This window comes from Comamonas testosteroni TK102 (assembly GCF_000739375.1).
Classification (GTDB): Bacteria; Pseudomonadota; Gammaproteobacteria; order Burkholderiales; family Burkholderiaceae_C; genus Comamonas; species Comamonas brasiliensis.
On record NZ_CP006704.1, the window covers coordinates 1,594,717 to 2,508,863 of the forward strand.

General features: G+C 61.2%; 816 protein-coding genes, 24 tRNA genes, 2 other RNA genes, 25 pseudogenes, 1 riboswitch and 1 other annotated feature (2 of these 869 only partly in view). Of the genes and pseudogenes, 516 read left to right on the forward strand and 351 right to left on the reverse strand.

Going from position 1 to position 914,147, the window contains the following annotated elements; translation table 11 throughout:
- The 10 genes from O987_RS07235 to O987_RS07280 form a co-directional block, all read left to right on the forward strand.
- On the forward strand, positions 1–100 hold the end of the coding sequence (locus O987_RS07235) for an acyl-CoA dehydrogenase family protein (protein ID WP_051962134.1). 1,079 nt of this gene lie to the left of the window's left edge; 100 of the gene's 1,179 nt are visible here — the last part of the coding sequence; its start codon lies beyond the left edge, outside the window; the stop codon is at positions 98–100.
- 224 nt (positions 101–324) lie between these two features.
- Entirely contained in the window at positions 325–1,110 is a 786-nt protein-coding gene (locus O987_RS07240) for an SDR family oxidoreductase (RefSeq protein ID WP_043371312.1), read from the forward strand.
- A 2-nt stretch (positions 1,111–1,112) separates the two neighbouring features.
- Positions 1,113–1,598, forward strand: a complete 486-nt coding sequence (locus O987_RS07245; protein WP_043371313.1) for a MaoC family dehydratase — start codon at positions 1,113–1,115, stop codon at positions 1,596–1,598.
- Positions 1,599–1,734: 136 nt separating this feature from the next.
- Complete coding sequence (locus O987_RS07250) at positions 1,735–2,937, forward strand: acetyl-CoA C-acyltransferase (protein ID WP_043371314.1); 1,203 nt, start codon at positions 1,735–1,737, stop codon at positions 2,935–2,937.
- Positions 2,938–2,973: 36 nt separating this feature from the next.
- Positions 2,974–4,221 carry a LuxR C-terminal-related transcriptional regulator gene (locus O987_RS07255; protein WP_003057417.1) on the forward strand — a complete coding sequence of 416 codons (1,248 nt, stop codon included), beginning with the start codon at positions 2,974–2,976 and terminating at the stop codon, positions 4,219–4,221.
- Between the two features lie 188 nt (positions 4,222–4,409).
- On the forward strand, positions 4,410–5,315 hold the full coding sequence (locus tag O987_RS07260) for a LysR substrate-binding domain-containing protein (protein ID WP_003057416.1): 906 nt from the start codon (positions 4,410–4,412) through the stop codon (positions 5,313–5,315).
- A 79-nt stretch (positions 5,316–5,394) separates the two neighbouring features.
- Positions 5,395–7,374, forward strand: a complete 1,980-nt coding sequence (locus O987_RS07265) for an aconitase family protein (RefSeq protein ID WP_043371315.1) — start codon at positions 5,395–5,397, stop codon at positions 7,372–7,374.
- A gap of 33 nt (positions 7,375–7,407) precedes the next feature.
- Positions 7,408–8,385 (forward strand): Bug family tripartite tricarboxylate transporter substrate binding protein, encoded by a 978-nt coding sequence (locus O987_RS07270; protein WP_043371316.1) that lies wholly within the window; start codon positions 7,408–7,410, stop codon positions 8,383–8,385.
- 6 nt (positions 8,386–8,391) lie between these two features.
- The gene (gene rraA / locus O987_RS07275) at positions 8,392–8,862 is read left to right on the forward strand and encodes a ribonuclease E activity regulator RraA (RefSeq protein ID WP_043371317.1); all 471 of its coding nucleotides are present in this window, start codon (positions 8,392–8,394) and stop codon (positions 8,860–8,862) included.
- 285 nt (positions 8,863–9,147) lie between these two features.
- The gene (locus O987_RS07280) at positions 9,148–9,558 is read left to right on the forward strand and encodes a VOC family protein (protein WP_003057412.1); all 411 of its coding nucleotides are present in this window, start codon (positions 9,148–9,150) and stop codon (positions 9,556–9,558) included.
- A 470-nt stretch (positions 9,559–10,028) separates the two neighbouring features.
- Here the strand turns inward: O987_RS07280 and O987_RS07285 are convergent, their stop codons facing one another.
- A complete protein-coding gene (locus O987_RS07285; RefSeq protein ID WP_043371318.1) occupies positions 10,029–10,505 on the reverse strand; it encodes a hypothetical protein in 477 nt (158 codons plus the stop codon).
- 698 nt (positions 10,506–11,203) lie between these two features.
- Here O987_RS07285 and O987_RS07295 point away from each other — a divergent pair.
- Positions 11,204–12,070, forward strand: coding sequence for a hypothetical protein (locus O987_RS07295; protein ID WP_043371320.1), 867 nt, complete (start codon positions 11,204–11,206; stop codon positions 12,068–12,070).
- A 32-nt stretch (positions 12,071–12,102) separates the two neighbouring features.
- On the opposite strand, the gene O987_RS29820 is transcribed toward O987_RS07295, so the two are convergent.
- Entirely contained in the window at positions 12,103–12,309 is a 207-nt protein-coding gene (locus O987_RS29820) for an integrase core domain-containing protein (protein WP_080731461.1), read from the reverse strand.
- Between the two features lie 196 nt (positions 12,310–12,505).
- Positions 12,506–13,390, reverse strand: a complete 885-nt coding sequence (locus O987_RS07300; RefSeq protein ID WP_003057410.1) for a LysR family transcriptional regulator — start codon at positions 13,388–13,390, stop codon at positions 12,506–12,508.
- Positions 13,391–13,512: 122 nt separating this feature from the next.
- Here O987_RS07300 and O987_RS07305 point away from each other — a divergent pair, with 122 nt between their 5' ends.
- Positions 13,513–14,496, forward strand: coding sequence for a Bug family tripartite tricarboxylate transporter substrate binding protein (locus O987_RS07305; RefSeq protein ID WP_235214287.1), 984 nt, complete (start codon positions 13,513–13,515; stop codon positions 14,494–14,496).
- Between the two features lie 35 nt (positions 14,497–14,531).
- A complete protein-coding gene (locus tag O987_RS07310) occupies positions 14,532–16,154 on the forward strand; it encodes a gamma-glutamyltransferase family protein (RefSeq protein ID WP_043371323.1) in 1,623 nt (540 codons plus the stop codon).
- 263 nt (positions 16,155–16,417) lie between these two features.
- Here the strand turns inward: O987_RS07310 and O987_RS28650 are convergent.
- Positions 16,418–16,650: pseudogene (locus tag O987_RS28650) on the reverse strand (IS5/IS1182 family transposase); the annotation flags it as partial.
- Positions 16,651–16,857: 207 nt separating this feature from the next.
- Positions 16,858–18,120: an MFS transporter gene (locus O987_RS07315; protein WP_043376193.1), complete on the reverse strand. Its 1,263-nt coding sequence runs from the start codon at positions 18,118–18,120 to the stop codon at positions 16,858–16,860.
- A 90-nt stretch (positions 18,121–18,210) separates the two neighbouring features.
- Here O987_RS07315 and O987_RS07320 point away from each other — a divergent pair, with 90 nt between their 5' ends.
- From O987_RS07320 to O987_RS07335, 4 genes are all read left to right on the forward strand, one after another.
- On the forward strand, positions 18,211–19,212 hold the full coding sequence (locus O987_RS07320; protein ID WP_034399746.1) for a LysR substrate-binding domain-containing protein: 1,002 nt from the start codon (positions 18,211–18,213) through the stop codon (positions 19,210–19,212).
- A gap of 167 nt (positions 19,213–19,379) precedes the next feature.
- Positions 19,380–19,820, forward strand: coding sequence for a hypothetical protein (locus O987_RS07325; RefSeq protein WP_003057399.1), 441 nt, complete (start codon positions 19,380–19,382; stop codon positions 19,818–19,820).
- A 277-nt stretch (positions 19,821–20,097) separates the two neighbouring features.
- Complete coding sequence (locus O987_RS07330) at positions 20,098–20,679, forward strand: HD domain-containing protein (protein WP_043376195.1); 582 nt, start codon at positions 20,098–20,100, stop codon at positions 20,677–20,679.
- 584 nt (positions 20,680–21,263) lie between these two features.
- Entirely contained in the window at positions 21,264–22,715 is a 1,452-nt protein-coding gene (locus O987_RS07335) for a sensor domain-containing diguanylate cyclase (RefSeq protein ID WP_144244986.1), read from the forward strand.
- Between the two features lie 219 nt (positions 22,716–22,934).
- Here O987_RS07335 and O987_RS07340 read toward each other — a convergent pair whose 3' ends face one another.
- Positions 22,935–24,068: a CaiB/BaiF CoA transferase family protein gene (locus tag O987_RS07340; protein WP_043371325.1), complete on the reverse strand. Its 1,134-nt coding sequence runs from the start codon at positions 24,066–24,068 to the stop codon at positions 22,935–22,937.
- 184 nt (positions 24,069–24,252) lie between these two features.
- Between O987_RS07340 and O987_RS07345 the strand changes: the two genes are divergently transcribed.
- The 7 genes and pseudogenes from O987_RS07345 (at position 24,253) to O987_RS07375 (ending at position 36,226) form a co-directional block, all read left to right on the forward strand.
- The gene (locus O987_RS07345; RefSeq protein WP_003057392.1) at positions 24,253–24,996 is read left to right on the forward strand and encodes an SDR family NAD(P)-dependent oxidoreductase; all 744 of its coding nucleotides are present in this window, start codon (positions 24,253–24,255) and stop codon (positions 24,994–24,996) included.
- A 289-nt stretch (positions 24,997–25,285) separates the two neighbouring features.
- A pseudogene (locus O987_RS07350) lies at positions 25,286–26,492 on the forward strand (acetyl-CoA C-acetyltransferase).
- Between the two features lie 17 nt (positions 26,493–26,509).
- On the forward strand, positions 26,510–28,669 hold the full coding sequence (locus tag O987_RS07355; RefSeq protein WP_043371326.1) for a 3-hydroxyacyl-CoA dehydrogenase NAD-binding domain-containing protein: 2,160 nt from the start codon (positions 26,510–26,512) through the stop codon (positions 28,667–28,669).
- An 86-nt stretch (positions 28,670–28,755) separates the two neighbouring features.
- Positions 28,756–30,474, forward strand: a complete 1,719-nt coding sequence (locus tag O987_RS07360) for a GMC family oxidoreductase (protein ID WP_043371327.1) — start codon at positions 28,756–28,758, stop codon at positions 30,472–30,474.
- Between the two features lie 28 nt (positions 30,475–30,502).
- Positions 30,503–32,932 (forward strand): acyl-CoA dehydrogenase, encoded by a 2,430-nt coding sequence (locus O987_RS27545; RefSeq protein WP_051962135.1) that lies wholly within the window; start codon positions 30,503–30,505, stop codon positions 32,930–32,932.
- A gap of 110 nt (positions 32,933–33,042) precedes the next feature.
- Entirely contained in the window at positions 33,043–34,401 is a 1,359-nt protein-coding gene (locus O987_RS07370; protein ID WP_043371328.1) for a spinster family MFS transporter, read from the forward strand.
- Between the two features lie 217 nt (positions 34,402–34,618).
- Positions 34,619–36,226 carry an AMP-binding protein gene (locus O987_RS07375; protein ID WP_235214289.1) on the forward strand — a complete coding sequence of 536 codons (1,608 nt, stop codon included), beginning with the start codon at positions 34,619–34,621 and terminating at the stop codon, positions 36,224–36,226.
- Between the two features lie 96 nt (positions 36,227–36,322).
- On the opposite strand, the gene O987_RS07380 is transcribed toward O987_RS07375, so the two are convergent.
- From O987_RS07380 to O987_RS07390, 3 genes are all read right to left on the reverse strand, one after another.
- The gene (locus tag O987_RS07380) at positions 36,323–36,718 is read right to left on the reverse strand and encodes a hypothetical protein (protein ID WP_235214291.1); all 396 of its coding nucleotides are present in this window, start codon (positions 36,716–36,718) and stop codon (positions 36,323–36,325) included.
- 209 nt (positions 36,719–36,927) lie between these two features.
- Positions 36,928–38,283: a spinster family MFS transporter gene (locus O987_RS07385; protein WP_051962136.1), complete on the reverse strand. Its 1,356-nt coding sequence runs from the start codon at positions 38,281–38,283 to the stop codon at positions 36,928–36,930.
- Between the two features lie 80 nt (positions 38,284–38,363).
- Positions 38,364–40,079: an N-acyl-D-amino-acid deacylase family protein gene (locus O987_RS07390; protein ID WP_043371334.1), complete on the reverse strand. Its 1,716-nt coding sequence runs from the start codon at positions 40,077–40,079 to the stop codon at positions 38,364–38,366.
- Between the two features lie 285 nt (positions 40,080–40,364).
- On the opposite strand from O987_RS07390, the gene O987_RS07395 reads away from it, so the two are divergent.
- Complete coding sequence (locus O987_RS07395) at positions 40,365–41,660, forward strand: MFS transporter (protein ID WP_050785786.1); 1,296 nt, start codon at positions 40,365–40,367, stop codon at positions 41,658–41,660.
- On the forward strand, positions 41,657–42,382 hold the full coding sequence (locus O987_RS07400; RefSeq protein ID WP_043371336.1) for an EthD domain-containing protein: 726 nt from the start codon (positions 41,657–41,659) through the stop codon (positions 42,380–42,382). The genes O987_RS07395 and O987_RS07400 overlap by 4 nt, the downstream gene beginning before the upstream one ends.
- A gap of 174 nt (positions 42,383–42,556) precedes the next feature.
- Here the strand turns inward: O987_RS07400 and O987_RS07405 are convergent, their stop codons facing one another.
- The 3 genes from O987_RS07405 to O987_RS07415 form a co-directional block, all read right to left on the reverse strand.
- Positions 42,557–43,666: a Rieske 2Fe-2S domain-containing protein gene (locus O987_RS07405; protein ID WP_043371338.1), complete on the reverse strand. Its 1,110-nt coding sequence runs from the start codon at positions 43,664–43,666 to the stop codon at positions 42,557–42,559.
- A gap of 147 nt (positions 43,667–43,813) precedes the next feature.
- The gene (locus tag O987_RS07410; RefSeq protein WP_043371342.1) at positions 43,814–44,659 is read right to left on the reverse strand and encodes an SDR family NAD(P)-dependent oxidoreductase; all 846 of its coding nucleotides are present in this window, start codon (positions 44,657–44,659) and stop codon (positions 43,814–43,816) included.
- A 27-nt stretch (positions 44,660–44,686) separates the two neighbouring features.
- The gene (locus O987_RS07415; protein WP_235214293.1) at positions 44,687–46,021 is read right to left on the reverse strand and encodes a spinster family MFS transporter; all 1,335 of its coding nucleotides are present in this window, start codon (positions 46,019–46,021) and stop codon (positions 44,687–44,689) included.
- 125 nt (positions 46,022–46,146) lie between these two features.
- Between O987_RS07415 and O987_RS07420 the strand changes: the two genes are divergently transcribed.
- Together O987_RS07420 and O987_RS07425 are read left to right on the forward strand one after the other, a co-directional pair.
- Complete coding sequence (locus O987_RS07420) at positions 46,147–47,571, forward strand: coniferyl aldehyde dehydrogenase (protein WP_003057370.1); 1,425 nt, start codon at positions 46,147–46,149, stop codon at positions 47,569–47,571.
- Positions 47,572–47,856: 285 nt separating this feature from the next.
- Positions 47,857–48,627, forward strand: a complete 771-nt coding sequence (locus O987_RS07425; protein WP_043371350.1) for an SDR family NAD(P)-dependent oxidoreductase — start codon at positions 47,857–47,859, stop codon at positions 48,625–48,627.
- A gap of 273 nt (positions 48,628–48,900) precedes the next feature.
- Here O987_RS07425 and O987_RS07430 read toward each other — a convergent pair whose 3' ends face one another.
- Positions 48,901–49,836 carry a LysR family transcriptional regulator gene (locus O987_RS07430; RefSeq protein WP_043371352.1) on the reverse strand — a complete coding sequence of 312 codons (936 nt, stop codon included), beginning with the start codon at positions 49,834–49,836 and terminating at the stop codon, positions 48,901–48,903.
- A gap of 80 nt (positions 49,837–49,916) precedes the next feature.
- Between O987_RS07430 and O987_RS07435 the strand changes: the two genes are divergently transcribed.
- Genes O987_RS07435 through O987_RS07450 form a run of 4 tightly spaced genes read left to right on the forward strand, consistent with a single transcriptional unit; the run spans position 49,917 to position 52,193 of the window.
- Positions 49,917–50,555 (forward strand): DsbA family protein, encoded by a 639-nt coding sequence (locus tag O987_RS07435; RefSeq protein ID WP_043371354.1) that lies wholly within the window; start codon positions 49,917–49,919, stop codon positions 50,553–50,555.
- A 48-nt stretch (positions 50,556–50,603) separates the two neighbouring features.
- The gene (locus O987_RS07440) at positions 50,604–51,503 is read left to right on the forward strand and encodes an MBL fold metallo-hydrolase (RefSeq protein WP_043371357.1); all 900 of its coding nucleotides are present in this window, start codon (positions 50,604–50,606) and stop codon (positions 51,501–51,503) included.
- Between the two features lie 17 nt (positions 51,504–51,520).
- Positions 51,521–51,913, forward strand: a complete 393-nt coding sequence (locus tag O987_RS07445; RefSeq protein ID WP_043376201.1) for a nuclear transport factor 2 family protein — start codon at positions 51,521–51,523, stop codon at positions 51,911–51,913.
- A gap of 19 nt (positions 51,914–51,932) precedes the next feature.
- Positions 51,933–52,193, forward strand: coding sequence for a hypothetical protein (locus O987_RS07450; RefSeq protein WP_003057363.1), 261 nt, complete (start codon positions 51,933–51,935; stop codon positions 52,191–52,193).
- A 131-nt stretch (positions 52,194–52,324) separates the two neighbouring features.
- Here O987_RS07450 and O987_RS07455 read toward each other — a convergent pair whose 3' ends face one another.
- The 4 genes from O987_RS07455 to O987_RS07470 all read right to left on the reverse strand — a co-directional run bounded on the left by O987_RS07455 (position 52,325) and on the right by O987_RS07470 (position 57,694).
- Entirely contained in the window at positions 52,325–52,816 is a 492-nt protein-coding gene (locus O987_RS07455) for a hypothetical protein (RefSeq protein ID WP_003057362.1), read from the reverse strand.
- A 110-nt stretch (positions 52,817–52,926) separates the two neighbouring features.
- Complete coding sequence (locus tag O987_RS07460) at positions 52,927–53,310, reverse strand: cytochrome c (protein WP_043371359.1); 384 nt, start codon at positions 53,308–53,310, stop codon at positions 52,927–52,929.
- Between the two features lie 226 nt (positions 53,311–53,536).
- A complete protein-coding gene (locus O987_RS07465; protein WP_043371361.1) occupies positions 53,537–55,663 on the reverse strand; it encodes an NAD(P)/FAD-dependent oxidoreductase in 2,127 nt (708 codons plus the stop codon).
- Between the two features lie 15 nt (positions 55,664–55,678).
- Positions 55,679–57,694: an NADPH-dependent 2,4-dienoyl-CoA reductase gene (locus tag O987_RS07470; RefSeq protein ID WP_043371362.1), complete on the reverse strand. Its 2,016-nt coding sequence runs from the start codon at positions 57,692–57,694 to the stop codon at positions 55,679–55,681.
- 154 nt (positions 57,695–57,848) lie between these two features.
- Here O987_RS07470 and O987_RS07475 point away from each other — a divergent pair, with 154 nt between their 5' ends.
- Both O987_RS07475 and O987_RS07480 read left to right on the forward strand, forming a co-directional pair.
- On the forward strand, positions 57,849–58,622 hold the full coding sequence (locus O987_RS07475) for a 3-alpha-hydroxysteroid 3-dehydrogenase (RefSeq protein WP_043371364.1): 774 nt from the start codon (positions 57,849–57,851) through the stop codon (positions 58,620–58,622).
- A 109-nt stretch (positions 58,623–58,731) separates the two neighbouring features.
- Positions 58,732–59,109, forward strand: a complete 378-nt coding sequence (locus tag O987_RS07480) for a steroid Delta-isomerase (RefSeq protein ID WP_043371367.1) — start codon at positions 58,732–58,734, stop codon at positions 59,107–59,109.
- Between the two features lie 221 nt (positions 59,110–59,330).
- Here the strand turns inward: O987_RS07480 and O987_RS07485 are convergent, their stop codons facing one another.
- Together O987_RS07485 and O987_RS07490 are read right to left on the reverse strand one after the other, a co-directional pair.
- The gene (locus O987_RS07485; protein WP_043371370.1) at positions 59,331–59,771 is read right to left on the reverse strand and encodes an acetyltransferase; all 441 of its coding nucleotides are present in this window, start codon (positions 59,769–59,771) and stop codon (positions 59,331–59,333) included.
- Between the two features lie 43 nt (positions 59,772–59,814).
- A complete protein-coding gene (locus O987_RS07490) occupies positions 59,815–60,735 on the reverse strand; it encodes a LysR family transcriptional regulator (RefSeq protein WP_043371372.1) in 921 nt (306 codons plus the stop codon).
- A 109-nt stretch (positions 60,736–60,844) separates the two neighbouring features.
- On the opposite strand from O987_RS07490, the gene O987_RS07495 reads away from it, so the two are divergent.
- Positions 60,845–61,612 (forward strand): SDR family NAD(P)-dependent oxidoreductase, encoded by a 768-nt coding sequence (locus O987_RS07495; RefSeq protein ID WP_043371375.1) that lies wholly within the window; start codon positions 60,845–60,847, stop codon positions 61,610–61,612.
- Between the two features lie 127 nt (positions 61,613–61,739).
- Positions 61,740–62,141, forward strand: a complete 402-nt coding sequence (locus O987_RS07500; protein WP_043371377.1) for a GFA family protein — start codon at positions 61,740–61,742, stop codon at positions 62,139–62,141.
- Between the two features lie 45 nt (positions 62,142–62,186).
- Here the strand turns inward: O987_RS07500 and O987_RS07505 are convergent, their stop codons facing one another.
- Positions 62,187–62,999 (reverse strand): enoyl-CoA hydratase, encoded by an 813-nt coding sequence (locus O987_RS07505; RefSeq protein ID WP_043371379.1) that lies wholly within the window; start codon positions 62,997–62,999, stop codon positions 62,187–62,189.
- Between the two features lie 108 nt (positions 63,000–63,107).
- Between O987_RS07505 and O987_RS07510 the strand changes: the two genes are divergently transcribed.
- The 15 genes and pseudogenes from O987_RS07510 (at position 63,108) to O987_RS07575 (ending at position 80,214) form a co-directional block, all read left to right on the forward strand.
- The gene (locus O987_RS07510; protein WP_003057341.1) at positions 63,108–63,899 is read left to right on the forward strand and encodes an SDR family oxidoreductase; all 792 of its coding nucleotides are present in this window, start codon (positions 63,108–63,110) and stop codon (positions 63,897–63,899) included.
- Between the two features lie 18 nt (positions 63,900–63,917).
- Positions 63,918–64,862 (forward strand): Zn-ribbon domain-containing OB-fold protein, encoded by a 945-nt coding sequence (locus O987_RS07515; protein ID WP_043371381.1) that lies wholly within the window; start codon positions 63,918–63,920, stop codon positions 64,860–64,862.
- Between the two features lie 57 nt (positions 64,863–64,919).
- A pseudogene (locus O987_RS29375) lies at positions 64,920–65,021 on the forward strand (hypothetical protein); the annotation flags it as partial.
- A gap of 58 nt (positions 65,022–65,079) precedes the next feature.
- Positions 65,080–65,982: an acyl-CoA dehydrogenase family protein gene (locus tag O987_RS07520; RefSeq protein ID WP_235214295.1), complete on the forward strand. Its 903-nt coding sequence runs from the start codon at positions 65,080–65,082 to the stop codon at positions 65,980–65,982.
- Between the two features lie 12 nt (positions 65,983–65,994).
- On the forward strand, positions 65,995–66,411 hold the full coding sequence (locus tag O987_RS07525; RefSeq protein WP_003057334.1) for a MaoC family dehydratase: 417 nt from the start codon (positions 65,995–65,997) through the stop codon (positions 66,409–66,411).
- 32 nt (positions 66,412–66,443) lie between these two features.
- Entirely contained in the window at positions 66,444–67,616 is a 1,173-nt protein-coding gene (locus tag O987_RS07530; RefSeq protein WP_043005774.1) for a lipid-transfer protein, read from the forward strand.
- A 16-nt stretch (positions 67,617–67,632) separates the two neighbouring features.
- Positions 67,633–68,814, forward strand: a complete 1,182-nt coding sequence (locus tag O987_RS07535; RefSeq protein WP_043371388.1) for an acyl-CoA dehydrogenase family protein — start codon at positions 67,633–67,635, stop codon at positions 68,812–68,814.
- A gap of 30 nt (positions 68,815–68,844) precedes the next feature.
- Complete coding sequence (locus O987_RS07540) at positions 68,845–70,656, forward strand: long-chain-acyl-CoA synthetase (protein WP_043371391.1); 1,812 nt, start codon at positions 68,845–68,847, stop codon at positions 70,654–70,656.
- A complete protein-coding gene (locus tag O987_RS07545) occupies positions 70,649–71,731 on the forward strand; it encodes an MBL fold metallo-hydrolase (protein ID WP_003057325.1) in 1,083 nt (360 codons plus the stop codon). Before O987_RS07540 ends, O987_RS07545 begins: the two co-directional genes overlap by 8 nt.
- Positions 71,728–72,924 (forward strand): acyl-CoA dehydrogenase family protein, encoded by a 1,197-nt coding sequence (locus O987_RS07550; RefSeq protein WP_043371393.1) that lies wholly within the window; start codon positions 71,728–71,730, stop codon positions 72,922–72,924. The genes O987_RS07545 and O987_RS07550 overlap by 4 nt, the downstream gene beginning before the upstream one ends.
- A gap of 71 nt (positions 72,925–72,995) precedes the next feature.
- On the forward strand, positions 72,996–74,123 hold the full coding sequence (locus O987_RS07555; protein ID WP_003057321.1) for an acyl-CoA dehydrogenase family protein: 1,128 nt from the start codon (positions 72,996–72,998) through the stop codon (positions 74,121–74,123).
- 1 nt (position 74,124) lies between these two features.
- Complete coding sequence (locus tag O987_RS07560; protein ID WP_043371397.1) at positions 74,125–75,831, forward strand: class I adenylate-forming enzyme family protein; 1,707 nt, start codon at positions 74,125–74,127, stop codon at positions 75,829–75,831.
- Positions 75,832–76,112: 281 nt separating this feature from the next.
- Complete coding sequence (locus O987_RS07565; protein ID WP_003057317.1) at positions 76,113–77,492, forward strand: DUF1329 domain-containing protein; 1,380 nt, start codon at positions 76,113–76,115, stop codon at positions 77,490–77,492.
- 35 nt (positions 77,493–77,527) lie between these two features.
- Entirely contained in the window at positions 77,528–79,039 is a 1,512-nt protein-coding gene (locus O987_RS07570) for a DUF1302 domain-containing protein (protein WP_232536095.1), read from the forward strand.
- A 71-nt stretch (positions 79,040–79,110) separates the two neighbouring features.
- Positions 79,111–80,214 carry a dienelactone hydrolase family protein gene (locus O987_RS07575; RefSeq protein WP_003057315.1) on the forward strand — a complete coding sequence of 368 codons (1,104 nt, stop codon included), beginning with the start codon at positions 79,111–79,113 and terminating at the stop codon, positions 80,212–80,214.
- Between the two features lie 164 nt (positions 80,215–80,378).
- Here the strand turns inward: O987_RS07575 and O987_RS07580 are convergent, their stop codons facing one another.
- The 3 genes from O987_RS07580 to O987_RS07590 are packed head-to-tail and all read right to left on the reverse strand — an operon-like array spanning position 80,379 to position 84,324.
- On the reverse strand, positions 80,379–80,837 hold the full coding sequence (locus tag O987_RS07580) for a nuclear transport factor 2 family protein (protein WP_043371399.1): 459 nt from the start codon (positions 80,835–80,837) through the stop codon (positions 80,379–80,381).
- Positions 80,837–83,320, reverse strand: a complete 2,484-nt coding sequence (locus tag O987_RS07585) for an efflux RND transporter permease subunit (protein WP_043371402.1) — start codon at positions 83,318–83,320, stop codon at positions 80,837–80,839. The genes O987_RS07580 and O987_RS07585 overlap by 1 nt, the downstream gene beginning before the upstream one ends.
- Positions 83,317–84,324 carry a WD40/YVTN/BNR-like repeat-containing protein gene (locus tag O987_RS07590; protein ID WP_043371404.1) on the reverse strand — a complete coding sequence of 336 codons (1,008 nt, stop codon included), beginning with the start codon at positions 84,322–84,324 and terminating at the stop codon, positions 83,317–83,319. Before O987_RS07590 ends, O987_RS07585 begins: the two co-directional genes overlap by 4 nt.
- A 210-nt stretch (positions 84,325–84,534) precedes the next feature.
- Between O987_RS07590 and O987_RS07595 the strand changes: the two genes are divergently transcribed.
- The 4 genes and pseudogenes from O987_RS07595 to O987_RS27785 all read left to right on the forward strand — a co-directional run.
- A complete protein-coding gene (locus tag O987_RS07595; protein WP_043371407.1) occupies positions 84,535–85,749 on the forward strand; it encodes a thiolase family protein in 1,215 nt (404 codons plus the stop codon).
- Positions 85,750–85,753: 4 nt separating this feature from the next.
- Entirely contained in the window at positions 85,754–86,692 is a 939-nt protein-coding gene (locus tag O987_RS07600; RefSeq protein ID WP_043371410.1) for an OB-fold domain-containing protein, read from the forward strand.
- A gap of 352 nt (positions 86,693–87,044) precedes the next feature.
- Positions 87,045–87,248 (forward strand): hypothetical protein, encoded by a 204-nt coding sequence (locus O987_RS07605; protein WP_043376203.1) that lies wholly within the window; start codon positions 87,045–87,047, stop codon positions 87,246–87,248.
- Positions 87,249–87,336: 88 nt separating this feature from the next.
- Positions 87,337–88,143: pseudogene (locus O987_RS27785) on the forward strand (TonB-dependent receptor domain-containing protein); the annotation flags it as partial.
- Positions 88,144–88,370: 227 nt separating this feature from the next.
- Here the strand turns inward: O987_RS27785 and tesG are convergent.
- The 5 genes from tesG to O987_RS07630 all read right to left on the reverse strand — a co-directional run bounded on the left by tesG (position 88,371) and on the right by O987_RS07630 (position 93,075).
- The gene (gene tesG / locus O987_RS07610; protein ID WP_043371413.1) at positions 88,371–89,423 is read right to left on the reverse strand and encodes a 4-hydroxy-2-oxovalerate aldolase TesG; all 1,053 of its coding nucleotides are present in this window, start codon (positions 89,421–89,423) and stop codon (positions 88,371–88,373) included.
- Between the two features lie 14 nt (positions 89,424–89,437).
- Complete coding sequence (gene tesF, locus O987_RS07615) at positions 89,438–90,361, reverse strand: acetaldehyde dehydrogenase TesF (RefSeq protein ID WP_043371416.1); 924 nt, start codon at positions 90,359–90,361, stop codon at positions 89,438–89,440.
- A 6-nt stretch (positions 90,362–90,367) separates the two neighbouring features.
- The gene (locus tag O987_RS07620) at positions 90,368–91,174 is read right to left on the reverse strand and encodes a fumarylacetoacetate hydrolase family protein (protein WP_003057294.1); all 807 of its coding nucleotides are present in this window, start codon (positions 91,172–91,174) and stop codon (positions 90,368–90,370) included.
- A 4-nt stretch (positions 91,175–91,178) separates the two neighbouring features.
- Positions 91,179–92,018 carry an alpha/beta fold hydrolase gene (locus O987_RS07625; RefSeq protein WP_003057291.1) on the reverse strand — a complete coding sequence of 280 codons (840 nt, stop codon included), beginning with the start codon at positions 92,016–92,018 and terminating at the stop codon, positions 91,179–91,181.
- A 79-nt stretch (positions 92,019–92,097) separates the two neighbouring features.
- On the reverse strand, positions 92,098–93,075 hold the full coding sequence (locus O987_RS07630; protein WP_043376205.1) for a flavin reductase: 978 nt from the start codon (positions 93,073–93,075) through the stop codon (positions 92,098–92,100).
- Positions 93,076–93,362: 287 nt separating this feature from the next.
- Here O987_RS07630 and O987_RS07635 point away from each other — a divergent pair, with 287 nt between their 5' ends.
- The 6 genes from O987_RS07635 to O987_RS07660 all read left to right on the forward strand — a co-directional run bounded on the left by O987_RS07635 (position 93,363) and on the right by O987_RS07660 (position 101,089).
- On the forward strand, positions 93,363–94,550 hold the full coding sequence (locus O987_RS07635; protein WP_019043221.1) for an acyl-CoA dehydrogenase family protein: 1,188 nt from the start codon (positions 93,363–93,365) through the stop codon (positions 94,548–94,550).
- A 104-nt stretch (positions 94,551–94,654) separates the two neighbouring features.
- Positions 94,655–96,385, forward strand: coding sequence for an FAD-dependent oxidoreductase (locus O987_RS07640; RefSeq protein WP_043371420.1), 1,731 nt, complete (start codon positions 94,655–94,657; stop codon positions 96,383–96,385).
- A 15-nt stretch (positions 96,386–96,400) separates the two neighbouring features.
- Positions 96,401–98,137, forward strand: coding sequence for an FAD-binding protein (locus O987_RS07645; protein WP_043371422.1), 1,737 nt, complete (start codon positions 96,401–96,403; stop codon positions 98,135–98,137).
- Between the two features lie 83 nt (positions 98,138–98,220).
- Complete coding sequence (locus tag O987_RS07650) at positions 98,221–99,288, forward strand: ferredoxin--NADP reductase (RefSeq protein ID WP_080731464.1); 1,068 nt, start codon at positions 98,221–98,223, stop codon at positions 99,286–99,288.
- A gap of 3 nt (positions 99,289–99,291) precedes the next feature.
- Positions 99,292–100,914 (forward strand): FadD3 family acyl-CoA ligase, encoded by a 1,623-nt coding sequence (locus tag O987_RS07655; protein ID WP_043371424.1) that lies wholly within the window; start codon positions 99,292–99,294, stop codon positions 100,912–100,914.
- A gap of 99 nt (positions 100,915–101,013) precedes the next feature.
- A tRNA-Gly gene (locus O987_RS07660) sits at positions 101,014–101,089 on the forward strand.
- Between the two features lie 356 nt (positions 101,090–101,445).
- Here the strand turns inward: O987_RS07660 and O987_RS27790 are convergent.
- Both O987_RS27790 and O987_RS27795 read right to left on the reverse strand, forming a co-directional pair.
- Positions 101,446–102,012 (reverse strand): annotated as a pseudogene (locus tag O987_RS27790) (IS5 family transposase); the annotation flags it as partial.
- Between the two features lie 30 nt (positions 102,013–102,042).
- Entirely contained in the window at positions 102,043–102,321 is a 279-nt protein-coding gene (locus O987_RS27795; RefSeq protein WP_235214297.1) for a helix-turn-helix domain-containing protein, read from the reverse strand.
- Between the two features lie 76 nt (positions 102,322–102,397).
- Between O987_RS27795 and O987_RS07665 the strand changes: the two genes are divergently transcribed.
- The 4 genes from O987_RS07665 to O987_RS27800 all read left to right on the forward strand — a co-directional run bounded on the left by O987_RS07665 (position 102,398) and on the right by O987_RS27800 (position 104,498).
- On the forward strand, positions 102,398–102,820 hold the full coding sequence (locus tag O987_RS07665; RefSeq protein WP_043371427.1) for a hypothetical protein: 423 nt from the start codon (positions 102,398–102,400) through the stop codon (positions 102,818–102,820).
- 73 nt (positions 102,821–102,893) lie between these two features.
- Positions 102,894–103,229, forward strand: coding sequence for a hypothetical protein (locus tag O987_RS28655; protein WP_144244902.1), 336 nt, complete (start codon positions 102,894–102,896; stop codon positions 103,227–103,229).
- Positions 103,230–103,362: 133 nt separating this feature from the next.
- Positions 103,363–103,806: an HAD domain-containing protein gene (locus O987_RS28660; protein ID WP_144244903.1), complete on the forward strand. Its 444-nt coding sequence runs from the start codon at positions 103,363–103,365 to the stop codon at positions 103,804–103,806.
- 158 nt (positions 103,807–103,964) lie between these two features.
- The gene (locus O987_RS27800; RefSeq protein ID WP_235214298.1) at positions 103,965–104,498 is read left to right on the forward strand and encodes an HAD domain-containing protein; all 534 of its coding nucleotides are present in this window, start codon (positions 103,965–103,967) and stop codon (positions 104,496–104,498) included.
- A gap of 427 nt (positions 104,499–104,925) precedes the next feature.
- Here the strand turns inward: O987_RS27800 and O987_RS07670 are convergent, their stop codons facing one another.
- Both O987_RS07670 and O987_RS07675 read right to left on the reverse strand, forming a co-directional pair.
- Positions 104,926–105,726 carry an anti-sigma factor gene (locus O987_RS07670; protein ID WP_043371429.1) on the reverse strand — a complete coding sequence of 267 codons (801 nt, stop codon included), beginning with the start codon at positions 105,724–105,726 and terminating at the stop codon, positions 104,926–104,928.
- 18 nt (positions 105,727–105,744) lie between these two features.
- The gene (locus O987_RS07675) at positions 105,745–106,320 is read right to left on the reverse strand and encodes an RNA polymerase sigma factor (RefSeq protein WP_043371430.1); all 576 of its coding nucleotides are present in this window, start codon (positions 106,318–106,320) and stop codon (positions 105,745–105,747) included.
- 237 nt (positions 106,321–106,557) lie between these two features.
- On the opposite strand from O987_RS07675, the gene O987_RS07680 reads away from it, so the two are divergent.
- Entirely contained in the window at positions 106,558–107,151 is a 594-nt protein-coding gene (locus O987_RS07680; protein ID WP_043371432.1) for a ferritin-like domain-containing protein, read from the forward strand.
- A gap of 71 nt (positions 107,152–107,222) precedes the next feature.
- Positions 107,223–107,774: a DUF3455 domain-containing protein gene (locus O987_RS07685; RefSeq protein ID WP_043376208.1), complete on the forward strand. Its 552-nt coding sequence runs from the start codon at positions 107,223–107,225 to the stop codon at positions 107,772–107,774.
- 316 nt (positions 107,775–108,090) lie between these two features.
- Here O987_RS07685 and O987_RS07690 read toward each other — a convergent pair whose 3' ends face one another.
- A complete protein-coding gene (locus O987_RS07690; RefSeq protein WP_043371433.1) occupies positions 108,091–108,354 on the reverse strand; it encodes a hypothetical protein in 264 nt (87 codons plus the stop codon).
- A 613-nt stretch (positions 108,355–108,967) separates the two neighbouring features.
- On the opposite strand from O987_RS07690, the gene O987_RS07695 reads away from it, so the two are divergent.
- The 8 genes from O987_RS07695 (at position 108,968) to O987_RS27810 (ending at position 116,615) form a co-directional block, all read left to right on the forward strand.
- A complete protein-coding gene (locus O987_RS07695; RefSeq protein ID WP_043376210.1) occupies positions 108,968–109,423 on the forward strand; it encodes a lipocalin family protein in 456 nt (151 codons plus the stop codon).
- Between the two features lie 73 nt (positions 109,424–109,496).
- Positions 109,497–110,561, forward strand: a complete 1,065-nt coding sequence (locus O987_RS07700) for an NAD(P)/FAD-dependent oxidoreductase (protein WP_043371436.1) — start codon at positions 109,497–109,499, stop codon at positions 110,559–110,561.
- Between the two features lie 18 nt (positions 110,562–110,579).
- A complete protein-coding gene (locus tag O987_RS27805; RefSeq protein ID WP_080731466.1) occupies positions 110,580–110,741 on the forward strand; it encodes a DUF2256 domain-containing protein in 162 nt (53 codons plus the stop codon).
- Positions 110,738–112,033, forward strand: coding sequence for a DASH family cryptochrome (locus O987_RS07705; protein WP_043371438.1), 1,296 nt, complete (start codon positions 110,738–110,740; stop codon positions 112,031–112,033). The genes O987_RS27805 and O987_RS07705 overlap by 4 nt, the downstream gene beginning before the upstream one ends.
- Positions 112,030–113,589, forward strand: a complete 1,560-nt coding sequence (locus O987_RS07710) for a cryptochrome/photolyase family protein (protein ID WP_043371441.1) — start codon at positions 112,030–112,032, stop codon at positions 113,587–113,589. Before O987_RS07705 ends, O987_RS07710 begins: the two co-directional genes overlap by 4 nt.
- 23 nt (positions 113,590–113,612) lie before the next feature.
- Positions 113,613–114,311 carry an SDR family NAD(P)-dependent oxidoreductase gene (locus O987_RS07715; protein ID WP_043371444.1) on the forward strand — a complete coding sequence of 233 codons (699 nt, stop codon included), beginning with the start codon at positions 113,613–113,615 and terminating at the stop codon, positions 114,309–114,311.
- 33 nt (positions 114,312–114,344) lie between these two features.
- The gene (locus tag O987_RS07720) at positions 114,345–115,247 is read left to right on the forward strand and encodes a TIGR01777 family oxidoreductase (RefSeq protein ID WP_043371447.1); all 903 of its coding nucleotides are present in this window, start codon (positions 114,345–114,347) and stop codon (positions 115,245–115,247) included.
- Positions 115,248–115,823: 576 nt separating this feature from the next.
- Positions 115,824–116,615: a MipA/OmpV family protein gene (locus O987_RS27810; protein ID WP_080731467.1), complete on the forward strand. Its 792-nt coding sequence runs from the start codon at positions 115,824–115,826 to the stop codon at positions 116,613–116,615.
- A 62-nt stretch (positions 116,616–116,677) separates the two neighbouring features.
- Here O987_RS27810 and O987_RS07725 read toward each other — a convergent pair whose 3' ends face one another.
- Together O987_RS07725 and O987_RS27550 are read right to left on the reverse strand one after the other, a co-directional pair.
- Complete coding sequence (locus tag O987_RS07725) at positions 116,678–117,940, reverse strand: type II toxin-antitoxin system HipA family toxin (protein ID WP_043371449.1); 1,263 nt, start codon at positions 117,938–117,940, stop codon at positions 116,678–116,680.
- Positions 117,937–118,266: a helix-turn-helix domain-containing protein gene (locus tag O987_RS27550; protein WP_144244904.1), complete on the reverse strand. Its 330-nt coding sequence runs from the start codon at positions 118,264–118,266 to the stop codon at positions 117,937–117,939. The genes O987_RS07725 and O987_RS27550 overlap by 4 nt, the downstream gene beginning before the upstream one ends.
- Positions 118,267–118,647: 381 nt before the next feature.
- Between O987_RS27550 and O987_RS07735 the strand changes: the two genes are divergently transcribed.
- Entirely contained in the window at positions 118,648–119,118 is a 471-nt protein-coding gene (locus O987_RS07735; RefSeq protein ID WP_043371451.1) for a hypothetical protein, read from the forward strand.
- A 305-nt stretch (positions 119,119–119,423) separates the two neighbouring features.
- On the opposite strand, the gene O987_RS27555 is transcribed toward O987_RS07735, so the two are convergent.
- The 8 genes from O987_RS27555 to O987_RS07775 are packed head-to-tail and all read right to left on the reverse strand — an operon-like array spanning position 119,424 to position 125,156.
- A complete protein-coding gene (locus O987_RS27555) occupies positions 119,424–119,741 on the reverse strand; it encodes an NIPSNAP family protein (RefSeq protein WP_158407668.1) in 318 nt (105 codons plus the stop codon).
- Entirely contained in the window at positions 119,738–120,547 is an 810-nt protein-coding gene (locus tag O987_RS07745) for an alpha/beta fold hydrolase (RefSeq protein ID WP_043371453.1), read from the reverse strand. Before O987_RS07745 ends, O987_RS27555 begins: the two co-directional genes overlap by 4 nt.
- The gene (locus O987_RS27560) at positions 120,548–121,300 is read right to left on the reverse strand and encodes a ferredoxin--NADP reductase (RefSeq protein ID WP_051962139.1); all 753 of its coding nucleotides are present in this window, start codon (positions 121,298–121,300) and stop codon (positions 120,548–120,550) included. It lies immediately after the preceding gene.
- Complete coding sequence (locus tag O987_RS07755; protein ID WP_051962140.1) at positions 121,297–123,012, reverse strand: thiamine pyrophosphate-binding protein; 1,716 nt, start codon at positions 123,010–123,012, stop codon at positions 121,297–121,299. The genes O987_RS27560 and O987_RS07755 overlap by 4 nt, the downstream gene beginning before the upstream one ends.
- Positions 123,009–124,211, reverse strand: a complete 1,203-nt coding sequence (locus O987_RS07760) for an alpha-hydroxy acid oxidase (RefSeq protein ID WP_235214300.1) — start codon at positions 124,209–124,211, stop codon at positions 123,009–123,011. Before O987_RS07760 ends, O987_RS07755 begins: the two co-directional genes overlap by 4 nt.
- 15 nt (positions 124,212–124,226) lie before the next feature.
- Entirely contained in the window at positions 124,227–124,505 is a 279-nt protein-coding gene (locus tag O987_RS07765) for a 2Fe-2S iron-sulfur cluster-binding protein (RefSeq protein ID WP_043371457.1), read from the reverse strand.
- Positions 124,502–124,828 (reverse strand): hypothetical protein, encoded by a 327-nt coding sequence (locus O987_RS07770; RefSeq protein ID WP_043371460.1) that lies wholly within the window; start codon positions 124,826–124,828, stop codon positions 124,502–124,504. Before O987_RS07770 ends, O987_RS07765 begins: the two co-directional genes overlap by 4 nt.
- A gap of 22 nt (positions 124,829–124,850) precedes the next feature.
- Positions 124,851–125,156 carry a 2Fe-2S iron-sulfur cluster-binding protein gene (locus O987_RS07775; RefSeq protein ID WP_043371463.1) on the reverse strand — a complete coding sequence of 102 codons (306 nt, stop codon included), beginning with the start codon at positions 125,154–125,156 and terminating at the stop codon, positions 124,851–124,853.
- A 244-nt stretch (positions 125,157–125,400) separates the two neighbouring features.
- On the opposite strand from O987_RS07775, the gene O987_RS07780 reads away from it, so the two are divergent.
- The 6 genes from O987_RS07780 (at position 125,401) to O987_RS07805 (ending at position 132,069) form a co-directional block, all read left to right on the forward strand.
- Positions 125,401–126,117: a TenA family transcriptional regulator gene (locus O987_RS07780; protein WP_043371465.1), complete on the forward strand. Its 717-nt coding sequence runs from the start codon at positions 125,401–125,403 to the stop codon at positions 126,115–126,117.
- A gap of 126 nt (positions 126,118–126,243) precedes the next feature.
- Positions 126,244–127,416, forward strand: coding sequence for a mandelate racemase/muconate lactonizing enzyme family protein (locus O987_RS07785; protein ID WP_051962142.1), 1,173 nt, complete (start codon positions 126,244–126,246; stop codon positions 127,414–127,416).
- 30 nt (positions 127,417–127,446) lie between these two features.
- The gene (locus O987_RS07790; RefSeq protein ID WP_043371468.1) at positions 127,447–128,433 is read left to right on the forward strand and encodes a tripartite tricarboxylate transporter substrate binding protein; all 987 of its coding nucleotides are present in this window, start codon (positions 127,447–127,449) and stop codon (positions 128,431–128,433) included.
- Between the two features lie 23 nt (positions 128,434–128,456).
- Positions 128,457–129,911: an aldehyde dehydrogenase family protein gene (locus tag O987_RS07795; protein WP_043376224.1), complete on the forward strand. Its 1,455-nt coding sequence runs from the start codon at positions 128,457–128,459 to the stop codon at positions 129,909–129,911.
- A 66-nt stretch (positions 129,912–129,977) separates the two neighbouring features.
- On the forward strand, positions 129,978–130,967 hold the full coding sequence (locus tag O987_RS07800) for a Bug family tripartite tricarboxylate transporter substrate binding protein (protein WP_043371470.1): 990 nt from the start codon (positions 129,978–129,980) through the stop codon (positions 130,965–130,967).
- Between the two features lie 193 nt (positions 130,968–131,160).
- Positions 131,161–132,069 carry a LysR family transcriptional regulator gene (locus tag O987_RS07805; protein WP_043376226.1) on the forward strand — a complete coding sequence of 303 codons (909 nt, stop codon included), beginning with the start codon at positions 131,161–131,163 and terminating at the stop codon, positions 132,067–132,069.
- A gap of 241 nt (positions 132,070–132,310) precedes the next feature.
- On the opposite strand, the gene O987_RS27815 is transcribed toward O987_RS07805, so the two are convergent.
- The 4 genes and pseudogenes from O987_RS27815 to O987_RS29825 all read right to left on the reverse strand — a co-directional run bounded on the left by O987_RS27815 (position 132,311) and on the right by O987_RS29825 (position 134,643).
- Positions 132,311–132,610, reverse strand: coding sequence for an H-NS histone family protein (locus tag O987_RS27815; RefSeq protein ID WP_080731469.1), 300 nt, complete (start codon positions 132,608–132,610; stop codon positions 132,311–132,313).
- 330 nt (positions 132,611–132,940) lie between these two features.
- Positions 132,941–133,512: pseudogene (locus tag O987_RS29380) on the reverse strand (DDE-type integrase/transposase/recombinase); the annotation flags it as partial.
- Between the two features lie 61 nt (positions 133,513–133,573).
- Positions 133,574–134,261, reverse strand: a pseudogene (locus tag O987_RS07810) (helix-turn-helix domain-containing protein).
- A 97-nt stretch (positions 134,262–134,358) separates the two neighbouring features.
- Complete coding sequence (locus tag O987_RS29825) at positions 134,359–134,643, reverse strand: IS3 family transposase (protein ID WP_080731471.1); 285 nt, start codon at positions 134,641–134,643, stop codon at positions 134,359–134,361.
- A 15-nt stretch (positions 134,644–134,658) separates the two neighbouring features.
- Positions 134,659–134,774 (reverse strand) — a sequence feature (AL1L pseudoknot).
- 561 nt (positions 134,775–135,335) lie between these two features.
- Between O987_RS29825 and O987_RS27830 the strand changes: the two genes are divergently transcribed.
- From O987_RS27830 to O987_RS27850, 20 genes are all read left to right on the forward strand, one after another.
- Positions 135,336–136,144 (forward strand): IS5 family transposase gene (locus O987_RS27830; RefSeq protein WP_144244987.1). Its coding sequence is split into 2 segments (ribosomal slippage): positions 135,336–135,666 and positions 135,666–136,144, totalling 810 coding nucleotides; the frame shifts between segments, so codons are not numbered across the junction.
- Positions 136,145–136,230: 86 nt separating this feature from the next.
- Positions 136,231–137,256, forward strand: coding sequence for an IS110 family transposase (locus tag O987_RS07820; protein ID WP_043371474.1), 1,026 nt, complete (start codon positions 136,231–136,233; stop codon positions 137,254–137,256).
- A 1,314-nt stretch (positions 137,257–138,570) separates the two neighbouring features.
- A complete protein-coding gene (locus tag O987_RS27835) occupies positions 138,571–139,593 on the forward strand; it encodes a helix-turn-helix domain-containing protein (RefSeq protein WP_080731472.1) in 1,023 nt (340 codons plus the stop codon).
- A 70-nt stretch (positions 139,594–139,663) separates the two neighbouring features.
- Positions 139,664–140,182, forward strand: coding sequence for a transcription termination/antitermination protein NusG (gene nusG / locus O987_RS27840; RefSeq protein ID WP_080731473.1), 519 nt, complete (start codon positions 139,664–139,666; stop codon positions 140,180–140,182).
- Positions 140,183–140,442: 260 nt separating this feature from the next.
- Positions 140,443–141,672 (forward strand): polysaccharide biosynthesis/export family protein, encoded by a 1,230-nt coding sequence (locus O987_RS27845; RefSeq protein ID WP_080731474.1) that lies wholly within the window; start codon positions 140,443–140,445, stop codon positions 141,670–141,672.
- 11 nt (positions 141,673–141,683) lie between these two features.
- Positions 141,684–142,118 carry a low molecular weight protein-tyrosine-phosphatase gene (locus O987_RS07825; protein ID WP_043376228.1) on the forward strand — a complete coding sequence of 145 codons (435 nt, stop codon included), beginning with the start codon at positions 141,684–141,686 and terminating at the stop codon, positions 142,116–142,118.
- Positions 142,119–142,174: 56 nt separating this feature from the next.
- Positions 142,175–144,418: a polysaccharide biosynthesis tyrosine autokinase gene (locus O987_RS07830; protein WP_043371476.1), complete on the forward strand. Its 2,244-nt coding sequence runs from the start codon at positions 142,175–142,177 to the stop codon at positions 144,416–144,418.
- A 64-nt stretch (positions 144,419–144,482) separates the two neighbouring features.
- Complete coding sequence (locus tag O987_RS07835) at positions 144,483–145,778, forward strand: nucleotide sugar dehydrogenase (RefSeq protein WP_034359171.1); 1,296 nt, start codon at positions 144,483–144,485, stop codon at positions 145,776–145,778.
- A gap of 19 nt (positions 145,779–145,797) precedes the next feature.
- Entirely contained in the window at positions 145,798–146,745 is a 948-nt protein-coding gene (locus tag O987_RS07840; RefSeq protein WP_043371480.1) for a Gfo/Idh/MocA family protein, read from the forward strand.
- A 14-nt stretch (positions 146,746–146,759) separates the two neighbouring features.
- A complete protein-coding gene (locus O987_RS07845; RefSeq protein ID WP_034359166.1) occupies positions 146,760–147,350 on the forward strand; it encodes an acyltransferase in 591 nt (196 codons plus the stop codon).
- Positions 147,347–148,444: a DegT/DnrJ/EryC1/StrS family aminotransferase gene (locus tag O987_RS07850; protein ID WP_043371483.1), complete on the forward strand. Its 1,098-nt coding sequence runs from the start codon at positions 147,347–147,349 to the stop codon at positions 148,442–148,444. The genes O987_RS07845 and O987_RS07850 overlap by 4 nt, the downstream gene beginning before the upstream one ends.
- Before the next feature lie 7 nt (positions 148,445–148,451).
- Positions 148,452–149,861 (forward strand): oligosaccharide flippase family protein, encoded by a 1,410-nt coding sequence (locus O987_RS07855; protein ID WP_043371486.1) that lies wholly within the window; start codon positions 148,452–148,454, stop codon positions 149,859–149,861.
- Complete coding sequence (locus O987_RS07860) at positions 149,858–151,033, forward strand: O-antigen ligase family protein (RefSeq protein WP_043371488.1); 1,176 nt, start codon at positions 149,858–149,860, stop codon at positions 151,031–151,033. The genes O987_RS07855 and O987_RS07860 overlap by 4 nt, the downstream gene beginning before the upstream one ends.
- A 52-nt stretch (positions 151,034–151,085) precedes the next feature.
- The gene (locus O987_RS07865) at positions 151,086–152,021 is read left to right on the forward strand and encodes a hypothetical protein (RefSeq protein ID WP_043371490.1); all 936 of its coding nucleotides are present in this window, start codon (positions 151,086–151,088) and stop codon (positions 152,019–152,021) included.
- A gap of 255 nt (positions 152,022–152,276) precedes the next feature.
- Entirely contained in the window at positions 152,277–153,521 is a 1,245-nt protein-coding gene (locus tag O987_RS07870; protein WP_043371494.1) for a glycosyltransferase family 4 protein, read from the forward strand.
- Positions 153,518–154,108 (forward strand): sugar transferase, encoded by a 591-nt coding sequence (locus O987_RS07875; RefSeq protein WP_043371497.1) that lies wholly within the window; start codon positions 153,518–153,520, stop codon positions 154,106–154,108. The genes O987_RS07870 and O987_RS07875 overlap by 4 nt, the downstream gene beginning before the upstream one ends.
- 106 nt (positions 154,109–154,214) lie before the next feature.
- Complete coding sequence (locus O987_RS07880; RefSeq protein WP_043371500.1) at positions 154,215–154,877, forward strand: acetyltransferase; 663 nt, start codon at positions 154,215–154,217, stop codon at positions 154,875–154,877.
- Between the two features lie 45 nt (positions 154,878–154,922).
- On the forward strand, positions 154,923–156,125 hold the full coding sequence (locus tag O987_RS07885) for a DegT/DnrJ/EryC1/StrS family aminotransferase (protein ID WP_043371502.1): 1,203 nt from the start codon (positions 154,923–154,925) through the stop codon (positions 156,123–156,125).
- A 299-nt stretch (positions 156,126–156,424) separates the two neighbouring features.
- On the forward strand, positions 156,425–158,437 hold the full coding sequence (locus O987_RS07890) for a polysaccharide biosynthesis protein (RefSeq protein ID WP_051962144.1): 2,013 nt from the start codon (positions 156,425–156,427) through the stop codon (positions 158,435–158,437).
- Positions 158,438–158,582: 145 nt separating this feature from the next.
- A complete protein-coding gene (locus tag O987_RS27850) occupies positions 158,583–159,404 on the forward strand; it encodes an EAL domain-containing protein (protein ID WP_080731476.1) in 822 nt (273 codons plus the stop codon).
- Positions 159,405–159,522: 118 nt separating this feature from the next.
- Here O987_RS27850 and O987_RS07895 read toward each other — a convergent pair.
- Positions 159,523–160,121, reverse strand: a pseudogene (locus tag O987_RS07895) (transposase).
- Between the two features lie 243 nt (positions 160,122–160,364).
- On the opposite strand from O987_RS07895, the gene O987_RS28665 reads away from it, so the two are divergent.
- From O987_RS28665 to O987_RS27855, 3 genes and pseudogenes are all read left to right on the forward strand, one after another.
- Positions 160,365–160,679, forward strand: a complete 315-nt coding sequence (locus tag O987_RS28665) for a hypothetical protein (RefSeq protein WP_144244905.1) — start codon at positions 160,365–160,367, stop codon at positions 160,677–160,679.
- 365 nt (positions 160,680–161,044) lie between these two features.
- Positions 161,045–161,958: pseudogene (locus O987_RS07900) on the forward strand (IS5 family transposase); the annotation flags it as partial.
- Between the two features lie 344 nt (positions 161,959–162,302).
- A complete protein-coding gene (locus tag O987_RS27855; protein WP_080731478.1) occupies positions 162,303–162,602 on the forward strand; it encodes an H-NS histone family protein in 300 nt (99 codons plus the stop codon).
- 228 nt (positions 162,603–162,830) lie between these two features.
- On the opposite strand, the pseudogene O987_RS07905 reads toward O987_RS27855, so the two are convergent.
- Positions 162,831–164,366 (reverse strand): annotated as a pseudogene (locus O987_RS07905) (IS3 family transposase).
- 26 nt (positions 164,367–164,392) lie between these two features.
- Here O987_RS07905 and O987_RS29830 point away from each other — a divergent pair.
- Positions 164,393–164,644, forward strand: coding sequence for a DUF2262 domain-containing protein (locus tag O987_RS29830; RefSeq protein WP_367114386.1), 252 nt, complete (start codon positions 164,393–164,395; stop codon positions 164,642–164,644).
- A 448-nt stretch (positions 164,645–165,092) separates the two neighbouring features.
- On the opposite strand, the gene O987_RS07910 is transcribed toward O987_RS29830, so the two are convergent.
- The 10 genes from O987_RS07910 to O987_RS07950 all read right to left on the reverse strand — a co-directional run bounded on the left by O987_RS07910 (position 165,093) and on the right by O987_RS07950 (position 181,385).
- On the reverse strand, positions 165,093–166,823 hold the full coding sequence (locus tag O987_RS07910; RefSeq protein ID WP_043371504.1) for a UvrD-helicase domain-containing protein: 1,731 nt from the start codon (positions 166,821–166,823) through the stop codon (positions 165,093–165,095).
- Positions 166,820–168,658 carry an ATP-dependent nuclease gene (locus O987_RS07915; protein WP_043371506.1) on the reverse strand — a complete coding sequence of 613 codons (1,839 nt, stop codon included), beginning with the start codon at positions 168,656–168,658 and terminating at the stop codon, positions 166,820–166,822. Before O987_RS07915 ends, O987_RS07910 begins: the two co-directional genes overlap by 4 nt.
- Before the next feature lie 318 nt (positions 168,659–168,976).
- The gene (locus tag O987_RS07920) at positions 168,977–169,345 is read right to left on the reverse strand and encodes a hypothetical protein (RefSeq protein ID WP_043371508.1); all 369 of its coding nucleotides are present in this window, start codon (positions 169,343–169,345) and stop codon (positions 168,977–168,979) included.
- Entirely contained in the window at positions 169,345–170,841 is a 1,497-nt protein-coding gene (locus O987_RS07925; RefSeq protein ID WP_144244906.1) for a hypothetical protein, read from the reverse strand. The genes O987_RS07920 and O987_RS07925 overlap by 1 nt, the downstream gene beginning before the upstream one ends.
- 469 nt (positions 170,842–171,310) lie before the next feature.
- Entirely contained in the window at positions 171,311–172,582 is a 1,272-nt protein-coding gene (locus O987_RS27565; protein WP_144244907.1) for a hypothetical protein, read from the reverse strand.
- Positions 172,583–173,099: 517 nt separating this feature from the next.
- A complete protein-coding gene (locus tag O987_RS07935; RefSeq protein WP_043371513.1) occupies positions 173,100–174,551 on the reverse strand; it encodes a site-specific integrase in 1,452 nt (483 codons plus the stop codon).
- A 1,292-nt stretch (positions 174,552–175,843) separates the two neighbouring features.
- On the reverse strand, positions 175,844–176,056 hold the full coding sequence (locus O987_RS28670) for a hypothetical protein (RefSeq protein WP_144244908.1): 213 nt from the start codon (positions 176,054–176,056) through the stop codon (positions 175,844–175,846).
- Positions 176,057–176,072: 16 nt separating this feature from the next.
- The gene (locus O987_RS07940; protein ID WP_043371516.1) at positions 176,073–177,020 is read right to left on the reverse strand and encodes an IS481 family transposase; all 948 of its coding nucleotides are present in this window, start codon (positions 177,018–177,020) and stop codon (positions 176,073–176,075) included.
- A 154-nt stretch (positions 177,021–177,174) separates the two neighbouring features.
- The gene (locus O987_RS07945; RefSeq protein ID WP_043088344.1) at positions 177,175–179,052 is read right to left on the reverse strand and encodes a UvrD-helicase domain-containing protein; all 1,878 of its coding nucleotides are present in this window, start codon (positions 179,050–179,052) and stop codon (positions 177,175–177,177) included.
- The gene (locus tag O987_RS07950) at positions 179,049–181,385 is read right to left on the reverse strand and encodes an ATP-dependent nuclease (RefSeq protein WP_033835895.1); all 2,337 of its coding nucleotides are present in this window, start codon (positions 181,383–181,385) and stop codon (positions 179,049–179,051) included. Before O987_RS07950 ends, O987_RS07945 begins: the two co-directional genes overlap by 4 nt.
- Positions 181,386–181,659: 274 nt before the next feature.
- On the opposite strand from O987_RS07950, the gene O987_RS07955 reads away from it, so the two are divergent.
- Entirely contained in the window at positions 181,660–182,361 is a 702-nt protein-coding gene (locus O987_RS07955) for an HNH endonuclease (protein ID WP_223822192.1), read from the forward strand.
- A gap of 8 nt (positions 182,362–182,369) precedes the next feature.
- Here O987_RS07955 and O987_RS07960 read toward each other — a convergent pair whose 3' ends face one another.
- The 27 genes from O987_RS07960 to todJ all read right to left on the reverse strand — a co-directional run bounded on the left by O987_RS07960 (position 182,370) and on the right by todJ (position 206,776).
- Entirely contained in the window at positions 182,370–182,588 is a 219-nt protein-coding gene (locus O987_RS07960; RefSeq protein ID WP_013721742.1) for a DUF2274 domain-containing protein, read from the reverse strand.
- Complete coding sequence (locus tag O987_RS07965) at positions 182,585–183,871, reverse strand: TrbI/VirB10 family protein (RefSeq protein WP_013721743.1); 1,287 nt, start codon at positions 183,869–183,871, stop codon at positions 182,585–182,587. Before O987_RS07965 ends, O987_RS07960 begins: the two co-directional genes overlap by 4 nt.
- A 2-nt stretch (positions 183,872–183,873) precedes the next feature.
- Positions 183,874–184,857 (reverse strand): P-type conjugative transfer protein TrbG, encoded by a 984-nt coding sequence (gene trbG / locus O987_RS07970; protein ID WP_043371521.1) that lies wholly within the window; start codon positions 184,855–184,857, stop codon positions 183,874–183,876.
- Positions 184,854–185,558, reverse strand: a complete 705-nt coding sequence (trbF, locus tag O987_RS07975; protein ID WP_024537618.1) for a conjugal transfer protein TrbF — start codon at positions 185,556–185,558, stop codon at positions 184,854–184,856. The genes trbG (O987_RS07970) and trbF (O987_RS07975) overlap by 4 nt, the downstream gene beginning before the upstream one ends.
- An 18-nt stretch (positions 185,559–185,576) precedes the next feature.
- Positions 185,577–186,941, reverse strand: coding sequence for a P-type conjugative transfer protein TrbL (gene trbL, locus O987_RS07980; protein WP_024537619.1), 1,365 nt, complete (start codon positions 186,939–186,941; stop codon positions 185,577–185,579).
- On the reverse strand, positions 186,938–187,261 hold the full coding sequence (locus O987_RS07985; protein ID WP_009523295.1) for an EexN family lipoprotein: 324 nt from the start codon (positions 187,259–187,261) through the stop codon (positions 186,938–186,940). The genes trbL (O987_RS07980) and O987_RS07985 overlap by 4 nt, the downstream gene beginning before the upstream one ends.
- 11 nt (positions 187,262–187,272) lie before the next feature.
- The gene (trbJ, locus tag O987_RS07990; protein ID WP_009523294.1) at positions 187,273–187,998 is read right to left on the reverse strand and encodes a P-type conjugative transfer protein TrbJ; all 726 of its coding nucleotides are present in this window, start codon (positions 187,996–187,998) and stop codon (positions 187,273–187,275) included.
- Entirely contained in the window at positions 187,995–190,448 is a 2,454-nt protein-coding gene (gene trbE / locus O987_RS07995) for a conjugal transfer protein TrbE (RefSeq protein ID WP_043371525.1), read from the reverse strand. The genes trbJ (O987_RS07990) and trbE (O987_RS07995) overlap by 4 nt, the downstream gene beginning before the upstream one ends.
- A gap of 14 nt (positions 190,449–190,462) precedes the next feature.
- Entirely contained in the window at positions 190,463–190,735 is a 273-nt protein-coding gene (locus O987_RS08000; protein WP_043371527.1) for a VirB3 family type IV secretion system protein, read from the reverse strand.
- Positions 190,732–191,109: a TrbC/VirB2 family protein gene (locus O987_RS08005; protein WP_043371530.1), complete on the reverse strand. Its 378-nt coding sequence runs from the start codon at positions 191,107–191,109 to the stop codon at positions 190,732–190,734. The genes O987_RS08000 and O987_RS08005 overlap by 4 nt, the downstream gene beginning before the upstream one ends.
- Positions 191,106–192,140 (reverse strand): P-type conjugative transfer ATPase TrbB, encoded by a 1,035-nt coding sequence (gene trbB, locus O987_RS08010; protein ID WP_043371532.1) that lies wholly within the window; start codon positions 192,138–192,140, stop codon positions 191,106–191,108. Before trbB (O987_RS08010) ends, O987_RS08005 begins: the two co-directional genes overlap by 4 nt.
- The gene (locus O987_RS08015; RefSeq protein ID WP_043371535.1) at positions 192,137–192,601 is read right to left on the reverse strand and encodes a CopG family transcriptional regulator; all 465 of its coding nucleotides are present in this window, start codon (positions 192,599–192,601) and stop codon (positions 192,137–192,139) included. The genes trbB (O987_RS08010) and O987_RS08015 overlap by 4 nt, the downstream gene beginning before the upstream one ends.
- Positions 192,598–194,601: a conjugal transfer protein TraG gene (locus tag O987_RS08020; RefSeq protein WP_043371537.1), complete on the reverse strand. Its 2,004-nt coding sequence runs from the start codon at positions 194,599–194,601 to the stop codon at positions 192,598–192,600. Before O987_RS08020 ends, O987_RS08015 begins: the two co-directional genes overlap by 4 nt.
- Positions 194,602–194,837: 236 nt before the next feature.
- On the reverse strand, positions 194,838–195,107 hold the full coding sequence (locus O987_RS29385) for an entry exclusion lipoprotein TrbK (RefSeq protein WP_080731479.1): 270 nt from the start codon (positions 195,105–195,107) through the stop codon (positions 194,838–194,840).
- Positions 195,070–196,059 (reverse strand): LysR family transcriptional regulator, encoded by a 990-nt coding sequence (locus O987_RS08025; protein WP_051962148.1) that lies wholly within the window; start codon positions 196,057–196,059, stop codon positions 195,070–195,072. The genes O987_RS29385 and O987_RS08025 overlap by 38 nt, the downstream gene beginning before the upstream one ends.
- A 258-nt stretch (positions 196,060–196,317) precedes the next feature.
- On the reverse strand, positions 196,318–197,547 hold the full coding sequence (locus tag O987_RS08030; protein ID WP_043371540.1) for an NAD(P)/FAD-dependent oxidoreductase: 1,230 nt from the start codon (positions 197,545–197,547) through the stop codon (positions 196,318–196,320).
- Positions 197,548–197,708: 161 nt separating this feature from the next.
- Positions 197,709–198,365 carry an OmpW/AlkL family protein gene (locus tag O987_RS27865; protein WP_235214301.1) on the reverse strand — a complete coding sequence of 219 codons (657 nt, stop codon included), beginning with the start codon at positions 198,363–198,365 and terminating at the stop codon, positions 197,709–197,711.
- Positions 198,366–198,489: 124 nt separating this feature from the next.
- Complete coding sequence (gene bphD, locus O987_RS08040) at positions 198,490–199,350, reverse strand: 2-hydroxy-6-oxo-6-phenylhexa-2,4-dienoate hydrolase (protein WP_043371562.1); 861 nt, start codon at positions 199,348–199,350, stop codon at positions 198,490–198,492.
- Between the two features lie 36 nt (positions 199,351–199,386).
- Positions 199,387–200,268: a biphenyl-2,3-diol 1,2-dioxygenase gene (bphC, locus tag O987_RS08045; protein ID WP_043371567.1), complete on the reverse strand. Its 882-nt coding sequence runs from the start codon at positions 200,266–200,268 to the stop codon at positions 199,387–199,389.
- A gap of 13 nt (positions 200,269–200,281) precedes the next feature.
- The gene (bphB, locus tag O987_RS08050) at positions 200,282–201,112 is read right to left on the reverse strand and encodes a cis-2,3-dihydrobiphenyl-2,3-diol dehydrogenase (RefSeq protein ID WP_043371569.1); all 831 of its coding nucleotides are present in this window, start codon (positions 201,110–201,112) and stop codon (positions 200,282–200,284) included.
- Between the two features lie 18 nt (positions 201,113–201,130).
- The gene (locus O987_RS08055) at positions 201,131–201,463 is read right to left on the reverse strand and encodes a non-heme iron oxygenase ferredoxin subunit (protein WP_419177853.1); all 333 of its coding nucleotides are present in this window, start codon (positions 201,461–201,463) and stop codon (positions 201,131–201,133) included.
- 14 nt (positions 201,464–201,477) lie between these two features.
- Positions 201,478–202,059, reverse strand: a complete 582-nt coding sequence (locus O987_RS08060) for an aromatic-ring-hydroxylating dioxygenase subunit beta (protein ID WP_144244909.1) — start codon at positions 202,057–202,059, stop codon at positions 201,478–201,480.
- A 31-nt stretch (positions 202,060–202,090) separates the two neighbouring features.
- A complete protein-coding gene (locus O987_RS08065) occupies positions 202,091–203,467 on the reverse strand; it encodes an SRPBCC family protein (RefSeq protein WP_043371571.1) in 1,377 nt (458 codons plus the stop codon).
- A gap of 62 nt (positions 203,468–203,529) precedes the next feature.
- Positions 203,530–203,940 carry a BphX family protein gene (locus O987_RS08070; protein ID WP_043371573.1) on the reverse strand — a complete coding sequence of 137 codons (411 nt, stop codon included), beginning with the start codon at positions 203,938–203,940 and terminating at the stop codon, positions 203,530–203,532.
- Between the two features lie 18 nt (positions 203,941–203,958).
- The gene (gene dmpG / locus O987_RS08075) at positions 203,959–205,014 is read right to left on the reverse strand and encodes a 4-hydroxy-2-oxovalerate aldolase (RefSeq protein WP_043371577.1); all 1,056 of its coding nucleotides are present in this window, start codon (positions 205,012–205,014) and stop codon (positions 203,959–203,961) included.
- 11 nt (positions 205,015–205,025) lie between these two features.
- Entirely contained in the window at positions 205,026–205,967 is a 942-nt protein-coding gene (locus tag O987_RS08080) for an acetaldehyde dehydrogenase (acetylating) (protein ID WP_043371580.1), read from the reverse strand.
- Between the two features lie 2 nt (positions 205,968–205,969).
- Entirely contained in the window at positions 205,970–206,776 is an 807-nt protein-coding gene (gene todJ, locus O987_RS08085; RefSeq protein ID WP_046196316.1) for a toluene degradation hydratase TodJ, read from the reverse strand.
- A 493-nt stretch (positions 206,777–207,269) separates the two neighbouring features.
- Here todJ and O987_RS08090 point away from each other — a divergent pair, with 493 nt between their 5' ends.
- Positions 207,270–208,034: an FCD domain-containing protein gene (locus O987_RS08090; RefSeq protein ID WP_051962150.1), complete on the forward strand. Its 765-nt coding sequence runs from the start codon at positions 207,270–207,272 to the stop codon at positions 208,032–208,034.
- 57 nt (positions 208,035–208,091) lie between these two features.
- Here O987_RS08090 and O987_RS08095 read toward each other — a convergent pair whose 3' ends face one another.
- The 10 genes from O987_RS08095 to O987_RS08140 all read right to left on the reverse strand — a co-directional run bounded on the left by O987_RS08095 (position 208,092) and on the right by O987_RS08140 (position 216,635).
- A complete protein-coding gene (locus O987_RS08095; protein WP_080731480.1) occupies positions 208,092–209,126 on the reverse strand; it encodes an IS630 family transposase in 1,035 nt (344 codons plus the stop codon).
- 78 nt (positions 209,127–209,204) lie between these two features.
- Positions 209,205–211,199, reverse strand: a complete 1,995-nt coding sequence (locus O987_RS08100) for a relaxase/mobilization nuclease and DUF3363 domain-containing protein (RefSeq protein WP_043371589.1) — start codon at positions 211,197–211,199, stop codon at positions 209,205–209,207.
- 436 nt (positions 211,200–211,635) lie between these two features.
- Positions 211,636–212,241 (reverse strand): S26 family signal peptidase, encoded by a 606-nt coding sequence (locus O987_RS08105; RefSeq protein ID WP_043371591.1) that lies wholly within the window; start codon positions 212,239–212,241, stop codon positions 211,636–211,638.
- A complete protein-coding gene (locus O987_RS08110; RefSeq protein WP_043371593.1) occupies positions 212,238–212,783 on the reverse strand; it encodes a DUF2840 domain-containing protein in 546 nt (181 codons plus the stop codon). The genes O987_RS08105 and O987_RS08110 overlap by 4 nt, the downstream gene beginning before the upstream one ends.
- Positions 212,780–213,064, reverse strand: a complete 285-nt coding sequence (locus tag O987_RS08115) for a hypothetical protein (protein WP_043376243.1) — start codon at positions 213,062–213,064, stop codon at positions 212,780–212,782. The genes O987_RS08110 and O987_RS08115 overlap by 4 nt, the downstream gene beginning before the upstream one ends.
- Positions 213,061–213,699, reverse strand: a complete 639-nt coding sequence (gene parA, locus O987_RS08120; protein ID WP_043371595.1) for a ParA family partition ATPase — start codon at positions 213,697–213,699, stop codon at positions 213,061–213,063. The genes O987_RS08115 and parA (O987_RS08120) overlap by 4 nt, the downstream gene beginning before the upstream one ends.
- Positions 213,700–213,952: 253 nt before the next feature.
- Positions 213,953–214,810 carry a replication initiator protein A gene (locus O987_RS08125; protein WP_043371598.1) on the reverse strand — a complete coding sequence of 286 codons (858 nt, stop codon included), beginning with the start codon at positions 214,808–214,810 and terminating at the stop codon, positions 213,953–213,955.
- 26 nt (positions 214,811–214,836) lie between these two features.
- Positions 214,837–215,118 carry a helix-turn-helix transcriptional regulator gene (locus tag O987_RS08130; RefSeq protein ID WP_043376244.1) on the reverse strand — a complete coding sequence of 94 codons (282 nt, stop codon included), beginning with the start codon at positions 215,116–215,118 and terminating at the stop codon, positions 214,837–214,839.
- An 83-nt stretch (positions 215,119–215,201) separates the two neighbouring features.
- The gene (locus O987_RS08135) at positions 215,202–215,975 is read right to left on the reverse strand and encodes a DUF2285 domain-containing protein (protein ID WP_043371600.1); all 774 of its coding nucleotides are present in this window, start codon (positions 215,973–215,975) and stop codon (positions 215,202–215,204) included.
- 309 nt (positions 215,976–216,284) lie between these two features.
- Positions 216,285–216,635: a DUF2958 domain-containing protein gene (locus tag O987_RS08140; RefSeq protein WP_015014849.1), complete on the reverse strand. Its 351-nt coding sequence runs from the start codon at positions 216,633–216,635 to the stop codon at positions 216,285–216,287.
- 240 nt (positions 216,636–216,875) lie between these two features.
- On the opposite strand from O987_RS08140, the gene O987_RS08145 reads away from it, so the two are divergent.
- Complete coding sequence (locus O987_RS08145) at positions 216,876–217,181, forward strand: helix-turn-helix domain-containing protein (protein WP_013721774.1); 306 nt, start codon at positions 216,876–216,878, stop codon at positions 217,179–217,181.
- A gap of 63 nt (positions 217,182–217,244) precedes the next feature.
- On the opposite strand, the gene O987_RS08150 is transcribed toward O987_RS08145, so the two are convergent.
- Positions 217,245–217,559 carry a DUF736 domain-containing protein gene (locus tag O987_RS08150; RefSeq protein ID WP_015014848.1) on the reverse strand — a complete coding sequence of 105 codons (315 nt, stop codon included), beginning with the start codon at positions 217,557–217,559 and terminating at the stop codon, positions 217,245–217,247.
- A gap of 785 nt (positions 217,560–218,344) precedes the next feature.
- On the opposite strand from O987_RS08150, the gene O987_RS08155 reads away from it, so the two are divergent.
- From O987_RS08155 to O987_RS08190, 8 genes are all read left to right on the forward strand, one after another.
- Positions 218,345–218,674 carry an ArsR/SmtB family transcription factor gene (locus O987_RS08155; RefSeq protein WP_003116799.1) on the forward strand — a complete coding sequence of 110 codons (330 nt, stop codon included), beginning with the start codon at positions 218,345–218,347 and terminating at the stop codon, positions 218,672–218,674.
- 13 nt (positions 218,675–218,687) lie between these two features.
- Positions 218,688–219,158 (forward strand): ArsI/CadI family heavy metal resistance metalloenzyme, encoded by a 471-nt coding sequence (locus tag O987_RS08160; protein WP_043371604.1) that lies wholly within the window; start codon positions 218,688–218,690, stop codon positions 219,156–219,158.
- Positions 219,159–219,170: 12 nt separating this feature from the next.
- On the forward strand, positions 219,171–219,668 hold the full coding sequence (locus O987_RS08165) for an arsenate reductase ArsC (RefSeq protein ID WP_013721777.1): 498 nt from the start codon (positions 219,171–219,173) through the stop codon (positions 219,666–219,668).
- Positions 219,669–219,678: 10 nt separating this feature from the next.
- The gene (arsB, locus tag O987_RS08170; RefSeq protein ID WP_013721778.1) at positions 219,679–220,764 is read left to right on the forward strand and encodes an ACR3 family arsenite efflux transporter; all 1,086 of its coding nucleotides are present in this window, start codon (positions 219,679–219,681) and stop codon (positions 220,762–220,764) included.
- A gap of 17 nt (positions 220,765–220,781) precedes the next feature.
- Entirely contained in the window at positions 220,782–221,204 is a 423-nt protein-coding gene (gene arsC / locus O987_RS08175) for an arsenate reductase (glutaredoxin) (protein WP_013721779.1), read from the forward strand.
- Between the two features lie 98 nt (positions 221,205–221,302).
- The gene (locus tag O987_RS08180; RefSeq protein ID WP_003107234.1) at positions 221,303–221,605 is read left to right on the forward strand and encodes a PadR family transcriptional regulator; all 303 of its coding nucleotides are present in this window, start codon (positions 221,303–221,305) and stop codon (positions 221,603–221,605) included.
- Complete coding sequence (gene chrA / locus O987_RS08185; protein WP_043371607.1) at positions 221,602–222,831, forward strand: chromate efflux transporter; 1,230 nt, start codon at positions 221,602–221,604, stop codon at positions 222,829–222,831. The genes O987_RS08180 and chrA (O987_RS08185) overlap by 4 nt, the downstream gene beginning before the upstream one ends.
- A gap of 5 nt (positions 222,832–222,836) precedes the next feature.
- Positions 222,837–223,367, forward strand: coding sequence for a GNAT family N-acetyltransferase (locus tag O987_RS08190; protein WP_003107230.1), 531 nt, complete (start codon positions 222,837–222,839; stop codon positions 223,365–223,367).
- A gap of 207 nt (positions 223,368–223,574) precedes the next feature.
- Here O987_RS08190 and O987_RS08195 read toward each other — a convergent pair whose 3' ends face one another.
- Together O987_RS08195 and O987_RS08200 are read right to left on the reverse strand one after the other, a co-directional pair.
- A complete protein-coding gene (locus O987_RS08195; protein ID WP_043371610.1) occupies positions 223,575–225,635 on the reverse strand; it encodes a ParB/RepB/Spo0J family partition protein in 2,061 nt (686 codons plus the stop codon).
- 78 nt (positions 225,636–225,713) lie between these two features.
- Positions 225,714–226,538, reverse strand: a complete 825-nt coding sequence (locus O987_RS08200; protein WP_015014844.1) for a DUF932 domain-containing protein — start codon at positions 226,536–226,538, stop codon at positions 225,714–225,716.
- Positions 226,539–227,065: 527 nt separating this feature from the next.
- On the opposite strand from O987_RS08200, the gene O987_RS08205 reads away from it, so the two are divergent.
- Positions 227,066–227,734, forward strand: coding sequence for a DUF6988 family protein (locus O987_RS08205; protein ID WP_013721782.1), 669 nt, complete (start codon positions 227,066–227,068; stop codon positions 227,732–227,734).
- A gap of 30 nt (positions 227,735–227,764) precedes the next feature.
- Here O987_RS08205 and O987_RS08210 read toward each other — a convergent pair whose 3' ends face one another.
- Both O987_RS08210 and radC read right to left on the reverse strand, forming a co-directional pair.
- Positions 227,765–228,115 (reverse strand): DUF2958 domain-containing protein, encoded by a 351-nt coding sequence (locus tag O987_RS08210; protein ID WP_013721783.1) that lies wholly within the window; start codon positions 228,113–228,115, stop codon positions 227,765–227,767.
- Between the two features lie 281 nt (positions 228,116–228,396).
- On the reverse strand, positions 228,397–228,903 hold the full coding sequence (gene radC, locus O987_RS08215) for a RadC family protein (RefSeq protein WP_013721784.1): 507 nt from the start codon (positions 228,901–228,903) through the stop codon (positions 228,397–228,399).
- A gap of 412 nt (positions 228,904–229,315) precedes the next feature.
- On the opposite strand from radC, the gene O987_RS08220 reads away from it, so the two are divergent.
- From O987_RS08220 to O987_RS08230, 3 genes are read left to right on the forward strand one after another with little or no spacing between them, the layout of a single operon-like run.
- Positions 229,316–230,458 carry a toll/interleukin-1 receptor domain-containing protein gene (locus O987_RS08220; protein WP_013721785.1) on the forward strand — a complete coding sequence of 381 codons (1,143 nt, stop codon included), beginning with the start codon at positions 229,316–229,318 and terminating at the stop codon, positions 230,456–230,458.
- 3 nt (positions 230,459–230,461) lie between these two features.
- Entirely contained in the window at positions 230,462–231,049 is a 588-nt protein-coding gene (locus O987_RS08225; protein ID WP_043371612.1) for a hypothetical protein, read from the forward strand.
- A gap of 41 nt (positions 231,050–231,090) precedes the next feature.
- Positions 231,091–231,576: a TIR domain-containing protein gene (locus O987_RS08230; RefSeq protein WP_011805825.1), complete on the forward strand. Its 486-nt coding sequence runs from the start codon at positions 231,091–231,093 to the stop codon at positions 231,574–231,576.
- Between the two features lie 16 nt (positions 231,577–231,592).
- Here O987_RS08230 and O987_RS08235 read toward each other — a convergent pair whose 3' ends face one another.
- From O987_RS08235 to O987_RS08265, 7 genes are all read right to left on the reverse strand, one after another.
- The gene (locus O987_RS08235) at positions 231,593–232,255 is read right to left on the reverse strand and encodes a uracil-DNA glycosylase (protein ID WP_011805824.1); all 663 of its coding nucleotides are present in this window, start codon (positions 232,253–232,255) and stop codon (positions 231,593–231,595) included.
- Complete coding sequence (locus O987_RS08240) at positions 232,252–233,388, reverse strand: nucleoside triphosphate pyrophosphohydrolase family protein (protein ID WP_043371617.1); 1,137 nt, start codon at positions 233,386–233,388, stop codon at positions 232,252–232,254. Before O987_RS08240 ends, O987_RS08235 begins: the two co-directional genes overlap by 4 nt.
- Before the next feature lie 3 nt (positions 233,389–233,391).
- Positions 233,392–234,018, reverse strand: coding sequence for a hypothetical protein (locus O987_RS08245; RefSeq protein WP_011805822.1), 627 nt, complete (start codon positions 234,016–234,018; stop codon positions 233,392–233,394).
- On the reverse strand, positions 234,018–234,485 hold the full coding sequence (locus tag O987_RS08250; RefSeq protein WP_013721787.1) for a TIR domain-containing protein: 468 nt from the start codon (positions 234,483–234,485) through the stop codon (positions 234,018–234,020). The genes O987_RS08245 and O987_RS08250 overlap by 1 nt, the downstream gene beginning before the upstream one ends.
- Positions 234,486–234,573: 88 nt before the next feature.
- Positions 234,574–234,876: a helix-turn-helix domain-containing protein gene (locus O987_RS08255; protein ID WP_011805820.1), complete on the reverse strand. Its 303-nt coding sequence runs from the start codon at positions 234,874–234,876 to the stop codon at positions 234,574–234,576.
- The gene (locus O987_RS08260; RefSeq protein ID WP_011805819.1) at positions 234,860–235,243 is read right to left on the reverse strand and encodes a type II toxin-antitoxin system RelE/ParE family toxin; all 384 of its coding nucleotides are present in this window, start codon (positions 235,241–235,243) and stop codon (positions 234,860–234,862) included. Before O987_RS08260 ends, O987_RS08255 begins: the two co-directional genes overlap by 17 nt.
- A 139-nt stretch (positions 235,244–235,382) precedes the next feature.
- Positions 235,383–236,585 (reverse strand): tyrosine-type recombinase/integrase, encoded by a 1,203-nt coding sequence (locus O987_RS08265; protein WP_043371622.1) that lies wholly within the window; start codon positions 236,583–236,585, stop codon positions 235,383–235,385.
- A 164-nt stretch (positions 236,586–236,749) separates the two neighbouring features.
- On the opposite strand from O987_RS08265, the gene O987_RS29005 reads away from it, so the two are divergent.
- The 3 genes from O987_RS29005 to O987_RS08275 all read left to right on the forward strand — a co-directional run bounded on the left by O987_RS29005 (position 236,750) and on the right by O987_RS08275 (position 238,358).
- Positions 236,750–236,818 (forward strand) — tRNA-Ser (locus tag O987_RS29005).
- A gap of 225 nt (positions 236,819–237,043) precedes the next feature.
- The gene (locus O987_RS08270; RefSeq protein ID WP_003057277.1) at positions 237,044–237,673 is read left to right on the forward strand and encodes a DUF6806 family protein; all 630 of its coding nucleotides are present in this window, start codon (positions 237,044–237,046) and stop codon (positions 237,671–237,673) included.
- Between the two features lie 73 nt (positions 237,674–237,746).
- Complete coding sequence (locus tag O987_RS08275) at positions 237,747–238,358, forward strand: M48 family metallopeptidase (protein WP_043376246.1); 612 nt, start codon at positions 237,747–237,749, stop codon at positions 238,356–238,358.
- A gap of 9 nt (positions 238,359–238,367) precedes the next feature.
- Here the strand turns inward: O987_RS08275 and murI are convergent, their stop codons facing one another.
- The 4 genes from murI to O987_RS08295 form a co-directional block, all read right to left on the reverse strand.
- Positions 238,368–239,264 carry a glutamate racemase gene (gene murI / locus O987_RS08280; protein WP_003057273.1) on the reverse strand — a complete coding sequence of 299 codons (897 nt, stop codon included), beginning with the start codon at positions 239,262–239,264 and terminating at the stop codon, positions 238,368–238,370.
- 87 nt (positions 239,265–239,351) lie between these two features.
- Entirely contained in the window at positions 239,352–239,840 is a 489-nt protein-coding gene (locus O987_RS08285) for a hypothetical protein (protein WP_235214302.1), read from the reverse strand.
- A gap of 132 nt (positions 239,841–239,972) precedes the next feature.
- Entirely contained in the window at positions 239,973–240,563 is a 591-nt protein-coding gene (locus O987_RS08290; protein ID WP_043371628.1) for a hypothetical protein, read from the reverse strand.
- Complete coding sequence (locus tag O987_RS08295; protein WP_043371630.1) at positions 240,560–241,051, reverse strand: GNAT family N-acetyltransferase; 492 nt, start codon at positions 241,049–241,051, stop codon at positions 240,560–240,562. Before O987_RS08295 ends, O987_RS08290 begins: the two co-directional genes overlap by 4 nt.
- A 226-nt stretch (positions 241,052–241,277) precedes the next feature.
- Here O987_RS08295 and O987_RS08300 point away from each other — a divergent pair, with 226 nt between their 5' ends.
- The 8 genes from O987_RS08300 (at position 241,278) to O987_RS08335 (ending at position 249,171) form a co-directional block, all read left to right on the forward strand.
- Positions 241,278–244,253 (forward strand): monovalent cation/H+ antiporter subunit A, encoded by a 2,976-nt coding sequence (locus O987_RS08300; protein ID WP_029158568.1) that lies wholly within the window; start codon positions 241,278–241,280, stop codon positions 244,251–244,253.
- Entirely contained in the window at positions 244,253–244,618 is a 366-nt protein-coding gene (locus tag O987_RS08305; protein WP_003057261.1) for a Na+/H+ antiporter subunit C, read from the forward strand. The genes O987_RS08300 and O987_RS08305 overlap by 1 nt, the downstream gene beginning before the upstream one ends.
- Positions 244,615–246,447: a monovalent cation/H+ antiporter subunit D gene (locus O987_RS08310; protein ID WP_043371633.1), complete on the forward strand. Its 1,833-nt coding sequence runs from the start codon at positions 244,615–244,617 to the stop codon at positions 246,445–246,447. The genes O987_RS08305 and O987_RS08310 overlap by 4 nt, the downstream gene beginning before the upstream one ends.
- Positions 246,444–246,944 (forward strand): Na+/H+ antiporter subunit E, encoded by a 501-nt coding sequence (locus O987_RS08315; protein WP_003057257.1) that lies wholly within the window; start codon positions 246,444–246,446, stop codon positions 246,942–246,944. The genes O987_RS08310 and O987_RS08315 overlap by 4 nt, the downstream gene beginning before the upstream one ends.
- The gene (locus O987_RS08320) at positions 246,941–247,219 is read left to right on the forward strand and encodes a K+/H+ antiporter subunit F (RefSeq protein ID WP_003057255.1); all 279 of its coding nucleotides are present in this window, start codon (positions 246,941–246,943) and stop codon (positions 247,217–247,219) included. The genes O987_RS08315 and O987_RS08320 overlap by 4 nt, the downstream gene beginning before the upstream one ends.
- Positions 247,216–247,644 (forward strand): monovalent cation/H(+) antiporter subunit G, encoded by a 429-nt coding sequence (mnhG, locus tag O987_RS08325; protein WP_003057254.1) that lies wholly within the window; start codon positions 247,216–247,218, stop codon positions 247,642–247,644. Before O987_RS08320 ends, mnhG begins: the two co-directional genes overlap by 4 nt.
- Before the next feature lie 53 nt (positions 247,645–247,697).
- The gene (gene crcB / locus O987_RS08330) at positions 247,698–248,075 is read left to right on the forward strand and encodes a fluoride efflux transporter CrcB (RefSeq protein WP_043376247.1); all 378 of its coding nucleotides are present in this window, start codon (positions 247,698–247,700) and stop codon (positions 248,073–248,075) included.
- Between the two features lie 217 nt (positions 248,076–248,292).
- Positions 248,293–249,171 carry a TIGR00730 family Rossman fold protein gene (locus O987_RS08335; protein WP_003057252.1) on the forward strand — a complete coding sequence of 293 codons (879 nt, stop codon included), beginning with the start codon at positions 248,293–248,295 and terminating at the stop codon, positions 249,169–249,171.
- A gap of 115 nt (positions 249,172–249,286) precedes the next feature.
- On the opposite strand, the gene O987_RS08340 is transcribed toward O987_RS08335, so the two are convergent.
- From O987_RS08340 to O987_RS08370, 7 genes are all read right to left on the reverse strand, one after another.
- Complete coding sequence (locus tag O987_RS08340) at positions 249,287–249,808, reverse strand: DUF2199 domain-containing protein (protein ID WP_043371635.1); 522 nt, start codon at positions 249,806–249,808, stop codon at positions 249,287–249,289.
- Positions 249,809–249,819: 11 nt separating this feature from the next.
- Positions 249,820–250,452 (reverse strand): DUF938 domain-containing protein, encoded by a 633-nt coding sequence (locus O987_RS08345; RefSeq protein WP_043371638.1) that lies wholly within the window; start codon positions 250,450–250,452, stop codon positions 249,820–249,822.
- 79 nt (positions 250,453–250,531) lie between these two features.
- Positions 250,532–251,116 carry a hypothetical protein gene (locus tag O987_RS08350; protein WP_043371640.1) on the reverse strand — a complete coding sequence of 195 codons (585 nt, stop codon included), beginning with the start codon at positions 251,114–251,116 and terminating at the stop codon, positions 250,532–250,534.
- Positions 251,117–251,321: 205 nt separating this feature from the next.
- Positions 251,322–252,041, reverse strand: a complete 720-nt coding sequence (locus O987_RS08355) for a hypothetical protein (protein WP_003057248.1) — start codon at positions 252,039–252,041, stop codon at positions 251,322–251,324.
- Between the two features lie 190 nt (positions 252,042–252,231).
- Positions 252,232–252,732 carry a GNAT family N-acetyltransferase gene (locus tag O987_RS08360; RefSeq protein ID WP_043371643.1) on the reverse strand — a complete coding sequence of 167 codons (501 nt, stop codon included), beginning with the start codon at positions 252,730–252,732 and terminating at the stop codon, positions 252,232–252,234.
- 161 nt (positions 252,733–252,893) lie between these two features.
- The gene (locus tag O987_RS08365; protein WP_003057246.1) at positions 252,894–254,447 is read right to left on the reverse strand and encodes a fumarate hydratase; all 1,554 of its coding nucleotides are present in this window, start codon (positions 254,445–254,447) and stop codon (positions 252,894–252,896) included.
- 135 nt (positions 254,448–254,582) lie between these two features.
- Positions 254,583–256,769: a putative bifunctional diguanylate cyclase/phosphodiesterase gene (locus O987_RS08370; RefSeq protein ID WP_003057244.1), complete on the reverse strand. Its 2,187-nt coding sequence runs from the start codon at positions 256,767–256,769 to the stop codon at positions 254,583–254,585.
- Positions 256,770–257,011: 242 nt separating this feature from the next.
- On the opposite strand from O987_RS08370, the gene fumC reads away from it, so the two are divergent.
- Positions 257,012–258,403, forward strand: coding sequence for a class II fumarate hydratase (gene fumC, locus O987_RS08380; RefSeq protein WP_043371648.1), 1,392 nt, complete (start codon positions 257,012–257,014; stop codon positions 258,401–258,403).
- Positions 258,404–258,528: 125 nt separating this feature from the next.
- Here fumC and O987_RS08385 read toward each other — a convergent pair whose 3' ends face one another.
- The 3 genes from O987_RS08385 to O987_RS08400 form a co-directional block, all read right to left on the reverse strand.
- Complete coding sequence (locus O987_RS08385; protein WP_043371650.1) at positions 258,529–259,725, reverse strand: multidrug effflux MFS transporter; 1,197 nt, start codon at positions 259,723–259,725, stop codon at positions 258,529–258,531.
- A 52-nt stretch (positions 259,726–259,777) separates the two neighbouring features.
- Complete coding sequence (locus O987_RS08390) at positions 259,778–260,260, reverse strand: MarR family winged helix-turn-helix transcriptional regulator (protein WP_019043976.1); 483 nt, start codon at positions 260,258–260,260, stop codon at positions 259,778–259,780.
- Positions 260,261–261,068: 808 nt separating this feature from the next.
- Positions 261,069–261,755 (reverse strand): DUF3334 family protein, encoded by a 687-nt coding sequence (locus O987_RS08400; RefSeq protein WP_003057233.1) that lies wholly within the window; start codon positions 261,753–261,755, stop codon positions 261,069–261,071.
- A gap of 124 nt (positions 261,756–261,879) precedes the next feature.
- On the opposite strand from O987_RS08400, the gene O987_RS08405 reads away from it, so the two are divergent.
- A complete protein-coding gene (locus tag O987_RS08405; RefSeq protein ID WP_043371656.1) occupies positions 261,880–262,392 on the forward strand; it encodes a hypothetical protein in 513 nt (170 codons plus the stop codon).
- Between the two features lie 76 nt (positions 262,393–262,468).
- Here O987_RS08405 and proX (O987_RS08410) read toward each other — a convergent pair whose 3' ends face one another.
- The 6 genes from proX (O987_RS08410) to O987_RS08435 all read right to left on the reverse strand — a co-directional run bounded on the left by proX (O987_RS08410) (position 262,469) and on the right by O987_RS08435 (position 269,855).
- Positions 262,469–263,515, reverse strand: a complete 1,047-nt coding sequence (gene proX, locus O987_RS08410; RefSeq protein ID WP_003057227.1) for a glycine betaine/L-proline ABC transporter substrate-binding protein ProX — start codon at positions 263,513–263,515, stop codon at positions 262,469–262,471.
- A gap of 107 nt (positions 263,516–263,622) precedes the next feature.
- A complete protein-coding gene (gene proX, locus O987_RS08415) occupies positions 263,623–264,693 on the reverse strand; it encodes a glycine betaine/L-proline ABC transporter substrate-binding protein ProX (RefSeq protein WP_043371657.1) in 1,071 nt (356 codons plus the stop codon).
- A 173-nt stretch (positions 264,694–264,866) separates the two neighbouring features.
- Complete coding sequence (gene proX / locus O987_RS08420) at positions 264,867–265,922, reverse strand: glycine betaine/L-proline ABC transporter substrate-binding protein ProX (protein WP_043371659.1); 1,056 nt, start codon at positions 265,920–265,922, stop codon at positions 264,867–264,869.
- Positions 265,923–265,942: 20 nt separating this feature from the next.
- Positions 265,943–267,187: a glycine betaine/L-proline ABC transporter permease ProW gene (gene proW / locus O987_RS08425; protein ID WP_043371663.1), complete on the reverse strand. Its 1,245-nt coding sequence runs from the start codon at positions 267,185–267,187 to the stop codon at positions 265,943–265,945.
- A gap of 18 nt (positions 267,188–267,205) precedes the next feature.
- Positions 267,206–268,498 (reverse strand): glycine betaine/L-proline ABC transporter ATP-binding protein ProV, encoded by a 1,293-nt coding sequence (proV, locus tag O987_RS08430; protein ID WP_003057214.1) that lies wholly within the window; start codon positions 268,496–268,498, stop codon positions 267,206–267,208.
- 718 nt (positions 268,499–269,216) lie between these two features.
- Complete coding sequence (locus O987_RS08435; RefSeq protein ID WP_003057212.1) at positions 269,217–269,855, reverse strand: YqhA family protein; 639 nt, start codon at positions 269,853–269,855, stop codon at positions 269,217–269,219.
- 359 nt (positions 269,856–270,214) lie between these two features.
- Between O987_RS08435 and acs the strand changes: the two genes are divergently transcribed.
- Both acs and O987_RS08445 read left to right on the forward strand, forming a co-directional pair.
- A complete protein-coding gene (gene acs / locus O987_RS08440; RefSeq protein WP_003057210.1) occupies positions 270,215–272,209 on the forward strand; it encodes an acetate--CoA ligase in 1,995 nt (664 codons plus the stop codon).
- Positions 272,210–272,350: 141 nt separating this feature from the next.
- Positions 272,351–272,806 (forward strand): hypothetical protein, encoded by a 456-nt coding sequence (locus O987_RS08445; RefSeq protein ID WP_003057208.1) that lies wholly within the window; start codon positions 272,351–272,353, stop codon positions 272,804–272,806.
- 108 nt (positions 272,807–272,914) lie between these two features.
- Here O987_RS08445 and argG read toward each other — a convergent pair whose 3' ends face one another.
- The 4 genes from argG to O987_RS08465 all read right to left on the reverse strand — a co-directional run bounded on the left by argG (position 272,915) and on the right by O987_RS08465 (position 276,068).
- Positions 272,915–274,252: an argininosuccinate synthase gene (argG, locus tag O987_RS08450; RefSeq protein ID WP_003057205.1), complete on the reverse strand. Its 1,338-nt coding sequence runs from the start codon at positions 274,250–274,252 to the stop codon at positions 272,915–272,917.
- A 106-nt stretch (positions 274,253–274,358) separates the two neighbouring features.
- On the reverse strand, positions 274,359–274,676 hold the full coding sequence (locus O987_RS08455) for a pyrimidine/purine nucleoside phosphorylase (RefSeq protein WP_003057202.1): 318 nt from the start codon (positions 274,674–274,676) through the stop codon (positions 274,359–274,361).
- Between the two features lie 148 nt (positions 274,677–274,824).
- Positions 274,825–275,580, reverse strand: a complete 756-nt coding sequence (locus O987_RS08460) for a glycine zipper 2TM domain-containing protein (protein WP_003057198.1) — start codon at positions 275,578–275,580, stop codon at positions 274,825–274,827.
- 125 nt (positions 275,581–275,705) lie between these two features.
- The gene (locus O987_RS08465) at positions 275,706–276,068 is read right to left on the reverse strand and encodes an ArsC family reductase (protein WP_003057195.1); all 363 of its coding nucleotides are present in this window, start codon (positions 276,066–276,068) and stop codon (positions 275,706–275,708) included.
- 100 nt (positions 276,069–276,168) lie between these two features.
- Between O987_RS08465 and folC the strand changes: the two genes are divergently transcribed.
- The 23 genes from folC to O987_RS08575 all read left to right on the forward strand — a co-directional run bounded on the left by folC (position 276,169) and on the right by O987_RS08575 (position 292,277).
- Positions 276,169–277,494: a bifunctional tetrahydrofolate synthase/dihydrofolate synthase gene (gene folC / locus O987_RS08470; protein ID WP_003057193.1), complete on the forward strand. Its 1,326-nt coding sequence runs from the start codon at positions 276,169–276,171 to the stop codon at positions 277,492–277,494.
- Between the two features lie 58 nt (positions 277,495–277,552).
- On the forward strand, positions 277,553–278,503 hold the full coding sequence (locus O987_RS08475; protein WP_043371666.1) for an SPOR domain-containing protein: 951 nt from the start codon (positions 277,553–277,555) through the stop codon (positions 278,501–278,503).
- Positions 278,504–278,531: 28 nt separating this feature from the next.
- Positions 278,532–279,029 (forward strand): CvpA family protein, encoded by a 498-nt coding sequence (locus tag O987_RS08480; RefSeq protein ID WP_003057187.1) that lies wholly within the window; start codon positions 278,532–278,534, stop codon positions 279,027–279,029.
- Between the two features lie 105 nt (positions 279,030–279,134).
- Positions 279,135–279,281, forward strand: a complete 147-nt coding sequence (locus O987_RS29140; protein ID WP_003057184.1) for a hypothetical protein — start codon at positions 279,135–279,137, stop codon at positions 279,279–279,281.
- The gene (purF, locus tag O987_RS08485; RefSeq protein WP_003057182.1) at positions 279,226–280,734 is read left to right on the forward strand and encodes an amidophosphoribosyltransferase; all 1,509 of its coding nucleotides are present in this window, start codon (positions 279,226–279,228) and stop codon (positions 280,732–280,734) included. The genes O987_RS29140 and purF overlap by 56 nt, the downstream gene beginning before the upstream one ends.
- Before the next feature lie 298 nt (positions 280,735–281,032).
- A complete protein-coding gene (locus O987_RS08490) occupies positions 281,033–282,244 on the forward strand; it encodes an O-succinylhomoserine sulfhydrylase (RefSeq protein ID WP_029158613.1) in 1,212 nt (403 codons plus the stop codon).
- A gap of 150 nt (positions 282,245–282,394) precedes the next feature.
- Positions 282,395–283,801: a glutamate--tRNA ligase gene (gene gltX / locus O987_RS08495; RefSeq protein ID WP_043371670.1), complete on the forward strand. Its 1,407-nt coding sequence runs from the start codon at positions 282,395–282,397 to the stop codon at positions 283,799–283,801.
- Positions 283,802–283,868: 67 nt separating this feature from the next.
- Positions 283,869–283,944: transfer RNA gene (locus O987_RS08500), tRNA-Ala, on the forward strand.
- A gap of 46 nt (positions 283,945–283,990) precedes the next feature.
- Positions 283,991–284,066: transfer RNA gene (locus O987_RS08505), tRNA-Glu, on the forward strand.
- A 48-nt stretch (positions 284,067–284,114) separates the two neighbouring features.
- A tRNA-Asp gene (locus O987_RS08510) sits at positions 284,115–284,191 on the forward strand.
- Positions 284,192–284,277: 86 nt separating this feature from the next.
- A tRNA-Glu gene (locus O987_RS08515) sits at positions 284,278–284,353 on the forward strand.
- A gap of 48 nt (positions 284,354–284,401) precedes the next feature.
- Positions 284,402–284,478, forward strand: a tRNA-Asp gene (locus tag O987_RS08520).
- Positions 284,479–284,486: 8 nt separating this feature from the next.
- Positions 284,487–284,562, forward strand: a tRNA-Ala gene (locus O987_RS08525).
- Between the two features lie 46 nt (positions 284,563–284,608).
- Positions 284,609–284,684 (forward strand) — tRNA-Glu (locus O987_RS08530).
- Between the two features lie 48 nt (positions 284,685–284,732).
- Positions 284,733–284,809 (forward strand) — tRNA-Asp (locus tag O987_RS08535).
- A gap of 277 nt (positions 284,810–285,086) precedes the next feature.
- On the forward strand, positions 285,087–285,485 hold the full coding sequence (locus O987_RS08540; RefSeq protein ID WP_003057176.1) for a hypothetical protein: 399 nt from the start codon (positions 285,087–285,089) through the stop codon (positions 285,483–285,485).
- A gap of 330 nt (positions 285,486–285,815) precedes the next feature.
- Complete coding sequence (locus O987_RS08545) at positions 285,816–287,102, forward strand: TolC family protein (protein ID WP_043376249.1); 1,287 nt, start codon at positions 285,816–285,818, stop codon at positions 287,100–287,102.
- A gap of 46 nt (positions 287,103–287,148) precedes the next feature.
- Positions 287,149–288,357: an efflux RND transporter periplasmic adaptor subunit gene (locus O987_RS08550; protein ID WP_003057172.1), complete on the forward strand. Its 1,209-nt coding sequence runs from the start codon at positions 287,149–287,151 to the stop codon at positions 288,355–288,357.
- Positions 288,358–288,361: 4 nt separating this feature from the next.
- On the forward strand, positions 288,362–291,451 hold the full coding sequence (locus O987_RS08555) for an efflux RND transporter permease subunit (RefSeq protein WP_003057170.1): 3,090 nt from the start codon (positions 288,362–288,364) through the stop codon (positions 291,449–291,451).
- 20 nt (positions 291,452–291,471) lie between these two features.
- Complete coding sequence (locus O987_RS08560; protein WP_003057166.1) at positions 291,472–291,807, forward strand: P-II family nitrogen regulator; 336 nt, start codon at positions 291,472–291,474, stop codon at positions 291,805–291,807.
- A 147-nt stretch (positions 291,808–291,954) separates the two neighbouring features.
- Positions 291,955–292,030: transfer RNA gene (locus tag O987_RS08565), tRNA-Ala, on the forward strand.
- Positions 292,031–292,076: 46 nt separating this feature from the next.
- A tRNA-Glu gene (locus O987_RS08570) sits at positions 292,077–292,152 on the forward strand.
- Positions 292,153–292,200: 48 nt separating this feature from the next.
- A tRNA-Asp gene (locus O987_RS08575) sits at positions 292,201–292,277 on the forward strand.
- Positions 292,278–292,369: 92 nt separating this feature from the next.
- On the opposite strand, the gene O987_RS08580 is transcribed toward O987_RS08575, so the two are convergent.
- The 3 genes from O987_RS08580 to O987_RS08590 form a co-directional block, all read right to left on the reverse strand.
- On the reverse strand, positions 292,370–293,128 hold the full coding sequence (locus O987_RS08580; RefSeq protein WP_003057163.1) for a 3-hydroxyacyl-CoA dehydrogenase: 759 nt from the start codon (positions 293,126–293,128) through the stop codon (positions 292,370–292,372).
- 272 nt (positions 293,129–293,400) lie between these two features.
- Positions 293,401–293,949 (reverse strand): phasin family protein, encoded by a 549-nt coding sequence (locus O987_RS08585; RefSeq protein ID WP_003057161.1) that lies wholly within the window; start codon positions 293,947–293,949, stop codon positions 293,401–293,403.
- Between the two features lie 70 nt (positions 293,950–294,019).
- Positions 294,020–294,304 carry a hypothetical protein gene (locus O987_RS08590; protein WP_232536098.1) on the reverse strand — a complete coding sequence of 95 codons (285 nt, stop codon included), beginning with the start codon at positions 294,302–294,304 and terminating at the stop codon, positions 294,020–294,022.
- On the opposite strand from O987_RS08590, the gene O987_RS08595 reads away from it, so the two are divergent.
- The 7 genes and pseudogenes from O987_RS08595 (at position 294,303) to O987_RS08625 (ending at position 302,415) form a co-directional block, all read left to right on the forward strand.
- Positions 294,303–294,782 (forward strand): acyl-CoA thioesterase, encoded by a 480-nt coding sequence (locus O987_RS08595; protein ID WP_043371672.1) that lies wholly within the window; start codon positions 294,303–294,305, stop codon positions 294,780–294,782. The genes O987_RS08590 and O987_RS08595 overlap by 2 nt on opposite strands.
- A gap of 230 nt (positions 294,783–295,012) precedes the next feature.
- Positions 295,013–296,248: a nicotinate phosphoribosyltransferase gene (gene pncB / locus O987_RS08600; protein ID WP_003057154.1), complete on the forward strand. Its 1,236-nt coding sequence runs from the start codon at positions 295,013–295,015 to the stop codon at positions 296,246–296,248.
- Positions 296,249–296,329: 81 nt separating this feature from the next.
- A pseudogene (locus tag O987_RS08605) lies at positions 296,330–297,749 on the forward strand (sodium:proton antiporter).
- A 62-nt stretch (positions 297,750–297,811) separates the two neighbouring features.
- Positions 297,812–298,789, forward strand: a complete 978-nt coding sequence (locus O987_RS08610) for a 2-hydroxyacid dehydrogenase (protein ID WP_043371675.1) — start codon at positions 297,812–297,814, stop codon at positions 298,787–298,789.
- Positions 298,790–298,928: 139 nt separating this feature from the next.
- Entirely contained in the window at positions 298,929–299,336 is a 408-nt protein-coding gene (locus O987_RS08615) for a tautomerase family protein (RefSeq protein ID WP_003057151.1), read from the forward strand.
- 278 nt (positions 299,337–299,614) lie between these two features.
- On the forward strand, positions 299,615–301,225 hold the full coding sequence (gene rmuC, locus O987_RS08620; RefSeq protein ID WP_003057150.1) for a DNA recombination protein RmuC: 1,611 nt from the start codon (positions 299,615–299,617) through the stop codon (positions 301,223–301,225).
- A complete protein-coding gene (locus O987_RS08625; protein ID WP_003057149.1) occupies positions 301,222–302,415 on the forward strand; it encodes an MFS transporter in 1,194 nt (397 codons plus the stop codon). The genes rmuC and O987_RS08625 overlap by 4 nt, the downstream gene beginning before the upstream one ends.
- Before the next feature lie 62 nt (positions 302,416–302,477).
- Here O987_RS08625 and lapB read toward each other — a convergent pair whose 3' ends face one another.
- The 9 genes from lapB to gyrA form a co-directional block, all read right to left on the reverse strand.
- Complete coding sequence (gene lapB / locus O987_RS08630) at positions 302,478–303,635, reverse strand: lipopolysaccharide assembly protein LapB (protein WP_043371677.1); 1,158 nt, start codon at positions 303,633–303,635, stop codon at positions 302,478–302,480.
- Complete coding sequence (locus O987_RS08635; protein WP_003057146.1) at positions 303,625–303,960, reverse strand: LapA family protein; 336 nt, start codon at positions 303,958–303,960, stop codon at positions 303,625–303,627. Before O987_RS08635 ends, lapB begins: the two co-directional genes overlap by 11 nt.
- Before the next feature lie 111 nt (positions 303,961–304,071).
- Entirely contained in the window at positions 304,072–304,395 is a 324-nt protein-coding gene (locus tag O987_RS08640; protein WP_043371680.1) for an integration host factor subunit beta, read from the reverse strand.
- A 109-nt stretch (positions 304,396–304,504) separates the two neighbouring features.
- Complete coding sequence (rpsA, locus tag O987_RS08645) at positions 304,505–306,187, reverse strand: 30S ribosomal protein S1 (RefSeq protein WP_003057144.1); 1,683 nt, start codon at positions 306,185–306,187, stop codon at positions 304,505–304,507.
- A gap of 198 nt (positions 306,188–306,385) precedes the next feature.
- Positions 306,386–308,458 carry a bifunctional 3-phosphoshikimate 1-carboxyvinyltransferase/cytidylate kinase gene (locus O987_RS08650; protein WP_043371682.1) on the reverse strand — a complete coding sequence of 691 codons (2,073 nt, stop codon included), beginning with the start codon at positions 308,456–308,458 and terminating at the stop codon, positions 306,386–306,388.
- A 106-nt stretch (positions 308,459–308,564) separates the two neighbouring features.
- Positions 308,565–309,461, reverse strand: coding sequence for a prephenate dehydrogenase (locus O987_RS08655; protein ID WP_003057142.1), 897 nt, complete (start codon positions 309,459–309,461; stop codon positions 308,565–308,567).
- Complete coding sequence (gene pheA / locus O987_RS08660; protein WP_003057141.1) at positions 309,461–310,561, reverse strand: prephenate dehydratase; 1,101 nt, start codon at positions 310,559–310,561, stop codon at positions 309,461–309,463. Before pheA ends, O987_RS08655 begins: the two co-directional genes overlap by 1 nt.
- Positions 310,562–310,683: 122 nt before the next feature.
- Positions 310,684–311,793, reverse strand: a complete 1,110-nt coding sequence (gene serC / locus O987_RS08665; RefSeq protein WP_019043391.1) for a 3-phosphoserine/phosphohydroxythreonine transaminase — start codon at positions 311,791–311,793, stop codon at positions 310,684–310,686.
- Positions 311,794–311,921: 128 nt separating this feature from the next.
- Entirely contained in the window at positions 311,922–314,618 is a 2,697-nt protein-coding gene (gene gyrA, locus O987_RS08670) for a DNA gyrase subunit A (protein ID WP_043371685.1), read from the reverse strand.
- Between the two features lie 229 nt (positions 314,619–314,847).
- On the opposite strand from gyrA, the gene ompA reads away from it, so the two are divergent.
- The 6 genes from ompA to O987_RS08695 all read left to right on the forward strand — a co-directional run bounded on the left by ompA (position 314,848) and on the right by O987_RS08695 (position 319,839).
- Entirely contained in the window at positions 314,848–315,495 is a 648-nt protein-coding gene (ompA, locus tag O987_RS08675) for an outer membrane protein OmpA (protein ID WP_003057138.1), read from the forward strand.
- An 84-nt stretch (positions 315,496–315,579) separates the two neighbouring features.
- Entirely contained in the window at positions 315,580–316,293 is a 714-nt protein-coding gene (gene ubiG, locus O987_RS08680) for a bifunctional 2-polyprenyl-6-hydroxyphenol methylase/3-demethylubiquinol 3-O-methyltransferase UbiG (RefSeq protein ID WP_003057136.1), read from the forward strand.
- 5 nt (positions 316,294–316,298) lie between these two features.
- On the forward strand, positions 316,299–316,958 hold the full coding sequence (locus O987_RS08685; RefSeq protein ID WP_043371688.1) for an HAD-IA family hydrolase: 660 nt from the start codon (positions 316,299–316,301) through the stop codon (positions 316,956–316,958).
- A gap of 19 nt (positions 316,959–316,977) precedes the next feature.
- Positions 316,978–317,355: a transfer-messenger RNA gene (gene ssrA / locus O987_RS27885) on the forward strand.
- A gap of 216 nt (positions 317,356–317,571) precedes the next feature.
- Positions 317,572–318,822, forward strand: a complete 1,251-nt coding sequence (locus tag O987_RS08690; RefSeq protein ID WP_043371690.1) for a tyrosine-type recombinase/integrase — start codon at positions 317,572–317,574, stop codon at positions 318,820–318,822.
- Between the two features lie 471 nt (positions 318,823–319,293).
- Positions 319,294–319,839, forward strand: a complete 546-nt coding sequence (locus O987_RS08695) for a hypothetical protein (RefSeq protein ID WP_043371693.1) — start codon at positions 319,294–319,296, stop codon at positions 319,837–319,839.
- A gap of 519 nt (positions 319,840–320,358) precedes the next feature.
- On the opposite strand, the gene O987_RS08700 is transcribed toward O987_RS08695, so the two are convergent.
- From O987_RS08700 to O987_RS27890, 3 genes are all read right to left on the reverse strand, one after another.
- Entirely contained in the window at positions 320,359–321,153 is a 795-nt protein-coding gene (locus tag O987_RS08700) for a hypothetical protein (RefSeq protein ID WP_043371695.1), read from the reverse strand.
- 43 nt (positions 321,154–321,196) lie between these two features.
- Positions 321,197–321,466, reverse strand: a complete 270-nt coding sequence (locus O987_RS08705; RefSeq protein ID WP_043371698.1) for a hypothetical protein — start codon at positions 321,464–321,466, stop codon at positions 321,197–321,199.
- Positions 321,467–321,726: 260 nt separating this feature from the next.
- The gene (locus tag O987_RS27890; protein ID WP_080731484.1) at positions 321,727–321,987 is read right to left on the reverse strand and encodes a hypothetical protein; all 261 of its coding nucleotides are present in this window, start codon (positions 321,985–321,987) and stop codon (positions 321,727–321,729) included.
- A gap of 660 nt (positions 321,988–322,647) precedes the next feature.
- On the opposite strand from O987_RS27890, the gene O987_RS08710 reads away from it, so the two are divergent.
- A complete protein-coding gene (locus O987_RS08710; RefSeq protein ID WP_043376251.1) occupies positions 322,648–323,124 on the forward strand; it encodes a hypothetical protein in 477 nt (158 codons plus the stop codon).
- Between the two features lie 823 nt (positions 323,125–323,947).
- Positions 323,948–326,287: a patatin-like phospholipase family protein gene (locus tag O987_RS08720; protein ID WP_043371703.1), complete on the forward strand. Its 2,340-nt coding sequence runs from the start codon at positions 323,948–323,950 to the stop codon at positions 326,285–326,287.
- A gap of 472 nt (positions 326,288–326,759) precedes the next feature.
- On the opposite strand, the gene O987_RS08725 is transcribed toward O987_RS08720, so the two are convergent.
- From O987_RS08725 to O987_RS08755, 7 genes are all read right to left on the reverse strand, one after another.
- Complete coding sequence (locus O987_RS08725; protein WP_235214304.1) at positions 326,760–327,530, reverse strand: oxidoreductase; 771 nt, start codon at positions 327,528–327,530, stop codon at positions 326,760–326,762.
- A 218-nt stretch (positions 327,531–327,748) separates the two neighbouring features.
- Positions 327,749–329,059 carry a hypothetical protein gene (locus O987_RS08730; RefSeq protein WP_051962151.1) on the reverse strand — a complete coding sequence of 437 codons (1,311 nt, stop codon included), beginning with the start codon at positions 329,057–329,059 and terminating at the stop codon, positions 327,749–327,751.
- 175 nt (positions 329,060–329,234) lie between these two features.
- Positions 329,235–329,588 carry a helix-turn-helix domain-containing protein gene (locus O987_RS08735; RefSeq protein WP_080731485.1) on the reverse strand — a complete coding sequence of 118 codons (354 nt, stop codon included), beginning with the start codon at positions 329,586–329,588 and terminating at the stop codon, positions 329,235–329,237.
- A gap of 72 nt (positions 329,589–329,660) precedes the next feature.
- Positions 329,661–330,830 (reverse strand): phage capsid protein, encoded by a 1,170-nt coding sequence (locus O987_RS29390; protein WP_235214306.1) that lies wholly within the window; start codon positions 330,828–330,830, stop codon positions 329,661–329,663.
- A gap of 91 nt (positions 330,831–330,921) precedes the next feature.
- On the reverse strand, positions 330,922–331,980 hold the full coding sequence (locus O987_RS08745) for a YqaJ viral recombinase family protein (protein WP_043371705.1): 1,059 nt from the start codon (positions 331,978–331,980) through the stop codon (positions 330,922–330,924).
- A gap of 137 nt (positions 331,981–332,117) precedes the next feature.
- Positions 332,118–333,110: a DUF932 domain-containing protein gene (locus O987_RS08750; RefSeq protein WP_043371708.1), complete on the reverse strand. Its 993-nt coding sequence runs from the start codon at positions 333,108–333,110 to the stop codon at positions 332,118–332,120.
- A gap of 84 nt (positions 333,111–333,194) precedes the next feature.
- Entirely contained in the window at positions 333,195–333,566 is a 372-nt protein-coding gene (locus O987_RS08755; protein ID WP_043371710.1) for a membrane protein, read from the reverse strand.
- A 512-nt stretch (positions 333,567–334,078) separates the two neighbouring features.
- Here O987_RS08755 and O987_RS27570 point away from each other — a divergent pair.
- From O987_RS27570 to O987_RS08770, 3 genes are all read left to right on the forward strand, one after another.
- Positions 334,079–334,471, forward strand: a complete 393-nt coding sequence (locus O987_RS27570) for a helix-turn-helix transcriptional regulator (protein WP_051962152.1) — start codon at positions 334,079–334,081, stop codon at positions 334,469–334,471.
- A 173-nt stretch (positions 334,472–334,644) separates the two neighbouring features.
- Positions 334,645–335,862, forward strand: coding sequence for a YagK/YfjJ domain-containing protein (locus tag O987_RS08765; protein ID WP_080731486.1), 1,218 nt, complete (start codon positions 334,645–334,647; stop codon positions 335,860–335,862).
- On the forward strand, positions 335,859–337,223 hold the full coding sequence (locus O987_RS08770) for a DUF3987 domain-containing protein (RefSeq protein ID WP_051962154.1): 1,365 nt from the start codon (positions 335,859–335,861) through the stop codon (positions 337,221–337,223). The genes O987_RS08765 and O987_RS08770 overlap by 4 nt, the downstream gene beginning before the upstream one ends.
- Before the next feature lie 32 nt (positions 337,224–337,255).
- Here O987_RS08770 and O987_RS08775 read toward each other — a convergent pair whose 3' ends face one another.
- Both O987_RS08775 and O987_RS08780 read right to left on the reverse strand, forming a co-directional pair.
- Positions 337,256–338,122 (reverse strand): hypothetical protein, encoded by an 867-nt coding sequence (locus O987_RS08775; RefSeq protein ID WP_144244911.1) that lies wholly within the window; start codon positions 338,120–338,122, stop codon positions 337,256–337,258.
- Between the two features lie 249 nt (positions 338,123–338,371).
- Positions 338,372–339,250, reverse strand: a complete 879-nt coding sequence (locus O987_RS08780; protein WP_043371715.1) for a hypothetical protein — start codon at positions 339,248–339,250, stop codon at positions 338,372–338,374.
- A gap of 623 nt (positions 339,251–339,873) precedes the next feature.
- On the opposite strand from O987_RS08780, the gene O987_RS08785 reads away from it, so the two are divergent.
- Positions 339,874–340,788: a 3'-5' exonuclease gene (locus tag O987_RS08785; protein WP_043371718.1), complete on the forward strand. Its 915-nt coding sequence runs from the start codon at positions 339,874–339,876 to the stop codon at positions 340,786–340,788.
- Between the two features lie 152 nt (positions 340,789–340,940).
- On the opposite strand, the gene O987_RS08790 is transcribed toward O987_RS08785, so the two are convergent.
- From O987_RS08790 to O987_RS29400, 12 genes are all read right to left on the reverse strand, one after another.
- Positions 340,941–341,762: a DUF7281 domain-containing protein gene (locus O987_RS08790; RefSeq protein ID WP_043371724.1), complete on the reverse strand. Its 822-nt coding sequence runs from the start codon at positions 341,760–341,762 to the stop codon at positions 340,941–340,943.
- Positions 341,759–342,997, reverse strand: a complete 1,239-nt coding sequence (locus O987_RS08795; protein WP_043371726.1) for a hypothetical protein — start codon at positions 342,995–342,997, stop codon at positions 341,759–341,761. Before O987_RS08795 ends, O987_RS08790 begins: the two co-directional genes overlap by 4 nt.
- 2 nt (positions 342,998–342,999) lie before the next feature.
- Positions 343,000–343,632 carry a hypothetical protein gene (locus O987_RS08800; RefSeq protein WP_043371729.1) on the reverse strand — a complete coding sequence of 211 codons (633 nt, stop codon included), beginning with the start codon at positions 343,630–343,632 and terminating at the stop codon, positions 343,000–343,002.
- Positions 343,629–347,276, reverse strand: a complete 3,648-nt coding sequence (locus O987_RS08805; protein ID WP_043371731.1) for an ATP-binding protein — start codon at positions 347,274–347,276, stop codon at positions 343,629–343,631. The genes O987_RS08800 and O987_RS08805 overlap by 4 nt, the downstream gene beginning before the upstream one ends.
- Before the next feature lie 487 nt (positions 347,277–347,763).
- Positions 347,764–348,234 carry a DUF6527 family protein gene (locus O987_RS27895; protein WP_235214384.1) on the reverse strand — a complete coding sequence of 157 codons (471 nt, stop codon included), beginning with the start codon at positions 348,232–348,234 and terminating at the stop codon, positions 347,764–347,766.
- Positions 348,234–349,415: a ThiF family adenylyltransferase gene (locus tag O987_RS08810; RefSeq protein WP_043371733.1), complete on the reverse strand. Its 1,182-nt coding sequence runs from the start codon at positions 349,413–349,415 to the stop codon at positions 348,234–348,236. The genes O987_RS27895 and O987_RS08810 overlap by 1 nt, the downstream gene beginning before the upstream one ends.
- Positions 349,390–350,139: a multiubiquitin domain-containing protein gene (locus O987_RS08815; RefSeq protein WP_043371734.1), complete on the reverse strand. Its 750-nt coding sequence runs from the start codon at positions 350,137–350,139 to the stop codon at positions 349,390–349,392. The genes O987_RS08810 and O987_RS08815 overlap by 26 nt, the downstream gene beginning before the upstream one ends.
- A gap of 84 nt (positions 350,140–350,223) precedes the next feature.
- Entirely contained in the window at positions 350,224–353,610 is a 3,387-nt protein-coding gene (locus O987_RS08820; protein ID WP_043371736.1) for a UvrD-helicase domain-containing protein, read from the reverse strand.
- 2 nt (positions 353,611–353,612) lie between these two features.
- The gene (locus tag O987_RS08825) at positions 353,613–354,179 is read right to left on the reverse strand and encodes a hypothetical protein (RefSeq protein WP_043371739.1); all 567 of its coding nucleotides are present in this window, start codon (positions 354,177–354,179) and stop codon (positions 353,613–353,615) included.
- Entirely contained in the window at positions 354,179–354,955 is a 777-nt protein-coding gene (locus tag O987_RS08830; protein ID WP_043371742.1) for an RNA polymerase sigma factor, read from the reverse strand. The genes O987_RS08825 and O987_RS08830 overlap by 1 nt, the downstream gene beginning before the upstream one ends.
- Positions 354,956–355,532: 577 nt before the next feature.
- Positions 355,533–356,105 carry a site-specific integrase gene (locus O987_RS29395; protein ID WP_235214307.1) on the reverse strand — a complete coding sequence of 191 codons (573 nt, stop codon included), beginning with the start codon at positions 356,103–356,105 and terminating at the stop codon, positions 355,533–355,535.
- Between the two features lie 24 nt (positions 356,106–356,129).
- Positions 356,130–356,438, reverse strand: coding sequence for a hypothetical protein (locus O987_RS29400; RefSeq protein ID WP_235214309.1), 309 nt, complete (start codon positions 356,436–356,438; stop codon positions 356,130–356,132).
- 714 nt (positions 356,439–357,152) lie between these two features.
- On the opposite strand from O987_RS29400, the gene O987_RS08840 reads away from it, so the two are divergent.
- Both O987_RS08840 and O987_RS08845 read left to right on the forward strand, forming a co-directional pair.
- A complete protein-coding gene (locus O987_RS08840; RefSeq protein WP_235214385.1) occupies positions 357,153–357,386 on the forward strand; it encodes a DUF1488 family protein in 234 nt (77 codons plus the stop codon).
- 411 nt (positions 357,387–357,797) lie between these two features.
- Positions 357,798–359,165 carry an EAL domain-containing protein gene (locus O987_RS08845; RefSeq protein ID WP_043371745.1) on the forward strand — a complete coding sequence of 456 codons (1,368 nt, stop codon included), beginning with the start codon at positions 357,798–357,800 and terminating at the stop codon, positions 359,163–359,165.
- On the opposite strand, the pseudogene O987_RS08850 reads toward O987_RS08845, so the two are convergent.
- Positions 359,099–359,965 (reverse strand): annotated as a pseudogene (locus tag O987_RS08850) (recombination-associated protein RdgC). The gene O987_RS08845 and the pseudogene O987_RS08850 overlap by 67 nt on opposite strands.
- A 781-nt stretch (positions 359,966–360,746) precedes the next feature.
- On the opposite strand from O987_RS08850, the gene O987_RS08860 reads away from it, so the two are divergent.
- The 3 genes from O987_RS08860 (at position 360,747) to O987_RS08870 (ending at position 362,148) form a co-directional block, all read left to right on the forward strand.
- Positions 360,747–361,178: a hypothetical protein gene (locus O987_RS08860; protein WP_235214311.1), complete on the forward strand. Its 432-nt coding sequence runs from the start codon at positions 360,747–360,749 to the stop codon at positions 361,176–361,178.
- 191 nt (positions 361,179–361,369) lie between these two features.
- The gene (locus O987_RS08865) at positions 361,370–361,822 is read left to right on the forward strand and encodes a hypothetical protein (protein WP_043371748.1); all 453 of its coding nucleotides are present in this window, start codon (positions 361,370–361,372) and stop codon (positions 361,820–361,822) included.
- Between the two features lie 110 nt (positions 361,823–361,932).
- Entirely contained in the window at positions 361,933–362,148 is a 216-nt protein-coding gene (locus O987_RS08870; RefSeq protein ID WP_019043953.1) for a hypothetical protein, read from the forward strand.
- Positions 362,149–362,514: 366 nt separating this feature from the next.
- Here the strand turns inward: O987_RS08870 and O987_RS29200 are convergent, their stop codons facing one another.
- Positions 362,515–362,676, reverse strand: a complete 162-nt coding sequence (locus tag O987_RS29200) for a hypothetical protein (RefSeq protein WP_200879595.1) — start codon at positions 362,674–362,676, stop codon at positions 362,515–362,517.
- 149 nt (positions 362,677–362,825) lie between these two features.
- Here O987_RS29200 and O987_RS08875 point away from each other — a divergent pair, with 149 nt between their 5' ends.
- The 4 genes from O987_RS08875 to O987_RS08885 all read left to right on the forward strand — a co-directional run bounded on the left by O987_RS08875 (position 362,826) and on the right by O987_RS08885 (position 364,744).
- Complete coding sequence (locus O987_RS08875; protein ID WP_003057119.1) at positions 362,826–363,053, forward strand: hypothetical protein; 228 nt, start codon at positions 362,826–362,828, stop codon at positions 363,051–363,053.
- A 107-nt stretch (positions 363,054–363,160) separates the two neighbouring features.
- Positions 363,161–363,439, forward strand: coding sequence for a hypothetical protein (locus tag O987_RS28705; protein ID WP_144244914.1), 279 nt, complete (start codon positions 363,161–363,163; stop codon positions 363,437–363,439).
- A 529-nt stretch (positions 363,440–363,968) separates the two neighbouring features.
- On the forward strand, positions 363,969–364,214 hold the full coding sequence (locus O987_RS08880) for a hypothetical protein (RefSeq protein WP_043371751.1): 246 nt from the start codon (positions 363,969–363,971) through the stop codon (positions 364,212–364,214).
- A 173-nt stretch (positions 364,215–364,387) separates the two neighbouring features.
- Positions 364,388–364,744: a GNAT family N-acetyltransferase gene (locus tag O987_RS08885; protein WP_235214312.1), complete on the forward strand. Its 357-nt coding sequence runs from the start codon at positions 364,388–364,390 to the stop codon at positions 364,742–364,744.
- 101 nt (positions 364,745–364,845) lie between these two features.
- On the opposite strand, the gene O987_RS08890 is transcribed toward O987_RS08885, so the two are convergent.
- Positions 364,846–365,163 (reverse strand): winged helix-turn-helix transcriptional regulator, encoded by a 318-nt coding sequence (locus tag O987_RS08890; protein WP_043371755.1) that lies wholly within the window; start codon positions 365,161–365,163, stop codon positions 364,846–364,848.
- Positions 365,164–365,289: 126 nt separating this feature from the next.
- Between O987_RS08890 and O987_RS27905 the strand changes: the two are divergent.
- Positions 365,290–365,920 (forward strand): annotated as a pseudogene (locus O987_RS27905) (glutathione S-transferase N-terminal domain-containing protein).
- 99 nt (positions 365,921–366,019) lie between these two features.
- Here O987_RS27905 and O987_RS08900 read toward each other — a convergent pair.
- Together O987_RS08900 and O987_RS08905 are read right to left on the reverse strand one after the other, a co-directional pair.
- Positions 366,020–366,385, reverse strand: a complete 366-nt coding sequence (locus O987_RS08900) for a hypothetical protein (RefSeq protein WP_144244915.1) — start codon at positions 366,383–366,385, stop codon at positions 366,020–366,022.
- A gap of 220 nt (positions 366,386–366,605) precedes the next feature.
- Positions 366,606–367,001: a Rap1a/Tai family immunity protein gene (locus O987_RS08905; RefSeq protein ID WP_051962289.1), complete on the reverse strand. Its 396-nt coding sequence runs from the start codon at positions 366,999–367,001 to the stop codon at positions 366,606–366,608.
- A 127-nt stretch (positions 367,002–367,128) separates the two neighbouring features.
- Here O987_RS08905 and O987_RS08910 point away from each other — a divergent pair, with 127 nt between their 5' ends.
- A complete protein-coding gene (locus tag O987_RS08910; protein WP_003057110.1) occupies positions 367,129–367,458 on the forward strand; it encodes a hypothetical protein in 330 nt (109 codons plus the stop codon).
- A gap of 78 nt (positions 367,459–367,536) precedes the next feature.
- Here the strand turns inward: O987_RS08910 and O987_RS08915 are convergent, their stop codons facing one another.
- On the reverse strand, positions 367,537–367,791 hold the full coding sequence (locus tag O987_RS08915) for a hypothetical protein (RefSeq protein ID WP_043371760.1): 255 nt from the start codon (positions 367,789–367,791) through the stop codon (positions 367,537–367,539).
- A gap of 139 nt (positions 367,792–367,930) precedes the next feature.
- On the opposite strand from O987_RS08915, the gene O987_RS08920 reads away from it, so the two are divergent.
- From O987_RS08920 to arsH, 4 genes are read left to right on the forward strand one after another with little or no spacing between them, the layout of a single operon-like run.
- Positions 367,931–368,254, forward strand: a complete 324-nt coding sequence (locus O987_RS08920; protein ID WP_043371762.1) for an ArsR/SmtB family transcription factor — start codon at positions 367,931–367,933, stop codon at positions 368,252–368,254.
- A gap of 25 nt (positions 368,255–368,279) precedes the next feature.
- A complete protein-coding gene (locus O987_RS08925) occupies positions 368,280–369,569 on the forward strand; it encodes an arsenic transporter (protein WP_043371764.1) in 1,290 nt (429 codons plus the stop codon).
- Between the two features lie 25 nt (positions 369,570–369,594).
- Positions 369,595–370,026: an arsenate reductase (glutaredoxin) gene (arsC, locus tag O987_RS08930; RefSeq protein WP_043371767.1), complete on the forward strand. Its 432-nt coding sequence runs from the start codon at positions 369,595–369,597 to the stop codon at positions 370,024–370,026.
- Positions 370,013–370,729 carry an arsenical resistance protein ArsH gene (gene arsH, locus O987_RS08935; protein WP_003057103.1) on the forward strand — a complete coding sequence of 239 codons (717 nt, stop codon included), beginning with the start codon at positions 370,013–370,015 and terminating at the stop codon, positions 370,727–370,729. Before arsC (O987_RS08930) ends, arsH begins: the two co-directional genes overlap by 14 nt.
- Positions 370,730–370,788: 59 nt before the next feature.
- On the opposite strand, the gene O987_RS08940 is transcribed toward arsH, so the two are convergent.
- Positions 370,789–370,865 (reverse strand) — tRNA-Pro (locus O987_RS08940).
- Between the two features lie 271 nt (positions 370,866–371,136).
- Here O987_RS08940 and O987_RS08945 point away from each other — a divergent pair.
- A tRNA-Arg gene (locus tag O987_RS08945) sits at positions 371,137–371,213 on the forward strand.
- Between the two features lie 108 nt (positions 371,214–371,321).
- Here O987_RS08945 and O987_RS08950 read toward each other — a convergent pair.
- Both O987_RS08950 and O987_RS08955 read right to left on the reverse strand, forming a co-directional pair.
- Positions 371,322–373,058: a M14 family zinc carboxypeptidase gene (locus O987_RS08950; RefSeq protein ID WP_043371769.1), complete on the reverse strand. Its 1,737-nt coding sequence runs from the start codon at positions 373,056–373,058 to the stop codon at positions 371,322–371,324.
- A gap of 213 nt (positions 373,059–373,271) precedes the next feature.
- Positions 373,272–375,092: a DEAD/DEAH box helicase gene (locus O987_RS08955; protein WP_043371772.1), complete on the reverse strand. Its 1,821-nt coding sequence runs from the start codon at positions 375,090–375,092 to the stop codon at positions 373,272–373,274.
- Between the two features lie 263 nt (positions 375,093–375,355).
- On the opposite strand from O987_RS08955, the gene ettA reads away from it, so the two are divergent.
- Positions 375,356–377,017, forward strand: coding sequence for an energy-dependent translational throttle protein EttA (gene ettA, locus O987_RS08960; protein ID WP_019043963.1), 1,662 nt, complete (start codon positions 375,356–375,358; stop codon positions 377,015–377,017).
- A gap of 48 nt (positions 377,018–377,065) precedes the next feature.
- Positions 377,066–379,353: pseudogene (locus O987_RS08965) on the forward strand (DUF1631 family protein).
- On the opposite strand, the gene O987_RS08970 reads toward O987_RS08965, so the two are convergent.
- The gene (locus O987_RS08970) at positions 379,350–380,387 is read right to left on the reverse strand and encodes a P1 family peptidase (RefSeq protein WP_003057097.1); all 1,038 of its coding nucleotides are present in this window, start codon (positions 380,385–380,387) and stop codon (positions 379,350–379,352) included. The pseudogene O987_RS08965 and the gene O987_RS08970 sit on opposite strands and share 4 nt — an antisense overlap.
- Before the next feature lie 173 nt (positions 380,388–380,560).
- On the opposite strand from O987_RS08970, the gene O987_RS08975 reads away from it, so the two are divergent.
- Both O987_RS08975 and O987_RS08980 read left to right on the forward strand, forming a co-directional pair.
- Positions 380,561–381,397, forward strand: coding sequence for a MetQ/NlpA family ABC transporter substrate-binding protein (locus tag O987_RS08975; protein ID WP_003057095.1), 837 nt, complete (start codon positions 380,561–380,563; stop codon positions 381,395–381,397).
- A 205-nt stretch (positions 381,398–381,602) separates the two neighbouring features.
- Positions 381,603–382,445, forward strand: a complete 843-nt coding sequence (locus O987_RS08980; RefSeq protein WP_003057093.1) for a MetQ/NlpA family ABC transporter substrate-binding protein — start codon at positions 381,603–381,605, stop codon at positions 382,443–382,445.
- A 3-nt stretch (positions 382,446–382,448) separates the two neighbouring features.
- On the opposite strand, the gene O987_RS08985 is transcribed toward O987_RS08980, so the two are convergent.
- The gene (locus O987_RS08985) at positions 382,449–383,651 is read right to left on the reverse strand and encodes a leucine-rich repeat-containing protein kinase family protein (RefSeq protein WP_043371774.1); all 1,203 of its coding nucleotides are present in this window, start codon (positions 383,649–383,651) and stop codon (positions 382,449–382,451) included.
- Between the two features lie 56 nt (positions 383,652–383,707).
- Here O987_RS08985 and O987_RS08990 point away from each other — a divergent pair, with 56 nt between their 5' ends.
- Complete coding sequence (locus O987_RS08990) at positions 383,708–384,685, forward strand: SMI1/KNR4 family protein (protein WP_043371778.1); 978 nt, start codon at positions 383,708–383,710, stop codon at positions 384,683–384,685.
- A gap of 1 nt (position 384,686) precedes the next feature.
- Positions 384,687–385,196 (forward strand): ankyrin repeat domain-containing protein, encoded by a 510-nt coding sequence (locus O987_RS08995; protein WP_003057090.1) that lies wholly within the window; start codon positions 384,687–384,689, stop codon positions 385,194–385,196.
- 57 nt (positions 385,197–385,253) lie between these two features.
- Here O987_RS08995 and O987_RS09000 read toward each other — a convergent pair whose 3' ends face one another.
- From O987_RS09000 to O987_RS09035, 8 genes are all read right to left on the reverse strand, one after another.
- Positions 385,254–385,622 (reverse strand): copper-binding protein, encoded by a 369-nt coding sequence (locus O987_RS09000; protein ID WP_003057089.1) that lies wholly within the window; start codon positions 385,620–385,622, stop codon positions 385,254–385,256.
- 24 nt (positions 385,623–385,646) lie between these two features.
- Positions 385,647–386,135, reverse strand: coding sequence for a DUF411 domain-containing protein (locus O987_RS09005; protein ID WP_003057088.1), 489 nt, complete (start codon positions 386,133–386,135; stop codon positions 385,647–385,649).
- A gap of 19 nt (positions 386,136–386,154) precedes the next feature.
- Positions 386,155–386,637 carry a cupredoxin domain-containing protein gene (locus O987_RS09010; RefSeq protein WP_003057087.1) on the reverse strand — a complete coding sequence of 161 codons (483 nt, stop codon included), beginning with the start codon at positions 386,635–386,637 and terminating at the stop codon, positions 386,155–386,157.
- Between the two features lie 15 nt (positions 386,638–386,652).
- Positions 386,653–388,059, reverse strand: coding sequence for a multicopper oxidase family protein (locus O987_RS09015; protein WP_043371781.1), 1,407 nt, complete (start codon positions 388,057–388,059; stop codon positions 386,653–386,655).
- Between the two features lies 1 nt (position 388,060).
- A complete protein-coding gene (locus tag O987_RS09020; protein ID WP_043371783.1) occupies positions 388,061–389,506 on the reverse strand; it encodes a TolC family protein in 1,446 nt (481 codons plus the stop codon).
- A complete protein-coding gene (locus O987_RS09025) occupies positions 389,503–389,862 on the reverse strand; it encodes a hypothetical protein (protein WP_043371785.1) in 360 nt (119 codons plus the stop codon). The genes O987_RS09020 and O987_RS09025 overlap by 4 nt, the downstream gene beginning before the upstream one ends.
- Positions 389,863–389,977: 115 nt before the next feature.
- Entirely contained in the window at positions 389,978–390,439 is a 462-nt protein-coding gene (locus O987_RS09030; RefSeq protein WP_043371787.1) for a hypothetical protein, read from the reverse strand.
- 104 nt (positions 390,440–390,543) lie between these two features.
- A complete protein-coding gene (locus O987_RS09035) occupies positions 390,544–392,667 on the reverse strand; it encodes a heavy metal translocating P-type ATPase (RefSeq protein ID WP_043371790.1) in 2,124 nt (707 codons plus the stop codon).
- A gap of 39 nt (positions 392,668–392,706) precedes the next feature.
- On the opposite strand from O987_RS09035, the gene O987_RS09040 reads away from it, so the two are divergent.
- Genes O987_RS09040 through O987_RS09055 form a run of 4 tightly spaced genes read left to right on the forward strand, consistent with a single transcriptional unit; the run spans position 392,707 to position 395,745 of the window.
- Entirely contained in the window at positions 392,707–393,180 is a 474-nt protein-coding gene (locus O987_RS09040) for a Cd(II)/Pb(II)-responsive transcriptional regulator (protein WP_003057078.1), read from the forward strand.
- Positions 393,181–393,237: 57 nt separating this feature from the next.
- Positions 393,238–394,041: an MlaE family ABC transporter permease gene (locus tag O987_RS09045; protein ID WP_003057076.1), complete on the forward strand. Its 804-nt coding sequence runs from the start codon at positions 393,238–393,240 to the stop codon at positions 394,039–394,041.
- 13 nt (positions 394,042–394,054) lie between these two features.
- Entirely contained in the window at positions 394,055–395,044 is a 990-nt protein-coding gene (locus O987_RS09050; protein ID WP_003057075.1) for an MlaD family protein, read from the forward strand.
- Positions 395,041–395,745, forward strand: a complete 705-nt coding sequence (locus O987_RS09055) for a hypothetical protein (protein WP_043371791.1) — start codon at positions 395,041–395,043, stop codon at positions 395,743–395,745. The genes O987_RS09050 and O987_RS09055 overlap by 4 nt, the downstream gene beginning before the upstream one ends.
- 94 nt (positions 395,746–395,839) lie before the next feature.
- Here O987_RS09055 and O987_RS09060 read toward each other — a convergent pair whose 3' ends face one another.
- Positions 395,840–396,877, reverse strand: a complete 1,038-nt coding sequence (locus O987_RS09060; RefSeq protein WP_003057071.1) for a porin — start codon at positions 396,875–396,877, stop codon at positions 395,840–395,842.
- Between the two features lie 556 nt (positions 396,878–397,433).
- Here O987_RS09060 and O987_RS09065 point away from each other — a divergent pair.
- Positions 397,434–397,510, forward strand: a tRNA-Pro gene (locus tag O987_RS09065).
- A gap of 185 nt (positions 397,511–397,695) precedes the next feature.
- Positions 397,696–397,772: transfer RNA gene (locus O987_RS09070), tRNA-Pro, on the forward strand.
- A gap of 102 nt (positions 397,773–397,874) precedes the next feature.
- Here the strand turns inward: O987_RS09070 and O987_RS09075 are convergent.
- Complete coding sequence (locus O987_RS09075; protein WP_043371794.1) at positions 397,875–398,315, reverse strand: YbaN family protein; 441 nt, start codon at positions 398,313–398,315, stop codon at positions 397,875–397,877.
- Between the two features lie 217 nt (positions 398,316–398,532).
- Between O987_RS09075 and O987_RS09080 the strand changes: the two genes are divergently transcribed.
- Entirely contained in the window at positions 398,533–399,636 is a 1,104-nt protein-coding gene (locus tag O987_RS09080; RefSeq protein ID WP_003057068.1) for an enoyl-CoA hydratase/isomerase family protein, read from the forward strand.
- Between the two features lie 111 nt (positions 399,637–399,747).
- Here the strand turns inward: O987_RS09080 and O987_RS09085 are convergent, their stop codons facing one another.
- The gene (locus tag O987_RS09085) at positions 399,748–400,866 is read right to left on the reverse strand and encodes a DUF72 domain-containing protein (RefSeq protein WP_043371797.1); all 1,119 of its coding nucleotides are present in this window, start codon (positions 400,864–400,866) and stop codon (positions 399,748–399,750) included.
- Between the two features lie 177 nt (positions 400,867–401,043).
- Between O987_RS09085 and O987_RS09090 the strand changes: the two genes are divergently transcribed.
- Positions 401,044–403,425: a Tex family protein gene (locus tag O987_RS09090; protein WP_003057064.1), complete on the forward strand. Its 2,382-nt coding sequence runs from the start codon at positions 401,044–401,046 to the stop codon at positions 403,423–403,425.
- 142 nt (positions 403,426–403,567) lie between these two features.
- On the opposite strand, the gene O987_RS29405 is transcribed toward O987_RS09090, so the two are convergent.
- Complete coding sequence (locus tag O987_RS29405) at positions 403,568–403,780, reverse strand: hypothetical protein (protein ID WP_235214314.1); 213 nt, start codon at positions 403,778–403,780, stop codon at positions 403,568–403,570.
- Between O987_RS29405 and O987_RS09095 the strand changes: the two genes are divergently transcribed.
- From O987_RS09095 to O987_RS09120, 6 genes are all read left to right on the forward strand, one after another.
- Complete coding sequence (locus O987_RS09095; RefSeq protein ID WP_235214321.1) at positions 403,769–404,734, forward strand: alpha/beta hydrolase family protein; 966 nt, start codon at positions 403,769–403,771, stop codon at positions 404,732–404,734. The two genes, O987_RS29405 and O987_RS09095, sit on opposite strands and share 12 nt — an antisense overlap.
- Positions 404,735–404,800: 66 nt before the next feature.
- A complete protein-coding gene (locus O987_RS09100) occupies positions 404,801–405,640 on the forward strand; it encodes an HDOD domain-containing protein (protein ID WP_003057060.1) in 840 nt (279 codons plus the stop codon).
- Positions 405,641–405,850: 210 nt separating this feature from the next.
- On the forward strand, positions 405,851–406,612 hold the full coding sequence (locus O987_RS09105; protein WP_043371799.1) for a response regulator: 762 nt from the start codon (positions 405,851–405,853) through the stop codon (positions 406,610–406,612).
- Positions 406,613–406,642: 30 nt separating this feature from the next.
- The gene (locus O987_RS09110; RefSeq protein ID WP_043371800.1) at positions 406,643–407,485 is read left to right on the forward strand and encodes a sensor histidine kinase; all 843 of its coding nucleotides are present in this window, start codon (positions 406,643–406,645) and stop codon (positions 407,483–407,485) included.
- A gap of 133 nt (positions 407,486–407,618) precedes the next feature.
- Positions 407,619–408,638: a patatin-like phospholipase family protein gene (locus O987_RS09115; RefSeq protein ID WP_080553942.1), complete on the forward strand. Its 1,020-nt coding sequence runs from the start codon at positions 407,619–407,621 to the stop codon at positions 408,636–408,638.
- 298 nt (positions 408,639–408,936) lie between these two features.
- Positions 408,937–411,363, forward strand: coding sequence for an AI-2E family transporter (locus tag O987_RS09120; RefSeq protein WP_043371803.1), 2,427 nt, complete (start codon positions 408,937–408,939; stop codon positions 411,361–411,363).
- 17 nt (positions 411,364–411,380) lie between these two features.
- Here O987_RS09120 and O987_RS09125 read toward each other — a convergent pair whose 3' ends face one another.
- The 8 genes from O987_RS09125 to O987_RS09155 all read right to left on the reverse strand — a co-directional run bounded on the left by O987_RS09125 (position 411,381) and on the right by O987_RS09155 (position 419,377).
- Positions 411,381–412,517: an iron-containing alcohol dehydrogenase gene (locus tag O987_RS09125; RefSeq protein WP_003057050.1), complete on the reverse strand. Its 1,137-nt coding sequence runs from the start codon at positions 412,515–412,517 to the stop codon at positions 411,381–411,383.
- Between the two features lie 577 nt (positions 412,518–413,094).
- Positions 413,095–414,000 (reverse strand): TIGR01777 family oxidoreductase, encoded by a 906-nt coding sequence (locus O987_RS09130; protein ID WP_043371804.1) that lies wholly within the window; start codon positions 413,998–414,000, stop codon positions 413,095–413,097.
- Positions 414,001–414,033: 33 nt separating this feature from the next.
- Positions 414,034–414,732, reverse strand: a complete 699-nt coding sequence (locus tag O987_RS09135) for an SDR family NAD(P)-dependent oxidoreductase (protein WP_043371807.1) — start codon at positions 414,730–414,732, stop codon at positions 414,034–414,036.
- A 23-nt stretch (positions 414,733–414,755) separates the two neighbouring features.
- Complete coding sequence (locus tag O987_RS09140) at positions 414,756–416,315, reverse strand: cryptochrome/photolyase family protein (protein WP_043371810.1); 1,560 nt, start codon at positions 416,313–416,315, stop codon at positions 414,756–414,758.
- A complete protein-coding gene (locus O987_RS09145) occupies positions 416,312–417,607 on the reverse strand; it encodes a DASH family cryptochrome (RefSeq protein ID WP_043371812.1) in 1,296 nt (431 codons plus the stop codon). Before O987_RS09145 ends, O987_RS09140 begins: the two co-directional genes overlap by 4 nt.
- Positions 417,604–417,765: a DUF2256 domain-containing protein gene (locus O987_RS27910; RefSeq protein WP_080731466.1), complete on the reverse strand. Its 162-nt coding sequence runs from the start codon at positions 417,763–417,765 to the stop codon at positions 417,604–417,606. Before O987_RS27910 ends, O987_RS09145 begins: the two co-directional genes overlap by 4 nt.
- A gap of 18 nt (positions 417,766–417,783) precedes the next feature.
- Positions 417,784–418,848 (reverse strand): NAD(P)/FAD-dependent oxidoreductase, encoded by a 1,065-nt coding sequence (locus O987_RS09150; protein ID WP_043371815.1) that lies wholly within the window; start codon positions 418,846–418,848, stop codon positions 417,784–417,786.
- Between the two features lie 73 nt (positions 418,849–418,921).
- Complete coding sequence (locus O987_RS09155) at positions 418,922–419,377, reverse strand: lipocalin family protein (protein ID WP_043376271.1); 456 nt, start codon at positions 419,375–419,377, stop codon at positions 418,922–418,924.
- A gap of 916 nt (positions 419,378–420,293) precedes the next feature.
- Here O987_RS09155 and O987_RS27915 point away from each other — a divergent pair.
- Positions 420,294–421,058 (forward strand): annotated as a pseudogene (locus O987_RS27915) (IS3 family transposase); the annotation flags it as partial.
- A 37-nt stretch (positions 421,059–421,095) separates the two neighbouring features.
- On the opposite strand, the gene O987_RS09170 reads toward O987_RS27915, so the two are convergent.
- Positions 421,096–421,665 carry a TetR/AcrR family transcriptional regulator gene (locus tag O987_RS09170; protein ID WP_043376273.1) on the reverse strand — a complete coding sequence of 190 codons (570 nt, stop codon included), beginning with the start codon at positions 421,663–421,665 and terminating at the stop codon, positions 421,096–421,098.
- 85 nt (positions 421,666–421,750) lie between these two features.
- Between O987_RS09170 and O987_RS09175 the strand changes: the two genes are divergently transcribed.
- The gene (locus tag O987_RS09175) at positions 421,751–422,218 is read left to right on the forward strand and encodes a DUF1348 family protein (RefSeq protein WP_043371820.1); all 468 of its coding nucleotides are present in this window, start codon (positions 421,751–421,753) and stop codon (positions 422,216–422,218) included.
- Positions 422,219–422,556: 338 nt separating this feature from the next.
- Here O987_RS09175 and O987_RS09180 read toward each other — a convergent pair whose 3' ends face one another.
- The 3 genes from O987_RS09180 to O987_RS09190 form a co-directional block, all read right to left on the reverse strand.
- A complete protein-coding gene (locus O987_RS09180; RefSeq protein WP_043371823.1) occupies positions 422,557–422,964 on the reverse strand; it encodes a nuclear transport factor 2 family protein in 408 nt (135 codons plus the stop codon).
- 53 nt (positions 422,965–423,017) lie between these two features.
- On the reverse strand, positions 423,018–424,454 hold the full coding sequence (locus O987_RS09185; RefSeq protein ID WP_043371825.1) for an aldehyde dehydrogenase family protein: 1,437 nt from the start codon (positions 424,452–424,454) through the stop codon (positions 423,018–423,020).
- 489 nt (positions 424,455–424,943) lie between these two features.
- Complete coding sequence (locus O987_RS09190; protein ID WP_085960117.1) at positions 424,944–425,528, reverse strand: NADPH-dependent FMN reductase; 585 nt, start codon at positions 425,526–425,528, stop codon at positions 424,944–424,946.
- 34 nt (positions 425,529–425,562) lie between these two features.
- Here O987_RS09190 and O987_RS09195 point away from each other — a divergent pair, with 34 nt between their 5' ends.
- From O987_RS09195 to O987_RS09220, 6 genes are all read left to right on the forward strand, one after another.
- Positions 425,563–426,279 (forward strand): GntR family transcriptional regulator, encoded by a 717-nt coding sequence (locus O987_RS09195; protein WP_019043115.1) that lies wholly within the window; start codon positions 425,563–425,565, stop codon positions 426,277–426,279.
- Between the two features lie 372 nt (positions 426,280–426,651).
- The gene (locus O987_RS09200; RefSeq protein WP_003057014.1) at positions 426,652–427,512 is read left to right on the forward strand and encodes a fumarylacetoacetate hydrolase family protein; all 861 of its coding nucleotides are present in this window, start codon (positions 426,652–426,654) and stop codon (positions 427,510–427,512) included.
- Between the two features lie 63 nt (positions 427,513–427,575).
- Positions 427,576–428,559 (forward strand): Bug family tripartite tricarboxylate transporter substrate binding protein, encoded by a 984-nt coding sequence (locus O987_RS09205; protein ID WP_080731489.1) that lies wholly within the window; start codon positions 427,576–427,578, stop codon positions 428,557–428,559.
- 23 nt (positions 428,560–428,582) lie between these two features.
- Positions 428,583–429,161, forward strand: a complete 579-nt coding sequence (locus tag O987_RS09210) for an amino acid synthesis family protein (protein ID WP_043371829.1) — start codon at positions 428,583–428,585, stop codon at positions 429,159–429,161.
- Positions 429,162–429,163: 2 nt separating this feature from the next.
- Positions 429,164–430,174: a zinc-dependent alcohol dehydrogenase family protein gene (locus O987_RS09215; RefSeq protein ID WP_200879596.1), complete on the forward strand. Its 1,011-nt coding sequence runs from the start codon at positions 429,164–429,166 to the stop codon at positions 430,172–430,174.
- A gap of 19 nt (positions 430,175–430,193) precedes the next feature.
- Positions 430,194–430,748 (forward strand): VOC family protein, encoded by a 555-nt coding sequence (locus O987_RS09220; RefSeq protein ID WP_003057006.1) that lies wholly within the window; start codon positions 430,194–430,196, stop codon positions 430,746–430,748.
- A 204-nt stretch (positions 430,749–430,952) separates the two neighbouring features.
- Here O987_RS09220 and O987_RS09225 read toward each other — a convergent pair whose 3' ends face one another.
- The 3 genes from O987_RS09225 to O987_RS09235 are packed head-to-tail and all read right to left on the reverse strand — an operon-like array spanning position 430,953 to position 433,329.
- The gene (locus O987_RS09225; RefSeq protein ID WP_043371831.1) at positions 430,953–431,930 is read right to left on the reverse strand and encodes a zinc-binding dehydrogenase; all 978 of its coding nucleotides are present in this window, start codon (positions 431,928–431,930) and stop codon (positions 430,953–430,955) included.
- 3 nt (positions 431,931–431,933) lie between these two features.
- Positions 431,934–432,623 carry a type 1 glutamine amidotransferase domain-containing protein gene (locus O987_RS09230; protein ID WP_003057002.1) on the reverse strand — a complete coding sequence of 230 codons (690 nt, stop codon included), beginning with the start codon at positions 432,621–432,623 and terminating at the stop codon, positions 431,934–431,936.
- A gap of 49 nt (positions 432,624–432,672) precedes the next feature.
- The gene (locus tag O987_RS09235) at positions 432,673–433,329 is read right to left on the reverse strand and encodes a TetR/AcrR family transcriptional regulator (RefSeq protein ID WP_235214327.1); all 657 of its coding nucleotides are present in this window, start codon (positions 433,327–433,329) and stop codon (positions 432,673–432,675) included.
- A 321-nt stretch (positions 433,330–433,650) separates the two neighbouring features.
- On the opposite strand from O987_RS09235, the gene O987_RS09240 reads away from it, so the two are divergent.
- From O987_RS09240 to O987_RS09260, 5 genes and pseudogenes are all read left to right on the forward strand, one after another.
- Positions 433,651–434,565 carry a helix-turn-helix domain-containing protein gene (locus O987_RS09240; RefSeq protein ID WP_003056997.1) on the forward strand — a complete coding sequence of 305 codons (915 nt, stop codon included), beginning with the start codon at positions 433,651–433,653 and terminating at the stop codon, positions 434,563–434,565.
- A gap of 168 nt (positions 434,566–434,733) precedes the next feature.
- Entirely contained in the window at positions 434,734–435,726 is a 993-nt protein-coding gene (locus tag O987_RS09245; protein WP_003056994.1) for a Bug family tripartite tricarboxylate transporter substrate binding protein, read from the forward strand.
- A 2-nt stretch (positions 435,727–435,728) separates the two neighbouring features.
- Positions 435,729–436,505: an SDR family NAD(P)-dependent oxidoreductase gene (locus tag O987_RS09250; RefSeq protein ID WP_003056991.1), complete on the forward strand. Its 777-nt coding sequence runs from the start codon at positions 435,729–435,731 to the stop codon at positions 436,503–436,505.
- A gap of 19 nt (positions 436,506–436,524) precedes the next feature.
- A pseudogene (locus O987_RS09255) lies at positions 436,525–437,512 on the forward strand (fumarylacetoacetate hydrolase family protein).
- Positions 437,509–438,456: an NAD-dependent epimerase/dehydratase family protein gene (locus O987_RS09260; RefSeq protein ID WP_043371835.1), complete on the forward strand. Its 948-nt coding sequence runs from the start codon at positions 437,509–437,511 to the stop codon at positions 438,454–438,456. Before O987_RS09255 ends, O987_RS09260 begins: the two are co-directional and overlap by 4 nt.
- A 247-nt stretch (positions 438,457–438,703) precedes the next feature.
- Here O987_RS09260 and O987_RS09265 read toward each other — a convergent pair whose 3' ends face one another.
- From O987_RS09265 to O987_RS09280, 4 genes are read right to left on the reverse strand one after another with little or no spacing between them, the layout of a single operon-like run.
- Positions 438,704–439,279, reverse strand: coding sequence for a cupin domain-containing protein (locus tag O987_RS09265; protein WP_043371836.1), 576 nt, complete (start codon positions 439,277–439,279; stop codon positions 438,704–438,706).
- Positions 439,276–440,088, reverse strand: a complete 813-nt coding sequence (locus tag O987_RS09270) for a cyclase family protein (RefSeq protein WP_003056979.1) — start codon at positions 440,086–440,088, stop codon at positions 439,276–439,278. The genes O987_RS09265 and O987_RS09270 overlap by 4 nt, the downstream gene beginning before the upstream one ends.
- 10 nt (positions 440,089–440,098) lie before the next feature.
- Entirely contained in the window at positions 440,099–441,112 is a 1,014-nt protein-coding gene (locus tag O987_RS09275; protein ID WP_043371839.1) for a Bug family tripartite tricarboxylate transporter substrate binding protein, read from the reverse strand.
- Positions 441,113–441,142: 30 nt separating this feature from the next.
- Positions 441,143–442,327 carry a porin gene (locus O987_RS09280; protein ID WP_043371842.1) on the reverse strand — a complete coding sequence of 395 codons (1,185 nt, stop codon included), beginning with the start codon at positions 442,325–442,327 and terminating at the stop codon, positions 441,143–441,145.
- Between O987_RS09280 and O987_RS09285 the strand changes: the two genes are divergently transcribed.
- On the forward strand, positions 442,326–443,429 hold the full coding sequence (locus O987_RS09285) for a LysR family transcriptional regulator (RefSeq protein WP_235214328.1): 1,104 nt from the start codon (positions 442,326–442,328) through the stop codon (positions 443,427–443,429). The genes O987_RS09280 and O987_RS09285 overlap by 2 nt on opposite strands.
- A gap of 26 nt (positions 443,430–443,455) precedes the next feature.
- Positions 443,456–443,816 (forward strand): annotated as a pseudogene (locus O987_RS09290) (TetR/AcrR family transcriptional regulator); the annotation flags it as partial.
- 10 nt (positions 443,817–443,826) lie between these two features.
- On the opposite strand, the gene O987_RS09295 reads toward O987_RS09290, so the two are convergent.
- Both O987_RS09295 and O987_RS09300 read right to left on the reverse strand, forming a co-directional pair.
- Entirely contained in the window at positions 443,827–445,011 is a 1,185-nt protein-coding gene (locus O987_RS09295; protein ID WP_043371846.1) for a multidrug effflux MFS transporter, read from the reverse strand.
- Positions 444,995–445,456: a MarR family winged helix-turn-helix transcriptional regulator gene (locus O987_RS09300; RefSeq protein ID WP_003056969.1), complete on the reverse strand. Its 462-nt coding sequence runs from the start codon at positions 445,454–445,456 to the stop codon at positions 444,995–444,997. The genes O987_RS09295 and O987_RS09300 overlap by 17 nt, the downstream gene beginning before the upstream one ends.
- Positions 445,457–445,516: 60 nt before the next feature.
- Between O987_RS09300 and O987_RS09305 the strand changes: the two genes are divergently transcribed.
- Positions 445,517–446,062, forward strand: a complete 546-nt coding sequence (locus O987_RS09305; protein WP_003056965.1) for a PaaI family thioesterase — start codon at positions 445,517–445,519, stop codon at positions 446,060–446,062.
- 544 nt (positions 446,063–446,606) lie between these two features.
- Positions 446,607–447,424: pseudogene (locus O987_RS27920) on the forward strand (IS5 family transposase).
- A 41-nt stretch (positions 447,425–447,465) separates the two neighbouring features.
- On the opposite strand, the gene O987_RS09320 reads toward O987_RS27920, so the two are convergent.
- Together O987_RS09320 and O987_RS09325 are read right to left on the reverse strand one after the other, a co-directional pair.
- Positions 447,466–449,727, reverse strand: coding sequence for a sensor histidine kinase (locus O987_RS09320; RefSeq protein WP_235214330.1), 2,262 nt, complete (start codon positions 449,725–449,727; stop codon positions 447,466–447,468).
- Positions 449,728–449,765: 38 nt separating this feature from the next.
- A complete protein-coding gene (locus tag O987_RS09325) occupies positions 449,766–450,596 on the reverse strand; it encodes a DNA-binding response regulator (RefSeq protein WP_003056954.1) in 831 nt (276 codons plus the stop codon).
- A 362-nt stretch (positions 450,597–450,958) separates the two neighbouring features.
- Between O987_RS09325 and O987_RS09330 the strand changes: the two genes are divergently transcribed.
- From O987_RS09330 to bamE, 5 genes are all read left to right on the forward strand, one after another.
- Positions 450,959–454,762, forward strand: coding sequence for an Ig-like domain-containing protein (locus tag O987_RS09330; protein ID WP_043371849.1), 3,804 nt, complete (start codon positions 450,959–450,961; stop codon positions 454,760–454,762).
- A 210-nt stretch (positions 454,763–454,972) separates the two neighbouring features.
- Positions 454,973–456,328 carry a TolC family outer membrane protein gene (locus tag O987_RS09335; RefSeq protein WP_235214331.1) on the forward strand — a complete coding sequence of 452 codons (1,356 nt, stop codon included), beginning with the start codon at positions 454,973–454,975 and terminating at the stop codon, positions 456,326–456,328.
- Between the two features lie 71 nt (positions 456,329–456,399).
- Positions 456,400–458,595 (forward strand): type I secretion system permease/ATPase, encoded by a 2,196-nt coding sequence (locus O987_RS09340; protein ID WP_235214333.1) that lies wholly within the window; start codon positions 456,400–456,402, stop codon positions 458,593–458,595.
- Positions 458,592–459,869 carry an HlyD family efflux transporter periplasmic adaptor subunit gene (locus O987_RS09345; protein WP_144244916.1) on the forward strand — a complete coding sequence of 426 codons (1,278 nt, stop codon included), beginning with the start codon at positions 458,592–458,594 and terminating at the stop codon, positions 459,867–459,869. The genes O987_RS09340 and O987_RS09345 overlap by 4 nt, the downstream gene beginning before the upstream one ends.
- A gap of 42 nt (positions 459,870–459,911) precedes the next feature.
- On the forward strand, positions 459,912–460,349 hold the full coding sequence (gene bamE / locus O987_RS09350) for an outer membrane protein assembly factor BamE domain-containing protein (RefSeq protein WP_043376289.1): 438 nt from the start codon (positions 459,912–459,914) through the stop codon (positions 460,347–460,349).
- 321 nt (positions 460,350–460,670) lie between these two features.
- On the opposite strand, the gene O987_RS09355 is transcribed toward bamE, so the two are convergent.
- Positions 460,671–461,609, reverse strand: coding sequence for a LysR family transcriptional regulator (locus O987_RS09355; protein WP_043371853.1), 939 nt, complete (start codon positions 461,607–461,609; stop codon positions 460,671–460,673).
- Between the two features lie 150 nt (positions 461,610–461,759).
- On the opposite strand from O987_RS09355, the gene O987_RS09360 reads away from it, so the two are divergent.
- Both O987_RS09360 and O987_RS09365 read left to right on the forward strand, forming a co-directional pair.
- On the forward strand, positions 461,760–462,224 hold the full coding sequence (locus O987_RS09360; protein ID WP_043371855.1) for a (2Fe-2S)-binding protein: 465 nt from the start codon (positions 461,760–461,762) through the stop codon (positions 462,222–462,224).
- 19 nt (positions 462,225–462,243) lie between these two features.
- Positions 462,244–464,505 carry a xanthine dehydrogenase family protein molybdopterin-binding subunit gene (locus tag O987_RS09365; protein ID WP_043371857.1) on the forward strand — a complete coding sequence of 754 codons (2,262 nt, stop codon included), beginning with the start codon at positions 462,244–462,246 and terminating at the stop codon, positions 464,503–464,505.
- Between the two features lie 23 nt (positions 464,506–464,528).
- Here O987_RS09365 and O987_RS09370 read toward each other — a convergent pair whose 3' ends face one another.
- Together O987_RS09370 and O987_RS09375 are read right to left on the reverse strand one after the other, a co-directional pair.
- Positions 464,529–466,907, reverse strand: a complete 2,379-nt coding sequence (locus O987_RS09370; RefSeq protein ID WP_043371859.1) for a DNA polymerase II — start codon at positions 466,905–466,907, stop codon at positions 464,529–464,531.
- 286 nt (positions 466,908–467,193) lie between these two features.
- On the reverse strand, positions 467,194–468,486 hold the full coding sequence (locus tag O987_RS09375; protein ID WP_043371862.1) for a Zn-dependent hydrolase: 1,293 nt from the start codon (positions 468,484–468,486) through the stop codon (positions 467,194–467,196).
- A 42-nt stretch (positions 468,487–468,528) separates the two neighbouring features.
- Between O987_RS09375 and O987_RS09380 the strand changes: the two genes are divergently transcribed.
- Positions 468,529–469,476 carry a LysR family transcriptional regulator gene (locus tag O987_RS09380; RefSeq protein ID WP_080731491.1) on the forward strand — a complete coding sequence of 316 codons (948 nt, stop codon included), beginning with the start codon at positions 468,529–468,531 and terminating at the stop codon, positions 469,474–469,476.
- Positions 469,477–469,601: 125 nt separating this feature from the next.
- On the opposite strand, the gene O987_RS09385 is transcribed toward O987_RS09380, so the two are convergent.
- A complete protein-coding gene (locus O987_RS09385) occupies positions 469,602–470,462 on the reverse strand; it encodes a LysR substrate-binding domain-containing protein (RefSeq protein WP_003056922.1) in 861 nt (286 codons plus the stop codon).
- 95 nt (positions 470,463–470,557) lie between these two features.
- On the opposite strand from O987_RS09385, the pseudogene O987_RS09390 reads away from it, so the two are divergent.
- The 9 genes and pseudogenes from O987_RS09390 (at position 470,558) to O987_RS09430 (ending at position 494,275) form a co-directional block, all read left to right on the forward strand.
- Positions 470,558–471,148, forward strand: a pseudogene (locus O987_RS09390) (hypothetical protein).
- Between the two features lie 100 nt (positions 471,149–471,248).
- Positions 471,249–472,838, forward strand: coding sequence for a rhodanese-like domain-containing protein (locus tag O987_RS09395; RefSeq protein WP_043371867.1), 1,590 nt, complete (start codon positions 471,249–471,251; stop codon positions 472,836–472,838).
- Between the two features lie 47 nt (positions 472,839–472,885).
- Positions 472,886–473,872: a tripartite tricarboxylate transporter substrate binding protein gene (locus O987_RS09400; RefSeq protein WP_043371869.1), complete on the forward strand. Its 987-nt coding sequence runs from the start codon at positions 472,886–472,888 to the stop codon at positions 473,870–473,872.
- Positions 473,873–473,893: 21 nt separating this feature from the next.
- Positions 473,894–475,126: a cystathionine beta-lyase gene (gene metC / locus O987_RS09405; protein WP_043371870.1), complete on the forward strand. Its 1,233-nt coding sequence runs from the start codon at positions 473,894–473,896 to the stop codon at positions 475,124–475,126.
- Between the two features lie 468 nt (positions 475,127–475,594).
- Positions 475,595–477,136, forward strand: coding sequence for a TolC family protein (locus O987_RS09410; protein WP_003056910.1), 1,542 nt, complete (start codon positions 475,595–475,597; stop codon positions 477,134–477,136).
- A gap of 17 nt (positions 477,137–477,153) precedes the next feature.
- A complete protein-coding gene (locus tag O987_RS09415) occupies positions 477,154–477,936 on the forward strand; it encodes an efflux RND transporter periplasmic adaptor subunit (RefSeq protein WP_043371872.1) in 783 nt (260 codons plus the stop codon).
- 208 nt (positions 477,937–478,144) lie between these two features.
- Entirely contained in the window at positions 478,145–490,756 is a 12,612-nt protein-coding gene (locus O987_RS09420) for an Ig-like domain-containing protein (protein WP_051962156.1), read from the forward strand.
- A gap of 36 nt (positions 490,757–490,792) precedes the next feature.
- The gene (locus O987_RS09425) at positions 490,793–492,157 is read left to right on the forward strand and encodes an efflux RND transporter periplasmic adaptor subunit (RefSeq protein WP_043371875.1); all 1,365 of its coding nucleotides are present in this window, start codon (positions 490,793–490,795) and stop codon (positions 492,155–492,157) included.
- 6 nt (positions 492,158–492,163) lie between these two features.
- On the forward strand, positions 492,164–494,275 hold the full coding sequence (locus tag O987_RS09430; RefSeq protein ID WP_200879597.1) for a site-2 protease family protein: 2,112 nt from the start codon (positions 492,164–492,166) through the stop codon (positions 494,273–494,275).
- 403 nt (positions 494,276–494,678) lie between these two features.
- On the opposite strand, the gene O987_RS09435 is transcribed toward O987_RS09430, so the two are convergent.
- Complete coding sequence (locus O987_RS09435; RefSeq protein ID WP_003056899.1) at positions 494,679–495,230, reverse strand: ferritin-like domain-containing protein; 552 nt, start codon at positions 495,228–495,230, stop codon at positions 494,679–494,681.
- Positions 495,231–495,661: 431 nt separating this feature from the next.
- Between O987_RS09435 and O987_RS09440 the strand changes: the two genes are divergently transcribed.
- Positions 495,662–496,228: a hypothetical protein gene (locus O987_RS09440; RefSeq protein WP_043371879.1), complete on the forward strand. Its 567-nt coding sequence runs from the start codon at positions 495,662–495,664 to the stop codon at positions 496,226–496,228.
- A 424-nt stretch (positions 496,229–496,652) separates the two neighbouring features.
- On the forward strand, positions 496,653–497,036 hold the full coding sequence (locus O987_RS29205) for a hypothetical protein (RefSeq protein WP_172671722.1): 384 nt from the start codon (positions 496,653–496,655) through the stop codon (positions 497,034–497,036).
- A 263-nt stretch (positions 497,037–497,299) separates the two neighbouring features.
- Here the strand turns inward: O987_RS29205 and O987_RS09450 are convergent, their stop codons facing one another.
- On the reverse strand, positions 497,300–497,449 hold the full coding sequence (locus tag O987_RS09450) for a hypothetical protein (RefSeq protein WP_003056894.1): 150 nt from the start codon (positions 497,447–497,449) through the stop codon (positions 497,300–497,302).
- Between the two features lie 198 nt (positions 497,450–497,647).
- Here O987_RS09450 and O987_RS29040 point away from each other — a divergent pair, with 198 nt between their 5' ends.
- On the forward strand, positions 497,648–497,809 hold the full coding sequence (locus tag O987_RS29040; RefSeq protein WP_003056892.1) for a hypothetical protein: 162 nt from the start codon (positions 497,648–497,650) through the stop codon (positions 497,807–497,809).
- Positions 497,810–498,378: 569 nt separating this feature from the next.
- Here O987_RS29040 and O987_RS09465 read toward each other — a convergent pair.
- Both O987_RS09465 and O987_RS09470 read right to left on the reverse strand, forming a co-directional pair.
- A complete protein-coding gene (locus tag O987_RS09465) occupies positions 498,379–499,248 on the reverse strand; it encodes an alpha/beta fold hydrolase (RefSeq protein WP_291607968.1) in 870 nt (289 codons plus the stop codon).
- A 13-nt stretch (positions 499,249–499,261) separates the two neighbouring features.
- Positions 499,262–499,513, reverse strand: coding sequence for a hypothetical protein (locus O987_RS09470; RefSeq protein WP_043371885.1), 252 nt, complete (start codon positions 499,511–499,513; stop codon positions 499,262–499,264).
- Between the two features lie 353 nt (positions 499,514–499,866).
- On the opposite strand from O987_RS09470, the gene O987_RS09475 reads away from it, so the two are divergent.
- The 3 genes from O987_RS09475 (at position 499,867) to O987_RS28715 (ending at position 500,980) form a co-directional block, all read left to right on the forward strand.
- The gene (locus O987_RS09475) at positions 499,867–500,163 is read left to right on the forward strand and encodes a DUF883 family protein (protein WP_029158817.1); all 297 of its coding nucleotides are present in this window, start codon (positions 499,867–499,869) and stop codon (positions 500,161–500,163) included.
- Positions 500,164–500,224: 61 nt separating this feature from the next.
- On the forward strand, positions 500,225–500,572 hold the full coding sequence (locus O987_RS09480; protein WP_003056880.1) for a PRC-barrel domain-containing protein: 348 nt from the start codon (positions 500,225–500,227) through the stop codon (positions 500,570–500,572).
- Between the two features lie 84 nt (positions 500,573–500,656).
- Positions 500,657–500,980 (forward strand): hypothetical protein, encoded by a 324-nt coding sequence (locus O987_RS28715; protein WP_003056878.1) that lies wholly within the window; start codon positions 500,657–500,659, stop codon positions 500,978–500,980.
- Positions 500,981–501,164: 184 nt separating this feature from the next.
- Here the strand turns inward: O987_RS28715 and O987_RS09485 are convergent, their stop codons facing one another.
- From O987_RS09485 to O987_RS09505, 5 genes are all read right to left on the reverse strand, one after another.
- On the reverse strand, positions 501,165–503,351 hold the full coding sequence (locus O987_RS09485) for a TonB-dependent siderophore receptor (RefSeq protein WP_043371888.1): 2,187 nt from the start codon (positions 503,349–503,351) through the stop codon (positions 501,165–501,167).
- A gap of 78 nt (positions 503,352–503,429) precedes the next feature.
- A complete protein-coding gene (locus tag O987_RS09490) occupies positions 503,430–504,146 on the reverse strand; it encodes a TonB-dependent receptor (protein ID WP_043371890.1) in 717 nt (238 codons plus the stop codon).
- A 168-nt stretch (positions 504,147–504,314) separates the two neighbouring features.
- Positions 504,315–504,674, reverse strand: coding sequence for a DUF3325 domain-containing protein (locus O987_RS09495; RefSeq protein WP_003056872.1), 360 nt, complete (start codon positions 504,672–504,674; stop codon positions 504,315–504,317).
- A 3-nt stretch (positions 504,675–504,677) separates the two neighbouring features.
- Positions 504,678–506,360, reverse strand: coding sequence for a PepSY-associated TM helix domain-containing protein (locus O987_RS09500; RefSeq protein ID WP_043371892.1), 1,683 nt, complete (start codon positions 506,358–506,360; stop codon positions 504,678–504,680).
- The gene (locus O987_RS09505; protein ID WP_003056870.1) at positions 506,357–506,665 is read right to left on the reverse strand and encodes a DUF3649 domain-containing protein; all 309 of its coding nucleotides are present in this window, start codon (positions 506,663–506,665) and stop codon (positions 506,357–506,359) included. Before O987_RS09505 ends, O987_RS09500 begins: the two co-directional genes overlap by 4 nt.
- 464 nt (positions 506,666–507,129) lie before the next feature.
- On the opposite strand from O987_RS09505, the gene O987_RS09510 reads away from it, so the two are divergent.
- The 11 genes from O987_RS09510 (at position 507,130) to O987_RS09560 (ending at position 520,188) form a co-directional block, all read left to right on the forward strand.
- Complete coding sequence (locus O987_RS09510; protein WP_029158818.1) at positions 507,130–507,648, forward strand: sigma-70 family RNA polymerase sigma factor; 519 nt, start codon at positions 507,130–507,132, stop codon at positions 507,646–507,648.
- On the forward strand, positions 507,645–508,625 hold the full coding sequence (locus O987_RS09515; protein WP_043371894.1) for a FecR domain-containing protein: 981 nt from the start codon (positions 507,645–507,647) through the stop codon (positions 508,623–508,625). The genes O987_RS09510 and O987_RS09515 overlap by 4 nt, the downstream gene beginning before the upstream one ends.
- 148 nt (positions 508,626–508,773) lie before the next feature.
- Positions 508,774–511,380: a TonB-dependent receptor gene (locus O987_RS09520; protein WP_043376296.1), complete on the forward strand. Its 2,607-nt coding sequence runs from the start codon at positions 508,774–508,776 to the stop codon at positions 511,378–511,380.
- A gap of 66 nt (positions 511,381–511,446) precedes the next feature.
- Complete coding sequence (locus tag O987_RS09525; RefSeq protein WP_043371897.1) at positions 511,447–513,564, forward strand: choice-of-anchor tandem repeat GloVer-containing protein; 2,118 nt, start codon at positions 511,447–511,449, stop codon at positions 513,562–513,564.
- A 46-nt stretch (positions 513,565–513,610) separates the two neighbouring features.
- Positions 513,611–515,512 carry a choice-of-anchor tandem repeat GloVer-containing protein gene (locus tag O987_RS09530; RefSeq protein ID WP_043371899.1) on the forward strand — a complete coding sequence of 634 codons (1,902 nt, stop codon included), beginning with the start codon at positions 513,611–513,613 and terminating at the stop codon, positions 515,510–515,512.
- 79 nt (positions 515,513–515,591) lie between these two features.
- Positions 515,592–516,206: a biliverdin-producing heme oxygenase gene (locus O987_RS09535; RefSeq protein WP_019044241.1), complete on the forward strand. Its 615-nt coding sequence runs from the start codon at positions 515,592–515,594 to the stop codon at positions 516,204–516,206.
- A 90-nt stretch (positions 516,207–516,296) separates the two neighbouring features.
- Positions 516,297–517,088: a type II secretion system protein N gene (gene gspN, locus O987_RS09540; RefSeq protein ID WP_043371901.1), complete on the forward strand. Its 792-nt coding sequence runs from the start codon at positions 516,297–516,299 to the stop codon at positions 517,086–517,088.
- A 93-nt stretch (positions 517,089–517,181) separates the two neighbouring features.
- Entirely contained in the window at positions 517,182–517,526 is a 345-nt protein-coding gene (locus tag O987_RS09545) for a YbaN family protein (protein ID WP_043371903.1), read from the forward strand.
- Positions 517,527–517,576: 50 nt separating this feature from the next.
- Positions 517,577–518,113: a rhombosortase gene (gene rrtA, locus O987_RS09550; protein ID WP_043376298.1), complete on the forward strand. Its 537-nt coding sequence runs from the start codon at positions 517,577–517,579 to the stop codon at positions 518,111–518,113.
- Positions 518,114–518,333: 220 nt separating this feature from the next.
- Positions 518,334–519,314, forward strand: a complete 981-nt coding sequence (locus O987_RS09555) for an alpha/beta hydrolase (protein WP_043376299.1) — start codon at positions 518,334–518,336, stop codon at positions 519,312–519,314.
- Positions 519,315–519,330: 16 nt separating this feature from the next.
- Complete coding sequence (locus O987_RS09560) at positions 519,331–520,188, forward strand: GNAT family N-acetyltransferase (RefSeq protein ID WP_003056855.1); 858 nt, start codon at positions 519,331–519,333, stop codon at positions 520,186–520,188.
- Between the two features lie 280 nt (positions 520,189–520,468).
- Here O987_RS09560 and O987_RS09565 read toward each other — a convergent pair whose 3' ends face one another.
- The 4 genes from O987_RS09565 to O987_RS09580 all read right to left on the reverse strand — a co-directional run bounded on the left by O987_RS09565 (position 520,469) and on the right by O987_RS09580 (position 524,177).
- On the reverse strand, positions 520,469–520,963 hold the full coding sequence (locus tag O987_RS09565) for a GlcG/HbpS family heme-binding protein (RefSeq protein WP_043371906.1): 495 nt from the start codon (positions 520,961–520,963) through the stop codon (positions 520,469–520,471).
- A gap of 119 nt (positions 520,964–521,082) precedes the next feature.
- A complete protein-coding gene (locus O987_RS09570) occupies positions 521,083–521,664 on the reverse strand; it encodes a response regulator transcription factor (protein WP_003056852.1) in 582 nt (193 codons plus the stop codon).
- Complete coding sequence (locus O987_RS09575) at positions 521,661–523,154, reverse strand: sensor histidine kinase (protein ID WP_043371908.1); 1,494 nt, start codon at positions 523,152–523,154, stop codon at positions 521,661–521,663. Before O987_RS09575 ends, O987_RS09570 begins: the two co-directional genes overlap by 4 nt.
- A gap of 66 nt (positions 523,155–523,220) precedes the next feature.
- Positions 523,221–524,177: a YgfZ/GcvT domain-containing protein gene (locus O987_RS09580; protein ID WP_003056848.1), complete on the reverse strand. Its 957-nt coding sequence runs from the start codon at positions 524,175–524,177 to the stop codon at positions 523,221–523,223.
- A 44-nt stretch (positions 524,178–524,221) separates the two neighbouring features.
- Here O987_RS09580 and mltG point away from each other — a divergent pair, with 44 nt between their 5' ends.
- The 6 genes from mltG (at position 524,222) to O987_RS09610 (ending at position 529,130) form a co-directional block, all read left to right on the forward strand.
- Positions 524,222–525,214: an endolytic transglycosylase MltG gene (gene mltG, locus O987_RS09585; RefSeq protein ID WP_043007538.1), complete on the forward strand. Its 993-nt coding sequence runs from the start codon at positions 524,222–524,224 to the stop codon at positions 525,212–525,214.
- An 89-nt stretch (positions 525,215–525,303) separates the two neighbouring features.
- Positions 525,304–525,993 (forward strand): dTMP kinase, encoded by a 690-nt coding sequence (gene tmk, locus O987_RS09590; protein WP_043371912.1) that lies wholly within the window; start codon positions 525,304–525,306, stop codon positions 525,991–525,993.
- On the forward strand, positions 525,990–527,015 hold the full coding sequence (locus tag O987_RS09595; protein WP_003056841.1) for a DNA polymerase III subunit delta': 1,026 nt from the start codon (positions 525,990–525,992) through the stop codon (positions 527,013–527,015). The genes tmk and O987_RS09595 overlap by 4 nt, the downstream gene beginning before the upstream one ends.
- Before the next feature lie 89 nt (positions 527,016–527,104).
- Positions 527,105–527,461 carry a PilZ domain-containing protein gene (locus O987_RS09600; RefSeq protein WP_003056839.1) on the forward strand — a complete coding sequence of 119 codons (357 nt, stop codon included), beginning with the start codon at positions 527,105–527,107 and terminating at the stop codon, positions 527,459–527,461.
- Between the two features lie 113 nt (positions 527,462–527,574).
- Entirely contained in the window at positions 527,575–528,405 is an 831-nt protein-coding gene (locus tag O987_RS09605) for a TatD family hydrolase (protein ID WP_043371914.1), read from the forward strand.
- A complete protein-coding gene (locus tag O987_RS09610; RefSeq protein ID WP_003056835.1) occupies positions 528,402–529,130 on the forward strand; it encodes an ankyrin repeat domain-containing protein in 729 nt (242 codons plus the stop codon). Before O987_RS09605 ends, O987_RS09610 begins: the two co-directional genes overlap by 4 nt.
- Positions 529,131–529,241: 111 nt before the next feature.
- Here O987_RS09610 and msbA read toward each other — a convergent pair whose 3' ends face one another.
- Complete coding sequence (gene msbA / locus O987_RS09615) at positions 529,242–531,098, reverse strand: lipid A export permease/ATP-binding protein MsbA (protein ID WP_043371916.1); 1,857 nt, start codon at positions 531,096–531,098, stop codon at positions 529,242–529,244.
- Positions 531,099–531,398: 300 nt separating this feature from the next.
- Here msbA and tolB point away from each other — a divergent pair, with 300 nt between their 5' ends.
- The 5 genes from tolB (at position 531,399) to O987_RS09640 (ending at position 535,081) form a co-directional block, all read left to right on the forward strand.
- Complete coding sequence (gene tolB, locus O987_RS09620) at positions 531,399–532,718, forward strand: Tol-Pal system beta propeller repeat protein TolB (protein ID WP_043371918.1); 1,320 nt, start codon at positions 531,399–531,401, stop codon at positions 532,716–532,718.
- A gap of 67 nt (positions 532,719–532,785) precedes the next feature.
- Positions 532,786–533,313, forward strand: a complete 528-nt coding sequence (gene pal, locus O987_RS09625; RefSeq protein WP_003061517.1) for a peptidoglycan-associated lipoprotein Pal — start codon at positions 532,786–532,788, stop codon at positions 533,311–533,313.
- Entirely contained in the window at positions 533,313–534,074 is a 762-nt protein-coding gene (gene ybgF, locus O987_RS09630) for a tol-pal system protein YbgF (protein ID WP_003056826.1), read from the forward strand. The genes pal and ybgF overlap by 1 nt, the downstream gene beginning before the upstream one ends.
- Complete coding sequence (locus O987_RS09635) at positions 534,074–534,898, forward strand: tRNA threonylcarbamoyladenosine dehydratase (RefSeq protein WP_043371921.1); 825 nt, start codon at positions 534,074–534,076, stop codon at positions 534,896–534,898. Before ybgF ends, O987_RS09635 begins: the two co-directional genes overlap by 1 nt.
- A gap of 107 nt (positions 534,899–535,005) precedes the next feature.
- A tRNA-Lys gene (locus O987_RS09640) sits at positions 535,006–535,081 on the forward strand.
- A 390-nt stretch (positions 535,082–535,471) separates the two neighbouring features.
- Here O987_RS09640 and O987_RS09645 read toward each other — a convergent pair.
- Positions 535,472–535,657 carry a hypothetical protein gene (locus O987_RS09645; protein WP_003056699.1) on the reverse strand — a complete coding sequence of 62 codons (186 nt, stop codon included), beginning with the start codon at positions 535,655–535,657 and terminating at the stop codon, positions 535,472–535,474.
- A gap of 452 nt (positions 535,658–536,109) precedes the next feature.
- Between O987_RS09645 and O987_RS09650 the strand changes: the two genes are divergently transcribed.
- The 4 genes from O987_RS09650 to rimO all read left to right on the forward strand — a co-directional run bounded on the left by O987_RS09650 (position 536,110) and on the right by rimO (position 541,412).
- Positions 536,110–536,544, forward strand: a complete 435-nt coding sequence (locus tag O987_RS09650; protein ID WP_235214335.1) for a lipocalin family protein — start codon at positions 536,110–536,112, stop codon at positions 536,542–536,544.
- Between the two features lie 743 nt (positions 536,545–537,287).
- The gene (locus O987_RS09655) at positions 537,288–538,523 is read left to right on the forward strand and encodes an EAL domain-containing protein (RefSeq protein WP_019044247.1); all 1,236 of its coding nucleotides are present in this window, start codon (positions 537,288–537,290) and stop codon (positions 538,521–538,523) included.
- A 684-nt stretch (positions 538,524–539,207) separates the two neighbouring features.
- Positions 539,208–539,540, forward strand: a complete 333-nt coding sequence (locus O987_RS09660; protein WP_019044248.1) for a hypothetical protein — start codon at positions 539,208–539,210, stop codon at positions 539,538–539,540.
- A 465-nt stretch (positions 539,541–540,005) separates the two neighbouring features.
- Positions 540,006–541,412: a 30S ribosomal protein S12 methylthiotransferase RimO gene (gene rimO, locus O987_RS09665; protein ID WP_043371925.1), complete on the forward strand. Its 1,407-nt coding sequence runs from the start codon at positions 540,006–540,008 to the stop codon at positions 541,410–541,412.
- 299 nt (positions 541,413–541,711) lie between these two features.
- Here the strand turns inward: rimO and ffs are convergent.
- Positions 541,712–541,807, reverse strand: an RNA gene (ffs, locus tag O987_RS27930) — signal recognition particle sRNA small type.
- Between the two features lie 103 nt (positions 541,808–541,910).
- On the opposite strand from ffs, the gene dnaX reads away from it, so the two are divergent.
- The 3 genes from dnaX to recR all read left to right on the forward strand — a co-directional run bounded on the left by dnaX (position 541,911) and on the right by recR (position 545,196).
- Positions 541,911–544,082 (forward strand): DNA polymerase III subunit gamma/tau, encoded by a 2,172-nt coding sequence (gene dnaX, locus O987_RS09670; protein ID WP_043371928.1) that lies wholly within the window; start codon positions 541,911–541,913, stop codon positions 544,080–544,082.
- A gap of 27 nt (positions 544,083–544,109) precedes the next feature.
- The gene (locus O987_RS09675; RefSeq protein WP_003056681.1) at positions 544,110–544,442 is read left to right on the forward strand and encodes a YbaB/EbfC family nucleoid-associated protein; all 333 of its coding nucleotides are present in this window, start codon (positions 544,110–544,112) and stop codon (positions 544,440–544,442) included.
- A gap of 163 nt (positions 544,443–544,605) precedes the next feature.
- A complete protein-coding gene (recR, locus tag O987_RS09680) occupies positions 544,606–545,196 on the forward strand; it encodes a recombination mediator RecR (protein WP_003056679.1) in 591 nt (196 codons plus the stop codon).
- A 131-nt stretch (positions 545,197–545,327) separates the two neighbouring features.
- On the opposite strand, the gene O987_RS09685 is transcribed toward recR, so the two are convergent.
- A complete protein-coding gene (locus tag O987_RS09685) occupies positions 545,328–546,851 on the reverse strand; it encodes a transglycosylase SLT domain-containing protein (protein WP_043371931.1) in 1,524 nt (507 codons plus the stop codon).
- Positions 546,851–547,624, reverse strand: a complete 774-nt coding sequence (gene gloB / locus O987_RS09690) for a hydroxyacylglutathione hydrolase (protein ID WP_043371933.1) — start codon at positions 547,622–547,624, stop codon at positions 546,851–546,853. The genes O987_RS09685 and gloB overlap by 1 nt, the downstream gene beginning before the upstream one ends.
- A 19-nt stretch (positions 547,625–547,643) precedes the next feature.
- Between gloB and O987_RS09695 the strand changes: the two genes are divergently transcribed.
- The gene (locus tag O987_RS09695; protein ID WP_043371935.1) at positions 547,644–548,477 is read left to right on the forward strand and encodes a class I SAM-dependent methyltransferase; all 834 of its coding nucleotides are present in this window, start codon (positions 547,644–547,646) and stop codon (positions 548,475–548,477) included.
- A complete protein-coding gene (gene rnhA / locus O987_RS09700; protein WP_003056672.1) occupies positions 548,474–548,923 on the forward strand; it encodes a ribonuclease HI in 450 nt (149 codons plus the stop codon). The genes O987_RS09695 and rnhA overlap by 4 nt, the downstream gene beginning before the upstream one ends.
- Positions 548,924–548,941: 18 nt before the next feature.
- Here rnhA and O987_RS09705 read toward each other — a convergent pair whose 3' ends face one another.
- From O987_RS09705 to O987_RS09730, 6 genes are all read right to left on the reverse strand, one after another.
- A complete protein-coding gene (locus O987_RS09705; RefSeq protein ID WP_043371937.1) occupies positions 548,942–549,268 on the reverse strand; it encodes a thioredoxin family protein in 327 nt (108 codons plus the stop codon).
- 53 nt (positions 549,269–549,321) lie between these two features.
- Positions 549,322–550,695, reverse strand: coding sequence for a gephyrin-like molybdotransferase Glp (glp, locus tag O987_RS09710; RefSeq protein ID WP_043371938.1), 1,374 nt, complete (start codon positions 550,693–550,695; stop codon positions 549,322–549,324).
- Between the two features lie 87 nt (positions 550,696–550,782).
- Positions 550,783–551,448 (reverse strand): molybdenum cofactor guanylyltransferase MobA, encoded by a 666-nt coding sequence (gene mobA, locus O987_RS09715; RefSeq protein WP_043371940.1) that lies wholly within the window; start codon positions 551,446–551,448, stop codon positions 550,783–550,785.
- The gene (moaA, locus tag O987_RS09720; protein WP_003056668.1) at positions 551,441–552,583 is read right to left on the reverse strand and encodes a GTP 3',8-cyclase MoaA; all 1,143 of its coding nucleotides are present in this window, start codon (positions 552,581–552,583) and stop codon (positions 551,441–551,443) included. Before moaA ends, mobA begins: the two co-directional genes overlap by 8 nt.
- Before the next feature lie 97 nt (positions 552,584–552,680).
- Positions 552,681–553,265 (reverse strand): DUF2889 domain-containing protein, encoded by a 585-nt coding sequence (locus tag O987_RS09725; RefSeq protein WP_043376301.1) that lies wholly within the window; start codon positions 553,263–553,265, stop codon positions 552,681–552,683.
- A gap of 173 nt (positions 553,266–553,438) precedes the next feature.
- Positions 553,439–554,251, reverse strand: coding sequence for a Crp/Fnr family transcriptional regulator (locus O987_RS09730; protein WP_003056666.1), 813 nt, complete (start codon positions 554,249–554,251; stop codon positions 553,439–553,441).
- Positions 554,252–554,312: 61 nt separating this feature from the next.
- Between O987_RS09730 and O987_RS09735 the strand changes: the two genes are divergently transcribed.
- From O987_RS09735 to O987_RS29755, 4 genes and pseudogenes are all read left to right on the forward strand, one after another.
- Positions 554,313–554,837 (forward strand): DUF962 domain-containing protein, encoded by a 525-nt coding sequence (locus O987_RS09735; RefSeq protein ID WP_043371942.1) that lies wholly within the window; start codon positions 554,313–554,315, stop codon positions 554,835–554,837.
- Between the two features lie 223 nt (positions 554,838–555,060).
- Positions 555,061–555,588 carry an inorganic diphosphatase gene (ppa, locus tag O987_RS09740; protein ID WP_003056663.1) on the forward strand — a complete coding sequence of 176 codons (528 nt, stop codon included), beginning with the start codon at positions 555,061–555,063 and terminating at the stop codon, positions 555,586–555,588.
- A gap of 138 nt (positions 555,589–555,726) precedes the next feature.
- Entirely contained in the window at positions 555,727–557,481 is a 1,755-nt protein-coding gene (locus tag O987_RS09745; protein WP_003056660.1) for a methyl-accepting chemotaxis protein, read from the forward strand.
- Between the two features lie 431 nt (positions 557,482–557,912).
- Positions 557,913–559,682, forward strand: a pseudogene (locus O987_RS29755) (methyl-accepting chemotaxis protein).
- A 59-nt stretch (positions 559,683–559,741) separates the two neighbouring features.
- On the opposite strand, the gene O987_RS09755 reads toward O987_RS29755, so the two are convergent.
- A complete protein-coding gene (locus O987_RS09755; protein ID WP_043371944.1) occupies positions 559,742–561,103 on the reverse strand; it encodes a GNAT family N-acetyltransferase in 1,362 nt (453 codons plus the stop codon).
- Between O987_RS09755 and O987_RS09760 the strand changes: the two genes are divergently transcribed.
- The 15 genes from O987_RS09760 to O987_RS09830 all read left to right on the forward strand — a co-directional run bounded on the left by O987_RS09760 (position 561,102) and on the right by O987_RS09830 (position 575,694).
- Entirely contained in the window at positions 561,102–562,748 is a 1,647-nt protein-coding gene (locus tag O987_RS09760) for an NAD+ synthase (RefSeq protein ID WP_043371946.1), read from the forward strand. The two genes, O987_RS09755 and O987_RS09760, sit on opposite strands and share 2 nt — an antisense overlap.
- Before the next feature lie 51 nt (positions 562,749–562,799).
- Positions 562,800–563,138, forward strand: a complete 339-nt coding sequence (locus O987_RS09765) for a P-II family nitrogen regulator (protein ID WP_003056652.1) — start codon at positions 562,800–562,802, stop codon at positions 563,136–563,138.
- A gap of 243 nt (positions 563,139–563,381) precedes the next feature.
- On the forward strand, positions 563,382–564,596 hold the full coding sequence (locus O987_RS09770; RefSeq protein WP_043371948.1) for a tyrosine-type recombinase/integrase: 1,215 nt from the start codon (positions 563,382–563,384) through the stop codon (positions 564,594–564,596).
- Positions 564,597–564,671: 75 nt separating this feature from the next.
- Positions 564,672–565,034: a type II toxin-antitoxin system RelE/ParE family toxin gene (locus O987_RS09775; RefSeq protein WP_043371950.1), complete on the forward strand. Its 363-nt coding sequence runs from the start codon at positions 564,672–564,674 to the stop codon at positions 565,032–565,034.
- Complete coding sequence (locus O987_RS09780) at positions 565,034–565,354, forward strand: helix-turn-helix domain-containing protein (protein WP_043371951.1); 321 nt, start codon at positions 565,034–565,036, stop codon at positions 565,352–565,354. Before O987_RS09775 ends, O987_RS09780 begins: the two co-directional genes overlap by 1 nt.
- A 115-nt stretch (positions 565,355–565,469) precedes the next feature.
- On the forward strand, positions 565,470–565,757 hold the full coding sequence (locus tag O987_RS29420) for a hypothetical protein (protein ID WP_310936192.1): 288 nt from the start codon (positions 565,470–565,472) through the stop codon (positions 565,755–565,757).
- A gap of 296 nt (positions 565,758–566,053) precedes the next feature.
- Entirely contained in the window at positions 566,054–566,326 is a 273-nt protein-coding gene (locus tag O987_RS09790; protein ID WP_043371954.1) for a metal/formaldehyde-sensitive transcriptional repressor, read from the forward strand.
- Between the two features lie 37 nt (positions 566,327–566,363).
- A complete protein-coding gene (dmeF, locus tag O987_RS09795; protein ID WP_043371956.1) occupies positions 566,364–567,344 on the forward strand; it encodes a CDF family Co(II)/Ni(II) efflux transporter DmeF in 981 nt (326 codons plus the stop codon).
- A 94-nt stretch (positions 567,345–567,438) separates the two neighbouring features.
- Complete coding sequence (locus O987_RS09800; protein WP_144244917.1) at positions 567,439–567,750, forward strand: hypothetical protein; 312 nt, start codon at positions 567,439–567,441, stop codon at positions 567,748–567,750.
- Positions 567,751–567,900: 150 nt separating this feature from the next.
- The gene (locus O987_RS09805; RefSeq protein WP_043371958.1) at positions 567,901–569,172 is read left to right on the forward strand and encodes a TolC family protein; all 1,272 of its coding nucleotides are present in this window, start codon (positions 567,901–567,903) and stop codon (positions 569,170–569,172) included.
- Positions 569,169–569,825, forward strand: a complete 657-nt coding sequence (locus O987_RS09810; protein ID WP_051962159.1) for a hypothetical protein — start codon at positions 569,169–569,171, stop codon at positions 569,823–569,825. Before O987_RS09805 ends, O987_RS09810 begins: the two co-directional genes overlap by 4 nt.
- The gene (locus tag O987_RS09815) at positions 569,822–570,958 is read left to right on the forward strand and encodes an efflux RND transporter periplasmic adaptor subunit (RefSeq protein WP_043371960.1); all 1,137 of its coding nucleotides are present in this window, start codon (positions 569,822–569,824) and stop codon (positions 570,956–570,958) included. Before O987_RS09810 ends, O987_RS09815 begins: the two co-directional genes overlap by 4 nt.
- Before the next feature lie 10 nt (positions 570,959–570,968).
- Positions 570,969–574,121 carry an efflux RND transporter permease subunit gene (locus O987_RS09820; RefSeq protein ID WP_043371962.1) on the forward strand — a complete coding sequence of 1,051 codons (3,153 nt, stop codon included), beginning with the start codon at positions 570,969–570,971 and terminating at the stop codon, positions 574,119–574,121.
- A gap of 96 nt (positions 574,122–574,217) precedes the next feature.
- Positions 574,218–574,613: a hypothetical protein gene (locus tag O987_RS09825; RefSeq protein WP_179954928.1), complete on the forward strand. Its 396-nt coding sequence runs from the start codon at positions 574,218–574,220 to the stop codon at positions 574,611–574,613.
- 40 nt (positions 574,614–574,653) lie between these two features.
- Positions 574,654–575,694 carry a DMT family transporter gene (locus O987_RS09830; protein WP_183027933.1) on the forward strand — a complete coding sequence of 347 codons (1,041 nt, stop codon included), beginning with the start codon at positions 574,654–574,656 and terminating at the stop codon, positions 575,692–575,694.
- Between the two features lie 93 nt (positions 575,695–575,787).
- Here the strand turns inward: O987_RS09830 and chrA (O987_RS09835) are convergent, their stop codons facing one another.
- Positions 575,788–577,158, reverse strand: coding sequence for a chromate efflux transporter (gene chrA / locus O987_RS09835; protein WP_043371967.1), 1,371 nt, complete (start codon positions 577,156–577,158; stop codon positions 575,788–575,790).
- Positions 577,155–578,090: a chromate resistance protein ChrB domain-containing protein gene (locus O987_RS09840; RefSeq protein ID WP_043371969.1), complete on the reverse strand. Its 936-nt coding sequence runs from the start codon at positions 578,088–578,090 to the stop codon at positions 577,155–577,157. The genes chrA (O987_RS09835) and O987_RS09840 overlap by 4 nt, the downstream gene beginning before the upstream one ends.
- Before the next feature lie 408 nt (positions 578,091–578,498).
- Here O987_RS09840 and O987_RS09845 point away from each other — a divergent pair, with 408 nt between their 5' ends.
- The 4 genes and pseudogenes from O987_RS09845 (at position 578,499) to O987_RS09865 (ending at position 582,890) form a co-directional block, all read left to right on the forward strand.
- Positions 578,499–578,891: a hypothetical protein gene (locus O987_RS09845; RefSeq protein WP_043371971.1), complete on the forward strand. Its 393-nt coding sequence runs from the start codon at positions 578,499–578,501 to the stop codon at positions 578,889–578,891.
- A 776-nt stretch (positions 578,892–579,667) separates the two neighbouring features.
- Positions 579,668–580,492, forward strand: coding sequence for a DUF932 domain-containing protein (locus O987_RS09855; RefSeq protein ID WP_043371975.1), 825 nt, complete (start codon positions 579,668–579,670; stop codon positions 580,490–580,492).
- A 65-nt stretch (positions 580,493–580,557) separates the two neighbouring features.
- Positions 580,558–582,620 (forward strand): annotated as a pseudogene (locus O987_RS09860) (ParB N-terminal domain-containing protein).
- 90 nt (positions 582,621–582,710) lie between these two features.
- Positions 582,711–582,890 (forward strand): hypothetical protein, encoded by a 180-nt coding sequence (locus tag O987_RS09865; protein ID WP_043371977.1) that lies wholly within the window; start codon positions 582,711–582,713, stop codon positions 582,888–582,890.
- Between the two features lie 125 nt (positions 582,891–583,015).
- Here O987_RS09865 and O987_RS09870 read toward each other — a convergent pair whose 3' ends face one another.
- The gene (locus O987_RS09870; RefSeq protein WP_043376309.1) at positions 583,016–583,450 is read right to left on the reverse strand and encodes a hypothetical protein; all 435 of its coding nucleotides are present in this window, start codon (positions 583,448–583,450) and stop codon (positions 583,016–583,018) included.
- Positions 583,451–584,287: 837 nt separating this feature from the next.
- On the opposite strand from O987_RS09870, the gene O987_RS09875 reads away from it, so the two are divergent.
- Positions 584,288–584,602: a DUF736 domain-containing protein gene (locus tag O987_RS09875; RefSeq protein ID WP_043371979.1), complete on the forward strand. Its 315-nt coding sequence runs from the start codon at positions 584,288–584,290 to the stop codon at positions 584,600–584,602.
- Between the two features lie 364 nt (positions 584,603–584,966).
- Here O987_RS09875 and O987_RS09880 read toward each other — a convergent pair whose 3' ends face one another.
- On the reverse strand, positions 584,967–585,257 hold the full coding sequence (locus O987_RS09880; protein ID WP_043376311.1) for a helix-turn-helix domain-containing protein: 291 nt from the start codon (positions 585,255–585,257) through the stop codon (positions 584,967–584,969).
- A gap of 263 nt (positions 585,258–585,520) precedes the next feature.
- On the opposite strand from O987_RS09880, the gene O987_RS09885 reads away from it, so the two are divergent.
- The 4 genes from O987_RS09885 (at position 585,521) to O987_RS09900 (ending at position 588,214) form a co-directional block, all read left to right on the forward strand.
- Positions 585,521–585,871: a DUF2958 domain-containing protein gene (locus tag O987_RS09885; protein WP_043371981.1), complete on the forward strand. Its 351-nt coding sequence runs from the start codon at positions 585,521–585,523 to the stop codon at positions 585,869–585,871.
- 341 nt (positions 585,872–586,212) lie between these two features.
- Positions 586,213–586,989: a DUF2285 domain-containing protein gene (locus O987_RS09890; protein ID WP_043371984.1), complete on the forward strand. Its 777-nt coding sequence runs from the start codon at positions 586,213–586,215 to the stop codon at positions 586,987–586,989.
- Between the two features lie 83 nt (positions 586,990–587,072).
- Positions 587,073–587,354, forward strand: a complete 282-nt coding sequence (locus O987_RS09895) for a helix-turn-helix transcriptional regulator (RefSeq protein WP_043376313.1) — start codon at positions 587,073–587,075, stop codon at positions 587,352–587,354.
- A gap of 26 nt (positions 587,355–587,380) precedes the next feature.
- Positions 587,381–588,214 (forward strand): replication initiator protein A, encoded by an 834-nt coding sequence (locus O987_RS09900; protein WP_043376315.1) that lies wholly within the window; start codon positions 587,381–587,383, stop codon positions 588,212–588,214.
- Positions 588,215–588,376: 162 nt separating this feature from the next.
- Here the strand turns inward: O987_RS09900 and O987_RS29650 are convergent, their stop codons facing one another.
- Positions 588,377–588,505: a hypothetical protein gene (locus O987_RS29650; RefSeq protein ID WP_255446750.1), complete on the reverse strand. Its 129-nt coding sequence runs from the start codon at positions 588,503–588,505 to the stop codon at positions 588,377–588,379.
- Between O987_RS29650 and parA (O987_RS09905) the strand changes: the two genes are divergently transcribed.
- From parA (O987_RS09905) to O987_RS09940, 8 genes are all read left to right on the forward strand, one after another.
- On the forward strand, positions 588,504–589,142 hold the full coding sequence (gene parA / locus O987_RS09905) for a ParA family partition ATPase (RefSeq protein WP_043376318.1): 639 nt from the start codon (positions 588,504–588,506) through the stop codon (positions 589,140–589,142). The genes O987_RS29650 and parA (O987_RS09905) overlap by 2 nt on opposite strands.
- Positions 589,139–589,423, forward strand: coding sequence for a hypothetical protein (locus O987_RS09910; protein ID WP_043376321.1), 285 nt, complete (start codon positions 589,139–589,141; stop codon positions 589,421–589,423). The genes parA (O987_RS09905) and O987_RS09910 overlap by 4 nt, the downstream gene beginning before the upstream one ends.
- Complete coding sequence (locus tag O987_RS09915; RefSeq protein WP_043371986.1) at positions 589,420–589,953, forward strand: DUF2840 domain-containing protein; 534 nt, start codon at positions 589,420–589,422, stop codon at positions 589,951–589,953. The genes O987_RS09910 and O987_RS09915 overlap by 4 nt, the downstream gene beginning before the upstream one ends.
- Positions 589,950–590,549, forward strand: a complete 600-nt coding sequence (locus tag O987_RS09920) for a S26 family signal peptidase (protein ID WP_043371988.1) — start codon at positions 589,950–589,952, stop codon at positions 590,547–590,549. Before O987_RS09915 ends, O987_RS09920 begins: the two co-directional genes overlap by 4 nt.
- A gap of 448 nt (positions 590,550–590,997) precedes the next feature.
- The gene (locus O987_RS09925) at positions 590,998–592,974 is read left to right on the forward strand and encodes a relaxase/mobilization nuclease domain-containing protein (RefSeq protein WP_043371990.1); all 1,977 of its coding nucleotides are present in this window, start codon (positions 590,998–591,000) and stop codon (positions 592,972–592,974) included.
- 215 nt (positions 592,975–593,189) lie between these two features.
- Complete coding sequence (locus O987_RS09930; RefSeq protein WP_003056168.1) at positions 593,190–594,533, forward strand: ferric reductase-like transmembrane domain-containing protein; 1,344 nt, start codon at positions 593,190–593,192, stop codon at positions 594,531–594,533.
- Between the two features lie 14 nt (positions 594,534–594,547).
- Positions 594,548–595,213 carry a response regulator transcription factor gene (locus O987_RS09935; RefSeq protein WP_003056167.1) on the forward strand — a complete coding sequence of 222 codons (666 nt, stop codon included), beginning with the start codon at positions 594,548–594,550 and terminating at the stop codon, positions 595,211–595,213.
- Between the two features lie 87 nt (positions 595,214–595,300).
- Complete coding sequence (locus O987_RS09940) at positions 595,301–596,629, forward strand: sensor histidine kinase (RefSeq protein ID WP_235214388.1); 1,329 nt, start codon at positions 595,301–595,303, stop codon at positions 596,627–596,629.
- 13 nt (positions 596,630–596,642) lie between these two features.
- On the opposite strand, the gene O987_RS09945 is transcribed toward O987_RS09940, so the two are convergent.
- Both O987_RS09945 and O987_RS09950 read right to left on the reverse strand, forming a co-directional pair.
- Positions 596,643–597,350 (reverse strand): VIT1/CCC1 transporter family protein, encoded by a 708-nt coding sequence (locus O987_RS09945; RefSeq protein ID WP_021028154.1) that lies wholly within the window; start codon positions 597,348–597,350, stop codon positions 596,643–596,645.
- A gap of 41 nt (positions 597,351–597,391) precedes the next feature.
- Positions 597,392–597,943 carry a cytochrome b gene (locus O987_RS09950; RefSeq protein WP_033460303.1) on the reverse strand — a complete coding sequence of 184 codons (552 nt, stop codon included), beginning with the start codon at positions 597,941–597,943 and terminating at the stop codon, positions 597,392–597,394.
- A 321-nt stretch (positions 597,944–598,264) separates the two neighbouring features.
- Between O987_RS09950 and O987_RS09955 the strand changes: the two genes are divergently transcribed.
- From O987_RS09955 to O987_RS10060, 22 genes are all read left to right on the forward strand, one after another.
- Positions 598,265–599,488 (forward strand): efflux RND transporter periplasmic adaptor subunit, encoded by a 1,224-nt coding sequence (locus tag O987_RS09955; RefSeq protein ID WP_043376323.1) that lies wholly within the window; start codon positions 598,265–598,267, stop codon positions 599,486–599,488.
- 13 nt (positions 599,489–599,501) lie between these two features.
- On the forward strand, positions 599,502–602,597 hold the full coding sequence (locus O987_RS09960; protein WP_043371994.1) for an efflux RND transporter permease subunit: 3,096 nt from the start codon (positions 599,502–599,504) through the stop codon (positions 602,595–602,597).
- Entirely contained in the window at positions 602,594–602,914 is a 321-nt protein-coding gene (locus O987_RS09965) for a DUF3240 family protein (protein WP_003056157.1), read from the forward strand. The genes O987_RS09960 and O987_RS09965 overlap by 4 nt, the downstream gene beginning before the upstream one ends.
- Positions 602,911–604,209: a TolC family protein gene (locus O987_RS09970; protein WP_230391045.1), complete on the forward strand. Its 1,299-nt coding sequence runs from the start codon at positions 602,911–602,913 to the stop codon at positions 604,207–604,209. The genes O987_RS09965 and O987_RS09970 overlap by 4 nt, the downstream gene beginning before the upstream one ends.
- Positions 604,190–604,978, forward strand: coding sequence for a phosphatase PAP2 family protein (locus O987_RS09975; protein WP_227472611.1), 789 nt, complete (start codon positions 604,190–604,192; stop codon positions 604,976–604,978). Before O987_RS09970 ends, O987_RS09975 begins: the two co-directional genes overlap by 20 nt.
- A gap of 26 nt (positions 604,979–605,004) precedes the next feature.
- Positions 605,005–606,648: a phosphoethanolamine transferase gene (locus O987_RS09980; RefSeq protein WP_046984619.1), complete on the forward strand. Its 1,644-nt coding sequence runs from the start codon at positions 605,005–605,007 to the stop codon at positions 606,646–606,648.
- Positions 606,649–606,659: 11 nt separating this feature from the next.
- Complete coding sequence (locus O987_RS09985; RefSeq protein ID WP_012204569.1) at positions 606,660–607,082, forward strand: diacylglycerol kinase; 423 nt, start codon at positions 606,660–606,662, stop codon at positions 607,080–607,082.
- A gap of 42 nt (positions 607,083–607,124) precedes the next feature.
- A complete protein-coding gene (locus tag O987_RS09990) occupies positions 607,125–608,039 on the forward strand; it encodes a LysR family transcriptional regulator (protein WP_012204568.1) in 915 nt (304 codons plus the stop codon).
- Between the two features lie 25 nt (positions 608,040–608,064).
- Positions 608,065–608,292 carry an EexN family lipoprotein gene (locus O987_RS09995; protein WP_003056142.1) on the forward strand — a complete coding sequence of 76 codons (228 nt, stop codon included), beginning with the start codon at positions 608,065–608,067 and terminating at the stop codon, positions 608,290–608,292.
- Between the two features lie 216 nt (positions 608,293–608,508).
- A complete protein-coding gene (locus O987_RS10000; protein WP_043371996.1) occupies positions 608,509–610,518 on the forward strand; it encodes a conjugal transfer protein TraG in 2,010 nt (669 codons plus the stop codon).
- Positions 610,515–610,979, forward strand: coding sequence for a ribbon-helix-helix protein, CopG family (locus tag O987_RS10005; protein WP_003056139.1), 465 nt, complete (start codon positions 610,515–610,517; stop codon positions 610,977–610,979). The genes O987_RS10000 and O987_RS10005 overlap by 4 nt, the downstream gene beginning before the upstream one ends.
- Positions 610,976–612,025: a P-type conjugative transfer ATPase TrbB gene (gene trbB / locus O987_RS10010; RefSeq protein WP_043371999.1), complete on the forward strand. Its 1,050-nt coding sequence runs from the start codon at positions 610,976–610,978 to the stop codon at positions 612,023–612,025. Before O987_RS10005 ends, trbB (O987_RS10010) begins: the two co-directional genes overlap by 4 nt.
- Positions 612,022–612,408 (forward strand): TrbC/VirB2 family protein, encoded by a 387-nt coding sequence (locus O987_RS10015; protein WP_003056137.1) that lies wholly within the window; start codon positions 612,022–612,024, stop codon positions 612,406–612,408. The genes trbB (O987_RS10010) and O987_RS10015 overlap by 4 nt, the downstream gene beginning before the upstream one ends.
- Positions 612,405–612,677: a VirB3 family type IV secretion system protein gene (locus O987_RS10020; protein WP_003056130.1), complete on the forward strand. Its 273-nt coding sequence runs from the start codon at positions 612,405–612,407 to the stop codon at positions 612,675–612,677. Before O987_RS10015 ends, O987_RS10020 begins: the two co-directional genes overlap by 4 nt.
- A gap of 14 nt (positions 612,678–612,691) precedes the next feature.
- Positions 612,692–615,163, forward strand: coding sequence for a conjugal transfer protein TrbE (gene trbE / locus O987_RS10025; RefSeq protein ID WP_043372001.1), 2,472 nt, complete (start codon positions 612,692–612,694; stop codon positions 615,161–615,163).
- Positions 615,160–615,915 carry a P-type conjugative transfer protein TrbJ gene (gene trbJ / locus O987_RS10030; protein WP_003056124.1) on the forward strand — a complete coding sequence of 252 codons (756 nt, stop codon included), beginning with the start codon at positions 615,160–615,162 and terminating at the stop codon, positions 615,913–615,915. Before trbE (O987_RS10025) ends, trbJ (O987_RS10030) begins: the two co-directional genes overlap by 4 nt.
- An 11-nt stretch (positions 615,916–615,926) precedes the next feature.
- Positions 615,927–616,253, forward strand: a complete 327-nt coding sequence (locus O987_RS10035; RefSeq protein WP_003056123.1) for a hypothetical protein — start codon at positions 615,927–615,929, stop codon at positions 616,251–616,253.
- Positions 616,250–617,602: a P-type conjugative transfer protein TrbL gene (gene trbL / locus O987_RS10040; protein ID WP_043372004.1), complete on the forward strand. Its 1,353-nt coding sequence runs from the start codon at positions 616,250–616,252 to the stop codon at positions 617,600–617,602. Before O987_RS10035 ends, trbL (O987_RS10040) begins: the two co-directional genes overlap by 4 nt.
- A gap of 18 nt (positions 617,603–617,620) precedes the next feature.
- Complete coding sequence (trbF, locus tag O987_RS10045; protein WP_043372006.1) at positions 617,621–618,325, forward strand: conjugal transfer protein TrbF; 705 nt, start codon at positions 617,621–617,623, stop codon at positions 618,323–618,325.
- Positions 618,322–619,323: a P-type conjugative transfer protein TrbG gene (trbG, locus tag O987_RS10050; protein ID WP_003056120.1), complete on the forward strand. Its 1,002-nt coding sequence runs from the start codon at positions 618,322–618,324 to the stop codon at positions 619,321–619,323. Before trbF (O987_RS10045) ends, trbG (O987_RS10050) begins: the two co-directional genes overlap by 4 nt.
- Positions 619,324–619,325: 2 nt before the next feature.
- Positions 619,326–620,594, forward strand: a complete 1,269-nt coding sequence (locus O987_RS10055; protein ID WP_003056119.1) for a TrbI/VirB10 family protein — start codon at positions 619,326–619,328, stop codon at positions 620,592–620,594.
- Positions 620,591–620,866 (forward strand): DUF2274 domain-containing protein, encoded by a 276-nt coding sequence (locus O987_RS10060; RefSeq protein ID WP_003056116.1) that lies wholly within the window; start codon positions 620,591–620,593, stop codon positions 620,864–620,866. Before O987_RS10055 ends, O987_RS10060 begins: the two co-directional genes overlap by 4 nt.
- A 116-nt stretch (positions 620,867–620,982) precedes the next feature.
- On the opposite strand, the gene O987_RS10065 is transcribed toward O987_RS10060, so the two are convergent.
- The 3 genes from O987_RS10065 to O987_RS10075 form a co-directional block, all read right to left on the reverse strand.
- On the reverse strand, positions 620,983–621,462 hold the full coding sequence (locus O987_RS10065) for a copper chaperone PCu(A)C (RefSeq protein WP_003056114.1): 480 nt from the start codon (positions 621,460–621,462) through the stop codon (positions 620,983–620,985).
- Positions 621,463–621,488: 26 nt separating this feature from the next.
- Positions 621,489–621,980 carry an SCO family protein gene (locus O987_RS27950; protein WP_076841736.1) on the reverse strand — a complete coding sequence of 164 codons (492 nt, stop codon included), beginning with the start codon at positions 621,978–621,980 and terminating at the stop codon, positions 621,489–621,491.
- A 115-nt stretch (positions 621,981–622,095) separates the two neighbouring features.
- Positions 622,096–622,983, reverse strand: coding sequence for a LysR substrate-binding domain-containing protein (locus O987_RS10075; RefSeq protein ID WP_027011074.1), 888 nt, complete (start codon positions 622,981–622,983; stop codon positions 622,096–622,098).
- Between the two features lie 171 nt (positions 622,984–623,154).
- On the opposite strand from O987_RS10075, the gene phnC reads away from it, so the two are divergent.
- From phnC to O987_RS10115, 8 genes and pseudogenes are all read left to right on the forward strand, one after another.
- On the forward strand, positions 623,155–623,994 hold the full coding sequence (gene phnC / locus O987_RS10080) for a phosphonate ABC transporter ATP-binding protein (protein ID WP_003056095.1): 840 nt from the start codon (positions 623,155–623,157) through the stop codon (positions 623,992–623,994).
- Entirely contained in the window at positions 623,988–624,866 is an 879-nt protein-coding gene (gene phnD, locus O987_RS10085; RefSeq protein WP_003056094.1) for a phosphate/phosphite/phosphonate ABC transporter substrate-binding protein, read from the forward strand. The genes phnC and phnD overlap by 7 nt, the downstream gene beginning before the upstream one ends.
- Positions 624,863–625,663 (forward strand): phosphonate ABC transporter, permease protein PhnE, encoded by an 801-nt coding sequence (phnE, locus tag O987_RS10090; protein ID WP_003056093.1) that lies wholly within the window; start codon positions 624,863–624,865, stop codon positions 625,661–625,663. The genes phnD and phnE overlap by 4 nt, the downstream gene beginning before the upstream one ends.
- Before the next feature lie 8 nt (positions 625,664–625,671).
- A complete protein-coding gene (locus tag O987_RS10095) occupies positions 625,672–626,655 on the forward strand; it encodes an NAD(P)-dependent oxidoreductase (RefSeq protein WP_011517523.1) in 984 nt (327 codons plus the stop codon).
- Positions 626,656–627,232: 577 nt separating this feature from the next.
- A complete protein-coding gene (locus tag O987_RS10100; protein WP_003056089.1) occupies positions 627,233–628,771 on the forward strand; it encodes an IS3 family transposase in 1,539 nt (512 codons plus the stop codon).
- A 70-nt stretch (positions 628,772–628,841) separates the two neighbouring features.
- A pseudogene (locus O987_RS10105) lies at positions 628,842–629,312 on the forward strand (LysR substrate-binding domain-containing protein); the annotation flags it as partial.
- Positions 629,309–629,977, forward strand: coding sequence for an epoxyqueuosine reductase QueH (locus tag O987_RS10110; RefSeq protein ID WP_003056085.1), 669 nt, complete (start codon positions 629,309–629,311; stop codon positions 629,975–629,977). The pseudogene O987_RS10105 and the gene O987_RS10110, both read left to right, overlap by 4 nt.
- 91 nt (positions 629,978–630,068) lie before the next feature.
- Positions 630,069–630,971, forward strand: coding sequence for a methylenetetrahydrofolate reductase (locus O987_RS10115; RefSeq protein WP_003056080.1), 903 nt, complete (start codon positions 630,069–630,071; stop codon positions 630,969–630,971).
- Positions 630,972–631,531: 560 nt separating this feature from the next.
- Here O987_RS10115 and O987_RS10120 read toward each other — a convergent pair.
- From O987_RS10120 to O987_RS10145, 6 genes are read right to left on the reverse strand one after another with little or no spacing between them, the layout of a single operon-like run.
- Complete coding sequence (locus tag O987_RS10120; protein WP_003056650.1) at positions 631,532–632,125, reverse strand: TIGR00730 family Rossman fold protein; 594 nt, start codon at positions 632,123–632,125, stop codon at positions 631,532–631,534.
- Positions 632,122–632,520 (reverse strand): diacylglycerol kinase, encoded by a 399-nt coding sequence (locus O987_RS10125; RefSeq protein WP_003056648.1) that lies wholly within the window; start codon positions 632,518–632,520, stop codon positions 632,122–632,124. Before O987_RS10125 ends, O987_RS10120 begins: the two co-directional genes overlap by 4 nt.
- A gap of 12 nt (positions 632,521–632,532) precedes the next feature.
- A complete protein-coding gene (locus tag O987_RS10130) occupies positions 632,533–633,081 on the reverse strand; it encodes an RDD family protein (RefSeq protein ID WP_080731494.1) in 549 nt (182 codons plus the stop codon).
- A gap of 58 nt (positions 633,082–633,139) precedes the next feature.
- The gene (locus tag O987_RS10135; RefSeq protein WP_043372010.1) at positions 633,140–633,955 is read right to left on the reverse strand and encodes a DUF3106 domain-containing protein; all 816 of its coding nucleotides are present in this window, start codon (positions 633,953–633,955) and stop codon (positions 633,140–633,142) included.
- Between the two features lie 21 nt (positions 633,956–633,976).
- The gene (locus tag O987_RS10140; protein WP_003056643.1) at positions 633,977–634,432 is read right to left on the reverse strand and encodes a DUF3619 family protein; all 456 of its coding nucleotides are present in this window, start codon (positions 634,430–634,432) and stop codon (positions 633,977–633,979) included.
- On the reverse strand, positions 634,429–634,998 hold the full coding sequence (locus O987_RS10145) for an RNA polymerase sigma factor (RefSeq protein WP_043007477.1): 570 nt from the start codon (positions 634,996–634,998) through the stop codon (positions 634,429–634,431). The genes O987_RS10140 and O987_RS10145 overlap by 4 nt, the downstream gene beginning before the upstream one ends.
- Before the next feature lie 265 nt (positions 634,999–635,263).
- On the opposite strand from O987_RS10145, the gene O987_RS10150 reads away from it, so the two are divergent.
- The 7 genes from O987_RS10150 (at position 635,264) to pbpG (ending at position 644,727) form a co-directional block, all read left to right on the forward strand.
- On the forward strand, positions 635,264–637,051 hold the full coding sequence (locus O987_RS10150) for an acetolactate synthase 3 catalytic subunit (RefSeq protein WP_003056640.1): 1,788 nt from the start codon (positions 635,264–635,266) through the stop codon (positions 637,049–637,051).
- Between the two features lie 158 nt (positions 637,052–637,209).
- Positions 637,210–637,701 carry an acetolactate synthase small subunit gene (gene ilvN, locus O987_RS10155; protein ID WP_003056638.1) on the forward strand — a complete coding sequence of 164 codons (492 nt, stop codon included), beginning with the start codon at positions 637,210–637,212 and terminating at the stop codon, positions 637,699–637,701.
- A 72-nt stretch (positions 637,702–637,773) separates the two neighbouring features.
- Positions 637,774–638,790 carry a ketol-acid reductoisomerase gene (ilvC, locus tag O987_RS10160; RefSeq protein ID WP_003056637.1) on the forward strand — a complete coding sequence of 339 codons (1,017 nt, stop codon included), beginning with the start codon at positions 637,774–637,776 and terminating at the stop codon, positions 638,788–638,790.
- A 199-nt stretch (positions 638,791–638,989) separates the two neighbouring features.
- A complete protein-coding gene (gene pssA, locus O987_RS10165) occupies positions 638,990–639,859 on the forward strand; it encodes a CDP-diacylglycerol--serine O-phosphatidyltransferase (protein ID WP_003056635.1) in 870 nt (289 codons plus the stop codon).
- 231 nt (positions 639,860–640,090) lie between these two features.
- A complete protein-coding gene (gene leuA / locus O987_RS10170) occupies positions 640,091–641,764 on the forward strand; it encodes a 2-isopropylmalate synthase (protein ID WP_043372013.1) in 1,674 nt (557 codons plus the stop codon).
- A 103-nt stretch (positions 641,765–641,867) separates the two neighbouring features.
- Entirely contained in the window at positions 641,868–643,406 is a 1,539-nt protein-coding gene (locus O987_RS10175) for a 2-isopropylmalate synthase (protein WP_043372015.1), read from the forward strand.
- A 112-nt stretch (positions 643,407–643,518) separates the two neighbouring features.
- Positions 643,519–644,727, forward strand: coding sequence for a D-alanyl-D-alanine endopeptidase (gene pbpG / locus O987_RS10180; RefSeq protein WP_003056632.1), 1,209 nt, complete (start codon positions 643,519–643,521; stop codon positions 644,725–644,727).
- Positions 644,728–644,861: 134 nt separating this feature from the next.
- Here the strand turns inward: pbpG and O987_RS10185 are convergent, their stop codons facing one another.
- The 6 genes from O987_RS10185 to O987_RS10210 all read right to left on the reverse strand — a co-directional run bounded on the left by O987_RS10185 (position 644,862) and on the right by O987_RS10210 (position 650,303).
- Positions 644,862–645,695, reverse strand: coding sequence for an IclR family transcriptional regulator (locus O987_RS10185; RefSeq protein WP_003056631.1), 834 nt, complete (start codon positions 645,693–645,695; stop codon positions 644,862–644,864).
- A 98-nt stretch (positions 645,696–645,793) separates the two neighbouring features.
- Positions 645,794–646,564 carry an arginyltransferase gene (locus tag O987_RS10190; protein ID WP_003056630.1) on the reverse strand — a complete coding sequence of 257 codons (771 nt, stop codon included), beginning with the start codon at positions 646,562–646,564 and terminating at the stop codon, positions 645,794–645,796.
- Positions 646,565–646,592: 28 nt separating this feature from the next.
- Positions 646,593–647,342 (reverse strand): leucyl/phenylalanyl-tRNA--protein transferase, encoded by a 750-nt coding sequence (gene aat, locus O987_RS10195; RefSeq protein WP_003056629.1) that lies wholly within the window; start codon positions 647,340–647,342, stop codon positions 646,593–646,595.
- A 171-nt stretch (positions 647,343–647,513) separates the two neighbouring features.
- Positions 647,514–648,068, reverse strand: a complete 555-nt coding sequence (gene efp, locus O987_RS10200; RefSeq protein WP_003056627.1) for an elongation factor P — start codon at positions 648,066–648,068, stop codon at positions 647,514–647,516.
- Positions 648,069–648,262: 194 nt separating this feature from the next.
- Positions 648,263–649,384 (reverse strand): elongation factor P maturation arginine rhamnosyltransferase EarP, encoded by a 1,122-nt coding sequence (gene earP, locus O987_RS10205; RefSeq protein WP_043372018.1) that lies wholly within the window; start codon positions 649,382–649,384, stop codon positions 648,263–648,265.
- Between the two features lie 4 nt (positions 649,385–649,388).
- Entirely contained in the window at positions 649,389–650,303 is a 915-nt protein-coding gene (locus tag O987_RS10210; protein ID WP_003056625.1) for a LysR family transcriptional regulator, read from the reverse strand.
- A gap of 164 nt (positions 650,304–650,467) precedes the next feature.
- Between O987_RS10210 and O987_RS10215 the strand changes: the two genes are divergently transcribed.
- The 5 genes from O987_RS10215 to pgsA all read left to right on the forward strand — a co-directional run bounded on the left by O987_RS10215 (position 650,468) and on the right by pgsA (position 656,525).
- Complete coding sequence (locus O987_RS10215) at positions 650,468–651,700, forward strand: CaiB/BaiF CoA transferase family protein (protein WP_051962160.1); 1,233 nt, start codon at positions 650,468–650,470, stop codon at positions 651,698–651,700.
- Complete coding sequence (locus O987_RS10220) at positions 651,697–652,677, forward strand: hydroxymethylglutaryl-CoA lyase (RefSeq protein WP_043372022.1); 981 nt, start codon at positions 651,697–651,699, stop codon at positions 652,675–652,677. Before O987_RS10215 ends, O987_RS10220 begins: the two co-directional genes overlap by 4 nt.
- A 79-nt stretch (positions 652,678–652,756) precedes the next feature.
- Positions 652,757–653,743 carry a Bug family tripartite tricarboxylate transporter substrate binding protein gene (locus O987_RS10225; protein ID WP_003056622.1) on the forward strand — a complete coding sequence of 329 codons (987 nt, stop codon included), beginning with the start codon at positions 652,757–652,759 and terminating at the stop codon, positions 653,741–653,743.
- Positions 653,744–653,948: 205 nt separating this feature from the next.
- A complete protein-coding gene (uvrC, locus tag O987_RS10230; RefSeq protein ID WP_043372023.1) occupies positions 653,949–655,901 on the forward strand; it encodes an excinuclease ABC subunit UvrC in 1,953 nt (650 codons plus the stop codon).
- Between the two features lie 60 nt (positions 655,902–655,961).
- A complete protein-coding gene (pgsA, locus tag O987_RS10235; protein WP_019043474.1) occupies positions 655,962–656,525 on the forward strand; it encodes a CDP-diacylglycerol--glycerol-3-phosphate 3-phosphatidyltransferase in 564 nt (187 codons plus the stop codon).
- A 35-nt stretch (positions 656,526–656,560) separates the two neighbouring features.
- On the opposite strand, the gene O987_RS28735 is transcribed toward pgsA, so the two are convergent.
- A complete protein-coding gene (locus tag O987_RS28735; protein WP_141567867.1) occupies positions 656,561–656,902 on the reverse strand; it encodes a hypothetical protein in 342 nt (113 codons plus the stop codon).
- Positions 656,903–656,932: 30 nt separating this feature from the next.
- Between O987_RS28735 and O987_RS10240 the strand changes: the two genes are divergently transcribed.
- The 3 genes from O987_RS10240 (at position 656,933) to O987_RS10250 (ending at position 658,342) form a co-directional block, all read left to right on the forward strand.
- A complete protein-coding gene (locus O987_RS10240; protein ID WP_003056615.1) occupies positions 656,933–657,205 on the forward strand; it encodes an HU family DNA-binding protein in 273 nt (90 codons plus the stop codon).
- A 14-nt stretch (positions 657,206–657,219) separates the two neighbouring features.
- Positions 657,220–657,295, forward strand: a tRNA-Val gene (locus tag O987_RS10245).
- Between the two features lie 387 nt (positions 657,296–657,682).
- Positions 657,683–658,342 (forward strand): IS3 family transposase, encoded by a 660-nt coding sequence (locus O987_RS10250; protein ID WP_043372025.1) that lies wholly within the window; start codon positions 657,683–657,685, stop codon positions 658,340–658,342.
- Between the two features lie 1,330 nt (positions 658,343–659,672).
- Here the strand turns inward: O987_RS10250 and O987_RS10260 are convergent.
- Positions 659,673–659,852: a hypothetical protein gene (locus tag O987_RS10260; protein ID WP_003056594.1), complete on the reverse strand. Its 180-nt coding sequence runs from the start codon at positions 659,850–659,852 to the stop codon at positions 659,673–659,675.
- A gap of 267 nt (positions 659,853–660,119) precedes the next feature.
- Between O987_RS10260 and O987_RS10265 the strand changes: the two genes are divergently transcribed.
- Together O987_RS10265 and O987_RS29045 are read left to right on the forward strand one after the other, a co-directional pair.
- Positions 660,120–660,500 carry a hypothetical protein gene (locus O987_RS10265; RefSeq protein WP_043372027.1) on the forward strand — a complete coding sequence of 127 codons (381 nt, stop codon included), beginning with the start codon at positions 660,120–660,122 and terminating at the stop codon, positions 660,498–660,500.
- A gap of 450 nt (positions 660,501–660,950) precedes the next feature.
- On the forward strand, positions 660,951–661,190 hold the full coding sequence (locus O987_RS29045) for a hypothetical protein (protein ID WP_158407669.1): 240 nt from the start codon (positions 660,951–660,953) through the stop codon (positions 661,188–661,190).
- Between the two features lie 60 nt (positions 661,191–661,250).
- Here the strand turns inward: O987_RS29045 and O987_RS27960 are convergent, their stop codons facing one another.
- Genes O987_RS27960 through O987_RS10275 form a run of 3 tightly spaced genes read right to left on the reverse strand, consistent with a single transcriptional unit; the run spans position 661,251 to position 663,286 of the window.
- Entirely contained in the window at positions 661,251–661,766 is a 516-nt protein-coding gene (locus O987_RS27960) for a universal stress protein (protein ID WP_080731495.1), read from the reverse strand.
- Entirely contained in the window at positions 661,763–662,737 is a 975-nt protein-coding gene (locus tag O987_RS10270) for a TerC family protein (RefSeq protein ID WP_003056584.1), read from the reverse strand. The genes O987_RS27960 and O987_RS10270 overlap by 4 nt, the downstream gene beginning before the upstream one ends.
- Before the next feature lie 36 nt (positions 662,738–662,773).
- Positions 662,774–663,286 (reverse strand): universal stress protein, encoded by a 513-nt coding sequence (locus O987_RS10275; RefSeq protein WP_003056582.1) that lies wholly within the window; start codon positions 663,284–663,286, stop codon positions 662,774–662,776.
- A gap of 198 nt (positions 663,287–663,484) precedes the next feature.
- Between O987_RS10275 and O987_RS10280 the strand changes: the two genes are divergently transcribed.
- The 3 genes from O987_RS10280 (at position 663,485) to O987_RS10290 (ending at position 666,508) form a co-directional block, all read left to right on the forward strand.
- Positions 663,485–664,369 carry a LysR family transcriptional regulator gene (locus O987_RS10280; protein ID WP_019043489.1) on the forward strand — a complete coding sequence of 295 codons (885 nt, stop codon included), beginning with the start codon at positions 663,485–663,487 and terminating at the stop codon, positions 664,367–664,369.
- 109 nt (positions 664,370–664,478) lie between these two features.
- A complete protein-coding gene (locus O987_RS10285; protein WP_043372029.1) occupies positions 664,479–665,207 on the forward strand; it encodes a hypothetical protein in 729 nt (242 codons plus the stop codon).
- On the forward strand, positions 665,204–666,508 hold the full coding sequence (locus O987_RS10290; RefSeq protein ID WP_051962161.1) for a PBSX family phage terminase large subunit: 1,305 nt from the start codon (positions 665,204–665,206) through the stop codon (positions 666,506–666,508). Before O987_RS10285 ends, O987_RS10290 begins: the two co-directional genes overlap by 4 nt.
- A 521-nt stretch (positions 666,509–667,029) precedes the next feature.
- Here O987_RS10290 and O987_RS10295 read toward each other — a convergent pair.
- Positions 667,030–667,416 (reverse strand): MerR family transcriptional regulator, encoded by a 387-nt coding sequence (locus O987_RS10295; RefSeq protein ID WP_003056570.1) that lies wholly within the window; start codon positions 667,414–667,416, stop codon positions 667,030–667,032.
- A gap of 69 nt (positions 667,417–667,485) precedes the next feature.
- On the opposite strand from O987_RS10295, the gene O987_RS10300 reads away from it, so the two are divergent.
- The 3 genes from O987_RS10300 to O987_RS10310 all read left to right on the forward strand — a co-directional run bounded on the left by O987_RS10300 (position 667,486) and on the right by O987_RS10310 (position 670,258).
- The gene (locus O987_RS10300; protein ID WP_043372032.1) at positions 667,486–668,469 is read left to right on the forward strand and encodes an aldo/keto reductase; all 984 of its coding nucleotides are present in this window, start codon (positions 667,486–667,488) and stop codon (positions 668,467–668,469) included.
- An 88-nt stretch (positions 668,470–668,557) separates the two neighbouring features.
- Positions 668,558–669,145 carry a TetR/AcrR family transcriptional regulator gene (locus O987_RS10305; RefSeq protein WP_003056562.1) on the forward strand — a complete coding sequence of 196 codons (588 nt, stop codon included), beginning with the start codon at positions 668,558–668,560 and terminating at the stop codon, positions 669,143–669,145.
- A gap of 87 nt (positions 669,146–669,232) precedes the next feature.
- A complete protein-coding gene (locus tag O987_RS10310; protein ID WP_051962162.1) occupies positions 669,233–670,258 on the forward strand; it encodes an NAD-dependent epimerase/dehydratase family protein in 1,026 nt (341 codons plus the stop codon).
- An 850-nt stretch (positions 670,259–671,108) separates the two neighbouring features.
- Here O987_RS10310 and O987_RS10325 read toward each other — a convergent pair.
- The 4 genes from O987_RS10325 to O987_RS10340 all read right to left on the reverse strand — a co-directional run bounded on the left by O987_RS10325 (position 671,109) and on the right by O987_RS10340 (position 675,185).
- Positions 671,109–672,110: an NADP-dependent oxidoreductase gene (locus tag O987_RS10325; RefSeq protein WP_043372039.1), complete on the reverse strand. Its 1,002-nt coding sequence runs from the start codon at positions 672,108–672,110 to the stop codon at positions 671,109–671,111.
- Between the two features lie 106 nt (positions 672,111–672,216).
- On the reverse strand, positions 672,217–673,179 hold the full coding sequence (locus O987_RS10330; protein ID WP_043372041.1) for an alpha/beta fold hydrolase: 963 nt from the start codon (positions 673,177–673,179) through the stop codon (positions 672,217–672,219).
- Between the two features lie 27 nt (positions 673,180–673,206).
- Entirely contained in the window at positions 673,207–673,995 is a 789-nt protein-coding gene (locus O987_RS10335) for an SDR family NAD(P)-dependent oxidoreductase (protein WP_003056551.1), read from the reverse strand.
- Between the two features lie 107 nt (positions 673,996–674,102).
- Positions 674,103–675,185, reverse strand: a complete 1,083-nt coding sequence (locus O987_RS10340; RefSeq protein ID WP_003056548.1) for an alkene reductase — start codon at positions 675,183–675,185, stop codon at positions 674,103–674,105.
- Positions 675,186–675,317: 132 nt separating this feature from the next.
- Between O987_RS10340 and O987_RS10345 the strand changes: the two genes are divergently transcribed.
- Positions 675,318–675,941 (forward strand): TetR/AcrR family transcriptional regulator, encoded by a 624-nt coding sequence (locus O987_RS10345; RefSeq protein ID WP_051962163.1) that lies wholly within the window; start codon positions 675,318–675,320, stop codon positions 675,939–675,941.
- Between the two features lie 10 nt (positions 675,942–675,951).
- Here O987_RS10345 and O987_RS29425 read toward each other — a convergent pair whose 3' ends face one another.
- Both O987_RS29425 and O987_RS10355 read right to left on the reverse strand, forming a co-directional pair.
- The gene (locus O987_RS29425; protein ID WP_043372043.1) at positions 675,952–676,176 is read right to left on the reverse strand and encodes a hypothetical protein; all 225 of its coding nucleotides are present in this window, start codon (positions 676,174–676,176) and stop codon (positions 675,952–675,954) included.
- A 146-nt stretch (positions 676,177–676,322) separates the two neighbouring features.
- Positions 676,323–677,129, reverse strand: coding sequence for an IS5 family transposase (locus tag O987_RS10355; RefSeq protein WP_043372045.1), 807 nt, complete (start codon positions 677,127–677,129; stop codon positions 676,323–676,325).
- Between the two features lie 339 nt (positions 677,130–677,468).
- Here O987_RS10355 and O987_RS10360 point away from each other — a divergent pair, with 339 nt between their 5' ends.
- From O987_RS10360 to O987_RS10375, 4 genes and pseudogenes are all read left to right on the forward strand, one after another.
- Positions 677,469–679,367, forward strand: coding sequence for a SurA N-terminal domain-containing protein (locus O987_RS10360; RefSeq protein WP_043372047.1), 1,899 nt, complete (start codon positions 677,469–677,471; stop codon positions 679,365–679,367).
- A 65-nt stretch (positions 679,368–679,432) separates the two neighbouring features.
- Positions 679,433–679,508 (forward strand) — tRNA-His (locus tag O987_RS10365).
- A 139-nt stretch (positions 679,509–679,647) separates the two neighbouring features.
- A tRNA-His gene (locus tag O987_RS10370) sits at positions 679,648–679,723 on the forward strand.
- 310 nt (positions 679,724–680,033) lie between these two features.
- Positions 680,034–680,884: pseudogene (locus tag O987_RS10375) on the forward strand (methyl-accepting chemotaxis protein); the annotation flags it as partial.
- Between the two features lie 21 nt (positions 680,885–680,905).
- Here O987_RS10375 and O987_RS28750 read toward each other — a convergent pair.
- The 3 genes from O987_RS28750 to infA all read right to left on the reverse strand — a co-directional run bounded on the left by O987_RS28750 (position 680,906) and on the right by infA (position 681,762).
- Complete coding sequence (locus O987_RS28750) at positions 680,906–681,244, reverse strand: hypothetical protein (RefSeq protein WP_144244920.1); 339 nt, start codon at positions 681,242–681,244, stop codon at positions 680,906–680,908.
- A 112-nt stretch (positions 681,245–681,356) separates the two neighbouring features.
- Positions 681,357–681,433, reverse strand: a tRNA-Pro gene (locus O987_RS10380).
- Positions 681,434–681,504: 71 nt separating this feature from the next.
- Entirely contained in the window at positions 681,505–681,762 is a 258-nt protein-coding gene (infA, locus tag O987_RS10385) for a translation initiation factor IF-1 (RefSeq protein ID WP_003056533.1), read from the reverse strand.
- A 411-nt stretch (positions 681,763–682,173) separates the two neighbouring features.
- On the opposite strand from infA, the gene asd reads away from it, so the two are divergent.
- Complete coding sequence (asd, locus tag O987_RS10390) at positions 682,174–683,037, forward strand: archaetidylserine decarboxylase (RefSeq protein ID WP_043372050.1); 864 nt, start codon at positions 682,174–682,176, stop codon at positions 683,035–683,037.
- A 64-nt stretch (positions 683,038–683,101) separates the two neighbouring features.
- Here the strand turns inward: asd and O987_RS10395 are convergent, their stop codons facing one another.
- From O987_RS10395 to map, 3 genes are all read right to left on the reverse strand, one after another.
- Positions 683,102–683,362, reverse strand: a complete 261-nt coding sequence (locus O987_RS10395; protein ID WP_003056528.1) for a hypothetical protein — start codon at positions 683,360–683,362, stop codon at positions 683,102–683,104.
- A gap of 74 nt (positions 683,363–683,436) precedes the next feature.
- Positions 683,437–686,079, reverse strand: a complete 2,643-nt coding sequence (locus tag O987_RS10400) for a [protein-PII] uridylyltransferase (RefSeq protein WP_051962164.1) — start codon at positions 686,077–686,079, stop codon at positions 683,437–683,439.
- A gap of 190 nt (positions 686,080–686,269) precedes the next feature.
- On the reverse strand, positions 686,270–687,082 hold the full coding sequence (gene map / locus O987_RS10405) for a type I methionyl aminopeptidase (protein WP_003056520.1): 813 nt from the start codon (positions 687,080–687,082) through the stop codon (positions 686,270–686,272).
- Positions 687,083–687,261: 179 nt separating this feature from the next.
- On the opposite strand from map, the gene purL reads away from it, so the two are divergent.
- From purL to O987_RS10440, 6 genes are all read left to right on the forward strand, one after another.
- A complete protein-coding gene (gene purL / locus O987_RS10410) occupies positions 687,262–691,272 on the forward strand; it encodes a phosphoribosylformylglycinamidine synthase (protein WP_043372054.1) in 4,011 nt (1,336 codons plus the stop codon).
- 933 nt (positions 691,273–692,205) lie between these two features.
- Positions 692,206–693,585, forward strand: coding sequence for an SWIM zinc finger family protein (locus O987_RS10420; RefSeq protein ID WP_080731635.1), 1,380 nt, complete (start codon positions 692,206–692,208; stop codon positions 693,583–693,585).
- Complete coding sequence (locus tag O987_RS10425) at positions 693,582–695,333, forward strand: DUF5691 domain-containing protein (RefSeq protein WP_043372056.1); 1,752 nt, start codon at positions 693,582–693,584, stop codon at positions 695,331–695,333. Before O987_RS10420 ends, O987_RS10425 begins: the two co-directional genes overlap by 4 nt.
- A gap of 37 nt (positions 695,334–695,370) precedes the next feature.
- Complete coding sequence (locus O987_RS10430) at positions 695,371–696,453, forward strand: ATP-binding protein (RefSeq protein WP_043372058.1); 1,083 nt, start codon at positions 695,371–695,373, stop codon at positions 696,451–696,453.
- 169 nt (positions 696,454–696,622) lie between these two features.
- On the forward strand, positions 696,623–699,214 hold the full coding sequence (locus tag O987_RS10435; RefSeq protein WP_043372060.1) for a DUF5682 family protein: 2,592 nt from the start codon (positions 696,623–696,625) through the stop codon (positions 699,212–699,214).
- 2 nt (positions 699,215–699,216) lie between these two features.
- Positions 699,217–700,422, forward strand: coding sequence for a VWA domain-containing protein (locus tag O987_RS10440; RefSeq protein WP_003056497.1), 1,206 nt, complete (start codon positions 699,217–699,219; stop codon positions 700,420–700,422).
- Positions 700,423–700,455: 33 nt separating this feature from the next.
- Here O987_RS10440 and O987_RS10445 read toward each other — a convergent pair whose 3' ends face one another.
- Positions 700,456–700,665: a hypothetical protein gene (locus tag O987_RS10445; RefSeq protein ID WP_043372062.1), complete on the reverse strand. Its 210-nt coding sequence runs from the start codon at positions 700,663–700,665 to the stop codon at positions 700,456–700,458.
- 141 nt (positions 700,666–700,806) lie between these two features.
- Here O987_RS10445 and O987_RS10450 point away from each other — a divergent pair.
- From O987_RS10450 to egtB, 4 genes and pseudogenes are all read left to right on the forward strand, one after another.
- Positions 700,807–701,819 (forward strand): annotated as a pseudogene (locus tag O987_RS10450) (DUF808 domain-containing protein).
- Positions 701,820–702,032: 213 nt separating this feature from the next.
- Positions 702,033–702,647, forward strand: coding sequence for an OmpW/AlkL family protein (locus O987_RS10455; protein ID WP_019043508.1), 615 nt, complete (start codon positions 702,033–702,035; stop codon positions 702,645–702,647).
- A 475-nt stretch (positions 702,648–703,122) separates the two neighbouring features.
- Positions 703,123–704,034 (forward strand): L-histidine N(alpha)-methyltransferase, encoded by a 912-nt coding sequence (egtD, locus tag O987_RS10460; RefSeq protein ID WP_144244990.1) that lies wholly within the window; start codon positions 703,123–703,125, stop codon positions 704,032–704,034.
- Complete coding sequence (gene egtB / locus O987_RS10465; protein ID WP_080731497.1) at positions 704,021–705,337, forward strand: ergothioneine biosynthesis protein EgtB; 1,317 nt, start codon at positions 704,021–704,023, stop codon at positions 705,335–705,337. The genes egtD and egtB overlap by 14 nt, the downstream gene beginning before the upstream one ends.
- A gap of 27 nt (positions 705,338–705,364) precedes the next feature.
- On the opposite strand, the gene O987_RS10470 is transcribed toward egtB, so the two are convergent.
- Entirely contained in the window at positions 705,365–706,642 is a 1,278-nt protein-coding gene (locus O987_RS10470) for an O-acetylhomoserine aminocarboxypropyltransferase/cysteine synthase family protein (protein ID WP_019043512.1), read from the reverse strand.
- 189 nt (positions 706,643–706,831) lie between these two features.
- Here O987_RS10470 and O987_RS10475 point away from each other — a divergent pair, with 189 nt between their 5' ends.
- Positions 706,832–708,028, forward strand: a complete 1,197-nt coding sequence (locus O987_RS10475; RefSeq protein WP_019043513.1) for a sensor domain-containing diguanylate cyclase — start codon at positions 706,832–706,834, stop codon at positions 708,026–708,028.
- 72 nt (positions 708,029–708,100) lie between these two features.
- Here the strand turns inward: O987_RS10475 and O987_RS10480 are convergent, their stop codons facing one another.
- From O987_RS10480 to O987_RS10515, 8 genes are all read right to left on the reverse strand, one after another.
- Positions 708,101–708,745 (reverse strand): 3'-5' exonuclease, encoded by a 645-nt coding sequence (locus O987_RS10480; RefSeq protein ID WP_003056479.1) that lies wholly within the window; start codon positions 708,743–708,745, stop codon positions 708,101–708,103.
- Positions 708,746–708,874: 129 nt separating this feature from the next.
- Positions 708,875–709,657 carry an enoyl-CoA hydratase/isomerase family protein gene (locus tag O987_RS10485; protein WP_043372065.1) on the reverse strand — a complete coding sequence of 261 codons (783 nt, stop codon included), beginning with the start codon at positions 709,655–709,657 and terminating at the stop codon, positions 708,875–708,877.
- The gene (locus tag O987_RS10490) at positions 709,657–711,213 is read right to left on the reverse strand and encodes an acyl-CoA synthetase (protein WP_043372067.1); all 1,557 of its coding nucleotides are present in this window, start codon (positions 711,211–711,213) and stop codon (positions 709,657–709,659) included. Before O987_RS10490 ends, O987_RS10485 begins: the two co-directional genes overlap by 1 nt.
- Before the next feature lie 53 nt (positions 711,214–711,266).
- Positions 711,267–712,421, reverse strand: coding sequence for an acyl-CoA dehydrogenase family protein (locus tag O987_RS10495; protein ID WP_019043516.1), 1,155 nt, complete (start codon positions 712,419–712,421; stop codon positions 711,267–711,269).
- Between the two features lie 2 nt (positions 712,422–712,423).
- Positions 712,424–713,254: an SDR family NAD(P)-dependent oxidoreductase gene (locus O987_RS10500; RefSeq protein WP_043372069.1), complete on the reverse strand. Its 831-nt coding sequence runs from the start codon at positions 713,252–713,254 to the stop codon at positions 712,424–712,426.
- A gap of 19 nt (positions 713,255–713,273) precedes the next feature.
- The gene (locus O987_RS10505; RefSeq protein ID WP_043372071.1) at positions 713,274–713,687 is read right to left on the reverse strand and encodes a MaoC family dehydratase; all 414 of its coding nucleotides are present in this window, start codon (positions 713,685–713,687) and stop codon (positions 713,274–713,276) included.
- Positions 713,688–713,700: 13 nt separating this feature from the next.
- Positions 713,701–714,141: a MaoC family dehydratase N-terminal domain-containing protein gene (locus O987_RS10510; protein WP_043372073.1), complete on the reverse strand. Its 441-nt coding sequence runs from the start codon at positions 714,139–714,141 to the stop codon at positions 713,701–713,703.
- 10 nt (positions 714,142–714,151) lie between these two features.
- Complete coding sequence (locus O987_RS10515) at positions 714,152–715,336, reverse strand: lipid-transfer protein (RefSeq protein WP_043372075.1); 1,185 nt, start codon at positions 715,334–715,336, stop codon at positions 714,152–714,154.
- Positions 715,337–715,475: 139 nt separating this feature from the next.
- On the opposite strand from O987_RS10515, the gene O987_RS10520 reads away from it, so the two are divergent.
- From O987_RS10520 to O987_RS10575, 12 genes are all read left to right on the forward strand, one after another.
- On the forward strand, positions 715,476–716,489 hold the full coding sequence (locus O987_RS10520) for an AraC family transcriptional regulator (RefSeq protein ID WP_003056469.1): 1,014 nt from the start codon (positions 715,476–715,478) through the stop codon (positions 716,487–716,489).
- Positions 716,490–716,615: 126 nt separating this feature from the next.
- A complete protein-coding gene (locus O987_RS10525) occupies positions 716,616–717,263 on the forward strand; it encodes a TetR/AcrR family transcriptional regulator (RefSeq protein WP_232536133.1) in 648 nt (215 codons plus the stop codon).
- The gene (locus O987_RS10530; RefSeq protein ID WP_003056464.1) at positions 717,263–718,144 is read left to right on the forward strand and encodes an SDR family oxidoreductase; all 882 of its coding nucleotides are present in this window, start codon (positions 717,263–717,265) and stop codon (positions 718,142–718,144) included. Before O987_RS10525 ends, O987_RS10530 begins: the two co-directional genes overlap by 1 nt.
- Positions 718,141–719,784, forward strand: coding sequence for an acyl-CoA carboxylase subunit beta (locus tag O987_RS10535; protein ID WP_043372077.1), 1,644 nt, complete (start codon positions 718,141–718,143; stop codon positions 719,782–719,784). The genes O987_RS10530 and O987_RS10535 overlap by 4 nt, the downstream gene beginning before the upstream one ends.
- Before the next feature lie 48 nt (positions 719,785–719,832).
- On the forward strand, positions 719,833–721,011 hold the full coding sequence (locus O987_RS10540; RefSeq protein WP_003056462.1) for an acyl-CoA dehydrogenase family protein: 1,179 nt from the start codon (positions 719,833–719,835) through the stop codon (positions 721,009–721,011).
- Positions 721,012–721,021: 10 nt separating this feature from the next.
- Entirely contained in the window at positions 721,022–721,855 is an 834-nt protein-coding gene (locus O987_RS10545; protein ID WP_043372079.1) for an enoyl-CoA hydratase/isomerase family protein, read from the forward strand.
- Positions 721,852–723,825 (forward strand): acetyl/propionyl/methylcrotonyl-CoA carboxylase subunit alpha, encoded by a 1,974-nt coding sequence (locus tag O987_RS10550; RefSeq protein WP_003056460.1) that lies wholly within the window; start codon positions 721,852–721,854, stop codon positions 723,823–723,825. Before O987_RS10545 ends, O987_RS10550 begins: the two co-directional genes overlap by 4 nt.
- Positions 723,822–724,964 (forward strand): acyl-CoA dehydrogenase family protein, encoded by a 1,143-nt coding sequence (locus O987_RS10555; RefSeq protein WP_003056459.1) that lies wholly within the window; start codon positions 723,822–723,824, stop codon positions 724,962–724,964. The genes O987_RS10550 and O987_RS10555 overlap by 4 nt, the downstream gene beginning before the upstream one ends.
- A 102-nt stretch (positions 724,965–725,066) precedes the next feature.
- On the forward strand, positions 725,067–725,933 hold the full coding sequence (locus O987_RS10560) for a 3-keto-5-aminohexanoate cleavage protein (protein WP_043372081.1): 867 nt from the start codon (positions 725,067–725,069) through the stop codon (positions 725,931–725,933).
- A gap of 18 nt (positions 725,934–725,951) precedes the next feature.
- Complete coding sequence (locus O987_RS10565; protein ID WP_043372083.1) at positions 725,952–727,493, forward strand: class I adenylate-forming enzyme family protein; 1,542 nt, start codon at positions 725,952–725,954, stop codon at positions 727,491–727,493.
- Positions 727,490–728,293, forward strand: coding sequence for an SDR family oxidoreductase (locus O987_RS10570; protein ID WP_043372085.1), 804 nt, complete (start codon positions 727,490–727,492; stop codon positions 728,291–728,293). The genes O987_RS10565 and O987_RS10570 overlap by 4 nt, the downstream gene beginning before the upstream one ends.
- A 63-nt stretch (positions 728,294–728,356) precedes the next feature.
- On the forward strand, positions 728,357–729,946 hold the full coding sequence (locus O987_RS10575; protein WP_043372087.1) for a class I adenylate-forming enzyme family protein: 1,590 nt from the start codon (positions 728,357–728,359) through the stop codon (positions 729,944–729,946).
- A gap of 54 nt (positions 729,947–730,000) precedes the next feature.
- On the opposite strand, the gene O987_RS10580 is transcribed toward O987_RS10575, so the two are convergent.
- Positions 730,001–730,798: an SDR family oxidoreductase gene (locus O987_RS10580; RefSeq protein WP_043372089.1), complete on the reverse strand. Its 798-nt coding sequence runs from the start codon at positions 730,796–730,798 to the stop codon at positions 730,001–730,003.
- Between the two features lie 309 nt (positions 730,799–731,107).
- On the opposite strand from O987_RS10580, the gene O987_RS10585 reads away from it, so the two are divergent.
- The 3 genes from O987_RS10585 (at position 731,108) to O987_RS10595 (ending at position 734,333) form a co-directional block, all read left to right on the forward strand.
- Positions 731,108–731,857 carry an SDR family NAD(P)-dependent oxidoreductase gene (locus O987_RS10585; protein ID WP_043372091.1) on the forward strand — a complete coding sequence of 250 codons (750 nt, stop codon included), beginning with the start codon at positions 731,108–731,110 and terminating at the stop codon, positions 731,855–731,857.
- Between the two features lie 9 nt (positions 731,858–731,866).
- Positions 731,867–733,330, forward strand: coding sequence for a flavin-containing monooxygenase (locus tag O987_RS10590; RefSeq protein WP_043372093.1), 1,464 nt, complete (start codon positions 731,867–731,869; stop codon positions 733,328–733,330).
- Between the two features lie 61 nt (positions 733,331–733,391).
- Positions 733,392–734,333: an alpha/beta hydrolase gene (locus tag O987_RS10595; protein ID WP_003056447.1), complete on the forward strand. Its 942-nt coding sequence runs from the start codon at positions 733,392–733,394 to the stop codon at positions 734,331–734,333.
- Between the two features lie 259 nt (positions 734,334–734,592).
- On the opposite strand, the gene O987_RS10600 is transcribed toward O987_RS10595, so the two are convergent.
- Positions 734,593–736,599: a peptidase U32 family protein gene (locus tag O987_RS10600; RefSeq protein ID WP_043372095.1), complete on the reverse strand. Its 2,007-nt coding sequence runs from the start codon at positions 736,597–736,599 to the stop codon at positions 734,593–734,595.
- 59 nt (positions 736,600–736,658) lie between these two features.
- On the reverse strand, positions 736,659–737,393 hold the full coding sequence (locus O987_RS10605; protein ID WP_043372097.1) for an NUDIX hydrolase: 735 nt from the start codon (positions 737,391–737,393) through the stop codon (positions 736,659–736,661).
- A 170-nt stretch (positions 737,394–737,563) separates the two neighbouring features.
- Here O987_RS10605 and O987_RS10610 point away from each other — a divergent pair, with 170 nt between their 5' ends.
- From O987_RS10610 to O987_RS10655, 10 genes are all read left to right on the forward strand, one after another.
- A complete protein-coding gene (locus O987_RS10610; RefSeq protein WP_043372100.1) occupies positions 737,564–738,115 on the forward strand; it encodes an RNA 2'-phosphotransferase in 552 nt (183 codons plus the stop codon).
- Positions 738,112–738,735, forward strand: coding sequence for an HAD family hydrolase (locus O987_RS10615; RefSeq protein WP_043372102.1), 624 nt, complete (start codon positions 738,112–738,114; stop codon positions 738,733–738,735). Before O987_RS10610 ends, O987_RS10615 begins: the two co-directional genes overlap by 4 nt.
- Positions 738,732–739,301 (forward strand): NADAR family protein, encoded by a 570-nt coding sequence (locus O987_RS10620; protein WP_003056442.1) that lies wholly within the window; start codon positions 738,732–738,734, stop codon positions 739,299–739,301. The genes O987_RS10615 and O987_RS10620 overlap by 4 nt, the downstream gene beginning before the upstream one ends.
- On the forward strand, positions 739,298–740,209 hold the full coding sequence (locus O987_RS10625; protein ID WP_043372104.1) for an ADP-ribosylglycohydrolase family protein: 912 nt from the start codon (positions 739,298–739,300) through the stop codon (positions 740,207–740,209). The genes O987_RS10620 and O987_RS10625 overlap by 4 nt, the downstream gene beginning before the upstream one ends.
- A 465-nt stretch (positions 740,210–740,674) precedes the next feature.
- On the forward strand, positions 740,675–741,862 hold the full coding sequence (locus O987_RS10630; protein WP_043372106.1) for a branched-chain amino acid ABC transporter substrate-binding protein: 1,188 nt from the start codon (positions 740,675–740,677) through the stop codon (positions 741,860–741,862).
- Positions 741,863–741,922: 60 nt separating this feature from the next.
- Entirely contained in the window at positions 741,923–743,311 is a 1,389-nt protein-coding gene (gene tadA, locus O987_RS10635) for a tRNA adenosine(34) deaminase TadA (RefSeq protein ID WP_043372108.1), read from the forward strand.
- A gap of 293 nt (positions 743,312–743,604) precedes the next feature.
- Positions 743,605–744,654 (forward strand): LD-carboxypeptidase, encoded by a 1,050-nt coding sequence (locus O987_RS10640; RefSeq protein WP_200879617.1) that lies wholly within the window; start codon positions 743,605–743,607, stop codon positions 744,652–744,654.
- A gap of 155 nt (positions 744,655–744,809) precedes the next feature.
- Positions 744,810–745,265 carry a hypothetical protein gene (locus O987_RS10645; protein ID WP_043372110.1) on the forward strand — a complete coding sequence of 152 codons (456 nt, stop codon included), beginning with the start codon at positions 744,810–744,812 and terminating at the stop codon, positions 745,263–745,265.
- Positions 745,262–747,049: a hypothetical protein gene (locus tag O987_RS10650; protein ID WP_043372112.1), complete on the forward strand. Its 1,788-nt coding sequence runs from the start codon at positions 745,262–745,264 to the stop codon at positions 747,047–747,049. Before O987_RS10645 ends, O987_RS10650 begins: the two co-directional genes overlap by 4 nt.
- A gap of 122 nt (positions 747,050–747,171) precedes the next feature.
- The gene (locus O987_RS10655) at positions 747,172–747,537 is read left to right on the forward strand and encodes an STAS/SEC14 domain-containing protein (RefSeq protein ID WP_043372113.1); all 366 of its coding nucleotides are present in this window, start codon (positions 747,172–747,174) and stop codon (positions 747,535–747,537) included.
- A gap of 64 nt (positions 747,538–747,601) precedes the next feature.
- Here O987_RS10655 and fusA read toward each other — a convergent pair whose 3' ends face one another.
- On the reverse strand, positions 747,602–749,725 hold the full coding sequence (gene fusA, locus O987_RS10660) for an elongation factor G (RefSeq protein ID WP_043372115.1): 2,124 nt from the start codon (positions 749,723–749,725) through the stop codon (positions 747,602–747,604).
- Between the two features lie 276 nt (positions 749,726–750,001).
- On the opposite strand from fusA, the gene O987_RS10665 reads away from it, so the two are divergent.
- Positions 750,002–750,250: a hypothetical protein gene (locus O987_RS10665; RefSeq protein ID WP_043372117.1), complete on the forward strand. Its 249-nt coding sequence runs from the start codon at positions 750,002–750,004 to the stop codon at positions 750,248–750,250.
- Between the two features lie 33 nt (positions 750,251–750,283).
- On the opposite strand, the gene O987_RS10670 is transcribed toward O987_RS10665, so the two are convergent.
- Positions 750,284–750,676, reverse strand: a complete 393-nt coding sequence (locus tag O987_RS10670) for a hypothetical protein (RefSeq protein WP_043372119.1) — start codon at positions 750,674–750,676, stop codon at positions 750,284–750,286.
- 194 nt (positions 750,677–750,870) lie between these two features.
- On the opposite strand from O987_RS10670, the gene O987_RS10675 reads away from it, so the two are divergent.
- Positions 750,871–753,429 carry a penicillin acylase family protein gene (locus tag O987_RS10675; RefSeq protein ID WP_051962165.1) on the forward strand — a complete coding sequence of 853 codons (2,559 nt, stop codon included), beginning with the start codon at positions 750,871–750,873 and terminating at the stop codon, positions 753,427–753,429.
- A gap of 127 nt (positions 753,430–753,556) precedes the next feature.
- Here O987_RS10675 and O987_RS10680 read toward each other — a convergent pair whose 3' ends face one another.
- Positions 753,557–754,537 carry an alpha/beta fold hydrolase gene (locus O987_RS10680; protein WP_043372124.1) on the reverse strand — a complete coding sequence of 327 codons (981 nt, stop codon included), beginning with the start codon at positions 754,535–754,537 and terminating at the stop codon, positions 753,557–753,559.
- Between the two features lie 157 nt (positions 754,538–754,694).
- Between O987_RS10680 and O987_RS10685 the strand changes: the two genes are divergently transcribed.
- The 7 genes from O987_RS10685 to O987_RS10715 all read left to right on the forward strand — a co-directional run bounded on the left by O987_RS10685 (position 754,695) and on the right by O987_RS10715 (position 762,500).
- Positions 754,695–755,756, forward strand: a complete 1,062-nt coding sequence (locus tag O987_RS10685; protein WP_043372126.1) for an aldo/keto reductase — start codon at positions 754,695–754,697, stop codon at positions 755,754–755,756.
- Positions 755,757–755,824: 68 nt separating this feature from the next.
- Positions 755,825–756,325, forward strand: coding sequence for a Cys-tRNA(Pro) deacylase (gene ybaK, locus O987_RS10690; protein WP_043372128.1), 501 nt, complete (start codon positions 755,825–755,827; stop codon positions 756,323–756,325).
- Between the two features lie 195 nt (positions 756,326–756,520).
- Positions 756,521–757,207: a glycerol-3-phosphate 1-O-acyltransferase PlsY gene (gene plsY, locus O987_RS10695; RefSeq protein WP_043372130.1), complete on the forward strand. Its 687-nt coding sequence runs from the start codon at positions 756,521–756,523 to the stop codon at positions 757,205–757,207.
- A gap of 85 nt (positions 757,208–757,292) precedes the next feature.
- Positions 757,293–758,819: a DUF4178 domain-containing protein gene (locus O987_RS10700; RefSeq protein ID WP_043372132.1), complete on the forward strand. Its 1,527-nt coding sequence runs from the start codon at positions 757,293–757,295 to the stop codon at positions 758,817–758,819.
- A 28-nt stretch (positions 758,820–758,847) separates the two neighbouring features.
- On the forward strand, positions 758,848–759,063 hold the full coding sequence (locus tag O987_RS10705) for a DUF350 domain-containing protein (protein WP_003056416.1): 216 nt from the start codon (positions 758,848–758,850) through the stop codon (positions 759,061–759,063).
- A 150-nt stretch (positions 759,064–759,213) separates the two neighbouring features.
- Positions 759,214–760,764 carry a polyamine aminopropyltransferase gene (locus O987_RS10710; protein ID WP_043372134.1) on the forward strand — a complete coding sequence of 517 codons (1,551 nt, stop codon included), beginning with the start codon at positions 759,214–759,216 and terminating at the stop codon, positions 760,762–760,764.
- Positions 760,764–762,500: an NAD(P)-binding protein gene (locus O987_RS10715; protein WP_043372136.1), complete on the forward strand. Its 1,737-nt coding sequence runs from the start codon at positions 760,764–760,766 to the stop codon at positions 762,498–762,500. The genes O987_RS10710 and O987_RS10715 overlap by 1 nt, the downstream gene beginning before the upstream one ends.
- 11 nt (positions 762,501–762,511) lie before the next feature.
- Here the strand turns inward: O987_RS10715 and O987_RS10720 are convergent, their stop codons facing one another.
- The 3 genes from O987_RS10720 to O987_RS10730 form a co-directional block, all read right to left on the reverse strand.
- Positions 762,512–763,504, reverse strand: coding sequence for an HD-GYP domain-containing protein (locus O987_RS10720; protein ID WP_003056413.1), 993 nt, complete (start codon positions 763,502–763,504; stop codon positions 762,512–762,514).
- Between the two features lie 15 nt (positions 763,505–763,519).
- Positions 763,520–764,158, reverse strand: a complete 639-nt coding sequence (locus O987_RS10725; protein ID WP_353240928.1) for a retropepsin-like aspartic protease family protein — start codon at positions 764,156–764,158, stop codon at positions 763,520–763,522.
- Between the two features lie 96 nt (positions 764,159–764,254).
- Positions 764,255–764,740: a YajQ family cyclic di-GMP-binding protein gene (locus tag O987_RS10730; RefSeq protein WP_003056407.1), complete on the reverse strand. Its 486-nt coding sequence runs from the start codon at positions 764,738–764,740 to the stop codon at positions 764,255–764,257.
- 103 nt (positions 764,741–764,843) lie between these two features.
- On the opposite strand from O987_RS10730, the gene murB reads away from it, so the two are divergent.
- Positions 764,844–765,941, forward strand: a complete 1,098-nt coding sequence (gene murB, locus O987_RS10735) for a UDP-N-acetylmuramate dehydrogenase (protein WP_003056403.1) — start codon at positions 764,844–764,846, stop codon at positions 765,939–765,941.
- Positions 765,942–766,001: 60 nt separating this feature from the next.
- Here murB and O987_RS10740 read toward each other — a convergent pair whose 3' ends face one another.
- On the reverse strand, positions 766,002–766,493 hold the full coding sequence (locus O987_RS10740; RefSeq protein WP_019043344.1) for a hypothetical protein: 492 nt from the start codon (positions 766,491–766,493) through the stop codon (positions 766,002–766,004).
- 262 nt (positions 766,494–766,755) lie between these two features.
- Here O987_RS10740 and phaR point away from each other — a divergent pair, with 262 nt between their 5' ends.
- The 5 genes from phaR to O987_RS10765 all read left to right on the forward strand — a co-directional run bounded on the left by phaR (position 766,756) and on the right by O987_RS10765 (position 771,947).
- Positions 766,756–767,301 (forward strand): polyhydroxyalkanoate synthesis repressor PhaR, encoded by a 546-nt coding sequence (phaR, locus tag O987_RS10745; RefSeq protein WP_003056399.1) that lies wholly within the window; start codon positions 766,756–766,758, stop codon positions 767,299–767,301.
- A gap of 216 nt (positions 767,302–767,517) precedes the next feature.
- Positions 767,518–768,900: a DUF1329 domain-containing protein gene (locus O987_RS10750; RefSeq protein WP_043372138.1), complete on the forward strand. Its 1,383-nt coding sequence runs from the start codon at positions 767,518–767,520 to the stop codon at positions 768,898–768,900.
- Positions 768,901–769,051: 151 nt separating this feature from the next.
- Positions 769,052–769,816 (forward strand): SDR family oxidoreductase, encoded by a 765-nt coding sequence (locus O987_RS10755; protein WP_003056395.1) that lies wholly within the window; start codon positions 769,052–769,054, stop codon positions 769,814–769,816.
- 146 nt (positions 769,817–769,962) lie between these two features.
- Positions 769,963–770,355, forward strand: a complete 393-nt coding sequence (locus O987_RS10760) for a VOC family protein (protein WP_003056394.1) — start codon at positions 769,963–769,965, stop codon at positions 770,353–770,355.
- Between the two features lie 254 nt (positions 770,356–770,609).
- Positions 770,610–771,947, forward strand: coding sequence for a tetratricopeptide repeat protein (locus O987_RS10765; RefSeq protein WP_080731498.1), 1,338 nt, complete (start codon positions 770,610–770,612; stop codon positions 771,945–771,947).
- Between the two features lie 51 nt (positions 771,948–771,998).
- On the opposite strand, the gene O987_RS10770 is transcribed toward O987_RS10765, so the two are convergent.
- A complete protein-coding gene (locus O987_RS10770) occupies positions 771,999–772,391 on the reverse strand; it encodes a VOC family protein (protein ID WP_043372142.1) in 393 nt (130 codons plus the stop codon).
- A gap of 129 nt (positions 772,392–772,520) precedes the next feature.
- The gene (locus O987_RS10775) at positions 772,521–773,084 is read right to left on the reverse strand and encodes a TetR/AcrR family transcriptional regulator (protein ID WP_003056390.1); all 564 of its coding nucleotides are present in this window, start codon (positions 773,082–773,084) and stop codon (positions 772,521–772,523) included.
- A gap of 193 nt (positions 773,085–773,277) precedes the next feature.
- Here O987_RS10775 and O987_RS10780 point away from each other — a divergent pair, with 193 nt between their 5' ends.
- From O987_RS10780 to O987_RS10790, 3 genes are all read left to right on the forward strand, one after another.
- Positions 773,278–774,456: an efflux RND transporter periplasmic adaptor subunit gene (locus tag O987_RS10780; RefSeq protein WP_019043350.1), complete on the forward strand. Its 1,179-nt coding sequence runs from the start codon at positions 773,278–773,280 to the stop codon at positions 774,454–774,456.
- A gap of 65 nt (positions 774,457–774,521) precedes the next feature.
- Positions 774,522–777,668 carry an efflux RND transporter permease subunit gene (locus O987_RS10785; RefSeq protein WP_043376342.1) on the forward strand — a complete coding sequence of 1,049 codons (3,147 nt, stop codon included), beginning with the start codon at positions 774,522–774,524 and terminating at the stop codon, positions 777,666–777,668.
- Positions 777,665–779,071, forward strand: coding sequence for an efflux transporter outer membrane subunit (locus tag O987_RS10790; RefSeq protein ID WP_043372144.1), 1,407 nt, complete (start codon positions 777,665–777,667; stop codon positions 779,069–779,071). Before O987_RS10785 ends, O987_RS10790 begins: the two co-directional genes overlap by 4 nt.
- Before the next feature lie 289 nt (positions 779,072–779,360).
- Here O987_RS10790 and O987_RS10800 read toward each other — a convergent pair.
- The 4 genes from O987_RS10800 to O987_RS10815 all read right to left on the reverse strand — a co-directional run bounded on the left by O987_RS10800 (position 779,361) and on the right by O987_RS10815 (position 781,154).
- Positions 779,361–779,451 (reverse strand) — tRNA-Ser (locus O987_RS10800).
- Between the two features lie 84 nt (positions 779,452–779,535).
- Positions 779,536–779,626, reverse strand: a tRNA-Ser gene (locus O987_RS10805).
- A 91-nt stretch (positions 779,627–779,717) separates the two neighbouring features.
- Complete coding sequence (locus O987_RS10810; RefSeq protein ID WP_003056384.1) at positions 779,718–780,638, reverse strand: SPFH domain-containing protein; 921 nt, start codon at positions 780,636–780,638, stop codon at positions 779,718–779,720.
- 90 nt (positions 780,639–780,728) lie between these two features.
- Positions 780,729–781,154, reverse strand: a complete 426-nt coding sequence (locus tag O987_RS10815; protein ID WP_003056382.1) for an NfeD family protein — start codon at positions 781,152–781,154, stop codon at positions 780,729–780,731.
- Positions 781,155–781,293: 139 nt separating this feature from the next.
- On the opposite strand from O987_RS10815, the gene O987_RS10820 reads away from it, so the two are divergent.
- A complete protein-coding gene (locus O987_RS10820; protein ID WP_043372148.1) occupies positions 781,294–783,879 on the forward strand; it encodes an arginine/lysine/ornithine decarboxylase in 2,586 nt (861 codons plus the stop codon).
- Between the two features lie 95 nt (positions 783,880–783,974).
- Positions 783,975–784,433, forward strand: coding sequence for a VanZ family protein (locus O987_RS10825; RefSeq protein WP_235214341.1), 459 nt, complete (start codon positions 783,975–783,977; stop codon positions 784,431–784,433).
- A gap of 89 nt (positions 784,434–784,522) precedes the next feature.
- On the opposite strand, the gene O987_RS10830 is transcribed toward O987_RS10825, so the two are convergent.
- From O987_RS10830 to O987_RS10840, 3 genes and pseudogenes are all read right to left on the reverse strand, one after another.
- On the reverse strand, positions 784,523–785,542 hold the full coding sequence (locus tag O987_RS10830) for a Bug family tripartite tricarboxylate transporter substrate binding protein (RefSeq protein ID WP_043372150.1): 1,020 nt from the start codon (positions 785,540–785,542) through the stop codon (positions 784,523–784,525).
- Between the two features lie 114 nt (positions 785,543–785,656).
- The gene (locus O987_RS10835) at positions 785,657–786,874 is read right to left on the reverse strand and encodes a CaiB/BaiF CoA transferase family protein (protein ID WP_419177854.1); all 1,218 of its coding nucleotides are present in this window, start codon (positions 786,872–786,874) and stop codon (positions 785,657–785,659) included.
- Positions 786,875–786,919: 45 nt separating this feature from the next.
- Positions 786,920–787,856: pseudogene (locus tag O987_RS10840) on the reverse strand (hydroxymethylglutaryl-CoA lyase).
- Positions 787,857–787,997: 141 nt separating this feature from the next.
- Between O987_RS10840 and O987_RS10845 the strand changes: the two are divergent.
- Positions 787,998–788,726, forward strand: a complete 729-nt coding sequence (locus O987_RS10845; protein ID WP_043372154.1) for an IclR family transcriptional regulator — start codon at positions 787,998–788,000, stop codon at positions 788,724–788,726.
- Positions 788,727–788,788: 62 nt separating this feature from the next.
- On the opposite strand, the gene O987_RS10850 is transcribed toward O987_RS10845, so the two are convergent.
- From O987_RS10850 to fabI, 3 genes are all read right to left on the reverse strand, one after another.
- A complete protein-coding gene (locus tag O987_RS10850) occupies positions 788,789–789,691 on the reverse strand; it encodes a DNA ligase (protein ID WP_268746955.1) in 903 nt (300 codons plus the stop codon).
- A gap of 175 nt (positions 789,692–789,866) precedes the next feature.
- On the reverse strand, positions 789,867–790,388 hold the full coding sequence (locus O987_RS10855; RefSeq protein WP_003056373.1) for a superoxide dismutase family protein: 522 nt from the start codon (positions 790,386–790,388) through the stop codon (positions 789,867–789,869).
- A 173-nt stretch (positions 790,389–790,561) separates the two neighbouring features.
- Positions 790,562–791,362: an enoyl-ACP reductase FabI gene (gene fabI / locus O987_RS10860; RefSeq protein WP_043372156.1), complete on the reverse strand. Its 801-nt coding sequence runs from the start codon at positions 791,360–791,362 to the stop codon at positions 790,562–790,564.
- Between the two features lie 120 nt (positions 791,363–791,482).
- Here fabI and O987_RS10865 point away from each other — a divergent pair, with 120 nt between their 5' ends.
- The 5 genes from O987_RS10865 (at position 791,483) to O987_RS29210 (ending at position 797,781) form a co-directional block, all read left to right on the forward strand.
- The gene (locus tag O987_RS10865; protein WP_080731499.1) at positions 791,483–793,294 is read left to right on the forward strand and encodes an extracellular solute-binding protein; all 1,812 of its coding nucleotides are present in this window, start codon (positions 791,483–791,485) and stop codon (positions 793,292–793,294) included.
- 301 nt (positions 793,295–793,595) lie between these two features.
- On the forward strand, positions 793,596–794,624 hold the full coding sequence (locus tag O987_RS10870; RefSeq protein WP_043372159.1) for a microcin C ABC transporter permease YejB: 1,029 nt from the start codon (positions 793,596–793,598) through the stop codon (positions 794,622–794,624).
- 48 nt (positions 794,625–794,672) lie between these two features.
- On the forward strand, positions 794,673–795,773 hold the full coding sequence (locus O987_RS10875) for an ABC transporter permease (protein ID WP_043372161.1): 1,101 nt from the start codon (positions 794,673–794,675) through the stop codon (positions 795,771–795,773).
- Entirely contained in the window at positions 795,770–797,422 is a 1,653-nt protein-coding gene (locus O987_RS10880; RefSeq protein ID WP_043372163.1) for an ABC transporter ATP-binding protein, read from the forward strand. The genes O987_RS10875 and O987_RS10880 overlap by 4 nt, the downstream gene beginning before the upstream one ends.
- A gap of 197 nt (positions 797,423–797,619) precedes the next feature.
- On the forward strand, positions 797,620–797,781 hold the full coding sequence (locus O987_RS29210) for a hypothetical protein (protein WP_003056362.1): 162 nt from the start codon (positions 797,620–797,622) through the stop codon (positions 797,779–797,781).
- A 112-nt stretch (positions 797,782–797,893) separates the two neighbouring features.
- On the opposite strand, the gene O987_RS10885 is transcribed toward O987_RS29210, so the two are convergent.
- Both O987_RS10885 and O987_RS10890 read right to left on the reverse strand, forming a co-directional pair.
- Complete coding sequence (locus tag O987_RS10885) at positions 797,894–798,226, reverse strand: chaperone modulator CbpM (protein ID WP_043372165.1); 333 nt, start codon at positions 798,224–798,226, stop codon at positions 797,894–797,896.
- A gap of 11 nt (positions 798,227–798,237) precedes the next feature.
- Positions 798,238–799,218 carry a DnaJ C-terminal domain-containing protein gene (locus O987_RS10890; RefSeq protein ID WP_043372166.1) on the reverse strand — a complete coding sequence of 327 codons (981 nt, stop codon included), beginning with the start codon at positions 799,216–799,218 and terminating at the stop codon, positions 798,238–798,240.
- A gap of 229 nt (positions 799,219–799,447) precedes the next feature.
- Here O987_RS10890 and O987_RS10895 point away from each other — a divergent pair, with 229 nt between their 5' ends.
- The 7 genes from O987_RS10895 to typA all read left to right on the forward strand — a co-directional run bounded on the left by O987_RS10895 (position 799,448) and on the right by typA (position 808,309).
- The gene (locus O987_RS10895; protein ID WP_043372168.1) at positions 799,448–799,828 is read left to right on the forward strand and encodes a thioredoxin family protein; all 381 of its coding nucleotides are present in this window, start codon (positions 799,448–799,450) and stop codon (positions 799,826–799,828) included.
- Between the two features lie 180 nt (positions 799,829–800,008).
- Positions 800,009–800,587, forward strand: coding sequence for a ribosome maturation factor RimP (gene rimP, locus O987_RS10900; RefSeq protein ID WP_003080490.1), 579 nt, complete (start codon positions 800,009–800,011; stop codon positions 800,585–800,587).
- An 83-nt stretch (positions 800,588–800,670) separates the two neighbouring features.
- Positions 800,671–802,158, forward strand: coding sequence for a transcription termination factor NusA (nusA, locus tag O987_RS10905; protein ID WP_003056354.1), 1,488 nt, complete (start codon positions 800,671–800,673; stop codon positions 802,156–802,158).
- A gap of 23 nt (positions 802,159–802,181) precedes the next feature.
- Positions 802,182–805,016 carry a translation initiation factor IF-2 gene (gene infB / locus O987_RS10910; protein WP_003056353.1) on the forward strand — a complete coding sequence of 945 codons (2,835 nt, stop codon included), beginning with the start codon at positions 802,182–802,184 and terminating at the stop codon, positions 805,014–805,016.
- A 95-nt stretch (positions 805,017–805,111) separates the two neighbouring features.
- A complete protein-coding gene (gene rbfA / locus O987_RS10915; protein ID WP_003056352.1) occupies positions 805,112–805,489 on the forward strand; it encodes a 30S ribosome-binding factor RbfA in 378 nt (125 codons plus the stop codon).
- Between the two features lie 4 nt (positions 805,490–805,493).
- Complete coding sequence (gene truB / locus O987_RS10920; RefSeq protein ID WP_003056351.1) at positions 805,494–806,486, forward strand: tRNA pseudouridine(55) synthase TruB; 993 nt, start codon at positions 805,494–805,496, stop codon at positions 806,484–806,486.
- Positions 806,483–808,309, forward strand: coding sequence for a translational GTPase TypA (gene typA, locus O987_RS10925; protein WP_003056350.1), 1,827 nt, complete (start codon positions 806,483–806,485; stop codon positions 808,307–808,309). Before truB ends, typA begins: the two co-directional genes overlap by 4 nt.
- Before the next feature lie 118 nt (positions 808,310–808,427).
- Here the strand turns inward: typA and O987_RS10930 are convergent, their stop codons facing one another.
- Complete coding sequence (locus O987_RS10930) at positions 808,428–809,333, reverse strand: LysR family transcriptional regulator (RefSeq protein WP_003056349.1); 906 nt, start codon at positions 809,331–809,333, stop codon at positions 808,428–808,430.
- A gap of 158 nt (positions 809,334–809,491) precedes the next feature.
- Between O987_RS10930 and O987_RS10935 the strand changes: the two genes are divergently transcribed.
- Positions 809,492–811,477 (forward strand): alkyl/aryl-sulfatase, encoded by a 1,986-nt coding sequence (locus O987_RS10935; protein ID WP_043372173.1) that lies wholly within the window; start codon positions 809,492–809,494, stop codon positions 811,475–811,477.
- An 81-nt stretch (positions 811,478–811,558) separates the two neighbouring features.
- Here O987_RS10935 and O987_RS10940 read toward each other — a convergent pair whose 3' ends face one another.
- Positions 811,559–811,867 (reverse strand): c-type cytochrome, encoded by a 309-nt coding sequence (locus tag O987_RS10940; protein ID WP_419177855.1) that lies wholly within the window; start codon positions 811,865–811,867, stop codon positions 811,559–811,561.
- Positions 811,868–811,976: 109 nt separating this feature from the next.
- Here O987_RS10940 and O987_RS10945 point away from each other — a divergent pair, with 109 nt between their 5' ends.
- The 7 genes from O987_RS10945 to O987_RS10975 all read left to right on the forward strand — a co-directional run bounded on the left by O987_RS10945 (position 811,977) and on the right by O987_RS10975 (position 820,715).
- On the forward strand, positions 811,977–812,216 hold the full coding sequence (locus O987_RS10945) for a TIGR04438 family Trp-rich protein (RefSeq protein WP_003056345.1): 240 nt from the start codon (positions 811,977–811,979) through the stop codon (positions 812,214–812,216).
- Between the two features lie 140 nt (positions 812,217–812,356).
- Positions 812,357–814,216, forward strand: coding sequence for a dihydroxy-acid dehydratase (ilvD, locus tag O987_RS10950; RefSeq protein ID WP_043372176.1), 1,860 nt, complete (start codon positions 812,357–812,359; stop codon positions 814,214–814,216).
- 116 nt (positions 814,217–814,332) lie between these two features.
- On the forward strand, positions 814,333–815,328 hold the full coding sequence (locus O987_RS10955; protein WP_043372178.1) for a Bug family tripartite tricarboxylate transporter substrate binding protein: 996 nt from the start codon (positions 814,333–814,335) through the stop codon (positions 815,326–815,328).
- Between the two features lie 144 nt (positions 815,329–815,472).
- The gene (gene lgt / locus O987_RS10960) at positions 815,473–816,315 is read left to right on the forward strand and encodes a prolipoprotein diacylglyceryl transferase (protein WP_003056339.1); all 843 of its coding nucleotides are present in this window, start codon (positions 815,473–815,475) and stop codon (positions 816,313–816,315) included.
- Positions 816,316–816,470: 155 nt separating this feature from the next.
- Positions 816,471–817,886 (forward strand): malonyl-CoA decarboxylase, encoded by a 1,416-nt coding sequence (locus O987_RS10965; protein WP_043372180.1) that lies wholly within the window; start codon positions 816,471–816,473, stop codon positions 817,884–817,886.
- 112 nt (positions 817,887–817,998) lie between these two features.
- The gene (locus O987_RS10970; RefSeq protein ID WP_003056335.1) at positions 817,999–819,015 is read left to right on the forward strand and encodes a Bug family tripartite tricarboxylate transporter substrate binding protein; all 1,017 of its coding nucleotides are present in this window, start codon (positions 817,999–818,001) and stop codon (positions 819,013–819,015) included.
- Positions 819,016–819,161: 146 nt separating this feature from the next.
- On the forward strand, positions 819,162–820,715 hold the full coding sequence (locus O987_RS10975; protein ID WP_003056333.1) for a malonate--CoA ligase: 1,554 nt from the start codon (positions 819,162–819,164) through the stop codon (positions 820,713–820,715).
- A gap of 303 nt (positions 820,716–821,018) precedes the next feature.
- Here the strand turns inward: O987_RS10975 and O987_RS10980 are convergent, their stop codons facing one another.
- Entirely contained in the window at positions 821,019–821,462 is a 444-nt protein-coding gene (locus O987_RS10980; protein WP_003056331.1) for a universal stress protein, read from the reverse strand.
- A 189-nt stretch (positions 821,463–821,651) separates the two neighbouring features.
- Between O987_RS10980 and O987_RS10985 the strand changes: the two genes are divergently transcribed.
- The 9 genes from O987_RS10985 to O987_RS11025 all read left to right on the forward strand — a co-directional run bounded on the left by O987_RS10985 (position 821,652) and on the right by O987_RS11025 (position 829,967).
- Positions 821,652–824,033 (forward strand): heavy metal translocating P-type ATPase, encoded by a 2,382-nt coding sequence (locus tag O987_RS10985; RefSeq protein WP_043372183.1) that lies wholly within the window; start codon positions 821,652–821,654, stop codon positions 824,031–824,033.
- Entirely contained in the window at positions 824,033–824,170 is a 138-nt protein-coding gene (ccoS, locus tag O987_RS10990) for a cbb3-type cytochrome oxidase assembly protein CcoS (RefSeq protein WP_003056328.1), read from the forward strand. Before O987_RS10985 ends, ccoS begins: the two co-directional genes overlap by 1 nt.
- Before the next feature lie 63 nt (positions 824,171–824,233).
- Positions 824,234–825,670 (forward strand): cytochrome-c oxidase, cbb3-type subunit I, encoded by a 1,437-nt coding sequence (ccoN, locus tag O987_RS10995; RefSeq protein WP_003056324.1) that lies wholly within the window; start codon positions 824,234–824,236, stop codon positions 825,668–825,670.
- 19 nt (positions 825,671–825,689) lie between these two features.
- Positions 825,690–826,322 (forward strand): cytochrome-c oxidase, cbb3-type subunit II, encoded by a 633-nt coding sequence (gene ccoO, locus O987_RS11000; protein WP_003056322.1) that lies wholly within the window; start codon positions 825,690–825,692, stop codon positions 826,320–826,322.
- Between the two features lie 18 nt (positions 826,323–826,340).
- Positions 826,341–826,478 (forward strand): CcoQ/FixQ family Cbb3-type cytochrome c oxidase assembly chaperone, encoded by a 138-nt coding sequence (locus tag O987_RS11005; protein WP_003056321.1) that lies wholly within the window; start codon positions 826,341–826,343, stop codon positions 826,476–826,478.
- A 27-nt stretch (positions 826,479–826,505) separates the two neighbouring features.
- The gene (gene ccoP, locus O987_RS11010) at positions 826,506–827,417 is read left to right on the forward strand and encodes a cytochrome-c oxidase, cbb3-type subunit III (protein WP_003056318.1); all 912 of its coding nucleotides are present in this window, start codon (positions 826,506–826,508) and stop codon (positions 827,415–827,417) included.
- 82 nt (positions 827,418–827,499) lie between these two features.
- Complete coding sequence (gene ccoG / locus O987_RS11015; protein WP_043372186.1) at positions 827,500–828,942, forward strand: cytochrome c oxidase accessory protein CcoG; 1,443 nt, start codon at positions 827,500–827,502, stop codon at positions 828,940–828,942.
- Positions 828,943–829,025: 83 nt separating this feature from the next.
- Positions 829,026–829,331, forward strand: a complete 306-nt coding sequence (locus O987_RS11020; protein WP_003056312.1) for a FixH family protein — start codon at positions 829,026–829,028, stop codon at positions 829,329–829,331.
- A 372-nt stretch (positions 829,332–829,703) separates the two neighbouring features.
- On the forward strand, positions 829,704–829,967 hold the full coding sequence (locus tag O987_RS11025; protein ID WP_003056309.1) for a hypothetical protein: 264 nt from the start codon (positions 829,704–829,706) through the stop codon (positions 829,965–829,967).
- A 166-nt stretch (positions 829,968–830,133) separates the two neighbouring features.
- Here O987_RS11025 and fnr read toward each other — a convergent pair whose 3' ends face one another.
- Positions 830,134–830,856, reverse strand: a complete 723-nt coding sequence (gene fnr / locus O987_RS11030) for a fumarate/nitrate reduction transcriptional regulator Fnr (protein ID WP_029158640.1) — start codon at positions 830,854–830,856, stop codon at positions 830,134–830,136.
- Between the two features lie 315 nt (positions 830,857–831,171).
- On the opposite strand from fnr, the gene hemN reads away from it, so the two are divergent.
- From hemN to O987_RS11055, 5 genes are all read left to right on the forward strand, one after another.
- Positions 831,172–832,554: an oxygen-independent coproporphyrinogen III oxidase gene (gene hemN / locus O987_RS11035; RefSeq protein ID WP_003056305.1), complete on the forward strand. Its 1,383-nt coding sequence runs from the start codon at positions 831,172–831,174 to the stop codon at positions 832,552–832,554.
- A 3-nt stretch (positions 832,555–832,557) separates the two neighbouring features.
- Positions 832,558–833,271: a sulfite exporter TauE/SafE family protein gene (locus tag O987_RS11040; RefSeq protein WP_003056303.1), complete on the forward strand. Its 714-nt coding sequence runs from the start codon at positions 832,558–832,560 to the stop codon at positions 833,269–833,271.
- 110 nt (positions 833,272–833,381) lie between these two features.
- On the forward strand, positions 833,382–834,626 hold the full coding sequence (locus O987_RS11045) for an HD-GYP domain-containing protein (RefSeq protein ID WP_255439143.1): 1,245 nt from the start codon (positions 833,382–833,384) through the stop codon (positions 834,624–834,626).
- Positions 834,627–834,628: 2 nt separating this feature from the next.
- Positions 834,629–837,112 carry an EAL and GGDEF domain-containing protein gene (locus tag O987_RS11050; protein ID WP_003056298.1) on the forward strand — a complete coding sequence of 828 codons (2,484 nt, stop codon included), beginning with the start codon at positions 834,629–834,631 and terminating at the stop codon, positions 837,110–837,112.
- Positions 837,113–837,293: 181 nt separating this feature from the next.
- Positions 837,294–838,556, forward strand: coding sequence for a helix-turn-helix transcriptional regulator (locus O987_RS11055; RefSeq protein WP_043372190.1), 1,263 nt, complete (start codon positions 837,294–837,296; stop codon positions 838,554–838,556).
- A gap of 222 nt (positions 838,557–838,778) precedes the next feature.
- On the opposite strand, the gene O987_RS11060 is transcribed toward O987_RS11055, so the two are convergent.
- Positions 838,779–839,981: a GGDEF domain-containing protein gene (locus O987_RS11060; RefSeq protein ID WP_043372193.1), complete on the reverse strand. Its 1,203-nt coding sequence runs from the start codon at positions 839,979–839,981 to the stop codon at positions 838,779–838,781.
- A gap of 292 nt (positions 839,982–840,273) precedes the next feature.
- Between O987_RS11060 and O987_RS11065 the strand changes: the two genes are divergently transcribed.
- The gene (locus tag O987_RS11065; RefSeq protein ID WP_051962295.1) at positions 840,274–841,137 is read left to right on the forward strand and encodes a DMT family transporter; all 864 of its coding nucleotides are present in this window, start codon (positions 840,274–840,276) and stop codon (positions 841,135–841,137) included.
- A gap of 133 nt (positions 841,138–841,270) precedes the next feature.
- Here the strand turns inward: O987_RS11065 and O987_RS29215 are convergent, their stop codons facing one another.
- Entirely contained in the window at positions 841,271–841,420 is a 150-nt protein-coding gene (locus O987_RS29215) for a hypothetical protein (protein ID WP_003056286.1), read from the reverse strand.
- Between the two features lie 404 nt (positions 841,421–841,824).
- On the opposite strand from O987_RS29215, the gene O987_RS11070 reads away from it, so the two are divergent.
- The gene (locus tag O987_RS11070; RefSeq protein ID WP_003056284.1) at positions 841,825–842,040 is read left to right on the forward strand and encodes a hypothetical protein; all 216 of its coding nucleotides are present in this window, start codon (positions 841,825–841,827) and stop codon (positions 842,038–842,040) included.
- Positions 842,041–842,156: 116 nt separating this feature from the next.
- Here O987_RS11070 and O987_RS11075 read toward each other — a convergent pair whose 3' ends face one another.
- Positions 842,157–843,047 carry a LysR family transcriptional regulator gene (locus O987_RS11075; protein ID WP_003056280.1) on the reverse strand — a complete coding sequence of 297 codons (891 nt, stop codon included), beginning with the start codon at positions 843,045–843,047 and terminating at the stop codon, positions 842,157–842,159.
- Between the two features lie 122 nt (positions 843,048–843,169).
- Here O987_RS11075 and O987_RS11080 point away from each other — a divergent pair, with 122 nt between their 5' ends.
- The 3 genes from O987_RS11080 (at position 843,170) to O987_RS11090 (ending at position 845,827) form a co-directional block, all read left to right on the forward strand.
- Complete coding sequence (locus tag O987_RS11080) at positions 843,170–844,138, forward strand: Bug family tripartite tricarboxylate transporter substrate binding protein (RefSeq protein ID WP_003056277.1); 969 nt, start codon at positions 843,170–843,172, stop codon at positions 844,136–844,138.
- A 73-nt stretch (positions 844,139–844,211) separates the two neighbouring features.
- Positions 844,212–844,910, forward strand: a complete 699-nt coding sequence (locus tag O987_RS11085) for an RraA family protein (RefSeq protein ID WP_003056273.1) — start codon at positions 844,212–844,214, stop codon at positions 844,908–844,910.
- Complete coding sequence (locus tag O987_RS11090) at positions 844,907–845,827, forward strand: NAD(P)-dependent oxidoreductase (RefSeq protein WP_043372196.1); 921 nt, start codon at positions 844,907–844,909, stop codon at positions 845,825–845,827. Before O987_RS11085 ends, O987_RS11090 begins: the two co-directional genes overlap by 4 nt.
- 235 nt (positions 845,828–846,062) lie before the next feature.
- On the opposite strand, the gene O987_RS11095 is transcribed toward O987_RS11090, so the two are convergent.
- The 3 genes from O987_RS11095 to O987_RS11105 are packed head-to-tail and all read right to left on the reverse strand — an operon-like array spanning position 846,063 to position 848,481.
- The gene (locus tag O987_RS11095; protein ID WP_043372199.1) at positions 846,063–846,479 is read right to left on the reverse strand and encodes a PaaI family thioesterase; all 417 of its coding nucleotides are present in this window, start codon (positions 846,477–846,479) and stop codon (positions 846,063–846,065) included.
- Positions 846,480–846,525: 46 nt separating this feature from the next.
- Positions 846,526–847,659, reverse strand: a complete 1,134-nt coding sequence (locus tag O987_RS11100) for a thiolase family protein (protein WP_003056263.1) — start codon at positions 847,657–847,659, stop codon at positions 846,526–846,528.
- 21 nt (positions 847,660–847,680) lie between these two features.
- Positions 847,681–848,481, reverse strand: coding sequence for an SDR family NAD(P)-dependent oxidoreductase (locus O987_RS11105; RefSeq protein WP_043372201.1), 801 nt, complete (start codon positions 848,479–848,481; stop codon positions 847,681–847,683).
- 113 nt (positions 848,482–848,594) lie between these two features.
- On the opposite strand from O987_RS11105, the gene O987_RS11110 reads away from it, so the two are divergent.
- A complete protein-coding gene (locus O987_RS11110; protein ID WP_043372203.1) occupies positions 848,595–849,539 on the forward strand; it encodes a GlxA family transcriptional regulator in 945 nt (314 codons plus the stop codon).
- A gap of 376 nt (positions 849,540–849,915) precedes the next feature.
- On the opposite strand, the gene O987_RS11115 is transcribed toward O987_RS11110, so the two are convergent.
- Positions 849,916–850,605: an alpha/beta fold hydrolase gene (locus tag O987_RS11115; protein ID WP_326998633.1), complete on the reverse strand. Its 690-nt coding sequence runs from the start codon at positions 850,603–850,605 to the stop codon at positions 849,916–849,918.
- A gap of 89 nt (positions 850,606–850,694) precedes the next feature.
- Positions 850,695–851,651: an AEC family transporter gene (locus tag O987_RS11120; RefSeq protein WP_043372206.1), complete on the reverse strand. Its 957-nt coding sequence runs from the start codon at positions 851,649–851,651 to the stop codon at positions 850,695–850,697.
- Positions 851,652–851,794: 143 nt separating this feature from the next.
- Here O987_RS11120 and O987_RS28755 point away from each other — a divergent pair, with 143 nt between their 5' ends.
- Positions 851,795–852,277, forward strand: a complete 483-nt coding sequence (locus O987_RS28755) for a hypothetical protein (RefSeq protein WP_144244921.1) — start codon at positions 851,795–851,797, stop codon at positions 852,275–852,277.
- 98 nt (positions 852,278–852,375) lie between these two features.
- The gene (locus O987_RS29220; RefSeq protein WP_200879598.1) at positions 852,376–852,522 is read left to right on the forward strand and encodes a hypothetical protein; all 147 of its coding nucleotides are present in this window, start codon (positions 852,376–852,378) and stop codon (positions 852,520–852,522) included.
- Between the two features lie 149 nt (positions 852,523–852,671).
- Here the strand turns inward: O987_RS29220 and O987_RS11125 are convergent, their stop codons facing one another.
- From O987_RS11125 to O987_RS11140, 4 genes are all read right to left on the reverse strand, one after another.
- Positions 852,672–853,256, reverse strand: coding sequence for an NAD(P)H-dependent oxidoreductase (locus tag O987_RS11125; protein WP_051962166.1), 585 nt, complete (start codon positions 853,254–853,256; stop codon positions 852,672–852,674).
- 60 nt (positions 853,257–853,316) lie between these two features.
- A complete protein-coding gene (locus O987_RS11130) occupies positions 853,317–853,709 on the reverse strand; it encodes a MerR family transcriptional regulator (protein WP_043372211.1) in 393 nt (130 codons plus the stop codon).
- A gap of 585 nt (positions 853,710–854,294) precedes the next feature.
- Positions 854,295–854,675 carry a cell division protein ZapA gene (locus tag O987_RS11135; RefSeq protein WP_043372213.1) on the reverse strand — a complete coding sequence of 127 codons (381 nt, stop codon included), beginning with the start codon at positions 854,673–854,675 and terminating at the stop codon, positions 854,295–854,297.
- A gap of 40 nt (positions 854,676–854,715) precedes the next feature.
- On the reverse strand, positions 854,716–854,925 hold the full coding sequence (locus tag O987_RS11140) for a hypothetical protein (protein ID WP_043372215.1): 210 nt from the start codon (positions 854,923–854,925) through the stop codon (positions 854,716–854,718).
- 240 nt (positions 854,926–855,165) lie between these two features.
- A riboswitch (cobalamin riboswitch) is annotated at positions 855,166–855,407 on the forward strand.
- Positions 855,408–855,474: 67 nt separating this feature from the next.
- Between O987_RS11140 and O987_RS11145 the strand changes: the two genes are divergently transcribed.
- From O987_RS11145 to cobT, 15 genes are all read left to right on the forward strand, one after another.
- Positions 855,475–857,388 (forward strand): TonB-dependent receptor domain-containing protein, encoded by a 1,914-nt coding sequence (locus O987_RS11145; RefSeq protein ID WP_043372217.1) that lies wholly within the window; start codon positions 855,475–855,477, stop codon positions 857,386–857,388.
- Positions 857,389–857,394: 6 nt separating this feature from the next.
- Positions 857,395–858,813 carry a cobyrinate a,c-diamide synthase gene (locus O987_RS11150; RefSeq protein ID WP_235214342.1) on the forward strand — a complete coding sequence of 473 codons (1,419 nt, stop codon included), beginning with the start codon at positions 857,395–857,397 and terminating at the stop codon, positions 858,811–858,813.
- A 47-nt stretch (positions 858,814–858,860) separates the two neighbouring features.
- The gene (locus O987_RS11155) at positions 858,861–859,442 is read left to right on the forward strand and encodes a bifunctional adenosylcobinamide kinase/adenosylcobinamide-phosphate guanylyltransferase (RefSeq protein WP_043372220.1); all 582 of its coding nucleotides are present in this window, start codon (positions 858,861–858,863) and stop codon (positions 859,440–859,442) included.
- A complete protein-coding gene (locus tag O987_RS11160) occupies positions 859,439–860,350 on the forward strand; it encodes an ABC transporter substrate-binding protein (protein WP_003056237.1) in 912 nt (303 codons plus the stop codon). The genes O987_RS11155 and O987_RS11160 overlap by 4 nt, the downstream gene beginning before the upstream one ends.
- Positions 860,347–861,390 (forward strand): FecCD family ABC transporter permease, encoded by a 1,044-nt coding sequence (locus O987_RS11165; RefSeq protein ID WP_051962167.1) that lies wholly within the window; start codon positions 860,347–860,349, stop codon positions 861,388–861,390. Before O987_RS11160 ends, O987_RS11165 begins: the two co-directional genes overlap by 4 nt.
- A complete protein-coding gene (locus tag O987_RS11170; RefSeq protein ID WP_043372222.1) occupies positions 861,387–862,184 on the forward strand; it encodes an ABC transporter ATP-binding protein in 798 nt (265 codons plus the stop codon). Before O987_RS11165 ends, O987_RS11170 begins: the two co-directional genes overlap by 4 nt.
- 61 nt (positions 862,185–862,245) lie before the next feature.
- Positions 862,246–862,815 carry a cob(I)yrinic acid a,c-diamide adenosyltransferase gene (gene cobO, locus O987_RS11175; RefSeq protein WP_043372224.1) on the forward strand — a complete coding sequence of 190 codons (570 nt, stop codon included), beginning with the start codon at positions 862,246–862,248 and terminating at the stop codon, positions 862,813–862,815.
- Between the two features lie 36 nt (positions 862,816–862,851).
- Positions 862,852–863,604, forward strand: coding sequence for a 5,6-dimethylbenzimidazole synthase (gene bluB / locus O987_RS11180; protein WP_003056233.1), 753 nt, complete (start codon positions 862,852–862,854; stop codon positions 863,602–863,604).
- Entirely contained in the window at positions 863,601–864,683 is a 1,083-nt protein-coding gene (gene cbiB / locus O987_RS11185) for an adenosylcobinamide-phosphate synthase CbiB (RefSeq protein ID WP_003056232.1), read from the forward strand. The genes bluB and cbiB overlap by 4 nt, the downstream gene beginning before the upstream one ends.
- The gene (locus O987_RS11190) at positions 864,676–865,683 is read left to right on the forward strand and encodes an aminotransferase class I/II-fold pyridoxal phosphate-dependent enzyme (RefSeq protein ID WP_003056230.1); all 1,008 of its coding nucleotides are present in this window, start codon (positions 864,676–864,678) and stop codon (positions 865,681–865,683) included. The genes cbiB and O987_RS11190 overlap by 8 nt, the downstream gene beginning before the upstream one ends.
- A gap of 65 nt (positions 865,684–865,748) precedes the next feature.
- Positions 865,749–866,534 carry a HipA family kinase gene (locus tag O987_RS11195; protein ID WP_043376358.1) on the forward strand — a complete coding sequence of 262 codons (786 nt, stop codon included), beginning with the start codon at positions 865,749–865,751 and terminating at the stop codon, positions 866,532–866,534.
- A complete protein-coding gene (locus O987_RS11200; protein WP_003056228.1) occupies positions 866,521–866,922 on the forward strand; it encodes a DUF3037 domain-containing protein in 402 nt (133 codons plus the stop codon). The genes O987_RS11195 and O987_RS11200 overlap by 14 nt, the downstream gene beginning before the upstream one ends.
- Positions 866,923–866,925: 3 nt before the next feature.
- The gene (locus tag O987_RS11205; RefSeq protein WP_043372225.1) at positions 866,926–868,380 is read left to right on the forward strand and encodes a cobyric acid synthase; all 1,455 of its coding nucleotides are present in this window, start codon (positions 866,926–866,928) and stop codon (positions 868,378–868,380) included.
- A 117-nt stretch (positions 868,381–868,497) separates the two neighbouring features.
- Positions 868,498–868,926, forward strand: coding sequence for a hypothetical protein (locus O987_RS11210; RefSeq protein ID WP_003056226.1), 429 nt, complete (start codon positions 868,498–868,500; stop codon positions 868,924–868,926).
- Between the two features lie 184 nt (positions 868,927–869,110).
- Positions 869,111–870,223, forward strand: a complete 1,113-nt coding sequence (cobT, locus tag O987_RS11215; RefSeq protein WP_003056063.1) for a nicotinate-nucleotide--dimethylbenzimidazole phosphoribosyltransferase — start codon at positions 869,111–869,113, stop codon at positions 870,221–870,223.
- A gap of 55 nt (positions 870,224–870,278) precedes the next feature.
- On the opposite strand, the gene nth is transcribed toward cobT, so the two are convergent.
- The 3 genes from nth to O987_RS11230 all read right to left on the reverse strand — a co-directional run bounded on the left by nth (position 870,279) and on the right by O987_RS11230 (position 874,366).
- The gene (gene nth, locus O987_RS11220; protein WP_003056062.1) at positions 870,279–870,935 is read right to left on the reverse strand and encodes an endonuclease III; all 657 of its coding nucleotides are present in this window, start codon (positions 870,933–870,935) and stop codon (positions 870,279–870,281) included.
- An 89-nt stretch (positions 870,936–871,024) separates the two neighbouring features.
- The gene (locus tag O987_RS11225; protein WP_187427890.1) at positions 871,025–872,734 is read right to left on the reverse strand and encodes a ShlB/FhaC/HecB family hemolysin secretion/activation protein; all 1,710 of its coding nucleotides are present in this window, start codon (positions 872,732–872,734) and stop codon (positions 871,025–871,027) included.
- A 132-nt stretch (positions 872,735–872,866) separates the two neighbouring features.
- On the reverse strand, positions 872,867–874,366 hold the full coding sequence (locus tag O987_RS11230) for a collagen-like triple helix repeat-containing protein (protein ID WP_043372228.1): 1,500 nt from the start codon (positions 874,364–874,366) through the stop codon (positions 872,867–872,869).
- 298 nt (positions 874,367–874,664) lie between these two features.
- Between O987_RS11230 and O987_RS11235 the strand changes: the two genes are divergently transcribed.
- Together O987_RS11235 and O987_RS11240 are read left to right on the forward strand one after the other, a co-directional pair.
- The gene (locus O987_RS11235) at positions 874,665–875,861 is read left to right on the forward strand and encodes a PLP-dependent aminotransferase family protein (protein ID WP_043372231.1); all 1,197 of its coding nucleotides are present in this window, start codon (positions 874,665–874,667) and stop codon (positions 875,859–875,861) included.
- Positions 875,858–876,079: a SlyX family protein gene (locus O987_RS11240; RefSeq protein ID WP_003056058.1), complete on the forward strand. Its 222-nt coding sequence runs from the start codon at positions 875,858–875,860 to the stop codon at positions 876,077–876,079. Before O987_RS11235 ends, O987_RS11240 begins: the two co-directional genes overlap by 4 nt.
- An 85-nt stretch (positions 876,080–876,164) precedes the next feature.
- Here O987_RS11240 and O987_RS11245 read toward each other — a convergent pair whose 3' ends face one another.
- Positions 876,165–877,136 carry an AraC family transcriptional regulator gene (locus tag O987_RS11245; protein ID WP_043372234.1) on the reverse strand — a complete coding sequence of 324 codons (972 nt, stop codon included), beginning with the start codon at positions 877,134–877,136 and terminating at the stop codon, positions 876,165–876,167.
- A gap of 143 nt (positions 877,137–877,279) precedes the next feature.
- Here O987_RS11245 and O987_RS11250 point away from each other — a divergent pair, with 143 nt between their 5' ends.
- Positions 877,280–878,452, forward strand: coding sequence for an FAD-dependent monooxygenase (locus O987_RS11250; RefSeq protein ID WP_043372236.1), 1,173 nt, complete (start codon positions 877,280–877,282; stop codon positions 878,450–878,452).
- A gap of 553 nt (positions 878,453–879,005) precedes the next feature.
- Here the strand turns inward: O987_RS11250 and O987_RS11260 are convergent.
- Positions 879,006–879,530 carry a MarR family winged helix-turn-helix transcriptional regulator gene (locus O987_RS11260; RefSeq protein ID WP_003056055.1) on the reverse strand — a complete coding sequence of 175 codons (525 nt, stop codon included), beginning with the start codon at positions 879,528–879,530 and terminating at the stop codon, positions 879,006–879,008.
- Positions 879,531–879,708: 178 nt separating this feature from the next.
- Between O987_RS11260 and O987_RS11265 the strand changes: the two genes are divergently transcribed.
- The 11 genes from O987_RS11265 (at position 879,709) to O987_RS11315 (ending at position 892,423) form a co-directional block, all read left to right on the forward strand.
- Positions 879,709–880,692: a Bug family tripartite tricarboxylate transporter substrate binding protein gene (locus O987_RS11265; protein WP_043372241.1), complete on the forward strand. Its 984-nt coding sequence runs from the start codon at positions 879,709–879,711 to the stop codon at positions 880,690–880,692.
- A 115-nt stretch (positions 880,693–880,807) separates the two neighbouring features.
- Positions 880,808–883,114, forward strand: a complete 2,307-nt coding sequence (locus tag O987_RS11270; protein ID WP_043372243.1) for a xanthine dehydrogenase family protein molybdopterin-binding subunit — start codon at positions 880,808–880,810, stop codon at positions 883,112–883,114.
- The gene (locus tag O987_RS11275) at positions 883,107–883,988 is read left to right on the forward strand and encodes an FAD binding domain-containing protein (RefSeq protein WP_043372244.1); all 882 of its coding nucleotides are present in this window, start codon (positions 883,107–883,109) and stop codon (positions 883,986–883,988) included. Before O987_RS11270 ends, O987_RS11275 begins: the two co-directional genes overlap by 8 nt.
- Positions 883,985–884,464 (forward strand): (2Fe-2S)-binding protein, encoded by a 480-nt coding sequence (locus O987_RS11280; protein WP_003056048.1) that lies wholly within the window; start codon positions 883,985–883,987, stop codon positions 884,462–884,464. The genes O987_RS11275 and O987_RS11280 overlap by 4 nt, the downstream gene beginning before the upstream one ends.
- The gene (locus O987_RS11285) at positions 884,454–885,251 is read left to right on the forward strand and encodes a CoxG family protein (protein WP_043372247.1); all 798 of its coding nucleotides are present in this window, start codon (positions 884,454–884,456) and stop codon (positions 885,249–885,251) included. The genes O987_RS11280 and O987_RS11285 overlap by 11 nt, the downstream gene beginning before the upstream one ends.
- Positions 885,252–885,355: 104 nt before the next feature.
- Positions 885,356–886,450, forward strand: a complete 1,095-nt coding sequence (locus tag O987_RS11290; protein ID WP_043372249.1) for a porin — start codon at positions 885,356–885,358, stop codon at positions 886,448–886,450.
- Positions 886,451–887,036: 586 nt separating this feature from the next.
- Positions 887,037–888,269, forward strand: coding sequence for a SpoIIE family protein phosphatase (locus tag O987_RS11295; protein ID WP_043372250.1), 1,233 nt, complete (start codon positions 887,037–887,039; stop codon positions 888,267–888,269).
- A 15-nt stretch (positions 888,270–888,284) separates the two neighbouring features.
- Positions 888,285–888,851, forward strand: coding sequence for a SiaB family protein kinase (locus tag O987_RS11300; RefSeq protein WP_003056041.1), 567 nt, complete (start codon positions 888,285–888,287; stop codon positions 888,849–888,851).
- A gap of 34 nt (positions 888,852–888,885) precedes the next feature.
- Entirely contained in the window at positions 888,886–889,275 is a 390-nt protein-coding gene (locus O987_RS11305; protein WP_003056039.1) for a DUF1987 domain-containing protein, read from the forward strand.
- Entirely contained in the window at positions 889,276–890,037 is a 762-nt protein-coding gene (locus O987_RS11310; RefSeq protein ID WP_043372253.1) for a GGDEF domain-containing protein, read from the forward strand. It begins immediately after the preceding gene.
- Positions 890,038–890,185: 148 nt separating this feature from the next.
- Positions 890,186–892,423 (forward strand): putative bifunctional diguanylate cyclase/phosphodiesterase, encoded by a 2,238-nt coding sequence (locus O987_RS11315; RefSeq protein WP_043376363.1) that lies wholly within the window; start codon positions 890,186–890,188, stop codon positions 892,421–892,423.
- Between the two features lie 140 nt (positions 892,424–892,563).
- On the opposite strand, the gene O987_RS29655 is transcribed toward O987_RS11315, so the two are convergent.
- From O987_RS29655 to O987_RS11330, 5 genes are all read right to left on the reverse strand, one after another.
- Complete coding sequence (locus tag O987_RS29655; protein WP_268746957.1) at positions 892,564–892,686, reverse strand: hypothetical protein; 123 nt, start codon at positions 892,684–892,686, stop codon at positions 892,564–892,566.
- 184 nt (positions 892,687–892,870) lie between these two features.
- Positions 892,871–893,014: a DUF3149 domain-containing protein gene (locus O987_RS27965; protein ID WP_003056033.1), complete on the reverse strand. Its 144-nt coding sequence runs from the start codon at positions 893,012–893,014 to the stop codon at positions 892,871–892,873.
- Positions 893,015–893,233: 219 nt separating this feature from the next.
- Entirely contained in the window at positions 893,234–894,661 is a 1,428-nt protein-coding gene (locus O987_RS11320) for a M20 family metallopeptidase (protein ID WP_043372255.1), read from the reverse strand.
- A gap of 88 nt (positions 894,662–894,749) precedes the next feature.
- Complete coding sequence (locus O987_RS11325; protein WP_003056031.1) at positions 894,750–895,775, reverse strand: tripartite tricarboxylate transporter substrate-binding protein; 1,026 nt, start codon at positions 895,773–895,775, stop codon at positions 894,750–894,752.
- 411 nt (positions 895,776–896,186) lie between these two features.
- Complete coding sequence (locus O987_RS11330; RefSeq protein WP_043372258.1) at positions 896,187–896,573, reverse strand: MerR family transcriptional regulator; 387 nt, start codon at positions 896,571–896,573, stop codon at positions 896,187–896,189.
- A gap of 73 nt (positions 896,574–896,646) precedes the next feature.
- Here O987_RS11330 and O987_RS11335 point away from each other — a divergent pair, with 73 nt between their 5' ends.
- The 7 genes from O987_RS11335 (at position 896,647) to O987_RS11365 (ending at position 907,083) form a co-directional block, all read left to right on the forward strand.
- Entirely contained in the window at positions 896,647–897,726 is a 1,080-nt protein-coding gene (locus tag O987_RS11335; protein ID WP_043372259.1) for an SDR family oxidoreductase, read from the forward strand.
- Between the two features lie 360 nt (positions 897,727–898,086).
- A complete protein-coding gene (locus O987_RS11340; protein WP_051962296.1) occupies positions 898,087–900,219 on the forward strand; it encodes a TonB-dependent siderophore receptor in 2,133 nt (710 codons plus the stop codon).
- Positions 900,220–900,331: 112 nt separating this feature from the next.
- On the forward strand, positions 900,332–902,902 hold the full coding sequence (locus O987_RS11345) for a PepSY domain-containing protein (RefSeq protein WP_043372263.1): 2,571 nt from the start codon (positions 900,332–900,334) through the stop codon (positions 902,900–902,902).
- A 370-nt stretch (positions 902,903–903,272) separates the two neighbouring features.
- Positions 903,273–904,175: a glutamate ABC transporter substrate-binding protein gene (locus O987_RS11350; protein ID WP_003055916.1), complete on the forward strand. Its 903-nt coding sequence runs from the start codon at positions 903,273–903,275 to the stop codon at positions 904,173–904,175.
- Between the two features lie 3 nt (positions 904,176–904,178).
- Entirely contained in the window at positions 904,179–904,841 is a 663-nt protein-coding gene (locus O987_RS11355) for an amino acid ABC transporter permease (RefSeq protein ID WP_043372265.1), read from the forward strand.
- On the forward strand, positions 904,838–905,638 hold the full coding sequence (locus O987_RS11360) for an amino acid ABC transporter permease (protein ID WP_043372267.1): 801 nt from the start codon (positions 904,838–904,840) through the stop codon (positions 905,636–905,638). The genes O987_RS11355 and O987_RS11360 overlap by 4 nt, the downstream gene beginning before the upstream one ends.
- 437 nt (positions 905,639–906,075) lie before the next feature.
- Positions 906,076–907,083 (forward strand): LysR family transcriptional regulator, encoded by a 1,008-nt coding sequence (locus O987_RS11365; protein ID WP_019044229.1) that lies wholly within the window; start codon positions 906,076–906,078, stop codon positions 907,081–907,083.
- Positions 907,084–907,200: 117 nt separating this feature from the next.
- Here the strand turns inward: O987_RS11365 and cobF are convergent, their stop codons facing one another.
- From cobF to O987_RS11385, 4 genes are read right to left on the reverse strand one after another with little or no spacing between them, the layout of a single operon-like run.
- Positions 907,201–907,959 carry a precorrin-6A synthase (deacetylating) gene (gene cobF, locus O987_RS11370; protein WP_003055909.1) on the reverse strand — a complete coding sequence of 253 codons (759 nt, stop codon included), beginning with the start codon at positions 907,957–907,959 and terminating at the stop codon, positions 907,201–907,203.
- Positions 907,959–908,753, reverse strand: a complete 795-nt coding sequence (gene cobM / locus O987_RS11375; RefSeq protein ID WP_003055907.1) for a precorrin-4 C(11)-methyltransferase — start codon at positions 908,751–908,753, stop codon at positions 907,959–907,961. The genes cobF and cobM overlap by 1 nt, the downstream gene beginning before the upstream one ends.
- Positions 908,750–909,193: a cobalamin biosynthesis protein gene (locus O987_RS11380; RefSeq protein ID WP_043372269.1), complete on the reverse strand. Its 444-nt coding sequence runs from the start codon at positions 909,191–909,193 to the stop codon at positions 908,750–908,752. The genes cobM and O987_RS11380 overlap by 4 nt, the downstream gene beginning before the upstream one ends.
- A complete protein-coding gene (locus O987_RS11385) occupies positions 909,190–910,386 on the reverse strand; it encodes a bifunctional cobalt-precorrin-7 (C(5))-methyltransferase/cobalt-precorrin-6B (C(15))-methyltransferase (RefSeq protein ID WP_043372271.1) in 1,197 nt (398 codons plus the stop codon). Before O987_RS11385 ends, O987_RS11380 begins: the two co-directional genes overlap by 4 nt.
- Between O987_RS11385 and O987_RS11390 the strand changes: the two genes are divergently transcribed.
- The gene (locus O987_RS11390) at positions 910,379–911,134 is read left to right on the forward strand and encodes a cobalt-precorrin-6A reductase (protein WP_080731502.1); all 756 of its coding nucleotides are present in this window, start codon (positions 910,379–910,381) and stop codon (positions 911,132–911,134) included. The genes O987_RS11385 and O987_RS11390 overlap by 8 nt on opposite strands.
- A gap of 31 nt (positions 911,135–911,165) precedes the next feature.
- Here the strand turns inward: O987_RS11390 and cobJ are convergent, their stop codons facing one another.
- The 4 genes in view from cobJ to O987_RS11410 are tightly spaced (at most 25 nt apart) and all read right to left on the reverse strand, a layout consistent with a single transcriptional unit that may run on beyond the window.
- Positions 911,166–911,954, reverse strand: coding sequence for a precorrin-3B C(17)-methyltransferase (cobJ, locus tag O987_RS11395; protein WP_043372273.1), 789 nt, complete (start codon positions 911,952–911,954; stop codon positions 911,166–911,168).
- A gap of 25 nt (positions 911,955–911,979) precedes the next feature.
- Positions 911,980–912,720: a precorrin-2 C(20)-methyltransferase gene (gene cobI, locus O987_RS11400; RefSeq protein ID WP_003055899.1), complete on the reverse strand. Its 741-nt coding sequence runs from the start codon at positions 912,718–912,720 to the stop codon at positions 911,980–911,982.
- Between the two features lie 11 nt (positions 912,721–912,731).
- Positions 912,732–913,361 carry a precorrin-8X methylmutase gene (locus tag O987_RS11405; protein ID WP_003055897.1) on the reverse strand — a complete coding sequence of 210 codons (630 nt, stop codon included), beginning with the start codon at positions 913,359–913,361 and terminating at the stop codon, positions 912,732–912,734.
- Positions 913,345–914,147, reverse strand: the 3' portion of a protein-coding gene (locus tag O987_RS11410) for a nitrite reductase (RefSeq protein WP_235214346.1). 469 nt of this gene lie beyond the right edge of the window; only the last 803 of its 1,272 coding nucleotides appear in the window; its start codon lies beyond the right edge, outside the window — the gene reads right to left on this strand; its stop codon occupies positions 913,345–913,347. The genes O987_RS11405 and O987_RS11410 overlap by 17 nt, the downstream gene beginning before the upstream one ends.

Here is a 914,147-nt window from a genome sequence, read left to right on the forward strand (position 1 = left end):
GCAACTGTGGCTGGTCAGCCGTGCAGACACCATCTATGCCGGCACCAACGAGATTCAGATGAACCTCATGGCCGAGCGCGCACTGGGCATGCCGCGCTGATCGGGCGCATCGGGCGCGTCCGCCCTTGCGCCAGAGGAGCTGGCAGATGCTCTGCCCGGCCCGGACAGAGATGCTGCGAACCCCGGGTTTGCCCGGTGGTTGGCCGCATCTTCTGCTTTGAAATGTCCATGCGGCGACATTAGGGAATGACCTATCGTCCAAAGTGACGATGCTGCAGCGCAGCGGCGACCGGAAGATCTAGGCAACAACCTTCTGAATGCAAAATGATTAGCGCTCCCTCCTACGTTGCTGCCCACGGTCTGCTTAAAGACAAAACTGTGCTCGTTACCGCTGCTGCTGGCGCCGGTATTGGCTTTTCCGCTGCAAAACGTGCAGCCGAAGAGGGCTGCAAGGCCTTGTTCATCTCCGATGTGCATGAGCGCCGGCTGGCCGAAGCCGTGGAGCAGATCAAAAAGGATACGGGTTTGACCCAGGTCTTCGCCAAGCTCTGCGACGTGAGCCGGGAAGATCAGGTTCAGGCACTGATTGCCGAAGCCGACAGCGCCATGGGCGGCATCGATGTGCTGATCAATAACGCGGGTCTGGGCACCAGCTGCAAGGTCGTCGACATGAGCGACGACGAGTGGAGCAAGGTCATCGACATCACCCTGACCGGCGCCTTCCGCATGACGCGCGCAGCGCTCAAGCTCATGCAGCCGCGCGGCAAGGGCGTGATCGTCAACAATGCCTCGGTGCTGGGCTGGCGAGCCCAGACCGAGCAGGCGCATTACGCGGCCGCCAAGGCCGGCGTGATGGCGTTCACGCGCTGCTCGGCGCTGGAAGCGGCTGAATTCGGCATCCGCATCAACGCCGTGGCGCCATCCATCGCCATTCACGCCTTCCTCAAGAAGTCCGCCTCCGAGGAATTGCTGGCCAAGCTCTCCGAGAAGGAAGCCTTCGGCCGTGGTGCCGAGCCCTGGGAAGTGGCCAATGTGATGATCTTCCTGGCCAGCGACTACTCCTCGTACATGACGGGCGAGGTCGTGTCCGTGAGCTCGCAGAGGGCCTGAGCATGAACGCAGTCGCAGACAAGATGCTGTTTGACTCGGCGGCCTCGGTGCTGGCCTCGGTGGGCCGTCAGCTGGGCGATACCGAGTGGATGCAGATCAGCCAGCAGCGCATCAACCAGTTTGCCGATGCCACGGGCGATCACCAGTGGATTCATGTGGACCCCGAGCGGGCCGGCAGCGGCCCGTTCGGCGCCTGCGTGGCCCATGGCTATCTGACGCTGTCGCTGGCCAATCTGTTTCTCCCCCAGCTGGTCAGCTATCAGGGGCTGAAGATGGGCGTCAACTATGGCTGCGAGAAGGTGCGCTTTCCGGCACCGGTGCTGGTCGACAGCTGGGTGCGTGGCAGCGGCGAGGTGGTGGCGGCGACGCCGATCGGGGAAGACGGCGTACAGGTCACCATCCGCATCAGCGTACAGGTCAGGAATCAGGACAAACCCGGCTGCGTGGTCGAAACCATCAGCAGGCTGTTCTTTATCCAGGAAAATTGAGTGTGTGCAAGCGCCTGCTCCCGCAGACGGTTGCATTTTTTGTGAAGAGGCACGAGCCGCCGACAGAGTGGCCGGCCTCGATAGGGCAGCAAGCACTGCCCAGGGCGCGACGACAAGAAAGTTAGGAGACAAAGACATGAAAGACGCAGTCATCGTTTCGACGGCACGTACCCCCATTGGCAAGGCTTATCGTGGAGCCTTCAACGACACCGAGGCTCCGGTGCTGGGCGGACACGTGATTCGTGCAGCGCTCAACAAGGCGAACGTGGCCGGTGCCGATGTGGATGATGTCATTTTGGGCATTGCCGCGCAGCAGGGCACGCAGGGCTACAACCTCGGGCGCCTGTGCGGCTATACGGCCGGCCTGCCGGAATCCGTGGGCGGCATGGTGATCGATCGCATGTGCGCATCGGGCCTGATGAGCATTGCCACGGCAGCCAAGGGCATCATGACCGGCGAGATGAATATCGCCGTGGCCGGTGGCCTGGAGTCCATCTCCCTGGTGCAGAACAAGTACAAGAACGCCTACCGTGCCCAGTCCAAGGCAGTGCTGGCCGCAGAGCCCACGGCTTACATCCAGATGATTGAGACGGCCGAGCTGGTCAGCCAGCGCTACGGCATCAGCCGCGAAGCCCAGGACGAGTACTCGCTGCGCAGCCAGCAGCGCGTGGCTGCGGCGCAGGACAAGGGCGTGTTCGACGACGAAATCGTGCCGCTGACCACCGTCAAGCAGTTGTTCGACAAGGAAGGCAATGTCACCGGCAGCGAGGAAGTGACGCTGACCCGCGACGAGGGCAACCGTGCCGACACCACGCTGGAGAGTCTGGCCAAGCTCAAGCCTGTCTGGAAGAACGGCCAGTGGGTGCCAGAAGGCCGGTTCATCACGGCCGGCAATGCCTCCCAGCTGTCCGACGGTGCCAGTGCCTGCGTGCTCATGAGCGCCGACGAGGCCCGCAACCGCGGTCTCGCGCCTCTTGGCACCTACCGCGGCGTTGCCGTGGCGGGCTGCCGCGCCGATGAAATGGGCATCGGCCCTGTTTATGCCATCCCCAAGCTGCTCAAGCAGCATGGCCTGACCATGGGCGATATCGGTCTGTGGGAAATCAACGAAGCGTTCGCCTGCCAGGTGATCTACAGCCGCGACCAGCTGGGCATTCCCGATGAGCGCCTGAACGTCAATGGCGGCGCGATCTCCATCGGCCACCCCTTCGGCATGTCGGGCGCCCGTCTGGTCGGTCATGCCCTGCTCGAAGGCCGCCGCCGTGGCGTGCGGTTTGTGGTGGTGAGCATGTGTATTGGCGGCGGCATGGGCGCTGCCGGCCTGTTTGAGCTGAACTGACCTGTCTGCAAGCAATCTTCAACCCAGGAGTTGAACATGATGGACAGCGCCTTCGCCAAGATGGGTTTCTCCACCTACACGCCAAGCTCCATTGCCTGCGTGATCAAGGATGTGCCCGTATTCGACACCCCGGCTCCGGTGCGCGCACCGGCCGATACGCCATTCGTGAGCGCCGAGCAGTTCAGTGCGCTGATCAGCCAGCTCTATGAAGCGGCCATGGACCCGGAAGGCTGGAAGCCTTTTCTGGAGACCCTGCGTCTGCAGCTGGGCGGCAATTACGCCTCGCTGATCGTGCGTCCCGGATCGGCTGACGATGTGGGCCTGATCGTCTCGGCCGCGGGCGATCGCCGCGATCTGATGCCGAACTGCCCCAAGATCAGCATGAGTCCGTTTCGCAGCATGCCTACCGACCGTATCGTGACGGTGGGTGACGTGATGCCCGAGTCCGAGTGGCGCGCCTCGAGCTACTACAACGACTGGTGCAAGCAGCTGCAGGTCTTTCATGTGATGGCTGCCGACATCGTCACCAAGGACAGCTGCGTCTACGGACTGCGCGTCACGCGGCCCGAAGGGGCCCCGGCTTTCAACAAGCAGGAGCGTGCCTTCGGCTCCATGATGCTGCCGCATATCAAGCGCGCGTTGAATCTGCATCTCTCGGTGAACCAGGATCGCCAGGTCATCTCGCTCTACAGCAAGGCCACGGCCCAGCTGATGGTGGGCGTGGTCATCCTCGACCAGAACGGCAATGTGCTGGAGTGCAATCCTGCCGCTGCCAGCATCCTGGACATGCAGGACGGCCTGAAGATCTCCGGCGGCATGCTGGAGGCCAACTACGCCAACGACAACCGCAAGCTGCAGCGCCTGATCAAGGACGCGCTGATGCACACCCAGGTCTCGCGTCTGTCGATGACCGAAGGCATGTCGGTCAGCCGCCAGTCGGGCCAGCTCAACTGGGGCGTGGTGGTGCAGAGCATCTCGCCCGACGAGTGGACCGAAGGCAAGCAGCGCCCCAGCGTCGCCGTCTTTGTACGCGACACAGGCGGCAAGGCCGACCCACCCGTGAAGCTGGCCCAGCAGCTGTTCCAGCTGACGCCGGCAGAGACCTCGCTGGCCATCCAGCTGGCCAACGGCCTGTCGCTGGAAGAGGCCGCTGAAGCGCTCAATATCCGCCGCAACACGGCGCGAGCCCATCTGCGCTCCATCTTCTCCAAGACGGGCGTGCGCCGCCAGACCGAGCTGGTGCGAATCTTCCTCAACAGCGTGGCCTGGCTGGGCAACAAGTAGGAACGGTCGACATCAACAGAAAGCGGGCTCAGGCCCGTTTTCTGTTGTTGCAGCAGTTGCCGCATGGCCTGCGGATGCAAATCGATCGCGGTGGATTGAAAGGACTGCCAGCAAGCGGCGCGCAGGCTTGGGTGACGGCCTTTCTTGTCTTGTCTGTTATCGTCCGGCAAGCAACTATCAGCCGCGCGATGAAGTCAACCCCACCCCCTGCAAGACGCCTGGATGCCTATAGCCTGAGACTGTTTTCAGCAGTCGCAAGAACAGGCTCCATTGCGAGGGCGGCGGAACAGGAACACATCGCCTCATCGGCCCTGAGCCGCCGGATTGCCGATCTTGAACATTCTTTCGGAACCGCCCTGCTGGTCCGCTCCCCTCGGGGCGTGACATTGACCGATGCGGGCCGCATCGTTTTCGAGCGCGGCCTGCAGATCGACGATGAGCTGCAGGGCCTGATCCGGGAGGTACAGGAGCATGGCGAAGAGGTGAGGGGAACGGTTCGCCTCTACGCCAATATGTCGGCAGTCATCGGTTTTCTGCCGGAGAAACTGTCCACGTTCAGGGCTCGCTTTGCGCATGTGCGGATATCGCTGCATGAGGCGGACACCCGCGAGGTCATCAGAGCCTGTCTCGATGATCGCGCCGATGTGGGCTTGGGTGTGGCCGTCAATGTTCCGACCGGGGTCGACTCCTGGTATTTCGCCTCGGATCCCCTGCATGTCGTCCTTCCAAGAGGGCATTGTCTGGAAGATTCCGAGGCCATCGATTTCTCGAAGGTGCTGGAGTTTCCTCTCATCGGGGTGCACCAGGGGGGCGCGTTGGACAGGCTGCTCCACGAGCGCGCGCAAGCCTTGCAGATGCGGTTCACGCCCGAGGTGTCCCTGAGCAGCTTCGATGCCGTGTGCCGGATGGTGGAGGCAGGCCTGGGCATTGCCGTGATTCCCCAAAGTGCCACGTCGGCCTATGCGGGGACGGCCGGTTTCATACGACGACCCTTGTCAGAACCCTGGGCCATGCGCGAACTGCGCCTGTATGCCTTGCGGCGTCAGCCACAGCTTCGGTCGACCCAGGCTTTGATGGACGTGCTTTCGGGGTAATTCCGGTCGCCGAATTTTGCGCGACCCCCCGTGCTGTCTTGGCGCTACCCGCTGATCTGCCATCGTTCGATGATGGCGCATGCAAACCCAACTCCATCCAGCAGCCCGCTTTTCGCCACGCATCCTCTACCTCAGCCAATGCCCGGCAACGGTGAAAAAAGCACTTGGCGGTCAGCCGGTTCGGCTGGCCGATGCGCTGCCTCTGCGCGACGATGTGTCCACGGACGAGATCACACCGATCGCGATTCTCACGCACTTCGACGACGAACTGGGGCGCTATCCCTATACGGGGTTCAAGACCCAGGGTGAGCAGCCCGTGGCAGTCGATGCCATGCGGGACAGCCGGATACAGGTCGTCGTGGCGGGACGGCGCTATGGCAAGGGCTCTTCCCGCGAGCATAGCCCGGCCGCCGAAAAGCTCGCGGGGGTACGCCTGGTGATCGCCGAGAGCTTTGAGCGCATCTACAGGCAGAACGCCGACAACATCGGACTCATCACTTCCACGGATTTCAGCCTGATTGCCAGGATCGAAGCCGGCGAAGATATCTGCTGGCAAGAGCTGGTCGAGGGGCGGGATGTGCTTGCCGCCGCGATTCTCCGGGAGGGCGGTCTGCTGCCGTTCGGCCGCTCGCATCTGGGACAGATCTCCGCAGCGCCTGAGATCGCCGGCAGGCCGCGCACCCTGTTCGAGAAGATCGTGGCCAGGCACGCCCTGACCACAGGCGTGACGGTGGCCGATCCTGCGCCCGGCGATGGCGCCTTTGTGCGGGCCGACTGGCGTTTCATTCACGAGTACTACACCGGCATGGCGGCGCACATGCTTCACGCCGCGTTCGACCGGCCGCTTCATCTGAGTGACCCTGGCTCCATCCTCGTCTTCGAGGATCACACTTCCTGCGTGGAGGAAAGCCCGACGCATGTCAGGGAGGGTCTGATTCCCAAAGTCCATCGCATGGTGCGGGCGCAGCGCGACTTTGCCGGCGAGTACGGCCTGCTCACCCACCGGACGCTGACCGAGCTGGAGGCCAGGAGCGACGACGGGCGCAACGTCGCCGGTATTTCACACGCCATGATGGCCGAGTGCTATGCCCTGCCCGGGCAACTGGTCGTGGGCACGGACTCCCACACTCCCCATAGCGGTGCTCTGGGCTGTGTCGCGTTCGGGATAGGCACCACCGATATGGCGAATGCCTTCGTCACGGGGGCCGTGCGCCTGACGGTCCCTGAGAGCCTGCGCATCGTCCTTGATGGCGAACTCTCGGCGAATGTGACGGCCAAGGACGTGGTGCTGCATCTGCTGGCGCAGCCCTACATCCGCGCGGGTGGCGGCGTCGGAAAAGTCTTTGAATTCACGGGGGCTGCCATCGCGCGGATGAGCACCGACGAGCGTGCCACCCTCACCAATATGAGCGCCGAGCTGGGCGGTTTCACGGGGATTGTGGCGCCGGACGCAGAGACCGTGCGATTCCTGCTCGAGCGGCGCGCAATACGCTTCGTGATCGAGGACTGGATGCACAGCGATCCCGATGCGAGCTATGCACGGACCATCCGGATCGACTGTTCCGAAGTGCCGGTCATGGTTGCCTCGCCGGGGGACCCCGGCAATGGCCGACCTCTGGCTGCGATCGGGCGGAAAGTGCGAATCGACATTGCTTACGGAGGCTCCTGCACGGCCGGAAAGCGCGAGGACTTCGAGCGCTACCACGAGGTGCTGCAATGGGCTGCCGACCGAGGCCTGCGCGTGGCTGCCGGTGTCGATCTATTCCTGCAGTTCGGCACGACAGCGGTCCGGGATCATTGCCTGGCGGCCGGCTATCTCGAGGCATTCGAGCGGGTGGGAGCGCGGATTCTTCAGCCTTCCTGCGGGGCATGCGGCAACTGCGGTCCCGGAGGCTCCATCCGGCCTGATCAGGTCACGGTCAGCGCCATCAATCGCAACTTTCCGGGCCGGGGAGGCCCGGGCAGCGTCTGGCTTGCAAGCCCCTCAACCGTCGCAGCCAGTGCAATCGCCGGAGAGCTGCTTTCTTTTGAAGAGCTCAGGCAACGCCACTCGACCTGAGCCCAATCGACAGCCATAAAAAAGGAGACAACGATGACAACCATTCCAGGCAAGCGCGGGCTCGCTTTGCTGCTCATCATGGCCTGCGCCTCTTTCGGCGCAAGCGCACAGCTGGCCGCGCCGGAAAAGCCCATCCGCATGGTGGTGCCGCTGACGGCTGGCTCCACGGTGGATGCCGTGGCACGCGCGCTGGGCCCCGGTCTGGGACGGACAAGCGGCCATCCCGTCGTCGTCGAGAATGTGGCGGGAGCGGGGGGCATTCCGGGTACGGCACAGGTCGTCAAGGCTGCCAAGGACGGCCTGACCCTGGGCATGATCTCTTCCAACCACGTCATCAACCCCGGGATCTACAAGACCATCCCCTATGACAGTATCAGGGACATCACGCCGATTGCCGTGCTTGCCACCGTGCCGCTGGTGCTGGTCGTCAACCCCAAGCTGCCGGTCAGGAGCCTGCAGGCGTTGCGAGAGTACGCCAAGGCCCATCCAGGAGCCCTGAACTATGGATCGGCGGGCAATGGCAGCACGCTGCACCTGGCCAGCGAGCTGCTGATCTCCGAAACCGGCATCAGCATGAAGCATGTGCCTTACCGTGGCACCGCCCCTCTGATCACGGATCTGATCGGCGGTCAGGTGCAGCTTGCCTTCGTCTCCGTCTCCCTGGTCGTGCCGCAGGTGAAGGCCGGGACGCTACGCGCACTCGCCGTCTCCACGACGGTCCGCTCGTCCGCTCTTGCCGAGGTTCCTACGATGGTGGAAGCCGGTGTTCCTGAATACAGCTTCGATGCCTGGATCGCCTTGATCGGGCCCGCAGGACTTGGCAAGCCACTGGTCAACCAGTATGCGGCCGCCGTGAAAACGGCAATGGGATCTGCGCAAGCGCAGGCCGCCATCGCCGGACAGGGGCTTCTGATGCTCGACAAGGGACCGGATGAAGCGCCTGCATTTTTCCAGTCTGAATTGATCAAGCACCAGAAGCTGGTAAAGCAATCCGGCGCCACCTTGGACTGAGGCAGCATGCGAATCAACACGGCGGACCTGTGCGACAGCCTGGGAGACGCAGCCCAGGTTTGCACAAGCAACTGGCGCTCGTATGGCGGCAGCCCCACGGTTTCTGGCCGCATTCAAACGCTGCGAGCCCATGAGGATGCGGCCCTGATCCGGCAGACCCTGGCAACGCCAGGCCTTGGACGGGTACTGGTGGTGGACGCGGGCGCATCGCTTCGCGTCGCCGTGCTGGGCGACAACATGGCGCGCACCGGGCTGGCGAACGGCTGGGCCGGAGTGATCATCGAGGGAGCGGTGCGCGATGTCCAGATCCTTCGCAGTTTGGACATGGGCATATTTGCCCTTGGTCAGATCCCGCTGCGCGCCGGTCGCACCGGATGGGGCGAGCTTGGTGTGATCCTGAACATCGCCGGCATACGCATTCGTCCGGGAGCCACCATCACCGTGGACATGGATGGTGCCGTCGTTACCGAGGGCTGAGCAAGGGCATGGTCGGCGCATGCCGATCTTCCATGACACTGCTGCGCGAGGCCAGCCAGCGATTTGAGCGGCAGCAAACGCAGTTGGCTGACACGGGTGCAACTGGATATGATGTCCCGGCAGCCTGTTCGTCCGCTCCGAAACTGGCAAGCTGTGCCTGCCATGCCATCGCTATTGTGGGCAGGAGTACGGCCACACATCCAGCTTGCAGCGCCTGGACGAACTGTTGACGTCGCTCGCCAATGCCTGAAGATTCTTTCTCAACGCAGATCTTGAAAGTCTCACATGCCCAAGCAAATCTTCGTCAACCTGCCCGTCGCCGACCTGCCAAAGGCCAAGTCCTTCTATGAAGCAATCGGCGCTGTCAACAACCCGCAGTTCAGCGACGACACCGCCGCCTGCATGGTCGTCTCGGACAGCATCTATGTAATGCTGCTCACCCATCCAAAGTGGGCCACGTTCACCCGAAAGCCAATGGTGGATGCTCACGCTGCCAGCGAAGTCATGTTGTGCCTGAGCGCTGACGACCGCGCGGCTGTTGACGACATGGTTGCCGCCGCCTCCGCTCATGGCGGAAAGGCGGATGTGAACCCCCTGCAAGACCACGGCTTCATGTATGGGCGCAGCTTCGAGGACGTGGACGGCCACATCTGGGAAATCATGTTCATGGACATGAGCCAGATGCCTCAGGGCTAATGCAAGCTCGACCATAGGCAACGCCTGCCTATGGACGTCTTGGGGAGTTCCTGCGAGGCAATGAGATAGCTGTTGCTCAGGCCGTTAGCACGAGCTTGTGGAACTCGCATGGGATCGCATGGCGGGGCGTCCGCGTCCCGGCCTATTCGTGGACTCACGCTATCTGCCAGAAGCAGTCCTTGGAGGTACTCTCCCAGGGGACTGCTTCAGGCTGTGAGCTGTCTGTCGCCGAACGGCAGACTCAATGGAACAGCGTGACAAACCTAAGACCCCCATCAGCGGTCGTTCGTGTTGGCCAGCAATCGACCCGAAGCGGTCTCTCCTGGACATGGAGAAAACCTTCGACTTGGTAGTTGTTGATGGCTGACTCCAGACACTCTTGCCCTTTGCCCTATCAGACGCCAGATTCATCTAAAGGTGGTCTGGTCATGAGCTGAAGTCAGTGTCTACAGCTGGCCGAGGGTAGTTAGTCAGAAGTCACCAAGCTTCAATGCTCGGTCGAATGAAATTCTGTCCCGCGTTGCTAAAAACATGGTCGGAGTTCCGGCACCAAAGACATGCAGCGGCAATGCGGTCTCAACTTGAGCCCAAAAATCGGTAGCTTTATCCGGCGGCAGCGGCGCGAAGCCGAAACGGTTGACCGATGAGCGATAGAACCTTGGCATCGGACGCTCTTCATACACGTACCACTCATCAAAACCTGGCATAGGCAGGTTGGATACGGCGGTGATTTTGGGACTCACAGCAAATCCATCCGCGACCTCCCAACCGGCCTCCAGCTCAGCCTCGGACGGCTTGTACTTGCCGCTGTCACATGACGCAATGACCACATGTCGCCCGATCACTAATTCCGGCATACGTTCGAGCAAGTCAAAAAGCGATGGATCCCAGTCGTAGGACCACTGTACGACTGAATACTTCAATTTATGTCCGACAAGATGAACCATAAGGAGGCTTCTTGGGGTTGGTCATTACGTGCACCAGCACGTACTGTTGAACATCTGCGCTTCTGGGGCAGTCTCGATCCTAGTCGCAGACCTAAGAAAGGTCCGGTATTGGCCGAAGCCGGGCCTAGCTACTGGTGAGTACAGCACCGCAAAGCTGACCTTCGGGGCTGCGTCTTGAGCCTCCGATTTCAACAGGTGCAGGCCGTCGCCAGTCGGCCAGAAGCGGACTGCGAAGTGAAGGACAAGCGGCCACATAAAGCACCTTTCATCTCATTCGACTGGCAACCGCACGATGACACTTGCCTCGATGCGCTCATTTTGAAAATGACTCATACCCTAGGCAACACACGTATCAATTTATGTTTAGGGCTCACCCACGCTGCCCAAACATCAAGTCAACTCCAGCGATCAACTCATTGACTGGTAGCCGCCGCAAAGCATTGAGCGCGTCAACAAGGGCCGAGTAGCCATGAGCTCGATCTGTGGGCTGGCTCATGGAGCGCGTTCGTTTCCTTTGGCTACTTTTAGCCCAACTTCATGGACTAAAGTCAATCCTTTAACTGATTATCGAGAGTCAACTGAGGGTCGGCCCGAGCCGGTGCTGCCAGCTAGAAGCAGTCACCCCCGACCATTGCCATGCCTCGATTCATATTGATCCAAGTGAAAAAATCATTGAACCATTCATCGAGGGATACCGCATGAAAGCGTTTATCCCATTCTGCATTGCCTCGCTTTGCTCCGTCGTATCGGCTCAGACCAGCGTGCCCTCTGGTCGCATAGTCCCGACTCCCATCTACGGTGTCACCGTGGACGATGTGAGCAGGCTTAGCGACATCACGCGCAGCCTGTCGTCGCTGGCCTACCGGCCTACCACGCGCATCGTCTTCGATGAGTTCGTGAACCCGGACTATTACCGCAAGCCAGCAGTGGAAATCTCCAAGGTTTCCTACGTGATGGGTGAGATATTGGACTCGTACTACGTCAAGCAGTACAGCGTGGATGGATACATACAACGGACTAATCAATATCTCAATGCGTTGTCGGATGTAGTGGATATTTGGGAAGTAGCCAACGAGGTCAACGGCGAGTGGCTGGGGGCCAATGCCGATGTGGTGGCGAAGATGACCAATGCCTACAACATCGTGAAGGCACAGAACAAGACGGCCGCGGTCACGCTCTACTACAACCAGGGCTGCTGGTCTCAATCCTCCAATGAAATGTTCAAGTGGGCCGAGGCCAATGTCCCAGCCTACATGAAGCAGGGTCTGGATTACGTCTGGATTTCCTACTATGAGGATGACTGCAATGGGCTCAAGCCCAACTGGCAGCAGGTGTTCGACAAGCTGCACGTGATGTTCCCCAATTCCAAGATCGGGTTCGGGGAAGTGGGTACCTCACGCAAAACCAAGAAGGCCGAGTACCTGACCCGCTATTACACGATGAAGATCACTACCCCGAATTATGTGGGCGGTCACTTCTGGTGGTACTTCAGGCAGGACATGGTGCCCGTCACCAAGGAGCTGTGGACTACCCTGAATGCGGCGATCAAGGCGGCGCCCCGGTAGGTCGGTGAAGCCTCCTCGTTTTCCTGTGCCACCTAAAAGCAGAGGTTGGGGCAACGTTTGACATGACACGCGACAGGAGGAGTGCGGCCTGCCGATTCATGCGGGCGATGGTGGCTGTAGCGATGCAGCCAGCCCTCGGTCATCGAGCGCACTTCCTGCAACGATTCCAAGACATGGCAGTCGATCACCTCCGTTTTGGGAGGTGTGGTTGAAATGGGGGTACCGGCAACATTGATCATCTGTACCCAATGCTCACTATCAGTGCGTCTACAGCTTCGATCAAGGATTGACTGAGAAGATGATCATCCCTGGCTAACGAGGTCGCCCCCTGGCAGGCTCCTTTCGCGGCCGCTTTGCACCTCCAGACGACAGCGATAGAGCGAGCGCAACCAGCATGCCGCCAACGAGAAGTGCAAGAGGGTCAGGCTGGTGCCCTCAAACTGCCATACCTCGCGCCGCCATGAACTGCTGCCCTACAGCCGTGACCACCTCGGCGCGGGCCGCCGTGCGCAGCTGCACCAGGGCGATCTGGCGGCTTTCAGCTGCCTGGGGGATGGGCACTACCCGCAGCTGCGGGTTCCTGTCCCAGGCATGTCTGGCCAGAAGAGGCAGCATGGCTACGCCCATGCCGTCGCTCACGAGTTCCACGATAGTCTCGATCGAATTCAGCTCCATGAACTCCTGGGGCTTGGCGCGCAGCCGGCGCAGCGTGCGCTCGACCAGTTCGCCCGTGTGTTCGGTACGGTCAAACCGGATGAATGGATAGCGCTCCACCATGGTTGCAGGATCGGCCAACCGGGAGGAACGCGAGGTCAGCAGCACCATGGGCTCGGCGTACAGCGGTGTCCAGACCAGGGAAGGGCGCTTGAGGGCCGGGTCATGGACCACTACGGCAGCATCGAGTTCATGGTTTTCCACCTGGGCAATCAGCCGGTTGGACTTTCCCGATACCACATGCAGGTCCACCGCGGGGTGGTGGCGCTTGAGCTCCAGCGTGGCACGCACCAGCTCGCTCAGTGCCGAGACGATGGAGCCGAACTGCACGGTGCCAGCCAGCGGCGCGTCTGCCTGGGTGCCGTGCTTGGCCTGTTCGTACAGCGCTACCAGCTGCGTGGCTATGGGCACCAGCGCCCGGCCCTGCTCGTTGAGCGCCACCTGCTTGCCTGCGCGGGTGAAGAGCTTGCGCTTGAGGTCGGCTTCCAAGGTGCGCATCTGCAGACCCACGGCGACCTGGGTCAGGCCCACGCGATGTCCAGCCGCCGTGAACGAACCTTCGGTGCAGACGGCCAGAAAAGTGCGAAGAATCCGCAGGCTTGACATAAATGGTTTTCTTTCAAGAGACGGAAGAAAGTCCAGCTTTCACAAAGTTCTTTCTATCATCAAAATTCTTCTATTCAACCCTTCAAGCTGCATTAAATCTGGAGTTTCCTATGCGTGCACACATGTCCCGCCGGCTTTTCACCTGCTGCGCCACTTTGCTGACCTGCGGCGCCATGGGCCTGGCAACGCCGGCCCTGGCCGCCGACGTCTGGCCTTCGCAGCCGATCAAGATTCTGGTGGGCTTTGCCGCAGGCGGTGGCAACGACATCGTTGCGCGCATTCTGGCCAAGGAGCTGCAGCAGAGCTTGGGCCAGGCCGTGGTGGTCGAAAACAAGGGCGGCGCGGGCGGCCTGCTGGCCAACGAAATCGTGGCCAAGTCGCCCAAGAATGGCTACACCCTGCTGCTGGGTTCCATCGGCAGCAACACCATCGCCCCGGTACTGGCCAAAAAGCTTTCCTACGACCCGCGCAAGGACCTGGAGCCGATCAGCCTGGTGGCCGAGTCGGGCAACGCGCTGCTGGTGAACGCCAAGCTGCCCTACACATCGGTCAAGGAGATGATCGGCATGGCGCGCAAGGAACCTGGAACCATCAACTACGCCTCTTCCGGCAGCGGCTCGACCCTGCACCTGGCCGGCGCACTGTTCGCCCAGCAGGCGGGCGTGAACCTGGTGCATGTGCCTTACCGCGGCAATGGCCCTGCGATTGCCGATGTCGCCGCAGGCCAGGTCCATGTCATTTTCTCGGGCATTCCACCGGCCATTACCTCCGCCAAGACCGGCAAGACCCGCATTCTGGCAGTGACCACCAAGGAGCGTGTGAAAAGCCTGCCCAACGTGCCCACCGTCGCCGAAGCCGGGCTGCCGGGCTATGCCTTCACTTCCTGGTACGGTCTGTTTACCACCGGCGGCACGGATTCGGCGATCGTTGAGAAGCTCGCCAAGGAAGTGCGCAACATCATCGCCCGCCCCGATGTGCGCGCGCAGCTCGAGGCCCAGGGGCTGACCCCCGAAACCAGCGACCCCAAGGCGTTCAAGGAACAAATCGACCGCGAGCTTACACGCTGGACCCGCGACGTCAAGGTTCTGGGCATCACCATCGACTGAATCCCGAAGGGTCAGCGCCCGTGTCAGGAACTTCCATGAATCTCCCTTTTTCTCCCGGCAACCCTTACCGCTCGGTGCGAGTTCCCGTTTTCGCACGCAACGGCGTGTCAACCTCCCACCCCTTGGGCGCGCAAGCCGGCTTGCGCATGCTGTGGGCCGGCGGCAATGCCGTTGACGCAGCCATCGCGGCAGCGGCCGTGATGGCCATCGTCGAACCTGTCAGCAACGGACTGGGCTCGGACGCGTTCTGCATTCTGTGGGACGGCGCGCAACTGCACGGCCTCAATGCCTCGGGCCGCGCCCCCCAGGGCTGGACGCCCGAATATTTCGAAAAGAGCTACGGCAGGCAGGCCAAGCCCCCGCGCCGCGGCGTGGACTCGATCACCGTGCCCGGCGCCGTCAGCGCCTGGGTCGCCTTGCACGAGCGTTTTGGCAAGCTGCCGTTCGCCAGCCTGATGGAGCCCGCGGCTGAAATCGCCGAACGCGGCTACCTGGTGCCGCCCGTGGTGCAACAGAAGTGGGCCGCAGGTGCTCCCGAGCTGCAGGCTCAGCCGGGTTTCTCCCAGAGCTTTCTGCCCTCCGGCCGGCCACCTGCCGTGGGCGAGCTGTTTCGCTTCCCCGCGGCCGCACGCGCGCTGCGCGCCATCGGCGCTAGCCAGGGCAAGGCGTTCTATGAAGGCGAGATCGCTTCGGCGGTCACTTCCTTTGTCCAGCAGCACGGCGGCTGCCTGAGCATGGCGGACATGGCCCAGCACCAGGCCGAATGGGTCGCACCGGTGGCCAAGGACTACCGTGGCTACACCCTGCACGAGATTCCGCCTGGCGGCCAGGGCATTGCGGCGCAGATCGCACTGGGTATCCTGTCGCATTTCGATCTGGCCAGCCTGCCCCTTGATGGCGTGGCTTCGCAGCATCTGCAGATCGAGGCCATGAAGCTGGCCTTCGCCGATGTCGACCGCTATGTAGCCGATGCCGGTATGGAAGTGACTACCGCGCAAATGCTCGATGACGCTTACCTTGCGTCGCGCGCCAAGCTCATAGATCCCCTGCGCGCACAAGATTTCAAGGCCGGTAATCCGGTGCAGGGCGGCACGATCTACCTGACCGCGGTCGATGAGAGCGGCATGATGGTCAGCTTCATCCAGAGCAACTTCGCGGGCTTTGGCTCGGGAGTGGTCGAGCCCAGCTTCGGCATCAGCCTGCAAAACCGTGGCTACGGGTTCAGCGCCGACCCGGACGGCCCCAACCGCGCGAACCTGGTGGGCCCGGGCAAGCGACCGTTTCACACCATCATTCCCGCCTTCCTGACCAAGGATGGCCAGCCGGTGATGAGCTTTGGTGTCATGGGCGGCAACATGCAGCCCCAGGGCCATATGCAGACGCTGGTACGCATGATCGACTACCGCCAGTCGCCCCAGGCTGCCTGCGACGCACCACGCTGGCGCTACAACGCGGGCCTGGCGCTCAATGTCGAAGCCGGCATGGATCCTTCCACTGTGGCTGGTCTGCAGGCCCTGGGGCACCAGCTGGAGGTCATTGATGATCCCTACCAGGACTTTGGCGCTGGCCAGTTCATCTGGCGCATGGGCGACCCCGCTGTCGAGGGCTACCAATTCGCCAGCGATCCACGCCGCGACGGGCTGGCTGCAGGCTTCTAGCAGCAGGTTTCCCGCTCCAGGCATGCCAGCCCTGAGTTTTCAGCCTTGATCGCAACGACCTGCGCCAGGGTGGAGCGAAGCATAACCAGGCCCGCAAGCGCAAAAATTGGCTTCTGGAGGAGTACAGGCAGGGGAGGGCAGAGGGGGCTGTCTGCAGAAGGTGTACTGCTGGTGCGGCTGCGCAGCCGCAGTTCTTTCTCCACAGCGGAGGTGCTGGTGCATAAACCAGTTCTGGGTCAAGCAACCCATGACCCCAGACGTGGCTATGCCGCAGGCACCGTTTGCGGATGGCCCAGTTCAGTGAGCCGATTCAGAATGGCGGCCCGGATATGCAGCTCATTGACCCGTCGCTCGAATGTGCGTGACATTACCCGCTCATCCAGTCGCTTGCCGCAATGCATCTTGGTCTCCACCAGGCTGCGTTGGTGATAGCTCCTCCAGCTTTTCCATAACTTGCGTCCAAAGCGCGACTGCATGCGGCGGTTGCCGCATCGCGACTGCAATCAGCCTGCAGCAGTCCGCTACACAAGGATGGTGACCGACGCCTCATGGCCGGTAGTGTGAGTGCGCGGATACGCGCCGAACATCTCTTCGCATCCGCCGAGCGGTCCATCCAGTTCCGAAGGATCGCTGCGGGTTGATTTCCACGCAGACCGACCTGTGGGGCGGTCTGGCGTGGAGACCACTGTTGAAAAGGCCTTCGTTACCCACGGACACGCGCCGCAGACTGCTGCGGCGCAGCCAGCAAGGGGCGAGCGCAGACCGCGCACAGGGCGCAGGCCGACCAGACCAATACCCAGCCCTGCAGCGACAGCAGATGCGGAATCGTCATCGGTACGGCAAAACACACAATGAACACGCTGGTGTTGGCCATGCCCAAGGCCGTGCCGGCGCGACCGGCTCCGGCCAGGGTCGCCAGCTCGGCATAGGCCACACCATGCCAGGCAGAAACACAGATACCGGCACCGGCTGTCAAGACCAGCAGCAAGAGCGGGCCCGGCGCAATCCAGCACGCTGTCGCAAGCGCCGCAAAAAGCAGCATGCTCAGCCAGCTGCAGGCGCTCAAATAGCTTTGGCGGTTTCGATGGCGGTCCGTCCAGCGACCACTCCATATGCGCATCGCCATGGCTGCACACTGGACGACGGCCATGACTGCGGAGACCCGTTCAAGCTCGGCCTGGGCGAAGTCGTGCAGGAAGACCGTGCCGAAAGACAGCACTGCGAATTGTGGCGCGCACAGCATGCCGATGCCGGCCACGGAGCGCCAGGCGCGAGCATCGCGCAATGGGCTGGGGCTGGGGCCGGTGGCGAGCTGGCGCTGTGCATGCAGCGCAGCATGCGGCGGCTCGTGCACCCATGCGGCGGCGAGCAGTGCGGAGAGCAGGCAGATGCTCGCCAGCACGGCGAACACGGCAACAAAGCCGCCATGCAAGGCCAGCGCAGGCAGCAGCAGCGCACCGATGGCGCCGCCGAGCGGCACTGCAGTCTGGCGTATGCTCATCGCCAGGCCTCGCTCGCCATCCGCAAACCAGGTCATCACGGCCCGCCCACTCGCGCCGTTGAGGCTGCCTCCCAGCAGGCCGACCAGCACCAGACCGCCCGCCAGCCATTGCAGACCGGGCACCTGCCCAGCCTCAGGCGTTGCCCAGACGGCCATCGCAGCCAGTGCGAGTGCCGTGCCGATCAGACCGGTGAGCAGCACGGGGCGATCCCCCCAGCGATCGGTAAGCAAACCCCAGGGCAGCTCGCTCAATGCGATGCCCAGGCCCATGAGGCCCAGCATCAGGCCGAGTGTGCTGGTATCGAGCTGGTATGAGGAGCGCATCATCACCGCCGTCATCGGAATTCCGCTGAAGGCGGTCGAAAAAGCGGCATTGGCGAGAACGCCTGCGGCCAATACCTTCCAGCGATGGCTTGGAGGGGTGACGGGCAGCTCAGGCAGCGAGAGGCAGTCGGAAGAGTTCATGCCGCGCAGTGTGCTGGCGCCCAATCATTTTGAAAATCAAATAATATTTAACCAACCATCCTGATTTTTGGGATGATTGAAAGGACTTGTGTGTCTCGTGTGCTCTACGACCTGGATGTGCTGCGCAGTTTTTCGACAGGGGTCGCGCTTGGCAGCTTCGCGCGTGCCGCGGACAAGCTGGGGCGCTCGACTTCGGCGATCAGTGCCCAGTTGAAGAAGCTGGAGGCCCAATGCGGCACGCCGCTGCTGCGCAAGGCCGGGCGTGGTCTCGAGCTCACAGAAGCCGGTGAGACCCTGCTGGCCTATGCGCACCGCCTGCTGGACCTCAATGACGAGGCCGTGGCGGCGGTCAGCGGCAGCCAGCTGCGAGGACTGGTCCGACTCGGACTTCAGGAGGACCTCGGCGAAGCACTGTTGCCGGCCGTACTGGGCCGCTTTGCCAGGGCGCATCCCCAGGTGCGCATCGAGGCCTGCGTGGCGCGCAGCGACGAGTTGCGTGCACGCTTTGCTCAGGGACAGCTGGACCTGGCAATGCTCTGGAATGTCGGCGCGGATCTGTCTGGCATCCATGCCGAAACCGTGATGCGTCTGCCCCTGCATTGGATAGGGCCTTCCGCGCCCGAGGTGCTGGACAGCCTTGGCTGCTTGCAGCCGGATCAAGAGGGCAAGCTGAAAACACTGGCTCTGGTGATGCTGGAAGAGCCTTGCCCGCTGCGCGAGCTGGTCACAGCCGTGCTGGAGCGAGCCGGGATTGCCTGGCGGCACGTCTTCAGCAGTGCCAGTCTCGGACCGATCTGGGCTGCGACCTCAGCGGGCCTGGGGCTGTCGGTGCGCACTCCCTTCGGCCTGCCGCCGCATGTGCGCAGCTACGCGCCAGAGGAAATCGGCCTGCCGCATCTGCCCACCATGGACCTGGTGCTTGGGCGTTCCCACTCTCTTTTGGAGCCAGCCGCAGAGCGCTTGGCTGCTTTGCTGGTCGAGGCCGTACGTGCGCACACAATCTTTCCGGCCACTGAGGCTGTGCCATCGCCCTTCAACGAGCTGAGACCCAAACCTAGCCTCCCTGATCCAGCGGCGGTCCAACCCGGTTGACAATGAGTTCGCAGTATCCGGTGCGTCGTGCTCGATCCTCTGGGAGACCACCCCGACCCGGCCCCTTGACGACGATTCATCGTGCCTTCAGGCAAAATCCAGATGATCGGGGCAAGCCCGGCGTCAGGTCTGCCGGGAAGCCCATCTTGAAGAAGGGAACAGCATCAATGGCACTGACGAAGAAGGGCGAGTTCTGGTACGGGACGACATCCGGCGACACCCAAGCCGAGCTGCGCAGCTACAGCGTTGCAAATCGCCATGAGGCCGTCCGGTTTGCCTCGTCCAAATGCAATTGCGGGTGCCGGACCTTTGCGCTGCAGACCGATGAAGAAGCCGGCGTGGCAATCCGCACCTGCACCGACTGCGGGCAGAAACACCTGATGGGCGACAGCGCGGACTACGTTGAAGAGGCCACCCCCGAGGCTCACGAGTGCGTGTGCGAGAACGAGGTGTTCGAACTGATGTCCGGCGTCTCCGTGTACGAGGGCACACATGACGTGCGCTGGTACTACATCGCTTGCCACTGCGTGGAGTGCAATCTGGTTGGGGTCTTCGCAGACTGGAAGTGTGAAGCGGGTGATGCGGCGGCCTTCCTCGCCAAGGTATGAGTACGCGTCCCCCGCAGAAGATCCTGCTCGCAGGCTCGAGCGGCCGAGGAGTGTCATGAGGTGGTTGGTGGACTTGGCTGTATCAATGACGACAATCGCCAGAAGCCGGCCATCAGCATCTGCCGCTTGAAACCAGATTCAGTTGCGTTTGGCTTTAGCTCTTTGCAAGTTAAATGCCAGGTAGCACGCCCACAGCCTTGCTTGAACGTCTCTGGCGGTTCAGCCGAGCTTTCGGTATGCAACGACCTGGGTGATGAGACGCTTTATAGAATCGGGCATGAATATCGACGACATCAAGGGCCGTCTAGCCTTTCTCCAGGAGGCTGAAAAGCTCAAGAGCGTGCTCCGAAGCTCTCACACCTCGACGGGCAGGGCGGAAAGCACCGCCGAACATACATGGAGCCTGTGCCTGATGGCTATGACCTTCGCGGACGAGCTTGCCGGCATGGACATGCTTAAGATCCTCAAAATGTGCATCGTTCATGATTTGGGAGAGGCCATTCACGGGGACATTCCAGCCATCGAGAAAAACCAGCATCCTGACAAGAGCGCGCAGGAAAAGACCGACCTTCTGCATCTGACCCGCTCTCTCGACGAGGCCCAGCGGGCCGACATCCTAGCACTGTGGCAGGAGTATGAGGACGCAGCCTCACCCGAAGCAAAAGCTGTCAAAGCACTGGACAAGCTTGAAACAATCCTTCAGCACAACCAGGGGATCAATCCGCCTGATTTCGACTACGAGTTCAATCTGAGCTACGGTCAGAAACACACAAGCGCCGATCCTCTGTTCGCATTGATGCGCAGCATCATTGATGACGCCACACGCCAGAGATTGGCCGAAAAAGCCAGTTCGCAGTGACTGCAATGGGTCGTTTTTCCCCTTTCCAGTCGCTGTAAGCGTTCAGCCGCTACAACGATGGCGCTAGCCATCGTCGCGGTGGTGCGAGTTAACGGCAGCCTCGACGCCGGGTCGCACCAACGTTGGCAGCTTACGATCCAAGAGCTTGCGATAAAGCCTCAGCGAGGGGTGCCGTTGCTCTGCCTATGACGGCAGCCATCCGGTTTGCGCAGCCGGTTGGTATCGGCGTCCCGGCGCTGACGTCGTTGTGCTGGCCTGCCCGCAGGCCTGTCTTTGTTGCGGGTTATCCCATCTCTCTTGAGCCGTTCTGGCAGTCCGCTTGCTTGCGGCATCGGCCGCAGGCAGACCGGCGGTCGCATGCAGGCGTGCCGCCGGCCGGTGCTGCCAGGGCCTGGCTCTGTTGCGGAAAACACAGGCAGAATGGGGAGCGCGCAGGCCAGTGCACGGTGTTGTCTCGCAAGAGCGCACCCGCTTGCCTGCATCGAAGAAATGTGACCGTCTCGCTCAAATACAGCAACGACATGAAACTATTTCGCAAGCCTGCTTTTGATCACAGCAACGTCGTTTCCCGTGCTCCCTTTGCAATGCTGCTGGTAGGGGGGATCATTGCGCTTTCGATGACGGCCATCTGCACCTTTGTTCTCTACCAGAGTCGGCTGGATGCCATGGCGCATGCGATAGAGACATCGCGCAATGTGGCGCTTCTTGCCGAAAACGACGTGGTGCGGAACTTCGAACTCTATGCGCTGTCGCTGCAGGCCGTGGTCGATGGGCTGAACGACTCCGAAGTCATGGGCGCCTCCCCGCATGTGCGCAACGCAGCCTTGTTCGACAAGGCCGCGACGGCCTCCTATCTGGGCTCCATCCTGGTGCTCGATGTGCAGGGGCGAGTGGTCCTGAATGCGGGCTCGGAAAATCCGCTGAGCGGGCATTACCTGGAGCATGATTTCTTCAAGGTGCATCAGGAAAGCCCCAACGTCGGTCTCTATGTGGGAGACCCTTATTCATCGACGCTGCATGGCGGCTCGCTGAGCATTCCGCTGAGCCGCCGTGTCTCCCATGCGGACGGCTCGTTCGCGGGCATTGTGCTGATCGATGTCCAGCTCGAGTATTTTCAGAAGCTGTTCTCCGCGCTTTCGCTGGGCAAGCATGGATCGCTGGCCCTGATCAGAAAGGATGGCGCCATGATGATGCGCCAGCCTTTCGATGCCAAGGTCATCGGGCGCAATATCCGCAATGCCAGCACCTTCAAGCAGTTCATGCAGGCGCCCGAAGGCAGCTTCTCGGACACCTCCTACCTGGATGGCGCGCAGCGCGCGTACTACTTCAAGAATCTTCCGAGCTTGCCATTCATCATCATGGTGGCGAAAGCGCATTCCGATATCTACGCAGTCTGGCGCCAGCGCGCCTTGCTGATTGCCTCCGTCATGGGAACGCTCACCATGGCTTTCATCGGTCTGTCCTTTGCGTTCGGAGTGCAGCTCAAGCGCCGCATGCGCGCAGAGTCCGAACTGGCGCTGCTGGCGCGTACCGATGGACTGACCGGCCTGAACAATCGCCGCAAGCTCGACGAGATCATCGAGCACGAGTGGCACAGGGCCAAAAGAAGTCACAGCGCCTTCTCGCTACTGTTCGTGGATATCGACTGGTTCAAGGCCTACAACGACACCTACGGACATCAGGCCGGGGATATGGTTCTGGCGACCGTGGCCAGATGCATTGCCAACAATATCCGGCGCCCCGAGGACAGTGCGGCTCGCTATGGGGGTGAGGAATTCATCGTGGTGCTGCCGGACACGACCCTGGATGGAGGCGCGCTGATTGCCGAGAACATCCGGGAGGCAGTCTCCGAGCTTGCGATTGCGCACACCGGAAGCGAATTCGGCTGCATCACGGTCAGCATCGGTTGCGCGGCCTGGGTGCCGGGCAAGGATCTGGACGTGCAGGAGGTCCTGCGTTCGGCCGACAAGGCGCTGTACGGCGCCAAGATGACCGGGCGCAACAAGGTCGTTCTATCCAGCTCGTCTGCGGCATAGCGCCACAGCCGCTCTGGTGACTTGGGGCTTGGCCTGCATGGCAGCGTCTACCCCGGCAAAGCAGGTTGCCTTAATAGTGATAGCTGCTATCGCTTGATATACATTGATTTCAATACGAAAAATACCTGAAATCTATTCATATAAAGCGATGGTAGCTATATTTTAAGTAGCTTTCATCCAGCGCACCGCTGGTCGCCTCGCCGATTGCCCGATGGTTGCTCAGGCACAGGCCTTGCTCTCGCGCAGCGCCGCTATATCGCTCTGGGTATAGCCCAGGGCGGCGAGCACGGCATCGGTGTCCTGGCCGATCCTGCTGCCCGGCGTGGGCCGACGCGCCGGGGTGCGCGAAAAGCGTGGCGCGGGTGCCGGCTGGCGCTGGCTGCTGCCTTCCACTTCCAGATCGACAAACAGCTGGCGCTGGGTGTTGTGCGGATGAGAAGGGGCTTCGGCCAGGCTTAGCACCGGGGCAAAGCAGATATCGCTGCCTTCGAGTTCCGCGCACCACTGTGCCTGGGTCTTGCCGCGTACCATCCCGGCCACGCGGGCCTTGAGTTCGGGCCAGTCCGCGCTCTGATACTGGCGCCTGGGGTCCACATCGGGCAGCCCCAGCTTCTGCAACTGCAAGGCATAGAACTGCGGCTCGATGGCGCCGAGGGTGATGTATCTGCCATCGGCGCACTCGAAGGCCTCGTAGAAGGGTGAGGTGTTGAGAAAGTGGTTCTGCGCGGGGTCGTCCTTCCAGTAGCCCATGGCGCCGCGCATCTGGTGCATCAGGCCGCTCATGGCCGCCACGCCGTCGATCATGGCGGCGTCCACCACCTGACCCCTGCCGGATTGGCGTGCCTCATGCATGGCGCACATGAGGCCGAACAGCAGAAACATGGCGCCACCCGCCATATCGCCCACGATGGTCGGCGGCAGCACGGGCGCCTGGCCGGGGCGCATGGAGGTGGACATCACGCCCGTCAGCGCCACATAGTTGATGTCATGGCCTGCGGCCTGGGACAGGGGGCCGGTCTGGCCCCAGCCGGTGACGCGGCCAAAGACCAGGCGGGGGGCGCGGCGTGCGACCTCCTCGGGGCTGAAGCCCAGACGCTCCATCACGCCGGGCCTGAAGCCTTCGATGAGCGCGTCGGCAGACTCGATCAGCTTCCAGGCGGCAGCGCGTCCGGCCTCGGACTTGAGGTCCAGCGCGATGGACTTCTTGCCCCGGTTCTGCGCCATGCGCGGGTAGCGGGATGCCGCCGCATGGTCGGCGCTGCGCTCGATGAGAATGAGCTCGGCCCCCATGTCGGCCAGCATCATGCCGGCAAAAGGGGCCGGGCCTATGCCTGCAAATTCGAGGACGCGCATTCCGGACAAGGGGCCAGCGTTCTGGCCCTGGGACGGTTTTTCTGTGCTCAAGTCGGTCTCCTGTGGTGTCTCTGACTTTTCTATCTTGTGGATCCCGCCGGTTTTGACCCCGTCCATTTGGAGTATGTCCGGGGCGCAGGCCGGGCCAACACTGGGCATTCCATATAAAAAAGGAGTGCAAGACATGTTCAGGCTGGATGGCAAAGTGGCGCTGGTCAGTGGTGCCGGGCGCGGCATGGGGTTCGGCATCGCGCAGGCGCTGGCCGTGCAGGGCGCGCATGTGGTTGTGAACGACTTTCATCAGGAGCGCGCCCAGAATGCGGCAAGTCAGCTGCGTGAAGCGGGATGGAAGGCCTCGGCCCAGGCGGCGGACCTGACGGACCGCGCCGCCATCTTTTCCATGGTCGAGCGCATCCAGGCCGAGGTGGGCGCGGTCGATATCTTTGTGCACAACGCCGGCATTCCGGCCCAGGGCTGGGGCTACACGCCGTTTCTGCAGTCGCCCGAGTCCGAATGGAATGCCTGGCTGCAGCTCAATCTGCACGGACTGATGCATGCCTGTCAGGCACTGCTGCCCGCCATGCAGCAAAAGGGCTGGGGCCGCATCGTGGCCATCAACTCCGACGCGGCGCGCACGGCCACGGGCATGGGGCTGTGCGCCTACGGGGCTGCCAAGGCGGCGGCTATCGGCTTCATCCGCAATCTCTCGGGCGAGGTAGGCCCGCATGGCGTGACGGCCAACGCCTTGTCGCTGGGCACCATGAACAACTGGGAAGGCTCGGAGAAGATCGCCAGAAAAGGCACTTCCGTGGGCCGGGCCGGCTCGCCCCAGGATGTGGGTGCGGCCGTGAGCTATCTGGCATCGACCGAAGCGGAATGGGTCAACGGCCAGGTGCTGCCGGTCAACGGCGGTGGTCTGGTGGCCTGAGCCCGACAGCCTTGCCCGCAGCCTTCCGGTGCTACAAGCTGGAAGGCCTTTTTTGTCACTCATGAGACCGCGGGCTGTGGCAGCGAAGGCGGCAAGGCCTCCGGTGCGGGCGTCCTTGCGGTGCAAGCCGGCTTTCGCGCCCGGAGAGGCAAGCCATGTGCCACCAGGGGCGGTTGCGACCGGTTTTTCTCATAGTCTGCCCCTAGTCCGAATCAGGTAGGTTGGGGAAAAAGCCGTATGGCAATCTGAAAAAGAACTCGATAACAACCTGGTGATGTGAGGAAAGCAGATGGAGGCATTGATCTTCGACCATGTCCGGACCCCCCCGAGGCAAGGGCAAGCCGGATGGAGCACTGCATGAGGTGACGCCGGTCTGGCTGGCGGCCCAGCCGCTGCAGGCTTTGCGTGAGCGCAACCAGCTCGATACCTCGGCGGTGGACGATGTGGTCATGGGCTGTGTGGTGCCCGTGGGCGAGCAGGGCGGCAATGTGGGCCGCATGGCGGTGCTGCAGGCCGACTATGCGCAGAGCGTGGCCGGCGTGCAGCTCAACCGCTACTGCGGCTCGGGCCTGGAGGCCGTGAGCTTTGCGGCGGCCAAGGTCATGGCCGGTCAGGCCGATATGACCATCGGTGCCGGCGTGGAGATGATGTCCCGCGTGCCCATGGGCTCGGACGGTGGTGCCTGGGCGCAGGACCCACAGCTGGCCAGCAAGACCTATTTCGTGATGCAGGGCATCTCGGCCGATCTGCTGGCATCGCTGCGCGGCCACAGCCGCCAGGATCTGGATGCGTACTCGGCCGAAAGCCATCGCCGCGCCGCCAAGGCCTGGGCCGAAGGGCGCTTTGACAGGTCGGTCGTGCCCGTCAAGGATTTTCTGGGCATGACGCTGCTGGAAAAAGACGAGACCATTCGTCCCGAAACCACGGTCGAATCTCTGGCCGCGCTCAAGCCCGCATTCACCGAAATGGGCCAGAAATACGGCTACGACAGCGTGGCGCTGCAGCGCTATCCGCAGGTCGAGCAGATTCAGCACCATCACCACGCGGGCAATAGCTCAGGCATTGTCGATGGGGCAGCGGCAGTGCTGATTGGCACGGCAGAAGCGGGAGCCAGGCAAGGCCTCAAGCCCCGTGCGCGAATCCGCGCCTTTGCCAGCATAGGCTCCGAGCCGACCCTGATGCTGGACGGCCCGGCCCATGCCGCACGCAAGGCCTTGAACAGGGCGCGCATGCAGGCTTCGGACATCGATCTGTGGGAGCTCAACGAGGCCTTCGCCACGGTGGTGCTGACCATGATGGAGGAGCTGGACATTCCCCATGAGCGCATGAACGTCAACGGCGGAGCGATTGCCATGGGCCACCCGCTGGGGGCGACGGGCGCCATGATTCTGGGCACGGTGCTGGACGAGCTGGAGCGAACCGGCAAGCGCACGGCACTGATCAGCCTGTGCGTGGCGGCGGGCATGGGCTCGGCCATGATCATCGAACGCGTGTGAGTGAGGAAGCAGACATCATGACAACGGAAATCATTCGCTACGCCGTAGACGGGGACGGCATTGCCACGCTGACGCTGGATTACCCCGGCAAGACCATGAATGTGATCGACCAGGCCTTCATGGACAGCCTGGAGGCCTGTATCGCACGCATGCAAGGCGACGACGGGGTGCGCGGCGGCATCATTACCTCGGGCAAGGACAGCTTTGTCGCCGGTGCCGACCTGATGGGCATGGAGGCCAATATCGACGCCATGGCGGACATGCCCATCGAGGAGCTTTTCGCCTCCTGCGCATCGCTGTCCAGGCTGCTGCGCAAACTGGAGACCCTGGGCAAGCCGCTGGTAGCGGCCATCAACGGCATGGCACTGGGCGGCGGCTATGAAATCTGCCTGGCCTGCCACCACCGCATTGCAGCCGATGCCCCCACGGTCATGGTCGGCCTGCCCGAGGCGCAAGTGGGCTTGCTGCCTGGTGCCGGCGGCACCCAGCGCCTGCCGCGCATGATCGGCATTCTGGCTGCCATGCCTTTTCTGATGGAGGGCAAGCAGCTGCAGGCCGTGAAGGCCAGGGAGGCAGGACTGGTGGATGAGGTGGTGGCTCCCGAGCAGTTGCTCGGCGCTGCCAAGGCCTGGCTGCTGGCCAGTCCCACGGCGGTGCAGCCCTGGGATGTGAAAGGCTTTCGCATTCCCGGTGGCGGCCCGCTGGATGCGCGCGTGGCCCCGGCTTTTGTGGTGGGCAACACCCTGCTGCAGGCCAAGACCTTTCACAATATGCCGGCGCCGCTGTGCATTCAGAGCTGCATCTACGAAGGCTGCCAGCTGCCCATGGACAAGGGCCTGCGCATCGAGAGCAAGTACATGGCAACGCTGTCGCGCAGCCCCGTGGCGCGCGGGATGATTCGCACGCTCTTCGTCAACAGGAGCAAGGCCGAGAAAGGCATGCACCGCCCTGCAGGCTTGGAGCCCTTCAAATGCCGCAAGCTGGGCCTGATAGGCGCAGGCATGATGGGCGCGGGCATTGCGCTGGTGGCCGCCCAGCGCGGCATTCAGGTGGTACTGATAGACCGGGATCAGGCGGCAGCAGACAAAGGAAAGCAGTACGCCGAGAAGGCGCTGGCCAGGCTGGTGGACAAGGGCCGCCAGAGCCGCGAGAAGGCCGACGCCATCCTCGCGCGCATCATGCCCGGCACCGATTACGAGCTGCTGCGCGATGCCGATATGGTGGTCGAAGCCGTGTTCGAAGACCGCGCCATCAAGGCCGAAGTCACGAAGAAGCTGGACGCTGTGCTGCCGCCAACCTGTGTGCTGGCCAGCAATACCTCGGCCCTGCCCATCAGCCTGCTGGCGCAGGCAAGCGAGCGGCCCGATCGCTTTATCGGCCTGCATTTCTTCTCGCCGGCCGACAAGATGCCGTTGGTGGAGGTGATTCGCGGCCGTCAGACCTCGGATGCCACGCTGGCGCAGGCACTGGACTTTGTGGCCCAGCTCAAGAAGACCCCGATTGTCGTCAATGACAAGCGCGGCTTTTTCACCAGCCGCTTCATCGGAGCGTTTGTGGATGACGCCATCGGCATGGTGGCCGAAGGCATTGCCCCGGCATTGATAGAGAACTGTGCCAAGCATGCGGGCATGCCCGTGGGGCCGCTGGCGATTACCGACGAGCTGTCGATCGATCTGTCCAAGCATGCGGGCGAAGCCCAGGCCAAGGAGTTCCCTGGGGAATACAAGCCAGGCCGTTCCGTGCCCGTGATCGGCAAGCTGTTCGAGCTGGGCCGTCTGGGCCGCAAGGTGGGCAAGGGCTTCTATGACTACGATGAAAGCGGCAAGCGCATCTGGCCAGGCCTGGCCGAGCATTACCCGCTGAAAGCCCTGCAGCCCAGCGCCCATGATCTCAAGCAGCGCATTCTCTATGTGCAAGCCGTCGAAGGAGCGCATGCCATGGAGGAGGGCGTGCTGCTGGCGCCGGCCGATGGCGACATCGGCTCGATTCTCGGCGTGGGATTTCCGGCCTACACGGGCGGCCCCTTCTGCTTTATCGACGGCATAGGTCTGCCGCAGTTCGTGGCCGAGGCCGACCGTCTGGCCGATCTGTTTGGCGAGCAACTGCGCCCGCCGCAGCTGCTGCGCGATATGGCGGCCAGGGGGCAGACCTTCTACGGCAAAACCGCCAGGGCCTGACCAGAGCCCAAAGGGTGGGCGGGCGCGCCCACCCGGTACCGGCTCGGCACAGTCACTCATCCAATAACAATCAATGGAGACAGGCCATGGAGGAAATCTTTGATTACATCGTCATCGGCGCAGGCTCGGCCGGTGGCACGCTGGCGGCAAGACTGAGCGAGAGTCGCGAGCACAAGGTGCTGCTGCTGGAAGGCGGCGCCAGCCACAAGGATCTGCTGGTGTCCATGCCCTCGGGCTGGGGCCAGATGATCAACAGCCCCCAGTATTCCTGGGGTCATGAGACAGAGCCCGAGCAGTACGCGGCCCATCGCCGCATCAGCCTGCCGCGCGGCAAGCGCCTGGGCGGGTCTTCGTCCATCAACGGCATGATCTATGTGCGCGGCGACCGGGCGGATTTCGACAGCTGGGCTGCCCAGGGGGCGGCGGGCTGGGGCTATGAGCAGCTGCTGCCCTACTTTGTGCGCACCGAGGACCAGCAGCGCAGCGAGGCAGAGTTCATCCAGCCCTGGCATGGGCGGGGCGGGCCGCTGACCGCCAACAATCTGCACCATCCGCACCCGGTATCGCTGGCCATGGTGCGGGCTGCGATTCAGGCGGGCCTGCCCGCCTGCCGGGATTTCAACAACGGCCATCCGCAGGGCGCGGGGCTATTTCAGGTCAATCTCAAGAATGGCCGGCGCTCGTCGGTGGCCAGCAATGCCATCGAGCCCGCCATGCAGCGGCGCAATCTGGATGTACGCATGCAGCTGCTGGTCACCGGCATCGGTCTGGACGGGCTGCGCGCCAGCACGGTGCACTGGAAGGACAGGGCGGGCGCAAGCCACGCTGCCCGTGCCGGCAAGGAAGTGCTGCTGTGCGCCGGTGCCCTGCAGTCGCCCCAGCTGCTGATGCTCTCGGGCATCGGCCCGGCCGCGCATCTGCAGGAGATGGGGATCGAGGTCAAAGTGGATCTGCCCGGAGTGGGGGCCAATCTGCAGGACCATGCGATTGTCCCCATGTCCTGGCGCATGAAGGCCGGCACGCCCAGCCTCAACCGCTCGCTGCGAGGCCTGGGTATTGGCGCTTCGCTGCTCCGGTACCTGCTGACCAGGCAGGGCGCCATGGCGATGCCGGCTTCGGAGTTTGCCGCCTGGTTCAGCAGCGATGCGAGCCTGCCCTACAACGACATCCAGATTCACGGCCTGCCCGTGACCGGCGATATCGAAGGCTATATGCAAAGCGGCAAGAACTACCGCACAGAGGCCTTCCCCGGCATGACGATGGCGCCCTACCAGGTGCGACCTTACTCGCGCGGCCAGCTCCAGCTCAAGAGCCGCCATCCCGAGGAGCTGGCCAGCATCCGCATGAACTTTCTGCACGACGAGCGTGACCGCAAAGCGCTGCTCCACGGTGTACGCATGGCGAGCACGATTGCCCGTCAGCCTGCACTGGCCGGAATGATCGAAACGCAGACCCGTCCGACGCCTGATCTGCAAAGCGATGACGAGCTGCTGGACTGGATCTCCATGTACCTGGGCTCGGGCCATCACGCCAGTGGCAGCTGCCGCATGGGCGATGCGGCCGACCCGCTGAGCGTGGTCACGTCCGACCTCAGGGTCAAGGGCGTGCAGGGTCTGCGCGTGATCGATGCCTCGGTCATGCCGCATCTGGTGTCGGGCAACACGAATGCGGCCTCGGTGGTGATCGGCGACAAGGGTGCCGACCTGGTGCTGGGCCTGACGCCGCCTGCCAACAGGATGTCGGATATGTCCGGCGCAGCGGCCGCTGCGCTGTCTGATGGCGCAAGAGCCGCCGCCGTGGCCTGAATATTGGAAGATTGGGTGGAGACAGAAGATGAACTTCGATTTCAGTGACGACCAGAATGCCTTGCGCAATGAGATTCGCAAATTCCTGACCAGGGAGTCGCCGCTGACGCAGGCGCGTGCCTTGCTTGAGGGCGAGGGCGAGCATGCCCAGAGCGTTTGGAGCGGCATGGCCCAGCTGGGGGTGACCAGCCTGATGCTGCCCGAGGACTGCGGCGGCATAGGCCTTGGTGCCATGGAGATGTGCGTGGTGGCCGAAGAAGTGGGCCGCCAGCTCAGCCCCGTGCCCCTGGCTTCGACCATGTATCTGGCGGTGCAGGCCGTATTGCTATCTACACAGGAGCATTCTGCGCAGCGCCCGCGATGGCTGCTGCCGGTTTCTGGCGGAAGCATTGGCTGTCTGGCAGCGCCTGCCGACGGGCAGGTCCCTCCATCCGGTCTGCCCCTGTTTGACGGCAAGACCTTGAAGGGCGACTGCCCGCTGGTGGCCGACGGCATGGCCGCGCAGTGGGGCGTGGCGCTGGCGCGCAGCGCGACGGGGGTGCAGGTGCTGGTGGCCTTCAGGTTTGACGGCTCGGTGCGGCGCGAAAAGCTCAGGACGCTGGACCCTTCCAAGCCCTATGCCCGCCTGAGTTTTGACCATACGGAGGCAGAGCAGCTGGACGGCAGCCGCAGCGCTGCCGAGGTCATGCGGCGAGTGCGCAATCGCGCGGCCGTGATGCTGGCCTTTGAGCAGCTGGGTGCGGCCGATGCCGCGCTGGAGATGGCCAGCAGCTATGCCAGGGAGCGCAAGGCCTTTGGCCGGCCCATTGGCTCCTATCAGGGCATCAAGCACAAGCTGGCCCATCTCTACACCAGCAACCAGCTGGCCCGTGCGCATTGCTACTACGGCGCCTGGGCGCTGACTTCGGACATGGCTGCGGCCGATGGCGCGCCCGAGCTGGCGGGCGCAGCCGCAGCAGCACGCGTGAGCAGCACCCAGGCGCTGTCGGACGCTGCACAGGAAAACCTGCACACCCACGGCGGCATGGGCTATACGTGGGAGCTGGACTGCCACCTGTTCTATCGCCGCGCGCGTCAGCAGGCCGTGGAGCTGGGCAGTATCCATGCCTGGCGCGAGCAGGTCGCGGCCGAGTTGCAGCAGCGGCTTCTCGCAGCTGAGCCTGAGGCGCCTGCAAAGAGCGCGAAGCAGGCCGACAGCCAGTCCATGGATTTCGAGGACACGCCCGAAGAGGCAGCATTCCGCGCCGAATGCCGCGCCTGGCTGCAGGCCAATGCCGAGCCCAAGGCCAGCGCCGACGACTATTTCGGCCGCGACATGACGGCCGCGCAGCGCCTGGAGGCGGCCCGGGTCTGGCAAGGCCGGAAGGCGGCAGCAGGCTTTGGCGCCATCACCTGGCCCAAGGTGCTCGGCGGCCGTGGCGGCACGCCCATGCAGGAGCTGATCTGGCGCCAGGAGGAGGGCAAGGTCAAAGTGCCAACGGGCATGTTCAATGTGAGCCTGGGCATGGTGCTGCCATCGGTGATGGCACATGCCAGTCCCGAAGTGCTGGGCCAGCATGTGGCCCCGGCGCTGAGCGGCAAGAACCTCTGGTGCCAGCTGCTGAGCGAGCCAGGCGCGGGCTCCGACCTGGGTATGGTGCGCACACGTGCCGAGCGCGCGACCGATGGCCGCGAGGGCTGGATCATCAACGGCCAGAAGGTCTGGACTTCGCTCGCGCAGTTTGCCCAGTGGGGCCTGGTGCTGACCCGTTCCGATTCGCAGGCCAGCAAGTTCGAAGGGCTGAGCACCTTCTTTCTGGACATGCATTCGCCCGGCATTACCGTGCGCCCGATTCGTCAGGCCGGCGGCGAGTCCGAGTTCAACGAGGTCTTCTTCGAGGATGTGTTCGTGCCCGACCATCAACTGGTGGGGAAGCTGGGCGGTGGCTGGAAGGTCACGCTGACGGGCTTGATGGCCGAGCGCCTGGCCATTGGCGGCGTGATGCCCGCCGAGCTGTGGCGCACCACGGCAGGCTTGCTGGCCGATCTTCGCTTCGAAGGCCGGCCCGCACTGGAGGACGGCCGCCTGCGCGAGCGCTGGGCCGATCTCTATCTGAAAGAGCAGGCGCTATGGCTGCTGCAATGCCGCGCACTGACGGCGCTGAGCAAGGGGCGCCAGCCCGGCCCGGAAATGAGCGGCGCCAAGAACGTGGCCGCTGCCGCGCTGCAGTCCTTCAGCTACTTCGCTATCGACTTGCTGGGCCAGCGCGGCGTGCTGACGGCCAGCGAACTGGCGGCCAGCGGATTGGGTGAGCGCTTTGCAATGGTGGAGCGTCTGTGGTTTGGCTCTGCCGGCATGCGCATTGCGGGCGGTACCGACGAGGTGGTGCTCAACAGCATTGGCGAGCGCGTGCTGGGGCTGGCCGCCGAGCCGCGCAGCGACAGGGATGTTCCCTTCTGCGAACTGCTGGCCCGGTGATCCGGTGCGGCGCAGCAGCATGTGCTGTGCCCTTGTGCCCGGCTCTTGTGCCGGGGGCAAGCCTTCATTGATTCAACGTGGCGCAGATCACGTTCTTGAGGAGACAGGAAATGAGTGCATCTGCTGCGACCCGCGTGTCGCAAGCTGCTTCGGCCCATCGGCAGCCGCTTGGCAACGTGACGGGCTGGCGACGTCACTATCTGCTGCTGGTACTGCTGCTCGTCTATGGCGTGAGCATGATCGACCGCCAGATCATGGGGGTGCTGATTCAGCCCATCAAGCAGGAGATGGGGGTTTCGGACAGCGCCATGGGTTTGCTCACGGGTCTGGCCTTTGCGCTGTTCTACAGCATTCTGGCCGTGCCTTTTGGCCGCCTTGCCGACCGTTGCAACCGGCGCAACCTGATTGCCTGGTGCTGCGCCGGATGGAGCATGGCCACGGGGCTGTGCGGCATGGCGATGGGCTTCTGGAGCCTGACGGCCGCGCGTGTGGGCGTGGCGGTGGGAGAGGCGGGCAGCACGGCGGCATCGACCACCATGATCGCCGATGTCTATCCGCCCGAGCAGCGCAGCCGCGCCATGAGCGTGTTCAGCCTGGGCCCGCACCTGGGCTCACTGGTGGGGCTCGGCGTGGGCGCCTGGATCGCCCAGCACTACGGCTGGCGCTCGGCTTTCCTGTGGCTGGCCTTGCCTGGCGTGCTGGTGGCCCTGCTGCTGCGCCTGACCTGCCGTGAGCCCGAGCGGGGGGCTCAGGACGGGCGCCCGGCGGCACAGGCAGCCGTCGAAAAATTTGGCGATGTCATGGCCGCGCTGGCACGCAACAAGGCGTTTGTGGGCCTGGGTCTGGCCAGCATGCTGATGGCGTTCTCGGGCTATGCGATCGGCATGTGGAACACGGCGTTTCTGGTCCGATCGCATGGTCTGCAGCTCAAGGATGCGGGCGCCATCATGGGCTTCATCGGCGGGCCTGCAGCCATCGCTGGTGCTTTGCTCAGCGGCTGGCTGACGGATCTCATGGCCAGGCGCGACAAGCGCTGGCAGGTGGGCATGCCGATTCTGGGTACGCTGATCTCGGTGCCGCTGGGGCTGGCCTTCTATCTCAACACCTCGCCCCAGAGCTGGCAGCTTGCGGGGCTGCAGATTCCCCATGCCGTGGCCTTCTATGGCCTGTTTGCCATCTTCTCCAGCTTCTGGGCGGCGCCAGTGTTTGCGGCACTGACCAATGTGATCGCAGCGCATCGCCTGGCGACCTCGCTGTCCATCTACAACCTGCTGCTGACGGCTGTCGGCGGCGGCCTGGGGCCGTTGGCGGTGGGACTGCTCAGCGATGCCTTCACTGCTGGTTACGGGCAGGAGTCAATGCGCTGGGCGCTGGTCTGCATGCTGGCGTTCTATCTGCTGGCGGTGGGAATCTATGTCTGGGTCATCAGGCACTACGCGGCGCAGCTTGCAGCAGGAAAGACGGCTTGAGCGGCATTGCAGCAAAGCTGCCCCAGGGTTGGCGCTCTTGGCAGCACAGGCCGTTGGGTCCGAGCATTGGCGCGCCAGTGACCAAGGGTCTGTCCCCAGTTCAAGCGGACGATGGATGCCGCAGGCCAGCCGCCGAGCATGAGAGCGATTGCAGACACAGTGAATTCAGAACAACTCAAGGACAGACGGAGACAGGAAGATGAAGCGGACCTTCAATTTGGCAGATATTTTTGAGCTGGTGGTACAGGCCGTACCTGATCGCACGGCCTTCGGTTGCGGCGACCAGAAGCTCAGCTTCAAGCAGCTCGACGAGCGAGCCAATCAGCTGGGCAATGCGCTGCGCGCGCGCGGCATCGGGCGGGGCGACAACGTCGGCATCCAGCTCTACAACTGCGCCGAGTATCTGGAGGCCTTTTTTGCCTGCAGCAAGATCGGCGCCGTGCCGGTGAACGTCAACTACCGCTATGTGGCCGATGAGCTGCAGGGACTGTTCAACAGCCTGGATCTGCGAGCCCTGGTCTATGGCGCGGACTTCGATGCATCGGTGCTGGAAGTCATGCCCCGGGTGCCCACGCTGCGCCTTGCGCTGCGGGTTGGCACTGTGCGCGATGGCCTGCCCAGAAGCGTTCAGCCCTACGAGTCGGTGCTGGCCGAAGGCGCCCGGGAACTCACGGACGCCGAGCGCAGCGACGACGATATCTTCATGCTCTGCACCGGCGGCACCACGGGCTTGCCCAAGGGCGTGATGTGGCCTCACAAATCGCTGTTCATGGGGGCCCTGGGCGGTGGCGGCTATTACTTCCGCCGTCCCCCCATCGAGACACCCGAGGAGCTGCTGCAACTGGTGCCCAACGGCCCGGCGCTGGCCTATCTGGCGGCGGCTCCGCTCATGCATGGCGCGGCCATGTGGGCGACCCTGATCAGCCTGTTTTCCGGGCACCCTGTCTATGTGAACGAGCGCAAGAACTTCGATCCCGTGCATATGCTGGATCTGATCGAGCATCACCAGATCAATGTGATGGCAGTGGTGGGCGATGCCATGGCCCTGCCCATCATCCAGGCGCTCGAGAACAACCCTGGGCGATGGCCGCTCAAGTCGCTGATGATTTTCGGCAACGGCGGTGCTGTGTTCTCGCGTCATCTGCAGGAGCGGCTGCTGCTGCAGGTGCCGCATCTGGTGCTCAACAACGGTATGGCCAGCTCCGAATCCGGCGTTCTGGGCGGGGGGGAGAAGACGCCCGAGGGCGAAGGTTTCATGCGCATCGCGCCGCGTCCCGACCTGAGTGTGATCTCAGAGGACCTGCGCATTCTGAGCCAGCCCGGAGAGGAAGGCATTCTTTCGCGCCGTGGCCACATGCCCCTGGGCTATTACGGCGATCCCAAGAAAACGGCCGAGACCTTCGTCATGGTTGATGGCAGCCGCTGGGTGTTGACGGGGGACAGGGCTCGCATCGACACCACGGGTGAATATGTGGTGCTGGGCCGCGGCTCGCAATGCATCAACACCGGGGGGGAGAAGGTCTACCCCGAGGAGGTGGAGGAAACCGCGCGCCGCTACCCGCCGGTTCAGGATGTGGTGGTCGTGGGCGTTCCGGACGAGCGCTGGGGCAGCAAGGTGGTGGCCGTGGTGCAGGTGCAGCCGGGCCACGAATTCGATCTGCAGGAGTTCGAGAAAGTCTGCCGCAGCAATCTGTCGGGCTACAAGCTGCCGCGCGCCGTGTATCTGGCCACTGAAGTCAGGCGCAGCCCGGCAGGCAAGGCTGATTACCGCTGGGCCAAGGCCTATGTGGCCGGGCATGAGCCGCTGACTGCCGCGACAGCCTGAGCGAGAAGAAGGAGCATTTGCAGACGGTGAAGGAATACCCTGTTCGTCGCGCCTGACGACGGGATTCAAAGGAGGCCCCGGCCTCCTTCTTTTTTTTCAGCGTGCCGCAGCGCAGATCCGGCGCGCCGTCTTCTCGGACTTCAGTGCCACAAATGCCTTTGCCTGCGCGTCATAGCGGTGTGCAATCACATACCGGCTGCAGCGATCCGAATAGCGTGCGCAGGTCTGCATGGCCACGCACAGATGGGGCCCGCTCCCCCAGACCTTGGCGGGCGGCCTGTCGTAAATGCCTTCATACAGCGTCTGCTCCTGCGCTCCCCCGTCATTCCATCTGGCCACGATTTCAGAAGAGAAATGGTCAAAGCCGACGCTGCTGTAGCCCACCTCGTAGTCAATCGTGCCCAGTCTGGTGATGGAAGTGCGGCCCGTGGCCTGCTGGTCCCAGGCGGCAGTCTCCTGCGCGCTGCAGGATATGGCGAAACAGCTCAGCATGAGCGATGCTTGAAGCGGGATAGAGAGCTTGCGCAGGTACATGGCGTGTAGGCCCGGAAATTGACGCAGCCACTATATCGCCGGTCTCGGCCAGGCACCGCCCGGCGCAGCCAGCGACGGCTTTGCGATCCGGAATGCGAGATCGCCCGGGCCGGCCATGGCCTGGCAGATGGCCGGGGCGCTGGCGGCTGCTCAGTTGCTCGGGTGCCTCAGGTATCTGGATGGCCTTGGACCCTGCGCACATAGTCACGCAGCGAGAGCAGGTAGCAGAGCACGGCCAGCAGACAGCATCCGACCATGGCCACCAGGCCATAGCGCAGGGCTTCCTTGCCGTAGCTGGCCGTCAGGCCGTCGCTGATCAGGCCCACGACCAAGGGCCCCAGTCCTCCGCCCACGGCAGAGGCGCAGAGTCCGAAGATCGCCATCGCCGTGGCCATGCGTGTGGAGGCCACCACATTGGTCAGTGCCGCATAGGTGGGCGGAACCCAGAAGCTCATCAGCACGCCGAACACCAGATAGGCGGGCATGGCCTGCGGCACTTTCAGGCCCCAAAGCGGCCAGATGCCTTCGGCAGGCGCCAGGTAGAAGTAGATGCCGAACGGGATGGAAAGCAGCACCCCCATGGCAGGCAGCCATAGCTGCCAGCGCGCATCGTGCCGGATCAGACGGTCGGTCAGCCATGCGCTGAACAGGGCCCCGGTGACGGCGGCGCTGGCACCCAGAACGCCAAAAATGGCACCTGCTTCCTTGAGGCTCAGGCCATAGGAGCGCACGAGAAAAGAGGTGTTCCAGATGCCTATGGCCTGACCGGCGAAGGTCAGTATCACGCCGGCTGTGGCAATGCCGACAAAGGCATGGTTGCGACGCAGCGACTGCAGGACCTGCAGAAATCCTTCCTGGGCCCGGGATATGTTGCCATCCGCATGCGGCAAGGGCTTGCGCAGCGGCTCCATGCAGGTAAGACGCAGCAGCATGGCCACCACCATGCCGGGAATGGCCATCCAGATGAAGACATGGCGCCAGCCGTATTCCTGCGCAATCCAGGCGCCTGCGCCCAGGCCGAACAGCACGCCAAAATGCGCGCCCAGCATATAGATGCCCATGGCGCGGCTGCGTTGCTCTGGAGGGTAGGCATCGGCGATCATCGACACCGACGGCGCGCTGCCGCCTGCCTCGCCGATCGCCACCGCCACGCGGGCAGCGGCCAGCGTCCAGAAACCCACTGCCAGCCCGCACAGGGCCGTGGCAATGCTCCAGGCCAGGCAGCACCAGGCAACCAGATTGCGCCGGTTGGAGCGGTCTGCATAGCGCCCGAACGGTATCGCCAGCACGCTGTAGAACAGCGCGAACGCGAGGCCGGTGAGCAGGCCCATGGCGCCGTCGGAGATATGGAACTCGGCCTGCACGGGCTGGATGAGAACGCCCATGATGTTGCGGTCGGCCATGGCCATGGTGTAGACGAAGAACAACACCAACAGCATGTAATTGCGCTGCCTGTGGCTCAGGGAAGACGGCTGCTCGTGAGCCGGGGGCGCGGTTCCGGAGGCGGATACGGGGATATGCACGGAGGTCTCCTGTCGAATGAAAAGCGGGTGCCGGTCTCAGGCGCCGTATTGGCCTCGAAGCCGTGGATGCCCTGGCGCGCTCAGCCGGGCGTCAGCTCGCTGCGCTTGAGCAGGCGGCCCGGCAATGCCTCGGTGGCACTGCCGTCGCGGTAGGTGATCTGGCCGGACTTGATGGTGTAGCGATAGCCCTGCGCGCCTTGTAGAAAGCGCTTGCCGCCGGCGGGCAGGTCTCTGGCGATATGCGGCGGCTCAATCCTGAGCGCCTGCAGATCGATGAGGTTGAGGTCCGCCAGCTTGCCCGGCTGCAGCACTCCCCGGTCGGCAAAGCCGTAGAGCGAGGCCGGCCGCTGCGTGAGCAGATGGATGGCCTGCTCGATGCTGAACAGGCCGCGCTCGCGCACCCATTCGGTAAGCAGGAACGTCGTGGCGCTGCCGTCGCAGATGGTGCCCACATGGGCGCCACCGTCGCCCAAGGCGGGTACGGTATGGGGATGGCCGAGCAGCTCGTGCACAGCGCTGCAGTCATGGTCCAGATAGTTGGCCATGGGCAGATAGACCAGGGCCTGGCCTTCACGCCCCAGCATGAAGTCGTACATCCACTCCAGCGGCGGCAAGCCGGCGGCATCGGCCAGCGCCTGAACCGAATCGCCTGCCTGCGGCAGATAGTTGGGCTCTTCGCCGCGCCAGGGATACATGCCCGCGAAGTTCTGGCCGAAATACTCCATGAACAGATGGGGGTTGCGGTCCTTCTCGCCGAGGATGGCGCTGCGCGTGGCGGGCAGTGCCAGCGCCCTGAGGCGTTCTGCCGGCTCGAGCGGCGCCAGCGCCGCATAGCTGGGGCGGCAGGAGAAGGGGTTCAGGCTGCACTCGAACCCCATGAGCACGCCCACCGGGCGGTTCAGCACCTGGCCCATGATGCGCAGCCCGTCGGCGTTGGCTTTCTCGATCTGCTGCAGCAGTTCGCGGTGCAGCTGCGGGCGGTGCGGATACTGAAGCACGGTGAGGGTGGCGGCACGGCCCGTGCGCTGAGCGACGCGTGTGAGTATGCTGAATTCATCGCCGACGTGTTCGAAGTCCGAGATCATCTGGAACACGCTGTTCGGGTAGTCCTTGAGCGCGAGTCCCAGCGCCAGCAACTCCTCGCTCGCGGCCTGGTACATGGGGGTGAAGTCCCCCGACTTGGAGCGGTGGGCCATGGTGCGCGAGGTGGAAAGGCCCACGGCGCCGGCGGCCAGGCCTTGCCGGACCAGTTGCTGCATGGCTTTGATGTCTTCGGCGCTGGCTGGCTCGCGCCGTATGGCGCGTTCGCCCATGGCGTGGACGCGCAGCGGCGCGTGAGGCAGCAGGGCGGCAATATCGATGTCGTAGCACCGCGCTGCCAAGGCTTGCAGATATTCGGGAAAGCTCTCCCAGCTCCATCGCAGACCTTCATGCAGCGCGGTGTCGGGGATGTCCTCCACCCCCACCATGAGCGCAATCAGCTGGTCCCTGTCTTCGGGCCGGCAGGGAGCAAAGCCCACGCCGCAGTTGCCCATCACCGCCGTGGTCACGCCCTGCTGCGAGCTGGGCCAAAGCCTCTCATCCCAGGTCGCCTGACCGTCGAAATGCGTGTGCACGTCCACAAAGCCCGGCGTCACCAGCAATCCGTCGGCATCGATCTGCTGCACGGCGTCGCCCAGTTGCTGGCCGATGGCGGCGATGTGCCCGTTGCGCACTCCGAGGTCCGCGCGGTAAATCGGGGCCCCGGTGCCGTCCACGATGCGGCCGTTGCGGATCAGCAAGTCGAACTGCTGCATAGGTCGGTCTCCTTGAGGTTCTGGTGCGCGGCCGTGCCCGCAGCAGCTTCCATTAAGAGGCAATCCGCACGCAACGCCTATCAGGGTTAGGGAATCGTCCGTTGGGACGATGTGGGTGCGGCAGCTCATGCATCACGATGCTCAGGGCGGTGCTGCAGCCGGCGGCATATCGCAGCACCGCGAGGTGCGAGACGGGTCGAAAGACTGCCGCCGTGCCGGACGTGCAGCGCACAGGGCGCGAGCAGCTGCCAGAGCTTCTGCGTGATGCCAAAAACCAAGAAAACAATGACCCAACCAAATCATCAGAACCCATCGAGAGGGTATGTGCTGGCGCTGCTGACGGCCTTGTCAGCGCTGACCTTCATGGACCGGCAGATCCTGGCCGTGCTGCTGCAGCCCATCAAGCAGGAGTTCGGCTTCTCGGACCTGCAGATCGGCCTGATTACCGGACTCGGCTTTGCGCTGACCTTTGCTGCGCTGGGCATACCTCTGGGGCGGCTGGCGGACCGCCATGAACGGCGCAGCCTGATTGCCTGGTGCCGGGGCGCCGGCGGCGCGGTGGCAGCACTGGGCGCGCTGGCCGCCGGCTCTGGCGGACTGACGGCATCGCGCGCCGGCGCTGCCCTGGGAGATGCCGGTGGCGGCGCGGCCTCCATGTCCATCCTGGCCGATCTCTACAAGCCCCATGAGCGCTCGCGTGCCATGAGTGTCTTCGGCGTCGGCAATGCGATGGGCGCCCTGCTGGCCTTGCTGCTGGGGCCGCTGTTTGCCGAGCTGTGGGGCTGGCGCGTGACCATGGTCGTCATCGGCGTGGCCATCATGCTCCTGTCCCTGGTGCTGCGCCTGAGTGTGCGCGAACCCGTTCGCACGGTCGGACAGGTGGGCGCGGCACCACAGGAAGGCCGGCAGCAGTCCCGCTCTGCAGTCGCCCTGATCTGGCAGGAGCCCGTGACCCGCTATCTGATTCTGGGTGCAGCCTGCGTGCTGATCGCGGGAATCTCGATCGGCGCCTGGAATGTGGCCTTGCTGGCGCGTCGCTTCGATCTCAGCCTCAAGCAGGCGGGCTCGATTTCCGCAGGGGCTGCTGTGCTCTCGGTCTCTGGCAGTCTGTTCTCGGGCTGGTTGACGGACCGGCTGGCGCGCAGCGACGTGCGCTGGCAGATCCGTATTCCCGTGATCGGCACCGCTGTGGCCATGGTGCTGGGTTTCGGCTATCTGCTGGTGGGTTCGGATCAATTCATGTTGTCCATGGCCTGCATGCTGGTCTATTCCTTCTTCACGGCCTGGTGGGCACCGGCCACCTATGCGGCCCTGAGCCTGGTCGTTGCCGCCGAGCGGCGCGCCACGGCCAGCGCCATGGTGCTGATGGCCGGGGCCTTGCTGGGCAACGGCGTGGGACCCATCGTGGCCGGCTGGCTCAGCGATGTGCTCAACAGCGTCGCACCCGGCGAAGGCCTGCGCTATGCCATGGCAATCATGATGTGCACGCTGGTGCCGGCGGTGTGGGCGTTCTACCGGGCCCTCCAGCATTACCCGGGGGCTTACCGCAGGGCCCACGCACCCGTGGCCGTTGCCGCATGAAGAGGCAGGCGGCCAGCGAGCAGGGCGGCGGCGCCGTCTGGAAGATGATCTATCTGGCGCGGCGCAATCCGGCGCTGCGCCCAGAGGAGTTTGCGCAGGCCTGGCGCGAGCATTCCGCGCTGGGCCGCCTGTGCCGCAACGTGGGCCAGCGTGTCAAGGCCGTGGCCCAGTGCTCACGACATCTACAGGCACATGCCGCAGCCCTGAGCAAGGACCATGACGGCGTCAATCTCATGGTGCTGGCCGAGCGCGAAGCCGGCTCTGCGATCTGGAGCGACCCGGAAACTCTGGCCATCATGCGTCCCGACGAGCCGCGCGTGTTTGCCGACTATGTGCGCAATTTCTCGCTGCTGTGCCGTCAGCAGGTGTTGCGCGGCAGCCTGTGCGTAGATGTCTTGCCGCAGCACAAACAAGTCATGCTGATCGGCTTTTTGCAGCGCAGCGACGTCTGGCGCGGCGCTGCGGCCTTGCCTGAGATTTGTCCACTGCAGTGGCAAAGCGTTGCTCTGGGGCTGGCCAGCCGCATTGTCTGCAACACCATCGATGAGCAACCACCTTCCGGCTACGGCTACCGCCATGTGGTTGAGTGGTGGTTTGACTCGGTGGAGCAGGCGCAGGCGGCAGCGGTGTCACTCGATGTATCGGCCCGTGCGCAGGACGGCGAGTTTGGCTGGGGCGAACATGTCTTCATGCTGACAGAGGTGACGCACGCCAGATCTTGAGGACTTGAAAAATAGTAGCTTCTTACGCTTTATGAATAAGGAATTCAATATGTTTTGTATTGAATTTCCATGAAGATAAAGCGCTGGCAGCTATGGTTTTCAGGGAGAGGTCTTCAACCCTGCAAAAAAGGCCCATGCAAGCGCATGGGCCTTTGGCCTTGGAGTCAATGGATATCAGGCTGTCACTTCCTCGGCTTCCTGGGTATAGGCCACCATGCCGCGCGGAATGTATCTGCCTTCGCACTGGTCAAGATATTCGGCAGTCTTGGTGCGCGGGTTGTAGAACTGCTTGTACCAGATGCGGGCCTTGAGGAAGGCGCCGTTGCTGGGGATGAACAGCGGGTTCAGGCAGGGCGCCTTCTGCGACCAGACTTCGAAGTCCTGGGCAAAGGCCAGGCGGCTGGCCTCCTGGTACTGTTTGGCGGCAATTTCGTCCGCCTTGGTGGGCAGGCCGCCATGCGCGGTCTTCACCAGCAGGTTGTGCCAGACCTTGATCCTGCCGTCCTCGATGGGGGTATGCATGATCATCATGAAGGAGTTGAACATGCCGCTGACCTTGGAGACCAGGATGGCGGGGCCGTGGTACCAGGTGTCGGTGTGCAGATCGGCGCTGGCACCGCCTTCGCCCACCAGGGTGCGGTGACCGCCGCACTGGCGCTGGATGGCATTGTGGCCCTTGAACTCGTTCTCGAAGCGCGCCACGGTGGAGCCGTGGATGGGGCTCAGATGACCATAGTCGGCAATGTTGTCCACGACCTCCATGGGATGCTGGTTCAACTCGCCCAGGTAGTCCCATTGACCGTTGACATAGGTCTCGTCATGCCAGTCGCCAAAAGTGGGCAGATCGTAGTCGGGCTCGCCGCCTTCGGGATCGAACCAGACCCAGATGGCGCCGTACTGCTCGACCACCTTCCAGCTCTTGACCGCGGCCGCAGCCGGAATGGCGCCGTCGTGGTAGGGGATGTGGTTGCACTTGCCGTCCGCGCCGAAGCGCCAGCCGTGGTAGGGGCAGCGGATGCCGTCGCCTTCCACATTGCTGCCGCCGCCGTCGATGACCACATAGCTGGTGGCGTTGGGCGCCGCCAGATGGGTCTTCATATGGGGACAGTAAGCGTCCAGCAGCACGACCTTGCCGCTTTCGCGGCCGCGGTACAGCGCGAAATCCTGGCCGAAGAAGCGCACGGCCACGGGCTTGTGGGTGTCGAGCGCACTGGCCTCGGAAATCATGAACCAGCCACGCGGGTAGGTAAATTCACCGAGGCGGTAGTCCTTCGTGGTTGCCATTGCAGAGGTCTCCGTATTTAGTTTTGGACGGATGCATCTTCTGGCAGGCGGCGCCGCCGCGCATACTCTGTTTGGACGAGTGCCGGAGCGCTTTTGAGCTGGCGCAAACTGCCCAGGGTTTGCACCAGTCCGAGTGTGAGTGCGTGCTCAGGAGGTGGTCGCGGCCGCTGCCACACGCTCCTGGTACAGAGGCTGCAGGTCCAGCATGGTGTGGGACTTGGCCAGCGACAGGGCCTCGGGCTCGGAGCCCAGCCAGAACAGGGCGGCTGCGATCTGTTCGGGCGTGGCCGCGCCATAGCGCTGGGCCAGCACGCCGTCGTCGCCCAGCGTGGCCTTGACGGCCTCCGTCGTCACCACACCGGGGTTGACGCTGAAGGCGCGTACATTCTGCTGCCTGTACTCGGTGTTGATGCAGCCGGCCAGGCGCGCAACAGCGGCCTTGGAAGCCCCGTAGGCAAATCCCCAGCCGCCCTGGTCGGCCGGCACGGGCGGGTTGTATTGACCTGCGGCCGAGCACACATTGATGATGCGGCCGCCGCCTTGTGCCGCCATGGAGGGAAGCAGGCGCTGGGCCAGATGGAACGGGGCGATGACATTGCCCAGCAGGCAGCGCTGCAGCGACCCGGCCGTGATCTCGGGGATCAGGTGGTTGATCTCGCGGTTCTGGTAGACGGCGTTGTTGATCAGCAGATCGACACGGCCAAAGCGCTGCAGCACGGCATCGGCCGCCTTGTCCAGGCTGGTCAGCTCCATCAGGTCCATGACATGGGCAAATACCTCGCCGCCTGCGGCCTCGATGGCTCGGGCGGTGGACTCCAGACTGCCGGACAGCAACTGGCCGTTGGGCAGACGCAGCTGGTTGTCCAGCTGCGCGCCTTCGGTCAGCGTGCGCGCGGTGATGGCCACGCGCCAGCCCCGCAGGGCAAAGAAGATGGCGGTTGCCGCGCCGATGCCACGGCTGGCACCGGTGATGAGAACGACGGGCTGGCTCATGAGAGTCTCCGGTTTTTTTGGGGGGGGTCAGGCGGCAGCCGTCTGCAGCTGCTGCAGGCGCTGACGGTAGGGGCGAATGGCCAGTGCGAAGAAGATCGAGGTGATGAGCAGCAGCGAGGTCACGCCCATCAGCGCCCAGCGCAGGCCTTCGGAGCCATGGGTTTGGGCAAAGTAGTCCGACAGGATGCCGGTGACCAGCGGGCCCAGGCCCACACCCAGCAAGGTCATGAACAGGTTGAGCAGGGCCGAGGCCACGCTGCGCTCGGCGGCCGTCACCATCTGGCTCACGGCGCTGTATGAGAGCGTGGCGAACCAGCTCGCGAAGAAACCGAACAACAGCGCAAAGGCCATGGCGTAGGGGACCTTGATGCCGGCAACCGTCCAGAAGTCGGAAACGGGCCAGAAGAAGACGGCCACGCCGGCCGGCACGGCGCAGAGCGTGCCCATGGCGGCCAGACGCAGCTGCCAGCGCGCGTCGCGCTGGGTCAGCCTGTCGCTGAGCCAGCCACAGAACATGGCGCCGAACACTGCCCCCAGGCCGCTGGCCAGGCCGAACACCAGGCCGGCGTGAGAGATGCTCATGCCGTGAATGCGCATGAAAAAGCTCGGTGCCCAGACGCCGTAGCCATAGCCCGCAATACCGGCCACGCCGCAGGCGATGCAGATATTGCGCAGCGGCGCCATGCCCAGCAGACGCCTGAGCTGGCGGAACATGGATTCACGCGGGGCGCTGCCTTGCGCGGCGACTCGGGCGGTTTCATAGGCGCCGCGTGCGGGTTCCCTGACAAAGAAATACACCAGCAGGGCCAGAATCACGCCCGGAATGCCGAAGGCCAGAAACACGGAGCGCCAGCCGTAGTGCTGGGCCACCATGCCGCCGATGACCAGGCCCAGCAGCGTGCCCAGGTTGGGGCCCATCATGAACAGGCTGATGGCAAACGAGCGCATCTTGGGTGGGTAGAGATCGGAGACTATGGACACCGACGGCGCCATGCCGCCTGCCTCGCCCACGGCCACGCTCATGCGCGCCAGCAACATCTGCCAGTACTGGGTGGCGACGCCGCAGGCTGCGGTGGCCAGGCTCCAGATGCCGCAGCACAGGGCCACGATGTTGCGGCGGTTGCGGGTGTCGGCCAGACGCCCCACGGGCACACCCAGCATCGCATAGATCAGACCGAAGGCCAGCCCCGTGAGCAGACCCATCTCGGTGTCGGAGGCACCGAATTCCTGCTTGACGGGTTCCAGCAAAATAGACAGAACCTGCCGGTCAATGAAGGAGAAAATATAGACCAGCGCCAGCAAGGCGAGGCTGAGATGAGTGCGCCAGCTGACGGCGGGAGGCGGGTTTTGAGGGGTGTGCATGCGCAGCATCGTGCGAGGGGCTCAGGGTTATGCCATCGTCTTTTTGGACGACGACCGGGAAATCTTCAGGTCCGAGCATGTGCCTTCCCGTTCATGGCTTTCAAGAGAAATATTCAGGAGACAAAATGACCCAGACGAATTCGTCCATCGGCATCCGCCAGCTGCTGGACATGCAAAAGCAGGCTTTCATCGAAGAAGGTGCAGTCAGCGCCGAAGTGCGCATGCAGCGCCTGCAGCAGCTCATCGACATGCTGGTGGAGCACAGGAATGCCCTGTGCCAGGCCATGGGTGAAGACTTCGGCGGCCGCCCTGCCGTATTTTCGCTGGCCAACGACATCCTGGGCTCGCTGGCCTCGCTCAAGCATGCGCGCGACCATCTCAAGGACTGGCTGGGCGACTCGGTGCGTCCCAGCGTCAAACCCTTCGACATGTTTGGTGCCACGGCCTGGGTCAAGTACCAGCCCAAGGGCGTGATCGGCATCATCGGCACCTGGAATGCGCCGCTGTTCACCTTGCTGTCGCCGCTGGCCTGCGCATTCGCGGCGGGCAACCGGGCCGTGCTCAAACCTTCCGAAATCGCACCGCGCACGGCCCAGGTGCTGGCCGAGGCCGTGGCCAAACGCTTTGATCCCCAGGTACTGGCCGTGGTGCAGGGCGGCCCCGAGGTGGCGGCAGCATTTGCCGAGCAGCCCTGGAACCACCTGGTCTTCACGGGCTCCACCAGCGTGGGCAAGCTCATCATGGCTGCCGCCGCGAGGAATCTGGTGCCCGTGACGCTGGAGCTGGGCGGCAAGTCTCCGGTGCTGGTCGGCGACACGGCCGATATCGCCCATGCGGCCGAACGCATTGCCGTGGGCAAGTCGCTGAACTCCGGCCAGCTGTGCGTGTCACCCGACGAGGTCTGGGTCCATGAGTCGCGGCTGCAGGCGCTGGCCGAAGGGATTGCGGCGCAATACCAGTCGCTGTATCCCTCGGTGAGCGGCAATGCGGATATGACGCCTGTGATCAACGAGCGACACCATGCCCGTGTGAAAGCCTATGTGGACGATGCCAAGGCGCGTGGCCTGAGCGTGCTGGAAGTCGGTGCCGCGCAAGCCGGATCGGACCGTCGCCTGCCGCTGGCGCTGGTCATCAACCCGCCTGCCGACGCCGAGATCTCCCTGCATGAAATCTTCGGCCCGGCCCTGGTACTGCGCAGTTTCCACAATATCCGCGATGCGGTGGCGGCGATCAATGCCGGCGAGCGCCCGCTGGCGCTGTACTACTTCGGCAACGACGAGACGGAGCAGGGCTGGGTGCTGGACAACACGCTGTCCGGCGGTGTCTCCATCAACGATGTGGTCATGCATCCGGCGCTGGAAGACGCCCCGTTCGGCGGCGTGGGGGCTTCGGGCATGGGTCACTACCATGGCCGGGAGGGCTTTCTCGAGTTCAGTCATGCGCGCTCCGTCTACAAGGCTGGCAGCCACGACCCGCGTCGAGAGTGGGGCATGCTGCCGCCATATAACGAGCAGTTCGCACAGATGCTGCAGGCCGCTGTCACCCCCTGAGCCGAAGCGCGGCTTGCCCCTCTGTGCTTCGCGGAGGGGAACGACAGCTTCGCTGAGGGACAGCGGAGCATCCTGGGTCCTTGCTCGCTGTCTCTGATTCTGAATCTGCCTGATTCGCGGCTCTTCCCCGGTGCAGCGCTATCCATTTCAGGGGCTCATTTCTTGCGTGTTGACACAAGCTGCACGGGCCGACCATGGGAGTTGTCTCATGGTCCGTTTGGCTGATGTTTCAAAAGCGTTTCATGCAGAGCATGGCTGGCTTGGAACGCAATCAGAGGAAGAGACATGAACGAGATTTTTCGCCAGTTTTCGCTGGAGGGTCAGGTTGCTGTAGTGACCGGTGCGGGCAAGGGAATTGGCCGTGCTTGTGCGATCACGCTGGCCAGGGCGGGCGCCGATGTGGCGCTGTTTGCGCGAACCGAGGCGGATCTGCAGGCCGTCAAGGCCGAGATCGAAGTGTTGGGGCGCCGCGCCATCATCGTGCCTGGCGATGTGAACCGGGACGAGGACCTGCAGGCCCTGATCGATCGCACCGTGGCCGAGCTGGGCAAGATCAATGTGCTCATCAACAATGTGGGCGGCGGCGGCCCCAACGACCCACGCAAGGTCACGGGCAAGGCCGTGGGCGACATGCTGGCCTTCAATGTGGTGCCTGCCTATACGCTGATCCAGAAGGTGGCCGCCGCCATGGACGCCGCAGGCGGCGGCGCGGTGGTCAATATCTCGTCCACGGCGGCGCGCTACTCGCAAAAGTACTTCAGCGCTTATGCGGCTTCCAAGGCCGCGCTCAACCAGCTCACGCGCTGCCTGGCGCAGGACTTTGGCCCGAGGGTGCGTATCAACGCCATCGAGCCCGGCACCATCATGACCGATGCGCTGGCACCGTTTCTCACGCCCGAGCGCAAGGAGCGCATGGAAAAGACCACGCCCATGGCACGCATGGGCCAGCCCGAAGACATTGCCAACGCCGCGCTGTTTCTGGCCAGTCCCGCATCCAACTGGGTGACCGGCAAGGTGCTGGGAGTGGACGGAGGCGTGGAAGCGCCCAACTTCTGAGTCTGAAGGCATCGCGCAGGCGGGACCGACCGCTGCGTGCAGAAAAAGGGAGCCTGGGCTCCCTTTTTTCATGCACATCTCGACAAAGTCTCTTGAGCCGAGCCGCGGCATGAATCGAGCCTTTGCGTTCCCGTTCAAGCGCAATTCCAAGGTCTGCAAGGTCTGCAAGCTGCAGCCCCCCGGATGACGCAGCGGTTGTGCGATGGCGGTCTGGTATGGCTTCAGCATGTCGTCGTCAGAGCCCCTTGTTTGGCGCCTGATGGCCGGCCTCGGTCATGTCTTGGGCCGGATGAGCTCCTGCATCAGGTCCACAAAGGCTTTCACCTTTGCAGGCCGAAAGCGTGCCGTCGGGAATACGGCATGAATGCCTCCGGAGGGCAGCGACCATCTGGGCAGCACCTGCATCAGCGTACCGCTCTTCAAATCATCGGCCACTGCGAAGTCGGGAAGTACCGACAGGCCCGCGCCCTGGCGCACGGCCTCGCGCACGCCCAGCGTTGCATCCAGCGAGATCACCGGATGCACGGTCACGCTCTGCTGCTCCAGCTCGCCGCGCGAGAAGCGCCAGCTGCAGGGCTCGCGCAAGGCAGTGTTCGCCACGAAAGGCAGCTCGCCGATATGCTGCGGCTGCTTGAGCTGCCCCACTTGCCGGCGCATTGAGGGCGCGGCAACCAGCAGTTGCCGGAAGCTCCCGATCTGACGGGCCTGCACGTTGAGGTCGGAAAGCCAGCCCACTCGGATTGCCAGCTCCACTTGCCCCGACATCAGGTCGAGCGACTGGTCGCTGAACACAGCATCCACCTTGCATTGGGGGTAGCGCCGGGTGAACTCGGTGATGGCAGGCACCACCGCCGTGATGCCATAGTCCAGCGGAGCAGTCAGGCGCAGGATGCCCGAAGGCTCGGCCGCCACTTCCCCGAGTTCGTCGAAGGCATCGCCTGCCTCCTTGAGGATGGATGCGCAGCGCTGATAAAAGAGCCGGCCTGCGTCGGTGGGAACGACCTTGCGGGTGGTGCGGGTCAGCAGCGTGGTGCGGAACTCATGCTCGAGTCTGGCGACCTGCTGGCTGACCACGGCCTTGGTGATGCCCAGCCGGTCTGCGGCGGCCGTGAAGCTGCCGGTCTCCACCACGGCCGCGAAGTAGGCTAGGCGCTTGAGATTGGCAAGCCTGCCGGCTATGGATTCTTCTGGATTGTTTGCCATTGACATACGGTTTATCTATTCGATCGGGATTTTTCTGTCAATGCTTTGTTTCTACGATCACGGTATTCAAGCCATGGAGCCCTGTTTTGACCAAGACCCTGCATTACGTATTCGATCCTCTGTGCGGCTGGTGCTACGGTGCCGCCGCAGCAGTGGCGGCTCTGGGCGAGGCCCCCGAGGTCGAACTGCGCCTGCTGCCCAGCGGTCTCTTCTCCGGCGCGGGTGCACGCCCCATGGACGATGACTTTGCGGCCTATGCCTGGAGCAACGACCAGCGCATTGAGCGCCTGACGGGCCAGCGCTTTAGCGAGCGCTACCGCAGCCAGGTGCTGTCGGACCGCAAGCAGCGGTTCGACAGCGGCCCGGCCACCCTGGCGCTGAGCGCCGTCAGCCTGACCGCCCCCGAGCGCGAGCTTGAGGCTCTTGAAGCCATCCAGCACGCGCGATATGTCAACGGCGAGGACATCACCCGGCCGGAGCCGCTGACGGCCGTGCTGCAGGCCCGGGGACTTGAGCAGGCGGCTGCATGCCTGCTGCGGTCTGATGGCGAACTGCTGGCTGTCAATCGAGCCCGCATCGAAGGCGCAAAGGCACTGCAGAGCCAGCTTGGCGCGCGTGGCGTTCCAAGCTTCATCCTGGAAACCCATGGCCAGCGCCAACTGCTGAACTCCAGTGCCGCTTACGCCAATCCGCAGGCCTTTGCCGAGCAAATTGCCAAGGCCTGAGGCTTCACCTTTCAACCCTGCCATTTCGAACTTCACCGGAGAACCATCATGATGAATCGCCGAGACTTTGTCCAAACCGCCGCCGCTGCCAGCATCGCCACAGGCCTGGCGGGTTGCGCCGCTGCCGTGACCGGCCACTCCAGGCTGCAATGGCAGCACTTCCCAGCAGACGACAAAGGATTTTTCCGCGCGCCCGTGCTGCTTTCGGGCGACCAGGAAGCCGTCCTCATCGACGGCGGCTTTTCCCTGCCCGATGGCCGCGCCGTGGCCGAAGCCATCAAGGCCTCGGGCAAGCAGCTGACCACCATCTACGTCAGCCAGAGCGACCCAGACTATTACTTCAGCCTGGGACCGATCAAGGCCGCCTTTCCCGCTGCCAGGGTGATCGCAGCCTCCGACACCATTGCCGCCATCCGCGCCAACGTGCAAAAGAAGATTGATACCTGGGCGCCCCAGCTCAAGGAGAACGGTCCGCAGAAGCTCGCCGACATCGTCTTTCCCGAAGCCTATGACGGTCCCGCGCTGATGCTGGAAGGCCACCGCATCGAAATCGTCAAGGCGCAGGGACTGGAGAACCGCCGCTACCTGTGGGTTCCCTCGCTGAATGCGGTCTTCGGCGGTGTGCTGGTGTTCTCGGGCCTGCATGTGTGGACGGCCGATACCCCGACGCCAGCCTCTCGCGCCGCCTGGGTCAGGAATCTGGAGGCCATCGCCGCACGCAAGCCGGCCGTGGTCGTGCCGGGCCACCTGGGCGCCCCTGGCGCGCTGGACGTTTCGGCCGTGAACTACACCCGCGAATACCTGCTGGCCTTCGAGCAGGAACTGGCCAAGGCCGCCAATGGCGATGCCTTGATCGCCGCCATGAACAAGCGCTATCCTGACGCCGGCCTGGCCGCTGCGCTGCAGATCGGCGCCAAGGTGGCCAAGGCCGAGATGAAATGGGGCTGAAGCCCGGGAAGCACACCATGACCACCAATCTGGACATCATCCGCTCGACCTACGAAGGTCTGCCCGAGGAGAACGGCAGGAATCTGCTGGCCGCACTGGCGCCCGACGCGCGGTGGACAGAGGCCGCCGGCTTTCCCTATGCCGGAACCTACGTCGGCCCGCAGCAAATCGTCGCGGGCGTGTTCCAGCGGCTGGCGACGGAGTGGGACGGCTACAGCGCCAAGGTCCACACCTACCTGGCCGATGGCGACCGCGTGGCCGCCTTCGGCGTCTACTCGGGCACCTATCGCAAGACGGGCAAGGCAATGACGGCTAGCTTCGCCCATCTGTACCGGCTCAACGAGGGCAGGATCACGAGCATGGAACAGTATGTGGACAGCCACCTGGTGCAGCAGGCGCTGCTGGCCTGAGCACAAGCGCAGTCCTGTCATGAGCGATGTCAACGCACAGTTGGAAGCCATCGTGCTGCAGATGCGGGCCGGGCAATGGAATGCCGCGCACGATGCCGTGCAGCAGCATGAAGGCCTGCTTGCAGCCTGGTTGCATGGGCTGCTGCATCTGCAGGAGGGCGATCTCGAGGACGCAGAGAACTGGTACGAGCGTGCCGGCCAGCGTTTCAGGCATCGCGGCACGCTGCAGCAGGAACTGGACCGGTTCGAGGCCGCACTGCGCTCTCGGCCCGGTGCGTGAGCTTCAGGCCGGCTCGCTGTCCGGTATTCGGCCTCTGGCCGTCACGGGTGCTGGCTGGTGTTGACGGCCCTCTCGGTGAACAGGCTCCTCAGTTCTGCGGAGAGCGGCGCCGGGCCATTGCCCGTCCTGGCTCAGTCCTCGCTGTAACGCGGGTAGCCTGCGTCTGCCCAGCGCTGCGCGGAGGCACGGTTGAGGCCATGGTCGGGCCGGACTCTTACCTTGGCCAGCTCGCTGCCGTCGGCCGCGGTGGCCGTGAGAGTCGCCGTGGGGTTGTCCTCATCGGGCTCGATATCGAGCGCCACGGTCACGCGCGATCCGCGAACATCGATCTGAATGGCTTTGTGCAACAGCGCCGCCTGGTGCTGCTCATGCCGGCGTATGACTTCGCTGGCGGTCTTCACCAGGGTGTTGAAGGCCGATACATCAAGAGGCTTGGGGTTCTTCTTGTCGCGCCCCATGGTCCATGGGCCGACCAGAGCGGGCTCCGCCTGGCCGTCCTGAGTCATGGACACGGCCCAGCCATCGTCGTCTTCATTCTTGATGACGCGGGCTTCCCAGCCCTTGTGATGCCAAAGGCGGTCTTCGAAGATGGAGAGGTCTTCTTGTTCGAGTTCTGCTGACATGTCTGGACCTTGGTCGGGGAGGTATCAAGTCCAGAGTCTACTGTTTCTTTATACAGTTTGCGGGGCTGGGTCTATACAGGCCAGGGCGTCCCGGGCAGGGGCGGGCGCAGTCATCGGCTTTTTGAAATCACGTCGCTCATGTATTTGTTCAGGTCGCGAAAATCCTGCACCGTCCAGGGATGCGGGGCGAGCTTGACCCCGTTCTCCCGCAGGGTTCTGGGAATCAGGTCCCCGTTCGGTCGGAGTATGACCGAGGAAACAATGACGCCCGGATATTCCTGGAGCCGCTTCCTGAAAGCTGCGCTGGTCAGATCCGGCGTGGGAGGATTGCTTTTCCTGGCCAAGGGGCCGGTGCCCTTGATATCTGCACCGTGGCAGACGGCACATCTCTGGGTGAAGAGATTTTTTCCATTGTTGTTCTGTGCAGAAGCCGGTGCTGCCTGGGTGAGCACCAGAATTCCCAGCAAAGCGATGAAGCATTCCCTTGCGTGCATTGGGTCTTGTCGTCGGTCGTGAGGTTGGAGGGGCCCGAAAAGTATAGGGCTGCTGGCCTGAAGCGGTGGCTTGCGGCTGGACGCAGTCCGGTGACTGTTTCCTGTTGCTCCGGGCAGACCAACTGGCGCCCAGCGGCAAAAGGCCGACACTGCCTGCCGTAGTTTTTGCGAAGAACCGCCTGCGGGCCCAGGCCTGCAGGCGGTCTCGGCTCTCCGGTCAGTGGCTTCAGACTTCGCGCCCGGCCTGATGGCCGGAATGCATGGCCCCCTCGATATAGCCCAGGTCCCGGCAGTCCCCGATGCGGCGCACGGGAATCCGGGTAAGGGCTTGCAGCTGCTCGGCGACGCTGGAATCGGCCTCGGCGCCTATGGCCAGCACCACGGAGTCGGCGGGCGTACGGTATTCCTCGCCTTTCTTGTCCGTCCAGACGACTTCCTTGCGCTCGATGCGCGTGACGCTGGACTGCATCAGCAGCTTGCCGTGGTTCTTCACGGTGTCGTACACGCGCCAGCGGCGCACGATGGCCAGTTCGGTGCCGGGGTGGGTACCGGGGTCCAGCACGGTGACTTCGCGGCCGCGATCGAGCAGGAATTCGGCCAGCTCCAGACCGACCAGACCTGCGCCGATGATGACCACGCGCTTGCCCAGGGGCATCCATAGCTTGGACAGATTCTGGATCGCTGCCGTGCTGTCCGTCACCTTGAGCATGCCGCCGGCCTTGAATAGTGCGCGCTCGGCCAGATTCAGCTTGGCCTTGGCAATTTCGTCGGCCCGGTCGCCCGTCATCAGGCGGCGCAGCTCGTCGCCGCTCCAGACATGGCTTTGCTGGGCGCCCTCGATGGCGGGGGCGGCACGCCTGGCGCCGGTGCCCACCAGAATCTCGTCGGGCTGCAACTCGGCCAGCAGTCCGTCATCGACCGTGGTGTTCAGGCGCAGCTGGATGTTCGGGTGGTCCATCTGCCGCACCAGATAGTCGAGCAGGCGGCCGTTCTCGGGATAGGCCAGGGCGGCAAAGAACAGCGTGCCGCCGAGGCGGTCGCTGCGCTCGACCAGCGTCACGCGGTGGCCGCGCAGGGCGGCAACGCGCGCCGCTTCCATGCCCGAGGGGCCGCCGCCGACGATCAGCACATGCCTGGGTTTGGCCGCAAAGGCAATGGTCTTGACGGCTTCATGACCGGTCAACGCATTGACGGCGCACTTGATGCCGCGGTTGACGAAGATTTCGCTCACGCAGGCATAGCAGTAGATGCAGGGGCGCACGTCGCCGGCCGCATTGGCCTGCAGCTTGTTGACCATGTCGGGCTCGGCCAGCAGCTTGCGGCCCATGGCCACGAAGTCGATCTCCCCCCTGGTCACGGCATCGGCGGCATCGTCAAGCTCCCAGCGTCCAGCCGAGATGATGGGAAGGCTCACGGACTGCTTGAACTGCCGCGCAAATTCGCGGTAGGCGTTCTGCTTCTGCGGAATCGGGGCGTCGGTGAACGCCGAGCCGGTGGGCATGCGGGCATAGGCCGAGACGCTGATGGCGTCCATGCCCAGTTCCTCGCAGAGCCTGGCGGTCTTGAGTGCCTCGTCCATGGTGATGCCGCCGGGCGTGTGCATCTCTTGCGCGTCCAGACGTACCCAGACCGGATAGTCGGGGCCCACGCGCCTGCGCACCTCGGTCAGCACCTCGCGCAGCAGGCGGCTGCGGTTCTCGTAGCTACCGCCGTACTCGTCGGTGCGGCTGTTGAAGAAGGGCGAGAGAAAATTGGCGATCATGTAGTTGTGCGCGCAATGCACTTCCACCGCGTCGAAGTTGGCCTGCTTGGCGCGCAGGGCCGCGGCGGCAAACCACTCCACCATCTGCGCGATATCGGCCTTGTCCATGATGCGGTAGCGCTCCGGGTAGGGGCCGACGCCGACAAAGGTCGAGAACTCCTTGGGCGTGATGGTGCGCATGCCGTCGTGAACCGGGCCGTCGGGCGGCATGGAGGACACCCACATTTCGCGGCCGCAGGCGCGGTCGTGGGCGGCGACCTTGCCGCTGTGATTGATCTGCACCGCGATCTTGCCGCCATGGGCATGGACGCGGCGCGTGACTTCAGCCAGGCCGGGGATGAAGCTGTCGTTGGAGATGCCCAGCTGGTGCGGCTCGCTGGTGCCCGAAGGCCAGGAAATGGCCGTCGTTCCCATGATGATGAGACCGGTTCCGCCCTGAGCCCTGGCTTCGTAATAGGCCTGGGTGCGTTCGCCGCAGCAGCCGTCGTCGCCGCCGAAGTTCTCTCCCATGGGGGCCATGGCGACGCGGTTCTTCAGCTCCATGGAGCCGATACGTCCTGTCTGCAGCAGGGATGCGTGGGGATTGTTCATTTTTCTCGCTGTCTCCTATAGTTTGCGGCCGAGTTCGGCGCCTTCCTCGATGGCTCTCGCAGCATCAATCTTGTGCGCATTGCGTGCACCGCCAATCACGGTATGCGCAATACCGCAGGCCTGAAGCCTGGGCGACCAGGGGTCGTGCGACTCCTGTCCGGCGCAGACCACGATGTGGTCCACGCTCAGGCAGCGCTGCTCGCCGCGTATGCGCAGGTGCAGGCCGTTGTCGTCGATATGGATGTATTCCACGTCGTTGAACATGCGTGCGCTCTTGTTCTTGATCCGGGCGCGGCGGATCCAGCCCGTGGTGGTGGGCAGGCTGGCGCCCATGGCCGCCTTGCTGCGCTGAAGCAGCCAGATCTGACGCGGCGAATCGGCTTTCTCGCTGGCCTTGATGCCGCCGCGCAGCTCGCGCTCGGGATCGATGCCCCATTCGCGGTCGAAGGCGGCCACGCTGCCGTCGTCGGCCTTGTGATGGGATAGCAGCTCGGCCATGTCAAAGCCCAGCGGCCCCGCGCCCACGATGGCCACGCGTTCGCCGACAAAGCGGGGGCTGCGCAATGCCTCGATATAGTCCACCACCTTGGAGCTGTTCTCGCCCTCGATGCCGCTGCGCCGCGGTGTCACTCCCGTGGCCACGACCACATGATCAAAGCCGCTCAAGGTGTCGATGTCCGGTGTGGTGTTGAGCCGCAGCTCTATGCCCAGGCGCTGGATCTCATGCTCGAAATAGCGCAGCGTCTCGCCCAGCTCCTGCTTGCCGGGCACTTTCTGCGCCAGAAAGAACTGGCCGCCGATGCGGATGCCGGGCTCGAACAGCGTCACCTTGTGGCCCCGGTCGGCCGCCTCGCGCGCGCAGGCCAGTCCCGAGGGGCCCGCGCCGAGCACGGCGATCTTGCGCGGTGCTGCGGCTTTTTCCTGGGGCCATTCCCATTCCCGGCAGGCTCTGGGGTTGACCAGACAGCTGACCTGCTGGCGCGTGAAGATGCGATCCAGACAGGACTGGTTGCAGGCAATGCAGGTGTTGATGGCGCTGTTCTGGCCTGCCTGCGCCTTGCGCACAAAGGCCGGGTCGGCCAGAAAGGGGCGGGCCATGGCCACCATGTCGGCATGGCCCTGGGCAATCAGGTCATCGGCCACTTCGGGAGTGTTGATGCGGTTGCTGGCCGCCACGGGAACGCTGACCGCACGCTTGAGCTGCTCGGCTGCCCAGCTGAAGGCCGCGCGCGGCACCATCATGGCGATGGTGGGAATGCGCGCTTCATGCCAGCCCACGCTGGTGTTGAACAGGTCCACGCCAGCGGCTTGCAGCTGGCGGGCCAGGTCCAGCACTTCCTTCCAGTGGCTGCCATGCTCGACCAGATCCATCAGGGACAGGCGAAAGCTGATGACGAAGTTCTCGGGCACGGCCGCGCGTATGCCTTGCACGATGCGCAGCGCAAAGCGGCTGCGGCCGGTGGCATCGCCACCCCATTCGTCGGTGCGGAAGTTGGTCAGCGGCGCCAGGAACTGGTTGATCAGATAGCCCTCGCCGCCCATGACTTCCACGCCGTCATAGCCGGCTTCACGGGCCAGGCAGGCACAGCGTACATAGTCGGCAATGATCTGCTCGATCTGGGCCGCGCTGAGTTCGCGCGAGCTGCGGCTGCTGAGCTTGGAGAGCACACTGCTGGGCGAGACGCCGCCGCTGCCGTGGTCGTAGCGGCCCACATGCAGCACCTGCATGAGGATGTGGCAGCCCTCGGCATGCACGGCATCCGTGATGAGGCGATGCCGGGCCGCCTGCTCGGGCGTGCACAGCGTCGAGAACTCGGCATGCTCGGGCATGCCCAGTGCATATTCGTTGACGCCGAAGCCGCCGGTGACGATGAGCTGCAGCCCCTCCCGGGCACGCTCGGTGTAGAAGAGGGCCAGCTTCTCGAAACCCTGAGCCTGATCCTCCAGTCCGGTATGCATGGAGCCCATCAGAATCCGGTTTTTGAGGGTGATATGGCCGATGGTGATGGGTTGGAAGAGATGGGGGTACATGGCTGGTTTCCTCACACGCAAACGTTGCGCCAGTGTAGGAATGGCCACGGTAAATTCTCCCTAGGGGAATCACATCGTCCGTTTGCATGTAGTCTGACTTTTCGTGATGGGCTTTGATGTGCGCCATCACAACCCAGATCCAAGGAAACAAGACATGTCCATCATCGTGATGAGCGGCTGCGCCACCGGCATCGGCGCCGCCACGCGCAAGGCCCTGGAGGCGGCCGGCCACCAGATCGTCGGAATCGATGTCCGCGATGCAGAAGTGATCGCCGACCTCTCGACGGCCCAAGGCCGCAGCCAGGCGGTCGCCGATGTGCAGGCCAGGTGCGGCAAGAGCATGGACGGCCTGGTGCTGTGTGCCGGCCTGGGGCCGCAGACCAAGGTGGTCGGCAATGTGGTTTCGGTCAATTACTTTGGTGCGACCGAGCTGCTGGACGCTTTTCTGCCGCTGCTGAAACAGGGCCGGCAGCCCGCAGCCGTCGTCATCTCGTCCGTGGCTTCCGCGCATCTGGCGCACGACAGGAACCCGCTGGCACCGGCGCTGGAGGCCGGCGAGGAAGCCAAGGCCCGCGCCATTGTCGAACAGGCGGGGGAGCAGGGCGGCAACCTGGCCTATGCAGGCAGCAAGAACGCTCTCACGGTGGCCGTGCGCAAGCGCGCCACGGCATGGGGCCAGGCCGGCGTGCGCCTGAACACCATCGCCCCCGGCGCGACCGAGACGCCTTTGCTGCAGGCGGGCCTGCAGGACCCGCGCTATGGCGAATCCATTGCCAAGTTCGTGCCTCCGCTGGGCCGTCGCGCCGAGCCTGCCGAAATGGCATCCGTCATCGCCTTTCTCATGAGTGAGGCCGCCAGCTATGTGCATGGCGCGCAGATCGTGATCGACGGCGGTATCGATGCGGTGATGCGCCCGACGGGATTCTGATTCCCCCTGAGCCGCCTTGTGGCTTGCTCCCGGGAGACAGGAGCCTGGCTGCCTTAGACCTGGGGCCGTCTTGCTCGGGAGCGCCTTATTCTGGAATTCTGGAGCTGAGATGAACTCTGTTGAACATATGACCGCGGTTGTGCAGCGCTATGTGGCTGCGCTCAACGCCGGCGATCTGGACGGCCTCGTCGCGCTGTTTGCCGATGACGCCACGGTGGAAGACCCCGTGGGCTCCGAGCCCCGGCGCGGCAGGGAGGCGATTCGCGCGTTCTATGCCAACTCGCTTAAGCTGCCCTTGGCGGTGGAGCTGACGCAGGAGGTGCGCGCGGTTGCCGACGAAGCGGCCTTCGCCTTCATCGTCAGTTTCGAGTATCAGGGCCGCAAGACCGTGATTGCGCCCATCGATCACTTTCGCTTCAACGAGGCAGGCAAGGTGGTGAGCATGCGCGCCTTGTTCGGCGAGAAGAATATTCACGCCGGCGTCTGAGCAAGCTCTTCATGGCGCCGGCGCTGCCGAGCCGCAGCGTTCCACGCCTGCCATGCTCTCTATTCAGAAGCTGCTTGCGCTTGACTACATTCAAGTTTCAGATGTTTTATGGCTGAAACCAATAAAAGACATACGCTAGGTGCTCTTGCTTGAATAGCTGTTGAGGTACTGAATGCAGTGAATCGGGCTGGATCGGCTCTTGGTCCAGCCAGGCCGGCTCTTCAGGGATTGGCGTATTTCAGATGGATGATTGGGTAGGCGCGGCCTTGCCCATCGAGCGCAGAGCGGCCCGTGCGCTTGAAGCCCAGGCGTTCGTAAAAGCCGACTGCCTGCGCATTCTGCTCATTCACGTCGGTGCTCATCTCGGGGTGTAGGGTCAGGCCGTGGCGCACCAGCGCTGCACCGAGGCCCCGGTGCCGGAAGGCTGGGTCCACAAACAGCGCTTCCATATGGCCCTGGTCCATGAGCATGAAGGCCAGGGGATGATCCTGCTCGTCGACAGCGAACCACAGCGGGGCGTGTGGCAGAAAGCCGCACACCATCTCATCAATCTCGGCGCGATCCTGCGGACTCAGAAAGTCATGCGTGGCATCAACGGCATGGCGCCAGATCTCTATCGCTCGTGCCCCTTCGTCGGGGCGGGAAGCTCGAATGGAAGTCATCGCCGGATTATGTACACCAAGCATGCTGGCCAGGAGTCAGGCATCAAGAGCGGTCCGTGCCTGTCAGACCTGCCAGATGGGGCTCCAGCACCTCGGTGATCCAGTTCAGGAAAGCGGTGACCCGCGGCGCAATATGTCTGCGATGCGGGTAGAGCAGGGACACCGGCATGGGCGCCGCCTTGAAGTCGGGCATGACCTCGACCAGAAGGCCCTGATCCAGCAGATGGCGCGCACCCCGGACAGGCGCCTGAATCAGGCCCAGACCGGCAAGACAGGCGGCCTGATAGGCATCCGTGCCGTTGACCACCAGTGCGCAGCGCATGGGCTGCAGGGCGGTCTCCTTGCCACGTTGATACTCCCAGCCCGCGCCATGCCGTCCGAGCTGGTTTGCATAGTGAATGATCCGGTGGCGTGACAGGTCGGCCAGTGTTGCGGGTGTGCCGTGGCGCTCCAGATAGGCGGGGCTGGCCAGATTGCACATCTCCAGCGTGCCGAGCGTGCGGGCGATCAAGTCGGTATCTGCCAGCGGGCCGATGCGCACCACGCAGTCAAAGCCCTCCTGCACCACATCCACGCGGCGGTCGCTGGTGCTGATGCCTACTTCCAGCAAAGGGTGGGCCGAGAGGAATTCGGGCAGTTTCGGAAGGACGACGTCCCGGGCCAGGGTGTTGGGCATATCGATGCGAAGACTGCCCCGCAGTCCGCTGGTGGCGGGCAGGAACATGGCTTGCAGCTGTTCCAGGTCGGCCATCAATTCCTTGCTGCGTTCGAGGAACTGCTCGCCATCGGCGGTCAGCCGCACATGTCTGGTGGTGCGTTGCAGCAGACGGGTTCCGAGCTGCCTTTCCAGCTGCTGGACCACGGTCGACACACGGCTTTTGGTCAGCCCGAGCTGGTCAGCGGCCAGGGTGAAGCTGGATAGCTCGGCAACGCGGGTGAACACATGAAGCGCATTGAAGTCCATGCTCTTGATTGTATTTTCAAAGTGAACAGTGAGATCTTTATCAAGGTGTTTATTCATGGATTGAGAACACCTAAAGTTCTGACTTGTTGACATCCTCCATGAGACCGACATGCAAGCATCTGCACCCCGTATCGCATTGATCACCGGCGCAAGCCGTGGCCTGGGCCGTAGCGAAGCCCTCAAACTGGCCGAACTCGGCGTTCATCTGATCGTCACTTACAAGGACAGCGAAAGCGATGCGCAGGAGCTGGTCTCCCGCATCGAGGCACTGGGCAGCCGCGCCGTGGCGCTGCGCCTGGACGTGGGCGACAGCAAGAGCTTTGCCGCGTTTGCCGACCGTGTCGGGGGCGTGCTGGCCGACACCTGGCAGCGCGAGCAGTTCGACTATCTGGTGAACAATGCCGGCATCGGCCTGGTGGCGCCGTTTGCCGAGACCACAGAAGAGCAGTTCGATCTGCTCGTCGATATTCACCTCAAGGGCACGTTCTTTCTGACGCAGAAACTGCTGCCCCTGATCAGGGACGGCGGACGCATCGTCAATACCTCGTCCGGGCTGGCACGCTTCAGCTTCCCCGGCTATGCCGCCTATGCGGTGATGAAGGGCGGCATCGAGGTGATGACGCGCTATCTGGCCAAGGAGTTGGGGGCACGCGGCATCGCCGTGAACACCATTGCTCCCGGCGCCATAGAGACCGATTTCGGTGGCGGCGTGGTGCGCGACAATGAACAGGTCAATGCCCATATCAGCGGCCTGACTGCCATGGGCCGGGTGGGCCGCCCCGACGATGTGGGCGCCGCAGTTGCCGCCTTGCTTTCCGAGGGCAACAACTGGGTCACGGGCCAGCGCATTGAAGTCTCTGGCGGCATGATGCTCTGAGCAGGCTTCGATCCAGAGGAATCCATCCGGATTTCTCGGGGTGAGCGTTATCGGGCATGCAGGTGCGCGGCGGCAGAGGTGATGCCTGCGGCCCCGTTTTTTGGATAGAGGATTTGGAGACCGAGTCGTGCCCGAGAACTACCTGGGAAGCTGTTTATGTGCAAGAGTCGGCTATCGGCTGCAGTCGCCGCCCAGGGCCGTGACTCACTGCCATTGCGGGCAGTGCCGCAAAAGCCATGGCTCCGCGTTCGCAAGCTATGGCGCCGTGCCGCGCAAGGACATGTGGATAGTCTCCGGGCAGAGCGATATCAAGTCCTATGCCTCTTCGGCGTCCGTGCACAGGCAGTTCTGCCAGCACTGCGGCTCGTCGCTGTTCTGGTCCAGGCAGGCCGGTGACTGGGCCGACTGGATATGCATAGCGCTGGGCACACTGGACTCGCCTTTCACGGCATCACAGCAAAAGCATGTGCACCTGGACTCCCGGCCCTTGTGGTCGGATTTTGTCGATGGCTGCATGTCGCATGACTGAGAGATAGTCCTCTGCCAGTGCTCCCGGATCCGGGGCGGAAAGCACTCATTCCCCCTTGAATTGCGGCTGGCGTTTCTCGATGAAGGCATGCATGCCTTCCTTCTGGTCCCGGGTTGCAAACAGAATCTGGTTGGCCTTGCGCTCCAGCATCAGGGCGGCATCCAGCGAGGCATCCATGCCGGCAATCACCACTTCCTTGATCTGCTCCACGGCCAGCGGCGGCATGGCGGCGATGAGTTTTGCCATTTTCAGAGCCTCAGGGATTACCTGATCGTCTGCACAGACTAGGCTGACCAGACCCATGGCGCAGGCCTCGTCGGCGCTGACGGGTTTGCCGGTCAACAGGATGCGCATGGCCTGGAACTTGCCCACGGCACGCACCAGACGCTGGGTGCCGCCGATGCCGGGCATGATGCCGATGCGAATTTCGGGCTGGGCAAAGCTGGCACCGCGGCCGGCAATGATGATGTCGCAATGCATGGCCAGCTCGGCCCCGCCTCCAAAGGCATAGCCGCAGACCGCCGCGATGATGGGCTTGGGGCATTTCTCGATCGGCGCCCAGACCCGCTCCGTGTGGCGCTTCATGATCTCTATGGGGCCGCAGGAGTCCATGCTCCGGATGTCGCCGCCCGCTGCGAACACCGTGTCGCCGCCGGTCAGAACAATGCAGCGCACGCTGGCGTCTGCGCTCAGCGCGGTGAAGGTTGTGGACAGCGCGGCCTGCAGGGACAGGCTCAGTGCATTCGTGGCCTGAGGGCGGTTGAGCTGCACCACCGCCACGCCATTGTCCTGCTGCCGAACCAGCAGTTCCTCCTGCGCGGAATTCGTGTTTTCAATAGCAGTAGGCGTTGCTGACATTAGGTTTCCCAAGGAGTTGAACAGGGTCGATGGTCGTTTTCAGGCAAGAGACCAACATCGTCCTTTTGGATGTATCTGCTGCCGGTGCCGAAATCTAAATTGGCAGTCATGGATACGAACAACGACTTTCAAAACAAGGTGGTGCTGGTCACCGGCGGCACCAAGGGCATAGGCAAGGCCATTGCGCAGGGATTTCTCGCCGCAGGCGCCACGGTGGTGGTCTGCGGGCGCCAGCAACCCGAAGCGCTGCCCGGTGCTGGCGGTCGCCGCGCGGACTTCATGGCCTGCGATGTGCGCGAGGCCCAGGCCGTCAAGGACATGGTCGATGAGGTGCAGCGCCGCCATGGTCGCCTGGACGTTCTGGTCAACAACGCGGGCGGCGCTCCCCATGTGGATGCGGCCACGGTATCGCCGCGCTTTCATGAAAGCGTGCTGCGCCTGAATCTCTTTTCGACCCTGCACGCCTCTCAGGCCGCGAATGCCGTGATGCAGCAGCAGGACGGTGGCGGCGTGATTGTCTGCATCGGCAGCATCAGCGCGCTGCGCCCTTCGCCCGGTACGGCGGCCTACGGCGCAGCCAAGGCTGCGGTGCTGAGCCTGGTCAGCTCTCTGGCGGTGGAGTGGGCACCCAAGGTGCGGGTGGTGGCCGTCAGCCCCGGGCTGGTGCGTACCGAGCAGTCGCATCTGCACTTCGGGGACGAGGCCGGTATCGCCTCGGTCGCGCAGACCATTCCTGCGGGCCGCCTGGCCGAACCCGAGGACATTGCCAACGCCTGCCTGTATGTGGCCTCGCAGAGCGCTTCCTACATGAGCGGCACCAATCTGCTGCTGCACGGCGGCGGCGAGCGCCCCGCATTCCTGAGTGCCTCGAACTCGGAATCCGTACCGCAGAAACACTGAATTTCAAAGGAGACAATCTTGACCGATCAAGACTGGATGGCAGAAGTCCGCAGCTATGTGGGCAAGCAATACGGGCGTGTCTATGCCTGGGACAAGGTCAACAGCCCCATGATTCGTCAGTGGTGCGAGCTGATGGGCGTGGCCGTCAAGACCGACAGGGAGGGCAAGACCGTTGCGCCTCCTGCCATGCTGCAGGTCTGGTGCATGGAAGGGCCGGTGCAGAACAACTACCCGCCCGGCTCCACGACCGAGAATCCCTATGAAGTTCTGAAGCTGATCGAGGCACAGGGCTTCCCTTCCACCGTGGCGGTGAACTCGGAGCTGAGCTTCGAGCGCGATGTGCTCGAGGGCGAGGATCTGTACTACACGACACGCCTGGAAGCCATCAGCGAAGAGAAGACCACGGCCCTGGGAACAGGCTACTTCGTGACGCAGATCATGGAGTATTTCTCGATCAAGGCCCTGGGCGGCGAAGACGAGAAGGTCGGCCAGCTGATGTTCCGCGTCTTCAAGTTCCGACCCGCCAATGTGCAAAAGGCCGAACCTGCGCCGACGGCGGCCGCGAAGATCAAGCGACCCGCTCCCGGTGTCAGCGATGACAACCGCTTTTTCTGGGAAGGACTCAAGGAAGGAAAGCTCCTGATTCAGCGCTGCAAAAGCTGCGGCGATCTGCACCACCCACCAGGTCCCGTCTGCCCCCAATGCCATTCCTTCGACTGGGACACGGTCGAGGCCAGTGGCCAGGGCACGGTGTACTCCTTCGTGGTCATGCACTACCCCGAAGTTCCGCCTTTCGACCACCCCAACCCCATCGGCCTGGTGGAGCTGCAGGAGGGCGTGCGCGTGATCGCCCAACTGGTCGGCGTCAAGCCCGGCGAGGTGCAGATCGGCCAGAAGGTGCAGGTGGAGTTCAACACCTTTGATGGTGATCTGACTCTGGCCCAGTTCCGCCCCGTGGCCTGATGCGAGGAGGCCGTCATGGATTTTCAACTCAGTGAAGACCAGCGTGCGTTTGCCGACATGGCGCAAAGCCTGTTCGCCGACTATTGCACGGACGACAAGCTGCGTGAGCACGATGCCTCGGGTCAGCCCTTTATGCAGGAGCTGTGGCAGCAGTGCGTGGCTGCAGGCCTGCACAGCATTCTGGTGCCGGAAGCCGCAGGGGGGGCTGGGTCTGGGCATGAGCGAGATGCTGGCCGTGCTGGAGCAGCAGGGCCGTGCGCTGGCGCAGGTGCCGCTGTGGCAGCAGCAGGTCGCCGCCGCCGCAGTTGTCAGGTTTGCCGAAGGGCAGGACGCAGTCGTTCAGTCAGCCATGCAGGGCGAGCTGCTGGCTTTGTCGCTGCAGGCTGCCGTGGCCACACGCGGGCCGGCGCTTCAGTTGCAGGGTGACCGACTCAAAGGCCAGCTGCAAGCCGTGCCGTTGGGCGAGCAGGCCCAGATGGCTCTGGTGGCGGCGGCGGCGGGCGACGAGATCAGGCTGGTGCTGGTGAGCTTGCAGGCCGATGGCGTCAGTCGCGTGGCTGGCATGCGCGAGGACTATTGCGCGGTGGCAGACATCAGCTTCCGCAACACACCGGTGCTGGCCGTGCTGGGCGGTCGCGCGCTGGACTGGGTTCATGAGGCGGCCATCGCCTGCCTGGCCAGTCTGCAGCAGGGCGTGACGCAGGAGCAGCTGCGTCGCACGGTCGAGTATGTGAGCGAGCGCAAGCAGTTCGACCGACCCATAGGCAGCTTCCAGCTGGTCCAGGGTCAGATGGCCGACGGCTACATCCTCATGCAGGCCCAGCGCAGCGCGCTGAGCCAGCTGGTCTGGCGTCTGGATGCCGGCCTGCCCTGCGTGCCTCAGGCCCATGCGGTGCGTGCCCAGTCCAACGAGCTGGGCCTGAAGGTGGGCCGCGTTGCACAGCATGTGCATGGTGGCATGGGTGTGGACGTGACCTATCACATCCACCGATTCATGTTCTGGTGCCGTGCGCTGGCTGCCGAGCTCGGCAGTGCCGAACAGCACCTGGAAGCGCTGGGCCAGTGGCTCGCAGACAACGACACGCTCGGCTGGAAGTACGACCTGCCCGAAGACCGCTAAGGAGACAACAACATGGCCAATCAATCTATTCGCTTCGAGTCGGTGAACGTGGGCGACGAGCTGCAATCCGTGAGCGTGCCCATCACCGTGCCGCTGATTGCCGGTGGTGCCATCGCCACGCGCGACTATTTCCCCGGTCACCACGACCGCGATGCTGCGCGCGAGCTGGGTTCGCCCCATATCTTCATGAACATCCTGACCACCAACGGTCTGGTGCAGAGCTTTGTCGAGAGCTGGGCTGGCGACGAGGCGCGCCTCATGGATCTCAAGATTCGGCTGGGTGCGCCCAACTATCCCGGCGACACCATGAAGTTCACGGGCTCCGTGACCGAGAAGAACGAGGCCACGCGCAGCGTTCAGATCACGCTCAAGGGCAGCAATTCCATGGGCTCTCATGTCAGCGGCACCGTGCAAGTGGCCCTGGCCTAAGAACAACAAGCGGAGACATTCCTGTGAACGATATGAATATTTCCGGTCGCGCCGCCATTGTGGGTCTGGGTGCAACAGAATTTTCCAAGAACTCGGGCCGTACCGAGCTGCGTCTGGCCATGGAGGCGACGCTGGCTGCGCTCAGCGATGCCGGCATCGACCCCAAGGAGGTGGACGGCTTTTCTTCGTACTCCGTGGACAAGGTTCCCGAGTATGAAATCGCCCGCCTGCTCGGGGCTCGCAATGTGAGCTTTTTCTCCCAGGTACCGCATGGTGGTGGTGCGGCCTGCGGCCCCGTGCTGCATGCGGCCATGGCCGTGGCCACGGGCATTGCCAAGACGGTCGTGGTCTACCGCGCCATGAATGAGCGCAGTTGGTACCGCTTCGGCACCGGCAGCTATGGCTTTGGCAGCACGCCATTCTTTGACAATGTGAACTATGGCTGGTACATGCCCCACGGCTTTCACACACCGGCATCCTGGGTGGGCATGTTTGCGCGCCGCTATATGCACAGCTTCGGTGCCACCAGCGAGGACTTCGGCCGTGTGGCCGTGGCCGTGCGCGACTTTGCCGCCACCAATCCCAACGCATTCTTCTACGGCAAGCCCATCACACTGGAGGAGCACCAGGCCAGCCGCTGGATCTGCGAGCCGCTGCACCTGCTGGACTGCTGTCAGGAGTCCGACGGTGCCGTGGCCATGGTCATCACATCGAGCGACCGTGCCCGCGAGATGAAGGCCAAGCCGGTCTACATCAAGGCCGCAGCCCAGGGCATCTCCGACGGTCAGCAGTCCATGACTTCCTTCTACCGCGAGGACATCACCGGCCTGCCCGAGATGGGGCATGTGGCCAGCCAGCTGTGGCAGCAAAGCCGCCTGACGCCCAAGGATGTGCAAAGCGCGGTGCTATACGACCATTTCTCGCCCTTTGTGCTGCCTCAGCTCGAGGAGTTCGGTTTCGTCAAGCGCGGCGAGGCCAAGGATTTCATCCGCGGCGGCGAGCATGCGCGCGGCGGCTCCCTGCCCGTCAACACCCATGGCGGTCAGCTGGGCGAGGCCTATATCCACGGCATGAACGGCATTGCCGAAGCGGTGCGTCAGATTCGTGGCACTTCGGTCAACCAGGTCAAGGACGTGCACAACATGGTGGTGACCGCCGGTACCGGCGTGCCCACCAGCGGCCTGATTCTGGGCGACGAGGCCTGATGGCAAGGAGACATTCATGTTCATTGACCTGACTCCCGAGCAGCATGCGCTGCGCCTGAAGTGCCGCGACTACTTTCAGGCGCTGATGACGCCCGAGCTCAAGGCCCGCATGCGCGGTGCCGAGGGCGGCGACGAATACCGCGAGCTGATCCGCAAGATGGGGCGCGATGGCTGGCTGGCGATTGGCTGGCCCAAGGAGTTCGGCGGCCAGGGCCTGTCGGCCACCGAGCAGCTGATCTTCTTTGAGGAAGCGAATATCGCCGGGGCTCCACTGCCTTTCGTCACCATCAGCACTGTCGGTCCCGCGCTGATGGAGTATGGCACCGAGGCGCAGAAGCAGGAGTTTCTGCCGGGCATGGCCAGCGGCGACATCATCTTCGCCATTGGTTATTCCGAGCCCGGTGCCGGCTCCGACCTCGCCATGCTCAAGACGCAGGCCCAGCTGCAGGGCGATCTGCAGACCGGGCACTTTGTGGTCAACGGCCAGAAGCTGTGGACTTCAGGCATCGAGTCGGCCGACTACGTATGGCTGGCTGCCCGCACCGACCCGGAGCTGGCCCGCCACAAAGGTATTTCCATCATGGTGGTCGATGCCCGGGACAAGGGCTTTTCGCACACGCTGATTCAGACTGTGGGCAATTACACGGCAGCCACGTATTTCGACAATGTTGAAGTGCCCGCAGCACGTCTGATCGGCCAGCTCAATGGCGGCTGGAAGCTGATCACCGCCCAGCTCAACCACGAGCGCCTGGGTCTGGGGGCCTGGTCGGACAAAGTGTTCGACCCCTTCGCCAAGGTGCTGCAGTGGGCCAAGGCCAGGGACGAGCAGGGCCGGCGCGCTGTCGATCAGGCATGGGTCAGGCGCAGCCTGGCCGAGTGCTATGCCCGCCTTGAAGCCATGCGGCTGACCAACTTCCGCATCGCGGCCAGTCTGGAAGCCGGTGCCATGGATGTGAGCCTGGCTTCTGCCACCAAGGTCTATGGCTCGGAAGGCGTGGTCGAGGTGCTGCATCGATTGATGGACATCGTGGGCAGCAGCGCTTTGGTGCGTGGCGGCTCGGCGGCGTCCTATCTGATGGGCGAGCTGGAGTATGAGCTGCGCGCCTCCACCATCAACACCTTCGGTGGCGGCACGAACGAGATCCAGCGCGAGCTGATTGCCCAGTTCGGCCTCGGCATGCCACGTCCTCAGCGCTGATCTAAGACAAAAAAACCAAGGAGACATGTGATGAGCGACACGACTGTGGTGTCGCGCGAGCAGACCCAGCTCAAGCTGGATCGTCGCGCGCCCATTGCGGCCAAGTACATGGCCGATACGCCCTACACCATGGCCGATCGCCTGGAGGACTGTGCGCGAGATTTCGGCGAGCGCATCTTTCTGACCGAAGGCGATGTGCGCTACACCTACGCGCAGTTCAATCAGCGCGCCGATCAGGTGGCTCGTGCGCTGCACGGGCAGGGAGTGAGAAAAGGCGATGTGGTGGCCATGGCCATCGAGAATCGTCCCGCCTTTTTCTTTGCCTGGTTCGGCGTGGCCAAGCTGGGGGCCGTGGTGGCCTTCATCAACACCCATGTGACGGGCAAGCCGCTGACGCACGCGCTGGAGGTGACCAGGGCCGGCCATGTGATCGTGGGCGAGGAATGTGTGCAGCGCTTTGCGCAGGCCGAAGGTCTGAACACCGCACTGAACTACTGGCACTGGCCGGATGAGGACAGGCCCGCGGAAGCGGAAGTTCTGTCGCAGTTCGGTCCGGATCTGCAGGCGTTGGCCGCGAGCCAGGACGACTCACCCGTACCGCTTGCATGGCGCGAGGGCGTGCTGGCCGGCGATACGGCACAGTACATCTTCACCTCCGGCACCACGGGCCTGCCCAAGGCTGCGGTCATCAGCCATGCCCGCTGGCTGATGGCGGGAGACTCCATGCAGCTGCTCTGGGAAATCACCCGGGACGACTGCTTTTACTGCTTTCTGCCGCTCTACCATGGTGCGGCTTCCATGTCGCTGACCGCAACCGCCATGGCTGCAGGCGCGCGCATCGTGGTGCGCCGCAAGTTCAGCCGCAGCGAGTTCTGGCGCGATATCCGCACGCATGGCATCAGCTTTTGCCAGTATGTGGGGGAGATCTGCCGCTTTCTGCTCAGCGCGCCTGCGACCGACCAGGACCGGGAGCACAGCTTGCGCAAGATGGCTGGAACCGGGCTCACGCCGGAGATCTGGCAGCAATGGACCTCGCGCTTCGGCGCCGTGTTCCAGATTTACGAGGGCTGGGGCGGGACGGAGTCCAACACCAACACCATCAATCTTGACAATCGGATCGGCTCCTGCGGTCGTGTGCCCTTCTGGGAGAAAACCAATCTGCGCCTGGTCCGCTACGACCAGGAAAAAGGCGATTACATCCGCGACGAGAACGGATTTCTGCAGCTGGCCGGCGTGAACGAGCCCGGCGAAGCCATAGGCATGGTCATTCAGTATCCGGGCGTGGTCGCCGGGCGCTTCGAAGGCTATACCAGCGAGGAAGCTTCCGAGAAGAAGCTGCTGCGCAATGTCTTCCAGCCGGGCGATGTCTGGTGGACCTCGGGCGATCTGCTGCGTTGCGACGAAGACGGCTATTGCTGGTTTGTGGACCGCATCGGCGATACCTTCCGCTGGAAGAGCGAGAACGTATCGACCATGGAGGTCGGCGATGCGCTGGGGGACTTCAAGGGCCTGGATGCAATTACCGTCTATGGCGTGCAGGTTCCCGGCCATGGCGGTCGTGCAGGCATGGCCGCCCTGGTGATGCATGAGGGTGCCGGGTTCGACCCCGGAGCCTTCTGGGAGCTGGCCATCTCCCGCCTGCCACGCTATGCAGCACCGCTGTTCGTGCGCCTGATGGATACGCCGGACATGACCGGCAATTACAAGCTGCGCAAGGTGGATCTGCAGAAGCAGGGCTATGACGGCGTTCCCGGCGCCGATCCGCTGTTTGTGCGCAATGACAGGCTGCAGACCTATGTGCCGCTGACTGCCGCCGCACTTGAAGAGGCTCTGCGTGGCTAGCGCCGTCGCGCAGGAGCGCGTACGGGCCAAGCCCGCAGAGGTGCTGCGCTACCCCTTCGAGCCGCCGCCAGCCGATGGCAGCCATGTGGAGATCGTGCCCGGCCTGCTGTGGCTGCGCATGCCCATGCCCATGGCCCTGGATCACATCAATGTCTATCTGCTCAGGGACGGCGACGGCTGGGCGCTGGTGGACACGGGGCTGGGAATCCCTGCCACCTTCGAGCTGTGGGAGAAGATCTTTGCGCAGAAGCTGGCCGGACAGCCGCTGACCCGCGTGATCTGCACCCACTGCCACTATGACCATGCGGGGGCGGCATGGTGGTTGCAGCAGCGCTTTGGCGTGCCGCTGCTCATGACCTATGGCGAGTTCATGATGCTGCGCTCGCTGATGGGGCCGCCGCCCGATCCGCTGCCCGAGGCGCATCGCGAGTTCTATGTGCGTGCAGGGGTGAGCAGCGAGGAGCTGGACAGCATGCTGACTGCCATGCGCAAGGACCCGTTCATGCCCAGGCAGCCCAGCCATTACCAGCGCATTCATCCGGGCGAGCTGCTGCAGATCGGGGAGCGCCAGTGGCGCATTGTGCTGGGCGAGGGGCATTCGCCCGAGCATGCCTGTCTGTATTGCGAGGACGAGGGCATTTTGCTGGCCGGTGATCAGGTGCTGCCGCGCATCACCTCGAACGTGATGGTCAGCCCCATCGAGCCGGAGGGCAATCCGCTCAAGCTCTGGATCGATTCGCTGCATCGACTGGGCGAGCTGCCGGCCGACACCCTGGTGCTGCCATCGCATCAGGGCGTGTTCTACGGCCTGCACGAGCGTCTGGTCCAGGTGCACGAGCACCATGCCGAGCAGTTTGCGCTGCTGACCGGGCATCTGGGCCAGGTGGGGTGCGCAACGGCGGCCGAACTGGTGCCGGTGCTCTTTCCCCGGCTGCGCAGTCCTGTGGATCGCCTGATGGCCCTAGGGGAAACGATAGCCCATTTGAACCTGCTTCACCAGGATGGAGTGCTGTTGCGCACCGCGGGTGAAGGCAAGATTGCATATTTCTCGTTGGCCGAGGTGAGGAAGCCATGACGGAACTGGAAACATTCAAACAAGACGTGGCGCAGTGGCTGGAGGAGAACTGTCCTGCGAGCATGCGCCGCCCCATTGTCTCCGAGGAGATGGTCTGGGGCAGCTCCCGGCTGCAGTTCACGAGCGAGGATCAGAAACTGTGGTTCGAGCGCATGCGCGACCGCGGCTGGTTCGCGCCGTCCTGGCCGCGTGAATACGGCGGTGGAGGCCTCTCTCCCAAGCAAGCCCGCATCCTGGACGCGGAGATGGCCCGTCTCGGTTGCCGCCAGCCCCAGTACAACCTGGGCGTGTGGATGCTGGGGCCGGTCCTGGTGGAGGTGGGGACGCACGAGCAAAAGCTCGAGCATCTGCTGCCCATGATGCGCGGCGAGCAGCGCTGGTGCCAGGGCTTTTCGGAGCCCAATGCCGGCTCGGATCTGGCCAGCCTCAAGACCTCGGCCAGGCGCGTGACGGACGAGCAGGGCGAGGCCTATATCGTCAACGGGGGAAAGATCTGGACTTCGGACGGAGACAAGGGTGACTGGATGTACGCGCTGGTCCGCACCAGCAGCGAAGGCAAGAAGCAGGACGGCATCAGCTTCCTGCTGATCGACATGAAGAGCCCGGGCGTCACGGTCAAGCCCATAGAGCTGATCAGTGGCAAGTCCAGCTTCTGCCAGGTCTTCTTTGACGACGTGCGGGTGCCTGTGCGCCAGCTGGTGGGCAGGGAAGGCGAAGGCTGGTCGCTGGCCAAGAAGCTGCTGCAGCACGAGCGTGCGGCCATGTCCAAGTTCACGGAAGGCGGCGCGCCCTCGCACGATGCTCTCAGGACCGCACTGCCCTATATGGTGGATGACCAGGGGCAGGTCCGCGATGGCGCACTGCGCGACAAGCTGGCTGGACTGCTGATGGATGCGCAGTCTTTCGCCCTGACCCATCGCCGGGTGACCGAAAAGGCGCTGGCGCGCCAGGATGTTTCCGGCCCCTCCAGCATCATGAAGCTGGTGCAGACCGAGCAGGAGGTTGCCAAGTACGAGCTGCTGCAGCAGGCGCTGGGCCTGCGTGGCCTGGGCTGGGACGCCGGCGATGACTTCACGGCCGACGAGATCGAGGTAGGCCGTGCCTGGCTGCGCTCCAAGAGCTACACGATTGCCGGCGGCAGCTCGGAGGTGCAGCTCAACATCATTGCCAAGCGGGTGCTGGAACTGCCTTGACCGTGGGCTGCAATGCGGCTTGGCGCCACGCTGCGGGGCGGCGGATAACGAATTGAAATGGAGACAAGAATATGACCATGCTTTTGTCGCAAGAGCAGGAACTGCTCAAGGACAGTGCTGCAGCCTTTCTCGCGCAGGAAGCGCCTGTGGCCCAGCAGCGTCGCCTGCGCGATGCAAAGGTGGAACAGGGCTTTGATACGTCGCTGTGGCAGCAGATGGTGGAGATGGGATGGCCCGTGGCGGTACTGCCCGAATCGCATGAGGGGCTGGCTGCAGGCTATCTGGGCATGGGTGCCGTGTTTGAGGCGATTGGCCGCAACCTGTCGGCCCAGCCGTTGCTGAGCCAGGCCGTGCTGGCACCGGAGCTGCTGATTCGCGCGGGCTCTGCGGCCCAGCAGGCGCAGTGGCTGCCCCTGCTCGCCAGTGGTCAGGCCAGGCTGGCGCTGGCCCTAGAGGGAAAAGCCGGCCAGCATCAGGCCGATGCATCGGGTGCGGTGGCCGAGCAGTCCGGCACAGGCTGGAGCCTGAGCGGCGAAAAGGCCTTTGTGCTGGATGGCGTGGGCGCCAATGGCTTTGTGGTGCAGGCTGTCTCGGGCGAAGGTGCTCCCGGCCTGTGGCTGGTGCCTGCCGATGCCCAAGGTGTCAGCGTCAGCCCCATGAGCGTGATAGACAGCCGCAACATGGCGCGCGTGCGGTTTGACCAGGTGGCTCTGAGTGCCGAGATGGCACTGGTGGCCAGGCCGGCGGCTCGGGCGCTGGAGGAAGTGCTGGACCGGGCCAGAGCCTGTCTTGCCGCAGAGTCGCTGGGCCTGCTGCGTGAGGTGTTCGAGCGCACGACAAGCTATCTGAAGGAGCGCGTTCAGTTCGATGTGCAGATCGGCTCATTCCAGGCATTGCAGCACCGTGCGGCACGCCTGTATGTGGAGCTTGAGCTGCTGGAGAGCTGCGTGCTGGCGGCCCTCGAAGCCATTGACTCGGGCCGCGAAGACAAGGTGCCCGAGCTGGTCAGCATGGCCAAGGCCAGGGCATCCGACCTCTGCGAGAAGCTCTGCAACGAGGCCATACAGCTGCATGGCGGCATCGGGGTGACGGACGAACTGGACATCGGTCTGTTCTTCAAGCGGGCACGCGTCTTGCAACGCCTGCTGGGCGACGGCAGCTATCACCGCAACCGCTTTGCACAACTGAAAGGTTTCTGAGATGAGCGATGCCTTGGTTTCCATAGGTGAAAAGATCCGCAGCGTTCGCGCTCAGCTGACGGCGGCGGGCGCACCTTTTGAAGTGCAGCAGATCACGCTGCCCGATGGGCGCAGCGTGGCCGCCTATCGCAATGCGTTTCAGAATCTGGCCCAGCTGATCGATGCGGGCCGGGTCCACGGTGCGGCCGAGTTCATGGTCTATGGCGATGATCGCTGGACCTTCGACCGCTTCTTTGCCGCAGCCGACGCACTGGCCAGCCGCTTGCAGAAGCAGCAAGGCCTCAAGGCCGGCGACCGGGTGGCCATCGCCATGCGCAACCGCCCCGAGTGGGCGGTGGCCTTTGCTGCCACGGCCTTGCTTGGCGCCGTGCCGGTGCCTCTGAACAGCTTTGGTCTGAGCAGCGAACTGATGGCCAATCTGGAGGACACGAGTCCGGTGATGCTGATCTGCGATGCCGACCGCCACGCTCGCATCAGCCAGGCCATTGCGCAGACTGCCATCAAGACGGTGGTGGTGGATGGTGAGGCTGGCGACATCAGCTGGCTGGCGCTGACCGCAGGCGGTCATGATGGCTTTGTGTCGCCGCAGCTGAGTGCCGATGAAGCTGCGCTGATCCTGTTCACATCGGGTGCCACCAGCCGTGCCAAGGGCGTGGAGTCCACGCACCGTGCCGTGTGCCAGGGCATCTTCAATATCGACTTCATCGGCGCAGTGGCGGCCATGACCTCGCCGGACGCGATTGCCGCCATCATGGCGCGGCAGCTGCAGCCGACCACCTTGTCGGCCGTGCCGCTGTTCCACGTCAGCGGCCTGCATGCCCAGCTGCTGGTCAGCCTGCGCCATGGCCGCCGCCTGATCTTTGTGCACCGCTGGGAGCCCGAGAAGGCTGCCGAGCTGATCCGCAACGAGAAAGTCACCCAGTTCAATGGTGCGCCCAGCATGGTGCAGCAGCTGATCGGCCTGCCCGGCTTCGAGCAGCCGCAAAGCTCGGGCAATCTCTCCGGCGTGGGCTTTGGCGGGGCGGGACTGCACCCGCGCCTGATCGATGAGGTGCTGACCAAGTTCAAGGGGCGCATGTCCGGCATAGGATTTGGACTGACCGAATCCAACGGCGTCTGCGCAGGCAGCTCGGGTCGCATGTTCGAGGAGCATCCGCGTAGCTCGGGGGTGCTGTCGCCCATCATCGAGGTGCGTATTGCCGACCTGGATGGCGCCGCCCTGCCCGTGGGGCAGAGCGGCGAGATCTGGCTGCGGGGCGTGACCCTGATGGAGCGCTATTGCGGCGACGAGGAGGCTACCGCCAAGGCCATGCAGGGGGGCTGGTTCCACACCGGAGACATAGGCTTTCTGAACGATGAGGGCTTCCTGACCATCGTCGACCGCATCAAGGACGTGATCAACCGCAGCGGTGAAAAGATTGCCGCGGCCGAGGTCGAGGCCTGCCTGCTGCAGCATGAGTCGCTGGAGGAGGCCGCCGTGTTCTCCATGCCGCACGAGGTCACGGGCGAGCAGGTCGTAGCCGTGGTGGTCGGGAAATCGTGGAGTCAGGTCACTCCCGAGCTGCTTCGCGAGTTCGTGGCTCAGCGGCTGGCCAGCTACAAGGTGCCCAGCCGTATCGTCGTGCGTGCCGAGCCTTTGCCGCGCAATCCCGCCGGCAAGATGCTCAAGGCATCGATTCGCAAGGAATGTGCCCATCTGCTGAGTTGATGCCCGGATCGGGGTGGTTCTAGGACTTTCCCGATCTGCTTTCCAAAGCCTGCTGCTGCCTCGCGCACCAGCAGGCTTTTTCATTGGGAAAAACTCTTTGAGTTACCCATGTGGACTAGGTCTCTAGGGTCTGTCAGTAGTCAACTCAGACGATGGTTGAACAGACCTGCTGACGCAGTATGCAACTGCCTGCAAACGGCAAAACCACTGGGACTGCGCGAGGCGATGTACTTCGTTTGTAGCACCCACCAAAAATAAGTTCTAGAACCTAGGAGACAGAGATGAAGTTTGTGACAGACAGGACTCCGCTCGCAGTGGCAGTTGGCCTGATGGTTGCATCGTCGGCATGGGCGAAGGTGCCGGCGAGCGAAGCAGAGCAGCTGGGCAAGGAATTGACCTGCGTGGGAGCCATCAAGGCCGGCAACAAGGAAGGCACGATTCCCGAGTTCACTGGCAAATGGGCTGGTGCGCCCACCGGCGTGGCCCATGTGCAATCCAGCGGCAAGCATCCCGTGGATATCTATGCCGATGAAAAGCCTCTGTTCGTGATCACGGCGGAGAACATGGACAAGTATGGCGACAAGCTCAGCGCCGGCCAGAAAGCCATGTTCCAGAAGTACCCCAAGACCATGCAGATTCCGGTCTACAAGGGGCATCGTGACTTCCGCTATACGGATGAAGTCTGCGCCGTGCTGAAGAAGAATGCACTGGAGTCCGAGGTCGTCGACAACGGCATGGGCATCAAGGGCAGCTTCGGAGCGATCAACTTCCCGATTCCCAAGACCGGACAGGAAGTGATCTGGAACAACCTGCTGCCCACGCGTGCCTACACCGAGTCCATCACGCGTGACATGGCAAACGTGCTGTCGGACGGCAGCATGAGCTTCGGCCGCATGCAGAACCTGAATCTGGACATGGTCAACAAGCCGGAGATGCTGGGCAAGCCGGTCGAAGGCGTGATGGCCTATACGCGCACCAGAACGCTGGCTCCCGAGCGCGAGAAGGGCGGCGTGACCCACTCCGTGGAGCCCGTCAACTTCGCCAAGGACAAGCGCCTGGCCTGGAGCTACGACCCCGGTACACGCCGTGTGCGCCAGGTGCCCGAGTATGGCTTCGACCAGCCCATGGCCGGAACCGGCGGCAAGATGACCATCGACTCGGACCGTCTCTTCAACGGCTCTCCCGAGCGCTACAGCTGGAAGTTGCTGGGCAAGAAGGAAATGTACATCCCCGCCAACAACTACAAGATCCACCAGCCCACGGTGAAGTACGCCGACCTGCTCAAGCCCGGTCATGCCAACCCCGATTTCATGCGCTATGAGCTGCGTCGCGTCTGGGCCGTGGAAGGCACCCTGAAGGACGGCTTCCGGCATGTCTATGGCAAGCGTGTGCTGTTCGTCGACGAGGACACCGGCCAGGCCGTGGCCGCGGACATGTATGACGCGCGCGGCCAGCTGTGGCAGCACGCCTTCATCAACTACTACTACTCCTTCGACATCAAGGCCTGGCATGCAGGCACGTCCTTCTATCACGACCTGAACTCTGGCGGGTACATGGGCTACAACCTTTTTCAGGAACGAGCCCAGGGTCCCGTCCTGAACAAGGGTGATCTCGTGCCCGCCATGTTCACGCCAGAAGCCGCGCGCAACGCGGGCAACTAAGTTTTATCAACGAGCGACTCACTATGAAAAACAATATGAAGAAACTCACTCCCATCGCAGTGGCGGCGCTGCTGTCCCTGGGCATGGGAGCGGTTCAAGCGGGGGAGACTGTCGAGCTGGGCGATGGTATGAAGTTCGACTGGCGTCTCAACGTGAGCTATGGCCTGGGTGTTCGTCTGGACAACCCGTCGCCGGTGCTGAACACGGACGGCAACAACAACTTCAAGAAGGGCGCGCTGACGGCCAACCGCCTGGGCGCTGTCTGGGAGAGCAAGCTGTCAAAGGGCGACAGCGGCTTTGTGCTGAACGCCAGCACCTTCTATGACGACGTCTACCACCAGCGCAACGACAACAAGGGCCCGATCAGCACGGCCGGTCCCGTGGACGAGTTCAACTCTGCTGCCAAGCGCTATGGCGGCGGATATTCGCGTCTTCTCGATACCTATGCATACACCAGCTTCAACATGGGCGAGACCCGTGCCACGGTGCGTCTGGGCAAGCAAGTGGTGAACTGGGGCGAGTCCATGTATTTTGCCAATATCGCTGCGGCCCAGGGCCCCAGCGATGCGGCAAAGGCCGCCTCGCCCGGAGCCGAAGTCAAGGAAATCCTGCTGCCTGAAGACCAGATCTCGGCCTCGCTGGAAGTCAGTCCCAAGCTCTCGCTGCTGGGTCACTACCAGTTCGGCTTCCACGAGACGCTGCTGCCTGCTCCCGGCATGTACACCAGCACCAGCAATGCCCTGGGTCCCGGCGCCTCCTGCCTGGGTGTCTACAACGGCGCGACCTGCCGAGGCCTGCGACGCGGCAATGACATCCGCCCCAGCAGCTCGGGTCAATGGGGTATCGGCGGTCGCTATCGCGTGACCGACGAGACGGAAGTCGGCCTCTACTACCTGAACTACAACGACCGCACTCCCTCGCTGGTCGTGAACATGAACGGCGCGATACCGACGGGCTACCAGGTTCGCTATTTCGACGATATCAAGATGCTGGGAACCACGGTCAGCACGACCTTCGGCAAGTTCTCGGCCTTTGGCGAAGCCAGCTACCGCAAGGGCACGCCCGTGCTCAACGGCAACGGTGTGGCGGTGCGTGGGGATGTGGTGCAGGGCAACGTCGGCGGTATCTTCAATATCGGCCGCACCGGTATCGCGGACGACATGTCCCTGGCCGCCGAAATCTCCGGCTCTCGCGTGATCAGCGTGGCCGATGGCAGCTCCACCGACAACCTGAGCTTCAAGACCCGCAACTCACTGGTGGCAGGCGCGACCCTGACGCTGGGCTACCCCGGCATCTTCGAGGGCTGGGATCTGAGCATCCCCATCAGCTATCAGTCGCAACTGCGCGGTCGTTCACTGGTCGGCACCTTCGGCGGCGGCCAGAGCGACAGCCGGTTGAGCATTGGCGCGACGTTTGTGCGCAAGAGCAATTTCTCGATCAACGTGGCCTATATCAACTACCTGGGCAATCCTTCCGCCGACTCCCTGCGCGCACGCCCTCTGGCCGACCGCGACCAGCTGTCGGTTACCGCCAAGTACTCGTTCTGAAGCACAGCAACGAGCCAGCACCACAAAAGCCCGGCTCTCCGGGCTTTTGTGTTTGAAAGAGGTCTGAGTACATGCCAATAACGACCGGAAAATGGATCGCCCCCTTGAGGGCCATGGCGCTGGGATTGATGAGCAGTGCCGCATCGGGGCAGTATCTGCTGGACGCCTTGCCTCCTTTGCCCAAGGTAGCTCCCTTGATGGCACCCACCGAGCTGCACGGTGATACACAGGGCGACATCCGTTTCAGGTCCAGCAGCCCATATGACCTCGATGTGCTGCTGGGCCAGCCGGCCAGGGCAGAGGCAACCATGGGCATGGGCAAGCTGTTCCTGCCCAAGGGGGCCAGCGAGAAGAAGCAGGTGCCGGCCATGGTGGTCCTGCCGGGCGGCGCCGGTGCCATTCCCGGGCGCGAGAGCGAAATGGCACAGATGCTGGCCGACAACGGCATTGCTGCGCTGCTGGTCGATAACTTCAAGCCGCGCGGCATCAGCGAAGACATGCCTTACGCGCTCAAGATCATGGGTACCTCCGAGTTCGATGCCGTGGCCGATGCCTATGCCGCACTCAAGGCCTTGAACAAACACCCCGCCATCGATGGCTGGCGTATCGGGGTGATGGGCTTTTCCAAGGGCGGAATCGCGGCGCGCATGAGTCTGGATGCCCGTATTCGAGACAAGCTGGCACCTTTCATCCAGCCCTTTGCCTTGCATGTGGACTTCTACGGGCCTTGCTACGCGCTGCTGCAGTCACGCAAGACCACAGGCTCGCCCTTGCTCAGCTTCAGAGCGGGGGAGGATGCATCGAATGATCTGGTTGCCTGCGCGCAGCAGGAAAAGATCCTGCGTGAGGCCGGCTCCGAAGTCAGCACCGTGGTCTATGCCAGGGCCGGCCATGACTGGGAAAGCGACAAGCCGCGCGAGATGACGAATCGTCCCTACCTGGCTGGCTGCACCATCGAGTTCAACGACAAGGACTTTCCCGTCTTCAATGGCCAGCCTCTGATTCCCGCCGGGGCTCAGACTGATCGCCAGACACGCTACAGAATCCGGGTGCAAAGCGGTAAAGCGCTGGGAGACTGCGTCAAGGTGGGCTATATCGCCGGGCGCGATGAAACCGCACGCAGCCTGGCCGGCAAGCAGTTGCTGCAGTTTCTCAAGGTAAAGTTCGAGCAGTAGCCAAGGTTCTGCAGAAAGCACGGAGGCCAGCGATCGCTGGCCTTTTTCATGTCTTGAGTCTGCCTCAAGTAGCTGTCCATGAAGGGGGTGAAACTATCAGGAGAGCAGCATTTCAATGAAAGGGCCGCGCAGCCATGCTGCGCGGCCTGGTGAAGTGCAGCGGCTCAGGCGGCGGCTTGCAGCACGCTGCGATCGCCGATCTCCAGCAGCATCGTCATGCTGCGCTTCTGGATGCGCCAGCCCGCCGGCAGCTGCATCCATTCGTCTTCATAGAAACCGATGGCGTCGTAGCGCAGATGACTGCGCGGGCCCAGTCCCTGATGCACGGCGCGTACCTGGATCCTGCTGCGTGGACGAGCCGGGTCGTCGGCATCGACCTCCAGATTGCCCAGCAGATGCTGGGTGGGGCCGCAGCCGTCGAGGTGTGTGCTGATCATGCGGCGGACCCTGGCGACCCCTTCGCAGAGGTAGCTGCCACCGTAGACCGTGGTGCAGTCGGGCGCGAACACCTGCTGCAGCAGGTCCCAGTTGCGCGTGTCGCAGGCCGTTGCATAGCGGATCAGGGTCTGGGCCAGAGCATGCTCGAGAAGAAGCTGCTCCAGCGTGCTTGCTGCAGTCTGCATCACAGTTTTCCGTTCACGGAGGACTGGGGTTCGGGTTTGAGCATGCCGCCTGCGTGGCTGATGCCCCCTGCGCTGCCTGCCGCATGGGCATGTCTGGGCTGCTGGTGCAGGCGCCTGACACGTGCCTTGGCTTCGGCCGCACCCACATTCAGCCAGTAGGCCATGGCGGGCAGCAGGAAGATGGCGCCAAGCATGTTTACGAGGAACATGAAGGCCAGCAGGATGCCCATGTCTGCCTGGAACTTCAGCGCCGAGAAAGCCCAGGTGCCCACGCCTATGGACATGGTCAGTGCCGTGAAGATGGCGGCATTGCCGCGCTGGCGCATGGCTTCATAGAAGGCCTCGCGCAGCGTGATGTCGCGCTCGCGCAGCTCGTGTTGCATGCTCTCGAACAGGTAGATGCCATAGTCCACGCCCACGCCCACGCCCAGGGCCACCACGGGGAGCGTGGGGACCTTCAGACCAATGCCCAGTATGGCCATCAAGGCATTGCAGAGTATGGAGACGATGGCCAGGGGCACGACAATGCACAGCACGGCGCGCCAGCTGCGGAAGGTCAGCCAGCACAGCAGTGTGATGGCGCCGAAGATGGAGCCCAGCATCTGCACTTCGGCATGTTCCACGGCTTCGTTGGTGGCGACCGCGACACCGGCATTGCCGCCGGCCAGCAGGAACTTGACGTTGGGCGTCTTGTCCGCAGCGATGAAGTGGCGCACCTCGTCCACCACATGGGTCAGCGTGGCGCCTTCGTGGTCCTTGAGGAAGACCTGCAGATTGATGACCTTGCAGCCTTCGGTGTTCAGGCCCAGATCGGGAGACAGTGCCTTGGCGCCCGAGCGCAACGCGGCTTCGGTGCGCTGCAGCGCAGCCCAGCGAGGGTTGCCCTCGTTGTTGCTGGACGCCGCAATCTTGGCCAGACCCGAGACGCTGGAGACAGATTGCACGCCGTCGACCCGGCGCATGCGCGATTCGAAGCGCTCCACGGCGTTCATCACCTGCCAGTTCAGGCAGCTTTCGTCGAGGTTGGAGGTTTCGACGAAGACGGACAGCACATCCATGCCGATCGAGTAGCTGCCGATGATGTTGTCGTTGTCGCGGTTGTAGCGCGATTCGGCGCGCAGCTCCGGAGCGCCCGTGCCCACATCGCCGGTCAGCAGCTTGCGCGACTCGTAGGTACCGACGGCCAGCAGCAGCAGCGACACCACCAGCGTCAGCATGGCGGGACGGGATTCGGCCAGTGCCGACAGCTTCCACCAGAGGGGGTTGCGGCCGTTGGCGGTGGAGGAGGGGGCCTGCAAGGCCTTTTTCTCCAGGCGCAGATTGGCCAGCACTGCGGGCAGGAAGACCTTGTTGGTGATGATCATCAGCAGCACGCCCATGCAGGCGGTCACGCCCAGCTCGTGCACGATGGGAATGTCGATCAACATGATGACCATGAAGCCCAGGGCATTGGTCAGCAGTGCCAGAGCGCCGGGAATGGCCAGCTTGCGAATCGCGTTCTCAGCAGCCAGCCTGGAGCTGAGGCCGGCGCGCACATCATGCTTCCAGGCGCCCGTCATCTGCACGGCGTGGGAGACGCCGATGGAAAAGATCAGAAAGGGCACCAGGATGGACATGGGATCGATGCCGTAGCCGATCAGCGGCAGGATGCCCAACAGCCAGATCACAGGCAGCAATGCCACGGCGAGGCCCACCACCGTGATGTTGGTGGACCGGGTATAGAGGCGCAGCATGATGGCCGTGATGACAAAGGCGATGGCGAAAAAGGTCATGACCGTGGTCAGTCCGTCCATCACATCGCCCAGCACCTTGGAGAAGCCGATGATGTGTATCGAGATGTCCTTGTTCTCGAACTTGCTGCGGATCTCTTCCAGGCGCTGCGCAACCTGGTGATAGTCGAGCTTTTCGCCGCTCTTGGGGTCGACCTCAAGGAGGTCGGCGCGCACCATGGCGGACTTCAGATCGTTGCTGACCAGCGAGCCGATCTGGCCGGACTTGGCCACGTTGGAGCGCACCTGGGCCAGGCCTTGCTCGTTGGCCTCGAAGCGGGACGGAATAAGTACCTCGCCCACGTAGCCGTCTTCGGTGATCTCGATGTACTTCACGTTCGGTGTGAACAGCGAATACACCTGGCCGCGATTGACGCCGGGGGTGAAGAAAACTTCGTCCGTCACGCCGCGCAGCGTATCGAGGAATTCCTTGTTGTAGATGTCGCCTTGCTGCCCCTTCCACTCCACGCTCACCAGAATGCGGTTGGCGCCCGAGAAGGTGGCTGCATGCTTGAGAAACGCCGTCATGTAATCATGGCGCATGGGGATCAGCTTGTTGAAGCCGGGGTCCAGATGCGTGCGCATGGCCGAGGCAGCCAGCAGTGCCGTGGCAATCAGCGTCAGCACGACGATGGACTTGCTCCACGAGATCAGCCAGCGTGCCGTGGATGCAATGAACCGGTCCAGCCGGCTGGTGGGTTCGCTCAGAGTCATGGGGTCGCTCCTGGGTCAGCCTGAGTGGCTGCCTTGGCTTGTTGTGAAGGAGGGAAGGGCTGGAGACCCGCATCGCTGGATATCCAGCCGCTGTCAGGGCCGGTCAGAACGATGTCGGTCAGGGTGGCGCGGCCCTTGGCACGTTGCAGGCTGAAGCTCTTGCCGCCGTCCTTGCTCAGGCCCAGCATGCTGCCCTGTCCCACCAGGATGAGGGTTCCGTCCTTTTCCTGGGCATGGCCGAAAAAGGAAACCGGAGCCGGTATCGCCGACTTGAGCCATGGCGTGCCGGGCGCTGCCTGCACGAAGGCGTTGCCGCGCATGCCATAGATCAGCCAGCCGCCATCGCGCGTGGCCATGGCGTTGTAGAAAGAGCCCTTGTAGAACTCGGGCTCGATCTGCCAGCTGGCGCCGGAGTCCTCGGATCTGATGACCAGACCGCGCTCGCCAACGATCAGCCAGTGCTTGCCGTCCTCGGTACTGGCAATGCGGTTCATGTGCTTGTCCTCAACCTCTGCGGGCAGGGCAAGCGGCTCCCAGGTCTGGCCGTTATCCCTGGAGGTGATGGCACGGCCGAAGGCGCCGACGCTGATCCAGTCGCCCGAGGGAAGGCGTGCGATCGACATCAGAGGCTCACCGTTTTCCTTGGAGAAGGCGACCTCCTCCCAGGTGCTGCCGCCGTCCTTGCTGCGCAGGATCCAGTCCTCATGACCCACGGCAAAGCCGGTCTTTCTGTCGGGCGCAAAAGCCATGCTGATGAGGAGTGCCTGGCGCTGCTCCTTGATCCGTGCCTGCAGCCAGTGTGCGCCCTTGTCGTCCGAGTACAGGATCTCGCCCAGTGCGCCAGCGGCCAGCAGACGTTCACCCACCTGTGTGACGGTGTTGAAATGGCTGCGCTCGACGCCAATGGTGGTGGGCGCCAGCGGGGGCGGTGTGCGGGGCGCAAAGGCGAGCGCTGAGGCAAAGGCCACCAATGCTGCTGCGCCTATACCGACGGCTGTTTTCACGTTGTCTCCTTGTTGATTCGTACACGCTGTGCATGTATTGCAAACACGGGTGCAGGTTCTTGATTTGGAGCTTCAGCAACATCGTCCGAATGGACGTTTGCCCGGAGAATTAGGGGTATGTACGGGGCCGGCTTTTTAGTCTCTACAGACGATGGATTCGGTCTGCTTCATTTACACAATGAATGCACACTTTCTTGGTAAGGGAGACATATGGGTTTGCAAGGAAAAGCGGCGCTGGTTGGCGTCGCGCAGTACAAGCCGCAGAAGTACGCAACGGCGCCGCGCATGTTCCATCTGGAGCAGGTGGCCGACCTGACGCTGCAGGCTCTGGAGGACGCCGGCATGGAGCTGTCCGAGGTGGACGGCCTGATCACCAGCGCTCCGCACTTTCATGAGGCCAGCTGCTTTGTGCCGGCCATGGCCGGCGAGTACCTGGGCGTGCGCCTGAACTTTGCCGAAGTGGTCGACCTGGGAGGGGCCAGCTCCGTAGCCATGGTCTGGCGCGCGGCGGCCGCGATAGAGCTGGGGCTGTGCAACACCGTGGTCTGCGTGCTGCCGGCGCGCATGGCACCGATCTCCGAACATGACGACCACATCAAGGAAGTCATGAGGGCCAGCCGCTTCGGCGGCCACAGCACCCGCTTTGGCGCACCCGAGGCCGAGATGGACCTGCCCTATGGTCATATGGCGCAGAACACCGGTTACGCCATGATTGCCCAGCGCTATGGCGCGGTTCATGGCTACGACGCGGCCGCTCTGGCGCGCATCAGCGTGGACCAGCGCTTCAATGCCTGCCACAACCCCGATGCCATGTTCTACGGTCAGCCCATCACCGTCGATGACGTGCTGAACTCGCGCATGGTGGCCGACCCACTGCATGTGCTCGAAATCGTGCTGCCGGCTGCGGGCGGCGGGGCCATGATCGTCACCCGTGCAGACCGTGCCAAAACCACCCGGCACCGCCCTGTCAGCATCGTCGGCTGCGGCGAGCATGTGAGCAGCAAGTCGCCCACCTATATGGCCGACATGCTGCAGACCCCCATCGGTCCGGCCTCTGCCAAGGCTTTCGAGATGGCGGGCATGCGCCCTTGCGACATGCATATGGCGCAGATCTATGACTGCTACACGATTACCGTGATGCTGACGCTGGAAGACGCGGGCTTTTGCGAGAAGGGCAAGGGCATGGACTTTCTGCGCAACAACGATTTCACCTTCAAGGGCAACTTCCCCATGAACACCCATGGCGGCCAGTTGAGCTTCGGCCAGTCCGGCACGGCGGGCGGCATGTCCCAGGTGATCGAGGCGGTACACCAGATTCAGGGACGTGCCGGCGACAGGCAGCTGGGTCGCAACGATCTGGCCTATGTGTCCGGTACCGGTGGCGTGATGAGCGAGCAGGGCGCCTTGATCCTGCGGGGAGCATAAGAACATGGCTTGGAACAAACCTCTGCCCCATCCCACGGAAATTTCTGCGCCGTACTGGGAAGGTCTCAAGGCCCACGAAGTGCGCATTCAGCAATGCGATCGTGGACATTCGCTGTTTTTCCCGCGCACCCATTGCCCCACTTGCGGATCGCGCTCACTGAAGTGGAGCAAGGTGTCGGGCGAGGGCACGCTCTACAGCTTCACCGTGGCGCGCATCCCCACCATGCCCGAGTTCACCGACGAGATGCCCCAGGCTCTGGCCGTGGTCGAACTGCGTGAAGGCGTGCGCATCAACACCACCATGGTTGGCGTGGCTCCCGAGGCGCTCAAGGTGGGCATGGAGGTACGCCCCGTGTTTGACGAGCGCCCCGGCGAGGTCACGCTGCTGCGCTTTACCGCCCATGCGGGCAGTCATCCGAGCGTCATCAAGGCCGATGCAGAGGCCGAGGTTGCCGTGGTGGAGCACTCTGCCGCTGCCAAGCGCAAGATTTCCGTCAAGGACATCGAGGCCATGAAGTCGCTGGTGTCCGAGGAGTACAGCCCCTGGTCCAACGAGTTCACCGTGAGCCAGGAAGTCATCAACGAATTTGCCAGGCTCTCGGGCGATGACTACTGGATTCACACAGACCCCGTGCAGGCGCGTGAGAAAAGCCCGTTCGGTACCACCATCGCCCATGGCGCACTGGTGCAGGTGCTGGCCAGTCAGCTCAGGATTCCGCTGGACTACGAGGTGGTGGACTTCAACAACATGGTCAACTACGGTTCGGATCGTCTGCGCTTCCCGACCCCGGTGCCCTCTGGCTGCAAGATCCGTGCGCGGGCTCGCATCAAGGCGGTGGAGCAGGTCAAGAGCGGCGTCCAGGCCACGATGGAACTCAACATCCATGTGGTCGGCCAGGACCGTCCTGCAGTCATCAACGACCTGGTGATTCTCTACATGTGATCGTCGCTGCCCGCCCTGTGAAGGCGGGTGTTTCAGTTTCTTCAAGGGTTGGGGCTTTGCGCAGGCAAAGCCCCTTTTTTGTGGCCACACACAGATGGGCTGCGTTCTCTGCTGTCGTGCAGAAAATATCAGACAAATTGGCTTTATAGCTATGCCTGTAAATCGATGACAGCTATCAAATTATGAGATTTGTGCTTGCCAGTAGCCCAAGCTGTGCGATGGCACCAGCGGGGTATCGGTCTGGGGTTGCCACCTAAGTAAATACCTGCTCATCAAAACGGACGATGTTGCGTTTTCCGTGCTGGCCATACTGCAAACCAGAAAGGCCATAGAGCCTGCACAGGAGACAAGCATGAAAACCTCTTTTCGCTGGATGAATGCACTTCGCGCAGTGTGGCTGGCCGCTGCGGCACTGGCGCTATACCTCCCCGCCATGAATCTGCCACAGAGTGCCGCGGTGGCGGCGCAGGCGGACTCTGCGCTCAAGCTGCCCGCCGGCATCGTGCTGGCCAGTGCCCAGACTTCCTGGAGCGCGGTTTTTGCATCGGGCTATTGAGTCCGGCAGACCTCGATGGGGCGCTGGAACCAGCGCCGTGGTGAGTTCGACCTGGCGCGCGCGCCACAGGACAGTGCAGTCCGGCGCCATGAAGCGCGCCGACAGCTACCGCGACCGGCAGTTTCCCGATCGCAAGGCGCCAGCGGCATCGGTGCTGATCAAGCCCAGCTCGGATACCAGCGTGCTGTTGCAGGCCGACTATCTGAAGGACAGCCGCCTGACGGACTTCGGTATCCCCGCGTACCAGGGCCGAGCTGTCAATGTGTCGCCTGGCACCTGCTACGGCGCGGCCAATGCCAGGGATGTGGATGTCAGCCGTGCCGAAGTGGCATCGCTGGGTGCGACGCTGAATCACCGTATCAGCGACAGCCAGTCCTTGCGCAATGCCTTGCGCTTCTGCGATGACCCGCTGGATAGAAACAACACGCTCGTGGGCTCGGTCAATGAAAAGGCCCCGAGCGCATCGCTGACCCGGAGCAATGGCCAGCGTGACGGGAGCGGCTTGTTCAACCAGACCGAACCGACCCAGAAGCTTGAGCTGGCGGGGAGGAAGCATCAGCTGCTGTATGGCTTCGAATTTGGTCGCCAGAGCAAGGACCTGCTGTCATACAGCCAGGTCAATGTGGCGACGGTCTCGCGGTTCAATCCGGTGCTGCCGACTTTGCCGCTGCGCATCAACGGCAAGCCTTCGGCGGACAACCACAGCGTCTTCAAGGTGGCCAGCCTGTATCTGCAGGATCTGGTCAGCATCAACTCTCAGTGGAAGGCTCTGGCCGGCGTGCGCTATGACCGTTTCCAGCAGGAAACGCATGAGCGCCAGCCGGGCAGGCCGGATCTGGGCCGCACGGACACCGCCTGGAGCCCGCGCGTCGGGCTGGTCTATCCGCCATCGTCGGCATGGTCTTGCCATGCATCGTGGGGCAATTCCTTCCAGCCCTCGGGCGAAACTTTTGCGCTGGCGGCAAACAATGTGGCCAGGGTCAGAGTCGCTGCCAGGGCCGACGGGCTGGATGGATGGAGGCCCGATGCTCAGGACGATGCCGCAAAAAAAGGGTTCAACGGCTGCCCCAAGCAGCCGCTGAACCCGATACAAAGCGGCAAAGAGAATGTGAAGTCAGGCGATCAGGGAGCCACGGCCACCTTCGGTGCCAGCTTCTGGCGCTCGCGCACCATGGTCAGTGCGGTGTCCTCGATCATGTCTTCCTGGCCGCCAACCATGCCGCGGCGGCCCAGCTCCAGCAGCAGCTCGCGCGCGGGGATGCCGTACTTGGCTTCGGCACGCTTGGCAAACAGCAGGAAGCTGCCGTAGACGCCGGCATAGCCCAGAGTCAGCGCATCGCGGTCGATGCGGATGGGAAAGTCCATCAGCGGCACGACCAGGTCTTCGGCAACGTCCTGAATCTTGAACACATCCACGCCGGTTTCAATGCCCATGCGCGCGCATACGGCGACCAGCACTTCCATTGGCGTGTTGCCTGCGCCTGCGCCCAGGCCGGCCGCTGCCGCATCGATGCGGTTGGCGCCGACTTCAATCGCGGCCAGCGAGTTGGCGATGCCCATGGCCAGGTTATGGTGGCCATGGAAGCCCAGCTCGGTCTCGGGCTTGAGGGCCTGACGAACGGCGGACAGGCGCTCTTTCACATCCTGCGGCAGCATATAGCCGGCCGAGTCCGTGATGTAGATGCAGTTGGCGCCGTAGCTTTCCATCAGCTTGGCTTGCTTGACCAGGCCTTCGGCGCTGTTCATATGGGCCATCATCAAAAAGCCCACGGTGTCCATGCCCATCTTGCGGGCCATGGAGATGTGCTGCTCGGAGACATCGGCTTCGGTGCAATGCGTGGCCACGCGGATGGTGGAGACGCCCAGCTCGTGGGCCATCTTCAGGTGATCGACGGTGCCTATGCCTGGCAGCAGCAGGGCCGAGACCTTGGCCTGCTTCATCAGCGGAATGACGGTGGACAGGTATTCCTCGTCCGTGTGTGCAGGAAAGCCGTAGTTGACCGAGCTGCCGCCCAGGCCGTCGCCGTGGGTCACTTCAATCAGGGGCACGCCGGCGGCGTCCAGGCCCGTGGCCACGGACTTCATCTGCGCAAGCGTCATCTGGTGGCGCTTGGGGTGCATGCCGTCACGCAGCGTCATGTCGTGAACGGTGATCTTCTTACCTTTGAGGGACATGTTCTTCTCCAGTATCAGGTGGCAACAGCGGCTTCAGCCAGCTCGAAGCGGCCGGCAAGGATTTCTCCGGCAAACATCTCGGCCGTGCGTGCGGCGGCGGCGGTCATGATGTCCAGATTGCCGGCGTACTTGGGCAGGTAGTCGCCCAGGCCTTCGACCTCCATGTAGATGGAGACGCGGTTGCCGTCGATGACGGGGCCGTTGACCAGCTTGTAGCCGGGCACGTATTTCTGCACTTCCTTGATCATGTCCTGCACCGAGGCTTCGATCTCTTCCTTTTTCGGCGCATCCACGGTCAGGCAGTGGATGGTGTCGCGCATGATGAGAGGCGGCTCGGCGGGGTTGATGACGATGATGGCCTTGCCTTTTTGTGCGCCGCCGATCTTTTCGACCGCGCCGGATGTGGTGCGGGTGAACTCGTCGATGTTCTTGCGGGTGCCGGGGCCGACGGAGCGGCTGGACACCGTGGCCACGATTTCGCCGTAGCTCACGGCCTGCACGCGCGACACGGCTGCCACCATGGGGATGGTGGCCTGGCCGCCGCAGGTGACCATGTTCACGTTCATGGCCTTTTCGGCCACCTTCTCGGACAGGTTCACGCTGGGCACGCAGTAGGGGCCGATGGCCGCAGGCGTCAGGTCGATCATCAGCACGCCCAGCTCGTTGAGCTTGCGGCTGTTTTCGGCGTGGACATAGGCGCTGGTGGCGTCGAAGGCGATCTGGATGCCGTCTTCCTTGACGAAAGGCAGCAGGCCGTCCACCCCCTCGGCTGTGGTCTTGATACCCATTTCGCGGGCGCGCTTGAGACCGTCGGATTCGGGGTCGATACCGACCATCCACACAGGCTCCAGCAGGGGGGAGCGCTGCAGTTTCATGAGCAGGTCGGTACCGATGTTGCCGGGGCCGATCAGTGCGCACTTGATTTTCTTTTGCGTCATGGTGTCTTACTCCGTGAATTGAATGGAACAGCTGCCCATGCCGGCGATGACCATCTCGAAGCGGTCGCCGGCAGCGGCAGGAACCAGCGGGGCGAGGGAGCCCGAGAGAATGACCTCGCCTGCCTTGAAGGGGATGCCGAAAGCGCCCAGGGTGTTGGCCAGCCAGGCCACGGCTTCGGCAGGGTGGCCCTGCACGGCGCTGCCCAGGCCCGATCCGGCGGGTTGGCCGTTCTTGCTCATCTGCATGGAAGCAGCGGCCAGGTTCAGAGTGGCCGGATCGGTGTGCTGCTTGCCAATGACAAAGACGCCACAGGATGCGTTGTCGGCCACGGTGTCCTGGATCTTGATCTTCCAGTCGTTGATGCGTGAATCAACGATCTCGAAGCAGGGCGCCACCCATTCGGTGGCGGCCAGCACGTCTTCCTTGGTCACGCCCGGGCCCTGCAGGTCCTTCTTGAGCATGAAGGCGATCTCGCCTTCGGCGCGGGGCTGGATCAGGCCTGCAGACTTGAGCGAGACGGCGGCGCCGTCCTCGTATTCCATGGAGTCGGTCAGAAATCCGAAGTCGGGCTGGAACACACCCAGCATGTCCTGCACGGGCTTGGAGGTCACGCCGATCTTCTTGCCGATCACATGTTCGCCCGATGCTTCGCGCAGGCGCAGCATGTGCAGGGAGATGTGATAGGCGTCTTCCACCGTCATGTCGGGGTGGCTGTCCGTCAGCGGTGCCAGCGTCCTGGCGGTGCGCAGCGCGTCATACAGGCGCCGGCCCTGAGTTTCGATGAATGGCAGATCAAGTTCGGTGGTACTCATGGATTCAACCGTTTTTCATGAAGTCGATGCAGGTGCGGTTGAACATCTCGCGATGCTCGACCTGCACCCAGTGGCCGCACTGGTTGACCAGCACCACGCGGCAGTTCTTGATGCCCTTGGCCAGCTTGTCGGCACCGCCCACGGGGTTGAAGGCGTCCTGCATGCCCCAGAAGCCCAGCACATTGCACTTCAGTTCGGGCAGTTGCTCTGTCATATTGGGGATATACAGGCGCTGGCGCGAGGCTTCGGTCTGGGTCAGAGCAATGGGCGCACGCTCATTGATGATCTCGTCGGTCAGCAGCGCCTGGTCCACCACCTGCATGCTCATGACGGCGCGCATGGCTTCTGGGCCCGTCTTGCCCGACTTGTAGACATTGAACATGTTGGCAATGCCGGGCATGGCCATATAGGCTTCGAACTCTTCCACGCCACCGGGTGCCATGAGGATCAGGCTCTTGACGTCTTCGGGGTGCTTGAGCGCATAGCCCAGAGCCACGGCGCCGCCCAGCGAGTTGCCCAGAATGGTGATGTTCTTCAGGCCCAGCTGGTCCACCAGCCCCTTGACGCCGGCGATGAAGAAATCCATGTCGTACTGCCTGGGCTCTTCGGTCTTGGACGACAGGCCGTATCCGAGCAGATCGGGAACGATGGAGCGAAAGCCGGCTGCCGCAAATTCAGGGTAGTTGCCCTTGAAGTTGCTGTAGCCGCTGGCGCCGGTGCCGGCGCCGTGCAGGAAGATGACGGGATCACCCGAACCCTGCTCGTGGTAGTGCACGCGCTGGGGATGGCCGGCCACATTGCCGATGTCTACATATTTGCCTTCGGGAATGGAAAAAGTGCTCATCTCTGTTCTTTATGGTTGGAGTGGGTAGGCGAAGGCTGTCTCCTGCCTTCGGGTGAGGAGTCGTTGCTGGGGCCTGCTCTCAGGCCCTGGCCTGCCAGAGCTTGGGCAGGCCGGGGTCCGTGGCGGCAATGGCTTTCTTGAGCAGATTGCGCAAGGTGGCGGCTTCCATCTCGCCCAGGCTGGCGATCAGATCGGTTTCCACGGCCTTGGCGGCGGCCAGCACATGGAGGATGGACTCGTTGCCTTGGGCGGTCAGTTGCAGGGACTCGGTGCGGTCACGGCTTTCCTCCACCCAGCCTTTGCTGATCAGCGACTGCAGGGCCACGGCACCGATATCGGTGCCGGTATAGGCCATGTGAGAGGCAATCTCGGCAGGCGACTGGGGCTGCTGGATGCTCAGCAGCGAGAGCACGTAGAAATCGGCGTCGGTCATGCCGTATGCCGCCATGGGCCTGCGCAGGCCGCTCAGAAACTGGAAGTGCGCTCGGCCCATCAGATAGCCGATCAGGTTTTCGGAATAGGCAGTGTTGGTGTCGGCCTCAGGTTCGCTGGCCACGGGGCCTGCCTTGCGCGAAGCCATGGCGTAGCCACCCGTCACATAGAGCAGCGGTGGGTGAGGGGTGGCGTCGTAGCCTGTGACCTCGCCCACGAAGATGATGTGGTCGCCGCCGTCGTACTGGAAGGCTGTCTTGCACCGGAAGCGTGCGCTGCAGTCCTGCAGCAGCGGGGCATGGGCTTCCTCGGAGTCCAGCGGCAGGCCCGAGAACTTGTCCTCGCCGACGCGCGCAAAGCGGTTGGAAAGTGCTTCTTGCTCGTTGGAGAGGATATGCACATTCCAGGTGCTGGCGCTCTGGAACACCGGCAGGCTGCGCGCGTTCTTGGCCAGGCTCCACAGCACCATGGGGGGCTCCAGCGAAACCGAATTGAAGCTGTTGGCGGTGATTCCCACAGGCTCGCCATTCTCGGCACGGGTGGTGACGATGGTGACCCCGGTGCCGAACATGCCCAGGGCGCGGCGAAAGTCTTTGGGGTCGAAGGTTGCTGCAGTACTTTGCATGAGGTGAATGTCTCCTTGCTGCAAGAGTGCTGCGAACGGGGTTTTGATGAATCCTTCACTTGGACTAGCAGGGAAAAACCGGGACTGGTATTTGTCCTAGGCCCTGTGTTTTTGCTGCATCCGATCCAGTTCCTGAAAGCTCCGCAAACGCCTGCGTCATCGTTAGTCTGATCGGACGATGAACGGAAAATTGCATGGTGCGAGCATTTCTGTCATAGGCGAGAAGCCTTGCCCACCACACCACAAGCCGTCCGGTGGAGCGGCAACCGGAGACCTGAATGAACACAATGACAGACAACTACCTCACCCCCGATGCGCTGGCCGTGATCGAGCGTGCCAAGGCTCTGGCGCCCAAGCTGGCGGCCCGCGCCCAGCAGGCGGATCGCGAAGGAAAGATCAGCGACGAAACCGTTCAGGAGATGGCCGAGGCAGGTCTGTTCCGTGTGTTGCAGCCCAAACGCTGGGGCGGCTATGAAATGGATCCCCGTGTGTTCTACAGCGTGCAGATGGAACTGGCCAAGGGCTGCATGTCCACGGCCTGGATCTATGGCGTGGTCGGTGTTCACCCCTGGCAGCTGGCGCTGTTTCCCGCGCAGGCGCAGGAAGATGTCTGGGGCAAGGACACGGGCGTGCGCATTGCCTCGACCTATATGCCCACCGGCAAGGCCGAGCCCGTGGAAGGCGGCTTCCGGTTCAACGGTCGCTGGAGCTTTTCCACCGGCTCCAAGCATTGCGACTGGCTGTTTCTCGGCGGCCTGCTGCCCAACCGTGATGGCACGCCCGGCATGGAGCATGTGACCTTTCTGCTGCCCAGGTCGGACTACCGCATCGAGGACAACTGGGATGTGCTGGGGCTGCGCGGCACGGGCAGCCATGACATCGTGGTGGAAAACGCCTTTGTGCCCGCTCACCGCATCCAGTACACCAATGACCACAGCGATGTGGGCTGCCCCGGCCGCAAGGAAAACTCGGGCTGGCTGTTCCGTATCCCGTTCACCCATGTGTTCCAGCGTGCCGTGTCCACGGCATGCCTGGGCGCACTGGAAGGCACGATTGCCGCCTTCACCGAGCGCGCTACTGCCCATGTCGGCAAGCATGGAAACAAGATGGCTGAGGACGTGAACGCCCAGACGGCAGTGACCGAGGCCACGATTGCACTGGACCAGCTCAAGCTGGTTCTGTTCCGCAACTACGCCCGCATCGTCGATGCTGCCAAGACCGGCATTCAGCTGTCGCTGCAAGAGCGCCTGCTGCAGCGTGCGCAAGCTGCCCATGTGCCCAAGCTCACGGGCTTTCATGTCAACGAGATGATGCGCGCCTGCGCTGCCAGCGGCACCTTCAAGAGCAACCCCATCGAGCGTGTGTTCCGCGACATCCATCAGGGCCGTACCCATATCGCGAACAATACCGACGCCTATGTGCGTGCCTATGGCTCGCATGTACTGGGTATTCCTAACCAAGAAGCGTATGTGTAAGTCGCTCTGATTGCGAGTGCGGTGGTGGTCTTTGCAGGGGCTGCCGCCGCATGCAGGTATTTGCAGAAGCCCATCCAGTAAAACAAATATTTCGGAGACAAGGTATGGCAGAACAGGAATATGACCTGATCGTCGTGGGCTCGGGGGCCGGCGCTTTGCTGGGCGCGATTCGTGCGCAGGAGCAGGGTCTCAGGACTCTGGTGGTGGAGAAGACCGAACTGTTTGGTGGTACCTCGGCCCTGTCCGGTGGCGGCATCTGGATTCCGGTCAATTACGATCAGAAAAATGCCGGCATCCAGGATGATCTGGAAACTGCGTTCGGCTATTTGAAGCGCTGCGTGCGCGGCATGGCCACCGACGACCGCGTACTGGCCTATGTGGAAACCGCCAGCAAGATGGCCGAGTACTTGCGCCAGATCGGCATTCCCTACCGTGCCATGGCCAAGTATGCGGATTACTACCCCCATATCGAAGGCTCCAGGCCTGGTGGCCGCACCATGGATCCGGTGGATTTCAATGCAGCCAAGCTGGGCGTGGCTGCGCTGGAGACCATGCGCCCCGGCCCTCCGGGCAATCAGCTGTTCGGCCGCATGAGCATCAACGCCTTCGAGGCGCATTCCATGCTGTCGCGCGAGCTGAAGTCGCGCTTCACCATCCTCGGCATCATGCTCAGGTATTTCCTGGACTACCCCTGGCGCCGCAAGACCAAGCGTGATCGCCGCATGACCGGCGGCCAGGCGCTGATTGCCGGTCTGCTGACCGCGGCCAACAAGGCGGGTGTCGAGCTGCGGAGCAATAGCCCGCTCAAGGAGCTGGTGCAGGACGCATCGGGGCGTGTCACCGGAGTTGTCCTTGAAAAGAATGGTCAGCGCACACAAGTCAAGGCCAGGCGTGGCGTGCTGCTGGGCGCCGGTGGCTTTGAGCGCAACCAGGAAATGCGCGACCAGTATCTGAACAAGCCCTCCAGGGCCGAATGGACGGCCACCCCTGTGGGCGGCAATACCGGCGATGCCCATCGCGCAGGCCAGGCTGTGGGTGCGCAGCTGGCGCTGATGGACTGGTCCTGGGGCGTACCCACCATGGACGTTCCCAAGGAACCCGCTTTCCGCGGCATTTTCGTGGAGCGCTCGCTGCCGGGTTGCATGGTGGTCAACGCGAAAGGGCAGCGCTTTTTGAATGAATCCGGCCCTTATCCCGAGTTCCAGCAGGCCATGCTGGCCGAGCATGCCAAGGGCAATGGCGGCGTGCCTGCATGGATTGTGTTCGATGCCAGCTTCCGCGCGCAAAACCCCATGGGTCCTCTGATGCCCGGCTCCGCCGTGCCGGATAGCAAGCTGCGCAAGAGCTGGCTGAACAATGTCTACTGGAAGGGCGAGACGCTGGAGGATCTGGCGCGCCAGATCGGCGTGGATGCAGCCGGGCTGAAGGACAGTGCTCGGCGCATGAGTGAATATGCCAGGACCGGCAAGGATCTGGACTTCGACCGCGGCGGCAATGTGTTCGACCGCTACTACGGCGATCCGCGACTTGGCAATCCCAACCTCGGCCCCATCGAGAAAGGCCCGTTCTACGCCATGCGCCTGTGGCCCGGCGAGATCGGCACCAAGGGCGGGCTGCTGACCGACAGGGAAGGCCGTGTGATCGACACCCAGGGCCGGATCATCGAAGGCCTGTACTGCGTGGGCAACAACTCCGCCTCCGTCATGGGGCCGGCCTACGCCGGTGCTGGTTCCACCCTGGGGCCAGCCATGACTTTCGCCTTCCGCGCCGTGGCCGACATGGTAGGCAAGCCTTTGCCACTCGAGAACCCGCATCTGCTGGGCAAGGCCATTTAGGAAGGAGGCGTGGAGATGTCCAATTCCAAGAAACTCGTCAGCACCGTCAATCCCGTGAGGGCTGCGCTGGATGTGCGCTCGGCCGATGAGATCCAGTGGTCCGATGCCAGTGATGTGGTGGTTGTCGGTTGGGGGGGCGCAGGCGCCAGCGCAGCCATCGAGGCACGCGAGCAAGGTGCCGAGGTGCTGGTCATCGACCGTTTCGGCGGCGGTGGTGCCAGTGTGCTTTCCGGCGGCGTGGTCTATGCCGGCGGCGGCACCAGATACCAGAAGGAGGCCGGCTTCGAGGATTCGCCCGAAGCCATGGCGGCTTACCTCAAGCATGAGGTCAATGGCGTGGTCAGCGACGAAACACTGGCCCGCTTCAGCCGCGACAGCGTGGACAACCTCGACTGGCTCGAGAAGCAGGGCGCCACATTTGCATCCGCCATGCCGTCGTACAAGACATCCTATCCGGCCGACGGCATGTATCTCTACTACTCGGGCAACGAGGTCGTGCCGGCCTACGGCAACCCCCAGCTGAGCAGCAAGCCCGCGCCGCGCGGTCATCGCGTGGTGGCCAAGGGGCAGTCGGGAGCGACGTTCTTCGCCGCGCTGCAGAAGTCCACCTTGGCACACGGAGCCCGTACCTTGACGCAGGCTCGCGTCCAGCGCCTGGTGCGCGAGAAGGACAGCGGCCGCGTGTTGGGCGTGGAGGTGATGGTCTTGCCCGAAGGCGATCCACGTACCGAGCGCCATAAGAAGCTGGACGAACTGGTGGCCAAGTGGCGTCTGTATCAGGCGCCACGAGCCCAGGCGGGGCGCCGCGAAGCGGCACAGATCGAAAGCGAGATCGGCGAGAAGCGCTATATCCGCGCCCGCAAGGCGGTGGTGCTGTCCACCGGTGGCTATATCTTCAATTCGGAGCTGCTGGATCGGCATGCGCCGGCCTACAAGCCTGGCTGGCTGACCGGTGCGGCGGGCTGTGATGGCTCCGGTCTGCGGCTCGGGCTGTCCGTGGGAGGGGTGGCCCAGGACCTGAACAATATCTCGGCCTGGCGCTTCATCACGCCGCCCTCGGTCTGGCCCAAAGGTCTGGTGGTCAACACCCGCGGCGAGCGCTTTTGCAACGAACAGGTCTACGGTGCCAAGCTCGGCTACGAACTGATGGAAAAGCAGGGCGGCAAGGCCTGGCTCATCATTGACGGCAAGCTGCGCAGGCAGGCCGCCTGGCAGTGCCTGTTTGGAGGCCTGTGGGCTTTCCAGTCCATGCCCGCATTGGCGCTGATGTACAAGGTCGCGATCAAGGGCCGATCGGTCGCCGATCTGGCCCGCAAGCTCGATATGGATGCGGCGGTGCTGCAGCGCCAGTTTGACGGTGCCAATGCCGCTGCTCGCGGCGAGATCGAAGACCCTCAGGGCAAGTCCAGGGATATGCGCCATGAGTTCAAGGGTGGTTCGCTGTTTGCCATCGATATCTCCATCAGCCAGAAGATGTTCCCGCTGGCCGTGCTGAGTCTGGGAGGTCTCAGGGTCAACGAGGACAACGGTGCGGTGATTGATGGTGCAGGCCGGGACATTCCTGGGCTGTATGCCGCAGGGCGTACCGCCATCGGCGTGGCTTCCTCGCGCTATGTGAGTGGCCTGTCTCTGGCCGACTGTGTGTTCTCGGGCCGCCGTGCCGGCAAGGCTGCGGCGCTTGAGGATGACAAGTCCCTGGCCGGCCAGACCGCGCGACAGCAGGCACCCGCTGTGGAAAGCATCAGTTCCTGACCCCTTGAATCGGGGGGGGGCGATCCTGCGCCGGGGCGCCGCTGCAAGACGGCACAGAAAGAGTGAGTAAGGGGTAAGAAGAAATGAGCAGTGAAGCCATGACAACCGCATCGCGCTACCACCCGCTGCGTGTGCGTGCAGTGATTGACGAGACGCACGATACCAAGTCCATCGTCTTCGAAGTGCCGGGGGAGCTGGCGGAGCAGTTCAGCTATCGGCCTGGCCAGTTTCTGACATTGCGTCTGCCCATCGAAGGACGTTATGTGCCTCGCTGCTATTCCATGTCCAGCGCTCCGACGCTCGACGATGCCTTGCGCGTGACCGTCAAGCGCGTGGACAAGGGGCGAGGCTCCAACTGGGTGTGCGACCGGATCCGGGTCGGTGATTCCATCGAGCTGATGCCGCCCTCGGGCTTGTTCTCGCCGCGCAATCTGTCGCAGAACTTCTTGCTGCTGGCAGGTGGTAGCGGCATCACGCCGGTGTTCTCCATCCTGCGCACCGTGCTCAAGCAGCATCAGGGCAATGTAGTGCTGTTCTATGCCAACCGCGACGAGCGCTCGGTCATCTTCAAGAAGGACCTTCAGTTGCTGGCGGCCGAGTATCCGGATCGCCTGCAGGTCATTCACTGGCTGGACTCGGTGCAGGGTGCGCCGTCGCAAAAGCAGCTCGCTGCCTGGGCCACGCCGTGGGTGGCCGATGCGGGCCAGGCCTTTATCTGCGGGCCGGGCCCCTTCATGGATGCCGCACAGGCCGCGATGATAGAAGCCGGCATGCCAGCCGATCAGGTGCATGTGGAGCGCTTTGTCTCCCTGCCTGACGAAGAGACCCTGCAGCAGCTGCAGGAGGCTGCAACTCCCGTGGCGGCCGCTGTCGAGCAGGCCGTGGTGCAGCTGCGCCTGGACGGCGAGGAATACGAATTCAGCTGCAGCGGCACGGAGACCATCCTGGAGGCCGGACTGCGCGCCGGCATCAACGTGCCGTACTCCTGCCAGGCCGGCATGTGCGCCTCCTGCATGTGCCAGGTACAGGACGGCAGCGTACACCTTCGTCACAACGAAGTGCTGGATGCCAAGGATCTGTCCAGGAACTGGACGCTGGCCTGTCAGTCCGTGCCCACCAGTGAAAAGCTGCGCGTCAAATTTCCGGAGTAATTTATGTCGAAACCCAACCAGAATGCGATGCCCGAGTCCTCGCTGACCTTGCCGGGCATGCTGGCCGATGTGGTCAGCCGCTTTTCCACCCGCGCGGCGATTGTCGAAAGCGGCAAGTCCATCAGCTATGCCGAGCTGCAGCAACTGAGCCGCCAGGCCGCACGAGCCTTGATGAGCCTGGGCGTGCAGGCCGGTGACCGGGTGGCGCTGTGGGCGCCGAATCTCAGCGAGTGGATCGTGGCCGCCTGCGGCGTGCATGCCGCAGGCGGCGTGCTGGTGCCCTTGAACACCCGGATGAAGGGCGCCGAAGCTGCCGACATTCTGGAGCGCAGCCGCGCCAGGGTGCTGGTATGCGTGGGGGACTTTCTGAATAACTACTACCCCGATCTGCTGCAAGGTCTGCGCCCTGCCACGCTGGAGCAGGTGGTGGTGCTCGGTGACAAGGTGCTGCCCAGCGCAGACCTGAGCTGGGCGCAGTTCATGGCCAGGGCCGAGAGCACGACTGCCCAGGCCCAGCAGCAGCGCGAAGCCGGGATCAAGCCAGACGACACGGCCGACCTGATGTTCACCTCCGGCACCACAGGCCGCCCCAAGGGCGTGATGTGCGCTCACCGACCGACGATTCTGGCTTTCAAGGCCTGGTCGGAGGTGGTGGGTTTGACCGAGGGCAGCCGCTACCTGATCGTCAACCCCTTCTTCCACACCTTTGGCTACAAGGCAGGCTGGGTGGCGGCCTTGCTTCAGGGCTCCACCGTCTATCCCGAGCAGGTGTTCGATGCACAGGCCATCTTGCAGCGCATCGAGAGCGACCGCATCAGCTTCCTGCCCGGGCCGCCCACCCTGTTCCTGTCCATGCTGGCGCATCCGGGGCTCAAGGATTTCGATCTGAGTTCGCTGCAGTCCTCCGTGACTGGCGCCTCCACCGTTCCTCCCATTCTCATCAAGCGCATGCGCGAGGAGCTGGGCATCCAGAATGTCACCACGGCCTACGGCCTGACGGAATGCGGTGGTTGCGCCACGCTCTGCGAGCCGGCCGACAATGTGGAAACCGTGGCCAATACCTGCGGCAAGGCCCTGCCCGGGACCGAGGTGCGCTGCGTCAACGAGCAGGGGCAGCCCGTGGCCCCCGGCGAGGCGGGCGAGGTGCTGCTGCGTGGCTATCACATCATGCAGGGCTACTTCGAGGACGAAAAAGCCACGGCCGAGACCATCGATGCCGATGGCTGGCTGCATACCGGCGATGTGGGCGTGCTTGACGAGCGCGGCTATCTGCGCATCACCGACCGCCTCAAGGACATGTTCATCGTGGGAGGCTTCAATTGCTACCCCGCAGAGATCGAGCGCATGCTCTCCAATCATCCCGAGGTGGCACAGGTCGCCGTGGTCGGAGTGGCCGACGAGCGCATGGGTGAGGTGGGCTGTGCCTGCGTGGTGGCACGCAACGGCATCACGCTGGACAAGGAAGCCTTCACCGCCTGGTGCCGCGCGAATATGGCCAACTACAAGGTGCCGCGCTTCGTGCTGCAGCTGGACGGCCTGCCCGTCAACGCCTCCAACAAGGTGCAAAAGCGCGATCTGCTGCAGATCGTCAAGAGCCGGCTCGCGCCTGCTTCACAGCCGGCCTGAACAGGACTGTCTGAAAAAGCCAGGCGGTTTTCGGAAAGCGGCCGAAAATCATGGCTATAATTCAGGTCTGCTCTGTAAGGCGCGCAGCTTTTCAGAAATGCGGGAATAGCTCAGTTGGTAGAGCGATACCTTGCCAAGGTATAGGTCGACGGTTCGAACCCGTTTTCCCGCTCCAGGTTTTGAAAAGGGAAGCAAAAGCTTCCCTTTTTTATTGCTTTGGTCGCCTGGCTGATGCAATACTTCCCCCTGGCGCCCGGCGCTGGTGGTGAAGTGGGCCTCGATGGTGAAATTGGTAGACACTTGGGACGATTCGGTACTTGTGAGAATGTGGACACATGTGCTACGAGGGAAACTTTAGCCCTTGAGCAATTTATGTGTCCATTTTTTTTGCAAGAGATATGGACACATTTCAAGGAGCCTTGCTTGAATTTGTCCATATCGCTCGGAGGCAAAGCACTTATCAAGTCTGGCCAGAGCATCCCTACGCGGTTTCCTAGACTCCAATCTGGAGCCTTTGTCGGCTTAGAGCGGCTAACACCACCTATCCACGAAGCGTGCACAGATGATCCAGCGGCCAGTTTCAGCAACGCGTCGTGGATATCCAGCCGCCTTTCAAAGCGGATGCGCAGCTTGCCAAAGCCTGCAAACCAGCCATGTGTGCGTTCTACAACGCAGCGATGCTTGCCTAGCTTTTCGCTGCTCTCGACACCTCGCCTGGCAATCCAGCTGGCAATGCCTCGTCGCCTGAGATAGGCGCGGCAGCGCTTGTAATCGTAGCCTTTGTCCGCATGCAGCTTCGCCGGCCGCTTGCGTGCCAGCCCCGGCAAGCCGGCAATGGCTGGAATCGCATCCATACACTTCTCGAACATCATGGAGTCATGCCTGTTGGCTCCACTGATGAGGATCACCAGTGGGATGCCTCTGGCATCTACGACGATATGCCGTTTGGAGCCGAGCTTGCCTCTGTCGGTGGGGTTGGGCCCGTTTCCTAGTCCACCTGAGGCTTGGCACCGAGGAGCTATCTATGCTGGCTCTGCTCCAATTAATCTGGTCATGCTCGCGCAGACGTACCAGCATGGCTTGGTGCAAACGCTGCCAACGCCATTGTCCGTACAGCCGCTTGGCGGCCTACTGGTTCACTCGGCAGCGATATCTTTTCTCTATAGCTATCACTAGCTCAGAAAAATCAGTCTCTAGAGCTTCTGCCATTCTAAAAAGCACAACAAGTGATGGCTGTGTCTGGGCGGTTTCAATTTTTGCCACGAATGTCCGGTGAACTTGCGCCCTATGCGCAAGTTCTTCCTGACTGATCTTGCACTTGGCGCGCCGATGCTTAATTTCGATAGCAATAGCGCCTTGTATTTCTATGTCATTTGGACTTTTCATGGCGTGAAATGTCCAATGCATGAATCACTTATGCACCACCATTTATGGTGCAAAATAGCATCTTGCTAGCAAATTTAAGTTCCTTGGAAAGGCAAAGATGTCCACCTCCGCAGAAATTTCGGTCGGGCTTACGTACGCTGATGTTCAGCAAAAAATGCGTGCCAAGGATTGGTTAGAGCACCCACTTGCAGACTTCTCGACTGAGGAGCTTGAGAGGTTAGTTCCCTGTATCCAGAAATTAGACAACTTCAGTTCCGATGCATTGCTGGGTGGTAGGTTAGGTCCTTTTTCCCTCGCTCCCGTGGCCCTTGTCTTTCACATATTTCGAAGACACCCTGCGTTGGCCAGTGCTCGGACAACTTCGCCAGAAATGCTTCCTGAGCGGCACATCGACAAGGGCCTGAAACTGTTCCTTTCATACGTCGAGCAAGAGATTTCCTCTCGACGCCAACGCGTTGACAGTGGCACGGCCTTTGAAACTCTCATCGATGGATTCGAAAAGATCCTGTCATCAGAGTAGTTTCGCCACAGTTTTGGTTCGTCCACGATACCGCCTCAACCGATTCCTCTCGTAGTCACAAAGGATCCTTGTGATGAAAGTAGCACCCATAGATTTCCCCAGGCAGCCATGCTTCAGCGCACTCTCCGGCACTCAACCGAAATTGAGCGTTGTAGAAATAGACGGTCGCTACTACTTAGATCAGCCAAGCGAGGATGAAATCTATCAACGCTATGAGATGTGTGCTGATCTGGTTGAACAGCTTGTTGCGTACTGCAACAGGACAAAGCAGCCTAGCCACACGTGGGAGGCACTACTAAACGCAGTAGCACTTTCATTGACGCAAAAGTCTTGGGGTCTCACCCCGGAAGAAAATGCGTGGATCATGACCAAGCTGCGAAGTAACTTTCCTACCTCACCCAACGAGTAAAGCAACACCTGGTGGTCAGTTCACTAAAGTGGGCAACGTCAAACTCAGACTCACTCAAGGATAAGTAGCGCGCGCTGATACCTCTAAGTACCCAAGCACTATGCTTAAGCCTCATCAATCAAGAGCACTGTTCTTGGACTTCGATGGAGTACTTCATCCGCCGGAAGCCATTGCAGGAGCTAGGCCTCCTCTCACCGCGAATCAGATCAGAAAGAGCTTTCCAGACACGTTTCAACATCTGCCAACCTTGCATGACCTTTTGCACAAGCATGATGACGTGGCCGTTGTCGTCTCTAGCTCTTGGCGCTTGTTCCTTTCGGATGCAAATCTGGTCGATTTGTTGACGCCAATTTCAACGTGGTTTGCAGGTTCCTTAAGCAGATATAAGGGGAAGGATGAGGCTATACGTGATTGGCTGACGCATCATCAAGTCAATGATTTCGCTGTGCTGGATGATGTTGCCCAATTTTTCTCAGAAGGCTCAAAGTCGCTGATCCTGTGTGACCCTAGGAGAGGCCTTTCTGACCCCTTAGTTCAAGGCAGAGTAAGGAAATGGCTCCAATTGGCTAGCCACTGAAAGAATTGCGTACTCAGTTGATGCCTCCAAGTGGTGGGGTTTCATTGCCAGAAGGTCTAAGTGACCAGAGCTCTGTAGCTCAGTTGGTGAGCTGGAAGTATTGAGAGCCTTAATGTCGCCTGCTGCAAAAAACTGCATTTTTCCGAAGAAGATCGGCCATGACGAACATGGACATCAATAGGTCAGAGTCGTCTGGTTGCGGACCGGTTCTGTACCTCGATTTCGACGGCGTTTTACATCACCATAATGTGCTTTGGTCAGCATCAAAAGGGCCCTACCTAGACGCATCTTCCAGAGACAGGTTATTCGAACATGCTCCTTTGCTAGTCAAGCTCTTGGAGCCTCATTCCGCAGTCCGCATCGTTCTGTCTACTTCCTGGGTCATGAAGTACGGTTGTCATGGTGCCGCACGCCGTCTGCCTCTTGAGTTGCGCACCAGGGTCGTCGGGGCAACCTTTCACAGCCAGATGAATCGGACCGAATTCGAATCAGCTTACCGAGGTATGCAGGTCTGGGCAGATGTGTTTCGTCGCCGTCCATCCGATTGGCTTGCTATTGACGATGACTATCTGCAGTGGCCCGCTTGGTGTCGTGACAAGCTTGTCAGATCACATCCTGAAAAAGGTCTGGCGGATCCGGCAGTTGTAGAGCAGGTTCGACTTGGTCTGCAGCGGATCACCCACGGCCAATGACGCTGTAACCTCAAGCCCCCTTCAAGGCTCACGAGGTGCACTCGAAGCAGTCACTCAGGTGCGGCATAACCTGTTCATGAGCCGCTTTAAACGGGCTCCACTAACCTTCGTGTTGCAACTGACAGCGACACGCTAAACCTGTCAGTTGTCAGCCCCTGCATTGGTGCTTGAAGGACCGCTATGCAATGATTTTCCGTGTTCGTAGCTGTATTGCGACCTACCGGTCATCGCTCCATAACAGCCATCCAAGCATCAATGCTGTCGATAGCTCAATGCCGGGTTTCATGTTAGTAGCCAACAGCCGCCGTCAGTGCGCCCGAGGGGTGTTGAAACTCCATTTTGTGGCTTTCGAATAGGCGTGGCCGACCTGGGGTAGCCATTGAGATTCAACAGCTTCGAGCTGCCTTCGTGTTTGCAGAGGCCTGAGTCAAATATCCCTGCGAATGAGCGCACCCTTGAATAGCACCGGGCCAGTCGGCCCTGTTGAACTGGGTACGCCGCCTTTCGGCTCCAGACTAATGGCCAGGGCTGGTATTGCTTTCACATCAGTCTCTTGTGCTGGGAGCTGGTCGAGTTTTCCATCACCCATGACCCCCAAGGAACGTGGCGCACCTTGCTGAGGCAAGGCCCACAATTGCAGAGACTTGTTGTCAGCCTCCTTGAAGCCGCTCACGCGCTGCAATACCAGTTGCTGGTGCCGGGGATCGAAGGTCACCAGCATGGACGCATCGGCCTTGCCATCGGCGAGCACCGCCACATATTGAATTTGGGGGGCCGCCTGCAATTCAGCCTGCGCCATCTGGAGTTGAGTCTGTAACGCAGACAGTTTCTGCTGCGAGTCATCCCTGAGTCCTTGATGCGACCAAAGCCCCACCGAGATAGCCGCCACCGTGGCTAAACCGCCTGCCATTGCCAGTCCACGCCACCATGCGAGTGTCGGCCATGCCGACTTCGATGCAGTTTCACGCTGCCTAGCCAACTTGGCTTTGGCAGTTTCGGCCTGCAGTAGGTTGGCAATGCGTGTCCAGACCACTGCATCGGGCTGCACCGGAGTCTGGACTTCGGAGAGGGCCGACCAGCGGCCTTGCCACAGCAAGGCTGCCGCACGCACCTGAGGATACTCGCGTGCCAGTTGCTCAAAGCGACGGCGTGCCCCTCCGTGCAAAGTTCCCAGTGAATAGGAGGCAGCCAGGCGGTCAAGTAATTCAGGGTTTTGGGTCAGATTCATGATGTTGACTCCTGGCGCTCAAACATGGCGTGCCATGCATTTGCGCAGTTGCTCTAGGCTGCGGCGCATCCATGTCTTGACCGTGCCCAGCGGCAGCTTCAGGCTGCTGGCCAGTTCGCTATGACTTAAATCATTCAGATAGGCCAGGCTCACCACCTGGCGCTGTGGCTGCTCCAGCTTTTCTAGACACTGATGCAAGACCACGGCTTGTTCACTGGCCTCCACCAATTGCATTGGTCCTTGCGCGTCCTTGTCCTGGGGCAACTCCTCAAAGTCCTCAATCGGTAAATTGAGATGCAGGCGCTCGGCTCTGCGCCGGCGCAAAAAGTCCAGGGCCCGGCTGCGCACCAGCATGCCCATCCAGGCCAGGGGCGGGCTGAGTGAGTCCCGGTAGGCCCCCGCACTGCGCCAGATTCCCAGAAAGCTCTCTTGCAGCACATCCTCGGCCCACTCCTTGTTTCCGAGTATGCGCAAAGCTAGGCCATACAGCCGCGAGGCGGTCTGGTCGTACAGCAGCTTGAGAGCAACCTCGTCCCGGGTTGCTACGCGGTCGATCAAGTCCATCAGTTGGTTGTCCGGTGTTTGGGCGCTCATGCAGCCATTTTGATCAGTAAGACCAGCTTCATGCTCTGCTGTTGGATAACTGCCAAGGCATGTTGCAGTTCCTGGTAATCACCTATACGCAGCAACCCAGCCACTGGATTTGGACAACGCGCGAAATGGCTGAAAAAATTTTTCAAAAACTTGAATCCACCGCTCAAAAGGCTGCGTATTCCAAGCGTCGGACATCAAAACCGATAGACACATCCCCACAGTCAACCAGGAGTCATCATGAGCATCCATCTGTTTGAAGGCCATTCCTCGCCCATGGCCTCGCGTCGCGGATTTCTTGGCGCCACCGGCACTTTGTCAGCCGTGGCGGTCGCCATGCTGGCAGGCAACGAGGCCCTGGCCCAAGGCATGGGCAATGATCCAGCCAAGGATGTATCCATCCTCAATGTGGCCCTGGGACTGGAGCATGAGGCCATCAACGCCTACCAATTGGGTGCCGGCAGCGGGCTGCTGCAAAAGCCCGTTCTGGATGTGGCCGTGTTGTTCCAGAGCCACCACAAGGCCCACCGTGACGCGTTGATTGCCACCATCCAGAAGATGGGCGGAAAGCCGGTGGACGAGGCCTCGATGCAGGCCTATGCCGAGTCTCTCAAGGCCGCAACCCTCAAGAGTCAGGCCGACGTGCTCAATCTGGCCGCAAGACTGGAGCTTGGCGCGACCAATGCCTACCTGGGCGTCATTCCAGCTTTCGAAAACCGTGACCTGGCCAAGGTCGCAGGACGCCTGGCCGCCGATGAAACCATGCACTACACGGCCCTTATCTCGGCTCTCGGCCGCCCCTTGCCAGGCAATGCCTTGTCATTTGGCGGCTGACCTGGCGAAGCCCCGAGTACCGGACAGTCTCGCCCGGTGCATTTTTCATCTTGTTTGAGGGAATATTCATGATGCATCGACACACGCTTTCGCTGACCGCTCTGTCCCTATTCGCACTTGGCCTGAGCGCATGCTCATCCATGGGCTCTCACTCCATGTATTCACAAGCCGAACTTCCGGCTACCGTGCAAGTCCCCGCAGGACACAAAGTGGCCATGGAGACCGTGGGTGTTGGCCAGATCACGTATGAGTGTCGGGCCAAGAAGGACATGGCAGCCGATCACGAATGGGTGTTTGTAGGCCCTGACGCAAAGCTGCAAACGCGAAGCGGCACGGTCATCGGCAAATACTGGGGGCCGCCAGCGACTTGGGAGAACAACGACGGCTCCAAGGTCACTGCGACGCAGCTTGCCGTGGCTCCTGCCGGAGCGGGCAATATCCCGCTGCAACTGGTCAAGGCCAATCCTGCCACCGGCATGGGAGCCATGCAGGGGGTGACCTATATCCAGCGTGTGGCAACCAAGGGGGGCGTCGCGCCGAGCATGGCCTGCGGAGCTGCGAATCTGGGCAGCAAGCAGATCGTGCAATATCAGGCTGACTATATTTTTTGGAAAGCGGTCTGACAGAGAGTCCAGTGGCGCACCTTCCCAGTCAGAGGCCGGGACGTTGCGCCTTTTTTGTAATGACCGGGGATGTTGCGTATATCAGCTCCGGGCCAGATTTCGCTAACACCAAACAGGACCTACCCACAGCCAGTGTCGGAGGTCAGCGCCGTTCAGTGAGCCGGCGGCTCGAATGTGAGGTTCATTGACCGCTAGAACGTGCATGACATCAACTATTCACCTAGCCACGTGATGCAGTTCACCCTGGTATCTACCAAGCTGCCCCGGTCGTAACCAAGCCTGCTACCGAGCCTCCTGCATGAGGGATAGCAGCTTTTCAGTGCAAAAACACATCTTTGCGCATCCTGACATTCTTTTTCTGGCGAATGATGGGCGTGACATTACGCTGCATGACCGTCGCATGCACGGGCTGCATGTCATCAGCTCTGACCCCTAACACTTTCAGCAGTGGCTCATTGGCAGGAGATTGCTCTAAAAAATATAGCAACACTGCGACTTCAATGTCTTTTTTTGCAATAACGCACATAGCGAGCACCTGCAGATCTAGTACATCAATGCCCCAATAGTGCACGTCTGGCATCTTTAGTTTATAGTTTGAACTGATGAGTTCATTGTTTGATCTGATTAGTTTGAAAAATGATGATGCAAAGCAAAAAGAACGTTCATGTTCAGTTGAGCTTTAGTGACGCGGTGTACTTCCTGTACAGGAGCGCATAGATACGGAAATAGACCGAACGGGGAATGCAAATCAATTGCTTACTAGGAGTGCCTAAGAGCAGTACGCAGTCTGCGAGTTCGAGCAGCACCTTGTCTCCAAGATGGCAGCGCGCCGCGGCAGCGATTTTTCCGGTGTCTTCTCGCGTCTCACCTGCAGTCTGTGATTCAAGTATTGCGGGAGCTACGGTTGAACCGGCATGTTGCACTGCGCTTGAAGAACAAGACTACTGACGGTTTGGCTAATTTTTTGGCTCGCTCAACAGAGTAATTTTGGAATTCGGTCTGAACCCGAACATGCGCAACAGGTTGGCTCAGGCGGAGGAATCGCGCAGATCGTTGCCTCTGTATTGCGCATTAACCAAAGGAACTTTATGCATATCTCTAGAAGCTCTTTCATACGCGCGACAGCGCTTGCGACGGTCCTTGTGGGTGCCAACGTTGTTCTATCGGGTTGTGCTGTTGACATACCTACTGGGGTGAAGCCGGTTACCGGTTTTGATGCCAAGCGCTACATGGGGACTTGGTACGAGTTGGCACGGATCGATCACAGCTTCGAAAAAGACTTGACCCAGGTCTCAGCTAGCTACAGCCTCAACGATGACGGAAGCGTTGCGGTGCTGAACCGAGGATTCGACTCAGTCAAGCAGAAATGGCGCGAAGCCGAGGGCAAGGCTCGATTCCTTGGGTCGCCAGATGTTGGGGCTCTGAAGGTGTCTTTCTTCGGCCCTTTCTATGGCGGCTACAACGTGGTGAGCCTTGATGAGGACTATCAAACTTCTTTGGTGATTGGCAGCAGCATGGATTACTTCTGGCTTTTGTCACGCAATAAGACCATTCCCGAGCAACAGTTCAATCTGTTGCTACAGAAGGCCAAAACCCTGGGCATAGACCTGAGCCGTGTCACGAAAGTCCCTCAATCGAACCAGCCTTGACTTCAGAAAAGTCATATTCCCGCGACTTTGCGTCCACGCGGATGCATCTAGTACTTACAGACTTTGAATTCCCATGAGCACCCCCAACCCTGCAGAGAGCAGCAGCAACAAAGCCATTGCAATCATTGGTGCAGGCATGTCCGGGCTGGCTTGCGCTCAGGCCTTAGTAGAAGCGGGCCACTGCGTCCATGTGTTCGACAAAAGTCGGGGTCCCTCCGGTCGAATGAGTACGCGCCGTAGCAGCAATGGAGACATTGATTGGCAGTGTGACCACGGTGCCCAGTATTTCACGGCACATCATGCAGAGTTTAGAAAACAGGTCTCCGATTGGCAGCAGGCAGGCGCTGCGCAGGTTTGGCAGGGCCGTATCGGCAGACACGATGGTCATGACTTCGCCCCGCAAGACAGCTTTTTGGAGCGCTTTGTCGGCATCCCACGCATGACCTCTCCGGCTGCACATATGGTGCGCGACATGCATGCCATATCGCAATCTGTGCGTTTTCAGTGGCAAGCCACCGTCGAACCTTTGCAACCGCGTTCGGCGTTTGGCTGGATTCTGCAAAGCCAGGAGCATGGCACCGAGCCACATCGCTACGAAGCGGTTGTGCTTGCCGTTCCAGCACCGCAGGCCGCGCCGCTGCTGGCAGGTGTTGCTCCTGATGCCACTGCCCTTGCAAGCAATGCCAGGATGCTGCCCTGCTGGGCACTCATGGTGCGCTGCCATCAACCGTTGTCACTGCCAGTAGACGGCTGCTTTGTCGAGCACAGTCCATTGCGTTGGATCGCACGCGACAGCAGCAAACCTGGCCGAGGCGGCACCGAAACCTGGCTGCTGCATGCCGCACACAGTTGGAGCGAGGCACATTTGGAAGACGATGCCGCAACTGTTACGGTCGCACTGCTGCATGCATTCGCGCAACTGGGAGGCCCCGATCCCGCCAATGTTCAGGCTACCGCTCATCGTTGGCGCTATGCCGACACCGCTAACCCATTGAATGCTGGCGCATGGTGGGACGCTGCAGCAGGTTTGGGAATGTGCGGAGACTGGATGCACAGCGGTAGCGTGGAAGGTGCCTGGCTGAGCGGACGGAGCCTGGCCCGGCATGTCCACACGGCGCTGCACGCGCACGCGGGCTGAGACCGAAGGAGGCATGCCGTGCACCGCAAACCGCATCTGCCTGAAAAGTCATGCCTTTGCTGCGGGCGCCCATTTGCCTGGCGCAAAAAGTGGGCTCAGGTGTGGGACGAGGTCAAATACTGCTCCGAACGCTGCCGACGGCAGCGCAAGCAGTCACCTCCACCCGGGGAACAGACATGAGCACAGTGCTGCTCTGGTTGCGCAACGACCTGCGCCTGCACGACCAACCCGTGCTTCACGCCGCGTGCAGGATGGGGGCGCAGTACATATTGCCGGTGCTGTGCCTGCCGGACATTCAAGCCAGAACCCATTGGGGCTTTGCCCGCATCGGCCAGCACCGTCGCACCTGGCTAGTCAAGACGATACAGAACCTGGCCGAAAATTTTCATGAACTGCGCTCTCAGCTATTGATTTTGAATGCGCCAGCCGCCACGGCCCTGCCTGCGCTGGCACAGGCCATAGGTGCCTGCACCATTGTCTGTGAAGACATCGCAGCGCCCGAGGAGCAAACCGAGGTCGACGCTCTGCGAGCTGCAGGCCTGCAGGTGCACACCGTGTGGCACAGCAGCCTGCTGCACCCGGACCAATTGCCATGGCCGGTGCGAAAGTTGCCTGCTGTGTTCACCCCGTTTCGTCAGGCAGTTGAGCACGTCAAGCTACAACCTTACCCGCCTCTGCCAGTGCCGGAGGCTCTGCCCAGAGTTCCGCCGAATATACCCAGCAAGTACCTTCAAGAGCAGGCACTTGCTCTGGATGCATTGACCGATGCCTCTAATTCGCTTGATGCCCGAAGCGCCATCGCCTTCCTGCAAGGCGGCGAGTCTGCGGCCCTTGCACACCTGCGGCAGTATCTCGCACGCGGTCTTCCCCACAGCTACAAGCGCACGCGTAACGGTCTGGTGGGATTGGACTACTCAAGCAAATGGTCGCTCTGGCTAGCTACAGGCGCGTTGTCGCCACGGCAAGCCTACGCTGAACTTCGACAATTTGAGGCTACGCGAGGCGCGACCGAAAGCAGCCACTGGCTCTGGTTCGAGCTGCTATGGCGGGACTATTTTCGTTTTCTGCATATGCAGCATGGTCGCGCGCTCTACCGTGCACGGGGTCTGGGTCAGGAGCTTGCCACGCCACATGATGATCAGAACTTTGCAGCCTGGTGCTCAGGGCAAACCGGCCAGACGCTAGTGGATGCAGCCATGCGCGAGTTGGTTGCCACGGGCTACCTCAGCAACCGTTTGCGCCAAGTGGCGGCCAGCTATCTGATCCATGACCTGGGCTGTGACTGGCGCGCCGGCGCTGCCTGGTTTGAGTCACAGTTGCTGGACTACGACGTCTATAGCAACCAGGGCAACTGGCTTTACATTGCCGGTCGGGGTACAGATCCGCAAGGAGGGCGTCGCTTTGATCCTGTCAAACAAGCCGCCACCTACGACGCTGATGGAGCCTACCAGCGTCTCTGGGGTAAAGCATGAGCGATAGTAAGCCCGCCATCCACAGCGCACATACCCTGCGTCTGGTACTGGGTGATCAGCTCAATCCGGAACACAGTTGGTTTCGGCAGGTGGATCTGCAGGTGGTGTATGTGCTGATGGAGGTGCGGCAGGAAACCGACTACGTGCTGCACCATGCACAGAAAATTCTGGCCATTTTTGCTGCCATGCGCGACTTTGCGCGCCAACTGCGTGCCGACGGCCACCGGGTTCGTTATGTGTCGATCGACGATGCCAGTAACCGCCATTCCATACCCGGCAACCTGGCAGCGCTTGCTGTGCACTACGGCGCCCACACGGTGCAATGGCAGCAGCCCGACGAGTGGCGGCTGGACGCCCAACTGCAGGCCTGGGCTAGCAGCCAGCAGTTGACCTGCAAAGCAGTAGACAGCGAACACTTCCTGACGGCACGCGATGACCTGGCTACCCAGATGCGTGGGCGCCGCCAATGGTTGATGGAGCATTTCTACCGCACCATGCGCCGCCGTTACCGACTGCTGCTGGATGAACATGAACAGCCCGTTGGCGGACAGTGGAACTTTGACCGCGACAACCGCAAACCCTGGCCAGGAACCCCTGCCGAGCCTGAGGACTGGCGTCCCCTCCACGACCACAGCACGCTCTGGGAAATCGTGCAGCGCAGCAATGTTCAAAGCTTCGGTGACGCGCAGGCGGACGCACTGCGTTGGCCATTGAACCGGCAAGAGGCAATGCGCTGTGTAGAGGCATTTGTCACCCATGCACTGCCGCACTTTGGTGACTATGAAGACGCAATGTCAAGCCAAGCGCCGCGCTTATTCCACTCTTTGCTTTCGTTCGCGTTGAACGTGAAGATGCTGCACCCTCTGGAGGTGCTGCAGTGTGCCGAAGCCGCTTGGCGCTCAGGCCACGCGCCGCTAGCTGCTGTGGAAGGCTTTGTGCGTCAGCTCCTCGGCTGGCGTGAGTACATCCGCGGCATCTATTGGGCACATATGCCAGGCTACGAAAGTCGCAATGCGCTGGACCACCACTTGTCGCTTCCGCGCTGGTTCTGGACTGGGGACACCCATATGCGCTGTTTGCAGCAGTCCATCAAGCAGTCGCTACAAACCGCACATGCCCACCATATCCAGCGGCTGATGGTGATCGGCAACTTTGCCTTGCTGGCGGGGCTGGATCCGGTGGAGCTGCACCGCTGGTACCTGGGCATCTACATTGACGCTTTTGAATGGGTAGAGCTGCCCAACACACTGGGTATGAGCCAGCGCGCCGATGGCGGCCTGATTGCCACCAAACCCTATGTCAGCAGCGGGGCCTATCTGCAGCGCATGGGCGACTATTGCCAGGGTTGCGCGTACACCCCAAAGCAGAAAACCGGCCCGAGTGCCTGCCCTTTCAACGCTCTTTACTGGGACTTTTTTGCGCGTCACGTCGATGTTCTTGGCAGCAACCACCGGTTGGCACTGGTGTACCGACAGTGGCAGAAATTCCCGCCTGGGCAGCAATCAGCATTGCGCACGCATGCTCAGCAACTGCGTGACCAGCTCGACCACCTGTAGCAACGACATCATTGAGGCCTACCATGCAATCACTGCCCACTGGTTACCGTGCTCTGATTCTTGGGGCCTCCGGCGCTATAGGCTCAGCCATGGCCGCGCAGCTGGAGGCAGATCCACGCTGTGCCGCGGTCGCCGCTCTGAGCCGAAGCAGCAGTCCCGCCGTCGACTTCCGAGCCCTTGACTCCATCGCAGTTGCCGCCGACTCGCTGCGTCAGCAAGGTTCCTGGCACCTGGTTGTGATTGCCACGGGAATGCTCAGCGGCCCAACCGGCGCTCCCGAAAAGCGACTGACTGACCTGAACGCAGCACACATGGCAGCCAGTTTTACCATCAACACCATCGGCCCGGCCTTGGCCTTGGCACACTTCTCACAGTTGCTTCCAAAGAACGAGCCCGGCGTGCTTGCGGTTCTGTCGGCCAAGGTTGGCAGTATCGGCGACAACCGTCTGGGTGGCTGGTATAGCTACCGAGCCTCGAAGGCAGCACTGAACATGCTGCTCAAGACGGCTTCTATTGAAATGGCTCGCACCCATCCAAAAGCGGTCCTGGCAGCCCTGCATCCCGGCACAGTTGACTCTGCTTTGTCGGCTCCGTTTCGCGGTGCTCAGATAGGCCGCCGTCCCACCGACGCTGCGCGCGATTTGTTGGCGGTATTAGACGGCCTGCAGCCGCAGGACAGCGGCGGCTTCTGGGCATACGATGGAAAACGCCTGCCCTGGTGAGTGTTTTGGTCATTTCCTAAAAAGGAGAACCCCATGCGCATCCTGTTAACCGGAGGCACCGGACTCATCGGACAGGCCCTCTGTCGGCTCTGGCGGCGCCAAGGTCATGACCTTTGGGTGTGGAGCCGAACTCCTCAGCAGGTGGAGAAATTGTGCCTGGGCTCCAAGGGTATAGCGCATCTTGATTCACTCGATCGTAGTGCTCCATTTGATGCTGTCGTCAACTTAGCAGGAGCACCCATCGCAACTCACCGATGGTCTGCAGAGCGCTGCGAGCTTTTGCGGAACAGCCGAATTGACCTGACACGAACCTTGGTGGACTGGATGGGAAAGCAAGTTCCGATACCGCCAGTGCTGATCTCGGGGTCTGCTGTCGGCTGGTACGGAGACGGCGAGGAACAGTGGTTATCAGAGGACAGTTCTCCGGGCAACATCGATTTCGGAAGCCGTCTATGCGTAGCCTGGGAGCAGGAGGCTATACGCGCGCGCCAGCTTGGTGTGCGGGTTGTAGTACTACGCACTGCCCCCGTGTTAACGCCAGCTGGTGGAATGCTGGCACGGCTGCTGCCAACATTCCAACGAGGGCTTGGAGGCAGACTAGGCAGCGGGAAACAGTGGATGCCATGGATACATATCGAGGACCAAGTCGCTCTCATCGACTACCTTTTGAATAATGAGAGCTGCAGCGGGCCGTACAACGCCTGTGCACCTGGGGTCGTTCGCAATGTTGACTTCACGCAGATCCTCGCTCGGGAGTTAGGCAAACCAGCCATATTTCACATTCCGGCCTGGGCGTTGCGACTGGCACTGGGGGAAATGTCCGTTCTGTTGCTAGGAGGTCAGCGCTTGGTTCCGCAACGCGCACAGGAAGCCGGGTTTTCTTGGCGGTACCCTGAGCTTTCTGGCGCCCTGAAGCAGCTTCTTCGCGAGCGCTGAGCTGGCTGCCCCCTGATTGCTCATCAGTCGGGATGAGCTACCCCATACAGCGGAGCGCTGAGCCTTGAGAGGCTGAGGTGTCCTCATCAGAGCCAAATCATGGGCTCACCGTTGGCGTAGTCCGTGCCAGCCATCTCAATACACATCCTGAGAACACGTTACGCCACCGTAGCCTGGATAGGTCCAACAAAACGGCTCTCTCGGTACCAAAGTAAAGCTTGTCAGAGCTCAAAGAGGGATTGGTGCGGCCAGGAAGGTAAACGGAGGCAACTTTTGCAGCGAGGAAGCATTTCAAGAACGCGCAAAGCCATCAAGTGCAGCAATAGCCGAAGGCCTCAGAGGTTATTCAATCACTTGGAAAAACAACAAGATATGATTACAAATACTAATCAGTCATAATTTGAACTGATCAGTCTTATTAATTTGTAAGAATGCTCAGGAACTGGGTCTAGGCCTGGTTCGACTGCCAGTTGCAGTAGTCCGGAGCTTGTCGGATTTCCCCTAATCGGTGCTAACGCGAACGCGTGAGGTCCTTAACACGTGCAAGATCGACCCCCAACAAAAAGGGTATTGACCATGAACCCCCTCGCATCAGCAGTCACGATGACAGCACTAGTGGCAGCCAGTGCAACAGTGCATGCCCAGTCGGATTTCTACCGTCGGACCATGCCACCCAATGCCTCAGAAGGTGGTGTCGCCGGCCTAGCAGTAATTGCAGGCCATAGATACCAGGGATCCGACGAATCCAGAATCCGCGTCCTGCCAAGCATTGAGTACCAGTGGAGTAATGGCTTTTTTGCCGGAGTCATGAGTGGCGTTGGCTACAACGCTTCACGAAGTTCTGAGATGTCTTACGGAGCGCGGATTACAGCGGACTTCGGACGCAAAGAGCGGCGCAGTGCAGCACTGCGGGGACTGGGCGACATTGATCCTCGGCCAGAAATTGGTGCATTCTTCAACGCCAATCTCACAAGCAACTTGACGCTCAATTCCGCAGTGCGCTTTGGCAGTGGAAACAACCGAAATGGTCTGCTCCTGGACCTGGGCGCCGGCTGGAACACTCGCATCAGTCCATCCCTACAGTTCTCAGCCACGGTCGCCACAACATGGAGCAACAATCGTTATGCCCAAGACTACTTCGGTATCACTAAAGAGCAGGCAATAAATAGCGGTTATGCAGAGTTTGCTCCAGGATCCGGACTACGAGATGTACGGCTTGGCACCTCCGTCATTTATCGCATGAATCCCAAGTGGAGCTTGGTCGGCTCACTGGTGTATTCGGAGTTGATTGGCGACGCTCGCAACAGCCCCATCGTGCGTCAAAAGGGAAGCCTGTCCTCAGTAATTGCCTTGGGCTACAACTTCTAGCTAGGTAATGATTCAAGCCGAAATCCGTCTTTATGGATTGCCTGCTTTCTATTGTGTGGATTTCATCGTCCTCGATGTCTGTGAGCTGCTACGGTTAATTTTGACAGGCGATTGTGTCGTGGGGGAAGCTCGAATAGTGGTGGCTGTAATGGCTTCTGGCCAACGGACTCTGCCAGGCTGTCCCATTGCTCTCTGATCAGCGCGTAGGTTGCATCAAGGTAGTCGTTTGCATAGGCGTAGTCGACATCCAACTCCTTTGCACAAAGCAGCAGAACGTCTGCAGTAGCACGAGCCTCACCCGAGCGAAGCAGCCCAGTGGACAGTGCTTTAACTGGGTGGACTGCGCCACCAGTGGGCGTGTAAGGCGCAATGTCATAGGCAGGGGACAGCTCCCAGCTTTTTGGACCAAGCAGGAAGCCATGGTTACGTGCGTGATCGTCACCGTTGCCGATCAGCACGTTGAATGCAATGCGGCGCCACAACTCATCTTTGAAATCTGGCACTAGCCACCTACTCGCGTACTGGACGATCATGGGATAAGTACGAGTCCCTGCCATGGCTTTATCCGTGCCCATTACGGTTGCAGCCGAGGCAAAGTGGGTTCGCAGGACAGTCCCGTCGTCGCCAACGTGCCGGTCAAAGCGTTTGACTAGCACAGTGCCTCGCGTGCCCTTGTGCACATAGTCCACTTCTGCCGTATTGATGCCGCTGAGTGCTGCCAGCCGCATGGCCAAGAATTCACGCAAGGGGGAGGTCGTGTCGTCTTTGCTACCCGCGAACTTTGATATCCATTGCTGCCCCTTATAGAGCACGGTAATTTTTGGTCGCTCGCCACCTAAGCCCGTGCTGACTATGCTTTCTAGCGAGGTCTCTGCTTGGCCGGTGTGCCCCCCAGGCGCAAGCATCCTCATGGCCTCGAACAGGTCTTCTGCTGCGGGAGGAACGAACAGTGCTTTTTGAGCGATATCGTCACAAACAGCCAGGGCACCTACGGTGTCTCCCGGGGCAAACTCCAATGCTTCGAGGTTCGTAATACTGCTGCGAGCGTGTTTCCTGGTCAGGATGTGAAGCCCAAATCCTTCGGGCTTCACATCCTTGAACACGTCATACAGACCCTCATTGCGTGTGGCCTGTAGCGGCCTGCGCTTCAAAAATTTGAGCTGTCCTTGGTCCAAGGGAAGCATATCGGCGCGAGCGAGGTAACTCTCGTCATAGACAAAGGCGCCTACTGGCTTGGTCCCCTCGGCCAAAGTGAACGTTCCTGCGTGTACCGGCTCGGATTGACCGGGTAGCCAGATCCACACTGGCTTCGTCATTTCGCTCATCGCTTTGATCTTTTGCGCACGGTTTTTGGCAGGGTGGCTTCCACTAGGGAGAACTCAGTTTCGTTGATGCCGACCATCCCCATTTGCTTGGTGAAGTCATCAATCAGCTCCAGTGCCCAAAGCGCCTTGAGGTAGAAGCCGAATTGGACACCAGGATGCCCGGCTTCCATCTTCACGACCGTGTTCAACGACATCTGAGTGGCGTCAGCAAGGTGTTGCTGTGTCATTTCCCGGATGCGACGGGCCATTCGTATCTTTTTGCCCATGAGCAGCGCGGCGTCTTCTGCCTCTATGGGGAGCATCGCAGTGTCGGAAGATTTTTTCATAGGCTATGTGGTTAAAATTTTCCTTTAAAGAGTATTTATGCGAAGTAAATCATATTTAAAGAGAAATATCTATCCGAGAGCAAGCGGCGAAGGAGTTGTCGAGTGTTGAGCTACAGGTGACTTGCTGCAAGACCTCTTGTCTGGTGCGACTCCAGGACGAAGATGCTCTTGGGCATCGGGCTGAGAGGTCGGGCCGTGGTGTTGCAAATGCCCAAATCGGCTGGGCATCCATGAGTATTCAGCTCTCAATATGATCTCACCCAGGGCCTTCCAAAGGCGGCAGGATCTAGGGATCCGCAAGGGCTAACGTCGAAGCAGGAAGTGTCTTTGACGATAGGAGCTGAAGGAATGCCCATGATGCAAGCTACAAGGAGATGAAAAGTGGGTCAATCCTTAAGGGAGGTCATAGATCTTCTCTACAAACCACCACCAGGCGTTCGTCAGGCAATAGCTGTTTCGAGAAGGGTGGCAGAACAACTTCCGCCGCTCAGCACTGTGGCGATGATTTCGATCACTGCTCCTGAGCGAGCTCCTGCAGAGGTACATGGATTTAGCCAGCTGTTGCGGCTGAGCTTTGCCGACGTCGATTTTTTAAACACGGAGATTTCTGCGCGAGCGAAGGCAAAAATCAAGGACGGTTTTACGCCCCTGCAGGCGGAGGAAATTCATGCGTTTGTGAGGGCTCTAGCGCCGGAAATCAGGAGCGTGGTCGTGCATTGTGAAGGCGGCTATTCGCGATCATGTGGCGTTGTCTTAGCTCTGCACAATATCTATGGCTTTGCTGTGAACGCGAGCAGTCTCGATCAAGCCAATCGGTCTGTTGTAACTACCATGGAGGTGAGTAAGCGTTGATTGACGCTGCGGCTACATGAAGTTGAGAGCATGATTCCATTTCAAGCAGACCTGCCCCCGGCTTACGCTGCGAGGTCTCAAGATGAAGATGGGCTTACCACTCCATTCGCAAACTAAGAACGGCCCGTTTCTGGACCGGTCTCTCGTACTCCGGATTGCTGGTTGAGTCGACAATCCGGGGCTTTGGATTTATGGAACATGGACCACAGAAGCTACCGTCTGAACGCTACCTTATGGTGTCGAGGTCCAATGTTCTAGAGGTTTTGTCTGGGAGATGCATCTGGCAGATCACATCACCAGAATGCTCAGGTGTTCTGTGTAAGCAGCCAGTCGATACGCTCAGAAGTTTGCTCGGCCAGCAGTGGTCCGTTGGTTTCGGATTCGGATTTGGCTTTCTGCCATTCAGGATCATTGCCAAATGCGAGCCAACTGGCAGTGCGCTCATCTTCATCACGAAATGCCAGCACGTAGCTCAAGGTGCTTGCCTTATCGTGAAATTGAACCACGACCAGTACTTGCATTCCCAGTCGCTTGAAGATGGGTAAAGTGACCTTCATGAAACGCTCACGCAGAGCATCAGATTTGCCTGGGTGAGAAATGTATTTTTTTAGTTCGTAAATCACGATACGCGCTCCAAGTGTCGTAGCAAAGCGTCATTGAAGGCTTCGGGCTGATCTACGTTTGGTAGGTGACCAGCGTTGGCGATCTGCACAAGTTCTGCCCCCTTAATATGCCGAGCGATTTCGGCCATTGCGGCAGGTAGCACGCCGTCGTTCGCGCCCACGATCAACGTGGTAGGCAGTGCGATTTTGTGTATGCGATCCAAGTAGTCGAGGCTTTGGATTGCGCGCGCACAGGCGACGAAGCCAGTCACCGTAGTGGCAGATGTCATCTTCAACAGATGCCCCTCCAGATCGGGGTTCGCATCCAGGAATGCACGGCCAAACCAGCGGTCGATTGTGGGCTGGGCCAATGGTGAGCAGCTGTTCGCTGTTTCGGCGATAGAAATACGCTCGTCCCAGGGAGCGGCGACTTCTGGCGGTGCATCGGCGCGTGCAGCGCACAGACAAATGCTCTGCAAGCGATCAGCATGCGACAGCGCCAGTCCGAATCCGCTCATACCGCCCAGCGACAAGCCCACATAATGCGCCTTTGAAATATCCAGTGCGTTGAGCACTGCGATGGTGTCGCTCACCAGCGTCGCCATGGTCGCGTGCGTCGATCCTGTTCTCGAGCCACCATGGCCCCGCGTGTCGATACGCACTACGCGCCAGCCGCGACCGGCCAGAAGATCGGCCTGTGTCTGCCACATCGCACTACTGGCAAGGATAGAGTGCGTGAAGCACACTACGGGGGCTTTCACGTCGCCATGCAGATGGACCTGCAGGGTAGCGTCCGGAAGTTCGATTGTTTTGGTGTTTTCGGTCATTCAATACCCCGCGAAGAATTCAATAGTCACTTGCTCAGGCGGTACGCCGCAGGTGTCCAGGCAGTCTTGCAAAGCCGCTACCATTGCAGTTGGGCCGACGATGAAGTAGCGGCTACCCATCCAGTCTTGAACCTCATCCTGGATCAGCTGAGCGTCAATAAAGCCGCTTCTCGCCACTGGGTTAGCGACTGTTTCTTCAGAAATTACGTGAACGACACGCAGTGACGGCACGCTGGAAACCAGGGCATTAAGCTCATCACGCCACGCCGCAAGCTCTAGGCTGCGGTTGCCGTAAAGCAACGTCACAGCCGGAACTGCTTGGCCGTTTGCAACACGCTGCTGGAGGTCGCGCAACATGCTGTAGAAGGGCGTAATTCCAATGCCGCCGGCAACCATAACCACAGGCTGCAACTCTCCTTCAGGCAACACGAAGTCACCCATAGCTGGGCTCAGCCCCAAGGAAAGGCCTTCTGCACCGATCGGTGCAGCAGCCAAATGCTTTTTAAAGGCGCTGTCGCGCATGCGCACGGCTACTGTGAGATTCTGATCATGCGGAGCACTGGCGATGGAAAGCATGCGCTCGCCATCGTCGCTTCCGTCTGAGGGAGCTTCAAAGTCGAGCAGTTGTATGCTCACAAACTGTCCCGCCTCAAAAGCGAAGTTCTCGGGCCGCTCTATCTCAAAAGCGACAGTGTCTTGTGCGATGGTAGTGCGCGAGAGTAGGCGCACGGCATATTGGTCGATGTCTGTCATGACAGCTCCTGAACGTGGGGTTGAGTTGATGGGGTGCTGCCAGGTGTCTGAGCACGCAAAGAAGTCACCGTTGCACGCGGGGACAGTGCTTCTGGACTCACGCGTAGCTCGATAAGCGCAGGACGACCGGCGCTGAGGGCACGCTCCCAGGCGGCGGGAAACTCCTCAGTGCGATGAACCACCTCGCCGTGTGCTCCGTACACCTCGGCCAGGGCTGCAAAATCTGGGTTGATTAGCGTTGTGCCGACAACACGGCCGGGATGATGGCGCTCCTGGTGCATGCGGATGCTGCCGTACATGCCGTTGTTGACCACCACCACGACCACGTTGGCGCCGTACTGCATGGCTGTGGCCAGTTCTTGTCCCGTCATTAGGAAGCAGCCGTCGCCAGCGAAACTCACCACAGTACGCTCGGGATACGCAAGCTTGCAAGCGATGGCGGCCGGTAGGCCGTAACCCATGGTCCCGCTGCAAGGAGCTAGCTGAGTGCGCAGACCTCGGTACTGATAAAAGCGCTGCACCCATAAGGTGTAGTTGCCTGCGCCGTTGCTAATCACGCTGTCGGCAGGCAATGTTTCGCGTAGATGGCACATCACCTGACCCAGATCCACGAGGCCAGGCATTGGTGGAGGCACAAGATTGCTTGTGTAGTCTGCATGTGCAGCTTTCGTCCAAGCTAGCCAAGGCTTCGTGCCAGGTGCTGCTAGCGCGGCAGCTGCTGTCGCGAAGCCTCCCATGCTGCATGTGAAGGCGAGATCGCTGTGATAAACCTTGCCTATCTCTTGGGGATCGGGATGTACTTGCACAAAGCGTTGACGCGGGCGCGGAACGTCCAACAGTGTGTACCCTTGCGTGGTGGTCTCGCCCAAGCGTGCACCAACGGCAAGTACCAAGTCCGCATCGCGGATGCGTTGCGCCAGGTTTGGATCCATGCCAAGGCCAGCCTCACCCACGTACAAAGGATGATGGTTGTCGATTAGGTCTTGGCGGCGGAAAGCGCAAGCCACGGGAAGTTGAAAATTTTCGGCGAACTGCTGGATGTCCGCGCAAGCCTCAGTAGTCCAGCCTCCGCCGCCGAGCAGCAGCAACGGCTTGCGCGCTTCACTCAGCAATTCGCCAAGCGCGGTCATGTCGCTTGCGTCGGGACAAGCCCTTGCACGGCGATACGGCGGGCAATCGGAAACCACAGCAGCTTCTTCCAGCATGTCTTCGGGAAGTGCCAAAACGACTGGGCCAGGGCGTCCCGAGGTGGCTACGTGAAAGGCTCGGTTGATGTACTCGGGAATGCGACTCACATCGTCAATCTGGTCGACCCACTTTGCGATTCCGCCAAACATCTGTCGGAAGTCGATTTCCTGCCAAGCCTCGCGGCCTCGCGTGTCCCGCGCCACCTGCCCAATGAACAGGATCATTGGCGTGGCGTCTTGGCTGGCCGTATGAACACCGATGCTGGCGTTAGTGGCACCGGGACCTCGCGTCGCGAAGCAGATTCCAGGTTCGCCAGTGACTTTGCCGTGCGCTTCGGCCATGAAGGCCGCGCCTCCCTCCTGCCGGCATACCACCAACTGGATATGTTCACGAAGGTCATGAAAGGCGTCGAGTGCGGCGAGAAAGCTCTCACCAGGCACGCAAAAAACACGCTGCACACCTTGTTGATGTAAGGCGTCTACGAGAATGCGACCGCCCGTGCGTGCTGCGGTATGGGAGTTCATGGCAGTTCCTTCAATGGGATGTTGTCAGCCGCGAGAACTTCGCCTGCACGGCACAGAAAATCAGTTGAAAGCTGCGCGATATCTGCGCAACCCAGAAGCGCGAGGTCGACATCGATCTCGCGCTTAAAAAGTGCCAAAGCTTGTGCAGCACCTGCTTGACCAGCAGCAGCCAACCCATACATGGCCGGACGGCCTACGAGGGTGGCATGCGCTCCAAGGGCAAGCGCCTTGAGGACATCTGTACCGCGGCGAATGCCACTGTCAAGGATGAGGGGGAGCCCTGGGGCTGCCAGTGCCATAGCTGGCAGGGCATCGAGGGACGTGACGGTGCCATCAAGTTGGCGTCCGCCGTGGTTGGACACCACTACTCCATCAATGCCTATGCTCTGGGCCATTACTGCATCGCTTGCTCGGAGCAATCCTTTGACCAGTAGGGCGCCATTCCAGCGCTCACGGATCCAACGGATTTCCTCCCAGGTCATGGCAGCGCGGCCAGCACGATGATCACCCGGTGTAGCTCTGATGATGGGACCACCACGAGTTGCCGTGAAGTTTTCAAAGTGTGGAACGCCTTGCGCCAGTAGCGTGCGCACGAAGTTTCCGAGTAACCAGCGTGGACGTAGAAGCCCGCCCATGATCAGCGTGGGATTGGGCCTCAGTGGGATGCTGAAGCCATTACGAATTTCGTTCTCACGCATGGATGCGATTTGCACATCAACGGTCACAACCAGCACGCCGATACCCGCTGCAGCAACTCGCTCCAGAAGTGGTCCGATGACTGCCGTATCAGCTGGCAGGTAGGCCTGATACCAGGTATCGGGATTGACCTGAGCCACACGCTCCAGCGGGGTCGTGGAAGCTGCACTGAGCACATAGGGCTGACCAGCCTCATGGGCTGCACGCGCTAACGCCACGTCACCGTCGAAATGGCACAACGTGGCTACGCCCATAGGCGCGATGCCCACCGGCGCGGAATACGTTTTACCGAACAGCTCTACTTTCTGCGATCGCTTCGCCACGTTAACCAGCGGGCGTGGCACAAATCGCCAGGCATCAAAGGCCGCACGATTGGCTCGCAGCGTTAGCAAATCCTCGCTACCTCCACTTACATAGCCAAAGATGCTGGCTGGCAGCCGTTTACGTGCAGCAGTTTCGAGATCCCGGATGGATAGGGCGTTGTTCATTGAATGGGTGGTCATTTGCTTGATCAGTCGCTACCACGAGACACTGACGTCTCCATTGACGAACGTCTGGCAGGCCATTCGGTAGCCTTGGTCTATTTGCTCATCACTCAGGTGTTTACGTTCTTTAGGCTTGACAGCGTCGACGTGCTCCTGACCTTGTTCGATACGACATTTGCACGTTCCGCATAGGCCTCCGCCGCACTTGAACGGAATGCCTCCTTGCCCGCGCAGTGATATGCGAAGCAAGTTGCTGTTCTCGGGGCCTTGAAGCACCTTGTTGTCATTGGTAATGAAGGTGACGCTGATCATGATGTGGCCTTTGCACTTGCATCCACGCGGCACAGTTGCGCATCGATGTGCCCGAAACTTATGAGTTGCTGGAGTTCGTCTCGCGCAGCTTGCACACTCGTGAAGCACGGTAGAAATTTCGATGGCACTAAGTTGCGCACAAAGGGAGGGGTTTCCTCTATCAGTGTTACGCGGACTGGGTGCAACAGTTCTGCGATCACGAAGCGCGCACGGCGCTTGCCGTAGAAAAGGTAGTCGTAGCTTTCGACTGGGATGAGGCCTTCGCATAGCTCTGTGCGAAATTGGCCATCCTTGTCGGTGAGGATGACATATTGGTGTTGCATGGTTGTCGTTTCCGAGGCTTGCTCAAGACGCAGTCGCGTCGTCCTGGCTGATCTCGATGTCGTGGTTGATCCATAGCTGGCAAGCCAGCCGATAGCCTTGTTCCAACCGCTCTCCAAGCTGCTTCTTCTCTTTCCAATTGGGCTCAGCAAGATGCTCGGCGCCCTGATGCACTTTGCAGGTACATGTGGCGCACTTCCCCATCCCGCAGCTATAGCGAAGGTGAGGAAACGGAAATTGCTTGATGCCCGCTCGTACCACCAGATTGGTGTTTGGTCGAACCTCGCCTTCGTGGCGCAGGCCGTCCTTGAGGATGACGACTTTGGGCATTGGGTTGTCTCGCTTGATGTGTTGCTGTTCTCATTGCACCGCTAACGGCACGACTGAGTGCAAATGTCCAAGCGCGCCGCTTCGACGTCAAACCACATCAAGCATGTCAATGTAACCTATCAATAATCATGATTGATCTTGCGGTTATCCATCAACGAAAAATACGATTTGTCATCTACCAACCGGGCCACCGGATAACACGGCGCAACTGCCTGATCGATCCAGCCCACATTAGGAGCCCCTGATGACAGCTTTGATGAACAAAGAAGATTTCCGCAACGAACTCGAATCTCGAGTGCGCGGCAGGAGCGCGAATAAGTCGCCCTTCAGCGTGGCCTGGGCCGAAGGCCGCCTTACACGCGAACAGCTGGCGCGCTGGGCCGAGAATCACTATCACTACGTCGGCCCCTTCGCTGATTACCTGGGCTTCATTTATTCGCGTACGCCCGCTAGCCTCATGGAGGTGAAAGATTTCATGCTGGCCAACATGTACGAAGAAGAAATCGGCGGCGATCGTCATACAGATTTGCTGATCCGATTCGCTGAAGCGTGCGGTTCTTCTCGCGAACGAGTGACCAACCCAGACAACATGCTGCCGTCAACTCGCGGTCTGCAAAGCTGGTGCTACTCCATGTCCATGCGCGAACACCCGGTTGTAGCCGTGGCGGGCATCGTAGTTGGGCTGGAGTCGCAGGTGCCCTCGATCTATCGCAAGCAGGCTCCCACTCTGCGTGATGTCTACGGTTTCACTGATGAAGAAGTGGAGTTCTTTGACCTGCACATCGTTTCCGACGAGATTCACGGCGAGCGTGGCTACCAGATCGTGCTGGAGCATGCCGATACGGTTGAGCTGCAGCAGAAGTGCCTGAAAGCCTGTGAAGTGGGTGCTCAGATGCGCCTGCTCTACACCGCCGAGCTGTACCGTGAATATGTGCAGGCGACTGAGACTGTCGCAGCCTAACCCTGGGGCGTGATCTGAGGCGGCGTAGACATGCCGCCATCAGAGCAACGGTGAGTGTAAAGCGTCGCTGAAGCAAAGGTCGCTTCAGTAGACGCAGCTACTTTCAACAAAAATGAGATTCCCCTCATGAACACATCTCGGACAGCTGAGCAGCTGCAGTTCGCCATTTCCGACGTCCAGGCATGGGCCACCTCCTTTCCTGTCCCTGAAGGCTCAAGCGTGCGTCTGGCTGTAGGTCGTGCTCTTAAGCGAGATGCCGTGGTGGTCAAGGTCACCACCGCCTGCGGTTTGGTCGGTTGGGGTGAATCCCATCACGGCAGAGCGCATAGCAGCATCGCACATCTCATCAACCACGCTTTGCGCCCTTTGGTAATGGGCCGTGATGCAACCGACGTACAGGGCGCTTGGCAGCGAATCTACCAAGCCCAACTCGCCGCGATGGGAACAGGAACAGCATGCGTGCTGGCCATGAGCGGAATCGACATGGCTCTATGGGATATCCGTGCCAAGGCCGTGGGGTGGCCTCTGTACCGTTTGCTTGGTGGCGCACGAAAAGCCTTGCCCGCCTATGCGGGCGGAGTGGCTCTTGGCTGGCAAGCACCTGCAGCACTTGCAGAGGAAGCGCTATCCCATGTGGAGGCAGGATACCGCGCTGTGAAACTGAGGCTAGGTGACACGGTACAGAATGACATTGCCCGTGCCGAGGCCGTACGCCAGGCGCTCGGCGACGACATCGTGATTCTGGCTGATGTCAACACCGCGTACAACATGGACGATGCTCGGAGTGCAATTCCAGCGTTGGATGCACTGAGGATTGGCTGGCTCGAGGAGCCTTTCACCCCGCATGACACACGCAGCTACCGCCAGGCCAGAGCACTCGGTCATATTCCTTTCGCAGCAGGAGAGAACCATTACACGCGCTTCGAGTTCGCACGCCTTATCGACGAAGGGGTGGTGAGCATCCTACAGCCGGACATTTCCAAGACAGGCGGTATCACGGAAACGCTACGCATCGCAGCGATGGCGTCAGCGCACAAGATTGCTGTGCATCCTCACAGCTCTATGACGGGCATCAATATGGCAGCCACCTTGCATGTGCTAGCAGCTATCGATGGCAACGGCTACTTCGAGGCTGATGTCTCCCGTGGCAACTTGTTTCGCGACGGACTTGTGTCAACACCCTTTACGGTCAACGCGCAAGGCTGTGTCCAGCCTAGCGAAGCGCCTGGTATCGGCGTTGAGGTTGATGAGGACTTTCTACGCGGGCATCCAGCGATTGAAGGGCCGGCTTACGCCTGAGCCCAAACCAATAAAAAATCGGAGACAAAAATGCACCCCGCGATCAACCGCCGACGGGCACTGGCTGTCCTCGGCAGCACCATTGCTTGCCAAGCCGCACCATCTGCTGCATTGGCTCAGGCCTTCCCCTCTAAACCGGTTCGGATCATCGTCCCATATCCAACGGGTGGCTTCAATGACACCCTGGCTCGTTTGGCCGCAGCCAAGCTGACCCTGCAGTGGAAACAGCCAGTAATTGTGGACAACCGTCCAGGCGCGGGAACGACAATTGGCACCCAAGCTGCCGCCAATGCCGCGCCTGACGGTCACACGCTGTTGGTCGTGCAGTTTCCATTCGCCGCCAATCCGTGGCTATACAAGAAGCTTCCGTATGACACCCAAAAGGCTTTCGCCCCAGTCATCCTAGCAGGCCGCTCTCCCATGCTACTGCTCAGCCATGCAGGTAGCTCACTAAGAACGCTACAGGACGTAGTAAACGCCGCCAAAGCCAAGCCCGGTCAGCTGAACTACGGCACGTCCGGTCCTGGCTCGTCAAATCACTTGGCAATGGCCCTGTTCGAACGGCGCTCCGGTACGCACATGAACCAAGTTCCCTATAAGGGAAGCACGCCATTGCTGACAGACCTAGCAGGCGGACAGGTCGAGCTGGCGGTGGACCTCTTGCCACATGCCTTGCCCTTCATTCAGTCAGGCAAGGTTCGACCTCTGGCAATAGCGACGTCACAGCGCTCCCCCTTGATGCCAGAACTTCCCACAGCTGCTGAACTAGGGGTGGCCGGTTACGAAGCTGCTGGGTGGCATGGCTTTGTGGTGCCGCAGGGAACTCCTACGTCAGTGGTGACGAAGATCAACCGAGACCTCAACGCGATGCTTATTCAAGACGATGTTCGCAAGATCTTCGCACAGCAAGGCGTTGTTCCCGATGGCGGCACTCCCGAGCAATTCAGTACCTTCATCGACAGCCAGCTGGCGCTTTGGAAGAAGGTGGTGGAAGACGCACGGATTACAGCTGAATGAGCCGCTCTGCTAAGGAAAACCCCATGACACAGTTACAAGCCCTCAACCTCATCGCTGGCGAATGGTGCCCGGCTCAGTCGAACGACTGGGCTCCCAGCTTTGACCCCTCTAATGGCCAAGTGCTTGGCCGATTGGCAGCTTCCGCGAGAGCTGACGGCGTTGCGGCTATCGCTGCCGCACGTGCAGCCTTCGAGCGCAATCAGTGGTCGCAAAGCCCTCGGGTTCGTCAGATGGTTATGTTGCGTTGGGCGGATCGTATGGAGGAACGCTCTGAGGCTTTAGCTCGTCTGCTAACGCAAGAAAATGGCAAAGTGCTCGCGCAGTCCCGCGGAGAAATCGCGGGAGCCATTTCAGAGATCCGTTATTACGCAGGCCTCACTCGCTACATGCCCGGCCATGTGTTTGAGGTGGAGCCCGGTACCTTCTCCACTCTGCTCAAGGAGCCAGCTGGCGTGGTTGGCATCATCGTTCCGTGGAATGCACCTGCTGTACTCTTGATCCGTTCACTCACGCCGGCACTCGCGGCCGGCTGTACCACTGTTATCAAGCCGGCGGCGCAAACGGCCCTCATCACGGCCGCTCTTATCGAGACTCTGCACAATTGCGAAGGTCTTCCGCCTGGTGTGGTGAACTTAGTCAACGAGACTGGCCATGAGGTGGCTGCACTGCTGGCGGAATCGTCCGATGTAGATGTGATCAGCTTCACGGGTTCTAACAATACTGGTCAGCGGATCATGGCAGCCGCTGCACCTACGATGAAAAAGCTCTCGCTTGAATTGGGTGGCAAGTCAGCCTGTCTCGTTTTCGAGGATGCGGACGTGGATAGCGTCGCACCAGCCATTGCAGCAGCGGCCACCATCATCACCGGGCAACAATGCACAGCAGCGCGACGCGTTCTGGTGCATGGCAGTCGCTATGAAGCGATGAAAAAGGCATTGGCATCGGCGCTGTCCGGCTTGAATGTGGGCCCTGGCCTTAGTGTTGGCGCACAAATCGGTCCCATGATTGATACAGACGCGGCCATCTCTGTTGGTGCTCGCATCGCCCAGGCCATGGACGCTGCTGATGAAGTTGTTCTGCGCGGAACACGTGGCGACGGTCCGTTGGGAAATGGTGCCTTCCTCACGCCCACACTGATTGCTCATCGCGACACACAAGCCTTCTTCATTCAAGAAGAAATCTTCGGTCCCCTATTGGTGTTGGAGCGTTTCGAGGATGAATCCGAAGCAGTCAAGCGCGCCAACCACACCGAATTCGGATTATCTGCCAGCGTTTGGACACGCGATGGCGCTCGCAGCATGCGGGTGGCCCGGGCGCTACGAAACGGTACCGTTTGGATCAACGATCACAACAAGCTCTTTGCCGAAGCCGAAACCGGTGGCTATCGCCGTAGCGGATTGGGTCGTCTACACGGCTACGACGCACTAATCGATTTCCAAGAGATTAAACACATCTACCAACACGCTGGCACGGTTTAACACCCAGCGAGTTACGAGTAGGAATAGGCCTAAGAGCCTCAAATAATTATTCCCAAGGAGACAACGATGACTACTTTTCGACGCGCACTGGTCACTTGCTTGACTGTTGCCCCCCTGATCGCCGCGATACCCCAATCTGCCAGGGCCGATGCGGCTGCCGGCTACCCCAGTAAGCCAGTGCGCATAGTCGTACCGTACACTGCGGGCGGTTTTAACGACACCCTTGCACGGGTGGTCGGCCGTAAGCTACAAGATGCTTGGGGACAGCCATTCGTCGTCGATAACCGGCCCGGTGGAGGCACCGTGATCGGAACCGAGAGTGGACTGAAGGCGGCACCCGATGGATACACACTGACGATTGCCAGTTTCCCGACGGTTGTGAACCAGTATCTCTACAAAAAGTTGCCGTACGACACGAACAAGGACATCGCTCCCATCATCGTCGCCGGCGCTACACCCAATCTATTGGTCGTACGTGCGGACTCTCCTTTCAAGAGCATGAAGGATCTGATCACGGCCGCCAAAAAGGAACCAGGCCGCTTCAACTATGCATCGGCTGGCAACGGCACTTCCCTGCATCTGGCCATGGAATACTTCAAAAGTGTCGTTGGTATCAATTTAACCAACATACCTTACAAGGGCAGTGCACCGATGATCACAGACTTGCTGGGAGGCCAGGTGGATGTGATGTTCGATAACTTTCCAAATGCGCAACCCCACGTCAAGGCAGGGAAGATGCGTGCGTTGGCCATCACCTCTGCTACTCGCTCACCCGCATTTCCAGATGTGCCTACTGTCGCGGAGCAAGGCTACTCTGGCTTTGAGGTTTCGCCTTGGTATGGCTTTATTGCGCCAGCCGCCACTCCACGGCCTATTCTTGAGAAGCTCAACGCCGAGATCAACAAGATTCTTGCCATGCCCGACGTCAAGGCGGTGTTTGATGCCCAAGGTGTGACCGTCATTGGTGGATCACTGCGCGACTTTGAGAGTCATTTCCGGGCGCAGAGTTCGAAGTGGGCGCCTGTGATCCGAACCGCCAATATCTCTCTGGATTGATTGGTAGTACACGGGGTCATTGCTCCATCCGCTAAAGGCCGTATTACGACGGACTCTGGATGAGAGCAATGACCTCGATGCAAACCAACGAAATGGCCTCGCTTCTATTGCGCACCTCATTTGGAAGGGCTCGGCTTTTAAAATATTGATGGAGACGCTTTTCAGCGTGTCAGTTAATCAAAGGCTAGGTAACGTGGACTTTCGGCAAATCCAGTACTTCCTCACGCTAGTAGAGGACGGTTCCATGACTCAAGCTGCCAAGCGCCTAAACGTTGTGCAGCCAACCTTAAGCATGCAGCTTGCCAAGCTTGAGGAGGAACTAGGCCAGCACCTGTTTGAGCGGCGTCGCCAAGGCTTGGTCCCGACTACGGCAGGGCGATTGATGTACCGGCTGTTCACCCCGATCCTGCGCGATATCGAAGCTGCACGAGCGCAATTAGTGCAGCGAAGCGACGCTGTCACAGGTCATGTGTCCCTGGGACTGCTGTCCTCGCTTGCCGAAAGCGTATTACCGGAGGCGTTGTCGCGCTTTAACACCGCCTATCCACATGTCGAGGTAACCATCTCAGTGGGCTACAGCACTCAGCTTATAGATTGGGTGAGCAATGGCCAGGTCGATGCGGCCATCATCAACCAGCCACGGGGCAAGCTTTCTCTAGCAACTGAACCCCTGGCCGAAGAAGATATGTTGCTCGTTGCGAGCAAAACAGTAGGTCCGAGTCTTCCTCAGAGCATCCGATTCGCGCGTTTGCCTGAACTGGGATTTGACTTGGTGTTGCCGACTCGCCGACATGGCCTGCGCGGTGTGTTGGACACGGCAGCCTTACAGGAGGACGTCGTGCTCGCGCCGAAATTCGAGGTCGACGTGCTTGGTGCCATTGTTCGGCTCGTGGAGAACTCCAACTTCGTCACGATTTTGCCCCGTGTCGTCGTGCAAAGTAATGTGAACGAGGGCACTCTGCGTGTATGCCCAATCCTATCGCCTCGGATTGTTCGCCAAGTGATCCGGGTAAGTCATCCGCAGCGGCCATTGAGCGCAGCTGCTCACGCACTAGTGGACTTGGTAGCTGACGAAGTACGGCGTGTGCTTCGGATAGAGTGAATTGTCCGCCTTTAAACCAGAGTCGCTGCGGTGCTTACGGAGGCTCAACATTTTTTTTGGTCCCTATCGATGACGACATTGTGGTGCTCTACAACCGGTCACACCGCCCTGTCATCTGGATGGCGTCAGCCCCGAGACATTTGACTAGCCCGAGTTTTTGGCTGGAAATTTATCTGAAGGAGCAGGAGACGTCCAAATGAAAAGTGGCCTCGAAGGCCACTTTTTTGCTGTCGCGAAGTCATCAGATTTCAAACAGCGATCGATCCTTGTCCTTGATCCATGTTGGAGGCTTACCTCGGCCAGTCCACGTTTGGCCTGTGCTGGGGTCACGATACTTCGGCGCAACCGAAGATCCAGCGTTTGTGCGCTTTTGCTTTCCTGAAGAAAAGATGTCGTTTTCGGTAAGCCCAAAGGCCTCAATGAGCTTTCGGATTTCCTGCACTGCACCAGCTACTTCTGCTTTTCTAGCAGCAGCAATCTGTTGCTCAAGGGCTGCACGTTGTGCCAGTAATTGTTGATACGAGCTGTTGGAGTTCGTCATGTTGCTTTCGACACTTGTCATTGATGGTGATACGCAGGTGCATGATTCTGAGGCAGATGCGGCATCTTTTGAACCTTCGATTACCCGAAATAGCTATTACTTACTAGTCACGGACGATGGTCTCAAACTTCCAGGCAGGGTGGAAGCGGTCCCGTTATATAGGTTCAACCTTTGTCGTGCCGGAAAACCAAGGTAGCAGTTGCCGCTGACAATGTAAAGCCAATCTGTAGCTTCTACAGCCAAAATTAGAAGCAGGCACAGCTAGAAATCACTGACGGAACAGAAGCATCGACATTGATTTCGACTGAATCACACCGAGTTTGGCGGAGGCTAGTTGGTTGAAGTGCAGGCGTCAGCCCGCACAGGTTTGGCAAATTGCCGCGAGTAGCTCACCTCGGCTTCTACTGGCGGTGTATGCCCTATGGGCTCCAGTAGGCGCTGGAGGTTAAACCAATGGACCCATTGCAAGGTCGCTAGCTCCAGGGATTCCCTTGTTCTCCAAGGCCCCGCTTGTGGATGAGCTCCGTTTTGTACAGGCCATTGATGGTCTCCGCCACGGCGTTATCCTAGGAATCCCCAGCACTCCCAACTGAGGGCATCGGACCTGTCTCGGCCAAACGTTCGGTATAGCGCTCGGATACGTATTGGCTGTCTCTGTCGGAGCGGTGTACCAAACCCGCCTCCAAGCTTGGCTGCCTTGCGTACAGGGCTTGGTCTGGCGCATACACCACAAATTCGGTGCAAATGTGGCTGCTGACTGGCCAGCCCACAATGCGGCAGGCATAGACATCAATCACAAACGTCACAAACTTCTGCCCTTGCCATGTCGATAAATAGGTGAAGTTAGCGACCTAAAGCTGGCCTGGGCGCTGTGCTGTGTACTGTCGATTGACGAGGTCTAATGTGTAGAAGTTCCGATCTGATCTGACAGTTGCTCCCGTTTCGGGCGGTACGGCTGTCAGATTAATTCAGCGCTTTTACCTTCTCGTCCCAAACCTCCTTTGCATCCATCAGCGTTTGCAGCGGCGTCCGGCCACAGCACATCTTGCCTTGATGTGTTCGCTGCCCGTTGTAGTAATTGATCCAGTCGTCCAGATCCGTTTGCAGCTCGTCAATTGATCGGTAGATCTTGCGCCTGAACGCCACCTGGTAGAACTCCTGCAGGATGGTCTTGTGGAATCGCTCGCAGATGCCATTGGTCTGCGGGTGACGCACCTTCGTCTTGGTGTGTTCAATGTCATTGACGGCTAGGTACAGCTGGTAGTCGTGCGTTTAGGCCTTACCGCAATACTCCGTGCCCCTGTCGGTCAAGATTCGCAACAGCCCCATGCCTTGCTCGGCCAGGAACGGCAGCATCCGGTCATTGAGCAGATCAGCACCCGTGATCGGTGTCTTGGTGGTGTACAGCTTGGCCGCAGGCGAGGACAACCGCTTCAATGGCTTCATCAACCCGGTTCTTGGGATTGGGCTTTCGCCGAGAGGTCTGGATCAGGGCTTCAACGCCACCTTCTTCGTGGGCATGCTGATAGCGATAAAAGGTGTCACGGGACACGCCCATGACTTTGCATGCCTTGGAGATGTTGCCCAGCTCACTGGCCAGATTGAGTAGGCCGACCTTGTGCCGAATAATGGTTTGGTTGAAACTGTTCATGAGGTTTCTCCGTTGGGCGCTCGCGCGCCCGGATTGATAAAGATTCGTACCCTTATCAAAACGGAAACCTCACCTATTGGCAAGGCCCACTGTCAGATCAAGTCTGAACTTCTACATCTAATGTGTATGGTCTTGCAGCATCTGGGGGTGTCGTAGGCACTTTCTTGCGACGTCTTGCACCTTCAAGTCCCAGCTTGTGCATCAGGCGTTGCACCGTGCAGCGGGCAATCGGCAAACCCTCTCGGTGCATTTGCTTCCAAACTTTGACTGCCCCGTGAACCTGCCAGTTGGCTTGCCACACACGTTGAATATGGCCGCAACGTTCTGCGTCTGATTGGCTCCGGCTGAAGCGCAGCCACGGGCAGTTTCTTTGCTGAACCATGCTTCTATAGCCTGAAGAGGCAATTTGCAGCAGCTTGCAAATTGCCTCGGTCCCATAGACATTGCAGTACTTGTCTACGACGTCAATCAGCTCTTTATTCTTCGAGCTAGCTCCGCCTGCGCAGAAAAGCGTTCGCAGGCTTCAGGATGTCGTTGGCCCTGCCCAATTCTTTGTTTTCCCGCTCAAGCGGTTTGAGTCGTTCACGCTCATCCGTGGTGAGTCCTGGTCACAGGCCCATGTCGACTTCATTGCGTTGAATCCACCCGTGCAGGGTGCTGACAGAACAACCAATTTTAGGCGCCATCGATTCACACGCACCCCACAGCGATGCGTAAGCCAATGATCTGTTCTTCTGTAAATCTCTTTTTCACGTCCAATCTCCTGTCTTCGGGATTGGACTTTAGAGCCAGACGCTACTCAAATCCGGTATGGGGACGTCGGGATCGGTGGATAAGCCAACCCACAACTAAAAGACGCTATCGCAATACCAACTGGAAGCAGTACTGCTTCTCCGTTCCCTGACGATTTGGTTGGATCAGAAGGTGTCTTGGTTAGGCCCGTCGACAAGCCACTGGACTTTTGTCCATTCAGCACTCGAGCTACCTGGCCTTGTTTGGCCGGAACCAGACTTAAGAGCCGCTAACACCACTTCCCTTTGAGACCGGCACGAAGCATTTATGCTTCGTGCCCTCATGGCAAGACAACCCGTTAGCAAAGAGCTGTGGCGACAACTGCAGCCCCTGATTCCGTCCTTCACTCCTTCCGCCAAAGGTGGTGCACGCAAGCTCGGCGTGAGCAATGAAGCAGCACTCAATGGCATCTTGTTTGTGCTGCATACCGGCATCCCATGGGAAGACCTTCCACAGTCCCTGGGATACGGCAGTGGCATGACCTGCTGGCGGCGACTACGCGACTGGAGCGCCAGCGGCGTCTGGCAGAAGCTGCACCAAGCCATGTTGGTGCGCCTGCGTGAACATGACCAGATCGATTGGAGCCGGGCCAGCATTGATGGCTCCTCGGTACCAAGCCCCCGGGGGGCCAGGAAACGGGCCCCAACCCCACGGATCGAGGCAAACGCGGCACCAAGCGACACATCGTTGTAGACGCCAGAGGCATCCCGCTGGTGATCTTGGTCAGCGGCGCAAACAGACATGACTCGATGATGTTCGAGAAGTGCATCGACGCAATTCCTGCGATTGCAGGCTTGCCAGGACGAGCCCGCAAGCGACCAGCGAAGCTACATGCCGACAAAGGTTATGACTACCGGCGTTGCCGCGCCTATCTCAGGGGCCGGGGCATTGCTAGCCGAATTGCGAGACGAGGAATTGAGAGCAGCGAGAAACTGGGCAGGCATCGTTGGGTCGTTGAGAGGACACACGGATGGTTTGCGGGCTTTGGCAAGCTGCGAATCCGTTTTGAAAAGCGCTTGGACATCCACGAAGCGTTGCTGAAATTGGCTGCTGCAATCATCTGCGCTCGCTTTGTGGATCGGTGGTGTTAGATGGTATGGAAGCCTCCCTCCCGAGAGGCTTGTGCTCTGCACCAATCAGGGCCAAGGTGTGAAGTCTTACTGCACAGGAGACTGTCATGGACCATACCGTTATTGCGGTTGACACTGCCAAGAAGGTGTTCCAGTTGCACTGGGTGGAGCACGATACGGGCAGCATAGAACGGCTGCAACTCAAGCGGGCGCGCTTGCTTGAATGGTTTGCCATCCGTGAGCCATCGCTCGTGGTGATGGAGGCTTGCGGCGGCGCGCATGAGTGGGCTCGCGCTTTGACGAAGTTGGGGCACGAAGTGCGCCTGATCTCTCCGCGCAAAGTCCGGCCGTTCGTTCAGCGCAACAAGACAGATGCCGCGGATGCACAGGCGATCTGGACAGCGTGCCAGCAGCCGGGCATGCGCTTTGTGCCCGTGAAGACCCAAGCGCAGCAGGTAGTGTTGTCGTTGCATCGGATCCGGGCGCAGCTCATGAAGAGCCGCATCATGCAGACCAATGAACTGCGAGGCATTCTCTATGAGTTCGGCCTTGTGCTGCCCGAAGGGCATCGCGCACTGCTCCAAGCAATACCAGACGCGCTTGCTGATGCAGCCCAACGCCTGCCAGCGATGTTGATGGAGAGTCTGAACGAGCAAGTGCGCCGCATTGCCCAACTGAGCCAGGATATCAATCAGATCGAACACAGGCTTGCCCAGCAACTGCGTGAGTCCCCGCACTGCCAGAGCGTTGCTCAGATACCCGGCATTGGCTTGCTCACGGCGACCGCAGTTGTTGCCAGCATGGGCAATGCCCAGGCGTTCAAAGACGCGAGAGAGTTCTCAGCGTGGGTCGGATTGGTGCCACGCCAAAGCGGCACAGGTGGTCGAGCGCGGCAAATGGGCATCAGCAAACGTGGGGACGCATATCTGCGAACGCTGTTGATGCACCCGGCGAGATCTGTTGTGCTTAAAAGCCACGAGGCGTCCGCATGGCCGTGGCTGCAAACGTTGCTCAAACGCAGGCCCTACAACGTAGTTGTTGCGGCAGTTGCCAACAAGCTGGCCAGGACCATCTGGGCCGTGCTTGCCAAAGGGCAAGCGTGGAGTGCGCAAGCTTGGCAGGGCGCGCACTGAAGAGCACGAAGAATTGATTGCGAATCTGACGTTTTGAAGGAGAGCAAGCGACCCGAAATGTGTGATGGACCAGACAGGTCGGACCGAGATGAGGACACTCCGATAACAGCCAAGAGCGCTCAGCTCGAGTGTTAGATGGGAGCCTCATCAGCGAATGCCATCAGTGCCAGCAGGTGTACCAGCCTGCGCAATAGGCCGGATATAAGACTGCAGCCCTGCCTCCTGATTCTTCATGCACAAGGGTTACTTGTAATCCGGGAGGCTTCCATATAAGCAGCTCTTAGTGGCGAAAACTGCACATCGGAATTTATGCACAGAAGCTGTAAATATGGGCGATTAGCGTGAGCTTCAATGAAGTACGTGATGCGGCTCTTATAGCCGATCTACTCAAATAATTCCCCGAAACCAAGCTGTGCATATTTCACTGGTGATCGTGCATATTACGCACGGCACGTTTATGAAGCGTTTATCAAAAGTAGTGCTGTCTCTATTATCTCTTACAAAGAAATGCCGGAAAACGCAAAGGACACTCCCTTTTTTACCGAGAAGTGGCTGTTGATTTGGAAGAAGAATAGAAGGATATGGAAAGTTTAGGGTCACTACTACCGACAAAGCTCTGTGGACGAAAAAACTAACTGCATAAGATTAATGGGCGAGCTGGTCATGTTCAGAAATTTTGGGCGCTATTTAATGAGCTCCACATTTCTGTAGAAATGAACAATAGGTTCACTGAACGTGGTTACCCACCGACCCTCGCGGTGGCATAGCTTCGTCTGGAGGTTGTGGTTAGCTCGACCTAAAACAGGTTGACGCAATCGTGTCGGATTAGGGTAGAGCGTTCTCGTAGAAGTCAAGTATTAGCATTTTGAAAGTAATGTTAATCTATCTTGATCTGATATCAGATGATATCAAGTGATACATTCATATTAATTGAGTTACTTTGGAAGATGAGTGTGTCGATTGAAAATAATTTTTAGTTTGTCCATTAATAAATCAATAAGGTAATGATATTGATTTAATTGAAATATGGTCAGAGTCTAATTGCTTTTTATTAAAGGTAATTAAAATTCACGATCAGAGTATAAATATTTTATCTCAAAGATTTCGGCAGTATAAATTCAATCGGATATTGGATATTTTTAAATTCCAGAGTGGCGCGAACTGGTAGTAATGTTGGCGTAATGTGGCAAGAATATGCGGTTCTATTATGTTTTAATTTGTATTAATTCGTAACGACGGGAAAATTAATTCCTGGCGAAAAAGTGAATAATTATACATAAACTAATTTAAGAAAATTTGCGCTGGATTTTCTCCATGCAGCGAGATATGTTAAAAATACCTTTGGTGCGTGGGAAATTTCTTTTCCCTTTTATTGAAGCGACTTGTTTTTCGAATAGAGAAATTGAATCTCTGCTGATGAAAAATAAGTTGCCTATTTACTTGTATGGAAAACAAGATTGCTATGTTCCTTTGAGGAATGCAGTTCAGTTTTCTGATGCGGCTAGGCGAATGCGCGGATCTTATGATGTTGGTTACTTGCTTTCTAAAAAAATCAACTTCGAATATTTATCCGATAAATCTCAATCGATCATAAATGGATCTCCGGATCTTTATTCGGCTTTGCAAAATTTTAGTGCGAGAGCGCAAATAGAAAATACTGATTTATTAGTAAAAATAGAGTTTCATGGATCTTCTTTAAGAGTCTGTGGATCGTTTAAAAATACATCTGCGTTGCAAAATATTGAAAACTTTCAATGGATAAATAATTTAATTTTAATTGAGATAGTCCGACAGTTTGCTGGTAATGATTGGATGCCTGAATGCATGGCATTTAATGCATATTACATGCCATCTGATGATGTACGCGCAATTTGGAGTAGGTGTAAATTTACGTCTGCACACCGAGAAGCTTGGATCGAGATTCCAATATGCTATTTAAGCATGCCGCCAATTAATAAAAAAATATTCGGCAAAGAAAATAAAATAGATGTTCTTAACTATTCTAATTCATTAATTGATGCGCTTAGACTAATGTTGCCTTCTTATCTGGATGGAAAAGTTCCGACTGTTTTTGATATAGCAGAAATGGCTAATGCTAGTACAAGAAGTTTGCAGCGCGCCTTAGCAGATTCAGGTTTAAGCTATCGTGGAATACTAAATGAAATAAAATTCAATAAGGCTATGCATCTTTTGACTGATTCAGATACAAAGATTGTTGATGTTGCACTATCTTTGGGTTATTCGGATGCGGCCCATTTTACACGCGCATTTCAAAAAATAGCAGGTGTTCCGCCGTTGAGGTTCCGAGTTTTTAGCAAAGAAATGATGCTTAGATAAGATTAACCTATTGATAGTATTTGCGTTACTGAGAAATTACAAAATTTATGATTCATCTGCAGGATAGCTTATGAGTGAGATACTTGAAAATTCTCATTTTTGGTTTGCTGTATATACACGCCCGAAGCTTGAAGCCGTTGCAGTTGAGAACCTTATTGCGCAGGGGTTTGATGCCTATCTTCCACTCTACAAACAGTTCAAAAAAAATGGCGAAAATTTCAAAGTTATTTTTGAGCCTATGTTTCCAAGATATGTGTTCTTTCGACCAGTAAATTCTGCTCAGTCTATATTGCCGGTTAGCTCCACACGTGGTGTATCACACGTGATTCGCTTTGGATCTCAGATTGCTAAGATAGCTCCGGAAGTTCTTAACGCAATCAGACATATAGAAATAGAGCGCACTGCATTAGATGAAGATGAGCTTATTAAATTACGTCCGGGTGATCGTGTTCGAATTAATGAAAAAGCATTAAAAGGTATCGAAGGCGTAGTTAATAAGGTTTCTAGTCGTCGCGTATCGGTATTGCTTCAAATATTAGGCCGTCCTTTGCTTGTTAACATAGAGCCACATAGACTGGAGTCAGCATAAGATTGTCAGTAAATATCTTGTTGACTTGTTGACTTGTTGACTTGTTGACTTGTTGACTTGTTTTGTTAGTGCGATAGGATGTTGGTTTTGCTTATATGTTTCCGCCTCTCTAGGCGAAAACATTGCGGTAGCCTGCGTGCTTATTTTCTTTTAATTTCAAAATTTATTAACAATTGAGTGCTGATCTAAAGAAAATTATTCTTGAATAATTTTCCGCCTAAATTCTGGTCATGTGCAATTTTTAGAAAAAATGGATTTCAATGCATCAAAAAATTGAATATAAATGCTTGAAAAATTTTAAGTACTGCTTGTTTGCAGTACAAGTTTTATTAGTATCTAGTCTTGCCGGTTGCGCATTGGCACCTGGACAATTTATGCAACAAGGCTTTGCCAATGATTTAATTAAACCTCTGCAAAATTATGGAGCATCGTCAATTGATGAAAATAAAGAGCAGAAATTTAATAGTTCTAAGGAAGTAACAGATCAAGTAAAAATTTCTACGAATCAACTTATAAATATTACCTCGGATCTGATACGGGTGCAGAATAGGAATAAATCCTACGAGCTCAGTTCAGAAGTGCGCGCATTATTTGGAACACCAAGACCTTATCAAATCGGCCCAGGTGATATCCTTAATATTGTTGTCTGGGATCATCCCGAGCTTGCTCTGATTCCTGCTGCATCTTCGCTTACGAGTGATGTTTCCAGCGTATCGCCGGTGGGTAACGGATATAACGTCAGTTCTGCCGGCTACATCCAGTTTCCCTATGTCGGCGGTGTAAATCTCGAAGGTCTTACCGAGTTTGAGGCACGGGATGTACTTACGCAGAAACTATCCAAATATGTAAAGAAGCCCCGCATTACTTTGCGTATACAGTCTTATCGCAGTGGTCGCGTCTATATCGATGGTGAGGTTCGCGCTCCAGGGTTGCAAGCTATCAACGACATTCCAATGACCCTACCTGAAGCGATTAATCGTGCCGGGGGGTTCACTGTCCTTGCCGACCGTGCGAGCGTGATGATATCTCGGGATGGAAAAACTACTGCGATCGATATGCAACGATTGCTGGAGTTGGGTATTAATCCATCGCTGATTCTTCTGAGTAAGGGAGACTTAGTCCGCGTGCTAAGTAAAGAGGAATCCAAGGTCTATATTCTTGGCGAGGTGACGCGCCCAATGGCACAGCCTCTGCGTAATGGAAAACTCAGTTTAAATGAGGCTCTTGGAGAAGCAGGCGGAATTAGCACCATCACTGGCGATCCAAAACAGGTCTATGTAGTGCGACCGTTGCCCGACGGAAATTCTGAGATATTTCACCTAGATGCAAGTTCTCCAATGGCCTATGCCTTATCCGAAGGCTTTGCACTTAAGTCGCGTGATGTGGTGTACGTCGATCCTGCACCTGTTGTGCGATGGAACCGTGTCATCAGCCAGATCTTGCCTAGTGCTTTAGCTATCAACAATGCATCCGCTGCGGCGACCCGTTGAGCAACGACAAGATGCAAAACATACTGGTTCTTTGTATAGGCAATATTTGCCGCAGTCCTCTGGCTGAAGCGTTGTTGCGACGTCAGCTTCCTAGTAAGACTATTTGGTCGGCCGGTATGAAAGCGTTGGTCGGTAACCCTGCCGATCCGGAGTCCGTAGCTGTAGCTGTGCAGCATGGCTTGGATTTATCTGCTCATCGAGCCCAGCAACTTACCGCCTGGATGTGCCAGCGGGCAGAACTAATCCTACTAATGGAACAGAGTCAAAAATTTGACTTGGAGCAGCAATATCCCTGGACCAGAGGCAAGGTTTTCAGACTGGGGGGCTGGAGCGATTTCGACATTGTCGATCCGTACCTACAGTCGCGCGAGGCCTTCAATGTCGCTTATGCCTGCATCTCACGCGGGGTTACCGATTGGGTGCCCCGCATCAAGCAACTTGGCTAGTGCGTTATCGGTGAACTGAGCATCAATCAACGCTAGATGCAGAAGCAATTGAAAGCATGAATCTTCCTCCTTACAAAAACGTCACACAACTTGATCAATCTTCGGGATCTCCTGTGTACGACGACGAAATCCATTTAATTGATTTGCTCGATGTAGTTTTTGACAGCCGTTGGCTTATCGCGGGCATAACAGCGCTAGCACTTTGCATCGGGTTCGCTTATACATTATTAAGCCCCCCGGTCTACCAGACTGATATCTTGATCCAAGTTGAAGACACGAAGGTCATAGGGGCGAATGGCTTGCTGAATGACGTTAGCAGCATGTTCGATATTAAATCTCCAGCAGTTGCTGAGATCGAGATTTTGCGTTCACGCATGGTGATTGGTGAGGCGATAGCCAATTTGCACCTCGATCTGGAGGTCACTCCCAAGTACATACCGCTTGTTGGTCGCTGGCTGGCACGACGTGCGACCGGGCTGTCTGAACCTGGATTTCTGGGTATGGATGGCTATGTCCGAGGTACAGAAGCGCTTCAGGTGGCCAACTTCACTGTTCCCAAGAGTCTAGAAGGCAAGGTACATACGGTTGTACTCACAGAAAAGGGTTACCAGTTGGTCTCGCCAGACGGCGAGCTTTTGGGCCAAGGAACTATCGGTAAGTCTATGCACATCCAGTATCCAGAAGGCGAGGGCAGCCTGCTGGTGGTCGGTGCTAATGGAAAAGCCGGTGCTGCCTTTTATGTCACTCGCTATTCAAAGGCAGATGTCATCGGACAGTTCCAGGACAAGATCAGTATTGGTGAGAAGGGCAAACAGTCAGGCATGATCCGCAGCACCCTTGAGGGTAGCGATCCTCTGCTGATCTCCCAGACGCTCAACGAGATTGGCAGGCTCTACGTTAGTCAAAACACCCAGCGAAAGGCTGCAGAAGCAGCAAAATCGCTAGCCTTCCTTGAGACTCAGCTACCCCAACTTCGCAAGGAGCTCGAGGAGTCCGAGCGGAAGTTCAATCAGTATCGCAGTAAGAACAATGTCTTCGACCTTGAGGGCGAGGCAAAGGTAATGCTTGATCATGGGGCGAAACTGCATATAAGCCTCGTGGAGCTACAGCAAAAGCGCAAGGAAATTGAGGCTCGCTTCACCAGTGCCCACCCTAGCTTGCAGATCATTGACAACCAGATAAACAGCGTCAATACCGAGCTTGACAAGTTAAATAGCCGCGCTCGAACTTTCCCTTCCGTGGAGCAAGATCTGCTGCGCTTAACACGCGATGTAAAGGTTAACAACGAACTCTATATTTCGCTGCTCAACAGCGTTCAACAGTTGCGCTTGGTCAAAGAGGGCAGAGTCGGTAATGTCCGGCTAGTGGATGAAGCTATCGTGCCTGAGTTGCCGGTCAAGCCTCGTAGTGCACTGATCGTGGTGCTAAGCACTGTTTTAGGCTTGATAGTTGGACTGGGTCTGTCATTTGCTCGCAACAACCTTCGCGTTGGCCTCAAGGATCCGTCGGAAATCGAGCAGCACAGCAGCCTTCGCGTGCTCGCAACCATACCGCATTCCGAGGTTCAAGCTGAGCATGCCAAAGCTATCGCTGGCAAACTGCCTGGCAATCACGTGTTAGCTATTCAAGCGCCTGACGATCCAGTGGTCGAGAGCATGCGTAGCCTGCGAACCGCGCTGCAGTTCGTCATGCTTGATATGCCTAGCAGCTTGGTGCTTTTTACAGGCCCTACGCAGGGCGTCGGTAAATCATTTACCAGCGTCAACTTTGCCACGATAGTTGCTGCGGCCAGCAAACGCGTGTTGCTTATCGACGCTGATCTGCGCAAAGGACATCTGAACAGCTATTTCGGACAGGGGCGTACAGGAGGACTGAGCGAAGTGGTTAGCGGCAGCATGGCATTTGGTGATGCAGTGCGTCGTGAGGTTGTGCCAAATGTTGACTTCTTATCCACAGGCATTTTGCCGCCAAATCCCGCGGAATTACTTACAAATTCGGCCACCCAGGCATTACTGAAGCAAGTTGCCACTCAGTACGACTTTGTAGTTTTAGATGCGCCTCCTGTACTGGCTGCGTCTGATGCCGCCATCTTAGCGCCTCTGGTGGGCGCGGTATTCATGCTTGTGCGGGCCGAGGTGACTAGCCTTGGCGAGCTGCAGGAGGCCTCTAAGCGGTTGGCTCAGGCCGGAGCTGAAGTGCGCGGCGTCGTTTTCAACGATCTTCACATGGCGACGCGGCGTTACAGCTACGGCCTGGGCTACAGGCATGGCAAATACCGCTATGTCAACTACGAATACTGATTTCTTCCACCGGCTTTCGTCCGCTATTGAAGTGTGTCAATGCCAGAAACCTCGTTGCAGCAAAATGAATCTATCACAAGCAAATATAGCCGTCATTGGGCTAGGTTACGTCGGATTGCCATTGGCTGTCGAATTTGGAAAGCACCGTAACGTGCTTGGATTCGACATTAATGCAGAGCGTATTGCCGAATTGAAAGCAGGACACGATAGCACATTGGAAGTGGCATCGTCAGACCTTACAGCGGCTAACCGTTTGAGCTTTAGTAACACGTCCTCAGATTTGGCTTCCTGTCAAGTTTTTATTGTCACCGTACCCACTCCGGTTGACAACGTTAATCGACCAGACCTTACGCCGTTAGTCAAGGCTAGTGAGACTGTTGGCAAAGCCATGCCTTCTGGGGCTGTCGTCATTTTCGAGTCCACGGTTTATCCCGGAGCTACTGAGGAAGTTTGTGTACCAGTACTCGAGAAATTTAGCGGAAAAAAATTTAATGTCGATTTCTTCTGCGGTTATAGCCCTGAACGTATCAACCCTGGTGACAAGGTGAACACGCTGAAAAAGATTAAGAAGATCACAAGTGGATCCACTCACCAGGTAGCACGTGAAGTTGATGCTCTCTATGGCTCCATTATTTCCGCTGGAACATACCAAGCTAGCAGTATCAAGGTAGCGGAAGCCGCCAAAGTCATCGAGAACACTCAGCGTGACTTGAATATTGCCCTTGTTAATGAACTCTCCGTCATATTCGATCGCATCGGTATAGACACCCTAGATGTTCTCGAGGCAGCCGGTAGCAAGTGGAATTTTCTTCCCTTCCGTCCTGGGCTCGTCGGAGGCCACTGCATTGGCGTTGATCCGTACTATCTTACCCACAAAGCTGAGGAAGTGGGCTACCACCCACAAGTCATTCTTGCTGGTCGTCGCATCAACGACAACATGGCCCGCTATGTGGCGCGCAACACCATCCGACACATGCTGCTCAATGGTATGGATGTTTCTCAATGCCGCATTGGCGTACTAGGTGTCACCTTCAAGGAAAACTGTCCTGATATCCGCAACAGCAAGATCGTAGACATGGTCAATGAGTTCAGAGCATGGGGGGCTAGTGTGGCGATAGCCGACCCCTGGGCCGATGCTGAGGAAGTTGCACGCGAATATGGTCTGGAGTTAGAGGCGGTTGATCCCGATCATGCTGTGGATTCTCTAGTGGTCGCTGTGGGTCATAACGAATACCGGCAGATGCCCTTGGCAACTTTGCGTGCGTTCTGTCGCGGAAGCAAACCAGTGCTTGTGGATGTAAAGAGTCTGTTTAGTAGGAAAGAGGCTGCAGAAGTTGGCTTTACCGTTTTCCGACTTTGATGAATTTGATAAATAAGATATGAAAAACTTTGCCTTGATTGGTGCCGCAGGCTATATAGCACCGCGTCACATGCGTGCCATCAAAGACAGTGGCAACCGCCTGGCGGTTGCCTACGACATCAACGATTCTGTCGGCATCATCGACAGCATCTCTCCGCATAGCGAATTCTTCACGGAATTCGAGCGCTTCTACGAGCGTGCCAAGCAGTTGCAGCGGAGCCCGGCGTCGGCGCTCAACTACGTCAGCATCTGCAGCCCGAACCACCTGCACCATGCGCACATCGCCGCTGGTCTGCGGCTAGGTGCGGACGTGATCTGCGAAAAGCCTCTGGTGCCAACGCCCGAGCTACTGGACGAGCTAGCACGCGTAGAGCAGGAGACTGGGCGCCGTGTCTTCAATATTCTGCAATTGCGTCACCATGACGCGATCCTCAAGCTTCGCGAGAAGGTGGCTCTGGCGCCTTCAGACACCAAGTTCAATGTCGAACTGACTTACATCACCTCTCGTGGCCGATGGTACGACGAAAGCTGGAAGGGCGACCCGCGCAAATCCTTTGGCGTGGCGACGAATATTGGAGTGCACTTCTTTGACATGCTGCACTTTGTGTTTGGCCGTTTGCAGCGTAACGTTATGCACTACAGCGCCGAGAACAAGGCTGCTGGCTATCTCGAGTACGAACGCGCCCGTGTGCGCTGGTTCCTCTCGATCGACGCAAACGATTTGCCGGAAGCGGTCAAAGGCAGGAAGCCGACTTTTCGCAGCATCGACATTAGCGGCGAGCAACTGGAGTTCTCCGAAGGGTTCACTGAGCTGCATACCACCAGCTACCAGGAGATCCTGGCCGGCAGGGGGTATGGAATCGAAGACGCTCGACACTGCATCGAGACGGTGGACACGATCCGCAGCGCACGCCCGGTGAAGGGCGACCACGGCGAAGTGCACCCCAGTGTGCACCGATTGGTTTGAAAGGCGGTAGCAACATGAGCATGAATGTCCACCCCAGTGCGATCGTTGATGAAGGCGCGCAAATCGGCAACGGTACACGCATCTGGCACTGGGTGCATGTTAGCGCCGGCGCACGCATCGGCGATCGCTGCTCGCTGGGTCAGAACGTCTACGTCGGGAATGACGTGGTGATCGGAGACAACGTAAAGATCCAAAACAACGTGAGCGTATATGACGCGGTGACTCTGCAGGACGATGTGTTTTGCGGCCCTAGCATGGTGTTCACCAACGTCTACAACCCGCGCTCGGCTGTTTCGCGCAGAGACGAATATCGTCGCACGCTGGTGAAGCAGGGTGCCACGCTCGGCGCCAACTGCACCATTGTCTGTGGTACCACTGTGGGTGTACATGCGTTTGTCGGTGCAGGAGCGGTGATCAACAAGGACGTGCCTGCTTATGCGCTCATGGTCGGTGTGCCCGCGCGGCAGATCGGCTGGATGAGCGAGTTCGGGGAGACGCTCGACCTGCCGCTGGAAGGCCAAGCGGAAGCCATCTGTTCGCACACGGGGGATCGCTATGTGCTCGACGGTAATGCCGTGACCAAGTTGAAAGCCAATACGCCATGATCGAATTCATCGACCTCAAGACCCAGCAAGCCCGTCTCAAAAATCAGATCGACTCTGCCATCGCACGGGTTCTGTCTCATGGCCAATATATCCTGGGCCCTGAGGTTGCGGAGCTCGAGGAAAAGCTTGCGGCCTATACTGGCGCTAAGCATTGCATTACCGTGGCCAATGGCACAGACGCTCTGCAAATCGCCCAGATGGCGCTTGGGGTCGGCCTAGGCGATGAGGTCATCACCCCTGGCTTCACCTATATTGCCACGGCCGAAACGGCCGCATTGCTGGGGGCGAAACCGGTGTACGTTGATGTCGATCCGCGTACCTGCAACTTGGATCCTGCGCTGCTGGAAGCCGCCATAACAGCGCGCACCAAAGCGATCATCCCGGTCAGCCTGTATGGCCAGTGCGCAGATTTCGACGCCATCAACGACATTGCCGCTCGATACGGGATTCATGTGATCGAAGATGCTGCGCAAAGCTTCGGCGCCAGCTACAGGGGACGAAAAAGCTGCAACCTCACCACTATTGCATGCGCCAGCTTCTTTCCCAGCAAACCCCTTGGCTGCTACGGAGATGGCGGTGCGATTTTCACCAGCGACGACGAGCTGGCAAAAATAATTCGCCAGATTGCACGCCATGGGCAGGACCAGCGGTACCACCATCTCCGCGTAGGCGTCAACAGCCGACTGGACACCATTCAGGCAGCGATATTGCTGCAGAAGCTCGCTGTACTGGACGAAGAGATAGGAATGCGGCAGCAAGTCGCAAAATCCTATACCAATTTTCTGGAAGATGCCGCGATTACGCTTCCTCATGTGGAGGACGGCAACATAAGCGCCTACGCCCAATATACCCTTCAATTGGAAGGCCGGGAGGCGATACAGAAAATATTGGCCGAGCGGGGTATTCCTACGGCCGTGCATTACCCGCTTCCGCTCAATAAACAGCCCGCTGTACAGCGAGATCAGGCGAAACTGCCGATAGGTGACCTATTGGCTGGTCGAGTCATGAGTTTGCCGATGGGGCCTTACCTAAAGCTGGACGAGCAGTTGCAGATCTGCAAGGCCTTGCGTAGCGCACTCGACGTAAAAGTTTGATTGCTCCATGTTGAAGCGCGTTCTGAAATCTGGCACCTTGCTGGTGTCCGGGACTGCCGGCGGACAGTTAATCGTGGTTATTTTTTCGCCAGTTTTAACACGCCTCTATGTCCCCGATGAATTTGGTGTATTTGGTGCTTATGCAGCTGTGCTGTACATGCTGCTATCTTGTGTTTCGCTACGCTATGAAGTGGCCATCCCTCTGGCAGAGACTGATGAAGATGCAGATTATCTGGCGGCGCTGGCATTGTCCCTTACGGCAATATTTTCCTTATTGCTCTTTCCGGTGCTGTGGTGCGTGGGATTTTTCTATTCTCCTAAATATTTCTGGATATTCCAGTATTTCTTGCCTCTCGGTGCTGCTGCAGCCGGGGTATACAACGTATTCATGTATATGCGCTTGCGCAGCGGAGACCAGAAGGCCATTGCCAAGACACGTGTGACTCAATTAATGGTGGGTACTGTTATCCAGATTGGCTGTGGATTTTTGCGAATAGGTGTTGCCGGACTGGTTGTGGGGCAGATCATCGGCTTGTCATTTGGTCTCAGCAGATTGACAGGGTTTTCATTCGAAAAGTACCTGAAATTGATCTCTCGCAGAGATAAATTGATGGAGCAAGCGAGGCAGAGAAGCGGGTTTGCATACTACGATGCCCCCGCGGCACTTATGGCCATGGCCAACAATCATATGGCGATACTGCTGACTGCAGTCTTTTTCTCTCCGGCTTTTGCCGGAGGGTATGCGCTAGCCCAGCGTGTCATTATTACGCCCTTGGGTATTGTTTCGAGTGCAATATCTTCATCGCTTATTTCAGTTGGGAGGGATTTGAAGAAATCAGATCGTGATGATTTTTTTGAAAAGCAGGAGTATCTTTTGCTACTGATCACTCCCGTGGCTGTCGTTTGCGCCATTCTGTCGATGCACTTTGTTGGGATGATTTTCGGAAGCAAGTGGGAGGTCTCGGGGGCGATTGCGGCATGGATTGTCCTTTTTGTCGGGCAGAAATTCGTCTATGACGCAAGCTTCTCCATGTACGCGATTCAGGGACGGATGCAAGAAGGACTTTTTTCCCAATTGATTGTTTTTATCGTGCGTTTTGCTGCGCTGATTATTTCTGCGAAATTTATTTCGCCTGTTGCCAGTATCGGGGTGTTTTCCCTAGTGAGCAGTTTGGTGTATCTGACTTTATCGCGTCGCATGCTGGGTTCAAGTGAAAATACATCGTATTGTTCATTCATATTGTCGGCTGCTGATGTGGTTTTTCCCTACATAGTGGTTGGAGTATTTTTGATGCAGGATACGGTTACATGGGGGCCGCCTACTGCCTTACTGCTGTATTTCGGATGGTGCTTCTCCAGAATAGGGTATTCTTTTTTTATGAGTACGAAAAAGCGTCGCAAGGAGGCGCAGGTATGAGGCAATCTGAAAAGAAGGGTGGTTTTTTTTTCGCCTATATTCTGGCAGGCGCCATTTATTTGCTTTTTGTTTCTGGCGGAGTTTTTCCCTATGTTCAGGGCGATCTTGTGAAAAGCCTTGTAAAAGGGCTAGCGCTTGCTGTGGTAGTTTTTCATTTTCTGATCGCTAGATTGCGTCATGCAGATCTTGATCCTTTAAGTAAATTTTTTTTCTTTGGGTTGACTATAGGGGTATGGGGGATGATCCGAACTGAGAATTTCGGATTTGCCCTTGAAAAAATAGATGGTGCGGTAGTGTGTTCGATATTTATGGCTGTGCTTTTGCATCATGGCTATCGCAGGTATGGAGAGCTTGATTTCCAGTCCAGACTGCTGACTGTTTCGTTTTTTATTTTGATTTTTACTCTGATATATAAAACAATATTCGGATTTTTTGATCGTGAGGTCAGGTTTTTCCTGAATGGCCCGATTGTCTATGGCTGGATCATGGGATTCTGTTCGCTTCTTTCGTTCCACGTCTGGAATGAAAGAAGGCGACTGGTGTATTTGGCTGCATTTGCCATTTTCTTTATGGCACTGGTCTGGACAGAGTCCAAGGGGGCTATTTTGGCTTTTTTGATCGGATTGGCAATTTATTGTGTACTTAGATTCCACAGAAAATATAAGCTTCTGATTGCCCTAGTCATTGGAGGCATTGTTTTTTATTTCACATTGGCGGATCAACTGGTGGAGCTTTTGGAGGACTCAAGATTGAGCGCAATACTGCGGATCGTGGGTGGAGAACTGAATCAGTCTGATGAAGGCTCGGTGGGGTCACGAGTAGTGCTTATTGATAAAGCCATGCAGGATTTTAGTAGCCATATATTCATGGGGATTGGCTTGGCAAATTATTCGTTTAATGAATTTGTTTATCCGCATAACCAGCATCTGGAAATTTTTGCAGAGATGGGGGTTGTTGTCGGCTTTATTCATGTAATTTTTGTTTTGCTGTCTTTCTGGCGGGCAAATATTCTGAACAAGGCATTGATCGTCTTCTTTGGCGTGGCGGCGAGTTTCAGTGGAGATGTTTCCTATTTGAGATTTCTCTATGCCTTTTGTCTTGTCGGATTCATGCCAAGTATGGGTGCTCAGATTAAAGAGAGGCTTGTGCTGAGCGAGCGCACGATTGGTTAACCTCTGGAAAACATATCTTAGAAGGGTGGTTGCTTTGAATGCGGGTAATTCTGTGAAAATCGCAAAGCTTATCAAACAGCATTTACTTTTTTGTCTGTTGGTGCTGGCGAGTTATTTTTTGAGTCATGAGGTTCACTCTGCTGAAAAACAGGTGAGGATCATGAGTTGGGGGCGGGATTCGTCGGAAAAATCGGAAATTGGTGTGAATGAGATCCGGATGGGATGTGCCAGCGGGCCGGAATCATGTGCAAAAAGTATTGATGCTCGGAATCTTTCCGGGGTAGATGAGGTTGCTCTCTCCTTGGGCTATCAGAAAGAAGATAATTTCCTGGAAAAAGATCTGCCGGGCTACTTGAAACTAGTGGCCGACCATCCCAAGGTCAAGGAAATCGGTATGGATGATTTCGCCAGCTTTATGGGGAGGCTGTGGAGTGGTACTGCGGCACAGAAAATGCTGGACTTTATCCAAGCCATGAAGAAATCTTCCGCCATCAGGTTCAGGGTTACCGTCTACGATGATGAATTGGCGAAGATTTCAATGAACGAAAAATTATTTCCGCTGCAACTGAGAAAAAAAGTCGATAGCGTGGCATTTTATCTTCGGTACAGGGATAATGTTAATCAGTACGATTATCTTCTGAGACAGGTGACGAGCCTTTTTCCCAATGCGAAGATCTATGGCGGTGTCTATCACTATGATCGCATTGACTATATTTTCTGCGATGAAAATAAAAGGGAACGTTGTACCAAGGAGCAGGAAATGGAATTGTTCTCCTTGACTCTGAAGAAGCAACTGCAGCTGGTTGGTGATAAAAGATTGGCAGGCCTTGAGTTTTATCCAGGCTTCATTGGCGAGGAATCTACTTGGGGTGCGTGGAAAAAGAACGCCATATGCCGCCAGAATCGCATTGAGGACTGTGTAAAAAATTCTCAGTTGATGGGGGCGATCTTGCGGGATGAGGTTCTCCGTTTTTCCGCCCAGAGATAATTAATTTCCCCAGGAGCACATCTTCAGTCTTGGCTCTTTTCATGCTCCGGCATGCTGAATCTCTGGCCGGCGGAAGCTCGTAATTAGCATTATTTCCTTCGGGGCCCCACGGCCGAAAAGGTCTTCTGCCCAGGCAGCCTGCGCCATGCATGGAGGTAGGCGGGTTTGCGGCAGATGTACTCCCATCCATCAGGCGGAATCACGCAGGGCCGGCAGACCTGGCTTTGACCTGCGGCCGGCAAACAGTTTGGATATATGAAACAAGTCTGGATACTCAACCACTACGCTCAGGAGCCGGGCGGTGCCGGTGGCACGCGGCATTTCCACCTAGCAGAGCATCTGCTGGCCCATGGCTGGCATACCACGATCATTGCTGCGAGCGTGGACCATGCGACTGGCCGCCAGCGGCTGGGGTCGCACGAGGCCCAGCGCCACGAGACGATCCGGGGCGTGCCCTTCCTCTGGGTAAAGACGCCCGCCTACGCCGGCAACGGTGGCAGCCGCGTACGCAACATGCTCGCCTATACTTGGGGGACGCTGCGTCGGCGCAGCCTAGCGGTGTTGCCGCGGCCCGATGTGGTGATCGGCTCTAGCGTGCACCCGTTTGCTGCGGTGGCCGGCGCGCTTCTTGCCAGGCGGTACCGTGTGCCCTTCATCTTCGAGGTGCGCGACCTGTGGCCGCAGACGCTGGTGGATATGGGACGCCTGCGCGATGGGGCCGTCCTCACCCGCGTGCTGCGCGGGCTGGAGCTGTGGCTTTATCGGCGCGCAGCGCGCACCGTGGCGGTTTTGCCGTTGGCCTGGCAGTACATCGTGCCGCTGGGCATCGCCAGGGAGCGTGTTGTCTGGATTCCCAACGGGGTCGACCTCTCGTTGTTCCCGCCTGCGACACCGCCCGGGGAGCCCGAGGATGCAATCTTCACGCTGATGTATTTCGGCGCGCATGGCCAGGCTAATGGGCTGAAGACGCTGCTACAGGCGATGGCCCTGCTGCGCCTGTCGCCGCAGGGCGCGCGTATCCGGCTGCGCATGATCGGCGACGGCCCCCAGAAGCCGGAGCTAATGGCCCAGGCGGCCGAGGACGGGCTGGACAACGTCAGCTTCGAGCCCCAGGTTGCCAAGCGTCAAATCCCGTATCTGGCAGCGCAGGCGGACATCTTCGTGATCACGGTGCTCGACCTGCCGGGGCTTTACCGCTTCGGCATCAGCATGAACAAGCTGTTCGACTATCTCGCCGCAGGGCGGCCCATCGTCATGGCCTCGGGTGCTGCGAACAACCCCGTTGCCGAAGCTCGGGCCGGTCTGACGGTCCCTCCGGGAGATCCCCAGGCCCTGGCGGAAGCCATCCTGCAGATGGCTGCAACGCCCCTGGCCGAGCGCCAGCGCATGGGTGCCGCAGGGCGCCAGTATGTGGAGCAGCACCATGGCTTCGGACAGTTGGCGGGGCGGTTGGCCGAGGTGCTGGACACGGTCCGCTCTGAGCCGGGAGGACGGTCGTGAAACGTTGCTTCGATTTCATCGTTGCCTTGTGCGGACTCGTGCTGCTGTCGCTGCCGTTGCTGTTGCTGGTGATTTTGGTGCGCCGCAAGCTGGGCAGTCCGGTGTTCTTTTGCCAGACACGGCCGGGCAGGGATGGCCGGCCCTTTCGGATGCTGAAGTTCCGCACCATGACGGACGCCCGTTGCACCGACGGACAGTTGTTGCCGGATGCTGAGCGCCTTACGTCGTTCGGCCGCTTCCTGCGGGCCAGCAGCCTAGATGAGCTCCCCGAGTTGTGGAATGTGCTCAAAGGCGACATGAGCCTGGTTGGCCCGCGCCCCCTGCTGATGGAGTATTTGCCGCTCTATACGCCTGAGCAAGCGCGTCGCCATGAGGTGCGTCCCGGCATCACCGGCTGGGCGCAGGTCAATGGGCGCAACGCGCTCAGCTGGGAAGCGAAGTTCCAGCTGGATGTTTGGTACGTGGACCACCGCACACTGTGGCTGGATATCCGCATTCTGTGGCTGACGGTGAAGAAAGTGCTAGTGCGCGAGGGTATCAGCGCGACGGGCGAGGCGACCATGCCGCGCTATACCGGTGAAAAATGATAGCGGTTTGCGCCTGTTCACCGAGGATTTCATTGTCAAAGCCATTCATAGCCATGACGCAGATAGCGCTGGTAGCTATCAAAAATTAAGCTTTCAGGAGATCTCAATGCCACCACATGACCTGTATGGCGTCTATGGCGCCAGCGGCTGCGGCCGCGGCGTGATGCCGCTGGCACGACAGCAACTTGCGCAGGCGGGCGTGCCCGTCGAGCGTCTGGTCTTCATCGATGATGCGCCGCCTGCGGAGCGGATCAACGGCCACCGGCTGCTGAGCTATGCCCAGTTTCTGGCCGAGCCTGCCGCGGAGCGCCATGCGGTGCTGGCCGTCGCCAATGGAGCGGTGCGCGAGCGCCTGGCGCTTCGCTGTGAGCAGGACGGCGTGCTCACTTGGAGCGTGGCCGCCGCCAATGTGGTGCGGATGGATGAGGTGCAGCTGGGTGAGGGCGCGGTGCTCTGCCCCTTCGCCACGCTGACTAGCAATATCCGCATAGGCCGGCACTTCCACGCCAACCTCTACAGCTATGTGGAGCACGACTGCATCGTGGGTGACTTCGTTACCTTCGCGCCGGGCGTGCACTGCAACGGCAACGTAGTGGTAGAGGACCACGCCTACATCGGCGCCGGCGCCATCCTCAAGCAGGGTCGGCCGGACGAGCCGCTGGTGATAGGCCGCGGCGCGGTCGTGGGCATGGGCGCGGTGGTCACCAAGAGCGTGGCGCCCGGCACAACTGTGGTCGGCAATCCCGCGCGGCCGCTGCAAAAGGCCTGATGGGTCTTCTCCTTTGGTTCATCCCCGTTTTCAAGTGTTCATACCATGCTCAATACCCCGTTTTCCCCCTGGCCCAGCTTTACTCCAGAGGAGTCCGAAGCCGTGTGCCGCGTCCTGCAATCGAATCAGGTGAACTACTGGACCGGCATCGAGTGCCGCGAGTTCGAGAAGGAGTTCGCCGCTTGGGTAGGCGTTCCGCATGCAGTAGCGTTGGCCAACGGTACGCTAGCGCTGGACATTGCGCTCAAGGCCTTAGGCATAGGCAGTGGTGATGAGGTGATCGTAACGCCGCGTACCTTTATTGCCAGCGTCTCTTGTGTAGTTAATGCAGGAGCTACACCGGTGTTCGCGGATGTGGACCCCGATAGCGGTAATGTGTCCGCTGCCACCATTGCCAGAGTTCTCAGTCCCCGCACGAGAGCCGTTATCTGTGTGCACCTGGCAGGCTGGCCTTGCGATATGGATCCGATCATGGAGCTTGCAACAGCCAATGGCTTCTATGTGATTGAGGACTGCGCGCAAGCGCACGGTGCAAGATATAAAGGCCGATCAGTAGGTGCCATCGGACATATTGGAGCCTGGTCTTTCTGCCAAGACAAGATCATGAGTACAGGTGGCGAGGGTGGGATGGTTACAACCAACGACGTGGCCTTGGCGCGCGCGATGTGGGAGTACAAAGACCATGGTAAAAGCTACGAGGCAGTATTCGAACGCCAGCATCCGCCAGGATTTCGATGGCTACATGAGAGTTTTGGGACCAATTGGCGAATGCTGGAAATGCAAGCCGCCATAGGTCGTATCCAGCTCCGGCGCATGACGGAATGGACTTTGCAGCGAATGGCCAATGCATATCACTTTTTTTCCGTCTGTAGACGGCATTCAGCGGTGCGCGTGCCGGATTTCTCTGTCATGCCGGTTGGTAGCTTGCATGCATATTACAAGCTTTACCTATATGTCAAACCCAATAATTTAGCGCCGGGCTGGAACCGCAACAGAATCATTGAGACTTTGGTGGGAGAAGGCGTGCCTTGCTACCAAGGCAGCTGCTCCGAGGTTTACTTGGAGAAAGCCTTCGACGGTACTGGCTGGCGTCCACCGAGCCGTCTGCCAGTTGCTCAAGAACTTGGAGAGACAAGTTTAATGTTGCTGGTGCATCCAACACTGACGTCCGAAGAAGTACATAAGACTGGCCTTGCGCTCGATAAGGTGCTGGCGAGTGCGTCTTTATCAATGAAAAATTGTGAATAATTAGCGAGAGATGGTTTGTATTGCTTAGTAAGCAATACCGCTTATTTACGCTTCGCTGCTGTCATTTGACCTGCTCCGGTTAATCGGCCTAGCAATCCGACCTCATAGCGCTGCAGGCTGGCAAAAAAATAACATTAGTAGTATCCGATTTCGGAATCGGTATTAATGGTCAATTGAGCACCAGGCATATCTGCGCCTCGCATCTGACGAAAGACGTTGGTTGTGTATTTCAGTCCAATTATCGTGATGCCTATAGCAGAATTTGCTCGCGGCTGCTTTAGTGACAATCGAGAGAAAATATGTGGAATAAAAAATCACTAGTTGAACTACTGGTGCACATGCCGCGCTCAACAAAGCGTCTCATTGCGCTGGCTGTCGATACCTTAATCTGTATCTCTACTGTTTGGTTGGCGCTCTGTTTGCGATTGGAGGATTGGGTTTTCCTACAGCCGCAGCACATTAGTGCTGCTCTGCTCGCAGTCACTTTGTTTATTCCCATATTTTACTGGTTTGGGCTGTATGCTAGTGTCTCTCGATACGCAGGATGGCAAGACATGCTTGCTTTATTACGTGCGTTCGCGCTATATGCGATTACCTATTGTTTTATATTTACTGTAATTGGGGTTGATGGACTACCAAGAGCCATAGGCATCCAGCAACCGTTGCTCATGCTGTTCGGCATTGGCGCAAGCCGTGTTATGGCGCGTTTTTTGCTAAGCAATATTACCCACACGAGAATTAATCAGTATAAGGTGCCTGGAGTACTTATATTTGGCGCCGGCTCAGCCGGAAGGCGACTTGCGTCAGCGCTTCAAAATTCTCCGGAAAATCGCCTGATAGGTTTTATTGACGACGATCCAACCCTGCAAGGCCGCCATTTAAACATGGTGCCTGTCTATGCGCCGTCCGACTTGATGAATTTAGTTAAGATTTCTAATGTTAAGGAAATTCTATTAGCTATTCCTTCTCTAGGTCGAAAGCGTCGGCTAGAGATTTTGAATTTTCTTCGCTCCTTCCCATTACATGTTCGCACATTGCCGAGCCTTTCAGATCTTGCGAATGGAAAAGTGACCTTAAATGATCTGCATGAAATTGATTTCGAAGACCTTCTTGGCCGAGATGCCGTAGAGCCCGATTTTTCTCTAATGCAACGACATGTTCGAGGTAAGGTTGTTATGGTTACTGGTGCAGGCGGTTCGATCGGCAAGGAACTGTGCCGGCAGATCGTACAGTGCGAACCAAAACTTCTTTTGCTGGTGGAGATTAGCGAGTATTCCCTATATCAGGTACAGGAGGATCTGCAGGCACTATTAAACGAGCGGAGACAAGATCGTGGACCCCTCGCTGTGGAGTTGGTGCCATTGCTGGCATCAGTTACCAATGAAAGCAGGATAAACGAAATCGTCTCCACTTGGTGTCCGCAAACTGTCTATCACGCGGCCGCATATAAGCATGTTCCGCTGGTGGAACACAACATGCTGGAGGGGGTGCGTAATAACGTTTGGGGCACATGGATCTGTGCTCGTGTTGCTGCAGCCAAAGGCGTCAAAAACTTCGTGCTCATCAGTACAGATAAGGCTGTGAGGCCCACAAACGTGATGGGCGCTAGCAAACGATTAGCGGAAATGGTGCTGCAGGCAATGGCGCATCACTCAGGCATTTCGACTTGCTTCACGATGGTTCGGTTTGGCAATGTACTTGGCTCTTCCGGCTCAGTGGTTCCACTTTTCAGAAAGCAGATCGCTAACCAAGGTCCCATAACACTTACTCACGCCAGCATCACTAGGTATTTCATGACTATTCCAGAAGCCTCGCAACTTGTCATGCAGGCTGGCGCTATGGCTAGTGGCGGAGAGGTATTTGTGCTCGACATGGGAGAGCCGGTGCGGATTTATGACTTGGCTTGCCGCTTGGTTGAGCTTTCGGGGCTACGAGTGCGTGACAGCAAAAATCCTCATGGAGATATAGAGATAAATATCACTGGACTACGCCCTGGTGAGAAGCTTTATGAGGAGTTACTGATTGGTGATGGTGCACAGCCGACAAGTCATTCAAGAATTTTGAAGGCGCACGAATCTTTTTTGGACTGGAATCAGCTTGAGCCTAAGCTCAATATGTTGGAGTCATACATATCCGCATCAGATATGGAGGCGGTAAGAAAATTACTCATGAATGTAGTTTCTGGGTACAAACCAGTCAATGAAGTGGTTGATTTAGTTTACCAGCAATGCGAACGTGAACGAGGTATTAGAGAGCTGGTAAGACAAAAGGAGCCTTATGCACTGTTTGTTTCAAATGTTTCTGAGGAGTAATGAACCCAAAAATATCAAAAAATAATAAATCAACAGCAAGGTAAATTCTGAACATTTGATGTTATAGAGATTTTATGCCGTAAATTTCACTATTGTTACTGGTTCACCTTAGAAATTAATATTTAATTTGATTGTGGTAATCGCCATGCATAAAATTGAAGCGATCAATAATATACATTCCTATGAGTCAAATGAAATTAAAGCCCTATCCGAGAAATTAATTGAGGATTTGAAAAATGGTTGTTTGGCTTTGGCATTTCAGCGAGTAGTTGCTTTTGACAGAATTAATATTATCTCATGTCTTTATTATGAGGTTCTTCTTCGGCGTTCTGTAGATTTTGAGGTTAATTATCTGTCCTGCGGTGAAGGCATAAAAGCACTGGAGCTGATGAATAAAGTTGAGCAACTAGACTTTAGCGTGATATGGACAACTATTCATACCTTGAAGTTAAACACTCTTCAAAAAATAGGCTGTAATATTTCAGCCCTAACTTTTAAAAAAAGTAGCAACTGGAATTTTATTATTTTCTTTTTGGAAAAGAACAAGAGCATATCCGAAAGATTATTTATTGAGATAACGGAAACAAGTGAGTTTTCAGATAAAAATGAATCTTTAATTTTAATAAAGAGATTAAAAAATACTGGGGTGAAAATAGTGATTGATGATTATGGAAAATATAATAGTAATACTGAATTGATTGAACTAATAAACCCCGACGTTGTTAAAATAGATAGATCTCTGTTGGCTAAATCTCGTGATTCAATTTTTCTTCTTAAGAAAGTTATTGAATCATGTCATAGGGTAACTGACTGCGTTATAGTCGAAGGTGTCGAAAGTGAACTTGATTTAAAAATTGCTCATAATGCTGGTGCTCAAGGAGTGCAAGGTTTTTATATCCATCGACCAACTTTGAGAACTGAATGGATTAGCAAAAGTATAGTAAAAGTTACGAATATATTCGTGTAGACGAAGCTCTTATCAATTATTTTGAAGATTGCGTCTTAATATCATAATTAATGATATTGTAGTTTGGCGCTGTTGCATAAAACCTGTTTGAAACGAGCTACCCAACACCCTAGCGTGGCTATTGCACGGCTGCCGTTTGAGGACGCCCCAGTTCAGTGAAGCGATTCAATATGGTTGCTCGGATATGCAGCTCATTCACTTGGCGTTCAAAGGTTCGGGACATCACACGCTCGCCCAGGCGCTTGATGCAATTCATCTTGGTTTCCACCGAGCTTCGCCGGTGATAGCCACTCCAGCGCTTCCAGATGCTTAGCCCCAACCGCTTGCATGCGGCAATCGCTGCATTGCGATGTTCAGAGACGCTACTTTTGCGGATGCGTGCATTCTTTCGAGGTGGAATGACTGGAGTCGCTCCGCACCTCGTCACTGCTTCATGGACTGGCTGTGTCTCGTAAGCTCCATCGTCTGTCAGGCTGTCAAGCACTTCATCTTTCGGTAACTGCCGCATGGTCAGGCCAAACATATTCTTGAGCGGCAAGTAAAACTGGATGGCAGCATCCGAGAATTTCGGGCTACGCCCACGTTTGCCGCTGGCCGCGGCAAACCATTGCATGCACTTGTCGAACCAGATGGTCAACGAGCCTCGTGACTTCAAAGCTGCGTTGTAGCTGAGCCAGTTGGTGGTGTGCGGTAGCGGGGCTTACTGGGCTGGCTCATGACTTGAGCCTAGCGTTTACGACTCGCCGATTTCTGCAACAACGCCAGATCAATTTGCTTCTGTTATCAAGAATATTTTTTAAAAGATAGCTTCTATAGAATTATTGATAATATAAATTCTCTATTTGCTGCATAAATTCTCCAGGATGGCAGCTTTCATTTTGCATTTTTTAATGATTTGGCTTGGTTTTTGTGTATCTATTGTATTATATTCGGCTAGTCTAAACTTGGAGAGAAAGATAGATGGCAGATCAAAACAAGATAGATTGTGAGATAAATTTTAGAGGACCAGGTCTTCGCATTGTTATAGTTGGTAGAGGTGAAACTCGCGGTAGAAGGCCTCATCTTCTTCGTTTGCGCGAGAGCGTCTATCAAGAGTTGAAGCAGTACGCTGATGGTCAGACTTATCTATTGGTTGAGTTAGCCTTACGCAAGATGATTGATGAGCTAAAGCGAAGGCCTATATCTGAAGTCGAAATAATCCAAGCACATGATTTTGATGCTACGCCTGAAGACATTCGGTTGCTTGCATTAAATAAAGGATCTGCTGATAATTAGCTAATTAAAGAATTTTTAAATTATTTTATTTCTCCAATATTTATTATTGGAGATTTATTTTAATTTAAATGCAAAATATATTAAAATTCTGTAAACTATTAGTATATGTTATATTTAATTGTAAAATTATTATATTTTATGGTGCAATAAATATATATTAAAATTCTAACGTTTGTGTTTAATATAAATATTCTTTTAAATGCTAATTTAATCTAAAATATTTATAATTGATTTTATAGGATTAGAGTATTTATTTTTAATAAAATAGAAATTAAATATTTCATTTTAAATAATCATTAAAAATTTTTACGGTGTGAATGATGTTGTTGCATAAATCGCTATGCCGCAGGCCGTAGGCTTGCGTCATGAGCCAGTTCAGCAAACCTCGCTACTGCACCACCAACTGGCCCAGCTACAACGCAGCCTTGAAGTCACGAGGCTCGTTGACCATCTGGCTCGACAAGCGCATGCAATGGTTTGCCGCGGCCAGCGGCAAACGCGGGCGAAGCCCGAAGTTCTCGGATGCAGCCATTAAGTTTTGCCTGACCATGAAGAATCTGTTCGGCTTGGCACTGCGCCAAGCCATGGGCATGGTGGAGTCCCTTTTGCATTTGTCAGGGCTGCATTGGCCCACGCCGGAATTCAGCACAGTTTGCCGCCGCCAGCGTAGCTTGCAGGTCCAAGTTCCATATCACTGCAACCAAGCAGGGCTGCATTTGCTCGTGGACTCGACGGGTATCAAGTTCTTGGGTGAAGGCGAGTGGAAATGCAAAAAAGCACGACGCTGAAGGCCGTCGTCAATGGCGCAAGCTGCACATCTGCATTGATGCGCAGACATTGCAAATACGGGCAATTTGCGTAACGAGCAATGAAGTAAGTGATGTTGTTGTCGTCGCGGAGCTACTGGAGCAAGTCCCTCTCAACGAAGCCGTGCTCAGTTTGACCGGTGATGTGGCCTATGACACACAGCCCGTGTATGAGGCGGTGATGCAGCGGGGCGCAGTCCCCATCACTCCTCCGAGAAAGAACGCCCGGATACGCAAAGGCGATGCCTTCGGGTATCGCAATGCGGCGCTCGCCGCATGCAGACGTTTGGGCGAAGGATATGGGAAGTGTGGAGTGGCTATCACCGGCGAAGCCTGTTGGAGAGCAAGATGAACTGCATCAAACGTCTGGGCGAGAGGGTCATATCCAGAACCTTTGAGCGCCAGGTCAATGAGTTGCATATCCGTGCTGCCATCTCAATCAATTCACAGAGCTGGGCCGCACTCAGACAGTCCACAGAGCTGGGCCGCACTCAGACAGTCGCCGTTGCATAGCTGCGTGTGGGTCAGGGGCAACTCAGCTTCAATCAGATTTATTCAACAGCGCCCTTGGTTAATACACATTTAATATCAAATAATTAATGCTTATATGATAAAAAAATCTGACTCAATAACAGTATCTTCTTTGATTCGAAAAATAATATTTATTTGGTATTCAGATCAACAGATTTGTATTAATAAATCTCTAAATACAATTGGTCACATTTTATGTGGTCCTCAGTCGTCGACATAGTTAACATATCTATTTTATGAGTGAATTATATTATTAAAACCTAATAATTTAGATGGTATCATATTTATGAATAATCCGACATACAAAGAGTTGTTAGTACAACGCGAGGCGCTTGAAAAGCATATTGAATCTGTCCGCAAAGCAGAAATCGCAGATGCTCTTCATAAAATTAAGAGCTTAATTGATGCGCTTAATTTGACGAGACAAGACATTCTTCCCCTTATAAGGAAAAAGCGTGAAATACGCGTTTCATACCCTAAATATAGGAATCCATTGACGGGTCAAACGTGGAATGGTCGAGGAAAGCCCCCAAACTGGATTAGGGATTCTGAACGTTCCAAATTTGAGATATTATCGTCCAAATAATAATCTGATGTTGTGCAGTTAGATAAAAATTTGCAGGCTAAATTATACCTAACCATAGTCTAAGCAATAAATATCTTTAAAATAGATTGATCTAATTTGCTACGGCACTGCTGTATAAATCAGCCTTAGGCTAGCCTTGACTACCCATAGGCAGGTAGATATACCCGGTCTGTTAATTTCCACGCAAAACTGACCCGCCGGAGGTGCGGATAAAAACTTGGACTGGTTTTATGCGGCTAGGCCAAGTTTTTTCCGGTATTCCACAGGACTTAAACGTCCCAGAGATACCTTGATACGTTTTTCGTTGTACCAACGAATGTAAGTATCGACAGCTTCAATGAACTGCTCAATCGTTGTTTATTGCCAGTTGTTGGGATAGAACAGCTCCATCTTTAGCCTTCCAAAGAAGCCTTCGCACGCAGCGTTGTCTGGTGAGCACCCTTTGCGAGACATCGAGCGAACCAACTTTGCATCATGGACCCTCGAGAGCCAGCCAGGCCATCGGTAGTGAGCTCCACGATCAGAATGAATCACAGGGCGGCTCTCGCTGCCTTGAACAGCATCAATGGCTGTATCCAGCATTCTGTTGACGAGATTTGCGTTGGGATGAGTCCCAATCTACCAGCTCACCACCAGCCCGTCAAAGCAATCAATGACTGGCGACAGGTAAACCTTGCCAGCAGGAATCTGGAATTCAGTAATGTCGGTGAGCTACTTCTCATTGGACGCAGCAGCATGGAAGTCTTGATTGATAAGGTTTTGCGGGGCTGCACCTATCTCTCCAAGGTATGAGTTATATCTGCGGCGTTAGGGCTTGGCCACGATCAACCCTTCCTGCTTCATCAACCGACGAACCACCTTCTCTGAGATGCCCTTGCACTCCTTGAGCAGGGATGCCTGCACCCTGCGATATCCATAGCAGCGGTAGTTGTTGTCGAAGATCTCTGTGATGCTTCGGCGTACATCCAAGTATTTGTCAGCCAGCTTCAGCCGGGCACGATGGTAAAAATACGAGCTTCTAGCAAGGCCAACAAGAGAAAGCAGTTCTGGCAATTCATACTGCCCGTGCAACGCGTTAACCAGCACAGCCTTATCTTTGTTTGCCAGCGTTTGCAGATCAATGTCAGCCCCATTTTTTAAGATTTCATGGGCCTGCTTGAGAAGCTCACGTTCTATCTTCAGCCGTCGAACATCCTGGCGCAATGATTCAACTTGGCGCCTGAGCGCTGCTTCATCCAACACTGGCGATCGCTTTGGGCTGTGTTTCATCGAGGCAGGGGCACAAGGGCCAAGCAACTGATTTTTCCAGTTGTACAAGGTCCCCCTACACACCCCTAACTTGTCCGCAATCTCCTGTGCAGTTGATTGACGGGTACACAGTTGTACCACGCCCTCACACATCAAAGCATCAGGCTTTGTAGCCGGCCAAGACCTGCCTACTATCTTGCTGGTCTCGGGGCAGTCTTGCCGAACCCACGCAGTCAACGTTCCTCGACCTGGATAACCCAAAGCCCTCATCGTTGCAGCAATACAGCGATCATGGGCGAGGTAATGAGCAATAGCCACCTGCCTTTGTTGCAGCGAATATTTTGGTGCTCTTGGAGCTTGGTTTGCTGGCAAATCCTGATGCTTCAGGTAGTGCTGATACTAGCCTTTCAATGCGTTCTTGGTTGGGTACCCCAACTGGCGAATCGTGGCTCTGACACGCAAGCCAAGCTTGATGTAAAGCTCAACTGCACGAATCCTGTCTGCGTATGAGTACATGAACTACCTCCTGGTAGTCCAAGTTTTTGTCCGCATCCCCACCGGGGGCTAGTGGGTCACTTCTGGGTGGAAATCAACACACGGAGCGGTTTGAGAACCCGCTGCTATCGAAAGAAGGTTTCATCGCTTCGCTCACACTGTCAGCGGTCGAGGTCGCTGGCAGCACACTTATCACCTTGTGGTTTGAATGCGGTGAGATGTTCTGGGGACATAGTTTCAGCGTTACCTCGTTCGATGGAGTCAGGTTCAACGATGTTCGAGTCGAACTGCAAGGGTGACGAAGACAGCAGCACACGGTAGCCGCATGGATGTATGGGAGGGCGATAGCTTCGAACTAGCTAAAGCACGAATTGCAGCAGCGCAAGCTTCTGTGCCCCACTGAGAGAGGCCAAGACCAATGGCCGCTTTTGGAGCTATGCGTACAGCCGCTATGGGTCGACGGCACCTATTCGCGAGCCGATAAAGCGGACTTCCAGCACCTCGAAGGCAGCCTGTTAGCAAGGGGCTGCTTCTCACCTGAAAACAGTCATTGGAGAAGCGACTGTCTTGGCGCCCTGAATGACTGCTACGAAGCGGTGACCGGTAGTTCGACCAGCGGTCATGAGCAGCAGCAACCGCTGCACAGCAGACATCTGAAGCCGCAGTATGGATGGCAGCAATGGGTCGATCTGCGACTGGCCTAACGGCTAGACAAAATCGGCAGTCCGCGGACACCACCCGCCACCTTTAGTCAACCTCCTGAAACCCCTTCGCCTCAAACAAGGGCCGCAGATCGTTCAGCGCGTTGCTCGGTACCGCTACCCATAGGAGGTCTCTGGCACGAGTGGATGCGACGTATCCAATGCGACCGACTTCCGTGCCTACGCCAGCAAGTAGTTCCTGGGCGTGGTCCTTGAGAGTCATGTAGAGGACAGCGTCTAGGCTTTCTCCTTTGGCCTGGTGCACAGTGTCAATGCGTAGTGGCGCCGCCTTTTCATCGGCTAAATCCTTGGTGCCCAACAGAGCAGCGTTTGGCAGGCCGGTCTTTTTCAACTTGAGGCCGATGTTGGCGGCGGGCGTCAACCCAAACTCGGTCTGAAGCTTGTTGAGCAATATCCTGACGTTGGCCACGAGCTGGGAGTGCCATTGTGTGTCTGCGGTCAGAAAGGCAGATGGCAACCCCGCTTTTGCATCGCGCGTGAAGATCCAGATCTCGCGCCGCAACGCGCGCGCTCTAGGGAACTGGGCTGGTGAGGCGCCCGCCTGAGTAATGCAGCTAACAAGGCCATGTGGCGGCTTATCCAGCAGTGCAGCGACCCCAATCGCCACACGCTGGAAGGCATTTTGGAAATCATTTTTCTGATCACGTAGTACGGCGGCAGTCGCAAAAACCTTCACCGACCCTTGACCAGCAGGGGCAGCATCACCGCGGATTGCTTCGGTCAAACCGCGACCGCGGCAGAGTACGGCTGATCGCTTTAAATCGGCCCCCGCAACCGCTAGCGCACCCTGGAAAGCAGTGATCAACTTGACGTGCTGGTCACGCTTATACCCAGTGAAGTAGGCGCCGTGCGGTGTAGCAGGTGCACCTCGCTCAGCTACATCATCGCGCCCACACAACCCATTGGCGAGGCTGACAATCCGAGGCACCGATCGAAAATTGCGTTTCAAGGAATACTGCAGTACGCCCGGGCGTTCGTGGTATTCACTCAGAAATTTTCCGTCTGCACCTGCAAAATCGTAGATACCTTGATTAGGGTCGCCGATGAGAGTCACGCACGCACCTGCGTCGATCAGTAACAGTAGGATCGCTTGGTGCACCGAACCGATGTCCTGAGCCTCATCAATCAAAATGTGTGGGTAGCGGCGAACCACTACCTTCAGAAGCTCCGGGCGCTCCTTCAATGCTCGGTACACCCAATAGCGCCCGAGATCGTGGGTGTATGCACCAGTCTTGCCAAGGCGGCCGATGAGATCGCGGGCTGCAGCGTTGGCCACCAACTCAAGCTCATCATTGCGTCTGTAATAGAAGCACTCCTGGCCTTTGACGAATGCGACGTGCAACTCCGTGATGCGCATCGGAAACGACGGTGTCTTGAATGTAAAGCCGCTAAGGAACGTCTCGCTGCCGGTCACGAGATAGGCGGCCTGAGATGCCCCCATTGTGCGATGTCCGTGAGGGCGGAGAATGTTGCTGGTAATGAATCCGTCCAGCGTGTCGATCTCAACCCGGTCACGGCCAACGCCAGTCGGGAGGTCGCGAGCTAGCACATCGTAGGCCTTACGGAATGTGTCAACGGCCACGTTGGAGAACGAAAGCAGCGCGACGCGCCCGCGCGTGTTTCCAAGGTTCCGGCGCATCTGGACGAGGCGCTGCACTGCCGTCTTGGTTTTTCCGCTACCTGCGCATGCAATCACGCACAGAGGCTCCATAGGGGCATCGACGACTGCCTGCTGCTCTGGTGTCAGCGCGCTCATGGCTTGCCAGCTGCTTGGCAGGCATGCTTGATTGCATCCTGGATGTAGGTCGGCACGGTGAAGGGCAACTTTGGGTCTGCAATAACCTGTGCCAGCGCTTGAGCGAAGCTGCCCTTTTGCACGTTGTTTTTTGGTCGTTCGAACATGCCGCAAAACAATGTCTTAGCCTTGGCCGCGTCGTCCGCCGCCGCGTTGACGGCTGCGGTTAAGGTGGCCGCAATCTTTGGATGCATCTCCTTCAGCGCTGCCAGCATCGGCTCTCTGTTGGCAGACTCGAGGGCCAAGTCATATTCAAAGGTCTTGAGACCGTGGAACACTTTCACATATGAATCCTCACAGGCTTTCATCTTGGCTGTGTTGGCAGATACGGTGATCACTTCGCCTGCTGCCGGGTAAACGGGCTCGGGATCCTCGTCCTCATCCTCTGGCGGACTTCCGGCGTCGACAGCGGACGCATCCATCGGTGCTGCAACAGCTTCCGGACCGGCAGCATCTTCCGACTTCTTCGCCGGCTTTGGTTCAACGGGATCGGCATCTGTCAAGATAGCAACTGGAATCTTCAATGCCTTGTCACCAAACAGCGGAAGGAACGAATCGAAGTTCAACCCTTCTACGCTGATCAAGCTCACGCCATGCTGGCGCAGATCGCATCCGATACGTTTGGCCAGCGCGTCGACCATCATCAGCTCGGCTGCACCTTCGACAAAGATGACTCGACGCGCAAAAAACAACTCGGCGCGTGTGACGTCCAGATAACGTTCAAGCTTCTCGCGTTTGCCCTTCTTGAACTCGACGTCGCGGGGGAAGAAAGTTACGACGGACCTGCCCGTGTCAACCAAGCACACCAGACTGTTCAGGTCGGCAATGCTGGCGAAGTTCGGTGAATGGCTCGTCACGAATAGCTGGACAGGCTTTTCGCCTTCGACGGCCTTGATGGATTCGAGGTGTTGCAGTAGCACCGCCTGCAACTGCGGGTGCAGATGAGCCTCCGGCTCCTCAACAATCAGCCCGCGATAGCACGAGTCAGGATTCTTCGTAAGCTCGCTCAGCACCACTGCCATAAAGATCAGGTTGTTGAAGCCCAGGCCGTTTTGCTCAATCTCGAAGGCATCAACAAGCAAGGACAGCCTGGACTTCAGACTTTTGAAGTCGCTCGCGCTCAGACCTACATCTAGCAACTGCATCAACTGTGGCCCCAGCATCGATTGGTAGCGGGTGTTGATCGCCTCGTACGTGCTCACGATAGGCAAATGTTTCTTGAGCTCGCTGTCCAGTTCCTGAAGCGCCTTGTTGATGCCCTCGATGCCGGCCTCGGTCGCAAGAAGCTGCAGCAGCCTCGCCAACTGGCTGGACCGTCCCGGTTTCAACCCTTGTGACGCATCGCGAAGTGGGGGCGGGTATACGCCGCGCAAGTTCTCCATCATGTCTGCCGTGAGACTGACGTCTTCGTGCTCGCCGCACCAGCGCTTCGCTCGGAGCCTACCGGCTTTGTCCGGCTCGGAATAGCGAATAGTAATGTGCGCTTCCAGCTTGCCCTTGTTGTCGGGCACCAGGGCCGCGAGGAAGTCTGCCTCGTCGTCAAGATCCAAACCGCTGAAGACGTACTCAAAGACGATGTCGCCAGCGGGTACTCCGCCAGGCGGTCGGTGAATATCTTCCTCACTGACGCGGGGATATGGCTCGTCGTGGCCTGCCAATAGAGCCCTCAGCGCGTCCACGACCGCCGTCTTGCCGACGTTGTTCCCTCCAACTAGGACGTTCAGCCCAGGTTGGAATATAAGCTCCGCATGAGCGAGCTTGCGGAAGTTCTTGACGACCAGTTTGGCCAGGTGCATTTTCTGTCCCCCTTGGCTAACCAGTTTATCTTCTTATATGGAGCACTGCTGGTGGCTATTTCAGGCGAGTGCTCCATTTTTTGCTGTCGCCAATGCCCGCGCCTAAAGGCCCATGAATGCAGTGTGGTCCATGCCCCGAGCTATTTTCTTAGCTATGCCAACAGCAACCGCTGCTCATAAATCGTGACATGACAAGTGGCACTGATCAGTAAGAAGCACGACCCAACAATGAAATAACCATAATAAGGCTACAAAGCTATCTTGTCATCAAGTAACCGTGTTCTAATCTAAGAGGCGAATGGAATGACTGGCACGATATCAAGAGGTCTTAATCGGAACAACGAACAACTTACCTTGCTTGAGTTGAAGGTTTTCCTCCCTAAGCTTAAAAACCTCATCGAGTAAACATATCTCACGTTCTAGAGAGTTGTCCAATAGGATCCTCAGTGATTTCAATTGATCCTGCAAATGCTTAATTGGGTCGAGTGGTAACTTTTCCTGCTTCTGTTCTTGGGCGGCTTGTTCAATCGCTGAGATAAGGTCTGCATGGCCAAGCCTAGACTTCTTGATGCTACCTCTACCTGAGCCTGCTTCTAAGGCTACAGTATCGTTGTTTATCGGTGTACCTCGAGCCCTGAGTCGATCTAAGGCTTCGAAGTACTTACGCACTTGACTATTCGCCGCCATCACTCTACTCCTTTTGTAAGACGTTCTCGTGCGGTCAGCAAAATTTCTAAATGACGAGCTTCAAGCCGATGCTCAACACTGCCATGCTCATTTCGCTCTAAGGATGCTACAGCACTTTCTTGGAATTGGATGATGTGGTCTAGTCGCTTGCTTGAGACTACCTGATTTATGCAATTTTTCTCCAGGCACTGATACGGAATTGGTTCCATTGGTTCGATCTTGCAAGGCTCTGTTGATACACATCCGCCCAGAGGAGTTTCACGGTAAGCGATTTTGTTTTCTTGGAACAGGCGAAAGGTATCTTCCTGACTGCGTGACTCGATCACATTGGCCATATGCTGAGAACCCCTGCCGAGCAGATTGTCGTCATTGAATAGCACAGAGAGCGCGTAGGCATAGTAGCTACTCTCGGATTTGGCAGCGTTCCACTCATGAGAGAAATGATTTTTGTCAAATACGAGATTCACGGCCCTGGAAAATCCATCTGAATAATAAAGCGCCATTTCCTCGGTTATATGCTTCAACTGCGCCTTAAGCGCTGGCAGACTGACCATTCCCGAACGGTGTGCATACACCGCGAGGCTTCGCCGTAGTTGGTGGAACGTTAATGGCCAGCGCAAATCGACTTCAATGTCATCACGTTCCCATGAATTTTCCATTTCTAAGCTGTCCAGTTCATCAATATCAGATTGAGTAATAATAGGGCAAATAATTTCTCTGAGGCTGTTGCGATGATTTGTGACGCTCTTACTTTCTCTGCACATATAAGGGTTTTCGGTTGACGGGAATAATAATGCCTGCTGGCCTACCTCTGGTGGAATTTTGTGTTCCTGAAGTATTTTTCTCGCAATCCGCTGCGCCAGCTTTACTGCACGCGCACCTTGATGGCTCGTTATCCAAGATGCAGATTGCTTCACCCCTTCGTTGAATTTATGGGTATATCCTTGTAGCTCATAGTGTACGGAGCCATATTGTTGAAATTCGGCCAAAACTTTATCAAGAGGTAGTATGGATGCCTCTCCAATACGCATGCCGCTGAATGCGATCACAATCGTCATTAACGTAACCTGATGTAGCCCAATGCGCGTGGTAATGAACTGTTGGATTGGTACTTCACCCATTGGGTCGTATCCCAAAAAATTTAGTTGATTAATAATGGAAGACAGTTCGTTTCTTTTATGAGCTTTGGGCTGCTGTGCTGATGATGTCTCGGAAATACTTCGAGAGGCCTGTTTGCATTTGGTGTAGGCATTCAAAAGCAGTTCAAGCTCCCCCTCTATAATTTCCATTCGATTAATAAGGCAAGCTAGTATCTCGCAATACACACGAGAGGGAATAAGCGGGGTTTGCCTGTATTGGGGGCGAGTCTTTGACTCTTTACTTAACACTCTCCTAAGAGTCTGAAGTTGAATTTTTTTTATAATTCCGAGATTTTCTTGCTGACGCCACAGTGTGTTAATTAGCGATGTGGTTGAGTAAAGGTAGGTCTGATTCATACCCTTTAACTCTTGAGTCATCCATTCGGGATGTGTCAGAATAGTGAAAAGATCTACTCCATAATTCTCGGCCTTGCGAGACCATGCTCGAAGCGCGAGGTTCGCAAACCGCAGCGTTCTGGGAGCCCGGATATCTCCTGCGTCCATGTGTAGCCACATTAGGGCTTTATGCTGTTCGTAAATGAGTGTACTTAGGGGCGAAAGTGCCGGGGCATCGGATAAGGGGAAATGCAGCGTAAACGCAGATGTGCCGTCGGTACTCATACTTCTTAAATCCCAGGAGCGATCACCATAGCGAGAGACTACTTCCTTGGCTGCGTTGTAAGCCACAGGGGTGTCAATGGGGAAGTAGGGGCGGTTTGGGGTTGTAGTTGATTCTGCAGAGCTTAGGTTATCTGTATGTGCCGAGTTAATGGGTGATATGCGTTTCATGGGCAACCTTCAGTCTGTGGGTATTAGGCGTTTCAATCTAGGCAGCTGGGAGCATGCTTAGCAGATATAACTGCTGAATCTTGCGAGACCAGTAATCGGTCAGTTGACCGTTTTCCTCGACGTCTACGCGCACGGTTTCGTGCATTGAAGGGTTACGGCGCTTAAGTTCTCCGAGCAGGGCATCAATGCGGTCACAAATCGCTGTATAGACCCTATACGCTTGCAATGAATCACTGTTTAAGGGGACGATTTTCTGAAGCACCCAGCGGCACGACATCAGCTTGCGGAGGTCTAACTCGTCGGCATGTATCCGGTAGTTGTCGCAGAAGAAACATCCTTCGACCTTGTTGCAGTTGGGCTCCAGAATAGCCGACGCCTTGACTGATGAGGGTTTGCCATGCTCCGCGCAACTCCCAACGGGAATAACTTGTAAAGAAACCCCTTTAATAGCCCTTTGATTCGGCTTCAGGACGGTCTCTTGCAGTGATTCGAGAAATGAGCTTAGTTCACGTCGATGTATATCATCGCTTGCTTTGCTGTAGGCTTTCACCGCGGTCTTGACACTGTGGCCCATTAGTTTGGCTGCTACCGGCAAAGGAGCTCGTCTGACCAAATCCTGCTGCTTGAATACTCGCAGTTCCTGGAAAGTCACATCTCCTAGGTTGACGCCAATTGCTTTGACTCTTTTTCTAAGCGTCTGTAAAAAATCCCTGCGAAGTGGACTAATGCTTGTGGGCTCATGGTAGGCTTTCGGGTAAGAGCAGCGAATAAACATTGGCGCAATGTCGCTGCCTAGCGCGTCAACCAGTGATTGACGAATGTGCAGGTAGGTCGCTAGCCGTGTCATTGTTGTTGCTGATAGGTGCACCTCGATCAGCTTGTTGCCAGCACGAAACTTCACCGCTTTTTGAGTCAGGGAGATTCGATCTGGTTGAGCTAATTGCTCATCTAGATCGTCGGGTTCCTCGAATTGTTGCAACACAGCTAAGTTCGCTCCCGAATCCGCAAATACAAGGCCTGCAAAGGCCACGCAAGCTAGTTCCATGAGCCGAAGCGGTGAATAGGTGGGCCGCAACGCTATAACCTTGGAGTCATCCGTGGCTGATATTCTCAGTTGTCGCCCGAATACTGGTACTCCGGGTGTGTATTTTTCGCGTAAGGTGAGTGTCGCGGCAGAGTCGAAGATGGCTTGTAGGGTAGATGCGAATGTGTGAACCTTCTGGCTACTGGGCGCTTTGGTGCCTACCCCTAAACGACTCGAGAGCGGCTCTATTTCATCTTTGTAGACACGATCATGTATCTCTGACATGCATGCTATTGCGTCTTGGTCTAAGCCGGATGCTCTCGAAGGTGAAATTTCATGGTTTTGCAGCCGGCTGCGTAAATATGTGTGATATCCCTTCAGCGCTTGTAATGCAACGTCGGGGTCACTCAGTAGGGTTTCAAATCGACCAGCATTATTTGGTGTGTCTGCCCAATTGAGCAGACAGCCAAAGTTCCGGAGTTGCCTTTCTGATGTTCGTGGTCTGGAATTCTTGAATCGGTTCCAATTAGAAAGCCGATCTAAGGCGATGGGTAGGTATTCGACTCGAGCGAGAGATAGCGAAGATGGGTCGAAGGAGGAACGATGCGACGAGACAATATTGCGTTTGAGGTAGCACCATAAATTTGAATAAACCAGTGAGCCATCGCCACAACTTAGTGCGACTTTCATGGGTGAATAGGTTTCATATGGCGTATCAAACGGAAAGCTGAGGACAGGCAGAGTGTCGAGATACGTTCTTGTGCAGTTTTGCCAATCTGAGGCGGGTAGAGCCGCAGACATTTTATTTTTCCGTATTTATGAGTTTGGATAAATATTCGCTCCAGCCTATTTTTGCCTGCTCCAGTTGCTTCTGCTGTTCACGATATTTCAAATATTTTTCTGTTGTTAAAGTGCTCCGGTGCCACATGAGTTTGCTCAATTGGCTTAGTATCCAATCGTATCGACTGTCTATTCCATTATTCCCGGCCTGTTGCATTTGATAGTCAACCCAGTTCATCCCGAACGTGGCTCGTAAGTCATGAAAACGATAAGTGAAACCTGGAATAGATTCTTGTATTAGAGGAGTAACTGCGACTTGGATGAACTTTCTCAAAGGCCTCCCGCTGAGTGCCGAGCGGCGCAGCGGTGTACTTGAATCGCGTATCGCGTTTAAGTCCTCCCTGGACTCATAGTAAGGCTGCCCATGTTGAGTCAAGAATAAATAGTTCATTGGATCCTCTCCCTGCTGAGTTTTCGCTCGCCTGCGCCTTGCTCGTTCTGAAACGGCATATGCATGCAGTTGCTCGTAGAGCTCACGGGGCATCGAAAGGTAGACCTTTCCAATATCTCCTTTGGTGTTAATTCGAGTGCCCGGGCCACAAAGAATCTTGTGCGGCCACTGCCGCACTTGGTCTGTCGGACGCAGCACCTCTCCTAAGCGCAGTGTGAGTACTGTCATTTCTCGTGCACCTGTGAGCAAAGCTATGTAGTGCATCAATGAGTACTCTGTATTACCTAATTTCTTTAAAGCGTTTACCAATTCCTTCTGCTCATTTACTGTCAACGGACGCAATTTCGCTCCATCGTTAATGGTCCCGCTTGATGCGTCTTCGTACGTTTTAGACTTTATAGAAATGTCGGTAGTTCTGACATTGGTGACCTGTCTACGTCCTATAGAGTCGTTGTAAGCAATGCTAATTTTTTTCTCAATCCATGTTGGATTTGCAGGGGAAAAGCGCATGTGCTTATTTCTGTCTAGAAAGTTGTAGAAACCGATAACCGTAGACATGCGCCGCGCAGCCGTTGACCTCTTTAGGCTACCTTTAGTGACCTGACCTTGAAGATGTGTGTGATATAGGTAAGTAGGTCGAAGATATTTGATGACTTCAGAAAAATCATCCCATTCGATCTTAAAGTCATCGAGGAAGTTTTTATATGCGGCTAGATCCTGGGCGATCGGCCTCAAAGAGCTGATCGTGTGAGGATTGGCTTGCGCTCTCTCAAGCAACCACATGCAAGCGGGTTGCCATGGAGCACCTTCCCGATCGAGGATGAGTGGAAATAAACGGAACTCGCTCCAGCGCTGAGCCTTGGCGTTAGCGCTGATTGGCTTTCGCCAATACTTGATGTTTTGGTCGCCATGGAGGTAGTCCACCGGCAAGGTCCCCATGTCGGGCGTTCTCTGCACTGTAGTCAGTCGAAATAAAGGAAGTGTGTGAACAACGCTTAGCTTTTCAGGTTCGACATCGTGCACCGCGAGTCTCCTTGATCGAGTTGGTAGCGTGATGGGGACAGTTCCGAAGTGAAGTCAATCGTAGGTTCTATCTGGTACTTTTTGCAAAAATTCCTGCAGTTAGTACTCCCAATGTAAAGTAGCCGACGCGTGAGGGTGGATCACCTTTTGAGATGGTTGTCTGGTAAGGAACGGATGCAAAAAGGAGTGACGACCTTTTTTTGCTGGGTTAGTGAGGGCATAATGCGTCCTTCGCGGCGGTTTCTGGCAGCGACAGCTTGGCTTAAAAGCTCGGCCTAGGATCTAGAAGCCGAATCGATACCTCTGTTTTTCAGAGCAGCGAGCATTCCGCCCGAGTGGTGAAATCGGTAGACACAAGGGACTTGAAAATTTGAGCCTTCGAGGGGAAACCTTCGAAGTGACGCCCGTCAAATTCGGCGAACGCCCTGGCTGCTTTTGTAGCCGAGCCAACGCCGAGCCAAGCCCAGGCGAAAGTTTGGGAAGGTGTAGAGAGCAGACGGCGGGCACCTAAAGCCGAAAGGCTATGGTGAAGGCGTGCTCCAGACCACGAACACCCTGCAGTTAGCAGAGTGGCGGCAAAAGTCGAAGTGGTAAGAAAATCCCTCGCCGAAAGGTGTGCCGGTTCGATTCCGGCCTCGGGCACCAGCCAAAGCCACCCTTGGTGATGCAGGGGTGGCTTTCATTTTTTGCGTTTTGATTGCGCAATCCGACTAGCGCTAAACAACCCTCGCTTAGTTTTTTGCTGTTGTGCTAAGCACCCGGTGGACTCATTGGGAACCAAGGAACAAGCGCTCAAGCAAGTGATTGAGGTGGCATCTCGGTGGCTGGACTTCCCTGCACGCATAGATGTCTACGGCGAATACGGGTGTCGCAGTAGTAGTCGAGTCCATTACGCAAAAAAGTACCGAATGTAGTAAAATTCAAGAAAAGTACCGAATAGCAGACTTAAAATCTGTTTTGTCAAGTCCTTTCTGCTTTCGCCACCAAGCCGGAAGGTCAATAGTGGCAAGGACTTGGGAGCATCCAAGGCGTAGCTTCGCGGCTCGGCTTGATGGTCAGGAGCCAACTAGGAGCCAGCAGGGAGAGGTGTAGGCTCCAGTGCATCATGTAATGCCCGAGTGGTGAAATCGGTAGACACAAGGGACTTGAACAATTTGAGCCCTCCGGGGGAAACCCCAGAGGTGAAGCCCGTCAAAGTCGGCGAACGCCCTGGATGCCCCGGCATCCGAGCCAACGCCGAGCCAAGCCCAGGCCCAATGCCTGGGAAGGTGTAGAGAGCAGACGGCGGGCACCTACGGCTGCAAGGCTATGGTGAAGGCGTGCTCCAGACCACGAACAGCGCACGCGCTGGCGGCGAAAGCCGAAGTGGTAAGAAAATCCCTCGCCGAAAGGCGTGCCGGTTCGATTCCGGCCTCGGGCACCAATTCAGGGGCCGCTTCTGTTGGCGCAGAAGCGGCCTTTTCATAGGGGGCAATGACACGGCTCATCCAAGCGCGTTCAGTCAAGGTTAACTCCGCTGCGCTAGATGTAGTTTCTCAACACGTTGTTCCCCTCGAAGCCAAGGCGAGTGATAGGAGGACGATGTGAAGTTGCCGAGTGTGGCCGATGGAAGTTGTAGTGGTACATCCACGGCTGCAGTTCCCGCGCTCGATGTTCCGAGGACGGGTAGACGAAGGCATAGGCCCACTCGCGCAGCAAGGTCTGGATGAAGCGTTCGGCTTTGCCATTGGTCCTTGGCGTGTAGGGGCGCGTGCGGATGTGCTTGATGCCCAGGCGACGCAGCAATTTGGTGAAGCGGCGTGACTTGTAGGCCGAGCCGTTGCCGGTCATCACTCGCTCAACGTTCACGCCCAGGCTCTTGTAGTAGCGCAGTGCGGCCAGCAGGAAGGCGCAGGCGCACTTGGCCGTCTCGTCGGCGAGCATCTGGCTGAAGCCCACGCGCGAATGATCGTCGATAGCCACATGCAGCGCTTGCCAGCCGGCACGCGGGGTGTTCTGTGTGCGATCGCCCGTGACACGGTGGCCAGGCTTGTCGAAGCGCCCAAGCTTCTTGGTGTCCAGGTGCAGCAATTCGCCCGCGCTTTGGCGTTCGTAACGGCGCACGGGCACCGTGTCTTGCAACGCGGGCAAGCGCGCCACCGCAGCGGCCTTGCAAGCACGTGCCACGACGCTTATGGACAGGCCCACCCGCTCGGCAATGCACGCGTAGGTCAGGCGCTGATTGCGGCGCAGCGCCACCGCCCGCTCGAGCTTGAGGGCATCGCTGCGTCGCGGACTGCGCTCGGGTCGGGAACTGCGATCAAGCAGGCCGGGCGCGCCCTGGCTGGCCCAGCGACGCTGCCACTTGCGTGCGGTGTGTGCGCTCAAGCCTGCGGCTGCAGCCGCAGGCTTGAGCCCGATGCGATCGATCTCGCGCACCAGATGCTCTCGACCTCTGGGCGTCATTGAGGCATTCTTGTGGATGTTCACACGGGGAGTCCTGAAGAAAGTTGGCCGGCTTGAGAACCTCCATCTTCCTTCACCTCGGGTGAACAACCTCTTGGGAAACTACAGCTAGATCGCGACAAGCCCAGGAGCAAGGTCCAGCGGCCTTCACCGATTGACTGCCCGATGTGTTGAAACCTCAGCCCAGATGCTCCGCACCTCGGATTACGGCCTCGGGGAATAGATTCTGCGCCACGATCGCGGTGCGAGCCGCTGCGACATCGGGCACAAAGGCCACGACTGCCAAGTCCTTCGTTGCACGCGAGCAGCACACATAGAAGAGGCGGCGGGTTCGATCGAGTACGGACTCTTCACCTGCCGCCAGGTTGGCTTCGTCCTTGTCCGAGAGGGGGACGTACCCGAGATACTTCCCGTAAGAATACTGCCGGAAGCCCGCTTCCTCATCGTCGATGACGACCAATACGCGCTCAAATTGGGCACCCTTCACCCCATGATGCGTCGCGAACGGTGACTCCTCTGTAAAGTAGCGCCGGTAGGCCCAGAGTTCGTCGACACCGCATGCCAGATAGGCTTGAACGTTCTCGAAGCCGCTGCTGCCGTCATCCACAGGCTCTGCAACCAGATGCATGGCGAAGCGATCATCGAGGCGCAGCAACTCGTTATCTCGCACATGCGTCAAGACGTCCCGGATAGTCGCCTGCGATCCTGCTGCCAACAGACCGACAAGCCCGTCGAGCGCTTGCTGTAGCGCTGTAAGAACGGGGGCCGTCGCTTGCCCTCGAAGCCGCGCTGGTTCAAGCCTCGGGCATTCGCTGCGCAAGGTCGATATCACTGTGAACCGATCACCCGCTTGCGCCGCGACAACGAGCGGAAGTATGTGCTGGACAAGTGGACGGAGCGGCCAGGCTGTGCCATCGCTCAGCCCTTCACTCAGACTCATGGGGGCTCGGTCATTGAGCGCAGCATACAGATTAGGGAACCCGAGCCGGTTGGCCGCCATGCGGTGCACCAGTACAAGCAGGCGGACATCGCCTTCCCGCACGTCGCTTAGCCACAGACCGTCGCCGGTTTCGGCGGCCAGCCACTGCCTAATGGCCGCGAGGCGCGCACTCCGCTCCGCGTCCGCCGGCAGGATGAACAGATTGGAGGTACCGGCAACCGGCTGCTCGATGCCATCAACGGTTATCGTCCGACCACGCACCTGCTCAAGACCGTCGCCAGGGGCGCGGATTGCATTGATGACCCCGAGCACCGATGTCGGGCACCGGAAGTTCTCGGGCTTTGTGATCTCCGCCCAGCCGTCGTTCAGCGGGACAGTGCCTGCTCCGCTCATATAGATCTTCTGCATCGGGTCTCCGAAGAACCCGACACACAGGCCAGGATGTTCGCCCGCAATGTGCCGTAACGCCTCGACGACCTCCGGATTGGTGTCTTGGCTCTCATCGACGAAGATGTAGGGAAAGCGCTTAGCGACGAGTTGTCTCAGCAGCGGATGCGCTGCGACGCAGGCTGGGGTGAGCTTGAGGATATCGTCATGGCCAAGGATGCCTTCAGCGTAGCTGCTGCCGGTGCCGTAGACGAACTTCTCTACTTCACTGATCGCAGCCAGATCGGCTTCGAGATCTGCGATCTCCTGTTCGAGGCGGGCCTTCGTTTTCGCCTGAGTCCGAGGCTTGTCGTAGTGTGCGCGTCGCTCCGCGATCTTCTCGTCGATGCGGATGGCTACCCAAGCCGCGATATCCGAATGGAACGGCCGGATGACTGACCACAGGAAACTGTGGATGGTCGAGATGTGGAATAGCGGCGAGGCCCCGACATCGGCCGAAATCTCACCGACGGCGACTTCGGTATATGTGATGCAGGCGATTTGTTGCCCGGCGCGGCGCAGGGCAGGACCGCGGGTCTCGGCTAGGTGCGCCATAGCCTTGATCAGCGAGGTCGTTTTCCCCGACCCCGCACCGGCGACCATGACAAACGAGCGTGGCGGCATCCGATCGAGACACGCTCGAACATCTAGATCGGCTTGTGTGTCAGGACTGCCGATCCGGCTTGTCATGCCGCTACCTCGTCGCCGGCGGCGACTGGTGCCCCCTGGGGCGCGTCCTCATGCGGCTGGCCCTCATGCGGCTGGTCCTCGTCCGGTTCCGGCGGCGCAATCTCGGTCTCAAGCCAGCTCAGGCCCTCGGCGATATAGGTTGGGACAGACCAACTGCTCGGATCTTCGGCTAACAAGGCGAGCGCGAAGTCGGTCTTGCTGAAGCTCTTAGCCTGCACGCGCTTGTGGATGCGTTCCGCAAGCGTGGTCAGGTTCTTCTCGTCGGCCTTGGCGATGCGGAGCTGAAGCGGCTTACGGTTCTTGTCCTGACACCATTCAAGATTTTCGAGTGCGAATGCTTCCTCCAGCGTGCGCCCGGCTAGCGCCAGGGTTTCTCCGCCCCAAGTGACATCGGTCCGGCACTGATAGGCAACGCGTACCAAAGCGTCATTGTCGTCCGTCCTCGCCTGGATCTTCTGCTCAGCCGTCGCCTCCCACAGGGCGGCGACCGTGTCGCATTTCGGTAGCCATTGGAGCAAAGTCTGATTGGACGTCGCCGCGCCCGGATGACCGGCTATGCACGCCTTCCCGGGCTTCTCCGCAGCCACAGGCAAATCGTCCTCGTCATCGTCAATGTCCTCAGCGTCAGCGCCGGCAGCCTGCGCGTTCTCGGCGGCTGGTTCCGCGGCTTCCGGTTGACCAGCGGGTGCCGCACCCTCGCCATCCTGCCCCAGTGGACCGAACACGCTGTCGAGATCGGTGATGATGAGCGTTGTCAGTCCGAGAAACTCGATCAGCGTTTTGAATCGGTAGCCGAACGCTCCGCCGATCTCTAGGACGGTGAGATAGGTCGATTGCAGCCGCGGCGCGGCATTGGCGATCATCTGCGGCAATAGCAGCCGTTCGACATTGCCTTCGACCAGCACGGCGCCATCGGCGAAGAACAGATCGCAGTGCGCGAGTTTCAAATAGCGCTCGAGGAAGCTTCGGATGTCCGGATCGGTGCTGTCGTAGAAAACCGAGAGGTTGAGCACATCGGAGGTCGACACATTCTGTGCACGGCTTCGACGAAAATAGCGGATCGGCCGGAAGCCTCGTTCGTAAAGGATATGAGTCGAATGGGTCGTGACGACGACCTGGCTCGTATAGTGCGTGCGGTCCTCGCCCTTGAGCGCTAGGATGTCCATCACCTTGCGTATGAAGGCCTGTTGAAGCTGGGCATGGAGGTGCGCTTCGGGCTCCTCGATGAAGATCAGGTGGACCGGCGGACGGTTTTCCTCGATCGCCAGCCATTGAGCGTGGAGGTCGAGCAGCTCAACGACCATGAAGATGAGGTTTTTGAAGCCAAGACCGTTATACCGATCGGGCAAGGTAGGCGGGTCGGGCTTCCCGTCATCGGCTCCCAACGCATAGTGAACGATCGCGCCATCTCGACCGCTCATGATCTGGGCAGGGTCGAGGGCCGAGCGGATCATCATGCGCGGGTTTGAGAGGCCCGGATAGCCGAGCTTCGACAAGCTCTTGAGCGTCGGTTCGAACACTCGTTCGAGATGCTCATTAAGCGAGACTTCGGATGCTGCGAGGGCGCGCAACGCTTCGATATCTTCGCCTTTCTGTTCGAGGTTGCGCCCGTAGAAGCGACTGAGTACACGGGAGAGATCCTCGGCGCGAGAGCCACCTGGGCCGTCCGAGAGATGGCGCTGTGCGTTCAAGAAGTCAATGTGGAGAAGGCCGTTCAAGATCTCACGGCCGCTCCGGTCGCGTCCGGTGAGAGTGGCTGGGTCATAGCCAGCCTCTGCGACCATCTTCGCATCGAACCGCGCGGGATCGAGTACGAAATAGCGCAGCTCATATTCGTCATGTAGCCTGTCGCGAAGGAACTCCCGCAGGTTACGTGGCGAGGGATCGAAGGCGGGTGCTCCGTCTTCACCCTTAGCGACCGCATCGAGCACGCGCTGGCGCACTTCGACATAGCGTGCATGCGTCGCCGCAGGATTGGTGGGCGCGTAGGCAACACGCATCCCCACCAGCTTGCCTTCCCAAGCAAGGCTGGGAAGAAGATCGATGACGCGGTGAACATCGTCCGGACCGATTTCGAACCAAACGTCGATTTCCATCGTGGGAAGGCTCGCCTCGCCATCGCCCTCACCAAACGCAACGATGTCGGCCCAAAGTTCGGCACTAAAGTCGTGAATGTTGAAGCGGCCACTGCCAGTGAATAACTGGAGTGCGTGCCCGACTGATGTCTTGCCGCTGTTGTTGGCACCGACAAAAATAGAGATGTCGGAAGCAAGATCAATTACAACGTTTCGCAGCCGCCTGAAATTCCGGACGGCCAACTTCTTCAAATGCATCCTAACCTCCCCCGGTTATCGGATCATCTGGCTGGTCAAAAGGCCAGCATTTTTATGCAGATTACTATAACTATAGCGTTTCCCTTAGGGCGACGAACTTGGCGGCCACTGGTTGCTGCCGATCCACAAGGACACTTTCGACTGGTGCTGCATCGGTGGAACGGCCTATCGAACGCGTCGCGGCGTTAGCCGCCCCGATTCGTAAGCTCCGCGATCCCCTTGCCCTTTGGAGGAGGAGATGCATTTCACTGCAATGAGTAGAAACTTGGAGCGCATGCGTGCCGCTCTTACCGAATGGATGATTAAAGAGGAAATCCTGGGGGATGCGTTCTTCGTCGATATCGAGGCTTGGAGAGCTCGAAACGAGCCCTATGGGAACGACTCGCTCTTAGTCTTGGTGTTCGACAGCAGCACGCTTCATACCATGTTGAACTACGGTGGCGACACGATGGAGTTCGACGATCTGGTTGAGTCGTTCGGATTCTGGTACGAGCTTGGTCACTCTTGGAACATGGGCTTCTACCCTATTGAGGGGTATGACTACTCACGGCTTTCAGGCACCTATGCATCCAAGCTGCAAGATGAAAGGTGGCGTAAGAAGGCAGCAACCGTGAAGAAGCGGGCAGGACATCAATGTCAGGACTGCGGAGCCACGAAGCCTTTGGATGCCCACCATTGCTACTACGCAAATATGCGAGAAGGCTTCGAGCCGTGGGAATACCCACTCAGTGCCCTGCGTGCTTTGTGTCGTGAGTGTCACATCCGGCGCGAGAGATCAGAGATCCGGCTACGTGCGTTTGCTGCGTCCCTGACGAGCGAAGAACTTGACGCGCTGCGCCCCGCCATCAGTCACGCCATCTATTGGCACCAAACCGCAGCGGTGTTCTCGTCCCTTTCCGCCCTGGGGCCAGAAGAACGACACCTACAGGCAGCGCTGGAGATTCTCAGAAACGGCCGAAACGATCCCGACCGCTGAAGGGGCGTCTACCTTGCGTGGCGTCTAAATCCCCGGTCCCCCGCCATGAACGCCTCCAGCATATGCGGGATCAGCGTCATGGCGTCGACCGTCTCGCCATACGTCTGTGCGTGCAGCGCGGCGTAACGATCGAGGTCTGCCTTGAGGCTGCCCGAGCAAACAAAGGTCAGCTTGACGCTCTCGGTCTTGGGCAGCGGCCCGAGTCGCAGCTTGCGGGTCGTGCTCATCTCGAACTCCCCCGGTTGAAGAACAGCGGCTGATAGGGGCGGAGAACCAGGTCGCGGTTGACGATGATCCGCACCGGCAAACCCGGCCGTTCGGTCAGCGTCGGCTGGATGTTGAGGTTGCGCCGGGTCATTTCCTGTCCGACCTGGTTCACGCTGTCCTGCAAGCTGTCGCGTCCGGCGATGATGACGCGGTCGCCGTTCTGGCGGTTCCCCGGCGAGGCCAACTCGGCACCGACGCCCAGCAGCGTCGTCAGGGCGGCGCCGGCGAAGATGCGATCCCAATGCCAATCGACACCATCCTCCAGGCCGGCATAGCCGGCCGGGTCGGTGCCGGCCAGGTTGTCCAGCGTCAACGAGGACGTGTCCGGCAGAATGATCCGGTTCCACACCACCTGCACCCGGCTCTGGCCGTAGCTGACCTGGCTGTTGTAGCGCCCGAGGATGCGCGCCCCCTGTGGAATCAGCAGATGCCGGCCCGTAGCCGTGTCGTAGACAGGCTCCGTCACCGTAGCGATCACGTCGCCCGGCAAGTCCGACTTGATGCCCGTCACCAGCGCGCCCGCGATCACGGTTCCGGCCATCACCTGATACGGAGACGCCGGCAGCGCCAGGTTGCCGGAGTTGCGGGTTTCCGTAGAACCGGCTTTCAGGAACGCTTCTTTCTGGTCTTGCCGGTTCTGCACGGTCGTCGGGTCGGCGGGCTGGGCCGCCGTCGAGGCAGGCCCGGCAGCGAGAGGAGCGAAGGCCGCGAGTGTGTTTGCAACACCAGGCGCACCCGGCGCAGCTTGCGCGACCGTGGTGGCGGCCTGGCCCTGGGCGCCCGAGCGGAAGAACACCGACGAGGCCGCCGCCGCGTCCGCCTCCTTGCGCAAGGCATCTTCGGGATCATGGCCTGGCGGCGAATAGCCCGGCGTCACCGGCTGCTGCGAAGCGACGATGGCCGGGCCAAGGTCGCCGGGCAACGGCGGCCCCAGCTCGGGCACATCGGGCGGCAAGGCTGGTGGCAGCTTCGAGTAATCCGTCGGCAGCGCATCCAGTCCTTCGGACTTCGAGACGCGATCGACGTTGTAAAGCTCGGTTTGCTCGCCCGTACCGCGCCGCTGCGGTTGCAGCGACCAGATCGTGGCCCCAAGCACGGCGACCGACAGGCCGCCGACGAGGATGGCCAGCGTGCGCCGGTTCAGGCGCGTGACCGGGCGCGGCTGGGCGCGCAGCGCCACCGCCTCGGGCGCGACCTTGCCCGCCTGCGGCGTGGCGAGGTCGGGGGTGTTGTCCTGGCTCATGGTCAGTTCCTCCGTGCCACGCCATCCGTGCGCTCGATCCGCACCACGTCGCCCTTGTCACCGCCCAGGCGCAGTTCGGCCGCGCCGAACAGCCGATCCACGATGTAGTACGGCGAGCGGAAGCGGTAGTTCACCAGTTGCCCGTCGCCCTGCGCGCCGATGACAAACAGCGGCGGCAGCTCGCCTTGCGCGATGCCCGCCGGAAACTGGATATAGACCTTTTCGCCGTCATCGAACGCACGCAGCGGCTTCCAGGGCGGATTGCTGCCGCTGATCGCGTAGCGGAAGCGCAGGTTCTCCAGCGCCAGCCCGGTATCGACAGGCGCGGCGGCATTGGCCGCCTGCGCCTGACGCTGTAGCGCCAGCATCCGGTCGCGCGGATACTCCCAGGACACGGACGCCATCCACGTCTTCTCCGTCGAAGCCAGCTCCAGCAGGTACGTCCTGCGGCTGGTGGTAATGACGAGATTGGTCTTGAGGCCCGAGCGGATCGGCTTGACCAGCACGTTCACGCGCAGGTCGGCACCGCTACCGCTGGACGTGTCGCCCACGATCCAGCGCACGGTATCGCCGGCGGCCACCGTCACCAGTTCCTCGCCCGGCTGGAGCGAAACCACGGTCACACGGCCGACGGCCGCATAGACCTGATACAGCGCGCCATCGGTGAAGGGCCAGACCTGGATCGCGTTGACGTAGCCCTCGCGCGTGGGCGCAATGCGCGCCTCGGCGTTGGCGCGGGACACACGCACGGTTTCATCGGCGGGTTCCGGCGTGGGCTTGGCATCCGGCACAGGTTTCATCTGCGCCGGCATCGGCAGCACCTGCGGCACGGCCACCACTTCCACAGGCGCAGGCGGCTCCGGCAGCGGCTGCGCCTGCGCCGGCTCATCGAGCGAAATGGACGGCGGCGGCTTGCCCTGCGTGGCGCAGCCCGCGAGGGCAAGCAACATGATCGGCAAGGCGGATTTACGGAAAAGATCATTCATGGCTTTGCTCCTTCGTTTCCTTCCAGTTCGCGGCTCCACGACAGCCCGTTGACGTAGATACCCAGAGGGTTCTTGCGCACGCGCTGCTCGGTGCGCGGCGTCTGCTGCACGATGGAAACCACGGCGTTCCAGCGTTCGGTGCGATCCAGCGCGCCATTGACAAAGCGCGTCTCCGTCCAGCGCACGTTGAAAGACGTGTCGCTGGCGCGGGTCACGCTGGTGATCTGCACCGTCACCGACTCCTTGCCGATGCGCGCGAACGGATCGTTCACGCGGGCGTACTCGTTGAGCACCACGGCGCCCTTGTCAGTGGTGTAGTCGTAGGCATCCAGCCAGTTCTGCCGCACCACGATGGGGTCGATGGACAGCGAGCGCACCAGGCCGATGAAGCGGCCCAGGTGATAGGCCACCTGGGCATCGCTGGGCCGATACGGCGTAGCGGCTTCACCGACCGCGCGCACCTGGCCCGCGTTGTCCACCTCGATAACGTAGGGCGTGACGATGGACTGCGCCGAGCGCCAGACCAGCCCGCCCGCCATCAGCACGGCCAACGTGAGGCAGCCAAAGGCCATGAAGCGCCAGTTCTTGGCCTGCACGCGGGCCGAGCCGATACGGTCGTCCCAGACCTGCGCGGCGGATTGGTAGGGGGTGGCAGGCTGCGGCGTATCGGCGTAGCGCACCTGCGGTCTTTTGAATCGCATGAGGGTTCTCCTTGAAGATCAGGAATCGGAATCACGCAGGCTTGGCCCCTGGCTGGAGCTGCCGCCGTCGCCGCCGCGCAGCGTGTGGGCGGCGGTCGTGGCGGCATGGGTGAGCTGCTGCCTGCGGTGCAGGCGCTTGGCCCAAGCGGGTTGTGCGGTGGATGGGGCTGTGACGGGAGATTCGCTCGCAGCCCGTGCGGCACTGTCCCCCGACGCCGATCCGGCGTCATCAGGCCGGAAGGCGGCGGCGACGCGCTCCTTCATCGAGCGTGCGCCTTGGGCCACCTTCTGCCCGGCTGCCTGCGCGCCAGTCTTGGCGACATTGCCCACACCGGCGGCGGCGCCCTGGAGGCCGCCACCGGCCGAAGCGGAGCCCGCCTGATAGGCCGACTTGGCGCTGCTGGCGGTCGATGCCATCGAACGGGCGCCACTGACCCCTGCTTTGGCGGCTGCGGGCGCCATACGCGCTCCGGCCGCCACGGCGCCGCCGACACCCGTAGCAGCAGCGCCGACCGCAACGGCGGTTCCGGCTGCGCCGATGGCAGCACCGGCCATCGCGCCCGCGCCAAGCTGCGGGCCGCCGGACACCAGCCCGGTCGCAATGCCCGGCCCGAAGATGCCCAGGGCCAGCATGGACAGCGAGACCAGCATGATGACCAGCGCCCGGTCGATCGAAGGCTCCGAACCTGCCGGGATGTTGAACTCGGAGAACAGCCCCGAGCCGATACCGACGATGACGGCCAGTACCAGCACCTTGATGCCCGACGACACCACGTTGCCCAAGACCTTCTCGGCCAGGAATGCCGTCTTGTTCCAGAGGGCGAACGGCACCAGCACGAAGCCCGCCAGCGTGGTCAGCTTGAACTCGATCAGCGTCACGAAAAGCTGCACCGCCAGCACGAAGAAGCTGACGATGACCACCATCCATGCGAAGAACAGCACGACGATGGGCATGATGTGAATGAACACCTCGGGGAAGCCCGCCATCTCCTTGATCTGCTCAAGAATGGGCGCCCCGGCGTCGATGCCCACTTTGGCGAGCCGTCCCGGCTGCAAGAAGTTACCCATGCTCAGGGTCGAGCCGCTGGCCGTCAGGCCCAGCCCGGCGAACGAGCGGAACACGATGCTCGCCAAGGTGTTGAAGTTGCCGATGATGTAGGCGAAGGCACCGACGTACAGCACCTTGCGGATCAGCTTGGCGATCACGTCCTCGCCCTGGCCGCTGGCATGGCTCATGGCCCAGAACAGCCCGGCGAGCGTCATGTCGATGACGATCAGCGTGGCTGTGAGGAACGCCACCTCCCCGTGCAGCAGGCCGAAGCCCGAGTCGATGTAGCGCGAGAACACATCGAGGAAGCGATCAATGATCGAAATGTCATTCATGGCGAGTCCTCCTGCCCCGGCAAGGCCGCTGCCACCGCCTCGCCGTCTTCGGTGGGTTCATCGAAGCTGGCCGGAATCGGCGGCAATTCGGCCAGCGTCCGGTACTCATCAGGCCCGGCCTTGCCGGAGAAAAAGCGGCGCAGGTCGGCCTTGACCACCTGCGCGCATAACGCGCCGTCGAGCTGACCCGCGCGGCATTGCTCCTTGAGCAAGCGCAGCCGCGCCGGATGGGCCGAGAGTGCATCGACCGAAGGCACCTCCTGCTGGCCGCAACCGGCCAGCAAGAGCACGAGACCGCAGAAAGCAGGCGCGCGGGTCATGGCAACACCTGTCACCGGCCGTAGAAATCGACGGTCTGCGGCGTGTACGGCGTACCTTCACCCAGGAAACGCCGGTTCACCTCGCGGCCTCGCTCCACGGCGGCAGCCTGCCGCGCCAACTCCAGCGACGCGGCGCGATCCTGGGTGATGCTCAGGCGTTGCGTTTGGATGGACTGCTTGGCCTGCAAAGCCAGAAGCTGATTGGTGGCTTGCATGGCCTGCAAGGCGCCCACGGCCGATTGGCTCTTGCCCACGAGGTCGGCCAGCACGCCTTCGTCGTCGCTCAGGTTCTGCGACGCCTGGGCCTGCATCTGCATGGTGGTCTGCAAGCCGTTGAGCGTGTTCTTCCAGCGCTCCTGCGCGTCGCGGTACATCTGGTTGCCGCTGACGGTGGCGGCATATTGCTCGGGATACAGGCGCTGGAACTCCCGATCCAGATTCGTCACGTCGTAGGCCAGTCCTCTGGCCTGGGCGATCAGCCGCTGTGTGGTCGCCAGATTGGCGCGCAACTGGCCGACCACGCTGGACGGCAGGCTGGCGAGGTTGCGCGCCTGGTTCATCAGCATCTGCGCTTCGTTCTGGAGCTGCTGGATCTGGTTGTTGATCTGCTCCAGCGTGCGGATCGCGGTCAGCGTGTTCTGCACGAGGTTCGTGGGGTCGATCACGACCCATTGCGCATGGGCGGTGGCGGTGCAAAGCATGGCCGCGATGGCGGCGGCGATGAGACGTTTCTTCATGGCTGGTTCTCCAGGGGTTGGTCAGCGAGGGAACCCGGCGCGAGGCCGGGGAACGAGGGCAGCAGGTCGGCCGCCCAATCGAGGCCGCGATGGCGCAGCCAGGCGCCCGCGAAGCCGGGCACGCCGGCGTCGGCCAGCACCGCGTCCATGTCGCGCTGGTCTTGCGGCGTGGACGCGCCCGCGAAGGCCAGCGCCGCCGGCCCCAGGTCGAGGTCGAACAGGCGATTGCCGAGGCGCGATTGGTAGTAGTAGTCGCGCTTGGGCTGCGCGGTGGCGACGATCTCGATCTGCCGCCTGTTGAGGCCGAAGCCCTCGTAGATCGTGCGAATCTGCGGCTCGGTGGCCTGCGGGTTCGGCAGGAAGATGCGACTCGCGCAGCTCTCGATGATCGCGGGCGCGATGCTCGAATCCTTGATGTCGGCAAGGCTCTGCGTGGCGAAGATGACGCTGACGTTCTTTTTCCTGAGCGTCTTGAGCCACTGGCGGATACGCGCGGCAAACACCGGGTCATCGAGGAACAGCCACGCTTCATCGAGGATCAGCAGCGTGGGCGCCCCGTCGAAGCGTTCATCGAAGCGCGCAAAGAGGTAATGCAGCACCGCCATGACGGCGGCCTTGCTGTGCATCAGCTCCTCCATCTCGAAGCACTGCACGTCGGCCATGCCGAGCCGGTCATGGTCGGCGTCCAGCAGCTTGCCGTGGGCGCCACCCAGCACATAGGGCGAAAGCGCCTGCCGCAGCGTGTTCGATTGCAGCAGCACGGAAAGTCCCGTCATCGTGCGCTGCTCCACCGGCGCACCGGCGAGACTTCCCAGCGCCGACCAGATAGCCGCCTTCTCGTCGGGGCCGACTGCCACGCCTTCGTGCAGCAAGCGGCCTTCGATCCATTCGGCGGCCCAGGTGCGGTAGCCCTCACTGTCGATGCGCGCGAGCGGCTGGAAGGCGATTTCGCCATCCGTGCCCAGGTCGTAGTGCTCGCCGCCCAGGCCGAGGATGGCGGCCCGCATGGAACGGCCCATGTCGAAGGCGAAGATGCGCGAGCCGCGATAGCGGCGGAACTGCATCGCCAGCGTGGCGAGCAAGACCGACTTGCCCATGCCGGTCGGGCCTGCGACCAGCGTGTGGCCCACGTCGCCGATGTGCGTCACCAGCCGGAACGGCGTAGCGCCATCGGTACGTGTCACGATCAACGGTGGGCCGTCCAAATGATCGTTGCGCTCCTGGCCGGCCCATACCGCCGACACCGGCATCATGTGCGCCAGATTCAGCGTCGAGACGATGGGCTGGCGCACGTTGGCGTAAGCATTGCCGGGGAGCGAGGACAGCCACGCATCCACGGCGTTGAGCGTTTCGGGGATGGTGACGAAGCCCCGACCCTGTATGACGCGCTCCACCATGCGCAGCTTCTCGTCGGCCACGGCGGCGTCCGCGTCCATGACGGTGACGGTCGCCGTCAGGTAGCCGAAGGCGACTTGATCGCTGCCCAGCTCCTGCAAGGCAGCATCGGCGTCGGCGGCCTTGTTGTTGGCGTCGGTATCGACCAGCGGGCTTTCCTGCTGGAAGATCGTTTCGCGTAGCAGCGCGATGACGTTCTTGCGCTTGGCGAACCACTGGCGGCGCAGGCGGGCGAGTTCTCTTTCCGCCTCGGCTTTGTCGAGGCAGAGAAAGCGCGTGCTCCAGCGATACGCAAAGCCCAGGCGGTTGAGGTCGTCCAGAATCCCCGGCCAGGTCGAGGTCGGGAAGCCCCGCACCGACACTACGCGCAGGTGCTGGTCGCCCAGCATCGGCGCCAAGCCGCCGACCAGCGCGGAGTCGGTCAGCAGTGCGTCGATGTGGAACGGAACTTCGGGAACGCCGACGCGGTAGCGTCGCGTCGAGACGGTCGCGTGCAGGTAGGTCAGCATCTGGCTGTCATCGAGCCACGCGATCTCCGGCATCACGCCATCGAGCAGGTCGAAGATGCGATCCGTTTCAGCGACGAATGCGTGCAGCCGTTCGCGCCAATCCACGCCTTCGGTCGGCCGGTTTTCGTACAGCAGGCCCGCGGCGCGGGCACGGGATTCCTCGGACGGCAGGTAGGCCAGCGTCAGGTGATAGCCGCTCTCGAAGTGGTTGCCCGAATCCTCGAAAGCGGCGCGGCGTTCTTCATCGACCAGCCACGACAGCGGCTCGGGAAACTCCGAGTGCGGGTAGTCGGCGGCTGGCCGGCGCTCGGCTTCGATGAACAGCGCCCAGCCCGAACCCAAGCGGCGCAGCGCGTTGTTCAAACGCGCCGATGTGGCGATCAGCTCGCCTTGCGTCGCGCTGTCGAGGTCGGGGCCACGAAAGCGCGCCGTGCGCTGGAAACTGCCGTCCTTGTTCAAGACGACGCCCTGCGCCACCAGCCCGGCCCAGGGCAGCCAGTCGGCGAGCAAGGCCGGGCGCTGGCGGTATTCGGCGAGGTTCAGCATCGCGGCGTCCTCCCCTACACGTCCAGCAACGGGCGGTGCTTGATGTGCCGCGCGAACACGGCCATGAACTGCGGATCGACGCGCGCGCCCCACATCGCCAGCGAATGGCCGACGATCCAGAGCACGACACCGGGAATCCACAGTTGCATGCCCAGCCCGACGGCGGCGGCTAACGTGCCATTGGCGATCGCCACGGTGCGCGGTGCGCCGCCCAGCAAGATCGGCTCGGTGAGCGAGCGATGCAGCGGCACCTCGAACCCGGCCGCGAAGGTGTCCGGGCTGCTCATACGACGGCCCCGCCCGAGAAGCTGAAGAACGACAGGAAGAAGCTCGAAGCCGCGAACGCGATGGACAGGCCAAACACGATCTGGATCAGCTTGCGAAAGCCGCCCGACGTGTCACCGAACGCGAGCGCGAGGCCCGTGGCGATGATGATGATGACCGCGACGATGCGCGCCACCGGCCCTTGGATGGATTCGAGGATGGATTGCAGCGGCCCTTCCCAGGGCATCGAGGAGCCGGCGGCCTGCGCGGTGCCTGCAAGCAGCAGCATGAAGGCAGCGAGCATCAAGCCTTGCATGGCCGGGCGAGCCAGTCCATCCAGCCGTGCGGGCCGAGGAAGCGGATTTACGGAAATACGGAAAGCATCAACGTGCGTCATGGCAGTTCTCCAGAGTGGTCAGGGGACAAGGAAGAAAGGTCGGACTGCGGCAGCAGCTCGGGAAACGGCGCGTCCATCGCATCCGCCAGTCGGTAGCCCGCACCGTCGAAGCCGACGACGCGGGCGATGCTCTCGATGCGGCGCTTGCGTCCGCGCCCGGCGATGTGGATCACCACATTGACCGCTTCCGCGATCAGCGCACGGGGCGGGTTCACCGCCACTTCGAGAATCAGTTGCTCCAGACGCAGCAGCGCGCCCAACGTGGAGCCGGCATGGATCGTGGCGATGCCGCCAGGGTGGCCAGTGCCCCACACCTTGATGAGATCCAGCGCCTCGGCGCCGCGTACCTCGCCGACGACGACGCGATCCGGCCGCAGGCGCATAGACGAACGCACCAGTTCCTGCATCGACACCACGCCCGCGCGGGTGCGCAGCGGAACATGGTCACGCGCCGCGCATTGCAGCTCCACCGTGTCTTCGAGCACCAGCACGCGGTCGCCGGTGGCGGCAATCTCGGCCAGTAACGCATTGGCGAGCGTGGTCTTGCCGCTGCTGGTGGCCCCGGCGATCAAGACGTTCTGCCGCTCGCGCACGGCGCGCACCAGAAAGCCCGCCTGCGCGCTGGTCATCATCCCGTCGATGACGTACCGCTCCAACGGAATCACACCGATGGCGCGCTTGCGCAGCGCGAAGGCCGGGCCCGGCGCAGCCGGGGGCAAGATGCCCTCAAAGCGTTCACCCGTTTCGGGCAACTCGGCGGACAGCAGCGGCTGGCCGCGATGGACTTCTGCGCCGACATGAGCCGCGACCAGGCGGATGATTCGCTCGCCGTCCGCCTCGGGCAGTTCCACGCCCATCGGCGCGCGTCCACTGGAAAGCCGATCCACCCAAAGGGTGCGATCAGGATTCAGCATCACCTCCACCACGTCCGGGTCTTCGAGCGCTGCGGCGATCAGCGGCCCCATCGCCGTGCGCAGCATCTGGATGCGGCGGTCGAGCGACGTGGCGAATGACGAGGGAGTGGCGCTCATGAGGCACGCTCCTGCGCTTTGGCAACTGCCGCCGCGTCATCCATCCGCATCGGGTCGGGGTGTAGTTCCTCCACCACGTCGCGCACCAAGCTGCGCCCGCGCAACAGGTGACGGCCCAACTGCTCCACGAACTGCTCGAACCGCGCCTTGCCCTGGGCGCGCGCCGCGTCTTGGTGCGCCTCGGGAACCGGCATGCTGACCGTGAGGAAGTAGCGGATAAACAGCGCAAGCGTCTCGATCTGGATGTTTTGGTCGCGTTCCATTCGTTCGGCCTGGCGTGACAACCGATCAAGGCGCTTGGCAATTGCTGCCTCGCGCTGGTCGGCGGCATCGGGCGACAGCCACGATGCGAGCGCTGCTGCGACGATGGATGACTTGGACACGCCTTTCTTGGCGGCCAGTTCATCGAGCCGCTGGGCGTGCTCGGGCTGGATAAAGAGGTTCAGGCGGTAGTGGCTCATATCTCGATTCCGTCGCTAGGGTCGAGGGAAGCCAGCCGGGCCGTGCGTTGCATGGCCGGATCAAGCTGGCGAGGAAGGGGAAGCGGCAGGTCGTCGTCGTCATCGAGCAGGCCCAGGTCGGCAGCGGGCGCGGCCAGCTCGGGGTCGTAGGCGACGGCTTCGGAAAGTTCGGGCTGGCGGCGCGGGCCGCCGTCGTCGGCCGAAGCACCGAAGCCTTCGGCTGCATCGGCCGCAGGCGCGGCGGGCACGGCAGGAATCGCCAGGCCGCTCCAGTCGTCGGAACGCAGCGGCGGTACATCGGCATAGCCGGTATCCGCCAGGACGGGGGGCGGCAGTACACGCCGCTTGAAATTGGTGTCCGCGTAGTAGCGCAGCTTCTTGGCCTTGACCGGCGCGACGCTGGACACCATCACCACTGCCTCGTCGGGCGGAAGCTGCATGACTTCGCCCGGCGTGAGCAGCGGGCGCGCGGTTTCCTGCCGAGACACCATCAGGTGCCCCAGCCACGGTGCGAGCCGGTGGCCCGCGTAGTTGCGCTGCGCGCGCAGCTCGGTCGCGGTGCCCAGCGTCTCGGAAATGCGCTTGGCCGTGCGCTCGTCGTTCGTGGCGAACGTCACGCGCACATGGCAGTTGTCGAGGATCGAATGGTTCTGGCCGTAGGCTTTGTCGATCTGGTTGAGCGACTGCGCGATGAGGAAGCTGCGGATGCCGTAGCCCGCCATGAAGGCCAGCGCCGTCTCGAAGAAGTCGAGCCGGCCCAGGGCCGGGAACTCGTCGAGCATCAGCAGCAGCTTGTGGCGGCGTTCGATGCCATCGCTTCCATCCAGCGATTCGGTGAGCCGCCGTCCGATCTGGTTCAGGATCAGGCGGATGAGCGGTTTGGTGCGCGAAATGTCCGAAGGCGGCACCACCAGGTACAGCGATACGGGGTGCTCGGCGGAAATGAGGTCTGCTATGCGCCAGTCGCAGCGCGAGGTGACTTCGGCCACCGTGGGATCGCGGTACAGGCCGAGGAACGACATGGCGGTGCTCAACACGCCGGAACGCTCGTTGTCCGACTTGTTGAGCACTTCGCGCGCCGCGGATGCCACCACCGGATGCGGGCCATCGCCCAGGTGGGGCGTGGTCATCATCCGGTGCAGGGTCAGCTCGAACGGGCAGGCAGGGTCGGAGAGGAAGTTGGCGACGCCGCGCAGCGTCTTGTCCTCGCCCGCATAGAGCACATGCAGGATGGCGCCGACCAGCAGCGCGTGCGAAGTCTTCTCCCAGTGGTTGCGTCGCTCCAGCGCGCCTTCGGGATCGACCAGGATGTCCGCGATGTTCTGTACGTCGCGCACTTCATGCGCTCCGCGCCGCACCTCCAGCAGCGGGTTGTAGGCCGCCGACTTCGCATCCGTCGGGTTGAACAGCAGGCAATGCGAGAAGCGCGAGCGCCAGCCTGCGGTGATTTGCCAGTTCTCGCCCTTGATGTCATGGATGACCGCTGACGCAGGCCATGAAAGAAGCGTCGGTACTACGAGGCCAACGCCCTTGCCCGAGCGCGTGGGCGCGAAGGTCAAAACGTGTTCCGGGCCTTCGTGGCGCAGGTACTGGCGGTCGTGCTGGCCGAGGAACACGCCGGCCGGCTGCGTGAGGCCCGCTTTGCGAATGTCCTCCGCGTTGGCCCAGCGTGCCGAGCCGTAGGTGGTGACGAGGCGTGATTGGTGCGAACGCCAGATCGACATGCCGATGGCGACCAGCACGGCGACAAGGCCGCTGCCGCCAGCAATCGCACCGCCGATGTCGAAAACACGGGGCGCGTAGGCGTCAAAGAAGAACCACCACTCGAACAACCGCCACGGGTGGTAGACCGGCGTACCCAGGAAATCAAACCAGGGCGAGCCAAGGCGTACTTGATAACAAAGGGCCGCTGCCGTCCATTGTGTGGCTGCCCACACGCCGGCGATCACGATGCCGAATACGACGGCGATCTGACCGAACAACACGTTCGTCCCTCGCATGACCTAGCCTCCGATTTCTCCTGCGCTCATTCCTCATGGAAAAAGCGGCACAAGGACGTGCCGCAGGCATCAGGATCGGCGCTGCGTCAGTGCCGGTCAAAGACCGTTTAGGGCTTAAAGGTCGAGCAAAAAGAATGAATGAGCGCGGTGGCGAGACAAAGAAGAACGCCGCAAGCGCGGGTGCGTTGCGGCGTGTTGGGCAGAGGAATTAAAGCGGTGAGGCGATTCGCAAATAATCAGAGGTTGGGTGACTCTTTCGGTATGGTGTATTGCGTTTGTACATCGCCATAGAACCGCTTGCGTGTGGCTTCGGCGGCCCGGTTGCATAACACCTCACCCAGCTTGGAGCGTTCAGTCTTGCATTGATGTCGCAGCTTATTGAGTCGTTCCGGGTTGGCTGCCAGCTCTACCACCATCGGAATTTTTGCCTCCGGGTCAGCGACTTTTTTCTGAGCTGCCTCAGATTGGTCACATGCGGTCAATGCGGCCACCAGCACGGGCAGGATGAGTTTTCATGGCATCAGTTCCTCCGGGGGGGCCTGGGTTGTGGCCCCGCATGGGCCTGGGTGAATCGGGCGATTCAATGGCCTGAACACGTTCAATAAAGCGCATCATCACATCAGATAGATCGCCCCCAAGGTGCAGCAGGTAGGTCGTCAGCGGCGGTACACGTGATGCCAGCGGCCGGGACACAACGCCGGCTTCGTTGCTGGCTGCAATGTGTGCTGCACCAGTGAGTCCGAGCGCGAAACCCGCCGACACCAGCGCCATCATCAGGTCACAGGACGCAACCCGCTCCGCGACCAACGGCTCCACGTCGGAACGACGCAACACTCGCTCGACATGCCTGGCATGACCTTCGCAAACTTGCGGATCGCACAAGACCAGCGGGTAGCGCAGTAGCTCGTCCAGAGGAATGCGCTTGTGAGCCAGCAGCGGATGCCGTGCTGGAACCGCAACCATGAGCGCATCGCTCCAGGCGGGTATGGTGACGATGCCATCACCTACGTCTTCGAACTGCGCAAATCCCACGTCGTACAGATCGTCATGCAAACCTTTAATCTGCTGCGACAGCGGCACCTCGAAGAAGCGGATCTGGACCTCGGGTTCTTCCTGTCGGCAGAGGGCTAGTAAAGCGGGAAGGCGCGACGGCGTAATGCCGTCGGATAAAGCCACGCGCAGTTGACCATGAAATCCATTGGCCGCAGCGTTCACGCTCTCACGCGCTTGTTCTAGGGCCGCAAAAACTCGGCGCACGTGCTCCAAAAACAGCTTGCCTGCACGGGTCAGTTGTGTGCTACGCGTGGTACGCGCAAATAGCACCACGCCCAGTTCTTCTTCAAGCTCTTTGATGGCTCGCGACAACGGCGACTGCTCCATATGAAGCCGCTCGGCCGCGCGTGCAAAATGAAGTTCTTCAGCAACAGCCAAAAAGTATCGCAGGTGTCGCAGTTCCATGCATAAAGCTCCCATTTGGAGGGTACAAGGAATGCGGCAGCAGAGGTACGCCACCTGTTCATGCACCCTGTCACGAACTCTTATCGGAGCACTGCCACCAGCCACTCCGTCCGTCCTCCATCTGGCCCCAGCTTTCGATTTCTTCTGCTTTGCACTCAAATTGCCAACGATCGAAGCGCGCATGGACACACGAGATTGCGACTGCGGGGCATGTGCACTCTTGATACGCCGAGCTATGAGCACGTCATACGCAGGCATTCACGTGCCGACGGCGGCAGCGAGCTTGCGCAAATCGGTGGCCGGGTCGGCGAGCGCGGCGCGGTCGGGCTGCGCGCCGGCCGCAAGCAGCCGGCGCAACGGCGCGAAGTCGCGCGCGTTGTTCACGCAGGTGGCGCCCACGATGCGGCCCTTTTGCAGCTCGATCAGCGTGAACTTGGGCGATTCAGTGGAAAGCTCGCCGCGCACGATTTCCTCGCCGCCGCTTGCGAGCCCCGCCACCTGGATGCGCAGCGCGCCCTGGTCGGACCAGTACCACGGCAACTCCGCATACGCGGGCGCGGCCGGATCGGCCAGGTGGCGCGCCACCGCGATGGCCTGGTTTTGCGCGTTCGACCAGGTTTCGATGCGCTCGAAGCGCCCGCTCAAAGGGTTGCGCTGGCGCGTCACGTCGCCTATGGCATAGACATCGGGGCAGGTGGTGCGCCCATAGGCATCGACGAAGATGCCGTCGTCACAGGCCAGCCCGGCCGCGCGCGCGAGCGCATCGTTGGTCACCACGCCTATGCCCACGACCACCATGTCGGCTGCGATGCGCGTGCCGTCGTCGAGCAGCACGGCGCCCTCGGCAAAGCCCGTGACGCTGCGGCCGAAGCGCAAGTCCACCCCCTGCGCTGCGTGGTAGCGCGCCACGAAGTCCGAGAGCGTGGGGGAGGCAGCGCGGCCCATGAGGCGCGGCTGGGTTTCGACCAGAGTCACGTTGACACCCGCTGCGCGCGCCGTGGCCGCAAGTTCGAGCCCGATCACGCCGCCGCCCACGATCAAAAGCCGCGCCTGCGGGCGCAAACCGGCCTGGATGCGCCGCGCGTCTTCGAGTGTGCGCAGCGTGTGCACGGGCATGGGCGCGCTCTGCAAGGCCGGCAGCGTGCGCGGGGTTGCGCCCGTGGCGAGCACCAGCGTGCCGTAGGGCAGCGTGCGCCCGTCCGACAGCGTCACCGTGTGTGCCTGCGGGTCGAACGACTGCGCCGCCACGCCCAACAGCCATTCGACCTCGGGCGCGCGCATGCAGTCGAGGCGGATTTTCTCGGCGTCGCCATGGCCCATGAAGTCTTTGGACAAGGGCGGACGATCGTAGGGCGGCTCGGCCTCGTCGCCGACCACGGTGAGCGGCCCCTGGTAGCCGGCCTGGCGCAGTTCACTAGCAAAAGAGACGGCGGCCAAACCGGCACCGAGGACGACGACAGGGGCTTTCATTGCTTCTTGGGGCATCATGCAGTGGCTCGACTAATCAAAGGAAAAAGGGGCGGCCCAATTCAGCAGCAAATTGCCCGGCCGCATCACTTTGCATGCGTGTCACTGTACGCCGAACGATTACCGTACATTATCGAGCCGCTTGCATTGCAGTTCAGCAAAAATCGCTGTCCGGGCCAGAATCAGAATTGCTTGCGCACAGCCAGGAAGCTCACCAGCGGGTCCAGACGCACATTGGCCGTGACCGGTACGCCGCCCATGGTGCCACTGGCCGTGGTCTTGAGGTAGACCTTCTGCAGCGTGAAGGAGAGGCTGTAGCCGTCAGCCAAAGGCCAGTCGGCACCGACGATGAAGGCGCCGCCAAAGTTGTTGTCCACCTTGAGGTTTTGCAGTGCGCCCTCGCTGGTGCTGAATACCTTGAGGTAGCTTATACCGCCGCCGAAGAATGGGCGGATAGGGCCCCACATGCCCGGCGAGTAGCTGAGTGTCAGAATTGCCGGCCCACCTTTTACGCCACCGAGACGCCCCAAAGTCCCGAGGTTGCCAGTGCCGGACAGGTCTGTCTTGACGGGCGTGCCGATGTCCAGCCTGGCCGTCCAGTTGGGGTTAAGGGAATAAGCGATTTCCAGGCCTAGTACGGTGTCGTCGCTGGCGTTTACGCCAGCCCCCGGGACGGGCCCGCCGGCATACAGGTCGGCCTTGGTGTTGAAGTTAAAGTTCACAGCGCCCAGCGCCAGTGACCAGGGCGAAGTTGGTGCGCTCGGTGCTGTTTGTGCGTGGGCGTTGCTGACCACTGCGGCGCAGACCAACGGAAGCAGGGTGCGGAAAAAGCGTTTCACGGGTTGTCTCCTTATGTTCTGTTAAATGGACTATCTAACTTTTCTAGAGCAAAGCAGCGGCCCATTTCCCTTGCGGGAAAGCGGCCAACAGATTTGCTCCGTGCGGAAAAAAGGAAATGGGGGCTCAGCCGTTGGCTAGGAAGTCCAGCGTCAGCCGATTGAAGGCGTCCGCATGCTCCCATTGCGCCCAGTGACCACAGCGCGGGAAGACGTGCAACTGCGCATCCGGCATGTTCGCGACCAGCTTGAGGCCGTGGTCCAGCGGCACGAAGCGGTCGTCACGCCCCCAGGTGACGAGCGTCTTGGCCTTAATCTCGCCCATGCGCGGCGACACGTCCCAGGACGAAAGTGGCAACTTTTGCGAGCTCAAGAGGAAGTTCTTCAGGTGCTCGGGGTTGCGCTGGATGTTGGCCCAGCGTCCTTGCACCAGTTCGTCGGTGATCAGGCTCTGGTCGAACAGGAAGACGTTGAGCATCTGCTTGAGCGTGTCGAGCGAAGGCTCGGCGTAGAGCTTAAACAGCAGCTTGATTCCTTCCATGGGCATCGCAGTGAACAGGCTGTTGCCCAATCCGCCCGGCCCCATGAGGATGAGCTTGCCGGTGCGCTCCGGGTATTCAAGAGCAAAGTTCAGCGCGCCTGCGCCACCCATGGAATTTCCCACGAGGTGCGCTTTTTCGATGCCCAGTACATCCATCATCCCTTTGACCGAGCGCGCGTTGACTAAGCCGCGCTGCTCGTCCATCACGACGGTGTCGGACTTGTTGAAGCCCGGCGCGTCCTGAAGGATCACGCGGTAACCGGCCTTGACGAAGGGGCCGATGTTGCGGTAGTAGTTGCTCCACCCCCCCGCTCCCGGTCCGCCTCCGTGCAGCATGATTACCGCTTCGCCCTCGCCTGCATCGTTGAGGTGAATGCGGAAGTTGGAGAGGCCTTTTTCGTTGATGGTGACGAATTTGCTCGTCGTGCTTTCGTTGAGTTCTGACATGGGAATTTCCTGAAAAAACTAGATGAATGACGCGGCTCAGCGCTGGCCGCGTACCGACTTGTGACCCCACATGGCGGTGCGGTTGTGGCGCACCACCGTCCAGGAGGAATCCACCGTGCGCGGTCCCCAGCCGAACTCGACTTCGATCATGGGCGACGGCGTGTCGGCATAGAAGGAGATCGTATGGTCGTTGGTGTGACGCCCGAGCAGGGAAGTGATGCGCCCGGCCGCGTCCAGCCGATCGAAGGCATAGCCCACGTCATCGATGGTGTTGGCTTGCAGCATGAAATGGTGGATGCGCTTGGGGATTGGGAAGGCAGCCAGGGCGATCGTGTGGTGGCGCCCATTGCAGTGCAGGAAGTGCGCGGGCACGCTCATTTCCGGCCCCATCTGGATGTCGATGATGTCGGACAGCACAAAGCCCAGCACTTCGGTGTAGAACTCCATCGCCTTGGCGGTGTCGGGGACGCAGCGCACGAAATGCCCGATGCCCTGGTCGCCCGTGACGAAGCCCGACACGGGAGCGCTGGGCAGGAAGGGCTGGTCGAAGGTTTCTGCCGGGCCGTAGTAAATCTCAAGCGACAGACCGTACGGGTCTTGCAGGCACAACAGGCCCATGACTTTGCGATGCTGCATGAGCGCTTCGTCACCGCGGGTGAAGGCCACCCCTGCCTGGCGCAGCTTGTCGGCCATGCGCTCGAGCGCGGCGGCGCCATCCACTTCCAAGCCTGCGTAGGCCAGGTCGTCGAGTTCGCCCGGCTGCACGGCGATGCGCCAAGCACGCTGATCGGCCCGGTACAGCGAAGCGTCGCCAGCCGAACCCGAAGCCATCAAACCCACGCTCTTGGTCAGAAATTGGTCCCAGGCGGGTACATCCTGGACGGCGAAGCCGAGGTAGCCCAAACGTTCGATGCTCATGTCTTCTCCTTGGTTATGAAAGCTGCAGTTTCTGCGGCAGGTCTTTGCCGCCAGCAGCATCGAAAAAGCCGCGCACGCCCATGCCACCGTCATGGTTCAGCAGAGCGCCCGTGGTGGGGAAGGTGTCGCCGCGCGTGGCAAAGAACACATAGGCCCCGGTGTATTCCGCGGCCACGGGCATGCGGCCCACCGGCAGCACCGAGGCCAGCATGTCGCCCAGCGGCACGCTGGAGATGGCCTGGTTGGCCATGCCCAGCGAGGCCGGGCCACGCAGGTCGGTGCTCATGCCGCCGGGCGCCACACCGTTGACGCGCACGTGCGGGGCCAGTTCGAAAGCGAGTTCGCGCACCATGCCCACGACGGCATGTTTGGTGGCGGTGTAGAGCGGGCCGCCGCCATTGGGGTAGAAGCCGGCGTTCGAGATCGTGAAGACCACGCTGCCGCGGCTTTGCACCAGCGCGGGCAGGCAGGCCTTGACGGCCAGCAGATAGCCTTTGACGTTGATGTGGAACACCTCGTCGAAGGCGGCATCGATCTTGTCGTCGGGGATGTCGACCAGTGGCATCGAATAGTCCCAGATGCCCGCGTTGGGGATCAGGCAGTCGATCTTGCCGAAGGCAGCAACGCATTCGCGCGCGGCCTTCTGGTGGTCGGCCAGCACGCGCACATCGCCTTCGATGCCAAGCACCTTGGCGCCGTGCGCGGCCTTCAACTCCTGGAGCCTGGCGGCCGACTTGTCGAGCACGGCCACGCGCGCGCCTTCGGCGACGAAGCGGTCCACGATGGCGCGGCCCAGGCCCGAGCCGCCGCCGGTGACCAGGGCTACTTCATTGGTGAGTTGCATGTTGTTCTCGCTTTTGGTTCAGGTATGCAGCGCGGCTGCGGAAAAATTGACCAGCACGTCCTGCCCTTCTATGCGGATCGGATAGACCTTCAAAGGCTCGCAGGGCGGGGGCGATTTGACCTTGCCTGTACGCACACAAAACTTTCCCATGTGCAGGGAGCACTCCACGACATCGCCGTCGAGGTAACCACCTTCGGCCAGCGACCACTCTCCGTGGGTGCACTGATCCTGCGTGGCAAAAAACTCACCCTCGACATTGAAAATCGCCACCTTTTGCGCGTCATGACTGACTTGCAAGGCTTCTCCGGGCGGAACATCGTCCACGCTGCAGGCTTTGGTAAACGCCATCATGCTGGTTCCTCCGCTCAGAAAAACACGCTGAGGTTGTTCGCCAGAATCGTGCTCTGGTCGATCAGGATGGTGCGGCGCGCAATCTTGAAGCCCAGGCCGTTGTTGGCGCGGCGCAGCACGTCGCGGCGTTCGCCCGCAAAAATGTCCATTTGCCGCTCATTGCGGTTGCGGTAGAGCAAAAAGGCGGAGGCCACTTCGAGCGTGCCGGGCGTGTCGGTTTCGCGCACGATCACGTTCGAGACGATATGCCGGGTACGCGACAGCGGCTCTTCGGCCCAGTTCAGGTCGGAGGTGCGCTGGCGAATGCGACCGCGCATCATGTCGTAGTCTTCGTCGAAGTGTGCATGTGAGCCGGCAGGAACGTATTCCTTGTGGCTGTCGCGCTTATGAAGCGTGGTGCGGATGGGCATCCAGTAGTGAATGTCCTGTTCGAGCAACTCGAACCAGGCTGCGAAGTTGTGGTGGTCCAGCAACTGGGCTTCGCGGTAATAAAACTGTTCAACCTCATGTTGCAGTTGTGGACTTACGGGCTGGGCGGACCACGCAAATTCCTTGATCAGTTCGGCCGTACTCTGGGCCATGGCGACAGCTGTCATGTGGTATCTCCTTGAAGGATTTTTCGTGGACTCAGGGCTTGAGCGTGTCCCAGCTTGGCTCGGACATCATGCGCGCCCAGTGGTGGTACATGCCTCGAGCTGCTTCTTCGGCGTAGACGTAAGCTGTCTTGCCTGGGAAATCCGGGTTGCTCTTGTTGGGCACGTTGATGCCCATATGCGCACAAAGGGGAGCGCTCTTGGCCTTGTGGCCACGGAGCCCACGCTGGATTTCGACCCAGTTCTCACCATCGTCCTGCTCAAAGGTACCGCCAGCACTGAAAGTGCGGATGTTCTGGCGGCGAAACTCTTCCTTGATGTCCTCGGGCGCGTCTGCATCGACGACCACGAAGGCCCACACTTCCACTTCATTGGGGCCACGCGGGTGCCACGTGCGGATGGTGTTGATGCCTGGCAGGAATGAACAGGTCGGGAACACTGTCATGTGCTGGCCGAACATGGTTTGCGTCGGCATCTGGTTCAGGCGCTTGGCGGCTTTTTCTGCAGCCGGACCTTCGGTCCAAAATTGGGTGATCTTGGGGCCCATGACGGCCATCAGAATGTCGGGATCGTTGATGTACCAGCCGGTGCCATGCCCACCCCAAGCCGCGCGGAATTGCGCCCCGTTCTTCGGCATTTGAACATCCGTCAATTCCATATTGGGCGGCAGGCTGGCCAAGACTCCCGACACGTGCGACATCGTGCCGGCGTGGTACATGTCGCTGCAGAATTGCTCGGCGGCAAACTTCCAGTTGCAGGGGATGACCCACTTTTGCATGCCGCCGACGACGGTGGTGCCGGCTTCGGTGCGGTCGAGCATCACGTCCATGTAGGGCATGGCGTCGCTCAGGTAGGTCTTGAGGTCAGGGGCCTCGGCGTCCCAGTTCGCGAAGATCAGGCCCTTGTAGGTTTCCACGCGCGCTTGCAGCGGGCCCCAGTCGGCTTTGTCGAAGCCGCAGTCGCCTTCTTTTTGATCGCAGAAAGCCTCTTTTTCGTAGGGCACGTTGACCAGGTTGCCGGCGATGTCATACGCCCAGCCGTGGTAGGTGCAGGTGAAGGCCTTGGCATTGCCCGCGTCGGAGCGGCAAATGCGCATGCCACGGTGGCGGCACTGGTTCAGGAAGACTTTGATGCTTCCGTCCTTTTGCCGCACCATGATCACAGGGTCTTCGCCCATGTAGGTGGTCAGGTAGTCCCCGGTCTTGGGGATGTGGGCTTCATGCCCGAGCAGCAGCCAAGAGCGCGCAAAGACGCGCTCGAGCTCAATCTCGTAGAGATCCTGGTCTGCGTAGATGCGCGGGTCGAGCAAGCCCTTGTCTTGATCGACCAGTGCGCGGATGGCTTCGTCCGTCCAGCGACGCTTGAACGTCAGCGGCACGGCTTGCACTTCGCGTTCCGAATGTATTCCCATGATGTATGTCTCCTACAGTATCCAATCTGCCCACATTAAAAAGGTCCGGTATGCGCGTGCCATCACCGGGCCGCCTTCAACACTGCACGTTTGGCGCACAGGGCCCAAATGATCCACGCGGGATGGATCACCAGAGTCGTCAACCCGAATGCCGTCGCCAGGTGGCTCCAGGTGATGCTGTAAAAATCCCACAAGCCATCGACCACCTCGGTGGCGATGACGATGTCGAACACGGCCAGGTAGCGCTGCGGGTCGCGCGCCCCCCACAAGGCCACGATGCCGATCGCGCCGAGCTGCAGGCCCACGACGGCCCAGGCGTCACTGAGCAGCCGAAAGGCGGGTGTGGCTGCGTCAGGAACGAAGCCGGGGTACATCTGGCTGAACAGCGAGGCCGAGGCAAACGGCAGCGTGCCCAGCAGGTTCGCCAGGTAAAAAAGACCCAGCACCCACAGAAAAATGCGTCCTTGTTTCACGCGTGCTCCTTGAGGATGTCATCCCGCTTCGCTGGAAACCGGCTGGGCGTGGATGCGCTCATGCTCTTTGGCCTTGAGCAAATCGAGCGCCACGTCCACGATCATGTCTTCCTGGCCGCCCACCATGCGGCGCTTGCCCAGCTCGACCAGAATGTCCACGGCCTTGAGGCCGTACTTCTTGGCGGCCACTTCGCTGTGGCGCAGGAAGCTGCTGTACACGCCGGCGTAGCCCAGCGCCAGGGTTTCGCGGTCCACGCGCACGGGACGGTCTTGCAGGGGGCGCACGATGTCGTCGGCAGCGTCCATCAGCTTGTACAGGTCGGTGCCGTGGTTCCAGCCCATGCGGTCGGCGGCGGCAATGAACACTTCCAGCGGCGCATTGCCAGCGCCCGCGCCCATGCCGGCCAGGCTGGCGTCCACGCGGTCGCAGCCTTCTTCCACGGCCACGATGCTGTTGGCCACGCCCAGGCTCAAGTTGTGGTGGGCGTGCATGCCGGTCTGGGTTTCGGGCTTGAGCGTGTCCTTGAAGGCGCGGAAGCGGTCGCGCACATCGTTCATGCTGAGTGCACCTCCCGAGTCCACCACATAGCACACGGTGGCGCCGTAGCTTTCCATGAGCTTGGCTTGTTCGGCCAGGCCCTTGGGGGTTTGCATGTGGCTCATCATCAAGAAGCCCACGGCTTCCATGCCCAGGTGGCGGGCGTATTCGATGTGCTGGCGGCTGATGTCGGCCTCGGTGCAATGCGTGGCCACGCGCACGATGCGCGCGCCGGCGTCGTAGGCGGCTTTCAGGTCGTGCACGGTGCCGATGCCGGGCAGCAGCAGCGTGGCGATCTTGGCGTGCTTGACGACGCTGGCCACGGCCTCAATCCACTCGATGTCGGTGTGCGCGCCAAAGCCGTAGTTAAAGCTGCCGCCTTGCAGGCCGTCGCCGTGGGCGACTTCAATGGAATCGACTTTGGCATCGTCCAGCGCCTTGGCGATTTGCTTGGCTTGTTCAACGCTGTACTGGTGGCGGATGGCGTGGCTGCCGTCGCGCAGGGTCACGTCGGAGATGTAGATTTTTTTGTCCATGGTGCTTCTCCTTAGGCAGCCAGCATGCGGGTGGCCATGTGCTCTGCGGTGCGCAGGCCGGCGCTGGTCATGATGTCCAGGTTGCCGGCGTAGGCGGGCAGGTAGTGGGCTGCGCCTTCGACTTCCAGGAAGATGGAAGTCTTGAGGCCGCTCATGCGCGGGCCCACGCCGGGGATGTTGATGGGGTGGCTGGCTTCGATGCGATCGAACTGCACCTTTTGCTTGAGGCGGTAGCCGGGCACGTAGGCCTGCACGTCGGCGGCCATGCGCTCGACCGATTCGGCAATGGCGTCTTCCGAAGCGAAGTCGCTCAGGGTGTACACCGTGTCGCGCATGATGAGCGGGGGCTCGGCGGGGTTGAGCACGATGATGGCTTTGCCTTTGGCGGCGCCGCCCACCACTTCAATGGCTTTGGAGGTGGTTTCGGTGAACTCGTCAATGTTGGCGCGGGTGCCGGGGCCGGCGCTTTTGCTGGAGATGGAGGCGACGATTTCGCCGTAATGCACCTTGGCAACGCGCGACACCGCAGCCACCATGGGGATGGTGGCCTGGCCGCCGCAGGTGACCATGTTCACGTTGAGCGCATCGAGGTGGTCTTCGCCGTTCACCACAGGGATGCAGTAGGGGCCGATGGCAGCGGGCGTGAGGTCAATCATGCGGATGCCGGGCTTGAGCGTGCGCAGGAAGGCATCGTTCTTGACGTGGGCGCCGGCGCTGGTGGCGTCGAACACGAAGTCGATGTCTTTGAACACATCCAGGCGCGTGAGGCCTTCCACGCCCTCGTGCGTGGTGGCCACACCCATACGGGCGGCGCGGGCCAGGCCATCAGACGCTGGGTCGATGCCGACCATGGCGCCCATTTCGATGTTCTGGCCGTGGCGCAGGATCTTGATCATCAAGTCGGTGCCGATGTTGCCGCTGCCGATGATGGCGGCCTTGAGTTTGCGGGCCATGGTCATTCCTTCGCGAAGACAGCGGTTACCGAACCCAGTCCGGCGATGCGCACATCGAAGACGTCGCCTCCCGCCACGGGCACCATCGGCCCCAGCGCACCGGAAAGCACGGTGTCACCAGCACGCAGAGGACGACCGGCCCGAGCCATGACCTTGGCCAGCCAGAGCATCGCGTTGAGCGGCGAACCTAGGCAGGCCGAACCCACGCCGGAAGACACCGGCACGCCTTGCCGCTCCATCACCATGCCTGCCTGACGCGCATCGAAATCGCACAGCCGCTTTGGCGTGGAACCCAGTACGTACAGGCCCGACGAGGCGTTATCGGCAATGGTGTCGGTGATGCGGATGTCCCAGCTGGCTATCCGCGAACCCACGATCTCGATCGCCGGAACCGCGAACTCGACGGTGCGAAAGAGATCTGCCACCGTCAGTTGATCGCCTTCAAGGTCACGGCCGAATACAAAGGCGATCTCGGCCTCGACCTTGGGCTGAAGCACGTCCTTGAGGGAGATCTCCTCACCCTCGGTGCGTGCCATGTCGGCGAACAGCATGCCGTAGTCCGGTTGTCCAACCCCGAGCTGCTTCTGGACGGCTAAGGAGGTCAGTCCGATCTTGCGCCCCAACAGGCGTCGCCCCGCTGCCAGCGCCCGTTGGGTATTGATCTCCTGCACCGCGTAGGCCGCCTCGAGATCCTTCTCTCCGATCAGGTTGCGTACTGGCGCCACGGCCACCCCGGTCCGGGCGGCCTCGTACAAAAGGTCGGCGGCTTCACTTGCTGCGCTGGTCGACACCGGATCTAGTTTTCTCATTCGACATTTCTCCTGGGTTCATGTTTTCTGCGATTTCCGTGTGTGCTGCTCCGTCGCAGATCACTGTCATGTGGTTGCATGAATGAGCACCTAAGGTGCAAAATTGCCCCGCGCAAAAACATCTTTGTTTTCATAAAAAATCGTCTATTAGAAAAAAAACGACATTTTTCTAAGGCTAATTTTAGAAACGTGCCGCACTTTCAAGTATTAGTGTTTTCCCGCGCTACAGCCTTTCACTCCGCGCCGCGCACTGATCGGGACCAGACGCTGAGCCTGCGTTGGCCCTGCAGTAGGGGCTGCAGCACTTCACGCCGCCTTTGCGTCTAAGGCGGCGCAATGTGCCCGTTGTCGTGGTGGTCGATCATCTCGGACTGGCCTATGGTGGGTGCACGTGGAGCGGGCCTGCGGTCTGCGGCGTCACGCAGACCGGGCTTGCCGCGTCAGTCCTTGATCGCACAATGGCGGCAACAACCAAACAAGGAAACCGAAGACAATGACACAGCAAGATCAAGCATTTCTGACGCGATTGGTTGCGTCAGCAAGGTTGGCCGAAGGGCCACTGGCAGAACCCGATGTCGGGCCGAAAGAGAAGAAGGCCGCAACTGCCATCGAGTCCACCTACGCAACGCTCCGTGACTGCATCTTGAGGGGAAGCCACCCCCAAGGCTCAAGGCTCCACCTCGAAACACTCAAGTCATCACTGGGTGTCAGCGGCAGCACTCTGCGGGAAGCATTGACGCGCCTGGTTGGAGACCGTCTGGTCGTCGCCGAAGGGCAGAAAGGGTTCAAGGTGGCCCCGATGTCGCTTTGCGATCTCGATGATCTGACGAGCGCGCGCATCACCTTGGAAACCACCGCCATCGTCGAGAGCATCAACCTCGGTGGGGGCGACTGGGAAGACCAACTCGTCATCAGCTTCCGTCGACTGGCGAGAGCGCAGGAGCGAGTTGAAGCCAATCCTGCAGAGGCCTTCGATGCATGGGAAGCGAGGAATCAGGAATTCCACAACGCACTCATGGCCGCCTCTCCGTCCAAATGGCTCGCGAACTTCAGAGAAATCCTGTTTCACAACTCCGAGCGCTACCGCAGGTTGTCCGGCACGCAAGGCCCAATTTCCGTTGAGGTGCACGAGGAGCACAAGACAATCTTCGAGGCGGCGATAGCCCGCGATGCAAATCAGGCGGTTTCGGTCCTTTCGCAGCACATTCGGCGCTCCGCCAATGTGATTCGAGCCAATGGGTTGCTGAGAGAGGCCTGACCTCGACCCGTTTCCCCAAGGACTGGAACCTATTGATCCGGCATCAATGAAGTTGAATCAAGCGGCATAGCGAACCGGCTCATGCTGGAAGTACTTGCGGATCCTCTCGGGCTGACGCTGCACACTGCGTAGATGGCGTGCAGTCGCCTTGACCAACTGCAGCTTGGTGCGTGCAGGTGCCAGTTTCGTGACCGCCTGCTTGATGTCAGCGTTGGCCATTTCATCGGGGTTCAGTTCCGGGCTATAGCTTGGCAAATAGAACACCTCAATCGCATCGACATGCTCGGCCAGCCAGGCCTTCACAGGCTTGGCGTGGTGCACCCGCAGGTTGTCCAGGATCAGAAACACCTTCTTGGTGGCGCCCTTGATCAGCCTGCGCAGGAAGTCGATCAGGATCTTGGTGTTGATCGCGCCTTCAAAGATGCGCCAGCGCATCTGGCTCTTGTTGGTGACGGTGGAGATCACCGACAGGCCGTGGCGCTTGTTGTTGACCCGGATCACCGGCGTCTGGCCCTTGGGGGCAAAGCCGCGACCGCGTACATCGTCACTGCGCAAGCCGCTTTCGTCTCCCCAATGGATCTCGGCCCCCTCGGCCTTGGCCCGTGCCGCAATGATGGGGTAATCCTCTTCGTGCCACTTCTTGACTGCAGCGGGCGATTGTTCGTAGGCCTTCTTCATGGGCTTTTGCGGGGTGAAGCCCCAGCGGGCCAGATACTTTCCCATGGTGCGCACTTGCAGCTTGACGCCAAAGTGCTGCTCGATCAACTGCGCCACAGCCTGCCGTGTCCACAGTGCATAAGGCATCTTGAGCTGATCGGGCGTCTTGTCCATGATCAACTTCTGAACCCGTGCCTCTTGCTCGGCGCTGAGCAGCCGCTTGTCGCCCAATTGGCGTCCGCCCGGGGCATCTTGCAGCGCATCCGCACCGTGCTGTTCATGGCGCTTGCAAATGTTGAATACACCGGTCTTGCTCAACCCTGTCAGCTGAGCGATCTCCTCAAGCGTATGGCCCGCTTTGCGTAGTCGGATGACCTGTACACGACGCTCGTGGCGCGCTGGTCTTGGCAAACTTCTCATGTCTGTTGCGTTCATCACTGAACTGATGATGACAGACTCTAAAAGTTCAAATTAATTAAGGCCGGATCAATAATGGGCTTCGACTTCACCGCCTCAACTGATTGCTGGTCCGCGTGTACGCCCAATCTCCCAAGACACCCCGCCACCGTGCACAGTGGCCGCGAGTTGCTGCCCCAGCCACTGTTCGATGACGGGTTTCCAAGGAACGAGCGTGAAACCTAAGCCGTCGTCCAGCATGGCGAAGCGCCCGCTGGTGAGCATGATGGAGCGCCGATAGATGCCGATCACACGCTGCCCGTTAGCCACCGGGTGATGTTCCAGGCCAGTGTCAGCTGCAATGTCCATCGCGGCTTGGGTCAGTTCCCGGTTGCGCAGCGTACCCAGCAGATTGCGCGCAAGGATCACGCGCTGCCCGTGTCGCTCGGCCAGCCCCTGTTCGGCCAGGAAGTCGGCGCGCTGCTGCATCGCCTGCTTGGCCTCTGCGCCAAAGCCCAGGTTGCCTAGGCTTGAGCCGCCACCGATCAACTGCTGGTCGAGCCAGGTGGCACCGATCACGCGGGCCTGCCGCTCGATGGGCAGGTGCGATTTCAGCTCCACGGCCACGCCGCCCAGGCGCTGCGCGTCGTAGCGCCGGCCCTGCTCGGGCAGATCGCCCGGCACCTTCCATAGTCCTTCGGCCACTCGCTCCACGATGCCCGCCCGGCGCAGGGCTTCCAGGCGGCGGACGTGGGCCGCCACGACCTCCCGCGGGTCGCCGCTCGGTACGGCCTGGCCCTGCGCCACGGCCAAATGATGATCGGTGCGGTACAGGCCATCGCTCGCCAGCGCGGCGATGTTCCTGTCGGCCGCGCGCACGTCGGCCGATCCCTTCACCTCTACCACGGCCCCGGTCGGATAGTTCGCCAGCTCGTCGCGGGCGTTGAGCGCGACGTAGTGCGCCTTGCCGTCCACGCCGTCGATGACCAGAAAGCCCCGGTCGCGCAACTCGTCGGCCAGCCCCTTCGCGGCCACGCGCCCGAGGATGGTTCGGCCATCGTCTCCCGGCTCGAACACCGCCAGCTCGCGCGGCTCGCCGCGCATGGCCCGCTGCATGGTGCGGATGATGTCGCCGCGCTCGCCCAGGGCGCGCAGGGTCTTTTCCGCATCGGCATGGACAGCCCAGGTGCCCGGCTGCGTCTCGTCGGCCAGGCCCAGGCGCTGCAAGCGTTGAAGGCGGCCGATCAGCAACAGGCGCTGGCGCCGCAAGCGGGGTTCGTTGAGCCGTTCGACATGCACCAGGCCATCGCCGCCGGCCTCGCCCATTTCACGTTTGAGGGTGCGATCCAGGCTCGTCCACCGCTCTTGTTCCACCTCGCGTCCCAAGGTCTGCTGAATCTCCAGCTCGGTGCGCGGCCCCAACCATTCGGTCGCCAGCTCGGCGGCCCGGTGGCGGAAGCCATCAGCGATGTAGTCGCCCGCGATGATGAGGTCTTTGCCGGTGTCGTCGCGCCCGCGCACGACGATGTGCGTGTGCGGGTTGTCGGTGTTCCAGTGGTTGACCGCCACCCAATCAAGGCCGGTGCCCAGGTCGGCCTCCATGCGGCCCATGAGGTGCCGCGTGTAGGTGCGCAGCTCTTCCAGCTCTGCGCCGTCCTCGGGCGAGAGGATGAAGCGGAAATGGTGCCGGTCGTCGGCGCAGCGTTCCTTGAAGGTGTCGAGGTCGGCGGCGTCGGTCTGCGGCCCGTAGGCTTGGCCCGGCTCGCCGTCACGGCCTACGCCGTCGCGCTCGATGTAGCGCAGGTGCTTGGCGAGCGATTGCGGGCTGGCCCGTTGGTGATTGACCAGCAAGGTCTTGATGGTCACGCGCCGCGACATGGGCGTCAGCTTTGCCCCGGCGAAGCGCGCCGCCGTGTGGCCGCGCCCGAGGCGCGAGCCGGGCCGCTGGCCGGTGCCGCGCGCCGATGCCGGACGGCGCACCGTGGACTTGCCGCTGCTGGCCTTGCCCGCCTGCTTGAGCACCTTGGAAACGAAGCTCTGCCCCTGGCCCTTGCCCCGGTTCTTCGGGGCGCTGGGGCGCACGCGGAAATCGTCGTCGCGGCGGTCGCTCATGGCTGCGCTCCCTGCAAGCTCTGGCGTGTCCTGTCGTGCGAAGCACGCGGACATGCTCGTATCGGCGCGGGCCTCGCCCCATACGCGGCACGGCGGCGAAGCCGCTGCGTGCCGCGCCACCCCCACGTGCAGACTGGCTTTCGACGCGGCCCGGTGCTGCGTCCTTTTGTCTTGCCTTCCGCCTTTGCCCCTCGCTGGCGCTCCGGGCAGCGGCGGCCCGGCGGCGCTGCTGCGCGAGCAGCCAGCGCGCCGGCGAACGCAGCGACGGCCATAGGCCGGGCGCGTTCGAGGCAAGACGCCTGCACGTTGGATGGCTGCGCCGAAGGCAGCGCGAAGTGCGGCGCGGATGCGCTCGCACTGCACGCGCGACGACACGCGGAACGCCACCGGATCGACACGCCTGATAGCACGATGATGCGCAGCGAATCGGCGGCGATCATGGGTGCTTCTCCAGCCAGACCGGGTGCGCGACGCCGATCACGGCGGACGCCCGCACCGGCCCGAAGTACCGGCCATCGAACGATGCCGCGTTGGTCACGCTCAACAGGAACAGCTCGCCCGGTTCGAGGCGGCGGCACTGCTGCCAAGATGGCAGCGGCCGGCCCCAGCGGTCGGCGCGCAGCACGGCGGCCGAAGGCACGCCGTCGATGCGGACGATGCCGCCAGCGATGCACACCTCCTGCGGCGCGACGGCCCCCACGCGCTTGAGCAGCGGCACGTCTGCCGGCAGGTAGCCGCGTCGCGCGGCCAGCGCGGCGGCATCTGGCGGCAGCGAGGCCAGGACGATGCTGCCCACGGACAACGGGAGTGGCGGCGAGCCGGGCCGATGGCGCAGCGGATCGACGCGATACCAGCCCACGGGAACACTGTCGGACGGGTTGTAGATCAGGCGCGGGAATGGATGCACGAAGGACGCCCAGGCCAGCGCAGCGAGGCCGCAGGCGGCGAGGCCCGCGAGTACGATGCGAGCGCGCAAGCGCGAGCGCGAGCGAGTGTGCGAGCGAGGACGCGGCGCAGGGCCGCCGGTGGAAACGGCGGTCATGGCAGCGCCCTTTCGGTCAGCCAGGCGGCGTGCCGCTCGGCGGTGTATTCGGGCAGCGGCAGGCGCGCGGCGAGCCGGTTGGCGAGCGTGCGCCAGTACGCGGGCGAGGCATCGGCCGGTGCGATGCCGCGCGCCTCGATGGCGTCGATGCGTTCCAGCACGGCGCGCACTTGCCCGTCGCCCTCGGCGTGCAGCAGCAGGCACGCGCCCGGCTGCACGCCTGGGATGCGCTGCGCCGCGTCCAGCGAGGTGCAGGCTTGCATCACCATGAGCTGCCAGCGGATCGTGCCGTAGTCGTTGGCCTGCCAGCGGATGCGGCACAAGACCGCGTTCGGCAGGAACACGGCGCAGCGCCGCCAGCGGTCGAGCTGGTGCGTGCGCGCGGGTTCGCCGAAGCGCAGGTAGAGCTTGAAACGGGCCTCGATGTAGGCCAGCGCCACGCGCGTCAGCGGCGCGCTGGCGGGCTGGCCGGAAGGCGCGACAGGTGCAGCCGTGGCCGCGACAGCGGCAGGCGCGGCGGCTGGTGCAGTGGATGCGGTCAAGGTGTGTTCTCCCTGCGTTGTTCGGGAAACTCCCGCTCCAGCAGGCCGCGCAGCAGGTCGGCCACGGTCACGCCTTGCGTGAAGGCCGATACCTTGATGCGCGAGCGCATGGCGGGCGTGATGTCGAGGGTGAGGCGGGCCGTGTAGAGGTCGCCTTTCTGGAGGTCGTCGGCGCTGCCCTGGCGAATCCACGCCTCGGCGTGAGGATTCGCGGGCGGGCGCGCGCCGATGCCGACGCGCTTGCCTGCGCGTTTGCTGCTGGACGTGTTGCCGTTGCTCATGCCGGCCACCGCAGAAGTTCGTCCACCAGGGCGGTGATTTCGCGCGCGGCAGCGCTGTCTGGTGCCGTCTCGCGTGCAAGCCGGCCAGCGGCCACGCTGTCGGCGAACACGATGCGCTGATGCACTTCCGCGCGCAGCGCAGGAAGCGGCTGGTCGGCGAGCGCCTGGCGCGCTTCGCGCCCGATCACCGTGGTGCTGACGCGCCGATTGATGACGAAGGCCGCGCGCAGCGCAGGCCGAAAGACTTGTGCCTCACGGATCAGCGCCACCATCTCGGCGCTGGCCCACAAGTCGTAGGGGCTGGGCTGCACCGGGATCAGCACGCGCTCGGCCGCCAGCAGCGCGGAGCGCGCCAAGGCGGCGATACGCGGCGGGCCGTCGATGACGATGTGATCTGCCCGCCTGGCAAGCTCTGGCGCTTCCTGGTGCAGCGTTTCGCGGGCAAGGCCCACGGCGCTGAACAGCCGTGGCAAGCCTTGCTGGCTGCGTCGTTGCGTCCAGTCCAGCGATGAACCCTGCGGGTCGGCGTCCAGCAGCACGACGTGCTGACCGCGCATCGCCAGCTCGCCGGCGATGTGGGTGGCGAGCGTGGTCTTGCCCACGCCGCCTTTCTGGTTGAGCAGCGCGACGATCATGGCCTGGCCCTCCGTGTTGGAAAGCCCGGCTGTTGCCGCTGCGCTGGTGGCTGCACGGCGGTTGTCCACCGTGGCGCGGCGCTTCTACTAACCGTTAGAGAATTTAAGTTAGGGAAGTTAAGGGAGGCCGAAACCCGCGCCGCTATTGGGTTTGCGGGCGATCCGTACTCCTGATAGCACGATAGTCGTACTCCCGATAGCACGATACCCTGTACTCCTGATAGCACGAGCCCATTCACCGCTTTTCCCGCAGTTATCCCCGTGCCGTGAACGGCACGGGCCGGAAGGTCAGCAGCTCGACCCCATCGCCCGGCATCCGCTCGATGCCCAGGACGTAGCCGGGCAGCGACTGCCGCGCAACCAATGCGCGCAGGTCGTAGGCGAAGTCCGAAAAGCGCGTGGTGCTGCCAGATTTCCGATACAGGTGCCGGAAATCGAACTGCCAGCCGTGTTGCTGCCGCCCGCCGTGCTTGCGCACCAGCCGGTACAGCCACCGCTCGATGCCGCCCGTGAGCCGGAAATACGCCGGGTCGATGGTCAGCACCAGGGCGGCATCCATCACGCCCGCATAGAACCAGTCCGGCAAGATCAGCTCCAACCCCAAGGGCGTGCCCTTGGCATCGGCCAGCTCCTTCCATTCGTTGATCCACGAAAACCGATGCAGGCGCCTTCCCGTGGTTTCGCGGATGGACGTGGCCACCGTGGTCGATTGCAGGCGATCCAGGGCCGCTTTGAGGCGCTGGTAGTCGCGTAGCGACGTACCGCGCCCGATGAACCGCAGGATCTCGTAGGGCGTGGCCTGCATCAGCCGCGACGGCCGCAGGCCCGCGTCGCGGGCTTCCACAATCTGCGAGGCCGCCCAGATCAGAATGTCGGCATCCCAAATCGTGGCGATGCCATGCTCGGCCGTGCCCTCCACGCGGATCGTGACGTTGCCGCTGTGAAAGTCGATCGGCGCGATGCGCCGCGACTTCGCCAGCGAGAAGAACGGAAAGGCCATCAAGTCCTGGCTGTCGCGCGGCGCCATGTCGCCCGGCAAAGCGCGGAACAGGTCGAGCTGTTCGCGTTCTTGCGAAGGCCGCTGCCGGGACGGCAGCGAGGAACTGGACATGGCGATGGCCTGGCGCGTGCCAGCGATCAGCGCGCACGGCTGTCCGCCGAGTGCTGTTCGGCGTACTCAGGATCGGAAGTCGTCTCGAAGCTGCGGTCGGCGGCCCAGGCGTCGAGGTCGGCGACGGCGTACATGACGCGCCGGCCGAACTTGCGAAAGCGCGGGCCACCGCCGATCACGCGCTGCTTCTCCAGCGTGCGCGGCGACAGCCGCAGGTAGTCGGCGGCTTCGTCGTTGGTGAGATAGCGCTGCGGCTGCGCGGCAGCGGGAACAGGAGCGGCGGCAGGCCGCAAGGGAGCGGGACGCATGGTGAACACCTCCATAGCTTTCAAAGCTCCGGCCGCACAGCGCAACCGGATGGAGGCAGTCTCAGAAAACGAAGCTCCGCTGCTCAGGGACGTTTTGCATCCCCATCAAAACGTCCCTTCTCAAGCGGCGGCAGTTGTGCTAGGCGGCGATAGCCGCCGCGCATCAACGCATCGCCGCGCCGCACGAGGCGGCGCACGCGGGCGCGCAAGTCGCCGTCGGCGTGCCAATCGGCCGCCACGGCGTCGGCACCGAACAGTCCTTCAGCGACATCGCGCAAGGACGCGCCCGCCAGGGTCGCGTCGAGCGCCTGCAGGGTGTTCAGTTCGAGCATTGCAGCGTGAGTCGGCCTGGGCCTGGTGTCGGCGAAGCTGTCGCCGGAATCGTGGTCGCGCGCAGGCGTGGCAGCGCCGCCGCGGTGGGCATAGGCGACGGCCATGCCGTCTTCCAGTCCAGGCGCGAGCGCGAAGCGCAGGCAATGGCCGGGGCTGCGTGCGGTGAGCGCCAGCCCCTTGCCATCGTGGAGCAGTTGCTTATGGCCGGGGATACGCCAGAACGCGAAGGATTCGGCATCCACGGGCGGATCGGCATCGGGGTAGAGTTGCACCACGGCAGCGTGGCCGGGCTGCCAGGCCGGATGCGCGTCGCGCGCATCCAGGGCCGGGTCTTCCAGCAGGCGCAGGCTCCAGCGATGCGCCGCGTCCTGTGCTGCCTGTGACCGGCGACGATGGCGCAGCCAATCGAGCCGGTAGTCGGGGTGCCTGCGCAGGTACTCCCAGGCGAGCGCAAGGCTGTCCAGATGCAGCACGTACAGATACGCGGCAGTCGGATACCAAGACTCGGCGGCGCGATCGGCCATGACGCAACCTCCTGGGAACAGGAATCGCCGCCACGGCCGGGCTACGCGCTACATCGCCATCGTCAGAACGTCATGGGTAAAAATTGTGGCTCGGGTTGTCAAGACCAATTGGCTCCGATGCGTTGCGGTTTCCGTCTCAATGTGGCAGTGGCAGCGCCCCGACCGTGGGACGCCGTACAGGCCAGCCTGCCGCAGCCCAGGCCGGACATCATGACTGTTTCGATCAGATTTGCCGGGGTATGCCGCAAGAGTGCCGATTAAGACCTATCCGGCATGACACCAGACTGAGAAAGCCACAGTAGGCCGTACTCAGTCCGGGATGGCCCCGTCGCGCTCGGCCAGCCGGGTGTATTCCGACAGCGTGCGCGTGGGGCGGAAATAGAGGTCGCGCATCACGGGCTGCTGATGCGGCCCGACGATGCCAGCCAGCTCGGACAGCTTGACGGTTCCTTGCGCCGGCATTCCGATTCCCAGGTCGATGAGGCCCCAGGCGGTGTCGCCATCGGCGGGATCGAGCGCAGCCAGCAGCCAGGTCACATGCGCGTCCGGCGTGAACAGCCGCACCACGGGCACCGGGTCGATGGCCCGGCCAGCGGCGCGGGCCTCGCCGTTGGCGAGCAGTTGCGCGCGCTCCGGGACGGTGGCGAGTGGCTGGGGCATGGTCGGCAATCCCACAAATCCAATGATGCACGGATGCGGTTTCACGCCCAAGCGCAGAACCGCCAAACCGGATTTACGCCTTCGTGCGCAAGCGCGGATGCGCTTGCGTGGCTTTGCTGGAACCCGCCGATGCGGATTTCCGTAAAGGCACAAAAACGTAGAACACCAAATGAACACTATAGATTGTAGCTCTATAGGACGCAATGGGCTGTCATCTTGGTTTTTCGAGGGAAACCATAGGTGGCGGCTGGGAACTCATTGGCGAAGGCGTTGAAGACAGTTAGAAAGGCCCGTGGCTTGAGCCAGGAAGCCTTCTCTGACGTGTCCAGCCGTACCTATATGAGTACCCTCGAACGCGACCTGAAAAGCCCGACCTTGAACAAGCTGGCCGAGCTGTGCGAGGTGATGGAGATCCATCCGCTCACACTGCTGACGCTGGCCTATGCGGGCAATAGCCCGCACAAGGCCGACGAACTGCTGGCGCAGGTGCGCCAGGAGCTGGAGGCGGTGTTGAAGGAACGCGACGCGGCGAAGCCGCGCGCGTGACGTTGTGATGTGCTGCGACCAGCAGCACAGCGCCCCGCCGCGATGGGCGGGGCGCTGCGGCGGTCACGCCGCCTGGGGCTTGCTGCGCGACCAGATCAGGTCGTGCGTGCCGTCCTCGCCTTCGATCAGGCGGGCATAGACCGGAGCCGGGAACGAAGGATCGTCGAGGGTCACGGACAGGTAATCGCGCCCGGCCTCGCTTGTCTTCTTCCACGCCGCGCCGATGTCGTGGCCGGCGGCCTGGAGGCGGAAGTCGGGGGCGTTCTCGCTGCTGCCCTTGTCGTTGGGAACCAGCTTGGCCTTGACGTTGAGTGTCAGGGTGCGAAGCGTGCCGGTGAAGCCGTCTTTGTCTGCGGTGAAGGTGCCGATGTTGGCCATGATGTTTTCTCCTTTCGGTTGAACAAGGTTCGCGCCCATCGCGTCCTTGTTGTGATCCGGCCGGCAGGGGACGGGCTGGCCGCACCGCTTGCGGTCGAAACGCAGTGGAGAGCCGGGAGGCGAAAAGAATTTGCTGCGCGAGGAAGCCGTGCAGCGGCGGGGAAATTGTTTTCGCCGGACGGTTGCAGCCATGAAGCCCGAGGCGCAGCCGCGCCACCGCCAGGATTCACAACGAGACAAGGACGCCTTGGGTCGAACCGCTCCGAAAGGAGATAGGGCCTGCTCGGCATCCCCGCTCGAAGGCTTCTCCGGCTCGCCCGCTGACGCGGGCGAGGTCAACCCCGCAACGACAGGCGAGAACGCCTCCACCACACCTTGCGGCGCCGGTCTTGAGGCGTGGCGTGGAAGCTCCATAGCGATGCCGGGCGGGTTGTCCGTGAACCGTCCTTCGTGACGTGATGGGCAGGAACCGCCAGCGTTGAGGACGGCACGCACCTGCACAACCTGCCGCAGCAAGCGCCAGCGTGTTCGCCAGCGCCCCGTTCATCGCGGCGGGGCGCTGGACGGGCCGATCCGGCGCAGCCGGTTCGGCCACATCGAGGGGCGCCAAGCTGCGCGCGGCGGGGATAGCCCGCAGGGCTTTCCCCTGGAGGCAAGCGAAGCGCGCAGCGCCGCAGGCGCGAAGGCGTGAGCAACTGTCTTGAAAGTCAAGCCTCGCAAGCGCGCAGGCTCCATTCAATTGAAGCGTTTTGCCAATGATTCAATAAATGTTGTATTATCGAATCATGAACGAGACCCAAGCCATTTCCGCCCTCGGCGCCCTGGCCCATACCCAGCGGCTGCGCGTGTTCCGCGCCCTGGTGGTCGCCGGCCCCGAAGGGCTGACACCCAGCGTCCTCGCCGACCAGCTCGACGTGGCCCGCAACTCCCTGTCCTTCCACCTGAAAGAACTGGCCCATGCCGGCCTGGTCACCATCGAGCAGCAGGGCCGCAACCTGATCTACCGCGCCGACTTCACCCAGATGAATGGGCTGCTCGGCTATCTGACCGAGCACTGCTGCCAGGGCGGCGCGTGCGAGGTCACCGAATCCTCCTCTGCCTGTACTTCCTGCTGAAAGGATCACCCCCATGAAGCGCTTTCACGTCCACCTGCACGTCGATGACCTGAACCGCAGCATCGGCTTCTATTCCCAACTGTTCGCCGCGCAGCCCGCGCGCGTCGAAGGCGACTACGCCAAATGGATGCTCGAAGACCCGCCGGTCAACTTCGCCATCTCCACACGTGGCAACAAGCCGGGCATCGACCACCTGGGTATCCAGACCGACGATGCCGAGGAATTGGCGGTGCTGAAGGCCCGCGCCGAGGCGGCCGACATGACGCTGCTGGACGTGGGCACCACGACCTGCTGCTACGCGCGCAGCGAGAAGCACTGGATCACCGATCCGCAGGGCGTGGCCTGGGAGCACTTCCACACGCTGGGCAACATTCCGGTCTTTAACGAAGCGGCGCCTGCAGCGACTTCCGCCGCAGCGTGCTGTACCCCGGTGCGCGGCAAGCCGGTGGGCGTTGCGGTGAAGCCGGCTTCCTCCTGCTGCTGATGTGAGATACCCATGACCACCGACAAGACCTACAACGCCCTGTTCATCTGCACGGGTAACTCGGCCCGCTCCATCCTGGCCGAAGGCATCCTCAATGAATTGGGCCAGGGGCGCTTTCGCGCCTACTCGGCGGGCAGCCACCCCAAGGGCGAAGTCCACCCACTGGCGCTCGCCACGCTGGAGCGGCTGCACATGCCGACCGCCGGCTACCGCAGCAAGAACTGGGACGAGTTCGCGGCGCCCGGTGCGCCGGAGCTGGATTTCATCTTCACGGTCTGCGACAACGCCGCCGGCGAGGTCTGCCCCGTGTGGCCGGGACGCCCGATGTCGGCGCATTGGGGTGTGCCTGATCCCGCAGCCGTCGAGGGCACCGACGAACAGAAGCGCAAGGCATTCACGGATGCGGCGCTGACCTTGCGCCGGCGCATCGAGCTATTCCTGTCGCTGCCGATGCAACGCCTGGATGCCATGTCGCTGCAGCACGAGCTGCGCAGCATCGGCACGAAGTGAGGTCTGCGCGATGAGTGTTGGAACCCAAACGGCCAGCCGCGTGCCGGCCGCCCCCACCATGAGCGTCTTCGAGCGCTACCTGAGCGTGTGGGTACTGCTGTGCATCGTCGCCGGTATCGCGCTCGGCCAGTTCGCGCCCAGCGTGTTCCATGCCATCGGCCGCATGGAGATCGCGCAGGTCAACCTGCCGGTGGGCCTGCTGATCTGGGTGATGATCATTCCCATGCTGCTCAAGGTGGACTTCGGCGCTCTCGGCCAAGTCAAGCAGCATTGGCGCGGCATCGGCGTGACGCTGTTCGTCAACTGGGCCGTCAAACCCTTCTCGATGGCGCTACTCGCCTGGATCTTCATCCGCCAGGTCTTCGCGCAGTGGCTGCCCTCCGACCAGCTCGACAGCTATGTCGCGGGCCTGATCCTGCTGGCCGCCGCACCCTGCACGGCAATGGTGTTCGTCTGGAGCCGGCTGACCGGGGGCGATCCTGTGTTCACGCTGTCGCAGGTGGCGCTGAACGACACCATCATGGTCTTCGCCTTCGCCCCAATCGTGGGCCTGCTACTGGGCTTATCGTCCATTACGGTGCCGTGGGACACCTTACTGGTATCGGTCGGTCTGTACATCGTGATTCCGGTCATCCTGGCCCAGCTCTGGCGCCGCGCGTTGCTGAGCAAGGGCCAAGCCGCCTTCGACCGGGCGCTGGAGCGCATCGGCCCTCTGTCGATCGCGGCGCTGCTGCTCACGCTGGTGCTGCTGTTCGCCTTCCAGGGCGAGGCCATCATCCGCCAGCCGCTGGTGATCGCCATGTTGGCGGTGCCGATCCTGATCCAGGTGTTCTTCAACTCCGGGTTGGCCTACTGGCTCAACCGTCGGCTGGGCGAGCAGCACAACATTGCCTGTCCCTCGGCGCTGATTGGTGCCTCCAACTTCTTCGAGCTGGCCGTGGCCGCCGCCATCAGCCTGTTCGGCTTCCAGTCCGGCGCGGCGTTGGCCACCGTGGTCGGCGTGCTGATCGAGGTACCCGTGATGCTGCTGGTCGTGCGCGTGGTCAACCGCTCGCGCGGCTGGTACGAATGCGGCCCGAACTCCGCCACCCGATAACCAACCAGGTCACTCCCATGAGCACCGTCACGATCTACCACAATCCCGACTGCGGCACCTCGCGCAACGTGCTGGCCCTGATCCGCAACAGCGGCGAGGAGCCCACGGTCATCGAGTACCTGAAGACCCCGCCCGATCGGGCGACGCTGATGGTGCTGATCGCCGCAATGGGCGTATCGGCGCGCGCCGTGCTGCGCGAGAAAGGCACGCCCTATGCCGAACTGGGCCTGGGCGACCCGCAGTGGGGCGATGACCGGTTGATCGACTTCATGCTCCAGCATCCCATCCTCATCAACCGGCCCATTGTGGTCACGCCGCTGGGCACGCGCCTGTGCCGGCCTTCGGAGGCCGTGCTGGACATCCTGCCGCAGCCGCAGCGCGGCGCGTTCCGCAAGGAAGACGGCGAAGCCGTGGTGGATGCGGAGGGTCGCAGGGTCTGAGACCTCCCGCACAAGCGGCAGGCAATCTGAAGTGAGGCTGGTATTATCGAATTTCGTTATCGATATTCGATATGAAAGAGAAACCTACTCCACGTGCCATGGAGCACCACGACCTGCTGTCGGGGCTGATCCGCCTGCATGTGCTGCACCACGCAGCCGAGCAGGAGATCTACGGGCAATGGATGATCGACGAGCTGGCCCACCACGGCTACCGCCTCTCCCCCGGAACGCTGTACCCGATGCTGCACAAGATGGAGCGCGACGGCTACCTCGTCTCCCGCCAGGAGCGTGAAGGGCGCACCGTGCGCAAGCTCTACACGATCACGCCCAAGGGCAAGGAAGGCTTGGCGCTGGCCAAGGACCGCATCCGGGAGTTCACCGGGGAGGCGATGCACAAATGACAGATTCCACCAACACCTTGCAGCATGAGGCCGCTGCCGCGCGCGGCTCACCCGTCGAAGTCTTCGGCGCCTTCCTCAAGCTGGGGCTGACCTCCTTCGGCGGGCCGATCGCGCATCTGGGCTATTTCCGCTCGGAGTTCGTCGAGCGTCGCCGCTGGCTGGATGACCGCAGCTACTCCGATCTGGTCGCCCTGTGCCAGTTCCTGCCGGGGCCGGCCAGCAGCCAGGTCGGTATGGCGCTGGGGTTGGGCCGCGCGGGCTGGCTGGGGCTGCTGGCGGCCTGGGCCGGATTCACCTTGCCATCGGCGATTGCGCTGATCCTGTTCGCCTTTGGCATCGCCGAGTACCAGGGGCTGGCCCAGTCCGGCTGGGTGCACGGGCTCAAGGTCGTCGCCGTGGCCATCGTGGCGCAAGCGGTCTGGGGGATGGTCAAGTCGTTGTGCCCGGACCGGCCGCGCGCCGCGCTGGCCATTCTGGCGGCGCTGCTGACCATGGTCCTGCCCTCGGCCGCGGGACAGCTTGCCGCCATCGCGGTGGCAGGGCTGCTGGGCTGGTGGACATTGAAGATCGCGCAACCCGGCGGCGGCCACGCCCACAGCTACCCCGTCTCGCGCAAGCTGGGCATCGTGGCGCTGCTGCTGTTTGCCGCACCGCTCGTCGGGCTGCCCCTGTGGGCGGCAGCCACGGACTCGTCCACGATAGCCCTGCTGGAAGGGGTGTACCGCTCCGGTGCACTGGTCTTCGGCGGTGGACACGTTGTGCTGCCGCTGCTGCAGGCCTCGGTGGTGCCCAGCGGCGTCGTGAGCAATGCCGACTTCCTGGCCGGCTACGGTGCGGCGCAGGCCGTGCCGGGGCCGCTGTTCACTTTCTCGGCCTACCTCGGCGCGGTCGCCCACGGACCGCTGCATGGCTGGATCGGCGGGCTGGCACTCCTGGGCACGATCTTCCTCCCCGCTTTTTTCATGCTGGTCGGTGCACTGCCGTTCTGGGAAGGGCTGCGCCACCGCGCGGGCATCCAGACGGCCATGGCCGGCATCAACGCCGGCGTGGTCGGTATTCTGGTGTCCGCCCTCTATGACCCGGTATGGACGAGTGCCATCCACAGCAAGGCGGATTTTGGGCTGGCGCTGCTCTCGTTCGGACTGCTGACGGTGGGGCGCGTGCCGCCGGCGCTCGTGGTGCTGTTAGCCGGGCTGGTGGGCTGGGTCATGGCGATGGGCGTCTGAATCTCATGTGGCACACCCTGACCATCCAGCTCCGACACGAAACCGCCGACGACATTGCCGCCATCGAAGCGGTCACGACCGCCGCCTTCGCTGATGCACCACACACCAGCCACACCGAGCAATTCATCGTGCGCGCCTTGCGTGCCGCCAACGAACTGACGCTTTCCATCGTGGCCGAAGAACATGGGCGCGTCGTCGGTCACGTCGCGCTGTCGCCAGTAACGATCACCCATGAGCACAGGCGAAAGACCGAGGGCTGGTATGGGTTGGGGCCGATCTCCGTCCTGCCGCCAAGGCAGGGGCGAGGCATCGGTTCGCGCCTGATGGAACAGGCGCTGTCTGAACTGCGGGCTATGCAGGCCGCAGGCTGCGTGCTGCTGGGAGATCCAACGTACTACACGCGCTTTGGCTTCCAGGCCCATGCGGGCTTGCAACTGCCGGGCGTGCCGCCCGGCTATTTCATGGCGCTGGCCCTGCATGGGACAGTGCCGGAAGGCATCGCGCACTACAGCGATGCCTTCAACGCCGCCGCCTGAGCCAGCGCGAAGGCGGCGGCGTTTTAATTCGGCTATTGGCCTTGAACACCGGGCGCGGCCACTGTCGCACCCGGATTTCGCGTCCACCGCGCCCAGGGCGGAACGGCCTGGGCGCGGTGCTGATCGCGGTTATTCCTTCGTCTCGATGCGCCACCACACAAAGCGAAGCGCCCCGGTCGAGGCCGGGGCGCTCGCCTTCGGCGCGGGTCAAGCGGCCAGCGCCTCGGCGGGTTCATCCGCCATTGCTTCGGCATCCTCCGGGGCGTCCTGCTCCGGGCCGGCCTCCTGCGCGGTGTCCTGCGGGCCTTCGGCCTTGAAGATGGCAGGCATCCAGCCCGTGCCATCGGCCAGCCGCTCGGCCTCGCTGGCAATGTCGGCCTTCTTGAGTTTCGCCAGCCGGGTGACGGATTCCGGTGCAAACGCGCCCACGGCATCCAGAATCACGGCCTTGGAAACGTGCTTGAAGTAGCCTTCTGCGGTCGGCTTCCACCATGCGGCCATGTCGAGGCCCACGGCCTGCGCCAGTTCCGCGCCGGGCTGGTACGTCGTGGCGCGAGGCGTCACCACGTCCACCGTAGAGGCCACGCATACGGCCAGCAGCCGCACCAGTTCGTCTTGCGACTTCGCCAGCAGCACGGCGAACAGTTCGGCGCTGTCCTCCGGCAAGGCTTCACCGGCCACCTGTTGCAGTTCGCGCAGCGCCACGGCGGCGGGCGATTCCGGCCAGTCCGGGGCCATGCCTTCCAGCCGGTCTTGCGCCGTGAGGCGCACGCCGAGCGGCAGGCCATCGCCATAGGCGTCGGGATGCAAGACGGTCTGCACCATGCCATGCACCAGCGCGGCCAGCGCGACGTGCGGATGCCGGGCGACTTCGATTTGCAGCGCCGCCGTGCGGTGGGCGCTCAACCGCTGCGCCAGCCGGTCGGACAGGCTCGCGGCTTTGGGCGCGTCGTCGGCGTCCTCGTGCTCGTCGTTGGCGGCTTCGCCTTCGGCACTGCCGAAACCGCGCCGCAGCTTTTCAAGCGTGCGCAGCGCCTTCGCCTCGGCTTCGCGCAGCAGGCCGCGATGAATGACGGCCTCGCCGCTGCGGTCGATGGTGACGATGGCACCGGCCACCTCGCGCACTTCGGGGGCATAGCCTTGTAAGGCGTCCTCCGCGTCTTGCAGTTCCCCGACCACCTGATCGCGCCGCTGTTCCAGTTTCTCGGCCTTGGCCTCGTCCTCGCTGCTTTCAACTTGGCAGGCTTCTTCCAGTTCGGCTTCGATCTTTTCGAGGCGGGTTTCCAGCGAGGCGATGCGGCGAGCCTCGCGGCTGGTCGGCTCGCGGCGGTGGCGCGGGGCGTTCTGGAACGCCTGCCGTTCCTCGTAGGCCAGATGCGGCACGGCCTCCACCCATGCCCATCCCTCGGCGCGCACGTCCTCGGCCAGCATTGCCAGCTTGTCGCGCACCAGCGTTTCCAGCACTGCGGTATCGGTGAGGTAGGTTCCGGCATCGCCTTCTGCGAACAGGTCGCGGCGGATGCCGCCGCCTGCCTGCCGGTAGGCGTCCAGCCCGACGAAGCGCACCAGCGCGTGCGCGGCGTCGATTTCGCGCTCGGTCAGGCGCTCGCGCAGCTTGGACGGGCTGCGCTGCCATTCCGGCGCACCATAGAACGCGGCTTCCTGCGCGGTGTGGTCGTCGGTGATGGTCAAGGCCATCAACTGTTCCAGCGTCGCGGCTCCGGCGCGGTAATCGGCCAGCAGGCGCGGCGAGACGTTCGCCAGCTTCAAGCGGCGCTGCACCACCAGCGGGGACACGCCGAAGTCTGCGGCAATGTCCTCCACCGAGCGGCCTTCCTTGACCAGCGCGGCGAAGGCCGCGAACTGGTCGGCGGGGTGCATGTTCTCGCGCTGCACGTTCTCCGCGAGGCTGACGGTGCGGGCGGACGCATCGGCCACCAGCAGGCACGGCACTTCGTAGTCGGCGGGGATGCGCTTCTTCTTCGCCAGCAGCTTCAAGGCGGTCAGGCGACGGTCGCCTGCGACGACTTCGTATTGCTCGCCATCGGCGGCGAGGATGACGATCAGGTTTTGCAGCAGGCCGATGCGGGCAATGCTCGCGGCCAGTTCGGGGATGGATTGGCGCGGGGTCGTGCGGACGTTGCGCTTGGAGCGGCGCGGCAACAACTGCGAGAGGGGGACCAAGATCAGGTTCTTGGTCGGGTCGGCCACTTCCAGCGGTGCGGCGGCTTCGATGGCGACGGCTTCGGTTTTGAGTACGGCGTTCATGGTGATAACTCCTTGCGGTTGGGGTGCAGCAGCGAGAGAAGCGGCAAGGGCTGCTGCCTGCCCCTGCCGCGTGGGGATTCAGGCTTTCAACTGGCGCAGGCCATCGGCCAGCAGCCACAGGGCGCGGTTCAGGCGCACGCTTTGGTCGATGCCCTGCACGGGCCGGGTGGTCTGGCGGCGGCCATTCGCGGCGCGGGCGGACAGGCCGCCTTTGGTCAAGTTCTCCTGCGTGCGGTTGAACACGCTCCACAGGTCGCGGCGGTCGTCGTCATGGCGGCGCGGCCTCAGGATTTGCGATTCCGTGATGGGCGCGGGCTTGTCCTCGTCGTACTTCAACGCCAGCGCAGCGCGGGCGAACACTTCCGATTCCCCGGCGTCCAGCGTGATCGCGCGCATGGCATCGCGCGATTCCTGCGCCCGGTCGAAGCCGTGCAGGACTTCGTAAGCGCCTTCGATCACCTGCGCCGCCACGTCGCCCTTGTGCGGTACGCGCACGTCGGCCACGGTGTCACCGCAGACAAGGCCATTGCTGCAAACAAAGCGGAACATCCCGGCCAGCATCTGATAGCTGCTGGTGCCGTCATGGGAGTTCAGCAGGATGATTTCGTTGGCCTCGCGGCCGTTGATCTGGCTGGCGTGGCGCAGCCGGATCATGTGCTTGGTGTAGTCACGGCGGTCGTCATGGCGCACGCGGGTTTGCGTCACCATGAAAGGCTCGAAGCCTTCCCCGCGCAGTTCTTGCAGCACGGTGGCGGTGGGGATGTAGCTGTACCGCTCGGAGCGGCTTTCGTGCGGGGCTTCCGCGTAGATGGACGGGGCCACGGCCCGGATTTGGTCATCGGACAAGGGACGTTCCGAACGCAGCACCGGGGAACGGGAAGCGAAGCGGGATGCGAGTTGCATGGCATTTCTCCTGACAAAGAAAAAAGGGTTTGCTGTTCACCGCATACCGGATTCCTAGATTCGGAAGCCCAGCCTTTCGGCTGTTCGGTGCGGTCGGCACGAGGAACCCGGTTGGCCCTGTTGCCACCGTCTTTCCTGAGTTCATCGCCCGCGACGGTCAGGAGCGCGCGGACGGGGGCCGTCAAGGAGGCAAGCGCAGGGTGGGTGCGGCCCGCAGGCGCAGCCGAGGACACGGCCCTGCGCGCCTTGACGGCACACGGCCGCGGGCTACAGTCGCGGTGAAGGTGATGAAGTCAGGGGAGACGGCTGGACATGGCCACGGCCCCTCAATACGCCGACCGCACGGCAAGCGAAGCGCGCAGGCCCGGATCTAGGAATCCGGGCCGGAGGCGTCAGCCGAGCGGAGCGAGGGAACGATGGAAGCCCGAAGGGGGCGAGACTCGCGTAGCGAGGCTCGATGCGCAGCACGACAGCGCGACCGGCCATGTTTCTTGGCCGGGGACGCACGACTGTCCTACGATCCCTCTATGGAGGAAACCATCATCAACAACGACGATCGTTTGGAGCACATGCTCCACCGCTCCAATGCCTTGCACGAACGTCTGGATGAACTACTGGGCGACGCCGATTTCGATGGATCGCCCCGTGGCGAGTCAGCTCTTGGCATGTGCCTGGTCGCTATGGAGCATGCAACAGCGATGCGAGCATTGATGGCGCTGCGACTACCCTCGTCCGCCGTCGGCCTCATGCGCCTGCAGTTCGAGGCCCTGACGCGGGCAATGTGGCTGCTCTACGCAGCCAGCGACGCAGCGATCGACAAGCTGCTGGCGCCACTGACGCTGCAGAGCGAACAGGCGGCCAAGAACTTGCCTGGCGCCAGCGAAATGATTGAGCAGATCGGCAAGCGAGTCGGACAAGGCGCGCCGGCGGCTGCGCACCAAATGCTTTCGCATTTCAAGGATGTGACCTGGCACGGCATGAACTCGTTCGTGCATGGCGGCATTCATCCACTGCGGCGCAGTGCCGACGGCTTCCCGGTCGATCTTGCGCTACAGGTACTGCGCAGCTCGAACGGTCTGACGACCATGACCGGCATGACGATGGCAGTCCTCACCGGCGACGAGGCCGTGGCCAAGCCCGTGAGTAAGATCCAGCCGGCATTCGCCGACTGCCTGCCGGATCTCCTGAAACCTTGAACGAGGCATCTTGCGACGCCCCGCGCGAAATCATTCGATGATCCGCCCGGCCAGCCGCGCATCGCGCGCATAGGCACTCAGGCGCTTCTCGGCACGGAAGTGCAGATCGCGTTCGACCGGCAACCCGAGCCGCCCGCGCACGGCCGCCAGCTCCTGCAGGCTGACCCAGCCGATTTCCGGCATCCCCAGGCCCAAATCGCACAGCCCAAAGGCGTGGTCGTGGTCATCGGGATCAATCTCGGTCAGCAGCCAGGTCGCGCCGGCGTCCGGCGTGAACAGCTTGACCACGGGGGCCGGATCGAAGTCCGGGTTCTCCAAGGATTCGCGGCCGTTGGCCAGCAACACGATGCGCTGCTCGTCGGTGATGAGTGCGTTGTTCATGGTGAACTCCTGAAAGGAAGCCGGGCGGAATTGCCCGACCCTTCCGGGGCACGGCGCAGCGCAAGCAGTCAGGGGTCAACGACGGCCGCCAGGACGCAAGCGCCATCGGCGCGCAGCCCTTGACGGCGAGAACGCCGTGGCACGATGAAGGGAACAGCAAGACCGCCTCCCTCGCACCTCCACGCACCCGGGTTTTCGGCAAGTGCGCAGCACGCGCAGGCCCGCGAGGGCCGGAGTTGCGCCGCCGGGCGCAGCAAAAAGGGGGCCGAAGCCCCCAATGGTCAAAGCAGGCCGCGTTCGGCGAATGACGTGGTGCGAGTCCCCGCAACGATGACGTGATCCAGCGTGCGAATGTCCACCAGCGCCAGCGCCTGCCGAAGCTGCGAGGTCATCGCCTTGTCGGCCGCGCTCGGCTCGGAGTTTCCGCTCGGATGGTTGTGCGAAACGATGACCGCCGCCGCATTGAGCCGCAGCGCCTGCTTCACCACCTCGCGCGGATGCACCTCGGCGGCGTCGATCGTGCCGCGGAACATCTCCACGTAGTCGATCAGCCGATGGCGCGTGTCGAGGAACAACACCGCGAAGACTTCGTGCTCGAAGCCGGCCAGCTTGGCGCGCAGGTAGTCCTTCACCGCCTCCGGCGAAGTGAACGCCTCGCCGCGCTGCATCTTCTGTTCGATGACCTGGCGCGCGGCTTCCAGAATCTGGTCGGCGTCCGCCAGCCGATAGCGCCCACGGCCATCGCGCACCATCAGCGGGGTGTCGAGAGTGAGGGTCAGTTGCGACATGATCGTGCTCCGGTTGCTCGGGCGGAATTGCCCGGAACCGGTGCCAGCACGGCGCAGCGCAAGCAGTCAGGGGTCGCAGACGGCCGCCAGGACGCAAGCGCGCATGGCGCGCGCCGCCCTTGACGGCGAGAACGCCGTGGTACGGTGAAGGGAAACAGCAAGACCGCCCCATGCCATACACGAACCCTGGCAAGCGGAGCGCGCAGGCCCAGCAGGGCCGGAGGCGTCAGCCGAGCGTCGCGAGGGAACGATGGAAGCCCGCAGGGGCGAGACTCGCGCAGCGGGGCTTGATGCGTAGCACGACAGCGCGGCCCGACCGGGGACGCCCGAAATCGGCTATCTTTGAAGGAGATTCCCGCATTGGGTTTCGTAAGGTCAGATAGGCGAGAACACTGAAATCACAAGGAAGAGCATGGCCGCCCTCTATCAACTTGCAGTGCTTGGTTCGCCAACCGACGCCCAGATTTCTGAGCTTGAAGAAATCGTCGGAACTGCCGTAGGCATGTTCAACTTGCGACTAGGACATGAAGTTGGATGGGAGGTGCGCCCGGAAGCGTTTAACCCCGACCAACAGCGCTCATCCGCTGCAGTATTTTTCGGGGGCGACAATCCACCTCTCGCCAACGTGGCGAAGTTGCTGGAGCGAGGCATCCCGCTACTGCCGATAGCATCCGACGTCAATCGAGTTAACGCAGAGATTCCTGAATTACTGCGACCTCTCAACTGCTTAGCCTATGCCGCCAACGGGTCACAGCGTGTCGCGACCGCTTTACTTGAGTGTGCGGGGTTGCTACCTCGCCAGCGTCGAGTGTTCGTAAGTTACCGCCGGGGCGAAGCCCGTGAGGCAGCCTTGCAGCTCTTTGACGCCTTATCTGCTCGGCTATTCGATGTGTTTCTCGATACGCATGGGATTCCACCTGCGGAAGATTTTCAGACGATGCTATGGCATCGCCTTTGCGATTCCGACGTTCTTGTGATGCTTGACACGCCAGGCTACTTTGAAAGCCGCTGGACAAGCGCAGAGTTCGGACGCGCTCTGGCGAAAGGCATCAGCGTCTTACGGGTTGGCTGGCCAGACTGCACGCCATCTGCGCGAACAGCCACCGCCAGTCGCGCAGAATTGTTGCCCGACGAAGTGGATGCGGCCACAGGACGCCTCGCGGACAGCGCTGTGGAGCGAATCTGTCTACAGCTCGAAGAAGTTCGCAGCCAAAGCCATGCGGTCCGTTCCGTCAATCTAGTGAGCAATTTGCGCAACGCTATTCAAACGATTGGCGGTCAACTTGTCGGCGTTGGACCGAACAAGGCGGTCTATATCCGACTGCCGGATGGCCGGAATGTCGTCGTCTACCCAACAGTTGGTGTCCCCACGTCGACCACGTTGCATGACGCATCCACCAATTCGCCAGATCAATCGGTTGCCGTCGTTTACGATCATGTTGGCTTGCATCCCCGGTGGCTGGGGCATTTGGACTGGCTGGGCCAGCATATCCACTCTGCGCGGTGGGTCAAAGCCAGCGAGGCTGGATGGCAATTTGCGGACTGGGAGGCCTGAATCGTGAGCGCAATCTTCCTTTCAGCCAGTATCCCACTTGTCGGCCGCGGCTCGTATCACGAGACCGCCAATCCATTCCTCATCCAATGCGCTGTGAGGGAACTGGTCATGGCCGTCATTCGTCAGCACAAGATCGTGTGGGGAGGCCATCCCGCTATCACGCCTATGATCTGGAGCATTTGTGAGGATTTGGGTGTCGATTATTCTGGGGCCGTGGTTCTGTATCAGAGCACGTTCTTCAAGGATCGTTACCCGGAAGAAAACGACCGTTTTCACAATGTAGTATTCACCAATGCAGTTGCCGGTGACAGAGAGGCGAGCCTGCTGCTAATGCGGGAAGAAATGCTGTCGCGCGATGATCTCGTTGCCGCTGTTTTCATCGGCGGCATGGAAGGAGTGGAAGCCGAGCATGAACTCTTCAGGAAATTCCACCCCGCCGCCAAAGTTCTGCCCGTACCGTCGCCAGGCGGGGCGGCCTTGAACTTGGCCAAAGATCAAGGTTATTTCGCCGATGCGGATCTTGGTGATGTGGACTTCGCGCAACTCTTTCACACGCACCTCGCATTGAACATTCAAGGTGCAGCGAGTTGAGTCTCCTCTGCAGATTTACATGATCCAACAAAGGACTCGCCATGCCACGGAAAATCTTCTATAGCTTCCACTATCAACGCGACAGTTGGCGCGCCTCCAAGATACGGAATATTGGTGTTGTTGAGGGCAACCAACCAGCAAGCGATAACAAATGGGAAGAAGTGAAGCGAGGCGGCGAGGCCGCAATCAAGCGCTGGATCGACGATCAGCTGCAAGGACGGACATGCACAATTGTTCTGGTCGGAGCCGAAACGGCGAATCGCCCCTGGATTCGATATGAGATTGAGCAGTCATGGAATAGTGGCAAGGGACTCTTGGGGATACGAGTCCATAAGCTGCTGGACCACAACCAGCAACCATCAGTTGCCGGGGCCAATCCATTTGACTCATTTACCTTGAACGACGGTAGAAAGCTATCCACCGTCGTCCGCATGTACGATCCACCAGGGGCCACGAGCAGTGCGGCCTATAACCACATCAGTGACAACCTGTCGGGCTGGATTGAAGCGGCGATCGCTGCGCGCTAAGAAGCCAAGCCTCTCGTCAAAACAACGACCCAGTGCTCATGGGGCGCCCATAGAGCTCCGAGATTTGCCTCTGGAACTGGGTCTGTCCTCCATAGCTAGGATGCCTCACGCAAATCACGGGTACGGAATCCGTGATGCGATGGGCCGCAGCGGCGGCATCGTTGCCGATGGCGACGATGCGAGAGGGACGTAGCAAGACAATGAGCTGTTGGAGCAGTTCTTCGCCGGCTCGCCTCTCACGCGCGTTGTGCTGCCGGTTGGTGAACGGATCTCCTGATTCGTGCGGATGCAGAGGGAAAACGTTCCAGAGGAAGATGCGGGCATCAATATGTTCCAGCATGCCCCATATGACCGCGGCGGTTCGTTCGGCCACAGCACTGCCTATCGTCGGCCGTTCGGCGACCTGGTCGAGATTCCAACGCCTAGCGTGCTGGCTTATGTGAAGGTCGTCGGTCAGGGCTAACCCAGTGCGGCGTCCTCCGCGATATCCGAGGTCTCGTCCAATCCATATCGCGTCTACGGGTTCCTCGGTTGCACGACGCAACATGGCGGACAGTGCAGCAGCACGGCGACGTGGTGCATCGCGTCGATCATGAACTTCACAACGATCCGAATACGGATTGAAGCAGTCTTCGAACTGCAGAGAAGCAACTGCATCAACGAACGGGTGGATCTTCATTTTTCAGACTCAAGTGGCATGTATTTGATGGTGCGTTGTTCTCGGTTTCCAATGATCCAGCCGCCTTGATTTTCCTTGAGCTGGCGAAAGACAGCATAGCCATCCAGGATTGCCTTTTCCCAGAGCTTTAGCGGACATTTCTCCACTTCGTAACCACTCACGAACTCACCAATGGTCTTGAGAACCCCAAGTGAGACCTTTTCCTGATTCTCGAAGAAATTCAGCTCCTTGGCTCTGGAGAAAATCCACGCTGAAAGCCCTTCTTCCACGACGATGGCCCGACCACTGTCCTGCTCTTCATCGTATTTCGGATTGCTCTTTCGCTTGTGCTTGATCAATGACCGCATCACAGGTGACCAGTGCAGGATTGCTGCATAAGAAAAGTGGAAGACATCATGGAACCGGTAGCCATCGCGATCGGCAATGTTGTCCGTCAGAGGGTCTCCAATGAATACGCCCTTCCATTGGAGGTAACTCTTGCCACTGCCTCGCTGATTGACCCGGATTTTGAAATCCCTGGGTAGCTGTTCCTCAATTCCAAACTCACTGTCGAAATCAAGGCCAGCCAGGTCTTCTGCCTGCGGCTCCAAGAACGCGCCGCGAGCTTTCCGGAGATTTCCGCGAGCCACCTCAGAGAACGCAAGTTCGGCCGCATGAATTGCATCCAGGTAAGCCCGTGCGAAAGCAATCAAGTCTGCGCGTGCAGGCGTACTTCCAAGTAGCGCTGCCGCTGACTGCCCCAAACGCACCAAGGTGGCATCCAACGAAGCAGTCGCGGCGACAGGCACAGCGATATAGGCTAACGCACCTTCGGTGATGTCACTTGCAGCGCCCACATTCTTGAAGTTTCCGTGGTTCGCAGCTTCCGAGAATATCTCTTCGAGAGGAATCTGCAGGCGCCTGCAGATTGCAGCCAAATACCAGAGGGTGTCGCCAAACTCCTCTTCTGCCGCCTTCTTGAAACCCGGGTAAGCCGTTCTCTCTCGAACACTTTTCTTGGCCGTAGCCATTATGCCGCCGACTTCTCCGTATAGACCTTGGAGGACAGGATTGAAGTCATTCGGGTTGAGTACGTCTGTGGCTGCAATTTCCGCAGCGTAATCCGAGAGCAAGAGGGAGCCTTCCTTTTTCATCGGTCACCTGCGAAGAGTCAGCCATTCGAATGGAGCGCCCTGATAACCGCTCACGTCAAAGCTGCGAATCCATTTCTCAAGGTTCGCAATCAGTTGCGCATCGTCAAAGGTGGTTAGACCTATTCCCGTTTTGCATAAGGGCCGATCTTGCTGGTCTTTCAGTTCCTCGGGAAATTCCGGACCCTCGCCCCCGAAGTACACAAAATCATTACTGATCAGGACCCTGTTGACGCCCGTATCACGGGCAACATGGTCCGGGTTGAGCGTGCCATTGGGGCGGGAATGAAATGAGTCTCGCTGCTGCCAAGCGGCTCCAGGCGCGGCCCTGAAGTAGATGTTGTCCCCGCAACTTTGCTTCCGACTCCCATTGCGGTACGGCATCTTGTATTCAAACCGTGGATCTGCGCCATATTCGTCGAATGTCATCGCCTCGGTAACGCGCATCGCGTACACGAGACGCCCGCCACGTCGGACAGTTCTATCATTGCTGCCACTGCCGACCACCCAATCACCGATGTCAGCGGATCGGCGGATATTGGGTTTGCAGGTCGCAAGCGTGCAGTAGCCATAGAAAGGGTTGGGCGCGAAACCACTGTCGTATCGCACCACATAGGAGTGAATGCGAGCCATCAGCAGGGATGCCGCTTGAGTGGAACCGGGTCGCAGGCACCACCGTCTGGCTTTTCCCACGAGTCCTTCCCGTTGATCGCGTCAATGATCGCATCGCCGTTCCACCCAACCAAGGCGTCGGCATATTCTTTCAGGGCCTCTGGAAGGTCGCATTCCTTCTCGCCATGCTCCCAAACACCGACAATGCGCTTGCCCTGTTTGGCCGCATATTCGATTTCCCAGTTCACCCAATCGCTATTCTTGGTCTGGGGCGAAACGTAGCAAATGAACACTCCAGCCCAGTTGATGGCAGGGGCAAGGATCTGCGTCTTTATGTAGTGCTCATCGGTGGCATTGTTGAACTTCCCTGTATGGATGGAGGAATCCCTGACCTCGATCCCTTTTGGAGCTAACAGATCCTTCAGCTTCTGGAGTCCGTGATCGTCCTTATGGACATGGCTGATGAACACGTTCCTTTTCTCTGCCACCTGTCACCTCCATTGTTCTTACATGGTTTGAAGATCGTAACTGTGTTTTCGGCCGCTGTGGCAGGAAATGCTGACCCGTTTGCCTTGATCAAATAATTGCCTGCAAACCCTTGTCGGCGATGACGTTGAGCAGCTTGAGGGCCGGCCCGGTGGGATGGGTTTCGCCTTGCTCCCACTTTCGCACGGTCGACGCGGTGGTGTGCAGGTGAAGTGCGAACACCGGCTGGCTGAACTTCAACCGTTCGCGCAGGTGTTTGATGTCGGCAGCACTGAACTCCCGCACCGGCGGCGGGCAGATCGCGTCGAACTCGCGCATCGTCACCTTGCCGATCGCTCCCGCTTCGTGGAGCGCAGCCAGGTCGCCACGCAGGGATTCAATGATCTTGCTCACAATGCACCTCCAATAACACGCCCGAGTGCAACGCCTTCGACAAAGCCTCGGCGGACAGTTCCAGGAACACCTTGCCGGCGAATTGCAGCGCCTTCTTCTCGTCCTGCGTGATATTCGCCTTGTCGCTCTTGGGGAACCCATGCAGGAATACGTAGCGGCTGCCGATCCGGGCCGACAGCAGCGTGCGGTAGCCGCCGCTCTTGCCGCCGCCGGATCGGGCAACCCGCTTCTTGTAGAGGAAGCCGCCCAAGTCCGCGTCAATCAGACCGCTTTCCATCTCTTGAACCGCCTTGCACAAGGCAGCATCAGGCAGCTTTTCGCCCGCCTGCCACCGTGCAAAGTCCTTCCGCTTGAGGACGTGGGTCATCTTGACCTCCAAACTATACCCGTAACGGGCATACTTTTCCAGTCCCCAGTGCGATGCACGGGCGGGGAGGGCTGCCGAACCGATTGGCGTAACGGCGACACGGCAATCAGGGCCGACATGCCGAGGCACTGGTCACCGATCATGCGGTCACCTCTTTGGGTTCTTGCCGCGTGCCGACGACCGACTTGCGCCGGCTGGCTACCAACTCGGCTGCCTTACGCACCGGGTCGTCCTCGGTGTGGACGTAGCGCATGAACATCGCCACGGTCTTGTGCGCGGTTAGCGCCATGCCGACCTTGACGGGGATGCCGGAATTGGCAATGTCGGTCGCTGAGCGGTGGCGTATGCCGTGGGTGCCAACCTTCGGCACGCCGGCGCGATCAAGGATTCGGCGCCACGCCTGATAGTAGGAATGGGGGCCGAGCGGCTTGTCATGGTCGAGGATGGCCGGGCATACGTAGGGCGAATTGCCGTAGCGAGGTGCATTCGTCAGCAACCGGCGGGCTTCCTCGCTCAACGGCTTGGACATATCGCCCGTCTTGCTGTCCGGCCAGACAACCCGGCCATTGGGCAAGTCGAGCCAATCCCACTGCAACAGCAGGATCTCCGACATGCGGGCCGCGAACTCGAATTGCAGCCGGACGGCCAGCAGATAGATGGGATGTTCCAGGCCCTCGGCCTCGGCTTTGTCCAAGTAGGCGAACAAGCTGACCATCTGCTCGTCGGTGATAAGGCGGGTCGAGCCTTTCTCCGAGTACTTGGGTACGTGACAGCAAGGATTGGAGCCATCGGGCCGGTAGCCCCACAGTTCGGCCAGGTTGAACATCTTGCGGACGAGCGACAGTACGCGGTTGGCCTGCGTGGGGGACCTCTCCATGCGCTTCATCAGCGCGGTGATGTCGTGGCGCGTGACCTCGTGAACCTTCTTGCTGCCGAAGGCTGGGATGACGAAGTTGTCGATCTGGTACTGGTAGCTGGCCTGGGTGCTGGGCTTGTTGTGCGGCTTGGAGTGGTCATCCATGAACCGGCCGCACAGTTCCTTGACCGTCGGCGCCTTGCGGGCTTCGGCCTTGTCGAGTCCGGGATCGCCCCCGCGCCGGACTTCGGCCAGCCAGTCTTGGGCCAGCGACCGGGCCTGTTCGACCGTCAGCTCGCCGAACTGGCCGAGTGCCGGCTTGCGCCGCACGCCGGAGTTCGTGCGGTACTGAACCATGAAGACCTTGCGGCCCGTTGGTGTTATCTTGCACAAGAAGCCCGGAACGAGCGTATCCCGGAGTTCCACATCGCAGGTTTGCGCCTGCGCCGTGTCAACGACGGACTTGGTGAGTTTGATCTTCGCCATGAGGTGCTCCTGAAAGGCCCCGATTCCAGGGGCCGGCTAGGAGCCAGGCGGAGGGGAACCGGGGCGGTTTGCATCGCGCACCGGGATATGATCGAAGGCACTGGCCTCGGGGAAAACCTGCTACAGCAAGCCTCATCCAAGTCCATCGTTAGCCCGGTGCGGATGCCATGCTCTGGCTTAAAATCTGCCGCTTTTAACGAAGCGTGCCGGTTCGATTCCGGCTCGAGGCACCAGAATTGAAAAGCCTGCTATACATTTTGTAGCGGGCTTTTTTTATTTATGGCTTGATGGCCGCTGCCGCCCGCAGTCTTGCCGAAGGTGGGAAAATCAAGGGCTGTGATGCCGTAGGGCAGTGCGATGTCGGGCTTTGTCAAGGCGCTTGGAAAAGCTCCGGCTTCGATGCAATATGGCTTGCAGTTCTGTCATGCTGACGGGGTCTGCACTCCTAGAGAGAAAAGATGTCTAGTTACAACGCTGCTTTTGAAATTCATGTCCACGGCCAGGTTCTGCTCCGTGCTGACGTTACGTATGAGCAGCTGCAAGATGCATTGCGTCCCTTGTGGGCCTATGCCGGCGCGCGCTCATTGACGGATGGCGAGGGAAGTCTTTACGAAGAAGAGCCCGGCATCCAGTTCGAGGCCAAGGAGCATCTGTTGCAGATGTGCTGGACCGTGCGCGGCGATGATGACTTCCGTCAGGCTCTGGACGATATGTGCATGGGCCTGAACGAGCTGGCCGAGCAGGGCTCGCCGATCGAAGTGACCTTCTACGACACCGAGTTCGACGAGGAAGAGGCTCCTGCCGAGGCCCAGAGCCGCGATGACTTCCTGATGCTGTTTGTGGGCCCCAATCCTGCCGCCATCATGCAGGTGCAGCGCGATCTGCTGGTGCAGGACGTCATCAACATGATGGAGCGCCACTTCGACGGCGCCGAACTCGGCGGCGTGGTGCAGGAAATCGACAAGCTGTTCTCGCAGCGTTTCGAAGCCCTGGTCAGCTCGCTGGAGCTGGGTAAGCCGCCGCGTGGCGGATCGGGCGGCTCGGCCTCCGGTCATGGCGGCAATCGCCGCCCGCGCCATCTGCATTGATTCTTCGCTCATTCGCCGTCAAAGCCCTCTGTGCTGCAGTCCCGAGACTGTGACAGGGGGTTTGTTTTTTGCCATGAAGCCCATTTCCACCCCCAAATATTCGGGAGCCGTCACGCAGCAGCTACGCAAGGACAGGGCTGCGCGCGCCAGCATGGGCGAAGCAGGGGCGCCGCTGGCGCTGGCATTGCCCTATCTTTCGGGTTATGCGCCATCGCTGCAGAACCAGGTGCGCGATTGGCTGCTGGCAGGCAAGGCCGGTGACTGGCTGCTGCGCAAATATCCGCAGGCCCACGCGGTACGCACTGACAGGGCGCTTTATGACTATGTCGATGCGCTCAAGACCCGGTATCTGCGCAATGCCGGTCAGCTGCACAAGGTCGCTTACGACAGCAGGATCCATGTGGTGCGCAATGCCCTGGGTCTGCATACGCGGCGTGCGATTGCGCATGGCGGCAGGCTCAATGCGCGGCACGAGATTCAGGTGGCGGCCATGTTCAAGCAGGCACCCGATGCCTTTTTGCGCATGATCTGCGTGCATGAGCTGGCCCATATCCGCATCATGGATCACGACAAGGCTTTTTATCAGTTATGCATGCATATGGAGCCTGACTACCACCAGTTGGAGTTCGATGTGCGCTTTTACCTCAGCTATCTGGATCAGGATGGCCCGCCACTCTGGGTCTGATGGCGCAGCTCAGGCGGGTGTGGCCACGGCGCTTGGCGAGCACACGCTGACAGCCTGGCTGCAAGCGGCAGGCAGATCCAGCCAGCGCTGGGCCGCGGCTTGCATGGCCGTCAGGCGGCCGGTTGTCATGAGCCGGATCTGCTCGGCCTGGGCCAGCTGCCGCGATCCATCGGTCTCGGGCCCGAGCAGATGGCGCTGCTCCAGCATGCGCCGGGTCTGGCGCGCGACAGGGGCGCCTGTGTCCAGAAACTGGATATCCGGCCCCAGCAGCGCGCGCAAATCGTCCTTGACGAAGACATAGTGGGTGCAGCCCAGCACCAGCGTATCCATCTGCCCGGTCTTATGGCCGAAACTGCCTAGAGCGCTCGTGTATTTCGTGCAAAGCGCTCTGATCTCGGTGGCGCTTGCATCCTCGGGCAATGCCTGCTCGGTGCTTTGCTCGATGGCTCTGGCCAGGCCATCGCAGGCCTGCAGATGAAACTCGGCGCGCTGACCATGCTCGGCCACCAGGCGTGCTACGCGCTGGCTGGAGACAGTGCCCCGGGTGGCCATCACTCCCACATGATGGGTCTGGCTCGAAAAAGAGGCCGGCTTGATAGCGGGTTCCACGCCGATGACGGGCAATTGCGGCATGCGTTCGCGCATCAGCTCCACGGCCGCAGCCGTCGCGGTATTGCAGGCAATCACCAGAATCTTGATGTCGTGCTGCTGCAGCAGATACTGCGCAATGGCCAGGCTGCGCTCCTGCACAAATGCATCGCCCCGTGCGTCGCCATAGGGGGCATTGCCGCTGTCGGCCAGATAGACGAACTGCTCGTGCGGCAGCTCATGGCGCAGTGCCTGCAGCACGCTGAGGCCACCCACACCGCTATCAAAAATGCCGATGGGGGAGTGAGGAGTGGGCATGGTGCAAAAAGATGAGTGCAGGCAATGATGCGGCCGCCAGTATGCGCCGCTTTGCGCCCGGGTGGCGCGTTCAGGGGTATGGATGCGTCACGCGTCCTGGCTGCTGTGGTCTGCGGGCAGGCCGCAGACCGGGCAGAAATTATTGCCATGAGCGACTTCATGCCCGGCCGGGCAGTGGCGGGGCGCCAGGAGGGAGGGCAGGTTCCAGCTCGAGAAGAAGATGCAGAACGCCATGCCGTAGAAGATCATCCAGTGGCCCGAAAACACGCGCAGGCCTGTCATGCCGACCGCAATGCTGAGAAAGAAGTTGACAAAAGCGTAGATGAAGATCGCGTAGGCGCTGTTGCGCATCCAGGCGGGGCAGCCGGCGAGCACCTTCTTCCAGGAAAACTGCAGACGATTGCCGTTGTTGATGCGCTGGGCGATCAGCGCCGCAGGAACCCAGACCGCAAAAATTCCCATGCTCATCACGCTGGTGAACATTCTCAATGTGTCTTTAGCTAAATGAACGTCAAGTGCGTCTATCTGTCCAGCAAGTGCTGCCAAGTGCGTGATTGCGCTGAGTACAAAGCCCATGCCGGAAATCAGCAGCAGTGGCGGTAGAAGAATGGGCATGGCGGTGATGAAAGATAAAAAAGGAAGCTGCTAGCGCTTGTTTGACGGGGGATTTAGGCATAAGTAATGTAATTTTTCAAGCTGAAGCTACGATCAATGCTCATCTTTTTGTTGAGGATGGGACAGGCGAATGCTGTCCACCAGCTTGCCGAAGTAGCTTTGGCGCATGGACAGCAGGGCTGGCAACGGGCCTGAGGGCAGGCGTTCGTAGCTTTTTTCATCGATGCAGAACTCGAAGAAGAGATAGTCCACTTCAGCCAGCTTGAGCTGATGGCGGCAGGCATGGCGACCCGAACCCCGCTTTTTCTCGGCAACGGTCTGCAGGCTGGCATCGCTTCCCAGCGCTGCCGTATAGGCCATGGGCAGGGTGGCTGCCAGATCGAACCAGAGCACAAAAACCATGAAGGCGCTGCAGAGCACACCCATTAGCCAGCGCTTGACAGGACCGTAGCTGGGCCAGGGGCCTGCCGGCTGCCACAGTCCCAGTCTGTGCAGCCGCCGCAGCCAGATGCCCGCTGCCGCAGTCAGCGCCAGCGAAAGATACAGCGCGAGCAATTGCCAGCGGGCCTCGGGTATGAAGCTGCGCCAGACAATGGGGGCGAGGGCGCCCAGCATCACCGCCATGAAAACCGCAATCAGCCATTTCTGCGGGGTGGAGGTTTCAGGTTTCCAGAGCCAGTTCATGCAGCAGGGCCCGCAGTCCGGGGCCGGAGCGCTTTTCGCATGCGCGTGTTGCTCAGGGCAATGCCTCTCACGACGGGCATTTGCCGGCACTGCTGCTCAAAGCCGAAATGGGCGAAGAAGCCCTGGGCGTTGAGACTGACATCGGCGCTCAGCTCCTGCAGACCGTTTTGCCGCGCGGCATGCTCGATATGCGCGAGCAGGAGTCGGCCCACGCCCTGGCCGGCATGTTGCGGGGCCACAAAAAAGTGATCGATATAGCCGTTGGCTTGCAGATCTGCATAAGCCACGGGTCGATCATTGGCGCAGACGGCGACAAAAGGGCTCAGTGCCTGGATGCGCCGGCTCCACTCCGCCCGGTCGGGCTGTGGCGGCGCCCAGGCATCGAGCTGCTCGGGGCTGTAGTGATTCGCGGCCAGTTGATGCACCGCGTCGTGGAACACCTGCCACAGCGCGATTTCATCTCCGGGGCGATAGCTGCGTATATGCATGGGTTGGCAGATGGATTGAGTTTGGCAAAAATGCTTTTCAGCAGCAGAGGCATGACATCGGTTCCGCGCGCATGGGTAGATCGGATGCACTTCTTTATCTGCACGCAACCCGCTGTTTTGATGGATTTTCTGTCATCAATTAAAGCTGAACAGTGGTCTAAAGTCTGTGAAATGCTCAGGTTTTTATAGCGGAAAAAATAACGTCAACCTCTAGAATGATCCGCCCATGCCCTTGATCTACCTTATCCTCCTACCTTTCGCAGGCAGCCTTCTGGCTGCCTTATTGCCTGCAAATGCGCGCAATACGGAATCCACACTTGCAGGTGTCATCGCGCTGATATGCGCGATTCAGGTAGGGATGCTGTTCCCGGAAATGGCCGATGGAGCGGTGCTCAGGCAGGAGGTGTCCTGGCTGCCCGCGCTGGGCCTGAATCTGGTGATTCGCATGGACGGGTTTGCCTGGTTGTTCTCCATGCTGGTCTTCGGCATCGGTGCACTGGTGGTGCTTTATGCGCGCTACTACATGTCGCCCGCTGATCCGGTTCCGCGCTTTTTCTCGTTTTTTCTGGCTTTCATGGGGGCCATGGCGGGGGTGGTGCTCTCGGGAAACATCATTCAGCTGGTGTTTTTCTGGGAGCTGACCAGTCTTTTCTCCTTCCTGCTGATCGGCTACTGGTATCACCGCAAGGATGCGCGCCGGGGCGCGCGCATGGCATTGACGGTCACGGGCACGGGCGGGCTGGCCATGCTAGTGGGCATGCTGGTGCTGGGTCATATCGTGGGCAGCTATGACCTCGACAATGTGCTGGCTGCAGGCCAGCAGATTCGCGACAGCCACCTCTATCTGCTGGCATTGGTGCTGATCTTGCTTGGCGCACTCACCAAAAGTGCTCAATTTCCGTTCCAGTTCTGGCTGCCCAATGCCATGGCGGCACCTACGCCCGTGTCGGCCTATCTGCACTCGGCCACCATGGTCAAGGCTGGCGTGTTTCTGCTGGCGCGGCTGTGGCCGGTGCTTGCGGACACCGATGCCTGGTTCTGGCTGGTCGGTGGAGCCGGTGCCTTGACGCTGCTGATTGGCGGCTATTGCGCGATGTTCCAGCACGATCTCAAGGGTTTGCTGGCTTATTCAACGATCTCGCACCTGGGGCTGATCACCCTGCTGCTGGGCCTGAACAGCAAGCTGGCTGCCGTGGCCGCAGTTTTTCACATCATGAATCATGCGACCTTCAAGGCGTCGCTGTTCATGGCGGCGGGCATTGTGGACCATGAAAGCGGCACGCGTGACATCCGGCGGCTGTCGGGTTTGCGCTTCATGATGCCGATCACGGCCACGCTGGCCTGTGTGGCCAGTGCCGCCATGGCCGGCGTGCCGCTGCTCAACGGATTCATCTCCAAGGAAATGTTCTTTGCCGAGACCGTCTATCTGGATGCAGCTCCCTGGGTCAAGACCGTGCTGCCCGTGTTGGCGACGGTGGCCGGCATGTTCAGCGTGGCCTATTCGCTGCGCTTCACGTTCGATGTCTTCTTTGGTCCCCAGGCCGACGATTTGCCGCACGAGCCCCACGAGCCGCCGCACTGGATGCGTGTGCCCGTGGAGCTCCTGGTGCTGGCCTGCCTGATCGTGGGCATTTTCCCGGCCTGGGCGGTGGGCGGCTTTCTCGCGGTGGCCGCAACGCCTGTCGTGGGCGGAGACTTGCCGGAGTACAGCCTGGCCATCTGGCATGGCTGGAATATGCCGCTCATCATGAGCCTGGTGGCACTGGCCGGCGGTATCGTGCTCTACACCATGCTGCGCTGGCAGCGCACGGTCGGGCACTTCGACACCACGCCCGTGCTGGGCCGTGTCAGCGGTCGCAGGATCTTCGAGAATCTGCTGGCCCGCATCACCTGGCTGGGCCGGGCGGGGCGCCGCAATCTGTCCACGCGCCGCCTGCAGTGGCAGATGCTGTGGCTGGTCTGCGTCGCCCTGGTCGCAGCGGCCCTGCCGCTATGGCTATGGGGCATGAAACTGGGTGACCGTGGCACTTTGCCGGTGTCTTCGGCCTTTGTGCTGCTCTGGGCCATTGGCTGTCTGTGCGCGCTGGGAACGGCCTGGAAAGCCAAGTACCACCGGATGACCGCGCTGATCATGCTGGGCGGCACGGGGTTGTGCACGGTGCTGACCTTCCTCTGGTTCTCTGCGCCCGATCTGGCGCTGACCCAGCTGGTGGTGGAAGTTGCCACCACGGTGCTGATCCTGCTGGGGCTGCGCTGGCTGCCCAAGCGGGACAAGAACATGCGTACCGCCGACAACGCCGATGCGCGGGCCAAGGCACGCCGCCTGCGCGATCTGGTGCTGTCGCTGATTGCCGGTGGCGGCATGGCCTGGCTGGCCTTTGCCATGATGAGCCGGCCCTTCTACGAAAGCACCTCCACCTTCTTCCTCGAAAACGCGCTGGGCGGCGGCGGCGGCACCAATGTGGTCAATGTGACGCTGGTGGACTTCCGTGGCTTCGACACCTTCGGCGAGATCGTGGTGCTGGGCATCGTGGCCGTCGTCATCTATGCGCTGCTGCGCCGCTTCCGTCCGGCGCGCGAGGCCATGGACATTCCGGAGCAGCAGCGCTATGTGCCCGGCGATTTGCAGACCGATTTGCTCAATCCGCGCAATGCCAGCGATACGGCGGTGGGCTACCTCATGGTGCCCGCCGTGCTGGTGCGGCTGCTGCTGCCGTTTGCGACGCTGGTGGCTGCCTATATCTTCGTGCGCGGCCACAACCAGCCGGGTGGCGGTTTCGTGGCCGGGCTGGTGTTCTCGGTCGCCTTGCTGATGCAGTACATCATCTCGGGCACGCATTGGGTGGAGGCGCATCTGCCGCTTTATCCGCGCCGCTGGATTGCCGCGGGCCTGCTGTTTGCGCTGGGCACGGGTCTGGGCTCCGTGGCCGTGGGCTACCCCTTCCTGACCAGCCACAGCTTTGACTTTTCGCTGCCCTTGGTGGGACATGTGCATTTCGCCAGCGCCACCTTCTTCGATATCGGCGTGTTTGCGCTGGTGGTGGGCTCCACCATGCTGATCCTGACGGCGATTGCCCACCAATCGGTACGCGGACACCGCTTCCATGCGCGCTTGCTGGAAGAGCAGGAACAAGAGGCCAAGAAGGCCGAGGCCGAGGTGCAGGCGGCCACGGCCGCGGCGTTGGCAAGGGGAGGTATGTAATGGAAATCGTTCTGGCCATTGCCATCGGTGTGCTCACCGGCTCGGGCGTCTGGCTGCTGCTGCGTCCGCGCAGCTACCAGGTCATCATGGGGCTGGCGCTGCTGTCGTATGCCGTCAACCTGTTCATCTTCTCGATGGGGCGCCAAGGCCTCTCGATCAACAAGGTGCCGGTGCTGCAAAACGGTGTGCCCACCGATTTGTCGCACTATGCCGACCCCATGCCGCAGGCGCTGGTGCTGACCGCCATCGTCATCGGCTTTGCCATGACGGCGCTGTTCCTGGTCGTGCTGCTGGCGTCGCGAGGCGCTTCCGGCAATGACCATGTGGATGGCGCGCACTCGCGGACCGAACAGGAAATGCTATGAGCGAGTGGATTGAGCGTCTGATGCCGCACCTGATGCTGGCCCCCATCATGCTGCCCATGCTGACGGCAGCGCTGATGCTGTTCTTGCGCGAGGAGCGCCAGCGCCTGAAGCTGGGCATGAACATCCTCTCCACCACGATCAGCCTGGTGATCGTGGTCATGCTGCTGAGCTGGACCAATCAGGCGGGTTCGGCCGTCACCATGTCGGTCTACATGCCGGGCAACTGGCCTGCGCCCTTCGGCATCGCGCTGGCGCTGGACCGGCTCACGGCCCTGATGCTGCTGGTCACCTATGTGGTGGCACTGGCCGCGCTGGTGTTCTCTGCGGCGCGCTGGCACAAGGCCGGGGTGCACTTTCACCCCCTGTTCCAGCTGCAGCTGATGGGGCTCAGCGGCGCCTTCATCACGGCGGACCTGTTCAATCTGTTTGTGTTCTTCGAGATCATGCTCGCAGCCTCTTACGGTCTGCTGCTGCATGGCTCCGGCAGCACGCGCATCCAGGCTGGTCTTCACTATATCGCCATCAATCTGGCAGCGTCTTCGCTGTTCCTGATCGGCGTGTCCATGCTCTATGGCATTACCGGTACGCTCAATATGGCCGATCTGGCCCGGGCCATTCCGCTGGTGCAGGATGCCGACCGCGGCCTGCTGCATGCGGCGGCAGGCGTGCTGGGCACGGCCTTTCTGATCAAGGCGGCGCTGTGGCCGCTGAACTTCTGGCTGGTGCCCGGCTACAGCGCGGCGACTGCACCCGTGGGAGCCCTGTTTGCGCTCATGACTAAGGTGGGGGTCTATGTCATCTTGCGCCTGTGGACCTTGCTGTTCAGTTCGGAAGCCGGGGCATCGGCCCTGTTTGGCAGCACCTGGCTGATCGTGGGCGGCATGCTGACCATGGCTTTTGGCGCCATCGGCATGCTGGGCTCGCAGCGGCTGACCCATCTGGCGGGCTTTGCGGCGATTCTTTCGTCCGGCACCTTGCTGGCAGCGACGGGCTTCGGGCAGAACCTGCTGACGGCCGGACTGCTGTATTACCTGCCGGGCTCCACGCTGGCCGTGGCCTCCCTGTTCCTGATCGCCGATGTCGTGGATCGCTGGCGCGTGGATGACGATGCGGGCGAGCCCTACGAGGATGATGAGGCACCGTTCCTCAATGCCGAGCTGCTGCCGACCGAGGGCTTCAACCTCGACGATGAGGAAGAGCTCATGATCGGCCGGGCCTTCCCGGCGGCGGCAGCTTTTCTGGGTCTGAGCTTCATGGCCTGTACCTTGCTGATCTCGGGCTTGCCGCCGCTCTCTGGCTTTCTCGGCAAGTTCGCCATGCTGACCAGCCTGCTCAATCCGCTGGGCATGGGCACCTCCAGTGGCGTGAAGGCCGGCCCGCTTGGCTGGAGCATGGTGGCGCTGCTCATCATCACCGGTCTGATGGCGCTGATTGCGCTCACGCGCGCCGGCATCCGGCATTTCTGGGCCAACCCGGAGCAGAGCGCTCCCTCGCTCAAGGTGGTCGAAGGCCTGCCCATCGCTGCGCTGCTGCTGTGCTGCATGGTGCTGACGGTCAAGGCCGATGACGTGATGCGCTACACCCAGCGGGCGGCCAATGCACTGCATTCGCCCGATGTCTATGTGCGCACCGTCATGGGCCTGGCTCCCGTGCCAGGGCCCAAGCAGAAGAAGGCTCAGGAAGCCGCAGGCCCCGAGGCGGCAGCGCGTGCGGCCGCGCTGGAGATGCAGGCCGAGCTCCTGCCTGGTATCGGCGATGAACGGGAAGCCGGGCAGAACGCCGTGACCCAGACCACGGCTTCGGTTCAGAAGGAGGAGAGCCGCCCATGAGGAACGTCATGAAATCCATCTTCCCGGCACCGCTGCTGTCGATCGCGCTGCTGGTGCTGTGGCTGCTGCTCAACCGCTCGGTCAGTGCCGGCCAGATCCTGCTGGGCCTGATCCTGGGCCTGCTGATTCCCGTGCTGCTGCGCGGCCTGCGCCCCTTGCCGGTGCGGGTCAGCCATCCGCTGAGCATTCTCAAGCTGGCCTTTCGGGTGGTCTGCGACACCTCGATCTCCAACTTCAACGTGGTGCGCTTTCTGTTGTTGCCGCGCATGCGCAAGCACCCGGCGGCCTTTGTCCCGATTCCGCTGGACCTGCGCGACCCCAACGGGCTGGCGGTGCTGGCCATGATCGTCTGTCTGACGCCGGGTACGTCCTGGGCCGAGATTTCGCGTGACCGCTCCATGCTGCTGCTGCATGCGCTGGAAGTGGAGGATGCCAAGAAGCTGGCCGACTTTGTGAAGTCCCGCTACGAAAGCCTGCTGATGGAGATTTTTGAATGAACCCCTGGTTTTATTGGGTGCTGATGGCATCTCTGGTCATGCTGCTGGCGGCCATGGGCTGCTCGGTGCTGCGCCTTCTCAAGGGACCGCATGCGCAGGACCGTGTGCTGGCGCTGGACTGCATGTATCTCAACGGCATGCTGGCCATGCTGGTCATGGGGATTCTCTATGACAGCACCAACTACTTCGAGGCGGCCTTGCTGGTGGCCTTGTTCGGCTGCGTGGGCTCCACGGCCATGGCCAAGTTCCTGCTGCGCGGCGAGGTGATCGAATGAGTACCGAGGTCATTGGCGTGGATCTGCCGCTGTGGGCCCAGATCCTGGTGGCCGCCCTGGTGTTCGGCGGCTCCTTGATTGCGCTCATGGGCTCCGTTGGGTTGCTGCGGCTCAAGAGCTATTTCGAGCGCGTGCATGCGCCTTCCATCATCGCCACCATGGGCTGCTGGCTCATCATGCATGCCACCTGGATCTATTTCTCCGTCAGCGGCCAGGGCTTTGTCATGCACTCGGTGCTGATTGCCATCTTCATTGCCGTGACCGTGCCCATCACCACCATCTTCCTCATGCGCGCGGCGCTGTTCCGCTCGCGCCGTGCAGGGGAGAGCGTGCCGCCCACGCTCAGCAATCTGGTGCGCAACGAACCCCTGGACGAGGAAGTGGCCGTCGAGGCCGATGAGAAGCCTGTGGCGAATAAGGCCTGAAATCCTGTCGTTCAAACATTTCAGGGCCGCCGTCTTGCGCTAGATTGGCAGCCATGCTCAATATTTTCGCCATCTGCATCGGTGCCTGTCTTGGCGCCCTGTCGCGCTGGGGGCTGGGACTGTGGCTGAGCGCAGGCGCCAGTCTGCCCTGGGGCACCCTGGCAGCCAATCTGATCGGCGGCTATCTGATCGGTGTTTTCATCGCGCTGTTTCAGGCCATGCCCCAGCTGGATCCGGCCTGGAAGTTGGCCATCATCACCGGCTTCCTCGGCGCCCTGACCACGTTTTCCAGCTATTCGGCCGAGGTCATCGGCCTGCTGCAGCAGCAACGTCTGGCTGCCGCTCTGGGCTGGGCCAGCGTGCACCTGGTCGGCTCACTGTTCATGACCTACATGGGCATGATCAGCTGGAGCATCTGGTTCAGCCGTTAAGCTGGCAGACCATTTGCCACTATTGAGGCAAACTGCTTCAGCGTTTAGAGGCGAAATACTCTCCTGGGCTATAGCTTTGTGAGCGTATAGTGCAAGCATCATCTGCACTACAGGTGCATTTGAGCTTGAAGTACTTGACGGATGGGCGGTCAGCGCTACGAAATCTTTAGGGATGGCTGTAGCCCGTGCCACTCAGCATTCTAAGAACCGAGGGTCCATGCAAATCTCATCTCCCCTGTCCGATACCGATCTGGCCAATGCCTGGGCCGAGCTGCACAACCAGGCCCATAACGGCAAAGAGCTGGAACCTCAATCCAACCGCCTTGCATTCGCCGATCCGGAGTTCATGTTCCGCCGTGAAACGCGTGGCATCCGCATGCAGCTGGAAATGCTCAAGCCCGATCTGACCCAGATCGAGCGCGGCATCGAGCACACGGTGGTGGTCTACGGCAGCGCGCGCTTTGTCGATATGGATCAGGCGCGCGAGCAGCTTGCGCAAGCCAAGGCCAGCGGCGATGCCCAGCGCATGGCGCTGGCCGAGCGCGGCATGCGCAACGCCGAGCGTTATGAGGCGGCACGCGCCTTTGCACGCATCGTGGCGACCGAAGGCATGAAGCAGGCGCCCAGCGAGCGCTTCTACATCTGCACCGGTGGCGGCCCCGGCATCATGGAGGCCGCCAACCGCGGTGCCCATGATGCAGGTGCGCCCAATGTGGGGCTGAACATCTATCTGCCTCACGAGCAGCATGGCAACCCCTACATCACGCCGGGGCTGAGCTTCAAGTTCCACTACTTTGCGCTGCGCAAAATGCATTTCATGATGCGGGCCAAGGCGCTGGTGGCCTTCCCTGGCGGCTTCGGCACCATGGACGAGCTGTTTGAAGTGCTGACGCTGGTGCAGACCCACAAGAGCAAGCCCGTGCCCGTGATCCTGTTCGGCACGGAGTTCTGGAAGCGGGTGCTGAACTTCGACGTGCTGGTGGAGGAGGGCACCATTTCCGCCAAGGACCTGAACCTGTTCCGCTACACCGATGATCCGGCCGAGGCCTGGTCCTTCATCCAGCAGTTCTATCAGACCGGCTGGAACAACGGATAAGCGTTCACACCACTGCCCCCGAGCCGCGAGAAGGTTTTCCTCTGGCGGTTTTTTTATTGCGCATCAACGCATGGACGATAGCTTCTGCGGAGTCAGCGCTCGGGCCTGCTTCGGCCTATATGCCATGCAGCGATTGCTCGGCCAGTTGCTGGGCGCGCGCGATCGAAATGCCTTCGTGCTGGTCGATGACCAGCGCATCGATCTCGTTGTCGCCGCGGTGCAGCACCACGCGCGGGCGTGTGCCGTCGGCCTGGATATGCACATCGGCCGGGCGTGACTTCTGCGTGGGGTAGACGGCAATCAGATTGGACAGCCAGCCAAAGAAAATCGGGTCTTCGGGCGGTTTGTCGAAGGAGTCCAGATAGCGGTGAAAGCTGGCTTCGCTGGCCGACACCCAGATGCCCCAGAGAAAGGGCTCGTCCAGGCCATGGATCGGCACTTCCAGAATGGCGCGCACATAGTATTGCGTGCCTTCGGGATGGCTGATCACGCAGAGCTCGTCGCTCAGCTCGGCCCATGCCTCGCGTTCTTGCTCGCTCAGGCGTCGGTAGGGTGCAGGGGCATCGAAAGCAAAGCTCGGCGATCCTTCGTGAATCTCATCGCATTTGCTGCATTGGTAGGCAAAGATGGCGGCCATGGGGTGAGCTTTCAACGTTTGTGAAATACCAGCGTGCGGTTATTGGCCGGCATGGCCTGGTCGAGCTGCAGCTCCATGCCGTGTTCTGCGGCCAGCGTCACGATGGCTTCAAAATCGCGCAGGCCGCTGCGCGCATCGCGCTGGCGCAGCCAGGCGTCGAAGGCGCGGTTGCTGTCGCTGGTGAAGTGGCCGCCATAGTTGAACGGGCCATAGACGGCAAACACGCCGCCCACGGGAAGATGTGACCCCACCAGCTCGAACATGCGCTGCACCAGCGGCCAGGCCACGATATGACAGGTATTGCTGGTGAAGACGGCATCGAAGCCGGATGAATCCGCAGTTGCCGGCCAGGCATCGGTCGCCAGGTCGAACTCCAGCGGCGCACGCAGATTGGGAGCGCCTTGGGCGGCGTGCCAGGCCCGGATGCCTGCATGACTGTCGGCCAGGTCACTGGTCTGCCAGAGCAGCTGCGGCAGGCGCGGTGCGAAGTACACGCTATGCTGGCCTGTGCCGGAGCCTATCTCCAGCACATGCCGGCAGTGCTGGAGGGCGGATTGCAGCACCTCGAAGATTGCGGCCTGATTGTTTTCGCAGGCCTGGGAAAAAGGCAGCTGCGGTGCTGTCGATGAAGAGTTGGAGGTCATAGGGGACTCGGCGGGCAGACACAGTAAATGGTGCTGGCATCTTCGCCCGAAATGCCAAGTCCGCGCAGTGCGACGGCCTTCAGGGCTTGAAGCGCAGCCTGATCTCGGGCCGAACGTTCAAGCTGCCGATTTTCCAGCTGTACGAGCCAAGGCCCAGCGTGGGTGTGGAGCTGGCGTTTTGCGAGAGTACCTCGGCATTGCCGGGCAGGCTGACTTTCAGGTTGCCATTCATGGTGATGCCCAGTTGCGCAAAGTCTCTCTTTTCCTTGTCCTTGAGTGGCTTGGCGGCAATCGTCATCACGCCGTTCCTGTCGGTCTGCACGGTGAACAAGTCCAGCAATCGCAGGCCTTCGCCGGGCTTGCGCTGGCCGGCAATCTCCAGTGCATAGCGGGCATTGCCGTTGTAGACGGCTTTCCTGACCTCGGGTTCGCGGCTCAGTTGCTGTGCTTGCTCTGCCAGCTCGCGGTGGTCTTTCTCGCTCAGCACGCCCTGTTTTCTGAGCTTCATCACGGCCAGGGCATTCACCACCGTACCGTCAAAGCGGTAGCTGTAGCTGCCGTCTGGCTGTACGTCCACAGCGGCGGAGAATCGCTCGGGCACCAGGCAGGCGCTCAGCAAGGCGGTGAGGACGGCGGCCGTCGACAGCGCCAAAAGCTTGTGCATGAGGACTCCTTTCGAGCGGCATCGCAGCATCCCGGAATGCAGATGCCTGAGTCATCGTAGAACAAACAGGGATCATGCCAATAGGGGCAGCCATCAAGGCGGTAGGAGCCCTGTCGCAAGACTATTCAAAAAGAGTAGCTGCAATCGTTTACTGTATAAGGGATTCAAGCCATTTTTTTCAATTGGCTTGACCGAGGGCAGGCTCTTACTTGGATTTGGATTCGGCTTTGAGCTGGCTGATGGCTTCCTGAAAGCCCTGCAGATACTTGGAGCGCGTCTGCTCGGCCAGGGCAGGCCACTGCGCGGCTGGCAGGCTCAGCGATTCCAGCGTCAGCCTGGCGGCCAGTTGCGGGTCCCGCGAGGCCTGTACCGCCTGCATGCCGTGCAGATTGATCCAGTGCGGATCGTAGGCGTGGGGCGTGCGGCGATCCCAGTCCACGACTTTGGCAATCAACTCCTGAGCCTTGTCCAGATCCTGAAACAGATAGCGGTTGATGGGGGCTCCATAGCTCTGGTTCATCACATCGACTGCTTGCCTGGCGGTGACGTCTGCACAGCGATTGGCATCGAAGCGGGCACGCAGCTGGCCGGCGTAGTACCAGAAGGCTGCCTCGTCGCGCTGGCCTGCCTTGAACAGCGCCTGCGACAGGACGTAGAAGACCGGAGGCTGAAAGCGCTCGGGTGCGGCGCGTACGCGCTCCAGCACGGCTTGTTGCTGCTGAGGCGTACCCTGGGACAGCAGGCGAAGCGCTTCCTGCCCCAGTCTGGTGTCGATCTGCGCATACACCCCCTGGGGGGACAGTACCTGAGTCGAAGGGGAGGGCTGCGGCTTGGGCGCAGCCGATGGCTGCTGAGTCTGCGCGGAAGCAAAGCCCGAGAGCGCCACCAGCGCACCGGTCACCATCTTTGCTGCGACATGGCTCATGCTGAACTCCTTGTGCTTGCGTTGCAAATCATTCCGGACGGTGTCAGACAAATACCCACTCTGTCGCCTATCTTAAATAGCAAGCGTGTTATCGGTGTCTCGTATTTACCAAGAAGTGTTTATTTCACGGAAAACCAGGCACGGCCTATCTCCCAGGGGCCAGCATGCAGCGCTGGCTGAAACAGGCGTATCAGTCCCTGGCATTGAAGGCGCTGTGATAACTCACTTCACCTTGCGGCAGCGGACCTGCGAAAGACAGGGCCTGAAAATACTCGGCAGGCACTCCGGGCAGCACCAGGCCCGGCACCGCCCGAAAGCCGAAACGCCGGTAGTAGCCCGGGTCACCGAGCAGCACGCATCCCTGCGCGGACTGCGCCTGCAGAGCGCTGATGGCAGTCCGCATCAAGGCGCTGCCTATGCCCTGTTGCTGCTTTTCAGGGAGTACGGAGATCGGGCCCAGGCCAAACCAGTGCTGGCTGCCATCGCTGATGGTGACGGGAGAGACGGCGACATGCCCGACGACCAGTCCGTCGATCTCCGCGACCAGAGACAAGGCAAGAGCCCCGGCCTCACGCAGCGCACGCACGATGAACTGCTCGGTGTGCTCGGAATGCGGTGCGTGCCTGAAGGCGAGGATCGTCACCTGCTCTACGGCCTCGGCATCGGCGGGGAGTTCTGCCCGGATATGCATGGCTTGGTATGGGTTCACGAAAAATCTGGCTCGACTATGCCGCAAATGGGAAAAGAACCGAAGAAATGGCCCATGGCCCTGTTGCGGTCGATGTCCGCGCGGTTGGGCATGAAAAAACCGCCCGAAGGCGGTTCCTTGTTCAGGCAGGCTGCAACAGCGAATCAGGCGCCCGCAACGGCAATGCCCTTGAAATCGCCGGTTGCAATCTTTTCCTTCCAGATGGCAGGGCCGGTGATGTGGGCGCTGGTGCCGCCGGCATCCACGGCCACGGTCACAGGCATGTCGACCACATCGAATTCATAGATGGCTTCCATGCCCAGGTCTTCAAAGCCCACCACCTTGGCCTGCTTGATGGCCTTGGAAACCAGGTAGGCGGCGCCGCCCACGGCCATCAGGTAAGCGCTCTTGTGCTTCTTGATGGCTTCGATGGCGACGGGGCCGCGCTCGGACTTGCCGATCATCGAGATCAGGCCGGTCTGCGACAGCATCATGTCGGTGAACTTGTCCATGCGGGTGGCCGTGGTGGGACCTGCAGGGCCAACCACTTCGTCGCGCACGGGGTCCACGGGGCCGACGTAGTAGATCACTCGGTTGGTGAAGTCCACGGGCAGCTTTTCGCCCTTGGCCAGCATGTCCTGGATGCGCTTGTGGGCCGCATCACGGCCGGTCAACATCTTGCCGTTGAGCAGCAGGGTGTCGCCGGGCTTCCAGCTGGCCACTTCTGCGGGGGTCAGCGTGTTCAGGTCGACCTTCTTGGACTTGTTGTAGTCGGGGTGCCAGTCGATCTTGGGCCAGGTGTCCAGCGAAGGGGCATCCAGGTATACGGGGCCGGAGCCGTCCATCACAAAATGGGCGTGGCGGGTGGCGGCGCAGTTGGGGATCATGGCCACGGGCTTGGAGGCCGCGTGCGTGGGGTACATATTGATCTTGACGTCCAGCACCGTGGTGAGGCCGCCCAGGCCTTGGGCGCCAATGCCCAGGGCGTTGATCTTCTCGAACAGCTCCAGACGCAGCTTTTCCACGTCGTCGAGCTCTGCACCGCTGGCAGCTTTCTGCTGCAGCTCGTACATGTTCAGGTCTTCCATCAGGCTTTCCTTGGCCAGCAGCACAGCCTTCTCGGCCGTGCCGCCGATGCCGATGCCCAGCATGCCGGGAGGGCACCAGCCGGCGCCCATGGTGGGGACGGTCTTCAGAACCCAGTCCACCAGGTCATCGCTGGGGTTCATCATGATCATCTTGGACTTGTTCTCGGAGCCGCCGCCCTTGGCAGCCACGGTCACGTCCACCTTGTCGCCGGGCACGATCTGCACATTGATCACGGCGGGAGTGTTGTCCTTGGTGTTCTTGCGCTTGAAGTGCGGGTCGGCCACGACCGAGGCACGCAGCGTGTTGTCAGGGTGGTTGTAGCCGCGGCGCACGCCTTCGTTGATGGCGTCTTCCAGGCCCATGGTGAAGCCTTCCCACTTGACGTCCATGCCCACTTTCAGGAACACGTTGACGATGCCGGTGTCCTGACAGATGGGGCGCTGGCCGGTGGCAGCCATCTTGGAGTTGGTCAGGATCTGAGCCATCGCATCCTTGGCCGCAGGGCTTTGCTCGCGCTCATAGGCACGGGCCAGATGCTGGATGAAATCCGGCGTGTGGTAGTAACTGATGTACTGCAGGGCACCTGCGATCGAATCGATCAGGTCCTGCTGGCGGATGGAGGTCGTCATCGTGAAGCTTCTCGGGGGTTGCAATCTGTACGCGTGGGGCGCGCACGGTAAACCCATCGATTATCGGCCCAGACGACAAATCTTGCAGCCATAACCCACCAGTCTTATATATGACTTGCGGGCGTTTTGCGGAGCTCAGCCGGTCAGCGATCCGAGGATGGACGCCGAGAAGTCGGCCTGGCCTGCGCGCTGATCGCCTCTTGCCCAGGCCAGCAGGCTGTCCGCCGGCATGGGACGCGCATAGAAGTAGCCCTGCAGCTCATCGCATTGCATGTCGATCAGAATGTCCCGTTGCCCTGCGGTCTCCACACCTTCGGCCACCACGCGCAGGCCCAGGGCATGGGCCAGGCGCACGACGGCATGGACCACCGCGCGGGCATCTTCCTCGGTTTCCAGGTCGCGGATGAAGCTGCGGTCGATCTTCAGCTGCTGGGCAGGCAGCTGACGCAGATAGTTGAGGCTGGAGTAGCCGGTGCCGAAGTCGTCGATCGAGAGAAAGATGCCGATATCGCGCAACTCCTCGATTGCACGCTGTGTGGCCTGGGTGTCCTCCATGGCCACGGACTCGGTGATCTCGCACAGCAGCTGGCTGGCCTGCACATCGTGGCGCAGCAGCGTCTGGGTGATGCGATCTGCCAGGCCGCTTTCGCGCAGCTGGTGCACGGAAAGATTGATCGCCACCCGCATCTGCAGTCCCATGTTGCGCCACAGGGCGAGCTGGCGGCAGGCTTCTTCAATGACCCAGTTGCCCAGGCTGTTGATGATGCCGAAGCGCTCGGCCAGGGGGATGAAGATGTCCGGGGCGATCATGCCGCGTTCGGGGTGCGCCCAGCGCAGCAGCGCCTCGACCCCGATGATGTTGCCGCGCTCGCCGTCGATCTTGGGCTGGTAATGCAGCTCCATCTGGCCGCGCTGGATGGCGTTGCGCAGGTCGTTTTGCAGCTCCAGCTGCTCTGAGGCGTCGCTGCCCATATGCGGCTCGAACACGGCAAAGCCGTTGCCGCCATTGCGTTTGGCGGCGTACATGGCCGCATCGGCGTTGGCGATCAGGTGATCGCGGTCGCCATGGTCGGGAAAGGCCACGATGCCGATGGAGCAGGTGATCTGCAGCTCCTTGTTGCCAAGCTGGAAGGGCTGGCTCAGGGCCTTGAGAATGCGGTTGGCCACCGCCATGCAGGCGGCCACATCCTGGGTGTCTTCCAGCAGCACCAGGAATTCATCCCCGCCGACCCGGGCCACGGTATCGCTGCTGCGAGCTTCCGCCATCAGCCGCTCGGCCGCGCTGACGAGGATCTGGTCGCCCGCGGCATGGCCGAAGGAGTCGTTGATGGGCTTGAAGCCGTCCAGATCCACGAACAGAATGCCCAGCCTCTCCTTGGTGCGAGAGCGGTTGGCGCGCTCCAGGCGCAGCAGGGCGTGGATGAGACGATCCTCGAACAGCAGCCGGTTGGGCAGGTTGGTCAGCGGATCGGCAAAGGCGCGCTGGCGCAGCTCGGTATTGGCCAGCTGCAGCTTGGCATTGGTTTCCTGCAGTGACTGGTTGAGCTTGAAGGCCGTGCTCTGCAGGCGCGCATCGAGCAGGGTGCTGAACAGCGCTGCGATCAGCAGCATCACCGTGGTGATGATGATGATGGTGGTGAGCTCGGGGCCGCTCAGCGCCTCCGCACTCAGGCAGACCGAGCCGCTGGCAAAGCTGGCGGCCGACATGCCGGTGTAGTGCATGCCGCAGATGGCAAAGCCCATGACCAGTGCCGCCAAAGACTGGAACAGCCACATTCGCTTGCCGGAGAGCGAGAACAGTGCGCGAAACAGATTCAGCGCCGTGGCCGAGGCCATTACCGCGATCAGAGCGGAGGCCGCCACCAGAGACCAGTCCCAGGCAATCGGGATGGACATCTCGATGGCCAGCATGCCCAGGTAGTGCATGGCGCAGATGCCGCCGCCCATGAGCAGCGAGGCCGCGAGAAAATGGGGCCAGCGGTATTCGGCCCTGGTCGCCACGCCGAAGGCCAATGCGGAGGCCGCGACCGCCGCAACCCAGGAGGCCAGCGTCAGGGCACCGCTGTAGCCGAGCGTGATGGGCAGCTCGAAGGCCTGCATGCCGATGAAGTGCATGGCCCAGACCCCCGTGCCCATGACCATGGCGCCGATGGCCCACCAGATGCGTCCTATCCTGCCCGAGGCCATGCGCATGCGACGGGCCAGGCCCAGCGTCACAAAGGAGGCAGACACCGCGATGACGATGGAGACACACACCATCATCGCGCTGTAGCTTGATGTCATGAAGGTGTTGGCGACAGGGGCGGAGAGATCAGTGAACATTGATGTGGCGGTCCAGCAAGGCCGGTCGGATTCTTTGTCCGATATTGATTTAATGTAACTATGTATTTCTGGCCTTGCCGGCGCAGGGGTGTTGCCTCGATTGTGCTTGCCGCCCCTCGGGCTGAGCTAGCATGGACCGGTTGTGGAAGTCGCCCGCCTGGCGGTGGGTCGACTTCCGTTTCCGGCCAACGGCAGCCAAATTTTCAGCCAGCTGCGCCGAGTTGTATGCAAGGAGCGATTCCATGACAGTCACCCGCCAGGAAAAAGACACTTTTGGCCTGATCGATGTACCCGCCGACAAACTCTGGGGTGCTCAGACGCAGCGCTCGCTGCAGAATTTTGACATCAGCGGCGAGCAGCAACCGCGTGAAATCATTGCTGCGCTGGCGCAGGTCAAGAAAGCCTCTGCCAGCGTCAACCAGGCGCTGGGTCTGCTGGACGAGAAAAAGTCCAGGGCCATCAATGCGGCCGCCGACGAGGTGCTCGCGGGCAGGCATCCCGACGAGTTCCCTCTGGTGGTCTGGCAGACCGGTTCCGGCACCCAGACCAATATGAACGTCAACGAAGTACTGGCCAACCGGGCCAGCGAGCTGATGGGCGGCGAACGTGGTGAAGCCCGTCTGGTGCACCCGAACGACGATGTGAACAAGAGCCAGTCCAGCAACGATGTCTATCCCACGGCCATGCATGTGGCGGCGGTGACGGCCATCGAGCACAAGCTGCTGCCCGCCATCGCCAAGCTGCGTGTCACGCTGCTAGCCAAGAGCGAAGCCTTTGCCGACATCGTCAAGATCGGCCGCACGCACTTGCAGGATGCCACGCCGCTGACGCTGGGCCAGGAAATATCCGGCTGGGTGGCCCAGCTGGCCCATGGCGAAGCCCATGTGCGTGCCGCGCTGCCGCATCTGCATGAGCTGGCCCTGGGGGGGACGGCTGTGGGCACGGGGCTGAACGCTCCCAAGGGCTATGCCGAGGGCGTGGCGGCCGAGCTGGCCAGACTCACGGGCTCTGCCTTCGTTACCTCGCCCAACAAGTTCGAGTCCCTCGCGAGCTGCGACGGTCTGGTCTATGCACATGGTGCTCTCAAGACGCTGGCCGCCAGCCTGATGAAAATCGCCAACGATGTGCGCTGGCTGGCATCCGGGCCGCGCAGCGGCCTGGGCGAGATTTCGATTCCCGAGAACGAGCCGGGTTCGTCCATCATGCCGGGCAAGGTCAACCCCACGCAGTCCGAAGCCGTGACCATGCTGTGTGCCCAGGTGTTCGGTAACGATGTGGCCATCAATTTCGGCGGAGCCTCGGGCAATTTCGAACTCAATGTGTTCCGCCCCATGGTGGCGCACAACTTCCTGCAAAGCGTGCGCCTGCTGGCCGACGGCATGGTCAGCTTCAACGATCACTGCGCCGTGGGCATAGAGCCCAATCGCGCGCGCATCGAGGAGCTGGTGGGCCGTTCGCTGATGCTGGTGACAGCGCTCAACACGCATATCGGCTACGACAAGGCGGCCTATATTGCCAAGAAGGCGCACAAGGAAGGCAGCAGCCTGCGTGAGGCGGCCATTGCCAGCGGCCATGTGACGGCCGAGCAGTTTGACCAGTGGGTCGTGCCCGAGCAGATGGTCGGAAATCTGTAATCCGCTTCAGTCTTGAAAAGAGCCCGCAATGCGGGCTCTTTTTCTGTGTGCACCGGGCTTGCCGCCCAGGCGGGAGCATCGATGGACAGGCTGCACGGCCTTGGCCGGGGAGCCAGCGGCTGGGCTCAATGTGCAGCGGCCCGATTCAGGCGCAGCGCATACCTGAAGCCCAACTGCCCCACAGCGCAGGCAATCAGCAGCACGGCAAAGGCCGATAGCGCAGGGCTGCTGCCCAGGCTGGCTCCCAGCGTGCACAGACCGCCCACGGCCATCTGGGAAAAGCCGTAGACCCCGGCGGCCGAGCCTGTCAGATCGCTATGCACGCCCAGAGCCTTGGTCAGCGCAGCGGGGCTGGTCAGGCCCGAGCCCAAGGTGAACAGCAGCATCAGGCCAACGACCACAGGCACGTTGATCTGCTGCAGCAGGGTCAGGGCTACCAGCGCTGCGGCGCAGCCCAGGCTCAGCAAATTGCCGCCCAGTATCAGCCGCTCCAGCGGCCAGCGCCGGATGAGCTGGCGCGCCAGGGCATTGCCCGCAGCCATGCCGGCCATCAACACCCCCAGGTAGATGCCGAGTTGGGCCTTGCTGGTGTGTAGCTGTTCGATGAAGATGAAAGGCGCTGCCGCAATAAAGGCATACATGGATGTGGTGGCGCTGCCCCCGCCTATGGCAAAGCCCAGGAACTGGGGCGAGCCCAGCAAGGTGCGATAGTCATTGCGCACGGTGCGCCAGTTCAGCTGGCCGCTGGGGCGACCGGTTTCGGGCAGCAGGCGCCAGACCCCGAGGGTCGTCAGCGCCCCCATCAGCGCCAGCACCGCAAAAATCACGCGCCAGCCGAAGAGGGCGTCCAGCCCCGAACCTATGGAAGGGGCGATGCCCGGGCCGATCATCATCATGAGATTGAGCAGGGCCAGGCTGCCTACGGCGGTCTCGGGTGTTGCGGTGTCGCGCGCAATGGCGCGGCCCAGTGCCAGGCCGGCACAGCCGCCCAGTGCCTGCATCAGGCGTGCGCCGATCAGCATATTCGCGCTGGGCGCCAGAAAGGCTGCAAGACTGGCGACGGTGTAAAGACACAGGCCGATCAGCAGCATGGGGCGGCGGCCCAGAGCATCGGACAGGGGGCCGTAGATCAGCTGGCCCAGCGCCAGCCCGAGGATGTAGACCGTGATGGTCTGTTGCATCTGCGCGCTGCTGGCGCCAAAGTGGCGCGCAGCATCAGGCAGAGCCGGGATGAACATATGCATGGCCATGGTGCCGGCAATGGTGACCATGGCCAGCAGCCAGAGCGGCGCTTTGCGTGAGGAGGAGGCAGGACTTTGCATACAGTTGAGATCAGGAGCTGACGGGGAGAGGACGGTGGCGTGCGGCGCGCCTTCAGCTGCCCGGTCGCGAAGCCGCGTCGGCGCTCATCTCCAGGGCCGCCATCTTCTCCAGCATGATTTCCAGTGCATCCAGGGTGGCATCCAGCAGATCGGGGGCCAGCTCCTGCATGACTTCGCTGCGGACATCCGCCACGATGGTCTTCACGGTCTCGACCTGTGCCAGGCCGGCGGCCGTGAGCTGTATGCGCTTGACGCGCCGGTCGGCATCGTCGAGGCGCTCCACCCAGCCCTGGGCCTCCAGACCGTCGATCAGGCGCACGACAGAAGAGCTGTCCAGCGCCAGCGCCTGGGCCAGGTCCTTTTGTCGCATGGCTCCCGCGCTGTGCTCCAGATGGACCAGAGGCAGCCACAGCGCCTGGGTCAGGCCCAGCGGAGCCAGGACCTTGTCCAGCGTGCGGCGCCATTGCTTGTTGACCTGTGCCATGACGAAGATGAGCTGACGCTGGCGGCTGGACAGGGAGGCGGTGCTGGACATTGCGGATGTATTCAAATAGTTGGTATTCAAATTATTGTGCAAACAGTATTTATACTGTGAACAGGGTCTTGTTACTTCACACTGCCGCCTGTGGTCGGCGAAGAGGCGTACTTGCCTGTTGTGCAGGGCATTGCCCTATAGGTTGCAGCCCGGCCTGGGAGGGGGGCAGGGTCCGGCAGGCGCCTAAAGCCGGCGGCGGAGACTGCGCAGGCCCGCCGCTTCGGCCCGGTCTTGCAGGCATTCGATCGCGGCAAGTGGTGCTGGTGTGCCTAGCGGCCCCGGTCGTGCCGGCTTTTGAGAGTGCAGCCAAGGCCGGCGAGGGCTGATCTAGCCAGACTGTGGTCAGGCGGCGACGGCCTGCGCGTTGGCCGATGCGGGGCGGCTGCAGGCTTGCAGCAAGCAGATGGTAAGCCTAGGGGTACGGCCCGACTCCGGGGCCCGAGCGGGCGGCGGCCGCGGCGGTTTCCATCTGTTCGAGGCGCTGCTGCATGCTTTCATGCGTGCTGCCGCTGCGTGAAGGCCGCGCTAACATATGGCGCCCTTCTTCGCCGGGGGGAGCGGAATCGAGCTTGAGCTTGAGCTCCTGGCCGGAGTGCATGCTCTGGCCATGCAGGATGGCTTCATTGCCTTTGCAGGGCTAGCCTGTGCCGTCGGCATCGACGCAGCGGGCTTTTTGAGCGAGCGTTGCCTGCGCAGTCAGCACCAGACTGCAGAACATGAATGGCAGGGGACCAGAGTGCGCATGGTGTTTTTTCTGGTGGAGGCAGCATGCAGGGGTCATGGCGCCTCGCGGGTCTACCAGGCTGTCTCAGAGTCCCAGGGACTTGAGCAGATCGTCGGTGTCGCTGGAGGCTGCAGCAGCCGGCGCCTGAACCGATTGGGCTTCACGGGCCTGAGCCATGACCAGATCGGGGTCCGGCTTCTCCTGGGCTTCGAAGTCCTTGATCTTGATGAACTCCATGTGATCCACCGCCATCTCCAGATAGAAGATGTTGTTGTTGCCCGTGTAGAAGGTCACGCGGCGGGCTTCGGGGGCATCGAGGTTGGCATCTACGCTCAGATTGACCTGCTTGTTCAGGCGGATCATCTTGGGCTGGCTTTGCGCGATATGGGTTTGCAGCTCGCGCTGCACCTTGCTGGTGAAGTCGCCCACGACCTGGTTCATCAGCTCGCCCATGACGTTGCTCACGTCATCCGAGGTATAGGAATTGGCCAGATCACTCTCGGCCATGCCCATGGACAGCAGATAGCTGCGGTAGAGCTCCATGGCCGCATCGGCCGAGAAATTGATGATGATGAGCGCCGAAAAGCCGCCATCGATCAGCACAAAGCAGCCGATGTCGGGTTTGAGGCTGGTCTTGGTGATGCGTTGCACCATGCCCGAATACTGGATCGGGCACTGGGTGGCCACCTGCAGCACGCGTGAGACGGAGTTGCACAGGGCAATCAGCACATCTTCGGTGCCGTGGACGATGGGGGCGTTGGGTTGGCTCATGGCTGCATTGGTTCAAGGGATGGCTGATTATGTATGCAACACTTTGTTGCATCGAGATATCTGCAGCAATTGCAGGCTGCTGCTGTCTGTTAACGTGCCTGCTTTTGCAAAATCAGAGGTATTCATGCAGAGCAAGCTGTGGCGCCTGGCGGCCAGTGTCATTGTGGTGACGGGTTTGACCGCCTGTTCGAGCTTGTCCGGCATGACGGACAAGGTCTCCCAGACCTGGGACAAGACCTGGACCGGTCTGACAGGCAAGAAGCAGGCCCAGACCCAGGCAGTGGTCAAGCAGGCCGGACCGGTATCCGAGGGCCTCAAGCCCAGCCAGGAAAGTGGGCGCTGGCTGGGACTGTACAGCCTGGATGGTGAGACGGCGCGCTTTCAGGAGTGCGAAACCGGCCAGGTCATCAGCATCCTGCCCGAGGGCGACAGCGTGCTGCTGGAGCAGGCCTATCTGAACACGCGCAGCAGCGCCACCATCGCCATGCTGGCCGAGGTGCAGGGCCAGGTGGTGGAGCGAGCCGTGGCCGATCCGGTGCTGGCCCGGCAGGGGCGCAAGATGCTGGCGCTGCGGGTGGAGCGCTTTGTCGCCCTTTCCAGCCAGGCGGCCTGCCGCAATGCCAAGGCCAACTGGTAGGCAGGGGCGCGCTGTTCAAAGCACTTTTGATAGCTTCCAGCGCTTTCCCTTCAAGCGCTGGAGCTGTTCTTGATACTTATTTGGCAGCGGCGCGCGCCTGCTCCAGCCAACCGTCAAAAGTCTGCTGATGGGCCTTGATCCAACCATCCACATGGCGGCCGACATCGGCCTCGCTGCTCTCGCCCTGGCGCATGCGCATGTTCTGGGCGTTGATGTCCTCGATAGGCAGCTGCATCACTGCAAACAGCTTGGCTGCCGCCGGATTTTTCTCGGCCCATGCCTTGTTGGCCAGGATGTATTGCTGATTGAGCTTGAAGCCGTAGTTCTTGCCATTGGGTAGCTGGGTCTGGTCTTCACCCTGGGCACCAGGGACATTGGGTACCTCCAGCCAGCTTACCTCCTTGCCAGGGCGCAGCACGGTGTTCACCCAGAACGGGGTCCAGACGTAATACAGAATGGGCTTGCCGTTTTTGTAGCGGGTGATGGTGTCTGCAATCAAGGCCTGGTAGTTGCCTTGCCTGTGGGTGATGCTGGACTCCAGATCCAGTCCCTTGAGATGTTTGTTGATGGCCAGCTCGCAGCCCCAGCCCGGGTTGCAGCCCGTCAGATCGGCCTTGCCGTCGCCATCTGTGTCGAACAGCGCTGCCAGCTTCGGGTCCTTGAGTTGCGTGATGCTGGTGATGTGGTACTTCTCGGCCGTGGCCTTGTCGATCAGATAGCCTTGCACCGCATTGCGCGAATAGGTGCCGGCGCGATAGAAGGCCTTGTCTGCGCCATTGCTTTCATAGAAGGCACGGTGCAACGGCATCCAGTGAGTGGCGGTAAAGGTGGCGTCGCCCTGTGCCACAGCCACATGCTGGGTGCCGTTTTCCAGACTCTTGACGGGCTGTACCCGGTAGCCCAGCTTCTGCAAAGCGCGCGAAACCAGCAGGGTCTGGAACATTTCCTCATCCACCGTGCCCTTGAGCGGCTGCACCGAGACGCCTTTGCCGGGCAGGTCGCCAGCGTTCGTCTGCGCTTGTGCGGCAGCGGCGCCAAAGCTCAGCAAGGCGATGGCAGCCAGACAGCGGTATTGGTACTGCAGGTTTGGAAAAGGCGAATGTGCGGGCTTGTTGCTGTGCATGAATACTCCTTGGATGCTGGGTGCCTACCCCGAAATCGGCATGAAAAAAGCGAGAGGGTTGATGAAGGAAACGGCGCCCGGATCAAGTCCGGTGCGCCGTTGGCGAATCAGGATTTCAGGGCTGCGGCCTTGGCCTGGGCAATCCAGGTGTCAAAAGTCTTCTGGTGGGCCTTGATCCACGCATCCACATGGCGCTGGATATCGGTGGGCTTGCTTTCCCCATCGCGCAGCAGCTGGTTCTGGCGGCTGATATCGTTGATGGGAATCTGCATGATCTCGAACAGCTTGCCGGCGGCCGGGTTCTGTTCGACCCAGAGCTTGTTGGCCACGATGTACTCGTTGTTGAGCGGAAAGCCGTAGTTGCGGCCATTGGGCAGCTTGGTGTCGGTGCCGGCCTGCACACCGGGCATGGAAGAGCGCGACACCTGCAGCCACACCACTTCCTGGCCCGGGCGCAGCACATTGCTGAGCCAGTAGGGCGTCCATGCGTAGTACAGCACGGGCTTGCCGGCCTTGAAGCGCGCCAGCGTGTCGGCAATCAGGGCCGGATAGTTTCCCTGGGTGTAGCTGACGGTGTTTTCAAGACCGAAGGCCTTGATCTGATGGGCCACCACGGCCTCGCCGCCCCAGCCGGCGTTGGGACCGATCAGATTGGCCTTGCCGTCGCCGTCGATATCGAACAGGGCCGCCAGTCCGGGATCTTTGAGCTGGTCGAGATGGGTGATTTGGTGTTTGTCAGCCGTCTTCTTGTCGATCATGTAGCCCTGCGCGGCACCGGCTGCATACACGCCCTTGCGCGAGAGCTTGGCGTCGCCCCCTGCCTGCTGGTAGAACTCGGCATGGTGCGGGTTCCAGTGGTTGGCCATGAAGCTGGCGTCGCCATTGGCCACTGCCACATGGATCAACGGGTAGTCCAGCTCTTCCCAGGGCTTGACGGTGTAGCCCAGCTGCTGCAGCGCCTTCATCACCAGCAGCGTCTGGAAGTTCTCCTCAGCCAGAGCGCTCTTGACGGGCAGCACCGTGATGCCTTGGCCAGGAAGCGCATTGCCAGGCGCATTCTGGCCGGTCGCCCAGCTAGATGACTGACCCAGACCCAGCGCTGCAGCGCCGGCAGTACCCAGCAGCAGCTGGCGCCTGGTGTGTTGGATTGGGGTCGGGGTCTGCACAGACTTGCTCATCGTTCTTGTCTCTCCTTGGTATGGGGGGGGGCTTGCGGCCCGATTGAAAATGGCACCCCACGCTCCCTACTGCGTGTGGTTCGCTGCCCCTATAGCAGGGGCGTTTTTATCTTGGGGCGGCCCGATAAAAAACGGCGGCCGCGCAAGCGGTCGCCGTGATTCGGGGATTGTGATCAGGACTTCTTGGCAGCGGCCAGTGCCTGGCTGATCCAGCCGTCGAAAGTCTTTTGATGGGCCTTGATCCAGCCGTCGGTGTGACGCTCGATGTCGGAGGCCTTGTTCTGGCCCTGGCTCATCATGTAGTTCTGGGCGTTGATGTCGCCCACGGGCAGCTTGATGATTTCAAACAGCTTGGCGGCGGCCGGGTTCTGTTCGGCCCAGGCCTTGTTGGCCACGATTTGCTGGTTGTTGGCAATAAAGCCGTAGTTCTTGCCGTTGGCCAGCTTGGTGTCGGTGCCGGACTGCTCGCCGGGCAGCGCGGAGAACGGCACCTCCAGCCACACCACGTCCTTGCCGGGCTTGAGCACATTGCTCACCCAGTAGGGCGTCCAGGTGTAGTAGAGGATGGGCTTGCCGGCCTTGTAGCGTGTGATGGTGTCGGCCATCAGCGCCGAATAGGTGCCCTGCTTGTGAGTGACCGTGTCGCGTAGCTTGTAGGCGCCGAGCTGGTGCTCGATCATGGCCTCGCAGCCCCAACCGGGCGTGCAACCTGTCAGGTCGGCCTTGCCGTCACCGTCGGTGTCGAACAGCTTGGCAATTTCGGGGTCCTTGAGCTGGTCCAGATTCGTGATCTGGTGCGCATCGGCCGTCTTCTTGTCGATCAGATAGCCCTGAGCGGCATTGGCCGAGAACACACCCTTGCGGTAGAGCTTGGCGTCGCCGCCTGCATTCTTGTAGTAGTCGGCGTGCAGCGGGTTCCAGTGATTGGCCATGAAGGTGGCGTCGCCGTTGGCCAGTGCAATATGGGCCGTGGGGTATTCCACTTCCTTCATCGGCTGGACCTCGTAGCCCAGCTTTTCCAGGGCCTTCATGACGAGCTGGGTCTGGAAGGTTTCTTCTGCAATCGAGCTCTTGAGCGGCTGGACCTTGATGCCCTTGCCTGGAAGCTCGTCGGCAGCGAAGGCGCCGGTGCTGACCATGGACAAGGCCATGGAGGCTGCGGCTGTGCTGGCAAGCAGCCAGTGACCCAGGCCGTTGCGGATGCTGGCAGTGTTGTTGGCTGTATTCATGTGTTCTCCTTGTTCTTGATTCAGATCGTCGCGGGCTTGGCGGTCTCGCTGCCTGGCTTGGGGGCCGGTGCAGAGCGCTTGTTGTCGAGCAGGCGCATGACCAGACCGGCTGGGCCCGTGGCCCACCAGCGGGCACTGCCGCGCTTGGGCTCGCCCATGGCCTGCGTGATGCGGTCCAGCACGATGGCCAGCAGCACGATGCCCAGGCCGCCGACGGTGGCCAGACCCATGTCCAGACGGCCGATACCGCGCAGCACCATCTGGCCCAGACCTCCCACGGCGATCATGGAAGCGATCACCACCATGGACAGGGACAGCATCAGCGCCTGGTTGATACCGGCCATGATGGAGGGCATGGCCAGCGGCAGCTGCACCTTCCACAGCAGCTGGGCGGGCGATGCACCGTAGGCGCGGCTGGCCTCGATCAGGTCAGGGCGTACCTGGCGAATGCCCAGATTGGTCAGGCGGATCAGCGGCGGCAGCGCAAACACGATGGTCACGATCACGCCGGGCACGTTGCCGATACCGAACAGCATCACCACCGGCACCAGATAGACGAAGGCCGGTGTGGTCTGCATGGCGTCCAGGAAGGGGCGTGTCCAGCGCTGGGCGAGGTCGCTGCTGGCCAGCAGGATGCCCACGGGCAGGCCGATGGCAATGCAGAAGAACAGCGAGGTCAGCACCAGTGCCAGGGTGACCATGGCTTCGGACCAGATGCCCAGCAGGGCCACACACAGCAGGGCCACGGCCGAGCCTATGGCCAGCTTGCGACCCGCAAACTGCCAGGCCAGCAGGGCAATCAGCAGCACCAGCGCGGGCATGGGAATGGTCTGCAACACATCGGTCACGCCGTTGAGCGTGGCGTCGATAGGCGTGCGAACGGCCTGGAAGAAGGGGCGGAAATGGTCGACGACCCAGGTAAGACCGTTGTTGATCGAGTCCTGCACGGGCAGGCCCTCGGTGGTGATCTGGTGCCAGAGCTGGCCGATGCCGCCGTCATGTTCGGGCACATCGGTGGGCGAGGGGGCGCTGAGCCAGTCGGTACTGCTGACCTGGCTGGCGGCATCGCCGCCGCTCCAGGCATCGCTGCCCGAGCCTGTATTCGCATCGGCATAGGAGGCGGCCCAGGGGTCGGCATCTGCGGCCGAGGCCGTGGCATCGGCGCTGGTGGGCTCGCTGGCGGGTGCAGAGGCTGCTGCCCACGGGTCTTCAAAGGCCGCGTTGTTGGTTTCTGTGTTGGGGGTATTCAGTGCGTTGTCGTTCAAATCGGCTCCCTCCTTTTATTACGCTGCGTGTCGGGCAGCTTGTGTGTTGGACGTGGGCTGGAAGTGCTGGTCCAGCTTGATGGGTGGAATTTCCTTCTGGGGCGGCGGAACCGGCGGGGTAGCCCTATCCAGGAACTTGAGCATGGTGGTGCGGCTGATCACGCCCAGGTACTTGCCGTCTTCGTCGACCACGGGCAGCGGATAGGCCGGAGCGGCCACGGCGCCGAACAGCTCGGCCACCGGGGTGTTGCTGGCGATAGGCTGCACGTCGGGGATGAAGGCGTGCTTGAGCCCCAGCAAGCCGTCGTGGCCGTGCAGCGCATCGCGCAGCGATTGCGACGAGACCATGCCCAGAAAGCGCTTGCGGGCATTGAGCACATAGGCGTAGTCGCGGTCGGAGTCTTCCAGCAGGCGCAGCGCGGCGCGGCAGCCACGGTCGCTGTGCTCGGAGATCACGGTCAGCGCCTGACGGGCGATGTCGGAGGCCTTGAATACGGCTGCCGCATCCACGCCCTGGATGAAGGTGCGCACATAGTCATTGGCCGGGTTGCGCAGAATCTCGTCGGGCGTGCCGACCTGCTGCACCATGCCGTCCTTCATGATGGCGATGCGGTCGCCAATGCGCATGGCTTCGTCCAGATCGTGGGAGATGAAGACGATGGTGCGGCGCTTGATTTCCTGCAGACGCAACAGTTCGGACTGCATTTCGGTGCGGATGATGGGATCCAGCGCCGAGAAGGCCTCGTCCATCAGCAGGATGGAGGGGTCGGAGGCCAGCGCACGGGCCAGACCCACGCGCTGCTGCATGCCGCCGGAGAGCTCGTCAGGGTAGCTGGCGCCCCAGGCGTCCAGCCCCACCTGCTCCAGGGCATCCTGCGCCTGCTGCTGGCGTGTGGCGCGGTCCACGCCGGCCAGCTCCAGGCCAAAGGCCGTGTTGTCCAGCACCGTGAGGTGGGGCATGAGCGCAAAGGACTGGAACACCATGGAGATGTCCTTGCGGCGCAGTGCGCGCAGTTCCTTGTCGTTGAGCGCATTGATGTCCTGGCCGTCGACCAGGATACGGCCGCTGGTGGGCTCGATCAGGCGGTTGAGCATGCGCACCAGGGTGGACTTGCCCGAGCCCGAAAGGCCCATGACCACGAAGATTTCACCGGCTTCGATGGTGAAGTCGGCGTCGAACACGCCGATGGATTGCCCGGTCTGGGCAAGGATCTCCTGCTTGCTCAGGCCCTGTTTCACCAGGCTGAGAGCGGTTTTCGGGTCGTTGCCGAAGACCTTGAAGACATGATCGATAGCGATTTGCTTGGCCACTGTGGCGTTCTCCTTTTTGATGGGATGGAACACAGTCCAGCGCCCACGACCGGTAATGCCGGTGGGCGCTGGCGCACAAGCCAAAATAAAAGCCCTGATGCCGCAGCGCAGCCCGGTCTGGTGGACAGGACTGCGCAATGCAGATGGCGCAGCGATGGCGCCGAGTTTTCAGCCCGGATGGCACAGCCAGGTGTGCGCAAGAGCTGGCAAATTGGAAGAAGCAGCTGGCTGGCAGAGCTGGTACCGACTGGCACGCATCTGCACGGCTTCTTGTCAGGCCAACCCCGGCACATCGGCCGGGGAGAGCCCCCTACATCAGGGCCGTGTTTCGGCCCGGTTGACGGGGCTGCGCCAAAGAGCGGCAAGCGCTCTTGAATTGACACAACGATCCGCCGGGAAGTGAGTCAACCGCATCTCAACAATGCGTTGACGACCTGCACGGCAGGTTGTAAATGACTTTTTAATATATCGAATTGAGTTTTATGCGTCAAATACAGCTGTAAGCTTTGCCCTCAGCATCCGCCGGAAATGGCGCCGCTGAAACATTCGCATACGTAAAAATAGCTGGCGCAAGTCATTGATAGATAAGGACTTGCGCTGGATTGATGGATTATTTTTGACGGTTGTCAGCTTTGGGCGAGCTTTGCGCTCGCTGAAGACATGAAAAAAGCCCCTTCATGGACAACCATGCGGGGCTTTTTTGGGGAGCAGTGCGGCTTCAGTGGTGAGCGCTTTGGGTGAGCTTGTCCGTCAGCGCAATGGCCAGGGCGCTGAGCAGGAAGACCACGTGGATGATGGTCTGCCACATCAGCACCTGGACTTCATAGCTGCCGGCATTGATGAAGCTCTTGAGCAGGTGGATGGAGCTGATGCCGATGATGGACAGCGCCAGTTTGACCTTGAGCACCGAGGCATTCACATGGCTCAGCCACTCGGGCTGGTCGGGATGGGACTCCAGGCCCATGCGGCTGACAAAGGTTTCGTAGCCGCCCACGATGACCATGATCAGCAGGTTGGAGATCATGACCACATCGATCAGGGCCAGTACCACCAGCATGATGATGGTTTCGTTCAGATGGGTGATCTGGACATCGCTTTTGTAGCCGATATTGGTGATCAGGGCATGCAGGGCTTCCTGGTTGCCGAAGACCGCCTCCACCAGATGCCAGAGTTCCACCAGAAAGTGCCAGACATAGACACCCTGCGCGGCAATCAGGCCCAGGTACAGCGGCAGCTGCAGCCAGCGGCTGGCAAAGATCAGCGAGGGCAGGGGACGCAATACGCCGGAAGGCTGGTAGCCGCCAGGCGGCGTGTGGTGGGTGGAGTTGCCTGCTTCGTCGGAAGGGATGCGGCTCATGATGTGTATGCGGGGCTGGCTGTATGCGATGGGTGGGCAACGGGATGCCGCCACCTTGTAAGACTGGTTTTGCTGGGGCCGCGTCCCGGACTGCCTGCGCTTTCGAGAGCTGGCCGCAACATGGGCCCCGGCCTCTGCAGCAGCAGGTGCGCGATTTTAAGGGTTTGTTCCGGGGTGTTTTGAGAAAAGTGCAAGCAAATCAACACCAAGCAGTTGCTTTCTGCTGCAAAAATGGGAGCGAATGACGGGCTTGACGGCGCGCAGAAGCCGCTTCTCAATTTCAGTCAGTGGGGTGTAAGACCGAGCCTTGACAGTACACCCACAATTATTTCATTGCTTATGCATCAGGAGACAAAACGATGAGCGCTGCGACATCAACCATCGAATCCGTGCTGGTGGAAAACCGTGTGTTCCCGCCCCCTGCGGATTTCGCCGCCAAGGCCCGCATCTCGGGCATGGCGCAGTACCAAGCCTTGTGCGACGAAGCCGAACGCGACTATGAAGGCTATTGGGCGCGGCTGGCCCGCGAGAACGTGCAGTGGACCAAGCCCTTCACCCAGGTGCTGGACCAGAGCAACCCGCCGTTCTACAAATGGTTTGCCGACGGCGAGCTCAACGCCAGCGCCAACTGTCTGGACAAGCACATGGGCACGCCCGTGGAAAACAAGACGGCCATCATCTTTGAAGCCGACGGCGGCGAAGTCACCAAGGTCACTTACAAAGAGTTGCTCGCCCGCGTGAGCCAGTTCGCCAATGCGCTCAAGGCACGCGGCGTGCAAAAGGGCGATCGTGTGCTGATCTACATGCCCATGACCATCGAGGGCGTGGTGGCCATGCAGGCCTGCGCACGTATCGGCGCCACGCATTCCGTGGTGTTCGGCGGTTTCTCGGCCAAGGCTGTGCAGGAGCGCATTGTGGACGTGGGTGCCAGTCTGGTCGTCACTTCCAACTACCAGATGCGTGGCGGCAAGGAGCTGCCGCTCAAGGCCATCGTCGACGACGCGCTTGCGCTGGGCGGCTGCGAAGCCGTCAAGAGCGTGCTGGTCTATGAGCGCACGGCCAGCGTCTGCAATATGGTCGCGGGCCGCGACATCAGCTTCACCGAGGCATTGGCCGGCCAGTCCACCGAGTGCGAGGCTGTGCCCGTCAATGCCGAGCATCCGCTCTTCATCCTCTACACCAGCGGCTCCACCGGCAAGCCCAAGGGCGTGCAGCATGCCACCGGCGGCTATGTGCTGTGGGCCAAGCAGACTTTCGAGTGGACCTTTGATGTCAGGGACAGCGATGTCTTCTGGTGCACGGCCGACATCGGCTGGATCACCGGCCACAGCTATGTGGCCTATGGCCCGCTGGCGGCCGGTGCCACGCAGATCGTGTTCGAAGGCGTGCCGACCTTCCCCAATGCGGGCCGCTTCTGGCAGATGATCGAGCGTCACCAGTGCAGCATCTTCTACACGGCCCCCACGGCCATCCGCTCGCTGATCAAGGCGGCTGACTCCGACCCCAGCGTCCACCCGAAGAACTGGAATCTGTCCAGCCTGCGTCTGCTGGGCTCGGTGGGCGAGCCCATCAACCCCGAAGCGTGGATGTGGTATCACAAGCATGTGGGCGGCGAGCGCTGCCCCATCGTGGACACCTTCTGGCAGACCGAGAACGGCGGCCACATGATCACGCCGCTGCCCGGTGCTACGCCTCTGGTGCCCGGCTCCTGCACCTTGCCTCTGCCCGGCATCACGGCGGCCATCGTCGATGAGGCAGGCAACGAGATCCCCAACGGAGCAGGCGGCATCCTGGTGGTGAAAAAGCCCTGGCCCTCGATGATTCGTACTATCTGGGGCGACCCCGAGCGCTTCAAGAAGAGCTACTTCCCCGACGAGCTCAAGGGCTACTACCTGGCTGGCGACGGCGCCGTGCGCAGCGAAGACCGTGGCTACTTCCGCATCACGGGCCGTATCGACGATGTGCTCAATGTCTCGGGGCACCGCATGGGCACCATGGAAATCGAGTCGGCCCTGGTGGCCAAGACCGATCTGGTGGCCGAGGCCGCGGTGGTCGGCCGTCCCGACGACCTGACCGGGGAAGCCATCTGCGCCTTTGTGGTGCTCAAGCGCGGCAAGCCCACGGGCGAAGAGGCCAGGCAGATCGCGACCGAGCTGCGCAACTGGGTGGCCAAGGAGATCGGCCCGATTGCCAAGCCCAAGGACATCCGCTTCGGCGACAACCTGCCCAAGACCCGCAGCGGCAAGATCATGCGCCGCCTGCTGCGCTCGCTGGCCAAGGGCGAGGCGATTACCCAGGACACCAGCACCTTGGAGAATCCGGCAATCCTCGAGCAATTGTCGGAGACCAATTGAGCCGGAGAATGCGGCTGATCTGAACGCATCATGACGACAGGGCCGCTGGCAACAGCGGCTTTGTCATTTCTGGCGCTTGCTGACGCAAGCCGATGCGATCTTGGGTTACAACAAGGCATCTCGGAGTACAAGGAGAAGAGCATGAACTTTCGCACCATCTGCATTGCCATCATCGTGGCCCTGATTGCCGTGTTGGCCGCTTTCAACTGGACGGCGCTGTCCACGCCTGCAACGGTTTCGCTCGGTCTGACCGAAATCCAGGCACCGCTGGGCGTGCTCATGCTGGCGCTGACGATTTTGCTGAGCGTGTTCTTCATCGCCTATGTGCTTTGGATGCAGGGCTCGGTGCTGCTGGAGGCGCGCCGCCACGCCAAGGAGATGCAGGCCCAGCGCGATCTGGCCGACAAGGCCGAGGCTTCGCGTTTCACCGAGCTGCGCAGCGTGCTCGAAGCCTTGCATGCCAGGGACAAGGAAGAGGTGATGGCCCGGCTCGACGTGCTGGAGGCGCATCTGGTGCAGCGCGCCCAGGAGTCGGACAACAGCACGGCAGCCTATGTGGGGCAGCTGGAGCAGCAGGTGCACCAGATCAATCGCTGACAATGCAGTATTGATAGCTGCAATCGCTTTATCTGCAAGCGATTGAGGCGTATTCGGCATGAAAAAAGCCGCTGCAGTGCAGCGGCTTTTTCGTGGACGCGGGTCGAATTACTTCTTGTCGTTACCCAGCTGTGGCAGAGCGTTGGCGCTGCTCACGCTCAGCAGGCCGGCTTGCGAGTAGATGGCCAGCTTGGCGCGGGTGTCGATCAGGTCCAGGTTGCGCATGGTCAGCTGGCCGATGCGGTCGATGGGGCTGAAAGGCGCATCTTCGACCTTTTCCATGGACAGACGCTCGGGAGCGTAAGTCAGGTTGGGCGATTCGGTGTTCAGAATGGAGTAGTCGTTGCCGCGGCGCAGTTCCAGCGTCACGGTGCCGGTCACGGCGCGGGCCACCCAGCGCTGCGAGGATTCGCGCAGCATGATGGCCTGGGGGTCGAACCAGCGGCCCTGGTACAGCAGACGGCCCAGGCGCAGGCCGTTGATGCGGTACTGCTCGATGGTGTCTTCGTTGTGGATGCCCGTCACCAGGCGCTCATAGGCAATGTGCAGCAGGGCCATGCCGGGGGCTTCGTAGATGCCGCGGCTCTTGGCTTCGATGATGCGGTTTTCGATCTGATCGCTCATGCCCAGGCCGTGGCGGCCGCCGATGCGGTTCAGCTCCAGGAACACTTCCACGGCATCGGTGTATTCCTTGCCGTTGATGGCCACGGGGCGGCCTTCTTCGAAGGTGATCGAGACTTCTTCTGCCTTGACTTCGACTTCGGGCTTCCAGAAAGCCACGCCCATGATGGGGTTCACGATGCGGATGCCGGAGTTCAGGAACTCCAGATCCTTGGCTTCGTGGGTGGCGCCCAGCATATTGGAATCGGTGGAATAGGCCTTCTCGGCCGACATCTTGTAGCCGAAACCTTCCTTGGTCATGAAGGCCGACATTTCGGCACGGCCGCCCAGCTCGTCGATGAAGTTGCTGTCCAGCCAGGGCTTGTAGATCTTCAGCGCGGGGTTGGTGAGCAGGCCGTAGCGGTAGAAGCGCTCGATGTCGTTGCCCTTGAAGGTAGAACCGTCACCCCAGATGTTGACGTCGTCTTCCTTCATGGCGGCCACCAGCATGGTGCCGGTCACGGCACGGCCCAGGGGCGTGGTGTTGAAGTAGGTGATGCCGCCGGTGGAAATGTGGAAGGCGCCGGACTGGATGGCGGCAATGCCTTCGTTGGCCAACTGGGGGCGGCAGTCGATCAGACGGGCCTTTTCTGCGCCATATTCCATCGCCTTGCGGGGAATTTCGTCGTAATCGGCTTCGTCGGGCTGGCCCAGGTTGGCCGTGTAGGCGTAGGGCAGGGCACCCTTGTTCTTCATCCAGCGCAGGGCGGCAGAGGTGTCCAGGCCGCCGGAGAAGGCGATGCCGACCTTCTGGCCGACGGGAACATGTTGCAGAATGGTTTCCATGAGATTTCTCTTCAAAGTGATAGCTGCAAGCGCTTGATGGGTAAGCGATTGGGGCTGAAAAGGCTTGAAATTCTCGGGTCTGGCCCAAAGCCGGGCCAGGCGCGGATCAGGCGTAGTGGCAGATGTAGTGGTAAGCCTCGGTCACGCGGATGTCGAACTTGGAGTTCGCGGGAATCTGGAAGCTCTCGCCGGCCGAGGACTTCTTCCACTCGTCGCTGCCGTCGAGCTTGTATTCGCAGGAGCCGCCCACGCATTCCATGATTTCTGCAGCTGCGGTGCCAAAGGTCAGCGTTGCAGGCAGCACCACGCCCACCGACTTCTTGGTGCCGTCGGCCAGCGTGAAGCTGTGGCTGACGCACTTGCCGTCAAAGTAAACATTGGCCTTGGTGGTGAGGCTGACGCCTGCGATGGTTTCGGTGGTCATGGAAGAAGTACGCTGTGCGTGGTCGAAGATCAAAAGCATTGATTTTAGGCCACGGGATTTGCACCTGCGCGAATGCCCGGCAAAGGCAGGAAAAACAAGAGCCCCGTGAAGGGGCTCCTGGGCGGCCTGCAGGCCGGATCGACTCGGGTCAGCGGCGCCAGCCGTGGCCGCCATGACCACCGTGCCAGCCCGGACGGTAGCCGGGTCGGTAGTAGTGGCCGGGGCGGGTGGCGTAGTAGGCACCCGCACCAATGGCTGCGCCGATCAGCAGAGGTGCCACATAGTCAGAGGCCGAATAGGTCGAGCCTACCGAGTAGGTGGGCGCCACGGGCTGAGGGGCGTAGTAGCCGCTGTCGTAATTCTGCGGGTAGCTGGTGCTGTAGGCGCCCTGGGGAGGCGTCTGGGTGCTGTAGTAGCCGTCGTTGCTGTAGACCGGGTCGTTGGCCACGGGCTGCACATTCAGCGCAATCCATTGGCCGGGAGGGTTGGCGGTCTGCGTGGTGTAGCTGCGACCGTTGTACTCATAGGTCACGTTGTAGCCCACGGTGCGGTTCTGGTAGAAGGTCTGCGTGCTGCACTGGCGCATGTTCTGGTACTGCACCGGGCCGGAGGCTTCGGCCTGGTTGCCCAGCATGGCGCCGCCGACGACACCAGCAGCCGTGGCCGCTGCACGGCCGCCACCACCGCCGATGGCATTGCCTATCAGGCCGCCGGCAATGGCTCCGACCACGGCACCTGCACCGGTGGGGCGAGGAGCGACCGCCACCGGCTGGTCGCTGCAGACTTGCTGCGGCACGGCGACCTGCTGGGTGATGGGGGTCGAGGACAGCACGCGGCCACGTTCCTGGGCATAGGCCCCGGTGGCGGCCACGGCGGTCAAGGTCAAAACTGCCAGAGTTTTCATCAACATCTCTCCTGTCTCTGAAGCTTTAACGCATCAGATCACCAAAAAGTTTAGGGGATCTGCGTAAATTCAAGCTCTCGGCCCCGTAAAACTAGGTAAAGCAATGTGTGAATGTGAGCGGTTGCTCAGGCGCTTCGCTTCGTATTCCAGTCATCGGCCTTGAAGCCGACGGTGATTGTCCCATCGGCCCACTCCACCACGGGGCGCTTGATGGTGCTGGCGTTTTCCTGCATCACGGCGGCGGCACTGGTCGCGTCCACGGCACTGTTCCTGGTCGTGTCATCGAGCTTGCGCCAGGTCGTGCCCTGGCGGTTGAGCAGCTTTTCCCAGCCCACGGCCTGCATCCACTGGGGCAGGCGCTCGGCGGGAACGCCTTGCTTCTTGAAGTCGTGGAACTGGTAAGTAATACCTTGCTCACTGAGCCAGCTGCGTGCTTTCTTGACGGTGTCGCAGTTGGGGATGCCGTAGACGGTGGTGATCTTGCTCATGGTGTTCGGTATCGGTGAAACGGTTGGAGTCAGATGTAACGCATTTGCCAAGTGCCGGCAGCCATAGGGCCTCTGACAGTGGGTGACAATAGCGCCCAGTATGCACACCATATTTCCCACCTTGGATGCCTGGCTGGCTTATTGCGAGCGCCTGCATCCCCAGAACATCGCCCTGGGTCTGGATCGCGTGCGTGAAGTCGCACAGCGCATGGGCCTGCAATTCGACTGCCCCGTCATCACGGTGGCCGGCACCAATGGCAAGGGCTCGACCTGCGCCATGCTGGAAGCCGTGGCACTGCAGTCCGGCTATCGCCCCGGTGTCTATACCTCGCCGCATCTGGTTCACTTTGAAGAGCGCTGCCGTGTGGGCGGCGAGATCGTCAAGACCGAGGAACTGATCCCGCATTTTGAAGCAGTGGAGCAGGCCAGGGTCAAGGATGGCAAAGAGGTTGCACTCACCTACTTCGAGTTCACCACGCTGGCAATATTGCGCCTGATGAGTCTGTCCAGGCTGGATGTGGCGATTCTGGAAGTTGGCCTGGGAGGCAGGCTCGATGCCACCAACATCATCGATGCCGACTGCGCCATCATCACCAGCATCGATCTCGATCACATGGAACTGCTGGGCCCGGACCGCGAAAGCATAGGCCGCGAAAAAGCCGGCATCATGCGCGCCGGTCGTCCCGTCATCGTCAGCGACCCGGTGCCGCCGCAAAGCGTGATCGATCACGCGGCCGAAATCGGTGCCGACCTCTGGCGCTTCGGCAAGGACTTCAACTACGATGGCGACAAGCAGCAATGGGGCTGGGCCGGCCGTGGCCGCCGCTATGCGGGACTGGCCTATCCGGCGCTGCGCGGCGCCAATCAGCTGATGAATGCATCCGGCGTGCTGGCAGCCTATGAAGCCATTCGCGGCAAGCTGCCGGTGACGGCGCAGGCCGTGCGCACGGGCTTGTCCATGGTGGAGCTGCCCGGCCGCTTCCAGATCGTTCCCGGCCAGCCTACGCTGGTGCTGGATGTGGCGCACAACCCGCACTCGGTGGCGGCGCTCACGGCGAATCTCGATGCCATGGGCTACTTCCCGACCACACATGCCGTATTCGGCGCCATGGCCGACAAGGACTGGGAGCCCATGCTCACCAAGGTGGGGCCGCTGGTCGATCGCTGGTACTTTACCGACCTGCCCACGCCGCGTGCGGACTCCGCGGAAAACCTCAAGGCCAAGCTGCAGCAGTTGCAGGCCCAGGGCGTGATCCGCAAAGATGTGAGCATGCAGACCTTTGCCAATCCCCAGCAGGCCCTGGATGCAGCAGTGGCGGCCTCGGAGGCGGCTGATAGAATCGTGGTCTTTGGATCGTTCTTTACCGTGGGCGGAGTGTTGCAAAACGGCACGCCTCGTCTGAACGCCAAACACCTGACTCACTGAGTCAGCGGCCTGCCGCTCCGGCTCTTGCCGGGTGGCAGGCCTCAACAAGTCCTCACTCATGGCATTTTTCAATTTCCGTTGGCCTGGCAAAAAAGACGAAGCCGAGTCCGTGGCCGGAGCCAAGCGCCCCAGTCGCCTGGCCCAGGGCGAAAGCGTGGAAGCCATGCGGCGCCGCGCACGCCATCGCCTCATCGGGGCGGCCGTGCTGGTGCTGATCGGTGTGGTGGGCTTCCCGCTGTTGTTCGATACGCAGCCACGTCCCATCCCGGTCAATATCCCGATTGAAATTCCCGATCAGGCCAATTCGGCCCCCGAGGTCGTGCCTGGCACCCAGGTGGCGAGCCAGACGGCCTCACCGTCAGGGCGTGTTGCTGCCAATGCTTCCCTGGATGACGGCGAAGAAGTGCTTGCGCCCTCGGCCAAGCCTGCCACCCCTGCGGCTGCCGCCATTGCGCCGGCTGCTCCTGTGGTGGGGGCTGCTGTGACAGCGGCAGCCGTTGGCACTGCCGCTGTGGTGGCATCTCAGGTCAGGCCCGAGCCCAAACCAGAAGTCAAACCTCAGCCCAAGCCCGAGGTAAAGCCTGAGCGCAAGCCGGAGCCCAAGCCCGAAAAGCCCAAGGCCGAGGTCAAGCCAGAGGTCAAACCCGAGATCAAGAAGCCGGAAGCCAAACCCGAGCCCAAGCACAAGCCTGAAGCACCCAAGGTGGACGAGGCCGCCCGTGCCCGTGCACTGCTGGAGGGGCGCAGTACCTCGGAAGCTGCTGCGGCCAAGGAGGCTGCAGCGACCAACGAGCGCTTTATCGTTCAGATCGGCGCCTTCGCTGAAGTCGGCAAGGCCAACGAAATCAAGGGCAAGCTGGGGGCCGGAGCCTTTACCCAGACCGTGGATACCAAGGACGGCAAGCGCACACGAGTTCGCATGGGGCCTTTCAAGAGCCGCGAGGAAGCCGAGAAGGCTGCGGCCAGGGCCAAGTCCCTGGGCTTGCCCGCATCGGTGTTCAAGGCTTGAGCCCGGTTCTTCGGCAACGGTTTGATTGATGAGCACGCTGGACTGGATGTTTGTGGCCGTTGTGCTGGCCTCCTTGTTGCTAGGAGCCTGGCGCGGTCTGGTCTACGAAGTCCTGTCTCTGCTGGGCTGGGTGGTGGGCTTTGTGGTCGCACGCAGTTGGGCGCAAGAGGTGGCGGTATGGCTGCCGCTGGACGGCTGGGACATGCAGCTGCGCTATGCGGCAGGCTTTGTGCTGCTGCTGGTGGGATCCATGTTCGCCTGGGGAGTGATCTCCTGGCTGTCCAAGCAGTTGATTGAAGCCGTGGGGCTGAGGCCTGTGGATCGCACCCTGGGCGCATTGTTCGGCGTCCTGCGCGGGGGGCTGCTGCTGCTGGTGCTGGCACTGGTGATCCAGTACACGCCGCTGCACAAGGCCTTGTGGTGGCAGGACTCGGCTCTGGCGCCCTGGCTGAGCGAGGTGCTGGGCTGGGCGTTGCCGGCACTGCCGCAGGAGTGGGGGCAGTATCTGCCTAAGGCTTCCTCTTGAAGCGAAGTTTTTTGCCGCAATTTACCTCAGGGTGGAAAGTGGCTAAGGCGCTTGCTGTAAAACGCAGTGGGTGCCGACGAGAGTTTGGTGTTGGCGTGATCCGCCATGCCGGATATCAAAGCGCAGGCTAGCCAATGGGTGGCGAAGCAGGCGAGTGTGGCGAAGGGCGACTTTCGCGAACAGATGGAACGCAACTATGTGTGGAATCGTTGGTGTGGTGAGCACCACACCCGTGAATCAGCTGATTTATGACGCTTTGCTGCTGCTGCAGCACCGTGGGCAGGATGCAGCCGGCATCGTGACCCAGCAGGAACGCAAGTTCTTCATGCACAAGGCCAAGGGCATGGTGAAGGATGTGTTCCGCACCCGCAATATGCGGGCTCTGCCCGGTGATGTGGGTCTGGGTCAGGTGCGTTATCCCACGGCAGGCAATGCCTCCAGCGAGGAAGAGGCTCAGCCCTTCTACGTGAATGCGCCCTTCGGTATCGTCATGGTGCACAACGGCAATCTCACCAATGCCAAGCAGCTGCGCCGCGAACTGGCGGATACCGATCACCGCCACACCAATACCGAAAGCGACTCCGAAGTCCTGCTCAACGTGCTGGCACACGAGATCGGGCGCGCCTCCAGCGGCGCGCCGCTGCAGAGCGAGGAAATCTTCAAGGCCGTGCGTGCGGTGCACAAGCGCATCAAGGGCTCCTACGCCGTGATCGCGCTGATCGCCGGTTACGGCCTGCTGGCCTTCCGCGATCCCTTCGGCATTCGTCCGCTGTGCATGGGGCGCGGCAATGATGGCACCATCATGCTGGCCAGCGAGTCCGTGGCACTGGAAGGTACAACCCATCAGTTCGAGCGCGACATCGCTCCCGGCGAAGCGATCTTTGTGCACAACGACGGCCGTATCGAAAGCCAGCAATGCGCTGAAAAGACCCAGCTCAATCCCTGCGTGTTCGAGTATGTGTATCTGGCACGTCCCGACTCCACCATGGACGGCATCTCGGTCTATCAGGCCCGCCTGAACATGGGTGAGACGCTGGCCAAGCGCGTGATCTCCATGGTGCCTCCCAATGAAATCGATGCGGTGATTCCCATCCCCGAATCGAGCCGCCCCAGCGCCATGCAACTGGCCCAGCTGCTGGGCAAGCCCTATCGCGAAGGGTTTGTGAAGAACCGCTATGTGGGTCGCACCTTCATCATGCCCGGCCAGGGCGCACGCAAGAAGTCGGTGCGCCAGAAGCTCAACGCCATCAGCAGCGAGTTCAAGGGCCGCAATGTGCTGCTGGTCGATGACTCCATCGTGCGCGGCACCACCTCCAAGGAAATCGTGCAGATGGCGCGCGATGCAGGTGCCAACAAGGTGTATCTGGCCTCGGCTGCGCCTCCTGTGCGTCACCCCAACGTGTATGGCATCGACATGCCCACGCGCTCCGAGCTGGTGGCTCACGGCCGTACGGTCGAGGAAATTCGCCAGGTCATCGGCTGCGATGCCCTGATCTATCAGGACGTGGAAGCGATGAAGCAGGCCGTGGGCAAGATCAATGCCCAGGTGAGCGGTTTCGAGGCATCGTGTTTCGACGGCATCTACATCACCGGCGATATCTCCGATGAGGAGGTGACGGCGCTCAACGAGGGCCGCAACCGCGGCAGCGAAGAGGAGAGCGAAGACACTTCGCGCCTTTCCCTGCCCAATGCTCAGGAAAGCTGAGCGTTAAAGCGCAGCGAATGACCGAGTCGGAAAGGGTTGCTTAGGCAACCCTTTTCATTCGGGAGGACAATGGCAGAGCCGCGCGGTCAGTGTGCTCTTTAATAGTGAGCTCACGACGTATGTCCATAAAGCGTTTGAGTCTGATTTGACTCGGATTTTTTGGAATGTGAGCAAGGCATATTCAAAGACCGGCACGGCGAGTGCCGCCGGTCAAGCTGGTAGAGCAGCATGCGTGCGGGCCTGATTGGCGGTCTGCAGCGGACTCATGACCGGTACCAACCATCTGGATTTGACGATTGTGACCAACAAGACATTACCCGAAGGTTTGCATCCTGAAACTCTGGCCGTGCGCGAAGCGGTCGAGCGCAGCCAGTGGGGCGAACATTGCGAAGCCCTGTACATGACCAGCAGCTTTGTGCAGCCCGATGCGGCGACCGCAGCGCGCCGCTTTGCCAATGAAGAGCCGGGCTTCACCTATAGCCGCACCGGCAACCCCACGGTCACCAGCTTTGAGAAGCGTCTGGCGGCCATGGAGGGTACGGAATGTGCGGTCGCGACTTCCACCGGTATGTCGGCCATCTTGCTGGTGGCGCTGACGGCGCTCAAGACAGGCGATCACGTGATCTGCTCGCAGTCCATGTTTGGCTCCACCATCAAGCTGCTGGGAACCGAGATGGCACGCTTCGGCGTGGAAACCACGTTTGTCTCGCAGACCGATATCGAAGCCTGGAAGGCGGCCATCAAGCCCAATACGCGCATGCTGTTTGCCGAGACGCCCACCAACCCGTTGACCGATCTCTGCGACATCGCTGCGCTGGCCGAGCTGGCACACGCCAACAACGCGCTGCTGGCCGTGGACAACAGCTTCGCCACTCCCGTGCTGCAGCAGCCCGTGAAGTTCGGCGCCGACCTCGTCGTGCATTCGGGCACCAAGTTCCTCGACGGCCAGGGCCGTGTCATGGCTGGTGCAGTTTGCGGCACCATTGCGCTGGTGGACAAGGTCATGGGCACTTTCTTGCGCAGCGGTGGTCTGAACATCGCTCCCTACAACGCCTGGACGGTGATGAAGGGCCTGGAAACCCTGGCTTTGCGTGTCAAGGCGCAAAGCGCTGCGGCGCTGGAGTTTGCCGCTTGGCTGGAAGCCCATCCCAAGGTGGCGCATGTCTACTACCCGGGCCTCAAGAGCCATCCTCAGCACGAGCTGGCCATGCGCCAGCAAAACGGCATGGGCGGTGCCGTGCTGGCGTTCGACGTGGTGGGCGAGGGTGCCGAGCAACTGCGTGCCAATGCCTTCCATGTGGTGGACAGCACGCGTCTGTGCTCGATTACGGCCAACCTCGGTGATGTGAAGACCACCATCACCCATCCCGCCAGCACCTCGCATGGTCGTCTGACCGAGGACCAGCGTCAGGCTGCCGGCGTGGGTCAGGGTCTGATTCGTATTTCCGTGGGCCTTGAGCATCTGGAAGACCTCAAGGTCGACCTGGCTCGTGGACTGGATACGCTGTGAAACACCCCCTGAGTCGCTTCGCGCCTTGTCCCTCAAGGGGGGCGATGCCTGCGCTGCGAGGCGGCTCTTGCTCGGCATCTCCGACCGAGGCTGCGCGCGCATCAAGCGCCACAGCCTTGGCGCAGGGAATGCCGTACAAGGATTTCTGATATGACAAACAAAATTCGCACCCGCTTTGCCCCTTCGCCCACGGGCTTCATCCATCTGGGCAATATTCGTTCCGCTCTCTATCCCTGGGCTTTTGCGCGCGCCAATGGCGGCGACTTCGTGCTGCGCATCGAAGACACCGATCTGGAACGTTCCACCCAGGCTTCCGTGGACGTGATCCTGGAAGGCATGGAATGGCTGCAACTGGACCACGACGAAGGTCCGTTCTATCAGATGCAGCGCATGGACCGCTACAAGCAAGTGCTGGCCACGCTGCAGGAAAAGGGCTATGTCTACCCCTGCTATATGAGCATGCAGGAGTTGGACGCACTGCGTGAAAAGCAGATGGCCGCCAAGGAAAAGCCCCGCTATGACGGTACCTGGCGCCCCGAGGAGGGCAAGGTCCTGCCCGCGATTCCCGAAGGCGTGAAGCCCGTGCTGCGCTTCAAGACTCCGCAGGCCGGCGTGGTGGGCTGGGACGACAAGTGCAAGGGCCGTATCGAGTTTCAGAACTCCGAGCTGGACGATCTGGTGATTGCCCGTCCCGACGGCACGCCCACGTACAACTTCTGCGTCTGCGTGGACGACATGGACATGAACATCACCCATGTCATCCGTGGCGACGACCATGTGAACAACACGCCGCGCCAGATCCACATCTTTGAGGCGCTGGGCGCCACCGTGCCGACCTTTGCCCATCTGCCTACCGTGCTCAATGAGCAAGGCGAGAAGATGAGCAAGCGCAACGGCGCCAAGGCCGTGACCCAGTACCGCGATGAGGGCTATCTGCCCGATGCCATGGTCAACTATCTGGCGCGTCTGGGCTGGAGCCACGGTGACGACGAAATCTTCAGCCGTGCCCAGTTCCTGGAGTGGTTCAACCTGGACCACCTGGGCCGCAGCGCCGGTCAGTTTGACGAAGCCAAGCTGCGCTGGGTCAATGCCCAGCATCTGAAGGCCATGGACGACGCCGAGCTGGCCAAACTGGTCAAGCCCTTTGTCGTCAAGGCGGGTGTGGCCGAGAGCCTGATCGATGCCGATGACCGTCTGGTGCGCATTGCTGCCTTGTTCAAGGATCGTTGCGAGACCCTGGTGGATCTGGCCAACTGGGCCAAGGTCTTCTATGTGGACAGCGTGGAGCGCAATGCGGAAGACTACGCCAAGCATGTCACCGAGGCGGCCAACCCCGTGCTGGATGCATTTGCGGCCGTGGTGGAAAACGTGGAATGGACCAAGGAAGCCATTGCGGCAGCGATCAAGGAGTTGCTCAAGGCGCAGGGTGTGAAGATGCCTGTGCTGGCCATGCCCGTACGTGTTCTGACCGTGGGCACAGCCCATACGCCCTCGGTCGATGCAGTGCTGGAATTGCTTGGACGTGAAAAAGTTATCGCGCGTTTGAAAAATCGCTAAAAACCTGTCTATAATTCGAGTCTCTGCAAAACGCGACTGATTAAAAGGTTGTCTTGCAGAGAGTTTTGGGGGTATAGCTCAGCTGGGAGAGCGCTTGCATGGCATGCAAGAGGTCATCGGTTCGATCCCGTTTACCTCCACCAAAATTTAATGACGGCGAGTCGCAAGACTCGAATCGTTCTAGGAATTGACCCTATCGTCTAGAGGCCTAGGACATCACCCTTTCACGGTGAGTACCGGGGTTCGAATCCCCGTAGGGTCGCCAAGTTTGAAGCGCTTGCAGCTACATGATATGTAGCAAAGCTTCCTGCCAGGAGTGGTAGTTCAGTTGGTTAGAATACCGGCCTGTCACGCCGGGGGTCGCGGGTTCGAGTCCCGTCCACTCCGCCAGTTTGGCTAGTCGCTTGATTCAAAAAGCGCCTTTATTTTTAGAAGGCGCTTTTTTAATCGGTGCGAAAGCAAAGATTCTAGGTTATGACCCTATCGTCTAGAGGCCTAGGACATCACCCTTTCACGGTGAGTACCGGGGTTCGAATCCCCGTAGGGTCGCCAAGTTTGAAGCGCTTGCAGCTATATAATATGTAGCAAAGCTTCCTGCCAGGAGTGGTAGTTCAGTTGGTTAGAATACCGGCCTGTCACGCCGGGGGTCGCGGGTTCGAGTCCCGTCCACTCCGCCACAGTTTTTGGGGGTATAGCTCAGCTGGGAGAGCGCTTGCATGGCATGCAAGAGGTCATCGGTTCGATCCCGTTTACCTCCACCAAAATTTAATGACGGCGAGTCGCAAGACTCGAATCGTTCTAGGAATTGACCCTATCGTCTAGAGGCCTAGGACATCACCCTTTCACGGTGAGTACCGGGGTTCGAATCCCCGTAGGGTCGCCAAGTTTGAAGCGCTTGCAGCTACATGATATGTAGCAAAGCTTCCTGCCAGGAGTGGTAGTTCAGTTGGTTAGAATACCGGCCTGTCACGCCGGGGGTCGCGGGTTCGAGTCCCGTCCACTCCGCCAGATTCAAAAAGCCGCAATCAAGCAATTGATTGCGGCTTTTTTCTTGCCGGTCATGCTCTTGCAAACCTGATTTGCTCCTGAGTTTCTAGCAAGATACCCTTGCCATGCAAGTGCTATGGCGATACGCTATCGTTCACCCTTACAGATGTTGACAAAAGTTTTTCATGTGGGAACTTTTGTTGCCGATCAGTACACCATCTTGTCACCATCGGGTCTGTTTCCCGGTGACTGTCCCTTCCCTTCATCGTTGTTCGTTTAACCACCGCTTTTCCTATCCATGCGCCCGGCGTCTTCCTTTCTGCTGTCGCTGCTGATGTTTGCCTCCATCATCGGAGTGCAGCTCATCGCCATGTGGCCCGCGGGTTCGCAAGATGTGGTGGCCATGGCTTATGTGCTCGACGCAGAGCCGCATGAGTACGGTGTCGATGTGCTGCAGGAGTTCGAGGACGATGTGGAAGACGATACGGTGGAGTTCTCTATTCACCGTCCACATCGCACTGCCGAGCTCAATCCTGCGCAGGACGATCGCAATGAACTGTTTGGCCCTCCCGAAGCGGTAGCTGTGGGTGTGGCCGATGTCCGGGTGCCTCCTCAGGAGCATGTGGTGCACCCTACCTACCCCTGGCCGGAAAGCATGCTGCGTCCGCCCAATATGAGCCTGCCGCTGGCAGGCTAGCTCCAGCGCACCTGACGACATCCACGTCGCTTTGCTTGCGCCGGGCTTGACTTTCCCGATACCTGCTGTCCCTTGTTTCAGAGCCTGCTGGCCTGGAATGTGCTTGTCTGCAGAACATGGCTCTGAGACAGGTCTGGGGCGGCTTCACCTGCTCAGGTGTAACTGATCCTGCATTGCATGCGGCGGCTGCCGCATGTGCATGACGGGGTTTCGACCCTTTCCTCACTTTATCTGCCCTCAAGAAGGCAGCTGTGTTCTATGTTCAATAGATCGAGAGTGCCGGCTTCTTTCCCGGCCAAGGCCAGCAAGAATTCTTCTGGCCCTGCACCGTTGCGCAGCCTCAAGCGCTCGGCCGTTTTCGGCATATGTCTCGCTGCAGCTCTGGCTGCGCATGCTCAGAATGCCAGCAGTGCACCACAAACCAGCGGCACGATTTCCGATCAGGTGCAGCCCAAGCTGACCCTGACGCAACTGGTGCAGACCGTGCTGGACAACAACCCTGAACTGCGCTCCGTTCAGCAGTCGAGCGTCACCGCTCAGGCGGCTGTGGTCAGCGCCGGTGCTCTGCCCAATCCCAAGCTGGAGTGGAGTCGCGGCGACAACAAGGCGCGCCTGGCATCGGCCACGCCTGGCAATGTGCAGACCATGGCGATTTCGGTTCCCATCGAAATGCCTTCGGTGCGCGCTGCGCGCATAGAAGCCGCTGAAGCCGGGCAGCGGGCATCGGTGCACCAGATTGCCGCATCGCGCAATGCCCTGATTGCCCAGGTCAAGCTCAAGGCCTATGAGGTGGTGCTGCGGCAGGCGCAGGCACAGGCTGCCTATGACGCCGTCAAGCTGCTGGAGCAGGCCCATGAGCGGGTACGCGTGCGTGTTTCCAGTGGCGAGGCAGCGCGCTACGAAATCATCAAGGCCGATGCCGAGCTGATCAACGCGCGCCAGCAGGAGCAATCTGCCCGCCTGCTGGCCGAGCAATCCCAGCTCACGCTCAATCGCCTGGCCGCAGGCCAGTTGCCCAGCCGCTTTGACCTGGCCCTGTCTTTGCAGGACCCGGTGGCCCAGGCTCAGTTGAAGAACATCAACTGGCAGTCCCATCCGGAACTGCTGCAGCTGCAGTCCGAGGTGGACAAGGCCGAAGCGCAGAAGAGCGGTGCCAAGGCCAGCCGCTGGCCGGGTCTCGAGCTGCGTTACGCACAGACGCGCGAGCCCGATATTCGCAACAACACCGTCGGCGTGAGCATGCAGATTCCTCTGTTCGACCAGCGTCGCGGCCCGATTGAGGAAGCCGCTTCGGAAGCCGAACGTGCGCGGCTGCGCATGGAAGGCCGCAGGGCCGAGCTGGAGCAGCAGATGCTGCAGGCCTGGAAGGTCATGGAGATGGCGCAGGTGCGCATCAAGGCCTTGAGCGAAGGGGCGGTGCGCGAGGCTGAATCGGCCCTGCGTGTGGCCGAAGCCGCTTACCGCTATGGCGAGCGAGGCATTCTCGATGTGCTCGATGCCCAGCGCGTGCTGCGCACGGTGCGTGCCGATCTGCTGGAAGCCCGTTATCAGCTGCAATCGGCCCGGATCGAGCTGGACTTCCTGGCCGGTCGCTATGCCGAGCCTTCCTCGCTTTGAGCTTTCAAAGTCAAGACCACGTTTTCGCATTTTTTGAATTCGCTTTATGTCTTCTCATCATCATTCCAGGACTGCGCGTCCTGCCTCTCTGGTTCTGGCACTGGCGCTGGCCGGGCTGACAACATTGACCCTGACCGGCTGCGGCAAGGACGAGCAGGCGACTGCTGCGGTTGCTGCTGCAGATACCAAGGCTGAGCTGGACCCCATGGAGGTGGTTGTCTCGGCCGAAATGGCGACCAACTTCAAGACCGCAGCGGTAGCGCAGGCCGAGGTCGCATCGGTGCAGGAAATTGCCGGTCGCATCGAAGCCAACGAGCGCAGGGTCACCCGTATCGGTGCGGCCGTGACAGGCCGTGTGACCGAGGTGCTGGCCGAAACCGGCGATCGCGTCAAAACAGGCCAGACCCTGGCGCGCGTCGCCAGCCCCGAGCTGACCACGGCTCAGCTGGCCTATATGCGTGCCAGCGCCACAGCGACTCTGGCCGAGCGCTCCGTAGAGCGGGCGCGTCAGCTGATTGCTGCAGACGTGATTGGCTCTGCAGAACTGCTGCGCCGCGAATCCGAAGTGCAGATTGCCCGCGCAGAGCTGCGGGCGGCAGGCGATCAGCTCAAGCTGATGGGCTTGTCCGCCGATGCGCTGAGCAGTTTGCGCGCCAAGGGGAATGTGGCACCGAATGCCGCCATCACGGCTTCTGCCGCCGGTATCGTGATCGAGCGCCAGGTCAGCCAGGGTCAGGTGGCACAGCCTGGAGATCCTCTGTTCACCGTGGCGGATCTATCCAACGTCTGGGTGGTCGGCGCCTTGCCCGAGCAGATTGCACGCAGCGTGCAGACTGGTCAGAACGTGCAGGTCGATGTGCCGGCGCTGGGGCTGACCGTCGAGGAGACGCCCATCTCCGGCAAGATCATCTACGTGGGTGACACCGTGTCGCCCGAAACCCGCACCGTGACCATCCGTACTCAGGTGGACAACAAGGATCTGGCGCTCAAGCCCCAGATGCTGGCCACCATGAAGATTCAGGGGGCCATGGAGAAGACTCTGGCGATCCCAGCACTGGCAGTGGTCCGCGAGAACGACAGGGACCATGTCTACGTCAAGAAGGCCGAAAACCACTACCGCCTGACTCCGGTGGAGCTGGGTGCGACGAGCGCTGGTCTGCGGCCTGTGATCAAGGGGCTGGGTGAAGGCACGCAGATCGTGGTCGAAGGTGCATTCCACCTGAACAACGAGCGCAAGCGCGCAGAACTGGAGTAAGCCCATGATTGCCTCCATGATTCGTGCCGCGCTATCGCAGCGGCTGGTGGTGGTCGTGCTGGCGCTGGTGATGTGTGGATTCGGCCTGCGTGCTGCCATGAATCTGTCGGTGGATGCCTTCCCCGATGTGACCAATGTGCAGGTTCAGGTGGCCACCGAAGCTCCCGGCCGCTCGCCCGAGGAAATCGAGCGTTTTGTGACCGTGCCTCTGGAAATTGCCATGACGGGCTTGCCCGGCCTGGCCGAGATGCGCTCGCTCAACAAGAGTGGCCTGTCCATCATCACGCTGGTGTTCACCGAAGCGACCGATGTGTACTTTGCCCGCCAGCTGGTGACAGAGCGCCTGATCGAAGTCACGCCGCGCATGCCTGAAGGCATCGTGCCGGTGCTGGGGCCGGTATCCACGGGCCTGGGCGAGGTCTACCAGTACACGCTTGATCATCCCGATGATGGCGAGCGCGAGCTGACCCAGGCGGAGCTGACGGAGCGCCGCACCATCCAGGACTGGGTGGCGCGGCCCTTGCTGCGCTCCATTCCCGGTGTGGCTGAAATCAACTCCCAGGGCGGCTATGTCAAGCAGTACCAGGTGCTGGTCGATCCTGCTCGTCTGCGTCATTACAACCTGAGCGTGCGCCAGGTGGTGCAGGCCGTGGCGGACAACAATGCCAATGCCAGCGGCGGCATTCTGCCCCAGGTGACCGAGCAGTATCTGATCCGCGGCGTGGGCATGATCCGCTCCCTGGATGACATCGGCAACATCGTGCTCAAGGAGCAGGGTGGCGTGCCGGTCTATGTGCGCGATGTGGCCAAGGTGCAGATCGATGCCGAGGTCCGCCAGGGCGCCATCATCAAGGGCGGCTATACCGAAAGCGTCTCCGGCATCGTGCTGATGATGCGCGGAGGCAATGCCAAGGAGGTAGTGACCCGCGTGAAGGAGCGCGTGGCGGAGATCAACTCCAAGGGTATGCTGCCTGGCGGTCTGCAGATCGTTCCCTACTACGACCGTACCGATCTGGTCGATTCCGCCCTCTGGACCGTGGGCAAGGTGCTGATCGAAGGCATCTTCCTGGTGGTGGTGGTGCTGTTCATTTTCCTCGGCGATGTGCGCTCCAGCCTGATCGTGGTCGCGACGCTGGTCATCACGCCGCTGACGACCTTCATACTGATGAACAGATACGGCATTTCTGCCAACCTGATGTCCTTGGGAGGGCTGGCCATTGCCATCGGCCTGATGGTGGATGCCACCGTGGTGGTGGTGGAAAACGTGTTCCACAAACTGGGGCAGGCTGGCGATTCGCGTGGCGAACGCATTCGCACCGTGCTGTCTGCCACCGTGGAAGTGGCCACGCCCACCATCTTCGGCATTGCCATCATCATTCTGGTGTTCCTGCCGCTGATGACGCTGCAAGGCATTGAAGGCAAGATGTTCGGTCCGCTGGCGCTGACCATCGCCATGGCTCTGGCCATCTCGCTGGCGGTTTCGCTGTTCCTGTCTCCTGTGCTGTGCTCCTACTTCCTCAAGGGCGGCGCAGACCACGACACCAAGCTGATCGCCTTCCTCAAGCGCCACTATCTGCGTCTGCTCGACGGCGCGACTGCGCGCAATCGCCTGACTCTGGCTGTGGCCGTGGCTCTGCTGATCGGCTCGCTGGGACTGTTCCCGTTCCTGGGCAAGTCCTTTATGCCGACCATGAAGGAAGGGGCGCTGACGCCGCAGATCAACCGCGTGCCCAGCATTTCCCTGGATGAATCCATCCGCATGGAAATGGCTGCCATGAAGGAAGTGGCGCAGGTGCCAGGCGTGAAGTCCGTGGTGTCCAAGCTCGGTCGGGGCGAATCGCCTGCCGATCCTGCAGGCCCCAACGAGTCCGACCCCATCGTGCTGCTGGACCCCGAGTCCGAGCGCAGCCAGGACGAGATCGACGAAGACATCCGTCAGCGTCTGTCCAAGATTCCCGGGGTGCAGATTGTGCTGTCACAGCCCATCTCCGAGCGTGTGGACGAAATGGTGACGGGCGTGCGCTCGCAACTGGCCGTCAAGGTGTTTGGTGATGAGCTGGAAGACCTCAAGGAAGTCTCCGAGCAGGTGGCGCGTATTCTGAAGAGCGTCTCCGGCAGCACCGACATCCGTGTCGAGCGACTCTCGGGACAGCAAGCCCTGACGGTGGACATCGATCGCAAGGCGATCGCCCGCCACGGTCTGAACGTGGCCGATGTTCAAAGCCTGCTGGAGTCCGCCATCGGCGGCAAGGATGTCACGACCTTGTATGAGGGCGAGCGTCGCTACTCGGTGGTGGTGCGCTTCCCCGAGTCCTATCGCGGCTCGTCCGAGGCCATCGGAGCAACGTTGCTGACCACGGCTACCGGCGCGCAAGTGCCGCTGAGCAGTCTGGCCAGGATCGAACTGGTGGATGGACCGGCACAGATCAGCCGCGAAGGCGGCAAGCGTCGTGTGGTGGTGGGGGCCAATGTGGAGGGGCGCGACCTGGCGGGCTTTGTGGCCGAGGTCGAGCAGCGCCTGGCCAAGGAGGTCAAGCTGCCCGATGGCTATTACTTCAAGTTCGGCGGTCAGTTCGAGAACATGGAGCGCGCCATGGGAACGCTGCAGGTGATCGTTCCGCTGACCATCGTCGCCATCTTCTTCCTGCTGTTCCTGCTGTTCAACTCCATCAAGCTGGCAAGCCTGATCATTCTGGTTCTGCCCTTCGCTTCGATTGGCGGGCTGATCGGTCTGTTCGTCACGGGGGAGTATGTCAGCGTGCCGGCTTCCGTAGGCTTTATTGCCCTGTGGGGTATCGCCGTGCTCAATGGTGTGGTGCTGGTCTCCAGCATTCGCCATCTGCGACAGGAGGGAATGGAAGTGGCCGAGGCCGTGCGTGAAGGCTGTACCCAGCGTTTCCGTCCGGTGATGATGACTGCCACCGTGGCCTTGCTGGGTCTGGTGCCGTTCCTGTTCGCAACCGGTCCGGGCTCCGAGGTTCAGCGTCCGCTGGCCATTGTGGTGATCGGTGGTCTGATCACATCGACCCTGCTGACCCTGGTGGTGCTGCCCACGCTGTACCGCTGGTTTGACGAGAAGCCGACCGAGGCTTGATTTGAGAAAGGAGTGATCCGATGACGATGAAAGAAATCCGCGCCATCGTGCGTCCCAGCCGGTTGGAGCGCCTGCGTACCGAGTTGCGTGCGATTCCGAACTTTCCCGGCGTGACAATCTTCAAGGCCGAAGGTTTTACGGCCCCTGCTGCCGTGGACAAGCGCACGGTCAAGGATGAGCTGACCGATTTTTCGGACAAGCTCATGGTTTGCGTGATCGTGGAGGAGTCCATGGTGGCGGTGATTCGCGAAGCCATCGTCGCTGCCTGCCGCACCGGCCAGATTGGCGATGGTCTGGTCTGGACGGTGGATATCGGCGAAATGCATCGCATCCGCGATGGTGGTGCAGTGAGCTGATAGTGCCCGTTGGCTGACAAGAAGGGATGCGCTGTGCATCCCTTTTTTCATGCTTTCGACAAATTGTTGGTGGTTTGGAAAAAGCAGCGAAAACCCTGTGCTACAATTTTTGCATTGCAGCAGAGAAACACTGTTTCATTGCTTCAAGGGGGTATAGCTCAGCTGGGAGAGCGCTTGCATGGCATGCAAGAGGTCATCGGTTCGATCCCGTTTACCTCCACCAAAATTTAATGACGGCGAGTCGCAAGACTCGAATCGTTCTAGGAATTGACCCTATCGTCTAGAGGCCTAGGACATCACCCTTTCACGGTGAGTACCGGGGTTCGAATCCCCGTAGGGTCGCCAAGTTTGAAGCGCTTGCAGCTACATGATATGTAGCAAAGCTTCCTGCCAGGAGTGGTAGTTCAGTTGGTTAGAATACCGGCCTGTCACGCCGGGGGTCGCGGGTTCGAGTCCCGTCCACTCCGCCAGATTCAAAAAGCCGCAATCAAGCAATTGATTGCGGCTTTTTCTTTGTCCGGAACTCAAAGAAAAGGCCTTGGGACAAGGCCTTTGACCTTCATTACTTGGGGGCCATGCGAATGGCGCCATCCAGGCGGATGACTTCTCCGTTGAGCATGTCGTTCTCCAGAATCTGCTTGACCAGCTTGGCGTAATCCTCTGGCTTGCCCAGACGGCTCGGGAAGGGCACGCTGGCGGCCAGCGCATCCTGCACTTCCTGGGGCATGGTGAACAGCATGGGAGTGCCGAAGATGCCGGGAGCAATCGTCATATTGCGGATGCCACTGCGTGCCAGGTCGCGGGCAATGGGCAAGGTCATGCCGACCACGCCGCCCTTGGAAGCCGAGTAGGCAGCCTGTCCGATCTGGCCGTCATAGGCCGCAACGCTGGCGGTGGAGATCAGAACGCCGCGTTCGCCTGTAGGCTCTGGCTCATTCTTGCTCATGGCATCGGCCGCCAGTCGAATCATGTTGAAGGTGCCGACCAGGTTGACCATGATGGTCTTGGTATAGACGGCCAGGCTGTGCGGGCCACTCTTGCCTACGGTTTTTTCGGCCGGTGCAATGCCGGCGCAGTTGATCAGGCCGGCCAGCTTGCCCAGGCTGGTGGCTTTGGCGACCACGGCCTGACCGTCGGCCTCATTGCTGACATCGCAGCGCAGATAGACGCCGCCGATCTCGCTGGCCACGGCCTCGCCGCGCTCTGCATTCATGTCGGCAATCACGACCTTGCCGCCATTGGCGGCGAGCATGCGCGCTGTGCCTTCACCCAGGCCCGAAGCGCCACCGGTCACGATGAATACGCGATCCTGAATCTGCATGAACTGTCTCCTTGTTTGATGTCCATTGACGTTGACGTAAACGTCAATTATGCACAGGGCGGAAGAGCTGGCGACCTGAGGAAAGCGCGCATAAAAAAAAGCCCAATCACGGGGATTGGGCTTTGAAGGGATCCATGAAACGGGGGTTTCAGGAGGATCCAAGGAGACAACTTGCGCAAGGTCGGCATTCACATCAACGCATGCCGACCTGACATGCTGGTGATTATAGGGTAAACCCTAGGTCTTTGCCAAGCATGCCAATAACCATGTGCTTAACGCTTGGCAGTGGTAGTGGCCTTGACAGCTTCGGTTGCTGTCTTGGTAGCCGCGTTGAAATTGGCTTCGGCCATGTCGGAGGCTTGCTTGACCGCTTTTTGCACGGATTCGAAAGCGTTGTTGGCGGCAGAGACGGCGCTCTTGACCATGGCCACAGCGGACTCGGAGCCGGCAGGCGCATTCTTCGTGGAATTGTCCAGCAGGGAGTTGAAGCTCTTGCGGGCTTCGGTGGATTGCACTTCCAGAGCCTTGTTGAATTCGCCGGCAGTGTTGCTGGCAATGTCATACAGATGGCGGCTGTAGGAAGCAGTCTTTTCGGCCAAAGGCTGGAACAGGCCGGCTTGCAGAGTCAGCAGTTCCTGGGCGTCCTTGACGCTTAGCACGGCTTGGGTGTGCTGGGCAGCTTCGGTCAAGGCGGCACGCGAAGCGGTGACGTTCAGTTCCACCAGCTTTTCCACGCCTTCGAAAGCTTTGCTGGTCAGGCCGAACAGCGTCTCGAAGTGGGCTTTTTGTGCGCTCAGGATTTGGTCAGGGGTCAGGCTCATAGCAATTCTCCAAAATTACGGATCAAACAAAGGGATCGGACCGGAGGAAACTTCTGCTCTGACATGGCCGCTAGCTCTGAGCCAGTTCTATGTTGCAGTGCAGCATGAGTGCATTGTGAAAGAGAATTTGCAGCAATGCAAGCTTTAATTTGTTGCGTTGCAGCAAAAAGATTGATGACTCTTTGTTTTCGATAAGTATTTGATTTTTAAAAACTTTGTTATGTCTGATAACTGACAAAAAAAATCCATAGCTGTGTTTTTTGATGCGCTGCGTCATGTGTTGGCGAGCAGTGACTTCCAGGCCCTGTCGCGGTGGTGCTGGCGGCGCCTGGGCTCCTCTGCACAATGGCTGCATGACTGCATCCTCCGACCATGGCAAACCCTTGCGCGCCCAGCCACAGGCGCGTGACTCCTATCCTGTGTTTCGCGACATCAGCACGCGCTGGTCGGATAACGATGTCTACGGTCATGTGAACAACGTCATCTACTACAGCTGGTTCGATACTGCGGTCAACGCCTATCTGATAGAGCAGGGCGCGCTGGATATCCATGAAGGCCAGACGATCGGCCTGGTCATAGAGACGCAGTGCAATTACTTTGCCTCGCTGGCTTTTCCGCAGCGGGTACAGGCAGGCATTCGCGTGGCCCATCTGGGCAGCTCCAGCGTGCGCTACGAGGTGGGGCTGTTTGCTGAGGGCGAGAGCCAGTCGGCTGCTGCCGGGCATTTTGTACATGTCTATGTCGACAGACAGTCGCGTCGGCCCGTGGCCTTGCCCCAGGCCTTGCGTGCGGCCCTGCAGCCGCTGCTGCCTGCAGAGCCGGTTGGCGAATAGTAAAAAAGATAGCTTCTTGCGTATGCCTGTCAAGCGTTCAAGGGCGATTTGAATCGGGTATCCGGCGGCGCTTGCAAAGCCGGCATCGGCACGAAGCACTTAGGGGCAGCGACCACGGTACAGGGTGTGGAATCGCCTACACTCGTCAGTCTATGTTGAGGCTGGCTTAGCCTGTGTTTTGAGCCAGCCTTGTTCCATGACTGAACGGACCGCCAGGCCCACCGTCGTCCATGATCATCACCAGTCTGCTAGACACCGACCTGTACAAATTCACGATGATGCAGGTGGTGCTGCATCAGTTTCCGGGCGCGCAGGTGGAGTACCGCTTCAAATGCCGCAACCCTGGCGTGCAGCTGGCTCCGTACGTCAATGAAATTCGCGAAGAGATCCGTTCTCTGTGCAAGCTGCGCTTTCAGGATGCCGAGCTGGCCTATCTGAGTTCGCTGCGTTTCATCAAGAGCGATTTTGTCGATTTCCTGAGCCTGTTCCAGCTCAACGACAAATACATCACGGTCACGCCCCTGGCCAGCGGCGAGATCGACATCACCATCCAGGGCCCTTGGCTGCACACCATCCTCTTCGAGATCCCGGTGCTGGCCATCGTCAACGAGGTGTATTTCCGCAATACCCAGCCCGTGCCCAACTTCCTGGAAGGGCGCAAGCGTCTGGACGAGAAGATCGAGCTGCTGCAGGCGCCTGGCCTGGAGTCGCTCAAGATTGCCGATTACGGCACTCGCAGGCGCTTTTCCAGGGCCTGGCATGAAGAGGTTCTGCGGGTGCTTTGCGCCAGGCTGGGTCATTCGGGGACGGCGCGGGTCAACGGCCAGCGCAAGGGGCAACTGGCGGGCACCAGCAATGTGCTGTATGCGATGAAGCTGGGCCTGATCCCGCTGGGGACCTTGGCCCACGAATATCTGCAGGCCTGCCAGTCGCTGGGCCCACGCCTGCGCGACAGTCAGATCTTCGGCTTCGAGTCCTGGGCGCGCGAGTACCGGGGCGATCTGGGCATTGCGCTGTCCGACGTCTATGGCATGTCGGCCTTTCTGCGTGATTTCGATCTGTACTTCTGCAAGCTGTTTGACGGCGCGCGCCATGACAGCGGCGACCCGTTTGACTGGGGTGAACGCCTGATCGCGCATTACAAGGCCAACAAGATCGATCCGCTGAGCAAGGTGCTGATCTTCAGCGACGGACTGACGATCCCCAAAACTATCGGGCTGTTCGAGCGCTTCAACGGTCGCTGCCAGTTGGCGTTCGGCATCGGCACCAATCTGACCAACGATCTGGGAAATCCTCCCGAGCATATGCCCTTGCAGATCGTGATCAAGATGACACGCTGCAACGGGCAGCCGGTAGCCAAGCTCTCGGACACGCCGGGCAAGAGCATGTGTGACGATGAAAAATATCTGGCCTATCTGCGTCAGGTGTTCAGCATTGCGCCGCCGGAGCCGGTCGCGCCGGCTTAAAAATCAGGAATCAGAGGCGGCAGCCGCGCCGGCTGCAGGGCCAGAATCAGGGAGGATGGGCGTTTGATCAGCAAATCTTGGATGAAGGCCGCAGCTGCCGCGTTTCTGACGCTGGCGGTGGGCGCTGCGCGAGCCGCAGAGATCAATGGCGCGGCCATGTCCGTCGCCTGGGGCATACCGTTTGTGGGCATGTTGCTGTCGATTGCGCTGATGCCGCTGCTGCTGCCGCAATTCTGGCATCACCATTTCGGCAAGGTCACCGCCGGCTGGGCGCTGGCCTTCCTGTTGCCTTTTGCGCTGGTCTACGGCTTGGGCGCGGCGGGCATGAATCTGGTGCATGCCCTGCTGGCCGAGTATCTGCCGTTCGTGATCCTGCTGACCGCCTTGTACACGGTGGCTGGCGGCATCTATGTGCGAGGCAATCTGCGCGGCTCGCCGGGACTGAATACCGCCATTCTGGCCATTGGAGCACTACTGGCCAGCTTCATGGGCACGACAGGAGCTTCCATGCTGCTGATCCGCCCCTTGCTGCGCGCCAACGACAACCGCCGTCATCAGGCCCATGTGGTGGTGTTCTTCATCTTTATCGTCTCCAATGCCGGGGGGGGCTCTGACGCCGCTCGGAGATCCGCCGCTGTTCCTGGGATTTCTGAAGGGGGTGGACTTCTTCTGGACGGTGAGCCACATCTGGGGCCCGATGTTGTTCCTCACGCTGGCGCTGCTCGCCGTCTTCTATGTGCTGGATCACAGGCTGATGGGGCATAAGGGCGAGACCGATCTGCCCGATCCCACGCCCAGCATGGACGCGACCGGCGCTCGCAGCCGCCTGGGCTTTGAAGGCCGCGTGAACTTTGTGCTGCTGATAGTGGTGGTAGCTCTGGTGCTGGTCAGCGGCATCTGGCGCACTCCTGCTGGCTTCGAGATTGCCGGCACCCATGTCGGTCTGCCTGGTCTTGTGCGCGATCTGGGCCTGCTGGCCGTGGCGCTGCTGTCGCTCAAGCTCACGCCAGCCCGCGTGCACCGGGCCAACGAGTTCGGCTGGGGGCCCATGCAGGAAGTGGCCAAGCTGTTCGCAGGTATCTTCCTGACCATCATTCCCGTCATTGCCATGCTCAAGGCGGGTGCCGAGGGGCCGTTCGGTGCCGTGGTACGAGCCGTGACCAATGCCGATGGCACGCCCAACCCAGCCATGTATTTCTGGGCCACGGGCCTGCTGTCTTCCTTCCTCGACAATGCTCCGACCTATCTGGTGTTCTTCAATACCGCCGGAGGCGACCCCGCGCACCTCATGACCGAGATGGCGCTGACGCTGACCGCCATCTCTGCCGGTGCCGTGTTCATGGGCGCCAATACCTATATCGGCAATGCGCCCAATCTCATGGTCAAGGCGATTGCTGAAGATCGCGGCGTGAAGATGCCGGGCTTTTTCGGCTACATGCTCTGGTCGGTCTGCGTGCTGGTGCCGCTGCTGGTGCTGATCACCTGGATCTGGTTTCTATAGGCCGTGAAAGCGCGGCCTGGCAGTAGTGCTGCCATCACCCATCACTTGAAGAGGAAACAACGATGAGCAACAAGCCTCGCATTCTGATCGCCCGTGCCATTTCACCCGAGGTGGTGCAGCGGCTGCAGCAGCACTTTGAAGTGCAGTCCAATCAGGACGATGTGGTCTGGTCTCCAGCTGAGCTAGCACAGCAGTTGCAGGGCAAGGATGGCGTGCTGACCACGGGCTCGCAGCGCATCGATGCCGAGTTGCTGGCCGCCTGTCCGCAGCTCAAGATCGTGGCCAATATGGCGGTGGGCTACAACAATTTCGACGTGCCCGCGATGACGGCCGCAGGCGTGCAGGGCACGAATGCCCCCGATGTGCTGACCGAGACCACGGCCGATTTCGGCTTTGCCTTGCTGATGGCCACGGCGCGCCGCATTACCGAGAGCGAGCACTATCTGCGTGCCGGGCTCTGGAAGGATTGGCATTACGACCTGTTTGCCGGCGCCGAGGTGCATGGCAGCACGCTGGGCATTCTGGGCATGGGCCGCATCGGTCAGGCAATTGCGCGTCGTGCGGCCTACGGCTTCGGCATGGAGGTGATCTATCACAATCGCTCGCGTCTGGATGCTGGACTGGAAGCCGAGTGCAAGGCCAGCTATGTCGGCAAGCAGGAGTTGCTCGAACGTGCGGATCACCTGATGCTGGTGCTGCCGTTCACCCCCGAGAACCGCCACACCATAGGTGCGGCAGAAATGGCCCTGATGAAGCCCACGGCCACGCTGATCAATATTGCACGTGGCGGCATCGTGGATGATGCGGCCCTGGCCCAGGCGCTGAAAGACGGGCGCATTGCCGCAGCGGGGCTGGATGTGTTCGAAGGCGAGCCGGCCGTGCATCCCGAGCTGCTGACGGTGCCGAATGTGGTGCTGACACCCCATATCGCCAGCGCGACCAAGGGCACGCGTACGGCCATGGCCGCTCTGGCAGCGGACAATCTGATCTCCTTTCTGGCCGGCAAGGGGCCGTTGACACCCGTCAATCAGCTTGGCTGATGCGTCTCCATTAGGTCGGCTCTCGTCACATCAGTTTGAGGGCGGATGCGTGATCTGAGCGCTTTTTCGGCTTTGATAATTTCTGCCCGCATGGCGTGTGAACGCGCAGCGGGCTTTTCTTATTTCAAGCGAGACAGCAATGCCTTTTATCCGCACCAGCGTCCACAAGGACACCACGCCCGCCCAGCGCCAGGCCATCGTCAACGGGATTCATCAGGCCCTGATCGACGGCATCGGCATGCCTGCCGATGAGTTGTTCAACATGGTTGACGACTATGACGAGCAGAAGTTCTTTTTCAGCCGCACCTTCAACGGCTACCAGCGCTCGGATCGTGTGGTGGTGGTGGAGATCACCATGCGTCGTGGCCGCAGCGATGCCATGAAGCGTTCCCTCTACGCCCATATCGCAGCCAATCTGGAAAAAGATGCGGGTGTGGCCCCCAGCGACGTGTTCATCTTCACGCACGAAAACGACTATTCCGACTGGTCGGTGGGCGGTGGCAAGTTCGCCATGGCCATTGCCCAGCAGGTCGGCCCCGACGCCTGATTCTTGCGTCAACCGGTTGCAGCCTCGCTGTCGCCAAGGCTGCAACCGGGAGCAGCACTTTTGTCAGCATTGGATTTTTCGTGGCTCTGAGGGCTGATAATTTGCCTGCGCGCTAGTGCTTGCAAACTTCAGTCTGCAATGCCTGTTGCGAATTTTCAATGCAAAACAGCCCGTAGCGCTTTGCTCGAGAGCGCTTCCAGCTATGAAAACAAGAGTGTGAAAGGCGTGGCAAGACAGTGACTACGTGGTGGCTTGGGTTGGCGGCGGTGGCCGCATTGATGGTGGCCCTGCTCCTGGTGCTGCTGTGGTGGCTGCAGGGGCTGCGCCGTCAGACGCAGCTGGCTCTTGGTCCTGATGCGATGAGGCTGCAAGCCCAGCTGCTGCAGGGATTGCAGGCGCTGGATGTCAGGCTGCAGCAGCTGGAGCGCAGCAGCCAGAGCACCCAGATGACGGTGGCCAAGAGTGAGGGTGCCCTGGACCGTGTCACCCAGCATGTGCAGACCCAGCTGGCCCAGACCCAGCAGGATGCGCTGGCCGCGCGGCGCGAGCAGGCGGTGGCGCTGGCTTCCTTTCGTGAAGAGGTGGCTCAGCTTGCGCTGCGGCTGACGGGCGACAGCCAGCAAGCTCGCGCGGCACTGGCCCAAAGCAGTGCAGAGCAGGCCGTCCATGTCCAGCAGCGCTTCGAGGCACTGGCCGAGACCACACGTGGCACGCTGGACTCGCTCAAGGGTGATATCCAGCACCAGCTCACGCATATGAGTACCAATATGGGGGCTGCGCTCAAGGATCAGCTGGGCAGCAATGGCGAGCAGCTGCGCCATCAGTTTGCCGTGTTGCAGGACGCGGTGAGCCAGCAGCTGGCTGCGCTGACGCAGGGCCAGCAGACCACGGCCGAGCAGCTGCGTGCGACGCTCAACGAGCGCCTGGCCACGATTCAGAGCGACAACGCCCTCAAGCTCGACGAGATGCGCCGCACCGTCGATGAAAAACTGCATGCCACGCTGGAGCAGCGTCTTGGCGAATCCTTCAAGCTGGTCAGCGACCGGCTGGAGCAGGTGCACAAGGGGCTGGGCGAGATGCAGACCCTGGCGGGCAGCGTAGGCGATCTGAAGCGCGTGATGACCAATGTGAAGTCGCGTGGCACCTGGGGCGAGCTGCAGCTGGGCAGCATCATCGACAATGTGCTCACGCCAGAGCAGTACGCCAGAAACGTCAAGACCGTGCCTGACAGCGATGAACTGGTCGAGTTCGCCATCCGGCTGCCGGGGCGCAACGACGATCAACCCGTATGGCTGCCCATTGATGCCAAATATCCGGTCGAGCATTACCAGCGCCTGCAGGATGCCCAGGACAGCGCGGATCGCGTGGGCATTGTCGCGGCAGGCAATGCCTTCGAGACATCGATTCGCGGCGAAGCCAGAAAGATTGCGAGCAAGTATGTCGCGCCGCCGCACACCACGGACTTCGCCGTCATGTATCTGCCCAGCGAGGGCCTGTTTGCCGAGGTACTGCGGCGTCCGGGGTTGGTCGAGGCGCTGCAGAACGAGCATCGCATCGTGATTACCGGTCCCGCGAATCTGGCCGCCATGCTCAGCAGCCTGCAGATGGGCTTCAAGACGCTGGCGATCGAGAAGCGCTCGTCCGAAGTCTGGGGTGTGCTCGGTCAGGTCAAGACCGAGTTCGGCAAGTTCGGCGAGGTGGTCGAGGCCACGCGCAAGTCCATCGATGCCGCTGCGCGCAAGTTCGATCAGGTGGGTGTGCGCACGCGCGCCATTCAGCGCCACTTGCGCAATGTGCAGGAGCTGCCGAATGAAGCCGGGCAGGAGCAGCCCCTGTTTCCGGCCACATCGCCTGGAGGCGATCAGAGCGCCAGCGAGGACGAAGAATGAATGCAGCCCTGCTGCGCCTGATCCTTGCGCAAGTCTGTATCCACGGCACCATGACCGGAATGCGCATGGCCACGCCGCTTTTGGCGCTCAAGGAGGGCTATAGCGCAGCCGCGGTCGGCATGCTGCTGGCGCTGTTTGCACTGACCCAGGTGTTTCTGTCGCTGCCCGCCGGGCGCTACGCAGACCGTCACGGGCTCAAGCGCCCGCTCATTATCAGTGTGGTGGCCGCCTGTTCCGGAGCGGGAGTGGCCGTGCTGTTCCCGATCTATCCGGTGCTGTGTCTGAGCGCTTTGCTGACGGGCGGCGCAGCCGGCATGGCGCTCATCGCCCTGCAGCGCCATGTGGGGCGCATGGCACACAACAAGGACGAGCTGCGCAAGGTCTTCAGCTGGCTGGCGATTGGCCCAGCCATTTCCAACTTTCTGGGACCGTTTGCGGCCGGGCTGCTGATCGACTATGCAGGCGCAGAAGCGGCCAGCACCACGGGCTTCAGGGCCGCCTTCCTGCTGCTGACCCTGATGCCTCTGGCGGCCTGGTTCTGGGCGAGAACGGTGCAGGAGCTGCCGGCGCTGCAGGCCGAGAGCGCGAACCAGAAGGCAACGGCCTGGGATCTGGTGCAGAACCGGGGCTTCAGGCGCTTGTTGCTGCTGAACTGGGCGCTTTCCTCTTGCTGGGATGTGCATACCTTTGTCGTGCCCATTCTGGGTCATGAACGCGGACTGCCTGCCTCGGTGATCGGCAGCATCCTGGGGGCTTTTGCGATTGCAGCGGCCGTGATCCGCCTGTTGATGCCCATCATCACGCGCCATATGGCCGAATCGCAAGTGGTGCTGGGCGCCATGGTTGCCGCCTGCGCCCTGTTCATCGCCTACCCCTTCATGCCCGGCGCCTGGAGCATGGGCGCCTGTTCGGTCTTGCTGGGCGTGGTGCTGGGATCGGTGCAGCCCATGGTGATGAGCATGATTCATCAGATCACGCCACCCGAGCGTCATGGTGAGGCGCTGGGATTGCGCATGATGGCCATCAACGGCTCCAGCGTGCTGATGCCGGTGCTGTTCGGCTCGCTCGGCACGGTGGTCGGTGTCTCGGCCCTGTTCTGGGCGGTGGGGGCGCTGGTCGGCGTGTCCTCGCGCCTGCCCTGGCTGATCGGCAAGCAGGATATGCCGGCCGATGAGTGGGGCGGCCATTAACCGGGTCGGTCACGTGCATTAAAAAAGAGCGCCCAGGGCGCTCTTTTTTCTTCGGGAAGTGCTTACAGCTCTTCGACCCTGCGTGCCGGGTAGCTATCCCAGCTCTGGCAGCCGGGGCAATGCCAGAAATGGGTGCGGGCTTCAAAGCCACAGGCCGCACAGCGGTAGCGGGTCAGGGGTTTGGTGGCATGGTTCAGTGCCTTTTGCACGGTGGCATGGTACTGCTCTTCGGTCAGGGTCTCGCCTTCCAGCCATTGAGCGGCCGCTACCAGGGACGACTCATGCTCCAGATGCTGCACCAGGCGCTGGCGGCCGGGGGCTTCTGCATCTCCGCTTTTCTGATCGACTGCGACCAGTGCCTGCAGCAGGTCCAGCGAGGGTGCCTGCGCATAGTGCTTGAGCAGCAGATCGCGAGCCTCGGCGAGCGCGCCCGTTGCTTCGGCCACTTCCACCAGCAGGCTGGCGGCCAGGGGCAGGGCTGCGGGGCTGTTCTGCGCCAGCGCCTGAAGGCTGGACAAAGCCTGCTCGGACCGGCCCTGGCGATGCTGGAGCTGGGCCAGCTCCAGTCGGGGGCGCGGAGCTTGCGGCGCAGTCTCCAGGGCCTGCTGCAGCTGCGCAAAAGCCTTGTCGAGCTGGCCATGGGCCACCTGGGATTGCGCATCTTCACAAAGATAGTGGGCCAGGCGGGTGCTGAAGTCTCCCTGGCCTGCGGCCTGCATCTTGCGCACGATGGCCGCTGCCTGGGCCCAGTCGCGCGAGCGCTCGTAAATGGCCAGCAGTGCCAGGCGTGCCTCGCCTTCGTACTGCGTGCCTTCCAGGCGGTTCAGAGCCTCCTCGGCGCGGTCCAGCAGGCCGGCCTTGAGAAGGTCCTGTGCCAGTGCATGCTGGGCACGGTCCCGGTCGGGGCGGGTGAGGTCGGCGCGGCTGAGCAGATGCTCGTGGACGCGCACCGCACGGTTGTATTCGCCGCGGCGGCGGAACAGATTGCCCAGTGCAAAGTGCAGTTCGGTGGTGTCGGGGTCGTTCTGTACGGCCTCGATAAAGGCATCGATGGCCTTGTCCTGCTGCTCGTTGAGCAGAAAATTCAGGCCTTTGAAGTATGCCTTGGGAGCCTGGCGGTTGTCGGCACGCACCTGGCGCAAATCCCAGCGGGATGCCAGCCAGCCCAGCACAAAGGCCGCAGGCAGGCCCAGCAAAATCCAAGTCAGATTAAATTCCATGCACGTCGCCCGGCGCAATGATCGAAGAAGAGTTCTGTTCCTTCACCGCAGGTGCTGCACTGGTGGCGTTGGCTGCGGTGTTCGGTGCCTGTTGAGTGGCCTGTGCTTCGCGCGCTGCGCTGCGATGCTTGAGCCAGCGCGGCACCATGCCCAGCACCCCGACAAAAAGGCCCAGCGCAAAAGCCGCCAGCACCACCAGCACCAGAGGTGCCGTCCAGGCCGTGCCAAAGAAGAAATGCACGGTGGCGTCTTGCTGGTTGTTGAGCGCGAATGCGAACAGAGTGAAAAAAATGGCTGCCTTGAGCAGCCACAGCAGGTATTTCATGCTTCCCTTTATGCGCCTTGTGTGACGGGAAGATTTTAGGCCAGCCTATGTGCGGGCTGGCAAACAGACTGAAGGGTCAGCCTCGGGCTGCACTGGCAGTGCCTGCGGAAATCAGGCGATCTTGGGCTGCTGTGCCGCAGAGGAGTCGTCGGCCTTGAGATTGTCCACGGCTTCGCGCAGCGCCTTGCCGGGCTTGAAATGAGGAACGCGCTTGGAAGGAACCTGAACGGACTCGCCCGAGCGGGGGTTGCGGCCTATGCGGGGCTGGCGGTGATTGATGGCAAAGCTGCCAAAGCCGCGAATTTCAATACGGTGACCGCGCACCAGGGCATCGCTGACGGCATCCAGAATGGTTTTGACGGCCTGCTCGGCATCACGTTGGTTGAGTTGGCCAAATTGGGCGGCAAGTTCTTCGACGAGATCGGATCGGGTCATCGGGTGACGGAGGCTCTAGGTTGAAAACAACAACGGGCGCACAGGGCGCCCGTTGTCTTTGACGCTTGGCGGTCAGTCAGGCGAGCTGGCTGACCGGCTGATGCAAGATTTACTTGTCAGCGTCCAGCTTGGCGCGCAGCAGAGCGCCCAGGCTGGTGGTACCAGCGTTTTCCTTGGAGGACTGAGCCGACAGGGAAGCCATGGCGACTTGCTGTTCAGCGTGATCCTTTTGCTTGATGGACAGCTGGATGTTGCGGCTCTTGCGATCCACGTTCACCACCACGGCAGTCACTTCGTCGCCTTCCTTCAGGACGGAACGAGCATCTTCCACGCGGTCTTGCGAGATTTCGGAAGCGCGCAGGTAGCCGATGATGTCTTCGCCCAGGTCGATTTCAGCGCCCTTGGCGTCCACAGTCTTGACCTTGCCGGTCACAACTTGGCCCTTGTCGTTCACGGTCACGAAGGTCGTGAAGGGATCGCTGTCCAGCTGCTTGATGCCCAGGGAGATGCGCTCGCGCTCAACGTCCACGGCCAGCACGATGGCTTCGACTTCTTGACCCTTCTTGTAGTTACGAACAGCGGCTTCGCCGGCTTCGTTCCACGACAGGTCAGACAGGTGCACCAGGCCGTCGATACCGGCAGCCAGACCCACGAACACGCCGAAGTCGGTGATGGACTTGATGGGGCCCTTCACGCGGTCGCCGCGCTTGGTGTTCTGGGCGAATTCTTGCCAGGGGTTAGCCTTGCACTGCTTCATGCCCAGGGAGATGCGACGCTTGTCTTCGTCGATTTCCAGAACCATGACTTCCACTTCGTCGCCCAGGGACACGAGCTTGGTGGGAGCAATGTTCTTGTTGGTCCAGTCCATTTCGGAAACGTGCACCAGGCCTTCGATGCCGGGTTCCAGTTCCACGAATGCGCCGTAGTCAGCAATGTTGGTGACCTTGCCGAACAGACGGGTAGCGGAGGGGTAGCGGCGAGCCACGCCCATCCAGGGATCGTCGCCCATTTGCTTCAGACCCAGGGACACGCGGTTCTTTTCGGTGTCGAACTTCAGGATCTTGGCAGTGATTTCCTGACCAGCAGTCACCACTTCGGAGGGGTGACGCACACGGCGCCATGCCATGTCGGTGATGTGCAGCAGGCCGTCGATACCGCCCAGGTCCACGAACGCACCGTATTCGGTGATGTTCTTGACCACGCCCTGAACGATAGCGCCTTCCTTCAGGGTTTCCATCAGCTTGGCGCGCTCTTCGCCCATGGAAGCTTCCACCACAGCGCGGCGCGACAGCACCACGTTGTTGCGCTTGCGATCCAGCTTGATGACCTTGAATTCCAGGGTCTTGTTTTCGTAGGGAGTCAGGTCCTTGATCGGACGTGTGTCGATCAGCGAACCGGGCAGGAAAGCGCGGATGCCGTTGACCAGAACGGTCAGGCCGCCCTTGACCTTGCCGGAAGTGGTGCCGGTCACGAATTCGCCGGATTCCAGAGCCTTTTCCAGCGACAGCCAGGAAGCCAGACGCTTGGCGGTGTCACGGGACAGGATGGTGTCGCCGTAGCCGTTTTCGATGGAGCCGATGGCCACGGACACGAAGTCACCCACTTGGACTTCGACTTCGCCCTGGTCGTTCTTGAACTCGTCGAGGGGCACGTAGGCTTCCGACTTCAGGCCGGCGTTCACCACCACGAAGTTGTGCTCAACGCGCACGACTTCAGCGGTGATAACTTCGCCAGGACGCATTTCGGTGCGTGTCAACGACTCTTCAAAAAGGGCGGCAAAAGATTCAGACATGTAGTTCCTTGCCCGCAACCAGGTTTCCGCCGGCACCATTGCCAAGCGTTTTTAAGACTGATTGCGGAGGTTGTGGGTTTTTGGGCCCACGGGGTTAAAGGTTAACAACCTTGCTGCCGGTTCGCGGTCTGCGAAAGCCTGGCATCAAGGGCCAACAAGCCAGATGCGGGGCTGCCTCGAAAACTTCAAGCCGAAGTCTCAAGAGCGGCCAAACGGCTGGCGTTCCTGCCACCACGACAGCACCTGGGCAACCACTTCTTCAATGGTCATTTCGGAGCTGTCGAGCTGCAAAGAATCCTCGGCGGGCTTGAGCGGAGCGGTGGCGCGATTCATGTCGCGCGCGTCTCTTGCCTCAAGGTCTGCCAAAAGGGTGGACATATTAGCTGAAATTCCTTTGGAAATCAACTGTTTATATCGGCGCTCCGCGCGGCACTGGGCAGATGCCGACAAATAGACCTTGAGCGGGGCGTGGGGGAAGATGACCGTACCCATGTCGCGGCCGTCGGCCACCAGTCCCGGCAGAGCCTGGAAGGACAGCTGCAGATCCACCAGCGCGGTGCGCACGGCGGGCAGGGCCGAGACGCGCGAGGCGTTCATGCCGGCTTCTTCGCTGCGAATGGCCAGGCTGATGTCCTCGTCGCCGAGCCATACACGCTGCTGCGCATCGAAGCGCACGGGCATGTCCAGCGCCATTTCGGCAATGGTTTCCTCGTTCGATTCGTCAAGCGTCATGCCGGCACGCGATGCGGCCAGGCCGGTGATGCGATACAGCGCGCCGGAGTCCAGCAGCTGGTAGCCCAGGGCCCTGGCGACTTCTGCGGCAATCGTGCCCTTGCCGGAGGCCGTGGGCCCGTCGATGCAGATCACGGGAACATGCTCGCGCTCAGCTTCGCTGACGGAGAACAGTGCCTCGAAATAGTCGGGAAAGGTCTTGGCCACGCATTTGGGGTCTTCGATGCGCACGGGCAGCTTGGCCGGGTTGAAGGCCGCCAGAGAGAAGCACATGGCGACGCGGTGGTCGTCATAGGTGTGGATGCTGGCTGCTTTCCAGGCGGCCTTGCCGGCCGGGGGAGTGATGCGGATGTAGTCCGCACCTTCTTCTACCGAGGCGCCGAGCTTGCGCAGCTCGATCGCCATGGCGGCAATGCGGTCGGTTTCCTTGACGCGCCAGCTGGCGATGTTGCGCAGCGTGGTCACGCCGTCGGCATACAGCGCCATGGTGCCCAGCGTCATGGCCGCGTCGGGAATATGGTTGCAATCGAGGTCGATGGCTTTCAGAGGCCAGCTGCCACGGCTGACCTGCAGCCAGTTGGGGCCGCTTTCGGTCCGGGCGCCCATGGCCTGGGCGGCCTCGATGAAGCGGATATCGCCCTGGATTGAGTCCTGGCCTACACCCAGAATGCGGATGCTCTTGGGTTGCGGCGCGTTGTCGGCATCGGCGTCATCGGTGGTGCCGGTGGCAATCGCGCCCAGCGCGATGAAGTAGCTGGCCGACGAGGCGTCGGCCTCCACATGGATGGCGCCGGGCGACTGGTAGTGGCTGCCAGCGGGGATCACGAAGCGCTGCCAGCGGTCGTTCTTCACGGCAATGCCGAAGCGCGCCAGCAGCTCCAGCGTGATGTGGATATAGGGCCTGGAGATCAGCTCGCCCACCACCTCGATGGAGATGTCGCGCTGTGCCCCGGGGACATTGGCCAGCAGGGGCAGGGCCATCAGCAGCGAGGTCAGGAACTGGCTGGAGACATCGCCGCGCACCTTGATGGAGTCGGTGCCCAGCTGGCTGAAGTCGGGCTGGCCGATCTTCAGGGGCGGAAAGCCTTCGTCCTTCAGATAGTCGATCTTGCAGCCCAGCTGGCGCAGCGCGTCGACCAGGTCGCCGATCGGGCGTTCGTACATCCGCGGCACGCCGGTCATCTCGAAGTCGCCTCCCAGCACCGACAGCGCCGCAGTCAGCGGGCGCATGGCCGTACCGGCATTGCCCAGGAATAGCGTGGCCGCAGTGCCGGCCGGCAGCTGACCGCCGATGCCTGTGACCTCAATGGCCCGGCCGGGGGTGACGACGTCCGGGCTGATGCTGCAGCCCAGTTGCTTGAGTCCGGCCAGCATGACGCGGGTGTCATCCGAATCCAGCAGGTCGTGAATGGTGGTGGTGCCCTGGCTCAGCGCGGCCAGCAGCAGCACGCGATTGGAGATGCTCTTGGAGCCGGGCAGGCTGACGGTGCCATTGGCGGAGTCCAGTGCGGGCAGATCCAGAAATTCGGTGGTGAACATAAAACTCTCGTAACCCCTGCGCAGCCTGGCTGCTTCGACACCGGGCTGCGCGGCGGGCGTTTCCCGGTGTCTGTGGCGGTTGGGTGAATAGATCGACGCCGCTAGTTTAAGAGCCTCGCTTGCCGCCCATGGTCCATTCGGCGCGCGCGGCGCTGGCCAGGGTCAGGCGATCCTGCAGGCCCTGGCCGTCGTTGGCCTGCATCAGCCCTTCGAGCTGCTCCAGCGCCTGGCGGAACTGGCGCGACTGGGTCAGCACCTGATCGCGGTTGGCCAGCAGCACATCGCGCCAGAGCTTGGGGTCGCCTGCACCGATGCGCGTGAAATCGCGAAAGCCGGGCCCGGCCAGCGCCAGCATATCGTCGGCACCGGGTTGGTTCAGTACGCTTTGCATCATGGCAAATGCCAGCAGATGGGGCAGGTGGCTGACGGTGGCGAGTGCGCTGTCATGGGCCTCGGGCGACATGGCTGTGACCTTGCATCCGAGGGCCTGCCACAGCGCCTGGGCCTTGGCCAGATGCGCAGTCAGCGTGCGCTCCGTCGGGGTCAGCACGACCTGGGCGCCTTGGTAGAGCTTGACATCGGCGTGTTCCACGCCGGCCACTTCCTTGCCGGTGATGGGGTGGGCGGGCACAAAGCTGCCGATCTGGTCGCGCAGCGCCGAACGTGCGGCCTGCACCACATCGACCTTGGTGGATCCTACGTCCATGATCATCATCTGGGGTGTGACCAGATGCTTGATGGACTTGAGTGTGGCCTCGGTGGCCGCCACGGGCACGGCCAGCAGCACCAGATCGGCGCCGGCAGCCGCCAGCAGGGCGGAAGGTGCCTCCACGTCGATCACGCCCATCTGGCGGGCGCGTTCGGTGGTCGAGGGCGATTTGCTGTAGCCCACCACGCGCCTGACCAGGCCGGCCTTCTTGAGTGCCAGAGCGAAGGAGCCGCCCATCAATCCGCAGCCGATCAAGCCGAGCTGCTCGAACGGCTGCAATTCCTGAGCTGCCATCACTTGCTCACCGGGTAGGTGCCCAGTACCTTGTAGAACGCGCACAGGCCCTGCAGCTCCTGCAGGGCGGCGGCCACATTGGCCTGGGCCGGGTGGCCTTCGATGTCGATGTAGAAGTAATACTCCCATTGGCCGGTGCGGGCCGGACGCGACTCGAAGCGCGTCATCGAGACGCCATGCCTCTTCAGCGGCACCAGCAGGTCATGCACGGCGCCGGCGGTGTTGGGCACCGAGACCACCAGGCTGGTGCAGTCGCTGCCGCTGGGCGCGGCCGTGGCCAGGGTGTGCGGCAGGCAGATGACGGCGAAACGCGTGCGGTTGTAGGCATCGTCCTGGATCGCGTGGCTGACGATGTGCAGGCCGAACTGCTGGGCGGCACGTTCGCCGGCAATGCCGGCCCAGTTGGGGTGCAGGGCCGCCAGGCGCGCGCCTTCGGCATTGCTCTCCACTGGGCGACGTTCGGCATGGGGCAGATGCTTGGACAGCCAGCCCTGGCACTGGGCCAGAGCCTGGGGGTGGGCGGCTACGACTTCGATGCCGTCCAGCGTATTGCTGGTGCGCATCAGGTTGTGGCGGATCAGCATGCTGACCTCGCCCACCACATGGCAGGGCGTGTGCAGGAACATGTCCAGCGAGCGCGTGACCACGCCCTCGTTGGAGTTCTCCACGCCCACCACGCCGTACTGGGCGCTGCCGGCGGCCGTGGCATGAAAGACTTCCTCGAAGCTGTTGCAGTACATCAGGTCGGCCGCGCCGCCGAAGTACTGGATCGCCGCTTCCTCGCAGAAGGTGCCGGCAGGGCCGAGCACGGCCACGCGCTGGGGGGATTCCAGCGCCAGGCAGGCCGACATGATCTCGCGCCAGATGGCGGCCACATGCGCGCCCTTGAGCGGGCCGGGGTTGTTGGACTTGATCTTCTCGATCACCTGGGCCACGCGGTCCGGGCGGAAGAAGGCCGAGCCTTCCTTCTTCTTGAGCTCGCCCACCTGCTCGGCCACATGGGCGCGCTGGTTGACCAGCTCCAGCAACTGGCGGTCCAGGGAGTCGATCTGGTTGCGCAGCGACAACAGCTCGGGGCTGGCTTGGGGTTCTTGGCTCATGAATCTCTCAAATTTCGTAGCTGCTGACGCAAGTTGCACAAGGATTTCAGGCCAAAACCTTGTTGAAGTGCTTGCAGATAAAGCGCCGGCAGCTCATCTTTTTACAAGGCTAAAGGCGGGGCTCAGGCCTGACGTTGCTCGAAGTCCCGCATGTAGTCGACCAGCGCCTGCACGCCTTCGATGGGCATGGCGTTGTAGATGCTGGCGCGCATGCCGCCCACGGACTTGTGGCCCTTGAGCTGCAGCAGGCCGGCTTGCTTGGCGCCGGCCAGGAAGGCGTCGTTGCGCGACTCATCATGAAGGAAGAACGGAATGTTCATGCGCGAGCGGCAGTTCGCGGCCACCTTGTTCACATAGAACGAGGACTGGTCCACATAGTCATAGAACAGCTTGGCCTTGGCGATGTTGCGCGCTTCCATGGCTGCCACGCCGCTGAGGCTGCCTTCCGTCTGGCGCTTGAGCCACTGGAAGGTCAGGCCGGCCATGTAGATGCCCCAGGTGGGAGGCGTGTTGTACATGCTGCCGTTGTCGGCCACGGTTTTGTAATCAAACGCCGAGGGGCAGACGGGCAGGGCATGGCCGAGCAGGTCTTCGCGCACGATGACGATGGTCAGGCCTGCGGGGCCGATGTTCTTCTGCGCGCCGCCAAAGGCCAGGCCCACGCGGCTCCAGTCGATGGAGCGCGAGGCCACATGCGAGGAGAAGTCGATGACCAGGGGCGCATCCGAGCCCAGGGCCTGGAGGTCGGGCAGCTCGTGGAACTCCACGCCGTGAATGGTCTCGTTGCTGCAGATGTGCACGTAGCTGGCGCCGCGGCTCAGATTCCAGCTGCTGGCGGCGGGAATCGTGGTGTAGTTGCTGTCCTTGGCGGTGGCGGCCACATTGGCATCGCTGGCGTACTTGGCGGCTTCCTTGGCCGACTTCTGACTCCAGCTGCCGGTCACCACAAAGTCCACCACGCCGGCGCGCGACAGATTCATGGGCACGATGGCGTTTTCGGCAATGCCGCCGCCTTGCATGAACAGGATCTTGAAGTGGGCGGGCACGGCCAGCAGCTCGCGCAGATCGGCTTCGGCGGCTTCGTAGATGCTGATGAATTCCTTGCCGCGGTGGCTCATTTCCATCACCCCCATGCCGGAGCCGTGCCAGTCCAGCATTTCGGCGGCTGCGGTTTGCAGCACTTCTTCAGGGATGGCGGCGGGGCCTGCGGAGAAGTTAAAAGGGCGGTTCATCAGATTTACGCTCAAAACATGTGAAAGCGCTTGTCTAGCTTGCGCTTTCAGCTATCAAAACATTGGGCCACGGGCATGGATCATGCCCGTGGCGTCCTGTCCGTATCGGGGCCGCCGGGGCTGGCCGATCAGGATGCGTCGCCGGACTCGGCTGGGCCTTCGGCAGCGGCGCTGCCGGAGTCTTCGGCTTCGCCGTCCTCGCCGGCACCGTCGTTCGCATCATTTTCGACGATGCGCTGCAGGCCGATGAGCTTGGCGCCGGCGTCCAGATTGATCAGCGTCACGCCCTGCGTGGCACGGCCCAGCTCGCGGATTTCCGCCACCCGGGTACGCACCAGCACGCCGGTGTCGGTGATCAGCATGATCTCGTCCTCGGGCGCCACCAGGGTGGCGGCCACCACCTTGCCGTTGCGCTCGGACTGCTGGATTGCAATCATGCCCTTGGTGCCGCGGCCGTGGCGCGTATATTCGCTGATGGCCGTGCGCTTGCCGTAGCCGTTTTCGGTGGCGGTCAGCACGCTTTGCGAGCCCGCCACCACATTGCCCGTGCCGTCGTCGGCCTCGGCGACCAGCATGGCGATCACGTTCTGATGCTCCTCGATGTTCATGCCGCGCACGCCGCGCGCATTGCGGCCCATGGGGCGCACATCGTTCTCGTCAAAGCGCACTGCCTTGCCGCCGTCGCTGAACAGCATCACATCATGCTTGCCGTCGGTCAGCGCGGCGCCGATCAGGTAGTCGCCTTCGTCCAGGCCCACTGCAATGATGCCGGCCTTGCGCGGGTTGCTGAACTCGGTCAGCGCCGTCTTCTTGACGGTGCCCATGCTGGTGGCCATGAAGACGTAGTGATCTTCGGGGAAGCTGCGGTTTTCGCCGGTCAGCGGCAGCACCACGTTGATCTTCTCGCCGTCCTGCAGCGGGAACATGTTGACGATGGGGCGACCACGCGAGCCGCGCGAGCCCGAGGGCACTTCCCAGACCTTGAGCCAGTACATGCGGCCACGGTTGGAGAAGCACAGCAGATAGTCGTGCGTGTTGGCGATGAAGAGCTGGTCGATCCAGTCGTCTTCCTTGGTGGCCGTGGCCTGCTTGCCGCGGCCGCCGCGCTTTTGCGAGCGGTACTCGGACAGGGGCTGGCTCTTGATGTAGCCGGTGTGCGAGAGCGTCACCACCATGTCGGTGGGCGTGATCAGATCTTCGGTGGACAGGTCTTGCGCGCTGTACTCGACGGTGGAACGACGCTCGCCCTTCTTGGACTGACCGAACTCGGCCTTCACGGCGTTGAGTTCTTCGCCAATGATGATGGAGACGCGCTCGGGCTTGGCCAGGATGTCCAGCAGGTCTTCGATGACCGACATGATGTCCTTGTACTCGGCCACGATCTTGTCTTGCTCCAGGCCGGTCAGGCGCTGCAGACGCATCTGCAGAATTTCCTGGGCCTGGGTTTCGGACAGGCGGTACAGGCCGTTGCCCTGCATGCCGAATTCGACTTCCAGGCCTTCGGGGCGGTAGTCGTCGGCATTGACCACACCGCCGTCGGTGCGCGTGCGGGTGAGCATCTCGCGCACCAGCTTGCTGTCCCAGGATTTTTCCATCAGCGCCGCCTTGGCCACGGGAGGTGTGGGAGCGTTGCGGATGATGGCGATGAAGTCGTCGATATTGGCCAGCGCGACGGCGAGACCTTCCAGTACATGGCCGCGGTCGCGCGCCTTGCGCAGCTCAAACACGGTGCGGCGGGTCACCACTTCGCGGCGGTGCTCCAGGAAGACCTGGATCAGATCCTTCAGATTGCAGAGCTTGGGCTGGCCGTTGACCAGCGCCACCATGTTCATGCCGAAGGTGTCTTGCAGCTGGGTCAGCTTGTAGAGGTTGTTGAGGACCACCTCGGGCACTTCGCCGCGCTTCAATTCGATCACCAGGCGCATGCCGGACTTGTCCGACTCGTCCTGGATATGGCTGATGCCCTCGATCTTCTTTTCGTGCACCAGCTCGGCCATGCGCTCCTGCAGCGTCTTCTTGTTGACCTGGTAGGGCAGCTCGTCAACGATGATGGACTGGCGCTGGCCCTTGTCGATATCCTCGAAGTGGCACTTGGCACGCATCACTACGCGCCCGCGCCCCGTGCGATAGCCTTCCTTGACGCCGTTGATGCCGTAGATGATGCCGGCCGTGGGGAAGTCCGGCGCGGGAATGATCTCCATCAGCTCGTCAATCGAGGCATCGGGGTTCTGCAGCAAATGCAGGCAGCCGTCCACCACCTCGTTGAGGTTGTGCGGCGGAATGTTCGTGGCCATGCCCACGGCAATGCCCGAGGAGCCGTTGACCAGCAGGTTGGGCAGGCGGCTGGGCAGCACGAGTGGCTCGCTCTCGGAGCCGTCGTAGTTGGGGCCGAAGTCCACGGTCTCCTTGTCGATGTCGCCCAGCATTTCATGAGCGATCTTGGACAGGCGGATTTCGGTGTAACGCATGGCGGCGGCACTATCGCCGTCCACCGAGCCGAAGTTGCCCTGACCATCGACCAGCATGTGGCGCAGCGAGAAGTCCTGCGCCATGCGCACGATGGTGTCATAGACCGCGCTGTCGCCGTGAGGGTGGTACTTACCGATCACGTCACCGACGATACGCGCCGACTTCTTGTAGGGGCGGTTCCAGTCGTTATTGAGTTCGTGCATGGCGTACAGAACGCGGCGATGCACGGGCTTGAGGCCGTCACGCGCATCAGGAAGCGCCCGGCCCACGATCACGCTCATGGCGTAATCGAGATAACTGCGACGCATCTCCTCTTCAAGGCTGATGGGCAGAGTTTCTTTAGCAAACTGGGTCATGTCTAGTGATACTTTGACGGCTGGAAAATAGCCATTTTAGGTCGAATGGCGTGTGGCAGCAGAGCAACATAACTGAGGAATTACATAGCTGTCCTACTTGTTGGTGCCTAGTTGACAACACTCTTGCATGTTACGTATGGCACAATCATTTCAACGTTTTTGGTGATGGTCACTGATGACGTCCACAGATTCGCAGCCCTGCTGCGGCTTTTTCCCCAAGAGGAGAACCATGAAGAAACTGAACAAAGTGGCGATGTTGTTTGCCTCTGCTGCCCTCGTGACAGCCGCTGGCGCACAAGTGAAGGCTGCTGACGGTGGCAAGACTATCGACAACTGGCAAAACGGCACCAGCGAACTGGTGTGGAAGAACGGCACGAACGAATTGTGCTGGCGCGATGCCAACTGGACTCCTGCTACTGCCGCTGTTGATTGCGACGGTGCTCTGAAGGCCCAGGTCACTGCAGCTCCTGCTCCCGCCGTTGTGCCTCCCGCTCCTGTGGCTCCCCAGCCTGCAGTGGCATCCAAGGTTACCTACTCTGCTGACGCTTTCTTCGACTTCGACAAGTCTGTGCTGAAGCCCGCAGGCAAGGCCAAGCTGGATGACCTGACCGGCAAGATCAAGGACATCAACCTGGAAGTCATCATCGCCGTGGGTCACACCGACTCCATCGGTTCCGATGCTTACAACCAGAAGCTGTCGGTGCGTCGCGCTGAAGCTGTGAAGGCTTACCTGGTGTCCAAGGGCATCGAAAAGAGCCGCGTGTACACCGAAGGCAAGGGCAAGAAGCAACCCGTGGCAAGCAACGCCACTGCTGCTGGTCGCGCTCAAAACCGTCGCGTGGAAATCGAAGTTGTGGGCACCAAGGCTGCTCAGTAATCTTTCGATTGCTACACAAAAAAGCCCCGGCAACGGGGCTTTTTTTATGCCCGATCCATCGTGGTAATCGCGGACAATGGCGGCATGAGCAACACTATCAATGCCGACCCGGCAGAACTGGAAAAATTCTCCAGCCTGGCCCATCGCTGGTGGGATCCCGAGAGTGAATTCAAGCCACTGCATCAGATCAACCCCCTGAGACTGGATTGGATCAACGCCCAGGCGCCCCTGGCGAACCAGCGTGTGCTGGATGTGGGTTGCGGCGGCGGCATTCTGGCAGACTCCATGGCGCGCAAAGGAGCCAAGGTGGTGGGTATCGACCTGGCAACCAAGGCTTTGCGCGTGGCGCAGTTGCATGCTCTGGAAACGGGCACGCCCAATATTCAGTACCATGAGGTCAGCGTCGAGCAGCTGGCGCAGGAGCAGCCGGCCAGCTTTGATGTGGTGACCTGCATGGAAATGCTGGAGCATGTGCCCGATCCCGCATCCATCGTGCGGGCCTGTGCTCAGTTGGTCAAACCTGGTGGCTGGGTGTTCTTTTCCACCATCAACCGCAATGCCAAGGCATTTGCGCTGGCGATCGTGGCTGCCGAATACATGCTCAAGATGATCCCCAAGGGCACGCATGAATACGGCAAGCTGCTGCGCCCCAGCGAGCTGGCTCGCTTTGCGCGCGAAGCAGGCCTGGATGCCCAGGGCACCAAGGGCATGGAGCACAACCCGATCTCGGGGCGCTACTGGCTGAGCAATGACACCTCGGTCAATTACATGCTGGCAACACGCCGCCCTCAGGAGTGACAGTCATGTGGAGACATGTGAGAGCCGTTCTTTTTGATCTGGATGGCACCTTGATCGACAGCGCTCCCGATCTGGGGGCGGCAGCGGACAAGATGCGTGTGGATCGCGGCATGCCTTCGCTGCCGCTCAATGCCTACCGCCATATGGCCGGAGCCGGGGCACGCGGAATGCTGGGCATTGCGTTCGGCATGACGCCGGAGTCTGCAGGTTTTGCGGAAATGCGTGAGGAGTTCTTTCGCAATTACGAGCAATGCATGACCGAGCGCACCTATGCTTTTGAGGGTGTGCCGGAGCTGATCCAGGCCTTGGAGGCTGGCTCGTTGCTGTGGGGGGTGGTGACCAACAAGTCCATGCGCTTCACCGAGCCGCTGACGCGTCAGATGCCCTTGTTTGCTCAGGCTGCGGCCGTGGTGAGCGGGGACACAACGCCGCATTCCAAGCCTCACCCCGAGCCTCTGTTTGAAGCCGCGCGACGCATGCAGATCGCTCCCGAGCATTGCATCTATGTCGGCGATGATGAGCGCGATATTCAGGCGGGTGCCGCTGCGGGTATGAAAACCGTAGCAGCACGCTATGGTTACCTTGGAACGACAGCAGATACGGCTCATTGGGGTGCCGATGCGCATATCAATTCACCCCTTGAGCTGTTGAACTTGCTGGGATGAGGCTAGAATAGGCAACTAAGGGGCTGTCCTGGTTTCGACGTGGGTTCGGGACCGGTGCGGTGCATGTCGAGCTTGAGTGATGCTCGTAAATCTCCATTCAAAAAACTAACTGCAAACGACGAACGTTTCGCACTCGCCGCTTAATCCGGTGAGCCTTGCAACAGCACGCTAGTGGGCTGGGCAAGGGGGGTAGCAATACCTCCCGGCTGCAAGGGAATTTACATTAGCTGGCTGGATACCGGGCTTCTTGGTATTTGGCGAGATTTAAGGAAGCTGGCTACCCAGACAGCGTGTGCCTGCGGGGTTTGGGTGGCGAGATTCAAAACAGAGCACTAAACATGTAGATCTGTCCGGCGAAGGCTTACGGACGCGGGTTCAATTCCCGCCAGCTCCACCATCCACCCATCCAAAGGGGTTCAATGAAGTTCATTGAACCCCTTTTTATTTTTAAAAATCAATCACTTAGATCCGATTGTGTCCAAGGTGATTTCACTGCTGCCAATGCCTGCAGGGGGAACAGGCGGGGGAATAAATACAAGAAATGCTAAATTTGCCCCCATCGTTCCCCCTTTCTCCTCTGGAGAAGGCCTTTTTTGAGAGGATTTGTTCCCCCATGTTGACTGATGCGCAGTGCCGAAATGCAACCTGTTCCCCTGGGGCCAAGCGAGAGCGCTTCGCCGATTCCAGCGGCCTGTATCTTGAGGTGAGTCCTGCTGGCTCGCGCCGCTGGTTCTGGAAATATCGAAAAAACGGCAAAGAAGGGCGCTTGGCACTTGGCAGCTATCCGAAGGTCAGTCTGACGGCTGCTCGGAAAGCCCGGGATGTGGCACGGATCCAGAAGTCAGAAGGTGTTGATCCTGCCAAGGCGCGCCAAGCCGCAAAATTGGTCAATGCTCATGAGTTGGGAGATACTTTCAAGGCCGTGGCGCTTGAATGGTACGGTAAGCAGGTGCCTCGTTGGAGCTCAGGCCATGCTGAGCGGATGCTGCGTCAACTAGAGCGTGATTTGTTCCCCTGGATCGGTGACCGGGAAATGGTGCAAATTCAGCCAATGGAGCTACTCGCAGTGCTCCAAAAAGTGGAGCAGCGTGGGGCAATGGAGACCGCAGATCGTGCTCTCATGCTGGCGCGCCAGATTTGGCGTTACTGGCTTCTGACGGCCAGCAATACACAGCGCGACATCACGGAGGGCTTGAAGGCGCGATTGACTCCATACCGAGGCAAGCACTTCCCCGCCATTGTGGAGCCCGAGCGTTTTGGAGAGCTTCTGAGGGCCATGCACGCATACAAAGGCGGTCCTTTTGTGCGTACTGCATTATTGCTTTCCCCGTTGCTTTACCAGCGTCCTGGCAACCTTCGGACAATGGAGTGGGTTGAGTTGGATCTGGATGCTGCACTGTGGACTATCCCTAGCGCCAAGATGAAGCGCACGGTTCAGGAAAAGGAAAACGGTGAGCCACACGTTGTGCCGCTGCCCAAGCAAGCGGTGACGATGCTTCGCGAACTGCTGCCGCTCAGTGGTCGCGGGCAATATGTCTTCCCTAGCCAACGAGACCACGACCGCCCGATGTCGGATAACTCGGTGCGCACAGCTTTATATAGCCTAGGGTTTGGGGAAGAACAAAGCTGTCATGGCTTTCGGGCCAGCGCCAGAACCATGTTGGTTGACCAACTGGACCTTGATCCACTGGCGATTGAGGCCAACTTGGCACATGCCGTGAAGGATGCCAATGGTCGTAGCTACAACCGGACGAAGTACTTGACCAAGCGCTTCGAGCAGGTGCAGCAATGGGCTGATTACTTGGATCGTTTACGCGAAGGTATTAACGTGATCAAGATTTCGCTAGAAAACAAAGCCAAATGACACACAGCCCAGCGCAATAGTGCTGGGCTGTGTGTCTTGCTTGTCCAAGATTTATGTATTCTGCTCGAATGTGGAGTAGATAGCCCACAAGATCGAAAGCGCGTTACAGCGCGCCACAGTGGGCCCCTCACGGTCATTGTTTCAGTATGCAAAGACTCCTATGCAGCGATTGCCGCTGCTCGTAGCCGCAGCGCTTCCTAACGGTCACTGTCCCATACCGGCCATCCGAGCATCGACGCGGGCGACAACCCAGTGACGGGTTTAGGGTGTGCAGCGGACAACGATCATCAGGTGCAGGCGGATCGGTCGCAGGATGTCCGCTGTCACGTCGACGTCGTGCGAACAGGAGCTTGCGACCCGAGGCCGACAGTTGCATGACTGCTCCAAAGCAGTCGGTGGCGCACGCTGCCGTGATAGATTGCGGCTAGGGGCTGCATTAAAGTGGGTGCCTCATCACTAGGCCGCTTTTACATGGACCTGATTGCCCTCATTCTTTCATTAGTTAGCCTCGTGGGCCTTGTTGTCGCTGGTTCAATACTGCGTGGATATTTGCCTTCCTACATCGCGGAGAAAGGCAAGAATGCTGCCTCCAAGGAGGATTTGGCTCAACTCACTGACATAGTCGAAAAAGCCAAATCATTCCATGCTGCTGAACTCGAACGCGTCAAAGCTGAGCTTTTCTCCGAAGGCCAAGTCACCGAGAGGCGTCGGCGCGTTTACGAGGAAATGTGCTCCGCACTCAGGGTATTCATTGCAGGGCACGGTTGTACGACAGAAGTAAAAGAGCGTTTCCACGCTGCATACGCTGCAGCATGGTTATGGGCCTCCGACGATGTACTCAGCGCGCTCAACCACTTTGTCAAACTACAGGTCCAACTTGGAGCAAGTCAAGGCTCTGTCGAGGAAATTGAGCAGAAGAACGCATACACCGCCGTCATTCTTGCAATGCGTCAAGACGCTGGATTTTCTGGCACGGGTATCAAGGCAAGTGACTATCAGTTTGTGCGGTTTGACTAAACGGATTCCACAACTATTCAATCAACGGCGCGTCTCTCATATTTAGCGTTAAGTGACAGCTTCTTTGTGTTGTCGACGACCGCTCCTGGCCGTCAGTGACCGGCAGGACGCGACCCGTTGCAGTCGTTCATGATTTGTCAGCAGATGTCTGCTGTGCAGAGATTGCCGTTGCTCGTAATCGCACGCTTCCTAACGATCGCCGTCCCATATCGGCCGTTCGAGCAGCGACGCGAGGGACAGTCCAACGACGGGCTTCAGGTGTGCAGCGGACAATGACCATCAAGAGCAGGCAGATAGGTCGCTGGATGTCTGCTGTCACGACGAGCGAACAGGGGCTTGCGACCCTGAGCAGTCAGCTGAAATCCCACACTCACAGGCGAAGCTCACCAAGCGCCTCAAATCTCAGTGCAGCAGCGCTTGAGAAAATAAATAGCTCTGGGCTGTTAATAGGCTAACGTTTGATATGAGCAGCGTCTTCAAACGGGAGGCTACTTTTAACACGTCCGCTCGATGGAAGGGTTAGGCACTAAGCAGCGGTGATTCGCTTACGCCGTGCACGATATATCTCTTGATTTTTCCTGTCGGAGCGACTACGGCATTGGCACTCAGATGGAGAAGCCCTGGTCTGCCCAAATTATTCTCGTGAAGAGACCAAGTTATTAGAGAGCGGGTTCTTTCCGAGCTTTCAAGGCTAATACTGAATGAAACAGTTCGTCTCTCAATAAGATCGAAGAACTTTCCCCAGCCAGTGAGTGAGTTGTACTTCGTCACGTTGCCGGAAATCTCGTGCGGAGCTGGAACCGTGCTTGGTTGAAGATATTGAAGCGATTCTGCATCGAACACGGCCAACTCTTCCCCTCGAGGGCGAGCTACGGTTAGTACTATCTTTCTGTCTTGGCGGATTGGTCGGTGGATCTCTTCAAGCGGCGACTCCAGTGCAACCGGAAGTTCGCCAATAGTAGGTTCTATGCGCTTTTCGAGTGCCTTTGAATATTCGTCCGAATGGTTGAACTTTCCAACTGCTTCAGTAAATCCGTACTTGATGAAGTCGTAGAAGACGCCACTAGTGAGAGCGCCGGCTGTCCAGATCACCGCCTCGTAGACAAAGCTGCCCCGCTTTGGCGTCTCAATGTATATCTTCGCCCCGGTTGCAGCTTCGGCCCGTGTTCTAACCTCTCCATTTAAGTATGCATGAGTGATCACTGAGGTCGCGCGCGCAATTCCTCGCAACGCTACAGCAGCATCGTAGATTTCAAGCCTACCCGAATTAGCCGCCCCATGTTCGTAATGAAATTTGAGTTTTAGTTCTGACATGAAATAAGGAAATACCGTTATTAATTTGATATGAGGCTGAGGCCTAGAGATTTTCCTTCAGCCAAGTAGAGCATTCTGTATTGAAGCCCATCCACGCCCCTTCACCAGTGAGCTTTACTACCAACAACTCATCATTACTGTCGATATAAGGTTTGAGGGCATCACGAATAACAGTTGATGGGCCGTCATGCTTGATGATCCACGTCGAATCTAAGCAATGCCACCATAAGCCAAGACCTTTTATCGCATCGATTAGCGCAGCATAGTCTTGCCCAGTTTTGTTGAGGTCGTACCCGATCAAGTAAGAAGCCATGATTTTTCCCTATATTGTCTAATCTGATATGTACAGAAGATCGATAATTGAGTGACGGCCACTGGCCGGTAGCGTGAGTGCACGGATGATCCAGGAAGCGGACACTTCGAAACGCGAGCCCCGTCGATGAAGGCAGCTTTCAGTGAGGTACACGAGCTAGTGCAACTGGGCCAAAAACGGCCTGTACTACTGATAGAAAGCGGCCATTGGGAATTCAATCAAGCCTCCTATTACCGATTGAGGCTTGACTGAAAGTGAAGTTAATCGAACAAGCTTTTCACAAAAGACACAGCGCCAGCCGCTACAGCTAGCGGAATAACAACTGGGGCTGCAGCCGCTGCGACAGCCGTAAGACCAACGGCACTTGCCCCAACAGTCAGCGAGCCTGCTGCAACAGCACCAAGACCCGCGCCGAGAGTGGTTGAAGCAACAGTTCGCCCGACGCTGACTTCGTCTCCCGCAATTTTTTTTCCCAACTCGTCTCCAGCTATGCCAAGACCAACAGCTTGAGGAATTGTCATTTCCTTTTCCTTAATGGTTAAGTTCAGAGGTCGCTCGGCATAACACGTTTATTGGTTATGCCTAGCAGCAAAACTAACAAGAAATTTAGCCTGAAATCATCTGACTTTTCTCAGAGAGTTTTGTCTGTGTCCAATCATCTCCCAAAATGCATTTTGTTACAAGTCGTGTATTGCTCGAGATGAATGCAAGGGACTGCTTTAGGCACTTTTTTTGCAGTTCAGCTATGGGTAGGCTGCACCCGTTCGCGCTGAAGAAAGCTGCAGCTCAGGGTGTCTGGCGCACTGCGATCCAGCTAGTTTCCGGTTTGAGTCGCATAGTGGATGCCAGGCCGGATAGCAGGTCAACGTCTAGTATCGGCAGCATCAGTCACAGGCTTGCCAAATCAGCGGCGGCAGCCAGCTTGAGGCAGTCGGCCAAGCAGCCTTCGCGAAGGGCTACTCCTGGCCGGTAGCACTAGTTCGTGTACCTCGCTGAGAGCTGCCTTCTTCAGTGGGGCTCGCGTTTCGAGGTATCCGCTTCCTGGCTCATCCGTGCACTCACGCTACCGGCCAATACCGGACCTTTCTTAGGTCTGCGACTAGGATCGAGACTGCCTCAGAAGTGCAGATGTTCAACAGTACGTGCTGGTATACGTAATGACCAACCCAAGGAGCCTCCTTATGGTTCATCTTGTCGGACATAAATTGAAGTACTCGGTCGTACAGTGGTCCTACGACTGGGATCCATCGCTTTTTGACTTGCTCGAACGTATGCCGGAGTTAGTGATCGGGCGACATGTGGTCATTGCGTCATGTGACAGCGGCAAGTACAAGCCGTCCGAGGCTGAGCTGGAGGCCGGTTGGGAGGTCGCGGATGGATTTGCTGTGAGTCCCAAAATCACCGCCGTATCCGAACTGCCTATGCCAGGTTTTGATGAGTGGTACGTGTATGAAGAGCGTCCGATGCCAAGGTTCTATCGCTCATCGGTTAACCGTTTCGGCTTCGCGCCGCTGCCGCCGGATAAAGCTACTGATTTTTGGGCTCAAGTTGAGACCGCATTGCCGCTGCATGTCTTGGGTGCCGGTACTCCGACCATGTTTGTCGCAACGCGGGACAGAATTTCATTCGACCGAGCATTGAAGCTTGGTGACTTCTGACTAACCACCCTCGGCCAGCTGTAGACACTGACTTCAGCTCATGACCGGACCACCTTTAGATGAATCTGGCGTCTGATAGGGCAAAGGGCAAGTGTGTCTGGAGTCAGCCATCAACAACTACCAAGTCGAAGGTTTTCTCCATGTCCAGGAGAGACCGCGTAGGGTCGACACGAGCCTGTCGGGGGCACGGAGAAACGGCCCTTCGAGCCAGTACGCGGCAAACCGCACAATCGAGCGGCCGGTCCTGAGGGTGAAGCGGCCGTTCAAGACAGGCCGTGTTCAACGGCTGGTGTTGGCCTTTGCTGCCGCTCAGGTGTTGGGCCATGAATGACTCAGACCAGCCTGAAGCAGTCCAAGGTGGTGACGCTGGCTCATGGCCAGTAGCTTGGTTCACGGATGCGCTACGCGTGATCTCTAGCGCTTCCACCGGCTGGTCGGCCGCATGGACGCCGTCGGCTTTGCGGTTATGGCATAGCTTGCTCTACCAGGCGTAGGCCTGGGGTGCTTCGCCACCTGGACCAGGGGCAGTCCAGACTACGTCATCCAAACGATGCGGTATTCAGGCCAGTGAGGCTTAGTGATGATTCCATCCGCGAGAACAGTCGAGACTCCCGAAGTATGTTCTGGGACTTCTTATCTCAGCCACTCGGGCGCAGCACCGCTGAGCAACGTTAGAGTGCAGTTCCTGTACACGTATACGCATGGGAAGGCCTGACGCCTACCCTTTTTAGATCAGCCGAGTTCCCGTGGATTTTGGGAGAAGCCATGCACAGACAATGTTGCCCCAATAGAGACCAAAGGAGCGTCAATAGCTGACGCAGTTATGCAAAAGTATTCTGACAACAGGAATCGGCCCTTATACGACTTGGTTTTCGTTGCCCTGTCGCTGTCTCGACTCCCAATGCTTGCATTGATTATCGAGTTCTGCGTGCTGATGTTGGTCCCGCAGGCCCAGGAGATTCTGTTCGGACTCGAGTCCCCGATATTGGAGCTTGGCGTCAACGCCTCAGCTCGAAAGGGAGGGGACTGGATGAGTTTTGTGCTGTTCGTTATCGCAACGATCCTCCTGGCCCTGTCAGTTTGGTATTGCTCTAGGCTACTCTCCTCCGTGCATCAGTTGAGGGTAATGCCGCGCGACGTTGTAGAAGAACACGCGCTGCCAGACTCGATGGTATGCGCGATCACCTGGGTGCCACGCTGCCTAGGCACACTCTCCATTGGCCTCGCGGTCGGGAGCTTGCTGATGGCCGGCGTCACACAAAATTCGAACGCTCGATCGCCAATGGCACTCTGCCTTTTGATGCCGCTTGCTTTGGCCGTCTACGCGCAAGTCCTGTTGGATCGCTATGCGCGTCCCAGACTCGCTGCCATTGTGACGGCCGCATTCGTCGTAAATTCAACAATCCTGATGCTCATATACCCGGTGTCTGACACGGTGCAGGCCTGGGTCCTCTTTTATTGCCTTCCGGTTTGCGGGGTCATGGGCTGGACTTGGTACCGTAAGCAGTGGAATTTAGCATCGTCGATTGGCGCATTTGGCACGCTGATTGCCAACGTACTCGCCCTTTTGGTTGCCGCCGGTATTCCTATCACTGCATTCCTGCCGTTCGCAATCCTCTGCGTCACTGCATTGCTCCCAGCCCTGTTCCACATGTTTGTTGTGAGAAGGAGGACCTTACTGGCTTGGCTCCACCAGCGAGGGCCTGCCTGGGTTAAGCCCGCTCATCCCTTGGGGGCAGCCCGTTCGCGCACGCTAAGTGAGGTACGGACAGTGTTGTTCATTGGGGTCATGATTTCCGTTGCCATGTTGCTGCTGCTCCGAGATGAGCGCCCTTGGCTTCGTTCTTCCGCAACAGTGGTGTTGTTATTCCTGAGCAGCATGAATTTCGCGTTGACCACGGTGGCCCTGGTGTACAGGAGACTGTTGCCCTGGCGGCCGGGACTAGTCTGGGCACCAGCGTTGTTGTTTGTGGCTGTTTTAGCGAATAACCGCGAATCCATTGGCGAAGAAGAGTTTCACGCCACCTCAGGCGCCGTTCTCCCCTCGTCCCGGAGCCGGCCCTCCGAGCAGATCGAACCGGCTCGCCGAGTTGTCGTTAACGCCCATGGAGGAGGCCTGCGGGCTGCCTATTTCACGGCGCAAGTGCTCGCAAGGCTGGATGACTTCTCATGCGGTCGTTTTGGGGAGCGTCTCACTACGACCAGTGGTGTATCCGGTGGTTCTTTGGGCTTAGCTACCTATCTACTGGCACGGCAGCATTTCGTAACCCACGGCGATGCATTGGGAAATACTGGCTGGACAAGATGTAGCGACGAACAGCCGCCAGACTTCCCGCTGAGTAGACTAGTTGACAGCCTTCTCATCAACGACCATTTGTCAGGAGTCGTTAGCACGATGCTGACCTCTGATCTATTTCCAGGCGACGCCCGCCGTGGACAATCGCTGTTGAACAGCTGGCAGCGCCCGTACTTGGAAAAGCTTCAGAGTGGCGTATCTCTGGCTATGCCGCTTTCCGCAGTCACAGCTGGGCGCCCTCGCATCGACTCCTATTTCAACGCCACCGACGCCCGCACTGGCGAAGGAGTCGCCTTGTCTAACCGCTATGCAGAGACTTCGCTCCTGCCGATAGGCCTAGCCGTACTTCACAGCGCGAGATTCCCAGTGGTGTCGCCGGCCGGCCGCTGGCAGCCCGATGGCGGTCGCGAGCGATTGCTTGTGGACGGTGGCTATTCCGACAATTCTGGCGCTGCACAGTTGAGCCGCGCTGTTTCGAGAGAATCCTTTGGTATCTGGCTGAACATCGATGGCAATCCAACGGAAGGTGAATGTGCTTCGGCAACAGCCCGCCCTGACCATTGGATGAACTGGACTGGAGCAGACGCGCTACTTGCTTCTAGACGACAACGCAGTGCTGAGGCGGAGAGGCAAATGCAGGCCAGAGTCGATGAGGTCGGCGCTAAGCACCGACGTATCACCTTGAGCATGCCTCAAGCCTATGCCTCGATGAAGACCGTAGAAGATCGGTGCCAAGCCGCTCGCCACCATCGGACCGCTCCATTGGGGTGGTACATGTCCAGCGTCACGGCATGGGATATGCGATTCGCCGCTCTGGCCGCCGCAGCCAGTACCTGCAAGGAGTTCTCTGACCTCTGCAGGCGATAGAAGGGGATCGAGTGTTATATATTCAAGTGCCTGCGGCAGCGGGCGGGCTTGAGCCACCTAAGTGCAGAGCGGTCTTCTTCGACTGACTCACTGTGTGAGCCATACAGGGGAGAATAGGAATTTTTGTAAGCGGCTGGCGAACCCATCTTGAATGAGGTCGCGAGGCTGAGCAAGATCGTGTGCACGCAACATTGGCGTGCACACGATGCTCAAAGACCCTCAGACACCGCGCTATGCGCAGCGGCGTACGCACCGCACCTATACCGGTGACAGCAGTCATTGGGATAGGAAGATGCGAGCGGCAACTGCCAGCCTGGAGCGGTCAATAGAGAAAAGTGCTGACTTCGTGCCGGCTGGCTGCAGCGTCAACATCGACGCCGGCACAAAGCAATCAAGTCGTTCTCAGGGCAAAAAACAAAGCCCTGTGACATGCAGCCCAGCGCACCAGGCGCTGGGCTGCATTTGTCGTAAATCATCCTTCGCTCAGTGCTCGCCAACCGTTCTCGGTCTTGCGCATGGTGATCTTGCCCTTCATCTGAAGCTGCTGATCTTGCAGCCAGTACAGGACGTCTTGTGCCTTGGCGGCTTCGTTGCGGATCTGAAGCAGCGCAGGATATAAGAGCTTGGTGGAGCCTCCACTCGGGCATCCCGCAACGTACATGGACCAGACGCTTTCCGTCACCTTGTTGTAGATGGTGTTCTTGGGCTGGTCGCGCTCTTGCTTTTGCCGGGCTTCCATCTCCATCGCATCGAGCGCCTGCATCTTCTGGTGCAGGCTGTCCGGCAACGGATGCTCGTTTTCCCACTGGACCAGCGCTTTCCGATAAGCGTTCTCTTCCAGGAAGCCCATTCCCGGCGGATTGTTGAAGTGGAAGTCTTCGCGACGGGGTGCGCTGCTGTTGTGTTCCTTGCGTAACGCCAGAATCTCATCCTTGAGCGTTGCAATTTGCTGTTGATCGGCCTTTCCGGCATCCTCCCAGGCTTTCATGCGGTCACGCTCCTCCTGGTAGGTCTGGCGCATGCGCTTCAAGGTATCGGGGTCCTTGAGCTCGATGTCGTACGTGAACTCGACACGGTAGTGGCCATCTTCTTCATAGCCGTTGGTCTTCTTGACATGCGTCACCTTGACGTTGTCGCAAGAGGCGAACTGGGGCTCCAGGAATTTTTCGAGATCGCTGTCACTGGGGGCAGAGCTGCAGCCAGCCAGGGCCAGAACGGTGCAAAGAAGGAGTTGCTTTTTCATTGAGAGAGGTCTCCGGTCAATGTGAAGTGGGGCAGGGCCAGGCATGGCAGTACCAAGCCCGCTGGGCTCTGTGAGCTGTGAGCCAGGATGGCTGGGCTTCTGGGCCAAAGGCTGCGCCCATGGGATTCGGATTTACAAAGCAAGAAGCGATGCGCTCCAATGGACCGCATCGCTTTATGAAGCCGCTGGGCGGCAGAGACAGGTTGATCGGGCAACGCTTACTGGGAAATGCCCATGGTCACGTAGTTGGCCTTGCCATCGATGGCCGGCGTGGTCAGGCCCTTCTGGGTCGAGACACCGACATAGGCATAGGTCGTCTTGCCGTCCAAGGTGATCTTGTAGACCTTGGCATGCGTGATGGAGTTTTCTGCAAGGTCCTCCATACCCTCGCCGGACAAGGCCTTGGAGAAGCCGAAGTTGGGGGCGTCGGGAACGCCACCGTTTTCGGTGAACACCACGGAGTCATCGGCCCGGAATTCCAGCGTGCCGGTGGGGCTGCAGTCCTCGTACTCGTTGAACACCTTGCCGTGTAGCTCGGTGGTATCGGTGACAGGAGTCCAGTCCTCCGAGAGATAGGCGTACTGGCCGTGCTGATTGGAGCCAAAGGAGCCAGCGCCTTGCGTGCAGTACTGTGCGATGCGATTGCCCAGCAGGCTGGTCACCGCCACAAAGGGCAGACCCACCTGGTTCACATTGCCGTCTGTGCCCAAGGACGCCTTCGATGTCAGCAGACCACGGTGGGGATCGGGTATCGACAGAACAAAATCGCCGGCCTTGGTCTTCGCGGCACCTGCACGGAACAGGGTCATGTTGGGCGTCGTGAAAGCCGTACCGGCAAAGGCTGCCTGGGTCAGAGTCTCGCCTGCCGCCACGCTGCCAGCCGCTTCCGACTGCGTCAGACCAGCAGAAATCAGGGCCGCGCCATAGCTCTCCAGCAAATCATCACCCGCATCGCCCTTTTGCGCCTGGAACTGGCTGGTCAGCGGATCGAAGCCAGCCGGCAACGACGGCTTGCCCGGCAGGCTGGACAGAGCCGCCTTGAGCTTGTCCTGGGCCGTTGCCAAGGCGCCGGCATGGATCGCACCGCTCAAGCTCCCATTGGTGGCCGAGTCGAACCAGGCATCGGGCTTTTGGCCGCTCACGATGCCAACCATCAAATCGGTCAACGGCGTGATATTGGCCAGACCCGATGCAGCCACCATGGAATGCAAAGGCGTAGTCAGGGCTTGACCATTGGCCTGGCCGCCGGAGACGCGGATCACGCAAGGAAAGTCGCTGCCCTTGAGCGAGGCCGACCAGGAGCCATCCGTGCCGGTGGTGGCAGAGGCAGAAGCACCAGAGGCGCACTTCAGCGTCACGGCACCGCCCGCAATGGGCGAGCCCACAGCCGCCACGCCGTTGGCCGAGGCCGAGTTGGAGGCTGGTGGCGCTTCACTGCTGCCGCCACCGCCGCCGCAGGCGGTCAGCACCGCAGCTGTGACAACGCTCAGAGCCAGCTGGGTCATACCTTGGTTCGAAATCTTCTTCATGGTTTCCCTCTTCTTTATGGATGTGTCTTGAATGTGAAAGCCCGCTGGAGGCGGGCCATGGGGGCGGAGTAAGGACGGATAGACGGGTGGGGTGGATCTCCATTCAAAAACGGCGTGGCATTGGTCCTTGCAGCCCGCGACCTGCTTGAGGCGGAGGGCTGCAACGGGTGCAGATTCATGAAGACTGCTTACCCTGTGTGCGAAGGGCGCGGGCTCTGGGGGCAAAGGCACGCAACTGAATCACATGGCCCTGCTGGGCTAGGTTCGCGAAATCCTCATCCAGGGCCGCAAAGAACTCCGACGGCTTCAGATGCAGGGCGCAGATGATGCGTTCCATGTTGGCCAGGGTGATGTTTCTCTCACCACGCTCCACGCCGCCTAGGTAGCTGCGGTCCAGGCCGCAGTACTGCGCAAAAGTCTCCTGCGAGAACCCTTGCTCTCTGCGCAAATGCCGAACGACCTTCCCGAAGGCCACCAGCACGGGGAGTCTTTGCGGCTCGGGGCCCGGCTGGGATGCTTTTTTGTCCATAGTTGCTATGGTTACAAGAGCGCACAAACTTGGCTACAGACCATGCGCCCACGGTTTTCACGTCCACGGCCTTTACGCATACGGCCTATGCGTACCATTGGCACCCTGGCGATGCATTCCTTGGGGCTTGGTCTGCGAGCTAGTGAATGGTGCAGGAGGGGACGTCCGGCGCAGGGTCTCCGCATCCGCTACCGGTTCTGCAACGCCTTCAGGCAAGGGGCTCTCTGGATAGAACTCCTCCACGATGTCCGCAACTTCTTCGGGCGAGTCCTCAAAGCTGCCGTTCGCATAGCCCAGCCTTGCTGCTTCGTCCAAGGCCTGCTGATCAAACCCCGCAGCCTGGCGTTGTGCCGATACCTCCTTGGCCTGCACAATGGCCTCGTTCAGCGTCAATCCACTGCGCACCACCAGATCCGCGTAGTAGATCGCCGAGCGATGCGACTGCGTCGTGGACTTGCCCCGCAGCTTGAGCTCCAGTGGCATGCCGGCCAGATGCCCACTCGACACCGCAGCGAAATACTGCAGCCGGGCGGTCAGGGTGCGGATGCTGTTGAAGCCCGTGGTGCGGAACACAAAGCTGCCCAGCTCGTCGCTGTCGCCAATCACTAGGTTCAACCGTCCATAGGGCTTGCAGCCGTCCTGGCCGAAGGCGCAGGCATCGGGTCCAGGGCAGGGCATGGCAGCCAGTCCCTGGCTGGTCACCCGCTTGCAGCTCTCGCCATCGCCCACGCACACAGGCCTGGCCGTGCTGCGGTCGAACAGGGTGTAGTGGGCACGCAGATTCAGATCGGGATCATTGAACAGCACCCGCACGGGGATGCTGCGCAGCTTGCGCCGGGCGGGAGTGGTTGCCGTGGCATTGCTCGTAGTCGCTGCAGGCTGAGCCTGGGAATCGGGTGCCTGCTGAGCATCTGCGACTACGCCCATCTTTTCCTTGAGCGAACGCTTGCCGGAGCGTTGCGAAGGCTGAGCAGAAGCGGGCTGCAGGCCACTGTCACCTTCTTCACTACCCTCAGACAAGGAAGGCTTCGAGCCTTCCTTTATGCCGCTGGATGGTTGGTTGGCAGTCTGGCGCAGTGTCTCATCGAGCGGATGCAGGATCCATTGCCCGCGGGCCTGCACCTGGGTGGTGATGGTGAATTCGTCATCCTTCTCGGGCAGGCGCTTGCCATTGCGCTCCACCACCTTGCCGATGGCAATGCGGCCGATCACCGGGGGCGTGATCATCAAACCTTTGATCATGAGAGGCTCCAATAAAAGAGCCCTCCAGGGCAAGGCCAAGGAGGGCAGGGGAAGGGAGGGGAAACCGGGTTGAACTTCGTCCCAAGCGGTTTCACTGCTCGGGCTCGTAAACGCAAAACCGCCGTGACCCGGCCCGTGGACTCAGATAGCGCTGGGCCAGCGTGGGATGCTCTTGCACGAACTGGCTGCTGTTGAAGGCCTGGCCACCCTTGCTGCGCTTCCAGGTGACGGCGCCGCCGCAGGCGAACAAGGCCTTGCTGGCCTCGCCCATGTGCATCTGAATGCACTGGCGCAAACGGGCTTCCCGTTTCTGCGCAGAGTCCAGATCGCTGCGGGCCTGCAGCAGCTCTTCGAAGGTGATGTTGAGCTCCTGGTCCTCGCTCAAATCCACCTGGTCCCCGGTGTCGCTGGGATACAGGCAGCGCAAGGCCTGCTCGGCGCTGTCCGAACCGTCGCCGGCCGGTGCGATACCGCTTTGGACCAGATCCCAGAACGCCTTCTCCAGGACAATCAGTCGTGCAATCAGCGCTTCGTCCCGCTCAATGCGAAAGATGCGCAATTCCTGACCGCCCACCAGCACCACCACATCGGCCGCACGCTGGCCTGTCACGGCCAACTGGTGCATGACCTGGAGCTGCACATACTCGGGCACGCCATCGCGCCACAGGCGGGCGCCATGGATGCCGGCGGTCTTGCATTCGAGCAACTGCACATCGGGGGCGTCGATCACCTCCCGATCCACATTGGCCAGCATCCAAGGGTGTTCGGGATGCTGCAGCACCGCATTCACGCGCCGGACCTTGTTGCCCGTGCGCTTGGTGTAATGGGCTGCCACGATGGGCTCCAGCAAGGTCCCCCAGAACATGGGGCTGGTGTCGTCCGTGGGATCAACAGCCGGCAAGAGATCGCCCTTGCCGGTCTTTTGCATCCACAGCTCCAGCTGGGACTGGTAGGGATTGAGGCCGATGGCCGCTGCCGCATCCGAGCTGCCGATGCCGGTACGGCGCACTTCCAGCCAGTCCTCGCGCTCCAGATCCTTGGTGGACACCAGGCGCAGGGCGGCTCCCTTGCGGGGAGTGCGGGATGGGGCAGAGGTAGAGCGAGCTGCAGGCGCAGCAGGCCCCGAAGGGCTCACCAGGTGCAAAGACATACAAACTCCTTGGCCCGCAAAAATGCGGGCATAAAAAAACCGCTTCAATGAGCGGTCTGTGGTGGAGGAAAGAAGAGAAGGGAACCGTCCAAGGACGAACAAGAAAGCCAGCGATCAAGCACGATCAGGCCACTGGATCAGGCCACCAGTTGCAGCGCATGGTCCAGGGCTCGCTGCTTGATCACCGCCCCCTGGCCGAACCAGGCACTATCCAGGCGGTTGTCCTGGCTGCGGGCCTGTTTCTCGTGGTCCACGAACTCAGTGACGGCGCACAGCAGGCCCCAGGCCGTATCCTTAGCCGCCTGCATCTCGGCGCCCCGGCCGTGGCCCTCGTAGAGCATCTGCACCTTCTTGAGGGCCCGTTCATTGGTCAGGCCCACCGTGGGATCGGAATGCTGGTCCGTGTTGCAGATCACCTTGAGGAAATAGTTCATCGCCTCATGGGTCTTGATCTTGCGCTCGGCCAGGGTCTTCATGCGGTACATGAAGCTGTCCCACTGGCCCACGGCCACGCCCAGCTGGCGCTTGACCGCCTGGGCATCGAAAGCCGTGCTGTGCGGCACCTTGACCGCTCCCACGCCATCGCGCAGCGCAATGGTCAGCGTGTTGTTGCACACCACCCGCACCGTCGTCGGCATCGCCACCGTGGCGAGAGTCCCATCGCAGGAGGTGGCCAGCAGCAAATAGCCGTTGACCACATCCTTGCCCTTGAGGGCTGCCGACTTGCCGGTGCGGGCCAGGGCCCAGAACTTGCGCCCGGCCTTGAGCACGCCGGCGGTCTCCAGTTCGTAGCCGGCCACCTCGGTCAGATCCCGGTAGAACTCCAGCACCTCGCGGGGTTGCACTACCTGGTAGCGGCTGCCGACCACAGATAGAGGTACTTGCGTATCGCTGCGGTACAGCACCTTCTGCTCGGGAAACTCCTTGGGTTCGGCATACAGGTCCGACAGCCCGGAAGAACCCGGCGCACCATTGGACGCCAGATATCGCACCGGCGTTTCCTGGATACGCCAATCCATGCCAGCGGCCTGGGCCCAGACATCGATGCCTTGCTTGGCGGGCAGGGCGTGGCCCAGTTCATGCCAGGGGGTCTGGCCGGTATAGGCCATGGTTTCTATGAGATGTGCCACGAGAAAACTCCTTCAGTAAGAGAAGCGAAAACCAAAAGGGGAGATGAGAGGGAAAGGGAAAATGGACTGAGCCGGGCGAATCGCTCAATCGGAATCGGCATGGCCGGAGGTCGATTCCTGACGGGCAAATACATGCCTGCATTCCAAGCACTTGAAGTTGTCCAGCATTCGGGCATCAATCGTTTTGCCCACCGACGTGCCGACCTCGCAGCCAATGGCCGTGCCAGCCAGGCCACCCAAGACAGCGCCCGCAATGCCACCGATGGTCGAACCCGCGGGGCCGGTCATCAGGCCCGAGGCAATGCCAATCTGCGCACCGCGCAGGGCGCCGACAAAGCCGCCTGTGGCACCAGCGGCGCAGCCGATGGCGCCTGCGGTCTTGCGTGCCCAGTTGCGGGAGATGACCCGTGGGCTATGGCACAGGGGGCACGTGGGAGGGGGAGAGGAAAAAGGCATCGAAGCTCCTTGGAAGAAAGACAAGAAGCCAGGTGCTGGAGCGTGCCCTGCAAGGCAGGCGCATTACCCCGACCTGGACGGCAGACCGGTGTCTGCTCAGGTCGGTGATATGTGGTTGAAAAAAAGTGGATTTGAATCGAGCGGCGCTGCCCGGTTTGTTGCTTTCCTGCAAAAAGACGCTACCGACACCTCAGTGCGGACACCTCATGCTCCTCTAGTGCCGGGCCATGGATCCACGCATTCGCATGATCGAGCGTGCGAAAAGCATTCGCCTCGCATGGTGCTGCGGGATATGGCTTTCTCTCTGGCATGGAACTAAATGTTCGGTTTTTCGCACGTTCGCATGAATTTCTGCATTGGCCTTTTGCGGGGGAAATTCAGTGGTCGAAGGTGGTTATCTGAAACCTATCTTCTAGTCAAGGTAGCTGCTTGATGTCGTTCTCGCTGCGGTGAGCAGCTGTGTGGCTGGAAAAGAGCGTCTTCGGTCCAATGAACTCGTTTTCAACACAGGCATGAAAGCCGCCATGTATCAGCCCTTTGTCACCCCTGATCGCTCCATCGAGAGCGATGTTCGTGAGTCGAAGAATGTGAAGTCCACCAAGGTTCCGGTGGACGCTGAGATCAAACAAGTGTTGTCTAGGCCGGTGCAGGAGGAGGGCTGCCAGCCCAAGATTGCGCTGGAAACTGCTCCTTGCGATCCCAAGTGCGTGATCCGCTTGAAAGAGTTGCTGCACATATTGAAAGTGTCTCGCTCCACGGTGTACCTGCGCATCAACCCGCGGTCCAAGTACTACGACCCGATGTTCCCCAAGTCCGTACCCCTTGGCATGAAGGCTCGGGGCTGGATCCTGGAAGACGTCCATGCCTATATCGAGCATCTGCGTCACCTGCAGGTCACCGCTTGATTCAGGGGTACTAAATATCTAGATATCTAGAAAATAAAAATACCTGTCTGAAACTGGAGGTATATCGATAAATATCCTGAAGATCTCAGCTGATTATTCGGTTGAGATCTTTTGATTTATTTCGGTTTTAAATAACTGAATATATAAGTAAATAACTATCTAGGAGAATAGGAATGAAGAAGCTGATACATCCAGCTTCTTCTCTTGATGTGAGTACATCAACAGAAGATGATGAAGCTCCTGTGTATATGCGTGGTGCTGACGGTGTGGTTTTGAATTCCATGATTCAAAATGTTGTGGAATGGACTCTGAGAACACCGCATGTTTATCCTTTCAATCTGGAAATTCACAAGCAAAAATATAAGTATGAAATAGTCGTCTATCAGAAGTCTATTTTTGAGCTGATCTATGAAGTCAGCTTTCTTGTTGGAAGAAATATCGACATCTCTTCAGAATGCTTTGTAGAGATCAATCCCGCTGCGTTGGTAGTGCTCGAAGGAACGAAGGAGTGGCTGACAGCCAAGCATAAAAAAGTGAATGAGTGGGTGATGCATCTGATTTTCGAGATGAGCTACAACGAGTTTCGCATACAGTCGGATGACGTTCAACTTGAGATTAAGAAGGCAGTCAACGACCTGTCATTGTTTTTGCACAAGAATTTGATGCAGGCTGGAGGGAACGATCTACTTCACAGTTTCAAACGCAACTCAATGGAGTGCTATAAGCAGTTAATGCTGGTGGGTGAGCAGTCATGGACGCAACATGACTCGATACTCCTGATCCGTTTGGATTGGGGAGAGCCTTACAGGGTTCCGGATATGCGTGCAAAGTTTGCATCTCAGCAAGACTATGAAGCGCGCTTTAAACAGGTCAGCGCGATCCGCGACAAAATGCTCAAGATCCTTCGCAAAATGTTCAAGGATGATCTTGTTTTCTTTGCCTGGAAGATTGAGTGTGCTCCCATCAAGGGATTACACATTCACTGGTTGATTGGTCTCAACGGAGCAAAGCATCGGGACCGCATCAACGTCCCGCGCATGATCGCGGAGAAGTGGGATGAGAAGCTCGGGGCCGATGGTGCGTACACTCGCAACCCGAGCATTCGCCAAAAGCACGAAGAAGCTACCCTGCGCGTGATCAACTACAGCGATCCGCTGCTGTGGCGGATCATGGGTGGCTATGTCGACTACCTGACCAAGGTGGATTATCTGACCCGCTTCAGGGCTCCGGGCAAGATGCGCAGCTTTGGCTGCACCAAACTCAAGGAGATCACTGCGTCCAAAAAGGGACCCAAGCGCAGTAAGAAGATGCCCAAGCTGGATATGTTGGCTGTGCGTCGTCCGTTGAAGGAGCTCAGCGACGAAATGGGTTGGAAGGAGTACAAGGCATGAACTGGATACCTTCTCTTTATCCCATCCAATGCCTGCATGAGCTGGGTTGCGATTTTGCAAGTTGCGTGGCTGGCCTGGGGGAGCAGACGAAAGATGCGCTGATTGGCCCTGTCGTCCTCTCTGCAATGTCGGCGGCGGTGCATGGCGTACTCGACATCTACACGCCGACCCACCGGGTGATGCCCACCAGCCTCTATGTGTCCGTGATCGCTGGCTCTGGTCTTGGCAAGTCGGCCAGCGTCAACTGCGCATACCAGGGCTTTCGTGACTTTGAGGCGGGCTGCGAAGGGCGCGTGGTAGGTAGGGATGGTTTTGATCCGAGTCAGGGCCATCCTTATCGTTTGGACGATGCTTCCGAAAGTGGAGTGATTGCGCTGTTTGGCAGTGGTGCCAAGGCGGTGGCTATGGTCTTGGATGAAGGAGGGATGCTGGCCAAGCATCTGAGCATCCCAGGCTCGTGCAAACGCTATGACGGCGATGACCTGCGCTTTCAGCGCAAGCACGAGATGACCCTGATGCGTGACACTCGTACGACCTTTTGCATGACAGTTCAGGATGCGGTATTCGATGCGCTGCTCAAAGGCAAGCAGGGCGAACTGATGGTGCATTCCGGGCTGATACCTCGCATGCTGCTGTCGTATGCCACAGATTCCGTCCAGCACATCAGCTTTCAGGCCCCGCAGAATCCCAACCTCCATCGTTTCCATGATCGTGTCCGGGAACTGGTGAATGACTACCGTACGATCCTGCAGACTTCGGGGCAGAGGGCGCAGATCAGCCTGTCCCCTGAGGCCGAGCAGCTTTGGCACGAAGCAGATAAGTACTGGAAGGCATTACCTGGCTCCAATGATGCTTGGGTGGATATGGAACCCTTCGTGCACCGCGCTGGCGAGCATGCCATGCGCATCGCTGCTGTTTTGCAGTGGTTCACGGATCCAGGGCCTGTCATCGAGCTGCCCTACATGCAGTCTGCGCTGACCTTGATGGAATGGCACCTTGAGCAGGCATTGATGGGGTTTGGTACGCCTTCCGAGGAGGCTCAGAGAATCAGCCTGGGTGATGAGTTGTACGCTTATATGCTGCGGAAATGGAAGCAGTGCAGGCAGGGCACTTTTTCGCGCGTTCAATTGCAGCGCAGTGGGCCAGAACAGTCGCGCAAGCTCCCTTACCTGGATTGGGCCATTGATCAGCTATTGCTTGAGGACAAGGTCGTTGACCACCCTCCTGGGTCGCGCAAGCAGTTGATCCTCAACATGACGCCTGGCTTCGTCGCGCAAGCGATACCCGTACAGCCAGTGCCTGGCCGAAAACTGACTGATTTCCTGAAAGGTCCGAAGTTCGGGCGGCCCTTTGGCCACTGATGCCTGCTCCGGCCTCCTGCACGCTCACTGCGTCAGGAGGCTTTTTTTCTTGGAGGCACCAACTTCTCCCATCTGTCTTTGAAGATGGGATCGTGTCTGCGCCATGCGCCAAATTTGCGCACCAGACCTCCTGACGTTAGGCTTGAACCATAGGTGATGAGCCGGTGCGACTGGGGATGTCTTTCCTTTCCAATTACGTCGCGTTGGAAGGTATGCAGAATCTGTTGAAGCTCATCGCCAAATTGATCAAAGAGGGCGTCACCTGTTGAGAAGGTCTCACCCGCCTTGGATTGCAAAAAATCAGAAATTCGAGACTTCAGGATGTCTTCGCCAATGGCTCTAGCCTTGCCGCCCTTGGCTGCTCTGTCCAGCCGAACGGCGGACTCTTCAGGTACGCCTGCCGGGATCTCCAGCCTCCGATAAAGGCGGTAGCAATGCAGCTGCAGCGCAAAGAAGTGGGGGACCACGTGGTTCAGAAAAGCTTCAGAGCGCAGGTTGGCAGAGGCCAGCAGGGCTGCGAGGAATGCAGCGTCATCGAGGTTGGACGGCAACGCAGGCTGCTGGGCCTTAAGCCGGATCAGTTGATCTTGGCTGTGAATTTGAGCGATCTCGCGTAGCAGTTCGGTATAGGCCTGGGTCAGCGAACTTTCCGGTTGGACAGCTTTGCTGGACAGCATCCGCGCTTTGTCGGGCAGGGATGAAGTTTCAGGCACGGGGCCTCCCCAGAGCACATTGACACGCTTGCTGTGCTCGGTTTCTGCCCGGGTAACCAGGTTAGCGGCCAGCATCCAGATGGCCTTGAGTTTCCCAAGAAGTGAGCCAGGGCTGGTGTACATGGCTGAAGCGACAAGGTTCGCCATTGGATCTAACGAATTGTCGCTTTGTTCGTCAACTGGCATGACAGTCAGGGGCGGTGCTGCAGAGTCTTGGATTCTGCCTTGAACCTGCCTCAGCATCTGGGTTTCAACTGGCCCCGAGTTAAGTCTCAACAGTAGGGTTGTGCGTCTGAAAAGGCAGGGTAACTGGAAGTTTTGAGAGGCTGATATGCAGCGGTTGAAGACCTTGAACCGATGCTATCCACAGGGCACTATGGGGCTAGAAGCAGACATACAAGGGCTTCAGGTGTCTAGGAATCCGGGGTAATTCACTTACGGCACCAGCATCGTCTCCCTGAAGGTCTTGGCTTTGGCGTCGATGGTCGCAAGCCAGCCATGCGCGTGTGGCAATCTGAGTTCTGGAACCTGAACTGCGATGGTGACCTCGAAATACGGCTTGCTGAACAGCCGGACGCCTGTAACGAGATGGTCGCCGGCCGCCATGCAACTTATGAGATGCTGGTCGTTTGGCCCTCCCTCCGAGAACATGGATCGCCCCGCCGGTTGCAGGCCCGCAGCTTCAAGCGCAGCGGCGGTGGGCTCAGCGTCTATCCAACTGCGGTACCGCGCGCCGGCCTCCGTCGAGATGAACTCGTCGCCAACTGCCCACACGGTGGCCAAGTAGGCGATTTTGGTCAAGCCTTGCAGTGCCTCGCTGAGGTTGTGTTCAAACCGACCCCGCACGACAGGGTTGACGGTTTGCCTTTCCTCTAAGATGCCGAGGTCTCGGCCTTTGCTTCGTAGGTCTTTGCGGACTCGTGCGATTTCCTTATCTACCGCTGGGCCGAATCCCCTAATCGCCATCACGCCCTCAACTGCGTCCACCTCCACTGGTTGGTGGAAGCGAAAGTCCACAGCAGTATGGGTGCCAGTTAACTGAACGGCCGCACCGTCGGCTTCAAGGTTGCCTCGCATGCTCCACGTAGCGGGGCCTGACCTTGTCATGACGCCCGCTTCAGCTGCTGCCTGGCCCATCAATGTCGAATTGATGAGACGCGAATCAACGGTCTTGCCGTATTGGGAGTTTCGCGCCACATCTGCCACGAGTGCAAAGCCGTTGGGACCGCCCAGTGCGTCTGGAATGATGTGCTCACGCGAGGCGTCCACCTCCTGGATCGGCAAGCAGGTGTAGGGGCAAGTCTCGTTGTTCATGACTACTGCGGAAAGGAGTCGTGAGTCTGTTGGTGATGTCGGTAGGCCAGCGAACGACGAACACGATTACGTCGTAACCTGCGCGCGGCCCAGACAAGCTGGTCTCCAGTCCCCGCGTATTGCAGTTCCAATGGGCGCTATTCTGCCACTGGCAAGTTTGAACAATGAGGATGGGCGCATCAGCGCATCCAATGCTCGCGCCCCCTGCGAGGTGCTTGAGGCCCTGACTGCAAGCTGAGCTATTCACGCCGGGCTTTGGGCATACCGGCGTAGTACAAGCCTACAGACTGTAAATGACAGCGGTAAGGAAAAACACGGGCTCGGGCGTGCACTGCTTTGCGACTCTGGCCGCAATGCGTTGCGAAGCAGTCCCATCACTAGGACAGACCGAAGGACCGCAACCAGCCTGAAGCTGAATTTACTATGAGTCTCATCCTTTACGGCATGATCTTGAAATCATGCTCTCGCATACATTGCGGCCACTGAGGGTGCCCTGTTGGGAAGGGGCCGGCGATCGCGGAGTGCCATTTCATTAGTGAGGTTCCGCACAAGCTCGCCATCCTTTCCGCTTGCTCCGCATGCCCACACGCTGCCATGGCCGAGAATGGCAGCTCAAATCTGTCATGCGTTCGCTTGGCTTTCTCTTTCCCACTTTCGTGCTATCCAATCAACGCCAAGGATTCATCCTGACCCGCAACTGGCGAGACACATCGGCAGGGACTGAGGTCGAGTACTGGCTGGCGACGGATACCGGCCCCCTGAAGGTGCTCCTGACCGCCCAGACGTCGGTGGCTTTTGCCGAGGCCCGGCACAAGGATACGGTGCAAGCGCAGCTTGGGGTCATGCCCGATGTGGAGTTGCGTGCACTGGAGCTGAAGAGCCTGCAGCAGGAGCCCGTTCTAGGGGTCTATGCCAAGAATTTTCGCCAGTTGGGGCGGCTTGCACGCACTCTCCAGCCACTGGGCGTATCCCTTCTCGAGGCCGACATTCGTCCACACGAGCGCTACCTGATGGAGCGCTTCATCACTGCAGGCGTCAGGCTGCAGGGCGGTCGGATCGAGAATGCCGCGCTGGTTGACTGCAAGCTCGTTCCCGAACCCCATTACAGGCCCGTGCTGAAAGTCGTGTCGCTGGACATCGAGACCAGCCAGCACCAAGACCTGTATTCGATTGCACTGGACGGTATGGCCGAGCGCGTGGTGTTCATGCTCGGAGAACCGCCTTCCGAGTCGGTGCCGGAGGCGGGTTTTGCACTGATCTATTGCGCCAGCCGCCAGGAGATGATCAACCGGCTCAACGCGTGGTTTGCACGCAATGACCCGGACGTCATCATTGGCTGGAATGTCATTCAGTTCGACCTGCGCGTGCTGCAAAAAACAGCGGACGACTGTGCCACCCCTTTGCTCCTGGGGCGGGAGCGCAAGCCCATCGCATGGCGCACCCACCCCGGCAAGCAAGGCTACTTGTGCTCGGCTATCCGCCGGGCCCGCCATGAAACCGGTACGTGCGTGAGTTGGCTATTGGGCAATGGGCCTTGATTCCTTGGTTTGCTAAGGAAGCCAAGCTGCCCTACAGCACCAACAATGCAAGGCCAGCGACAAAGACTCTTGGAAGCGTGGCCAGCGCTGCATCATTCCTGCTGAATGCCAGGAGTGTTTTTAAATTCAGAATGCAAGGTATTCGATAGCGGTCAAGGGGCGTCGATCATCCATTCTTGAGGGAGGCCTTTCTCCAGCCGGGACAATAGGCGCCAAGCGGCCGATATTTCCGCATTGTTGGATCTCTCAATGGTGCTTCTCCATTGGTTGATTTGATCGGCAAAGAGATCTGATCGCTTCGCTCTCTTGGTTGTTGCGTCCAACCAGCCTGAGGCTGGAAGGAGAATTCGATCCAGTCGGGGCAGGCTGCAAGCGCGGCCAAGTCCATTGGGATCGAAGTCGAAAAAGGCCCATACCGGCTCGGCCCTCGCACGTATGACGGCATCCACGCGATCAGCCTTAAAGAGGTTGTCGCCAAGAAGGATGGCCACCACATTGAGGCCTTGGTAATCGAGCCACCGGTACTTCTCCAGAGTCCTGAATGTCTCGACGTTCTCAACGAGTAGAAGCCGGTCGGCGGTGACGGCGGTGGCTTGGGCAACAGTCAGGACAGAGTAGATGCCCTGCTCCGGGCGAGGTAGTGGGTGACCGCCAAGCAAACAAGCTCCAGACGCGACCTTGATGGCCACAGAGTCGTCATGCGGCGCCTTCGTCCCAGTCTTCTCGCTTGGCAGGCCGATCGCGTCTGAGCGGCTGGATCCAGCCGGCAGAGGCGTCAGCGGAAGACCGTTGGCAATCAGGAGCGAGATTGCCTCTTGGTGGCTTTTCTCGGTATAGACGAATCCCCGGCCTTTGCGGGAGCCGATGCCACAGTGAACAAGAAAGAACTCGGCAACCGCGCTATGGCCACGCTCAGCTGGTTTTTCAATGGCCAGGCGTTGCAGGAAGGCGATCTGCGTGCTGCTGAGGATCATTTCAGGCTGACGCGCACGTCACTGAAAAGGTCGTTGTGCACGCCGCGGACGCGCTCTATAAGGCTGAATTCGACCTTGAAGCCAAGAACACCCAGTTGCCTGGAGGCGTAGAGGAGCCACTCCTCTTCCGATACTTCACCCAAGTCGTCCTCATGCTCCGTGTACCACCCGGCCAGCGAGAGCGCGCCGGCAGAAGTGGTCGTCAGGACTGTGGCAGCCCGCTCGATGGACAGGTCAACCGGGTCGTGTTCTTCCTCGATCTCTTCCTGCTTGGTGTAGAGAACCTCTTGAACTGGCGCGACCTCCTCGACCTCATTCTTTTGGACCGGGGGTGGCGGCATGGCCGCTACGGCATTGGTCATGCACTCAAAGACAACCGGATCAGTGTCAGAGGCATCCAGGTTCCACTTGACCTTCAGCGACTCCGGCGTGAGCAGCAGAGCCATGGCTCGCTCGTCCAGCTCGATGTCTTGGAATCCGTCGGAGGTCTTGTTTTGAGCAAGCCAGAGCGCCACGCGGCCAAGATTCTTGATCTTGGTCTCCATCTTCAGGGCCTTGCCCAGCTGTTTGCTGATAGACGCCTGGCAATCGTTCAGGCGGCTTCTCCAACTCAGCATCCGATTCATCAGCCTGACGTTGATCAGAGAGCGAACGTGGTGGAAGCCAACGGCCATGGCGCCCTCGGAGATCTCCTTGATCAGCTCGTCGAGTTGATTGAGTTCTGCCCGGCACACGTTGATTTCCCTGTCGTAGAACTGATTCTGGCGAGACTTGATCCTTCGCGATTCCACGTTTCCATAGTCTGTGGAGAGTTGAGAGTTGAGAACATTCAGATTTCTGTCCATGACGTACACGACTTCCGAAATCGTGTCGTCCAGCGCCCACTGCATACGCTCGGCCTTCGCGACCTCGCCGTCGGCCTTGAGGTCGTACATCTCCCGCCACTCCTGACGGGCTTGGCGGATATTGCCGCTCAGGCGCGTGAAAGCCTGAAAGGCGTTGTAGCTCTGAAGGTGATCGGAGATAAAGTCTCTGAGTCGCGGGTTCAGGCGGTATTCGCCCTCCTCGTAGGGCGTGAGGGCCTTGATTGCGGCCAGGGCGTCAATCGCCTTATTCCTTGGCCTGTCACCGGGGATGACAGAACCATCCAGACCTTCTGCAACGAGGAGCCCATGCGTGGCAAGCGTCGCAAGGATCTGCTCAACCTGCCCGCGTCGATCTGCTGGTGTGCGCATGGTTAGCCTAGCGAGTCAATCATGTCGGGCTCCTGACCGCTTGGCGAATCGGGATCCTCAGGACGCAGCGTATTCTCCTCAATGAATCCGAGAATGGAGTGCAAGTGATCGATCTTGCCGGTCACTTGATAAACCTCGCTTTGCTGGTTGGAGATGATCAGAAGCCCCTCGCCGCGCAAGTGCTCTAGCATCTTCTTCAGGAACTCACGATTGGTGTGCTTTTGAGATACCCCACTGATGACGCCATGCAGTCGCCGCAACTCCAGCTGAAGCGTAGACGTTTCGTTCACTGCCTGCTCCAGCTCGGCAAGCTGGACGTAGTCCCCTGGGCTGGCTGTGAAGCCCTCCTTGGCCTGGAGAATCATGAGGAGCATCTTGATTGCTGGCTCGTACACGTCACGGAATCGTGTGAGCATCTCGCGCACTTTCTGGTTTTCCGAGATACCCAACTGAGACGGGGCCATGAAGAATGCGCCGTCGTCGCCAATGCGGGCCAGCCGCCTGTCGATCTCTCCCAGCCATTCGTTGATGGACTGTCTCAGTGGCTCGCTCTGAAGCTGGTCATATTCAACTGCATATGCGATGGGGCAGATGTATTCGCCGCTCAAAAGCAATGTACGGATGCGGGAACTCATTTGTCACCCCCTTTGTAGCGTGAGATGCTGCCTCGTTCGCCGAAGCGATAACAGCGCGCAAAGTGTCGGAACTCGGCAATCGTGAGTGCAGGAGATGCAGTCACAACGTCGATGTGGTTGTCGCGAAGCATCTGCATGAGGCTATGGAAGTTGCCAGGGTCAAACTTTCCGATTTCATCGGTCACCCACGGGATATAGATCTGCCCGTCCCCGCGAATCATGTTCGCCATTCCAGATAGCAGGGTGATGAAGATGATAGCGGTCAGGCCGTTGGAAGAGATTTTTGCCAGTTCGGACTCTCGCTTGAAGTGTTTAACCTCACCGTTGATCTCAACACTGCCGCGAATGGTGATCTGTTTGGCGTAGTCAACCTCGAGTGTTCCTTCGGTCGAAAGAAGGCTCATGAAGTCCCGAAGCGCGTCCACGGTGTTCTTGTTTGGCAGATCGCGAGATCCCCATGTGGCGGATTCCTGCATCTGGACCTTGGAGACCCCCTCGATGCTGTCGAGCTTCTTGATGAAGTCGAGGCTATCGAAGTCCGCGGCAAAGTGAATTTGCAAATCTTTGACGCGCTTGAATGCGCTCACCTTTTTCAGACCCTCGCTCAGCTTCTTGTCAAACGAAGCCACCTCTGATTTGAAGAGCGAGATGTCCTTTTGGTACTGCATGATCCCGCCAAGAATGGTATGGGTCTCGGACTGGACGGCAGCAATGGTGTCTCTGAGTGACCGAGAATAGGCTTGGCAGAGATCAAGGGCTCGCTTGACGATGGATGAGTCGCCAGATTCATCCATTTCGTGCTGAATCTGCTGCTGGATGGAGTTGGTTCTTCCAGTCAAGGCCTCGCGAATATTTCTGGTCATCTTGGAGATCTGGCCCTCCAGGGAATCGACGGTCTCCATCAGTGCGACGATCTTGGCCTTCAGGTCGCCTGGCGTCGTCTCAGAATCTATGAGAGATGATCCAGTGGCGTGGTACAGCGAAAGGCGATCATCAAGGCCGCGGAGCGTCACGGCATCTTGTCCAAGGCGCTCGATCTCTGCGTTCAGGTACGCCGTGCTGTTCTCGTACGCTGCGTGCGTGCGCCCCATTTCTTGCCTGTGGTCATCCAGCTCTTTTTGCTTGCCCGTGTGCGTTTCGGCGGCATTTTGGGCGGCACGGCTCAGACGGTCCAGGCCAACTGGCCCAACCCGCTCTTTCCATGCGTTCCAGCGATCAACCGTTGACTGTTTATCTTCGTAGGCGCGGATCTTTCCCTCTAGTTTCGTCTTCGTCTCCCCAAGGCCGGAAACCAGCTCGGCATCGATGCCCTCATTTTTTAAATGCTTCATCCGTTGGTCGTTGATCGTATTGATGGCGATCTGTAGGACGCTCTCTCTTTCAGCAATTCGAGCCGAAACAAGCTTTTCAGCGGCTTCGCGGCGGGTTGTGCAAGCGAGCAATTGGCTGTCGAAGCCTGCCTCAATCGCTTTTCTGGCAATGCCGGCGTTGCGCTTGGACGTGCTCTTTTCTGAACTGGCGTCCTTGAAAGCTTTCTCAGCGATTTCAAGCTGCGCTGCGTTCTTAGCCTTTTGATCTGCCACCTCTTTTTCGAGACGCCCGTTTGCGAGTTCAACCGCTTCGACAAGCTGATGGCCAGTTGTTTTGTTGACGTTGACCTTCGATTCGATCAGGCTTTTATCTGAATTGGCGCGCTCAAGTGCGGAGCTTGCATTTTTCAGTTTTTCGCGAGCCTCTTGAACCTTCGTGTTGGCAGTCTTGACTTCGTCGTTGCACCGACGGACGGCCGCACGCAGGGCCTCATCATCCGTCCAGATAGGCGAGTCAATGTTGTCCGTAACAAGGCTCCACCCGTACACCTCTTGGCCAACGCCGACACGCATTGGAGAGAGGTCATTTCGATGCAGAAGCGCTGGATCAATTACGCGCGCAAGATCTGACTTCCATTCTTGGTCGCCATCAGCTCGCAGGGCTGCGAGCAAGGATCCGTCGTCTGGAGCCAGATTCTTTTGGGCGTCATGCAGAGATTGAATCGCAGATTCGCTTGCTGCAACTGCCGAGCGAACTGCGGCATCGGCCTTGTTGAATTCAACCAATGCGTCGTTTGCGAGCGCCGTTGCAAGGGTTAGATCCTGTTGATCTTTGAGTTCTTTCTGGCGATGTTCGCTGAGCGTGTCGTTGGCCTGCTTGAGTGCGGCCTTCGCCTTATCGCTGGGTTGGGTGCCCTGGGTAAGTAGCTTGGCCGTGGTGAAGGCGTCACGCGCCGAGCCTTCGGCCTCCTCTAGTTGCAATTCAATGGCAGACGCGCTTTCGTCGTGATCATCCAGTGCTTTCTTCTTGTCGCCCTGGATGGCCGTGGTCTCACTGTTGAAGGTTGCCAGAATCTGCGGAAACGACCCGTTGAGGGTGACTATTTCTGTTTGGCAATCGGTTCTGGCCTGGCCGATCTGCGCATCATATTGGGCATCAATGCCCGTCAACTCTCCACTTGCAGTCTCTATGCGGCTTTTGAGTGTGGCCAGCTCGGAGCGCAAGCTGGGCAGGCTGTCGACATTCTCAATCACCGTTTCAATTGGGAGATTGATGAACGATTTGTGCGCCTCATTCTCGGTCTCGAAGAGTGCTTCCGCCGCTCGGCGATCGTTGAGTGCCGTGTTTGCGGCCGACTCCTTCTCGCCTAGCGTCTTGTTTTCTCCGGCGACAGCGTTGTCACGTGCTGTCTTCAGTGCGCCCAGCTCGGTATTGGCCTTCTTGGTGCGTTTCTCGTTTTCTGCAGTGAGGTGCTGAACGTCAGCACGGTAAGAGCGCAATTGAGTTTCGTGCTGCCCGTAGGTGTTGGCCTGAACACGAAGCTTTTCGACCTCGCTATCTTGCTTGATGGCGTTCTTGCAGGCGTCCACGTTCTCAAGCCACAAGGAGATCTGCTTCTTACCCTGCGGCAGCTTGCGAACCTGCCCTTCTGCTTTCCGGCCGATGGACTCCTCAACGATGGAAAGGGCCACGTTGATGAAGTCGCGGAAGTCGATCCTCTCCTTGACCATCGCCGCGACCAGGCGATCCATGTGCTGGAGGCGCTTTTTCCCGTAAGAGTACTCCGTAATCATTGCCCGGAGTGCTACTCCCCGCTTGGTATTGGTAGGGGCGCCAAGAATGACCGAGCAGTATTCCGATGTGGACAGGATGCGCTCCGGCGATACGCCGTGCTTGCGCGCCTGCTCCATGAATCCAGCGTCATCCACGAAGACGCGCTTTCCATCCGAAGTCTCGCTAAGGAAGAGCTCTTCCCGGAATGGGCCCTTGAAGAAGCGATAGTCAGCGGCATCGCCGTTGGGATCGCGCCGGATCGCGACGCATCGCGTGCTGTCCTCGCCTTCGCCGCGTTGGTACTCGAAGACGATAGCGCTCTGGGGTGTCGGAAGGACAAACTGGAGCTGCGGCAGGTTGCCGCTGCCTGCTTCAACAATCTGGCTGGGCCTGCTGCCAAGGAACAGGGCGAAGATCTGCTGGGTAGTGGTCTTGCCAACGGAGTTCTCGCCGGTGACGGCCGCCCCGCCCTGGGGGTTTAGTTCATTGATCGCTCCAGACGGAATCTTGCCGCTGGTGCGCGTGTTGATCAGTAGGACTCTATTGAGACGAGATGGCACGAAGTTGCTTTCGACTGGTTAATTCTTTGACTACGCTACTTTCTTCATTTGACGTATTTCATTCGTTTGAATTCGTTTCCCTCCCTAGTCATCGCTTCAATACAAAGGATTCAATTCATTCGCCGTCGCCGTTTTCTCGCCAGCCGACAGTAACCCGTTCTCACAACGAGTAGGCACCATTGGGCCACCCTGGGTAGATTCGCTGTGAAGCCGCCGGTCTAGCTACGGCAGAAAGAGGCTTGGAACCGTCGTTCATCTGTTGCAGGATCTGGAGCACCGATGGCCCAGAAATTTGGGCCGTTCAGCAGTCGTTCGCGGCAGCCCCAAATCGCCCCATTGCTGTCACTCGAACTTTGACTAAAGATAACCGGTGTGCAGCGGTTGCGGCCAGTCATGCTTCCAAGTCGATGTTCCGGTTTTGCCAGGAGGCAGTCACTGACCGCAGGGTGTTCCAGCGATGTTGCGAGCGTTGAGCAATGGATTGGAGTCAATGGCCAAGCCAATTCTTTAACCGAGACCACAAACTTTGGGAGCGCGACCCCCTTTCTTGATAGGCTACTTCGGGTTCAGATGCGAGTATGGTCGGCTGTTGAACCGTCGAGCGCATTTCGCCGCTGCCACCGTAATGCGCGGCTTTGGCTTTCTTGTCTCGGCGGCGCTCCGCTTCAACTTGCGCGTTAGACCAGGGGCCAGCCTCCAGCACGCGTCCCTGCCGGATCACATAATGCGACCGGCACTTCTGGTTCCAGTTGCCCACAGAAGGGTGAAGCGAGACGGATTCGCCGTTGAAGGTCATATGCCAGTCGGTTGGAGTGAACGGTGTCACCACGCGCTCACCACAACCACAGCAGCATGAGTGCACCGCTGTTGCGTACTCCATCGAGATGTACAGCACTCCAGGCTCCAGTTCGCGTGGCACGTTCCGGACGAACCGGTGCTCCAGGGTGTGGTGCCGCATCACGATTGGTCTCCGTTCAGCAACATGCCGCCGTCCGTGGTGTAAGTGCAGTGGTGCTCCTGCTCCAGGTCCCGGTAGAAGCCGCGCAGCTTCTTCCACTTCACCACTGCCAAGCACGCGTTCAGAGCATTCAGGTCGGCCACCTGGATGTTGGACGCGTACAGGTCCTGGTCACCGCCTCCAGCGAAGGAGACGCGGCCCTGGTGAACGTGTTCGCGTTTCTCAGGCGTGCTGGTGGTGACGCGCAGGATGCCTCCAAGGCTGCCGTTCGTGAGTTCCAGGCCCATGCCGACGTCTATGAAGGGAACACCTAGCGCCTCGAGCTTGGTCACGACGGCGTGCTTCTCCTCGCCGGCGTCCATGCTGAGGAACGCGAAGGTGATGCCGTCCAGCAGGCCGAGCGTCTCTGCCTTCATTTTCACCGGGTGCGCCTCGATGAAGCGGTGCATGCGTCCATAGATGCCCTTCAGGTAATGCACCTTCATCGGGGCATCCCGCAGGTCCTCAAGGGTCGGCGCACTAGGTGCGCGGAAGGCGTTGTGCGACAGGAAGACGTCGGGGTCGAACAGGCGAATCTGCTTCACGGGCGTTTTCGCCACAAAGTCGAGGATGTAGCCGCCCGTACCGCCAAGACCGATGATGGCCACGACCTCCTTCTCAAGCTTAGCGGCCAGCGCGCCAATCCCGACGCGGCTAGAGGCCGTGTCGAGGTAGTTGAAGGCGCTGGCCTCATCTTCCTCGTCGCTACCGCGAAACACGCGCGGGCTAAGGCCCGACTTCAGCACCGCAGCTGGTCCGGACACGATGGTTGCGTAAGTCGACATCTTGGCGTAGTAGTCCGGGTAGCCCTGATCGCTTGGCTTGCTGGAGAACGTGAACCGAGCTTTGAGCCCGTGGCCGAGGTCAGTGTTCGGCTCGGCATGCGAGATGCCCTGCAGAGGCACCCCGTCGGCATTGCATGGGAAGTCTCCATCCCAGTTCATGACGTGCGTTTCGGGCTTGCGGGTGCGGTCGCCGGCCAGGTCAAGAGCCGACGACAGCGTGCCGAAGCGCACCTGGCGCTGCGCGTCGACATAGGGCACCTCCAGCATCACCAGGAGGCTCCCCTGGATGCGCATGAAGTAACCCTCCGAACGAAGGCGGGCCAGGTCGGGATTAAGACTGAACAGTGCGCGTGACATTGAAGATGGTTCCTTTCTTCTTGACTTCGACGGAGCCGCCCTCGCCGAGCTCGCCAGCGTGGGGGAGCGAGGCCGCATTGCGGTAGGTCATCGAGAACTTCACGTTGGTCTCGCCGGCTGCGTTCGGGTAGTACAGCTTGACCACCTGCTCGAAGGTGACGTGCTTGTCCGGCACAGTCTTCTCTTCAGAGTTGACCAAGATGACGTAGCCCGTATCCGGCTTGGGCGCGGTGATGAAACGCTCGATACCAGGCGCGTCGAAGTTGATGCGCTCGTCCGGGTCGATCAGGAGGTCTTCACCGCCGCGAACCTCCAGGAACACGGCCTCATCCGGCGACGTGTCGGCGAGGTCGTACAGGACGCTGCCCAGCATGTCGGTGCGGCCCCAGGCAAGCTGGCGGTCGTTCAGCGAGAACTTGAAGTCGCGGTCGGACTTGAACGCGATGAAGCGTTCAGCGCCCTTGCCGCGCAGGTCGAAGGTCTCGTCGAGGCGGACGTCCTCGAAGTCACCGGTATCCAGGTAAGCGAACAGGATGTAGTCAGCGCGGTGGTCCAGGCCCGCGCTGGACAAGATTTGCCGGCCGGTGGGTACCGGGTCCGGCACGTCGATGTGGCGGAAGGTCAGGCCTTCCAAGCCAAAGCGGATACGGTAGGCGGTAGCCTCCCGCAGAGGACGGTCCTCACGGATCGCATCGCCAACGTCGTCAAAATCAGGATGTTTCATAGGGTCCTTATGGTTGCTGTAGCGAGGTTTTTCCCGCCTACAACCCTCCAATCGGACCCACCGGACGTCGCCGGTAAACTTTCTTCAGAAGTTTTTTGAGAGCGTGCCTGGCGGTACCGCACCGCATACGAAGAAGGCCGGGCAGTTGGGGCAGATTGCGTCCGATGCCTCAGTCTTGAACTGGCCAGCCCGGATGCCACGGAAGATGTCACCCAGCTTGTCCTGGCGGTTGCTCAGCTCCTTGGGGGAGAGGGTCAACGGCTTGGATTCAGCGTCTGCCAAGTAGACGAGCTCAATGCTGGCGTCGGGGAATGCGGCCCTGGCGGCCAGCACGAAGGCTGCGGCCCCAACGTCCTTGCCGTCACCGCTGGACGCGTGGCCTGTCTTCACCCGACGCAAGGTCCTGATGCCGTTTCGCACCAGGACTTCGTCTGGGGTGACCTCTACCTCGTGGTCGCCGAACGAGACACGAAGCGCGGTCGGTGCTTCCACAACCGCTCCCGCTCTGGATTCCAGGAAGTATCGGAGCATCGTCGTCGCCATCGCCCGGTAGTCCTCGACGTAGCCGTGCTCATGCAGACCGTGAGTGACAAATGCTTTCGAGAGCAGCTCATCGAGCTTTCCTGTCGGTGCGCCCCCTTGCGCCACGACAGTGCGGTAGACCTCGCGGATCGCCTCGTGCATCTGCATGAACGAGCTCGTCCGGCGGCGACCGCCCACATGCAGCAGGTGTGTGTACAGAAACCGTCTGGCGCAAGACTCGTAGAGCCCGACTGCATCGGAACTGAAGCGCGGTGTACCGGAGAAGACGACAGGAATCATCGCCTCATCGGGAGCAGGAGGCATGACGGTGGTCGGCGTCACCGGGCGCGAATTGACGGGCCCAATCCGCTCAAGGAACGGCGATAGCGCTCTGGCCCGTCCCGACGCCGTTGCGGTGGCCCCGTAGAACGCCAGGCGATTCCTTGCACGGGACATGGCGACGAAGAACAGACACTCCTGCTCTTCGTGATGGGCTGCCCGTGCAACCTCCTCGGCACTTCCTTGTCCGCCCGCGACCAGGCCAGCTGGTGGAGGGCATTTCGACGTCCGAAGCGACCCCGGGATCGAGTCCTTGTTGACGCCGGCAATGTGGACTGCGGGGAACTCAAGCCCCTTCGAGCCGTGGATCGTCATCAGGCGGACCGCGTCGATACCCTGGGCTGCCGCTGGCAGTTGCCTCAGGTCCCTATCGTCTCTGAGGCGCAGCAGCCTTCGCACACGGTCGGACAACCGCTGGATCGGGAGTCCCTGGGCATTCGGTTGCACCCGAACGAAGTTCATGAACTGCCAGATCGCGATGCCTTGGGCTTGCTCTGGTACGCTGCTCGAGGCAGCAATGCGTGCTGCCTGCCTGGTTCGATCCAACAGAAGGGTCGCCAGCACGATCCAAGGCTGCGACGTTGCGTCGAAGCCGGCAAGGGCCGCATGGAGGGCTGATAGCGCCTCTTGCCCCGATGGCGTTACCTCGGTTGGGGCACCAAGCCGCCATGCGCCTGGCTCCGCGTTGGTTCCCCGGAGATGCTCAAAGACGCGGACTGCGTCTTCCAGGCCCATCGTGAACTCCGGCCAGCAAGCGGTCCGGATCAGCCCCATCGCGCGCCGGTCGACAAGGAGCGTCAGCATGGCGACGAGGTCCTTCACTTCCGGCCGCTCAAAAAGGCTACCCAAGAAAAGCACCGGAATGCCTGCGCGCTCGAGTTCCCGTCCGACATCAGACAGTCGGTCGTTCCCGCGGCACAGGACGGCCTGGTCGCGGTACCGGTATCCCTCTTCGCGGAGTTCTTCAATGCCATCAGCGATAGCCGCTGTCAGCAAGGGTGTGCTGCCCACCGTGATGACCTCGGGTAGCTTGCCACCAGGGCCTCGATCCGCTTCGAGCGCCTGCTCGCCATCGGCTGCAGACATACCCGCCGCAAACGTCGAAAAGGCATGGACGACTTCCGAGGTGGAGCGGTAGTTGACCTCCAGGCTGTCGCGTACCGCGCCAGGGAAATCCTCACGTCCGAAGCGGGACATGTTGAACGATGAGGCACCGCGGAACCGGTAGATGGATTGCTTGGCGTCTCCCACCACCCATAGGTTGACGCCCGTTGGCTTCAGCGCCGCCAGGAGCCGCACGCTGCTGCGGTTCACGTCCTGGTACTCGTCGACCAGGATGTGGTCATAGTCGCTTTGAAGCTGAGCTCGAACTGCGGCATCGCTTTCTAGCAGCAGCACCGGCCGCATGACCAAGTCACCGAAATCCACGCACTGGGAGGCTGCCTTCAGTTCCTCGTAGCGCGCATAGACCTTGGCGACCTCTGCTGCCTTCTCGGCGGCTTCCTCCGCGCCCGGGTCGGTCGCCGCCGCACGCATAGCTGTGGCCAGCACCTGATAGCCAGCGGCATCAACAACTTCATCCTTTGCGCGTGACACCGCGGTCAAGATGTCAGCCGCCGTCTGCGATGGATCGTAGAGGTTGCGGTAATGGGTCAGGCCGAGTCGCGGGAACTCATTCTCAAGAAGCTCAACAGCCTCGGTTCGATCCATCAGGCGGGGATCGGCCGGCAGGCTGCACCGGTCGCTGAATCGCCGCAGGATGTCCAGGCCGAAGCTATGGAAGGTTCCGATGCAGAGTGCCGCAGCATCCTTCGGACGCTTCAAGGCGATCCGCTCGGTCATTTCTCCTGCAGCCTTGTTCGAGAAGGTCAGGAGAAGGATGCGCCGTGGGTCAACACCTTCGTCCAGCAAGCTTTCGACACGTGCAACGAGCGTGCGGGTTTTCCCAGTTCCCGGCCCGGCCTGAAGCAGGAATGCAGCGCCACGATGCCGAGCCGCGTCACGCTGCTTTTCGTTGAGGGGAATTTCAACGGGGTCGGCTTCAGCGACGACCGGAATGGCGGGCAGGAGCAGCGCATCGAGCATCTGCTGAGCGACGACTTCGAAGGGAGCTCCTAGACGTCCTGCAATGTCAGAACAGGTTTGGCCCTGAACAAGATGCAAGTCAACAATGCTAGACCTCGGTAGCAGAAGCTCCCTAGCGAAAAGGTCCATTTGAACTTCTCGACGCTGTCGGCGGCTGTAGTCGACGACCCGATCCATTCCGACAGGAGCTGCTTCCGAGGTGCGGGCTGGATCAATGTGCGCAGATGGCTCTGGAGCGTCTTCACCATCACCCAGTTCGGCGTGCCCGAGCTCATGCGCAACCAAGAATGCTTGGTCGAAGGGTGATCCTTCGTTCTCATGGAGAATGAGGGGAAGGTCCGGATCAAAGGAGGCTCGGCCACCATCGAGCATCGCGGCGCCGGGAGCGCAGGTCTCAACGGTGATCCCGAGGTCGTTAGCGATGCCAACAGCGAAGTCGTACGGGGACCAGGGGTTGCGCCCGCGCTGGACGGCCTCATCGTGCAGTCGCCGAGCATGCTGCCGTGCAAGCTCTATCGGGTCCATGACTACTCTCCGTCGAGGAGGTTCGAAATGCTCTGTTCGTCGACGCCAGCGTCTTGCAAAACTCTCTCGAACGGCACTTTCTCAGGGGCTATTGGCTTGACGGCTGACTTCCTTGCACGAGCCAGGGGAGCCTCAGGAGGAAGAGCGAGGTACGAGAGCAGTGTCTCGTTTGATGTCTGCAGCGCTTCAGCCATTTTCGTCAGAACGCGCCGGGGCAAGGTTGCGACCTCTATCCGACGCTCTCGGAAGGCAAGGCCGACCTGCATAGGTAAGGACAGCACTTTGATTGCATCGGCAAACGCCTTTGCTGGGGCAGCTTGCAGAGACTGAAGCGTTGCCGTGTTCTCCCGAAGACGCACCATGCCTGCCGCGACGAGGTCGAATTCGGCAGCACTAGGCGGAACATCGTCGTCAAACTCGCGAGTCAGCTCCGCGGAGAGGTCTATTAGGGCCGAGGAATGCTCTGGGTACTGGGCGAGATATCGCTGCAGCACACCGTGTTCTTGCTCAAAGTCCATGGCGAACGCTCTCAGGACATCGTCTGCGGTGATTTGTGGCTGCTTAGCCATTACTTCTTCCCCTTGCGCTCAAGGCGCAGCTTCAAAGACGCAAAGGCCTTGTCGCGATGCGTGCGGACGGTCTTCTCCGATTTCCATAGGACTTTGCTGATGGACTCGACCGAGGGGTCGTTGGACTCTATGGGAATGCCTTGGCGCCACATCACGACGATCCTCCTTTGGAACTCCGGTAGGCTGTCAATCGCATCATCAAGGAGGAGCCGGTAATCTTTTTTGTCGAGTTCTTCGGCGTCGAACGGGTTGTAGTCTCCGACGGCGGATTCGACCTGGGCGGAGATCTCTCCATCCTCGGTCTCAATTTCAGTAGTCCGGTTCTCCTGCTTCCAGTGGCGGTCGTTCGCGTCCTGACGATCCGCTGCGACCGCGCTGTTAAAGTTGACCTCGTAATAGTCGAGGCGGTCGTCGTAGTGGTTTCGGTCGCTGAGTAGCAGGTCAACGAAGTGGTCGCGGACGGCCTCGCGGATGTTCATCCTAGTCATCGAGACCGTTTTGCCGTCGGCGTTGGTGACTGAGGGAACTCGGCGGGCCACACGGAGTAGAAGCCTCTCGGTCAATTTCTCGCGGTGAGCGCCGGAGGCAGCGTTGCGCACAAAGTACAGCAAGGCTTCGGGGGAAACGTATCCGGGGTCGCCGACTTGCCATAGGTCAGCACGGCGCTCCAGTTCTGCGGCGCTGATTCCTGCGAGGGCTTGAATCTCGATCTCGACCTTTTCTCGCCTGATGTAAGGGGTGCCATCGAGCTTACGCTTACGAAGAGGACGTGCCACGACTACTCCTCAGCTTGGTATATGAAGGGTCCATGTTTGGACGACTACGCCAAACTGTAACAGCATAATTAAAATGTACTTCGCGCTACGCGACACACCAATGCGATCAGCCGCAATGAAGCGGCTCGGACGTCGCTGTTTGGCGAGCCGCAGACTTGTGACCATCCACTCGATCGACGATCGAATAGCAGCTTTCGACTAATTCTCAGGCATTCGTGCCAATACCCTAACCGTCAGCAACCAGCCTAAAACCGTCACCTATAGGGGTACCATGTTGGGTGAAAGCTGTGTTGCTACGGCTGTCCAAAGATTCAATGGGGAAGGGAATTTGAATCATGTCTTCCAAAGCCGTTCAACCTTAAATATTGGCTTTCGGGGGAACAGTGTGGGGAACGTAAGCGCCTAAATTTCTTTTGAAATCGTTATTTCATAACGGTTCTAGATGAAGATTCAATAGACGCCAGCCACCACCGCCCTACACCAAGTAAATGCAAGGTGTAGGGCGGTTTTCTTTTGTCTGGATGGTGCAGGATGGTGCGCAAGAATGCACGTGAAATGCACGCGGAATGCACCGATCTCAGTTGACAGCGCGCAGGGCCGGTTTCGGCTTCTGGTAGTCCTCCCGGATGAACTTGCCGTATGTCCGGAACACCATCTCCACATCCTCGTGCCCCAACTGGCTGGCCACGTACCAGGGATTGGCGCCGGCCGTCAGTAGGGCCGAGGCATAGGTGTGGCGGATTTGGTACGGGTTGCGGTACTCCACTTCGGCGCGCTTGCAGACCGGCTGCCAGAGTGTCTTGCGGATCTGGGCATCGGTGCTCCAAGGTTCGCTCGTGCGTGGATTGAGCCAGATGCGTTCGCCCTTGAGCTCGGAAATGGGGCGCTGGGCTCGCAGCACAGCGAGTGCCTCGGCAGACAGTTCCACATCACGAATGCCGGCAGCTGTCTTGGGTCCCTTGATCACGTCTGCGACCTGATTGAGCTCTATCCGGGCAACGGCTCGATCCCAATCGATGTGGTTCCACTGCAGCGCCTGCAGCTCGCCTGGGCGCAGGCGTGTCTCAAACCAGAACTGGAACATGGGCCGTTCGTCGGGGCGGCAGGCCTTGAGGATGGCCTCGCGCTCCGCTGCAGTGAATGGCGTCACCACATAGTCGCTGACCTTGGCCGTTTACCTGATTAGTTTAGACAAAGCGATGCGCTCGAAAGGACTGAAGGCGATCAGCTCATCATTCAGAGCATCCTCAAATAGGCTGCGCAGTGGGATAAGCATGTTCCGTATGGCCTTGCTGGCGCAGTCCATTTCCGAAACCCAGTCACGGCAGACTGGGTAGCACCTCACCCACCTGCACCCATGCCAGCGGCGCATGCGCTCTTCAGTGATGGCTTTGGCGTAGCCGTTGTAGGTGGAAGGGGGCATTTGCCAGTTCTTCACCTGGCGGACATAGGTGTCCAGTTGCTTTTGCAGCAACGTTTCCATGAGCGGGTTGCTTTTGGAAGAAGCTACAGCCTTGGGACTGTCTGGCAAGTAGTCCACATAGGAATAGGTACCGTCGGCAATATTGCACCTGATTCATCGCGCAAGGATGCTGCTCCTGTTGATTCGGCAAGGGGGCTGCAGTTCGCGACATTCCTGACCCTCGGTGAAGGCAATCTGGAGCCGGGCACCGGAGACCATGGGCAGATCTTTACGCCGGGCGGTGTTGTTTGGGCAGGTGGTCTTTTATCCATTGATAGGCGGCCTTGATGTTGACGTAAAGGCGGTGGTGAACGACGGTGACTTGGGCACCCGCGCGCCAGGTGCCGGACTTTTTTGCGTTGTTTGACCGTCTTTATCGTGACCTCCGTGAGTTCCTCGTACTTGGAGGCCAGAACCCACTCGGGGGGCGTTGACGGGCACATCATTGGCAGTGGGTGCAGCAGCTTGCGTATCTGAAGGCTTCATGAATCAAGGGCTCAATTTCAGGTTGGGACGAGGTGTTCGGCGGCTTGAAAACGCATGTGTGGATGGAGTGGGCTGGTGCTTAATGTCGGCATTGCCTTTCAGTGCAATGCGCGGTGACGACGCGTTGAGGGTGCGTCGTTGGCTCCAGAATGCAAAAATTCCCGCATAGTGGCTGCCTATGGGTAAACTTCTGCTGATGAATTCAGTGAGGCATGTATGGATCAAATGGATGCCGGTGCAACATACGCAATGAGCCCGCGTAGAGTTGTGTTTGAGTACCAGGCCAACAATGAGGCTCGATCAGCGGCTATCAGTGGTGACGCGCTTGAGCGTTTGACAGGGGCCAAGGACCTGGCCGGAGCGCAGCAGAGCTTGGAGGCTTACAGAGCTCACTGGCAAGAAATCCATGGGCTGGCCGCGACAAAGCACGATCAGGGTCAGGAGCCTGTCGTCATTCGCGTGGGCGATATTCCCGCCTCATAGAGCTGCGAGGGGGGCAGAGGGCGGCTTTGCGTGGTCATGCAGCAGTCAGGCGACGATCTATGTGATTTCTTGAAGCTGAACCTCCAGCGTAAGACTCATTGATACCTCCAAAGAAAAAGCCCACTCAATGGCGGGCATAAAGGGTTAGGGGCTTGGGTGAATGACACCCATCTAGGGCTATTGCGGCTGGCACTCAGGTCGTGAGAAGCCGTTCATTTGCTTGTAGGTCATGGGGCTTCTATCTGCGCGCGGCCTATATGTCATTGATATGAAATCGATGGACTCACTATCAATTGAAAAATATGCATAGTGAAAAAATAATACATTGAAACAAATTGTAATATATGATTAAGAGAGCTCGGCTGTAGGTTGGCAACATCTACTTGGTTTAAAAGTATGGAGTAATTTAAATTGGTAGATGCGGAAAATAAAGAGCAGGCTCACTATAGAGAAGTGGAGTGGCTGGGGAAAAAGTTTCCGAAGAGCGATCGGGCCATAAAAATCAGACTGCTTTTGCAGTTGAATACTCTGGTATGTACCTCGCTCGGCATTTTCTGGACTATATGCTATTCGTTTTTCTCAAGAATCGATCTGGCTTTAATTTTTGTAGCTTTGTTTTTTGTGGGTGTCTGTTCTTATTTTTCTGCCAAGAAATTCAGCTACCAATATCTTGCCGGTATAGCGCATGCACTGCTGTTTATCGTGATCGCCATCTCTTTGATTGACAGTCCTATCGAAGATGTGCCGCGCTCTGCGCATGTGTACTTTTTGCCGCTGGCAATTGGGGTGGTGTTTGTCTTTAATCAGAAAGACAGATATATGGGGATCATCTTCCCAAGATTGTGCTTGATTCTTTTTGCAATCTTCGGCGTCGGACTAATGGATATGGATGTATCCAGTATTTCTCCACCTGAAAATATCCGATGGATAGGCTGCATCAGCAATTATCTTTTTTCCACGCTGGTTCTGGCCTGCATACTGAAAATCTATATTTCCAATTTGAATGCAAAGGTCGACTTGGCATTTAATCTGGCCCAGGCTGTTTCAAAGAACGAAATAGTGGTGCACTATCAGATTCAAGTTGATAAGGATGGAAATCCGTTGGGTGCGGAGGCTCTTGTCAGATGGATGCACCGAGAGCGTGGTCTTTTATCTCCGGACAAATTTATTCCACTGGCGGAAGAGAGTTTTGTGATCAGAGATATTGGGCTGGAAGTTCTGCGTCAGTCCTGTCATCTGCTGAGAGAGTGGTCTGAAGATCCCTTGCTGCAGAATAAGTACATTGCGGTCAATGTGAGTCCGGTGCAGCTCATCGATGATGATTTTGTGTCTGATGTCATCAAGGTTGTACAGGCGGCGGGAGTCGATCCTGGTTTGATAGAACTTGAACTGACAGAGTCGGCTTTGAGCATGGATGCTGAAAAAGCAAGTTTGAAAATTCAGCAATTAAGAGACTTTGGTATCCGATGGGCTCTCGATGATTTCGGCTCGGGCTTCTCATCGCTCGCCATACTGAAGTCTTTGCCGGTCCAGAAAATCAAGATCGACAGGCAGTTCATCAAGGATGCCAAGTCAAGCGAGTCCTCGAAGAACCTGCTGAAAAAGATCCTGGAGATTTCCGAGCTGATGGGGATGGAGGCTATCGTGGAAGGCGTTGAAGATCATAGCCAGCACACCATGCTCGTTGATCTGGGATATTCGCAATTTCAGGGCTATCTCTTCGGACGCCCCAATCCGGCTTCAGACTTGACCGATTCCATCAGGTCGCGCAGAGGCTGATCGAGTGGAGCGAGCTTCTCCCCCAGTGCATCTATCATGTCGGGAATCAGGCTTGAAAGCTCGCCCGTGGCAATGCTCACATCGGTGTCGAAGCCGCCGTCGTCCTGGCTGCAGCCATCCATCGCTGCATCCCGCAGCGCGATGTTCTTAATCTGGAAGCTTCGGCAAGCACGAAGCTCACCCGGTGCTCCCAGGTCATGGCCAGTCTGGTGGGGAGCTTGCCGTGCTCGATGTGTTGGCGGACTTCGTCAATATCCAGGGGGTGGCGGGCGTAGCGCACGACAGCCTTGGATTCATCGCAGGCTTTCAGCTCTGTCTCGCGGTCGGCGGTGAAGCCCGCGGGCGGCTCCCAGGCGAGCAGCCAATGCACCATGGCGGCCTGTGGGCTGGTCTGTGTATCCGCACGCCACCGCAAAGCGGGGAGGCCTTCAACCAGCAGCGTGACGATCTCATCGGCGCGGCTTTGGACACTTGTGCCGAGGACCAGGGTACGGGTCTGCAGGTCGATGCATACCCGCATGCCGCCTTGTTTTGTAGAGACCGTGAGCAGCAGATCCCTCTTTCTTGCCGGGCTTGCGGCCCTCGGATTTCTCAATGTGCTCAGCCTTCTCGTTGAGCTTGCGATTAAGCACGCTTGCGGGCAGCACCTTGACCTCTGTCATGAAGCGCATCATCCGCTGCCCGGCCACGGATTCGACCAGCGGGCCGTGCTTCTCACCGCGTGGCGGCACCCAGCCGGCGGAGTGCTCTTGTGTGACGCCACATTCGGCAAGGATTGCCTTCTGCAGGGCATCCTCCAGCCTCTGGAGGTCGCTTTGTCAGCGATCGGAAATGCGGTAAATGCTCATGTTTTTAAACATAGCTGCTCCTGAATGAATGAGTCCGCCGTTGGCGGTGTTCTTTGAGTTGACGATCTCCTACAGAGGAACATCGCCTTACAGAGGTGTTTCCCGGTAGGACTAGGCTGTTGTCAGAAACACTTGTAGAAAGAGCTGCCATGAGAGAGCTATTTGCACTGGTTGCGGCCGCCTTGATGCTGGCTGGATGCGCGATTCAGGCGCCTGCGAACGGGCAGGGTGCGATGCCGGGCTCCAACCAGATGGAGAGGAATGCAGATCGGGATCTTCGAAACAACGAGATCCCGCAGCCAGGTCGCTCGAGCGACTTTGACAATGATTGGGGCCGAGAGAAGGCACCAGATCGCGGCAATGAGGGCCATGAAAATCAAGGCAGTTTGTGGCCATGGCCAGGTTCGGGACTGAGCGGCGGAGCTACCTACCCGGGCGGACATAGTTGGGGCTATTAGGGTGAAGGCATGGGTGTATCTTCAGGTGCAGTGGTCTTGTTGTGCAGCCCCTGACATGCTGGCGGGCATCCTCGCGCGGCTGCAGATCGCCTTGCCAAGTATTGAGAATGTGCGTAATCGATTAAGCGTCTTGAGCGCGGTGGCTAATACATGCTGATGTGGCTATGGTTTTCCATTAAAAATTGAAATAATTCGACCGCCTGGGCTCAAGAGAATGACTTGGGTGCTATCAAAATGAGATAGATAAATTGCGTTTTCAATAATCGAAGCAGGCCATGAAATTTAGAGCTATTGCAGTTGTTGTAGCGGCAATTTGCGCTACTTCATTTGCTTTGGAGTGCTTTGGGCAGAACTCAAATGTTGTCGCCAGTGAAGTCAACAAAGCTGCTTCAGAATCTTTGAAGACTTATCGAAGTCATGGCATGGCCGGGCTGAAGGGGGCTGTATCGGACTGCTGGCAACAGCCGCGTGATTACTGCCTTTATCTGGATGTTGCTTCGCAGCGGATTGCTGCCAATGCGAACCGCAGCGGCACGGCTGTTGACAAGTATTTCTACACGTCGACCTCCCTGGAGCGGGCCCATGCCTGGCTCTCGTTAAGCGCTCGAAGCCCCAAAGCCAATGTCCAATATCTGCAGGCGGTAGAACAAGTCATGGACAGCGTCTTGCACACCCAGCAAGAAAAAATGGCTTACAGAGCTCGGTAGTTTCTGGTCGGTGCCTAGTTCAGGCTCTGCAAGGCCTTTTTCCCAGCCCTCAGCAGGACTGCCCTGAACATTGAGAATCCCAAAAAAGAATCGGCTGATTGTGCATTCGGTGGATTTCTTGCTGCACTGCAATAATTCAACACGCCAGCAGTCCCAAAATTGACCACAGATAGCAACTTGAGTGATTGGAGATGCTGTTTGTGTGTCATGTCATGAAAGCAAAAGCCATTGCGTGCTTGCTGGCATCCATCTGCTTGGCCCTCCTTTCTGGCGGAGTGGCGGCAAAGGAAGCCAACTCCATAGCCAGCGATGTGAAGAAGGCTGTTTCTGATTCGCTGCAGGTCTACAAGCAGGGCGGCGTATCAGGTTTGACCAGCGCGGTGTCCGATTGCTGGAGAGCACCACGTGACTTCTGCCTCTACCTGGACTTTGCTTCGCATCGTATTGCGGTGGGCGCGACGTATACAGGCACTGCACTGGGCGAGTACTTCTACGCTGCATCCGTGTCGCAGCGAGGACGCACCTGGCTCGCGTCCAACGGCCGCGGACAACTGGCGAATGACCAGTATTTGTATGCGGTGGATCAGGTGATGAACCGTACCCTGATCGCGCATCGGGACAGGATGTTCAAAGGCAGCCCCTGAGCGGCTCAGGCATACGAACTGGGTAGGCAAACCGGCGGTTCAACAAGAACTTACAAGCAGGGGGCGCAACAGGAATAGCCTGAGAGACTTCACTTTCTCAAGGGGTTGTCATGAAAGCGCTACTTCTGATTGCGGCTGTTGCCAGCATGCTGGCGGGATGTTCGATGATGCCGGGGCGTGATTCGGGCTCGATGCCAGCTCAGGGCGCCAGCCAGCCCATGGGCTCCATGAGCATGGGGGCCGACAGTGATCGCTGGATGTACGGCCGCAATATGCAGCCATGGACTGGCGGGGACGGCCCGTTCTTCGTGCGCAGCAATATGTAGTGGGAGCGCAGGCAGCACCGCGGGCATATCGGCTTTTCTTTCGGGCACTGCACGGTCTTGTCGTCCAGCCACTGGGCATGCATGCCCGGGCACACGAACTAGTCGCGCAGTGCCTTGGCCGGGTAGGGGGGCATCGGCCCGGGCGCAAGGGCTGGCCAGTCAGGCCAGCGCCATGCAGATGGCGATGAGGAGAATCAGGCCTTCAAGAACAGTTGTCGTGAGTGATTCCGTAGTGCTGCGCGAGCAGCGATCAACATTGCGGCGGTTGCGCCTACATCGGCCTTGCGTCGGGCCTGAGTGTCATCACCACGGTCGCAACGATCAGGCAGAAAAAACCAACCAGGGTCAGCAGCCATTGCAGGGAGATCAGTAGCTTTGTTCCAAGGCCGGTGCGAGCAGGAGCAGGGCAGCCAGGAGCAGCGCTAGAGCCGGGGTATGGATGCGCGGCCATTTTACAAGCCTTCCTTTTTTGGGCAGGCGTTGCGCGAGCTCGTCATCAATAGGGTGGTGCTCGTTACGGGTGGGCATGAGATCTCCTGTAGGCAAAAAAGCCCGCGAGCGAATGCTGCGGGCAGGCATCAGGAATCGTTACTGATGGCGAGTAAGGGGAATATTTGTTTACAGGCCGGTCTGACTATGAGTCCTAGACTGGTGGCAACAACCAATAAGGAGTTGCCATGAAGAAACTGTCTGCTCTGGCTGCTGTGGTGGCCGTTGCTGCATCACTGGGTGGTTGTATCGTTGCTCCGCACGATGGGTACTACGGTCACGGCCACGGAGGCCGCTACGACAGCGATCGTGGGGGACGCTATGAGTATGAGCAGGGCCGCTGGGATAACGACCGGGACCAGCGACCCAATCGCCCGGACAGACGCCCGGATGACCGCTGGCGCTCGCAGTACTGACCCCGAGGTCTGTGCTGCTGCATAAAAAGCCCCGCCTGGCGGTGTGAACTCACGGTGAAGTCACAGCTAAAGCCCTGCAGGGGAGGGCACATGGAGATTGCGGCAGCTTGAAGACTCACATTTCAAAATATCCAGACGCCAATAAGCCGTCCGAAGATGGCTGGAACCCAAGAGACTTCATCGCTCTGATTCAGGGCGGCTCATTGGCCGTCCTGGCTGAATCAGGCGTCCCTGATGTCGCTCAGGGCCTGGTGCCGACTGCTCTGTGGGCGCTGCTGCTCTTGGCTTCCCGGAATGTCTCACCGCCGTATGGGCCTAGCGGATGGAATTCGCGTGGTCTTTCGATGTTCCTGTTGCCGATTCCATCCGGGGCAGAGGAATACTGACTTGAGCGAACGTCGATCTCTTGTATCCCGCTACCGTCTGTGACGCCTTCTGCTTGCCCTACCGTGCCGATGCATGAGCCGGGGGACCCATTGCAGCGGTTTTGCCATAGTGGATGAAGTATAGAAATGCTGACCTTGTGCTGTGAATAAACACTAGCCAAAAAGCCTTTTTACTATCCTATTCACGTGTGGAGAGCTGCAAAAGCCCGTATTGGCTGAGCTGTTCGCGCTTGAACCACGGGCGAGGAGGGCGCACCATTGGGGCATCACGCACTTCAAGGAGAGCGGCGATGTCTACCCTCATGATGCAAATGGTTGGCCTTTGGATCCTGGCCGTGCTGGTGGCCTGGGTGATCAATGAAATCCGAGACGACTGGTGGGCGTAAAAAAAGCCCGCTGGAGCGGGGGGCTGAAGCTTGCAGATAGTTATGGCTGACCAGAGCAGTTGCAGCGTAACGCCATATAGGCAGCGGCTCATCGCGTTTGGCCATGGGATAAGCTCGGCTACCCTGAAGCCAGACCGAGAGACATGGGACTAGAGTACAAAATCAAATTTTCTGTGCCGGGCAGTTACGACCCCGCTGCCTTGCTACAAAAGCTGCCAAATGCAGTAAATAGAGAGTTGATGTGCGATGCGGATGGCTACGTTGTAGAGCCGGACGGGTTTTATTTCATTGATCACTTGGTGGATCGCACCATAGCGGCCGTGGCGCTGCAAAGCTTGCTTGATGAGGCACTGCGATTCACGGATTCGATTGAACTGACTCAGCTGTAGTCCATGTGTCGCTTTATGCTGCGCAGATGCGGTTGCTCATTGCATGATCACAGGCTTGGGCCACCTAGAATTTGGCGATGAAAAGCAAGGCTCCTACTCCTCAAATTCGACCTGCGTCTGTCTCCGATATGGATGCCATGTTCAGAGTCAGAGCCGCTGTCGGGGAGGACACCATGACCGCAGAGGAACTGTCTGCCATCGGTGTCACGCCAGACTCCATTTCGCAGGCGGTTCTCGGTGCTCCTTGCTCTTGGGTTGCCGCTGTCAATGATGAGGTCGTCGGGTTCGCCATGGTGGACCTGGACAGCGCATGTCTGTTTGCGCTATTTGTACTGCCCGAGCATGAAGGATGCGGAATCGGAACAGCTCTCACCCATGCCTGTGAGCAAGCCTTATTTCAGCAACATGCATCAGCCTGGCTTGAGATCGCCAAAGAAAGCCGAGCTGCGCGTCCCTATCGTTACCTCGGATGGGGCGATGAAGTCGATATTGGGAGCGGCGATATACGGCTGAAAAAGCAGCGCGCATAACTGCTTGGGGTTCTGCGCAGGGGGCAGCTTGTGGCCAGAGCGGCCGCAGAGCTTGAGACTTCAGACTCAAGAGGGCCTCATCTTTGGCCTGCCGGGAAGTGCTAGCTTTTTTGTTTCAGCCACATCCCAAACTCTTTCATTACGTTGACTACGGGTTTCAAGCGCTTGCCATCGAGCGTCAACTCGTAATCGACCCGGACGGGAGCACTGGGCCACACCGTTCTTTTGACTAGGCCTGACTTTTCGAGAGCACGCAGGTCCAAGGTCAGTGAGCGCTGCGAAATTCCTGTTATGTCTCGGCGCAACTCGTTGAGTCTCTTAGGTCCATCTACAAGATAGGAGACTATTAATAAGCGCCATCGACCTCCCAGCAACCGCATGGCCTCTTCGACTGAGCAGCCACTGACATTGACCTTCATGGCACATCTCTCCAAACGGTGGTCTAGGTATATTTTTTTAACCTATCTGCAGATTTTTTGCCGGTCGATGAAAACTAGCCTTCAGCGCTGTATGTCACAGCGCATGTCATAGATCGGAATACTGCGATGAAGCTGTACTACATCCCCGCGGCCTGCTCGCTAGCCCCTCATATCGTCCTGCACGAATTGGAGCTGGACTTCACACCCGTCAAGGTGGACTACCAAAACGCATGTGACCGAGGATGGGCGAAACTTCCTGCACCTCAACCCCTTTGGCTATGCACCACTTCTGGAGCTGAACGACGGCAGATTGCTGCGTGAAGGCCCGGCAATACTGCAGTACCTTGCGGACCTCAGCCCTGACTTGCAGCTGGCTCCGGCACATGGCTCCATAGAGCGCTACCTGCTCCAAGAATGGCTCAATTTTTTAACTTCTGAAATCCACAAGGGATTCATACCACTGCTCTATCCGGTACAAGCCGGAAGGTATGGCACACAATCAGCAACGCCCAAGCTGGAAAAACGCTACGAGAGGATCAATGCACAACTTGCGGTAAGGAGATTTCTAACGGGCGAATACTCCGTTGCTGATTGATACCTGTATGCCTTAACCCAATGGGGACAGGCCGAGTGGCTTTTTCCCACATACAAGGCCAATATTCACTTCGATGGTCTCGAAAATCTGAGGAGCTGGTATTTGCGTATGCGTGAGAGGCCCGCGGTGAGAAAGGCGCTGAGCGCAGAAGGGCTGCAATAGCTTTCGCAATGTGCACGGCAGCGAAGGTTATGTGCTGCAGCAGGCATGTTGGAGGCCGCCGCGCTGATGGCGCAATGCGGGTCCAGTTTGATGCGTGCTTCAGCCCCGAGCTCGAAGTTGCTGCTGACGCATTTTCAGGGAGTGCTGGCTTTCTGAGTCGACCCGGGCCCACATATGAAGGAACGCGTCCAGCGCGGGCTTCGACAATTCCTTGTCTTCAATATAGGCAAGTTCGCGTTGCCGGTATAGCTCCAGAACAGCGCGCAGCGTTTTGGGATCGGGGTGTGTGCTGATGAGGGCCCCCATGACTGCAAGGAACGCGGCCTGCATGCCCAGCGTGAATTCGCGCAGTTGTTCTAGCTTCTGGATTTGGTGTGGCATGGCAGCCTTGTTTGGTGATGGTGTGTGGGAGTAACCATCGTAGTCCGGGGCAGGACGGTTATCTTTGCCTGATCCTGTCAGCATGTCAGACGCTGCTTTGCGCTTGACTTCAGTCGCTGGAGGCCGCGGCGGGGCCGCTATCGCCCCCTCAGGGCCATCGGAATGTGGTGGGCAGATGCGCGGAAGGGGCTCTTGACGACTGTACGGGGCAGTTACTCACAACCAGCGGTTTGATTGCGCGCCCAGCTGGAACTACAAAGGCCACGCCAGCTGTGGCAATCTGACAAGCTCTCATCTCTCTTATTCATCCCGAGTGAAGGAATGTCGCAGAGCAGTTGCAATCTACTTTGGCTTGCAGGGGGAAGACATCTTGCAATGCTGATGCGACCAGTCGGTTGGCATTCAAGTGCCTGAGCTGGGGCCGGGCGTGGAGCATCATAGGCATGATGTCCAAGATCTGGTCGCGTGTGATGCCATCTGGTATGCAGATGATTTTGGATGACACCAGTGTTTCGGTAACTCCTAAAACATACCCGCGAGCGATGTTGGTCTGTTGGCCGTCCGACGTGATACCCGCTTGAGAGCTTTTTGCTTCAGAAAGCCATTGGTACAGCTCATTTCCTGTGATCTGCTGCGCATGCAGATGTGGTCCGCAGAACAAGGCGACCAACAAAGCGGCTGTTCCCTGAAAAGCTCTCATCTGTCCCAATCCTCCTCTGCGAAGGAATGTATCAGAGCGACTCTGAAGCACATCCCCTCCGGCGAGGGGTAGTCGTACGCGATGAAGTCAGTACGATGCTCGCTCACACTTGAGGAGATGAATGCTCATGAAAGCAGCACTGATGATCTTGGCAGCATCGATGTCGGCAGGCATGGCTTTTTCTGCACATGCCGATGATGCAAAAGCGGCGATAGCTTCAGGCACCATCAATATGGCTGCGAGCATGAATGAGCTCGCTCTGGCTTGTGGACACATGAGCGCCCAGGATGTGGAGGCTGGCCGCATCAAGCAACGTGACGCGGCGATCAAGGACCTCGGCGTGACTTCCGCCAGCTACGACAAGATGTATGTTGGCTACGCATCCGACTTCAAGAAGAAGTGGGGCACCTTGACTGCGGCAAAACAGAAAAGCACTTGTGATCAGATGAAGCGCTAGCCGCGCACTGACAGCCCGCAAAAAGGCCCGCCTTGGCGGGCTTTTGGCATGTTCTCATGCAGAGGTGCGGCGCCCCCCTCAATAGCCTTCGACCAAGGGCATTTCCGTTCCATCGACCGCAATCATCACGCCCGTGGTGCTGGCGTCGATCTCGATCGGAACGCCCCATAACTCGTTGGGCTTGCCGAAGGAGTTGACGATGTTGAACTGCCGCAGCTCTTCCGGTGGCATTTTGATGAGCTTGGGGTAGGCGTTGTTGTGGGCCTTCCAGTGCCTCAGGAAGGACTGGCAAACGCGCTTGTGGACGGTGTGGATCGGTGATTCATCGGTCATGGCGCGATTGTCTCAGACCATAGTTGGATGCGGCTACAAGCTGCCAGTTGGTGTGCGTTCGTAAATAGGTCCTTCCATCGCCCTTCTGCAACGCAGATACTTTGCGTCAATAATTCAACAATAGTTGTATTATCTACTTATGCAAGAAGCCCAAGTGATCCGTTCCCTCTCCGCGCTGGCCCATGAAGCACGTTTGCGCGTTTTTCGTGCGTTGGTGGTTGCCGGGCCTGAAGGGCTGACTCCCAGCGCATTGGCGCAGCAACTGGGTATCGCTCCCAATGCACTGTCATTTCACCTTAAGGAGCTGTTCCATGCCGAGCTCGTGAGTCAGGAGAGGCAGGGGCGCAATGTGCTCTATCGCGCTGCGTTCCCCGTCATGAATGGCCTGCTGGGCTATCTCACCGAGAACTGCTGCCAGGGCGCTGCCTGCACCCCAGACGCTGCGGCTTTATGCCTGCGCTGAAGTAGTTGTTGCGAGGAGCAGTTCAATGTTGACGGCCATTCTGATTTTCATCTTCACCTTGACGCTGGTCATCTGGCAGCCACGCGGCCTTGGCATTGGCTGGAGCGCCTCGATGGGAGCCGGTATCGCGCTGCTGCTGGGGGTTGTGCATCTTTCTGATATTCCGGTGGTCTGGAATATCGTCTGGAATGCCACGGCGACCTTTGTCGCCGTCATCATCATCAGCCTTTTGCTGGATGAGGCCGGATTCTTTGAATGGGCCGCGCTGCACTTTGCCCGCTGGGGTGGGGGGAGCGGAGTCAAGCTGTTTGCTTTCATCGTGCTGCTGGGTGCCGCCGTTTCGGCCCTGTTTGCCAATGACGGAGCCGCCCTGATTCTCACGCCCATCGTGATGGCCATGCTGCTGGCGCTGGGCTTTTCTGCGGCAGCAACGCTGGCGTTTGTCATGGCCGCCGGATTTATTGCCGACACGGCCAGCCTGCCGCTGATCGTCTCCAATCTGGTGAATATCGTCTCCGCCGACTTTTTCAAGATTGGCTTCAACGACTACGCATCGGTGATGGTGCCGGTCAACATCGTCTCGGTCCTGGCCAGCCTCGGGGTGCTGCTGCTGTTTTTCCGACGCGATATTCCTGCCTTCTACGACATGGCCCAGCTCAAGCAGCCATCGGCTGCGATCAAGGATCTGGCCACCTTCCAGGCTGGTTGGGCCGTGCTGGTCTTGCTTCTGGTCGGCTTCTTCGCTCTGGAGCCTCTGGGCGTTCCCGTCAGTGCCGTGGCCGCCGTGGGGGCTGCGATCTTGCTGGCGGTGGCTGCGCGCGGCCATGCCATCAGCACCAGGAAGGTGCTTCATGGCGCTCCATGGCAGATCGTGGTGTTCTCGCTGGGTATGTATCTGGTGGTCTACGGGCTGCGCAACGCGGGCCTTACGGATGTCATCGCCGTGTTGCTGAATCAGTTTGCAGCCGGTGGTGTATGGACCGCATCACTGGGCACAGGCGTGCTGTCTGCGGTGCTGTCTTCCATCATGAACAACATGCCCACAGTCTTGATCGGAGCCTTGTCCATCGATGCCTCCGTGGCCAGCGGGGCGGTCAAGGAGGCCATGGTGTACGCCAATGTGATTGGCTGCGATCTGGGGCCCAAAATCACGCCGATTGGCAGCCTGGCCACGCTCCTTTGGCTGCATGTGCTCGCCAAGAAGGGCACAACGATTGGCTGGGGCTACTACCTCAAAGTCGGTGCGGTGCTGACCATGCCCGTGCTGCTCATCACACTTGCAGCGCTGGCCCTGCGGCTCAGCGTGGCGTCATGAACCTTTGCAACGGAAATAGTGCGCTATGAGTGACATCACGATTTATCACAACCCTGCTTGCGGCACCTCTCGCAATGTACTTGCCCTGATCCGCAACAGCGGGGAGGAGCCCAAGGTCATTGAGTACCTCAAGACGCCTCCTGATTGCGCCACCCTGGTGGGCCTGATCCAAGCCATGGGCATGCCTGTGCGCGATGTGTTGCGCCAAAAAGGTACGCCTTATGACGAACTGGGCCTTGGCGATCCTCAATGGACCGACGAGCAACTGGTGGACTTCATGCTGCAGCATCCCGTCCTGATCAATCGGCCGATAGTGGTCACCCCTCTGGGAACCCGCTTGTGCCGTCCCTCGGAGGCCGTACTGGACATCCTGCCGCAGCCTCAACAGGCCGCATTTTCCAAAGAAGACGGGGAAGCCGTCATTGACTCGAAAGGAAATCGAATTGGCAAGCTCTGATCTACCGAATCTGGACGAACAAGTATTTGAAAAGCCCAGCCTGGAAGGCTTGCTGCCCGCACAACGTGCTGCGCATGCGCCGCGCATTCTGCTGCTGTATGGCTCGGTTCGCGACCGCTCCTATAGCCGACTGCTGACCGAAGAGGCCGCGCGCCTGCTGCGCAAGATGGGTGCCGAGACCAGGATCTTCGATCCGCGTGGCCTGCCGCAACCCGACGGAGCCCCTGACGATCACCCAAAGGTCAAGGAACTGCGTGAGCTGGCTGTGTGGGCCGAGGGTATGGTCTGGACGTCTCCTGAGCGTCATGGTGCGATGAGCAGCATCCTCAAAGCGCAGATAGACTGGATCCCTTTGTCCGCTGGTGCTGTGCGACCGACGCAAGGCAAGACGTTGGCGGTGATGCAAGTCTCGGGTGGCTCGCAGTCCTTCAATGCGGTCAACCAGATGCGGGTACTGGGCCGGTGGATGCGCATGATCACCATCCCCAATCAGTCCTCCGTTGCCAAGGCATTCGCCGAGTTCGATGAGGCCGGCCGGATGAAGCCTTCTTCATACTACGAGCGAGTGGTGGATGTGATGGAAGAGCTGGTCAAGTTCACGCTGCTGACGCGAGACTGTTCGGACTACCTGGTGGATCGATATAGCGAGCGCCGTGAAAGTGCTGAAGAGCTGTCCAAACGGGTCAACCAGCGAAGCATTTGAGCGATACCGGCGTATAGACAAAAGGCCTTGGGTTTTGCAACCCAAGGCCTTGTATCGTTTGGTCGGAGCGGCGGGATTCGAACTCGCGACCCTCTGCTCCCAAAGCAGATGCGCTACCAAGCTGCGCTACGCTCCGAAGGGTGTTAATATAGCGCTAAATCGGGCTCGAAAATTTGAAATTCCTGTTTCAGTTTGACGCAAAGAGATATTTCGATGATGCCTTGCATTGCATCAGGTACTCGTTTGTTGCGCTGACGTCGTGTCGCATGGTGTCCGTTGCAACTGCAGAAATCGCATCAATTTTGCACCGATGCCTTGCAAGCCGCTTAGAATAAGAGGCTAACGCGGGTTCAATTCCCGACAGCCATTTTTCAACAACCCAGCTTTGCTGGGTTGTTTCAGTCAAACTGCCCGTAGCTCAGTTGGATAGAGCAACAGCCTTCTAAGCTGTGGGTCACAGGTTCGATCCCTGTCGGGCAGGCCACATGAACCAAAAAATCCATTCATGCAATTGCATGAATGGATTTTTTGGTTCTGTATCAGCGGTTTGCCGCAGAGTGTTTTGACAGCTCTGCGATCCTGGCTTACGTTTTTATTCCATTTCTTCTTCAAAAACGACCGACGGTGCAGCGACGACACGTGCAATGTCTGTGGGTGCCGTAATCAGGCTTTTGCTTACATAGCTGAAGGGTGTGTCGGGCTCCAGGGCTGCAGTCGCCAAATGGGCTTTTGCCTGGTTGAGGGTGATGTAGTAGCTGCCCATGGGTGCTTCAATGGCGCCGCGCGTCAGCACGGGGGTGTTGCTGCCGGAGCGGGAAGGAGTGTAGTTTTCTGCAAGCATCTGGCCAGATTCCGCAATCTGCATGACTTGCACTCCCTGCAGGCGCAAACGGTCGACGGCTCTCGCGGAGTCAGCGGACAGCCAGTAGCCGCATGGGCGGTGACGGCTTTGCTCGGGCTTGATGCTCAGCGACGAGTTCCAGTCGACACGAGCCTCGATTTCCTGACCGGAGTCGGCCTGCAGCATGTGGATGGTGCGCTGCTCGGGGGTCTGCCTGGCCTGGATAGTCAGAGTGCTGCGGCAAGCGAGAGCGGAAATGTCGCGGGAGACGAAGGACTCGACCTGCTTCAGATTTTTCGATTTCTCTGCCGTTGCACGCAAGGCAGCCGTTGCTGCAGTGACCAGACTGTGCACACGACGCTGAATATGCAGGCGGTCCAGATCGGAGCCGCGGCTGGCGATGAGCAGGGCAACAGAGTTTTTCAGGCTACTGGTGTTGGCGAGGGTGTCCGCAGTCAAGTCGGCCATGGACAGCGACTTGTCCTCAGGCTGAGCGCTGGGCTGAAAAAACCATTCATTGCTGAGCTCTGCCTGCTTGAGTGCGTTGCGTACAGGCAGGCTGAACCACTCTCGTGCAGCCTTGTTGACGAACTCGTGTGCATTGGCCGTGGCCGCGGGTTGCAGCAGCACATCGTAGCGCTGCACAGCCTGAAACTTCTGCAGCAGCACGCCTGCCGCAGCGAATTCACGCAAGTCAATCACAGCAGCCGGGCGGTAGTTGCGGGTCAGGCGAGCGAGGGCCTGTGCCTCCGGAGTGCTGAGCAGCAGATGATCGTGAACAAGGTCTGTGCCGTCTGCCGTAACGTGGCTGGCCGAGCCCGCCGCATCAGGGTTGGCCCGGGGCAAGATGATGATGTTGATCTGTTGCAGCAATGGCGCCAGCAGGCCGCCCTGGCCCAATTCGCGTGCGACGACCAGCAAGGCTTCTGTGCTGGCGGGTTCGTCGCCACGTTGGCCGCCGACCAGCAGAACCGTGGGTTTGTCGTTGCTGTTGATGGCTGTTGCCTGCGTGCTTTGGCCCCGTGTGGCAATAAGGGCTTGAATCGGTAGCCCTCGTTGAGAGGTGCCGATGGTGACAGTGGACAGCTGGGACCCGTTGCTGGCTTTGCTGCTCACAGATTGCAGCCATGCAGAAATTTCTGTCTGTGTGCTGAACTGCTGTCGTCCGTTGCCCAGACCCGGTGTGTCGTAGAGCGTGGTGGGGTCGGGGAAGCGAGACTCGATGGCAGGGTTATAGGGCAGTGATGTCAGCTGTGGTGAAGGGGGAACCGGCTGGCTGACCGTTGAGGGAGGAGTGGGTGAAGTGGCCGCTGGGGCGTTCGCAGTCGGTGCCGGGCCTGACATGCCAGTCCAGGGCTGCAACTGCACATTGGCACAGGCCGTCAACAGCACTGCCGAGCCCACTATCGTCAGCTTGAGCATGCTTTGAGTCCAGACGGACTGCGTGCGCTTGGCATGAGAGAAAACAGGCTTGGTGAGAAATGTCATAAGTTCAACGCAGATAAAAAGAACATGCCAAGAGCGAAAGCTCAAGCTTCGCACATCTGGAGCCCATATTAGGTCGGCTGGCTTGCGATCGGCTGTCAGCGGGCAGCGATGCTGCAGCTGGAAAAAACAGAAGGGCTGCAATATTGGAGATTGCAGCCCTTCGGGACGGTGGGCTGAAGGCGATTTCACGCCTTCAACCAAGGAGGCCGTGGATTAACGGCTGTAACCGCCGCCAAAGCCTCCACGGTTGCCACCGCGATTGCCTCCACCGAAGCCACCGCGACCGCCGCCAAAGCCGCCACGGCGACCACGGTCAGCCATGCTGTCCACGCTGGTGCGCATGGGGTCGGGCTGGCCACCGGCATTGCTGCCGCGCGCGCCGTTGTGGCGGGCATGGCCTTGCTGCGTGCCCAGGTGCGCATCGGCGCGGGGGGGCTGGTCGTCGTAGCGGTTGCCGCGTTCGCGATCACCGAGCTGGCGGGCGCCGCCGCGCTTGGGAGCGCGCTGCTGATCGTTGTTGCCCTGGGGGCGTGGAGCACGGTCGCTCGGGCCGAAGGAATTGCTGCGCTCTGTGCCGCGATCGGAGTTGCGTTCGCCGCGTTCGGCAGCTTGCTGGCCCTGGCCGCGCTGGTTGTTGACGCGGTTGTTGCTGCGGGGCTTGTGCTGGCGTGCGGGGTGTTGCGGTGCTTCACCTTCTGCTTCGCCTTGCTGGGCATCTCCAGCAGCAGGGCGACGGCCACCGCGGCCGCCGGTGGGCGCCTTGTTGGAGCGGATGCGCTCCATCATTTCCTGGCGGGCCGCCTTGGCCGCTGCCTGCATCACATCGCGGCTGGGAGGCTTGCCTGCGCCACCCCACAGAGTCTGGCGGCCCATGGCGATGGGTTCGGCGATTTCACCTTCTTCAGGGCCAAAGCCTTCGATGGGCTGCACCGGAATCTCCTGCTTGGTAAAGCGCTCGATATCCATCATGAAGCCTTCTTCGTCCATGCAGACCAGGCTGACTGCATTGCCTTCGCGGCCTGCGCGGCCGATACGGTGCACATAGTCTTCCGAGATATTGGGGATCTCGTAGTTGACCACGTTAGGCAGTTCGTCGATGTCGATGCCGCGGGCTGCAATATCTGTCGCCACAAGCGCTCGCAGCTCACCCGTCTTGAAGCCTTCCAAGGCCTGGGTGCGGGCACTCTGGCTCTTGTTGCCGTGCAAGGCCATGGCGGAAACGCCATTCTTGGTCAGGTACTCGGCCACATTGTTGGCGCCAAACTTGGTGCGGGTGAAGACCAGCACCTGGCTCCAGTTGTTTTCCTGAATGATGTGCAGCAGTACCTGCTTTTTCTTGCCGCGGCCCACGGGGTGGATCACCTGCTTGATGCGCTGCACGGTGGTGTTGCGCGGAGTGACCTGGATGGACTGGGGGTTGCGCAGCAGTCCGTTGGCCAGCTCACGGATCTCATCGCTGAAGGTGGCCGAGAACAGCAGGCTTTGCTTGTCCTTGGGCACCAGCGCCAAGACCTTCTTGACGTCATGGATGAAGCCCATGTCTAGCATGCGGTCGGCTTCGTCCAGGATCAGCATTTCGACCGTGGACAGGTCCATAAAGCCCTGTCCGGCCAGGTCCAGCAGACGGCCGGGCGTGGCGACCAGAACGTCCACGCCTTTTTCAATGCGGGCGATCTGCGGCTTCATGCCCACGCCGCCGAAAATCACGGTCGAGGTGATGTCCAGATACTTGGCATAGCCGCGCAGGTTTTCTTCCACCTGGGCCGCTAGTTCGCGAGTAGGGGTCAGCACCAGAGTGCGAATGCCCTTGCCGCCAAACTTGTTCTTGGGCGCAGTGCCGCTTGCCAGGCGCTGCAGCATGGGCAGCGTGAAGGCGGCTGTCTTGCCGGTTCCAGTCTGGGCGCCGGCCAGCAGATCGTGCCCGGCGAGAACCAGAGGGATGGCTTGTGCCTGAATGGGGGTCGGGTTTTCATAACCCTGTTCTTGCACGGCCTTCAGAATAGCTGGGGCCAGATTCAGTTCTTCAAATGTCATTGTGATCAATTGCGCCAATCCTGGGCGCGGGGTATCAGCCTGTCATGGCACCCGTGGGGTGCCTGGCCAGTTGTAGGCAGATAAGTTTGCGTGTTGGGAGCTTGGAAACGCTTCCTTTGTCCCCAGCTGAAGTGCTGCTGCAGCAGGCAACTGGACGCCTGTTGCGAGGGGTATTGTCGCATGCACCGATAATCATGGTTTGATTGCCGTGTAAAGCGGCACACTTTTTTGCATAAATCCAAGTAACTCAAAGCATTTCGGACATGGCTCAATACGTTTTTTCGATGAACCACCTGACCAAGACTGTGCCGCCCAAGCGCCAGATCTTGAAGGATATTTCACTGAGTTTCTTTCCAGGCGCGAAGATCGGCGTGCTGGGCCTGAACGGCTCTGGCAAGTCGTCGCTGCTGAAGATCATGGCTGGCGTGGACAAGGAATTCGAAGGCGAAGCCATCCCCATGGCCGGTCTGTCCATCGGTTATCTGCCCCAGGAGCCCCAGCTCAACCCCGAGCACACCGTGCGCCAGGCCGTGGAAGAAGCCATGGCGGCGGTGAACAACGCCAAGGCCCGTCTGGAAGAGGTGTACGCCGCTTACGCCGAAGAAGACGCTGACTTTGATGCGCTGGCTGCCGAGCAGGGCGAGTTGGAAGCCATCATTGCTGCCGCTGGCACCGACTCCGAGCACCAGCTGGAAATTGCTGCCGACGCGCTGCGTCTGCCCGCCTGGGATGCCATCGTGGGCCAGCTCTCCGGTGGTGAAAAGCGCCGAGTGGCACTGTGCAAGCTGCTGCTGTCCAAGCCAGACATGCTGCTGCTGGACGAGCCGACCAACCACTTGGACGCCGAATCCGTGGACTGGCTGGAGCAGTTTCTGCATCGCTTCTCCGGCACCGTGGTGGCCATTACCCACGACCGCTACTTCCTTGATAACGCCGCCGAGTGGATTCTGGAACTGGACCGTGGACACGGCATTCCCTACAAGGGCAACTACTCCGACTGGCTGATCCAGAAGGGCAACCGCCTGGAAGCCGAGCAAAAGGGCGAAGAAGCACGTGCCAAGGCCCTGAAGAAGGAACTGGAATGGGTACGCCAGAACGCCAAGGGGCGTCAGGCCAAGTCCAAGGCCCGTATTGCGCGCTTCGAAGAGCTGAGCGATTACGAATACCAGCAGCGCAACGAAACACAGGAAATTTTCATTCCTGTGGCCGAGCGTCTGGGCTCCAAGGTCATCGAGTTCACCAATGTCTCCAAGTCCTTTGGTGACCGCATGCTGATCGACAACCTGTCGATGAATGTTCCGGCAGGTGCTATCGTCGGCATCATCGGCCCCAACGGCGCGGGTAAATCGACGCTGTTCAAGCTGATCGCGGGCAAGGAGCAGCCCGATTCCGGCACGGTGGACATCGGCCAGACTGTGAAGATGGCCTTTGTGGATCAGCATCGCGACGAACTGTCCAACGAAAAGACCGTCTGGGAAGATATCTCCGGCGGTCTTGACATGATCAATGTCGGCAAGTTCACCATGGCTTCCCGTGCTTACGCCGGGCGCTTCAATTTCAACGGCCAGGATCAGCAGAAAAAGGTCGGCAACCTCTCCGGTGGTGAGCGCGGCCGTCTGCATCTGGCCAAGACCTTGATTCAGGGCGGCAACGTGCTGCTGCTGGACGAGCCCTCCAATGACCTGGACGTGGAAACTCTGCGTGCGCTGGAAGATGCGCTGCTGGAATATGCCGGTACCGTGATGGTCATCTCCCACGACCGTTGGTTCTTGGACCGTATTGCCACGCATATCCTGGCCGCTGAAGGCGACTCGCAATGGGTTTTCTTTGATGGTAACTATCAGGAATATGAGGCTGATAAGAAGAAGCGACTGGGCGAAGAAGGCGCTGCACCCAAGCGTGTTCGTTACAAGGCGTTGAAGTAAGCGACAAAATGATTCCAGCCTCGGCTGGAACGGGTATTCTTAGGGGCTATGAGCCTCGCACATGCATCCGTTTCCGTGCTGCGCACCTGCCTTGTCCAGGCAGTGCGTGGCGCTGATGCATTTGCGCTGCGATTGTTGCAGCGCACCGAATATGCGTTGGAGCAATCGCTTTCAACCGGTTTCCACCCTGCAAGGCGCGATGTGCTCGGCGCGGCGCTGCACAACCTGCAGCAGCACCGGGCTTCGGTGATCAGCAGCTTTCCGCAGAATTTGCTGGAGGCGCTGGTGCTGTCAGCGCGCCAACCTTTTTCCTTTTCTGCGCAGACGCTCGATACCGTCAACGGCAGGCTTTTGCCATTGGCGGCCATGGCTGAGTCAGCTAATCGTCAGCTTAAGGCCGAGCACAAGCTGGTGCAGATGGTCGAGCCACAGGTCGAACTGGCGCTGGCAGATCTGGACGCGTTGATGAGCGGCGCTCAGGGGCTTGAGTCTGCACGGCCCGAGTGCAATCCGCTGCGACTGCAGAACTATGTACGCGCTTTGAGCCAGTCGCTGACGGCCGTGCAACCTGCCACCGAAGTGGCCGATTGCTGGCATGAATTCATGTCGCAGCAACTGGGCTCCATTCTGGCTTCCGAATACTCCCGCACCGCCAATTTGCTGCGCCAGCATGGAGTGCAGCCTGCCCGATACGGTGCGGATCGCGACACCCGGTCCCAGTGCCTGCTGACCCTGCGCTTGCTGCAGGAGCTGGCTTCGGATCTACGCTGGATTGACGACTCGCGCTGCACCGTGCCGCAGTCGTTGACGGATTCCATGCTGGCGAGCTGGTCCGAGACCGAGCCCGCTGTCATGGCCCCCATGCATGACCTGGGCCTGGAGCCAGGCTGGACTTCGTACTCGGCCAATGCCTTGCAGACATCTCAGCAGCCTTGGGTACCCAGTGTGCTGGGGGGGGGCTGCGCCCAGCGCAGCCCAGTCAGGCGCCCAGTGCCCTGATTCAGATGCGTACGCTGCATCGCATGATGAGCCATATGACCAGTGACGGTCGCCTGCTGCCGCCCGTGCAGCGGATCTTGCTGCAGCTCGAACCCGTGCTGAGTCAATTGGTGTCTCAGGACGCAGCGTTCTTTGAAGATCGCTTGCATCCGGCACGGCAGCTGCTGGATGAGCTGACGGCTCGCAGCCTCTGGTTTGCCAGCGAATCTGCTTTGGGGTTTGCTCATTTCATCGCCGTGGCCGAGGTTGCGGCGAACCAGCTGGCCGGTGCAGGGGCCGCAAGTGCCCACATGTTTGCCCAGGTGCTGCAATTTGTGCGCGAGCAGTGGCCGCCGGAAGGTCGCATGAGCCACATTGCGGCATTGGGCCAGCAGGCCGAAGCCGAGCAGTCCACGCGGCCAGGGCTGATGAGCTCGGCGCTGGGGCTGTTGGACGGCCAGATCGTGGGCTCCATTGAACGGATCAAGCCCGATGCCCTGCAACTGGCGCAGATGATTCGCAGCCTGCCCAGTGCGAAGGGCGTGCCCGAAGATATTCTGGACTTTGTGACCGGCCCTTGGGCCGGCGTGATTGCCCAGGCGCAGCAGCGGGCCGAGCCAGGGCAGGAGCGTGACCCGGGCGGCTATCTGGCACTGGTGCCCAGCTTGTTGTGGAGCGTGTCTCCACAGGCAGCCCAGGATATGACGCGGCTGGTGGAGCTTGCGCCCAAGCTGCAGCGACGTCTGGCGCGGGGCTTGCGCAGCGTGGGCCGCACCGATGTCGAAATTGCTGCGCTGGCTGCGCGTTTGGGCAGTCTGCAGCAGCGGGCGCTGGATATGGCCGAGGCCGCGAATCGGATCGGCTCGAACGACCTTGTCAGGGCGGGCGTGCCGGGTGAATCGCCGAGCGTGCTGGCGGGTCAGCAAGGAGCCGCGGAAACCGTGCGCGCAAGGCTGGATATCACCTTGCCGGTACTGACAGACAGAGTCGAAGATATGCCTGCGGTGACGGTGGTGGCGCAAGAAACGCAAACCCGGGCGGCATACGATTCTTCCAGACCTGTCTTCAAGACAACGCCGCAGAAGACGGTCGGTGCCGCCGTGGCATCCAGCCCGATGCCCGCGCAAGCCGTCATGGGCCAGGGCAGACCTGAGGAGGCTGTCGAATGGCCTTTAGGCACTTGGGTGGAACTGTGCAACGAGCGTCAGCAACTACGAACCAAGTTGACCTGGGTCAGTCCGCAGCAAAGCCTGTTTTTGTTTACGGCCGAGGACGGAAGCACCCAGTCCATGACGCGGCGCATGCGCGACAAGCTGCTGATCCAGGGGCAGTTGCGGCGACTTGAGGCGATTGCCTAGCTTCCTGCACGTAGATCCTGATGGCTAGGCTGCGTTGCCTGGCCCTCGATCCGCACCGATTGGGCGAGCAAGACTGCGCGCGCGGTGGCTACGGCTACGGCTTCGGCGGCCAATGTGCTCAGCGTCATCATTCCCAACGACTTGCCACTGCGCGCCGTACCCAGGGCGAACAGGCTGTCGCCATCGCTCATGGTGTGCACGGGGTTGATGGCACGTGCCAGGCCATCATGGGCTACCACGGCCAGGCGGTGGGCCTGAGCCTTGCTGATGATGGCGTCGGTCGCCACGACGCCAATCGTGGTGTTGCTGCCGGCCAGAACCGGCCTGGGCTCCTCGCCTGCCAGCAAGGCATCGCGGGTGCCACGCAATTGCAGGCCGTCTGCTGTGCGTGCCCCGGCCAGCAACTCGCCGCTAAAGGGGTTGAGCACATCGCCCAAGGCATTGCAGGCAATGATGGCTCCCACGGTGACTCCATCGACGGTAAAGCTGGCCGTGCCCAGGCCGCCCTTCATGGCGCGCTCATGCCCGAAGACCTTGCCCACCACGGCGCCCGCGCCAGCGCCCACGCTGCCTTCGGCGGGGCGCCCGGTGCCGGAGTCCGGCCCCGCATTCCGGCAGGCGGCATAGCCGGCCGCAGCATCGGGGCGTATGCGCATATCGCCCATCATCACGTCAAACAGCACGGCCGCCGGCACCAGCGGAATCCGGCCCACACCGATATTCAGGCCGGCGCCTTGCTCTTCCAGCCAGCGCACGGCCCCTGTGGCCGCGTCCAGCCCCCAGGCGCTGCCGCCGGCCAGCATGATGCCGTGGACCTCCTGCACCAGATTGCTGGGGTGCAGCAAATCGGTCTCGCGCGTGCCAGGGGCGGCGCCGCGCACATCCACACCGCCCACGGCACCTTGAGGACAGAGCACGACCGTGCAGCCCGTGGGGCGGCGCGGGTCGCTGAAATGGCCGATGGAGATGCCTTGCACGCGAGCGATATGGCCGTCATGCGCGAGCAGATCCTCGATGGTTGAAAAAGCACTCATGCCGCTACTCCTTGAACTCTTTATATGCTTTTATGGATAAACAGATGGGGTTTTATTCTTTAGGGTTTGCCCGTGTAAGCTTCATACTTACTACATTGTTGCAGTCCGGTAAACAAATGAGAACCCAAATGAGAACCGTGCTGCCCACGCGCATCCAATTCAAGGAGTGATCCATGCCCGCCCATTTTTCCTTTGCCGCCAGCCGCCGTGCCGTTCTGGCCACTGCCGCAGTCGCATTGCTGGCGACCGCCGGTGTGCCCGCTTTGGCCCAGGACCCGGCCAAGAAGAATCTGCTGATTGGCGCCACCGCCGGCTCCAATTACGACCTGCTGCAAAAAGGCATAGTGCCCCAGCTGCAGAAAAAGGGCTACCAGATCAAGCTGATCGAGTTCAACGACTATGTGCAGCCCAATCTGGCGCTGTCCGACGGATCGCTGGATGCCAACTTCTTCCAGCACCGCGCCTATTTCGACCAGTTCACCTCCGACCGCAAGCTGGCGCTGAGCGCGATTGCGCAAGGCCCGGTGGCGCCCATGGGTGTCTACAGCAAGAAGCACAAGTCTCTGGCCGATATCAAGAGCGGCGCCAAGGTGGCACTGCCCAATGATCCCAGCAACCTAGCGCGTGCATTGCTGGTGCTGCAGCAGGCCGGCCTCGTCAAGGTCAAGGAAGGGGTGAACCCGGCCCGTATCTCCGAGCTGGATCTGGCCGCCAATCCCCACAAGCTCAAGTTTGTGGCGCTGGAGGCAGCCCAGTTGCCCCGCGTGCTCGAAGACGCTGACTATGTGGTGGTCAACGGCAACTTTGCCGTTTCCTCGGGTCTGAAGTTGAGCGAAGCCGTGGTGCTGGAAAAGACTCCCGATCTGTACCTGAACGTGGTGGCCGTGAAGACCGGCAACGAAAACAGCCAGTGGGCCAAGGATCTGGCCGCCGCCTACCGCTCGCCTGAGTTCAAGGCCGTGGTGGACAGCCAGTTTCCCGGCTACTCCAAGCCTGCCTTCCTGAAGTGATCGGGCTGGGCTGAAGACGCCAAGGGCCGCAATGCGGCCCTTTTTTCATGCCTGTGGATTTGCTGGTTTTAGATGAAAAGCAAATAAGAGCATAGGTTTTTATTAGTTGGAATTTGTCTCCGCGGTCTGGATACTGCAAAGGCCTCTGCATGCTGCAGAGCCAAACCTTTCGCATCAAAACTCAGTACATCAACGAGGAGCAAGCATGACCCACCTTTTTTCCGTGGCACGGCGCCGCCGCAGTCTTCTGGCCACCACTCTGCTGGCAGGCGCTGCACTGGTCATGGGCGTCTTGCCGGCGGCGGCCCAGGACGCGGGCAAAAAGCAATTGGTCATTGGCGGCACGGCAGGCTCCAACATTGATCAGCTGCAATACGGCATCGTCCCCATCCTGCAGAAAAAGGGCTACAAGGTGCGTCTGGTGGAGTTCAACGACTATGTGCAGCCCAATCTGGCCCTGGCCGATGGCTCGCTCGATGCCAACTTCTTCCAGCATGAGGTCTATTTCAACCAGTTCAAGGGCGACCGCAAGCTCGATCTGACGGCCCTGGTCCAGGGGCCGATTGCTCCCATGGGCGTCTACAGCAAGCAGCGCAAGAGCCTGGCTGAGCTGAAGGAGGGAGATCGCATCGCCCTGCCCAATGACGCCAGCAATCTGGCACGGGGCATTCTGCTGCTGCAGCAGGCCGGACTGGTCAAGCTCAAGGAGGGCGTGAACCCGCTGCGCGTGTCCGAGCTGGATCTGGCCTCCAATCCCAAGAAGATCAAGCTCGTACCCCTGGATGCGGCTCATCTGCCGCGTGCGCTCGATGATGCGCAGTACGCCATCATCAACGGCAACTTTGCGATTTCCTCGGGCCTGAAACTGTCGGATTCGGTGCTGCTGGAAAAAACGCCCGAGCATTATCTGAACATCGTGGCTGTCAAGACCAAGGACAAGGATGCCCAATGGGCCAAGGATCTGGCTGCAGCCTACAAGTCCGCCGAGTTCAAGGGCGTGGTGGACAGCAAGTTTGCGGGTTATGCCAAGCCCGCATTTTTGCAATAAGCCTCAGCCGACAAGGGCCTGAACCTCGTTTTCCAGGTGGCGCAGCGCACGCAGCTCGATCTGCTGCAGCTGCGCTTGCTGCGTTTCGGGCAGGCCTTGCAAAAGCGCGGCGGCGCCAAAGTCGCTCAGCACGGCCTGCCCGGTCTGCAGATTGCACAGGATATTGTGGGCGTATAGATCTCCATGCAGCAGACCACGGCCGTGAAGATGGGTGATGGCGGAGCGTATGCCTTGCAGCAGATGCTGGGCCTGGTCGGCTTGCAGGCGAAGTTCGGGGTCATAGACATCACGTGTGCAACTGTCGAAGCTTGGCGGCCAGGCTAGCGGCTGGATGGCTGAATCCAGCAGGGGCAGGGCCGTGGCCATTTGCCCCTCAGGAGCGCCCAGAACCTGCGCCAGTGGCGTCAGCAGATGAGGATGCTGTCCTGCCGCAATGCCTGCTGCCAGTTCGGATTGCGGCGTACCGTCGCTGGTCTGGGCGGTCTTGAAAACCTTGAGTGCCAGCTCCTGTCCGTTGAGGCTGGCGCGGTAGATATGGCCGCTGGCGCCTTCGCCCAGCTTGACAGCGATCTGCAAATTTTGATAAGAAATGGGCTCAATCCCATGCCCTGAAAGCGTATCCAGCTCCTGTTTTTGAGTCATTGGGTTACCTGCCAGCGCCAGCCACGCCAGGCGAGGCAGCCGGAAGATGACTTCAGGAGCATCTTCGAAACGGTTGCTTGCAATGCGTAGCAACTCCAGCGCCTGGCAATGTTGCAGGCTCTGGGGCAACTGCCTCAGCTGGTTGCACGACAGCATGAGCTTTTGCAGGCGCGTGCATTGGCCCATGGATTCGGGCAACTGGTGCACGTGGTTGTCCGTGAGAATCAGCCAGCGCAGGCGCGCCGGCAGGCTGTCCTCGGGCACATGCATGATGCGGCACGCCTTGAAGCCCACCATCTCGAGCTGCGGCATATGACCCAGCACGCGGGGCAGTTCGCTGAATGGATTGTTCGAGGCAAACAGAATGCGCAGCCGCGCAAAACGCGTCAGATCATCGGGTAGGGTGCTGAGCTGGTTGCCCGAAAGATCGAGGACCTCCAGCGTCTCGGTCAGCTGATACAGCGCGGCGGGGAACTCGGTCAGCCCATCGCTGAGCCTGATATGGTGTGCACGGGCCAGTGAACCATTGGCCAGCCCGGAGTGAAACTGTTCTAGCGTCAACATAGGACACGCAGTCTAAGTCCCGCGCACGAAATGCACAGAAAACACGAAATGCCTGCATGAAAATCTTCAAAGACCTGCCTGCGCTGGTGCAGGCATTACCCGAACTCGCGCCGAGCGACTGGGTGGATCTGCCTACCGATGCCGCTGCCCAGCTTGATGCGCCAAATCAGTCACCGGCAGCAGATCTGCTGAAACAGCCTGCCGTGCGCTTTGTGGTGCGTGATGCGAATGAGGTGCCGCGCATGGGCCATAAGCCCTGGATGCCGGTGGCGGTACTCGCCCAGATGCACTGGCCTTCCTCTGCGGACGCGGTGGCATGGTCCTGTTTTCTGCAGGCCGAGTTCGGGCGCAGCCAGCGCTTTGTAGAAAGCCATGATGTGTGGGTTCAGGCCGATGTGCCCAAGCCGTATTGGCTGACGATCAATGCCACGGCAGAGCAGCGACTGGCGTACTGGTACCAAGGCCTGCAGGCTCATGCCTGGATGGATGAAGAGCCTGCCCAAGCCAAGCCCTTCAGCCTGGCCGAGCTGCGCCTGTGCGAATGGCGCCTGGGTTGCAATCTGTCCCAGTCCTTGCGTGACTATCTTTTGCAGCTCGGTGTTCTGGACTGGGCCGAGCGCTTGTTGAGTCCGCGCTTTGATCTCATGGCGCCGGATGCAGACATGGACGCCATCGGTCCGGTGCAAGTCGTGTTTCCGGGCATCGCCGATATTGTGGAGATGAGTGCGCCGCAACAGGCGCAGGCCTTGAAGGCGAAGTTGAGTGAGCTGGTGGTGTTCGGGGACTACCTGGGCAATGGCAACCTCTGGTGCTTTGACCGCCGCGATGGCTCGGTCTGGTATCTGGACCATGACTGCAGCCCCTTGCTGACCCGTATGTTCGACGATGCGGGCGACTATCTGGACGCGCTGGCCTTGATGTCGCTATGCCGCAATCACGCCGTGGCCCAGGGGCGGGGTGATGGCGATGAACAGGCCGAGGTGTTGCTGGGCGAGCGCTTTGGGCAGGCACTGGTCCGAAAGTGGATGTACTGAGATGAGCATGAAACTGCTCAAGGCCGCTGAACAAGGCGATATCGCTGCGCTGGAACTGCGCCTGAAGGACGGTGACGATATCGCCTATGTGCAAAAGAGCACCGGCCTCAATGCGCTGATCACGGCTCTCAATTGCGGCAACGATGCTGCCGCGCGATGGCTGGTGGAGCAAGGCAGCCCGCTGGATCAGGTGAGCCTGACAACGGGCATGAGTGCCACCGCCTGGGCGGCCTTCAACGGGCGCACAGAGATGCTGCAGGTGCTGCGCCAAGCGGGGGCCGACCTGGACAAGACCGGGGATGACAAAGGTCGCACGCCGTATCTTTTGGCCGTGGACCATGGCGCGTGGGCGGCTGTGCGCTGGTTCTGGTCGGCCGGCGTCGATCTCCAGCGAAGAGATACCCATGGTTGCAATGCCCATGATCTGCTGGTGCACGGCGGTCGTGATGTGCCTGGGGATGTACTGGAGCGCGTGGCAGGCCATGCGGCAGTGCTGTCCACGGGGTTGTGACGGGATGACGATGTCATGGTTGCGTGGCATCGTCATCGTCTCAGCCGCGAGACCGCATCAGGACGCTGGCTCGATGCGGGTGATGATCAGCGAGCCATCCTTGTCCTCGGCATGGAACAGTACCTTGTCACCGGCCTTGAAAGAGGCCGACTGTGCGGAGCCTGACAGCGCAAACACCATGGTCATGGGAGGCATGTCCAGGTTCTTGATTGCTTCATGGCGGATCGTCAGCTTGCCTGTGCGGGCATCCACACGGGTGATTTCTCCGGCGGTCAGCACATCGGGCCGGCCAGCCGATGTGGCTGCCGAAGCATCGGCCATCGTCCCATGGCCTGCGTGCGCCGAGTGATCCTGTGCGAAAGCGGGGGCTGCCAGTGCAATGCCGAGGCTCAGCGCTGCCAAAATGGTGTGAAAGAAGTTTTTCATCATGTTCTCCTGAATTGAGAGGGGTCAGCCGCGATAGCTGGTGAAGACGGAGGTGCTGACATCGCTGTTCATGAGGCTCTTGGTGACCAGCAGCACGTCATAGGGGTCTTTACGGCCACCGTATTCGGGGCCGTCCATGCCGGGGCTGCCAATGGGCATACCCGGTACGGCGATGCCCAGCGCCTTGGGTTTTTGCTTCAGCAGCTTGAGCACATCGGCGGCTGGCACATGGCCTTCGACCAGATAGCCGCCCACCAGGGCGGTATGGCAGGAACCCAGGCGGCCAGGCAGGCCCAGTTTGGCGCGTACGGCGCTGTTGCCCACGTCGTGCACCTTGACGGCAAAGCCAGCCTGCTCCATCAAGGCAATCCAGTCCTTGCAGCAGCCACAGTTCGGGTCTTTCCAGACCTCCATGGCAATCCTGGCGGGAGCAGCCGCCATTGCTGGCAGCGCAGCCATGCCGGCAGCGGCGGCCAGCAGATGCAGGGAGTGGCGGCGGTTGGTGCTTGTCATCGGGAATTCCTTTCTTGCGTTATTCGGTGACGGTGATGCGCCCCGTCATGCCAGCCTGGTAGTGGCCGGCGATCAGGCACGCGAAGTCGAAATCGCCTGCGCGGTTGAAGCTCCACACCATGTCTTCGGTCTGGCCTGCGGCGACATGGGCCATATAGGGTTCGGCATGCTCCATGCCGGGGTACTTGAGCATCATCCGCGCGTGCTCATCAAGCGATGCCCGGGTGCCCAGCACCATCTCGTGCATGAGATGGCCTTTGTTGACCACGCGCAGGCGCAGGGTCTCGCCCTTTTTCACGCTGAAATGACTGGGGCTGAAGCGCATGTCATCCGTCATCTGGATGGTGATGGTGCGCCGGACCTCCCTGGCCTCGGCGGCAATGCCCCAGGGCTTTTGTTCCTTGATCACGGGACCGCTGGCATGGGCATTGTTTCCATGCGCAAAACTTGCACTGACGCTTGCTGCCAAAGCACAGGCAGCTATGAAATGAATAGTCTTCATGGGAGTCTCCTGGCATCAGTGCTGGGGGTGAGCGCCTGTGGCGGGGCCGGTCTCGGGTTTGCGTACGGTGGCGGCACCGGGAGCGGTGCCGGGTGTGCTCTGGCGGGGAGCCTTGGCATCGAAAGGTGCGCCCTGCCATTCATAGGCCCGGGTTCCTTTGGGCTGCTGGTACCAGCCGGGGTCCTTGTAGTCGTTGGCACCCAGGTTTTTGCGTACCTTGAAGCTGGTGAACATGCCTCCCATCTCGATAGGACCGTAGGGGCCCTGGCCCGTCATCATGGGGAAGGTGTTATCGGGCAGAGGCATTTCCATGGTGCCCATATCGCCCATGCCGCGCTCGCCCATCAGCATGTAGTCGGGCACGATCTTCTGGATCTTGCCCACCAGGCCGCGGTGGTCCACGCCGATCATGGTGGGTACGTCGTGACCCATGGCGCCCATGGTGTGGTGGCTCTTGTGGCAGTGGAAAGCCCAGTCGCCGGGTTCGTCGGCAATGAATTCCACCTGGCGCATCTGGCCCACGGCCACATCAGTGGTCACTTCGGGCCAGCGGGCGGACTTTGGCACGGGGCCGCCGTCGGTGCCCGTGACCTCGAACTCATGGCCGTGGATATGGATGGGGTGGTTGGTCATGGTCAGATTGCCCACGCGGATGCGCACCTTGTCGCCCTGACGAGCCACCAGCGGGCTGATGGCGGGGAAGGCGCGGCTGTTGAAGGTCCAGATATTGAAGTCCGTCATCTCGTTGATGCGCGGCGTCATGGTGCCGGGCTCGACCGCATAGGCGCTGAGCAGGAAGGCATAGTCGCGCTGCACCTTGTCGATCAGCGGGTGGGCTGTCTTGGGGTGGGTGATCCACAAGCCCATCATGCCCATGGCCATCTGCACCATCTCGTCCGAATGCGGGTGGTACATGAAGGTGCCGGGGCGGCGCGCCTCGAACTCATAGACGAAGGTCTTGCCCGGCGGGATGTGGGGCTGGTTCAGACCGCCCACACCGTCCATGCCATTGGGCAGACGCTGGCCATGCCAGTGGATGGTGGTGCTCTCGGGCAGGCGGTTGGTGACGAAGATGCGCACCTTGTCGCCTTCCACCACTTCGATCGTGGGGCCCGGCGACTGGCCGTTGTAGCCCCACATATTGACGAAAAATCCGGGCGCCACCTCGCGCACCACGGGCTCGGCCACGAGGTGGAACTCCTTGACGCCCGTATTCATGCGCCAGGGCGTGGTCCAGCCGTTGAGCGTGACCACCGGTTGGTAGGGGCGACCGTTGGGCGGCGTCAAAGGCGCAGCCGTGTCGGCGCTGCCTTGCATGACGGGCTCGGGCAGGGCCGCCATGGCAACCCGGCTGACGGCCATTGAGGTGGTGGCAGCAGCCACTGCAGTGGCCGCGCCAGTGAAAAAGGATCGGCGTTGCATATCAGTGACCTGCTTCGGCTTGTGCAGCGGGCGCTGCGGTGGTGTTGACGGTGGGGGAGGTTCCTGGCGATGTGCCGGTCAGGGCCAGGCGCAGATCGGTCTCGGCCAGCCAGAAGTCGCGCTGTGCCTCGGTGGCGGTCACCACCGCTTGCGTGGTGCTGCGGGCCTGGGCCAGCAGCTGCCACACACTCATGAACATGCCGTTGTAGCGGTAGACGGTTTCTTCCTGCATCAGCTTGGCCAAGGGCAGAACCTCGGCCTGCTGCTGCTGGGCCAGGTCGTAAGCCGTGCGGTAGGCCAGCCAGTTGCTGCGGGCTTCGCTGCGTGCACGTATGGCGTTGTCGCGCAGCAGCGCTGCGCTGCGCAGCACCTGGTTGCGCGCCATGCCGCGCGCGGCAAAACCCCAGTCAAACAGCGGCAGCGGTACGTCGAACTCCCAGCCCTGGGTCTTGTCGCTGTGGCCCCCTGTTTCCCCGTTCACGCGTTCGGTGGTCGTGTTGTTGCTGTAGCTGGCGCCGATATCGCCAAAGATGGTGCCCACCGTGGCCCAGCCCTGGCGGCCGGCGGTTACATCCAGGTCGCGGCGCAGCGCGCCCAGATCCAGCCGCTGGCGCAGCGCCGTGGCCTCTGCGTCATCGCCGCCACGCAATTCGGCTATTTTCGGCAGGGCGGGCAGCTGGGCGGGCAGCTTGTAGGCCAGTTGCTGCCCCCACAGGCCCATGCGGCGGGCCAGTTGCTCGCGTTCCAGCTGGGCGTTCAGACGCGCGCGTGCCAGCTGGGCCGAGGCCTGCTGCTGCTGGGCCAGCTCTCTGGCCTGGTCCATCTTGCTGAAGTTGCCGACCTGGGCCATGCGGCGTGCCAGCTCGCCGCCCAGGGCTGCGGCCTCATGCATGCGCTCGTTGGCGGCCAGAGCCTGCTCGGCGGCCACGGCGCGCAGCCACGCGCGACGTGTGTCGGAGGCCAGCAGCAGCACCTGCTGGGCGGCCGTCAGCGTGGCCTGCTCCATCTGCCAGCCCTGCCAGCGGCTGCGCCAGGGCAGGGTGATGAGCTGCACCAGGCCAAAGCTGAGCTGGCGCTCGATCTCGCGCTCGTGGCCGTTGCGAAAGCGGCCGAAGGTAAAGCTGGGGTTGGGCAGGGTCAGGACCTGCACACGCTGCGCGTCGGCAATGCCGAGCTGCGCCAGTTGGGCCTGCAGACCGGGGTTGTTGAGCAGGGCGATGCGCACGGCGGTGTCGGCATCGACAGGGGTTTTGAGCCAGTCGGCAATCTGGGTCTGCGCATCCTGCAGGGCCTGGGCGTCCGGCGACGGCAGCTGTGCGCCAGCAGGCAGCCTGCCTTCGGTATGTCTGGCCACGTCGCCGCGAAGTCCGTCGGGCGAGATGCTGGCGCAGCCGGCCAGCACCAGTGCAGCGAGCAATGGCGCGGCTTTGAATGCAAGGCGCTTCATGGCTGGCCTCCGTGATGGTGCTGATGTGCGGATGTAGCGCTGTCCGGGGCTGGGCCGGAGGCATTGTCCTGGGATTTTTCCCACCTGAGCACATCGCCATGGCCGCGCGGGAACTCGCTTACCGCGGCATTGGCGGCCTTCCAGTCACCAGGCTGGGCGACGATGGCCGCGCTGGCGGCAAGCCGCTGGTGCTGCAGCGCCAGCGTGGGCGCTGCTGGGTTGAAAACGCTGTGACTGCTGGCCGGGGACTGGGCGACCGGGAGAGTCGGCGCAGACGGCTGGGCCAGGACTGGCGGGCTGACGCCGGCCATCAGCAAAGCCATGGCTGTCAAAGAAAGAGGATGCGCTTGGCGCATAGAGGATTCCTGTCGTCTAAAACCGGGAGAAGGTCCGCAGTTATGAGCGTTTGACGGCTCGAAACTAGACAGCTAGCACGGTGGCTGCCATCAAAATGCGGACGCACCTAGGGCGTCAGAGCGCAGAAATCGGTGGTTTGACGAGGTCGGCAGGCACTGCGCTGGCAAAGCGCGCTGCACCATGGGTCGGCTGGGCGGCCAGCGGGATGCTGGAGTGAAGCGTCAGCAACTCGGGGTTGGCCAGCGTCGAGTGGCAGATGCCGCAGGCCGTGCAATGGCCTTCATGCTGGTGGCAGTCGCTGTCGGCGGCCTTGGCGCTGCAGCTGACGGCCCCTGCAGGGCCTGCCTTGTGGGACGCGGCCATGTGGTGATGCGGCTGTACGTCGGCCGCGAGGCTTGCATGCGCATGGTGCACAGCGGCTGCCATGGCGGCCACTTCGTCCAGGCTTTGCGTCTGAACAAGCGCATGTCCCATGTGATGGGACTGGTCGGTGCTCTGCTCCATGGCCATGGCATCGCCTGCCAGGCCGCGCAGGGCCAGCAGCAAAACCAGGAACAAGGAGAAAAAGCGACGCATGGGCTGAATGATAGCGAAGGGCGGGGTTTAGTTCCCCGCCCGGTGCAGTAAATCGTAAATTAGATAGCTGCTTGCGCTTGCCCATCAAGGGCTAAGATCGAATTTCATTCATTTTCAGGCTTGTTACCCCAATGGCGCAGGCGCAGGCCGTTGGCGACCACCAACAGGCTCACGCCCATATCGGCCAGCACGGCCAGCCACATGCTGGCATTGCCGCTGACGGCCAGAACGAAGAAGGCCAGCTTGATGCCCAGGGCCAGGCTGATGTTCTGCCAGAGCACGCTGTGCGCGCGCTGCGAGAGATCGACCACCTCGGGAATGCGGCGCAGGTCGTCGTTCATGAGCACCACATCGGCGGTCTCCATGGCCATGTCGGTGGCGTGCATACCGCCCATGGCAAAGCCTATGTCGGCCTGGGCCAGCGCCGGCGCGTCGTTGATGCCGTCGCCTGTCATGGCCGTGGGGCCGATGTCGCGCTGCAACTCGCTCAGGGTCTTGAGCTTGTCCTCGGGCAACATATTGCCGCGTGCATCGCTGATGCCTGCTTCCGCAGCCACCGTGCGCACGGTGGCGCTGTTGTCGCCGCTGAGCACAATGGGCTTGACGCCTAGCTCCTGCAACCGGGCCACGGCCGCCTTGGCCTGGGGACGCAGCGGGTCGGCCACGGCAAACAGCGCCTGCACACCCTGCTCATTGGCCAGCAGGGTGACGGTGCGGCCCTGTTGCTCCTGCAGCATCAGCGCAGCCTGGAGTTCGGCACTGTCCCAGCCTTGCTCGCCTACCCAGCGCAGATTGGCCAGCGTCCAGCGTTCACCGCCGATCTGTGCCTGCACGCCGCGGCCGGGCAGGGCTTGCAATTGCTGTGCTTCGGCAAAGCCCTTGCCGACCTGGGCTTCCAGCCCCTGAGTAATCGCGCGCGATACCGGGTGGTCGGAGCGCGATGCCAGCGCGTAGGCGCGGGCGGCGGCGTCATCGCTGCTTGCCGCCCCCCAGTTCTGCCAGTCCACCAGCTTGGGCGAGCCTGTAGTCAGCGTGCCGGTCTTGTCGAGTGCAATCGCCTTGAGCTGACGGGCCGACTCCAGTGCGCTGCCACCCTTGATGAGAATGCCGCGCTTGGCGGCTGCCGTGAGCGCGCTGACCACGGTGACGGGGGTGGACAGCACCAGGGCGCAGGGGCAGGCGATGACCAGCAGGGCCAGGGCCTGGTAAGCGGCCTGATGCCAGCTCCAGTCCAGCAGCCAGGGCGCGAGCAGGCCCAGGGCAATCGCCAGCACCAGCACGATGGGGGTGTAGATCTCGGCAAAGCGGTCGACAAAGCGCTGGGTGGGAGCCTTGGAGGACTGCGCCTGCTCCACGGCATGGACGATGCGCGCAATCAGGCTGTCGCTGGCCGGGGCAGTCACGCGCAGCTGCAGCTCGCCATCCTGATTGATGGAGCCCGCATAGAGCTGGTCGCCCGGGCTTTTGTGCGCGAGCGCGCTTTCCCCCGTGATGGGGGCCTGGTTGACCGAGCTTTCCCCTTCGGTGACCAGACCGTCCAGCGGCACGCGAGCGCCGGGCGTCACGCGCAGCACGGCGCCCAGGGGCACTTCGCTGGCGGCCATGCGCACAGTGCTGCCGTCGGGCTGCAGCACATCGGCGGTCTCGGGCGCAAGTTGCAGCAGATTGCGGATGGCCAGGCGGGCCTTGTCCATGGCCTGGTCTTCGATGCGCTCGGCCGCTGCATAGAGCGCCATGACCATGGCGGCTTCTGGCCACTGGCCGATGATGAAGGCGCCCGTGACGGCCACGGCCATCAGGGCATGAATGCCGAGCTTGAAGCGCAGCAAATCCTTGAGGCCAGCCTTGTAGACGCCCAGGCCCGACAACGCTATGCCCAGCACGGCCAGCGCCATGCCCAGGTATTGAAGCGTGGAGTTGGCGCCGTCGCCGCCAAACCAGTGGCAGGCCTCGGCCGCCAGAGCTGCAGCCAGAGCGGCATAGATGCGCGGCCAGCCGGGCAGCACGCCATGGTCGTGACCATCACTCTCATCGTGTGCCTGGCTCTTGGCCGGCTCGCTGATGGAAAACGGGGCGCAGCAGCCCGTGCCGCAGGTCGATGCGGCGGTGGCGGCGACGGGTTTGGACGTGGCGGGCGCATGGGCATGCTCATGCTCATGATCGTGGTCATGGGAGTGACCGCTCGGGCCGCCGCCATGGGCGTGGGTGGACAGGCTTTCTTGCTTCATGGCAGTATTGAAAACAATAAAGTCACTTCAAGGTCAAGCATGTCCCTCAATTCGCACGATATTCCGCGCTGGCGTATAGGCGAGGCGGCCAGGCGTTCCGGCATCGCCGCGGCCAATATCCGCTATTACGAGAAGGAGCAACTGCTCTCGCCCGGCGTGCGCGAGGACAACCAGTACCGGCTCTACACCGATGGCGATGTGCACCGCCTGCGCTTTATCCGCCTGTGCCGGGCCATGGATATGTCGCTCGACGAGGTGCGCACCCTGCTGGCGCTCGATGGTGCGCGCAAGGCCGATTGCGTGGCGGCCAACAAGACCCTGGATTCCCATCTGGGCCATGTGCGCGAGCGGCTGGCCGAACTGCAGGCCCTGGAGCACGAGTTGATGCAGCTGCGCAGCCAGTGCGACGGCTCGGACAGCTTCTGCCACATCATCGAGGCCCTGCATGCCCAGGCCGACGAGCCGCTGCCCCAGGGCCTGCAGGGCAGTGCTGCGGCAAAGCGCCATGTCTGACAGAGTGAAACTGTGGCTGCTGCGCCCCTACCCTGAAGTGGACGCTATCATTCCTGCATGAGCTGGAGTGAAACCACCATCAAGCTGCCGGGGCGGATCTGGGCTGCGCTGGGAGCGCAGGCCCTGGCATGGTGGCGCAGTATTTATCTCACCGCCATGCTGCTGGTGCTGATCAGCTCGCCGTCCAGCTATCAGAAGCACGGGCGGGCCATGCTGGCCCAGCAGATGTATGCGCAGACCGCTCCCATACTCACGGGCTTTACCGCGCTGGCAGCCCTGCTGTGTGCGGTGATTGCGCGCATCGTCATCGTCACCGCGCAGAGCTATGGCCTGTCGCGCTACGCGATGGATCTGGTGGTGCGGGTGATGGTGATCGAGCTGATACCGCTGACGGCCGCGCTGTTCGTGGCCATGCGGTGCACCATTCCGGCCGGCGTGCAGGTGGTGCAGATGCGTACCCAGGGCCAGCTTGCGAAGTGGAAGACGCAGGGCATTGACCCTGTCCGAGCGGCGCTGGTGCCGCGTGCGGCTGCGGGAGTGTTTGCGGCCGTCACGCTTGCCGCGCTCAGTTGCATCGTGGCCTTGGTCACCGTGTATCTGAGCGTCTATGGCTTCAGCCTGGCCGGCTTTGCGGCCTACACGCGCATCTTCGGCCAGATCTTCACGCCGTCGCTGACGCTGGTGTTTGTGCTCAAGACCTGGTTTTTCAGCCTCACGGTGGCCGTCATGCCGCTGGCGTCCGCCATGTACACGCCGGTTGCGCGGCACCGGCAGGGCGGGGCGGAGCTGGGCGGTTTTGCACGCATGTTTGCCGTGTTGCTCCTGATCGAGGTGATCTCGCTCATGGGCAACTATTACTGAAAAGGATGGAGCCATGAGCGAAACGCGTATGGCCGAGGAGCAACTGATCGACGAGGAGTTGCTCAGCCTCAAACCCGTCGCGCATCTGCGCGCCAAGGCTGCAGCGCTGCTGGCGCTGACCCTGATCTTGATTCTGAGTGCTGCCGCCTATCTGCTCTATGCGCGCGGGGTGTTCGAGCCCACGCAGCGTCTGGTGCTGACGGCCGACGACTCCGAAGGCGTGGTCGTGGGCATGGACATGACCTTCTCGGGCTTTCCCATAGGCCGTGTGCACAAGATAGAGCTGGCCAAGGACGGCTCGGTCCGCATTCTGGTCGATGTGACCGAGAAGGACGCCCACTGGCTGCGCCAGTCCAGCGTCTTCACACTGGTCAAGGGCCTGGTGGGTGGCACCACCATCAAGGCCTATACCGGCATGCTGGACGATGCCCCGCTGCCGCCGGATTCCGTGCGGCCCGTGCTCAGCGGCGATGCCACGGCCGAGCTGCCGCAGATCATCAATTCCGCCAAGGAGGTGCTGGCCAATGTGGCGGCGCTGACCGCCACGGATTCGGCCCTGGGCGGATCGCTGGCCGAAGTGCGCAAGCTGGCCGAGCGCATGCAGGGGCAAGGCGGCGTTCTGGGGGCGGTGCTGGGCAGCGACGAGGAAGCGAAGAAGGTCGGCCAGATGCTCGAGCGCGCCAACTCCCTGCTTGGACGCATGGACCGCATGGTGGCGCGTGCCGACAGCCAGGTCTTTGATGCGAATGGCGTCATGCCCCAGGTCAAGGCCACCATGGAGCAGCTCAACGGCTTGCTGGCCGATACGCGTAAAAGCATGGCCAAGGTCGATGCCGTGCTGGCCGATATGCAGGTGGTGGGCAGCAACGCGCGCGAGGCCTCGACCGATCTGGGGGCGCTGCGCGCGGAAGTCGAAAGCAATCTGCTGAGGCTGGAGTCCGTGCTCAACGATCTGCAGCGCAAATGGCCGTTTTCCCACAAGCCGGAGTTGAAGCTGCCATGACGCAAAAAATCAAAAAAAACCAGACTCCAGGCCAATGGGGTAGAGCGCTGGCTGCTATATCCGTCATGGCGCTTTCGGCCTGTGGCAACCAAATCCCGGCACCCGATTGGGCCTTGAGTGCCGAAGCTGCGGCGCAAAAAGCCAGCCAAGCCTATTTGCAGGGGCAGCAGCGCGTGGAGGCACTGCAATGGCAGAAGGCGCGCGATGCCGTGGCCAGCACCGGCCAACCCGCACTGGCCGCCAAGCTGGAGCTGATGCGCTGCGCAGCGCAGGTGGCCAGCCTGGACTGGAACAGCTGCCCGGCCTATGAGGCGCTGGCGCAGGATGCGGGCAAGCCAGAACAAGCCTATGCCCGCTATCTGCAGGCGAGTCCGCAAGCCGGTGATATCGAGCTTTTGCCCGAGGCGCAGCGCGGCGTGGCGCGGCAGCTGCTCGGCGGCGGCGCAGCTGGCACTGCCCTGGCAGAGATCAAGGATCCACTATCGAGACTGGTGGCTGCAGGCGCGCTGCTGCGTGGCGGCGCGGCGGACCCGGCCCTACTGCAGCAAGGCGTCGATACTGCTTCGGCGCAAGGCTGGCGCAGGCCTTTGATGGCCTGGCTGCTGCTGCAGCTCAAGGCAGCGCAGCAGGGCGGCGATGCGGAGCAACAGGCGCAGTTGCAGCGTCGGCTGAAGCTGTTGGAGACATCCGCGCCCAAGTGAACAGGCTGCCTGTCATCGGCTTGGAAAGGAAAAAGCGAGGCACAGGCCTCGCTTTTTGTGGATGGCGAGCCAGAGGCCCGCTCAAATCCGGTGCTTAGAAGCGGTGACGGATACCGGCGATCAGGCTGGTGCCGGTCTTGGGGTTGGCATCGGTCACGCGGTCGTACATCAGAGCGGTGTAGACATCGGTGCGCTTGGACAGGAAGTGGTCGTAGCCCAGGGTCGCTGTGGTGCGGGTGGCGTCGGTGGCCGCTTCGTACTTGGTGCGGGCCACGGCGGCCTTGACGGTGCCGGGGGTGCCGGAGACCGGAATATCCAGACCCAGCGAGTAGGTCTTGCTCTTGCTATCCAGATCCTTGACCTTGGCCTGGCCATAGGTGGCGTAGAGCTTCACGACGTTGAAGTTGTAGCTGCCGCCGACCATCCAGTCGCTCTTGGTAGGCATGACTGTGCCGCTGCCGGGGTTGGTGATCTGGTCACGCTCGTAGAAGGCCGTCAGGCTCAGAGGACCGTTGAAGTACAGGGCGTTCACGCCGACGTTCTTCTTGCTCTTGTTGCCAGGAGTCGTTTGTTCGCCGAACTGGTAGTAGACATTGGCAGTCAGACCACCGAAGCTAGGTGTCGTGTAGACCAGCATATTGCTCCAGCCGGTGTCGGCGGGCGTTGTCAGGCGGTTGCCGCCCCAGGCTGCGGTGGGCGTGTTCGCGTGCAGCACCAGAGGCGAGATGGTGAACGAATCGCCGAAGGGGTTGGTCAGAATGGTGGGCAGGAAGTTGGGCGCCTTGTCGCGGCCCAGGCCGATGCGGCCGAAATTGCCGTTCAGGCCGATGTTGGCATCGCGCGAGAAGAAGGTGTCGCCGGGGAAGCGGCCTGTTTCACCCGTGTCCATGCGCATGAAGGCGGTGATGTTGAAATCGACCTTGAGGCCGCCGCCCAGATCTTCCGTGCCCTTCAGGCCCCACCAGGAAGTGGTCATGCCGCCGGAGCCGACAACGCCCTTGCGGTCCTGGCCAGCCATCTTGACGGAGCCGGCATACATATCGGCCAGACCGGTCAGTTGCACATTGCTCTGGGCATAAGCGGCGCCGGAGCAGGCCAGGGCAGCAGCCATGGCGATAAAAGCGGTCTTCATGAGTGTCCTCTCGAGTTAGATATTGGATTTACGTTTTGAAATATAGCGGGGGTTTGTATACAGCTTGCTCTGCAGTTCCGCGGAAGCCGATGAAATCATCTTTTCAGCGATATGACAGTGGTTTTTTTACCTCAAGGACCCAGGGAAACCACTTGTGTGCACCGTCTTGGTGCTATCGATATTGCTGTGCAGAGCGCCCAGCCCAAGCCTGTTGCGCGAGAGTGAGTGCTGATGGTTTGTGGCATCGGGAATAACAGTCATTCCTGAAAGACCGGGTTCGGCCGCATCCTGCACGCTTGCCCTGCCAGAGCCAGAATCAGGGTTGACCCCAGGAGTCATCAGCGCCCGGCTATCCTGAAGCCTGCGCGACCTGCCTGCTCCTGAGCTGGCGGGCTTGCACCGCGATGCGAGGCAGGCGCTGCCGTATGCCTGTGCGACCTAGGCTGCGATGGCATACGGCCCGCTGTCTGAGGCACTAATTTGAACCTTTTTTGAAAAAAGTGCGCGTTTTCCCAGGGGAGGCGGTTTTTACTCCCTATAATTCGCTCCATCGACACGGAATGTAGCGCAGCCTGGTAGCGCACTTGCATGGGGTGCAAGGGGTCGCGAGTTCGAATCCCGCCATTCCGACCAATTTGAAAAGGCCTGTGATGTAAATCACAGGCCTTTTTCAATATCTGTCCGGCTTGAAGGCGCGCACATCATGCTATTAAAGCTGCAGCGTCATGAGTCCGCCATGGTTGATAACCGGATCAGTTGCTTGAGTTGCAGTGTTCGCAAGAACGGGTCAAAAATCGGTTACAATAGCATCATCGACACGGAATGTAGCGCAGCCTGGTAGCGCACTTGCATGGGGTGCAAGGGGTCGCGAGTTCGAATCCCGCCATTCCGACCAAATTGAAAAGGCCTGTGATGTAAATCACGGGCCTTTTTCTATTTCAGCTCTCCTGTTCGAGGAAAGCATCGAGCATGCGCATGTATTGCGACTTTGGGGGCCTCATCCTTCAATCTGCGGCTCGGGCCTGAGCCAGAGCCAGAGCAGCACGCAGGCCATGATGCTCAGCGTCATGGCTGTGAGCCATGGCTTGTACGAGAAATACAGAATCAGCAGGCTGCTGGCGCCCATGCTGAGGGTTGCCGTCCATTTGGCGCGGCGGCTGACCTTGCCGCCGGTGTCCCAGTTGTGCAGCAGCGGGCCGAAAGCACGGTGTGCATAGAGCCAACGGTGCAATCTGGGTGAGCTGCGCACTGCCGCCCAGGCGGCCATCAGTATGAACACTGTGGTGGGCATGCCGGGGACCACGGCGCCTATCAGCCCCAAAATCACGCAAACCAGCGCAAACGCAATTAGCAGATAGCGCAATGGCGCGGAAAGCAGCTTGGGCTCCAGGTGCGGTTCTTCGCGAGGGGGTTCGGGCGGTGGTGGCAGATCGTTCATGAGACAGAAGGTGGGCTGCAGAAGCTGGTGAGGCTGCAGCCGGGCACGGTTCCCATATTAGTCAGCATTGCAGCCCGTTCGGGCTTTGTGGCTGCAGAGGCTGGCGGTATTTGTCACGTCCTTGTCCCGGCTTGCGCGGAGTGCAACCGCATAATCGCTGCGCATGGCCTGGCGACCGACTGGCGACCAGCATGGAATTGATTCAAGGAGCAAGACAATGAGACCCACCCCGAGCGCCGATATGCCCGATGTGATTGCCGAAGTCCGTGGCAAGCTGGGCATGATTACGCTCAACCGTCCCAAGGCGCTCAACGCGCTGTCCCTGGGCATGGTGCGTGATCTGCTGGGCACTTTGCTGGCCTGGCAAAAAGACGACTCGATTTTGGGCGTGGCCATTCGTGGCAGCAACAAGGAAGGGGTGTTCGGGGCGTTTTGCGCCGGTGGCGACATCCGCTTTCTGCATGCAGCGGGCAGCAGCGGCAATCCTCAGCTCGAAGATTTCTTCACGGAGGAATATGCGCTCAACCATCTGATTCACAGCTTCGGCAAGCCCTATATCGCTTTCATGGACGGCATCGTCATGGGCGGAGGCATGGGCATCAGCCAGGGCGGCTCGCTGCGCATCGTGACCGAGCGCACCAAGATGGCCATGCCCGAGACGGCCATTGGCCTCTTCCCCGATGTGGGGGGCGGCTATTTTCTCTCGCGCTGCCCTGGTGCCGTAGGCGAATGGCTGGCCTTGACCGGCGACACCATCGGCGCGGGCGATGCCCTGGCTTTTGGTCTGGCCGATGGCTGCATTCCCGCCGAACAGCAGGCAGATCTGTGGGAGACCCTGGCGACCACGGATTTCGCCAATTTGGAGGCGCTCAATGCCGTGGTTCGCTCCCGTTTTGTGAGCGCCGATCCCAAGACAGCCGAGCATCGTGAGGAAATAGATGCCTGTTTTTCTCAGCCCACGGTAGCCGCTGTGGTGCAAGCCTTGCAGGCCGGCAGCGACTGGGCCCAGGCCGAAGCCGCCACGTTGCGCAAGCGCTCGCCGCTGATGCTGCATGTGGTGCTGGAGCAAATCCGCCGTGCGCGCCAGATGACGCTGGCCGAAGATCTGCGCATGGAGCGCGATATGGTGCGCCACTGCTTTTATCTGCGCCCTGGTCGGAGCGAAACCGTAGAGGGCATCCGCGCATTGGCGGTGGACAAGGACCACAGCCCGCGCTGGAATCCTGCCAGCATCGAAGAGGTGAGCGATGCCGAGTGGCAGGCGTTCTTTGACAGCCCCTGGCCTGCACATTCGCACCCGCTGGCTGCGCTGCAAGGCTGATCCTGCTCTCAATCAAAACAAAGCCAGACGGGTTCGATGCTGTCGGGCTTTGTTTTTTAATAGCTATCAGCGCTTTACTGGTAAGCGTTTGATGGCATTTTTAGTATCAGTTCAGGATGGCGGGCGCGGATGCTTGTCAGGGCCAGGGTCTGCAAGACTCGCAAGCGCCTGGGCCAGCAGTGCTATCGAGCGGGGGGCACATCCCTCGGCATCGTTGCTGATGGTCACGAAAGCGGGTTGACCGGCACCGGTGATGCCGGCAATCGTGCGGGCCAGCCGCTCCCTGGTATGCAGGTCTTCGCTGAGGATCTCGTTGAACGGCTGGTGCTTCTTCTGGGCATCGGCATAGCCATAGGCGCCAAAGAGGCGATTCAGATTCCAGCGGCACACCAGCGGCCCGGGCCACAAGGCACGCAACGTGGGCAGCTGCTCTTCGATGGGAGGCATCTTGCCGTGCAGCCCCAGGCAGTAGGTCGCGCCATGGAGCTTGAGTGTCTGGGGCAGTGCCGAGGTCAGCAGTTCAGGGTCTCTGACCTCGACGGCAACGACGACATGCGGGTGTGCTTTCAGCGCCTGTTTCACGGCGGCCAGCAGAAGGCCCAGCTTGTCCATCAACAGACCGGGGCGGCTGAGCAGACTCCAGGGCAGGGGGCTGAGCTGAAAGACCAGCACGCCCAGTTTGCTGCCCAGCCCTTCGAGAGTGGGCTCCACAAAATGCTCTATGGCCAGGTGAGGGTCCAGAAACGCGGGGTTGGCTTCGCGTGGCTTGCCTTGCTCGCTGCGTACCTGGGCATCGGTAATGCCGGCCGGGCATTTGACGACAAAGCGAAAGTCGGCATCGACCTGAGCGGCAAAAGCGGCATATTGGCTGGCCGTCAGCGGCCTCCAGAAGGTGCGGTCGACGCAGACGGTGCGCAGCAACGGGTGCTGGTGATACGCTGTGAGGCCTTTTTTGGCCAGCACGCTGCTGTCATAGGCTCCGTCCCAGACCAAGCCGTCCCAGCCCGGATAGGACCAGGTCGAGACGCCCATGCGCAGCAGGGGGGGCAGTTGTGCGGCCAGCTCCTGGTACTGCGCGGCTGCCGGGGCCAGGGCAATCGCGCCGCGTCTGGGTTTGCGTTCACCTGGGCCATCGGCCTGCGGCGCCTTTTCAGACAGTGCTTTGCCGGTGCCGTCTCTGGGGGGAGGCTGCTCATCGGCAAAAAAATCGTCCTGGAAGGTATCGGTCATGTCGCAATAATTTTAATGAAATTGGCCTTCCACGCTTTCTCATCAATGGAAAGCAGCTATGGAAAGCATAGTTTTAAGGTTTGCTTGCACTTCTGCCGGATATCAAGCGCAGTCTGGCGGCATGCCTATGGCAAACTCATTGGCTTCCTGTGTTGAACGCCGTGGGGCGAATATCGAATGCAAAAAATCATTGGTCAGATTGCTCAAGAACTGAATGTCAAGCCGCAGCAGGTGAGCGCGGCAGTGGAGTTGCTCGATGGTGGCGCCACGGTTCCGTTTGTGGCCCGCTACCGCAAGGAAGCCACGGGCGGTTTGGACGATACGCAGCTGCGCACGCTGGACGAGCGCCTGACCTATCTGCGCGAGCTGGACGACCGCCGCGAGACGGTGCTCAAGGCCATTGACGAGCAGGGCAAGCTGACCGATGCGCTGCGCCTGGCGATTGCCAGTGCACCGACCAAGCAGGAACTGGAGGACATTTATCTGCCCTTCAAGCAAAAGCGCCGCACCAAGGGTCAGATTGCCAAGGAATTCGGCATCGAGCCGCTGGCCGACAAGCTGTTTGCCGACCCCACGCTGGACCCGCACAAGGAAGCCGAGGCTTTCTGCAAGCCCGCGACGACGCTGGACGACGGCAAGCCCGGTCCCGACTTCAGCACCACCTTTGCCGTGCTGGACGGCGTACGCGACATCCTGTCCGAGCGCTGGGCCGAGGACCCGGCGCTGGTACAGAAGCTGCGCGAATGGTTGTGGGATGAAGGCCTGCTCAAGTCCAAGAAGGTCGAGAGCAAGAACGAAAACGACCCCGAGGTTGCCAAGTTTCGTGACTACTTCGAATACGATGAGCCCATTGGCCGCGTGCCCTCGCACCGTGCCCTGGCGGTGTTCCGCGGTCGTGCACTGGAGGTTCTCGAAGCCAAGCTGGTGCAACCGGTCGAGCCTGAACCGGGCCAACCCAGCCTCGCCGAGGGCAAGATCGCGCTGCACCTGGGCTGGAGCCATGCCAAGCGCGCCGCTGACGATCTGATTCGCAAATGCGTTGCCTGGACATGGCGCGTGAAGCTGAGCCTGTCCACCGAGCGCGACCTGTTCAGCCGCCTGCGCGAAGACGCCGAGAAGGTGGCTATCAAGGTGTTTGGCGACAATCTGCGTGACCTGCTGCTGGCGGCACCCGCCGGCCAGCGTGCCGTGATCGGCCTGGACCCCGGCATTCGTACCGGCGTCAAGGTGGCCGTGGTGGACAGCACCGGCAAGCTGGTGGATACGACCACCATCTACCCGCATGAGCCGCGCCGCGACTGGGATGGCTCGCTGGCCGTGCTCGCCCGTCTGGTGGAAAAGCACGATATCAATCTGATTGCCATCGGCAATGGCACAGCCAGCCGCGAAACCGACAAGCTGGCGGCAGACCTGATCAAGATCGCATCCAGGGCCGACAAGAAGATCGAGAAGGTAGTGGTGAGCGAGGCCGGTGCCTCGGTCTATTCGGCCAGCGAGTTTGCGGCGCAGGAAATGCCCGATATCGACGTGAGCTTGCGTGGTGCGGCATCGATTGCCCGTCGCCTGCAGGATCCGCTGGCCGAGCTGGTCAAGATCGACCCCAAGAGCATTGGCGTGGGCCAGTACCAGCACGACGTGAACCAGAGCGAGCTGGCCCGCCAGCTGGATGCCGTGGTCGAGGATTGCGTGAACTCCGTGGGTGTGGACCTGAACACCGCGTCTGCCCCGCTGCTAACGCGCGTTTCCGGCCTGTCGGGCTCGGTCGCCAAGTCGGTGGTGCGCTGGCGTGATGCCAATGGTTCGTTCAAGAACCGCAAGCAACTGATGGAAGTAGCCGGTCTGGGAGCCAAGACTTTCGAGCAGGCCGCAGGCTTTCTGCGCATTCGCGGTGGCGACAATCCGTTGGATGTCACTGGCGTTCACCCCGAAACCTATCCGGTGGTCGAACAGATCATCCTGGCCACGGGTAAGCCTGTGGATCAGATCATGGGTCGTGGCGAAGTGCTCAAGTCCCTGAAGCCGGAGCAGTTTGCCAACGACAACTTCGGTGCTGTGACCATCAAGGATATTCTCGGCGAATTGGAGAAGCCCGGCCGTGATCCGCGTCCTGACTTTGTGGTCGCCCGCTTCAATGATGGCGTGGAAGACATCAAGGACCTGAAGGAGGGCATGACGCTGGAGGGCACGGTCAGCAACGTGGCCCAGTTTGGCGCATTCGTGGATCTTGGCGTGCATCAGGACGGACTGGTGCACGTGAGCCAGATGAGCCACAAGTTCATCGAGGATGCGCGCGAAGTGGTCAAGACCGGGCAGATCGTCAAGGTCAAGGTGCTGGAAGTCGATGTGGACCGCAAGCGCATCAGCCTGACCATGAAGCTCGATGCGGCTCCCGCACGTCGCGACGGCCCGCGCGACAACCGCTTTGAAGGTGCAGGCCGCGGCAACAGCTATGGCGGCGGCAGCCGCGGTGGCTATGCGCAACCCCAGCGTGGTAGCCAGCCCACACAGCAAAATGCAATGGCATCAGCTTTTGCGAAGTTGCAGGGACTGAAGAAATAATCTCCCACCAGGCCGCCATCGAATCCAGATTACAGGCGGCCTTTTTGGTGGGAGCAGAACAATGCGCAAAGCGAGGGGGCGGGTGATATTGCCGGCCATAGGCGTGGCGTTGCTGGTGGTCTTTATCGGCGCCAAGATGACATCACGCGGCTGGATATCGCTGGACAGGGTCAAGCAGAAGGCCCAGGCCCAGGTGCCGGCGCCCGTGGTTTGGCCGCCGGCCCTGGCGCCAGAGGGCGATGGCTTGTGCCACACCGTCAAGCTCAATCTTGCACAGGTCGACAAGGCCCAGGAAGAGGGCATCGACATAGATCAGCAGCGGCGCTGCATCACGCGCGCTGCGATGGCCGAGCATGAGATGGCCAAAGTGCGTCACGCTGCCGCTGGCAAGCAGCACGAGAGCCAGCGCGGGGAGCAGGCGCGGATCGAGCAGGTCGTTGAGCAACAGATCGCATCGGGTGAAATCACTCTGCAGAATCTGATGCAGGCGCGCGCCGGCAAGGCAACCCGGATCGCGACTGCCCTGTTGCCGGCAGCGCATATGCCCGTCAGGTCTATGCCCGAGCCGCCGTCGCGGTTGTTTGTTCCCATGAGCTATCAGAGCGGCGACCTGAAGCTCAAGGCCTTTGTCACGCCGGATCCCGGTGATGGCAGGAAGCAGCCTTTGATGGTCTGGTTGACGGGGGGGGATACCAATAGCCTGGACGATTTCTGGAGTGAAGGCCCTGCTACCAATGATCAAAGTGCCAGCGCGTTTCGCAAGGCCGGCATGGCGATGCTGTTTCCCACGCTGCGCGGCGGCAATGACAATCCTGGCCAGCGTGAGTATTTCTGGGGAGAAGTGCAGGATGTGGCCGCAGCCATCCTGCAGGCCGCGCAACTGCCTTATGTCGATCCGGCCCGCATCTATCTGGGCGGGCACAGCACCGGTGCCACGCTGGCGCTGCTGACGGCAACGGCAGGTTTGCCGGTGCAGGGGGTGTTCGCTTTTGGTCCGGTGGACGAGGTCAGTGGCTATGGCTGGCCTGTGAAATGGGATCTGATCTCGCCGGATGAAAGGCGCTTGCGCTCCCCCATGCACTGGCTGCATGCCATCAAGAGCCCGACATGGATTATTGAGGGCAGCAAAAGCCCAGGCAATATCAATAGCCTCGACAATATGTGTGCGGCACGAAAGTCGAATAAGCTGCATTGCGTCTCGGTTCAGGGGGCTGATCACTTTTCCGTGTTACAACCTTTGACTCGCAAACTTGCTGGTCAGTTGGTCATGGGCCTGCCCGTGCAGCTGAAAAGAGATGAACAGCTCTGATATTCCCATGAGCCTTCTTTTGTTCACTTCGGGGGGGCGACAACCCGGTCGTCGCTTTTGATCCAGATGAGTCGCGTCAAACCCTTGAGCCTGTCAACTCTGCTGGAGCAGCATGTATTGCTGCCCAGCCAGCCGCGCGCGGTTGCGCTGCTGTCGAGTGAGCTGCGCAAGCCGGAGCCCGGCATGCGCAGTCTGGTGCAATTGTTTTCCACCGATCCGGTCCTGACGGCACGCCTGCTGGCTGCGGCCAACGGGCCGGCGCACCTGCTGGGCCAGCGTGTGCACAGCATTCCCGAAGCGCTGGTGCTTCTGGCGCCGGCTCAGTTGCGGCAGATGGTGCAGAAGGCGACCCCTGTCAGCGCGTCTCATGTCTCGGCGGGCTGGAGTCTGGCTGGCTTCTGGCGCTATAGCCTGGACACGGCACGCATGGCACGCGCGCTTGCCATGTCGGTTCAGGCCAATGCCTCGCAGGCCTACGCATTGGGGCTGTTGCATGGTTTGGGGGAGTTGCTGCTGCAGGCCGCTGATCCAGATACATTCCTCAGGCTTTCCGAGCTCCTGGAGCCCATGCATCCCAGGCGTGCGCAGGTGGAAATGCAGCTGATGGGCTATTGCTCGGGCCAGATCACGGCCCATCTGGCGCGGCAGTGGAATTGTCCGGACCTCATCAGCGACGCGTTCCAGTTCATGCATGCGCCTATGGAGCAGCCTGTTTTCGAGCCTTTGACGGGAGTGTTGCATCTGGCCATCTGGAGGGCATCGACCCGCGCGCTCAACTGGGGCGAGCGCCAGCTGGCAGTGACATTTCCTGCAGAAACCGGACTGGCTCTGGGCATGGACATCGATATGGTGCTGCGTCAGGCATCCATAGACTGGCATGCAGGCTCACTGGATGTTCAGTTTTAGGCCCCAATGCCGCCTGCGACGAGGTTGTTGACGTGTTCAGGGCAGATCTCGTCAGAAATCCGTGGTTATCCAAATTGCTGTTTTTCTTACGCTGAGTTGCAGTTTTAATTGCTAAAAACTATCTAATGATGAATTGGGGAGTTTTTCTCTATGCGGTGTCTTGGGCACCCTCTGGAGCTCTCTGCAAGCAACTCTGGTCAGGAGCGCAAAATGGACCCGAACAGTGCAAACAACCCCGGCGAAGCCTTGATGCTCCGACCCATGGCCGTGGAACTGGGCAGCCCTTCCATGTGGCCTGATCACATGGTGGGACAGCCCGACAACCCGGTCAGGGTGCTGCTGGTAGACGACGATGCTCACTTGCGCATGGTGATCGCGCAGGAAATCATGAACGACCGTCGCACCATGGTGGTGGCTCAGGCGGACAACATCAAGGATGCAAGAAAAGCCATTCGTCAGCATGAATTTGACGTGATGCTGCTGGATCTGAAGCTGGGGGCAGATAATGGTCTCGAGTTGATCGAAGTGATGAAAAGCCACCGTCCGCAGGCCGAAGTCATCGTGGTTTCGGTGGTGGAAACTGAGGAGCAGGTGCTGCACGCTTTCGAACTGGGGGCCACCGGTTATCTGGTCAAGAACTCCTGGTTTGGCAATTACCCCCAGGCAGTGCTGCAGGTCGTCAACGGCGGAGCCTCCATCACCCCCAGTCTGGCCAGGCGTCTGCTGCAGCGGTGCGACAAGCGACCGGCTTCCGGAGCCGTTCCGGGCTCCGACATGTCCGACAGGCTGTCCAGCCGTGAATGCGAGGTTTTGCGCATGGTTGCCAGTGGCAATACCAGCGCAGAGATCGGAGCCAGCCTGGAGATCAGCACCATGACGGTCAACACCCATATCAAGAATATCTACCGCAAGCTCCAGGTGCGCAGCCGAGCACAGGCCGTGCGCTTTGCCTATCTGCGCGGCTGGTTCTAGGCCGCGGCGCTGTCTGCAAACGCGTTCGCCATGTTCTACGCCTGGCATTTGCTTCTGTGGAGTGTGCAGCTGCTGCTGTGGCTGCCCTGGCTTTTGCCGGTGGGTGCGGCGTTTCATTCCGGTCCTTGGTGGACCGCTGTGCTGGGCATGGGGATCAGTATGGCGGTTGTCGTCTGGTTGCTGCCCCAGGCCTATCGCAGCGCGCTGTGGCGCAGACGTAAAAGTGTGCGTCCGTCGCAAGAGGTGCAGCGGGAGCGCAGACGCATAGCGCAAGCCTTGCATGATGATGTCGGCAGCCAGTTGGTGCAGCTGATAAGCCTGACCGAGCGCAGCATGGATCCGGCGATTCGCAGTGCCGCAGAACAATGCTTGCTCGATCTGCGGCTGATTGTTGATTCCATGGATAGCCGCAATGAGCCTTTGGGCCTCCTGCTGGCGCGCTTCAGGCACAGGCTTCAGCCCGTGCTGGACCATCGGGGCATGAATCTGCACTGGGATGTCTGGGTCCCGGAGGTCTACGGCGGCACCGCCAGTCTGCCGTGCGGTGTCATGGCCGAGGAGATCATGGCCGTGGTGAAGGAGGCGGTCAGCAATGTGCTGCAACACACGGATGCGCGTGAACTCTGGGTCACGCTGGCCGCCGTTGAGCAGTGGGAAAAGTCTCCTGATGCCCCGGCGGCCTATGTGCATGCCAGATTGAGCATTGAGGATGCAGGCCCCAGCAGGCCGGCCGATGGCAGGCAAAGCCCGGACACCGCTGCTGTCACCGGCATGGGATTGAGCAATATGCGTCGCAGAGCACTCGCCATGGGGGCAAAGCTGAGCATCTCGGCCCGGCCGGGTGGCGGTACCTCGGTCACGCTCAACTGGTGAAGTCGCGGACCCGATGGCGAGCTATGGGGCTTGCAAGCACAATGTCCGCATGAGGTCATCCACAAGAGCATTGCGAATCTATGCCGGCATCAAGGCGCGGCTGTCCATGGCGCAGCGGGGCTTGCAGCCGGATATGGTCAGAGTCATACCTGCGGCGGCAGGTGGCCCGAAGGGGCTGATTCTCGGACCTCTGGATCGTTTCGTCTTTGGACAATGGTTGCAGGCCAGCGCGCAGCCGGTGGATCTGGTCGGAGCTTCCATCGGTGCCTGGCGCATGGCAACGGCCTGCCTGGATGCGCCGGTGGCGGCTTTCGAACGGCTGGAGCGCGACTATATTGCCCAGCGCTTTGATCCTCCCGAAGGCCACAAGCGCACGCCTTCTTCACTGGTCAGCGAGCGGTTTGCGCAGTCGCTGCAGGATTTTTATGGCGGGCGTGTGAGCGAGGTTCTGGCGAATCCGCGCTACCGGCTGCATGTGATTGCCGCCCGCGGCCGCGGCCTGCTGTCACGCGCATCACCCTGGCGGACTCCTTTGGGCTATGCGGCCGCGTTTGCCAGCAATGCGTTGCACCGGCCTGCCTTGGGCTGCCTGCTGGAGCGTGTGGTCTTTTCCACGTCTGCTAGCGATGTCCTGCATGCTCTTCCCTTCGGTGTTGCGGACATCCGTTCTGCACAGACACAGCTGACGCAGAGCAATTTCATGCAGGCCTTGCGCGCAAGCTGCTCCATCCCTTTTGTGCTGGATGCCGTGCAGGATATTGCAGAGGCTCCCAAGGGTGCATATTGGGATGGGGGCATTACCGACTATCACATGCATCTGGATTACCTGGCCTCTCGCAGCGGCGATGGGGTGGTGCTTTATCCTCATTTCCAGAAGACGGTGATTCCCGGCTGGCTGGACAAGGGACTGAAATGGCGTCATGGCCCCAGCTCCTACCTGGACTCGATGGTGGTACTGGCACCCGACCCCGCATGGGTGGCCAGCCTGCCCAATGGCAAGTTGCCGGACCGGCATGACTTTCTGAGTTACGGCACCGACCATGATGCGCGTGCCAGGGCCTGGAGCGCGGCGACGTCGGCCAGTCAGCAGCTGGCCGATGAGTTTGCCGAGTGGCTGCATGCAGCCGACCCGAGTCGGGTCGAGGCGCTGTAGCTTTCTTGCAAATTGAGACAAAGCCTGACAGCAGAAGGAGGCAGAGCCAGCTGCAATTCCAGATGAGCACACTTTGACTCCGAAAATCACAGACCGTAGTCCACCAACGATGTCCATGTCCGAGAACCGAAACGAGAAGTCTCCGTCCGAAGAGTCGTCTCCCTCCCCCGAGGTCAACTTTGGTGCGGTTGCGCCCACCAAGCCCTATGCGGGGGCGCCGGTCGAAGTCGAGACCCTCTCGCGAGAGGCGGGTTCGGCTGCAGAGGGCAGGCAGCCTGCGCCCGGTTTGCGGGAGGGTATGGACAGACGTGCCAGGGCCAACATGGCTCCGGGGCTGGTGCATCTGGCCGAAATGCTGCCGGCCCTGCGCTTGCTCATCGGATTGATGATTGCTTCCATCGTGATCCTTGCTCTGTACTTCGGACGGGACCTGTTGATTCCTCTGGCCCTGGCAATGCTGTTCGGCTTTCTGCTCGACCCTGCTGTCAGCAGGCTCAAGCGCTGGGGGTTGCCGCGAATGGCTTCGGCCATCGTGGTAGTGGCTTTTGCCCTGGCTGCTCTCGGGGGGCTGGGCATGTATCTGGGAAGTCAGGTGCAGCAACTCAGCGCCGACTTGCCGACCTATCAATCGACAATCCGCGACAAATTGCGCAGCCTGCGCAAGAGCGCCAACATGCCCAGCGCCTGGGATGGCGTTTTCAAGACCTACAACACGGTCGAGAAGGAGATCGCCAGCGTGGATAGCGCCAGGGCGCGGGTGCAGAAGGTGGAAGTGCAGACCCCCGATTCCAAGCCCACCACGCGGATGCTGCAATGGCTGGGACGTATTGCCGAGCCGGTGACGACTGCCGGTATCGTGCTGCTGTTTGTCATATTGATCTTGCTGGATAGAGACGATCTGCGCGATCGTTTGCTGCGCTTGGTGGGGGGCAACCTCAATCTGGCGACCGATGCGCTGGATGAGGCCTCGCAGCGCATCGGTAAATATCTGCGCATGCAGTTCATCGTCAATGTCAGCTATGGCGTGCCACTCGCCATGGGCTTGTTGCTCATTGGCGTGCCAGGGGCGATTCTCTGGGGGGTACTGGGCGCCATCATGCGATTTGTGCCCTATGTGGGCCCGATGATGTCTGCGGTGTTTCCGCTGGCGCTGGCCTTTGCGGTCGATCCCGGCTGGAATATGTTCTTGCTGACTCTGGGACTGATTCTGCTGCTGGAGTTGATCAGCAACAATGTGATCGAGCCGTGGCTGTATGGCTCCAGTACCGGCCTGTCGACCTTGTCCATCATTGTGGCAGCGACCTTCTGGACGGCGCTCTGGGGGCCGATCGGCCTGATTCTCTCCACACCTTTGACAGTGTGCCTGCTGGTGCTGGGGCGCTACATTCCCTCGCTCAAATTCATGGAGGTATTGCTGGGCAGCGAGCCTGTTCTCGGGCCGCAGCAACGGCTGTACCAGCGTCTGCTGGCTGATGACGCTGATGATGCCATCAGCATGGCCGTGCAGTCGGTGGAGGAGCGCCTGCCCTCGAAACCCGGCCAGGATGACAGAGCCAGTGCCGTCAGGGGGTTCTATGATGAGGTTGCCATTCCTGCTTTGCGTATTGCAACCCAGCAACATCTGGAGTCGGCGACGGCCGAGCATCGCTTGCGGCTGTCCAATGGCATGGCAGCCCTGCTTGAGGAACTTCAGGATCAATATGCATTCAGAAGCCGTGGCGAGCATGCCCGGGCTGCTTCCGGTGAAGATGATCAGCGTCGATGCCTGCGTATCCATTGCGCGGGTGTGCGTTGGGAGGTGGATGCCCTGGGCGCAGCCATGGTGGCCCATGCAGAGAGCTTGCATGGTCATGAGGTCAGCTGCTCCGAATGGGCACTTGCCCCGGACTCCAAGTCCTTGCAGTTCGACGTCAATGGCTTGTTGGCGGATCGCGAGTGGGCTCGGGCCGTGAAGCAATCGGATCTATTGGTACTGTCGATTTTCAATCACCAGCCACAAAGCATGGCGAGACGCATTGTGCGGCGCATTCGTCGCCACTGGCCCGGTGCGCGAGTGGTGCTTTGCCTGTGGAATGCGCCAGCCGTGGCGGCTGATCCCGACTTTGCCCGGCAGACAGGAGCGCAGGCCTGTGTGACCAGTCTTCGTGAGTTGCACCTATGGGTGGAGGCCATGCAGGTTGGTGATCCCGGAGAGAGTGTGATTGCAGCTCCGATTCCCGATGACGATGAGCAGCGCGTCAGAATGCTGCATGAAAGCGGAGTGCTGGCACCGGCATTGACCGCGCTATATCGCGACACGGCCAAGAAAGCCGTCAACGCTTTCAACACCAAATGGGCTCAAGTTTCCTGGGTGGATGCTGAGCGTGTCTTTGCACCGGGCAGTCTGCTGCCGCTGTCGGCGCAAGAGGTCCCTCAGCACGGCTTTCCTCGTGATAGCTCGGTGTGCTCGTATGTCGTGTATGAAGAAGAGGCCATTGTGGTCGGAGACTTGGCACGAGACCCCCGATTTGCCAACGACTCGATGGTGCACAGTCTCAAGCTGCGCTTTTACGCGGGCGTGCCATTGACGGACAAAAGAGGCAATGTGCTGGGCTGTCTGTCCATCCTGGATGACGAGCCACGCAATCTGTCCGACGATGAGCTGGAGGTGCTCGGCGGCATGGCGCGGCAACTGATGGATGATGTGCGTGAAGCGCTCAGGCAAGGTCCTGTTGTTGACGCCTGAGCCGGTTGCGCCATCTGTCAGAGTGAGGTTCCGAGCATCTGCTCATAGTCCTGCGCTGAGGCCAGTCGCGGATTGGTGGCATGGCAGTGGTCCTTGAGCGCACCGTTGATGATGGCATCAAACTGGGTGCGTTCCACCCCCATGGCGGCCAGACCCGATGGCAGACCGAGACGGGCATTCATGTCGCGAACAGCTTCAGGGATATCGCTTCCGCTGCTGAGACCCATGGCATGGGCCATGCGATTGAGGCGGTCCTCGCGCTGCACGCTTTCGGCTTCGGCATTGAAGCGTACGACAGCGGGCAGAAACATGGCGTTGAGCGTGCCGTGGTGCAGGCGTGGGTTGATGCCACCCAGGCTGTGGCTCAGGCTGTGCACGCAGCCAAGGCCCTTCTGAAAAGCCATGGCCCCCTGCATGCTTGCACTCATCAGTTGGCGGCGCGCCTCAGCGTCGTTTCCATTGCGAGTGGCCCGCTCGATATGGGTCCATCCCCGGGCCAGCCCGTCGAGGCCGATGCCGTCGGCCGGTGGGTTGAATGTCGACGCCATAAAGGCTTCCATACAGTGCGCTATGGCATCCATGCCGGTCGCAGCCGTCAGCATGGGGGGCAGACCAAAGGTCAGTTCGGGGTCGCAGATGGCAGCCTTGGGTACCAGGTGCCAACTGTGAAAGCCCAGTTTGCGATGGTCGTTGACAATGATGATGGCTCCGCGCGCCACTTCGCTGCCGGTACCGCTGGTGGTGGGCACGGCAATCAGCGGTGCAACGCGTTCGGTGATACGAGGAGAGCCGCCTTCAATGGTCGCGTAGTGTGAGAGCGGCCCTTCATGCGTGGCCGCAATCGCCACGCCTTTGGCGCAATCAATGGCGCTGCCGCCGCCCACGGCGATCAGACCATCGCAGCTCTGGGCTTTGTAGATCTCAGCCGCCGCGCACACTGCTGCCTCGGTGGGGTTGGAGGGAGTCTGGTCAAACACGGCATAGGGCAGGTCGCCTAACGCATCTAAGGATTTTTGCAGAACCCCTGCTGCCTTGACACCGGGGTCGGTCACGATCAGCGGCTTGCTGATACCCACACGTTCACATTCCTGGCGCAGCAGGCGCACGGCGCCAAAGTCAAACTGGATCTGGGTTACGAAATTGATAAAGGCCATGGTTCGCTTGCTTGATCGAAAGGATTTCCTGCAATCTAAAAGCGAGATGCTGCAGCGCAAAGACAGCAAACCCTAGGTGACGGTGAAAAGTCGTCTCCCACGGGACAGGATTATTATTTTTGGGTAAATAAAGTCGCAAACTCGAAAATGAAGTCGTAAGCAGGGACCCCGCATTCATGCCGGTTTGCTGGGGATGCTGGCGCAGAACTAAAGTCGTAGATTCGTTTCTGACGAGCCTTCTTCGTATACGGAGAATCCGTGGACTGGAGATTTCCCCGGGTCAATGGCGTGCCGTGGTCCCGTGGTCGCAGGACGCGTACTGAGATGGCTGAAGCCGAGTTTGCCAACGGTGAGCACCACGATGCCGTGACCGCTTCAGTCCGTCCCCATGCTTCACCAGCCAGCAGCAAGGGTGATGTCTAATTTGCGGCATGTGTCACCGAAATTGGCGCTGACCGAGAGCCAAGACTTGTATGCCACGACGACACCTAGATTTATCCAGGCCCAGCTCTCTGCTATGTGGGATGGCCCACCCTTGAGGGGTGAGGATGTGATGAGACATCAGAGAGCCGCCAATTCAAGCCACTCGAAGCAGGTGCCTTAACGCTCCGGGCAGTTCAGGATATCGCCAAGAAAATCCAGCATCCTGCGCGCGCTGCGGAACCAGGCGTTGACCTCCCAGCAACAGAACGGACATTTCCCCCAGTGCGAGTCGCAACGCCCATGCCGGTAGGTGCAACAGGGCCGGTTTGCCTAACTCCCTAGCAAGGATCTGCGTGAAGTCAATATTGCGCACCACCCCAGGTGCACAGGCGTTGTAAGGCCCGCTGCAGCTCTCGTCCTTCAGAAGGTAGTCGATGAGAGCGACTTGGTCATCGATGTGTATCCATGGCATCCACTGCTGGCCGCTGCCCAGCCTGCAACCAAGCCCTCGTTTGAATGACGGCAGCAGCCGCGCCAGCATTCCCCCGGCAGCCGTCAAGACGGGGGCTGTGCGCAGCAATACAACGCGAACTCCCAATTGCTGGCGCGCGCGTGCGGCCTCCTGCTCCCAGGCCACGCATAGGCGGCTTCCGAAATCGATGTTGCCCGGGGAACTGTCTTCTGATAGCCACTGTTCTTCGCCGTCACCGTACCAGCCGACAGCAGAGCCGGAGATCAACACTTGCGGTATCGAAACTTGCCTGCCCATCCAATCCACCAAGGTTCGCGTCAGGTCAATTCGGCTGTTCCACAAAAGCTCGCAGCGCTCTGCAGACCAACGGTGAGTTGCAATGGGCGCTCCTGCTAAGTTGACGACAGCATCGAATGGAGCACTACCATCGAGTGAATCAAGATGCGCTATACCCTTGGAGCCCTGGCACAATTTCTCCACCTGCTGAGGAGTTCGGCTCCACACCCAGAGGTCATGACCTTGGCTCCGCCAGAGTCGACAGAGAGCCTGTCCAATGAGTCCGGTGCCGCCGGTCAACAGGATGCGCATGGGGTTCTCCTTTTTGGGAAATGACCAAAACACTCACCAGGGCAGGCGTTGTCCATCGTATGCCCAGAAGCCGCCGCTGTCCTGCGGCTGCAGGCCGTCTAATACCGTCAACAAATCCCGCGCAGCATCGGTGGGACGGCGACCTATCTGAGCACCGCGAAACGGAGCCGACAAAGCCGAGTCAACTGTGCCGGGATGCAAGGCTGCCAGGACCGCTTTTGGATGGGTGCGAGCCATTTCAATAGAAGCCGTCTTGAGCAGCATGTTCAGTGCTGCCTTCGAGGCTCGGTAGCTATACCAGCCACCCAGACGGTTGTCGCCGATACTGCCAACCTTGGCCGACAGAACCGCAAGCACGCCGGGCTCGTTCTTTGGAAGCAACTGTGAGAAGTGTGCCAAGGCCAAGGCCGGGCCGATGGTGTTGATGGTAAAACTGGCTGCCATGTGTGCTGCGTTCAGGTCAGTCAGTCGCTTTTCGGGAGCGCCGGTTGGGCCGCTGAGCATTCCCGTGGCAATCACAACCAGGTGCCAGGAACCTTGCTGACGCAGCGAGTCGGCGGCAACTGCGATGGAGTCAAGGGCTCGGAAGTCGACGGCGGGACTGCTGCTTCGGCTCAGAGCGGCGACCGCGGCACAGCGTGGATCTGCCTCCAGCTGCGCGGCCATGGCTGAGCCTATAGCGCCGGAGGCCCCAAGAATCAGAGCACGGTAACCAGTGGGCAGTGATTGCATGGTAGGCCTCAATGATGTCGTTGCTACAGGTGGTCGAGCTGGTCACGCAGTTGCTGAGCATGCGTGCGCAATGCTGATTGCTGCCCAGGCGGGAATTTCTGCCACTGTCGGTACACCAGTGCCAACCGGTGGTTGCTGCCAAGAACATCGACGTGACGCGCAAAAAAGTCCCAGTAAAGAGCGTTGAAAGGGCAGGCACTCGGGCCGGTTTTCTGCTTTGGGGTGTACGCGCAACCCTGGCAATAGTCGCCCATGCGCTGCAGATAGGCCCCGCTGCTGACATAGGGTTTGGTGGCAATCAGGCCGCCATCGGCGCGCTGGCTCATACCCAGTGTGTTGGGCAGCTCTACCCATTCAAAAGCGTCAATGTAGATGCCCAGGTACCAGCGGTGCAGCTCCACCGGATCCAGCCCCGCCAGCAAGGCAAAGTTGCCGATCACCATCAGCCGCTGGATATGGTGGGCATGTGCGGTTTGTAGCGACTGCTTGATGGACTGCTGCAAACAGCGCATATGGGTGTCCCCAGTCCAGAACCAGCGCGGAAGCGACAAGTGGTGGTCCAGCGCATTGCGACTTTCGTAGCCTGGCATATGTGCCCAATAGATGCCGCGGATGTACTCACGCCAGCCGAGGAGCTGACGCACAAAGCCTTCCACAGCAGCTAGCGGCGCGTGGCCTGAGCGCCAAGCGGCTTCGGCACACTGCAGCACCTCCAGAGGGTGCAGCATCTTCACGTTCAACGCGAACGAAAGCAAAGAGTGGAATAAGCGCGGCGCTTGGCTTGACATTGCGTCTTCATAGTCACCAAAGTGCGGCAGTGCATGGGTGACAAATGCCTCTACACAGCGCATTGCCTCTTGCCGGTTCAATGGCCAACGCAGTGCGTCCGCCTGCGCGTCACCGAAGCTTTGAACATTGCTGCGCTGCACGATTTCCCAGAGCGTGCTGTGGTCGTGGAGGGGACGCCAGTCCTCAGGCTCGGCAGGGGTTCCTGGCCAGGGTTTGCGGTTGTCGCGGTCAAAGTTCCACTGTCCGCCAACGGGCTGTTCATGTTCATCCAGCAGCAGTCGGTAACGGCGGCGCATGGTGCGGTAGAAATGCTCCATCAACCATTGGCGGCGCCCACGCATCTGGGTAGCCAGGTCATCGCGTGCCGTCAGGAAGTGTTCGCTGTCTACTGCTTTGCAGGTCAACTGCTGGCTGCTAGCCCAGGCCTGCAGTTGGGCGTCCAGCCGCCACTCGTCGGGCTGCTGCCATTGCACCGTGTGGGCGCCGTAGTGCACAGCAAGCGCTGCCAGGTTGCCGGGTATGGAATGGCGGTTACTGGCATCGTCGATCGACACATAACGAACCCGGTGGCCGTCGGCACGCAGTTGGCGCGCAAAGTCGCGCATGGCAGCAAAAATGGCCAGAATTTTCTGTGCATGGTGCAGCACGTAGTCGGTCTCCTGCCGCACCTCCATCAGCACATACACCACCTGCAGATCAACCTTCCGAAACCAACTGTGTTCCGGATTGAGCTGATCACCCAGTACCAGACGCAGGGTATGGGCGCTGTGGGTGGCGGCTGTACCATCGCTCATGCTTTACCCCAGAGACGCTGGTAGGCTCCATCAGCGTCGTAGGTGGCGGCTTGTTTGACAGGATCAAAGCGACGCCCTCCTTGCGGATCTGTACCCCGACCGGCAATGTAAAGCCAGTTGCCCTGGTTGCTATAGACGTCGTAGTCCAGCAACTGTGACTCAAACCAGGCAGCGCCGGCGCGCCAGTCACAGCCCAGGTCATGGATCAGATAGCTGGCCGCCACCTGGCGCAAACGGTTGCCTAGGTAGCCCGTGGCAGCCAACTCGCGCATGGCTGCATCCACTAGCGTCTGGCCGGTCTGCCCTGAGCACCAGGCTGCAAAGTTCTGATCATCATGTGGCGTGGCCAGCTCCGGACCCAAACCCCGTGCACGGTAGAGCGCGCGACCGTGCTGCATATGCAGAAAACGAAAATAGTCGCGCCACAGCAGCTCGAACCAGAGCCAGTAGCTGCTTTCGGTCGCGCCGCGCGTAGCTTCAAATTGTCGAAGTTCAGCGTAGGCTTGCCGTGGCGACAACGCGCCTGTAGCTAGCCAGAGCGACCATTTGCTTGAGTAGTCCAATCCCACCAGACCGTTACGCGTACGCTTGTAACTGTGGGGAAGACCGCGTGCGAGATACTGCCGCAGGTGGGCAAGGGCCGCAGACTCGCCGCCTTGCAGTAAGGCGATGGCGCTTCGGGCATCAAGCGAATTAGAGGCATCGGCAAATGCATCCAGAGCTAGTACCTGCTCTTGACGGTACTTGCTGGGTATATTCGGCGGAACTCTGGGCAGAGCCTCCAGTACTGGCAGAGGCGGGTATGGTTGTAGCTCGGCCTGCTCAACAGCCTGGCGAAACGGTGTGAATATGTCTGGCAGCTGCCGCATCGGCCAAGGCAATTGGTCCGGATGGAGCAGGCTGCTGTGCCACACGGTGTGCACCTGCAGGCCTGCAGCTCGCAGAGCTTGAACCTCGGCTTGCTCATCCGGCGCGGCGATGTCTTCACAGACAATGATGCCGGCCCCTAAGGCCTGCGCCAGCGCAGGCAGGGCCACGGCGGCAGGCGCATCCAAAATCAATAGCTGAGAGCGCAGTTCGTGAAAACTCTGGGCCAGGTTCTGGATCGTGTTGGCCAGCCAGGCGCGACGGTGCGGACCGATGCGGGCAAAGCCCCAATGGGTTCTGGCTTGAATGTCCGGCAGGCACAGCACCGGCAATATGTACTGCGCCCCCATCCTGCACGCGGCGTGAAGCACGGGTTGGTCGTGCAGGCGCAGGTCGTTGCGTAACCAGAGCAGCACCGTGCTCATGTCTGTTCCCCGGGTGGAGGTGACTGCTTGCGCTGCCGTCGGCAGCGTTCAGAGCAGTATTTGACCTCGTCCCACACCTGAGCCCACTTTTTGCGCCAGGCAAATGGGCGCCCGCAGCAAAGGCATGACTTTTCAGGCAGATGCGGTTTGCGGTGCACGGCATGCCTCCTTCGGTCTCAGCTCGCGTGGGCGTGCAGCGCGATGTGGACATGCCGGGCCAGGCGCCTGCCGCTCAGCCAGGCACCCTCCACACTGCCGCTGTGAAGCCAATCTCCACACATTCCCAAACCGGCTGCAGCGTCCCACCAGGCGCCTGCGTTCAAGGGGTTGGCGGTGTCGGCATAGCGCCAGCGATGGGCGGTAGCCTGAACGCTGGCGGGGGCGGGACCTCCCAGTTGCGCAAATGCATGCAGCAGTGCGGTCGTGACAGTTGCGGCATCGTCTTCCAGATGCGCCTCGCTCCAACTATGTCCGGCATGTAGCAGCCAGGTTTCGGTGCCGCCTCGGCTAGGCTTGCTGCTGTCGCGTGCGATCCAACGCAATGGGCTGTGCTCGACAAAGCAACCGTCTACCGGCAGTGACAACGGTTGATGGCAGCGCACCATGAGTGCCCAGCAGGGCAGCATCCTGGCATTGCTTGCAAGGGCAGCGGCTTCAGGAGCAACACCTGCCAGCAGCGGCGCGGCCTGCGGTGCTGGAACGGCAAGCACAACGGCTTGGTAGCGATGTGGCTCGGTGCCATGTTCCTGGCTTTGCAGAATCCATCCGAACGCCGAACGCGGCTGCAACGGCTGGATGGTGGCTTGCCACTGAAAACGCACAGATTGCGATATGGCATGCATGCCGCGCACCATATGTGCAGCCGGAGAGGTCATGCGTGGGGTGCCGACAAAGCGCTCCAAAGGGCGGTCTTGCAGGACAAAGTCATGACCATCGTGCTTGCCGATGCGGCCCTGCCAAACCTGCGCAGCGCCGGCCTGCTCCCAGGCGGAGACTTGGCTGCGGAATTCGGTATTGCTTGCCGTGAAATATTGAGCACCGTGGTCGCACTGCCAATCCATGTCTTCATCGCTGCTGCGGCGGGTGCTCATACGGCCGGAAGGGCCCCGACTTTTGTCGAATACATGGACGCAGTGGCCCACTTCGACCAAGGCCTGGGCGCAGGCAAGCCCAGATAGGCCTGCGCCAATGATTGCGATGGTTTTTTTGCTGCTGCTCTCTGTAGGGCTGGGGGTGATCATGGCAATTGAAGGTCTGTAAGCACAAGATCCATCTGCGCGAACTCAAAGTCGCGGGGAAATGACTTTTCTGAAGTCAAGGCTGGTTCGATTGAGGGACTTTCGTGACACGGCTCAGGTCTATGCCCAGGGTTTTGGCCTTCTGTAGCAACAGATTGAACTGTTGTTCGGGAATGCTCCTATTGCGTGACAGAAGCCAGAAGTAATCCATGCTGCTGCCAATCACCAAAGAGGTCTGATAGTCCTCATCCAGGCTCACCACGTTGTAGCCGCCATAGAAGGGACCGAAGAAAGATACCTTCAGAGCCGCCACATCTGACGACCCCAGGAATCGAGCCTTGCCCTCAGCTTCACGCCATTCCTGCTTGACCGAGTCAAATCCACGGTTCAGTACCGTAACGCTTCCGTCGTCTTTGAGGCTGTAGCTAGCCGAGACCTGGGCCAAGTCCTTCTCGAAGCTGTGATCGATGCGTGCCAGTTCGTACCACGTCCCCATGTAGCGCTTGGCATCAAAACCGGTGACCGGCTTCACCCCATTGGGTACATCAACGGCACAACCAGATAGAACAACATTGACCCCCACAAGGGCCACCGCAAGCGCTGTCGCGCGCATCAATGAGCTTCTCGAGATATGCATAAAGGTCCTTTTGTTTGTGTGCAATACAGAGGCAACGACCTGCTGCAGTTCTCTGTCTGAGCCTGCATGATTCGCAGTTGGGATTCAGGCCGAATTTCACAAACGCTTCTCGAACGAGCCTTAAGGTAAGTCAAGCCACCTGTTCGTCATATTCCGGTAGGGCGGCGCAGGGACCTGAGGTTCAGCTGTGCACCAAGCCGCGCATGACACTCACCCTGCGGAAAGGTCTGGCCACGATACGCCGACGTCGCGCTCTGCCGTTTTTGCAGGCAAGGCACTGATAGAGCTTGCGTGTCTTAGGCGCTGTCAGGTGCAGGATCTCCGCTCTGGCTCTCCCGGTGAGCAGCCGACTTGCCGTCGGCGTTCGGAGGTGCATATCCAGTTCTGTGTGCTCCTGGACAGTGATGAACGACCCCCACTAAAGCTGATCGAGGCATGGAAGCTTCCTTGACAAGTGAAAGACACTCATTGATACCAATAAGATCAAATTTTGAACTAATAAGTTCAAGTTGTAAACTTAAAGTGACAATTTTGAACTGAAGGGTATTGAAAATGATCTTTTGTTTCGCGAACAAACTGTAAAAAGGGCGTGACCCTCAATCCAGGAGGAATCCAGCCCGTGCGCAGAAATGCTGGAGCACCGAGCCATCTCTCTGTCGCTCATCGGAGAAAATGAGATGTTTGGGCTTGTTGCAAAAGCTAGGTCCAGCCGTAGCGGGCTTGAGTTGACTGCCCGGGCGGGGGGCTTGGGATGTGGCAGTTGCCAATACCGTTCATTCATAGGCGGTTGGCTCGCATAGTTGGACCAAGGTTGCGCGAGCTGATGGCAGACTCGCTTCGGGCGTTTCCCGGCAAGGGCGTGATGAAGCCCGAGCAGGCCGAGATAGAGCGGCTGCGCAAGGAGGTTGCCAAGCTCAAGATGAAGCGCGATATCCTGAAAAAATCCGCGGCCTTCTTCGCCAAGGAGTCGATGTGAAGTTCGGCTTCGTTGCGAAACACCGAGGGGCCTGGCCGGTGAATCTGATGTGCGAGGCGCTCGGTGTCTCGCGAAGTGGCTTGCTGGATCGCCAGTTCAAGCCGATGCACCGAACCGCAAATGGGTGGCCGACTTTACCTATATCTGGACGGCTGAAGGCTGGCTGTATGTGGCGGTGGTGCTGGACCTGTACTCGCGACGCATCGTGGGTTGGTCGATGCAGTCCAGCATGACCAGCCAACTCGTGGCTGATGCGCTGATGATGGCTGTTTGGCGTCGTGGGCGGCCGCGGGAATTGCTGCATCACTCTGACCAGGGCAGCCAAGCCAGTACACCGGCGGGCACTTCCAGCGTCTGCTGAATGCGCAAGGCATCGTGTGCAGCATGAGCCGTGCTGGCGAAGTCTGGGACAACTCGGCAATGGAAAGCTTCTTCAGTAGCCTGAAGACGGAGCGCACGGCTCGCAAGATCTACTGCTCGCTCAAGCAAGCGAGGTCAGATGTGTTCGACTACATCGAGCGGTTCTACAGCCCGACGCGTCGGCACTCGACACTTGGGCACATCAGTCCGATAGAGTTCGAGGAAGCTCGAGAAGCTTAGGCTGGTGTCGACGAAACCGGCAGCAGCCCAGACCACCTTATTTGCCCAGAATCCCTTCAACTGATGTTCTAAAGTTTTCCATCACTTCATCAACTGGTTGTCCCATCTGCGCATGAACGATGGCGCCATCTATCAGCAGCGATAGCCTCATTCCAGCAGACACCGCATCGCCAGCAAAGATACTGTCCAAAACAGATGACATTTTTTGCTTGTGTCGACGGACCGTTTCTAAAATTTCTGGTTCGGACGAACCGAGCTCGGCGGCAGCATTGAGAAAAGCGCAGCCCCGAAAGTCGGGCTGGCTAAACCAAGCTCCAAGAGTGGCAACTAGAGCTTCCGCCGCAGAAGAACCGCGACCGGTTGCTTGCGCCAAGCAAGTCTGGAACCAAGAAATCCACTTCTCGTGCCGGTAATCGAGGTACGCCCGAATCAGGTCGTCTTTACTTGCGTATTGACGGTAGAAGGTGACTTTGCTGACAGACGACTGGTCAATGATTTTGTCTACGCCAGTCGCTCTGATGCCTTCTCTGTAAAAGAGGATGTGGGCCGCGACCAGGATTCGCTCCCGCGGAGGCAGCGACTCAGAAGGTTTCTCATCAGATTTCATGCAGTCATTGTAGACAGATCGTTCTACTCTCGCTAGCATTGATCACGTAGACAGATCGTTCTACTTGTTTTGAAGAGGTCATATCATGGAAATTCGTCCACCCCTGCCCCCATTCACACGGGAAACTGCCATTAGAAAAGTCCGATTGGCCGAAGACGGCTGGAATACGCGCGATGCTGCCAAGGTCGCGATGGCATACACCGCTGACACTCAGTGGCGCAACCGCACAGAATTCGCCAACAGCCGAGCTGAAGCTCAAGCCTTCCTTGAGAGAAAGTGGAGCAAGGAGCTTGACTACAGACTCATCAAAGAGCTTTGGTTGCATGAAGGTAACCGGATCGCCGTTCGTTACGCATATGAGTGGCACGACGACGCGGGACATTGGTACCGCTCGTACGGGAACGAGAACTGGGAATTCGAGGCTGACGGCCTCATGCGCCGTCGCTATGCATGCATCAATGACATGCCTATCAAAGAATCGGAGCGGAAGTTCCACTGGCCGCTGGGTCGACGGCCCGACGATCATCCCGGACTGTCTGACCTCGGTCTGTAAGGGAAGCCTCGGATTACAGTGCGGAGAGCTGGCCGGGTGGACGACTGCTCACCAGCGGCATTCGTGGCACAGGCTTCACCGGTACAGCCAAAGCGGACGGCCCGCATTCGGACCAACCTCTCCCGACAGGTGCGCGTACTTTCCGTAGCGTCGAAGTGTGACTGATCTAGCGGTGCAAGCGGCGTGCCAGTTGCCAAATATCAAGCCTTTTTCGGCTGACCGCTCATCGTCGAATAGCGAATTACATTACTGCCAGCAGCAGTCATGCGCCTATCGGTACATGGCTGATGCTGGCGATGTTTCGGGACCTTGAACTCTGATAGTTTCAGGTGAACGGCTTAAGTAACGCTCATTGCAGTGGGAGTTGTCTGAAAGGCAATCTGACGCCACTGGCCCTCGTGTTGGGTCCAGACTTGAAGAACTTGAGAGTCAATCCGAACGGTGCCGCTTCCATCTTTTCTGACTGCGACCAGTAACTGTCGGCCAGTCATCACGGCAGTTTCTCCCAGCACCTGGACGCGAAGGTTGGAACGATCGATCTGCTCATAGTTGACGTGCGTTCCGCCAGAGCGGAAATAGCTTTCGTAGCTATCCACTTGGCCTTTCGCGTGGACATGTGTGAGGTCCGGGTGTAGCAACTGTTTGAGCCGATCAATGTCGCCCCTTTTCATGGCATCGCATCGTTGCTTTTCACGCTCCAGAATCTGAGCTTCGACTTGGGGTAATTCGGCTTTGGTATCAGTCATATCTTGGATTGGCACAAGGAAATCTCGGACTTGGCGGCAGTCGAGCTGCCTGTTCAGGCACAGGTGTAGGAGGTTTTGACAACAGTGAAAAATTCCTGGGAGTAGCGACCTTGTTCGCGCGGTCCGTAGCTCGAACCCTTGCGTCCACCGAAAGGAACGTGGTAGTCAACTCCTGCGGTGGGCAGATTGACCATCACCATCCCTGCCTGGCTATGGCGCTTGAAATGTGTTGCGTGCTTCAAAGAAGTCGTGGCAATTCCGGCTGAAAGACCGAAAGCCGTATCGTTGGCGGTGGCCAGTGCTTCCTCATAGTTCTTCACGCGGATCACGCTGGCCACAGGGCCAAAAATTTCCTCGTTATTGATGCGCATTTCGGAGGATGATTCGCTGAACAAGGCTGGCGACATGTAGTAGCCATCGTTGTCGCGCTTCAATCGCTCACCTCCTGTTGCCAGAGTGGCGCCTTCGCTCTTGCCGATCTCGACATAAGCGAGGTTCTGCTCCAACTGGGACAGAGACGAAACCGGTCCGATGTCAGTACCTGGGTCAAGTGCATCACCAATCCTGATATGTGCCATGCGGGCCTTCATCGCCTCGATGAAGCGTGGGTAGATGCCATCCGTCACGATCAAACGGCTCGAAGCGGTACAGCGCTGGCCGGTCGAGTAAAAGGAACTTTGCACGCATAGTTCAACGGCCTGGCCGAGGTCGGCATCATCCAGCACAACTTGCGGATTCTTGCCTCCCAGCTCCAACTGCACTTTCTTGTGTGTGGCAACGCATTGAGCTGCGATATGACGGCCGACACCCGCCGAGCCCGTGAAGCTGATGGCATGAATGGCTGGGTGCTCAACCAATGCGCTGCCAATCACGCTGCCGCGGCCCATGACAAGATTGAACACGCCCGCAGGTACGCCGGAGCGGTGGATGATGTCCGCCAGGGCCCAGGCGCTGGCAGGTACCAGTTCGGCTGGTTTCAGAACCACACAGTTCCCGAAGGCCAACGCAGGTGCAATCTTCCATGCAGGAATCGCCATCGGAAAGTTCCAGGGGGTGATGAGGCCGACCACGCCCACAGGTTCGCGCGTGATCTCTATCCCGACACCCGGACGTACCGAAGGCAGCACCTCTCCAGAAAGCCGAAGGCACTCGCCAGCAAAGAACTTGAAGATCTGGGCTGCCCGGGTCACTTCGCTCACGCCTTCGGCCTTGGTTTTGCCTTCTTCACGTGAAAGCAGCGTTCCAAGCTCCTCCTTGCGTGCAAGAAGTTCATTGCCGATCTTGTCCAGTGCATCCGAGCGCACTTGGATGTTGCTGGCGGCCCAGGCTGGAAAGGCTTGTGTAGCAGCAGCAACGGCGATGTCGACATCCGCTGCACCGCCTTGCGCATATACAGCGATGGCGTCTTCCAGGTTCGAGGGGTTGATGTCTGATGCATAGCTCGCCCCTCTTGTCCATTCGCCGTTTATCAATAGATCGTGCTGATTCACAGATATCTCCGTTCGGGTTGTGAAAGACCAAGACGCCGATGCGCGAAGTCTGAATGCCTGTGCTCGACTGCCGAGACAAGTCTGAAAACAAGCCATTGCGTAACACGCTGCCGCCCTGCTCATAGATCAAGAGGTCAGTGTGCGTACTCAGTATTTTGTGCGTAAATTGTATTTTATGCACAAAATAATTTTCGGCAAAAGCTCTTTCCAGGTTGGCAAACCTGCATGGCGTCTCCTGGCTTTAGGATGAGAGAATCAGCGGAGAGCTCGTAGGTCCAGCGAGCTGACCTCTGCGTGCCTTAAGGGCTTGGGCGCGTCAAGCCTCCAGGCTGCGACAAACATTCACCGCGAGGACGACGAGAGTCCGATATCTGGGCGTTCTGCATCGCCGGACGACAGGATTGCCTGGCACCGGCAATGCATGAATAGGAGGGCCCCTTTGACAAACGCCGAACAGCGTTCAAATTGGCCCCCGTAGGCGAAGCTGAATCAGTTCTGCTTGGTCCGTGCAGTTTGCCAGTGGATCTCATTGATCAGGTCGTCCAAGCCTGTCTTGATGAAGTTCAGGGTCGGCTCGTCCACCAGCCTTCCATCCTGAATACGGTTTGCGGCATTGGCAATGGCGATTTGCTGGCGCACCAATGGACGAGCAAGCGTCGCGGATAGGGCGTCTCGGATCTGGGCCTGGGCTCGAACGCCTCCAGCAGTACCAGGCGATGCGGTCATGATGAGTGCGAGCTTGTCCTTGAGCGGCGATGCAAACCCAGGGCGCGATGCCCAATCGATCGCATTCTTGAGCACACCAGGGATGCCGTAGTTGTACTCGGGCGAGCAGATCACCAAGCCATCCGCTTCTGCAATCGCAGTCTTGAGCCTTTTTACTGCTGGCGGTGGCGTGTCCCCGTCGAGGTCACCGTTGTATAGCGGGACGTCATCCAGGGGCAACAACTCCATGGTGACCGTTGGTGGAAGCAGTGGGGTGAGGCTGCGAAGTACTGCTGTGCAGTGGGATGCACTGCGAATACTGCCTGAAATCGCAACGAGGCGAACCGGGGTGTTGATGTCTACTTTCACTGAGGTTTACTCCTTCTTTCAATCTCCCAAGTTTATGCATAAAATTAAAAACATGTATAAAAAAGACGCCCCCACCAAAGCCCCGACCTTGATCGATCAGGCATTTGCGCAACTGCGTCAGGATGTGCTCAACGGCACGTACGGTGCCGGAGTGAAGCTCAAGCTCGATGAGTTGCAGACAGCCTACGGTTTTTCAAGCAGTCCGTTGCGCGAGGCTCTGAGCCGTTTGGCCCAAGAGGGATTGATACGCGCTGATGAGCGCCGAGGCTTTCGAGTTACCGCCATTTCTGCCGACGATCTGGCCGATATCACGCGCATGCGCATCATGTTGGATTCGCAAGCGCTTCGTGAATCCATTGCCTATGGCGATGACGCATGGGAGGCGTCGGTTGTGGGTGCTTTTCACCGCTTGGAAAAAGTGGAAAGCCGACTTAGCGACGGCCCCGTGGTGCTGGACCAGGGGTGGACTGACATGCACACGGCGTTCCACATGGCGCTGCTTTCGGCCACTCCTTCCGAGCGGCTGCGCACATTGAGTGCCAGCCTGTTCGATCAGGCTGAACGATATCGCCGCTATTCAGCTCGCTTTCGCAAGACCTTCAAGCACAAATCCAATGAGCACCGCAAGCTCATGGATGCCACGCTGCGAAGGGACGCAGACACAGCGTGCGCGCTACTGGAGGAGCATATTCTCAGTACACAACGGAATGTGATGGAGGTTCTGGAAAAGGTGGAGAAGCAGCCAAGCTGATTCCATACCTCAGCGAAGTGCCCGCCGAGCTATCTCCTGACGTAGAGGCCGTTCTCTTAGCTAGCCGGTGCCAGGATAACGCTGTTGAAGCCATCCTCATACTGATCATGTCGGCATGGCAACCCCCTGCTGTTCCCCCAATGTGGACGTCTAGCTGCTAACCGGCTGCATCTTAAAAATTCCTCCTCGAATCAATGCTCACGCTCACGGGTCGTGAGCATTTTTTTTGCGCATTTTCTAGCACCTGGGGCAAACCCTATGCACTAAAACTATTTTATGCACAAAAATAAATTCATGCATAAAGTGGCTCTGGCGCAAAATTGCACGCAAGCCACATCCTTTTCACCACTCCTTATCGCTTGAAGGAAACCCATGAAACTGATGTCTTATTCGCTCGCCGGCCGTGAAACCTGGGGCGTCGTGATTGCCGATGGTGTCGCTGAGCTTGCTGCTCTTACGGGCTATGCCACGCTTGCCGATTTCATCGCCAGCCCTGACTTCGCGCGCCGCGATGCGTTGACAGATGGTCTGGCTGCCGATGCAAAGTTGGCCGACGTGACGTTCCTGCCGGTCATTCCTCGTCCGGAGAAGATCGTTTGCGCAGTGCGCAACTACATGGATCACCACCAGGAAGTGCTGGCCGCAGGAATGCAGCGAGAACTCTCCGAGGAGCCCCCGATTTTTCTGCGCGTGTGGCGTTCTCAGACTGCACACCAAGGCCCGATCGTGCGTCCCCATGTCTCCGACTCGTTGGACTGGGAGGGAGAGCTTGCCGTCATCATTGGCCAGGGCGGCCGCGACATCGCCGAGGCGGATGCCTGGGAGCACATTGCTGGCTATAGCTGCTACAACGATGCGAGCGTGCGGGAATGGCAGTTCCATGCCAAACAGATTGCATCGGGCAAGAATTTCGAGTCCACCGGCGCCTTCGGTCCCTGGATGGTGACAGCCGATGAAATCTCGCCAGGCCGTGAATTGAAGCTCGAGACACGCCTGAATGGTGCCGTGGTGCAGTCTAGCCACACAGGACACATGATCTTCTCGATCCCGCGCTTGATCGCCTATGCCTCCACCATCTTCACGCTGGTCCCGGGCGATGTGATCATCACAGGCACTCCAGCTGGCGTGGGCTGGAGCAAAAAGCCTCAGCAGTTCATGAAAGCAGGTGACGTCGTGGAAGTGGAGATCGAAGCCATCGGTCTGCTGCGCAACCCAGTGATAGCGCAGTCCTAATCCCTCCCTTCAGACTTCATCCACTTCACACGGGTAGAGCCAGGCCCAAAGAGGCCGCCGCCCATGGAGACAAACATGCACAGAAGACACTTCCTTGCCGCCAGCAGTGCGACGGCCTTGTCCTGGTCAACACTTCCGGTTATGGCTCAGACCTATCCGGATCGGGCGATCAAGCTGTATCAGGGCTTTGCCGCTGGCGGAAATGCTGATTCCATCGCCCGCGCCGTAGGTACGGAGATTGGAAAGGCCCTGGGACAACCCGTGATAGTGGAGGCCCAAACCGGGGCCGGTGGGACCATTGCGGCAACCATGGTGGCTCGCGCCAAGCCTGACGGCTACACCTTGTTGATGGCGACTGGCGGTCATGCGGTGGCCGGTGCTTTGTACAACAAGCTCCCTTACAACTCGGTAAGTGATTTTGAGATGATCTCGACGGTCACTTTCTTTCCGTTCCTGTTGGTGGTCAATGCAAAGTCCAAGTTTCAAAGCTTGCGCGAGGTGCTTGCCAGGGCCCAGGCTGAACCGGGTACCTTGGCATATGGCACTGCTGGAGTGGGCTCCACCCATCATTTAGCTGGAGAGCTGCTGGCCAAGTTGGGACGCGTGAGCTTGATGCATGTGCCTTATCGAGGCGACGCCGCAGCCGTCACCGCCCTGCTGGGGGATGAAGTGCCCTTCATCATCGCTCCGCCAACAGCCGTTCTTTCCAACATCCAGGCTGGCAAGCTGCGTGCGATTGCAACCAGTGGTGCACAGCGCTGGCCAGGTTTGCCCAATGTCCCCACAGTGTCTGAGCAAGGTGTGGCTGGGTACGACGTGCGCTCCTGGGCAGGGCTGATGGCACCTGCCGGCACTGCGCGCGCGGTGGTCGAGCGTCTGAATGCCGAGACGCAGCGGGCGCTTCAACTGGCTTCTGTGCGCAAACGTCTGGAAGACATCGGCGGTGAAGCGCGAGGCAGCACGCCTGAAGAAATGAAAGCCATGGTTGGCCAGGAGCTTGAGAAGTGGCGCCAGGTTGTAGCCGACGCCAAGATTCCTAAACAATAAATGCACTCACGGAAAGTTCAGTCATGACTTTGATAGCAATTCGCAAACGCAGCCTCAATATCGAGACGATCTACCATGAAGGCGGCCCACCGGCTGAGCAACCTCTACGCGTAGCATCGGCCTGTGCTGTGGTTCGCAACCCCTATGCTGGACGCTACGAACCCGACCTGTTGCCTTTCATGGCAGAGCTGCGCAGCCTGGGCACCTTGCTCGCAGAGGAACTGGTGGACACTTTGGGCAAAGAAAATGTCCAGGCCTACAGCAAGGCGGCCATTGTGGGCGTTAACGGAGAGCTGGAGCACGGTGCAGTTTGGCACGAGGCCGGTGGTTGGGCGATGCGCCATGTTCTGGGCGAGCCCAAGGCCATCGTTCCATCGGCAAAAGCTGTGGCTGCCACGGGCTACCGCCTGATGGTTCCTCTGCACTACATCCATGCCGCTTACGTGCGCAGCCATTACAACAGCGCGGAAGTCGGCATCCAGGACGCCCCGCGTCCTGACGAAATCCTCTTTGCCCTGGTGATGGCCGACGGTAGCCGTATTCATTCGCGCCTGGGTGGACTGACCCGCGAGCAAGTCTCGGTGCATGACGGGCAGCGCTGACCATGGAGACGAACACTATGACGATGAAAGCCGTGCAACTGCAAACCACTGGCGGCCCAGAAGTGTTGTCTCTGGTCGACTTGCCTCTGCCCCAGCCAGGTGCTGGTCAGGTGCGCGTGAAGGCTCATGCCATCGGAGCAGGCGGCCCCGATGTGTTGATTCGCAACGGCACGTATAAGTGGATGCCGCCATTGCCCGCTATTCCTGGCAACGAACTGGCAGGTATCGTGGATGCGGTGGGTCCGGGCGTGAGTCGCCTCGCGATCGGTGATCGGGTACTGGTCAGTGCACGTGAGCTGCCTCAGCGCGGGGGCTGCTATGCGCAGGCCATCTGCGTTGCGGAGTCCGTTCCGTTTGTACTTCCAGACACCATTGCCTTTGATGACGCGGTAAGCCTTGGCAATTTCCAACTCGCGTTGGCTTTGCTGGCCAGCAATGGCAATTTGCCGGCGCAATCCATTCTGGTGCCCGGTGCCGCAGGTGGAGTGGCGACGGCCCTGGCACAGGTGGCCAGATCTCGTGGCTTGCGTGTCATTGGCACAGCTTCCACCCCTGAAAAACAGGCATTTGCAATAGAAAACGGCGTCACAGATTTGGTGAACGGCGATGTGAAGACGCTGCCTCAGCAGGTGATGGCACTTACTGATGGGCGAGGCGTTGATTTGGCATTTGACCATGTGGGGGCCGATCTCTTTATCGCCTGTCTGCGTTCTCTGGCACCGTCAGGTATGGCTGTGTCGTACAACATTCTGGCAGGCCCCCCGTCTGCTGATGTGTTCGACGAGTTGCGCAAATTACTAGCCAGAAGCTTGGCCATTCGCACTTTCTCTATCCATGCGGTAGATGCAGACATCACGCAACGCCGAGGATTGATGGAGGAAGCCATCAGGCTCATGGCGAGCGGCTTGGTCCGTGCACCACGTGCCATGCGTATGCAGCTGGCACAAGCTCGACAGGCTCACGAGCTGCTCGATAGTGGTGGCACTCTGGGCAAGCTCGTCCTCATTCCCTGATTCCGTGGAGCTTGTTAGCATGAACCAACCCTATACCGCCAACCTGTCCCACTTCGGTATCTTTTGCCGCGATCTGGAAGTGATGAAGTCCTTCTACACAGGCGTTTTTGATATGCAGGAAACCGACCGTGGTGAGGGCGTGACCTTTCGCTTCGAGATCGTGTTTCTGAGCGGACGAAATGATCAACATCATCAATTGGTGTTGGCCGGAGGACGCGGTGCCGATTCGCCGAGCACAGTGATGCAACTGTCTTTCAAGGTCCAGTCCATTGACCAGTTGCGCGAAGCGCGGCGTCGGGCACTGGCTTTGGGGGCGACGAAAATGCGCGGTCTCAATCATGGCAATGCGCTTTCGATCTACTGCATGGACCCTGAGGACAACACCGTGGAGGTTTACCTGGACACGCCTTGGTATGTGAGTCAGCCCCACGGAGACCCGTTAGATCTGGAGCAGAGTGATGAAGCCATTTGGGCGCAGACCGAGCGGGTCGTGCGCACAGACCCGAGCTTTATGCCTGTGGCCGAGTGGGCAGCCCAGTTTGAGCAGCGTCGTCAGGCGACTGGGAACGCATAGTAGGCAGTGCTTCACCACGAGTTGCGACACCTGAAGCTCAGGTGGGCCAGCACTTGGAAAAGCGGCAAGCCATCTGCATTGAGCAATGTCCTCAATGCTGTATTGGCTTGTCCCTTCCCTTGGGGGAAAGTTGTGCCGCTGCAGTCGATAAGCAGCTGTATGTTTTGCTTGCTCCTTGGCGTCAGGTGCCAGCATCCCAATCACTTAGGCTCTTAGCAAGACCTTCCCTTTGCGGCCCGGCTGCAAGCTTGCGGCTGCTGCTTGAGCAGCATCATTGAGATCGAAAATGGCCTCTGCCGGAAGTTTGAGCTCACCCGACAATACCCGCTGCAGCAGTTCGCCAATCAAGCGCCGCTTGTTGTCAGGCGTCATGGCTTGACTGACCTTGCTACCCCAGAAGCCCTTTACCGTTGCTTGCTTGAAGATCAGAGATCCGGAGTCGATCTGCATGGGCTCACCGGCCATGGTGCCAAAGGAAACTAAGGTGCCTTCCTCACCCAATAGACTCAGTAGGGATGCACTGGCGGAGCCTCCAATGGAGTCCACGGCCGCACGAGCCAGCGAGCCGCCAAGAATGGAGCGAGCGCGTTCCTGCCAGTCTGGTTGTGCAGTGGACAAGGCATTGCCGATGCCCAGGGCGGCAAGCTCCTGTACACCTGCATCGCGTCGAACCAGGTTCAAGACGTGCACACCGCGTGCTTTTGCCAACATTGCCAAAGTCTTTCCGACCGCGCCATTCGCTGTGTTCTGCACGATCCATTGTCCCGGCTCGACATTGAGAAACTCCAGCAGCATCAGTGCGCTCAGTGGCATGGCAATGAATTGCGCTGCGGCTTCATCGGGAATAGCTGGCGGCATCGGCACCAGCACATTGGCAGGGGCAAGAAAGTACTCCGCCCAGGTGTTGTGGACTCCCGCTACGGCGACCCGCTGTCCCACTGTCGGGCCTACGACACCTTCACCCAGCGCATCGACGATGCCCACGGCCTCGCTGCCGCCAATCGCGGGAAGCTCAGGCTTATAGCCGTAGCTGCCGCGGATCGTCCAGAGGTCATGGTTGTGGATTGGCGCCAGCAAAGTCTTGATGCGCACTTCACCGGGACCCGGTTGTGGGATGGGACGATCTATGAGCTCGAGAACCTCGGAAGGTTCGCCAAAAGTGGTATGGATAGCACTGCGCATGACTTATTTCTCCTGATGAGCGAGCATGGACAACAAGGCATGGGCCACGCCCTCGGAGCTGGCTGGATTCTGTCCCGTGATTAGACGTCCATCCGTGACGACATGCACCTGCCAATCCGGCGCTTTTTCATAGTGAGCACCCAAGCGCATGAACTCGTCTTCGATAAGAAAGGGGACGACGGTGGTTAGGTCGACTGCTGCTTCTTCGCTGTTTGTAAAGCCTGTGACATGACGACCGGCAACCAATGGTTGTCCATCAGCAGCCCGGACATTGATCAGAGCACCTGGCGCATGGCAGACGAGGGCGAGTGGCTTGCCGGCACGCGCGAAGGCCTCCAGCAGGGCAATGGAGTTGGGATCGTTGGCCAGGTCCCACAAGGGGCCGTGGCCGCCAGGGTAGAACACGGCATCGAAATCGGTGGCGCTGACCTGATTCAGAGGTACTGTCGAAGCCAGAGCTGCCTGCGCTTCGGTGTCCTGGCGAAACCGCTCGGTGGCAGAAGTCTGGGCTGCAGGCTCATCGCTTTTCGGGTCCAAAGGCGGTTGACCTCCAGCAGGCGAGGCCAGCGTAATCATGGCTCCCGCATCTTTCAATGCGTAGTAGGGAGCCGCGAATTCCTCCAACCAGAACCCGGTCTTGTGACCGGTGTCGCCCAGCTTGTCGTGGGACGTGAGTACAAACAGAACTTTCATCAATGACTCCTTAGGTGTCGGAAATACAGTGGCTCTTTGCTTCCATGATTCAGGATGCAGAGGTGCAAGTGAGCAACCGCTCGGTGGTGTCACGAGCCTCCAGCAACGGCAATTTGTTCTGACTCAACTTGGCCAGAAGCGCTGCCCCTAGCCACATTTGATACAGCGCGCGGGCAAGCGCAGGAGACGGCTTCCCAGCGGGCAAGGACCCATCTTCACGGGCTTCGTCGATCAGGGAGGCGATTCTCGCCAGCAGCCGCTGCACGCCGGCGTCGAGCACCAGGCGCATGTCTTCAGAGAGGTCAGCCACTTCGGCAGCGAGCTTTACCACTAGGCATTCTTCGGCCCATCCAAGCGTGGGATTGCTGGGTGCTGAAATCCAGGCATCCCAGTAGCGCATCAGTCGCTCACGACCATTGCTGGTTTCGCCGAGCAAGTCATTGAGCTTGTGTCCGTAGCTTTCCACATACTGCTGTAGCAGCGCGCAGCCAAAGGCTTCCTTTGACGAGAAGTAGTGGTAGAACGAACCCTTGGGCACGTTGCAGGCTTTAAGAATTTCGAGCAGGCCCAGACCTGCAAAGCCTTTGTGCAGCACCAATCGATACCCGGTATCGAGAATGTGCTGACGAGTCGCTTCGGCCTTTTTGCTGCGGATCATGTGCGTGATTATAAAAATAGACCGGTCGTCTATAAATGTTTCCAGCATGACCCATGCTGGCCACATGGCTTTGTCGGAGGCTGTTGAAGGCCACGGAGGATTGGATCCGAGAGCTGATCCAGGCATTGGATAGATCTGAGACTGCTGCTCAGTCGCCATGAAATGCCCAGGAGCTACCCGAGCTCATGCGGTTGGATCTATCGCATCATGGGTCGCCTCGATCTGGATTTCATTAGCCACATTCAAATTGACTCGCACTATGGCGGCGCTGGTCTAGCTGATCCTTTAAAGCGGTGTCTAGTGCAATGACCTCAAACTCATGCTCGCGCTAAGATCGACCTCTCTCATGACTGTTTGAGTGAATCCCTCATGGCGGTTCCCGATACGACACAACTTGATTCCCGTCGCTGGCGTAGCGCTGAACGAGCGTTTCAAGACGAACCGCTTGAAGCGGTGCCTCCCGAGCAAGTTCAATGCTCCAGCCTAGGCTTACCCTGGCATGGCATCTCGGTCTGGCATCAGCTCGCCAATGCAGAGGATCTTTATATCCCGCCAGCGGGTAAGCATTGCGTTATCGTGCGTCGAGGGCCAACCACGGGCCTGATTCAAAAGCATGGCGGCGAAATGCACAGCAGCCGGTGGAAAACCGGCGAGGCTTTGCTTCTGCCGGCACATACGCCCAGCTTCTGGCGTACAGAGTTGCCGAGAGACAACCTGCATCTGGACCTCTCGCCCCAATGGCTTCAGACGGTTAGTGGCCAGGACTGCTCTGCCGTTGCCCTGCGCAGCAGCTTTGGACGACATGACCCGGTGCTGGTTCAGTTGGTGCAGGTACTGCTGCAAGCCTTGGGCGACAACTCTGCGCTCAATCCTGCCTTCGCGGATGGAATCGCCATGAGTGTGGCGATTCATCTGCTTGAACACTATCGGGCTCCCCTCAGCGGTCCATCCAGCACAGCACTTTTGTCGGCCAAGCAATTGAAGCGCGTGCAGGCACTGGTGATCGAAAACATGGAGCAGCCTCTACCCATAGCTGTTCTAGCGGCCGAGGTGCAGTTGAGCTCCTATCACTTTGCCCGCAGCTTCAAAGCCACATGCGGTCTGACGCCCCATCAGTTCGTGCTGCAGCAGCGTATGAAGCGGGCACGCAAGCTCATGCTGGAGTCCAGTGATTCCATCGCAGACATTGCGCTGCGGGTCGGTTTCGGCACCGCCTCCCATTTTTCTCAGGCGTTCAGCAAATACTGGGGCACCACGCCCTCGAAATTTAGACAACAGCACTGAGCGGCATCCGAACGCTGGTGCTTACCTGCGTCAATGACGGCCGGGGCTTGCGCAATCCATCGACGATTTGCGCAAGAAATCGACATTCGGGGGCAGCGCGCTCTCCATACTCAATGACAACGGCCTTTCCTCTTCGGACTTAGGCCGGTTCAACGATATGGAGACATCATGATTTCAAGGCGTTCCCTGGTTTTGGCTGGCACATCGCTGCCGCTGGTGGCAGCTGCACCTTTTGCATTCGCGCAACCAACGACCTTCCCGCGTCGTCCCGTCCTCTGGGTGGTTCCCTATCCTGCTGGCGGCTTCGGCGATGCGGTATCGCGTGTACTGGCCCAGCACATGGCGTCTACGCTCAAGCAGCCGGTGGTGGTGGAGAACAAGCCAGGAGCCGGGGGACAAATTGCGGCAGCCCATGTCAAGCAGCAGCCCGCGGATGGTCATACCCTGCTGTACGGCGATATCGGCCCGTTTGCCATGAATGCAGCGCTGTATCCGAAGCTCAACTACAACACGCTCAAGGACTTCACACCGATTACTCGTCTGCTTACCTCCAGCTTGCTCTTGGTCGTGCCTCCCGGTAGCCCGTACAAGTCCGTGGACGATTTGATCAAGGACGCGAAGAGCAGGAAGGACGATCGCGCCATTACCTACGGCTCTTATGGCATAGGCAGCCAGCCGCATATCTGGATGGAGATGCTCAAGCGCGAGACCAGAGCCAGCCTTCAGCATGTGGCCTACAAGGGGGCCGCCCCTGCCGTGCAAGATCTGATGGGCGCTCACATCGAGGTGATGCTGGATGTGGCGGCCAACAGTCTGCCGTATGTTCAAGAGGGGAAGCTGCGCGCCTTGGCTGTCGTGGGGGCGGAAAAACGTCTCGAACGCCTTCCTCAAGTTCCAACTCTTTCCGAGCTGGGCTATCCAAACCTGAACGCTCCAGGTTGGACTGGTGTGGTGGTCAAGGCTGGAACTCCGCCAGACATCGCTGCGCAACTCCGCTCCGCGGTGGTTCAGGCGGTGGAGTCAGAGGAGATCCGCCGCCGGTTTGGTGATCTGGGCGTCACCCCGGCGCCTCAGACACCGCAGGATTTCGCTCGCTTTATTGAATCCGAGACCAAGCGATGGGGTTCGGTCATTCGTAGTGCCGGTGTGGTCCTGGAGTAAGAATGCCTTCAGAGTTGTTCGACCTGCACGGCAAAGTGGCATTGGTCACCGGAGCTACCGGTGGACTTGGTGCCGCGATATGCCGAGTTCTCGCAGCACAAGGCGCTTCGATACTGGCTTGCGACCGCGACAGCGATGCATGCCAGCGTATGGCCGAGGAGCTCCGCAATGGACAGGGGCAAGCGCTTGCGCTACCCGCTGATTTAGCGGACATCCCCGGCATTACCACGCTGGTTCAGAAGGCTCTGGCCTGGAAAGGGCAAGTAGACATCCTCGTGTGCAACGCCGGAATCCAAGGGCCAGCCGGCTCTTTGTCCGATATCGGAGATATCGATTGGCAGCAAGTCATGGATATCAACCTCCGGGCGTCTGTGGAGCTATCGCGGCATTTGTTGCCGGCCATGGCTCTTGCTGGCGGCGGAAGTGTGATCCTGATGTCCAGCATTGCCGGGATCCGCGGTAACAAAGCCATTGGTCTTTATGGCTTGTCCAAAGCTGCCCTGGCTCAACTTGCCCGCAATCTTGCGGTGGAGTGGGGTCCTCAGGCTATACGGGTGAATGCTGTATCGCCTGGTCTGATACGCACACCCTTGGCGCAACCACTGCTGAACCACGCTGAATTTATGCAGCGGCGCCTGTCGCTCACGCCGCTTCGCAGGGTTGGAGAACCGCAGGAAATTGCAGGGGCGGTTGCCATGCTGGCCAGCGCGGCTGGCGCCTTCATCACTGGACACAATCTCGTCGTCGATGGTGGAACCACCATCAGTGACGGCAACTGAAATTTTGCAAAAGCAGCATATGAAACTTGCCACGCTTTACACCGAACATCCAGACGGGCGTCTCGTTGTCGTCTCGCGCGACCTGTCGCTCATGGCGGACGCCTCGGGCATCGCACCAAATCTCAGGACAGCTGTTGAGGAGTGGGAGCGGACCGAATCTGCTCTGCAGGCTCTATATGTCGAACTCAATGAAGGTCGCTGCAAGAAGGCCCTGCCTTTCGAGCCCAAGCAGTGCAATGCGCCGTTACCGCGCGCGCCCCAGTGGTGCGATGGGTCAGCCTTTCTCAACCATGGCCAGTTGATGGAAAAGGCATTCAATACCCCGCCACAACCTGATGCGCAGACAGTCCCCCTGATGTACCAGGGAGCTAGCGACGATTTCCTCGGGCCCTATGCAGATGTGCCCCTGCCCAGTGAGGACGACGGGATTGACTTCGAGGGCGAGTTCGGCGTGATCCTGGGGGGCAGTGCCCATGGGTGCGACACCGGATCAAGGTTTGTCAGCCGTGCGCTTGCTGGTTCAGATCAACGATTGGAGCCTTCGTGCGCTGGGCCCGCGCGAGATGCGCACGGGCTTCGGCTTTCTGCAAGCCAAGCCGTCCACGAGCTTCGCACCCATCGCGCTCACGCCGGATGAGCTGGGACCTCACTGGAGTGACGGTCGGGTGTATCTGCGGCTGCATGTGGAGTGGAATGACGAGCGTTTTGGAGAGCCGCATGGCCAGGAAATGAGCTTCAGCTTTGGCGACTTGATTGCCCACGCCGCGCGCACACGCCGTCTTTCGGCAGGTACGGTTATTGGTTCGGGCACGGTTTCCAACGTTAACCGGGCGGCAGGCTCGGCATGCATCGCAGAAAAGCGTGTCCTGGAGATCCTGGATCAAGGCAAGCCGACTACCTCGTTCATGCGCTTTGGAGACCGAGTCCGGATGCAGGCACGGCTGGAGGATGGAAGCGATGCGCCTTTCGGCACCATAGAGCAATGCGTTGTGAGGCCGCAGGTATGAGCCGTGTGCTTGTCACCGGTGCCGCCGGATTTGTTGGGCAAGCTCTGGTCGGGCGCCTGCTGGACGATGGCATCCAGGGCCGTCCTGTGCACCAACTGGTTCTATCGGACTTGTCCTTGGCTGGAGTCCGCAGGGATCCACGACTGGTGCTGGAGGAGGGCAGTGTGGCTGACAGAGCAGTCCGGCAGCGACTTCTGCGGCATCAACCCGAGGCAATCTTTCATCTGGCCAGCGTGCCTGGTGGCGCAGCTGAACGCGATCCTGTGCTGGGCCGCGGTGTGAACCTCGAGGCAACGCTGAATCTGCTGGAGACTTGCCAGGAGCTTGAGCAGGCACCACGCTTTATCTATGCGAGTTCCATCGCTGTTTACGGGGATACTGGTACATCGAGCGTGAGCGAGGATATGACGCCTTCGCCCGCTATCACCTACGGCGCTCACAAGCTGGCCTGCGAGACCCTGTTGGCCGATGCCAGCCGTCGAGGCTGGGTGGACGGTTGCTCCCTGCGGCTGCCGGGAATTGTGGCTCGGCGCGACGAGAACCCTGGCTTGGCATCCGCCTTCATGAGCCAGCTCTTTTGGAAGATTGCAGAGCGGAAAGCTATTACATTGCCCATCTCTCCCGAGGGAAGATGCTGGTGGATGTCAGTGAAGACATGTGTGAAGAATCTGGTCCATATGGCCGCCATGGACTCGGGACCTTGGTCTGCTCGGCGCAGCTACCAAATGCCGGTCTTGCACCTGGGTATCGATGAGGTCGTCCAAGCATTGGCAAGGTGCCTGGGTGTAGACGCGGCGGCGCTTGTTCGTTACGAGCCGCACCCTTTCACCGACAAAAATTTCGCACGCTATCCGCAGTTGTCGACACCTCGTGCAATAGCGATCGGTCTACGCAATGATGGCAGCGCCGATGAGCTTGTGCGAAATGTATTCGACCACCCGTGACAACACGCTCGATCCCAAGCCTGTTCTCGACCACGTAACCAACCGGTCAGCTCAGGCCGTGCGTGTAACGCAGGGATGTATATGGGTATGACCTGCGCAGATTTGAATATCCGCTGCTTCTGGCTCAACGCAGAAGCAGCGTGCTGGTGGAGTCGTACCGAAGTCCTGATTGAATCGCCGCAGTCCCAGAAGGACTCAGGCAGATAGAGTGGCACTGCCTCTTCGTTTTCCAGGCCGAGAGGCTGCATCACTCGAGCAATGAGGCAATCGCAGGGTGATAGGCACCGTCGACGAGCACAAACAGCATGCGGCAGGGCCGGCTCGAACGGTTGGCCCAGGCGTGGTTGGTGCCGCGCTGCACAACAACATTGCCCGGGCGTAGCAGCACCTCTGCGCCGCTGTCGAGTACCAGGGTCAGTTCGCCTTCGATGACGACGCCATAGTCAACCGACTGAGTGCGATGCATCAACGGGTGCGGCGAATCCGCCTGCACGGTCGATGCGGCTGCATCGCCGATCTGTGTAAAGGCGTTCAGCATCTCGCTTCTGTCTTGCGCGAGGAGCTCTGCGGTATCGGGCGGGATGTCGACGAATCGGATGCGTGTGCCGTTCTGAGGTGGCGGCAGCATCAGCTCGGCAAGTGTTGGGTCGGTGCCGTTATCCACCGGCGCTGGCGTGGCATGGGTGGCCCAAACTTCGTGGAATAACGTGCCAGGAATGGCCGCTATCTCGACTGCTGTGGGAAGTGGGCCGTGCGATGTGATGATGGCACGACCTTGGTCGTCGTGGCCAGTGACAATGCGTTCAATGGGCGGCAAGCTCATGGTGCGATGTTTTCATCTTCAAAAATGGCGACTGCGCGTGTCCAGCCTGCAGATGCGCCACGGATCTTGTGCGGAAAGCAGCTGATGAGGAAGCCCGTGGGTGGTAAGGCTTCGAGGTTGTGCAGCTTCTCGAGATGGCAGTAGCCGATGTCGCGGCCGGCCTTGTGACCTTCCCAGATCAGGGCCTTGTTGCCAGTCTCCGCAACCTTGGCAGCGGTGTATGAAAAAGGCGCATCCCAGCTCCAGGCGTCCGTACCCGTAAGGCGCACGCCACGCTCGAGCAGGTACATCGTCGCTTCATAGCCCATGCCGCAACCAGCGCCCAGGTAGTCGGCATTGCCGTAGCGGCTACCGGCACGCGTGTTGACGACTACGATATCCAGTGGCTGTATCTCATGGCCAATGCGCTTGAGTTCGGCTTCCACGTCCGCCGCAGTAGCGACATAGCCATCGGGAAAGTAGCGAAAGTCAAGCTTCACGCCTGGCTGAAAACACCACTCAAGCGGCACTTCGTCGATCGTGATCGATGGCCGAGAACCGCCCAGCTTGGCGTCCTGGGTTGAATGGAAGTGCCAGGGGGCATCCAGGTGTGTGCCGCTGTGCGTGGTCAACGTGACCCACTCGGCAGCAGCTGCTTCGCCATCGGGGTAGTCCTCAGGCGTCGTGCCCGGAATCATCGCCATGAACTCTGGCAGCGTATCTTGATGCTTCTGGTAGGTGATCTTGGGTGCTAGCGGTGGCGGGTCAGAGAGAACGTCGTTTTCCAAGTAGATAGAGAGATCGACAAATCGGCGGCGTGGCTTTTTCATATAAACACCTTTATTCGGGCACCACGCCCACGGCGCGCGACAGCGCCTGATGGATCTGGATCTCGGATTGATAGAACTTGTCGAGCGCTTCCAAGCTCATAGGTGCTTGTGGGTCAGTACCTTGGCTGCGCAAGAAATCCTGGACGTCAGCGTCGCCCATCGCAGCGTCGAAGGCTGCATGCAGGCGCTTGATCGCGGCGTCGGGAACCCCGCGCGGCACCAGCAGTGCACCCCACGCGGTATGCACAAATGTGCGTAGTTCAGGGGCTTGATTCTTGAGCGGCTCTACCTTTGGCAGCAGTGCGGGAGACTGGTCTGCCGTGCTGCCGAACGCGCGCAACTTGCCTGTCTTTATCAGATCGAACGCCAAGCCCCCCAGCGGCACGAACGACAGATCGATCTGAGAGCCTGCGAGGTCCTGCACTGCAGGCGGGACACCGCGGTAGGGAATATGGGACAGCTGAACGCCGCACAGGCGCGCCCATTGTGCGCCCATCAGGTGAATCATCGACCCCTGGCCGATATGGCCGAATCTCAGCGGGTTGCCCGCTTTATCCGCTTGGCGTGCCAAAGACAGCAGCTCAGCAAGACTTTTTGCCGGCAGATCAGGTCTACCGGCCAGCACATAGCTTGTGCGGCCCAGCAGACCCACTGGCCGCATCTGTTCTGGCTTGTAACGCACGCTGGCCAGCGTCGCTGGCGTGAGAATGGGCTCGGTCTGCGAGACCATGACTGCGGTCATTGCATCGGCAGGCAAATTAAGCATGCGCTGTACGCCAATCGCACCGCCAGCACCAGGAAGGTTCTCGACAATGACGGTCTGACCCAATGCGCGTTGCATCGAACCCTGAAGCTTGCGTGCGAAAACGTCGCTGGGATTTCCAGCTGGCTGGGGAACGATTATGGATACATGTCGCCCTGACTGTGCCAGTGCCATAGGCCCGGCGGTGGCCGCGGCCAATATCACCAGCAGGGATCTCCGATTCATTCCCAACGGTGCGGCTTGTTGATATTTTTCGTTCATTGCATTTCTCCTTGTATTCCTGTGGCCGTGTCAGAACCGATGGCGCACGCCCAAAGCGACGCTCGTTCCCCGTGCTTCGAGTACCTGAGATGGAGCCCCTGTCGTTTGGGTGCGTGTCTGATCACGCATCAGCACCAGATAGGCGTCGGTGCGCTTGGACAACTGATGGTCATAGCCCACGGTCAGTACTTTGCGCACGAGATTTCCACCAGCGGCAGTAGCGGGCACTGGCACCACGGCGTCACCGGTTCGGCGCGAAGCCCATCCGGCCAGCAACTGGCCTGAACCCACGGGAACGGCAGCGCTCAGCTCCCAGAGCCGATAGGAGATATCCAGTGGTTGCATAGCCGTGCCACGATTGCGTATGCCGCCAAGATGGGCAAAGAATTTGACGGCGTTGAAGTTGTAGGAGGCGGCGAGTTGCCAGGTCCGTGTGTTGTTGGGTGATGTTCCATCGGCAAACGTGAGCGGGTCGCGTTTGACGCTTTGCATTGCAAGAGAAACCGCTGCAGGGCCCTGTGCATAGGCCACACGGAGCGCATTGTTGCTACCGCCTTGTCCCTCCGAGAAGCCGTGGGCCAGAGAAGCGCTGACGCCTCTCCAGACCGGGCTGTCATAGACCAGTGAATTCGCCCAGCCTGTGCCGCCGGTCATCGGGCTGCCGATCATGGTGGTGAGGTTGAGTGGGCTAATCACGGTGGAGTCGCCAAAGGCGTTGGAGGACACGCTGTTGATGAACATCAGCGAAGTCACGTTACCGAGGCGAACGCGCCCCCACGTGGCATGCGCGAGACCGATCCATGCGGCACGGGAGAACATCGGATCGGCAGCAACATTGACCGGCGCTGGAATCGCGTCGTTGCGCCCGAAAGCTCCCGTATCGTTGCGTACGAAGGCAGACAGATCGAATGATGCAGTAAGCCCGCTTCCCAAATCCTCGGTGCCGCGGATACCCCAGTGGCTTGTCGACATGACGCCGCCGTCCACTTTCGCAGTACCGCGATCGCGTGCATTGACTCCAGCTGCTGCACCTTCGAAGCGTCCAACTGCTGCATCTATCAAGCCATAAAACTGCAGACTGGGTCCTGGTACACCTTGCGCATACACATTGGAAAGGGCCGCCGCTGCAAGCGTGGCGACCAGTGTCAGCATGGTTGCGGGGGCATGGTTGCGCATGGGCGCTGTCAAGTCGTGCAACTCAGCACTGTTTTGCATGTTTGTCTCCGTTGATGTTTTTGTATGTCGCCCGGTTCGGAACAGGCGCGACGGAGCGGATTCTGGATATTTAGCTTGTATTCCTGAAATGGATTCTTTAGATTCCAGGAATCCATTTGGTGAATATCAATGCAAACCCGGGGTGGCGAGCTGCTGGAACCGCAGCCTTGCGCTTGTGCCCAAACTTCAAGACATGCGTTTCAACAAACTCGATCTGAATCTGCTCGTTGCCCTGGATGCGCTGCTTGCTGAACGCAACATCAGCCGTGCGGGAGAACGCCTACATCTGAGCCAGCCCGCGATGAGCAATGCGCTGGCTAGGCTGCGAAATTTCTTTGGTGATGAATTGCTTGCCTCGCAAGGTCGACAGATGGTGCTCACACCGCGCGCGTTGGGGCTCATAGAGCCGGTGCGAGAGGTTCTGATGCGCATAGACAGCACGATCACCACACCACCGCTGTTTGATCCCACGGAGTCCACGCGCACCTTTGTGCTGCTGCTCTCTGACTTCACGACTGCGGTATTCATTCCTCCCCTGCTTGAGGCGCTCTACCAACAGGTACGTGGAATCGGTCTGGAGCTGCGCTCGCTCAATGACAAGCCTGCCGAGCAACTCGAGCAAGGGGACGCCGATCTGCTGATCATTCCTGAGCAGTTCGCGGCCGTGGACCATCCTCGCGCACCACTGTTCGAGGAACAGTACTTGTGCGTGACCTGGGCGAACCACAGCCGCATCAGAGAGGAACTCACGTTCAATGACTACCTCGAATGCGGACACGTCGTCGCGAACTACGCGACGGGCCAACAGCGCGCTGCGTTCGATGGCTGGTTTCTCGACCGCTTCGGCATCAATCGCAAGGTCGAGGTGTCCGCGCCCAGCATGGCGGCCCTGCCTCAGATGGTCGTCGGAACCGATCGCATCGCCACGGTGCATAGGCGGCTGGCACTGCAGGCGGAAAAAGTACTGCCAATCAAGCTCTGGCCACCGCCTCTCGAGGTACCCATGCTGGTACAGACATTGCAATGGCATCGACACCGCGATGCCGACCCCGCGCTTCAGTGGATGCGTGAACTTGCTTTTCGCGTTGGCCGTCTCATCTAAGCCCGCGATGGACGAATGTGCCGACCGAGCATCGTGACGATCGGGCGGCAGGCTGCAACATGGCCGCATCTGGGCTCCGATGCAGCGCGTCAGACGCAAGAGGTCAAGACGACATTTGCTGCAGGCATCGAAAGCTTGCTGCACGCCCTTGAGAAGGAATGTCCGACCTCGGAGCGAGCAGAAAATGATGGGGCACGGGCCAAGTCCATCGACACCTTTGCGCACATCGTCGAGGCCCTGGTCATGTCACAGGCCTGTCCCGATGATTCGCCACTTGCCGACGAAATCTTGGCTGTGTGTCGGGAGAAGATCCTTGGCGCGTTGGCGGAGCAAGAAGGCGTACCGCCTCACGCAGCGGCTCACGCTACTCAATCTGATGTGGCCTGAGCTTTAACGTTCAGCGCTTTACCGCAACCCCAAACGTCACCATCGCCATCAGCAAGCTGGTGGCGATGACAGCGCTGAATGCCAGGTAGGGTGAAAGCGGCAGTGCGGAGGTGATCGCGATGGAGATCGCCGCACAGCCCATTTGGAGGAAGCCCAGCAAAGCAGAGGCTGCCCCAGCATTTTGGCCAAACGGCTGCAGGGTCACGGCAGTTCCCAAGGGATTGATCAGGCCCATTCCAATCAGAAACACTGTCAACGCCGCCGAGAAGTAGTACACCTGCTCCGGGGCTGCCAGCAGGGTCGCACCACCGGCAAAGGCGACGGCGATGCCTGCACGGGCAGCGCGCATTGCGCCAAAGCGATGCGCAAGTCGAGGGGCGAGCAGACCAGCGCCAAAGACAACAAAGACGGTAGACGCGAAAAAAAGAGCGAGTTGCAAGGGTGAAAAACCGAACCCTTCCATCAAGATGGCCGGTGCCATTGCAAAAAACAGATACAGCGAGCCCAAGACCAAGCTGACAGACATTGCTGGTGCAATGAAACGGTGGTCAGTCAAGAGTGCTTTGTAGGTCGCAGTTACAGCACTGAGTGCCAACGGGCGGCGTAAGTCGGAACTATGCGTCTCGCCAAGCCGCGACACATAGTGGATACCTAGCAGGATGGCAAGCACCCCGATAACGCCAAAGGTTGCGCGCCAGCCCAAAACGCTATTGAAGACACCGCCAAGTAGCGGAGAAAAACCGGGTGCAGCTGCCATGGCGACCATGACCAGCGACAGCGCACGAGCGAGGGCATCGCCTTCAAACAGGTCTCGGGCAATCGCACGCGATAGGACGGACGTAGCACAAACGCCAAGGGCTTGAATCACTCGGCCGACGATGAGCTGAGGAAGGCTTGTAGCAAAGGCACATACCGCGCTACCGACCACAAACACGCACAAACCGCATACCACCAGGGGTGTGCGTCCAAAGCGATCCGACAACGGCCCCACGAAAAGCTGACCCAACGCGAAAGCCACAAAGAAGGTGCTCAGAGTGGCGCTAAGGTCTTTGACAGATGTCCCAAGCTCGGCCCCCATGGAAGGGAAGGCTGGCAGGATGATGTTGGTGGCCAACGATCCCAGCGCTGCCAGGCCCGCGAGCATCAGCAGCAACTCGCCGGACAGGGATTTCGTGGACTCAATCGGCTTGTGCATCGTCGCTCCCTTCATCGCCGTCAAGGCATTCAATGCAGGAGTCGATCAGGTCATGCAGCGCCGCCACACGTTCCGTCCCCAGCTGCGCGTTCAAAGCAAGCTGTGCAGCCTTCCAAGCCTGTTGTGCTTGTGTCTGTTTAGACACGCCGGTTTCTGTTGCGGTGACCAAACGGCTGCGTGCGTCGGCTCCAGCGCCAATCGTCAGCAAGCCCATTGCTGCCAGCGGCTGAAGATTGCGCGTCAATGTCGAGGCGTCCATCTGCATGCGCTTTGCCAGATCCACCGGCCGTATCGGCCCCAGTTTGACGACGTGGGAGAGCAGGGAGTATTGCGTGATCTTCAAGCCCACCTCCGCAAAAAAGTGGTCGTAGTGCCGCGTCACGATACGACTGAGCTGGCGCAACTTCAGGTTGGTGCAACCCTGGGGCTTGATGCTGTTCTTCATTTGATATATTGTAATTACAACTATTGCAATTACAAGTTTTAAAAAATGAAGGAGGCTGAAATGACTGTGGATCAGGTTATTGAGAGATGGCGGGCGGATGAAGTTGCAGTGCGTGCTCGTCTAAGAGCTGTGGATACTGGGCCGCACGGCAGTGTCGCTGCTCGTTCTGGCATGGAAATGTTCGAGGCCATCTTCGCGGGGGAGCTGTCCCCGGCTCCAATTGGCGAAACGCTCGACTTTGTTCCCATTCGCATGGAACCAGGGGAGGCGGTGTTTCAGGGCAGCCCAAAGCGTCGTCACTACAACCCGCTGGGCACGGTGCATGGAGGCTGGTTTGCGACCTTGCTCGACTCTGCAGTGGGTTGCGCCATTCACACGACCTTGCCGGCGGGCAAAGCCTACACCACCCTGGAGCTGAAAGTGAACATGGTGCGTGCGTTGACCGAAGGGGTGCCGTTGGTGCGTGCAGAGGGAAGGGTGATCCACGCCGGCCGACAGGTAGCTACAGCGGAGGGGCGTATCGTTGGTCCCGATGGGAAGCTGTATGCCCATGCAACCACAACCTGCTTGATCTTCGATCAGCCCATTGGCGCGAAGCCATCTTGAGTAAAGCTGACGTTTTGGCATCCAAAACGACGAACGGTGAACCTTGCATAGCGGTCGGCGCCTGCCGAATCGCGACGGGCAGCAATGGGTCGCTAGCACCAATTCGACCCAGGTAAAAGCGGTCACCACGAAATGCATGGCAGTCCAGCGACTGCCTTGAGGTTTGGAGCGGACTTCCGTGAAGTCGCGCTCCAATGACTGCTTTGGGCACTGGCACTCACCGGTATCCGTGAGTTGAGCGACTGCAGGCAGCCTCTGACAGGCACTCCGCTTTGGGTAACGAATGACAAATCACCTCAATCGGTTGAAGATGAGACCGGCTTTGGATGACCCTGAGGTCAGGTGAATTGGGGCGCTGCTGCACAAATCAAGTTTGAAGCGAGCTACCCCAAACCCTAGCGGTGGCTATACCACGGCTGCCGTCTGAGGACGGCCCAGTTCTGTAGATCGATTCAATATGGCCGCCCGGATATGCAGCTCGTTAAGAGCCGCTAACGCCACTTTCCTTTGAGATCAGCCAGAAGCATTTATGCTTTTGGCCCTCATGGCAAGACAACCCGTTAGCAAAGAACTGTGGCGACAGCTGCAGCCCCTGATCCCCGCCTTCACGCCTTCCGTCGAAGGTGGCGCACGCAAGCTCACCGTGAGCGATGAAGCAGCACTCAATGGCATTCTGTTCGTGCAGCAAACAGGCATCCCATGGAAGACTTGCCTCAGTCCTTGGGTTACGGCAGTGGTATGACCTGCTGGCGGCGCTTGCGTGACTGGAATGCCAATGGCGTTTGGCCGCGTTTGGTAGCGTTTGCACCAAGCCATGCAGGTACGTCTGCGCGAGCATGACCAGATTGATTGGAGCCGAGCCAGCATAGATGGCTCCTCGGTGCCAAGCCCCCGGGGGGCCAGGAAACGGGCCCCAACCCCACCGACAGAGGCAAGCTCGGCTCCAAACGACATATCGTCGTAGATGCCAGAGGCATCCCACTGTTGATCCTCGTCAGTGGTGCCAACAGGCATGATTCCATGATGTTCGAGAAGTGCATGGATGCGATTGCAGCCATTGCGGGCTTGCAGGGGCGGGCACGCAAGCGGCCGGCGAAGCTGCATGCGGACAAAGGCTACGATTACAAGCGCTGCCGCGCCTATCTCAGGCGACGAGGCATTGCCAGCCGGATTGCCAGGAGAGGTGTCGAGAGCAGCGAAAAGCTAGGCAAGCATCGCTGGGTTGTAGAGCGCACACATGGCTGGTTTGCAGGTTTTGGCAAGCTGCGCATCCGCTTTGAAAGGCGGCTGGATATCCACGAAGCGTTGCTGAAACTGGCCGCTGCGATCATCTGTGCACGCTTCGTGGATCGGTGGTGTTAGCCGCTCTAAGGATGGCCCCAATTCACTGCGTGTGCTGATAATCATCGCAGTGGTGCATCGCGTGCGATATTGCTGATCTGCTCAAAATCCAAATCATCCAGGGATTGTCTGACCGCCTTGATCAAAACCTGATAGTCCGTGCCGTTATCCATGGCATCAATCCAGCAGTGCAGATCGCTCCAGTTTCCTTGGTCTGCAAGCCGAGCCAATTCGCTCTTGTGCTCTCTTGGAAGAGCTTCGAGTTTATGCATGGTCTTCAGCTGATTGTATTTTTCCGATGTGGTTTGAGTTAACAAAGCCTGGAAGAGAGGGCTATCCGATACCTGCTTCACCATGAGAAAGAAAACCGCATTGGTGCCGCGCCCTGGTTGGCTGTCTATCGATAGATGGCCGTTCATTTTCTCAATGATGCGCTGCGCTATCAGAAGCCCCAGTCCTCGCTTGCTGTGGGTGCGATTCGCTGCCAGCGATTTCTGAATTCCGGCAAGGACTTTTGCATCTATGCCGGAACCGCTATCGCTAACCTCAAAGCGTAGATGCCATTGTTCTCTGCCACGGTATTGGGCGTGCAGCTTGAGGTCAATGTTTCCGTCGAATGTGAATTTCGCAGCGTTGGACAGGAGATTGAGCACCGCCTGCTGCAGGCGCTTTCCGTCCAGATAGATATGTGTGGGCAGCAGGCTCTGGATTTGCAGTGAAAAGGTATTGCGCTGGCGATGGGCCAGGGCCTGGGCGTACTTGGTCAGATCGCTCAGCAAAGAACTCAGATCCACTGATTGCTCATTCAATGCCAATGGAGGCTGCAGCTCATCTTTGGCATAGTCCACCAGCTCGTCTATCAATGCCAATTGGTAGGCTGCACTTCTTTCAATGGCTGCCAGTTTGTCCGTGTCAACCTTGTTCGGGGACTGGTGCATCAGCTGCAGATAGGCAATGATCGCAGAGACAGGTGCTCGCAAATCATGACTGACATAGGCGAGCAGTTCTTTTTGTTCCAGCGAACGTTGCTCTGCTTGTTCTAGAGCCTCTTTGAGCGCGCTGGTTTTGTGCTCGACCTCTTGTTCCAGGCGCTCTTGCTGCTGGCTTTGCCATTGCAGCAATGTGAGCTGCGCCTGATGCCTTTGATGGGAATATTGATAGGCCGAGCTGGTGATAATGAAAAGGCCGATCGTCAGGGCGGGCAGCACAAGCACATATTGCTCGAGAAGCTGAACCACTGAGATATTGGGCACAAGCAGTGCGGCGGCGCGTAGCAATGCACCGAATGCCAGGACAGAGACCAGCAGCAAGGCAGTCATGCCCCCTGGCCCCCCATTGCGATAGTAGATATATGTGCAAGCCAGAATCGTGAGCAGACTAAACAGTGCGACGATGATGCCGGTAAGTGCGAACCACTCATAAGGTCCAAATAGTGCACCGATCAGAACAACGCTTTCCAGGACAGCGATGAGCTTGAGCAGGAGTATTCCGGATGAGGGCAGATAGTTTTGCGCTTTTTCCAGGCGCGCCCGCAGATACAGCAATAGGCTCAGTACGATGCCAGCCACCAGAACATGATGGGAGCGGTAACCCCACTCTGTGCTGCTGGGCCAAAGTATGATTTGTGCATAGCCGCGATAGGTCGCTTCGTAGAGTGCAGCCAGCAGCAGCCCCAATGTTTGCCATTCCATCATGGGGGTGCGCAGAATTCTCCACAGTGCTGCGGAATACACTACGAAAACAAGGATGCTCCCGATCAGCAGTCCACTGAATAGCGCATAGTCCCGCTCCATCATGTGCCATTGATCCACGGTATGCAGTGCGACGTCCAGCTTGCTGGATGCGTAACTATTGACGTGAACCAGTACGCGTACGCTCTCTCCTGGAGCGAGATTGATGGCAATCTGAGGTACTCGGGTCAGCGATTGGTTGGGGTCGCTGATTCCAGCCAGCATTCGACTTGCGCGAACCTGGCCCTCCCGCATGCGCAGGACATAAAAATTCACATGTTGCAGCCAACATGCCCCCAAAGCCAGTTGCACTGCTTGAGGGCTTTCTAGATCGTTGTGCAGTGTCATCCTGAGCCACAGATGACGCATATCGAATCGCCCATCAAGCGTCTTGGCTGTGACAGTGCGAAATCCATCAATCTCACCATTAGGAAGGGCTGCCACGTTCAGCGGCGCTTCGTTTGGTGAACCTCGTTCCCAGACTTCAACCGTGTTATCCAGGACCTTGAGGCCGAGAATCACATCGCTGATCTGAATGCTTGGCGGGGAGGACACTTCAATCGCCTTCGCATCAATCGCCCAGCACAGCAGCATGCTGCACAGCAGATGGATGCAGCCAGATACGCATCGCCTCATGGCTTCTGACCCAGGCAGGAGCGCCGAAAAGCGGATGGGGTGCAGCCAAAGTAGGCATGAAAAGCGGAGGAGAAATTCGCTGCGCTGGAGAATCCTATGGCTGCGGCCACTTCTTCTATATGCATGGCGGAGCTGGCAAGCATGCGTTTGGCCTCGTGAAGGCGAGCCTCGCGAATGAATTTGTAAACCGTGTTGCCCGTGTGAGTCTGAAAGACCCTTGTCAAGCGCTTTTCATTGGTGCCTAGTTGGGTTGCCAATTCAGGCAGGGGCGGAACCTTGGACAAGTCGGAAAGGACCAACTGCTGCGCAGCCCGCAGCAAGGTCAGATTGTGAACAGCGCTCAGTGTGCTCGATAGTCTTGCTGGCTCAGAATCCTGCGCTGGAGGTTCTGGTGAAGTGCATGCATCTTGGTCTGGTTTTCCTTGGCGTTGCGTCAAAGCCAGATGGATTTCCACACGCGCAAGAACCTCATTGATGTCGAACGGCTTTTGGATGTAGTCCACGGCGCCCAGCTGCAATCCCTTGAGACGCTCCTGGGGTGAAGCGCAAGAAGTCACAAAAATCACAGGGATGTCTGCCGTGGAAGGGTCAGCCTTCAGTAGCCTGCAGGCGGTAAATCCATCGACATCGCCCATGTTTACGTCCAGAAGGATTAATTCAAATTGCTGAGTGGTGGCGCGGCGATAGCCTTGCATGCCGTCCATGGCGACGGAAAGACGATAGCCATTGCTTTTGAGCAATTCCAGCAGGATCTTGAGTTCAGCCACGTTGTCGTCGATGACGAGAATTCTTTCCCCGGAGGGGCCTGCAGGCGACCAGTAAGACACAGCAACAATCCGAGGTTAGATGGTTATGTTGAAAACCTCGGGATTGTGAAGTTGATCTTTAACGAGGTGTTACGTTTCGAGGGTTTGGATGACGCAGATGCACAGAATCTGACGTTTGTTTACAAGTTTTTCCGGAATACAAAAGCAATTTCCTGTTTTTAAAAATTGGCGCGATGCGGCGAATCTCTGTCATCAGAAAAATTGACATTTTTTTGAGTGTTTGTCTGGTGGGAAGACGGAATGTTCGCTTTTGCAAAAGCGTTCCAGATCGCTAGCTCCTAGCATTCGCAGGCGTTTGGCATTGAGCACCCCGGAGTAGAGGGTTCAGAGTTTTGCCAAGGTCAGGAATCAAGGAGCAGTTCATGGAAGCCGTATATAAATCGGGTGGAAAAATCGTCCTTGCGCAGCAAGGACTGGTCTTAGACAAGCCTTCTGCAGTCATCCTCAAAGTTGCACCGGAACAGATCGCCAAATCAGTGCGTGTCGGTAATGATCTGGTGTTGACGCTGGTCGATGGAGAGCAAATCCATGTGAACGGATTCTTCACGGCATATGCAGAGGACGGGCGCAATGATCTGGTCTTGGAAGACCAGCACGGGGTGCTCTGGTGGGGACAATATGGAAAGGCCTGGGAAGGCTTCGAGTTCACCGAGATCGAATCGGATGAGCCTGCCGCACCGTGGTTGCCTTGGCTTCTGGGGCTGGCCTTGGGTGGGCTGGCTGCGTCGAGCGGCGGGGGCGGCGGCAAGAATATCGACCATCCTCCTGAGGCTGCCGATCCCCATGTGGGTTTGCGTCACCTTGCCTCAGACCCTGTGCCCGGGCAGGAATTCAGCAATGGCGGCAACACGGTTTCGGTACGTGAAGATCAGCCGTTCAACGGCAAGATCACCGGTCAGGACAAGGACGGTGACCCACTGACCTACGAGCTGGGCACTCCGCCCGCTCACGGAACCGTGGTCGTGACACCGGACGGCAAGTACACCTACATCCCCAACAAGGACTGGAGCGGCCCGGGCACGGACGAGTTCACGGTGATCGTGGACGATGGCAAGGGCGGCAAGACCACGACCACGGTGACCGTGAACGTCACGCCCGAGCAGGATGCGTTCGACGACCGGGCGAGCACGGGCTTTGAGAAGTCCGTCACCATCGATGTGCTGGGCAACGACGACTTCGAAGGCAGCAACGTCAAGATCACCCACGTCAACGGCAGCGCCATTGCCGAAGGCCAGACCGTGACCGTGACCGATGGCAGCGTCAAGCTGGAGGGCGGCCAACTGGTGTTCACGCCCGATGCGGGCTTCAACGGCGACGCCCGGTTCAGCTACACGGCGCAGACCGACGGCGGCACGCCCGAGACGGCGGATGTCATCGTGACGGTGGCAGCCAACCAGTTGCCCGAGACGACCGATCCCAACGAAGGCCTTAACCCCGGCGACCCTGGCTACATCCCCGGCCAGAGCTTCACGCCTGGCGGCGGCTACACCGTCACCGTGGGCGAGGATCAGCGCTTCAACGGCAAGATCACGGGCGAGGACAAGGACGGTGACCCACTGACCTACGAGCTGGGCACTCCGCCCGCTCACGGCACCGTGACTATCGACAAGCACACCGGCAAGTACCTCTACACGCCCCACCAGGACTGGAGCGGCCCGGGCACGGACGAGTTCACGGTGATCGTGGACGACGGCAAGGGCGGCAAGACCTCGACCACGGTGACCGTGAGCGTCACGCCCGAGCAGGATGCGTTTGACGACCGGGCGAGCACGGGCTTTGAGAAGTCCGTCACCATTGACGTGCTGGGCAACGACGACTTCGAAGGCAGCAACGTCAAGATCACCCACGTCAACGGCAGCGCCATTGCCGAAGGCCAGACCGTGACCGTGGCCGATGGCAGCGTCAAGCTGGTGGGCGGCCAACTGGTGTTCACGCCCGATGCGGGTTTCAACGGCGACGCCCGGTTCAGCTACACGGCGCAGACCGACGGCGGCACGCCCGAGACGGCGGATGTCACCGTGACGGTGAGCCAGCCACCGGTGTTTGTCGATCCAAGCGATCCTGGCGAACCGCCGGTGACCAGCTATGCCTTTGAATACGAAGAGAACAGCCCCGTTGGCAAGTGGCTGGGTCAGGTAAAGGCCAATGATGCCGACAGCACATCGGTGACCTACAGCATCGATCCGGCCAGCGATCCCGATGGCTGGTATGCGATTGATGCTACGACTGGGGAGATCACGCTGACGGCGGCTGGAGCGGCGTCGCAAGCCAATGATTTCGAGCAAGGCAGCAATAGCCAGACGATCACGGTGGTGGCGACCGATAGCGAGGGAGGCAAGACCGAGGTCGCTGTCACGCTCAATGAAAAGGACCTGAACGACAACGCCCCTGTGTTGGTGATGGACCCCGAAGACAAGGTGTTGCATGTTGCGGAGGAGGCCCTGGTCGGAGGCATCAAGGATGACCCGGGCAGCACGACCACAGCCACGGGCAAGATCAGCTTTACCGATGCGGATAAGACACCGGACATCAACACCTTTTCGCTGGAGATGCAAGGCCCTGCGGACGGCAGCATCACTTCGGGCGGCGTGGCGGTGACCTGGAGCTGGGATGCTGGCAGCAGCACGCTGACCGGCATGGCCGGTGCCAAGGAGGTCATGACCGTCAAGGTCGGAGCCCTGACCGAGGTTGGTGGCCGGTACGAGGCAAGTTATACGGTCACTCTCAAGGGCCCCGTGGATCATGCAGTCGGCCGTGGTGCAAACACGCTGGACCTGGACTTCAAGGCCATCGTTCACGATGGCAAGCAGAGCAGCCAAATCGGGTTTGTCGTGGAGGTCAAGGATGATGTCCCGGCACTTGCCGATGATGCAGAGCTGGTGATCAACCTCGCCAAGCTGCAGACCAATGTGATGATCGTGCTGGACCTGTCAGGCAGCATGGCCTGGGATAGCAACGGCAAGGTACTGCCTGGCGGTGGCTCCAACGCGAACAGTCGACTGAGCCTAGCCAAGAAAGCGCTTGAAGCCCTGATCAACAAGTACGAAGAGTACGGCGATGTGGCGGTCAAGCTGGTGACTTTCAACGGCTCCACCGCCAATGCCCATGCCACCTGGATGAGTGCCGCGACGGCCATCGCTATCATCAATGGCCTGACAGCGACTGGCGGTACGCCCTATAAAGCCGCCCTCAACGCGGCGATGGGTACCAATGGCTTTGCCGACAATGTGGGCAAGCTGACCGGGGAGGGGGTGCAGAATGTTTCGTACTTCATCACCGATGGTGTGCCTACCTTGGGCCAAGGCGTCAACCCAAGACTGCAGGCTCAGTGGGAAGACTTTCTGACGACTCACCACATCAACTCCGTGGGGGTGGGCTTTGGCGGTATCAAGACGGGCGATATCCCGAATATTGACCCGATCGCCTACAACGGCCCAGCTGGAGTGGAGAACGCCGTGGTCCTGGCCAATTCGGCGGCGGAGCTCAACTCCACGCTGCAGGACCTGATCCAGTTACCCAGGCTGGAGGGCTCGTTGCGCGGCGAACTCGACAGCGCCGTGGAAGGCTATGGTGCAGACGGTGGTTTTATCAATGTGCTGGAGGTCGACGGCGTCTCCTATACCTACCTGCCCGGGCAGGCGCTGCAGGTGGCGGGCAACCCGGCTTCGGGAACCTACACCTATGACGCCGCCAAGCACCTCATCACCATCAAGACAGCTGCAGGTGGCTCGTTGACCGTGGAGTTCGATACGGGCAAGTTCATCTATGAGGGCAAGGCGCTGGCTTCCTACTGGGATCGCTTTGGCTACACCATCCAGGACGGAGATGGCGACCAGGCATCGACCGTCAAGGATGTGAAGGTGGTCTACGACGGTGGCGATCCCGGCCCCAAGCCTGCGTATGCGTCGCCGTTGCTGGCCATGAGCCTCGACCCGGAGCAGCTCGATGCTCTGCATGAGGGTGCGGAGGAGCCTGCTGCTACGGCGTTGCCTGCGCTGCACGATGTGCTGCAGTCCAAGGACGAGGCCGCCGGCGACATCGACGGACTGGGTTCGGTGCAAGCTCCTGCAGCCGCTGTTGCTCCTGTCGCTGCGTCACAGGATCTTGCCTTGTATATGCCAGATCCTTTGCCAGAGGAAGAGCTGCACCAGCCGGTGCATGCCTGATGCTCTTCAAACTTGATAGCTGTTAGCGCATGAAGCACGGCGTTTTTAGTATTAAAAATGCTGGAAGTGCCGTGTCTAATGAAAAGTCAGCTATTTAAGTAAGAGCAAGCAAGAAAAAACAAATAAGCTGTGTCGCTGGCTGGAGGCCGCGATGCAGAACGGTGGTCGCGCCATGGAGCTGCGATGCCAAGCTGTGAAATGGCGATGGATATGTCGATCAAGTCCAAACTTCCTCTGGTTTTCGTGCAGCAGGTTGCCGCAGCGGTCGCACTTGCCTGTGCCGTGGGAGGCGCCCATGCAGCTGCCGCTGGAGGCCAAGCCATGGATATGCGTGCAGCGGTGCAAGCTGCTGTGGCATGGCACCCCGCCGTGCGCACGGCGCAGAGGCAACTGCAGGGAGCCGATGAGGGCGTGGCTTCGGCCCGCGCCGGTTATTACCCGCAGGTCAAGGGCGGGGTGGGGGCGCAGGTAAACAACCGCGATGTCTACCCCTATACCTCGCGGCGCGTGTATGACGCCAGCGTTTCGGTGTCGCAGATGCTGTATGACTTCGGCAAGGTGGACAGCGCCGTGAAGCAGGCTGAGGCCGGCATTGAGCTTGCCCAGGCGCAGGTGTATCTGTCCACCGACGATGTGGCGCGCGAGGCTGCGCAAGCCTGGGTGGAGCTGCGTCGCCAGCAGGCCATGGTGGCGATTGCCAAAAGTCAGCTCGAAGGCGTGGGGGCGCTGGCGGAGCTGGCCTGGGAGCGACAGGTCAAAGGTGCCAGCACCCGTTCCGACTTTATGCAGGCGCAATCGCGCAGGGATGGTGCACGCGGCCAGTTGATCAATTACGAGGCGCAGGCGCGCCGCTGGCAGGCGCGGCTGATGACTCTGACCGGGATGCAGACGCCCCCCACCCTGAGTGCAGGAAGGGGAGGTATGCCGGATGCCCTGCCCCAGGCCTGCACTGCTGCGCAGCTGCTGCCCACGGCGACGGTGCGCCGAGCTCAGGGGCAGCGGGCGTTGGCCCTGGCCGAGTTGAAGGCCGCTGACGCACAACTGATGCCCACGCTATCGGTGGATGGATCGGCCTCGCGCGGGCTTACCGCAGCATCGCGCCCGGCCGGCTACCCGGATCTGGATATGCGCGTGATGTTCAATGTATCGGCGCCGCTGTTCGAGGGAGGGCGCAACCAGGCCCGCCAGCGCGCAGCAGGGCACGCGCTGGAGGCTGCGGACGCGGCTGTGGCCAATGCCGAGTTCCAGGCTCGGCAGTCGCTGCGTGATGCACAGGACCAGAGCCAGGGTTTAGGGGAGCGCCAGCCGGTGGTGGACGAGCGTATCGCCAGCATCCGCATCACGCGTGACCTGTACCGTGAGCAATACCTGCAATTGGGCACGCGCTCGCTGCTGGATCTGCTCAATGCCGAGCAGGAATACCACGGCGCACGTTTCGAGCAGGTGGACAACGCTCATGACCTGCTGCGGCTGGCTGTGGAGTGCTGGTACCAGAGCGGACGGTTGGCGGATGAGTTCTCGCTCGATACGCGGCTCCGGGATGTGAGCCAAGGAGTGATGCGATGAACGGGACGAAGAATCAGGGCCATCGGAAGCAGGCAGATTCCGGGCCGCTGCCGCTATTCATGCAGGGTTGGATGGAAGCGATACTGGCAGTGGCCGCGAACTATCAGATCGACACCTCGCGTGAACGCCTGCGCGTGGATGCGGCCTGGGCGGCTGGTGGCGATCTGTCGGCCGACGATCTACGTCAATGCATACGTCAGATGGCCAGGCAGGCGGGGTTGATCGTGACCGAGGTGGCTCCAGATCTGAAACGGCTCACGGCCTGGCGTCTGCCCCTGGTCTTGCAGCTGCGCGGCGGGCAGGTGGCTGTCATCACGGCACTGGCCGATGATGGCCTGCGCCTGCTGCTGAGCGGCGATGAGGGCGGTGAGAGCACATACACGCTGGCCGAGTTGCAGCCCGAATTGGAGGTGATGGCGGTGCTGCGCCCGCTGCGGTCGACCCCCGATTCGCGCGTGGACGGCTACCTGCGCCCGGTGGAGAGCCATTGGTTGCGCGACATTGTGTTTGCCGACCTGAGACCCTACGGCCACATTCTGTTGGCCTCGTTCATCACCAATCTGATGGCCTTGGGCGGCATTCTGTTTTCCATGCAGGTTTATGACCGCGTGGTGCCGTCCCAGTCCGAGCCTACGCTGTACGTGCTGTTTGGCGGAGTGTTGCTGTCCATCGTATTTGCCTGGGCCATGCGCGCTGCGCGCATGCACATTACCGACATGCTGGGCAAGCGTGCAGATCTGCGCATTTCGGACCGCGTCTTCGGACATGCGCTGCGAGTGAAGAACAGCGCCCGTCCACGTGCCACGGGCACTTTCGTGGCTCAGATCCGTGAACTGGAGCCAGTGCGCGAGATGCTGACCTCCACCACGGCTGCTGCGGTGGCCGACCTGCCTTTCTTTGTGCTGTTCTGCCTCATCTTCTGGATGATCGCAGGCGCATTGGTCTGGGTGCCGTTGGCGGCGTTCGTCCTGCTGCTGGCGCCCAGCCTGTTGGCGCAAAAGCGCCTGCGCAACCTGGCCCAGGCCAGCATGCGCGAATCGGCGCTACGCAACGCGATGCTGGTGGAGACCGTGCAGGGCATCGAGGACATCAAGCTGCTGCAGGCCGAGCCGCGCTTTCAGAATCAGTGGAACCACTTCAACGCAGTGAATGCGGAGGCAGGACTGAAGCTGCGAGCGCTTCTGCATGGTCTGAGCAACTGGATGCAGACGGTGCAGGGCAGCGCTTTCGCTTTTGTGGTGTTCTTTGGCGCACCCCAGGTGATGCGCGGCGAGATGAGCACCGGCGTGCTGGTTGCATCCTCCATCCTGGTCAGCCGCATGCTGGCTCCCTTGTCCAGCGTGACCGGCGTGCTCAACCGCTGGCAGCAGGCCAGGATGGCCAGTGACGGACTGGATCAGCTCATGCGCCTGCCCGTGGATCACGCGGAGGACGGCAGCCGCATCCACCGCCCCGTCATTGAAGGGCGATACGATTTCAGCGACGCCGTGTTCAGCTATGACGGCAAGACCCCCGCGCTTCAGGTCAGGCAACTGCAGATCGCGGCCGGTGAGCGCATCGCCATCCTGGGGCGCAACGGCGCGGGCAAGTCGACGCTGCTGCAGGCTCTGTCGGGTCTGATTGAACCGATGGCCGGACGGGTGCTGCTGGACGGCGTGGCCTTGGCCCACATTGACCCGGCCGACCTGCGCCGTGACGTGAGCTTGCTGACGCAGAATGCGCGTCTGTTCTATGGTTCCCTGCGCGAGAACCTGCTGCTGGGCGCGCCCCATGCAAGCGATGGGGAGCTGATGATCGCGTTGCTGGATGCCGGCGCCTGGTCCTTTGTACAGACCTTGCCCACCGGCTTGGATCACATGGTGATGGAGGGGGGGATGGGCCTTTCGGGAGGGCAGCGTCAGGGTCTGTTGCTGGCACGCCTGCTGTTGCGCCAGCCGCGGGTGCTGTTGCTGGATGAGCCTACAGCGGCGCTGGACGATGTGGCCGAGCGCGATGTGATCGCGCGGTTACGCAAGCTTGCGCCGGGGCGCACCCTGGTTGTGGCAACGCACCGGCCTGCTGTGCTGCAGGTGGTGGACAAGATCATCGTGGTCGATAAAGGCCAGGTGGTGCTGCAGGGCGCGCGAGATGAAGTTCTCGGGCGCCTGAATGGCTCAGCCCAGCCGGCAGCCTCGCCGCAGAGTGTTCGCGTCGTGCAGAGCGCACGCATGAAGGTGGCCGTGCAGCCGCAGACAAGGCTGTCCTCTGTGGAGGAGGGGCAGAAATGACACAGACAAGCAATTCCGTCGGGGCATTCGCGACAGCCGCCGAAGCTGCTCCAGTGCGCACGCCATCACCCGAGCTTTCGGCCGCGCCAGCGCGTCTGCGTGGCGCCATGCCGGACATAGGCGACTTTGACGAGGTGCGCGCAAGCCGCTCGGATCGCGTGGTGTGGTGGGTCACAGCCTTCGTGCTGGCCTTTCTGGCCTGGGCTTGGTTCTTCGAGATCGACGAGGTATCCAACGGCGGCGGCAAGGTGATTCCATCCTCGCGCGAGCAGCGCATCCAGTCTCTTGAGGGCGGCATTCTGGCCGAGCTTCTGGTGCGAGAGGGAGACATCGTGGAAAAGGGCCAGGTGCTGGCCAAGCTGGAGCCTACACGCGGAGAATCCAGCGTGGAGGAAACGGCTGCCCGCTACCGAGCCGCCCTGGCTGCCAGCGTACGCTTGCGTGCCGAGGTCGAGGGGCAGGGCAGCCTGCAGTTTCCGCAGGAGCTGCAGGCCCATGAGCAGCTCAAAGCGTCGGAGAGCGCGCTGTTCCGTTCGCGCCGTGCGGCGCTGAACGACACCGTGGCAGGCCTGAGTCAGGCACTGGCGTTGGTGCGCAAGGAGCTGGGCATCACCCAGTCGCTGCAGGCCAGCGGTGCGGCCAGCAGCGTCGAGCTCATCCGCCTGCAGCGCCAGGGAGCGGAGCTGGAGCTGAAGATTGCCGAGGCGCGCTCCGGCTATATGGTGCGCAGCCGCGAGGAGTTGGCCAAGGCGGATGCAGAGGCGAAGTCCCTGTCCTCGGTGGTGCGAGGGCGTGCGGATTCGCTGGAGCGCCTGACACTGCAGTCGCCAGTGCGGGGCGTGGTCAAGAGCCTGCAGGTCACGACCATTGGCGGCGTGGTACCTCCCAACGGTCTGCTGATGGCGTTGGTGCCTCTGGATGACCAGTTGCTGGTGGAGGCCCATATCTCGCCGCGCGATATCGCCTTCATTCGTCCCGGGCAGGAGGCGCTGGTCAAGGTCACCGCATACGACTACGCGGTCTATGGCGGCCTCAAAGGGCAGGTGGTGACGATTGCCCCGGATACCCAACGTGACGAGGTCAAGCCCGAAATCGTCTATTACCCGGTCCTGGTGCGCACCGACTCGGACGTTCTGGTGAACAAGGCCGGCCAGCGCATGCCGATTGTGCCGGGCATGGTGGCAGCTACCGATATCCGCACGGGCCGCAAAACCGTCTGGAACTATTTGACCAAGCCGCTGAACAAGGCGCGCGAGGCCTTGCGCGAGCGCTGAAGCCCCGCAATGCGGGATTCTATTTTGATGAAAGAGGATGCCATGAGCATGATTGAATCTACCTTCCGCCTTTCCACTCTGGTGCTGGCAGCAGCTTGCATCGCCTTGCCTGCAGCGGCACGTGGCAACCCGGAGGATGCCGTCAGCAATCCCGACAAGCTGCAGTATTCCGACGTCAAGGTGGGTTACGCAGACATGAAGCCGGACTTTGCCCGCGATGGCGTGCTGGCTGAGCAGTTGGGCGGCATCCGCTCTATTCAGCCCGGAATGGCTCAGGAGAAGGTGCTGCAGACGCTGGGAGAGCCCTTGGCGCGAACAGCCGGATCCAAGGGGCAGGAGTGGGACTACAACTTCAAGCTGCGTCAACCGCAATCGGGCAACCTGCTGGTGTGCCAGTACAAGGTCGTGTTCGACGAGGTCAAGGAGGTACGCGAGTCTGTCTGGCGTCGCCAGCAGTGCCAGCAACTGGCGCAGCGCTGAGGCGCTGCTGCAGCGTCTTCAGCTCGGCCGGCACCTGGGCAATGGCTGTTCGGCAGGTGGGCATATGCCCAGGTATGCGATCCGTACAACGCTCCATCGGGCCAGGCCTGCAGGAGTGGAGTGCCTTGTTGCTTTGAAGACGTCATGAGCGATGGGCGCATGATCGTTGGCAACGTTTGCACGTGAATCGCGTTTTGCCGGTTGCCGAGCATCAGCCGGCGCAGCCTTGCTTCAGTCCTGTGAGGACTGGCTGCGCTGGCACGGCACACCGCAGAAGGCCTGGGAGTCATGGTTCTGGCAGCCCACAGAACCAGGATGAAGTCAGGGTCGCCATTGTCCATCCGCTGCATTGGAAAAGCCGTTTCGCTGCACATGGTGGACCAGAAAATCAAGAAATATCCGGGTCTTGAGAGGCAGGTGCGTGCGGTGCGGGTAATAGGCATAAAAGCCCGGAAAGCTGGCCCAATAGGGCTTCAGCACCTCAACCAGCTGGCCGGCATGGAAGGCGCCGCGCATGGATTCGCGCCAGCCGGTAATCAGACCGACGCCATCAAGGGCCGCGCGCATGGCCGTGTCGCCATGATTGACGGTCAGCGGTCCGCTCACGGCACGTTCGCACAGTTTGCCGTCGATATTGAATTCCCATTTGTAGACGGCGCCGCTGCTGCTCATGCGGTAGTTGATGCATTGATGATGCTCCAACTCATCAGGGTGTTGTGGAACGCCATGTGCCTGGAGGTAGGCGGGGGACGCGCCAAAGCTCATGGTCAGGTCCTGCGTGAGCGGCATGGCCACCATATCGCCCTCCAGCGATTCGCCATTGCGTATGCCAATGTCGAAGCCTTCGCGCACGATGTCCACAAAGCCATCGTCATAGACCAGCTCGACATGAATGTGCGGATGGTGTGCAAAGAATTCTGCGAGCATGGGTTCGACCAGCACCTTGCCTGCAGGGTGGGAGATGGTAAGGCGCAAGGTGCCGCCTTCTACGCCGGCCTGGAGTTGAAGGTCCTCGGTCGCCTCGCGCAGGTTGGCGAGAGCCGGTGAGATGCGCTCCAGATAGATTCTTCCTGCCTCCGTCAGATTGACGCTGCGCGTTGTCCGATCGAACAAGCGCACATCCAGGCGGGTTTCCAGCTTTTTGATGGTTTGGGACAGGGCGGCAGGCGTGACTCCGATGGCATGGGCTGCATAGGTCAGGCTGCGATGCTGGGCCACCTGCTCAAAGGCTGCCAGATAGGCAAGTATTTCGGGCTTCATGCCATCTATTTTTAAGTAAAGCTTAATAACATAGATAGATTGCTTGGCTTTTTCTTTTGCATTGACTGACGCACACTGCCTCTGCTTCGCGCGACTCCCACAAGCTCGCGCGGTAGCTTCCGTGTTGAAAAGCAAGAAAGAAAGCACCCCATGCCTGTCAAATTCACTCTCAACGGCAAGCCAGTATCGGCCGATGTGGATCCTTCAACGCCCATCCTCTGGACCTTGCGTGACACGCTGGGCATGACCGGGACCAAGTTTGGTTGCGGCATGGCCATGTGCGGCGCTTGCACCGTGCATCTGAACGGCCAGGCCATACGATCGTGCATCACGCCCGTCTCGGCGGCGCAGGGGCAGAAGGTCACCACCATCGAAGCGCAGGCCGCAGACAAGGTGGGCAAGGCTGTTGAGGATGCATGGGTGCGCCACGACGTGGCTCAATGCGGCTATTGCCAAAGTGGGCAGATCATGAGTGCCACCGCGCTGCTCAGCAGCAATCGCCGACCCAGCGATGCTGATATCGATGCTGCCATGGCGGGCAATATCTGCCGCTGCGGAACCTATGCACGCATCCGTGCAGCCATCCACGATGCGGCCAAAGACCTGTCGGCCTGAAGAATAAGGAGTACATCCCATGCCTATTCCTCAGCATTTTTTTGCAGATCTGCCCAAAGGTCTGCGCGCGCTCGCAGCTGACACGCTGGATACTGGCTCGAAGCTTGAGCGGCGCGAGTTTCTCAAGTTGGCGACGGCCTCGGGTTTTGCGCTGGGCATATTCCCCGCCGCTGCAACGGCCCAGACGAGGGGCGATGAGCAGGTTGCTGCCAGCGCGCTCAAACCCACCCAGCAGCCCTCGGCTTTCGTGAAGATCGGTCGTGATGGTGTGGTGACGATCACGATCAACCGACTGGAATTTGGCCAGGGTGTGCAAACCGGCCTGCCCATGGTGCTGGCCGAAGAGCTGGACGCCGACTGGTCCAAGGTGCAGGGCGTGCACGGCAATGCCGATCCCGCCTATGTGGACCCGGTCATGGGGATGCACTTGACGGGCGGCTCCACCGCCATCAAGAACTCCTATGTCCAGTACCGGGAGCTGGGCGCGCGCACCCGCGCCATGCTGCTTGCCACGGCGGCCAGGCGTTGGGGCGTGGACCCACAGTCCTTGCGCACGCAGGCAGGGCAGGTGATCGGCCCCAAGGGCAGGAAACTGGGCTACGGCGAGCTGGCCGATGAAGCCATGAAGATGCCGGTCCCGCAGCAGGTGGTGCTCAAGGACGCCAAGGACTTTCGCATCATCGGCCGAGCCACGGGACGGCTCGATGCACGCGCCAAGTCCAGCGGCAGGCAGTCCTACGGCATTGACATGCATCTGCCTGGAATGCTGACTGCGGTGGTGGCGCATCCGCCGGTGTATGGCAGCAAGATCCAGTCGGTGGACGATGCGGCAGCCAAGGCCATCAAGGGCGTGCGCGCGGTACTGCGTGTGCCCAGCGTGTGGGGCGGCGAGCTGGTTGCGGTGCTGGCCGATGGCTACTGGCCTGCCAAGCAAGGACGCGATGCCTTGAAAGTCCAGTGGGACAGCAGCGCTGTAGGCAAAGTCGATTCGGTGCAGCAACTGGCCCAGTATCGTGAACTTGCCAAGCGGCCGGGCGCGCCGAAGTTTGATGCCGATGTTTCGGCGCTGGGCGGCGCAGCGCACAAAATCAGCGCTGAATATGTGTTTCCCTATCTTGCCCACACTCCGATGGAGCCGCTGAACTGCACGGTACGTGTGACAGGAGCCGGAAAGGACGCCAGGGTCGAGCTTTGGCTGGGTACGCAGGCTCCGGGCTGGGAAGTGGCAACGGCTGCGCGCGTGCTCGGCGTGACCCCTCAGAATGTCCGCGTCAATGTGCAGATGGCGGGCGGTGGCTTCGGACGCCGTGCCAATCCGCGCAGCGACTATGTGGCCGAAGCCTGCGAGATTGCCAAGGCCGCCCGAGCTTCTGGTATCGACGCGCCGGTGCGCATGATCTGGAGCCGCGAGGACGATGTCAAGGGAGGCTATTACAGGCCCATGCATGTACATCGTGCCGAGATAGGTTTTGACGAGAAGGGGCGGGTGCTTGCCTGGGACCATGTGATCGTGGGCCAGTCGCTTGCCAAGGGCACGGCGTTTGAAGGTTTCATGCTCAAGAACGGCGTGGATACCACCACGGTTGAAGGCATGAAGGAGCCCTATGACCTGCCGATGCGACTGTCGGTTCATCATCCCGAGCTCAATGCACCGGTGCTTTGGTGGCGTAGCGTGGGATCTACCCACACTGCCTATGTGATGGAGACCCTGATTGACGAGATTGCCCGGGCCGTCAAAAAGGATCCTGTCGCGTATAGGCTGGAGCAGTTTGGCGAGCGCCATCCGCGCCATAAGGCTGCACTGCAGCTGGCGGTGGAAAAGTCGGGCTACGGAAAGCGGCAGCTGGCCGAGGGCAGGGCCTGGGGTGTGGCCGTGCATCAGTCTTTCGACTCGGTGGTCGCCTATGTGGTGGAGGCATCCGTGACTGAGGGCGCTCCCAAGCTGCATGCAGTCACCGCAGGCGTGCACTGCAATCTTGCGGTCAACCCTCGCAGCGTGGAGGCGCAGGTGCAAGGCGGAGCCTTGATGGGCCTTGGCATGTGCTTGCCCGGCGCTGCGATCACATTCAAGGATGGTCAGGTGGAGCAGGGCAATTTCAATGACTACACCGTGGCCCGCTTGACGGACATGCCTGCGATCACGGTGCATATTGTGCCCAGTGCCGATGCCCCAACCGGCATGGGTGAGCCAGGTGTGCCGCCGCTGGCGCCGGCCTTTGCCAATGCCATTGCCAGGCTGAGCGGCCATACACCGCGCGAGCTTCCATTTCCCAAGGCCTAGGAGCGTCAGGGCAAGGACCGGCATCACTCAAAAAGCTCTCGCTGAGAGGATGTCAGGGTGGTGAAGTCCTCGCCCAGAGGAAACAGGATCGAGTCGGCGATCGGCTTGATCTGTTTCGCCAGATAGTGCTCGTAGTCGATGCGCGAGCGGCGGATTTCCAGGGGCTCGGGGCCATTTTTGGTCATGAGGTACTGGATCCAGCCGCCGTTCTGGTATTGCCGGGGCCTGCCCATGCGGTCGTTGTACTCATCCGCGATGCGAGCGGCACGCACCTGCGGCGGCACGTTGCTCACATAGGCATCCAGGCGGTGTCGCAGGCGTTTGCGGTAGATGAGCAGCTCATCCTTCCTGCCCGCCAGCGTCGCCTGGGCGTACTCGATGACGAACTCGCGGTAAGGAGCGCCCTGGAAGACGCGGGAGAGCAAGCCCTCCTGGAACTGTCTTGCCAGCAGCGTCCAGTCGCTGCGTGCCATCTCCAGGCCCCGATAGATCATCGTCTCTTTGCCGTCCAGGTCGATGCTCAGGCCGGCGTAGCGCTTCTTGCTGCCAATGTCCGAGCCCCGGATGGTGGGCATGAAGAACTTCTTGTAGTGCGTGTCGAACTCGATTTCGAGAAAACTCTCAAGGTCCTGTTCCTGCCGCAAGGTTTGCGTCCACCAGGCGTTGATGTCTCTGGCCAGCTCCGCCGCGACGGCGTGTGCCTCCTCGTTGCTATGGGTGCGCTTGAGCCAGATGAAGATGGAGTCCGTGTCCCCGTAGATGACTTCGTATCCGCGTTGCTCGACCAGATCCCGGGTGAGCTTCACCATCTCATGGCCGCGCAAGGTAATGGCCGAAATCAGCTTGGGATTGAAGAAGCGGCACTCCGAAGCGCCCAGCACTCCCGCGAACGAATTCATCACCAGCTTGAGGGCCTGGGACAAGGGCTCGTTCTTGGCGCGTTTGGCCTCATCGCGGGCTCGCCACAGCCGGGTCACGATTTCCGGCAGAGCATGCTTCTCGCGCGAGAAGCGCGTGCTCAAGGGGCCCTTGATGAGTCCTTGGGAATCGCGGGCATGCAAGCCTTCGGTCAGGCCCACAGGATCCACGAGAAAGGTTCGGATGATGGAGGGATAGAGGCTTTTGTAGTCCAGAACCACCACGGAGTCGTAGAAGCCGGGCTTGGAGTCCAGCACATAGCCGCCCGGGGAGGACTTGCCCTGGATATCGCCCACATTGGGGGCCACGTAGCCCAGGCGATGCATGCGCGGCAGATAGTGGTGGCTGAACGAGGCGATGGAGCCGCCGAAGTGATCGAGCTGCAGGCCTGTGGCGTGGGCTCGCTCCATGGCAAACTGCAGCAGCTTCGCCTTTTCGAAGATGCGCAGAACCAGTTCGCAGTCGCGCAGGTTGTAGCTGGCGAGCGCAGGCTTGTCCTGCTGGTAGCGCCGCTCTATCTCGGCCATCTTGTCGTACTCGTCTCCGATCTCCTTTCCTTCGCCCAGGAGCTCCTGCGAGACGTTCTCGAGGCTGAAGGAGGAAAAGCTCCAGACGGCGGCCCTGAGGGCCTCGATGCCGTCGATCACCGCGCGGCCCGGCATGGGAGCGAAAAGATAGCCTTGCTTGCCTGGGTGGGTGCGCCACGCGATGGGCGTTCGTTCACGCCCCGGCAGCAAAGGGATTCCGCAGTCGTCCGCCGTCTTTTGCAATACGCGCAGGTCGAACTGAATGACGTTCCAGCCAACGATGACATCCGGGTCGTTGCGCGCAAACCAGTCATTGAGCTGCTTGATCATCTCCTGGCGGCTGGAGCAATACACCAGTGCAAAGCCCGTCGTCGGCTCAGGCTCGGAAGAGGGCTGCCCGAGCATGAACACCACGCGCTCGGCCATGCCGTCCAGTGCGATCGAATACAGATCCTGGTGCTGGCTTGTCTCGATGTCCAGCGACACCACTTTGAGTGTCGGCCTGAAATCCGGTGCGGGAACCAGCCTGCAGTCCAGCAGCGCGGCATTTTTTTCTGTGCGGCCACCCTGCACAGTGACGCCTGCAGTGATGAAGCGCTCCATCAAATAGCGTTCATGTGGCCGGACATCGGCCTCCAGAAGAGGAATGTCTTTTTGCTGGAGAGTGCGTTCAAGCCGCCGCAATTGGCGGAAGTTTTTCGCATAGATACCCAGTACCGGCTCTTGCTGAAAACTTCTCAGCGAGAGGTCCCGCAGCTCGACTCCCGGCAGGGTTGAAAGCTGTGCATCCACCGCGGCTCTGTGCCGGGACTCGACGAAAGCCACTGAAGTCTGGGCGGTCAAAAGCACCTTCAGTGGGCCGTCATCCGTGGCCAGCCAGTATTCAAACTCGGCGCCCGCCGGCGTATCCCGCCAATTGCGGGTAAGAATGAATCCCTGGCGTTCTGGAGATGACACGAAAGATGAAGTAAGGCGAGTGTGACTGCCTTGAACCGGAGTTCAAGGCCCTGATCGGGTGCGGCGGCATGAGCTTGCTGGGCCAGTCATCTGTTTTACAGAGGCACCGGCGAAATGATACTCAGCAATCAGGGTCAGGTCTTGCAACAGAGCTGCGTTGGCCGCTGCAATTCGGACAAGTCGTTCTGTCTGAGAAGCCGACAGACCCCGAAGCCACCGAATCATGCATCCATGCATGGTCGGCAGGTATCCGGAAACCGGCTTCATCCGGAGTTTAGGAACGTCGTTAATCCATATGCTCATCCAGGTCCAGCAGGGTGGCGGCCAGCACCTGGGTGCCGGCCAGGACCTGACCGGGGGAAGCCCACTCCACAGCGCTATGGCTGCGTCCTTCAAGACAGGGGATGAAGATCATCCCCGAGTGCCCCGCATGGGCAAGGTACATGGCATCGTGGCCGGCTCCGCTCGGCATGCGCCGACAGCCCAGCCCCAGCCGTCGCGCAGCTCGCTCCACGGCAGCCGTAATCTGCGGCGCGCAGGGGACAGGGTCCACGTGGGTGCGAGGCTCCACCCTCCAGTGCACGCCCAGTCGCTCGATAGCCGGGCCGCAGCGCCGCGCCAGTATTTCCCAGAACTCCTGCAGCAAGGGGGCATGGTTGCTGCGCACTTCCAGCATCATGTCCACCTGGCCAGGCACGGTATTGCTGGCGTTGGGCGAGACGTTCAAGCGACCTACCGTGGCAACCACATAGTGAGTGGTGCTGCGGCTCCACTGCAATGCCAGGCGCTGGGCCTGGCGAATCACTATGGCCGCTGCCACAAGAGCATCGCCGCGTTCGTGCATGGGCGTGGTCCCCGCATGGTCGGGCCGACCGTCGAAGTACAACTGGGCACGGCGTATGCCCACGATGTCGGTCACGGCGCCTATGGCCAGGCCTTCACGTTCCAGCATGGGTCCCTGTTCAATGTGCAGTTCTACAAAGGCGGCAAAGCCTTGCTGGCGGCGGTCGGCTTCGGACAGCTCCTCAGGGCGGGCACCCAGGCGCTGCAGGGCCTGGCCCAGGGTGTCGCCCTGGCCGTCACTGGCAGCGAGCATGTCTGCGCTGAGCTGGCCGGCCATGGCGCGGCTGCCGACACAGGAGATTCCGTAGTCACTGGGCTCTTCGCAGAGGAAGTCGATCACCTCGAAGGGGTGCTTCAGCGTGATGTCCGCCTCCTGCAGTGCATGCGCCACTTCAAGGCCCGCCAGCACACCCAGAATGCCGTCGAAGCGTCCACCGGCGTTCACGGTGTCGGTGTGCGAGCCCGTGGCCAGGGGCTTCAGGTCGTCGCTCCGACCGGGGCGGCGACCGATGAGGTTGCCGGCCGCATCCAGGCGAACCTGCAGGCCAGCGGCTTCGAGCTCTTCACGTAGCCAGGCACGTGCGGCCTGGTACTCCGGACTGAAGGCGCGGCGGGTCCAGGGCATATCAGGGCGGGTGAATCTGGCAAGGTCTTCGAGCCGGCGCCACAGGCGGTCGCCGTCAATTGGTGGCAAAGCCAGGGCAAGCCGAGGGGAGGAGGTGGAAGCGTTCTGCATGGAGTAATCTTCGCCCGAGATTTACCAACAAGGAATCTTTTGATGCTTATGCAAGGTATTAGTGAAACTTTGGCTAATGCCCCTGCTTTGACGCTGCTCAGAAGCTTTTGTCTGGTCGTTCAGGAGCGCAGCTTTTCGCAGGCGGCAGAGCTGTTGCAGCTGTCCCAGCCGGCGGTCAGCCTGCAAGTGCGGCAACTGGAGCGTCAACTCGGTACACGTCTCATCGAACGCGTGGGGCGGCGTGCTGTACCGACGGCGGCGGGTCAGACCTTGCTTGAGCAGCTGCCTGCCGTGACCGTGGCGCTGGAGGGACTGGCACATGCGCTGAGTGCGCATGCGCGAGAGGTCAGCGGGCAGGTGCGTATAGGCACGGGCCTGACGGTGTGTCTCTATCTGCTTCCCGCCGTGCTGCGCCAGATACGGGCCAGCCATCCAGGCATCGATATCGTGGTGGTCACGGGCAATACCGAGGAGTGCGTAAAGCGCGTGGAGGACAACAGCCTGGATCTTGCCCTGGTCACCTTGCCGGTCAGTCGCCGGGCCTTGCTGGCCACACCTGTGCTGCAGGATGACCTGGTAGCCGTAGCTCGCCCGGAGATGCTGATGTCGAGTGATGCGGTTGCTGCGCGGGAGTTGAGGTCCCTGCCTCAGCTCGCCCTGCAGAAGTCAGCCAGCACGCGCGGGGTGGTCGATGCCTGGCTGCGCCGTGCTGGCGAACTCCCGCATCCTCAGATGGAGCTGGACAGTGTCGAAGCGCTCAAGGAGATGGCAGCCATAGGTCTGGGTTATGCCGTGATTCCGCGCATGGCCATGCAGGGTCGGGGAGCTCGCGATGACCTGGTGTCACGCCCTCTGACGCCCAGATTGCAACGAACACTGGCGATGGTGTTGCGCAAGGACAAGCCGCTGAGTCGTCCCCTGTCCATGGTGTGCCAGAGTATTCAGGAGCATTGTGCGCAGTGGCTGAAGCAAGCCAAGACGTGTGGCTAGCTCAAGCGGCACCACAATGGTCGAGTCTGCCCTGGCTGCAAAAGCGTGGCCGAGTGCGGATCTGCGCTGTCGCGCCTGCATGGATGCCGTCGATTCGGTAGCGAGTCATGACCCATGGACGGGGTTCAAGCGCCGGGCAGCCACATGCGTGCCTTGAGGTTCTCGAATACCTGGCGTGTGATCGGATTGACTACATGGCTGCGTATATAGAGCTTGTAGACCAGATCCGGCAGCGGTGGCATGCCGTCGCCACTGCCTAGTACGCGCAGTCCGGGGTCCAGTTGTTCCACTCCGCGTGCGGTGACTCCCAGATCGGCGCGCAAGGCTGCGCGTATGCCCACCAGGCTGGTACAGGTATGGCGCGGTGTCCAGCCGATATCGGCGGCATCCAGTGCATCGCAGGCCAGGCGGCGAAAAATGCTGGGCCCGCTCGCCAGTACCAGCGGCACCGGCTTTCCGGGATCGTGCACATAGTTCGCGCCACACAACCAGACCGTGGGGCTGGAGCGGAGTGCGAAGCTCTCGAATGTGGTGTCGTCGCGATTGGAGATCACCAGATCCAGTTCCCCTTGCTTCAGGGACTCCATCAGGAAGGGACTGCGTTCCATGTGGATGTCAATCTGCACACCGGGAAACTTCAGGGCAATCTCTTTCAACACCGGAGGAAGCATGGTGTCTGCAACGTCATGCGGCGCGCCTATCCGCACCAGACCCTCCAGATGGTGATGCCTGAGGCTGCTGATCGCTTCGTCATGGATGGCCAACATGCGTTGGGCATAGCCGAGCAGACGCTGGCCGTGTTCGGTCAAACGTTTCTGGCGCCCCTGCTTTTCAAAGAGTGTGTGTCCAACCTTGTCTTCCAGGCGCTGCATTTGCTGGGTGATTGCCGATTGCGTGCATCCCAGCTGCACGGCAGCGGCAGCGAAGCTCTGCTGACGGGCGATGGTTGCCAGCGTGCGCAGCTGGTCCAGATCCAGTGTGTCCATATATAAGATTTTCTTAAGTATATGGTTGAGTTTATGGGATTGTTTACGTTAGAGTGGCCCGCTACATTGGTTGTCATTCAACCAAGGAGTCTGCTTTGTCCACGATGAAAGAACAACGTAACAGTGCTGTCCAGACGGCAATTTGGCAATGAAGAGCGCTATCGGCAATGATTCTGCGTCGCGTCAAAGTCTTGAGGAAGTTCTTGCGCAGCTAATGGAATTGGCCGGGCAAAAGCAGCTCTGGGGGGGGTGAGGATTTTCCTGCTCCCGAAGAAGGTGAACATCAGGCCCGCTACCTGATTGCCGAAGATGCAGACCAGAGCTACGCGCTGTACCTGAACGTGATGCGTCCAGGCAAGCGCATCGTGCCGCACAACCATACGACCTGGGCCTGTATTGCAGCGGTGGAGGGCACGGAGCACAACCGTGTCTACGAACGTACCGACGATGGATCGGTTCAGGGCAAGGCCACGCTTGAGGAAGTCGATCTGGTGGTCGTGCAGCCCGGCCACGGCATTGCCCTGATGCCCGAGGACATTCACTCCGTGGAAATCCAGGGCGAGCAGGTCATCCGTCATCTGCATATGTATGGCAGGGCGCTGGAGACCCTGAATGCCAGAACCAGCTACGACCTGCAGGCAGGCACCTGCCAGACCATGTCCATCGGTGTTCAGACGCGCCGCTGATGCGCTGCTAGGCCGCTAGGCCTTATCCCTCTTTGCCTTGCAACGCGCTCCCTGAAGCGCGTGGGCGCAGCTTTGCCTGAAATTCGCGAACTCAACTGTTATGACTCAATTCGCCAACGCCTCAACCCTCAAGTCCTGGCTCCACGACGGCCAGGAAATCGCCGTACTGGATGTTCGTGAGCATGGCCAGTACGGCGAAGCACATTTGTTCTACGGTACACCCTTGCCTTTCAGCCGCCTTGAGATCGATGCGCCGCGCCTGGTGCCACGCAAGACCGTGCGCGTGGTGGTTTATGACGGTGGAGGGGTCGATACGGAAAGCGTCGCCCTGCGAGCGGCGCAGCGCTTGCAGGATCTGGGCTATACCGATGTCCATGTGCTGGAAGGCGGCACGAAAGCCTGGCAGGCTGCGGGCTATGTGCTGTTCGCCGGTGTGAACCTCCCCTCCAAAACCTTTGGTGAGCTGGTGGAGCACGCCTATGGAACGCCGCGCATCACGGCGCAGCAGCTGGCTGCCAAGCAGGCCTCGCGAGAGCCGCTCGTCATTCTCGATGGTCGGCCGGTGTCCGAGTTTCACAAGATGAACATACCCGGTGCCATATGCTGCCCCAACGGCGAACTGGCCTACCGTATCCGTTCCCTGGTGCCTGACGACAGCACGCCAGTCATCATCAACTGTGCCGGGCGTACGCGCTCTATCCTGGGTGCCCAGACCTTGATCAATCTGGGGATCTCCAACCCTGTCTATGCCCTGGAAAACGGCACTCAAGGCTGGTATCTGAACGATCTGCCACTGGAGCATGGCGGCAAAAGCCGCTACGCCGACGATTCTGGCAGCGGCATTCTGCAATCCCAGGCACAAGAGCTGGCGCAGCGTTTTGAAGTGCCTTTCGTGAGCGCACAGAAGGTTGCGCAATGGGCTGCGGATGGCGACAGAAGCCTGTTTCTCTGCGATGTACGTACGCCGGAGGAGTTTGCCGCCGGAAGTCTGCCAGGCGCGCAGCACACTCCCGGGGGGCAACTGGTCCAGGCCGGCGACCAGTTCATCGGGGTACGCGGAGCCCGACTGGTGCTTTTCGATAGCGATGGCATACGCGCTGCAGTGATCGCCAGCTGGCTGCGCCAGATGGGGCAAGACGCGTGCGTGCTGATCGACGGCCTGCATAGTGGCCTGAGGCTGGAGAGCGCCTCCGGTCTTGCTGCACCGGAACTGCCCTTGGTGACGGTCGCCGAGCTGCGGTCCCTCCTTGAGCGCGACGAAGTCCTGCTGGTTGACCTGCGGCCAAGCATGAAATATCGCGCGGCACATATCCCGGGTGCGCTCTGGTCGATTCGTTCGCGCCTGGCCCGGAACTTGCGTGATGAAACGCGTGCCATCGTGCTGGTGGCGGATGAGCCGGCGCTGGCGCAATGGGCATCGCTGGAGCTGCCGAAGCCCGCAGCACTGCTGCAAGGCGGAATGGCCGCGTGGCAGCAAGCCGGCTTGCCGCTGGAAGCCAGTGCCGACATTCCCCCGGACCATGATTGCATTGACTACCTGTTCTTCGTACATGACCGTCATGACGGAAACAAGGATGCCGCTCGTCGTTACCTGGCATGGGAAACCGGACTGGTTCAGCAACTCGATGCACAGGAACTGGCCGCATTTCATCTGCCCGTTCCTGCTGTCCCGCTTTCCAGCGCCGTCTGATTGCTCCGTCTGATTGCGCCAACCGCTTCACCCTACGAAAGAAAATCATGCTTGCTATTCGTTCTCTGGCTGTTGTTCTCATGGGCACCGTGCTTGTTGCGCAGGTGCATGCGCAAACCTTGGCGCAGCGCAATGGCTTTCCCAGCCAGCCGATCCGCTTTGTCTCGCCTTTTCCTCCCGGCGGTGGCAACGATGCAACCACACGCTGGGTCACCACTCGTCTGCCAGAGCTCACCGGACAGCCGGCGGTTGTCGAAAACAAGGGGGGAGCGGGCGGCAATATAGGTGCCAAAGCCGTGACCGAAGCCAAGGCCGACGGATACACGCTGCTGACGGGGCAGGTTTCGCTGATGGCAGTGAACCCCACTCTGTACAGAGCGCCGGGCTTTGATCCGCTCAAGAACTTCATTCCTGTCACTCAGGTCAATGCGGCGCCTCTTGCGATCGTGGTTGCCGCTGGATCGCCTCTCAAAAGCTTTGCCGATCTGGCGGCAAAGTCCAAGGCCGAACCCGGCAAGATCACCTATGCCACGCTAGGCAACGGCACTTTGTCGCACCTGGTTGGCGTGGTTCTGGGCAAGGAAAGCAATGTGTCCATGACGCATGTGCCCTATAAGGGCGCTGGTCCGGCCATCAATGACTTGCTGGGCCAGCAGGTCGATGTGCTGATCACCTCGACCTCCTCGGTGGCGGGCATGATTCAGGGTGGTCAGATACGTGCCCTGGCAGTGACCAGCCCGCGTAGGGTAGGTGTATTCGGCAAGGTGCCGACGCTGGAGGAGTTGGGCTACAAGAACACCACCTTTGAAGACTGGTACGGTTTTTTTGCACCCGCAGGAACTCCGCCGGAGCGTGTTGCCTATCTGAACGAAGCGATTGTCAAGACGCTGCACAAACCGGAGGTCAGCAAATTGGTCACCGATGGCGGCAGTGAAGTGGTTGCGAGCACTCCCGAGGCTTTTGCTGCTCAGCTCAATAGCGACATCAAGCGCTGGAGCTACGTGGTCAAACTGTCCGGCGCCAAGCTGGATTGATGAGGAGTTCAGGGCATCACCATGACGACCAAAGACCGGCAAGCTTCGAGTGAAGGCCTGGGCACGCGGCTGGCCCACATGGGCAGGTCACCTGCCTATGAGGGTGGCTCGGCCATCAATCCGCCCATTGTTCGGGCCAGTACGGTGGTGTTTGAGAACACCCATCAGCAACGTGAAATGCGTACCCGGCGCGGGCAAGAGCGCATCTTCAGCTACGGTGCGCGCGGCACTCCCACCAGCTTTGCCCTGGAAGATGCGGTCAGTGAGCTTGAGGGAGCCTATCGCACGCGCCTTCTGCCCACGGGGCTCGCCGCAGCAGGCATGGCCTTGCTCAGCTACCTCAAGCCGGGCGATCATGTTCTCATTACGGACAGTGCCTATCAGCCTGTGCGGCACCTGACCGAGCAGTTCCTGCAACCCTACGGCATCGAATACAGTTTTTTTGCTGCCGATGGCAGCGACGCAGCCGCCAAAATGCGGCCAAACACTCGAATGCTGTATGCCGAGTGCCCAGGCTCGCTGGTGTACGAAATGTGCGACCTGCCTGCGCTTGCTGCCATGGCCCACGCGCACGGCGCGCTGGTGGCGGTCGATAACACCTGGGGATCCGGGGTGCAGTATCGCCCTCTGACGCTGGGAGCAGATATCTCCATCATGGCTGCAACCAAATATCTGTCAGGACATTCGGACGTCATGATGGGTACGGTTGCCACCACGCAGGCTGCCTGGGAGCCATTGGCCAGTCGATGCGACGCCTTCGGCATGAGTGTCAGCCCCGATGATGCATGGCTGGTTCTGCGCGGCTTGCGCACCTTGTCGGCAAGATTGCGCATGCATGAAGAACATGCTTTGACGGTGGTCCGCTGGCTGCAACAGCTGCCGGCAGTGCAAACCGTTTTCTGCCCGGCACTTCCTGCTCACCAGGGACATGAGCTGTGGCTGAGGGATTGCTCAGGTACCAACGGCCTGATCTCCTTCGAGCTCCAACCCTGCATTCCCGCCGAAGCCGTGGACCGTTTCATCGACAATCTGCAGCTGTTTGGGCTGGGGGCTTCATGGGGAGGCTATGAAAGCCTGGTCATCGCCGCAAACATGACACAGGCACGAAGCGTAACGGACTGGAGCCAGCGTGGTTCGGTGGTACGGCTGCATATCGGCCTGGAAGACCCGCAGGATCTCATCGCGGATCTGGCCCAGGCGATGGAGGGCTCGGGAATCAACGGGCTGGTCACGAAGCCTCGGATCTCGTGCTGAGTCCATGAAGGCTCTGCGGAGAGCCTTCATGCAAGTCTGGTGCCGGATTGGGGCGGATAAGCAGGATGTCGCGTTCCCAAAAAGGCTGTGCCTGGAGCCACGAGCCAAGCCAGCTCCCGAATGGAGCATGCGGCCGGATACTGGGCATCTTCAAGAAGCATGGCAGCGGTGAACACAGCGCACATGAATGCCCACTCCGGCTCAACATGCTCAAAGGCAAGAATCTCTAGGGGCTGTCGCAGCATCGTTGAAACGCACCTTCCTGGTGCAAAGAAAGCAGGGCCTGGCAAGAGTGCATCTGTAGGACGAAATACCTGATTTCAGTGATTGCTGTTGTGATTTTTGCTGGGTAGTATTGTGGACACATTTTTTGACAATTAAGACTTATGCATACTTTTTTAAGTTTTGCGCATGAGTTTTGCTTGGGTCTTGTTGTCAAACCGTCTTTGCCATCACCTCCTTGCAGATATGAACGCCCTTGCTCACCGCCGGCCCGAGAATCATTTTCGTGGCCGTGTCCGGCTCACGGCCTTGCTAGGCTCGGCCATCTGGCTCACCGGTTGCGCCAATCTGACCGGCCAGGCACTTTCCACGGAAGAAATTCAGTCGCAGGTTCGGGCCGATCGGCAGAGTCTTGGCAAGGACGTGGCTGCAGTGACCGGGCCGGTGAGCCTTGAAGAGGCCATTGCGCGGGCCATCAAATACAACGCGGCCCAGCGCCTGCGCGGCATGGAAGAGGCAGTGGCCCAGGGCACGGCCAATGTTGCCAGGTTCGACATGCTGCCCAAGCTGGTGGCTTCGGCCGGCTACCGCTATCGCGACAAGGACCTGATCAGCCGCAGCACGGACTCGGTCACGGGCGCGCCTTCCCTGGCCCATCCCTATATCTCCTCGGATCGTGAATCGACACTGACATCGCTGAGCTTCTCCTGGAGCCTGCTGGACTTCGGTCAAAGCTATTACGCCGCACGCCAGCATGCCGACCGCGCCCAGATCGCTGCCGAGCGCCGCCGCAAGGCCATACACACGCTGATCCAGGATGTGCGCATCGCCTACTGGCGTGTGGCTGCGGCCCAGGCGCTGGAGTCTTCTCTGCAGACCGCAGGCCAGGATGCAGACAAAGCCCTGGAAGACTCACGCAAGGTCGAGGCGGAAAAACTGCGATCCCCCATGGAGCCGCTGCGCTATCAGCGCCAGTTGCTGGAGAACATCCGCCTGCTGGAGGCCATTCAGCAGGAGCTGTCCTCCTCGCGCATCGAACTGGCTTCGTTGATGGGCGTGTCTCCTGCCGAGCTGAACCAGCCGCTGCGCGTGATCGAGCCTGCAGCCTCGAATGCCCAGCGCTGGCTGGAGCAGCCCGTGGACAAGCTGGAAGACCGGGCCCTGCTGCTGAACCCGGATCTGCGCGAGAGCCTGTACAACGCCCGTATCGCCAATGAAGAGACCAAGCGCGTCATGCTGCGCATGTTCCCCGGCCTTTCCTTCAACTACGGTGTCAACAAGAGCAGCGACAGCTATCTGATCAACGACCGCTGGCAGGATGCCGGCCTGCAGATCTCCTTCAATCTGCTGGGACTGCTGTCCCTGCCTGCACAGCGTCAGCTGGCCGATGCGGGTGTCCAGCTGGCCGATCAGCGTCGTCTGGCTACCCAGATGGCGGTATTGACACAGCTGCATGTAGCCCGTTTGCAATTTGCGAACGCCGTGCGCCAGTATGAAAGAGCACAGACCATTGCCTCCGTGGACCAGCGCCTGTCCGAGCATGTGAACAACCAGGTGCAGGCCGACAAGCTCAACGCCCTCGAGCGCGTCTCCCAGCAGACCACCACCATTCTTTCCGTGCTGCGCCGCTATCAGGCCCAGTCCAATATGCAGGCCGCCAGCTCACGTCTGCAAGCGACTCTGGGCATGGAGCCCGTGATCGAAGGCTCGGACAGCATGCCCTTGCCTGAACTCACGCAGGCGGTGGGCAAATCGCTGCAAAGCTGGGACGCAGGTCAATTCCAATGAAGTCTTGCGTGTCTCCCTTGATGTTGGGTCTGGCGCTGGGCCTGCCTCTGGGCGCTTGGGCCCAGACCGGCCCGGCAGCCCACAGTCTTCCCAGGACTCAGACCTCCCTGCCCAGCGTTCTGGATCAGCGCGAGATCCGTGCCCAGCTCGCACCGCGCCGCTACACCACCTTGGCGGCAGAGATAGGCGCCAAGGTACAGCGCCTGCCCGTGGTGGAGGGCGGTGCCTTTCGCCAGGGGCAACTGCTGGTGCAGTTTGACTGCAGCCTGCCGCAAGCCCAGCTGAACAAGGCCCAGGCGGGCGTGGATGCCACCGAGAAGACCTGGAAGGCCAACCAGCGCCTGGCGGAGCTGAACTCTGTTGGCAAGGTGGAATTGGATATCTCCCAGGCTGAATGGAACAAGGCCAGGGCCGAAGTGGCAGCCAACCGCAGCCTGCTGAGCAAATGCCAGATCACTGCGCCCTATGCGGGGCGGGTGGCCGAGCAGAAGATTCGTGAGCAGCAATATGCGCAGCCGGGCCAGGCGCTGCTGGACATTCTGGACGACTCCGCGCTGGAGCTGGAGTTTCTGGTGCCATCGCGCTGGCTCAGCTGGCTGCATTCGGGCTCGGAATTCCAGGTGCGCATTGACGAAACCGGCAAAACCTACCCTGCCAAGGTGCAGCGCCTGGCCGCGCGGGTGGACCCGGTGAGCCAGTCCGTGAAGGTCAATGCGGCCATCCACGGAAAGTTCACCGAGCTGATCGCCGGCATGAGCGGGCAGGTGCTGCTGGTACCACCCTCGACCGGCAAGCCCTAGGCATTCAAATACAAGAGCATGTTGCGCATGCCGTTAAAAGGTTTCAGATCAAATTCATGCTGAAGTCTATATATAGAAATCGCAACATGCTCATATTTTTATAGTCCGATAGCAAGAGACCGACGGCTCCCGGAAGAGGGCAAGCCGGCGGTCTGAACCTGCAAGGCAGGCAAGCGCCATGCCACCTTCACTCAGGAAGGACACTTTGATGACCCGCAAATCCCGCCAACTCTGGAACCGTCTGACACAGGCCATGACGGCGCAGGCAGTGAAGACCGATGTCCCTCAGTCGCTGCGGCCGGCATCTGCCGTACGCCCGCTGGCGCTGGAGCAGCGCTTTATGTTTGATGGTGCGGCTGCGGTGGATGTGGCGCATGCGGCCACGGACGCTGCGGTGCCGGGTGGGGCGGAGCACGCGGTGGATACGGCCAGCGCACTGCGGCATGCACTGACCGCAGAAGCACAGAGAGCTGCCGAGGGTTCCCCATGGGCGCCACAACGCCAGGAAGTGGTGTTCATTGATGGGCAGGTCAGCAATGTCGGTGAGTTGCTCACAGGACTCTCCGCCAATGCCGAGGTGGTTATCCTCGATCCGAACAAGGACGGTCTGCAGCAGATCGCGGCCTACCTGCAAGGCCGTGAAGGGCTCGACGCCATCCACCTGTTGTCCCACGGGGCCGACGGTACCGTGCAGCTGGGCAACGTCTGGCTGGCCAGCAACAACCTGGCCGAACACCGCGCAGCGCTGGAAAGCATCGGTGCCGCGCTCAAGGCTGACGGCGACCTGATGCTCTACGGCTGCCGCGTCGGCGACAGCAGCAAGGGCCAGGCGTTTATCGATGACCTGGCAAGCATCACCGGCGCCGATGTGGCGGCCTCCTCGGACGATACCGGGGCCGCGGCGCTAGGCGGCAACTGGACGCTGGAGCGCAGCAGCGGCGTGATCGAAACGGCCACCCTGACGGTGGATGCGTACGACGGTCTGCTGGTGACCACCTGGATCACCGGGAATGCCCCGCTGGGCTCCTCGACCATTGGCGCGGCCGGTCGTGTGGTGGTTGGCGACTTCGACGGCGACGGCGATACCGACATTCTTTATCAGACCGGTGCCAATGGCAGCCCCTGGGCTTATTCGCGGAGCAACGGCAATGGAACCTTTACCCAACTGACATTGGCGCAATCGCCGTTTGCCGGGTTAGCGCTGCCGGACCATACCAATTCCAACTACTTCTTTGGCGATTTCGATGGCGATGGTGATATCGATGTGCTGGTCGGGGTGAACGGCACCACCGGGATGTTCCTGCGCAACGACAATGGTGTTTTCAGCAGCCAATCCAGTGCGAGCTTTCCGCAGCCCGCTGTCGGCTCTCGCATGGTAGTGGGTGATTTCGACAACGATGGTGATACCGACATCCTTTATCAGACGGGCGGCTCTGGCAGTGCCTGGGCCTACGCCCGCAGCGAAGGCGGTGGCAACTTCACGATTCTGACTCAGGGGACTTCGCCTTTCGCCGGGCTGACACTTCCGGACCACGGGGGCAACAACTATTACGTTGCCGATTTCGACGGCGATGGTGACCTGGACATCCTGGCCGCGGTCAGCGGAGCCACCGGCACCTTCCTGCGCAACAATGGCAGCAGCTTCAGTAGCGGCTCCACTACCACCTTCCCCGCGGCCGCCGCCAACGGACGCCTGCTGGTCGGCGACTTCGACGGCGATGGCGACGCCGACATTCTCTACCAGACCGGTGCCAACGGTACTGCCTTCCAATATGCACGTAGCAATGGTGATGGCACCTTCACCATCCTGACCCTCGCGAACTCACCCTTGGCAGGCGTGCCCCTGGTCGACCACACCGGCGCGAACTATCGCGTCGGCGACTTCGACGGCGATGGTGACCTCGATATCTTCTCGGCCACCAACTCTAGCTCGGGCAATTTTTATGTGCAGAACGGCTCGCCGCCCGAGGTCACGGCGTCCACCCCGAGCGACAATGCCACCGGTGTCAGCCGGACCGCCAATATCGTGCTGACCTTCAGCGAGTCCGTCACCAAGGGCACCGGCAACCTCTACATCGTGCGGACCTCGGACAACGTGATAGTCGAAACCATCCCGGTCGGCAGTACGCAGATCGTGGGTTCCGGCACCACCTGGACCATCGATCCGTCGATCACCCTGGCCGCTGGCACTTCCTATGCCCTCCGTGCCGACGCCAAGACCTTCGTCGATGCCGACGGCATTGTCTTCAAGGGTATCCAGAACAACACCACGCTGAACTTCGCCACCGCGGCCAACGCCGCGCCGGTAATCGCCAACCTCAACGGCGACGCCGTCAGCTACACCGAAGGCAGCACTGGCACGCGGCTCGATGCCAGCGGCAATGCCACCGTCACCGATGCCGACACCACCCTGTTCACCGGGGGCAAAGTCACTGCGTCGATCACCAGCAACGGTGTGTCTGGTGAAGACGTCCTGTTTGTCTTCAACGAGGGCACAGGCCCCACGCAGATCAGCGTCTCTAGCAGCAACATCTCCTATGGCGGCGTCCAGATCGGCACCTTCACCGGTGGCACAGCGGGCAGCCCGCTGGTGATCACCCTCAACGGTGCCGCGGACGCCACTGCCGTCACTGCACTGGTGCGCAACCTGACCTACCGCAACACCAACGATGCCGACATTGCCACGCCGGCGCGCACCGTGCAGGTCACCATCAGCGATGGCACCGGCGCCACCAGCGCTGCGGCCTCGGTCACCGTAGGCATCAACGCGGTCAACGACGCACCGAACCTGACCGCCACCGGCGCCAATCCGACCTTCACCGAGAACGGAGCGGCGGCGGTGCTCTTCAGTGGCACCGCCATCAGTACCATCGAAGCGGGGCAGACCATCACCGGGCTGATCGTGCAGGTCAGCAACCTGGCCGATGGAAGCCTGGAAAAGCTTGTCATCGACGGCACCACGGTCACCCTGACCAACCTGACCTCGGTAACCACGGGGACCAATGGCCTGAGCGTGTCGGTTGCCGTTTCCGGCAGTACCGCCACCGTGACCATCACCCATTCCGGGCTGTCCACGACGCTGGCGCAGACCATCGTCAACAACATCGCCTACCGCAACGACAGCGAGAGCCCGCAGGGCGCTTCGCGCACCACCACCCTGACCGCCGTTCGCGACAGCGGCGACGTCGCCAACGGCGGGACTGAAATCGGCATGTTGTCGATTGCCAGCGTGGTGACCCTGGTGTCGGTGAACGATGCTCCGACCCTGGCCGGTGGGCCTTATGTCCTGCCTGGCACGAACGAAGACACCACCTCCACTGGAACCTCGATAGCCACGATGCTGGCCGGCCTCACCTACGGCGACCTGGACACCGGCGCCCAGAAAGGTATCGCGGTGACCGCGGTCAGCGGCAGCGGCTCTTGGCAGTACTCCACCAATGGAGTCACCGGCTGGACCAACTTCGGCACGGTGTCCACCGGAGCCTCGTTGCTGCTGGCGCAAACCACGTACGTGCGCTTTGTCCCCGGCGGCGCCAACGGCGAAACCGCGACCCTGACGTTCCGCGCCTGGGACCAGACCAGTGGTCTGGCGTCCTCCAGTGCCGTGCCGCGCACCGCCGACACCAGTGTCTCCGGCGGCAGCACCGCGTTCTCCTCGGGCACCGCCTCGGCCTCGCTCACCGTCACCGATGTCAATGACGCGCCGGTGCTCACCCCTGCCGCGCCGACCCTGCCAGGCCTGACCGACGGCGCGATCAACAACAGCGGCGTCCTGGTCGGTTCGCTGTATGGCGGCAACTACACCGACGTCGATACCGGCGCCCTGAAAGGCATCGCCATCACCAGCCTGAACAGCGGCAGCGGCACCTGGCAGTACAGCCTCGACGGCACCACCTGGAGCAACGTCGGCACCGTGTCGGCGAGCAGCGCGCTGCTGCTGCGTGCCAGCGATCACGTGCGCTTCGTGCCGGACGGCATCAACGGCACCACCGCCAGTGTCACCTTCCGCGCCTGGGACCAGACCGGCGCCAGCGCCGGACAACAGGGCACCAAGGTCGATGCCTCCGCTGCCGGCGGCACCACCGCGTTCTCCACGGCACTGGACACGGCCAGCGTGACCGTGACCGCGGTCAACGATGCGCCGACCATGACCTCCAGTTCCGGCACCGTGTCCTGGGCCGAAGGTAACAACACCACGTCCACGCCGGTGGTCATCGACTCCGGCGTGACCATCGCCGACCCGGATGGTCCGGACCTGAGCCAGGCCACTGTGATCGTGTCCAACCATTACGTGGGCCAGGACCAACTGGGCTTCATCAACAACCCCGCCACCATGGGCAACATCATCGGAAGCTGGGACGCCACCACTGGCGTTCTCACCCTGACGTCGGTCGGCAACCAGGCGAGCCTGGCGCAGTGGCAGGCCGCGTTGCGCTCGGTGACCTACACCAACCTGTCGGAAAACCCGACCACCACCACCCGCAACATCGAGTTCCAGGTCACCGACGGCGGTGGTCTGGCTGCGTCCGCCGTGACCCGCAGCGTCACCCTTACCGCGGTCAACGACTCGCCGATCATCACGGCGCCGTCGAACACCCAGGTGGTCGAGGACATTGCCTCGGTCATCAACCTGATCAGCATCAGCGATGTCGATTCCAGCAACGCCACCGTGACCCTGAGTGTCGCCTCGGGAACGCTCAACGCCAACAGCGGCAGCGGCGTGACCGTGGGCGGTACGTCCAGCGCGCTGACCCTGACCGGCACCATCACTGACATCAACAGCTTCATCGCCAGCAACAAGCTGAGCTACACCACGGCGGCCAACGGCACTGCCAACGTGACCCTGACCATCAGCGTCGATACCGGCAGCGTCAGCACCACCAGTACCACCATGACCCTTACCGTCAACCCGGTGAACGATACACCGGTGGCGACGGTGCCGCCATCGATCGGCGTGGTCGAGGATGTCCCGGGTGCACTGACAGGCATCAGCTTCAGCGATGTCGATGCCGGCAGCGCCTCGGTCACCGCGACGTTCTCGGTGCCCAGCGGTACGTTGACCGCCACCTCCGGCAGCGGGGTCACGGTGCTCGGCTCCGGCACCGGCGCGCTGACGCTGTCGGGTTCGCTGAGCGATATCAACGCCTTCATCGCCGCTTCCGCGGTCAAATTCCAGACCGCGCTCAACAGCACCAGCACCGTCACCTTGACCGTGTCGATCAACGATAACGGCAACACCGGCGGTTCCGCGCAGACCGACAGCAAGACCGTCAGCCTGGTCGTGGACGCCGTGAACGATGCGCCGGTCAACACCGTGCCGGGCAGCCAGAGCGTGCCGCAGGACAGCGTGCTGACATTCAGCACGGGCAACGGCAATGCCATCGTGGTCAGCGACGTGGACCTGGGCGGCAACCAGATCGACGTCACCCTGACCGCGACCAATGGCCTGATCACCCTGTCGACCCAGAGTGGACTGGGTCTGCTGGTCGGCACTGGCACGGGTGATGCCACTGTCAGGTTTGTCGGTTCGCTGGCTGCGGTCAACGCCGCCCTCGACGGCCTCACGTTCACCCCGACCGCGGGCTACAACGGCGTCGCTGCGCTGCAAATCTACACCACTGACAATGGCTCCGTCGGCACCGGTGGCGCTCAGACCGACACCGATGTCATCGCCATCACCGTCGCGCCGCTGAACCCCAACGTAACCAATGTCAGCGTCGTGCAACCGGACCGCGCCTACAAGGTGGGCGAGCAACTGACGATCACGGTTACCTTCGACATGAACGTGACCGTTGCCAACGGCATACCGACCCTTCTGCTGGAAACCGGGCTGATCGACCGCCTGGCGACCTATGTCAGTGGTTCTGGCAGCAACACCCTGAGCTTCAGCTACACGGTGCAGGCCGGTGACGTCAGCGCTGACCTCAACTACAACAGCACCAGCGCGCTGCAACTCAACGGCGCGACCATCCAGAGCGTCCACAGTGATAACGCGACGCTGACGCTGCCTGCCCTCACCGGTAACGCCTCGATCGCCGGCCAGAAAGCCATCGTCATCGATGGCGTAGTGCCGACCATCAGCAACGTCGCCAGCCCGGCCGATGGCACCTACATCCTCGGCCAGAACCTCGATTTCACGGTCAACTTCAGCGAGAACGTGGTAGTCGATGCCAGTGGCGGCACCCTGCGTATCGAGGTGACCCTCGACACCGGCGGCACTGCCTACGCCGAGTACGTCTCCGGCAGCGGTACCAGCGCGCTAGTGTTCCGCCTGACCGTCGCCACCGGCCAGATGGATATCAATGGCATCACCGTCGGCAACAACATCCAGCTCAACGGCGGCAGCCTGCGCGACCTCGCCGGCAACGACAGCGCCACCGCCTTCACCGCGGGAAGTAGTGCCGGCATCCTGGTGGACGGCGTGGTACCGACCGTGGCCAGCGTCAGCGTGCCGGCCATCGGCAGCTACAAGGCCGGCCACGTGCTGAGCTTCACCGTCAATGCCAGCGAAGCGGTGTTCGCCAGCGGTTCGCCGCGCCTGGCCCTGGATGTCGGTGGCACCACCCGCTACGCCACCCTGGTGGCGGGCAGCAGCAGCGGCTCGACCTTGGTCTTCCAGTACACCGTGCAGGCGGGTGACAACGACAACGACGGCATCAGCGTCGGCAGCAACCTCGATCTCAACGGCGGCAGCGTCAAGGATGCTGCTGGCAATGACCTGACTCTGACCCTGAACAGCGTCGGCAGCACCACGGCGGTGCTGGTGGACACCGGCGCGCCGAGCGTCACCAGCATCGTCCGCGTCGGCGGCTCGCCGTCCAACAGCGGCTCGTTCAGCTACACGGTGACCTTCAGCGAGGATGTCAGCGGCGTCGATATCAGTGACTTCACCGCCACCTTCGGCGGCACCAGTTCCGGCAGCCTGGCCAGTGTCACCCAGGTCGACGGGCATACCTACACCGTGGTGATCGACAACCTCGCCGGCGCCGGCAATGTCACCCTGTCGCTGAACGGCAGCGGCACCGGTATCCGCGATGCTGCCAACAACGCCGTGACGGGCGGCCTGGTCGGCCAGACCTATGTCATCGACCGCGTCGCCCCGACCGTGACCAGCGTCGGCGTGCCGGGCAACGGCACCTACGTCGCCGGGCAGAACCTCGACTTCACCGTCAACCTGAGCGAGAACACCACCGTCGACACCACCGACGGCACCCCGCGCATCCAGGTGACCCTGGACAATGGCGAGACCGCCTGGGCCAACTATGTGTCCGGCTCCGGCAGCAACGCCCTGGTGTTCCGCCTGGACGTCGTCAACGGCCAGCTGGACACCAACGGCGTCACGCTTGGCAGCGCCATCGATCTCAATGGCGGGACCGTGCGCGACGGGGCCGGCAACGATGCCGTCGCCACCCTGAACAGCGTCGGCGACACCAGCGGCGTGAAGGTGGATGCGGTGGTTCCGGTGGTCGACAGCGTTGGCCTGCCGGCGAACGGCAGCTACAAGGCCGGCGACGTGCTCAGCTTCACCGTCAACACCAGCGAAGGCGTGGTGGTCGACACCCTCGGCGGTACGCCGCGGCTGGTGCTCACCGTGGGCGGCGTGACCCGTTACGCCACCTATGTGTCCGGCGCGGCCGGCGGCGCACTGGTGTTCCAGTACACGGTGCAGTCCGGCGACACCGCCGCCAGCGGCATCAGCGTCAACGGCACCCTTGACCTCAACGGCGGCCATGTCAACGACCCAGCCGGCAACGCCCTGAACCTGAACCTCGGCGCCGTGGGCAACACCGGCGGTGTGCTGGTGGACACCACCACGCCGTACGCCACCAACATCACTCGCGTCGATACCACGCCGAACAACAGCGGCTCGGTCAGCTACACGGTGACCTTCAGCGAGAACGTCAGCCACGTCGATAACAGCGACTTCAACCTGATCTTCGGCGGCAGCGTCGCCGGCAGCATCGAAAGCGTCACTGCCGTGGATGGCAAGACCTTCACTGTCAAGGTCAGCGGCCTGACCGGCACCGGTACCGTGCGCCTGGACCTCAAGCCAGGCACCGATATCGCCGATGCCGCCGGCAACCTGGTTCCGGGCGGACGTGTGGGAGTCAACTACGCCATCGACCGCGACGCGCCGAGCGTGACCGGCGTCGACGTACCGGCCAACGGCACCTACGTCGCCGGGCAGAACCTCGACTTCACCGTGCACCTGAGCGAGAACGTGCAGCTGAACACCAGTGGCGGCTCGCCGCGCCTGGAAGTGCTGCTCGACAATGGTCAGACGGCCTGGGCCGACTATGTTTCCGGTGCCGGCACCAGCGCCCTGGTGTTCCGCCTGACCGTCGCTACTGGCCAGCTCGATACCAACGGCATCACCGTCGGCAACACCATTCAGCTCAATGGTGCGACCCTGCGCGACAGCGTCGGCAACGATGCACAGCTCGCCCTCAATGGCCTGCCGCCGACCGATGGCGTGCTGGTCGATGCCGTGGCGCCGGTGGTCAGCAGTGTGGTGTCGCCGGCGGATGGCAGCTACAAGGCTGGCGATATATTGAGTTTTAGCGTCAATGCGAGTGAGAGCCTGCTGGTCAGCGGTTCGCCACGCTTGGTGCTGGATGTCGGTGGCGCCACCCGTTACGCAACTCTGGTTTCTGGCAGCAACAGTTCGATCCTGGTCTTTCAGTACACAGTGCAGGCTGGTGACAACGATGCAAACGGCATCAGCGTCAGCGGCAGTCTCGACCTCAATGGAGGCTCGGTCTGTGATGCCGCCGGCAATGACCTGGCTTTGACTCTGAACGGCTTGGGCGCAACGTCTGGCGTGATCATCGACACGGTGCTCCCGACGGCCACCATTGTGGTGACCGACAACGCGCTGGCGGTGGGCGAGACCAGCACGGTCACTGTCACCTTCAGTGAGGCGGTTAGCGGACTGACCACTGCTGATTTCAGCGTCGGGCATGGCACTCTGAGCAATCTCAGCAGCAGCGATGGCGGTATCACCTGGACGGCGACGCTGACGCCAACGGCCGGTATCACCAACGTTAGCAATCTGATCACGCTGAACAACACCGGCTATGCGGATGCGGCGGGCAACACAGGAGCCGGCGCAACGGACTCGAACAGCTACGCCATCGACACCCAGCGCCCGACGGCCGCCATAGTGGTGACCGACACGGCGCTGGCGGTGGGCCAGAGCTCCACGGTCACCATCACCTTCAGCGAAGCGGTGACGGGGCTGGATGTTGGTGACTTCATTGTGGCGAACGGCAGTCTGAGCAACCTCAGCAGCAGCGATGGCGGCATCACCTGGACGGCGACCCTGACGCCAGCGGCCGGTATCACCAATGCCAGCAATCTGATCACGCTGAACAGCACCGGCTATGTGGATGCTGCAGCCAACACAGGAGCCGGCGCAACGGACTCGAACAGCTACGCCATCGACACCCAGCGCCCGACGGCCACCATTGTGGTGGCGGATACAGCGCTGGCGGTGGGCGAGACTAGTACGGTCACGATCACCTTTAGCGAGGTGGTCAGCGGACTGACCACTGCTGATTTCAGCGTCGGGCATGGTGTACTGAGCAATCTCAGCAGCAGCGATGGCGGCATCACCTGGACGGCGACCCTGACGCCAACGGCCGGTATCACCAATGCCAGCAATCTGATCACGCTGAACAACACTGGCTATGTGGATGCGGCGGGCAATATCGGCACAGGAACGACCGACTCAAACCAATACGCCATCGACACCCAGCGCCCGACGGCAACCATCGTGGTGGCGGATACAGCGCTGGCGGTGGGAGAGACCAGCACGGTCACCATCACCTTCAGCGAAGCCGTGACCGGCCTGGATCTTTCCGACTTCAGCGTCCAGCATGGCGTTCTGAGCCATCTGGCGTCCAGCGATGGAGGTCTTACCTGGACGGCGACGCTGACGCCAACGGCCGGTATCACCAACGTTAGCAATCTGATCGCGCTGAACAATACCGGCTATGTGGATGCGGCGGGTAATACAGGCAGCGGCACCACCGACTCCAACAACTACGCCATCGACACCCAGCGTCCGACAGCCACCATTGTGGTGAACGACACGGCGCTGGCGGTGGGCGAGACCACCTCGGTCACCATCACCTTTAGCGAAGCCGTCAGCGGTCTGGATATTGCCGACTTCAGCGTCGAGCATGGTGTACTGAGCAACCTCAGCAGCAGCGACGGCGTCACTTGGACGGCGACCCTGACACCGACAGCCAGCATCACTGATGCCAGCAATGTGATCACGCTGAACAATACCGGCTATGTGGATGCGGCGGGTAATACAGGCAGCGGCACCACCGACTCCAACAACTACGCCATCGACACCCAGCGTCCGACAGCCGCCATTGTGGTGAACGACACGGCGCTGGCGGTGGGCGAGACCACCTCGGTCACCATCACCTTTAGCGAAGCCGTCAGCGGTCTGGATATTGCCGACTTCAGCGTCGAGCATGGTGTACTGAGCAACCTCAGCAGCAGCGACGGCGTCACTTGGACGGCGACCCTGACACCGACAGCCAGCATCACTGATGCCAGCAATGTGATCACGCTGAACAATACCGGCTATGTGGATGCGGCGGGTAATACAGGCAGCGGCACCACCGACTCCAACAACTATGCCATCGACACCCAGCGCCCGACAGCCACCATCGTGGTGAGCGACACTGCACTGGCGGTGGGTGAGACCACCTCGGTCACCATCACCTTTAGCGAAGCCGTCAGCGGTCTGGATATTGCCGACTTCAGCGTCGAGCATGGTGTACTGAGCAACCTCAGCAGCAGCGACGGCGGTATTACCTGGACAGCGACGCTGACGCCAACGGCCGGTATTACCAACGCTAGCAATCTGATCACGCTGAACAACACCAGCTATGCAGATGCGGCGGGCAATATCGGCACCGGAACGACCAACTCAAACCACTACGCCATCGACACCCAGCGCCCGACGGCCACCATTGTGGTGTCGGACAACGCGCTGGCGGTGGGCGAGACCAGCACGGTCACTGTCACCTTCAGTGAGGCGGTTAGCGGACTGACCACTGCTGATTTCAGCGTCGAGCATGGCACTCTGAGCAATCTCAGCAGCAGCGATGGCGGTATCACCTGGACGGCGACGCTGACGCCAACGGCCGGTATCACCAACGTTAGCAATCTGATCACGCTGAACAATACCGGCTATGTGGATGCGGCGGGCAACGCAGGCACCGGTTCAACGGACTCGAATATTTACGCCATCGACACCCAGCGCCCGACGGCTACCATTGTGGTGACCGACAACGCGCTGGCGGTGGGCCAGAGCTCCACGGTCACCATCACCTTTAGCGAAGCGGTGACGGGGCTGGATGTTGGTGACTTCATTGTGGCGAACGGCAGTCTGAGCAACCTCAGCAGCAGCGACGGCGTCACTTGGACGGCGACCCTGACACCGACAGCCAGCATCACTGATGCCAGCAATGTGATCACGCTGAACAATACCGGCTATGTGGATGCGGCGGGTAATATCGGCACAGGAACGACCGACTCAAACCAATACGCCATCGACACCCAGCGCCCGACGGCCACCATTGTGGTGGCGGATACAGCGCTGGCAGTGGGCGAGACCAGCACGATCACGATCACCTTCAGCGAGGCGGTTAGCGGACTGACCACTGCTGATTTCAGTGTCGAACATGGCACTCTGAGCAATCTCAGCAGCAGCGATGGCGGTCTTACCTGGACGGCGACCCTGACGCCAACGGCCGGCATCACCAATGCCAGCAATCTGATCACGCTGAACAACACCGGCTATGTGGACGCGGCTGGCAATAGCGGAACGGGCACTACGGCATCCAATGTCTATGCCATCGATACCCTGGATCCGGTTGCGCCGGAAATTACTCTGGATCAAGCCACGCTGGTGAATGGGCGACAAGTCTCTCCAACAGGCTTGGTCATCATCTCCGGTCTGGAAGCGGGAGGAAGCTGGCAGTATTCCCTCGACAATGGCGTCTCCTGGATTGAAGGCCGCGGCAACGCGGTGCAGCTACCTGCTCTGGGGGCATTCAATCTCTGGGTCCAGCAAAAGGACGCGGCAGGCAATGCATCTCCGGTGACCTCACTCAACGGAATTGTTGAACCCTTGGTTCCTCCGGCAGTGCAGCCTCCGGGACTGCCGGCCATGAATGATCTGCCTGCAGGGCCTGGCCTCGCACCATTCCAAGCTTCAGAGGTGTCAGAGCCGAATGCAGATTTTCTGCAGTCCACCTCGACGGCGCTCAACATGTCGTCTCAGCGCGGAGGGATGCATGGTTCTGAGCATTGGTCCGGATACGGAGTTCCGCAGTCAATTGCAGGCGTCAATGACTGGGTGTGGGCGTCGCTTTTCGCGCCGGCAGAATCCAATCACTCTGGATTTGATCCAGCAACTGAGCAGTTCTCCGTTTCGACGGGAGCCAGCATTCTGGACCTGAAGCCCGTACTCCTGGCATCGGATAGTCCGTGGGATATCGAGTCACTCCGGTTCAGCTTCGCCGACCGGCAGGAGTTGCCCGGATGGGTTCGCCTGGATCGTCAAAGCGGCCAGCTGACCATTCATGCTCCCAAGGATCTCAGCACAACACTTGTCCTGCAGATCAAGGTCAGCGATGGAAAAGGCCACGAGTCGGTGCGGACTGTCAAAGTGGTCATCGGCGAGGCAAGGGCCACGTCCAGTGCACCCGCAGGGAGGGCTGGGCTGAGTGAGAAGATGGCAAATGCAGCGAATCAGCAGGCGGGGAAAAGGATGTCCATGTATGTCCATGGCTAAAGGATTGATGGGTGCTGCCCATGAGGCGGTTGTGCGATGAATGCAGCCGTTTCTCCTCAGAACGCAAACCCGGCAATGCTGCTGCTCGAGCTTGGGCATCGAGCCAGGGCCGCGCGCAGCAGCGCCGAACTGCGTTTTTTGCTGGTCAACGACAGCCGTTTGCTCGTGCCTTACCGTCAAGCATGTTTGTGGCTGGACAAGGAGGGTGTGACGGCGCTGTCCGGCGTGGTCGAGACCGACAGGAACACTCCTTATGCGCAGTGGCTCCACGGGGTTGGCCAGTTTCTCCAGGCGCAGCCATCCGTTCAGGTTCGGCGCTTTGAACCGGCTCAGCTTCCTCCCGAGCTGGCCGGTTCCTGGAACGAATGGCTGGGTGCCTATGCGATATGGGTGCCTCTTGTGCAGGATGCCCAGACACCTGTTTGTTGCGGCGGGTTGTTGCTTTCAGGGGCGCAGCCTGTTGAAGAGCAGCGTTTTCCGCTACTCGCCGAATGGTGTCATATCTGGTTCCATGCGTACTCCGCATTGCAGGCAGGCCAATCCAGGTTCTGGCGAAAGCCTGCGGTATCAGTAGCTGCGGCCAGGAGCTGGTGGCAGAAAAAGCCTGTCTGGATCATTGGCGGGCTTATTGCGATTGGTGCTGTCCCCGTGCATATGAGCGTTCTTGCTCCGGGTGAACTGGTAGCGGCCCAGCCTGTGGTGTTGAGAGCACCTCTGGATGGCGTCATCGATCAGATTCATGTCCAGCCCAACCAAGTGGTTCGTAAAGGTGAACGCTTGTTTGGACTGGATGAGGCGCAGATCGGCAGCCGATTGGAAGTTGCCCAGCAAGCCTTGCTGACCGCTGAGGCCGAGTACCGGCAATCGGCCCAGCTGGCCTTGGGCGATGCTCGTTCCAAGGCGCAGCTGGCCGTGCTCGTCGGGCGTATAGGCGAGAAGCGCGCCGAGGTGCAATACCTGAGCGATCAGCGTGAGCGCAGCCGGGTGCTGGCACCTGAAGATGGCATGGTCCTGTTTGACTCCCCCACGGAATGGTTGGGCAAGCCTGTGCAGACGGGCGAGCGCGTGATGCGCATTGCCCGGCCTGATGAGGTGGAAATCGAAGCCTGGGTTCCCATCGGCGATGCCATTCCATTGACACAAGCTTCGACAGTGAAGCTGTATCTGGCTGCCAATCCTATGGCGAGTCTGGAGGGCAAGCTCCGGTACATGGCATATGACGCCAGTGCCAGGCCGGATGGTAGCTATGCCTACCGGGTGCGAGCCACCATGCCGCCCAATAGGGAGGAGGCCCGTATTGGCCTCAAAGGTACCGCCAAACTGCAAGGCGATTGGGTGCCCCTGGTCTATTGGGTTTTGCGCAAGCCCTGGGCTGTCCTGCGGCAGTTCCTTGCCTGGTAAGTCGGCATGAGTACCGCATGGCCTGCATTGCGTGAAGAGCTGGATTTGCTTGCCGGTCCTGTGCTGCCCGATGGCCAGCCCAGCTGGACCCTGCATGATCCCGTGCGTAATCTGTTTTTCCAGCTGGACTGGGCCAGCTTTGAGGTGTTCAAGCGCTGGCATTTTGGGGCCGCTGAAGCGATTGTGCAGGATGTGAATGCTCAAACGACATTGACGCTGCATCAGGAGGACGTGAACGCGCTTTTCCAGTTTGCGCAGCGCAATGATCTACTGGAGCCACTTCCCAATAGTGCGGGCACGCTGGCCGAGCGTTGGCAGTCCAGGCGTTCAAGCTGGATGCAATGGCTTTTGCATAACTACCTCTTCTTTCGGGTCCCTCTGATCAAGCCCGATCGCTGGCTGACACGATGGGCGCCGCGGCTGGACTTTCTTTTCAGTCGAGCTTTCGGCTGGATTACCTTGCTGGCTCTGTGCGCTGGACTTTGGGGCGTTTCCCGCGCGTGGGGTGTGTTTGCCGCGACCTTGGTTGATTCGCTGACCTGGCAAGGCCTGGCGGCCTACGGCTTGACTTTGGGGTTTGTCAAGGTATTGCATGAGCTGGGGCACGGCTTGACTGCCAAGCGATTCGGATGCCGCGTTCCCACCATGGGCGTCGCCTTTCTGGTGCTATGGCCGGTGGCATACACAGATACCAATGAGGTCTGGAAGTTGACACGGCGTGACCAGCGCCTCAAGGTGGCGGGCGCCGGAATTGCAACGGAGCTGATCATTGCCGCATGGGCCTTGCTGGCCTGGGTCTGGTTGCCGGAGGGGGCACCTAAATCCATGGCCTTCTTGCTGGCCACCACGACATGGGTCAGCACCCTGGCCATCAATGCAAGCCCATTCATGCGCTTTGATGGGTATTTTCTGCTGTCCGACTTTCTGCAAATGCCCAATTTGCACTCACGTGCCTTTGCCCTGGCACGCTGGGATATGAGAGAGAGATTATTCAAGCTCGGAGAACCTCCGCCAGAGTTTTTCTCCAATGCCAAACGCCGCGGGCTGATCCTGTTTGCCTGGGCTACCTGGATTTATCGACTGGTTCTTTTCTTGGGTATTGCGGCCTTGGTCTATCACTTCTTCATCAAGGCGTTGGGTATTTTGCTGTTTCTGGTGGAAATCGTGTGGTTCATTGCCAAGCCTGTGTGGTCAGAGATTTCAGCGTGGTCTTCACGCTGGCCTCAAATCGTGCGTAGTCGAAGAGCTCGTTGGAGCGCTGTCGGTGCCTTTGTCCTTGTTGCGCTGTGCTGGCTTCCGATGCCTGCTCCGATTCGCACGGAGGGCATGTTGCAATCCAGTGATATTTGGCCTTTGCATGCGCTTGACGCATCGCAGCTGCAACAGCAAATACTTGGCAACGCAGATACGATTGCGCTGGATGCGCCTGTCTTTGTGCTGGATTCCCCGGCGCTCAAGGCTGCTCAGGCTCAGAACGATGCCCAGAGAATCCAGTATTCACAGCAAATAGCTGCGGCAGGTTTCGACTCGGAGCTGCGCCGAGATTGGCAGGTTCTGCAGGAGCGCCAGCTGCAGGCGGCCACCCAACAGCAGGCGGTGGAAACCGAAGCCAGCCGATACCGGCTGAATGCCTCGGGCGCCGGAGTGCTGCGAGATGTGGATCCTGATCTGCGGCAGGGAGACTGGCTCGCCCGCAACGAACTGCTGGGCAGAGTCGTGGGCCGTGATCGCTTGGAGGTTCTTGCCTATGTGCAGGAAGAAGATGTCCAGCGCATCAGCACCGGCGACAGCGCAATTTTCATCGCTGACGCTGGTGTGGGGTCGGTGCTGGATCTGAGGGTGCGCAGCGTCGATCAGGATGCGAGTCGTACTCTCTCGGAGGCGGCGCTGTCTTCGGCGGCTGGCGGCATGATTCAGGTTCGAAGCATGCAATCGACCCTGTACCCGGAGCGCCCGGTCTACAGAGTGGTGCTGGATGTGGTGACACCGCTGGAGGCCGACACCGGTTTTCAGCACCGCTGGCGTGGCAAAGTCGCCATTCGCGGTCGTTGGGAAGCCGCTGCAGCGCAGTTTGTGAAAACTGCGACAAGTGTCTTCTGGCGAGAAGCCGGTTTTTAGCCTCTGGTAGCTGTGTTCTGTTCGTCAGCAAACCGGATCGTTTCCAGCGGCTGCTCATTCCAGGGCTGAATGACAGCGATGAGAACCTTGCTGTAGCACTGAAGCCTCGGGTCATCGGTTTCCAATTCTGGAGTGTGGCCGAAGAGCGGCATGGCATTGACCGATGCACGGCTTTGCACAGCATGCGGTGGCTGTACAGCGGGTGGGCATGCACGGACTGCAGCGCGGCAAACTCAAGGCGCTCATCGCGGTGAGGACACCGCGTGTGAGATAACACGTGCCCGAGATAACAGCGCTGCCTGCGTCGGCTTCGGGTGTTGGCAATGGCTGGCTGAGCTGCGGCAACGGATACTGGAGTCGGTGGATTGGGCCCCATACCCCGCTCAGATGCTGATGGCGGCTGCTATTTATGCATCCAGTCGGACAGCTCGTCAGCGTGCTCCTGCTCCTGTTCAAGGATCTGCTCAATCAGACGGCGAGTCGTGTGGTCTTTATCTCCGATGAGGGCAATCATCTGTGTGTAGGCCTCGATAGCCACACGTTCCGCAACGAGGTTGGCCCGAATCATGGAATGCAGATCCAGTTGCTCATCGTAGTCAGCGTGACTGCGGTCAACAAGCGTGGCCGGATTGAAGTCGGGCTCACCGCCCAGTTGGACAATGCGCGCAGCTATTCGATCGGCATGGGATTGCTCCTCGTTGGCATGTACGAGAAATTCACCAGCTATGGCTGGAGAGGACAGGCCGGTAGCGGTGAAGTGGTGCCGTTTGTATCGCAGAATGCAGACCAGTTCGGTGGCCAGGGAGTCATTCAGCAGCTGGATGATGTCCTCGCGCCAGGGGCTTTTTTCTTCAACGACAGCTCCGTCATCCAGGCTGCGCTTGGCTCTTTCCAGAGCTTGGGTATCAATCTTCAGTCGCGCGTGAGCGTTTTTCCTTTGTGCAATTTGGGACATACGTGGGTCTCTGAGTGATGGGGTGAACACAAGGCTGGCAGCTCCTGCCGGAGTCAGGCCAGCCGCGTATGTCCAAACTTAGATGGCATCGCCATGCATGTCTGTGAGACAACTTCGCATAAGTCTCGCTGAAGCGCAGTCCGATTTTTGAAGTTGCTCCATGTCAGACCGGGCCTGGGAGCCTCGTGCATTCCTGGCTGCAGCGGGTTCCGGGCCCTGAACCGATGAGCGCCTGTGGATGGCCAGCGTAGGCTCAGACCCACCCTCATTTTTAGGTATGCCTGACGCTGTGCCAGGCATATGAGTCCTAGAGTCAAAGTTCGCCCTGCACAACAGAGGCGCACGCTCAGGCAGCGCCGCCGTTGGGCGGGTTAACGATCCATTGCGTATGTCTAAAGGCATCGTGATAACAACCTGAAAAGGAAAGTGTCATGAAGTTCAACCCTAAGCTGGCCATCGTTTACGCCGCAACCGCATTAACCACATCGGCTTTCGCTTTGACTCCCGCGGAACACACAGCAGAGAAGCAACGTATCAGCGCGGAGTACAAGGCCGCCAAAGAGCAATGCAAAACACTGAAGGGCAATGCCAAGGACGTCTGTGAAGAGCAGGCGAAAGGCGCTGAGAAGGTGTCGTCAGCGGAGCTGAAATACAAAGCCGAGCCCAACGAAAAAAACCAGTATGCGGTCGCCAGAGCGAAGGCTGATACCGATTACGGAGTGGCCAAGGAAAAGTGCGACGACTTCTCTGGCAATTCGAAAGATGTGTGTCAAAAAGATGCAAAGGCCGCGCATGTGAAGGCACTGGAGTCCGCGAAAGTTTCCGAAGTTCGAAATGATCCGTCTGCAAAGCCAGGTGATATTGCCAACGCAAGAAAGGACGCCAGCGAGAAAACCAGGGAAGCGGACTACAAGGCTGCCAAAGAGCGCTGTGATCCGTTGTCCGGCGATGTCAAAGAGGCCTGTGTAGCGGATGCCAAGAGACGTTTCGGTCAATAAGCTCAGTACTCTGAAGACGTAGGGGCGGAGTTTCATGCTCCGCCTTTTTTCATGTATGCCTCAGATCTGCATGGATATCGATATATCCGGATGTGTGCCTGAGGACCTGTGAAATATGAGGAAGTCAGTACGGGTCGAGATTGTGTATTGCGTGACGCACTGCCCATCGGCTTCAGGAGCTTGATTTTCTTCGGAATGAGGCCTGGGGTACCTGTTCTTTGGCTCATGCCGCCGCCATCTGAATGAGGAATATCTGGCGATCAACTTGACGGAGATCGATCTGGGAGGCGCTGAAGAACAGCATTTGAGAAACACGAACACTCAAGGCTGGTGCTGTGTGAATCTTGTTACTTTGGGTAAAACCGTTTAGAGCTAGGGATGACTTCGCGTAAGTTGAAGGATCATTCTTACAAACGGGAGGAACATGCCAATTCCAGGAACGCCTGCGCCATTTGATTTAAAGCTGCATGACTGGCTGAGCAAGATTGAAGCCGCAAAGCCATGTCATTGTCAGCAGGACGCGCATGATCTGATCATGAGTTTGTGGGCGCAAACTCATCTTGAGGGCGGTGCTCCTGAAGTGCTTGTACAGGCTTTGCTGAACAGAAAGCTCTGTATCGAAGATGGTTGGCAGGGTCTGGACTCCGATGTCGCGTTTACCGATATTGACGCGAATGTTTCGGTACGAGTCCATCTGCATATGGATGGAAGTGTCGTCATTCAATCGATCGAAGAAGATGCGCCCCAGATTCTGGGTGTGCTGCCAGCTGCGCCACAAGACCAGTTGGTGTCGGTAAGAGTTGGATGAACCCATAAAAGTGCCCGCCGAAGCGGGCAAATTTCAGGGTCGTATCAAGCAGTCCTTCAGCGTGGGCAGTCAATGCATTTGAATACTAGGCGATGGCTTTGTTTCCTCGCCGAGTTGCCGCTTATTGCATTTGCACTGCTGCTGATTGAAATTCGGACTCTTGATAGGTTGCCCCATCTGTAGCGGCCAGTAAAGGCTTCGATACTGCTTGTTTGTCAAAGGGTGGCAAACATCTTCAAGCTCACTGGTCGCGTTATCACGTCCTATTTTGCCTGTTGCTGCTTCTGCTGACCCTGCTGCTGCCCAGGCTGTTGCTGCTTTGGGGCTTGCTGCTGTTGCTGCTTTTTTTGCTGATCCGCCGCGTTTTGACCTTGTTGATTCACGTTGTTCTGCTGGTTGTTTTGCTGTTGCATAACTCTAGTCCTTCAGTTGAGGTGAACAACAAGCGGTTGCTTGCTGTGGTTCAAGCATGACGCGTCATCAAAAACCACTTTGTAGGAAGTCGAAGACCAAACCTGTCTTTTGTAACGATGATCGCCATCGACCAGGCTCTGCCATTTACTTGCTTCAGCAGCGACAGTAAGGTGGGATGAAGTCCAAGGAGACAGGTCATGAAAATTCTGAATGCGACCGGCCCCGATGCCCCCAATCTCCCCCCGCTTGAGGATCCGAATCGGCCTCCAGGTGTTGCTCCCTCCAAGCCCAAGCCGATCGATCCTCCCCAGGATGTTCCTCCGGTGCAGCTTCCGCCAGAACCTGCGCCCCAGCCCTGAAGGAGGCCGCAGATGCCAAGAGGGGACAAGTCCAAATACACGGACAAGCAGAAGCGCCAGGCTGCACATATCGAAGAGAGCTATGAGGAGCGGGGAGTGAGCGAAAAAAGAGCCCAAGAGATCGCCTGGGCCACGGTGAACAAAGAGTCCGGGGGCGGGAAAAAGTCCGGCTCGGGCAGAGCCAAGCCCCAATCCAAGCCATAGCGACGTCGGCTCAGATCAGCGTCTCATCAGACAAAGTTGAAGAGATGGCTCACAGTCTGCGGCACACTTTTGCAGGCATCTGCACAGGCTTGACGTAAGCGGGCGGGTGCTGTTTGCATTCATTGGCACATGCCTGGCCATCTCGCTGTTGCGAGCCATGGAGAACGCAGCGAGACATCAGATTGCTGCACAGTCAACATCCAGCATGAGGCAGCAGGTCATCATCTGCACATCGCTTTCCTTGAGGCAGGCATGCAAAGCATGAATCGCAAGCGGCGGTACAGCCGTTGCATTCATCAATGCAGGCCTGGTAGGGGTTGGTTGAAATCAAGGCAGACTCTTTCCAAAGCAGCGAAGAAAGAGACTCAGTGAGCCTTGATGAAATCGATCAGCGCCCGATTGAACTCCCGGGCATGCGAGAGATTGCAGCCGTGCGGCCCGTTCTTGATGATATGGATGTGACTGCCTCTCACTGCATCGTGGGTTCTGGCCCCGCTGACCTCCAGAGGAACAATGCGGTCGCTGTCGCCATGAATGATGAGCGTAGGCACATCAATTTTCTGCAGATTGTCGCGGAAGTCGGTTCTCGAGAAGGAACCGATGCAGGCATGGGTTGCCTTCGCCGAGGCAAATGCCGCAATCGTCCTGGCGTACTCGCGCTGTGCCTCGCTGACCAGCAAGCTGTCTGGCGCATTCGAGAAGAATTTCTGCGTGAATTCATCCAGAAAACTCAGACGATCCTGGAGCACGGCCTGCTCCTTCTTCGCAACGTCCGCTTCGGAGACCGCTCCTTGCGGGTTCGTCTCGCACTTGAGAAGGAACGGTGGAACAGCCGCTGCGAACACCGCACATCGGATAAAGGCGGTGCCGTAGGTCCCGATGTAGCGAGCCACTTCGCCGCCGCCCATGGAGAAGCCCACCAAGCAGACTTTCTCCAGTTCAAGCTCCGTGATCAGCTCATTGAGGTCTCTGGCCAGCGAGTCGTAGTCGTAGCCACCCCAGGGTTGGGAGGAGGCGCCAAAGCCTCGTCGGTCATAGGCAATCACCCTGAATCCGGCATCAACCAGATCGGCAATCTGAGGCTCCCAGGTGCGTGCGCTCAGAGGCCAGCCATGAATGAGCACAACGGGCGGACCACTCCCAAAGTCTTGATAGTGCAGTTTTAGGGGCCTGGAATTGGATTGGGAAATATCAAGGTATGGCATCGGATCTCCTGTGTAGTGACGGTCATGCAAGACCTGAGCTGGACTAGGTCGTTCTTCGGCTACCCAAGGGGCGTCCATCGCTGGCCCTGGCATCGGTATCGACCAGACCTCTTTTGAGGTCGTTGTGGGCTTGCTCCATCTCCGGGTGAACATTGCCGCCGGTTGCATGCAATGACTGATCCCGCTCGTGCGGCAACTGGGACTCGTTGCCATGTGCCCCCGAGTCGCCCTTTTTCCTGAGGTTTACCTTGGCTTCGTCAGGGCTTGCCACCGTCAAATGGTCTTTCGGTTTCATAAGCGCCTCCTTTCGAAACCTCAGTCTGGTGTAGTGACCAGGAGTGCCGTGTAGTCCATGCGACAAGACATGTTCGAAGCTGTGAATGACGTGTCCAGATGCTATGGGTCGATTCACGGATTCAGCGTCGAGAGGTTCGAAGTCGCTTGCCATGACAAACACCGCATACCCCGCACCGACCGGGCATGCGCGGGGCCGGCCTGTTCACGAGGAGGGTTCTGATCCTCAGTTTGAGTGATGAGGACGTCGTTGCCTCAGGTCACATTTCAGATTGCCAGGCCCGGGCTCGGCCTACAGCAACTCCAAGCTCGTGTGCTTACTCTGAACCTCACATGTTCACGAAAGGAGCTCACATGAGATTTCGAAAAGCGAATACCGCTGACCTCGCCAACGACCTGAGCCAGTTGCTGGATGACTTGAAGGAAGTCCTCGCCTCCAAGGGGCGCGATGCGGATCCGGCAGCGTCGCTGCTGTTCAGCAAGGCAGCATCAACGCTGGAGAAAGTGAGAACCGCCTCGTCCAATGCAGTTTGCGAATCCAAGGCCGCAGCGCAGGCTGCGGATGCCTATGTACACGACTCACCCTGGCGTGCAGTGGGCGGGGCATTGGCGGTTGGCGCACTGATTGGATTGGTGCTCAGCCGGCGTTAAGCAGTCGAAATTCTCAATAGCCACCGGGCTTCCCGGTGGTCGGTTCAAGCAAGGAGTTCACATGATCACCACATCCGCTCTCATTTCATCGTCCAAGGTGGACGGCACCAAGGTATATAACCCGGCTGGCGAAAAGCTGGGCTCGATCGAGTCCTTGATGATCGACAAGATATCTGGCCAGGTTCGCTACGCCGTCATGGCGTTTGGCGGTTTCCTGGGGATGGGTACTGATCGTCATCCATTGCCATGGAGCACTCTGAAATACGACGTGAATCAGGAGGGCTACGTTGTTTCCCTGTCCAAGGAACAACTGCGTGAAGGACCTCGATATCCCGTGGACACCGTGCCCGAATACACCGATGAGTACGGAAGGCGTGTCCATGACTACTACGGCGTGCCGTGGATCTGAATCAGCCCGGCACTGCAGCGCTCATTGTCGTGAGCGCTTCACACCAGCCGCCTCTGCCGATGCGGCTCTTTCAAGGAGTTTGTTATGAACGGCAATCAGCATTCCGCAGCCAGTACCACGGAATATTGCGCAAACGACAAGCCCTCAGAGAACAAGGCATCTGAGCCGACCGTCATTGCCGAACAGCATAGAAGTGAGTCCGCGACCCCCAAGAACATGGCTGGGAATGCAGTTGCCAGCACGCCGCCTGCTGTGCCTGAGCAGCCAGCCAATCCCCATCCATCGCAGCAGCCACAATATCCTGCGGATCCGATGGACCCCTCCGATCCCAATAGCCCGAATCCGATCGAAGGCGGAAGGGAGGAGCTATTCCCCAGGGAACCTGCCAAGCAGCCTCCCAACGAGTAGTTCTTGCGTGCGCTGAAGATCGATGGCTGTTGGACAGAGAAGATAAGGCGGCGGCAACCGCTTGCACGTGCAGCATGCCGGACCGAGTGCAGCGGCTGCACGGGGGCAATGCTTGGAGCCCGCCAGTATGGCAGGCCCCGGGGAACCGGGACGGAAACTCCTGTTGCCGGCCCGAGCTGCTCGCTCAATAGCGATAGCTGGCAGTCAGCAGGAAGTTGCGGCGTTCGCCGTAGAAGCAGTCGCCACGCGACAGACATTGGGTGATCACCACCTTGTCGCCGATATTGTTGGCATGCAGTGCCAGGCGCCAGTCGCCAGCGTCATAGGCCACCATCGCGTCGGCCAGCAGGGCAGAGGGCGTGTCGATGGCAGAGGTGCCGCTCCACTGCGGCCCGATATAGCGCAGGCCCGCGCCAACGCTCCAGCCGCCGCGGCCCTGGGCCGCAAAGCGGTGCATTAGCCAGCTCGATGCCATATGGCGTGATACCGCTGCTACACGCTGGCCCTGGTCGCCAGCGTTGCTGCGGCTGATCTTGGCGTCGGTATAGGCGTAGGCCAGTGTCCAGTCCCAGTTTCTGGCCAGGCTGGCGATCAGCTCGGCTTCAAAGCCCTGGGTTTTGACCTCGCCCAGCTGCAGGCTGTTGAGTGGGTTGGCTGGGTCATTGGTCTTGCGATTCTGTTCGCGCAGTCCATAGACCGCGGCATAGCCAGACAGACCTTTGCCCTCCGGAATCCATTTGACGCCGGCTTCCAGCTGTTTGCCGCGTTGGGGCTTGAACGGCGTGCCATAGAAATCCACACCGCCCAGTGGCTGGAAGGATTCCGTATAGCTGACATACGGTGCCCAGCCGCCGCCGGCCTGGTAGGTCACGCCCAGGCGCTTGGTGGTGGCAGAGTCGTCGGCAGCCGCAGCCGGGCGACCTTCGGTCTCGGTTTTGGCCTTGTCGTGACGCAGGCCCACCGTCGCGGTCCAGGGGCCCCAGCGCAACTGATCTTGCAGATAGAAACCGAGCTGGCGCTGTGCCACGTTGGGCGCACGTACCAGCTGGGAGGCCGAGGGCGGCATGAACGTGCCATACACGGGGTTGTAGACATCCAGGGCTGTGCCTGGCCCGCGCCAGTTGGACTGGTTGCTGGTGTTGCGCTGCCAGTCCATGCCGGCCAGCAACTGGTGTTGTACCTCGCCGGTCTGCAGCAGGCCTTCGAGCTGCGTGTCGACCAGCAGCATGCGTCCGCCGTTGATCTGCCATACGGCATCGCGCTGTACGGTGCGGCCATTGGCGTCAAACACCGGGCGAGCAGGGCGGCCGGTGGCTGCATTGGCGGCAAAGCTGGTGTAGAGCGTACGGTAGTCCACTTCGCTGATGGTGCGGCGCAGGTTCTGGCGCAGTGTCCATTGCGAGTTCAGGCGGTGGCTGAACAGATAGCCAAAGGATTTGTTTTCGGAGTCGTACTTGTCCCAGCCTGGTTCGCTGATAAAGGTGCGGGTAGGAATCTGTCCGTAGGGGCTGGGCAGGCGCGTGCCCTGCCAGGGAAAGAACTGGGTGATGGAGCCGCTCTTGTCCTTCTGGTACAGGGCTTGCAGCGTGAGCGAGGTATCGGTGCTGGGACGATAGGTCAGGGAGGGCGCAATCACCACGCGGTCGTCCTTGACGTGGTCGACCTGGGTGTTGCTGTCGCGGCCCACGGCCACCAGGCGATAAAGCCACTTGCCTTCCTCGTCTATGGCGCCGGTCATGTCGCTGGCAATCTGCTTGCGACCGTGGCTTCCAAGCTGAATCTGCACCTCATTCAGCCGCTCGGCCTGCGGGCGCTTGCTGGTCAGGTTGAGCACGCCGCCCACGCTGCCCTGGCCGTAGAGCACGGAGGAAGGGCCGCGCAGAAACTCCACGCGCTCCAGCGTGTAGGGCTCGACCTTGATGTTGTTGTAGGTGCCGTAAGTGCGCAGCAATCCGTCCTGGTACTGGCTGACATCGCCGCCGCGCGCCTTGAAGGAGTCCACGCGGTTGTCGAAATAGCTGGAGTTGATGCCCGCCGTATAACGTGTGGTTTCACGCAGGGTAGTCACCCCCTGGGCCTCGAACTGGTCGCGCGTGACCACGCTGATCGATTGCGGCGTTTCGATCAGGGGCGTATCTGTCTTGGTGGCCGAAATCGCCCGTCGTGCGACAAAGCCGGTGACCGGGCCTGTGGCGGTTTCGCCGGCCAGATTGTCTTGCACGGTAACAGGAGCGAGCGTGACTTCTGCATTGCTGTTGGTGCTGGTGGTGGAAGGCGGGGTCTGAGCCTGTGTGCCCAGGCTCAGACAGGCCAGGGTACTGAGCAAGGCCAGTGATCGTCGGTTGGTTACGCCGGGAAATGGGGAGTTCATGGTGCGGTTGTCAAATGGCTGCTACGGAGAAGGACCGTCAGGGTTGGAGGGTTTGCTGGCGCGGCATGTGCTTGCATGTCAGGGCTTGGCGGCTGCAGGCAGGGCGGGTGATGGCATGCCGTCTTCGACGCTGAAGCTCAACGTGGTCACATAGCTGGCCTCGCCATAGCTCTTGCCTTGCGCCTCGCCGCCTTGCTTGTGGCTGTGATGCACCTCGGCCACATACAGTCCCTTCCAGGGCAGGGCAAAGTTGACGCGGCCTTGCTCGTCGCTTTGTGCCTCGCGCGACCAGCCTGACGGTGCGACGATCTGCACCTTGGTCTTGGGCAGTGCCATTCCATTGAAGCTCACCATGAGCTGCCCCGGCGTGCCTGTGGGCACCAGATCAAGGGCCTGGGCATTGACGGCCACGGCCTGTGCCGGCGTTGCCACCCAGCGGGCCGCAGGCACCCATAGCAGGGCTGGCTCATTGCGCTTGCTGCGGTCGATCAAGGGATAGGCGGCGCTGGCAAAAAGGGTTTGGGCCTGACTTGCGGCGTTGTAGCTGAAGCCTGTGGCATTTCGTTGGCCGCTCAGTTGCTGTGTACCGCTGGCTGTTTGCTGGGCCAGCGTGGGCGTGGCCAGAAATTTGTCCAGCGCACCGGGCGAAGTCTCGCGCAGGTTGTCGTTGAACTCGCCAAAGAACAGCTGGGCCTGGCCGCCATTGTTCTCCAGCCAGACCTGATGGGCCTGGGCCGTGCCAAGGCTGGCAAGCACAAAGGTGGCGAGGCCTAGGGCATGATGAAAGTGGCGCATGAAAATCTCCTTGGATGCTGGTAGTTGAATGAAGGGCTATGCTTGAGCGAAGACTGTCGGGCCGGTGTCCACACGCGAGTGCCGAGCCGAGGCGTGACCCTGCGCTTTCCTCGTGCTTGCGGGTCATCGATGGGCGGCGGCTGGCCCGGGCGGGTCCGGCTCGGTGTCTCAATGACCGAAGCGGCTGAAGCAAAAAACCAGTAATGCCAGGCCCAGCGCTGCCAGGCCGAGCACGGGCAGGCGCGGCGCTTGCCAGGTGGCCAGGGCGGTGGCGGCCAGAGCCGACAGGCACAGAGCTGCGGTCCAGGCCGTCGCCGACAGGGCGACGCTGCTCGTAGCCGGAAAGCACAGGGCAATGCCCAGGGACAAGCCCAGCAGGGCCCAGCCACTCTTGAACAGGCGCTGGCGCAGCAGTGCGGCTGCAGGGGCTTCACTCTCCACCCCGGGCCAGGCGTCTTCGTGATGTCGGTCCATGGCCAAGGCCAAGGCCGTCCAGGCGGCAAAGCACAACAGAAAGTCGAGCAGCATCTGCTAAGCCTCCTGCGCCGTGCTGTCGCCGGGAATCCGCGCGGCGTTGGGTTTGCGCTCGGACTTGGCAGGGCCTGCATGTCTGGCTACGGGCAGGGGCTTGTGCCTGAGCAGATGCCGGGTGAGGGCGGCAAGCATCAGTCCCGTGGCCGCAAAACTCAGGTCCATGCCGGCCCAGCTCCAGTCCAGGGCTGGCAGGCTGATGCCCAGATGGGTGGAGGTGGTCAGGGCATTGACCAAGGGCAAAAGCAGATAGGCGAGGGCGGCCAGGCCCAGGACCAGTGCCCAGCCCTGGCGTGAAGGCCGGATCAGGCCCAGCAGCAAGGCCAGTATCCAGATGCCGAAAAAGCAGGACAGCTCGGCATCGGGTCGGCCTGGCATTTCCAGGGGCAGCAGCCGGTTGGCCAGCAGATAGGCCGCGATCGCCAGCGGCAGGCCGCCCATGAGGCCGATATTGAAACTTGCCACCAGCCTTTCGCCAAAGGGCAGGGGGGCGGCAGGCGTCTTGCGCAGGGCCTGGACGCGGCGCTTGACGGACCACAGTATCAGTCCCGAGGCAATCATCAGCGAACCCAGGACGCCAAAGCCAAACAGCACCCAGCGCATCCCGGTATCGGCGAAGCGCCCCAGATGCAGGCCATAGAGCACGCCATAGGTCTTGATGGCCGGGCCTTGCGGATCGACCTGGGTCTGCAGCTGGCCGCTGCGGCCGTCGAAGCGCAGCCGCGCCGGCCCATATTGCAGTCTGTCGCCGTCATGGCGGGTGATCTCCACCAGCGGGCCCTGGCTGTCGCTGCGCACCGTGATGCTGCCGACACGGCCGCCTTGCCATAACAGACTCGCCTGGCTCAGCATGGGGGCCAGATCCAGCATGGGCAGGGGCTCGGCCTGGGCGTTGCCGCCGCGCCTGGCGCTGCGTGCACCGGGAACATCGCCCTGCAGCTCGGAGAAATAGCTTTGCGTGTCCGTTCCTTTGGCGCCAGGGTAGGCGGCGGCTATGCCGGCCGGCATATACATGGCGTGAAAAATCATCAGACCGCTGAAGGTGATCATCAGATAAAAGGGCAGCACCAGCACCCCCGAGACGTTGTGTGCGTCCAGCCAGGCGCGCTGTCCGCCCTTGCGCGGGCGAAAGGTGAAGAAGTCCTTGAAGATGCGGCGATGCGTGACCACGCCGGTCAGCAAGGCAATGAACATCATCAGCGTGGCTACGCCCACGATCCAGCGCCCCTGGATCGTCCAGCGCCCTTTGTGGGCGGTGCGAAGTTCGAAATGGAAGCGGTAGAAGAATTCTCCGCCAGCGGTCTCGCGGGCCTGCAGTGCGGCACCGGTCTGCGGGTGCAGCAGCAAGGTCTCGAAGCGGCTGTTGGGCTTGTCGCGCCACAGTACATTCACGGCCGGCGTGCGTTCATCGGGCAGGCGCATGATGAAGTTGCTGACGCCCGGCGCATGCTCGTGCAGCGCCACCTGGGCGCGTTGTGCGACGTCGCTGTCGGACGCGGGCAGACCATGCAACTCGGGCCGCATCCACAGATTGAATTCGCTCTTGAAGAAGCTCAGCGTGCCGGTGACGAAAATCGCAAACAGAAGCCAGCCCAGAATCAGACCTGACCAGGTGTGCAACCAGGACATGGCCTGGCGAAAACCTTCCTGCTCGGGCTGGTGCGTGGTTCGAGAGCCGGTCATGCCTGCACTCCCCACCACGATGTCCCGTAAATCACTGTCCCCAAGAGCAGCGTAGGAAGAAGCACTCCGGCCCAGGCAAGCCAGGCTGTGCGCGCATAGAAGGTCCAGCCAATCGCCATGGCGTAGACGACCCAGGACAGCAGGGTGGCCGTCATCACCGCCTCCACGCGACTCATCAGCAAACTCAGCAGCAGACTCAGGGCGGCGGTACTGGCGGCTGCGAGCGCATAGCCGCCGAGGGCGGCAGCCAGGCTGCGCGAGGCAACGGCAAGCCGGTAATACGCAAGGGGGGCGCTGGCTTTCATGCCGCCTCCTGATGCGCTGGCGGGCGGCAAGGATTGCGGCATTCAGAAGCCGCAAGGACAAAGCGCGGGCGAAATGCCCGTGGCAAGGGAACGCAGTTAGACGGGAAGCTCAGCATGACAGACAGACAGACAAACGGTGCGGCTGGTTCGCTGGCTGGCTTGTGTCAAGAAATCATGCTGGCGCGCGAAGAAATGTAAAGCCGAGTATAGACTTTATTGAGAATGATTTTTATTTGTTTCTTGATTCGGCTTGCAAGGCCTAGGAAGGCGGTATACGCAGGTTTCCGATCACTGGCCGGTGTCTGTCGGGCAGGCCCTTCCCGGAGCGTTGGGCGATTCATGACTGGGGATCAGCTCTGCATTCCCCTGAGCTATTCAAGGATAAGCATGGTATGTGTTTCAAATGAATACAATTGAGAATGATTCTCAGTAATTAAATTTGAGCCGTACGGAAATCATGAGCCATGGTTGGTGTGCAAGCTAGTTCTTCTTCTCTTTTACACACGCTTTATTGCGACCACCACGGATGGCTGGTGAACTGGCTGAGGCGGCGAGTGCATTGTGTGCAGGACGCGTCAGACCTGGCGCAGGATACCTATATGCGTCTGCTCAGGCAGTGCCCGGAGGAGTTGCAGGAGCCGCGGGCCTTTCTCGCCACGGTGGCACGCAGCGTGCTGATCGATCATTGCCGGCGCATGTCTCTGGAGCGGGCCTATCTTGAGACCTTGGCCCAGATGCCGGAGCCCGTATGTCCTTCGCCCGAGGAGCGGGCCATTGTGCTGCAGGCACTGGAGCAGATAGATCGCATGCTGGACGGGCTGGGTGCCCGCGCGCGCAGTGCCTTTTTGCTGGCGCAGCTCGATGGGCTGACCTACAAGGAAGTGGCGGCGCGTCTGGGTGTGTCCCTGAGCTCGGTCGAGAAATACATGGCGGCGGCCTTTGCGCACTGCTACCGCATCGTTTATCTGGATGCCGCGGCATGAGCGCAGCTCCGAACGAGCCATCGCCGGAGGTGGTGCAGAAGGCCATCGCATGGCTGGTGCGTCTTCAGGGGGGCAGTGCCTCCGCAGCCGTCTGGGATGAGTGCAGGCTCTGGAGAGAGGCCGCGCCCGAGCATGCCCTGGCCTGGGAGCGATTGCAGGGCATTCAAAGTCGTTTTGCCGCCATGCCGGCGGTACCGGCCGCTCTGGCGCAACAGACCCTGAATGGCGCGAGCAAGCATATGGGGCGGCGCAAGGCCATGGGCCTGATGGCCATTGCGATGGGGACCGGGTGTAGCGTACTGATCGCGAATCGGCATTGGCGCGACAGTGCCTTGCTGGCCGATCTTCGTACCGGAGTGGGCGAAGTGCGCCGCATGGTGCTCGCCGACGGCTCCGTCATGCTGATGGACACTTCGACGGCCGTGAACCTGCGCTTCGATGAGGGCGAGAGACGCCTGGTTCTGATCAAGGGGCGCATTGCGCTGACCTCGGGGTCCGACAGCGAGGCGCAGCGCTATCGTCCTTTGTTCGTTCAGACGCCACACGGTCAGGTGCGAGCGCTTGGCACCCGCTTTCAGGCGCAGGTGCGGGAGGACGGCACCCAGGTGCAGGTATTGAGCGATGCCGTCGAGCTCAGACCTCAAGCGACGTCACAAGTCCAGCTTCTGCGTCAGGGCGAGCAGGCCTGGTTCGATGCTTCGGGAGTTCATGAGCTGAAGGCCGGCGACGGTGACGGCGACGCGTGGACGGATGGGTTGCTGGTGGCCCGAAGCATGCCGCTGTCGGTCCTCGTGGCGCAGCTCGGCCGATACCGGGCAGGCTATCTGGCTTGCGACGAGCGTGTGGCGCAACTGCCTATCTCCGGAGTGTTCAGTCTGAGGGACACCGAGCGCAGCCTGGATCTACTGCAGAAAACATGGCCTCTGGAGTTGCGTCGACGCACGCGTTACTGGGTCACGCTGGTGCCGCGCGGCTGAAATTTTCTGACTGGTCGCACAGGCACAAAAAAAATTCAAAAAAACATTACGGGTTTGGCGAGCTGCTTCGTCCTTGTTAACAGTAGCGCCTTGAAAAAGACCGCCGTTTGGCCGGTCTGACATGGCGGCTTTCAGAAAGGACTTATTCATGCTCCCCCGTCGCCTGCCACGCATGCGTGCATCCGCGCCTAGGCACCCCGCCGCACTTGCCCTGACCGCTGCCGCAGTCAGCCTTGCCTGGGGCACGCTGGCGCCGGTGGCTGCCCATGCGCAAATCGCGTCCCAGGCGAGCAATCAGGCGTTGCGTTCGTATTCGATTCCCGCAGCTCCTGTGGAAGCGGTGCTGAATCAACTGGCCCGTGAGGCTCAGGTCATGATCGCGTTTGAACCGGGCCTGGTGCAAGGCAAGCAGAGCCGAGGATTCAAGGGCATGGCAACGGTTCAAGCCGCGCTGGATTCGCTGCTGGAGGATCATCCGCTGCAGGCGCAAAGCGAAGGGCCGGGCGCATGGCGTGTTCTGCCGGCAGCTGCCCGTTCCCCGAAAGCGGCACAAGGCGCACGGGCCGGTGTGCAGGAACGCAATCTGGGCGAGGTGCTGGTCGTCGCGAAAAAGGATGCGCGCCAGCAGGTGTTCGAGACGGCAGCCTCGGTGGCCGTGGTCACGCGCGAGGAGATCGACCGTTTGCCACCGCGCAATACTGCCGATGTTCTTGCAGAAGTGCCGGGTGTCTACACCTCGCAAAGCCGCAGGGATCCGGGGGTGTCGGTGAATATTCGCGGCATGCAGGATTTTGGCCGGGTCAACGTGATGATCGACGGCACACGCCAGAACTACCAGCAAAGCGGACATGGCTCCAACGGCTCGGTGTATCTCGATCCGGAAATGCTGGGCGGTGTGGATATCTCCAAAGGACCAACCTCCACAGTGGGCGGCGCAGGGATGATTGCGGGGGTTGTCAACTTCCGCACCCTCGAAGCAGACGACCTGATAAAGGACGGCAGCACCCGCGGCGCCCGGCTGAATCTTTCGAGTGGCAACAACGGCTATCACTTTGCCGGCAGTGCGGCTCTGGGCCTCAAGCCCCGTGAGGACCTTGATCTGGTAATGCTGGTCAGTCGCAAGAAAGTCGGCGAATTTGAAAAGGGCCGCCGCGGCTCCATGACGGACGATGTGGATGGTCAGGTTCATGGCGTGAGCCAGCTGACCTCGCAGGATCAGACTTCGGTATTGCTCAAGAGCACCTGGCGTTTCGCGCCTGAACAGCAGCTCAAGTTCAGCTATATCGGCATGGATGCGAAGTTCGGCGAGAAGCCGCAGTCGGCCAGTGGCGGTGGCATTCTCAACCATGTCCGTACCGATACCTTGCTCGCCAACTACGCGTGGAACCCGTCCGCAAGCGCTCTGGTGGATCTCAAGTCCAGCCTCTACTACACCCGTACCCGCAATCAGGCGCATCGCTACGCGGGCGGCACGCTGGACCCCTATGCCTATGACCTGCAGTACCAGACCAGTACCGTGGGGGGGACGCTCGAGAACACCTCCCGCCTTCAGTGGGGAGCCAGGGATGCAGCGCTGCTCAAGACCGGAGCGGAGTTCTTCCACGACTGGACCGACCCGCAGGCACAAGCGCTCTCGGTGGGGGCGGATGCCGGCACGACGGCGCTGTATGCGGGCTCGACCCCAAAAGGCAAGCGCACCGTTGCCAGCTTGTTCGGGGAACTCAACTGGATGCACAGCGACTGGCTGGAACTAACAGGTGGCCTGCGCTATGACTGGTACGGCATGCAGGGGGATGGACGCATGCGCGTCGGCTCGCTCATCAACCCTCCGGGCGTGCGCCCCCCGTCGACGGCGCTGTACACCCGCTTCAAGGCTGATCGCAACGATGGCGCTTTCGCGCCCCGCTTGGCGCTGGCCGTCAAACCGGTGGAGCCCATACAGCTGTTTGCCAGCGTGGGCCGGGGCATGCGTCCGCCAGCACTGACGGAGGCGTTGATGTGGGGCCAGCATACGGGCAGCCTCTTTCCCTACTACCCCAACCCGGATCTGCGCGCAGAGCGCTCGCGCAACTGGGAGGTCGGGGCCAATGGCATGTTTGACGATGTGCTGAGCAAGGGCGACAAGCTGCGAGTGAAAGCGGCCTGGTTCAACAACAAGGTCAACGACTATGTGACGCTCGCGCGCATCATGTCGCCCATCGATACCGCCGGGGGCGGCTTGCTGGGGCCCTATGCCTACGTGAATCTGCAGGACCCTTTTCGCAGCAAGGGCCTGGAGCTGCAGGGCGACTATGACAACGGTCGCGTCTTCGGCAGCCTCAACTACACCCACATGCTCGTCAACACCGGCAAGGGTGGTTATGACTCCTTCCCTCTGGGCAGTCTGACGGGCTACCCCAACAACAATCTGGGTCAGTCGGGCGACGCCAACATCTGGTATGTGCTGCCGCCCAGAAAGACCGCCAGCCTGAGCGCCGGTGTGCGTCTGCTCGACAAGAAGCTGACGCTGGGCGGCCGCATGCGCTTTCAGTCTCCCAGCACCAACAGCAGCGTCTGGACCACGCAGGGCGAGCGCTACAACCAGAAATCCTGGCGTCTGTTCGACCTCTGGGCAAGCTACGAAATCACTCCCAACGCCACCTTGCGTGTGTCCATCAACAACCTGCGCGATCTGAACTACTCCGAGATGCAGGGCGGCAGCTATTTCATCGGCCCTGGCCGTACCGCCATCGCCACCTTGTCCATTCAGTTCTGAGCCTCGGCCCGGGCCCGCGCCTTGCCGCTGCTTCCATCCGTCCGTCTTTTCCCAAAGGTCCCTGTGATGTCCTTTTCCGCTCTTCATGGCAGGCCGCTGCATTGGCCCGCTGCAGCCTGCATCGCCGCGGCGCTTTGTGCCGCCATGCCATCCGCCGCGCAGACCAAGGTCAGCGATGCCCGGCTGACCATGCTCACCGCATTGCGGCCCGCCGGCGACGATGTCACCACGCCCGACGGAACCATTGGCTGGCCCGGGGCGCGCTTCCCTACCTCTCCCCCACTGTATGCGGTGCGTCCCGGATCCAGCGCAGGCTATCTGTTCGGCGGCTTCAACGGTGGCGGCCCCAACGTGCTGTCTTCGCAGATGTATACCTCGCTGGGCATGTACACCATGCGCGCCGGAGTCTCGGTCTACGAGCGCGTGGCCTACAACCCCGTCAATGACCTTCACGGCCGTATTTCGAGCACACCGGTGAAGGCCTCCGATGGCAGCCTCTATGCAGTAATGAGCAACACCTATGGCGAGAGGTACGCGGGCAAGAACCAGCCCAGCGACATCGTCTACTCGCCCGCAGTGGGCCTGGGTGTGATCGTGCGTACCGACTACGACGGTGCCAATTCAGGCGTCCTGCAGGGAACGAAGGGGCAGCTGTATTCGCCCAACGGTGCACTGGTCATTGATGCGCAGGACAACTTGTATGGCGTGGACAAGGGGCCCAAGGGACAGGGGCGGGTTTTCAAGATTGATATCGCCTCCGGCAAGGTAAGCACGCTGCATGAGTTTTCGGCCGGACCCTCGGGCATGCGCCAGTCTGTGAACGACCTGATTCTGGGGCAGGACGGCCTGCTGTATGGCGTGACTGCCTACAACCGCGGCCTCCCACTGGCTGCGTCGACGCCGACGGCAGCGAGCACCCCCACGGGAACGCTCTACCGTATCAACCCGGCCGACGGGAGCGGCTTTACCGTGCTCCATACCTTTACGCTGGCCGAGGGTGAAATCAATGTCCAGGACAACGTCACCAACGAGGGCTTTGTGCTTTACCCCAGTGGCATTGCCTATGAAGCAGGGGTGACGGCAGGCGGTGACGTCACCAACCGCACCTTGGGGGCAGGGCAGGAGCATGGTCTGTCGTCGCTGATCGATGGTGGCGACGGCTATCTGTATGGCGCAACCTCGGTCGGAGACTGCTATGTGTACGCGAACAGCACGCTCACCGGCACCTTCATCAAGAGCATCACGCGCGACAACCCTTCTTGCGGATCGCGCAAGTGGGCTCCAAGCGCGACGCTGAGTTACGGCAGGGATCTGCCCTACTACGATGGTCCCAGGCCCTATGGTGCGCTGTATCGCATTGCCAAGAGCGGCGGGCCTTTGCAGATCCTGCATACCTTCAGCGATACCGACGGGGCAACGCCACGCGGGCCCCTGGCGCGAGCTGCGGACGGCGCTATCTACGGCACAACCCTGTCCGGCGGCGCCAATATGTGCACGCCGTCCAGTGCAGCGGCCAATTCCGAAGTGGGTTGCGGCACCGTCTACCGCATCCGGCCGGCAAGCATTCTGGTGAATGGCGAAGGACAGGTCACGCAAGGCGGCTTCGAGCTGGTGCATTCCTTCTCGGGCACGGATGGACGCAAGCCTGTGGGATTGCGCGCGGGCGGTGACGGGCGCCTCTATGGCGCAACCGCCATGGGAGGCCATTATCTGAACAGTGCCGGACAGGTCGTTCCCACGGATTTCGGCACGGTTTTCCAGCTCGCCGTGGATTCGGCCGAAACCCCGCGTGCCGATGCCAGTCTCGTGGCTAGCGCCGGTGAGATCAAGGCCGGTGAAACCGTCTCATTGACCTGGATCACCAATAACGCCAAGCAATGTTCTGCGGCATCGACAGCAGGCGACTGGGTGGGCTCCGTGGCCACACAGGGCAGCGTCGAGCTACGTCCGGCCCGGGGCACCTATCGCTACACCCTGACCTGTGATGTAGCAAGCGGTGCTGCAGGTGCCCAGGTCTCAGCTTCCACCGTGGTCTATGTCAGCACTCCGGCGACCGCCGAGGACGGCAACCAGGTCTCCTACGGCAATGGCGGCGGCGGGCCTCTGGCTTTGTGGCTTTTGGCTCCCTTGGCGGGCCTGGCGGTGTACCGCCGTCGCGAACGCCACTCCCAGACGCTCGGCTGAGCGTGTCCTTTTCACATCGTTTTTTACACCAGGAAAGTCAATGGCAATGAATTCAATCCAACCCGCTCTGCGGCGTGTTGCACGTGTCGCATTTCCCGCTCTGGCACTGGCTCTGCCCTTGGCGCATGCCGTGGCTCAGACGCTGCCAGCCGCCTTCAAGCCCACGGTGTTGCACAAGTTTGGCGGCACCAACAACGGTGGTGCCAAGCCGGCCGTGCCACCGGTGCTGGCTGCTGACGGCCGCCTCTATGGTCACACTTTCCTGGGCGCGACGGCCGTTGCGCCGGCCTTCTGGGGCCAGGGGACGGTCTATGGCCTCGACACCACGGGTGCCAACCACCGCTTCGAACTGCTGGGCAGCATCTACCAGGGGTCGACCCCGCTGGTGCCTACGGCCGATGGTGGCTTTCTTGTTGCTGGCAATGGTGCCGTGCCACCGGGTGGCTTTCCCTGGGAAACTGCAGGCGCAGTCTTCAGTATCAAGGGCGGCAAGGCTGTGGCGCTGCCCGCACCCAGCTTCAAGCCACTGGGAACCATGGCCCTCGACACCGCAGGCAATCTCTATATGGGCTCGGGTGAATCGGCATCGGCTTGCGGCGTGAGTACCACGGCCAATATTCTGTGGCGCATGAATGCCGATCAGAGCTACTCCAAGGTGTTGAATTTCTGCGATTACGAGGAGCAACAGGGCAACAAGCAGTTGCATCCCAAGGGAGGTGCGCCGGTGGCCAGTTTGTGGAGCAGCAAGGACCAGGCCTTGTATGTGCTGACCGGGGTGTCGGCCGATGGGGTGGTGGACAGTACGCTTGCCTCGGACTACCAGGGGCGCTCGGTGGGAACGCTGGTCAAGTTGAGTAAGGCGGCCATCGAGGAAGGCGTTGCCGGAAAGGGCGCGCTGGATTCGTCCAAGGTCGAACTGCTGCACACCTTTATGCGAGCCCGCGATGGTGAGCCAACGGCCAAGGGCGCGCGTGTGTTGGGCATGGTCGAGGCCGGTGAATGGTTGTACGGCACGACGCAATTCAATGCGCCCACGGCGGGCAATGCAATGGACAACCGTTACGGCGGCACGATCTGGCGTGTGAAGAAATCGGACCCCAAGAGCTTTGCCGTCGTGCACTATTTCCGCGGCGCTGGCACTGTGGCACTCGATGGCACGGCGCAGGCCGACGGTAGCGCTCCATCCGGTCCGCTGGTTCTGGCCGCAGACGGCAATATCTACGGAACGACGGCCACCGATGGTTCGACCATGAACACGCCCAAAACCGGCCTGGCCACGCCGTATGGCGCGGGAACTCTGTACCGCATCAAGGTTGGAGCCACCGCCGATCACGCGGACGACAGCTACGAAGTCCTGCATCGTTTCGATATGGGCAGCGAAGGCGGAAGCTTGACCGGCCTGAGCGCCGGTGCGGTCGCGGGTGGTGTGCAAAAGCTCTATGGTGCGGCCAACGTCGGTGGTGACGGCCAGCCGGTGACGACGACGGCGGCCGCGCCCGGCAACGGCACGATCTTCTCCTTTGACGTACCCCTGCCTACAGCGTCATTCAGCGAAGTGCTGACCGCCTCTGTGGCCACGGCTGCTGTCGGATCCACCATTCACCTGAGTTGGGCCACCAACCAGGCCAGCAGCTGCACGGCCAGCGGTGCCTGGAGCGGCGCGCAGCAGACCAGCGGGAGCAAGGTGCCCGTGGTACTGGCGGCTGAGGGAGAGAACAGCTTCAGTCTGACTTGCAGCAGCCAGAACGATGGCCAGCCCGTGACCAGCAAGGTCACGGTGCAGGCCACCGCAGTCACGCAGCCCGGAACGGGTAGCGGCGGCGGCACAGAGACGGGCAACAGCAGCAATGGCGGCGGCGGAGGAGGTCCTTTGAGCGCCTGGTTGCTGGCGCCGCTGGCGGCACTGGCCTGGGCACGCCGTCGCAGCTTGAAGTCCTCGCCGAACTGATGCGAAACCTGGAGCAGGGTGACTCCGGGCTGGACCAGCCCGGAGCTGCTTCGCCATCGAATTGAAGTCAGGAAATACCATGAATCTGCAAACCAGCCCCTCGAGCGGGGCCCGACTTTCCCAGCGTCTCAAGACGGAGACCGCGCAGCAGCATGAGCGCATGCATGAGCTCATGGAGCAAGGCAATCCATTTGCCGATCGCGGCAGCTATGCGCGCTTTGTCGCCGCCCAATACCTGTTCCAGCGCGACGTGGAGCATCTGTTTCAGGATGCCGCCGTCAAGGCAGCGGTCCCTGACCTGGAAGCGCGCGGGCGTCAGGAGGCTTCGCTGGCGGATCTGGCCGATCTAGGGGCAGAGCTTCCGCAAGGTGCACTGGGCAGCGAGGCCGTAGGGATGCCCGAGGCCCTGGGGTGGCTGTATGTGTCGGAGGGCTCGACCCTCGGGGCAGCCTTCCTGTTCAAGGAAGCCAGGGATCGTCTGGGTTTGTCGGAAACCTTCGGGGCCCGTAATCTGGCGGCCTATCCGCAGGGACGGGCCCTCGCCTGGCGTGCGTTTGTGGCTTCGCTCGACGCGCCGGAGCTAGCCGATGTCGCAATCCAGGACAAGGTGATTGCCGGTGCCAATGCTGCCTATGACCGCTTTGGCAGCTTGCTGGAGCGCTATTTTCCGCAGCCTGCAGCCATCGACGCCTGAGCACTGTTGCATACCGTGGTAGCTGGAACGCATTGGCGCAGAAGCGGCCGTTCAAGGCCTTCAACGGCTGGCTCGCCATGGCACTGGGCCATGGCGGGAGGGCTGCTCGGCGGCGTGCTGTGCCTGCTGGCCTTTTTTCCCGCGCACTGGCTTGCGGCCCAGGTCGCCATGGCGAGTGGTCAGCGCATCGCGCTGCAGGACGTGCGAGGCTCCGTCTGGAAGGGGTCCGCAGTGCTGATGCTGGCGGGCGGAGCGGGCAGCCATGATGCGCAAGCCTTGCCGGGGAGGTTGAGTTGGAGTCTGCATCCGACCCGCAGCAGTGAGGCGCAGGGCCTGAGCCTGCAGGACTGGGGTGTTGGCGTGGCCGTTGAGCATGCTTGCTGTCAGCGACAAGCGGTGCAACTGCGCTGGCTGCCGTTGAGACGGGTGTTTCAGCTGTCAGGGCTGGACTGGCAACTGCCGGCCCAGCTGCTTGCAGGCCTGGGTACTCCCTGGAACACGCTGGGCCTGGACGGCCAGCTTCAGCTGTCCTCGTCCTTTCTCCAATGGCCCGAGAGCATGGAGACTGATTCCATGCAGGGGCGTCTGGAGTTGAAGGCCTTGTCGCTGTCTTCCCGACTCTCCACGCTGCGCCCGCTGGGAAGCTATCGCATGGCACTTGTCGCTCAGCGCACAGGTGTGGGCCCGGGCTTTGAGCTGCAGACGCTGCAAGGTGCGCTGCAACTGAGCGGGAAAGGCCAGCAGCTTGCGGGTCGCTGGCGCTTTCAAGGACTGGCCGGGGCCGAGCCCGGACAGGACGCGGCGCTGGCCAATATATTGAACCTGATAGGAAATCGCGGCGGCGATATCGCATGGAGCATCGTGCGTTCTCCGCCTCCCTGATCCATGACAGAACCATCCTCATCCGCCGACTTCCCGACCCCAAGGCCAGAAGACTTGCATAAGCGTCTTTCCCTGCCCCTGCGTTGTCTTTTGATGGTCTTCGCCGTTCTCTGCGTGATATTGGGCTTGATCGGTGCCGTGGTGCCCGGCATGCCGACGACCGTGTTTATCCTGATGGCCGCCTGGGCGGCGGTACGCAGCTCGCCCAGGCTTCACGGCTGGCTGTATGCCCACTCCCTGTTCGGCCCCATGTTGCGCAACTGGGATGATGGCGGGCAGGTAAGCCGCCGCGTCAAATGGATGGCCAGTGCCAGCATGGTGCTCAGCTCTGCGCTGATCTTTCATGTCGCCGAGAACCCGTGGCTGAGCGCATCGGCGGTGGCAGTCATGGCCTGCGTGCAGATCTGGCTGTGGCTCAGGCCCGAGCCCCAGGGATGAAGTCCGGCCCGGGAGCTCTCTCGGCGAGGCAGTGTGCGCTGCTGATGTGCATGCTGATGGCCTTGCTGCAGGCCCTGCCTGCTGCATGGCGAGGACTGCTGCGCTATGAGACAGCGGCACTTGCCGATGGGCAATGGTGGAGGCTGCTGTCGGCGCACTGGGTGCACCTGAGCTGGGCTCATGCCGCAATCAATGCCTGCGGCTTGCTGCTGTGCTGCTCTTTCGCGGATGCAAGCTGGACGGCAAGGCGTCTGCTGGCCTGCATGGGCTCTCTGGCCGTTCTGGTCTCTTTGCTGTTGTGGTTCACCTCGCCTCAGGTGAGCGACTATGTCGGCATGTCGGGCCTGCTCTACGGACTGATGGTCTGGATTCTCCTGCCGCCGGTGTTGCTTCGTCGAGATCTTCCGGCCGCCACCGTGTTGCTGCTTGTCATGGGCTGGCTGGCCTGGCAGTCCTGGGCCGGCCCCGATCCGCGCGAACAGAAATTGATCGGTGGCTATATCGTCACACAGGCGCACTGGTTCGGGCTTCTGGGCGGAATCCTCGGCGCCTTGAACAGCTGCCGCAGCCAGTTGGTTCAGCGATGAACTGCTGCCGCGAGCTGCCAGCAGCCGCGTTGCTATGCTGGCGACCTTGGCCGATGCCTTGAGCCCGTTTTCACGCTCCTGGCAGTAGCCAGACACCACCATGGGCTGGCTCCCTGTAACGTCTGCGACGGTATCGATTCCGAACAATTGTCAGCATTGGCCTGCAGACTTCGGAGTTGCAACGCACAATGCCATCCTGTGTTTTTTTACCGTCGTGATCATGTCCGATTCCTCTGCGGCTTTGCCAGCCAGTCTGACACCTTCCATGCGCGATGTGCTGCGCCGCATGGAGCGGGCCGCGCGCACTCCCATGCACGAGCTCGGCGCGGAAGCTGCCAAGGCGGCCTATGAGGCTGGCGCCGGCGTGCTTGAAATTCCCAAGCAGGCCTTGCCCCGTGTGGAGGAGCTGCAGATTCCCGCACGCGACGGAGCGAATCTGCCGGCCCGCCTCTATGCACCTGTGACCCGCGATGAAGCCCCAGCTGCTGGCTTGCCTGCGCTGCTGTATCTGCACGGTGGCGGCTTTACGGTGGGCAGTGTGGCCACGCATGACCAGCTTTGCCGTCAGCTCGCACACCTGGCGGGCTGCATGGTCGTGTCGCTGGACTATCGCCTGGCGCCGCATTTCAAGTTTCCCGTCGCACATGACGATGCCTGGGACGCGCTGCAGTGGCTGGCAGCCCATGCGCAAAGCCTGGGGGCAGACGGCAGCCGCCTGGCTGTCGGCGGCGACAGCGCCGGCGGTACGCTGGCGGCAGCCTGTGCCATCGAAGCACGCAACACCGGCCTCAAGCTGGCCTTGCAGCTGCTGATCTATCCCGGCACCACGGCGCACCAGGACACCGACTCTCATCGCCGCTTTGCCCATGGACTGGTGCTTGAAGAGGCTTCCATCACCTGGTTTTTTGCGCAATATATCGCCAGGCGCCAGGACCGCGAGGATTGGCGCTTCGCTCCCTTGCTGGCGCCCGATGTCGACGATATCGCACCTGCCTGGATCGGTCTGGCAGAGTGCGACCCCCTGGTGGACGAAGGCGTGGAATATGCTGACAAGTTGCGCATGGCGGGCGTGGCCGTGGATCTGGAAATCTACAAGGGCGTGACCCATGAGTTCGTCAAGATGGGGCGCGTGATTGCCGAGGCGCGTCAGGCGCACCGGGACATGGCGCAAGCCTTGCGCGGCGCGTTTGGATTGAATTGAAACCAGAGTAAGAACTATGAATCGACAGGACTTTCGCAGCTTTACACGTATCGAGGTGCGCTGGGCCGAGGTGGACGCGCAGAAGATTGTTTTCAACGCTCACTATCTGATGTATGCCGATGTGGCCATCACCAACTACTGGCGCCAGCTGGCCATTCCCTATGAGGCCGGCTTTGCATCGCTCGGCGGCGAGCTGTTTGTGAAAAAGGCCAGCACGGTCTATCACGGCTCGGCCACTTTGGGCGATGTGCTGGATGTCGGCATCCGCTGCGTCAAACAGGGCAATACCTCGCTGCAGTTCGAGGCAGGCATCTTCCGGGGCATGGAGCTGCTCAACACCGTGGAGCTGATCTATGTGTTTGCCGACGCGGCGACGCAGACCCCCAGGCCCGTGCCTCAGGCCATGCGGGATCTGCTCACTGCCTATGAAGCAGGACAGGAGGTCGTCACGCTGCGCTCGGGCAGCTGGAACGACCTGGGGCGTGACGCGGAGCGCCTGCGCCTGGCCGTGTTTGTGCGCGAGCAGGGTGTGCCGCGTGAGATCGAGATTGACGAGCTCGACCCTGTGGCGCGTCATGTGGTGCTGTTCAACGGCTTGAACCAGCCCGTGGCCACGGGAAGGCTGGTCAGCGATGCGCCGGGCGTGGGGCGTATCGGCCGCATGGCTGTGGATCGCAGCGTGCGCGGCGGCCGCTGGGGGCGCATGGTGCTCGAGAGCCTGATGGATGCAGCGCGCGATCGCGGCGACAAGGAAATCGTGCTGCACGCGCAGCGCCATGCCGAAGTCTTCTATCTGCGTGCAGGCTTTACGCCGGTCGGCGAGCCTTATGAGGAGGCCGGCATTCCCCACATCACGATGCGCAGAGTGCTGTGATACAGCTGTTTTGATAGCTTGCAACGCTTTATCTGCAAGCGTTAAAGCCCGATTTTATGCTTGATGCGAAGGAACGCCCATGGCAAGAATCATGACCGTCCTCTGTCTGGTCGGGGTGGCGGCGGCTGCCTATGTGGCTTATCGCTACGGGGTGTTCTGAGCCCCAGCGGCTGAAGGAGAGCGCCACCCGCTGGCGGGAGCGCTCTGCGGCGGCCTGCTTCGCAGGCCTTGTCGCACGCAGGCTCGAACGCAGTTCTTTCTCACCTGCGTGCCGGGGGCATTACTGCAACTGATCCTTCAGCGCGGTGATGGCCTTCTGGGCGCAGGCTTCGTCCAGATGGCCGCCAGGCGCACCGGCTACGCCAATGGCACCAATGGTTTCATTGCCGGTCTTCAGGGGCACGCCGCCACCCAGTACCAGGAAGCCGGGGATATGCGCCATGCCGGCTGCATCGGGATTGGACTGAATGGCCTTGGCGATGCCGCTGGTGGGGTTGCGCGACGACGCCGAGGTGAAGGCCTTGGCGCGCGAGGCTTCGACGGTATGAGGGCCGGCGCCGTCGGCACGCACCATGGCCAGCAGCACGCCCGAGCGGTCCAGCACCGAGGCGCTGACGTTATAGCCGTCGGCGCTGCAGGCCGCCACGGTCTGCTGGGCCAGCTGCAAGGCAGTGGCGCTGGCGATGCTGCGGGTGGAAACGGTGGCTGCGGAAGCGGCGGCGGCGGCGGCCAGGGCCAGGGTGCAGAAGGCGATGTTGCGCAGGCGTTGGTTCATGTCAAAGCTCCTTGTGGATGGGGGTGAACAAGCGATGACAGAACTGTAAGCAGGGCTGCTTTCGGCGCCCATTCGCAAGGCAACGGATGGTCATCGGTAATCCTACCGAGTCGGGCCGCTCACAAGGCCGCAGTCAGCAGCAGTCTTGTCTGTTCTGCGACCGAGCCAGTACCCAGCTTTTCGGCCAGCCTGGCGCGGTGCGTGTCAACGGTGCGCACCGATATATCGAGCGCCGCCGCGATCTCCTTGCTGCCCAGGCCCTTGGTGATCAGCTCCAGCACCTCACGCTCGCGCTCGGTCAGGCCGCGCAGGCTTTGCCGGGCCTCGTTGCGCTCGGCCTGCTGGTCAAGCCGTGTCTGCGCCGACTCGATGGCCTGCAGCAGAGTCTGCTCTTCGATGGGCTTGGTCAGAAAGTCGGTGACCCCTGCCTTGAAGGCACGGCGGCAGGCATGCAGATCGCCGTGGCCGGTGATCACGATCGTGGGCCAGTCCACGCCCTGTGCCATGAGCTGCTCGTGCAGCTGCAGGCCCGACATCATGGGCATGCGCAGGTCGGTGATCAGGATGCCGGGCTGGCTGCGATCCAGATGGGCCAGGCAGTCGGCAGGAGATTCAAAGCAGGTCACGGGCAGCTCATAGGTCTGCAGCAGCAGATGCAGGGCGTTGCGCACCGACGGGTCATCATCGATCAGATAAATCATGCAGGCAAATCGGTTCCATCCAGCGGCAGATGCATGACAAAGCGGGCGCCATGCGGGCCGGGTACATATTCCAGACGGCCGCCCATGCGCTCCATCAAGGTGGCGCACAGCGGCAGACCCAGCCCCATGCCGTCGGACTTGGTGGTGAAAAACGGCTCGAAGATGCGCTCTGCCGTGGCCGCAGTCATGCCCGGGCCGTTGTCCTGCACCACGAGCAGGGCCTCGCCACCGCTTTGCTCCAGCGTGATGCTGATGGCTGCCTGCGCGTCCTGCGCCTGGCCAAGCGCATCGAGCGCATTGCGCACCAGATTGTGCAGCACCTGCTCCAGCGCCACCGGGTCGGCCCAGCCGCTGCAGGGCTGCAGCGGTGCCTGCCAGTGCAGCGCCACCTTGGCCTGGCGTGCCGGGCCTTCCAGCAGCAGCAGGGCCTGATCGACGACTTGGGCCAGATCCAGTCTCTGTGGCTGGCTTGGGGCATTGCTCACATAGCTGCGCATGCGCTCCAGGATGGCGCCTGCGCGCCTGGCCTCGCGCACATTGGCCTGAAGGGCAGTCGCCAGCAGTTCGGTCTTGCCCAGCTCGTGGGCGCGCAGCGCTGCCTGGCTCTGGCTGAGCAGGGCGGTGACAGGTTGGGCCAGCTCATGTGCGATGCCCGAGGCCATCTCTCCCATGCCGTTGACGCGCGAGGCATGGGCCAGCTGCGCTTCATTGGCCAGCAGCTGGGCGCGCTGCTGGTGGCGTCTGGCCTGCTGGCGGCTTTGCCAGATCAGGTGAACCGCACCGACCAGCGCGGCGCTGATCAGTGCACTGATCAGCGCCATGCCCCAGCTCACCAGGCTGCGGGGGCGGCTGAGCAGTTGCACCTGCAGAGGCTGGTCATAGCCGGCGAGTGTGAATTCGCCGAATTTGTGGCTTTGCTGCAGCTGCGCAGCTGGCTCCAGCAAGATGTGGTCATGAAGGCGGATGCGCAGCCCGCTGTCATCGGGCAGGACCTTGTCGTCCAGCAAGTGGGAGGAGTCAATGCGAACGCAGAGCCAGCCTTCGGGGTCTGCTATCTTTTTGAGGAAAAGATAATGATCCGGGTGCAGGGCGTCAGGCAGGCTGGCGCTGGCTCGCGGCGCCAGCGGAGCGGCAGTCTGCGCCACGGCCGGGTCCTGGCAACTGCCGGTGGCGGGAGTGGCCGCAGTGACCAACTGGATTTCCTGGACGCGCGGGTAAATGGTCTGCACCGACTGCGCAATATGCTGCAGAGCCGATGACTCCTTGGCTGCATCCAGCGGTGCCACGGCAGTCAGGGCGGTAAGGTGGGCCTTGTGCTGGGCCACCTTCTCCAGCATCTGGCGTTGTACGGTCTGGGTTAGCTGCAACTGCTCCTGCTCCTGGCGGGCATGGGCCTGCCACCACTGCAGGGCCAGGATCAAGGCGCAGAGCAGCCCCCAGGCCAGGGCCAGCAGCCAGCGGTGGCGGTAGTCCGGGGAAGAGTTGCTCATGCGCCGAAGTGTAGCGGTGGCCTGGCTGGCAATGCCGGGCCAGCGGCAGTGCGGGGCCGGGGACGCTTAGATATCCGCCAGCAGCTCGTAGGGCAGGGGCAGGACCTGCAGCCCGATGCCCTTGCCTGCATCGGCGCTCTGGCCATCGGCCAGCGCCGCATGGGCAAACAGATCGTCGCGGGTGGAAGAGGCAATCTGCATGGAGACGATGGCATCCCAGCCGCCTTGCGCAGCTGCTGCTGCCTGCACCACGGTGCCGGTTGCCTGCTCCAGGTCTTCGGCGCTGAAGACTTCCTGGCCCACGCTCAGAGCCTGCTCGGCATGAACCAGATAGGCGCGGCGCTTGAGCGTGCCGCGGAACTGGCTGCGGGCCACCACTTCCTGGCCGGGGTAGCAGCCCTTTTTGAAGTTGACGCCGCCCAGGGACTCGTAGTTCAGCATCTGGGGCACGAAGGCATCAACCACCGGAGCCGATAGCGTGGCCACGCCGCTCTGGACTTCGGACCATTGCCAGAGGTCCTCGCTCAGCAGCTGTCCTTCGGGGGCCTGACCCGCAGGGCCGATCCACAGCGCACGCTGGTTGCCGGCAGCGGGGTAGAGAGCCAGAACATGGGCATCGCCTTGCTGGCTCAGAGTCCAGGGGGCGGCTGCCGCGCCCGCATGGTGCTGGGCGGCCTGGCCGGTCAGTCCGTAAAGAGCAAAGTCGGCTGTCGCATCGCTGAGCTTGCACTGGGCTCGCAGCACAAACATGGACAGGCGCTTGAGCGTGGGAGCCAGCAGGCTGCGGTCACAGATCAGCACGATTTCATCGGCGCTGCGCCTGAAGCCGATGAAGCTGGCCAGCATGCGGCCCTTGGCCGTGCAAAAGGCTGCGAGGCGGGCCTGATCGAACTTGAGCAGTGCGAAATCGTTGCTCAACTGGCCATGGAGAAAGCTGGCTGCGTCGGCGCCAACGGCGCGGATGACACCAAGGTGGGAAATGGGGGTAATGCCGTTCAGGGGCAGCGTCTTGGGCTGGGTCATGGCTGAATTATGATCGTCGCTCTGTGTACTGATGGATCTAGCTTGTGCGTGCCCTTATTCGAGCACTGATATTTTTGCTGCTGCTGGCTGCCCTGGCGGCAGGCGGCGCCTGGTGGTGGCTGAACCAGCCGCTGCAGCTGTCCGAGCCCAATCTGGAGCTGGAGATCGAGCCCGGCACCACGCCGCGTGGCGTGGCGCAGAACGTGGTCAAGGCCGGGGTGCAAACCGATGCGCGTCTGCTCTATGCGTGGTTTCGCTTCTCGGGCAAGGACCGCGCCATCAAGGCCGGCAACTATGAACTGAGCACGGGTCTCACACCTTATGTGCTGTTGCAAAAGCTGGCGCGCGGCGAGGAAAGCCTGCGTGCGCTGACTCTTGTCGAAGGCTGGAACTGGCGCCAGGTGCGAGCGGCGCTGGCGCGTGAGGAATTCCTCAAGCAAGACAGCGCAGGGCTCAGCGACGAAGCCGTGATGACGGCCCTGGGCCGGGTGGGCGTGCCGCCCGAAGGCCGCTTCTTCCCCGACACCTATACCTATGCCAAGGGCAGCTCGGACATGGCCGTGCTGCGCCGTGCGCTGCACGCCATGGATCGCCGTCTGGCCGATGCCTGGGCCATGCGGGCGGCCAATACCCCGCTCAAATCTGCCGATGAAGCCCTGACCCTGGCCAGCATCGTGGAAAAGGAAACCGGCCGCGCTGCAGACCGGGCGCAGATTGCCGGCGTTTTCTCCAACCGCCTGCGCATAGGCATGCGCCTGCAGACCGATCCTTCGGTCATCTATGGCGTGGGGGCGAGCTTCGACGGCAATCTGCGCAAGCGCGATCTGCTGGAGGACACGCCCTGGAACACCTATACCCGTGCAGGTCTGCCCGTCACGCCGATCGCCATGCCCGGCAAGGCGGCGCTGATGGCGGCGGTGCAGCCTGATCAGACCAAGGCGCTGTACTTCGTGGCCAGGGGCGATGGCACCAGCCATTTCAGCGCCTCGCTGGACGAGCACAATAGGGCCGTCAACCGCTACCAACGCGGTCAGTAAGCAATCTTTGAGGGTGCAAGGCCGTGGCCTGTGCCCTGTGTCGAATCAAACAACTGGTGCCGCCATGCGCTGCACTAGAGGAAATATCAGTGAGTACAGCTTTACCCAAGGGTCTGTTCATCAGTTTTGAGGGCATCGACGGTGCGGGCAAGTCCTCGCATATCGAGGCGCTGGCCCAGGCTTTTCGCGATCAGGGCCGAGTGGTCACGCTCACGCGCGAGCCCGGTGGCACGCCGCTGGCCGAAAAGCTGCGCGCCTTGATGCTGCATGACGCCATGGACCCGCTGACCGAGGCGCTGATCGCCTTCGCGGCCCGGCGGGACCATCTGGTGCAGGTCATAGAGCCGGCGCTGGCGCGCGGCGAGGTGGTCATCAGCGACCGCTTTACCGATGCCACTTTTGCCTACCAGGGCGCGGGCCGTGGCTTCAGCTGGGAGCAGCTGTCGGTTCTGGAGCGCATGGCGCAGACCGGCACGGCGCTGCAGGCAGAGTCATCCCCGGATTTCATGCGCGAGCCTGACATGACGCTGTGGTTTGACCTGCCCGCCGAAGTGGCGGCCGAGCGCTTGGCCACGGCCCGTGTTCCCGACCGCTTCGAAGCCCAGCCCGGCGAGTTCTTTGCCCGCGTGGCCCAAGGCTATGCCGAGCGCGCCAGGACGGCACCTCAGCGTTTTGTGCGTATTGACGCCCATGCCAGCCGCCATGCCGTGTGGCAGCAGATCACCCAGGCCGTGGTGCGCAAGGGCTGGCTGGCCATCATGGTAGGCAGCAAGCCATGAGTGCCTCCGATCTCGAAGCGCCCTGGATCGCCGCGCAGCGTGGCCGCTTGCTGGCCCAGCGTGGTCATGCCTGGCTGCTGCAAGGGCCTTCGGGTCTGGGCCAGTACGCACTGGGACTGTCGCTGGTGCGCGCCTGGCTCTGCGAGCAGCCGTCTGCACAAGGCGCTTGCGGCCACTGCACCAGCTGCCATGCCATCGAGGTGCGTGCGCATGCCGATCTGTGCGTGCTCATGCCCGAGGTGCAGATGATGGAGCTGGGCTGGCCGCTGCCGGAAAAAGCCCAGGCCGACATCGACGACAAAAAGCGCAAGCCCAGCAAGGAAATCCGCGTGGAAGCCATGCGCGATGCCGTGGAGTTCTGCCAGCGCACCAGCGCGCGCGGACGCGGCAAGGCCGTGCTGGTCTACCCGGCCGAGCAAATGAATGCGATTACCGCCAACGCCCTGCTCAAGACGCTGGAGGAGCCGCCCGGAGACACCCGCTTTGTGCTGGCCAGCGAGGCTGCGCACCAGTTGCTGCCCACCATTCGCAGCCGCTGCCTGACGCACACCATGACCTGGCCTGCCGCGGCCGAGGCCGCGCAGTGGCTGCAGGCGCAAGGCCTGAACGAGCCCGATGCTGCAGCGGCGCTGCAGGCTGCAGGCGGTCGACCCGGCGATGCGCTGCGCATGGCGGCGGACGCAGGCAAGGCCGCTGCTTGGGCGCAGTTGCCAAGGCAGCTGGCCAAGGGAGATGTGGCAGCGCTGGCGGCTTTTGCGCCGGTGGATGCCGTGCAGGCGCTGCAGAAGATCTGCCACGACCTGATGGCCCTGGCCGGTGGCGGCGAGCCCCGGTATTTCTCGCCTGCCGATCTGCCGGGCAAGCCGCTGCCCATGGCGCTGCTGGCCGAATGGTCGCGCGAGCTGGTGCAGGCGGCGCGCACGGCCGATCACCCCTTCAATGCTGGGCTGATGATGGAGGCTCTGGCCTCCAGGGCGCGGGCGGTGCTGATCTCGGGCAAAGCCGCCAGAGCCGTGCGCTAGGTCATGAAGCACGGTTTGGTCAAAATATTCCCGGGTGTTAACCTCGCCACTACCGCCGCCCGGCTGCCACAAGAATTCCGCTACCCACTATGAACGCAACTACCACCCCTCGTCCCAGCGTGATGCAGCTGGCGATCAAGGAAAAGGCGGCGCTGTATGCCGCCTATATTCCGTTGTTCGCCGAAGGGGGGATTTTTGTGCCCACGCAGCGTGACTATCGTTTGGGCGATGATGTCTATGTTCTGCTCACCCTGCCCGACGATCCGCAGCGCTATCCGGTCGCGGGCCGGGTGGCCTGGGTGACGCCGGAGCGCGCTTCCGGCAACCGGACCCAGGGCGTGGGCATCCAGTTTCCCAAGGATGCCAAGTCCGCCGAGCTCAAGGCAAAGATCGAGCAGATTCTGGGCACGGCCCTGAGCTCCGAGAAGCCGACCCAGACAATCTGATTATTAATACTGGCGCGTTCTCACACCAGAGGCGCCGAGCAAGAGCCGTCTCGCAGCGATGGCGTCGTCCCCTGGGGGAAGCGGCGCAGCCGCTCAGGAGCGGTCCAATCTCTATGTTTACCGATTCCCACTGCCACCTGAATTTCCCTGAGCTGAGCGCCAATATCGCGCAGATCCGCGCAGCCATGGCTGCCGCCAAGGTCACGCGCGCGCTGTGCATCAGCACGACGATGGAAGAGTTTCCCGAGGTGCACCAGCTGGCGCTGGACTACGACAATTTCTGGGCCACCGTGGGCGTGCACCCCGATACCGAAGACATGACCGAGCCCAGCGTGCAGGATCTGGTGGAGCGCGCCGCGCTGCCGCGCGTGGTGGCGATCGGCGAGACCGGGCTCGATTACTACGGCATGGAAGACCGCAAGGGCGGTCGCACGATTGCCGATCTGGAATGGCAGCGCGAGCGTTTTCGCACGCATATCAGGGCGGCGCAGATCACGCAAAAGCCGCTGGTCATCCACACCCGCAGCAGCTCCGACGACACCCTGGGCATTTTGCGCGAGTGCGGCGAGGCCGATTCCGGCACCCAGGCCGGCGGTGTCTTTCACTGTTTCACCGAAACCGCCGAAGTGGCGCGCGCGGGCCTGGACATGGGTTACTACATCTCCCTGTCGGGCATCGTGACCTTCAAGAATGCCCAGCATCTGCGCGATGTGGCGGCGTTCGTGCCGCTGGACCGGCTGTTGATAGAAACCGACAGTCCCTATCTCGCGCCCGTGCCCTACCGAGGCAAGACCAATAATCCTTCCTACGTGCCTTTTGTGGCCAGGCAGATTGCCGAGGTGCGCGGCATTTCCATCGAGGAGGTGGCTGCCGCCACCAGTGCCAATTTTGACCGCCTGTTCAAGGGCGTGACCTTGTCCGTGAACTCTGGAGCGAGTGCATGAGTCTTTTTGCTGCCCCATCGATTGCATCGTCATTGAACCGCCGCCAGAGCCTGCGCTGGGCGGGGGCTGCTGTCGTCGGGGTGGCGGGCCTGCCAGGGCTGGCCCAGGCCAATGACTACGAGGACTATTCGCGGGCGCTGGTCAGCGACAACTCCAGTGCCATGGTGAATCTGATCTTTCGCGGCTTCAACGCCAACACCCTGGATTCGCGCGGGCGGCCGGGGCTGGTGGCGGCCCTGCATCAGGACTCGCTCAAGGTCTTTGACGTGCTGCTCAAGGCGCCGCGGATCGATGTCAATCTGGCCTCGCGCCAGAACGAGACGCCGCTGATGATGGCCTGCATCAAGGGCCACCTCGATATCGTGCGCGAGCTGATCAAGCGCGGCGCCGACGTGAATCGAGAGGGCTGGGCGCCGCTGCACTATGCAGCCTCCGCCGACACGCCGCAGACGCTGGACATCATCAAGCTGCTGCTCGAAGAAAGCGCCTATATCGATGCAGCATCGCCGAACGGCAGCACGCCGCTGATGCTGGCTGCCCAGTACAGCAGCGAAGCCGTGGTCAGGCTGCTGCTGCAGGAGGGGGCGGACATCACGCTGCGCAACCAGCGCAATATGACGGCAGCGGACTTCGCCAGGCTGGTGGACCGGCAGTACATGGTCGATCTGCTGGGCAAGGCGCTGCAGCATGAGCGCCGTACCCAGCCCCCGCGCGGGAGCTGGTAGCGGACGGTTTCAGTATCGGACTAGCTATTTTGATAGCTGCTAGCGCCCAATGAAAAAGGACTTCAGGTTCATTTGACCCTGAAGTCCTTTATTTATATGCGGTGACAGCTCTTAAATTTGAGGCTCGCCAGGGGTCGAGCTGCGCACCTGGTTGTGCAGGCGGGCGTAGAGGCCGCCCAGTTCCATCAGTTGCTCATGCGAGCCTTGTTCGGCAATCTGGCCGCGCTCCATGACGACCACGCGGTCCGCATGCTCGATGGTGGACAGGCGGTGGGCAATCACCAGCGTGGTGCGGCCCTGCATCAGACGGTTCAGCGCCTGCTGGACCAGTCGCTCGGACTCGTTGTCCAGTGCCGAAGTGGCTTCGTCCAGGATCAGGATGGGCGCGTCCTTGTAGAGCGCGCGGGCAATGGCCAGGCGCTGGCGCTGGCCGCCCGAGAACTGGCTGGCATTGTGGCCGACCAGGGTGTGCAGGCCCTGGGGCAGATTGCGCACGAAGTCGCCCAGATTGGCGGCCTCCAGAGCGGACCAGACGCGTGTCTCGTCAATATCTTGGCCCAGGGCCACATTGGCCGCGACGCTGTCGTTGAGCATGACCACGTCCTGGCTGACCATGGCGAACTGCTGGCGCAGCGTGTTCAGGTCCCAGTCGGCCACGGGAACCCCTTCCAGCATGATCTGGCCGCTGGTGGGCGAAAAAAAGCGGGGCAGCAGATTGACCAGCGTGGTCTTGCCAGCACCGGACGGGCCGACCAGGGCCACGACTTCGCCGGCCTTGACGTCCAGGCTCAGGTGCGAGAGGGCCGGAGCCTTGTCCGGGCCGAACTGCACGCTCACATCGCTCAGCTGCAGTGCGCCGCTGACCTTGGCGCAGGGCTTGAAACTGCCGCCTTGCTCGTCGGTGGAGCCTTCGAGCAGGGCCAGGCCACGCTCCAGTGCGGCCACGCCGCGCGTGATGGGGTTGGCCACATCGGCCATGCGGCGAATGGGCGCAATCAGCATCAGCATGGCCGAGATGAAGGCGGCAAAGCCGCCCACGGTCACATCCTGCACGCTGGCCGAGCCGATGGCGGCGCCACCTTCGCGGCTTTGCCACAGGGCGATGCAGAGAATCACCGACAGCGCAATCGCCGCCAGCACCTGGGTCAGCGGCGTCATGGCGGCCGAGGCGATGGTGGCCTTGGTGTTCAGGCCGCGCAGCTGGCGGCTCAGCTCGCCAAAACGCGACTGCTGCGAAGCCTGGGCGCCATGCAGGCGCACCATGCGGTGGGCCAGCACGTTCTCCTCCACCACATAGGCCAGTTCGTCGGTGGCCGTCTGACTGGACTTGGTGATGCGGTACAGGCGGCGCGACAGCGTTTTCATGACCCAGGCCACGCCCGGCACCATGAAGGCCACGATCAGCGTGAGCTGCCAGTTCAGATAGATCAGATAGCCAAGCAGGGCGATCAGCGTGAAGCCGTCGCGAGAGATGCTCATCATCGCCTGCACCAGCTGCTGGGCACCGGTCTGCACCTCGTAGACGATGGTGTTGGAAAGCGCCGAGGCCGATTGCCTGGAAAACAGGCTCATGTCGGCGGCCAGCAGGCGCTCGAAGAGTTTCTGGCGCAGACCCAGCATGCCGTCATTGGTGATGCGTGCCAGCGCGTACTGCCCCGTGAACTGGGCCAGGCCGCGAATCACGAACAGGCCGATCAGAAACACGGGCACCGTCCACAGCGGCAGCGACCCTGCCGTAAAACCGCTGTCGAGCAGGGGCTTGAGCAGCGCCGGCATGGCAGGCTCGGTCGCCGCACCCACCAGCGTGGCAAAAATGGCCAGACCCCAGGCCCAGCGCTGGCCCGAGAAATAAGGCGTCAGGCGCTTGAGGCGCTGCATCAGCGGCAGCTCGGATGGATGGGCGGGGACAGCTGGAGCGGGAGCGGCCTTGGGGGGCTCGCTCGGCGATGGTGACGGTGTGGCTTGCATAAGCGCGTGATTTTAGGGCTTGTGCTTTTGGAGTCCGCACGGATCTCAATAGATGAAATTCGGGATGAAGTTGTAACCAACTATGCCTGTTTGAATATAAAGCGCAAGCCTGCGGCAGAATTGGTCCGGGGCTTGTCTCTGCACTCATGCAGACTCTGGCATGCTCCCGATCTGAAAATTTTGGGACACTTGCGTTTGATCACCCTACTGAGCACGTTCTTACATCAGGAATCCGTCAGTGTGTGTAACATTCGCGCTTGTGTTTGTACCGGGCAATTCCGGAAATTTTGATGGCTGCCAATGACTATTGACCGACTTCCATCCCTGACAACCTGGGCGGCAGGGCCGCGCGCTTCCCGTAGAGCCATGCTGGCAACGCTAGCCGCCACGCCGGCCCTTCCGGCACTGGCCCAGTTCAGGGTTGAGGTAACAGGCGTGGGCCTGACACAGCTGCCGATCGCAATCGCCCCGTTCAAGGGGGAAGGTTCGGCCCCGCAGAAGATTTCCGCCATCATCCAGTCCGACCTGGAGCGCAGTGGCCAGTTCCGCGGCGTGGACGCTTCCGGCGTCGCGCTGGACGAGACCTCGCGCCCCGACGTGGCGCAGTGGCGCCAGAAGGGTGCCGATTCGCTGGCCACCGGCAGCATCACCCGCCTGGCCGATGGCCGCTGGGATGTGCGCTTCCGCCTGTGGGATGTGGTCAAGGGCCAGGATCTGGGCGGCCAGGGCTTTGCCGTGACCACCGGCGATCTGCGTCTGGTGGCGCACCGCATTGCCGACTACATCTATGAAAAGCTCACGGGCGAAAAAGGCATTTTCTCCACCCGCATTGCCTATGTGACCAAGGCCGGCGCCCAATACCGCCTGTGGATTGCCGATGCCGACGGCGAGAATGCCCAATCGGCGCTGTCCAGCCCCGAGCCCATCATTTCCCCCGCCTGGGCACCCAACGGCACCCAGCTGGCCTATGTGTCCTTCGAGTCACGCAAGCCCGTGGTCTATGTGCACGATGTGGCCAGCGGCCACCGTCGTCTGCTGGCCAATTTCCGCGGCTCCAACAGCGCTCCTGCCTGGTCGCCCGACGGCAGCCGTCTGGCCGTGACGCTGAGCCGCGACGGTGGCTCGCAGCTGTATCTGCTCAGCGCTCAGGGCGGCGAGCCGCGCCGCCTCATGCAAAGCAGTGGCATCGATACCGAGCCCTGCTTCTCCAGCGACGGTCGCACCATCTATTTCGTCAGCGACCGTGGCGGCGCCCCTCAGGTTTACAAGGTTTCGTCCTCGGGCGGCAGTGCCGAGCGCGTGACCTTCAGCGGCACCTACAACATCTCGCCCGCCATCAGCCCCGACGGCAAGTGGCTGGCCTATGTCTCCCGCGTGGGCGGTGGCTTCAAGCTCCAGGTCATGGATCTGGCGACAGGCACCGTGAACTCCGTCACGGACACCACGGCGGACGAAAGCCCGAGTTTTGCGCCCAACAGCCGTCTGATTGTTTACGCCACCATTCAGGGAGGCCGTGAAGCGCTCATGACCACCACGCTGGACGGCAAGATCAAGGCGCGTCTGGCAGGTCCAAGTGGAGACATACGTGAACCCGACTGGGGCCCGTTCCAGAAACACTGATCTGAAGTTTGCTTTCCCTCTTTCTTTCTAGTGATGAAGTCCGTTGTGGACTGTTCGGAGAAATCTCATGTTGACTATCAAACGTCTTTCCCTGGCTTTGGCTGTGACCGCGCTGGTCGCAGGTTGCAGCTCTGGCGTCAAGCTGGACGACAAGCCCGTTGACGGTTCGCTGTCGAGCCAGGGTGCTGGCACCAGCGGCCAGGGCCAGAGCGGCGTGTCCGGTGTGGACCTGACCGGTTCGGCCGCCTCCAAGGCCGGCCCTCAGGGCGTCAGCCGCATCGTGTATTTCGACTTTGACAGCTACTCTGTCAAGGCCGATGCACAGCCCCAGATCGAAGCCCATGCCAAGTTCATCAAGGCCAATCCTGCGGCCAAGGTGCAGCTGGAAGGCCATACCGACGAGCGCGGCGGTCGTGAATACAACCTGGCTCTGGGTCAGAAGCGTGCCGAAGCCGTGCGCCGCTCCCTGGGTCTGCTGGGTGTCAACGACGCTCAGGTCGAAGCGGTGAGCTACGGCAAGGAAAAGCCTGCTGCCGAAGGCCATAGCGAAGACGCTTACGCCCAGAACCGTCGCGTTGAAATCAACTACCGTTAATGATGAAGCAGGCCTTGTTGACTCTCCGTCACGCAACGCTGCCGCGCCTGGTGGTGGCCGGCCTGCTGGCCGGCTCTGCCATCAGCGCCCATGCAGCCCTGTTTGGTGATGACGAGGCGCGCCGCGCCATCATCGAACTGCGCCAGCGCGTTGACAGCCTGCAGCAATCGCAGGAGCAAACCCGTCGCAGCCTGCTGGATCTGCAGTCGCAGATCGAGTCGCTCAAGTCCGACCAGGCCAAGCTGCGTGGTCAGAACGAGCAGCTGACACGCGACGCTGCCGAGTTGCAGCGCGGTCAGAAAGATCTGGCCAAGGGCTTTGACGAGCGTCTGCGCCAGTTCGAACCAGTCAGCGTGACCGTGGACGGTGTGGAATTCACTGCCGATCGCAACGAGCAACAGGACTTCGAGCAGGCTCTGGGCATGTTCCGTTCGGGCAAGTTCCCCGAGGCTGGTCAGGCGTTTGCCGCTTTTCTGCGCCAGTGGCCCAAGAGCGGCTATACACCGTCGGTGCGCTTCTGGCTGGGCAACTCGCAGTACGCCACGCGCGACTATAAGAACGCCATTGCCAATTTCCGCTCGGTCATGACCACGACTCCCATGCATGCCCGCTCGCCCGAAGCGGCCTTGTCCATCGCCAACTGTCAGGTGGAACTCAAGGACACCAAGGCGGCGCGCAAGACTCTGGAAGAGCTGCTGCAGGCCTATCCGAACTCGGAAGCCGCAGGGATTGCCAAGTCCAAGCTGGCGACGCTCAAGTAATGGCCGGATATTCACAGCCTCAAGCGGAAACAGCGCCCCCATACGGCGCTGTTTTTTCTATGGAAGAAGCAGATGTGCAGCGCCGCTTTGGCGGTTTGGAGCGCCTTTACGGCGTACCGGGCGCAGCCCGGATTCGTGCCGCCCATGTGGTGGTGGTCGGTGTCGGCGGAGTCGGCTCGTGGACGGCCGAGGCCCTGGCGCGCAGCGGTGTGAGCCGCCTTACCCTGATCGATATGGACCATGTGGCCGAGTCCAATATCAATCGCCAGATCCATGCGCTGACCAGCACGGTGGGTCAGGCCAAGATCGAAGCCATGCGTGATCGCATCGCCGAGATCAATCCCGCTTGCGTGGTCAATTGCATTGACGAGTTTGTCGACCCTGACAACTGGCAGCAACTCTTGCCGGTCGATGCCGATGCGGTGATCGATGCCTGCGATCAGATCAAGGCCAAGGCCGAAATGGCTGCGCACGCGCGCAAGACCCGGCAGTGCTTCATTTCCGTCGGCGCTGCGGGCGGAAAGCGCATGGCCCATCTGGTGGATATTGCCGACCTTGTTGCGACGACTCATGATCCGCTTCTGTCGCAGCTGCGGTACCGGCTGCGCAAGCAGCATGGCGCCCCCAAGGATGGCAAGCGCATGGGCGTGACCTGCGTGTTCAGCCGGGAGGCGGTAGCTCCTCCCGATGCATCTTGCTCCATCGAGGGCGGTGATGGCAGCCTCAACTGCCATGGCTACGGCTCGGTCGTGGCCGTGACGGCAACCTTTGGTCAGTGCGCTGCAGGCTGGGTGCTCGATCAATTGGCCCGGCAGTCGAACTAACCGCGAACTGATCCAACTAATTCGCGTTTTCGGCAGCGGGCCTGGAAAAATAGATTACAATAACGTTATTCCACTGATTAGGCAACTACTGCTTTTGAGGTGTGGCAGGGTCTTTAGCTCAGTCGGTAGAGCAGCGGACTTTTAATCCGTTGGTCGCGAGTTCGAATCTCGCAGGACCCACCAAAGATAGCAAGGCCCCGTAGCAATACGGGGCCTTTTCTTTTGCTATCAATTAGGCAGCAAGAGCCAGATTCAAGCTGCTTTTTCTTGGCATGTGTGCGGACGAAGCAGCGCCTTGCAGGAGCTGCGCAGTCAATGGGCTACGGCGGATGGAGTCCAATGCCAATCAGCATTGGTATCTGGGCTCACTGCTTTTTCGAGTCCAAGGACTTTGTTCCTCAGTGTGGTGCCGGCTTTGGGGAGTGGCCTGCAGTACTTCCACTCGGGATCATTGAAGCGGGGGAGTAGGCCCAAGCTTGCAGTGTGCGTCGCCATTTGTTCATTCCCCAAAGCGGGCTCCCGCTTGTTTCGGCGGTGACAGGGTTTGTGCTGCCGTTCGGGCCGGATCTGCTGCTACGGGGTTTTACTTCTTCCGCGGTAGTTCAGGTCGGTGGCCGAGTAGTTCTCGCGCTTGCGCCAGTCCATCTGAATCGGGCCGGCATGGTTGGCAGGATAGGTGATGCGCTCTTTTTCGCGATTGAGTTCCCACTGCTTTGCATCCACGATGTGATGGACGGTGGACTCTTTGGATTTACTCATGGGGCAGGCGGCCTTCAATCAAGTTGCTGAACCAAAAGACGACGGTACAGCTGCCGCGATGGCGCGTCCAGTGAATTCGCAGGGTGGCCAATGGTTCGCTTGAATTGCGTTGGAATCACGACTACATCAAGTATTTTTAGGGTAGATGTGGATAGTTGCAGCAGGAGACATATGTTCGCCTGTGCGTCTTTGGGGCAAAGTGGCGGCGGCCTTTGCTCGCCCGTCAAAGCTGCCCCCAGCTGTCTTGCACCCTGGCTTCCCAGAACGATAAAAGCCCGCTTTGCAGGGCGGGCAGGAGCATGAATGGTTGAATGAGGCTTTCAACTTCAGGAACAAGCATGCGTTTTTCGAGAAGTTCGTCGATTCGTTGTGCTGCTTTGACGGCGGTTGCGGCGGGAGTTGCCGCTGCATTCTGGGGTTGCGCAGTCTCGGTCCCTCAAGGCGTGCAGCCTGTGAGTGGCTTCGATGTCACGCGCTATAAGGGCACCTGGTACGAGCTTGCGCGGATAGAGCACCGTTTTGAAAAAGGACTCAGCCAGGTCTCCGCGCAATACAGTCTGAACGAAGATGGGACCGTGACCGTCATCAACCGGGGCTATGACCCTGCGAAGCAGGAATGGCGGCAGGCCCGGGGCAGGGCGCGCTTTCTGGGCCGCCCTGATGTGGCAGCACTCAAGGTTTCCTTCTTTGGTCCTTTTTATGGCGGCTACAACGTGGTGAGTCTGGATGACGAATATCAGACGGCCCTGGTGATAGGCGACAGCCTGGATTATTTCTGGCTGCTGTCGCGCAGCAAGACCATTCCCGAGCAGCAGTTCAGGCGCCTGCTTGAAAAAGCCAGCTCACTTGGGGTCGACCTGAGCCGCGTGCAGGTGGTCGCTCAGTAGTGCTCTCATACGCAAAGTCATCTGCAAAGCAGCAGAGCGCTCAGAAAGTTCTGTCATGGACGGGCTGGAGTGACCAGGGCAGGGGGTGCCATATGCGCGCTCACTGCGGCAGGTAAGGCCTTACGAGGTCCCAGTGGGACAACTCAGTGCAGCATCGAGTGGTTGAGTGCGAGACATGCTGCTCTGACGCTGATCGTGGTGGCACCGGGAAAGCGTTTCATTGCGTCTTCAAGAGCGGCGCACGTGCTGGGGAAGAGCGCCGTGTAATAGGCTCCCGCCACTTTGATGATGCACCGTCTCATTGATCTCTCCTCGAACCCAAACAGTAATTAACTGGATATCGGGCTATTTGTATCAAACTGAAACATAATTTTGTAAAGTCCGTCGACCTTGATGCAGTCATTGGTTCGGCCCAGACTTTTATCCGCAGATGCATCATGCGGAGCCGGACGTGGCTCCAGTTCGATTGCTGTCCGTTGGCGCTGTGATGGAGAGGTCTGTAGACGGGCGTTTGGCCGATGCCACGTGACAGGGCGATCAGGCCCGGTTTGGCGGAAAAGCGTGGTTGCAGCGGCGGCTGAAATCGAGGCAGATTGCGGAACCTACTGGGTTGATTGACATTTTTTCCACGCTCGCTGCTGAGAAACTGGCTGCGCATCGAGGCTTATCGCTTCACATTGAATGCTGTTTTGTATTAAAAAGTGACAAAAGTCATGTGAGTCGACTGTATGTAAGAGGGGGGCATGCAGATGAACGATCTGGAGCTTGAAGGAAATCGCCATCTCAATCACTTGATGAGATCAGGTGTGTGTGCCGAAGGTGTTGATCGCATACTTCGTGCGGTTCGCAAGCACCTTGGAATGGATATCGCCTTTGTCTCGCACTTCGGAGCCGCTGATCGGGTGCTCAAGCATTTGGACAGTGTTTCGGGTGGACCGCTTTATCAAGGTCAGAGCATTCCCATGCAGGAGGGATATTGCCTGAAGGTGGTCCACGGCGAGTTGCCCGAATGCATTCCGGACACCAGTCGGGTGCCGGCTGCTCAGCAGATTTCCGCAACCCATGCCATTCCAATCGGCTCCCATCTGAGTGTTCCCGTCCGGCTCACGGACGGGCATGTCTACGGTACGCTTTGCTGCTTCAGCTTTCTCCCGAATCCCACGCTGGGCGAGCGTGACATGCAGTTGCTGCGGGCATTCGCCGAGATCCTGGCTGACCGCATCGAAGAGCAGGCCGCAGAGGAGCGGATCAAGGCACAGCTGGTTGGCGAAGTGCGTTCCGCTTTGGCGCACGGCGATCCGAGAATGGTGTTCCAGCCGATCTGCAGTCTGCGCGACAAGGCCATCTGCGGCTTTGAGAGCCTTTCGCGTTTTGATGTCGAGCCCAGACATGCGCCGGATTACTGGTTCGACGTGGCAGACAAGGCAGGGCTCGGCGTTGATCTGGAGTTGTGCGCGATTGCCAAGGCACTTCCTGCGCTGCAGCGACTGCCTGCCAGCAGCAGCGTCAGTGTCAACTGCTCGCCACAATTGCTGCTGAGCAGCAAGTTCCACCAACTGCTGGATGGCATCGATGATCTCTCCCGCCTGGTCCTGGAGATTACCGAGCATGCAGCGGTCAAGGATTACAAGGCACTTGCCGTTGGACTGGAGCCCTATCGTCGCCGGGGCGCGAAACTGGCGGTTGATGATGCCGGCGCGGGCTATTCCAGCATGCGGCACATCCTCAATCTTGAGCCGGAAATCATCAAGCTGGATATGAGTCTTACCCACTCGATCGACACCGACGAGAAGCGGCGTGCGCTGGCCAGAGGCCTGATCAGCTTCGCGCATGAAATCGGAAGCCTCGTGATTGCCGAGGGCGTGGAGCGACCTGAAGAGCTGGAAATGCTACAGAGGCTTGGGGTGGATTGTGCTCAAGGGTATCTGCTTTCCAGGCCGCTTGAGATTGAGGCAGCGGCTGTGTTTTCACTGCACTGACAGGCAGCGGCGGCGGCATCGACTGCCACACCGTCTGAGTGCCGATGAACTTGCCAGTGGCTTGCTGGATCAGCTGGCCCAGTGCACCGGCATTGAGCCATATCGACCCCGCCTCATGCTCCTCTTGGCGAGGCCAGGGGAGTTTCGGAGCCCTGGTGCGACGAAGCCGACCTGGCCTGCAACAGGGCTAGCGTAAACATCTATTCAGCGTTATCAGCTGGTGCACTCATACTGTTAAAAAGTGTAAATCACAGGGGTGCAACTATGAAATGGCTGCTTGTCAGTTTCGCGTTCGTGGCGCTCACACTCTGTATGAGTTTTTTTGCATCAATCGTGGACGATCTGAGGAAGGCCAGCGACCAGAATTGATCGGGAGGCTGTTTTTGACAGCTCCCATGCAAAAGCATTTCTATCGGTCGACCGTGACCATCGCATTCATGGTGTTGGGTCAATGTCCATAGGTGCTCCCGCTATCGCATTGGGTTTTCCAAAGGTGTCTTGATTCTCTGACAGCCGTTTGATGAGGCCGAGGTGAACGTTGTGGAGGGACTTGCAGCGCGTCTGAGTAGGCTGCTGTGACGGGCATGGCGGGGCAGGACCTTCGACCCGCAGCCGACAGTTGACCCCTGTAAATGCGTTCGACTATGCTTGTTGCATTTGGTCACATTGCATGGGGAGGGCGCTTTGCCAAGCATTGAAGTTTTCGAAAAACTCACTGGCCGCAAATTTTCCAATGCGGAACTCTTGCACACCAAAGTGCTTGCTTTTCCTGAGGAAGGGAAAAGGAGGGTTGTCTATGGGCTGCTGGCTGAGGCCATAGACATTGACTACTCCCAGAAGTCGCTTTCCGCGCTGAGTGAGCAAATCAAGCTGGCACTGTGCAATATCGAGCGTGTTGTGCCCAGAGCTTTCGTGGGGCAGAACATTCGTGTGTACGAGGGCGGCAACCACCTGGACATCATCAATGATGGTGTGGGGAGTATGGGATGGTTGATTGTGGAGGAGTATTCAATCTGATCGGCCAGCGCTTTCGGGAGTCTGAGAGGCCCAGGCTGGAGGGGCGCAGGTCCTATTTTCAGTCAGCGTGATCCATGCCGCTTTTTCGCCTTCACTTCAGTCGGCGAGCTTTGGGGTCTCGAAGGAATCAGGCCACCACGCCATACCTGAGCTGTGGGGATAAAGACCAGGAGGGCGTGAGCAGCCAGATGCGTAGCTGGTAAAATCCAGCAGTTCACCTGTTTGGGTCCGCGTCTATGTTTGACGCAGACACGGGCTTTTGATTTGTTGGTACGCGAGTACGCATCTCGCAGGACCCACCAGAATACAGGCGCTACAGCCATGGAAACTGTAGCGCCTTTTTCGTTTACCGGTTTTCTCATCGTGCGCGCAGCGGGCTCGAGCCACAGAGTCGAGTCTGCTGATCTGGCCTTTGAAATAAAATTGCTGCTTGGCGCGTAGACGCTGCGCTGCTGGAAAAATCAAATGAAATCAATCGACTCCGATAGCCCCACGCAAACCGCTATCCCCAAGGTAGGCTTTGTTTCGCTGGGCTGCCCCAAGGCCTTGACTGATAGCGAGCTGATTCTCACGCAGCTCAGCGCCGAGGGTTACCAGACCTCCAAGACCTTTGAAGGCGCTGACCTGGTCATCGTCAATACCTGCGGCTTCATCGACGATGCCGTCAAGGAAAGCCTGGACACTATTGGCGAGGCTCTGGCTGCCAACGGCAAGGTGATCGTGACCGGCTGCCTGGGCGCCAAGGCCGGCAAGGATGGCGGCTCCACCATGGTGGCCGAAGTTCACCCCAGTGTGCTGGCCGTCACCGGCCCCCATGCCACCCAAGAGGTGATGGACGCTGTGCACACCCACCTGCCCAAGCCGCACGATCCATTCGTGGATCTGGTGCCCGGCAGCTTTGGCGATGCGGGCATCAAGCTCACGCCAAAGCACTACGCCTATCTGAAGATTTCCGAAGGCTGCAACCACCGCTGCACTTTCTGCATCATTCCCAGCATGCGCGGCGATCTGGTCTCGCGTCCGATCGGCGATGTGCTCAAGGAGGCCAAGGCACTGTTCGAAGGAGGCGTCAAGGAACTGCTGGTGATCAGTCAGGATACCTCGGCCTATGGCGTGGATGTGAAGTACCGCACCGGTTTCTGGGACGGCAAGCCGGTCAAGACCCGCATGCTGGAACTTGCTGATGAGCTGGGCAAGCTGGCACAGCAGCACGGCGCCTGGGTGCGTCTGCACTATGTCTACCCCTATCCCACCGTGGATGCGGTCTTGCCCCTGATGGCCGAGGGCAAGATCCTGCCTTACCTGGACGTGCCCCTGCAGCACAGCCATCCCGATGTGCTCAAGCGCATGAAGCGACCCGCGTCGGGCGAAAAGAACCTGGACCGTATCCGTGAGTGGCGCAAGATCTGCCCCGAGCTGGTGATTCGTTCCACCTTCATTGCCGGTTTTCCCGGCGAGACCGAGGAAGAGTTTGAGCATCTGCTTAACTTCATTCGCGAAGCCGAGATCGACCGTGCCGGCTGCTTTGCCTACAGCCCCGTCGAAGGCGCCACCGCCAACGAACTTCCCGGCATGCTGCCCGAAGAGGTGCGTGAGGCGCGCCGTGCGCGCTTCATGGAAGTGGCCGAAGAAGTCTCCACCCAGCGTCTGCAGCGCCGCGTGGGCCAGGTCATGAAGGTGTTGGTGGACAAGGCCGTCAGTCTGGGCAAAAAAGGCGGTGTGGGCCGCACCTATGCCGATGCTCCCGAGATTGACGGCGTGGTTCACATCCAGCCGCCCGAGAAGGCCAGCAAGACCTACAAGGTGGGTGAGTTGATCAGCGTGCGCATTGTGGGCACGCAGGGGCATGATCTGGTGGGCGTTCCGGTTTGAGCTTCCATGGTGTCCCTGCACGGCGCCATGTCAATCCGGTAAAAATAGAAAGGTCGCAATTGCGGCCTTTTTTGCATCCGATTTCTTGGTTGCCGCTTTTGTCTGCCGCAGGCCTGCAGGAGACCTTGAAGCAATGGCGGGCTCAGGTTCGGCTCTGAACGGTGCCGCCTTCCCAGGCATGGGAGGTCGATGCGAAACACTTATCCTGGACAAAGCGCCGCAGCATGGTGTTGTTCATGGTGAAGAATGGCCTTTCCCGGAAGACAGCCTCTTGTCTGTAAAAGAGGTTTCCATCGAAAGGTGACGAGCCTGATCTCGGCACTGTATCCACAGTTAGGGCTGCTTGGTTCCCCACCTGACCCGGTTGGCTGCTTCCCCATGCGAGGAGGCCCGTCACTCTCGATTATAGATGCAAAACCGACACAGTTCCGCGAGCTGTGAAATGAGATTCCAGGAGCAGGCTTGTTGGCATGTCCCGGCCCCGTAGAATCAGAGGCTATGTCTTATTTAGTGCTTGCTCGCAAATACCGGCCCCGTACCTTCACTGAAATGGTGGGGCAGGAGCACGTGGTTCAGGCTCTGACCAATGCGTTGACCCAGCAGCGCCTGCATCACGCCTATCTGTTCACGGGCACACGTGGCGTGGGCAAGACCACGGTGTCGCGCATTCTGGCCAAGTCGCTGAATTGCCAGGGCCTGGATGGCAATGGTGGAATCACCGCAACCCCTTGCGGGGTATGCGCAGCATGCACTGAAATAGATAGCGGTCGTTTCCCCGACTACACCGAACTGGATGCTGCATCCAACCGCGGTGTGGATGAGGTGCAGAGCCTGCTGGAGCAGGCGGTGTACAAACCGGTGCAGGGGCGCTTCAAGGTCTTCATGATCGACGAGGTGCACATGCTGACGAACACCGCGTTCAACGCCATGCTCAAGACGCTGGAGGAGCCTCCCGAGTATCTGAAGTTCGTGCTGGCCACGACCGATCCGCAGAAAGTACCGGTCACTGTGCTCTCGCGCTGCCTGCAGTTCAATCTGCGCCCGATGGCGCCCGAAACGGTTCTGGAGCACCTGACTCATGTGCTGGACAAGGAAAGCGTGCCGGCAGAGCCTCAGGCGCTGCGATTGCTGTCTCGCGCAGCGCGCGGCTCCATGCGCGATGCGCTGAGCCTGACCGACCAGGCGATTGCCTTTGGCAGCGGGCAGTTGCAGGAGGCGACGGTGCGCCAGATGCTGGGCAGCGTGGATCGAAGCCATGTCTTTCGCCTGATCGATGCCCTGGCGCAGGGGCACGGGCGCACGGTGGTTGAAGTCTCCGAAGAGCTGCGCCACAACGGTCTGTCTGCTGCATCGACACTGGAGGAAATGTGCGCCGTTCTGCAGCGCATGGCCGTGTTGCAGGCCGTGCCGGATATGCCGCTGGATGCCAGCGACCCGGAGGCTGCCGAAGTAGACCGACTGGCCAGTCTGATGCCCCGCGACGAGACGCAGCTGCTCTACAGCATCTGCCTGCACGGCCGCGTCGAGCTGGGACTGGCCCCGGATGAGTATGCGGCGCTGACCATGGCGCTGCTGCGGCTGCTGGCCTTCAAGCCGGCACATGCCGAAGCCGGCACGGCTGAAAAAAAAACTCCGGCGCTGAGGCCTAGCCGGCCTGTTGTCCAGGCTCCGGCGCCGATTCAGCAGCCTCCGGCTTCACCGCCGGTGGCGAAGGAGGTGCCAGCGACCGAGGTCCAGTCCTTGCCGTCTGTGCAGCAGCCTGTTGTGCAAGCCGTACCGGAGTCGGCACCAGCGCAAGAGCCTGAGTCAGTCGTCGCCATGGCCGAGCCTGAACAGATTCAAGCGGTTGCCGATCGCTCGGATTCAGCTGTGTATTCCGCTGCAAGGCCTGTGATGCAGGCAGCCCCGGAGTCGGCCCGGTCGCCAGCGCCTGCCGTGACGCCTGAGCCTGCTGCGGTTCAGCAAAACATGGCTGGTGCGAATCAGGAAGCCGCCGCCGAGGCAGACCATATGCCTGCCGACGATGCGTCCGAGAGCGCCGAGGCCGTCGATATGGTTGATGCTCCCGAAGAGCAGGATGCCGGCGAAGCGGCCTGGGCAGGCATGCCCGATGAGGGCTGGTCTGACGATGGGCGCTGGGGCGATGATGCCGACCTCGATGTCGGCCAGCCCCTGCATGCCATGCCGCCCATGGAGTCGGATGAGCCGCCAGCCCAGAGCGCAGGCGGCGGCTATGCCAGCACGGCCCAGGATGCAGCCCCCGTGGAACGCACCCCCGAGGGCGATCTGTGGTTTGACGTGGTGCAGCAGTTGTTGCAGAGCGAAGCCGTGGTGGCAGTGGCGCGGCAACTGGCGCTGCAGTCGCAGCTGCTGGGTCGTGAAGGCGATCTGTGGCGACTGCGCGTGGAGTCCAGCTCGCTGAATCAGGCTGGCACGCGTGATCGTTTGCGTGCTGCGCTGGAAGCGGCCGGTCATGCGCGACAATTGCAGGTCGAGCAAGGGCCGGTGACGGACAGTCCTGCCCGCCGACTGGCCCTGGAAAGACAAGCCAGCCAGTTGCTGGCCGAGGACATTGTCAAAAGCAATCCGCAGGTGCAAACCTTGATGCGAGACTTTGGCGCGAAAATCGTGCCCGGTAGCATCAAGCCCATATCTATTCAGCCTGAATAAGGCGTTTCAACAAAAGAAGGAATTCTCATGTTCAACAAAGGACAACTCGCCGGTTTGATGAAGCAAGCTCAGGCCATGCAGGACAACCTGAAGAAGGCTCAGGATGAGCTGGGCAATATCGAAGTCGAAGGCGAATCCGGTGCCGGTCTGGTCAAGGTGGTGATGACCTGCAAGCATGACGTCAAGCGCATCACCATCGACCCCAGCCTGCTGGCCGAAGACAAGGACATGCTGGAAGACCTGGTGGCTGCCGCCTTCAACGCTGCTGTGCGCAAGGCCGAAGAGACCTCCAACGAGAAGATGGGCAAGATCACTGCCGGTATGCCCGGCCTGCCCGGCGGGATGAAGTTCCCGTTCTGACGGATTCCCCCCTGAGCGGCCCTGCCGCTTCCCCGGCCAAGGGATGGCTGCGATGCCGCGACGCGGCTCCTGCTTGCTGTCCCTGGCCGGGGTGTGAGGGGAGTGAATGGCGATCTGCGCAGTGGCAGATCGCCTTTTTTCTGGTGACTGAAAGGACAAACCCGTGTCTGATGTGCAATCTCTGGATGCCTTGATTGAGGCCTTGCGCCGGCTGCCGGGCGTGGGCATCAAGTCGGCACAGCGCATGGCGTTTCATTTGCTGCAGCGTGACCAGGCCGGGGCGCTGCAACTGGCGCGGGCGCTGGACTCTGCGGTGAACTCGGTGCATCACTGTGAGCGCTGCCACACGTTTACCGAAGGCGCCATCTGCAGCATCTGTGATGACGCCGGGCGCGATGGCGCGCGGCTGTGCGTGGTCGAGGCGCCGGCCGATCTGGCGGCCATGGAGCGCACGGAGGCCTATCAGGGCTACTACTATGTGCTGATGGGGCGGCTGTCGCCGCTCGATGGCGTGGGCCCCAAGGAAATCGGCATGAAGCAGTTGCTGGAGCGTGCCTGTGACGGTGTGGTGCAGGAGGTGATTCTGGCAACCAGCTTCACGGCCGAGGGCGAGGCCACGGCCCATGCCATCAGCGAGGCGCTCAAGTCGCGTGGCATCCTGGTCACGCGGCTGGCGCGCGGCGTGCCCATAGGCAGCGAACTTGAATATGTGGATCTGGGCACGATTGCCCACGCGCTGGTGGATAGGCGCTGAAAAATATTGCTTGAATTGGCTTTAATCGCCCATCTATAAAGCGTCTTCTGCTTTCTTTTTTTTTGAAAGAGCAGAGATGGAAAAGCCCGCTGGTTCTGCGAACAGCGGGCTTTTTTTGCGGATGATGAGGCCTATTTGCGCTTCTTGGCAGGTGTACCGCCACGAGCCTTGGGTTCGCTCTTGCCGCCACGGGGAGCTGGCGCGCTGCTGCTCCTGGCGTTCTTGCTGGCGGCTGCCACCTTGCTGCCGCCACGGGTGTTGCGGGCCGAGCTGTCATTGCTTTCGGCGCGGGCGCTGCGGGCTGCGCGGCTGGGCAGGTAGGCAATCAGCGACTGGCCGGGGCGCAGGGATGCCGTCGACTTGAGGTCGTTCCAGTCCGCGAGGTTGGAGACGCTGATGCCATAGCGGCTGGCCACGCTGACCAGGGTATCGCGCTTTCGCGCCTTGACCGTGGTGCGCACGGTCACGACTTCAGGGGCGAAGGAGATCTGACCGTTGTCTGCCACATGGCCGGGCACATCAGTCTTGACATTGGCATCGCGCGGCACCATCAGTGTCGAGCCGGCCTTGATCAGCATGCGCGGCGGGATGTTGTTGATGGCGCGCAGATCGGCTTCGCCCAGGCCTGCGCGCTGGGCGGCTTCGGCCACGGTGATGGTGGTGGGCACGGTCCATACCGTCCAGCTGGCAAACTGGCCTTCGCTATAGGCCTGCAGATTGCGGCGGAAAACCTTGGCGTTGTCCCAGGGAAGCAGCACCTGCGGCGTGGCACGCGCAAAGATCACCGGCTTGTGAAAGCTGGGGTTGAGCGCCTTGAAGTCATTCGCGCTGACATCGGCCAGCTTGGCCACCAGCTCCACGTCGATATCGTGCGGCAGATCCACGGCCTGGAAATAGGGGTGGTTTTCGATGATGGGAAGCTCGGTGTTGAACTTCTCGGGCTCGGCCACGATGTTCTTGACGGCTTGCAGCTTGGGCACGTAGTTGCGGGTTTCGGCCGGCATCTGCAGGTCAAGGTAGCCCGCGGGCTGGCCCAGCTTTTCATTGCGCTTGATGGCGCGGCCCACGCTCCCCTCGCCCCAGTTATAGGCGGCCAGGGCCAGATGCCAGTCGCCGAACATGTTGTAGAGCTTTTGCAGATAGTCGAGCGCGGCGCGGGTCGAGGCCAGCACATCGCGGCGATCATCGCGGAAGACGTTCTGCTTGAGGTCGAAATAGGTGCCGGTGGCCGGCATGAACTGCCACATGCCTGCCGCCTTGGCGCTGGAGACGGCCTGAGGGTTGAAGGCGCTTTCGATGAACGGCAACAGCGCCAGCTCTGTCGGCATGTTGCGGCGCTCCAGTTCCTCGACGATGTGGAACAGATACTTGCTCGATCGCTCCGTCATGCGCTGGATATAGTCGGGGCGGGTGGCATACCACTGCTCCTGGTTCTGGACCAGATCCTGCTCCAGGTTGGGCATGGCAAAGCCCTTGCGGATGCGAACCCAGAGGTCGCCCGTGGCTTCCAGTTCAGCGACTTCGGAGCTGCCGACTTTGCCCTGGCCCAGGGGTTTGAGCGGGCCGTTCGGATACATGGGGTCGACGCTGCTGGTGGTGGCGCAGCCGGTCAAGATCAGTGCGCTTGTCAGCAGCAGGGTGGATAGCAGCTTCATCAGAAAACGTTTTTCCATTGGCGCAGGGTGGCCAGCACGCTGGCGGGGTCCTCGGGCCTGGTTTGAGGATCATGGTGCACGGCGGCTGCGATCACATCGGCAGCGCGGCTTCGCATGAACGGGTTGATGGCCAGCTCGGTCTGCAATGTGGAGGGCAGCGTCGGCTGCCCGCTCCTGCGCAGTTGCTGGCAATGTTCCAGATACTGAGCCAGTTCTGGATTGTTTGGTTCCACGGCCTGCGCAAATCGCAGGTTGGAAATTGTGTACTCATGTGCGCAGCACACCAGCGTGCTGCCGGGCAGGGCGGCCAGTGCGTCCAGCGAGGCCTGCATCTGCGCTGCCGTGCCTTCGAAAAGGCGGCCGCAGCCGCCCGAGAAAAGCGTGTCACCGCAGAACAGCAGGGGCTCGCTTTGCGCCCGGGTGCTGAAGAAGGCAATATGACCGCTGGTGTGTCCGGGCACATCGATGACTTGCCAGGGGCCGCCGAGCAGCTCGATGCTGTCGCCGCCCTGCACGCGCGTGACGGGCTCGGGCAGGGACTCGTAGGCTGGGCCCCAGACGGGAGCGCCGGTGGCCGCGCGAATGGCATCGATGCCGCCCACATGGTCGGCATGATGATGGGTGACTAAAATGCCCTGCAGTTTCAGACCCCGCTGTGCCAATGTGCTCAGCACAGGCTCGGCCTGACCCGGATCGACGACCACGGCGTGTTCCGCATCGTGGAGCATCCAGATGTAGTTGTCGGAAAAAGCGGGAATGGGCAACAGGTTCATGAGCTGCAAAATTATAGAGATGCATCACTGGACGGATTCAGCCCTAGGGCACTACCTCCTGGAATGGGAGCAGCAGCGCTTTGACGAGGCGGTGGCCGATATCTTTGGCTACCACGCCCTGCAACTGGGCTTGCCGCAGCTGCAAGGCCTGCGCGGCAACCGCATGCCCCATCGCTGGCTGGCGCTGGAGGGCCTCGATCCCGTTCCGGATGCAAAAGCAGGCACTGTAGCGCAAGCGGCGGCGGTCCGAGTGTCGCAGGCGCAGCCGCCCGCCGAAGAAACGCAGAATTTTGCCCCGTTGATGCCGGCGCTCAGGACCGCTCCGGAAGCCCTGCCTTTTGCCGAGGCCAGCCTCGACCTGCTGCTGATGCCGCATACGCTGGAGGCCTCCAACGACCCGCATGCCGCGCTGCGCGAGGCTGCGCGCGTGCTGGTGCCGGAAGGTCGGCTGGTGATCAGCGGGCTGAATCCCTCCAGTCTGCTGGGTCTGCAGCGACGGGTGGAGCGCAGCGCGGGCTATTTGCCGGACCTGAGCCTGGGCGTGGGCTACTGGCGTTTGCGCGATTGGCTGCGATTGCTGAGCTTCGAGATCGAAGCCGTGCAATTTGGCTGTTATCGTCCTGCCACTCAAAGTGAGAAGTGGCTGAGCCGCTGGCAGTTCATGGAAGGCCTGGGCCACCGCTGCTGGCCGGTGATGGGGGGCGTCTATTGCGTGGTCGCCGTCAAGCGCGTGCAGGGCATGCGACTGATGAGCCCGAGCTGGCGCAAGAGCAGCGTGCCGGTTGGCATGAAGGCGCCCGTTACCCAGAAGCAGCCGCCGGACATGTTCTGGCGTAACAAGGAAGAAAATTGAATCAAGTTGTGATCTATACCGATGGCGCCTGCAAGGGCAATCCCGGGCCTGGGGGCTGGGGCGCATTGCTGCAGGCCGGATCGGCGCAGAAGGAACTCTTCGGTGGTGAACTGGGAACCACCAATAACCGCATGGAGCTCAAGGCCGTGATCGAGGCGCTGTCCGCGCTCAAGCGCCCCTGCGATGTGGTGCTGTATCTGGACAGCCAGTACGTGCGCAAAGGCATTACCGAGTGGATACAGGGCTGGAAGGCCAAGGGCTGGGTCACCGCTTCCAAGGAACCAGTCAAGAATGTCGAGCTATGGAAGCAGCTGGACGCGCTGGTTCAGGGCAGCGGTCACCGTATCGACTGGCGCTGGGTCAAGGGCCATGCCGGGGACCCCGGCAACGAGCGCGCCGATGCGCTGGCCAACAAGGGCGTGGAGCTGGCCCTCAAAAACGGCTGAGCCAGCCGCTGCGCTGGCTCAGTTCGTGATCTGCGCCAGTGCTTCTTGGATCTGCTGCTCGGATTCGGGGCGCACGATGCGTGCCATTTCCTTGCCGTCACGCAGAAAAATCAGCGTGGGCCAGAGCTTGACGCGATAGCTGCGCCCCAGCGGCCGGCCGGGGCCGTCTTCCACCTTGATGTGCGCCACTTCGGACTGGGCAGCCAGCGCGGACTGCAGCAGCGGCTGGGCGCGCTGGCAGTGGCCGCACCAGGGGGTGCCGAATTCCAGCAAGTTCGCGCCCTTGAGCGCATCGATGGCCTGCCTTGTGGGTTCTGTGGCCCAGTGGGTGGCTTGGTATGGCATGCAATATTTCCCAGAATGGATCGAGGGTCGAGGATCAGACGGCAAGTCTGTCTTCAGATCAGACCCTGCAGCAGCAGGATGTTGACGGATTCTCCGGGCTGGACATCGCCGCGCGCATCGTCCAGCACGATGATGCAGTCGGCTGCGACCATGGAGCTGAGCACGCCCGAGCCTTGCGGGCCCGTGGTGCGCACGGCGGCCTGGCCCTTCTTGTCGAGTTCGAGCACGCCGCGCAGATATTCGGTACGGCCCGGGCGTTTGCGCAGGCGCTCGCCGCTGATCGCCTGCAGCAATGGCACGGGGGCGACGCGTTCGCCTGCCAGCATGGCCAGGGCCGGACGCACAAACATCAGAAAGCTCACCATGGCGGCCACCGGGTTGCCGGGCAGCCCCAGCAGCACCGCCGGGCGTTGGGTAGGTGGTGTATTGCTCTGACTGTGGGAGACGCCTGCGCTTGTCTTGATCGGGATGCCTGCCGATCTGGTCAAGGAGATTCCGCCTGCGGGAGCGAGCAGGCCCACCGCCAGTGGCCGACCGGGGCGCATGGCCACACGCCAGAACTGCACGGTGCCCAGACGTTGCAGCATCGCGCGGGTGTGATCGGCCTCGCCGGTGCTGATGCCGCCACTGGTCAGCACCACATCGGCCAGGGTGGCTGCTTCGCGCAGGCGGTCTTCCAGCGCGGTCGGCTCATCGGGCACGGCCCCCAGGTCCAGCACATGGGCGCCCAGGCGGTGCAGCAGCGCCTGCAGGCTGAAGCGGTTGCTGTCGTAGATGGCTCCCTCGCGCGGCTCGGCGCCGGGGCTCAGCAGCTCGTCGCCGGTGGAGAAGTAAGCCACGCTGAGCCTGCGCCGCACGCTGACCTGGCCCAGTCCCAGGCTGGCCAGCAGGCCCAGGGCGGCTGGGGTGAGACGCTGGCCGGCCTGCAGCGCCACAGAGCCTTGCTCCAGGTCTTCGCCGCGCAGGCGACGATTGGTGCCTGCCTGCAGGGTACAGCCGTCAAACCGAATGCACTCCTGGTCAGCGCTGGCCTGCTCATGGGCTACTACCGTATCCGCACCCACAGGCATGACCGCACCCGTCATGATCTTCACGCATTGGCCCGCGCCAAGCTGGCCTTGCCACGGCCCTCCGGCCAGAGCCGTCCCCACCACACGCAGCATCAGTGGCTGGCCGGGCTGTGCATGCTCCAGTTCACTGCTGGCAAAGGCATAGCCATCCATGGCGCTGTTGTCATGGGGAGGGACATTGACGGGGCAGATCACATCGGCTGCCAGCACACGATCCAGAGCATCGGGCAGGGCGACGGTTTCCACCTCGGCAACCGCACCCAGCGGCTGCAGCAGGGCCTGTAGCTGTTGCAGTACCTGGTCAGTGGTCAGCGTCTGGGCGCTGGTGGAGGCGGCAGGTTGAAAAGTCGCAGTCATAACGGCAAAAAAATAAAAAACCTCATGACGGGATGCGGCCATGGGGCTGCGTGGCACTTTACGCTTCTGGCTTGACGTGCCGGTGAATCAGGGTTGGCGCTCGGTGGCGATTTGCTCCAGATCAAGCAACTGGGCCAGCGTATTGGCGTTGCTGAAGGCCTGCTCGTCCCCAGGGCGGTCAAATAGGGCCTGGGCGCTGCGATGCTGGCCGGTCCAGGCGTCTATCTTGCGGCCGCCGCCGATGATGAAGCACTCCAGGCTGGAGGCGAGCTGGGCCCGCAGCAGGCAGAACACGGGCTGGGCGCGCAGCTGCGGCGGCTGGCCCGGCTTGGCATGCTCGGTATCCCAGCCGTGAGCGATGACGATATCGGCCTCGCCGCGCGACGCCAGCATTCGCGCCGCCAGATCGAGGGGCAGCAGCGGCGTATCGCAGGGCACGCACAGCAGCCATGGCGTGCGGCAATGCGCGAGGCCGGCCATGAAGCCCGCCAACGGGCCGGGGTAGTCGGGCAGGCTGTCGGCGCAGACCTCGGCAGCCAGTGGCTGGCCCAGCTCGGCATAGGCCGCTGCATTGCGATTGGCATTGATGAGCAGGGGGCCGACCTGCGGGGCCAGGCGCTGCAATGCATGCAGTGCCAGTGGCAAGCCCTGAAAGCGCTGCAGGCCTTTGTCCACGCCGCCCATGCGCGCGCCGCGCCCCCCGGCCAGCACGCAGCCGGTGATCTGCTCAGGGGGGATGCGTGAGTCAGCCACCGATATAGCTCATCTCGATGCGCCGGCCTTGCCGCTGCGGCGCCATATCGGGCGGCATTTCGCTGCGCAGCTGCGAGTAGCGATCGTCGCGCTGCTGCCAGATGGGGGCGATGGCAGCAGCAATCTCGGTATCGCTGGCACCGGTGCGCAGCAGGCTGCGCAAGTCCCAGCCCTGGCTGGCGAACAGGCACAGATAGAGCTGGCCCTCGGTGGACAGGCGTGCGCGGTTGCAGTCGCCGCAGAAAGCGTGGGTCACGCTGCTGATGACGCCCACCTCGCCCAGCTGCGGGTCATATTGACCGCTGGCATCGGCATAGCCCCAGCGCACGGCGGTCTCGCCCGGGGCGCTGGGCGCCAGCGGGATCAGCGGCAGCTCGGCGCGCAGACGCGCTATGACCTCGTCCGAGGGCAGTACCTCGTCCATGCGCCAGCCGTTGGTGGCACCCACGTCCATGTATTCGATGAAGCGCAGGGTGATTCCCGTGCCGCGGAAGTAGCGGGCCATGGGCAGGATCTGGTCGTCATTGGTGCCGCGCTTGACCACCATATTCACCTTGATGTGCGACAGACCTGTGGCCTGCGCAGCCTCGATGCCGGCCAGCACATCGGTCACGGGGAAATCCACATCGTTCATGCGCCGGAACACGGCGTCGTCCAGCCCGTCGAGGCTGACGGTCACGCGGTTCAGGCCGGCTTCCTTCAGGGCACGGGCCTTGCGTGCCAGCAGCGAGGCGTTGGTGGTCAGTGTCAGGTCCAGCGGCAGGCCATCGGGCGTGCGCAGCTCGGCCAGCTGGGCGATCAGGGCTTCGATGTTCTTGCGCAGCAGCGGCTCGCCGCCGGTCAGGCGCAGCTTGCGCACGCCATGGGCGACAAACAATCTGGCCAGGCGCGTAATTTCCTCGAAGCTCAGCAGCGAGCTATGGGGCAGATATTGGTAGTTCTTGTCAAAAACTTCCTTGGGCATGCAGTAGTTGCAGCGGAAGTTGCAGCGGTCGGTGACGCTGATGCGCAGGTCGCGCAAAGGCCGTCCCCATTGATCCTGCAGCAGCCCAGTAGGGGCCTGCAGGGGGCTGGGGACGATTGCGCTGCGGGATGCCGCACGCTCATCGACCAAGGGGATCACACGTTCTGCCATGGGCTCGATTGTGCCGCAAGAGCGAAGTCCGGGCCGGCAGCGGGCTTGTTGTGGGCTATCAAAATTGATAGCTGGTAGCACTAGTCGGTATTGTGAATCAGGCTTGTGTAGTGGTTTCCCTGAGTTGCTGCTGAGCCTGCGGCTTCCAGTCCTTGAACTCGGGGTAGAACTCTGCCACGCCGGGGCCGTTGAAGTCCCAGCCCAGACACTGGCCCAGGTGGCGTGGCGGCAGGCCCGAGCCATTGTTGCCGAACTGGTTGAGCACGGTGTGAAATGCGGGCGTTGCCATATTGAACAGCAACTCGCGCAGATGCGTGCAGCCCACCACCCCGCCCAGATTGTCGGCAATCGCGCGGCGCCAGCCGCGGGCTATGCAGCAGCCCACCATCTTCTGCATGGACTTTGTGGCCTGGGGGCAGTGGCCCAGAGGGTGGTCGTCCATGGCAGCCTCTATGCCGTGCACCACCATGTCGGCATCGATGGTCAGGCGGATCCACATATGGTGAATCGGCTTGCCTGCCGGCACTTTGCGGCGGCCGTGCAGCTCGATGTCATAGGTTTTCTGGTCGATCAGCTCGGCTTCCACGTCCCACATGCCGTCATCACGGGCATAGCCCCGGTATTTGACGTCGCGCATGTGGATGGGGGCTGGCGTGCGGCTGGCACTGGGAGGCAGGGGCATGGGGTATCCGTTGTTATGGCGGGCGACGACGGCATGTCGGAACCTGGCTGGATCGCCCGCGATGATCTTGAAGCGGGTCTGGTGCGCCAGACCCGATTTCATTATCAAAGAGATAGCAGGCTTGTCCAGCACCAAGCCGACAGCGGGGCGACTCCGAGCCAGGCGGCGAGCGCCTAGCTGCTCGCGGGTATCTGCCCGGTGAGTGCTGCGGCCTTGAGTGCGGCCAGGTCCAGAACCTCCAGCTTGCCGCGCCGCAGCTGCAGCCAGCCGGCCTGCTGCAGCTCCTGCAGGATCTGGTTGGTGGTCTGGCGGGACAGGCCCAGCATGCGTGCGATCTGCTCCTGCGAGACGGCCAGCTCGCGGTGGGTGCGCATGCGGTCGGCCCATTGCTCGTGGCCCATGGCCATCTGCACCAGACGGCACATCACGCGCTGCGGTGCAGGCAGCACGGTCTGCTCCTCCAGGGCAATCAGGCTGGCACGCAGCTTGTGCGTCAGCAGCAGGGCCATGTGGCGCCAGCAATGCGGATTGGCATCCAGCCACTCGCGCAGCGGCGGTATCGGGATGTGCAGCAGGGCGCAGGCGGTGTTGGCGCAGGCGTCGTGGGTGCGGGGCTCGCCGTCGAAGAGGGCGATCTCGCCCAGCCAGCTCGGCGGCTCGATCAAGGTCAGCAAGGCCGTGCGGGTGTTTTCCTGAAGCGCTGCCGTGCCGGAGATGCTGAGCGAGCCCCTGGCCACTGCATACAGGCCGCAAGGGGCATCGCCGCGGCGAAACAGCCACTCGCCGGCGGCCAGCAGCCTTGGCTGGGCCAGTTGCTGCATCTGGGCGGTCAATTCCGGCGGCAGCGAGCGGAACCAGCGACCGGCCTGCACGATGGCCCAGAGGTCATTGGAGTTGACATGCTCGAAGCTGCCGCGCTTGCGTGCAGGGGGCACGGAGGCCAGTGCAGGCCTGGGTGAGGGTATTAGCGCTTGTGTCGGTGGCATGACAGACGGCAAGGTTGATGCTGCGCCACCATGCTCTGACAAGCGACCAGGAGATACAGCGATGAAAACCCTAATCGATCAACTGTCCAACTACGCCGACTACCACCGCGACCCGCGCAATATCGTCACGCACTACATTGGCGTGCCCATCATCATGCAGGCGGTGGTCATTCTGCTGGCCAGGCTGCAATGGGGTGCGCTGGGTGGTATGCCGATCTCGCTGGCCCTGCTGGCAGCGCTTGCCGCCGCGGTGTATTACTGGCGGCTGGACGGGCGCTACGGCCTGTTCATGAGCGTGGTGCTGGCCGTCATGCTGGCGCTGGCGGCGCCCATTGCTGCGCAGCCCATGGGCAGCTGGCTGGCCTGGGGGCTGGGCCTGTTCGCGCTCGGATGGGTGATTCAGTTCGTGGGCCACTACTGGGAGGGACGCAAGCCCGCGTTTTTTGACGATGTGATGGGCCTGGTGATTGGTCCGCTGTTTGTGGTGGCCGAACTGGGCTTTGCGCTCGGGCTGCGCAAGGAGGTGCAGGCGGCAGTGGAGCAGCGCAGCGGTCCCGTGCGCCGTCGCCAGCCTGTGAATGCTTGATGCTCGGTTGCTGAGAGCTAAAAGCATTGTCGGGTAAAGGGTAAATCGCCTTTTTATGGATATTCCGGCCACTGCCAGTCGCCTGTAATGCATCGCTGAGGACCCAGCTTTCAAACATGTAATGCCAGCGTTAGGGTCATGCGCCTAAAATCGCGGGCTGACCCTCAGGTGCCGATGCCTTGTCGGCTCTGGCGGGCTTTTTGTATTACTTCTCCCAACCATCATGTCTCTGAACAATGTGACCCCCGGCTCCAAGACGCCTGAAGTCTTCAACGTCGTCATCGAAATCTCGGCCAACTCGGCTCCCGTGAAGTACGAAGTGGACAAGGAATCCGGCTGCCTGTTCGTGGATCGTTTCCTGGGCACTGCCATGCACTACCCCGTGAACTACGGCTATGTGCCCCAGACCCTGTCTGGCGACGGCGACCCCGTGGACGTGCTGGTGATGACTCCCTTCCCCCTGCCCAGCGGCGTGGTGGTGCCCTGCCGTGCCATCGGCATTCTGGAGATGGAAGACGAGTCCGGCGTCGACGGCAAGGTTCTGGCTGTTCCCACACAGAAGCTGCTGCCTTCCTACGACAAGATCAACCACCTCAGCGATATCCATGAGCTGACCCTGCAGCAGATCGCCCACTTCTTCGAGCACTACAAGGATCTGGAAAAGGGCAAGTGGGTCAAGGTTCTGGGCTGGAAGGGCGTGGACGCGGCACACAAGGAAATCGTGGACGGTATCGCCAACTACAAGGGCTGATCCAAACTAGTAAAGGGTCTCTAACCTTTACTTGCAGAGAAGCCTCGCCATCTGCATCTATACAATTTGAAGCGCACCCGGCGGACCTCGCTTGGTGCGTTTTTTATTGCCTGCATCGATATATACGAGGGGATGCGCATGAGTTGGAAGATTTCGGACTGGCGCGTGGGGACCAAGTTGGGCATCAGCTTCACGGCGCTGGTGCTGTTGTCTGCATTGCTCGGGCTGGTGGCCTGGCTGCAGCTGTCCAGCATTCATGCAGCGGGCCGCGAGGTATCCGAGGTGGCGCTGCCCAGCGTCTACAACGCGGCTTCCATGCGCTCCGAGTACAACCGGCTGCGCCGCCATGAGGCAGGCATCGCCACCGCACGCACTCTGGTCGAGATCGAAGGCTACGAGCAGCAGATCCAGCAGCGCCTGAAGACCATTGCCGAGCAGGAGAAGGTGGTCCATGAGCTGATTGCCAGCCAGCCGCTGCGCGAGGCCTATGAGGGCTATCAGGCCAACAAGGCGAATTTCCTGAAGCTGCATCAGCAGTTGCTGGCACGGGCCCGCGACGGCGACTACAACACTGTGGACAGCCAGGCCGGCATGGCCGATGAACTGGGCCTGTTCTTTGCCGGCCTGTCCGAGCAGGCCTTCAGCCAGCTGGCGGAAAGCACGGGCAAGCTGATGACGCTGCAGCTCGAGAACGCGGCCCAGGCCCAGCAAGCCGAAAAATCCAGCTTCGAGCTGGCTCGCTACTGGCTGCTCGGCACGCTGGCGCTGGTGGTGCTGTTTGCCGCCGTGGTCGGGATTGCGATGACACGCGCCATCACGGCGCCCGTGGCCAAGGCCGTCGAGCTGGCGCAGGCCGTGGCGGCCGGCAGGCTGGGCATGGTGGTGAAGAACCAGCGCCGCGACGAGATGGGCTTGCTGCTCAACGCGCTGGAGGACATGCGTCGCCAGCTGTCCTCCGTGGTTCAGGATGTGCGCGGCAATGCCCACGGCGTGGCCCTGGCGTCCAGCGAAATAGCGCAAGGCAATGCCGATCTTTCATCGCGCACCGAAAGCCAGGCCAGCGCCCTGGAGGAAACGGCGGCATCCATGGAGCAGCTGGGCTCGACCGTGCGTCAGAACGCCGACAATGCCCAGAGCGCCAACCAGATGGCCAGGAACGCCTCCGATGTCGCGGGTCGCGGCGGCGCCGTGGTGGCCCAGGTGGTGGATACCATGAAGGGCATCAACGACAGCAGCCGCCAGATTGCCGACATCATCGGCGTGATCGACTCCATCGCCTTCCAGACCAATATCCTGGCCCTGAACGCAGCCGTGGAGGCCGCGCGAGCGGGCGAGCAGGGCCGTGGCTTTGCCGTGGTGGCAGGGGAGGTCCGTACGCTGGCCCAGCGCAGCGCCGAAGCCGCCAAGGAAATCAAGCAGCTCATCCATGCCAGCGTGGAGCGCGTGGAGCAGGGCTCGCAGCTGGTGGACAAGGCCGGGGCCACCATGGCCGAAATCGTGACGGCCATCGGCCGCGTGACGGACATCATGGGCGAGATCAGTGCCGCCAGCAGCGAGCAGAGCCAGGGTGTGGCCCAGGTCGGCGAAGCCATCACCCAGATGGATCAGGCCACGCAGCAGAACGCGGCCCTGGTGGAGGAAAGTGCCGCGGCGGCCGACTCCCTGCAGCGCCAGGCCAAGGCCTTGGTCGATTCGGTGGCAATCTTTCAGCTCGGCAATCAGGCGCAGGGCTTTGCCAAGGCGGCTCTGCACAACCGGACAGAACCCACAGTGGCCAAGGTCGCAAAGAGCGCAGGCCCGCAAGTCGCTGCGTTGGCCGGCCAGGGGCAGGTCAAGGCGGTTCCCGCGGCTCAGCCCGCTCTGGGAAGCGACCAGGACTGGGAGCAGTTCTGAGGATTTTCCGGTTTCAATGACCTTTGTCTCAAAACCCCGATAGCGAAAGCTGTCGGGGTTTTTTACAAGCTTTCTCCAAACTGTCTTGATATTGATCAAGAAGAGGGGTGGCTTGGTGCTTTTTCAAAGCTATGTAACTTGTGGCGGCATCGAAAATTCCCCGTCACGGCCATTGGTAACTACTAGTAACTAGTGGGGTGATGTAAGTGGTTGCCTACGTATTTGTAGGCTCTTGAAGATAGGCAAGGATTATGAAACTGGAAACAATTGAAAACATATAAGCCGGTATCCGGTTCATTCCATCTCTTGTGTGCCATTCAGAGAGATATTTCCCGATCGAGCAGAAAAAAGTGAATTCGTGCGCTTCGCAGGCCTGGATTCAACAGAAGTATTTATAAAAAACTAATTGGTAATAGAGGGAGGTGCAATCAATGAAAAGCATCAAAATCTCCACGCGGATTCTCGGCACGTTCGGGATTCTGGTCGTGTTGCTGGTCGTGGTGGTCGCCATGGCTTTGCTGCAGCTGCGCTCCATGCGCTCCAGTGCCGAGACCATCACCGGCAACGCCCTGCCCAGTGTGGAAGTGATCAATACCCTCAATACCGACCTGGCGCGCACCCGCTTGCTAGAGTTGCGGCATGTCAATAATGAGGAGCCCGGTTATTTGGCTCAGGTGGAAAGCCAGTTCGATCAATTGCAGAAGCATCTGGCCGAGGCCAAAAAGCTCTACGAGCCTTTGATTCTCACGGCCGAGGAGCGCGAGCTCTACACGCAGTTCCTGCACGAGCGGGAGCGTTATGTCGAGGTGAACAAGCGGTTGTTCGAGGTCTCGCGCAGCGGCGACAAGGAATAGGCCAAGCAATTGCTGGGAGGCGAGTCTCTCAAGCTCTACGACGCGTCTTCGGCGACCCTGCAAAAGCTGATCAAGTTCAACAGTGATGTGGCAAGAAGCGAGACGCGGGCTTCGGAGCAGGTTTACGACCGCGCCGTGAGCTTGCTGGTCGTGGCTGCAGCAATTGCGGTGCTGGTGGCCCTGGGCGCAGGCATCTGGCTGGTGCGCTCCATCCGTGCGCCGCTGGAGCAGGCGGTACAGGCCGCGGACCGCGTGGCCAATGGCGATCTGAGCGGCGTCATTCGCGTGGAGCGAGGGGATGAAACCGGTCGCCTGCTGGGCGCCCTGGAGCGCATGCAAAGCAGTCTGGTGCAGACCGTGCGCACGGTACGCCAGAACGCGGAAGGCGTGGCCTCGGCCAGTTCGCAGATTGCCTCGGGCAATGCCGATCTCTCCAGCCGCACCGAGGAGCAGGCCAGTGCACTGGAGCAGACCGCCGCTTCCATGGAGCAGCTGGGCTCCACCGTGCGCCAGAACGCCGACAACGCCCGTGCCGCCAATCAGATGGCCGTGAACGCTTCCCAGGTGGCAGCGCAGGGCGGAGCCGTGGTGGCCGAAGTGGTGGAGACCATGAAAGACATCAACAACAGCAGCCAGCAGATTGCCGACATCATCACCGTCATCGACTCCATCGCCTTCCAGACCAATATCCTGGCGCTGAATGCGGCCGTGGAAGCGGCGCGTGCCGGCGAGCAGGGCCGTGGTTTTGCCGTGGTGGCGGGCGAGGTGCGCACCCTGGCCCAGCGCAGCGCCGAAGCTGCCAAGGAAATCAAGGCCTTGATCAACACCAGCGTGCAACGTGTGGAGCAGGGCACGCAACTGGTGGACAAGGCCGGAGCCACCATGGCCGACATCGTGTCGGCGATCAGCCGGGTGACGGACCTGATGACCGAAATCAGTGCCGCCAGCCAGGAGCAGAGCCAGGGTGTGGCCCAGGTGGGCGAGGCGGTGACGCAGATGGATCAGACGACGCAGCAGAATGCGGCGCTGGTCGAAGAAAGCGCCGCCGCCGCCGGTGCGCTGCGCAAGCAGGCACAGGATCTGGTCCAGGCCGTGGCGGTGTTTCAGCTGCCTGGCGCAGCGGCTTACGAGCAGTCGCCAAAGACTGTCTCCCGTGCCGCCGCCCCAGTCAAGGCCGCTGCTGCCGCACCAGCGCGCCAGGCACCTGCCGGCCGTGTGGCCGCCCAGCCGGCACCCAGGCAGGCGGCTCCGCGCTCCTTGATGGGCGGGTCCATGGCGGGCGAATCCGCGCCTGCCCGCAATGCGCCAAAGTCCTCGCTGAACGAGGATGACTGGGAAACCTTTTGAATGTCTCCAAGGGTACGGGATTCAAGGCCGCTGCAAAGCGGCCTTTTTTGTCTCCGCCTTCAGGCCCTGCGCAGCGGGTTATGGGACTGAAGCTCTTGCACATACTGGGCCATGCCTTCGCCTTCGCGCTGCAAAAAGCGCTCGATGGCATCGGCAAAAGCCGGGTGGGCCACCCAGTGGGCGCTGGGGGTCTCCACGGGCAGCAGCGCACGGGCCATCTTGTGCTCTCCCTGGGCGCCGCCTTCGAAACGGTCAAAGCCGTTGGCAATGCACCATTCGATGGGCTGGTAGTAGCAGGCTTCGAAATGCAGGCTGTCGACCCGCTCCAGAGCGCCCCAGTAGCGACCATAGGCAACTTTGTTATTGATAGCGTCTTGCGCTTGTCTGTCCTCAAAAAAAAATAGATTTGATGCTGAAATCGTTTCCTGAAAAGCGGTAATAGCTATCAAACTTGATGCAATCGGTTGCCCATTGCGCTCGGCGATGAACATCACCCAGTTCTCGGGCATGGCCGAGGCCATGGCGGCAAAGAACTCTGGTGTCAGATAAGGCGGGTTGCCATGCTCCAGGTAGGTGCGCTCATAGCAGCGGTAGAAGAAGGACCAGTCCTGCGCACCGATATCGCAGCCCTTGATGGCTCTGAAGCTCACGCCGGCTTCGCGAACCTTGCGCCGCTCCTGGCGGATCTTCTTGCGCTTTTCCTGGTTCAGCGAGCCCAGAAAGTCGTCGAAGTCCTTCCAGCGGGACGGTGTCGCCGCAGTGCCGGCGCAGGCCTGCAGGCTGGCGGGCTCTGCCTCTGCAGGCAGAGTGGCGCCCGCAACGGGGAGTGCGGGCGGCGTGTTCGTCCAGTGAAACTGCACCGTGCTGCGCTGCATCCAGCCGGCCGCAGCGCAGGCGGCAAGATCGTCGGCATCACCGAACAGCAGGTGCAGCGATGACAGCTGCTGCTCGGCTGCCCAGGCCTGGACGGCCTGCACCAGCGCCACGCGCAGCGCCTGGCTGCGCGCCAGCAGGCGCGAGCCGGGCACGGGCGTGAAGGGGACGGCCAGCAAACCCTTGGGGTAGTAAGGCAGGCCATGCTGCTGATAGGCACGCGCCCAGGCCCAGTCAAACACATATTCGCCGTAGGAGTGGGTCTTGATATAGAGGGGGCAGGCCGCCAGCAGCTCATCGCCGTCCCAGACGGTGATGACCCGGGCGATCCAGCCCGTATCGGGCGTGGCGCTGCCGCTTTGCTCCATGGCAGCCAGGTATTCGTGGCGCATGAAGGGCGTGGGCGTGGATTGAGAGGCCAGCAGCACATTCCAGGTTTGTGCGTCCAGCTGCTGCACGCTGGCAAGCACGCGAGTGATAATCTTGTTTTCGGCCATGCCCTGATTGTCGCGGGGGCTGGTGGCCTCACCGCCTAGCTTGCATTTCATGACGCTTTCCATCTGCTGTGCCCAACGCAATTTTGTTGTGGGAGACCTCTCTGGCAATGTCCAGAAAATCATTGCCGCTGCCGAACAAGCTTATGCCAACGGTGCCCGCCTGCTGCTCACGCCCGAGCTTGCCCTGTGTGGCTATGCGGCCGAAGACCTTTATCTGCGTCCGGCTTTTCTGGATGCCTGCGACGAGGCCTTGAAGCAGCTGCAGCAGGCCAGCGGCCAATGGCCGGGGCTGGCCCTGGTCATCGGTCACCCGCAGCGCGATGCCCAGACCGGGACATTGTTCAACGCTGCCAGCGTGCTGCGCGACGGCCAGTTGGTGGCACGCTATTACAAGCAGTTGCTGCCCAATTTTGGCGTGTTTGACGAACAGCGCTACTTTGCGGCCGGTGAGCAAAGCTGTGTCTTCGAGCTTGACGGTATCCGTATCGGTCTGCTGATTTGCGAAGACGCCTGGCATGCCGGCCCGGCCCGTGCCGCCGTGGCCGCAGGCGCCCAGTTGCTGCTCGTCATCAATGCCTCGCCATTCCATAGCGGCAAACCCCTGGAGCGCGAGGCGGTGATTGCGCAGCGCGCCGTGGAAAACGCGGTTCCTCTGGTCTATGCCCATCTGGTGGGTGGCCAGGACGAAGTGGTGTTTGACGGCTGCTCGTTCGCGGTGCAGGCCGACGGCCAGGTGGCGGCGCGTGCGGCGGCCTTCGAGGAAGATCTGCCCATGATGGCCGCGCATCCGGGCGATGGCGGCGTGACGCTGATGGGCGAAGTCAGGCCTCTGCCGGGCCACCATCAGGCGCTCTGGTCTGCGCTGGTGCTGTCCGTGCGCGACTATGTGGGCAAGAACCGCTTCCCGGGCGCGCTCATCGGCCTGTCGGGCGGCATGGACTCGGCCCTGGTGCTGGCTATCGCAGTGGACGCGCTGGGCGCGGACAAGGTGCGCACGGTCATGATGCCTTCGCCCTATACGGCCGATATCAGCTGGCTGGACGCGCGCGAAATGTCCGAGCGCGTGGGCGTACAGCACGAAGAGATCGATATCGCGCCGCAGTTCGAGGCCTTCAAGGCGGCGCTGGCTGGTACGTTTGCGGGGCGTGCCGAAGACACGACCGAGGAAAATCTGCAGGCCCGTATTCGCGGCACCCTGCTGATGGCCATGAGCAACAAGTTTGGCTCCATCGTGCTGACCACGGGCAACAAGAGCGAGATGTCCACCGGCTACTGCACGCTGTACGGTGACATGGCCGGCGGCTTTGCGGTCATCAAGGATGTGTTCAAGACCGAGGTGTTCGCGCTGGCGCGCTGGCGCAATGCCAACGACCTCTTCGGCACCGGGCTCGACCCCATCCCCGAGCGCATCATCACGCGCCCGCCCAGCGCCGAGCTGCGCCCCGATCAGAAGGATCAGGACAGCCTGCCGGACTACGAGGTGCTGGATGCCATCGTGTCCCGCTACATGGAAAACAACGAGAGCATAAGTTCCATCGTTGCCGAGGGTTTTGCACCGGCGGACGTGGAACGGGTCACGCGTCTGATACAAATCAACGAGTACAAGCGCCGCCAGGCTCCGGTCGGTCCGCGCCTGACGATGCGCAGCTTCGGCAAGGACTGGCGCTATCCCATCACCAACAAATTTCGCGCCTGAGTCTTTGCCTCCGGTGTTTTGCCGATTTCAATCCATTGAGGAACTAGCCCCATGAAAATGATTACCGCCGTCATCAAGCCCTTCAAGCTCGAGGAAGTGCGCGAGGCCCTGGCCGAGTGTGGGGTGAACGGTCTGACCGTGACCGAAGTCAAGGGTTTCGGCCGCCAGAAAGGCCATACCGAGCTCTACCGTGGCGCCGAATACGTGGTCGATTTCCTGCCCAAGGTGAAGATCGAAGTGGTGGTGCGCGACGAAGACGTGGATCGCTGCGTGGACGCCGTCGTCAATGTCGCGCGCACCGGCAAGATTGGCGATGGCAAGATCTTCATCACTCCCGTGGAGCGCGTGGTGCGTATCCGCACGGGCGAGTTGGACGATACCGCTGTCTGAGCGGGCATGCCGTGCCCCAGGCATGTGCCCCAATCAAAAAGCCAGACCCTGAGTCTGGCTTTTTTCATTTCACCATGACTCCAGCACCGAACTTCGCTGGACTACGCCGAAGCCCGATACAGCAGGTTTATCAATAACTTAGGCGAGTTCAACATATGCCGGTGCTTTCCGAAACCTGACCCGGCTTCCCCTCTGCTGGCCCCTATGAGGCTCCTGGGAAACGGGTCTTTCCGAGGAGTCATCATGGCGAAAACCAAGCTCACCAAGACCGCTGTTGAGGCGGCGCAACCCCAGGCTCAGGCCGTCGAACTCCGGGACACGCTGGTGCCCGGCTTCCTGTGCAAGATTACACCAGCCGGCCGCAAGGTGTTCATGCTCCAGTACCGCACGAACGCCGGTGAGCGGCGCAAGCCCGCCCTGGGCCTGTTCGGGGAACTGACCGTCGAGCAAGCCCGCTCGCTGGCGCAGGAGTGGCTGGCGCAGGTGCGCCGGGGCAGCGACCCGGCCGCCGACAAGGCAGCGGCGCGCAAGGCCCCCACGGTCAAGGAGTTGTGCGAGAAGTTCATGGAGGATCACTCCAAGCAGCGCAACAAGCCCAGCACGCAGGACGGCTACCAAGGCGTCATCGACCGCAACATCATCCCGATGCTGGGTCGCATGAAGGTGCAGGACGTGAAGCGCCCAGATGTGGCCGGAACGATGAAGAAGATGGCGCACAAGCCGGCCGAGGCGAACCGCACATTCAGCGTGATGCGCAAGATGTTCAACTTGGCCGAGGTGTGGGGCTACCGGCCTGACGGCACCAATCCGTGCCGCCATGTCCCGACCTACCCCGATGGCAAGGCCACGCACCTCATCAGCGATGAGGAAATGGGCAAGCTGTTCCGGCATCTCGATTTTCTGGAAACCGACGGGCTGGGCCTAGACCATGCGGTTCTTCCGCTGGCGATCCGGCTGCAATTCGAGTTTGCGGCCCGCCGCTCGGAGATCGTCACGCTGCAGTGGGATTGGGTGGACTTGGAGAACAGGCGTGTGGTCTGGCCCGACAGCAAGACTGGCGGCATGTCCAAGCCCTTGAGCGATGAAGCCTGCCGGCTGCTGTCCACCGCACCGCGCCAGGATGGCTGCCCGCATGTGTTCCCGTCCCCCAACCATCCGGGACAGCATATGACCACGGGCGAGTATTACGGTGGCTGGACGCGCATCCTCAAGCGCGCTGGCGTGACCCATGTGGGTACGCACGGCGTTCGGCACCGCTCGGCCACCGACATTGCTAACTCGGGCATCCCGGTCAAGGTGGGAATGGCGCTGACGGCGCACAAGACCGTGGCCATGTTCATGCGCTACGTCCACACCGAGGATGCGCCGGTGCGCGCAGCGGCCGAGCTGGTGGCAAACCGGCGCCAGGCCATCGCAGGAACTCGACGCAGCGCGCCGGCCGAGGCAGCGACCGCCTGAACAGCTAGCCCGAATTGTTGTACCGCTGAAACGACAATTCGGGCTCTTGCGATCTATACCTGAACGGATATAATCATGGAGCAGAAACGAAAGCTGCTGTACTGGGAAGGCTCCTCGAAAAAGGACTTCAAGGACTTTCCCATCGACGTGCAGAAGGACATGGGCGTGGCGCTGTTCATCGTCCAGTTGGGCAGTACGCCGGATTCGGCCAAGCCTTGGAAGGGGCTGGGCTCTGGCGTGTACGAACTTGTGGAAGACCACCGGGGCGATACCTTCCGGGCGGTTTACACCGTGAAGGTGGGCGATGCGGTGCATGTGCTGCATGCGTTCCAGAAGAAGTCCAAGTCCGGCATCGCCACGCCGCAGCCGGACGTGGAGTTGATCGAGAAGCGGCTGAAAGCAGTGCTCGCCCGTCACGGGGCGAGCGGGAGAAAGTGATGATTCGCAATGAGCATCCCCAAGGCACCGACAACGTGCTGATGGATCTAGGCTTTGACGATGCCGAGGAACTGACGGCCAAGGCCGCGCTTGCGCTCAAGCTCAATACCTTGATCGACCAGCGCGGTCTGAGCCAGACCGAGGCGGCGGCGATCACGGGCATGACCCAGCCCAAGGTGTCGCAGGTGCGCCGCTACAAGCTCCAGAACATCTCGCTGGAGCGGCTGATGCAGGCGCTGGTGTCGCTGGATCAGCAGGTCAAGATCGTGGTGCAGCCTGCACGGCGGGCGCATGCGCCGGGGATTCTGGTGGCGGGCTGAGATTCATTTTTTGAGTTGGCCAACTTCCCCAACATTGAGTGGAGCCTGTGCGGCGATGCAGTCAAGCCGGGCCAATGGAGCGCAGATGAGAAGAAGCAGGCCCCATGGTGAAGCAATGGCCGAGCTGTACCGCAGCGATCCGGCTCTGGCGCTGGAGGTCATCCAAGGCATCGAAGCGGACAGCGATCACGCCGAACTGCCAAGCGTGCTGCAGCAGGTAGCGCAAGCTCTCGGTGGAATGGAGAGCAGCCCGATCATTGAATCCCTGCGGGGTGAACTGGTTGCGCTGTGCGCGGGAGGCGCTGTCAGCCGGGAGGTGGTGCAGGCATTTGATGCGCTGCTGGCGCAGGATGGAGTTGGAGATTGTCGTATCGCTGATACGACAATTGCTCACGCCCCTTGAGTCCATTCGCCAGACACTGTCTGGCGAATTTCCTTCCAGGTCTTCGGGGCTGGCAACCACATCCCCGGCGTTGGCAATTTCCCAGACAGTGTCTCGGAAATTCGATCTGTTCCTGCCAAGCGGAGTCAGAAAACAGTGATGACTGAATGAGCCTCAGGGCGTGCCGGCACGCAGTGCCGCCAGACGCTAATTGCCTTGAAGCCCATCCGCCTGGTCATGTTTTGACCAAACCCCGTCTCAGCGGTGAGCATGGTCAATGTAATATAGCCCCCTAGGCTATATTGACTGACCTCGCCATGTCCCACACTTCCCGAGAAAAAGCCAAGCTGATCGCGCGCGTGCGCCGCATCAAGGGTCAGCTTGAAGGCATCGAGCGCGCCCTGGAAGCAGATGCAGCCTGTGTCGAGGTGCTGCGCCAGATCGCGTCCGTGCGTGGCGCGGTCAACGGCCTGACTGCGGAGGTGATGGAAGACCATCTGCGCGAGCACGTCATCGCGCCATCGACCGACAAGGAACGCCACCAGGGCGGCGAGGAAATGATCGAAGTCATTCGGGCCTACATGAAATGACCTTGTTGCCCGCGCCTCTCATTGCAGAAATTCAGCCATGAATCTCCACGCCCCCACCACGCCCGCACACGACCATTTCTTCCTCGGCGCTAACCACCAGCGCAACGAGAGCAAGGTATGGCTGGTGATTGCGCTCACGGCCAGCATGATGCTGGTAGAAATCGTTGCGGGCACCGTCTATGGCTCGATGGCGTTGGTGGCGGACGGCTGGCACATGTCCACCCATGCGGGTGCGATGCTGATCACCGCGCTGGCCTACCGTTTCGCGCGCCGGCATGCCGGCAATCCGCGTTTCACCTTCGGCACGGGCAAGCTCGGAGACTTGGCGGGATTTGCCAGCGCGGTGGTGCTGGCCCTGATCGCCTTGCTGATTGGCTGGGAAAGCCTGGTGCGCCTGACCCAGCCAATCCAGATCGACTTCAACCAGGCGATCGCCGTGGCCGTCGTGGGGCTGCTCATCAACCTGGTCTGCGCCTGGCTGCTGAAGGATGACCACGCGCACCATGCCCATCACGGTCATGCGCATGGGCATGGGCATGGGCATGGGCATCACCACGATCACGACGACGATCACCATGCGCCGGGCAAGGGACGGGACAACAACCTGCGTGCGGCCTATGTGCATGTGCTGGCCGATGCCCTGACCTCCATCCTGGCCATCGTCGCGCTGCTGCTGGGCCGCAGCTATGGCTGGCTCTGGGCCGATCCGCTCATGGGCGTGATTGGCGCGCTGGTGATTGCCCGCTGGTCATGGGGGCTGATCCAGGACTCCGGCAGCGTGCTGCTGGACGCCGCCGCCGAGGGGCAGGAAGTGCGGCAGGAGATTCGGGAGGCGATGGAGCCCACCGGAAGCCATGTCACCGATCTGCATGTCTGGCAGGTGGGGCCGGGACATTTCGCGGCCATCGTTTCGTTGATGGCCAGGGAACCGAAGGAGCCCGTGCACTACAAGGCGCTGCTGGCGCATATCCACGAGCTGTCGCATGTCACGGTCGAGGTGCAGCGGGCCACCACATGACGATGCACCTCCCCCTCAATCATTCTGGCATTCATTGGCAAACTAGAATCGCATGATGCGCCGCAAGTTCGCCCTTGCCCTGATGTTACTCTCCATGCTGTGGCAGTCCCTTGCCATAGGAGGGCAAGCTGCGGCATTCGCGGATGTTCACGAAGTGGCGCATATGGCGATGCACTCGCTGAGCGAGGCGCACCACCACCATGACGATGGCTCGGTCGTCCAGGACGACTCCGACGAGTCCCGGCAGCATGTCGTTGCCGATGGCGGCGTGAGCAGCCCCTTCCTATGGGCTGTCACATCCTTCTCGCTCATTCCCACCGGTTCCGCGCGTCCGCCCATGATGGACGAATGGCCACTGCCGCCGCCTGTGCTCGACGGCCCGCGAAGACCCCCCCGGCTGTCCTGACCTTCTGAAAACTCCTCCCCCCGCTGCGCTCCCCGCGCGGCCGGGCTGTTTTCAAGCCGGCGATTCCCTCATCTCTTTGCCCGCCCGCGCATGTCCATGTGGGCAGGCATCGCGTGCCTGTGGATCGCCATCGAATGAGTCAGGACTTTCGTGAAACCCGTTCCTTGGTTCGTGGCCTGCGCCATCGCAGGCTGTGCGGCTGTGGGGGGCGCCTTGCCCGCCGCCGCGCAAACCCCTTCGCCAACTCTCCCAGCCCCTCCGGCTGACAACCTCCGAGTCACCCTGGCCGAAGCCGTGGAGGCCGCATGGCAGCGCGCCGTGCAGGCACGCGAAGTTCAGGCCCAGGGCCGGCGCGCCCAGGCCGAGCAGACCGCCGCCTCCAGCCTCTGGGCCGCGCCACCGGCGCTCGAACTCAACCACCGCAATGACCGCTGGCAAACCAACGTCGGGCGGCGCGAGAACGAGATCGGCGTCGCATTGCCGCTGTGGTTGCCTGGTCAGCGCGACGCACGTTCCGCTGCGGCTGGCGCCGAACTCCAGCTTGCCGATGCGCAAACCCAGGCCGCGCGCCTGCGGGTGGCGGGCCTGGTGCGCGAGGCGGCCTGGCGCTGGTCGGCGGCCCAGGCCGAAGCCGATGCGGCCGAAGCCCAGGTGCAATACCTGCAGCGCCTGTCCGACGACGTGCAGCGCCGTGTCCGCGCCGGCGACCTGGCGCGCGCCGATGCCCTGGCGGCGCGGGCCGAGCTGCTGGATGCCCAATCCCTGGCGGGCGAGGTGCGCCAGAAGCGCCAGGGTGCGCAGGCGCAGTGGCGCAATCTGACCGGCCTGGAGGCCATGCCGGAGATGGCACCTCCATCCACGCCATCGGCGGGACTCGACGTTGCGACCAGTGACGTGCACCCCGAACTGCGACTGGCCGCGCAGGCCGTGGAACGGGCGCGCAAGCGGGTGGGCGTGGTCAACACATCCCGGCGTGATCCGCCCGAGCTGCTGCTGCGCTACCGTGAAGAATCGCCGGGCACCGGCCAGACGACTCAGCGCAGCATCGGCATTGGCGTGCGCATCCCCTTTGGCACCGATGGCCGCAATGCGCCGCTGCAAGCCGCTGCCCTGGGCGAACTGGATGTCGCTGAAACCACCGAACTGCGACTGCGCGAGCGCCAGGAAGCCGACCTCGGCCTGGCCCGCTCGGCCATGCGCAACGCTGCCCGCCAACTCGAAGACGCCCGCGACCGCGCCGCGCTGCTGCGCGAGCGCACCCAGCTCATCGACAAATCGTTCCAGGCTGGAGAAACACCGCTGCCCGAGCTGCTGCGCGCAGCCAATGCCGCCGCACAGGCGGATGCCGCCCTGGCCCGCCAACAAGCGGCGCTGGGCCTGAGCCAGGCCCAACTGCAACAAACCCTCGGACTCCTTCCATGAATTCCCTATCCCTTTCCCGACGTGGCTCGTGGTCCGATGGCTGGCAGCAATGGCTGTCCGGCGCCGCGGTGGCCTTCCTGCTGATTCTTTCCAGCGCGGGTACCTGGGCTGCGCCCGGCGCCCATGGCCCCAATGGCGAACACCTGGACACTCCCACGGCGGCGGCAGGCAGCGCCAGCACCGCGCCGCGCATGGAGGCCCGCTCCGAGAGTTTCGAGCTGGTCGCCCACCTCCGGGGCGATGAGCTGTCGATGCTCATCAACCGCTTCGAGACCAACGAGCCGGTGCTCAAAGCCCAGGTCGAGGTTGAATCCGGCACGGCGAAGGCGACCGCCAAGTTCCACGAGGACATGGGCGACTACGCCGTCGATGACCCGGCTTTCCTCAAGGCGCTGAAGGCCCCGGGGTCGCATCCGCTGGTGGTCACGATCCTGGCCGGCGAGGAGTCGGACCTGCTGGAAGGGACGCTGCAAACAGGCCCGGCAACCACGGCCAGTGGCGATGACCACGGACATGCACACGATGGCGCTGGACACAGCGACGGGCACGGCATCTCCAACGTGGTTTGGGTCGTGCTCGTGATGCTGTTGTTGGCAGCGGCCAGCGCCTGGAGGACCCGCCGTTCCCGCAAAGCCCAAGGAGGCGCCCAATGAACACCCGTCTGATTTCTGTGTCGATTCTTGTGACGGCCATCCACATGCTGGCGGCTGGGAATGCCTGGTCGGCCCCTGGCGCGCATGGCCCCAACGGCGAACACCTCGATGCGCCGCAGGCTGTGAATGTCAACGGGCTGATGCGCCTGCCCGACGGCAGCGTCAACGTGCCGATGCTCGCGCAGCGGCGCATGGGCATCCGTACGCAGATCGTGGCCGCTTCGCAGGCACAGGCCACGGTGGAGCTGGCGGGCCGCGTGGTGATGGACCCGAATGCCGGTGGTCGCGTGCAGGCGGTGCATGGCGGCCGCGTCGAGGCCGGCCCACATGGCCTGCCCGTCGCCGGACAGGCAGTGCGAAAAGGCGAGGTGCTGGCCTATGTTCGCCACCATGCCGAACCCTATGCCCAGGCCAACCAGGAAGCGCAACTGGCCGAACTGCGCAGCAGCCGCCAGCTTGCCGCCCAGCGCGTTGAACGCCTGCAGTCGCTGGAAGGCACGGTGCCGCGCAAGGACATCGAGGCCGCGAAAGCCGAGTTGCAAAGCCTGTCCGCACGAGAAAAAAGCATTGGCGCCAGCCTGGGCGCACGCGAAGCACTGGTGGCCCCGGTCTCGGGCGTGATCGCCCGTGCGCAGGCGGTGGCCGGCCAGGTGGCCGATGACCGCGAACTGTTGTTCGAGATTGTCGATCCCTCCCGGCTGATGGTCGAGGCCTCGACCGCGGACGCGGCGCTGCCGGCCCGCATGGCCGGCGCTTCGCTGCGCGAGGCGCCCGGCGCACGCCTGCAACTGGTGGGTGCGGGTGGCGCGCTGCGCGACGGCGTGATGCCGGTCAACTTCCGCCTGCAAGCCGCTGGCGCAGGGCAAGCCCTGCCGCTCGCGGTGGGCCAGCCCGTGACGCTGATTGCCCAGCTTGCCGAGCGCATCGAAGGCTTCACGCTGCCCGCTCAGGCCGTGGTGCGCAATGCCGCCAACGAGCAGGTGGTGTGGATCAAGTCGGGCGCGGAGCGCTACATCCCGCAGCCGGTGCGCGTGCGCACGCTGGACGCGGCCACGGTGGTCGTGGTGCAAGGGCTGGGCGCGGACAACCGCGTCGTGGTCGAAGGCACCGCGCTGCTGGCGCAGATCCGCTGAGGAGCACGCCATGTTCAACTGGATCGTGCGCAGCAGCCTGCGCAATCGCCTGTTCGTGCTCGCCGTCGCGGCTTTTCTGCTGGTGTGGGGCGCCGTCAGCGCTTGGCGCACCCCCGTGGACGTGTTCCCCAACCTGGACAAGCCCCTGGTCACCGTGCTGACGGAGGCCGGCGGCATGGCGCCGCAGGAGGTGGAGCAGCTCGTCACCTTCCCGCTGGAGACCGCGCTCAACGGCATGCCGGGCGTCACCCGCGTGCGCTCGATGTCCGGCGTGGGCCTGTCCATCGTCTATGCCGAGTTCGACTGGGGCACCGACATCTACCGCAACCGTCAGCTCGTCGCCGAGCGCCTGGCGCTGGCGCGCGCGCAGTTGCCCGCCGGCATCGAGCCGTCGATGGGACCCGTGTCCTCGATCATGGGCGAGATCATGCTGATCGCGCTGCCGATCACCGCGCAGGCCCAGGACGGCGCTTCGCCCATGCAGGCGCGCGAGTACGCGGACTTCGTGCTGCGCCCGCGCCTGCTGTCCATTCCCGGTGTGTCGCAGGTGATTCCGATCGGCGGTGACGTGCGCACGCTGCGCGTCGCACCGGACACGGCGCGCATGGCGCAGTTCGGCGTCTCGCTCAACCAGGTGGAGCAGGCCATGAAGGGTTATGCCTCCAATGCGGGTGGCGGCTTCATCGACCTGAACGGGCGCGAGTACCTGATCCGCCACGTCGGCCGCACGGCCGACCGTGATGCGCTGGGCGGTGACCTGGCCGGCGTGGCCGTCGCCTGGAAGGACGGCCGCCCCGTGCTGCTGGAGCAGGTGGCGCAGGTCGGCTTCGCGCCGGGCCTCAAGCGCGGCGATGGCGGCTACAACGGCGGCCCCGCCGTGATCGCCAGCGTGCAGAAGCAGCCCGGCGCCGACACCGTGAAGCTCACCGCTGCCGTGGAGGCGGCGCTGCAGGAGCTGGTGCCCGGCCTGCCCAAAGGCCTGGCCCAGCCGCAGGTGCTATTCCGCCAAGCCGACTTCATCCGGGCCTCGGTGGGCAACGTGGGCGAGGCGCTGCGCGACGGCGCTGTGATGGTCGCGGTCATCCTGTTCGCTTTCCTGCTGTCGGCGCGCACCACGCTGATCTCGCTGCTGGCCATCCCGCTGTCGCTGGCGGTGGCGGCGCTGGCCTTCCGCGCCTTTGGCCTGTCGATCAACGTGATGACGCTGGGCGGGCTGGCCATCGCCATCGGCGAACTGGTGGACGACGCCGTGGTGGACGTGGAGAACATCCTGCGCCGCCTCAAGCAAAACCGCGCGGCGGACGATCCGCTGTCGGTGCTGGAGGTGGTGCGCCGCGCCAGCGTGGAGGTGCGCTCGGGCATCGTTTACGCCACGCTGGTCGTGGTGCTGGTGTTTGTGCCGCTGTTCGCGCTGCCGGGCATCGAGGGGCGCTTGTTCGCGCCGCTGGGCGTGGCCTACATCGTCTCCATCCTGGCCTCCATGCTGGTGTCGATGACGGTGACGCCGGTACTGGCCTACTACCTGCTGCCGCGCATGAAACGCATCGACCACGGCGACAGCCCGCTGGTCGCGTGGCTCAAGCGACTGGATACGAGGGTGCTGGCTTGGTCTTTCCCACGGGCGAGGGCGCTGGTGGCTTGCGCTGCCGTGGCGGTGCTGCTGGCTGGGGCCAGCGTGCCGTTCTTCCCGCGCGCTTTCCTGCCCGCGTTCAACGAGGGTTCGCTGGTTCTCGGGCTCGTGCTCTCTCCGGGCACCTCGCTGGAACAGGCCAACCGCATCGGCGCCGAGGCCGAGCGGCTGATCGCCGAGGTGCCCGAAGTGCGGCAGGTGGGCCGGCGCACCGGCCGCGCCGAGCTGGACGAGCATGCCGAGGGCGTGCATGCGGCCGAGATCGACGTGGACCTCAAGCCCTCGGCGCGCAGCCGCGAGGCCATCATGGCCCACATCCGCGAACGCCTGGCCCTGCTGCCCGCGCAGGCCACCATCGGCCAGCCGATCTCGCACCGCCTGGATCATTTGCTCTCGGGCGTGCGGGCGCAGATCGCGCTCAAGGTCTTCGGCGATGACACGGATGCGCTGCGGGGGCTGGCCGAGCAGTTGCGCGGCCGCCTGGCCGGCATTCCGGGCCTGGTGGACCTCACGGTAGAAAAGCAGGTGCTGATCCCGCAGATCACCGTGCGCATCGACCCGCGCAAGCTGGCGCAGACGGGCCTGGCGCCTGGCGAGGCGGTGCGGCTGCTGAAAGCGCTGACCGACGGTGCGCACAGCGCCGAGATCGTGGACGGCCCGCGCCGCTACGACCTGGTGCTGCGGCTGCCCGACCAGCGGCGCAGCCCGCAGGACCTGGCCGCCACGCTGATCGACACGCCAGCCGGGCGTCTGCCGGTCTCTGCCTTCGCCACGGTGGCGGAAGAAGACGGCCCCAACCAGATCGGCCGCGAGAACGGACGCCGGCGCATCGTGGTCTATGCCAACACCGATGGCCGCGACATGAGCGCCATCGTCGCGCAGATCCGCCAGGCCATCGGCGAGACACCGTTGCCGCCGGGCTACTTCATCAGCCTGGAGGGCCAGTTCCAGGCCCAGGAGCAGGCGGCGCAGTTGATCGGCGCGTTGTCGCTGGTCTCGCTGGCGATGATCTTCCTGGTGCTGTACGCGCGCTACCGCTCGGCGGTGCTGGCCGGCATCGTGATGGCCAACATCCCGTTGGCGCTGATCGGCAGCGTGGTGGCGATGTGGATCGCGGGCGTGAGCCTGTCTGTGGCCTCGATGGTGGGCTTCATCACCCTGGCGGGCATCGCCACGCGCAACGGCATCCTGAAGATCAGCCACTACATCAATCTGTGCAAGTTCGAGGGGGAGACCTTTGGCATGCCGATGATCGTGCGCGGCTCGCTGGAGCGGCTGACGCCGGTGCTGATGACGGCCTTGGTGGCCGCCTTTGCGCTGACGCCGCTGCTGCTGGCCGCCGATGCGCCCGGCAAGGAAATCCTGCACCCGGTGGCGGTGGTGATCTTCGGTGGGCTGGTCAGCTCGACCGTGCTGGATACGTTGCTCACGCCCGTGCTGTATTGGCTGCTGGGTCGCAAGCCCACCGAGCGGCTGCTGCAGGCGGAGCCGGAGGCCGCAGGCCAGGTGCCAGTGCCGCAGGAGGCGTACTGATGCGGGGTGACGCACACCCCGCCTGAATGCTGTTTCGACAAGGCTTTGCGGCGCCGCCTTTTTTGCAAGCGCGCTGCACCCTGAAAGGATGATCCGATGAACTTCAAACCTGCCTCCCTGCGCCTGCTGGCGGCTTCTGCCTTGTGCGCGGCTTCTCTGCTGGCTGCTCCCACTGTCTTCGCGCATGGCGATGCCAAGCCACAGCATGGCGGCATCGTGCGAACCGCCAGCGACCTGTCGTTCGAGCTGGTGGCCGCCGCCGATGGCGCGACGCTGTATGTCATCGACCACGGCAAGGACTACGACACCGCCGGCGTGAGTGGCAAGCTGACCGTGCTCAATGGTGCGGACAAGTCCGAGGCCGACCTCAAACCCGCCGGTGGCAACAAGCTGGAGGCCAAGGGCGTGAAGCTGGGCAAGGGTGCCAAGGCTGTGGCTGCGTTGCAGACCGCCGACAAGAAGACCGTGACCGTTCGCTTTACGGTCAAGTAACGCACCAAGGGTACGCTGGCGCACCATGAAACACGCTTCCATGCCTTGGCCCGCCCTGCGGGGCGGCCTGTTGGCCTTGCTGGCCGCAGCCCTGTTTGGCATCAGTACGCCGCTGGTGCAGCGCATCGGCGCGGGCGTGGGTGCGTTCTCGACGGCGGCGCTGCTTTACGCAGGCGCAGCCATCGTTGGCCTGCTCTCGCGTCAGCGGGTGGACAAGGAAGCGCGGCTGGTGCGCGGCGACTTTCCGCGCCTGCTGGCCATGGCCGCCTTTGGGGCGGTCCTGGGGCCGGTCGCGCTGGCCTGGGGTTTGCAGCACACCAGCGGCACAGGCGCTTCGCTGATGCTGACCCTCGAAGCCCTGTTCACCGCGTTGCTGGCACGGCTGCTGTATGGCGAGACCATGGACCGGCGTGTCTGGGCCGCCATGCTCCTGCTGCTGGCCGGAGGCCTGGCCCTGGTGCTCGATCAGGGGCGCGAGGGCGGCAGCCAGCTTTGGGGGTTGCTCGCCGTGCTCGTCGCCACGATGGCCTGGGGCACGGACAACACCTTGTCGCGCGCGCTGGCCGAGCGTGATCCCGGCCAGGTGGTGCTGGGCAAGGCCGTCCTGGGGACTTCGGCCACGGCCCTACTGGCCGTTTTGGCGGGGGATCCGTTGCCGACGCTGGGCGCGGCCCTGAGCCTGATGGCCGTGGGTGCCACGGGCTACGGCCTGAGCCTGCGCTTTTACCTGCTGGCCCAGCGGGCCTTCGGCGCGGCGCGCACGGGGTCGGTGTTTGCGTTTGCACCCTTCATCGGCGCCGCGATCGCCATGGCCCTGGGAGACCGCAGCGGCACGTGGATCATGGCGGTGGGGGGCCTGCTGATGGTGCTGGGGGTAGTGCTGCACCTGGCGGAGTCGCACGGACACGAGCATGCACATGAGCGGCTGGAACACGAGCACGCACACAGCCACGGCGACGGCCACCATGACCACGCGCACGATCCCATGCCTGTAGGCACGCACAGCCATGCCCACGTACACGAGCCGATGGTGCATGTGCACCCGCATGTGCCGGATGCGCACCATCGACACGAGCACTGACATTTGCTCAGAATGACCTTGAACGGGCTGGATCGAAATGCGAAAGCATGTCTCGGTGCACGCTCAAGCGCCCGTTTGGCCGCCACATAGGGCTCAAGCTACCAGCGGACGCGCCAAGGTGGCCGCGAGGCCGATCACTGCGCACGCACCCAGCAGTGGCATCACGCCCAGCTTGAAACGGAACAGGGCCACCGCGGCGCCCAGTGCGATCAGGGCCGAAAGCCAGTCGAATGCGCCGCTGAAGCCCTGAGGCCACAACACGTGGTACGCGAAGAACAACGCCAGGTTGAGGATCACGCCCACGACGGCCGCCGTGATCGCCGACAGCGGTGCGGTGAAGCCGAGTTTGCCGTGCGTGGCCTCGATGGCCGGGCCGCCCGCCAGGATGAAGACGAAGGACGGCAGGAAGGTGAAGAAGGTCACCACGGCAGCGGCCAGTGCGCCGCCGAGAAACAGCGCATCGGGGCCAAGCACCTGCTTGAGCCAGCCGCCGACGAAGCCGACGAAGGCCACCACCATGATCAGCGGCCCCGGGGTGGTCTCGCCCAAGGCCAGACCGTCGATCATCTGCGCGCCCGAGAGCCACTGGTGATGCTCCACCGCGCCCTGGTACACGTAGGGCAGCACCGCGTAGGCGCCGCCGAAGGTCATCAGTGCGGCCTTGGTGAAGAACCAGCCCATCTGGGTCAGCGTGCCCTGCAGCCCCTGTACCGCGACGAGCGTACCCATCGCGAGCGCCCACAGCCCCAACCCGGCGGCGAGAACCTTGGCCAGGTGGCTGCGCGAGAAGCGCGCGTGCGCCGGCGTCGGCGTGTCGTCGTCGATCAGGGCCGGGCCATAGCCTTGCTGGGCACCGCCATGGCCGCCGCCGAGTGCGAACACGCCCGGCGCCCAACGGGCACCGAAGTAGCCGATCAACGCGGCGGCCAGGACGATTGCCGGGAAGGGTGTGCCGAAAGCGAAGATCGCAACGAAGGCCAGCGCCGCGATGCCCCACATCCAGCCGTTCTTGAGCGCCCGGCTGCCGATGCGGTGCGCGGCATGCAGCACCAGCGCCGTGACGGCCGGCTTGATGCCGTAGAAGATGCCCGCCACCACCGGCACGTCGCCAAAGCGCAGGTAGATCCACGACAGCGCGATCAGGATGAACAGCGAGGGCAGCACGAACAGTGCGCCGGCCACGATGCCGCCCCAGGTGCGGTGCATCAGCCAGCCGATGTAGGTGGCGAGCTGCTGCGCCTCCGGGCCGGGCAGCAGCATGCAGTAGTTCAGCGCATGCAGGAAGCGCTTCTCGCTGATCCAGCGCCGCTGCTCCACCAGTTCGGTGTGCATGATCGCGATCTGCCCGGCCGGCCCGCCGAAGCTGATGAAGCCGAGCTTGAGCCAGAACCAGAAGGCCTCCCGAAAACTCACGGGCGCGGGCGCTGCATCTTGCTGCTGCGGGCGTTGGAGAACGGCACTCATGAAGAGGCTCCCGGCGCCGCGTAGAGCGCATCGAAGACCGCGGATGCGGCGAGGACCAGTCGATCGTCGTCGGCATGCACTTCGCGCAGGCCGTCGAGCACGGCTTCCAGCCCAGCCGCTTCGGCCACAGGAATGCCGCCGACGTCGAGGTAATGCACGGCCCCGGCGATGCGCTGCAGCTTCGGATCAGCGTCCAGGCCGAAGCTCGCGGCCATCACCTCGAAGGTCACGCGTGCGCCGACGTGGGTGAAGCGGGCGCCGTCGTAGTCGAAGCCGATGACGCCGCGCGGCGCCTTCCTGGCATCGCTCAGCCAGGTGAACTTGGCCTTGGGATCGATGAAGCGCCGGACCAGCCAGGCGCAGGCCAGCCGGTCCACCCAGGGCCTTGCCCGGGTCGCCCAGGCCTTGCCTTTGAACTTGGCGGGGTCGAGCCGCTCGATGCCATCGTCGGCGCGCGGCTGTGGCTCGCCCTTGGAGAAATGGTTGTCGAAAGCGCGCCGCAGCGCCAGGAGGTCCGAGTCGGCCTGCTGCGCGGCGGGGCCGGGGTAGTAGTCGATGCGTCGCAGCGTCTGCAGGGCATCCGCCACGCCGCGCAGGCGGCGCCGTGTCTCGGTTTCGCCCAGCTTCTCGAGTTCGGCCTGGAGCGCTGTGGCAGTGTCGCGCCATTGCGCGTAGGCCTCGGTCCGGTCGAACTGGGCCAGCACCTCGGCGCGTTGCGCCTCGTCGCGCGGCGACAGGATCAGGACAGAGGCCGTGCCGCCGTGCTCCCGGACCTCGGTGGCCAGGGACTCCAGCGCCGCCGCGTGTTTATCGGGCAGCAGGTAGGCGCCATCGCGCAGGGCGGCGCAGCCCAGCGCCTTGAGGGCGCGCCAGATGCGCAGGCGCACGGCGTTGGGCTGGGTGGGGAGCGTGACGATCAGGATGGACCACATCCAATGAATCATACGCTACAGATATTGAAATATTTATCTCTAAATTTTTGGTGTAGCTGAGTGATGGCTGGGGCACGGCAAACCGTTGATGGCGTCTCGGCGTACCGCCGTCGGGCTCGCGGGCTGCGCCCCGCGCCTCGTTCCGAGTCGCGGCCATTCGGCTTTGATCCCTGACGCCTCCGGCCCTCTCGGGCCTGCGCGCTTCGCTTGCCAAAGGCAGGCATGTGTAGGGGGCGGGGTGTGGGCGGTCTTGCTGTTCCCTTCACCGTATCACGGCGTTCTCGCCGTCAATGACTGCGCGTGCTTGCACGCTTGCGGCCTGGTGGCCGTCTTCGATCTTTGACCGCTTGCGCTGCGCCGTGCTGGCGACGGTTCCGGGCAATTCCGCCCGAGTAACCGGAGTTCATCATGAGCGACAAATCACACGTTTCCATCGAACAGCACATTTGCCTGGTCTGCGGCGCGGCCTTCGAGACGGGCAGCATCCTGTTGGACCGCCGCCTGCGCGCGAGCATGGAGCATCACACGAAGACGGGCTGGGGGCTGTGTCCCGAGCACCAGAAGCTGGCCGATGACGGCTTTGTCGCATTGGTCGAATGTGATCCGCAGCGCAGCGGCTCGCAGGCCGACGGGCGCATGAAGCCCGAGCAGGCGTACCGGACGGGGCGGCTGGCCCATCTGCGGCGCACAGTGTTCGCCCAGGTGTTCAATGTGCCGATCGCGGATGAGCAGGCCTGCGTGTTCGTGGAGCCTGGCGTGATCGACCACTTGCAGTCAATGACGGCGCCAGCGGCGAACTGATCTCGCCGTGCTGCCTTCGGTGCGTCATTCCTTCGGGAGCGACGCACTTTTTTTCTGCTACGCCTGGTGCCGGTGCCTTCGCGCCCCTGGCGAGGCGCTGCGCGCTTCGCTTGCCTCCAGGGGAAAGCCCTGCGGGCTATCCCCGCCGCGCAGGCTTGGCGCCCCTGAACACCGCCGACCCGGCTGCGCCGGATCGGCCAGACAGCAGCCGCATCAGGCCCACGATGCCTTGCGTGTGCTCGTCCTGATTCTGTCGTTCCTTCGTCTTTGAAGTCCGGGCGTCCCCGGCCACCTGGGAGATGGCCGGTCGCGCTGTCGTGCGCGTAGCGCATCGAGCCGCCTGCGGCATCTCGCCCCCTGACGGGCTTCCATCGTTCCCTCGCTCCGCTCGGCTGACGCCTCCGGCCCGGCTTCCAGCTTCGGGCCTGCGCGCTTCGCTTGCCGTGCGGTCGGCATGTAGAGGGCCGTTGCCATGTCCAGCCGTCTTCCCTGACCTCATCACCTTGTCCGCGACTGTAGCCCGCGCCCGTGTGCCGTCAAGGCGCGCAGGGCCGTGTCCTCGGCTGCGCCTGCGGGCCGCACCCACCCTGCGCTTGTCTCCTTGACGGCCCCCGTCCGCGCGCTCCTGACCGTCGCGGGCGATGAACTCAGGAAAGACGGTGGCAACAGGGCCAACCGGGTTCTTCGTGCCGACCGCACCGAACAGCCGAAAGGCTGGGCTCCGAATCTAGGAATCCGGTGTGCGGTTTCTTCAACAGCCAAGTCAGGAGAAAGACATGCTTGCAACCCGTTTCGCTTCCCACTCCCCAGCATTGCGCAGCGACTACCCGCTGTCCGATGACCAGATTCGTAGGGTGGCCCCGTCCATCTTCGCGGACGCGCCACATGAAAGCCGTTCCGAGCGGTACAGCTACATCCCCACCGCAGCCGTGCTGACCGAGCTGCGCAAGGAGGGGTTTCAGCCCTTCATGGTGACGCAGACCCGCGTGCGCGATGAAGGCAAGCGCGAACACACCAAACACATGATTCGCCTGCGCCACGCCAGCCAGATCAACGGCGCAGAGGCTAACGAAATCGTGCTGCTGAACTCGCACGACGGCACCAGCAGCTATCAGATGCTGGCCGGAATGTTCCGTTTCGTGTGCAGCAATGGCCTTGTTTGCGGCGACACCGTGGCGGACGTGCGCGTACCCCACAAAGGCGACGTGGCCGGTTCCGTTATCGAAGGCGCTTTCGAGGTGTTGAGCGGCTTCGAGCGCGTGAAGGAATCCCGCGACCTGATGCGCGGCATCACCTTGGACGATGGCGAATCCGAAGTGTTCGCCCGCGCCGCGCTTTCCCTCAAGTACGACGACCCGGACAAGCCCGCGCCCATCACCGAATCGCAAATCTTGATACCGCGCCGGTTCGACGACCGCCGTCCCGACCTGTGGAGCGTGTTCAACCGCACGCAGGAGAACTTGACCAAGGGCGGATTGCATGGCCGCAGCGCCAACGGACGCCGCCAGCGCACCCGCCCCGTGCAGGGCATTGATTCCGATGTGCGCCTCAATCGCGCCCTGTGGCTGCTGGCCGATGGCATGCGCCAGCTCAAGGCTTGAGCCGTTCCCCCGCCGGAGGGGCGGTTCCCCTCCATTCCTTTGTTTCACTTGACTGGAGATACACCATGAACGCCGTTACCCAAACCGAAGCCCGTGCCATCCAAGCCCCTGCGCTGGAAGCCGCCGACCCGACCAAGAACCTGATTCTGGTTCCGCTGTCGCGGCTGGTGCTGCGCCCCACGGGTCGCAATGTGCGCAAGACCCCGCACATGTCCATCCACGAACTGGCCGCGAGCATTCAGCGCGTGGGCTTGCTGCAAAATCTGATCGTGATTGCATCCGCCGATGGCGAGCATTACGAAGTCGTGGCCGGTGGCCGTCGCCTCGCAGCCCTCAAGCTGCTGGCGAAGAAACACCGCATCCCGAAGGAGTGGGCGGTGCCTTGCCTGCTGGTGGCCGATGGCACGGCCCGCACCGCCAGTCTCACCGAGAACGTGCAGCGCGAAGCCATGCACCCGGCAGACCAGTTTGAAGCCTTCGCGGCGCTGGTGGCCGAAGGCCGCCCCATCGAGGACATTGCGGCGGATTTCTCCGTCACGCCGCTGGTGGTGCAGCGCCGCTTGAAGCTGGCGAATGTTTCGCCGCGCTTGATGGCCGACTATCGGGCCGATGCCGTGAGCCTTGACCAGTTGATGGCGCTGTCCATCACCGACGACCACGCCGCGCAGGAAAGCGCCTTCTACGACGCGCCGACATGGCAGCGCGGCCCCTCCGCGCTGCGCGAACGCCTGACCGAGCGGGAAATCGACGCCTACCGGCATCCGCTGGTGCGCTTCGTCGGGCTGGACACCTACGAGGCCGCAGGCGGTGGCGTGCGCCGTGACCTGTTCGCGGAAGGCGATACGGGCGTGTATCTCGCCGACGCCGCGCTGTTGGAACGGCTGGCGCAAGACCGGCTGGCAGGCATCGCCGCCGCTGTCCGCGCCGAGGGTTGGGCATGGGTGGATGCCACGCCGGGCGTGACCCATACCGATCTGCACGCTTTTCAGCGTGCGCCGAGGGAACGGCGCGAGCCGAACAAGCGTGAGGCGCAGCGCATCGAAAAGCTGCAAGCCAAGATGCACGAACTGGCGAAGCGGTGGATGCCGCAATGGACGCCGAGGACGAGGACAAGGCAGACGCCTTGCAGGAGGAAGGAGAAGCCTTGGGCGAGCAGTTGCAGGCAATGGAAGATGGTTTGCAAGGGTATGCCCCGAGCGTGAAGGCCGCAGCCGGTGCCATCGTCACCATCGACCGCAACGGTGAGGCCGTGGTTCATCGTGGGCTGCTGCGCGAAGCGGAAGCGAAAGCACTTCGCACGCTGGAGAAGCTGCGCCAAGGTTTCGGCAGCGTGGAAGGCGAAGCCGAGAGCGGCAACGAAACTGAGGACGACGAGCAGCCCAAGACCGCCGCCATGTCCGATCGGCTGGCGCAGCGGTTGAGCGCCCACCGTACCGCCGCGCTGCAGATCGAAGTCGCCCGGCATCCGCAAACCGCGTTGGCTGCTGTGGTGCATAGCATGGTGCAGACCGTCTTGCAGGAACGCCACTACGGCCACGGCTTACCGCTGGGAGTAAGCCTGAAAGTGCAAGACCGGCTGGAAGGCATGGCCCCGGACTGGCCGGAATCCCCTGCGGCCGTGGCGCTGCGCGAACTGCAACAGGTGGTGGGCGAAGCCTTGCCGGAGGACAGCGCCGAACTGTTCGCCGCGCTGCTGGCGAAGCCGCAAGATGAACTGGTGCGGCTGCTGGCGGTATGCGTGGCCTCCACGGTGGACGTGGTAACGCTTCGCACCACGCAGCGCCAGCCCGGCGGGGAACTGGCGCAGGCCGTGGGCTTCGACATGGCCGCATGGTGGACGCCGACCGCAGAAGGCTACTTCAAGCACGTTTCCAAGGCCGTGATTCTGGATGCCGTGGGCGAGTACGCGCCGGAGCACGTCACCCGGCTGGCGAAGTTGAAGAAGGCCGACATTGCCAGCGAGGCCGAACGGCTGGCGGATGGCACGGGCTGGATGCCCGCCATCTTCAAGGCCGAAGGCCCGCAGCAGGCAGCGCAGGAAAGCGCGCAGGAAGAAGGCCCGGAGCAGGACGCCCCGCAGGATGCCGAGGCAATGGCGGATGAACCCGCCGTGGCGCTGGCCGCTTGACCCGCGCCGAAGGCAAGCGCCCCGGCTTCAACCGGGGCGCTTCGCAGGAAGGAGAAGCTCCATGAACCATACCACGACCCCCCCCCGCGCATGGTGGCGATCTATGGCCCCGGCACGGTGCGCGCCCGCCGCTGGCACGGCGCAGGCGACGTGCGCGGCTACCATCCGCCTTCGGGCTGGACGGCCCGCGCTGACCTCACCGACATTCATCCCATCACGGGCCGCACCTTGCCGCGTGCCGTGTGGTGGCTCATCGAGACGAAGGAATGACGCCGGCACTGGCCCCAGCGTTTCGCGCTGGGGCCGGTGGATTCAAAAATCCGGGCGCGGCAGTGGCCGCGCCCGGTGTTGAAGGCCAACAGCCGGTTCAGAGCGCCGCCGCCTTCGCGGCGGCGTCAGACGATGCCGTGCTGCCTCAACAGCGCCTGTTCATCGCCTGATACCCAGCCGAATATCTTGGGTTCGCCGTCAAGCTGCTGCACGAGGTAGTGAACGTCGAAGTCGATGGACACGTCCGAGGTTGCGCCCCGGTCATAGGTCGCCGTCCAGGCGACGTGTGCAAGGCAATGGTGTTCGTCGATGGGGTCGATGCGAACACCGCGCAGAACCATATCCTTTTTGCCGAGCTGGCGGTAACGCTCGAATCCTTGGCTCATGACCTGTTTCAGTTGCTTGTCGTTCTGGCCGGCCATGACACCGGCCGGCGAGGCAGCGATGAAAGCTGTGGCATAGGACGAGGCGACTTGCTCCATGTCCGCTTCGTTTTTCAGGCCTTGGCGGAAGAAGTCCTGGTATCGCTTGAAGAACTCATGGATGAACTTTTCTTCCATCGGTGCTCCCTGGTTTTGGGCCATCGCTGTTCATGCCCATCATGGTAGAGCGTGTCGGCGCAATGCGCCGCCGGGCTTTCGGGCTGCGCCCCGTGCCGTCTTTGCCGTCACGGCCATTCGGCTTCAATCCCTCACGCCTTCGCGCCTGCGGCGCTGCGCACTGCGCTTGCCTCCAGGGGAAAGCCCTGCGGGCTATCCCCGCCGCGCGATGCTTGGCGCCCCTCGATGCCGCCGAACCGGCTGCGCCGGATCGGCCCGGCCAGCGCCCCGTCGCAGCGGACATGGCGTGGCTGATGCGCTTGGGCTTGCTGCGGCAGGTTGTACGAAAGCGTGCCGTCCCCGACGCTGGCAGTTCGTTGTCTGCGTGTGTCACGAAGGATGGTTCACGGACACGCCGCCCGGCCTTGTGGGGAGCTTCCGCACCGCGCTTGCAGCAGGGCCGCCGCAAGGTGCAGGGGCGCATTCCTCCTGTCGTTGGGGATGGGCCTTGGCTTCATGTCAGGGGGCGTGCCGGTGAAACCTTTGCGCAGGGATGCCGAGTCGGCCATGTCTCCTTTCGGATTGGGAGGGGGCGGCCCAAGGCGTCCTTGTGTTGTTGTGAATCCTGGCGGTGGCGCGGCTGCGCCTCGGGCTTCATGGCTGCAACCGTCCGGCGAAAACAGTTTCCCCTGCTTTGTCACTGCGTTCGGCGCATTCCTCGCGGGACAAATTGTTGTCGCCTCCCGGCCCTCCACTGCGTTGCGGCCGCAAGCGGTGCAGCCAGCCCGTCCCCCGCCGTCCGGATCACAACAACGACGCGATGGGCGCGAACCTTGTTCAACCGTAAGGAGATTCATCATGGCAACCATCGGCACCTTCACCGCGGACAAAGACGGCTTCACCGGCGCGCTGCGCACCCTGACCCTCAACGTCAAGGCCAAGCTGGTTCCCAATGACAAGGGGGGCAACGAACACGCCCCCGATTACCGCGTGCAGGCGGCGGGCTTCGACATCGGCGCGGCGTGGAAGAAAGTCAGCAAGGCCGAGCGGCCCTACGTGTCCGTGACCCTCGACGATCCTTCGTTCCCGGCAACGGTCTATGCCCGGCTGATCGAGGAAGAGGACGGCACGCACACGCTGATCTGGTCGCGCAGCAAGCCCCAGGCGGCCTGACGGCCGCAACGCCCCGCCCACTGCGGCGGGGCGCTGTGCTGCTTTCGCAGCGCTGCATGGAAGCCCAATCATTGCGGGAGCGTGCTCTCACTGTTGGGCTGCTTCTGTCTGGATGTGGTGAGTCTGAGGCTGCAGGAATGGCCGGGCGTGTCGGTGCCTTGCACCGCCGGGCTTTTCGGGCTGCGCCCCGTGCCGACTTCGCCGTCACGGCCATTCGGCTCCAATCCCTCACGCCTTCGCGCCTGCGGCGCTGCGCGCTCCGCTTGCCTCCGGGGGAAAGCCCTGCGGGCTATCCCCGCCGCGCAGGGCTTGGCGCCCCTCGATGCCGCCGAACCGGCGTGCGCCGGATCGGCCCGGCCAGCGCCTACGGCTGCGCCGCTGTGAGCTGGCCTTCCGTCGCGGTCATCAGCACCGCCGTGCTGCATTCAAGCGCGCTGGCGATCTTGAAGATGATGGCCAGCGTGGGCATGTGCTCGCCGCGCTCGACCTTGCCCATGTGGGAACGCTCGACGCCAGCCAGGTGCGCCAGTGATTCCTGCGCGATGCCGCGCTCCATCCGCAGCGCACGCACCGCCGCGCCGAAGGCGTGAGCCAACTCGGCGTCATGGGTGGTGGAGCCGGCCGGTCGGCCGCGCTGAACGGATCGCTTCTGCATGGACAGAAGCGTCAAGTCGCAGCACAATTAAAACCACGTTATCTTTAACTCTTTCATGCCATTGGCCGTATTCGTGCTTTTACGGAAATCCGCTTTTGCGGATTCCGCCAAAACCGGAGAACCGCCATCGTGTCTTTCCAGATTTCTACAATTCCGCTTTTGCGCTTCCGTACTTCCACGGCTTGGGTGGAATACGCCTCCGCGCTTCGACGTGGAAACGCAAAACCGGCTGGGCACTCCCATGTTGAAGCAGGAATACCGTGATGAACGCTCCCCTTGTCACCGATGAACAGCGCGCCGCGCTGCTGGTGAACGGGTGGCTTGCTGCCACTGGCGAACCGAACGACCCGTTGCCGGTCGTGCGGCTGTTCACGCCCGACGCGCACGCCACCTGGCTGCTCACCGCGCTCGATCCCACTGACGGCGATACGGCCTACGGCCTGATCGACCTGGGAATCAGCATGCCCGAGCTGGGCCGCGTGAAGCTGTCCGACCTCGCGTCCATCGTCGGGCCGAACAAGTTGCCCGTGATGCGGGATCGGTATTTCCAGGCGGTGCGCCCGCTGTCGGAATATCTGCGGCTGGCGCAAGAGAACGGTTCCATCGTCGATTGAACCGCCCACGCACCGGCGAAACCGGGCGTATTGAGACTATTTCAGTCTTATTCCAGACTCGCCAAGTCTCAATTGGCACTCATGCATCCAAGCCCTGCGCTTCTGCTTGAAAAAGTCACGATCTTTCACGCGGCTTGCGGCATGGTGTTTTGTGCCGCCGTGACATTTTTTGGCTCATGCGGCCGTCGCATTCGGACGGATTTCGCAATGCACCGGAGCCCATCGGTCTTGACTACCAATGGTTACAGCCTGCCCCGATTCTGATGATGTTTTGACCTTGATGCGATAGCTCCGCGTTTCTCGCCGTGGCGGCGTTCCTGAATTCGACAGGAGCTTTCGTCATGGTCGATCCTCACCATCTTGCGCACTGGTATCCCACCGCCGCCTACCTCTACGTCTTGTGGCTGGATGCGCTCGCGCTGGCCTGGGAGTACCTGCGCCGTCATCCCGATTACCGGCTCGACTGGCTGCGCCAGCATCGCCGGCCACAAGCCGCACAGCAGGCGGCGCATCGCTGGGGCTTGCGCCTGTTGGAAGACCCGGCCTTGGATGCGCGCGACGCGCATCCGGCTTGGCTGCCCGGCCATGCCGGCGTGGTGCAGCTCTATCCCGATGCCGATCCGCCGTCCGACGCTGTGACCTTCGCGTTCTGGCGTATCCCCGGCCACAAGCAGCTGCTGCATGACGGCAAAGGGCTGGCGCTGATCGCGCTCCGCCCCGGCCAGTGCCTGCGCTTCGTGCTGGCGCATGGCCTGGAAGACGGCATGGCCGTGGCCTATGCCCATCGCGGCGGCGCTACCGCACCTGCGCGCGGTCATGTGCCTGGCGCAGCCCTGGCCGATACCAAGCCCAGGCCAACGCCTGCCGCGCTGCTGGAGTTGCACACCCTACAGGCGCTTGACGCGACCCTGGCGGGCGCGTCCTTGCGCGAGGTGGCCGAAGGACTGTTCGGTGCAGATACCGTGGCCGCTGACTGGCACGCCGATGGCGACCTGCGCGCCCGCGTGCGGCGTCTGGCACGGCGCGGCGATGCGTTGATGCGCGGCGGCTACCGCCGACTAGCACAGCTTCCGCCGTTTGAGAAGGGACGTTTTGAAGGGGACGCAAAACGTCCCTGAGCAGGAGAGCTTCGTTTTCTGAGACTGCCTCCATCCGGTTGCGCTGTGTGGCCGGAGCTTCAAAACCGATGGAGGTTCACACCATGCGTCCCGCTCCCTTGCGGCCTGCCGCCACTGTCTCGACCGCTGCCGCGCAGCCGCAGCGTTATCTCACCAACGACGAAGCCGCCGAGTACCTGCGGCTGTCGCCGCGCACGCTGGAGAAGCAGCGCGTGATCGGCGGCGGCCCGCGCTTTCGCAAGTTCGGCCGGCGCGTCATGTACGCCGTGGCCGACCTCGATGCCTGGGCGGCCGACCGCAGCTTCGAGACCACTTCCGATCCCGAGTACGCCGAGCACCATGCGGCGGACAGCCGTGCGCGCTGATCGGCGGTGCGCGGGTGGGCTTCGCCATGTCCAAACCCTCGCAGGAACGCGAACAGCTCGATCTGTTCCGCGCCCTGCCGGGCGACATGGCGCCGCGCGACAGCCAGGATTTGATGGCCTTTCCGTTCTTCTCGCTGGCGAAGTCGCGGCGCACGGCGCTGATCGACTTCCGCGCCAGCGGCATCACGATCCGCGTGGAGGGCACGCAGGAACACGGCATCGCCACGATCTGGGACGCGGACGTGCTGATCTGGGCGGCCTCGCAGATCGTGGAAGCCCGCGACGCGGGGCTGCGCGCGTCACGACTCATGCAGGCAACGCCCTACGAGATCCTGCGCTTCATCGGGCGCGGTACGTCGCTGCGCGACTACCAGCGCCTCAAAGCGGCCTTGGACCGCCTGCAATCGACCACGGTGGCCACGTCCATTCGCGAGACGACCGGGCGGCGCCTGCACCGCTTCTCGTGGATCAACGAGTGGAAGGAGCTGGCCGATGCCAGCGGTACGCCGCTGGGCATCGAACTGATCCTGCCGGACTGGTTCTATGGGGGCGTGCTGGATGCGGCACTGGTGCTGACCATCGACCCGGCGTACTTCCGGCTGACGGGTGGCATCGAGCGATGGCTGTACCGCCTGGTGCGCAAGCATGGTGGACGGCAGCCGGGCGGCTGGCAGTTCGATTTCCAGCACCTGTATCGCAAATCGGGCAGCGTGGCGCGGTACTACGACTTCGCCGCCGACCTGCGGGCGCTGGTGGCGCGGCAAACCTTGCCCGGCTACCAGTTGGGAATCGAGTACGTATCCGGGATTTCCTCGCCGCTGCTGACGTTCCGGCCCGTGCCGCAAACGGCACGGGGATAACTACGGCAAAGCCTGTGGATGGGCTCGTGCTATCAGGCAACAAAGGTATCGTGCTATCAGGCAACGAATCCTCGTGCTATCAGGCAACAAAATCGGCCGCAAACCCGCGCCAGCATTGGGATTGCGCGTCCTCTAACTTCCCTAACTTAATTTCTCTAACTTTTAGTAGGGAAACGCCGCTGCGGTGGACAACCACCACGCGGCCACAAACGGCAGGCAAAACCAGCCACCAGCCGACAGGTTTTGCAGGCCGATCAATGCAAGGCTTTCCAGCATGGAGGGCCGCGCCATGATCGTCGCTCTGCTCAACCAGAAAGGCGGCGTGGGCAAGACCACGCTCGCCACACACATCGCCGGCGAGCTGGCGATGCGCGGCCAGCACGTCGTCCTGCTGGACGCCGACCCGCAGGGTTCATCGCTGGACTGGACACAGCGCAGAAGCCAGCAGGGTTTGCCAAGGTTGTTCAGCGCCGTGGGCCTGGCACGCGAAACGCTGCATCAGGAAGCACCAGAACTCGCCAGGCGGGCCGATCACGTCGTCATCGACGGCCCGCCACGCATCGCGGCACTGGCGCGCTCCGCGCTGCTGGCGGCCGAGCGCGTGCTGATCCCCGTGCAACCCAGCCCCTACGACCTGTGGGCCAGCGCCGAGATGGTGGCGCTGATCCGCGAGGCCCAGGTGTTCCGGCCTGCGCTGCGCGCGGCCTTCGTCATCAACCGGCGCGTCAGCACCACGATCATCGGGCGCGAGGCGCGGCAGTCGCTGGCCGACCAACCGCTGCCGGCGCTGCGCGCCGAGGTTCGCCAGCGCATCGTCTTCGCCGACAGCGTGGCCGCCGGTCGGCTCGCACGCGAGACGGCGCCGGACAGCGCCGCCGCGCGTGAAATCACCGCGCTGGTGGACGAACTGCTGCGGTGGCCGACATGACCGAGAAGCCGCCACCGAACAGCAGACGCACGGCAAAGCGCGTCGGCATCGGCGCGCGTCCGCCCGCGAATCCGCACGCCGAGGCGTGGATTCGCCAAGGCGACGCCGATGCGCTCAACAAGGGCGACCTCTACACCGCCCGCCTGACCCTCGACATCACGCCCGCGCTGCGCGCGCGCATCAAGGTGTCGGCCTTCACGCAAGGCGTGACCGTGGCCGATCTGCTGCGGGGCCTGCTGGAGCGGGAGTTTCCCGAGCATCGCAGGGAGAACACCCCATGACCGCATCCGCTTCGCCTGCCGCTGGCGCGGCTACGGCTGCGCTCGCAGCTCCTTCCGGCCATCCTGCCAGGGCGCCGCTGACGCGCGTGGCACTGGCCTACATCGAACCGCGCTTCAAGCTCTACCTGCGCTTCGGCGAACCTGCGCGCACGCACCAGCTCGACCGCTGGCGGCGCTGCGCCGTGTTCCTGCCGGGCGCGATGTTGTGCCGCATCCGCTGGCAGGCCAACGACTACGGCACGATCCGCTGGCAGCTCATGGTGATGCAGGCTTGCACGCCGCTCGATGCGGCGCAGCGCATTCCCGGCGTGCAGCCGGGCGCACGCCTGCTGCTGCACGCCGAGGGCGAGAATCAGGTGCGCGCCGTGCTGGAGCGCATCGACGCCATCGAGGCGCTGGGCATCGCACCTGTCGGTGCCTCGCCCGCGTACTGGCGCACGCTCGCCAACCGGCTCGCTGCGCGCCTGCCGCTGCCCGAATACACCGCCGAGCGGCACGCCGCCTGGCTGACCGGGAGGGCCCTGCCATGACGCTTCCATCCGCCGTTGCCGGTGCAGCGGGCATTCCGCCGCGTCCTCACTCGCGCCTGCGCGCTCGCATCGTGCTGGCGGGCCTGTCCGCCTGCGGCCTCGCTGCGCTGGCCTGGGCGTCCTTCGTGCATCCGCTGCCGCGCCTGATCTACAACCCGTCCGACAGCGTGGCGGTCGGCTGGTATCGCGTCGATCCGCAGGGCCACGGCACCGACTCGCTGCCACGTCCTTTGTCCGTGGGCAGCATCGTCCTGACCACGCTGCCGCCAGATGCCGCCGCGCTGGCCGCGCAGCGCGGCTACCTGCCGGCGCGCCTGCCGCTGCTCAAGCGCGTGGGCGCCGTCGCGCCGCAGGAAGTGTGCATCGCTGGCGACATTGTCCGCATCGACGGCGTGCCTTCGGCCGCCGTGCTGCCTGCCGACCGCTGGGGCCGGCCTCTGCCATCCTGGCAGCAATGCCGCCGCCTTGAACCCGGCGAACTGTTCTTGCTCAGTGTGACCAACCCTGCATCGTTCGACAGCCGGTATTTCGGGCCGGTCAGCGCATCCGCCGTGATCGGCGTCGCGCATCCGGTCTGGCTGGAGTCCCGCCCATGATGGCCGCCGACTCGCTGCACGTCGCCGTGCATCTCATCGTGCCATCGGGCGTGTCGTTCTGCCGTTCGTCGCCGTGTCGTCGCGCGTGCAGTGCGAGCGCATTCGCGCCGCACTTCGCGTTGCCTTCGGCGCAGCCATCCAACGTGCAGGCGTCTTGCCTCGAACGCGCCCGGCCTGCGGCCGTGTCCGCGTTCGCCGGCGCGCTGGCTGCTCGCGCAGCAGCGCCGCCGGGCCGCCGCTGCCCGGAGCGCCAGCGAGGGGCAAAGGCGGAAGGCAAGACAAAAGGGGGCGGCACCTGTCGGCCCGCAAAGCCAGTCTGCACGTGGGGGGGGCGAGGCACGCAGCGGCTTTGCCGCCGTGCCGCTTGGGGCGTGAGGCACGCACCGATACAGGCATGTCCGCGTGCTTCGCACGCCCGGACACGCCAGAGTTTGCAGGGAGCGCAGGCATGACCAACCGCCGCGACGATGATTTCCGCATCCGCCCCAGCGCACCGAAGAACCGGGGCCAGGGCTTCGTATCCAAGGTGCTCCAGCAGGCAGGCAAGGCCAGCGGCGGCAAGTCCACGGTGCGCCGTCCTGGCGGCAGTGGCAAGGGCACCGGCCAGCGGCCCGGATCGCGCCTGGGACGCGGCCACACGGCGGCGCGCTTCGCCGGAGCGAAGCTCACGCCCATGTCGCGGCGCGTGACCATCAAGACGCTGCTGGTCAACCAGCGCCAAGCCAGCCCGCAGTCGCTCGCCAAGCACCTGCGCTACATCGAGCGCGACGGCGTGGGCCGCGACGGCGAACCGGGTCGGGCCTATGGGCCGCAGACCGACGAAGCTGATCTGAACGCATTCAAGGAGCGCTGCGCCGATGATCGGCACCACTTTCGCTTCATCGTTTCGCCCGAGGAAGGGGCCGAGCTGGAAGACCTGCGCACCTACACGCGGCACCTGATGGGACGCATGGAGGCCGACCTGGGCACGCGGCTGGAATGGGTGGCGGTCGATCACTGGAATACCGACAACCCGCACACCCACCTGATCGTGCGCGGGCGCGACGACACCGGCAAAGACCTCATCATCGCGGGCGACTACATCACTGATGGTTTTCGTCATCGCGCCGCCGAGCTGGCGACCGAATGGCTGGGGCCACGCACCGAGCTGGAGATCCAGCAGACCTTGCAGCGCGAGGTGGAGCAAGAGCGGTGGACTAGCCTGGATCGCACGTTGAAACGCGAGGCCGGCGAGGATGGCCGGGTACAGATCGAACGCTTCAACGAACCGACGTTGCAACGCCAGCGCCTGCTGCTGATCAGCCGCCTGCAACGCTTGCAGCACCTGGGCCTGGTCGACGAGACGCAGCCCGGCAGTTGGGCCGTCCATGCCGATGCCGAGAAGACCTTGCGCGCCCTGGGCGAGCGTGGAGACATCATCCGCACCATCCAGCGGGCCATGAGCGGCCAGCCGCGCGAGCTGGCGGTGTTCGAGCCGGGCGACGATGGCCGAACTATTCTCGGCCGCGTAGCCGCGAAGGGGCTGGCCGACGAACTGCGCGACCGGGGCTATCTGGTCATCGACGGCGTGGACGGCAAGGCCCACTACGTCGCGCTCAATGCCCGCGACGAGCTGGCGAACTATCCCAGCGGCGCCGTGGTGGAGGTGAAAGGATCGGCCGACGTGCGCGCGGCGGACAAGAACATCGCCGCGCTGGCGAGCGATGGCTTGTACCGTACCGACCATCACCTCGCCATCGCCCAGGGGCAGGCCGTGCCCGGCCGCGATCCGCAGGAAGTCGTCGCGGCCCATGTCCGCCGACTGGAAGCCTTGCGCCGCGCCGGCATCGTGGAGCGTGTGGCCGAAGGTCTATGGAAGGTGCCGGACGATCTGCCCGAGCGTGGCCGTCAGTACGACGCGCAGCGCCTGGGAAGCGTGGCCGTGGAACTGAAATCGCACCTGCCCATCGAGCGGCAGGCCCGCGTGATCGGGGCCACCTGGCTCGACCAGCAACTGATCGGCGGCGGCTCGGGCCTGGGCGACCTGGGCTTTGGCGGCGAGGCCAAACAGGCCATGCAGCAGCGCACCGACTTCCTGGCCGAACAGGGGTTGGCCGAGCGGCGCGGGCAGCGCGTGATCCTGGCGCGCAACCTGCTGGGCACGCTGCGCAACCGGGAGCTGGCGCAGGCCGCGAAGGACATTGCAGGCGAAACGGGCCTGGAGCATCGGCCCGTGGCCGACGGGCAGCGCGTGGCCGGCATCTACCGGCGCAGCGTCATGCTCGCCAGCGGGCGCTACGCGATGCTTGATGACGGCATGGGCTTCTCGCTGGTGCCGTGGAAGCCGGTGATCGAACAGCGATTGGGGCAGCAGCTTTCCGCGACGGTTCGCGGCGGCGGGGCGTCCTGGGAGATTGGGCGGCATCGGGGGCCAACCATTTCTTGAGTCAAGGTAAAGCCACAAGCCGGTGGGCAAAATTAGATTTTATCCATAGATGGGTGATCAATCCAAAGCGTTACCAAAGGTTGGGATGTCAAAATTAGAATTATCTGTAATTTCGGATACACGGCCACATTCAAAGGCACGCTATCGCGTATATGGATTGATGGTTTCCGACCAGTGCCGCATGCGCCTTCCGCAGAATTTGGGGCAAATCCACGATGAAGAGAATAATTTGGACGTTCTGGTTTTTTGCGCTGGCATTGAGCGCTTTATGGCTTTTTACCGATACGCTCTGGCCTGCACAGTCCAACTACTTCGCCCTGCGAACGGTATGGATTCAATACAGCGGCGTACTGGCCATCGGCGCGATGTCCGTGGCGATGATGTTGGCCACGCGCCCGGCGTGGCTGGAGCCCAGCTTGAACGGACTGGACAAGATATACCGCCTGCACAAGTGGCTCGGCATCGCTGCTCTGGCCGCTGCAACAGTACACTGGCTGTGGGCGCAGGGTACTAAATGGGCCGTAGGCTGGGGCTGGCTGACGCGCCCCGCGCGCAAGCCCCGCGCAACGGCTGATTCAATGGGCTCCATTGAATCGGCGCTGCGTGGCTGGCGTGGACTGGCCGAGGACTTGGGCGAATGGGCCTTCTACGCCGTCGCCGTGCTACTGGTGCTGGCTTTGGTTAAGCGCTTTCCCTACCGGCTGTTCGCCAAGACGCACCACTGGATGGCAGCGATCTACTTGGTGCTGGCCTTCCACACCTTGGTGTTGGTGCAGTTCTCCTACTGGGCCCAGCCCGTGGGCTGGGCTTTGGCTATGCTGCTGGCGAGCGGCACGGTATCGGCGGTGTGGGTGCTGCTGGGCCGAGTCGGTGCGCAGCGCACCGCGCACGGTGTCATCGAATCGCTGCAGACCTACCCTGCGCTGAACGTGCTGGAAACCACCCTGCGGATGGACCCGGGCTGGCCCGGCCACCGGCCCGGACAGTTTGCCTTCGCCATGTCCAACCCGAAAGAAGGCCCGCACCCCTACACGCTAGCCTCAGCCTGGGTGCCGGAAGACCGGCGCATTACCTTCATCACCAAGGCGCTGGGCGACCACACCCGCCGGCTGCCTGAGCGCCTACGGGTAGGCGACCAGGTAACGGTCGAGGGGCCTTACGGCTGCTTCACTTTCGACGACGAGAAGGCCCGCCAGATCTGGATCGGCGCCGGCATCGGTATCACGCCATTCATTGCGCGCATGAAGTATTTGGCGCAGCATAAAGGCCAAGACGCACGCCCGGTCGATTTGTTTCATCCTACGAGCGACGTTGATCCGCAGGCCATCGAGAAACTGCGCGCCGACAGCCAGGCGGCCGGCGTTGTGCTGCACTTGCTCATCGACAAGCAGAACGGTCGCCTGACGGGTGAACGCCTGCGTGCCATGGTGCCGGGTTGGAAAGACGCCAGCGTCTGGTTCTGCGGCCCCACGGCCTTCGGCCGCGCGTTGCGCGCCGACCTGCTGGCCCAGGGGCTGGAGCCGGAGGCGTTCCACCAGGAGCTTTTCGAGATGCGCTGAATGGAAGAAAGCACATGCGCGTATTGATCGTGGAAGACTCGCAAACGCTGGCCGAAGCCCTGAGCCAGAGCCTTCAGTCGGAAGGCTATGCCTGCGATACAGCAGCCGATGGCGTGTCCGCGCTGAAGTTTCTTGCCAGCTACCGGTACGACGCCATCATTCTGGACTTGATGCTGCCCCGGCTGGACGGCTTTGGCGTGTTGCGCGCATTGGGCCGGGAGGCCCATGCCGCACCGGTGTTGGTGCTCTCCGCGCGCGAACTGCTCGACGACCGGGTGCGGGCCTTGGATGCGGGTGCCGATGACTACCTGACAAAACCCTTCGAGCTAGCCGAACTGCTGGCTCGCCTGCGGGCGCTAGTACGGCGTCCGCCGCAACGGGACGTTCCAGTTCTGCGCCACGGCGATCTGGAGGTCGATCCGCGCTCGCGCATCGCGAGGTTCAAGTGCATTGATCTTGGGCTCACGCCGAAGGAGTATGGACTGCTCGACTTGCTGCTGCGTCGGCGCGGCGCCACGCTGTCGCGCTCGCAGATTTTTGAACATTTGTACGACAGCCGCAGCGATGCATCGGACAAAGTGGTAGAGGTGATCGTCAGCACCTTGCGAACCAAGCTTGCCCTGTGCGGCCTGGATGAACTGATCGTGACACGCCGTGGCTTCGGCTACATCCTGCCCTGAACGATGGTACGTCCCGATTCCGAAGCCCTTTCTGATGCGAGTCAAGGCGGATCCTGGTCCTTGCAGCGGCGGCTGGCTGCCAGCTTGGTGATCTGCATTGGAGGAACCTTCGCGATCCTGTTTCCCGTCCTCGACTACTGGATTGACCACGAAATCTATCGACGGATGGATACCACCCTGATGCAACGATCAGCGGCGGTGGGGCGCGTGCTGCAGGAGTTGGATGCGAGAAAGCTCGAAAGCCTCATGCCGGAATATGAGCCTGGCGGGCATACCGAGTTCTTCACGGTCTTCGATTCGCAGACCCACCGGGCCTTGCTACGCTCTCCCAGCAGTGCAGGCGCCGAGCTATCGCTTGGCCCGGTGGAGCAAGGCACCCCGCGCTATTACGACGTGACACTTCCGGATGGCCACGCGGGCCGCGCGCTGGCGACGCGCGTGTCGGTAACTGGAGAGAGGTCTCAGCTATTAGTCGTCGCAACAGAACGCCGGGATTGGGATCAAACCGAGCGGCGCATCCACTTTGCGCTCTTGGGCGGTATTGTGCTGGCAACGCTGCTAGCGACGGGCCTGGCGCTGCTCATGGTTCGGCATATCGTGGTCATGCTGGAGCGGGTCGGCGAGCAACTGGCCGATCTGCGTTCGGATCGGCCGATTGCGCGGATCGGAGCGGACTTTCCCCGTGAACTGCGTCCATTTGCCGAAGCCTTCAATCAGGGCTTGCATCACCTGTATGTGGCCATTGTCCGCGAGCGCCGCTTCTCCCGCGATGTGGCCCACGAGTTGCGCACGCCCCTGGCGGAAATCCGCATCAGCGCAGAAAGCGCTTTGATCGATGCCGACCCGGCCCGAATCCAGCGCGCCCTGAATGCAATGATCCAGGCCAGTTCACGCATGCAGCGCAGTGTGGACACTCTGCTGTTGTTGGCGCGACTTGAGTCCGGCCAACACACAATGGCGCTGGATCCTCTGGATCTAACTGCTTTGCTGCGAGAGTTGCTGGCGGGACTTAACGTCCAGCAAATGGCACCCAAGTCACCCATCCGCGTGACTTTGCCTGAATCGGCATGGGTGCAAAGTGATCAGGGCGTGATCGAACGCATCGTCTCCAACCTCTTGCGCAATGCCATTGAATACGCGCCCGAAGGCGACGACATTCAATGCGGGCTGGAGCGCGAAGCTTCCGGCTGGATGTTGACCATCGTCAACACAGCTCCCAATTTGCTGGCATCCGATCTGGATCAATTCGGCCTTCGCTTCTGGCGCAAGGATTCCGAAGGTGGCACGGCGCACCACGCCGGGTTGGGACTTGCACTGGCCCTGGCGCTCGCGCATGCCATAGACCTGCCGCTGGCGTTCTCACTGGACAACGGTCGGCTGTCCGCGCGGCTTGGCCCTTGGCCAGCGCTGCTCTGAGATTGACGCAGATTTACACCGCGGTGCCGAACATGGCTCCCACGCCCGCTGTCACCGCCATGGCAAATGTGCCCCAGAACGCGACGCGCAGTGCACTTTTGAACAGCGGCGTACCACCCACGGCAGCAGCCGCAGCGCCGAGCAGGGCCAGGAAGACAATCGCCGTCGCGACGATCCAATAGAGCAGGCTCTGCTCCGGCGCCAACAGAACCACGGCCAGCGGCATGGCCGCACCCACGGCGAAGCTTCCAGCGGACGCCATGGCGGCTTGCAGCGGGCGAGCGCTCAAGGTTTCAGAAATGCCCAATTCATCGCGCGCGTGCGCGCCCAACGCATCATGCGCCATCAATTGCGTGGCGACCTGATCCGCGAGTCGATGATCCAGGCCACGCCGAACATAGATGGCCGTGAGTTCGCGATGTTCGGCTTCCGGACTGTTCTTCAGTTCATCACGTTCCCGCGCCAGATCCGCCTTCTCCGTATCAGCTTGTGAATAGACCGATACGAATTCGCCTGCAGCCATGGACATGGCACCGGCTACCAACCCCGCGATGGCCGTGGTCATGATGCTGGCATGGCTTGCATGGGCCGCAGCCACGCCTGCAACTAGGCTGGCCGTGGAAATGATGCCGTCATTGGCACCCAGAACAGCTGCGCGTAGCCATCCGATATGTTCAGTGCGATGACTTTCAGGGTGAGCGCGATGATGAAATTTTGTCATTGAAAAATCAAATCCATGTGAAGCAGCCCAAGGCCAGCAGTTCAGGTGCGATGACCGGGAAGCATGCGAACCAGTGTGTTGTCACGCATGACGTAGTGGTGCAACAGCGCCGCCATCGCATGCAATCCGATCAAGACATAGCCCAATGTCGCCAGCGCCTCATGGACATCCTTGAGTTGGCGCGACAAAGCAACGTCGGTGCCGATCAGAGAGGGAACGGGCAAGCCAAACAGAACAATCGGCTTGCCCGCCGCACTCAAGGTGAGCCATCCGAGCAGCGGCATGGCGAGCATGAAGCTGTAGAGCGCATAGTGCATGCCATCGGCGAGCGTGGCCTGCCAGCGTGGCATGGGTGGTTGGATCGCGGGCTTCACGCCCGCCTGGATGCGCACCCCGATACGGATCACGACGATCACCAGAACGCTGAGGCCCAGCAGGTAGTGCAAGGACTTCATGGCGTCTCTCAAGGCTCCCTTGGGTGCCAGTCCGCGCAATTCCATGCTCGCATAGACCGCAATGATGAGAATCACGGTCAGCCAGTGCAAGCCTATGACCAAGGGACTGAAACGGTATTCGGAATTCTTGATGTCCATGGCGCATGGCCCCGATGTTTGAGATGGCAAAAAAGCGAACCGCTGGCTATCCTGGCTATCGGATCAAGTGACTGAGAAGTCAACTTGCCGGCAGCTTGTGGCTCAAGACAAGCGGTTTTTTTCTGAATAGATCGTACAGAGAAAATTTCGCTTTCTCCAAAGCTTTCTCAAAGCTTCACCGAAGAACATGAGCTGATCTTTACAAGAGATCGACCGCATGTTTCGCCTCATTAACCTCGCGCACCGCTTCATATGCGACGAATTTTCAATTCGCGCTGTGTGCTCTCTACTCTGCTCTACGTCATTTGGGGCGGCACAAGCATGAGCTTCCCGACCTTGAAAGCGGCGGGCACCTCCAGCCGAACCAAGACCTTGGCCCTGTCCGCCGTCGGTGTGGCAGTTCTGGCTGCCGTAGGGTACGGCTGGTGGGCTTGGGCAACGCAGCAGACAACCGTAGCCGATAAAGACGCGAACGAAGCCGTCGCCCAGCCGAGTGCTGGCAGCGTTCAGCTCAACGCCGCTCAACTCCGCGCGCAGGGCGTGGAAACCGCCATCGTCAAGGACGCCGCAGCAATACCGCTGGATGGCTTGCCCGCGCAGACCGTGGCACCGCTCTCGGCCAGCGCGCAGGTTGTGGCACCCTATGGCGGTGTGGTGACGCGCGTTCTGGTCGATGAAGGTGCCGCAGTGCGCCAAGGACAGGCTTTGGCGCGCATCCAGAGCAAGGATGTTCTGGCGGCGCAAGCCGATCTGGCGCGTGCCCGCACGGACGCGACCGCAGCCGCCACGCAGGCCAGGCGCGATGCTGCCCTGCTCGCCGAGGGCATCATCCCCGCCGCGCGCAACGAGCAAACTCAGGCGCGCGCAGCGGCTGCGCAAAGTACGTTGCAAGAGGCCAATGGCGCCCTCGCACGGCTTCGACCCGTTAGCGGCGGGCAGGCCGGCGAGTATGAATTGCTGGCGCCTTTGTCCGGGCGGGTGATGCGTCGTCACCTGAGCCTCGGGCAGGCGGTCGCGCCGCTCGACATCGCCTTTATAGTGGCTCAGCCTGGCCCGCTGGATGTCAGCGTCGCGGTTCCGCTGCGCTGGCGCTCAGATCTCCACCCAGGCTTGGAAGTGCGTCTTCCCGATGGCACGATCGCTCGCGTGACGGCTGTTGGTGGCGACACTGACCTCAGTAGTCAGAGCCTGCGGGTACGTGCCCGCGTCGATGCAGATCAGGCAGGGGCAGACCGCTATGCGGCCGGGCAGCAGATCAGTGTCGCGCTGTTGCTGCCAGCACCGCAGGGCACCTTGAGCGTGCCATCGGCCGCACTGCTGCCAGCGGGCAGCGCCCACGTGGTCTACGTTGCTGAGCCGTCATCGCAAGACAAGCAAGGCGACCTACGCGTCCGCGCTGTTCCGGTGCAACTGCTGGGGCAAGACGAATCAGAGGCGTCAAGCGCCGTGCGTGCAGTCTCGCCAGACACTGCGCCGCTTGCGGCAGGCATGCAGGTCGTCGTGCGCGGTACGGCACTGCTCAAATCCATGATTCCATTGCAATGAGGGGCGACCACGCATGTTGTCCCGTCTGATTGAATTTTCCCTGCGCCAACGTGCGCTGGTACTGCTTGGCGTGCTGGCTTTGGCGGGTGCGGGCCTAGCGGCCTTCCTGCAACTGCCGATCGACGCCTATCCGGATATTTCCCCCACGCAGGTCAAGCTGATTATCAAGGCTCCTGGCATGACGCCTGAGGAGGTGGAGTCGCGCGTGATCACGCCGCTGGAGATGGAGTTGCTCGGCGTGCCCCGGGGCGTGATGTTGCGCTCCACGGCCAAGTACGCCATCGCCGACATCACGGTGGACTTTGCCGAAGGCAGCGACATCTACTGGGCGCGTCAGCAGGTGGCTGAACGCTATGCCGGCGTTTCGGGCAGCCTGCCCGAAGGCGTCAGCGGCGGGCTGGCGCCGATTTCGACACCGCTGTCGGACGTGTTCATGTTCACCATCGAAGGCGGTGGCCTCACGTTGAGCGAGCGCCGCGCCCTGCTGGACTGGACGCTGCGCCCGGCCCTGCGCACGCTGCCCGGTGTTGCTGATGTCAACGTGCTGGGTGGAGAAGCCAAGAGCTTTGCTGTGGTGCCGGATCGCGCACGGCTTTCCGCTGCGAGCCTCAGCTTCTCTGATGTCATCACGGCGATCGGCCGCAACAACCGCAATGACGGTGCGGGCCGCCTGGATGCAGGCGAAGACACGCTGATCGTGCGCGCCGAAGGCGCGATCCACACTTTGGACGATTTATCCCGTCTGATCCTGCGCGCGGGGGCCAATGGTACGGCCCCAGTTCGCCTGGGCGACGTGGCCCAGGTGCGCATCGAAGGCGTGACGCGATATGGCGCCGTCACCCGGGACGGCGCGGGCGAAGCGGTGGAAGGCATCGTGGTGGCGCTGCGCGGGGCCGATGCCTCGGCGCTGGTCAAAGCCATTCGAGCCCGGCTGGACGAGGTGACTCCCAGCCTGCCGCCCGGCGTCAAGGTGGTGCCGTTCTATGACCGCAGCACGCTGATCGAGCGCGCCGTGGGCACGGTGGAAAGCGCCTTGCTGGAAGCGACGGTACTGGTCGTTATCCTGCTGCTTCTGTTCCTCGGCGAGCTTCGCGCCGCGCTGGTTGTGGCGGTGATGGTGCCTTTGGCGGCACTGGGCACCTTCTTGCTGATGCGTCTGGTCGGCATGAGCGCCAACCTGATGAGCTTGGGGGGCCTCGCGATCGCCATCGGCATGCTGGTGGACGCTGCCGTAGTGGTGGTGGAAAACGCCGTCAGTCGGCTCGACCCGCACGCGCCCAGTGCGCACCAGCCGCGCCTGCACCGCATATTCGCCGCGGCGCGCGAGGTCGCCATGCCTGTGGCCTCGGGCATCCTCATCATCTGTCTGACCTTCATGCCCCTGCTCACACTGCAAGGGTTGGAAGGCAAACTGTTTGTGCCGGTGGCGCTGACCATCGTATTCGCCCTGGGCGTCTCGCTGCTGCTGTCGCTCACGCTGGTGCCGGTGCTGGCCTCGCTGCTGCTCAAGGAACATGCTCACACCGAGCCGTGGGTGATGCGCTGGGCCACGCGCCTGTACCAACCGCTGCTGGAGGCTGCGCTTCACCACCCGCTACGCGCATCGGCGGTCGCCATCGCGGCCCTGGCATTGGGTGTGGTGGCCTACCTTGGCACGGGCAAGGCGTTCATGCCGACGATGGACGAGGGCGATATCCTGCTGCAACTGCAAAAACCCCCGTCCATTGGGTTGCAGCGCTCGCTGGAGATTGACCTGGCGGTGCAGAAGGCCATCGGTGCGGCGGTGCCCGAGGTGCGGCACAGCATCGGGCGGGTGGGCTCCGACGAGCTGGGGCTCGACCCGATGGGCCTGAACGAAACCGACCTGTTCATGCAGCTCGCACCGCGCAAGGATTGGCATGCAGCCGACAAGGACGCGTTGAGTGCCGAGATACGCAAGGTGATGGATGCCTTCCCCGGCCTGGAATTCGGCTTTACCCAGCCCATCGAGATGCGCATCTCGGAAATGCTCACCGGCAGCCGGGGCGACGTGGCCGTCAAGCTGTTCGGCCCTGACCTGCAAACACTGGGCGATCTGGCGCAGCGCATGGCCGCTCGCATCGAGAAAGTGCCCGGTGCGCGCGACGTGCTCACCCAGGCCAGCGACAGCGTGGAATACCTGCAGGTGAAGGTGGATGCGCAGGCGGCGGGGCGCGCCGGGCTGGCCGTGACACAGGTTCAGGACGAGTTGCGCGCGCAACTCGAAGGCGTTCCGGCCGGGCTGGTGATTGAGCCGGACAGGCGCACGCCGATCGTGGTGCGCGGCGACGCCCGCCTGCGCGGCTCGGCCGAGCGCTTCAAGGACTTGCAGCTCGCCCGCGGCGATCAGGGCGAAATCCCCTTGACCTCGCTGGCGCGCATCGCCACCACTGATGGCCCCGTGCTGGTGCGGCGCGAGAACGGCTCGCGCTTCGCGCTGATCCAGTCCAGCGTGAGCGGGCGCGATCTTGTCGGCTTCGTGGATGAAGCGCGCGCCGCCGTAGCGCGCGACGTGCCGCTGCCGCCCGGCTACCGCGTCGAATGGGGCGGGCAGTTCGAGAACCAGCAACGCGCAGCGGCCCGCCTTGGCATGGTGGTGCCGGTGGCCCTGGGGCTGATTTTCTTCGTGCTGTTCATGACCTTCGGCTCGGTGCGGCAGGCCGCGCTCATCCTCGGCAACGTGCCGTTTGCCATGGTCGGCGGCGTGGCGGCGCTGTGGCTGTCGGGGCAGTACCTGTCGGTGCCTGCTTCGGTCGGCTTCATCGCGCTGCTGGGCATCGCCGTGCTCAACGGATTGGTGCTGATGACGCACTTCAACCACCTGCACGCGCTAGGCCTGCCCATGGAACAGGTGGTGCGCGAAGGTTCGCTGCGACGGTTGCGCCCCGTGCTGATGACGGCTTCCATCACCGCCTTTGGCCTAGTGCCCCTGCTGCTGGCCAGTGGCCCTGGCTCTGAGATCCAGCGCCCACTCGCCATCGTGGTGATTGGCGGACTGGTCAGTTCCACTGCGCTGACCCTGGTCCTGCTGCCGGTGCTGTACCGGCGATTCGGCCAGGCCATCTCCTCACAACAAGGAGTCCACGCATGAACGGATTGAAAGAAGCGCAACTGGTGCGCCTGAATCTGGTGTTTCCACCCACGCTCGAAGACGCCGTCACCGATGCCCTGATGGCCGACCCGGTGCTGCCAGGGTTCACCCTGTTGCACGCCGAAGGGCATACCGGCGACTTCGCGCGCGCGTCCATTCGCGAGAAGGTTCGCGGCCGTGTGGATCGGCGCGTCATTTGGGTGTTGATCGAATATGAACAACTGGAACAGGTCCTGGCGCATCTGCGCCAGCGCATCGCGTCTAGCGATGTCCGCTGGTGGGTGGAGTCGGTGTTGGCAAGTGGAAGACTGGTATGACGAGTAAAAACAAAGGATGCAGCCTGGTACTACCGACTGGTGCCGTCATGGTGGCTATCGCGGCTTTGACATTTCATCCCGCGCAAGCGCGCGCCGATGATCTTTCGTGGCTGCCTGCGCAGGCGCAAGTCGAAGCGGCGATAAAAATCCAGCCGGTCGTGAATGCCGCAGCCGCTCGCTTGGACGCGGCGGCCGCCACGCAAAGCGCCCTTGAAGCCGGTAGCCACGAATTTGAACTCAGTAGTGGCCTACAACGTCGCAACGTGACCAACGAAGCGCGTCGCTACAACGAATGGGAAATCCAGCTCAGCCGTGCTGTTCGCTTGCCAAACAAGGCGCGTATAGATCGGGACATCGGCAGCCGCACCCGTAGGGTGGCCGATATGCGCCTTGAAGATGCCGAGCACCAAATGGCAAGGCGACTGTTGGAAGTCTGGGCCGGATGGCTGCGCAGTTTCGTCGTAGCCGACGAGATGCAAGCTCAGGAAAAGTTGCTTAGACGTGAGCAGGAAGCAATGGCCCGCCGCGTGGCCCTGGGCGATGCAGCGCAGCGGGACAGCGACGTTCTGCAAGCCGAACGCGCGATGCTTGCAGCCCAGGTTAGCGCTGCGCGCGACGCAGAACGGGCAGCACGACAAACGATGGTGATCGAGTTCCCGGGCATTGAGACTCCCGCGCGGCCATCCACGCTGCCAGATCCCGATCCTTTGCCGGGCGGGGTACAGGAGTGGCTGGCGCGAATTGTGCGACAAAGCGTCGAAATCGGCATTGCCGATGGAGAGGCAGCGCGCCTTGCCAAGGTGGCCGAGCGAGCTCGCGCCAACCGCACGCCCGACCCCACAGTCGGGGTACGGATGATGTCTGAACGCGGTGGGACGGAACGTGTCATTGGCGTTGTCCTGACGGTGCCATTTGGCACTGACTATCGCAGTGCAATGGCTGCCACGGAAAGCGCCAACGCAGCTGCCGCAGAGGCAGAGGCGCTCGGCGTGCGGCGCGCGGTGGAGCAAAGTGCGTGGGTAGCCGCGCAGGCAGCTGAAAGTAAGCGCACGCAGTGGCAGTCATTCGCGCAGGCGCTGGCCGCGCAGACCACGGCCAGCAACCGCACGCGGCGAGCTTGGGAACTGGGAGAGGCCCCCTTGGCCGAATACCTCTTGACGTTGCGAAACCTGCGCCAGACACGCCTCGGTGAGGCACAGGCTCGCATCGATGCGCTGCAAGCGTCAGCACTGGTGCGTATCGATGCGCATGCGCTGTGGCATTCGAAGGGGGCACATGCCGATGCCCCTCAATGAATCCCGACTACTGGGCAACGCCCCACTATCCAACGCACCATTCGCACCTCGATTCTTAATCACTCATTTAGCGCTACCAGCGGGTGCGGCGCTGATCATCAGCAGTCTATTGATGGATGGCGGTGGGGACTTCTGGGTCGCCGATCATCTCTATCGCTTGCAGGGCAGCCGATGGGCTTTGCGGGATGCCTGGCTAACCAGCAACCTGCTGCATCGTGGTGGGAAGAATCTTTCCACCTTCCTGGCAATTGCGGTTGCAGCAACGTGCATCTGGGCTTGGAGAAAAAAACGTAGCAACAAATGCTCGGCATACCTACGCTGGCCGCTACTGTATCTTTTTTGTGCGTACTTGATCGGGGCACTGACGGTTTCGGCGCTGAAATCGTTCACTAACATGGATTGCCCCTGGAACTTGGTGCGCTATGGCGGAGCGCGAGTGTTTGTGGGCCTGTTTGAAACACGCCCGCCCGGTATGCCGCGCGGTGTGTGCTTTCCCGCAGGGCATGCAAGTGCCGGATATGCATGGGTCAGCCTATATTTCTTTACCTTGATGGTTCGTCCTGCCTGGCGTTGGATGGCCTTGGCTGCAAGTTTGATGATAGGTGCCATCTTTGGATGGACCCAGCAGGTGCGCGGAGCCCACTTCCTTTCCCATGACTTGTGGACGCTCCTGATTTGTTGGGTCGTTGCCTTGGGTCTTTTCATGGTCTGGCAACGCTGGTTTGTTGATGGCTCAGGCGATGTCTATTCATCGGGGTTCCAAGCATGAGAACTTTCAAACAGGCTCTCGGTCTGATGCCGCGATTCAGAACTGCAAACCTCAAGGACCTAAGCCATTGGCGACCACAATGCAGCGTCGAGTGGCTGATCTTGATGACCAGTATTTTCTTTGCACTAGCCTGCAATGGTCTATTTTGGAGTAGCGCCTTAGGCGTCCAGTCCAGCTTACGCATGGGTACATCCGTACTGCTGTTTCTGGTGGGAATTCACAGTCTGCTGTTGAGTTTGGTTGTGTGGCGCTGGAATGCCAAGGTTTTACTTGCGGTGCTTTTTGTTGCCTCTGCCCTCGCAACACATTACATGCGCAGCTTTCATATCTACCTCGATTCGAGCATGTTGCGCAATGTTCTAGCCACAGACTTCAAGGAAAGTCGCGAGCTACTGACGCCTGCATTGATTGCTCCACTAAGCCTACTGGCAGTAGTTCCGATTATTTTTCTTTGGCGAATCCGATTGCTCGGGCGTACTTGGCTGAAAGCAACCGTGTGGCGTATGGGATTGATGCTGTTTTCGACACTGATGATTTCGGGCGGTGTCATGCTGTCATTTCAGGACATGTCCGCACTGATGAGAAATCATCGCGAAGTGCGATACTTGATTACACCGGGAAACTATCTGGTGGGTTTGCCGAAGGCACTGACAGGTTCCTCTATCACGCAGTCCGCCGAAAAAATACCCATTGGAGCTGATGCCGTTGCAACAGTCAGGCCCGAAGGCAGTCGGCCACGTTTATTAGTCTTTGTCGTAGGCGAGACGGCTCGCGCCCAAAACTGGGGATTGAACGGCTATGCACGCGAAACAACGCCTCAATTGACTCAGATGGGTGTGATCAATTTCTCCGACATGCACTCCTGTGGAACTAATACCGAGGTTTCTGTGCCTTGCATGTTCTCGTCCTTTGGTCGCCGAAACTACGATGAAGACAAGATTCGCTCACACCAATCCTTACTGCATGTTCTGGAGCGCGCCGGTATTACCACCTTATGGAGAGATAACCAGTCAGGTTGCAAAGGGGTGTGCGATGGTCTCGAATATCAAAGCCTAGGGAATGCACAAAGTTCCTCTTTATGCGTTGATGGTCGGTGTTTCGATGAGATTTTGCTTGAAGACTTACCAGCTCAGGCTCGCAAAAATCCCGGTGATCGTGTGATTTTTTTGCACCAGCTTGGAAATCATGGCCCCAGCTACTTTCAACGATACCCAGCAGCGTATCGAAAATTCATCCCAACATGCGACACACCGGAAATGGGGAAATGCACCCGCGAACAGATTGTGAATAGCTACGACAACGCTATTCTCTACACAGATCATTTCCTAACCCAAGTCATTAAAAAATTGCAGGGCCTTTCCGACTACGACACAGCTATGATATTCGTCTCGGATCACGGCGAATCCCTGGGCGAGAAGGGACTTTTTCTGCACGGCATGCCTTATGCGATTGCTCCACAAGAGCAGACTCGTGTTCCTTTGGTTATGTGGTTCTCTTCAACGTTTACTCAAAGTCGAGGGCTGAATATTGGCTGTTTGAGTGAGCGAGCCCGCTCTTATGCGAATCACGACGCATTGTTTTCGTCTGTCTTGGGGCTAATGCAGGTTAAAACAAGTGAGTACGATAGGAATTTCGATTTTTTCTTTGGCTGTGATGATAAGAATATATAAGAGTTGTTCTCATGAAAGATAAAAAACACACAATCGCAGCTGATTCCATGTCCGCATTCGAAAATAAACAAAAATCTCGCCGAGGAATATTGAGAATTTGGCATGCGTCCCATTACTCAATTCAGGGATTGCGCGCTGGATGGAATGAGCCGGCCTTTAGACTTGAGTCAGTATTTTCCTTTGTGTTGGTCCCATTGGCCTTCTGGTTGGGGCAGGGATGGGTCGAAGTCGCTCTTCTCTCAGGAAGTATCCTTATTTTGATGATTGTGGAGCTACTCAATACTGCTGTGGAATCGGCGATTGATCGTATTGGCCCTCAATGGCATGAGCTATCAAAGCGTGCAAAGGACATGGGAAGCGCTGCCGTGCTGTTAGCCACTTTGCTGACTGGGGGGGTTTGGCTGTCAGCACTCTGGCAAAGGCTGATTAATTAGCCGCGCAAATGAAATTAGACGAATTAAAGTGGAGTGAGCACAATGGAGCTTCGACATCTTCGCTGCTTTCTCATCGTTGCGGAGGAACTTCATTTCGCTCGCGCCGCTGAACGACTACATATCGACCAATCTCCACTTTCACGCACTATCAAAGAATTAGAAGAGGAACTTGGTGCTCGTTTATTCATTCGTACTACCCGAAGCACTCAACTAACCCGTGCCGGGCGACAGCTTTTGGAGCATGTCCCGCGCATTTTTACCGCATTGGATCAGGCCCGTGATGGCGTCAAGTCGGCCACCAACGGATTTTTAGGCCAGTTACGCATTGCCTTGTCTGATGGTGTAACACCCACACGATTGTCAACTTTGCTGGCGCGATGCCGTGAAGAGGACCCTGAAGTTGAGATGCGTCTGTTTGAGGTGCCGCTCGGGCTGCAGATCAAGGGTTTGCATGAAGATCTGTATGACGTAGGTTTTTCGATGGCAGAGGATGGAGGCGATGGGATCTTGGTCACACCTGCTTGGGAAGATGAACTGATGGTAGCGGTGCCAGCCCGCCATCCCGTGCTCGCCTTCAAACAGGTTCCGCTGAAAGAAGTGCTGCGCTATCCGTTGGCACTGGGCGACCCGGCGGTCTGCGAAGGCCACGCGCGGCAGATCGATCGTTTTCTGCGCAAGCTCGATCAGGAGCCGCTGATTGCGCAGCGCGTGGCAACCTTCGACGTGATGATGACGCTGGTTTCCGCTGGCCTGGCTTTGGGCCTAGCGGGCGAGGCGCATATCGCCTCCAGCCGCGAGCCGGGTGTCGTGGCCCGCCGCTTGGCAGGCAAGCCATACATGCTTACGACCTATCTGCTACGCCGCGATGCGGAGCCGTCCGAGATGCTGGCTCGGTTCATCGAGCGTGTGGCCTTCATTGATTCGGCAGACGGTATCGACGCTGCCGACGATGCCTGAACCATCCGACGAAAGGACTGGAATCATGAACAGAGTGATGCTACTGATGCTGACCGTCGCACTGACCGCATGTGGCTCGTCTCAACCTTCGGAAACCGTGGATTTCCTCGCGGCGCATCCCGAGCGCATCAAGGAGATTCAACGGCAATGCAAGGAAGATCGCACAAAAGTCGGTGATGAACTTTGCCGCCGTGCTGCCGAAGCCGCCAATCGGCGTTTCTTCGGTGACCGACCTGAGCAGAAGTCCAAATAGCTCTGTTGTAGTCGCTTCGCAGCGACAAAGTTCTCGCTGACACCTCACTACGCCGCAACGCGCTCCCGTCTGCGGCGTTTTTATTGCCTTCGCTCCTGCAAGAAATCAGGCTTTTTCGGCCTAAATCCCCGCCATAACGGTCTTTGACCGACCTATGCACACGCCTTGATCCTGATGCACGCGGCACGTTGTTGTGCCGTGATTGGAGGCGGGATCATGCAAGGGACGAACGTGCTGTTCGGTCAGATCGCCGTGGTATTCGGCATCGTGATCGCCGGCGTGTGGGCAGCCACACAATGGACAGCCGCCGCCCTGGGCTATCAGCTACGCCTTGGCTCGCCCTGGTTCGACTTCTTCGGTACGCCGGTCTATCACCCGTGGCGGCTGTTCGAGTGGTGGTTCTTCTTCGATGCCTACGCGCCCAGCGTCTTTGACATCGGCGGCGCCATTGCGGGTGGCAGCGGCCTGGTGGCCGTGCTGGTGGCCATCGGCATGTCGATCTGGCGCTCGCGGCAATCGCGCCTGGTCACGACCTACGGCTCGGCGCGCTGGGCGAACGCGGATGACATTCGCGAGGCCGGTCTCACGCAGCCGGACGGCGTGTTCCTCGGCCAGCACGAACGCCAGTACCTGCGCCACGAAGGTCCGGAACACGTCCTGACCTTCGCACCAACCCGCTCGGGCAAAGGCGTGGGCCTGGTGGTGCCCACCTTGTTGAGCTGGCCCGCGTCCGCCGTCATCCATGACATCAAAGGCGAGAACTGGCAGATCACCGCAGGCTGGCGCTCGCGCTTCTCGCATTGCCTGCTGTTCAACCCGACCGATGCGAAGTCAGCGGCCTACAACCCGCTGCTGGAGGTGCGTCGCGGCGCCCATGAGGTGCGCGACGTGCAGAACATCGCGGACATCCTGGTCGATCCCGAAGGCGCGCTGGAGCGGCGCAACCATTGGGAGAAGACCAGCCATGCTCTGCTGGTCGGCGCCATCCTGCACGTGCTCTATGCGGGCGAGGACAAGACGCTGCGCGGCGTCGCCAACTTCCTCTCCGATCCGGCTTGCCCATTCGAGCTGACGCTGCACCGGATGATGACCACGCCGCATCTCGGCTATGGCCCGCATCCGGTCGTCGCATCGGCGGCGCGCGAAGTGCTCAACAAGTCGGACAACGAGCGTTCCGGCGTGTTGAGCACGGCCATGTCGTTCCTCGGCCTGTACCGCGACCCTACGGTGGCCGAAGTCACGTCGCGTTGCGATTGGCGGATTGCCGACCTGATCGCGGCCGAGCATCCGGTATCGCTGTACCTTGTGGTGCCGCCTTCAGATATTTCGCGGACGAAGCCGCTGATCCGCCTGATCCTCAATCAGATCGGGCGACGGCTGACGGAATCGCTCGATGGCTCCGACGGCATCGAGCGCCGCCACAAGCTGCTGCTGATGCTTGACGAGTTCCCGGCGCTCGGGCGGCTCGACTTCTTCGAGACGGCACTGGCCTTCATGGCGGGCTATGGCATTCGCAGCTTTCTCATCGCGCAGTCGCTCAATCAGATCGACAAGGCGTATGGGCAGAACCATTCGATTCTGGACAACTGCCATGTCCGCGTGACGTTCGCCACCAACGACGAACGCACGGCCAAGCGGATCTCCGAAACGCTGGGCACTGCAACCGAGCTGCGCGCACAGCGCAACTACGCAGGCCACCGGCTCGCGCCGTGGCTGGGCCACCTGATGGTGTCGCGCCAGGAGACCGCGCGCCCACTGCTGACGCCGGGCGAAGTGATGCAGTTACCGCCGGATGAAGCCGTGGTGATGGTGTCCAGCGTGGCGCCGATCAAGGCCAAAAAGCTGCGCTATTACGCGGACACCAATTTCAAGCGGCGCGTGCTGCCGCCGCCCGTGCTTGCGGCCGGACGCTATGCCGACGTTCCGCCCTCGCGAGCCGACGACTGGAGCGGGCTGGCGATTCCCGCCGTGCCTGCCGCAGCGGCCACTGCACCTACTGATGGCCTGGAGCACTTGGGTTCGGCCGACGACGGCGGACCGCGCCGTCAGCCCGAACTTTCCGAAGCCGTCGCCTACGACCCCGAGCTGGCCGCGTCCGCAGCCGACCTCGGGTTGCTCGATGACGATGACGACCTGCCGCTTCCCCTTCCTCGCCAGCTTGACCCGGCCATGCAGCGCACGGCCCGGCTGGCTTCCCTCGACCCCAACGACGGAATCGAGCTATGAGCCACTACCGCCTCAACCTGTTCATCCAGCCGGAGCATGCCAAGCGTCTGGACGAGCTGGCCGCCAAGAAAGGCGTATCGAAATCCAGCATCGTCGCGGCGGCGCTCGCATCGTGGCTGTCGCCCGATGCTGCCGACCAGCGCGAGGCAGCGATTGCCAAGCGGCTTGATCGCCTCTCGCGCCAGGCCGAGCGCATGGAGCGCGACCAGAACATCGCCATCGAAACGCTGGCGCTGTTCATCCGCTATTACCTCACGGTCAGCACGCCAGTTCCCGAGGCGCACCAAGACGCGGCACGCGCACAGGGCAAAGCGCGCTTCGAGCAGTTCGTTGAACAGTTGGGTCGCCACCTGCTGCGCGGTCGAAGCCTGGTGCGCGATGTGGTGGAGGAACTGCACCCCGACCCGGCGCGGATGGATGACGCGGCGGCAGTTGCCGAAGCGCAAGAGCGCGCCTCATGAGCGTCGCACCTTCGTCCTTCGCCACCTCGCTCGACCGCCGCATTCAGATGCTGCGCACGGCGATGGGGCCGCTGATCGCTGCCGCGCTCGAAGACCCGGACGTGGTGGAAGTCATGCTCAATCCTGATCGCACCCTTTGGGTGGATCGGCTTTCATCGGGCCGCGCACCGATGGGCGTGGAGCTGTCCGAGGCGGACGGCGAGCGAATCATCCGCCTTGTCGCCGCCCACGTTGGCGCAGAAGTCCATCGCGGCCAGCCGCTACTGTCCGCCGAACTGCCCGAAACCGGCGAACGCTTCGAGGGTATCTTGCCGCCCGCCGCGCCAGGGCCGGCCTTCGCGCTGCGGAAGCGCGCCATCGGTGTGATTCCGCTGGAGCGGTACGTCATCGACGGGATGATGACCAGCGCGCAGGCGGGCTTTCTCGTTCGTGTCGTGCGCGAGCGGCAGAACGTCCTGATCGCCGGCGCCACCAGCAGCGGCAAGACCACGCTCGCCAATGCGCTGCTGGCCGAGATCGCCGCCACGGGCGACCGCGTGCTGGTGCTCGAAGACACGGTGGAACTGCAATGCGCGGCCCGCGACCACGTTCCGCTGCGCACCCGCGCAGGCGTGGTGTCGATGACCGAGCTTGTGCGCTCGTCCATGCGCCTGCGGCCTGACCGCGTGGTCGTGGGCGAGGTGCGCGGCGCCGAGGCGCTGGATCTCATCAAGGTGTGGGGCACGGGCCATCCGGGTGGCATTGCCACGATCCACGCCGGCTCCGCCCTCGGCGCGCTGCTGCGCCTGGAGCAACTGATTCTCGAAGTGGCGGTGAACCCGCCCCGCGCGCTGATCGCCGAGGCGGTCAACGTGGTGATCCACATCGCCGGGCGCGGACGCAAGCGCCGCATCGAGAGCATCGCCCGCGTCGTCGGCTTCGACGGCGTGGGTTACCGACTGGCGGATGCGATGGACGCGCCGTTTCCCGAGCTGCCGCCACTTCCCGATGCCGCACCCGCTGCGGCGACTTCCCCATCCCTCGACCTTTCTGGAGAACTGCCATGACGCACGTTGATGCTTTCCGTATTTCTGTAAATCCGCTTTCCCGCCGCTCCAGTCCCGCGCGGCTGGATGGCCTGGCCCGCCCGGCCATGCAAGGCTTGATGCTCGCTGCCTTCATGCTGCTGCTTGCGGGCACTGCACAGGCCGCCGGTTCCTCGATGCCGTGGGAAGGCCCGCTGCAATCCATCCTTGAATCCATCCAGGGGCCGGTGGCGCGCATCGTCGCGGTCATCATCATCATCGCCACGGGCCTCGCGCTCGCGTTCGGCGACACGTCGGGCGGCTTTCGCAAGCTGATCCAGATCGTGTTCGGCTTGAGCATCGCCTTCGCCGCGTCCTCGTTCTTCCTGTCGTTCTTCAGCTTCTCGGGCGGGGCCGTCGTATGAGTGCCCCGGACACCTTCGCGGCCGGGTTCGAGGTGCCGCTGCATCGCTCGCTCACCGAGCCGATCCTGCTGGGCGGCGCACCGCGCACCGTGGCGATCGCCAACGGCACCTTGGCCGCCGCTGTCGGGCTAGGCCTGCAACTGTGGATTCCCGGTGTCGTGCTCTGGATCGTCGGCCATTCGCTGGCGATGCGGGGCGCGCGCGTCGATCCGCAGTTCATGGCCGTGTTCGCGCGGCACATCAAGCACCGCCCGCTGCTGGACGTGTAGGGGAGGACGCCGCGATGCTGAACCTCGCCGAATACCGCCAGCGACCGGCCTTGCTCGCCGACTGGCTGCCCTGGGCCGGACTGGTGGCACCGGGCGTCGTCTTGAACAAGGACGGCAGCTTCCAGCGCACGGCGCGCTTTCGTGGCCCCGACCTCGACAGCGCGACGCAAGGCGAGCTGATCGCCACATCGGCGCGCTTGAACAACGCGCTGCGCCGCCTGGGTTCGGGCTGGGCGCTGTTCATCGAAGCCGAGCGCCGGTCTGCCGCCGACTACCCGCACTCCGATTTCCCCGAACCGCTGTCCTGGCTGGTCGATGAAGAACGCCGCGCCGCCTTCGAGGATTCGGGCAACCACTTCGAGAGCGGCTATCACCTGACGCTGGCCTACCTGCCGTCCGAGGAATCCCGTGCTCGGGCCGCGGGCCTGCTGTACGAAAACCGGCCCACCGAAGGCGTGGATTGGCGCGAGCGGCTGCACGCCTTCGTCGCTGAAACGGATCGCATCTTCGACCTGCTCGATGGCGTGATGCCGGAGATCGCCTGGCTTGATGACAGCCAGACGTTGACCTACCTGCATTCGACCGTCTCGACGCGCCGCTACCGCGTCGGCGTTCCCGAAGTGCCGTTCCACATCGACGCGCTGCTGACCGATTCCGCGCTGGTCGGTGGCCTGGCGCCGATGCTGGGCGACCAGCACCTGCGCGTGGTGTCGGTGCGCGGTTTCCCGACCTCGACCTGGCCGGGGATTCTGGACGACCTCAACCGCCTGGGCTTCGCGTATCGCTGGAGTACGCGCTTTCTGTGCCTCGACAAAGCCGAGGCGGAAAAAGAACTCGCCCGACTGCGCCGCCAGTGGTTTGCGAAAAGGAAGAACGTCATCGCGTTGCTGCGCGAGACGATCTTCCAGCAGGAAAGCCCGCTGGTCGATACCGACGCCAACAACAAGGCCGCCGACGCCGATGCTGCCTTGCAGGAGCTGGGCAGCGATCAGGTCGCCTTCGGCTACCTGACGGCGACCGTCACCGTCATGGACGCGGACGCCGCCGTTGCCGACGAGAAGCTGCGCATGGTGGAGCGCGTCATCCAGGGGCGCGGCTTCGTCACCATCCCCGAAACGCTCAACGCCGTGGATGCGTGGCTGTCGTCCATTCCGGGCAACGCATACGCCAATGTCCGCCAGCCCATCGTCTCGACGCTGAACCTGGCGCACATGATGCCGGTGTCGGCGGTATGGGCCGGCCAGGAACGCAATGCGCATCTCGATGGGCCGCCGCTGATCGTCACGCGCACAGACGGCGCCACGCCGTTCCGGCTGGTGACGCACATCGGCGACGTGGGCAACACGCTGGTGGTTGGCCCCATCGGCATGGGCAAGTCGGTGCTGCTGGCGACGATGGCGATGCAGTTCCACCGCTATCGCGGCTCGCGCATCTTCGCCTTCGACATGGGGCGCTCGATCCGCGCGGCCATCCTGGGCATGGGCGGCGAGCACTACGACCTGGGCGCGGACGACGAGATCGCCTTCCAGCCGCTGGCGCGCATCGACCGAGAGGGCTACCGCACCTGGGCCAGCGAATGGGTGGAAGGCCGCCTGCTGCACGAAGGCGCGGCCGTCGGCCCGGACGAGAAGGCGGCCATCTGGTCTGCGCTGGGGAGCCTGGCCAGCGCGCCGGTGGAGCAGCGCACGCTCACGGGCCTGACGGCCTTGCTGCAATCGAACACCTTGCGCCAGGCACTCGCGCCCTACGTCCTGGGCGGCGCGCACGGCAGGCTGCTGGATGCCGACCACGACCGCCTCGGCACATCCGACGTGCAGGCGTTCGAGATGGAGGAGCTGATGCACAGCAAGGCTGCTGTGCTCGCGGTGCTGCGCTACCTGTTCGCGCGCTTCGAGGAGCGGCTGGATGGTGCGCCCACGCTGCTGATCCTCGATGAAGCCTGGCTGTTCCTCGATGACCCGGTGTTTGCGGCGCGCATCCGCCAGTGGCTCAAGACGCTGCGCAAGAAGAACGTCAGTGTCATCTTCGCCACGCAGTCGCTCGCGGACGTGAAGGATTCGGCCATCGCGCCGGCCATCATCGAAAGCTGCGCGAGCCGGATTTTCTTGCCGAACCCGCAAGCGACCGAACCGCAGATTCGCGCGATCTACGAGGGCTTCGGCCTCAACAGCCGGCAGATCGAGATCGTCGCCACCGCGCAGCCCAAGCGCGACTACTACTACCAATCCCGCCTCGGCAACCGCGTGTTCGACCTCGACCTGGGGCCGGCGACGCTGGCCTTCGCGGGTGCTTCCACGCCGCAAGACCAGCGCGCCATTGATGAGGTTCTTGGCCGCGTGCCGCAGGACGCCGGCGTGCCCGGCTTCGCGGGCGCCTGGCTGCGCCATCGCGGCCTCGATTGGGCGGCCGACCTGCTGCCCTCGTTCCCCGGCTACGCGCCGGGTTCCCTCCGTACCGCTGACCACCCCCAGGAGAACCAACTATGAAATTGCATACCCCCAAGCTCGCCGCGTTGACCGCCGCCTGCGTGCTCGCATTCGGCATCGCGCAACCCGCCCACGCCTTGTTCGGCGTCGGCGACATCGTGCTCGACCCGACCAATCTGGTGCAGAACACGCTCACCGCCGTTCGCACGCTGGAGCAGATCAATAACCAGATCCAGCAACTCCAGCACGAAGCGCAGATGCTCATCAACCAGGCGCGCAACCTGGCCAGCCTGCCGTCCAGCGTGGTCGGCCAGTTGCGCGCGAACCTGGCGACCACCCAGCGACTGATCGCGCAGGCCAAGGGCTTGGCCTACGAAGTGACAAGCATCGACCGCGAATTCGTGCGCCTGTATCCCGAGAAGTACGCCGCCACGGTGAGCGGCAATCAGATGTACCTCGATGCGCAGGAGCGTTGGAAGAACACGCTCAACGGCCTGCAAACGACCATGCAGATGCAGGCCCAGGCGTCGCAGAACCTGAGCGACGACGAAAGCGTGCTGGCCGACCTCGTGGGCAAGAGCCAGTCGGCCGAGGGCGCGCTGCAAGCGATGCAGGCCATGAACCAGTTGCTGGCCTTGCAGGCCAAGCAGTCGATCCAGACGCAGCGGCTCCAGATCACGCAAGACCGCGCGGCCTCGCTGGAACTGGCGCGGCAGGCGGCGGCCACGGAGCGCGGGCGCGAAGTGACGCGCCGCTTCCTGGGCGAAGGCACGCCGTACACGCCGCAGCCCGTCAATTTCTACAACCGCTGACGGAGGCTGCCATGCAACGCACGCCCGTCGTGTTTGCTTTCGCCATTCATGCGCTGGTGCTGGCCGGCTGTGACCGGCCGCAGCAAGTGTCGGTGAATGCGCTCGCCGCCGACCCGGCCCGGTTGCACGCGCTGCGCGCGCAGTGCCGCGCGGGCGCGCACGACGGCGCGTTTTGCGCGCAGGTGGCACAGGCCGACCTGCGGCGCTTTCTCTCCGGCCAGGCCGGGCCGAATGAGTACCAGACGCTGGCCGACCTGCCGCCGATCCCGCCCAGCTTCGATGAACCCGCCGATGGCAGCGCGGCAATCGCTCTGCCTGGGCAGGAGGACTCGCCATGAACGACGTGACGGTCATCGACCGCTTCCTTGACACCTTCTCGCGCTACATCGACTCGGGCTTTGGCCTGTTGCACGGCGAAGTGGCGTTTCTGACCGCCACGCTGATCGTCATCGACATGACGCTCGCCGGGCTGTTCTGGGCGATGAGCCATGCCACCGGCCAGGGCGAGGACGTGATCGCCAAGCTGATCCGCAAGGTGCTGTACGTCGGCGCCTTCGCCTACATCATCGGCAACTTCAACTGGTTGGCTGGCATCGTGTTCCGCTCCTTCGCCGGGCTGGGCCTGACGGCCAGCGGCTCGACCCTGAGCATGGAGAACTTCCTGCAACCGGGCCGGCTGGCGAAGGTCGGCATCGACGCCGGTGCGCCGATCCTGAAACAGATCGGCGACATGGCGGGCTTCCCCGAAGTCTTCGTGAACATCACGCCCATCGTCGTGATGTTCCTCGCTTGGCTGATCGTCCTGCTGTGCTTCTTCGTGCTGGCGATCCAGCTTTTCATCACGCTGATCGAGTTCAAGCTGACCACGCTTGCCGGCTTCGTGCTGGTGCCGTTCGCGCTCTGGAACAAGACCGCATTTCTCGCCGAGAAGGTGCTGGGCAACGTGGTGTCGTCCGGCATCAAGGTGCTGGTGCTGGCGGTGATCGTGGGCATCGGCTCGGGCCTGTTCGCCGAGTTTCAGGTACAGCCCGCCGAACCATCCATCGACCACTCCGTGGTCGTGATGCTGGCCTCGCTGACGCTGCTGGCCTTGGGCATCTTCGGGCCGGGCATTGCAACCGGGCTGGTGTCCGGCAGCCCGCAGCTCGGCGCAGGTGCGATGGCCGGTGCGGCGCTGGGCGCGGCCGGCGCTGCTGTTGCCGTGGGCGCTGCGGCTACGGGCGTCGGCGGCGCAGTCGCCGCCGGGGCGCGCATGGCGCCCGCAGCCGCCAAGCTGGCCGGTAGCGGAGCGCGTGCCGCCACTGGGGCCGCCAGCAGCGCGCGGTCGGCGTTTCAGGCGGGTTCTGCATCCGCCGGCGGTGGCCTCAAGGGCGCCGCCGCCGGCGTGGGCAATGTCGCCAAGACCGGCGCGCAGGCGGCCGGGCAGAAGGTGGCTGATGGTGCGCGCTCGATGAAGGAGCGTGTCGCCGCCGCCTTCCGGCCCGATGACGCCGGATCGGCGTCAGGGGGCGGTGCCGCACAGGCTGCAAACGAGCCAACCCCATCCACCGCGCAACCCGCCTGGGCCAAGCGCCTGCATCGCAGGCAGCAGCTCACCCATGCCGCGACGACCGCCGCCCACACGCTGCGCGGCGGCGATGGCGGCAGCTCCAGCCAAGGCCCGAGCCTGCGCGATTCCGATTCCTGATCTTCAAGGAGAACTCCCATGCGATTCAAACGACCGCAGGTGCGCTACGCCGATACGCCACAGCCTGCTACTCCGTATCAATCCGCCGCCCAGGTTTGGGACGAGTGCATCGGCTCGGCCCGCGTGCAGGCCAGAAACTGGCGTTTCATGGCCTTTGGCTGCCTCACGCTGGCCGTGCTGATGGCGGGCGGCCTAGTCTGGCGCTCGGCGCAGTCCATCGTCACGCCCTACGTCATTGAGGTGGACAACGCGGGCCAGGTGCGCGCTGTCGGCGAGGCCGCCACGCCCTACAAGCCCAGCGATGCGCAGATCGCCTACCACCTGGGCCGCTTCATCGGCCTGGTGCGCTCGCTGTCCATCGACCCCATCGTGGTGCGGCAGAACTGGCTCGATGCCTACGACTACACGACCGACAAAGGCGCGGTCGTGCTCAACGAGTACGCCCGCACGAATGACCCGTTCGCGCGCATCGGCAAGGAGTCGGTGACGGTGCAGATCACCAGCGTGACCCGCGCCAGCGACACGTCTTTCAACGTGCGCTGGACGGAAACGCGCTTCGTCAATGGCGCGCTGGATCGCACCGAACGCTGGAACGCGGTGATTTCCACGGTGCTGCAAACCCCGCGCACCGAGCAGCGTCTGCGCAAGAACCCCCTGGGCATCTACGTCAACGGGCTGTCGTGGAGCCGCGAACTGGAAGCTAACGAAGGAGCAAAACCATGAATGATCTTTTCCGTAAATCCGCCTTGCCGGTGATGCTTCTGGCTTCGACCGTGCTGTTCTCTGGCTGCGCTACTCAGGGCAAGCCGCCACCGACCATTTCGCTCGATGAGCCGGTGCAGGCCCAGCCGCTGCCGGAGCCACCAAAACCGGTGGAGGTGGTCACGGTGCCGCAGCCGCTCGCGCTGCCGTCGCAGTTGAAACCACTGCCAGAGACCGAGGAGGCCAAGCCCGCGCCGGAACCCGCGGATGAGAAAGTGCGCGTCTCGCGCGCCAATGCCGAGGCCCGTGTCGCGCCCACGCGCGAAGGCTACGTCAACGCGATCCAGGTCTGGCCCTTTACCGATGGCGCGCTTTACCAGCTCTATGCGGCCGTGGGCCGCGTGACGGTGGTTTCGCTGCAGCCCGGCGAGGAACTGGTGACGGTCGCGGCCGGCGACACGGTGCGCTGGATCGTCGGGGACACGTCGAGCGGCAGCGGTGAGGCTCTGCGCGTCAACGTGATGGTCAAGCCGATCCGCTCGGGCTTGAAGACCAATCTGGTCATCACCACCAGCCGCCGGACGTATCTGCTGGAGCTGACTTCGACCGAAAAGACGTGGATGGCGTCGGTGTCCTGGGAGTACCCGAAGGACAAGATGCTGGCCTTGCAGCGCCAGGCGCAGGCGGCCAGCGCCGCCGCCCCGGTCGATAGCGGCCTGTCGCTGGAGAAGATCCGTTTCCGCTATGCCATCAGCGGCAGCAATCCGCCGTGGAAGCCGCTGCGTGCTTTCGATGACGGCGAGAAGGTCTACATCCAGTTCCCGCCCGGCATCGCCCAGGGCGAGCTGCCGCCGCTGTTCGTGATCGGCGCGCAAGGCGACGGGCAACTGGTGAACTACCGATTCCGTGCGCCGTACTACATCGTTGATCGCCTGTTCGGCGCGGCCGAACTGCGCCTGGGCGGGGACAAAGGCGACGTGGTGCGGATTGAGCGCACGGACGGCACACGGAGGAACTGACCATGAGCCAGGACGATTCCCCTGATCTTGCGGCGCAGGCGGGCAAGGTCGCGCCCGAGGCGGTGGCGCTGCGCGCCCAGCCGCGCCCGGTCACGCGCCTGAACCGGCGCACGCTGGCCATCCTCGTCGGCGTCCTGTCGGTCGCCGTGCTCGGGGCCACGATCTGGTCATTGCAGCCGCACCGGCGCGGCACGGGCGAGCAGACCGAGCTTTACAACGTCGATCGCGTCTCGAAGTCCGAGGGGCTGGATGGTCTGCCGGCCGACTACTCGAAGCTGCCGCCGAAGGTGCCCGAGCTGGGGCCGCCGCTGCCGGGTGATCTCGGCCCAGCCATCGTGAAGTCGCAGCAGCCGGTGACGCCGGCCTACGCACCGCCGGGACATGATCCGGCGGATGCGTGGCGCAAGGAGGCCGATGCGGCGGCGAACTCGTCGGTGTTTTTCCGCTCGGGCAACCAAGGCAAGGCCACCGCGCCGGTCACGGCGCAAGCCGCTGCGGCTGCGCCCGGCAGCGCCTTGGCGGGCTTCGACCCGCTGGCCGCTGGCCCGGCCTCGACGGCGGCCCAGCCATCCGACCCGACAGCCGTGCAGAACCGGCAAGACCAGAAAGAGGCTTTCCTGAAAGGCGGTTCTACGGAAACCCGCAATTCCGGCAATCTCCAGATGCCGGCCTCGCCGTATCAGGTCATGGCGGGAACGGTGATCGCGGGCGCGCTGGTGACGGGCATCAAGTCCGATCTGCCGGGCGACGTGATAGCCACGGTGACGGAGCCGGTCTATGACACGGCCACTGGCAAGTTCCTGCTGATCCCACAGGGATCGCGCATCCTGGGCAAGTACAACAGCCAGGTGAGCTACGGGCAGAGCCGCGTACAGGTGGTGTGGAACCGCGTCATCCTGCCGGACACGTCCTCGCTGAAGCTAGACAACCTGGCGGGCACTGACCCTGCCGGCTATTCCGGCCTGGAGGATGGCGTCGATTGGCATTGGGATCGCGTCTTCGCGGGTGCGGCGCTGACGACCCTGCTGGGCGTGGGTGCCGAGTTGGCCGCACCGGAAAACCGGCAGGATGGCAACCGCATCGTGATCGCTGGGCGCGATAGCGCGCAGGACAGCATCAACCAGGTCGGCCAAGAGATGACCCGGCGCAACATGAACATCCAGCCGACGCTGACCGAGCGGCCGGGCCTGCCGGTGCGGATCATCGTCAACCGCGATTTTGTGCTGCGGCCGTACCAGCCTATGTTCTTCAACCGTGGAATTGCGAAATGAACACCACCAGGAAGTTGCGGCTTGGGCCGCTGCCCAAGGTCGAGAGCGTCAAGCTGGCCTTTGCGTGCCCGGTCAGCCTGAAAGCCGACCTCGACCGTTACGCCGCGCTGCACGCGCAGGTGTACGGCGAAGCGGTCGATGCCACGACGCTGATCCCGCACATGCTAGAGGCCTTCATGCAAGGAGACCGTGGGTTTCAGAGAAACAGCGCTAGTAAACACGCATTGCAAAACGCTGGTGGAGTAACCATCTCCGGTTGCCGTACGCCGTGAGCTTTTTGGCTATGCGTGACCTAGGTTGCGGGAGTTGGCATCGCGGCTTCGAATTTCGAGGGCTGCAAGCGGTGGGGTGTGCTACAGGTGCGCCATTCACCCACCCGCCAAGTGCTTCAGTGCTTGTGGCCGCCCTGGGCATCGTGGCCAGCCGGCTGGGCGCTGGCGTTGAGCGCACGCACGGGAGCCTTCACTTCGACCGATTCGCGCTTGCCGTCCGGGCCCTCGATGACGAGGGTCAGAGGCACCGTGTCGCCTTCCTTCACCTGCTGCTTCAGGTCCATCAGCATCACGTGGTAGCCGCCGGGCTTGAGTTCCACGGTCTTGCCTGCGGGCAGCTCGACGGCCGGCACCTGGCGCATCTTCATCACGTTGTCCTGCATGGCCATCTCGTGGACCTCGACGGCGGGCGTAAGCGGCGAGCTGGCCGAGACCAGCTTGCTATTCTTGGTTGCCTTCAACTGCATGAAGGCGCCGGTGGCTTTCTGTTGCGGTACGGTGGCGCGCACCCAGGCATCTTTGACGGTGACTTGCGCCTGGGCGGTGGCCGCGAGCAGCGAGGCGGCGACGATGGCTGTGCGGATGACGAGTTTCATGGTGTTCTCCTTGAGGGGATAGAGGGTCAGGCAGGGTTCAAGAGCTTGCGGATGTCGTCCGCATAGTCTTGGGCGGGTTGCTCATGGCGCAGGGCCAAGCGCAGCTTTCCTAGCGGGTCGTAGACGTAGCTGAGCGATGTGTGGTCCATGGTGTAGGACGATCCCGTCGGCATTTTCTTGTAGTAGACCTTGAAGTCCTTGGCGATCTGTGCGGTGCGTTCCAGGTCGCCGTACAGACCGATAAAGCTGGGGTCGAATGCAGCCGTGTAGGCTTTGAGCACCTCGGGCGTGTCGCGCTCGGGATCGACCGTGACGAACAGTGTCTGGAAGCGCTCGCCGTCGGGGCCGAGAAGCCGCTTGACCTCGGCCGCCCGCGCCAGGGCCGTCGGGCAGACATCTGGGCACTGAGTGAAGCCGAAGAAGACCAGGATGGCCTTGCCTCGGAAGTCCGCCAGCGTGCGCTCATTGCCATCCGGGTCGGAGAGCCGGATGTCCGTGGCATAGGTTGCACCGGTCAGATCGACACCTTTGTACGTGGGGACGTCTCAGGCCTGTTTGACTGACAGCATGGCTGCTAACGATAGGCTTGGCATGAATGATCCACTCGGGCCCTGTCGCCAAGTTCGTGAATCTTTAGGCCAGGCCTCTTCTCACCTCTTTTGCCAAGTCGAAAATCGTTGCTATCAGCGGAGCGTTCTGTCGTTCGCGACGACAGATGAAGTCGACGTGGGTGGCCATTGCTGTATCCAGAATCTTCAGCTTCACAAGACGCGGATCTGGAACATAGGCTGTCTCGGCAACGACGCCTAGTCCTATTCCTTGTGCGACTGCCTCGCGGACAGCCTCCCGGCTTCCCATCTCCAGCGCAACCTGGATGTTGATATTGCGGGCAATTAGCTCGCTCTCGAAGACTCTTCTTGTCGTTGAACCTTCCTCACGTATGACGAAGCGCTGGCTCTGAAGGTCCTTGAGCACTATCTCACCGCACCGGGCTAGGGCGTGCTCTCGGTTCGCAAAGACCACCAGGCGCTGTGACCTGTATGGCATGCAATGGAGTTCGGGGTGCTCGGCGTGATTGAGGACCACGCCGACATCACCCTGGTAGTCGAGGAGCTTTTCCGTGATTGAGCGGGAGTCGCCTACACGGACAGAGACCTCGACCTGGGGATGGCGGCTCCCGAAGGCCTTCAGAACAGGGACTACGTTGTACGGGCCGATCGCGTGAATCACAAGACGCCCGACGAATCGGTTTTTGGCTGCTGCCAAAAGGGCGTGCGCATCTTCCTCGCCGCTGAATGCCCGCCGCGTGTAGTCCAGCAGAGTCCTGCCAAAGGTAGTCAGCTCAAGCCGGCGGCCTTGACGAAGAAAAAGCTCCACGCCGTACTCATTCTCCAGGCGCTGAATATGCGCTGAGATGGTGGGCTGCTGTAGATCAAGCAGCTTCGCAGCAGCAGTCATGCTTCCGGCCCTTGCCGTCGCATCAAAGGCTTTCAAAGCCGCAAGTAGCGTGAGTCCAGACATAGGTGTTATCTATAGATACCCCTATTTTTCGGGGTGCAAGTTTCATATTGATGACACGTTCCACGAACAAACTGCACGCATGCCTAGCCGTATCGAACTTCTTTCTGCGGCAAATGTGCGTCATAAGCGCTCTCGCGCTGCTCGCAGGCAGAAACTTGCAAAGGTAACAACATGAAGTTGGAGAAGGACCGAGACGTTCTGAGTCTCAAGGGAGTTTCCGTCCGCTACGTTGACTCGACCGTGGCCTTGCACCCGACGAGTCTGGATGTGAAGCAGGGAGAGTTTTTGGTGCTTCTGGGCGCCTCGGGCGCAGGGAAGTCCACCTTGTTACGAAGCATCAATGGACTGGTGCTGCCCACAAAAGGCGAGGTATCGATACCTGGCCTGGCAGGTGGGGTAGTCAACGCAAAGACGCTGAGAGAGCACCGCAAGCGCTGTGGGATGGTTTTCCAGCAGCATCATCTGATTGGACGTCAGTCGGTCCTCAGGAATGTTCTGATGGGAAAGCTCGGTGACAGGGGTGCATTCGCTTCGCTATGGCCGTGGAGCAAGAAGGACAAGCTGGAGGCGCTCACAGTGATTGAGCGTGTCGGGCTGCTCGAAAAGGCGCTCTCCCGGGCTGATGCCTTGTCTGGGGGGCAGCAGCAGCGCGTAGGCATAGCTAGGGCGCTAATACAGAAGCCACGAATCCTGCTGGCCGATGAGCCTGTTGCCAGCCTGGACCCGGCAACCGCACATAGCGTGCTCACCTTGTTGCATGAGATCTGCAAAAAGGACCACCTCACCGCAATCGTGAGTCTTCACCAGGTGGAGCTCGCGCGCTCGTTTGCAGACCGAATCATTGGGCTCCGCCAGGGAGCTGTTGTATTCGAGGGTAGGGCAGAGCAGCTGAGTCCTGATGTTGCGCGGAACCTCTATGCAAAGCAGTCCAACGCTTCCAACACGAGTGCGTCCACTGATAGCCCCCGAACTCTTCAATCCAGTCAAACCAAGGAGCTCTTGCCATGCTGAATCGCCGTAACTTCTCTCTTGTTGTCAGCGCAGCTTCTTTTGCTGCACTCCTTCCTCTGTGGGCTCATGCGCAGGGAAAGGATCCATCAAAGCTTCGTGTCGCCCTTCTTCCAGATGAGAACGCTGCCAGCATCATCCAGAACGCGCAGCCTCTTAAGCGCTATCTTGAACAGCAGCTCAAGAAGGATGTTGAGATTGTGGTGACTACCGATTACTCCTCGATGATCGAGGCAATGCGGTTCGGTCGGATTGAGGTAGCGTACTTTGGACCGTTTTCGTACGTTTTGGCCAAATCTAAGGCGTCCGGGATTGAGCCCTTTGCGGTGGGCGTTGAACGTGGGTCGCCCACATACCAGTCGGTCCTCATCGCAACGGCCGGAGGGCCGGTGAAAACGCTTGAAGACGTGCGCGGCAAGCCCTTCGGATTTGGCGACCAGGCGTCCACATCAAGCCACCTTGCACCACGTGCACACCTGCTCAAGAAGTACAAGCTTGATGGTGAGAAGGACTATCGGCCAGTTCACCTTGGGGCACATGACGCGGTCGCACGTGCGGTGCAGTCGGGTCAGATTCCAGCCGGGGCTCTGTCCAAGCCGATTCTGGACAACCTCATCGCTCGAGGAAGCATTGATGCCACGAAGATTGTTCAGCTTGACCTTTCTGCTCCCATTCCAAACTATCCGGTCGTCATGCAGGGGGACCTCAAGCCTGAGCTCAAAGCTGCCATCCGCTCTGCCTTTCTGGACATGAAGGATGCTGAGGTGCTCAAGGCGTTTCGTGTCCAGGCGTTTGCCGCCACTGATGACGCTGCATATGACGTCCTTAGGGATACCGCAACCATCCTGAAGCTTGATTTGGGCCGTATGCAATGACCTCGGCTGCATTCGAGAACATCATCAGTCGCGACAAGCGGGAGCAGTTCATTGGACTGCGCAATACAGCGTTCGTCCTTCTGGTTTGCCTTGTAGCCCTGTACGTCACGGGGTTCTTCGATGCACAGCGGTTCATCGAAGGCGCCCCGGCTGTCAAGCAGCTCTCATCTGAGATGGTCCCTCCCAACTTCGACCGCTGGGAGCACTGGGTCATCCCGCTGAGGGACACCTTGGCGATGTCGATTGCCGGCACAGCACTGACTATCGTGCTTTCACTTCCGCTGGCGCTCCTGGCGGCTCCAAACACCACCCCCAATCCTTTGGTGGGAAGAGTGGCCAGAGTCATCCTGGCGGCATTCCGGTCCGTGCCAGAAATCATTCTTGGCATTCTGTTCGTGGCAGCCGTAGGGTTTGGTGCTCTACCTGGGGTGCTCGCACTAGCGTTGCATTCCACGGGAATGGTCGCAAAGTTTTACGCGGAAGCCATTGAGCACGTGGATCCGAAGCCACTTGAAGCAGCTGCTGCGGTAGGCGCAAGCCGCTTTCAGGTCATCTCGCATGCCGTTATCCCCCAAGTCCTTCCACAGTTGGCAGACATAACCATCTATCGCTGGGAGTACCACTTCAGGGCCTCCGCAGTACTTGGCATTGTCGGTGCAGGTGGCATCGGCTTCGAGTTGATGGCAGCACTTCGCCTTGTCAAGTATGACGAGGTCTCAGCCATCCTTCTGTCGATTCTTGCCTGTGTCCTCGTGGTTGACAGCATTGGATCGATGCTGCGAAAGCGTCTCAAGTAAATCGAAAAATGAATCATCGGAAAATCGTCGTAACGCAGCCAGTTCATGAAGAGGTTCTAAGGAAGCTCCAGGCTGAGGGTGAGGTCATCATGAATCCAGGGCCTGACCCCTGGAGCCCCAGCCAGCTCAGGGAGTACCTCGTGGATGCTGATGCCATGATGGCCTTCATGACAGACAGTGTGACCAAAGAGTCGCTGCTGAACGCTCCCAGGCTCAAGACCATCTCCTGTGCACTCAAGGGGTACGACAACTTCGACCTGAGGGCTTGCGCACAAGCCGGGGTGAGCGTCACCTTTGTTCCTGACCTCCTCACAGAGCCCACAGCCGAGCTGGCCATCGGATTGGCTATTGCTGCTGGCAGGAACGTGCTTCAGGGTGACGCCGCTACAAGAGCAGGCTACTCTGGGTGGAGGCCAGCTCTATACGGAACCGGGCTTCATGGGTCGGTGGCCAGCGTGATCGGTCTCGGAAAAGTTGGGCAGGCCATATTGGCGCGACTCGCGGGCTTTGGCTGCGCGCGGCTGCTTGGTGTAGACCCAAGTGTGCGTCTAGATCAGGTCGAACTGGTCACGCTTGATGAGGCTGTCAGCACATCGGACTATGTGTTCCTGGCAGTGCCTCTTGTTAGCGATACGCGCCACCTGGTTGACTCCAGGATGCTTCAACTATCGAAAAAGGGCCAGATCCTTGTAAACGTGGGTAGGGGGTCTGTGGTCGACGAAAGGGCGGTTGTCGATGCCTTGGCGAATGAGCAACTTGGCGCGTACGCCGCTGACGTCTATGAGATGGAAGATTGGCTACTTCCAGACAGACCTCGCGAAATTCATCCGGGATTGACCAACAACGCCAGAACAGTACTCACTCCCCACATCGGCTCGGCTGTGAGACGCGTACGGTTCGAAATTGAAATGCGGGCTGCTGAGAACCTAGTCCGCTCACTCAGGGGCGAGAGTTTGAGTGATGTTGCTGTCGAGGCCAGCGCGGCAGCATAGGTATGGTTGCTCGGCGGTTTGCACGCCAGCTGAAATGGGCGCGGCTTCAGAGCCTATGTCCTATGGCTGGGTGCAACCTGCCCGTGTGATGCCATCCTGCTCGCCAAGGGGAAATGACTTGAGTCATCATCGAAGTGGTTTAGCGATGATGTTCTCTGCACGGCGCAGCTCATGGGGTAAGCCCAAATGGGCGCATGGCAAACACCAGATACTTCGAGGGGTCAGGCTACAACACTGATCGTTCTTGGCCTCTGATAGTGGTTTCAACCCAGGACGTTTCAGCTGAGGTCATTACATTCGGCTCGTAGTAGAGGTGACGCTGCTTTGCGAGTTCTTGGACTGCACGGCTGAACCCTAGGTCTAATACAACCGCACTGCGCAGAGTGTTGAGATGCACCGCCGAAAGTGTCTCCCTCGCCCCTTTAGGGTCTGCCTTAGAGTTCACGCAGACGACGAGGTGCGTTGTCGCCGATAGACTGCTTTGATGCATCTCAATGAATCTAGGCTGTTGATTTCCACGCAGAACTGACCCGCCGGGGATGCGGACAAAAACTTGGACTACCAGGGGAGGTAGTTCATGTACTCATACGCAGACAGGATTCGTGCAGTTGCGCTTTACATCAAGCTTGGCTTGCGTGTCAGAGCCACGATTCGCCAGTTGGGGTACCCAACCAAGAACGCATTGAAAGGCTGGTATCAGCACTACCTGAAGCATCAGGATTTGCCAGCAAGCCAAGCTCCAAGAGCACCAAAATATTCGCTGCAGCAAAGGCAGGTGGCTATTGCTCATTACCTCGCCCATGATCGCTGTATTGCTGCAACGATGAGGGCTTTGGGTTATCCGGGTCGAGGAACGTTGACTGCGTGGGTTCGGCAAGACTGCCCTGACACCTGCAAATCGAGAGTAGGCAGATCTTGGCCGGCTACAAAGCCTGATGCCTTGATGTGTGAGGGCGTGGTGCAGCTGTGTGCCCGTCGATCAAGTGCACAGCAGATTGCGGACAAGTTAGGGGTGTGTAGGGGGACCTTGTACAACTGGAAAAATCAGTTGCTTGGCCCTTGTGCCCCAGCCTCAATGAAACACAGTCCAAAGCGATCGCCAGTGTTGGATGAAGCAGCACTCAGGCGCCAAGTTGAATCATTGCGCCAGGATGTTCGGCGGCTGAAGATAGAACGTGAGCTTCTCAAGCAGGCCCATGAAATCTTAAAAAATGGGGCTGACATTGATCTGCATAGGCTGGCAAACAAAGATAAGGCTGTGCTGGTTGAAGCGTTGCACGGGCAGTATGAATTGCCAGAACTGCTTTCTCTTGTTGGCCTTGCTAGAAGCTCGTATTTTTACCATCGTGCTCGGCTGAAGCTGGCTGACAAATACGTTGATTTACGCCGAAGCATCACAGAGATCTTCGACAACAACTACCGTTGCTATGGATATCGCAGGGTGCAGGCATCTCTGCTCAAGGAGTGCACGGGCATCTCAGAGAAGGTGGTTCGTCGGCTGATGAAGCAGGAGGGGTTGATCGTGGCCAAGCCCAAACGCCGCAGATATAACTCCTACCTTGGAGAGATAGGTGCCGCCCCGCAAAACCTCATCAATCGAGACTTCCGTGCCGCTGCGCCCAATGAGAAGTGGCTCACCGACATTACTGAACTCCAGATTCCTGCTGGCAAGGTTTACCTGTCGCCAGTCATTGATTGCTTTGACGGGCTGGTGGTGAGCTGGTCGATTGGGACTCATCCCAACGCACATCTCGTCAACACAATGCTGGATGCGGCCATTGATGCTGTTCAAGGCAGCGAGAGCCGCCCTGTGATTCATTCTGATCGTGGAGCTCACTACCGCTGGCCAGGCTGGCTCTCGAGGGTCCATGATGCAAAGTTGACTCGCTCGATGTCTCGCAAAGGGTGCTCACCAGACAACGCTGCGTGCGAAGGCTTTTTTGGAAGGCTAAAGATGGAGCTGTTCTATCCCAACAACTGGCAATCAACAACGATTGAGCAGTTCATTGAAGCTGTCGATGCGTACATTCGTTGGTACAACGAAAAACGTATCAAGGTATCTCTGGGACGTTTAAGTCCTGTGGAATACCGGCACAAACTTGGCCTAGCCGCATAAAACCAGTCCAAGTTTTTATCCGCACCCCCACCGGGGGCTAGTGGGTCACTTCTGGGTGGAAATCAACACGCTGTTCAAGCCGGGGCTGAAGTTCGAACCCGTGTTCGACTACGAGCAGGTGCTGGTCGTGGCCAAAGACCACCCCCTGGCTTCTACGGCCTACGTGAAGCCCCAGCAGCTGACCCGGGAAGTGCTCATCAGTTACCCCGTGGACATCGAACGCCTGGACATCTACAGCCAGTTCCTGTTGCCGGCCGGCGTGACGCCCAAGCGCCACAAAGCCATCGAAACCACCGACATCATGGTGCAGATGGTGGCCAGCGGCCGCGGTGTCGCCGCGCTGCCGCGCTGGCTGGTCGAGGAATATGCGGCCAGGATGGACGTGGTGCCTGTGCGGCTGGGCGCGCGCGGTATTGCCAAGCAGATCTTCCTGGGCGCACGCGAGGCGGATACCGCCATTGACTACGTGCGGGCCTTCGTCGAACTGGCCCGCCAGCCTGCAACTGCCACCACCGCTATTGCCCAAGGAGCCAAGGGATGAACACCACCGTCGAACGCAAAGCGCTTGCGCTGCCCGGAGGCCACGACAAGGTGCTGCTGCATTCGTGCTGCGCGCCGTGCTCAGGCGAGGTCATGGAGGCCATGCTGGCCTCGGGCATTGACTACACCATCTTTTTCTACAACCCCAACATTCATCCGCTCAAGGAATACGAGCTGCGCAAGAACGAGAACATCCGCTTCGCGGAGCAGTTCGGCGTGCCCTTCGTCGATGCGGACTACGACCGGGACAACTGGTTCGAGCGCGCCAAGGGCATGGAGCACGAGCCCGAACGCGGCGTGCGCTGCACCATGTGCTTCGACATGCGTTTCGAGCGCACGGCGCTGTATGCGCATGAGCACGGCTTTCCGGTGATCACCAGTTCCCTGGGCATCTCGCGCTGGAAGAACATGCAGCAGATCAATGACTGCGGCGTGCGTGCGGCGGCCAAGTACTCTGGCCTGATGTACTGGGAATACAACTGGCGCAAGGGCGGCGGCTCGGCGCGCATGATCGAGATCAGCAAGCGCGAGAACTTCTACCAACAGGAATACTGCGGCTGCGTCTACTCGCTGCGCGACACGAACCGCCACCGCGTGGAAAGCGGCCGCGAGCGCATCCAGCTCGGCGTGACGTTCTACGGTGACGAACAGCCCCCCAAAGATTGACGCGCCCTGCCGGGTGAGCGATGCCGCTCCATGGCTTCCAACCGACCCGATCAGCGCTGGCGGGTCGGAACTCTCCCAACAGTCGCCAGATATGGCAAGCCCCTTGCTTCATTCCGACAAGTCCAAGCCCATCGGCAACATCACCGACGCCTATTCGTTAGAGGTCAACGCGAAGGATATCTCTGCGCTGACCGCAGCGGCGCCGCGTGTATTGCCCGGGTCAACCATTTCCATTCCCTACCTGGCGAACCAGGACAACGACGCGCGACTGGCCGCAGCGCAGGCCGTTCGCGGACTCGGCTTTGAGCCCATGCCTCACCTCGCTGCACGCCGTATCGCCTCGTTCGCAAAACTGGAGTCGTTCATCCAGCGCGCGGTCGCGGAAGCCGGCGTCAAGCGTTGCTTCGTGATCGCTGGAGATCCGTCCACCCCGCTGGGGCCGTTTGCCGACAGCTCCTCACTGATCGAATCAGGCGTGTTCGAGCGCTCGGGCATTCAGATGGTCGGCGTGGGTGGCCATCCCGAGGGCCATCCGGTCATGAGCACATCTGATCGTTGGAAAGTGCTCGAACACAAGTGTCGCTGCATCGAAGGGCGCGGCATGGCGCCCTTGATCGTCACGCAATTTGCCTTCGATGCCGACATCGTGCTGGCCTGGCTGGAAGCCCTGCGCGGGCGTGGCGTCGAACATCCCGTACGCGTGGGCGTGCCGGGCCCTGCAGGCGTGGCGGTGCTGGCGCGCTATGCCGCCTTGTGTGGCGTTAGCGCATGCGCGTCGATGTTGTCCAAGTACGGCATCTCGATCAGCAAGCTGTTCGGCATAGCAGGCCCGGATCTCTTTGTGGATCGTCTGACCACCCGCCTGACCGAAGCACATGGAAAGGTGAGCCTGCATTTCTTTCCATTCGGAGGCATCGCTCAGTCCGTGAAGTGGGTAGAGCAGTACTGCTCGCGTGCCGAGCCTGAACAACCCATCGACACGGCTCCCATGTGATTACTGCGCCTCCAGCAGTCGCTTGCACTGGCATGCCCCATAGAAGCAGACCTCGTTGGGGCGAACGCTTCGAGAGCATCCTACCGCCCGCCTCAGCCTTCGCGTTGCGCAAGCGCCCCATGGGCGCGATCCCATTGGCACAGGACACACGCGGCCAACATCACCGGACGCAGGCGCAAATGCCACATCGAAATGGATCGCCCGCATCATCGGCTTCGACGGTGCGAGCTATCGATTGGCAGATTGGGGGGCAAACACGATAAACGCCCTTCTCGAACTGCCTTCTGTAGGAAGATGGTGATAGACCGAAACTTTGATGATGCGACTTTGCTCGCTGAGACATCCTTACGTTTGCCACTGCAAAGCGCCTATGTGGCACCTAGCTCGCAAATCAGCAAGGATGCGTAGCGACCAAAATATGGACTAACCTGTTATTCCATAAGACCTTTTACGGAACTGTCCGTCTACATCAAAGACTTGACAGCGGACATTTTTCATGGCCCGGAGCCGGGTCTGTGGCTTGCCCGAAGGACGGCCGTCCGGTGGATGCCGTCCAGGGCTCAGATCACGGAGCGCAGAGGCGGCGTATCCAGCTGGCTGCCGGCATTCTGGACGAGATTTTGCAGCAGGGCCGGGGTGTCGCTGCTGCTTTCGACCAGTCCCATCTGCCACTCACCCATGAAGCCGCTGCCCACGCAGGATTGAAGAAACTGCAGCATGGCATCGTAATAGCCATCCACATTGAGAATGCCGATGGGCTTGTCGTGGTAGCCCAGCTGGCGCCAGGTCCAGACTTCGAACAGCTCCTCAAACGTGCCGATGCCGCCGGGCAGGGCCACGAAGGCATCGCTGCGCTCGGCCATCATGGCCTTGCGTTCGTGCATGTTCTTGACGATGTGCAGCTCGTCGCAGGCCTGGTTGGCCAGTTCCTTGTCGACCAGTGCCTGGGGGATGATGCCGACGACACGGCCGCCAGCTTCGCGCGTGGCTTCGGCCACCACACCCATCAGGCCGCTGCGTCCGCCGCCATAGACCAGCTGGCCGCCGCGCGAGCCTATCCACTGGCCAACGGCCTTGGCGACTTCGGTGAATTGAGGGTTGGTGCCGGGGCGTGAGCCGCAGTACACGCAGATGGAAAAAGCGGGTTGAGTCATACGATGAAACGGTGATAAAGAGCGGCAGCCCAGACGGCGCCGCACAGGCACAGGGCCAGGAATACAGCGGCGCTGCCCATGTCCTTGGCTTTCTTGGACAGCTCATGCCATTCGGGGCCGATACGGTCTATGGCGGCCTCGATGCCGGTATTGAGCAGTTCCACAATGAGAACCAGGATGACGCTGCCGGCCAGCAGCGCTGCCTGCTCCCAGCTCTGACCCAGCCAGAGCGCCAGCGGGATCATGACAAATGCGCAGACGGCTTCTTGCTGAAAGGCCTTTTCATGCCAGCCGGCCCTGAGGCCGGCCAGCGAGTAGCCGCCGGCATGCAGCACCCGGGACAGTCCGGTGCGGCTTTTTTGCGGATTGACGGGATCGGGTGATGAGGTGCTCATTGAAAAGTTGGGTCAGCGGATGCGTTTGGGTGCAGGGGCCTGATGTATCAGCTGGGTGCCGGCCCAGGCGTCGTGCCAGAACTGCTTTCGGGGATGAAAACGGCTCAGCAGCGCCCAGATCAGAATCCAGCCCGAGAGCAGCACCAGTACCTCCAGCGGCGGCAGGCCCAGCGGGTAGAGCAGGGCCAGCGGCGGCAGCCACCACATCCAGCTGGCAGCGTAGCGCAGCAGGGCGCGGGTTTGCGTCAGGGGACGGCCCTGGGTGTCGACCACGCGGATATGCCAGGTCTTCATGGCCAGCGTCTGTCCCTTGCTCCAGAACCAGACAAAGTAAATGCCCAGCACCACCAGCATGAAGGCCTGCAGCAGATGACGGTTGTCGAGTGCGTTGCGCGTCTGCGACAGCGTGCCGAACAGATAGCCGGCGATAAACACCACGCCAAACAAAAGCATGCCTTCATAAAGCCAGCAAGCCATGCGGCGGCGCAGGCTTGGAGCTATGAAATCAGAAGCGGATGAAAGTGCTGCACTGCCTTCGCGGATCGGGGTGTCTTGCTGCATGAGGGCATTGTAGGGCTCAGGTCAGCAGGCTTGGCGCTCGGTTGCCGCAGCGACACTGTCATTGGTGCGCGTCTTGACCTGGAGCATCCAGCGGCGGCAGGGTGATGGGGGTGGCGCGTGGAATGTCCACGGGTGCGGTTTCCACAATCACCGAAGGCGTGCGGACCGGGTGGGTTTCCACCATGGCCGGCGTGGAAGGCACGGGTGGTGGTGGGTGGTGAATGGTCGCGGGCGGAATCTTGGGCAGATTGGGCACCGTATTGGGAGAGGCCGTGGCCGCGGGAATGCGGGCCAGCTTCTTGGTGGGCACGGGCTTGATGGCGGGTGCGGCAGTCACCACCTTGGGGGTGGCGCGGGCTGCCAGCAGTCGCTTTTCCTCATCGCTCAGGGCCTGATAGGCCTCCCACTGGGCCTGCTTGTCTGTCGCGAGCTTGTTGGTGATGGCAAAGTTCAGGCGTGCCTGATTGCGCTGGGCAGCGCTCAGGCCGGACCAGTCTTCCATGCGGTCGTGAAGCTTTTGCTGTTCGCGCTCGCTCAGTTTGTCAAAGCCATCGGCCAGGGCAATCCAGCGGCGCTTCTGCACCGAACCTATCATGGCCCAGCGCTCTTGCAGGGGCTGCAGGATTTCGCGCTGGTGGCTGCTGAGCTCGCCCCAGCGCGGGCCCGAGGCCTGGGCCGTGGCTCTCTGGCGTGTCGAGGGGTCGGCATGCATGGACCTGGAGGATGCGACCGTGGCCGGCGGCACGGAGCTGGGTGCCAGCCTGACTTGCTGTACGACATTCCACCCCGTCCAGCCCAAGGCCACCAACAACAGCGCCGCCATGACGGCGGCGGTGTTCTCGGGTTTCAGGAGGGAGCGCTTCTCAGTGGGCATCAATGCAGGGCGGCAGGCTGTTTAGTGTTCTGATGGGGCGGCGGCCGAGGTCTTGAGGTACTGGATGAAGCCAGGGTCAGAGTAAGCGGCAGGGGGCAGATCGTCGGTCAGCAAGGCGGTATCGACCTCGGTGACTTCGCTCAGCATACTTTGTTCGGTGTCGGAGTTGTAGATCACCAGGCCCGCAATGAGTGCAAAAACCGGAATCGCCGAGACCAGGGTGCGCCACCAGCCATTGCCCTCGTCGGGGCTGCCCAGCGTCAGGGTATTGCCCTGGGCCGATGCAGCGGTGCTGGTCTGAACGCGCTGAACGGCGGCTTCGCGGCGGCGTATGGACACAGCTTGCTCGCGGGAGGCGCGCAGGCGCTCGGTGACTTCGTAGGGGAGCAAGGCTTCGCCCTCACTCAGTCGGGCAGTGATTTGACGGGCGATGCGGTCGACGGCCTGTTCTTGCCGGAGGGTGGGCACGGTTTTCATAACTCGATTCCTTTGGCCTTGAGTGCCTTGCTCAGTGTTTGGATGGCGCGAAAGCAATGGGTTTTGACGCTGCCTTCTGAACAACCCATGGCGGCAGCGGTTTCCGCAACATCCATCTCTTCCCAATAACGCATGAGAAAGGCCTCGCGTTGACGCGCCGGCAGCTCCTGTATCTCTTTTTCTATGCTTTGCAAGGTCTGCTTGCGCTCGGTCAGGCTTTCGGCGTTGCTGGAGGCTGATTCGTCGCTGTTGGTGGCATAGGTTTCCAGCCAGTCGAAGTCGCTGTCTGAGTCTACGGAGGACTCCAGGTCGCTGAAGTGGGTGAAAACCGCCTTCTGGGTCTTCTGGCGGCGAAACCAGTCCAGCGTGCTGTTCGACAGGATGCGCTGGAACAGCATGGGCAGCTCGTTGGCGGGCTTGTCCCCGTAATGCTGGGCCAGCTTGAGCATGCTGTCCTGCACGATATCCAGGGCGGCCTCCTCGTCGCGGACATGGAAAACACTGCGCTTGAAGGCGCGCTTTTCAACGTCTTTGAGGAATGCAGACAGTTCTTGTTCTGTGGCCAAGAGAGAGTAACCCTGGAAAAAGCGGGAGTTGTTTGGTGATGAAAGCCGCAGATTATCGCATTCGATGATGTTTTTTTGTGTACTGCAATTGAAGGTCTTGTTGCAGTGCGATAATGATCTTCAACTTATAGAAGCAAACGGATCACGGTCCGGCGTACACACAAACGTCCATGGCATGTGGTCTTAAGTCCTAAACCGGCCTCACAAGGGCTCCAGGCTAAGGGCACCGAAGGTTTTTCGTTAGAGAAATTCACAAAGGTTGATCATGGAAATCTCCAAAGCCGAGCTGGCCTCTGCAGCCGCCGCATCGTCCCCCAAGGGCGCCCAGGAACTGATGGGCTCCGAAATCCTCATCAAGTCGCTTCAGGCCGAAGGTGTCAAGCACCTGTGGGGTTATCCTGGCGGGGCAGTTCTCTATATTTACGACGCGCTCTACAAGCAAGACAGCATTCAGCATGTGCTGGTGCGCCACGAGCAGGCGGCCGTGCATGCTGCCGATGGTTTTGCGCGTGCCACCGGTGAGGTGGGCGTGGCGCTGGTGACCTCCGGCCCCGGCCTGACCAATGCGGTGACGGGCATTGCCACCGCCTATACCGACTCCATCCCCATGGTGGTGATTGCGGGCCAGACATCTACCAATTACATCGGTACCGACGCATTTCAAGAATGCGACACCGTGGGCATCACTCGTCCCATCGTCAAGCACAACTTCCTGGTCAAGGATGTGCGCGAACTGGCCGAGACCATGAAAAAAGCTTTCCACATTGCCCGCACCGGCCGTCCCGGCCCTGTGGTGGTGGATATTCCCAAGGACGTGTCCTTCAAGAAGGCGCTGTACACGGGCTATCCTGAAAAAGTGGAAATGCGCTCCTACAACCCCGTCAAGAAGGGTCATGCGGGCCAGATTCGCAAGGCCTTGCAGCTGCTGCTGACGGCCAAGCGTCCCTATATCTATACCGGCGGCGGCGTGCTGCTGGGCAATGCCTGCAACGAGCTGCGTCAGCTGGTGGACATGCTGGGCTACCCCGTCACGCATACGCTGATGGGCCTGGGCGCCTATCCAGCCAGCGACAGGAAGTTCCTGGGCATGCTGGGCATGCACGGCACCATCGAGGCCAACAATGCCATGCAGAACTGCGATGTGCTGCTGGCCGTGGGGGCGCGCTTTGACGACCGCGTGATCGGCAATCCCAAGCATTTCATGTCGGTGGAGCGCAAGATCATCCATATCGACATCGATCCTTCCTCCATCTCCAAGCGCGTGAAGGTGGACGTGCCCATCGTGGGCGATGTCAAGGACGTGCTCAATGAGCTGATCGCCATGCTGCGCGAGTCGGCACAGCGTCCCGATGAGGCAGCTCTGGGCCAATGGTGGAGCACCATCGAAGGCTGGCGCAGCCGTGACTGCCTGAGCTACGACAAGTCCAACGCCGAAGTCATCAAGCCCCAGTACGTGGTCGACACGCTGTGGAACATGACCAAGGATGCCGATGCCTACATCACCTCCGATGTGGGTCAGCACCAGATGTGGGCGGCGCAGTACTACCGCTTTGATGAACCCCGTCGCTGGATCAATTCCGGCGGTCTGGGCACCATGGGTGTGGGCCTGCCTTATGCCATGGGCATCAAGCTGGCCAAGCCCGACTCCGAAGTCTTCTGCATCACGGGCGAAGGCTCGATCCAGATGAATATCCAGGAGTTGGCCACCTGCAAGCAGTACAACACCCCGGTGGTCATCTGCGCGCTGAACAACCGCTTCCTGGGTATGGTGCGCCAGTGGCAGGAAATTGAATACTCGGGTCGCTACTCGAGCAGCTACATGGATTCGCTGCCCGACTTCGTGAAGCTGGCCGAGGCCTTCGGCCACCGCGGCCTGCTGATCGAAAAACCTGCCGATGTCGAGGCTGCGCTGCGCGAAGCGCGCCGTATCGTGCGCGAGGAAAGCAAGACCGTCTTCCTGGACTTCCGCACCGATCCGACCGAGAACGTGTTCCCCATGGTGCAGGCCGGCCGTGGCATCACGGAAATGCTGCTGGGCGCTGACGACCTGTGATGCGTAGAGCGCCGGTTTTCTAGTGAATTCGGCTCAAAGCACTTACATGTCAAGCGCAAGTAGCTATATTTTAAATAGCATTTTTTGACGAATCTATTGTCCGCCGAGCCTGGCACTTACCGGTGTCAGGGGAGGGCGGCGAAAAGAGGAATCTCCCAATGAAACACATTATTGCCGTGCTGCTCGAGAACGAGCCTGGAGCACTGTCGCGCGTCGTGGGTCTGTTTTCTGCCCGTGGCTACAACATTGAATCCCTGACTGTCGCGCCAACCGAGGATCCCTCGCTGTCGCGCATGACCATCCTCACCACAGGTTCGGACGATGTGATCGAGCAAATCACAAAGCACCTGAACCGACTGATTGAAGTGGTTAAAGTGGTGGACCTGACCGAAGGTGCTTACACCGAGCGCGAGCTGATGATGGTCAAGGTGCGTGCCGTGGGCAAGGAGCGCGAGGAAATGAAGCGCATGGCGGACATCTTCCGCGGCCGCATCATCGACGTGACCGAAAAGAGCTACACCGTGGAGCTGACCGGCGACCAGTCCAAGAACGACGCCTTCCTGCAAGCCATTGATCGCACTGCCATCCTTGAGACCGTTCGCACGGGCGCCTCGGGTATTGGCCGTGGCGAACGCATTCTGCGTGTCTAATGGCTGTTTGCACCACTTTTGAATCTGAACAAACCTTTTCAACCCCCTCAAGATAAGAGACCTGGAGCCATCATGAAAGTTTTCTACGACAAGGACTGTGACCTGAGCCTGATCAAGGGCAAGACTGTTGCCATCATCGGCTACGGCAGCCAAGGCCACGCACATGCTCAAAACCTGAACGACAGCGGCGTGAAGGTTGTGGTCGGTCTGCGCAAGGGCGGCTCTTCCTGGGACAAGGTCGGCAAGGCCGGTCTGACCGTGATGGAAGTCAACGACGCGGTCAAGGCTGCCGACGTGGTCATGATCCTGCTGCCCGACGAGAACATCCCCGAGGTGTACAAGAACAACGTCGAGCCCAACATCAAGTCCGGCGCAACCCTGGCTTTCGCCCACGGCTTCAACGTGCACTACAACCAGGTCGTGCCCCGCGCCGATCTGGACGTGATCATGGTCGCCCCCAAGGGCCCCGGCCACACCGTGCGCTCCGAATACCTGAAGGGCGGCGGCGTGCCTTCCCTGATCGCCATCTACCAGGACAAGTCCGGCAAGGCCCGTGACGTGGCCCTGTCCTATGCTTCCGCCAACGGCGGCGGCAAGGGTGGAATCATCGAAACCAACTTCAAGGAAGAAACCGAGACCGATCTGTTCGGCGAGCAGGCCGTGCTGTGTGGCGGTGCCGTGGAACTGGTGAAGATGGGCTTCGAGACTTTGACTGAAGCTGGCTACGCTCCCGAAATGGCTTACTTCGAGTGCCTGCACGAGCTCAAGCTGATCGTTGACCTGATGTATGAAGGCGGCATCGCCAACATGAACTACTCCATCTCCAACAACGCGGAGTATGGCGAGTACGTGACCGGCCCTGAAGTCATCAACGAAGAATCCCGCAAGGCCATGCGCAATGCCCTCAAGCGCATCCAGAGCGGTGAATATGCCAAGATGTTCATCAGCGAAGGCCGTCTGAACTATCCTTCGATGACTGCCCGTCGTCGCCAGAACGCCGATCACGCCATCGAGCAAGTGGGCGGCCAGCTGCGCTCCATGATGCCCTGGATCTCCAAGAACAAGCTGGTCGACCAGACCCGCAACTAATGCAGGCAAGTCATTCGGCGCGAGCCGGATGACTGCGCCCGAGCAAGAGGCCACCTTCGAGGTGGCCTTTTTTCATTCCGGATGCGATCTGTGTGGCGGGTACACTGGTGGCAGGGACATGGCCGTGATGACCATGCTTTAAATACTATCGTTTTAATAGCTGCATGCAATTGACATGCAAGCACTGGAGGTCTGTTTGATGCAAAACAGCAATGATTCTGCCGATCTGAGTGGAATGCCGCGCAAGCCGCGCAAAGGCATTTATGTGCTGCCCAATCTGTTCACGCTGGCAGCGCTGTTTGGTGGTTTCTACGCCATCGTCATGGCCATGAACAACAAGTTCGAGCTGGCGGCCGTGGGCGTTTTCTGCGCCATGGTGCTCGATAGCCTGGACGGGCGCGTGGCGCGCATGACGCACACGCAAAGCGCGTTCGGCGAGCAGATGGACTCGCTCTCGGACATGGTGTCCTTCGGTGCCGCGCCCGCGTTGATTGCTTATGAATGGGCCCTGCGTCCCCTGGGGCGCTGGGGCTGGATTGCCGCTTTTGTCTATTGCGCCTGCGCGGCATTGCGCCTGGCTCGCTTCAACGTGAATACGGCCGTGGTGGACAAGCGCTACTTCCAGGGCATGCCTTCGCCTGCGGCAGCGGCCCTGGTGGCGGGCTTTATCTGGCTGACCAGTGCGCTGATGGTTTCCCATCGCGATGTGCCCATCTTCGGCGATGTGATTTCCTGGTTCGGCGGCTATCCCACGGACAGGGCAGATCTGTCCTGGATCATGTTCGCCATCACGCTGTTCGCGGGCCTGACCATGGTCACGAATATTCCCTATTACAGCTTCAAGGACATCGGTGGCGCCAAGAGCATGCCCTTTGTCTCGCTGGTGGTGGTGGCGCTGCTGATGGCCGTGGTCAGCATCGAGCCTGCAACCATGCTGTTCCTGGTGTTTGTCGGCTACTCGGTCTCGGGCTATGTGATCTATGTCTGGCGCCGTGCCAAGGGTGAGCAGGTGAGCATCGTCGCCACCTCCAAGGACGAGCCCGACGAGCGGGGCCTGCACGACGATTGAAATCGTCGCCGAAAAAATCCTGGCCCTGTCAACTTTTCTTGTGTTAAAGTGAGCCGCATGCAAAACCTGTCGCTAGCTCTACTACTAATGTCCAACGGGCAGAGAAAGTAGCGCGCGCGTACAAACACACCCTACTTGGCGGCCCGTAGCATCAGCGACGGGCCGTTTTTGCTTTTGGGCGTCGCTGGAGCTGGGTTCAATTTCCTCTAATTTCGACTAAAGAGACTCACCATGTTGCAAAACCCTTCCACCAAATACCGCGCTTTCGCCCCCGTGCGTCTGACCGATCGCACCTGGCCCGACGCGGTCATCACCAAGCCTCCGGTCTGGTGCAGCGTGGATCTGCGTGACGGCAACCAGGCCCTGATCGAGCCCATGGACATCGAGCGCAAGGTGCGCATGTTCGAGCAACTGGTGAAGATCGGTTTCAAGGAAATCGAAGTCGGCTTTCCTTCGGCCTCGCAGATCGAGTTCGACTTCATGCGCAAGCTCATCGAGGAAAACCGCATTCCCGACGACGTGACCGTGCAGGTGCTGACCCAGGCGCGTGAGCATCTGATTCGCCGCACTTTCGAAGCGCTCGAAGGTGTGCCCCGCGCGATTGTCCATCTCTACAACGCCACGGCTCCGGTGATGCGCCGTGTGGTGCTGAACATGAGTGAAGACGAGATTGTGGAGCTGGCGGTGACCAATGCGCGGATGTTCAAGGACATTGCGGCCCAGCACCCCCAGACCAAATGGACCTTCCAGTACTCGCCCGAAATGTATTCGGACACCGAGCTGGAGTTCTCCAAGCGCGTGATCGACGCCGTCACCGATGTCTGGCAGCCCACGCCCGAGAACAAGTGCATCATCAATCTGCCCACCACCGTGGAGCATTCCACGCCCAATATCTTTGCCGACATGGTGGAGTGGACGCATCGCAACATCAAGCGCCGCGACAGCGTGGTGATCTCGGTCCATCCGCATAACGACCGCGGCACGGGAACGGCGGCTGCCGAGTTGTCCCTGATGGCCGGCGCGGACCGTCTGGAAGGCTGTCTGTTCGGCAACGGCGAGCGCACCGGCAATCTGGACGTAGTGAATGTGGCGCTCAATATGTACATCCAGGGCGTGAACCCGGGCCTGGATTTCTCCGACATCGACGATATCCGCGCAACGGTCGAGCATTGCAACCAGTTGCCCGTGCATCCTCGTCATCCTTACGTGGGTGACTTGGTCTACACCTCCTTCTCCGGCTCTCACCAGGATGCCATCAAGAAGGCTTTCGCCGCCCACAAGGAAGGCGATATCTGGGATATGCCCTATCTGCCCATCGATCCCAAGGACCTGGGGCGCAGCTATGAAGCAGTGATTCGCGTGAACAGCCAGTCGGGCAAGGGCGGCATTGCCTATCTGCTCGAGAGCGAGTACGGGCTTCAGCTGCCCCGCCGCCTGCAGATCGAATTCAGCCAGGTCGTGCAGCGCGAGATGGATGCCAGCGGCAAGGAATTGTCGGCTGCGGATCTGTGGGAGCTGTTCCAGCGCGAATATGGCGTCAATACCGTCAAGGCACCTCAGTATCGCCTGAGCGAAGCCGATGGTGTGGTCAATATGACGTCCGAGATCGAGATCGCCGGAGAGAAGGTCTTTTTGGAAGGCGAAGGTACGGGCCCCATTGATGCCTTTGTTCAGGCGCTGTCGGCTGAACTCGGCCGCAATGTGCGTGTGCTCAACTATGCCGAGCATGCGATTGGCGAAGGTGCGAATGCCAAGGCGATTGCCTATGTGGAACTGCGCGTGGACGATGCTCAGGTCTGCTACGGCGTAGGGGTGGATGCCAATATCGTTTCCGCCTCGTTGCGCGCCATCATCTCAGGAGTGCAGCGCGTTACCGCTGTCGCTGAAGAGGCGGTAGCTGCTTAAAAGGTTCAAAGCCGGTGTCGCCAAAAGCGCACCGGCTTTTTTGTCGGCAATCCTCCAGTCAAAACAGGCGTCTACCGGCGCCATCACATAGAGAGTCCCCACCATGTCCGATCAGCTCATTATTTTCGACACCACCTTGCGTGACGGCGAGCAATCGCCCGGCGCTTCCATGACGCGCGATGAAAAGCTGCGCATTGCCCGTCAGCTGGAGCGTCTGAAAGTCGATGTGATCGAGGCAGGGTTTGCTGCAGCATCCAATGGAGACTTCGAGTCCATCCAGGCCATTGCACGTGCCATCAAGGACTCCACGGTCTGCTCGCTTTCCCGCGCCAACGACCGCGACATCGCGCGTGCGGCAGAGTCGTTGAAGGGGGCCAACCGCGCTCGCATTCACACCTTCATCGCCACCAGTCCGCTGCATATGGAGAAAAAGCTGCGCATGACGCCCGAGCAGGTGCTGGAGCAGGCCAAGCAGGCAGTGCGCTTCGGGCGCAATCTCATCGAAGACATCGAGTTCAGCGCGGAGGATGGCTATCGCAGCGAACCCGATTTTCTGGCGCGTGTGATCGAGGCGGTCATCAAGGAAGGCGCAACCACCATCAACGTGCCCGACACCGTGGGCTATGCGATTCCCGAGCTCTATGGTGAATTCATTCGCAACCTGCGCGAGCGCGTGCCCAACAGCGACAAGGCTGTCTGGTCCGTGCATTGTCACAACGACCTGGGCATGGCGGTTGCCAATTCGCTGGCGGGCGTGAAGATCGGCGGCGCGCGGCAGATCGAGTGCACCGTCAACGGTCTGGGCGAGCGCGCGGGTAACTGCTCACTTGAAGAAGTGGTCATGGCCATCAAGACGCGCAAGGACTATTTCGGGCTGGAGGTGAATATCGATACCCAGCACATCGTGGCCGCCAGCCGCCTGGTCAGCCAGACCACGGGCTTCGTGGTGCAGCCCAACAAGGCGGTGGTGGGAGCCAATGCCTTTGCCCATGCCTCCGGCATTCATCAGGATGGCGTGCTCAAGGCGCGTGATACCTACGAAATCATGCGTGCCGAGGATGTGGGCTGGGCGGCCAACAAGATCGTGCTGGGCAAACTCAGCGGTCGCAATGCCTTCAAGCAACGCCTGCAGGAGCTGGGGGTGGAGCTGGACAGCGAAGCGGCCATCAACCAGGCTTTCACGCGCTTCAAGGAACTCGCGGATCGCAAGAGCGAGATTTTTGACGAGGACATTCTGGCGCTGGTGAATGCTGAAGGCGCGGAGCATCAGGGCAATCAGTTCCAGTTCATTTCGCTGGCCCAGCAGAGTGAAACAGGTGAGCGCCCACATGCCAGCGTGGTCTTCAGCAATGCAGGCCGGGAAATCAAGGCCAGCTCAGAGGGCAATGGTCCGGTCGATGCCTCGTTCAAGGCCATCGAGTCCGAAGTCAAGAGCGGTGCCGAAATGGTGCTGTATTCCGTCAATGCCATCAGCGGCTCAACCGAGAGTCAGGGCGAGGTGACGGTGCGCCTGCAACGCAGTGGTCGCGTCGTCAACGGAGTGGGTGCTGACCCCGACATTGTGGTCGCATCGGCCAAGGCTTACCTGAGCGCTTTGAACAAATTGCATAGCAATCAGGAAGTTGTTGCAGCACAAGGTTGACTGCTGGATTTATAATTTCACTCAGATTATCGAGAAGGTTGTGCAAGTGCTTGTCACTGCACAACTTTTTTGATTGAATTAAATCCTTACACCTTGTTGTCTGGAGTATCGCATGCAGCTGCTGCGTCCATTTCGCCTTGCAAAACTCACCCAGGTGGTGTCTTTGGCTCTGTTGAGCTGCGCTCTGGCTGCTCCGGCAGCGCATGCGGCGGCGCCCAAAAAAGACTCCAAAAAGCCAGTGGCTGCTGCGGCTGCGACCAAGAAGGCAGCCAAGGAGCCCGCTGGCAAGGTTCGTGCTGCAGCGCAGCCCAAAGGCGCAAAGGTCGCCAAGGGCAAGCCCGAAAAGGCGGACGCCAAGCTTGCAAGCAGGAAGGGCGGCAAGTCTGTTCTAGCGGCCAAGGCCGAGAGAGAAGAGAAGACTGGCGGCAAGAAGCGTCTGGCCAGGGCAGGAGCTGCCGGCGTTGCGGTGGCGGCAGCTGCCACGGCAGTCGAGCCCGCGCGCCTGTCCTATGGGCAGATGGCGGGTCTTCACTCCGTCTCGGACCCTCTGGATCTGCAAAGCAGCGTGGCTTATGTGATCGACCAGGACACGCATGAGGTGCTGCTGAGCAAGAACGATCAGGCCGTGTTGCCGATTGCTTCGCTGACCAAGCTCATGACCGGTCTGCTGATCTCCCAGGCTCGTCTGCCCATGGACGAGATGATCACCATCACGCAGGACGATGTGGATACCGAAAAGCACAGCAGCTCCCGTCTGCGTGTCGGCACCACCTTGACGCGTGCCGAGATGATGCATCTGGCGCTGATGTCCAGCGAGAACCGTGCTGCCCATGCCCTGGGACGCACCTATCCTGGCGGTCTGTCGCAGTTTGTGCAGCTGATGAACTCCAAGGCGCTGCAGCTGGGGATGAAGGACACGCGCTATGTGGAGCCCACCGGCCTGTCCAGCAGCAACCAGTCCAGCGCACGCGATCTGGCACGTCTGGTGGCAGTGGCACATGCGGATCCGCTGATGCGCGAATACTCCACATCGCCGGGTTACGAAGTGGCCGTGGGTCGTCGCACGCTGCAGTTCAACAATACCAACCGCCTGGTCAAGAGCGACAACTGGGATATCGGCCTGCAAAAGACCGGCTATATTTCCGAAGCCGGACGCTGCCTCGTGATGCAAGCCCATGTGGCCGGCCGCAAGCTGATCATGGTGTTCCTGGATTCGGCAGGCAAGTTCAGTCGTCTGGCCGATGCCGAGCGCGTGCGCCACTGGATGGAAAGCAAGGGTCCCACGGCCAGCAACACGATTGCCAGCCGTATCAGGGGATAAGCTGGCGCAAACCCAGCCTGTCACCGTCAAAAAGCGCTACCGAGGTAGCGCTTTTTTTATGGGACACGAACACAGCGGCCTGCCTTGTCTTTTGCCGGCGGTGCAATGTGCTGCGGCAGCTGGAGCGGGAAGATTCAGCTGTGCTGGCTGCGGCTATAGGGATTGGGGGCGGTCTGAGCGGTGGCAGGGCGTGTGCCGCTGAAACCCAGTGCCACGGAAATTTCCTGCACCGTGGCTTGCAGCCTGGGAGCCCAGCTTTCGTCAAGCCGGTCAGCGGGCGCCGATATCGACAGCCCGGCGATCAGCTTGTTCTGGTCGTCGTAGATGCCGGCGGCCATGCAGCGCACGCCCAGCTCCAGCTCTTCGTTGTCGCGGGCAATACCGTATTGGCGCACCTTGGCCAGCTCATGTTCCAGGTCGCCCAGCTGGGTGATGCTGAAATGGGTCTTGCCAGGCAGGCCGGTGCGCATGGCGTAGGCGCGTACCTGCTGGGAATCGTCGGCCGCCAGAAACAGCTTGCCGTTGGAGGTCAGATGCAAGGGAGCATGGCCGCCAATGGCGCGTACCACCTGCATGCCGGAGCGCTCGCTGTAGGCGCGCTCGACATAGACAATCTCGTCGCCCTGACGCACGGACAGGCTGATGGGCTGCTGAATCTGCTTGTAGAGCTGTCGCATCGGCGAAAGCGCCACTTCGCGCACGTTCAGGCGGGCCTTGACCAGATTGCCCAGCTCCAGAAAACGCATGCCTAGGCGGTAGCTGCCCGATTCGGGGCGGTCCACAAAGCGGCCCAGTGCAAGATCATTGAGGATGCGGTGCGTGGTCGATGGATGCAGGCCCGTGCGTTCGCTGATCTCCTTCAAAGAAACCGCTTCCTCACGCGATGCCAGCACGTCGATCAACGTGAACATGCGTTCCAGAACCTGGACGCTGGGCTTTGCGGAGGCCGAGAGGTCGTCTTTTTTCATGCGTTGGAGATACTTTGCGGGATGAGGGCATTCTAGCGGTGCTGCAGCCGCGCAACCATCTCATCCGCTCATATATCCATGTGCTGCTTTTGGCGGCATCACTCTTCAATTTGCGAGCGCACAATGCTTTGCCTGTCTATGCGTCGCCAAAGCTCACCCTGGCGGATCTCGTGGGGCAAAAAGCTGGCCTTGTAGCGCATCTTCTGGCTCTCGGAGATCCAGTAGCCCAGATAGACATAGGGCAGGTTCATGGCCTTGGCCTGCTGGATCTGCCACAGCACATTGAAGGTGCCGTAGCTGGCTTGGTCTTCGGGAGCGTAGAAGGTGTAGACCGCCGAGAGCCCGTCTTCCAGCACATCGAGAATTGAGAGCATCTTGAGTGTGCCCGGCTGTCCGTCCGCACCGGGCTCGCGAAACTCCACCAGCCGTGAGTTGACCCTGCTTTGCAGCAGAAACTGCGTGTACTGGTCGACGCTGTCGTTGTCCATGCCGCCGCCGCTGTGGCGATGCTGCTGGTAGCGCAGATAGAGCTGATAGTGCTCGTCGGAATAGTGCAGGCGCTGAATGGAGGCCACCAGCTGCCCGTGCTGTTTGGCAGCACGTCTCTGGCTGCGGCTGGGCCGGAACTCCTGCGCAAGAATTCGCAGCGGAACGCAGGCCTGGCAGCCGTCGCAATAGGGGCGATAGGTGAACATGCCACTGCGCCGGAAGCCCAGCGTGACCAGTTCCGAGTAGGTGGTGTTCTGGATCAGGTGGCTGGGCGTGGCGACCTGGGAGCGTGCCAGCCGGCCCGGCAGATAGCTGCAGGGATAGGCTGCCGTGGCGTAGAACTGCAGGGCATGTAGCGGGAGGTCGTTCGGGTGCGTCATGATCGGACTCGGCTGCAGAGGCGGTGCGTCAAGCCTCAGTATGGCTCAGCAACTGCTCCCAGTATATGGGTCTGAATTGCCACTGCATATCGGGCAGCTGCGACTGGGCTTGAACAGTCCGGGCAAATTGTGCCCTGGTGATCTCTCGTGCGCCCATGAAGGAAAGGTGCGCCGTGGCCTGCTGGCAGTCGATCTGCGGCACCTGATGAGCCCTGCACAGGGCCACCAGTGCCGACAGTGCAATCTTGGAGGCATCGGTCTGCAGTGCGAACATGGATTCGCCAAACACCGCCCTGCCCAGCGCTACGCAGTAAAGCCCGCCGACCAGCTGGCCGTCGATCCAGGTTTCCACGCTGTGTGCAGCCCCCTGCTGATGCAGTTCGGTATAGGCATCGATGATGCTCTGCACGATCCAGGTGCCGTTCTGTCCGTCGCGGGGGGTCTGGGCGCAATGCTGCATCACCGTGGCAAAAGCGCTGTCGATGCGGATTTCGCAGCCTGGATCGTCGCGAAACTTCTGCAGTCTCTTGCGCAGGCTGCGGTGCAGGCGGAACTCCTCGGGATGCAGAGCCATGCGTGGATTGGGGGACCACCAGAGCACGGGCTGGCCCTCGCTGAACCAGGGGAATATTCCCTGGCTGTAAGCGGTACGAAGGCGGGCAGCATCCAGGGTGTTGCCGGCGGCCAGCAGCCCGGGAATGGGATCCCGCTCGCCCCAGGTCTGATCGATGGGAGGGAATTCTTGTTCGGGCTGCAGCCAGGGCAGGGAGTGCGTCATTGGCGGTGGAAATGGATGGACTGCCCCAAGTCTTGCACAGACTGAAGCGGTTTTGCATGTCGCGGCACAAGGCCGGTGCTGGCGTAATCCCGTTGTCGGCGGCAGAAATGAAAAAAGGCTTCCACAGGGAAGCCTTTTTGTCGGGGAGCAGCTGCGGCAGCTGCAGCCACCTTACACGCGCTTGCGGTATTCGCCGGTACGGGTGTCGATTTCGATCTTGTCTTCTTGGGACACGAACAGGGGCACGGCCACTTCGAAGCCGGTAGCGATCTTGGCGGGCTTCAGAACCTTGCCGGAGGTATCGCCCTTGACGGCGGGCTCGGTCCAGGTGATTTCGCGCACGATGGTGGTGGGCAGTTCGACGGAGATGGCCTTGCCGTCATAGAACACCACTTCGGCAGTCATGCCGTCTTCCAGGTAGTTCAGTGCGTCAGCCATGTTTTCGGCTTCGACTTCGTACTGGTTGAACTCTTCGTCCATCCACACGTACATGGGGTCGGCGAAGTAGGAGTAGGTGCAATCCTTCTTGTCCAGGATCACGTTGTCGATCTTGTCGTCGGCCTTGAACACGTTTTCCGTGCCGAAGTTGCCGATCAGGCTCTTGAGCTTCATGCGCACGGTAGCAGCGCCACGGCCGCCACGAGCGTATTCGGTCTTCAGAACGATCATGGGGTCCTTGCCGAACATGATCACATTGCCTGCGCGGATTTCTTGAGCGATTTTCATGGCTTGCTTGCGTTTGAAAGGTTGGAGCCGCTCTACACGGCAGGCAAGCTGTTCGCAATGGTCGCTGGAGAAAGCAACGCATCAAAGGTGCGGCGGCGGGGCCTGCCGCATGTACCGCGGCGGGGCGCGACCCCGAAAGCAAGATCGCTCGGCATACCGGCTGCGACTGCCCTCAGAGAGGCAAAACGTGGATTTTAGCTTTTTTCGGCGACAAAAGCTTGAAGCTGCGCAATCAGCTCGGTTTGTTCCATCAATCTGGCTCGCGCAGCCCTGATGCAGCAGGCCCATTCGTCCAGCATCTGCCCATCGAGCAAAGGCAATGTTTGCGGTGCGGTCATGCCATTCCAGGTGTGGTGAAAGCGCCTGAGGCTGTCCGGGGCCTGGAGCCAGTCGAGAAAGGCATTCAGCTTGTCGTGATGGGCGTTGTCATGCTGGGGGTAGATCTGCCAGACCATGGGCTGGCCCGCCCAGAGCGCGCGGACCAGCGAGTCCTCGCCGCGCACCAGATTCAGGTCGCAGCCCCAGAGCATTTCGTCGAACCGGGCCTGAGGGCGGGCTGGCAGATAGACCGGCTGCATCTGCTGCGCTTCGGGCAGCGCCTGCACGGCCGTCGTGGCGCGTCCGGGGGTCACCAGCAGCCTGGCGTTGAGCAACTGCTTGTCCGAGAGCTGGGCAAGCAACTGGGGCAGGGCGGCAGGCTCGTAGCAAAACAGCGAGACGGCGCATTCGTCAGGCTGAATGCCTTGCGCGCGGCGCCACGAGTCGCGTTGGGCCGTGAAGGCCTGCTGGCGCTGCGCCAGGCTCTGCTCACGTACCAGCGAGCCGGTGGCTGCTGTAAAGCCGGGGTAGAAGAACCAGCGTGTCAGCCCGGCAGCAGGGCCGCTCATGATGCGGGAGGGCAGGCGATGGCAGCGCTCCACATAGTCTTCGGCCGAGAGATATTCGAGATTGATCCAGATCGCAGGCTTGCTCTTCGACGCCTTGTCTGCAATGGCGCTCACGAACCCCGCGGGAATCTCGCAGCCGAAGGCCTCGATGACCACATCGCCAATCGATGCCGGAACGTCCGCGGCTTGCGCGGGCCAGGCATGCACGCTCAGGCCGGGCGGCCAGGGCTGGGGCGCCATCCATTGCAGTGCGCTGGCATCGTCCATCCACAGGCGTACCTGCTGGCCGCGGGCGGCCAGTTCCGCTGCCGTGCGCCAGCACACGCCCACGTCGCCGAAGTTGTCAATCACCTGGCAGAAGATGTCCCAGCACAGCGAAGGATGGGGTGCCCCGGGGGCTGGCAAAGGCATGGGTGAAAAATCGGGCATGGATTCAGTCTTTATCGGTTGAGGCGCTCTGACACAGGTGTTCGACCAGCAATTGCGCGACGGGCGAGAGTGCGTCCTGGGAGCGTACGCAGAGCATGAGCTGGCGCTCGGCCCAGACTTCGTCCAGGCGGATGCAGCGCAAGGGCAGGGCGCCCATGTAGATATGGGCGCTGCCCTCGGGAAGAATGCCAACGCCCAGGCCGGCGGCCACCATCAGGCACAAGGCGTCATAGCCGGTCACCTTCATGCGCAGGCGCGGCTGCAGGCCCTGGTCGGCGGCAGAGCGGGTGATGAGATGGTTGAGCGCACTGTCGGCATGCATGCCGATCAGATCATGCTCGAGGACTTGTTCCAGGCGCAGTCTGTTCTCGCCGGCCAGCGGATGGGATTGGGGCATGACCACGGCCAGCCGGTCCCGGCGATAGGGGCGCAGGCTGATCTTGCTGCCGTAGCTGCCGTTGTTGAGCAGGCCGATGTCGGCCTCGTTGTCGGCTACGGCGCGCGCGATATCGGTGCTTACGCGCTCCTGCAGCCGCACGTCCACCAGCGGGTGCCGGCTCAGAAAGCTCTGCAGCTGGGCCGGCAGAAACTGGGTGATGCTGGAAATATTGGCCATCACCCGAACATGGCCGCGCAGGCCTTGTTCGCCGCCCTGGGCATAGTCCTTCATCTGCGTGGCGATGCCGTCCAGCTCGTTGAGCACGCCGCGCGCCATGTTCAGCAGGGCGTAGGCGGCGGCCGTGGGCTGGCTGCCCCGGTTGCTGCGTGTGAACAGCTCAAGCTGCAGCTGATCCTCCAGTTCGGCCAGGCGGCGGCTGGCGGCCGAGGGGGCGATGTGCTCGCGTGCCGCGGCACGCGCGATGGCGTTTTCCTCCATCACGGCCACAAACAGGCGCAGGGTGATCGGGTCCAGTTTCATGAGGACTGCATTATCCCGCCTGGCTATGCCCAAATGCGATGGCAGCTTCGCATTTCAGCGTTTTGCAGGACTGATCTTCAAGGGCAAGATGATTGAAAAGCCGTTTTGCCTGGTATTGGTCAACGCAAAGCGGCACAGCAAGACAACCATCAAGAGACCAACGGATGACGACGATGAATATCCAAGACCCCGCCACGCAGACCGTCACGCCGCGCGCGCTGGAAGGGGTGAAAGTGGTGGAAATGGGCCAGCTGATTGCCGGTCCCTTCTGTGGCAAGACCCTGGGCGAGTTTGGCGCCGATGTCATCAAGATCGAGGCGCCCGGTGCGGGCGACCCGCTGCGCAACTGGCGCCTGATCAAGGAAGGCACCTCCGTCTGGTGGCAGGTGCAGTCGCGCAACAAGCGCTCGGTCGCGCTCGATCTGCGCCAGCAGGAGGCGCAGGCCGTGGCGCGTCAGCTCATTGCCGAAGCCGACGTGCTGGTCGAGAACTTCCGTCCCGGCACGCTGGAGGGCTGGGGCATGTCGCCCGAGGAGTTGCACGCCATCAACCCCGGGCTGGTGATTCTGCGCATCTCTGGCTACGGTCAGACCGGCCCCTATCGCGATCTGCCGGGCTTTGGCGTGATCGGCGAAGCCATGGGCGGGCTGCGCCATCTGACGGCCGAGCCGGGCCGGGTGCCGGTACGCGTGGGCGTGTCGATAGGTGATACGCTGGCGGCCCTGCACGGCGTGATTGGCGTGATGATGGCTCTGTACCACCGCAAGGTGAACGGCGGCCCGGGCCAGGTGATCGACGTGGCCCTGCATGAGGCCGTGTTCAACATCATGGAAAGTCTGATCCCCGAGTACAGCGCCTTTGGCGCCGTGCGCGAGGCCGCAGGCAGTGCGTTGCCGGGCATTGCGCCCTCGAATGCCTACCCCTGCCAGGATGGCTGGGTGCTGGTGGCGGGCAATGGCGACTCGATCTTCAAGCGGCTCATGACGGCCATCGGCCGCCAGGATCTGGCCGATGCGCCCGATCTGGCCGACAACGCGGGCCGCGTCCAGCGCGTGGCCGAGATCGATGCCGCGATTGGCACCTGGACGCAGGCACGCAGCGTGCAGACCGTGATGGACGAGCTGGGCGCGGCACGCGTGCCGGCCGGCAAGGTCTACACGGCCAAGGATATTGCCGAAGATCCGCATTACCGGGCGCGCGAGATGATTCTGACCCAGCGCACCCGCGATGGTTTCGAGCTTCAGGTGCCCGGCGTGGTGCCCAAGCTCTCGCTGACGCCGGGCACGGTGCGCAGCAGCGCCCCCCATGTGGGCGACGATACCGATGCCGTGCTGGCCGAGATCGGCCTGAGCGCCGAGCAGGTCGCCCAGCTGCGCGAGAAAGGCATCATCCAATGATCACGCCAAATGTCTGGAATGGTGCGGGTCGCCGCATTTTCATGAACGAAGTCGGCACGCGCGACGGTCTGCAGATGGAGCAGGCCTTTGTGCCCACCGAGGACAAGATCGCGCTGGTCAACGCACTGTCCGAGGCGGGCCTGTCCAAGATCGAAGTCACGGCCTTTGTCTCGCCCAAGGCCATTCCGGCCCTGCGCGACGGCGAGATCGTGATGCGCGAGATCGCGCGCCGGCCGGGCACGGTCTACACGGCGCTGGTGCCCAATGTGCGTGGCGCGGAGCGTGCTATCGATGCACAGACCGACGAGCTCAATCTGGTGATGTCGGTCAGCGAGACGCACAACCTTTGCAATCTGCGCATGCAGCGCAGCCAGTCCTTCGAGGCACTCAGGCAGGTGATCGCCACGGCGCAGCAGGCGGCAACGCCCGTCAACGTGTCGCTTTCCTGCTGCTTTGGCTGTCCCATGGAGGGCGATGTGTCCGAGGCCGAAGTGCTGGCCTGGGTGCAGCGCTTTGCCGATCTGGGCGTGCAGGGCATCACGCTGTGCGATACCACGGGCATGGCCTATCCCAACCAGGTGCATGCCACGGTCCTGGCCTTCAGGGCGCGCTGGCCGCAGCTGGGTCTGACCCTGCATTTCCACAACACGCGCGGCATGGCGCTGGCCAATGTGCTGGCCTCCATAGCTGCGGGTGCGGATCGCTTCGACGCCTCGATTGGCGGTCTGGGCGGCTGTCCCTATGCGCCGGGCGCCTCGGGCAATGCCTGCACCGAAGAGATCGTGCATGCGCTGCAACTCATGGGCTATGACACCGGCACGGATCTGGCCCGGATTGTGGCGGCTGCTCGCAGCCTGCCGGCGCTGATCGGCCACGAGACGCTCAGCCAGATCGTCAAGGCCGGTGCGCGCTGGGACCTGCACCAGCCGCCAGCGGATTTTGCCGAGATCAAGGAACGCGCCCAGGCCAGAGCCTGAGACTGTTTTCGCCACCGCTGCATCGGCTCTTTCGGGGGAAGGAGCGGGTGCGGTTCAACATTCCAACAAGGAGACAAACATGACTGTTCAACGTCAACGCCTTCATTTCCTGCTCGCGACGGTTGCTGCCGCGACCGGCCTTGCCAGCGCCCCGGCCATGGCCCAGGGCAGCTATCCCAGCAAAACCGTGCTGATGATCGTGCCCGCAGCCGCGGGTGGCACCACCGATCTGGCCGGCCGCATGGCCGCACAGGCGCTGGCGCCGGTGATCGGGCAATCGGTGGTGGTGGACAACAAGGGCGGCGGCAACGGCGCCATCGCCGCCAATCTGGTCAAGCGTGCGGATGCCGACGGCTACACGCTGCTGATGCAGTACTCCGGCTACCACGTCATCTCCCCGCATCTGACCAAGGCCAGAAGCTGGGAGCAAGGCGACTTTGCCCCCGTGGCCAATGTGCTGTCGGCGCCGCAGATCATCGTGGTGCGCTCCGAGCTGCCGGTGAAGACGCTGGCCGAGCTGGTGAGCTACACCAAGGCCAACCCCGGCAAGCTCAACTATGCCTCGTCGGGCAACGGCTCGCTGCAGCATGTGACGGGTGCCATGCTGGAGCAGCAGGCCGGCGTGAAGATGGTGCACGTGCCCTACAAGGGCACCGGCCCGGCGCTGCAGGACCTGCTGGGCGGCCAGGTGGACCTGACCTTCGGCACCGCGCCTCCCTTCATGCCCCATGTGCAAAGCGGCAAGCTGCGCGTGCTGGCCGTGACGGGCAAGCAGCGCCTGCCCAGCCTGCCCAATGTGCCCACCACGGCGGAAGCCGGCTACCCGGGCGTGAACGCCACGTCCTGGTTTGCCGTGTTTGCGCCCAAGGCCACGCCGCAGCCCGTGATCGACAGGCTGGCTGCCGACATCAAGAAGGTGGTGGAGGACCCCGCCTTCAGGAAAAAGGCCGAAGAGCAGGGCGCCACGGCAGACTATATGAACCCGCAGCAACTGGCGGCCATGGTCAAGACCGAATATGGCAACTGGGCGCAGGTGGTGAAGTCGTCCAGGATCGAAGCCGAGTAAGCTGCAGGGCGCAGGGATTGCCCCGAATCCATTGGTCCTAAAAAAGGAGCTGCTATCGCTTTATTGGTAAGGATTTCAGATTGAAAACTATCTGAAATTCAATCTGATAAAGCGCTGGCAGCTCCTTTTATTGATGTGCAATGCGCTGCCGCTGGTTTGCTCCGCTTGCTGCAGGATTCGTCCACATGCGCAGACAATAGCGCCCATGTCTTCCACGCATTCCGCCGAACTGCTGGCCCAGGTGGCCGCGCTGCCGCCATTGCCCGGCGTCTATCGCTATTTCGATGCTGCCGGTGTCCTGCTCTACGTGGGCAAGGCCATCAACCTCAAGCGTCGCGTTTCCAGCTACTTCCAGAAGGAGCATGGCGGCACGCGCATAGGCCATATGGTCAGCAAGATCGTGCGGCTGGAGACCACGGTGGTGCGCTCGGAAGCCGAGGCGCTGCTGCTGGAAAACAACCTCATCAAGACGCTGTACCCCAAGTACAACATCCTGTTCAGGGACGACAAAAGCTACCCCTATCTCAAGATCACCGGCGTGGCCCACCGTGACGGCAAGGAGGGCGAGCCTGCGTTTCAGGAGTTTCCGCGCATTGCCTACTACCGCGGCGCCGTGGACAAGAAGCACCGCTATTTCGGCCCCTATCCCAGTGCCTGGGCGGTCAAGGAAAGCATTCAGCTGCTGCAGAAAGTCTTTAGGCTGCGCACCTGCGAGGACACGGTGTTTGCCAACCGCAGCCGCCCCTGTCTGCTCTATCAGATCAAGCGCTGCACCGGCCCCTGCGTGGATCTGATATCGCCCGAGGCCTATGCGCTGGATGTGCGCAATGCCGAGGCCATGCTGCGCGGCGAAACCAGCGAACTGCTGCAGCAGCTCGAAGCGCGCATGATGGCGCACTCCGACAAGCTGGAGTTCGAGCAGGCGGCCGAGGTGCGCAACCAGCTCACGGCCCTGTCGCGCGTGCTGCACCAGCAGGCGATCGAAACCACGGACGACAAGGATGTGGACATCCTGGCCGTGCGCGTGCAGGGCGGCCGCGCCTGCGTCAACCTGGCCATGGTGCGCGGCGGCCGCCACCTGGGCGACAGACCTTACTTTCCGGCGAATCTGGGCGATGCCGCATCGGTCTACTCCAGCGAGGAAGAGGTGGATGCCGCAGCCGAGGCGCGACCCGTGGAGGAGCTGGTGCTGGAGGCCTTTATCGCCCAGCACTATGTCGGCGTGGCCGTGCCGCCCACGCTCATCGTCAGCCATCCCGTGGAGAAGCGGCTGTTGGAGCTGCTGACCGAGCAGACCGGCGTGCGCATCACCGTGGTCCAGCAGCCGCGCGAGCAGCGCCGCATCTGGCTGGAGATGGCGCAGAAGAATGCGGACATCCAGCTGGCCCGGCTGCTGGCCGAAGAGGGCTCGCAACAGGCGCGCACGCGTGCCCTGGCCGAGGCGCTGGATCTGCCGGTCGAAAATCTCGACGAGCTGACCATCGAATGCTTCGATATCTCGCACACCAGCGGCGAAAGCACCAAGGCCTCTTGCGTGGTGTTCCATCACCACAAGATGCAGAGCAGCGATTACCGCCGTTTCAATATCGAAGGCATCACCGGCGGCGACGACTATGCGGCCATGCGCCAGGTGCTCACGCGCCGCTACAAGCCCGTGGCCGAGGCGCAGCGCGAGGCAGGCGGCGCCGAGCTGACCGGCAAGCAGCCGCATCTGCCCGATCTGGTGCTGGTTGACGGCGGCAAGGGCCAGGTCAGCATGGCGCGCGAGGTCTTCACGGAACTGGGTCTCGACCTGTCGCGCATCGTGGGCGTTGAAAAAGGCGAGGGCCGCAAGGTCGGCCTGGAAGAGCTGGTGTTTGCCGACGGGCGCGACAAGGTCTATCTGGGCCATGATTCGGCGGCCCTGATGCTGGTGGCGCAGATCCGCGACGAGGCGCACCGCTTCGCCATCACCGGCATGCGCGCGGCCCGCGCCAAGGTGCGCACGGGCAGCAGCAGCCTCGAAGATATTGCGGGAGTGGGGCCCAAGAAGCGGGCGCGATTGCTGCAGCGCTTTGGCGGCGTGCGCGGCGTGGCCGATGCCAGCGTGGACGATCTGATGACCGTGGAAGGCATTTCCGCAACGCTGGCCGAAGAAATCTACAAGGCGCTGCATTGATGCGGGCTGCGCGAGCGCGAATCCGCGCTGGCGCAGCCCGCTCGTGACACAATGACACCCATGTTCTTCACCATCCCTACTGTGCTGACCCTTACGCGGATCGTGGCGATTCCGCTCATCGTGGGGGTGTTTTACGCGCCGCTGGATCAGGCGACCCGCAACCTCATCGCCACGGTGATGTTCGTCGTGTTTGCCGCCACCGACTGGTTTGACGGCTATCTGGCCCGCAAGCTCAACCAGACGTCGGCATTCGGGGCTTTTCTAGATCCTGTGGCCGACAAATTCCTGGTCTGTGCCTCGCTGCTGGTGCTGGTTCATCTGCAACGCGCCGACGTGTTTGTGGCGTTGATCATCATCGGGCGCGAGATTGCCATCTCGGCACTGCGTGAATGGATGGCTCAGATCGGCGCCAGCAAGAGCGTGGCCGTGCACATGATCGGCAAGGCCAAGACCATGGCCCAGATGGTGGCCATCCCCTTTTTGCTCTATGACGGAGTGGCGTTCGGAGTGATCGATACCGGTGTCTGGGGACAGTGGCTGATCTGGATTGCCGCAGTGCTGACCGTCTGGTCCATGGTCTACTACCTGCAAAAGGCATTGCCCGAAATTCGTGCCAGGCTCTGAAGTCCACAACGAACCTCTCTGAAAGCGCTTGTTCATCAAGCGCTTTTTGCTGTCTGGCAGGTTGTTTTCGGAGCGGCAAAAAAGATTTGCCACGGCGCATCGCGCGACTTGATCGGACTGCAGATTTTGTCAATTGTTGTCAATTGGTGAAGCCGACACGGAAGAAGCTTGAAAAAAGCCGCTTTGGATGGCCGAACCCGCTCAAAAACCGCATAGAATCTGGTCCTGTCGCTGGAATGCGCAGCGCGAGTTGGCGTCAAAAATGTCAGCGGCTTCAGGAAAAAATGGGCTTGCCCATACGCAAAAACTGATAGGCTGGCTTCCGTCTTTATCGCGACTGGTTTCTTGCTGCGCAAGGTTTGCGTTTGCAGAGACATTCCATTCACTTATTTCTCGAGAGGCATCTTGTGAATAAAACCGAACTGATTGAGCACATCGCTAACAACGCCGATATTTCCAAGGCCGCAGCTGCGCGTGCACTGGACTCCACGATCGACGCAGTGAAGAAAACACTGAAAAAAGGTGGTACAGTATCGCTTGTTGGTTTTGGCACATTTGCTGTTGGCAAGCGTGCAGCTCGCACCGGTCGTAATCCCCGTACCGGCGATTCCATCAAGATCAAAGCGGCCAAGGTGCCTAAATTCCGTCCGGGCAAAGCATTGAAAGATGCTCTGAACTGACACCCAGTTTCAGTGGGTCCTTAGCTCAGTTGGTAGAGCGGCTCCTTTACACGGAGTAGGTCGGCGGTTCGAGACCGTCAGGACCCACCAAAGAAAACTAAAGAAATCAAGGGCTTAGAGCGATCTAAGCCCTTTTTCTTTGCCCTCTCCACCAGCTCGAATAGCCGCCACCAGCCGCCTCTACCAACTGAAAATCGTTGCTTGCCAACTCTGCAGGGTATTAGTATGGCGCTCCTTTTTGGAGGGCTAGAAGGCAGGCAAGAAGCAGTTCGCAAATGGATCGTGACAGTACGTCTTCAAGAAGAAGGGCGTTCTGGATAAGCCGCTGTATCTCAGGTTTTCCACAGAGGCCGAAGGCGATGAATATGCGGCTGTATTGACCCAGTGAAAACCTGCTCAGGTGTTACCGTCGAGAGAAAGACACCATGAGCACATTGATGGAAGAAGAGATCAAACGCTGGACCGCAAAGCGCAAGAATCGAGGAGAACCCGTCCTTCGGGTACCGAACCGTGGCGCACCTGCTGGGGTTCAACAAGAACACGGTGCAGCGCATCTTCCAGCTCAAGGGCTGGCAGGTGCGCAAGCGCCCGGTGGGCTTCAGGCCGCGGATCCAGTCGCTGCCCTCGGTGGCCAAGGCGCCCAACGAGCGCTGGGCCACGGATATGTGCCGGGTCTGGGCCGGGCGTGATGGCTGGACGACGATGGCCTTGGTGATCGACTGCCACAGCCGCGAACTGCTGGGCTGGTACCTGTCGCGCAGTGGGAAATCGAAGACGGCGGAGTCAGCACTGGAGCAGGCCCTGATCGCGCGCTTCGGCACGCTGGGCCGAGTATCTGAGCCGTTCCTGCTGCGTTCAGACAATGGCCTGGTCTTCACCAGCCGCAGCTTCACCTCGCTGGTCAGAAGCTATGGGCTGCGCCAGGAGTTCATCACGCCACACAGCCCCGAGCAGAACGGCTTGGTCGAGAGGGTGATCCGTACGCTCAAGGAGCAATGCGTGCATCGGCATCGCTTCGAATCGCTGCAGCATGCCAGTCGCCTGATCGGGGACTGGATCCACTTCTACAAGCACCGACGCCCGCATCAGGCGTTGAACATGAGAACACCCGCTGAGGCATTCGCATTAGCGGCCTGACCTGTGCAGGTTCTGCTGGGTCAATACAACCACGCTGCGCTTCGAGCAAGTGCTTTTGCTGGCAAAGAAAAAGCCCGCGAGCGTTTGCTGTGGGCTTGAATAAAGAGCCGGTGACCCTTTCGGGTCCTGCCTGGGGAGAGGTCAGTAAGGGAGGGAGGAGGGATCCCAGGCCCGGCATAACAGGTAGATGGCATCGAATTCTGCACAATGCTTTTAGGGCGATCAATAGGAGCTCGTCTTACACGAAACGGGGTAGATCCCCGTTTGCTCATGAGGCTTTGGCAGTGCGACTCTAGGCACCTGATTTGCGCGATGAGCGTCCTGTTCTGTACATTGAACTGCCTGTGGCAAAAGAAAAAGCCCGCAAGCAGTTGCTGCGGGCGCGAATAAAAAGCCGGTGACCTATTTGGTCATGCCTGGGCAAGTTGAGGAAGTGAAAGGAGTCTGTGACCCCAGGCCCGGCAAAACAGGTACGTGACGCAAATTTTGCCCAAAGAGAGTCACGGAATCAATATGTACGTGGGTTCACAAACGAGCTCTGCGCCATCTGGCGTGACCACTCTCGCCACGACGCACAGGCCGCGCCGTGCTCTTGATCGACGGAAGCTCAGGCCCATTCCTGAGTTGCCGCACCTGCTCGAGGAGTCACGCCGGATGGCCCCCGCTACTTTCCCGGGGTGGTCATGATGGGCACCTGTGGCCGGTGCGATTACCCTCTTGCAGTATTCCAGCCGGGCCTTGCAGGCCTGGCTTGTAAGAACCGGGGAGCCGACCCCCGGCACCATCAAGAAAAAGAGCGGATCACCCGGCTTGGGGTCTGTCGGTGGCGGCATCTTGGATTGCCCGACGCCACGCCCGGTTGCAGTTTTTCAGCGCCGCGCTTTTTCTTGATGGCCCCGCTATAGCCCTGCGGGAGAGGGCACATGCATGTCACATGCTGGCTAAACGCTCACATTTCAACTCTCCGGGCGCAAAAAAACCACCTCATGGGTGGCTGGTGAAAGAAACCGTATTTCTCGGGTCGTTGCTTGCTGTTTAGCTGTTACTGCTTTCGCTGCCGCTGCTGCTCATCCCTGTTCTGCTTTTGGGGAACAAGGGGGTGTCCTTGTTGCTCCGGAGCTGCGACCCCGTCCGTGAAAAAGAACATCAGCTTCAAGGTGTCCCAAAAAGATGGTGTTGAAATGGGGATAGGGTTACCTGACAAATAGACCTCCGGTCTAAGGTGGCTGGTCAAGATTGACTGCCTTGTCCCACGGTACTCTTTTAAATGACCTTAAACGGTGCCCTTGAAAAATAGACGCCAGCCATGTCGGCGCAGCTGTGGTCGCGATCAGTCGATGAAGCCAAGGTCGCGCAGTGCTTCAGTCTCTTGGGTGTACTCGGCATCCTCAATCAGCAGAGTGCCGTCAGGGCCATAGATATTGCGCTGTGGCGCGCCCATGACCTGCTCAATGCGTTCGACTCTGTAGCCGTGTCGCTCCCAAATTTCGGTGGTGTTAATGCGTGTCATGGATTCACTTTACCCAAACCGAAGCCCTGCAAGCAATGCTTTGTTTTGCGCCCTGATGTTGCTCAGGAGCTGGCGCCGATTGCTCGGTGGGCCTTTCTGTTCTTGGCGTCCCGTCTGCCTCACCCCGTACCGACCCAGGGGCTGGACTCTCAGCGTCGGCACCTTCTTCTGCTGGTGCCACATCTCGTTCGCGTTGCCTGATCCCGTCCGGGGGCAGAGCGCTACTAGCCTTGTATGAACGATCCTTTCACCCCGTGCACTTAGCCGATGAAAACCAACATGACCACGTTGGCTCAGCCGGCACCCAGCGGTCACGATGAGGTGGCAGTGGCTGCGCTGACAGGGCTGTATATGACGCAGCGCCGCGGCCTCTGGCTGCAGCAGCAGGCCTGCTTGGAGGCCCTTGCGCCCTATGTCCCCAAACGTCGTGCTCGCAAGCTGCGCCGCGCCTCGCAGATCGCCATCACTCAGGGCATTGCTAATGGCGACTTCCTTTGTGATCGCCCGCTCGCCACACGCGCCGCAAACGAGCTCGTCGTTGATGTTCGGTTTCGGGAAATGGATGAGATTGTTGCTGCCGCATTTCGTGCAGCGAAGAAGCGTCTTTTCCAGCGCGGCACTGGTCATGGAGGCTCCTATGCGAAGTGAAGTTTTGGCGAATCAATCTTCGCATGGGGTGCCATCCATCACGATGAGCAGCCGCGACATTGCAGAGCTGACCGGCAAGGATCACTTTCATGTGATGCGTGACCTGCGCGCCTTGCATGGACAGCCGGGTGCTTTGTTTGGTGGGGCTATCCAACCTTGGATAGGCGCAGAGCGCGCTCCCCGCATTGCGGTGCATTACGTGCGCCGTGTCGAAGAGAAGTTCATCTGCGATCAGCTGCATCCCGCGAGCCTGCTGCTGCGCGATGCCCAGAAGTGGGCCACCCAGCAGCAGACCGGTGCGAGCACACCGCCCCCATCCCTGTCCCCGGCCGCAAGCCACAGGTTCGCTGGCGCTGGCAAAGCCATTTTGACGGGATCGAGCCATGAACCGCAGCTACGAGATTGCAGACCTGGCACAGCCTGCCCTGCAGGGCGGCGAGCAGCAGGGCCATGCCCAACGGGGTCTTCAAGATTGAAAAGGGCGATGAGGTGATGACGCTGGTGCCAGCCGAGGCACGCCAGTTGGCGCCCATGCTGGCGGGTAAGGCGCTGGAGGCTTCAGCGTTGGCGCGTGTGCAAGGAGATGGAGGCACGGATGGTGGAGATGCCGCAGCAACTCAGGGAGATGGATCGTCGTTACAAAGCGCTGAAGGCATCGAGAGTGGAGAATCTGGCGCAGCGGAGTCTTGAATTGATCCAGTAGCGAGACGAATCAGTGTGTTTCTCGGACGACCTCCGAGGAATGGGAATTCAGCGCACGATAAGCACTGGAGCTTTTGTCAAATGAAGAACTTTGCAGGTGACGGAACCCAATAGAACAGACTCGGCAGCAGTCAGTCCGTGTGAGCCGATGCAAATAGCGAGGCTGCCAAGCTCCCCGGCCAGGTTCACGATAGAGGCCGCATCCTCGCCCATCACGGCATAGGTGCTGCAGGGGATTTCAGCTACGCTGATCAAGCTGCGTGCTTGGGCTGTTGCAGCCCAAGCATTTCGTCCTAGCTCTGTCTCTGCAGCTTCTTTGCTCATCCAAGGCTGGACATTAACCAGGTCGACTGCATCCCCTTGGCCTATTCCTATCAAGCGTGCAATCGCGCCAACTGCTCGCAATGAGCATTCCGAACCATCAACTGCAGCCAGCCAGCGCGCGCCGCTAGCTTTCTTTGCACTTAACTCTGAGTTCCAAGCAATTAATCTGAGCCTGCCAAAGCTATCGCGCCGCTGAAGAGAAGGCGAAGGAGCCAGATTTGTCAATTTTCCATCGCTCATAAAGCTCTCCTGGATGGCTTGCGTGACGAGAGCTTCACGCTAAGCAACACGGAAATCAGAACAATGGAGCCAACAATGAGCAGCGACCAATGCACCGGCATATGAAACCAGGGCATCGCAACCATCTTTGCTCCAATGTAGATCAACACCAGAGCAAGGCCGTACTTAAGCAGATAGAAACGTTCCGCCATATCGGCCAGCAAAAAGTACAGCGCCCTCAAGCCCAATATCGCAAAAATGTTGGATGTAAAGACGATGAAGGGGTCAGTGGTTACTGCGAAGATGGCCGGGATGCTATCGACAGCGAAGACCAGATCACTGGCCTCGATCATCAACAGCACAAGAAACATCGGTGTTGCATAGAGCAATCCATCGATCCGCACAAAAAAGGATTGCCCATGAAACCCAGGTGCGATACGCATGTGGCCGCGTAACCAGCGTAGCAGTGGATTTTTTTCTAAGTCGGGCTTTTGGTCAGCCATGATTAGCATCTTGCAGCCTGTCACAACCAAGAGCAGCCCAAATACATAGAGCACCCAGGCAAACTCGGAAACCAGCCAGATCCCCCCAAGAATCATTGCCGCGCGCATCACTATGGCACCAAGGACTCCATATAGCAGTACACGACGCTGTAGTTCCGGTGGAACCGCGAAGTACGTGAAGATCATCACGAACACAAACATGTTGTCCACTGAAAGCGCTTGCTCGATGAGATAGCCGGTGAAAAACTCCAGGGCCTTGTGGTTGGCAACTTCGCGACCGGCTGTGGTGTCCAGATACCACCACAGCAAAGCACCAAATGACGTGGCCAGAGTCATCCATGCCACTGTCCAGCCAGCAGCCTCCCTGACCGAAACGCGGTGAGCCTTGTTGCCGCCAAGCACAAACAGGTCCAAGGCCAGCATTAGCATTACAAAGGCGACGAAGCCTATCCACATGGGTCCTGTGGCAAGCGTTTCGATGTTGTTCATGGGAAGGCTCCGGGTACGGTTCCCCGATGCAGCCCGTCAGTTCGAGGCCATCCACAAAGCAACGATGCCTGCGCCGGCGCCGACTCCGGCGGGAATGCCAATGCGCTCGAGCTTCGACGCAGCCTCCCCAGGAATAACCTCTACGGGGACACTTGCTTTCTCTAGCACCTGATTGGTTACAGAGTTCTCAATCAGCCGTACCAGTGAGCTCTTGCGCGCCGTGCTCATCACAATTAGGTCGCAGTGGAGCCTACGTGCAGCGTCCACAATACAGTCCACTTTGTTGCCAACTTCTGAGTGAACGGTGTACGGGATTCCCGCGGCATCCAGCATCCGGCGCGTTTCAATGAGCGCAGCGTCAGCCTGTTCTTGGTGGAACTCCATTCGAGCGCTCTTGCTTGAGTAGTCGGTGATGAGTTTCGAGAACGGCGGCTGTACGTTCAAAAGATGAATTTCAAGCCCTTGGCCTTTATTGAATTCATCGATAACGTGACGTATGGCATACAGAGAATTGGATGAACCGTCTGATGGGACAAGTACTTTCAGCATGGTCTGCTCCTTGAAGTTGCGCTGCGCAGCGCTATCACTCGACGTTGGTTGACCCGTAATTTAGAGGCCGCATACACCTTCAGCTGCGAAGGCTTTCTGCATGGCACGTCTCCCTGCATTGCATGACATCAACAATAGCGATGCAGCCAATTAATAAAAGCAGATAATTCAGAAGCAATAGCTCTGAAAAGCCGAACAATGAACCCAGGCTTCAGTTACCGGCACCTTTACTATTTTTGGGTTGTCGCCAAAGAAGGTGGCATGGCTCGCGCTGCAGAACGTTTGGGCATGGCCGTGCAAACTGTGAGCACGCAAGTTCGTGAGTTGGAGCGGTCTCTGGGGTATGTTCTGCTCAAACCCTCAGGTCGAGGAGTGGTGCTGACGGATGCGGGACTTGCCGCCATGCGGCAGGCAGAGCAAATATTTCAACTCGGAGAGCAGCTTCCTGCGGTAGTGCGCGATGCAGTAGGCGCGCCTACGGTGCGTCTGATTGTCGGAATCTCCGACGAATTGCCCAAGCTGGCGGTTCAGAGCTTGATGCAGTCAGTGATGCAGGAGAGGAACCTCCGGCTACTGTGTATGGTCGACGAGTTTGAGGACTTGTTGGGTGACCTTGCGTTGCATCGATTAGATGTTGTTCTTGCAGACCGAGCCGCGCCGCTCAACCCGAACTTGAAAGTCTATAGTCACTCCCTGGGTTCATCTCCGTTGGCCTGGTATGCGCCATCATCGCTGTATGTAGCGGCTAAGCACAATTTTCCTCATTCTCTATCCAAGGTGCCCGTGCTACTGCCAACCACGCATGCTGCCGTGCGTCCAAGGCTCGATCAGTGGTTTGAGCGCAACTCCATCAGACCACACCTCGTCGGAGAATTTGAAGACAGTGCCTTGCTCAAGACATTTGGCGCTGCCGGTATGGGTGTATTTCCCATGGCCAGCCTTGTTCACGAGGAGTTGACCAGCCGATATGCAGTGAAACGTCTCGGTGCCTGCGAGGGTGTTGAAGAACATTTTTTTGCGATTGCAGCAAGTCGCAAAGTGTTGCATCCGCTGGTGCAGCAGTTGTTCCCATCACAAGAATAGCGGATCGACGGTTTCTCGTTGAAGACTGGGTAGCAAGGCCTGCACTTTGCCGCGCTAGTGACCCGGCTAGGGTTCGACGCTCCATACCTGGCGGCCCATTATCCGGTGCATGGCATGCAATGAGGCAGTATCCAAACCCCAAAAGAGTACCCAGTCGGCTCCTGGCGCAAAGGAGGCTGGCAAGGCTGCGCCCGCCGATTGGGAACGCATCGAGCTTGATTACCGTGCCGGCGTAAAGACACTGCGCCAGATTGCTGATGAGAACGGCATTACGCATGGTGCTATCAACAAGAGAGCAAAACGGGATGGATGGGAGCGAGACCTGTCCGAAAAGATCCAGCGCAAGGCGGATGCGCTGGTATCCAAAGCGGCAGTATCCAGCGAGGTATCCAAGGAAACCAGAGCTGCAGAGCGCGCCGTAGTTGATGCCAATGCACAGGCCATTGCCGATGTGCGCCTGGCCCACCGCCGTGACATTCACCGAGCCCGGCGCATCACCAATGCGCTGCTGGACGAGCTGGAGCAGCAGGCTGACGCCGACACCGTAGCCCTGCTGGAGCAGTTGGGCGAGAACATGCGCAACCCCGACGAGAACGGGATTGATCGGCTCAACGACCTGTATCACAAGGTCATCAGCCTGCCCGAACGCTCCAAGACCATGAAGACGCTGTCCGAGAGCCTGCGCATGCTGGTGGACATGGAGCGCACGGCCTTTGGCATGGATGACAAGGAAAAGGACGAGGCCGCACCTGGTACCGCCGGCTATGTGCCGCCCGCCATCCAGATCGTGCACGTCAAGGCGCCGGTGCACGAGCCCGATGAGGACGAGCAGGAATGAAGCTCGCTCCTGTCCCCTCTACCGCGCAGGGCATGCCCGAGGTGCCGGTGCTGGCCATCCCTGAGAAGCTGGCCGGCATCTGGGATTCCAGGCGCTACAAGGTCATGCACGGCGGGCGCGGCGGCGGTAAGTCGTGGACCGTGGCGGCCGTACTGCTGGTGATGGCTGCCAGCCGGCCCCTGCGTGTGCTCTGCACCCGGGAGATTCAGAAGTCCATCAAGCAGTCGGTGCACCAGTTGCTCAAGGATGTGATCGCGCGGCTGAACCTGCACGCCTTCTTCGAGGTGCTGGAAACCGAGGTGCGCGGCATCCATGGCTCGCTGTTTCTGTTTTCGGGCCTGCAGAGCCACACCGTGGACTCCATCAAGTCCTTCGAGGGCTGCGACATCGTGTGGGTGGAAGAAGCCCATGGCGTAAGCAAGAAGTCCTGGGACACTCTGATCCCGACGATTCGGAAGGAAGGCAGCGAGATATGGCTGACCCTGAATCCGGACATGGAGACGGATGAAACCTACCAGCGCTTCATCGCCGCGCCCAGCGCCGATACCTGGGTGGTCGAGATCAACTGGCGCGACAACCCCTGGTTTCCGCGCGTGCTGGATGAGGAGCGGCGCAAGGCCAAGCGCACCATGCTGGCCGACGACTACGCCCATATCTGGGAAGGCAAGGCGCGGCGTGTGGCCGCTGGCGCGATCTACCGCCATGAGATGGAGTCGGTCTATCTGGACAACCGGGCGCGCGACGTTCCCTATGACCCGACGCTGCCTGTGCACACGGTCTGGGATCTGGGGTGGAACGATGCCATGAGCATCGCCCTGGTGCAGCGCGGCCCCCAGGATGTGCGAATCATCGGCCACATCGAGGACAGCCACCGCACGCTGGATTGGTACGTGGCCAAGCTGGAGAAGCTGCCTTATCGCTGGGGAACGGACTATCTGCCGCATGACGGCAAGACCAGGAATTTCCAGACCGGCAAGAGCACGGAGCAGCTGCTGCGAGAGCTGGGCCGGCGCTCGGTCATGGTGCAGCCGCGCGCCACGGATGTGGAAGAGGGCATCAAGCAAGTCCGCATGCTGATGCCGCGCTGCTACTTCGATGCGACCAAGACCGCGCGACTGCTGGAGTGCCTGAAGCGCTACCAGCGGCGCATTCATGCCGTCACCCATGAGCCCATGGCTGGAGCTATAGCGGTTCGCTCGATCATTGATGATGGGCTTGAAACGACCCAAAGAAGACTCTGGGCAGAACATCACGCGCTTCGCCGGAGCGAAACTTGTCCGCCGATGCTCTCAAGGGCGTGACACATCCCATACGCATAACAGTCATCGGCAAGGAACACTTCAAAGATTTCCCGGGCGGCAATTTTCTTCACCACGTTCTTCGCTTCTGCGTGGGACATGGGAGTGCTCAGTTGTAGTGATCGCATGAACAGTTTTTCCACGTAGCCTCCCATGCCGGGAAACCATGAAGTGGTTTGATCCCATCCCATGACTACCAACGTGCATGAACATGAATGAATTTTTTTGGAAGTAGTCATTTGGAAGCCTGGTTGCAACTGATCCGCGACTGTCGCTGAGCGACCAATGAGCGACATTCAAGCGCATGGACTGGCCGCCCGGAAGCGGTCCTTCATTCGATGAGGACGAATGGGAGCGCTATCGCTGGCGCCGGGGTCGGCCTGTGAGAGTCCTGACCGAGCTCACCTTCCTGCTCGGCAGTGGCGGGCGCTCTTGTTCCTCCATGGCTGGTCGACGCGGCACGAAATCGGGTCAATCCCTAGGGATCAGATAGCGCCCTCAGTGAGGCCGCGGATGTCCAGGATTCAACACGCAAACTGTGGTGCGGCGCCGGGCTTGCCGGCCTCGACCCATGCCAGCTTCTCGGTCAGGAAGGTCAGGGCTGCATCGAGTTCCGTGCGCTGCGACTGCAACTTGCCGATCTGGTCTCGCAGCACCTGAGCTGTACGCACCGCTGACTTCGCCCCCTGCCGATATTCGCGGTTGAGCGCGGCGATCTCGCTCAGCGAATAGCCCAGCGACTTCTGGAGCTGGATCATCCGGACCGCCGTCACATCGTCGGCCGAGAACACCTGGTAGGGATTGCTGCCGCCGAGCACGCCGCGCCGGGGCTTCAGCAGGCCCTTGCCCACGTAGAAGCGGACCGTTTCGGGCGACAGCCCCGTCTCTTTCGCGAATTCCGACAACAGCATGCGGCCTCCTTGACCTCGTAGTGCACTACGTCCTTATAACAGCGTCTTCTTCAATCTGGAATCAACGACATGCCATCTCCTCTCTCACCACTGCCGCGTGTTCCTCTGGGTGTGGACGGTCCCCTGGTGGGCATCCAGGGCCTCGGATGCATGGGCATGAGCGAGTTCTACGGTGCCACGGACACGTCAGAAGCAAGCGCGACCCTGGAGCAGGCCCTGGCCTTGGGGGTCACGCTGTTCGATACCGCGGACATGTACGGTCTGGGCGCCAATGAATCGTTCCTCGCGCCTTTCGTGAAGGCGAATCGGCGGCGCGTGGTGATCGCCACCAAGTTCGGCTACACACGCTCCGTGGAGCAACCCGATGACTGGAGTCTGAGCAATCGCCCCGAGTACATCCGGCAGGCTGTCGACCAATCACTTCTGCGCCTCGGAATCGAGACGATCGACCTCTACTACATGCACCGCCGCACGCCGGATGTGCCGTTGGAGGACTCGATCGGCGCCATGGAAGAGCTGGTGAAGGCCGGCAAGGTGCGTGCGCTTGGCCTGTGCGAGGCCAGCGCCGATGAGCTGCGCGCTGCGCATGCGATCCACCCCATCGCTGCGCTGCAGTCCGAGTGGTCGGTGTTCAGTCGGCAGATCGAGCAGGAGATCGTGCCCCTGGCATCGTCACTGGGTGTCACGATCGTGCCCTACGCGCCCTTGAGTCGGGGCCTGCTGACGGGGGCCGCTTTCGGTCAGCGGCTGGGTGCCGACGATTTCCGCCGAAACTTCCCGAGGTTCCAACCGGAAAACCAGGCGGCGAATGCACAACTGGTGGCGACGCTGGACGAATTGGCGCAGGCGCGGGGCATCTCCACAGCCCAACTTGCACTCGCCTGGCTCCAAACGCGCGCCAGGCAGTTGGACGTGACCGCCGTGCCTATCCCCGGAACGCGTCGCAGGACACGCCTACTGGAAAACGTGGAGGCGGCCACCATGGCGCTCGACGACCAGGAGATGGCAGCGATCGAACCGCTGGCGGTAGCCGTCCAGGGTATTTCGCTCTGAGTCTGTAAGGCAATGCGCGCCTCGTCCGCCTTGACGGCCATCGGATTAAAGAGTTAATATCCATCCGGTCGGAAATAAAAGGACAGGCATGGGACGAACGCGCGTAATTGACCCGGACAAACTGCTGGACGCCGCAGAAGCGGTCGTTGCCCGGGACGGTCCGTCGAAGCTGACGCTCGAGTCCGTGGCCGCCGAGGCTGGCGTCAGCAAGGCCAGCGTGGTGTACGACCACAAGACCAAGCAGGCACTGATCGAGGCACTGGTTCGACGCGCACTGGCGCGCGACAACGACTTCAACGCCGCGGCGGCCGAGCGCCTTGGCGATACCGATGCCCGAGTGGTTCGCGGGCGCATCGCTGCGGCTGCCGATCCTCTGCCCCCCGCACAACGGGCGGTGGCGCTGAGCCTGTGCGCCGCGCTCGCCCAGGACGCGGGCCTGCGCGAGTGCATGCAGGCCAATCAAGCCGCTGTCATCGAGGCGGTTCAGCGCGACGCGGCGCAACCGCGAAGCGCGCTGATCGCCTACTTGGCCCTGGAGGGGCTCAAACTGCTTGAGAGCCTGGACTTTCACACCTTCCCGACGGCGCAGCGCGATCGGCTGCTGCGCGAGATCGAAGCCTTGGTCGATCCGCCCGCTCTGCTCGATCCAGCGACGGCATCTCGCCGTCGTCGCTGACCTTCTTCTGCACTCGCTGACCGTCATTCCTGCGGGCCGACGCACGGGCCTGCTGACTTTTCACGCCTGTACGAACCATACCAAGCCATGACTACACCTGTTTCTGGATTACCCGCGACCCTGTCCACGCCGTTGCCAACCCGCCTGTTCCTGACGGGCGGCAGTGGCTATGTCGGTAGAAACCTGATCCGGCACTTCGTCGGTCTGCAGGTCGAGGTGGTCGCTCTCGTGCGCAGCCCGGGGGCGCGTCGTACCGTGCAGGCCCTGGGTGCGACACCCTTCGAAGGAGACCTGTTCGCTTCAAATCTGGCAGAAGGCATGCAAGGATGCCAGGCGCTCATTCACGCGGCGGCGAACACCGACCATGGCCCGGCCCACGCTGCCCAGCGTCGCACCAACGTCGATGGCACTCGCGCAGTCTTCGCCGCTGCCGCTCAGGCGGGCGTGCGGCGGGCCGTGCATCTCAGCACGGAGTCCGTACTGCTGGATGGTCGGCCCCTGGTCAACGCAGATGAGCGTCGGCCCTACCCGAATCGTCCTGTTGGGGGCTATTCGGCTACCAAGGCGGAGGCGGAGCAGGTGGCCTTGGGCGCGCTCGCCCAGGGTATCGATGTCACCATCGTGCGACCCCGCTTCATCTGGGGACGTGATGACACCACGGCATTGCCTCAGCTGCTCCGGGCGGTCGATTCCGGGCAGTTTGCCTGGATCGATGGCGGTCACTACCAGACTTCGACCACCCACATCGCCAACCTAGCCCACGGTATCGAACGGGCATTGCTCAAGGGCCAAGCTGGGGCCTGTTACTTCATTTCCGACGCTGAACCGGTGGAGTTCCGCAGCTTCATCAGCGCGCTGCTGAAGACCCAGGGGCGTAGCGCTCCGGACAAGGCCATTCCCGGTTGGGTGGTGCATGCCGTGGCACGTGTCGGTGAGTGTTTGGCTTCACTGACCGGGAACCGTTGGCGTCCGCCAGTGACCCGGCAATCTCTGGCACCGTCGGCTGTCGAAGTCACGCTGAACATCGACAAGGCTCGTCATGAGTTGGGCTACGAGCCTCCATTGAGTCGAGCCCAGGGACTTGCTGAGCTCATGAATTACGACCAAAGGTGAGTCGGCGAACTCGGCCATTTCGACCCTGCCTGTGGCTCCAGCGCCCGCTGCAGCAGCGACTGAGGCACTAGCGTCTACCATCGCGGCTCAGTCATTGGCTTGCACAGTCGAACTGTCGAGGGTATTTGCAGTGCAAGCGCATGCGTCTTCATATACCTGCCACTCGCGAACGGCAGCAAATGGCCGAAACCGGGCCTAGCTACCTGTGGGCGCAGCACCGTAAAGCTGACATTCGGGGCTGCGCCTTGAGAGTCCGGTTGAGGATAGGCAGCCAATGGGTGCGGGCCGTCGTCAGTCGGCCAGAAGCTGTCGTCCGGCGCGTGGCCGCGAACGGCAGGTCCACGCTGAGAGCCGTCATCGACTTCTGGCTGTTTGATGTCGGCCGATGCAGACACCAACTTAGCGAGGCGCTTTGCCTGAATTCCAACTGTGCAAATTGCCACGCCAAACCAAACCTCTCGCTGAGGTACCAGTTGGCTGCCCCCGAGGGTAAATTCAAAGGCTAGGAAGAATCGATCATGAAGAAATTTCTTCGATTTCGAGTATCTCGCAGTCTGGTGCGGATTCTGCAATGCTCGAGCAAACGTCGTTCGCGTCGAGCCCCCATCGTTTCTGTTCACTCATGAGGCCCACTCGATGGTTCACCAACATTAAACGGAACAGTGCCAAACGGCCGAGGTTCTTACGTGGCACCGCACAGAGCGTAGTGTGGGCGTCGGAGTCTGGCAGTACCAAGCAGCTATCGCCTGCTTCGATTACTTGCAGCTGGCTACCTTTAGCGAAAAATCTTCCCTCTACCTGTATGTCCCTTAGGACTTGCATCATGGAGTGCATTGTTTTTTATGCGTTTCTATTGCATCCGCACTACGACTTTGCCTTTGGCGCGTCCTTGGGACAAGTACTCAAGGGCCTGCTTCGCTTGATCGAACGGAAACACTTTGTCTACAACCGGATGGATATGACCGGCGTCAAGAAGCGCGCCAATTGCGTCCAACTGCTCGCCGTCAGGTCGCACGAATAGAAACGAGTAGTCCATGTCCTTCTTTGCTGCCATGCGGATGATCTTTCTGCTCATGAGGCCAAAGATCAGTCTGAGAGCGAAGTTCAACTTGCGGGCTTGTGCAAATGCAGCGTCCAGCGGACCAATCAGCGAAATTATCTTGCCGCCGGATTTGAGGATGCCAATCGACTTCTCCAATGCATCCCCGCGGATCGTTACCAATACCACGTTGTATCCTCGCAGTACCTCTTCAAACTCCTGCTTTTTGTAGTCAATCACATCTTCCGCGCCCAGGCTCTTGACCAGCGCAACGTTGGCGGTACTTGTGGTCGTTGCTACATAGGCACCGAGGTGCTTGGCCAACTGGATTGCAAACGTGCCGATACCGCCCGAGCCTGCAGGGATAAATACTCTGTGGCCTGTTTGCACGTTGGCACGTTCTTTCAGAGCTTGCCAGGAAGTCAACCCAACCATAGGCACAGACGCTGCCTGCACGAAGTCGAGATTGGCAGGTTTGCGTGCAGCCAGATGTTGGGGAACTACTGCAAACTCGGCGAGTGATCCAGTGCCTTGATCAAAGATGCTGGCAAAGACCTCGTCGCCCGGCTTGAAGCGGGTAACACTGCTCCCCACTGCGACCACCACTCCGGCCAGGTCGCTGCCCATGACGGCGGGAAGCTGGAACTTCAGCACGGGCTTGAACATTCCCGTCGTGATCATCTTGTCGATAGGGTTTAAGCCTGCTGCATGCACCTCAACCAGCATTTCATCGGGTCGAAGCGTTGGGCGAGGCACCTCGGTGATGCCGATCTCTGGGGTCTTGCCGTAGCGCTTAAATGTGAGGGCTTTCATGATGTTCCTGCTTGTGTGTTACGAAGGCGGCCATGCGCAAGTGCCTTGTGTCGCCCCATAGTCAGCCCCTGCTTTGTTGTGTCGCTCCGGAGCCGTTGTTCAGCTATTACTGTGCGAGGAAGGCAAGAGCCTTGGACACAAAGTCCTCGTGATACTGGAATACACCACCGTGACCCGCATCGGGATAAATGACCAGCTCACTGTTGCGCAGGCGTTTGGCCAAGTCGTAGGTGTTGCTGGTGGGTACCATCCGGTCGTGATCACCGTTTGCCACAAGCACTGGCTGCTTGATCACCGACAGGTCGACTGCTGGTTTTTCGCCCCAAGCCTTGAGCGCCTGCAGCTGCGCCATATACGCGCCAAAGCTGATAGCCCTGTCGCGATTCTCTGAGCGCTCCTGCAATCGTTGAAGGAAGGCCTTGCCAGCCGCAATGCCGTTCGGCGTGCGTGTGAAGAACAGGAACTGCTTGGGGTCTTGGCCGCTGAAGATCGCACGCAAGAGGTCATAGTTCGCAACGCCTGCCACCGAACTGATGCCTGGGCCACCTGCAGGACCTGTGCCCGCCAGAATCAGCTTGCGCACCAGCTGTGGCTGCTTGAGGACGATCTCCTGGGCGATCATCCCGCCCATGGAGAAGCCCAAAAGATCGATCTGTTGAAACCCCTTGGCCTTGATAAAGGTAGTAGCGTCATCGGCCATCTGCTCAATCGAGTTGGCAGCTGACCCCGTGGATGCGCCTACCCCCCGATTGTCGAACGCGATGACGTGATGCTTTGCGGCAAGGCCGTCTACGACACGGGGGTCCCAGTTGTCCAGGACCGCAGCTAGATGCACGAGGAGTATTACAGGCGTTCCGCCGTTCTCCCGGCCCAGCTCGCGGTAGGCGTAGTCCACGTCGTTTGCGGAAACCACTTGGGTCGGAACATTCTTCCACTGCGTTGCAGGAGTGCCGTTGCTCTTGATCTCCATATTGCTTGATGTGGCCAAATCTGCGGCCGATGCGTATGGCAGAAACAGCGTTGCAAGCGCTGCGAGCCAGTACGCTCGCACTTTGGACTCGTAGAACATATCGTCTCCGTTAGATGGTCAAAACGCTCAGGCCTGCGGCAGGTAGCGCTCAGCGGCATGCGCTTGACGGATTTCGGACATCAGTCCTTGTCGCGCCTGCTCCAGCTCGTCCCAACGCTCTGCGACATGTAGGGGCGGAATCGTCACCAGCTCCTTGCGATCAAAGCCTACGAGTGCAGCATCAACCAGTTCGTTGACATCCATCACCTCTGGCAGAGAGTTGATATCCATGCCAGCGCGGCTCCAAATTTCCGTGCGGGTTGCAGCAGGCAGTACGGCTTGCACATAGATTCCCTTGGACCCTAGTTCCAAATTCAGACCTTGTGAGAGAAACAGTACAAATGCCTTGGTCGCACCATAAATAGTCATGCCTAGCTCGGGAGCAAAGCCAACAACCGAGCCGATGTTGACGATGGAGCCCTTGCCTTCCTGAGCAAAGCGCGCAGCGACTGCTGCAGCGAGGCGCGTGGGCGCCGTGGTGTTGAGCATTACCAGACGGTCAATGCTCTGCGCGTTCTGTTGGATGAAGGCTCCGGACTGGCCCATGCCAGCGTTGTTGATCAGAATCCCGATCGACGTGTCTTCGCGCAGACGAGACTCGATCTCAGCCAGGTCTTCCTGCTGTGTAAGGTCGGCTTGAATCACGTCTATGGTGACCTTGGTCTCTTCGCGCAAGCGGGAGGCTAGGAGGTCCATGCGAGCTTTATCGCGGGCAACCATGACGAGGTTGTGGCCACGGCGGGCAAAGCGTTCAGCGTAGGTGGCCCCGATCCCGGAAGATGCACCGGTGATCAAGGCTGTAGGCAGATTAGTCATAGTTTTATATCCAGAAGTGGTTTGGAAAGATCAAGGGGTAGACGCGCGGTCCGGTGGTCTGTTGTCCATCGAGGAACAGAGCGGTCTCCTGTTGGAGGCACTGGTGATCAGGCAGCGAGCGGGGGATAGTCGGTGTAGCCTGCGGCGCCACCGCCGTAGAGCGTGGCCATATCCATTTGAGCCAGAGACGCATCAGCCTTCAAGCGCTCGACCAAGTCTGGGTTGGCAATGAAGGCGTGACCAAAGGCGACCAAATCGAGCTTTCCTTCCTGCAGGCGAGCTTCTGCTAACTTGCGGGTGTAGCCGTTGTTGGCGATGTAGGTTTGCTTGAAGCGAGCACGCAGCGCGTCATAGTCAAAATGAGCGACATCGCGAGGCCCCCCTGTCGCGCCTTCGACGACATGCAGATAGACAATGCCAAGGGCACTGAGTTGCTCCGCGATGTAGTTGTACTGAGGCTGCGGCTCGCTGATAGAGATGCCATTGGCGGGCGAGACCGGGGAAATGCGTACACCGGTGCGCTCAGGTCCAATTTCCTGGGCAACGGCAGCGGTCACCTCTAGCAACAGTCGTGCACGGTTTTCCACTGAGCCGCCGTATGCGTCCGCGCGTTGGTTGGCTCCATCCTTGATGAATTGCTCCAGCAGGTAGCCGTTGGCACCATGCACCTCCACGCCATCGAAGCCGGCACTCATGGCATTGGCGGCAGCTTGGCGGAAGCTCTCCACGATGCCTGGGATCTCATCTAGGCCAAGAGCGCGGGGCTCAGATACTTCCGCAAAGCCATTGTTCACGAAGGTCTTGGTTTGTGCTCGGATGGCAGAGGGGGCTACAGGCGCTGCGCCATCCGGCTGCACGGACACATGGGACACGCGACCCACATGCCACAGTTGCACAAAGATCTTTCCGCCCTTGGCGTGTACCGCTTCGGTGACCTTGCGCCATCCAGCGACCTGCTCGGCTGTGTATAGACCGGGGGTGTCTTGGTAGCCCTGCGCCTGTGCGGAGACCTGAGTCGCTTCCGAAATGATCAAGCCAGCCGAGGCGCGCTGTGCGTAGTAGGTGGCCGCAAGTTCATTAGGCACCAAGCCAGAACCGGCGCGGTTGCGGGTTAGCGGTCCCATCACAACGCGATTGGCAAGTACCAGATCACCCAAGACATAGGGTTGAAAAAGCGTCTTCTCAGTCATTTTGCATCCACAGCAATGTTCTAGAAGACTCAATGATGATGGTCGTAATCTAAAAAGTCAATGCTTTAATTACGATCGTAATCAATATATAGTAGAGGCTCCGCAGGCACACAGACACTCCACGGTAGAAAAATGAAGCTCACCAAAGCACAGGCACAGGCAAACCGAGCACATGTCGTGAAAACGGCATCAGCGCTGTTTCGCGAGCGTGGATACGATGGCGTGGGTGTGGTCGACTTGATGGCGGCAGCGGGGTTTACGCAAGGCGGCTTCTACAAGCAATTCCGCTCCAAGACGGACTTGATGGCGGAATCTGCTGCTTGCGGAATAGAGCAGACCGTAGAGTTGACGAAAGGCATTGACCTGCCGACTTTTGTGCGCAGCTATCTGTCTCGCGAGCATCGTGACAATCGGGCGGCAGGCTGCACTATGGCTGCTCTGGGCTCCGATGCAGCGCGTCAGACGCAAGAGGTCAAGACGACATTTGCTGCAGGCATCGAAAGCTTGCTGCACGCCCTTGAGAAGGAATGTCCGATCTCGGAGCGAGCAGAAAATGATGGGGCACGGGCCAGGTCCATCGACACCTTTGCGCATATCGTCGGGGCCCTGGTCATGTCAAGGGCCTGTCCCGATGATTCGCCACTTGCCGACGAAATCTTGACTGTGTGTCGGGACAAGATCCTTGGTGCGTTGGCGGAGCAAGAAGGCGTACCGCCCTCCCGCTGCGATTCATGCCGATCAACTGATGTGGCCTGAGCTTTAACGTTCAGCGCTTTACCGCGACTGCAAACGTCACCATCGCCATCAGCAAGCTGGTGGCGATGACAGCGCTGAATGCCAAGTAGGGTGAAAGCGGCAGTGCGGAGGTGATCGCGATGGAGATAGCAGCGCAGCCCATTTGGAGGAAGCCCAGCAAAGCAGAGGCTGCCCCAGCATTTTGGCCAAACGGCTGCAGGGTCACGGCAGTTCCCAAAGGATTGATCAGGCCCATTCCAATCAGAAACACTGTCAACGCCGCCGAGAAGCAGTACACCTGCTCCGGGGCTGCCAGCAGGGTCGCACCACCGGCAAAGGCGACGGCGATGCCTGCACGGGCACAGCGCAGTGCGCCAAAGCGATGCGCAAGCCTAGAGCGTGTTATGAACTTCCAGCTGAAACCAGCACCTGAGCAGCGGCCGGTAGCATGAGCACGGCAAAGACCAGAAAGTGCAGCCCGCTCAGCACCTTGGGCAGCCGCTCATAGTCCCGCGAGAGCCGGCGGAACCTCGCCAGCCAGCCAAAGCTGCGCTCCACCACCCAGCGTCTGGGCAACAGCACAAAGCCTTTCTTGGCCTGGGGCAGCTTCACGATCTGTAGATCCATCCCGTTGTCCTGGGCTGCTTCGCGGGCTTGCTTGCCCGTATAGCCCTGGTCTGCCCAGGCCACCTCTACCGTGTGGCCCGTGGCCTGCTGCATTTGCTCGCACAGGGTGCGTACCTGCGCCCGTTCCTGCTCGTCGGCTGGCGTGGCATGCACGGCAAGCAGATGGCCCAGGGTATCCACGGCCATCTGCACCTTGCTGCCGCGGCGGCGCTTGTAGCCGTCGTAGCCCGCCCTCGGGCCACTCTCGCAACTGGACTGCAATGTGCGCCCATCCATCACCACGGCACTGGGCTGCCCTTGGCGCCCTTGGGGCACACGGATGATGGAGCGCAAGTCTGACACCATCGCCTCGAAACAGCCCGCATCCAGCCAGCGCCGGCTTTGCTGGTAGACCGCCTCCCATGGCGGCAGGTCATTGGGCAGCAGCCGCCAAGGCGCTCCTGCACGTATCAGCCAACGCAGCGCATTGAAGACCTCGCGCAGGTCATGCTCGCGCTGCGGCGCTTGCGGGTCCATGAGCGTCAGATAAGAGGCAGCAAAGCCTGACCTCTGTTGGGTAGGATTTGCGGGGCACTGCAGCACTCTACCTCAGCTACCGCCTGCCTTGAACGCAAGTTCATGACATGCTCTAAGCCTTTTTTGCGTTTTTGCGTTTTGGCGCTGCTGCTGCCGGCAGATGACGATTGTTCAGGGTATTTCTGCGTAAGATGCACTGGCTCTACAGCGGCAATGGAAAAGCTGGCAGTTAGAATGGACAGGATTAGCCTAACCCTGTTGGTGGAGGTTGGATGGCAGTTCTGTAGAGCATCAATGCCCTGTAGAGGCCCGGTCGGTGGCGCAAGCGGGTCGCACGGCTTTCACCATTGTTAATGAGGCGAACGCAAGTTCGCCTTTATTTTTGCTGCCGCAGAAAGATTGACCATGTTCGAATCCATCCGCAAGCATTCCAAGTTCGTGATGATCTTGTTGTTCTTGCTGATCATTCCCTCTTTCATTTTTGTCGGGGTCAACCAGAACTACTTCACCGAGTCCAGCCAGACTGTGGCTCGTGTGGATGGGCATGACATCACCCAGCAGGACTGGGACAACGCTCACCGGGCTGAAAGTGATCGCCTGCGTGCGCAGAACCCGTCCATGGATGCCAAGTTGCTCGATTCTCCGGAGGCGCGCTATGCCACGCTGGAGAAGCTGGTGCGTGATCGCGTGCTGGCGGCTGCTGCCACCAAGATGCACCTGACAACGCCCGATGCACAACTGGTGCGCACCTTGCGTGAAATTCCCGCGATTGCCTCCCTGCAAAAGCCCGATGGCTCGCTGGATGCCGAAGCCTACAAGGCTCTGGTGGGCTCGCAGGGCATGACTCCCGAAGGATTTGAAGCCAATCTGCGCCGCGAACTGGCTCTGAATCAGGTGCTGGGTGCCGTGTCCTCGACCAGCTTCACGACTGCTGCACAGCTGCAGCAGGCCATGGACGCGCTGTATCAGCGCCGCGAAATTCAGGTTGCCCGTTTTGATGCCAGCGCCTTTGCGGGCAAGGTGCAGCCCACGGAAGCCGAACTCAAGGCTTTCTATGAATCGCACACCAGCCAGTTCAAGCAGCCAGAGGCCGCCACCGTGGAATATGTGCAACTGGACCTGGCGACGGTAGAGAAGAGCATTGTTCTGAGCGAAGACGATCTGCGCACCTATTACAAGGAAAATGCGGCCCGTCTTGCCGGCCCAGAAGAGCGTCGCGCCAGCCACATCCTGATCAATGCGGCCAAGGATCTTCCCGCCGCAGAGCGTGAAAAGGCCAAGGCCAAGGCAGAGCAGCTGCTGGCCCAGGTGCGCAAGGATCCCAAGAGCTTTGCCCAGGTGGCCAAGGCCAATTCGCAGGACCCAGGCTCTGCTGCCAATGGTGGTGATCTGGGCTACTTCGGCCGCGATGCCATGGTCAAGCCCTTTGAAGAAGCCGTTTTCAAGATGAAGCAGGGCGACATCAGCGATGTGGTCGAGTCCGACTTTGGCTTTCACATCATCGAGCTGACCGGCATCAAGCAGCCCAAGGTGCCCACGTTCGAGGAAATGCGCCCCAAGCTGGAAGCAGACCTCAAGCAACAGCAGGCCCAGCGCAAGTTTGCGGAGGTGGCCGAGGCCTTCTCCAACGCTGTCTACGAGCAGTCTGAAAGCCTGCAGCCGGTGGCCGAGAAGTTCAAGCTGAGCATTCAAAAGGCCGAGAACGTGACGCGCGAGCCTGCCCCCGGTGCGCAAGGTCCTCTGGCCAGCAAGCGTTTCCTGGAGGCACTGTTCTCCGCTGACTCTCTGGAAAACAAGCGCAATACCGATGCGGTGGAGCTGGCCCCCAGCAATCTGGTGGCCGGCCGGGTGCTGAGCTACGCTCCTGCCCACATTCAGTCCATGGATGAGGTGGGCGCCAAGCTCAAGCAGCTCTACGTCGCACATCAATCTGCAGAACTGGCCAAGCAAGAGGGCCAGGCCAAGATGGCTGAGTGGAAGGCCAAGCCCGAAACCGCCCAGCTGCCTGCGGCGGTCGAGGTAGGTCGCGACCAGGCCAAGGACTTGCCGCGTGAAGTGCTGGATGCGGCACTGCGTGCTCCCACCAACGCCCTGCCTGCATGGGAAGGTGTCGATCTTGGCAATGCCGGTTATGCCGTGATCAAGGTCAATCGCATTGCCCAGCGTCCTGCGCAAGATGCCCAGGTTCTGGAGCAGCAGAAGGCGCAGTTCACGCAGTGGGCTTCCATGGCCGAAGTCATGGCCTACTATGATCAGCTGAAGAAGATCTTCAAGGTCCAGATCAAGGTGCCGCGTCCTCAGTAAGGCATTTAAATCAGGCGCAAGTTCATTTGCTGCTTGATTTATGCATTACAATAGATGCTTCTACGGTGGCTGTAGCTCAGTTGGTAGAGTCCAGGATTGTGATTCCTGTTGTCGTGGGTTCGAGTCCCATCAGCCACCCCAGATTTGAAAAACGCTCTGCAGCGCAGAGCGTTTTTATTTGATGAGAGGCATATGCCTTGAAATCATTGCTAGTTCAGCGTTTGATGCTCACAAATTTGATTTGAAGCTCAAAATCTGAAGTACAATAGAGACTTCTACGGTGGCTGTAGCTCAGTTGGTAGAGTCCAGGATTGTGATTCCTGTTGTCGTGGGTTCGAGTCCCATCAGCCACCCCAGTTTAAAAAATGCCTCACAGGTTTTCTTGTGAGGCATTTTTGTTTTTCAGCTCGGTATGAGCTGGAGAGTGCGGGCTGGCTTGAAGCACCATTTCCGCAGCCCTCCATGGAGGTCTGCTTCTCGAGTCCGGCAATCCCGATTGCAATCGCGCCGGACTGTCCGTACTGATTTGTTTGAATGCATGCCATGCCGTGGCGGGAAGCTGTCTCCGGGGTCGCCGCGGGATCGCTTGGTTCCGTGTAAACCACAGGCATTGGCATCAATGCAGTGCCGAATGCAGACTCTCTCGTGTGCATCACGCAAGCCGTGGCTGTGGCTGTGGCTGATCGCGTGGCTGCGGGCGATCTAAGCAGCAATATCGCTGTGAACTCCAAGGACGAGACGGGGCAGTTGCTGGGCATGCTCAAGCGCATGCAGCAAAGCCTGGTCAAGACGCGGTGATCGTCGTGCGTAACAATGCCCAGGGCGTGGCATCGGCAAGCGCCCAGATCGCTGCCGGCAATCACGATCTGTCGGGTCGCCCCGAAGAGCAGGCCGGTGCGCTGGAGGAAACGGCAGCGTCCATGGAGCAATTGAGCTCGACGGTCAAACAGAACGCAGACAATGCGCGCCAGGCCAACCAGGTGGCGGTGAGCGCATCCGCCGTGGTAGCCCAAGGCGGCGAGGCAGTCGTCGAAGTGGGGAGCATCAATGAAAGCAGCCGCAGGATGGCAGACATCATCGATGGCATTGCCTTCCAGGCCAATATCCTGGCCTTGAGTGCGGTAGTGGAGGCTGCTCGTGCAGGCGAGCAAGGCCGTGGCTTTGCCGTGGTGGCGAGCGAAGTCAGAGCGCTGGCGGGGCGCTCGGCCGAAGCGGCCAAGGAAATCAAGGCCTTGATTACGAGCAGCGTGGAGCATGTGGAGCACAGTGCGCACCTGGTGGACAAGGTAGGTAGCACGATGACCGAGGTGGTGGCGGCCATCCGCTGCGTGACCGACATCATGGGCGAGATCAGTGCAGCCGGCCCCGAGCAGAGCTCGGGTGTGTCGCAGATCGGTGAGGCCGTTACGCAGATGGACCAGACCACGCGACAGAACGCAGCACTGGTGGAGGAAAAGGCCGCGGCCGCCGGCAGTCTGAGCAATCAGGTGCAGTCCTTGCCGTATTCAATTGTCTGACCTTGAGTCAATGACCCAGCTTCAGGTCGCAAGCAGGGTGCCGGCGACGCAGGCGGGCGGCAGGGTGTCTTCGAGGATGCCCGGACCTGCGGAGAAGCCTGCACCCCAGGCAACTGCTGCTACTGCTTTGCGCCGCGCGGCAGCCATCGCCGGAGCCCAGCAAGCGGCGGCTGCAATGGAGGGGTGACTGGGAAGCCTTCTGATGCGCAGCGGCGTTGGCTGTGATGGCGGCCGGGGTGAGCAACTGCTGATCGATGCAGGCCTGCCGCTGGGGGCAATCTGCTTGTGGTCTCGGGATTGTCCTGCCGAGCCCTTGCCCGAGGCGCTGACATGCGTGCGCACGGGTGTGGATGTGCCCATGCAGCGAATATCTTCATACCGCTGAATCCGGGGGGCAGGAGATTGTGTGTTTCGATTCGGAGCCGGAAAGACAAAAGGCCTTGGATTTTTCAATCCAAGGCCTTGTATCGTTTGGTCGGAGCGGCGGGATTCGAACTCGCGACCCTCTGCTCCCAAAGCAGATGCGCTACCAGGCTGCGCTACGCTCCGAAGCCTCTATTCTAACTACAAAAAAATGCTCTTTTTTTGAAAGTGTCGAATTTTTGATGGCGAGGCGCCATTTATTTGGAGCGAGGTGTGGTGGGAGCCGGTCCGCGGTTGGCCAGGTGGCGGAAGGTGATGCGGCCCTTGGTCAGGTCATAGGGCGACATTTCCAGCGACACCTTGTCGCCGGCCAGAATGCGGATGTGGTGCTTGCGCATCTTGCCGCCGGTGTAGGCAATCAGTTGGTGACCGTTGTCCAGCGTGACGCGAAAACGCGAGTCAGGCAGGACTTCCGTCACGGAGCCTTGCATTTCAATCAGTTCTTCCTTGGCCATTTGTTCAATCTCTCAGAAAAGGTCAGTTGCGGCGCTTGCTCGTCATCACCACGGAAAAGGCCTGAGCAGTACAAGTGCTCAGGCCTCAGTGTGGCAAGGGCGCTGCGCTGTTTGCGCAGACCGAACAAAAGGCCGATATCCAATCAAGCCATGCTGTGAAACAGCATTCAGCTAAACATTGGAATTGTAGCGTCTCGCCCTCGCTGATGCCCTGATAAAGGGGTAAAGCGTCGCAGCGATGAGACGGCTGCATGGGTCTTTGTCATGATGCCTGCATCATTGAGATGCAGCGCCCGGGCAGTGGCCTGGATGGGGGAAAACGCCTGTAGCCCTCAAAGACAGCCGCCGCTGCCTTGGTCTTGGCTAGAATCCTGTTCGACAGCTCTATAACTTTGATAGCAAAATTCCATTGTGTCTGATCGACTTGCCGTACTTTCCCAATATTTCTTGCCCAAGCAGGCGCTGACCGCGCTGATGGGAAAACTGGCGCAAGCCGAGGCCGGCGGCTTGACGACGGCGGTCATTCGTCGCTTTATCCAGCGCTACCAGGTGAACATGGCCGAAGCGGCCAATCCCGACCCCGCTGCCTACAAGACCTTCAATGCGTTTTTCACACGTGCACTCAAGGACGGTGTTCGTCCTCTGGCGCAGGCGGACTGGATTTGCCCGGTAGATGGTGCCATCAGTCAGTTCGGCAGGATCGAAGGCGAGCAGATCTTTCAAGCCAAGGGCCATCAATACAGTGCGACTGCCCTGGTGGGAGGGGATGCGACCCTGGCGCGCCAGTTTGACAACGGCAGCTTTGCCACGATCTATCTGAGTCCGCGCGACTATCACCGCATTCATATGCCTTGTGCCGGCAAGCTGCGCAGCATGACCTATGTGCCAGGGGATCTGTTCTCGGTGAACCCGGTGACTGCCCGTGGCGTACCCGGCCTGTTTGCGCGCAACGAGCGCGTGGTCTGCGTGTTCGATACCGCTCATGGGCCCTTCGTGCTGGTGCTGGTGGGCGCGACGATCGTGGGCAGCATGGCCACGGTGTGGCATGGCCTGATCAATCCTCCGCGTCCAGGCCATATCAAGACCTGGAATTACGAAGGTGCCGAAGCGGTGACGCTGGCCAGCGGCGAGGAGATGGGCCGCTTTCAGCTTGGCTCCACGGTGGTCATGCTGTTTCCGCAAGCGGCAGGCCTGCAGTTCAATCCGCAGTGGCAGCCGGCGGCGCCGGTGCAGCTGGGCCAGGTCATGGCCAATGCGCAGGCCAAGCTGGGCTGACAGCCGGGTTCCATAGAAAAAGCCGCTGATGCCATGAGCTCAGCGGCTTTCTTGCTTTGACGGGTCAAAGAAACCAGGTCAGCGGTTCGGGCCGGCGTTCGGTGGTGAACACCGTGGGGGCAAGACTCAGGCGATCGGGCTTGACCGGGTCGTCGTGACCTCGGAGGTAGACCATCAGTTCGCGTCTGCGCAAGATGACATGGCTGACGATTTCGCGTCGGCCATTCTGAGTGACCTCGGTGCCGGGCCGAAACAACGGCATATGAAACAGGCCACTGCGTGTGGTGGGCGGCGATGCCGCAACTTCATTGGAGGCGAGCTGCATGGGCTTTCCGTAGTAGTGGTGACTGCTTATCGGCAGCGAATCATCAAACTAAAGCCCGAATTGCCGGGCCTGGTTCAACCGGGCTGGGCCAGGGCCTTGAGCAGCTCGGTCTCCATGCGCAACTGGCTGCTGTTGTCCTGCAGTTCAGGGCCTTCGATGAGGAAGGTGTCTTCCACGCGCTCGCCCAGGGTGCTGATCTTGGCCAGATGCACGCTGATATGGTGTTGGGCCAGGATGCGGGCAATGATGTAGAGCAGGCCGGCGCGGTCTGACGCGGAGATGGACAGCAGCCAGTGCTGGGCTTTTTCATCGGGGCGCAGGATGACGCGCGGAGCGAATGGAAAGCTCTTGACGCGGCGCGACAGCCGTCTTTGCGACGGCGTGGGCAGCGGGCCGCCCTGCAGCAGTGTCTGGGTCAGATCGCTTTCCACCATATGCATGAGCTCGCGGTACTGCTCCTGCATGGTGGGGGCGATGACCTGGAAGGTGTCCAGTGCGTAATCGTTGTTGGCCGTGTGCACGCGCGCATCGAGGATGGAAAATCCGGCCCGGTCGAAGTAGCTGCAGATGCGGGCAAACAGATCGGGCTGGTCGGGTGCATAGACCAGCACTTGCAGGCCTTCGCCAGCCAGCGACCGCCGGGCGCGCACCACAGGCTTGCCCAGGCCCACATGGCGTGAGAGATGGCGGGTATGCCAGGCGATGTCGGCCGCCTCGTGGCGCATGAAGTAGCTCACATCCAGCGTCTCCCAGAGTTTCTTGTGGGACTCGAAGGGCTGGGCGGACAGGGCCAGCTGCACCAGCGCCTCACGCTTGCGGGCTTCGATCTCGGCGGCGGCATCCGGGGCGCGGCCACCCAGCACGCGCAGGGTCAGGCGGTAGGTGTCTTCCAGCAGCTTGCCTTTCCAGGCGCTCCAGACCTTGGGGCTGGTGCCGCGAATGTCGGCCACCGTCAGCAGGTACAAGGCGGTGAGCTTGCGCTCGTTGCCGACGCGTTCGGCAAAGGCACGAATCACGTCGGGGTCGGACAGGTCCTGCTTCTGGGCCACCTGGCTCATGGTCAGGTGCTCGCGCACCAGAAACTCGACCAGCTCCGCATCGGCCTTGTCGATTTGGTGGGCACGGCAAAAACGCTTGACTTCGACGGCACCGATCACGGAGTGATCGCCGCCACGGCCTTTGCCGATGTCGTGGAAGATAGCGGCCAGATACAGAATCCAGGGCTTGTCCCAGCCTGCGGCGAGCTGGGAGCAGAACGGATACTCATGGGCATGCTCGGCCATGAAGAAGCGTCGGACATTGCGCAGCACCATCAGGATATGCTGGTCCACGGTGTAGACGTGGAACAGATCATGCTGCATCTGTCCCACGATGCGTCGGAAGGGCCAGAGATAGCGGCCCAGTACCGAGGTCTGATTCATCAACCGGATGGCATGGGTGATGCCGCGCGGCTGCTGCAGGATTTTCATGAAGGTGGCGCGATTGACCGGATCGCGACGGAAGGCACTGTCCATCACATCGCGGCTGGCATACAACGCACGCAGGGTGCGCGTCGACAGACCCGTCAATCCTTCATGTTGCTCGTACATGAGAAAGGTTTCGAGAATGGCATGCGGATCGCGCTCGTACAGATCGTCGCTGACCACTTCGATGGTGCCGGCCTTCTCGCAAAACCGATCATTGAGCGGAATCAGTTCGTGCGAGCCGGGGTTCAGGCGCTCCTCGATGCTCATGCGCACGATCTGGCACAGCTGGGTCACCGCCTTGGCGGCCCAGTAATAGTGGCGCATCAGGGTCTCGCCAGTGCGCATGGCCAGCTTGCGTCCCTCCGGCGTGGTGGAGCGGTAGCCAAAGGCTTCGGCCACGGCGGTCTGCAGGTCAAAGACCAGCCGGTCCTCATGGCGACCGGCGGTGGCGTGCAGGCGGGCACGGATCAGGCTGAGCAGGGATTCGTTGGATTCGAGCTGCTGGACCTCGAAATGGGTGATCAGGTCTTGCTCGGCCAGCTCATGCCAGCTGTTGCCGAAGCCTGCGGCCTTGGCCAGCCAGAGCATGGTGTGCAGATCGCGCAGCCCGCCGGGCGATTCCTTGCAGTTGGGCTCCAGCGAATAGGGAGTGAAGTCGTATTTGGCGTGGCGCTGGCGCATTTCCAGCAGCTTGCCTTCGACAAAGGCTCGGGGCTCAAGCTGCGCACGGAACTGCTGCTCGAAGTCGGCGAACAAGGTCTTGCTGCCTGTGATGCGGCGTGACTCCAGCATGGCGGTCTGCACCGTCAGGTCTTGCGCGGCTTCCTGCAGGCATTCGGCAATGCTGCGCACGCTGGAGCCGATTTCCAGGCCCGCATCCCAGCAACTGCTGATGAACTGCTCGATGCTGGCCGCCAGTTCCGCAGCCGGCTGTGCACTGCTTTGGGGCAGCAACACCAGCACATCGATGTCCGAATAGGGAAAGAGCTGAGCGCGCCCATATCCGCCCACGGCCACCAGGGCAGCACCTTCCGGCATCTTCGCGCGCTGCCAGAGGGTGCGCAGAAGACCGTCGGCGAGTTCACTGAAATGGTGCAGCACTCCGCGCACGCTGCGTCTGCCCAGCGTGGGGTTGCGCAGCAACTCCATCTGCCGGGCCTTGGCCTCGCGGTATTGCTCGCGCAGGCCCTGTAGCGAGGAGAGGTCGGAGACGTCGGCAGAGTTGGCGTAGGAGTGGGCAGAGGAGGTCATGCGCAGTAGAAAAAAGCGTTTCAACAGGGCAAGTGCTTGAGCGTCACCTTAACCCAACTGACTTGGGCTTGAGGCCTGTGATGGCAAAAAGATGAGCGCATGGCGCTTGCAGCACAAGGTCTACAAGCAAAAAATATGCCGCATCCAGCTTTGGCCGGATGCGGCATGCAGGTCAGCGGCAGCAGCGCGCTCAGGTGCGGATGGCCGTGATGAAGTCGGGCGGGGTGGGCGAGCCATCGGACCAGGTCAGCACGTCATAGCCGGTCTTTGTGACGGCCAGCATCAACTCCCATTGGGCAGTCAGGCTGCGGTCCTTGGTGACGACGGTCCAGCCGTCGGGCATGGCCTTGATGTCGCGCTTGCCCAGATTCAGCATGGGCTCGATGGTGAAGACCATGCCTTCTTCCAGCACCACGCCTTCGCCGGGGCGGCCATAGTGCAGCACCTGGGGCTCGTCGTGGAACACCTTGCCGATGCCGTGGCCGCAGTACTCACGCACCACGGACAGGTTGTTGCTCTCCGCGTAGGTCTGGATGGCGTGGCCGATGTCGCCCAGCGTGGCACCGGGCCTGACCTGGGCGATGCCCTTCCACATGGCTTCGAACGTGAGCCTGGACAGGCGCTTGGCGGCAATCGTGCCTTCGCCAATGATGAACATGCGGCTGTTGTCGCCGAACCAGCCGTCTTCGGTGATGATGGTCACGTCGACATTGACGATGTCGCCCTTCTTCAAAGGCTTGTCGTTGGGGATGCCGTGGCACACCACATGGTTGACAGAGGTGCAGACATAGGCCGGGTAGGGCGTCATGCCCGGGGGCTGATAGCCCAGGCAGGCCGTCTTGGTGCCTTGCTCGGCCATGCGCTTGGCACACAGATCGTCGATCTGCTGGGTGGTGATGCCGGGCTTGATGTGGGGGGTGATGTAGTCCAGCACATCCGAAGCAAAGCGGCCTGCAACGCGCATGCGCTCGATGTCTTCGGGAGTCTTCAGTGTGATGCTCATGGCCGCAATTATCCCATTGCGCGCTTGAACATGCAGGGCTTGTGGGTGTGAGCATTCGGACTAACCCCGAGGCACGGTAAAATCCGAGGCTCACCGAATTCAGCGCTTTGGCCCGGTCCTCTCAGGCAGAGGATTGGCCAGGACGCTTTTCAACAGCCTTCACATAAACAGGCCGCCACGTGACATTGCATCTGACACAGTTTGAGGGTGGAAACGCCCTGAGCTCGTTCCGCGCCCAACAGCTTCTGACCGATCTGGTCGCCATCCACCCCAAGATCACCGGCGTATCTGCACGCTTTGTGCACCTGGTTGCCACCGAGGGCGCAGTTGCGCCCGCATTGCAAGAGCGCCTTTCGGCGCTCTTGACTTATGGAGATCCCTACACGGGCAGCGCTGAAGGCCTGGCCTTCATCGTCACCCCCCGTCTGGGTACCATCTCCCCCTGGGCTTCCAAGGCGACCGATATCGCCCGCAACTGCGGCCTGAATGTGTTCCGTGTGGAACGCATGACCGAGTATCGCGTGGACATGAAGTCCGGCCTGCTGGGCGGCAAGCCCGAGCTGTCGACAGAGCAGACCGCTCAGATCGCCGCTTTGCTGCACGACCGCATGACCGAGTCCGTGTTTGCGACACGCGCAGAGGCCGAGCAACTGTTCACTACCCTGGCGGCACAGCCCATGGAGTTTGTGGATGTGCTGGGCGGTGGCCGCGCAGCGCTGGAAACCGCGAACAAGCAATGGGGCCTGGCCCTGGCTGAAGACGAGATCGAGTACCTGGTCAACGCTTTCAACGACCTCAAGCGCAATCCCACGGACGTGGAGCTGATGATGTTTGCGCAGGCCAACTCCGAACACTGCCGCCACAAGATCTTCAACGCCAAGTTCACCATCGATGGCGTGGAGCAGGAAAAGTCGCTGTTCGGCATGATCCGCAACACCGAAGCCTGCTCGCCCCAGCACACCGTGGTGGCCTATGCCGACAACGCTTCCATCATGGAAGGCCATGAGGTCGAGCGATTTGTCGCCAAGTTCGATGCCAAGGCAGACGCAATCAGCGCGCCCAGCTATCAGAAGCAGGCGGCTACCAACCATGTGCTGATGAAGGTGGAAACACATAACCACCCCACGGCGATTTCGCCCTTCCCCGGCGCATCGACCGGCAACGGCGGCGAAATCCGTGACGAAGGCGCAACCGGCCGTGGCTCCAAGCCCAAGGCCGGCCTGACCGGCTTCACCGTCTCCAAGCTCTGGGGCAGCGAAGTGGGCAAGCCCGAGCACATCGCCAGCCCGCTGCAGATCATGATCGAAGGCCCTCTGGGCGGCGCGGCGTTCAACAACGAGTTCGGTCGTCCCAATCTGACCGGCTATTTCCGCGAGTACGAGCTGCAGGTCGGCGACATCACCCGTGGCTACCACAAGCCCATCATGATCGCCGGCGGCCTGGGCGTGATCGATTCCGAGCTGACCAAGAAGATCGAGTTCCCGGCGGGCACGCTGCTGATCCAGCTGGGCGGCCCCGGCATGCGCATCGGCATGGGCGGCGGTGCGGCAAGCTCCATGGCTTCGGGCACCAATGCCGCGGAACTGGACTTTGACTCGGTGCAGCGTGGCAATCCCGAGATCGAGCGCCGTGCGCAGGAAGTCATCAACCATTGCTGGCAGCAGGGCGCCGAGAACCCCATCCTGGCCATCCACGACGTAGGTGCCGGCGGTATCTCCAATGCCTTCCCCGAGCTGACCAACGATGCCGGGCGCGGTGCACGCTTTGACCTGCGAGCCGTCAAGCTCGAAGAGTCCGGCCTGTCGCCCAAGGAAATCTGGTCCAACGAATCGCAGGAGCGCTATGTGCTGGCCATCGCTCCCGAATCGCTGGAGCAGTTCACGGCCTTCTGCGAGCGCGAGCGCTGTCCGTTTGCCGTCATCGGCACGGCCACCGAAGAGCGCCAACTGGTGCTGGAGGACACGGCGGTCGAGTCCGGCGATCAGAAGTTCCCCGTGGACATGCCCATGAACGTGCTGCTGGGCAAGCCGCCCAAGGTGCACAAGGATGTGACCAGCGTGGAGCGCGAGCTGCCCGCCATGGACCTGACCGGCGTGCCGCTGGAAAAGGCCGTGATCGAAGTGCTGGCCCACCCCACGGTGGCTTCCAAGCGCTTCCTGATCACCATCGGCGACCGCGCCGTCGGTGGCCTGACGCATCGTGACCAGATGGTCGGTCCCTGGCAGGTGCCTGTGGCCGACGTGGCCGTGACCCTGGCTGACTACAAGGGCTTCAAGGGTGAAGCCATGGCCATGGGCGAGCGCACACCGCTGGCCGCCATCAATGCGCCCGCCTCGGGCCGCATGGCCGTGGCCGAAGCCATCACCAATATGCTGGCTGCGCCCATCGAGCTGTCCAAGGTGAAGATGTCGGCCAACTGGATGGCCGCCTGCGGCGAAGCCGGTGAAGACGCTGCGCTGTACGCCACCGTCAAGGCCGTGGGCATGGAACTGTGCCCCGCGCTGAACATCTCGATTCCCGTGGGCAAGGACTCCCTGTCCATGCGCACCCAGTGGAGCGAGAACGGCCAGACCAAGAAGGTCACCTCGCCCGTGAGCCTGATCATCACCGGCTTTGCCGCTATCGACGATGTGCGCACCACGCTCACGCCCCAGCTCAACGCCGAGGTCGAAGACAGCACCCTGGTGCTGATCGACCTGGGCCGCGGCAAGATGCGCATGGGCGGCTCCATCATCGGTCAGGTGCTCAATCAGTCGGGCAACGAAGTGCCGGACCTGGACGAACCCAAGGATCTGATCGCCATGGTGGATGCAGTGAATGCACTGCGCGCCAAGGGACTGATCCTGGCCTACCACGACAGGGGCGACGGCGGCCTGCTGGCCACGGCCGCCGAAATGGCCTTTGCCGGCCATGTGGGCGTGGCCCTGAATGTGGACATGCTGATCACCGAAGGTGATGGCATCTCCGACAGCCGCATGGACAGCGGCGAAGGCAAGAACTGGGGCAAGCAGGTCTCCGGCCGTCGCGAAGACCTGACCTTGCGCGCGCTGTTCAATGAAGAGCTGGGCGCCGTGCTGCAGATCAGGACGCAAGACCGTGCCCAAGTGCTGCAGGTGCTGCGCGAACATGGCCTGATCCAGTGCAGCCATGTCATCGGCAAGACCCGTCCTGCCTCGTCCCCTGTGGACGCCGGCAAGGGCGAGCTGCAGGTGTGGCGCGATGCGAACAAGGTGTTCGGCGCAACCCTGTCCGATCTGCACCAGGTCTGGGATGCCGTGAGCTGGAAGATCACCCAGCAACGCGACAACCCCGTGTGCGCCGACAGCGAGCATGCGGCGGCGGGCGAACCCACCGACCCCGGCATGCATGTGCATCTGACGTTCGACCCCAAGGAGAACGTGGCAGCGCCCTTCATCAACGTGGCTGCCAAGCCTCGCGTGGCGGTGCTGCGCGAGCAGGGCGTGAACTCCCATGTGGAAATGGCCTACGCCTTCACCGAAGCCGGCTTTGATGCGGTGGACGTGCACATGAGCGACCTGCAGTCCGGCCGTGCGCAGCTCAAGGACTTCGCCGGTGTGGTGGCCTGCGGCGGCTTCAGCTATGGCGATACCCTGGGTGCGGGCATTGGCTGGGCGCGCTCCATCACCTTCAACGACCGTCTGTCCGAGCAGTTCCAGGCCTTCTTCGGTCGCAGCGACACCTTCGGCCTGGGCGTTTGCAACGGCTGCCAGATGTTCGCCGAGCTGGCCGACATCATCCCCGGTGCGCAGGATTGGCCGCGCTTCACGCAGAACCAGAGCAACCGCTTCGAGGCGCGTCTGAGCATGGTGGAAGTGCTGGAGTCGCCCAGCCTGTTCCTGCAAGGCATGGCCGGCTCCCGTCTGCCCATCGCGGTGGCGCACGGCGAGGGCTTTGCCAACTTCCAGTTCCGTGGCAATGCCCAGCAGGTGGTCAAGTCCATGCGCTATGTGGACAACCACGGCCAGCCTACCGAGCAGTATCCGTTCAACCCCAACGGCTCGGCTGGTGGCCTGACCGCAGTGACGACCGCCGATGGGCGTTTCACCGCGATGATGCCTCACCCCGAGCGCGTGTTCCGCAACGTGCAGATGAGCTGGACCTCGGGCGACAAGTCCGAATTCAGCCCCTGGATGCGCGTCTGGCGCAACGCCCGCAAGTGGCTGGGCTGATTCCCTGGCACTGCTAGTGCAATCAAAAGGCTCTGCATTCTGCAGAGCCTTTTTTCATATCTCATGGCCTTCACAGAGCCCGGTTGCAGGCGCAGCTGCTCTATGAGAAAGACGAGCGAAAGCCGGATAAAGAGTACCTTGCTGCGGTTGCCGCAGCAGGTGTTGATGTGCTGTTTGTGCTGACCGGTCAGCGTCAGTCAGATTTGCCAGCGGAGGATGCCAGCGAACAGCTTCTGCTGGATCACTTTCGGCGCTGTTCCTCGGCCGCCAGACAGCCTCTCTTGCAGTCTTCCATTTTGCTGGTAACGGGTCTGCCAGATGCAGTGTCGTCAGTGGCCGAGTCTCCGGTCCGCAGCAGACTGCCAAGGCCTTGACACAGTGCGTGTGGCCTTGCTGGCGTCCTGGCCGGTTTGAACCAGAGAAGCCGGATCTACAGTATCCATTCGACAGCCGCATGGTTAGCCAGGTGCAACTGCGAGCAGCTTGAACGGCTGAGCACCTACGCCGGGTCGAACTATTGGTAAGCAAAAGTAGCAAGGATGCCGTGGCTTGGCTGCTGCGGAGTCGGTACTTGCATCTGCAGCAGCGTCGGCGGACTGAATGTTCGCCGGGAACAGCAGCGCCGTAGTTTGGCGGGGAGGTCGCTTGATGCATGTCACCCGGCTTCTTTGTGTTCTGATTTTTTGCACGTTTTCATCGGCACGGTGCCATGGCGATGATAGGCTGACGCTTTGCGCGCAACGGTTTGCGCGGTCTGTCAAACCACAGTTTTGCCGCGCTGAAAGCACCGTTTCAGCAAAGTGCGGACGAGGTTTTCCGAGGGTAGTCTCGCACTCGCCCTTGGTGTGTAAGCGCCTCGAACTATCAAGATATTGCGTCGATTCGGGACGGGAGACATTGGTGTCGCGTGTATTAGCAACGGAAGCGGAAGTTCTGGCACTGTCGCCGGATGCTGCGTCATCCAAGGCGGCCAAGGGACTGCAGTCCCTGAGCAAATGGCCGAACACAGGCTGCAATGATGCTGCGGTCTGGGGGGAATGCCAGGGCAGCGGCAGCAAGCCGTATCAGACTCAGGTCGATCTGAGCGGGCCGGCCTTCAAGTGCTCCTGCCCCAGCCGCAAGTTCCCCTGCAAGCACGGGCTGGCGCTGATGCTGCTGCGCGCAGGCGGCCAGGTGCCGGAGGGCGGCGAGCCCCCGGAATGGGTCAGCAACTGGCTGGGTGGTCGTCTGCAAAAAGCCGAGCAGAAAGAGGCCAAGGCGGCCGCCATTGCCGCTGCGCCAGTTGCGGATCAGGAGGCTCTGGCCAGACAGCAGGCCAAGCGCGAGGACAAGCGCTGGGACAAGGTTGCTGGTGGCATGCAGGAACTGTCGCTATGGATGCAGGACATGGTGCGCACCGGCCTGGCCAATCAGGCCGGCGACAGCCAGGTGCGTCAGCACTGGAACACCATGGCGGCACGCATGGTGGATGCCCAGGCCACGGGCATGGCCGCGCGTATCAGGGAAGCCTGGGAGCTGGTGGACAGCCACCCGACCTGGCCGCGTGATCTGCTGGTGCAGCTTGGCCATTGGCAGCTGCTGGTGGACGCGGTGCAGCGGCGTGACTCGCTGAGCCCCGAGGTGAAGGCCGACGTCATGGCTGCCCTGGGCTGGCCCATGGACAAGGCCGAAGTACAGGCCCGTGGCGAGACCATCAGCGACGATTGGCGGGTGCTGGGTCAGCGCCTCATCGAGCGCGAGGGTCGCCTGCTGGAGCGCCGCGTCTGGCTGCAGGGCCTCAATACTGGCCGCGTAGCATTGCTGCTGGACTATGCCCAGGGCGGGCGCGGATTCGAGACGGCCTGGGTGAGCGGCGGCGCTTACCGCACAGCCTTGAGCTTCTACCCTGGCAGGGCGAGCCTGCGAGCGGCTGCGGTCAATGGGGTGGAAGCACTCGACAGCTGCGATGCCGCTGCCCTGACGGTCAAGGCTTTGGGCGAACCGTTGCAGCAACTGGGCGAGCGCATTGCCGCCAATGCGCTGCAGCCGGTGCAGCCGCTGTGGTGTGCGAATGCCCAGCTGCTGTATGTAGAGGGGCAATGGCTGGTGGGTTGGCCCACAGGACAGCGCCAGGCGGCCCCCGTGCCTGCGGTGATTGCCGATGACGAAGCCTGGCGGCTGCTGGCGCTGAGCGGCGGCACGCCTCTGGCCCTGTTTGGCGAGTGGGAGTCCGGGCCGCAACTGGGGCGCTGGCGCTTGCTCAGTGCCTGGCAGCAGGCTGCTGACAGCCAGGCCTTGTCCCCCATCTGGCAGAACCAAGGAGAGATGCGATGAGCAGCGCCAATTTATGGGCTGCGCTGCAGCAGTCCAGTCTGGTCGGCGCGGACAGGCTGGCCGTGCCTGCGGTGTTGAGCGCACAGGTCGATTCCGCAGCCAGCCCCGGTTTGCAGGCCATGCAAGCCGCCTGGCAGCAGCCGGCTGCATCAACGGCTGCACAGTTGCTGAGGGCCAGCGCCGTCGCCGCCGTCTTGGAGCGGGCGGGCTGGCAACCCGGTGCGCAGGTTCGGCTCGGCGCACCTTTGAGCTTCCCGGCATTGCCTGCCGACGAGTCTCGCCGCGGGCCCGAGGATGAGCGCTTGCATGGCCTGATGCGTGATGTGCTGCAGCATGGGCCCGAGAACATGCTGGCTCCCATGTTTCATGCCCTCGATCAGGCTGGACAGCGCTTGCCTTATGCGCTCCTGGTCGAAGCTTTGAACGAAGGCCGCCGTTCTGTGGAGCTGCGCACCTGGCTGACGCCGGTGCTGGGGGAGCGAGGCCGCTGGCTGGCCGGGCTCAACCCGCAATGGAGCTATGCCAGCGGCGTGCAGGAGACGGCCAATGCCGAGCTGATCTGGCAGGAGGGCTCCATCGAGCAGCGCGTGGCGCTGCTGCACAGCGAACGTGAGACCGGTGCCGACCAGGCGCGCGCCAGACTGGAAGCCAGCTTGAAGGAGCTCAATGCCAAGGAGCGTGCGCCCATGGTGCTGGCCCTGGGCGTGGGACTGTCCATGGCGGACGAGCCGCTGCTGGAAAAGCTGCTGACCGATCGCAGCAAGGAGGTGCGCGAGAACGCGGCCCGTCTGCTGTCGCGTCTGCCGCAAAGCGCGCACAGCCTGCGCATCACGGGCTGGCTGCAGTCCATGCTGAGCCGCAATGCCAAGGGCGAGTGGCAGATCGAGCCGCCCGAGGAGGGCAGCAAGGACTGGGAGCGCGACGGCATTGCGCTGCAGCCGCCAGCCTATATCAAGGGCATGAAAGCCTGGTGGCTGCAGCAGATGGTGGAGCTTGCGCCCGTCGATTTCTGGCTGCAGACCCTGGAGATGACGCCCGAGCAGCTCTGGGACTGGAGCCGCCGCAGCGACTGGAAGACCGCTTTGCGCCAGGGCTGGCTGGCGGCCCTGCGCGATCAGCCCGATGTGCGCTGGATTGCGCTGCTGCAGACCATGGAGCGCGATTCACGAGCCCAGGCGTTGCTGTCGGCCCTGCTGGACCGGCTGAGCCAGCAGGAGCGCGAGGCGCTGTGGCAGACGCAGTTGCAGCAGGCCAAGGGCAGCCTGGTGGACCGCATCAACACCATCGAGAGCAGCATGCCCGTGGTTGGCGTGTTTTCTCAATCCATGTCTGAGCCCTTGATGGACGCACTGGACAAGGCGCTGGGCGGCAAGCAGGCCACAGGCAGCTGGCATAGCTGGCAGGCCGATCAGGCCGTGCTGGCCTGCGCGCGCCGCCTGCATCCGGCCGTTCTGCCGCGCTTTGTGCGGCTCTGGCGTCAGCCTCCACAGGCTGAGGAACTTGCCGTGCCGCAGCCCGAGACAGCAGCCCCGTCAGGGCTGACCGGGCTCTGGAAAAAGCTGGTATCCAAGGTGGCCGATGCGACCGAAGAGGTCGCCGCAGTGGCTGCGCAAAGCACCCTGACGCCCGAACAGCAGGCGCGGCTGGAGCGCGCCCGTCTGCGCCCCTGGGATGACGAGCGCGTGCTCGAGCAACTCAACCGTATCGTCGATCTGCGCCTGGCCCTGCATGCCGCACTGGGCGCCTAAGCCTTCGAATTTTTCTGCATTCAACCCGAAAGTCATCATGAGCCAAGTACTACGTCAGCACGCCGAGGTGCAATTTGCCGAAGAACTCGATGCCCTGCAGAAGGTGGACGACCGTCCGTGCCCGCCCAACTGGAAGCTCTCGCCCTGGGCCGTGCTCCAGTATCTGATGGGTGGCAAGCTCAGCAACGGGTTTGAGCTCAGCCCCAAGTACATCGGCAATCCGCGCCTGATGGAGATTGCCGTTTCCACGCTGGCCACCGACCGAGCCTTGCTGCTGTACGGCGTGCCCGGCACGGCCAAGTCCTGGGTCTCCGAGCATCTGTCTGCGGCCGTGAGCGGCGATTCGACCATGCTGATCCAGGGCACGGCCGGCACCAGCGAGGAGCAGCTGCGCTATGGCTGGAACTATGCCCAGTTGCTGGCCCATGGCCCGTCCGAGAAAGCGCTGATTCCCAGCCCGCTGGTCAACGCCATGAAGCTGGGCAAGATCGCGCGCATCGAGGAGCTCACACGTATTCCCGCCGATGTGCAGGACACGCTGATCACCGTGCTGTCCGAAAAGACGCTGCCCGTGCCGGAGCTGTCCATGGAGTTCCAGGCCGTGCAGGGCTTTTCGGTCATTGCCACGGCCAACAACCGCGACAAGGGCGTCAACGAGTTGTCGAGCGCACTGAAGCGCCGCTTCAACACCGTGGTGCTGCCTGTACCTGCCTCGCAGGACGAGGAGGTGCAGATCGTCACCAAGCGCGTGGCCGAGCAGGGGCGGGCGCTGCAGCTGCCGACCGAGCCGCCCGCGCTGCAAGAGGTGCGCCGCGTGGTGCAGATCTTCCGCGAGTTGCGCCACGGCCAGACCGAGGACGGCAAGACCGTGCGCGTGAAGTCGCCCAGCTCCACGCTGTCCACGGCGGAGGCCATCTCGGTCATCAACAGCGGCATGGCGCTGGCCGGCCATTTCGGCGATGGCGTGCTGCGCGCGGCCGATGTGGCCTCGGGCCTGCTGGGAGCCGTGATCAAGGACCCGGTGCAGGACACGGTGGTGTGGAAGGAATATCTGGAGACCGTTGTCAAGGAGCGTAGCGACTGGAAGGATCTGTACCGCGCCTGCCGCGAGCAACTGTGAGTTGTGCTGCAGCGAATACAGCTCTTGATACGTCGTTGCATCACCTCGCCTTAGCGTTGCTACTGTCTTCGGTGATGACGCCTCGTCTCAACCGCCCATCTGTGATGGGCTGAGCTGTCTTCACAGCCAGAGACCTTGCTATCCCTTTCTTGAGCCGTCTGACAAGCCCATGGCCACTTCCGCTGATTCTGTTCATTTCTTTGGCATACGCCATCACGGCCCGGGCTGCGCTCGCAGTCTGCTGCAGGCGCTTGAGGCCCTGCAGCCCGATTGCCTGCTGGTGGAAGGCCCGCCCGAGGGGGAGGCGCTGCTGCCCATGCTGCAAAGTGCCGAGCTGCGCCCGCCCGTGGCCATGCTGGTCTATATGCAGGACGAGCCCAGCCAGGCCGCGTTTTATCCGTTTGCCGAGTTTTCACCCGAATGGCAGGCATTGCAGTGGGCCATTCGCCAGGGTGTTGCCACGCGTTTTATCGACCTGCCGCAGACCCATGGCATGGCCATCGAGTTTGCGCGCCGCGAGGCGCTCAAAAAGGCGGCGCAAGAGGCTGAGGATGCCGATGAAGCAGCGCAGCCAGCGGATGCCGAGGACGGAGCAAACGATGCGGGGCAGGAGCCGGATGCGGCACCGGCCGAGGCGCTTGCCGATATGCAGGATGGCGACGGGCATGAGCAGCCTCAAGAGGTCCCGGCAAACGCTGCCTGGCATCTGCACCGCGATCCGCTGGACTGGCTGGCCCATGCCGCAGGCTTTGACGACGGCGAGAGCTGGTGGAACCGTCTGGTCGAGGAGCGCGGCGACAGCGAAGCACTGTTTGAAAGCATTGGCGAGGTGATGGCGGCAGCTCGCGAAGAACTGTCCAAGGACGGCGAACATTGGCGCGGCGAGGAATACATGAAGCGCGAGGCACTGCGCGAAGCCCATATGCGCCAGTGCATCCGCGAGGCGAGCAAGGCTGGCCACCAGCGCATTGCCGTGGTCTGCGGTGCCTGGCATGTGCCGGCCCTCAGGGCCAGCGTGACGGCCAAGGCCGACAGCGCCCTGCTCAAGGGCCTGCCCAAGGCCAAGGTGCTGGCGACCTGGGCCCCCTGGACTTATCGCAACCTGGCCAGCAGCAGCGGCTATGGTGCGGGTGTGACTTCGCCGGGCTGGTACCAGCATCTGTGGCAGTGCTATCAGTCGTCCTCGGACTTGGAGTCAAATCAGCCTCAAACACTTGATGGTAAAGCGCAAGCAGCTATCAAAAACGTGGTTTCTCCGGCCACGCTGCGTACAGCTGGCTGGCTGACGCGCGTGGCCCATCTGCTGCGCGACAAGGACCTGGACTGCTCCAGCGCCCACATCATCGAGGCGACGCGGCTGTCCGAGAGTCTGGCGGCGCTGCGCGGCCAGCCCGTGCCCGGCCTGGACGAAATCAACGAGGCCATCGTCACCGTGATCTGCATGGGCGAGGACGCACCGCTCAGGTTGATCGACGAGGAACTGACCGTCGGTCATGTGCTGGGCCAGGTGCCTGCCGATGTTCCCCAGGTGCCGCTGCAGCGTGATATCGAGCAGCAGCAGAAGTCGCTGCGTCTCAAGCCCGAGGCGGCAAGCAAGCTGCTGGCGCTGGATTTGCGCAAGGACACGGATCTGGCACGCAGCCATTTTCTGCACCGTCTGCGCCTGCTCGGCATTGAATGGGGAGTGCGCGCCACCGATGCCCAGCGCAACCGGGGCACCTTCCGCGAAAGCTGGCAACTGCAGTGGGAGCCTGAGCTGGCGGTGCGCATCATCGAGGCCAGCGTGCATGGCGCGACCGTGGCCCAGGCCACCACGGCCAGGCTGCGCTCCAGCCTGACGCCCGAGACCTCGCTGCCCGAAATCGCGCAGGCCATCGATGATGCACTGCTGGCCGATTTGCCGCAGCTGGTCGAGGCCCTGATCGTCACGCTGGCACAGCGTGCAGCCACCACGGGCGATGTGGCCCAGCTGCTGCAGGCCTTGCCGCCGCTGGCCAATGTCTATCGCTACGGCAGCGTGCGCCAGACCGATACGGCCCTGCTGGCTGGCGTGATCGATTCGCTGGTGCTGCGCGCCGCCATCGGCCTGCCTGTTGCCTGCATGGCCATGGATGAGGATGCTGCGGCCGCCATGAAGACCAAGGTGCTGGCGGCGCACGAGGCACTGCGGCTGCGCACCAGCGACGCAGAGGCGCAGCAGGCGGTGGATGCCTGGCGCCTGGCCCTGCGCAGCCTGGCCATGGGGGATGCCGCAGCGGCACTGCTGCGCGGCATGGCCTGCCGTTTGCTGCTGGACGAGCAGTTGCTGGAAAGCGCTGAAATCGTGCGTCAGTTCAACCGCAATCTTTCGCTGGGCGCGGCGCCCATGGATGTGGCCGCCTGGCTGGACGGTTTCCTGAACCAGCAGGCGCTGGTGCTGCTGCATGACGAGTCCATCTGGGGGGCTGTCGATGCCTGGCTCAGCGGTCTGGGCGAGGTGCAGTTTGCACAGATTCTGCCGCTGGTGCGACGCAGCTTCTCGACCTTCAGCAATCACGAGCGGCAAAGCCTGGGTGACAAGGTCAAGCGAACGCCTGTGGGAGGCGTTGCGGCACCCGATCCTGCCGTAGGTGCTGCGGACGATGCTGCGCCCTGGGATGAGTCGCGTGCCCTGCTGGCCTTGCCCATGCTCAATGAGTTGCTGGGCTTGAATCTGCCTCAGGCGCTGATGGGACAAGCCCAAACAGCTACCGATTTTGATGCGGCCGCGGCCAAGGTGTGACGATGAAGCAAACAGCAAATTTGGCGACCGAGCCGCAACAGGAGTCCGAAGAGCTGCAGCCCACTACGCGGCTGCAGCGCTGGCGCATGGTGCTGGGTAGCCCCGCTGATGCCAGTTGCGGCGGTGTGACGGGCCGCTTGCAGGAGATGGACCAGGCGCTGGCCGCCTTGTATGAGGAAGACAGCAAGCTGGCATCGCGCAAGGGCGGACGCGGCAACTCCTCGCCCTCGGTATCGCGCTGGCTGGGGGATATCCGCAAATACTTTCCGAGCCAGGTCGTGCAGGTCATGCAGCGCGATGCCATGGAGCGCCTGAATCTGCGCGAGCTGCTGCTGCAGCCCGAGATGCTGGAGAACGTGCAGCCCGATGTGCATCTGGTGGCGGACCTTATTTCGCTGGGCTCGGTGATTCCGCAGAACACCAAGGCCACGGCGCGGCTGGTGGTGCGCAAGGTGGTGGACGAGCTGATGAAAAAGCTCGAGGAGCCCATGCGCAGTGCCGTGGCCGGGGCGCTGGATCGCAGCCAGCGCAACCGACGCCCGCGCCATGCCGAGATCGATTGGAATCGCACCATACGCGCCAACCTGCGCCATTGGCAGCCCGAATACAAGACCATTGTTCCGGAGACGCTGATTGGCTATGGGCGCAAGGCGCGCCGCCCGCAGCGCGAGGTGATCCTGTGCATTGACCAGAGTGGCTCCATGGCCAACTCGGTGGTCTATTCCAGCATCTTTGGTGCGGTGATGGCCAGTCTGCCGGCGGTGGCCACCAAGCTGGTGGTGTTTGATACGGCCGTGGTCGACCTGACGGAAAAACTCGACGATCCTGTCGATGTGCTGTTTGGTGTGCAACTGGGCGGTGGCACAGATATCAATGGTGCGGTCGGCTATTGTCAGGGGCTGATCAGCGAGCCGCGCAACAGCATTCTGGTGCTGATCTCCGACCTCTACGAAGGCGGTGTGGAGTCGGGCCTGCTGCGCCGCGCCAACGAGCTGGTGGAAGCAGGCGTGCAGTTCATCACGCTGCTGGCGCTCAGCGACGAGGGAGCTCCGGCCTATGACGCGGAACTGGCGGCCAAGCTGGCGGCATTGGGCGTGCCCTCGTTTGCCTGTACCCCCGATGCCTTTCCGCAGCTCATGGCAGCGGCCATCCGCCGCGACGATGTGGCCGCCTGGGCGGCGACGCAGGGCTTCAAGACCAGCAAATAGGAAGACTGCCGGAAGAAGACTGCTTGTTGGGGCTCATTCCGGCAGAACGACGCCGAGCTTGGCCAGCCTGGCGGCCATCACATCACGGCGGCGCGCGGCCTTGGCAGCGGTTTCGCTGACCGTTGCAATGGTTTTGGGGCCTTTGCCTGCAGCGGCCTTGACCAGTTCCGCCTTCTTGGCGGCCTCTGCGGCAAGTTTGCGGTAGCTGGCAATCAGTTCGGCATGGGCGATGGATTGAGTCACAGGGTTTCCGTTCGATAAGGGCGCTCATTGTCGCTGCAAAGCCAGGGCCGTGGCGAACGCGCAGCTGATTGGCAATTTCCTGTCGCAATCTTGGCACGGTTTGCAGGCATGATGGCGATTTTGCAAACACCGGGAGAAACGATGGCAGGTGCCGGCCTTTTGATGTTGCTAGACGATATTGCTAGCTTGCTCGACGACGTGGCCTTGATGACCAAGACTGCGGCAGGCAAGAGCACGGCAATTCTGGACGATGTGGCTACCCAGACCAAGGTGGCGGTGCAGAAGACGGCCGGCGTGCTGGGCGACGATCTGGCACTCAATGCCGAGCAGGTCACGGGAGTGAAGGCCAACCGGGAGCTGCCCGTGGTCTGGGCTGTGGCCAAGGGCTCGCTGCTGAACAAGGCCATCTTGGTGCCCGCGGCGTTGTTGATCAGCGCCTTTGTGCCCTGGTTGATTACGCCCTTGCTGATGGTGGGGGGGCGTTTCTCTGCTTTGAAGGCGTGGAGAAGATCCTGGAGCTGTTTCACAAGCATCAAAAGCATGATGTGCATGATGCCGTCGTCGATGCCGAGGAGGCCGTTCACAAGGGTGTGGCGCCCTCATCGGTGCGTGCCGCACGTGAAAAGCAGATGGACCCGATGGAGTATGAAAAGCAGAAGGTCAAGGGCGCCGTGCGCACGGACTTCATTCTGTCGGCCGAAATCATGGCGATTGCGCTGGGCACCGTGGCGACCAAGCCCATCTGGGAGCAGGCGGCGGTGCTGATCGCCGTGGCTCTTGGCATCACCGTGTTCGTCTACGGACTGGTGGCCGGCATTGTGCGCATGGACGATGTGGGCGGCTGGCTGATGGACAGGAGCGGCAGCGTCGCCAAGGCAGCAGGCCGTGGTCTGATCGCCTTCACCCCCTGGCTGATGCGCGGGCTGTCGATTGTCGGCACTGCGGCCATGTTCCTCGTTGGCGGCAGCCTGCTGGTGCATGGCATCACGCCCGTCGAGCACTGGATACAGCAGGTGATTGCACCCATGGGCGGCGTGGCGGCAGCGCTGGGGCCGTTGCTGATACATGTGGTGGTGGGCGCCGCCATAGGCAGTGCCGTAGTCATCTGCGTGACGCTCTGGCACAAGCTGCGTCCGGCCAGGGCCGCACATTGATAACTCCAGGGTGCAGCTAGCACTGCGGGCGGCGCGGGGCTTTGCGCTGAATCAGGATATGGGGCTGGCGTGGCCGAAGGGCAACGCCGGCCTTTTTCTTTGGCATCTTGGTGTGCGGGTTGATGTGGGACAAAGCCGCAAACGAGTGGCTTTGTTTCAATCACTATCAAGGAAGGCAAACAAGCTTTCTGCCATCTCTTCAAGGAAAAGCCCATGAAAAAGACTCTGATCGCAATCGCCGCCGTTGCCAGCGCCCTGACTGCCGGTGCCGCTTTTGCACAATCCTCGTTTGACGGCACAAGCCCCTGGATGGTGCGTGCGCGTGCCGTGCATCTGGACAGCGACAACGGTGGCGCTGCTGGTGACGCAGGCGTCAGCATTAACAACAAGTGGATGCCCGAGCTGGATGTGTCTTACTTCTTCACGCCCAATATCGCTGCCGAGCTGATTCTGACCTTCCCCCAAAAGCATGATGTGCGCCTGAATGGCGACAAGATCGGCACGCTCAAGCATCTGCCTCCCACCTTGCTGGCGCAGTACCACTTCACCAACTTCGGCGCCTTCAAGCCTTATGTGGGTGCAGGCGTGAACTACACACGCTTCTCGAACGTGAGCATTCTCGACGGTGCCGTGACCGTGAAGAAGAACAGCTTCGGCGGTGCGCTGCAGATCGGCTTCGACTATGCGCTGGACAAGAACTGGTCGCTGAACTTTGACGTCAAGAAGGTCTATCTGGGCACCAAGGTGACCGGTGCAGGCGTGTTCCAGGACACCAAGTTCAAGGTTGACCCATGGCTGGTGGGCGTGGGCGTGGGCTATCGCTTCTGATAGCTTCACGGCAAAGAGTGTTCTCGTCGGTGGCCTTCTTCCCGCAGGCGAGGCACGCACCACAGGCTCTGTGGTGCAACGGGGTCAATGGGCCGGCATGGCCCGGAGGCTCCGGAGGCTAGGGTGTATGTTTGATCGGTATTCCGCCAGTGCGGGATACCGATTTTTTTTGGTGAGTTCCAGGATCAGTATTGGCTTTGTCAGCATTGCTGCATGCACATGCAGTAAAAGTATCGCTGGCTTCAGTCCTACTTGCGCCTGTTGTCGACAGCGCTAGGCTTTAGGACCCAAAGCAGTCTTGGCAGTGATGGCGCGGGCAATGGCTGTATCGCGCGATCGGCTCATCAGGAGAATCAGCATGCGCGCGATACCGGACAGGCAGGCAGCATCCATCGAGTCTTTGTCTCGCGCAGGGCGCATTCCATTGCCTCTGGCCTCCATGCTCAAGGCTGCAGAGCCTTGCACAGCCCCGCAGATGCCACTGTGTGAAGAGCTGGCACAAGGGCTGATGCAGCGGCAGGCACAGATTTCCCCCAAATTCCTGTATGACGCGCGCGGCTGCGCCCTGTTCGAGCAGATAACCGAGCTACCCGAGTACTACCCCACAAGAACCGAGGCTGCCATCATGGCCCGGTACGACCTGCAGATCGCCCAGGCCATGGCAGGCTGCCAGGTGCTGATAGAGCTGGGCGCGGGCAATTGCGAAAAGGTGCGACGCCTGTGCCGCAGCGTGGGGCCGCAGCAATTTCTGGGGGTGGATATTGCGGTCGAGTTCCTGCAGGCCGCGGTGGCCAGACTGGAGCAGGACTTTCCTCGACTGAGGGCGAGTGCGGTTGCGGCGGATTTCACGGGGGGCTGGCATTTGCCGCCGGGCGTGCCGAAGGCGCGGCGTGAGCTGTTCTATCCGGGCTCCTCGATCGGCAACTTCGATACCCAGCAGGCGCTGCATATGCTGCGCCACATGCATTCGCTGGTTGCGGGCGACGGCGGGCTGCTGATCGGTATCGACCTACCCAAACCGGTTCCGGTCTTGCTGGCTGCCTACGATGATGAACAGGGCGTTACCGCCGAGTTCAACCTGAATGTGCTCAATCATGCAAACCGTCTGCTGGGCAGTGATTTCAATCTTCGGGACTGGGCGCACGAGGCGCGCTTCGACAGCCGGAACTCTCGCATAGAGATGCATTTGCGCGCGCGCCGTCCCGTCATGGTGTGCTGGCCCCAGGGCCTGCGCCACTTTGCCCAGGGCGAGACCATCCACACGGAGAGCAGCTACAAATACCCTCTGTCTGATTTTCTCTCCATGCTGGCGCATGCGGGCTTCTCCGCTCCCCAGGTCTGGACCGATGAGCAGCAATGGTTTGCCGTCATCCATGCACATGCCTGAAGCCATGGTTCAGCCCCTTTCCGTCTCGTCCGAGGCATGGGACTGGATGGTGCTGGCGCTGCAGTTCGAACGGGTGAGAGCCTGTACGCAAAAGCTGGCAGCGCCACTGTCCGCCGAAGATGCCTGTGTGCAATCCATGCCCGATGCCAGTCCTGCCAAATGGCATCTGGCCCATACCAGCTGGTTTTTTGAAACCTTTGTACTGGCTGTGCATCAGCGGGGGCATCAGGTTTTCGATGCCAGCTATCGCATGCTGTTCAACTCCTACTACCAGCAGGTGGGGGCACGGCATCCGCGAGCCCAGCGGGGCTTGTTGACCAGGCCATCCCTGGCACAGATCATGACTTATCGCGCCGTGGTGGATGAGCAGATGCTGGCGCTGATGGCGGGCATGAAAGAGAGAAAGCCGACGACGCAGCAGGCGGTGGCCCAGCTCATCACATTGGGTCTGCAGCACGAGCAGCAGCATCAGGAGTTGCTGCTCACCGACATCAAGCATTTGCTTTCCTGCCACCCGCTTTGGCCTGCTTATGCAGCGGACTCGCTGGCCGAGACGGACTCCGGGCCGGCCCATGCAGACCTCACATGGCGGCCGGTGGAGGCCGGCATCTACCGCATAGGCCACGGCGGTGGCGATTTCGCCTTTGACAATGAGATGCCCATGCACAGTGTCTATGTGCAGGCCGCACAGATTGCATCGAGGCCGGTAAACAATGGCGAGTTTCTGCGCTTTGTGCTGGATGGCGGCTACCGCCAGCCGCAATGGTGGCTGGCCGAGGGCTGGGACTGGTGCCAGGCCCAGCAACTGAGCCACCCCTGCTACTGGAGGGGTGCCGAAGGCCATGCAGGTGACGGGGGCTGGCAGGAGTTCAGCCTCTATGGTGTGAGGGCTCTGCACGCGCTGCGGCCTGTCTGTCATATCTCCTATTTCGAGGCTGATGCCTATGCACGCTGGGCTGGTGCACGCCTGCCGACGGAGATGGAGTGGGAGGTGGCCATGGGCCTGCATGACTGGCCTGCGTCCCGGTCCAGCCTGCATCCCGAGGCGGCGGCCGGCTGTCAGGGTGCGGCAATCGGCCAGGTCTGGGAGTGGACGCATTCGTCCTATGCCGCCTACCCGGGCTTTCGCGTGGCCGAGGGGGCTGTGGGTGAGTACAACGGCAAGTTCATGGTCAACCAGTACGTGCTGCGCGGCGGCTCCTGCCTCACGCCTGCCGGCCATGCGCGGCTGACCTATCGCAATTTCTTTCCTGCAACGGCTCGCTGGCAGATGACGGGACTGCGCCTGGCGCGCGATGTGTGAAGTCGCGCGCCAGAGTGGGAAGCTGCTTCAGACCTGTTCGAGTGCCTGGTTCAGGTCGGCCAGCAGGTCGTCAATATGCTCGATGCCCACGGACAGGCGCACCATGCCTTCGGTGACGCCGGCCTTGGCCAGCTCGTCGGCGTCGAGCTGGCGATGCGTGGTGGAGGCGGGGTGGGTGGCCAGCGACTTGGCATCGCCGATATTGACCAGGCGCGTGAACAGCTGCAGCGCATCCAGGAAACGCGCTCCTGCAGCACGGCCTTCGCTGCCCTTGAGGCTGAAGGAGAGAATGCCGGAGGCGCGGCCGCCAGACTGCTTTTGCACGATGGCGTGGTCGGGGTGGTCCTTGAGTCCGGCATAGCGCACCCATTCCACTTTGGGGTGTTGCTGCAGGGTTTCGGCAATCTTCTGCGTGTTTTCGCAGATGCGGTCCATCCGCAGGGCCAGGGTTTCAATGCCTTGCAGGATCTGGAAGGCGTTCTGCGGCGAGATGGCGGCGCCCATATTGCGCAGCGGAACGACGCGGGCGCGGCCGATGAAGGCGGCGGGGCCAAGCGCTTCGGTGTAGACCACGCCGTGATAGCTGACGTCGGGCTCGTTCAGGCGCTTGAAGCGCGCCTTGTGCTCGGCCCAGGGGAACTTGCCGCTGTCCACGATCGCCCCGCCCACGCTGGTGCCGTGGCCGCCCAGGTACTTGGTCAGCGAATGCACCACGATGTCTGCGCCATGTTCGAACGGCCGCAGCAGATAGGGAGAGGGCACGGTGTTGTCGACAATCAGTGGTACGCCATGTTGGTGTGCCACATCGGCCAGAGCACGGATATCGGTCACATTGCCAAGCGGGTTGCCTATAGATTCGATGAATACCGCCTTGGTCCTGGCGTCGATCAGCTTTCCGAAGCTGGCCGGATCGCGTGCATCGGCAAAACGCACCTCGATGCCCTGCTGCGGAAAGGTGTGGGCAAACAGGTTGTAGGTGCCGCCATAGAGTGTGCTGGCCGACACGATGTTGTCACCCGCTTCGGCCAGAGTCTGGATCGCGGCGGTGATGGCCGCCATGCCCGAGGCCAGGGCCAGTGCGGCAATGCCGCCTTCGAGTGCCGCGACGCGCTTTTCCAGCACGTCGGTGGTGGGGTTCATGATGCGTGTGTAGATATTGCCAGGGACCTTCAGATCAAACAGGTCGGCACCATGCTGGGCACTGTCAAACGCATAGGCTACTGTCTGGTAGATGGGTACGGCCACAGCCTTGGTGGTGGGATCGGGGGAATAGCCGGCATGTACGGCCAGTGTCTCTAAGCGCATATATGTGTCTCTTTGGCAAGTTATTCGAAGGCCGCAGCGCGGGCTTTGGCATCATTGATTATGGGCAGGTCGTCGACGCAGGAGAACGACCTAATGGCTATGTGCTTATGCCGCAGTGAAAGCCGGGGATACTTCTCGCCGGAGAATGGATGACGTTGAATTCACAGTTTCCTGCGCGGAGAACCTCAATTGGGCCAGCCTGCAGATTTGTACTTTGCCTTGATCGCACCGGCTTGCGTGATGCTGTTCGGGCTTGCCTTGCTGGCGTGCTGGTATGTGCAGCGCCGACAGCCGCGTGCCATGTTTCTGCTCTGGCTGGTGGGCGGCTATGTGCTGCTCGCGACGGCTCTGGCTGCGCAAAGCCTGATGAGCAATGCGCAGCTGAGCCAGTTTGCCATGGCCACGGCATGTCTGTATCTGCTCGGAACTTGGTCGCTGGCGCAAGGGGTTTCCCTCAGGCAGGGGTCTGCAGGGGCGAGTGTGCCCGGCGGAATTCTGATCGCTGTCGTCGCCCTGTCCGTGCTGTTCTACTTTTCCCGGATCGAGAATAACTTGTGGGTCCGCGTGCAGTGTCTGGCGATGGCGATGGCGCTGCAGCTGACCCTGGCCATACCGGCCTTTCTCAGGGCCGGCTCCTCAAAGGACTGGCTGGAGCGCGGAGTGCGCTGGGCCTATGGGCTCAATGTCTGCAATGCCTTGTTCCGGCCTGCGGCCGTCAGTCTGTTGCCTGTGTACGAAGTGCAGGAACTGACCCGGTCCGGATACTGGCTGCTCACCCAGGCCATAGCGCTTCTGTTTGCAATGTGGTTTGCTGTAGGACTGCTGGCCTGTTCGGTCAGGGATGTGATGACGACATTGCGCGAAGAGCGTAACCGGGACTCTTTGACGCGCCTGCTCAATCGTCGTGCTTTCATGGAGGCCGCAGAGTCGCGCTTGGCCGATCAGCGGCTGGTGCCCTGGGCCGTGGTCGCTGTGGACATCGATCATTTCAAGTACATCAACGACAACTGGGGCCATGCAGCTGGCGATCAGGTGCTGCAGCAACTGGCACAGCTGCTGACTCAGCAGGTCAGAGACTGTGATCTTGTTGCCCGCTTTGGCGGAGAGGAGTTCGTCTTGTTGCTATCGCGAGTGAAGCTGTTCGAAGCGCAAGCCATCGTGGAGCGTGTGCGTGAGCGCTTGCAAAGCCATGAGTTCGGAGCTTTGCCTGCGAAACTGAGGGTGACAGCCAGTTTTGGCATTGCTGCACTCAGTTCCGCGCAGGATTTCGAGCAGGCACTGGCCCAGGCCGATGCGCTGCTCTACCAGGCCAAGAAGGCGGGGCGGGATTGCGTCATGAGCTCTGCGCAAGACGAGAGCCAGCTGCAATGGAGAATGATTGCCTGAGTCCCGTCATCAGGCCCAGATCCCATGGCGCCTTGCCTTCAGGATTCAGCTCGCGATCGGAGGCCCGATACTTCAGGACCTCGGACTTCTGGGGGCGCGCCGTGGAAGGACGGGAAGGGCGCTTTCCCAGGCGGGCAGGTGCGCATAGATCACGGCCGGGGCATGGGCGTCATTGGCGGCGTAGCGCCGCTGGGCTGAACTGAGTTCTGCGGCGGCCCAGTTGGAGGTGGTGGTGCGCTTGGATTTGCGAAAGCTCTGCTGGAGTACCAGCGCTGCGGCGGCACGCACACCCACCGATGGGCCGTATCCGAGCCGCTTGAATCGGCTGTCCAGGTCCTGAATATTGATCAGCGGCGCTCCCAGCCTGCGGGGCAGGGAGTGTTTATCGTTATCGAGCCCGAAGCCGACCTTGCAGATATGTTCTGCAGCCAGCACCATGCGCGACACTTCCAGAGCCATGGGCCTGTGCAGCTGCAGCAGCCAGACCTGGCTGGCCGTGGCGAGCTGCACCAGATGAGGGCCGTTGTCCTGCTGGCCGATATTGAAGATCGGTTTGCTTTCCGTGTCAAAGCCGAGCACCGGCTCTGCATTCATGGCCTGGAAGGCGGCTTCAAATTCGGCTTCGGACTGCGGAAGGTGGATTGCATGTTCGGGCAATTCCAGAAATGGAGGGAGCAGGGCACTTTCGTCCTTGCTGGGAGCTATCAATCGTGGCATGCGGGTGATTACACAACAGCTTGGCTTGTCCCCAGATCATGTGGGCCGGTCTGTGGGTAATTCCGGGGAAATGTCTGCAAAGCCTTGCTCACAAAGGTTTTGCATGTGTTGCTTAAATAAAAGGCAGTGTCAGCGGCGTGAAAAAGCTGGAGTGCGCTTTTCCAGAAAGGCGCTCACGCCCTCACTGCTGTTGGCATGGCTGGCGCAGTCGATGATGGCCAGGCGTTCGGCCTCAAGGTGGGCGGCCAGATCATGGCTGTGGGCGCTGTCGCAGAGCCTTTTGATATGGGCCAGGGAAGGGGTGGCGCCTGCAGCCAGCTCTTCGGCCAGTTGAAGGGCCTGGGCAGCCAGAGCATCCGGCTCATGCAGCTCGTCAAAGATGCCCATGCGCAAGCAGTCCTGGGCAGAGGCAGGACGGTTGCTCATCAGCAGGTACTTGGCCTTGGCCGCACCGGCCCTGCGGCTGAGGTAATAGGAGGAGCCCAGATCCGGGCTCAACCCTATGGCCGAGTAACCACCGCGCAGGAACACCTTGGTGGAAGCCAGCACGATGTCAGCACACAGACCCAGCCCAATGCCGCCACCGCCAAGCGCACCCTGAATGGCGCTGATGACCGGCACGGGCATGGTGACCAGTGCGTGCATGGTGGGGTTGAGCAGGGCCAGGATTTCCGTGATCTGGCGGGGCAGGTGATTGCGGTTTTGCACGAACTCACGGATATCCCCACCCACGCAAAATTGCTTGCCTGCAGCAGAGATCAACACAGCGCCAATATCTGCCTTGCAAGCCTGTTGCACCACAGCGGCCAGGGCATGGGCCATGGGGGTGCTGATGACATTGCCCTGGTCGGGCTGGTTCAGCACGATATGGCCGACGCCATTGCGCTGCTCCCATAGAACGAGTTCGGACATCAGGCGACCTTTCTTTCCTGGTTGGCCCAGAAGGGGGCGCGTAGTGTGGTCTTCAAGATCTTGCCCGCGCCAGATAGCGGCATGGCGTCGATGAAGGAAACCTCACGCGGGCATTTGTAGTGGGCAATGCGATTCTTGCAGAACTGGATTAGCTCATCGGCCTCGAGCATGGTACCGGTTTTGCGCACGATGAAGACATGCACCAGCTCGCCCCATTGCTCGCTGGGCACGCCAATGACGGCGCAGGATGCGACGTCTGGATGGGTGGTGATGACGCTTTCCACTTCCACGCTGTAGACGTTCTCGCCGCCAGTCACGATCATGTCTTTGAGGCGATCGACGATGAAGACATAGCCCTCGTCATCCATGCGACCGCCATCGCCCGTGTGCATCCAGCCGTTGCGAATGGCTGCGGCAGTCTCGGCAGGCTTGTTCCAGTAGCCCAGCATGACGCCGGGGCCGCGAACAACCACTTCTCCCACCTCGCCCCGTGCCACTTCCTGCCCGTCGGGGTCCACGATACGGACTTCGGTGCAGACCGTGGCGCGCCCGGCGCTGCGATGGCGGCCTTGGGCCCATCCCCCCTGTCTGTGCATTTCGGGGCTCAGAACCGTGGCTACCGGGGCCAGCTCCGTCATGCCATAGGCCTGGGTGAAGCCGACGCTGGGAATGGTCTTCATGGCCCGATCCAGCAGACCTTCGGAAATGGGCGACGCCCCATACAACATGTTCTGCAGCGAACTCAGGTCATATTGATGGACATCCGGGTGGTCCACCAACATCTGAATCATGGTGGGTACCAGCAGCAGGTCGGTGACCGATTCTGTGGAAATGGCCTGAAGAACGGCAACAGGATCAAAGCGCGGCACCATGACATGGCAGCCACCAGCGGCCAGCAGCGCATTCATGAAGGCACCGTCTGCCAGATGAAACATGGGCGCAGCATGCAGCCCGACGCTGCTGCGACGTGCCGTGTTCTCGCAGACGCCGGAGATGGCGTTTGTGTAGAGATTGCGATGGCAGAGCATCACGCCCTTGGGCGTGCCGGTGGTGCCACCGGTATAGAACACACCGGCCAGATCCTCTCCGCCACGCAAGGCGTCTTCCACCGGCTCGGTATTGGCAATCAGTGCCTCATAGGAAAGCATGCCTTCGGGAGCCGGGCCGTCACCGATGTGGATCAGAGTCTGCAGAGCTTGTGCGCTCTTCCGGATTTCAGGAATCAGGGGCAGAAAGCTGTCATCCACCAGCAGGACATGGGTGTCGCAGTCGTCCAGTGAATAGGCGATCTCTGCAGCACTCCATCGGATATTGATGGGGTTGACGGCAGCGCCCGCCCAGTAGGTGGCAAGGTAGTACTCCAGATACCAGTCGGAGTTCAGGCCGAGGATGGCCACGCGGTCGCCCGCTTGCACACCCAGTGCGCGCAAGGCGCCAGCAAAGCGGGCCACACGGTCGCCCAACTGCACAAAACTGCGTCTGCGACCGTTGTAGATCGTGGCAGTGGCGTGGGGCTGCTGTTGTATGGAGCGGCGCAGATTTTGCGTGAGATACATGACAGGCCTTCCAAGGTCAGTGTGTTGGAGAAAGAGCGGGTCTTGAGCCCCGCTTATGAAAACAGGCGTCTGGCGATCAGGTCCTTCATGATTTCGTTGGCGCCGCCGTAGATCTTCTGGATGCGTGCATCGGCATACATCCGGCCAATCGGGTACTCCTCCATATAGCCATAGCCGCCAAAGAGCTGCAGGCACTCATCCATCACCTTGCACTGCTGCTCGCTGCACCACCACTTGGCCATATAGGCGGCCTCGTTATCCAGCGTGCCATCCAGCAGACGCTGAATACAGTCGTTGACAAAGCTGCGAACCACATGGGCGGTGGTTGCACATTCAGCCAGCTTGAATCGTGTGTTCTGGAAGTCGGCAATCGTCTGGCCGAATGCCTTGCGTTGCTGGGTGTAGTCCACGGTCAGTGCGACGGCCATCTCGATAGCTGCAGCGGCACTGACCCCTAGTAGCATGCGTTCATAGGGCAGTTGGCTCATCAGCTGCTTGAAGCCCTGGCCCTCGATGCCGCCCAGCAAGTGGCTGGCGGGTATGTTCAGGTCTTCAAAGAACAGCTCGGCGGTGTCCGAAATATGCTGGCCGATCTTGCCAAGCCTGCGGCCCACGCGAAAGCCGGGCAGGTTTTCCGTCTCCAGCACCACCAGCGATACGCCTGCGCTGCCAGCTTCTCCGGTGCGTACCGCCACCACCAGCAAATTTGCGGTGCAGCCATTGGTGATGAAGGTCTTGGAGCCATTGATGACGTAGTGGTCACCATCGCGCTGGGCGCGTGTGCGCATGGCCTTGAGGTCGGAGCCCACGCTGGGCTCGGTCATCGCAATGCCGGCCAGCAACTCGCCGCTGCACAGCTTGGGCAGCCAGCGCTGCTTCTGCTCGGGCGTGCCATAGGTGTCTAGGTAATGGGCAGTGATGGTGTGCACGCTGGTGATGGCGTGAATCTCGGCCTTGGTCAGCTCCTCCTGCACCACTAGCTGATAGGCCAGGTTGCCACCGCCGCCGCCCCATTGTTCGTCCATCTCGGGCAGCAGAAAGCCATGTGCGCCAAAGCCGCGCCAGGTCTCGCGTGGCACATAGCCCTGGGCGCGCCAGTTGGGTACATGCGGGCTGAGTTCGCGCTCGATATAGCGGCGCACCTGCTCCCGGAAGGCGTCGATCTCGGCATCCATCCAGTCATGTTGAAATGGTTTGGGCAGCAGCATGTTCAGACCCCTGTCAGGCCGCCGGTACACATCAAGGTCTGGCCGCTGATGTAGTCCGACTCGGGTTGGCAAAAGAGGTAGACCGCACCCGCCGCTTCGTCGGGCGTGCCGGCGCGACCCAGGGGAATCGTCTGCTCCATGGCGGTCATCAGGCCGGGGTTCACGCCTACCTTGATATCGCGGCCTTCGATGTGGGCCGTCTCGCCATTGGCGGCGGAGTTGGTCAGCCGGGTCTTGATCAGGCCAAAGGCCACGCAGTTCACATTGACGTTCAGCCGTCCCCACTCCTTGGCCAGGGTCATGGTCAGGCCGGTGATGCCGGCCTTGGCTGTGGAGTAGTTGCTTTGCCCCGCATTGCCGAACAGGCCGGCCACGGAGGAGATATTGACCACCTTGCGCATCGTGCGGCGACCGGCTTCCATCTCGGCTTTGGACAGGGCCTTGATCACGGGCTGGGCAGCACGCAGTATGCGAAACGGGGCTGTCAGGTGGCAGTCCAAAATGGCATACCACTGTTCGTCCGTCATCTTCTGGATCACGTTGTCCCAGGTGTAGCCGGCGTTGTTGATGATGATGTCCAGGCCCTTGAACTCCTGGACTGCGGTGCCCACAAAGCGCTCGGCAAAGTCGGTGTGGGTGACATTGCCCACACAGGCCACAGCTTCGCCACCCATTTCCCGGATCAGGGCAATCGTTTCATCGGCAGGCTCCTGATCCAGGTCGTTGATGACCAGACGCGCCCCTTCACTGGCCAGCTTCATTGCGATGCTGCGGCCAATACCACGGCCCGATCCTGAGACCAGGGCAACTTTGCCTTCGAGTTTTCTTGTCATTGCGGCTTCCTTTGCAAATTCAGGGCAGGCTGATCCAGGCATCGCCTGCGACCTTGGTCTGATCATGCTGGTTGGTGCTCTGTACTTCGATGCGAACGCTGCGGTCGGCATCACGCTTCTCGGCAATGCGGCCGCTGCATGAGATGGCATTGGCCAGATGGGTGATGCCCATAAAGCGGACATCAAAGCGGCGAAGCCGCGACTGCGGAGCCCAGTCGGTCAGCAAGCGGCCCAGCCAGGCCATGCTCAGCATGCCGTGGGCAAACACATCGGGCATACCGGTCTTGCGTGCAAAGTCGGTGTCGATATGAATGGGGTTGTGGTCACCCGACGCTCCGGCAAACAGTGCGAGGGTGGTGCGGTCAATGGCGGGCAACTGAAGCGTGGGCAGGGCATCGCCCACCTGCACGCTGTCATAGCGGGGTGTGTTCATTGGCCGGCCTTTCCTAGTTGCGCACAACGATGACGGAGCGCATCTCGGCCACCAGATCGTTGTTCTGGTTGGTGGCTCGCGAGGTTTTCACAACGAATTCCAGAGCTCCGTTCTTTTTGACATAGATATCGTCGACCCTGGAGCGCACGGTGATGCTGTCGCCCGCGCAGGCCGTCTGGTGGTAGCAAAAGCTTTGCTCGCCGTGCAGGATCTTGGCGATCGGAATCTCCAGTGTCTGCAAAAGCAGATCCGAAGCCCTGCTGTCCATTTCAGCCGCAAACAGAAACGTGGGCGGTGCGGGCAGGTCGGCATAGCCGGCTGCACGAGCGGCCTCCACATCGGTGTAGATAGCGCTGGTCTCGCCAATGGACTTGGCGAAAAAGCGCAGACGGCTGCGCTCCAGGCTCAGCTCGGACGGTGGCGACTCGTAGCCAATCCATTTCTTGTCTATCATGGGTTGCTCCTCAGACGCGCTCATACAGAGTGACCACGCAGGCACCGCCCAGTCCCAGGTTGTGCTGCAGGGCCAGGCGTGCGTTCTCGACCTGGCGCTGCTCGGCGCGGCCACGCAACTGCTGTACAAGTTCTGTGCACTGGGCAAGACCTGTGGCACCCAGAGGGTGTCCCTTGGACAGCAGGCCACCCGAAGGGTTGGTGACGAACTTGCCGCCATAGGTGTTGTCGCCATCAAGCACAAACTTCTCTGCCCCGCCGACGGGGCACAGCCCCAGCGCCTCGTAGGTCAGCAGCTCGTTGTGGGCAAAGCAGTCGTGCAGTTCGACCACATCCAGGTCGGAAGGGCTGATGCCAGCCTGCTTGTAGACTTGCTGCGCCGCGTTGCGGGCCATGCTGAAGCCGACCACTTCACGCATATCGTGTGCATCAAAAGTCTCGGGGCCATCGGTGGTCATGGCCTGGGCGAGAATGCGCACGCTATGGTCCAGACCATGCCTGCGAGCATAGGTTTCAGACACCACCAAAGCAGCCGCTGCGCCGCAGGTGGGCGGGCAGGCCATGAGCCGGGTCATCACGCCCGGCCACATCACGGGAGAGGCCATGACCTCCTCCTCTGACACCTCGGTGCGAAACAGCGCCAGGGGGTTGCGCGCCGCATGGCGGCTGGCCTTGGCGCGAATCTTGGCAAAGGTGGACAGCTTGGTGCCGTACTGATCCATATGGGCTTTGCCTGCGCCGCCGAAGTAGCGCAGTGCCAGTGGCACGCCGTTGTCGCCCACCAGCGCGTCGGTTTCTGCTTCAAACCGGTCAAAGGGGTTGGGACGGTCGGTGTAGACAGAGCCCAGAGCGCCGGGGTTCATCTGCTCGAAACCCAGAGCCAGCACGCAGTCCGCCGCACCGCTGGCCACGGCTTGACGGGCCAGATACAGGGCGGTGGAGCCTGTGGAGCAGTTGTTGTTGACGTTGATGATGGGAATGCCCGTCATGCCCACCTCATACAACGCACGCTGACCGGCTGTGGAGTCGCCGTAGACATAGCCCACATAGGCTTGCTGCACTGCGTCATACGGCACGCCGGCATCGGCCAGCGCCAGGCCTGCAGCGGTGGAGCCCATCTGGAAGTAGGACTCGCTCTTTCCGGGTTTGGCGAAGGGAATCATGCCAACGCCAGCAACAAATACATCACTACTCATGGAAGACTCCTCGAAACAGGTGGCAAGCAAGTGGACTGTGTGCAGTAGGGTTGTGAGTTGCATCGTAGAAATTACCGATGCGTAAACCCATTGCGGAGTGCATCGTTCATATGTCAGAAGACCTCAATCTGCGCTGTTCATGCCCGCCGCTTCCAACATTCCTTTCACCATCTCCATGGCCTTGGTTCGGGGTATTACCAATGGCGTGCGTCGACGTGGTCAGGACTATGAGCAGTTGCTGCTGCGCGCAGGTATCGCTCCCATGCTGCTGGACGAAGAAGGCGCGCGTGTCACCACCGATCAATACGTGGCGCTGATGTGGCGGGTGGTGGAGACTCTGGGCGATGAGGCCATGTGCCAGTTCTCGCGCCCGCTCAGGCGGGGCAGCCTGGAGTTGATTGCGCGCTATGCGCTGGTCGGGCGCGACATGGAGGATGCGCTGCAGCGCATGTGCCAAGTACATGCTCTGCTGCAGGACGATGTGCAGGTGCAACTGGTGCGCGATGGTGCGCTGGCCGGCATTGTGCTGCGGCCTGTCACGTCAACGCCGCTGCCCAATTTTCTGTATGAATTCTCTCTGCGTGTGCTGTGGCGGCTGACGGCCTGGCTGATGGGCGGAACACTCAGGGTGCAGCGTTTCGACTTTGCCTTCGAACGGCCTGATTACGCCAATGACTATGGCGACACTTTTCCGGCATCGCTGCACTTCGGCTTGCCGGCTTCGGCTTTCTGGTTTGATGCGCGCAAGCTGGCGCGTGTGTGCAGCCGTGACGAGCAGACGCTGCAGAGCTTTGTGGCCAGCTGGCCGGCGGCAGCCATCATGCCCCCGCGTGTGAGCGAGGGCATTGATGCCCTGGTTCAGGCCCATCTGCTTCAGTCGCGCCCGCAGTGGGCAAGCCTGGAATCTGCGGCCCGTGAGATGCACATGTCTGCACCCACCTTGCAGCGCAAGCTGGCGGCGGCGGGTACCTCGTTTCAGGCCATCAAGGACGAGCTGCGTAGGGACATTGCAGTCTCGCGCCTGGGCACCAGCCGAGTCAGTTTTGCCGAGCTGGCTTCGGATCTGGGCTTTGCGGATGCGGCCGCGTTCCAGCGCGCCTTCAAAGGCTGGACCGGGAGCCCGCCGGGTCTTTACCGGGTCAGAGCGGCCTAGAGATCGGTCTTCGGGTGCACTCGGAGTGGCTCGTTCGGGCTGCGGAAAACCCTTGCGTGAAAGTCCCAAATATTTTTGCCAATCAAGTGATTGGTAAAAATAAAAGACACCGATATGCTGCATCTCATGCAAGCAGTTCATGAAGAAATTCCGATCGTCAAACGCGGACGCGGCAGGCCGCCCAAGTCCACCGAGGAACGCAATGAGAGCACGCGCCGCAGCGAACTGGTGCGTGTCGCCGCCAGGCAGTTCCGCCTGCGCGGCTTTCACGGCAGCAGCACCCGCGACATTGCCGCTGCAGCAGGCATGCAGCCTGGGTCCATCTTTTACTTTTTTGAGAGCAAGGAAGCAATGCTGCACGCGGTGATGCAGGATGGAATGGCCCAGGCTGCAGAGAGCCAGAACGCCGCGCTGCAAGCGCTGGGGGCACGCGCCAATGGCGTTGAACGATTGCGCGCTCTGGTGCGCAACCACCTGCAGATCATGGTGGGCAGCGAGAGCGACTTCATCCCCGTGATGCTCTACGAATGGCGCTTGCTCAGCGATGCGCAGCGCATGGAGGTCAGCGCGCAAAAGGATGCCTACGAAGCGCAATGGATGCCCGTGCTGCAGGCACTGCATCGCACGGGCAAGCTCAAGGCCCGTCCCGAGATCGCGCGATTGCTGATCTTCGGCGCACTGAACTGGACCGCACAGTGGTTTTCCGAGGGCGGCAGCCTGAGCCTGGATGCGCTGACCGATCAATCTCTGGCCTTGTTCATTGGAGAGAGCTGATGTACCAATCCGTTTTTCGCCCTGCGCTGTTTGCCGGGCAAGTGGTTGTGGTTACCGGTGGCGGCTCTGGCATAGGCCGCTGCATAGCGCATGAGCTGGCTGCGCTGGGCGCACTTGTGGCCCTGGTGGGGCGCAATGCGCAAAAGCTGCGCAGCGTGCAGGACGAACTGGCGCAGCTGGGAGCGCAAGCCAGCAGTCACAGCTGCGATATCCGCGACGAGGCGGCAGTCAAGGCCGTGGTCGAAGAGATACTGACCCGGCACGGGCGTATCGACGCCTTGGTCAACAACGCGGGCGGACAGTATCTCTCGCCGCTTGCGTCCATCAGCGCCAAGGGCTGGCAGGCGGTGCTGGACACCAATCTCACCGGCGGCTTTCTCATGGCGCGCGAATGCTATGCACAGCACATGGCGCGGCAGGGTGGCTCCATCGTCAACATGGTGGCCGATATGTGGGGCTCCATGCCGGGCATGGGACATAGCGGCGCTGCGCGGGCGGGCATGGTCAGCTTCACCGAAACCGCCGCCGTGGAATGGGCCGCCCAGGGTGTGCGCGTCAACGCCATCGCGCCGGGCTACATCGCCTCCAGCGGCATGGACCACTACCCGCCCGAGGCTGCAGCCATGTTGCGCAAGATGCCGGCAACCGTGCCAGCAGGGCGCTTTGGCAACGAGGCCGAAGTCTCCGCTGCCGTGGTCTTTCTGCTCAGTCCGGCGGCCAGCTTCATCAGCGGCACGGTTCTGCGGGTCGACGGCGCCCGTCCTCAGGTGCGCATGGGCATGGGGCCGGTGGCTGCCAGCGCCGAAGCGCAGCAGCGCGGCGCAGTGCGTGCATTTGACGGATTTTCTCTCTACCAGACTCCCAAGGTGTTTCAGTCATGAGCGTCTTTGCATCCCAATGGAATGCCGGTGGCGAGCTGGCGCAGCAGCGCCGGGCAGCCACGCTGGGGCGTATCGCCGCATTGCGTGAGCTTGAGCAGCGGGCGGCTCTGGCATCTCAGCGGGCCAAGCCGCAGTTTGAAAAACGTGGCCAGTTGCTGCCGCGAGAGAGAGTGGCGCTGCTGCTGGATGCTGGCAGGCCATGGCTGCCGCTGTGCACGCTGGCGGGCTTCATGCTGGACCAGGACGACCCGGCCCAGTCGGTTCCCGGAGGCGGAATGCTGGCGGGCATCGGTTTTGTCAGCGGCATGCGCTGCATGGTGGTGGCCAGCGACTCGGGCATAGAGGCCGGGGCCATCCAGGAAAAAGGCCTGGACAAGATGCTGCGCGTGCAGGAGATCGCACTGCAGAACAAGCTGCCCTTCATCCATCTGGTGGAGAGCGCGGGCGCCAATCTCATGCGCTACCGCGTCGAGGGCTTTGTGATGGGGGGCGCCTTGTTTCGCAACCTGGCGCGGTTGTCCGCGGCAGGTCTGCCGGTCATCACCGTGCAGCACGGCTCGGGCACGGCCGGCGGCGCCTATATGCCAGGCCTGTCGGACGTGGTCATCATGGTGCGCGGTCGCTCGCGTGCCTTTCTGGCCGGGCCGCCCCTGCTCAAGGCGGCGACCGGCGAGATCGCGACAGAGGAAGAACTGGGCGGCGGCGAAATGCACACCAGTATCTCGGGGCTGGGCGAGTATCTGGCGGAAGACGACCGCCATGCCCTGGGCCTGGCACGTGCCGTGGTGTCTCAACTGTCTTCGTGGAGGACGCCTGAGACGATTGATACATATGCGAAGACTGCTATTGATTCAGGATTTTTGGAGCCGTGTTATGACGCCGATGAACTGCTGGGGTTGATGCCGGCACACCACCGCGAGCCGGTGGATATGCATGAGGTCATGGCGCGGCTGGTAGACGGCTCCGAGCTGCTGCTGTTCAAGTCCGGCTACGGTGCGGCCACGCTCTGTGCGCAGGCGCACATCGGCGGTCATGCCGTGGGCCTGATCTCCAACAACGGCCCCATCGATGTGGCAGGTGCCAGCAAGGCCGCGCACTTCATTCAATGGATGTGCCAGCTCGGTCATCCCATCATCTATCTGCAGAACACCACGGGCTACATGGTGGGCAAGGACAGCGAGCAGGCCGGCATGATCAAGCACGGCAGCAAGATGATTCAGGCCGTGACCAATGCCACCGTGCCACAGATCACCATCCAGTGCGGCGCCAGCTTCGGTGCGGGCAATTACGGCATGTGCGGCCGAGGCTATGCGCCGCGCTTTCTTTTCAGCTGGCCCGGCGCCAAGACGGCGGTGATGGGCGGCGAACAGGCAGCCAGCACCATGCGCCAGGTCACCGAGGCCGCCATGGCACGCAAGGGTTTGCCGATCGATGCCGAGCTGATGCAAAAGCAGTACGACCAGATCGTGGCCATCTTCGAGGCCCAGGCCGATGCGTTCGTCACCAGCGGATTGCTGCTGGACGACGGCGTGATCGATCCGCGCGACACCCGCGCAGTGCTTTCGTTGTGCCTGCAGACCTTGCACGAAGCGCAGCAGCGCGCGGTGCGCCCCATGCAGTTCGGGGTCGCGCGCATGTAGTGCCGCATTTTTTCATTTCCTTCCAAACAGGACCGACGGAGACAAGCCATGCAGTGGACCCACGAACATCTGGAAGTGCGCAAGACCCTCAAGCGCTATATCGACGAGAAGATCAATCCCTATGTCGACGCCTGGGAGGAAGAGGAAATCTTTCCCGCACACCAGGTCTTCAAGGGTCTGGGCGATCTGGGCTTGCTGGGCCTGACCAAGCCCGAAGCCTATGGTGGCTCAGGTCTGGACTATTCCTATAGCCTGATGATGGCCGAGACTCTGGGGCATATCCGCTGCGGCGGCGTGCCCATGGCCATTGGCGTGCAGACCGATATGTGCACGCCCGCACTGGCACGCTTTGGCAGCGATGGATTGCGCGAGCAGTTCCTGGCTCCCGCCATTGCGGGGGAGATGGTGGGCTGCATAGGCGTGAGCGAGCCCGGTGCGGGCAGCGATGTCTCGGGCATCAGAAGCCATGCTCGCAAGGATGGCGACGACTACGTCATCAGCGGCCAGAAGATGTGGATCACCAACAGCATTCAGGCGGACTGGATGTGCATGCTGGTCAACACCAGCGAGGGGCCGGTGCACAAGAACAAGAGTCTCATCATGGTGCCGCTGCGCGAGGGGCCACGCGGCAAGCTGACCAAGGGAGTGGAAGTGGCGCAGAAGCTGCGCAAGATCGGCATGAACTCCTCGGACACGGGCCTGCTGTTCTTTGACGAGGTGCGCGTGCCGCAGCGCTACCTGGTGGGACAGGAGGGCCAGGGCTTCATCTATCAGATGCAGCAGTTTCAGGAGGAGCGGCTCTGGGCCTCGGCCAGCGGCCTGCTCGCCATGGAGGACTGCATTCAGCAGACCATCGAGTGGGCACAGCAGCGGCAGATGTTCGGCAGCACTCTGATCGATCAGCAATGGGTGCAGTTCAAGCTGGCCGAGCTGCAGACCGAGGTCGAGGCTTTGCGCGCACTGACCTATCGTGCCGCACAGATCTATATGGCGGGACAGGATGCGCTGCAACTGGCCAGCATGGCCAAGCTCAAGTCGGGTCGGCTGACGCGCGAAGTGGCCGATACCTGTCTGCAGTTCTGGGGCGGCATGGGCTTCACCTGGGACAACCGTGTCTCGCGCCTGTACCGCGACGGGCGTCTGGGCTCTATAGGCGGCGGTGCCGACGAGGTCATGCTGGGCATCATCGGCAAGACCATGGGGCTGATCAAGCGCCAGGCGCACTGAGGAGCGGCGCATGACTCAGGTGCTTGAAATCGAACGCCTGCCCTTGGGCAACGGCTTTGTGGAATGGTGGCGTCTGAACTCGCCGGAAACCCGCAATGCGCTGAGCGACGAGCTGGTGCGGGCCTTGCGAGATCACGCCGCCAGAGCGCAGAGGGATTCACAGCTGCGCGTGGTGGTGCTGTGCGGTAACGGCGGGCATTTCTGTGCGGGCGGCAGCCTGGGCGGCTTCGCCAGCAGCATAGGCTCGCCGCTGCCTGCGGGGGCGCAGGATCCGCTGGTTCAGGTCAACCGCGAGTTTGGTCAGCTGCTGCAGCAACTGGCAGAGCTGCCCCAGCTGCTGATCGCTGCCGTGCAGGGGGCGGCCATGGGCGGCGGTGTGGGGCTGGTCTGCGTGGCCGACCGGGTGGTAGCGGATCAGCAGGCCGTCTTTGCCACGCCCGAGGTGACGCTGGGCATTGTGCCCGCGCAGATTGCGCCTTTTGTGCTGCGCCGGCTGGGCGACGGCTTGGCGCGTCAATGGCTGCTGGGCGGCCAGCGCTGGACCGCAAGTCAGGCACAGCAGGCAGGCCTGGTTCAGGCCGTGATCCAGGCCACAGACGCTGTCCACTGGCAGAGCCAGCTGCAGCAGCAGCTCGAGATCTGCGCCCAGGCCGCACCACAGGCGGTGGCCGCCACCAAAAAGCTGCTGGCAGCCATTGGGGGGCAAAGTCTGGATGCATCGCTTAACCAGGGCGCGCAGGCCTTTGCCAGTGCGCTGCGCAGCGCTGAAGCGGGGGCAGGGCTCAAGGCCTTTTCCAGCAAGCAGCCCGCTCCCTGGACCTGCAAGGCAGGAGGCACATCATGAAGCGCATTTTGATTGCCAATCGTGGCGAGATTGCGCTGCGCATCATGGCCACGGCGAGGCGCATGGGCATAGAGACCGTGGCGGTGTACTCGGATGCGGATGCGCAAAGCCTCCATGTGCAACAGTCCACGCAGGCCTATGCACTGGGTGGGCTGACATCGGCACAGAGCTATCTGGACGTGAACAAGCTGCTGGCAGCGGCCAAGGCGACAGGGGCCGATGCCGTACACCCTGGCTACGGATTTCTCAGCGAGGATGCCGGCTTTGCCGAGGCCGTTCAGCAAGCGGGCCTGATCTGGATTGGCCCGCCGCCGGCCGCGATCCGCCAGCTCGGCAGCAAGGCCGCTGCCAAGCAACTGGCCAAGGCCCATGGCGTGCCCTGTCTGTCGGGCTACGAAGGCGATGACCAGAGCGATGCGCGCTTTGCCGACGAAGCAGCCATGATTGGCTACCCCGTCATGGTCAAGGCCGTGGCCGGTGGCGGTGGGCGCGGCATGCGGCTGGTGGAAAGTGCCCAGCAGCTGCATGCCGCTCTGAACAGCGCACGTTCCGAAGCCCTGGCTGGCTTCGGCAATGGTGACTTGCTGGTGGAGCGTGCCGTCATGCACCCGCGTCATGTGGAAGTGCAGGTGTTTGCCGACGGGCACGGCCATGTGATTCATCTGGGGGAGCGCGATTGCTCGGTTCAGCGCCGCCACCAGAAGATCATCGAGGAAGCCCCCAGTCCGGCCGTCAATGCGGAGCAGCGCGAGCACATGGGCAACTGCGCCGTGGCCCTGGCCAAGGCCGCAGGTTATGTGGGGGCAGGTACGGTGGAATTCCTGGTCGAAGGCCGGCAGTTCTATCTGATGGAGATGAATACCAGACTGCAGGTCGAGCATCCTGTGACCGAGGCACTGACGGGCCTTGATCTGGTCGAATGGCAGATTCGCGTGGCGTGCGGCGAAGCCTTGCCGCTGACGCAGCAGCAGGTTCGTCTCGACGGCCATGCCATCGAAGTGCGGCTGTGCGCCGAAGACGAAAGCTTTCAACCCCATACCGGCGTGGTGCGGCATTTCTCGGCACCCGAGGCCGCCGTCTTCAGCAGCGCGCCGCTGCGCTTTGACCATGCGTTGCACACCGGCAGCGAGGTCACTCCTTATTACGACGCCATGCTGGGCAAGCTGATCGTCCATGCGCCAACGCGAGAGCAAGCCATCGACCGGCTGATTCATGCGCTGGGCAGCCTCTCGGTGCTGGGCTTGCCGACCAATCGCGCCTTTCTGATTGAGTGCCTGAACGACGAGGTGTTCAGGCGGGGCCAGGCACTGATCTCCTATCTGGCGAGCGATGCGCCACGCTTGCAGCAGCTGCTGCGGGACAAGGAAGTCCTGGCACACCAGCACTGGGGAGCGTTGTGCGCCGTGGGCCAAAGGCCTGGGCCGCTGGCCTGCAGCTATGCCCAGTTGCGCAAGCTGCAGCACCGGGGGCGGACGCAGGAGCTGGTGCTGAGGCCCGAGACCGAAGACAGCTGGTTGCTGCAGCGGCACGGCGCCGAGCCTGCGTTGTTGCAGGTCGACGCGTTGCTGGCCCATGGCTGGCGAGCGAGATCGGCGGGCCTGAGCCAGACCGTGCAGGCCGTGGAGCTGCCCGCCGGGCAGGGCGGGGCGCGCTGGCATCTGCAGGCAGGCGACGTGGACTGGTGGGTCGAAGATGCAAGCTATGCCCCACCGGAGAATGCAGCGGCAGTGGGCCAGACCGCAGAGCTGCGCGCCCCGTTCAACGGCCGGGTGGTGCAACTGGGCGTGCAGGACGGGCAGGTGCTGAAGGCCGGCGATGTGGTCGTGGTCATTGAGTCCATGAAGCTGGAGCACAGCCTGAGCGTGAGGGCCGACTGCCGGGTGGAGGCCGTGCTGGTCCATGCCGGCCAGCAGGTGGCGCCGGGCCAGGTTCTGCTGAAACTGCTGCCCATGCCTGGAGGACCCACATGACGGATGCCGCCGAACGCGAAATGCTCTATGACCTGGTGCGCCGCTTCGCGCGCGAGCACATCGCTCCCCATGTCACGGCCTGGGACGAGGCCGGCGAGTTCCCGCGCCAGCTCTATCGCCAGGCCGCCGAGCTGGGGCTGCTGGGCATCGGCTACCCCGAGGAGCTCGGCGGTACCGCGGCCACGCACAGCCTGCGTGCCGCCCTGTGGCTGGCACTGTGCCGCCACGGCGGCAGCGGCGGCGTGCTGGCCAGCTTGTTGTCGCACAACATCGGCCTGCCGCCCGTGGTGGCTCTGGGCAGCGATGTGCTCAAGCAGCAGGTGGTGCCCGAGGTGCTGGCAGGCCGCAAGATCGCGGCGCTGGCGATTACCGAACCCGGCGGTGGATCGGACGTGGCAGCACTGCGCACCAGGGCCAGGCGCGAGGGCGACGAGTATGTGATCGAGGGCGAGAAGACCTTCATTACCTCGGGCATGCGTGCCGACTGGATCACGGTAGCGGTGCGCACGGGCGAGGAGAGAGGTGCTTGCGGCATCTCCCTGATCCTGGTGCCCGGGGACAGCGCAGGGCTCAGACGCAGCCCGCTGCACAAGATGGGCTGGCAATGCTCGGACACGGCCCATCTGTTCTTTGAAGGCGTGCGCGTGCCAGCCAGTCATCTGCTCGGGGTCGAGGGCGAGGGCTTTCGCGCCATCATGCACAACTTCAACGGCGAGCGCCTGGGCATTGCCTGCGCTGCGCTGGGCTTTGCCCAGGCCTGCTATGACGAGGCGCTGGCCTGGGCGCAGCAGCGCCAGACTTTTGGCGTGACGCTCAATCAGCATCAGGTCATACGGCACAAGCTGGTGGACATGCAGCAGCGCCTGCGCAGCACCGAAGCCTGGATCAACGCAGTCTGCGCAGGTGCCGACGGCGGCGATAGCGGGGCGGACTGGGTGGGCGAGGTCTGTGTGCTCAAGAACCACGCCACCCAGACCATGCAGTTCTGCGCCGACACGGCGGTGCAGATTTTGGGCGGCATGGGCTTTATGCGCGGCACGCTGAGCGAGCGCATTTACCGCGAAGTCAAGGTGCTGACGATTGGCGGCGGCACCGAGGAAATCATGAAAGAGCTTGCCGCGCGCCAGTGGCGTATCTAGCGCGGCTGTCGCAGCGGCAGTCGTCGTTGTCGGGGAATTTGAGCGAAATCAGCCTGAAACGCTTATTTCTAAGGCGTTTTCAGCTTCTATTGAAGGAGCAATATGTCCAATAAAGCCATTATTACCTGTTCCATTACCGGGGTGCTGACCGACCCGAATCAGCATCATGTGCCGGTGACGCCAGAGCAGCTGGCGCAGGAAGCACGCCGAGCCTATGACGCTGGCGCGTCCGTGGTGCATGTGCACTTCAGGCGCCAGGAAGAGGGCAAGGGGCATCTGCCCAGCTGGGACCCGGCAGTGGCCAGGGCCTGCGTGGATGCCATGCGTGCAGCCTGCCCTGAGCTGATCATCAATCAGACCACCGGCGTGGTTGGCCCCGATTACCAGGGGCCGCTGGACTGTCTGCGTGCCACGCGACCCGAGATGGCGGCCTGCAATGCGGGCTCGCTCAACTATCTCAAAACCCGCAGCGACGGAAGCTGGGCCTGGCCGCCCATGCTGTTCGACAATCAGCCCGCCAAGGTGCAGGACTTTCTGGATGTGATGGCCGAGACCCACACGCTGCCCGAGTTCGAGTGCTTTGACGTGGGCATCGTGCGCTGCGTGGGCATGTATGTGGAAACCGGCATGTATCAGGGCCTGCCTGAATACAACTTCGTGATGGGGGTGGAGTCGGGCATGCCGGCCGATCCCGATCTGCTGCCCATTCTGCTCAAGCTCAAGATCAAGGATGCGCCCTGGCAGACCACGCTGATCGGGCGCAGCGAAATCTGGCCCACCCATCTGCGCACGGCCGAGCTCGGCGGACATCTGCGCAGCGGGCTGGAGGACACTTTCTATCTGCCGGACGGCAGCAAGGTAGCATCCAACGCTCCGCTGATCGAGCAGCTGGCGCACTATGCGCGTGATGTGGGGCGTGAAGTCGCCACTCCCAGGGAAGCCAGGCAGATGCTGCATCTTGCAGCATGAATCGTGGAGAGCTTGCAGATGAACGCTTGTACTCCTCCCCGGACCGTGGCCCAGGCAGTGGCGCAGACCGTGGCCGCGCACCCAGGCAGGACCGCCTACATCGACCAGGGGCGCAGCTACAGCTGGCAGCGGGTGGATGTGATGGCCGGCGCCTGGGTTGCTCATCTGTCCTCGCTGGGTCTGCGGCACGGTGATCGCATCGGCATCATTCTGCCCAATGGTCTGCCCTGGGTGCTGAGCTATCTGGCTGCGGCGAAGACGGGGCTGGTCGTGGTGGGCCTCAGCGTCCGATACCGCGATGCCGAGCTGGACTTCATGCTGCAGGACAGCCAGGTCAAGGCCGTGCTTGCACCGCGCGAGTTTGCCGGCTTCGACTACCAGAGCTATCTGGCGCAGGCCCGTCAGCGTCTTGCGGTGCTGGAGCATCTGCTGTGGGTGGATGAAGGATTCGAGCAGCCGCTGAAGTCCGGCGCAAAAGTCCCGCCTGCAGGCCCCGGCCCTGCACCGGATGACCTGCTGATGATCATCTACACCTCGGGCACCACAGGCAGGCCCAAGGCCGCAGGGCTGACGCACCGCTCCCAGCTGGGCTCGGCGCTGGCGCAGCATGCGCATGTGAGGGCTGCGGCGGACGATGTGGTGCAGCTGGCCATGCCGCTCAACCATGTGGGCGGCATTACCTGCGGGGTGCTGACCATGCTGCTGGCGGGCGGCTGCTGCGAGCTGGTGCCCATGTTCAGCCCCGAAGCCTTGCTGAGGATGGCGCAAAAGCACCCTCCGACCTGGCTGGTGGGCGTGCCGACCATGCTGACGCTGCTGCTCATGCATCCGCTTCTGGCCGAGGTGGACATGAGCCGGCTGCGCCTGATCGTGGTGGGCGGCTCGAATGTGGAGCCAGTGCTGCTGCAGCGGCTGCAGCAGCAGTTTGCGGGCGTGAGCATCATGAATCTCTACGGTCTGTCCGAGACTTCGGGTGCCATCGCGATGACGCCCTGGCAGGCAGATCAGCAAGCCCTGCTTCACAGCATAGGCAAGCCGCTGCAAGGGGCGCAGCTGCGCGTGGCCGGGGCCGATGGTGAGGAGCTGCGGGCCGGAGAGGTGGGTGAGCTTTGGTTTCGCGGTGCCGGGGTGATTCCTGCCTATGTGGGGCAGCAGCAGAACGAAGAGGTATTTGCCGGCGGCTGGCTGCATTCGGGTGATCTGGGACTGGTCGATGAGCAGGGCTTGATCCACCTCAAGGGACGGCAAAAGGACATGTTCATACAGGGCGGCTTCAACGTCTATCCCAGCGAGGTGGAGGGCGTGATTGCCAGTCATGCGGGCGTGCTGATGGTGGCCGGCATCGGCGTGCCGGACCCTTTGCTGGGAGAGGTGGGGCGCTACTACATCGTCACCAGGCCCGGAGCCAGCGTGAACGAGGAGGCGCTGCTCGCGCATTGCCGCCGGCAACTGGCGGACTACAAGCTGCCGCGCCAGCTGGTGTTTCGCGCCGAGCTGCCGCTGACCCCGGCAGGAAAGATCCAGAAAGCCTTGCTGCGTGCAGAGGAGTGCCTTCCATGAATGTGCAATTCGACTTTTCGGGCCGCCACGTGATGGTGTTTGGCGGCACTACCGGCATCAACCTGGGCATTGCCCAAAACTACGCGATGGCCGGGGCCAGGGTATCGGTCGTCAGCCGCAAGCAGACCAATGTGGATGCAGCCCTGGCGACGCTGGGCGCTCAGGCCTTCGGCGTGGTGGCCGACGTGCGCGATGAGCTGGCGGTGGGCGCGGCGCTGGCGCAGGCCGTGGCCTGCCATGGGCCGGTCGACGTGTTGGTGTCTGGCGCAGCCGGCAACTTCCTCGCCCCTGCGGAGCAGATGTCGTCCAACGCCTTCAAGGTGGTGGTGGACATCGATCTGCTGGGCAGCTTTCATGTCGCGCGTCAGGCTCTGGCGCATCTGCGCCAGCCCGGGGCGAGCCTGATCTTCATCACCGCACCGCAGTCCACCGTGCCCATGATGTATCAGGCCCATGTCTGTGCCGCCAAGGCTGGAGTGGACCATCTGGCGCGTGTGCTGGCGCTGGAGTGGGGCGCCAAGGGCATTCGTGTGAATGCCATTTCGCCCGGACCCATCGAGGGCACGGAAGGCATGCGCCGCCTGGCCCCGCAAGGTGCCGAGGGGGATGCGTTGGTGCGCGCCATGGTGCCGCTGGGGCGCATGGGAACGACTGCAGATATTGCCCAGCTGGCCATGTTTCTGGGCAGCGATGCTGCCAGCTATATCTCCGGCACGGTCATTGCCTGTGACGGCGGGGCGCAGGGCCAGCTCTCGCCCATGGTTGCCGCCGCCGCCATGGCAATGCCGAAGCAGGCTTAGAGACACAACAAGAAAAAGCGTGGGTTATGGGTTCCGGGTTGCACACTATCAAGGAGACAAACCATGATCGAGATGAGTCTGACGAAGGAGGCACGGCGCATCCGGCGCATTGCGCTGGGTGATCTGCTCTACCGCACGGCGCGCAAGTTCGGCAGCCGTACGGCGCTGGTCGATGGCACCGAACGCATCAGCTATGCCGAGCTGGATGCGCGAAGTTCGCGTTTCGCGCACTATCTGCTGTCAACGCTGGGGCCTGGCAAGCAGATAGGCATGCTGTGCGCCAATTCCATAGACATGGTGGTGGCCTGCAACGCCATTCACAAAGCAGGGCAGGTGTGGGTGCCCGTCAATATCAAGCTGGAGTTATCGAGCATCGACTACATCCTGCGGCATGCAGAGGTGTCGGCAGTAGTGGTCGATCAGGAGTTGCTGGCCCTGCCAGGACTGGCCGAGCTTTTGCAGCAGCTGCAACTGCCTCTGATCATTGCGCGCGTGCAACAGCCGCAAGTGCAGCAAGGGCTGTCTGGCCTGTCTCTGGCGCAGGCAGAGGCAGGTCAGGCCGATACCTTGCCCGAGGTCGATATCGACGACAACCAGGCCGCCTTGCTCATGTACACCAGCGGCACCACGGGCAATCCCAAGGGCGTGGTGCATTCCCATCTCTCTGTCTATGCGGCGGTCAAGGGCAATATCGACGAGATGAAATATGACGAGGCCGATGTGCTCAGCGGCTGGCTTCCCCTGTTCCACTGCGCTCAGCATGCGCTGGTACAGACCGCGCTGGCGACAGGCGCCTGCACCGTGCTGACGCGGCAGTTCGTGCCTGCCGAGGTGGGACAGTTGGTCATCAAGGAGGGTGTGACGATCTTTGTCGGCCTGCCCCTGATGTATGCGGCGGTACTGGCGGATCCGGGTTTTGCGCCGACCACCATACGGCAATGCATCTATGCCATGGCGCCCATTCCCAAACCCCTGATCGCCCAGATTGCGCAGCGCATGTGCCGCAATATTTCCCTGGCCACGGGGCAGACCGAGATCTATCCGGCCACCATGACTTTCCACCCCCTGCTCAATGTCGAATGCGATGCCAATTTCTGGGGGCGTTCCCTCAGTACTTGCGAGACCGCCGTCATGGATGACGGTGGCAATCTGCTCGGACCGGGCCAGATCGGCGAGATCGTGCATCGCGGCCCCAATGCCATGCTGGGCTATTTCAAGGACCCCAAGGCGACGGCCGAGGCGCAGAAGTTCGGCTGGCACCATACCGGCGACCTGGGCATGTGGGACGCGCAGGGCCGCATGGAGTTCATCGACCGCAAGAAGGACATGATCAAGACCGGCGGTGAAAACGTCGCCAGCGTGAAGGTCGAAGCTGTGGTGCTGGCTCACCCGGAAGTGGCGGCCGCTGCCGTGTTCGGCCTGCCGCATCCCCACTGGAGCGAGGCGGTCTGTGCCTTTGTCTTGCGCAAGCCGGGGGCGCAGGTGGACTCGGAGTCGATTCTGGCCCATTGCCGCCATCACCTCAGCGGGTTCGAGATGCCCAAGCTGGTGCATTTCGTGGAGGCCTTTCCGTCCACGGCCACGGGCAAGGTGCAGAAGAACGTGATGCGCCGCCAGTTCGAGCAACTGGCCAGGGAATTGTGGGGCACCTGATCTCTGGCCTCTCACTGCATGGGCTGTCAGGGCCGGGCAAGGCCGGCCCTGGTTTCACGCGGTCTCGCGCGCCCAGCTCAGGACCGGGTCGGCGCGGGTTTCGATGAGCTTGTTGCGTGCCTTGAGCAGCGGGTCCAGCATCTCGGGCTGGGGCACGATCCAGTATTCACCGCGCTCGATGGCTGCAAAGACGCGCTTGGCAAACTCGTCGGTGTCCAGTCCGTTTTCATCGAGCATATGGGTCATCATGCCGTGAAACTGCGCCGACGCTGCATCAGGTGCTTCCCGGAAGATGGCGGTCTTGACGGGGCCAGGCGCCAGCAGCGAGACCTTGATCTGCGGATTGATGGCCGCGAGTTCGCCGGCCAGGCCTTCGGTCAGCGCGACCACCGCAAACTTGGTGGCAGAGTAGGGCGTCATCATGGCGCTGGGTAGAAAGCCGCCCACCGATGCCGTGTTGATGATGCGGGCCGGCCGCTCTGCCTTGAGCAGGCGCGGTACAAAAGCGCGCAGGCCGTTGACGATGCCGTTGACATTGACCTGCCAGGCCTGCTGCCACCTGGCATCGCTGATTTCCCAGCTATTGCCGGTGCTCAGCACTCCTGCGTTGTTGAACAGCAGATCGACCTGACCGAAAGCGGCATAGGCCTTGTCGGCCAATGCATCCAGCGATGCCTGACTGGTGACATCGGTGACCACGGCCAATGCCTGATCTCCCAACTCCAGCACGACTTTCTCAAGACCCGCCTGGTCGCGGTCGGCAACCACGACCTGCATTCCAAGGGCGACGGCTTTTTTGGCAAGGCCTGCACCAATTCCACTGGCTGCGCCGGTGATGACAGCAACTTTCATGATTTCCTCATTGGATAAATAGGAGTGGATTAAAGCATTGCCGGCTTGTAGATATTTCCCGCGCATTCCCGCTTGACAGTTATTGGTGGTGTTTACAGTCCATATTGATTGGGTCACTGAAAAAACCTGCTTGACATATAAAAAGACCGGGCACAGTACGTCCAAATGGATTAATGGTTTTCACCAGGGACTGTAAACACAAACTGTTTTTGTAAAGAGGAAAATTCAGAGTGATTTGAATCTGGAAAGAACCAAGAATCTCAATCCTCATCGCCAAGTGGTGGCGGTCAGTCAGTATTGAGGCTTGAAATGAATCCATTCATCAGTGGTTTGAAAGACAAAGTGATCCTGGTCACGGGCGGCGCGTCGGGCATCGGCCTGGCCACTGCCCAGGCTTTGGCCGCCAGCGGCGCCAGGGTGGTGTGTGCCGATCTGCAGCAAAGCCAGGATCTGCCGCAGGGCTGCGAATTTCGCAGGCTCGACGTGAGCAGCGAGAAGCTGACCCATGAGCTGGTGGCTTCCATGCTGGATCGCTATGGGCAGATTGACGGGCTGGTGACTTCGGCTGGCATCTCGCGTGTCGGCGATCTGGAGAACATGGCGCTGCAGGAGTGGGAGCAGGTGCTGCAGGTCAATCTGACGGGGACCATGCTCAGTGCCCGTGCCGTGGCCAGCCACATGAAACAGCGACGCCAGGGCTCCATCGTCGCCATCGCCAGCATCAACGGCATGCTGGGCAACCCGAGCAATCTGGCCTATTGCACCTCCAAGGGGGCGGTGATCCAGATGGTGCGCAGTCTGGCCGCGGAGCTCGGTCCCTGCGGCGTGCGGGTCAACAGCATCAGCCCCGGCTATATCCATACGCCCATGACCATCATGCTCGATGAGCAGCCCGTGGGCCAGGCTTTCGAGGCCATGCATTTGCTCAAGCGGGCGGGCAAGTCGCAAGAGGTCGGCAATGCCGTGGCATTTTTGCTTTCCGATATGTCTTCATTTATTACCGGGGTCAATCTCCCGGTGGATGGCGGGTTTTCCGCAGCCAAGGTCATTGCTATTTAAGGATTTCCAATGAAATATGATGTCATTGTGATTGGCTGCGGAATGTCCGGTATTCTGGCAGGCATTCATCTGAAGAATAGTGGAAAGAAATTCATTATTCTGGAAAAGGCGAAAACATTGGGCGGAACCTGGAGAGATAATACCTATCCAGGTTTGACTTGCGATGTGCCATCGCACGCCTATACCTATTCTTTCGAGCCCAATCCCGAATGGTCCAGGGTGCTTCCGCCCGGAGCCGAGATTCAGCAGTATTTCGAAGGTGTTTTCCGGAAATACGGCATTGTCGATTTTTCGCAGTTCGATACCGAGGTCACGCGTGCCGAATGGACGGGCGAGGCCTGGACGCTGCAGGATCAGCATGGCAAGCAATACCAGGGCAAGGTGGTGGTTGCCGCCACAGGTGTGCTGCACCACCCCAACTATCCGCAAATCAAGGGGCTGGAGGAATTTGGGGGGAACCTGATCCACAGTGCGCGCTGGGATCATTCGATACCGCTGGACGGCAAGAGGATCGCCATCATCGGCACCGGATCGACAGGCGTGCAAATCGTCTCGGCACTCGCATCGCGTGCCAAGGTACGGCATTTTCAGCGCACTGCCCAATGGATCTTCCCGGTCGAGAATCCAGCTTTCAGCGAAGAGCAGCGTGCCGAATTCCGCAGCAACCGCGATCTGCTGGTTTATCTGCAGCGCGAACCCACCTATATGGCCAATGTGGAGCGTTTTACCGAAGGGGTGCTGGATCCGGATTCGGAGCAGATCCAGGAAATCCAGAAAATCTGCCAGGACAACCTCGATGCTTCGGTGACCGATGCCGCCTTGCGGCAAAAACTGCAGCCCCATTACCGTGCTGGTTGCAAGCGTCTGATTTACTCGCCCGACTATTACCAGGCGATCCAGCAGCCGGATTCCGAGCTGATTACCGAAGCTATCGCCCAGGTCGAGAAAAGCGGCGTGCGAACCAGCGACGGGGTGTTGCACGAGGTGGACATCATCGTGCTGGCAACGGGATTCAAGACCGACCGCTATGTGCGCCCCATGCATGTGAAAGGTCTGAACGCTGCGACGCTGGAGCATGCCTGGAGCGATGTGCCCACGGCCTACAAGTCCATCTCGGTGCCTGGCTTTCCCAACTTCTACTTCATGAACGGGCCGACCTCTCCCGTGGGCAATTTCTCGCTGATCGATACCTCGGAAATGCAGTGGGGCTATATCTCGCAGCTGATAGAACGCGGCGAGCAAGCGGGTGTGGCAGGGCTATCGGCCAGGCCCGAAGCACTGGCGCAGTACGACCGTGAGCGCCTGGAGGCCGCCAAAGGCTCGGTCTTCGGCTCGGGCTGCAGCAGCTGGTACCTGGACCGAAACGGGGTGCCCAACACCTGGCCTTGGTCGCAGTCGCGCTTCAGGCAGGAAATGAGCAAGCCGGTGTGGCAGGACTACATCCATCACCAGACCGAAGAGCTGGCGGCCTGACTGCCACCTTGCGCCCGGCCAGAACCGAGCGGGCGCGCTCCATCAACTTCAAGGAGTCCCTATGCCGATACACCCCGAAATGGCAGCCGTGCTGGAGCAGTTCAAGGATGCTCCATCCATGGATTTCGTGACCACTCCGGTGCCCGAAATCCGCAAGCTCATGGACCACATGGCTTTCCCGCCTGCCGACCTGCCCATGCATGAGGTGCGCGAGATCGACATTCCCGGCGGCGATGGCCAGCCGCTGAAGCTGCGCCTGTACCGTCCCGGCTCCGCAGAGGCGGCGCCGGTCATGGTCTATTTCCACGGCGGCGGCTGGTGCATAGGCACGCTGGACACGCATGACAATCTGTGCCGCCATCTGGCGCGCCTGACCGGCATGAATCTGGTGTCGGTCGACTACCGCCTGGCTCCCGAGCATGTCTTCCCTGCCGCGCTGGACGATGCCTATGCCGCCACGCGCTGGGTGGCACTGCATGCGGCCGAGCTGCATTGCGATGCGCGGCAGTTGATGGTGGCGGGTGACAGCGCGGGGGGCAATCTGGCCGTCGCCACCTGTCTGCGCGCGAAGGAGGAGGGCTGGAAAGGCATAGCCCGGCAACTGCTGTTCTATCCGGTCTGCGATGCGCATATGAATGCGCCATCGCATGCGCTATACGGGCAGATGCCGTTTCTCACCACCGAAGCCATGGCCGCGATGTGGCAGCACTATCACCCTGCCATGCCGGCGCATCCCCTGGCCTCCATCATGCAGTACCCCGATGTCGCGGGCCTGCCTGCCGCAGTGCTGGTGACGGCGGAGCTGGACATATTGCGCGACGAGGGCGAGGCTTTTGGCCAGCGTCTGCAGCAGGCCGGCGTGCCCGTTGCCTGCTTGCGTGCGCAAGGCATGTTGCATGGGTTTGCCAGTTTCAGCACCCTGGTGCCGGCGGTGGCAAGGCTGCTCGAAGAGGCTTGTGCAAAGCTGTCCCCGGTCGAGACCTTGGCGCGTGTCCGGTCCTGATTCTTGCAACTGTTAATGCATACAGTTGTGTGTGGTGGAAGCCTCAGTTTTTATCCCCGCATCATGTGGACGCTCTTGTGGAAAACTATGCTTTCAGGCCCTGAAACCCGCGCCAGATGGTGCTTTGCACGGATTGCCTAAAAAATAGACGATTTGCTTGAAGGGATTAAACCAAGGGTTTTCACCAGTGGTTCTGCATCTGTAAAAAAGCCCGCCAACCATTGCCGGTGGCGGGCCTTTTTGGGGGATTGGCGCGCGCTCAGGAAGGCTGCTGAGGTGTGGGGCGCGTGCGATAGAACTGCATGGGTGACTCCTTCATTTCCCTGGCATGCTGGTTGAGCACCGATTTCTTCATCTTGCCCACCACATGCATTTCGCAGGGCTTGCAGTCAAAACGTAGCGTGAGCTTTTCCTTGCCGTTGATCAGCTGCAGCGGCTCGGCCTTGATGGTGCCCTTGACGCCGATCACGCCCTTGGCCTGCTTGGGGCACAGGCTCATCGAGAAGCGCACGCAGTGCTTGGTGATCATCAGCGAGACTTCGCCTTCCTCTTCCTTGCTCTCGTAGGCGGCGTCGATGATCTTCACGCCATGTTTGACATAGAAGTCGTGGGCCTTCTGGTTGTAGACATTGGCCAGATAGGTCAGCGTGTCTTCAGGGAAAGGCACGGGTGGCTCCACAGGCTTGGCGCGGGGCAGGCGCACAAAGCCGTCGGCGCGGGCCTGCTCCAATGCGGCAACGGCATCGCGGCGCAGCTGGTTGAGCACCGATGCCGGGACAAACCAGGGCTGGCCCAGGCTCAGCGAAATATCGTTCACCTCGAAAACCGTGGCGCCAAAGCGTCCCAGTTGCTCGCGCAGAGAGACCTGGGCCTTTGCGGCATCGGTAGCGCTCTGGTGTTCCTGGTCAATGACGGCCGAGCCGACAAAGCCGTCCTCATCGGTCAGCGTCAGCGCGAAGCCTGAAGCGGTTTCCTTGAACTCGGCCCACAGACCGATGCGGCGTTCGCTGGACTTCTTATCCAGTGTGCGCACCCAGTCCATATCGCGGTTGCGGTTGATTTCCAGGCCCTTGCGCAGGTCCTTGAACTCGGCAATCTCGTTCTTGGGGAAGACACGCCAGATGCCTTTTTTGGTACTCACGCATTCGGCACGGTTGATGTGCACGCCCACCAGTTCCTTTTGCAGATCGTAGTAGCACAGGCCGTCGCCGTTGTGCAGCTCGGTGGCCTTGTCGCTGGCCTCGATCTCGAACCATTTGTCGCCGACCTGGGTCACCCAGCCGATGGCACGACCCGGCGTCTTGGGCGTGTCGAAGGCGCCGATGTCATCCTTGCGGCCGTTGACGAAGTAGTCGGTGAACTCGCGGTTGAAATTCTGGTCCGGATCGGGTTCGAACGAAAAGGTGGTGCGGCCTGACGACGAGCGCGCCAGCGGCTGATCGGAGAACTCGCGCTCTTCGATGATTTCGTCGAGCAGCTTGCGGTAATGGGCCGTGATGTTCTTCACATAGCCCATGTCCTTGTAGCGGCCCTCGATCTTGAAGCTGCGCACGCCGGCATCGATCAGCGCACGCAGGTTGTCGCTTTGGTTGTTGTCCTTCATGGACAGCACATGCTTTTCATGCGCGATGATGCGGCCGCTGGCGTCCATCACCTCATAGGGCAGGCGGCAGGCCTGGTTGCAGTCGCCGCGATTGGCGCTGCGCCCCGTATGGGCATGGCTGATGAAGCACTGGCCCGAATAGGCCACGCACAGTGCGCCATGCACAAAGTACTCGATGGTGGTGCGGCTCGGGTCTGTCGCGGCGCGCACGGCGGCAATCTGCTTGAGGTCCAGCTCGCGCGCCAGCACGATCTGCGACAGACCGGCGTCCTGCAGAAAGCGGCCCTTTTCGGGCGTGCGGATATCGGTCTGGGTGGACGCGTGCAGCTGGATGGGTGGCAGGTCCAGCTCCAGCAGACCCATGTCCTGGATGATCAGTGCATCGGCTCCGGCGTTGTAGATCTGCCAGGCCATATCGCGCGCGCCTTGCAGCTCATCGTCGCGCAAGATGGTGTTGAGCGTGATGAAGATGCGGCTGCCGAAGCGGTGGGCATGCTTGATCAGCCGCTCCAGGTCGCGGATGTCATTGCCTGCCGTCGCGCGCGCGCCAAAGGCCGGGCCGCCGATATAGACGGCGTCCGCGCCATGATTGACGGCTTCGATGCCGATATCGGCATCACGCGCCGGGGACAGGAGTTCGAGCTGGTGGGGCAGGAGAGACATAGGGGCAGGATTATCTCAGCAAGCTCCGGTTTCGGCACAGCGGTGGGTAATCGCCTCGTTCAATGGCCGCGTGGGCTGAAGGTTCGTGGGAAAACCACGGGTCCGCTGCGGTCCGCCAGCCGGTAGCCCATGGCGGGACGGTTCGATGTACCTTCCACATGTCCGGCCTCGAGCAGGAAGTTCGCTGCCAGCATGCGGGTGCGAAAGCCGCTCTTGTCCACGCTGCGTCCCAGCACGGTTTCATAGACTTGCTGCAGCTGGGGCAGGGTAAAAGGCTCGCTCAGCAAGAAAGCGGGCAGCGAGGTGTATTCGACCTTGCTGCGAAGACGTTCAACCGCCGTCTGCAAGATGCTGCCATGGTCGAACGCCAGTGCGGGCCGGTGCAGCAGCTCGTCCACCTCGAACCATGCCACATCGGCCGCATTGGCGCCTTTGGTCAGCTGCAGCTCATGGGCGGGAATCAACGCAAAGTAAACATGGGTGGCCGACCAGCCACGGGGATCGCGCAGGGCGCTGCCCCAGCTGCCGAGCTGCTCCAGATAGGGACTGTCCACACCCGTCTTCTCCTTGAGCTTGCGCGCGGCGCAGGCCTGCAGATCGGCATCCAGTTGCACGTTCACAAATCCGCCGGGCAAGGCCCAGAGGCCGGGAAATGGATCATCGTCGTGACCTGGGCGTTGTACCAGCAATACATTCAAGCGGTCTTGCGCAATCGTGAAGATCACCACATCCACCGTGGTGTAGGGGCGAGGAAAGTCCGGCGCTGGCTTGGAGTGACGCGGTGTAACGCTCATGAATCAGGCTTGACGGGATGAAGGATGGGTTGTATTGTACAACTTGCATAAGTTGCTCAATGCAACTTATGGAGAGAGAACAGGGCAGGGCCCTGGCTGTCCAGTTAGCGAAAGCACCTGTCGAGCGCCAGGCAGGCCGCCTGGAACAAAGAGAAAAAGAGAACAAGAAAATGAAAGACCAAAACACCACCGCGCGCAGCAAGTTCCTCAGCCTGGTGCTCAGGCATAGTCCCGAGACCATAGGGCTCACGCTCGACGAGGCGGGCTGGGCCCGGACCGATGAACTGCTGGCCTGCCTGGCGCGCTCTGGCCGGCCGACGCGTCTGGAGGAGCTGCAGCGCATCGTGGCGGACAACAACAAGCAGCGCTATTCCTTCAGCGCGGATGGCAAGCGCATACGCGCCAACCAGGGCCACTCCATCAAGGTAGAACTGGGCCTTGAGGCCAGCAGTCCTCCGGCAGTGCTCTACCACGGCACGGCCACGCGTTTTCTGGATGCGATTTTTCATGAGGGCCTTAACCGGCAGTCACGTCACCATGTCCATCTGTCCGACAGCGTGGAAGTGGCCGCTCAGGTCGGCAGTCGCCACGGCAAGCTGGCCCTGCTGCAGGTGGATGCCGCGCGCATGCAGGGCGAGGGCCATGTGTTCTACCGCTCCGACAACGGTGTCTGGCTGACCGATGTCGTCCCGGTCCGGTATCTGCTGAAGCTGCCGTCATGAAAACTTCAAGAATCATAGCTCTCGACGCAGATGGCGTGCTGCTGGACTACAACCTCGCATATGCCTCGGCCTGGGAGCGGGTATTTGGCGAGCGGCCTGTATTGAAGCAGCCTGACGCCTACTGGGCCATGGAGCGATGGGGTGTCGCCAGCCTGCAGGGCGAGGCTCTGAGCCGCTTTCGTGCCAGCCTTGATGCGCAGTTCTGGTCAAGCATTCCCTCGATTGCAGGTGCGCTCCAGGCTTGCGAGCAGCTGTGCGCTGCCGGTTATGAGCTGGTCTGCGTGTCGGCAATTCAGCCGCAGTTCGCCGAGGCAAGGCAGGTCAATCTGCGGCGGCTGGGTTTTCCGATCTCGCGTGTGATCGCCACCAGCGGCCGCGCCGCTCCAGGTCCCAGCCCCAAGGCACAAGCCCTGGCGCAGTTGCAGCCTCTGGCATTTGTCGATGACTTTCTGCCGTATTTCGACGGCGTGGATGCCCGGATTCACAAGGCGCTGGTGCTGCGCGAGCAAGGCGGGTCACCCAGTACGGGGCCGGGTCTGCAGGCTGTTGACTCCACTCACGCCACTTTGGCGGACTTTTCCCGTTGGTGGCTCAACCAATATCAAGAAGAACAGACATGAACCGAGATTACGAAATTCGATCCGTAGCCGATCTGGTGGCCCAGCTCGACCAGGGCTACCGTCCCAAATACCTTTGTTTCTGGGGCCATCAGGCTGAAAGGAATGGCTCAGTGGGCAAAGGCTGTCTGAGCCAGTGGTTTTCTGCTCCATTCACTGTCGAGGGGGATCGCTTTGCCACGGCGGAGCATTTCATGATGGCAGGCAAGGCGCGGCTGTTTGGGGATGAAGAGGCGCGCGCGCAGGTGCTGGCTGCGCCGTCTCCGGCCAGTGCCAAGCAGATTGGGCGCAGCGTGCGCAATTTCGACGAGGCACGCTGGAAGGCGGAGTGCTTCGACATCGTGGTGAGTGCCAATGTCGCCAAATTCACCCAGAACCCGGCCATGGGGGAGTTTCTGCTGAGAACCGGCGAGCGTGTGCTGGTCGAGGCCAGTCCGCGCGACCGCATCTGGGGCATCGGCCTGGGCGCTACCCATCCCGACGCCGAGCAGCCGCGCAAATGGCATGGACAGAACCTGCTGGGTTTTGCGCTGATGGCCGCGCGCACGCAGTTGAGAGCCGAGCAATGAGTAGGCTGAACCGTTTTGAAGGTGCTCTGCTGGGGCTGGCTTGCGGCGATGCCGTGGGCACGACACTGGAGTTTCGGGTGCGCGGCAGCTTCGCACCGCTGACCGATATGGTGGGGGGCGGGCCGTTTTCGCTGAGGGCCGGACAATGGACGGATGACACGTCCATGGCTTTGTGCCTGGCCGAGAGCCTGGTCGTCAAAAGCGATTGCGATCCCAGGGACCAGATGACGCGCTATGCCAACTGGTATCAGTGGGGCTACTGGAGTTCCACCGGTCAATGCTTTGATATCGGCATGGCAACGCGCGAGGCAATACAGCAGTACCTGCGTGCCGGCAATGCGCTCGCGGGCAGTGAGGATGCGCGCAGCGCCGGCAATGGCTCGCTGATGCGGCTGGCTCCGGTGGCCATGGCGTATGCCTACGATGAACAAAGAGTGCAGGAGATGGCGGCGCTGAGTTCTCGTACCACGCATGCCGCTGCGGAGTGCCTGGATGCCTGCCGTCTGTTTGCCGTGGCATTGAGCCGTGCCCTGCTGGGTGCCAACAAGGCGCAGGTGCTGGATCTGGCCGCGCTGCCGTTTGGCAGCCCGCGCATCGCCGAGATTGCGCAAGGCAGCTGGCGCAGCAAAAGCCGCGAGCAGATCCAGAGCTCGGGCTATGTGGTGCACAGTCTGGAGGCCGCCTTGTGGTGTTTCGACCGGCACGGGAGCTTTGAAGCCGCCGTGCTGGAGGCGGCCAATCTGGGAGACGATGCCGACACCACTGCGGCCATTGCCGGCCAGATTGCGGGAGCGTTCTGGGGCCGCAGCGGCATTCCTGCACACTGGCTGGAAAGACTGCATCAGCAGACCGAGATTCGCGCGCTGGCGCAGTCTGTTTATGTGCTCAATCAGGTGCTGGCTGGCTGAGGGCCCCTGGTGGCAAACGCTGCGGGGCCTGGTTGACGCATGCGGATCGCGAGATTCCGCGAACCGGCCCAGGCCGCCCCGGCGCAGATCGCGAAAGCGGTTCGGGGTCTGCGCGTTTTGGTGCTGCTGCCCGTCTTGGGAGGGGGATGAAAAAGCTTGTTCTGCGGCCAGGAAAATCCGGTGCGGCAGGCGCCATCCCCTTCAACGGGGCACAATCACAGCGCTGACAAAGTGGCGGTGCGCGAGCGATGCCGCCAGGTTCAGCAGCCCTATCGTCAGCAACCGGAGTCTGTGCCCAGCGCCAGCAGACCCGAGCCAGATCCAGCTCTGCAGCCTTCCCTTCCACTCCAGGGACTGCCCTTCGGTTGCACATTGACGTGGTATGCAAGGTTTGCCGACACGCATCAGGTTCCGGTCTGGCGTAGGCTTGCATGCCACAGCCTTCCGCTTCATCTAGGAGAAAGCATGTCCATGACTGATCGCTCGGCCCAGAGCCGCCGTGTTCGCACCTCGTCTGCCCTGAGCCTGGCGCTGGCCGCCGTGTCCCTGTCGTCCGCTCATGCGGCGGATGCGGAAAAGCCTCTGGTGGTGCGCATCGCCCACGGCGGCCCGGTTTCGGGTCCCATCGCAGCCCTGGGCAAGGATGAGGAGAACGGCGTGCGCATGGCGATTGACGAGCTCAATGCCCGCAAGCTGCAGCTGGGTGGTCGCCCGGTGCAGTGGAAGCTGGAGGCCGGCGACGATGCGGGCGATCCCGGCCAGGCCACGGCGCTGGCACGCCGCTTCTGCGACAAGAAGGTGGCGGCCGTGGTGGGCCATCTTCAGTCGGGCACGACCTTGCCGGCGGCCAAGATCTACAACGACTGCGGTATTCCCAATATCACCCCTGCAGCCACCAATCCCGCAATTACCGAGGCCGGCTATGACGACACCTTCCGCGTCATTGCCAATGACCGGGCCATGGTCAATGCCTTGCTGGACTATGCCGTCAAGCACCAGGGCGTCAAACGCATCGCGATCGTGGACGATCGCACGGCGTATGGACAGGGCATCGTCAAGCTGTTTGAAGCCGCAGCGGCCGAGCGCGATGTGCAGATCGTCGACAAGCAGTACACCAGCGACAAGGCCACTCAGTTCTCGTCCATACTCACCGCCATCAAAGGCCGCAAACCCGATGCGATCTTCTTCGGCGGGCTCGATGCACAGGCCGGACTCATGCTGCGCCAGATGTCGCAGCTGGCCATGAATCAGGTGAAGTTCCTGGGCGGCGATGCGCAATGTTCCGAGCGTCTGCCTGCCATGGCCGACAAGGTGCCGGCACTCAAGAACGTGGTTTGCGTGATGAGCGGCAGCTCCCTGGGCAATATGCCCGGTGGTCTGCACTGGAAGCAGAAATACGACCAGCATTTTCCCGGCCAGTATCAGGTCTATAGCCCTTACGCGTATGACGCGACCATGGTGCTGGCCAAGGCCATGCTGAGCGCCGATTCGGCCCAGGCTGAGGCGTATCTGCCGCGCCTGCGCCAGACCCGCCACGACGGGGTGACGGGCACGATTGCCTTTGATTCGCAGGGCGAGTTGCAGAATCCGCGCGTCACGCTCTACGGCTATGACTCCGGCGAGCGCAAGGAACTGGTGATCAGCGGCCATTGAGCAGCACTGGTCTTTTTAAGCAATTGTCATCCTGCCCTTGTCTGTCAGGCGCTTAGAGCTATGAATCTTGATGCTTCCCACGAACACTTCATGCGCCAGGCGCTGGAGCAGGCACGCTGCGCCGCCGCCTGCGGCGAGGTGCCGGTGGGGGCCGTGGTCGTCAAGGACGGGCAGGTCATAGGCCGTGGCCATAACAGCCCGCTTTCGGCCCAGGACCCTACGGCCCATGCCGAGGTGCTGGCCTTGCGTGAGGCGGCACGGACCCTCGGCAATTACCGGCTCGAAGGCTGCACGCTGTATGTGACGCTGGAGCCTTGCACCATGTGCAGCGGCGCCATGCTGCATGCGCGTGTGGACGCCGTGGTCTATGGTGCGGCCGAGCCCAGGACCGGTGCGGCGGGATCGGTGCTCGATGTCTTCGGTTACTCCACCATCAATCACCAGACACGGGTACTGCGCGGCGTGCTGGCCGCGCAATGCTCGGCACTGATGGCGGAGTTCTTCCAGCTGCGACGCCAGGAAAAAAAAGCTCAGCAGCCGCACCCGCTCAGGGACTGGGCACTGCGCAACGCCGATGAGGCGTTTGCCGACCTGCCCGCCTGGCCCTGGCAGCCGCAGTGGCACAGCAATCTGCTGGCGCTGCAGGGCCTGCGTCTGGCCGTGGTCGATGAAGGGCCCGAGGATGCCGTGCTGACCTGGCTGTGTCTGCATGGCAGCCCGGGCTGGGGCTATGGCTTCCGGCATCTGCTGCCCGATCTGCTGGCCGCCGGTCATCGTGTGGTGGTGCCCGATCTGCCGGGGTTCGGCCGCAGCGACCAGCCCAAGAAAGACAAGCAGCACAGCGCTCCATGGCATTGGCAGATCATCGCCGAGCTGATCGAAGCGCTCGACCTGCGGCGGCTGGTACTGGTCGGGCAGGGCGATGGCGGCCGCCTGGGTCTGGCCGCAGCGCAAGCCCTGCCCGAGCGCTTTGCCGGCGCGTGGCTTATCGATACCTGGCCGCTGAACACGCAGCCGCAGCAGCGTCAGCAATGGTTTGAGCAGGCCGCACGCAAGCCGGCCTGGGATGTGGCCAGGGCCATGGCAGGACTGGAAGGGCCGCACAAGGCCGTGGATGCCCAAGGGCCTGAAGAGGCGCGCGCCTGGAATGCCCCGTTTGCGCAGCCCGGCCACCGGGCCGCACTCAAGGCCTGGCCGCGCCTGCAGACCGAGCTGGCGGCGCCGCCCGCCGATCTGCTGCAGCAATGGGCGCAGGCCGGCAGACTGTGGCTGCAGCCCGTTGCCGCCCAGCAGCCCGTGTCTGCCGCGCAATGGCAGGCAGCCTGGCTGCAGGCCGTGCCGCAACTGGCGGCACAGGCCGGGGTCTGGCGGCAAACCCGGCCTGACGCTCCGGTTCCTGCAGCATGGCAGGGCGGCGGTGCAGCGGCTGTGGAATACTTTGCGCCGTAGCCTGATCGGCCAGACCGGCGGAGCAAGCATCTGAACCAGGACTTATGCAAACAAGAATGCAACAAGGGCTCGCCTTCTGAGGCGGTCGCCCGGCCTGAACCTGTTTTGCGTAAGTCGTATGAACTTCTGAATCTGCGGATTCACCCACTTTTCACGGAGCATGCGGCCGGTGGCCGCATGAAAAGGCTTTGGCAACCTCGCGCAAATCCCCGGCATCCACTACCGCGACCCAGCAGCAAGATTCGCAGCACCACGCCCACGCGCACGGGCAGGGGCCTGCCCACCAGGTGCATGTGCATGACGAGCACTGCAGCCATGAGCACGGCCACCACGATCATCACAACCATGTGCACAGCGCTGATGGCAGCTGCTGCGGTCATGATCACAGCCATGGCGGCAGGCATGTCTACATCTATTCGCCCTCGGGGGCGGTACGCGACAAGGCAGCCTTCAAGCGCGGCATCAAGCAGCTGGAGGCCCTGGGCCACGAGGTGGAGGTCGACACCGATGCGCTGGCCAGCAGCCAGCGCTTTGCGGGTGACGACGCCACCCGTCTGGCCGCTATCCATCGCGCCGCCGCCAGTGGGGCCGATGTGGCGCTGATTTCGCGCGGCGGCTACGGTCTCACGCGCATCCTGCCGGGCATCAAGTACAAGACCGTGGCCAAGGCTATTGCCAATGGCACCAAGTTTGTCGGCCTCAGCGACTTCACGGCTTTTCAGCTGGCCATGCTGGCACAGACCGGCTCGGTCACCTGGGCGGGTCCTGCGCTCAACGCCGACTTCGGCGTGGACAGCAAAAAGACGGGCGAGCCCGTGGACGACATCATGCTGGACTGCTTCGAGGATCTGCTCAGCGGCCAGGGCGAGGGCGCGGGCTGGCAGATGCCCAGGATTGGTGAGCTGCCCAATGGCAAGCCCCAGCTCAAGGACTTCTATGTTCCCGGCGGAGCCACCTTGTGGGGCGGCAATCTGGCGGTGCTGGTGTCCCTGCTGGGCACGCCTTACTTCCCGCAGGTCGATGGCGGCATTCTGTTCATCGAAGACGTGGGCGAGCATCCCTACCGAATCGAGCGCATGCTGACGCAGCTGCTGCTGGCGGGCGTGCTGCAAAAGCAAAAAGCCATCGTCTTCGGCCAGTTCACCGAATTCAAGCTCACCACGCATGACAAGGGCTTCAAGCTGCAGACCGTGATCGACTGGCTGCGCATGCAGCTCAAGCGCCCCGTGCTGCAAGGTCTGCCCTTTGGCCATGTGCCCACCAAGGTGCTGCTGCCGGTGGGGGCGCAGGTGTCGCTGTCTGTGGAAGGACGGGATGCGCTGATCTATTGGGGACATGTCTGAGGCCAGACGGCCGTTGAGGCTGCAGGGGCGTAGCGAACATGGCCTGCGCCTTCTGCTGTGCCTAGGCGATCTCTGTTTTGATAGCTTTAAACGTAGTCTGCATATAGGATAAGTGCCGATCTGGCTTGTATTCTGATATCGGGAAGGACGCACGCATGGGCAAGGCTGCACTGCAGTGGACCGAAGAAATGCTGGTCCGTCTGGGCCAGGAAAAAGACTCGGTGCTGGCCGAGCGCTGGGGCACATCGGCCAAGACGGTCAACCTCAAGCGCAATGCGCTGGGCATTCCGGCTTACGGGCATTTCCAGTGGACCCCGCAAGCACTGGCTCTGCTGGGCCAGGAGGCTGATGCCGAGGTGGCAAGGCAGCTGGGTATCAGCAAGGCCAGCGTGGTGGCCAGGCGTACCGAGCTGGGGATTGCCTCGGTGACGGGCGCTGTTGCCAGCAGTGCTTTTGACTGGTGCGACGAGGCAGTGGCTTTGCTCGGCACCGCGTCCGATGCCAGGATTGCCGAGCAACTGGGCCTGAGCCGCCTGACGGTCTACAACGCTCGCATCGCCAGAGGTATTGCCGCAGCGGGGCGGGGAGCGGGCAAGAGCCGCGAGTCATGAATAGCGCTGGTGCGCCAGTGAACGCGCCCGGGTTGCCCCGGCCGCAGACCCTGCTGCGCGCGCTATTGCTGGGCTGGTTGTGGCTGGCGGCCCTGGCCGGTTTTTCCCATCTGCTGACGCGCTTGCCGCCCTGGGGCTGGCTGCTCGCAGTCTTGTTGCTGGTGCTGTTGCCAGCCTGGGGGCATTGGCTGCTCCTGATGCTGCGCAAAAAGCTGCTGCGCTTGCAGTTCGCGCCGCAGGGGCATATCGGCCGCTGGCTTGGTGGCGGCTGGTGGCCGGCCTGCAAGGCATTGGCACTGGCCTTGCTGCTGTGCACCAGCTCGCTCTGGCAGGCATGGTTTCTGGCGCCCTGGGAATGGGCTCTGCTGGCGCTGGCTCCCTTGCTCCATGTCTTGCTGGCCTGTGGCCTGCAGGCGGGACTGAAGCGAGAGTTTTCATCCACGGCCTTTGCCTGGGCCTTCACCCAGCGCGCTGCTACCTGGCTGCTGCTGGTGCTTCTGGGCGGTGGCTGGCTCTATGGCATGGCCAGTCAACAGGATATGGGGCGGGCGCTCGCAGTCGGCATGGAGCCTGACGCGCTGAATCACGCTCTGGCCCAGATTCACGCAGCGCCCTCGGGGTTGGTGCGATGGGGGCTGGATGCCCTGCTGGCCGTGCAACTGGCGAGCGGGGCCATGGCCGACCTGCCTCAGTTGCCCGAACTGCGCCTGTTGCTGCTGGCGCTGTTCGGCCCGGTAGGCGTGCTGCTGTGCCTGGGGCGAGCCATGCAAGGAGCATCGGCTTCCTCGGCCCTTCTGCTGCAGGCCAGGCCTTCGGGGGTGGAGCGCCATGGCGCGGCGCCCCTGCTGGCCCTCATTGGCGTGCTGGTGCTGGGCATTCTGGTGCAGACCGCAGCCAGCATCGATGGACTGGCGCGCGCCCATGACAGTCCGCTTGCGCTCAGGCGTGTGCCCGAGTGCGAGCGCATCGGGCAGCAGCTCTACAGCCTCGGCACGCTGGAGGCCACACGCGAGCAGGTCCTGCAGTTGCTGGGCCGGGCCCAGGCCGGGCAGGCACTGTGCCAGAGCATCCCGGAGATGAATCAGCAGCTGGATGCCGCCGTCGAACGCTATCTGGACTGGTATTTCAGTCTGGGCGCGGAGTGGGGCCGCATCCTCAGTCTGCTCACGGGCGATGTGAACCAGTTTCTGCAGAACAAGCTCAGCGAAACCCTGGGAGCCACGCCAGGACTGGAGGGCTGGGTGCAGACGCTGCAAAAGCAGGCACTGAGCAGCGGCGCTGCTCTGGCCGAGGGCCAGCAGCGCATTGAGGAAACCCTGGCGCGCCATCATCTGGCCTTGAGTCCCGAGCAATGTCTGGTGCGTGCCGAGGTGGCCAGTCTGCCTGCGCTGGAGCTTCTGGGCGATGCACGTCAGCGGCTGACGGCCAGCGCCCTGGTGGGCACGGGGGGCGGTGCTTTTGCTGCGGCCGTTGCGGGCAAGGCCATGGCCAAGGCTTCGATGAAGGCCGCCGGCAAGGTGCTGGCCAAGGCCGCCGCCAAGCAGGGGCTGGGCAAGGCAGGGGCGGCGGTGGCCGGTGCGGCAGTGGGCTCCGTCATTCCTGGTGTCGGCACGGCCGTGGGGGCGGTGGCGGGAGCGGTCGCCGGAGTGGTGCTGGGCGTGGGTATCGACTGGGCGGCACTGTATGCCGAGGAGCTGCTCACGCGCGAAGCCATGCGCGCCGATCTGCGTGCCGCGCTGGGCGAGCAGTTGCAGGGCCTGAGCCGGGCCATGGGCTGCCCCTAGTCGACTTCCCAGTCGACCCACAGCTGCGCCAAGAGCCGCGAAAACCTGTGCTGCGGGTGCTGTCTAGGGCTGCATTCCCGCGAGCGCAGGCGTACAGTGAAGTTTCGCTGCAGGAGTTGCATATGCTCAATTACTCCCTCATGAAACCCGAAGGCATCTTGCTGCTGGAGCCCCATGGGCCCCTGACCGAGCAGGATTTCGACGGCGTCAGCCAGGACGTGGACGATTTCCTGGCCGAGCATCCCAAACTACATGGGGTGATGATCCAGTCCAAGGACTTTCCCGGCTGGGAAAACTGGGCCGGCTTCAGCGCCCATATGGGCTTTGTCAGAGACCATCGCCATCAGGTGGAGCAGATCGCTCTGGTGACCGACAGTCATCTGGCGGGCATGGCCGAATTCGTCGGCAGGCATCTCACGCATGCCGAGGTCAGGCATTTCGCGTTTACCGAAGATGCCATGGCCATGCAGTGGCTGCATGCAGCCTGAGCTGCCTGTCCGAACCAGTCCGGCAACTCTGCCGCCGAGCTGCAGCCGAGTTGCCCGGATCAGCCTAGCCCTGTTTCCGGTGGCCGGCCGTCGCGCTCGCAGCGGCCGCCGCCTGCTGCGGGGCCTGGGCATAGCGCTTGAACTCCATGGTGTAGGTGGCGCGGCCCTGAGTCATGGAGCGTAGGTGCGTGGCATAGCCGAACATTTCCGATAGCGGCACCTCGGCCCTGATGGTCTTGCCGTCGCCCGCCATGTCGTCCATGCCCTGCACGGCGCCGCGGCGCGAGGACAGATTGCCCATCACGGCGCCCGCGTATTCCTCGGGCGTTTCCACCTCGACGGCCATGATGGGCTCCAGAATCACCGGATCGGCTTTTCTGCAGGCCTCCTTGAAGCCCAGGATGGCGGCCATGCGGAAGGCCTGCTCCGACGAGTCCACCTCGTGGTAGGAGCCGAAGGTCAGCCGCACCCGCACATCGACCACCGGGTAGCCGGCCAGAACACCCGAGTTCATGGCTTCGCGCAGGCCTTTTTCCACGGCGGGGATGAATTCGCGCGGAATCACCCCGCCCTTGATTTCGTCGACGAACTCAAAGCCCTTGCCCGATTCCAGTGGCTCAACGGTCAGCACCACATGGCCGTACTGGCCCTTGCCGCCGGACTGGCGCACGAACTTGCCGTCCACATCGCTGACTGTCTTGCGAATGGTCTCGCGGTAGGCGACCTGGGGCTTGCCCACATTGGCGGCCACATTGAATTCGCGCTTCATGCGGTCGACGATGATTTCCAGGTGCAGCTCGCCCATGCCGGCAATGATGGTCTGGCCCGACTCCTCGTCGCTGCTGACTCTGAAGGAAGGGTCCTCGGCGGCAAGGCGTGCCAGCGCCAGGCCCATTTTTTCCTGGTCGGCCTTGCTCCTGGGCTCCACGGCCTGGGCGATCACGGGTTCGGGAAAGGAGATTTTTTCCAGCACGATGGGTGCTTGCGGGTCGCACAGCGTCTCGCCCGTGCTCACGTCCTTGAGACCCACGCAGGCCGCGATGTCGCCGGCGCGGATTTCGTCGATCTCCTGGCGCGCGTTGGCATGCATCTGCACGATGCGTCCTATGCGCTCCTTTCTACCGCGGGTCGGGTTGTAGACCAGATCGCCCTTGGCCAGCACGCCCGAGTACACGCGTACAAAGGTCAGCTGGCCCACGAAGGGGTCGGTCATGAGCTTGAAGGCCAGGGCGGCGAATTTCTCGTCATCGCTGGCATGGCGTATCAGCGTGGTGCTGGCGCTGTCATCCTCGCTATGCCCTTCGATAGCCGGAACATCGAGCGGCGAAGGCATGAGCTCGATGATCGCGTCGAGCAGACGCTGAACGCCGCGGTTCTTGAAGGCCGAGCCGCAGAGCATGGGCTGAATTTCGGTGGCAATGGTGCGCAGGCGCAGGCCGGTGATGATGTCCTCGGCGCCGAGGTCGCCGCTGTCCAGGTACTTCTCTGTCAGGGCTTCATTGGCCTCGGCGGCAGCCTCCACCATCTTCTGGCGCCATTCCTGGGCGCTGGCCAGAAGTGCAGCGGGGATCTCCTGGTACTCGAACTTTACGCCCTGCGACTCGTCATCCCAGAAGATGGCTTTCATCCTGATGAGGTCGACGAGGCCGTGAAAATCGGCCTCGGTCCCGATGGGAATGACGATGGGGACCGGGTGGGCCTTGAGGCGGTCCACCATCATCTGGCGTACACGAAAGAAGTCGGCGCCCACGCGGTCCATCTTGTTGACGAAGGCCAGGCGCGGCACCTTGTACTTGTTGGCCTGGCGCCAGACGGTCTCCGACTGGGGCTGCACGCCGCCCACGGAGTCGTAGACCATCACCGCACCATCGAGCACGCGCATGGAGCGTTCGACCTCGATGGTGAAGTCCACGTGGCCGGGGGTGTCGATGATGTTGATGCGATGGGCCGGGAAGTTGTGCTCCATGCCCGACCAGAAGGCCGTGGTGGCCGCCGAGGTGATGGTGATGCCGCGTTCCTGCTCCTGCTCCATCCAGTCCATGGTGGCAGCGCCGTCATGGACTTCGCCCAGCTTGTGGTTGACCCCGGTATAGAACAGTATGCGCTCGGTCGTGGTGGTCTTGCCGGCATCGATATGCGCGGAGATGCCGATATTGCGATAGCGTTCTATGGGCGTGTGGCGAGCCATGATGACCTCCCTGAAACACAGTTGTGAAACTGAAATGCCGACACCATGGTGGCGGTGCCGGCAGACAGAGGAAACGCATCGGAAATACTAGAGAGATGGCTACAAACTCACTGCCAGAGTGGGTATGACTGGCGGCTTACAAACAGCGGTGGCAAGACTTGGTCCTGGGCAAAGCGCAAGGCTTTCGGCCCGGCCGCGTCTGGTCTTCTCTCGCATCTTGCATCTTGCATCTTGCATCTTGCATTCAAAGGCCTTGCGGTCAAAGGACTCCTGAACATGACAGAGCAGAGCATTCAGACAGCTGCCCACAAGATGGTCTATATCCTGGTGGTGGAGCAAAGCTTGCGTGCCGGCGAGGGCATGAGCGAGCAAGCGCTTGCCGCCGATCTTCAAAAGCACGGCATCGGTGAAGGCGAGCGCCAGTCCGCGCTGGACTGGGCCATGGGCAAGGGCTGGCTGGAAAAAGCCGAAGGCGGTGAGGTGCGCCTGACCGAAGCCGGCTTCGACATGAATTTCACGCAGTAGCGGCAGGCGCCGGGCAGCGGCCGCCGCCCGCGCTCATTCCAGATACACGCCTTTTTCCTTTTTGCGCGCCCGCATGCCGGTGCGCAGGAACAGTTCGCTGCCGCCTTGCACGGCCAGAGGCTGACCGGGCTTGCCGCCGTCCTGGGACAGGTGGGCATCGGCGCGCGCATTCCAGTGCTCCAGAAGATCCTGCAGGGCAAGGCGCTCCGCCTCGTTCAGCTGCGGATGCTGCTCCAGGAACTCCTGCAGATACTGGCGCGCATCCTGCTCCAGTTGCTCGCGCGTGGTTGCCAGCGAGATATAGCTGATGTCATCGTCGCGTCCGCTGGTATGCGTGCCAAGCAGATAGCAGCCAATATAGTCGCCCCGGGGCTGACCCACGGCCGGGTCCTGGCTGAGTTTCTTGAACAGACTGAAGGGCCACATGCGTTGAATTCCTTGGGACTGACGCAAACAGGGCGGCTCGACGGGCATTTCCATCGACAGAAAACCATGCCTGATCCGAGTCTGCGTAAGTCGTTTACCTAACACCGGGCCATGGCCCAAACAGGTATTGTCGCCCATGGCTGGACGCGATCAGCATGTGGATGTTGCGCACCGGACGCATGACAAGAGGCGATATGGGAGACATCACTTCGGCGGCAGAACCTTCTGCCAATCCTTGGCTCAGGCGCACATGGCATCTGGCGGCTGCGGCCTGCGGACTGGTTTTGCTGGCAGGGGCCGCGTTGGCGGTCTATGGCGTGCGGGCCCAGCCGCGCCTGGATGGCAAGCTGGTCCTCGACGGGCTTGAGCGCAGCGTGTGGGTCAGGCGCGACGACTCCGATGTCACGCATATCAGCGCCGAATCGCCGCAGGATGCCTGGCGGGCTCTGGGCTTTGTCCATGCGCAGGAGCGCGGCTGGCAGCTGGAGTTCAACCGCCGTCTGATGCAGGGGCGGCTGTCGGAGACGCTGGGCCCGGCCACGCTGGAGCTGGACAAGCTGATGCGTGCTCTCGACATTCATGGCGCGGCGCGGCGCCAGTATGCGGCGCTGCCGCCTGCCGTGCAGGAAGCCTTGCAGGCCTACAGCCAGGGCATTGCGGTCTTCCATGCGAGGCCCGCTCAGGCTGCCGCGCCGGAGTTCCTGCTGTTGGGCACCCGGGCCGGCAACTGGGAGCCGGAAGATACCGTGGGCTGGGCGCTGATGATGGCGCTGGACCTGGGCGGCAACTGGGGCAACGAGTTCGCGCGGCTGAATCTGCTGCAGGTCCTGAGCACCGAGCAGCTGTGGCAGCTGATGCCGGCCTATCCGGGCGAGCCGCCCGCGACGGCGGTGGATCTGGCCAGCCTGTACCGCCAGCTCGGTGTCTACCGGGAGGCGGATGCTCAGCCCAAGGTCTCGGCACCGGCCGGGCAGATTCAGTCGGCCTTGCAGCAATGGGCGGCCTCCACGGCGAGGGACATGGGCACGAATGACGGACTGGGCAGCAATAACTGGGTGGTGGCTGGAAGCAAGACCCGAAGCGGCAAACCCTTGCTGGCCAACGATCCGCATCTGGGGCTGAGCGCTCCGGCCATCTGGTATTTCGCGCGCCTTCAGTCGCCGCAGGGTCGGGCCGGCGACGGCAGCGTCCTGAGCGCGCTGGACGTAACGGGTGCCACCTTGCCCGGCATGCCCTTTGTGGTGCTGGGTCGCACGGCGCAGGTGGCCTGGGGCTTTACCAACACCAATCCCGATGTGCAGGACCTGTACCTGGAGCAGATCAACCCGGCCGATCCCAGCCAGTACCGCACGCCCACGGGCTGGGAAAATTTTGCCGTGCGCGAGGAGGTCTTCAAGGTCAAGGGCCAGAGCGACGTCAGGGTGACGCTGCGCAGCACGCGCCACGGCCCCGTGATCAGCGATGCGCAGCAGCAATATGGCAAGGTCATCAACACCGATCGCTATGCGCTGGCCCTGCGCTGGGCGGCGCTGGACACGGACAACCGCACGGTGGAGGCCGGCCTCAGGGCCAACGGGGCGCAGAACGTGGCCGAACTGTTCGAGGCGTTTTCCATCTACCACTCACCCATGCAAAGCATTGTGGCGGCTGATGTGCAGGGCCATATTGGCTTCAAGGCCGCGGGAAGGGTGCCGGTGCGTGCGCCCGACAATGACTTGCGCGGCGTGGCGCCCGCGCCCGGCTGGGATGCGCGCTATGACTGGCATGGCTGGCTGAGCTACGAGCAGACGCCGCAGGACGATGGCGCTGCGCGTGGCTTTGTGGCCACGGCCAACCAGCGCGTGACGGAAGCTGGCTATGCGCATTTCCTGACCCAGGACTGGAGCCTGCCCTACCGCCACCAGCGCATAGAGCAGTTGCTGTCGGCCGGCAGCCAGCATGATGTGGCCAGCATGGCGGCGATCCAGAACGATGTGCAGTCCCTGGCCACCCGGACCTTGCTGCCCGTGCTGCGCAAGGCGCAATCGAGCCACGCCCTGGCAGCGCAGGCGCAGCAACTGCTGGCGGACTTCGATGGGCAGATGGAGCGGGATAGGCCGGAGCCGCTGATCTTCTCGGTCTGGGCCGACGAGCTGACGCGCGCCCTGGTGATTGCGCGCATTGGCGAGCAGCGCTTTGCCATGAGCTACGGCAAGCGGGACTTCCGCGCCGGGCTGGAAGGAATCCTCGCGCGCAATGACGCCTGGTGGTGCGCGCCGCTGAGCTGCGAGCAACAGGCCGGGCAGGCGCTGACCCGCACGCTGGACAAGCTGCAGGCTGCCTACGGCAATGATCCGCGCCAATGGCGCTGGGGCGCGGCGCATGCGGCGCTCAGCGCGCACAAGCCGCTGGGCTCGGTGGCGGCACTGGCGGGGGTATTCAATGTGAGCGTGGCCTCGGGCGGTGATGCCTATAGCGTCAATGTCGGGCAGTACAACGCCAATCCGCCGCCCGCCGATGCCAAAGGCCCGCTGAGCGGGCGCTTTGTCAGCCGCCATGCGCCCTCGCTGCGCGCCATCTACGACCTGGGCGATCCGGAGTCCTCGCAGTTCATCTACCAGACCGGGCAGAGCGGGCTGGCGCTGTCGGCCCGTTATGCGGACATGAGTGCGGAGTGGGCCGACGGACGCTACCGCCCGCTGCAAATGCAGCCGAGGCGCTGGCGCCATGTGCTGGAGCTGCAGACCGGACAGCGCGTGGATGGCTATAAGTAAGTGAGCTTATAGCGCATGTATTGCATTGATTTCAGATATAAATAATGCTGAAAATCAATGATTGCATGCGCTAAAAGCTCCTGTAGAAATAGCAAGCAGCAGCCGCAGTCTTAGCAGTCACAGTCTTTCAGCGCAGGAAGTCTTCGATCAGCCTGGCCACGGCCTCTGGCTGGTCGTGGTGCAGCATATGGCCTGCGTCCTGCACATGGGCGATCTCGCATTGCGGGATGTGGCGAATGCGCTCGTGGTATTGCTCCAGCGTGTAGCGGCCCTGGTGCCACTGGCCCAGGCTGTCGTCCGACGCTTCGACCGACAACGTAGGCGCGCTGATGGCGGCCAGGCAGGCCAGGGCTTCGTCCACGCGGTAAAGATAGGGGTTGGCGATCTTGTGCGCGGCGTCGCCCAGAATATGCCAGCGGCCCTTGGCATCGGGGGCCGACCAATGGTGAGCCAGCCATAGCGCCTTGTCGCGGGGCAGGCGGCGATTGGTTTTTTGCAGTCGGTTGGCAACGGCCTCCACGCTGTCGTAGGACGCGAGGCCCAGGCCGCCGGCACGCTGCTCGCGCAGCTGATCCATCCACTGAGCCAGACGCCCGGGGGCCTGGTCGGCCGTGGTCGGCGCCATGCCGAAGCCCTCGAGATTGACAAAGCGGCGAATGCGCTCGGGCCGCGCTCCCGCATACATGCAGGAGATATTGCCCCCCATGCTGTGGCCGACCAGGTCGATGGGCTGATCGGGCGAGATCTGCTCCAGCAACATGTCCAGATCGGCCAGGTAGTCGGTGAAGTAGTAGCTGTCGCAGGGTTCGGCGCCGCGGCTCAGGCCGAAGCCGCGCCAGTCGTGGGCCACGATGCGGCGACCCTGCACAAAGGCGTCGCTGAAGGCGTCGACCACAAACTGGTAGGAGGCGGCCACATCCATCCAGCCATGGGCCAGCACCAGAACAGGCAGATCCGGATCGAGCCGGCAGCCGGCCTCGGGCTCCCAGCTGCGCAGGTGACACTGCATATTGCGCACGGGCAGCATCTGCGACTGCCACTGGCGGCGCGGCTGATAGGGAGGGATATCGGTGATCGGGCTGGTCTGCGTGGGGTGATGCGTTGTCATGGGGTCTCCGTTGATTTGATTATTGCTGCGCTTGCGGCATGGCCCGTCGTGCGCGGGACAGCCGGGTGCGCAAAAACAGGGAGTCCGCCGTGGTCTTGGGCTCTCAGGCCCTAAACTCGGGAGCATGACTTTTGCTGCATCCAACTCACGTCTTTCCATGAATCCCGTCGCTCTGGGTCAGAGCGATCTGCGCGTCAGCCCCATCTGTCTGGGCACCATGACGTTTGGTGAGCAGGTTGACGAAGCCGAAGCCTGGCGCATCATGGACCGCGCCGTGGAACGCGGCGTGGATTTCTTCGATACGGCCGAAATGTATTCCGTGCCGGCCCGCGAGGCCACCTGTGGCGCGACGGAGTCCATCATCGGCCGCTGGCTCAAGGCCCGCCCCGGCATGCGCGAGCGGATCACGCTGGCCAGCAAGGTGGCCGGCCCCTCGCGCGGCATGCCCTGGATCCGCGAAGGCTCGGGCCTGTCGGCCCAGGATATCGTTCGCTCCTGCGACGCCAGTCTCGAGCGCCTGCAGACCGAGGTGATCGACCTCTACCAGATTCACTGGCCAGAGCGCCATGTGCCTGCCTTCGGCGGCATGTACTACGACCCCGCCAAGGAAAGCTCGCTCACGCCCATCCACGAACAGCTGCAGGCCCTGGCCGGTCTGGTCAAACAGGGCAAGATCCGCCACATCGGCCTGTCCAACGAGACGCCTTATGGCGTGCATGAGTTCGTGCGCCTGGCCGAGCAGCACGGACTGCCGCGCGTGGCCGCGATTCAGAACCCCTATTGCCTGGTCAACCGCAGCTATGAGAACGGGCTGGACGAAACCTGCCACCGCCTCGATGTGTCGCTGCTGGCCTATTCACCGCTGGCGTTCGGCCTGCTGACGGGCAAGTTCGACCAGTTCGCACCGACCGAGGAGGGCGCGCCCAAGCAGGCACGCATCGCCAGGTATGAATCGGTGCAGAGACAGCGCTGGGGCCGCCCCGATGCGCTGGCCGCTGCGCGCCGCTACAACGCGCTGGCTCAGCAGCATGGCCTGACGCCGGTGCAACTGGCGCTGGCTTTCTGCTACACCAAATGGCAGGTGGCCAGCACCATCATCGGTGTGACTTCGGTGGCCCAGCTCGACGAGGATCTGAATGCCTGGGGCACGCAGCTGCCAGCCGAGCTGCTGGCCGCAATCGACACCATCCGCTGGGAGATGCGCGACCCCGCTGTCTGAGCATTTAATGAGGGAAAATGGCTGCAGGCCCATGTGGAGCATGTGCCTGCAGCTATCAAGATTGAATCATGGCAAAAAAAGACAAGAACGCCCATGTGAGCGAGACGCCGGCCACGCAGATGCTCAAGGCCCACAAGGTGGAGTTCACAGAGCACCCTTATGACTATGTGGAGCATGGCGGCACCGAGGAGTCGGCGCGTCAGCTGGGACTCGACGAGCATGCGGTCATCAAGACCCTGGTGATGCAGGATCAGGATGCCAAGCCGCTGATCGTGCTTATGCATGGCGATTGCAAGGTGTCCACCAAGAACCTGGCGCGCCAGATCGGAGCCAAGAGCGTGGAGCCTTGCAAGCCCGAAGTGGCCAACCGCCACAGCGGCTATCTGGTGGGCGGCACCTCGCCGTTTGGCACCAAGCGCGAAATGCCGGTCTATATCGAGGAAACCATACTCGCGCTGCCACGCATCGCCATCAACGGCGGGCGGCGCGGCTATCTGGTGCAACTGGCCCCTGAGGTTTGTACCCGTCTGCTCGATGCCCGGCCGGTGCACTGCGCGCTGGCAGAATAGGGGTCTAGCCAACCGGGGCAGACGCCGGCTGGCAAAAACGCAAACAACAAGGACTTACGCCCACCAGGATGCACAACGGGCATGACGGTCTACAAACCGCCGTGTCTGATCCGGGTTGCGCAAGTCGTGACAACAATCGGTGCCGCCGACCTTGGTTGGCGAGCCTTTGGGCCAGTCTCTGGCCGAGGAATTCCTTTGAACGCCCTCTATCCCGTTATCGCCGTCATCGCGGCCTATCTGATTGGTTCGCTGTCCTTTGCCGTCATCGTCAGCCGCGTCATGGGCCTGAACGACCCGCGCACCTATGGCAGTGGCAACCCCGGGGCCACCAATGTGCTGCGCTCGGGCAGCAAGGCGGCTGCGGCCGTCACGCTGGCGCTGGATGCACTCAAGGGGCTGGTACCCGTGGTCCTGGTCAAGGCCTTCGGCGAGCCGTTCAGTCTGGGCGACAGCACGGTGGCACTGGCCGGCCTGGCGGCTTTCCTGGGCCATCTGTATCCGGTGTTCTTCGGCTTCAAGGGCGGCAAGGGCGTGGCCACGGCGCTGGGCGTGCTGTTGGGCATCAGCGGCTGGCTGGGTCTGGCGACGGCGCTGACCTGGGTCATTGTGGCCGTGTTCTTGCGCTATTCTTCCCTGGCCGCGCTGGTAGCCTCGGTGTTCGCGCCCGTGTACTACGTGCTGTGCAGCGGCATCGTCTGGGATGCGGAAACGCCCATCACCGCTGCGATTGTGGTGATGGCGATCCTGCTGGTCTGGCGTCATCGCGAAAACATCCAGCGCCTGATCGCCGGCAAGGAGTCCAGGCTGGGCCAGAAAAAGACCGAGGGCTCCAAGCCTGCAGAGGGCGCGGCCCGCAAGAGCGGCAAGAGCAAGCATCGCTAGGGCGCGGCTGCTGCATTTCGCCGAGGCCGCCTTCAGGCCTCTTCCATCCAAGCGCAAGAAGCTCCTGATTAAATAGCAAAAAGATATGGCTTCCAGCCCATCGCAGCGCGACTACAGCGCTCCCTGTCCTGGTTGTGGCGCGCCGGTCCACTTCGCGAGTGCGCAGTCGAGTTTTGCCGTCTGCGAGTTCTGCCGCAGCACCGTGCTTCGCGATGGCGAGACGCTCAAGCGCATTGGCTCCATGGCCGAGGTGTTCGAGGACTACAGCCCGCTGCAGCTGGGCGCTTCGGGCATGGTCAAGCGCAACGGCAAGCCCGAGCCCTTCAGCATCGTGGGCCGCGCGCAGTACAAAAGCGCGGCAGGCAACTGGTCGGAATGGGTGGCTGCGCTCAGCAACGGCGAACTGGCCTGGCTGAGCGAGGACAACGGCAGCTTTGTCTTTGCCGTGAACTGGCAGCCGCCGGGCTGGAATGTGACCGAGTTCCAGCAGCGCGAATGGCGCATGGGCCGTGAGCTCAAGGCCGGCACGGAATCTTTCACCGTCACCAGCATTCAGGATGCACAGCTGATGGCGGCTCAGGGCGAGCTGCCCCAGTTGCCCCAGCTGGGCAAGAGCTTCAAGCTGGTGGAACTGCGCAGTGAGAAGAACCAGATTCTCTCCATCGACTTCAGCGACAAGACACCGGCCTTCAGCCTGGGGGCCGCTGTGGCGCTGGAAGCATTGCAGATGCAGGGCCTGCGCAGCAGCGCCCAGCAAAAAGCCCAGGGGCGCCACTTCAACTGTCCCAAGTGCGGTGCTGTAGTGCCCGTGCGCTTTGACACCACCAAGGCCCTGAGCTGCCCCAGCTGCGGCAGCCTGATCGACATGTCCAAGGGCATGGGGGCGGAGCTGAGCTATGCCGAGCAGCGCAGAAAGGTCAAGCCTCTGATCCCGTTGGGCAGCGAAGGCACGCTCGACGGCCTGAAATGGCAGGTAGTGGGTTTTCAAAGGCGCAGCGGGCGTGGCCTGGGCGAAGATGAGGACGACAGCTTCACCTGGGACGAGTACCTGCTCTACAACAAGAAGGCGGGCTTTTCGTTCATCGTCGATTCGGAGGACGGATGGAGCACGGCACGCGTCATCACGGGTGCCCCCAAGCTCAGCAAGAACGGCGCCACTGCGACCTATCTGCAGCGCAAATACCAGCGCGACTATGCCTACCTGGCCGAGACTGAATATGCCGAGGGCGAGTTCTACTGGCCCGTCTTCAAGGGCGCCAGGTCCAGCAATGTGGACTTTGCCAATGGCGGCAAGCAGTCCACGCTGGCGCTGGAGACCGCCAATCAGGAAACCACCTGGACCCACGGGCAGCGTGCGTCGGCAGAGACCATTGCCCAGGCCTTCGGCACTGGCAAGCTCAAGGACCGCTCCCAGGCCAGTCCTCTGTCGGGCAGCGGCTTCAGCTGGGGCACGATTCTTTTCTGGCTGTTCCTGCTGCTGTTCATACTGCCGTTCCTGCGTGCCTGCATGTCCAGCTCCAACTGCGATCCGCGCACCGACCCCAACTGCAGCTACAGCCGCTCCAGCAGCGGCTCCTATGGTGGCTATACCTCCGGCGGAAGCCACAAATAGCACCCCATCTCATTCGAGGAGAGAGATCATGTTTGACTGGTTCAACCCCCAGAACTTCTTCGGCTCCATCATCTACGCCCTGGTGGGCGTGGTGGTGTTCTGGCTGTGCTTCATCATCATCGACAAGATCACGCCCGTAGACATGTGGGCCGAGATCGTGGAGAAGCACAACAAGGCGCTGGCCATGGTGGTGGCGGCCATGTGCCTGGGCATCAGCATCATCGTCGCTGCGGCGATACATTGAGGCTCCCCCTGAGGCGCTGCGCGCCTTCCCCCTCTCTCTACGCGCTGGGCGCTAGGGGAGGGAGACGACAGCTTCGCTGCGGGGCGGCCCTTGCTCGCTGTCCCTGGCAGGCAGAGGACGGCGCGCCTGTTTTACGGTTAAAGGAATTAGATGACTTCGATGGTGGCCGAGGAGCATAGCGCTGGCCAGGGGCCTCGGCCCATTGATGTAGCGCTGCTGGCCAGCGTGTTCGTGATTGCGGCCTGTGGTCTGCTCTATGAGCTGGCAGCAGGGGCGCTGGCGTCCTATCTGCTCGGCGATTCGGTGCTGCAGTTCTCCACCATCATCGGCACCTATCTGTTTGCCATGGGCATAGGCTCGTGGCTGTCGCGCTATTTCGAAGACCAGCTGCCCGCGCATTTTCTGCGTGTGGAGCTGATGGTGGCACTGGTCGGTGGTGCCTTGCCGGCCGTGCTGTTTCTGGCCAATGCCTATGCGCCGGGCGCGTTCCGCTTTCTGCTCTACGGCATGGTGATGGTGGTGGGCACGCTGGTGGGGCTGGAGATTCCGCTGGTGATGCGCATCTTGAAGCGCAATGCATCGCTCAAGGATCTGGTCTCCAAGGTGCTGACCTTCGACTATCTCGGAGCCCTGGCCGTGTCGCTGGCCTTTCCCATCGTGCTGGTGCCCAAGCTGGGGCTGGTGCGCACAGGTCTGCTGTTCGGCTTCATGAACGCAGCCATTGCGGTCTGGGCCCTGGTGCTGTTCAGGCATGAGCTGCGCAATCTGCGTGCCCATGCCTGGGCCTGCGCGCTGGTGCTGCTGGCTCTGGGCGGCGGCATCGCGGGCGCGGATCAGCTGACCCGGCTGGCCGACGATCATTTCTACCAGGATCGCATCGTGCTGAGCAGCAGCTCGCCCTATCAGCGCATTGTGGTGACACAGGGACGCCAGGGCGCGCGCTTGTATTTGAACGGCAATCTGCAGTTTGCCCAGAGCGACGAGTACCGCTATCACGAAGCGCTGGTCCACCCCGCCATGGCCGCACATGGCGCACCGAAGAAGGTGGCGGTGCTGGGCGGCGGCGACGGCATGGCCGTGCGCGAGGTGCTCAAGTACCCAGGTGTGGAATCCGTCGTGCTGGTGGAGCTGGACCCGGCCATGACCGATCTGTTCAAGAGCAATGCCATGATGACGGCGCTCAATGGCAATGCGCTCAACGACGCTCGCGTGAGCATCGTCAATACCGATGCGTTTCACTGGCTGCAGCAAAGCGCCGAGACCTTCGATGTGATCGTGGTGGACTTTCCTGATCCCACCAATTTCGCCATAGGCAAGCTGTTCACCAATAGTTTTTATTCGCTGCTGGACAAGCGTCTGGCGGCCAGCGGTTATGCCGTGATTCAGACCACCTCGCCGCTGATTGCGCGCCAGAGCTTCTGGACCGTGGTGCAGACCGTAGAGTCCGTGGGCCTGACGGCCAGGCCCTATCACGTGCATGTGCCCAGTTTTGGCGAATGGGGCTTTGTGCTGGCCAGCCACCGTCCCTGGCGCGAGCCTGAGGCCTTGCCCGCCGGCATGCGTTTTCTGACTCTGCCCACGCTGCGCCTGATGTTTGACTTCCCTCTCGATATGGCGCGCGTGCCCACCGAGGTGAATCGCCTGTCCAATCAGGTGCTGGTCAACACCTATGAGCGCGAGTGGGGCAAGGTGGAGCATTGATGCGGGCCGATCTGAAGCGGCGCAACTGGCTCGGGCTGGCGGCCGCCGGCGCTTTGGGCGCAGCAGGCCTGGCCGGCTGCAAGCAGCCAGCGCCCAGACTGGAAGATCTGCCGGGCGGCTTCAGTGGCGTGGCGCTGGAGCGCGGTCATGGCCTGCGCCCTTTCTGGCAGCGCCTGGCGCAAGGGCTGGAGCTGCCTGCACCTGCCGTGGTGCACCGGGCGCCGGTCGTGATAGCGGGCGGCGGCATGGCCGGGCTGGCGGCGGCGCGCGCGCTGGAACTGGCCGGCGTTCAGGATGCAGCCTTGCTCGATACCCAGACCGCCATGGGCGGCAACAGCCAGGGCGGGCAGGTCAAGGGCATAGCCTGCCCCCTGGGTGCCCACTATCTGCCCGTGCCCGGCGACGATGCCCATGAGGTGCAGGATTGGCTGGAGGAGCTGGGCGTGCGCCAGCGTGCAGCCGGCCGCTGGCGCTATGACGAGCGCTATCTCTGCCATAGCCCGCAGGAGCGCTTGTACTGGCAGGGCGGCTGGCATGAGGGACTGCTGCCCGTGCAGGGCGTGAGCCAGCGCACGCTGGAGCAATATGCACTGTTTGAAAAGCAGGTCGAGGCAGCGTCTCGGGCCGCAGCCTTTGCCATGCCATCGATCCGTGTCTGGCAGCGCGACGCGGGTCTGCCTGCCTCTCATGCCGTGCTCGATGCACAGTGTTTCGACCAATGGCTGGCGGCGCAGGGACTTGATGACGAACGTCTGCTCTGGTATCTGGACTACAGCTGCCGCGATGATTTCGGAGCCGGTCTGAGCCGCGTCTCGGCCTGGGCGGGGATTCATTATTTCGCCAGCCGCCATGGGTTTCATGCGCCGCGTCCGCAGCCCGAACATGAGAGCGAAGCGGACGGCGAGCAGGTGCTGACCTGGCCCCAGGGCAATGGCTGGCTGGCCCAGCAGCTGCTGACGGGACTGAAGGCCACACAGCTCCAGGCTGATTGCAGTGTGCTCGCCATCACCGAGGAGGTGGGCGGCGTGCAGATCGAGGTCTATCACCATGGCCGCCAGCAGCATGAACGCTGGCTGGCGCAGCATTGCGTGGTGGCCTTGCCCAGTTTTGTGGCCGCACGCGTGCTGCGCAATGCGCCCGATTTTCTGCGCACCGTGGCGGCGCGTCTGGACTGGGCGCCCTGGCTGGTGGCGAACATCCATATCGACCGACCGCTGGCCGACTATCCGGGAGCGGAGCCCGCCTGGGACAATGTGCTGTACCGCGATGGCAATGCGGGCGGGCTGGGCTATGTGGATGCGGGCAATCAGCGGCTGGACCGCATACGCCGCCAGCCCACGGTGCTGAGCTACTACCAGGCGCTGGGGGACTGGGCCGATGGGCGCAGGCAACTGATGCAGCAACCGTTTGCCTTCTGGCGCGACCGCATCGTGAACACGCTGAGCGAGGCGCACCCCGATCTGCTGCAGCATGCCACACGCATGGAAATCACCCGCTATGGCCATGCCATGGCGATTCCGCGCCCTGGTGATCAGCGCATATTGAGTGAAATAGCTGTCAAGTTCAATACGAGTAAGCGAAAGCTGCTATTGAACGGGGAGCGCGTACAGGGTCTGCCCACGCCTGCAACGGCGCGGCTGAGCTTTGCGCATGCGGACTGGGCTGGCTATTCGGTACTGGAAGAGGCGTTCACGCGCGGCCACCATGCAGGCTTGATGGCAGCACATGGCATCTAGAGCGCAAAGCCTCAGCGTCTGCTGCCCGGCAGCTTGACCATGCGGTACAGCTCGGCATTGCCGCGTGCGCTGTGAATGCCCAGCTGTGCCATGGAGCGCAGATCCAGATCCAGCGTCAGCGAGGAACGCGCCAGCGCGGAGGTGATGGCCGGCCTGCGCCCGTCCAGATGCCAGATGGGCGGGTACATGCTGTGGCCATCACTGTCGATCACGCTGGCTATCTGGGGCTCCTCCAGGCTTTTGCCACGGCGCAGCACGACGGCGACTTCGCCATTGCCCAGCTGCACATAGGTGCCGGGCGGGTACAGACCCACGACATCGATCAAGGCCTGCTTGACTTCGTCGGCGTATTGTCCGCCTTGCTGCAGCACCTGCAGCGACTCGGTGGCAGAGCGCCCGCTGCGGGTCTTGCGCGGGCTGATCAGGGCCGCATAGCGATCCACCGTGCCCAGAATGCGCACCAGGCGCTCCAGCGGCTGCAACTGTGCCAGCGGCGCGGGCTGCAGCACGACATGGTGGTATTGCACGGTATCCAGCCAGAGTTGGTCGCGCACCATCAGCCGCTCCAGCATCAGGCGGCCCTCCATGGGGTGTTGCTTGACGGCTTCGGACTGCTGGCTGTTCAGCGGCGTGCGTTGCTCGGCCAGCTGGTTTTGCAGCACGGTCATGCCGATATTCATGGTCAGCGCGGCGCGTATCAGTGTGTCGCGCTCGGACTGAGGCAGCCCAAGCTCCTTGGCAAGGATATGGCACAGCCCTGCGCAGACCACGGCATGAGAGGGACTGTAGCCCACGGTGGTCGAGCTGGCACGCTGAAACATCAGGTACAGCGCGGCGTCGCTGTCCTGGGTGATGAGGTCCTGCAACCATAGATCGAGCTGGCGCAGCTTGATGGCAAAGCCGGGAATACGCAGCGGCTCGGTCAGCAACAGCGCCAGTGCCGCCTCCAGATCTGACCACAGGCCCAGCAGGTCTTCATAGGGGTCGTCGTAGCGTGCTTGCATGGGCGTGAGGCGGGTTCAGTTCTTTTCCAGAACCATCTCATTGCCCCTGCGGGTCATCTGAAACTGGGTCAGCAGATTGTTGCCCAGCAGCACATAGGGCATGGATTGGGGGGCGACGACGGCGTCCATGCCGTAGACCTCCATTTCGCCCAGCTTGACGCTGTCGAGCTTGATGCGCCAGCCCTGGGCAGTGCCGTTGGCGGTGCGCATCAGTACGGGGATGCCCTGTTCGTAGGGCAGGCCCATGCGATCGGCATCGGCACGGCCTATGGCAATGGTGCTGGCGCCGGTGTCCACCATGTACTGCATGGTTTTGCCATTGATATAGCCACGATCGATGAAATGGCCGCGCGAGTCGGCGATCAGGACCAGCCGGCCCGAGCGCGCGGCGCCGCCAGTGCCGCCCCGGCTGCCCACGCTGACCGGAGCATCGCCCAGGCGCACGGTCTGGCGCCGGCCCTTGATATCCACCACGGCGGTGTCGCCGCTGACCTGCAGCAGGCGCACTTCCCTGTGGCTTTCGTTGACGGCCAGTGCCTTGGGGGCGCTGCCATCAATGACCAGCAAGGCCTTGCTGCCCAGCACGCCGGTCAGTGCCACGGACTGGCCCCAGGCGCAGCCGGCGGCCAGGCCGACCGACAGCAGAAGACCCATGCGGCGCAGGCCGCAGGCCCCCGGCCAGGGCATTGGCCGGTCGCTCCGCACGGCGGCAGAGGAGCAGGCAGCGAAGCTGCGCAGCAGGGGTCTCATTCAATCGCGGAAGTTGTTGAACGACAGCGGATGGTCGGCCAGGTCCTTGCGGATCAGGGCCATGGCCGCCTGCAGATCGTCGCGCTTGGCGCCGGTGATGCGGACCTTCTCTTCCTGAATGGCGGCCTGCACCTTGAGCTTGCTTTCCTTCATCAGCTTCTGGATCTGCTTGGCCAGCTCGGACTCGATGCCGTTCTTGACCTTGATGAGCTGCTTGACCTTGTCGCCGCCAATCTTCTGTGCCTTCTGGATGTCCAGGAAGCGCACGTCCACATTGCGCTTGGTCAGCTTGTTGCGCAGCAGGTCCTCGACTTGCTGCAGCTGGAACTCGGCATCGCCATACATGGTGATTTCCTTGTCCTTGAGCTCGACGGCGGCCGAAGTGCCCTTGAAGTCGAAGCGGGTGCCAATTTCCTTGGTGGCGTTGTCAACGGCGTTCTTCACTTCGACGAAATCGGCTTCGCAAACAGTGTCAAAAGAAGGCATGTGTAATTCCTATCAGTATCAGAGCGGTGAACAGCCACAGTGCGCCGGGCCGTGAAGTGCTGCTTGCCAGCAGCGGAGCAGGCGCAGTGCGACAATTGGGTGGATGTTAGTCGAGAAAAATGTTCCCCTGCAGCATTGCAACACCTTTGGCATTGCCGCGCGCGCCGAAACACTGGTGCGCATTCGTAGCCAGGACGATATCCGCCAGTTCCTCGCCGACCCGCTATGGGGCCGGCAGCCTGTGTTTGTCCTTGGCGGTGGCAGCAATGTGGTGCTGACGGGCGATGTGGCCCCCGTGGTGCTCAAGATGGAAATCATGGGCATGCGGCTGCTGCACGAAACCGACAGGGACTGGATTGTCGAGATCGGCGCAGGCGAGCGCTGGCACGATATGGTGGCATGGACGCTGGCCCAGGGCTATACAGGTCTTGAGAACATGGCGCTGATTCCAGGCACGGTCGGCGCGGCCCCGGTGCAGAACATCGGGGCCTATGGGATTGAGTTGCAGGATCGCTTCGATTCCCTGGATGCCATCGATCTGGTGACCGGCGAGCAGTTCAGCCTCAATGCTGCGCAATGTGCCTTCGGTTACCGTGACTCGGTGTTCAAGCATGCACCAGCCCAGCCCAAGTACTGGCCCGTGGCCGGCTCGGCGGCCGTTCCGCGCGGTCTGGGTCTCAAGGGGCGGGCGGTGATCACCCGCGTGCGCCTGGCGCTGCCCAAGAGCTGGAAGCCGGATCTGGGCTATCTCGATCTGCAGCGCAAGCAGGCCGAAAAAGGCATAGAGCAGCCGACTGCGCAGCAGGTCTTTGAATGGGTCTGCGAGATCCGCCGTGCCAAGCTGCCGGACCCAGAAGTCACCGGCAATGCAGGCAGCTTCTTCAAGAACCCCACGGTGACTACCGAGCAGTGCGCGGACATCATCGCGCGCGAGCCCAAGATTGTTCACTACCCCATGGATGACGGCTCCATCAAGCTGGCGGCCGGCTGGCTGATCGATGCCTGCGGCTGGAAGGGCAAGACCATGGGGCGCGCAGGCGTCTATGACAAGCAGGCGCTGGTGCTGGTCAACCGCGGTGACCGCCACAGCATAGACGCCAGCGTGACCGGCGGTGAGGTGATGACGCTCGCCGGGGCCATCCAGACCAGTGTCTACGAGCGCTTCGGGATTCGCCTGGAACCCGAGCCGGTGGTGATCTGAACTTGCGAGAGCCCACAAAAAATGGAGCCCAAGGGCTCCATTCTTGAGAGCGGCAACGGCTTACTTCCAGAATGCCGGACGCAGCAAGATACCGGAGATGCGGTAGGGGGCCTTGGGCTCGACCGCCAGCTCCATGGGCACGAAGCCCTTGGTGCAGCTCAGCAGCACGCTGGTGGCCAGAGGCGTGGAGCTTTCCATGCGACCGACCGTCTGGCAACTGCCTACGCCGGTGCGCACCGAGTCCAGGGCTTTCTGCACGGTGTCGATGGGAGAGTTCTTGAGGAACTCCTCGTTGAAATTGCTGGCGGCCAGCTTGGACTTGCCGTCCATGGCCGCCACTACAGCTTGCAGGCGTTTGCGCAAGGCTGCGTCAGCGGCAGCTGCATCCACATTGGCAGGGGCTGCCTGGGCTGCAGGTGCAGCCTGCGGTGCGGCGGCCTTGGCTGCATCGGCTGCTGCGGCATCGGGCTGGGCCTGAGCTGCAGTCATGAAGCCGGCAGCAGCCAGCAGGGCGGTCAGACAAACAGCATTGCGTGTTTTGGTGGAGATCATTCCGTTGAGCCTTTCGTCAAACAACGAAAGGCACTGTAAACCTTCTGCAAGCTTTATTTCGCCAGACAGCAAGCTGTTTTTGTGAATGAATGGCAAAGACCTGGTGCAGGCTGTGACGGTGGTGCGACTTTGTTGCAGCGCAGACAAGCTTGTTTGTCAGGGTTACTGCTTGCCGGGACGGCTTGCGCACTGCCTAAAATCTGTTGCACTGCAATAGCTCAATTGACGACGGGGCAGACCCCCAGAACATAAAGGACTTGCAATGCAAGAAAGCAAAGAGGGCAAAGACGGTGATGTCCAGGCGGGGAAGCAGCGAATCATCAAGAAGTACCCCAACCGTCGTCTGTACGACACCAATACCTCTTCATACATCACGCTGGCCGAAGTCAAGCAACTGGTCATGGACAGCGAGCCGGTGGTCATCAGGGATGCCAAGACCAATGAAGACCTGACGCGCTCCATTCTGTTGCAGATCATTCTGGAGGAGGAGGCCGGTGGGGCACCCATGTTCTCCGAAGCGATGCTGGCCAACATCATCCGCTTCTATGGCCATGCCATGCAGGGCTTCATGGGAAGCTATATCGAAAAGAACGTGCAGATGTTCACGGACTTCCAGAGCAAGCTGGCGGGCCAGTCCCAGGGCGCGAATCCCGAAGCCTGGAAGCAGTTCATGAGCATGCAGCCTCAGGCCATGCAGGGTTTGATGGGCAGCTATATGGAGCAGTCCCAGAACATGTTCACCCAGATGCAGGAGCAGATGCAAAAGCAGACAGAGCAGATGCTGGGAGTGTTCGGCATCAAGCGCTGAACGTTCAAATACTGTTCCAGAGCGGGCCAGCGGCCCGCTTTTTTTATGGCCGCTACGCTGGCCTGCCTGCGCTAGTCCCAATTGACGATGCCCTTGATTGTCTCCGGCCGAACAATGATTTCGTTGCTTCGCAATTGCGAGCCGGCAAGGAAGAACAACGACAAGAGAAGTTCAATGACAGGTAGATGCATGGCAATGCATCCAAGGAGACTAGGCATGAAGTTAGGAGTGGGGGCCCGTTCGCTGGCGGTCCTGGCCGCAGGCGCGTTGTTGGCGGGGGCTGTCTGGGCCAGGGCAACGCCTGATGAACTGGCCAGGTTGGGCAAGTCGTTGACATGCACGGGCGGAGAAAAAGCGGGCACGGCCAGTGGCGTGCCGGAGTTCACCGGGAAATGGCTGGGCACGCCACCCGGCATTCAATACAACCCGCATGCGGGCCTGCATCCTGTGGACCCTTATGCCAGTGAAAAGCCTTTGTTCACCATCACGGCAGAGAATCTGGCCCAGTACGCCGAGCGCCTTACAGAAGGCCAGAAGGCCATGTTTGCCAAATACCCCAGGACCTATCGCATCCCGGTCTATCAAGGGCACCGCGACTTCCGCTTCTCGGATGCCGTCTGCGCGGCTGCCAGGAAGAACGCCCAGGAGGCCGTGATGAATGCCGACGGCCAGGGCACCACGGGGGCGGTCAAGGGCGCGCTGCCCTTTCCGTTTCCCCGCAGTGGTCTGGAGCTGGCCTTCAACAACCTGCTGCCATCACGTGCCTTTACCGAACATACGCTGCGTGACAATGCCAATGTGCTGGCCGATGGCAGCATCGTCTGGGGTCGGGCCGACAACCGCGCTTTCAGCCAGGTCAACGATCCGGCCAATGCCGGGCAGCCACTGAGTAGCCCCATGTCCCAGGGCATGAATGCGGTCAGGCTGCCCGAGCGTGAGAAGGGCGGCGTCAGCGTGGTGTCCGAGCCGGTGGAGTTCGGCAAGGAAAAGCGCCTGGGCTGGAGTTATGACCCCGGCACCCGCCGGGTTCGCCAGATTCCCGAATACGGTTTCGATCAGCCTCTGTCGGGCACCGGTGGCAAGCTGACCATTGACTCCGACCGCCTGTTCAACGGCTCGCCCGAGCGCTACCACTGGAAGTCGCTGGGCAAGAAGGAAGTCTATGTGCCGGCCAATGCCTACAAGATTCACGGCAGCAGCGTGAAGTATGCAGACCTGCTCAAACCCGGCCATGAAAACCCCGACTACATGCGCTACGAGCTGCGCCGTGTCTGGGTGCTGGAGGCTTCGCTCAAGGACGGCTATCGCCACATGTTCGGCAAGCGCGTGCTGTTCCTTGACGAGGATACCGGTCAGGCACTGATGAGCGATTACTACGATGCCCGTGGTCAGCTGTGGCTGCAGGCGGTGGTCAACCATTACTACGCCTTCGACGCCAGAATCTGGCATGCGGGCACCAGCTTCTATCACGACCTGAACTCCGGCGGCTATGTGGCCTACAACCTGTTCCAGGAGCGCCCCCAGGGCCCTGTGTTGAACAAGGGCAATATGACCGCAGCCATGTTTACGCCCGAGGCGGCGCGTAACGCCGGCAACTGAAGAACATGAATCCGGCAAACAGCCTGGGGTGCACATTGGTGTGGCTGCGGGCTGTTTGCCGGCCAGGCTGGGAGGCGCTTGCGCCTCCTTTTTTGTGTGGCAGTGGCAATGCCCTGTTCAGGGCCGAGAAAAAATCACGAGGAGACAGAGGATGACAAATCGTTTGCAGGGCAAGGTGGCCCTGGTCACTGGTGGCGCCAGCGGCGTGGGGCTGGAAGTGGTGAAGCTGCTTCTTGCCGAAGGTGCCAAGGTCGCATTCAGCGATATCAATGAAGCGGCAGGTCTGCAACTGGCGGCGGAGCTGGGCAAGCACGCCATGTTCGTCCGCCATGATGTGAGCAGCGAGACGGACTGGAAGCTTGTGATGGCGGCGGTGCAGCAGTGTCTGGGCAGGCTCGATGTGCTGGTCAACAACGCCGGCATCCTGCTGCCGGGCGACATGGAAACCGGGCGTCTGGAGGATTTCAGCCGCCTGCTCAGGATCAACACCGAGTCGGTCTTCATCGGCTGCCAGCAGGGCATTGCGGCAATGAAGCAGGGCGGCGGCTCCATCATCAACATGGCTTCGGTATCGAGCTGGCTGCCCGTGGAGCAATATGCGGGCTACAGCGCCAGCAAGGCGGCCGTGTCCGCGCTGACGCGCGCTGCTGCGCTGAACTGCCGCAAGCAAGGCTATGCGATTCGCGTCAACTCCATCCACCCCGATGGCATCTATACGCCGATGATGCAGGCTTCGCTGCCCAAGGGCGTGAGCCAGGAAATGGTCTTGCATGATCCCGAGCGCAATCGCGCCGGACGTGCCTATATGCCCGAGCGCATTGCACAGCTGGTGCTGTTTCTGGCCAGCGACGCGTCCAGCGTCATGAGCGGCAGCGAACTGCATGCCGATAACTCGATTCTGGGCATGGGGCTGTAGATGACGGCTTGAATCCGGCAGACCGTCACGAAGGCCTTGAATCATTTCAAGGCCTTCGTCGTTTTGCTGAGTAGGATGACGGCACTGAACAGCAGACAGGCGCGCGTTCAACGTTCCAATTCGCTCGAGCTTTGAGAAGGTGTTTCATGAAACTGGGCTACACAATCGTCTATGTCCCCGATGTCCCGGCATCTCTGGACTTCTTTACCCGCGCATTCGGCATGCAGCGGCGTTTTCTGCATGAATCCGGAACCTACGGCGAGCTCGAGACCGGGCAGACGACGCTGGCATTTGCCGCCCATGAGCTGGGTGGGCTGAATTTTCCGGGAGGCCATGTCGAAGCGCACAGCTCCGCCAAGCCATTGGGCTTTGAAATCGCGCTGGTCACGGAAGATGTCGAGCAGGCCCATCGAAACGCGCTGAGCGCCGGCGCTGCCGAGATGGCAGCACCGACAGCCAAGCCCTGGGGGCAGGTGGTGTCCTATCTGCGTTGCCCCGATGGCTGTGTGGTGGAGCTCTGTACGCCCATGAATGCCTGAGCCCAAGAGGTGGTTGGCCGTCGCCGGCCAATCCTGGTGCTCAGCCCCAACCGCAACCGCAACCGCAGCGAGCCGGGGAGCAGGAAAGATTTTGCGGGCCGGCAGGCGGCCCGGTGCCTGCAGTCAAGCGCGAGCTGCATCGGAAACCGTCTCCGGTTTGAGGCGGGTCGATATGTTTTTGATAGCTGGAAGCGCTTTGTCGATAAGGCATCGCTTCTATATACTCGCCTCTTTTTTTGCGAACAGGAGACGCAATGCTTGCGAGATGGTCTGGTGCTTTGGTTCTCTCGGCTTGGCTCTCGTTCTGGGGTTGTGCCCAGGCCCAGCCCAGCGATGCGGTCAACGCCGCAAAGACCGGCGATGTCGCGGCACAGTACGAGCTGGGAAAGGCCTATCTTTACGGCAAGGGCGTGGAAAAGAATGCCGACGATGCCTTGCGCTGGCTGAGGCTGGCCGCCGATCAGCAGCATGCGCCGTCCCAGTATCTGCTGGGCCTGGTCTATGTGCTGGGTGCCGAAGGCGTGAAGAAAGATCCTGAGGCAGGCCTGGCACGCATTCATCAGGCTGCAAACGCTGGCAATCTCGATGCGCAGAACCTGCTGGGAACTATCTATCTAAGAGGCGAAGCGGTTGAGCGGAATGCAGCAACAGGTGTCGCATGGCTGGAGCGCGCCGCGCAACAGGGCTCTGCGACAGCACAAAATAGTCTGGGCTTTGTCTACCGCAAAGGCGAGCTGCTGGCCCAGGATCTGCAGGTCTCGTTTCGCTGGTATCTGATGGCGGCGCAGCAAGCCGATGTGCTCGCGCAGTTCACGGTGGCCGAGATGTACTACCTTGGCGAAGGCGTTGAGAAGAACCATGCCGAAGCCGCGAAATGGCTGACCCCGCTGGCAGACAAAGGCGTGCAAAAAGCCCAATTGCTGCTGGGGAAGATTTGCTTCGAAGGCCAGGGTGTGGCCCCCGACTACAAGCGAGCCGTGCTGCTCCTGCATGCTGTAGCCATCCGTGGCTCGGGCGAGGCGTACTATGAACTGGGCCGCCTGTTTGAGCAGGGCGAGGGCGAGTATCGCAACGATAAGGAAGCGATCGCCTATTACACCCAGGCACTGAAGTACCAGCATGCGGCCGCCGCCGAGCGCCTGCAGCAGCTTTCTGCGGCATCCGTCGAAGCCGGTTCGTTTGCGCAGTCCATGGGGTACATGGAAAACCTGAACTCGGCGCTCAAAGGCAATGTGCTGGCCCAGTACAACGTCGGCGTCTTCCAGTACCTGGGCAAGGGTTTCGACAAGCCCAACTACGCCGAGGCTGCCAAATGGTTCGCCATGGCAGCCGAGCAAGGCTATGCCAAGGCCCAGTACAACCTGGGCACTCTGTACGAGAATGGCGATGGTGTGCACAGGAGCCTGGCCCAGGCGCTCAAGTGGTACCGTCTGGCCGCCGAGCAGCAGGATGCGCCGGCCCAATATGCCTTGGGCACCTTGTACCGGGATGGTCAGGGTGTGAAAAAGAACGCCAGGCTCGCGCGTGAATGGTTGCAGCGCGCTGCCGCCCAAGGCCATGCACCGGCAAAAAAGGCCTTGGCACAGCTCTGAGCCGACAAGCGGGGCCGTTTCGCGGGCCCCGGCTTGCCAGCGCGAGCACGGCTAGGCCGGCTCCGAGATCTCGATGAGGTTCAGGTCGGGGTCACGCACATAGATGGAGCGGATTTTCGATGTGGCACCGGTGCGCATCACGGGACCTTCGGCAATCGGAACCGACAACTGCTGCAGGCGCATGATGACTTTGTCCAGCGGCACCGAGGCCAGAAAGCACAGATCCAGGGCACCGGGCACAGGAGTGTGGGCCTTGGGTTCGAACTCGCGCCCCTTCACATGCAGATTGATCTTCTGCTGGCCGAAGACAAAGGCCTTGCGCTCCACGGGCGGGTTGCCGCCGATGAAGGACTCCAGTCGCATGCCCAGGACTTCGGTGTAGAAGTGTATGCATTGGGCTTCGTTGGCCGTTGTGAGTACCAGGTGGTCGAGGTGGCTGATCATGACAAGGCTGCTCTCTGATTGTGAAAACGAGTGTGAGGGCACGCGAGCTCGCGTTGCAGGGGAACGGCATGAGCATGGTGCAGTTGCAGGCAGGCATTGCCGTCAAGGCTGCAGTCCGGGTCGATTCTGTCAGGCTGTCGCCGGCCCGTCCTGGCGCATGACGCCCTGCAAAAAAGCCTGCTCTGCGAGCTGCGCCAGCGGCGCGCGGGGGATGCGACCGCGGCGCTCGCCGTCTATGAGGGCGATCACGGTTCCCAGCCAGAGCTCGGTCAATGTTGCCGCGCTGAAATCGATGCGGAACACGCCTTCCTGCTGGCCGCGCAGGAAGAAAGCGTCGACCTTGGGCTCCCAGATCGCATTTTCCTCCATGGGCTTTTCGACCTCGTTCCAGTAATAGGTCAGAAACAGCGTGAATTCGCGGTGTTCGAGATGCTTGGCATTGAGGCGCTTGAGGGCCTCGAGCACCGGGCCTTCCTCGATGCGGGCTTCGTCCAGTGCGTCGTCCAGCGTGCGCAGGCTTTGCTCCAGCAGGCGCTTGATCAGCAGATCGCGCGTGGGGCAGAAACGGTAGAGCGTGGCCTTGCTGATGCCAATGGCCTTGGCCAGCTCCTGCAAGGTGGCGCGTGGGTGGTTGACCAGGGCCAGGGCCAATGGGGGGAGGATTGCTGTGTTGTCGTGGGGGGCTGTTGTCATTCGTAGCTCCGGTTGGGGCGGATACGGATGAACCTATTTTGATTCAATCAGCGAGTCTAAAAGCAAGAGCTGGCAACTTTACACATCAGCAAAATATCAAGAATCAATATAGGCCTTAATGAATCAAATTTGATTCAAAAAACTTTTTCATGCATCATGCGCGTCTTTCAAGATTTGACAAGACTCAAAAGCCATGAAGACGAAAAGCCAGAATGTGCGTGCCTGGCCGGCCCTGGCCGCATTGGCGGCCGCAATGATGTTGAGCGGTTGCATCCAGTCGGAAGCGGGTGGTCAGCCCCAGGAGCTGCCGCAGGTGGATGTGGTGACCGTCAAGCCCAGGGCGCTGAGCCTCAGCGCTGAACTGCCCGGGCGGATCGAGCCTGTGCGCGTGGCCGAGGTGCGTGCGCGTGTGCCGGGTATTGTGCTGAGCCGCCATTTCAAGGAGGGCGCCGATGTGAAGGCTGGCGAGGTGCTGTTCAGCATCGACCCGGCGCCGCTGCGCGCTGCGCTGTCGCGGGCCCGGGGCGAGCTGGCGCGAGCCGAGGCTGCGCTGTCGGAAGCGCAGTCCGTGGTGCGCCGCTACGAACCGCTGGTGGCGCAGGAGGCTGTGAGCCGCCAGGATTTCGACAGCGCCAAGGCTACGCTGCACAGTGCCATGGCCACGCGTCAATCGGCCCAGGCCGAAGTGGAGGCGGCACGCCTGAACCTGGAGTATGCGACGGTGAAAGCTCCGATCGCCGGCCGCATCGGCCGTGCCCTGGTGACCGAAGGTGCCCTGGTTGGCCAGGGGGAAGCGACAGCGATGGCGGTGATCCAGCAGTTGGACCCCGTCTACGCCGATTTTCGCCAGCCTGCCGCGCTGGCCACGCGCTGGCGTGCCCAGCAACTGCAGGGCCAGTCGCCACGCAGCACTCTGGTGACGCTGGTGGCTGACGGCCTGGATCAGAAACGCCAGGGACGGATGCTGTTCTCGGATGTGACGGTGGATCGCGGTACCGGCCAGCTGGCGCTGCGCGGTGAGTTCCCCAACCAGGATGGCTTGCTGCTGCCCGGCATGTATGTGCGCGTGACCTTGGGCCTGGGCGAGGATCCTGCGGCCATTCTCGTGCCTCAGCGCGCGGTGCAGCGCGGCGCCGACGGATTGGCCCATGTGCTGGTGCTCGACGAGCAGAACATGGTGCAGTCCCAGAAGGTGAGAACCGGTGCCATGTACGGCTCCGATTGGCATATCACCGAGGGCCTCAAGGAAAACGCCAGGGTGGTGGTCGGAGGCCTTGCGGCAGCCGTGCCCGGCACCAAGGTGCAGATCCGAGCGGCCGCTGCAGCTGAAGCTGGCGTCGTCAAAGACTCTGAAGCTACTTCAAAAAAATGAGCAATATGCGCTGATTCTGAAGGCGCTGAATGCCAAAAAAGACAAGCCTTATTCAAGGATAGATGATGTCCCGGTTTTTTATTGATCGCCCCAAGCTGGCCTGGGTGGTTGCGATCTTCATCCTGCTGGCCGGCCTGCTGGCGATCCCGGCCTTGCCTGTGGCGCAGTTTCCCAATGTGGCGCCACCGCAGATCTCCATCTCGGCAACCTATCCGGGGGCATCAGCCACCACGGTGATGGAGTCGGTGACCAGCGTCATCGAGGAGGAACTCAACGGCACCAAGGGTCTGCTGTACTTCGACTCGTCCAGCGGCGCCACGGGCCTGGCCGAAATCACGGCCACCTTTGCGCCGGGCACCGATCCCGCACTGGCCCAGGTCGAGGTGCAGAACCGTATCAAGAAGGCCGAGGCCAGGCTGCCCGCCTCGGTGATGCAGATGGGCTTGCAGGTCGAACAGGCCAGCGCCAACTTCCTGCTGATCTATTCGCTGACCTACAAGGGCGACGACAGCGGCAAGAACGAGGTCCGCCTCTCCGACTATGCGGTGCGCAACATCAACAACGAGATCCGCCGCGTGCCCGGTGTGGGCAAGGTGCAGTACTTCGGCGCCGATGTCGCCATGCGGGTCTGGGTCGATCCGCAGAAGCTGCTGGGCTACGGCCTGTCGGTGGCGGACGTGAACGCGGCCATTGCCGCGCAGAACGCCCAGGTGCCGGCAGGCAGCTTCGGCAGCCAGCCCGGATCGTCCGAGCAGGAGCTCAGCGCCACGATTGCCGTCAAGGGCACGCTGAGTTCGCCCGAGGAGTTCGGCCAGATCGTGCTGCAGGCCAGGGACGACGGCTCGGCCGTGCACCTGGCCGATGTGGCGCGTCTCGAAGTCGGCCAGCTCGATTACAGCTTTGCCTCGCGCGAGGACGGCCACAAAGGAGTGGCGGCCGCCGTGCAACTGGCACCTGGTGCCAATGCGATGCAGACCGCCAAGGCGGTCAAGGCGAGGCTAGCCGAGCTGTCGCAGAACTTCCCGGACGATATTCAGTACGCCGTGCCCTACGACACCTCACGCTTTGTCGAAGTCGCCATCGGCAAGGTGATCCAGACCCTGGTCGAGGCCGTGGTGCTGGTGTTCCTGGTGATGTGGCTGTTCCTGCAGAACCTGCGCTATACGCTGATTCCCACCATCGTGGTTCCGGTGTGTCTGGCCGGCACCCTGGCGGTGATGTATGCGCTGGGCTTCTCGGTCAATATGATGACCATGTTCGGCATGGTGCTGGCCATCGGCATCCTGGTCGACGATGCCATCGTGGTGGTGGAGAACGTGGAGCGTCTCATGGCCGAGGAGGGCCTCACGCCGCTGGCCGCCACCGTGAAGGCCATGCAGCAGGTCTCGGGGGGCATCGTCGGCATCACGCTGGTGCTGGTGGCCGTGTTCCTGCCCCTGGCCTTCATGAGCGGCTCGGTGGGCGTGATCTACCGTCAGTTCTCGCTGTCGCTGGCGGTCTCCATCCTGTTCTCGGGCCTGCTGGCGCTGACATTCACGCCGGCACTGTGCGCCACGCTGCTCAAGCCTGTTGCCGAAGATCACCACGAGGAGAAGAAAGGTCTCTTCGGCTGGTTCAACCGGCACTTTGCCAAGTTGACCGAGCGCTTTTCCCTTCTCAACCAGCGTCTGGTCAAGCGCACGGGCCGCTATATGCTTATCTATGCAGCCATCGTGGGCGGGCTGGGCTTTGCCTATACGCGCATGCCCGAGTCCTTTGTGCCTTATGAAGACATGGGCTACTACATCGTCAGCGTGCAACTGCCTCCGGGTGCGACCGAAGCACGCACGGAGGCTGTGGTGCGCGACATGGAAACCTATGTGAAGAGCCGCCCTGCGACGGCCCAGGCCGAGTTCCTGATGGGCTACAGCTTCTCGGGCATGGGGCAGAACGCGGCCATGGCCTTCGTCACGCTCAAGGACTGGTCCATGCGCGGCAAGGGGCAGGCGTCGTGGGACGAGGTCCAGGCCTTCAATCAGCGCTTCGGCAGTCTGTCCGATGGTGCGGCCATGGCGGTGGACCCGCCACCCATCGACGGCCTGGGCAATTCCGGCGGCTTTGCGCTGCGTCTGCAGGATCGCGCCAATCTGGGCCGCGAGGCCCTGGTTGCCGCGCGCGACGAACTGCTGAAGAAGGCCAATGCCTCGCCGGTGATCGCCTACGCGATGATGGAAAACCTCGAAGATGCGCCGCAGCTGCGCCTGGACATAGATCGGCGCAAGGCCCAGGCCCAGGGCGTGAGCTTCGCGAGCATCAGTGCCGTGCTGTCCACGGCCTATGGTTCGGCCGTGATCAACGAGTTTCCGAATGCCGGGCGTCTGCAGCGTGTGGTGGTGCAGGCCGACACGGCCGCGCGCATGACGCCCGAAGCCCTGCTGCGCCTGTATGTGCCCAATGTCCAGGGCGAGCAGGTGCCGCTGGCCTCGTTTGCCAGCGTGGAGTGGGAGCAGGGGCCGGTGCAGATCTCGCGCTACAACGGCTATCCGGCCTTCCGAATCGCGGGCGACGCCAAGCCCGGCCACACTACGGGTGAGGCCATGGCCGAGCTCGAACGCATTCTGGGCGAGATGCCGCGCGGCATAGGTTACGAGTGGACGGCGCTGTCCTATCAGGAAAAGGCCGCCGGCGCACAGGCCCCCAAGCTGTTCGCACTGGCCATCGTGGTGGTGTTCCTGCTGCTCGTGGCTCTGTACGAAAGTTGGAGCATTCCCGCAGCCGTGATGCTGATCGTGCCCGTAGGCGCGCTGGGCTCGGTGCTGGCCACGTCGGCGCTGGGTCTCTCGAACGACGTGTACTTCAAGGTCGGCCTGATCACCATCATTGGCCTGGCGGCCAAGAACGCCATCCTGATCGTGGAGTTCGCCAAGGACCTGCACGAGCGCGGCCATTCGCTGACGGAGGCAGCATTGCAGGCAGCCCGTTTGCGCTTTCGTCCCATCGTGATGACTTCGCTGGCCTTCATCCTGGGGGTGGTGCCGCTGGCGCTGGCAACCGGCGCGGGTGCCTCCAGCCAGGCCGCCATTGGTGTCGGCGTGATCGGCGGCATGCTCAGCGCGACTTTGCTGGGCGTGCTGTTCGTGCCGATCTTCTTTGTCTTCGTGCTCTCGCTGCGGCGCAAGCGTCGCGCAGTGCCTCAGGAAAAAAACTCAGACTCCGAAGGAGAATCCGCATGAACGGGCCAAACCCCATGCGCACCGCGGTGCTGACACTGATCGCCGTGGTGCTGGCCGGCTGCTCTTTTGCGCCGACCTACGACAGGCCTGCTGCGCCCATCCCCGGCAGTTGGAGTGCGGCCTCGGCAGCCACACCTGTATCGGTGCAGAGCTTGCACTGGAAGGATTTCGTGATCGATGAGCGCCTGCGCTCGCGTATCGAAACAGCGCTGGCCAACAACCGCGATCTGCGCCAGACGCTGCTCAATGTGCAGACCGCACGCGCGGCCTATCGCGTGCAGCGTGCGGACCAACTGCCCGGTCTGGAAGCGCAGGCCAGTGGCAACCGCCAGCGCCTGCCTGCCGATCTGAGCGGCACGGGAGCGGCCAGGGTGCAGAGCAACTATCAGGCTGGCGTCGGGTTGATGGCTTTCGAGCTTGATCTCTTCGGCCGCATGCGCTCGTTGTCCGAGGCCGCACTGATGGAATACCTGGCCACCGAGGAGACCGCGCGCAGCGTGCAGATCAGTCTGGTCGCCGAAGTGATCCAGGCCTCGCTGGCGCACGACAGCGCGCGGCAGCGCCAGGTCCTGGCGCTGCGCACCTTGCAGGCGCGCGATAAGGAGTGGCAGCTGATGAGCGAGCGTCGCAAGACCGGCACGGCCGGCCGCCTGGACGAGCAGGAGGCTCAAGGCCAGCTCGAACTGGCGCGCGCCGAAGTCGAGCGCTTGTCACGCGAGCTGCGCCAGGCGGCAAACGCGCTGGACTGGCTGGTGGGCGATGGCTCGGTCCAGGCGGCAGCGGATCTGAGTGCCGCTCCCCTGGTGCAGGAGATCGGTGCCGGCCTGCCGTCCGATCTGCTGGAGCTGCGCCCGGACATCCGTGCCGCCGAATACCAACTGCGTTCGCGCAATGCGAGCATCGGCGCTACGCGGGCCGCATTCTTTCCACGCATTTCCCTCACGGGCTCCTACGGCTCTGCCAGTGCTGAGCTCTCCGATCTGTTTGCCGCTGGCCAGCGCTCCTGGTCCTTCATGCCGCAGCTCAGCCTGCCGATTTTTGATGGCGGCCGCAATCGCGCCAATTTGGAGATCGCGCAGCTGCGCAAGGACATGGCGATAGCCAGTTACGAGCGCAGCATCCAGACGGCGTTTCGTGAAGTCAGTGACGCGCTGGCCTCCGTCGAGACCCTGAGGCGCGAGGAGCTGGCCCGCCAGCGGCTGGTGCAGACCAGCGCGAATACGCTCAAGCTCGCCGAGCTGCGCTATCGCGCCGGGCTGGACAGCCATCTGCGCTATCTGGATGCACAGCGCACGGACTTTGCGCAGCAGATGGCTCTGATCGAGGTCAGTACTCAGCGGCAAATGGCCCTGGCCACCCTGTTCAAGGCACTGGGCGGAGGCTGGGGTCGAGCGGCTGGTTGAGTGTTGCTTGGCTTGTCGCTCGTCAACCAGCCTCACACGAGCTCGGCCGCCAGGAGCAATCCGGCGCTGCGGGCGCGAGAGCCCAGGACGCGGTCCAGGCTCTTTTTTTGCGCATGGGCGGCGGCAAGACTGCTTGCTGGCTCGCCAACACCATGCAGTCCCTCGCATTCGCCGGTGCCAGGCTGGATTCATGTGGCGCTAATGCTGCACCGTGAATTCAATTCGCATTCACTGCCGAATGCGCTAAAAAGAAAAAAGGCCTTGAATTGCTTCAAGGCCTTTTGTCATTTGGCGGAGCAGGCGGGATTCGAACCCGCGGTGGGCTATTAACCCACACACGCTTTCCAGGCGTGCGACTTAAACCACTCATCCACCGCTCCACTCATCCACCGCTCCACAGCGATCCCAAAAATACTTCATTGCTGAAGTAAAAAACCAAGTGTGGTCGACTTGATTTTAAAATCTGGCGGAGCAGGCGGGATTCGAACCCGCGGTGGGCTATTAACCCACACACGCTTTCCAGGCGTGCGACTTAAACCACTCATCCACCGCTCCGTGTGATGAAGCCGCTATTCTAACCAGAAATTTCGACCTCAAAATGAAAGTGCAGAAAGTTCTTTTCTGCACGGCGCATCAGGTGAGGCGGTCAGGCGCTCTTGCCCACTTGCACCATCTTCATGGCGGAGGCAATCAGGCCGGAGACTTCGGTCATGTTTGCAGGAATGACCAGGGTGGTGTTGGAGTCTGCTGCCACCTTGCTGTAGGCCTCCACGGCGCTTTCAGCCACCTTGAGCTGTACCGCCTGCTCGCCGCCGGGCTGGCGGATGGCCGTGGCCACGCGCTCCAGTGCCTGTCCGGTGGCTTCGGCCACGGTGGTGATGGCTGCGGCCTCGCCCTGGGCCTTGTTGATGGCAGCCTGCTTTTCGCCTTCGGAGCGGGCGATGAAGGCCTCGCGCTCGCCGGTGGCGATATTGATCTGCTCCTGGCGGCGGCCTTCGGAAGCGGCGATCAGGGCACGCTTTTCACGTTCAGCCGTGATCTGGGCCTGCATGGAACGCAGAATTTCAGCGGGCGGTGTCAGGTCCTTGATTTCGTAGCGCAGCACCTTCACACCCCAGTTCAGCGCGGCCTCGTCGATGGCATTGACGACCTGGGCGTTGATCATGTCGCGTTCCTCGAAGGTCTTGTCCAGCTCCAGCTTGCCGATCACGCTGCGCAGCGAGGTCTGGGCGAGCTGGGTGACGGCCATGATGTAGTTGGACGAACCATAGCTGGCGCGCATGGGGTCGGTCACCTGGAAGTAGAGAATGCCGTCCACAGTCAGCTGCGTGTTGTCGCGCGTGATGCAGACCTGGCTGGGCACGTCCAGGGGAATTTCCTTGAGGCTGTGCTTGTAGGCGATGCGGTCGACGAACGGGATCAGAAAGTTCAGGCCGGGCGTGAGCGTGCCTGCATATTTGCCCAGACGCTCCTTGACCCATGCATGCTGCTGGGGGACCACCTTGATCGAGCGGACGATGAAGATGACGGCAATGATGGCGATGGCGAGAGGGACTGCGTAATCCATATTGTCTCCAGCCCTTGTGGGGCGTTGGTGTGAAGAAAGAGTGCGAGGCGTTCCAGCGTCCAGCATAACCATGCCGGGGCTGGGCGGTGATCAGATCTTGTCAACCAGCAGGCGGTTGCCGATGACTTCGGCCACGCGGTGGGGGCCGGGAATGGGCAGGGCGCCCTGGCGTCCCATGACGGTCCAGGTGGCGCCGCGATAGCGGACCTGGGCCGTGCCGTCGGTGTTCCACTGCTCCACGACCACGGTCTCACCCACATCCATGTTGACATCGCGATTGCTGGAGGCGGGCTGTCTGCGCGGGCTGCGCTTGCGCAGCAGATAGCAGACGAGGACGGCGCCCGAGCCCAGCAGCGCCGCGGCGACGATCTGGCTGCTGGTGCCCATGCCGAAATGAGCGCACAGTGCGCCGACAATGGCACCCAGAGCCAGCATGAGGAGATAGAAAGTGCCGGTCAACAGCTCTGCAATGACCAGCAAACCGACAAGCAACCACCATGCGGTGGAGAGATCCATATCTGAACTCCTGTTAAGGGCTGTATTTAGTGCACCACATTCTGGGTTAAAAACAGCCTGTTTCAAAGCCGCAATAAGGATATTCCTTACACTTCGCGGCTGTTTCGTTTTTTAGGCCTGATTGGTACGGAGGCTGTTCATGAAGTTTCGCTTTCCCATCGTCATCATCGACGAGGACTATCGTTCCGAGAACACCTCGGGACTGGGCATCCGCGCCCTGGCTCAAGCCATTGAAGAAGAGGGCTTTGAAGTCCTGGGCGTGACCAGCTATGGCGATCTGTCGCAGTTCGCCCAGCAGCAAAGCCGGGCCAGCGCCTTTATTTTGTCGATCGACGACGAGGAATTCCAGCTCGGCGGCGACAAGGACCCCATCATTCACAGCCTGCGCGACTTCATCGGTGAAGTGCGCCGCAAGAATGAAGAGGTGCCCATCTACATCTACGGCGAGACCAAGACCAGCCGTCACCTGCCCAACGACATTCTGCGTGAGCTGCATGGCTTCATTCACATGTTCGAGGATACACCCGAGTTCGTGGCCAAGCACATCATCCGCGAAGCCAAGAGCTATCTGGAGAGCGTGCAGCCTCCTTTCTTCAAGGCGCTGCTGGACTACGCCGAAGACGGCTCCTACAGCTGGCACTGCCCCGGTCACTCGGGCGGCGTGGCCTTTCTCAAGAGCCCCGTGGGCCAGATGTATCACCAGTTCTACGGTGAGAACATGCTGCGCGCCGACGTCTGCAATGCCGTGGAGGAGCTGGGCCAGCTGCTGGACCACAACGGCGCCATCGGCGAGTCCGAGCGCAATGCCGCGCGCATCTTCAATGCCGATCACTGCTACTTTGTGACCAATGGCACATCGACCTCCAACAAGATCGTCTGGCACCACACCGTGGCACCCGGCGATGTGGTGGTGGTGGACCGCAACTGCCACAAATCCATCCTGCACTCGATCATCATGACGGGTGTGATTCCGGTGTTCCTCAAGCCCACGCGCAATCACTTCGGCATCATCGGACCGATTCCGCAGAGCGAGTTCTCGGTCGAGTCCATCCAGGCCAAGATCGCCGCCAACCCCCTGCTCAAGGGTGTGGACGCCAAGGCCGTCAAGCCCCGCGTGCTGACGCTGACGCAGTCCACCTACGACGGTGTGCTCTACAACACCGAGACCATCAAGGGTATGCTGGACGGCTATGTGGCCAATCTGCACTTTGATGAGGCCTGGCTGCCCCACGCTGCCTTCCACCCCTTCTACGGCAGCTATCACGCCATGGGCAAGAAGCGCAAGCGCCCGGTGCATTCGGTGGTCTATGCCACCCAGTCCATCCACAAGCTGCTCGCCGGCATCAGCCAGGCCTCGCATGTGCTGGTGCAGGACAGCCAGACCGAGAAGCTGGACCACCCGCTGTTCAACGAGGCGTATCTGATGCACACCTCGACTAGCCCCCAGTACAGCATCATCGCCAGCTGCGATGTGGCTGCCGCCATGATGGAGCCGCCCGGCGGCACGGCCCTGGTGGAAGAGTCGATTGTCGAGGCGCTGGACTTCCGCCGTGCCATGCGCAAGGTGGAGGACGAGTTCGGCGACGACGACTGGTGGTTCGAGGTCTGGGGCCCTGAAGCCCTGGCCGAGGAAGGCGTGGGCACGGCCCAGGACTGGATCATCCGCGGCACGGACGCATCGACCAAGACCCGCTCCAAGAAGAACGGCAAGGAGTTCGACAACTGGCACGGCTTTGGCGATCTGGCCGATGGCTTCAACATGCTGGACCCCATCAAGTCCACCATCGTCACGCCCGGCCTGGACCTGGACGGCGACTTTGCCGACACCGGCATTCCCGCGTCCATCGTCACCAAATACCTGGCCGAGCACGGCGTGGTGGTCGAGAAGACCGGCCTGTACTCCTTCTTCATCATGTTCACCATCGGCATCACCAAGGGCCGCTGGAACACCATGCTGACGGCGCTGCAGCAGTTCAAGGACGATTACGACCGCAACCAGCCTCTGGCGCGCATCCTGCCCGAGTTCTGCCAGCAGCACCGCCGCTACGAGCGCATGGGCCTCAAGGACCTGTGCCAGCACGTGCACGAGCTGTACGCCAAGTACGATATCGCACGCCTGACGACCGAGATGTATCTGTCGGATCTCAAGCCCACGATGAAGCCCTCGGATGCCTATGCGCATATCGCGCAGCGCAGGACCGAGCGTGTGGAAATCGACCATCTGGTCGGCCGCACCACCGTGGGTCTGGTCACGCCTTACCCGCCCGGAATTCCGTTGCTGATCCCCGGTGAAGTCTTCAACAAGAAGATCGTGGACTACCTGGTGTTCGCGCGCGAGTTCGCCAAGGAGTGCCCGGGCTTCGAGACCGATATCCACGGTCTGGTGGAGCTGGAAGACGAAAACGGCGAGATCCGCTATTACGCGGACTGCGTCGCGGAGACCCAATCCGTGCCTGCCAAGAAGGCCCCTGCGGCCAAGAAGCCTGCAGCCAAGTCCGGCGCGGTCAAGGCGGCAGCCAAGCCCGTGGCGAAGACGGCGGCCAAGTCCGTAGCCAAGCCTGCGGCAAAGCCCGCCGCCAAGACGGGCAAGGCTTCGCCCAAGGCCAAGGCTTCTACGCCTGCCGATATGGACGTGCGTGTGGCCGGAACCGCCGCCAAGCCGGCCCGCAAGGGCAAGAAGCCGGTGCAGGTGGGCGATGCCGGACCGTTTGGTCGCACGCTGTGACGCGCCGATGATTCGTTGACGCGAATCGCTGTGTCAGGACAAAGCCCGGGGTGCTCCGCATGCCGGGCTTTTTCATGCCGGATATGAAAGAGGTCATGCGTTCACCACTGTCGATGACTGCTGCAGACCAGCGCCTGTGGCGGGTTCCGGCCGCCTGCAGCCTGGCCTGGGCGCTGTTCATGCTGTGGGGCTGCCTCAATGAAACCGGCGCCAGCGGCGGCCTGATCCTGAGGCTGTTCCCGTTTCTGAATGGAATGGCGTATGCGGACAAGCTGGTGCACGCGAGTCTGCACGGCGTGCTGGCCACGCTGCTGTGGTGGGCGGCAGTGCTGCGTGCGCGCAGTCTGGGTCGGGCCTGGACGCTGGCGCAGGCCGCATGCGTGGTGGGGCTGTGCGCGGTCTATGGCGGCCTGATAGAGGGTCTGCAGTCGTTTCTGACTGTCACGCGCGGCGCTGAATGGCTGGATGCGCTGGCCAACACCTTGGGCGCCGGCCTGGCCGTGCTGTTCTGGCAGAGGCTGGGGTCACGGTGGCTGTATTCATCAAAAATATAGCAGCTACCGCTTTGTATCACTTGTTTTCATGGTCGATGTATATGAAAAACAAGATGAGGAAAGCGGAAGATGCTTCCATTTGAATAGCGTCATTCCAGTGTGATCTTCGCGTCGCGGATCAGCGCGGCCCAGCTGGCCTGCTCCTTTTGCAGATAGGCCTGGGCGTCCTGCAGGCTGCCGCCCATGGGCGTGCTGCCTTCGGATTGCAACTGCTTGAGCACGGCGGGGTCCTGCAGCCCGGTGTTCACTGCGGCATTGATCTTCTGCGCCAGCGCGGCAGGCGTGTTCCTGGGGGCCACGATCAGCTTCCAGTCCACGGCTTCAAAGCCGGGAAAGCCGGACTCGGCCACGGTGGGGACCTGGGGCAGGATGGCTAGACGCTTGGCCGAGGTCACCGCCAGTGCGCGCAGGCGCTGGCCCTTGATCATGGGGTAGACCGCCTGAGGCGTGCCGAACATATAGTGGGTCTGCTTGCCCAGCAGATCGGTCACGGCCGGCGCGGCGCCCTTGTAAGGCACGTTGAGCACATCGATCTTGGCCTTGTAGGAAAGCATTTCCCCCGCCAGATGGCCCACGGTGCCCGTGGACGCCAGGCCTTGCTTGATGGCGCCGGGCTGGGCCTTGGCCGCGGCAATCAGGTCCTGCAGCGATTTCCAGGGCGAATCGGCGGGCACGACCAGCACCACGGGCTGCGAGGCCACCAGCGCCACGGGAAGCAGATCGGTCTTGGCATTGAAAGGCATGCTGGGCAGCAGCGAGGGATTGATGGCCAGATTGGCGGTCTGTCCTATGCCGAAGGTATAACCGTCGGCAGGTGCCTTGGCGACGGCATCAAGTCCGATATTTCCGCCCGCACCGGGCTTGTTGTCCACCACGATGACCCAGCGATTCGCGGTCGCCATGCGCTCGCTGATCTGGCGTGTCACCGTGTCGGTGCCGCCGCCAGGCGTGAAGGGCACGACCATGCGGATCGACTTGGCGGGCCATTCCCCGGGCTGGGCGCTGGCGCTGCCGCTGGCGACCGCCATGGCCATCAGCGCGCAGGCTGCAATGGCCTGGCGGCGGTTTGCCGGTCGTGCTGCGCAATGGAGGAAAGAGCTGTGTTTCATGGTTTTGTCTCCTGGTGGCTGGAAATTGGGGGTAAGGAATCCCCGCAGGGCGTGCATGGGCGCCCTGTTCTGGGGTGTGCTGAAGAAAGCGGGGCCATGACCCCGCAGGGTCGCTCAGTCGGGCAGGCCCTGGGCCAGTGCCTGGGCCTGATCCTGGCTGTAGCCCAGGGCGGTCAGAATCTCCAGGCTGTGCTCGCCGAGCTTGGGTGGTGAGAGACGCACCTGCAGATGCTTGCCGTCCAGGGTCAGCGGCAGCAGCACGGTCTTGCTGTCGCGGCCGTCGGGCAAGGTGATGGGGGCCAGCGCACCGGTGGCGTTCAGGTGCGGGTCTTCGAGCAGGTCGTGCGGGCGCGCGATGGGTGCAAACGGCAGGCCCTTGTCCTCGAAGACCTGGGCGATATGCGCGGCGCTGTATCCGGCCATGGTTTCGCGCAGCAGCGGCATCAGCCAGCTGCGGGCCTGCACGCGGTCGTTGTTGCTGCCAAGGCGCGGATCGTCTCGCAGCTGGACCAGGCCGAAGGCATCGCAGAACTCGCGCCATGCGCCGTCGCTGACTACGGCCAGAAAGATCTGTTCGCCGCCCTGGACTTCGAACACGTCGTAGATTGCCCAGGCCGAGATGCGTGCGGGCATGGGGGCTGCGGGCTTGCCGGTCACCGCGTACTGCATCATGTGCTGGGCGATGAGGAACACATTGTTCTCGAACAGTGCGCTTTGCACTTCCTGGCCCTTGCCGGTCTTTTCGCGCTGGGCCAGGGCCGCCATGGCTCCCATGGCGCCGAACATGCCGCCCATGATGTCGTTGACACTGGTGCCCGCGCGCAGCGGGTCGCCGGGTCTGCCTGTCATATAGGCAAGGCCGCCCATCATCTGCACCACCTCGTCCAGGGCCGTGCGGTGTTCGTAGGGGCCGGGCAGAAAGCCCTTGTGGCTCACATAGATGAGGCGTGGAAACTGCTGCTTGAGACTTTCATAGTCGAGACCCAGCTTGGTCATGGTGCCGGGCTTGAAGTTCTCGGTCACGACATCGGCCGTGGCGATCAGCCGCAGCGCGGCTTCCTTGCCCTCGGGGGTCTGCAGATCCAGCGTCAGGCTTTTCTTGTTGCGGTTGAACAGCGGGAAAAAACCCGAGCCCGAGCCCAGCAGCTTGCGCGTGGCATCGCCGTTGCGGCCGTGGCCCACGGGCTCGACCTTGATGACTTCGGCGCCCAGGTCGGCCAGCATCAGGCCACAGCTGGGGCCCATGACCATATGGGTGAATTCCACCACGCGGATGCCGGCATAGGGCAGGGGAGCAGCGCCGGTGCTGGCGGATTCGGTTGAGGAGTGCATATTCATCTCTTGTGGTGCTCGGCTCGTCGGCGAGCCGAGGCGTGATCAGTAACGGTGAGGCACAAAGCCCTTGGGCAAGCCTGCGGGTGGCAGCATGCCGTACAGCGCCTCGCCCGGCAGGCCGGCGGCCAGCGTTTCTCGCGCTGCAAGCAATCGCTCAATATCAATGCCGGTGCGCAGTCCCATGGCTTCGAACATGAAGACCAGATCCTCGGTCACCACATTGCCCGAGGCGCCGGGGGGCATAGGGGCAGCCGCCCAGTCCGGCCTGGGAAGCGTCGAAAGTGCGCACGCCCGCCTCATAGGCGGCCAGGCAGTTGGCCAGGCCCAGGCCTCGGGTGTTGTGCATATGCGCGGCGCCGGCCTTGTCGCCGAGTTCGCTGCGCAGGCGCGTGAACAGGCGCTTGACCTGGGCCGGGTTGGCCATGCCCGTGGTGTCCGACAGCCCGGATTCGTCGGCGCCGGCGGCCACGCACGCTGCAGCCAGAGCAATCACCTCGTCCTCAGGCACCAGGCCCTGCAGGGTGCAGCCGAAAGCGGTGGAGATGCCTGCCTCGATATGCACGGCAGGGGCCATCTCGTCGCGCAGCCTGGCGATGGCACGCACTTCCTCAACCATCTGTGCGGGTGTCTTGCGCACATTGGCCATGGAGTGCGCGGGGCTGGCGGATACGGGCAGCGTGATCTTGTGCGCGCCAGCACGCATGGCAGCTTCGGCTCCCTTGAGATTGGGCACCAGGGCCATGATGGTGACGCCGGGGTGGGTGACGGCATGGCGCACGACTTCGGCGGCATCGGCCATCTGCGGCAGCAGTTTGGGCGAGACAAAGGAGCCAACTTCGATTTCCTGCACGCCCGCTGCCACCAGGGCATCGATCCAGGCGTATTTATGGGCGGTGCTCATGGTGGCCGAGACCGACTGCAGGCCGTCGCGGGGGCCGACTTCGCTGATCAGGAGATCGAAGCGGTGTGGGAATGACATGGTTGCCTCACTTGGATTTCATGCTTGCATTGCAGCTTGCACAATGCTTTAATGATGTTCTATCTGATAGAACTTAATTCTTTCTATTGAAATATTGCCTTGCGTCCTGATGCCCTGTCAAGCTGAGGGGCAGGAGTTTTTATGCCGCGTAAATCCCTGAATGAATCCGTAGCCGACGAGAATGCCGCGCCTGGCGGTGTGGCCGCAGTGGACCGTGCCCTCAGCGTGCTGAGCGCATTCCAGGATGGCGATACCGCACTGAGTCTGGCCGAGCTGGCCGAGCGCACGCGTCTTTACAAAAGCACGGTGCTGAGATTGCTGGCCTCTCTGGAGCATGGGGGCTGGGTTCAGCGCCAGGATGACGGGCGCTATGCGGTGGGCTCGGCCGTGGCCAGGCTGCATGCGGTTTACGAACAGAGCTTTTCGCTGGACAAGCTGGTCATGCCGGTGCTGCGTGCACTGGTTCAGGCCACGGGCGAGAGCGCTGCCTACCATGTGCGCCAGGGGCGCGAGCGTCTGTGTCTGTACCGCGTGGATTCGCCGCACCCGGTGCGCGATCATGCGCGCACCGGCGATCTGCTGCCCCTGGACAAAGGCGCGGGCGGGCGCGTGCTGGTTGCCTTCGATCCGGAGCTGGGCGACTGGTTGAAGAAAAATCGCAACCACTATGCGCGTGTACGGGCTGATGGCTACGAAGCCCTGGTGGGTGACAGGCATAGCGAAATCGCCGGCATCTCGGCACCGGTTTTCCGCCGCAGCGGCGAGCTGGCGGCCGCCCTGACGCTGACCATGCCAGCGCATCGCTATGACGAGCGCTATGTCAAGAACGTGTTGCAGGCCGCACGCGATCTGGGGGCGCAACTGCCGTAGCCGCTGATGTCGCGGGATTCAGGCGCATGGTCAATGGGCGCAGGCAACGATGAAGTTGTGAATCACGGGCTTGCCGGCTCGGGCTGGAAGCCCAGCTCGCTGCGCACGCGCACAAAGCGGGCAAAGCGCGGCAGGCCGCTTTTTTCATGCAGGCCCTGATAGCGATAGGTGACCCAGCTGCCGAGAGCAGGCGGACTTTTGCGCATCTGGGCCGTCAGCCCGGAGCCCAGTGAAAACTGTCGACCGTCCGGGGTCTGCACCAGCAGTGCCCCAGTCATGCCCTGCCATTGTCCGCGTCCGCTTCTGTAGCCTATGACCCGGGCTTCGGCATCATCGAAAGGCTTGAGCTTGAGCAGATCGTCGCTGCGGCCCGAACGATAGGGCGCGGCGCCCTTGTGCAGCATCAAGCCCTCGCCGCCGCCTTTGATGACGGTACTCAGCCATTGCTGCAGCTCCGCTTCCGAGCCCAGCTTGCGCTGCTCCACCATATGCACCCAGTCCTGGGCAATGGCGTCCACGGTGCGCTGCAGCAGCGGCAGGCGCTGGTCAAAGCTGCCCGGAGCTGCGGGCAGGTCAAACACCATGAATTTCATCTGGCGCCAGGCTCGGTCGTCAGGGATGGCCTGTGCCGTGGTGGACTGGGCATGGCCAAACCGGCCGCGTCCTGCCCAGAGCTCGCCATCCATGGGGGTGGCTGGCCAGTCCCGGACAAACCACTCAGGCGCCGCGATGCGCTGCCCGCCACGGCTGACGAGCTGGTGGCCGTCCCAGTAGCCGCGCACGCCGTCCAGTTTTTCGCTGACCCAATAGTCCTGCAGCGGCAGGCCGCTGCGCCAGACCTGGGCCAGCATCAGCGAAGGCGGCTGTGCCGTGGTCTGGGCCAGCACGGCAAAGCCCAGGCAAAGGCAGGCACAGACCAGCCAGCGGACGTATTCCTGCAGGGATCGGTGCCGTGGTTCAGGCATGGCTATCTCCCGGTAAAGAGGCAGCTCATGCTAGAGCGCGAAGCCCATGCTGTCGATGCGGGCACGAGCCCTTATCAAAAAACGTAGCTCTCAGCGCTTTATCTATAAGGCGTTACGGCGATCTCATAAAAAAGCCGCTGCAGCCAGGCAGCGGCTTTGTCCTGGGGCAAGGCTTTCAGTCGCGGCTGATGACCGCGCAGGCGATGCGCGCGCCAGCATTGCCCGTGGGCTGGGTGGTGTAGTCGTCGGGCTGGGCGTGGACGATGACCGCACGGCCTATGACATTGCCGGGGCCGGCCAGCAAGGTGATGTCCGCCGACTGTACGTTGACGGTGGCCACGCCGTTGGAGTCGGCCTTCAGGCTGGGCAGATCGCCCATATGGTGCTGGGTCGAGTCATATTTGCCATGCGGATTTCCCGAGGGGTTGAAGTGGCCCGCAGCGGCATTGCCATTGTCACCGCAGTCGCCCTTGTCGTGGATGTGAAAGCCGTGCTCGGAATTGGGCTTGAGGCCGTGAATCACGGCGTTGATCACGACCTGCTGACCGGTCTTCTGGGTGAATTTCACATCGCCGCTGACCTTGCTGCCCGAAGTAGCCTGCAATCTGGCGATGGCCTGGGCGGGCTGGGGTTCGGGGGTGCTGCAGGCCGTCAGGGCAGCAGCGGATGCGGCCAGGATGAGAAAACGATATGGCATGTAAGCTCCTCTTGAGTATTCGTCAGAACCTTAGATAAAACACTGTGAACCATAGCGTCAGTGCTCTCCCGCGCTTGTAGGGCAAGGGCCAAGATGTCGCACAAGGCGGCAAAAAAACAAAGCCCCGCAGGCCTCAGAAGCCTGCGGGGCTGGTGTCGTCAGAAGCGATGGGCTCAGACCTGATCGGCCGACAGGCCTGCGGTCTGGCTGAAGCCGCCGTCCACATAGGTGATCTCGGCGGTCACGCCGGAGGCCAGGTCGGACAGCAGGAAGGCCGCCACATTGCCCACGTCTTCGATCGTCACATTGCGGCGCAGGGGCGCAGCATCGGCCACGCGGCCCAGCAGCTTGCCGAAGTCCTTGATGCCCGAGGCTGCCAGGGTCTTGATGGGGCCGGCGGAGATGCCGTTGGCGCGGATGGCGCGGCCGTCGGCGGTGCGGCCCACGGCTTCGGCCAGGTAGCGCACGGACGCTTCCAGCGATGCCTTGGCCAGGCCCATGGTGTTGTAGTTGGGGATGGAGCGCAGGGCGCCCAGGTACGACAGGGTCAGCAGCGAGGACTTGTCGTTCAGATACGGCAGGGCTGCCTTGGCCATGGCGGGGAAGCTGTAGGCGCTGATATCGTGGGCGATCTTGAAGGATTCGCGGCTCAGGCCGTCGAGGAAGTTGCCGGCAATGGCTTCGCGGGGAGCAAAACCGATGGAATGCACAAAACCGTCGAACTTGCCCCAGGCATCGCCCAGGCCCTTGAACATGGCTTCGATTTGCTCGTCGCTGCCGACGTCGCAGTCAAACACCAGCGTGGAGTTGAAGTCGGCCGCGAACTCGGTGATGCGGTCCTTGAAGCGTTCGCCCACATAGCTGAAGGCCAGCTCCGCGCCTTGTTCGTGGCAGGCCTTGGCAATGCCATAGGCGATGGAGCGGTTGGACAGGACGCCCGTGATCAGCAGCTTTTTACCGGCGAGAAAACCCATTGTTGTTCTCCAGAGAAAATTGAAAGAGGGGACTGCACCATCTGTGGCAGCGGCGCAATCTTTGAAAACGTATCCGCTCGAACTGGGTGCGAATCAGTCGGGGTAGGGCAGAATTGTCGCATGCGCCATTGGATGATTTGTTCAGCCCTGATTGTCAGCAGCCAAGTTGCCACACCCGCCCTGGCGGCACATGGCTATGCCCTCTGGGGGCAGCCCAAGTACGCGGCCGACTTCAAGCACTTTGACTATGTGAACCCTCAAGCGCCCAAGGGTGGAGAGTTGCGCATGGTCAGCAATCTGCGCTATTCGACCTTCGATAAGTACAACCCCTTCACCATCAAGGGCTCGCCGCCTGCCTATCTGGCGGACATGCTGTTCGAGACCTTGCTCGCACCCAGTCTCGACGAGACGGCGTCAGGTTATGGCCTGCTGGCCGAGGATGTGGATGTGGCGGCGGACGGCCTGTCCGCCACCTTCAAGCTGCGCAAACAGGCGCGCTTTCACAACGGCAAACCGGTGCTGGCTCAGGATGTGAAACACAGTTACGAGACGCTGCTGAGCAAATATGTCTCGCCCGGCTACAAGACGCTGTTTGCCGAGGTGGCGGCCTGCGATGTGCTCGACGAGCGCACGGTGCGCTTTCGCTTCAAGAAACCCAACCGCGATCTGCCGTTGACCGTGGGGGCCTTGCTTCCCGTGTTCAGCCGCGACTGGGGGCTGGGTGCCGATGGCAAGCCCAAGGCCTTTGATCAGGTCGTCACGGATATTCCGATTGGCAGCGGCCCTTACAAGATCGGTCCGGTCAAGTTCGGCAAGGACATCAGCTATGTGCGCGACCCGGGTTATTGGGGGGCGACCCTGCCGGTGCGTGTCGGTCTGGCCAATTTCGACCGCATCACCATCAAGATCTACAAGGACAACACAGCCCGGCTGGAGGCTCTCAAGGCCGGCGAGTTCGACCTCATGCGTGTCAACAGTGCGGGCGACTGGGCCAGGCGGTTGACGGGCAGGCGCTTTGCCTCGGGCGAGCTGGTCAAGGGCACATTTGAGAACAAGCTGCCTTCAGGCTTTCAGAGCTTTTTCCTGAATACGCGGCGTGAGCAGCTCAAGGATGTTCGCGTGCGCGAGGCCCTGGGCCTGGCTTACGACTTTGAGTGGATGAGTCGTCAGATGTTCTATGGCGCCTATCAACGCGTGCATGGCTTGTTTGGCAACACCGCTTGCGAGACGCGAGGCGAGCCCAGTGCAGAAGAGCTGGCTTTGCTCAAACCCTATGAGGCCAGCCTGCCGCCTGGCACGTTGGGGCCCATGGCCCAGCCGCCACGCACCGATGGGCCTGATGGCCTGCGCGGCAATCTGCGGCGTGCGCAGAAGCTGCTGGCCGATGCGGGCTGGACAGTCAAGGATGGTGCGTTGCGCAACGCCAAGGGCGAGCCCATGGTGCTGGAGTATCTGGACAGCGGCGACAGTGCGCGTCTGATCAGCTCATGGTCGCGGAATCTGGAGAAGCTGGGCATCACGCTCAAGCTGCACAATGTCGATTTTGCGCTCTACCAGCAGCGGCAAGACAAGTTTGATTTCGACATCATCACGCTCAATGTGCCGGGTACGCACAACCCGGGTCAGGACTATGCCGAGCTGTTTGGCAGTGCCTCCGCCGATCAGGAGGGCGGCTTTAACTTTCCCGGGGTGAAAAGCAAGGCAGTTGATGCCATCATTGCCCGCATGGCCGCCGCCAAGTCCGAGCAGGACATGCTGCCTGCCTGCCACGCGCTGGAGCGCATCATCGTGCACGGCCACTACCTGATCCCGCAGTACTACTCGGGCACGCACCGCATGGTCTATGACGCCTGGAGGCTGGCGCTGCCCGGGAAGATTCCGGCCTATTCGCCGGGCGAGCTATGGGCGGTCTATGCATGGTGGGCCAAGTAAAGTGGCCCCCACGCTCCACCGTTGCACGGGTCGCTGCCCCCCAAGGGGGCTGGCCTTGCTTGGGGCGGCCCGGCGCTGCGGCCCAGGTAAAGTGGCCCCCGCGCTCCACCGTTGCACGGGTCGCTGCCCCCCAAGGGGGCTGGCCTTGCTTGGGGCGGCCCGGCGCTGCGGCCCAGGTAAAGTGGCCCCCGCGCTCCACCGTTGCACAGGTCGCTCCCCCCCCCCAAGGGGCTGGCCCTGCTTGGGGCGGCCCGGCGCTGCGGCCATCGTCACCGCGGCTGAAAACAAGGGTTGATCGAAGATGTTTGCCTATATTCTCAAACGCATTTTGCTGATGATCCCCACGTTGCTGGGCGTGCTGCTGCTGACCTTTGTCGTCATCCAGTTCGTGCCAGGCGGCCCGGTCGAGCAATATCTGGCCGAGGCCAAGGCCGGCGCAGGTCCTGGGGCCGAGGGGGCTGCCATGAGCTATCGCGGCGGACAGGGCGTGGACCCCAAGCGGATCGAGGAGATCAAGGCCTTGTACGGCTTTGACAAGCCACCGGCCGAACGCTTTGTGCAGATGCTGGGGCAGTTTGCGCGCTTTGATCTGGGTACCAGCTTTTTCCAGAACAAAAGCGTCTGGGCGCTGGTCAAGGAAAAGCTGCCGGTCTCCATCAGCCTGGGCCTGTGGACCTTCTTCATCAGCTATCTGGTGGCCGTGCCCCTGGGGGTGGCCAAGGCCGTGCGGGCGGGCTCGCGCTTTGATCTGGCCACCACGGTTCTGATTCTCATCGGCTATGCCATCCCGGGCTTTGTGCTGGGCGTGGCGCTGCTGGTCATCTTCGGCGGGCAGTTGCAGTGGTTTCCGCTGCGCGGGCTGACATCGGCCAACTTCGACGAGCTCAGCACCATGGGCAAGGTGGCGGACTATTTCTGGCATATCGCCCTGCCCGTGACCGCCATGGTGGCTGGCAGCTTTGCCGTGACGGCCATGCTGACCAAGAACTCGTTTCTCGAGGAGATCCGCAAGCAGTATGTGCTGACGGCTCGCGCCAAGGGCCTGTCCGAGCGCCAGGTGCTCTACAAGCATGTGTTTCGCAATGCGCTGATTCCCATCGTCACGGGCTTTCCCTCGGCTTTCATTGGGGCTTTCTTTGCCGGGGCGCTGCTGATCGAGACCCTGTTCTCGCTCGACGGGCTGGGCCTGCTCAGCTACGAAAGCGTGATTCGCCGCGACTTTCCCGTGGTGCTGGGCACGCTGTACCTGTTCACGCTGATCGGTCTGGTGACCAAGCTCATCAGCGATCTTTGCTATGTCTGGGTGGACCCTCGGGTCAAGTTTGACTGAGATATGCAAACAAGGCCTCAAACCCAATCCTCTAAAGCGCAAGCAGCTATGAATTCAGGAGTTGATGCCGTGCAGACCGTGTCTGCAGCCAAATCCGAGTCCCCGGGGCGCCGGGCCTGGAGGCGTTTCAAGTCCAACCGGCTGGGATTTGTCAGCCTGGTGATCTTCTCGGTGCTGGTGGTGCTCAGCCTGTTTGCCGAACTGCTGTCTAACGACAAGCCGCTCATCGTGCGCTATGAGGGGCAGACCTATTTGCCGCTGCTGCACGATTACCCGGAAACCACCTTCGGGGGCGATTTCCATACGCCGACCGATTACCTCGATCCCTTCATCCGGCAAAGGCTTGGCGAGGGCGACAACTGGGCGATCTTCCCCCTCAACCGCTATGGCAAGTCCACCATCAACTACTTTGCCAAGTCGCCCAATCCTTCTGCGCCCTCGGCAGACAACTGGCTGGGCACCGACGACCGGGGGCGTGATCTGCTGGCGCAGCTCATCTACGGCTTTCGCGTCAGCGTGCTGTTCGGTCTAGCGCTGACGGCCGTGGGCGTACTGCTGGGCGTGCTGGCGGGAGCGGTGCAGGGCTTTTTTGGCGGCAAGACGGATCTGGCCTTTCAGCGCCTGACGGAAATCTGGGGCTCCATGCCCGAGCTCTACCTGCTCATCATCTTCAGTGCGCTGTTTGCGCCCAGTGTCTCGCTGCTGCTGATCCTGCTGAGCCTGTTCGGCTGGATGGGGCTGGCCGATTATGTGCGGGCCGAGTTCCTGCGCAATCGCCAGCTTGACTATGTGAAATCCGCCCAGGCGCTGGGTGCCAGCAATCGCTCCATCATCTTTCGCCACATCCTGCCCAATAGCATGACGCCGGTGATCACCTTTCTGCCTTTTCGCATGAGCGGGGCCATCCTGGCACTGACCTCGCTGGATTTCCTGGGCCTGGGTGTTCCCCCGGGCACGCCCAGCCTGGGTGAGCTGCTGAGCCAGGGCAAGAACAATATCGATGCCTGGTGGATTTCCCTGTCCACCTTTGGCGTGCTGGTCATCACGCTGCTGTTGCTGACCTTTATGGGGGACGCCCTGCGCGATGCGCTGGACCCGCGCAAGCAGGCGCGTACCGAGGCTGCAAAGCGCGCAGGAGGCAAGCCATGAGCAAGGAGAAATACGAGGGACAGGCCGGCAGCAAGCTGCTGGCCGTGCACGATCTGAGCGTGTCTTTTGCGGGCAAGCCCGTGGTTCAGGGCGTGAGCTTTGCGATGGCTGCCGGTGAAAAGCTGGCGCTGGTGGGGGAGTCCGGTTCGGGCAAGTCGGTCACGGCGCTGTCGCTGCTGAGGCTGGTGGGGGAGGCCCAATTGAGCGGGCGGGCGCTGCTGGACGGGCGCGATCTGCTGGGGCTTTCGGAGCGCGAGATGCAGGGGGTACGCGGTGGCGACATTGCCATGATCTTTCAGGAGCCGATGACCGCGCTGAATCCGCTGATGACCGTGGGCGCGCAGGTGGCCGAGGTGCTGCAGCTCAAGCAGGCCTTGAGCCGTGGCCAGGCCTTGACGCAGGCGGTGGAGCTGCTGGCCACGACAGGCATTCCCGAGCCCGGGCGCAGGGCGCAGAGCTTTCCGCATCAGCTCAGCGGCGGGCAGCGCCAGCGCGCCATGATTGCCATGGCACTGGCCAGCCGTCCCCGGCTGCTGCTGGCCGACGAGCCGACGACGGCGCTGGATGTGACGCTGCGCGGCCAGATACTGGATCTGCTGGCCGATCTGCAGCGACAGACCGGTATGGCCGTGCTGATGATCACGCATGACCTGAACCTGGTGCGTCGCTTTGCCGACCGCGTGGCGGTCATGGAAAAAGGTGCTCTTGTGGAGCAGGGCACCGTGGCGGAGGTGATGCAGAACCCACAGCATGCCTATACCCGCAAGTTGCTGGCCAGCCGGCCGGTGCGCAATGTGGTGGAGTCTGAGCCGGCTGGCGATACGGTCGTGGTGCAGACCCGGGCCCTGCAGGTGAGCTATGCCACGCCTTTGCCCGGCATTCGTGGCTGGTTCAAAAAGGGGGCATTCGTGGCGGTCAAGGGCGCGGATATGCTGCTGCGGCCGGGCCGTACCCTGGGTGTGATCGGCGAATCGGGCTCGGGCAAATCCACGCTGGCTCAGGCCGTGCTGGGATTGTTGCCTGCGACCGGGGAGCTGCAGGTGGCCGGCAGGCCATGGCAGCAGCCGGCAATCCGCAATAGCGCGGCCAATCTGGCGCTGCGGCGCAAGATCCAGGTAGTGTTCCAGGATCCGTTTTCTTCGCTGTCGCCGCGCATGACGGTGGAAGAGATTGTCGGTGAAGGCCTGCAGATTCATGCGCCCGAGCTCGCTGCCGGGCCACGGCGCGAGCGCGTGCTCCAGATGCTGGAAGAGGTGGGGCTGACCGAGACCCAGTTCCCCGGCCTGCTGCAGCGCTATCCGCATGAATTCTCGGGCGGGCAGCGACAGCGTCTGGCGATTTCACGCGCGCTCATCATGGAGCCCGAGGTCCTGGTGCTGGATGAGCCCACGAGTGCGCTCGATGTCACCATTCAGCAGCAGGTGCTGGCCCTGCTGCAGCGGCTGCAGAAGGAGCGTGGTCTGGCCTATCTGCTCATTACCCACGATGTGGACGTGATTCGTGCCATGGCCCATGAGGTGCTGGTCATGAAGGATGGGCAGATCGTGGAGCAGGGTGGCGTGCAGGCGGTGCTCACGGCACCGCAGCAGGCCTATACACGCCAGCTGGTCGAGGCCGCCGGAGTCGTTGCCGAGTCGGCGGTGTTCTGAAATTGATAGCGAGCAGTGCTTGCCCCTCAAAGGCTTGAGGCTTTGAATGCCCGCAATTGCTGTCGATTCGCTGATTCGCGAGGCGGGCATTCGCTGAAAAACACTGAATCCGCACTCGAAAGTTTGTATTTATTTGGCGCGAATTCTCTGGCTGTGGCCTAATTGATCCTTTTCAACCTCCCAATTGAGAATTCGACATGGGCAATAAGATCGTTACCGAAGCAGACCGCAAGGCCACTCCCCGTCCTCAGGCACCCAATGGCGTGACCCTGCCCACTCCCGGCCGTGGCCAGCGCGTGAGCCTGGAGCGTGGTTCGCACACTCGCAGCAAGAAGCAGCCCGGCAAGCGCCACGGCTAATTCCTGCAGCAGGCCGCGCCCTGGTGTGCGGTCCGCAAAAAAGCCCTCGTCACTTCGGTGCGAGGGCTTTTTGCATTGTGCGCCTCAGGGCGCTGGCGGGCTTATCTCTGCATTATCTCTGCAGATTCCTCAGCTTGCGGCGCAGCTGCTGGACTTCCTCGATGAGATCCGTGGTGAGGGCGGCGAGCTGGGGGTCGGCGTCGAAGCTCTGCTCCAGCTGGGCAATGCGGCGCGCACGCACCAGCGTCTGGCTGCTGAAGCGCCATTGCTCATGGCTGATCTCGCGGACCTGGCCGGCGTTGTCGTAGCTGATGACGCCTGTCTGCACATGTTCGATCACCCATTGAGGGCTGGTGCAGCAATGGCGGGCCAGCTCGTGCAGATCGAGCACGGCCTGCTCCAGCAGCTCGGCAGGTTCGTAGAAAGGGTAGTGGGAGGTGCTCATGGGAAAACCTTTCAACTCAGGCTGCGGGCATCGAATTGCGGGAAGGCCTTGGCAAAGTCGGCATAGGCCTGCTTTTGTTCGGCCGTCGCGGCGGGCGGGAAGACCACATCCAGCACCAGATACAGATCGCCCGGCGTGGCGGCGGGCAGGCCCTTGCCCTTGAGGCGCAGCTTGCGGCCCGAGCGATAGCCGGCGGGCACGGTGACTTCCAACTCTCCGGCCAGCGTCTTGAAGCGCACGGGGCCGCCCAGCTCGGCCTCCCACGGCGCGAGCGGCACGCGCTGGTAGACGTCCTTGCCCTCGGACCACCAGCGCGGATCGCTGCGAAAGTGCACCTCCAGCAGCAGATCGCCGGGAGCTCCCTTGCCCAGGCCGGGGTTGCCCTGGCCGGCAAGGCGAATCATCTGGCCTTCGCGTACCCCTTTGGGAATGGTGACCTGCAGCTCCTTGTCCTTATAGGTGGGGATGCCCTGTTCGTCGAGTACGGTGGCACGCAGATGCAGCGAGCGCACGGCGCCGCTATAGCTGTCCTGCAAATCCAGCTCTATGCTGGCATGCTGGTCCTGGCCGCGCATATCGGGGGTGCCGCGTGCACCTTGCTGGCCTTGATGGCGCCGCGCACGGGCGGCCTGGCCGAACATCTGCGAGAAGAAGTCGCTGAAATCGGCGTCGCTGCCGGCATCGCCCTGGCTGCTGAAGTGAAAGTCCTGCTGGTCCCAGTCGGGGGGCGGGCGAAAGCCTCCGCCACCCTGGGCTCTGGCATTCTGCGCAAACTGCATCTCGTCGCCCATGGCGTCATAGGCCGTGCGCTTTTCCGGGTCCGAGAGCACGGTGTTGGCTTCGTTGACCTCGGCCATGCGGGCGTCCGCATCTTTTTCCTTGCTGATGTCGGGATGGTATTTGCGGGCGAGCTTGCGATAGGCCTTCTTGATGTCGTCGGCGGAGGCCTTCCTGTCCACGCCAAGTATCTTGTAATAGTCCTTGTAATCCATGGAGTCACCAATCTTCTTGTTAAAAGAAGGGCGCAAGCCAGTTGCTCTGGCTGCTGCCATTGCCGCGCCCGGGTTCAGGAAAATAATAGGGATAGAGTGCGGCGGCTTCAAGGGCTGCTGCGCAGAAGGCCGGGGTGATGGCCGTAGTCTCAACCCCGGGCCGCATCTGGCGCTACCATTGGCGGATCAATGCAAGGGCGTGCGCGAAGGCCGGCCCAGAGTTTGTGAAATGAAACAAGAAATTACAAAGGTGCAGGAGTGGCTGGTGGTCTGCCTCTGTGCCGACTGGTGCGGAACCTGCAAGCAGTACCGACAGCCCTTCGAGGCGCTGGCGGCCCAGTTTCCGCAGATGCGTTTTGTCTGGCTCGATGTGGAAGATCGCGAGGATGTCGCCGGCGATCTGGATATCGAAACCTTTCCGTCCATTCTGGTGGCGCAGGGCGAACGGGCCCGATTCCTGGGGCCGGTGCTGCCGCAGACAGGGGTGCTGGCGCGGATGCTGCAATCCCTGCCGACGGACGCGGCGGCGAAGCCTTCACAGGAGCAGGAGGCCCAGGAATTGCTGCAGCGATTGTTGCGCGCCGATGACCTGCAGGATGTCTTGCGCTGATTGCTGTTTTATGCGAGACACTTTTTGCGAAAACAATGGTTTGCGGCTACAATCACGGCTTCACGACCAAACGGGCGGGTAACTACCGCCCGTTTTTTTTGGGCAATTCATGGTGAAACCTGTTTTTGGCAGAGCTAAGTCCATGATTTGACAGATTTTTCGGGATTGAACTGAATACACGTGGCACTACAGCAAATCGTTGAACAAACCGTGACAGGTCTGGGCTATGACCTGGTTGAAATCGAGCGCTCGGCCGGCGGCCTGCTGCGCATCACGATTGATTTGCCTTGGCAGGCGCCGGAGGAAGGTGCGCCTGAGCTGCCCGAGCAGTTCGTGACAGTGGAAGACTGCGAAAAGGTCACGCGCCAGCTTCAGTTTGCGCTGGAAGTCGATGGTGCGGATTACGCCCGCCTGGAGGTCTCTTCTCCCGGCATTGATCGTTTGCTGCGCCATGAGCAGGACTTCATCCGCTTTGAAGGCTCGGAGGTGGATCTGACGCTCAAGGCTCCCATCGGGGCTGCAGGTGGCGACAAGATCAATGCAAACCGCAAGAAATTTCGTGGCACGCTGGAACGGACTGAAGAAGGTGGCTGGCAGATCGTCTGGAGCGATGAGCCGCCTCCCAAGCCGGGCGTGCGAGTCAGCAAGAAGCGTGAACCCGCGCCATTGAACGCCATGGGCTTTACGCTTGACGAGTTGCGCGAAGCGCGTCTGGCACCGATTGTGAATTTCAAAGGACGCGCAGCCAAGCCCGAATGAGGCGGCTGCAGCGTTGGAATCTTTTGGGGCAAAGAGGTCGCATGCAAATCCTCTTTGTGTGATTGAAATAGGAGAGTCGTCGCATGAATCGCGAACTGTTGATGTTGGTTGAAGCCATTTCGCGTGAAAAGAACGTGGAACGCGATGTGGTTTTTGGTGCCGTGGAATCCGCACTGGCGCAGGCCACCAAGAAGCTGTACCAAGGTGAAGTAGACATCCGCGTGTCCATCGATCGCGAAAGCGGCGACTACGACACCTTCCGCCGCTGGGTGGTGGTGTCTGACGATGCCGGTCTGCAGAACCCCGACGCCGAAGAAATGCTGATGGATGCGGAAGACCGCGTGCCCGGTATTCAGATTGGTGAGTTCATTGAAGAGCAGATCGAGTCGCTGCCCATCGGCCGTATCGGTGCCATGGCGGCCAAGCAGGTCATCCTGCAGAAGATTCGCGACGCCGAGCGCGAAATGCTGCTCAACGAATTCCTGGCCCGTGGCGACAAGATCTTCACCGGCACCGTCAAGCGCATGGACAAGGGCGACATCATTGTCGAATCCGGTCGTGTGGAAGGTCGACTCAAGCGCGGCGAGATGATCCCCAAGGAAAATCTGCGCAACGGCGACCGCGTGCGTGCCATGATCATGGAAGTCGATGCCACCTTGCGCGGCGCTCCCATCCTGCTGTCGCGCTCGGCCCCCGAATTCATGGTGGAGCTGTTTCGCAATGAAGTGCCCGAGATCGAGCAAGGCCTGCTGGAGATCAAGAGCTGCGCTCGCGATGCCGGCTCGCGTGCCAAGATCGCCGTGCTGAGCCACGACAAGCGTGTGGACCCCATCGGCACCTGCGTCGGTGTGCGCGGCACCCGCGTGAATGCGGTGACCAACGAGCTGGCCGGCGAGCGTGTGGATATCGTGCTCTGGTCCGAAGACCCCGCTCAGTTCGTGATCGGTGCTCTGGCTCCTGCGAATGTCTCTTCCATCGTTGTGGATGAGGAAAAGCATGCCATGGACGTAGTCGTGGACGAGGAGAATCTGGCCATCGCCATCGGTCGCGGCGGTCAGAACGTGCGTCTGGCCTCCGAGCTGACAGGCTGGAAGATCAACATCATGGACGCTGCCGAGTCTGCACAGAAGCAGGCCGACGAGTCGGCTGTCTCGCGCAAGCTGTTCATGGAAAAGCTGGATGTGGACGAGGAAATCGCCAACATCCTGATCGAAGAAGGTTTCGAGACCCTGGAAGAAGTGGCCTATGTGCCGCTGCAGGAAATGCTCGAAATCGAATCCTTCGACGAAGAGACGGTAAACGAGCTGCGTAGCCGCGCCAAGGATGCACTGCTGAGTCAGGAAATTGCTCGCGAAGAAAATGTGAGCAAGGCATCCGAGGATCTTGTCTCTCTGGACGGCATGACTGCCGAACTGCTGGACAAGCTGGCGCAAGCTGATGTGCACACCCGTGACGATCTGGCCGATCTGGCGATCGACGAGCTGACCGATATCACCGGTCAGACCGCCGAAGAAGCCAAGGCCTTGATCATGAAGGCGCGTGAGCACTGGTTTGCCGATGGGCAAGAGTAAGGTCAGGGAGGTACAGAGCATTTATGTCGAGTAATACGGTTGCAGAATTTGCGAAAGAGCGCAACACGACCCCTGATTCCTTGCTGCAGCAGCTCAAGGCCGCCGGGGTTGATAAGGCTGACGCAGCCGATGTGCTGACCGAAGGTGACAAGCAGCGTTTGCTGAGCCACCTGCAGGTCAGCCATGGCAGCGGCGCCAAGAAGATCACGCTGACCAAGAAGTCCACCAGCGAAATCAAGCAGGCGGACTCATCGGGCCGTGCTCGTACGATTCAGGTGGAAGTGCGCAAGAAGCGCACTTTCGTGAAGCGGGAAGACACTCCCGCCGAGGCTCAGGCCAATGCGCAAAGCATGGCTAAGGCTGTGCAGGAGCGTGCCGCTACTCAAGAGCTGGCACGCCGTGAAGAAGATGCTCGCCGTGAGGTTGAGCTGTTGAGCCATCAGGAAGAACAATTGGCCAAGGAACGTCAAGAGCGCGAAGAGCGCGAGCGCCGCGAGCGCGAAGCCGAGGAACGTGCTGCAGCCTATGCAGCCGCGGAAGTTGCCAAGGTGGCTGAAGCCAAGGCGGCTAAGGAAGAGGAAAAGCGCGAGCACGCCGCTGGCGCTGCCGCACGTGCTGCGGCCCAGGCCGAGGCACGCTCCAAGGCCGAAGCCGAATCCCAGGCCAAGGCGGCTGAAGAAGCCAGCCGCGCCAAGGATCTGGATGAACGCCGCCGCAAGGCCCTGGCCGAGGCGGAAGCCATCCGTGCCATGATGGCTGCGCCCAAGAAGGTGCTGGTCGCCAAGAAGCCCGAAGAGCCCAAGAAGGCTGCTCCGGTCGCTGCGGATGCCAAGAAGCCTGTTGCCGCCAAGGATGGCAGCAAGCCCGCAGGTGCCGCCGGAGCGGCCAATGCAGGTGGCGGTGCCCGTCCCGGCAAGGAAGTCAAGTCCGCCAAGCTGTCTTCGAGCTGGTCCAACGATGCGGCCAAGAAGAAGGAAATCAAGACCCGTGGCGACAGCTCCGGTGGCGTGGCTGGCCGCTCCAACTGGCGCGGTGGTCCCAGGGGGGGGCGTCGTGGCAATGACCGTCACGAGCAGCAACAGCAGCAGGCTCCCGAGTTCCGTCAGCTCGAGATCTCGGTGCCCGAGACCATCACCGTGGCCGAACTGGCTCACAAGATGGCCATCAAGGCATCCGAGCTGATCAAGGTTCTGATGAAGATGGGCCAGATGGTCACCATCAACCAGCCGCTGGACCAGGACACCGCCATGATCGTGGTGGAAGAAATGGGCCATACCGCCAAGGTGGCTGCGCTGGACGATCTCGAAGCCTTCACCGCCGAGGAAGTCTCCAACGCCGAAGCCGAGAAACTGCCGCGCGCTCCCGTGGTGACCGTCATGGGTCACGTGGACCACGGCAAGACCTCGCTGCTGGACTACATCCGTCGCACCAAGGTGGCGTCGGGCGAAGCCGGCGGCATCACGCAGCACATCGGTGCCTACCATGTGAAGACGCCTCGCGGCATCATCACCTTCCTGGACACTCCCGGTCACGAGGCCTTCACGGCCATGCGTGCTCGCGGTGCCAAGTCCACCGACATCGTGATTCTGGTGGCCGCTGCCGACGACGGCGTGATGCCCCAGACCAAGGAAGCCATCAAGCACGCCAAGGCGGCTGGTGTTCCCATCGTGGTGGCCATCACCAAGGCCGACAAGCCTGAAGCCAACCCCGATCGCGTCAAGCAGGAGCTGGTCGTGGAAGAGGTGCTGCCCGAAGAGTACGGCGGTGACTCTCCCTTTGTGGCCGTGTCCTCCAAGACTGGCCAGGGCATCGACGAGCTGCTGGAGCAAGTCCTGCTGCAGGCCGAAGTGCTGGAACTCAAGGCGCCGGTGGAAGCCGCTGCCAAGGGGCTCGTGATCGAAGCCCAGCTGGACAAGGGGCGTGGTACCGTGGCTACGGTGCTGGTGCAGTCCGGTACGCTGAAGGTCGGCGATGTGGTGCTGGCGGGTCAGACCTATGGCCGCGTGCGAGCCATGCTCGACGAAGACGGCAAGCAGACCAAGGAAGCCGGTCCTTCCATCCCTGTCGAGATTCAGGGTCTGAACGAAGTGCCCCAGGCTGGTGACGACTTCATGGTGCTGAGCGACGAACGCCGTGCCCGTGAAATCGCGACCTACCGCGCTGGCAAGTTCCGCAACACCAAGCTGGCCAAGCAGCAGGCTGCGAAGCTGGAAAACATGTTCGCCGAAATGTCCGCTGGCGATGTGCAGACTCTGCCCATCATCATCAAGGCCGACATGCAAGGCTCGCAGGAAGCGCTGGCAGCCTCGCTGCTCAAGCTGTCGACCGACGAGATCAAGGTTCAGCTGGTGTACTCCGGCGTGGGCGGTATTTCCGAGTCCGACGTCAACCTGGCACTGGCTTCCAAGGCCATCATCATCGGCTTCAACGTGCGTGCGGATGCCCAGGCCCGCAAGACGGCCGAAGGCAACGATGTCGACGTGCGCTACTACAACATCATCTACGACGCCGTGGATGAGGTGAAGGCTGCGATGTCCGGCATGCTGGCTCCCGAGAAGCGCGAAGAGATCATCGGTATGGCCGAGATCCGTACCGTGTTCGTGGCGACGAAGATCGGCACCATTGCCGGCTCGTACATCACGCAAGGTCATGTCACCCGCAACGCACACTTCCGTCTGCTGCGCGACAACGTGGTCATCTACACGGGCGAGATCGAGTCGCTGCGCCGCCTCAAGGACGATGTCAAGGAAGTCAAGGAAGGCTTCGAGTGCGGTATCAAGCTGCGTAACTACAACGACATCAAGGAAGGCGACGTGCTGGAAGTCTTCGAGATCAAGGAAATCGCTCGTACGCTGTAAAAGCAATAGCTGCTAGCGCCTGTTGCGCAAGGGTTTGAGGCTGAAAACGCCTTGAACTCCTTGTTCAGCAAGCGCAAATAGCTCCTTTTTTATTCATGGCAACCAAACGCAAATCTGCTGCACCCAACCGCAGCTTCAAAGTTTCCGACCAGATCCAGCGTGATCTGTCGGAGCTGATCGCCCGCGAGTTGAAGGACCCGCGCGTCGGCATGGTCACGCTGCAAGGCGTGGAGGTGACTCCTGACTATGCCCACGCCAAGGTGTTCTTCAGCGTGCTCGTCGGAGATCCCGAAGTGACGCTGGCTGCACTCAATCAGGCCGCGGGCTTTCTGCGCAACGGCCTGTTCAAGCGTCTGCACATTCATACCGTGCCCACGCTGCATTTCGTCTACGACCGCACTACAGAGCGCGCTGCCGACATGAACGCCTTGATCGCCAAGGCTGTGGCGTCGCGCGGACCCGAACAGGAATAAGCACATGAACGCCCCTCGCACCCGGGTGCAGCGGCGCCCTGTGCATGGGGTGTTGCTGCTTGATAAACCGCTGGGCTGGTCCAGCAACGACATCTTGCAGAAGGTCAAGTGGCTGCTGCGCGCCGAAAAGGCCGGGCATACAGGCACGCTTGATCCGCTGGCCAGTGGCGTGCTGCCGCTGTGTTTCGGCGCTGCCACCAAATTCAGTCAGCTTCAGCTTGAAGCCGAGAAAACCTACGAAGCCATTGCCCGCCTGGGCCAGACCACGACCACGGCCGATGCCGAGGGCGATGTGGTGCTGGAGCGTGCCGTCGATCTGGCTGCCATCACGCCCGAGCGCCTGGCGCAGGTGCAGGCGCAGTTCACGGGCGACATCAAGCAGGTGCCGCCCATGCACAGTGCGCTGAAAAAGGACGGCAAGGCACTCTACGAATACGCCCGTGCGGGCGTGGAAGTGGAGCGCCCCGCACGCGATGTCACCATTCATGCATTGGATCTGACGCTGGTGCAGGACGATCAGGGGCATCCGGCCGTCAAGATGAGAGTGACCTGCAGCAAGGGCACTTACATCCGCACATTGGGCGAAGACGTGGGCGAGGCCCTGGGCTGCGGCGCCCATTTGCGTTTTCTGCGCCGTGTGGAAACCGGCGGTCTTGAGGTGTCGCGCTGCGTGACGCTGCAGGCGCTGGAAGCCATGAACGATGAAGAGCGCATCGCGCAGGTCCAGCCTGTGGATACCCTGCTGCATCGTCATGCCGTCGTTACCTTGGGTGAAGAGGATGCAGGACGCTTTCTATCAGGCTTGCGCCGTCGAGGGTCTTGGGCGGATGCCCCGGCCGTGGCGGTGTATGGTGAGCGCCCGCATGCCCTTTTAGGGGTAGGCCGTGTGGCGAGCGGGGAATTGATTCCCGAGCGCCTGCTCAGTCCGCTAGAAATTCAACAAATTTTGGAAGGAACGCCGCGTCCACAAGCAAGCGGCATTTTGGAAACATTATGAGCAAACAAATCCGCAACATTGCGATCATCGCGCACGTTGACCACGGTAAGACCACCATGGTGGACCAGCTGCTGCGCCAGTCCGGCACTTTTGCCGAGCACGAAAAAGTCGTCGACACCGTGATGGACAACCATGCCATCGAACGTGAGCGCGGCATCACCATTCTGGCCAAGAACTGTGCCGTGTCCTGGAAGGACACCCACATCAACATTCTCGACACGCCCGGTCACGCGGACTTCGGCGGTGAAGTGGAACGTGCCCTGTCCATGGTCGACGGCGTGGTGCTGCTGATCGATGCGCAGGAAGGCCCCATGCCCCAGACGCGCTTCGTGACCAAGAAGGCTCTGGCCCTGGGTCTGCGCCCCATCGTGGTGGTGAACAAGGTGGACAAGCCCGGTGCCAACCCCGACAAGGTGATCAACGCCGCTTTCGACCTGTTCGACAAGCTGGGCGCCACCGACGAGCAGCTGGACTTCCCCGTGGTCTACGCCTCCGGCATCAACGGCTGGTCGTCCAAGGAAGAGGGCGAGCCCGGTGCCAAGTGGGGTGAGGACATGTCCGCCCTGTTCGACACCATCCTCGACCATGTGCCTTCCGTGCAAGGCGATGCCAGCGCTCCCCTGCAGCTGCAGGTCTCCGCTCTGGACTACTCCACTTTCGTGGGTCGTATCGGCGTGGGCCGCATCACCCAGGGCACGCTCAAGCCCGGTCAGCAAGTGGCTGTGATGGCCGGTCCTGACGGCAAGACCTACAGCGGCAAGATCAACCAGGTGCATACCTTCCAGGGTATCGATCGCGTGCAGGCCACCGAAGCCGGTCCTTCCGAGATCGTGCTGATCAGCGGTATCGAAAACATCGGTATCGGCGAAACCGTCACCGACCCGGTCAATCCCCAGCCTCTGCCGATGCTGAAGATTGACGAGCCCACCCTGACCATGAACTTCTGCGTGAACACCTCGCCCCTGGCAGGTCGTGAAGGCAAGTTCGTGACCAGCCGCCAGATCTGGGACCGTCTGCAAAAGGAACTGCGCTCCAACGTGGCTCTGCGCGTCAAGGAAACCGACGAAGACGGTATCTTTGAAGTCTCCGGCCGTGGTGAACTGCACCTGACCATCTTGCTGGAAGAAATGCGTCGCGAAGGCTACGAGCTGGCAGTGTCCAAGCCCCGCGTCGTGATGCAGATGATCGACGGCGAAAAGCACGAGCCCATCGAGCTGGTGACTGCCGACATCGAAGAAGGCCACCAGGGCGGCGTGATGCAGGCACTGGGCGAGCGCAAGGGCGAGCTGGTGAACATGGAACCCGATGGCCGCGGTCGCGTCCGTCTGGAATACCGTATCCCTGCCCGCGGCCTGATCGGTTTCACCAACGAATTCCTGAACCTGACACGTGGTTCCGGTCTGATCGCCAACATCTTCGACAGCTACGAACCCCATAAGGGCGACATCGGCGGCCGCAAGAACGGCGTGCTGATCTCCATGGACGACGGTGAAATCTTCACCTACGCCCTGGGCAAGCTGGACGACCGTGGCCGCATGTTCGTGAAGGCCGGCGATCCCGTGTACGAAGGCATGATCATCGGCATCCACAGCCGCGACAACGACCTGGTGGTGAACGCCACGCGTACCAAGCAGCTGACCAACTTCCGCGTCAGCGGCAAGGAAGACGCGATCAAGATCACGCCTCCCATCGACCTGTCGCTGGAATACGGTGTGGAATTCATCGAAGACGACGAGCTGCTGGAAATCACCCCCACCAGCCTGCGCGTGCGCAAGCGTCACCTGAAGGAGCACGACCGCAAGCGTGCTTCGCGTGATGCGTAATTCACAAGCCCAGGCTGTGAATCCAGAAAAGGCCCTCAGGGGCCTTTTTTTATGATCCCCAGGCTGTTCAAAGGCAAGAGGCGGCAACAAGCAGTGGGCTAGCGTGGGGCGTCACTTTTCATGCCTGTGCCGCCAGCTCGCAAACCTGCTGCACCAGCCACTGCGCCATGGGCGAAAGGCTGCGCCCGCGCTGCCAGACCACGCCATAGCTCGAAGTCATGGCCGGCACCTGTCGCACCCTCACGGCCTGTAGCTGTCCGCCTTGCAGCCAAGGACGCACCGCAGGTTCGATGGCGGCCAGCACGGTATCGGTGTGCAGCGTCAGCTGGATCAGGCTGTTGACATCGTCGCACTCCACCGCCAGCAGATTCTTGTCATGGCCCAGCTGCAGCTGGGCGCATAAGGCATCGCGCACGGGTTGGGGCAGACGCACGGCAGCCAGGCCATGGGCATGCAAATGGGCCAGCGTGAAATGGGTATGCGCGGACTGCAGCAGCGGATGGCCGCTGCGCACATACAGGCCGCCGGGCTGGGTGGGCAAGGCGCGTACCGTGCAGTCGCTGCCAGCGGGCAGCTCACGGGTTTCGGCCACGAAGAATTCGATCTCATCGTCCTTGAGGCGCTGCAGCAATTGCTGCCAGTTTCCCATGATGGCGCGCACATGTACTGCAGCAAAGGCTTTACGGGCCTGTTGCAGCAGAGGTGGCAGCAGGAACTGAGCCGGAAACGGGCCAAAGCCGCAGGCCGTGTCCCCCATCTGCCGATCTCGATAGAGCTGCACATCGCGCTGCAGATTGTGGCTTTGGCGCACCAGCTCACGGGCGCGCTCCAGTACAAACTGGCCAGCTGCCGTGGGACGAACCTCTCCCGCACCGCGCTCAAAGAGCTTCATCGCAAATTCCTCCTCCGCCGCCTGCACGCTGCGCGTCAGTGCGGGCTGGCTCAGATGCAGCTGCTCGGCTGCACGAGCGTAATTGGCCTTGTCGGCCAGCATGACCAGATGCTGCAGTCGGCGTATGTCCATGGTGATGAGTTCAATGCATTGAAATTTCTCAGACTATGCATTGGACGCAATGCATGGCGCTGCCCAGAATGTGACAGCAGCCTCGGCGGAGTTGAAGCCTTCTTGGGCTTTGACGTAGATCCATCAGGCGCTGACCGCTATAACAAAAGGAGACATGTATGGAATTTCGGCTCACCCCCAAAGCCGGTGCTACCGCATTGCTTGCCGCTGGCATGCTGGCTGGCTGCGCAGCACCTTCTGCCGATCCGCAAAACGCAGGTTCGCTGCAGGCAGGCCAGGTCAGCAGTGCCACGCGCGAGGTGCTGGCCACTTTTGCTCAAAGCCTGCCGCCTGATGCTGCTCAGGATCGCGAAGATGCGCAGCGAGGCCTGATTGCCAGACCCTCGGGCCAGGTCCGGGACGCCGGTGGTCGCTTGCTCAAGGACTTTGCCTCCTTTGATTTTGTGCAGGGCACCGCGCCCGACAGTGTCAACCCCAGCCTTTGGCGCCATGCCCGGCTCAATGCCCAGGCGGGGCTGTTCAAGGTCAGCGACGGTATCTACCAGCTGCGCGGCTTTGACATAGGCAACATCACCCTGGTCGAGGGAAAGACTGGCTGGATTGTGGTGGACACGCTGACCAGCCGCGAGATTGCAGCAGCCGCCATGGCATTTGCGCGCCAGCACTTGGGCAACAAGCCGGTGACGGCGCTGATCTTCACACACAGCCATGCAGATCATTTTGGCGGTGCATTGGGAGTCATCAGCGCCGCGGAAGTGGCGCGGCGCAATGTGCCCGTGGTGGCGCCTGCGGGCTTCATGAACGAGGCCACCAGCGAGAACTTGCTCGTGGGCACAGCAATGGCGCGGCGCGCCATCTACCAGTTCGGCACGCGGCTGCCGTTGTCGCCGACGGGCAATGTGGACACGGGCCTGGGCAAGAGCCTGGTCAGCGGCCATATGGGCATTCTGCCCCCCACGGTCAGTGTGGACAGGGCCGACCAGGAGATGATGCTGGACGGCGTGCGTTTCGTGTTTCACAACATGCCCGGGGCCGAGGCCCCTGCCGAGCTGACTTTCAGCATCCCGGAGCACAAGGCCTTTGGAGGGGCCGAGATTCTGGCGCAGACCATGCACAATCTGCTGCCCATACGCGGTGCCAAGGTGCGCGATGCCTTGCAGTGGTCTGCCTATCTGCAAAAGCTGCTGGAGCAGGCTGGCGATGCGGAGGTGCTGTTCAACCAGCACAACTGGCCGGTCTGGGGCAAGGCGCATATTGCCAGCTTCATCAGCCGTCAGCGCGATCTCTACCAGTTCATGCATGATCAGACTGTGCGCCTTATCAACCAGGGGCTGCAGCCTGCCGAGATTGCCGAGCAGATCAAGCTGCCGTCGTCGCTGGCGGCTTTCTGGGGCGGACGTGGCTACTACGGCGATCTGCGTCATAACGTCAAAGCCATCTATCAGTTCTACCTCGGCAATTACGATGGCAACCCAGCCAATCTGGATCCGCTGCCGCCCAAGCTCAAGGCGCAGAAATATGTGGCGGCGCTGGGTGGCACAGCCAAGGTGCTGGAGCAAGGCAGTGCAGCGGCCGAGCAGGGCGACTATCGTTGGGCCGTGGAGCTGCTGCAGCAACTGGTGTTTGCCGAGCCGGACAACGCGGTGGCGAAAGAGCTGCTGGCCCGCTGCCATGAGCAGCTGGGCTATCGCGCCGAGTCTGCCACCTGGCGCAACAGCTATCTGACGGCGGCGCTGGAGTTGCGCCAGGGTGTGGCGCCCATGTCCAGGGATGTATCGGCCATGGCCGAGATGACGACGCAGATTCCGACCGAGCGTTTTCTCGAAGTGCTGGCCACACGGCTGGACGCAGTCAAGGCCGCAGACAGGCGCTTTGTAATGAATCTGGCGCTGGATGATGTGGGCGAGCGCTATGTGATCTGGCTTGAAAACGCGGTGCTGCATTTCCGCAAGGCGCCAGCCCAGGATGGCGCGGATGTGTCGCTGAGCCTCACCCGACCCACATTCCTGAAGCTTTTGTCCGGAGCTGCCAAGGAAGGGCAAGCGCCAGCAGCCATGAAAATCGAGGGTGACCGTGCTGCGCTGGGGGCATTCCTGAAGCTGTTTGATGCCAGCCGTCCCGACTTCCCCATCGTCACCCGGTAGGGCGGTAGCCTGAAAACAAAAAACCGCATGGCTGGCATGCGGTTTTTTTGTTGGCAGCTTGCACTGCGTGGGAGTGGCAGATTACTTCTGCGTCAGAATCCAGGCCACCAGCTTCTTGGCATCGGCTTCATTCACCTGGGGGTTGGCGGGCATGGGCACGGGGCCCCAGACGCCGGAGCCGCCCTTGATGACCTTGGCAGCGAGCTTGTCGGTGGCATCCTTTTGGCCGGCATACTTGGCAGCCACTTCCTTGAAGGCGGGACCGACCAGCTTCTTGTCCACGGCGTGGCAGGCCATGCAGTTCTTGGACTGCGCCAGAGCCTGGTCGGCCATTGCAGGAGCCACAACCGCGGCAGAAAGAGCGAAAGCGATCACAAATTGCTTCATCATGAGTTCCAGGAGGCAGGGTTAAGGTTGATCTTTTGGCCCATTGTAGTGCTTGCTTTGTGTACTCTTTAGTGCACGCTATGTTGGGAAAAATGAACAAAAGTGAGGGAATATGTATCTGCTAGGACTCGCCATCGTGTTGTCGCTGCTCAAGCTCGCGGAGATCGGACCTGTGGGTGCCTGGAGCTGGTGGCCGATTCTGGCTGTGTATGGCGCGGCCGCCGCCTGGTGGGCCTGGGCCGACGCGTCGGGCTACACCAAGCGCAAGGCCATGGAGAAGATGGACCAGCGTAAGAAAGAGCGCATCGATCGCCAGAAGCAGGCCATGGCACCCGGTCAGCGACGTCGCTGAGCAGCGAACAAGGCATCGCGATTGACGATGCCCCACCGAGGTTTTGCCTGACAGCGCGCCATGGGCTAGGCATCGCCGTGCGGCGGCGCTGGGCCATAATCCGGAGAATCCTTTCCCGATAACGTCCTATAGCGAACCCCATGCCCGCATACCGTTCCAAAACCTCCACCGGCGGCCGCAACATGGCCGGTGCGCGCGCCCTGTGGCGTGCCACCGGCATGAAAGATGGCGATTTCGACAAGCCCATCATTGCGATTGCCAACTCCTTCACCCAGTTCGTGCCCGGCCATGTGCACCTGAAGGACCTGGGGCAACTGGTCGCGCGTGAGATCGAAAAGGCCGGCGGCGTGGCCAAGGAGTTCAACACCATCGCCGTGGACGATGGCATCGCCATGGGTCATGACGGCATGTTGTATTCGCTGCCCAGCCGCGACCTGATCGCCGACTCGGTCGAGTACATGGTCAATGCCCATTGCGCCGACGCGCTGGTGTGCATCTCCAACTGCGACAAGATCACCCCCGGCATGCTGATGGCCGCGATGCGCCTGAACATTCCTGTGATCTTTGTCTCCGGCGGCCCCATGGAAGCCGGCAAGACCAAGCTGGCCAACCCCGAAACCAAGACCATCGAGTTCAAGAAGCTGGACCTGGTGGACGCCATGGTGATCGCGGCCGACCAGCGCTATTCCGATGCGGAAGTGGCCGAGGTGGAGCGCTCCGCCTGCCCGACCTGCGGTTCCTGCTCGGGCATGTTCACTGCCAATTCGATGAACTGCCTGACCGAGGCCCTGGGCCTGTCACTGCCGGGCAACGGCACCGTGGTGGCCACGCATGCCGACCGTGAGGAGCTGTTCCTGCGCGCCGGCCGCCGCATCGTCGAGCTGGCGCGCGACTACTACGAGAACGACAACGAGAGCGTGCTGCCGCGCTCCGTGGGCTTCAAGGCGTTCGAGAACTGCATCACGCTGGACATCGCCATGGGCGGATCCACCAATACCATCCTGCACCTGCTGGCCATCGCCCAGGAAGCAGGCATCGATTTCACCATGGCCGACATCGACCGCCTCTCGCGCGTCGTGCCCCAGCTGTGCAAGGTGGCGCCCAACACGCCCAAGTACCACATCGAAGACGTGCACCGCGCCGGCGGCATCATGGCCATCCTGGGTGAGCTGGACCGCGCCGGCAAGCTGCACACCGATGTGCCCACGGTGCACGCCAAGACCATGAAGGATGCGCTGGAGCAGTGGGACATCATGCGCACGCAGGACGAGGCTGTGCGCCACTTCTACATGGCCGGTCCGGCCGGCATTCCCACGCAGGTGGCGTTCAGCCAGAACACCCGCTGGCCCAGCCTGGACCTGGATCGCGCCGAAGGCTGCATCCGCAGCTACGAGCACGCTTTCAGCAAGGAAGGCGGCCTGGCCGTGCTGCGCGGCAACATCGCGCTGGACGGCTGCGTGGTGAAGTCCGCAGGCGTGGACGAGTCGATTCTGGTGTTCGAAGGTCCGGCCCATGTGGTCGAGTCCCAGGACGAGGCCGTGGCCAACATCCTGGCCGACAAGGTCAAGGCTGGCGATGTGGTCATCGTGCGCTACGAAGGCCCCAAGGGAGGCCCCGGCATGCAGGAAATGCTCTACCCCACCAGCTACATCAAGTCCAAGGGTCTGGGCAAAGCCTGTGCGCTGCTGACGGACGGCCGCTTCTCGGGCGGTACCTCCGGCCTGTCCATCGGCCACTGCTCGCCCGAGGCGGCCGCCGGCGGCGCGATTGGCCTGGTGCAGAACGGTGACATCATCCGCATCGACATTCCCAACCGCAGCATCAACATGCTGGTCAGTGACGAAGAGCTGGCACGTCGCCGTGAAGCGCAGAATGCCAAGGGCTGGAAGCCTGCCCAGGCCCGTCCGCGCAAGGTCTCGGCAGCCCTCAAGGCCTATGCCAAGCTGGTGACCAGCGCCGACACCGGCGCCGTGCGCGATCTGTCGCTGCTCGACGACTAAGTTACGTTTGTTTCGTCATTTCGTCAGCGCGGGCCTTGCCTGCTGACGGACAATCCCACAGCCGCCCGACGCAAGTCGCGCGGCTGTTTTTATTGTCTTGCCAGAAAGTGATCTCCATGTCTTTCGCTGTCCGCCCCTCCTTCTTGTTGAAGACAGCAGGGCTGCTGGCCTTGCTGGGGGCATTGACGGCGCAGGCGGCAGAAGGGCGTTATCCGCAGCGTCCCGTGCGTCTGGTGGTTCCTTTCACGCCCGGAGGCTCCACCGATATCGTGGCGCGCCTGGTTGCCGATGCCATGCACCAGACTCTGGGTCAGCCCGTGGTGGTCGACAACCGCTCCGGCGCCAGCGGCTTCATCGGTGCCGAGGCCGTGGCCCATGCCGCGCCTGACGGCTACACGATAGGCCTGGGCACCATCAGCACGCTGGTGGTCAATCCCATCATGCTGCCCCAGTCGGCACGCATAGATCCTGCCAAGGCCCTGGTGCCGGTGGTCGCACTGGCGTCCATTCCGTCGGTGTTCTCCGTGCATCCGAATATGGGCGTGCAGAACTATGCCCAGTTCCTCACTCTTGCGCGCAGCAAGCCGGGCCAGTTCAATATCGGCTCGGCCGGAATCGGCTCCATAGGTCATCTGATTGCCGAGCGCCTCAATGCCGATCTCAAGCTCAAGCTGCACCACATTCCCTACAAGGGACAGGGGCCGGTGATCAGCGGCGCATTGTCGGGCGAGACCCAGGTGCTCAGCGATCAGTACCCCTCGTCGGCTCCGCATCTGGCTGCGGGCCGCCTGGTTCCGTTCGCCGTGGCCGCACAGGAGCGCCTGCCGGCCCTGCCGCAGGTGCCCACGTTCAGGGAGCTGGGTCATTCCGCGCTCAACGATCTGGCCATCACCTGGTTCGGCATCGTTGCTCCGGCCGGCACGCCACAGGCCGTGGTGAGCCGGCTCAACAGCGCTGCCAATGCGGCTCTGCAGGAGCCGGCCGTGCAGGAGCGTCTGCAGGCCATGGGCGTGCATGTCCTGGGCGGCACGGCGCAGCGCCTGGGGACCATGATGGAGGAGACGGCCAAGGCCGTGCGCGAACAGGGCCTGGCGGCGGACAGGCCGCATTGAGGTTGGGGAGAGTGCTGCCTGTGCCGGATGCCGCTGTCATCCAGGCCGGGTTTGGCGTCGCCGAGGTCTCTGAATCGGCGAATAAGGCCTGGCAGCGTTTTCGGGGCATGCAGTTTTGCAGAAACGTCATCGGCCTGCGGCACAATGCCTGACATGCTGATGTATCCGCACATTGATCCTGTAGCCGTGCAGATTGGCCCTTTGGCCGTGCACTGGTATGGCATAACCTATCTGGTGGCCTTCGGTCTGTTCCTGTTTCTAGGCACGCGCCGACTGCACCACCCTCCATTCAAATACATGACGGGCGAGCGTGCCTGGGCGCGCAAGGATGTGGAGGACATTCTCTTTCTCGGCGTGCTCGGCGTGGTCGTGGGCGGGCGCATCGGCTATTGCCTGTTCTACAAGCCCGGCTACTACCTCTCGCATCCGCTGGAGATTCTTGCCGTCTGGCAGGGTGGCATGAGCTTTCACGGCGGCCTGCTGGGCGTCATCGGCTCCATGATCTGGTTTGCGCGCTCGCGCAAGCGCAACTGGCTGGAAGTCGCGGATTTCGTTGCGCCCTGCGTTCCCACGGGCCTGGCTGCGGGCCGTATCGGCAATTTCATCAACGGCGAGCTCTGGGGGCGTTTTGCCAGTGCCGATCTGCCCTGGGCCATGGTGTTCCCGCAAAGCGGCTCCATGCTGCCGCGTCACCCCTCGCAGATCTATCAGTTTCTGATGGAAGGACTGCTGCTGTTCATCATTCTGTGGCTGTATGCGCGCAAGGAACGCAAGCCCGGCCAGGTCGCGGCGGTCTTTCTGATCGGCTATGGCGCCTTCCGTTTCATTGCCGAGTACTTCCGCGAGCCCGATGACTTCCTGGGCATTCTGTCGCTGGGCATGAGCATGGGCCAGTGGCTGTGCCTGCCCATGATCGTGGCCGGTGTGTTCATGTGGGTGTGGTGCGGCAAGCGCCAGGCCTACGTGGTTCAGCGGACGGCGGCCTGATGGTCAAACCCTGGAAAACGCAGACTTCGGTCTGCGTTTTTTTTGCGGCACTATATGTGGCATGAAAACTGCACATAATGGCTCAAAGCGTTACTGCAATTGCGGTATCTGCTTCTTCAATGAGAGCATGATGGTGCAGGAACAAGGAGATGCTTATGGGTTGGGCAGCCGAGTGGATTGAGCAAACCAAGCTGTGGGTGCGTGGCGCCGAGGGCGAGAAGGGCGACGGCCAGCATCGACCGCTGGCGCAACGCCTGGAGGCCACCTTGCGCCGCGGGCGGGAGGCGCTGTCGCCGCGCGAGCTGCGCCGCTTGCTGCAGGACATGCAGCAGGTGGCCGATACCGCGCTCAGCGACGTGGAGGGCGGTCGTCACGCTCAGGTGCTGATGGACTGGTATGGCAAGGCCGAGGCGCCCGTGCGCAAGGACTTCTGGCTGCTGGCGATCGAAAAGTTCGGCCCCGATGCCAAGGCCCTGCAGGCGGCGCGCGAGCGCTATGACAAGGCGGGCAGCGATGTGGAGCGCAGCGAGGCCGAGATGAGCCTGCGCCGCGCCCTGGTTTCATCGCGCACGCGGCTGCTGCAGCGTTTTGCCCAGCCCAAGGGAGGCATGGGCTTTCTGGTCGACATGCGCGCCGAGCTGCTGGCCTTGCCCAAGGCGGAGCAGCACTATGTGGCGCTGGATGCCGAGCTGGAGCATCTGTTCTCCAGCTGGTTCGATGTGGCATTGCTGGAGCTCAAAAGCCTGAACTGGGATTCGCCGGCATCGCTGCTGGAGAAGCTGATCCAGTACGAGGCCGTGCACGATATCCGCAGCTGGGCCGATCTCAAGAATCGCCTCGACAGCGACCGTCGCTGCTATGGCTTCTTTCACCCGCGCATGCCCAATGTGCCGCTGATCTTTGTGGAGGTGGCACTACTGGACAAGATGGCGGGCAGCATGGCGCCGCTGCTGGACGAGGCCGCAGCGGCAGCCGATCTGGCCAAGGCCAATACCGCCATCTTCTATTCCATCAGCAACACCCAGACCGGACTCAAGGGCGTGAGCTTTGGCGATTCGCTGATCAAGCATGTGGTGGAGACGCTCACGCAAGAGTTCCCCAAGCTCAAGCAGTTCGCCACGCTGTCGCCCATTCCGGGACTGCGCAGCTGGCTGAGCAAGAACGGCGATGCGGCACTGGCGGAGCTGGACGACAAACAGAAGGCAGCCCTGGAGAAAGTCGCCGGAGGAGTGAGCGCTGCGCAATTGCTGGCTGCGCTGGACGATCCAGGTTCGCTGCCGGAGAAATCGGTGGTGCGTCAGGCCGCCATGTTTTGCGCTGCGCGCTATCTGGGTCGGGAAACTGCCAAGGGCCGTCCGCTGGATGCCGTGGCACGCTTTCACCTTGGCAACGGTGCGCGCGTGGAGCGCCTGAACTGGGCGGCAGACCTGTCGTCCAAGGGACTCAAGCAATCCATGGGGCTGATGGTCAACTATCTGTATGACCTGAAGCGCCTGGACAAGCACCGCAGCCTGTTGGCGCAGAGCAAGATTCCCGTTTCCTCGGAGATCGAATCGCTGTGCAAGGGATGAGTGCATCGCGACCCGCGCTGCGCACAGCCTGAGCCGGCTTTTGCTGCTGCGTCTCCCAACCACAAGTCCGGCTGCAGCCGAGCTGCTGACTGGACGAGCAGAGGAGACATACATGCGGGATTCTTGGGCAAAGAGCGTGGGTTTGCAGCGGCGCACGCTGCTTCGGTCGACAGGGGCGCTGCTGGCCGCCGGAGCATCGGGCTGGACGGGAATGGCCGGTGCATCGGAATGGCCGACCAGGCCGGTCACCCTGATCGTGCCTTTTCCTGCCGGCGGCGGTACCGACACCTTTGCCAGGCCGTTTTCTGCACAGTTCGCCAAGACCTCGGGCAAGACCCTGGTGATAGACAACCGCGGCGGCGCAGGCGGCACGCTGGGCGCCAGTATTGCGGCCAAGTCCGCCGCCGACGGCTACAACTTCTTCATGGGCGGCACCCATCATGTGATTGCGCCCTCGGTCTATCCCAAGCTCGATTACGACCTGGAGCGCGACTTCATCCCGCTGGCGCTGCTGGCCAGCGTGCCACAGGTCGTGGTGGTCAATCCCAAGAAGGTGACGCATGCCACCTTGCAGGCACTGGTGCAGGACTTGCGCTCCAACCCCGGCAAATACAACTATGCCTCCGCAGGGCCGGGGTCCTCGCACCATCTGGCGGGTGAGCTGTTCAAGCTGCAGACCAAGACCCAGATCACCCATATTCCCTACAAGGGCGCGGGACCGGCGCTGCAGGACCTGATCGCCGGCAATGTGGACATGCTGTTCGACGGCCTGGGCTCGTCGGCCCAGCACATCAAGGGTGGCCGCATCAAGGCGCTGATGGTGGCCGGCACAAAGCGCAACCCTGCCTTTCCCGATGTGCCCTGCGCGGCCGAGTGCGGCCTGCCGGACTTCACCGTCACCACCTGGTATGGGCTGTGGGCGCCCAAGGGCACGCCAGCCGCCGTGCAGCAGCAGATGCTGGACGAGGTGCGCAAGATCGGTGCCGCCGAGGACATCAAGGCGGCCTGGGCCAAGAATGGCGCCGACTACGGGCAGCTGAGCCAGCCGCAGTTTGCCGCCATGGTGCAAAGCGAGATCCAGCGCTGGGCGCATGTGGTCAAGGCGGCCAATGTGAAGATCGATTCCTGACCCCGCCGCCAAGCGGAGCGGCCTTTGCCGGGCGCCCGTTTTGACGGGCGCATCTTTTCAGTGCCTGCTCCCGCCGGGCAGGCCGGGGCCGGGCCTATGATGGCCCCGGACCTTTTGCATTCACCGACAGCATCACGATCACCGACATGTCTCAAGCCAATCTTTTCAGCGCGCTGCGCGCTGCGTTTCCTGCGGATCTGACGAAAAATGCCGTGGAGGCCATCGAGCCCGATGGCTCCAGCCTCTACTACACCTGGGCCGATCTGGAGCATGGCAGTGCACGCATGGCCAATCTGCTGGCCTCGCTGGATCTGCCCGAGGGCAGCCGCATCGCGGTGCAGGTGGAAAAGTCGGTCGAAGCCATGATGCTCTACCTGGCCACGCTGCGCAGCGGCCATGTGTTCCTGCCGCTGAACACGGCCTACCAGAGCGCAGAGATGGAGTACTTCATCACCAATGCCGAGCCGGCCGTGGTGGTCTGCGCACCCGGCAGTTTCGGCTGGGTGTCCAAGATTGCGTTCAACCACGGTGTGGGCCATGTCTACACCCTGGGCACCGACCGCACGGGCAGCCTGCTGGAGCGCGCGGCCCACCATAGCGACGAGCACCAGGTCGTGCCGCGCCGCACCGACGATCTGGCGGCGATTCTCTACACCAGCGGCACCACGGGGCGCAGCAAGGGCGCCATGCTCAGCCACGGCAATCTGCTGAGCAATGCGGCCACGCTCAAGGTCTACTGGGGCTGGCAGGATGGCGATGTGCTGATTCATGCGCTGCCCATCTTCCATGTGCATGGCCTGTTTGTGGCCATTCACGGGGCCTTGCTCAACGGCAGTCCCATGATCTGGTTTTCCCGCTTCGAGCCCGAGGCCGTCATGGCGCGCTTCAAGGATGCGACCGTCTTCATGGGCGTGCCGACCCTGTATGTGCGGATGCTGGCCGACGCTCGGCTGGACCGCGACATGGCCGCGCACATGCGTCTCTTCATCTCGGGTTCGGCCCCCATGCTGATCGAGACCTTCCGCGCCTGGAAGACACGTACCGGCCACACCATCCTGGAGCGCTACGGCATGAGCGAGACCATCATGCTGACCTCCAACCCCTATCAGGCCGATGCGCGCTACGGCAACGAGGCCGAGCGCCGCGGCGCAACCGTGGGTTTCCCGCTGCCGGGTGTGGGCGTGCGCATTCATGGCGACGACGGCAAGGCCCTGCCCGCAGGCGAGATCGGCAATATCGAAGTCCAGGGTCCCAATGTCTTCAAGGGCTACTGGCGCATGCCGGAGAAGACCGCCGAGGAGTTCACGGCCGACGGCTGGTTCAAGACCGGCGACGTAGGCATGCAGGATGCGCGCGGCTATTTCAGCATCGTCGGGCGCAGCAAGGACTTGATCATCTCGGGCGGCTACAACGTCTATCCGGCCGAGGTGGAGGGCTTCATCAACGATCTGGCCGGCGTGGACGAAAGCGCCCTGGTGGGCGTGCCGCACCCGGATTTTGGCGAGGTGGGCGTTGCCGTCATCGTGCCGCGCAAGGGCGCGCAGCTGGACGGGCAGCAGATTCTGGAGTTGCTCAAGGCCAGGCTGGCCAATTTCAAGGTGCCCAAGCGTTGCTATGTGGTGGACAGCTTGCCGCGCAACACCATGGGCAAGGTCCAGAAGAAGCTGCTGCGCGACCAGTATCAGCAAGAGTTCTCCTGAACCCGGCCGCAGCCCGGCGGCTCCAGCCGGGCGGCAGGCGTTGGTTTTTGGCTGCACTATTGGCCACATTCCAGGCGCTTGTCTTTTGACTTGACTCCTGAAAAGTGAGCTGTTTTCGCAGTCTGGCAGGCACATTCAGTATTGAATCGGCCTAAAAATAAAGCAGCTTGTGCGCAAGCTGCTTTTAATTTGGGAGTGAAAAAACGGCCGCCTCCGGGCGGCCTGTCTCATTGCATATCAGAGGCACCTGGCAAGGCGCCGTCCTCTCAAGGCGAAGCCGCGAGGCGGCTCAGCTGAAGTCCATCAGCGCAGCACCAGCACGGGCACGGGCGAGTGCGTCAGCACATGCTGGGTTTCGCTGCCCAGCAGCAGGCGCTGCAGACCCTTGCGGCCATGCGATGCCATGACGATCAGGTCGCAGTCGTGCTTCTTGGCCGCTTCCACAATGGATTCGGCTACCAGATCGGAGTGGGCGATTTCGGTGGTGACATTGACCTTGCGCTCATGGCCGAAGGCTTTGACGCCGTTCAGCAGGGTCTGGGCCTGGCTGGTCCACTGCTCTTCGATGCGCTTGGCTTCCTTGATGTCCAGCAAATCGCTGCCTTCCAGATAGCTGCGCGGATAGTGCGACACAACCTTGAGCGCAATCACGCTGGCGCCGCACAAAGCGGCCAGATCCAGGCCTGCATGCACAGCCTTGTCCGAGAGTTCAGTGCCATCAGTAGCAATCAAAATGCGGTTGTACATAGCTTTCTCCTTCAGGTTGTATGCGTTGTGGATACAAGCATATGTCGATTGGGCAGTTAACAGTTGATTAATGTCAAGGTGGGTATCATCTGCCGTAGTTACGCTTGAAACATGTCCCAACACACTACTGTCCAGCCTTCCGCGGCAGAGCGTGCTGTTGCTGACACCGGTTTCCTGAACTCGTCCCAGATGCACAGCCATCTGCTGGACGATCCGCAAGAATGGAGCTCGTTTGGCCGTCCCGCAGGCCAGAGTTCCAAGGCTCCAATCTCCGAGAACGCGACCGAATCCCCGGTGTGGGATTCCTTTGTGGTTTTGGAGGGCATGCACTGTGCTGCATGTGCGCTGACCATCGAGGAGGCGCTGCGAGCCGTCCCCGGAGTGCAGGCCGCCGAAGTCAGTGCCGCAACGCGTCGAGCCCGCGTCGAATGGCGTCCTGCCCAGGTGCTTCCATCGCAATGGATGGACGCCATCACGCGTGCCGGCTATCGGGCCCTGCCCGCGCGCGATGCGTTTGCGCGCGAGCTGCGCCAGGCCGAGACGCGCCGTGCCCTGTGGCGCTGGCTGGTGGCCGGCCTGTGCATGATGCAGGTGATGATGTATGCATGGCCTGCCTACACGGCGCGTCCCGGCGATCTGTCGCTGGAGATGGAGACCTTGCTGCGCTGGGCTTCCTGGGTGATTTCTTTGCCCGTGGTGCTGTTTTGCTGCGGCCCCTTCTTCAAGAGCGCGCTCAAGGACATCAGCCAGCGCCGCGTGAGCATGGATCTGCCCGTGGCCATAGGCATGCTGATCACCTTTGTCATCAGCACGCTGGGCACTTTTGATCCCTCCGGTCCCTTTGGTCAGGAAGTCTTCTTCGACTCGCTGACCATGTTTGTGTTTTTCCTGCTCACGGGGCGCTGGCTGGAGCTGCGCCTGCGTGACCGCACGGCCGGTGCATTGGAAGCCGTGATGAACCGTCTGCCGGATTCGGTGCTGCGTCAGCAGCCTGAATCGGGCGAGTTCGAGCGTGTGGCCACACGTCGACTGTGCGCGGGCGATGTGGTGCGTGTGCTCACGGGCGAGGCTTTCCCCGCAGACGGCCGGATCCTGCGCGGTACTACCCATGCCGATGAGGCTCTTCTGACCGGCGAATCGACTCCTGTTCTGCGTGCACAGGGCGATGCAGTCACCGCCGGCAGCTACAACCTGGACAGTGTGGTCGATGTGCGCGTGGATAGCGTGGGGGAGGGCACCCGCTTTGCGCAGATCGTGAATCTGATGGAAAGCGCTTCGCTGCAAAAGCCCACCCTGGCCCAGCTGGCTGACAGGGTGGCTCGTCCTTTCCTTGTCGTGGTGCTGCTGGCGGCGCTGGCTGCGGCCATCTGGTGGTGGCCTGCCGACCCGGGCAAGGCCATGATGGTGGCCGTGGCCGTGCTCATCGTCACCTGCCCCTGCGCGCTTTCACTGGCCACGCCCGTGGCCATGCTGACGGCGGCTGGCACCCTGGCGCGCAGCGGCGTGCTGGTGCGCAATCTGCAGGGGCTGGAGGCGCTGGCCGCCGTGGATACGCTGGTGTTCGACAAGACCGGAACGCTGACGCGCGATGGTCTGGTGCTGCGCGCGCTGACACCCGCTGAAGGTCAAAACACTGATGACCTGCTGGCGCTGGCCGCCTTGCTGGCGCGTCAGTCCATGCATCCCGCTTCCAGGGCCCTGGCGCAGGCGGCCGAGGTGGTCGAACTGCCTGCCAGCGCATGGCTGCTGGACTCCATCCAGGAAGTTGCCGGCAGCGGCCTCGATGTCTGGGTGCAGGCGCGCAGCAATACCGCTTTGCGCCGCCATCTTCGTCTGGGCTCGGCCGCGCATTGCGGCGTGCCCGAGCTGGCACCGCATGAGCCGGGTCAGAGCGTGATGCTGGCCGAGGAGTCGCAAATTGGCTGGCTGCCCCTGGCGCAGTTCCACCTGAGCGAGGACCTGCGTCCCGAAGCGGCCCAGGTCATTGCCGATCTCAGGCGCCATGGCGTCAGCGTGCAACTGCTCTCGGGAGACCGCTCGGCAGCGGTGCAGACGGTGGCTGCCAGGCTGGGGATCGAGACTGCGCAGGGCGATTGCCAACCGCAGGACAAGCTGGCCGCCCTGCAGGCCGCACAGGTGGCGGGGCACAAGGTCGCCATGGTTGGCGACGGCCTGAATGACGGGCCAGTTTTAGCCGGAGCGCATGTCTCTTTTGCGTTTGGCAATGCAGTGCCGCTGGCACAATCACGAGCAGACTTCGTGGTACTGGGAGACAGCCTGGAGTTAGTGCTGCAAAGCCTGTTGCTGGCCCGGCGGACCTTGTCCGTGGTGCGCCAGAACCTGAGCTGGGCAGCAGCCTATAACGCGATCTCTATTCCTCTGGCCCTGATGGGCTGGATGCCTGCCTGGCTGGCAGGGCTCGGCATGGCGCTGAGCTCCTTGCTGGTCGTCGCCAACGCAGCCCGTCTTGCACGTGCGTTGCCGCTGCAGGTTGCTGATAGCAACGCGTCCGCCTCTGCGCATCTTGCGTCGCGGGGCGCCGTCATGCCACTGATTCAAGGAGGCCGTTGATGGACATTCTGTATGTGCTGATTCCGCTGTCGGTAGTTCTGGTCATGGCCATTGTGGCCGCCTTGTGGTGGGCCGTTTACCGTGGCCAGTTCGAGAGCGTGGAACAGGAAGGCGAGCGCATTCTTCGCGACGATTGATGTGGCTCAACGAGCCCAATGAGAAACCAGTGAACACTTTGCAAGAAATCTAAGAGGTGCCCGATGGAAGCAACACATAACAATGCTGTCTATTACGACGACACCGTCGTAAGACAGTTCTCTATCATGGCCGTGGTATGGGGGGTGGTAGGTATGGCAGTAGGCGTGTTTATCGCGTCACAGCTGGCCTGGCCGGAACTCAACTTCGGCATTCCCTGGCTGAGCTACGGACGTCTGCGTCCGCTGCATACCAATGCCGTGATCTTTGCCTTTGGTGGCTCGGCCTTGTTTGCCACCAGCTACTACGTGGTGCAACGCACCTGCCAGACCAAACTGTTCATGCCCAAGCTGGCCAGCCTGACCTTCTGGGCCTGGCAACTGGTCATCGTGGCTGCGGCCATCAGCCTGCCCCTGGGATACACCCAGGGCAAGGAATATGCCGAGCTGGAATGGCCCATCGATCTGTTGATCACCGTGACCTGGGTGTCCTATGCCATCGTGTTCTTCGGCACCATCGGCATCCGCAAGGTCAAGCACATCTATGTGGCCAACTGGTTCTTCGGTGCCTTCATCCTGGCCGTGGCCTTGCTGCACGTGGTCAACAACGTCTCCATTCCGGCAGGCTGGATGAAGAGCTACTCGGCCTATGCCGGCGTGCAGGACGCCATGGTCCAGTGGTGGTACGGCCATAACGCCGTGGGCTTCTTCCTGACCGCAGGCTTCCTGGGCATGATGTACTACTTCATCCCCAAGCAGGCCGGTCGCCCCGTCTACTCGTATCGCCTGTCGATCGTGCACTTCTGGGCACTGATCTTCACCTATATGTGGGCCGGTCCTCACCACCTGCACTACACCGCGCTGCCCGACTGGGCCCAGTCGCTGGGCATGGTGTTCTCGCTGATCCTGCTGGCTCCCAGCTGGGGCGGCATGATCAACGGCATCATGACGCTGTCGGGTGCCTGGCACAAGCTGCGTGACGACCCCATCCTGCGCTTCCTGATCGTGTCCCTGTCGTTCTACGGCATGTCCACCTTCGAAGGCCCGATGATGGCCATCAAGACCGTCAACGCACTGAGCCACTACACCGACTGGACCGTGGGCCACGTGCACTCCGGTGCTCTGGGCTGGGTGGGTCTGATCACCATGGGTTCTCTGTACTACCTGATTCCCCGTCTCTTCGGCCGCGAAAAAATGCACTCCGTGCCCGCGATCGAGCTGCACTTCTGGATGGCCACCATCGGTATCGTGCTGTACATCGCCGCGATGTGGATTGCCGGTGTGATGCAGGGCCTGATGTGGCGCGCCATCAACCCCGACGGCACGCTGACCTACACCTTCGTCGAAAGCGTGAAGGCGACCTATCCCTTCTACGTGATTCGCGTGACCGGCGGTCTGCTGTATCTGGGCGGCATGCTGGTGATGGCATGGAATACCTGGAAGACCGCAATGGCCGGCCGTTCCGTCAAGGTGGCAGTGCCTGCCGTGGTGGCTCACGCCTGAGCATTGAGGAGCAAAAGCAATGTCTGAACAAAATAACGCAGTTCCCAAGAGCTCCATGCACGAGAAGATCGAGACCAGCAACTTTTTGCTGATCGCGCTGACGCTGTTCGTGCTGACCATCGGTGGCCTGGTCGAAATCGTGCCGCTGTTCTTCCAGAAGTCCACGACCGAAGCCGTGGCGGGTCTCAAGCCCTACACACCGCTGCAACTGATGGGTCGTGACGTCTATCTGCGCGAAGGCTGCTACAACTGCCACTCGCAGATGATCCGCCCCTTCCGCGCCGAGACCATGCGCTACGGTCACTACTCGGTGGCCGGCGAGTTCGTCTACGACCACCCCTTCCAGTGGGGCTCCAAGCGTACTGGCCCCGATCTGCACCGTGTGGGCGGCAAGTACAGCGACGAATGGCATCGCATTCACCTGAACAACCCGCGTGATGTGGTGCCCGAGTCCAATATGCCTGCCTACCCCTGGCTGGAAGCCACCAAGGTGGACGACTCTGCCGTGGCAACGCGCATGAGCGCCTTGCGCAAGGTGGGTGTGCCGTATACCGATGCGGAGATCGCCGGGGCTCAGGCCGAAGTCAAGGACAAGACCGAGATGGAGGCCGTGATCTCCTATCTGCAGGTTCTGGGTCGCGCCGTCAAGTAACAGAGGAGGGACTGGCAAATGGATATCACCACCATGCGTGTTCTGGCCACACTGGCTTCGCTGGCGTGCTTCGTGGGCATCTGGTGGTGGGCGTATGCCCGCCGTAACCAGGCCCGTTTCGACGAGGCAGCTCAGCTTCCCTTCCTGGAAGACTGAGTCTGATCACTACAACGAGAACATCCCATGAGCGACTTCTTTAACAACTTCTGGTCCGTGTACATTGCGGCCGTTTCGCTGATCGGCATCCTCGGCTGCTTCTTGCTGCTGGTGCTGGTGGCGCGCCGCAAGGTCGTTCCTTCCGCGGACAACACCACGGGTCACGTCTGGGACGAAGACCTGCGCGAACTCAACAACCCCATGCCCAAATGGTGGATGGGTCTGTTCGTGATCACCGTGGTCTTCAGCCTGGCCTATCTGGTGGCCTACCCGGGTCTGGGCTCCTTCAAGGGCGAGCTGGACTGGACCCAGTATGGCGCTTATGACAAGGAGATGGAAAAGGCCCGTGTCGACCTGGAGCCCATGTACGCCAAGTTCGTCAGCATGCCCACCGAAGAAATGGCCAAGGACCCTCAGGCCATGGCCATCGGCGAGCGTCTGTTCATGAACAACTGCGCGCAATGCCACGGCTCCGATGCACGCGGCAGCAAGAGCTTCCCCAATCTGAGCGACGGGGACTGGCTGCACGGCGGCACGCCCGACAAGATCAAGGAAACCATCACCAATGGCCGCATCGGCGTGATGCCTCCCATGGCAGCTGCCGTGGGCTCGGCGGAAGATGTGCGCAATGTGGCCCACTATGTGCTGAGCCTGTCGGGCAGCCCCCACGATGCCGTCAAGGCTTCGCAGGGCAAGTCCAAGTTCGTGGCCTGCGCGGCTTGCCACGGCATGGATGGCAAGGGCAACCAGGCGCTTGGCGCACCCAACCTGACCGATGACATCTGGCTGCATGGCTGGGGCGAGTCCGTCATTGTCGACATGGTCAACCATGGCAAGATGAATGAGATGCCTGCCCAGAAGGACAAGCTGACCGAGGCGCAGATCGCGGTGCTGGCTTCTTATGTCTGGGGGCTGTCCAACGCAAGCGCCCAGAAGTAAGACGGGTGATGAAGGCGGTGCCAAGGCACCGCCTTTTTCGCATTTGAATTTTCAGTAATTACAAAAATATTAAGGAACTGCGATGCCCTGCGATCCGGAGAAACCTCGCAAAGTCATTCCGATCACGGCTGAGCCTGTGGACGGCGGTCAGGAATATATGCCCATGTTCGCCTCCGAACAGAAGGTGTACTCGCGCGCCATCAGCGGCATCTTCTCGCGCTGGCGCTGGATCATGGTGTTCTTGACCCAGATCGTCTTCTACGGTCTGCCGTGGCTGCAATGGGGCGAGCGCCAGATGGTGCTGTTCGACCTCGGGGCGCGGCGCTTCTATCTGTTCGGGCTGGTGCTCTACCCGCAGGACTTCATCTACCTGACGGGGCTGCTCATCATCAGCGCGCTGGGGCTGTTTCTGTTTACCGCAGTGGCCGGGCGTCTGTGGTGCGGCTTTTCCTGTCCGCAGACGGTCTATACCGAGATCTTCATGTGGATCGAGAGCAAGGTCGAGGGAGACCGCAGCGCCCGCATGCGCATCGACAAGCATGGCTGGACCTTCGAGAAAATCTGGAAGAAATCGCTCAAGCAGTTCCTCTGGATTGTTCTGTCCCTGTGGACCGGATTCACCTTTGTCGGCTACTTCGTGCCCATCCGTGAACTGGGTGTGGAGCTGATGGCCTTCCAGGGAAGCTGGCAGATTTTCTGGGTGCTGTTCTACGGCTTTGCCACATACGGCAATGCTGGCTATATGCGCGAGCAGGTCTGCAAGTACATGTGCCCCTATGCACGCTTCCAGAGCGCCATGTTCGACAAGGACACCATGATCGTCAGCTACGACGTGCAGCGCGGTGAAGCACGCGGCCCGCGCAGAAAAGACGTGGACTACAAGGCGCAGGGTCTGGGTGACTGCATAGACTGCAAGCTTTGTGTTCAGGTCTGCCCCGTAGGCATCGACATCCGCAAGGGGTTGCAGTACGAGTGCATTGGCTGCGGTCTGTGCATCGATGCCTGCAACTCCGTGATGGACAAGATGGAGTACCCGCGCGGCCTGATCCGCCTGACCACGCAGAACGCCGTGGCCAAGCTCTGGAAACAGGCGCAGGTGATCCGGCGCATCTTCCGCCCGCGCGTGCTGATCTACTCGACCGTGCTGCTGGCGCTGAGCGCAGCCATGATCGCCAGCCTGGTACTGCGCGAGCCACTCAAGGTCGACGTGATTCGCGACCGCGCCGCGCTGTCGCGCATCGTGGCTGGCGGCAAGCTCGAAAACGTCTATCGCCTGCAGATCATGAATGCGACCGAGTCCGAGCAGCGCTATCGCATCAGCGCCACCGGGCTGGATCAGCTGGAAGTAGTGTCCGAGCAGGAAGTCTCGGTAGGTCCGGCCGAGACGCGTGGCATTGCGGTGCGCCTGCAGATTCCCTATGGCTCAGCCGCTTCCGGCTCGCACCCTGTGCATTTCAATGTGGATGCACTGACGGCTGGGGCCGGACGCATCTCCGAAAAATCCGTGTTCCTGGTGCCACGCTAGGGCATCGCGAATCAGCAACAATTGATGCCGCTCGATTGCAGGTTTGCAATGGGGCGGCCAGATTTCTGAAAAGAGGTTTCACCATGTCGGCAGCACAAGCCAAGGCCCCGCAAAAGGCCAAGATCATCCACCCTGAGGACGGTAAGCCCTGGTGGAAGTTTGCCCATGTCTGGCTCGTCATCGCCGGTCCCGCCGTGGTGGTGGTCGCGGGCATCGTGACCGCCTATATCGCCATGAGCAAGCCGGATCCCGTGATCGACCCCGACTACTACCGTCACGGCATTGAAATCAACCAGCGTCTCACCGAGAGCGAAAAAAGCCTGGCGCCGGCAGTGACGGGGCGCAACCATGCCGCGACGCCGGCCAAGGATCATCCGCTGGATCGCTGACCGCGATTTCAACGTATTCCCGAGGCCGCTTTCGCGGCCTTTTTTACGCCCCTGGTTGCAGACTTTTCTGGAGCCTGGTCGGTCGCGGCGGCGCTTTATGTCCTGGTCGACCGCAGAGTCGGGCGGGTCTCTGCAGTGCTCAGAAACCGGCAAAGGATCTCCGGCTGGTATTCAATAAAAGGAGCGCATAGCGCTTTATCAGGACTATTTCAGATAGATATAGACCTTGAACCGATACAAATAAAGCGCTGCAAGCTCTTTAAATAATAGCGGTCCAGGGTTTCCCATCTGAGTGCATGCCCTTGGTACGGCTGGGAAGGTGATGGCAATTGTGCAAAATGGGGTTCAACCCACAGGCCAAGGAGAATCGCGATGGATGCTCGACGCTGGATGTGGATTGTCTGGCCGGCTTTTCTGGCTGCGGCAATCATGGAAATGGTGGTATTTGCCTTTGTGGATCCACTGGACATGCACTGGCTGGGCTCGCCTCTGGAATGGTCGCGCAATGCCATTTACACGCTGGCCTTTTTTGCCTTCTGGGCGGTCACCGTGCTCAGCGGACTGATGACCGTCATGCTGGGGCGTTCGGCCAGCGATCTGAACCAGGGAGTAGTCTCCGAGCCCCTGGTCGAATAAGGCGCTGCGCACAGGACCGTAGTTTCGGGGCAGGTGGCGGCCTTGGATGGAGGGGCTGGCCGCTCGCTGTGCCGGCGGCCTCGGCGGCGGCAACTCCTGGCAGGCATTCGCCGCCATCAAAAAAGCCCGCTGTCTGCGGGCTTTTTCTTGAAGGCTGCTGTTGAACTCAGTCCTGGCATTGCTGGCTGTTGACGATGCGCCTGAGCGCCTCGGTATCCAGAATGCGCAGATGGCGCTGTCTGACTTCGATGATGCCTTCCTCGGCGAACTTGGAGAAGGTGCGACTCACGGTCTCCAGCTTGAGCCCCAGATAGCTGCCGATTTCTTCACGCGTCATGCGCAACACCAGCTCCGACTTCGAAAAGCCGCGTGCGGACAGGCGCTGCACCAGGTTCAGCACAAAGGCCGCCAGGCGTTCTTCGGCGCGCATGCTGCCCAGCAGCAGCATCACGCCATGCTCGCGCACGATTTCGCGGCTCATGACCTTGTGCACATGATTTTGCAGTGCCGTGACTTCGCGCGAGAGTTGCTCGAGCTTGTCGAAAGGCATGATGCAGACTTCGGCATCTTCCAGCGCCACGGCATCGCAGGTGTGGTGGTCGTTGACGATACCATCCAGACCGATGATCTCGCCGGCCATCTGAAAGCCCGTGACCTGGTCGCGACCGTCTTCCGTGGCCACGCTGGTCTTGAAGAAGCCGGTGCGAATGGCATACAGCGAGGTGAACTCCTCGCCGTTGCGAAACAGCAGCCCGCCCCGTTTGACCTTGCGGCGCGTGGCCACAATTTCGTCAATGCGCTCCATTTGTTCATCGTCCAGGCCCATGGGCATGCACAGTTCACGCAGATTGCAGTTGGAGCAGGATGCTTTGATGGTCTGAAGATTCATGGGCTTTTCAGCAACGGCACAGACAGACTTGGACTGGAGAGTCGCGCCGATCATTGACCTCGTAGTTAGTGATGAGTTGGATCAAATTGTCGCAGCACTTGCCTTGCGCTCTCTTGATATTCATCAAGGACAGCTGGATTGCCTTGGTGCACATTGTTTGCATTCATTCAAAAACATGTGCTTCTGCCCATTATGGGCATGATTTCCAGGATTTGATTTCCTTTGAAATCTGCCCATTATGGGCATGATTTCCAGGGTCTGATTTCCTTTGAAATCTGCTCAATGTGGAGTGTGGGCGCACCCTAACTTTCAGTTATGACCGCAGTCACGCCCGAGTTGCTGAGCCGCTTTGATATTCCCGGCCCACGCTACACATCATTCCCAACAGCCGACCGTTTTGTTGAGGCTTTTGGTGCAGACGACTACATCTTGGCGCTGAAACAGCGCAAGACGCATTCGGGTTCACGTGCCTTGCCCTTGTCCGTTTATGTGCATGTGCCGTTTTGCGAGTCGCTTTGCTATTACTGCGCCTGCAACAAGATCGTGACCAAGCATCATGAAAAGGCTGCCGAGTATCTGGATTATCTGGGCCGTGAACTGGCCATGCATACCGAGCATTGCGGCAAAGGCCAGCTGGTAAGCCAGCTGCATCTGGGAGGCGGCACGCCGACCTTCTTCAGCGATGCCGAGCTGCAGCAGTTGATGCTTCTGATGCGTGAGCATTTCAAGCTCGATCCGGCCGGCGAGTATTCCATCGAGGTCGATCCGCGTACCGTGAGCAACGAGAGGTTGAAGACACTCAAGGACATGGGCTTCAATCGCCTGAGCTTTGGCGTGCAGGATTTTGACCCCGCGGTGCAGAAAGCGGTGCACCGGGAGCAGCCAGCCGAGCAAGTCTTTGAGCTGGTGGCCGAGGCCCGCCGTCTGGGTTTTGTCTCCATCAATGTGGACCTGATCTACGGCCTGCCCAAGCAGACATCCGAGTCTTTTGCGCGAACGCTGGCCCAGGTCAATGAGTTGCGTCCCGACCGTATTGCTCTGTATGCCTATGCGCATCTGCCCGAGCGCTTCAAGCCGCAAAGGCGTATTGCATCGGCTGACTTGCCCATGGGACAGGAGAAGCTGAATATGCTCTCCGGCGCAATTGATGCATTCATGAATGGTGGCTATGTCTATGTCGGCATGGATCACTTTGCACTGCCCGACGACTCTCTGGCCATCGCCAAGCGTCAGGGGCGCCTGCATCGCAACTTCCAGGGCTACAGCACCCAGCCCGATTGCGACCTGATTGCACTGGGCGTATCGGCCATCGGCAAGGTGGGGGCCACCTACAGCCAGAACGTCAAGACCCTGGAAGAGTATTACGACGCCATTGATGGCGGCATGCTGCCCGTGCAGCGCGGACTGGCGCTCTCGCGTGACGATCTGGTGCGCAGAGCGATCATCATGGCCATCATGTGTCAGGGCTCCGTCCTGTACGAGCCGATGGAGCAAGCCTGGCTGATCAATTTCCGCGAGTACTTTGCTCGGGAGTTGGCAGCGCTGGCGGAAATGCAGCGCAATGGCCTGGTTCAGCTATCCGACGAGGGCTTCAAGGTCACGGGCCTGGGGTGGTTTTTTGTGCGCGGAGTAGCCATGCTGTTTGATCGATATTTGCAGGCCGACCGAAACCGCGCACGCTTTTCGCGCATCATCTAGCGCATGTTGTTTTCGCTGGTCTGGACTGCTTTGATCATGGGGCTCGTGGGTGGGCCCCATTGTCTTGTGATGTGCGCTGCGCCCTGCAGTGTAGTTACAGGGGCAAGACCTGTCAGCGATGGCCAGGTCATCGCCTTGCACGGCCTGCAAAAACGCCAATGGCTGCGCACCAGCCTGTTTCATCTGGGACGCATTGCCGGCTATGCCCTGCTGGGCGGGGTTGCGGCCGTGGCGATGGAGAGTCTGGCCTGGCTGACCAGCCAGACAACGGCCTTGCAGAAGTTGTGGACGCTGATGCATGTCGCGGTCATGGCCTGGGGTCTGGCCATGCTGGTGCAGGCGCGGCAGCCGGTATGGCTGGAGCAGGCGGGGCGCTCTGTCTGGGCCAGGGTCCAGCCCTGGGTCGTCGCCCCGGGAGGGAGTCTGGCCGCAGGCTTTGCCTGGGCCCTGATGCCTTGCGGCTTGCTGTATTCGGCAGTGCTGGTGGCCGCGCTGAGTGGCGGAGTCTGGCAAGGTGCTCTGTCAATGGCAGCCTTTGCCATTGGCGGCGCAGCGTGGTTGCTGGCGGGCCCCTGGTTGTGGCAGCTGGGGCAGTCGCATCTGAATGCATTGCGGGCGCGCTGGGGCACCAGAATTGCGGGTTTGATGCTGATTGGTGTTGCGAGTTGGGCTTTGTGGATGGATCTGGTCTACAAACCCAGCCTTTGGTGCCGATAAGTCACACAGGAGGGGAATGTTGGTGCAGTTTGCATCCCAACAGACCCTAGTCATGGTTGAGCAGTCATGGAACTGCGGAATAATGTCTTATCTTGTGTGTAGCGCTCAAAGTGAATCGTTTCGTTGCTATTGATATCGGACAACTGCGAATTGGCATGTATGTCCATCTGGAGACTGGCTGGCTGCGCCACCCGTTTCCCGTCAGCAGCTTCAAGATTGTCAATGACGAGCAGTTGCAGACGCTCAGGACCCTGAAGCTCAAGGCCGTACAGGTTGATCTCTCCAGAAGTGATCTGGAGGAGGCTGTCACGCCTTCCGTCGCGCCTCCTCGCTCCGCTGCGAGCCATCCGGACAGCGATGCGCATGCCTGGCGAGACAGCATTCTGGGCGTGCAGTCCCGGTTTTTGGGTGCGGTGTCGGTATTTGACGATGTTCAGGCCCTGTTGCCTGCCAACCCCGAACGGGCGCGCGCCACGACGGATAGGCTGGTTGCGCAGCAAGTCGTCAAACTGGCGCAGGATCGTGATCTGAGCTTGCATCTGCTCGCGGATACGGGCGGCGTCACATTCGGTGTTCATGGAGTGAACGTTTCCGTGCTGAGCCTGTTGCTCGGCAAGACGCTGGGCTTGCGCAACGATGTGCTGCAGGATCTGGGCACGGCAGCGTTGCTGCATGACATCGGCAAGCCAGGGCTGGAGATTTCCGCGTCGGCCAATGCACTGAATCAAGCCACGGATCGCATGCCGCTGCGAGAGACCACCTATGCACGGCATGTCGGAGAGTCGGTGGCTTTGGCTCTGTCCATGGGCTATCCTCCTTCGGTCACGACGGCCATCGCCCAGCATCATGAGTGGGCCGATGGATCGGGCTTTCCGCTTGGCCTGCTGGCGACCGATATGGATGTTGCCGGACAGATACTGGCGCTGGCCAACAATTTCGAGCGTTTGTGCAATCTGCCACTGCAAGGCAACGAAATGACGCCCCACGAAGCCATGGCCGCACTGTACGGGCAGTACCGCCAGCGCTATGCACCTGAAGTGCTCAAGGCATTCGTGCAGACCCTGGGTGTCTATCCGCCGGGGTCCTTGGTGGAGCTCAGCGATGGGCGCATGGGCGTGGTGGTGTCCGTCAATACCAGCCAGTCTCTCAAGCCGCAGGTGCTGACCTATGACACGCAGGCGGCGCAGAAGTTGCGGTTCGTCGATTTGCTTGAATATGTGGGCTTGGGGATTCGTCGCGGTCTGACGCGTAATCAGCTATCGCGCAATGCGCTGGAAGCTTTACAGCCACAAAGACGTCTTTGCTATTTTTTTGACAGTTCTGCAGCACCTGCTGTCGAGAAAGATCTCGCGTGACCATGCCGCAGAGTTTTCTGATCGACCCTCTGCTCGCCGCCATGCTCGATGGCTTGCAGGAGGCCGTCTGGCTGCTGGATGCGCAGAGCCTGCGCGTGCTTCATGCCAATGCGGCAAGCACGCAGCTCACGGGCTACACCCCCGAGCAGGCACAGGAGCAGTATGTCGATGTGCTTTGCGCTTCCCTGGTGCAGAAGGCGTTCTGGCAGGATGCTTCCAATTGGGTGGGCGGCGCGAAATTTCTCACGGAGATCTGTAAGGCGGATGGATCGTTGACGGCCGTGGAGATGGGGGTTGGCTCCATCGCCCAGAACCCGCGCTGGTTGTTGCTCTCCATGCTCGACCGCAGCGAGCAGTTGCGGCATGAAAGCGAGCTCGACATGCTGCTTGCGGAGTTGCGGGCGACGCTGGAGTCCACCGCAGACGGCATGCTGGTCTGCGATCTGCGCGGCGGCATTCGCGCCTTCAACCATCGTTTCGCAGAGCTGTGGCAACTGCCCGAGTCCCTGCTCGTGCAACGTGACGACGGGGCCATCTTTGCCCATCTTGAGGCGCAGACTATCAGCAGCGAGAGCCAGTTCACGCTGTTGCAGGAGGCGCAGAATCTGTCGGCACCCGAGACCTCGGAGGTGCTGCAACTGCTAAGCGGCCGGGTGCTGGAGCGTCGTTCCGTGCCTCAGCTCAGTCGCGGTGTGGCGATAGGGCGGATCTATTCCTACCGGGATATCACGGCGGAATCCAGTTCAGCGACCGAGCTGCGTCTCGCGGCGCGCGTGTTCGAGTCCAGCCTGGACGGCATCTTCATAGCCGATGCCGCGGGCGCCATTGTGCAGATCAACCCGGCGGGCGTGCAACTGCTGCATGGAAGGTCGGTGCTGGGTCTTGCCGCCTGGGCGCTGTTCGAGTCCGAAGGCGGCCCTGTTTCCGATCTGCTGGAACTGGCATCCGCGCGCTGGGATGTGGGCAGTTTCTGGGAGGGCAACCTTTGGCTCAAGCAGAGCGACGGTCAGCGCTGTGCGGTCTGGCTGTCCTGGGTGGCATTGCGCGACGGCTATGGTCGTCTGGTGCAGAGCATTGGCTTCATGCGCGACATGACCATGCAGCGCAGTGCCCAAAAGCAGATCGAGCAGCTTGCCTACAGCGATGCCCTCACCGGACTGCCCAACCGCCTGAGCTTGAGCCGCCATGTGCAGGCCGCCATCACCGCTGCGCGTTTTACGCAGCAGCCTTTCAGCATTCTGTTTCTGGATCTGGACCGTTTCAAGATCATCAACGACTCGCTGGGTCATGACTTTGGCGATCGGGTACTCAAGCTGGTTGCTCAGCGGCTGGGTGGATTGCTGCGTCCTGCCGACGTGCTGTGTCGCCAGGGAGGGGACGAGTTCGTGCTCTATCTGCACGACTGTACCGGAGAGGGCGCTTCGGCCGTTGCCGCCCGCATTCTGGAAGAGATGCGTCAGCCCTTCATGCTCGACGGCCTGGGTTTTTCCGTGCAATGCAGCATTGGCGCGGCGCAGTTCCCTACAGATGGGTTGACGCTTGACGAGCTGATTCGTCAGGCCGATATCGCCATGTATCGCGTCAAGGAGCGCGGACGCGGCAATTTCAGCTTCTACCAGCCGCAGATGAGTGCAGGCCTGCTCTCGCGCATGAAGCTGGAGCACGCCATGCGGCAGGCTCTGGACAAGGGGCATATGGCCGTGCACTTCCAGCCCCAGGTTCATATCCGCACGGGTCGCATTGTGGCAGCGGAGGCTTTGCTGCGCTGGACGGATCCCGAGCTGGGCGTGATCTCCCCGGCGGCCTTCATTCCGCTGGCCGAAGAGTCCGGCTATGTGGTTGCGCTTGATGCCTGGGTGCTGGAGCAGTCGGTGCAGGAGGCAGCGCGCTGGCTGGCCATGGGCAAGCCCGTCAAGGTCTCGGTCAATGTCTCGGCACTGGAGTTCAGGCAGCCGGACTTTGTGGATCGCCTCAAGCGCGTGCTGGAAGCCAGCGGCTTGCCGGCCCAGTGGCTGGAGCTGGAGTTGACCGAGAGCATCCTGCTGCAGGAAGCTCAGGAAATGGCCTTGCGCGTGCATCAGATTGCAGAGTTGGGCGTGGGCCTTGTGATCGATGACTTCGGCACCGGCTATTCGAGCCTGGCCTATTTGAAAAAACTGCCGATCTCTAAGATCAAGATCGACCAGAGCTTTGTGCGCGGCCTGCCTCACGACGCGGGAGACAAGGCCATCGTGGGCGCCATCATCAGCATGGGGCAGGCCCTGGGCGTGGAGCTGGTGGCCGAAGGTGTGGAAACGCAGGAGCAGTGCCAGGCCATAGAGCAACTGCAGGGCGACTACTTTCAGGGCTATCTGTGTTCGCCGGCCTTGCCAGCGGAGCAATTCAGAAAGCGCCTGGAGCAAGGCGCATCCGAGCAGGCATCCGGCGCACAGCCGTACTCGCCGGACGAAGATGGCAGCGGTATTCATATTGCAGGTCTGCAATAGACGCTGGGCATGCGTTTGCGCTAGGTTTTCCATCGTCTGATTTGACGATGCGCAGTCTGTGCGGGCTCGGCAAGATCAGGGCATTTCCTGGGCCGACTGCCGGGCACCTACAACAATGAACAATGCGTGCAGAGTTGAGCAACTGTGCAGTGCTGATGGGCCGGATTTTTTGAGATAGCCAATGCCCAAAAGCGAATACGCAAGTTTTGACTTCTACAACTACCGCTCGGCCGCTCTCGAGGCCGTAAATGGCTTTTCTGTCGGCTTTTCTGCTCCGAGGCCTGCCGAGTCCGGTGCAACTGGCTTGCTGGATGAAACTCCGCGTATCAGCACCGAAGCCATGAGTCTGCTGATTGCAGCGCTGTATGAGTCCGCCATGGATCCGCAGCACTGGAAGGTTTTTCTGGAACTGCTGCGTTCTTGCGCCAATGGCAACTATGCCTCGCTCGTGGTGCGCGACCCCCATGGTGAGAATGTGGGCTGGGTAATCTCGGCAACCGGAGGCCGCTCCGAGGTCATTCCCTACGACCCCTATGCGCAGTGGAGTCCGTTTCTCGGCATTGCCAAGGACCAGGTGCTCACCTTGCGGGATGTGATGACGGAGTCCGAATGGCATTCCTGCCGCTACTACACCGACTGGTGCAAGGGGGTGGATATTGAGCACATTCTGGCCGTCGACGTCATGACCGATAACGGCTGCTCCTATGGCTGGCGTATCACGCGGCCTGCGAGCGCCGGTGCATTCGAATCACGGCAGCTGGACCTGGTGCGCATGCTGGTGCCTCACCTCAAGCGGGTGCTGAACATGCAGCTGAATCTGCACCGTGACCGGCAGGTCATATCGCTGTATGGGCGTGCCACTGCGCAGCTGATGATGGGGGTGGTCATTCTCGATCAGGCCGGGAAAATGATAGAGGCCAACCCAGCGGCGACAACCATTCTGAATCTGGGCGATGGCATACGGGTCAACAACGGAGCGCTCGAAGCCGTCTATGCGAATGACAATCGCAAGCTGCAGCGTCTGATCCGCGATGCCTTGCTTTCGCCCAGGCTGGAGCGGGCTTCGACGACGGAGGGTATGTCCATCACCCGCCAGTCCGGTCAGCTGAACTGGGGTGTGGTGGTGCAGAGCATCTCTGCCGATGAATGGACTGAAGGCAAGCAGCGTCCCAGCGTGGCGGTTTTTCTGCGCGATACGACGGGCAAGGCGGAGCCGCCCGTCAAGCTCACGCAGCAGCTCTTCCATCTGACTCCTGCCGAAACCGCAGTGGCCACGCATTTGAGCAATGGCATGTCTTTGGAAGAGGCTGCGGAGGCTCTGGGCATCAAACCCAATACTGCGCGCGCCCATCTGCGTTCCATTTTTTCCAAGACCGGGGTTCGCCGTCAGACAGAGTTGGTGCGACTTTTTCTCAACAGCGTGGCCTGGCTGGGCAATCAATGATTCCGGCCCGGACCCGCAAGCTCGTCTGCACGAGGGCCCTCGCGTCTTGGGCCGTTTGGACTTGATCGCTTCCGGGTCATGCCGCACGCGCATTGTGCAGGCCGGGAGCTGCTCTGATGCGCTGTAGTGCTGCTCAAGCGCGACAGTCGGGCCGGAGTTGTTCATACATGTCGGCGAAACCGTTTCTTGGCGGATGTCTAGGGGAATATGAATCCGCAAGTCCTAAGCTGCAGGTCTGTTTCGCTGCTGAAGGGTTTTGTCGGAGCTATCCGGGTAGACAACTCCCGACACATGAACTCGGTCGCGCCCCGCATTTTTGGCTTGATAGAGCAGTTGATCAGCTTCCTTCAGGGCTTGCTCAAGCTGGAATGACTTGGTGATCGAAGAAATGCCAAAGCTCATGGTCAGTTTGGGGCCCGATGGAAGAACCGGATTCTTGGACCCGAGGTCACGCTGGATGCGCTGGGCAATCAGCTCTGCATCGCATGGTGTTATGTCGGTCAACAGCATCACAAACTCTTCGCCGCCGAATCGGGCGACCAGATCCTGCTCCCGTACATTGTTTTGCAAGGTCGCAGAGACAAGCTGCAGCACTTTGTCGCCACGTTCGTGACCCCAGGCATCGTTGATGCGTTTGAAGTGGTCTATATCGCAGGCCAGCACGGCCATGGGGTAGAGCCTCGGATCATCCAGCCGCTTCTGGGCATGCTCCTGAAAAGAGCGGCGATTCAGTACCTGGGTCAATGCATCAAAGTCACGTTCCTTGCGCAGCTTGTCCACGGTTTCCTTCACTGCAATGGCGGTCATCACCACAGTGAAAAGCAGCGAGAAGTTGAGAATGCTCACCAGCGTCAAAATCCAGTAGGGCGATCTTGGCAGGGAGCGCAGATCCGAGTATCCAAGCAGCCAGATCAGGGCCGGCCGAGTGAAGGTGTAGGCAGTGAAGATGATGCTCAGCCAGAGCAGCGATCGATCGAGCCAGTCAAACGAGTGCTTCCTCGAGCGCACCTGCAGTATGGGCAGCAGCAAAACAAGACCGGAGCCTATGCTGAAGGAGCTCACCCGAGCCCAGACGTTGGGTTCGACCCGGCTGAACTGATACAACGCAGCCAAGGTCGCGATGGCTATCAGTGATACTGCATATGGCTGGGTCGATACACGCCACCTCTCTGACCAACTTTTGGCAAGACACCAGGCACTCAGCAGGTAGAAGCTGCCGATGTACAAGGCGTAGTGATTGAGTTCATCCAGGGGCAGCAGGCTTTGCACACCGAGAGGCAGGGCGGTGAGCGAATAGGCGCAAGCCTGCCAGAGCAGAAAGCGCTGAGATCTTTGAGCGAGCCAGGCGATGACCAATATGGCTGCGAGAGCCAGTATTGCCAGTGATGGCGTCAGAACCAGGAGGAAGTCGTTGTTCGCGAACATCTGACCAGAGCCTTCTCGACCAAAGATCGAAACGCAGTAGCATGCCTGCTCTCCCAATATAAAGCGACAGGCGACAGTCGCCATTCATACAGCTAGATATGTGACTTCACAAGCTATCGCAATGCCTATTGCCGATCTGCGTCATCTGGACCCTGGGTACAGATGGTTGTCAATGTGGCCGCAGTGGGGAACGAGCTTCGGATTCAGGAGGGCCTCTGAACAAAAAAGCACGCTTGGTCATGCACGGTCGGAGTGGGAAAATACTGCGACTAGTCTCTTTGTCGGGTTCGAGATGCCCTTGTTTCGTACTGCTGCGTTGACCTGTTTGGCGATGGCTGCCTTTGCGGCCAATTCACTTTTGTGTCGGCTGGCGCTGCAATCCCACTCTATTGATGCGGCAAGCTTTACGGCGCTACGCCTGACCTCAGGCGCTGCAATATTGGCGTTGGTGGTGGGCTTGAGGCGAGCCTCCTGCGTTGGCGTAGGCAACTGGTGGTCGGCCGGGTTTTTGTTCGCTTATGCCGCAGCTTTCTCATTCGCCTATGGGAGTCTTTCGGCAGCGGCTGGCGCTCTGCTGCTGTTCGGGGCGGTACAGGCAACGATGGTGGGTGTCGGCCTTTGCCGCGGCGAGAAACTTGCACTGCGGCAGTGGGGTGGTCTGATGCTGGCCTTTGGCGGCTTGGTGGTGCTGCTGCGACCCGGACTATCGGCACCGCCCTTGGGTGCGGCTCTGCTCATGATTTTCGCTGGAGTCTCCTGGGGGCTGTACTCCTTGCGCGGCAAGGGGGCCGCTGACCCGATTGGCGTGACGGCAGGCAATTTTCTTCGGACCGTACCTTTTGCCTTGCTGCTGCCCCTGCTGATGCAGGACCGAGCCTCATTGAGCTCTGCGGGACTGGCTTATGCGCTGTGCTCAGGGATGCTGACCTCGGGGCTGGGATACGTCGCGTGGTATGCCGCACTGCCTCATCTGAAGGCGGGAGCTGCGGCATCCTTGCAGCTCAGCGTTCCGTTGCTGGCAGCCATAGGTGCTGTTTCCTGGCTCGGAGAGCCTTGGACCATGCGGTTGACACTGGCCGGTGCCGCCATTCTGGGCGGAATTGCATTGGTGATGGTTTCTTCCCCGGTCGGTGGACCTGTTTCATCGTCGAAGTAGCTGCTTATTGTTGCAGGCCGATGTGGCGCCACAACGACCTCCGATCGGCTCCTGCGTATGCTCTTGGAGACGGAAGCTTCAGAAACAAAAAAAGCCACCGGTCAGGTGGCCTGTACTTGCTGAGGGGGACTGCTTAGAAGGCGTCGACGCTGTATTCACCTTCGGGCGGGTTCTGGGACAGCATGCTCAGAACTTCCTCCGGGGAACGCGGATCAGGCATCGGCGTCATGATCTCTTGATTCGTCGCTTTGAGTTCTGGATAGGCGGCGTACAGGTAGGTCATGGCTACTCCTTGAAGAGGTGGATAGAAGCTGATTTGTTTCTTTTTAACGCCTGATGATGTCAGTTGGTTGACAGAAATGTAAACGAGGAACTGTACCGGCATTCTTGCGCAGGAACTGCATGGCTCTTTCGTCCAGCCATCTGTCATATCCCCTGTGCTCAGGCATGCGCTATGCAGTCTCCGTGCTGGGAAAGATGGCTTCTTTGCAGGGGAGAGAGAGCAGAGCAGCTCCCGGCAGATGGTGAGCGCCCATGTCCCATGGATTCAGGGCTTCAAAAAGCAAAGCGCGCGATTCGCGGGTTGGTGTACGCATTAGGTAGGCAAAGCGGCTGTTCAACAAGAATTTACAAGCGGCATGCGCAGCAGGAATAGCCTGAAGGACTCCAATTTTTCAAGGAGTTGCCATGAAAGCGCTATTTTTGGTGGCGGCGGTTGCCAGCATGCTGGCAGCTTGTTCCATGATGCCGGGGCGCGATGCAGGCTCCAATGCCCAGCAGACCATGGGAAGCAGTGATGTGCGCCATGAGTGGGGGCGTGGCGCATATCAGGGTCCAGGCACCACGGCGCTATGGTCTGGCGGGGATGACACTTCCGGAGGCCTTGGCTGGCGTCGTGATTAGAGGCAAGGTCACAGCCATGGGGGCACCGCCATTGCATGCTTGGCACTTGAGATCATTTCTTCAGACACGGCATGTCCAGACAGCCAATGTCGAATGCTTGGATGAGTTGGCCAGACCTAATCGATGACGGCAGCGCTGGACAGCAGATCGATCAGCAGTCTGGCTGCGGGGGCGACATAGCTTTGCTCGCGGTATGTGACAACCAGTCGCCGGGTCATGGTGGTTTCCTTGATGGGCACTTCGCGCAGCCGGGATGCTGCAGGCGAACTCTCCAGGTGATGGCGCGAGATGAAGCTGAGCAGCTTGGTCTCGGCGATCAATGTGGGCAGCATCAAAAGCATGGTGCTTTCCACCTGCACACGAGGGCGAGGCAGGCGCTTGCGGTCAAACGCGTGATCAAGCCAGTCTCTGGTAGGGGCACCAGGAGGTTGCAGCACCCAGCGATATGCCGTCAGATCACGCAAGTTTGCTTGCATGTGGTGTATCTCATGCTCTGCACTGGCGGCCACGACGATGGTGTCTGAGGTCAGCACCTGTGAAATGTAGCCAGGCTCATCCGGGCCTTCGGTGCCCACCAGCAAGTCAATCATCCCTGCCTGCAGTTGCGGGCGCAGCGTGTCGACCAGGCCTACCACGGTCCGCAAGGTGACTTCCGGAGCCTGGGCCATGAGCTGGCGTGCAGCTTGCGGCAACAGAAATTGCGCGGCGGTAGGCACGATGCCCACGCGAATATGGCCGCGCAGGCCGAGTGCCATGTCTGCGATTTCTCGCTTGGCATCCTCGGTGTCAAAGCGCAGGCGCTGCGCCCATTTGAGCAAAACCTGGCCGGCAGCCGTCAAGCGGATGCCGCGACCTGATTTTTCAAACAGGGGGGCGCCGCATTCTGCTTCCAGCCGGCGGATGCAGCTCGTCAAAGCCGGCTGGGTGCGGTGCAGGCGTTCTGTGGCCTGCCCGATATGTTCGAGCTCCGCAATGGTTTCGAAGTAGCGAAGATCACGCAGGTCCATAGCAAAAGCAAGATTGATGTATTTGAAAAAATTATCGATTGGACTGTATCTTTTGCCGCGTCAATACTCAAGCACATCACAAAAAAGCCGGCGCTGTGGCCGGCAATCCATTGGAGACAAACATGTTGCTGAACCGCCGTACTTTGGTCGCTTTCTGTGCTCTCGCTGCTGCAGCGACCTCGTACGCACAAACTTATCCCAATCGTCCCATCCGAGTGGTGGTTCCCTTCCCCGCTGGGGGAGGGACGGACATCATTGCGCGCGAGGTCACGCAAAAGGTAACCAGCGCTTCGGGCTGGGTCTTTGTGGTGGAGAACAAGCCCGGTGCCGCGGGCAACATGGGCGTGGACATGGTTGTCAAGGCGCCTGCTGATGGCTACACCCTGGTGCTGGGACAGTCCAGCAACCTGGCAATCAGTCCCGCCTTGTACGCCAAGATGCCTTATGACGCGGTCAAGGATCTGGCACCCATCGTGCAGCTTGCGAATGCGCCTTTTGTGCTGGTCACAGGCACCAGTGCACCGTACAAGACACTCGCCGATGTGGTGAAAGCGGCCAGGGCCAAACCCAGGCACCTCAATTTTGCATCTCCCGGCAATGGCACGGTGGCGCATCTCACGGGCGAGCTGCTGCAGTCGGCCGCTGGGATCAAGATGCAGCATGTGCCCTACAAAGGCGCGGCTCAGGCATTGACCGATGTAGTCAGCGGAAATGTGGATCTGTACCTGGGATCCGTCCCCACGTTGATTGGCCAGATCCGGCAAGGCAAGATGCGTTCTCTGGCCGTGACGTCTGCGAAGCGGGTGGATGACCTGCCCGAAGTGCCAAGTATCAACGAGTCGGGCTACAAAGGCTTTGATGCCGTGACATGGTTTGGATTGCTTGCGCCTGCCGGCACTCCCAGGGAGGTGATCGCCAAGCTCAACAGCGAGTTCAACAGGGCCTTGGGTCAGTCGGACCTGCGCAAAAAGCTCAGTGATCAAGGCGCCCTCCCGGTCGGGGGCAGCCCCGAGCAGTTTTCCTCTCTGATCAAGGAAGACATCGTGCGCTGGGGCCAGGTGGTCAAGCAGTCCGGCGCGCGCATCGACTGACCGACCGATTCGGTTTCCTCTTTCCTTTTCACCCCTCAATCGGCCGGAATGCACCGGCCCCCTGGAGATTCTTATGAGTCAAGCCGCTGCATTGCCTGATGTGGTTCGCAATATAGAGCGCGTGGATGCACAAGTGGTTGCACAGGCAGCCCAGTTTCCTTCGTCAATCCTGGCCGATGTGGCCGGCCGCCGTGGCGGGCTGCATGGTCGGATTGCGCCGCTGGCTCCCGGCATGCGCTTTGCCGGGCCGGCCATCACCGTCGAGGTGCGGCCAGGCGACAACCTGATGATTCATGCCGCCATGGCAGTGGCGCAGCCCGGGGATGTCATTGTGGTGGATGGCAAGGGCGATCTCTCCAGCGCACTGATGGGGGAGATCATGTCGCAGCAATGCATGGCTCTGGGCATTGCCGCCGTGGTGATTGACGGTGCAGTACGTGATAGCGAGGCCATCCGCGAACTGGGCTTTCCCATGTACGCCGCCGGCCTGAACCCGAATGGACCGACCAAGTTTGTACCAGGTCGTCTGAATCATCCCATCTGCGTTGGCGGCGTGACGGTGTGCCCGGGTGACCTGGTGGTGGGTGATGCCGATGGCGTGACTGTCATTGAGCGCACCAAGGCGGCGGCGATGCTGCCGCTGGCCGTCAGCAAGGTGGCTGCGGAAACCAAGCGCATTGCCGACATTCGCAACCGCAAAGCGCTGGCACCGGCATGGCTGGATGCTTCGCTGCGCTCTGCCGGCGTGATCCGGGAAGGAGAAACACTGTGACTAAGCGGCCGGTTTTTTTAGTGACGGGCGCAGACCTTGCGCCTCAGGCCCTGGCGTTGCTGGCCGAGTTCGACCTGGTGTATGCGGGAAAGGCGCCCACCGAAGACGATGTGGTGCGCCTTTGCAAACAGCATGACCCGGTGGGGATCATCGTGCGCTACAGCAGGGTGGGGGCACAGGCCATGGACGCGGCACCCAGCCTGAGGGTGATTTCCAAGCATGGCAGCGGGACGGACACCATAGACAAGCAGGCTGCCGCCCAGCGCGGCATTCAGGTCGTCGCTGCGGTGGGTGCCAATGCTGCGGCCGTGGCGGAGCAGGCGCTGGCGCTGATGCTGGCCTGCGCCAAGTCCGTGATTCAGCTCGATCAACGCATGCGCGCAGGTCATTGGGACAAGGCCACGCACAAGAATGTGGAGCTTGAAGGGCGCACTGTCGGCGTCGTGGGCTTGGGGGCCATCGGTCTGCGCTTTGCCAAAGTGGCAAATGCCATGGGCATGCGGGTGCTGGGCTTCGATCCTTATGCCCAGAACCTGCCGACCTTTGTGCAGCGGGCAGACTGGAGCTGCATTCTGAGTGAATCGGATGTCATTTCTCTGCATTGCCCGCTGACGAATGAGAATGCCCATCTGCTCAATGCCAGCAGCCTGGCTGCCTGCAAACCGGGTGTTCTCATTGTGAACACAGCCAGAGGTGGCTTGATTGATGAGTCGGCCTTGCTGGAAGCAGTGAGGAACGGTCGGGTAGGGGCTGCAGGCCTGGACAGCTTCGCGATAGAACCCATGGCGCATCCGCATCTGTTTTGCGAAGAGCCGCGTATCGTGCTGAGTCCCCATATCGGAGGAATCACGGCCGATGCCTATATCAAGATGGGCGTTGCAGCGGCACACAATGCGCTGCAAATCTTGAGAGCCTAGGTGAAGCAGTCAGCTTGCTATGGCCCCGATCGAAGGACAGTCTGCTCTCTGGCAAGCTAGTCACGGTAGAGGAGCGCGCTGTGAACCGCCACCACACGCCTGCCTGTGCGAGAGCAGCATCAGACTGCCCGGAAGTCCGCCAGATCTCATTGCCGCCTTGGGGCCCAAGGCACGAAGCTTGCGGCGCTGGAGGGACATGCGTGGCCAGCCCCTGCCGTGTCCGGCAACCGGCTCTCTACCAAAGAACGATCTGCGTGCAGCGGAACAGCGACAGCTTGCGCCCCTTGTCATCGAACACGCTAGCCGACCACACCTGTGTTGTCCGTCCCAGATGTTCTGCCATGGCCTCCACCTGCAAGACGCCTTGCTTTGCGGTACCGAGGAAGTTGGATTTCAACTCCAGTGTGGTGAATCCTTTGGCGCCCTCGGGCAGATGCACCAGGGTCGCATAGCTGGCGCAGGTGTCGGCCAGCATCACCTGCGTGGCAGCATGCAGGAATCCGTTGGGGGCCATCATCCATGGCGCAATGGTCAGCTCCATGGTCATGCGGCCTTCGTCAATGGTCAGCGGTCGCGTGCCAAAGGTATCGGGCAGCGTTCCACGCTGGCGTTCAAACAGGCTGTCCAGGGTTTCGGTGGTGCGGAGCATCATGGCTTCCTTGAGTGGAGCTGGATTTCTGGTCTTGGCTGATCTGACTTCACGGTCTCTCCAGCACCGTGGCAATACCTTGTCCGCCGCCTATGCATTGGGTAGCCAGGGCATACCGTCCTTGCTTCCGCGCAAGCAGGGCCGCTGCCTTGCCCGTGATGCGCGCCCCCGTCGCACCGAGCGGATGGCCGATGGCCAGCCCACCACCATCCATATTCACGACGGACATGTCCAGGCCAAGGTCGCGGATGCAGGCCAGCGCCTGCGATGAAAAGGCTTCGTTGATCTCGACCACGTCCAGATCGGCCACCGTGAGACCTGCACGGGCCAGCGCCTTGCGCGTGGCCGGGATCGGCCCTATGCCCATGATCGCGGGATCCACCCCTACGGTCGCGAAGCTGCGGATGCGCGCCAATGCCCGAAGACCATGGCGTTGCGCAAAATCATCGCTGGTGACCAGCACGGCCGCAGCGCCATCGGTCAACGGCGATGAGGTGCCAGCAGTGACCATGCCATCAGGTCGGAAGGCTGGCTTGAGCGCTTCCAGGCCTTCTAGCGTGGTGGCCGGGCGTATGCAGCCATCGCTGTCCACCAGCTCTCCGCCTGGCAAGGGGATGGGTATGATTTCGTCGGCCAGCCGCCCCTCATCGCGGGCCGCTGCGGCCTTCAGATGGGATTGCAGCGCCAACAGCTCCTGGTCGGCTCGGCTCACGTTCCATCGCTGAGCCACGTTCTCCGCTGTTTCGCCCATGGAGATATAGGCATCGCTGCTTGCCTGCAACCCGGGGTTGGGCGAGAAGTTGAAGCCACCCTGCGGCACCATCGTCATCGACTCCACGCCGACGCAGACAAAGGCATCGCCCATGCCGGCCTCTATCTGCGCTGCGGCGATGTGCACTGCCTGCATCGACGAGCCGCAAAAGCGATTCACGGTCATGCCGCCCACAGTCTCGGGCAGGCCGGCCAGCAGGCCGACTATGCGTGCCAGATTGTTGCCCTGGGCGGCCTCCGGGTAGGCGCAGCCCAGAATCACATCCTCCAATAGACCGGGATCCAGGTCGATGCGCTGCAGCAGGCCCTGGAGCACCTGGGCTGCCAGCGTGTCGGGCCGCACGTCGGCCAGGCGGCCCTTGCGGGCGAAGTGGAACGGTGAGCGCGCATAAGCGGCGATAACGGCTTTCATGGCAGGGGCTCCTTGTGCTGATCAGTGCGCAGCGGCATAGCGCTGGGCGACGGTATTGCTGGACAGCTGGCCTGTCATGGCGCGGCGCGCAGCTTCATAGGCATCCCATTTTTCGCCGGCATGCAGTGAAGGGATAGTGACCTTCTCGCCACGCGTAAAGCCCAGCAGAGCTGCATCGACCAGGTCTTCCGCGCTCATCACGATGCGCGCATCGAGGTTCTCCACCGGCAGCCCCCCGGCAGCCCAGAAGTCCGTTGCCGTGGCTCCGGGCAGCACGGCCTGTACCTGAACCCCTTTGTCGGCCAGCTCATGCTGAAGCGACTGACTGAAGGCCAGCACGAAAGCCTTGCTGGCGCCGTAAACGCCATTCAGGGTTTCGGGAGAGATGGCGACGATGGACGCTATGTTGATGATCGCTCCGTGGCCGCGAGTCACGAAGCCAGGAGCTGCTGCATAGGCCAGCCGCATAGGTGCCATGACGTTCAGATCGATCATGCGGCTCATCTGTTCAACGTCGCTGTGCAGCAATGGAGTATGTGTGCCCATGCCGGCGTTGTTGACCAGCAGGGTGATGCTGGCGTCCGTGCGCAGCTGCAGCTCGACGCACGCCAGATCGGCTCGGTCGTTCAGGTCCGCAGGCATGACTGCTGCCGAGCGGCCGGTGCGTGTGCTGATGCTGCTAGCCAGGGCATCCAGCCGTTCGCGGTTGCGCGCGACCAGGATCAGGTCATAGCCGCGCTGCGCGAGCCTTTCTGCATATAACGCACCGATGCCGGACGATGCCCCGGTGACGAGTGCGGTACCCAGATGGGTTTGTGCCATGTTGAAGCTCCTTAGGGTTGATGGCTGTGGTTCATGGCATGAATGGTGCGATATGCAGTGATTGTCGTAAATGACGTATATAGTCATGAAAAAGGACATGAAAGGGAATCCTGATGCACCGTATTGCCTACCTGCTGCCCGAGGGTTTTCAAGTCATGGCGCTGGCCACACAGGCCGTGTTCGAGCTTGCCAACCTGATGCTGGAGCAGCCTTTCTATGCGGTGGAGACCTATGCGCTGGGCGGTGTGGCCCACTCTTCGGCAGGGCCTGTGTTGCAGGCAAAGCCACTTTCGGCACACTGCAGGGCGGATACCTGGCTGGTTGCAGGCAAGCTCGCGCCGCAGGACGTCGCTGCGGATCCCGAGCTGATCCGGTTGCTGAGCAAGGTGACGGCATCCGCGCGGCGCGTGGCGGGCCTGTGCACGGGCGCCTTCCTGCTGGCCGAAGCCGGTCTGCTCGACGGGCGCCGTGCCACCACGCACTGGTATTGGGCCGAGGTCTTGCAGCAGCGCTGCCCACGGTCTCAGATTGAAGCCGATCGTATCTACATCGCCGACGGGCCGATCTGGACCTCTGCAGGCATGACGGCAGAGATTGACCTGGCGCTGGCGTTGGTGGAGCAAGACCTGGGTGCCAAGGTCGCACGATCGGTGGCGCATCGCCTGGTCATGCACCAGCGCCGCTCTGGCGGGCAGTCGCAGCACTCGGAGATGCTCAGGCTGACACCCAGGTCAGACCGTATACAGCAGGCGTTGGAGCATGCCCGGCGCAATCTTTCTCGGTCACTGAGCGTGGAGGCGCTGGCCGAGGCCGCCAACTTGAGTCCGCGCCAGTTCAGCCGGGTGTTCACGGCCGAGACCGGTCAATCCCCCGCCAAGGCGGTTGAGGGTCTGAGGCTGGAGGCCGCAAGGCTGATGCTTGAAGGCAGCCGACACCCGCTGGAGGTGGTTGCGCAGGAGACGGGCTTTCGTGACCGCCGCCATATGCGAGAGGCTTTTCTGCGTGGCTTCGGCATGCCGCCGCAGGCCATACGGCGTGGGGCTCGGGCGCAGCTGTAAGACGCCTGTACACCTGGAGCGAAACGACTTGGCCATCGTGGCAGGCGATTCGTCCTCGGCCCGCTCGGTTGCCAGGGATCGAGCTCAGGCTCCGGACTGCTGCTGTCACCTCACTGGCTGCCGACAAGTCCGTGGCAAAGAGGTCTGCCGCTGTCTGTGGCGGCAGAGTCGACAGCCATTGCGAATGAAAGCTTCTTGGGCTGAGCGTTCGCAGCCCTGCTGCCCACGAGGCCGCAATGTGCGGATGCCGGCTGTTGAGACGCGTGACTGCTGGTTTTTTGGCTGAAGGGCTCGGGTCCATCTGCGGCAGCCGAAAACGGCGCCGGCTGCCCTTGCCCACGTTGTGGGCCAGCCTGATTTCAAGGTGGACAGCCGACTATGCGGGATTGTGCTGAAGAAATTTCGCCAGCATGGCCTGGGTTTCCGTGGGAGCCTCCATGGGCAGCATATGGCCGGCATTGATGATCTTCAGCTCCGATCCTCGGATGCCCTGGTGCAACTCCATGGACTCATCCAGGCCGCGCAAGCGATCTTGCTCGCCCGCAAGGATCAGGGTTGGACACCGGATCTCGCTCAGCCTGTCCGTGTCGCCTTCGCGGCGCAGCAGCGCCTGGCGGCGAAAAGTGTCTCCACCAAGGCGCACGCTCATTGCATGGATGCGATCCACCAGTTGTTCATCCTGCTCCCGCTGTGGCGCCAATGATTGGCGAATGGCTCTCCGGTTCACGCCGGCAAAGGTCTTGGGAGCAGCCATGGCTGCATCGACCTTGCGCCGCGCCTGCAGCTCCGTGTCGCCGCGCGACGAGGTGGCAATAAGCACGAGTTGCCTGACCCGGTCCGGGGCAAGCCTTGCGATTTCACGTGCCACATAGCCTCCCATCGAGAACCCGACCACATCGAATGGACCGGCGGGGATCATGCCTATGGTGTGCTGTGCCATCTCCTCAATCGAGCCAGCGGAAGCGAGATCCGCATGGAAAAGAGGTGCGCGTGTTTGCAGAAATGGCCCGATGTCAGACCATAGGTCTTGATCGAGCATGAACCCTGGGATGAGAACGGTGGTCAATGAAATTCCTCGAGAATGTCAGGCATGGTCCGGTTCGTGGCGTCGTGCGATGCCATAGTGCCTGCGCGGGCGCAGCCTGAGCAGCATGCTCAGGTCCCATGCAAGACATGCAGCAGCATCAGCAGCAGCGGCATGGTCACCAGGGCCAGCAAGGTGGACAGCGCAATGCCAGCGACCACTTCGTCCTGGGCGACCCGGTAGCGCTGAGTGAAGAGCAAGGCATTGGCGCCCACAGGCAAGGCCGAGCAGATCAGCATCACACCCATGGCCGGACCGCGCAGCTGCAGCAGCCAGGCGCAGGCGAGAAACACCAGGGGATGCACCAGCGATTTGACCAGCGTGATGCGCATTGCGGGGCGCCAGTGGGCACCGATCCTGGTGAAGGCCAGGGTGATGCCGACGAGCAGCAGCGCCATGGGGCCCATGGCAGAGCCCAGCATCTTGAGCGAGGTATCGAGCACCTCAGGTAGGGGCCAGCCTGTCAGAGACCACAGCAGACCCGCCAGAATCGGCAGCGGCACAGGGTGGATGATGCTGTTGCGTACCGCCTGCCAGACGGTGCTCCCCAGGGATCGCCTGCCGTGGGGGTCGTCCGTATGCTGCTCACGAGAGGAGGCCAGCTCGAACACCATGGTCGCGGCCGTCAGCAGTACCAGGGCGTGCACCGAGATCAGGGTGAACAATGTCACCAGTCCCTGCTCGCCAAATGCCAGACCCACGAGTGGCACGCCGATCATGGCAGCATTGCTGAACATGCTGGCCAGTCCACGCGCCGCAGCCAATGTGTTGAAGCCATAGACCAGCATCGTCGCCACAAACACGATGATGGCCGAAAGAAAGTACACGCCGATCGGTCGATAGTCCAGTTCGCCGACATGTACCTGCGCCATGGTGCGAAACAGCAGTGCCGGCAGCAGCAGCAGAAACACCAGATTGGACATATCCTTGACTGCTGTCTGTCGCACCAGTCCTGCACGTGCCACGCCAAACCCCGTACCGATCAATGCAATCACCGGTAGCAGTGCCGCTATCGCGGAACCATTCATTCAACTCTCCAACTAAACTGAGCCGCCGCCTGCACCCGCTCTCAGTGTGAGTGTGTGCATTCCTCGGGCGCAGAGCTTAACTCTTCTTCTCACCGGTTCCGGGATCCTGCTTGCTTTGTTTGCCAAGCCCTGCTGCTCAGGCCATGTCAATCGTCGTCAAGCTTGGTACGGATGGGCATCCGCGAACGCTTTGTTTATCGGGGTCGGAAGGCTTCTGGGTTTCGATGTTACGACTCGTTGAACCCCTGTTCGAGTGGGCCCCTGAAACGCAGGAGTCGTGCTCTACCTTCAGTAACAAAACCCTCGAGACTTGGCTTCGCAAGCCATGGCCATCGTCGAAAATAGACAGGGCTGGGCCGATCCTGGTATTTTTGGCGCTGATGGCGGCTGGAATGCCAGGTCGGCATGGCCGTCATCACGCAATCATTGAGAGAAAAGCACGGACACAAGCCATGCTGCGCAGCAAATTGGGAACACTGTTATTGGTCAGTGCCGCACTATCGTGCGCGGCGGGATTTGCTTTGGATGCGCGCGGCAGTATTGCCTATCTCGAACTATGGCTGGCTCTGGCGGTCTTATTGCTCCTCGGCGGCGCGGTTCTCATCGTCCTGGGGCAGAACGACTAGCCGTGGGCAGCTTACTGTCCGCACCAGCCATGTCCGGCGCATGACGCACACCGGGATATCGGTTATGGTGAGCAGCGTAAAACTCCAAGGAAGCTCCGATGCCCAAACCAAACTATCCCTTCGAAAAACGGCAACGCGAGTTGGAGAAGAAGAAAAAAAAAGAGGAGAAGGCTCAGCGCAAGGTGGCAGCCTCCGAATTCACTCCACCCAATGTGGTGCCCGAGGTGTTGCAGGACAACAAGTAAGTCAGGGATGGGCTGTACGCCGCCGTGATTGCGGGAGCGCTGCACCCGACCGATAGCTTTCAATACGCATATGCCTTGCACACGAGGAGCTTTACGCAAGGAGTTAACCTGCCGGCCGCCTCTCCTGTGCAATGCATGGGAATCAGACCTCAGGCGCCTGCACGAGCACCCAGCTTGCATGCGTGCTTGATCCAGCCCGCTCGCGCTGCATCGCTGGAGTTGACCACCGGGCCAAAGCTGTGCACGCGCACGGGTCTGATCCCGCTGAACTCCAGGATGGTCTGCTTCATTTGCCGGTGACCTGGTTGGCGCTGTACCCATCTGTAATACCACGGCGGGGTGTCCATGGTCACCAGCAGCTCGGCGGTGCGGCCTGTCAGCAGGCGATCCCACAACACGGAATTGGCTCGGTACTTGAAGGCGAAGCCTGGAAGAAAGATGCGATCCAGAAAGCCCTTGAGCAGCGCCGGCAGTCCACCCCACCAGATGGGATAGACCCATACCAGATGCTGAGCCCAGGCAATGTCGATCTGTGCATCCCGCAGGTCGGGTTCCAGCGGCTGGGCATGCGCATATCCATGGCGCAGGATGGGATCGAAATACATTTCCCCAAGTGACAGCAGGCGTACTTCGGCTCCGGACTGGCGCGCGGCGTCGGCATAGTTGTGAGCCAGGCTTGCACACATGCTTTGGGAAGAGGAATGACCGAGGATGATGAGGATGCGACGGGACATGGCGATAGAGGCTTGCGAAGTTTGCAGGCCGCCAGCATCACCTTGCCCCGTGGGACAAAGTCAAGCGCTGGATCGGATCGGGAGCTTGTCTGGCGTAGCGCACCCGCTTGCGTCCTCACAACTGGCCAGCTCCACGCTCAGCGCCGCAAGAGCGGTGTCGGCAGCCTTCAGTCGTACCAACTCCTCGGCAATGGCATGTCGCCGGGACTGGATCAGTGTCAGGACGGCTGCAGCGCCCGCGGCGGTGTCGATGGCGCGTAGCGGCTGAAGCGTAGCCAAGCGAAATCCCAGTGCCAGTGCCTGGCGAATCCATTGCACGCGCTGTACATCCTCGGGGCCATAGCTGCGGTAGCTGCCTCTGCGCGCCACGGTGCCGAGCAAACCGTGGGCCTCGTAGAGGCGGAGCGCCTTGGGTGTGCAGCCTGTGAGTGCCGCGAGCTCACCGATGCGCATAACTGACTTCTGGGTGCTTCCAGGAATGGTGGATGCTTGCGCAAACGGCTGAGGTGGCATGCGTGTCTGAAGTCGCTTGGGCATGTTGTGGGTGCAGGTGTGTCGAGCCGGGCTTTGCCGGGGCATCGATTTCCGGGAGTGGCACCTAAAGCCTTGGGTTCAGCCAGCGCAGATCAAGGTCTGCTATCGGAATGGCCTCAGGCGATGGGCAAGAAAAAGGCCCGCAATGCGGGCCGATCATCAATCCAGATTTGCAAGTTGTTGATGCCTAGCGTGGCCTTGTTTGATTTTCTGGGCCACGTTCATGGCTGTAGACCAACTTCATCAACAGCTTGTCGGTAAAGGTGTCTGCAAATGCCACCGGCTCGTCATCCTGAACCGGGGGTTCAGGTGGGCAAGAGCAACCTATCGTTGGGTTCATCTGACGCGAGACGATCACGCTCAATAGGTGATTTATCAAGCCCATGCTCGTTGAGCATTGGTTCAAGGAAATATAAAAACCGGCAGATTTGCAGACGGTTTTATTCTAGCGGGAATTGGCAGTCGTGCGCAGCTCATGACTGCTTTGTTGCCGAGGTTAACTGATCAAAGCAGCCTGGCGTCAGCATCCAGAGCCTGATCGAGCCTGAGCACCAGTTGCTCTGCCAAATCCTGCTGGCGCTGCAACTCGGCCTGGGCGGCGGCACTGACTTCGGAGGCCGCGCTCTGCTCCTGAGCGAGTGCCTGCATTTCAGCCTGGGCGTTGGCCATATGGGCTTGCTGGGCATCGCGGTCGAGCACGTCGAACGCCATATTGAGGGCTGCCAGCACCGCCACCCGCTCGCGCGAGCGGACCTTGCCGCTGTCGCGGATGCGGGTCATCGCCTCGTCCACGCGGCGAACGGCTTCCTGCACACGTTCTTCTTGACCATCGGGGCAGGTCAGCACATAGCTTTGCTGCATGATTTGCACATCGATCTGCTTCATGGGCGTCAGTGGCGGGTCTGGTGATGGAGGGTGACGGCTGTCACTCTCCCTGGTTGGCGGGCAGGCGTTCGATCAATGCATCGACGCGCGCACGAGCGGCCTGCAGGCGCAGACGCAGCAAATCGCGCTCTTGCGTCAGAGCGGTGACCTGATCGGTGAGCAGGGTGTTGGTGCGCTGCAGTTCCTCGTGGCGCACCAGCAGACGCTCCACGCGCTCGGCAATGAGATCAAGAGAGGGCTGGGTGGTCATAGACTCTGCCATTGTAGGTCTTGCAGTCCGTGGGTGAGTATAAATGTGCAGGCAAATTCGCAGTTTGCGCCAGAGCACGGCCTGCTTGACTGTCGCAGTCGGGAAACTGCAGTATTTCTCCCAAAATCGTAGCGTGCTGCGCAAGTTCTGTGTGCCTCAAACGCAGGTTTAAGGTAAAAAATCGTCACCTCACCCGCGCAAGGCTACTTCGAATGAAGGATTCGCGCCGCGTGGCACTCATTACAATGGGCGCCTGTTGGTGCTCGAGGCTGCTTTCCTGTGGTCTCAGTTCAACGGGAAGCAGGGAGGGGCTGGCCAGATGCACTGGCACTCCGAACCTGCGCTGCCCCCGCAACGGTCGGCGAATGGAATGCTGCGGCATTCCGCCTTTTTCCCCATGGTCACTGGCGCTGCGCGCTGGGAAGGCCGGCAAGAGGATGATTCGCCTAGCCCGGATACCGGCCAACATGGGTTGCCTGCATTGTGTGCAGGTATGTTTGCTCAATGTCGGCGGGTAGGCTGGCGTGGGCGTATTCAAGTGTGCTTTCCATGAGTCCGCAATCTTCGTCCCTGCGCCTGGCGCAGGTGGCTTCGCGCGCACGCGCCTCCTGTTTTGTTCTCCGTCCCACCTTGCTGGCATCTGCGTTGGCCATGGCGTTTGCCGCACAGGCTCAGTCAACTGCCCAGGCCGATCCGGTGCACATGAAAGAAACCGTGGTTACCGCCAATCGCATCGAACAGCCTTTGTCGGATCTGGTGGCCGATATGTCGGTGGTGGGTCGTGAAACGATTGAAACTGCGGGTGCCGTGGGTGTGGCCGATGTGCTCTCGCGTCTACCGGGTGTGCAGATGGTGCGTAACGGCGGCGCTGGCTCGACCACCAGCGTCTATCTGCGCGGTGCCGACACGCGTTTCACCGCTGTGTATATCGATGGAGTGCGCGTGGACTCCCAGTCCACGGGCGGTGCATCCTGGCAGGATATTCCGCTGGAAGCGATCGACCGCATTGAAGTGTTGCGCGGCCCGGCGGCGGCTGTCTACGGTTCAGACGCCATGGGCGGCGTGGTGCAGATCTTCACCAAAAAGGGCGAGGGCAAAGCCAAGCCCTATGTGGGTCTGGGTTGGGGCAGTCGTGGCACGGTGAAGGCTCAGGCAGGCATCAGCGGCGGTGTTGCGGGCTGGGATTACAGCCTGGGTGTTTCGCATGCCAGCAGCAACGGCTTCAATGCCAAGACCTCTGCGGGCTTCAATCCCGATGCCGATGGCTATCGCAGCAACGCCTTCAACGGCCGTGTGGGCTACCAGATCAACAGCAATCAACGTGTTGAGGCCACGGCTCTGACCAGCTATATGAACGCGGGTTATGACGCCACTGTCTCCAAGACCAGTCCCATGGCCGACGACCGCAGCATCTACAAGATGAATGCGGTAGGCCTGAACTGGCTGGCCAAGTGGAGCGATGTCTACAGCACACGCCTTCAGTACACGCAGTCACGCGATTTCTACCAGACCAAGCCCAGTGTCTATGAAACCGACACGCGTTTGCACAGCTATCTGTTCCAGAATGAGTGGCGGCTGGGAGCGCAGACCGTGACGGCCGCGCTGGAGCGCCGCGAGGACAAGCTGGTCAACAACGGCCTGGATATCGGCAGCCGCAATCGCTCTCAGAACGCGCTGGCACTGGGCTATGGCCTGCATGCAGGCAAGCACACGCTGCAGCTCAACGCCCGTCATGACCGCGACAGCGAGTTCGGCGGACACACCACGGGCAGCGCTGCGTATGGCTATGAGTTCATGCCCAACTGGCGCGCAACCGCATCGGCCGGCACTGCCTTTCGCGCACCTACGCTCTATCAGCGCTTCAGCCAATATGGCGATGCCAGCCTGTCGCCTGAAAAAGGCCGCAATGTGGAGCTGGGCCTGAAATGGGGCGAGGGCAGCGACAGCTTCTCGGCCACGCTTTATCGCAACAATGTATCCAATCTCATCAACTATGTGGGTGGGACGGGCACCTGTGCGGGCAATACCGGCCTTTACGGCGGCTGCTATGCCAACGTGGCCAAGGCCCGTTACGAAGGCATCACCCTGGCCGCCACCACCCGCTTGGGCATGGTGAATCTGCAAGGTTCGGTGGACTTCCAGGATCCGCGCGATACCGATAAGGATCTGCAACTGGCTCGCCGCTCCAAGCGTTACGCCAATCTGTCTGCCGACACCACACTGGCCGGCTGGAGGCTGGGCGTCGAAATGCAGGCTGCCGGAAGGCGCTTTGACGATGCTGCCAACAAGACTGTGCTGGGCGGTTACACGCTCTGGAATCTGAGTGCGCAAAAGCAGCTGACACGTGAATGGAGCCTGGTGACGCGCATCAACAATCTGGCTGACAAGCGCTATGAGCTGGCCCGAACCTATGCCACCGAAGGCCGCAGCGGCTATATCGGGGTGAAGTGGGAAGCCAGGTAAGCGGCCATGACAGTCACCGCAATGCATGAAACAGGCTCGGGCGTGCGCTGCCCCGCGCTGCTGATCAGTGCTCCGGCCTCTGGCCAGGGCAAGACCACCGTGACGGCAGCCTTGGCACGGCTGCATGCGCGTCAGGGACGCAAGGTGCGTGTATTCAAGTGCGGGCCGGATTTTCTGGACCCCTACTGGCACGAGCTCGCCAGTGGTTCGCCCGTGCATTCGGTGGACTTGTGGATGACAGGCGAGGCGGATGTGCGCCAACGCCTGCATGAGGCGTCCCAGGAGGCTGACCTGATTCTTGTCGAAGGCGTCATGGGCCTGTTCGACGGCAGCTTCAGCGCGGGCGATCTGGCGCAACTGCTGGGTCTGCCCGTGCTGGCCGTGGTCGATGCCTCGGCCATGGCGGGCACTTTCGGGGCGCTGGCCTACGGCTTGCAGCATTACCAGGCCGGCCTGCGCTGGGCCGGCATGCTGGCCAACCGGGTGGCCACGGCGCATCATGCGGATCTGCTCCGGCAAGGCCTGCGCGACCAGTCTATGTGGCTCGGGGCCATGCCGGGGGTGCAACTGGGCGATGCGGCAGTCAAGGCCAGGTCTGCGGCGCTGCTGCCGGAGCGCCACCTGGGCCTGATCGCCGCCCACGAGCTCGGCGATGCCCTGCAGCGTCTGGATGCCGCAGCCGATGCCCTGGCCCAGACGCCGCTGGGGCAGAGGGCCTGGAGCTCGGACGACGGGCAGCCCAGCTGGCAGGATTGGTGTGTGGACTTTGCCGCACCGGACATTGGCGCGGCTCAGCCCCGCCTGGAGCCATGGCTGGGCGGACGTCGCATTGCCATTGCGCGCGATGCGGCGTTTTCGTTTATCTATCCCGCCAATCTGGACTGTCTGCGTGCCATGGGGGCAGAGCTGTGCTTTTTCTCGCCACTGGCTGGCGATGCGCTGCCGCCCTGCGATGCGATCTGGCTGCCCGGCGGCTATCCGGAACTGCACGCCCCAGCCCTGCATGAGAACCGGCAGTTGCGCGACGGCATTGCCCAGCATATGGCCCAGGGCAAGCCGGTCTGGGCAGAGTGCGGCGGCATGCTGGCGCTGTGCGATGGTGTGACCGCCCTGGACGGCAGCACCCAGCCCATGTGGGGGCTGCTGCCCGGTCAGGTCGTGATGCAGAGCCGGCTCGGCGGTCTGGGCATGCAGCAACTGGCCCTCGATGCGGGCCTGTTGCGCGGCCATACCTTTCACTACACAAGGCTGGAGACGGCCATGCCGGTGCTCACGCGCAGCAGTCGCCCCGGCGCGGCCGTACAGGCTGATCGTGGCGAGGCGCTTTATCAGCATGGCAGTGTGCAGGCCAGCTACTTTCATGCCTGGTTTCCGTCCAGCCCGTCGGCTGTGGCGGCGCTTTTTGGCGCAACAATCGAAGGCTGAGCCTTTAGTCCATCACCATGAGCCCTGCAAGCACAGTCTCCTTCGTCATGCCGCGTACCCAGCTGATTCTGGGCGGGCAGAAAAGCGGCAAATCCCGTCGTGCAGAGTTGCTGGCGCGCCAGTGGCTGCAGGCGGATGCCGGACATCAGGCGGTGCTGGTGGCCACCGGTCAGGCCTGGGACGCGGAAATGAGCGAGCGCATTGCGCACCACCAGCGTGATCGCGCCGAGCGCGTGCCCGGCATGTTGACCATAGAGGAGCCGCGCGAGCTGGCCCAGGTGCTGGCCCGGCACAGCAGCCCGCAGCGCCTGCTGGTGATTGATTGCCTGACCTTGTGGCTGACGAACTGGCTGATGCCGGTGGAGGCTGAGGATTTAGAGGTGAGTCAACCTCAAACCCATGACTGGCAAGCGCAGCTAGCTCTCTTTTTGAAAGCACTTGATGCCGCGGCGGGCCCCGTCATTCTGGTTGGCAACGAAATCGGTCTGGGCGTGATTCCCATGGGGCGCGAAGTGCGCGCCTTTGTCGATGCACTGGGCTTGCTCAATCAGCAGGCGGCTGCGCATTGCGAAAGCGTCACGCTGATGTGCGCCGGCTTGCCGCTGGCGCTGAAAGGGCCGCAGGCATGAAAGCGATCACCCAACGCCTGGCGGCCTGTGTCGCGGCAGGCTTGCTGCTTGTCAGCGCCCTGCCTGCAGTGGCTCAACCCGTGCAGATTTCTGATGCGCGCGGCGTCCAGGTGCAACTGGCCAAGCCTCCGCAGCGCATCGTCAGCCTGCTGCCTTCGCTGACCGAGAGCCTGTGCGCGCTGGGCGGTTGCGAGCGTCTGGTGGGGGTGGATCGCTATTCCAACTGGCCTGCCCATGTGAAGACCTTGCCCGTGGTGGGCGGGGGGCTGGATCCGAATATCGAGAGCATTGTGGCGCTCAAGCCCGATCTGGTGCTGGTTTCCATGGCGTCACGGGCCATTGCGCGCATGGAGGCGCTGGGCCTCAAGGTGGTGGCGCTGGAGCCGCGCACCCACGAGGAAGCGCGCACCGTGATGCAGAAGATGGGCCAGCTGCTGGCCTTGCCGCCAGCTCAGGGCGCAGACCGCGTCTGGGCCAGCATCGAAGCCGATCTGAACAAGGCTGCAGCCGGCGTGCCCGAGGCCATGCGCGGTCAGCGCGTGTACTTTGAAGCCAGCCGCGGCCCTTATGCTGCCGGTGAAAAATCCTTTATCGGCCAGACACTGGCGCGGCTGCATCTGCGCAATGTGATCGATGCCAGGCAAGGTCCGTTTCCGCGCCTGAACCCCGAATATGTGGTCAAGCTGGACCCGGACATTCTGATGGCCGGCGAGCGAGCCTGGAAAACCGGTGTGCCCGAATATCCGGGCTGGGCCCAGATGCGGGCGGTGAAGCAGGGCGCGATCTGCGCCTTCACGCCCGAGCAATCCGACATTCTGGTGCGCCCCGGCCCACGCATGGCAGAGGGGGCGCAAATCATCGTCCAGTGTCTGCAACGTCTGGCAGCAAGGCAGGGCAAGAGTCCATGAAGGCCTGCATCTCCAGTCATCACCGCAGGGGTCAGTGCGGGCTTGCCGCTGCCTGGCTGCTGCTGTGGCTGACGCTGGCTGCGGCTTTGCTGGCGCTGCTGGGCGCGGGTATCGGCAGCACCGGGTTCGAGAGCGTGCTTCATGCCCGGCATGATCCGCTGGCCTGGCAGATCGTGATGGACATTCGCCTGCCGCGCACGGCGGCAGCCTTGCTGGCTGGAGGGCTGCTGGGGCTGGCCGGGGCGGTGGCGCAGGGCGTGTTTCGCAACCCGCTGGCCGATCCCTACTTGCTGGGCAGTGCCTCGGGGGCATCGCTGGGGGTGGCGCTGGCCATGGCTGCCCTGGGTGTCTCGCCTTTCGCTCTGGCCGGCCTGGCCCGCTGGGGCGTGACGGGTGCGGCCTTTGCGGGTGCCGTGCTTGCCGTGGTGCTGACCCTGGTGCTGGCCAAGGGCGTGCAGAACACCATGCGCCTGCTGCTGGCCGGTGTAGTGGTGGGCGTGGTGCTCGGCGCCGCCGCATCGCTGGTGCTGCTCATGAACCCCGACATCATGCAGGCCATGCAGTCCTTCATGCTGGGCAGCACGGCGTTTGCGGGCTGGAATGCCTGCGCACTCATGCTGTGGGTGCTGCTGCCTGCGCTGGTGCTGGCCTGCTGCCTGAGCCGCGTGCTCGATGGACTCGCGCTGGGCGAGGCCACGGCCCATAGCCTGGGCCTGCCGCTGGTGCCGCTGCGCCTGTTGCTGATCGTGCTGCTGGCCTTGGCTACGGGCACCGCCGTGGCGCAGACCGGTCTGATCGCTTTTGTAGGCCTGGCTGCGCCCCATCTGGTGCGCTCCATGGTGCGTGCGCTGCACCGCTGGCTACTGGTGCTCAGCAGCCTGATGGGGGCGGTGCTGCTGCTGGCCGCCGACCTGCTGGCGCGCTGGCTGATTGCTCCCCAGGAATTGCCGGTGGGCGTGCTCACTGCCGTGCTGGGTGGCAGCTATCTGCTGTGGCTGATGCACCAACGCGGCGCCATGCCGTCCGGAGAAGGCGCATGAGCAGCCATATCGAGACCGGAATCGCTTTGGCGACTGAGGCCCTGAGCGTGCATCTGGGCGAGCGCGAGGTGCTGCGTCAGCTCAGTCTGCAGATTCCCAAAGGCCGCTGGACGGCCATCGTCGGCCCCAATGGCGCGGGCAAGTCCACGCTGCTGCGCGCCATGGCAGGCATGCGTGCCGCCCACCAGCGGCAAAGCGGTGCCGTGTTCTTGCAGGGCCGCAAGCTCGGCGACTGGAATGGCCGAGAGCGTGCCAAGGCGCTGGCCTGGCTGGGCCAGAATCAGCCGGTGGCGGCCGATATGGCCGTCTATGACCTGGTGATGCTGGGGCGCTTGCCCCATCAGGGCTGGCTGGCGCCGGCCTCAAGCGCCGATCGCCAGGCCGTGGAGCAGGCGCTGCGCCAGACCCATGCCTGGGACTGGCGCCAGCGCAGCATAGGCCAGCTATCGGGCGGTGAACGCCAGCGCGTGCTGCTGGCGCGGGCCCTGGCCGTGCAGGCCCGCACCCTGCTGATGGACGAGCCACTGGCCAATCTGGATCCGCCCCACCAGACCGACTGGATGCTCACGGCCCGCAGTCTGGTGCAGCAAGGCGTGACCCTGGTCAGCGTGCTGCACGAGCTGTCCTTCGCCCTGCTGGCCGATGAAATGGTCGTCATGCAGGCCGGCCGTATCACGCATCAGGGCGCTTGCGGAGATCCCGCCACCCATGCCGCGCTGGAGGCCGTGTTTGACCGACGTATACAGGTGCGCGAACTCGACGGCCTGTGGCTGGCCTTGCCGCGCCTGAGCTGAGTTGGGCCGAAATTTTTTGTCTTTTTGTCCTTTAGCCCTTGATAGACAAGCGAGAGTAGCTATGAATATTGAAACTCCTCCCTCCGAGAAGCCTTACGAAAAGCCTGAGGGCGAACGCCGTGGCCTGATCATCGTCAACACCGGCAATGGCAAGGGCAAGAGCACGGCCGCCTTTGGTCTGGCCTTCCGAGCCACAGGGCGGGGAAAGGCCGTCAAGGTCTATCAGTTCATGAAGGTGCCTACGGCCCGCTTTGGCGAGCACCGCCTGGCCCAGCAGGTCGGTCTGCCCATCGAAGGGCTGGGCGATGGCTTCAGCTGGAAGAGCAAGGACCTCGATCACTCCGCCCAGCTGGCGCGTGACGGCTGGGAAAAGGCCAAGGCCGATATTCTTTCGGGCGAGCTGTTTCTGGTCGTGCTCGACGAGATCACCTATCCGCTGATCTATGGCTGGCTGCCGTTGCAGGAGGTGCTGGACACGCTCAAGGCACGCCCCAAGGATGTGCATGTCTGCCTGACAGGCCGCCGCTGCCCGCGGGAGATCATTGACATCGCTGACACCGTGACCGAGATGACGCTGATCAAACATGCCTTCCAGGCGGGTATTCCCGCTCAAAGAGGTATCGAAGACTGATGGCTTTTGCCATGTCTGTGGCGCGACAATAGTTCCATGACCGAATCCAAGACCCGCCCCTTCGCGACGATAGCCGCCACGCCTTTCACCGAGGCCGAGCGGGCTGCCGTCTACCGCGCCATCTATGAGCGCCGCGACATGCGCCATTTTGCGGGCGGGAAGGTGGCCGACGAGGTCTTGCTGCGCCTGTTGCGCGCCGCGCACCACGCGCCCAGCGTGGGGTTCATGCAGCCCTGGCGCTTTATTCGGGTAAGGAGCGCCGAGCTGCGTCGGCAGATCCACGGTCTGATCGAGGAGGAGCGCGTGCGCACCGCCCATGCCCTGGGTGCGCGTGAAGAAGACTTCATGAAGCTCAAGGTCCAGGGCGTGCTCGATGCGGCCGAGGTGCTGGTCGTGGCCATGCCGCCAGGACGCGAGGCGCATATCTTCGGCCGTCGCACCTTGCCCGAGATGGATATCGCCAGCAGCGCCTGTGCCATCCAGAACCTCTGGCTGGCCGCGCGAGCCGAAGGGTTGGGCATGGGCTGGGTTTCGATTTTCGATCCGCTGGCGCTGGCCAGACTGCTGCAGATGCCTGAAGGGGCCCACCCGCTGGGTGTGCTCTGCCTGGGTCCTGTCGATGCCTACTATGCTGAGCCCATGCTGCAGCAGGAAAAGTGGGCCTGCCGGGCGCCTCTGGAAGACATGCTGATGGACGATGTCTGGGACGACGCGCGCGTCGTGGCTGCGGCGACCCAGAGCAAGCCGGCCAGCGATCCATGCTCCGCGAAGGGCAAGCCAGACGCATGACGAGTTTTGGCTGGACTGAGCTGATCGGTCTTTCTCTCAGTCCGCTGGCATGGCTCTACCAGACATTCACCGCCAGTGATCTGGCGGCGCTCAACTGGGCTGCCAATGTGCAGGCGGGTCTGCTGGCCGTGTTGGTGTCCCTGCTGCTGGACCGGCTTTGGGGCGAGCCGCCGGTGTGGCTGCACCCGGTGGTGCTGATGGGCAAATTGCTGGGCTGGTCGGGGCAGGCGCTCGCGCCGCGCGCCGAAGTGCAGAGTGACTATCTGCGGTTCTGCCTGGCAGCGCTTGTCTGGTGTGCGCTGGCAGCTCTGTTTTTCATGGTTTATGGCCTGGCCCAGTTCATGCTGGGTTTTGCACCCTGGTGGCTCTGGGGACTGGTGATGGGGGTGTTGCTCAAGCCGCTGCTGTCCTGGCGCATGCTCAAGGATGAGGTGCTGGCTGTGGAAGCTGCACTGCAGCAATCGCTGCCCGCCGGGCGGGAGCGCCTGAGCTGGCTGGTGAGCCGTGACACGACTCAGCTGGATGCGGCCACCGTGCGCGAAAGCGCCATCGAGACCCTGGCCGAGAACCTCAGCGACTCCGTGATTGCTCCGCTGTTCTGGTTTGCCGTGGCCGGCTTGCCCGGGGCGGCCGTCTATCGTCTTGCCAATACGGCCGATGCCATGTGGGGCTACCCTGGCTGGCGCGGCCAGGGCGACCGCCGCCGCCACTGGCAATGGGCGGGCAAATGGGCGGCCCGCGCCGACGATGTGCTGAACTGGATTCCGGCGCGCCTCACCGCCATGTGGCTGGCGCTGCTGGCCGGTGGCCTGTCCTGGGCCGGTTTGAGGCGCGATGCTGGCGTGACGCCATCGCCCAATGGTGGCTGGCCCATGGGGGCCATGGCCCAGGCATTGGGGGTTCAGCTTTCCAAGCCCGGCGTCTATCGACTCAACCCGCGGGGACGGGCACCGCAGGCGGCTGATCTGGAGAAGTCTGTAAAATTTGCATCAAAAGTAATCCTATCGCAGGTCCTGCTTGCGTTGGCAGCTATGATTTTGATTGTTCTGTGGAGAGGAAGGCTGCTTGCCAATGTTTGATGTGAATGCGGCAGCCATGCATGGCGGTACCGATGCGCTGGGCGTTCCGGCGCATGATTTTTCGACCAATCGCAATGCCTGCGGGCCTTGTCCCATGGCAGTGAAGGCGCTGCAGGCCGCCCATGTGGCGCAATACCCCGATCCGCAATACAGGACATTGCGCGCGCAGTTGGCGGCTTTTCATGGCGTGGCGGTCGAGCGCATCCTGATTGGTGGCAGCAGCAGCGAGCTGATTCATCGCCTCACCTTGCATGCCGTGCGCAGCGGTGCCAAAAGCGTGCAGTTTCCCCGGCACCACTATGGCGACTATCTGCAGGCCGCACGGGTCTGGCGTCTGTCGCTTGGCCCGCGCGCGCAGACGGCCGTGGCGCCGGTGCTCAGCTGGGCCTGCGAGCCTTCCAGCCCGCTGGGGGCGATGGAAGACGTCTGGCCTGCCTGGCAGCAGCCGCCGGCGCAGAAGGAATGGCGCGTGCTGGATTGCGCCTATCGCCCGTTATGGCTGGAGGGCGAGACGCCCGAGCGCGACCTCGACGCCGTCTGGCAGCTGTGGACGCCCAACAAGGCCCTGGGCATGACGGGTGTGCGCGCTGCCTATGCGATTGCCCCCTTGCATGCCACGGCCGCAGAGCTGCAGGCGCTGAGTGCGCTGGCGGCATCCTGGGTGGTGGGCTCGCATGGCGTGGCCATGCTGCAGGCCTGGGTGACGGACGAGGTGCAGCAGTGGCTGGCCCACAGCCTGATGACCTTGCGTCGCTGGAAGGCGCAGCAGCTGGCGCTGTGCGAGAGACTGGGCTGGCAGGTCGTACCCGGTCATCAGGCCAATTACTTTGTCGCAGGCCTGCCGCTGGCGGGGCTTGCCGCGCCTCTGGCCAGCCTGCGTGCAAAGGGCATCAAGCTGCGGGACTGTGCAAGCTTTGGTCTGGCTGGCCATGTGCGGCTGGGTGTGCTGCCGCCCGTGTCTCAGGCCGCTCTGGAGCAGGCCTGGAAAAGCATTGAATGACCTTGCAGGCCAGACTCGATGTGCGCAAGGCGCTACCATTTCCCATGGACACTGAAACCCTGAAGCTGCGCTCGGTGCTGGTGGAGCGCTATGTCACGCCGCTGCGTGAAGGCGGCTCCATGCCGGCAATTGTCGAGGCCGACGACCTGGGCACCTATGTGCTCAAGTTCCGCGGGGCCGGGCAGGGCGTGCGTGCGCTGATGGCCGAGATCATCTCGGGCGGCATGGCACGTGCGCTGGGCCTGCCGGTGCCCGAGATCGTGCTGCTGCAATTGAACGGCGACCTGTCCCGCACCGAGTCCGACCCCGAGATTCAAGACCTGATTCGCGCCAGCGACGGGCTGAACGTGGGGCTGGACTATCTGCCTGGCTCCATCAACTTTGACCCGGCAGTGGACGCGGTGGACGACAACTTTGCCTCGCGCCTGGTGTGGTTCGACACCCTGGTCAGCAATGTGGACCGCACGGCGCGCAACACCAATATGCTGATGTACCAGAAGCAGCCCTGGCTGATCGATCATGGCGCTAGCCTGACCTTTCACCATGCCTGGAACGGAGTCGTTGCCGATCCGTCCAAGCCTTTTGCGCCCAGTGCCGAACATGTGCTGCTGCCGCAGGCCAGCCAGCTGGCGCAGCTGGATGCGCAGCTGGCGGCCAGGCTGGGGCCCGAAGTGCTCAAGCGCATTCTGAACGAGGTGCCCGACTGCTTTCTGGAACAGGCCGCAGCCGACAAAGAGGGCGATGTGATCAAGAATGTGCAGGCCCATCGCGCGGCCTATGTGGATTATTTTGCGGCCCGGCTTGCCGAGCGTGGCCGCTGGTTGCAAGGAGTGATCGATGCACGCGCATGAGGTCTATGACTACGCCATCGTGCGCGTGGTGCCGCGCGTGGAGCGTGAGGAATTTGTGAATGCGGGCGTGATCCTCTCCTGCCAGCGAACCGGCCATCTGCAGGCGGCCGTGGTCCTTGACGAGAAGCGTCTGCTGGCGCTGGACCCGAATGTGGATCTGGAGGCCGTGCACCGTCACCTGGGCTCCATCGTGGCCATCTGCGAAGGCCGGGTCGATGGCGGGCCGATTGCGCAGCTGCCCATGCGGGCACGCTACCACTGGCTCACGGCCAAGCGCAGCAGCATCATCCAGACCTCGCCTTCGCATATGGGCATGTGCACCCATCCCGGCGAGGCGCTGGCCCGAATCCTGCAGCGCGTGGTGCTGCCCATAGAGGCCGGGAATTAAGACATGACAGCACGTTGCATCATGGTGCTGGGCACCAGCAGTGGCGCGGGCAAGAGCTGGGTGGCCACGGCGCTGTGCGCCTATTACCGCAGCCAGGGCCTGAAGGTCGCGCCGTTCAAGGCGCAGAACATGAGCAATAACGCGCGTGTCGTTGCCACGCCGCAGGGGCAATGGGGCGAGATCGGTACGGCGCAGTATCTGCAGGCCCTGGCGGCCGGGGCCGTGCCCGATGTGCGCATGAATCCGCTGCTGCTCAAGCCCGAGGCCGACACGCGCAGCCAGGTCGTGCTGTTTGGCCAGGTCAATGACGAACTGAGCGCCATGCCCTGGCGCGGGCGCAGCCTCAAGGTCTGGCCGCAGATCGCACAGGCACTGGACGAGCTGCGCGCCGAAAACGATGTGGTGGTGATCGAAGGCGCAGGCTCGCCCGCCGAGATCAATCTGCACGCCAGCGACGTGGTCAACATGCGCGTGGCCAGGCATTGCAACGCGCATTGTCTGCTGGTATCAGATATCGACCGTGGCGGCGCCTTTGCCCACCTCTACGGCACCTGGGCCTTGCTGCCCGAGGACGAGCAAAAGCTCATCAAGGGCTTTGTGCTCAACAAGTTCCGCGGCGATGCGGCTCTGCTGGCGCCGGCGCCCCAGATGCTGGAAGACAAGACAGGTGTGCCCACCGTGGCCTGCATTCCCATGCAGTTCCAGCACGGTCTGCCCGAGGAGGACGGCGTGTTCGACGATCGCGGCAGCACGGGCGCCGGGCAGGCTGTTCACACCACGATTGCCATCATCGCCTATCCGCGCATCAGCAATCTCGACGAGTTCCAGCCCCTGCTGCAAGTGCCGGGTCTGCGCGTGGTCTGGGCGCGTTCGCCCGCGCAAATCGCCGATGCGGACTGGGTTATTCTGCCGGGCAGCAAGGCCACGGCGGCCGACCTGGCCTGGATGCGTGGCCAGGGGCTGGATGCAGCCGTCGTCACCCATGCCGAGCGCGGCAGACGCGTGCTGGGCATTTGCGGCGGTCTGCAGATGCTGGGCGAGGCGCTGATCGATCTGCATGGCGTGGACGGCAATGCCGCAGGCCTGGGCCTGCTGCCGCTGGCGACCCTGTTCGCCCAGGACAAGACCGTGCAACCGACGAGCTTGAAACTGCCAGAGCTGCAAGCCCCCTGGAGTGCCCTTGGCGGAGTGACGGCGCGAGGCTACGAGATACACCACGGGCAGACCCGCTTGCGCGCCGACATGCAGACGGCCAGCGCGCAGCCGGCGCGGGAGCTGCTGCCAGGCATGCTGTGGCAGGGCGGCAATAGCGCTGTGCTCGGCACCTATCTGCATGGCCTGTTTGAAAACGCCGAGGTGATCCATGCGCTGTTCGGCCACGATGCACCCAGCCTGGACCAGGTTTTTGAGCGGCTGGCGCAGGGCGTGCAGCAATGGTTTGAGCCGGGAGCGCTCTGAGCGCCTGCAGCAGCTGTAGGACTGATCCTGCGGGCTCATAGCCGCTGAACCGATAAGCCCTGCCTGAGACTGCGTGCAAGCTGACCAAGCTATTCACTTTCTGGAATGGAGTTGCGTATGGCTTTTTTCAAGGTTCAGACTCTTCAACTTGCTTTGGGTGCTGTGGTCTTGTCACTGGCCGGCATGGCCGGCGCACAGACGGATGCGGCCAAGCCGGCGGCTGAAGCAGCTGCGATGGATGCGGCCAAGCCTGCGATGAAAAAGCACCACCATCGTCACCATCACAAGGGTCAGCGCCCCATGCGCGAGAGCAATTCATCGTCTCGCGAGGCGATGGCGGCCAGTGCCGAGGCCAAGAAGGGCAAGCTCGATGATGGCCAGGGCATGAGCCAGTACCAGCGCAATGCCTATGCCCGCTGCGGGGTGTTCAAGACCGAAATCGACCAGCAGGCATGCATGGCGCGCGTCAAGGATGGCGCGGTCAGCGGCTCGGTCAAGGACGGCGGCATCCTGCGCGAAATCACGGTTGAGGAAATCATTCGCTGATGCCTTTGCCGCGCCTTCAGCCAAGGCCCTTCGGGGCCTTTTTTCATGCAGCTTCTGGGCAATCGGTGAACTTGGCGTTGCGGTGCCGATGAAAGCGCGATACTTGCAAGATAGCAAAAACGTGCCTTCCGCATCCCGGTGGTGGATGGCACCCAGGCCAGATGCACCGGGAATGACTGCACGCATGAGTTCCGCTTCCTTTTCCGAATTCCCACCGTCCACCCTCTGGTCCTGCCCGCAGGTGCAGGACATCCATGATGCGGTGCTGCAAGCCCGGGTCCAGCATCGTCTGGATTTCAAGACCAAGCCCCAGGGATCGCTGGGCGTGCTGGAGCAGCTGGCCTTGCGCATTGCCGGCATCGTGGGTTGCGAGACTCCTGAGCTGCATGCACCGCAGATGGTGGTGTTTGCCGCGGATCACGGACTGGCCGCCCAGGGGGTGTCGGCCTATCCGGTCGACGTGACCTGGCAGATGGTGGAGAACTTCCTCGCTGGCGGTGCCGCGGTGAGCGTGCTGTCTCTGCAAAACGGAATTGATCTGAATGTGGTCGACTGCGGGGTGGCCCGCGACTTTGAGGCACGTGAGCAGGATCCTGCGCACAAGCTTCCCAGGGCCCATGAGCCGCGCCTGTGGCGGCGCAAGGTGGCCTATGGCACGGCGGACTGCAGCCAGGGTCCGGCCATGAGCGAAGCCCAATGCGCAATGGCGCTGCGCAATGGCTCAGAACTTGTCAGGAAGCTGCCGGGCAATGCACTGCTGCTGGGTGAGATGGGTATCGGCAATACGTCCAGCGCTTCACTGCTGCTGGCACGGCTGTGCGGCGAGCCCGTCGAGGAAGTGACCGGGGTGGGCACGGGCCTGAGCAGCGAAGGCCTGGTGCGCAAGATCGCCGTGCTCAGGCGGGTGCTGGACTTTCATGCCAGCGTGCAAGAGCCGCTGGCTGTGCTGGCTGCCATGGGCGGGCTGGAGATCGCAACCATGACGGGAGCCGTGCTGCAGGCCGCTGCAGAACGCCGCCTGATCGTGGTGGATGGCTTCATCACCACGGCTGCCGTGCTGGTGGCCAGCCGTCTTCAGCCTCATGTGCTGCAGCGCTGTGTGTATGCCCATCGCTCAGGCGAGCCTGGGCATGCCCGCCTGCTGGCTCACCTCCAGGCCCAGCCCATGCTGGACTGGCAGTTGCGCCTGGGCGAAGGCTCTGGCGCGGCGCTGGCCTGGCCGCTGCTGCGCTCGGCATGCACCATGCTCAACGAGATGGCCAGCTTTGAATCAGCCGGCGTCAGCGGCAAGAGCTGAGGTATTTGAAAAAATATAGCAGCAAGCGCTTTTTGGGTATGCGTCTGAGGTGGTTTTAGCTCTTTTTTCCTGCTGCCGGTGCCGGGGTCTTGGGCGTGAAATCGCAGTACTGCGAGACCACGCATTCCCAGCAGCGCGGCTTGCGCGCCTGGCAGACATAGCGGCCCAGCAGGATCAGCCAGTGGTGGGAGTCCACCGCATATTCGTCGGGCACGCGCTTGAGCAACTGCTTCTCGACTTCGAGCGGATTCTTGCCAGGGGCCAGCCCCGTGCGGTTGCCGACACGGAAGATATGCGTGTCCACGGCCATGGTGGGCTGGCCGAAAGCCACGTTGAGTACCACGTTGGCGGTCTTGCGGCCCACGCCGGGAAGGGCTTCCAGCTCTTCGCGGGTGCTTGGAACTCTGCCGCCATGCAACTGAACCAGCATGCGGCAGGTCTCCATCAGATGCTTGGCCTTGCTGCGGTACAGGCCTATGGTCTTGATATAGCTCTCCAATCCCTCGACCCCCAGATCCAGAATGGCCTGCGGCGTGTTGGCGACCGGAAACAGCTTGCGCGTGGCCTTGTTCACGCCCACGTCGGTGGCCTGGGCAGACAGCAGCACGGCGGTCAGCAGCTCGAATACCGTGGTGTATTCCAGCTCGGTTTGTGGCGTGGGGTTGGCGGCCTTGAGCGCAGCAAAAAACGGCGCTATATCGTTTTTCTTCATGGGCGATATTGTGGCTTGTGGTTCGTGGGGCCGAACCAAGAAAAAGCCGCTGTGTTGCACAGCGGCTCGGATGCCATGGGCTGGGCGGCTCAGGGGTCCAGGTTGTAGCTCAGTACCAGGCTGTAGCGCAGCTCCCGCTCGGGATTGTTGATGGAGCGCTCGCCCAGCGGCTTGCTCATGGCAAGGTCGAGTGCGTAATGACGGCTGTCGGACAGGCGCAGGCCCAGGCTGGCGGAGCGCAGCGTGTTGCCCTTGACACCGCTGGTCTGCTGATGCGTGCGAGCCCATTCGTAGAGCAGATAGGGCTCGGCCGACTTGATCCAGGCCTGGTTGATGGGGAACTGGTAGTTGAGTTCGGCACTGGCACCCATGCCGGAATCGCCCGAGAACTCGCCAGCCTGATAGCCGCGGCCGAAGCGGGTGGAGCCAAAGGAGATTTTCTCCGGGACCGGAAGAACGTCGGCACTGTATTGCCCACCCACGGCAAAAGCGGCTCCCATCTTGTTGGCAAAGCGATGGCGCTGCGCATAGTCTGCGGTGATGCGGGTGAAGTCCAGCTTGGCCGGATTCTGGAGTTTTTGCAGCAGGCCCTGCCCATAGTAGAGGTCCAGGTTCTTGTAGGCCCCCAGGCTGTCCAGGCCGTGGGCCAACAGGACCGATGCGGAGCGGGTGGTGGTCTTGCCATAGGACGCCCAGGCCATCTGCGCATAGATCGTTCGAACCTTTTCCTCGCGCAGCAGCGAGGCCTGGCTGTCGGCCAGCTCGCGGCTGTAGTTGATGGCATACAGGCCTGCCGTGGTGCTGAGCTGGGTGGTATTGCTCAGTATCCAGGGGTGGCTGATGTTGAAGTCCAGCTTGCGCTGCTGCGTCAGGTCGTCGATGCCGGGAATGCGCGTTGCCGGCGGGTTGAGGCTGCGGTAGTCGGAATAGCTGACACGTGCCTGCGTGCCCTCTGGGGTCAGCTGCTGCGTGAAGCCAATGCTGCCGAATCTTTCCTTGTCGGGGTTTTGCAGCATGGCCGAGGCCTGAAGCTGGCTGCCAGCCCACAAGGGGTCGTTCAGGGTGAGAGAGGCAATGATGCGTGGTGTGGGCTTGCGTGCTTCGCCTCCGACGGTGACGGCGATGGGCTTGTGCTTGGATTTGATGATCAGTGGCACAGCACCGTCAGTGGTCGTCGGCAGATTGGCCGATGCCGTGATCTGCACTCCGGGCAGGCGCGCCATCAGCTGGGTCTGGTGCTGAAAAGTCTTGGTGGTCAAAGGCCTTTCGTTGAGAAGCGGCTGGGCAATTTCGCGTATCTGGTCCTCGGAACGGCCGAAATTGCCTTCCAGATTCAGGCTCTGCACATAGCCTTCGACCACGATGACCTGCACCGCGCCATTGGCAAAGTCCTGTGGAGGAAGGTAGGCAAAAGACAGGGCGTAGCCATGGCGCTGGTATAGCTCGCTGACCTTCTGGGTCGCGGCATTGAGTTCACCGACCGTATGCGTGCCATTGATGAAAGGGGTGAAAAGCGCGCTGACCTCTTCGAAAGGAATCGCCGTGCTTCCCTGCACGTTGACGCCACGTACTGCGACCTGGAGGTTGATGAGATCCTGGGGACTTGGCGGGGGCTTGTCGATCTGCACCGGAACCTGCCTGGGCTGCTGTTGCAGATTCCTTGCGGACTCGGGCGTCTGCGGCAGGCTGTTGAGCGGATTGCCGCCCTGCTGTGACCAGGCCAGAGGAGCCCAGGCCGCAAGTGCCAGTGCCTGAATTCTGTGGCCGATGCGGCCCTTTGGTTTTGCTTTTGACTGCAAAAGTCCCTCCTGTTCTATTTTTATGGCTCTCATTGTTCCCTACATCCCCAGAACTGGGTATGGGGCTGTCGTAAAAAAGCCCGCCTGAAGGCGGGCCAGGCTCAAGCGGTGCACTGGCCACCGCTGTTTCCCTTACTTGCTGGTGGCTACCGCTCCACCACCCAGGCCAAGCGCCAGATTGCCACCCAGCAGACCGCCCAGCAGGCCGCCCGAGGCGCTTGCGCCACCTGCAGCACCTGCGCCAGCCGTGACATTGGTCACGCCGCCCAGCACGCCGCCCACGAGGCCGGTGACCGTGCCCACGGTGTTGCCGACCAGGCCCGTGACTGCGGTGCCGGCATTGCCGCTGCCTCCTGCTGATCCTGCGACACCGCCGACCAGCCCGGTCACGCCGCCCAGCACGCCACCGACCAGATTGCCTGCGCCTGCAACCGGGCTGCCGGCATTGCCGCCGCCGCTCACGCCACCAGTCACGCCACCCACCAGGCCCGTGACCGAGCCCAGCACGCCGCCGACGATATTGCCGGAGCCGCCGGCAGAGCCACCCGCGCCGCCCGTGACATTGCCGAGCACGCCACCGAGCAGGCCGCCGCTAGGTGTGCCGGGACCTGTCACCACGCCACCCAGGCCGGCCACGGTCTGGCCGACACCCGAAACCACGCCGCCCAGCGGAGCCACAACCGGAACTCCGGTGCTGGTGACGGAAGCTCCTACATGATTGACCACACCGCCCACAGTGCCCAGCAAGCTGTTCACTGGCTGGCCCAGGCCCGTGGTCTGAACCAGATTCTGGGTGGTGCCCAGGACGGTGCTCAACACCGGCGTTGCGACCTGGCTGACCTGAGTGGTCAGACCCGAGACCAGCGGATTGCTGGTCAGCTGAGCCACCGTGCCTTCGACGCCGGAAACGGTGGTGCCGAGGATTTGCACCGTGCCGCCCGCCAGGCCCGCCACATCGCCGACCACGCCAAGCTGAGGAGTATCCAGCGCACTGACCGTCTTGCCTGCCGAAGTGACCGCAGCGCCCAGATAGCCGACGGCGGGAGCCACGCCTTGCAAGGTGGTGCCTATGGGGTCAGCCGTCTTGCCGATCTGGCCCAGGCCCGCGCTGACGCCACTGCCGACGCTGTTGACGGCATTGTTCACATTGCCAAGAATGCCGCTGGCAGGTTGGGCCACGCCGCTCAGAGGCGTGCCGCTGGTGGCCGTGCCCAGAGTGGAGGTCACGATATTGTTGACATCGCTGATGACGCCGGTGGTGCCGGTCAGCGTTCCTGTGACATCGGCCACGGTTTCGCGCACGGGAGTCAGCGGGGTGCTTGCAACGGGCGGATTGCCCGTGCCGCCGTCACCGCCACCGGTGTTGCCGCCACCGGTACCGCCGCCCGTGCCCCCACCCGTGCCGCCGCCCGTGCCGCCTGTGCCACCGCCTGTGCCACCGCCTGTGCCACCACCGGCAACCACGTCGCCGCCGCCGGTGCCGTCGGGTCCGAGATCACTGCGCAAGGAGCCGCTGGAGCCGCAGGCTGCCAGGCTGGCAACCAGAGCCACGGCACACAGGCTGCGCAGGCTTAACGGGGTCTTGCCGTTGATAGCGGCAGACAAGGCCTTGCTGGTAAAACTAGTACGCATAAATCCTCCATCCCAAAAACAAGTGAAAAAATCCGTTAAATACGCGGTCCGTGGATCGGTAGGCGTATGTTCTTGTCAGAGGCTTGGCGCTGTCCAATTCAAAGTTTGAGACACGAAGTTATGCGCAATTAACAATTGCTATCAACTTCAATAGATTGGCAGGAGTTTGATTACCTGCTGCATGGAATAGCGCCTACATAAAAGCCACTTCCTGTCTCTGGGGCGATTCGCGCGCCACAATGCAAGCCTGCCGCTCAAGCAGCGACGAGATTCCTGTAGCGCTTTAACCAAAAAACGTATGCAATTTGCCAAACGACTCGATAACGTAGAAACCTCTGCGATCCGCGAACTCTTCAAGCTGCTGGGCAAGCCCGGAATCATCAGCTTTGCGGGGGGCTTTCCGGACAGCGCCATGTTTGACGTAGCCGGCATCGGCGCAGCCTCTGCCGCTGCCCTGCAGCAGGAGGCGGGTGCTGCTTTGCAATACGGTGCGACCGAGGGCTATCAGCCGCTGCGCGAGCAGTTGTCGGCCTTCATGGCCGGCAAGGGCGTGCCTGACGTGGCGCCCGATCAGCTCGTCGTCACTACGGGCAGCCAGCAGGCACTGGACCTGCTGGGCAAGACCATGCTGGGCGAGGGGGACAAGGTCATCGTGGAAGGGCCGACTTTCCTGGCCACGATCCAGTGCTTCCGTCTCTATGGCGCGCAGGTGATTTCCGCACCTGTGGACGAGCATGGCGTGAAGACCGATGAGCTCGAAAAGCTGATTGCCGAGCACCAGCCCAAGCTGGTCTACCTGATTCCCACGTTTGGCAACCCCAGCGGAGCCATGCTGAGCCTGGAGCGTCGCAAGAAAGTGCTGGAGCTGGCCGTCAAGTACCAGACGCTGGTGGTGGAAGACGACCCCTATGGCGACCTGTACTTCAATGAGGCGCCACCTGCCAGCCTGCTGTCGCTGACGCGCGAAGTTCCCGGCAGCCGCGAGTGGCTGGCCCACTGCGGCTCCTTGTCCAAGGTGCTCAGCCCCGGCCTGCGCATCGGCTGGCTGATCGCCCAACCCGAATTGCTGGCTCGCGCCGTGATGTGCAAGCAGTTCAGCGATGCCCATACCAGCACCTTTGCCCAGGCCACTGCCGCCCAGTACCTGAAGTCCGGCGTCATGCCTCAGACCCTGGCTCATGTACGCGAGGTCTATGCCAAGCGCGCCAAGACCATGGGCGATGAACTGCGTGAGCAACTGGGCGATGCCATCGAGTTCGTGCAGCCTGAGGGCGGCCTGTTCATGTGGGTGCGTCTGACGGGCGCTCGTGGCCAGCTGGCGGATGCCGGAGTGCTGGCAAAGAAGGCCATCGAAGAGGGCGTGGCCTTTGTGCCCGGTGCTCCGTTCTATGCGCAAAACCCCGACGCATCGAGTTTCCGCCTTTCGTTTGCCACTGCCGACGAAGACAAGATTCGCGCAGGCATTGCCCGCCTTGCCAAGGCACTCAAGGCATGAGCGACAGCCAGGAAGCGCTGCAAGAGCGAATCATGGAGCTGGAGATCAAGGCCAGCTACACCGAGGATTTGCTTGAGCAGCTCAATATGACGATTTATCGCCAGCAGCAGCAGATCGATCTGCTGATTGGCGAAGTGCGGGAGCTGAAGCGCCAGGCGCCCGAGGGCGGCGGTGCGGCGGTGCGCAATCTGCGCGACGAATTGCCACCGCATTACTGACTGCGGCTGTGCCTGTAATTGCCGCTTGAGCTGCGGCAGATTCAAGATGCCTGCGGTGGCTCTGCCCGGCAACGGCAGCAGAGCCTTATTTGAGCGCCGTAAACTCTTTTCGGAGCGCCTGGTTTTCGCGCTGGTACGCGCGTGGCGGCAGGCCGCACCAGCGCTTGAAGGCGCGCGCAAAGACGCGCTCCGATTCGTAGCCGCAATTCTCGGCGACCTGTACCAGGGGCAGGCCCGATTCCAGCTGCTGGGCAGCATGGGCCATGCGCTGCTGCAGCAGATAGGCCATCGGCGATGCTCCGACCAGTGCCTTGAATTTTTCGGCAAAGCGCGAGCGCGACATGGCGGCTTCCCTGGCCAGGGTCTGCAGGGTCCAGTCATGGCTGGGGCTGCCGTGGATGGCGGCCAGGGCCGTGGCAATCTGCGCATCGGCCAGGCCGCGCACCCAGCCCTGTTCATGCTCTTGCTGTGCGGCGAAATAGCTGCTCAGCACATGGACCATGGCCAGTTCGCCAAGACGCATTGCCGCCAGACGCCAGCCGGGGCGCCGTGCCAGGGAGTCCTCTATCAGCGTCTGCAGGACATGGCCCAGGATGGCTGGCGGTGCGGCTTGGTGTGCCGGTATATGCAGCAGTGGTGGCAGCAGGGGCAAGATGGTGTGGCGGCAGTGGGCCGATATCCATAGCAGCACCGAATCGATGCGGCTGCTGGCCCCGCTGCCGCCATGCTCGAAGGTGAGCGGGTTCTCGTCCTTGGGACCCTGGGCAAAGCGCTCGATCATCTGGGCGAACGAAATCGGTGGCAGCGTCAGATCCGAGGCCATGACATGCGGGCTGCCCAGCGGCAGCAGCACCAGATCGCCCGGCATGACCTGTACCGGAGCCTGGCCTCGTACCTGCAGCCAGTATGGCTGCCCCTGGCCGATGCGGATCATGGTGCCAGGCACGCCTTCGGAGGCCAGCGCCCAGGGGGCGTTCAGGAAAAAGCGCGCCGTTACCGCACGCTCGGCCCGGCAGATGGCCAGTACATCGCTTAAATGGTCGCTGCTTTGCTTCATGGAGGATTTGGGACGATTTGTGCCATTTTAAGGATGTGCTGCGCTTCACGCCGAAGCAGCTCTTGCCGACACTGGCTGGCACCGGGATCAGGATGCCGGCATGGACCGACCCGAGAAACCCATACCCATATCAAGGAGCAAGCATGAGCAAGACAGGACTGAAGATAGGCATTGTGGGAGGCGGCATCGGCGGCCTGGCCGCCGCCAATGCGTTGCACAGCAGCGGACACCAGGTGACGGTGTTCGAGCAAAGCCAGCAATATCTGCGCGTAGGGGCCGACATCAATCTGACGCCCAATGCCGTGCGCGCTCTCGATGGTCTGGGTGCCGGCATCGCGGCGGCCGTGCGCGCCTCGGCGGCCCGTCCCACGCACCGCATCAGCCGCAACTGGGACAGCGGCGAGGAAACCTCGCGCCTGACGATGGGCAACGAAGCCGAGCGCCAGTACGGCGCGCCGCAGCTCACCATCCATCGCGCCGATCTGCTGGCTGCACTGGCCGATGCTTTTCCCGGCGAGCAGGTGAAGTTCGGCAGACGCGTCAGCCGGATTGCCCAAGACGATGCCGGCGTTGCCGTGGAATTTGCCGACGGCACGCAGGTTGAGGGGCTGGATGCGCTGATCGGCTCAGACGGAATTCATTCGGTGGTGCGTTCCGCCCTGTTCGGCGCCGAGAATCCGCGCTTTACCGGTGTGGTGGCGTTCCGTACCGTGGTGCCTACCGAGCGCGTACGCCATGTTCCCGATATCGGGGCCTTCACCAAATGGTGGGGGCCGACAGCGGAGAGTCAGATCGTGACCTTTCCGCTCAACCAGGGGCGCGACACCTTTATCTTCGCCACCACGGCACAGGAGTCCTGGCACGAGGAGTCATGGACCACTGAAGGCAGCGTAAGCGAGCTGCGCGGCTTTTATGCGGGCTTTCACCCTCATGCGCGAGCCTTGCTGGATGCATGCGACAGCGTGCTCAAGACCGCTTTGTATGAGCGCGATCCGCTTGCGCAATGGTCGCAGGGTCGGGTATCGCTGCTGGGGGATGCCAGCCATCCCATGATGCCGTTCATGGCTCAGGGGGCCGGCATGGCGATCGAGGACGCCGTGGTGCTGGCGCGCAATCTCGATGCAGCGCAGGACGCCGATGGCGTGCCGCAAGCCCTGCAAAATTACGAGGCCATGCGCAAGCAGCGCACCAGCCAGATCCAGATCGGCTCGCGCGGCAACAACTGGCTGCGGGCCGGCGGCAATGCCGACTGGGTCTACGGCTATGACGCCTGGCAGGTGGCCTTGCCGTCCGAGACCTCGGCCTGCGCGATCTGAGCGGCCGCTGCCCCCGGCAGCCGTTCTGGTCGATGGCGTGCTGCAGAGAGGCACGCAAGCTCGCATGAGCGAAATCCGTGGCATGCAGGCCTGCGCTACGGCCAGATCTGGCCAAAGGCCCTGGACGGCCGCGTGGCATGGCGCGATGTCTTGCTGCGGCCCGGGCTTCTGGTGCCTTGTCAAAGCCTGATGGCGGGCACGCCGTCAGCGCCATGCACCATTGGGGCGACGGGAAGCAGGCTCTACACCCAACGGCATGGCCTCTTGTCTGACGGCATGGCATTTCAGGACTTGCCGAGTGCTGCCTTTTGCGCGAGAGGGTGGGGCGAGGATGTGCGCGCAGGCTTGGACGGCCTTGGGGCGAACGAGGGCCGGTGGTTTCAGATGCAGCGCCGAAAGCTGCGGTTTCGGAACCTGTTGCCCTGAAATAGGTGTCCCTGGCACGTCACTCACCTTGGGCCGCCTTATGCGGTCTGGCCTGCTGGCCCCGGCACTGGCGTGTACATGGTTTGCAGCAGTCTCTCGGCGCTTGCCCGACACGCTACATCCCGCTTTAGTCCAGACCCGCTTCTTGCTCGGCGGACAAGGTGGCTGCTTGTTCGCAATGTGCACGCAGGCGCATCAAGGCCCGGTACATGGCGTTGCGCTCATCTTCGGGCAAGGTCCGAATGGCGGCAGCCTGGCTGGCACGCGCCAGGGGCATAACCTGTGCATGCAGGGTCTCGCCCTGTTCTGTGATCCGGCAAAAAATCTTCTTGCGCGGCGTATTGCCTTCACCCTGCAGATCCACCAGACCTTTGGCTTGCAGCCGCTTGAGAGCGCGGCTCACCAGGGCCTTGTCCGAAGTGGACTGTATGACCAGATCCGAGAAGGCCAGCCGCCTGGCGTGGGCAATCAAGGCCAGCAAGCGCCACTCCGAGACTGTCAGATCGTGCTTCTCGGCATAGGGCACGGTAATCGTGCGCCGCAGAGCATTTCCCACCTGGCTCATCAAGGTGGTGATGAAGTCGTCCACCGTCAATCCGTCGCCTTGCGCATTGAGCTGCGACCAGGGCGTTTCGCATGTTTTCTTGTTCATGCGCCATTGTTCCACCGGAAATAACAAATTCAGATGTCAATAGTGAAAACGGCAATTTGATCAATCAACTATAAGCGTATAACTCCGTCTATTGTTTCTCTTGCGATTCAATGTTTCACTAATAAATCAAGTGAGACGAGGCACCAGATTTATACCCACGGCCCAAGGAGAGGCGACCATGTCAGTTGATAGACGCCAGTTTTGCTTTACCGCGCTTGCCTGCGGCACGCTGCTTGCGCAGCCGGTGCTTGCTGAAGAGACTTATCCGAGCAAGCCCATCACGGTGATCGTGTCCTACCCGCCAGGCGGGGATACCGATGCAATCGCCCGCCTCTTTGCCGACAAGCTCAGCCACAGGCTCAAGCAGACCGTGCTGATCGACAACCGTCCGGGTGCTGGCGGCGCGATAGGCAACGGCATGGTGGGCCGTGCACGTGCCGACGGCTACACCTTGCTGTTCACTCCCAACCCCTTCACCACCGCGCCCCTGGTCATGAAGCTGTCGGGCGCTGCAGCCTACGACGTGCTCAAGGGCTACGAAGCCATCATCAACACTGCCACACAGCCCCTGGTGCTGGTCACAAGCCCCAAGCTCGGTGTCAAAAGCCTGCCCGAGCTGATTGCCAGGGCCAAGAGTGGAGCCACCGTCTCCTATGCCAGCCCCGGTGCCGGCTCGCCCATGCACATCGCCGGCGAATGGCTGAACAAGGCCGCTGGCGTCAAGCTGTCCCATGTTCCATACCGCGGCGTCGGGCCCTCGGTGACCGACGTCGTGGCCGGTCATGTCGATACGGCCTGGGTCACTTTCGGACCGGTGCGCCAGTATCTGGACTCCGGCAAGCTGCTGGCGTTGGCCATAGGCGATACCCGGCGCTCATCGCTTGCACCCGCCGTGCCGACCTTGACCGAGCTGGGCTACAAGGATGTGGTGGTCGGCGCCTGGAACGGTTTCTTCGCGCCGAAGAAGACGCCTCCAGCGGTGATCAATCTACTCAATGAGCACCTCAATGCCATTTTGCGAGAGCCCGAAGTCGTGGAAAAGCTCGCGGTCTTCGGCGCCCTGCCTGCGGGCGGATCGCCCAAGGTGCTCAGCGATCTCAATCAACGCGAGTACATGGTGATGGGCCAGGCCATCAAGGAACTCGGCATCGCGGCCGAGTGAAACCGAGCAATCGCGCAGGCCCAGGCCTGGGCGATTCGAACTGACCTCTATTTGACTGACGTGGCACAAGCCCGGGGTCCGCAGCGACCCGGGCCTTCTGCCGCGAGGCACGGATATGACATCTGCTCTTTCATCTCGATCCACGCTGGGCATGGACACTCCGCAGGTAACGGCCAAGGCCAAGGTGCTTGGCCGGGCCGTCTACGCTGGAGATCTCAAGCTTGCCGGCATGTTGCATGGCAAGGTTCTGCGCAGCCCTTACCCGCATGCGCGCATCGTTCGCATAGACACTGCCGAGGCGCGCTCGCTGCCTGGCGTCAAGGCGGTTCTGACCGGTGAGGATGCGCCTGCCACACTCTGGGGGGCGCATCACAAGGAACGAGCCGTCCTGGCCAAGGGTGTGGTGCGTTATTGTGGCGAGGAAGTGGCTGCCGTGGCCGCCGTGTCCGACGAGATTGCACGCGATGCGCTGGATCTGATCCGGGTCGAGTACGAGGAGCTGCCCGCCATTCTCACGCCCGAGGAGGCCATGGACGAGGAGGCCTTCGGCATCCACCCGGGACGCAACAATGTGGCCCAGCATATCCAGTTCGAGCGCGGTGACGTGGAGGCAGGTTTTGCCGCCGCGGATCTGATCCACGAAGCCACTTACACCACGCATTCTCAGTACCCCGGCTATATGGAGCCCATGGCCACGGTGGCTTCGCTGGACCCCGATGGCCGGCTGGTGCTCTATACCTCGACCCAGGCCGTGAATCTGGTGCGCATGCAGGTGGCCATGACCCTGGGTCTGCCCATTTCCCGCGTGCGTGTGATTCAGGCCGCTACCGGAGGCGGCTTCGGCGGCAAGATCGTGGAGGACGACAACCAGTTGCTGGCCGGCCTGCTGGCCCTGCATACCCGGCGCCCGGTGCGGCTGGTCAACAACCGGCTGGAGGACTTCCAGGCAGCATGTGCCAGCGTGCCGGAGCGCATCACTCTCAAGCTGGGCATGCAGGTGGACGGCCGCATAGTCGCCAAGCAGGTGGGCATTGTTGCCGAATGCGGCGCCTATGCCGGCCTTGCCGGCGATGTGATGCATGTCAGCGCCATGCGCAGCGACAATATGCACCGCAATCCCAATGTGCGCTCGCAAGCGACGCTGTACTACACCAACAATCCGCCGCGCGGCGCCTTCCGTGGCTTTGGTGGAACTCAGATGCAGTTCGCGCTCAACAGCCATATTCATACCATGGCGGAGAAGCTCGGGCTGGACCCGGTGCAGGTGCACAAGATCAATGCGCTCAAGGCCGGAGAAATTTCGATCCACGGCTGGCATATCGGCAGCACCGGACTGCTGGAGTGCATAGACCAGGCCACCGAAGCCATCGCCTGGTCAAGCAAGCGCCAAGCGACCAAGGCCTCGGGCACCAAGCGCCGTGGTGTGGGCATGGCGGCAGCCATGCATGTGAGCGGCAACCGCACCATAGGCAACTGGGACGGGTCGACGCTGGTCATCAAGATCAACGAAGACGGTCGCGTCTTTCTCATCAGCGGTGAATGCGATATGGGCCAGGGGGCGAGCACCATGCTCAGCCAGATCGTGGCCCATGAGCTGGACCTGCCTCTGGCCGATATTCATGTGCTTGCGCCCGATACCGATGTCTCTCCGGTGGCAGTGGGCACTCTGGCTTCACGTGTCACCATGTCGGGCGGCAACGCGGCCATCATCGCTGCGCGCAAGGCGCGCCAGGAGTTGCTGAGCCTGGCTGCCGAGCGCCTTGATGCGCCGCCCGATGCGCTGACGCTGGAAGGCGGTGCGGTCTATGTGAGCGCCGAGCCGGAACGCCGCAGCACCGTGGCCGAGCTGGCACGCCAGCATATCTGGCGCCATGGTGGCGGTGGCATCCAGGTCACCGGGACCTGGGACCCGAAGACCGTCATGCATGACGACAAGCTCTACGGCAATATCGCCGCAGCCTACTCCTACGCCGCCCAGGCCGTCGAAGTCGAAGTGGATATCGAGACCGGCCAGGTCAGCGTCATCGACAGCTATGTCGCCGACGACTGCGGCAAGGCGCTCAACCCGATTGCGATTCACGGCCAGACCAATGGTGCCACCGTTCAGGCCATAGGCTGGACGCTGTATGAGCAACTGCACTATGAGGGCGGACGCCTGGCGAACGGCAATTTCGCGGACTACAACATGGCCACCGCCGATGCGGTTCCCATGCTGCGCGGCGGCTTGGTGGAGTCCACCGATCCCAACGGCCCCTATGGCGCCAAGGGTGCCAGCGAGACCGCCATCCTGCCAGGCGCACCAGCCATCGCCAACGCCGTCTATGACGCGATAGGCGTGCGCATCACCGATCTGCCCATCACCCCGGAAAAAGTGCTGGCTGCATGGCGCGACAAGCAGCAGCAAGGAGCAAGCCATGCGTGAATTTGATTTTGCGGAGCCCAGCTCGGTAGCGGAGGCCAGCCAGATGCTGGCCGATCAAGGCGACGATGCACGCATTATTGCGGGCGGGTCGGCCTTGATGCTGGCCATGCGCCAACGCATGCTTGCGCCCACTCACCTGATCTCGGTGGCAAGGCTGCCCCGGCTGCATGGCATCGATTTCGATCCGCGCCAAGGTCTGCGTATCGGGGCCATGAGCCGCCATATCGATGTGGCTCGCTCCGAGCTCGTGAAAGCGCATGCACCGGTGCTGGCCCGGATGGCCGCGCAGGTGGCCAATCCCCAGGTGCGCAACCAGGGCACGATTGGCGGCAATCTCTGCTATGCCGACCCTTCCACGGACCCGCCCGGCTGCCTCATGGCCCTCGATGCCTCGGTGGTTCTGGGCAGCACACGCGGAGAGCGCGTGCTGTCGATGGAAGAGTTCCTGGTCGACTACTACACCACGGCCATGCAGAGCGATGAGCTGCTGCTGGAAATCCGGGTTCCGCTGCAGGCGCCCGGCACCCAGGGGGAATACACGCGCTTTCTGCGCACGGCAGCAGAACACAGGCCCCTGGTCAGCGTGGCCCTGGTCGTGCAAAGAGAAGGGCAGATATGCCATCAGGCACGTCTGGTCGTGGGCGCATCCACGCCCGTTCCCACCAGGCTGCGCCGCGCCGAGGATTGCTTGCGTGGCAAGACCGTGAATGCGCAGCTTGCTGCCCAGGTCGCCGCCATCGTGGCCGAGGACATCCAGCCGGTCTCGGACCTGCGCGGCAGCAGCGAGTTCCGCCGCGCCATGGTGGGCGTGGTGACCCGCCGCACGGTGTCCATGCTGTTCGGAATCGATATCAATGAAGGAGTTGCCGCATGAGCACGCATCGCATCGAATGCCAGGTCAACGGCGAATCGCACAGTGCCGAAGTCGCATCACGGCGACTGCTATCGGATTTCCTGCGGGATGACCTGCATCTGACCGGCACCAAGCGGGGGTGCGAGACCGGAACCTGCGGCGCCTGTTCGGTGCTGCTGGACGGTGAAGTCATCAAATCCTGTCTGATGCTGGCCGTGCAGGTTCATGGGCGCAGCATCACCACCATCGAAGGGCTGGCCGCCAATGACCAGCTGCACCCCCTGCAGAAGAACTTCATGCAGTGCGGCGGCCTGCAATGCGGCTACTGCACGCCGGGTTTCATCATGGCCTCCTGCGACCTGCTCAAGAACACGCCCCAGCCCAGCTGCGAGGAAGTGCGCCACGGCCTCAGCGGCAATCTCTGCCGCTGCACCGGCTACACCCAAATCGTCGAGTCCGTGCTGCATGCAGCACAGGAGATGCATCATGGAAATTGAAAAAACCCTGACCGTTTCAGCTCCTCCCCAGCAGGTCTGGGAGCTGCTCCTCAATCCCCAGATCATGGCCGGCGCCGTGCCCGGAATGAAGTCCATCGAGGTCATCAGTCCCACGGAATACGTGGCGGAGATGCACCAGAAGATTTCCTTCATCAGCGCCAGGTTCAAGCTCAAGACCAGGCTCGTCGAGCAGAAGGCTCCGGAATACATGCGCGTCGAAGGCACGGGCGAGGATGCGTCGGTGGCCAGTTCGCTCAAGCAGACCAGCGAAGTGTTTCTGACGCCTGCTGCCAACGGCGGCACCGATCTACGGATCAAGGTCAATGTCGACGTGCTGGGCCGCCTGGGCGCCTTCGGCCTGTCGGTCATGAAGACCAAGGCCGATCGCCTGTGGGAGGAGTTCGGCAGCAATCTGGCGGCGCGCATAGAGGCTGGTGGCCTGGCTCTCGATGTGCCCAGCGCGGCTTCGCTGGCGCCGGTTGCGCCTGCTGTGGCCAGGCAGGCCGTCACCCGGCCCGAAATGGCTCCTGCGCCCGATCCTGCACCGGCGCCGGTTCCCGGCCCGGTTCCGCGAGATCCCATGGATGCGATCGTCACGGCCAGCACCGAGGACGCAAGCCCTGATGCTGGCTGGTGGTCGCGCATCTTCGGCACTGCTCGCAACACGCGCAACTCCGGCCAGTTCATACGCGTAGAGGTGCGTCAGCTGGACAAGACGATCTGTGTCGAGTGGCCTGTCGCGGCTGCATCCGAATGTCGGGAATGGCTCAGGTCGCTGCAGAAGTAAGCGCGTTTCCCCATAGACCCGGAAGGAGGTTCAGGACCCAAAAGACCAATCGAATCAAGCCACGCATGCAAATAACTAAACGAAATTGGAAACTGGAGACATTCATGCTGAAAAAAATAGCAGGCGCTGTCGCGCTACTAGGGGTGGGAGGTTTTACCCATGCACAATCGTCAGTGCAGATCTACGGCATCATGGACACGGCCGTCGAGACCATGGATCATGTGGGCGCGAGCCGCTCCACCTTGACGCGCATGCCCAATCTCTCGGGCAGCGTTCCTTCGCGCCTGGGCTTTCGCGGCCGCGAGGATCTGGGCGGCGGCCTGAGCGCATCCTTCACGCTGGAGATGGGCATAGGCCCTGATAGCGGCGCGCTCAACCAGGGCGGACGCGGTTTCGGCCGCCAATCGTTCGTCAGCCTGAACGGATCCTGGGGTTCGCTGGGCCTGGGCCGCCAGTACACCATGCTGTTCTGGTCCGTGCTCGATGCCGATGTGATCGGCCCGAGCCTGCACAGCATGGCCAGCCTGGACAGCTACTTCCCCAATGCACGCGCCGACAATGCGATTTCCTACAAAGGCGTGTTTTCGGGCCTGACCATTGGCGCGACCTATAGCTTTGGGCGCGATGCCGTCAATGCCGGCCCCAGTCCTTCAGGCACCAACTGCGCAGGTGAGAGCAGTACGGACTCCAAGACCTGCCGCGAGTGGTCGGCCATGCTCAAGTACGACAGCGCGACATGGGGTGCCGCATTGGCCCATGACGAGCTGCGTGGCGGCCCCGGCGCTTTCGCAGGACTGAGCAGCAGCGACAAGACCGACAAGCGCAGCATGCTCAATGGCTATGTCAAGTGGGGCGGCGCCAGGATTGGTGCCGGCTTTATGCGTCGCAAGAACGACGGATATATCGCCTCACCGCGCAATGACCTGTGGTTTGTCGGTGTGAGCTACCCCATGGGTCCCTGGACGCTGGATGCCCAGTACAACCAGCTCAATTACAAGGACAACGCGGACAAGGGGCAGCTGATGGTGCTGCGTGGCACTTACAGCCTCTCCAAGCGCACGGCAGTCTATGCCTCGCTGGGCTATATGAAGAACAGCGGCAATGCGGCTTTTGGAGCCAGCAGCGCTCAGGCTGGAGGAGCGCCAATGCCGGGCGTGAACCAGACGGGCTTTGGCGCGGGCTTGCGCCATACGTTCTGACTTCAGAACTAAACAGGCGAGTGCAGGAAGCCTGGTGGCCTGCACTCGCTTTCTTGAGAAGATGCAGCAATCTTGACACATTGATGCCAGGCGGTGGTTGCTTCGTGGCACCCAGTGCGGCTCGATGTAGAACAGTGCAGTGTCCTCACCTCCCTTGAAGCCGCTGCCGATGCAGGTCATCGTCAGCAGCAGCTTGCCCAGTAGTAGCCAAGGCTGAATGGGCTAGCCAAGCACTCGCACAAAGTCTGGAATGCCGGCCCGGTATAGCGGCAGGCATCGAACGTCCACACAACAGTGCCGATGACGATACCGCCTAGAACAGGATGCAGGGGAGCGGAAGTCACATGGCGCTGATTCCAGTCACAAGCAGGATGCTTCGATGCAGCGTTCAAGGCTGGAATCTTTTTTGATCACGTGTGCACTCTGTAAAGCGTCTTTGCTGAAACTCCACAGAGGCTGCAGGAGGCCGTTTCCTTGCTGTGAACTGTTGAATGTGTCAGTGAAATGGCTTCACCATTGCTTTGTCATGAAATCGCCATATAGCGTGCGTAACATTTACTCACAATAATTCCCTTGGCGATGCTGCATGCCTGAAATCTCCGAGTATCTGAGCGACTTCCGGCCACGCTTTCGTCCACCGAGTGCTGCCGATCTCTGCACCGAGGTCCCGTGCATGACGACCGATGACACGAATGAGAAAGTCATGGAGGTTTTCAACCGCTACCGTGACCTTGTCAGTCTTCCCGTTGTTGAGGGCAAACAGCCCATCGGACTCATAAACCGTAACATCTTCCTGTCGCAGATGAGCAAGCAGTTCCGCATGGAACTCTATGGTCGCAAGAGCTGTATCGCATTCATGGACAAAGAGCCGCTGATCGTGGACGCGGCTCTGGACATCGATGCCCTGACTTTCAGAACCGTGGAATACGGCGAAAAGGCACTTTCCGACGGCTTCATCATCACCCGCGATGGCGCGTTTGCCGGAACCGGCAATGGGCTGCAACTCATGCGCGTGGTGGCGGATATGCAGGCTTCGCGCAATCGCCAGATCATGCACAGCATCGAATATGCCAGCGTGATTCAGCAGTCGACACTTCGCAGCTCCCTGGATGCGCTCGCCAGAGCCTGTCCCGCAGCTCATCTGGTCTGGGAGCCGCGCGATATCGTCGGTGGCGATTTCTACCAGTTCAGTACCGATGCCGATGGCTGGTTCGCGACCGTGGCCGATTGCACGGGACATGGCGTGCCCGGTGCTTTCATGACGCTGATTGCCTCCACCAGCCTCAACCAGGCCATAGCGCAGAACGGGCCTCGCGACCCCGCCAGCCTGCTGGGCCATGTCAATCGCAGCATCAAGCAGATGCTGGGTCAGATGAACGGTCAGGATGCAACGCCTGGCTCCGACGATGGCATGGATGCGGCCTGCTTCTGGTTTGAGCCCGTGAACGGGCGCTTGAGCTTTGCGGGCGCACGGCTGTCCATGTTCCTGCTGCGTCCCGATACGGACACTGTTGAGATGCTGGAGGGACAGCGCAAGGGAGTCGGCTATGTCGACAGCGAAATCGATTTCGCTTGGCTTAACCAGGAGGTAAGCCTTCCCCGCGGCACGCTTGTCTTTGTGAGCACCGATGGACTGATTGACCAGATCGGCGGTCCACGCGGTATCGCTCTTGGCAAGCGCCGGGTGCGTGAATCACTGCTTGAGCATCGGCAGAAGTCTCCTTCAGAGATCAATATGGCCTTGCTCGAATCTCTGCGTGTCTGGCAAGGTGAACACCACCGCCGCGACGATCTGACCTTTTTCTGTTTTCGTACCTAGTCTCAAGGCCCATATATGCCTTCCCCCATGATTGCCGAGAAGTACGGATCCTTCTTCAATTTGGCGCGTCAGCACCAGGTCATTTTCTACTACGTCGGGTATTTCTCGCAGCACATAGTTGCGGCTATGGCCGATGCAGTGAAGTTGCAGCTTGAAGTTGCCGGGGTTGCCGCTCCAACCCGACGCAAGCTGTTTTCCTCGTTTGTGGAGATGGCGCAGAACATCATTCACTACTCAGCTGATTCGCTGACTCCCTCCAGTCTGAACAACGGGGAGCTACGTCATGGCTCGGTCTGCATTCGTCGAGAGGAGGACGGCAGCTTTTTGCTGCTTTGCGCCAATCCTATCGAGCCACTGATGGCCGAAGCGCTGAGGGTGAAATTGAATGCACTGCGGAGCATGACGCTTGAAGAGATCAAGCAAGCCTATCGACAGACACTTCGCGAGGAGACGCCTGAGGGGAGCAAGGGTGCGGGCATGGGTTTCTTGACCGTTGCCCGGGATGCCAGGGAACCGTTGGAGTTCGACTTCGACGCAGAGTCTGGCGACTCGCCGGTTTTCTACCTTAAGGCGGCCATATAGGCACGGCGAGACCGTCAACGAATAAAGAATACTGATGGAAAACCTCTACATTGCCCCAACGCCCAGCTCTCCCGAGGTGGATTTCATTTTTGATGCGCATACCTTGAGCATGCGTGGCGAGTCCTATCCGGAAAATGCTGCAGCTTTCTACAGCGACATCATTTCTCGGCTCAAGGACTACTTGTCCGCTCAGACAGAGACAAGGATCGAAGTGAATATTGCGCTGGCGTATTTCAACAGCTCCAGCACCAAAATGCTCTTCAATTTGATAGAGGCTCTGAGCAATTGCACAGAGGCCGGTAATCGCGTGGTGCTCAACTGGTATCACGATGAAGAAGACGACACGATTCTCGAGTTCGGGCAGGAGCTCAGCGAGGATTTTCCCGCTCTCGAGTTTGTCGCCCATCCAGTTGGAGCAACCTGAATGGACAGCCCTGGCACTACAGCGTCGCCAGATCTGTTTGAAGCAGAGAATCAGGCTCTTTTGACTGCGCGAGCGGCACATGCCGTCTGCGCCTGCACAGCGCCAACTCAATGCAGGCAGGCATTGGGTGACTTGCTTCTTGCATACGAAAGGCTTTTGCGAGAAACGCGCCGACTGGTGCGGCGCAGCGATCGCGCGGAGCTGGAGATGAATCAGTTGAATTCCCGGCTTCAGGATCTGGCGGCGGAGCTTGAACACCGGGCCACGCACGACACGCTGACGGGGGTCCTGAACCGAGCTGCCGTTATCGAGCTGGTGAACCAGTACTTCGTGCATGACGATCTTTCACTGATCGTGCTGGATATCGATCACTTCAAAAGAATCAACGACAGTTTTGGTCATCCGACGGGTGACAAGGTCATCCTCGGCGTTGTTGCCTGTCTTCAGGCCGTGGTACCTTCCTCTGCGCAGATCGGCCGAGTCGGCGGTGAAGAGTTCACTGTTGTGCTGCCTCGTCAGAGTGCGGACGTTTCCGAGAGACTTGCACAGGATCTCCGGCGCGCGATTGAAATCTGTGATTTCGATCTGCCCGATGGAAGCCGTGTCAGCGCCAGCTTTGGCGTGAGTTGGGCACCTGCGGGCGGCGATTTCGACAGCGCGTATGGCTTCGCTGACGAAGCGCTGTATGTCGCAAAGCGTGGCGGGCGCAATCAGGTCTGCCTCTCGTCCTGTTCCATGCAGTCTCTCGAGCATGAGACCTGAGCCAGCACCAGGGGGGGGGCACTCACGCCCGGTCGCCACCGATGCGACGCCCAGCGTGGATCCGGGGTCTGGGCCGAGGTGGCGCATCCTGGTGGTGAGCGACGATGCCGAGGTTCATGCGGCAAGCGGTGCTTGTCTGCAGGCTCAAATGCTGTTCGAGCGCCCGCTGCTGTTTTTGAATGCGTTTTCTGGCGACGAGGCAAGACAGCTGCTTTTGAGCGAAAGCGACCTGGCCGTGGTCATACTCGATCTTGCGATGGAGCGGGCGGGCGTGAGAATCGATCTGGTGCATTTCATACGTCATGTTGCGGCCCTGCGCAATACCCGCATCATTCTTCTTTCCGGCCAACCGGGGCAGGAGCCCGGGCTCGATGCGCTGATTGAAAATGACATCAGTGACTACAGAACTAGAGCGGAATTGACTGCTGATCGGTTGCACGTCATCGTTGCCACGGCAGTTCGCTCCTACAGGCAGCTGTGCGCGGCGGACACAAGCCGAGGCGACCTGGAGCATGTTCTGCGATCCAGTGCATCTCTGCTGGAGATCAAGGATTGCTACGAATTCGCATCCGGCGTACTGACACAACTGGCGGCTTTGCTGAAGGTTGCACAAGTGGGTGTGGTTTGTGCCCAGGAGTTGGCCAATCCCGACGGTTGCTACTTCGTGCAGGCGGCAACGGGCCGATTCTCCGAGCTGATCGGGTGTCCTCTGGAGCTGTTGCCGCAGACCTCAGAGCTGGGCTTGCTAAGAAAGGCCGTTGAGGGCCGCTGCAATGTCTACGGCGAGACTGGCGGACTGGCACTGCATATCGGCCACGACGATGGACAGAACTTCGCGGTGTTTATCGACGTGCCCAGGCATCATGCCGTGCTGCATCCGCAACTGCTGGATGTCTTCTGTGCCAATCTGAGCACATTGCTGCACAACCGCGGCCTGCTCGGGCGCCTGAAAGAGAGTGCCTATCATGATCCTCTGGTGAATCTTCCCAATCGCGCCCATTTTGTCGAGGCAGTCGATGAATGCGCAAGACAAGGCCTGCACGACTACATTCTGGCGCTGATCGATATTGACGATTTCAGTGCTACGAATGACCTGATGGGGCATCTGTTCGGGGACCGTCTGCTGGAGCGCGTTGCTCGCTGTCTTGAAGATGTGCTGCCAGGCGATGTGCTGTTGGCAAGGCTGGGTGCGGATACCTTCGGGGTATTGGGGGCCATCGCGCAGGTGCAGCCCAGGCGTCTGCTGGAGTGCGTGCGCCAACCGCTGAGTATTGATGGGGCTCCTTACAAGGTCTCGCTCACCTGTGGCTATGTGCTTTTGCCTCAAGAGTTTCGAGAAGGGGCGGACCTGGTCAAGGATGCCACGATTGCACTCAAGCGTGCGAAGCGAGATCACCGCAGTCAGGAGCTGCAGTACTCCGACCAGATGGGGGCCGAGGCGAGATCTCGTGCCTTGCTGTTGTCCGAGCTCAGAGAGGCGATCGAGAACCAGGAGCTGTTTCTGGTCTACCAGCCTCAGCTCAACCTGGTGACGCGTAGCGTCGTTGGAATTGAGGCGCTTCTGCGATGGCGTACAGAGGATGGCCGATTCGTGCCTCCGGACAAGTTCATCCCCGTTGCCGAGCACTCGGGTCTCATTGTGGCACTTGGCCAATGGGTGCTGATGGCCGCATGTGCAGCGATGCGCGAATTGCTGGATACAGGAGTCGCGCCGCAGCGCATCGCCGTCAATGTCTCGACGGTGCAGCTTCAGGACCCAGGATTTCTCGATATGGTCTGCGCCGCACTTGCCGGCAGCGGTTTGCGAGGGGAGCATCTGGAGCTGGAGATCACCGAATCCGTGGCGGCGCTTCCCACGGATTTGCTGAAATCAACGCTGTCGGCGCTGAGGGCAGAGGGCGTCTCCATCGCCATCGATGATTTTGGCACCGGGTACTCTTCGCTGAGCTATCTGGAGCAGCTTCCTCTGGATCGGATCAAGATTGACCGATCCTTTGTGTGTCAGCTTGGCGAACCGGACGGCGCACGGATAGCGGAAATGGTCGTTCAACTGGGTCGCAAGCTCGGGTTGAGCGTGCTGGCCGAAGGCATCGAGGGCGCCACCGTGTGCCAGGCATTGCTCGCCATGGATTGTTATGAAGGACAGGGCTATTACATCGCGAAGCCCATGGACAAGGACGTGCTCCTGGCATGGCTTCAGGCGCATTGCCTCGATGCAGACGCAGAAAGTCGCAACCAGCTGATGGCGCCACCGGTTGAACTCTCTTTTGATTCACGGAGTGTTGCAGCGTTCGGAGCGGAAGAATCGGCAGTGGCTATCCTCCCCGCAACAAGCGGTTCCTCAAGGCATGTGATGCGAGAGAGGGACTGGCATACATGCGCTTGACCTTGGCACTTTCTTCCTGCTTGTGCGCTGGCGCACAGGCATTCCGGGCTGTCGGTCTTTATGCGGCCAACGCGGTGTTTGCCGCTGGCATGGCGGATCGTGGCGATAAGCCTGAAGTGCAGCGGGCTTTGCTGCGCGCTTCACTGCCGCTGGATTTTCTTCGGTAAGTAAATGCCCCAGGCACTCTTGATCGACTCTTGCTCCTTGACGCGTAGAGATTCAAGAATGCCTTGAAACACCATCGCCAAGTCTTCGACACCCATCCACAGAAACTCCAGGCAAGAAAAAGCCCCTGCAAGAGGGGCTGAGAGTGCTTGCACTGATTCACTCGTCCTGGATATGTAAATTGCCGGGGAATAGCGAGGTCTCCGGTTTTTTGCGTTCAATTCACGTTATCCCGCCAGCAACTCAAGGCAGTACATACGCAGCATGCAGCGAGGATCGCGATTATTCCAGCGGGGTGTTTGCAACGTTTTTCATCTTGCCCAGGAAGAGGCGGGTGAAGAACGCGGCCATGACGATAATCAGCACAATCACGGCCAGGCTCATCAGCCCGTAGTCGGTGGAAAAGAGATCGATCATCAGCTTCATGGTTCCTCCCTGTTGAGTCTCCGCAGTCTTGCGGGCATGGCTCACTATGGCTGCTGGGGCCGCCGGAGTGCTTGTGCTGCATCAAGCTTTGGCAGCCGTCGCTTTGAGGCAGAGCAAGCAGGAGTACAGGATGAACGATCAATCCTGCCAGACGCCCGTAGGGAGTCTGGCAAGCGAAGTGCTGTGATCGCTTTCAGGGACGTGGGGCTCTCTTCTCTCTTACTTGCGCAGAAAAGGCAAGGCTACCTCGGGGGGGATGGGGCAGATATAGGGCTTGCCTTCACGACGCTGCAGCAACTCCTCCTTGGCGCGCTCCAGCAGTTCGGGCCGGGCCAACAACTCCACGGCGGTGGCCGTGAGAATTTTTGCAGCATGTACCATGCCGATGTGAGCCAGGCCGGACTGGCCTTGCGAGACCATCTGCCAGGAGTGCAAAGGCGTGCCAAAGGCATAGCAGGCCACCCAGGCCTGAACCGTGGGCGTGATCCAGCTCACGTCGGCCACGTCGGTGGAGTCGAACATGATGTCGCTGGCATCGGGGTCGTAGGGCATCAGGCCCTCGAAGACGGCCGGCACCCTGCCGCGCAGCACGCTGGCGAGCGGGCGGCTGACGGCGTCGACATCGTTTTTGTCCAGCGTGGCCTGGAACTGGCCGGCAACAGCATGCGCCTGCGCATCGGCCTGCAACTGTCCCAGTGCCTGCATCTGCGCATACATCACGCTGTTCAGCGTGCTGTTTTGCAACAGGTTGGAACAGGCCTTGTCGAAGACGATTTTCAGCCTGCAGTCCGTCATCAGCGCGGCGCCGCGAGCCACGTTCTGCACGCGTTCATAGAGTTCGGCGGCTTCGTGGTTGCGCGCTGCCCGAACCAGGTAGAGCACCTCGGCGCGCGCCTGTACCACATTGGGCGACAGGCCGCCGCTATCGGTGATGGCGTAGTGCACGCGGGCATCGGAGGGCATGTGTTCGCGCAGATAGTTCACCCCCACGTTCATCAACTCCACGGCATCCAAGGCGCTGCGGCCCAGGTGGGGCGAGTGGGCTGCATGCGAGGCCTTGCCGTGGAAGACAAACTTGGCCTGGATATTGGCCAGCGTGCTCTGGCTGAACAGACCGGTGTAGCTGGCCGGATGCCAGGTCAGCGCGGCATCCACATCATTGAACACGCCAGCGCGGGCCATGAAGGTCTTGCCGGAGCCGCCTTCCTCGGCCGGGCAGCCGTAGTAGCGAACGCGTCCGCTCAGGCCTGTGCGTTTCAGATGCTGCTGCAGCGCAATGGCGGCAAAGTGTGCCGAAGTGCCCAGCAGATGGTGGCCGCAGCCATGGCCGGCCAGACCAGGGCTGTCGATGGATGGGGTGCACACCAGAGCACCGCTTTGCTGGTTCAGACCTGACAGGGCGTCGTACTCACCCAGCAAGGCAATGACCGGGCCGGCATCACCCCATTCGGCCATGAAGGCGGTGGGAATGCCAGCCACATCACGCGTGATGCGAAAGCCAGCCTGCTCCAGGGCACTGCTGTGCAACTGGGCCGAAGCATTTTCGGCATAACGCAACTCGGCCAGCGACCAGATCTGGTCGGCCAAAGTCGTCATGCGTGGTGTCTCGCGTTGAAAAAAATCCTGCAGGGCGCTCATCGCTTGCATGGCAAAGGCTCCTTGAGCTGTGGTGAAGAAGACAGGGTGTGAAAAGCAGGCAACCGGGCGAGGTTTGCGACCGGTGCTGAGCCAGCTCTTATTCGGGCTTGACGCCGGCCTTGTCGAGCAGGGCCTTGTTGCGCTTGAGTTCAGCGGCAATCTGGGCCGGGAACTGGGAGGGTGCCGTCTCGGTAGCCGTGGCGCCCAGATTCTTCAGATGCTTTTGCACCTCGGGCAGGTGCACGGCCTTGACGGCCGCGTCCTGCAACTGCTTGACTATGGGGGCCGGTGTGTTGGCGGGGACGACCAGCCCGAACCAGCTGATGCCGAGTTCATTGAGTTCGTCGTAGCCCAGCTCCTTGAAGGTCGGCACATTGGGCAGATCGGGCGAGCGGCCATGCGAAGCGACGACCACCGGAAGCAGCTTGCCGCCCTTGATCTGGGGCATGGCCGAGGGCAACTGGTCGGTCATGATCTGAACCATTCCGGCCAGGGCGTCGTTGAGCGCAGGGCCGTTGCCGCGGTAGGGCACGATCTGGATCTGGGTCTTCATGGTCTCGTTGAACGAGGCAACCATGAGATGACCCAGCGTTCCAAGGCCCGGCACCCCGGCGCTGTAGGCGCCAGGCTGGGCCTTGATCTTGGCGAGAAAGTCCTTGAAGTTGTTCACGCCCATCTTGGGGTGAGCCATGTAGACCGACGGCATGGTCACGAGATTGGCCACCGGCAGCAGCTTGCCTTCGATCTTGCTGGCGCGTTGGTAGAGCAGGGGATTGATGGTGGCCGTGCTCACGGTCGCCATGCCGATGCTGTAGCCATCGGGAGCGGCCTGGGCAATGGCTTCGCTGCCGATCAGCCCGCCGGCGCCGCCCTTGTTGTCCACGATCACAGGCTGCCCCAGCGTGGTTCGCATGCCTTCGGCAATCACGCGGGCCACGATGTCGGTGGAGCCGCCGGCCGCAAAAGGCACGATGAGCTTGACGGGCTTGCTGGGGTAGGCATCGGCGGCCAGCGTCCGCGAGGCAGGCAGGGCCGACAAGGCGCCGGCCACAGCCAGCGAGAGCAGGCCGAAGCGGCCGGTGAGATCCTTTGTGCAGCGGCGGGTGCGTGAAGAGATGGGCATGGAAGGCTCCTGAAAGATATCGGCCGAGCCGTGTCCACACCATCAGTGCTGTTCACGAAGTTCTGCCGTCATGGAAATGAAATATAGAAATTCCGGAGCCTTGGCAGTAGATGCTATTTGCCTGTAGCTATAAGCGTTGTCGATATCTGATGCGAGCTTCTCTGTGGGAGAGTTGACGCTATCTAGTGAAAACCCTGTGCTTCTTGCCGGCTGCAAGCTGCGCTGTGCCACGCAGGACGGGACCGATTGCGGTCTTGCAAGCACAGTTTCGGGGGCTGTTCCTGATGTGCCTAAGCCCCGGCCCCCCGTCTCCGACTGGCGGCAGTGGCTGCCTGTGCATAGGCGCAAGATGACAGAAAACGCCAGGGCGGGCTCGAGGCCGGTCGGCAGCGTCTTCCGCATGGCGACAGCTCAGTTCGATGCGCTCAGTTGCCTCAGTTCAAGTTGCCTGGCCGCACTGGCTTCGAGGTTTGCCCGCTCTTCGCCGAGATACCGATAGATGTCTTTGAGGTCGGCGATTTTCTGCCGGATTTCCGCCATCTTTTTCTCGATGAGCTTGGCACCCTCGGCGCAATCCATAGTCTGGTTCCGCTGCGCATCCAGGATCTGGCCTATTTCCGCTAGCGAGAACCCCATGCTTTGGGCGCGCTGGATAAAGTCCAGGTCCTGCAGCGTTTGCGCGGTGTAGGCGCGATAGTTGTTGCTTTGCCGCATGGGCGAGATCAGGCCGATCTGCTCGTAGTAGCGCAAGGTGTGGCGGCTGGCGCCGCTGCGGGTTTCGAGTTCGCCGATTCTCATGAAAATACCGCTTGACTATAGAGTGAGGTCGACACTCTACATTTGATTCCTCACCAAACCAAGGAGCGGGGAAATGAGTGCGGAGTGCTTTGTCACGGGGGGGACCGGTTTCATCGGTCAACATTTGCTGGCGAACCTGAGTGCGAAAGCTCACAACGTCAGAGTCCTGATGCGTCAGCCCGAGCGTCTGGCCGAACTGCGCGAGCAGGTCGACAAGCTGGGAGGGGCGGCAAGCCGGATATTTGCGGTTGCCGGCGATCTGGAAAGGGAAGGGCTGGGGATTGGTCCTGCCGACCAGGCGGTGCTGAAGCAGGCCCGGGTCGTATTCCACCTCGGTGCCCATTTCGCCTGGGGGCTTTCACAAAAGCAGGCTCGCGCTGTGAATGTGCAGGGGGCAAAGCGCGTGGCGCTGCTGGCGGCCGGGCAAAACAGCCGCCTGGTCATGGTAGGTGGCTATATGGTGAAAAACCATGACCATCTGCAACGCATAGGCATAGATCCTCGCCGGCCGGAGCTGACAAACTGGCCAGCCGTCTACCGGCAGGTCGGTGCCTATGAGGCAAGCAAGCTGGAGGCATATTTTGCGACCCTGGAGCTCATGGCTGCCAGGGACGCGCAGATGACTGTGATCCACCCCGCCACGGTGTGTGGCCACAGCCGCAGCGGCCATATTCTCGGCGCTCAGCCACTGGTGGCGCTGATACGCAATCTTGCGCAGGGCAAGCTGGTTGCCGTGCCCGGGACGGCCGAGCATTGGCTGCCGCTAGTGACCGTGGATCACCTGGCTGAGCTGGTGGCGGCCTGTGCCTTCGATCCCGCCATGGCGGGCCAGGAGTTGCTGGCGATTGACGCCCAGACCCCGAGCTTGCGAGAGCTGCTGGCAGAGCTTGCGCAAGCCATGGGCCTGAAGCCTCCCAGGCATCATGTTCCGCTGCCATTGCTGAGGCTGCTGTTGCGCATGCCTGCGGTCGCGCGTTACCTCAATACCAGCGCCGAAGCCCTGGACTTCATACAGACCACCCGTTTCGATACGATGGCCTTGGAGCAATTTGCCATGCGGCATGGGATCGCCAAGCCGGACATAGGCCGGGCCTTGCAGCACACGGCAGCGTTCGTCAGCGCCTGCGGTCTGGCCGAGGACAAGGCCCACTGATTGCCTGCTTCGGGGGCCAAAAACCCTGGCGGCAGTGGGATGCACACCCCTGATGCACGTGGGGCAGCCTGCTCCAGGGCATGCCGCAGCGAGTGCCAGCAGATGCGCTGCAACATCGGTCAGCCCAGGCTGCATCGGGCAGGGCGCTGTAATATCCGCGGCTTGCCAGTCGGCCGTTGCAGCAGGTGCAAGGACTTGCAAATCCCTTGCACGGGCTCAGTTCTAAGCCGGCTTTTGTGCGCTGATGCAAATGAGAATGAATTAGAATAACGCCTTCAAACATCTTTCAAAACCAGTGGCCAGTCCTCATCGAGCTGGCTTGTGCCGGCAGCCTGCGGCATTTCCTCTCGCCACGCCATCGTGACCCTCTCTCTTCGCACCACACTGGGCCTTTATGGCCTGGCCGCCTGTGCTGCCGTGCCCGCTCTGGCACAGACCACAACCGAAACCCCGACCCAGCCCACGGCCGAGCAGCACCCATTGCCTGAGGTCATCGTGCAGGAGAAAGCCCAGGAAATCGGCTACCAGCCCAAGCGTGCGACCACGGCCACCCGCTCCGATGCCTCGCTGCGCGACCTGCCCCAAGCTGTGGCCGTGGTGCCGGCCCAGGTGCTGCTGGATCAGCAGGTGCGCAATATCGACGAGGCGCTTTACTATGTCAGCGGCATCACCCAGGCCAACACCCTGGGCGGCACGCAGGATGCGCTGATCAAGCGCGGCTTCGGCTTCAATCGCGACGGCTCCATATTGCGTGACGGCGTGCGCACCGTGCTGGCGCGCAATCTGACCTACACCACCGATCGCGTGGAAGTGCTCAAAGGACCGTCCTCCATTCTCTACGGCAGCATGGATCCGGGCGGGGTGGTGAATATGGTCACCAAGAAGCCGCAACTCGAATTTGCCGGCCAGGCTGCACTGAGCGCGTCCAGCTATGGCGGCGGCGGTGCCTCGGTGGACCTCACCGGCCCCATCGGCAGCAAGGGACTGGCCTACCGCCTGATCGCCGACACCAGCCATGTGGATTACTGGCGCAACTTCGGCGTCAACAAGCAGACCGTGATCGCGCCTTCGCTTGCCTGGTATGGCCGCGACACCTATGTGCGCATGTCCTATGAGCACACCGAATACGAGCAGCCTTTTGACCGCGGCACTGTCATCGACAGCCGTACCGGCAAGCCGGTGGCCATTGACCCGCGCCGCCGCCTCGACGAAGCCTATAACCGCACCATAGGGGATTCGGATTTCTTCACCGTTCAGGGTCAGCACACGCTGAACTCGCAGTGGAAGCTCAACGCCACCTATAGCTACAACCGCAATCGCTATGACGACTACCAGGCCCGCCCGGTATCGCTGAACCCGGTCACCGGCGTGCTCACCCGCCGACCGGATGGAACGCGCGGCGCGCTCAGCCAGCAGCATGTGGCCCAGCTGAACTTGCAGGGCAATCTGCAGTGGGGCGGCGTCCACCACGAAATACTGAGCGGTCTGGACTTCGAGGACAGCGATATCTACCGTCGCGACCTGATTCGCGGCAGCAACAGCACCGGCTTCAATGTCTACAACCCGGTCTATGGCCTGCTGCCGTATTCCACCACCATCAGTGCTGCAGACAGCGACCAGCGCGACAAGATCAGGCAGCAGGCCTTCTTCTTCCAGGACAATATCCGCTTGTCCGAGCAGTGGATGGTTCAGGCCGGAGGCCGCTGGCTGCACTATGACCAGGAAGCCGGCAAAGGCAGGCCTTTTGTCGTGGGCAGTGCTTCCGACGGCTGGCAGCTCGTGCCACGCGTGGGCCTGGTGTGGCAGCCTGATTCCAACTGGTCCTTCTATGGCAGCTACAGCGAGTCGTTCAAGCCGCAAAGCAGCGTGGGCACGGTGATAGGCGCATTGCCGCCGGAAGAGGCCAAGTCCTGGGAGCTGGGAGCCAAGCTGGAACTGGCGCGTGGCCTCAGCGCCACGGCAGCGCTCTATGACATCCGCAAGCGCAATGTGGCGGTGAGGATTCCCGTCAACGGCGATCTGGCTACCCGCGCCGCTGGTGGCGCCCGCTCGCGTGGCCTGGAAGTGGATGTGGCCGGCCAGATCAGCCGCCAGTGGCAGCTCATAGGCAGCTATGCCTATACCGACGCCTGGGTGTCCGATGATCCGCAGCTGCAGGGCAAGCGCCTTGCCAATGTGGCGCGCCAGAGTGCCTCGGTGTTTGCGGCCTATACCTTTGAGCGCAGCAGCTACGGTCAGTGGCGTGCTGGTGCCGGTGTGCGCCACGTGGGCAAGCGTGCCGGAGATGCAGCCAACACTTTCGACAACGATGCCTACAACGTCGCCGATGCCTTTGTCTCCTACGAAACCCGCTGGGACAACCGCCCCGTGCGCCTGCAGCTGAACATCAAGAACCTGTTCGACAAGAACTATGTCGTTTCCTCGGGCAGCAATATCTATGTCTCGCTGGGCGAGCGCCGTCAGGCCGTGCTGCGCGCGGTCATGGACTTCTGACGGCATGCAGCGCCCGCTGTTGCGCTGCGCAACCATGCCGCAGGGCGCTGTATCCGCGTGTCGGCTGCAGGGCCGGCGAGCGGCAACCGATACCAAGCATCATTGATTTTCTATGCCGTCCTTCAAGCAACTCTGGTTTCAGCTGCACTGGTTTGTCGGCATCACGGCCGGCACGGTGCTGATCGTTCTCGGTCTGTCGGGTGCGGTGTTTTCCTTTCATGAGGAAATACTGGACTGGCTGAACCCCGGCACTGCGCGCGTGCAGGCGCGCAGCGACCAGGCGCCCATGACGCCTGCGCAGTTGCTGCAGACGCTGCGTGCGCAGGGCGAGGAGCGTGTGGTACAGCGCATCACCGTGCATTCCGAGGCAGGTCGATCGGCCCAGATCAGTTTCAAGCCTCTCAAGGGGCAGCGCCGCGGCGAGACGGTCTTTGTCAATCCCTATACAGCAGCCCAGCTGCCGCCTCAGAAGGGCGCACAGTTCTTCGAATGGGCGCAGCGCCTGCATCGCTGGCTGCTGCTGTCGCGCGATGACGGCAAGCCCATCACTGGTACCCTGGCGGGCCTGCTGGTGCTGCTGTCGCTGTCCGGCCTGTATCTGCGCTGGCCGCGCAAGCCCATGGACTGGCGCAGCTGGCTGTGGCTGGACATGCGCCTCAAGGGGCGCAGCTTTCTGTGGAATCTGCATGCCGTGGCGGGCACTCTGGCGCTGCTCGTCTATCTGGTGCTGGCTCCCACGGGCATGTACTGGGCTTTCGACGGCCTGCGCCGCACGGTCGATACCTGGGCAGGGGTGCCGCCACGCGCTGCTGCTGCCACCTCCGCCAAGCCCGGCAGAGAGCCGGCTGAGCCGACGCCGGACCTGACGAGCGCATGGCAGAGCTTTCAGCATCTGGCACCGGGCTGGCAGTTTGCCCAGTTGCGCCTGCCCGAGCGCACGGGTGCGCCCGTGCAGATTGCCTGGTTCGACGAGACGGCGGCCCATGAGCGTGCGCGCAACCAGTTGCGCCTGACTCCCGAAGGCCGCGTTCAGCAGGACGAGCGCTATGCCGATCTGCCCGTCGGCCGGCGCGCCGTGGGTGCCATCTACCCGCTGCATATGGGCACGTATTTCGGACTGCCAGGGCGCATCATCGTCACCTTGGCGGCGCTGATGATGCCGCTGTTCGCCATCACCGGCTGGCTGCTCTATCTGGACCGCCGACGCAAGACCCGTGCCCTGAACGGTGAACGCCGGGCCTGGGCCGGCAGTTCCCCTGCTGGCCAGGGGCAGGACAGCATTCTTGTGGCCTATGCCAGCCAAACCGGCCATGCCGAACGCCTGGCCCTGCGCACCGCGGCCGCGCTGCGCGATGCGGGGCTGGCCACGACGCTCAAGCCCATGGCACAACTGGACACGGAGCAGTTGCGCCACCATGGCCGGGCTCTTTTCATTGCCAGCAGCTTTGGCGACGGCGAAGCCCCTGACAGCACGCGTCGCTTTGCCCGCGCGCTGGATGCCGCCGCAGCCAATCCCCTGACCACGCTGCACTATGGCCTGCTGGCGCTGGGTGATCGCCAGTACACGCGGTTTTGCGGTTTTGGCCGTGCACTCGATCATCAGTTGCAACGCCTGGCTGCACAGCCGATTTTCCCCCGAATCGAAATGGACGGCGAAGACGGCAAGGCCTGGAGCGCCTGGCAGCAGATGCTCAGCGGCCACTTCCGCACCGCCCGGCAATTGCCCGATGCACCCGCCGCTCCTGCGTTTGCGCCATGGACGCTGGCAGAGCGCCGCCTGATCAATCCGGGCAGTCTGGGCACACCGCTGCACAGCCTCACGCTGACGCCGCCGGCAGGACTGGCCCTGGACTGGCGCCCCGGAGCGCTCGTGGAAATCAGCCCGCGGCATGCGCCCCAGACCATTGCCGCCTGGCTGCAGCAGCAGGCGCTGGACGGCAATGCCGTGGTTCGGTGGCAGGGCCGGAGCCAGCCACTGCAGGCCGCACTGTCTGCAAGCGTGCTGCCCCAGCCCGGCGACCTGAGCGCGGATGCGTCGGCGCAGGCCGTGGCCGATGCGCTGCAGCCACTGGCCGCGCGCAGCTATTCCGTGGCGTCCTTGCCGGCTGATGGCCATGTGCGGCTGCTGGTACGCCAGGCCCGCCATGATGCGGGTCTGGGGCTGGCCTCGGGCTGGCTTACGGCCTATGCGGCACCGGGCGCAGCGCTGATGCTGAGACTGGTGGACAACCGCGCATTCGCGCCCGTCGATGATGCTGCCGCGCCATCGGATGTGCCCGCCATCTTCATCGGCAACGGCTCGGGCTATGCAGGCCTGCGCGGCCACCTGCTGGCACGCATGCGTGCGGGCCAGCATCGCAACTGGCTGCTGTTTGGCGAACGCCAGCAAGCCCATGATGGCTATGCCCAGGCCGAGGCCTGCGCCTGGTTGCAGGCAGGACAGCTGGCGCGCGCAGACTTTGTCTACTCACGCGACCAGGCCCAGCGCCGCTATGTGCAAGATGGCTTGCGCGATGCAGCGGACCTGTTGCGCGGCTGGATCGACGAGGGCGCGGTGATCTTCATCTGCGGCAGCCTGCAAGGCATGGCCGCAGGCGTAGACACGGTGCTGCAGGAGCTGCTGGGCCGCGACCCCTTGGACGAGCTGATCGCGCAGGGGCGCTACCGCCGGGACGTGTACTGAGCGCCTGGATCCGCAGCGGGCCGCAAGCAGGAGTGAGGCGAGGGCAGGGCTGCAAGGCATGCAGCAGGCGGGCCGGATGTCCTGCAAGAGCACTCCAAGGCCGGCCTGCTCCTGGCCCTATGGGGCAGGATCTGGCCCGTGGCGCCCCGCGCCAAAGCCGCGCCACCGTACGAGCCGCTCCACGGCCAGCCGGCCTGGGGCGGCGTCTCTGGATGGGTCCTGCAATCCATGCGAGTTGTCATAATCGGCCCTTGTCGCAGGGCGCGAGGCCTGTATTGTGTGCACAATGGTGTCCGGCCCGGACCGGCGGCATGTGCATTCCGTCGCTGCTCTGTATTGATTCGCATCACCGACCATCCAAGAACACCGCATGTCGATCCAATCCATTTTCAAATCCACCGTGGTGGCGCTGACGATCGCGGCCAGCGGCTCGCTTTTCGCACAGGGCACGCCCATCAATGCAGCGGCCTATGACGCGCTGGTGGCGCAGGGCCCTGTTGCCGATGCGGCGACGATTGCGTCCAGTACCTGGGCCAGCAAGATCAAGCAGGCCGGCACGCTGCGTCTGGGCAGCACGCAAACCTCGAATCTTTTCTCTTTGCTCAACGAGAAGGACGGCAAGATCCGTGGCTTCGACCTGGGCCTGGCCCAGCTCATCACCCGCTACATCCTGGGCGATGCTGCCAAGTACCAGTTCACCCAGGTGACCTCGTCCACGCGCGAGCAGGTGCTCATCAACAATCAGGTGGACATGGTCTTCGCCACCTATTCCATCACTCCTGCCCGCGCCGAGAAGATCTCGTTCGCCGGCCCCTACTACACATCGCAGTCCGGTGTGCTGGTCAAGTCGAACAACAAGACACTGCAGTCCTACAACGACCTTGGCGGCAAGAAAGTGGCCACGCAAGCCGGCTCCACGGGGCCTGCGATACTGGCTCAGTACGCCCCCAAGGCCGTCGTGCAGGAGTTCCAGACGCATCAGGAAGCCCTCGATGCCCTTCGTCAGGGCCGCGTCGATGCCTATGTGACCGACTACACGCTGCTGCTCAACGCCCTGAGCCTTGGCACCAGCAATGCGCGGCTGGCTGGGGCTCCATTCGGTGCCCAGGACCCCTATGGCGTGGGACTGCCCAAGGGCTCGGACGGCGTGGCCTTCATCAATGCCTTTCTCAAGAAGCTGGAAGCCGACGGTACCTGGGCCAAGCTTTGGACTATTTCCATTGGGCAGCGCACCGGCAGCACGACAGTTCCGACTCCGCCCGCTCTGCCTTGAACAATGGGTGAGGTTTCAAGGCTTTTGGCTGACCACGGGCCTGCCTTCTGGCAGGCCTTGTTGCTGACATGGAAGCTCACGCTGGTGTCCTTTGTGCCAGGCGTCCTGCTGGGTGTGCTCGTCGCGGTACTCAGGCTCTTGCCCCTGCCGCCGCTGCGCTGGGCTCTGAGCGTCTATGTCGAGATCTTTCGCAATATTCCCAGCGTGGCGCTGCTGATCTTCATCGTCTTCGCGCTGCCCGATCTCAATATCGTGATCGACTACGAGCCTAGCGTGATCCTCACGCTGACGCTGGTCTGCTCCGCATTCACGGCGGACTACCTGCGCGCAGGCATCAACACGATTCCGGGCAGCCAGATCGAGGCCGCGCTCAGCCTGGGCATGCGGCCGCTGCAGATTGTGTCTGCCGTGGTCCTGCCGCAGGCGCTGCGCTCGGTGGTGCAGCCCATGACCTCGCTGCTGATTGCCCTGATGCTCTCGACCTCCCTGGCGTCGCAGCTGCCGTTTCCCGGCCGCGAGCTCACAGCCCTGGTCTCCAAGATTGCCAATGACTCGGCGCTCGGCATTGCCGCGTTCGCCGTGGCGGCCACCATGTATGTGGTGACAGGTCTGCTCATCGCCTGGGCCGGTGCGGTTCTGGAAAAGAAAGTGCGGATACTGCGATGAGCCGCTCCCTGGAAGAAATACTGTTTGCCGCGCCAGGCCTGCGGGCCCGGGCCGTCACCAAAGCGGTGAGCGCGGCCGCCGCAGCCCTGCTGCTTCTGCTTGCGGTGGTGATCGTGTGGCAGTTCCATTCGGCAGGCCAGCTTGAAGCACCGTACTGGGAATTCTTTGCCTGGGCTACGACCTGGAGCTTTCTTGCCAAGGGGCTGCTTGGCACGCTGGCATCGTCGGCGATGGCTGCCGTGATTTCCCTGGCCCTGGGGCTGGTGCTGTTGCTGGGGCGGCTGTCGCGGCTCAGGCTGCTGCGCTGGCCCAGCATTGCCGTCATAGAGTTCCTGCGCGGCACGCCGACGCTGCTGCTCATCTACGTCTGTTTCCTGGTACTGCCGTCGGTCGGCATCAAGCTGAGCACCTATTGGATGCTGACCTTGCCCATAGGTCTGAGTACCGCAGCCGTGGTCGCCGAGGTATACCGCGCAGGCGTGCTCGCCGTGCCGCGCGGCCAGACCGATGCCGCGCGCAGCCTGGGGCTGACCGAAGCCCAGGTCTTTTTCTTCATCGTCTTTCCCCAGGCCCTGCGCTACATCATCCCGGCATTGGTAGCGCAGCTGGTCATCGTGGTCAAGGACACCACCTTCGGCTATGTAGTCACCTATGGCGAACTCATGCAGAACGCCAAGGTGCTGATAGCGAACTATCACTCGCTGGTTCCGGTGTACCTGATCGTTGCGGTGCTTTACTGCCTCGTGAACTATGGGATTTCAAAGGCCAGCCAGCGGCTGGGCCGACCCATGCACTGAGCACTCTCAGGCGGCCTTGCTCTGGCAACGCGAAAGGACGCAGCTTCGAGAGGGCGACCGGCAGCATCTGCTGCAGGGCTGTCCGGCATAGCGAGAGTCTTTTACCGCTGACCTGCTTGCTGTACTCCTGCGTGGAACGAAGATCAAGAGGCGTAGTGGATGGCTAATACATCTTTCCGGCCGTTCGGCAGCCGCAGCCGGCAGCAGCGCGGGTCAATTGCCGTGACAATGCGGTGGCTCTGCGTTTCCTGCGATCACCCAAGCGTGACTACATATATCGAGAGATGCGTGCAAGCTATCCTGTCACGGATATTCCGACGCTTGATGCAAGCAAGCGGCTCGCTCTCGGAGAGCGGTCGAGTTCGGAGCCTGTGCTGGCAACCCGTTTAAAGACTTGCGACGAACTTTGTTGAAACGATCTGACACCTGTTGGAATCATGGCTGCTGACTCTTCTTTTTCTCAGAGGCAAGCCGGTGCAGGGGCTGCAAGCCCCGAGGGCCGCTTGCTCTTCTCCCGTATGGTCAAGCAGGTACGGTTGCGTCAGTTGCAGCTTTTGCTGGCTTTGCAGCAATGTGGCTCGGTCATGCAGGCGGCAGTGGAGCTGAACATGAGTCAGTCGGCGGCCACCCAGGCCCTGGCCGAGCTTGAGCGGGTGCTGGACATCAAGCTCTTCGAGCGCCATGCACGCGGCATACGGCCCACAGTGGCAGGCCAGGCCTTGATCGATGCAGCACGCGGCATGCTGGTGGGATTGCAGGAGGTGTCGGAATCGCTGGCCTCCATCCGGCGCGGGGCTTCGGCGGCTTTGCGTCTTGGAGCCATTCCGGCAGCTGCGCTTTCGGTGCTGTCCCAGCTGCTGCCGCGCTTTTACGAGGCCCACCCGCAGGTCTATGTGGATGTGCATGAGGACGGCAGCGCCCCGTTGCTGTCGCAGCTCATGGCTTCGGGCCTCGATGTGGTTTTCTGCCGCCAGCCCCAGCTTTTGCCGGTGGAGTTTTCCTTCGAGCCGCTGCTGCTGGATGCGGCCGTGGTGATTGCGGATGCAGATCATCCGCTGGTCGGGCGCCGCGATGTGCCGCTGCCTGCCTTGAGGGGCGCGCGCTGGGTGCTGCCAAGCTTTGGCATCGCGGTGCGCCATATCGTGGAGACCGAGGTGCTGCCCGTGCTGGAGGATGCCTCCTGGTTTCCGGCCTCCACCGTGTCCCTGCCCGTGCTGGAGGGCCTGCTCACCCAGCCTGGGGCCGTATCGCTGGTGCCTCGCAGCATTCTTCCGGGACTGCGTTCGCAGGGGCGTGTGCGTGCGCTGGATGTGCGTATCGAGGGTGGCTTGCCGCCGCTGGGTGCGGTGTATCGCACAGACCATGCGCCAGTGCTGTTGCAGGAGATGCTCAAGCTCTGGCATCGGCTCAAGCTGCCTCATGCGGCAGCACCGGCATCCGCATAGACGGTTACCGGCAAGCAGCCTGAACGCCCAGGGCATCGAGACCTTGCAGATATGAAGCGCTCCGCGCGCTGATCGGGTGTGACTGCCAGGCGACGGATGCGCCTTGGCAACCCAGGGTCAGGGGGCGGAGGCCCTGCGCAGCAGATAGATGTCCATGATCCAGCCGTTTTGCTCACGGGCCTGGGCGCGCCTGCTGGTGATGTCTGGCGCGATGTCGCAAAGCCTGCCGTGCATAAGCAATTGCTGCGGCATGCCGAGATAGGCGCCCCAGTAGATGTCGACATCGGTGTCTTGCAGCTGCTCATAGCTGCGCTGACCATCCAGCATCACGACCAGGGTGTTCACTCCAGATGGCCAGCCGTTCTCGCGCAGCTGGCGACCGGTGGTGATCAGAAAGGGCTCGCCGATTTCATTGAGGGCAATGCCGTGGGCACTGCACAGCACCTGCATGGAGGTGATGCCAGGCACGACGCGCACCTGTTCGCGGGCCAGGCCCAGGCGCGAGGCAATGCGCAGCGTGCTGTCGTAGAGAGCCGGGTCGCCCCAGACGAGCAGGGCCACGCGTCCCGAGCGAGCAGGCAGATGGTGCTGAAGACTGGCTTGCCAGCGCCGGGCAATGGCATCGTGCCATTCGTCTACCTGCTGGTCGTAGTCGTTGCCCTGCTGGCGGCGCTGCGGCATGTCGAAGTGGGCGATGCAATTGTGCTGCACATCCAGCTCCCGCAGCAGGGACAGGCGGACCTGGGCCAGCTCGGCCTTGCTGTCTTCCTTGTGCGGCAGCAGCACCAGGTCGGCGCTGCGAATCGCTTTTTCGGCTTCCCGGGTGAGGTGATCGGGGTTGCCGGTACCGATGCCGATCAGAAACAGCTCCAGCATCAGGCGTCCTCGGTTCCGCGAGGGAAGCGCGGTTCGTCGCCGCGCGGACGGTAGCGGCGATCGTAGTCATCGGCATAGAGCCGGCTGTTGCCGAAGTCCTGCTGGCTCAGCGTGGCACCGACCAGGATCAGCGCGCTGCGCTGCAGCGGATTGGACCGGGCTGCGCTGGCAATATCTCCGACACGGGTGCGCAGCAACTGCTCGTCGGGCCATGAGGCACGCCAGACAATGGCGGCCGGGCAGTCTGCGCCGTAATGGCTGGTGAGCTCCTGCTGCACCTGCTCGGCCACATGGACCGACAGATGAATCGCCAGCACGGCACCGGTCGCCGCGAAGGCGGCCAGGGTCTCGCCCTCGGGCATGCTCGAGGCCCGCCCCGAGGTGCGTGTCAGCACCACCGACTGGCAGGAACCGGGCAGAGTCAGCTCGGCTTCCAGCGCCGCGGCTGCGGCACTGAAAGCGGGGACACCGGGCGTGACGGTGTAGGGGATGTCCAGTTCGCGCAGGGCGCGCAGCTGCTCACCCATGGCAGACCAGATGCTCAGGTCACCGGAATGCAGACGGGCGACATCCAGCCCTTGTTCGTGTGCGGTCTGGATTTCGGCCACGATGTCTTCCAGTGACATGGGGGCGGTGTTGACGAGACGGGCTCCGGCAGGGCAGTGCGCCAGCAGCTCGCTGGGTACCAGCGAGCCTGCATACAGGCACACAGGCGCGGCGGCCAGCAGATCACGCCCGCGAACGGTGATGAGGTCGGCCGCACCGGGGCCGGCTCCGATGAAATGAACAGTCAAGGCAAAACTCCAGGAATAGGTGGTGTGGGCAGCGGCAGGCCAGCAATCGCCAGCGTCGCACGTCGGTCTGCCGAAACGGTGCGTAGCACCAGCAGCCGGCTATGTGCCAGAGCGGCGCCGGCATGCAGGGCCAGCGCTTCTGCGACGCTGCCGGTGGCAAAGCGCTGCTGCAATCTTGGGGAATGCGACGGTGTGGCGATATGCGCAATCGCGCTGTCGGCAAAGCTCTTCCAGTCTATCTGCGCAAGCCTCTGGCGGGCCCAGTCCTGCAGGGCGCCAGCCGCCGGCGTCTGGCTTCTGCTGGAGAGCAGGGCGAAGGTCCAGCGGCAGCCGACCGTGTCTGCGCTCGCCAGGGCCTGGGCGGCTTGGCTCCAGCAGCTTTCGAATGACTGGGGCAGGGCCGAGGCCTGGAAGCCCCAGCCCGCGAACAAATATCTCATTGGCTGCTCCAGACCCACTGCACCAGAGGGCGAGACGGGGTCCAGGAATGCATGCTGCCCAGGCCCTGTGCTTCGCTCCATTGCAGCTGATACAGCTGGCCGCCATGCGTGCGGTGCAATTCCAGCAGCAGCGCCTGGGTGTGCAGCGCCACGGCATTCACCACCAGCCGCCAAGGCCCGGAGAGGCGCATGCATAGGGCATCGAACAGCTCGGCGCTGAAGCCGCCGCCGACAAAGACGGCCTGCGGCGCTGGCTGCAGACGGGGCAGGGCTGCCAGGGCGTGGCCATGAACCACTTCGAGCCCTGTCGCATAGCGCTCAGCATTCTGCGCAATATTGGCTGCACGCGCGCCATGCTGCTCCACGCAGATGGCCTGGCCGCCAGCCAGGCACCACTCGACGGCGACCGAGCCCGAACCTGCCCCCAGATCCCAGAGCCACTCGCCTTTTCGCGGTGCCAGCGCGGCCAGCGTCATGGCGCGCACCGGGCTTTTGGTGATCTGCCCGTCATGTGCAAACTCACTGACGGGCAGGCCTGGCACCTGGGGCAGACCTTTTCCGCCGCGCGCTTCGAAAGCCGCAGTCACGGGGGCCTTGGCCGGCTGGGTTGCCAACAGCGATGCCAGCTCGCGCGCCGTGCCACTGCGGATGTCCTGCTGATCGCTGCCTGCCTGCTCCACCAGCCACAGCGGGCTGTCACCCCAGCCCTGCTGCAGCAGCCACTGTGCCAGGGTGTGAGCGGCCGGGCCATCACGCAGCAGGCAGATAAAGCGCTCTTGAGGCGCCAGCAGAGACGTCAGGCTGCTCAGGCTGCGGGCATGCAGGCCCAGGCAATGGGTACGCTCCTGGGACCAGCCCAGCTCGCCCGCAACCCAGGCAAATGTCGAGGCTTGAGGGTAATTGCGCCACTCGCCCAGCTCCAGGTGCCTGGCCAGCGATGCACCGGCACCGAAGTGAAACGGATCGCCGGACACCAGCACGGCCACGCCTGGCTGTCCGCGCAGCTGCAGCACTGGCTCGACGCTGAAGGGGACGGGCCAGGCCCTGCCGCGCGTCCCTGCTTGTGCCAGCGCCAGATGACGCGGACTGCCGAACACAACACTGGCATCATCCAGGGCTCGTCGCGCTGCAGGGTTCAGGCCTTCCAGCCCTGATGGATGAATTCCGATAATTGAAAGCCACGGATTGGCCATGACCCAAGTTCTCCTGTTAGGCGGCACTTTCGATGCCTATATGTTGTCCACGCTGCTGCATGAGGCCGGGCTGCAAGCCATCTATTCCTATGCCGGGGCCACCCAGACGCGCCGTACTCCGGCCCTGCCGGTGCGTGTGGGTGGCTTTGGCGGCGTGCAGGGGTTGGTCGATTACCTGAGTGCGCATCACATCACCCATGTCATCGACGCCACCCACCCGTTCGCGGCACAGATGAGTGCCAATGCCATCGCGGCCTGCGCCCAACTGGATCTGCCCCTGCTGTCCATGGAGCGGCCAGCCTGGCAGCCGCTGCCCGGCGATCAATGGCAGCATGTGCCGGATATGGCGGCTGCCGCACAGGCCTTGAGTCGGTCTTTGAAGCGGGTGTTTCTGGCCATAGGGCGCAAGCAGCTGGCGGCGTTTGCGGGCCTGGCCGGCGAGCACCAGTTTGTGCTGCGCGTCATCGACCAGGAGGGCGGTGCCTTGCCGTTGCCGGCATCCAGCTATGAGCTGATCGCGGCGCGCGGCCCATTTCGGCTCGCCGATGAGCTGGCGCTGCTCGGGCAGTACCGCATCGACTGCATCGTCAGCAAGAATGCCGGTGGCGCAGATACCTATGCCAAGATCGAGGCCGCGCGGCAACTGGGTATTGCCGTCATCATGGTCGACAGACCGGTGCTGGCGCCGCGCGCCCAGTGCCAGAACCCGCAGCAGGCCATGGAGTGGCTGCAGCAGCAGTGCTGCTGAGCACTTTTGCGCGGCAGGACCTTGAGCGTACTCAGGCATGGTCGCTCACAATAGAAGGGACGCTGCTGAAGGCTTCATAGCTGCGCGGGGTGTAGACATGCTTGCCCACCTGCCTGGTCTGGCTGTTGCCTACGATCACCACCGTGCGCATATCGGCCATATCGGCCCGTGCATCCAGCAGCTTCACGACCCGCAGCGTCTCATCGGGGCGACTTACGTTGCGGGCAAAGCAGATCAGGCGCTCGGGCTCGCACTCCTGCTGCAGCACCTGCAGGGCGCGCGAGAAGCCTTCGGGACGCGAGCGCGAGCAGGGGTTGTAGAAGGCCATGGCGAAATCGGCCTGGGCGGCCAGACGGACGCGGCGCTCGATGATGCTGGCGGGTTTGAGGTTGTCGGACAGATTGATGGTGCAGAAGTCATGTCCCAAGGGGGCGCCCAGGCGGGCTGCTGCTGCCAGCATGGCGGTGATGCCCGGCTGCACCTGCACGTCCACGCCTTGCCAGCGGGCATGCTCCTCCCGGCAGGCCTGCTCCAGCGTCTCGAACACGGCACTGGCCATGGCGAACACGCCCGGGTCGCCCGACGAGAGCATCAGCACCTTGCGGCCCTGGGCTGCAAGATTCAAGGCGTTGCGCGCACGCTCCAGCTCCTCACGGTTGTCGCTGGCATGCAGTTGCAGGTGCTCCAGGCCCTGCAGCCGCGCTACGTAAGGAAAGTAGCCGAATGCATCGCTGGCGCTGGCAATGCTGTCGCGTACCTGCTGCGTCAGCAAGGCATCATCGCCCGGGCCCAGGCCCAGCACCAAGAGTTGTGGAGGCATTGAGGTCTTGCTCATGGCGGCGCGATCACATGTCATTGGCCGGGCGGCGGCCCTGGCCGTGCACGACGATGATGGCGAAGTAAGGGCAGCGATCGGGCGCATCGCGCAGCGGCATGACCTGCTGATCGCTCATGGTGCCGTTGATGACCAGCCAGGCACGGTCCAGCTTGCCTTGTTCGTCCAGCAGCCCACGGATGCGTCCCAGATGCCGCCCCACCTTCATGATGACCAGCGCGTCCGAGCGCGCCATATGCTCGCGCAGCGGCGTATCGGGCAAGGTCGCGGGCAGCACGCTCATCACATCGTCACCCCAGGTCATGGGAATGCCGGTGGCATGCCAGCAGCCCACCATGCCGGGGATGCCGGGCAGCACTTCCACGGTCACCTGTTCAGCTTGGCGCAGACGCACATAGAGGTGCATGAAGGAGCCGTAGAAGAACGGATCGCCTTCGCAGAGCACGATCACATCCTCGCTGCGCGTGAGCTGCGTCAGCCGGACCTGCCAGTCCTGATAGAAACTGGACAACTGGGCGATATAGCGCGGGTCGTCGTGCGGAATTTCCGTGGTCAGCGGGTACTCCATCGGGTACTCCGTGACCTCGGCATGCAGCAGGCCGTTGACCAGTTGCCGTGCCTTGCCCGGGTGACCGCGCTTGCGGAAGTAGGCCACATGACGGGCGTTTCTCAGCAGGCGGTCGGCCTTCACGCTCATCATGTCGGGATCGCCGGGGCCCAGTCCCACGCAGAAGATTTTTCCGTGATTCATGGTGACTCTTCCTACTCCACCGTGGTTGCCAGCGCGTTGATGGCGGCAACCGTGATGGCGGAGCCGCCGAGGCGCCCTTGCACGATGGCAAACGGAATCTGTCCCCATTCGCGCAGCGCGTCCTTGGACTCCGCCGCTCCCACAAAGCCGACCGGGCAGCCGACGATGGCGGCCGGGCGCGGGCAGTGCGGGTCCTGCAGCATATGGAGCAGATGAAACAGGGCCGTCGGCGCATTGCCGATGGCGACTACAGCGCCGTCCAGATGCTCGCGCCACAGCTCCAGTGCTGCGGCGCTGCGGGTGTTGCCCATATCGGCGGCCAGCGCTGGCACACGCGGGTCCTGCAGGGTGCAGATGATGGGGTTTTGGGCCGACAGGCGCTTGCGCGTGATGCCCTCGCTGACCATGCGTGCATCGCAGAGTACGGGTGCTCCGCGCTGCAGCGCGGCTTCCGCGGCTGCGGCAAAGGTCGGGGAGAAATGGATGTGCGCGGCCAGCTCCACCATGCCGGCTGCGTGAATCATGCGGCAGGCGACCCGCTCTTCCACGGGGTTGAAGCGCTTGAGATCGGCCTCGCGGCGGATGATGCTGAACGATTGCCGGTAAATCTCTTCACCGCACTTTTCATAGTTGTAGGTCATTGAGTTGTTGCTGTATATCGTGTGGATCGGAGTCCAGAGGCCGATAGGGAATGGAGGCCCGGGCCGATGGCTGTGCTTCGGCGGGGCTGGCGTGCAGCCATATCTGGCCCGCTGCGTCCTGGCTGGCAAACACCACATTTGTCGCATCGGCAGGCAGGGCACAGAGCTTGGCGCAGCCGCTGATATGAAGATGCCGGTCCGCCGCCTGTGAGCTGGCGAACCGCAGTGCCATGGACTGGGCCGGGATATGGGCCTGAGGGCAGTTGGGGGCGCCGGTGCAGGCCGAGACCCGCAGGCGCACATCGGTGGACTGGCGGATCCAGTCCCAGGAATCAAGCCGGGCAGGCAGTGAATCCAGATGCTTGTTCGGCAGCAGCAAGGATCTCCAGGGCGTGACCCGGATCTCCGCCTGTTCGGGCATCGGAGCCGCCAGCTTCTGTATGGCCCATGCGTCCAGGCGCCCCAGCGGGGCGCCCAGCAGCAGGCCGTGAGGGTTGAGTGCTCCGGGCCGCAACGGCTTGGCAGTGGTCTTGTCCTGAGTGCGGGGCTCAAGGTGATGACTGGCCCTGGCGAGCCCGCAGGCCTGAAAGTCAATGGGCTTTGCAAGGGCGCGCAATCGGCCTGCCGCCTGCGCGCTGCGCTCACGGGCAAACCACAGTGCAATCCGTACGGCGGCCTGGACGGCTGCCGGTGCGCTCTCAAAACCGTACCAGTCTGCCGATTGGCCCAGCGCAAGCCCATAGCGCCCATCGGCGCAGGGCCATAGCTGAAGGTCGGAGCTCAGGC

What these genes read in the sequence shown, in the direction of transcription:
- O987_RS09495 (WP_003056872.1), bottom strand. Translation starts at nt 504,674, where the DNA reads ATGCTGCTCGACTTTCTGTTGTGCTTTGCCGCCTGGACGGCCTTGGCC.
- O987_RS10175 (WP_043372015.1), top strand. Translation starts at nt 641,868, where the DNA reads ATGTCCGATCAGCTCATTATTTTCGACACCACCTTGCGTGACGGCGAG.
- O987_RS09150 (WP_043371815.1), bottom strand. Translation starts at nt 418,848, where the DNA reads ATGATCACCCCCAGCCCTACAGAGAGCAGCAGCAAAAAAACCATCGCA.
- O987_RS07655 (WP_043371424.1), top strand. Translation starts at nt 99,292, where the DNA reads ATGTCGAAACCCAACCAGAATGCGATGCCCGAGTCCTCGCTGACCTTG.
- O987_RS09000 (WP_003057089.1), bottom strand. Translation starts at nt 385,622, where the DNA reads ATGAAAAACTTCTTTCACACCATTTTGGCAGCGCTGAGCCTCGGCATT.
- O987_RS29400 (WP_235214309.1), bottom strand. Translation starts at nt 356,438, where the DNA reads ATGGAAACGTTGCTGCAAAAGCAACTGGACACCTATGTCCGCCAGGTG.
- rraA (WP_043371317.1), top strand. Translation starts at nt 8,392, where the DNA reads ATGCGAATCAACACGGCGGACCTGTGCGACAGCCTGGGAGACGCAGCC.
- O987_RS10485 (WP_043372065.1), bottom strand. Translation starts at nt 709,657, where the DNA reads ATGTCCGAACTCGTTCTATGGGAGCAGCGCAATGGCGTCGGCCATATC.
- O987_RS10455 (WP_019043508.1), top strand. Translation starts at nt 702,033, where the DNA reads ATGAAAAAGACTCTGATCGCAATCGCCGCCGTTGCCAGCGCCCTGACT.
- O987_RS11280 (WP_003056048.1), top strand. Translation starts at nt 883,985, where the DNA reads ATGAGCACGCATCGCATCGAATGCCAGGTCAACGGCGAATCGCACAGT.
- O987_RS09110 (WP_043371800.1), top strand. Translation starts at nt 406,643, where the DNA reads ATGTTCTACGCCTGGCATTTGCTTCTGTGGAGTGTGCAGCTGCTGCTG.
- O987_RS09010 (WP_003057087.1), bottom strand. Translation starts at nt 386,637, where the DNA reads ATGAAGACTATTCATTTCATAGCTGCCTGTGCTTTGGCAGCAAGCGTC.
- O987_RS09735 (WP_043371942.1), top strand. Translation starts at nt 554,313, where the DNA reads ATGAAAACCCTAATCGATCAACTGTCCAACTACGCCGACTACCACCGC.
- O987_RS08345 (WP_043371638.1), bottom strand. Translation starts at nt 250,452, where the DNA reads ATGACCTCCAACTCTTCATCGACAGCACCGCAGCTGCCTTTTTCCCAG.
- O987_RS10565 (WP_043372083.1), top strand. Translation starts at nt 725,952, where the DNA reads ATGAACGCTTGTACTCCTCCCCGGACCGTGGCCCAGGCAGTGGCGCAG.
- lgt (WP_003056339.1), top strand. Translation starts at nt 815,473, where the DNA reads ATGCCTGACATGCTGATGTATCCGCACATTGATCCTGTAGCCGTGCAG.
- O987_RS07685 (WP_043376208.1), top strand. Translation starts at nt 107,223, where the DNA reads ATGCATCGACACACGCTTTCGCTGACCGCTCTGTCCCTATTCGCACTT.
- O987_RS09250 (WP_003056991.1), top strand. Translation starts at nt 435,729, where the DNA reads ATGCCTTCAGAGTTGTTCGACCTGCACGGCAAAGTGGCATTGGTCACC.
- O987_RS09410 (WP_003056910.1), top strand. Translation starts at nt 475,595, where the DNA reads ATGAACGCCCTTGCTCACCGCCGGCCCGAGAATCATTTTCGTGGCCGT.
- ilvD (WP_043372176.1), top strand. Translation starts at nt 812,357, where the DNA reads ATGCCCGCATACCGTTCCAAAACCTCCACCGGCGGCCGCAACATGGCC.
- O987_RS09910 (WP_043376321.1), top strand. Translation starts at nt 589,139, where the DNA reads ATGACCGAGAAGCCGCCACCGAACAGCAGACGCACGGCAAAGCGCGTC.
- O987_RS29215 (WP_003056286.1), bottom strand. Translation starts at nt 841,420, where the DNA reads ATGACCTACCTGTACGCCGCCTATCCAGAACTCAAAGCGACGAATCAA.
- trbF (WP_043372006.1), top strand. Translation starts at nt 617,621, where the DNA reads ATGCGATTCAAACGACCGCAGGTGCGCTACGCCGATACGCCACAGCCT.
- O987_RS08135 (WP_043371600.1), bottom strand. Translation starts at nt 215,975, where the DNA reads ATGGCCGATCGCGCCGCCGAGTCTTGGTATCCGACTGCCGCGTATCTG.
- O987_RS10790 (WP_043372144.1), top strand. Translation starts at nt 777,665, where the DNA reads ATGAACGGGCCAAACCCCATGCGCACCGCGGTGCTGACACTGATCGCC.
- O987_RS09200 (WP_003057014.1), top strand. Translation starts at nt 426,652, where the DNA reads ATGAAACTGATGTCTTATTCGCTCGCCGGCCGTGAAACCTGGGGCGTC.
- parA (WP_043376318.1), top strand. Translation starts at nt 588,504, where the DNA reads ATGATCGTCGCTCTGCTCAACCAGAAAGGCGGCGTGGGCAAGACCACG.
- O987_RS09380 (WP_080731491.1), top strand. Translation starts at nt 468,529, where the DNA reads ATGCTTATGCAAGGTATTAGTGAAACTTTGGCTAATGCCCCTGCTTTG.
- O987_RS09765 (WP_003056652.1), top strand. Translation starts at nt 562,800, where the DNA reads ATGAAAATGATTACCGCCGTCATCAAGCCCTTCAAGCTCGAGGAAGTG.
- O987_RS10765 (WP_080731498.1), top strand. Translation starts at nt 770,610, where the DNA reads ATGCTTGCGAGATGGTCTGGTGCTTTGGTTCTCTCGGCTTGGCTCTCG.
- trbE (WP_043371525.1), bottom strand. Translation starts at nt 190,448, where the DNA reads ATGCTGAACCTCGCCGAATACCGCCAGCGCCCGGCCTTGCTCGCCGAC.
- O987_RS09345 (WP_144244916.1), top strand. Translation starts at nt 458,592, where the DNA reads ATGACACAGACAAGCAATTCCGTCGGGGCATTCGCGACAGCCGCCGAA.
- O987_RS08435 (WP_003057212.1), bottom strand. Translation starts at nt 269,855, where the DNA reads ATGAGCCGCATCCCTTCCGACGAAGCAGGCAACTCCACCCACCACACG.
- O987_RS10505 (WP_043372071.1), bottom strand. Translation starts at nt 713,687, where the DNA reads ATGAACACACCCCGCTATGACAGCGTGCAGGTGGGCGATGCCCTGCCC.
- O987_RS10310 (WP_051962162.1), top strand. Translation starts at nt 669,233, where the DNA reads ATGACTACACCTGTTTCTGGATTACCCGCGACCCTGTCCACGCCGTTG.
- O987_RS27560 (WP_051962139.1), bottom strand. Translation starts at nt 121,300, where the DNA reads ATGACAGACATCGACCAATATGCCGTGCGCCTACTCTCGCGCACTACC.
- O987_RS09420 (WP_051962156.1), top strand. Translation starts at nt 478,145, where the DNA reads ATGACCCGCAAATCCCGCCAACTCTGGAACCGTCTGACACAGGCCATG.
- O987_RS07460 (WP_043371359.1), bottom strand. Translation starts at nt 53,310, where the DNA reads ATGCACGCAAGGGAATGCTTCATCGCTTTGCTGGGAATTCTGGTGCTC.
- O987_RS27965 (WP_003056033.1), bottom strand. Translation starts at nt 893,014, where the DNA reads ATGAAGCTGATGATCGATCTCTTTTCCACCGACTACGGGCTGATGAGC.
- O987_RS10290 (WP_051962161.1), top strand. Translation starts at nt 665,204, where the DNA reads ATGAAGCTCGCTCCTGTCCCCTCTACCGCGCAGGGCATGCCCGAGGTG.
- O987_RS10440 (WP_003056497.1), top strand. Translation starts at nt 699,217, where the DNA reads ATGAAGCAAACAGCAAATTTGGCGACCGAGCCGCAACAGGAGTCCGAA.
- O987_RS11055 (WP_043372190.1), top strand. Translation starts at nt 837,294, where the DNA reads ATGCCCAAAAGCGAATACGCAAGTTTTGACTTCTACAACTACCGCTCG.
- O987_RS29140 (WP_003057184.1), top strand. Translation starts at nt 279,135, where the DNA reads ATGCCGGATATCAAAGCGCAGGCTAGCCAATGGGTGGCGAAGCAGGCG.
- todJ (WP_046196316.1), bottom strand. Translation starts at nt 206,776, where the DNA reads ATGAGAAAACTAGATCCGGTGTCGACCAGCGCAGCAAGTGAAGCCGCC.
- O987_RS07680 (WP_043371432.1), top strand. Translation starts at nt 106,558, where the DNA reads ATGAGCATCCATCTGTTTGAAGGCCATTCCTCGCCCATGGCCTCGCGT.
- O987_RS11160 (WP_003056237.1), top strand. Translation starts at nt 859,439, where the DNA reads ATGAAAGCGATCACCCAACGCCTGGCGGCCTGTGTCGCGGCAGGCTTG.
- O987_RS10770 (WP_043372142.1), bottom strand. Translation starts at nt 772,391, where the DNA reads ATGATCAGCCACCTCGACCACCTGGTACTCACAACGGCCAACGAAGCC.
- O987_RS08015 (WP_043371535.1), bottom strand. Translation starts at nt 192,601, where the DNA reads ATGAGCCACTACCGCCTGAACCTCTTTATCCAGCCCGAGCACGCCCAG.
- O987_RS09810 (WP_051962159.1), top strand. Translation starts at nt 569,169, where the DNA reads ATGAATTCCCTATCCCTTTCCCGACGTGGCTCGTGGTCCGATGGCTGG.
- rmuC (WP_003057150.1), top strand. Translation starts at nt 299,615, where the DNA reads ATGGTGGCCCTGCTCCTGGTGCTGCTGTGGTGGCTGCAGGGGCTGCGC.
- O987_RS11025 (WP_003056309.1), top strand. Translation starts at nt 829,704, where the DNA reads ATGGATGCTCGACGCTGGATGTGGATTGTCTGGCCGGCTTTTCTGGCT.
- O987_RS08020 (WP_043371537.1), bottom strand. Translation starts at nt 194,601, where the DNA reads ATGCGAGGGACGAACGTGTTGTTCGGTCAGATCGCCGTCGTATTCGGC.
- O987_RS08635 (WP_003057146.1), bottom strand. Translation starts at nt 303,960, where the DNA reads ATGAAATACCTGCTGTGGCTGCTCAAGGCAGCCATTTTTTTCACTCTG.
- O987_RS08560 (WP_003057166.1), top strand. Translation starts at nt 291,472, where the DNA reads ATGACGATGAAAGAAATCCGCGCCATCGTGCGTCCCAGCCGGTTGGAG.
- O987_RS10135 (WP_043372010.1), bottom strand. Translation starts at nt 633,955, where the DNA reads ATGCCCACTGAGAAGCGCTCCCTCCTGAAACCCGAGAACACCGCCGCC.
- O987_RS08210 (WP_013721783.1), bottom strand. Translation starts at nt 228,115, where the DNA reads ATGAACAACGCACTCATCACCGACGAGCAGCGCATCGTGTTGCTGGCC.
- O987_RS09485 (WP_043371888.1), bottom strand. Translation starts at nt 503,351, where the DNA reads ATGAACTCCCCATTTCCCGGCGTAACCAACCGACGATCACTGGCCTTG.
- cobO (WP_043372224.1), top strand. Translation starts at nt 862,246, where the DNA reads ATGAATATTGAAACTCCTCCCTCCGAGAAGCCTTACGAAAAGCCTGAG.
- O987_RS09875 (WP_043371979.1), top strand. Translation starts at nt 584,288, where the DNA reads ATGGCAACCATCGGCACCTTCACCGCGGACAAAGACGGCTTCACCGGC.
- O987_RS10730 (WP_003056407.1), bottom strand. Translation starts at nt 764,740, where the DNA reads ATGCCTTCTTTTGACACTGTTTGCGAAGCCGATTTCGTCGAAGTGAAG.
- O987_RS10060 (WP_003056116.1), top strand. Translation starts at nt 620,591, where the DNA reads ATGAACACCACCAGGAAGTTGCGGCTTGGGCCGCTGCCCAAGGTCGAG.
- O987_RS09175 (WP_043371820.1), top strand. Translation starts at nt 421,751, where the DNA reads ATGGAAATTCGTCCACCCCTGCCCCCATTCACACGGGAAACTGCCATT.
- O987_RS28665 (WP_144244905.1), top strand. Translation starts at nt 160,365, where the DNA reads ATGGCAGATCAAAACAAGATAGATTGTGAGATAAATTTTAGAGGACCA.
- O987_RS07725 (WP_043371449.1), bottom strand. Translation starts at nt 117,940, where the DNA reads ATGAGCGAAATGACGAAGCCAGTGTGGATCTGGCTACCCGGTCAATCC.
- O987_RS09770 (WP_043371948.1), top strand. Translation starts at nt 563,382, where the DNA reads ATGGCGAAAACCAAGCTCACCAAGACCGCTGTTGAGGCGGCGCAACCC.
- murI (WP_003057273.1), bottom strand. Translation starts at nt 239,264, where the DNA reads ATGCCCACTCCTCACTCCCCCATCGGCATTTTTGATAGCGGTGTGGGT.
- O987_RS07885 (WP_043371502.1), top strand. Translation starts at nt 154,923, where the DNA reads ATGCTCAATACCCCGTTTTCCCCCTGGCCCAGCTTTACTCCAGAGGAG.
- O987_RS08875 (WP_003057119.1), top strand. Translation starts at nt 362,826, where the DNA reads ATGAAGAAACTGTCTGCTCTGGCTGCTGTGGTGGCCGTTGCTGCATCA.
- O987_RS09045 (WP_003057076.1), top strand. Translation starts at nt 393,238, where the DNA reads ATGAGCTGGAGTGAAACCACCATCAAGCTGCCGGGGCGGATCTGGGCT.
- O987_RS27800 (WP_235214298.1), top strand. Translation starts at nt 103,965, where the DNA reads ATGACGAACATGGACATCAATAGGTCAGAGTCGTCTGGTTGCGGACCG.
- O987_RS08710 (WP_043376251.1), top strand. Translation starts at nt 322,648, where the DNA reads ATGGTTCATCTTGTCGGACATAAATTGAAGTACTCGGTCGTACAGTGG.
- O987_RS10335 (WP_003056551.1), bottom strand. Translation starts at nt 673,995, where the DNA reads ATGACTAATCTGCCTACAGCCTTGATCACCGGTGCATCTTCCGGGATC.
- O987_RS08770 (WP_051962154.1), top strand. Translation starts at nt 335,859, where the DNA reads ATGAACTGGATACCTTCTCTTTATCCCATCCAATGCCTGCATGAGCTG.
- O987_RS08920 (WP_043371762.1), top strand. Translation starts at nt 367,931, where the DNA reads ATGCAAGAAGCCCAAGTGATCCGTTCCCTCTCCGCGCTGGCCCATGAA.
- O987_RS27960 (WP_080731495.1), bottom strand. Translation starts at nt 661,766, where the DNA reads ATGAGCGATGGAAAATTGACAAATCTGGCTCCTTCGCCTTCTCTTCAG.
- O987_RS29425 (WP_043372043.1), bottom strand. Translation starts at nt 676,176, where the DNA reads ATGGGCCTGATCAATCCTTTGGGAACTGCCGTGACCCTGCAGCCGTTT.
- O987_RS11020 (WP_003056312.1), top strand. Translation starts at nt 829,026, where the DNA reads ATGTCGGCAGCACAAGCCAAGGCCCCGCAAAAGGCCAAGATCATCCAC.
- O987_RS08370 (WP_003057244.1), bottom strand. Translation starts at nt 256,769, where the DNA reads ATGTTCACTGATCTCTCCGCCCCTGTCGCCAACACCTTCATGACATCA.
- O987_RS10590 (WP_043372093.1), top strand. Translation starts at nt 731,867, where the DNA reads ATGAAATATGATGTCATTGTGATTGGCTGCGGAATGTCCGGTATTCTG.
- O987_RS07780 (WP_043371465.1), top strand. Translation starts at nt 125,401, where the DNA reads ATGACAGCTTTGATGAACAAAGAAGATTTCCGCAACGAACTCGAATCT.
- O987_RS08755 (WP_043371710.1), bottom strand. Translation starts at nt 333,566, where the DNA reads ATGCCTTTTTCCTCTCCCCCTCCCACGTGCCCCCTGTGCCATAGCCCA.
- O987_RS10280 (WP_019043489.1), top strand. Translation starts at nt 663,485, where the DNA reads ATGAACCCAGGCTTCAGTTACCGGCACCTTTACTATTTTTGGGTTGTC.
- O987_RS08180 (WP_003107234.1), top strand. Translation starts at nt 221,303, where the DNA reads ATGGAGCACCACGACCTGCTGTCGGGGCTGATCCGCCTGCATGTGCTG.
- O987_RS10945 (WP_003056345.1), top strand. Translation starts at nt 811,977, where the DNA reads ATGTATCTGCTAGGACTCGCCATCGTGTTGTCGCTGCTCAAGCTCGCG.
- O987_RS09645 (WP_003056699.1), bottom strand. Translation starts at nt 535,657, where the DNA reads ATGAGTAAATCCAAAGAGTCCACCGTCCATCACATCGTGGATGCAAAG.
- O987_RS10395 (WP_003056528.1), bottom strand. Translation starts at nt 683,362, where the DNA reads ATGCAGCTCGCCTCCAATGAAGTTGCGGCATCGCCGCCCACCACACGC.
- O987_RS10930 (WP_003056349.1), bottom strand. Translation starts at nt 809,333, where the DNA reads ATGGACATACGCCGACTGCAGCATCTGGTCATGCTGGCCGACAAGGCC.
- O987_RS11235 (WP_043372231.1), top strand. Translation starts at nt 874,665, where the DNA reads ATGCAATTTGCCAAACGACTCGATAACGTAGAAACCTCTGCGATCCGC.
- fumC (WP_043371648.1), top strand. Translation starts at nt 257,012, where the DNA reads ATGACAGTCACCCGCCAGGAAAAAGACACTTTTGGCCTGATCGATGTA.
- O987_RS11150 (WP_235214342.1), top strand. Translation starts at nt 857,395, where the DNA reads ATGACAGTCACCGCAATGCATGAAACAGGCTCGGGCGTGCGCTGCCCC.
- O987_RS09395 (WP_043371867.1), top strand. Translation starts at nt 471,249, where the DNA reads ATGACTCAATTCGCCAACGCCTCAACCCTCAAGTCCTGGCTCCACGAC.
- O987_RS08550 (WP_003057172.1), top strand. Translation starts at nt 287,149, where the DNA reads ATGTCTTCTCATCATCATTCCAGGACTGCGCGTCCTGCCTCTCTGGTT.
- O987_RS07605 (WP_043376203.1), top strand. Translation starts at nt 87,045, where the DNA reads ATGAAAACCTCTTTTCGCTGGATGAATGCACTTCGCGCAGTGTGGCTG.
- O987_RS07535 (WP_043371388.1), top strand. Translation starts at nt 67,633, where the DNA reads ATGTTCATTGACCTGACTCCCGAGCAGCATGCGCTGCGCCTGAAGTGC.
- O987_RS07715 (WP_043371444.1), top strand. Translation starts at nt 113,613, where the DNA reads ATGCAATCACTGCCCACTGGTTACCGTGCTCTGATTCTTGGGGCCTCC.
- O987_RS10000 (WP_043371996.1), top strand. Translation starts at nt 608,509, where the DNA reads ATGCAAGGGACGAACGTGCTGTTCGGTCAGATCGCCGTGGTATTCGGC.
- O987_RS08890 (WP_043371755.1), bottom strand. Translation starts at nt 365,163, where the DNA reads ATGAAGGTCAATGTCAGTGGCTGCTCAGTCGAAGAGGCCATGCGGTTG.
- O987_RS11060 (WP_043372193.1), bottom strand. Translation starts at nt 839,981, where the DNA reads ATGTTCGCGAACAACGACTTCCTCCTGGTTCTGACGCCATCACTGGCA.
- O987_RS11405 (WP_003055897.1), bottom strand. Translation starts at nt 913,361, where the DNA reads ATGACCTACAACTATGAAAAGTGCGGTGAAGAGATTTACCGGCAATCG.
- O987_RS08400 (WP_003057233.1), bottom strand. Translation starts at nt 261,755, where the DNA reads ATGAGCCAACCCAACGCCCCCATCGTCCACGGCACCGAAGATGTGCTG.
- O987_RS08905 (WP_051962289.1), bottom strand. Translation starts at nt 367,001, where the DNA reads ATGAGAGCTTTTCAGGGAACAGCCGCTTTGTTGGTCGCCTTGTTCTGC.
- O987_RS08155 (WP_003116799.1), top strand. Translation starts at nt 218,345, where the DNA reads ATGAACGAGACCCAAGCCATTTCCGCCCTCGGCGCCCTGGCCCATACC.
- O987_RS08650 (WP_043371682.1), bottom strand. Translation starts at nt 308,458, where the DNA reads ATGTTCACCACCGAATTTCTGGATCTGCCCGCACTGGACTCCGCCAAT.
- O987_RS09435 (WP_003056899.1), bottom strand. Translation starts at nt 495,230, where the DNA reads ATGTCCCAAATTGCACAAAGGAAAAACGCTCACGCGCGACTGAAGATT.
- O987_RS08950 (WP_043371769.1), bottom strand. Translation starts at nt 373,058, where the DNA reads ATGACATTTCTCACCAAGCCTGTTTTCTCTCATGCCAAGCGCACGCAG.
- O987_RS29220 (WP_200879598.1), top strand. Translation starts at nt 852,376, where the DNA reads ATGCCCAAACCAAACTATCCCTTCGAAAAACGGCAACGCGAGTTGGAG.
- O987_RS07645 (WP_043371422.1), top strand. Translation starts at nt 96,401, where the DNA reads ATGTCCAATTCCAAGAAACTCGTCAGCACCGTCAATCCCGTGAGGGCT.
- O987_RS11295 (WP_043372250.1), top strand. Translation starts at nt 887,037, where the DNA reads ATGCCTGAAATCTCCGAGTATCTGAGCGACTTCCGGCCACGCTTTCGT.
- O987_RS10865 (WP_080731499.1), top strand. Translation starts at nt 791,483, where the DNA reads ATGCGCCATTGGATGATTTGTTCAGCCCTGATTGTCAGCAGCCAAGTT.
- O987_RS11300 (WP_003056041.1), top strand. Translation starts at nt 888,285, where the DNA reads ATGCCTTCCCCCATGATTGCCGAGAAGTACGGATCCTTCTTCAATTTG.
- O987_RS10780 (WP_019043350.1), top strand. Translation starts at nt 773,278, where the DNA reads ATGAAGACGAAAAGCCAGAATGTGCGTGCCTGGCCGGCCCTGGCCGCA.
- trbL (WP_024537619.1), bottom strand. Translation starts at nt 186,941, where the DNA reads ATGAATGACATTTCGATCATTGATCGCTTCCTCGATGTGTTCTCGCGC.
- O987_RS08385 (WP_043371650.1), bottom strand. Translation starts at nt 259,725, where the DNA reads ATGCAAAGTCCTGCCTCCTCCTCACGCAAAGCGCCGCTCTGGCTGCTG.
- murB (WP_003056403.1), top strand. Translation starts at nt 764,844, where the DNA reads ATGTTAGTCGAGAAAAATGTTCCCCTGCAGCATTGCAACACCTTTGGC.
- O987_RS11250 (WP_043372236.1), top strand. Translation starts at nt 877,280, where the DNA reads ATGAGCAAGACAGGACTGAAGATAGGCATTGTGGGAGGCGGCATCGGC.
- O987_RS07305 (WP_235214287.1), top strand. Translation starts at nt 13,513, where the DNA reads ATGTCCCGCCGGCTTTTCACCTGCTGCGCCACTTTGCTGACCTGCGGC.
- O987_RS09530 (WP_043371899.1), top strand. Translation starts at nt 513,611, where the DNA reads ATGAATTCAATCCAACCCGCTCTGCGGCGTGTTGCACGTGTCGCATTT.
- O987_RS07855 (WP_043371486.1), top strand. Translation starts at nt 148,452, where the DNA reads ATGTTGAAGCGCGTTCTGAAATCTGGCACCTTGCTGGTGTCCGGGACT.
- O987_RS07415 (WP_235214293.1), bottom strand. Translation starts at nt 46,021, where the DNA reads ATGCACACCCCTCAAAACCCGCCTCCCGCCGTCAGCTGGCGCACTCAT.
- O987_RS09055 (WP_043371791.1), top strand. Translation starts at nt 395,041, where the DNA reads ATGACGCAAAAAATCAAAAAAAACCAGACTCCAGGCCAATGGGGTAGA.
- O987_RS08245 (WP_011805822.1), bottom strand. Translation starts at nt 234,018, where the DNA reads ATGGCTCGCATTCACTCCTATGTGGTGCGATACGACAGTGGTTTCGCG.
- O987_RS28715 (WP_003056878.1), top strand. Translation starts at nt 500,657, where the DNA reads ATGAACGGCAATCAGCATTCCGCAGCCAGTACCACGGAATATTGCGCA.
- map (WP_003056520.1), bottom strand. Translation starts at nt 687,082, where the DNA reads ATGAGCATCACACTGAAGACTCCCGAAGACATCGAGCGCATGCGCGTT.
- phnE (WP_003056093.1), top strand. Translation starts at nt 624,863, where the DNA reads ATGACCTCGGCTGCATTCGAGAACATCATCAGTCGCGACAAGCGGGAG.
- fnr (WP_029158640.1), bottom strand. Translation starts at nt 830,856, where the DNA reads ATGAATCTTCAGACCATCAAAGCATCCTGCTCCAACTGCAATCTGCGT.
- O987_RS08475 (WP_043371666.1), top strand. Translation starts at nt 277,553, where the DNA reads ATGGCATTTTTCAATTTCCGTTGGCCTGGCAAAAAAGACGAAGCCGAG.
- O987_RS08625 (WP_003057149.1), top strand. Translation starts at nt 301,222, where the DNA reads ATGAATGCAGCCCTGCTGCGCCTGATCCTTGCGCAAGTCTGTATCCAC.
- O987_RS08870 (WP_019043953.1), top strand. Translation starts at nt 361,933, where the DNA reads ATGAAAGCGCTACTTCTGATTGCGGCTGTTGCCAGCATGCTGGCGGGA.
- O987_RS09830 (WP_183027933.1), top strand. Translation starts at nt 574,654, where the DNA reads ATGCCTTGGCCCGCCCTGCGGGGCGGCCTGTTGGCCTTGCTGGCCGCA.
- O987_RS09820 (WP_043371962.1), top strand. Translation starts at nt 570,969, where the DNA reads ATGTTCAACTGGATCGTGCGCAGCAGCCTGCGCAATCGCCTGTTCGTG.
- O987_RS09915 (WP_043371986.1), top strand. Translation starts at nt 589,420, where the DNA reads ATGACCGCATCCGCTTCGCCTGCCGCTGGCGCGGCTACGGCTGCGCTC.
- O987_RS11385 (WP_043372271.1), bottom strand. Translation starts at nt 910,386, where the DNA reads ATGGCCAATCCGTGGCTTTCAATTATCGGAATTCATCCATCAGGGCTG.
- O987_RS08540 (WP_003057176.1), top strand. Translation starts at nt 285,087, where the DNA reads ATGCGCCCGGCGTCTTCCTTTCTGCTGTCGCTGCTGATGTTTGCCTCC.
- O987_RS07510 (WP_003057341.1), top strand. Translation starts at nt 63,108, where the DNA reads ATGGATACGAACAACGACTTTCAAAACAAGGTGGTGCTGGTCACCGGC.
- O987_RS11325 (WP_003056031.1), bottom strand. Translation starts at nt 895,775, where the DNA reads ATGCCCATCTCTTCACGCACCCGCCGCTGCACAAAGGATCTCACCGGC.
- O987_RS10015 (WP_003056137.1), top strand. Translation starts at nt 612,022, where the DNA reads ATGACGCACGTTGATGCTTTCCGTATTTCTGTAAATCCGCTTTCCCGC.
- O987_RS11170 (WP_043372222.1), top strand. Translation starts at nt 861,387, where the DNA reads ATGAGCAGCCATATCGAGACCGGAATCGCTTTGGCGACTGAGGCCCTG.
- O987_RS10750 (WP_043372138.1), top strand. Translation starts at nt 767,518, where the DNA reads ATGAAGTTAGGAGTGGGGGCCCGTTCGCTGGCGGTCCTGGCCGCAGGC.
- trbG (WP_043371521.1), bottom strand. Translation starts at nt 184,857, where the DNA reads ATGAATGATCTTTTCCGTAAATCCGCCTTGCCGATCATGTTGCTTGCC.
- O987_RS11085 (WP_003056273.1), top strand. Translation starts at nt 844,212, where the DNA reads ATGAGTCAAGCCGCTGCATTGCCTGATGTGGTTCGCAATATAGAGCGC.
- ybaK (WP_043372128.1), top strand. Translation starts at nt 755,825, where the DNA reads ATGGCAAAAAAAGACAAGAACGCCCATGTGAGCGAGACGCCGGCCACG.
- O987_RS09655 (WP_019044247.1), top strand. Translation starts at nt 537,288, where the DNA reads ATGCAGATGAACGATCTGGAGCTTGAAGGAAATCGCCATCTCAATCAC.
- O987_RS11070 (WP_003056284.1), top strand. Translation starts at nt 841,825, where the DNA reads ATGAAAGCGCTATTTTTGGTGGCGGCGGTTGCCAGCATGCTGGCAGCT.
- O987_RS10855 (WP_003056373.1), bottom strand. Translation starts at nt 790,388, where the DNA reads ATGCCATATCGTTTTCTCATCCTGGCCGCATCCGCTGCTGCCCTGACG.
- O987_RS08275 (WP_043376246.1), top strand. Translation starts at nt 237,747, where the DNA reads ATGAAGCCCATTTCCACCCCCAAATATTCGGGAGCCGTCACGCAGCAG.
- O987_RS10815 (WP_003056382.1), bottom strand. Translation starts at nt 781,154, where the DNA reads ATGGATCTCTCCACCGCATGGTGGTTGCTTGTCGGTTTGCTGGTCATT.
- O987_RS07765 (WP_043371457.1), bottom strand. Translation starts at nt 124,505, where the DNA reads ATGATCAGCGTCACCTTCATTACCAATGACAACAAGGTGCTTCAAGGC.
- O987_RS27855 (WP_080731478.1), top strand. Translation starts at nt 162,303, where the DNA reads ATGAATAATCCGACATACAAAGAGTTGTTAGTACAACGCGAGGCGCTT.
- O987_RS11240 (WP_003056058.1), top strand. Translation starts at nt 875,858, where the DNA reads ATGAGCGACAGCCAGGAAGCGCTGCAAGAGCGAATCATGGAGCTGGAG.
- O987_RS08025 (WP_051962148.1), bottom strand. Translation starts at nt 196,059, where the DNA reads ATGGAACTGCGACACCTGCGATACTTTTTGGCTGTTGCTGAAGAACTT.
- O987_RS08310 (WP_043371633.1), top strand. Translation starts at nt 244,615, where the DNA reads ATGAGCGAGTGGATTGAGCGTCTGATGCCGCACCTGATGCTGGCCCCC.
- rimO (WP_043371925.1), top strand. Translation starts at nt 540,006, where the DNA reads ATGAAATCAATCGACTCCGATAGCCCCACGCAAACCGCTATCCCCAAG.
- O987_RS08880 (WP_043371751.1), top strand. Translation starts at nt 363,969, where the DNA reads ATGGGACTAGAGTACAAAATCAAATTTTCTGTGCCGGGCAGTTACGAC.
- O987_RS09890 (WP_043371984.1), top strand. Translation starts at nt 586,213, where the DNA reads ATGGTCGATCCTCACCATCTTGCGCACTGGTATCCCACCGCCGCCTAC.
- O987_RS09955 (WP_043376323.1), top strand. Translation starts at nt 598,265, where the DNA reads ATGAGCTTCCCGACCTTGAAAGCGGCGGGCACCTCCAGCCGAACCAAG.
- gltX (WP_043371670.1), top strand. Translation starts at nt 282,395, where the DNA reads ATGACAAACAAAATTCGCACCCGCTTTGCCCCTTCGCCCACGGGCTTC.
- O987_RS10620 (WP_003056442.1), top strand. Translation starts at nt 738,732, where the DNA reads ATGAACCGAGATTACGAAATTCGATCCGTAGCCGATCTGGTGGCCCAG.
- O987_RS11335 (WP_043372259.1), top strand. Translation starts at nt 896,647, where the DNA reads ATGAGTGCGGAGTGCTTTGTCACGGGGGGGACCGGTTTCATCGGTCAA.
- O987_RS11120 (WP_043372206.1), bottom strand. Translation starts at nt 851,651, where the DNA reads ATGAATGGTTCCGCGATAGCGGCACTGCTACCGGTGATTGCATTGATC.
- O987_RS10535 (WP_043372077.1), top strand. Translation starts at nt 718,141, where the DNA reads ATGAGCGTCTTTGCATCCCAATGGAATGCCGGTGGCGAGCTGGCGCAG.
- O987_RS11355 (WP_043372265.1), top strand. Translation starts at nt 904,179, where the DNA reads ATGGGTGAGGTTTCAAGGCTTTTGGCTGACCACGGGCCTGCCTTCTGG.
- O987_RS09975 (WP_227472611.1), top strand. Translation starts at nt 604,190, where the DNA reads ATGCCGATGCCCCTCAATGAATCCCGACTACTGGGCAACGCCCCACTA.
- arsC (WP_013721779.1), top strand. Translation starts at nt 220,782, where the DNA reads ATGAGCACCGTCACGATCTACCACAATCCCGACTGCGGCACCTCGCGC.
- O987_RS09500 (WP_043371892.1), bottom strand. Translation starts at nt 506,360, where the DNA reads ATGACCGGCTCTCGAACCACGCACCAGCCCGAGCAGGAAGGTTTTCGC.
- O987_RS09335 (WP_235214331.1), top strand. Translation starts at nt 454,973, where the DNA reads ATGTCGATCAAGTCCAAACTTCCTCTGGTTTTCGTGCAGCAGGTTGCC.
- O987_RS09135 (WP_043371807.1), bottom strand. Translation starts at nt 414,732, where the DNA reads ATGCAATCACTGCCCACTGGTTACCGTGCTCTGATTCTTGGGGCCTCC.
- O987_RS09870 (WP_043376309.1), bottom strand. Translation starts at nt 583,450, where the DNA reads ATGGAAGAAAAGTTCATCCATGAGTTCTTCAAGCGATACCAGGACTTC.
- O987_RS08260 (WP_011805819.1), bottom strand. Translation starts at nt 235,243, where the DNA reads ATGACCCACGTCCTCAAGCGGAAGGACTTTGCACGGTGGCAGGCGGGC.
- O987_RS07835 (WP_034359171.1), top strand. Translation starts at nt 144,483, where the DNA reads ATGAATCTATCACAAGCAAATATAGCCGTCATTGGGCTAGGTTACGTC.
- O987_RS09145 (WP_043371812.1), bottom strand. Translation starts at nt 417,607, where the DNA reads ATGAGCACGGTGCTGCTCTGGTTACGCAACGACCTGCGCCTGCACGAC.
- O987_RS11105 (WP_043372201.1), bottom strand. Translation starts at nt 848,481, where the DNA reads ATGGCACAAACCCATCTGGGTACCGCACTCGTCACCGGGGCATCGTCC.
- O987_RS09970 (WP_230391045.1), top strand. Translation starts at nt 602,911, where the DNA reads ATGACGAGTAAAAACAAAGGATGCAGCCTGGTACTACCGACTGGTGCC.
- O987_RS09545 (WP_043371903.1), top strand. Translation starts at nt 517,182, where the DNA reads ATGGTCTTCGCCGTTCTCTGCGTGATATTGGGCTTGATCGGTGCCGTG.
- O987_RS11065 (WP_051962295.1), top strand. Translation starts at nt 840,274, where the DNA reads ATGCCCTTGTTTCGTACTGCTGCGTTGACCTGTTTGGCGATGGCTGCC.
- O987_RS09440 (WP_043371879.1), top strand. Translation starts at nt 495,662, where the DNA reads ATGAAGTTCAACCCTAAGCTGGCCATCGTTTACGCCGCAACCGCATTA.
- O987_RS08745 (WP_043371705.1), bottom strand. Translation starts at nt 331,980, where the DNA reads ATGTCTTTGCACCTGGTGAGCCCTTCGGGGCCTGCTGCGCCTGCAGCT.
- O987_RS10555 (WP_003056459.1), top strand. Translation starts at nt 723,822, where the DNA reads ATGACGGATGCCGCCGAACGCGAAATGCTCTATGACCTGGTGCGCCGC.
- O987_RS09125 (WP_003057050.1), bottom strand. Translation starts at nt 412,517, where the DNA reads ATGGCCTTTATCAATTTCGTAACCCAGATCCAGTTTGACTTTGGCGCC.
- O987_RS07800 (WP_043371470.1), top strand. Translation starts at nt 129,978, where the DNA reads ATGACTACTTTTCGACGCGCACTGGTCACTTGCTTGACTGTTGCCCCC.
- O987_RS10260 (WP_003056594.1), bottom strand. Translation starts at nt 659,852, where the DNA reads ATGACACGCATTAACACCACCGAAATTTGGGAGCGACACGGCTACAGA.
- O987_RS10065 (WP_003056114.1), bottom strand. Translation starts at nt 621,462, where the DNA reads ATGAAACTCGTCATCCGCACAGCCATCGTCGCCGCCTCGCTGCTCGCG.
- O987_RS27795 (WP_235214297.1), bottom strand. Translation starts at nt 102,321, where the DNA reads ATGCATTGGACATTTCACGCCATGAAAAGTCCAAATGACATAGAAATA.
- O987_RS08690 (WP_043371690.1), top strand. Translation starts at nt 317,572, where the DNA reads ATGTTGACTGATGCGCAGTGCCGAAATGCAACCTGTTCCCCTGGGGCC.
- O987_RS08730 (WP_051962151.1), bottom strand. Translation starts at nt 329,059, where the DNA reads ATGAAGAAGATTTCGAACCAAGGTATGACCCAGCTGGCTCTGAGCGTT.
- O987_RS10480 (WP_003056479.1), bottom strand. Translation starts at nt 708,745, where the DNA reads ATGCCACGATTGATAGCTCCCAGCAAGGACGAAAGTGCCCTGCTCCCT.
- O987_RS11285 (WP_043372247.1), top strand. Translation starts at nt 884,454, where the DNA reads ATGGAAATTGAAAAAACCCTGACCGTTTCAGCTCCTCCCCAGCAGGTC.
- purF (WP_003057182.1), top strand. Translation starts at nt 279,226, where the DNA reads ATGTGTGGAATCGTTGGTGTGGTGAGCACCACACCCGTGAATCAGCTG.
- O987_RS08815 (WP_043371734.1), bottom strand. Translation starts at nt 350,139, where the DNA reads ATGAAACATCCTGATTTTGACGACGTTGGCGATGCGATCCGTGAGGAC.
- O987_RS11135 (WP_043372213.1), bottom strand. Translation starts at nt 854,675, where the DNA reads ATGAAGCAGATCGATGTGCAAATCATGCAGCAAAGCTATGTGCTGACC.
- O987_RS07245 (WP_043371313.1), top strand. Translation starts at nt 1,113, where the DNA reads ATGAACGCAGTCGCAGACAAGATGCTGTTTGACTCGGCGGCCTCGGTG.
- O987_RS07390 (WP_043371334.1), bottom strand. Translation starts at nt 40,079, where the DNA reads ATGCAGCAGTTCGACTTGCTGATCCGCAACGGCCGCATCGTGGACGGC.
- O987_RS10775 (WP_003056390.1), bottom strand. Translation starts at nt 773,084, where the DNA reads ATGACAACAGCCCCCCACGACAACACAGCAATCCTCCCCCCATTGGCC.
- O987_RS09230 (WP_003057002.1), bottom strand. Translation starts at nt 432,623, where the DNA reads ATGAAAGTTCTGTTTGTACTCACGTCCCACGACAAGCTGGGCGACACC.
- O987_RS07760 (WP_235214300.1), bottom strand. Translation starts at nt 124,211, where the DNA reads ATGACCACCCATTCAATGAACAACGCCCTATCCATCCGGGATCTCGAA.
- O987_RS09575 (WP_043371908.1), bottom strand. Translation starts at nt 523,154, where the DNA reads ATGAGCAACTCTTCCCCGGACTACCGCCACCGCTGGCTGCTGGCCCTG.
- O987_RS11140 (WP_043372215.1), bottom strand. Translation starts at nt 854,925, where the DNA reads ATGACCACCCAGCCCTCTCTTGATCTCATTGCCGAGCGCGTGGAGCGT.
- O987_RS07720 (WP_043371447.1), top strand. Translation starts at nt 114,345, where the DNA reads ATGCGCATCCTGTTAACCGGAGGCACCGGACTCATCGGACAGGCCCTC.
- O987_RS08115 (WP_043376243.1), bottom strand. Translation starts at nt 213,064, where the DNA reads ATGAGCAACGGCAACACGTCCAGCAGCAAACGCGCAGGCAAGCGCGTC.
- O987_RS08270 (WP_003057277.1), top strand. Translation starts at nt 237,044, where the DNA reads ATGTCTAGTTACAACGCTGCTTTTGAAATTCATGTCCACGGCCAGGTT.
- O987_RS07260 (WP_003057416.1), top strand. Translation starts at nt 4,410, where the DNA reads ATGAAGTCAACCCCACCCCCTGCAAGACGCCTGGATGCCTATAGCCTG.
- O987_RS27845 (WP_080731474.1), top strand. Translation starts at nt 140,443, where the DNA reads ATGCATCAAAAAATTGAATATAAATGCTTGAAAAATTTTAAGTACTGC.
- O987_RS11380 (WP_043372269.1), bottom strand. Translation starts at nt 909,193, where the DNA reads ATGAGATATTTGTTCGCGGGCTGGGGCTTCCAGGCCTCGGCCCTGCCC.
- O987_RS09210 (WP_043371829.1), top strand. Translation starts at nt 428,583, where the DNA reads ATGACTTTGATAGCAATTCGCAAACGCAGCCTCAATATCGAGACGATC.
- O987_RS08340 (WP_043371635.1), bottom strand. Translation starts at nt 249,808, where the DNA reads ATGGCCGCCATCTTTGCCTACCAATGCAGCAAATGCGATGAGATTCAC.
- O987_RS08825 (WP_043371739.1), bottom strand. Translation starts at nt 354,179, where the DNA reads ATGGCTAAGCAGCCACAAATCACCGCAGACGATGTCCTGAGAGCGTTC.
- ppa (WP_003056663.1), top strand. Translation starts at nt 555,061, where the DNA reads ATGTCTCTGAACAATGTGACCCCCGGCTCCAAGACGCCTGAAGTCTTC.
- O987_RS09085 (WP_043371797.1), bottom strand. Translation starts at nt 400,866, where the DNA reads ATGACCGATACCTTCCAGGACGATTTTTTTGCCGATGAGCAGCCTCCC.
- O987_RS27545 (WP_051962135.1), top strand. Translation starts at nt 30,503, where the DNA reads ATGAACTTCGATTTCAGTGACGACCAGAATGCCTTGCGCAATGAGATT.
- O987_RS10885 (WP_043372165.1), bottom strand. Translation starts at nt 798,226, where the DNA reads ATGAGCACCTCCCACTACCCTTTCTACGAACCTGCCGAGCTGCTGGAG.
- O987_RS11155 (WP_043372220.1), top strand. Translation starts at nt 858,861, where the DNA reads ATGCCGCGTACCCAGCTGATTCTGGGCGGGCAGAAAAGCGGCAAATCC.
- O987_RS10265 (WP_043372027.1), top strand. Translation starts at nt 660,120, where the DNA reads ATGAAAACCAACATGACCACGTTGGCTCAGCCGGCACCCAGCGGTCAC.
- O987_RS10935 (WP_043372173.1), top strand. Translation starts at nt 809,492, where the DNA reads ATGGAATTTCGGCTCACCCCCAAAGCCGGTGCTACCGCATTGCTTGCC.
- O987_RS07285 (WP_043371318.1), bottom strand. Translation starts at nt 10,505, where the DNA reads ATGGTTCATCTTGTCGGACATAAATTGAAGTATTCAGTCGTACAGTGG.
- O987_RS10875 (WP_043372161.1), top strand. Translation starts at nt 794,673, where the DNA reads ATGAATTCAGGAGTTGATGCCGTGCAGACCGTGTCTGCAGCCAAATCC.
- O987_RS10570 (WP_043372085.1), top strand. Translation starts at nt 727,490, where the DNA reads ATGAATGTGCAATTCGACTTTTCGGGCCGCCACGTGATGGTGTTTGGC.
- O987_RS07280 (WP_003057412.1), top strand. Translation starts at nt 9,148, where the DNA reads ATGCCCAAGCAAATCTTCGTCAACCTGCCCGTCGCCGACCTGCCAAAG.
- O987_RS08355 (WP_003057248.1), bottom strand. Translation starts at nt 252,041, where the DNA reads ATGAGCCATGTCGCAGCAAAGATGGTGACCGGTGCGCTGGTGGCGCTC.
- O987_RS09510 (WP_029158818.1), top strand. Translation starts at nt 507,130, where the DNA reads ATGGTTGGTGTGCAAGCTAGTTCTTCTTCTCTTTTACACACGCTTTAT.
- O987_RS11210 (WP_003056226.1), top strand. Translation starts at nt 868,498, where the DNA reads ATGGCTTTTTTCAAGGTTCAGACTCTTCAACTTGCTTTGGGTGCTGTG.
- O987_RS09100 (WP_003057060.1), top strand. Translation starts at nt 404,801, where the DNA reads ATGAGTCGCGTCAAACCCTTGAGCCTGTCAACTCTGCTGGAGCAGCAT.
- O987_RS09180 (WP_043371823.1), bottom strand. Translation starts at nt 422,964, where the DNA reads ATGACTGATACCAAAGCCGAATTACCCCAAGTCGAAGCTCAGATTCTG.
- O987_RS10585 (WP_043372091.1), top strand. Translation starts at nt 731,108, where the DNA reads ATGAATCCATTCATCAGTGGTTTGAAAGACAAAGTGATCCTGGTCACG.
- O987_RS08925 (WP_043371764.1), top strand. Translation starts at nt 368,280, where the DNA reads ATGTTGACGGCCATTCTGATTTTCATCTTCACCTTGACGCTGGTCATC.
- O987_RS10575 (WP_043372087.1), top strand. Translation starts at nt 728,357, where the DNA reads ATGATCGAGATGAGTCTGACGAAGGAGGCACGGCGCATCCGGCGCATT.
- O987_RS07480 (WP_043371367.1), top strand. Translation starts at nt 58,732, where the DNA reads ATGAACTCTGTTGAACATATGACCGCGGTTGTGCAGCGCTATGTGGCT.
- glp (WP_043371938.1), bottom strand. Translation starts at nt 550,695, where the DNA reads ATGACTGCGACTTTTCAACCTGCCGCCTCCACCAGCGCCCAGACGCTG.
- O987_RS07775 (WP_043371463.1), bottom strand. Translation starts at nt 125,156, where the DNA reads ATGCCCAAAGTCGTCATCCTCAAGGACGGCCTGCGCCACGAAGGCGAG.
- O987_RS07880 (WP_043371500.1), top strand. Translation starts at nt 154,215, where the DNA reads ATGCCACCACATGACCTGTATGGCGTCTATGGCGCCAGCGGCTGCGGC.
- O987_RS09355 (WP_043371853.1), bottom strand. Translation starts at nt 461,609, where the DNA reads ATGAAGCCCGAAATACTTGCCTATCTGGCAGCCTTTGAGCAGGTGGCC.
- O987_RS29825 (WP_080731471.1), bottom strand. Translation starts at nt 134,643, where the DNA reads ATGGTTCAGCAAAGAAACTGCCCGTGGCTGCGCTTCAGCCGGAGCCAA.
- O987_RS09505 (WP_003056870.1), bottom strand. Translation starts at nt 506,665, where the DNA reads ATGAAAGCCAGCGCCCCCCTTGCGTATTACCGGCTTGCCGTTGCCTCG.
- O987_RS08640 (WP_043371680.1), bottom strand. Translation starts at nt 304,395, where the DNA reads ATGACCCGATCCGATCTCGTCGAAGAACTTGCCGCCCAATTTGGCCAA.
- O987_RS11125 (WP_051962166.1), bottom strand. Translation starts at nt 853,256, where the DNA reads ATGTCCCGTCGCATCCTCATCATCCTCGGTCATTCCTCTTCCCAAAGC.
- phnC (WP_003056095.1), top strand. Translation starts at nt 623,155, where the DNA reads ATGAAGTTGGAGAAGGACCGAGACGTTCTGAGTCTCAAGGGAGTTTCC.
- tadA (WP_043372108.1), top strand. Translation starts at nt 741,923, where the DNA reads ATGAATCTTGATGCTTCCCACGAACACTTCATGCGCCAGGCGCTGGAG.
- egtB (WP_080731497.1), top strand. Translation starts at nt 704,021, where the DNA reads ATGCACATGCCTGAAGCCATGGTTCAGCCCCTTTCCGTCTCGTCCGAG.
- O987_RS11200 (WP_003056228.1), top strand. Translation starts at nt 866,521, where the DNA reads ATGCACGCGCATGAGGTCTATGACTACGCCATCGTGCGCGTGGTGCCG.
- nusG (WP_080731473.1), top strand. Translation starts at nt 139,664, where the DNA reads ATGAGTGAGATACTTGAAAATTCTCATTTTTGGTTTGCTGTATATACA.
- O987_RS09060 (WP_003057071.1), bottom strand. Translation starts at nt 396,877, where the DNA reads ATGAAGACCGCTTTTATCGCCATGGCTGCTGCCCTGGCCTGCTCCGGC.
- O987_RS29045 (WP_158407669.1), top strand. Translation starts at nt 660,951, where the DNA reads ATGCCCAACGGGGTCTTCAAGATTGAAAAGGGCGATGAGGTGATGACG.
- trbB (WP_043371532.1), bottom strand. Translation starts at nt 192,140, where the DNA reads ATGAGCGCCACTCCCTCGTCATTCGCCACGTCGCTCGACCGCCGCATC.
- O987_RS09235 (WP_235214327.1), bottom strand. Translation starts at nt 433,329, where the DNA reads ATGCTGGAAACATTTATAGACGACCGGTCTATTTTTATAATCACGCAC.
- O987_RS27850 (WP_080731476.1), top strand. Translation starts at nt 158,583, where the DNA reads ATGCATAAAATTGAAGCGATCAATAATATACATTCCTATGAGTCAAAT.
- O987_RS08105 (WP_043371591.1), bottom strand. Translation starts at nt 212,241, where the DNA reads ATGACCGCCGTTTCCACCGGCGGCCCTGCGCCGCGTCCTCGCTCGCAC.
- O987_RS10095 (WP_011517523.1), top strand. Translation starts at nt 625,672, where the DNA reads ATGAATCATCGGAAAATCGTCGTAACGCAGCCAGTTCATGAAGAGGTT.
- O987_RS10975 (WP_003056333.1), top strand. Translation starts at nt 819,162, where the DNA reads ATGTCTCAAGCCAATCTTTTCAGCGCGCTGCGCGCTGCGTTTCCTGCG.
- ompA (WP_003057138.1), top strand. Translation starts at nt 314,848, where the DNA reads ATGAAGAAACTGAACAAAGTGGCGATGTTGTTTGCCTCTGCTGCCCTC.
- O987_RS09745 (WP_003056660.1), top strand. Translation starts at nt 555,727, where the DNA reads ATGAGTTGGAAGATTTCGGACTGGCGCGTGGGGACCAAGTTGGGCATC.
- O987_RS08445 (WP_003057208.1), top strand. Translation starts at nt 272,351, where the DNA reads ATGAACTTTCGCACCATCTGCATTGCCATCATCGTGGCCCTGATTGCC.
- O987_RS07650 (WP_080731464.1), top strand. Translation starts at nt 98,221, where the DNA reads ATGAGCAGTGAAGCCATGACAACCGCATCGCGCTACCACCCGCTGCGT.
- O987_RS10525 (WP_232536133.1), top strand. Translation starts at nt 716,616, where the DNA reads ATGCAAGCAGTTCATGAAGAAATTCCGATCGTCAAACGCGGACGCGGC.
- proX (WP_003057227.1), bottom strand. Translation starts at nt 263,515, where the DNA reads ATGCACAGCAACAAGCCCGCACATTCGCCTTTTCCAAACCTGCAGTAC.
- dnaX (WP_043371928.1), top strand. Translation starts at nt 541,911, where the DNA reads ATGTCTTATTTAGTGCTTGCTCGCAAATACCGGCCCCGTACCTTCACT.
- O987_RS07315 (WP_043376193.1), bottom strand. Translation starts at nt 18,120, where the DNA reads ATGAACTCTTCCGACTGCCTCTCGCTGCCTGAGCTGCCCGTCACCCCT.
- O987_RS09760 (WP_043371946.1), top strand. Translation starts at nt 561,102, where the DNA reads ATGACGCTTTCCATCTGCTGTGCCCAACGCAATTTTGTTGTGGGAGAC.
- O987_RS08820 (WP_043371736.1), bottom strand. Translation starts at nt 353,610, where the DNA reads ATGGACCCGATAGAGCTTGCACGGCAGCATGCTCGGCGACTGCACGAT.
- O987_RS08735 (WP_080731485.1), bottom strand. Translation starts at nt 329,588, where the DNA reads ATGGACAAAAAAGCATCCCAGCCGGGCCCCGAGCCGCAAAGACTCCCC.
- O987_RS08810 (WP_043371733.1), bottom strand. Translation starts at nt 349,415, where the DNA reads ATGTCACGCGCACTGTTCAGTCTTAATCCCGACCTGGCCCGCCTTCGT.
- O987_RS11275 (WP_043372244.1), top strand. Translation starts at nt 883,107, where the DNA reads ATGCGTGAATTTGATTTTGCGGAGCCCAGCTCGGTAGCGGAGGCCAGC.
- O987_RS07665 (WP_043371427.1), top strand. Translation starts at nt 102,398, where the DNA reads ATGTCCACCTCCGCAGAAATTTCGGTCGGGCTTACGTACGCTGATGTT.
- phaR (WP_003056399.1), top strand. Translation starts at nt 766,756, where the DNA reads ATGCAAGAAAGCAAAGAGGGCAAAGACGGTGATGTCCAGGCGGGGAAG.
- O987_RS09130 (WP_043371804.1), bottom strand. Translation starts at nt 414,000, where the DNA reads ATGCGCATCCTGTTGACCGGCGGCACCGGACTCATTGGACAGGCTCTC.
- O987_RS10125 (WP_003056648.1), bottom strand. Translation starts at nt 632,520, where the DNA reads ATGAGCACCTCATCACCCGATCCCGTCAATCCGCAAAAAAGCCGCACC.
- O987_RS08335 (WP_003057252.1), top strand. Translation starts at nt 248,293, where the DNA reads ATGCAAATCTCATCTCCCCTGTCCGATACCGATCTGGCCAATGCCTGG.
- O987_RS09225 (WP_043371831.1), bottom strand. Translation starts at nt 431,930, where the DNA reads ATGCGCAGTGCTATCCATACCACTTTTGGCGAACCTTCCGAGGTTCTC.
- O987_RS10500 (WP_043372069.1), bottom strand. Translation starts at nt 713,254, where the DNA reads ATGACAAGAAAACTCGAAGGCAAAGTTGCCCTGGTCTCAGGATCGGGC.
- O987_RS08700 (WP_043371695.1), bottom strand. Translation starts at nt 321,153, where the DNA reads ATGTCAGAACTAAAACTCAAATTTCATTACGAACATGGGGCGGCTAAT.
- O987_RS09980 (WP_046984619.1), top strand. Translation starts at nt 605,005, where the DNA reads ATGCCGCGATTCAGAACTGCAAACCTCAAGGACCTAAGCCATTGGCGA.
- O987_RS10120 (WP_003056650.1), bottom strand. Translation starts at nt 632,125, where the DNA reads ATGACTCAACCCGCTTTTTCCATCTGCGTGTACTGCGGCTCACGCCCC.
- O987_RS07300 (WP_003057410.1), bottom strand. Translation starts at nt 13,390, where the DNA reads ATGTCAAGCCTGCGGATTCTTCGCACTTTTCTGGCCGTCTGCACCGAA.
- O987_RS07920 (WP_043371508.1), bottom strand. Translation starts at nt 169,345, where the DNA reads ATGGCGGCGAATAGTCAAGTGCGTAAGTACTTCGAAGCCTTAGATCGA.
- O987_RS07690 (WP_043371433.1), bottom strand. Translation starts at nt 108,354, where the DNA reads ATGCCAGACGTGCACTATTGGGGCATTGATGTACTAGATCTGCAGGTG.
- O987_RS07710 (WP_043371441.1), top strand. Translation starts at nt 112,030, where the DNA reads ATGAGCGATAGTAAGCCCGCCATCCACAGCGCACATACCCTGCGTCTG.
- O987_RS09565 (WP_043371906.1), bottom strand. Translation starts at nt 520,963, where the DNA reads ATGAACCAACGCCTGCGCAACATCGCCTTCTGCACCCTGGCCCTGGCC.
- O987_RS11080 (WP_003056277.1), top strand. Translation starts at nt 843,170, where the DNA reads ATGTTGCTGAACCGCCGTACTTTGGTCGCTTTCTGTGCTCTCGCTGCT.
- parA (WP_043371595.1), bottom strand. Translation starts at nt 213,699, where the DNA reads ATGATCGTCGCGCTGCTCAACCAGAAAGGCGGCGTGGGCAAGACCACG.
- O987_RS11360 (WP_043372267.1), top strand. Translation starts at nt 904,838, where the DNA reads ATGAGCCGCTCCCTGGAAGAAATACTGTTTGCCGCGCCAGGCCTGCGG.
- O987_RS08205 (WP_013721782.1), top strand. Translation starts at nt 227,066, where the DNA reads ATGGAGGAAACCATCATCAACAACGACGATCGTTTGGAGCACATGCTC.
- O987_RS08975 (WP_003057095.1), top strand. Translation starts at nt 380,561, where the DNA reads ATGCCCGCCCATTTTTCCTTTGCCGCCAGCCGCCGTGCCGTTCTGGCC.
- trbF (WP_024537618.1), bottom strand. Translation starts at nt 185,558, where the DNA reads ATGCGATTCAAAAGACCGCAGGTGCGCTACGCCGATACGCCGCAGCCT.
- pgsA (WP_019043474.1), top strand. Translation starts at nt 655,962, where the DNA reads ATGTTCTTCACCATCCCTACTGTGCTGACCCTTACGCGGATCGTGGCG.
- O987_RS09265 (WP_043371836.1), bottom strand. Translation starts at nt 439,279, where the DNA reads ATGAGCTTGCCGCCCATTGAACGCATTGTCACTGGCCACGACGACCAA.
- O987_RS08365 (WP_003057246.1), bottom strand. Translation starts at nt 254,447, where the DNA reads ATGACGACCTCCATCCGCCAGCAGGACCTGATCGATTCGATCGCAGGT.
- O987_RS10630 (WP_043372106.1), top strand. Translation starts at nt 740,675, where the DNA reads ATGTCCATGACTGATCGCTCGGCCCAGAGCCGCCGTGTTCGCACCTCG.
- O987_RS07340 (WP_043371325.1), bottom strand. Translation starts at nt 24,068, where the DNA reads ATGCGCGTCCTCGAATTTGCAGGCATAGGCCCGGCCCCTTTTGCCGGC.
- O987_RS09365 (WP_043371857.1), top strand. Translation starts at nt 462,244, where the DNA reads ATGCCTATTCCTCAGCATTTTTTTGCAGATCTGCCCAAAGGTCTGCGC.
- O987_RS07495 (WP_043371375.1), top strand. Translation starts at nt 60,845, where the DNA reads ATGCAAGCATCTGCACCCCGTATCGCATTGATCACCGGCGCAAGCCGT.
- O987_RS11320 (WP_043372255.1), bottom strand. Translation starts at nt 894,661, where the DNA reads ATGCAAGCGATGAGCGCCCTGCAGGATTTTTTTCAACGCGAGACACCA.
- O987_RS09930 (WP_003056168.1), top strand. Translation starts at nt 593,190, where the DNA reads ATGAAGAGAATAATTTGGACGTTCTGGTTTTTTGCGCTGGCATTGAGC.
- O987_RS07420 (WP_003057370.1), top strand. Translation starts at nt 46,147, where the DNA reads ATGACCCAGACGAATTCGTCCATCGGCATCCGCCAGCTGCTGGACATG.
- O987_RS09245 (WP_003056994.1), top strand. Translation starts at nt 434,734, where the DNA reads ATGATTTCAAGGCGTTCCCTGGTTTTGGCTGGCACATCGCTGCCGCTG.
- O987_RS09685 (WP_043371931.1), bottom strand. Translation starts at nt 546,851, where the DNA reads ATGAAGCTGCTATCCACCCTGCTGCTGACAAGCGCACTGATCTTGACC.
- O987_RS07845 (WP_034359166.1), top strand. Translation starts at nt 146,760, where the DNA reads ATGAGCATGAATGTCCACCCCAGTGCGATCGTTGATGAAGGCGCGCAA.
- O987_RS10285 (WP_043372029.1), top strand. Translation starts at nt 664,479, where the DNA reads ATGGCATGCAATGAGGCAGTATCCAAACCCCAAAAGAGTACCCAGTCG.
- O987_RS07250 (WP_043371314.1), top strand. Translation starts at nt 1,735, where the DNA reads ATGAAAGACGCAGTCATCGTTTCGACGGCACGTACCCCCATTGGCAAG.
- O987_RS08915 (WP_043371760.1), bottom strand. Translation starts at nt 367,791, where the DNA reads ATGACCGATGAATCACCGATCCACACCGTCCACAAGCGCGTTTGCCAG.
- O987_RS07445 (WP_043376201.1), top strand. Translation starts at nt 51,521, where the DNA reads ATGACCACCAATCTGGACATCATCCGCTCGACCTACGAAGGTCTGCCC.
- O987_RS07425 (WP_043371350.1), top strand. Translation starts at nt 47,857, where the DNA reads ATGAACGAGATTTTTCGCCAGTTTTCGCTGGAGGGTCAGGTTGCTGTA.
- O987_RS10725 (WP_353240928.1), bottom strand. Translation starts at nt 764,158, where the DNA reads ATGGGTCTTCTGCTGTCGGTCGGCCTGGCCGCCGGCTGCGCCTGGGGC.
- O987_RS10705 (WP_003056416.1), top strand. Translation starts at nt 758,848, where the DNA reads ATGTTTGACTGGTTCAACCCCCAGAACTTCTTCGGCTCCATCATCTAC.
- O987_RS10515 (WP_043372075.1), bottom strand. Translation starts at nt 715,336, where the DNA reads ATGAGTAGTGATGTATTTGTTGCTGGCGTTGGCATGATTCCCTTCGCC.
- trbG (WP_003056120.1), top strand. Translation starts at nt 618,322, where the DNA reads ATGAATGATCTTTTCCGTAAATCCGCCTTGCCGGTGATGCTTCTGGCT.
- O987_RS10650 (WP_043372112.1), top strand. Translation starts at nt 745,262, where the DNA reads ATGAATAGCGCTGGTGCGCCAGTGAACGCGCCCGGGTTGCCCCGGCCG.
- O987_RS09675 (WP_003056681.1), top strand. Translation starts at nt 544,110, where the DNA reads ATGTTCAACAAAGGACAACTCGCCGGTTTGATGAAGCAAGCTCAGGCC.
- O987_RS10830 (WP_043372150.1), bottom strand. Translation starts at nt 785,542, where the DNA reads ATGAAACACAGCTCTTTCCTCCATTGCGCAGCACGACCGGCAAACCGC.
- O987_RS07625 (WP_003057291.1), bottom strand. Translation starts at nt 92,018, where the DNA reads ATGAGCACTTTTTCCATTCCCGAAGGCAAATATGTAGACATCGGCAAT.
- ettA (WP_019043963.1), top strand. Translation starts at nt 375,356, where the DNA reads ATGGCTCAATACGTTTTTTCGATGAACCACCTGACCAAGACTGTGCCG.
- O987_RS10190 (WP_003056630.1), bottom strand. Translation starts at nt 646,564, where the DNA reads ATGACGCACCCGAACGACCTCCCGCTACATGCCCTGCAGTTCTACGCC.
- typA (WP_003056350.1), top strand. Translation starts at nt 806,483, where the DNA reads ATGAGCAAACAAATCCGCAACATTGCGATCATCGCGCACGTTGACCAC.
- O987_RS07475 (WP_043371364.1), top strand. Translation starts at nt 57,849, where the DNA reads ATGTCCATCATCGTGATGAGCGGCTGCGCCACCGGCATCGGCGCCGCC.
- O987_RS07430 (WP_043371352.1), bottom strand. Translation starts at nt 49,836, where the DNA reads ATGTCAATGGCAAACAATCCAGAAGAATCCATAGCCGGCAGGCTTGCC.
- O987_RS09260 (WP_043371835.1), top strand. Translation starts at nt 437,509, where the DNA reads ATGAGCCGTGTGCTTGTCACCGGTGCCGCCGGATTTGTTGGGCAAGCT.
- O987_RS10035 (WP_003056123.1), top strand. Translation starts at nt 615,927, where the DNA reads ATGCAACGCACGCCCGTCGTGTTTGCTTTCGCCATTCATGCGCTGGTG.
- O987_RS09880 (WP_043376311.1), bottom strand. Translation starts at nt 585,257, where the DNA reads ATGCAGAAGCGATCCGTTCAGCGCGGCCGACCGGCCGGCTCCACCACC.
- O987_RS07640 (WP_043371420.1), top strand. Translation starts at nt 94,655, where the DNA reads ATGGCAGAACAGGAATATGACCTGATCGTCGTGGGCTCGGGGGCCGGC.
- O987_RS10670 (WP_043372119.1), bottom strand. Translation starts at nt 750,676, where the DNA reads ATGTGGCCCTTCAGTCTGTTCAAGAAACTCAGCCAGGACCCGGCCGTG.
- O987_RS09935 (WP_003056167.1), top strand. Translation starts at nt 594,548, where the DNA reads ATGCGCGTATTGATCGTGGAAGACTCGCAAACGCTGGCCGAAGCCCTG.
- O987_RS07630 (WP_043376205.1), bottom strand. Translation starts at nt 93,075, where the DNA reads ATGCAAAGTACTGCAGCAACCTTCGACCCCAAAGACTTTCGCCGCGCC.
- O987_RS09755 (WP_043371944.1), bottom strand. Translation starts at nt 561,103, where the DNA reads ATGAAATGCAAGCTAGGCGGTGAGGCCACCAGCCCCCGCGACAATCAG.
- O987_RS08195 (WP_043371610.1), bottom strand. Translation starts at nt 225,635, where the DNA reads ATGAACGCCGTACTCAAAACCGAAGCCGTCGCCATCGAAGCCGCCGCA.
- O987_RS07550 (WP_043371393.1), top strand. Translation starts at nt 71,728, where the DNA reads ATGACGGAACTGGAAACATTCAAACAAGACGTGGCGCAGTGGCTGGAG.
- O987_RS08955 (WP_043371772.1), bottom strand. Translation starts at nt 375,092, where the DNA reads ATGACATTTGAAGAACTGAATCTGGCCCCAGCTATTCTGAAGGCCGTG.
- O987_RS11205 (WP_043372225.1), top strand. Translation starts at nt 866,926, where the DNA reads ATGACAGCACGTTGCATCATGGTGCTGGGCACCAGCAGTGGCGCGGGC.
- O987_RS08235 (WP_011805824.1), bottom strand. Translation starts at nt 232,255, where the DNA reads ATGAAGATCCACCCGTTCGTTGATGCAGTTGCTTCTCTGCAGTTCGAA.
- O987_RS09340 (WP_235214333.1), top strand. Translation starts at nt 456,400, where the DNA reads ATGGAAGCGATACTGGCAGTGGCCGCGAACTATCAGATCGACACCTCG.
- O987_RS11245 (WP_043372234.1), bottom strand. Translation starts at nt 877,136, where the DNA reads ATGAAGCAAAGCAGCGACCATTTAAGCGATGTACTGGCCATCTGCCGG.
- O987_RS10020 (WP_003056130.1), top strand. Translation starts at nt 612,405, where the DNA reads ATGAGTGCCCCGGACACCTTCGCGGCCGGGTTCGAGGTGCCGCTGCAT.
- chrA (WP_043371967.1), bottom strand. Translation starts at nt 577,158, where the DNA reads ATGAGTGCCGTTCTCCAACGCCCGCAGCAGCAAGATGCAGCGCCCGCG.
- phnD (WP_003056094.1), top strand. Translation starts at nt 623,988, where the DNA reads ATGCTGAATCGCCGTAACTTCTCTCTTGTTGTCAGCGCAGCTTCTTTT.
- O987_RS07585 (WP_043371402.1), bottom strand. Translation starts at nt 83,320, where the DNA reads ATGACTCTGAGCGAACCCACCAGCCGGCTGGACCGGTTCATTGCATCC.
- O987_RS10615 (WP_043372102.1), top strand. Translation starts at nt 738,112, where the DNA reads ATGAAAACTTCAAGAATCATAGCTCTCGACGCAGATGGCGTGCTGCTG.
- O987_RS11050 (WP_003056298.1), top strand. Translation starts at nt 834,629, where the DNA reads ATGCCGCAGAGTTTTCTGATCGACCCTCTGCTCGCCGCCATGCTCGAT.
- O987_RS10645 (WP_043372110.1), top strand. Translation starts at nt 744,810, where the DNA reads ATGGGCAAGGCTGCACTGCAGTGGACCGAAGAAATGCTGGTCCGTCTG.
- proX (WP_043371659.1), bottom strand. Translation starts at nt 265,922, where the DNA reads ATGAATACAGCCAACAACACTGCCAGCATCCGCAACGGCCTGGGTCAC.
- O987_RS07370 (WP_043371328.1), top strand. Translation starts at nt 33,043, where the DNA reads ATGAGTGCATCTGCTGCGACCCGCGTGTCGCAAGCTGCTTCGGCCCAT.
- cobJ (WP_043372273.1), bottom strand. Translation starts at nt 911,954, where the DNA reads ATGCCTCCACAACTCTTGGTGCTGGGCCTGGGCCCGGGCGATGATGCC.
- O987_RS08455 (WP_003057202.1), bottom strand. Translation starts at nt 274,676, where the DNA reads ATGACCACCGAAACCATCGCAGGCGTCAGCCTCACCACCAAGGCCAAT.
- O987_RS09480 (WP_003056880.1), top strand. Translation starts at nt 500,225, where the DNA reads ATGATCACCACATCCGCTCTCATTTCATCGTCCAAGGTGGACGGCACC.
- O987_RS11165 (WP_051962167.1), top strand. Translation starts at nt 860,347, where the DNA reads ATGAAGGCCTGCATCTCCAGTCATCACCGCAGGGGTCAGTGCGGGCTT.
- rbfA (WP_003056352.1), top strand. Translation starts at nt 805,112, where the DNA reads ATGGCAACCAAACGCAAATCTGCTGCACCCAACCGCAGCTTCAAAGTT.
- gspN (WP_043371901.1), top strand. Translation starts at nt 516,297, where the DNA reads ATGGCGGGAGGGCTGCTCGGCGGCGTGCTGTGCCTGCTGGCCTTTTTT.
- O987_RS07405 (WP_043371338.1), bottom strand. Translation starts at nt 43,666, where the DNA reads ATGGCAACCACGAAGGACTACCGCCTCGGTGAATTTACCTACCCGCGT.
- O987_RS08790 (WP_043371724.1), bottom strand. Translation starts at nt 341,762, where the DNA reads ATGATCCTCAGCAGCACGCAGATCGCCTTCCTGCAACGCCTGGCCATT.
- O987_RS09140 (WP_043371810.1), bottom strand. Translation starts at nt 416,315, where the DNA reads ATGAGCGATGGTACAGCCGCCACCCACAGCGCCCATACCCTGCGTCTG.
- O987_RS08555 (WP_003057170.1), top strand. Translation starts at nt 288,362, where the DNA reads ATGATTGCCTCCATGATTCGTGCCGCGCTATCGCAGCGGCTGGTGGTG.
- O987_RS07705 (WP_043371438.1), top strand. Translation starts at nt 110,738, where the DNA reads ATGAGCACAGTGCTGCTCTGGTTGCGCAACGACCTGCGCCTGCACGAC.
- O987_RS07870 (WP_043371494.1), top strand. Translation starts at nt 152,277, where the DNA reads ATGAAACAAGTCTGGATACTCAACCACTACGCTCAGGAGCCGGGCGGT.
- O987_RS08100 (WP_043371589.1), bottom strand. Translation starts at nt 211,199, where the DNA reads ATGAGCGACCGCCGCGACGACGATTTCCGCGTGCGCCCCAGCGCCCCG.
- O987_RS10490 (WP_043372067.1), bottom strand. Translation starts at nt 711,213, where the DNA reads ATGTATCTCACGCAAAATCTGCGCCGCTCCATACAACAGCAGCCCCAC.
- O987_RS08390 (WP_019043976.1), bottom strand. Translation starts at nt 260,260, where the DNA reads ATGTCCAGCACCGCCTCCCTGTCCAGCCGCCAGCGTCAGCTCATCTTC.
- O987_RS09695 (WP_043371935.1), top strand. Translation starts at nt 547,644, where the DNA reads ATGCATCACTGGACGGATTCAGCCCTAGGGCACTACCTCCTGGAATGG.
- O987_RS08860 (WP_235214311.1), top strand. Translation starts at nt 360,747, where the DNA reads ATGAAATTTAGAGCTATTGCAGTTGTTGTAGCGGCAATTTGCGCTACT.
- O987_RS08780 (WP_043371715.1), bottom strand. Translation starts at nt 339,250, where the DNA reads ATGAACAACGAGACTTGCCCCTACACCTGCTTGCCGATCCAGGAGGTG.
- trbL (WP_043372004.1), top strand. Translation starts at nt 616,250, where the DNA reads ATGAACGACGTGACGGTCATCGACCGCTTCCTTGACACCTTCTCGCGC.
- metC (WP_043371870.1), top strand. Translation starts at nt 473,894, where the DNA reads ATGACGACCAAAGACCGGCAAGCTTCGAGTGAAGGCCTGGGCACGCGG.
- O987_RS07945 (WP_043088344.1), bottom strand. Translation starts at nt 179,052, where the DNA reads ATGACAAGCCGGATCGGCAGTCCTGACACACAAGCCGATCTAGATGTT.
- arsB (WP_013721778.1), top strand. Translation starts at nt 219,679, where the DNA reads ATGAGTGTTGGAACCCAAACGGCCAGCCGCGTGCCGGCCGCCCCCACC.
- ubiG (WP_003057136.1), top strand. Translation starts at nt 315,580, where the DNA reads ATGAGCAACACTATCAATGCCGACCCGGCAGAACTGGAAAAATTCTCC.
- O987_RS08595 (WP_043371672.1), top strand. Translation starts at nt 294,303, where the DNA reads ATGACTGCATCCTCCGACCATGGCAAACCCTTGCGCGCCCAGCCACAG.
- O987_RS08230 (WP_011805825.1), top strand. Translation starts at nt 231,091, where the DNA reads ATGCCACGGAAAATCTTCTATAGCTTCCACTATCAACGCGACAGTTGG.
- O987_RS09855 (WP_043371975.1), top strand. Translation starts at nt 579,668, where the DNA reads ATGCTTGCAACCCGTTTCGCTTCCCACTCCCCAGCATTGCGCAGCGAC.
- msbA (WP_043371916.1), bottom strand. Translation starts at nt 531,098, where the DNA reads ATGCAAGCCACACCGTCACCATCGCCGAGCGAGCCCCCCAAGGCCGCT.
- O987_RS09220 (WP_003057006.1), top strand. Translation starts at nt 430,194, where the DNA reads ATGAACCAACCCTATACCGCCAACCTGTCCCACTTCGGTATCTTTTGC.
- O987_RS09580 (WP_003056848.1), bottom strand. Translation starts at nt 524,177, where the DNA reads ATGACCCAGCCCAAGACGCTGCCCCTGAACGGCATTACCCCCATTTCC.
- O987_RS08610 (WP_043371675.1), top strand. Translation starts at nt 297,812, where the DNA reads ATGAGCAACAAGCCTCGCATTCTGATCGCCCGTGCCATTTCACCCGAG.
- O987_RS07840 (WP_043371480.1), top strand. Translation starts at nt 145,798, where the DNA reads ATGAAAAACTTTGCCTTGATTGGTGCCGCAGGCTATATAGCACCGCGT.
- O987_RS09605 (WP_043371914.1), top strand. Translation starts at nt 527,575, where the DNA reads ATGTTTACCGATTCCCACTGCCACCTGAATTTCCCTGAGCTGAGCGCC.
- O987_RS09030 (WP_043371787.1), bottom strand. Translation starts at nt 390,439, where the DNA reads ATGCGTCGCTTTTTCTCCTTGTTCCTGGTTTTGCTGCTGGCCCTGCGC.
- O987_RS07355 (WP_043371326.1), top strand. Translation starts at nt 26,510, where the DNA reads ATGACAACGGAAATCATTCGCTACGCCGTAGACGGGGACGGCATTGCC.
- O987_RS28750 (WP_144244920.1), bottom strand. Translation starts at nt 681,244, where the DNA reads ATGGGCACATCCACACCCGTGCGCACGCATGTCAGCGCCTCGGGCAAG.
- O987_RS10300 (WP_043372032.1), top strand. Translation starts at nt 667,486, where the DNA reads ATGCCATCTCCTCTCTCACCACTGCCGCGTGTTCCTCTGGGTGTGGAC.
- O987_RS09450 (WP_003056894.1), bottom strand. Translation starts at nt 497,449, where the DNA reads ATGCAACAGCAAAACAACCAGCAGAACAACGTGAATCAACAAGGTCAA.
- O987_RS08150 (WP_015014848.1), bottom strand. Translation starts at nt 217,559, where the DNA reads ATGGCCAACATCGGCACCTTCACCGCAGACAAAGACGGCTTCACCGGC.
- O987_RS10610 (WP_043372100.1), top strand. Translation starts at nt 737,564, where the DNA reads ATGAAAGACCAAAACACCACCGCGCGCAGCAAGTTCCTCAGCCTGGTG.
- fusA (WP_043372115.1), bottom strand. Translation starts at nt 749,725, where the DNA reads ATGGCTCGCCACACGCCCATAGAACGCTATCGCAATATCGGCATCTCC.
- truB (WP_003056351.1), top strand. Translation starts at nt 805,494, where the DNA reads ATGAACGCCCCTCGCACCCGGGTGCAGCGGCGCCCTGTGCATGGGGTG.
- O987_RS10820 (WP_043372148.1), top strand. Translation starts at nt 781,294, where the DNA reads ATGAAGTTTCGCTTTCCCATCGTCATCATCGACGAGGACTATCGTTCC.
- O987_RS10825 (WP_235214341.1), top strand. Translation starts at nt 783,975, where the DNA reads ATGCGTTCACCACTGTCGATGACTGCTGCAGACCAGCGCCTGTGGCGG.
- O987_RS07955 (WP_223822192.1), top strand. Translation starts at nt 181,660, where the DNA reads ATGCGTGCCGCTCTTACCGAATGGATGATTAAAGAGGAAATCCTGGGG.
- trbE (WP_043372001.1), top strand. Translation starts at nt 612,692, where the DNA reads ATGCTGAACCTCGCCGAATACCGCCAGCGACCGGCCTTGCTCGCCGAC.
- O987_RS08290 (WP_043371628.1), bottom strand. Translation starts at nt 240,563, where the DNA reads ATGAACTGGCTCTGGAAACCTGAAACCTCCACCCCGCAGAAATGGCTG.
- O987_RS08130 (WP_043376244.1), bottom strand. Translation starts at nt 215,118, where the DNA reads ATGCGTCCCGCTCCCTTGCGGCCTGCCGCCGCTCCTGTTCCCGCTGCC.
- O987_RS09725 (WP_043376301.1), bottom strand. Translation starts at nt 553,265, where the DNA reads ATGCCCCTGCCTCCCAGTGCCAGCCGCACGCCAGCCCCCATCCACATG.
- O987_RS11005 (WP_003056321.1), top strand. Translation starts at nt 826,341, where the DNA reads ATGGATATCACCACCATGCGTGTTCTGGCCACACTGGCTTCGCTGGCG.
- O987_RS11345 (WP_043372263.1), top strand. Translation starts at nt 900,332, where the DNA reads ATGCCGTCCTTCAAGCAACTCTGGTTTCAGCTGCACTGGTTTGTCGGC.
- O987_RS07470 (WP_043371362.1), bottom strand. Translation starts at nt 57,694, where the DNA reads ATGTACCCCCATCTCTTCCAACCCATCACCATCGGCCATATCACCCTC.
- O987_RS27835 (WP_080731472.1), top strand. Translation starts at nt 138,571, where the DNA reads ATGCAGCGAGATATGTTAAAAATACCTTTGGTGCGTGGGAAATTTCTT.
- O987_RS08985 (WP_043371774.1), bottom strand. Translation starts at nt 383,651, where the DNA reads ATGTTGACGCTAGAACAGTTTCACTCCGGGCTGGCCAATGGTTCACTG.
- O987_RS07395 (WP_050785786.1), top strand. Translation starts at nt 40,365, where the DNA reads ATGACCCAACCAAATCATCAGAACCCATCGAGAGGGTATGTGCTGGCG.
- O987_RS11270 (WP_043372243.1), top strand. Translation starts at nt 880,808, where the DNA reads ATGACATCTGCTCTTTCATCTCGATCCACGCTGGGCATGGACACTCCG.
- O987_RS10890 (WP_043372166.1), bottom strand. Translation starts at nt 799,218, where the DNA reads ATGGATTACAAGGACTATTACAAGATACTTGGCGTGGACAGGAAGGCC.
- cobT (WP_003056063.1), top strand. Translation starts at nt 869,111, where the DNA reads ATGAGTTCCGCTTCCTTTTCCGAATTCCCACCGTCCACCCTCTGGTCC.
- O987_RS08765 (WP_080731486.1), top strand. Translation starts at nt 334,645, where the DNA reads ATGAAGAAGCTGATACATCCAGCTTCTTCTCTTGATGTGAGTACATCA.
- O987_RS10755 (WP_003056395.1), top strand. Translation starts at nt 769,052, where the DNA reads ATGACAAATCGTTTGCAGGGCAAGGTGGCCCTGGTCACTGGTGGCGCC.
- O987_RS07530 (WP_043005774.1), top strand. Translation starts at nt 66,444, where the DNA reads ATGAATATTTCCGGTCGCGCCGCCATTGTGGGTCTGGGTGCAACAGAA.
- O987_RS08220 (WP_013721785.1), top strand. Translation starts at nt 229,316, where the DNA reads ATGGCCGCCCTCTATCAACTTGCAGTGCTTGGTTCGCCAACCGACGCC.
- O987_RS29655 (WP_268746957.1), bottom strand. Translation starts at nt 892,686, where the DNA reads ATGGGTGTCGAAGACTTGGCGATGGTGTTTCAAGGCATTCTTGAATCT.
- O987_RS08775 (WP_144244911.1), bottom strand. Translation starts at nt 338,122, where the DNA reads ATGCCAGTTGACGAACAAAGCGACAATTCGTTAGATCCAATGGCGAAC.
- O987_RS10980 (WP_003056331.1), bottom strand. Translation starts at nt 821,462, where the DNA reads ATGTACAACCGCATTTTGATTGCTACTGATGGCACTGAACTCTCGGAC.
- O987_RS09790 (WP_043371954.1), top strand. Translation starts at nt 566,054, where the DNA reads ATGTCCCACACTTCCCGAGAAAAAGCCAAGCTGATCGCGCGCGTGCGC.
- O987_RS10560 (WP_043372081.1), top strand. Translation starts at nt 725,067, where the DNA reads ATGTCCAATAAAGCCATTATTACCTGTTCCATTACCGGGGTGCTGACC.
- bphB (WP_043371569.1), bottom strand. Translation starts at nt 201,112, where the DNA reads ATGCAACTCACCAATGAAGTAGCCCTGGTCACCGGCGGCGGCTCGGGC.
- O987_RS11075 (WP_003056280.1), bottom strand. Translation starts at nt 843,047, where the DNA reads ATGGACCTGCGTGATCTTCGCTACTTCGAAACCATTGCGGAGCTCGAA.
- O987_RS10055 (WP_003056119.1), top strand. Translation starts at nt 619,326, where the DNA reads ATGAGCCAGGACGATTCCCCTGATCTTGCGGCGCAGGCGGGCAAGGTC.
- O987_RS10720 (WP_003056413.1), bottom strand. Translation starts at nt 763,504, where the DNA reads ATGCAAGCACGCTACGACGACCCCTATGAAGACCTGCTGGGCCTGTGG.
- O987_RS10715 (WP_043372136.1), top strand. Translation starts at nt 760,764, where the DNA reads ATGCGGGCCGATCTGAAGCGGCGCAACTGGCTCGGGCTGGCGGCCGCC.
- O987_RS09800 (WP_144244917.1), top strand. Translation starts at nt 567,439, where the DNA reads ATGCTGTGGCAGTCCCTTGCCATAGGAGGGCAAGCTGCGGCATTCGCG.
- O987_RS09040 (WP_003057078.1), top strand. Translation starts at nt 392,707, where the DNA reads ATGTCCCTCAATTCGCACGATATTCCGCGCTGGCGTATAGGCGAGGCG.
- O987_RS09595 (WP_003056841.1), top strand. Translation starts at nt 525,990, where the DNA reads ATGAGTGCCTCCGATCTCGAAGCGCCCTGGATCGCCGCGCAGCGTGGC.
- O987_RS09280 (WP_043371842.1), bottom strand. Translation starts at nt 442,327, where the DNA reads ATGCAAAACAGTGCTGAGTTGCACGACTTGACAGCGCCCATGCGCAAC.
- O987_RS10545 (WP_043372079.1), top strand. Translation starts at nt 721,022, where the DNA reads ATGACTCAGGTGCTTGAAATCGAACGCCTGCCCTTGGGCAACGGCTTT.
- O987_RS10325 (WP_043372039.1), bottom strand. Translation starts at nt 672,110, where the DNA reads ATGAAAGCCCTCACATTTAAGCGCTACGGCAAGACCCCAGAGATCGGC.
- O987_RS09900 (WP_043376315.1), top strand. Translation starts at nt 587,381, where the DNA reads ATGTCCAAACCCTCGCAGGAACGCGAACAGCTCGATCTGTTCCGCGCC.
- O987_RS11365 (WP_019044229.1), top strand. Translation starts at nt 906,076, where the DNA reads ATGGCTGCTGACTCTTCTTTTTCTCAGAGGCAAGCCGGTGCAGGGGCT.
- pheA (WP_003057141.1), bottom strand. Translation starts at nt 310,561, where the DNA reads ATGAGCCAAGAACCCCAAGCCAGCCCCGAGCTGTTGTCGCTGCGCAAC.
- hemN (WP_003056305.1), top strand. Translation starts at nt 831,172, where the DNA reads ATGACCGCAGTCACGCCCGAGTTGCTGAGCCGCTTTGATATTCCCGGC.
- O987_RS08900 (WP_144244915.1), bottom strand. Translation starts at nt 366,385, where the DNA reads ATGCTGACAGGATCAGGCAAAGATAACCGTCCTGCCCCGGACTACGAT.
- O987_RS09825 (WP_179954928.1), top strand. Translation starts at nt 574,218, where the DNA reads ATGAACTTCAAACCTGCCTCCCTGCGCCTGCTGGCGGCTTCTGCCTTG.
- trbB (WP_043371999.1), top strand. Translation starts at nt 610,976, where the DNA reads ATGAGCGTCGCACCTTCGTCCTTCGCCACCTCGCTCGACCGCCGCATT.
- O987_RS10700 (WP_043372132.1), top strand. Translation starts at nt 757,293, where the DNA reads ATGGCTTCCAGCCCATCGCAGCGCGACTACAGCGCTCCCTGTCCTGGT.
- O987_RS08885 (WP_235214312.1), top strand. Translation starts at nt 364,388, where the DNA reads ATGACCGCAGAGGAACTGTCTGCCATCGGTGTCACGCCAGACTCCATT.
- O987_RS09895 (WP_043376313.1), top strand. Translation starts at nt 587,073, where the DNA reads ATGCGTCCCGCTCCCTTGCGGCCTGCCGCCACTGTCTCGACCGCTGCC.
- O987_RS10210 (WP_003056625.1), bottom strand. Translation starts at nt 650,303, where the DNA reads ATGAAACTGGACCCGATCACCCTGCGCCTGTTTGTGGCCGTGATGGAG.
- O987_RS08285 (WP_235214302.1), bottom strand. Translation starts at nt 239,840, where the DNA reads ATGGGCTTTGTACTCAGCGCAATCACGCACTTGGCAGCACTTGCTGGA.
- O987_RS10880 (WP_043372163.1), top strand. Translation starts at nt 795,770, where the DNA reads ATGAGCAAGGAGAAATACGAGGGACAGGCCGGCAGCAAGCTGCTGGCC.
- O987_RS09400 (WP_043371869.1), top strand. Translation starts at nt 472,886, where the DNA reads ATGCTTGCTATTCGTTCTCTGGCTGTTGTTCTCATGGGCACCGTGCTT.
- O987_RS09430 (WP_200879597.1), top strand. Translation starts at nt 492,164, where the DNA reads ATGAGTACCGCATGGCCTGCATTGCGTGAAGAGCTGGATTTGCTTGCC.
- O987_RS08055 (WP_419177853.1), bottom strand. Translation starts at nt 201,463, where the DNA reads ATGATGGCGTTTACCAAAGCCTGCAGCGTGGACGATGTTCCGCCCGGA.
- O987_RS10435 (WP_043372060.1), top strand. Translation starts at nt 696,623, where the DNA reads ATGGCCACTTCCGCTGATTCTGTTCATTTCTTTGGCATACGCCATCAC.
- O987_RS10895 (WP_043372168.1), top strand. Translation starts at nt 799,448, where the DNA reads ATGAAACAAGAAATTACAAAGGTGCAGGAGTGGCTGGTGGTCTGCCTC.
- O987_RS07490 (WP_043371372.1), bottom strand. Translation starts at nt 60,735, where the DNA reads ATGGACTTCAATGCGCTTCATGTGTTCACCCGCGTTGCCGAGCTATCC.
- O987_RS09025 (WP_043371785.1), bottom strand. Translation starts at nt 389,862, where the DNA reads ATGCGCCAAGCGCATCCTCTTTCTTTGACAGCCATGGCTTTGCTGATG.
- earP (WP_043372018.1), bottom strand. Translation starts at nt 649,384, where the DNA reads ATGCCCGATTTTTCACCCATGCCTTTGCCAGCCCCCGGGGCACCCCAT.
- O987_RS10520 (WP_003056469.1), top strand. Translation starts at nt 715,476, where the DNA reads ATGCCCGCCGCTTCCAACATTCCTTTCACCATCTCCATGGCCTTGGTT.
- O987_RS09195 (WP_019043115.1), top strand. Translation starts at nt 425,563, where the DNA reads ATGCATAAAATTAAAAACATGTATAAAAAAGACGCCCCCACCAAAGCC.
- gloB (WP_043371933.1), bottom strand. Translation starts at nt 547,624, where the DNA reads ATGAACCTGTTGCCCATTCCCGCTTTTTCCGACAACTACATCTGGATG.
- O987_RS08315 (WP_003057257.1), top strand. Translation starts at nt 246,444, where the DNA reads ATGAGGAACGTCATGAAATCCATCTTCCCGGCACCGCTGCTGTCGATC.
- O987_RS09270 (WP_003056979.1), bottom strand. Translation starts at nt 440,088, where the DNA reads ATGAAAAAGCCACGCCGCCGATTTGTCGATCTCTCTATCTACTTGGAA.
- O987_RS08460 (WP_003057198.1), bottom strand. Translation starts at nt 275,580, where the DNA reads ATGAAAACTCTGGCAGTTTTGACCTTGACCGCCGTGGCCGCCACCGGG.
- O987_RS11330 (WP_043372258.1), bottom strand. Translation starts at nt 896,573, where the DNA reads ATGAGAATCGGCGAACTCGAAACCCGCAGCGGCGCCAGCCGCCACACC.
- folC (WP_003057193.1), top strand. Translation starts at nt 276,169, where the DNA reads ATGCACACCATATTTCCCACCTTGGATGCCTGGCTGGCTTATTGCGAG.
- O987_RS10495 (WP_019043516.1), bottom strand. Translation starts at nt 712,421, where the DNA reads ATGCTGCTGCCCAAACCATTTCAACATGACTGGATGGATGCCGAGATC.
- O987_RS28755 (WP_144244921.1), top strand. Translation starts at nt 851,795, where the DNA reads ATGTCAATCGTCGTCAAGCTTGGTACGGATGGGCATCCGCGAACGCTT.
- pssA (WP_003056635.1), top strand. Translation starts at nt 638,990, where the DNA reads ATGCAAAACAGCAATGATTCTGCCGATCTGAGTGGAATGCCGCGCAAG.
- O987_RS10605 (WP_043372097.1), bottom strand. Translation starts at nt 737,393, where the DNA reads ATGAGCGTTACACCGCGTCACTCCAAGCCAGCGCCGGACTTTCCTCGC.
- O987_RS07770 (WP_043371460.1), bottom strand. Translation starts at nt 124,828, where the DNA reads ATGCAACACCAATATGTCATCCTCACCGACAAGGATGGCCAATTTCGC.
- O987_RS07345 (WP_003057392.1), top strand. Translation starts at nt 24,253, where the DNA reads ATGTTCAGGCTGGATGGCAAAGTGGCGCTGGTCAGTGGTGCCGGGCGC.
- O987_RS29420 (WP_310936192.1), top strand. Translation starts at nt 565,470, where the DNA reads ATGGCCGAGCTGTACCGCAGCGATCCGGCTCTGGCGCTGGAGGTCATC.
- O987_RS07595 (WP_043371407.1), top strand. Translation starts at nt 84,535, where the DNA reads ATGGGTTTGCAAGGAAAAGCGGCGCTGGTTGGCGTCGCGCAGTACAAG.
- egtD (WP_144244990.1), top strand. Translation starts at nt 703,123, where the DNA reads ATGCCACTGTGTGAAGAGCTGGCACAAGGGCTGATGCAGCGGCAGGCA.
- O987_RS07620 (WP_003057294.1), bottom strand. Translation starts at nt 91,174, where the DNA reads ATGAGTACCACCGAACTTGATCTGCCATTCATCGAAACTCAGGGCCGG.
- O987_RS09885 (WP_043371981.1), top strand. Translation starts at nt 585,521, where the DNA reads ATGAACGCTCCCCTTGTCACCGATGAACAGCGCGCCGCGCTGCTGGTG.
- O987_RS07850 (WP_043371483.1), top strand. Translation starts at nt 147,347, where the DNA reads ATGATCGAATTCATCGACCTCAAGACCCAGCAAGCCCGTCTCAAAAAT.
- ccoS (WP_003056328.1), top strand. Translation starts at nt 824,033, where the DNA reads ATGGACATTCTGTATGTGCTGATTCCGCTGTCGGTAGTTCTGGTCATG.
- O987_RS07455 (WP_003057362.1), bottom strand. Translation starts at nt 52,816, where the DNA reads ATGTCAGCAGAACTCGAACAAGAAGACCTCTCCATCTTCGAAGACCGC.
- O987_RS07790 (WP_043371468.1), top strand. Translation starts at nt 127,447, where the DNA reads ATGCACCCCGCGATCAACCGCCGACGGGCACTGGCTGTCCTCGGCAGC.
- cobI (WP_003055899.1), bottom strand. Translation starts at nt 912,720, where the DNA reads ATGAATCACGGAAAAATCTTCTGCGTGGGACTGGGCCCCGGCGATCCC.
- uvrC (WP_043372023.1), top strand. Translation starts at nt 653,949, where the DNA reads ATGTCTTCCACGCATTCCGCCGAACTGCTGGCCCAGGTGGCCGCGCTG.
- nusA (WP_003056354.1), top strand. Translation starts at nt 800,671, where the DNA reads ATGAATCGCGAACTGTTGATGTTGGTTGAAGCCATTTCGCGTGAAAAG.
- O987_RS07525 (WP_003057334.1), top strand. Translation starts at nt 65,995, where the DNA reads ATGGCCAATCAATCTATTCGCTTCGAGTCGGTGAACGTGGGCGACGAG.
- O987_RS09960 (WP_043371994.1), top strand. Translation starts at nt 599,502, where the DNA reads ATGTTGTCCCGTCTGATTGAATTTTCCCTGCGCCAACGTGCGCTGGTA.
- O987_RS10530 (WP_003056464.1), top strand. Translation starts at nt 717,263, where the DNA reads ATGTACCAATCCGTTTTTCGCCCTGCGCTGTTTGCCGGGCAAGTGGTT.
- O987_RS08090 (WP_051962150.1), top strand. Translation starts at nt 207,270, where the DNA reads ATGACACAGCAAGATCAAGCATTTCTGACGCGATTGGTTGCGTCAGCA.
- cbiB (WP_003056232.1), top strand. Translation starts at nt 863,601, where the DNA reads ATGACGAGTTTTGGCTGGACTGAGCTGATCGGTCTTTCTCTCAGTCCG.
- O987_RS07335 (WP_144244986.1), top strand. Translation starts at nt 21,264, where the DNA reads ATGCTGCTGGTAGGGGGGATCATTGCGCTTTCGATGACGGCCATCTGC.
- serC (WP_019043391.1), bottom strand. Translation starts at nt 311,793, where the DNA reads ATGAACCGCCCTTTTAACTTCTCCGCAGGCCCCGCCGCCATCCCTGAA.
- O987_RS08005 (WP_043371530.1), bottom strand. Translation starts at nt 191,109, where the DNA reads ATGACGCACGTTGATGCTTTCCGTATTTCCGTAAATCCGCTTCCTCGG.
- trbJ (WP_009523294.1), bottom strand. Translation starts at nt 187,998, where the DNA reads ATGAAGAAACGTCTCATCGCCGCCGCCATCGCGGCCATGCTTTGCACC.
- O987_RS10115 (WP_003056080.1), top strand. Translation starts at nt 630,069, where the DNA reads ATGGCAAGCCCCTTGCTTCATTCCGACAAGTCCAAGCCCATCGGCAAC.
- O987_RS29040 (WP_003056892.1), top strand. Translation starts at nt 497,648, where the DNA reads ATGAAAATTCTGAATGCGACCGGCCCCGATGCCCCCAATCTCCCCCCG.
- O987_RS10845 (WP_043372154.1), top strand. Translation starts at nt 787,998, where the DNA reads ATGCCGCGTAAATCCCTGAATGAATCCGTAGCCGACGAGAATGCCGCG.
- O987_RS10340 (WP_003056548.1), bottom strand. Translation starts at nt 675,185, where the DNA reads ATGACTGAGAAGACGCTTTTTCAACCCTATGTCTTGGGTGATCTGGTA.
- O987_RS10225 (WP_003056622.1), top strand. Translation starts at nt 652,757, where the DNA reads ATGACTGTTCAACGTCAACGCCTTCATTTCCTGCTCGCGACGGTTGCT.
- O987_RS11040 (WP_003056303.1), top strand. Translation starts at nt 832,558, where the DNA reads ATGTTGTTTTCGCTGGTCTGGACTGCTTTGATCATGGGGCTCGTGGGT.
- O987_RS08165 (WP_013721777.1), top strand. Translation starts at nt 219,171, where the DNA reads ATGACCACCGACAAGACCTACAACGCCCTGTTCATCTGCACGGGTAAC.
- O987_RS09080 (WP_003057068.1), top strand. Translation starts at nt 398,533, where the DNA reads ATGAGACCCACCCCGAGCGCCGATATGCCCGATGTGATTGCCGAAGTC.
- radC (WP_013721784.1), bottom strand. Translation starts at nt 228,903, where the DNA reads ATGTCGCAACTGACCCTCACTCTCGACACCCCGCTGATGGTGCGCGAT.
- O987_RS07505 (WP_043371379.1), bottom strand. Translation starts at nt 62,999, where the DNA reads ATGTCAGCAACGCCTACTGCTATTGAAAACACGAATTCCGCGCAGGAG.
- bluB (WP_003056233.1), top strand. Translation starts at nt 862,852, where the DNA reads ATGACCGAATCCAAGACCCGCCCCTTCGCGACGATAGCCGCCACGCCT.
- O987_RS08080 (WP_043371580.1), bottom strand. Translation starts at nt 205,967, where the DNA reads ATGGCCCGCAAACTCAAGGCCGCCATCATCGGCAGCGGCAACATCGGC.
- O987_RS09320 (WP_235214330.1), bottom strand. Translation starts at nt 449,727, where the DNA reads ATGCTGCTGTGCTGGGCGATTGATGCGAAGGCGATTGAAGTGTCCTCC.
- O987_RS10675 (WP_051962165.1), top strand. Translation starts at nt 750,871, where the DNA reads ATGGGAGACATCACTTCGGCGGCAGAACCTTCTGCCAATCCTTGGCTC.
- O987_RS11305 (WP_003056039.1), top strand. Translation starts at nt 888,886, where the DNA reads ATGGAAAACCTCTACATTGCCCCAACGCCCAGCTCTCCCGAGGTGGAT.
- O987_RS10965 (WP_043372180.1), top strand. Translation starts at nt 816,471, where the DNA reads ATGGGTTGGGCAGCCGAGTGGATTGAGCAAACCAAGCTGTGGGTGCGT.
- O987_RS10215 (WP_051962160.1), top strand. Translation starts at nt 650,468, where the DNA reads ATGACGACGATGAATATCCAAGACCCCGCCACGCAGACCGTCACGCCG.
- O987_RS29210 (WP_003056362.1), top strand. Translation starts at nt 797,620, where the DNA reads ATGGGCAATAAGATCGTTACCGAAGCAGACCGCAAGGCCACTCCCCGT.
- O987_RS08990 (WP_043371778.1), top strand. Translation starts at nt 383,708, where the DNA reads ATGAAAATCTTCAAAGACCTGCCTGCGCTGGTGCAGGCATTACCCGAA.
- O987_RS08970 (WP_003057097.1), bottom strand. Translation starts at nt 380,387, where the DNA reads ATGAGTGCTTTTTCAACCATCGAGGATCTGCTCGCGCATGACGGCCAT.
- tesG (WP_043371413.1), bottom strand. Translation starts at nt 89,423, where the DNA reads ATGTCCCTCAAAGGTAAGAAGATCACCGTTCACGACATGACGCTGCGT.
- acs (WP_003057210.1), top strand. Translation starts at nt 270,215, where the DNA reads ATGAGCGCTGCGACATCAACCATCGAATCCGTGCTGGTGGAAAACCGT.
- O987_RS08065 (WP_043371571.1), bottom strand. Translation starts at nt 203,467, where the DNA reads ATGGGAATACATTCGGAACGCGAAGTGCAAGCCGTGCCGCTGACGTTC.
- O987_RS07890 (WP_051962144.1), top strand. Translation starts at nt 156,425, where the DNA reads ATGTGGAATAAAAAATCACTAGTTGAACTACTGGTGCACATGCCGCGC.
- O987_RS09015 (WP_043371781.1), bottom strand. Translation starts at nt 388,059, where the DNA reads ATGCAACGCCGATCCTTTTTCACTGGCGCGGCCACTGCAGTGGCTGCT.
- O987_RS08615 (WP_003057151.1), top strand. Translation starts at nt 298,929, where the DNA reads ATGCCTTTTATCCGCACCAGCGTCCACAAGGACACCACGCCCGCCCAG.
- O987_RS08405 (WP_043371656.1), top strand. Translation starts at nt 261,880, where the DNA reads ATGCAGAGCAAGCTGTGGCGCCTGGCGGCCAGTGTCATTGTGGTGACG.
- O987_RS08720 (WP_043371703.1), top strand. Translation starts at nt 323,948, where the DNA reads ATGCAAAAGTATTCTGACAACAGGAATCGGCCCTTATACGACTTGGTT.
- O987_RS10540 (WP_003056462.1), top strand. Translation starts at nt 719,833, where the DNA reads ATGCAGTGGACCCACGAACATCTGGAAGTGCGCAAGACCCTCAAGCGC.
- O987_RS09330 (WP_043371849.1), top strand. Translation starts at nt 450,959, where the DNA reads ATGGAAGCCGTATATAAATCGGGTGGAAAAATCGTCCTTGCGCAGCAA.
- O987_RS10870 (WP_043372159.1), top strand. Translation starts at nt 793,596, where the DNA reads ATGTTTGCCTATATTCTCAAACGCATTTTGCTGATGATCCCCACGTTG.
- O987_RS09215 (WP_200879596.1), top strand. Translation starts at nt 429,164, where the DNA reads ATGGAGACGAACACTATGACGATGAAAGCCGTGCAACTGCAAACCACT.
- O987_RS07965 (WP_013721743.1), bottom strand. Translation starts at nt 183,871, where the DNA reads ATGAGCCAGGACAACACCCCCGACCTCGCCACGCCGCAGGCGGGCAAG.
- O987_RS09035 (WP_043371790.1), bottom strand. Translation starts at nt 392,667, where the DNA reads ATGAAGCAAGAAAGCCTGTCCACCCACGCCCATGGCGGCGGCCCGAGC.
- O987_RS27810 (WP_080731467.1), top strand. Translation starts at nt 115,824, where the DNA reads ATGAACCCCCTCGCATCAGCAGTCACGATGACAGCACTAGTGGCAGCC.
- O987_RS09490 (WP_043371890.1), bottom strand. Translation starts at nt 504,146, where the DNA reads ATGCGCCACTTTCATCATGCCCTAGGCCTCGCCACCTTTGTGCTTGCC.
- O987_RS10140 (WP_003056643.1), bottom strand. Translation starts at nt 634,432, where the DNA reads ATGAAAACCGTGCCCACCCTCCGGCAAGAACAGGCCGTCGACCGCATC.
- crcB (WP_043376247.1), top strand. Translation starts at nt 247,698, where the DNA reads ATGCTCAATATTTTCGCCATCTGCATCGGTGCCTGTCTTGGCGCCCTG.
- moaA (WP_003056668.1), bottom strand. Translation starts at nt 552,583, where the DNA reads ATGGCAGAACGTGTGATCCCCTTGGTCGATGAGCGTGCGGCATCCCGC.
- O987_RS08865 (WP_043371748.1), top strand. Translation starts at nt 361,370, where the DNA reads ATGCTGTTTGTGTGTCATGTCATGAAAGCAAAAGCCATTGCGTGCTTG.
- O987_RS07910 (WP_043371504.1), bottom strand. Translation starts at nt 166,823, where the DNA reads ATGAGCGCGCTGACACCAGAGCAGCAGGCAGTCGTCGATGCCCCTATG.
- trbJ (WP_003056124.1), top strand. Translation starts at nt 615,160, where the DNA reads ATGAAATTGCATACCCCCAAGCTCGCCGCGTTGACCGCCGCCTGCGTG.
- O987_RS08030 (WP_043371540.1), bottom strand. Translation starts at nt 197,547, where the DNA reads ATGATGCCCCAAGAAGCAATGAAAGCCCCTGTCGTCGTCCTCGGTGCC.
- proX (WP_043371657.1), bottom strand. Translation starts at nt 264,693, where the DNA reads ATGAGCAAGTCTGTGCAGACCCCGACCCCAATCCAACACACCAGGCGC.
- O987_RS10130 (WP_080731494.1), bottom strand. Translation starts at nt 633,081, where the DNA reads ATGCAGCAAGACACCCCGATCCGCGAAGGCAGTGCAGCACTTTCATCC.
- O987_RS09775 (WP_043371950.1), top strand. Translation starts at nt 564,672, where the DNA reads ATGGAGCAGAAACGAAAGCTGCTGTACTGGGAAGGCTCCTCGAAAAAG.
- O987_RS10185 (WP_003056631.1), bottom strand. Translation starts at nt 645,695, where the DNA reads ATGAAAAAAGACGACCTCTCGGCCTCCGCAAAGCCCAGCGTCCAGGTT.
- O987_RS09170 (WP_043376273.1), bottom strand. Translation starts at nt 421,665, where the DNA reads ATGAAATCTGATGAGAAACCTTCTGAGTCGCTGCCTCCGCGGGAGCGA.
- O987_RS10940 (WP_419177855.1), bottom strand. Translation starts at nt 811,867, where the DNA reads ATGATGAAGCAATTTGTGATCGCTTTCGCTCTTTCTGCCGCGGTTGTG.
- O987_RS09275 (WP_043371839.1), bottom strand. Translation starts at nt 441,112, where the DNA reads ATGAACGAAAAATATCAACAAGCCGCACCGTTGGGAATGAATCGGAGA.
- O987_RS09815 (WP_043371960.1), top strand. Translation starts at nt 569,822, where the DNA reads ATGAACACCCGTCTGATTTCTGTGTCGATTCTTGTGACGGCCATCCAC.
- O987_RS10330 (WP_043372041.1), bottom strand. Translation starts at nt 673,179, where the DNA reads ATGTTCTACGAGTCCAAAGTGCGAGCGTACTGGCTCGCAGCGCTTGCA.
- O987_RS10740 (WP_019043344.1), bottom strand. Translation starts at nt 766,493, where the DNA reads ATGATCTCCACCAAAACACGCAATGCTGTTTGTCTGACCGCCCTGCTG.
- O987_RS10425 (WP_043372056.1), top strand. Translation starts at nt 693,582, where the DNA reads ATGAGCAGCGCCAATTTATGGGCTGCGCTGCAGCAGTCCAGTCTGGTC.
- O987_RS07450 (WP_003057363.1), top strand. Translation starts at nt 51,933, where the DNA reads ATGAGCGATGTCAACGCACAGTTGGAAGCCATCGTGCTGCAGATGCGG.
- O987_RS08305 (WP_003057261.1), top strand. Translation starts at nt 244,253, where the DNA reads ATGGAAATCGTTCTGGCCATTGCCATCGGTGTGCTCACCGGCTCGGGC.
- O987_RS09965 (WP_003056157.1), top strand. Translation starts at nt 602,594, where the DNA reads ATGAACGGATTGAAAGAAGCGCAACTGGTGCGCCTGAATCTGGTGTTT.
- O987_RS09535 (WP_019044241.1), top strand. Translation starts at nt 515,592, where the DNA reads ATGAATCTGCAAACCAGCCCCTCGAGCGGGGCCCGACTTTCCCAGCGT.
- rrtA (WP_043376298.1), top strand. Translation starts at nt 517,577, where the DNA reads ATGCTGATGGCCTTGCTGCAGGCCCTGCCTGCTGCATGGCGAGGACTG.
- O987_RS10760 (WP_003056394.1), top strand. Translation starts at nt 769,963, where the DNA reads ATGAAACTGGGCTACACAATCGTCTATGTCCCCGATGTCCCGGCATCT.
- O987_RS08360 (WP_043371643.1), bottom strand. Translation starts at nt 252,732, where the DNA reads ATGCATATCCGGGCAGAACTCCCCGCCGATGCCGAGGCCGTAGAGCAG.
- O987_RS08910 (WP_003057110.1), top strand. Translation starts at nt 367,129, where the DNA reads ATGAAAGCAGCACTGATGATCTTGGCAGCATCGATGTCGGCAGGCATG.
- O987_RS08125 (WP_043371598.1), bottom strand. Translation starts at nt 214,810, where the DNA reads ATGTCCAGTTCCTCGCTGCCGTCCCGGCAGCGGCCTTCGCAAGAACGC.
- O987_RS09205 (WP_080731489.1), top strand. Translation starts at nt 427,576, where the DNA reads ATGGAGACAAACATGCACAGAAGACACTTCCTTGCCGCCAGCAGTGCG.
- O987_RS10600 (WP_043372095.1), bottom strand. Translation starts at nt 736,599, where the DNA reads ATGTCTCTCCTGCCCCACCAGCTCGAACTCCTGTCCCCGGCGCGTGAT.
- O987_RS10220 (WP_043372022.1), top strand. Translation starts at nt 651,697, where the DNA reads ATGATCACGCCAAATGTCTGGAATGGTGCGGGTCGCCGCATTTTCATG.
- O987_RS09005 (WP_003057088.1), bottom strand. Translation starts at nt 386,135, where the DNA reads ATGACAAGCACCAACCGCCGCCACTCCCTGCATCTGCTGGCCGCCGCT.
- O987_RS27895 (WP_235214384.1), bottom strand. Translation starts at nt 348,234, where the DNA reads ATGCGGCACCACACCCTGGAGCACCGGTTCGTCCGGAACGTGCCACGC.
- O987_RS08300 (WP_029158568.1), top strand. Translation starts at nt 241,278, where the DNA reads ATGCCCTTGATCTACCTTATCCTCCTACCTTTCGCAGGCAGCCTTCTG.
- O987_RS07915 (WP_043371506.1), bottom strand. Translation starts at nt 168,658, where the DNA reads ATGCACCTGGCCAAACTGGTCGTCAAGAACTTCCGCAAGCTCGCTCAT.
- O987_RS10430 (WP_043372058.1), top strand. Translation starts at nt 695,371, where the DNA reads ATGAGCCAAGTACTACGTCAGCACGCCGAGGTGCAATTTGCCGAAGAA.
- O987_RS08725 (WP_235214304.1), bottom strand. Translation starts at nt 327,530, where the DNA reads ATGAAAAAGCAACTCCTTCTTTGCACCGTTCTGGCCCTGGCTGGCTGC.
- rpsA (WP_003057144.1), bottom strand. Translation starts at nt 306,187, where the DNA reads ATGTCTGAATCTTTTGCCGCCCTTTTTGAAGAGTCGTTGACACGCACC.
- O987_RS07830 (WP_043371476.1), top strand. Translation starts at nt 142,175, where the DNA reads ATGAATCTTCCTCCTTACAAAAACGTCACACAACTTGATCAATCTTCG.
- O987_RS07520 (WP_235214295.1), top strand. Translation starts at nt 65,080, where the DNA reads ATGAGCGAGATGCTGGCCGTGCTGGAGCAGCAGGGCCGTGCGCTGGCG.
- O987_RS07310 (WP_043371323.1), top strand. Translation starts at nt 14,532, where the DNA reads ATGAATCTCCCTTTTTCTCCCGGCAACCCTTACCGCTCGGTGCGAGTT.
- O987_RS07570 (WP_232536095.1), top strand. Translation starts at nt 77,528, where the DNA reads ATGAAGAAACTCACTCCCATCGCAGTGGCGGCGCTGCTGTCCCTGGGC.
- O987_RS07700 (WP_043371436.1), top strand. Translation starts at nt 109,497, where the DNA reads ATGAGCACCCCCAACCCTGCAGAGAGCAGCAGCAACAAAGCCATTGCA.
- O987_RS08480 (WP_003057187.1), top strand. Translation starts at nt 278,532, where the DNA reads ATGAGCACGCTGGACTGGATGTTTGTGGCCGTTGTGCTGGCCTCCTTG.
- O987_RS09845 (WP_043371971.1), top strand. Translation starts at nt 578,499, where the DNA reads ATGAGCGACAAATCACACGTTTCCATCGAACAGCACATTTGCCTGGTC.
- O987_RS07555 (WP_003057321.1), top strand. Translation starts at nt 72,996, where the DNA reads ATGACCATGCTTTTGTCGCAAGAGCAGGAACTGCTCAAGGACAGTGCT.
- O987_RS08580 (WP_003057163.1), bottom strand. Translation starts at nt 293,128, where the DNA reads ATGCAGATTCAGGATCGCGTATTCATCGTGACCGGTGGCGCTTCGGGC.
- O987_RS07985 (WP_009523295.1), bottom strand. Translation starts at nt 187,261, where the DNA reads ATGACCCGCGCGCCTGCTTTCTGCGGTCTCGTGCTCTTGCTGGCCGGT.
- O987_RS09950 (WP_033460303.1), bottom strand. Translation starts at nt 597,943, where the DNA reads ATGGACATCAAGAATTCCGAATACCGTTTCAGTCCCTTGGTCATAGGC.
- lapB (WP_043371677.1), bottom strand. Translation starts at nt 303,635, where the DNA reads ATGGAATTTAATCTGACTTGGATTTTGCTGGGCCTGCCTGCGGCCTTT.
- O987_RS08265 (WP_043371622.1), bottom strand. Translation starts at nt 236,585, where the DNA reads ATGGCGAAGATCAAACTCACCAAGTCCGTCGTTGACACGGCGCAGGCG.
- pal (WP_003061517.1), top strand. Translation starts at nt 532,786, where the DNA reads ATGTTGACTATCAAACGTCTTTCCCTGGCTTTGGCTGTGACCGCGCTG.
- O987_RS08465 (WP_003057195.1), bottom strand. Translation starts at nt 276,068, where the DNA reads ATGAGCAAGATCACCACCGTCTACGGCATCCCCAACTGCGACACCGTC.
- O987_RS11230 (WP_043372228.1), bottom strand. Translation starts at nt 874,366, where the DNA reads ATGCGTACTAGTTTTACCAGCAAGGCCTTGTCTGCCGCTATCAACGGC.
- O987_RS11190 (WP_003056230.1), top strand. Translation starts at nt 864,676, where the DNA reads ATGTTTGATGTGAATGCGGCAGCCATGCATGGCGGTACCGATGCGCTG.
- O987_RS09945 (WP_021028154.1), bottom strand. Translation starts at nt 597,350, where the DNA reads ATGACAAAATTTCATCATCGCGCTCACCCTGAAAGTCATCGCACTGAA.
- O987_RS08995 (WP_003057090.1), top strand. Translation starts at nt 384,687, where the DNA reads ATGAGCATGAAACTGCTCAAGGCCGCTGAACAAGGCGATATCGCTGCG.
- O987_RS11145 (WP_043372217.1), top strand. Translation starts at nt 855,475, where the DNA reads ATGAGTCCGCAATCTTCGTCCCTGCGCCTGGCGCAGGTGGCTTCGCGC.
- O987_RS27570 (WP_051962152.1), top strand. Translation starts at nt 334,079, where the DNA reads ATGAAAGCCGCCATGTATCAGCCCTTTGTCACCCCTGATCGCTCCATC.
- O987_RS29650 (WP_255446750.1), bottom strand. Translation starts at nt 588,505, where the DNA reads ATGGCGCGGCCCTCCATGCTGGAAAGCCTTGCATTGATCGGCCTGCAA.
- bamE (WP_043376289.1), top strand. Translation starts at nt 459,912, where the DNA reads ATGAGCATGATTGAATCTACCTTCCGCCTTTCCACTCTGGTGCTGGCA.
- O987_RS27890 (WP_080731484.1), bottom strand. Translation starts at nt 321,987, where the DNA reads ATGACAATTCCTCAAGCTGTTGGTCTTGGCATAGCTGGAGACGAGTTG.
- chrA (WP_043371607.1), top strand. Translation starts at nt 221,602, where the DNA reads ATGACAGATTCCACCAACACCTTGCAGCATGAGGCCGCTGCCGCGCGC.
- O987_RS28735 (WP_141567867.1), bottom strand. Translation starts at nt 656,902, where the DNA reads ATGTCTCTGCAAACGCAAACCTTGCGCAGCAAGAAACCAGTCGCGATA.
- O987_RS10810 (WP_003056384.1), bottom strand. Translation starts at nt 780,638, where the DNA reads ATGGATTACGCAGTCCCTCTCGCCATCGCCATCATTGCCGTCATCTTC.
- O987_RS08585 (WP_003057161.1), bottom strand. Translation starts at nt 293,949, where the DNA reads ATGAGCCTGACCCCTGACCAAATCCTGAGCGCACAAAAAGCCCACTTC.
- O987_RS07825 (WP_043376228.1), top strand. Translation starts at nt 141,684, where the DNA reads ATGCAAAACATACTGGTTCTTTGTATAGGCAATATTTGCCGCAGTCCT.
- O987_RS07360 (WP_043371327.1), top strand. Translation starts at nt 28,756, where the DNA reads ATGGAGGAAATCTTTGATTACATCGTCATCGGCGCAGGCTCGGCCGGT.
- O987_RS09780 (WP_043371951.1), top strand. Translation starts at nt 565,034, where the DNA reads ATGATTCGCAATGAGCATCCCCAAGGCACCGACAACGTGCTGATGGAT.
- O987_RS09300 (WP_003056969.1), bottom strand. Translation starts at nt 445,456, where the DNA reads ATGAAGAACAGCATCAAGCCCCAGGGTTGCACCAACCTGAAGTTGCGC.
- O987_RS08655 (WP_003057142.1), bottom strand. Translation starts at nt 309,461, where the DNA reads ATGGCAGCTCAGGAATTGCAGCCGTTCGAGCAGCTCGGCTTGATCGGC.
- O987_RS09995 (WP_003056142.1), top strand. Translation starts at nt 608,065, where the DNA reads ATGAACAGAGTGATGCTACTGATGCTGACCGTCGCACTGACCGCATGT.
- O987_RS09610 (WP_003056835.1), top strand. Translation starts at nt 528,402, where the DNA reads ATGAGTCTTTTTGCTGCCCCATCGATTGCATCGTCATTGAACCGCCGC.
- O987_RS10970 (WP_003056335.1), top strand. Translation starts at nt 817,999, where the DNA reads ATGCGGGATTCTTGGGCAAAGAGCGTGGGTTTGCAGCGGCGCACGCTG.
- O987_RS11350 (WP_003055916.1), top strand. Translation starts at nt 903,273, where the DNA reads ATGTCGATCCAATCCATTTTCAAATCCACCGTGGTGGCGCTGACGATC.
- O987_RS10110 (WP_003056085.1), top strand. Translation starts at nt 629,309, where the DNA reads ATGAACACCACCGTCGAACGCAAAGCGCTTGCGCTGCCCGGAGGCCAC.
- O987_RS07580 (WP_043371399.1), bottom strand. Translation starts at nt 80,837, where the DNA reads ATGCAGACTGCAGCAAGCACGCTGGAGCAGCTTCTTCTCGAGCATGCT.
- O987_RS09635 (WP_043371921.1), top strand. Translation starts at nt 534,074, where the DNA reads ATGGCCGGATATTCACAGCCTCAAGCGGAAACAGCGCCCCCATACGGC.
- O987_RS10680 (WP_043372124.1), bottom strand. Translation starts at nt 754,537, where the DNA reads ATGACAACGCATCACCCCACGCAGACCAGCCCGATCACCGATATCCCT.
- O987_RS29390 (WP_235214306.1), bottom strand. Translation starts at nt 330,830, where the DNA reads ATGATCAAAGGTTTGATGATCACGCCCCCGGTGATCGGCCGCATTGCC.
- O987_RS07755 (WP_051962140.1), bottom strand. Translation starts at nt 123,012, where the DNA reads ATGAACTCCCATACCGCAGCACGCACGGGCGGTCGCATTCTCGTAGAC.
- O987_RS10655 (WP_043372113.1), top strand. Translation starts at nt 747,172, where the DNA reads ATGCTCAATTACTCCCTCATGAAACCCGAAGGCATCTTGCTGCTGGAG.
- O987_RS09470 (WP_043371885.1), bottom strand. Translation starts at nt 499,513, where the DNA reads ATGAAACCGAAAGACCATTTGACGGTGGCAAGCCCTGACGAAGCCAAG.
- O987_RS08685 (WP_043371688.1), top strand. Translation starts at nt 316,299, where the DNA reads ATGTGGAGACATGTGAGAGCCGTTCTTTTTGATCTGGATGGCACCTTG.
- O987_RS08785 (WP_043371718.1), top strand. Translation starts at nt 339,874, where the DNA reads ATGCGTTCGCTTGGCTTTCTCTTTCCCACTTTCGTGCTATCCAATCAA.
- O987_RS09925 (WP_043371990.1), top strand. Translation starts at nt 590,998, where the DNA reads ATGACCAACCGCCGCGACGATGATTTCCGCATCCGCCCCAGCGCACCG.
- O987_RS10400 (WP_051962164.1), bottom strand. Translation starts at nt 686,079, where the DNA reads ATGACCTCCTCTGCCCACTCCTACGCCAACTCTGCCGACGTCTCCGAC.
- O987_RS29820 (WP_080731461.1), bottom strand. Translation starts at nt 12,309, where the DNA reads ATGATCAATGTTGCCGGTACCCCCATTTCAACCACACCTCCCAAAACG.
- O987_RS09105 (WP_043371799.1), top strand. Translation starts at nt 405,851, where the DNA reads ATGGACCCGAACAGTGCAAACAACCCCGGCGAAGCCTTGATGCTCCGA.
- O987_RS07295 (WP_043371320.1), top strand. Translation starts at nt 11,204, where the DNA reads ATGAAAGCGTTTATCCCATTCTGCATTGCCTCGCTTTGCTCCGTCGTA.
- O987_RS07820 (WP_043371474.1), top strand. Translation starts at nt 136,231, where the DNA reads ATGGACCATACCGTTATTGCGGTTGACACTGCCAAGAAGGTGTTCCAG.
- O987_RS27815 (WP_080731469.1), bottom strand. Translation starts at nt 132,610, where the DNA reads ATGACGAACTCCAACAGCTCGTATCAACAATTACTGGCACAACGTGCA.
- O987_RS10835 (WP_419177854.1), bottom strand. Translation starts at nt 786,874, where the DNA reads ATGCACTCCTCAACCGAATCCGCCAGCACCGGCGCTGCTCCCCTGCCC.
- leuA (WP_043372013.1), top strand. Translation starts at nt 640,091, where the DNA reads ATGTTGCAAAACCCTTCCACCAAATACCGCGCTTTCGCCCCCGTGCGT.
- O987_RS07400 (WP_043371336.1), top strand. Translation starts at nt 41,657, where the DNA reads ATGAAGAGGCAGGCGGCCAGCGAGCAGGGCGGCGGCGCCGTCTGGAAG.
- bphD (WP_043371562.1), bottom strand. Translation starts at nt 199,350, where the DNA reads ATGTCAGAACTCAACGAAAGCACGACGAGCAAATTCGTCACCATCAAC.
- O987_RS10295 (WP_003056570.1), bottom strand. Translation starts at nt 667,416, where the DNA reads ATGCTGTTGTCGGAATTCGCGAAAGAGACGGGGCTGTCGCCCGAAACG.
- O987_RS10850 (WP_268746955.1), bottom strand. Translation starts at nt 789,691, where the DNA reads ATGCCTGAACCACGGCACCGATCCCTGCAGGAATACGTCCGCTGGCTG.
- O987_RS07785 (WP_051962142.1), top strand. Translation starts at nt 126,244, where the DNA reads ATGAACACATCTCGGACAGCTGAGCAGCTGCAGTTCGCCATTTCCGAC.
- O987_RS09425 (WP_043371875.1), top strand. Translation starts at nt 490,793, where the DNA reads ATGAATGCAGCCGTTTCTCCTCAGAACGCAAACCCGGCAATGCTGCTG.
- argG (WP_003057205.1), bottom strand. Translation starts at nt 274,252, where the DNA reads ATGGAAACCATTCTGCAACATGTTCCCGTCGGCCAGAAGGTCGGCATC.
- O987_RS11265 (WP_043372241.1), top strand. Translation starts at nt 879,709, where the DNA reads ATGTCAGTTGATAGACGCCAGTTTTGCTTTACCGCGCTTGCCTGCGGC.
- nth (WP_003056062.1), bottom strand. Translation starts at nt 870,935, where the DNA reads ATGAAGAAAAACGATATAGCGCCGTTTTTTGCTGCGCTCAAGGCCGCC.
- O987_RS09240 (WP_003056997.1), top strand. Translation starts at nt 433,651, where the DNA reads ATGGCGGTTCCCGATACGACACAACTTGATTCCCGTCGCTGGCGTAGC.
- O987_RS27565 (WP_144244907.1), bottom strand. Translation starts at nt 172,582, where the DNA reads ATGTCAGAGATACATGATCGTGTCTACAAAGATGAAATAGAGCCGCTC.
- O987_RS08320 (WP_003057255.1), top strand. Translation starts at nt 246,941, where the DNA reads ATGAACCCCTGGTTTTATTGGGTGCTGATGGCATCTCTGGTCATGCTG.
- O987_RS09570 (WP_003056852.1), bottom strand. Translation starts at nt 521,664, where the DNA reads ATGATTTATCTGATCGATGATGACCCGTCGGTGCGCAACGCCCTGCAT.
- O987_RS07240 (WP_043371312.1), top strand. Translation starts at nt 325, where the DNA reads ATGATTAGCGCTCCCTCCTACGTTGCTGCCCACGGTCTGCTTAAAGAC.
- O987_RS08000 (WP_043371527.1), bottom strand. Translation starts at nt 190,735, where the DNA reads ATGAGCAGCCCGGACACCTTCGCGGCCGGGTTCGAGGTGCCGCTGCAT.
- efp (WP_003056627.1), bottom strand. Translation starts at nt 648,068, where the DNA reads ATGAAAATCGCTCAAGAAATCCGCGCAGGCAATGTGATCATGTTCGGC.
- O987_RS07675 (WP_043371430.1), bottom strand. Translation starts at nt 106,320, where the DNA reads ATGAGCGCCCAAACACCGGACAACCAACTGATGGACTTGATCGACCGC.
- O987_RS09095 (WP_235214321.1), top strand. Translation starts at nt 403,769, where the DNA reads ATGGCCGAGCATGAGATGGCCAAAGTGCGTCACGCTGCCGCTGGCAAG.
- O987_RS08705 (WP_043371698.1), bottom strand. Translation starts at nt 321,466, where the DNA reads ATGGCTTCTTACTTGATCGGGTACGACCTCAACAAAACTGGGCAAGAC.
- O987_RS07600 (WP_043371410.1), top strand. Translation starts at nt 85,754, where the DNA reads ATGGCTTGGAACAAACCTCTGCCCCATCCCACGGAAATTTCTGCGCCG.
- O987_RS07330 (WP_043376195.1), top strand. Translation starts at nt 20,098, where the DNA reads ATGAATATCGACGACATCAAGGGCCGTCTAGCCTTTCTCCAGGAGGCT.
- O987_RS10665 (WP_043372117.1), top strand. Translation starts at nt 750,002, where the DNA reads ATGACAGAGCAGAGCATTCAGACAGCTGCCCACAAGATGGTCTATATC.
- O987_RS08800 (WP_043371729.1), bottom strand. Translation starts at nt 343,632, where the DNA reads ATGAGTTCCCGCATCCGTACATTGCTTTTGAGCGGCGAATACATCTGC.
- O987_RS11310 (WP_043372253.1), top strand. Translation starts at nt 889,276, where the DNA reads ATGGACAGCCCTGGCACTACAGCGTCGCCAGATCTGTTTGAAGCAGAG.
- O987_RS09295 (WP_043371846.1), bottom strand. Translation starts at nt 445,011, where the DNA reads ATGCACAAGCCGATTGAGTCCACGAAATCCCTGTCCGGCGAGTTGCTG.
- O987_RS10270 (WP_003056584.1), bottom strand. Translation starts at nt 662,737, where the DNA reads ATGAACAACATCGAAACGCTTGCCACAGGACCCATGTGGATAGGCTTC.
- O987_RS10100 (WP_003056089.1), top strand. Translation starts at nt 627,233, where the DNA reads ATGTACTCATACGCAGACAGGATTCGTGCAGTTGCGCTTTACATCAAG.
- fabI (WP_043372156.1), bottom strand. Translation starts at nt 791,362, where the DNA reads ATGGGTTTTCTCGCCGGTAAAAAGCTGCTGATCACGGGCGTCCTGTCC.
- O987_RS09990 (WP_012204568.1), top strand. Translation starts at nt 607,125, where the DNA reads ATGGAGCTTCGACATCTTCGCTGCTTTCTCATCGTTGCGGAGGAACTT.
- cobF (WP_003055909.1), bottom strand. Translation starts at nt 907,959, where the DNA reads ATGCTGGAGCTGTTTCTGATCGGCATCGGTACCGGCAACCCCGATCAC.
- O987_RS09075 (WP_043371794.1), bottom strand. Translation starts at nt 398,315, where the DNA reads ATGAACGATCTGCCACCACCGCCCGAACCCCCTCGCGAAGAACCGCAC.
- O987_RS11095 (WP_043372199.1), bottom strand. Translation starts at nt 846,479, where the DNA reads ATGATGCTCCGCACCACCGAAACCCTGGACAGCCTGTTTGAACGCCAG.
- O987_RS07575 (WP_003057315.1), top strand. Translation starts at nt 79,111, where the DNA reads ATGCCAATAACGACCGGAAAATGGATCGCCCCCTTGAGGGCCATGGCG.
- O987_RS10470 (WP_019043512.1), bottom strand. Translation starts at nt 706,642, where the DNA reads ATGCGCTTAGAGACACTGGCCGTACATGCCGGCTATTCCCCCGATCCC.
- mnhG (WP_003057254.1), top strand. Translation starts at nt 247,216, where the DNA reads ATGAGTACCGAGGTCATTGGCGTGGATCTGCCGCTGTGGGCCCAGATC.
- O987_RS09285 (WP_235214328.1), top strand. Translation starts at nt 442,326, where the DNA reads ATGTTTGTCTCCGTTGATGTTTTTGTATGTCGCCCGGTTCGGAACAGG.
- O987_RS08350 (WP_043371640.1), bottom strand. Translation starts at nt 251,116, where the DNA reads ATGCACAAGCTTTTGGCGCTGTCGACGGCCGCCGTCCTCACCGCCTTG.
- O987_RS10955 (WP_043372178.1), top strand. Translation starts at nt 814,333, where the DNA reads ATGTCTTTCGCTGTCCGCCCCTCCTTCTTGTTGAAGACAGCAGGGCTG.
- ccoO (WP_003056322.1), top strand. Translation starts at nt 825,690, where the DNA reads ATGTCTGAACAAAATAACGCAGTTCCCAAGAGCTCCATGCACGAGAAG.
- O987_RS07635 (WP_019043221.1), top strand. Translation starts at nt 93,363, where the DNA reads ATGACAGACAACTACCTCACCCCCGATGCGCTGGCCGTGATCGAGCGT.
- O987_RS08160 (WP_043371604.1), top strand. Translation starts at nt 218,688, where the DNA reads ATGAAGCGCTTTCACGTCCACCTGCACGTCGATGACCTGAACCGCAGC.
- O987_RS11260 (WP_003056055.1), bottom strand. Translation starts at nt 879,530, where the DNA reads ATGAACAAGAAAACATGCGAAACGCCCTGGTCGCAGCTCAATGCGCAA.
- O987_RS10345 (WP_051962163.1), top strand. Translation starts at nt 675,318, where the DNA reads ATGAAGCTCACCAAAGCACAGGCACAGGCAAACCGAGCACATGTCGTG.
- ybgF (WP_003056826.1), top strand. Translation starts at nt 533,313, where the DNA reads ATGATGAAGCAGGCCTTGTTGACTCTCCGTCACGCAACGCTGCCGCGC.
- O987_RS07440 (WP_043371357.1), top strand. Translation starts at nt 50,604, where the DNA reads ATGATGAATCGCCGAGACTTTGTCCAAACCGCCGCCGCTGCCAGCATC.
- O987_RS10595 (WP_003056447.1), top strand. Translation starts at nt 733,392, where the DNA reads ATGCCGATACACCCCGAAATGGCAGCCGTGCTGGAGCAGTTCAAGGAT.
- O987_RS07925 (WP_144244906.1), bottom strand. Translation starts at nt 170,841, where the DNA reads ATGAATCAGACCTACCTTTACTCAACCACATCGCTAATTAACACACTG.
- O987_RS07270 (WP_043371316.1), top strand. Translation starts at nt 7,408, where the DNA reads ATGACAACCATTCCAGGCAAGCGCGGGCTCGCTTTGCTGCTCATCATG.
- O987_RS08840 (WP_235214385.1), top strand. Translation starts at nt 357,153, where the DNA reads ATGAGCCCGCGTAGAGTTGTGTTTGAGTACCAGGCCAACAATGAGGCT.
- O987_RS07950 (WP_033835895.1), bottom strand. Translation starts at nt 181,385, where the DNA reads ATGCATTTGAAGAAGTTGGCCGTCCGGAATTTCAGGCGGCTGCGAAAC.
- aat (WP_003056629.1), bottom strand. Translation starts at nt 647,342, where the DNA reads ATGACGCACTCCCTGCCCTGGCTGCAGCCCGAACAAGAATTCCCTCCC.
- ccoN (WP_003056324.1), top strand. Translation starts at nt 824,234, where the DNA reads ATGGAAGCAACACATAACAATGCTGTCTATTACGACGACACCGTCGTA.
- O987_RS07560 (WP_043371397.1), top strand. Translation starts at nt 74,125, where the DNA reads ATGAGCGATGCCTTGGTTTCCATAGGTGAAAAGATCCGCAGCGTTCGC.
- O987_RS11290 (WP_043372249.1), top strand. Translation starts at nt 885,356, where the DNA reads ATGCTGAAAAAAATAGCAGGCGCTGTCGCGCTACTAGGGGTGGGAGGT.
- O987_RS07540 (WP_043371391.1), top strand. Translation starts at nt 68,845, where the DNA reads ATGAGCGACACGACTGTGGTGTCGCGCGAGCAGACCCAGCTCAAGCTG.
- O987_RS08140 (WP_015014849.1), bottom strand. Translation starts at nt 216,635, where the DNA reads ATGCCCCAGCCACTCGCCACCGTCCCGGAGCGCGCGCAACTGCTCGCC.
- O987_RS09050 (WP_003057075.1), top strand. Translation starts at nt 394,055, where the DNA reads ATGAGCGAAACGCGTATGGCCGAGGAGCAACTGATCGACGAGGAGTTG.
- O987_RS09600 (WP_003056839.1), top strand. Translation starts at nt 527,105, where the DNA reads ATGAACGCAACTACCACCCCTCGTCCCAGCGTGATGCAGCTGGCGATC.
- O987_RS09520 (WP_043376296.1), top strand. Translation starts at nt 508,774, where the DNA reads ATGCTCCCCCGTCGCCTGCCACGCATGCGTGCATCCGCGCCTAGGCAC.
- O987_RS09985 (WP_012204569.1), top strand. Translation starts at nt 606,660, where the DNA reads ATGAAAGATAAAAAACACACAATCGCAGCTGATTCCATGTCCGCATTC.
- O987_RS08060 (WP_144244909.1), bottom strand. Translation starts at nt 202,059, where the DNA reads ATGACAGCTGTCGCCATGGCCCAGAGTACGGCCGAACTGATCAAGGAA.
- dmeF (WP_043371956.1), top strand. Translation starts at nt 566,364, where the DNA reads ATGAATCTCCACGCCCCCACCACGCCCGCACACGACCATTTCTTCCTC.
- O987_RS10710 (WP_043372134.1), top strand. Translation starts at nt 759,214, where the DNA reads ATGACTTCGATGGTGGCCGAGGAGCATAGCGCTGGCCAGGGGCCTCGG.
- O987_RS08695 (WP_043371693.1), top strand. Translation starts at nt 319,294, where the DNA reads ATGGACCTGATTGCCCTCATTCTTTCATTAGTTAGCCTCGTGGGCCTT.
- O987_RS08200 (WP_015014844.1), bottom strand. Translation starts at nt 226,538, where the DNA reads ATGCAACTCGCATCCCGCTTCGCTTCCCGTTCCCCGGTGCTGCGTTCG.
- O987_RS07670 (WP_043371429.1), bottom strand. Translation starts at nt 105,726, where the DNA reads ATGAATCTGACCCAAAACCCTGAATTACTTGACCGCCTGGCTGCCTCC.
- O987_RS07795 (WP_043376224.1), top strand. Translation starts at nt 128,457, where the DNA reads ATGACACAGTTACAAGCCCTCAACCTCATCGCTGGCGAATGGTGCCCG.
- O987_RS08190 (WP_003107230.1), top strand. Translation starts at nt 222,837, where the DNA reads ATGTGGCACACCCTGACCATCCAGCTCCGACACGAAACCGCCGACGAC.
- O987_RS10510 (WP_043372073.1), bottom strand. Translation starts at nt 714,141, where the DNA reads ATGATAGACAAGAAATGGATTGGCTACGAGTCGCCACCGTCCGAGCTG.
- ccoG (WP_043372186.1), top strand. Translation starts at nt 827,500, where the DNA reads ATGCCCTGCGATCCGGAGAAACCTCGCAAAGTCATTCCGATCACGGCT.
- O987_RS07265 (WP_043371315.1), top strand. Translation starts at nt 5,395, where the DNA reads ATGCAAACCCAACTCCATCCAGCAGCCCGCTTTTCGCCACGCATCCTC.
- O987_RS10785 (WP_043376342.1), top strand. Translation starts at nt 774,522, where the DNA reads ATGTCCCGGTTTTTTATTGATCGCCCCAAGCTGGCCTGGGTGGTTGCG.
- O987_RS09515 (WP_043371894.1), top strand. Translation starts at nt 507,645, where the DNA reads ATGAGCGCAGCTCCGAACGAGCCATCGCCGGAGGTGGTGCAGAAGGCC.
- ilvC (WP_003056637.1), top strand. Translation starts at nt 637,774, where the DNA reads ATGAAAGTTTTCTACGACAAGGACTGTGACCTGAGCCTGATCAAGGGC.
- O987_RS09555 (WP_043376299.1), top strand. Translation starts at nt 518,334, where the DNA reads ATGTCCGATTCCTCTGCGGCTTTGCCAGCCAGTCTGACACCTTCCATG.
- O987_RS08095 (WP_080731480.1), bottom strand. Translation starts at nt 209,126, where the DNA reads ATGAACGCAACAGACATGAGAAGTTTGCCAAGACCAGCGCGCCACGAG.
- O987_RS07380 (WP_235214291.1), bottom strand. Translation starts at nt 36,718, where the DNA reads ATGCTGAGCTGTTTCGCCATATCCTGCAGCGCGCAGGAGACTGCCGCC.
- pncB (WP_003057154.1), top strand. Translation starts at nt 295,013, where the DNA reads ATGATCATCACCAGTCTGCTAGACACCGACCTGTACAAATTCACGATG.
- O987_RS29200 (WP_200879595.1), bottom strand. Translation starts at nt 362,676, where the DNA reads ATGCCCACCCGTAACGAGCACCACCCTATTGATGACGAGCTCGCGCAA.
- infB (WP_003056353.1), top strand. Translation starts at nt 802,182, where the DNA reads ATGTCGAGTAATACGGTTGCAGAATTTGCGAAAGAGCGCAACACGACC.
- tesF (WP_043371416.1), bottom strand. Translation starts at nt 90,361, where the DNA reads ATGACGCAAAAGAAAATCAAGTGCGCACTGATCGGCCCCGGCAACATC.
- O987_RS27550 (WP_144244904.1), bottom strand. Translation starts at nt 118,266, where the DNA reads ATGAAAAAATCTTCCGACACTGCGATGCTCCCCATAGAGGCAGAAGAC.
- O987_RS07325 (WP_003057399.1), top strand. Translation starts at nt 19,380, where the DNA reads ATGGCACTGACGAAGAAGGGCGAGTTCTGGTACGGGACGACATCCGGC.
- arsC (WP_043371767.1), top strand. Translation starts at nt 369,595, where the DNA reads ATGAGTGACATCACGATTTATCACAACCCTGCTTGCGGCACCTCTCGC.
- gyrA (WP_043371685.1), bottom strand. Translation starts at nt 314,618, where the DNA reads ATGACCCAGTTTGCTAAAGAAACTCTGCCCATCAGCCTTGAAGAGGAG.
- O987_RS10360 (WP_043372047.1), top strand. Translation starts at nt 677,469, where the DNA reads ATGTTCGAATCCATCCGCAAGCATTCCAAGTTCGTGATGATCTTGTTG.
- O987_RS09525 (WP_043371897.1), top strand. Translation starts at nt 511,447, where the DNA reads ATGTCCTTTTCCGCTCTTCATGGCAGGCCGCTGCATTGGCCCGCTGCA.
- O987_RS10075 (WP_027011074.1), bottom strand. Translation starts at nt 622,983, where the DNA reads ATGTCTGGACTCACGCTACTTGCGGCTTTGAAAGCCTTTGATGCGACG.
- O987_RS11100 (WP_003056263.1), bottom strand. Translation starts at nt 847,659, where the DNA reads ATGAAAGCCGTTATCGCCGCTTATGCGCGCTCACCGTTCCACTTCGCC.
- O987_RS07465 (WP_043371361.1), bottom strand. Translation starts at nt 55,663, where the DNA reads ATGAACAATCCCCACGCATCCCTGCTGCAGACAGGACGTATCGGCTCC.
- ilvN (WP_003056638.1), top strand. Translation starts at nt 637,210, where the DNA reads ATGAAACACATTATTGCCGTGCTGCTCGAGAACGAGCCTGGAGCACTG.
- O987_RS08240 (WP_043371617.1), bottom strand. Translation starts at nt 233,388, where the DNA reads ATGAAAAAGGAAGGCTCCCTCTTGCTCTCGGATTACGCTGCGGAAATT.
- O987_RS07410 (WP_043371342.1), bottom strand. Translation starts at nt 44,659, where the DNA reads ATGAGCCAGCCCGTCGTTCTCATCACCGGTGCCAGCCGTGGCATCGGC.
- O987_RS10305 (WP_003056562.1), top strand. Translation starts at nt 668,558, where the DNA reads ATGGGACGAACGCGCGTAATTGACCCGGACAAACTGCTGGACGCCGCA.
- pbpG (WP_003056632.1), top strand. Translation starts at nt 643,519, where the DNA reads ATGCAGCTGCTGCGTCCATTTCGCCTTGCAAAACTCACCCAGGTGGTG.
- O987_RS07745 (WP_043371453.1), bottom strand. Translation starts at nt 120,547, where the DNA reads ATGACCGAAAACACCAAAACAATCGAACTTCCGGACGCTACCCTGCAG.
- O987_RS09385 (WP_003056922.1), bottom strand. Translation starts at nt 470,462, where the DNA reads ATGGACACACTGGATCTGGACCAGCTGCGCACGCTGGCAACCATCGCC.
- O987_RS10275 (WP_003056582.1), bottom strand. Translation starts at nt 663,286, where the DNA reads ATGCTGAAAGTACTTGTCCCATCAGACGGTTCATCCAATTCTCTGTAT.
- O987_RS09705 (WP_043371937.1), bottom strand. Translation starts at nt 549,268, where the DNA reads ATGCCATACCAAGCCACCCACTGGGCCACAGAACCCACAAGGCAGGCC.
- O987_RS09360 (WP_043371855.1), top strand. Translation starts at nt 461,760, where the DNA reads ATGCCTGTCAAATTCACTCTCAACGGCAAGCCAGTATCGGCCGATGTG.
- O987_RS11130 (WP_043372211.1), bottom strand. Translation starts at nt 853,709, where the DNA reads ATGCGCATCGGTGAGCTCGCGGCACTCACAGGCTGCACACCCAAGGCG.
- O987_RS10625 (WP_043372104.1), top strand. Translation starts at nt 739,298, where the DNA reads ATGAGTAGGCTGAACCGTTTTGAAGGTGCTCTGCTGGGGCTGGCTTGC.
- O987_RS08795 (WP_043371726.1), bottom strand. Translation starts at nt 342,997, where the DNA reads ATGCGCACACCAGCAGATCGACGCGGGCAGGTTGAGCAGATCCTTGCG.
- O987_RS07960 (WP_013721742.1), bottom strand. Translation starts at nt 182,588, where the DNA reads ATGAGCACGACCCGCAAGCTGCGACTCGGGCCGCTGCCCAAGACCGAG.
- O987_RS09020 (WP_043371783.1), bottom strand. Translation starts at nt 389,506, where the DNA reads ATGAAGCGCCTTGCATTCAAAGCCGCGCCATTGCTCGCTGCACTGGTG.
- O987_RS10985 (WP_043372183.1), top strand. Translation starts at nt 821,652, where the DNA reads ATGCACAGCCATCTGCTGGACGATCCGCAAGAATGGAGCTCGTTTGGC.
- O987_RS11110 (WP_043372203.1), top strand. Translation starts at nt 848,595, where the DNA reads ATGCACCGTATTGCCTACCTGCTGCCCGAGGGTTTTCAAGTCATGGCG.
- O987_RS10150 (WP_003056640.1), top strand. Translation starts at nt 635,264, where the DNA reads ATGGAAATCTCCAAAGCCGAGCTGGCCTCTGCAGCCGCCGCATCGTCC.
- O987_RS09120 (WP_043371803.1), top strand. Translation starts at nt 408,937, where the DNA reads ATGGACAGACGTGCCAGGGCCAACATGGCTCCGGGGCTGGTGCATCTG.
- O987_RS08590 (WP_232536098.1), bottom strand. Translation starts at nt 294,304, where the DNA reads ATGCAGCCATTGTGCAGAGGAGCCCAGGCGCCGCCAGCACCACCGCGA.
- O987_RS08980 (WP_003057093.1), top strand. Translation starts at nt 381,603, where the DNA reads ATGACCCACCTTTTTTCCGTGGCACGGCGCCGCCGCAGTCTTCTGGCC.
- O987_RS09560 (WP_003056855.1), top strand. Translation starts at nt 519,331, where the DNA reads ATGAATCGACAGGACTTTCGCAGCTTTACACGTATCGAGGTGCGCTGG.
- O987_RS07860 (WP_043371488.1), top strand. Translation starts at nt 149,858, where the DNA reads ATGAGGCAATCTGAAAAGAAGGGTGGTTTTTTTTTCGCCTATATTCTG.
- O987_RS09305 (WP_003056965.1), top strand. Translation starts at nt 445,517, where the DNA reads ATGACTGTGGATCAGGTTATTGAGAGATGGCGGGCGGATGAAGTTGCA.
- O987_RS09840 (WP_043371969.1), bottom strand. Translation starts at nt 578,090, where the DNA reads ATGTGGTCCATCCTGATCGTCACGCTCCCCACCCAGCCCAACGCCGTG.
- tolB (WP_043371918.1), top strand. Translation starts at nt 531,399, where the DNA reads ATGACTATTGACCGACTTCCATCCCTGACAACCTGGGCGGCAGGGCCG.
- O987_RS09090 (WP_003057064.1), top strand. Translation starts at nt 401,044, where the DNA reads ATGCAAAAAATCATTGGTCAGATTGCTCAAGAACTGAATGTCAAGCCG.
- O987_RS09475 (WP_029158817.1), top strand. Translation starts at nt 499,867, where the DNA reads ATGAGATTTCGAAAAGCGAATACCGCTGACCTCGCCAACGACCTGAGC.
- O987_RS09865 (WP_043371977.1), top strand. Translation starts at nt 582,711, where the DNA reads ATGGTGGCGATCTATGGCCCCGGCACGGTGCGCGCCCGCCGCTGGCAC.
- O987_RS09730 (WP_003056666.1), bottom strand. Translation starts at nt 554,251, where the DNA reads ATGCCACCGACACAAGCGCTAATACCCTCACCCAGGCCTGCACTGGCC.
- dmpG (WP_043371577.1), bottom strand. Translation starts at nt 205,014, where the DNA reads ATGGACAAAAAAATCTACATCTCCGACGTGACCCTGCGCGACGGCAGC.
- O987_RS07255 (WP_003057417.1), top strand. Translation starts at nt 2,974, where the DNA reads ATGATGGACAGCGCCTTCGCCAAGATGGGTTTCTCCACCTACACGCCA.
- O987_RS29405 (WP_235214314.1), bottom strand. Translation starts at nt 403,780, where the DNA reads ATGCTCGGCCATCGCAGCGCGCGTGATGCAGCGCCGCTGCTGATCTAT.
- O987_RS29205 (WP_172671722.1), top strand. Translation starts at nt 496,653, where the DNA reads ATGCCAATTCCAGGAACGCCTGCGCCATTTGATTTAAAGCTGCATGAC.
- O987_RS09375 (WP_043371862.1), bottom strand. Translation starts at nt 468,486, where the DNA reads ATGCAGAACGCTTCCACCTCCTCCCCTCGGCTTGCCCTGGCTTTGCCA.
- O987_RS10685 (WP_043372126.1), top strand. Translation starts at nt 754,695, where the DNA reads ATGAATCCCGTCGCTCTGGGTCAGAGCGATCTGCGCGTCAGCCCCATC.
- O987_RS28655 (WP_144244902.1), top strand. Translation starts at nt 102,894, where the DNA reads ATGAAAGTAGCACCCATAGATTTCCCCAGGCAGCCATGCTTCAGCGCA.
- O987_RS11315 (WP_043376363.1), top strand. Translation starts at nt 890,186, where the DNA reads ATGCTGTTCGAGCGCCCGCTGCTGTTTTTGAATGCGTTTTCTGGCGAC.
- O987_RS10580 (WP_043372089.1), bottom strand. Translation starts at nt 730,798, where the DNA reads ATGAAAGTTGCTGTCATCACCGGCGCAGCCAGTGGAATTGGTGCAGGC.
- O987_RS10550 (WP_003056460.1), top strand. Translation starts at nt 721,852, where the DNA reads ATGAAGCGCATTTTGATTGCCAATCGTGGCGAGATTGCGCTGCGCATC.
- O987_RS10005 (WP_003056139.1), top strand. Translation starts at nt 610,515, where the DNA reads ATGAGCCACTACCGCCTCAACCTGTTCATCCAGCCGGAGCATGCCAAG.
- O987_RS09920 (WP_043371988.1), top strand. Translation starts at nt 589,950, where the DNA reads ATGACGCTTCCATCCGCCGTTGCCGGTGCAGCGGGCATTCCGCCGCGT.
- O987_RS07485 (WP_043371370.1), bottom strand. Translation starts at nt 59,771, where the DNA reads ATGACTTCCATTCGAGCTTCCCGCCCCGACGAAGGGGCACGAGCGATA.
- infA (WP_003056533.1), bottom strand. Translation starts at nt 681,762, where the DNA reads ATGGCCAAGGAAGAACTGATTGAAATGCAAGGCTCCGTGACGGAAGTC.
- ccoP (WP_003056318.1), top strand. Translation starts at nt 826,506, where the DNA reads ATGAGCGACTTCTTTAACAACTTCTGGTCCGTGTACATTGCGGCCGTT.
- O987_RS08295 (WP_043371630.1), bottom strand. Translation starts at nt 241,051, where the DNA reads ATGCATATACGCAGCTATCGCCCCGGAGATGAAATCGCGCTGTGGCAG.
- bphC (WP_043371567.1), bottom strand. Translation starts at nt 200,268, where the DNA reads ATGAGCATCGAACGTTTGGGCTACCTCGGCTTCGCCGTCCAGGATGTA.
- O987_RS07565 (WP_003057317.1), top strand. Translation starts at nt 76,113, where the DNA reads ATGAAGTTTGTGACAGACAGGACTCCGCTCGCAGTGGCAGTTGGCCTG.
- O987_RS09115 (WP_080553942.1), top strand. Translation starts at nt 407,619, where the DNA reads ATGGTCAGAGTCATACCTGCGGCGGCAGGTGGCCCGAAGGGGCTGATT.